Raw genomic sequence first — 922,746 nt, 5'->3', positions numbered from 1 at the left:
ATGGTGTTCGCCTAAGTGGTGTACAGTCTTATGCAAATTCTTACTATTATTTTGATCCAGTAACTTTCAAAAGAGTCGATAACGAAATCCATCAAGATAATGCTGGAAAAAAGTATTATTTCGGTAACGATGGTCGTGTTAAGCAAGGTCAATTTGCAGTCAATGGTGTCGCTTATAACTTTGGTAACGATAAAACCTATTATGAACGAGGCTATGCATCAGGGTACTTACAAGATGTGACGGATAATAATCAATGGTATTGGTTCGAAAATGGTCAAAAGTATACAGGTTTCCGTTACTACATGGGCACATACTACTTCTTTGAAACAGGTACTCGCCAAGAAAGTAAGTGGGAAACAGCCTGGGGTATGAAGTACTATGTTGGTACTGATGGTCGTGCAGTACAAGGCATACAAATCATCGATGGACAAGCCTATGACTTTGGTACGAATGGTACATTTAACTTAAAGGGTACAGCAAGTGGCTACTTGTATTCACCATCATTGTCAACAGCGAACGGTGGTTATAACTGGTTTGAGAATGGTAAGCCATATACAGGTTTCCGTTATTACATGGGTACTTATTACTGGTTTGTAAACGGTGTTCGTCAAAATGCAGGATGGCGCGAAGCATGGGGCATGAAGTATTATACGGATGCTAGTGGTCGTGCATTGCAAGGTATTCAAATCATTGATGGACAAGCCTATGACTTTGGAACAAATGGTACGTATAATTTGAAGAGTGCAGCCAGTGGCTATTTGTATTCACCAAGCTATTCAAAGGCTAATGGTGGTTATAATTGGTTTGAAGATGGCAAGCCATATACAGGTTTCCGTTATTACATGGGTACTTATTATTGGTTTGTGAATGGTGTTCGTCAAAATGCAGGATGGCGCGAAGCATGGGGTAAGAAGTATTATACAGATGCCAATGGCCGAGCATTGCAAGGTATTCAAAAAATAGATGGTCAGCAATATAATTTTGGTAATGATGGCACATATTACTTACGTTAAATTAAGAGGCGAAAGCCTTTTTTATTTTGTTTTGAGGCATGATCATTCTAACTTAGAAAGTACTGTTATCTATAGCTACACTACGAATTTTTACTTAATATATTAGAATCATTTTAGTTATTTATATAGTTCAATAAAACACATAAATTATTCCATGTATTACTATATTTAAAAAATTATATACATTTAAAACAAAAATGTTGATAATAGAACCGATACTAATATTAAAAGCCTTATATTAATACTATTGTTTTAATATTTATTTAATTCATTTTTGTTCAACTATGAACTATGTTATACGTTTAACAACTTACTGTAATAATTTTGAAATGATAAGCGTTTATACTTAACGTAGTTGCACGAGATGCAATAATTCTAAATTGGGAGTTCTTATCGATGAGAAAGAAGTTATACAAGGCGGGGAAGATATGGGTAGCTGGAGCAGCAACAGTAGCAGCTATTTCTATGGGCGTGAGTTCTGTTAGTGCAGACACGGTTGGTAATACTACAACTGACACAGAAACACTGAGCAAAACAACTGATGTGAATACTGACACAACAGCTCCATCAGATGTTAATCAAGAAACAACAGTAAATTCAACGACTCCTGATGCAACTAGAACTGAGGTCAATCAAGAAAAGGCCACAGATAGTACTACTAAGACAGTAGACACTAACAAAGAAACAACTGATGATAAAGGCACGACTTTAGTTGATGATACTAAGAGTAAAACAACTGATGACAAAACGAATGTGGCAGCAACATCAGCAGATGACAGCTCGAAAAAAGTAGCGGACAAGAATGCAACAACTGACGCCACTACTGATGATAAAAAAGCAACCACTTCAGTTGTGACATTAGACGACAGTGTGTCAAAAGATTTAAACTCTAAAACAACACTAGTTACTAAAAATGATGACGGTACCTCAACTACCAACATGACATATGCTAACTTAAAAGATGTTGCGGATAACATTGCTAATTTGAATTCAGATACTTCTGTACCATATTTCAATGCCGATGCAATTAAGAATTTGCCGGCAATGGCAACAGCAGATGCACAAGATGGTGCGGTGCAAGATTTGGATGTATGGGATTCTTGGGCATTACAAGACGCAAAAACTGGTGTCACTGCAAACTATCATGGTTACAACATTGTCTTTGCTTTAGCAGGTTCTCCAAAAGAGGATAACGATCAACATATTTACATGCTTTACACTAAGAATGGTGATACAGCAATCAATAATTGGAAGAATGCTGGACCAGTGTTTGGTTTTAATGCACTGTGGGATAAGCAGCAGTGGTCTGGATCTGCAACGGTCAATGATGACGACAGTATCCAATTATTCTATACAAAAACTGACCAACCACGCACAGTGCAACGTTTGTCGACGGCTAACTTGTCAATGGCATATACGGACACTGAGGTTCGTGTAACAAAAGTTAATAATGATCATGAACTTTTCACAGGGGATGAGGAGCATTATCAAACTTTGCAACAATGGATCGATGCAGGGTACTATGATACGGGTGATAACTTTACCTTACGTGACCCGCACGTGATTGAGGTTAATGGAGAACGTTATCTGGCTTTTGAATCCAACACAGGTACTGAGAATTATCAAAGTGATGATGCTGTCGATAACATGGATTACTATGGTGGAACTGATGAATTCAACCAGACAGCAAGAGAAACAACGTTGGCAAATGCGGCTAAGTTGAAATTATCAAAGAAGGCCAATGGTGCGATTGGACTGGTGAAGCTTACAGGACAGCAAAATAATCCAACTATTGGACAAATTTATTCACCACTTCTAGCAGCTAATGGTATTACTGATGAAATCGAACGGGCTAACATTGTACCATTGAATGGAAAGTATTATCTCTTTACAGATACACGTTTGAGCAAGAGTGTTGTACCAACAGTTGATCCGGACATTAACGTCGGTATGATGGGCTATGTGTCTGATAGTCTGATGGGTCCTTATACACCATTGAATGGTAGTGGCAGTGTGATCACAGGAACACAATTAGCTGAATCTAGAACAGATACTTATTCCTACTATGCAGTTCCTGTTGAAGGACACGATGATTTGTTGTTAATTACATCATACATGAGTAATCGTGCTGAAAAAGCTGGTGTTGGACTTAATTCTACGGTAGCACCATCATTCCTAGTTCAAGTAGGGGCCGATGGTAAAACAACAAAAGTACTAGATACTGTTTTAGCACAAGGAACGTGGACTTATAATGGTAAAGGCAGTGTTGCCGAACTAGTTGGCACAAAAGAGACATCAAACCTAACTGGTAAAAAAATTGGTTGGATTGATAATAAGTTTTATGTCAATGATCAAGTAGCTAATGGTTACCAATATGATTATACGAATGACGCGAATTATTTGTTTAAAGATGGTGTTCGTCAAAGTGGGGTGCAAGCTTATGACAATACTTACTATTACTTTGACCCAGTAACGTACAAGCGAGTAGAAAATGACATTCGCAAGGCGACTTGGGGATTAGAATATTACTTCGGTAACGACGGTCGTATTCAGCAAGGTCAGTTTGCGGTCAATGGTGTTGCTTATGACTTTGGTAATGACAAAACATACGCTAAGCGTGGTTTTGCATCAGGGTACTTACAAGATGTAACGGATAACAATCAGTGGTACTGGTTCGAAAATGGTTCAAAGTATACTGGCTTCCGTTATTATCAAAATACTTATTACTTCTTCGAGTCAGGACAACGTCAAGAAAGTAAGTGGGAAACAGCCTGGGGTATGAAGTACTATGTTGGTACTGATGGTCGTGCAGTACAAGGCATACAAATCATCGATGGACAAGCCTATGACTTTGGTACGAATGGTACATTTAACTTAAAGGGTACAGCAAGTGGCTACTTGTATTCACCATCATTGTCAACAGCGAACGGTGGTTATAACTGGTTTGAGAATGGTAAGCCATATACAGGTTTCCGTTATTACATGGGTACTTATTACTGGTTTGTAAACGGTGTTCGTCAAAATGCAGGATGGCGCGAAGCATGGGGCATGAAGTATTATACGGATGCTAGTGGCCGAGCATTGCAAGGTATTCAAATCATTGATGGACAAGCCTATGACTTTGGAACAAATGGTACGTATAACTTAAAGAGTACAGCAAGTGGCTATTTGTATTCACCAAGCTATTCAAAAGCTAATGGCGGTTATAATTGGTTTGAAGATGGCAAGCCATATACAGGGTTCCGTTATTACATGGGTACTTATTATTGGTTTGTGAATGGTGTTCGTCAAAATGCAGGATGGCGCGAAGCATGGGGTAAGAAGTATTATACAGATGCCAATGGCCGAGCATTGCAAGGTATTCAAAAAATAGATGGTCAGCAATATAATTTTGGTAATGATGGCACATATTATTTACGTTAAGAAATAATAACATCTATAGAAAATAATAAAATAAATAGCAATCCTGATTTTAAAGCAGGATTGCTATTTTTCATAATTTTACTATATTATTAACAGAGAGGAAACATCATGCAACGACATAGAGTGAGAAAATTATTATCAATCATAATGGCGGGAATAGTATTGTTTTCGATTGGTTGGTTAATATGTTTGAAAAACAACAACAGCAAAAATATGACACAACAACAATTACCTCAAAAATGGCATTTAAACGGTCTATCTAAAAATGGATTATCAAATGATACGCAAACTATTTTAAAAAATGGTCAAAAATATGAACTGTTCTATTTGGTTGACACTGGTAAGGGGTTGAAAGCTAATCAACAAAGAACTCGTTGGGCTCGTTCGGTAACTTCGGATTTAACAACATTCAAAGTAGAAGATAACGCCGATATCAAACCACTTTCCCAACAAGAATCGGTTGCCACAGGGTCCATTGTTAAGGACGTAGATAATTTATCTGGACATGGTAAAAATTCATTACTGGCTTATGCGACAAAATACATTAATGGTAATCAATGGACCTATATGTGGTATTTGACTAATCAAGGTGAAAAATGGCATGTTGCTAATAATGGCAAACCAGTAGCAAAACCATATAAAGAAGGAAAGGATTTTCGAGATCCTCATGTGATTTATGATGCTGAAGCAAAGCAGTTTGTTATGACTGTAGCTGAGGCAGATGATAACAATCATATGAAGATTGGATTTTATACTTCTAAAAACGGCACCACCTGGCAATACACAGATAGCTTTTATTCACCACGGGATCTGGGTACTTTAGAAGTTCCTGAAATACATCAAATTTATCAAAAAAGTAATAATCAAAAGCAATGGATTTTGTTTTTTGGTGCTAATGGTTTTGCTGATGATTTTCAAAAAAGTACCGGCTCATACTATGTTGTTGGTCAATTGAAAAACGGTCAGTTTGAAGCTAAAACTGGTCCAGAACGTGTTGATTTTGGTACAGATTATTATGCTGCACACAATTATCAGGAAAATAATGAACAATTACTTGGCTTTGGATGGATGGGTAACTGGGATTATATTAATTATGTTAGTGATGATATAAAGTATAAAGGCAATTATTCGGCTTTTAGAAAAATGTTTTTAAGTTCGGACAATAAACTAAAGACATCAAAAATCATTACCAATGGTCTGTTTAACACAAAGAAGACAACAGTTTTGGTGAAAGCACACAGTAAGAGTCAAGTCAAAACCAGTAAAGCTGCTTATAAAATTAGTACTATAATTAATGGACATCAAGATATAACTATCAAATCAAAGAATGGGGATAGCAACGTTTCCTTTCATTTTAATAATTTTGACAAAAAACTGACGGTACATCGCCAAAGTAATTATGTTACAAATGATTCTTATAACAAGGACTATAACATCAATTTGTGGGGGGATTGGTCAGAAAAGGTTGATTTTTACGTTGATCAATACAGTATTGAGGTGTTCTGGCCAAATACTGGACAAGTAGCAACGTTTGCTAAATACAGTAATGATAGTGGTGATAACATAGTTTTCGATAATTTAGATAATAAAAATTCAAGCCTAATCGTTCAGGAAATGAAGTAAACATAAATCTCATAATTTGATATAATTCTATGAAGGGGCTAATATTAAACTAACCGTTTATTGGTCATATGACTAAATTAAGGACAACTTAACAACATGCAAGTTGCAAAAAACTATTTATACACTGCGGCATATCAGCTGCTTAACATTATTGCACCATTAATAACAATGCCATATTTAGCGCGAGTTCTTGGTCGAAATGGTGTCGGTGTTGCGAGCTGGACTAATTCGTTTGTAACCTACTTCTTATTGATTGCAAGTCTTGGAATTATTACATATGGTAGTCGCGAAATTGCCTATGTAAAAGACAATAAACAAGCGAGACAGCAAAAATTTTGGGAAATCCAAATTATTCATACGATTGCCGGAATTTTTTCCTTAGCGCTATACTTTTTGTTTTTGAAATATGGTGTGCAATTGAATGGTAATATTGAAGATAATCAATTTTATCTAATCCTTCAAACTTGGGTCATTATTTCTGGTATTCTTGACATCTCTTGGTACTTTATGGGCATGGAGGATTTCAAAAAAACTGTCCTACGAAATGCCTTCGTCAAAATTGCAATGACAGTGTTGATATTTGTTTTAGTGAAAACACCAAAAGATATCGGCAATTATATTTTGTTACTCGGACTGTCACAAGTTTTCGGTAACTTGTCAATGTGGTTTTATTTATTTAAAAAAATATCATTACCAAACTGGCAGCAACTTGATTTAAAAGAACACGTGAAACCAATATTTATGATGTTCCTACCAACTATTGCGACTCAAGTCTATTTACAGTTGAATAAAACAATGTTGCCGTTCTTTACTAATTCAACAGATTCGGCTGGATTCTATGATAATGCTGATCGAATTATAAAAGTCTCGCTGGCACTGGTTACATCTGTTGGAACTGTAATGCTGCCGCGGATGTCTGCCCAGTTTGCTAAAGGGCAATTTGACAAAATGAAGCAGAATATTACACAATCAATGGATTTTGTATCTGCATTATCAGTTCCAATGGCTTTTGGAATGGCTGCTATTGCGCCTACAGCCATGATTTGGTTTCTAGGAGAGCAATTTAAAGTAGTTGGTCAAGTTATTGTTCTTTTATCCCCAATCATTATTTTCATTGGCTGGAGTACGGTTATTGGCACGCAGTATTTGGTGCCAACCAAACGTCTGAATGAATTTACGCTATCTGTCACTATTGGTGCGTTAGCCAATGTGTTACTTAACTTCTGGTTAATTTATGTGGCAGGAGTGAATGGCGCTGCGGTGGCTACAACGATATCAGAGTTCTTGGTGATTGGTTATCAGCTATATGTTACGCGCAAAGACATGAATGTCTGGCATCATTTTTCTGAAATGTGGCGTTATATCATTGCAGGATTAGGTATGTATATTTTGGTTACGATGATTAGTCAACATCTAGAAATCAACATCAAAAGTACATCAATAGAACTGGTATTAGGTGTCTTTGTGTATGTACTAATTCTCCTTATTTTACGAGCACCAATTCTTAAAAAAATACCCTTACTAAATAAAATAGCGAAATGACGCTTTTTTTCTGGTATAATGGTAAAGTTATATCATGCACATATGTGCACGAATGAGGTGGAAAATTGAAACGCAAACTAGGTTATTTAACCGCAAAACGGGGTTTAGATATTAGCGTATCTTTGGCGGCGATGTTTCTATTGTCACCAGTGTTTGCTATTATTGCCTTAATTATTATTAAAGATAAGAAAACAAGTAAAGTTATTTATGCACAAGAGCGAGTTGGTCAATATGGAAAACGTTTTAAAATATATAAATTCCAATCCATGGTTGACAACGCTGACAAAATATTAAAACAAGACGCTGATTTATATGCTAAGTTTGTGGCTAGTGGTTATAAGCTACCTACAGCGGAAGATCCTCGAATCACTAAATTTGGTGCATTCTTGCGCAAAACATCTTTAGATGAGTTGCCACAGTTTTGGAATACTTTGAATGGAACGATGAGTATTATAGGACCAAGACCAGTTGTGGAGGATGAGTTAGTCGAATATGGAGATGATATTGATAAGTTTTTATCAGTAAAACCTGGCGTATTTGGCTTGTGGCAGGCCAGTGGTCGCAGTAATATTGAGTATCCAGAACGAGCACAGATGGAATTAGATTATGTTGATCGTGCTAATTTGCGATTTGATTTTTATATTTTGTTTAAAACAGTAATTGCAATATTTAAGCGCGATGGTGCATTTTAATTTTTAGGAGAGAAAAAATGAGTTTTTCGTTAATAGATTTAGTTAAACGACTATTGAAAAATAGTTGGTGGATTCTTATTCTGGGGATTGTTGTAGGAGCATCTCTCTTTACATATGCAAAACATTCCGTACTGACAGCATATACGGCTGAACGATATGTTATTGTTGCAAAAGACAACACTGGAGTTAAGGATCCAAATTCTCGTGTGCAAGCGGATCAAATGTTAATTAACACTTATAAAAAGATTGCTAGTGATTCATCAGTCGTTAATCAAGCTAAAAAACTATCCACAGTGTCTGTTACAAAAAAAGAAATCGTAAGCGCAATTACAGTTTCACAGCCAGATCAAACCCTTATGATGCGCTTTAGTGCTTCTGCCGCAACAGCTAAAAAGTCAGTTGCAATTGCCAATGCGTATGCTAAAGCATTTTCAATCGAAGGAAGCAAGTTATACCCTGACATGGCTAAGCCATTATTGTTATCCTCAGCAAAAAAGGCTGATGTGTTATCCGGAACAGTTTATAGTCCTAAAAAATTGGCCGTATTTGGGTTTGCCTTCGGGATTACATTAGGCGCATTTATCGTATTGCTTACTGGTATTTTTCAAAACTATAAGCGAATGATGACTAAGACAACAAAGTGAGGCACCGCTGTGGCAGCTTTTTTACTACCAATCACATTTTTTCCTAAAACATATTCATATAGTTTTGCTGAAACAACAATGATGATTGCTTTTCCAGTATTTGCACTTCTAATATTGTTGCAGATATATCGCTTTCCATCTCGCATTGCAAAAATTATTCCTAGCGCGCAATCTTTTTTGCTAGCGGGATTTTTTTTGGTTATGCAATTCATCTCAATGTTTTTAAGTTATCAGCGTTCTGGTGATTCGATTCAAACAACTGGCATTATTCGTTCAATGATCTTTTTAGCGGGGTGGATTGTCACTGTTTATATGTCTTGGGCATTAATCGTCCTCACAGTTACTAATCATAAAGAGGAGCGATTATTTATTAAAAGTGGACTGATTAGTTTGCTAATATATATGGTAATCGTTTTGGTACCACAATTGTTGGTGACACTCAACAATTTTTCTATACGGCCGTATGTTAATGCCATTGCACATTTGTTCGAGCGACATTGGATGGGACGCGATTTCTATGCAGCAGGTAGCTACGCAGTTAACAATTATCGATTGAATGGTTTTGAACCTGAAGCTGCTTTTTTAGCTAACCTATTAGGTGTCGTTTATTTACCAATCATTTTAGGTATCGCGATAACAAAACAAAATTTTTGGCATTTTAAAAAACATGTTGCACTAGAAAAATGGTTTAACTGGGCCTTTATTGGCTCAATTTTAATGTTTTTGGTACTTGCTCGAACAACAACAGGATTAATCACATTGGTCGTTGCTGCTGTACTTTGGTTTTTATGGAGTAAACGCGATGATAAAATTATTTTAATTATTTTTGGTATAATTGCTATTGTTGGTATTGTATTGGGATATTTCTTCGTGCAGCCAATACATGATATTTTTTATAATTTCTTATTCAACAAACAAGGGACTTCTAATCGACTAGGTGGCACCATTGCCTTAGTGCTTACATTCCTATCACACCCACTCTTTGGTGTTGGTTATGGTTTCACGGGATATTTCATTATGGATTACGTGCCAAAGTCTACGACATATAATCCAGAGTTTCAGCAGGTGTACAAGCACATCGGTTACCCTGTGCTCAGTGATGGAATTGGTTGGTTTGCGACGTATGGTTTGGTTATCATGATACCAGCATTGTGGATGCTAGCTCGTTTAATTATACGTTCGTTGGTAGTACAACGCGAGCTTAAAATACGTCAACCAGAAAATTGGCAATGGCATTTAGGCACTCAAATTAGCTTTATGATTATGATCATCTTAGTCGCTGTATCGTCGTTGTTTGTTATTCAAATTTTCTTATGGCCATATTTGTTGATGTTTTTCTTTTATCGGCAAATGCTAATTAATCAAGAAAAGGAGTTAGCATTGTGACTTTATACATTGCAACACATAAACCGTATATCATGCCAGAAGATAGCGACTATCAACCAATCTTTGTGGGAGCCGCCCAACATGATAATGTACCAGATGGCTATCAATCTGATGCTGTTGGACAAAATATTTCAACTAAAAATCCTAACTTTAATGAGCTAACTGCAATTTATTGGATTCGGCACAACACAGACACACCAGTCGTGGGGCTACTTCATTATCGCCGTTATTTGGGTAAAAAAAAGGGCCACAATCTATCGGCAATCCTAACTGAATCACAAACTCAGGAACTATTGAAAAAGGCTGATATTATTTTGCCTCAAAAGCGAAATTACTATATTGAAAATCAACGTGATCATTATTTACATGCACACACAGCCGAACCTTATAATATAATGAAGGGAATTATTGCTAACGATTACCCTGAGTATTTACCGGCTTTTGAGAAAATGGAGCAGTCGACATCGGCACATCTTTTTAACATGTTTATCATGCCGCGTAGGTATTTCAATGAGTACGCAGATTTTATTTTTGAAGTGCTTGGTAAAGTGGAAGCAAAGATAGATGTGGACAAGCTCGAGGGTCAAGAAAAACGTGTCTATGGTTTTCTAAGTGAACGATTAATGGATACTTGGGTTAATACGAAAAAGCTCACTGTAGCAGAGTGCCCAGTAATAGAATTAGAGCGCACAAACTGGTTAGATAAAGGGTATAATTTCCTTAAAAGAAAGTTTTTCCCAAACACAAATAAAAAGGTACATTTCTAATGACAAATCAATTTAATACAAAAAACTATGACTATTTAATCGTTGGTGCAGGGCCATTTGGCATGATTTTTGCACACGAGGCTGCTAAACGTGGGAAGCGTTCACTTGTAGTTGAAAAACGTCCCTATATTGGTGGAAATACGCATACGCATACAGAACATGGTATTACTGTTCATGACTTTGGTGCACATATATTCCACACTGATAATAAAGAGGTGTGGGACTATATTCGTAAGTTTGCGGAATTTAATGGTTATCAAAACCAAGTTGTTGCCAACTATAAAGGTACGCTTTACAATTTGCCATTTAATATGAATACTTTCTATCAGATGTGGGGTACAAAAACACCTGATGAAGCACATGCAAAGATTGAAGAACAAAAGCAAATTGCATTAAAAGATCTTGGGGATCGCCAACCACGTAACTTAGAAGAGCAAGCAATCTCATTAATTGGAACAGATATCTATAACAAGCTCATTAAAGGTTATACGGAAAAACAATGGGGCCGGAAGGCTACTGAATTACCAGCCTTTATTATTAAGCGATTACCAGTTCGATTTATTTATGATAACAATTATTTCAATCATCGTTACCAAGGTATTCCTGTAGGCGGTTATACTCAGATTTTTGAAAATATGGTCGCAGAATCCAATGGATTAGTTGATGTTTTGACAGATACAGATTTCTTTGATTACAAGGAAACGTTGCTATCAGAATTCCCACGTGTTTTGTACACGGGCATGATTGATCAATTCTTTGATTATAAGTTTGGTGAATTAGAATACCGTTCACTACGTTTTGAGCATGAGGTTATTGATTCAAACAACTATCAAGGTAATGCCGTGATTAATTACACAGATTCCGAAACACCATACACGCGTGTAATGGAGTGGAAGCATTTGGACGGCCTCGCTGATGAAGGTAAAACAATCATCACAAAGGAATATCCACAGGAATGGGATCGATCAAAAGAAGCCTATTATCCTGTCAATAATGACAAGAACACACAAATATACAAAGCTTATGCCACAGAAGCTCGTAAGAGCCATCCAGAAATTATTTTTGGCGGTCGCTTGGGAAAGTATCGTTACTTTGATATGGACCAGGTCTTCAATGATGCATTCAATACTGTACGTCAAGAATTTGGTATTGATCAAGAATTTAATTTTGCACACGATCAAGTAAAATAATTTAAGCCCATTTGGGGGCGTACATAAAGTATGAGGGGAATCATAATGGAAAGTACAGTCCAACAACGCTTAAAGAAAAATATATTATCACTAGTTGTTCCTGTTCATAATGAAGAGGCAACAATCAATATTTTCTATAATACTATTGAGAAGCTTAAACCTAATTTGACTGCTGATGTTCATTATCATTTTATTGATGATGGCTCGACAGACAGTACACTATCAATCTTGCGAGATTTATCTAAAATTAATGATAATGTTCATTATATTAGTTTTTCTCGTAATTTTGGTAAAGAAGCAGGCCTTTATGCTGGGTTACAGCAAGCCGATGGTGACTATGTAGCTGTTATGGATGTTGATTTGCAAGATCCACCTGAACTTTTGCCAGAAATGCTGAGAGAGGTTCAAGACGGTGAATATGATGCTGTTGGAACCCGTAGAGCCAATCGTAATGGCGAGGCAAAGATTCGGTCATGGTTTTCCGAGCAATTTTATACTTGGATGAACAAGATTAGTCAAACGCACCTTGTTGATGGCGCACGAGATTACCGTGTCATGACTCGGCAGATGGTAGATGCTATTTTGTCACTAAGTGAAAATCAACGCTTTAGTAAGGGTATCTTTACTTGGGTTGGTTTTAACACCAAATACATACCATTTGAAAATCGCGAGCGTGTTGCGGGGAACACGTCATGGTCATTCTGGTCATTAACAAAATATGCTATTGAAGGAGTAGTTTCATTTTCAACGGTACCTTTAACTGTGATAACGGTGCTAGGGCTATTATCCTTCGCTTTGTCACTATTAAGCGCAGCTTTTATAGTTATTAGGGCGCTGGTTAATAATAATAGTGTGGCCGGATGGCCATCAATGGTAACTATTGTATTATTTATTGGCGGTATTCAATTACTCAGTTTGGGTGTCATCGGTCGGTATATGGCCGCTATTTTCTTAGAAACGAAGAAGCGCCCTATTTTTATTAAGAAAGAGGAAAATTAGGACAGAAGTATGGATAAACTTGCTATATTAATACCGGCTTACAACGAAAGCCAAACAATTGTTAAAGTAGTAAATGACGTATTAAAAGTAACGGAGAGCATCCCAGGATCTGTTGTTTACGTTTACGATAATAATTCAAAAGATAATACAGCTGAATTAGCAGCTTCAGCCGGTGCAGTTGTTCGCCATGAATATGCACAAGGTAAAGGAGCTGTCATTAGAAGAATGTTCCGAGAAATTGATGCTGAAGCATATATAATGATTGATGCTGATGATACATATCCTGTACAAGCGATTCCGGACATGTATCGAAAAGTAGTTGATAAGAAAGTTGATATGGTTGTGGGTGATAGACTATCCTCAACGTATTTCGAAGAAAATACACGTCCATTTCATAATATCGGTAACACCTTGGTACGTGGTCTCATAAATACTTTGTTTAAGACAAATATTAAAGATATTCTTACGGGATATCGCGCATTTAGTTATCAATTTGTCAAAACATTCCCAGTATTGTCTAGAGGATTTGAGATTGAAACAGAGATGTCGATTCATGCCACTGAATTTAAGATGTTGGTTGAAAATCAAATTATTGAATATCGAGATCGACCTGAAGGGTCTGAGTCTAAACTTGATACATATGGGGATGGATTACGGGTACTAAAAACTGTCGTCAATTTATATCGTATCTATCATCCTTTTGCGTTTTTCGGTATATCTGCTGGAATTGTGTCACTCATATCACTGCTATTGTTTGCCTTTCGTGTTTTTGTTCCATACTATCACACGGGGAGAGTTGATAATATGCCAACGCTAGTCGTTACGATGATTTTATTCAGTGTAGCTGTCACTGCTTTTTTTGCTGGAGCCATTTTGAATGCTATTCAATCAAGCAACAAGCGAAATTTTGAGTTGAATTTAATAAATGCAAATGAAAAAATTAAAAAGTATTCAAATGAATAAAAAAGTTATAAATTACGCGTTCTGCTTCATCAGTTATTTAGCGTTGGGTATCGCTTATCCTTCAACTAGCTTTGAGACATTATCAAGTCGGATACACGCACGTTTTTCTGTTTCGGCCTATGAAAGCTTACTAGCTATGATAATTATTGTTTTGCTGGTTTTATTTCAGAATAAAATTAAGCTAGACATATTCAAAAAATCCTATTGGCCCTATTGGCTTTTAGGGTCAATCTTATCCATTTTTTATGTGATAACCATGTCAGTGTATCAGGCTCCCTCTGATAACATTACCTATATACCAAGTCTAATGGGCAAAACAAACTTACTCATCACTTTGGTAGCTTTATGTGGTTTCGCCTTTATTTTTACTAATTTTGGTATTTTTTTAGGGCAAGTCATTAGTAAATTAAAAGTATCTCAGTTTTACATAAATTATTGGTATATCGTTATAGGGTTGGGGTTGATTTGGATCATTCAAATTTTTCCTTTATTCCCCGGTATGGTTTCTTGGGACGGTTACCGCCAGTTCCTTGAGTTCTTTCATACACACGTTGCTGAACTGGACTTTACTTATTATCCTACAAATCATCATCCATGGTTCTCAACACTGGTCTTTGGTAGCTTATTTTCAATAGGAAAAAAGATTGCTGGTCCAAACTTTGGACTCTTTTTAATTGTGTTGGTGCAAATAATTGTTTCATCATTAGTGTATGCTAAAGTCGTTCGTTTTATTGGTGAGTACTGGGGAAAGAAAGCCGCCGTGGTTACCTTTATTTTTTACGCCTCGCCATTTGTGGCTTTCTGGCAAGTTACTATAGAGAAGACACCACTTTTCTTGGCATTTACCACAATGTTTGTATTATGCTATGCTAAAATTTTAGTGGCGAATTTAAAAACTGAGTTACCAGTAATTTTATATGTGCAGCTAATTATTTCTGGCATACTAATGTCACTATTTAGAAATGACGGCAGTTATGTTGTCATTTTGTCATTATTTGTGTTGCTTATTGTACAAGTCATTCGAAACAAAAGAATACCTCGTCAGCTCATCATCGGTTTGGCGGTATTTTTGTCAGTATACGTTGGTTGGAACAAAGTTGCCTTACCAGCGATGAATGTTGTTTCAGGATCGACAGCTGAAGTTATTAGTTTACCGATGCGTCAGTTATCAGCAGTAGTTATCAACCATCCGGAATCATTGAGCAAAAAGGACTTAGCCACAATCAATAAAATTACCCCAGTTAAGGAAATTAAAAATCACTTTAATGTTAATAATGCGGATGATTTGAAATCTCTTTACCCAGTTGATTCTTTTTTACGTAGTTCTTACGAAATAAAACAGCTAAAATTAGGTCATCTTAAGAAAGAGGCCACACCTAAAATTAAAAAACAAACTGGGCAATATTTGATGGTTTGGTTTAAGCAACTATTGAAACACCCTAAGACTTACATTGTTACTTTCTTTGCGGCCGACAGTTCGTTCTTAAATCCAGTACTCGATAGTAATCCTGATTCACGAGGAATCATGTATGGTAATGAGTATATGAAATATAATACATTCTTGCAGCCAAGCTGGTATCCAGAGATCCACCATTGGTTCTCTGATGCTACGAGAAAATATATTAAGTGGCCAAACACAGTATTCTCATTACCTATTATCAGAACAATTCTTCAACCGGCATTTGCCTTGTGGGCAGTTCTTTTCAGCTTTGCCTACTGCCTTTATAAAAAAAGCTATTCAGCACTCATCTTTATTCCAATTGGCTTATTGGCAATCGTACCATTATTGTCTCCCGTAAATGGTATGGAACGTTACATGCTCCCAGCTATTTATACATTACCTTTATTATTAGCAGTAATTGTTAATGTGAATAAGGAGAGTAAAAAAAATGAAAAGAGTATATAGAGATTTAGTAGCAGTTGTTGGTATAGCAGTCACGACTGCTATTTTGTTTAACGCGATATTCTTTGTGCCAATTCGTTTACCATGGGATGCTTATTACCATGTATCGCGCATTGAAAACTTGAGACAATCAGGATTGGCGTTCTTGTATCCACAGAATTTTACTACGTTAGGACAGTATGGCTTAGCTACGAATATTTTTTACCCAGCATTAACATTGCAAATTGTTCAAACTATTTTTTTCTTTACGCATTCGGCAATACAAGCATTCAAAATAAGTATGATTTTCACTACTTTTCTGTCAGGATCATCTGCTTATATTATTTTGCGTTATCATGGTAAATTGGGACGCAAAATAGCATTTTTTTGCAGTATTCTATGGTTGAGCACTATTGGTATTACAGCATTAGCACCAGGAAACATAGCGGAATCTACTGCATATATTGGTGTTCCTTGGCTAGCCTATGGCCTTTATGCCTGTTCAAAAGAAACAAAAGAGCAATTAAAGAAAATCATTGCACACATTGCTGTGGGGTTAAGCATTGCCGCTTACTCACATATTATGACCTTTTTTATATTAGCTTTGTTTACTGCGGTTTATTTATGGCAGATTGTAAAATTAAACCGAACACCTTGCATAAAAAAACTGCAGAGACTTTAATGGTAATTGACTAAAATCAACCATAAAGGATCTGCAGCTTATGTCTTCTAGTTTATCAGCTCACGAACGTTCTGTCATTGAAACAATGATCAAACTTAATCATTCAACTCGAGAAATAGCCCGTTTCTTAAAGCGTTCTCCTGCAACTATTACCTACGAGTTAAATCGAATTAAACCATACAATGCACAACAGGCTCATCATTTAGCCCAGTGTAATCGGCACAAACACGGTCGCCATCCGACCCTAACACCTGAAATATCAGCTTTTTTGAACCATCACATTGGTATCTTGAAGTGGTCACCAGAAACGGCTGCTCATGTATTGGGCATTGCTTTCAAGACCATCTACAACTGGATTCATCATGGTTTGCTTAAAATTAAGTTATCAGATTTACCTGATAAAGGTATTCGACGTAAACGTCAATCTGACGGCCGTAGACGTGTTTTTGCTCATGGCCGTTCAATTGAAAAACGACCAAAAGCTGTCCAATTAAGACAAGAATTTGGTCATTTTGAAGTTGATACGATGCAATCTGGTAAAACACGTGGCGATGTTTTAGTGACCATCACAGAACGATTGAGTCGACAACATATCATGAGACATGTCAGTGGGCGCAATAGTCAGGCAGTGACACCAGCTATTATTAGGTTTTTCAAGGGTATAAAAAATGCTAAATCAATTACAGTTGATCACGGTCGAGAGTTTGCAAAATATGATGAAATAGAAGAACAGCTAGGCATACCGATGTATTTTGCACACCCATATTCACCAGAAGAACGTGGTAGTAATGAAGTGCTAAATCGATATGTCCGTCGTTTTATCCCAAAAGAACGCAAAATTGAAACCATCAGTCAGAAAGAATTAGATCAAATTAATCATTGGATTAATGCCAGGCCAATGAAAACGCTCAACTGGCAATCACCACGAAAAGTCTTTCAGAAACATGCGGTGTTCGGATGATTCTTGCAATCTGCCTTATTTATTTTGCTCATTAAAAGCAATAATAAAATAAAAATTGTTTGGGTAATGACTTTAGGCGGCATAGCAACATTACTATCAACAGCTGCTGCTGTAGGGCCTATATTAATTGTCCAACTGCTTAACAATGTTAAAAAGCCTGTAGTCAATACTAGTGTATTTGCAGATAATATAAAGGACCTCAGTCATTTATTTTTAAATCCAAGCGATAGTCCTGACATATGGTTACCGTTGTTTTTCATCATCATTTGTATTATCATTGGATCTCGTAAACCATCATTAGGGGTTATTCTAGGATTAATTGTAATGTTGTTAGGCACCAACTTTACACCGTGGGCGTACTATCTAAGAAATAGTCCAGTAACTTTTATACAGTTCGCTACGAGATTTATTAAACCAGGAATAGCCTTAGCGTTAATGTTTACACTGCTAGATTTGAAAGCTAACCAAAAAATACATGAAATTACTAAAAGGTTCCACAGCGGGTTAGTCACTTATGGATTGCTTTCAGTCATTATCATGGCTGGTGTGATGAAAAATAATTGGTTTCCAAATAGTAACTCACAATTATGGACGGCACAACAATTAAGAGAATATACTACTTTTTATGATGGTACACATGATGGCTATGGGTACTCATCAGATATGACCTTTAGCAATCAAATAAGCAACAACGAGAGATTTTGGTACTTGAAGAACTACACGGACTACATTCCAAAATCTGCTTTGTCAAATCCTAACGATAAAAGTACTTTCATTGGGGCAGATAAATCTGGTATCTTACTGACAAAGCATCAAATTATAGATGGACATGGTCAAACATACAATACAAGTAATTATGAGCCTACTTTAAAATCGATTAATATGAATGTTCAAAAAACGATTCCATCAAATTCAATTATTGAGTTACCTATAGTGTCTTACAAAGGCTTACGTTTAAATACAACTATTGATGGTAAGGAACAAAAGACCTTTATTAAACATGGCAAAATTGCCTTAAAATTACAAAATGTATTAGCTGCTAATTCTAAAATAAAAATCACACAACAGGTACCAAATTGGTTAATTGTGTTAAACTTAGTATCTGCGATAACCTTGGTTACATTACTTAGTTTTCATAAAAGACCCCAAAGAGCAGATCGTTTAACTTAGTATCACAAAATTTGTTTGTTTTACGGTATAATAGAATTTATATTAATTGGGGGAGAGTGCATAGCACTGTTCCTTTTTTAGAATGGAAAATAAAATGAAGATAAAGTATAAAATATTTAAATTTTTACGACTTAATTTTTTGTTCCTGTGGTTATCCATAGTATCACTTTACATTATTCAGATTGGCGTTATGCTGACAGATCCGACCTATGGCACCGGTGATTGGGGACGTAGTGCTTGGACAAATGGCATACAATTTGTCATTAATCAGACGACGTCGGCCGGTATAAATGTCGTGATTCTAATGATATTGATGTGGCTTATTACTCTTATCAGTAACCGAATACCGGTAACAATTATCGTGATGGCTGTCTTAACAGCCATTGTAACGGTTGCTGAATACCAATTGATTAACGTCAGACAAGAAGCGATAACCGAGGCAAGCCTACAAGAAGTGACGGCTCTTGGTAATTTGATAGGGATGTTAGATATCAAATTAGTGATAGCTTTTGTGGTAGTTCTAATTGTTATGGCGGTGTTACTTTTCATTATTTATCGTCGCAGTAAATGGATCGTCTTTAGATCAATTCGCTTGCGTGCAGTATTAATGATTATTTCTATTTTGGCGTTGGTGCCTTTTTTCCAAATAAACTCTGATCAAAACAAAGAAACCTTTATTAAGCTCGGGGATGACCCTAAAGTGTGGGATTCACTTTACGATGCTGTCTCTAATGGCGGGATCATTGCATTGCTAAATTCGCGAACAACAGATGCCATGGTAGAACCGAAGAGTTATAGCCAGGACACAATGAAGAAACTTGTAAAGAAATACCAAGGCGAAGCAAAAAGTATCAATGCAACACGAAAAAATACGAACTTTAAAAACCAAACAGTCATTTATACGCTCAGTGAATCTCTGACAAAACCAAGTTATGTACCGGGATTGACAATTAGTGATAATCCCTTAAAAAAACTCAATAATATTATGAATACTACAAGTTCCGGTCATATGGTTTCCTCAGGTTATGGCGGTGGTACTGCTGGAATTGAATATTCGACCTTGACGGGATTTAATATTACAGCTTATAAGCCAACAATTACGATGCCGTATTCACAATTAACAAGTAGCATTAATGAGAAATCAACGGTCACTGGACAATTTGATAAAAAAATTGTCGTCCATCCATATGTGGGTTCATTTTACAATCGACGTGCTGTGTACAAAAATATGGGTATTAATTACTTCTATACAACTGACAGTGACATACCAGTCAAATATACAGCTTCAGTTGGTGGCGGCAATCATGCTAGCGACACTTCAGCATATAAAAATGTGCTTTCTAAAATTAGTAGTGGTAATGACAGCCAATTCATTCAATTATTAACAATGCAAAATCATACACCTTGGACATTCACCGGACGTGATTACAATGTTATTGAGCCCACTGATTCAAATGCTGATTTGGATACGATAGAATCTTATTTGCAAGGACTTCATTACACGGATAATGCTACACAAGCATTTCTTGATAAATTAAACAAGTTAAAGCGGCCAGTTACACTGGTCTGGTATGGGGATCATTGGCCAGGAATATTTAGCTTCGTGAACACATCTACAGATGCTTTATCGGCGCATTCAACCCCCTATTTTATTTGGCAAAATGATGCAGCCAAGAAAGCCAATGGTACAGTTGATGTTTCAGAAAACTATGCAGACCCATCCGATTTCACTGCAATGGTTCTTAAAATGAACAATATGAAAGTCGATCCGTACTGGGCATTGAAGACCGAATTACTTGAAAAAGTCCCAACAATTAACAACTATAAACGTGATGAGAATGGTAAACTGTCATTTATTGATAAAAACGGAAAAAATATTGATGAAAAATCTTTGACGACAGAACAACAAAAGCTTGTGAAGGATTTTAAACTCGTTCAATATGATATTACGACAGGTAAAAACTATCTACTAAAAACAAAATTTTTCCAGAAGGTGAAATAATATGACAAAAAAATATTTAAACGCCTTCTTAACGGTTATCATTGCTTTAATTGGCGTTGTGTATTTAACAAAAGTTGCAGGTGATTTACATGCTTTTCATGGATTAGGTAAGCTGGTGAGCTACTTTTCTTGGCCTTTACTACTGGTTGGTATTGCGCGTTTGGCATTATTGGAAGATCGTAAGCCAGGTGACATCTTTGATTGTTATTTGCTGGTTTCAACCATATTAGCAGTAATTGGATTTTTTATCACATTACAGGTGATTCCTGTGCACACACCATTTCAATTTGCTATGGGAAACTGGTGGGATGCTATCTCTGCTGGTGCACTTGGTAACGAGGGAAATTTGAATACGCCATTAGGGGAAGTCTGGACGAAATACCCAATCGGTTGGTTTTTAATGATGACACCCATTGCGATGAAATTTGCTCATTATATGCGTCAAAAAATTGCCAATAAACGCTTACTCATCGCTTCTGCAATAGTTTTGATGATTGCGCCTCAATATATAGGTGAAATAATTGATTTACCGTTCAGTTTAAACGCTGCATTACTTGGAACAGGGTTGCTCGTTATTAACGATAGTATTATTGTTAAATCCACTAAAATGCGAGCTATTTGGATTGTGCTAGGGAGCATTGTTACCATAATTGCTGCTAAAATCAGTGGTGTGTACTTTAGTTATGGTCGAGCGGAAAATATATTTGTTTCTGTTTTTGGTTTGATTGCTGCAATAAAACTCATTGAATTCTTATTAGATTTTGTGACGATTCATGTAAAATGGAATATGTCTAAAAAATTTTTTTCTATACGACTGTGGTTTTTTTGTTTATACTAACATTAGTTGTAAATTTAACAATATTTTTGAATTAAGGAAAACAATATGTCTCAGAATGTCAGTGCAGTGATTGTCACATTTAACCGTCTTGCTCTTCTAAAAGAAGTAATTGAAAGTTTGCAGACGCAAGATACCAAACTTTCACACATTATTGTGGTTGATAATAATAGTAAGTCAGATACGCAAGAGTATCTAACGTCACTTGGCAACCAAATTGAATATGTACGTTTGCCAGAAAATATTGGTGGTGCCGGTGGTTTTAATAAAGGTGTACGCTACTTTATGGAGCATACAACCGATGATTTTGTTTGGTTGATGGATGACGATACTGTTGTGCATCCAGATACGTTAACTGAGTTATTGAAGTTTGCTGATAAACAAGATCAATTCGGCTTTTTGTCTAGTGATGTTCGTTGGACTGATGGGCATCGTGCGCTAATGAATCAACCAGCACCAATGAATCGTTTGAAAGTAATTCCAGAAGATCAAGTGGAACCTGTGCAACTACAAAATGCAACGTTCGTTTCATTATTAATGAAACGTGAAGTAGTTAAAAAGATTGGGTTGCCTATCACGGAATTCTTTATTTGGGGCGATGATATTGAATATACTGAACGCGCTGGTCGTGTTGCACCTGGATATTTTGTTCCAAGCGCAAAAGTGACCCACAAGATGGCAGAAAATGTGGGTAGTAGTCTACTTAATGATAATGAAAACCGAACACCACGTTACTTTTATTCTTACCGAAATAAAAGATATTATGCAAAAAAACGTGATTTCTATCGTCGTAATCGTGCATTACTACGTATGTGGGCTGAATATTTCCAGATTAAGTTTTCTAATACAGAACGAAAGCAAGAAAAGCTTGATATCTTTAAAAAGGGATTTGAGGCTGGTAAAACATTCAATCCAATAATTGAATTTGCAGATGATTTAAAGGAAAAATGAAATAGTGCCTAATTGGGGGCTATTTTATTTTTAGGAGAAATTCATGGAAAAAATAAAGTTATTGCTGACTCAGTACCAAGAAGCTATTTTGTATATCGTATTTGGCGGCTTAACAATGTTGGTTAACATCATTGCCTTTTGGTTAGCCTTTCAAGTATGGCATATGAATTCTTCTGTATCTTATCTTTTTGCTTGGTTTTGGTCTATCTTTTTTGCTTATCTTACAAACCGAACTTGGGTGTTTCACTCGACAGCCCACGACTTTAATACGGTAATCAATGAGATATTTCAGTTTTTGGTAGCAAGAATTGCTACTGCCGTAATTGGCTTTGTTATTTTTTATTTTGGAGTTAACTTGTTAAAGCAAGATGCTCAAATCTGGAATGTCATACAAAATATTTTTGTAATCATTTCTAACTTTGCGTTAAGTAAATTAGTTATATTTAAAAAGAAGGCTTAAACGCCTTCTTTTTATTTGCTATTTTTAGCTGTAGCAATTAAATCTTGTGCAAATTTTTGTAGTGTCGGGATATCGTTTGCTTGTGGGTTTAAGTTAATTTTGACACCTGCTGCACCTTTAGTTGCGTTGGTAAGCGAAAATTGTTTTTCGAATTTTGGTACCGCTAAGCAATAATCATCTAAATAGTAGGTATCTCCTGATCCCGCAACACCGTATACAACACCCTCGAGATTTGCATCAGCTAGATCATCATAAAAGTCTAATCCTTCATCTGGTAGTGAGCCCTGATCGTATGTATAGGGAACAACCACGGCAATATCGACATCTTCTAATTCATCAACCTCGGTTTGACTAATTTCAGATTTTTTCACCGTAACATCAGCATTTTCAAGCGCTTCAATAATAATATCTGCTACATCTTCATTGTTTCCAGTAAGTGTTGCATAGACAACTTGTGCTTTCATTTTATAGTCCTCTTTATTTTAATTATCAAAGGTAATTATAGCATTTTATTAAACTATTAAAAGCTACGATTTGACGGAATATCTAGAAATATGACGGTTTGTTGACAAAGTCATAAAAAACCTTTACAGTCTGGTCCTGAAGCCTTAATATAGTTAGGTGACTGTAATTTAAAACTTCACATGAAAATTTTCAACCCCTTAGGAGATTAAAAATGATACATCAATTGTTGGCTGAATTCATGGGCACTGCGCTCATGATTGTTTTCGGAGTTGGCGTTCACGCTGATGAAGTGTTGAATCGTACAAAATACCACGGTTCAGGTCATCTGTTTTCGATTACAACTTGGGGATTTGGAATAGCAATTGTTTTGTTTATCTTTGGGGAAGTTTATATTAATCCTGCGATGGCGATGGCCCAACTTATTTTAGGGAATATCCAGTTTGAGTATTTCTTAATTGTTAGTTTTGTAGAAGTATTGGGCGGTGTTTTCGGCTCAATTATTGTCTACATTATGTATGCTGATCAATTTAAGTTATCTGAAAAAGATATTGATCCAGTAATCGTTCGTAATATCTTTTCAACAGCGCCAGCAATTCGTAACTTACCACGTAATTTTTTTGTTGAAATGTTTGCGACATTCGTATTTTTGACAGGTATATTAGCTATTTCTGCAAAAGCGGGGGATGCTCCTGGTATGGTTCCGCTAGCTGTGGCTTTCTTAGTTTGGGCTGTTGGTATGGGCTTAGGTGGTACCACTGGATTTGCAATGAACCTGGCTCGAGATATGGGGCCACGTATTGCATATACAATTATTCCCTGGAAAAGACGAGCTTCCAGTGATTTTCAATACGGTATTCTTGTGCCTGGCATAGCGCCATTTGTCGGCGCAATTTTCGCTGCCTTATTTTCAAAGTTTTATTTAGGCCTGTGAACGCTTACAATCCAAACGTTCGCTTAAAATTATAAAAAACACTGTTTCGTTCGGATAAACCGAACTTTTTTTATTTTTGTGAGAAAATACTAATTTAATTACGAACGCAACTAGTAAAATAACTGGTAAAATAATTGAGTAGAGAAAATTAAATCAAGTTATTCTGGAGATGAATATGCACACACACGATGAAATGCAAGTATTGCTAGTTGATACTGTCCGACGAAAAGTTGGCTATCCTCTCAGGAAAAAAGTGACGCTTGGGATACTGGGTGGCGTTGCTATTTCTTTGGGATTTTTAGCAGCAATACGTGCTATGGCACCACTAACTGCTCTCCAATCTCCTATTGTCTCTTTGGTCGGTGCGTCCTTATTTCCGGTCGGACTAATTATGATTGTGTTCACTGGACAAGAACTAGCTACTGGAAATATGTTTATTCTTGGTTACGGCGCTTTAAATCATAATTTGGGTTGGTTGCGTTATTTTTTTGAAGTAACACTGATAACTTTGCTCAATGGACTTGGTGCGATTTTATTAGCCTATATTTTTGGACACTATTTAGGGCTGACCAAGGTGGATATTTATGGCAAACAAGTTGCAGCAATGGCAATGGCTAAAGTAACCCCAAGTATGCCGATGATTTTCTTTTCGGCAATCGGTGCGAATTGGTTGGTGGCGATGGGTGTATACTTAGGTATGGTCGCCAAGGATGCTATTGGGAAAATAGTAGGTATGTGGTTTCCAGTCATGATTTTTGTGTTGATTGGATTCAATCATGTAATTGCTAATTTTTTCTTACTGCCAGCTGCTTATTTTAATGGTACGATTACATTGGTACAAATGTTGCATAATCTTGTACCAGCATTTTTAGGTAACACGTTTGGTGGCTTATTACTCGCTGCTTCACTTTATTTCACAAAGGACAAAAATAATGCTTGAACGATATTCACGAGAACAACTCCGCGACATTTGGTCGCTAAAAAATCAATATCAGACATGGCTTGATGTTGAAATTGCTGTTGATGCTGGTTGGGTCGCTGAAGGACACATTCCAACTAAAGATTTAGAGAAGATACGTGCAAACGCTAGATTTGACGTTGATCGTATTGCAGAAATCGAATTATCAACACGACATGATGTGGTTGCATTTACGCGTAATGTTTCTGAGTCACTTGGCGACGAACGTAAGTGGATTCACTATGGTTTAACGTCAACTGATGTGGTTGATACAGCTCAAGCATTACGTCTACGTCAGGCAAATGATATTATCAAACAAGACTTACAAAATTGGCGTGAAGCAATTAAAAAATTGGCTCTGCAATATAAAGATACTGTTATGATGGGACGGACACATGGCGTTCATGCTGAACCAACAACATTTGGTTTGAAAATGGCACGCTTCTATGCTTCTGCAACACGTGCTATTGAACGTTTTGATCGTGTTGCCGCTGAAGTTGAAACAGGTAAGCTCTCAGGAGCAGTCGGAACCTTTGCTAACGTGCCACCGCGTGTTGAAGAAGTTGCTATGAAAGAGCTTGGGCTGACACCGCAGCCAATTGGGTCACAAGTGTTACCTCGTGATTTACATGCTGATTATATCCAGACCATTGCTTTAATAGGTACACAGATGGAGGAACTAGCTACTGAAATCCGATCACTACAACGTTCTGAAATACATGAAGTTGAAGAAGGATTTGCTAAGGGGCAAAAGGGATCTTCTGCAATGCCTCATAAGCGTAATCCTATTGGTGATGAGAACATTACTGGCCTTGCCCGCGTATTACGTGGCTATGCGGTAACAGCTTTGGAGAACGTGACCTTGTGGCATGAACGTGATATTTCACATTCATCAGCAGAACGTATTATATTAGCTGACGCAACTGCTTTGCTTGATTACATGTTGAATCGTCATACGAGTATTCTAAATAATTTGGGTGTTTTCCCAGACACAATGAAAAAGAATATGGATCGTACTTATGGCTTGATTTATTCACAACGCCTATTATTAAGCCTAATCGATGCTGGATTATCACGTGAGCAAGCATATGACACTGTGCAACCACTGACGGCTCGTTCATGGGATGAACAAATGATGTTCCGAGAATTGGTTGATGCAGACCCAACTATTCAATCCAATTTGACCAAAGAACAAATTGACGATGCATTTGATTATCATTATCATCTACGTCATGTTGATGAAATTTTTAAGAGGGTAGGTTTAGCATGAGACCTTTGATTACACATCCTGCTATTAAAGGGGTGTTGGCAACAGAAACAGATATTCAGGCTCAAGTTCAGCGTGTGGCTAATGAATTAACATCAAAATTCGAAAATAATAAAGAACGTCCAATTTTTATTGCTGTACTGAAAGGTGGGGTCATTTTCGCTACTGATTTATTACGTAAGATGCCTTTAGATGTTGATTTTGATTTTGTAGACGTTAAAAGCTATTCAGGCGCAGCATCAACTGGCCAAGTCAAAGTGGTTCATGATGTTAGCATGGATTTAACTAATCGAGATGTTGTTATTGTTGATGAGATTATTGATTCAGGAAGAACAATGCAATGGTTGCACAATTATTTTGAATTAAAGGGCGCCTCAAGTGTCACCACAGTGGCGTTGGCTGATAAGAAAGAGGCTAGAGTAGTTGATTTTGAAGTTGATTATTTTGGTTTAGATGTACCAGACGAATTTTTGGTTGGTTATGGTATGGATTATAATAACTTCTTCAGAAATTTGCCGGTAATTGCTATTGTTGACTTTGACAAAGTTGATTTAATAAAATAATTAAATGAAAAAGCATCTCATTGAGATGCTTTTTGTTGTGCAATAAAGCTTTGTAGGCTAGGGCTGTATATTAATGGTTTATGTTGCAACTCAGCTATATTTTGGGCACCAAGTAAAGTAAAGAGACGTGGTAACGCTACTTGCCATGCATTAATTTCTTCGAGTAATGATTTTTGACCTTTTTCCATTAGGGTTGTGAGCATGAAACCAGCACTAGAAGTTAAAGATGCGCCCAGCATGAGACTAGTTATAACATGATTCACACTTTGAATGCCTCCCGTTGCAATTAGGGGTAAATGGTTGTTAGCCATTTTTGCTTCCAGCAAACTTTCGACGGTTGATAATCCGTAATTATCTAAATCGACAGCTTCAGAAAGTCGATTACGCCTTTGTTCAATAATAGAAAAATTTGTTCCGTTTGCTCCGCCAACGTTGATAGCAGCTGGATTTAAATTAGCAATTTGTTTGAAAGTTGACTGACTCATGCCAAAGCCAACTTCCTTAATTATCACCGGAACAGGTGACTTTGCAATGATTTCAGCAAGATTGTCTAGCCAATAAAATTTGCGATCCCCTTCAGCCATGACAAGTTCTTGGGCAGCATTAACATGAAGTTCAATAGCATTAGCGTCAATCATATCAATGGCAGTACGCACATTTGAAATAGGATGATCGGCGCCTAAATTGGCAAATAGAAAGCCATCGGGATTTTTCTTACGAACAATTGTGAATGATTCACGTGTTTCAGGTTCTTTTAGTGCAATTGATTGTGAGCCAACTGCCATAGCAATATTTGACTCAGCAGCTACCTCAGCAAGTTCCATATTGATGCGACCAGTTAAAGCTGATCCGCCAGTCATGGCTTCAATATAGAATGGCCATTTAAAGTGATGATCAAATAATTTGGTTGAAGCATCAACTTCTGACACACTCATTTCGGGAAAAGTGTTGGGTAACCAACGTACATCATCATAAGTTGCACCAATGACAGGCATTGCATTTTGACGCCAGAGTTTGACACCAAGTGATAGATGTTCATCTTTACGATGAGATTGAGCAGATTCAGTCATTTTAACCTCGATTCTGTGGGGCAATTTGGACGTAATGTGGCTCAATTTCAGCTGCAAGCCACTTTTCTGGTAAATCTGTAGGTCCATTAACAATCGCAAACCCATTATCACCAAATCCAGCACCACTGATTTTTCCTGCGGTATCGCCAAGTGTCTGCAGTAGAATTGCTAGTTTTGGTGTAACGTATTTCTGGGATAATGTGTGCTGTAAGATGGTTTGATTTAATTTTAAACCTTTTGAAAATTGCTTGTAGTCATTTTTAATAATCGATTGAACGACGACATCAGCGATATATTGACTTTCTTTGAAAAAAGAAGTTGGCAATGTTCTTGAGGAGAGTGCCTTACGTGTATCGGCGCTTTCATGTGTGGCACCTAGGAGGATTTGCCAATCCTGCGGCCAACTGAGGGGAACGATGTTTAGTTTTTTCCAAGGGACATCAACAATTTCAGGCTGAAGCCAATTTTTATCTGCTGTTTGATATTGAGATAAATCGGGGCTCTGGTATGAAATAACACCGCCGTATGTTATTGCTGCAACATCACCTAATGAACCATTTTTTTGCACGTGCAAGTGTGCGAGCGCAGCAATTTTAAATTGAGTCAGTAACGTTAGGTTGAATTTGAAATGATTATTAAAAGCCGATACGATGCCTACAACCACGGCCGCAGATGAACCAAGACCAATTTTACCTGTATGATGATTCATATTACTTTTGATATCAATATTTACTTCTTGTAATTTGGGGCTTAATTTTTTCATATGAACATAGTGAGTCATCAGATTCACAGCTGCGCGAACAAAACGCCAGTCATCAGTTTGCTCTGGCGTTTCATGGTTGATATTGAATGTTAGATCATCTGTAATGATATTAGAAGTAGCAGTGGAAACATCCCGTGCTGAAGTAATTTCTATTGTTAATCCTGTAGTAATGGCAACAATTAGTGCGGTATTACCAGGATTAGTAATTGCATATTCACCAGCCAAAAAGAGTTTACCAGGGATTAATATTTTAGTCATAAGAAATTCCAGGCCCGCTTTGAGCAATTTCAAGTTTCAGAGATGGTATGGCATGATTTAGTATGGTCGCAATTTTGGGTGCTTCTTGCGCTGTTGTGATAATTTTAACGTTTGGTCCTGCATCAATTGTTGCATAGGCTAATATACCTTGATGGCGCATATCTTGTATTAAAGATAAAATTAATTGTGTTTTGTCTGTAAAATAAGTGAATGGGCTCTTTGTAGCTGTTAAATTTAAAGCATGCATACCCAAGGCATTATCTTCAGCCAAAGCACCAATTTTGTCAATATCTTGATCTAGTATGGCATGTTGCATATCAATGAATTGATTAGCAGACTTTGATAGCCAGTGATCATAATTTGGTGAGGTAACTGCACGTTTCATCCCCTCAGTTGAAGTTATTTTTTTAGGCGCATCACAAACTTCAGCAACAACCAAAGCAATGGGCAATTCAGGTGCGTTAAGGCTCTCGGCAAAAGAAGATGCGTCGTCAATACCTTTATGCCACATGGCGAAGTTACCAAAAAAAGAGCGACTAGCTGAACCGGAACCACGACGGGCTAAGCGGGATAATTCTTCCTTGGATAGGTCCATTCCTAGCTCGTGTGTAACAGCTCCCGTTAATGCAGCAAAAGCTGAAGCAGAGGAGGCTAATCCAGCACTTGTAGGTACGTGATTTTCAGAAACAACCTGCAACGGTGTAAAGTTGCCCAACTGCTGTCGTAGAATATCCAAAAAGTGATGAACACGGGTAGCGTCCACGACTTGATTATTCAAAATAAAACAATCATGATTGGCAGGTTGCACAGAAGTTGTTGTGTAAAACTTGTCTAGTGTTAATGAAAGTGAGCTAGTTGTCGGTAAGTTCAGTTCCGTATTTCTTTTCCCCCAGTATTTTATGAGGGCGATATTTGTATGGGCAGTAGCTTTCATAAGGGTTGAATCCATGTATTCTGTGCGCCAGCTTTATTGAGAGCATTGGCAATTGCAATTGCGTCATTGTTATTTCTAGCTAAGGCAAACATAGCACCACCAATGCCAGCGCCCGTTAACTTTGCTCCTAGAGCCCCCGCGTGATTCGCAGCATTAACTAACTTGTCAAGCTTGGGATGTGAAATACCCAATGATTGTAATTCGTGGTGGGCTGCTGTAAACATCATACCTAAATGCTCAGGATTATTTTCAGAAATATCAATCCGTATTTTTTCAGCAATTTGTCCGAGATGACTAATTGTTGACCAAGCGCGTTCTTGATCATTAGTCAAAAATTCTTTGACTATGCTGACGGCGTGAACGGTTTGACCGTGGATACCTGTATCGGCTAATACCAACGTACCTGCTAAGTTCATTTCAAATTTTTCCATTGTTTCGTTTTTGATAAACCAAATAGGGTTGCTCGAATTAACGGTGGTGGCATCTAAGCCAGAAGGCGATCCATGGGAGATGACTTCTTCAATATTTGTGAAGTAGTTCAGTTCCGTATTACTTAAAGTTGTCTTAAAGTAATCAAAGAATGCTCTTGTAATCGCAGTTGCTAGAGCAGCTGAAGCACCAAAACCTCGCTCTTGAGGAACATTTGATTCAATAGAAAGAAGGAATGGCACATTAGTCATTTTGAATTTATTGATTAGGCGCAATAATAGTTGTCGGATACCTTCAACGTTTGCACCAAGTTCACTTAAATCGCCATGAAATTCAGCACCATCAATTGTTTGACCACGAAATGCTGGTCTCAATGTAGCAGTGACTGTCATATTTGGTAGGGGAATTGCAATGGCAGGTTCGCCATAAACAACGGCGTGTTCGCCGATTAATATTGCTTTTGCGTGGGATTGACCTACGCCATTCATTTGACTTAACATAAATTTCTCCAGATGTACTTTACTATTGTACCGCACAGTAGTATTTAGTGTAAAATATAAAAGAGAATTGCGTTGTTTAGTGCGCATAATGATTGTGTAGTAAACAGCGCAATTCTCACATAAAAAGTGCTAGCACGCACGTTTAGAAAGGTGCTTTATATGAACGCCAACGATACATTCGTGGTTGTCGATCTTGAGACCACAGGACATAGCGTAAAAAAAGGTGGGCGAATTATTCAAATTGGTATGACATTTATAAAAAAACGTCAAATCGTTGATCATTTTGAATCTTTCGTCAATCCAGGCCAATTAATTGATCGTCAGATTCAACAGCTCACGCATATATCACAAACTGATGTGCAAAACGCACCGTATTTCGAAGAAATTGCACCATTATTGCAAAACTTACTTCAAGATGCAGTGATTATTGCGCACAATGTTAATTTTGATTATCCTTATTTAAATGATGAGTTCGAAAGAACTGGTCTTCCACCCTTAAAATCCGCCGCTATCGACACAGTACAGCTTGCTCAAATATTGTTTCCAACAGCTCCAGGATATCGTTTATTAGATTTAACGACCTACTTAAATATCACGCTCAAAAATGCACATCGTGCCAATGCGGATGCACATGCCACGGCTTTGCTGTTTTTGAAATTTTGGAAAAAGCTTGAAGAATTACCGGATATTACATTAAAACAATTGCAACAAGGTGACTGGCCGTTACTACGTCAAACGCAGCAATTTTTAAAGCTTGTTCATTCAAAAAACAAGCAAAATTTTGGTACTGTTGATCAAGTCGCTTTGTTAACCCCTACAGTAGAACCATCAATTCATACTTCTAATAAATCTGTGCAAGTTGATTATCCAGAAACAAGTGGCGAAAAGACAAAGTTATTTGGGCAGTGGTTAACGACAAATGTTGCACAGAACAGTTTAATGGATCGTGCCAATCAATTCCTAAATAAACGTACCGATGGCTTGCTGACCATTTTAACCGGTCCGAGAGTGGGAAAAACATTGGCCTATTTGGTTCCAGTTATTTTAAATGGAAAAACAGCGGTTTTATTGACTAATGATGAGAGTTTACAAGCTCAGCAAGTAGACATTATTACTAATCTTACAAAACTATTTAGCCGACCAATACAGAGTGCTATTTTGTATGAGCCTTCAGAATATATAGATGTTGAAAAGTTTGCTCAAACTTTAAAAGAAAAAAATACACTGCAAATTCAATTTTTTAAAGCTCGTGTTTTGGTTTGGCTGACGCAAACAAAAACTGGTTTACTTAGAGAAATTTCGGTAGGTGTTCAAAATGATGACTATGTTTCATCAATTCGTGGTGACAGTGGTGCGCAATTTTACGAAAAGGCTTATAAAAGTGCCCATCAAGCTAATATCATTATCATGAACTTCAGCACATATTTTATGCAAAGCCAAAAATTACGTGAAGCGAAAAAGATTGAAAAATGGCCAGTTGTTGTCATGGAAACGCCAACGCAATTTGTGGATGACTTACATGATTATTTTCACGTTTCTTTAAATGTTACGCAGTATCAAAACACCTTAAAAGGCTTGAATCATCAAGAAATAGCTGGTTTGACACATAAACAGCGCTTATTTGTTCGACAGAGTTTAAGTGAAGCATTAAAACTACTAAAACAGATATTGCAATCTGATAATCAACGGGCTAATTTAAAACGCGTGGAACGGTTTTTATTGATAATATTGCATTTAAAAGAACTGTTTGAAATTAGCGAAAATAGTATTCCTCGCGAGTTCCAAGATATTCGAGAGCAATTGTTGAAGATTAGACGTTTACAGTTACAAAATGACATTGTGGTGGCAAATGAATTTTCCGAAGTTAACGGACAAACGCAAACTGAAGTCGTATTCGATATTTTGGAACGTGCGATTTATCAAGCAGAATTTGTTTCCAATGTTCATAAATTATTGATTGTTAGTGAGTTTTTACCAACAGAGGTTACGGAATTCTTACGTGATGTACCGGAGTCCTTTACTGTTGAGCGTGAATTTGTTCATAATGATTTACAACCAATTCGTGTTGTACAATTGCAACGTTCGTCTCCAATAGTTCATTTACAAGCTATTACGCAGCGTAATGTTGGAGAAATACTATTAATTGTCCCCAATGAAGAACGGGTCAATCATTGGTATCAAAAAATAAAATATGCAGTGACAACGAATTATAATATTGTCGCGGAAGGAATTACTGGCTCGTTGGAAAAAATACAACGACAGAGTCAAACCAAACGAAATAATATTATTATTGTTACCCCAAAAATTTTTTCAACTATGTGGCTTAGAGAGCAGGAATTACCTGCAATTGTAATTGTTCCAGAACGAGAAGTGTGGCAACCTGTATCACGTCTAGCTTATGTTTTAACCCAAATGCAACGTCATCAAAATGGTATATTAGTTTCTCAACTAAATGCTATGCAACGCAATCGATTTAAGCAACAAATTGTCGTTGAAAAGATGAACTTGAAAAAAGGTTTAGAACAGCAATATGATCGATTATTGCATGACCTCTAACTCGCAGATCAAAATCACCGTATTTTTTGGTATAATATCATGTGTACGTGCCATCATGGAGGGTTCAAAAAATGATACAATTTAAAGATGATATTCGAATCCGCCAGCGACATCGCCAAGCGCGCATTCATTGGGCGCACTTTTGGTTCATAGTAATCGGTATTCTGATTATCCTAGCAGCCTTTATTTTGGGGTATTTTTACGTTTCATTAGCCCCAATGCGCCAGGCAGAAAATAGAGTTGAAAAATTAGTACGTGAGAAGACAAGCATTGCAACAGTAACACAAGTATCTGTTAACTATCGAAAGACGACCACTTATGCCGTTCTAGGGCAAACAACGACTGGTACTCAAAAAGTTGCAATTGTTCGCAATAATAAAATAAAAACATATAATCGTTCATCGGGGATGACAGATAGTCAGCTCAAAAAACTGATAACTAACAAATACAAGCCGAAAAAGTTATATTCGGCTAATATTAGTGAATACCAAGGGGTATTAGTTTGGGAAATTAGTTATAAAGGGCAGGACAATAAATTGAATTATTTAACATTAGACTTTAAATCAGGAAAGACGTATCGTGCCATTTCAGGTATGTAAGAGGTAACTACAAAGTGAAGACTTTTTCGAATCGTGTGAATGCCATAACTGCTTCTCCAACGTTAGCTATGAACGCCCTTGCTAAACAAATGCAAGCAGAGGGTATCGATGTCATTAATTTAGGTGTAGGTGAACCTGATTTTCAAACACCTAAAAATATTTCTGATGCAGCTATTGAAGCGATTCAAGCACAAAAAACAAGTTTTTATACACCAGCCAGTGGGTTACCTGCATTAAAGCAAGCGATTGTTGAAAATGTTGGTCAGCGATATGAAGCAGGTATTACTACTCAAAATGTTTCCGTAACGACAGGCGCAAAATTATCACTGTATGTATTGATGCAGGTTTTACTGAATCCTGGTGACACAGTTGTTACTGCTGCTCCGGAGTGGGTAAGTTATGTTGAACAAATCAAGCTAGCTGGAGGTGAACTGATAGAAGTTCATCCGGAAAGCTCGTCGATGAAGTTAACCGTTTCAAATTTGGACAAAATTAAAAAAACAGTTAAGTTGGTTATTGTTAATTCTCCTACCAATCCAACTGGGCAAGTCTACAGTAGACAAGAGATTCAAGACATTCTAGATTGGGCAAATACACATGGGGCCTATGTTATTTTAGACGAAATATATGGTCAACTTGTTTATAATGGCGCTGAGTTTACATCTGGGCTACAGTTACAACCTCTTGAAAACAGTGCTATGATTATTGTGGATGGTGTATCTAAGGCGTACTCAATGACAGGATGGCGTATAGGTTGGACTCTAGCAAGTTCAGAAATTATTTCGGCGATGAATAAGTTATTGGGACACATGACTTCCAATCCGACAGTTGCGGCTCAATATGCAGCAATTGAGGCATTGAGTGGGGAGCAAGATACCGTTGAAAAAATGCGCAAAGCCTTTGAACAACGGTTAAATACGACTTTTGACGCAGTAAACAAAATTAATGGTGTACATGTTGATATAAAGCCGCAAGGTGCCTTTTATTTATTTCCACAAGTTGATGAAAAATTAATGAAACTTGTTGGCGTAAGTAATACTGTTGAATTATCAACGAAAATTTTGGAAGAAGCACATGTTGCTTTGCCTGCCGGTGAGGGATTCGGCATGCCAGGATATTTGCGCTTGAGTTATGCTAAAGATCAAGATACCCTTAATGAAGCAGTTTTACGTTTGACGCAATTCTTTAAAAAATATACGAAAGATTAATATAGTGATGACTGAAGAAATACCTAAAATTAAGATTATTGATGCAAAAAACTTTGTTGGAAAGACAGTGACTATTGGAGCTTGGCTCCGTCAAAAGCGTGGTAGTGGCAAAATTGCATTCTTACAATTACGTGATGGCACAGCCTTCTTCCAAGGGGTTGTTGCTAAAGCTGACGTGTCAGAAGAAGTGTTTGAAACTGCTAAAAGTTTGAAGCAGGAAACTAGTATATATGTTACTGGTGAAATTCATGAAGATGCTCGTTCATCTTTCGGTTATGAAATGGCTGTTTCCGATATTAAAGTAATTGGTGAAAGTCATGACTATCCAATTACACCTAAAGAGCATGGGACTGAATTTTTGTTTGACGAACGTCATTTGTACTTACGCCATCTGAAGCCGTTTGCTACTCTAAAAATTCGTAATACACTTGTTGCAGCAACATACGAGTTCTTTAACAAAGAAGGCTTTACGAAATTAGATGCTCCTGTGTTGACTGGATCCGCACCAGAAGGAACGACTGAATTATTTGAAACGGATTATTTTGGCGAACCAGCATTCTTGTCGCAAACTGGTCAATTATATGCTGAAGCTGGCGCAATGGCGTTTGGTAAAGTATTTACATTTGGGCCAACATTTCGTGCAGAAAAGTCTAAGACGAGGCGTCATTTGACTGAGTTTTGGATGATTGAACCTGAAATGGCCTTTATGGATCAAGAGGAAAGCTTGAAACTTCAAGAACGTTATATTGCTTTCTTGATCTCAAGGGTGCTCGAGAATAATGATCAAGAACTTGACATTCTCAAGCGTGACAAGGACCTACTTCGGTCATATACACAGTTACCATATCCACGTGTGAGCTATGATGATGCAGTCAAATTATTACAAGATAATGATTTTGATGTGGAGTGGGGCGTTGATTTTGGTTCACCCGAAGAAACGTTCTTGGCTAATCATTTTGCTAAACCCGTGTTTATTGTTAATTTTCCAAAAGCAATTAAGCCATTCTACATGAAGCGCCATAAAACACGAGACGACATTGTTGTTTCAGCTGATTTATTAGCTCCAGAAGGTTATGGAGAAATTATAGGTGGATCAGAACGTGAGACGGATTATGACTACCTGAAGAATGAAATTGAAAAATTAGGGTTGAACATGGATGAGTATGCTTGGTACCTTGATTTGCGTAAGTACGGTTCAGTGCCGCATTCAGGATTTGGCTTGGGGTTGGAACGTATGGTGACATTTGTAACCGGCGAGGAGCATATTCGTGAAGCTATTCCATTTCCACGAATGACCAACCGATTACGTCCTTAAACATAGTTTTGTAGCATAGTATTCTTATTCGAATGTGATACACTATTTATATAAGAAAAACGTCCAATTTATTTGGACGTTTTTAAAACCGAGGAAATATGACGTTAGAAAAAAGATTACAACAGTATATTCAGGCTGGTAACACTGGCGTAAGTAATGACTTGTTGTTACATTATCAAGATGTTGGTCTAGATAATGATGATTTAGCATTGTATATGCAGGTGGAGCGCATTCAAGGGCGGGGAGATCAAGCTACACCGGCAGCTATTGCCCAAGTAATGCACACGACCGAGAAAATTGTTATTACGCGCTTGCAGAGTTTGATAAGACGAGATTTGATGCAGGTGGTAGGTGGCAGTATTCAGACTGAAACTTATGATTTTACACCATTATACGAAAAGCTATTAGATGGTCAAACCACACAACGGTCGGAAATTGTGTCAGATGGTAAAAGTGCTCGTCGTGAAATTATGCAGACGTTAGAGGCAGAATTTGGGCGTCCATTATCACCAATGGAAATGCAAACTGTTGGGCATTGGTTCGATCAAGATCATTTTGAGCCAGTGATGATGTTATTGGCCATTCAAGAGGCTGTTGCAAATAATGCCCGTAGTTTGCGTTATATTGAAACAATTTTGGCCAATTGGCAACGTGACAACATTACTACACCACAGGCAGCGCAGGTCTCCAAGCAGCGCAGACGTGGTGTAACGTATAACAATATTATTGATTAATTATTTAAAAATAATATTGTATTGATTATCAAGATGAAAACCAAAAATGGGTTGATTATTTTCTGTGAGAAGAATAGTATTAGCCGGTAGTGTACGCAAACGCGCGAATAGTTGTGATAGTGTCATGACATTAGTCTGATCGTTAGTTAGTAATATAATATCCGAATGATTATTTGCATATTTTATCGCTGTCACCTGATTAACAAAGTCCTCAGTTTGCACTAATAGTTTTGTATCAAGTGACATATATTGTGTTAAATCTTCTAAATCAGTTAATCTCATACGCTAATTATAAAGGAAAATCATGGAAAAAACATATCATTTAATGGCGACAGCAGCAGCAGGATTGGAATCTCTTGTTGGTAAAGAACTAGAACGCTTGGGCTATGAGCATCAAGTTGAAAATTATCGAGTACGTTTTGACGGTACACAAAAAGATATATTGAATACTAACGTTTGGCTTCGTACAGCGGATCGAATTAAGATTATTGTGGGTGAATTTGATGCAACGACATTTGATCAACTGTTTGAGGGCGTTAAAGCCTTACCATGGGAAGATTATTTGAACTATGATTCAGAATTTCCCGTTGCTGGACGTTCAAAAAAGTCTGAGTTATTTAGTGTGCCAGATGTGCAAGCCATCACTAAAAAAGCAATCGTTAATAGATTGCAAGAAGCTTATCATATTCGAACACGCTTGCCTGAGAACGGTTATTTTGCACAACTTGAAGTGATGATTGATAAAGATCACGTTATGGTTACTTTGGATACAACAGGGGAGTCCTTATTTAAGCGTGGCTATCGTGTGAATAAGGGTGGTGCACCATTAAAAGAAAACTTTGCGGCGGCATTAGTTTTGCTGACAAATTGGCACCCAGATCGTCCATTTGTTGACCCAACCACTGGGTCCGGAACGATTGCGATTGAGGCAGCATTAATTGGTCGTAATATCGCACCTGGATTAATTCGTGATTTTGATATTGAGAGCATGGACTGGTTTGATAAAAAATTGTCAGACGAAGTGCGTGATGCGGCTGAAGCGCAAGCTGATTATGACCGCACTCTTGATATTGAAGGCTTTGATATTGACGAAAATATGGTTGATATTGCCAGAGAAAACGCAAAACATGCGGGACTTGGTCAGGATATCACTTTCAAACAGTTAGCTGCTAAAGACTGGACAACTGATAAACTTAACGGTGTACTAGTGACTAATCCGCCCTATGGTGAACGTTTAGGTGAACTTGAAGCCGCCCGTGAGTTATACGAGCAAATGGGTACGGTCTATCGTAATCTACCAAGTTGGAGTAAGTATATTTTAACTAGCGACTTGGAATTTGAAAAATCTTACGGTGAAAAATCAACAAAACGACGCAAACTATATAATGGGGCATTGCGTGTCGATTATTTCCAGTATTGGGGTAAGCGTGTTAAATAAAAAACAAGAGATCATTGATCTCTTGTTTTTATTTTCATGGTAACTACTTGTGCGATATGACCAATGATAATTTTTTTCTTTGTACAATATTTTCGTGAAAAAATAATTCATCATTGTTAGAATAAAGCAATAATGAAATGAGGATTCAATATGATTAAGTCAAAGTTAGAACAAGTCGGTATTTTTAATGATAATTTAAATAAAGTAAAGCCTAGCCCAATCCATTCATTCGATGAAAAAGTTAGTGACATTCCTAATATTCTGAAACTAACAATTGGTGAGCCAGATTTTTCAGTTCCTCAGCATATTAAAGACGCTGCCTTAGCTGCAATTAGTGCAGATGATTCACATTATTCAGTTTCAGCAGGAAAGAAAACACTACGTCAAGCAGCTAGTGACTTTTTAAATGATCGGTATGGGCTTGATTATGACCCAGCTGAAGAAATCATTACAACAGTTGGTGCCACAGAAGGTCTTTATACATTATTGGCAGCAATTTTGAATCCAGATGATAAGATTCTAATCCCGACGCCCGCCTATCCAGTGTATGCTGAAATGACACGCATAAATGGTGGTCACCCAGTGTTTATTGACGTCTCGGAAGACAAGTTTGTACTAACGCCAGACCATTTACGTGAAATCATTGCTACCGAAGATCATATCAAAGCAATTATTATCACTAATCCTTCTAATCCAACTGGCGTGACCTACACAGCAGAACAGTTGAAAGATTTAGCAGACGTGGTACGAGAAACAAATATTTTAATCATTTCAGACGAAATCTATTCTGAATTGAGCTATGATGCACCTCACGTTTCAATGGCAAGCATTTTACCTGAACAAACAATTGTTATTAATGGCGTATCAAAGTCCCATGCCATGACAGGATATCGAATCGGTATTTTGGCGGGTCCTGCGGCTTTAATGAAGAAAATTAATATGGTGCACGGTTTTGTCATAATGACACCTTCAAATCCTGCAATGGCAGCGGCTACTGAAGCATTTAAAAGTGCAGAAAGTAAGGACGATACGTTATGGATGAAAGAGCAATATAAAAAACGACGGGACTACCTAGTTGAAAAAATGACAAAACTAGGGTTTGAAATGGCAACACCAAGTGGCGCATTTTATATGTTTGCTAAAATACCTGTAGATTTAAACCAAAATGACGTGGAGTTTGCTTATGACCTGGTTGATAGGCAACAATTGGCAGTCGTTCCTGGATCAGGATTTGGCCCGGGCGGTGCAGGATATGTACGAATTAGTTATGCGGCGTCTTTGGACATGCTAGAAACAGCTATGAATCGTTTGGAAAGTTATTGTGAAGAAAAGAGAACGGTAAAAATTTTATGATTGTCCTATTATAATTTTTATGATAAAATAAATTATTTCTAATTATAAGGACGGGAATATGACATCAGTTTATATGCGACGGGCGCATGAGGAGGATATAAAATCAATTGTATCAATCATTAATAATGCCCGTTATTATCTGAAAGAACAAGGACTTTCACAGTGGCAATCGGGATATCCCAATCAAGATACGATTGAGGAAGATTTAGCATTGCAAAGAGGATTCGTGTTGGTTGTGGATCATCAAGTTGCGGGATATACAGCAATATTAGCAGGTGAAGATCCGATATATACGCTGATAGAGGATGGCAAATGGCTTAATTCTGAAACGGATTACATTGGCATTCATCGCTTTGCTATTCTTGATAAGTATCGAGGGCAAAAATTAGCACAGCGATTCATGACTGCTATTTTGACGTTTTTCTATGAAAACGGTACAAGCGATTTTCGAATTGATACTCATCCAGGTAACTTACCAATGCAAGCTGTCATCACAGGTAATGGATTTGAGAAGCGTGGCATTGTACACATTAATGAGGGAGAAGAAATTAATGGTGTTCGGTGGGCGTACCAACTTGTATTGTAAACGATTAAAAAACGCGAACTTTAATGGTTCGCGTTTTTTAGTGCTTGCAAAGCTAAATTATGAGCTCCGCGATTTTCTTTTTCTGGAACCCAATTGATTAAAACTAGATGGTATGGTGTCAATTGTAGATTGATCTCATCAACAAGACCTTGGTAGTGTTTTGCATAAGATTTATGCAAGGCATCGGTTACGATTTTTGAATCACTATATATTTGTACATTTCCATTGCTAGGTAGCTGTTTTAATGCCCAAAGAACTGCCAAAAATTCAGCCTCATGGTTGTTAACCGTCTTTCTCAAGGCGGTTTTTAGCTGTTTTTGTACTTTATCAATAATTAAAACTGCGCCAGCTGACGAACGACCGGTAGATACATCACGTGCTGCGTCAACATATAGTGTAATCATATAGGGTTCCTTTTAATTGAACGTATACCGAAAGTATAACAAATTTTGTTGAAATATTATATGCTGTCGTCGAATCACAAATTGAGGATAATAATAAGCTATGCTTTGTTAGTAGTAACTTTTTATATTCCTTTAATTGAAATCTGGTAAAATATTAGTTGAATACGTTTACAGAAAAGGGCAACACATGATACCAAGACGCGGTTTTTTTCAACCATTGGATTCAACAGGTAAAATTAGTTGGTTGTGGTGGGGTATATTTTTTATGGGTAGTATTGTCGTTTGGGATGAAATGAGTTTCAAACTTGAAATCCTACCAATTTTGTTTATGATGGTGATGATTTTATTAGGCGTACTATTAGTCGTTCGTCGACGTGTTTACATCGCTGGACCCAATCTTTTCTTGGGTCGGGTGTTATTATCAGAGTATGAAAAAATTTCTTTGAAAGATATTGAACATTGGCAGTTGAATGGTCATATTTTATCATTTGTTCGCGCTGACCGAGAACGGAAATATTATCTTACAAAAAACATTGTGCAACAAATTAAGGATTACATGGATACTGATGGCAAATAAAATATTAATTCATATAACAGATCAAGCTGGGCGTGTTGATGCTGTGTTATCGAAAGAAAATCTGAGTTACTCACGTACTACACTCTCAAATTGGTTAGTGGACGGTACGATTTTAGTTAACAATCATAAAGTAAAACGCTCATATAAAGTTGTCAGTGGAGATACAATATCTATTACACCACCTGATGCTCAAGAAACAACGATTGAAGCTGAAAACATTCCGCTTGATATTGTTTATGAAGACGATGATATTATTGTTGTGAACAAGCCACAAGGAATGGTCGTGCACCCTGCTGCAGGGCATAGTTCTGGTACATTGGTGAACGCATTACTTCATCATTCACCATTGTCAACCATCAATGGTGAATTCCGACCTGGAATAGTACATCGCATTGATCGCGATACTAGCGGTCTACTAATGGTCGCAAAAAACGATAAGGCTCATCGTTCACTATCCGAACAGTTAAAATCTCATAAAAACCAGCGCATATATTACGCGCTAGTCCGTGGTGAATTTACAGAAAATTCAGGAACAATTGAAGCGCCGATTGGACGTCATAAAATTGATCGAAAAAAACAAGCAGTTATTGAAGGCGGCCGTGAGGCTGTCACGCATTTTCATGTCTTAAAACGATACGCTGGTTATACGCTGTTACAAGTGAATTTAGAAACTGGCAGAACGCACCAAATAAGAGTGCATATGAGCTACATTGGTCATCCAGTTGTTGGGGACCCTGTATACGGTACGGCACAGAAGCTAGATGGTATACAGTTGAATGGGCAATTATTGCATGCTAAGACACTGACTTTAGAGCAACCTACAACAGGCAATGAATTATCATTTGACAGTCCATTACCAGATTACTTTGAGTTTGCTTTATCAACATTAACACCGATTAATAGAGAGGAAGATGAATATGCCAAATAAAGAAGTTTTAGATAATGCCTCATTACAGCGCGCGTTAACTCGTATTACATACGAGATAATTGAGCGCAATAAGGGTGGTAAAAATTTGGTTCTGGTGGGAATCAAAACACGTGGCGAGTATCTTGCACGCCGTATCGCAGACCGTTTAGAACAATTAGAAGGTGTTCAAATTCCGGTCATGGCCATTGACATTACTAACTTTCGGGATGATAAACCTGACCAGCATAACGATTTAGGTTTGAACTCAGAAGAGCGATTGAACATTTCCGAACAGAATATTGTTTTAATTGACGATGTATTGTTTACAGGACGAACTATTCGAGCAGCATTGGATGCATTGATTCATATTGGCCGTCCTAAAACGATTTCACTAGCTGTTTTGGTGGATCGCGGACACAGAGAATTGCCTATTCGAGCAGACTTTGTTGGAAAAAACATTCCCACCGCACAGAATGAAAAAATTAAAGTCTTTGTGCAAGAAATTGATGGAAAAGATGCAGTTGAAATTGTTCATTAATAACTTTTTTGGTGTCTAAGGATCAATTGATATTTTTGTGGGGAAGTAAATAACAGATAATCTGTTACTTTAATGGTGTATACAATACTGTCTATTTGTATACAGCAGTTTGGAGAATTATAGCTTATGATTAGACATTTAATCCTAGAAGATGGCACGGTTTTTGAGGGCCTTGGCTTTGGTGCACCTGCCACCACTTTTGGGGAAATCATTTTTCATACGGCCATGACTGGTTATCAAGAAATTATCACAGATCCAATTTACGATGGGCAAATGATTGTCTTTTCGATGCCTGTCATCGGGGCAGCGGGCATTCATGCTGAGGCGTATGAATCGGTTAAACCAATGATAAGAGGAATGATTGTGCATGATTTGGCTGAGGTCTCAGTCAATCGACAACGTCGAATGAATTTGGATCGCTTCCTGAAGCAACACAATATTCCTGGGTTGTATCAAGTTGATACACGAAAATTGATCAGACATCTGCGAGAAACTGGGCCACAAAAAGCCACAATTGTGGACTACGCTGATGATCACGCAGTAGATCAATTAGTAGCGACAGTTTTAACAAACAAACAAGTACAGAATACAGCAACCTCTAAGCCATATGCTAACCCCGGGCGTGGTCGTCACATTGTAGTAATAGATTTCGGTTTAAAACATGGTATTCTTCGCATGTTAGGGGACTACGATGCCAATGTTTCCGTTTTACCATATACAACAAGTGTTGATGAAGTATTAACCTTAGATCCAGATGGCATTATCCTATCTACAGGTCCTGGCGATCCGCGTTCACTGCCAGAAAGTGTTCTTACGTTGATCAGAGTATTACAAACAAAGGCGCCGTTACTGGGCATTGGCTTAGGTCATGAATTATTTGCTTTAGCAAATGATGCGACATTGGTGGCACTTCCATCTGAGCATCACGGCATGAATCATCCTATTCAAGAAATTATTTCTAGGCAAATTTTTTATGCAATGCAGGGACAAGGGTACGCGGTTGATGAAAAATTACTTGATCACAAGAAATTGTTTGTTACCTATCGTGATTTAGTAGATGGTGCTGTACAAGGATTGCGTCACCGTGATTATCCAGCTTTTAGTGTACAGTTTTTCCCAGATGCAGCTCCAGGACCATATGAAGCGACAGCAGTATTTGCAGATTTTTTTGAAACGGTAGAAGATTATGTCGAACATCACAGCTAAAAATATTTTATTCATTGGTGCGGGATCAAATGATTTTGGTCTTGAATCGGAGCATGATGCAGCCATTTATCAGGTCATGCCTGAATTAAAGGGGCATGGTATTAATGTCTTTCTAATCGACGAAAACCCTTACGCATTGTCTCTAGAAAGTTTAGCGGCTGAAACAATTTGGAAGCCTTTGACAGTTGAAAACATTAAACAGGTTATTAAGCATAACCATATTGACACGGTGTTACCACTTTTTGGTGGCGTGCGTGCGGTAAGGCTATGGGCAGATGTTGTGCAATCATGGGAGCATGGTGACGGTTTAGTACCTCAAACGCTTGGCTTGAGCATTGATATGTTACTACGGATTAATAATCTTGCTGATTTTACGAAGTTTATGGCAGAAGCTGGTTTACCAGTTATCACAAGCCATGTTGTCAAAGCGCAAGACGATGCAAACGAATTGTTACGTGAGCTTCAGGTCCCATTAATGATTAGATCTCTGCATCCAAAAAACACTAATACACGTCAGATGGTTGAGCGGTTAGATGAATTTGAAGAAGCAATTGATAATGCCAAAACACAGTCAATGACGCAAGAAATCATTATTTCTAAAGCCATAAATGGGTTGAAAGAAATTGGAATGGAAGTGTTACGAGATTTTCGCGGGAACAAGATGAAAATTGGTGCCAGCGAGGACATGGATCCAATTGGCATTCATACTGCTGATTCGTTAAGTGTGTCACCGACATTAACGATCCAAGACCAAATTTTAGAAAAAATGAGAATGTATGCCTTCCAAGTGGCTGATTTATTAGAATTACAAGGTGTAATGCACGTTCAATTTGCTTTTGACGATACAACTGGTGCTATTTATATTATTAAGGTTTCACCCTATATTGATCAAATGTCCAGTCGTATGGCGCTTGTAACTGGATATCCAGTAATGCTAGTAGCCATTAACTTGGCGATGGGTATTGCGCTGGAAGACATTGTGCTTTCACACGATTTTGGTCAAAAAATGGCTATGATGGAACCGATGATGGATCATATCACGGTAAAGTTGCCAATTTTTCCATTTGGTGAGTTAGAAGAATCCAATGTTTCAGTGAATCGACAGCTCAATAGTATACAAAAGTCTGTCGGTTCGACGATTGGGTTTGGGCGTACATTCATTGAGGCTCTCGAAAAAGCCATTCGATCGGCACATTTTAACAATGCCACATTTTCACCAACAAATATGGCACATGTTAGTGACGATGCATTAATTCAGCAGCTGATTCATCCTGAAGATAATCGTGTGTTGTTACTCATTGAAGCCATAAAACGTGGTTACGAAATTGACGAGTTAGCCGAATTAACCAATATTGACGAATTTTACTTTTATCAATTAAGGCATCTATTGCAATTAGAACTTGAGATTGAAAAAGATGTGGACAGTATTGTGTCATTACGGCGTGGTAAAAGGTATGGCTTATCAGATGGCTTAATCGCTCTTTTTTGGGATACGGACTTTAAAATTATTCGAGCCTTAACAAAGGAACACAACATCGACCCAACTTATAAAGCTTTAGAACCATCGGCCGGTGAGTTTCCAGAGAACGCGCGTCAATATTACTCGACTTACGAAGAAGAAAATGAATCTGAACAAGTAAGTGATAATACTGTTCTGGTCATCGGTAGTGGGGCTTTTAGATTAGGGGATGCTGCATCTGGTGGTTATGCGACAACCGTTGTTTTATCTGAACTGCGACGGCTACAATACCATACTGTGATTATGAATAATAACGCTAGTGATGCAACGCTGATGCAAAATTTGGCTGATAAGCAATATTTAGAGCCATTGGAAATTTCAGACGTCATGAAGGTTGTTGAACTCGAAAATCCGATAGCCATAATTGTTCCAGGGAATCGACGTAAGTTAATTAAGGCCTTACGCGAACTCAATCAGAACGTGTTGATTTTGCCAAAGGAAAAGCATACACCAAGTGGACCGGAAACAACACAAACTGAATTTGCCTTAAACGTATTTTCTGATGGACATCAAATTTATCCAATTAACATCACTCAACACATGGTCGGTGAAATGCGAATTGTGCCACAAATTGTTGATTTGCCAAAAGAGCTAACACAAACACATCTGGAAAATCCGGGCGTGTATCAGGTAATTTGGTGTCAAAATGGTAATAACTGGGTAGACCATGTTGAAGTCTCAAACATCAGTTATGATACATGGTTACGTCCTATGCCATTTGGACAAGTTGCGTTTATAAGTAAAGTAATGCAGGTTCAGTGGCTACGTATGACAGTTCGATCATTGTTAGATCGGATGACGGAGCAAGATAGAAAGTTATTGGATAATGTTAACAAATTGACACTACAAACCGATGTCCGCTTAGTGGCTTCCAATATTGATTATGAACTCCACTTGCAACCTACAGAACCTATTGACGGCACAAGATTTGAATTAGGGGTGGGTATCAAACATTATGAGTAAAGACAAGTATGAAACACATTTGTTTACAGGTATTGTAGTTGAGCAGGATCTGTCTGGAAACTATGTCCCTAAAGATGGGGCGACTTTGCACAGGTGGCGAACTGGAAAACATACAAAGGGAAAGTACAAACATATTGGGCAGGTATTTTTGACAGAAAATAATCAAAGTATTGCTGTGCTATCACAAGAAAGATTATCTTTTAATAAGCGCCATGATTATGTGCCATTACAAAGATGGACCGAAGCAACTGTTGATTTGAGAAAACTTGAAGCATACAAAAAGGATGAATCATAAAGTTCATCCTTTTTGTATGCTTATTTTCTCAAAGATTTGGTGTTAAAGTTAAACAAAATAGCATTTAATACAATTAGCAAAGCACTGAAAATAAAAATACCTCGATAATCAAATACACTGGCTACTAGGGCACCAAACATTGGGCCCATGACACTTCCGATTGATTGAAAACTTTGATTATAGCTGAAGATTCGGCCAGTCATTTCTGAGGGTGAATTTTTAGACAGTAAGGTCTGCACAGCTGGCAACATGGTAGCATCACTAATACCAATAATAAATCGAAATACCATTAACATGAAGACACTTGTTACAAATGCTGTTGGGACTAATGCAGCGATAGCAATACAAAAACCAATTTTTATCATTCTGTGTGTACCCACGCGGTCACCAATTTTTCCAAACTGTGGTGCTGCAAAAACTGTTGCAATACCAGGCATTGCTGCCACGACACCGGCGAGAAAGGTAGTGTTATTACTGTTGTTTGTTAACTCACGGACAAACAGACTGATAATGGGATTGATGGAGGTATTGACGGTTTGTACTAACATTGTAGTAATAAATAGTCCAAAAATTAATTGTTTGTTGGGTAGTGCGTGCCAGAGATCAGCTGTTGACGTTGGACTTGAATCAGCAGGGGCTACGTGAGGTTCTTCTTTAACAAAAAACATGGTCAGTATGAATACCAAAAATAAAATGATACCGGTGATATGAAAAGACATACGATATGAAACGATTGAAGCTAAAGTACCACCAAATAGTGGACCAAGTAAATTACCAGCTGTCATACCAGTTACCAAGATGCCAAGTGCGTGACCGGCGTGTTCTTTCGGGGTTTGTGTGGCAATTAGGGCATTTGAATTGGAAATATAGCCGCCCGTGGCACCTTGAAGGGCACGAAGGATGAATAATTGCCACACATTGGTGACATATCCCATTAAAAATAGGATAATCGCCATGCCAAGTGCAGCACGAAGCATCATTAATTTGCGTCCTTTTCTATCGGCAAGCTTCCCCCATAAAGGGGACACAATCGCCATAACTAAAAATGACACAGAGAAAATTGCCCCAGAATAAAATGTTAGCTGATTTTTACTAAAATGGCCTAAGGTGTCAATGTATAAAGAAAGAAATGGCATGACTTCACTTAGAGCGATTCCTGTCATAAACACACCAAACCAAAGGACCAATACGTTACGTCTCCAAAGAGAATTTTCTTGATTTTTTGACATGACTAGTCACGTTATCTCCCTATTTTTAAAGAATTAAACAAGTAAAGTTTATTATTTAATTTTAGCGCTTATGACCCACTTGTGCACAAATTTAAACGTGGCTTGTGAAAAAATTAAATTTTGCTTATAATGAGAGTACGCATTGTAAAGCGTTAATAAGGTGCAAATCACTTTGATAAGTGATTTTGTACTCTCTGGAATCCATGAAGGGAATTGTGTGCGACATCTTTGAAATCAGTGGATATAGCTTGCTTAAGACAGTAGTGTATCAAACACCGAAACATTGATAAATGGTCACACATTATACGCTAAAATATGGCAAAGACAAAGCATTATACAGGGCCGGAAGTCCTCGATATGGTCGGACAATACATGTCTGAATCAGATACAGAAAATGTTAAAAAGGCCTACGAATGGGCGTCAGAGTTGCACAAGGAGCAGAAGCGTAAGTCTGGGGAACCATATATTATTCATCCAATTCAAGTTGCTGGTATTTTGGCAGAACTGAAGATGGATACGGCAACGGTTATCTCAGGCTATCTTCATGATGTTGTTGAGGATACGACGGCCACGTTACAGGATGTTCGAGATAATTTTGGTGAAACAATTGCCCAAATTATTGATGGTGTAACGAAAATTAGTAAAATTCAATATCAAAGTTCACAAGAACAGCTTGCAGAAAACCATCGCAAGTTGCTTTTAGCTATGTCAAAAGACATACGTGTGATTATTGTTAAGTTAGCCGATCGTTTGCACAATATGCGTACTTTAGGCGCTTTACGTGAAGAAAAACAAAAGCGCATAGCAAAAGAAACATTGGAAATCTATGCGCCACTGGCTGACCGCCTTGGTATTAGTACGATCAAGTGGGAACTTGAAGACTTATCGTTAAGTTATATTGATCCCGAGCAATATTATCATATTGCTTCACTGATGAATATGAAGCGCGAAGAACGAATTAGTTACGTACAGGAAGCAGTAGACCAAATTAATGGTGCGATAAAAGATCTTGAATTAAGTCATGTTGATGTGTATGGTCGTCCAAAGCATATTTATTCAATTTATCGAAAAATGGTGGATAAGCATAAGGCTTTTGAAGAAATTTATGATTTGTTGGCTGTTCGCGTATTAACGAATTCGATTCCGGACACTTATGCTGTATTAGGAGCAATACACTCAAAATGGACACCGATTCCTGGCCGTTTTAAAGATTATATTGCTTTGCCAAAAGCGAACGGATATCAAAGTTTACATACCACAGTTATTGGTCCTGATGGACGTCCATTGGAAGTGCAAATTCGTACGCATCATATGCATGAAGTGGCTGAATATGGAGTGGCTGCACATTGGGCATATAAAAAAAATCGGGGCTCAAATAAAGAGGCAAATGTTGATGATAACAGTCAGCAAGCTTTAAATGTCATCCAAGGCATATTGGAACTGCAAGAAAATGCCAAAAATGCCGAAGACTTTATGGATGGTGTAACGGGTGATTTGTTTTCTGATCGTGTTTATGCGTTTACACCTCGTGGTGATGTGTTCGAACTGGCTAAAGGTGCCGGACCATTGGATATGGCGTTTTCAATCCATACAAATATCGGGATTAAAACAACTGGTGCAAAAATAAATGGTCGAATTGTACCACTGGATTATAAAATAAAAACCGGTGATATTATCGAAATTATCACTTCTGCTAATGCTAAACCAAGCCGTGACTGGTTGGAGATTGTTTCAACACGCCGAGCACGAAACAAAATTAAGCAGTATTTTAAGCAGTTGGATAGGGAAGACAACATCGCCGCAGCGCGTGAATTGTTATCAAAAAATTTGAGAGACAATAATTTCAATCCCTCTGATATTCTGACGACGGAAAATATTCAAGAAACCGCAGATAAGATGCACTATCATACGCCAGATGATATGTTGGCAGCAATAGGCTTTGGCGATATTGCTGTACCTGGTGTGGCTAATAAATTAACCGAAAAAATACGTGAGGCTAATGAAGAAGCTGCTACAGCAGAATTACAGCGTGAAATGCTGGAGGAAGGTCACGAAATTACCCGTGACGAAACAGCTTTTACCAAACGACAAAAATCAACGGCTGATGATATCGTTATTGCAGGAGTGGATAATTTATTAGTACGTTTAGGTCGATGTTGTACGCCAGTTCCAGGAGACGATGTTAAAGGTTATATCACAAAGGGACGTGGTATTTCTGTTCATCGTGTGGGGTGCCCAAATATTCGAGCAGCTCAGCTTCAAGGACAACGTCTTGTGGATGTACAGTGGGAAGATGAAAATGGGTCAAAACCTAATTATGATGCCGATTTGACTGTGCATGGTGAAAATCGTGGCGGATTGCTAAACGATGTACTTCGTAGTGTTAATGGACGAACGCGCTATGTTAATTCTGTTAACGGTCATGTGACAAAAAACGGAATGGCGCAAGTTTCTCTATCAATTGGTGTCAAAAATTCAGAACAGTTGACAGCAATTATGGATTCTCTAAACAACCTACCAGCAGTATACGATGTGGAACGCACATTTCATTAAAATATGTCAAAAGATATTGGTAAGCCTCAATTGAAACAATTTTGAGGCTTTTTATGATAAAAAGTGAAAGACGTTTGGAAACCCTTGATAGGATATCGTTTTTCACGTATGATGTTAGCAAGTAAATGTACTTTTAGAATGGAGATAGTATGAAAGTTGTGTTGCAACGCGTAAGCAAAGCTAGTGTTAAAATTGATGACCAAGTAAAAGGAGCAATTAACAAAGGATATTTATTGTTAGTTGGCGTTGCTGATGGTGACGAGCAAGCAGATATAGATTATTTAGTTCGGAAAATACATAATTTACGAATTTTTGAAGATGAAAGTGGCCGTATGAATCGTAGTATTGAAGACGTTTCGGGTGCTATTTTATCTATCTCACAGTTTACGTTGTTTGCTGATACTAAAAAAGGAAATCGTCCAAGTTTTACCAAAGCAGGGGCACCAGAATTGGCGACTGTTATGTATGACCAATTCAATGCGGCATTAAGGAAAAGTGGATTACAGGTTGAAACTGGAGAGTTTGGAGCGGATATGCAAGTTAGCTTAACAAACGATGGACCGGTGACAATTTTATTCGACACAAAAAGCGCTCAATGAGCGCTTTTCTTGTGGTTATAATACCACCCAAATGGTATAGTACTTTCTGTACCATTTCTGATTCGGGAAATATTTGTACGATGGCGGTAGAAAACAAAAATTGTTAATATGGTAGTAACTATCGTTAGTATCCAATCATGATAGTATAGTGATATTAGGACGGCGCATGAGAAACTAATCATAGAGCTCAGAGATACCATTGAACTAATTGATAATAAAATAACGAAAATACTAATGATAATGATGAAAAATATGGGATTATATGCAAGTAATACACCAGCTGAAGTAGCAACCGCTTTACCACCTTTAAAGCCAATCCAGATGGAGAACGTGTGTCCCAGTATAGCACCAATACCCACTAACATTGGATTAATGCTACTATGGAATAATAAGGGAAGCAAACCTGCTGCCGTACCTTTAAGCATATCAAGTGCTAGCACAGTTATGCCAGCTCGGATACCCAAAACACGGAATGAATTGGTGGTACCAATGTTACCTGATCCCTCATCGCGAATATCTTTATGGTAAAATATTTTACCTACCCAAAATCCTGGCACCAGAGATCCAATCAAGTAAGAGAGTACAAACATTAATATAGTAGTAAACATAAAAAACCCCTTTAATATAAAAGCAAGTACAAGTTTACCATATATTTAAGTAGTATATGGCATAACTTATTGAAAATAAAATATTGACACTTGTCAGAAACAAAGTTTTCATCTATGATAAAATAGATTGACATTAGCGCACGAACACTGGTTCGTGTATCGAAGGATAGATTAATATGCCAGAAAAAAATCATTATGATTCAGATTCAATAAAAATTTTAGAAGGGCTTGAGGCCGTTCGTAAACGCCCAGGAATGTATATCGGTTCAACAGATGGCCGTGGCTTGCACCACTTAGTCTATGAAATCGTTGACAATGCTGTCGATGAAGCGCTTGGTGGCTATGGAAATGAAATTCGCGTTACGATACATGATAATAACGCCATCACCGTACAAGACTTTGGTCGCGGGATGCCAATTGGCATGCATGAGTCTGGTAAACCTACACCAGAAGTTATTTTAACAGTTTTACATGCCGGCGGAAAGTTTGGGCAAGGTGGCTATGCGACTTCAGGTGGGTTACACGGTGTTGGTTCTTCTGTTGTTAATGCATTGTCGGAGAGTTTAACGGTAACCATTGTTCGTGAAGGTCACAAGTGGCAAGAGGAATTCGTGAATGGTGGTAATCCAGTTGGTACTTTACGAGATTTAGGTAAAACTAAGGAACCAACAGGGACAACGGTTACTTTCAAGCCAGATGCGACAATTTTTAGTGCTACAGTGTATAAATTTGATATTTTAGCAGAACGTTTGCGTGAATCGTCATTCTTGATGAGTGGTGTTAAATTTACGCTAACCGACGAAAGAGTTGATCCAATTCGTGTTGAAGAATATCATTATGAAAAAGGTCTTGAAGCGTTTGTTGGTTTTCTGAACGAAGACAAAGAAACTATCGGACCAGTTATGACCTTTGAGGGTGAACAAGAGGGTATTGTTGTTGATGTTGCAGCGCAGTACAATGATGGTTACTCTGAAACACTTCTTTCATTTGTTAACAATGTCCGTACACAGGATGGTGGAACCCACGAAGTTGGTTTTCGAACTGCGTGGACAAAGGCTTTTAATGAATATGCACGAAAAGTTAACTTACTAAAAGATAAAGATAAAAACTTAGAAGGCACGGATGTCCGTGAAGGATTATCAGCTGTTATTTCATTGCGTGTTCCAGAACAGTTTTTGCAGTTTGAGGGACAGACCAAAGATAAACTTGGAACGCCAGAGGCACGTGGTATTGTTGACTCCGTTGTTAATGAAACTCTTGGACGCTTCTTAATGGAAAACGGGGACTTCGGACAAAACTTAATCCGTAAGGCACTTCGCGCGCGCGAAGCTCGAGAAGCCGCTCGTCGCGCCCGTGATGAAAGTCGCACTGGTAAAACTAAGGGTGCGAAAGATCGCCTGCTTTCCGGGAAGTTAGCACCTGCCCAGTCTAAAAATGCTGATAAAAATGAGCTCTTTCTAGTCGAGGGTGATTCAGCTGGGGGCTCTGCAAAGCAAGGACGTGACCGTAAATTCCAAGCCATTTTGCCACTACGTGGAAAAGTGCTAAACACTGAAAAAGCTAAGTTAGTAGATATTTTAAAAAATGAAGAAATATCAACATTAATTTATGCTATTGGTGGCGGTGTTGGAACTGATTTTAAAGTTGAAGATGCTTCATTTAACAAAATTATCATTATGACAGATGCCGATGATGATGGCGCGCACATTCAAACCTTACTACTAACATTCTTTTATAAGTATATGCAGCCATTAATTGAAGCTGGGCGTGTCTACATCGCCTTACCACCATTATACCGCGTCAAGTACTCTTCCAAGAAAATGGAAGACCAATTTGCTTGGACTAATGATGAGTTAGAATCGATTACGAGTCAGAGTGATGCGCGTTATGAATTAACACGTTTCAAGGGACTTGGTGAGATGAATGCACCGTTATTATGGGAAACAACAATGGACCCTGAATCAAGAACACTAATACGTGTTAAAATTGATGACGCTGTTTTAGCTGAAAAACGTGTTACTACGTTGATGGGTGATAAAGTTGATCCGCGACGTGAATGGATTGAAGCCAATGTTCACTTTACATTGGATGAAGCTGGGTCAATTCTAGACACAGTTGATGGAGATGACACCAAGTCTAGTGATGTTTTTGAAAAAGCGCGCAATCATGAAACTGGTACAAAATTTAAAGAGCAAAAAAATGTCCCAGTCATTAAGACTTGGCAGAATGGTGATGATTGATTTCATTCGTTACTAGAGAAGAATAGCTAGCTATTTAAATTATGGTTAGGTTATTACTTAGTATTTTAAATAAAACTTTTTATTACATTTATCTGTAATTAGTAATTTTATAGATGTTTTAATCAAGGAGAACCGCACTTAGATGGCAGATCGTATAACCGAACTCTCACTTGAAGCAGTGATGGGGGAGCGCTTTGGGCGCTATTCAAAATATATAATTCAAGAACGTGCTTTGCCAGACATTCGAGACGGATTGAAGCCAGTGCAACGGCGTATTTTGTTTGCAATGGATCAGGATGGAAACACCTATGATCATCCATATCGTAAATCAGCAAAATCTGTTGGTAACGTAATGGGTAATTTTCATCCACACGGTGATTCATCAATTTATGAAGCCATGGTGCGTTTATCGCAGGATTGGAAAGTTCGTGAGCCGCTGATAGACATGAACGGTAATAATGGTTCAGTGGACAATGATCCGGCTGCAGCAATGCGTTATACTGAAGCGCGGTTGTCTAAAATTGCTGGTGAAATGATGGCTGATTTGGGTCAAGAAACTGTGGATATGGTTTTGAACTTTGATGACACAACTTATGAGCCAACAGTTTTACCTTCCCGTATCCCTAGTCTTTTTATTAACGGCGCAACTGGTATTTCGGCGGGATATGCAACAGAAATTCCGCCCCATAATTTGAAAGAAATCAATGCCGCATTAATCTACTTACTTGATCATCCAGCCGCTACTTTATCGCAATTAATGCGCTATGTAAAAGGCCCTGATTTTCCGACTGGTGGTATTGTTCAGGGACTTGATGGTATAAAAAAAGCGTACAAAACTGGACGTGGTAAAATCGTTGTTCGTGCTAAGACAGAAATATCTGATCTTCGCGCTGGCAAGAAGAAAATTGAAATCACTGAGCTGCCTTATGAGGTTGTTAAGTCAAATTTGGTATCAAAAATTGATGCCATCCGATTAAATAAAGAAGTAACCGGCATTTCAGAAGTCCGCGATGAATCTGATCGCGAGGGAATGTCTATTGTTATTGAATTATCTAAAGAAGCAAATGCCAATGGTATTTTGACTTATTTGTTCAAAAAAACTGATTTGCAGATATCTTATAACTTCAATATGGTTGCTATTCATGATCAGCGACCAGTACACGTTGGCTTGAAGGCTGGTTTAGAAGCTTTCCTTTCGTTCCGAAAAGAGGTTGTATTAAAGCGATCAGCGTATGAATTGGCCAAAGCCCAAGCACGGCAACATATTGTTGAAGGCTTAATCCGTATGCTTTCTATATTGGATGAAGTGGTTGCTACCATTCGAGCGTCTAAGAATCGTAAAGACGCTACACAAAACTTAATTAATCGTTTTGAGTTTACCCAAGCGCAAGCTGAAGCCATTGTCACGTTGCAATTATATCGATTGACTAACACAGATGTGACGCAATTAGAAGAAGAATTTTCCCAATTGAATGATAAAATTAACCGTTTGAACCAAATTATTCACGAAGATTCAGCGTTGAAAGATGTTATTCGCGAAGAAATTAAGGCAATTACTAAGGCTTATTCTTCACCACGTCGCAGTGTCATTGAAGCAGAAGTTGAGAATTTGGTAATTGATACAGCAGTAACGATTGCTGAAGAAGATGTTCAAGTGCTAGTGTCACGTAATGGTTATTATAAGCGTGCATCTCTACGTTCTTTTAAAGCTTCGGATAATGAAAATGGTCTGGCAGAAGATGATTTAGTTGTTTTCCAAGGAACCTTAAATACGACAAATCATTTGTTTATGTTTACCAACAAGGGGAATGTGATTTATCGACCGGTTCATGAATTACCTGACACAAAATGGAAAGATACAGGGGAACATTTTTCACAGCAACTATCGAACTGGGATAAAGACGAAGTTGTGATTAAAGCTATTGCTGTTGATAATCTCGAACAAGGTGGTGCATTTACAATAGTTTCAAATGACGGCTTTATTAAGCAAACTACTTTAGTAGATATAGTTCCCAAAGCTTATAAAAAGAAATCTTCGATGGCTATTAAGCTTAAAAAAGATATGAGCTACGTTGTTAATGTTGCGTATTTCCAAAAAGTTGAGCGCCAAAATGTGCTCTTGTTGTCCCATAACGGTGTTGGTTTACGATACGCGATAAAAGAGGTGCCAGAAATTGGTTCCCGTACTGCCGGAGTCAAGGCAATGGATTTACGCGATGATGATACGATTAAAGCTGCCTTGTTTATTACCGATGATAAACAAAGTGTCGCTATTGTTGCTGAAAATGGCGCATTTAAGTATATGCCAGTATCGTTAATCAACCACTCAAAACGTGCTAATAAAGGTGTTCTCATTTTCACACAAAAGAAAACTGTAGCTTATAAAGTTGCCACAGCGACAATATTTGATAGCAATGTGAAAGCACTTTCTATTTTGACCAAGCGTTATCAAATTCAAGAATTGCAATTAAGTGATTATCATGAGTCACAACGTATTGGCAATGGACAATACGTCGTTGACATCGATAAAAATGGCGAACCGTGGATTATAAAACCGCTAACAATTTCTGAGACAAAATGATTAATTTTTGTTAAAATAAAAATATAAAATGCTAGGAGATAAACTAATGGCTAAGACTTTAGTTTTTGGGCACAAGAACCCAGATACAGATACAATCGCATCAGCAATCGCTGCAAGTTATTTATTGAACCAACAAGGTCAAGATACAGAAGCAGTCGCGCAAGGTGAGCCCAACGCTGAAACGCAATTCGCGTTAGATTATTTTAAAGTTAAGCCGCTTCGTGTAATTTCTGAGGCCGATACGAAAACAGTTGTTTTAGTTGACCATAATGAAGCTGCACAATCAGTTGATAATTTAGCTGACGTTACTGTGGAAAACATTTATGATCATCATAAGTTTGCGTTCACAAATTCTACACCCCTGTATATCACTGCTAAGCCATGGGGCTCTGTAGCAACTATTTTGTACTACGAATTCAAACAAGCAAACATTGTTATTCCTGCAGAAATTGCCGGACTACTAGCTTCAGCAATTATATCTGACACATTATTACTCAAGAGCCCAACGACGACATCATACGACCAACCTGCTTTGGAAGCCTTAGCTAAGATTGCCGGACTTGAAGATTATGCTGCCTATGGTTTGGATTTGTTGAAAGCTGGAACAGATTTGTCATCACGCACTGACAAAGAATTAATTGATGGTGATGCAAAGTCATTTGAAATGGGTGGGCATCAATTCCGGATTGGTCAAGTCAACACTGTTGATATTGATGAAGTATTATCTCGTCAGGCAGGAATTGAAGCAGCAATTGCAGAGGAAGGTTATGAAGACTTTTTGTTTGTGATTACTGATATCTTGAATTCAAACTCTAAGGGCTTGTACATTGGAGATGCTGCTTCATCAATTGAAGCAGCATTTGATCAAAAACTTGACAATAATGTAATCGATCTACCAGGTGTTGTTTCTAGAAAGAAGCAAGTAGTTCCCCCATTAGAAAACCAACTCTAAAAAATTCATGCCAAATTAATTTAATTCGAATTATGGATTTTTGTGGATAAAATGTTGATAAATTTATTCACAGACCTTTACACTGGTAATCGGTTCATGTATAATAGTTATTTGTATTGACAAGCAAATAAAAATTTTAAGAAAAACACTAAGGAGCAAGGATTATGCGTATCCACGTCGTTCTAGGAAATGATGAAACTGGTGAGCGTATCTACTTGACGTCTAAAAATCGTCGTAATACGCCAGACCGCCTTGAGTTAAAGAAGTACTCACCAAAACTTCGCAAAGTAGTAACATTTAAGGAGATTAAGTAATGGCAAAGAAGTCAAAGATTGCTAAGGCACAAAAGCGTGAAGCTTTAGTTGCAAAGTACGCTGACAAGCGTGCAGCATTGAAGGCTGCGGGTGACTATATTGGATTGGCAGCTTTGCCAAAGGATTCATCTCCAGTACGCGTTCATAACCGCGATTGGATCGATGGTCGTCCACACGCTTACATGCGTGAATTTGGAATGTCACGTTTGAACTTCCGTCAATTAGCACACAAGGGTCAAATCCCTGGTGTTCGTAAGGCTTCTTGGTAAAAGAAACCAGTAACTTCTTTCTAATTCCTTCATTCGAAGGGTTAGTATAAAAAAGCCCCAGCTTGCGGGCTTTTTTATATTGTTGACGTATGTGTGCTGTAATTTGCACTATTTTAATAAATAGGGTACAATAAATATAGTTAATTTACATAGCAATTGTAAATGGGCGGGTCACTTGGAAAAGCGGCCGGCTCATTTTTTATGGGATTAGCACGCTTATTGTCAATATAAGATGGTGCTAACGCTATATTAGTAGACGTAATTGACAAAACTATTCATCGAAAGGGGAAAATAAATGGCAAACAAAACCGAACAGACAATTGTTGACTTGATTTCGCCAATCATTGAAGCACATAATGATTTACTGTGGGATTTAACGTTTACCAAAGAAGGTGGACAAAAAGTTTTACGAATTTTGCTGGATAAACCTGATCATCAATTTATTACGATGAATGATTTGACATTATTCACGCAAGAAGTTAATGAATTGTTAGATACCGTGGATCCAGATCCAATACCTGAAGCCTATGTTTTAGATATTTCATCACCAGGCGCTGATCGACCATTAAAGGAATTATGGCATTTTGAGTGGGCTAAAGAGGCCAATGAAAATATTTTAGTATCCTTGTTTGTTGCCAAAGAAGGTCAAAAAAAGTGGCAAGGTAAAATTGCTGATCTAAACAAAGATGGCTTGACGCTGACGACAACTAATGGACGTTTGCCATTAACCTTTGACGAAATAGCTAAAGCAATACTGGATGTCCAGTTTTAAATCGTTAAAAATGGAGAAAATCAAATGAGTAAAGAATTAGTGGAAGCACTTAATGCTCTTGAATCAGAACGAGGAATTGATCGTTTAGTTGTTGTCGAAGCACTTGAAGACGCATTGAAAGCCGCCTACAAGAAGCAATACAATACCGCTGATAATGTCGAAGCAACATTCGACGATAAAAAGGGCAACATTAGTATTAAACAAGTAAAGCATGTTGTTTTAGACGATGATCTTGAAGATGAAGAAACAGAGATTTCTTTATCCGATGCATTGGCAATCAATCGAGCATATGAAGCAGGGGATGAGATTCGCTTTGATGTTACACCAAAAGATTTTGGTCGTATGGCGGCACAAGCTGCAAAGCAAGTGATTGTGCAAAAAATGCGTGAAGCTGGACGACAAGCTATTTATAACAAGTTTTCTGATTACGAAGATGAAATTATAACAGGTGAAGTTGACCGACAAGATGCACGATTCCTATATGTGAACTTGCCTGGCAATCAAGAAGCTGTCATGGCGCCAAATGATCAAATGCCAAACGAGCGGTATCATATGGGAGATCGTATTAAGGTCTTGGTTAACAAAGTTGAAAACAACGCCAAGGGACCACAAGTCTTTGTATCGCGAACAGCAGCTGATTTGGTTAAACGATTGTTTGAACAAGAGGTGCCAGAAGTTTATGATGGTACTGTTGAAATCATGTCTATTGCGCGTGAGGCGGGTGACCGTTCAAAAATTGCCGTTTATACGCATGATTCTGACTTAGATCCAGTTGGGGCCATGGTTGGTCAACGTGGTGCGCGTGTACAAAGCGTTGTTAACGAACTAGCTGGTGAAAATATGGATATCGTGGAGTGGGTTGAAGATGAAGCACAGTATATCGCGAATGCTTTGAACCCTTCAGAAGTAACTGATGTCATTTTTGATCCAGCCAACGACCGTGCGGTAACGGTTATTGTTCCAGATAATCAGTTATCTCTAGCAATCGGGAAAAAGGGTCAAAATGCTCGCTTAGCAGCACGTTTAACTGGATTCAAGATTGACATTAAATCTGAAAGTGAAGCAGCAGCTAGCTTAGACCCAACACCAGCTGCTACAGCTGTTGACAAAAACGAAGAATAATTTGAAAGGAAATATGATCATAAATCAAGTGATTTATAGTCATACTGGTACATATGAAACCTCGTAAAATACCAATGAGAAAAGACATTGTAACGGGTGAAATGTTTCCTAAAAAAGAACTCGTTCGAGTCGTGCGTAGTAAAGAAGGCGATGTGACTTTAGACCCAACAGGAAAAGCCAATGGTCGCGGTGCGTATGTTAGCCTAGATGTAAAAAATGCAGAAATGGCTAAAGAAAAGCGTATCTTTGATAAAGCATTTGGTGTGAAAGTAGCAGATGAATTCTATGATGAACTCATTGCTTACGTTGACCATCAACAAGCACGTCGGGAGTTGTTTGGTGATAAATAAGGATAACCAAATACTGAATTTAGTTGGTTTAGCAATGCGCGCTGGTAAACTAGTACTTGGAACAGAGCCTACGTTATCAGCTATTCGTGGGCAAAAGGTTTTTCTAGTTTTCTTTCCCAGTGATGGTGGTAAAAGCCAAGCAAAAAAATTCGCCGATAAATCAAACTTCTATAATATCAAACTAGTACAAGACTATACTAAAAAGCAATTAACGGATGCTATTGGTGTTAACCGAGGTGTCTTCGCTATTGCTGATCAAGGTTTTAGTCGAAAAATTAAACAATTAATTTCAGAAAAGGAGCGGAACTAAATGACAGAAGAAAAGAAATTCTCAGGTTCAAACCGTCCTGCACGAAAACAGGCAGTCCCAGAACGTAAGGAATTGCCCGCATCACAACGCCGTCATGCGGCAAAGTTAGCAGATGGCACGACGCCAGCCCAAGGAGGCTCACGTCCAAGCCGTCCTGCACGTCCTAACAATAACAATCAATATCGTCCAAATAATGGTGGACAAAGCCAAAATCGCAATAATCAGAATCGCTCGAATACATCTAATAATGGTGGTCAAAACCGTTCAAATAACGGTGGGAACCGCAATAAGCGTCCTGGATCACGCGTTGCACCTGCTGAAGGGCGTCCAATGATTCGAGAGAAGAAAAGTTGGTCAACGAAGCCACGTGAAGGGCAAGTTGATTATTCTGCTAAACCGGATAATAGCTTGAAGCAGTATGTGAATGAAAATGAAAAGAAGCGTCAAGCTTCTGCAGCTGCTAAGCATCCAAAGAAGCCAGCCGCGACAACTAAACCAGCTACAAAGAAAGAAACTAGTGCAGCTAAACCAGCTACTGCATCAACAACCACTGGTGCAGGAAAGTTTGGTGGCGCTCTCGCTTCTGGTAATAATTCTGCGCGCAATAATTCACGTAAGCGTAATACTAATGGTACCGGTCAACAAACACCACGTCGTAATGATCGTCCGCGCGGTTCTAAAAAGTCACGTCGTATTGCTGCTAAACACCAACCATCAACTCCAGCAACAGTACGTAAAGAACAACCATTACCAGCAGTTTTGGAATATCGTGTTGGTATGAACGTACAAGATTTGTCAAAGTTGTTGCATCGTGATACAGCAGAAATTATTAAAAAGTTATTCTTACTGGGCATTGTTACAAATCAAAACCAAAGTTTGGATGAAGATACAATCGAAATTCTGGCGGCTGATTATGGTATCGAAGCACAAGCAAAAGAAGAAGAAGACGTTGCTGATATTGACAGATTCTTTGATGATGAAAATATTGATGAGAGCAAGTTAGTTTCTCGTCCACCAGTTGTGACAATCATGGGACACGTTGATCATGGTAAGACAACATTGTTGGATTATCTACGTAATTCTCATGTTACTGAAGGTGAAGCAGGTGGTATCACACAACATATTGGTGCATACCAGACACGTATTAATGATAAATTAATTACATTTTTGGATACACCAGGGCACGCCGCTTTCACAGAGATGCGTGCGCGTGGTGCTAACGTAACTGATTTGACAATTCTTGTTGTTGCTGCTGATGATGGTGTTATGCCGCAGACAATTGAAGCGATTAATCATGCTAAGGCAGCGGGAACGCCAATTATTGTTGCTGTTAACAAAATTGATAAGCCTGGAGCAAATCCTGACGATGTCATGAATCAGTTAATGGCCTATGACTTAGTTCCTGAAGAGTATGGTGGTGACACAATCTTCGTTAAAATTTCAGCTAAGTTTGGTCAAAATGTTGACGAACTACTTGAAATGATTTTGTTGCAAGCTGAAGTTTTGGAATTGAAAGCAAATCCTGATATGCCAGCGCGTGGTTCAGTAATTGAAGCCCGCTTGGATAAGGGACGTGGACCAGTTTCTACTGTGCTTGTACAACAAGGAACAATGCATGTTGGTGATCCAATTGTTGTTGGTAACACGTATGGCCGTGTACGTACAATGACAAACGAGCGTGGTGTTGAGCTGTCAGAAGCTTTGCCTGCGACACCTATCCAAATTACTGGTTTGAATGGTGTTCCACAAGCTGGTGATCGTTTCATCGTTATGGCTGATGAGAAGACAGCTCGTGCAGCCGGTGAAGAACGTGCAAAGCGAGCACAAGAAGCAGTTCGTAATTCAGGATCAGTTGTAACTTTGGATACATTGTTTAATACAATGGCTGAAAAAGCGATGAAGACGGTGCCGGTTATTGTCAAGGCTGATGTTCAAGGATCAGTCGAAGCACTTTCTGGATCACTGAAGAAGATTGAGGTTGACGGTGTTCGTGTGGATATTATCCATACAGCTGTTGGCGCGATTAACGAATCAGATGTTACTTTGGCTGAAGCATCTGGCGCAATTATCATCGGATTCAACGTTCGCCCTACGCCTTTGGCAAAATCACAATCGGATTCTGAAAAAGTTGATATTCGTTTCTATAATGTCATTTATAATGCGATCGACGATGTTGAAGCAGCTATGAAAGGCCAACTTGAACCTGTATACGAAGAAAAGGTTATTGGAAAAGTCGAAGTTAAAGAATTGTTCAAATTCTCTAAGGTCGGAACTATTGCTGGTGCCATGGTTGAAGAAGGTAAAATTACTAAGGATTCTAAGGTTCGTGTCATTCGTGATAATGTGGTGGTGTTTGACGGTGAAGTTGGCTCATTGCAGCGCGGTAAAGATGCAGTTAACGAAGTGAAGATGGGATTTGAATTCGGATTTACAGTGGCCAAATTTAATGATGTTCACGCTGGGGACGTTGTTGAAGCCTACGTAATGGAAGAAGTTAAACCTAAATAAGAGACCGCTTACGCTGAATACTTTTTGGTAGGTTGTGTCTTTTAATAGAAAGAAAGAGAAGGCAAAATAGTTATGGCAAATCCACAACGTGCAGGTCGTCTCGCTCAAGAAGTACAACGTGATGTTACTGATTTATTACTTAAGCGTATTAATGATCCACGAGTAAAAGAGGTTACAGTAACAAGTGTTGAATTGTCTGGTGACTTGCAGATAGCAACAATTTATTATTCCATTTTATCTGATTTGGCCAGTGATGCTAAGAAAACTCAAGCCGGTTTGGAAGCTGCTAGTGGATTGATTCGTAAAGAATTAGGCTCACGATTGACGGTTTACAAAACGCCAGAATTGAAATTTGTACGTGATACATCTGTTCAATATGGAAATCATATTGAGGACTTGATTCGCAAGCTGCACACTGAAAATTAATAAATTATCAAATATTGGGCGCTCTCCATTAGGATGAGCGCTTTTTGTGTTAAAATAGTTCTATACAATTAATTTTTTAAGAAAATGAGATTTAATATGACTAATCCAACTCAACCTTTCAATTCTATAGTATTGGATATGGCGCCTGACAAACTATTGGATTTTCAATTAAAAGTTCGTGATATTCCAGATATTTTACGACTAACCTTTGGTGAACCTGGTTTTGCTGTTGATGAACGTATTAAGCAAGCGACTATTGATGCAATTACAAACGATCGTTCTCACTACGCTGAAAGTCAAGGTGAAACAGATTTGAGAACAGCTGTTGTTGCGTATTTTAATCGTGAGTATCATTTAAATTATAATGGTCCAGAAAATATTATCATCACACAGGGTGTGAGTGAAGCCATAAATGTTATATTTCAAACCCTCCTGAATGATAATGATGGCTTGTTGGTACCAGAACCAGCCTATGGACCTTATTTTTCTTCTCTTGATCTAGCACATGGTGTGCGTTTGTCCATTGATACAACGACAAACAATTTTAAATTAACACCTGATATGGTCGAAGAAACCATCAAAAATGCGACAGTGCCTGTTAAAGCTATTCTGATGAATTACCCAACTAACCCCACAGGGGTAACATACTCACGTGATGAGATCATTGCATTGGCTGAAACATTTACAAAGCACAACTTATGGGTCATCTCTGACGAAATTTATTCCGTCCTAACATACGATCAAGAACATGTATCTTTTGCTGAGTACATACCTGAACGCACAATTTACATTAATGGTTTATCAAAATCTCATGCCATGACAGGCTATCGTGTAGGATTTATTTTAGGTCAAGCTGAGACAATTGCGCAATTGCAAAAGACACATGGAACGCTGGTTTTTGCTGTACCGACATTTGTTCAAGATGCAGCGTTGGTTGCTTTACGTGATGTAACCGACACACCAATAAAGATGCGTGATATTTATCGTCAACGTCGAGATAAGGTGTTATCACAGTTGCAGGCACTAGGGTTTGATGTGGTTGAGCCAGAAGGGGCATTTTATTTATTTGCTAAATTGCCTGCTGATTTAGGCACCGATGGCGATGCGTTTGCTTTACAGTTAGCAAAAGAAGGTAAAGTGGCGGTTATTCCGGGTTCGGCCTTCAGCGATGCAGCGCAAGCTTATATTCGTATTTCATACGCTGCGTCCGATGAAGACTTGGCTGAAGGAATGAAGCGAATGACAAAATATATTGAAAAGGTACGCGGCTAAAGATGAACTTCTGGAAACGACTTTTTGGTTCAGAAAAAAAATTATCACAATTGAAGAGTACGGGTCAAATCAATGCGACTAGATTAGCGCGTAATAATGATACGCTTGTTTTAGTGGCGCCAGTGACTGGGGATTTACAAAAAATTACCGACAGCCGTGATGAACCCTTTAAAACTAAAAACGGGGTTATGCTAGTGCCGCATGGTGGTAATTTAATGGCACCAGTTTCGGGGATTGTTACTGAGTCCACTAATGATTATTTGACGCTAACAGATATTTCAGAGCAGACTGTGACTGTCACTGTCGTGGGCACATCAAATGTTGTTCGGTTGGCTCAATACGGTGTAGGGCAACAATTACATGCGGGTGATGTTATTGGAACGACGAATCAAAAGGTGCTCTCTGCTGATCATGAAGCACTACGCATTTATGTTGTTTGGGCAAACCAAGCCCTACCAACTATTCGGTACGGTTCTGTTTATGCAGGACAAAACGTTTGGCAAGTAGGGGAATTGCAAAATGACAAAGAATCAGATAGTTGATGGTTTGTTGGTTATCAATAAGCCTCGTGGCATGACATCTTTTGATGTTGTTAGTAGAGTACGCCGTATTATTGGTCAAAAAAAGGTTGGGCATGCTGGAACTTTAGATCCGAATGTTGATGGTGTCCTAGTAGTTGCTTTAGGTAAAGCGACAAAGTTGATTGATGAATTGCAAACACGGCCAAAAAGTTATATTGGAGAAATTACATTAGGGTTTTCAACAGAAACAGAGGACCTTGATGGTGAAATCGTTGATCAGCTGGATATCGTAGCCCCTTTTTCTGACCAGAAAATTGATCAAGCAATACAGCAATTAAATGGTGAAATCACACAAAAGCCACCTATGTACTCTGCTGTAAAAGTGAATGGTAAGCGGCTCTATGAGTATGCTCGAAATGGTGAGACTGTTGAACGTCCAGTTCGTAAAGCGGTAATTCATGACTTTAAACGTACATCCGGTATTAAATTTATAGATGGTAAGCAGGTATTCAAGTTTGAAGCCACAGTTTCCAAGGGCACGTATATTCGTACTTTAGCGGTAGATGCAGGCAAAATAATTGGGACCCCGGCAACAATGACACAATTGACTCGAACGATGGGGAGCGGATTCAAAATTTCTGAAGCACGCGACCTTGATTTTTTGTCCACACTAGCGTATGAAGAAGTATTAAAACAAGTAATACCTATTAGAGAAGTATTGAGGTGGCCAACTAAAACTTTGAGTGAAAATGAATGGTTTGCTGTAAAAAATGGTCAGAAAATTTCTAGTTGGCCTGCAAATGACAGCTATTTACAATTATATTATCAAAACAAACTGAAAGCAGTATATCAATATGACGAGATTGAGCAATTATGGCGTTCTCGTTATGTATTTGATAACCAATGACTATGACAGAATTAATTCGTTTACATTATCCAATATTAGATTTTAAAAAGCCGGTTCAACAGGTCGTTGCAATGGGCTTTTTTGACGGTGTTCATCGCGGGCATCAGGCTGTTTTAGCTCGTGCAAAAGCAGAAGCTGAAAAACAAGGGGTGCCCTTGGCTGTTTTGACCTATGATCCACATCCAATCGTAGCTTTTCAGACGTTGAAACAACCATTGCGTTATTTAACACCGTTAGCCAAAAAGAAGTCCATCATGAGCCAGTTAGGTGTTGATCGAGTTTATGTTATGCAGTTCACTTCTAAACTTGCTAAATTAGGTGGTCAACAGTTTGTCGATGAGGTGGTCATGCAATTAAACCCTGTTACGGTGGTAGCAGGATTCGACCATTTGTATGGTGCAGCGGGAACGGATAGTGATATGCTACATTTAGCAACATATGCGACTAATCTTTTTGACGTTGTGACTGTGTCTGAATTTGATGATTATAATCAGAAAGTTTCTTCTTCAACAATTCGATCTATGTTAGATCAGGGGAACGTAGATGGTGCCACACAGCAGCTTGGTCGTATCCATTCGACATCAGGTATAGTCGTTCATGGCGAAGCTAGAGGCCGCGAATTAGGCTTTCCAACTGCCAATATACAGACGCCTGAAAAGGAATGGTTGCCCGGTATTGGTATCTATGCTGTAAAAATAAAAGTATATGATACTTGGTATCTAGGAATGGCTAGCATCGGACGCAATGTGACATTTGGTGATGCTCGTCCAATCACAGTTGAAATCAATATTTTAGATTATCAAGAAGAAATATATGGTGAATTTGTTCAGATACAATGGTGTCATTATCTGCGTGGTGAAGTGAAATTTGAAAACGTTCAATCATTGATAGATCAACTTAATGAAGATGCAAGGCAAACAAGGCATTATTTTAATACAAAGTTATAAAATGCAATTTGTTGGCACTCTTATAAAAAGAGTGCTAAAACACTTGCATTATTTTTTAAATAGTGTATTATAATAAGTGTTAGCAGTTAGATATAGTGAGTGCTAAAAGGAGTCGATAATATGGCGCTAACAGAACGACAAAAGTTAATCTTAACCGCCATTATTTATGAGTATACACAGCGTGAACATGCGGTTGGTTCAAAAAGTTTACAAGAACATCTAGATATTAAAATTAGCTCTGCTACGATTCGTAATGAAATGGCAGCGCTAGAATCTGATGATCTTATAAAAAAATTGCATACTTCTGCTGGTCGAGTACCATCATATGAAGGGTATCGTTATTATTTAGATCACCTGATGATGACACGCAGAGCGACTGATCGAGATGTACAAGCAGTCATTCAATCATTTCGTGGAAACTTCCATGAAATAGATGATTTACTAGACGAGACAGCTAGGACTTTATCAAATTTAACTGGTTACACTGCGTTGATTTTGAAGCCAAGGCGAATTGATATTAAAGTTTCAGGATTTCGATTAGTTCCATTGGAGGGCCATCAGCTGATTGCAGTATTGGTTACTAATGATGGTAAGGTGACTAGCCAAACGTTTAAATTACCAAATGAAATGGCGATTGAATCATTGGAAAGTATGGTCGCCTACATCAATGATCAGATGGTCGGTCGACCGGTTAATGATGTATTGCGTATGATGCAGTCCGATGAATTGCCCACGCAGATGAGCCGCATGATTAAAACACCAGCTGCTTTTTTGCAACTATTTGGCGACGTGTTGGCACGCTCGAACGGAGATAACGTCCATATTGGCGGCCGATTGAATGTTCTAGACTTTAGTAAAGAAACTGATATCGCTGATGTGAAGCCTCTGTTGGAATTCTTGAACAACGCTGAGGATGTTAGACAAATTGCTTCGCCAACGCGAGATGTTCAAGTTAAAATTGGACGTGAGATTGGGGAGCCACTACTTTCAGAGTTTAGCTTGATTACGCGTGGATTTTTGGTACCAAACCAAGAGAGTGGTATTATTGCTTTACTTGGTCCAATTCCGATGTCATATAGTACCAATACGTTGCTTACAGACGCGTTTGGTGAAGCGTTAAGTCGCAAAATGATTGAATATACATAGCTAGGAGGTCACACCTGTGACAGAAAAAAACGAAGAAGTTGTAGAAGATAAGAACATTTCTGATCAAACTGATGAAAATTTGACCGAAGAAATTGAATCTGAAGCCGATGATTTACAGGTGGAGCCTGATCCACAACAAGTGGAAATTGATAAGCTAACAGAGCAAGTTAACAATCTCGAAGAAAAATTATTACGTGCACAAGCAGAAGTTCAAAATATACAACAGCGTAATGCGCGTGAGCTACAAAATGTACGCAAGTATGACGGACAAAAATTAGCCAGTGCAGTTTTGCCAGCCGTTGACAATTTGGAAAGAGCCCTTCAAGTTGAAGCTAACGATGAAGTGTCAAAGCAAATTAAAACAGGTGTGGAGATGACACTTAAGACGTTAAATCAAGCCTTAACAGACAATGGTATTACGTCAACAGGTGAAATTGGTGAATCTTTCGATCCAACTAAGCACCAAGCAATTCAAAGTGTTGAGTCAGATGAAGTTGAATCTGACCAAATTGCACAAGTTTTGCAAAAGGGTTACATATTACAAGACCGCGTAATTCGACCAGCAATGGTTGCAGTGGCGAAATAAGCACGATTTTGCATGGTGATTCAATCGATGAGATACTACACCTTAAAAAGATGAAAATGATTTTAAAGTAAAGGAAGAAATATTTATGTCAAAAATTATTGGTATTGATTTAGGAACGACAAACTCAGCTGTTGCTGTCCTTGAAGGTGGCGAACCAAAGATTATCACAAATCCAGATGGTGGTCGTACAACACCTTCAGTTGTCTCATTTAAAAATGGCGAAAGTCAAGTGGGTGATGTTGCAAAGCGTCAAGCAATTACAAACCCAGACACGATTATTTCAATCAAGTCTCACATGGGTGAAGCTGGTTATAAAGTTAATGCCAATGGTAAAGACTACACACCACAAGAAATTTCAGCAATGATCTTGCAATATATTAAGGGCTATGCTGAAGATTACTTAGGTGAAAAGGTTGAAAAAGCTGTTATCACAGTTCCTGCCTACTTTAATGATGCACAGCGTCAAGCTACTAAGGATGCCGGTAAGATTGCTGGTCTGGAAGTAGAACGTATTATTAACGAACCAACAGCTGCCGCATTGGCTTATGGTTTGGACAAGTTAGATAAGGATGAAAAAATTCTTGTCTATGACTTAGGTGGTGGAACATTTGATGTGTCAATTCTTGAATTAGGAGATGGCGTGTTTGAAGTTTTGTCAACAAACGGTGATACTCATCTTGGTGGTGATGACTTTGATAACAAAGTTATTGATTATTTGGCAGAACAATTTAAGTCAGAAAATGGTGTAGACTTAAAGGATGATAAATTAGCTTTGCAACGTTTGAAGGATGCCGCAGAATCAGCTAAGAAGACTTTGTCATCTGCAAATGAAGCTCAAATTGATTTGCCATTTATTGCTTCAGGTGATAACGGACCATTGCACTTGCAGACATCATTGACACGTGCAAAGTTTAACGAATTGACAGCTGATTTGGTTAAGAAAGCTGAGCAACCTGTTTTGAACGCTTTGAAGGATGCCGGATTGTCATTCTCTGACATCGACGAGGTTATCTTGAACGGTGGTTCAACTCGTATTCCAGCCGTACAAGAATCTGTTAAGAAGATGACAGGTAAGGAACCTAACCACTCAATTAACCCTGATGAAGCTGTTGCTTTGGGCGCTGCCGTTCAAGGTGGTGTCATTACTGGTGATGTTAAGGATGTTGTTTTGCTTGATGTTACACCATTGTCATTGGGTATTGAGACAATGGGTGGTGTGTTCACTAAGTTGATTGAACGCAACACAACGATTCCAACTTCAAAGTCACAAGTATTCTCAACAGCAGCTGACAATCAGCCAGCTGTTGATATCCATGTTTTGCAAGGTGAACGTTCAATGGCTGCCGATAACAAGACATTGGGTCGTTTCCAATTAGCAGATATTCCGGCCGCACCACGTGGTGTGCCTCAAATTGAAGTGACATTTGACATTGATCGTAACGGTATTGTTAATGTTTCTGCTAAGGACTTAGGAACACAGAAGGAACAAAAGATTACAATCCAAGCTGCTGGTGGTTTGTCAGACGAAGAAATTGAAAAGATGATGAACGACGCCAAGGCAAACGAAGAAGCTGATGCTAAGAAGAAAGAAGCTGTCGATACACGCAATGAAGCTGATCAATTGATTTTCCAAACTGAAAAGACTTTGGAAGAAGTTGGTGACAAGTTGGGTGACGATGAAAAGAAGCCAACACAAGATGCCTTGGAAGCTTTGAAAAAAGCTAAGGAAGATGCCGCAGCTGATGATGCTGATTTGACAGATTTGAAGGCTAAGTCAGAAGAATTAACTAAGGTAGCTGGTGAATTAGCAATGAAGTTGTATCAACAAGCAGCGCCAAAGGACGGAGCTGAAGGAGATGCAAAGTCTGCTGATGACAACACAGTTGATGGTGATTTTGAAGAAGTTGATCCTAAAAAAGACGACAAGAAGTAATGATTAAAACAAACCGCATTCCGTTGAGTGCGGTTTGTGTACATAAATTAGAAGGAGCGGGCGCGTGAATAACACTGAATATTATGACCGTCTCGGCGTTAGCAAAAACGCCAGTCAAGATGAAATTAAAAAGGCTTATCGTAAGCTATCAAAAAAGTACCATCCGGATTTGAATCATGAACCTGGTGCTGAAGAAAAATATAAAGAAGTTCAAGAAGCTTTTGAGACGCTAGGTGATGAACAAAAGCGTGCGCAATATGATCAATTTGGACCTAACGGCGCACAAGGTGGTTTTGGTGGTCAAGGCGGTTTTGGCGGTCAAGGTGGATTTAGTGACTTTTCTGATTTGGGTGATATCTTCAGTCAAATGTTTGGTGGTGGATTTGACCCAAATCGCCCACGTAAAGGACAAGATTTACAGTACCGCATGAACTTGACTTTTGAAGAGGCTGTTTTTGGTAAGGAAACTACGATTAAGTTTAACCGTGGTGATGGTAAGCAACACGAGATTAAGGTCACTGTACCTGCTGGTGTTGAAACTGGGCAACAAATGCGTTTGAGTGGACAAGGTGAAAGTGGTGTTAATGGCGGACCGCAAGGAGACTTGTTCGTTGTCTTCCAAGTATCACCATCAAAAGATGGATTTGAACGTGATGGCGCAGATGTCTACTTAGAACAAAAGATAAGCTTTGTGACAGCTGCGTTGGGTGACGAAATTCAAGTCAAGACGGTTCACGGTGAAGTGAAGTTGAGAATCCCAGCGGGTACTCAAACAGGCAAGCGTTTCCGCTTGAGTGGTAAGGGCGCTCCGCGTTTGCGCGGCAATGGACACGGAGATCAATTTGTTATTGTGACTGTCGAAGTACCGACACGACTTAATAAAGATCAGAAAAAGGCGTTGGAAGCTTTCAAGGAAGCTACCGACGGTACAACTAAGAAAAAGAGTTTCTTCGATAAATTGTAATCAAAAAGCTCCGCAGTGATTATCTGCAGAGCTTTTTAGTTTGACCAAATTAATCAATATATTTTGTATCCTCGTCAACTTCCCAAGGCGATTGCATATTAATGTGATCATAATATAGGTGCCCATGTAAGTGATCAATTTCATGTTGGAAAACAATGGCAGGATAATCGCGCAATTTAATTGTTTGCTTATTACCATTTTCATCTTGGTAGCGCACTGTTATTCGATAAGCGCGAGGTACAAAGCCAGGCACATCCTCATCAACTGATAGACAACCTTCACCAACGTTTAAAGCACCTCGCTTGACGGACTCTGAGATAATTACAGGGTTGAAAATTGTGCCCTTAAAATAAGGTTCGTCAGTTGTGTCTTCTGGGTCAAGTGCAGGTATTAAAATTGATGACATACTCAAAGAGTAGCCTACTTGTGGAGCAGCTAATCCAACACCTGGACGTAGACCATACTTCTCATTTTGTTTCTCATCTTGAGATACAACTAAATATTCCATCATATCTTTAGCAAGTTGTGCGTGTTCTTCATTCAAAGGAAAAGGAACGGACGCAGCTGTTTTACGCAGTACAGGATCTCCGTCCCGTGTAATTTTATCCATAGTAAATCTGATTGTCATTTTTTTTTACCTCATAATCTAGTATATCAAACGTTATAACATGTTAAAATAAAATTATGAATGAAAATTATGTATTACCAATCGATGGTGATTGGACAACCCAAGATATTATTATTGTGACAAATTTTATAAACAGTGTGTTAGGTGTTTATGAAAAAGGATCTTCTCGTGAAGAGGTATTAAAAAATTACGATGCATACAGAAAAATAATGCCTGCCAAAAGCGAGCAGAAAAAATTTGATAGGGATTTTGAACGTCAAACGGGATACAGCATTTATAAAACCATAAAATTTGTCCAAAATTCGACGAAAGACAGAGTACGCTTATGAGCACATTAAGCCCATTTGAAATTCAAGAAATTGACCAAACTGTATTAATGTGGCTTGATGAATTGCAAAAAGCTACAATGGCGGCAATGAATCAGCATTTAGATGTCGCTACGAAACACGATGCACGTGATTTAGTTACAAATGTTGATAAAAGCAATGAGCAAACAATCAACAAGTACATTCGAAAATTTGATCCAGATGCACAAATTGTGAGTGAAGAGGGATTCGGTGATAAACCAATTAGTATGGCTGGGCATGTGTGGTTTGTCGATCCAATTGATGGCACCATGAATTTTTATAAACAGCACGATGACTTTGCTATTATGATAGCGCTTTACATTGATAACCAACCTATTTTGGGATGGATTATGGATGTGGTAAATAATATTGTTTATCATGGTGGCCCTCAAATGGGTGTGTTTGCTAATCAATTACGGTTATATCCGCCAGAAAATGATGCGCTTAATCAAGGAATTGTTTTATTGAGTGGTGCGCGCTTGCTTTATGGAATGTTTGGATATGACGAGATTGCTAAAAGTGCCCTAGGATACCGAGTTATTGGCGCTGCGGGTCCGTCTTTCATTCGTGTCTTACGTGGGCAGGCCGTTGGATATTCTTCAAAAATGATGTCATGGGATTTTGCTGCTGGTCAAGTTTTAGCAAAAACATTAGGATTAATTGTTTCAGATATTGACGGAAAGCAGCTAGATATGTTATCATCTAACATAGTATTAGTTGCTACGAATCGAGCGCATCGCGATATTTTGGCGTTGCATAGAAGCTAGGGAACGAAGTGTCCCTAGCTTTTGTATGTGGCAGCATTTAAATTAAAGGAGTACTAGAAAATTGGCAAATCGCGAAGACATTCGTAACATCGCTATCATTGCCCACGTCGATCACGGGAAGACGACGCTGGTTAACGAACTTTTGAAGCAATCAGACACATTGGATTCACGCAAGGAATTGGGTGATCGTGCAATGGATACCAACGATATTGAAAAAGAACGTGGTATCACTATCTTGTCAAAAAACACAGCCGTTAAGGTTGGAGACAAGCAAATTAACATTTTGGATACACCTGGACACGCGGACTTCGGTGGTGAAGTTGAACGTATCATGGGTATGGTTGATGGTGTTTTGTTGGTCGTTGATGCTTTTGAAGGTACAATGCCACAAACTCGTTTTGTGTTGAAAAAAGCTTTCGAACAACATTTGACACCAATCGTTATCGTTAATAAAGTGGACCGTCCTGGTGCACGTCCTGAAGAAGTTGTTGACGAAGTATTGGATTTGTTTATCGAATTAGGTGCCGATGAAGAAGATTTGGATTTCCCAGTTATCTTTGCTTCAGCGATGAACGGTACATCTTCATTGTCACCAAATGTTGACGATCAAGAACATACAATGAAGCCAATTTTTGATGCTGTCTTTAATACAATTCCTTCACCAGTTGATAACTCAGATGAACCATTACAATTCCAAGTGGCAATGTTGGATTATAATGATTTCGTTGGTCGTATCGGTATCGGCCGTGTTAAGCGCGGAACAATTAAAATTGGTGACAACGTTGAAGTTTTGAAGTTGGATGGTTCAACACAAAGTTTCCGTGTAACTAAGCTTGCTGGTTTCATCGGGTTAGACCAAGTAGATATCCAAGAAGCTAAGGCTGGTGATTTGATTGCTGTTTCTGGTATGGAAGATATCTCTGTTGGTGAAACAGTTGCAGATCCTGCTCATCCGGATGCACTACCAATTTTACGTATCGACGAACCTACTTTGCAAATGACATTCCGTCAAAATGACAGTCCATTTGCTGGTAAGGAAGGTAAGTTTGTTACTGCGCGTCAAATTGAAGACCGTTTGCGTCGTGAATTACACACTGATGTGTCATTACGTGTTGAAGACACAGATCAAGCAGGAGCTTGGTTAGTATCTGGTCGTGGTGAATTGCACTTGTCAATTTTGATCGAAACAATGCGTCGTGAAGGCTTTGAGTTGCAAGCTTCTCGTCCACAGGTTATTTACCGTGAAATTGATGGTGTTCAATCAGAGCCATATGAATCAGTTCAAATCGATACACCTGATGAATATTCATCAACAGTTATTGATTCATTGAACCAACGTAAGGGTGAAATGGTCAACATGGAGTCTGTTGGTAACGGACAAACACGTTTGACTTATATGGCACCTTCACGTGGCTTAATTGGTTACTCAACTGAATTTATGTCAGCTACACGCGGATATGGTATCTTTAATCATACGTATGCTGAATACCGTCCAGTTGTTCGTAACTGGGAACCAGGACGTCGTAATGGAGCTTTGGTTTCTATTAACCAAGGAACAACTTCAAACTATGCAATCATGGGTGTTGAAGATCGTGGACAAATGTTCGTTGGCGCTGGTGTTGAAGTTTATGAAGGAATGATTGTTGGAATGAATGCGCGTGACAATGATATCTCTGTCAACGTTACAAAATTGAAGCCACAATCAAACGTTCGTTCATCAAACAAGGACCAAACTGCTTCAATTAAGACACCACGTATCATGAATTTGGAAGCCTCTTTGGAATTCTTGAATGATGATGAATATGTTGAAGTAACTCCTGAAAACGTACGTATCCGTAAAGCTATCTTGAACACAGCTGAACGTGAGAAGGCAGCAAAGCGTCGTAAGGCATCAACAAACTAACATTCATTTTAAAATGATCAAGAACCTGCTTAGGTTCTTAGTTATGGAGCTATGGCACAATCCGGTACTGCAACGGACTCGAAATCCGTCGAGCCGCATTTCGCGGTGTGCGGGTTCAAATCCCGCTAGCTCCTTTCTTATGCGTTATCTCATGTTCTTATATGTACAAAAACGTTGGTATATCAACGTTTTTTATTTTCGCAACTTAATACAGCGTTAGAAAACAGCACAGTTGGAGCCATTTGTTGTTTTCTTAACCTAAATTGCAAAGATGTTTATGTAGGTTTTCGATTTTAAAATTATTCAATCCGAATAATTTCATCAAAATTTGAAAAAAATACTTGTTTGTGTAAATGATTATGACTCCAATTTTCGAGGACATATCTTTTGTGTTGATAATTTTCAAAAAAATCTGATAACTCAAATTTTTTACTTTTTGATCGTCTTAACATTTCATCCAAAAATGCCCAGTCGGCATTTTGAGTTTGCAAAGAATAATTTTTCCAATCCATGAAATTCTGTCCTTTTTTAAAATCAGTATCATTTTGGCGCTAGTAATTAAAGGATATCATAAATATGGTATATGGGGTATTCTATATAAAAACATAACTAGATTTAAAAAATATTAAATGCTTACCAAGCATTTGATAGAGAGGTGCTATTTCTGAAAATCGAACAGTGATAAGTAGCAAATTACCTCCATTTTTCTAATGTTAGAAAAATTAGGTGCAAATCATGGTAGAAAGTTCATTTCAGAGATTATTATAGAAAATTTTGCTTTAAAAACACTATTACTTCTGTTATGATACATAGGAGCGTGTTTCTTATTTCAGAGATGTTAATGAAGGTTGTTTCGCTCTTTTTGGGGGAAAGTAGAATAGTATGATAAATAAAGTTAAGTATATGATTGGTAAGCACTTAAACATAAGTGTTTGCTTACTTTTTGCGTTATTCAGTTGTTTGATTATTTTACCTTATTTGCATGGGCCAGCCTATATCCATCAAGAGGGATGGGATGGGCGTTTCCATATGGCTCGTGTTGCAGAAAGTTATTTGAATTTAAGTCAAGGCCATTTGGATCAAGCAATTCCCAGTGTAATGACTAAAACTTTTGGATCATTTGGATATCCACAAAATCTTTTTTATCCATTGATAACTATGCTTCCAGAGGTACTATTGCATATAGCTTTTGGTAATGCGTACGGTGGTTATTTGGCATTTATTGCTTTAATCTTCTTTTCAACATTTATGTCAATGTATATTTGTACTTTAAAAATAACAAAAAGTCGAATCATTGCTCTATTAAGTAGTGCGTTATATGGATTTGGTCATTTTACGATTTCTATAACATTGTTTTATCGTAGTTTTGGTGGATCTTTTATTTTTATTTTTATGCCAATTGCTTTTTATGGAATGTATCAGATTGCATTAAAAGATCATAAAAAATGGTGGATAATGTCTTTAGGGGTTGCGGGACTCATTTTATGTGATTTACCTGATGCGGTAGTTGTTGTTTTGATGATGGTCTTTTCATTCGCAATGACATTTACTGTTAAAGAAGCTAAGAATATCAAATTAACGCGTATATTAAAGTTGATTTATGCAGGAATGCTTTCAGCGCTACTTTCAGCGTTTTTCTTAGCACCACTTCTACAAAATTTGTTGTTTGTTAAAAATATTTCTGTCAATAAACTATTGTTGTCAAATACTGTTTTACCTACAACGAGTGTATTTTTGACAGACAAGTTGGCTTCGTACAGCTTAGGTTTATCAGGCCTAATCGTTGTACTCTTTGTTATTAGTGGCTGGAACAAGTTTCATCCTGCACTAAAATACTTATCAGTAGTTTTGTTGATTAATTTAATACTTGTAACTAATATCTTTCCTTGGCCAATTTTTGATAAATATTTAGGATTCATACAATTCGTTGGCAGATTTCTTTATGCTGCAACTTTTATTTTAGCTTTTCTTGGGGCGATTGCCATTGCTAATATCGTTGAAAATAGAAAGAGTCGCTACTTGTTGGTAACGCTATTCTGTTCTATAGGATTGCTCTCAGTAACTAGTCTTAATTTTAGTATTAAGCGAAACCCAAATGGCAATGCTGTTAACATAGTTTCTTGGGATGATTTTCAAAATGCCACACTAAATAATTATGTATATGATTATTTGCCACATAATGCATTCAAAATCAAAGATAAGTTAGAACAACATTCTATTCCGTTGATGAATCCAAAGAAAGAGATACAACAAACACATTGGACAACAGGATACGACAGTATACATTATCGAATTAATTCAGCACAAAAGTATACTGATGTCGTCTTGCCAAATATCTTTTATCCTGGATTTACAGTATACGTGAATGGGGAAAGAATGCCTGCAAAATATAATAAAAACAATGCCATCGTTGTTTCTATAGAAAAAGGTATTAGTAAAATTGATGTGAAATATGTAAAGACGCCGGTTCAAATAATTTCATTTTGGATAAGTGCCCTTGCATTGTTGACTTTAATTGTATTAAAAAATAAAAAATTGACTAAGCTGTTACCATTGTTTAAAAAATATTGAACTAATTAGATTATTAACTACTTTAATTTTGGAGGATAACTATGTCTTGGATCTTTTTGTTGTTTGCGGGTATTTCGGAAATATTATGGTCAACTGCTATGAAGTTAAGTGATGGTTTTTCTAAAGTGGGTTGGGCAACGGTAACAATTTTAGGCTTAATTACAAGTATGCTTTGCCTATTACAAGCTGTGAAGCATCTCTCTTTTAGTCTTGCCTACCCAATATGGACAGGTATTGGGGCTGTGGGGTCAGTTATCGTAGGTGTTGTACTTTTTCACGATAAATTTTCAAATGCTACATGGTTCTTTGTCGTTCTACTAATTATTGCAATTATTGGAATAAAGATGACCGCAGGAGAATAGTATGTGAAGTTGACTGTCACTTGTTATAAGTAAAGCGACATGTAGAAAATAAAAAACATCCAAGCGATATGCTATTGGATGTTTTTTATTATGAAACTGTTTTTTTCAATTTATGATAGCTATTCAAACTACCAATAACAAATACGAGTATGCCAGTCCAAATAAAAGCAAACACAATAACCTTATGCCAGTTAAAGGCTTCATGCAAAACAAAAATGGCCATAAGCAATTGAATAGTTGGATTAAGATATTGAATAAAACTCAACGTGATAAAGTCAGTATTTTTATTGGCAACAGCGAATAAGAGTAAGGGGATAACCGTTAAGATACCACTCATAATCAATAGAATCGTAATTTTAGGCCCATTTTGTATCATCACATGTGGAGATAAGAACAGATAAACTAAAGCAATAGGTGCAACGAAGAGGGTTTCCAGTGTTAATGAAATTGTAGCTGGCAAGGGTACTTGTTTTTTGATCAAGCCATAGAAACAAAATGCAGCCGCCATTAGTAGTGTATTTAAAGGCAGTGATCCAGTTTGAATAGTTAGGATGATAACGCCAATAATGACAAGTATTAGGGCGACGATTTTGGATCTTGATAGTTTTTCATGTAAGAAAATAACTGCGACAACTACATTCATTAGTGGCATTATATAATAAGAAAGGCTTGCCTCAGTGGCTTGCTCATGAGTTACCATATCAATATATAAAAACCAGTTAATTGAGATTAGGAAGGCACTTAATATAATCAAACCCAATTTGTGATTTTGGATTAATTCAATAATGACGTGCCAGACTTCTTTCCAACTTTTTTGAAAGGTTAACACCACACTAATGGTTACAAGCGACCAAACAATCCGATAGGCTAAGGTATCCATTGCTGGGACAACACTTAATAGTTCCCAGAACACACCAAGCATACCCCACAGAAGGTATGCAGAGAAGCCCGAAATAATTCCTAGACGTTTATTTTCCATAGCTATACTCCCGAATTAAATATAACTATTATAATACCACGTGTTGCAAATGATTTATCATGTTTATGTTAAGGATTTGAATTAGTACGGTTAATTATAATGAACTAAAAGGCACAAACTCTTTCGGTTCATCAGCAGGACAGAGTGTTTTTTGCATCCAAAAGTTATCTAGCCATTTTCCAGATTTGAAACCTATTTTTTTAAACAGGCCAACATTTTCATAGCCCATTCGTTCATGGAATTTCTTACTTGTTTCATTTTCTTCAGTAATGCAAGCGATAATATGAACAACATTTTGCTTTTTTAATATATTTTCAATTTCGGAATAGAGTATTTTACCTATTCCGCGACTACGAGCTTCTTGGGAAACATATACGCTAATTTCAACGGTCCATTTGTACGCGCCACGGCTATTAAACTCATGAGCATATGCATAGCCTAAAATCGTGTTATCTTCTTCTATAACGATATAAGGGTATTTCTCAAGCGTATTGGCGATTCGGTCTTCAAAATCTTGAATAGTAGGAACATTATACTCGAAAGTAGAGGTTGTTTTTTCGACATATGGTTTGTAGATATTCAATAATGTTGGTGCGTCTGCTAACTTCACCGTGCGGACATTCATCATATTATTACTCCTAGTTTTGGGATAAAAAATAATAGGTAACCATTTTAACATGAGATAGTAGGATAATAAATAGTTAAATGTGGTCAATTTGTTCAAGGAAATAGGAGTTATTTTGAGACAAGGTTCTTTTATTGTGAAAAGAGCAAAAATAAAAAAGCGATTAGCTAGAGTCGCTTTTTATTCTTCATGCTTGGCGCCAATTTGGTATATGGCTTCTTCAATATTTAAGTCTTTTTTCATCTGAGTAACAATGTTTGCGCGCTGAGCAGAGCTTTTATTGATTGCGTTGACAGACATGGTAATGATTGAATCAAATCCGGTATGGAAGCGCGATGCAACACTAGCGTCAATGTTATATTTACCAGTTTGTGCGGCTTTAACGATTGTGACAATGCCATTTTGCCCATATAAGGCATCACGAAGCGTCTGCGCATCAGAGCTACTTAGATCTTTACTGTTTTCGTTAGCAATAATTTTAGCATCTTTTTCAATTGCCGTCATTGTGCTGCTTTTTTTGTAATTAAATTTACTTAAATCGTCAATCAATTTTTTTATATTGGTACGCGATTCTTGTAAATGAGTATAATCAGCTTTTGGCATAGAAACATCTGCGTACTTTGGCTGTTGGTTAAAAGTTATAAAGGCGATGAGCAGCGCTGCAATCACGACACCCAAGGCAATAAATGCTTTTCTCATGTGGTATTCTCCCAATGTTATCTACTGTTAGTATAAATCAATTTAAGATTAAAAAAAATACTTTCATGAAACGTAATAAAATGTTATTATATTGTAGTACGCGCTGGTAGCTCAGCTGGATAGAGCAGCCGGTTTCTACCCGGCAGGTCGAGGGTTCGAATCCCCCTCAGCGCATTTACACCGTTTTATCACGAATGTTGATAGGACGGTTTTTGTTTGCTTAAGTGTTGCTATGTAGGAATTGACAAGTAATATTGTAATTCTTCTTAAACCTTTATAAATCGTATTTTTAATTTTTGCGCTTTTTTGATTAATGAATCAACACATAGTGGATCTATAATGGCTTTGATGAATTTAAATTCTTTTGATGTGATTACTAGATTCCTAAAAAAATTTTTCCGGTGAAGAGATAATTCTTGTTTGGAAGTATAGATTATGTGCAGCAAAAATTTTTTTATAAAAGTATTCAAGCAATTGAAGAAAAGCTTACAATTTTAAATAAATCTATCATAATATGAGTAGTATTTATTTGACTGCTTTGTCTATCGTACAGAATTTTAAATATGCGAAAATAATTTCTCTTTACACATGAAAATATTATATTATAAAAATGTGCTATAATGACTTATTACCTGAATTAGTGGTGCAAGTCCACGAATTGAAAAAATAGTAAGAAAATATATGTTGGAATTTATATTAGAAATATTGGTTAAAGTGATTTACGAGGTATTGAATATGAAAACAATTATTATTTTATTTTTCTTAATGATTTTTGTTAATTTAATCGGTAAAACACGGGTATTTACATAAACAAATATCATCTAGTTCACGGTACTGCTTTATAGAACTTTATTTTATGTGTACAATGTGGCAATCCTTTTTAAAAATGAAAATAGCTTAGAGTGTTAAAAGGCCTTCGCTAACAAATAAATTTAGAGGAACAGACGTTCACTTTGGTTTAAAAACAAAACTAATTGATTTTGACCGGTTTTACATATGTGAGATAAAATTTTTTATTGGAGAAAATGAGTGAAACAGGTGCATGCATTATAATTTTTTAGTATATAATAATTAAAAAAGGAGAAATAATTATGATCGCATTACATATTTTCTTTGGATTAATGATACTAGTTGGTGTTATTATGACTTCTGTGTCATTTCAAGGTGACACAGACAAGTTGACTAAACTTCAAAAGTTTTCGTTAATTTTCACGACTTCAGCGATTGGGTTGACGGTGGTGGCTGTCACAGCAGTATCTAGTTCAATCTACATTGCGATGGTCATGCTAGTAGCATTAGCTCTTTATGAGTACTTTGCATTTCTGCGTAAAGCTACTCAGAAATAAGTCAAATATTCTAAAGGTTCAACTGTTTAAATAGGTTGGGCTTTTTGTTTGGAGTAAAGATAAAGTTAACGAAATAAACAGAGTTATTGCTCATCTATTAAAAGCACCGTTATACAAGCTTCAGAAAAAGTCACGGCGTATTGTAAAAATACGTTAGGTTGGAATATCTATCTTTTTTTGGGGGATGATATAGTCTTTGATGGGCGTGCGGAGCAAATTTTGTTTTGTGGGGAGCACTGGAATGAAGTCTTGAAAAATTCATGTGAAACCACTGCGATTACTCACAAACAAGGAGAAAGGGCATTTGCCTTTCTTTATCGTATATAGTGGCAATTAACTAATTGTCTACAATATAGTGAACAGTCAACTAATAGTTGATAGTTGCACCCTGATAGGTGTTTTTTGTTTGATAAAATAGAATACTAATCGTTTATCAAAAATGTTATTATTAGTACGATATCTTTTAGTGATTCAACATTCACAGTTTTCCTTCTGGGAGAATGGTAGCATTAGGATATCGCATATAATAGTCATATTATCATGTCATAACATATGCGTGATGATAGAAAATAGGATTTCACCTGCTTAATTTATTTCGAAAAGAGTACATTTATGAAAATTGATATTGTGATTATATCGGTAATAGTGACTGTTTATTTTATAAAAAAGCAGTTCGAATTTGAAAAAATTTCTAAAATAAGATATTTGACGATCCCGCTATTTGCTACGGTTCAATTCATAACAGCAGTTCAGTTAGAAAATGGACAAGATGTACTACTCCTAATTTTTGGAGCTGTTATTAGCTTTTTGATAGGTTGGTATCAAACAACTGATTTTGAAATTAAACAGAAAAATACAATCACCAATTATTATGTTCGAGTGGGTAGTGTGGAGCAATCAGTTTACACAAAAGAACTTTATTCTAAGGGTGGTAAAAGCTACTTGATAGGATGGATCATGATTTTTATTGTACAAGTTTTTTTGTCAGTTATTTATCATGAAATAGAATTAGACGAAATTCAGTCAGAATGGTTAGCTGAAATCGCAAAAGATTTATTTATTTTTTTGAGAGTGAAAGAACATTCATATTGGTGGGTTTGGGAACTTTACTCAGTGTCAAATTTAAGCTATTACTTTATTTTGAGAAAGAAACATAAACAGATGTCTAAGATATGAAATATATTTAGGCTAAACAATAAAAAAACACGGTCCAACCTGTATATCCATTTTGGATTCACAGGTTGGACCTTTTGTTTGTATTTCGTTGTATCAATTATTTAACATAGTCATTGAGGATACACAGGGTTAAAGTTTTGACGACTTTTCTTATAACCGTTTCCTTGGTTAACTATTGCGTTGTTTACAAAAAGAAAAAGGGTACAAATAAAATGACACAAAATCAGGGGAACATTCTAAAAATGTTTCCCTGATTTTAATAAACACAACTTTTAAAAAAGTTTATAAAATCACAATATAGGCTGTCCAGAAGTTAAATGGCAGTCACGAAAGCGATTAGGCCAAATACTATACCTGGAAAATTAGCTAAGGCGACAGGTATATCGCGATGATTCTTTTTTAGTGCGTAGATAACCCACAAGGTACAATTGATAGCCGCCACCAGTGGTTGCAGGGGATTTGCCTTAGAACCAGCTAGATTATCTGCTATTTGAGGGATATACGAAACATACATTAGCACAGCCATGACGGTCGCAATCCAGCTTAGATACTTTATAAAATTTGTTTCTTGCATGATATTCTTCTCCCTTTTTATTGTACGCTTTAATAATACAACGAAGTGAAGAAAATCACAACTTTTACCATATTGGATAAAAATGTTCAAAATAAATCTCACGTTTTTTACCTAAATAATTGTAATTTTAGAATATTTGTCATATTAATTTGTACCTTTTTCAGAAATAGTGCTATTATAAACATACGGTGATCTTTTCTATATTCTATTTTATTTCATAAGATCCTTATTCATTTCATTATTGGGGGATCACCATACATAGGCGGGGATGGGGATAATCATGTCTGTTAAATACAATAGTTTATTATAATAAACTATGTAACGAGTGCCTGGTTAGGGTGCTTTTTTATTGGAAAAGATTAGTGAATTAGTGAATATGCTGTCGTTATCAGTGACATGAAAAGTAATATTTCATTTAATTTCAATATGTTATGATTTATTAAGAGTGAATAAATAGAATATCTGATTGGTTAATAATTACTAACTGAAATTGACGATTGAAAAATATATCAAATAAAGTGGGAATGACCATAATATTTTAGTCAGGAGTAAATTTATGTCAAATAAAACTGATGCACGTGTTGTACGTACTAAACACATTATTCAAACTGAAACAATTTTATTACTATCAACTCAGCCAGATTTTTCTATCACAACCTTATTGGCTCGTGCGAATATCACGCGCGGCACATTCTACAAATATTATCGCAACAAAGAACATCTTATATCTGAGATTAATGATTCTTTGATTAATGACCTACTGGAACATACGCAACAAACTTTTAAGATAACCGACATGATCAATACGGTTAGTAAACAAGCGGCTTTTTATAATGCCGTTTTGAACCATGATATTGACAAGCCATTTAGTGATGCATTATATAGTAGGCTGCGTACCCAAATGGCAACCCGTACCAGTGAGTTAAATGACGAAGAACGACGGGCGCAACAATATCAATGGGAAGTTATCAATGCTGGCTTTTGGGCCATCATGGCTAAGTGGTTAGCGGATAATATGAACATTTCGCAGTCTGACTTGTTTAAAGAATTTACAGAGCTATGGCGAATCAATACCAACACGGTTGCCAGTAACGGATTGAACCTATTCGATTTTAATAATGGTAATGAACTGATTTGATAGTCATCTGAATTCTTCTGAATTGTTTGGAGCTTTTTTGAAAATCATTGACTCGATGATCTATTTTTGTTATAATTAAACGGTTGTTAGCATAGCTACAACCACTCAGAACAGGTCAAAGCATGCTCGGGACAAGGGCCCGACCGCCTGTGATGGTGAGTCTAAGTATAAGGAGAAACCAATAATGGCATACGCAATTATTGTAACTGGCGGCAAACAATACCAAGTCGCTGAAGGCGACACAATCTTCGTCGAAAAGTTAGATGCAGAAGCAGGTGAAAAGGTTACTTTTGACCAAGTTGTATTAACTGATTCAAAGATTGGTACACCTTTTGTTGAAGGTGCAAAGGTCGAAGGGACTGTGGAAAAGCAAGGCAAGCAAAAGAAAGTTATTACTTTCAAGTACCGTGCCAAGAAGCATTCACATACTAAGCAAGGCCACCGCCAACCATATACACGCGTGAAGATTGATTCAATCGCGTAATCATTACTTGTAAAGGAGAATAGACTTATGTTGATGAATCAAGAAAACTTGCAGATGTTCGCGCACCACAAAGGTGGCGGATCTTCAGCCAACGGTCGTGACTCAGCTGGTCGTCGTCTAGGAACTAAGGTTGCTGACGGACAAGACTTAACTGCTGGTTCAATCATTTACCGCCAACGTGGTACGCATATTTATCCAGGCGTAAACGTTAAAAAGGGTGGCGATGACACATTGTTTGCTTTGACAGACGGTGTTGTTAAGTTTGAACGTAAAGGTCGCGAAAAGCGTCAAGTGTCTGTTTACACACGTGAACAATACAATGAAATTGTTGCTGCTGCAAAGTAAGTGATAATTACTGAAAAAGCTAACGTATTATGCAGATAATATGTTAGCTTTTTTTACTTACAAATGATTAACGTTGCAGATGTTATAATTAAATTAGTTATAGGAAAGAGGATTTTTATGTCAAAGTACTATGAGGCGCGTATTGCTAAATTGCAGAAGTTACTGGCCAAGCTTAACTTGGACGGTATGATTGTTTATCAAGGTTTTAATACAAAGTATTTAACCGGATTTGAAGGTGGCACAGGTGATGGTATCGTAGTTATCGGCAAGAAAAATGCTCGTTTAATTACAGATGCTCGTTATGAAGAAGACTACAAAAATAGATTACCTGAGGGTGTTGATTTTAAAATCACACGTGATTATTATGGTGTCGCCGTAGAAACAGCGCAAAAATTTGGTATCAAGAAGTTGGCTTTCGAAGCAAGCTTACCTTATGACATTTATGATTACTTGGATGAATTATTGCCAGCAGATATTGATTTTGATGCATTACCAAAAGCTATTGAAGTGTTACGTGAAGTCAAAGACGCGCAGGAATTAGAAGCCTTACGTAAGGCGGCTAATGCCTCAGTGAAGGCCTTTAAGGACTTGTTACCCTTTATAAAACCAGGTAAGACAGAACGTGAAGTTGCTAATGAATTAGACAGACTACAAAAAAAATATGGTTCGCAAAAGGCATCATTTGATACAATCGTTGCCTCTGGATATCGATCAGCATTACCACACGGTGAAGCAACTGACAAAGTGATTGAAAATGGTGAGTTAGTGACCATCGATTTTGGGTACTATGTTGATGGCTATACTTCGGATGTAACACGAACAGTTGCTGTGGGAAACGTTAGTGATGAGCTGAAGACTATTTATGAAATTGTTAAACAGGCTAATCAAAATGCCATTGATGTTGTTAAACCAGGAATATCGGGTAGCGAAATTGATAAAGTGGCACGTGATTATATTACAGAACATGGCTATGGACAGCAATTTAATCACGGTGGGGGTCATGGCGTTGGTCTGGACATTCATGAAGGCCCAGCAATTAGCCCACGTTCTAGTGATGAAATGCAAGTTGGGCATTTGCTGACAATTGAACCAGGAATTTATCTAGCTAATCAGGGTGGCGTCCGTATTGAGGATGACATTATTGTTACAGCAGATGGTTTTGAAAATTTGACAGTAGCGTTGCCTAAAGATTTAATAGTTATTGAGGAATAGAATGGCACAAGAACGATTAGACTTTTTAGTATTTTATCGAGGTAATTTGGTTACGGGCTTTGATTACATATACGTAAAACGTCAAGAGGGGCACGCTTTCTGGCAGAGTGATCCCAAGGCGCAGGAAGCAAAAGATATCCTAGATAAGGATTTTATGTTTTATAATCCACATTTAAATGACAAAGGGGAGCCTTTTAATTGGCGTTATCGTGAGGATTGGGTTGATATGACCAAAGTTTGGGATCATTTTTCTGAGGAAGCAATGGCCTATATTACGACTTGGATGAGTGAATACCGTGGCCCATCTTATGATGATCCTAGTAAAAATGATGAATGGGGCGTTCGTTTCAAAGTACCAGGGGAAAAAGAGCAACTTATTTGGGGATTGAATGCTTTTCCTGCAAATTTGGACGATTTTAGTCATTTTTTGTATCGTTTTGGACAATAAAAAGACGTCGGTTGACGTCTTTTTACGTAGATAGGTGTAAAATTAAAATATAAATCATTTCGTGATCGGCTAGAGAGGAAACCAATGGGGACAATTCACTTATTACACACAAATGACATTCATTCGCATTTCGAAAATTGGCCGCGCATATCACGCTATCTGTTAGCAGGTCAGGCTATGTATGATGAGAGTTTTACATTTGATATTGGGGATGCAATTGACAGGTTACATCCATTGACCGAAGCAACTCAGGGGTTGAGCAATGTTGCGCTAATGAATGATGTACATTACGATGGTGTGACTATTGGGAACAATGAAGGGCTTGTTTTCTCACATGACACCATGAATCATTTATATGATAATGCTAACTTTGATGTGTTATTGGCTAATTTGAAGGAAATGCCTCATGATACGCAACCTAAATGGGCTAAAAATTACAAAATTTTGACCACTAAGGATGACACGAAAATAGGTGTCATAGGCTTAACAGCACCATACCAACTAACTTATCCGGCACTTGGCTGGGAGCCCATTGCTGTTGATGCGACATTAGACAAGTACTTACCAGTTTTGCGTAATCAAGTAGATATTATTTTGTTACTCTCTCATTTGGGTTTGCCAACAGATGAGCACATTGCTCAGAAATATGACATAGATGTTATTATGGGCGCCCATACGCATCATTTGTTACCGCAAGGAAAAATGGTTAATGGCACTTTGTTAGCAGCAGCAGGGCGTTATGGCGAAAACGTCGGTGATATTACATTAACCATTAAGGACCATCGAATTATTCATAAGTCAGCGATAACAACACCCACTTATGAGTTAGCAGAAAATGATGATGATTATAAAACAATTCGAGGTTGGATTGCTAAGGGACGAGAATTACTCGAACAACAGTACGTGTGCACATTGCCTCGTGAAATAACACCAGATGAACAGGTTTATGATGGCCTACGTGCTTTGAGGCAGTATTATAATGTGCCGGTATCGATGATTTCTACAGGAATGTTTAGTGAAGAATTACCAAAAGGTAAACTAAGTCGCTATGAACTACTAGAAAGTATGCCACATGCAATTAATCCAATGCTAATTAACATATCTGGAGAAAAACTATTCTCCTTATTGCGCAGTATTGACGAACAGATGACCAACCTAGCGCAGTATCCTATGAAAGGTAGTGGGTTTCGAGGTAAAATTTTTGGTTATATGCGTTTTGATGGTATTGATCGACAAAAGAATGGTGAAGTTTTGTATAATGGAGAGGCGATCGATAAAGGTAAATTGTATAAAATAGCGACACTCGATCATTACAAGTGGATTTCTTTTTTCCCAGATGTAGCGCAAGCGCCAGCAAAAATAGAATTAAATCTACTTTTGCGTGAACTTATGGCAAATTATTATGCGAATAAATATAAGGATAACTAATGGATCACGACACACTAAAAGAACGTACACTCAAACAACAAGAGGAACGCAAAGGGACTTATGAAGTTAAAAAGCTGGGTAATGAGGTTGAAATTGACCGTTTGACGCTAGAAATAGTTGAAGACTTTAAAGATGCCTTTGATGAAGATAAACTAGCCATTCGATATACACCACTACTAGCTCAGTATGATTATATTGTAGGGGATATTTCTGCTGAACAATTACGCTTGAAGGGCTTTTATAATAATAGTAGAGCAGTGAATAATCATGATAAAATTCAATCTTTACAGGATTATCTGTATGAATATGTGAATTTTGGCGCACCATACTTTGTTTTAGAAAATATTAATCCCCGTGTCCCTGAAGTAAACGAGCGTTCCAAAAATAAGAATAAAAGTAAGCATCATCGGCCCGTAGCTCATAAAAAAGAATCAAGAGCAAAAGTGGCTGCCGCTAAACAAAAAAATAAGAAACCATTTGTAATTAAGCAAAAATAAGAGCCCATCTTAGGCTCTTATTTTTTGATTTATTGGTATAGAAACAAAAAAAAGCTACAACCAAAGTTGCAACTTAATTAGTAGCTCGTGAGAGAATCGAACTCTCGATTCTGCCGTGAAAGGGCGGCGTCTTAACCACTTGACCAACGAGCCATGATCAATTTGTTATTTGATTGAATCAAACAACTATAATAGAATAACAAGAATCTGCAGCGCTGTCAATACTTTTTAAGTACAAAATAAAAAACGTCGCTAAGACGTTTTTTTAGTATATTAATCAAGTGGTACGTCGACTGCCCAACCTTCGGGACCTTCTTGGTCACCATATTGGATGGCTGTCAAGCGATCGTAAAGCTTTTGTGTCCAAGGACCAACTTCTGTTTCAGAATAGAATACGTGCTTGTTACCGTTATGTGTAATTGAACCTACAGGAGAAATTACAGCGGCAGTTCCCATCGCACCGGCTTCGGCAAATTGGTCAAGATCGTTAATTGAAATAGTAGTTTCTTCGGCTTGCAATCCAAGTTCCTTGGCTACCTCAAGTAATGAATACTTTGTGACAGAAGGCAAGATTGAAGGTGACTTTGGTGTTAAGAAGCGACCATCCTTTGTGATACCGAAGAAATTGGCTGATCCCAACTCTTCAATATTCTCATGCAAACGAGGATCCAAGTAAACAACATCAGAATACCCAGCAGCATGGGCTTCATCACCAGCAAGCATTGAGGCACCATAGTTACCACCGGCCTTGGCTGCACCAGTACCACCATGAGCGGCACGATCATAATGATTAGTAACGTAGGCTGTTGGTGTTAAGCCACCCTTATAGTAAGCACCAACAGGGGTTGCGTATACTTCAAAGACATAGTTATCTGCTGGATGCACGCCGACAACTGGGCCACCACCAAATTCAAAGGGACGTAGATAAAGTGTTGCGCCAGTTCCGTAGGGTGGTATAAAATCTTGGTTTGCCTTCGTAACTTCTTTTAAAGCACGCACAAAAAGTTCTTCAGGGACGGGAGCCATCATCAAACGAGCGGCTGAATTTTGTAGACGTTTTGCATTACGGTCAGGACGGAAAATGTTTGCACCACCATCCTTACGGCGATAAACTTTCAACCCCTCGAAAATTGTTTGTCCATAATGAAGTCCGGTTGCTGCTTCATTGACTGGAATATTTGAATCAGTTTCGAGACCGCCTTCGCTCCACTTACCGTCTTTATAATAGGCACGAAAACGATAAGGAAGGTCATGGTATTCAAATCCCAAGTTGTCCCAATCAAAATCTTCAGCTTTAGCCTTTCGTTGTTCTGACATAATACGTCCTTCTTTCTTAGAAAAATATGATAAAACTACTATAACGCTTAGAAGCGAATAGTGCAATAGCTAACGAGGAATCTTTTTTAATGTTAATTATTTAGAAATCTCGTATAATTAAAGGTAGTGCTGAACCCTATGAATTAGGTCATCGCACAACATCACTAAAATTATTTATCATATCAGTGATAAATCAAGTATTATTGGAGATGAATTAAAATGGCATTATTACTGGCAGTGAAAGCAATAACGCAAGAAAACCGTGAATTTCTTGCACAATATGATATTAGCGTTGTGACACCAGATACGATTACCGATGAGCAATTACCTGAGGTATTGATAAGTTATGCTTGGGATACAGAAATTGGACATAAAATTCTTGCTAACCCAGAATCTAAATTAAAGTGGATTCAGGCGCAATCGGCTGGTGTTGACTACTTACCCTTGAAAACGCTACAGGATCGTCAAATTACTGTGACAAATGCGAGTGGGTTAAAAGCGGTACCTATATCTCAAACTGTTTTAGGCTATATTCTTCACTTTGCTCGTGGCTTAAATGTTTATACTACACGAAAACATTGGGAACCTTTTACAGATCAGTATTTGATGAGCGAATTACCAGTTTTGGTGTTTGGTACTGGTCGAATTGGGCAGCAAATTGCTCATGCTGTAAAATCATTGGGCGGTGTAGTTTTTGGTGTAAATACCACAGGTCGCCCTGTTGAAGGGTTCGATGCAACTTATGCAATTTCTGACTATCAAGAAGCACTAGCTAAATCGCAAGTTGTTGTTGACGGATTACCAGGGACAAAAGAAACTGAAAACTTTTTTGATGAGCATTTTTTCCAACAGTTTAATCAATTGTTTTTGTTTATCAATATTGGGCGTGGCACAACTTTGAATCAGGACGATCTACTTTCAGCAATTGATGATTCTCGTGTCAAATATGCTGCATTAGACGTCACAACACCTGAACCATTACCAATGAATCATCCATTATTTGAGCGACCACAGATTTTGTTGACACAACACACAAGTTGGGGTGAACAAGAAAGTGCTGGTCGTGTAGGTGGACTATTTCGTTTATTTGAAAAAAATGTGCCTTCATTTATGGCTAATGGTACGTTTGTTCAAAATGTCGTTGATCTAGATAAAGGATATTGATACTTGTTTAAAAAAGCAGTAATACGCTAATTTAGCGTATTACTGCTTTTTTGTTTATATTAATCAAAATGCCGCCAGTCTTTATCTAGTATGGCACGTGCCACAAACAATCCGAGTGGTAAGAACATGATAATTAAAGCAGCTTTGGTCATCCATAGCGCGCCAATACCGATTTGATTGTTACCAATATTATATACTGCACGATAGATATACAAACCAGGCACCATAATGACGATGGAAGGAACAGTTAAGGAAATTCTTGGATAACCATTGTAACGATTGACCATCGATGCGATTAATCCAGCAACCAAAGCAGCAACAAATGCCGCCGCTGCGGGAGGAATAGTAGTTAAATCGACCAGTTCTAGTCGCAAAGTGTTGGCAATTGCCCCAATACAACCAGCTACAGCAGCCATTTTTTTCGAGCTGTTAAACATGATTGAGAAACCAAATACACCGCAAAAACTGGCTGGGATACGAAGTAACATCAGTGTGACTGACGATAAGCCAAGTGGCAAAAAGTTTGCTGGTCGAAAATGAACCAGCGAAGCGACTAACCAGCCCACTAATGTGGCAATTAGCGTGATCATTATGGCGTAAGCTAGTCTTTCCAAACCAGAGCGCATGTCTAATTTAGAGATATCTAACATGCTAGTAATAAAAGGAAAACCAGGAATAACGAAGAGCATAGCCCCAATATATCCGGCTTCATGCTGAGCTAAAATATGGAAATAAAATTCGAATATTCTAAATGCAAACATATAGGTGATACATGCTGTGGCAACACTGATAGCGACGCCCACAATAGTAGTTATAGCATGTTTACCTAAAATTGAACGGACATAGTTTCCAATTCCAGCACCAATAAATGAACAGATCATCTCTGGAATACCACCGCCAAGTAAAAAAATGAACGCGCTACATGCTAGAGCAGCAGCGAGGCCTGAGGTGAGCGGCGTATATTGCTTTGGTCTATTCTGAATGTCGTTAATCGTATGATGAATTTGACCAATAGTTAAAGATGAAAAATCATCTTGGATATTGTTAACGAAATGCTCTAAAATATTTAGCTTGTCGGTATTTACACCTGTATTTGGCAAGGATAATACTTGAGTATAACTTTGATTATTGCTAAAACAAGTATATTCCAATGAAATTAATCCAATATCGGCAGAGCATGTAAGATCTAGTTTTCTAGCGACCTTATTCATTGCATCTCGCACACGCCATGCTCCAGTACCGCAAGACAACATGAGAATACCAATTCGACCAACAATTGAGGCGCGTTCCTGGAGGCTAGCATTTTTAGCTGGAATATTTTTGCTTTTAATAAAACTGGCCCAAGGAATCGTCATGTGATGGCGTAAAGACAAAGGTATTTTTTTTAACACGTGTGGATTACTATTCTTGTCCATTATTTCCTCCAATGAATCATTGAAATTAATACAACACTCCTAATTCCTTCATTATAGTTGCAGTTGCTGTCGTATTCAACCTATTCAATAGTGGTAGCTAAAGGGTTAACAAGTTCGTTAAGTCCCAAAAGTAGATGAACTCCGATAAGTAAGCGTTTACATTTTTGAACATCGATGATATGATGTGTGTATAATTTGGCAGAAGAATTCTCGAGGATTAAATATGACAAGTATAAAACAAATATTAGCGCGCCATGATTGGGAAAACCCAGTGGTAACGAATTGGAATCGATTATCACTACATACGAGTATGAGTTACGCTAATGAACGAGACAAACAGGAAATTAAACAACCACGAAAAAGCCTCAATGGTCCTTGGCAGTTTAGTTATTTTGAAAACCTATCAGAAATTGATGAAGAATGGCGAGAAAAAGACTTGCCTACGTCAAAAAATATTCATGTTCCTAGTAATTGGCAGTTACAGGGGGACTATGATGTTCCTGTTTATACAAACGTTACTTATCCATTCCCTGTAAATCCACCGTATGTGCCGAATGAGAATCCAATTGGCGCTTATTCCAAAAAGGTCTTTCTTGATAATAAATGGTTTGCAGAAAACACAGAATCGCATGTTGTCTTTAATGGCGTTGGTTCTGCCTTTTATCTTTGGGTTAATGGAGAGTGGGTCGGCTATTCAGAAGACAGTCGCTTACCAGCAGAATTTGACATCACTGAAGAATTGCGAGCTGGTGAAAATCGTATTGCTGTTTTGGTGTTGAAGTGGAGCAAGGCGAGCTATTTTGAAGATCAAGATATGTGGCGAATGTCAGGAATTTTTCGTGATGTTGATCTTATTCGTGTTCCAAAAACAAGATTTCAGGATTTAGCAATTGAGACAAAACTGGATGAAGATCTTGACGACGCGACCGTTGAGGTTAGGGCACAGTTAGTTGGAAATTCGGCGGATAACTTGAGTGTGACTGCTGAATTATTTTACCATGGTATAAGCTTGTTCAAAGCAACAGAGCAATTTGGTAATCGAATAATCGACGAACGTGGTGCTAATGATAATCAAGTGAGTTTAGAATTACCAGTAAAAAATCCGGCATTATGGTCAGCTGAAGTACCAAATTTATATGATATAAAAGTTTCTTTGCACAATGAGGAAGAAAACTATCAGATTGAAAATAAGAAAGTTGGCATAAGAAAGATTCAGATTAAAGATGGTTTACTGACTTTAAATAATCAACCGTTATTAATTCGTGGTGTCAATAAGCATGAATTTAATTCAAAAACAGGATATTATGTTGATGAAAAAACAATGATTGATGATATTCGGATGATGAAGGAGCACAATTTTAATGCAGTACGGCTTTCTCATTATCCCAACGCTTCACGATGGTACGAGCTGTGTGATCAATATGGATTATATTTAGTAGATGAGGCAAATATCGAGACACATGGTGTCAAGCCAATGAATTATCTTACAAATGATCCTAAATACTTACCACTGATGATGGAACGAGTGACACGAATGGTCCAAAGAGACTATAATCATCCATCAATTATTATTTGGTCTTTGGGGAATGAGTCTGGCTATGGGCATAATCATGATGCAATGTATCAATGGCTTAAAAAGACCGACCCTTCTCGTCCAATTCAGTATGAGGGTGGTGGTGCTGATACACCGGCAACGGACATTATTGCACCGATGTATGCACGTGTTGACCAAGATCAAGTGGAAGAGGTCAACTCAAAATGGGCTATTAAAAAATGGATTGGTTTGCCAAAAGAAAAGCGACCACTGATATTGTGTGAGTATGCGCATAGCATGGGCAATAGTTTAGGTGGATTTAATAAATATTGGGAGGCTTTCGAAAAATATCCAAGACTTCAGGGTGGCTTCATTTGGGATTGGGTAGATCAGGGCCTGCTCACAAAAAATAACGAAGGGCAATCATATTATGCTTATGGTGGCGATTTTGGTGATTATCCTAATGATCGCCAATTTAGCTTGGATGGGTTACTATTTCCTGATCGCACTCCAAAACCAGCTTTGCTGGAAGCAAAATACTGTCAACAATATTTCGCTTTCCAACTGGAAAAAGATCCAACCGGGAAAGTTAACTCTATGATCGTCTCAAGTAAGTATTTATTCAAAACAGTCAATGATGCGACCTTAATTTATCAAATTTTGTCAAATGATCAGGTGATTAAGACTCAAAAAATCAAACTCAATTTAGCACCCCAAACTGAAGAGAGAGTCAGTTTAAATTTCTCCGATAACAATAATGATGATGTCTACATGAACTGTCAGATTGTTCAAGATAGCACTGATGGCCTTATCCGCTCTGGAACATTACTAGCTTACAAGCAATTTATTTTGAGAAATAAACCACTAATGATTAGTGAGGTACCATCATCCTCTGATGATTATGATGATTTCCTTATAAATGACGCGGTAGACTCCTTGTCCATTTCTTTAGATGGTGCTATCTGGCAGTTTAATAAGCGTACAGGTTGGTTATCTAATTGGATAAAGAATGGACAGGAAAAAGTACTGTCCCCATTGAAAGATCAATTTAGTAGAGCGGCTTTAGACAATGATATTGGAGTGAGTGAGGTGACAAATATTGATCCAGATGCTTGGTTTGAAAGATGGCAAGCAACTGGGTTCAATCATTTGAATGAAAGGCTTGTGCAATTCAACTGGACAGCAGTAAAAGATGAAGTACGAATCACGACACAGCATCAATTTTTATCACCGATTGATCAACATATCATGTTTATATCCAGTAAAGAATATCGAATAACTCATATTGGTGATTTAAAAGTGTATGTGGATGTTTGGCGGCAAGTTGCTGATCCACAACCAGCGCGTATTGGATTGAGTGTTCAAATTAACGCAACGACTAACGCAGTGGCGTATAGTGGATTGGGTCCAATGGAAAACTATCCAGATAGGCGTTCATCGGCTATTCGTGGCAAATGGAATGCTTCCTTGAAGGATCTTTATACACCGTATGTTTTTCCTAGTGAAAATGGCTTGCGAACGGAAGTTGCGTACCTTGAATTTGATCATCATGTCATTCGGGCACTTGAACAACGTTTTTCATTTAATTTGAGTCAATTTAGTCAAGCACAATTGTCGGCTGCCACCCACCGACACCTATTAAAACCTGAAGAGGGTGTTTGGTTGAACATCGATGGCTATCATATGGGTGTTGGTGGCGATGATTCTTGGTCTCCAAGCGTGTCGCCTGAGTTTTTATTATCAAACGATCATTATCATTATAGTTTTTTGTGGTCAAATACAGAAGGAGAAGCAAATGTATAGCGCTAATAAAGATCGTTACGAGAAAATGATATATAACAGAGTTGGCAACAGTGGATTACAGATTTCAGCTATTAGTTTGGGGCTTTGGAATAACTTTGGTAGTGTGGATCCCTACGAAAACCAAAAGGAAATTATTCATCAAGCTTTTGATTTGGGTATCACGTATTTTGATTTAGCCAATAATTATGGTCCTATACCAGGAAGCGCTGAAGAAAATTTCGGCAAGATTATGGCTACGGATATGAAACCTTATCGTGATGAGATGGTTATTGCAAGCAAGGCTGGTCACGAAATGTGGCCAGGGCCTTATGGTAATTGGAATTCTCGAAAAAGTATCGTTGCCAGTGCGGATCAAAGCTTAAGACGCACTGGTTTAGACTATTTTGATATTTTTTATAGTCACCGTCCTGATCCGATGACGCCAGTTGCAGAAACCGCACAGGCTTTAGACCAACTGGTTCGTCAAGGAAAGGCGCTTTATATTGGTATTTCTAAATATTCAAGTCAAGAAACACAAGAGATTATCGATATTTTTAAAGAATTAAAGACGCCGTTCATCATTCATCAACCACGTTACAATATGTTTGATCGTAAAGCCGAGCAAGATTTGTTTACAACATTAGGAGAAAACAAAAAAGGTGCGGTTGGATTTAGCTCACTAGCTCAAGGGTTGTTGTCAGATAAATACTTGAAAGGTATTCCAAATAATTCACGTGCAAACAAAGCGACAATTCCTTTTTTGACACCAGAAAAAGTTGAGCCAACGATTAATACGGTGCAAAAGTTGAATCAAATTGCACAAAGGAGAGGTCAAACGCTACCACAAATGGCACTTGCTTGGAATTTACGAATTCCTGAATTGGCTAGTGTTTTGATTGGTGCTAGTAATCCAAAACAGGTTATAGAAAATGTCAAAGCTTTGGACAATTTATCATTTTCACCAGAAGAGTTGCTTGAAATTGATCACGCATTGAGCGAATATGCAGTAAGCTAAATTTCATCAAAAATTATATTTTTTTAAAACATCGCAAGCTTTAAATAGTAATGTGATGTTTTTTTACGTAAAAAATACTTATTGATTACTTTGCGTTTATACAATTTACATTTTTTAGTATTTGCATTTACAAACAGTTGTTATAGTTGAAATGTTAACAAATATGATGGCATCGATGCGAAATGAAAGAGAGCTAATGGTATGTCGATTGAATTGCAACATTTGAAAAAGACGTATGAAAATGGAGAAGAGGTTCTAACAGATATTAATACAACAATTGAAAATGGACAATTCTATATATTAGTTGGTGCATCAGGATCAGGTAAAAGTACTATTTTAAATGCTATTGCAGGATTTATTCCCATAGACGAGGGAGCAATTGTTATTGATGGTAAAGATGTAACGCAATTACCGCCAAAAAACAGAAATTTGTCTATGGTCTTTCAAAATTATGCATTGATGCCTAATTTGACAGTTTCAGAAAATATTGTATTTGGTTTAGCAGCAAGACATACTGCTAAAGATATTCAACAAAAAAAACTACGTGAAGTATTAAATTTAGTTCATTTAGAAGAATATAAAGATAAAAAGCCAGGTAATTTATCTGGTGGTCAGCGACAACGTGTTTCTTTGGCGCGGGCATTAGTATCCGATGCTCAAATTATATTAATGGATGAACCATTATCAAATTTAGATGCTAAACTTCGAGCTGAAATGCGCAAAGAGATACGCTCATTACAACAACAACTTGGTATAACAGTTATCTATGTTACACATGATCAAACAGAAGCAATGACAATGGGCGATCAAGTCATGTTATTGAACGATGGTAAGATAGAGCAAATTGGTTCGCCCTTAGATCTTTATAATGTTCCAGCCAATACATTTGTAGCTGATTTTTTTGGATCCCCAGCGATTAACTTAGTCGATGTCAGTATTAAAAATGATATTTTAGAATTAAATAAGACTTTCAAGATACCGTTTAATTTTGAAAAGGTTCAAGGTAATTTTAAGTTAGGTGTTCGTCCGGAAAATATAGTTATGAATAATACTGGAAAACTAACAGGAAAAGTGACGCATATTGAGCCATTGGGGGATGGTACAAATATAGAAGTTGAGATTGGTTTTGGTAAATCTTTTAGAATTAAAGCTAGTGAACAAATTAATTTAACTTTGGGAGATTCAGTTAACTTCGATATCTTGCTAGATAAGGTATTACTTTTCACAGCAGAAGGTAATTTGATTAAAATTGGTCAATCAGAGTTAGCTGCTATTTAAAAAATACCTGTTAAGAAGTTGGATTAAAATATTATGAAAAAAAATAAAAAGGTACAATCGTCGAGTCAAAATTTATTGGCATGGTCGCTATTGTTACCGTCGTTCATTATTCTAGGAATTTTTGTTTTTTATCCAATGGTAAAAACATTTATTCTCAGCATGCAATTAACTGATTTAATGGGAAATCCAATTAAATTTATTGGGTTTAAAAATTTCTCAAATTTGTTTAGTTCAGATAGTTTTGGTACATCATTTACAGTGACATTGATATTTGTATTTTTCTCAACGATAGCAACGTTAATCATGTCATATCTGATGGCTGTTCTTGCCAGCCAAAAAATGAAAGGAATCGCCATCTTTCGAACAATGTTTTCATCGACGATGGGTGTTTCTGTAACTGTTGCTTCAATTTTATGGCTGTTTATGTTTAATCCACAAATTGGTTTGTTTAGTAAAATACTTACTTTACTGCATTTACCACAAATTAATTTTTTATCTGATCAAACTTGGTCACTGGTAGCAATTATTGGTACGACAGTTTGGATGAATCTTGGGTTTTCATTTTTAATTTTACTAGGCGCCATTCAGGGGATTCCACAAGACCTGTATCAAGTTGCTGATTTAGATGGCGCATCTTGGTGGATGAGGCTTAGAAAAATTACGATTCCAGCAACCAGTGCTACGATATTTTTTGTTACTGTTGTAACGTTGATTAATGCATTTCAAACATTTGGACAAGTTGATATTTTAACCTCCGGTGGTCCGGATTATCATACTAATTTGCTAGTATATGCTATTTATCAAGACGCCTTCGTCAATCATAGTGTTGGTCGAGCAAGTGCACAATCTGTTATTTTGACAATAATTATTATGGTATTCACGATGATTCAATTTTATGTGAAAAATAAGAAAGGGGCTAAAGATGCAAACTAGTAACTTTCAAAAAACCTTTCGCCTAATTTCACTAATTATTTTAACAATACTACTGTTATTACCACTTTTTTTAGGTATTTCGTTGAGTTTGTCTTCAAGTCAATCCATTGCTCAGGGAAATCTCTGGCCCAAACATCTTGAATTTGGAAATTATGTTAAAGTTTTTACTAATACACCGATGACTAAATTTCTATTGCATAGTTTTATTGTTTCGGGACTAGTTATGATTGGACAAGTTATTTTGTCAATTATGGCAGCCTATGCATTTGTTTTTTTGAAGTTTAAATTCAAAAAAGTTACCTTTATATTATTTTTAAGTACGATGATGTTGCCATTTGAAGCACAAATTATTCCTAATTTTGCAACAATGCGTGATTTGAACTTATTGAATACTTACGCAGCAATAGGATTGCCATTTTTGGCGTCGGCTTTCGGCACATTTATGATGAAGACAAGCTTTGAACAAATTCCTACGGCCTTACGACAATTGAGTGACATCGAGGGATTAAATCATTTTCAATTTGCTACAAGAGTTGTGATGCCTTATACCAGAGTTAGTATTATTACGTTTGCGTTGTATAGCTTTTTAACAAATTGGAATATGTATTTGTGGCCACTGATTTCCACAACAAATGATAAGGTTCGAACGGTTCAAATTGGGTTGAGACAATTACGTTCGCAAGATACAGCAAGTAATTGGGGACTGATTATGGCGGCAACAATCGTTTCAGTCATTCCTACCTTGTTGATCATATTCCTAGGTCAGAAATATTTTAAAAAAGGTTTAACAAATGGTGTAATTAAGTAGTTTGTTTATCTTTTTATAGAGAAGAGTCCATTAATTGATATAGTAAATAGGAGAATATAAAATGCTTGAAAATTTTGCAAAGTATACTGCGCTGGCAACTATCGGATTAAGCTCTTTGTTGCCATTAACGCAGGTTCATGCTGCAGAAACCAAACGTCAAAACATTGTGTTTTGGCATTCGATGACGGGACAAAACCAGCAAGCGATTGAACGTATTGTTAATGATTTCAATGCGTCACAGACAAAGTATAAAGTTACACCAGAATTCCAGGGGCAATATGTCGAAGCATTACCAAAGTTTTTGTCTGTTGGTGGCACAAGTAAGGCACCCGACTTATTCCAGTCAAACGAAATTTCGACTAAGCAATTATCTACATCAGGTATGATTGAACCTATGGAAACATTGATTAAAAAGTATAATTATAATACTAAAAATTTGCGAAAAAATATTTTGAATTATTATACTATTGATGGAAAATTGTATTCAATGCCTTTCAACTCAAGTGCACCAGTGCTTTATTATAATAAGGATGCCTTTAAAGATGCAGGTATTGATGATTTACCAACAAATCCAACTTATGAACAGGTCACTGCTGCTGCAAAAAAACTGAAGGAAAAAACTGGTAGTGCAAAGTTATCAATTCTTCCTTACGGATGGACTTTTGAAGAATTGCTTGCTAATCAAAATCAAACGTTAGTCAACAATAGCAATGGTCGTAAAAAGACAGCTACCAAAGCTACCTTTAATAATAAAGCTGGTAAAAACATTCTGAACTGGATCAAAACAAATGCTACAGCTGGTACATTAGTTGACTATGGAACGGGCGCAAATGCAGGAGACAATGAAGTTTCAGCCTTTACCTCTGGTCAAATAGATATGTTTATGAACTCATCAGCTTCATTAGGTAATATCAAGAAAAATGCTAATTTTAATGTTGGCGTAACTTATTTGCCTCATCCAGAAGGTACAAAAGCCAACGGTGTTGTTATTGGTGGTGCTAGTATCTGGCTTTCAAAGGGAAAGTCTACTAAAGTTCAGAAAGGTTCATTTGAATTTTTGAAGTTTGCTACATCGGCTAAGGAACAAGCACAGTGGTCAATTGACACAGGGTACTTTGCTGTTAATACTAAATCATATGATACGAAACTACTAAAAGATGCCTTTAAGGAAACGCCTATTTTAGCAGCACCAGTCAATCAATTGAAAGCCACAAAGATTAATGCAGCTAGTGCAGGCGCATTGATTACAGCAATGTCCAAAGAACGTGTTAATACACAAAATGCCATGGAAAATGTTATTAATGGTAAGGACGTTGATTCGGAGCTTAGCAAGGCAGCAAAGCAAACAACTGCTGATATTAAGGAAGCAAACGAACAAACAGGAGAATAACACATGTCAACAACAATTTTTGGTCATCGTGGTATGCCAGTAAAATTTGTTGAAAATTCTATTTCTGGATTTGAATATTTAGCACAGAATGGTGAAGCTGTTGAGTTTGATGTACATTTAACAAAGGATAATGTTCCTGTTATTATTCATGATGAAAAATTAGATCGAACAACTGATAGTTCTGGCTATATTAAAGATATCAATTTTGCAGATTTACACGCTATTTATCTAGTAAACGATGAAAACAGAAAAAATCAAAATAAAATCCATGATGAACATATCCCAACCTTTGATGATGTGTTAGCGGTTTTTAATCATTCGAATATTCAATTAAATATTGAGTTGAAAACAGATCAATTCGAATATCCAGGTATAGAAGAAATAGTATTAAATACACTCAAAGACTATGATTTTAAACAACCAATAGTATTTTCTTCTTTTAATATTCAAACCTTAAACCGTTTGTATCAAATTGATAACACACTGAACCTAGCATTTTTAAGTCCATTTAAGATATTAGATCCAGAAAAAGTGATATCTGATAATCATCTCCAAGCATTACATTTAAACTATGAGTCTTTATCGGAAACTAATATTGAACAGCGGATTTGGACGGTTAACGATGAAGAACAGATGAAAAAATTATTTTCTCTTCAAATGACTGGTATTTTTACAGATGATTTTGAGATGGCCATGCAACTGCGAGAAAAGTTGGGGAATTGAAATGTTAAAAAAAGTTCAATTATATTTTGTTCGCCACGGCGAAACATACTTTAATACTTGTCAAAAAATACAAGGTTGGTCAGATTCGTTGTTAACTAATGAGGGAGTTAATAATGTTTCTCATGTTGGAAAAACAATCAATCGAGTGCCATTTGCCAAAGTATATTCCAGTGATTTAGGTCGTGCTAAAGCAACTACTGCCATCATATTGTCAGAAAACAAAAATAAACAAACGATTCCATTAGAATATATTCCTAATTTTCGTGAACAATTTTTCGGTTCTTTTGAAGGAGATAAGCTCAATATATTTTCAAAGTTGTTTGATTTGAAAAAGATTAATAAAACTACTGTAGAAAATGATAGTGAATTAGCAAAATATTTTCCTGAAGACGATATTATGGATCAATTTAAGTTAATTGATCCCACGCATGATGCAGAGAATTCGTTAGAATTTTGGAGTCGTATTGAGCAAGGATTACAACATGTCTTTTCTGAGTCACAAGATGGAGACAAGATTTTGGTTGTCACTCATGGAGCCTTGATTCGTAAGTTAGCAACTCGGATCACACATTCCTACCATAACAATCCTGACAATGCTTCAATATCTATTTTTGAAATGAAAGACAATCTTAAAATGACATTACATCAATATAATCAACATAGTCTAGAATAAAGTTTCTTACCGGCCAAAACTATCGTGTAACAGCGATAGTTTTTTATTTCAAATCAAAAAATATCACAAAACAACGAAAAGAGGAAACAAATTGCACTATTATTGTAAACGCTTACATAGTATTGTTGATACATATCCTGAACAGAATAAAATATAAGGAGTCGAAAGATGTCTGATAAAATGAAGCAGCGTTTTTCATACGCATTTGGTGCATTTGGCCATGATGCGTATTACGTAACGTTATCAACATATTTCATGATTTTTGTTACGAGCACACTATTTGCGGGTAGTGATAAGGCGACTGAGTCCAAGTATATTGGTATTGTTACCTCACTGGTCGTCGGTATTCGCTTAGTAGAAATTATTTTTGATCCGATTATTGGTAGTGTTATTGATAATACACGAACCAAATTTGGAAAATTCAAACCTTGGTTAGTGATTGGCGGAGTTATCTCGGGTGTATCCTTACTGGTAATCTTCACAAACTTCTTTGGTTTATCTGTTAGTAACCCGACACTTTACCTCGTACTGTTTACAATTGTTTTTATCATTTTGGATAGTTTCTACTCATTCAAAGATATTGCCTTTTGGTCAATGATTCCGGCGTTATCAACTGATACCGCGGAACGTGGTACTTTAGCAACATTTGCTCGCTTTGGTTCATCACTGGGTGCTAACGGTACAACTGCTTTGGTTGTTCCTATTGTGGCATTCTTCACTGTGCTCACGGGTGGTAGTGGTAAAGAGAGTGCAACGGGTTGGTTTTGGTTTGCATTAATTGTTGGGGTTTTGTCAGCTGGTTCAGCAATAGTAACGGCTAAATTTTCAAAAGAAAATGAAACCGTTTTAAGAACACAAGCCAGCGAAAAGTATAATATTTTGGATGTATTTAAAGCCATTATCAAAAATGACCAGTTACTTTGGTTAGCATTATCTTACATGTTCTATGCTATCGCTAATGTGGCCACGACTGGTGTGTTATTATTTTATTTCAAGTTCGTCATTGGTCAGGTGACAGAGTTTGCAATGGTAGGTGTGATATCTATGATTACGGGTATTATTGCTGTACCTCTGTTTCCGTTTTTAGCCAAACTAATGACACGTCGTTATGTATTTGCTAGTGGTATTGGGCTCATGGTGTTAAGCTATGTCATGTTTACAATTGCTGGTACCAACTTGTGGATTGTTGGTTTGGGATTAATATTCTTTTATTTCCCACAACAACTTATCTTTTTGTCAGTATTAATGACGATTACAGATTCTGTGGAGTATGGGCAATGGAAAAATGGTCAGCGGAATGAGGCTGTAACACTGTCATTGCGCCCTTTATTAGATAAATTAGCTGGCGCATTCTCAAATGCTATTGTTGGGTTTGTCGCAATAGCTGCTGGTATGACTGGTAATGCGACATTTAATGATATGACGGCCAGTGGCATCCATACTTATAAATTATATGCATTTTATATTCCTGCAGCATTGATGATTGTTTCCTTACTTATTTTCATGTTTAAAGTGACACTAACTGAAAAAAAGCACGCTAAGATAGTTGCAGAACTCGAATTACGCTACAGCAAGAAGTAATCAGTATAATTTGAAAGGTTGACTACTCATGAAAAGAATTAAAGCACTAAACACGAAGTTTGCTGAAAAGTTTGGTCCTCACGAAACCCAACAGTATTTTTCGCCAGGGCGGATTAATCTAATTGGTGAGCACACGGACTATAATGGCGGTCACGTTTTTCCCGCTGCAATCACTTATGGGACTTATGGTGTTGCCAGAAAACGAGATGATAATCGTATTTTAGTTTATTCGGTTAATTTTGATGAAAAAGGCGTAGTGCAGTTAGACTATAAGAAACTTGATTTTGATGTAAATGATGGGTGGACCAACTATGTTAAAGGCGTTATCGTCAAATTAATAGAGCAGGGGTATGTACTCGACACAGGGTTTGATCTGTTGGTCGAGGGCAACATTCCCAATGGTGCAGGTCTTTCTTCATCGGCGTCGTTAGAGTTACTAGTAGGTGTTATTTTAAAGGATTTGTTTAAACTGGATGTTTCTAGGTTATCATTAGTTAAAATTGGTCAAAAAGTTGAAAATGAATATTTTGGTCTCAATACTGGCATTATGGATCAGTTTGCAATTGGTTTTGGTCAAGAACAAAAAGCTATCTTGTTAGATACAAATACTTTGACGTATGAGTTAGTTCCTATTGTCCTTGGTGAATATGCGATTGTTATTATGAATACGAATAAACGTCGTGAGTTAGGCGATTCGAAGTACAACGAAAGGCGCGCACAATGTGAAACTGCGTTAAAGTTACTACAAACGGAACTTAATATTAAGTCATTAGGTGAATTGACTGATGAAGAGTTTGATGACAATGTTGCATTGATTCACGATGAAATACTCGTAAAACGAGCGCGTCATGCAGTTTATGAAAATCAGCGCACTTTAAAAGCAAAAAAAGCATTGTCCGACGGTGATTTGCAAACATTTGGACAACTAATGAATGATTCTCATGCCTCTTTAAAAGAAGATTATGAAGTTACTGGACTTGAATTAGATACGCTAGTTCAGTCCGCACAAAAACAGCCAGGCGTTTTAGGAGCACGAATGACAGGTGCTGGATTCGGTGGTTGTGCAATAGCACTTGTTAAAGAAACAGCCATTTCTAATTTTGAAAACAAAGTCTATGATGACTATATGAATGTGGTCGGCTATGCCCCAGAATTTTACGTGGCACATGTCGGTAATGGCACGACTAAGCTTAATGATTAAGTAGATTGCCGCACAGCACTTAATTGTCCTAAAATATCATTGATCTGTTGCCATTCTAATGAGTGTTGTTCTTGGATACTATTGAAACTTCTTCGTTTTCGATATGCACTAGGTGTTTCATGGATGAGCTCTGTAAATGAGTGGCCGAAAACAGAAGGGTTGCTAAAACCAACCTTTTCGGAAATTTGATTAATTGATAACTGAGTTGTTTGAAGTAATTGGCAAGCTTCGTTAATACGAAGTCGTAATAAAAATTTCTTTGGTGAAATACCTACATCTCGTCGAAAGAGTCGTGAAAGGTAAGAACGGTTGATTTTGATAGCATCAGCTATGTCAGTAATAGATGTGTCGTAAGTAAAATTATTATTGATATAGGCCAATGATAATTTAGTGTATTCTGACATGGGGCGTATTGTTGCGTTTTGTTGCTCAACGACGTTCCACGTGTTTTCCTTCATTAGCAACAGGAGTATTTCACTAGCAATTTGATTTAATCGCAATTCGGTTTGTGGCCCATGACTTGTTAACGTTAGTGATTCAACAATTAATTTAAGATAATTTTCAACAGTTGCGCAAGAGAAAGTATCATGGTGATTACGAAAAGGCGAGAAGTTCTCAATTAATTGTGCTGTTTCAGAACCACCAATGGATATCCATGCATAGTGCCACGGATTATTCAAATCGGCTTGATAAAAAATTGTTTCGTCAGGTCGTATAAGGAAAAGGTCACCTGCTTCCAGTGTATATTTACGGTTCATGGTAAAGTAGGTTCCTTGGCCTTCTAAGACAAAGTGAAGCAGATAATGTGAACGTTTTAATGGGCCAGAAGCATGACCAGAGAAAGTTTTACTTACGCCAGAGAAATCAAAGAATATACTTGATTCAAGCGTGTGCTCATTAACGATATTAAATAATGATTTTTCCATAATTTAACGACCTTTTTAAAATAAATGATAGCGCTTCCAACATTAGTATATCATTTTTTAAAAACATTTATTGAATTAAGAGATAATGCTTGTTGTGTGTTATCCAAGTGATTTATGATTAGGTTAGATAAATAGTTTAAACAAATTTTTTAACTAAATGAAAGAGGTATCATATGAAAGTTACAGAAGAAGTGTTTGGTACATTGCCTAATGGCGAAAAGGTAACCGCGTTCACGTTAGAAAACATTAATCATACTCAAGTAACGGTTATATCGTATGGAGCGACATGGCAGTCTTTTTCTATTGAGCGATTAGGAGAGAAAAAAGAATTGCTGGTTCAATTTGATGATTTAGAGCATTACTTAGACAATCCTTTCCATTTTGGAAATACTATTGGACGTGTGGGTGGTCGACTATCTAAAACTTCATACAATTTATCTGGCACGGCATTTACATTAACACCAAATGAAAATGGGCATGTCTTACATTCAAGTGTAAATGGTTTTGATACGATTAACTGGCAAGGAACAGCACGCAACATGGGTACAGCTGCAGAAGTAGTTTTGTCACATACGTTTGACGATGAATTTCCTGGTCAATTACAGATGAATGTGACTTATACACTTTATGACGACGATAAGTTAACGATTAAGTTCAGTGGTGAATCAACAGAACCAACACTGTATAATCCTATGACACATGTTTATTTCAACTTAGCTGGAAAAGATGCCGATATCACAAATCATGAGTTGCGAGTGGCATCTCACAAACATGTTGAAGTAGATGCCGAAACAATTCCTACTGGCCGATTGGTAGAAAATCAGCATTCCAAATTTGACTTCGCACAGCTACGTAAAATAGGGGATGATCAATTTGATGATGCCTGGTTGCTAGATGAGCAGCGTGATGAAGTTGGTGTTATTGTGCGAGAGCCTGTTAGTGGCCGAACACTAACAGTCGATTCAGATCGGAATGGTGTTGTTATTTTTATGACTAATCCAGGAATCAAAGATCACGATGATGATTGGGCAGAAAATGCACCATTCACAGCTCTCGCTGTTGAAATGCAAACATTGCCGGACGCCGTGAATCATGAGGGATTTGGCGACATTGTGCTGCCAGCTAACCAGGTGAAAGAATACACGGTGACTTATAAGATAACAGATTAAATATTTCACTTGACTTTATTCAGCCTTACAGCTATGATTATCTATATTAGAACCGATGAATTGGAAAAATTACCGTCAGGACATGAAGAAATTTTGCGGAAGATGCGAGCAAAACAAAGACGTAATTTTGGACACCTTGGAGGTTGCTATTGATCAAGATAGCTCGTGGTTGCGCGTTAAGCAATTAAAGTAACATGAAAATGTTAAAATCTAAGGTGGTACCGTGCATTTGCGCCCTTAACGAGAAATCGTTGAGGGCGCTTTTTTCGGATTTTAAATAGCAAGATAAAAAGTAATGGAGGAAATACGTTTGCAGTTGTTGATTATTTTTGGATAGCGATGAATATGTTAACTAATAGGTCGTATACTTCAAAATTCTGATAAAAAACACTAAAAACGATAACAACTATGGCAAAACCTATATTTCAACGTCCCAAAGGAACAGCAGATTTACTGCCTCAAAAAACAGTACAGTGGCAACATGTAGAAGCAGTCGCCCGTGTTTTATTTGGTGACTATAACTTCAAAGAAATTCGCACACCGTTATTTGAAAACTTCGAAGTCTTTTCACGATCAGCTGGTGATACATCTGATGTTGTGACAAAAGAAATGTATGATTTTCATGATAAGGGTGACCGTCACATCGCTTTGCGTCCAGAAGGTACCGCAGGTGTCGTTCGAGCATATGTGGAAAATAAATTATATGGACCGGAATTTGACAAACCTTATAAGGCATTTTACATGGGGCCAATGTTCCGCTATGAACGGCCACAGGCTGGTCGTTTCCGTCAATTCCATCAAATAGGTGCAGAGGTATTTGGATCAGACTCGCCCGCATTAGATGCTGAAGTAATTGCGATGGTTATTGACTTTTTTCAAACGCTCGGGTTAAAAAATTTGAAGGTTGCGATTAATACCTTGGGAGATAAAGAGTCCAGGGATGCTTACCGACAAGCATTAATTGATTATCTGAAGCCACATTTTGATGAACTATCTGCAGATTCACAAGCTCGTTTAGAAAAAAATCCATTACGTGTATTGGACTCTAAAGATCCCCGTGATCAGGTCTTTGTTGCAGATGCACCATCAATCCTGGACTTTTTGTCTGAAAAATCGACTAAACACTGGGAAAAGTTGCAAGCTATTTTAACTGCATTGAATTTAGACTTTGACATTGACACAACAATGGTTCGAGGATTGGATTATTATAACGACACAATTTTTGAAATCATGACTACAGATGACAGCCTAAAAGGTGCTGCAACGATTGCTGGTGGCGGTCGTTATTCTGGTCTGGTTGAGGAATTTGGTGGTCCGGAAACACCAGCTGTTGGCTTTGGTATTGGTGTAGAACGATTGCTAGATTTATTGCAAGCGCAAAATGTTGCCCCAACAGAGGAACAGAATTTAGACTTTTATGTAGTTAACATCGGCGACACTACTGATGTTGTTGCAACAAAAATTGTTCAAGCTGTTCGATCATTTGGTTACGTTGCTGAACGTGATTATTTGTCAAAATCAGCGAAAGCACAGTTCAAGGCAGCTGATCGTCATCATGCCAAATATGTCATAACGATTGGCGAGCAGGAACTTGAAGAACAAATTGTTAACATCAAGAATATGACAAATGGCGAACAAAAGTCTGTTCAATTGTCAGAGCTTTATACCAATTTACCACTTATCATGGATGCAGAAGGGGACAAGGAATGAAACGTACTAATTACGCAGGATTAATTGATGAAACTTATTTAGGCCAGACAGTAACATTGACCGGTTGGGTACAAAAACGACGTGATTTTGGAGACTTGATATTCGTTGATTTACGTGATCGAGAAGGTATCGTTCAATTAACTTTTAACGCAACAAATGCTGACGCCCTAGCAGTCGCAGAAAAAGTTCGTAGTGAATATGTTCTAAAGATTACCGGTCATGTGATTGAACGTGCTGAAAATCAAATTAACACAAAAATAAAATCTGGAACAATCGAAGTCGATGTAACAGAGGCGGAAATTTTATCAACGTCAAAAACACCACCATTTTATATTGAAGATGATGTGAATGCCAATGAAGAATTGAAGTTACAGTATCGTTACTTAGATTTGCGCCGCCCTGAGATGCAAAAAAACTTACGCATTCGTTCAAAAATTATGAGTAGCGCCATGCATTTTATGGATACTCATGATTTTATTAACATCGAAACGCCAGTACTAGCAAAATCAACACCAGAAGGTGCTCGTGACTATTTAGTGCCATCTCGTGTTTTCCCAGGATCATTTTATGCCTTGCCACAATCACCACAATTATTTAAACAATTGTTGATGGGTGCAGGGTTCGATCGTTATTTCCAAATTGCCCGCGCCTTCCGTGATGAAGATTTGCGTGGTGACCGTCAACCAGAATTTACACAAATGGACGTAGAAACGTCATTTATGACAGCCGATGAAATCCGTGAATTGGTCAATGCATGGGTTAAGGCGATGATGCATGACGTTGTGGATTTTGATCTTGATACAGCTAAAATTCCAACTTTGACATGGCAAGAGTCTATGGATCGCTTTGGTACTGATAAGCCAGATTTACGTATAGCCTACGAAATCAAGGATTTGTCTGAAACAGTAAAGAATAGTGAATTTGGTGTGTTTGCAAATGCTATTAAAGGCGGCGGTGTTGTTAAAGCGTTGGCTGTTCCTGGTGGAGCTGACCATTATTCACGTAAAGACATTGACAAGCTAACAAAATACATCGAACGTTTCGGCGCAAAAGGTTTAGCTTGGATGAAAGTAGCGCAAGAAGGCCTGACTGGTCCTATTGCTAAATTCTTTGATGACGAAGCACAGGCAGCACTGATTGCTTCGGTAGACGCTCAAGTCGGAGATTTGTTGTTATTTGGTGCCGGACGTGCGGATATTGTTTCAGCGACTCTAGATTATTTGCGTCGTGAAACAGCTCAAGCATTAGATTTGATTGATCAAACTAATCCTTGGGCATTTGCATGGATTGTGGACTGGCCATTGTTTGAATACTCTGAAGACTTTGACCGCTGGATTGCTGCTCATCACCCATTCACGATGCCAAATGAAGAAGACTTACACTACTTGAATGATGGTGAAGATCCTCATAAGGCGCATGCTCAAAGCTACGATTTAGTGCTAAATGGTTACGAACTAGGATCTGGATCAATTCGTATTCATCGTATGGATATTCAAGAAAAAATGCTAAAGGCACTTGGATTTACTCCTGAAAAGGCACATGAAGCCTTTGGATTTTTGCTTGAGGGTATGGAATATGGTTTCCCACCAATGGGTGGTATCGCACTAGGACTGGATCGTTTGGCAATGCTACTAGCTGGCCAAGAAAACATTCGTGAAGTAATTGCTTTCCCGAAGAATTCACGAGCTACTGAACCAATGACTGAGGCACCAACCCGTGTTGAAGGCAAACAACTGAACGAATTAGGGTTGTTTGTTCCAGATGCAGAGTAATTGTTATCATACAAATTCGTGTTATTATTAGCTTAGATAAAACTTGGAGAAAAATGTGTGTTATATATTAGATTTTTTCTCGTATAACATGCATATTGATTATGCAAAAAATTGTTCACAATTTTATGAAAAACCAATACGCAGGTCGTATTGGTGGCGCGGTATTTTATGGTGTAATCGTTGCTTTTGCAATGAATTATTTTTGGCATCCAGGGCATATTTATTCTTCTGGATTCACAGGATTTGCCCAACTTGTTTCAACTTTAACCGGTGATAGAATTCCCGTCGCTTTAGCGCTAGCCTTGGTTAACTTACCAATGTTAGCCATTGCATGGTGGAAGCTGTCGTGGAGATTTGCTATCTTTACGACTTTAGCAGTTTTGCTCAGTTCGGCGTTGATTCCCGTCTTTGATACCACGTGTGTTTTAACAACGGACCCGTTAATAAATGCTATGTTTGGTGGTGCGCTTAATGGTATGGCGGTTGGTACAGCGTTGCGGTATGGCGTCGGAACAGGCGGGTTAGATGTTATCGGTCTCTTAGTTAAGAAGCATTACGGCTTTAAAATGGGACCAATTAATTTATCTTTCAATGCCTTGATTATGGTTGGTGCTGGGCTAACATATGGTTGGAAGTATGCTCTGTACTCAATTGTAGGTGTTATTATTAGTTCACGAATGATAGATGTTTTCTATACACGTCAGCAGCAAATGCAAGTGATGATTATTACTACTAAACCAGATGAAATGGTGGATAGTATTCAAAATAAGCTTCGACGAGGTGTTACCATTATCGACGAGGCGCGTGGTGGTTACACTGGGAGAGAGCGTTCGGTGCTACTAACCGTTATCACGCAGCAAGAACGATTTGAGTTACGAGAAGCGATCAAAGAGGTTGATGAACAAGCTTTCTCTTCCACTTGGAAAATCGAACATACTGTGGGACGTTTCTACGAGCCAGAGTTATAGTTAAAAAAGGAGACAACATGATGTTGTCTCCTTTTTTATTTTATTTTTTACACGGTTACTGCATTTTTAGTAGAAAACTTGCGGTGGGAAAGGTAACCGAATACTATCGTGAACAAAATTGCGCCGATGGCAGCAACACGAGAGTCTGCTTGAAAGAACAAACTGGCGTAAATGCTGACGAAGAATAGCAATGTTAGTGGACTAGTCCACTTGTATCCTGGCATCAAGAAGCCATCTGGCATAAAATTAGTTGATTCGCGGAATTTACGATGGGCATACATTGTCATTGCATAAACAATGATATACATGTTTGATGAGATTGATGTAATTAAACTGAATGCACTGGTAATCTGTGGTATTGAATTAATAACAGGTGATATTAACACTAAGATAGCTGTGAATATGATTGCTTTAGCAGGAACGCCATTTGATGAAATTTCACGAAAATTAATCATAAACTTTGAATCTGATTCTTCAGCTAATTGGTAAAAGTGTCGTCCTGCAGAATAGATGGCTGAGTTTAAGGCTGAAGCAGCGGATGTTAGTACGACAAAGTTAATTATTGTAGCAGCCGCTTTGAATCCAGCCAATTGGAACACCATAACGAAGGGACTTGATTCCGGTGTTTTAGCGATAACATGCCAATTAATGATTGACATAATAATAATCATGGCACCTAAATAGAAAATCAAAATACGGATAATGATTGTGTTAATGGCTTTTGGTAGAACTTCACGTGGGTTCTCCGTTTCAGCTGTTGTGATACCGACGAATTCCATACCTTGGAAGGCGAAAAATACCATTGGAAAGGCAGCGAAGAACATCGAAGCACCATTTGGAAATAGTGAAAAGTTTGAGAATACGTTACTAAATGAAGCGACAGTATGACCACCACTTGCGGGTGCCTTAAATCCTGTAAAGATTAATACTAGACCCGTTACAATCATCGCTACAATAGCAATGATCTTAATCATGGCAAACCAGTATTCTGTTTCACCAAATACTCTGACGGCAATTAGGTTAATCATAGTTAAAACAAACAAAAAGATAATTTGAATTATCCAAGTTTTCCAACTTGGGAACCAAAACTTAACGTAAGTTGATACGGCTGTTAATTCTGCCATAGCTACGAAAAGTAGTCCAATCCAATAGGACCATCCAGCGAAATATCCGGCTCCAGCACCAACATACTTACTAATAAAAGAAACAAATGTATGTTGGGAAGGGTCTGCATAAAGCATTTCACCAATTCCCCGCATCATCATAAAGAAAAATGCACCAAGCACTGCATATACGATCAAAATTGATGGCCCAGTTTTAGCAATAGAGTTTCCAGCTCCCAAGAAAAGTCCTGTACCAATGGTACCACCAATGGCAATCATCTGTACGTGCTTTTTTTTCAAACCACGTATGGTACCATCGGCATTCATCGTTGCTTTTTTTTGTTGACTCATAAATATTATGCCTCCTCGATTGATAACAATTCTAACACATTTATCATTAAACCCTCATTTATTAGTGAACAAAAAACAGGATGATCTATTGTGCATTCTGCCTAATCAAGTAACAAAAAAGCCAATTGAATATCGACCAAAACATCAGGCATATCAAGGTTAACATCTAATAACTCAGATATCTTTTTCAAGCGATAATTAATAGTATTCCGGTGAACAAACATGTCAGAAGCGACGGCTGTTACATTTTGATGTAAGAACATATAGGTTTCTAATGTTTTGAGAAGACTTGGATTGTCTAAAATTGGACCCAGTATTCTTTCCACAAAAGCATTACTTTCTTGCTTAGGTAATAAGTTTAACATTTCTTGTGCACTCTTAGGTCTAAACCGCATAATTGGATGTGCTACTGATGTCAATTGAAGTGCATGGTTAGCTTGCTCATAAAGATCTGCTAATGCACGAATGGGCTCTGCGACTCGAGAAAAGCCAATAGTAAAATCATATTCTAACTTTGATTGTGATGTTAGAAAATCGTATAATTCTTTGAGAAATGCGCGTGTATCAATTTTATTGTCAACTAACAAAATTAGTTGCTGTTTATAGGAAAATAGCAGCACAGACCAGTTTGACTCGTTAACAAACCAGCGTGTCAGTGCTTGTAATATTTCAAATTGATGTGTTTCAATTACTGTTTTTTTCGCTGTAAAATCAATAACCGCTACGCGATAGGGATTCTTAGAATCAATGTTTGCGTTCTTTAGATAATTGTCAATTGCATCATCACTTAGTCCATGTTGCATGATGTTCAAAAAGAAACCAGAACGGTTGCGAAACTCAGTTTCATTTAACAAATCGGTTCTCGAATTTGAAAATCCCAATGCAGTAATTACCTGTTCGCGTTTTAAAAGTTCAAAATCTGATAATGTCTTATTTGGACTCATAATAGCTACAAAGGCTTTATTTTCGTTTAGAGCAGAAAAAATAGGAGAAATCTCAAAAATTGTGTTATTGAAGGTAACGTGAACTTTTTGAGTTAAATTTAAATAATCAATCCCGGATTCTTCTCGTAAAAATTTGGTGAAAAAGTCACGTTGCGGAAGTAAATCAGTACTAGCATATAAGGCACGAAAATGTGAGTCCAATAGGGTTAGTGGTGCTTCTAAAATTTCCGCGCTCAGATTTAGCAGATGTTGATAAGTATTATTAGTTTGCATTGTTGATAGCTGATGGTTAATATTAACGATTTGATGTAATTCGCCCGTATGAGTGTTCAGAATAATATCAGTAATATTTTGAATTGTTTGTGGCATCAATTCATCATCTGGGGTCATGAGAATTGGCACTCGACGTTTGTTGGCTAATATAATAATATCACGAGGCAACTGTGATAAATGCCGATTCGTCTTAATGCCCAAGCCAGCAGCATTATGATGATCAAGCGCGATAATTAAGTCTCGCAGTAATGTCCAATCTTCTTTGAACAAAAAGCCAGTAGTGAGCAGTAATTGACCAGGAGCAATATATTCATCAAAATCTGGTGCATCAATCATACCCACTTGACTGATCTCACGATTGAGCCCTTCGGCGCCTGCTAAAATTGGGTATTCTGCTAATACGGGGTTAGCTAATAATTCTTTAACATTCATAATTGACCTCCAATTGTATTGTTACTATTATGCCATGTTTGCTTATTGTGTACAAATAAAATTAAAAATGTTGTGCAATATGACGATGATTATTTTTTATGCGTTCGTTACAGTAAAGAAAACATTATGAGGTGAGCGTATGCAACGTACAGAAAAGAAAATTGTCAGCAATATTTTAAAGGGATCTTTAGGTAACTTAATTGAGTGGTTCGATTGGTATGTTTATGCCTCGTTCTCTATCTATTTTGCCCCATCATTTTTCCCAAGCCATGACAAAACGGCTGCATTATTAAGTACGGCAGGAGTCTTTGCAATTGGATTTTTGATGAGACCTTTAGGAAGTCTAGTGTTAGGTAAATATGCGGATCAACATGGTCGCCGGGCCGCATTAACCTTATCAGTATTGATTATGGCTGCAGGATCGCTTGTAATTGCGGTAACACCTAGTTACCATGTAATAGGAATTGCTGCACCAATCATCTTGGTGCTGGCAAGGCTGTTCCAAGGGTTATCGTTGGGTGGAGAATATGGTACTTCAGCAACTTACCTTTCTGAAATGGCCAGCCGTGGGCATCGTGGCTTTTATGCCTCATTTCAATATGTGACATTAATCAGTGGACAGCTCATTGCCTTGGGTGTTCAAATTATTTTACAATCAATATTATCAGAAGAGATGTTGACTGACTGGGGTTGGCGTATTCCATTTGTTATTGGTTCTCTAGGAGCTATCGTGGTATTGTTCCTTCGTTTGAGCATGGAAGAATCTGACCAATTTAAGGCACAAAAGAAAAACAATAATGGTAGTCTACGACTCTTGTTAAAGTATCCAAAATCTGTCATGACGGTAGTTGGCTTAACACTTGGTGGAACAATCGCTTTCTACACGTATACAACTTATTTACAAAAGTTTATGATTAATTCTGTTGGGTTACCAACACAAGAAGTCACGCTAATCAACTTTGCAGCATTATTTATTTTTATGATTTTACAACCTATCGCTGGTGCATTATCGGATAAAATCGGTCGTAAACCATTATTGTTTTGGTTTGGTATTATGGGGACAATATTTACAATTCCTATTTTTCTCACTTTGCAACAAGTGAAAACGGGGATGGGGGCTTTCTTGCTCATGCTGGCTGGATTGATTATTGTTACAGGTTATACGTCAATTAATGCAATTGTTAAAGCTGAAATGTTTCCAACTGAAATTCGTGCGTTAGGTGTTGGATTGCCTTATGGCTTGACGGTCGCCATTTTTGGTGGCACGGTGGAATATGTTGCCCTGTACCTGAAAAAAATAAATCATGAAAATTTGTTTTTCGTCTATGTCACTGTGGTTGTGTTCATTAGTTTGCTAGTTTATTGGCGCATGACGGATACAAAGCATACATCTAAGCTTGATCACTAATTATGTTGGAAATTGCTATAAAATGCATGATTACAGAGTTGATAGTATTGACGATTACGCGAAAGTCTGTCATAATAAATAAGTATTTACTGCATGTCGTTTAACGAAATAAAATGCGAGAAAGGAGGGTTATCACATGGCAAAGGTCATCGTACGTAAGAACGAATCTTTGGATGATGCATTGCGTCGCTTCAAGCGTGGTGTTTCAAAAGACGGTACTCTCCAAGAATACCGTAAGCGCGAATACTATGTTAAGCCTTCAGTTGCTCGTAAATTGAAGTCTGAAGCAGCACAAAAGCGTAACAAGAAGAAGGGTCGTTAATTCGATTCTAAAACGTCACTTAGGTGGCGTTTTTCTTTTATGGTAGAATAACAATAGATTGAATTTTGAAAGGTTGATATACATGAGTTTATTAGAAGAGTTAAATAATGATATGAAGCAGGCTATGAAAGACAAAAACAAGGATATTTTGTCAGTGATTCGCATGGTTAAATCAACGGTTATGAACGAGCAGATTAATTTAGGCCATGATTTAACAAAGGAAGAAGAATTAACAGTCCTCTCACGTGAAGTTAAACAGCGCCAAGATTCGTTGACAGAGTTTGAGAAAGGCAATCGAGAAGATTTAGCTGCTGGTATTCGCGCAGAGCTAGCTGTTTTAGCAAAGTATTTGCCAGAACCTTTGAGTGACGAAGGAGTTATTGAATTGGTGAAGGACGCAATCCAAAAGACCGGCGCTACATCTCCAAAAGATATGGGTAAAGTGATGGGTATTGTCACACCTCAAGTCAAAGGAAGGGCTGACGGTAAATTTGTTGCTAATCAAGTGAAAAATCTGTTAAAAGGTTAATCGGCCATTATAGATTATGTAAACCACACATGGTAAACTATAGGTATTATAAAAAGTGCGTGATGTTGCGTACGTTAAGGAAAACGCTATGAATCCAAAAGTTGGAACAATAATTAAAGCAAACGTTACTGATGAAAATGAGAAATATTTCTTTGCACAAGTCGATGGCTTTACATATGAAATTGACAAGACAGAACTTGAGAAGCCACTCAAAATCGGCGGATTTGTGACCGGATTTGCATATGAAAATGAAGGACACAAATTACAAATCACCAAGAAAACACCTACTGTACAGAAATTAGTATACGGTTGGGGAACAGTCGTAGCGAATCGACATGATTTGGGCGTCTTTGTTTCAATCGGTTTGCCGAATAAGGATATCGTTGTTTCTCTTGATGATCTACCAACGATTTCAACACTTTGGCCACAAAAAGGCGATAAGTTGATGATTGCTATTAAAGAAGATCATAAAGGGCGTTTGTGGGGCGAAATAGCACAACAGCATATTATTAATGCTGTATCACGTCGTGCACCGGAAAGTATTAAGTCGACCACAGTTAAGGCTACAGTTTATCGTAACAAAATGGCAGGTACTTTGGTTATTACTGATGAATATTACCTTGGTTTTATTCATCCTTCGCAACGTGACGATGAGCCACGTTTAGGACAAGTTGTTGATGCACGTGTTATTGGCGTCCGTGATGATGGCACATTAAATCTATCACTGAAGCCTTTGGCCTATAAGACAATGGATGAGGATGCACAATTCTTATTGTTGCAATTGCAACGACGGGCAGATCATTTCTTACCATTCAATGATAAAAGTAACCCAGAGGCTATTAAGCGTCAATTTGGATTTAGTAAGAGTCAGTTCAAACGAGCCTTGGGTCATTTATACAAGGATAGACTCATTGAACAAATTGACGATGGCATAAAATTAGTTGAGAAATGATGCAAGAAATTGACAATGCGGTAGTAGACTATCTACACTATATTCGAATTGAACGTGGTTTATCTGAAAACACAATTAAGAGTTACCACCAAGATTTGGTACAATTTGGTGAGTATCTAAATAGTGAAAAACTGGTGCTTGATCAAGTTGATCATATTGTTATCTTGTCATGGTTGAATCAACTCAGAGATCTAGGCAAATCCAATAGCTCAGTGATTAGAATGGTTACAACATTGCGCAACTTTTTTGGCTATTTAGTGCGAGAAAAAGTCGTCGCTCATAATCCAATGAGTGATGTTCGCCCGCCCAAAAAAGCGGAGCACCTACCAGCAGTTTTGAGCATCGAAGAAATTGACCGTTTATTACAAGTACCGATAGAAGATACACCGCTTGGTCTTCGAAATAGAACATTGTTAGAAGTTATGTACGCAACTGGATTGCGTGTCAGTGAATTGGTTAATTTAAAAATGAGTGACCTTCATTTGCAATTAGGACTGATTCAAACGCTTGGAAAAGGTGACAAAGAACGTATTATTCCAATTGGAGAAATTGCGATTGATTGGCTGACTCGATATTTTAATGAAAGCCGTACCGTTTTACTTAAAGACAAAGAATCTCCTTATGTTTTCTTAAACGATCGTGGAAATCAAATTTCACGACAGGGCATATGGAAGATTATAAAAAAGTTAGTAACAACTGCTGGAATAACTAAAGATGTTTCTCCCCATACACTTCGTCATTCTTTTGCTACTCATATTTTAGAAAACGGCGCCGATTTGCGTATAGTTCAAGAATTATTGGGACATGCGGATATTTCGACAACGCAAATTTATACCCATATTTCGAAAAAAAGACTTAGTGAAGTGTATGATGAATACCACCCCAGAGCGTAAAAATTATGTTGACACAATCAAGACAATCAGATGAAAAAACAATTATGGGTATTTTATCGTTGCTGCCAGGCCTACGTGAAATATCTCATTTAAATGCGGAAATAGCATGGTATCATGATAATGAAGCAAGATCTTTATATGTTTGGCAAAAAGAGTCCCAAGGACAAGTACTTGGTGTTCTAGGTGTTGAGATCTACAATAACAATATTGCTATAATTCGTCATGTTGCCTTGACCCCAGAGTCACGCAGTGTCAGAAACTACTTTGACATGATTTCTGATTATCAAGCGCAACATCCTGAAACCTTTTTAATGGGTACCTTGGATAATCAAAAGTTAATTAACAAATGGAGAAAAGCAACATCGCGCAAAACGGTCTAACAATTAAATTAAGTGACTTTGAAGGGCCAATCGATCTGTTATTACACTTAATTAAGAAATCCGAGATGAATATCTTTGATTTACAAATTGCTGACATTACATCTCAGTATTTAGATTTTATTCATGCACAACAGGCTATGCAGCTTGATGTAGCAAGTGAATATTTAGTGATGGCTGCTACTTTAGTTAAGATAAAGTCCGCTGATTTGTTACCAGAAGAAGAGCCAGATGATTATGCCGTAGATGAAGAGTATGCGGATCCACGTGAAGAGTTGATGCTACAATTATTGACCTACAAACAATTTCAAGTGGCAAGCGAATCTTTGCGTGAACGTGAACAATTAAAACAACAATCCTTTCCACGTACTCAAATGAAGGCTCCTGATAATTTGGAACAACCCATAACTTTAGCTCCTGGTTTATCGTTAGGGGATTTACAAACAGCTTTTGCTCAACTATTGCGGCGAAAAAAGCAGGAAAAACCTATCAGAAGGCATGTTACTGCGGAAACATATTCTCTTAAGGAAGCTGTTAATAACATCAATAAACATTTTTTGCAGCATCAAACGGGTGAGATGATTCCATTTGCTTCTTTTTTTGATGATATTTACGAGCGGGAACATTTGGTAGTCACTTTTTTGGCGTTATTAGAAATGGCCAAAGATAAAAGATTAAAATTACACCAAGAACACCAACAACAAGAAATTTATGTAGAAATTGAGGCGTTTGGCGAAGATGAATAATTTAAGTCAAATAGAAGCACTATTGTTCGTATCTGGCGATGAGGGCATTTCCATGAAAAATATGAGCATTATCACTGGATTTGACCGTTCAGCAATACAAGGATTGCTTGAAGAACTTGTGGTAAAGTATGATACTGATTTAAGCAGTGCATTACAAATTCGTGAAAGTGACGATGTGTATCGCCTAGTGACTAAACCGGAACTTGGTGGCACAGTAAAACAGTATTTTGATTCACCCGTAAATGCAACATTATCGCAAGCACAACTCGAAACACTGGTTATTGTCGCTTATAAGCAACCAATTACACGTGTTGAAATTGATACAATTCGTGGTGTGCAATCCTCAGGGACTTTACAGAAGCTAGCATTAAGGCAACTAGTCCACGAAGTTGGCAGAAAAGACGAACCAGGACGTCCCATCATGTTTGGTACTACCGATGAATTTTTGGACTATTTTGGTTTGAAAAGTATTGAAGAACTACCTCCGTTACCTGATTTTAATATGTTAGAGTTAGGTGATGATATTGATGGAGAATTATTTACGAGTGCATTTGATGTACATCAATCAGAAAGTGAAAAAGAAAATGTCTGAAGAAGCACAGCGACTGCAAAAAATTATTGCCCAAGCGGGTCTAGCATCCCGACGGGGCGCCGAAGAATTGATCATCAAAGGACGTGTCCAAGTTAATGGGCAAACTGTTACTGAATTAGGTACAAAAGTTACTGCAAATGATAAAGTACAGGTCGACGGGGCGCCAATTGAAGGGCGTGAGAAGTTAGTTTATTACTTGTTAAATAAGCCTCGTGGGGTTGTGACAACCAATGATGATGAAAAAGGTCGTCGTACGGTGTTGGATATCTTAGAGGATGTGGATCAACGCGTTTATCCAGTTGGCCGTTTAGATTATGATACAACTGGTGTTTTGTTATTAACCAATGATGGTGTAGTTGCCAACCAATTAATGCATCCTAAAACTAAAGTCGATAAGACTTATGTTGCAAAAGTTGAAGGCATTGCAACCGAAGAAAAGTTAGCTCCTTTGAAACGTGGGGTGGTCCTAAAAGGTCGTAAAACTGCTCCAGCTCGCGTTTCCATTGAAAGAATTGAGCCAACAAAGAGAACAAGTATGGTCCGTCTAACTATTCATGAAGGTCGTAATCATCAGGTCAAAAACATGCTCGCGAAGGTTGGCCTACCAGTACAAAAGCTCAAGCGTGAGCAGTATGCCTTTTTTGATGTCACTGGTCTACAGCCGGGCGAGTATCGTAAATTAACAAGCGTAGAGATCAAACGCTTAAAGGCACAAGATTACAAATTGTTGCGTCGTAAGTAACACCGTGATACAATAAAATCAAATTTAATAATAACTTCAGGGTCGGGTGTGATTCCCAACCGGCGGTGAGACATGAATTTTCATGGTAAGCCCGCGACCTGCTTTTGCAGCTGATCTGGTCAAAATCCAGAGCCGACCGTAAAGTCGGGTATAAAGAAGTCTAAAAAAGAAAGTGAAAGCTGCATTTTTTGTTGTACCCTGACAAAATCTGTGGTTTTTTGTTTGCATCTACCGGTGAGGTAAGCAAACAAGAGGAAAGAAATATGTCAATTGTTCCTGTAACGCGAGTGCAACGTACTACATTAATTGCAATACTAAGCGCTGTTTCATTTGGTTTGATGCTGTTTCCCCAAGTGCCAATCATTCCTAGTGCCGATTTTTTAAAACTAGATTTTTCAATCGTACCAGTTGTCATTGGCTTATATTGGTTAAATTATTCTGCTTCGCTATGGATTATTTTAATCCGTACCTTGCTAAAGTTAATTTTGGCAAATGAGGGGGTCAACACTTATTTAGGATTACCGGTTAATTTATTGGTTGTGTTAGCTTTTGTCACAGTTTTAAAAATTACAATGTCTAATCTGGAGCAGTATAGTAGTTGGCAAAAAAAAATCATACCGTTAACGAGCAGCACGTTTGTCATGACAATTGTTGCGATTGTCATCAATTGGTTTGTAGCTATACCCTTGTATGCGAGATTTGCTAATTTCGATATTGCTAAATTCATTGGTTTAAAAAACTATTTTATCGGAATGGTATTACCGTTTAATCTTATTGAGGGTATTATATGGTTTGTCGTGAGTATGATCATATTAAGGGCAATACAGCCATTACAGAGAAGGTTTCATTCTTAACAAAACATTATGAGCAAAGTCGGTGTTGGTGTGGTAAAATTTTATGTGAACCAATAAAATGGAGGTCGTTTCTATGAACGATTTTGACCCAAACAACATGAGCCGATCAAAGCGGCCCAAAAAAGATAAACTCGAACCAAAATTTTCTCGAAAGTCAGATTCAAAATCCCCGAATAAAGGGTTTCGTGTTCTGCTTGTTGTATTAGCGCTTGCAATTATATCTTTTGTGCCTGTGTATGGCATGATTACTAACCAAAAATCATCCAAGCCACAAACGGCTGTTTCATCAAGTACAAAGCGTTCATCAACTACTAAATCTACATCATCTGAGTCTTCTGAATCATCATCATCCGAGTCAAGTGTATCAAGTTCTTCTGAAGAAGAATCAGTAAGTAGCAGTGAAGCCGCTTCAAGTGAGGAAGCTGCTAGTTCATCTTCTACTGAGACGGCTGAATCCAGTTCAGCATCAAGTAGTTCCACAACCACCACTGCAGTTTTGGGTACTAGTCAAACATTGTATAATTTTGCAGTTACACACGGGATGACAACTAGCCAAGTTATTGCATTAAATCCAGGGTTAACAGTTGACAATTACACACAGTATGCTGGTACTGCACTAAACATTCAGTAAGAGGACTTTTTTATTATTATGACGAATTTTCAAGTTGCCATTGATGGCCCAGCTTCTGCCGGTAAGTCTACTATTGCCAAAATTTTAGCAACAAAGCTAAATTTTGTGTATGTTGACACAGGTGCAATGTACAGAACAATAACTTTAGCTGCAAAAAAGAACGGCATTGCTTATAATGATGAAGAAAAAATAAAAAAATTATTGTCGCAAACGAAAATACGCTTTGAACCTGGTACACCAGTTCAACGTGTATTTTTGAATGATACCGATGTCACGGACGAAATTCGTTCCGCTGAAGTGACAAACAATGTATCTGTAGTGGCTTCCTTTGCGGATGTACGTTCTAACTTAGTCAATCGTCAACGCGAAATAGCTAATAGTAACAGTGTGATTATGGACGGCCGTGATATTGGCACAACTGTGTTACCAGAAGCAGATATCAAAATTTTTCTTGTAGCAAGTGTTGATGAACGTGCCCAACGACGTTATAAAGAAAATGTTGCTAAAGGAATAACTACTGATCTCGAAACATTGAAGCACGAAATTGAAGCACGAGATTACAAAGATTCTCATCGTCAAATTAGTCCACTGATACAAGCGAAGGACGCTATTTTAGTGGATACAACAGGAAAAAGTATTGACGAAGTTGTGTCTAAAATAGCCAATATTATTGAAAATAAAATTAGTTTTTAATTTACACGGTTAAACCGTGTTTTTTACTATACAAGAACTAAAATATTTGGTACACTATATTCATAGTGTAAATTGTAGGAGGACGTTTGACGTCATGAGTGAAACAAACAACGAGCTTTTAGCAGCTCTCGAGAGTGCAGATCAAATTAAGGTAGGAGATGTCGTTACAGGCGAAGTGCTAGCCGTTGATAACGATAACCAAGCAGTTATTGGTTTGCATACCGGTGAAGAAGGAGTTGTGCCAGCGCGTGAGTACTCAGACGATCGTAACATTAATCTGGCAGACGAATTGAAGGTTGGTGACAGTGTTGAAGCTGTTGTCATCTCTAATGTAACAAGCGACAAGGAAGGCGTATCTTACTTGTTGTCAAAGAAGCGTTTAGAAGCACGTAAGGCATGGGAAAACTTGTCATTTGGTGAAGGTGACACAGTTGATGCTAAGGTTATCAATGCCGTACGTGGTGGTTTAGTTGTCGATGTTAATGGTGTTCGTGGCTTTGTACCTGCATCAATGGTCGCTGATCGTTTCGTGTCAGATTTGAACCAGTTTAAGAATAAAGACATTAAAGCACAAGTTATTGAAATTGATGCTGCCAAGGCACGCTTAATCTTGTCACGTAAGGCAGTTGCAGCACAAGAACGTGCAGCACAATTAGCAGAAGCATTTGAAAAGCTATCAGTTGGTGAAGTTGTTGAAGGTAAAGTTGCTCGCTTGACTGACTTCGGAGCATTCGTTGACTTGGGTGGCGTTGATGGCTTAGTACACGTTTCAGAAATTTCTCATGATCGTGTTAAGAATCCTGCTGATGTTTTGACAAAGGGTGAAACAGTTAACGTTAAAATTTTAGCCTTGGATGCTGAAAAGGGACGTATTTCATTGTCAATCAAGGCTACACAACCTGGACCTTGGGATAAGGTTGCTGAAGAAGCTCCTGCCGGAACAGTTCTTGAAGGAACTGTTAAGCGTGTAAAAGACTTCGGAGCATTCGTTGAAATCTTCCCTGGTATCGAAGGATTAGTTCACGTGTCACAAATTTCACACAAGCGTATCGAAAACCCTTCAGAAGTTTTGAAGTCAGGCGACAAAGTTCAAGTTCAAGTTTTGGACGTTAAGCCTGCCGAAGAACGCATTTCATTGTCAATGAAGGCACTGGAAGAAAAGCCAGAACGTGAAGATCGTGGAAATTCAAAGGATAGCTCAGCATCACGTGCAGATATTGCTGCTTATAAGCAACAAGATGATTCAGCTGCAACATTGGGCGACCTCTTTGATGGTAAGTTCTAAGAATTCTATTGAAAAGAACTGGTTCGCCAGTTCTTTTTTTATGATAAATTTATTTATACAAAGGAGGTGCCAAAATGTCAGCACCAATAGTAGCAATTGTCGGTCGACCAAACGTTGGTAAATCAACTATTTTCAACCGTATGGCGGGAGAAAGAATTGCGATCGTTGAAGACATGCCCGGTGTCACGCGAGATCGCTTGTATGCACCAGCTGAATGGTTAAATTATGAATTTCGAATGATTGATACCGGTGGTATTGAAATCGGCGATGCACCGTTTTTAGCGGAAATACGTGGACAGGTAGAATTAGCAATTAATGAAGCTGATGTTATTGTGATGGTTGTTTCCGGCCGAGAAGGATTAACTGAGGCTGATGAAGTAGTTGCACGTATGCTATACAAATCTGATAAGCCTGTTGTTCTGGCTGTCAACAAAGTAGATAATCCTGAAATGCGCCATGATATCTATGATTTTTATGCACTAGGTCTGGGGGATCCATTCCCAGTATCTGGATCACACGGTTTGGGCTTAGGTGATTTACTTGATGAAATCGTAAAGCATTTTCCTGATGAAGCTGCCGAACAAGAAGACGAAGCGATTCGTTTTAGTATAATTGGCCGTCCAAATGTTGGTAAATCATCAATTGTCAACGCTATGCTTGGTGAAAAACGTGTGATCGTTTCTGATATTGAAGGGACCACGCGTGACGCTATTGATACACGATTTGTGACTGAAGAGGGTGACGAATTTGTGATGGTTGATACAGCCGGTATGCGTAAGCGCGGGAAAATCTATGAGAATACTGAAAAGTATTCCGTGATGCGTGCTATGAAAGCGATTGACGATAGCAACGTTATTCTGATGGTTATTGATGCGGAAGCAGGAATTAGAGAACAAGATAAACACGTGGCTGGATTTGCTCATGAAGCTGGGCGAGCAATGATTATTGTTGTCAATAAATGGGATGCGATTGAAAAGAATGATCGAACAATGTCTGATTTTGAGAATCTAATTCGTGAAGAATTTAAATTCTTAGATTATGCACCAATTGTGTTTGTTTCTGCCAAGACAGGGCAACGTTTAGATAGATTACCACAAATGGTTAAAGATGTTGATGATAATCATCGTAAGCGTATAACATCTTCAACATTAAATGATGTCATTATGGATGCTATTGCAATAAATCCAACACCTTCGGATAATGGTCGTCGTTTACGTGTATATTATGCGACACAAGTCGCAACGCAACCACCAACATTTGTCATATTTGTTAATGATGTCGAACTCATGCATTTTTCATACGAACGATTCTTAGAAAATAAAATTCGAGAATCATTTGACTTTACTGGTACGCCAATCAAACTCATTGTTCGTGCACGAAAGTAAACGTTGCAAAAAGATGTTTTTAATGTAACACAAATGTTACGAAATCCCGAAAACCCTTGATAACACTACACATTTGGCGATTCTTATGTTATTCTAGTTACATGAAATAATGTTTCGACAGATTTCACGGAGCGCATCATGCGTTAAAAAAACTCTTATTAGGAGACAAGAAAATGGCTAACAAGCAAGAATTAGTAGATTCAGTTGCTAAGGCAACAGGTTTGACAAAGAAGGATGCTACTGCATCAGTTGACGCAGTTTTTGCATCAATCGAAGAAGCATTGAAGAACGGTGAAAAGGTTCAATTGATCGGCTTTGGTAACTTTGAAGTTCGTGATCGTGCTGCTCGTAAGGGCCGTAACCCACAAACTGGTGAAGAAATTCAAATTGCTGCCTCAAAGGTACCTGCATTTAAGCCAGGTAAAGCTTTGAAGGATGCCGTTAAGTAATTAGTAGCCATTTATACCGCTGTTTTACAGCGTTTCTGGGGAAGATTTGGGAAAGCAACTTATTGATTCCTAATATTATCCAGTATATTAAGAGCAAGCTCAACATGGGCTTGCTCTTTTTCTTTTTAGTATGGTGTTTTAAATAATCATTAAGGTAAGTGGCTAGATACAATCTAAAATTATGACTAGACTAAATCAAAATATTGAGAAGACGTATGAAAAAGGTCGGCAAAGCGGTCAGTCAATTTAAAAATGAATTCCATGTCATTATGGAATTCATTAGATTGAGTATGAGTATTACTAGTGTGGTATTTAAAGAGATTTATGCGAACGAACACTGACAACAGCGTTTACCTCAGGATAAATATCCGTGTGAACGAGGTTTAATTCTTCTGCGAGTGCATTCGCAGTATTAGCAACATCAATTTGATTGAATTGCGATAAACAGAATCCTGTTTCGCCCTTTTCAACTTTTTCCTTTATCATATCGGCAACTTGTTTATTAAAAGCCATATGAACCCCCTTATAAATTTTACTTAACTCTAAATGAGCTAGTAACTTAAGAATACCACTTTACAAACGCTTAAACAAAAATATACGGCTTAATTCTCAAAATTATAAAAGTAATCATAAAAAAATGACGCATTGGTACCGCATTAATTGATCTCGATAAAAAGCGACTAGACTAGGCGTGCAGGATTACCCACAGCAGTAGAATAGGCGGGGACATCGTTTAAAACAACTGCATTAGCACCCACTTTACTATTTGCACCGATAGTAATATTGCCCAATAGTTGCGCATGAGCACCAATGAAGCTGTAGCTCTCGATATGAGGGTGTCTACGTTCTGTCACCGTATGACGAGCACCCAGAGTGACGCCATGTAATATGGTTACACCATCGTCAATAATTGCAGTTTCACCAATAACAACACCTACGCCGTGATCAATAAACACGCCACGCCCAATTTGTGCACCGGGTGCAATAAATATATCAGTTCGTTTGGCTGACCAACGAGCAACGATAGCGGCAAGCAAATAACGGTGATGAATATGAAGCCAATGAGCAATGCGGTGAAACCACAGTGCATGTAAACCAGGGTAAGTTAAAATCACCATCACAAGGCTTTTTGCGGCCGGATCGCGCTTTAGAATTGATTTAGCAGTAAAAAACATTTTTTCTCCACTATTATTTCAATTGATTAAAACTTTGTTCTAGATCTTCAATTAAATCTGCAATATCTTCAACACCCACAGAGAGACGGATTAGTTCGTCTTGAATACCATGAGAAATTCGGATATTACGAGGAATGGCGCCGTGAGTCATTTTAGCTGGAATTTCAATTAGGCTTTCAAGTGCACCTAAACTCTCTGCTAAGGTAATGATTTTTAAGTTACTAATGAATTGTTCTGGATCTAGCCCAACCTTTAGCTCAAATGAAATCATGGCACCAAAACCATTCATCTGTTGTTTGGCTAAAGCGTGGTCAGGATTATCAGGATCACCAGGGAAATATATCTTAGCAACTTTATCTTGTGTTTTAAGGTAGTCAAATATTGTTTGAGCATTTGACTGGTGAGCACGCATTCTTAAACCGAGCGTTTTCATACCTCGTTGTAGGAGCCAACTTTCCTGAGGGGCCAGGATTGCACCAATCGCATTTTGTAAGAACTTAATTTTCTCACTAAGTTCCTCGCCTTTGGTAACAACTAAGCCAGCAATAAGGTCGCTATGACCACCTAAATACTTTGAAGCACTGTGAACAACAATATCCACACCTAAATCAATTGGTTTTTGTACATAGGGAGAAGCAAATGTGTTGTCAACAATACTTAATAAATTATGACGATGAGCAAGTTCAGAAATTGCCTTGATATCACTAATGCGTAATAGAGGATTAGTTGGTGTTTCAAGGTAAATGGCGACAGTATTATCTTGAATAGCTTCCTGAATAGCAGATAAATCACGGGTATCGACAATTGTAAATGTCTGACCTGTTCTTTTTAGAACATTGTCAATTAGCCTAAATGTACCACCATAAACATCGTTTCCAACAATAATGTGATCCCCAGATGAAAAAAGTGAAAAAATAGTACTTATCGCCGCAGATCCTGATGCAAAAGCAAAGCCAGCAGTACCATTTTCTAAGTCTGCAATTAAGCTTTCTACGGCTTCACGAGTTGGGTTACCAGATCTTGAATATTCATATTTTGCCTCGCCAATTTTAGTTTGCTTAAAGGTTGAAGCCATATGAATTGGGACAGATACGGCGCCAGTTGATTGGTCAAGACTAATGCCACCATGAATAAGTTGTGTATCAAATTTCATTTTTCTTTCCTCAGTTTCCATAAATATTTGTGCTCATGTATCGTTCGCTGCTGTCTGGGAATATCGTGACAATATTACTTTGTGGCGGTAATGTTTCTGCCATTTGTAAACTAGCAGCTAAGGCTGCGCCACTTGAACTACCGATAAAAAGTCCTAGGTTCTCGGCAACATATCGAACTTGCTGAAAGGCACTGTCATCGCTAATAGTTAATGTTTTGTCAATGTGAATTGATTCGAAGAATGGTGGCACAAATTCAACACCAATACCTTCTGTGCGGTGAGCATGCGCTGGGCCACCATTTAAAATAGATCCTTCGGGTTCTACAACAATATTTTTTATAGTTGCATCATATTCACTAAGGTATTTGGCAATTCCAGCAAAAGTTCCACCACTACCAGCACCAGCAACAAAAGCATCAATCTTTTCGTTTTTCAAGTCTTTAACGATTTCTGGTGCTAGCGTTTGGTAATATGTTTCAGGATTAGCAGGATTAGCAAATTGCATTGGTAAGTAGCTGTTTTCAATTTCGGCTGCTAACGCTTTTGCTTTGGAAATGGCACCTTTAATGCCTTCGCTAGAAGGTGTGTTGATGATTGTTGCGCCTAATGCTTTCATGAGTTGCTGTTTTTCAGCGCTGAATTTCTCAGGTACAACAAGAATAGTGGGTAATTTATATTGTTGCGCTGCTAATGCCAAGCCAATACCAGTATTTCCGGCAGTCGGTTCAATAATCGTTGAATTTTGATTAATTAGATTTCGCTGCCAAGCATCTGATATTAAGAATTGTCCTAAACGGTCTTTAATGCTACCACCAGGATTGAACATCTCCAGTTTTGCAAAAATGCGACTTTGGTTTGGGACAGGTATTTGCAGTTCAATTATCGGTGTTTGGCCAACTAATTGATGTATGTTTTTGATTAGCATAATGTATCCTTGTATATTTTCTTAGTAAAAAACAAACAAAAAACGCGAAAATTCAATTGAATTCCCGCGTTTTGATAGTTTAACTGTGTAAGTAGAAAATTTTAAGTTATGATATACCCAAAAAATTCATGCTCAATAAACAGTACAACATCGAAAACGCGTTGTACTGCAGCATGTTGAATTAAATGTAGCAAAAGGTAACACCATAATGAACTCCTAGTTATGAATTGAGTTAAATATACTATAGATAAAATATTTTGTCAAACAATGTTGGAAGTGATTTTAATATTGATAGAATTTTAAATTAATCCTCTTTTAATTTCCAGTCTATATGATAAACGTATGCCAATTAAGGGTTGTCACAATGATGTGACTTTCAATGAGTAATTTGATCTCTGCTGGTAAAACACTACTGAATAAGTGAGGAAAAAAATGAATAAAAAGTCTCAGGTTGCACATGCTGTTATTTCAAAACGCTATAAAATGTATAAGGCTGGTAAGGTTTGGCTATTTGCTGGTTTATCTGCCTTAGTTATTGGTGGTCTTGGTCAAATCACTGCTAGTGCGGATACCACATCGACAGACTCTATCTATACGACGGACACAGCATCAACAACAGATAGTGCAAGCGACACAACAAGCAGTACGACGGATGCATCATCAACAACAGAGAGCACAAGCGAGACAACAAGCGGTGCGACGGAAGCATCAACGACGGCTGATAGCACAAGCGAGACAACAAGCGGTGCGACGGAAGCATCAACGACGGCTGATAGTACAAGTGATACAACAAGCAGTACGACGGATGCATCATCAACATCAACAGCAGATAGCACAAGCGAGACAACAAGCGGTGCGACGGAAACATCAACGACGGCTGATAGTACAAGTGACACAACAAGCAGTACGACGGATACATCATCAACAGCAGATAGCACAAGTGATACAACAAGCAGTGCGACAGAGGAGTCAACAACGGCTGATAGTACAGGCGAGACAACAAGCAGTGCGGCAGCTACATCAACAGCAGCTGATAGCACAAGCGAGACAACGAGCAGTACGACAGATACATCAAAATCAGATTCTGATAGTACAGGCGAGACAACAAGTAGCGTGACTGACATAACAAGTAATACGTTAAATGCATCTACGGGAAACACGAGTAATATAACATTCAATTCATCTTCAGCAACAATTACAGGAGATGGTGCAACTAGTGATGGAAACACAGTTACAATTAACGAAGCTGGGACTTACAATATTGAGGGTACAGCGACTGATGCACAAATAATTGTTAACGCACCAATAACTGCGGCAGTAAAGTTAGTATTTAACAATGTTGATTTAGCCAACCAAATTGGTGCTGTGCTTAATGGTAAGCAATTTGGTAGTTTGTCGATTGAAGTAGTGGGTACAAATAATATCACAACTTCTGTAGTCGTTGAAGATGAAGAGTCATTAGATACAACAAATCCGAATGGCGCCATATATGCTAATGGCGACTTAACAATTGATGGTGATGGTACCTTAAATATTAGTTCAACTATGAATGGTATATCCTCTGATGGTACCTTAACTATTAATTCTGGTACGTTAAATATTACTAAGTCGTATGAAGCTTTGGAAGGGGAAATCGTAACAATTAACGGTGGAACGATTAACCTGAATTCAAGTGACGATATTATCAATGCTCAGTTAGATCAAACTAAATACGATGCAGGATCTACTGACACACAAGCAATTAATATTAATGGTGGCATCTTAACCATCCGAGGAAATGGTGATGGGTTAGATTCCAACGGTGACATCAATATTAGTGGCGGTACAATCATAGATTTAATTAATTCAACGCCTGATAATGGTGCGATTGATGCAGATGGGACAATTACATTTACAGGTGGAACAATTATTTGGGGCGGAACCGGAACTGAAGGGACGCCAGATACGGAATCAACTCAAAGCTATGTAGCTATTGGATCCGTAACAGCTGGGGCAACAATTGTTATTTCAAAAGATGGGCAGGAAATTTTCTCCACAACTATTCCTGACGCGACAACGTATCTAAATATCTCAACGGAGGGCATTGTATCTGGTGAAACGTATCAAGTAAGCGTTAACGGTACCTCAAAGGATATCATTGCTGGTCAAGGTGGTGGCTCAGGTATGACCGCTGTAGATGGTATGGATAACATGGGGACACCACCAGATGGCCAATTTGGTCAAGGAACTTTTCCAGGTAATGGTAGTTTTCCTAGTGGAGAAGCACCTGCAAATAAGCCGGATAGTGCACCGTCAGCACCATCAGGAGAGAGTATCCCAAGTACTTCTGAAAACAATGCCCAAGAATCAACTAATAACAGTGCGTCAGCAGATAATGATTCGGCCACATCGTCAGCGCCCAAAACAGAAGATGCTTCAACAGTAGTTGCAGAAGACTCTATTGGCGAAACGGACACAAACTCATCCAATACGGTTGAGTCACTTGACAGCACTGTAACAGTTACGGCTGACTCAGAAAGCAACGATGCTGAACAAACGCTTCAAACAAGTAATGATCCCGCAGACAATGTTTTATCAGTGACGACTGCCACTAATAAAACATCAATAACAAGCGAAAATGATGACAAAGCCGAGAGTACAAAAGTCGCTACTTCATCATCCTCATCCTTACCAAAAACAGGGACTAGTAACGCTAGTGTGCTGTCTAGTTTAATTGCAATATTGGTACAGGTTGGTTTGTTAGCTGGATTAAGAGCTAAGTATAGAACATCAAAAGGGACTAAATAATAATTATTTTCATGAATCGCTAGAAAACCGTTTATTATAAACGGTTTTTTGATTAGAATGGTTAGTTGAAAAATTTAGTGCAACATGGAATAATAAACAGGTAATTATTAAACATTATTTTGTCATTATACTAATGGCAGACTAAAAGGATGAAAATATGCAAAAAATAAAACTACCAATAACCGATAATATTGCTACCGAACAGGTTAATGAATTTAGAAAGTTTATAACTTCTCCAGCCATTATTCAGTTATCTATTGGTGTCATCGTCGGTGGCAGTTTGACTGATTTAATCAAGAGTGTGATTAGTTTTGCTTCTAATTTGTTTTATTATTTGTCTTTACTGCTATTTTCAAAAAACCACTCGGCCAAAAGTAACTTAGTTTTGGACCCATTGCGCACTGTTTTTGAAAACTTTCTAACGTTATGTACTATTGCTGCATGTGTCTTTTTCTTTGTTAAATTGGTCAATAAATTTTTAATCAAAGAGGCCTCAGAGACTTTGGGTTATAACGCACAACTTGAAGAAACGAAAAAGTTGATTAAGATACAGCATGAAACCAATGAGCTACTCAAGAAATCAGTTAATCTGCAAGAAAAATTATTGAATCAAACCGAAGAGAAAAGGGATTGATTCATATCAAGCAGAGACTTTTTGGCCAACCTGTAAGCGTTTGCAAAAGAAATCAATAAGGGTTATACTGAAGTTATAGGTTAGATGAGTTTCTAGAGACGGTTAGCTGACCCCAAAACAACTTGTGCGTAGTTTATGCTATCAGTTTACAAGTATTGCCACGTGCATGATGTTAAATGACTAGTTTAAGCAAGATGATGATTATGTTCCCCAAAGTAAGAACCTTGGGCAGTTTTCGTCAAGGAGCAAGTTGTTTTTTGTTACTCAAAACGATGGTATGCTAACAGATAATTTATTTAAGTAGCGTAGCATGCATGATTATATCAGAGAGGAAGCACTTATGATTAGTAGAATTGTTGTTGCGATAGACGGTAGCGAAGCCGCTCAAAGAGCTGTCGATTTTAGCGTCGAATTGGCAAAGAAATTTGATGCTAAAATAGATATTGTTAATGTAATTCAGTATCCAACCATCACTTATTACGACTCTGACCAATCTTTTTATGATTCTTTGGTTCAGAGAATGACTAATACAGCATCAGCAAAACTTGATGAGGCAGCGGCTGTTGTCAAAGATGCTGAAATTGCAGTTGATACACATGTCTTACAGGGTGATGCTCGTTTTGTTTTGGCAGATCAGGTCCCTGAACAACTCAGTCCTGATTTAATCGTAATGGGAAAAACCGGTACTAATATTGTTATGCGTGTGTTCATGGGTTCAACGGCTCGATATGTTTCAGAGCATGCTGAAACCAGTGTACTGTTAGTGCAATAAATTTGATAAAGATGACTACGCTACTTTTTAGTAGTGTTTTTTTTGTGTAGTCGTGCTTATTATTCTAAATATATTCCATCAATAATCTAGTATAATGGTTTTTGTGGAGGAAACACACTAAACATGACAGAATTAATACAACATGAGTCAACGCAAGACGTTATTGCGCAAAGTGTTGCGGCTAAAGTAACGAATATAACTAAAAAGCAAATTAATGCTACACTAACCTTGCTTAACGAAGGATCAACTGTCCCTTTCATCGCCAGATATCGAAAAGAAATGACGGGTGAACTGGATGAAGTACAGATTCGTGATATCCAATCTATTGCAAAAAGGTCAAAAGAGTTAGTAGAACGAAAAAATACAGTTTTAAAAGCCATTTTTGAACAACGTAAATTAACTGATGCTTTGCAAAAGAGTATTCAAAACGCTCAGACGCTTCAGGAACTGGAAGATATATATTTACCATATAAACAAAAACGGCGGACCAAGGCGATGGTTGCACGGGAAAATGGTCTGCAACCACTTGCCGACTGGTTAATGACGCATATTAATAATAATATTGATGAGGTTCTTCCAAATTACGTTAATGAAGATTTACCAACGATGGTTGATGTGCGTGCAGGAGTGCATGAAATTTTGGCTGAACAAATCGGCGAAAAGGCTAATTATCGTCAGTGGCTACGCTTGAGAATGGCTGTAGATGGGATGTTGGTTTCTAGTTTAAAGCGTGGTATGGCTGACAAAGATGAGCAAAAAGTTTACGAGCAATATTACGATTTCACTGAAACAATTAAATCACTTCTTAACAATAAGTTTCGTATTTTAGCGGTAAATAGAGGTGAAAAGGAGGGCATATTATCTGTAAAAATTGATTTTTCTGAGGCACGTATGATGCACTTTATTCAAACGAAAGAGTTGAATGGACAAAATCCAACAGGCCAGGGATATGAGATATTGCACCATGCCATTGAAGATGCTTATAAACGTTTTATTCGTCCAGCAGTCGAAAGAGAAATTAGACAAGAATTGACAATCCAAGCACAAGAACAAGCCATTAAGGTATTTGGCGACAATCTTTATCATCTTTTGATGCAAGCTCCTCTGAAGAATAAAATTGTGATGGGGTTTGATCCAGGATTTCGTACAGGATCAAAATTAGCAATTATTGATAGCAATGGCAAATTTTTAGCTAAGCAGGTTATCTATCCGCATAAACCAGCTAATGTGCAGAAACGAGCCGAAGCAATTAGCATTTTCAAACAGTTGGTATCAGACTACAAGGTAGAGCTGGTAGCAATTGGGAATGGCACAGCGTCTCGTGAATCTGAAGAGTTTGTTGCGGAAAATCTACCGACTGGTGTAAAGTATACTATTGTCAACGAAGCGGGCGCCTCCGTATATTCTGCTTCCGAACAGGCGCGGGAAGAATTTCCCGATTTGCACGTGGAAGAGCGTAGTGCGATTTCTATTGGGCGCCGGATTCAGGATCCGTTAGCTGAGTTAATCAAAATTGATCCAAAGTCCGTTGGTGTTGGCCAATATCAGCATGATTTGAATGCAAAAACACTAGATGAACAAGTAGACAACGTTGTCGAAACAGCAGTTAACCAAGTTGGAGTTAATTTAAATACAGCTTCACCAGCGTTATTAGCTCACATTGCAGGTCTAAATAAAAATTTGGCTCAAAATATCGTTAATTATCGAAACGATTTTGGTGAATTTACGTCGCGTACACAAATCAAGAAAGTACCACGTTTAGGACCTAAAGCGTATGAACAGGCTGCTGGATTTTTACGTATTGTGGATGGTAAGAATATATTAGATAACACGGATATTCATCCAGAAAGTTATGCCGCTGCTAAAAAGTTATTGTCATTAGCAAACATAAGCCCAGTAAACCTAGCGACAGATGAAGCTAATGCGGTATTGAACCGATTAGATAATGAGCACACAGCGGAGCAATTAGATGTTGGTATACAAACGTTGCATGATATGGTAATGAGCTTACAAAAACCGGGACGAGATGGTCGTTCAGAAATGGTAGGGGCATTGCTAAAATCTGATGTTATGCACATTGAAGATTTGAAAGCAGGTATGAAACTACAAGGTACCGTTCGCAATGTTGTGGATTTTGGTGCATTTGTGGATCTGGGTGTCAAACACGATGGACTTGTGCATATTTCTAGAATGAGTACACGTCGTATTAAACATCCATCTGAAATTGTATCCGTTGGTGATATTGTTGAGGTCTGGATTGTTGATGTTGATGAAAAAAGAAATCGCATTGGATTAACCATGTTGACGCCGCAATAACAGACGTTGCTTATAATAAAAAAACCTTACCGCTTAGCAGGTAAGGTTTTTAATTTTCATTAATCAACTAGAGGTAAGATATTAACAATGGCGATACGATCACTTTCATCGTTTTTCAAGCGAGTAATAATTTCGTTATAACGATCTTCGGACAATGGTTCCTTGCGATCAAATGATAATATTTTGTTTTCAATGTGATTACTAGTACTAGGATATTGTTCGATACGGTAGATAATAAGTAATTTTTTATAAGCAAACGGTTGGACAATCATACCATCTAAACGATTTTCAACTGTTTCTGTGGCTTGATTGGCTGCATGTTCTTCAATTTGTGATTTTGCTTTTTTAAATAGTGACATTATTTCATCTCCGTGTTTTGTTTAAAGTAAGTCGTTAGGGCCGTAGTTAAGTTTTTGGCAATTTTCTTTTGATAACTGCTTTTACGAATATATTTCAAGTCAGCATTGTTATTGATGAAGCCATTCTCAAGTAAAATTGCAGGTTGACTAGTATTTTTTATTGCTATATAAGCAGCTGTATCAACACCACGGTTATTCAACGGCATATTATTTAATGAGGAGCTAACTACTTCTGCTAGCGTTTTAGAATTTTTGTGATAATAATATTGTGAAATACCGGTTGCTTTGGTACCTTCTGCTGAAGAATCAAAGTGAAAGGATATCTGTGCATCGGCTTTATTCTTTTCGCCAGGAATGGGTATTTCCAAAAGTGGCACAATTTTATCACTGTCTCTTGTCATGATGACACGAGCACCAGTCGATTTTAAGGCCGCCCTAACATGCCTTGCAGTGCGCAAAGTGTATGTTTTTTCTTTGTACTTGCCGTTTGATGATAGGGCACCGGTATCGGAACCGCCGTGACCAGGGTCTAAAACAATAGTGGCTTCACTAATCGGTTTTGCTGTTTTTAAGATGGTTGAATTTGCCACCCAACTGGCCACCCAGCCGACTTTTTCATTGTCAGAACGGCGAACTTGCCACCAGCCATGTTTCTTGTCTATTACAATTAATCGTGTACCACTTTTTAGTGAAGCTAATGATTTGTATTGTCGCCCAGGGCCATTTCGAAACTGAACATTGTTGGGATGGGTAATAATCTCTTCTTTTGAAACGAGTGAAATAATTAATCCTACCACTGTAATTAATATACTGACAGTAATGATAATGCCAATCAAATTACTTAAAAGCCATTTTTTAACCATAATATCCTTGCGCACATTTTCTATTTATATATAGTAGTTTACCATATTTTTATTTTTGAAAACGCTTACTTAATTTTGAATATATTATCGTTATTATCTTAAATTTACTGTATAATATAGTTTTAGAAAAGAAAAGGATTAAAAGAGTAGACGCAGATGTCAAAAATAATGGCAGTAAACGCCGGAAGTTCTTCACTTAAGTTTCAATTGTTAGAAATGCCCGAGGAAATAGTTATTACACAAGGGGTAATCGAACGAATTGGTATGGACGATGCAATCATTACAATTAAGTATGGTGCAGATGTTGAACCTGTTCGTTTGGTTGGTACTGAAGATGGTACAATTTCATTAACTAAAAGTGGTGATCAGAAATATGAAGCTGAATTACCAATTAAAAATCATCATGAAGCGATTGATTTGATGTTAAAAAAGTTATCAGATTTAGGAATTATTAAAGATTTTCAAGAAATAACAGGTGTCGGCCATCGCGTTGTTGCTGGTGGTGAATGGTTCAATCATTCAGTTATTGTTGATGATGAGGTGTTATCCAAGATAGATCGCTTAGCTGATTACGCACCATTGCACAACCCAGCTAATGCAATGGGAATTCGGGCATTCCAAAAATTGTTGCCACATGCAACTTCTGTTGCAGTGTTTGATACATCATTTCATCAAACAATGCCTGAAAAAAATTATCTATATAGCTTGCCATATGAATATTACGCACGCTACGGTGCTCGTAAATATGGTGCGCATGGAACTTCACACCGTTATGTAACTGAACGAGCGGCAGACAAATTAGGAATACCATTAGATGAATTCAATGCGATTTCATTTCATTTGGGTGCTGGAGCGTCAGTAACGGCAATTAAAAATGGTAAGTCATACGATACGTCAATGGGATTCACACCGCTTGCTGGCTTGACAATGGCGACTCGTTCTGGAGATGTGGATCCATCATTAATTTATTATATTCAAGAACGTGAAGGCCTTTCAAATGAAGAAATGCTTAATGTCTTAAATAAAAAGTCTGGTCTATTAGGTATCTCAACTATTTCAAGTGACATGCGTGATTTGGAAAATGTTCAGGAAACCAATACTCATGCGCAATTGGCATTGGACATGTTCTACGATCGTGTGATTCGTTATGCAGGGCAGTATTTTGCTGAACTAGGTCGTGTGGATGCTATTATTTTCACAGCAGGTATCGGTGAAAACGATGCAGTAACACGCGCTAAAGTATTGAAATCATTGGCATTTGCAGGCGTTGATCTAGATGAAGAAGCAAACAATGTTCGTGGTAAAGAAACAATTATTACATCGTCCAGTTCTAAAGTAACTGGGTTATTGATTCCGACAAATGAGGAATTAATGATTGCACGTGATGTGGTAACATTACAAAACACAAAATAAAAAAGTTGGCGTAAGCCAACTTTTTTTATTTACTCAATTATTTTCAACTGCCCACGAACTTCATCAAGAGAATTATAGCCTTTTTCTGTTAAAATAGCTGTTAACTCTTTTTCCAAACGTTCAAAAACAGATATTCCTTCGATTGCTAATTGTGAACCAACTTCAACTAAGTCAGCGCCACACAAAACGTGTTCATAAACATCACGTCCAGAAGTAACCCCACCAGTACCAATCATTTTAATAGTTGGGCTTAACCGCTGACGTAGTGCTCTAACATTGGCTAGCGCTGTTGCTTTGACAATGGGACCACCGACACCACCAAAACCACCTTTTGGTTTAATCACAACTGTGTCAGTTTCTTCATCAATCACTAGGCCATTACCAATTGAGTTGATGGCATTGACAAAGGCTAATGGAAATTTATTTAAAATATTTGCAATATTGTCAAAATGCACAATATCAAAGTAGGGTGGCAACTTAACGCCAAGAGGCTTGGTGAAAAATGAAAATACTTCAGTTAAAATTTCTTCAGTTGTTTCAAAATCATAAGCTGTTTGAGGCTTGCCGGGCACATTAGGACAAGATAGATTTAGTTCAACAAGGCCATTGAATTTTGATTCTTCTATCTTGTGCAACATATCTAAGTTCTCTTGCTTGGATAAACCAGCAACTGAGAAGAAGATTGGCTTGTCTGTTTGTTTTTGGGTAACATAATCCATGTAATATGCAAAGCCCTCATTTGGTAAGCCCATTGAATTAATCGTGCCTAAGCCATTGGTCAATTCATGATATCGAGGCGAGACGTTCCCTGGGCGAAGGCTTGGAGTTGCTGATTTCGTCACAACAGCGCCCGTGTAGTCAGATGCTAGAACACTATCTAATTCGTCGCTAGTCTGGCACACAACACCTGCAGCGTTGAGTAAAATGTGGTCGAAGTTGAAACCAGCGATGTTAGCAGTTAAATTCATGAAAATAATCCTTTCTGTTACCTTAAAATGGTTATCTTATTATATCTAAAACTTATTGAGATATAAACCCCCAATAATGGTTATAATAGTATTATGAAACAATTTAGAGTAGACAATTTAAAAAGTACATATGGCGAAAAGGTTCTTTTCAATGATATTTCATTTTTGATTACGGAAGGTGATCGAATTGGTTTAATTGGTGTAAACGGCAGTGGAAAAACTTCTCTTCTGAATGCCATTTCTGGCAAAAAGCCAGCTGATGCTGGAACAATCACGAAGCAAAATGACTATACAATCGGATATCTGGCGCAAGAGCCGTATTTGGATGACCATTCCTTATTGATGGATGCAATCTTGTCTGGTGATCAACCAGTATTCCAGACGATACGACAGTATGAATATGCGTTGCGGAAATTCGGAGAGCAGCCCACAGATGAAAAAGTTGCCCAAAATTTTGAAAAAGCACAAGATGCCATGGACCGAGATGATGCCTGGACAACGGAATCTCAGGTAAAAACAATTCTAACACAGCTACATATGCCAGAGTTGCATAAAAAAGTGAGCGAACTTTCAGGGGGACAACGGAAAAGAGTTGGATTAGCCCAAGTCTTGATTCAAGAGCCAGACTTATTGATATTGGATGAACCTACTAACCATTTAGATTTTGATTCTATTTCTTGGTTAGAAAAGTATTTAGCTACCTATAAGGGGGCAGTTTTAGTTGTTACTCATGATCGTTATTTTTTGGATGCTGTCACAACAAGAATATTCGAATTATCATTTGGCGATTTGTATGAATATCAAGGTAACTACCAAGATTATATGAGTGGAAAGTCTCAGCGTATTGAGCAGGGCAAGGTCGCTGAACACAAGCAACAGCAACTATACAAACAAGAGCTAGCATGGATGCGTAAATCTGCTCGTGCCCGAACAACCAAACAAAAAGGGCGAGAGAATGCTTTTGCTGAGCTAGAAGCTAACATGGGTACACTACAGCTCGATGAAGATGTTGCTGTTAATCTTGGACAGCAACGTTTAGGAAAAAAAGTAATTGTTATTGAAGATGCGACTATTCAATTTGACAATAAAAAAATATTTGAAAATTTCAATTTACGAGTTTCCTCAGGTGATCGTATAGGTATTACAGGTGCCAATGGCGCGGGAAAATCTACTTTTTTGAATGCAATAGCTGGGAGAGTGCCATTAACTAGCGGAATCATTGAATTAGGTGAAACTGTAAAGATGGCTTATTATACACAGGTTACTGAAGAGATTCCAGATGATAAGCGTGTGATTGCTTATTTGTCAGACGTTGCAACTACTGTAAAGGACAAAGACGGGAATCAAATTAGTGTCTCGGACTTATTAGAGCAATTTCTATTTCCACCATTTATGCATGGGACATTAATTCGGCAGTTGTCTGGTGGTGAAAAAAGGCGACTGTACTTATTGAAACTGCTACTACAACAACCTAATGTGCTTTTGCTTGATGAGCCGACGAATGATCTTGATATTGGAACATTAACTGTTCTAGAAGATTTCCTGTCTGGTTTTGCTGGGGCCGTAATTACTGTTTCCCATGATCGTTATTTTTTGGATAAAGTTGCTAATCAACTATATATGTTTGAAGGGAATGGTGTTGTCAAACGCTTTGATGGCCTGTTCAGTGACTATCTGGCGATGGACTTAGCGAAATCAGCACCAGCACAAAAAGAAGAAAAAGTAGTTACTGATAAGAAGCCGCAAAAAAAGAAGTTAACATACAATGAAAAAAAAGAGTGGCAAACAATTGAAGATGATATAGCTTCAATTGAACAAAGAATCTCTGAAATTCCTGAAGAGATGGCTCAAAATGGTACAAATTATGTCTTGTTAGGCGATTTACAAAAAGAGTTAGATTCGCTAAATGAGGCCCTGGAAGAAAAAATGAATCGCTGGGAATATTTGAGTGAAATTGTGGAAGGCTTGTGATAAATCATAAGCTTTTTATTTTTGGGTTTCGTATTATTTCAAGAGGAAAATAATATGATTTTAAAACAGTTTTTATTAGGTTTACATTTAACTTCAGGCATTGGTCATGCTGGAGAAAAGCGAGTGATTGAAGTAATTGATAAACATTTGATATCGGAGAATTATCCTTGGAATATTGAAACTTTACTAGCAGTAGTCAAACCATTACCGCAACATATTGCTAAAATAAAAGCTACATATGCAGTAGCTTGTCAGAAGGCAGCAACAAGTCAGGAAAATTATTTTACTTATTTTGATGACTGTTATCCGATACAACTAAAAGAAATATTTGACCCGCCATTAATTCTTTTTTATGAAGGTAATTTAAACGCACTGAAATTACCTAATTTAGCAGTAGTGGGCACAAGAACTGCAACGCCCTATGGACTAGAGTGTTTACGATCACTATTGCCAAACGTAATAAATAGAGGGACAGCCATTGTTTCGGGACTAGCTAACGGTATCGATGTAATGGCGCACCAAGTTACATTTGCCAATCAGGGTGTGCCTATAGCAGTTATAGGGACTGGCTTGAACATTGCTTATCCTGCAAAGAATAGAGTATTACAACAACAAGTTGCACAACATGGCATTGTCTTAAGTGAATATGCACATGATGTTGGGCCACATAAGTCTCATTTTCCAGCAAGAAACCGTATCATTGCGGGTCTATCATCGGCTACATTGGTTATTGAAGCTAAAATAAAGTCTGGAAGTTTAATAACTGCCAACTATGCGCTGCAAAATAACAGAGAAGTGTTGTCTGTACCAGGGCCTATTTTCTCTGAAAATTCTCAGGGAACTAATGAGTTATTACAATTAGGTGCAAAATTAATTAGTCGATCAGAAGAAGTCGTTGAAAGTGTGCGAACCTTTAGCTGATTAATTTAGTTTTTTTCGAACAAACAAAAAACAAGATAATTACTTATCTTGTTTTTTTGCTTGTGAAAGTAAGGCTGACTTGATAGCAGCGACTTTTTCGGCTTTAGTAGCTTGCGTTTGTTGACTAGACTTGTACTTAGCATTAGCCTGTTTCTGTTTAAAGTCAATTTGATATCGTCCCATGTTTTTAAACTCCTTTTGAAGTTCCCATTATACCATAGGTTCAGATTTCAAAAAAATGAATCGGATAAAATAACCAAAAGTATTGATTAAACCAGCGTATTTTAACCCTCACTGTGTACGGCTAAAAATTTTTGAATGGCAACTAAAGCTAAATCATACCTTCCAGCTTGACAATGCTGTTCACCACCAGTTTCTTTAGTGAAAATTTTAGTTTCAAGTGATTTTGCGTTTGTTAATTCTTGTTGTTCTAGTACCAAGTCATTAAAAGGGACGTATTGATCATCCTTTCCGGCGAGTAATAATACATTTTGATTCACTAAATGTCCAATTCCTTTCACTGTATGCTTTTCAATTTCTTTTAGTAGTGAGTAAGGGGTGTTAGTACCAGTATTTTCATAACCTTTTGTAAAGAGAAAGGTTAAGTTGGCATCAGAATTAATCAAAGGAGGGACTAATTGATTTGTTTTTTCAACATCGTTATTTTGTAGTAATTGACGAATATGATTTCGTGTGTCTTTTGAAAAATCTTTTAAAAAAGTATTTAATCCGTCATAAAAGAAATCATAACAAACAACGTTCTTGATTCGCTTTTCGTAGGCAGCAGCACGAATAACGAAATAACCGCCCCATGAAACACCCATCGCATCAACTTCGTCTAAATTAAAATAATCAATGATTGCACTGACAGGATTTTCAAAATATGGTGTGAACTTGATGTTATTATCAATTAAGGCTCGTCCTTGACCGGGGCCGTCAAATAAAATCACATTATAATCGGTTCCTTTAAAAAAATTGACCGCAATTAATATTTCTTCCATAAAACTATCAAAACCGTTGATGATAATCAAAGTTTTAGTGGCTGTGGGATTTATATTGACCTTTATGGCAGGCAAAAATGTTTTTTGATAGGGCACTTGATAACTATTATAATCAATTTCAGTATGTGCACGGTAAAAATTATTTAAGTATCGATGAACAACCGTTTGCTTATTTTCGTCACCTTGGTTTAAGTAAAACTGAGCAAGGCCAAAATAAGCGCAAGCGAGAGCATGATCTTCTTCTTTTTCTCTTAATTCACCGAATGAGAACCAAGTTTCGTACCAAGAAGCATCATTTGTTAGTTTAGGTATGATTATTTTTAAATCATCTTTCACTTTTGAACTTTCTTTGATTCCTTCAAGTTGACGATTTATTTGCAAATTCCATTGTGGGTTATTTTCGATATATTCATAAAACATATTAGTGCCTCTTTCTTTATTTGTTGAACTCATTATAATTAATAAAATAAGGTCAAACAATTATCAGTTGATGTTAATAATGTCCATAAATGGACGATATGATTTGACCTGTCTAGTTATGGACAGAAAAGGATTATTTGTATGGCGGATATTAGAAAAATAAAGACGAAAAAAAACATTGAGATGGCCTTTGTTACCTTACTGAATGAACGAAATTTTAAATCAATAACTGTGGACGAAATTTGTAAGCAAGCTATGACAAGCCGATCAACATTTTATCTGCACTATTTAGATAAATATGACCTTTTAAATCAGCTTGTTGAAAGACAGTTTTCAGTTTTTGAAAAAATTGTGGATAAAAGGGTTGAGGGGTTGATTTCTGGGCAATTTGAAGAAACGATTACACATTTCTACAATGAATTAGTCAACAACAAACAGACTATTCAAGCTTTATTTACAATCAACGAACCGGAATTTAATTTAAAACAAAAATTTGAGGATACATTATATCAGCATTGGCTGAAGTATCTCGGTGAAAAAACATCTTTGAAGTATAACGAATTGATTGCAAAATTTGGCGCTAGTATTGTCTTTGACACGCTTAACTGGACTTTTGAAAATGGCATTGATGATGAAACGTTGTTATTTGTGGAAAACATCAGAAAGAAAATACTTGAGATGTTTACATCTTTAAAGGAAGTACATGATGAACCATAGCAAAGAGCTATGGTTTTTTAGTTATGAGAGACTTCATATAATATTGTTATTTATTATTGTATTTTATCGATAGTAAGAGTAGAATAAGATTTAGGTTATGCAAGCGCTTACATAATACCTGACAAAGGGTTTCATAGTAACAATGAAACAACATTCCGTTTATGAAAGATAGGAGAAAAGAATGAACTATCTTATTTTGGTTAGCCATGGCCAGTTCTCGGTGGGGCTCAAGGACGCTCTGGAAATGTTTGTTGGTGATGGTATTAAAACTGTGAAAGCAATAGGACTCCAATCAGGTGAAGATACTGACCATTTTGAAAATCGTTTCAGATCTTTACTATCGACACTTGAACAAAATTCAGAATTGCTTATTCTTGGGGACATCATCGGTGGTAGTCCACTGACTACCGTTGTAAACGTGTTGAATCAAGAAAATAGATTAGAAAGTACAATTGTTCTTGGTGGGATGAATTTTCCAATGGCACTCAATGCTACTATCTTGAAAGACAGTGCCAGTAAAGACGACCTAATTAGCAGTGTATTGCGTGAAGGCGCCTCTGCGTTGAAACAATTTGAGATTAATGATGATCCAGAGGACGATGATGAGATTTGAAAGGACGAAGTAATTATGAGTATTTCATTTGTACGTATTGATGATAGAATTATTCACGGACAGACCGTGACCCGCTGGGCTAAAGAATATCCTTGTGATGGCCTGATAGCAGTTAATGATGCAGCAGCCACAAATCCTATTCTAAAGGATGCATTCAAAAGTGCCTCAGAAAAGAAAACATTTGTTTGGACACTGGATCATTTTCAAGAAAAAGCACAACAAGTTTTGGATTCCAATCGACAATATTTTCTAATTACGAAAACACCACAAGATATGAAAAAAATTTTGGTTGATTTTGGGTTCAAGCCTGATGATGTAAAAACAGTGATTGTTGGTCCAGCCAACGATCGGCCCGATGCAGTGAAATTAGGAAATAATCAGTCCATTACATCTGAGGAAGCTAGAGCATTTGATGATATTCAAGCGAAAGGGTACCAAGTTAAGTTTCAATTGTTGCCTGATGTATCAATTGGTTATTGGGATGCCTTTAGAGGAAAATTTAATCTGTAGTCTAACATAAAAAGAGGTTAGAAATATGACAATTAGTTGGATGCAAGCAAGTATTTTAGGTATTTTTGCAAGTTTGTCTTCCATGCCAGGCATGGCAGGATCCACAATTGGAAATTACACACTGGGGCGTCCGTTAGTGGGTGGCTTAGTCTGTGGATTGGTTTTGGGAGATCTTAAAACAGGCATTGCTGCTGGTGTCGCGATGCAGTTAGTCTATATCGCACTGGTTACTCCTGGAGGAACTGTTTCGGCGGATCTTCGAGCGGTCTCTTACATCGGTATACCATTAGCAATGGTTGCTATTCATGCTCAAGGATTAGTAGCAACATCAGGAAATGCTGCTGATTTAGCTAAATCAATGGGTACGTTAGTCGGAACTGTTGGAACGGTGTTGTTCTACGGAACAGCAACTATGAACTTGGTTTGGCAACACATTGGATGGCGAGCAGTTGAAAAAGGGCAATTTAAGAAATTGTATGTTGTGGATTGGGGACTCCCATGGATCTCACACTTTTTCTTCTCATTTATTCCAACACTATTCATGACACATTTTGGGTCTAGTGCTGTTACTGCATTGAAGACAGCATTACCAATGGATGGTATTCCAATGAAAACCTTGTTCACAGTTGGTGCCTTACTTCCCTGTGTAGGTATTGCAATTTTGTTGAAGCAAATAGTAGATAGCCCACTTGATTTCATTCCGTTTTTCGTAGGCTTTACATTTGCTGCTTCTCTAGGTTTGAACTTAGTCTCAGTGACAGTTGTTTCATTAATTTTTGCTATGATCTCATACAAGTTAGACATGGCAATCAGCACCAATCGACAAGTTGCATCTCCGGGAGCAAATACTGATGTGACCGTTGATGATGAGGAAGACGAGGATATTTAAGATGGATAACTTAGAAAAAAAGAAAATTTCTCGTAAGACTTTAAACAAGTCGTTTCATTACTGGTTTTATGGTCATCTTACAGCGTTCTCTCAAGAACATATGCAGACATTTGGTTATTTGACTTCAATGTTACCTATTGTGGAAGAATTGTACGACAATAAGGAAGATCAAGAAAAGGCAATGAAAACCTACACGGCTTTTTTCAATACAGAGCCACAGTTAGGGACTGTTATAGTCGGTGTTACGGCTAGTTTGGAAGAGGCAAGAGCCAATCATGGCAATGTTGATGATACAACAATCAATGGTCTACGAGCCGGTCTAATGGGCCCAATTGCAGGAATTGGTGACTCACTAGTTGTCGGTACATTGATCCCAGTTATTCTTGGAATTGCTTTGGGGATGTCCGACGGTGGATCACCGCTTGGTGCAATATTCTATATTATTGTCTGGAATTTGCTTGGATACTTTGGTATGCGTTTTGCTTACTTTAAAGGTTATGAATTAGGAGACAAGGCGGTAGGAATTTTAGTCGGCGCTCAAGGAAAAGCAATTCGTAAAGCGATTGCAACTGTTGGCGGTATGGTTGTCGGTGGCGTCGCTGCCACTTGGGTGACCGTAAAAACGTCCTTTAAATTAACTAACTCATCTGGAAAAGCCTACTTAGTTTTGCAAGACAAATTGGACTCGGTTTATCCAGGATTATTGACTGCTTTGTTTATTGTATTTTGTTGGTGGTTAATGGCTAAGAAAAACATTTCACCTATTCGGGTTATGCTCATTTTGGTGGTTGTTGCCCTGATTGGCGTGTTAGTCGGATTCTTCAATCCTGGATTGAGTTATTAAGGAATAGAGAAGGTGTTTATTATGGCAAAGAGCATACAAAATTTGGACAAGGGATATCAAAATGAAATTTCTTATCAGCAGAAAATGATTAAAAATCTTCAACATTGGCAATCCTTTTTCTCAATGATTGTTGGTCTAAGCATTCTTCTTACTTATTTCTTTGTCCATCAAAATATTTGGTTATTTGGTGCAGGTTTGGTTTTAGGCACAATCAATATTTTAATTGTTTTCATCATTGGTTATGCAATTTATAGAGGGCAACAAAATGTTAGTGTGATTGTCGAACGATATGATGAACTAATCAAAGCTAAATAAATATTAGAGGTTTCTCTGTCTAAACAGAGAAACCTTTTTAGTTAACATAATACCTATACCTCTTAAAATAAAAATAGCTTTAAACACTGGTATAGAAGTGTTTTTACCTCGAAACCAGGGGTTGACAAGATTCGTTTAAACTATTATAATTAAAACAGTTAAATGATTTCAGTCGCAAACCAAATAGTTTGCGACTTTTATTGTTTGAAAGGTGGTTCCATTGGCAAGTCGTATTCCGCAAGCTTTTATTGATAATGTGCGATCAAAAGTAAATATTGTTGATGTTATCGGCCAGTATACACAATTGGTAAAAAAAGGCCGACAATGGACGGGCTCATGCCCTTTTCATGATGACAGGCATCCTTCCTTATTTGTTGAAGAAAACAAGCAAGTCTTTAATTGTTTTTCATGTGGTCGCTCTGGTTCTGTTTTCTCTTTTATTATGGAAAAGGAAGGATACAGCTATCCTGAGGCAATCTTATCATTAGCGGAAAGTGTTGATATTCCAATTGACTCAAGTATTTCTGCGAATAATGGTAATCAAATTGATGGCACAACACAAGCAATCTATCAGCTACACACTGATGCGCAACGATTGTATCAGCATACATTGCTTAACACCACTTCTGGTGAACAGGCACTGGCCTATCTACATGATAAAAGGCAGTTAAGTGATGACATTATTAAGGAATTTGGGATTGGTTTTGTTCCGGACGATAACCTTCTATTGAGTTATGCGAAGGAGAAAAATTTATCTCATGAAGTATTAATGGCTTCCGAGCTATTTATCACGAATAGTGTGAGTGGTGACATGCGTGATCGTTTTTCAGGGCGTATCGTTTGGCCAATTAAAACTGAACGAGGTCAAGTTGTTGGCTTTTCTGGCCGAGCACTAGACGCTGAAAATTCAATCAAATATATGAATAGTCCAGAAAGCCCATTTTTTACTAAAGGACGTGTTTTATATAATTTAAATCGGGCCAAAAATGTCATTAAACAAACGGGTACGGCGATGATTTTTGAAGGCTTTATGGATGTTATTTCAGCACATATGGCCGATGAAAAAGTTGGCGTTGCAACCATGGGAACCGCGCTAACACCTGATCATATCCGACAGCTTTCACGCATTGCGAAAAGAGTGCTTCTTATTTATGATAGTGATGAAGCGGGGCAAAATGCTGCAAGACGTTCAATTGAGCTCTTTAAAAATAATGCTAAAGATATAGAGGTCGGTGTTGTCCATCTGCCTGACTTGCTTGATCCGGATGAAGTTCGAGTACAGCGCGGATTACCAGTTTTAAAAAAGGCACTTAATCAAAGCATTTTAACACCAATTGAGTTCTTGGTTAATGCAGCCAGAAATGGTAAGAATCTAAGTAATCAAGCGCAGTATCTAACGTTCTTGCATGAAGTCATGCAGATCTTATATACAGCTACACCAGTTGAACAAGATATTCAGCTGACTCGGATTGCAAATGAGTTTGGTACATCAAAGCAAGCACTACAAGCACAGCTACAACAAACTAAGCAGTCAGTAAAAGGGCAAAATAGTCATCAATCAGTCTCGCAATCATCTCATGTTGCTAGTGACTTTAGCCCAAAGGCCCCTGAATATGAATTTGGTTTTCCAGTTGAGCCTAATCGATATCAAAAAATTTCAAAGGTAGAATTGGCAGAACGTGCCTTAATCATGGCAATGATTAAAGATCCGTATACACTGGAACGTGTTAAATCGACGGCGGGATTTGCTTTTGTTCATCCTGAGTATCAATTGCTAATGATGCTGACTGAAATTTATCAACGAGATCACTTGGGGACATTTGATATTGCTCAATTTATGGATTTTATACAAAAACCAAATTTGAATCAAAAAATTATGGCCATTGATCACAGTTTTGGTGATATAAAGGTCGAAAATGATGCGGTTCAAGATTATTTGCGTATAATTATGGAAGAAGCACCCGTTTCAAATCGTGTTCAGGAATTAAAACAACTAATTGAAATTGCTAAGCAACAGCATGATGATGCCAAATTAGTTCAACTTTCAACTGAATTAATTAACATAAAAAAACGACAACATTAATCGATTCGATGTTAATTAAATAGCCTCATTGTAAAATATAGGAGTAAAAATGACAATTATTTCAAGTTCAAGTAAAATTTCAGATATTAAAGATTATCTTGATGAGCAAAAAATCGCTTATAATAGTCGCGCAAAGAAGGCTGAATTATTGGCTTTGGCTCAAGGAAAGACTCCTGAACAAGCGGCAGCAGCTGGAAAAGCTTCAAAGCCAAAATCAGCCAAAAAGTCTGGTCCACTAAAAAATCCTGAGTACGATAAGGCAACTAAAGCGCTAATTGCTGAGTATAAAGCAGCAAAACAAATAACATATGCAGCGCTATCAAAGCGTTTAGCTGAACCTTTTAATTTAGATGAAGAAAACATCGAACGTCTGATGGAAAAAGTTGAAGATGCCGGTATAGCAATTGTTGATGACAATGGTGATCCAGCGCCAGAAGTGTTAAAGGCCAAGCAAAACAAACCCACTGATCAAGAGTTAGCAGAAGCTGAGGAAACCCCAGCTGGTATTAAAATTAATGATCCAGTGCGTATGTACCTCAAAGAAATTGGCCGTGTCAATTTGTTGAAGGGAAATGAAGAGATTGATATCGCTAAACGTATTGAGAATGGGGACGTCGAAGCCAAGCAAGAGTTAGCAGAAGCCAACTTACGGTTGGTTGTCTCGATTGCCAAGCGTTACGTTGGTCGTGGCATGCAATTCTTGGATTTAATCCAAGAAGGAAATATGGGCTTAATGAAAGCCGTAGATAAGTTCGATTATACTAAAGGATTTAAGTTCTCGACGTATGCAACATGGTGGATTCGTCAGGCCATTACACGCGCTATCGCCGATCAAGCACGGACGATTCGTATTCCAGTCCACATGGTTGAAACGATTAATAAGCTGATTCGTATACAGCGTCAATTGTTACAAGATTTGGGACGTGAACCTCTTCCAGAAGAAATCGGTGCTGAAATGGATTTGACGGCCGACAAAGTACGTGAAATCTTAAAAATTGCTCAAGAACCAGTATCACTTGAAACACCTATTGGTGAAGAAGATGATTCTCATTTGGGTGATTTCATCGAAGATAATGAGGCAGTTTCTCCAGCTGACTCTGCGGCATATGAAATGCTCAGGGAACAATTGGAATCTGTTTTGGATACATTGACTGATCGAGAAGAAAATGTCTTGCGTTTGCGCTTCGGATTAGAAGACGGGCGTACACGTACATTGGAAGAAGTTGGCCGCGTATTTGGTGTAACACGTGAACGTATTCGTCAAATTGAAGCGAAAGCGTTACGAAAGTTGCGTCATCCAAGTCGTTCAAAACAATTGAAGGATTTCATGGATGAGAGTACGAATTAATTGATTATGTTCTGAGACTTAATAATAGCGGTTCATCAACCATCCCGCTTAAAAAAACTAGGAGATACTATTTATGCAAAAAACAGTAAGTGTGCGACAAAGCAATCGCACAAGAAATATCACATTAACAGCGATTGTTGCTGCGTTGTATGCAGCAATCACGTTAGTTATAGCGCCAATCGGATTTGGACCAGTTCAGTTACGTTTATCTGAGGGCTTAAATCACTTATCCGCGTGGAATAAACGATATATTTTGGCTTTGGGGCTCGGCGTTTTTATTGCCAATCTCATGTCGCCATTAGGTTGGGTTGATTGGATATTTGGTACAGCAGGTACCTTGATTATGACAACCGTAACTTATCTTTTGACTCGGAAAGTAACAAACACGCTGTTAAAAATTTTAATTAGCTCTTTTGTAGTTTCTACATTGGGAATGGGCATTTTAGCAGCAGAGTTTAAATTTGCCTTTAATATTGGTGCCAGTGGTTCGTTTCCTTCAGGCGCATCAGGCGGTCTTTTTTCACAATGGTTGGCGTACTATATTAGTGTTTTGCCAGGAGAAATTGTGTCATTGATTGTTGGTGGTATTTTGATTTTTGCACTTAGTAAGATTATTAAATTAGACAAATGATTGAACAAAATTATACAAATAAAAATGTTTTATTAACCGGTGCTGCTTCAGGCATCGGTTTTTCGCAATTGAAAACTTATTTGTCTCAAGGCGCAACAGTGTATGCTTTAGACAAAGAAAAAATTACGTATACGCACGAACATTTGCATACGTATCAAATTGACATTAGACAACACAAAAAACTAGAAATGTTGGTGGAGCACATAACCAGTGATGTTTCAATTGACATTCTATTGAATACAGCAGGAATCTTAGATGATTACCAACCATCTTTAACCATTGACTTAGATACTTGGCAACAGGTGATGGATACAAACTTAACACCGATGTTTATTTTATCGAATGCTGTATTACCCAAGATGATTGTCGCTGGATATGGACATATTATTAACATGGCATCCATAGCTGGCTTTACTGCTGGTGGGGGCGGGGCGGCATATACAACTAGTAAGCATGCAATTATTGGATATACCAAGCAGTTGGCTTTTGATTACGCTTCAAAGGGATTACATATTAATGCTATCGCGCCGGGAGCAATTAAAACACCAATGAATGCCAAAGATTTTGCTGGCGATGCTAGTATGGCCCAACAAGTTGCCGATCAAACCCCCGCAAAACGCTGGGCTGCACCACAGGAAGTCGCAGATTTAACAATGTTTTTGACAAGTCCTCAAGCTGATTATATTAATGGTACAGTGGTACCAATTGACGGTGGTTGGACATTAGGACATTGAACAAATTATCGCTAATTTGAAGTTTTAAAGTATAATGATGGTTTCATTCAAAAGTGGCCTTTTTCGAATGATTAATATACAATCACTATGCCCGATATAATTATTTAGAACAATTACCAGCTTATAGGTAAAAAGCCATAACATTTTGTTATGGCTTTAGAAATTTTTCGAGACTTTTTAGTAGTTCTTGCGCATTATGACTGAAGTTGTGATCCTGCTGGATCACATAACCAAATGTTAAGTAGGCATCTTCTCCTTCAATTTTTAAATTTTTGATATCATATTGTTTATTGTCAGGAGAAACCATGTTAATATCTAGCTCAACGACATCTGTTTCTAAAATGATATTTTTTAACTGATGCTTGTTATTGGTGTAAACAGTTGGTTGTAGCGTATCTGTAGCGAAGCCACCTCCATTAACTTGTTCCATAGAGAAAAAGTCATTTAATCCGTGGACAAATTTTAATTTTAGTAGTTCTTCAAAAGAGATTGAGGTTTTATTGTAAAGCGGGTTGTTATGTCCGACATAAATACACGCCTCTCTTTTTTTCAATCTCAATAAATTTTAGTTCCTTGTGAGAAATAATATGGCGAAAAGCCTTTAACTGGTTTTGAGAAACGTATAGAATGCCTAGCTCAGAGAATCATTGTGAAACTCGAGTCGTTATTTATTCAACGGTACCTTGTTGGTGAGAAAGCATCATACCTAGGTGTTTCTGGTATAGTTCAACTAACAGCCATGACATGATACTACTGGGATATGTTGCTACGGAAAAATTACTATTACTTGATATAGAGTTTGTATCAGTAATCAAATTCACGTTTTTTAAAATATTTTCAGCATAACTATAAATTGATTTGCCATACGCTGTTAGTTTCAATCCTTTACTAGTTCGTTCAAACAGAGGAGAGCCTAACTCTTTTTCAAAAAGTTTGATGACCCTGCTGACATTTGGCTGGGGTGTAAACAGTTTAGCGGCGGCTTTGCTCAATCTACCTCAGTTATGGGCAGTAACAAGATATTCTAGTTGTTTAATTTCCATACTAACCAAACTTTCAAAAAAAGTTGTTAATCGATTATAGCATTTATTCAGTGGAACCAAGATAAGATTCTTTAAATATTGCGAGTAAATGATTTTTTAAAAATAAGTATACCTACTTGGGTATACTTTTTTTGTTACTGAAAAAAAGATGTTATTTGTGTAATTTATACAAATTATATTTTTAAAAAGGCAATTTAACTAATGAAATAAAATTGATAAGTATGTAGAGTAGACTGCAATACCAAATAGCGGATCCGTAAATACGAACTTTGATACAAATTAGTACATTTTTATTTTAAGAGAGGTATTTTCGTAATGACATACAGAAATGAACAAAATACGAACATATTGTACAAAGGGATTAAAATTGACACCAATCATGTAAGTGAAGCTGTTATATTTGTCAACAGCTCATAATGTGGCCGACTTAGATGATCTACAAAATACTTATGATCGAAAAGGTTATGCGTATACGAGGTTCCATAATGTGAATCATGATGGAATTGTAGAACTTATGACATACTTGGAGCAGTCAGAAAAAAGTGTCATCACGAACACGGGTATGTCTGCAATACCGTCAACACTCTTAGCACTTTTGACATCAGGTGATTACGTTGTGGCTGATAAAACGCTATATGGTGAATCAATTGATTTTCTTAAGACATTAAGTAAATTCGGAATTTTAGTGGACTTTGTTGACATTACAAACCTTGATGAGGTTGTTTCGGTTATAAATGAAAGCACTCAAATTATTTATACAGAAACAGTTAGCAATCCCATTTTGCAAATGGCCATGGCGATGTAATACTAGGATCAATTAGCGCTATGGCTGAGATAATAGAAAAAATTTATAGTCTTCAGGTGCTACTAGGTACGACAGGAGATCCTTTTGATTCATCATGGTTAGCAACATTTTGGAAAGTCATCAGCTGATTAGTAAGGCTTATTACGCTGGTTTAAAGATCCATCTACAACATGACTTAGATGTTGCAACAAGCGGGTATATCCATGTTGATGGTGAAGATATAACAGATGAAAATAACGATATTTATAGTATTCAAGCCGAGATGGAATGGTTTTTCAACATTTTAATTTGTTCCCAAATTCAACCGTGTTAGAAAATCTAACATTAGCACCTAAACGCGTGAAGCGTTTGAGTGTTGATGAGGCAAGTGAAGAGGCAAAACAACTATTGGCATTAGTCGGCTTATCTGACAAAGTTAATGCTTATCCTAAATCCTTGTCTGGTGGGCAGCAGCAACGTGTAGGAATAGCGAGATTGCTTGGCTTGCGATGCATCCTAACTACTTATTGTTTGACGAGCCAACTTCGACCTTAGATCCAGAAATGGTTGATGATGTTCTTGAAGTAATGAAGGATTTAGCTAAGCAGGGCATGACCATGATTGTAGCGACTCATGAAATGGGTTTTGTCAGAGAAATAGCTAATAAGGTTATTTTTATGGCCGATGGTGTGGTCTTTGAAGAAGGATCTCCAAATGCGATATTTGGGAATCCCCAGAATGTCAGAACAAAAGAATTTTTAGGAAAAGTATTATGAAAAATTGAGGAACCATATATGTCAAAAAAACGCATACACATTGTAGGTGATTTACACGAAGTTGCCATTCAAAAATTTACCAGTGCAGGATATGATGTATCGCATAGCCCAAATTATGATGAAAAAAAATTATTGTCCTTAGCTTACGAGGCAGCGGTCATTGTTATGACTGATATGGTATTCGACGAGAATTGGTTTGATGCCTTGCCAAATCTAAAACTAATCGCACGTCGTCGTGTAGGATATGATAATATTCCGGTGGAATCAGCTACTCAACACGGTGTGTGGGTGACAAATACACCCGGTGCAAATGCTATTGCTGTTGCGGAATTAGCTGTTACTTTGATATTAACAGTTTTGCGTAAGGTCAACCAAGCAGCCAATAGCGTGCAAAAAGGTGAGGTATTAACATATCCAGCAAGTTTAATGGGTCATAATTTATCTGGGAAAATAATAGGGCTCATCGGGTATGGTCAAATTGCGCAAAATGTAGAAAAAATATTGCATGGTTTTGGTGCGCATGTATTGGTTTATAGTCGAACAAAGCGAGACACGCTTTATGGCCAATTTGTATCGTATGACACACTACTAGCACAATCAGATATCATATCGTTACATATTCCTGCTACACCAGAAACAAGTGGTATTTTAAATCATGAAGCGTTTTCAAAGATGAAAACGAATGCTATTCTAATTAATACAGCACGAGCTGCTTTAGTGGATGAAGAAGCGTTGGTTGAGGCAATAAATACTGGAAAAATAGCAGGTGCAGGTTTAGACACAACAAGTTATGAGACCATAAAAACAGCTAGTCCTTTATTGAATCATGATCAAATTGTGATTACACCACATATTGGTGCCAATACAGTAGAGTCCGAATACTTGACTGCTGAAAAAGTAGTGGCAAGCGTTCTTGATTTTTTTGACAATCAAAAGCCGATATATAGATTAAACTAGCATAATTAGGTGATGAAAGGTACGCCATTAATGACAAAAAATATTAATAAAAATGTTCATAATACGGGACTGTCAGGTATCCGTTTGGTTTCTAATTTTATAAAAAAGCCGGCAAACGAAGTCATTCAACTGACAGTTGGTGAAATTGATTTACCAACACCATTTGCTACCAAGCAAGCCGGCATTAAAGCAATTGAACAAAATCACACAAAATATACTGATAATATGGGCATATTAGCACTTAGAAGAATCATCACTGAGTACGCGCAAGAATTTTACAGTGAAACTTATAATCCTGTCACAGAGGTACTAGTGACAGTTGGTGCAAGTGAAGGCATTGACTTAGCAATCAGAGCACTAGTTAATCCTGGTGATGAAGTCATCCTTATTTCACCAGGTTATACTGCTTATACGCAAGCCGTTACTTTAGCAGGGGGTGTTCCAGTAGTTGTTGATACACGATCGAGTAATTTTAGGCTATTACCAAATCAATTAGAGGAGGTCATTAGTGAGAAAAGTAAATTAGTTATACTCAATTATCCGAATAATCCGAGTGGCGTTGTTTTATCTTCTCAAGAGTTAGCAGAATTAGCTAATGTTATCAAGAAGCATGATTTATATGTGTTGACAGATGATGTGTATAATCGTTTAGTTTACGATAAAGATTTCGCACCATCTATTGCAAGTGTGCCCGATATGAAGGGAAGAACCTTAGTATTAAACGGTTTATCTAAATCGCACAGTATGACGGGTTGGCGCATTGGTTATTTATTAGGGCCAGAGTCTTTAATTCACGAATTATATAAAATCCATCAAACAGATGTTGGCTGTGCCTCAAGTATCTCTCAAGAAGCTGCAATGACAGCTTTAACAGTGGACCGCGATAACCCGTCTGAAATCGTGCCCATATTTAGAGAAAGGCGAGACTATGTTCTGAAACGATTAGATCAAATTGGTGTTGGCTATATTAAACCAGAGGGAACATTTTATGTCTTTGTAAATATTGAAAAGTTTGGCATAAATTCATTGGACTTCGTGAAGTTTCTAATAGAGGCAGCGGATTTGGCTGTTGTTCATGGCTCCGCTTTTACTGAATTTGGTGAAGGGTTTATTCGAATTTCCTATGCAATGGATTTATCAATTCTAAAAGAAGCTTTGGACAGGTTTCAAGCTGCTGTGGCTAAATTAAACAATCAAAAAAGCCTCAGCTAAGAGGTGGAAGTGTGGGGCAAATCAAAAGAGAACAAAGAGTTAGAAATTTCAAAATAGCATGGATAGGAACATTTATGGCGGGCATGGCATTTAGTGAATCCATGCCTTTTTGCAGGATTAAGGTTTTTAATTGGGATCGCTAACGCTGGTATGACGCCAATGATACAAGTATTATTATCAAAAGCTAGTAATCGATTGAGTACGGTTTTTAGCATGACTTTATCGGCACAATCACTTGGTAGTTTAGCTGGATCTATTCTTGGTGCATACCTGAGTCGATTTATGCCGTTGAATAATCTATTTTACATTGCTGCTAGTGGTGCCTTAATGATCAGTTACGTATTATTTCAAAAAAGAAGGATTGGGTAATTTAACGGCCACTACATAAAAAATTAGTATAAAAAAACGATCTAAGAAATTAGATCGTTTTTTTTTTTGCACAATCATTGACAATAAATGATTCAGCAGTTATTTTGATGAAGAACTTGAAGAACTTGAAGAACTTGAAGAACTTGAAGAACTTGAAGAACTTGAAGAAGAAATACCAGCCGTTAGATAGGCATTCAAAGCAGTTTTCAAATCGCTGTCTTTAACACTAACATTGTTTTTGCGCAAAATCTTTCCGACAATGGCTTGTATTTTGCTGGTGTTGCTTGAATCATTGATAAAGTCAGTTACTATCTGAGTTGATAAGGTACTACGCAAACTGCTCATTGAAGGCTTTGTTGTTTTCTTATTCAATTTAATGACATAGTAACTGCCGCTTGTACCAGTTACAGGTTCCGTTGAATAGTCACCAACTTTGTCAAGCTTGAACGCTGCAGTTTGCACGGCTGAATCGATACTTGTGTTTGTTGAGTTAAACGCTGGCATTTTACCATTTGATGATTTATAAGTACTATCTGTAGAATACTTTTTGTAAACTGTATTCCAGTTATCACCATTCTTCAATGCGGCAATTGCTTCTTTAGCCTTCGCTTCATTCTTAGCTGTAATCATTGAAATCGTCGTGTCTGAGTGGTAATTCTTATAAGCAGTTTTTAGTTGCTTATCAGTTACCTTATAGTTAGCCTTGATGGCAGCATTGATAATCAGATTATTTTTGATATTCTTTTTAAACTGGGCATCAGTTGTATTGTTAGATGCCAAAACAGACTTAAATGATGAACCATACTGCGCTTTTTGTGCGTCGTAGGCGTTTTGTACATCTGTGTCAGAAACTTGATCACCATATTCGGCTGACAGAACTTTATTAATAACCATATTAGCAAATTCTTGCTGACCAGCTGACGATGTTTTGATATCTTCGTAAAATTGCTTTTCAGTAATTTTACCAACTTTTGAAGTCATTAATGTTTTTGACGAGTTAAAACCAAGAAAGACCAGTCCGCCAACAAAAACAACGACGAGAAGCCCCCAAATAAATTTTCGCATGTGATAATACTTTCCTTTTCTAGATACAATACTAAGTATTTTACCATAAATGAATTTAATGCGCTTTAAACTTAGATAATTCAGTATTTAAATGCTCAGTAGCTTCATTAATACGTGAAATATGTGGTTGATTTTTGAAATTCATTTTTTGGATGTCTGACTGAATATCCTCAGAAACACTCTGTATCTCTTTTAATTGTTCTGTTAATTTATGCTGTTGTAACTGGAGTTGTTTAAGCAAAGCTGTTATTTCTTTTATATCCGTGATGAGATTTTTGAATTGATCAAATAATTTCATATTATTTCTCCCAAACATCGTTACGTCGGATGTTTTAAAATTGCGAAGCAATACTATCAGCAATGGCTTGGTATTGTTCCGATGAAAAATGAGCGCTGTTATCAATAGTTGGTGCTAACACGCTATTTAGATTATCATCATCGTAACGAGGGATTAGGTGCCAGTGAGAATGGATAACAGTTTGACCAGCAGAAGGTCCATTGTTTGATTGGATATTGAGACCTGTAATCTTGTCATCACTGGCCTTTATAGCGCGTGCAATGACAGGCAATTTCAACAAAACTTTTTTGGCAGTATCTTCATCATAGTCAAAAATGTTATCAACGTTTTTCTTTGGTACAACTAGTGTATGCCCAGGGGTTACTTGTGAGATATCCAAAAAGGCGAGAACGTCTTCATCTTCATAAACTTTATAACTTGGTATTTCACCTGCAATAATTTTGTCAAAAATATCCAATGTAATAATCTCCGTTTCTATTTGTTATCTTTCATTATAACAAATAAGGTTATATAACAAAAATGAAGTGTTATTTTTAGTAAACAAATTGAAAAGAAACGGTCATTATCTATATTTATAGATTTCATACAAATATCATGTAATGCTTGCTATAATGAATGTATGGGATTAAAAATTAACAATATATCTGGCGGGTACGCGGGTAATAATATATTGAAAAACATTTCTTTTGATGTTCCTAATGGCGAGATCGTTGCCCTAATTGGTCTAAATGGTGCTGGGAAATCAACGACAGTTAATCACATTATCGGAGAGCTACAGCCTCAGATGGGATCAATAGTTCTTAATGATACTAATATAGTATCAGAGCCGACAGCCTTTAAATCACAACTTGCATATATTCCTGAACAACCAATATTGTATGATGAATTGACGTTAGGTGAACATTTACATTTGATGCTAGCGGCGCATGAAAAAGACGATGAGAATACTTGGGAACGTGTTGTGTCATTATTAACCATGTTTAGATTAGAAGATAAGCTAAACTGGTTACCAATTCACTTTTCTAAGGGGATGCGACAAAAAGTAATGCTTGTGTCTGCATTTATGTTAAATGCTCCATTGCTAATTGTTGATGAGCCTTTTTTGGGATTAGATACATTAGCGCAAAGGGATGTTGTATCTTTGATGAAAGAACAAGCAAAACTTGGAAATAGTATTTTGATGACAACTCATTTATTATCTTCGGCGGCATCATTTGTGGACAGGTTTGTTGTTCTACATGACGGTAAAGTACGTTTCGTGGGCACACCTTCCGCTTTAGCAGAAGAAAATCAGTTAACAGTGGATCATCTTGATGATTTGTTTGATTTAATGCAAAAGGAGTTAGCTAATGAAGGCTAGCGATTTATTTTGGCGGCGTTTTCGAGACGAACAGCGGACAAGCGCTAAATATCTGCGATTATTATTTAATGATCATTTTGTGATTTTTTTGATTATTGCTTTGGGTGGTATTGTACTTGCTTACCGCGAACTGCTCAGTACGCCGCAATCGATGATGTTTTGGCGCTCTAATTGGTGGCAAGTAATCATCATTACGTGGTTACTGATAGGATTACAGATAGGTGATTTAATTACGTACTTCCAGCCAGCGGATAGGCTTTACTTACTGGGAAACGACTCGGAAATTATCAAAAAATATTTGACGCGTTCTGTAAATTTGAGTATTTTATATGCCAGCGTATGGCAAGCTGTTTTTGTTGGTTCTATCATACCAATTCTATTGCGAATTTATGTCAACGGTTTATTACGAATTAGTTCCTTGCTGATTTTTGCAATTAGTTATAAGTTGCTTCTATTGTTATTTGAACGAGATAAACTATTCTTGAAGCAACGTGTGCAAACGATTACGATATTTGAAGCAAATTCAACAGCTGAGGGGCTTCTCTTCCGTGTTTTATTGCCTAGCATTTTCTTAGAATTTATCCTTATATTGACCCAAATGCAAGTATATATTTTGATGAGTGCTTGGTTGGTGTTGATGGTGGTAACGGCTTGCTATTTTCGTATCAGTAGTCATAAGGCAAACTCATTCGCAATTAACTGGGCTATCGCAACACAACAAGCACAACAACAAAAGCAAAGAGTGTTGCACTTTTTTGCACTTTTTGCTGAAATCCCCAATCAGCCTAAATCAATTAAAAGACGTCGTTACCTAGACTTTTTTCTGCAACGTTTGATAAAGAACAAACCAGCAATGTTGCGATTATATTGGATACGTTTAGCGCGAGACACGGAAATACTGCCTTTGGTTCTTAGATTAATAATTGTTGGCATGATTATCGTAGGTGTGTTGCAGACTGCACCCGATTGGCTAGTTGCTGTAGTTGGTTCATTGACGGTATATCTTGTTAATTTTCAGTTATTGCCACTATTTTCAGATACGCAAAAGAAAATTTGGTCGCGTTTGATGCCAATTACCAATTCTCAGAAACAGAGCGCATTTATTCAGGTACATAGATTGGTGAACTACATTGTTTGCACATTGTTGATTGTTACTGTAGCCGTGACGAGTGAATCGTTACAACGGATATTGTTATTATTTGTATTGTTGATTGTAGTTACTATTGGGCTACAAAAAAGTTATATTCCATACATGATTAAAAAAATGAAAAAGTAACGGAGAAATTTTATGCATTTACGCTCAAAACCTTGGGCTAGCGATTGGCTGGCTGAGCATTCAGATATAGTGATTGATCAAGATCGTGCAACAGCACAAATTGGACAGTGGCAATCATTATTTGACCAAGAACAACCAATACATTTGGAGATTGGTTCTGGTAAGGGGCAGTTTATTCTTGGCATGGCCTTGGCACATCCGGAAATTAATTATATTGGCATGGAAATTCAAGAGACGGCGATTGCCATCGCAGCACGTAAGAGCTTTGACCAGGTTGGCACATTACCAAATTTACGTTATATTTATGGTAACGGTAATGGGGTTGAGACTTATTTTGAAAAAGGCGAAGTTAGCAAAGTTTACTTAAACTTTTCTGACCCTTGGCCAAAAAAGCGTCATGAATCCCGTCGATTAACGTATAAGTCATTCTTGAAATCTTATGAAGCAGTTTTGCCAGAACATGGCGAAGTTGAATTCAAAACAGATAATCGTCATTTATTTGAGTATTCGATGGTTAGCTTTATGGACTATGGCATGCGATGGACTCCAGAAGACTACACGCTGGACTTGCATGCTGACGAAGATAAGGTACAGGGGAACATTGAGACCGAGTATGAACAAAAGTTTATGGCTAAAGGTCAACCAATTTATAAGATTAAGGCTCACTTTTAGAGCGACAAGGGTTACAGAGTATTACATAAACAAAAAACAACGTCTAATTTAGGCGTTGTTTTTGCTGTCTGGGGACATTTGGAGACTTGAAGATAAAAAGGTCAATGCTATTTGGTCTTGTTCTTGTTCCTTTTCTTTCAACATGTGAGCATAAACATCTAAGGTGATGCGAGTATTTTTATGGCCAAGCCTTTTTGAAACGTAATCGATTGGATACGTCATTGTATAGTAAAAAGCTGGCATGTGAATGGCGTAAATTGGGAAACCTTATTCTCGGTATATCAAGCTTTTCTAAAATGTAATTTAGTCTTCTGGAAAACTGTCTATTGTAATAATGATTATAAAGCGGGAAAAGGTCACTATGTTCTTGTAAAACTTTTTTTAAATCCTTAGTGATTGATATTGTATGGTGGAACTGTTCATTTTTGGTTTCGGTTACTTTTTGGAATGCGACCGAATAGGACTTCGATATAGATATTGTACTATTTTTAAAATTTATATCATTGATAGTTATAGCGGCTATTTCTCCGATCCTGGCACCAGTTTCTAGAGCAATCAAAATACCGTGGTCGGAGTCGTTTACAATATGGTGATATAGATAGGATTGTAATTTGACAAAGTCTTGTGCGGATAAAACGCCCTTGTGTGCTCCACGTTTAATTGATCTAACCTTGAGACACGAGACCATATATCTTTCTTTATCAGGCCGTCAATATGAGCGTCTCTTAGCGATGATTTTACAACGTCCCAGAATTTAGCAACAGTGGTGTAAGCGACTGTTTTACCATATTCGTCCAGTTTATCTTGAATAAGAGGAGTGGTTAACTGATAGAGCTTTATACTATCAAATAAATTTATAACACGATGAAACTCACTTATGTATCTGGATTGAGTTGATTCTCTATGTCTGGTTTGCGATATCGTTCGTACCATTCTAAAAAGTATTCGGGTAAGGTTAGTTTAGAACGTGAAATGTCATATCCGTCTATTTTTGAACTTTCTACTTTAACACCCCAGGCTGATGCCTCTCGCTTTGTAGGAAATGTTTTTGTTCTCTTTACCGATTAACACCTTCAACGGCTGAAACAACACGTCCCGTGCGTTTACTTATGTTATTAGCACACCTTGTCCGGTCAAAGATTAGGGTGTGCTTTTTATTCGGTTAACATTTTTGTAATTTAACGATTAAGTGAGATATAATGGTTTTGATTACATTATGAGGGAGAACTTTATGTCTGAAGAATTTTTTACAAAAGTACGGAGAACTATAGGTTTTGATGGGTTGATATCTACTATTATCGGTGCACTTATAGTATTTCTACCAAATCGAAGTGCTAGAGCTGCTGCCGGCATGATTGGTGCTGCTTTAATTGCGGTTGGTCTTTTTAAGTTAATTTTTGTGTTTAGAAGAGATGCCGAAAATGGCATGGCCAGATTAGGTAACCTAATCGTTTCAGTAATTTATCTGGTAGCTGGAATCTTTATTTTTGTGGATATGCAATCAGCAGCGATATCGCTTATTTTGGTCGTTGGTATATTAACTGGTATAACTTGGTTGATTGAAGGATTTGTTCAGCTGGCTATTTTAAATAAACTGGCTACAAATAAAACTTGGTCTACAATATCAGCCATCATTAGTATACTAGGTGGTGCAAGTATTCTGTTTAGTCCGATGTGGGGTGGTTTGGTTGTATGGACATTCTTTGGGATCACATTACTGATCATTGGTATTTTCAAGTTAATCCAGTATTTTACATTAAAAAATTAGTCTAAACAAAAACCGCTAGTTAGTTAAATCTAACGGCGTTTTTTAGTACATAAAAATTCACGGTCCAATTTGTGAATCTAAGAAAGATACGTAGGTAGGACCTTTTGTTTGGAAACGAAAGGAACCTTGCGTATCAACGATGGTAACTGTTGGTAGGTTTTGTTAGCAAAGAAACATGAAGTGGTTGACGGAGTGACAAGATGAAAAATATTGCTAAGGCACTCGGGTACGTTTTTATTACAGATTTTGTGTTTATGATATTGATGTTGTTTATTAATATAAGCTGGATAAATACATGTCTTACTATTTTGATGTGTGGAGCAACCGGATTTTGGTTTGATTATTATAGGCAGGATTAATTCCTAATTCGACCTTTGACTATGTATCAACAGCATTTATGTTTTGTTTACTTTTTTCATGAGTAGATGAGCCAATCTCTATAGTATAATAACTGCTATTGGAGGAGAAATTATGTTTTTGACTATAGTAGATTGGCTGAACAATCATCAGGGTGTTGCAGACTGGGTAGTATAGGAGCCATTGGCGAAGTATGGTGACAATCAAAAAAGTAGAGAGATAATATAATTGAACAAATTCGTCATGATGAAAAAGTGAATAGCAAACGATTAAAAGAGGAAAATAAAAACAATCTAATTCAAAACTAGAGAATATACCAAGGACATCTTCAGAATACTTGTACTGTATTGTTGACTTTTAATACGGTAATCATATCGGCTTATAAAGATTTTCGAGATAAGGACATTTTTTCCTTGAGTGAAAGCGTTCAAACTTTGTTAAAATCATTAGAACGTAGTATGCAAGAAGAAAGATTGGATTAAGTCATTGACTGATGGGATAATAGGCGGATTATTGGGCGGTACGTTATGTTTAATTATTCTAGCCATTGCGTACAATAGTTCAGATGTTTTCGGAAATGTCGCTGACTGGGTAAGTGGAATAGGTTAATTTATTGCCATAATATTTGTTTATATCCAGACTAGGCAGAGTGATAAACATCAGCAAGAAAATTTTTATTATAATTTTCAAGTTGCGCTTGGCGCAAGAAGAATAATCGAAATTGATGGTAAAAGTGGTTATGAATTATCATCAAAAGAGGAGCTAGTATTCTGGGGAACAAACGATGGTCACGTTGCAGGTTCCTTTAATAATAATAAGTTTAAAGAAAATGAGACAGTGTGTGTTGTTTATATGGACCTTATGTGAATTTTATATAAAAATGACTTTATTGACAGAAGTTGAGTCAACTGTTCAATAAACATATATAAAAGAGGTGACACAATGACATGAAGAAATACAAAGAAGCCGAGCAAGATTATTTGTCTGATTTAAAGTATAAAGATATTACTGATAAGTATGGCGTGTCAATAAGTACGGATAAGTCTTGAAAGTCTCGATATTGGAAATCTGATGATATTGCAACCAAAGACAAAAAGGTTGCTTATATTCATTCTATCCTGTACGATAATCAGGTAATTAAATTGGAAAAATAATTACACAACCTAGTAGGATTCCGAGAAATGATGTTACACCTAATAGGCTGTTTATTTACAAAAAGCGGAGGACTAGTAATGAGCAACAATAAAAAATTAGCCGAAACAAAACAAACGGTAAAGAAGGTAGCAAAAGCTACTAAAGATAACACTAAAAAGGTTGTTAAAAACTCTGTCCATGATTTGAAACACGGTGCCCCTGGTATCGGGCCTAAAAAATAACACAAAGCAGATATTTTTGTCTGCTTTTTAATTTGCAGTTACTGGTATTTGTATAGTAAACTGTAATCAATCCTAATAGGTTCATTTTTAATAGTCCCCCAATAATGCTAAAATTTCTTGTTAGGACTTTTTATTTGAAAAAATAATTAATGGCATTAATAATTTAAATTATTTTCCATATTAGGTTATTCTAAAATGATACTCATGGGGAAACTTGAATTTTAAGGAATGAAAAACGTTATGCAACAGAATAAAATACTGAGCTACTTTTATTAAAATGATGTTTGTTCAAAAGATTGATAGTTAATCAAATAACTACCTATAAAAACTAAGCAAATTAATTATTGCCAATCATATTAGAATTGTATATAATCATTAGGTAAGCGTTTTCAAAAAATGTTTACAAGAATGGTATTCATTCATAAATGTATATCAATAAGCTTGGTAAGCCGAGAATTACTGAGTTTGCAAGGCTTTTTCTTGAGTGAGGATTAAGTCTTGTTTTTTGTTACCAAGAGCCTGCAACCAGAAAAGTTACCTCAGGATTCTTAATAACCAAGACGTTTTTATCAAGACTATTATATTTCCAATTGTTTGTATCGTACAAATATATTAGTGACAAGATACGATTAGTATGCTAATATTTAGCTCGTGGTGGTCCAAACGCACTATGTAATTTCCTGAAACTTGATTAATATACAAAATCATAACACCGTTGTTTGGATCACTTAAAAGTATCTTCGGATGCTTTTTTTGCTATGTATTGGGAGAACTATATACTATGATGATTTTAACGACAATTGAAATGGGACCACTTGCTGATTGGGTGGGTGGTTTAGGATCGATAATTGCTATTTTTGTGGGTTTCTTTTACCGTTCACATGATAAAAAGATTCAGATTGAGATAAAAGGATATTTGTATCATTTCAAAAAAGATATTAAACGTCCTGTTTCACAAAACAAAGATCATCTATCCACGGAAAATTATGAAAATACATATTTTAAAATCAATGTTAAAAATGTTGGTGATATAGATATGAAAATAGTTGAAGCTGGTATTACTGATAAAGAGTTTACTTATGCTGATATTTGGCAAGATGTGCGAGAAAAGAACTATGCAAAATATACTTTTGAGGTCAACAAAAAAATCGTAGGGAAAACAGCTTTGCCTCTTAATATGCCTTGGGTTGATGAGGAGTTAGGAGGAATTATCACAGCTCAAGATGCGAAAAAACTTAAGGTCTATGCAATAGACGCGTTAGATAATATTTACTACGGTAAGTTAAAGTTTGTTAATGACATTGATGAAAAAATTAAATCCTAGCCATTTAAATATGGCAGATTGCAAGAATCATCCGAACACCGCATGTTTCTGAAAGACTTTTCGTGGTGATTGCCAGTTGAGCGTTTTCATTGGCCTGGCATTAATCCAATGATTAATTTGATCTAATTCTTTCTGACTGATGGTTTCAATTTTGCGTTCTTTTGGGATAAAACGACGGACATATCGATTTAGCACTTCATTACTACCACGTTCTTCTGGTGAATATGGGTGTGCAAAATACATCGGTATGCCTAGCTGTTCTTCTATTTCATCATATTTTGCAAACTCTCGACCGTGATCAACTGTAATTGATTTAGCATTTTTTATACCCTTGAAAAACCTAATAATAGCTGGTGTCACTGCCTGACTATTGCGCCCACTGACATGTCTCATGATATGTTGTCGACTCAATCGTTCTGTGATGGTCACTAAAACATCGCCACGTGTTTTACCAGATTGCATCGTATCAACTTCAAAATGACCAAATTCTTGTCTTAATTGGACAGCTTTTGGTCGTTTTTCAATTGAACGGCCATGAGCAAAAACACGTCTACGGCCGTCAGATTGACGTTTACGTCGAATACCTTTATCAGGTAAATCTGATAACTTAATTTTAAGCAAACCATGATGAATCCAGTTGTAGATGGTCTTGAAAGCAATACCCAATACATGAGCAGCCGTTTCTGGTGACCACTTCAAGATACCAATGTGATGGTTCAAAAAAGCTGATATTTCAGGTGTTAGGGTCGGATGGCGACCGTGTTTGTGCCGATTACACTGGGCTAAATGATGAGCCTGTTGTGCATTGTATGGTTTAATTCGATTTAACTCGTAGGTAATAGTTGCAGGAGAACGCTTTAAGAAACGGGCTATTTCTCGAGTTGAATGATTAAGTTTGATCATTGTTTCAATGACAGAACGTTCGTGAGCTGATAAACTAGAAGACATAAGCTGCAGATCCTTTATGGTTGATTTTAGTCAATTACCATTAAAGTCTCTGCAGTTTTTTTATGCAAGGTGTTCGGTTTAATTTTACAATCTGCCATATTTAAAATAACAATTAAATTTGAATTAAATAAGTTAATTTCAATAATAAACAATTGAATTTTCTATCGATGTTTCATGATATGCTTTACACATGGGGAAGAATTTATTTTGAGCGAACGTCTCAAATAGGACGAGTGAAACTCATTCCAAAGAATACCGGCTAGAAGACATTCTGGTCGGTATTTATTTTGTTAATAAAGTTAACATATTTCATGTTTTTAAAATATTGATCCATTATACTGAATTTTGTAATGTTATTTAGACATTATCAAATGCCCAACCATCTGTATGTTTTATCCCGAAACTCAGGTTGGGCATTTTATTGTGTATGGCATTCTAATTGATATGGTTTTGCTATTGTCGAACGGTTAACTTGTTTGTTATAAGTGTTATTGCTAGAGAAAATGTAATTAGCGTGCTAACATTTAGATAAGATGTCCCTAGAAATTATTAAATACACTCCCAAAATGTATTGCTTCTTCCCTTCGGGGGCATCGTACATATGTGGTGACGACGAACTATTTCTCGTTATCATTACTATTCAAACAAATAATAAAATGGACAGTATATAACATCGAGAAAGCCAAGAATTAAAATAAAATTATTTTTGAACAAACTAAATGAAATTGCTCAGCAATTGTTATTGTATTGTGCCCTAAATAAAACTAAAATGTGTGTATGGTTTTCGATTTGTTATTTGCCACGGAAACCAGAACTCTAATCTTTAAACCACGTGTCCGCTCATGCCACGTGGTTTTTTTGAACATAAAGCAGTTAATTGACTAGGGAAAAATGTTGTTTTAGTTTTTATATAAGCATAGAATAAATCTGTGGTTTTCAATTATCCCGAAAATCACAACTCCCAATGTGAAGAACCACGTCTAACTTCTCTAGTGGTTCTTTTTCACTGTCATTTTTTATTAGAAATGTTACAATGAACTTGTAACATCAAATAAATTTCAAGGAGAACGTATTATATGTCAGTTGAAGAAAAGTTTGATAATGCTAAGGACAAGGTTGCTGGTAAAGCAAAAGAAGTTGAAGGCAAGGTTACCGGTGATAAGCAGCGTGAAGCAGAAGGTAAGGCACAAGGCTTGTTTGGAAAAGCTAAGGATGCCGTAACGGAAGCTAAAGATGCTGTCAAAGATAGTATTGACAATTTAAAGAATGATAAAAAATAATTATCAAATAAAAAGCACCTAGCTCCTAGTAGTTAGGCGCTTTTTATTATGTAAAAACAATTTAATAATTGCAAAATGATTTAATTGTGATATCATAAAGATATGGTTAAAGAAAAAAACATGAAGTCAGGCAACATACCATTAAGAATTGATCCAAAACTGCACGAGTTTTTGGCGGAACAGGCCAGCAAGGAGGGGAGGTCATTAAATAATTACATCACCCAATTATTGATGGCTAACTACCATCCAAGCAACTTTGAAGACCGTCAATTTGTGGGCCAGGTCATTCCAGGTAAAGATATTGACGTTAAGAGCGGTTTGGTCAACGTTTCTGGTATCTATTATCGATATTTGATTGATAATAGTGCTGTTGCTAAAAGTGATGAAGATTACGTGATTCTCGAGGCAAACGGGAATATATTGACATTACGACAAATCATGAAAGATTAGAGGGAGAAGTTATGCTTTTTTTTAAGATTGTTCCGCAGAACAATGCGGGGCTTGTAGAGACATTGGGAAAATATCGTGCCCGAAGAGAGGCCGGATTACATTTTTATGTACCGTTCTTTCAAACAATTCGTAAGGTGAGTTTGGCTATGCGCCCACTGCGTTTGCCTGATTACTCGGTGATTACTGCCGATAACGCTGATATTAAGGCAAGTGTTACTTTAAATTATCATGTAACTAACGCAGTTAAATATATGTACGAAAATACGGATTCAGTGGAATCTATGGCACAACTTGTGCGTGGACACTTACGTGATATTATTGGTCGCATGGAGTTAAACGAAGCGCTTGGTTCTACAACCAAAATTAACGTCCAATTAGCAGATGCCATTGGTGATTTAACGAATACATACGGTATCAATGTTGATCGTATTAATATTGATGAATTACGTCCTTCCGCTTCAATTCAAGAAGCAATGGATAAGCAATTAACGGCAGACCGTGAGCGAGTCGCTACAATTGCTAAGGCTGAAGGTGAAGCACGTTCAATTGAATTGACAACAAAAGCTAAAAACGATGCATTGATGGCTACTGCCAAGGCTGAAGCTGATGCCACGAAAACTCGTGCTGAAGCTGAAAAATATCGTATTGACACTGTTCAGGCTGGTTTAGCTGGTGCTGATGATAAGTACTTCCAAAATCAGTCAATCAATGCTTTCTCAACGTTGGCTGAATCATCTAGCAATTTGGTAGTTGTGAATGGTCAGGAATTAGATCAATTGGGTCAAATACCAGTTGCTGGGAAATTACTAGAAAAAGGACTTAAATGAAACATTTACTGATGAGACAACACTTGTTTTCGTTGGGCGGAAAGTTTGATATAACTGACGACAGCGAGAACATGCTCTACACGGTTTCCGGCAGTACATTTAGTATTCCAAAGTATTTTGATATTCTAGATTCAAACAGTATACCTATTGCGCGTTTAACCCACCAAGTGTTTACTTTTTTACCAAAGTTTAAGTTAATTATTAATGAATTTCCAGAAGAAGTTGCAATCATTAAACGTTTTTCATTTTTAAAACCAAGATACGAAATTGAAGGGCTTGGTCTAAGTGTAGAAGGTAATATCTGGGACATGAATTTTGCCCTCCTGCAAAATGGACATGAAATTGGCTCTGTTGATCAGCGCTGGTTAGCAATGACAAGTACCTATGACATTAAAATTCAGGACGAGTCCTTGGAATCTGTTGTTGTGGCGGTAGTGGTAGCAATTGATTATGTTAAAGCTCAATCTCATCATTCTAGTTCTGCAAGTTCGTAGAAGAAAGCGATATTCTTAGAATATCGCTTTTTGAATCGTGTTTAAAACATTCCATGATATAATGAATGGCATGAATGATTTCTATAGAAATAAGAATATATTAGTGATTGTGACAGGTAGCATTTCGGCCTACAAGTCAGCAACATTAGTACGCGAATTCATTAAGAGCGGCGCTCATGTTCGTGTAGGAATGACGGCTGCGGCCCAAGAATTTATTACTGTACAAACATTAGCCGTTTTGTCTAAACATGATGTGTTAACCGATCTTTTTCGTGATGAGAAGGCTGCTGTTACTCATATTGAATGGGCTAAGTGGGCAGACTTGATATTTGTTGTGCCAGCTACTGCTAACATTATTGGAAAAATAGCAAATGGTATCGCAGATGATGCTGTGACTGCGACGGTAATGGCATCATCTGCGGCTAAAGTTATCGCCCCAGCGATGAACGATATTATGCTTAATAATGACGCGGTTGTACGTAATTTGAATTTATTAAAAAGTGATGGTTGGTTTATTATTGACCCAGAGATTGGTTTCTTAGCAGAAGGTTACGAGTCGCAAGGTCGCTTACCGGAGCCTGTGGCAATTATAAATCAGGCAGCTATTCGTATACAGGCGCGCGGTGGTGAGTTAAAAGGAAAAAAAATTGTTATTACAGCCGGCGGGACACGTGAAGCGCTTGATCCAGTGCGGTATTTAACAAATCGTTCTTCAGGGAAAATGGGCTATGCTTTGGCACAGGCAGCTGCAGAGTTAGGTGCAATGGTGGTACTTATAACCACAACAAAACGAGAAGAACTGTACGGCGTCCGAGAAATAGTTGTTACTTCCACACGTGACATGCATGCAACAGTTGTGCAAGAATTTTCTGACGCGGATATTTTCATTAGTTCGGCAGCTGTATCTGATTATCGGCCTGCTTCACAAGCTGAAAACAAAATAAAAAAAGTAGGGCACGAGAATTTAACGATTGAATTAATTCAAAATCCTGATATATTATCAGATATTGGTCATATAAAGAAAGCTGGGCAAATTGTTGTGGGATTTGCTGCTGAAACGCAAAACGTTCTTGCGTCTGCACAAAAAAAGTTATCAAAGAAAAATGCAGATTTCTTAATTGCTAATGATGTTAGTGATGTGGATGGTGGTTTTGACTCTGATAATAATAAAGTAACGATTTTATCTCGCGATAAAGACCCAGAAAAAATTGAATTGTTACCAAAAATTGATATTGCGCGGACTATATTAGATAGAGTAGTTAAAACACTCGCATAAACATCTGTTTTATGCTAGAATAAACTGTTAAATAACGTTAAAATGGAGGCAAACATGGCAGAAGAAGTAGAAGAAAATACCTCTGGATTTAACCTTGGAGATGTTTTATTAGCACCAGCTTATGGCAATTTAGAAAAACCTTTTACAGGTCAAGTTGAAAAAATTTATGAAAACTCATTGTTGGTTGAGATTACGGAGAATGCTCCAGCTGATCAACCAGCGGTTAACGAAATGAACCATCGTGCGGTTGTTCGCATGGATGAGGTTGAAGTGATTAAACACGGCCCTGCGCCTGAAAAATCTGTAAAAGACGAAGATAAGTAAAGATGTTTTGTAGCTATGATTAAGCGAGCTTGAGTTGATGGAAGTCAGGCCATAGTAAAAACGGCGCGTACTAAGAGTCCAAAGTTAATAAATTTGAGTGGCGAAAGCTATTAGAGTGGTACCGCGGGCTAGGCTCGTCTCTTTGTTGATGAAAACAAGAGGCGAGCTTATTTATTTTTAGATGAATAATGCCTAAAATACGGTATAATAAGAATATCGAATTTTTGATTATAATGTATTTTTATTAAAAATCATAATTAAAAACCAAAAGGAAAAAAAATGGTAGATAATATACAAATTGTTGAGGCACTTAACGCAGTGCTAACCGACCTTACTTTACAAGAAATTTCTGAAAAACTAGAAGCACCAAAATCATCTGATCTTGGAGATGTTGCTTTTCCAACATTTACATTAGCCAAGGCATTACATAAAGCACCGCAATTAATTGCAGCAGACATCGTTGATGCAATTGATCAAGAAGGATTTGAAAAAGTTGTTGCTACTGGGCCTTATGTTAACTTTTTCTTGGACAAAGTAGCTACGTCTAATCGAGTATTAAAGACAGTATTTGACTTGGAAGGTGCCTACGGTGACAATGTGGATGGACAGGGTGCCAAAGTCACGATTGACATGTCCAGCCCAAACATCGCCAAGCCAATGTCAATGGGACACTTACGTTCGACTGTTATCGGTAATGCACTAGCAAACATCACAGCGAAAAATGGTTATGCGCCTGTTAAAATAAATCATTTAGGTGACTGGGGCACGCAATTTGGTAAACTAATATATGCCTACAAAGCTTGGGGTTCTGAAGAAGAAGTCAAATCAGACCCAATTGCTACTTTGTTAAAATACTACGTTGAGTTTCACGAAAAAGCTAAGGAAAATGATTCATTGAATGATGAAGGTCGTGCTTGGTTTAAGAAACTTGAAGATGGTGATGAAGAGGCACATCGTTTGTGGCAATGGTTCCGTGCTGAATCGTTGAAAGAGTTTTCTGAAATATACGATCGCTTGGACATAACATTTGATTCATTCAACGGCGAAGCATTTTATAATGATAAAATGGACAAGGTAGTTGACATTTTAGAAGAAAAAAATCTTCTTGTTGAATCACAGGGGGCACAGATTGTTGATTTGAGTCATATCAATCCAAATCTAACACCGGCCATGATTAAGCGTTCAGATGGTGCGACTTTGTATATGACTCGCGACTTAGCAGCGGCACTTTACAGAAAAGAAACATACGATTTTGCGAAATCGTTGTATGTTGTTGGTGGTGAACAACGAGAACATTTTGTGCAGATGAAGGCTGTCTTATCACTGATGGGTTTTGAATGGGCTGATGACATTGAGCACATTGCCTTTGGCCTAATTACGTTTAATGGCAAAAAAATGTCCACACGTAAGGGGGATGTTGTTTTGCTAAAGGATGTATTAGATGATGCTCATGAATTGGCTTTGAAGCAAATTCAAGAGAAAAATCCTGCTTTGGGTGATAAAGATACAGTGGCAGAAGAAGTGGGTGCCGGTGCTGTTGTGTTTCATGACTTAATGAATGATCGTACCAACAACTTTGACTTCAATTTAGAAGAAGTTGTCCGTTTTGAAGGAGATACTGGACCATACGTACAGTATACGAATGCCCGAGCAAAATCAATTTTACGCAAGACGTCGGTTCAATTGTCGAGTGATGATTTGAATTTGAGTGATCCAGCAACATGGGATATTATTACGACACTAAACAATTTTCCCAAGACAGTGCAACGGGCTTGGCAACAACGTGAGGCCAGCATTATTGCTAAATATGCGTTGAATTTGTCAAGAGCATTTAACAAGTACTACGCTAACTCAAAAATATTAACAGAAGACGCTCAACTAAATGCTCGCTTGGTGTTGGTTAAATCAGTGTCTATTGTTTTGACAGAAAGTTTGAGATTATTAGGTGTCAAGGCACCTGAAGAGATGTAACTGATTTGGAAAGATCAAGTGCTATTTAAGCCAACTGTTAAAGTGATGCACAAAACGGTAGTAAATGATATATTTTTAGATAACCGTGCATCATGATACAAAGGAGAAATCAATGATTTCAAAACAAGAACGGCAAAAGCTTATTTTGGATATTATCCAGGATAATATCATTGCCAGCCAAGAAGAATTACTTGCTCAACTTATCAAGCACGGTGTTGAAACAACACAAACAACCGTATCACGTGATATTCGAGCAATGAATATTATTCGCCAAAAGAGCGACACTGGACAGTTACGTTACCAGCAACTCAATGATACAACGAAAAATGTTCAAAATCTGGTAACGACTAATGCTGTTGATGAAGCAATCAAAGAATATGCTTCATTCGTGACTCACGTTGAGTTCTTAACAATTATAAAAACAACTGATGGTAGTGGTAATTCAGTTGCAGGCATTATTGATGACGCGAATCTACCTGAAGTTATTACGACACTAGCGGGATTTAACACAATTTACGTTACAAGTAAAAATGAAACAGATGCCGCAAAGCTAGCTGATCATTGGGCGGAATTGATAGGTTGATGAATGAAGTGGTTGAAAGCAATAAGTCAAAAAGTGTGGGCTAAATTAGGACCAATTTGGCATCGTTGGCAATTTGGGCGCCTGCTGATTATTTTATTTTTAACAATATTTTTGGTCACAAGTGCCTACTTAGCAATTTTAGCTAAAACTGCACACGTTAAAAATTTAGAAGCAACGCTCTCTCAAACGGCAACAGTTTACGATGACCAAGGTGAAAAAGCAGGTGAATTATATTCACAAAAAGGCACCTATGTTTCGTATAATAAGATTTCACAGAACATGCGAGATGCAGTTTTATCAATCGAAGACCGTAATTTTTATCATGAGTATGGTTTCTCGGTAAAAGGGATTGCACGTGCAGCTGTTTTGTTAGTTAAAAACAAAATAACCGGATCTAGTACTATTTCTGGCGGCGGTTCCACGTTGACACAGCAATTGGTTAAAAATGCTTATTTATCGCAAGAACAGACATTTACCAGAAAAGCCAAAGAAATCTTTTTGTCCATGCAGGTTGAACAAGATTACACTAAAAATGAAATTTTTACGATGTACCTTAATAATGCTTGGTTTGGTCATGGTGTTTGGGGTGTAGAAGATGCATCACAGAAATATTTTGGTGTTCATGCCAGTGAATTAACGACAACGCAAGCGGCTACACTAGCGGGTATGTTAACTAGTCCCGCTAAATTTAATCCTATCGATCATCCGGAAGCTTCCAAGGCTCGACGTAATTTAGTTTTGACAACCATGGTTGAGAATAAAAAGATAACTTCAGCGCAGGCTAGTACAGCCAAATCAACAACGGATACGCTAAATGATACTTATGATGATTCTGGTAATTATAATTATCCTTGGTATTTCGACTCAGTGATTAATGAAGCCATTAATACCTACGGTTTAACAGAAAACGATGTTATGAATCGTGGGTATAAAATATATACAACGTTAAACCAAAAGGATCAAACGAATTTACAAAATGATTTCGATAATTCAGCATTATTTAACTATGTTGATGACGCACAAGCAGCATCGATTGTTTTGAATGCTAAAACTGGTGGGGTATTGGCTGTAGTCGGTGGTCGTGAGACCTCCCATACTTTCCGTGGCTTTAACCGTGCTAATCAATCACAATTACAACCTGGTTCAGCAATCAAACCAATGGTCGTTTATGCACCAGCTCTACAACGAGGTTATAGTATTAGTACAAAATTGCCTAACCAATCGATGAGTTTCGGGACGAACAATTATACTCCAAACAATGCTATGAACGTTGAAACGGCTGATGTTCCGATGTATTCAGCTTTGGAACATTCGTATAACATTCCAGCAGTTTATTTACTTAATAAAATGGGTGTAGAGGTTGGATATAAGAGTGGTATTAAGTTTGGCTTACCATTAAGCAAAAAGGATAAGAACCTATCACTAGCACTAGGCGGATTGACCAAGGGTGTATCCCCACAACAAATGGCGCAAGCATACACGGCTTTTGCCAATGGTGGTGTGATGAGTCAGGCACATTATATTACTAAAATAGTTGATGCAAGTGGCAAAGTAATTGTTAGCTCACCAAAAGCAAAACAAACACAGGTCATCAGTAGTAAAGTTGCAAATAATATGACACGTATGATGCTTGGTACTTATACGGATGGTACAGGGGTTGGATCTGCACCATCGGGTTATACTATTGCTGGTAAAACTGGTACTACTGAAAATCCTAATAGTACCAATAATGCCAGTTCATCAAAGGATTCATGGGCAATGGCATATACGAAGGACATTGTTCAAGCAACTTGGATGGGACTGGAAGGAAACAATACTGGTTCTTTGCCGCTAGGATTGACGTCTACAATGGGACCACTGGTTAAAACGTCTTTGGAACAAATTTTGCCAAATACGAAGCAAACCGCCTTTACGGTAACAAATCCTAATACGACATCAAGTAGTACAAGTCAGAGCAGTGACTTATGGGGAACAATTCAAGATGATTTCAATAGTGGCGTTGACAAAGCTGTTGAAGGAGCTGGTCAATTGTGGAATAGTGTCAAAGGATTATTTGGCAATTGAACGTTTAGATTGATTAGTGTTTCACATTAGTTATTGGTTGTGATATGATTTTAGTGATATAGAATAACGTAAAAAAGGAAAACAACATGACAGTAAATATTTACGATAATGCCAATGAAATGGCAAATATTTTGACAGAAACACAACAATATATTGCATGGCAAAATGCATTTAACGCAATACAAAATGACACTGATTCTAAAGCGTTGTTTGGTGAATTCCAAGAAATTCAAATGGCAGTACAACAAATGATGCAAAGCCAGCAACAACCAAAACCTGAACAAGAAAAGGAATGGGATGCAGTTGCTGCAAAAGTACAAAAAGACGAAAAAATTAATGCTCTGATGGAAGCAGAACAGGCTTTGAACACTTTGCTAACGGAATTAAATGACATTGTTACAAAACCCGTTGCCGAAGCCTATTCTAAGTTGCAGAAGTAAATTAAGTTCATTATCACCGACAGTTATTCTGTTGGTGATTTTATGTAAAGGAAGTTATTTATGTTTATGAAATTTTTGAAGGAGTGGGTTTTCCCAATTGCCATTGCAATTCTTATTGTTGTGCTTATTCGCTCATTTTTATTCACACGCGTAAAAGTTAGCGGACCATCAATGGAACCGAATTTGCAAGATAAAGAGAATGTGTTTCTAAACAAAGTGGCAAGTTATAAGCGTGGAGATGTTATTGTATTCAACGCTAAAGATGAAGATCCCAGGTACCAGTCTGGGGATGATAAGTACGTGAAGCGTATTATTGCGATTCCAGGTGATACAGTTGAATACAAAGCGTCTAATTTGTATGTCAATGGCAAGAAAGTTAATCAAAGCTTCATCAGTTTGAGTGAACGTACAGAGGGAACGGAAATGTCTTTTGGCAGCACATGGTCTCTTAAGACGCTTTCCTCTGGTACGTTATGGCAGAAAAAGGATCGCAATAATTCTACAGTTCCAAAAGGCAAGTATTTTGTCATGGGAGATCATCGGTCAGTTTCAAATGATGGTCGGTATTTTGGATTTGTAGATAAAAAGCACATTGTTGGTAAAGTCATTGTTCCATTTTGGAATAGTAACAAAACAGCTAAAGCAAATGTCAATCAAGGGAATAAAAATTTCTTTAGTAAGTAAGTTGCATTAACTTTTAAAAAATGCTATGATTACTATCAATAAAATAAAACCTTTAATCAGGTCCAGAGAGACCTGCAAGGCTTTAGATACTTTTGGTGAAGTGTACACTTTTACCCTCATTTTCTAGAACCAAGCGGTCGCTCAGACCGCTTGGTTTTTTGTATAAAGAAGGGTAATATGCGAAATTATTTGAATATAAATGCAATTAATAAAAATGACGTGCTACACTTAATACAACGTGCGTTGGCGTTAAAATCAGGTGAGCAACCTAAAACAAAATCGATAACGGCTGTAAATTTATTTTTTGAAAATTCAACGAGAACGCATAGCAGTTTCCAAATGGCAGAGAATCAACTTAATTGGAAACAAATACAAATCAACCCTCAAACTAGTTCGATGACAAAAGGAGAGAGTCTGGTTGATACCTTAAAAACCCTTAAAGCAATTGGAGTGGATGTTGCAGTAATCCGTCACTCTCAAAATTCATGGTATGAAAATGTCTTGCGAAGTGAAGGGAATGCGATCCCACAACTTGTAAATGCGGGGGACGGCAGCGGCCAACACCCGTCACAAAGTTTGTTAGATTTAGTGACAATCTATCAAGAATTTGGGCATTTTGAAGGTTTGAAGATTCGAATTATTGGAGATCTAGCACATTCACGAGTAGCGCGTTCAAATGCAGAGATACTCAACAATCTTGGCGCAACAGTGACATTCAGTGGACCAAAAGATTGGCAACCAGTTGATTTTGATTCATTTGGCGAACATGTGGATCTTGATGTTGATTGGTCGGAACAAGATGTTGTGATGTTTCTTAGAGTACAGCATGAACGAATTACACATACTGAAAATCAAAATTTTTCGGCAAAAAAGTATCATGAGATGTATGGTTTGACTGAATCGCGTTATGCAAATTTGAAAGAAAATAGTATTATTATGCATCCGGCCCCAGTTAATCGAGACGTTGAAATTGCCGATGATTTAGTTGAAGCACCAAAATCACGCATATTTGACCAGATGACCAATGGCGTTTATGCACGAATGGCCATTTTAGAATACGTTACGGAGTAAGTAAATGCAACTAATAAAAAATGCTAAAATTTTATGGAACAATCAACTCGTTCTTCGAGATATTTTAATTGACCAAGGAATCATTCAAAAGATTAGTGATCATCTTGAAAGTAATGCAGCCACTACTTTTGATGCCAAAGGAGCCTTTCTTTCAACGGGATTAGTAGATGTGCACGTACATTTTCGTGAGCCTGGTTTTGAGTATAAGGAGACGATTAATAGCGGATCTAAGGCGGCTGCACGCGGTGGGTTTACGACTGTGATTGCTATGCCTAACTTAAATCCAGTTCCTGACAATGAAGAAAAGATAACGAATCAAATTGCACGAAATAAACAAAATGGTGTGATTCATATTGAACAGTACGGGGCCATCTCAAATAACTTGACGTCAACTCAAGTAACCAATATTAAAGGGATGTCAGCAGCTGGGGCCAAAGCATTCACAAATGATGGTAAAGGGGTACAGACAGCAAATACTATGCTCCAAGCAATGGTCGCCGCTGCATCGGTCAACAAACCTTTAGCCGCGCATTTGGAAGACGACACGCTGGTTCATGATGGTGTTATGAATGAGGGGGAAGCATCAATAAAGTTAGCATTACCGGGAATTACGGGATTGGCAGAGAGTTCACAACTTGCTCGAGATTTGGTACTAGCTAAAGCTACTGGTGTTCATTATCATGTCGCGCATATTTCAACTAAGGAATCGGTTGAATTGGTGCGAATTGCTAAACATGAAGGTGTTCATGTTACTGCAGAGGTTTCTCCGCATCACTTATTGTTGTCAGAAGAAGATATCAATTCTGATAATGCAATGTTCAAAATGAATCCACCACTACGAACTCAGAGAGATCGTGAAGCAGTTATCGCTGGATTGTTGGATGGAACCATCGACATGGTTGCTACCGATCATGCGCCACATGGAAAAGAAGAGAAACAGAAGTCTTTCCGAGATGCACCATTTGGCATTACCGGAATCGAAACGAGTTTCCAACTGCTTTATACTTATTTGGTCAAAAATGGTGTGATGACTCTAGAAACTTTGCTTGAGCGAATGGTCACTGCTCCAGTCAGTGCATTCCAATTGCAGGCGCCCACTAGTGTCGAAGAAGGTGCGCGAGCAGACCTTGCTCTGTTTGATCTAGAGAATAACTATGAAATAGATACTGAGAGCTTTGAATCGATGGGAAAAAACTCACCATTTATTGGATGGGAAGTGTATGGAAAAACACTGGCCACGTGGGTTGACGGTGAAATTGTATATAAGGATAACGTAAAATGAAAAAACGCTACTTATTATTAGAAAATGGATCAGTATATGAAGGGGAAGCTTTTGGTGCTGATGTTGATATCATGGCCGAGTTAGTTTTTAATACTGGTATGTCTGGCTATCAAGAATCGATTACAGATTTATCATACCGAGGTGAAATTATTGTATTTACTTACCCACTAATCGGTAATTACGGGGTTAATCGTGATGACTTTGAAAGTTTGCGACCCGCTGCATCTGCGATCGTAGTGCACGAAATCGCTCGACGACCAAGTAATTGGCGCAAAATGATGAGTTTGCCAGAATGGGCAGAAAAAACTGGGATGCCTGGCATAACAGGCATTGATACGCGTGCTTTAACAAAAGAGTTACGTAATCAGGGTTCCATGAAAGCAGCGCTTGTTGATGAAATAACGGATGAAGTCATCGCGAGACTAAAAGCGTTTGAAACATCGAAAACAATGGTTGCAGATGCAACAACAAAAACACAGTATCAAAACCCAACTGATGGTGTATCAATCGCGCTCATTGATTTTGGACTGAAAAATTCAATTCTTCGCTCGCTTGCCAAGCGCGGTGTTAACGTGATGGTATTTCCTGCTAATGTGGACGCAGAAACAATTTTGGCAGCGAACCCTGACGGAATCTTACTGTCAAATGGACCTGGTGATCCCAAAGATGTAGACTATGCCATTCCAACAATTCAGAAGCTACAAAAGCATTTGCCGCTAATGGGCATTTGCTTGGGACATCAGCTGTTCGCAATCGCCAATGGCGCAGAAACGTACAAGATGAAATTTGGTCATCGTGGTTTTAATCATGCCGTGCGCACAGTTTCTAAAGCGAGATTAGACTTTACGTCACAAAATCACGGCTATGCAGTTGAACGAGCCAGCTTAGAGAAAACAGATCTAGTTGTGACACACGAAGAAATTAATGATCAGACTGTTGAAGGCGTTCGCCTAAAAGGCTACAATGCTTTCTCTGTTCAATTCCACCCAGATGCAGCACCTGGTCCACACGATGCTGAATATTTATTTGATGAATTTTTGAATATGATAGCTGATTCAAAGAAGGAGACTACAAATGCCTAAACGTCAAGACATTAGTAAAATATTAGTGATTGGTTCTGGACCAATTGTTATTGGTCAAGCAGCCGAATTTGATTATTCTGGCACACAAGCTGCGCTCTCTTTAAAAGAAGAAGGGTATCATGTTATTTTAGTAAATTCTAATCCGGCAACGATTATGACCGACGCTGAAATTGCTGACAAGGTATACATTGAGCCTTTGTCAATTGATTTTATTGAACGTATCTTACGTAAAGAGCGTCCAGATGCTATTTTGCCAACGCTAGGTGGTCAAACTGGATTAAATATGGCTAAAAACCTTTCCGAAGCGGGAATTTTGGATGAACTCAATATCGAGTTACTTGGAACTAAGCTATCAGCAATCGAAGAGGCCGAAGATCGTGAAGAATTTAAAGCCTTGATGGAACGTTTGAATGAGCCCATTCCAGAGTCCATCATTGCAACTACTTTAGAAGAATCACTTAATTTTGCTGACACACATGGTTATCCAGTAATTGTTCGTCCAGCCTACACGTTAGGTGGTACCGGCGGAGGTATCGCTCAAACCCATGAAGAACTTTCGGAGATTACGGCTAATGGATTAGAACTTTCCCCGGTAACACAAGTGTTGATTGAACGTTCGATTGCGGGTTACAAAGAGATTGAATTTGAAGTAATGCGTGACGCTAATGATAACGCATTGGTTGTTGCTTCAATGGAAAACTTTGATCCAGTTGGTATTCATACTGGAGATTCGATTGTGACTGCACCAGTTCAAACATTATCTGATCGCGAAGTTCAAATGATGCGTGATGCAGCATTAAAAATTATTCGTGCATTAAAAATCGAGGGTGGTGTCAATATTCAAATGGCACTTGATCCTGATTCATACAAATATTATATTATTGAAGTCAATCCACGTGTCAGTCGTTCTTCTGCGTTAGCTTCAAAAGCGACTGGATATCCGATTGCCAAAATGGCTGCAAAAATTGCCGTTGGCTTAACACTCGATGAGATTATCAATCCCGTAACTGGCACGACAAAGGCAGAGTTTGAACCAGCATTAGATTATGTTGTGTTTAAAATTCCACGCTGGCCATTTGACAAATTTTCAACAGCAGATCGTCGCCTAGGCACACAAATGAAGGCAACTGGTGAAGTGATGGCTATCGGTCGCAATATGGAAGAAGCCATGTTAAAGGCTGTTCGCTCACTAGAGATTGGGGCTATTGGTCTAGATGATATAACCTATAAGGATCTTTCAGATGATGAACTGTTAGCAGCATTAATGCCCGCTCGAGATGATCGTTTGTTTATGATTGCTGATTTATTGCGCCGAGGCGTTTCGATTGAAACTATTCATGATAAAACACTAATCGATGAATTTTTCTTGGATAAAGTATTGCATGTTATCGAAATTGAGCAAGACCTTGCCAATCATGTTGGAGATATTGATCAGTTGCAATATGCTAAAAAGAATGGCTTTGCTGACGAAACAATTGCTAAAATCTGGAGCAAGACAGCTGCTGATATTAGAACACTACGCAAAGATAAAAAAATTAAACCAGTTTACAAAATGGTTGATACTGTTGCAGCAGAATTTGAATCGGCAACGCCGTATTATTATGCAACTTATGAACAGGAAAATGAATCGATTGTTAGTACAAAAAAATCGGTACTTGTACTAGGATCTGGACCGATTCGCATCGGGCAAGGTGTTGAATTTGATTATGCAACTGTTCATGCTGTTAAGGCTATTCAACGGGCTGGATATGAAGCGATTATTATGAATTCTAATCCAGAAACCGTTTCAACGGATTTCTCCATCTCAGATAAATTGTATTTTGAACCACTTACCTTGGAAGATGTTCTCAATGTGATTGAGCTAGAGAATCCAGTCGGTGTAGTTGTTCAGTTTGGCGGACAAACTGCAATTAATTTAGCTCAACCTTTGTTAGATAATGGTGTAAATATTTTGGGAACCTCTGTAGAGGATCTAAATCGTGCCGAAGATCGTGAAGCATTTGATCAGGTCATAAAAGAACTTGCTTTACCACAACCTATTGGTAAAACAGCAACCACAGTTGACGGTGCATTAGCAGCTGCACAATCCATTGGATATCCCGTATTGATTCGTCCTTCATATGTTTTGGGTGGTCGAGCAATGGAAATTGTTTCTTCTGACGATGAACTCCAGGACTACATGCAGCGTGCGGTCAAGGTTTCAAATGATCATCCGGTATTGATTGATTCGTACCTAGTGGGGCAAGAAGCAGAAGTAGATGTCTTGTCAGATGGTGAGACAGCTGTAATCCCAGGTATTATGGAACATATCGAACGGGCGGGGGTCCACTCAGGGGATTCTATGTCGGTTTACCCACCACAGTACTTGTCACAAAAAGTTCAAGATGAAATGGTGCAGGCCTCTATTAATTTGGCTAAATCTATGAATACAATAGGGTTGATGAACGTGCAGTTTGTTATCCATGAAAATACGGCATATGTTATCGAAGTAAATCCACGTGCATCACGTACAGTACCGTTCATATCCAAAGTTACGCATCTTCCTCTCGCTCAATTAGCAACAAGAGTTATGTTAGGTGAAAAATTATCGGAAATGGGATTTGAGACGGGACTTGTTCCTAATGATGATATGGTGCATGTTAAAGCACCGATATTTTCGTTCACAAAGTTGCCCGATGTTGATTCTTTGCTCGGCCCAGAAATGAAGTCTACTGGTGAAGTCATGGGGTCAGATATTAACCTATCCAAGGCGTTGTATAAGGCCTTTATTGCTTCTAACATCAAAGTACCACGTTATGGCAATGTTTTGTTCACAGTTGCTGATGATGACAAAGAAGAGGCGCTTGAATTAGCAAAGAGATTCAATGATTTGGGATTTGCTTTGTTTGCAACTGTCGGTACGGGTGCTTACTTGTCAGACAATGACTTGCCTGTGGAAGTACTCGATAAAATTTCGGAATCAGATAATAATGCGGTTGCAGCACTGCGTCAACAAAAAGTACAGGTGGTTATTAACACAACTCAAGCAGATGACCGTGCTGAAAGCGATGGCCGCTTGATTAGAAATGCTGCCATTGAAAATGCCGTGCCTTTGTTTACTGCTTTAGATACAGTTAGTGCCTTCTTAGAAGTATTAGAGTCGCGCAGTTTTACCGTGAAAGAAATGCACTAAACTTTTTCAAATAAGCTTCGGCTTATGTACATAGGAGGATCATAATGATAGAACAGCCAGTCTTTATTGCTTTGGACTTTCCCGATGCAACCACTACTTGCAAATTTTTGGATCCTTTTTCAGATCTAGTGGAAAAGCCAGCATTGAAAATCGGTATGGAGCTTTTTTATCGTACGGGACCAGAGTTCATCACAGAACTACGTGCATTGGGCTATACGATTTTCTTAGATTTAAAACTTTACGATATTCCAAATACTGTTGGTCGTGCAGTCGCTAATATATCAAAACTAGATGTACAATATTTAACTTTGCATGCAGCTGGAGGGAAAAGAATGTTAGAAGCAGCTGTTGCCAATAAGAGTGACGCGTTAAAGTTACTTGCAGTGACACAGCTAACTTCTTTTTCGGAGGCTGAGATACAAGAGATACAACTAACCACAGCAACTATTGAAGAAAGTGTTGCACATTTGGCTGAGCTCGCATACTCGGCGGGCATAGACGGGACAATTAGTTCACCTTTGGAGGCTAGTTTAATTAAGTCACACACGAATGACCGATTTTTACGTATCACACCCGGTATTCGTTTAGCTGGTGACGCAGCTGGAGATCAAGTGCGTGTGACTACGCCAGCGGAAGCCAAGAAGTTGAATTCAACTGGATTAGTTGTTGGTCGATCAATTACAAAATCGACCAACCCGGTGGCTGCATATCAACGTGTTGTCAATGAATGGAGAAAATAAATGACAAACTATAAACAACAAGTAGCTAATGATTTACTTGAAATTGGCGCCGTAAAATTTTCACCAGAAGAACCTTTCACGTGGGCCTCGGGTATAAAGAGTCCAATATATACAGATAATCGGATGACCATTGGTTTCCCTTTGGTACGTCAAAATATTTATAAGGGGTTATCTGAATTAATAAAAAAAGAGTATGGTGACGTTGAGATTATTGGTGGAGTGGCTACTGCAGGTATTCCTCATTCGGCTTGGGTAGCTGAAGAATTAAATAAGCCAATGATCTATGTACGTTCAAAACCTAAAGATCACGGGGCAGGTCGTCAAACAGAAGGCGCCTTGGTAAAAGATCGCAAAGTCGTTCTGATTGATGATTTGATATCAACAGGGGGTTCTGTGTTGGCTGCAGTAAATGCGGTACGTAATGAGGGAGCAAGTGTACTTGGCGTTGTTTCCATATTCTCTTATGAATTGCCAGCTGGTAAAAAAAATTTTGACGAAGCAGGACTAACATTTAACTCGCTAACAACATATTCACAACTCATTGAAACAGCGGTAAAGCGTGGGGATCTCGATAAATCACAAGTTGAAACCTTACAAAATTGGAAGAAAAATCCAAATGCTTGGCAAGCATAATAAAAAGGCTCATCCCTGATGAGCCTTTTTACTTGATTTTTAATAAATAGCGTCGCGATATAGTCCGATGACTTTTCCTAAAATAGAGACTTTTTGCAAAATAATTGGCGCCATGCTGTTATTTTCTGGTTGTAAGCGATAATGATCGGCTTCACGGAAAAAACGCTTGACTGTCGCTTCATTGCTATCATTCATTGCGACAACGACATCACCATTATCAGCATTCTCTTGCTTACGTACGATAACTTTGTCTCCATCTAGGATGCCAATGTTAACCATTGAATCACCATGAACATTAAGCATGAACAGGTCACCATCAAATTGCATTAAATTATCTGGAATAGGGAAAAATTCGGTTGCTTCTTCTTCCACTGCCAAAATTGGTGTACCCGCTGTAACCATTCCAAGTACCGGAATTTTTCCGGGTGTTGTTGAAATGCCAAGCATCTCTAAACCAATATCGGTTACTTCGATCGCACGAGCTCTTGGTTTAGAAGCATCTTTTAAAAGATAACCTTTTTTGACTAGTCGTTCGATGTGACCGTGAATAGTTGAAGAAGATGATAATCCAACAGCTTCACCAATTTCTCGGACGGTTGGTGGGTAACCATTTTCTGATTGTGCTTCATGAATAAATCGAAGCACTTGAATTTGTTTGCTTTCTTGTGTAATTGCCATGATGGGTTTCCTACTTGTTAAATTTACTATCATCAGTATAACGGAAAAACACGAACAAATCAAACGTTTGTTCGTTATTTTTGTAAAAATTCAACCTAATATTAAATAAATGATAAAAACTTGTGTTGTTTATTTTTGTAACGAACAAAATGGTTCATATTGAAAACGTTAACTCTGCAAGTAATTATAGCACGCCTTTGCTGGCTGTGCTATAATAACTATCAGACATTTTAGTAAGGAGAATATGCATGATTAGCACATGGCTAGCAATTTTAATTGCAGTGTTAACTTTAGTTATTGGTTTGGTCGGTGGCTTTTTCTTGGCACGTAATTCAATGAAGAGTTATCTTGCAAAAAACCCACCTATTTCAGAAGAAATGATGAAATCAATGATGATGTCAATGGGACAAAAACCATCTCAAAAGAAATTGAACCAAATGATGGCTCAGATGAAGCAACAAAGTGCCAATTCGCAAAAAAAATAAGCCAATCGGCTTATTTTTTTTCTAAACGTTTTGGATCTACATATTTCCAAGTTGGGTCAATCTCAGCATCTAATTCTTGGAATGCTTTTTGCATTTGCTCAGTATATTTAGCAATATTTTCTTTGTTCAATCGGTCTTTACGATCAATAATAATTGGCTTACCAAAATTAACTGTGGTATTATTACGTTTGAAAAGTTGACTGAACTTAACAGGACCTTGATAGACAGCTGGTACGATTGCCTTTCCAGCCATTCGTGCAATTAAAATGGAACCTGATTTTAAATCGTCACTGTGTCTAGAACCGGAAGGAAACATTATCAAAGAGCGATTGCCATCTTTTAATTCACGTACGGGAATTTTGATGACGCTTGGGCCAACATTTTCACGATCAACTGGGAAAGCGCCGGCTGATTTGATTAACCAGGCAAGTGGCTTGAATTTAAATAATTCAATTTTTGCCATGAAAATAAAGTGTTTTGGGTAGGCCGCCATGGCATACCATACTGGGTCCCACCAAGTACGATGTGGGCCAACTAGCACATAGTTATCGTTTTGGGGTATTCTGTCGCGATTCATGTATTTAATGCGACCAGTAACTGCCCATATTAAAGCAACAGCAATGCCACGTAAAAAATCATAGAATTTCATATTTATTTACCTCATAAATTAAATCATTTCAATTTTACAGATAAACAGAGAGAAACGCAAATGACACAACCATTTCTTAAAGCAAATGAACGTATCGATGGACTTCCATCACAAAATATTAATATTATCCAGAATCCAGACATGTTTTCATATTCCTTAGATGCAATTTTATTAGCACATTTTGCTGATGTAAAGGGGAAAGGTAAAGGGTTATCTGTAGATTTGGGATCAGGTACTGGCGCAGTTGGCCTTTTTTACGCCCCGAAAGTGACTGGAAAAATAAAGTTAGTCGAGATACAACCAGAATTAGCTGAAATGGCACAACGCAGCATTGAACTGAACAATTTGCATGAACGTGTTTCGGTCCTTCAAGCTGACATGAAAGATATATTTAATGAAATTCAACCTGGTTCGGTTGAAACTGTTCTGACAAATCCACCTTATTTTCCCTTAACTGAGACTACCAAGACTAATATAGATAAACATTATGAAATTGCGCGCCACGAGTTGATGATTAACCTGCCTGAATTGGCCCAAATTACCAACAAACTCCTGAAAAATAATGGCAAGGTCTATATGGTACACCGGCCGGAAAGACTAGCAGATATATTTGCAGCGTTTGCTGCACGAAAGCTCATGATTAAAAGAGTTCAATTTGTTTATGGAAAGGCGAACCGTGAAGCCAATATGGTTTTAATAGAAGCCATTAAATCTGGCCGACCAGGTGGTGTGCGCATTATGCCGCCCCTTATCGCCTATACTGATGACAATGACTATACATCAGAAGTTCATGACATCCTCTATGGTAAAGCGTGGCATGAATGAAATATTATTATTTTTATGTGTTGTATACAGCGGATGGTTATTTTTATGGTGGATTCACGGATAACGTACAACGTCGTTTAGCGACGCATGAGTCTGGCAAAGGAGCAAAGTTTACTCGGGTAAAGGCGCGACATCCATTAAAATTGATTCACTATGAAGAATTCCAGACAAAGAGCGAAGCATTAAAAGCAGAGGCGAATTTTAAGAAATTAACACGAATTAACAAGGAACAGTACTTATTAGCACACCACGTGGTCAGAATTTGGTAATATGCTTGTCAAGGAACCAAAAATAATGTAAAATGAAATATGTTGTGAAAAGCAACAAATACACACGATAAATGAGAACACGTAGGTGCAGAAATGTCAGCGTGAACAACGAATTTGTCGGCGGAAAAACCTAGGAGGCCATAACATGGCAGTTATTTCAATGAAAGAACTCCTCGAAGCAGGAGTACACTTCGGTCACCAAACACGTCGTTGGGACCCAAAGATGGACGAATATATCTTTACAGAACGTAATGGTATTCACATCATCGATTTACAAAAGACAGTTAAGTTAGTTGATGAAGCTTATAACTTTATTCGTAACGCTTCTACTGATGGCGCTAACGTATTATTCGTTGGTACTAAGAAGCAAGCTTCTGATGCGATTGCTGAAGAAGCAACACGTGCTGGTCAATACTACATCAACCATCGTTGGTTGGGTGGTACATTGACAAACTGGAACACTATTAAGACACGTATCCAACGTTTGAAGGATTTGCAAACAATGGCCGAAGACGGCACATTTGAGCAATTGCCTAAAAAAGAAGTTGTTCTGTTGAACAAGCAACGTGAAAAGTTGGAAAAGTTCTTAGGTGGTATTCAAGATATGCCTGGCTTGCCAGATGTATTGTTTGTTGTTGATCCAAAGAAGGAAGAAATTGCCGTCAAGGAAGCAAACATGCTGAACATCCCAGTTGTAGCTATGATCGATACAAATGCTAACCCAGATGTAGTCGATGTTAAGATTCCTGCTAACGATGATGCTATTCGTGCCGTACGTTTGATCACATCAAAGATTGCCGATGCTGTTATTGAAGGTCGTCAAGGCCAAGATTCAGCACCTGAAGATGCATTCGTTGAAGGTGATGAAAACACAGAATCAATCGAAGAAATTGCTAACATCGTTGAAGAAGGCAATAACTAATTAATTTTATTCTATAAATACCGTTCCTAGCGGACCTGTTCGGGACGCGGAATGGTATTTTAATATGTTATAATAAAAATACATTAAACTATTTTAGAGGAGCACTATAATGGCAATTACTGCTGCACAAGTAAAGGAATTACGTGATAAGACATCTGTTGGAATGATGGATGCTAAAAAAGCATTGGTTGAAGCTGATGGCGACCTAGACAAGGCAATTGATTTATTGCGTGAAAAGGGTATGGCAAAAGCTGCTAAAAAAGGTGATCGTGTCGCTGCCGAAGGAATGACAGCCGTTGCCGTTAAGGGTAACCGCGCTGCGATTATTGAATTAAACTCAGAAACTGACTTCGTGGCTGGTAATGCTGAATTTAACGAATTGCTTAACGCAGTTGCCAACACAATCGTTGAATTTGCACCTGCTGACGTTGAAGCTGCTTTGGCACTTGAAGTTCAAGAAGGTCAAACTTTGAACGACAAGATTATCGGAACAACTCAAATTACTGGTGAAAAGATTACTTTGCGTCGTTTTTCAGTAGTAGAAAAGTCAGATTCAGAAAACTTTGGTTCATATTCTCACTTGGCAGGCTCAATTTCAGCTTTGGTTGTTGTTGATGGTGCTTCAGAAGAAGCTGCCAAAGATATCGCAATGCATGTTGCTGCCATTGCACCACAATTTGTATCTGATGATCAAGTGCCTGCTGATGTTGTTGCTAAGGAAAAGGAAGTGCAGTTAGCTTCTGAAGATTTGAATGGTAAGCCTGATAACATTAAGGAACGCATGGTCGAAGGACGTATCAAAAAGTTCTTGGCTGAAATTTCTTTGTTGGATCAACCATTTGTTAAAAACGGCGACCAAACAGTTGCACAATTCATTGCTTCACAAAATGGATCAGTTAAGTCATTTGTTCGTTACCAAGTTGGTGATGGCATTGAAAAGCAAGTCACTGATTTGGCTGAAGAAGTTGCTAAGCAACTTGGTTAATATTTAGAAATTACTAATTGCCATTGATTGTTTTATCTATGAAGCTAATTAGTTAAAAAGTGTACTATATATAAATAGCGCACTTTTTTTTCGGAAATTTTTCTAAATTTTTGATATACTTGTATAAGCAAATAAAAGAGGTTAAACATGACTGATATTAAGTACAAACGCGTTTTGATGAAGCTCTCTGGCGAAGCGTTAGCAGGAGACAAAGGCCAAGGAATTGATCTTGAAACTGTTTCTTCTATTGCCGAAGAGCTAAAGGATGTCCACGATTTGGGTACGCAAATTGCGATCGTTGTTGGTGGTGGGAATTTGTGGCGAGGCGAACCAGCATCAAAAATCGGTATGGAACGTTCCCGTGCTGACTACACTGGCATGCTTGGTACAACGATGAATGCTCTTGTTTTGCAAGATGCATTGGAACGTGCTGGTGTGCAAACGCGTGTACAAACAGCCATTACAATGCAACAAATCGCTGAGCCCTACATACGTGGACGTGCTATTAGGCATTTAGAAAAAGGGCGCATTGTTATTTTCGCTGCAGGAACTGGGTCTCCTTATTTTTCAACAGATACAACTGCGGCTTTGCGTGCCAATGAAATTAATGCTGATGCAATTTTAATGGGTAAAAATGGTGTAGATGGCATTTATGACTCAGATCCAAATAAAAATGCTAATGCAGTTAAGTTTACCGAATTAACTCATCTTGATATCTTGAAAAAAGGTTTGAAAGTAATGGATTCCACAGCTAGTTCGCTTTCTATGGATAACAATATGCCTTTGGTGGTGTTTAATCTTAATACACCTGGTAATTTAAAGCGAGTTGTACTTGGTGAAGAAATTGGAACAACAGTAACGGGAGAAAAATAATGACTTTTGATTTAACCAATGCAAAGGAACGTATGAAGGGTGCACAAGATGCACTCCAACGTGAATTAGCTAATATCCGAACAGGACGTGCAAATCCTAATATTTTGAATCGTGTAGAAGTTGAATATTACGGTGCAATGACACCACTTAATCAGGTTGCTTCTATTTCTGTACCAGAGGCGCGTATTTTGTTAATTACGCCTTTTGATAAGAGTGCATTAGAAGCTATTGTACATGCAATTAATGTTTCAGATCTTGGTTTGAATCCTGCTTCTGATGGGAATATTGTACGTCTGGCTATTCCACAAATGACAGAAGAACGTCGTAAAGAACTTGCTAAAGAAGTGAAGGCTGAAGCTGAAAAAGCTAAAGTTTCAGTTCGTAATGTTCGTCGTGATATTATGGATGATATTAAAAAAGACAAAGAAATGCCTGAAGATGATGCCCGTAAGGCCGAAGATCAGACACAAAAGTTGACTGATGAAAACATCAAAGCAATTGATGGCATAGCGGCTGAAAAAGAAAAAGAATTGTTAACAATTTGATTTTCGTAAGATATTGCGATTATGCTTGACTTGGATAAATCCAAGTCTTTTTATTTAGGAGAGGGATGTGCTGAGGAGATATTTGAGATATTGGCGGGAAGCTTTTGATTTTCATAGTGGTGCGTATCGATTGGATTTCTGGTGGGTTCAAATCGTGAATACATTTATTTTTGCATCTATTTTATTTGTATCAATTAACTTTTTTAATTCATGGCCGTTAGCGACCAAGTTATCGGGGACATTCAGTATCTTAATAACTATTCCAAACTTATCCTTATTTATTAGACGATTACGAGATACGGGATTTCCAGTGCAGACAATTATGTTTGTACTGATGAGCCCGTCCCTTTTAGGAGTGAGTTTCGGCATTTTAGTCAGTATTCGTTTAGTTATTTTGGCACCAATTGCATTTTTAATATATTTCGGTTGGATTATTTACTTGGTTTCAAGGCGTTCTGCCTATTGGACGCCAACTTTAAGTAAAAAGCAAAAATCATTTTACGCAGCTGTAATTAGCGTTGTAATGATTTTAACGGTTTGTTTCCAGGTTACCGCTTTAAAGCATGTTACACATGAATTTAGAGCTGCTGCGCAAAGATATATTCAAGAACAGCATCAGGTTAATGAAAATCGAGGTACATCCGTATCTTCAAGTTATTCTGTTAAAAATGGTTCTATGAGCTCGTCAGCCCAAGAGACAGATGATAACCTATCAGACGCTAGCTCAGGATCTTCGATACCTGAAAAAGAAGTCACTGAACTTCCAGACGATTTTGAGACGACGGCATACAAAGGATTAACAGAAGATACAATAGGAGATGCAGAGTTTGGTTTCTTTAAGGTCCATGGGATTTGGGAACAAGATGCAGCTTCTTTGCAGTGGTTGCAGTCACAACAAAACATAATGATTTTAACCAGCACTCAAGGTCAGGGATTTGGTGTTGATGTTGCTAGTTTTAGTTTTAAAAAAATTACGGGACAAAGTTATCTTTCATTAGATCATGTCGATAATGTACAAGTCTCTCGAATTGACGGTACTTACCAAGATACTACCTCTGACAGTATTAAAGCAATGACTTATTTAGAGTGGCATATGCCAGATGGTCACATTCGAGTTGTGTACTTAATTGCGCCATCAAGAGCATTGCTTAATTTGATTGTTAAAACATTGTCAGAAAGTTTTCGAGTAGGTTAATGTAGAAATTTTACTTGACGATTTGTCGTAGAGGGTGCATAATATCATTATTGAGTTTTGTACGTGATGAAGCCAAGTGGCGTTGGTGGAATGGACAAACAATCGAGTGTCGGGTTTTATAGCTCGGAAGTCAGGTGGAACCGCGCGTAAGCGTCCTGATGTCAATTATTTTGGCATTGGATGAGCTTACACGCGGTTTTTTGATGCTGGTAAATATAACAAAATATCGACATCATCTGTGCTGAATTGTCGATAAATTTTTAAGGAAGAACGATTATGACAAACGAAAAACTATCATTGCAAGATATCATTTTGACTCTACAACAATACTGGGCTAAACAAGGTGCAAACTTAATGCAAGCATATGACAATGAAGTTGGCGCTGGAACACAGTCGCCATATACATTTTTACGTGCTAATGGTCCTGAGCCTTGGAACGCCGCTTACGTTCAACCTTCTCGTCGCCCAGCTGATGGCCGCTATGGCGATAATCCAAACCGTTTATTTCAACATCATCAGTTTCAAGTAGTGATGAAGCCTTCCCCTGAAAACATTCAAGAGCTTTACCTGGGATCTTTAGAAGCTTTGGGTATTAAAGCATTAGAACATGATATACGTTTCGTTGAAGATAACTGGGAAAATCCCTCCATGGGTGCTGCAGGAATTGGTTGGGAAGTTTGGCTAGATGGTATGGAAGTGACACAGTTTACTTATTTCCAGCAAGTTGGTGGAATTGAAGTAGATTCTGTGACGGCAGAAGTGACTTATGGTCTAGAACGATTAGCATCATACATTCAAGATGTACCAACGGTTTACGATCTTGAATGGGGTAATGGTGTGTTGTACGGTGATATTTTCAAAGAACCAGAATACGAACATTCAAAATACGCTTTTGAAGAATCTAACCAAGATATGTTGTTGCGCCACTTTGAAGAATTTGAAGCAGAAGCAACTCGTTTGTTGGATTTGGGCTTGGTACATCCGGCTTATGACTATATTTTGAAATCATCACATACATTTAATCTGTTAGATGCACGTGGTACAGTTTCGGTCACGGAACGTGCTGGTTACTTACATCGTATTCGTACAATGGCTCGCAAAGTATCAAAAGTATTTATTGAAGAACGTGCTAAGCTTGGTTTTCCTTTGCTAAAAGATCAGACATTACGTGATAAGTATCTTGGTAAAAACGGTAAGTACACCAAAGAAAATGCCTGATAGTAACAGAGATAAAATCAATATTGGAGAATAACTCATGTCAACATTTTTATTAGAAATTGGTCTTGAAGAAGTGCCAGCACATTTGGTCACAAGTTCAGAAAATCAATTAATTGAAAGAACAAAAAACTTTTTAGCTGAGCATCGATTGCCTGTTGGTGCCATCAAGCCTTATTCAACCCCACGTCGGTTGGCTGTTGAATTAACCGATGTAGCGGAAAAATCAGAAAGTTTGAGTGAAGAAAAGCGTGGTCCGTCAATTGAAAGAGCAAAAGATGCCAATGGTGAGTGGACTAAGGCAGCAATGGGATTTGCACGTGGTCAAGTCGCAACACCAGATGACTTTGAAACAAGAGATGGCTATGTGTGGTTAACAAAGCATACTGAAGGCGTTCCTGCCAAGGATATCTTGGTCAAGATTGGTGACGAGGTGGTTTCAGAGATGAAGTTCTCAACGTACATGAAGTGGGCAAATAATGCTTTCTTGTACGTACGACCAATTCGCTGGCTTGTCGCCTTGTTTGGTAAGAAAGTAGTTGATTTTCATGTATTAGATGTTCAGACTAGTCGTGTTACAAGAGGACACCGCTTTTTGTCAAATGAACATGTTGAAATTCCTTCTGCTGACGATTATGTAAGTACACTCGAATCAGCAAGTGTTATAGTTGACGCTGAGGCACGAAAAAATGCAATCCGTTCTCAACTGACGGCAATTGCTAAACAAAACAATTGGTCATTAGAATTAGACACTAGTGCAGCACAGGACTTGCTGGAAGAAGTTAATAATATTGTCGAATGGCCAACGGCATTTGCTGGTACTTTTGATAAAAAATATTTGGAAATTCCTGATGAAGTATTAATCACATCAATGCGCGAACATCAACGTTTCTTCTTTGTTACTAATCATGACGGGGAATTATTGCCACATTTCTTATCAGTACGTAATGGGAACCAAGAGCATTTGGATAATGTTATTGCTGGTAATGAAAAAGTTCTGGTTGCTCGTCTTGAAGATGCAGAATTCTTTTACAAAGAAGACCAAACTAAAACAATCGCTGACTACATGGAAAAGGTCAAAAAACTGGTTTTCCACGAAAAAATTGGTACTGTTTATGAACATATGCAGCGAACTGGCGTTTTGGCACATACATTAGCGCAATCACTGAATTTTGATGAACAACAATTGTCTAACGTGGGCCGTGCAGCAGAAATCTATAAATTCGACTTAATGACCGGTATGGTTGGTGAGTTTGATGAATTGCAAGGTATTATGGGTGAACACTATGCTAAATTATTTGGTGAGAATCCCGCTGTGGCTGCAGCAATTAAAGAGCACTATATGCCGACTTCAGCAACAGGAAAAATTGCTGAGTCAGATATTGGTGCTGTACTAGCAGTTGCCGATAAACTAGATGCTATTGTAACTTTCTTTGCAGCTGACTTAACACCAAGCGGTTCAAATGATCCTTATGGACTACGTCGCGCAGCAACAGGTATTGTAAGAACATTACAGGGGAAAAATTGGCATGTTGCTTTGAAACCGATATTAACTCAGTTTGCCCAATCACAAGGAGAAGTTGCTGCGGCTGATATCACAGCTGTACTGGAATTTATCTTAGATCGCGTGCGTAAGTTAACATTGGATGATGGTATTCGCCAAGATTTGGTATCTGCAGGCGTTAGTCGTTCAGGAAATACTGACGTTGTTTACCTCATGGATCGTATTAATGTACTTTCTGCTCACAGTAAAGATGATAATTTCCGTGATGTGATTGAAGCATTGACACGTGTCGATCGCTTGGCAGTTAAGCAGCTAACTAATGACAACGTGGATCCATCTTTATTTGAAAATGATGCTGAAAAAGAATTGTACCAGGCAACGTATGCACTGAACTTGAGCCACTTAGTAAAAGAAGGTGCTGACGAGGTTTATTCAGCATTAGCTGGATTGCAATCTCCTATTTCAACTTATTTTGAAGCTACAATGGTTAACGCCGAGAATGTAGCTGTTAAAAACAATCGCTATGCACAACTGAATGTAATTCATCGCTTAATTAGTGAATTGGGTGATTTAGAACAAATTGTTATTAAGTAAAATGATTAAATAATAGGTCGTCACTAGAAAGTAGGAGGTCATTATGTTGAATATTGCTTATGTTGGTTTTGGAAAAAGCACAAATCGTTATCATTTACCTTATTTAAAGTTACGGCAAGATAAGTTTCACGTGAGCCGTGTAGTAACACCTACACTTGGGAAAAGACCAGCAGAGCAATCTGAGTTAGAAGCTACTGGTACTGTATTTTCAACAGATATTGATGACATTATTGAAGATGAAACCATCGATCTAGTGGTTGTTGTAACGCCTTCAGCTAGTCATTATCAGGTGACAAAACGACTACTACTGGCTGGAAAAAATGTTATGGTTGACAAGCCAATGGCTGCTAGTGATATTGAGGCTCGTGATCTGGTCAATATTGCTTATGATAAAAAGTTATTTTTGATGCCATTTCAAAGTAGGCGATTTGATAGTGACTTTTTGACAGTTCAACGGGTTATTCAAAATGGGTACCTCGGTCGTTTAGTTGATCTTGAGGTTCATATGGACCATTATCGACCTAATGACGGACAATTGAATGGTAATGAAATCGACGGATCGCTGTTCGGTCATGGGGTTCACTTGGTAGATCAAATTGTGAGTCTCTTTGGTGCACCGAATTCAGCAACCTACGACATACGTTCTACTCGATTACTGAACAGTCCTGTAGACGACCAAATTGAGGTTAACCTTTTTTATCCACAAGCTTTTAAAGCAACAATTCAAACCACAGAATTAGCAACAATCCAATATCCAAAATGGCAGTTGCGTGGAACACAAGGCACATTTATTAAGTATGAGGTTGATGAGCAGGAAAATGACCTTAAAACTGGTATTATGCCTGGAGACGCACGTTTTGGCGTTGACACGCCACAAAACTATGGGCACTTGGTATACTACAATCAGAGTGGTGATCGCATTGATAAATACATACCTAGTATTCAGGGTGATTATGGCAGAGTTTATGATTCTGTTTATAACACATTGGTCAAAGGTATGCCAAAACTTGTTTCCGATGAAAACATGATTACCGTGATGAAGATACTGTCTGCAGGGTTGAAAGAAAAAGGACCACACGTCGTTAAATTTTCATGAAAGTTAAAAGCTTGGCAATAGCCTAGCTTTTTTATTTTGCTAAAATAGCGGTATCATTTTCGAAAAGTAACGTGAGGCTTTATGGTAAAATTAAATAGATAGAAAACTGAAAGAAAAAAATGCCAATTATGACAGAATTAAATTTGAATGAACTTAAAGAACGACAAAAGCACATACGTAATTTTTCAATTGTTGCACACATTGACCATGGAAAATCAACCATCGCTGATCGTATCCTGGAACAGACACATACTGTCGCTGAACGTGACATGCAGAATCAGTTACTGGATACGATGGATTTAGAACGTGAACGTGGAATTACGATTAAACTAAATGCGGTCGAAGTTCATTACGATGCTAAAGATGGAGAGACCTACATTTTTCATTTGATTGACACACCAGGGCACGTTGATTTCTCTTATGAGGTGTCACGGGCATTGGCAGCTGCTGAAGGGGCTATACTTGTTGTTGATGCTTCTCAAGGCGTTGAAGCACAAACGTTAGCTAACGTTTATTTGGCCCTAGATAATGACTTGGAAATTCTACCTGTAATTAACAAAATTGATTTACCGGCGGCAGATGCCGAAAAGGTTCGTACGGAAATTGAGGATGTTATTGGCATTGATGCTTCAGAGGCAGTGTTAGCGTCAGCTAAACAAGGTATTGGTATTCCAGAACTGCTGGAAAAAATTGTTACCGATTTACCTGCACCACAAGGAGATATCGATGCACCACTACGTGCTTTGATTTTTGATTCAGCCTACGATGCTTATCGTGGTGTGGTTGTTAACATGCGTGTACGAGAAGGCATTGTAAAGCCTGGTGATAAGGTTCGTATGATGAACACTGGTGCGGAATATGAGGTCACGGAAGTTGGTGTGATGTCTCCAAATGCTCAGAAGCGTGATTACTTGATGGCGGGGGATGTTGGTTACTTAACAGCAGCTATTAAGGACATTCATACGACACATTCTGGTGATACAATTACCCTAGTAAATAATCCAGCCAGTGAACCATTATCCGGATATCAACCGATGACACCTATGGTTTATTCTGGTCTATATCCTTCAGACAACGCTAAGTACACGGATTTACGGGAAGCTTTGGAAAAACTACAGCTCAATGACGCTGCGCTAACGTTTGAACCAGAAACTTCACAAGCACTAGGCTTTGGGTATCGAGTTGGCTTTTTGGGTTTGCTCCACATGGATGTCATTCAGGAGCGGCTGGAGCGCGAGTTTGATTTGGACTTGGTGACAACTGCTCCGTCTGTTACTTATCGAGTGGTAACTAATGATGAGGAAACGATTGAGATTGAAAACCCATCAGAAATGCCAGACACATCCAAAGTGAAATACATTGAGGAGCCTTATGTGCATGCCCAAATTATGGTGCCTAATGATTACGTTGGTGCTGTTATGGAACTTGCGCAACGCAAACGTGGCGAATTTGACACAATGGAATATTTGGATAACACGCGTGTCAATGTCAAGTATTACATGCCTTTGTCCGAAATTATTTTCAATTTCTTTGATAAACTAAAATCTAGCACGCGTGGTTACGCTTCACTTGACTATGAGTTATCATCCTACAGACAATCCGACTTGGTCAAAATAGATATTCTTTTAAATAGTGAGAAGGTCGATGCCCTGAGTTTCATTGTTCATCGTGACTTTGCTGTAGAACGAGGACGGATTATTACTTCTAAACTAAAAGAGATCATTCCACGTCAAAACTTTGAAATTCCAGTGCAAGCAGCTATTGGCGCTAAAATATTAGCTCGTACAAACATTAAAGCTTATCGTAAGGATGTTACGGCTAAAATTCATACAGGTGATCCTGATCGTCGTGCAAAGTTGCTCGACAAGCAGAAAAGGGGTAAGGCACGTATGAAATCTGTTGGTTCAGTCGAGGTACCGCAAGAAGCTTTCATGGCTGTGCTTAAAACGGAGGACGATGCCCAATATGCCCGAGGAAACTAACACAAAGCGTTCTAGATTAGCACGCAATTTATCCGAACAGTCAAAACCAACAAATCGTAAGGTTAAGATTTTAACAGTTTGTTCAGTAGTAGTTATGTTGTTAGTGGTTATTCTGACAGTTGCCAGAGTTGTTTTTAATTTTGATGGTATCTCGCAAGAGACCCGTGTGAAAACTCTTCAAAAAGATGCAGCGATTGCGTTACAATTTGGCTTGACAGGCCATTCTGATGACAAACGCACCGAACAGGTTGTGCATTTAACAAATACAGCGTGGCAAACAGAAATTGCTACTAGCGTTGGCAAAGCGTGGAAGAGCAGCGCCAAAGTGGCAAATTCGGTTACTTTTGATGGTCATAAGTATCAAAAGAAACCAGTCATAAGTGATTTATCGCAACGATATGTAACGACCTTACAACGCGATCGTAACTATAAAATCACAAGAATAAGGTATGATCGATACCATAACGCAAAGGTTCAATATCAAGTAACACCTATTGATTTGCCTGCCGGCCAGAAAAAAGTTCAAAGTTATGTTGAAAAACAATTACAAAAAAAATCTAATGAGGCAAGCAAATTATCTGCTGAACAGTTGCGCTTAGTTGAGTATGCTATGATCGCTGAAAACTGGCAAAGTGTTTTGAATGATGACATGCCAACCTCAGCGACGAGAAATATGACAATAACAATGTTGTATACTCATGAAAACTTTAAACCAGTTTATCAAGTATCAAAACAAACGCTGAATAATATTTTAAATAGTGGGTTATCAGAATGAATTTATTAGATAAAATAAAAAATATTTGGCCATTTGGTCAAAGTCATAAAATGCGTGCCATTGGATTTGAACGGCCTCTATCAATTGATCAACCGGATGCTTTTGTGGAAAAAGTTATTCCCCGACCACAACCGGATAAAGATGAATTACTAGTTAAAGTTTTGGCCAGTTCTGTCAATCCGGTGGATACAAAAATGAGAGCCAATTATGCTCATAGTGGTGTTTTTCGTATTTTGGGTTTTGATGCAGTCGGTGTGGTTGTAGAAGTTGGTCAAAATGTTCAACATTTCAGTGTTGGTGATAAAGTTTACTACGCTGGAGCACAATTGAAACCCGGTTCTAACGCTGAGCTTCAAGTTGTTCATGAAGCGTTGGTCGGCCATGCCCCCACCTCATTAAGTGATGAAGAAATTGCGGCTATGCCGTTAACATCAATTACAGCTTACGAAATCTTACATGAAGCATTGTGTTATGATCTTGAGGAAAACAGTGCCTTGGGGCACACAATTTTAATTGTGAATGGTGCTGGTGGTGTTGGATCCGTATTAATTCAATTAGCAAAGTATATCGGGATGACAGTTATCACTACAGCATCTCGCGCCGAGTCTGTTACTTGGGTTAAGTCACTTGGGGCTGATTATATCTTAGACTACCATCAAGATTTGAACGAGCAGATGAGAAAGATTCAGCACGATAAAGTTGACAATATTGCGATTTTACAAAATACGGATTATTATTGGCCACTTGCAACAGCCGTTATTAAGCCATTTGGACGAATTGCATCAATTGTTGAAACGACAAAGCCAATTGATATGGGACCTTTGAAGAACATTGGCGCACAGTTTAGCTGGGTGTTCATGTTTGCTAAGGGAAACTATGGTGTTAATATGCAGTCTCAAGGGAATGCACTTAATCAGGTAGCACGTTTACTTGATGAGAATAAAATCAAGACGACACTGTCAAAGACTTATCACGGGCTATCTGTAGAAAATATTCGTGCTGCTACTAAAGAAGTTGAAGCGGGTCGCATGATGGGAAAAGTAGTGGTGAAGTATGACGAACAATAAATGGCAAGCACTCAACGTTGCGACGAACAATGATGGCATTGAACCAATTGCTGATATATTAATGTCAACCGGTGCTGAGGGTGTGCAGATTGTCGATGATATCTCACCAGTAACAGTGACAGCTTATTTTGAAGACGATGCATCTTTACCTAACACTGTTAGTCGGATAAAAGAACAGTTGGATAATTTAGTGACGCTTGGGGTTGATGCATCACCTGCAACTATTACATTAAATGGCATTGCACAATCAGATTGGGAAAACAACTGGAAGCAATATTATCATGCCACCCGCATAACAAGACACATTACTGTCGTACCTTCATGGGAAAAATTTGTAGCAGCTCAAGAAGATGAATATCCCATTATTATGGATCCTAAGTTAGCTTTTGGAACAGGAGTTCATGAAACAACACGGTTAATGATCCAAGCGCTAGAAACTGTCGTTCGTGGTGGAGAAAGCATGATAGACGTCGGTACGGGTTCAGGAGTACTATCCGTAGCTGCAAAACAACTAGGTGTAGCAGACATTTTAGCAACAGACATTGACGAGATGGCAGTGAATGTTGCTAAAGAAAATTTAGCGTTAAACCCAGTGGCCAATGATGTTACAGTGGTAACTAGTGACTTACTGGAGTCAATTGCTATTGATAAATCTGTAGACTTGATCGTTGCTAATATTCTAGCTGACGTTATTGAACGTCTTATTCCACAGACGTGGTCACGTCTGAAGCCAGGTGGCTATTTCTTGGTTTCTGGAATCTATGACGCCATTTCAGTGTCGATTGAACAACAACTACAACAAGCAGGATATAAAATTTTTCAACATACAACAATGGGTGACTGGCATGCATTCATTGCAAAAAAGGATTCTAAATAATGCAACGCTATTTTCTAAACGAACCAATTAATGATACGATTCGCTTAACAGCTAAAAATGACATTTTTAAGCACTTTGGCAAAGTTTTGAGAGCTCGAGTGGGGTCAAAAGCTGAATTTGTTAGTAATAATTTGGAAATTTGTCTTGGAGAAGTTACTTTAATTGATTCCGAGGTTATTAATATCAAAGTGGTTGATCGATATTATTCAAATGTTGAGTTACCAATAGATGTAACGCTCGTCGTGTCTCCCCTCAAGAATGATCGTTCTGACTGGTTTATCCAAAAAGCAACAGAACTTGGTGTCAAAACAATCGTTTTCACCTCAATGAAACGAACAGTTGCTGATTGGCGGAAGCAACAAGAAAAGAAAATTAAAAGATTTAATAAAATCGCGCAAGCTGCAGCAGAGCAAGCACATCGGTTGGTTGTTCCAGAAATTATTTTTTCCATGTGGCAAGATACTATCAAAATGCCTAAAAATACTGGACTTGTTGCTTGGGAAGAATCAGCTCGTGATGGCGAAAGTGCGGCACTGATAGCTGCTGTTTCTGCTGTTCCATCTGGAAAAAAACTAGTCTGTGTATTTGGTCCTGAAGGTGGTCTAACAGAAAATGAGATTGAGGAATTACGATTGCAGAATTTTGAATTAGCTGGATTGGGTCCTCGAATATTGAGAGCTGAAACAGCGCCACTCTATGCAATGTCAGCGATTAGCGTGTTGCGTGAACTAAATTAATTCGTTATAATATAATAAATAAATGAGATAACTATAGGTGGTGAGATAATGCTGAAGATATTCAAAAAATACTACGGGTATCAGTGGCTTGCAGCGGTTATGCTTGGTTTGGTACTACCAGTTATTGGTAAGTTACTCAGTGTGAGTGGTTTACATAAGGTTATCTGGTTTTATCTAATCATTAATGGTCTTTATACTTTATATCTTGGGTATAGTGTGCGCAAGCGTGGACTATCACCTCTCATTTTACTTGCCTTGCCTGCAGTATTCTCTGGAATTTCAACATTATTGCTTCATTTGATATCTCATCAGTATGGATTTTATTTTGGACTAATGTACATTGTATTAAGTTTATTTACCTTTTTCGGGGATACACGTGATGATCCGGATGAAAATCAAATTCCAGTTGAAAACGGATTCCGTGATTTAAAAAGTGAGACAAAGAGTGATGGACAAGTTTCTGTTGATGGAAACTTGAAAGTATAATTAGTATTATGAATAACTAGAAAAAGTGCGATATTTCGCACTTTTTCTGTTACACTGGTATAGGATATTTTACATTTGTGTTTAATAGTTATTGCTTAAAGCATACAGATAACGATGAACTCTGGGATACTATTTAACATAACTTAATTGGAGGATTTTACATTGATTACAGTTTCAGATATGAGTTTTAGTTTTTCAGGGCCTAAAATTTATCAAGATGTTAACTTGAAATTAACACCCGGTAATACTTATGGCATTATTGGCGCTAATGGTGCCGGTAAGTCTACCTTTTTGAAGTTATTGCAAGGAGAACTACAACCAACTGAAGGAACCATTTCAATCGGTGATAGTGAGAGAATGTCATCATTGCAGCAGGATCACTTTGCATTTGATAAATTTACGGTTTTAGATACAGTGATCCAAGGTCATAAGCGACTGTACGAAGTTAAAACTGAGATGGACGCTATCTATGCTAAGCCGGATTTTAACGATGAAGATGGCGTGCGTGTTGCTGATTTGGGTGCGGAATTTGAAGAGCTAGATGGTTGGAATGCTGAAGTTGAAGCTGGTCAATTATTGAGCAAGCTGGGTATTAGCGATAGTGTTTACGATACCTTGATGGGTGAGCTAACTGAAAATGATAAAGTGAAAGTTCTGCTTGCGCAAGCTTTGTTTGGTAATCCAGATATTTTGATTTTGGACGAGCCAACCAACGGATTGGATGTACAGACGATTAATTGGCTAGAAGACTTTCTTGCTGATTTTCCAAACTTAGTGATTGTTGTTTCCCACGATCGTCATTTTTTGAACGCTGTTTCAACCAATATTTTGGATGTTGATTTTGGAAAAATTACACCCTTTGTTGGAAACTATGATTTTTGGCGAGAATCGTCTGAATTGGCCCAACGCTTAGCTTCTCAACAAAATGCTAAGAAGGAAGAACAAATTAAGCAGTTGCAAGATTTCGTAGCTCGGTTTTCAGCTAATGCTTCAAAATCAAAGCAGGCTACAGCTCGAAAAAAGCAATTAGATAAGATTACTTTAGATGATATTAAACCTTCATCAAGAAAATACCCATTCATCAATTTTCCCATTAATCGTGAGCTCGGGAATGATATGGTTCGCGTTGAAAACGTTTCAAAAACAATTGACGGCGAAAAAGTATTAGATAATATTTCTTTTATTGGTCGACCAAACGATAAAATCGCTATTTTATCACGTTCCGATTTAGCAACAACTACATTGATGCAAATTATAGCAGGTACGATGGCACCAGATGAGGGCACGGTGTCTTGGGGTGTTACAACGTCACAATCATATATTGCTAAAGATTTAAATGATAACTTCGATAATCAAGATGTAACTATTTTGGATTGGTTACGTGATTTTGCGGAAGAAGAGCAAAAAGATAATACGAGTTTACGTGGTATGCTCGGGCAAATGCTATTTCGTGGTGATGATTCCTTGAAACAAATTAATGTGTTATCTGGTGGCGAAAAAGTCCGCATTGTTTTGGCGAAGATGATGTTGCTCAAGGCTAATGTGTTATTGATGGACGACCCAACAAATCATTTGGATTTGGAGTCAATTCAGTCCCTTAACGATGCGGTAATCGCATTCAAGGGTTCAATTATTATGACCTCGCATGACCATGAGTTCTTAGCAACTACAGCAAATCATATTGTTGAAGTGTCACCGAAAGGCGTTGTTGATCGCGTTGATACGACGTATGATGAATTCATTAATAATGATAGTATTCAGAATAAAGTAAATGAACTTTACTAAGTAGATAAGTAATATAATAAATTGAATTAATGAGCTGGCACAAAAACCATAATCTGTAACATATTGTGAATTGTGAGCGTCAACTTATTAATTCTTTTTTGCTATTTAACCACAATAAAACAGGAGGTCAGAGAATGGCAATTGGAATTGATAAATTATCATTTTACACATCTGAATATGTATTAGATTTGGTAGAATTAGCTCAGCGACGTGGGGTAGATCCGAATAAATATACTATTGGTATTGGCCAAGATAAACAATCTGTGATACCGAATTATGAAGATGTCGTAACAATGGGTGCTAACGCGGCTGCAAAAATTATTGACAATGATGATCGTCAGCAGATTGATTTGATTATTTTTGCTACTGAATCTGGTATCGATAATTCAAAATCAAGCGCATTATATGTTCAAAAATTGCTTAATTTGTCTGAATTTTCGCGAACAATTGAAATTAAACAAGCTTGCTATGCGGGAACATTCGGATTAATGCAGGCTCGAGATTACGTTGCAAACCATTCTGGTAAAAGGGTTTTAGTTATCGCATCGGATATTGCAAGATACGGATTAAATACACCGGGTGAAGTGACCCAAGGTGGTGGGGCTGTTGCCATGATTGTTTCAGAAAGCCCACGCATTGCAACAATTAATTCTGATTCAGTTTATATGAGCCGAGATGTCGCAGATTTTTGGCGTCCTATCGATAGAACAGAAGCCATAGTAGATGGCCATTTATCAACAGACATTTATAAAGAAATGTTTTTGACACTATGGCAACGATATAAGGAGCAATCCGGTCGGACAATCGCTGATTTTGCAGGTTTTTCTTTTCATCTACCATATACCAAAATGGGTAAAAAAGCTTTTGATCAAATTATAGATGAAGCTGATGAGATACCGCAAGGACGTTTATTAAAAAATCTAAAGGCAAGTCAAAAGTTTAGTCGACAGGTAGGAAATTTGTACACTGGCTCTGTGTATTTAAGCTTGTTGTCATTATTGAGTTACGCACAAGATTTAGTTGCAGGAGAGCAGTTGGCCATATTTAGCTATGGTTCAGGGGCTGAAGCCGAGTTGTATTCTATAACGTTACAAGAAAACTTCTTTAAGTATGTACCAGCAAATGAAACAAAAAAAGAGTTAGCTGATCGGAAAAAAGTATCTGTAGATCAATATGAACAAATATTTAATTCACAGCTTCTTGATTCACATGAGAACGTTTCATCTGATCATCCTGATGCAGATCATTTTCAGTTTTTAGGTTGGCAGAATGGTGAAAGACGATATAAATAAAAAATGAAGAGATGCGTATGCATCTCTTCATTTTGTGATAGAGCTGATTTCAGTACCATCTTTTGCCGCAAACAACACTTTGTTACTATCATTGATGCCCATTAGTTCAAAAGTGTATCCAGCTTTAAAAGATTTTTTGATATTCTTCGAGGTTTCTAAAAGTGAATCAGTGAAATTCGACCAATGCGCTTCTTCTGCTAAACTGGGATTGGTCTCTATTTGAGCAACCGACTTTGATAAATCTGAATCAGTGTATAGTTTGAGCTGGAAAGTCTTGGCATCGGTATCAAAAGTGACGTCCCCAATTTTGCTATATGCTGTGTCTAGTTTCTGAGTAAGCTCTTGTTCTTTTAATTTGAGTTGTTCTTGCTGTTGTTTCGTTGTAGTATCGGATATTACAGTTGTACTGCCATTTTCCAGATTTGATTGTGAATTAGTTTGTTGTGACTTGATTAGTTTGTTTGAATTTGCCTGCGCGTCGTTATTTTGTTGTATCTTTTGTATTGCTGACGGCAATTGAAAACCAGAAAAGATTGTACCACCAATACACAATATGGAGAATATAAGTGGTACTAGAAACGTCCCATATCTCTGCTTATTTTGTATCGTAAAACTTACAAGCAATATACTTAATAAAAATAAAATGATAAACAAGAATATCATTTTCTTAGCCCCCTTATTTTGAAAAAGAAAAAGCGCTTAACCGATGAAGCGTGTCCCGGCACGGCATCACCATTATAGTTAAGTGCTTGCAACATTATTATATCTAAAATTATTGTCTGTTTCAAGTATAAAAGAACTACTAAGAAGTCATTTGTATAGTTGTTTTGCGAAACGGCATTCCTTTAGAAGTCTTTATGTCTTTAGGTCGATTAATCTCACCAGAAGGTGTGTTATACTAATAGCATTAAATAATATTGGAGTTAAAAATGTCAAAAAAAGTTTACCTTGCGAGTCCATTCTTCGATAAAGAGCAAATTGAGCGTGTTGAACGTGTTGAAAAAGCTTTAGCGGCTAATAAAACATTAAGTTCTGTTTTTTCACCACGCGAACACCAACACGAAGAATTTGAAATGTTTGGTCCGGAGTGGCGTGTTGCAACCTACAACGGTGATATTGAGGCAATTAACCAAGCTGACGTTATGGTAGCCGTTATTGATTATGTAGGGCAAGAAGTAGATCCTGGAACTGCTTGGGAGTTTGGCTACGCAGTAGCGAAAAACATTCCGGTTATTGTTGTTAAAGAAAAAGCTGGTGCGGTAAATCTAATGATGGGAATGCCGTTAACGGCTTATATCACTGATATCTCAGATTTGGAGACTTACGACTTTGATGCTACGCCAAAGATTGAATTTAGTGGTGAAATATTTTAATTTTTAAGCGTGGACTTGATATGTGTCTGCCGAACAAAATAAAAACGGGTAATCACTTGAACTGATATTTTTTGTTAATCGTTTTAACTGGTGATTTAACAGTATAATAATCAGATGATAAAACGAATAAAAAATGGTTTGTACTATTAATTATTCGTTTTTGCGAGATAGTTTGCTGTATAATCTGGTATAATATTGTAAGTAAATTTTAATGGAGAATTTGTATGACTATGAGTAAAGCAGTTGTAACAGTTGTTGGTAAAGATAAACCAGGAATTATTGCTGGGGTGGCTAACACGTTAGCGGATCACAACATCAACATTTTAGATGTTTCTCAAACGATTATGAGTGATATTTTCACGATGAGTATGTTAATTAATTTAGAAGAATTAGAAGGGCAATTCAACGTGTTGCAAGATGATTTGAATAAGTTAGGGACTGATTTAGGCGTTACCATTCATACGCAACGTGAAGAAATATTTGATGCGATGAGTAGAGTTTAATATTTGTAGCTAACATAATAAAGAACTTACGAATTGAATCATCTGGAGAAGTCATGGAAACAAAGCAAATACAAGAAACAATCAACATGGTCGAGGAAGAACATCTTGATATCCGCACAGTTACAATGGGTATTTCGTTGCTCGACACAGTCGCAGGTGATCCACAACAAACTGCAAAAAACATATATAAGAAAGTTACAACATATGCAAAGGACTTAATAAAAGTTGCTGAGCAAATTGAACGTGAATACGGTATTCCAATTACAAACAAACGTATCAGTGTAACGCCAATTGCGTTGATTGCAGGTCATGCAACACCCGATGATATGCTTTATTACGCACATGCCTTGGATGATGCGGCTAAAGCGGTGGGTGTTGATTTCATTGGTGGTTATTCAGCATTGGTCCAAAAAGGTTTTGCCAATGGAGATTTGGCATTAATTAAATCGCTACCTCGTGCGCTTACAGAAACCGATTTAGTGATGTCGAGTGTTAATATTGGTTCAACTAAAGCAGGTATAAACCTTGATGCAATTAAATTGATGGGCGAAACTGTTAAAGGTATTTCTGAAAAATCTGACACAGCTAATGCTAAGCTAGTTATTTTTGCAAATGCTGTCGAAGATAATCCTTTCATGGCTGGTGCTTTTCATGGTGTTAGTGAAGCCGATGTTGTGATTAATGTTGGTGTTTCTGGACCTGGTGTTGTAAAACGTGCACTGGAAAAGGTAAAAGGCGAATCTATTCAAGTAGTTGCCGAAACTGTCAAAAAGACAGCTTTCAAAATTACACGTGTTGGACAGATGGTTGGTGCATTAGCTGCTGAACGACTTGGAGTTGAATTTGGAATTGTCGATTTGAGTTTGGCGCCTACACCTGCGCGAGGTGATTCTGTAGCTGAAGTGCTTGAAGAAATTGGTCTTGAACAAGTGGGTACTCACGGAACTACAGCTGCACTAATGCTACTGAATGACGCTGTTAAAAAAGGTGGTGTTATGGCTTCGCAACGTGTTGGCGGCCTATCTGGTGCGTTTATTCCAGTTTCAGAGGATGCTGGTATGATTGATGCAGCAAAAGAAGGTACATTGACGTTATCAAAGCTTGAAGCAATGACTGCTGTGTGTTCGGTTGGATTGGATATGATTGCCATTCCAGGGGATACTAGTGCAACGACAATTAGTGCAATGATCGCTGACGAAGCCGCTATTGGTGTACAAAATAATAAAACGACGGCTGTCCGTATTTTACCAACTTTGGGTACAAAGGTTGGTGATATGGTTGATTATGGAGGGCTGTTAGGTACTGCTCCAGTTATGCCGGTTGTAGAAAAGTCAAGTGCAGACTTTATCAATCGTGGCGGACACATTCCAGCACCGATTCATTCATTTAAAAACTAATAAAAAAGTTGCGATAAAAAACATCGCAACTTTTTTATTTTGTATTTTTTGATTGTTGTGTTCGTGTTTCGGTAATTGGATTTTGATTTGTGGAAACTGCTTTAGAAAACATAATCGCAATATAAACTAGTAGAATCAGGATAATGACAGTAGATAAAACACGAAGTGGGTGATAGAAAAAGTTTTTAATATAATTTGAAATGCTAAAATGTTTTTTTTGCGGTGCAGCGCTTTCCGTAATTGAGGCTTCCAAGGCATAGGCAAAACTATTAGTATCAACAGCTCTGGCTGTTGATTCATAAGGAACAATAGAAACTTCACGTGTTTTTGATAACTTAGTTATTCGTTTACGTCGGTCATCTCGATTTTTTAAGACATTTTTTCGGAAATTAGCAATATTAACCAATGCCTTGTTTTGTAACTTCATTACGCGCTCACGTAATTGCTCTATGGGGCTATATACTGGTACTTTCATATTTAATCTCCATATCTTCAACGTTAATTGTTAAAACCTAACTTTACTATACGACATCTTAAGGTAAATTTGGGTGAGTTTATATGATCGCAAACAAATTTAATTGTTCTTAATCTTTTCAATAGATAGTATAATGAAAATATGACAACACGTGAAGAACAACTTTATCATGATTATTTAGAATCAGAACGCCAGTATTCACCGCAAACCTTAAAGGCTTATTTAACGGATATTGCTGAATTCGAGAATTATTTGCATGAAAATGGCGGATTTACAAAATTTGGAGAAGTTCAAACTTTAGATGTACGTGTCTATTTGAATGATCTATATGAAAAAAAGTTGGCTCGTACAACTATTTCTAGAAAGATTAGCAGTTTGCGAATGTTTTATCAATTTTTAATTACTAATCAGTTTGCCATTGATAATCCATTTGATAGCATTTCATTAAAAAAACATCAGAATCAGTTACCAGATTTTTTTTACGAAGATGAACTGCATGAACTTTTTGATGTGGCCTACAATCATGAAGATCATTTGTGGGAACGTAATGCAGCATTACTTGAATTTTTATATGCTACTGGAATAAGAGTAGCTGAAATTGCTGGATTGACGTTATCTCAGTTGGATTTTTCACAGCGCCTAGTGCTTATTCATGGTAAGGGGAATAAAGATCGTTATGTTCCTTTTGGGCATTTTGCAGAAAATATTATGAAAGAATATATTACAGATTTGCGAGCTTCGTTAACAGTAAATCAAGAACATGAATATGTATTTGTAAATCATCGTGGTGAACCAATTACACCAGCTGGTATTACCTACATTCTAAACCAGTTAATGCAACGTTCTGCATTGACTGGTAAAATTCATCCACATATGTTGCGTCATACTTTTGCGACTCATTTGATCAATCGAGGTGCAGATATGAGAACGGTTCAGGAATTGTTGGGTCATGTTAATTTGTCAACGACACAAATGTATACTCATGTGACCAGAGAAAGTTTACAAAAAAACTATCAAAATTTCTTTCCACGAGCCAATAAGTAACCGGTTACAAAAATAGTTTATCAAGCGCTTCACAAATCTAAGAAAAGATAGTAAAATAAAAGTTATGATAACGCTAGAAAATGAACACCTCATTGTGAAAATTAATCCAGAAGGCGCTGAATTAACAAGTGTCTGGCATAAAAATGCTGAATTAGAATATATATGGACAGCAGACCCCAAATATTGGGGACGACATGCTTCAAATTTGTTCCCAATTGTGGGCCGATTGCGTGGCGATCAATTTAGAATTGCGGGTGAAACGTATTACATGAACCAACATGGTTTTGCGCGTAATATGTTATTTGATGTCGTTGAACAAAGTGAAAATAAGGCTGTTTTTCGTATTGTTGACTCCGAGTCAACGCATAGAGTATATCCTTTTAAGTTTCAATTAGATATCAGTTATGAATTAACAGAGGATGACACACTACATATTGCTTATATCGTGCATAATCCCGATAAAGAAGAAACCCTATTCTTTAGTGTGGGTGGACATCCAGCCTTTAATTTGCCACTTGATGGAGGAAAGTTTTCGGACTACTATCTGTCAATTGAACCTGAAAAAATATATGATCGTGTGCGTCTAGTTGGACCATATTCTAATCCAAACCATCCTACGCCATTTAATGCTAGTATTCCGCTACGTCTGCGTCAGGAAGATTACCATGATGATGCTATTATTCTGAAACTTAATCGACAAAAGACGTCGTTTTTGTTGGCTCGTTTGGCTAATCAACACGGATTGCGTATGACGTTAGACAATGCACAATTTATCGGTGTTTGGACGCCTGCTGGTAAGCAGGCACCATTTATTGCGCTTGAACCATGGTGGGGTCTGGCTGACACGGTAGATGCAACAGGTAACTTTAAAGAGAAATTTGGTTCGAATGTTTTAGCTGCCGGTGACACCTTTAACGGCACTTATAGCCTACAGTTCTTCTAATAAAAAAGACGTTGATATATTAGTATCGATGTCTTTTTTTATTAGGATTTAGACTAAAAGGTTGCATTGTTTATCATAATGTTTTAAACTAATGGTAATTTAAAAACGTCATAAACTGATGAGACGGAGATCAAACCATGTGTGCACGTACAGGGAGCCCTTGTTACTGGAAGTAGGGCCGAACGCAGCATGGCAAATGGACCGTTGAGGGTTGGTTGAACGAGAGCAATCTCAAGTACTGCCAAACGTAAGATCCACGTAAGTGATCAGGTTATTGTTAGATAACTGTTGAGACGCGTTTTAACTCGAGTGGGATTTTTTGGGTACCATTTGATTTGAACGAAATCAGGTGGCACCGCGGGAAAACCGTCCTGAAATTTTTGCAAAAGCAAATTTTTCAGGACGGTTTTTGTTTGCTTAAGGAAAGAGGAATAAGATGACAAAAAAAGGTTACTACGGAGAATATGGGGGACAATTTGTTCCAGAATTGCTAATGCCAGCAATTAATGAGGTTACAGATGCATTTAATAAATACAAAGAGGATCCAGCCTTTAAAAGTGAATTGAAAGATTTATTCGACAATTATGCGAACCGACCATCTATGTTGTATTATGCAAAAAATATGTCTGAAGACTTAGGTGGTGCACAAATTTACCTAAAAAGAGAAGATTTAAATCACACAGGAGCTCATAAAATTAACAATGTTTTAGGGCAAGCATTAATTGCCAAAAAAATGGGTAAAACACGTTTAATTGCTGAAACAGGTGCTGGTCAACATGGTGTGGCAACAGCTACGGCAGCAGCGTTGTTTGGTATGGAAGCAGAAATTTTTATGGGCAAGGAGGATACAGAGCGACAAGCGTTGAATGTTTATCGTATGGAGCTACTAGGGGCTAAAGTTCATGCGGTGACAACAGGAACGCAAGTCTTAAAAGATGCAGTGAACGCAACATTTCAAGATTGGACAAAAAGAATTGACGATACTTTCTATGTACTTGGTTCAGCGGTTGGCCCATATCCTTTCCCAGAAATGGTTAAATATTTCCAATCAGTTATAAGTGAGGAAGCCAGAAGGCAATTCTTAGAAATGACGGGAAAACTGCCAGATGCTGTAATTGCTGCCGTTGGTGGTGGATCGAATGCAATTGGTGCTTTTGCTAAGTTCATTGATGACGCGGAAGTGGAATTGATTGGTGTTGAGGCTGCTGGAAAAGGTGTGAAAACTGATCAAACAGCTGCAACCATGGCACTAGGTTCAACAGGTGTTTTTCATGGTATGAAATCCCAATTTTTACAATCAGCCGATGGGCAAATTGATCCTGTTTACAGTATTTCTGCAGGATTGGACTATCCTGGCATCGGACCGGAGCATGTTTATCTAAAGGATATTCACCGAGCAACTTATGTACCGATTACAGATGATGAAGCAGTTGATGCATTTGAATACATTGCAAAAACTGAGGGTGTAATAGCTGCAATTGAAAGCGCACACGCAGTTGCCTATGCAATGAAATTAGCACCAAAAATGAGAAAGGATCAGCAAATAATGGTTAATCTGAGTGGCCGAGGTGACAAAGACGTTGCTGCGATAGCTCGTTATAAAGGAGTTGATATTCATGAGTAATATTCAAGAAGCACTCAAAATTTTGCTCGTGCAAAAAAGTTTGACAGATGATATGGCTCAGAAAGTAATGAACGATATCATGGACGGCAAAGTGTCTGACCCTGAAATTGCAGCTTATTTAATGGGATTGGCTGCAAAAAAAGAAACCGTTTCGGAAATAGTTGGCTCGGCACGGGCCATGATTGATCATGCAAAAACAATTCCATCAGAATTTGAGGCAATAGATATTGTCGGAACTGGTGGTGATTTGTCCGGTACATTCAATATTTCGACAACAGCTAGTTTCATTGTTGCTGGAGCAGGAGTGCCTGTTGTCAAGCATGGGAATCGTGCTGCTAGTTCTAAATCAGGTACGGCAGATGCATTGGAAGCACTGGGGGTTACCATTGATTTAACACCAGAACAAGCGACTGATGTTTTAACAAATACTGGGCAAACATTTTTATTTGCACGTTCGTTCCATCCGGCAATGAAGTATGTTGGATCAATTCGTAAAAACTTGGGATTTCGTACTATTTTTAATATCCTTGGGCCATTAACGAATCCAACAAGGCCACGTACAATGTTGGTGGGGGTTTACACAAAAGAGTTGCTAGTACCACTAGCAAATGTACTGTCTGAGTTAGGTGTTCAAGAAGCTATATTGGTCCATGGACAAGATGGTTTAGATGAGGTGACATTAACAACTAAAACTGATTTGGCTATATTATCGGATGGTCATATTAGAGAGGTCACTTTCGACCCACAAGATTATGGATTTGAATATGTTTCTATTGAATCCTTACAAGGGGGTACACCAATTGAAAATGCTAAAATAACAGAGCATATTTTGGCAGGGAAAATCACTGGTCCTATGGCAGATACTGCAATTTTAAATGCTGCGCTAGCATTGTTCATTGCAAAAAAAGCGCAATCCATTGATGCTGCTATTCAGCTAGCTAGAGAAACCTTAATTAATGGAACTGCCTTAGGGCAACTGGAGTCGTTGCGAGCATCTTCTAGGGCGGTAACGGCATGATATTAGATAATTTAGTAGCAGCAACACGTCAAAATATGTTGGCGCGTCAAGCTCAAAAATCGCTGCACGACTTACAAAAAGAAGCAGCATACATCACAGTTTCAAGAGAATTTCCTTTCGAAAAGAGTCTAGCTCAACAGAAAATATCAGTTATTGCCGAAATTAAACAAGCATCCCCATCGAAAGGACAAATTGTACCTCCATCAGAGTTTGATTATCAACAAATCGCGAAAGACTATGAGGTGGCAGGTGTCGATGCGATAAGCGTTTTGACAGAAGAACGTTATTTCAAGGGATCTCTTGATATTTTAAAAACAGTTGCAGCAGATTCTGCTACTCCTGTATTACGCAAAGATTTTACAATTGATCCATACATGATTTACGAAGCTAAAGTAGCTGGCGCACAAATCATTTTATTAATTGTTGCTATTTTAACAGACGAACAATTAAAAGAGTACCTATCTTTAGCGAACGAATTAGGATTGTCAGCAATTGTGGAAGCGCACAATGAAGAAGAGGTTCTCCGAGCAGTGAAGGTAAATGCACGAATTATTGGTGTGAACAATCGCAATTTAAAGGACTTCACGGTCGATTTTGATAACACCAAACGTTTACGACAATTAGTTCCACCAGAAATTTTATTTATTTCAGAATCTGGTATAAAAGATCGTTCAGATGTTGTTATTCTTGAACAGATTGGCGTGGACGGTATTTTAGTTGGTGAGACGTTTATGAAGGCTGCAGATAAATTAGCGATCATACAAGAGTTAAGGGGTAAAAAATGACGCTAATTAAGTTATGTGGAAATTTTCGTTTACAAGATGTAGATTACTTGAATGATGTTCGACCTGATTTAGCTGGTATTATTTTGGTTCCTAATAAACGACGCTCGGTGTCTCTTGCCCTTGCTCAAAAAATGCGTTCGCAATTGGATGAAAAGATTCCATTAGTTGGTGTTTTCTTAAATCAAGATGCAAATGAAATTTTGACGTATAGAAAGATTGTTCAAATGGTTCAATTACATGGTAATGAGACTGAACAGGAAATTAGGAAAATACAAAAAGCAGGATTACCAGTTATTAAGGTGATGAAGCCTGACCATCAGTATAAAACACAAGCTACGCGCCGAATGATTGACGCAGGAGCAGGATCTGGCAAAACATTTGATTGGAAAAAGTTCCAGCCACTAGAGTCATTGGATTTCTTGGCAGGAGGGCTAACCCCCGATAATTTACAACAGGCAATCTCTTTATTGAAACCAAAGGTTGTTGATATTAGTTCAGGAACAGAATGTAACGGTATAAAAAACTTAGAAAAGATGCGCGAAGTGGTTCGCATAGCAAGGAGTAATAAATGACTAGAATTTCACAGGCATTAGAAAATAAAAATGCTTTTATTGGTTTCGCGGTAGCTGGATATCCGGATTTTGAAAAGAGTACAAAATATATTGTTGATATGGCTGAGGCTGGTGCGGATCTTATTGAGATTGGCATTGCTTTTAGTGATCCAAGTGCTGACGGTCCCACTATCATGGGTGCTGATCAACAGGTTCTCGAAAACGGTTCAACAACAGACGATGTGTTTGATTTAGTTGCTGAAGTTCGCAAACACACGGATGTGCCTTTGGTTTTTCTAACATATACAAATCCAGTATTTAAATATGGATACGAAAAGTTTCTTAGTAAAATGCAGTCGTTGGACATTCAGGGTGTTATTATGCCCGACATGCCGATAGAAGAACAAGATGAATTTTTGGAACTTGTCCATCAGTATGATCGCGATTTTATTCAACTTGTAACATTACAATCAGGAAATCGTTTGCCGAAAATTGTTGAACGTGCTTCCGGATTTATATATGTAGTAAGTTCCTTAGGGATAACAGGATCTAGAAGTGAATTGTCAAACGAAGCTGATGAAATTGTTACTAAGATTAAGCGGCTAACAGATTTGCCAGTTGCGGTTGGTTTTGGCATCACGACATATGATCAAGCAAAACAATTTGAATCGGCTGATGCGATTATTGTTGGTTCAGCACTTGTCAAAATTATTGAAGATCACCCAGAGGATGCTACATCTTATTTGACAGATTTCATTAAAAACATGAAAGGAGCGCGTCATGCGACAAATTAAAACAATTGACGCGGATACCTTAACAGTAATCAGTGCTTATTTTCGGTTACGCGGAGAACACAGCTTTTTATTAGAATCAGTACCTACAGATAGTGAAAAGTCACGGTATTCAATTATCGCACTTGATCCTGTCCATGAGTTTAAGACCAACGGTATGTTGGTGACTGTTGATGGTCAGACTAGTAAAACTAATGACCCCCTGCTGGCATTGCAAAATTTAGTAGTTGTGCAAGAACAGCCCGTGGAGGAGTTGCCTTTTCAAGGAGGTGCCATTGGATATGTAGGGTTTGATACGGTTGCTTGCTACGAAAAACTAGAGAACCAACTTAAAGATGAATTAGATATGCCTGACAGCCACTTGTTTTTGTATGAAACTTTTGTTATTTTCGACCATCGTCAAGAAAAAATAAAAATTGTCGTGGATAATGTTTATTCGGGACGTCAGAACTTAGAACACGTCGTTATTGCAATCGAAAATAAGTTGAAATTACCCGTGGCTGATGAACTCGTTCCGGTAAAACTACATGAATTAAATCCAAAATCAAATGTGACGCCCGAGCAGTTTAAAAAAATTGTTAATCATACGAAGGAATTAATTCAAGAAGGCGATATGTTTCAAATGGTTCCCTCGCAACGTTTTAGTTTTGATTTTGAAGATAAGTCGTTTGATTTTTATCGACAACTTCGTCGGACAAATCCTTCGCCATATATGTACTATATGGATTACGGCGATTATCAAATTATTGGTTCATCCCCAGAAAGCCTGGTGACGGTAAGAGGAGAGACAGTAACTACTAATCCAATTGCGGGAACGCGTAAACGGGGGCAAACATTAACAGAAGACGTTGCCATTGCTAAAGAATTGAAAACAAATGAAAAAGAACTAGCAGAACACCGTATGTTAGTCGATCTTGGACGGAATGATCTTGGTAAAGTTTCTGAATATGGCAGTGTCAAGGTAACAACTTTGCTTGAAGTTCAAAAATACCGTTATATTATGCATTTGGTTTCTGAAGTTAGTGGAAAGTTAAGGGCAAACACACCTGCTATTGAAGCCTTGAAAGCTACATTACCAGCTGGAACTGTTTCTGGGGCGCCCAAGGTCCGTGCTCTGCAACGTATTTACGAAATGGAACCAGTTAAAAGAGGTGTTTATGCTGGTGCAATTGGTTATCTATCTCGCGATAATCAGATGGATTTTGCCATTGCAATTCGAACGATGGTTGTTAAAAGTAATAAAGGATATGTACAAGCGGGTGCTGGTATTGTCTATGATTCTATTGCAGAAAATGAATACCAAGAAACGCTTAACAAGGCTAAAGCTTTGTTGCGAGTTGGAGGGGATGTATGATTTTAATTGTGGATAATTATGATTCTTTTACTTATAATCTAGCACAAATTGTAGGAACAAAGACTGATTTAGTGGTTTTAAGAAACGATGATCAGAAACTCTATGAGACTGCTGATAAAGCTGACGGGATTATTTTTTCGCCTGGTCCAGGAAAACCTGAGCAAGCAGGAGAAATGGAAAACATGATTCGGCATTATGCCAACAGCAAGCCAATGTTGGGCATCTGTTTAGGGCACCAAGCCATTGGTGAAGTTTTTGGTGGAAGTGTGAAACGGGCAGCTGTTATTCGTCATGGTAAGGTGTCTGATATGTTGGCAGCAGACACATCGACGTTACTGAGCACAGGATTAGTCAAGATTATGCGCTATCATTCCCTCATTCTTGATAAAGAAAATTTTCCAAAAGATTTCAAAATAGTCGGTATTGCACAAGATGATGATGAGATAATGGCTATGCAACATAAAAGTTTACCACTGTTTGGCTTTCAATTTCATCCTGAATCTATTGGAACACCGACAGGATCAAAAATGATTGAAAAATTTATAACTTTAACTGCAAAAGTAAAATAAACACTATAATCATTAAATTTAAATACAAGAGTAAAATTTTTTTCATGAGGAATTAATGATGTAATGAAGTTTATTTTAATAAACTGTTGACATTTATAATAAATGGATGTATAGTTAATTACATCAAATAAGAATGAGAAAAATTATGAACAACAAAGTCTTGAAAAATAATAGTTATTACTACTTCTGGTTTATGTAGAGCCGTCGCATTATAAGTGCGTCGGTTACGACGCACTTAGCGACCAGAAGTTTTTCAAGGTTGAGTCACTAAGTGTTGATATTAAACACCTAGTGGCTTTTATTTTTTCAGGAGTGTAATTTTCTGTTAAATCGTACTAGGTGTTTACTCACTTAGTACGATTTTTATTTAAGGAGAATCTCATGAAAACATCATCATTATCAACAGAAACAATTCAGTCGTTGAGGTTGCTGTCTAACCAAATGATTAGCAAAGCTGGTTCTGGGCACCCTGGCATTGCCTTGGGTGCTGCACCAATTTTGTATGAGTTGTACGCAAATCAACTTAATGTTGATCCCGAAAATCCTAATATGATTAATCGTGATCGTTTTGTTTTGTCTGCGGGTCACGGTGCCGCATTACTGTATGCAACTTTACATGCGGCTGGCTTTGACCTGTCAGCCCAAGATTTATCAGAATTTCGACAACCACACTCAAAAATGCCTGGACATCCAGAAGTTGGTGTGACACCTGGTGTTGAAGCAACAACTGGACCACTTGGTCAAGGATTAGGTATGGCTGTTGGTATGGCAATGGCTGAAGCAAAGCTCAATAACCAATTTCCCTCAGTGATTGACCATTTTACATTTGCGCTAGTTGGTGATGGAGATTTAATGGAGGGGGTGAGCCATGAAGTAGCGTCACTCGCCGGTCAACAAAAACTCGGTAAGTTGGTGGTTCTTTATGATGATAATGATGTCAGTCTTGATGGTTTAAAGCAAAGGTCAGATATATCAAATAATCTGGCACGCTTTGCCAGTTATGGTTGGGATATACGTGAGGTGGCAGATGGTAATGATTTAGCAGCAATTCACGATGCAATTGAAAATGCCAAGTTATCTCCCGAGCCCACGTTGATTGCTGTGAAAACAATTATTGGTGATTTTGGACCATTCGCTGGCACTAACAAGGCCCACGGCACACCACTAGATAGTCAACAACTGCAAGATCTTTCATCAGCGCTTGATGTTGACATACAAAATTTTGAATTACCAAATAACTTGCTTGAAGACATGCGTGCTAAAATTTCGAATAGACTTTTGCATCAAAAACAACCTTTGAATGACGAATTAACCGAGTATCTGCAATTCTCAACCAAAAACACGGTGACCATCCCCGAGTTGCCGACTGACTTGAAAGTGCAAGCAGGACGAAAAATATCTAAATATGTGTTGCAAGACTTTGCAACACAATTACCACAATTATGGGGTGGATCAGCTGATTTGGTAGCATCTACTAATGCTGAAGTGGTAGCTTCACCATTGTTCAATGCCGATGATCGATCAGGTAGAAATATTGCGTTTGGTGTGCGTGAGTTTGGCATGGGAGCGGTAATGAATGGTATAGCTTTACATGGTGGTACAAAAGTATTTGGCGCGACATTCTTAGCTTTTTCGGATTATATGAAGGCAGCTATTCGTTTGAGTGCCTTGCAGCATGTGCCGAGTATTTATGTTTTTACTCATGACAGTATTACGGTTGGCGAAGATGGACCAACACATCAACCGATTGAACAACTGATGGGGCTCCGCCTGATTCCGGGTGTTGATGTATTGCGTCCCGGGACAGCCGACGAGATAGCCAGCGCTTGGCAGCAGGCGTTGACGTCAACTGATCGACCAACAATCTTAATTTTAAGTCGTGGTGAAATTGGTGTTCAAGGAAACACAGACCAAGCAAAACAATCACTTGAAAATGGCGCGGCACAAATAAGACATCATGATGAGGCTAAAATTAACTTGATTGCTACTGGATCCGAAGTCCAAATAGCACAGAAGGTGAGTGAATTACTCTCACTACCTTCAAACGTCATTTCCATGCCAAATCTATCTCGGTTTTTAGCATTAGATGATGATAAAAAGCAACAAATTATTCCCGAAACGGGAACGAAAAATGTGATAATAGAGGCAGGAACAACATTGGGTTGGCAAGGAATTGCTGGCAATGATGGCGTAATATTCGGTATTAATGAATTTGGTATGAGTGCGGCAGCACAAATAGCTCTTGACGAATTTGGATTTAATGCTGAAGATATCGTCGATAAAATCACACAGGAGTTACAATGACTTTATATGGATTAATCGCGCATCCGGCCGGGCATTCACGTTCGCCGCAAATGCAAAACAAGATGATAGCTGAATATGGTATTGATGCACACTATCATGCTTTCGACATTTTACCAGAAAAACTTGAAGAGGCCATCGTTGGATTAAAAGCTCTACACGTAGGTGGATTTAATGTTTCAACACCGTTTAAAAATGAAATCATTCAATATTTGGATGAGTTATCGCCAATATCTCAGCGGCTTTATGCAGTGAATACGGTCAAAAGTGTTAAAGGGCGTCTGATTGGCACTAATACAGATGGAGATGGGTTCTGGCAAAGTATCAATTCTCGCCAACCCAAAGAAACAGTTATTGTTCTGGGTACTGGCGGGGCAGCTAGGTCAGTGATTGCCACTGCAAAACTGTATGGCGTGAGAGAATTAATTGTTTTTAATAGAGTTCATGAAGATTGGCATGAACGAAAAGCAGAGATTAGTTATCTTAGTGAGGGGATTGGGTATCTAGAGGATTTAGCAGATAATCAGATGCTCACCAAAGCATTAAAGCGTGCTGATATGCTTATCAATGCCACTACCGTTGGGATGAATGATTTGCGGACGCTTTTAACGGATTTACAAATAGCATTACTACCACAGCACGCCTTGGTGGTAGACATGATTTATCGTAATCAACAAACTACATTATTGAAATCTGCTAACCAACGTGGATTAGTAACATTAAATGGTTTGCCGATGTTAGTCAATCAAGGAGCATTAAGCTTCGAATATTGGTTCGACAAGCCGGCCGACAGAAATCTTATGAAGAAAGCAATTGAGGAATAAAACAATGATTATTATCGCAAAAACAAGTCAAGATGCAGAAAAAATTGCGGCGCAATTAGATACTAAAAATCCTATTAAACCAGTGTTTGTTCACAATAATAGGGTTGCGTTAGCTGGTGTAAAGAAGTTACCCGAAGATGCATTGAAAAGTATTTCACAATACATTGTTGAGACAATCACAAATCATCATTCAGCCATCAAGTCATCACGTGACTTTCATCCAGAGAATACAATTATTACAACTAAATATAGTGTCATTGGTGGGGCCAACTTTGTTTTCATGGCCGGCCCTGATTCAATCGAATCTCCAGAACATGTCAAAGAAATGGGTGAAGATGTTAAGCAGGCGGGCGCAACTATCTTGCGCGGTGGGGCTTTCAAACCACGTACATCACCATATTCATTTCAAGGTAACGGCGAAGAAGGTTTAAAAGCCCATCGTGCAGCAGCAGATGCGTTGAAAATGGACATGGTAACCGAAATATTGGATACACGAGATGTTGATTTGGTTGATTCTTACACAGATATTTTCCAAGTTGGTACGCGTAATATGCAAAACTTCGCTTTGCTTAAGGCTCTGGGGAAGAAGAACAAACCAGTGGTTTTGAAACGTGGGATGTCAGCAACCATTGATGATTTGCTTAATGCTGCTGAATACATTGCTGCTGGTGGCAATGATCAGATTATTTTGATGGAACGCGGTATTCGTACTTATGATAATAAGTACACGCGTAATACGCTTGATGTATCGGCCATTCCTGTTTTACAATCATTGACACACTATCCTGTTGTCGCAGATGCTTCGCATGCTGCCGGTGTTTCAAAGTTTGTTGAGCCGCTTGCTTTGGCTGCAATTGCTGCTGGTGCACAAGGTTTGATGACCGAAATACATGATGATCCATCACATGCCTTTGTTGATGGGGCACAAGCATTGACACCAGCACAATTCAAACAATTGACAGAGAAAGCAAACAAGGTGCGCGAGGCGATAAAATGAGCACAATTACAGTTGATTTAGCGACAAAAAAGTATGATGTGAAAATTGACAACACTCTACATACGCGTCTGGGTCAAGAAATTTCGACTGTGTGGTCTGCACGAAAGATTGCACTATTAACAGATAGCAACGTTGGGCCATTGTATTTAAAGGACACAGCAAAGCAATTACGTGAAGCAGGATTTGATATACTCGAGCTAGAAGTTCCAGCCGGAGAGTCATCAAAATCTTTGTCAGTGGCTGGTGAATTGATTGCTAAAATGGCAACTGCTGGATTTACGCGTGGCGATGGTGTTATTGCATTAGGCGGTGGCGTTATTGGTGATTTAGGTGGAGTAGTCGCCTCTTTATACATGCGTGGAATTGCTTTTATTCAAATTGCGACGTCATTAACAGCTCAAGTTGATTCGTCAGTTGGTGGTAAAACGGCTGTGAATCTTGGTAATACAAAAAATATTGCTGGTTCTTTTTATCAGCCGGATTTAGATTTAGTGGATGTTACTTATTTGAATACACTGACGGACCGTGATTTAGTGGAAGGATATGCGGAAGTTGTTAAAACATCAGCATTGGCTAATCAAGACTTTTTTGATTTTACTGGTCAAATCAAATCGGTAGCGGATATACGGCATCATGCGCAAGAATTGTCAAAACGTGCGATTGCTTATAAGGCTAGTGTAGTGATGGCTGATGAAAAGGAATCTGGAGCACGCCAGTTTCTGAATTTTGGGCATACTTTTGGTCACGCGATTGAACTATTAGCTCATGGTGAACTACGTCATGGGGAGGCTGTGGCGATTGGTATGATTGCTATTAGCAGTCGATTTGAACAACATGGTATAATGCCTAGAGGGCTAACTACTGAATTATTAAGTCGATTGGAAGCTGTTGGTTTACCAACACAATCGCATTTTATCGGGACAACTGACTTTTTTAACCACTTGATCAATGATAAAAAAAATCATGATGGTGTTTTGAATTTAGTAGCTCTTGGAAAAGTAGGTCAGCCAATTATTGTAAAGAAAAAGATTGCCGACATGCCGGCATTTGTGGAGAATTAATATGAGATATGTTACTGCTGGTGAAAGCCATGGCCCTGAAGAAATTGCTGTTATTGAAGGTATCCCTGCCGGATTACACATCAGTCAAGAAGATGTGAATGAGCAATTAGCTCGACGTCAGCGTGGTTATGGTCGTGGAGATCGTCAAAAGATCGAAACTGATACAGTTACTTTTTTGACAGGTGTTCGCCACCAAACAACACTTGGATCACCAATTACATTGAATGTTCACAACGATGATCATAATAATTGGTCAAAAATTATGGCCCCTAATGAACCAGCCAATTCCGAGAATACACTTCGTAAGGTATTGCGTCCGCGTCCAGGACATGCTGATTTGGTTGGTGGGATGAAGTATCGTCACCGTGAAGATTTACGCAATGTTTTGGAAAGATCTTCGGCTCGTGAAACGACAATGCGTGTTGCAGTTGGTGCTGTTGCCAAAAAATTACTGGCCGAAATAGGTGTTGATGTTCATGGCTTTGTTGTGAATGTTGGACCTGCTAAATCCGACCTAAATGAGTTAACTAAGTATAAGAATCTGCAAGAGTTGCGGGTTGTGACAGAAGGTTTCGACACACGTGCTCTAAATGCTGAAGCTGATGAAGCTATTAAAGAAGTAATTGATAAAACAAAGCGTGATGCAAATACTGTGGGAGGCCAAGTTCAAGTTATTGCGACAGGTATGCCTGTTGGATTGGGTTCATATGTATCTGCCGATACAAAGTTAGATGCTAAAATTGCCAATGCTATTGTTGGTATCAATGCCTTCAAAGGTGTTCAATTTGGTGGCGGTTTTGATAACGCAGAAAAGTATGGCGATCAGGTCATGGATGAAATCTTTTGGAACGAAGAACGCGGCTTTTATCGCGGTTCTGATAATCTCGGTGGTTTTGAAGGCGGTATGACAACAGGAGAAGCAATTGTGGTTCGTGGTGTTGTTAAGCCTATTCCCACTTTGTATCGTCCTATGCAGTCAGTTGATATCGATACACACGAAGACCACCGTGCATCCATAGAACGTTCAGACACAACTGCGGTTACTGCAGCTGCTGTGATTGCGGAGGCAATGGTCGCTATCGAATTGGCCAAAGCTGTTTTGGATAAATTTGATGCAGATAACATTGAACGTATGAAAGAGCAAGTGGCAGTATATCGTGAAGAAATAAGAAAGTTTTAATATAGCTTCGGCTATAGTACATAATACAAAAGGATAGAAATATGATTAAACTCACAAAAGCATCTAAAACAGGACTTCACGGCGAAATAACTGTTCCAGGAGATAAGTCTATATCACACCGTGCATTGATGTTTGGAGCAATTGCTGATGGAAAAACAGTTATCGATAATTTTTTGATGTCAGATGATGTGATGCATACCATGGGCGTTTTTCGTGCGCTTGGTGTGGAAATTAACCACACCGAATCACAAGCTACAGTTATTGGTAAAGGCCTTACAAATTTTAAGGCACCATCTGCTGGATTAGATATGGGCAATTCAGGAACTTCAACTCGACTTTTGATGGGTTTGCTAAGTAAACAGCCTTTTGATCTAAAAATTTTTGGAGACTCATCCTTAAGTAAACGGCCACTGCGTCGTGTTGCTGATCCATTATCTTTGATGCATGCACAATTTGAATTGACGAATGAAGAATTTTTACCTGCTGTAATCAAAGCGAATAATGAATTAACTGGAATTATTTATCATATGCCAGTGGCTTCAGCACAAGTTAAAAGTGCTATATTATTAGCTGGAATGCAGGCTGATGGTGAAACGACAGTTATTGAAAAGTTACCATCACGTGATCATACGGAACGTATGTTGCGTCAATTTGGTGGAGAAATAAAAACAGAAGGTGGCGTAATAACTGTCAAAAAACAACCACAATTAAATGGCCAACATGTTCTTGTGCCTTCAGATATTTCTAGTGCTGCCTTTTTTATGGTGGCTGGGTTAATTACACCAAATTCTGATATTACAATTAAAAAGGTCGGTGTCAATCCAACCCGTGATGGTGTGATTAAATTGCTTGAGCGGATGGGTGCCAAAATCTTGCAAAATGCCATCCCTTCTGATGGGGAACCTCTGGCTGATATTAAAATTAAGGCGCAAACTTTAAAGGGTATTGAAATTACTGCGGCTGATATTCCTAGTGCTGTAGATGAGCTTCCAATTTTAGCATTAGCAGCTACGCAAGCAGTCGGGGACACTATAATTAGTGGAGCGGAAGAATTACGTGTTAAGGAAACGGATAGAATTGCAACTGTTATCAGTGAATTAACAAAATTAGGTGCTAATATTGAAGAAAAGCCAGACGGTATGGTTATTCATGGTGGTACATCGTTACATGCTGAAAATGGTTCAGCCTTACTTGATTCACATGGTGATCACCGTATTGGCATGATGAATGTGGTCGCTTCTTTGATTACCGAAGGGGACGTGGTATTGACTGGTGAAGAGGCGATGAGTGTTTCTTATCCTGGATTCATGGAAGACATTTCTTCAATAATTGAAAGAGATTCGTTATGAGAAATATAGTAATTGTTGGTCTTGGAGAAATGGGTGCCTCTTTGGCCAAAATTTTGAATGAGCAACCTGAAAATGAAGTAATTGGCGTTGATGTTAATGATGATTCATTGTCTTACGCCAAAAATAACAATATTGTTTCTAGTGTGGCATCTGATTTAGATATGGTTGCACCACAGGCTGATTTTATTATTTTAGCGACACCAGTTACTTATATCGAAGACAATATTCGTAAACTGGCGTCTCTGCCATTAAAACAGGAAGTGATTATCACTGATACAGGTTCAACCAAACGAGATATTATGGCAGTGGCCGAAGAAGTATTAACGCCAAAAGAAATTCACTTTATTGGTGGGCATGCCATGGCGGGAACACATCAAAGTGGTGTTATGTGGGCAAATGAATCTCTGTACAAAGATGCTTCATATTTTCTTATCCCAAGTTCTATTAGCCAAACGATTGATATCCAGAATATTTTGGAACCGATTAGTGCGAACTTTATGTCTATATCGATTGAGAAGCATGATGAGTTAATGGCAATCATTAGTGATGTTCCTCATATCTTGTCTTTTTCGTTAATGAACACTGCCACAAATCAATTGGGAGATTCAGCAACATTTGGTCAATATGTTGCTGGTGGCTTTAAGGACATGACACGTATTGCAGAAAGTGATCCGAAACTATGGACAGATGTGTTGCTAAGTAATAAAGAAGCAATTTTGTCTAGCCAAGCGTTGGTCATTAAGCAATTACAATTGTTTTCTCAGGCAATTGAAAATAATGATTCGGCTACCTTGATGACTTTAATTGCATCCGCGCAACATTCAAGAAAAAATTTATTGTTAAAGTGAGAAAACTATGATTAAAGAACCAGATACATTGATGCTCATTGGATTCATGGGTGCTGGGAAAACAACTGTCGGTAAAGAGATAGCTCGACAACATCACTCAAAATTTATAGATATTGATTCTGAAATTGAACGTGTCGCTGGAAAGAAGATTTCAGAGATATTTGAAGAACGCGGTGAAAAAGGATTTCGTGAATTAGAAACCAAGGTTTTGAATGATGTGCAAACTTTTGATGGTGTTGTTGCTACAGGAGGCGGCGTAGTCGAGCGACCGGACAATTTAGAAATTTTGCGTAATTCTCCGGCTACAATTATTTATCTTCATGGAAATTTGGAAAGTACGATTGGCCGGTTGATTATTGAAGGGCAACGACCATTATTACAAGAAAAATCTGCTGCAGATTTTTTTGCATTATGGCAAGAGCGTGATCCTAAGTATGAAGAGGTTGCTAACTTTACAGTTGAAACTGTGGGTAAAACACCGGCACGAATTGCTGCTGAAATTATTGCTTTATTTAGTGCGAATGAAGACGAGTTAGCATTGCTCCAGTTACGTTCTCAAATAGATGCCTTTGACCGTCAGATCTTCCAAATTATTTCAGAACGCTTTCAGGTTGTGGAAGCGGTTGCCAGATACAAAGAAAAATTTGGTATGCCAACCATACAACATGATCGTATGTTGAAATTACGTTCAGAATTGAAATCTGATTTTAGCACATCGAGTGACATTACAGATGATATGATTGATGGCATCATGACCATTCTGATGCAAGCAGCGATAGATAAAGAGAATAAGCAGTTAAATAGGTGATTTATGAAATTACATACGTTAGGCCCTAAGGGTACGGATTCTGAGCGTGCTGCACAACATTATTTGACAGATGAAACGCTTGTTTTACATAGTAGTTTTGAGGAAATCCTGTTGAATCTGGAAATATACAAAGGTGATAAAATTATATTACCAGTTGCTTTTAAATCAAATCAGGAACCTAATTTGAACTGGTCAGATTTTAATTATCTGAATTGGGAAAACCTGGATATTGAGGCAACTTTCTCGATGCCATTGATGACAATGAGTGTGATTGAGAATATAGATTTTAAGCGTAATGTAGCGTTAGTGCACGCGGCCACAGAAGGCTTAATGAAAAGATATTTAACCTCTGTGAATTTAGATAATGCGTGGGGACCATCAATTATGTTTGCCCCAAGTAAAATTGTTGCATTACAGAGCTTTATAAAAGAACAAAATCGGTTTACAATTGTTTCTGAAGAGCAATTCAAAAAATTACCTGAAAGTAGTGACGAAAAATACCAAATTAGGCAGCAGTTGAAGCCACAGATGGTTTGGATCGTCTATAGAGTCCTATGACATTAAGAGAACTATTAAACATACCAAGCAGTACGAATAAACCGATTATAGCAGTCCCCCTAACTTTGGGGCCTACAGACAAATTTAGTCCTTTTGCGCAAAAACTACAGCAACAAAACCCGGATATCGTTGAATGGCGAGCGGATTATATTGCTGATGATTTTAGTCAAGCAGTTATGTGGCAGCAAGTTAAGACCGGCGCGCAAAATGAGTTGGCACAGAAAGAAGTGTCGGCAATGACTGAAGCAAAAATGCTATCAGAAATTGACAACGCAAAACAAGAATTTATGGCTAATTGGCCACAGATGAATGCACAAATTATTAAAGAACTGACGGGAACAGTATTTAATAGTATTGGTGGATTCCCCGTAATTTTAACATATCGTACAGTAGAACAAGGTGGAAAAGGCGAAATGAGTGCGGTTGAGTACGCAACCTTTGTTATATCAGCATTACATTCAGGTTATCCTTTTGCTGCTGTTGACGTTGAGTATACCTTAGATGAACCGTTAAGAAAGAGTATTATGGAGGCTGCCCACCAGGTTAACGTGCCGGTGATACTATCTTATCATGATTTTAATAGCACACCAAAAATTTTGAACAAGATGATTATAGATATGTCTGAAACTGCAGCAGACATCATAAAGTTAGCTGTTATGCCCAAAGATGAGGCAGATGTTCAGTATTTGTTGGATGTAACTCATGATTCTGAAGTACCACAACCATTAATAACCATGAGTATGGGAGAACTAGGTAAACGTACTCGAGTTGAAGGTTACCAATATGGCTCAGAACTAACTTTTGCTACGCTCAATGACAGTAGCAAAAGTGCCCCGGGGCAGTTAACCATTAATGAATTATTGCAAGCCTGGCAATAATATGGTATATTAGTTAAGACCAACTGGGTAGTATCTATCTACCTACCCGCTATCTCTTCTGAGATAGCGTTTTTTATTTAAATCAAAAGCGAGGCCTATCACAGGTCTCGCTTTTTTGTTGCAGTTAAATATACATAAACATTTTTGTATTTGGTGATATTTATATCAAAACTTGACAAAACCTTGACGATTGATTGGTATATTTATTGCATAGACAATAATTGTCCTTTTCAACAGTTGAATTGGAGAAATTTTGTCTTATTTTATGCTAATGATGACAATAAGAAGAGGATAACGAAGTGGAAGTTAAATTTAATCACGTGACCTTGACATATGATAATGGCGTTGAGGTCCTACATGACATGGATTTTGATATTGCTGATGGCCAATTAGTGGCTCTTCTTGGGCCATCTGGTGGTGGTAAATCAACGACTTTGAATTTGATTTCAGGTTTATTATCAGCCACAACAGGTGAAATATATTTTGGACAACAAAATGTGACCAAACAAGATGCTTTAGAGCGTGGTGTTGGTATGGTTTTTCAAAATTATGCTTTATATCCCCATATGACAGTATTGGACAATATAATTTTTCCAATGAAAATGGCTAAAATTGATAAAGTAGCACGAAAGAAACGCGCCTTGGAACTGGCAAAGTTAGTTCGTGTTGATGATCAAATTAATAAGAAACCCAGTGATTTATCTGGCGGACAGCAACAAAGAGTCGCTATTGCTCGCGCCTTGGCAAAATCTCCAAATATTTTATTATTAGATGAGCCATTATCTAATTTAGACGCACGTTTACGCGTTGAGATGAGAGAAGAAATTCGTCGTATTCAAAAAGAAACTGGTGTTACTACTGTTTTCGTTACTCATGATCAAAGTGAAGCCATGCATGTGGCAGATAAAATAATGTTGTTAAATGATGGTCGAATTCAACAATACGATGATTCACAGTCACTGTATGAAAACCCTGCCAATCAGTTTGTGGCTAACTTTATTGGTGAACCGGCTTTGAATGTGGTTGAAGCTAAATATTTTGGAGATGGGGTGAAGCAATTATTTAATGGCGAAGTTGCAACAATTGGAATTCGTGCTGAGGCATTGACTAATGAAACAAATGATCCTGCGATTCAAATGCAAGCAAACGTACGAGAAGTTCTCTCGTTTGGTCATGAGCATCAAGCAACAATAATATTTAAAGAACAACATATGATTGCAACGGGTATTAGTACTAATGTGATAGTCAACAAAGTCATAACAATATTTGCAAAATTAGGCGGTGTATATGCATTTGATAATGAGGGACACCGTTTATCACTAAGAGGTGAGCAACTATGATGACAAACCAGAAGCCAACATGGAAACAAAACTTAAAGGGTTGGTTATATGTCTTACCAATGCTAACCATTGTAGCAGTATTCAGTTTGTATCCAATCATTTCAAGTTTGGCAATGAGCTTCTATACCGAATATAATTTTTTTACAAATCAAATTTTAGCGATTGGTTTTGATAACTTTAAATATTTATGGGATGACGCGCTTTTTCACTCAGCAGTGGCGAATACGTTGATTTTTGTCGTTGGTGTTGTGCCACTTGAGGTTATTATTTCATTGACGATTGCGGTGCTGTTGAATCAAATCAAAGTTTTAGCTGGCTTTTTTCGCACAGTATACTTTCTACCATTTGTGACAAGCATTGTAGCTATATCGATGGTATGGAAATGGTTATACAATAAAGATTCTGGTTTAATAAATTATTTTTTGAGTTTTATTGGTATTCAATCAATTGACTGGTTAAATGATCCTAAATGGGCTTTACCAGCGCTTATTATTTTAGCAATTTGGAAGAGCCTCGGATTTAATATTATGCTGTTTTTAGTGGCATTGAATAACGTCGATAAGCGTTTATATAGTGCAGCACGGCTAGATGGTGCTAATGCATGGAAACGATTTTGTCACGTAACAGTTCCTATGATTAGTCCAATGACATTTCTAATTGGTGTCAATGCTGTAATCGGATCATTTAAAGTATTTGATGAAATATTTTCACTATTTGGTGGACAAGCTGGACCTGGTAACTCCGCAATGACAGTTGTATTTTATCTTTATCGTATGTTTTATGAACAAAATAAATATGGTATTGCAGCTGCTGCAGGAGTTGTACTATTCTTTATGATTTTGTTTGTAACATTGATCCAAATGTGGGTCAGCAAAAAACATGTACATTATTAAAGGGAGATAATAATGAAAAAGAAACTATCAAAAATAATGGTTTATTCATTATTAGTAATTGGTGCGCTGACAATGTTATTACCATTCTTTTGGATGATTTCAACATCATTTAAAACTGGCTTTGAAGCGTTACAAACACCACCGACCTGGTTACCGAAAAAACTTCAGCTAACCAATTGGATTGCTGCATGGCACGCGGCACCGTTTGCATCTTATTTGATCAATTCGGTTGTAGTGGCATTGATAACAACAGTTGGTCAAATAATTACTGCGATTATGGCAGCATTTGCTTTTGCAAAGATGAATTTTCGTGGTAAAAATTTTCTTTTTACTATATTGTTGGCAACGATGATGGTACCAGGGGAAATGCTTATTATTCCAAACTTTGTGACATTGTCGCAATTACACTTGGTAAATACCTATGGTGCCTTGATTATTCCTTGGTTGGCTAGTTTTTTTGCAGTCTTTACATTACGTCAATCATTTGCCAGTGTTCCTGATCAATTATATTATGCGGCTAAACTTGATGGTGCCTCAGACTGGAAGTTCTTGTGGCAGATTTTGGTACCTAATTCAAAGTCGTCTATCACTGCTATTGGATTACTGCAAGTGATCGGTTCTTGGAACTCGTTTATGTGGCCACTTATTGTTACTAATACGGATAAGATGCGAACATTACCGGTTGGGTTACAAGCCTTTAGTTCTGATTCTGGTGTTAATTATCCAGAGTTAATGGCAGCATCAACTTTTGTTATATTACCAATGGTTATTTTGTATTTGTTTTTGAATAAGTATGTTGTTGCTGGCATTTCAGGTGGTGGCATTAAAGGATAGTACATGACTCAATTTTTATGGGCAGTAAAGAGATTTTATCTGATGATGAAATCTGTTTGCTGCTTATAAAATAGGGCAGTTAATTTTTTCGGGAAGACGAAAGGAAATGTGTACACATGAGTACAGGGAAAAAAGTTGCAGCATGGTCTGCTATTACAATTTTGGCAAGCTCGTTATTTGCTGGTTTGTCAACTGTAGATACGTCGACAGTAAGCGCGGCCACGACTAAACCAGTCAAAATCACTTTTTGGCATGCAATGGCTGGACCATACAAGGAAGCTTTGCAAAAACGTATTGATGCTTTTAATAAATCGCAAAAGCAGTATAAGGTTGTGGCGACAGCGCAGGGGGATTATACAACTTTGAATCAAAAAATCATGGCTGGTGCTAAATCAAAAACTTTGCCAGTTATGGCCCAAGCAACATACACACAAATTCCAGATTATGCGAAAGATGGTATCGTAACATCTATTCAGTCACAAGTGACTGGTAAAAATGGTTTGTCGAAGAAACAATTAAATAATATTTATTCTGGATTCCTACAACAATCAAAATATAAGGGCGAGTATTATTCAACACCTTTTTCTGCATCTGTACGTGAAATGTTTTATAACAAAACCTTACTGAAGAAGTACAATCTATCAGTTCCAAAAACTTGGGATGATATTGCTAACATGTCAGAGGTATTAAAAAAAGACGGTATTGCCACTGTAGGATTTGATAAATCATTTGATATGGAATGGGACTCCATGGTTCGTTCTGCTGGTGAATCGCTGGTTACTAGTGGTGGAAAAGTTAATGTAAATTCAAAAAAAGCTGTTGCAGCAGCTAAGTTAATTACAAACATGGTCAGTGATGGGACAGCTAAGACAGCTGGATCAGATATTTATGGCACGACAAACTTTGTTAACGGTAAGACGGCTCTCACATTTTCATCATCAGCAGGTATTACAGCCACACAAGCTGCGGCTGCAAAAGACTTTGATTGGGGAACAGCTCCACTGCCATCATATCAGGGTAAATCAGCGACTGTATTGGCAGGAAATAGTTTAGTTGTCACAGCAACAGCCTCTGAAAAGCAGCAGTCTGGTGCATGGGCATTTATGAAGTTTCTAATGTCTGATAAGCAAACGGAGAAGTGGGCGGAAGCTACTGGGTATTTACCAATTACTAAGACTGCTACAAAATCGGCAGCTTATAAAGCTTACTTGGATAAAAATCCATTAGCTAAAGCAGCATCGGAATCATTGCCTGGCGCATTTTCTGATACAGCATTCTTAGGTTACCAAGATTATCGTACTAATTTAGCTACTGCTGTTGATGCGATGCTAACAAAAAACACATCAGCATCTGATGCTTTGAATACGTTAGCTGATCAAACTAAAAAAACTTTGCAAGAGAATAAATAGATGAGTACACAAGTAAAATTTTTAAATGGATTAAATACAATTGGTGGTAACGTCGTAACTTTTACTAATCAGCAAACACGATTAATAATGGATTTTGGCGTTAATTTTGCGCCAACAACAACACCGGCAACTGACTTACTAAATGATGGCACATTACCTAATCTACCTAGTTTATTTCAGAATATGCAAAGTGATTTAAAAAGTACAATTTTCGTTTCACACTTACATTTAGACCATATGGGTGCGCTTAGATACTTAACAAGTCCCACAGATGTTTATATGAGTCAAAATTCGGCTGATTTGTATCAAGTATTAATTAATTTAGGTGTTGAGCATGCGCCATATGCAAAAGTTAAGGTAATTGATTATGAAAAACCAATTAATTTTGGACCGTTTGAAGTAACTTTTTTTGAAACGGATCATGATATACGTGGTGCTTCAGTCATTCGTGTTAGTGATGGGAAACACATTTTTGTTCATAGTGGGGATGTCCGTTTAGATGGTTCACACCCAGAAAGAGTTGAACACTGGGCAGATGTCCTCCACGATAATAAAATTGATTTGTTTTTGTTGGAAGGAACAGAATTTAGTTTTGAGAATCAAAACGATGAATTTGTTCGTCAAACTGAACAATCTTTGCAAATTGATTTTGCTAACATAATAAAAGAAACTGAAAAATTAGTTGTTGTTAATCCATATGAAAGAAATATTGATCGATTGTTGGCATTACAAAATACTGCGCATGAGAATGGCCGAAAATTTTTGTGGGATCATCGGTTCACAGTTATTTTGAGAAGCATGGGCATTAAGAACGTTCAAGAAATTGATTGGTTAAAGGTTATGTCAGAACCAAGCCATTATGTCGTTCAAAACCGATTTGATCAATTGCATGATTTAGATCAATTTGATAAACAATTCGTCTACTTGCACATGAATGGTGAACCATTAGGTGAATATGATCCTCGTTTTTCCGAACTATCAACTTATTTAGAGACGAGAAACGTAGCTTTACAGTTAATGGGTGCCAGTGGTCATGCCAAACCAGATGATTTAGTGGCCCTAGCTCAACATGTGAATGCCAAGCAAACAGTTCCTTGGCATTCATTCAAACCAGAAAAAGAAGCATCAGAATTAGTAAGTGCAGGACTCAATGTTTATTTACCAACAAAAGGTGAGATTCTAAACTATAATTGACTTTTCCGAATTATAAAGACTTCTTCTTAGAACAAGAGACAAACCCAACAGTGTTTGTCTTTTTTATTTTCAAATGTTATATGACCAGCGTTTATCAATTCCAAAGCATTTTTATTAAATAAATTAAATATAAATTTAACATGTTTTTTTGTTTTCAATTAATCTACACAAGATAAGATAAGCTTACAAAAAGTAACGAGCTATTTTAGAATAGAACGTAAAAATCTTTTGTCATAAAAAAGTTAGGAGAACATGTATGTCAAGTGTCAGGGACAAAAGTAATATTGGGTTTCAGGTAATGATTCCATTTATATTACCTGTTTTGATTTTAGTTACGTGGCAAGTAACGACTAGCATTAATTTAATTGATGATTCGTTATTGCCAACACCAGTGGCGGTTATTAATAAATGTATCGAACTCATCCAAAGTGGGGAACTACAGAGAAATATGAGTATTTCATTGTACAGAGCTACTTCTGGATTATTAATCGGTGGAACCTTAGGATTAGTATTTGGTGGTATTAATGGTATATCGTTACTTGCTCAAAGGTTTTTCAATAGTTCAATCCAAATGATTCGTAACATTCCTCACTTGGCATTAATTCCTTTAGTTATTATTTGGCTCGGTATTGGCGAAAATGCCAAAATTTCATTAGTTGCTGTTGGTGTTTTTTTCCCAATTTATATCAATACTTTTCATGGTATACGGTCTATTGACAAGAGCCTGATTGAAATGGGTTCTTCATATGGATTGAGTAGAAAAAAGATGTTATCAAAAATTATCATTCCAGGAGCATTGCCCTCGATTCTGATGGGCTTTCGTTATGCTTTAGGCGTCATGTGGACAACATTAATTGTGTCTGAAACGATTTCGTCAAGTTCGGGTATTGGTTATATGGAAACCAATGCACAGCAATTTTTAGATATGCCAACAATATTTTTGAGTATTCTTATCTATGCTTTTTTAGGTAAGGTATCTGATTGGATTGCATTGAGTTTTGAAAGTATTTTACTAAATTGGCAAAAAGGATAGATATATGAATTCAGTAATATCTTTAGATAAAATCAATAAAACATATGAAAACAAGCAAGTTTTAAAAAATATTAATTTTGATATTCAGGAGGGGGAGTTTATATCTTTCGTCGGAGAAAGTGGTGGTGGTAAAACAACTTTATTGAGATTAGTTGCTGGTCTTGAATCACCCACTTCTGGGTCAATTAATATTAACGGCAAACCACTGGCTGGTAAAAATACCATTGCCCGTGTGATGTTTCAGGATGCTCGATTACTACCATGGATGACAGTAATCGACAATGTTACTTTTGGCAGTAAAAATAAGAAGATGAAAGATTTTGCATTCAAATTACTTGAGAGAGTTGAGCTTGGCGACAAAAGTACATCTTTTCCACAGCAGTTATCTGGTGGTCAGAAGCAACGTGTGGCCCTCGCTCGTGCATTAATGTCACGTCCAAAAATATTACTTTTAGATGAGCCGTTGGGCGCCTTAGATGCATTAACACGTTTAAAGATGCAGCGCTTAATTGCTAAAATTGTTGAAGAATCAAACTTAACAACTATTTTAATCACTCATGATGTTCAAGAAGCTGTTCTGTTAGGAGATCGCGTAGTAGCTGTTAAAGATGGTCACTTGGGTTTAATTATAGATGGCATACGAAAAGATGATACAAGAGAAAATTTCACAGAAGTAATTGAGACGGTTCAGGACTTCATATTGGCCACTAGTGAGGAAGTGAAATGACGCAATTAATTAGAAAAATAATGTTAGTTATTTTTTTGTTGCTGTGGATAGTCTGTGCAATATATGGATATACACAAACGATTGAAAAAAAATCAACACTACAGACTATCACAATAGGGTATCAAAAAGGAGATCCTATTGATATTGCCAAGCAACATGGGGAACTTATAAAAAATATGGAGGATCAGGGCTATAAAATTGTATACCGTGAATTTGCTGATGGTGCGGCTGAAATGCAAGCCTTGGCAAGCGGTAGCATAGATTATGCTCGAACCGGAGATACACCGCCAGTATCTGCCCAAGCTTCTAAAACAGATATTGCATATATTGCTGTCGGTGCAAGTAAATCAAGTGGTTCTGCAATTTTGCTACCAAAAAGTTCTACTGTATCTAAACTTTCAGATTTAAAGGGCAAGCGAATTGCCTATACGCAAGGCACTAGCTCACAATATCTGTTGCTGAGTGCATTAAAAAAAGCTGGATTGAGCTCAAGTGATGTCACATTAGTAAATATGAAACAAACAGATGCAAGTATAGCCTTTGGACAAGGAAAAATAGATGCTTGGGTAACCTGGGATCCCTATACGGCACAAGCACAAGTAACACAAGGTGCTAAAGTCTTGACAACGGGTAAAGGATTAAGCAAAAATCGTGATTTCATCTTATCTACACAATCATATGCTAAGAAAAATAAAAAAGCCTCAGCTTATTTAGTAAAATATCTTGCTGAAGATATGAAGTGGGCTAATAATAACAAATCGGCAGTTTCCAAATTGTTGGTTAAATCATTGAGTATGAAACAGTCCGTGATTAAAAAAATGGTGAATCGCAAAGACTTTACAATTACAAGTATTAGTTCATCTGTTGTAAAAGAACAGCAAGATATTGCAGATTTGTTTTACGATCAGGGTCTAATAACTAAAAAAATAAAAATTAGTGATGCAATTGTAGATATTACAAAGTAGAAAAGGCGGAAAAATTACATGTCAATATTGCTTGATAAGTTAAATAAGCAACTTGCACTCCATGAAAATGAAATTCAATTAATAGATGCTGAAAGTAAAGTCAAATTAACAGGAAATGAGGTTCGAGGAGCGATTAGTTTATTCAGACAGCAGTTTATTAATCACAAAATCACTCAAGGGGATGTTGTATTAATTGCTCTTGGGAATACAATTTGGATGACAATTATCGAACAAGCATTATGGGAGATTGGAGCAATTGCGCACCCAATTGCTGAAACGACAGGCGTTAAGGAAATACTAGGAGAATTTAATGATTATCGATATTCAGGTGCTATCATTAGTGAACGACTTTCCAGGGAGTTAGGGGATCAAGGTATCCTTTTGGAAGAATCATTTGAGATTGCAAATGACTTGGTAAATTTCTTTTCGTATACTGGGAAGCCACTAAAACATGTTGCAACTGATGCTGAGAAGCAACTGGCCCTGATCTTGAATACATCAGGTACAACCGGGAAGCCAAAAAGAGTTGGCATTACTCATGAGAAAATTTTGTTAGCCACAAACGCTGTAACAAAAAGTCAAAATATTCAAGTGACTGATCATGCCTTGATCGTTATGCCAATGTTTCATATTAATGCTCAAATTGTTTCTACAGTGACATCTCGTATCAATGGGTGTCAGGTAATTGTGGCACCTAAATTTTCAGCAAGTAAGTTTTGGTCTATTGTTTCTGAATACCAGGTTACTTGGTTGTCAGTCGTTCCAACTATTATTAATATTTTATTGAAAAATGAAAAAAGTAAGGATCAGTATAAAAAACTGAAAGAATCGGTACGATTAAAGTATGTCCGTTCAGCATCTTTTTCACTTCCCAAGCAATTACTAACAGATTTTGAACAGCGTTTTAATGTCAGAGTTCAAGAAGGCTATGGTATGACAGAGTCAACTACAGTTGTTTCAATTAACCCATTGGACAAGCCAAAAATTGGATCTGTCGGTCCGGTGGTAGATACGGATATAGCTATTTATTCTGACACTTATGGTGTTACTTATAAGGCTAATCATCATGGTGAAATTATATTGCGAGGACCGAGAGTTCTGCAACAGTATCTTGATCCCAAAGAAAACATTTTGATTGATGGATACTTCCGTACGGGGGACATTGGATATTTTGATGAAGAAGGATATTTATACGTTATCGGCAGAATCAAGGAAATTATTAATCATGGTGGTGAAAAAGTTGCCCCAGCCAAAGTAGAAAGTCTTATTTCTCAATTTCAATTTGTAACAGAAGTTGCGGTAATAGGATTGCCGGATGAGTTATACGGTGAGCGTGTGGTGGCAGCGCTTCATTTAGACAGTTCAATTAATTATGATTATAAAATCGAGGAAATTAAGAACAAATTATCTCGGGAATTAGCAAAATATGAGCAACCTTCGGAATATCTAATAACAGGTTCTTTCCCTCGTAATCAAACAGGTAAGGTTCTGCGACCACAACTAATTGAACGTTTGAAAGGTGAAAAGCAACATGCAACAATCAAATAAGCGGGTCTATCTATTTGAAGTAGATTTTTTCCGTATTGTTTTTATTTTGGGCGTTCTTGCCAATCACACAACAACATTAATTACACATAAGATGGCTAGTAATTCAATACCCTATGAAATTTTGATGGCAACACATATTTCACTACATTTCACTAGAATGGGTTTTATGTTTGTTACTGGACTAGTTTTATTTATGAATAATTACTTTAAGCCGATTAGTGTTTTTAAGTTTTGGAAAAAAAGATATTTAGGTGTTTTAGTACCATATCTAAGTTGGACAGCTATTTTAACGGCCACAGAAGGACATTTATCATTAAGTGAATTTTTGTCTCAATGGATTCACTTATCAGTTTATGCTGATGATTACTATATGTACTATATATTAGTAACAATGCAACTTTACCTTATTTTTCCATTAATTGTTTGGATGTTTAAACGGTTCGACAGCTATCATAATATAATAATTTTAATTTCAGCAATTATTCAACTGTTTATGCTTTTTTTCATTAAATACCAATTACCAAATATTGATACAAATGGATGGCCATATTTATTAAAAAATTATGGATTCAACGTGTTTGTTTATCAATTCTACTTTATTATGGGTGGGTATGCGGCGATACATTATCAAGAATTTGTTGCTTTTATACGAAAATGGCATGCTTGGTTAGGAAGGGCTTCGTTAATATGCGCTTGTGGTACAGTGTTGTTGTATTTCTATAATGTTAATATACTACATTTGACTCTAAACAAGGCTGAGGAAGTGCATCAACCATTCATATTTATTTACGACATAGTAATTATTGGTTACATTATTTGGCTTGGCTTGCGATATGCTGACTTACGAAAGGATCGTTTACCAAAGTTTGCAACTACGTTTGTGGGTATTGGTGCCAAGATTTCATTTGGTATATATTTATCGCAGACTTTACCACTAGCTTTGATGTTTGTACTACTATCCATGTTACCATTTGATAATAATTGGTTCTTGTTAATTATCTTACCATTTGTATACGTTCTAACCGCTCTTATGGGTTACACGTTATCATATTTTTTTTACAAGGTTCCGCCATTTGGATTTTTAATTGGACGACCTCAAACATTAAGAAAACTAGCAAAGTAACTAATGGTTTGTTTAAAAAATAAATTTGAAAGAAGATTTATTTTTTTTGAAAGTTGAATGTAAAGGCTTACAAGACTATAATGTAGTTGTAATTAAAAAAGGAGGAATTTCACATGGTTAAAGTTGCAGTTGTTACTGGTGGTGGTCAAGGTATTGGAGAAGGTATTGTGAAGCAACTTGCTTCAGATGGTTTCACGGTTGCCGTTGCCGATTTGAATAAAGACAATGCTACAAAAGTCGCTGAAGAAGTGGGCAATGAGTCGAAAGGCTATTATGTCGACATTTCAAATCACGATGATATGTTCAAGTTGGTTGATGACGTCGTTAGGGACTTTGGTCAGCTAGATGTTTTTGTTAATAATGCTGGTATTGCACAGATTGCAGCTATTGTAGATGCAAAACCTGAAGAAATTACCAAGATTTTTAATATTAATGTTAACGGAACTATTTACGGCATTCAAGCTGCAGCAAAGCAGTTTAAGAAACAAGGCAAGGGCGGTAAAATTATTAATGCTTGTTCTATTGCTGGACACCAGGCAGTTGAATTATTGGGTATTTATTCAGCTACCAAGTTTGCCGTACGCGGTATTACACAGGCTGCTGCTAAAGAATTAGCAAAAGACAAGATTACCGTTAATGCTTATTGCCCAGGTATCGTGTTGACACCAATGTGGGATCAGATTGATGCTGCAATGGCTAAGATTTATGATCGACCACTAGGAGAAACAAAACAAGAATACATTGACGGTATTGCATTAGGACGTGGTGAAGAGCCAGCTGATGTTGCTAACTTAGTTTCATTCTTAGCAGATGAAAAGTCAAACTATATTACTGGACAATCAATTTTAGTTGATGGTGGGATAAATTATGTATAATATTCTTTAATGATGAGTACAAAATTTGAAACCAAAAACATACGACATGCAACAACAAAATTGTTTACTGATTCAGGCAATATTCAGCCGGTAGCTATTAAGCTAACGCAGGGATTAGATCTGATTTTTCATGATTATAATTTCGATAATTATCGCAGTGCAATTTCTTTTTCAGATAAAGTTATCCGTTTAGATTTTGCTTACAGCGGATCGGTTAATCTTATTAAAAATAACCATGAAACGATATTCTTAGAACCAGGGTTTTTAAAATTATCTCAAAGTTCTGATGATCGAAATAATTATTCTACAGTTGGCGGGCATTATAGAGGAGTGACGATACTTCTTGATCGTCAAAAAATCAGCTCAGAATTTTTGTCTCTATTAGAGAACAAATTGCTATTAGATGACATCGTTACTGATTATTTGCAGAATGATGATTATATACTTGTTAAAACAGAATTTATTGAACGCTTTTTTCAAGATGTAGAAAAAGTTAAATTAAGAAATCGAGTACAGTTTTTACTCTTAAGAGTTGCTGAGTTATTGCTTTATCTGGATTCTGAGGAGGCCCATGAATCCGTACTTCCTAAAATGTATTTTACAGTACAAGAAATTAAAAAAATTTATGCAATTCGTACCTATCTTCTTGAAAATATGAGTGAGCGAGCAACCTTAAAGCAGTTGGCTAATAAGTATGATATTGGGCTTACTACAATGCAGAAGCTCTTTAAAGCAACATATTATCAATCAATCCATAGTTTTGTGTTGTCTGCCCGATTAGAGAAAGCATGCTATCTTTTAAAGGATAGTGAAAAAAGCATTACTTTTATTGCCAATGAGGTAGGGTATATCAACGCAAGTAAGTTTTCCGCTTTCTTTAAAGATGAAAAAGGCCTGACACCTAAGATGTATCGTAAACTTTATAAAAACTAGATTCTGCAATTTGCTGGTTAAATGGGCTGAAATTGTTTAAAAAGAGCAGTAATATGATGGAAATTCCTTTACATTAATCACTAGAGTATTTGATTAAGGAAAGGAATTTTTATTTTATGAAAAAGAAACTCTTTATTGCGACACTGGTGTCGTATTTGGGAATTTACATTACCATGCCAGTCTTGTCAGCAATTTCAACTAAAGCACACATGATACCAAGTCAAATTGGTATTATGATTTCTCTTGGTGCTGCGGCAATGTTATTGTTTGCACCAATCTGGGGAAAAATGAGTGATGTATTTGGTCGTAGAATCGTTATGATTATTGGATTATTAGGAATGGGGATATTCTTCATTCTTTATGTGATTTTGTTTCATATGTCAATTGCGTCATCAAAGGCAGTACCACTATTCTTTTATGGATTGATGGGCACTAGATTCTTACTAGGCATATTCATGACAACGACACCAACAGCAGCAAATGCTTATATGGCAGATATTTCAACGACCAAAGATCGTGCAAAAGACATGTCATCCCTTGGTTTTGCAACAGGGTTAGCTATGGTTTTGGGACCAATTATTGGCGGATTAATCTCAACATCTGGTAATCTATATTTACCTTTTTATACAACCATTGTTCTCTTGTTGTTGTTTACTGTTATTATGACGGTTATTTTGCCCAAAAGGCAGGCATCAATTAATGAAACACACGTTTCTGATAAAAAAGAAACTGGGTCAAAAAAGTTTTTCTCGGTTAAATTGTTGAGTTGGTTGTTAGTTGGATGTTCTGTGATGTTCGTTGTGGTTGGGTTACAGTTGTTAACATCACTATATTTACACGACAATATTGGTCAGACGGTTGTTCAAAGTGCGAAGACCTCGTCTCTGCTGTTTGTTATATTGGGTGTAACATTAATGTTGACACAAATTTTGCAGATTAAAGTACTGAATTTTTCTGCTCGTAAGATGATGCTTGTCGGAATTCCATTACTTGTGCTTGGCTTATTAGTTATCACTGTCGCTAGTGCCTTTTGGATGTTGGTAGTCAGTTACATTTTGATTGGTGCAGGAGCTGCGTTTGGCATGAGTTCACTCTCTGCCGGTGCATCGCTTGTTGTCTCACAGGATCAACAAGGAGCAGTTGCAGGTACTGTTGCTATGACCCAAGCAATAGCTGGAATTGTGTCACCATTGTTTGGTTCATTTATTTATCAGATCAACATAAAGTTACCATTTTTATTTTTTGCTGCGTTTGCGGTTTTGACTTATTTATTTTTTCTTGCTAATAATTCAAAACGTGCAAACACATTGAGCTAGTTCATAGTAAAGGAGAAATCAGTCTAATGACAGACGGTGATAATCAACAGAAATGGCCAGCGTTACCCGCCGCATTACGTAATATAGTAGTTACAAGAAATAGCAGTAAGTACGAGTCGGTAAGTTCTAATTATTTTAAGGAAGGGCATCCTAGATTGGTATTCATGGCTGAAAATGATGAACACGTTTCGCTCGTGGTAGAGTACGCTGAAAATGTGCAGCGTTTTGTTGGACATCAAATTCCTTTTTCTGTTCGTAGTGGTGGGCACGGTATAACTAACTATTCAGTTAATGATGATGGTATCATTATTGATCTATCACAGATGAGCCAAGTGAACATACTTGATGAGGCTAAAGGTCTTATTGAAGTCCAATCCGGTGCAGTTTGGGGTGATGTGGCTGATAAAATTAGTAAGGCCGATTTAGTTTTGTCTAGTGGTGACTTTGGCGATACAGGTGTTGGTGGTTTAGCAACTTCCGGTGGGTTAGGTTTACTCGTGCGGAAACAAGGATTGACCACTGACCGAATACTAGGTGCAACTGTCATTACCGCTGATGGAATGAAGCGTAATGTTAATAAAGAAGAAAATAGCGACCTATTTTGGGCGATCCGTGGCGGAAGTTCACAAGTCGGTATCGTTACTGAGTTTATTTTTCAAGCCGACCAAGTCAAACCGGCAAAAACAGGACAAAAAGTACCAATTGGCTTGCAAAAGTTGTCATATAAGGTGTCTGACTTATCGAATTTTTTGTTTGCATGGCATTCTTGGATAATATCTGCGACTGAAAACATGAGTAGTTTATTAATGCTAACCAAAAGTGACAGTACTTCAAATATTATTTCGGTGCAGGCAACAAACATCTGGTGCGGTGAAAAAACAAATTTGTGCGAAAAATATTTTACTGACGCGCTAAACATCGCCAAAGTGGAAAAGCAAGATGAGAGCAATTTGAGTTATCATACATTAGTTCAGGCACCGCATTTACCACACAAAGGGGCGAATAACGTCTATGTCAAAAATGTACTGCTAACTAAAATTGATGATTATTTACTTAATGCATTGCATACCATGTTAAAATCTAGTGCAGTCATGGGCATTGAAGTGCGTGCTATTGATGGTCCTATAAATCAGTTGCCGCCTGATTTTGATGCTTGGTCATTTCGTGAAGCAACGTTGTTTGTTGCTGTGTGGGGTGATGCCACACAATCAAGTTTATTGAATCAATTGTTCAAACCGATACAAGATCACGGATGTGGTGTGTATGGTGCTTATTCCAGTGATACCAGTGAGTTAGAGACAGCAAAATCATGGTCACGTGATACGCGTGAACGATTGCAACAAGTTGTTAAAAAATATGATCCAAAACACATTATAAATCAGTCTAGATATGCATAAAAAGAGCAGAGATATAGTCAAATATATCTCTGCTCTTTTTTATAGTTTTTTCTGCATCTTTATATCAGTTATTTCAAAGCCAGCTTTTTCGTAAACGTGTATAGCGCGAGAATTAGTACCAAAAACGTGTAAGCCAACTGAGGTGAACCCCAGTGCTTTTGCTTTTGTGGAGGCTAGTGAAATGGCTTGAGAACCAAACCCATTATTTTGATAGGCATCATAAATTTCAAAGTCGAAAATAAAAGCGATGTTCTTGTTTTCACTGTCTGGCCCAAGCCAAATATAGCCAATAACGTTGTCACCATTGATAATGGAGAAGAAAAAATTATTTGGAGTGTTTAATCCATCTGGCAATAATCGATCATATGTTAGTCTTGCATTATCCAGCGAATCTTCCTGTGTCCAACTACCGGCTTGCACTTTTTCCAAAGCGTATTCTTTGATTGAGCTACTCATATAGTCATCAAAATGTGCTGCTGTCATATTTTCCAATCTTAACATGGTTATCTCCTCGTATTTGACTACTTAGTATATCACATCGATCACAATTGCCCTAAAGGGCAGAAAGTGTGCCCTTTTGTACGATGTGTAAGCTCTTTTTTGTTGATATAGTCAATATATTAACTTAGAAGGAGAAATATATTAATGGGGCAATTACTTAGTAAATTAGGACGGTGGATATATCGGCATGCTAAGCTGACAATTGTTACGTTTTTCATAACAATTGCTGTATCGGTTTGTGCGGCCCTTAGTTTTGGCATTCATTTTGATAGTGCGGGGATGTCTATTCAGGGTTCACAGTCTGAAAGAGCTAATAAACTAATGGAAAAGGAGTTTCCAAGTACTAGGCAAAGTGGTGGTCAGGTACAAATCGTACTACACTCGAATAATGGTAAAGCATTAACTACTGATAAAAATCAGCAAGTCATGGCAGAACTATTTCAAGATGTACAAAAAAATAGTCGTGTCAAAATGGTGATTTTGCCAGCTATGTTAAATAGTTACAGTAAAGATGGCATGACTGCTACAGCTAGGGTGATATATAAGCAAAAAGGCGAAAATGTTTCAGAAAAGACAGTTGACGCATTAGAAAAATCAATAAAGATTACACGACACAAAAGTATTCAAACGGAATTAACTTCAAATGATGTTACGATTTCAGGTATGGATAATGGTGAGCAGGCTGAAGTGGTTGGCTTGGCTATTGCATTTGTGATTTTAGCAATTACTTTTGCTTCACTATTGGTCGCTGGAATTCCTATTTTATCAGCTCTATTGGGTCTGGTGACTGGTATGATGTTGGTTTTGATTTCCACGAACTTCTTATCAGTAGCAACTTTCTCAATGTCGTTAGTTGGAATGATGGGATTGGCAGTGGGTATTGATTATGCTTTATTTATCATTTCGCGTTACAGACAAGAATTACAGCAAAATAAATCAAAAAAAGATGCCCTATCGTCAGCAATGTCTACTGCAGGTACGTCGGTAATATTTGCTGGGGCAACAGTAATTGTTGCTTTGTTAGGTATGACAGTTCTTGGCATTGACATGCTCTCAGTGATGGGTATTACTGCTTCTTTTGCCATTCTTACTGCAATTTTAACTTCTTTGACTTTTGTACCAGCGATGTTGGTCGTATTAGGTGATCGAGTTACCGGCAAAAAGCCGAATCGATTGTTACAATTTGCAAGTAAAATACGCATTAAAGGTGGTTGGGGTAAGTTAGTAACCAAATATAAGTTACTACTAACAATGTTGGTGGTCGTGGTACTTGGTGTCATTGCAACACCATTCGCACATATTAACCTTGGACTGCCTAACGATTCAGTTAAGTCAGAAAAACTAACTGAACTACGCGCATATGATTTGATGACAGAAGCCTATGGTGAGGGGAGTCAAGCAACATTGGTCGTGTTACTAAAAACAGATGACATGATAAAGGTGACCGATAGTATTAATGAGATTAAAGAGTTAGGAAATGTAGCCACTGTTTCACAAGCTATGCCAAGTAAAGACAACGATTATCAGATGATCACGGTCATTCCCAAAACGGATGCTAACGCTGTTAAAACTAAGAAGCTCGTTCACAAGATACGTGACTTGAATCAAAACAAGGGTTTGCCAAAGTTATATGTTACAGGATCTACTGCCATCAACATCGATATGTCTGATGCATTAATGAAGGCTTTGCCAAAGTTCGCAATTATTATCGTACTATTCGCATTCATTTTGTTGACAGTCGTATTTAGATCCTTGCTGATTCCACTAGTTGCGGTACTTGGATTTGTGTTATCATTAGGGGCCACATTGGGTGCCATTGTGTTTATAGTACAAGATGGTCACTTCATTAACCTGTTTGGTATTCCAGCCAAGGGTGCAATACTTAATTTCTTACCAGTTCTTGTCATTGGTATTATGTTTGGACTAGCTATGGATTATGAAGTCTTTTTGGTCAGTCGAATTCGCGAACACTATCTAAAAACAGAGAACACTAGGCAGGCAGTAATTTTAGGCATGCGAGATAGTGGACCAGCTGTCGTGGCGGCGGCACTTATTATGATGGCGGTTTTCTCTGGATTTATTTTCGCTAGTGATGCCATTGTAAAGTCGATGGGCTTAGTATTAGCATCTGGAATCTTGTTTGATGCGATATTGGTAAGATTAATTCTTGTACCAGCTACAATTGATCTGTTTGGAAAAGCGAGTTGGTATCTACCAAAATGGTTGGATAAAATATTGCCTAACGTAAAAATTGATTAATCACTAATATCAGTTCTATAAGTTTGGTACTATGATAAAATAATTGAGTATGAACGTTTGTGGAAGGAAATCTACGTATGAAAAAAAATCTAGATGTTGAAATGAATAAGCATATCATGATGATATACCGTTGGCCGATGATTTTTTGGAGTATGATGATTTACTTCTTAGCATCCTATTTTAAAACCGAATATGGTGCTGTCCAATCAATAAACTCTGCATTGTTTTTCAATGTGGTGTTTTTGCATTTGTGTTTAAACTTTTTTAGTAGGACGGTCATCAATTTTAGTAAAAAATTCTTTATTGCTGCGCAATTTATTTTGATTGTTCTGGCAGGTATTTTGATTATTCCTTCTGAAGTTGTTTTATATATGGGTATGTTGCCAATAATCAGTTTACAATTACTGACGTTGTTTAATATCGAGTTCAAAAAATTGGCCTTATTATTAGTGCCACTTCAGGTTGTGTTTATTATAATAGAGTGGGTCAATTTAGGCCCCTTAATGGCGTTTATTGTACTGGAGGCTTCTACTTTTCTCAACGGAATTATTTTCTTGGCATGGCGATTCTATCAAAGGCAAGTTAGTCAGTTAGTTAAAACTCAGCATTTACTTGATGAGTTACAATTGACCTATACAGAAGTCAAAGAAATTTCGCAGCAAAATGAACGAAATCGTATTGGACGAGATCTTCATGATACACTTATGCAAGGATTAGCCGGCGTGACAATGCAATTAGAAGGAATTAAGTCCTTGATGGCATCTGATAAAAATGAACGGGCTAGTGAAGAAATAGAAAAAACGATTTCGTTGTCACGAACAACGCTAAAGGAAGCACGTGAAATTGTCTTTGATATGCGAAAAGACAACAGCAAAAACATCAATTTATATGATCGACTTGAGTTATTATCAAAAGTGTTTTATGAAAATTATGGTCTAAGTGTGCGCATAAAAAGCACTTCAGATATGCGTGTTTCTGAAGATGTGTACGAGGAAGTATCTAGAATTATTTCTGAATCGTTGACAAATGTGTTTAGGCATTCCAAAACAGATGTCGCAATTGTTAAAATTGACATGGATGACCAATTACGGATTAGCATTATTGATTATGGCGTTGGCTTTAATGTGGAGAATGGTAAAAGAAAACACAAGCATTTTGGACTTAAATCTATCCAAGAGCGTGTGGAACAACTGGAAGGTAAGTTGTTAGTCAAAAGCCATATAGGTGAAGGGACGGAAATTCAAATTCAAATTCCAACTAAATTGAGGTGGCAAAATGACCAGTAAGATAATGATTGTTGATAATCATTTTATTATTCGTGAAGGAATTAAATTAATTTTTGAAAGTCATTCAGATTACGATGTTGCTTATGAAGCAGCTGATGGGGATGAGGCTATTGATATTATCAAGCAATCTCAAGTCGACTTAGTTCTACTAGACATTAAAATGCCTAAAAAGGATGGCTTTGAGGTGATGTCTTTCATTCATGATCATTTTCCAGATCTTCCTGTCGTGGTACTGTCAACATTTGATAATGTTGTGAATATACAGCGGATGTTGAAGTTAGGAGCGAAGGGGTATTTATTAAAAGATGCTAGTACCGAAACAATTTTCACAACAGTTGATAGTGCAATAACTGGAAACATGGTATTACAAAACCAGATTTCAGACATTCTATTCTCTCAGAATCATGCAGAAAAAAGGCCAGAAGAAAAGCAAGACTACAATCTATCAGAAAAAGAACTTAAAATATTATCTCGTGTTGCTCGAGGAGTTAAAATTAAGCTCATTGCCCTAGAGATGCATCTTTCAGAACGGACTATAAAGTCTAATTTAACTGACATTTACATCAAAATGAACGTATCAACGGGAGTTCAAGCCGTGGCTTTAGCTGTTAAAAATAATCTGATTGATATTGATTAACATACTTTTCGTAGCTAAAAAAGCAGACTTGTCATCTGCTTTTTTAAATTACTAGAAGTTAGGATATAATATATCGTATGACAATTAATTACAGTAGAAGCCTTGTAAATCAGAGCCTAATTATAAAAAGATGCGCACACGAAATTCAAACTGCAAGATATCAATATCATGATTTTTTATCGATTGGTATTGTTGAAGGTGGCAGTTGTATTGCAAATGTTGATAAAGTGAGACACATTAAGAAGAATACTTTGGTCATTATTCCTAGCCAGTTAGTCCATTGGTGTCAGCCAATGGACATAGTGAACTGGCGTTACACGATGCTATATATAGAATCGAATGCACTTGAATATCAGTTTAATCAACCGATGACAATTAAATTAACTAGCAGACAAATGCAGCAGGTTAAAATGATTGTGGATTCTGCTATATATGAACCGTCTCCTACGGATATATTGACGAAAATTATTAATGTACTCGATAATGAAAAAATATCATCTTTTCGGACCGCGAATTCAGCAGAAAATATGGAGACTAGACGATTCGAAAGTGTTCAACATTACATTTCTAATAATTTTCATAGTGAATGTAATGTTGAGACACTAGCTAACATATCAGGATTGAGTAAGTATTACTTTACCCGTTTGTTCAAAGAAGCTTTTCATATCTCACCAGCAAAATATTTGATGAATTATCGTATGAATAGAGCTGTGAAGGACTTGTTAGATAATACAAATTTGTCGATGTCGGAAATTGCTCATCAAAATGGTTTTTTTGATGAAAGTCATTTTGACAAACTTTTCAAGCAGTATCACGGTGTTTCACCAAAAAAATATCAATTACAATTATCTTAACATTGGTAAGCTGCCGCTAAAATGATTGACTTTCTTTTCACTGCCATATAAACAAATTCCCAAAAAGTTAAGATCCGCATCTGTACTCTGCTTGAGCTTTGCTTTATATTCTTCATAATTATTGACTCGTTGTGCTACGTCCACAAACGAAATAACCTCAATTCCTTCATACTGGTTTGCTTGACGGTGAATTTCGTTAATTTTATTTGAATCAGCTTTTAAAATAGGAATCGGGATATTAACAATACCAGGGTAAAATTGATCATTTTTATCAAAAGTATCTTCTCCGTTGATTTCAGGATGCGCTTTCCCTAATGAACAACCTAATATGCTTGCTGTATTGGCAACAAGACCAATTGGCAGTTCAGGATCGACTATTACAACACACTTCATTTTCATTTTTAATTTTTCCTTCTTTGCAAAATTTTCCATGTGTATTATTAAAACATGTTCTAAAAAGAAGGTATTGTATAAACTTGCTATTTAAGCAAAGTCGAAATTTTTTTATATCATTTTACGAAGAACTAATTTTTTGTAATTTTTTTAATTCCCTAGATAGCTTGTTTCTTAGTTGCGTAAGTTTTTCTTGTGTTGGGCAGTTGTTTTCGTTGAACATGATTTTCCTGTTTAACCACCAAACTGGCCCAGGTGTTGGCGTATCATTTTTGTGTCTAGGGAATAAGTGCCAATGGACGTGTGCGTCGCCGTTACCAAGTAGTTCACAATTCATTTTTTCAGCGTCAAAAGCTAACGCAACGGCTTCGTTAACGAGACACATTTCTTCCAAAAATTTGTGCTTGAAATCTGTTTGTAAATGATGTAGCTCGGTTACGTGTTTTTTAGACAAAAACAAAGTATATCCTTCAAAATATTGATGATCACCAATAACAATATACCCTGTTTCTAGTTCAGCAACAAAGTAGGGATTAGTGCCTTCTTCAATCATTTTTATTCTTCGGCATATTTCACAGTTATTTATTTTATGACCTGAATTTCGTTATTTATTTAGACCATTATATCATTACTCAAACGAGTGAATTACTAAAACAAAAGATTTTGCGAATTTGAAGGCAGCACATATTTATCATATGAGTATATGTGTGACTTTAATTCAATTCTTTGGCATGTGTTATAATATCCTCAGTAATGTTAAGTGGTATGATAAAATGGACATTTGGCAAAAGCTATATGAAGCTGCTAAAAAACAGTATCGTCCGACAGAAGTGAATGAATTTATTTATGCGCATCATGTTGTTAGTGCCTTGGAGGCAGAAAATGGCGATATATATACTGGATTTTGTATTGAAGGCTTATGGAACGATGAACCTTTGTGCCGAGAGAACAGCTGCGTTGAATATGTATTTAAATAGCGATCAAACTAAAATAAAGAGACTAATTGCTTTTAGAGATGAGGCTCCAGTCGGTATTACGGGTATGCCATGTGGCGTTTGCCGTGAATTTTTAATGCAACTTTCTTCAGAAAACGCAAATACTGAAATTATGGTAGATTATGACAATAGAGAGTCTGTGACCTTGAAAGAATTACTGCCCAAGTGGTGGGGACATATGCGTGAATGATGCTATCAAAAAAAGAAACCAAATTTTATGGTTTCTTTTTTTGATAGCATAATAAAAATTTGTAAAATCCAGTAAGTATGTTACTATCTATACATGAAAATAAATTCATGTATTAATTAGGAGACTCTTATGTTGAAAGATGTATTGACCGCAATTTTTTCTTATATAGGGACAACTACGGATTATTTTGTTGTTCTACTCTTGCTCTTTGGAAAATATAGTACAAAACAAGATACGAAATTAGTTGTTTTAGGCGCGTACTTAGGAAATGGATTACTGGTACTTACTTCAATTATTATTGCGCTTGTATTCCAGCAAGTTCCGGAAGAATAGCTTCTTGGATTGTTGGGTATTATTCCGATCATAATCGGAGTAAAGGGGTATTTTAGTAAGGAAGACGAAGTGGAAGAGATAGAAGAAAAATTAAAGATAATTAAACCAGACGCTATTCTTTGGAACGTGTTGGTAATCACTTTTTCTGCTTGTGGCGCCGATAACATGGCACTATATATACCATATTTCACGATGCTAAATTTTCAAGTCTTACCGATCATTTTAGTCCTGTTTATTATTATCTTGACGGCTGTGATTGTGGCAGCATATAAGTTGGTAAACGTACCAATCGTAAAGGCATTTTTTGATAAACAAGGCGATTTAGTTCAGTTAATCGTGTATGCTTCATTAGGGTTATATGTTTTAGTAGAGGCTGGAACTCTTCAGCACCTATTACTGTTAATCTATTGAAAACTTTTCATTAGTATATAAGGCAGATTGTAAAATTAAACCGAACACCTTGCATAAAAAAACTGCAGAGACTTTAATGGTAATTGACTAAAATCAACCATAAAGGATCTGCAGCTTATGTCTTCTAGTTTATCAGCTCACGAACGTTCTGTCATTGAAACAATGATCAAACTTAATCATTCAACTCGAGAAATAGCCCGTTTCTTAAAGCGTTCTCCTGCAACTATTACCTACGAGTTAAATCGAATTAAACCATACAATGCACAACAGGCTCATCATTTAGCCCAGTGTAATCGGCACAAACACGGTCGCCATCCGACCCTAACACCTGAAATATCAGCTTTTTTGAACCATCACATTGGTATCTTGAAGTGGTCACCAGAAACGGCTGCTCATGTATTGGGCATTGCTTTCAAGACCATCTACAACTGGATTCATCATGGTTTGCTTAAAATTAAGTTATCAGATTTACCTGATAAAGGTATTCGACGTAAACGTCAATCTGACGGCCGTAGACGTGTTTTTGCTCATGGCCGTTCAATTGAAAAACGACCAAAAGCTGTCCAATTAAGACAAGAATTTGGTCATTTTGAAGTTGATACGATGCAATCTGGTAAAACACGTGGCGATGTTTTAGTGACCATCACAGAACGATTGAGTCGACAACATATCATGAGACATGTCAGTGGGCGCAATAGTCAGGCAGTGACACCAGCTATTATTAGGTTTTTCAAGGGTATAAAAAATGCTAAATCAATTACAGTTGATCACGGTCGAGAGTTTGCAAAATATGATGAAATAGAAGAACAGCTAGGCATACCGATGTATTTTGCACACCCATATTCACCAGAAGAACGTGGTAGTAATGAAGTGCTAAATCGATATGTCCGTCGTTTTATCCCAAAAGAACGCAAAATTGAAACCATCAGTCAGAAAGAATTAGATCAAATTAATCATTGGATTAATGCCAGGCCAATGAAAACGCTCAACTGGCAATCACCACGAAAAGTCTTTCAGAAACATGCGGTGTTCGGATGATTCTTGCAATCTGCCATTTAGATTCCTTTTATTGATTACTCATATTGGTATATTTCTTAAAGCGAGCGTTGTATGAACAACTGATAGTGTAGTGATAGGAATTTTATTTTGAAATTGTTTACTTTTGATAATATATATTATGTTAACTAAAATAGAATAGGCGGATGTCAACCCAAACAACACATGTTTAATGTTCTGGTAATCTACTAGTAACTTCTGTGTAAAATAAGCGATGATTATTTTTTAAGTAAGGCACAACTTCATCAAGAATAACATGATTGTGTTTAAAAGTAAACGGACCGTCCACGATTTTGGAATGTCTATACAAAGGCTTTTAGCAATCTAATTACTCACTATTATATCAAATGTTTCGACCAATAAAACCGTTTTCAAATCATTTTATTTTAAGCACAATAAAAAAAAGACACATCTAGTGTCTAAAGTTTATTATCTTTATTATCAATTTTAATGCCTTATTTTTCATGATTTTGGCGTTCTTCAAGCATTCGTTGTTTACGTTTTTCATAAGCTCTACGGTAACGTTGCATGGCTTTATATTCTTGTGCAAAGACTACCATCGGTCGTTTTCCATTCAGAGCTTGTCTAAGTGGCATGGCATTCATTTTTGAAGCCACTTCATCTAATTGCCGTTGCTTCACGTCTTTTAATGACGTGCCTTTAGGATACCAATCACGTAACTTACGATTTCGATTTTCATTGGATCCACGTTGCTGTGGTGATGACGGTGTCGCATAATATAACTTGATTTTTAGTTGTTTCTGGACGTACTCTAAAAAGTCCCATGAAATAAATTCAGAACCATTATCGGCTGTGATAGTCCGTATGGCTTTGCCATATCGTTCATAAAACAACTTAAAGGCATCTATCATATCACTAGACTTCTTACTGCGGACTAATATTAAGGCAGTGAAACGAGTTTTGCGTTCTGTAAGTGTCATAATAGCTGTGGTATCTTGATAACGCTGATTATTCATTTTAGCTGGCAACACTAAATCAATTTCCCAATGACCAAACTGTTTACGACTTTCCACAACTTGTGAACGATCAAATATCGAATGGCGGACTAATTCTCCGTCATTTTTTAATTGTTCACGTAGTCGTGCAATTTCACGTTCTTTATCACGTTTAGTTTGTGCCACAGCTCGTTCTTTGGGTGTACCATTTTGACGATGATATTTCTGTTTACGAATATTGATAAGTCCCTGCCGAGACCATAACCTGATAACAGATGCCGACACATCAACATCTTGCACATTACCAGCAATTTGCTCTGGCGTCCAATGTTCAACATTAACCCAAGTTTCAATGATTTCTTTTAATTCTGGTGTCAGTTTGAGACCAGTACCCATTTTACTGCGCTTTTTCAAAGCAATATATTGTCCTCGTTGTGCCGAATACTTGATACGTGCGTGTATGTCCATATTCAACAGTGTTCGTCTATCTAAATGTGAGAAATCAAGTGTATTGCCACGGTGTAATTCACGTAGTATTGATGAAGGTGTATAGCCTAAACGTCTTGCGATATCTGCTTGTGTCATTTTCTCAATATTCCACAAATATTCTATCATGTGACGTTGGTTCTCATTCAGCCGTGGCTGTCGTTTGCGTCTTTGTGTTGTTTCATCACTCATAAAACATTTTTGCTCCTTAATTATGATTATTTTCAGTTTAGGTATTCACCCTTTATAACAAGTTTACCATTTCACAATGTTGCTTATTATTTTATTTTTTATCCCAACTTAAAATAAATTAATAAGCATAGACAGTATTAATAGTAGTTTAAAATTTATTTAACATTGATATTAATAAGAGTACAATTAGAGAATAATAATCAATATTATATTCATAAGCAAGGAATTTCAAATCATAATGACAAAGCTATCTTTCAGAACTGTATCTCAAAATTTCATCACCCCCGGATTGATATTTTTATCCTTTGTTTGGTTAATACCGCTACTTACTAATTTTGCTGTTTCATTTTTTAATTTTTCTTTTTACGCAGGCTATCAAAGTTGGTTGCTTTCAGATATCATGCTGTACCCTCTTCCCATTATGATTTTAGCGATCTATCTCAGAAATAAAAATAGAACCTCGGTTGTATGGGAAGCACCAAGGTTGTTTAAAATTCTACTTAGCTTGCTTGTTGTGGTATTGTATTTCTTATTTACAATAATTAGCCATAATTTTTTTCCTGTTTCTGTAGCAACTAACCAAACCGAGCTGTTAAACACGTTAAACAATTCTTCTATACTAGGAATACAATTAGAGTTGTTAGCTATCACACTGTTGGGACCAATTTTTGAAGAATTGATGTGTAGAGGTTTATTGATGAACTTCTATTTCAAAAATTCTAAATTCGGATTTGATGTTATCCTAAGCGCAATTGTTTTTTCTTTACTTCATCAACATCAGAATTTATCAGTATTATTACCTTATTTTATTTTTGGCTTATTGTTGGGACTATTATATCGTTTCACTGGAAAACTGCAGTACACTATGTTGGCACACATTCTTATTAATACCATAATTGCATGGCCATATATTCAAGATAATATCATCATCTTTTTATAGATTTCTTTCTCTTATTTGCCGTTTAGCTTGATACAACTGTTCTTCAATCTTATTTAAGCCACTCTCAGTATTGCGATCAGTTCCCTTAATCAACAAGTCTAAATCACGATACGCAAAGGTTAAATCAATTGATTTTGAAACCAAATCTTGTACCTTAGATGCTAATTCTTTGTTAAAAAAAAGCACATCTCCGTAAGTTTGAGATTGTGCTTGTCTAATTTTAGCTTGGAGTTGCATTGATACGCTTAAAGTTGTTTGAAAGTTAGGCGCACCTGCCTTGAATTGAAAGCCTTGTCTATCGCTTTCTAACGTTTGGTCTAATTGACTGTATAAGTCTCTAAATCGTTCTAACTGTTTAATATACAGCTCTAATTGTTCTGGTTTTAACCATATTTTTGTTGGCATCTTATTTATTCCTTTCATTTTTGAATGCAAAAAAAGAGCTAGTAACTGTTAAGCACTAACTCATTTTGTGACTAGTCATATATATTTGTACGAACCGTCAAACCTGTTTCTTTACGAATTTTTTTGATGATTTCTGGTATTCTTTCTGTGTAGGTACTATCAAATTGCGCTATTTGTTGCGACCGTGTAGCCTTGCCAATCTTATACCATTCAAAAAATATATTGACCTTTTTTGAGTAGATTTGGTCTACAACTCGCACTTCATATATTGTGTTGGGTTGCTTAGCAAACATTTCTTTAATATCCCCAATGACAGCATCAATTTGGTTCATAGCTCACAGCTCCAGTCGGTTTTTATTTACTATAACCATTATACGAACACTTGTTCCCTTAGTCAATAGTTAAACACTCTATATTTTTTAGGGTAAATACTGTTTATCTTTGCCAGTTTCATCAATAATTCGTAATGGCTCACTATAAATTTGTTGGGTACTCAAACCCCTAGAAGTTCGTCTAGGTGCTGGGTACTCTTTTTGTAACTTGCGCATCACATCAGCAAGACTATTGCCAGCCATATACTCATTTTGTGAATGCCAACCAACTGCTTTATACATTGTCATGCCCCCTTTCCTTGTTCGTTATCTTCGTTATATTTTTTTGTTGGTTTTTCAAAGTTGATATTTAAATGCTTACTTGCCTGTGTTATCGCATTCTTAGTAGTTGCCATAACTAGTTTTTCATGTTCGGCAGAAAGCTCAACAGTATTGATTGCTTCAATAATGTCATGCCAATGTCCTGTTTTCTTTAGTACTGCTAGACTAGGCACAACCGACTGTAAGACCCATTTTTCAATACGTTCTACACTTTGCTTTTTTGGTTCTCTAACAAATTTCATTTTCTTACCCAAAGCAGTTAATAACGACCAAGCAGGCATCGGCTCAATCGTTGCTTCAATCTCATCACGTACCTTATCTGCTTTCAATTGTTGGGCTTCAATTTTGCCATTAGTAAACCACAAATAGGTATATAGAATATCAAAAGTTATATCAACTAATTTTTCATCATTGTTAAGCCATTCATCAAGGACATATTCTGCTTTATCTTGATGTAATTCCAATTCCACACGAGTTTTTACATCAGTATCATAGCCCTTATTTGCTTGTTCTTTGTGTTTGTCATAGGCACGGATAACAAAGGGCGACTTACCAAAATCGACCGTCCAGCCGTCATCGACGTTGCCATGCACCGCATAAGACTTTGATTTGCTCCAAAAACGTTTTTCTTGTACGGCTTTAACAAGGTCATTCATGCTCAATAAGCCCCATTTATCATTGATTGCAATATCTAAACGTGTTAGATGCCCCCGATATAACCTTGCCTTTTCAAAAAAATCACGCCAATTCATATTTTGCTCTAACAAAGCCTTTTCAAACAACCGTGTGCCTTTACCAGTTAAATAAAGTGTTGTCCCAAATTTTTGATCCACAGCTTGTGTTTCTAGGTTTTTCACTGGGGCAAAGTCTTGTATATAAATGTTCTTTTCGCCAGCAAATGACATTTCACGAGTATAAAAGTTTTGAGAGGTAGGACGTTCCAAAAACAGATTTTCTTGTAGCCTTAACACATCAGCGATAACTTGCTTTGAAGTTAAATCTGGGAATGTCAATGAAACCCAATCAAATTGTACTTCGATGCTTTCAGCAAATTCTGGATATGCCACCAGCAACTTATCGACAAACTTATCCGATATTTTTTGACTACCATTTTCTATACCCCAAACAGTTCTTTCACTAACACCAATCTTTTTTGCTAATTCTGGTTGTGTTACCCCAAGCAATTGGCGTATCAATATCAAATTATCATTTGTTAATTTTGGTGCGTTCAAATTTGGTGTCATAATCTTTTTCCTTTTCAGTAGTTGGTATTGACCAACATTTTTTAAATCAACTAATTTTTTCAAATCAGTTGAAACCGTGTTTTGTATTTTTGCATCAGGCGCAGTTAGTTTTGCTTTAAAGCCCGATAACTCACTACCAGTAATTTCATCAATCGCAATCTCACTACCGATGTTAGGCAAATAACCTAACTCAATAGCTGATACGGTCACGTTATAAGTCTCAATAATTTCATCATTCAATTTCATACCAACCATGATAAGTATTTCCAACGATAACCGTAAGCTATGTTGTGTTGTTCCTAGAAATATAGTTGTATAAGCTGTTGGCTCATTGTTAATCGTTATCATGTCGGCTTTCCTTTCTCAAAATTGCGGTTTTGGTGGTTTCAACCCGCAATTTTTGTTTTTTATTCTAAATGGCTTCATACCGGCGTTTGTTCCCCATATTGGGTTGACGCTTTCAGCGTTTTTACCGGTTTAACCCCCCTGTTAGTAACTGGGGGTTAAAGCCTTTTTGGTGACTTTATTTTTGGCGCATGTGCCAGTCGCTGACACACACTGGTCGTGTGTGCTTAACCGCGACCACGCACCTTGCCCCCTTAACGCTTCGCGTTGGGGCAAGGCGTGGCACTGTCTCTCCGCTGGTCGCTACGAGCCACGCCAAAACTAAAGTCACTATGTACATAAAGCCCCGGTCTCTTACAGGACATTTGCCATAAAAGTCTAGAGCTTTAACAATAGGTTCTTACTTGATATGTGACAATTGATCCAAAAGACCCTCAATGTCCTTTGTACGATTGACACCGTGTGTCTGCAAGGACTTAGCCGTACCAAGCAAGAAACCTAAGTTCTTGCGTAGTTCAGCAAAGTAAGGCGGCAGCATTGGACTAACAGCACGTAGCTGTTCTTCATCTGCCACTGCCTTTTTAAGTTCATCACTTAGTTGAGCAAGGTGTTCAAGTCCACCTATCTTTTCAATTGCCTTCAAATCTTCAATTGATTGAGCGGACAAAGATTGAATTTTTTTAACTTCTAAAACCATAATTTTTACCTACTTTTTCTTTTTAAACTACAAATATTTAATTAACAACAAAGCCAAACACAGATGCTAAGTGTTGGACTTCTTGCGTGATATTCCATACATTTTTCTCCTTAAACCATTCTATTAACACCAAAGTTACTCTGAATGGTAAACTATAAATTAAAAACACTTAATAAAAGGAACAGTGATGACTCAAACAATTACAAAACTATCCCAAGAAAATGCACTTAAAATAGCAAATGAATGGCACTATGATGCGCCATACGATTTTTACGATATGCAAAATGATATCGAAGACTATGAAGAATTAATCGACCCCACACTTAGACAAAATAATTACTATCAAATAACTAACAACAATGATCTAATTGGTTTTTTTGTTATTGAACCTGAAGACGAAAATAAAGGAAAATATGAAATAGGTTTGGGTATGAACCCCGCAAGCACAGGGAAAGGTAAAGGTATTGATTTTTTGAATTTAATAATCAATTTTTCAACATCTAAGTTTTATGTAACAGAGATTATCCTAGACGTTGCACAATTTAATGTTCGAGCGCAAAAAGTGTATCAAAAAGCTGGATTTAAAATATCAAGACACTACGAACAAAAAACAAACGGTTCAACATACAATTTCGTTGAAATGACTAAAACCTACTAAAAATAGCTATACCAATCAAGGTTTACATAAGCTACGCTATACAAAGTAACGGTATATCAACGTTTCTAAGCACTAAAAAATAGGTCATTTTCAAAACCTTTCACAAAGTCCTTAAAACGCCTATTTCATCACATCAGTTTTTAAATTTCACAAGTCGATTAAATTTAGACCAATTATTTACTAACGCAATAATCAAAACAATCTATAATATAATTTTTAAAAATTATTGCCTGAACAAAAATTACAAAGTGATACAATTAATTAGGTATTAAGATAATTTCTAAAAAATGAGGAATAAAAAATGACACCAAATGAACTTTTTAAGAAAGCACAAGAATCTAATAGTGTACCCCACGACGCAAAAATGCAATCAGCTTTTCAATTTGGTGTCTTCGCCGATGAACTGGCAGATTTGGTCATAAATGGTCAAAAAACAGCGACCACAAGTTCACTAGACTTATACGAAAAAGATGAACCTCTACCGCAACTAGGTGCCTATGATGTGGTGTTAGACAGTGAAAATCAAGCAATTTGTGTCATACAAAATGATAATGTTGAGATTAAAAACTACCTAGACGTAAGCGAAAAACATGCCTATCTTGAAGGCGAAGGAGACCGAAGCCTAGAATACTGGCGTCATGTTCATAATGAATTTTTTGTCAACGAATACCAATTAGAAGGGCTTGTGTTCAAAGAGCAAGATGCTAAAATGGTTCTTGAAAATTTTCACGTTGTGTACCCTGTACAATGATGATTATTATTTAATTAAATAGACTAATGGTAGATTGCAAGAATTAACCGAACACTGCAAACTGCTGAAAAACCTTTCGTGGTGATTGCCAGTTGAGTGTTTTCATTGGTCTCGCATTGATCCAATGATTAATTTGATCTAATTCTTTGGCGCTAACTGTTTCAATTTTGCGTTCTTTCGGTATAAAACGACGAACGTATCGATTTAATATCTCATTACTCCCACGTTCTTCTGGTGAATATGGGTGCGCAAAATAGACTGGAATGCCTAGTTTTTGCTCGATTTCGTTATATTTTGCAAATTCTCGCCCACGATCCACAGTGATTGACTTGGCATTTTTGATCCCTTGAAAAAAACGAATTAAGACTGGTGTCACTGCCTGACTATTTCGCCCAGTGACCTGTCTCACGATATGTTGCCGGCTTAGTCTTTCAGTAATTGTCACCAGCACATCGCCACGTCTTTTACCCGATTGCATGGTGTCAACTTCAAAATGTCCAAAGGTTTGTCGTGCTTTCACACTTTCAGGTCTCGTTTCAATCGAACGACCATGCACAAATACTTGTCGTCTACCATCAGATTGACGCTTTTGACGGATACCTTTGTCAGGTAAATCAGCCAATGATAGTTTGAGTCGACCAGCATTGAGCCAATTATAAATCGTTTTGAAAGGTAACCCTAAAACATGCGCAGCGGTTTCTGGTGACCACTTCAATATACCAATGTGGTGATTCAAAAAGACAGCGATAGCTGGTGTTAGCGTGTCATGACGACCACGTAGATGACGTTTTTTCAATGCCAACGCATGAGCAATCTCAGCTTTATAGGGTGTAACTTGATGAATTTCAATCGAAACGGTTGAAGGAGAGCGTTTAATAAAGCGCGCAATGGCACGAACAGAATAATTCAATTCGAGTAAAGTTTGAATGACAGTGCGTTCTTGAGATGATAAACTAGTCATGAGTCGCAGTTCCTTTATGGTTGTTTTAGGCAATTACCATTAAAGGCGCTGCGGCTTTTTTATTCAAGTGTTCGGTTTAATTTTACAATCTACCTAATATATACAAATTGATCAGCATGAAGCAGTTTACTATAAACTGCTTTTTTTGATAGTCATTTATTTTTTATTTCGCTTTACTTGGTATTTTGCAATATTTTCACGCATGTACTCATGTAAATTAAAATCTTTTGGTACTTCTGGTGCAAAGAATGACCTAACTTGACTATCCCCAATCTTAATAAAGCCCCACCCTTTCAAATGTGATGACAAAGGACGTAATTGTTTTTCATTATCAGGGAATACCATTTTTTCAATTTCTGGTGTTGGTACACCCATGTTAATACGCATATTCAATTGGTTACGTACTGCCATTGGCAAAGAACCAGCATCGGGTCTCTGCATACCAATCAAAATATAAAAACCAAGTTCACGTCCTAACATCGCTATCTCATTCAAATTAGACATTGCTGTGTCATAGCTTGCTTTGATTGGATCATCATAAGCTAACCTATCATTCATTTCAACAAACGCCCCAAACTCATCAAAAATTAAAAAGCAAGGCTCAAAACCGAAGTCTTTATAAGTACCAATCTGACCTGATTCCTTTAATTCTTCCATACGCTCTGCACGCTTCATCATCAACTGATAATACTTAATCACGGCATTGTTAATTTCAGATGCCGTACTGTGAACACGTCCCTTTAATTCATCCACATACTTCAAACTAGCCAAGTCAGACCGTTTTGGGTCGATAATATCAACATACTTAGTAACCTGTAACAACTGTCCAATAATCGCAAACATGGTATACGATTTACCAGTACCAACGTTACCTGATATTAAAGCATTGTAGAAAGTATCATATTTCCAATCAATACCTTTTGAAATCTGCAATAACCCTTTTTTAGGCTTCAATTCTTTTAACTGTCGTCTAAATTTAATTGGGTCAAAAGCAAAGGTACTAACCATTTTATTCTTACTAAATTCAGTTGTCTGTCTATCAGCAAGTAACGCTGTTTCAACCACATTATCAAACTCATTTTTAGAAAAACTTTCCATGTATTTCTGACCGTCTACTGGCTCTTGTAAAATCAGTTCACCTGTTTTGTGTAATACCTTTAATTTCAATTTTGGAAAATAAGCTATGAATGTCCCATTGTCATCACTAGCAGTATCAAAAAAACCTTTAGAGACAATCAACAAGCTTATCATCTGGCGCAATTCAACTGTTTTCAGGTACTTTGAAATAAAGTCAGAATGTTCTGGCGCATAGTTCTTGTAAAACCAAAACACGCCCCAGCCAACCAAACTAGTCAACAAAATACTTAACACAATAGGTAACAGATACCACCAACTATATTGTCCTTGCATCAATCGTTGGAAAATAGACAAATACCAAAAACCAAAACAAACTGTGACTCGAAACCAAATAAAAAGTAAGGTCCTTTTAAATAAAGTCTTTGCTAAATATTGATCACTATATTTAATTGTTTTAAACATCACACCACCTTATCAATTCCCCGATAGAAAGTTACGACACGTTAAACAAGCACCAACCATTAAACTAAACTCAACTTCAATGTTTGAAAAATGTGTCTTACCTGACTTCAAACATCTTTCAGCCTGCTTATAAAAACCAAACAAAACATTATCATAAACTCTAAAACAGGACACACTCGAAAAAAAACGATTATTAACTAGATAATCATGAAAGGTATCAGAACAATGTTTTGCGTTCTTAACCACATCATCTGTAATCACACCATTCTCTAAATTTTTTGGAAAGTACAGAATCTTAAAATCATCAACTGTTAAACCAAACATTACCTTTCACTCTCCAATCTTTGCATCTCATCATTGATAACATTACTATACATTTGATGCGTAAACTCATTTCTAAATCGTTCAAATTTTTCAGGACTGCCCTTAATTTCATTCAAAGTAAGACTGTGCTGGTCGGGATAAGGGCTATCACTAGCGTAATCTTGCCAAGTAATTTTCCCATGAACATTGATAAGTGCTTGCGCCAATAACAACACATTTTTTCGGGTCATGCGATATTTTTTAAAAGGACTAGACATATATTTACCCCCGACTATTCAAATAATCTCTTAATTCAGCATAGGTATCGTTATATTCTAAATAAACACCAAACACACCCATACTGTCATAATAATAACCTGACTTGACAACCTGTCTCACTCTGCCAACAAAGTCTTCCAATGAAGCATCATGACCAATCAACAGGTCTCGCAATTCTGGCTCAACCCCTGATGCCACCAATGCCAAATACTTATTATGAAAATACTGATAAGCTTTTTCTGCTCTGTGTAGAACTTCTCTGGTTACATCTTGTCCTTCTTCATAACCCAAAGACATTGGCTGTAAATCTGCCATTTTAACATTAACTTTAGTCATCAACCTTACCCCTATTCTTAACATCAAAGCGCACCACATCTCGCTTTTTATCCAAAATAACTATGATTGTATAATCGCTAGCTTCAATCTTTAGAGTAAGTTGCTTTTTATCAAAAGATGTCACTGTGTTACCAGTAATCACACCAGTTTTGTCTTGAATATCTTTTGACAAATCACTAGCTTGTGGCATCGTAAACCCTAAGTCTTTGGTCTTATAAATCGCCTTACCCAAATCATCTAACGCTTCAAAATCTCGATTGTGGCGTACATACAAAAAGGTAATACCAAAACCAAAGATCAAAAACAAAATAAATTTTCCCATACTGTCCTACTTTCTAAGCATACTTTTCTTCTAACTTGGCACTCTCATTTGAGTTAACTGTCTTTAACGCAGCCGTCCATTCATCAAAGAGTGAGTGAATAACCACTTTACCAACTCGACCATAAATATCCCGAAACAAACATTGCCCCTTTTTAAGGTTAGCTAGCATTTCAATATTTGATTTTGTCACTGGCAGATTGAATTGTTTCAAAATATTTTCACGGTCATCAGAACTATCAAAGGCAAACAATTGACCATATTGTCCGATACTTTCTTCATCATCACTATCTTTGACACGTTGTGTGGCGTAAAAAACAGCATTGTTTTCAGAACGTCCTAATCGCTTGATGCTATCAAACACATTTTTACCTGCCTGTGAAGTCGTAAATATCCATGCTTCATCAATCATTTCCAAACTAAACTCATCTGGGTTGGCTCGACCAAACTTTTCCAAATACTTACCTAATGCCAACATCAAAGCCATTGAATACTTTTGTGTTTCAGTATAAGTACGGCTATCTTGTTTAGCAGTAGGTAATTGCAAACCAGTAACTTCTAAGATTGTACGTTGGCCATTGAACTGCAAACTATCTGTTGAACCGTCACTAAAAGCTAGGCGCAACATCGTCTTTGGGACAATACTTTGGTAGAAATCAGATAAATCTTTTTCTGCCTGCGAACCTTTAGCTAACTCATCAAAGACTGTTGAAGTGCCAACCTTTTCGCCTTGAATACGCATCGCACAAACTTTACTAATCGAACGATTAAGCGCTGTCTCTAATTGAATATCTTGTGAAATTGGTCTGATTTGAACCAACATCTCTTTAACCAATGTCAACACATCAGGTATATCATCTTCGGTACTCTGCTCATTCAAAGTTAAAATTGGGTCAAGCACCCCTAAATTATTTCTATCATTGGCATTTAAAGTGACAAAATGAAACGAGCTAATCAACTTACGAAAGTAAGGGTTTTTCTCGGTTTCCAATGCTCGCATAAACCAACGGTGTATTTCTTGCTTGGGATCAATATATAAAATCTTGACATTAAACATTGCCATGTGAAGCAACAATAATTTAAACAAAAATGACTTCCCTTGTCCGGTATCGCCCGATAATGCAAGGTGGGGACTATCTGTTTTAGCCCCTTTGATGCCTTTGTTGGTAATCACTAAATTAAGTAGTAATAATAGTCTGGAAGATGCCACCGCTTGTTGGATAGTCTCAAACTTATCTAAGCTCAAAACACGTCCCACATAGAAACCTGTGTGTGACCCTAAAGCTTGACTAGTGCCAAACATCAACTCCGCTAGTGCTGGTACAGTCGTGTATTGTCGCCATTGTTTGAATACCCCCAAATTAACCGCTGGCAATGTTTGATACAATAATTGTTCTTGATTGAAACTTGGTTGATACAACTCAATATCCCGCTCAAAAGTCTTTAAACGTGTTTTGAGTTTATTGACTTTCTTTTTTAACTCTTTCACATTTTCATCTCGAACCACAAGAATAACTGACCACTGGAGAAACCCATTTTTATCATCAAGAACATTAACCAAATTCTTCGCCAATTTATAATTCAATTCACTACGTTTTGAACTGTCTTCATCAGTATTAAAGGCATCACGCAATTCATCACGATACTTCCCTTTTGATGATTTGGTTTGTTGTTTTAAACCACGCCAACCGTCTCTTTGTGGAAAATTGATTTTAATATGCACTTCGACTGGAAATTTATATGATTGTATCTCTGGTAACACAGATAAAAATTGCATCTTGTCTGGCATATTCATAACCAAATGAGTAAAATAATCTTCTTTGTCATCAGTGATACGCTTAATCACACCTGTATGTGATAAATCAGAGACCGTATCACGCATTGCCATAAGTGATTTTTCCTTTTCGTGATGATAAGGCAAGCCAAGCATGGCGACTAATCTATCTTCGTCCATTTTCTCGGCATCAATTGATTTCAAAATGCTTAATACATCTTCATTCATGGTATTAAAACGTTCAAAGAAACTATCATCAAATTTGACCTGATACCTAAATGTTTCTGCAATACGCTTCATGACTAAATCAGTCACAAAACTAACCTTGTCTTTCAAGTCATCGCCAACGTTGATATTTTTTAGCTTGACACCGATATAAAATTCATCAATGATTGCTGGGTTGAACTCACTCTCCAACAAATTGACTTCTTCTTGACCGATATAATACTCGGCAACTTCTCGCAAGTCATCAGCCCAATCATCGCTCGTACCTTGAATACGACCAGCTAAGTCCATATCTTTTGGAATCAACTTTAAATCAACATCATCATATTTTTGTAAACGCTCAAACACATCAATAAAACTATTTTTGTATTTGCGTTTATCTTCAACATTGGCGACATTGATTTGGAAAGGTTTAATCTTGTAATAAGCCCACACATCGCCAATCGTTGTGAGTAGTAAATTATCTCGATACTGCACAACAGGGTTTTCATATTTGACCGTTGCTTTTTTTGCCATAATTGCCTATCCTACCTTTCTGAAAAATCGTTAATCACTTGTACATCAGTTGAGACCACCCGAATATCTGGGTTATTTGGTTTCATAAACGTTGGTGTTTCTTGCACAGCAAACTCACTAATGTAATGCTTGTTATTTGGGTTTTGTACATTGATTGTTTGAATTTGCTTGCCAGCGTTTTTAAAATTCAAAACATTGTGCCAAAAGATTTTAGGATAGACCTTTTGGCAATGTGAACACGATGAACTGTAAAACATCACGGATCCATTGTCCTTATTGATATGATCCACAGCATTATTTTGAAAATTCATTGATACGTAAGGAATAAAGAAAAAACCAGCCACTAGTAACAAAATGACCGGTAATACTTTATTGACAATAATTAAAATTGGTTTGGGTAACTGTTTTTTATTCCCTTTCTTAGTCTCATTACCCCCTTTAATATAATGCTTCATCATTCATACTCCTTACTGTATTTGATTGATTTTAATTGATGTTAGTTTTTGACTTTTTATATCAAACCAGCCATGTAATAGTACGGTTTGATTGACTGCCTTTTGCGCTGTACCACTTGTTTTGACAACGACAGTCGCTAAACTTTCGATTGTTTGGTTATCCAAATCACTGGTGTACCCTGTGGCTGTCTGGTATTGACTAGTTAAACCTAAATTATCAATACGTGACCCACCTGTGGCATCTAGTCCGCTATCAAATAATTGATTTTTTTGGTCATTAGATAAACTTAAAATAGCTGATACTTGACTAAATCGCTTATCATAATCTGATTGACTACTAAAAGTATAATAGGCTTTTGCAAATTCAAGTAACCTGCTCTTAGCTTTGGCATCATTGGCATTGTACGTGGTTTGTAAGTTATCAATTTGAGTGGTCACATGTTTTTGAGTTTTAGTCACTTGCGACACTTCCTTTCTAACTTGTTCAATTTGTACTCTTTTACCATTAGTAATTGACATCATGATGCCAAGACCAACCAAAAGCAAACCCATAATGCTAAGTAAGATTTTATTTTTCATTATCGAATGCTCCTTTCAAGGTTAGTCGTGACATATCTGTGACTTGTTTTTCATCAGTATCATAAGTGATTGTATAAGCCACACTTTGTGCATCACTCTTAGCAATAACCAAATATTCTAAATCAGACCCCCAAGCATTTTTGACCCCTATAAGTGGTACATCATAGTGTGCTTTATCACTAAACGTGACACTAGGCGCAAAAGTTTGGGTTAGTTCGTTAATCACTTTTTGAGTTGCCAACCCTTTCAAACTATCAGGATAAGTTGAAGTCGGTTGATTACTAAATGTTTTGACAAAAGTAGTCACTTGATTAGTGCTATCAGTAACCGTTGCTTGTTGTGATTTTGGACTTGATACAATCGTTTGTGATTTAACCTGATTAGCTTTTGCCTGTTTTAAATCTGTCCTAGCCTGTCCTAATTGTTTATCCAAGTTAGGTATTTGATTAAACTGAACTAACAAAATACCAGCCAACACTAAACTAGCAAAGATAATTAAACGGCTATTTTTCATACTTTCTCCTTTCGATTATTTACCTTGAATAAAAGTAACACCTTGACCAGCCGTTAACTCACGGAAACTGACTGTACCAGTACCAGATGCCACAACATTACATTCACTAACTAAGAAATGTTTACCGTCATCACTGATCGCTTCAACTACGGCAACGTGTCCGTAGGTCGGGTCGGCACCATCTGCACCTTGTGAGAAACTAACTGCCCAACCAACATGTGGCTGACTATCAGTTTTATATCCTTTGGCTTTGGCGTTCTTGCCCCAATCAGCCCCATTACCTAAACCATTTTCTACTTGTGTGCCTAATTCTTGCATACGATTATAGGTGTACCAAGTACATTGTCCGAATGGGTAAGTGTTTGATGATGAAGTGGCTGTGAAATTGGTATCTTTGATTTTACTTTTATAAGCACTAGGAATTTCTTTAACTGGCGCACCACTCGTTCCCATACCTTGCGCAACATTAGTGGCACAACCATTTGAATTGTTGGTTGTGTTATCAGTATTTTGCGTTGTTTCTGTACCATTAGTTGCCGTATCAACGGCTGTATCTGATGACCCATTGGAAAACTTAGCATACCAAGAACGAGCATAGCTTTGTCTTGTAGCTGTTGTCCCAGCACCACCGCGTTCCCAACTAGCTCTTAAAAATTCTGTGGCATCATCAATGTTAGTCATTCTCAGACCTTGCTTTAATAAGTCGGAATTTGTACCGTCATGATTAAGCGCAAAATCATACTGCACACTTGCATCAGTCCACAGCTTATTTTTGGACTTAGCATAATTGATTAACTCAACACGCCGTGAATTGTCCCATTGATTAAGCCCAAAAGCGTAACCACTTACTTTAGGGTTCATGGCTTGACTTTCACTGTAAGGCGCATTTGATTGTATCACGCTAGAATTAAAGCCACTTTCATGCTGTGTATTGCCTAAATATCCAGCAATACCAGCTTCAGTCACACCTGATATTTTTTTAAGATTGTCATGCAAAGACTTAGCAACCGCTTCTTTATCGGCATTGATTGTAACAGTTACTGTGGTATCTGTACTTTGACAGTCATTGTTATTATCCTGATAAAAAAGTGCCATTACAATAAGTAACAGCACTAAGAAGCAAGCTAAATAAGGCGCTAAGAAAAGCAAAATTTTACGTTTGAAATGAGACACTAATTGTTTTTGCATCACAACTCCTTATCTAACTCTTTTTCTTCATCTTTCGTTATTTCTTCTTGATGATGAACTGCTTCATCAAAATTGCGTTGTTGCAATTTATCATCATCTACTATCATTGATTTTGGTGTAACTGATTTAGCACTAGGCTTCAAAACTTGTGAACGTGCTTCACGTCTCTTCTCAGCTAGTTTTTCACTACTTTCGTCATCTAATACTCGACCACGATTAAACGCCTTGTCAGGCTCATTAGAAACGTTTCCGTAGCTTTCGGTATTGTCATGATTTTGAATAAGATAAGGTGTACGTGTATAGGTTGGCAATTCATCATCTTCGCCATGACCACGCCTATCAATGTAATCTTCATCAGAGTTATCAGGATCAATATTTTCTTCATCATCATCTCTTTGACGTTGACGTTCTGCTTCATCAGCCAAACGTTCTGCACGTTCTTGTCTGCGCTGTTCTTCTAATTCACGCATTTCTTGCTCATCAGGTGCATTGCCACGTCTATCACGGTTTTCATCATAATCTTCATCATCTTTACCTTTTGACTTGTCTTCTGATTTGTCTATAACATGACGACCACTAAAACCTTTGACATTTTCTAAGCCATGTTTAGTTGAGTTGACCATTTCACTACCAGCTAACATTGCACGTTGTCCTGCTTGTGTCAGTTGAATTTTATTCAAAGCCTGATTTGCCATTGATGAACCAGTTACCGTTTGGACCAGGAATGATTTATTTTTCCAAAGCAAAACCATTAGAACAATATAGACAATTGAATTGAGTAGCGCACTAGCACTATTTGTGACTGGTACAATCGTATCTGTGACTGTACCGACCCATGAAACAAACATGATGCCAAATAATAACCCAATTTTTGCGAATAATAAGCCTAACGCACTCAAACCAGTTTTTAAAGCACTGTTTGAAAAGCGTGGCAACAATGATAACAAAACTGTGAAAGGCGACAGATAATAAAGTAGAATAGCCCCTAACTGGAGTATCAAATTAAATACCCCAATCATCAACAATGGTATACCATAAGCTAGTGACATAAGTGGCGCCATAAGACCGACAGATGCTTGATACCATTCTTCGCCACCGTCCTTAGAAAGATAATCATTTGATTTGGCTAAGGCATCAATCACATCACTATCAGCTTTACCACCAATTAAACGATAAGAGCCGTCTTTTTCGCTCGCATCTAAATTGGTTGTTCCAAAGTTCGCTAATGTATAAGGACGTATAACTGCCTTTTCAAAATAAGCTCTTCTGATTGCACTCTCAAATTTATCGCCACTGTCAGTAAATTGTCCGTTAATATTGGAAGTTTCAGTAAACATAGCCGTTTGAGCGGTTGACGTAAATTCATTAACTTTCGTCAATACTGTACCACCAGCGCTTATCCAAGCACTACCAATAATCGCTACTAACAAAACCGATAAAATGGCTTTCAAACCAGCACCACTTTTGACACTTTGAATAAAGACCCAAACAAGCCCTAAACCAAAAGCAGTATACAATAATTGTTTAAAAACTGCCCCAGCCCATGTTTGTTTGGTGAATTGTTGCACATTTGAGAAAATATTATTGATCCCTTGCGTGATATTAGTTAAATCAAACATCTTTGATAAAGCTGTATCAAACAATGGATAGATGATATAGAGATTTAATGACATAAACAAGCTCGCTACAAGATGCGCTGAACTTAAACCTAAATCTGTCCACGAGCCTGATTGATAGTAAGCCGTGAAATTTTTTGAAATATTCTTATTTATCCAATCAATATCGTTATATTTTAGTTTGTCTTTAATCGTTTTCTCGGTGTGAGTAGGTTGTGTTGTCCCCTCATAGACTGCCTTGCCGTCTGCCTTATCTTTTGCCAAGGCTTCTTTATCCGACTCACGTTTTGCTTTTCTTAAAGCTGGTGTATCAACGGTTAAGGCATAAACAGGTTGTGGCGCAATCACAAAGCTACTGACAAACAGTGAACTAAGCATTGAACCAATCACAAGTAATAATATAATTGACTTTTTCATCATTTCCCTTTCTTAGTGCATTAAAAAAACACTTACAATTTTTGTAAATGTTTCTTGTATAGCTTATTTAGTTAAATTTTCCCATGTATAAACCAGCCATGACGACTGGTAATTTGTGTCGTAATTTACGCCACTATTGACAATTTGATTGTTTTTTAAATTATATACAACAGCAGTTGTGGCTTCATTACTCGAATGTCCGTTTTTGAACAAATTTTCAACTAACAAATTTTTATCTTTGTTGTAGTAGACTTCAACCTTTGCCATGTCGCCACCGTCTTCGGACGTATCCATCATATAAGATATATCCGCACCAGTACTATCTTTTAAAGCCTTATCTAAAGTAGCCTTGTCAATTAAATTGGTATTACTATAAGTGATCTTGTAATCTTTACCAGCAACATATTTTTTGGTACTCGATGATGCTTTTTCTGAACTACTTGATGTTTTCACAGTCGCTGTTGTTGTCTGATTACTTGAATTAGCTTTGAATTGCACGGCTAAAATAACGGCACTCAACACAACTAATACAGCAATAACCCAATATGGAACTGTTTTTTTATTAAAATACTTTGACATTGCAATTTCTCTCACATCTCGTTTTGTTAAGTCCATTTTAATACACCACCTTTCTCATTGTCTTTTTTAATTTCTTACGCATCTGCTGGTACTGCCCCAACTTGCCCTATCGTTTGATTGACGATGCCTTAATAAAAGCATGTTTGACCATGCTCTTTAAAATTTTTTACTTACAGTATCATGTACTGCTTTGAATTACTATTAACACGCTTTCCCTGATACAATTGATTTTTCCGAAACCAAAACTGCCAAACGTAAGTGACTAAATATCTGATCGTTGTTTCAAATGGTAGATTATCTCTTTTAAGTTGACGGTCTAAATAGTAAACGGCTACTTCACTGACTATGATTAACCCAAACCCTAAACTAAGATACTGCATGTGAAACCAACCTAAGACATAACTAATGAATGCTGTGATGATTAACGTGATTGAAAACAAGTATAGAAACCTTGTGTCAACCATAATCGGTAAACGCATACCTTTACCAATCTTACTAAACTTCGCTGAATTGATATAAACTCGTCGATAATTAAACATCTTAACCACCAATACCCTTAACCCAATTTAGCAAAGCATTCAAAATACCACTAAACGCCTGTAAACTATTTTGCGGTCCATTGACGAAGAAATACACTAATGCACCAATAAAAATTGACATCCACATATCTTTAGATTCATTTTTTCCATAATGCATCAACGCACGTCCACCAGCAATAACAACCGTACCAACTAACAATAAAGGTTTAATTGAATTATAAAAGTCCAATCTGATACCCCCTTTCTAAGCTTGTAAAAACTTCGTGACAAAATAAGTAGAATTTTGCTTTTTAAGTTCTAAGTAAATTGTCTGCACTTGCGTAATATCTGAACCATGTACTTTAACTTTGATTTTAGTAGTGACAATTGGTTTATCTGCTGAACCAGTGACCTTAATATCACTCTCATCAAGGTTAACCAAATCTACCGCATTATCTAAGCCCACAGGGTTATTCATGAACAATGACATATCTTTAGTTGAACTAGAAACATATTTTTGCACGAATTGTTTGGTAAATTTTTGAACTTTTGCCGTGACCGCTTCATCATTGATTGTTTTACCAGTCTTATCAAATCTAGCTTTACCCACTTGACCAACACTATCAATCTCATTAGCCACATAAGGTAAACCAATCACAGTCAATTTATCATTATCTTGTGTATAAGGCACATTAACGGTCATAGCGTTCTGCTTACCGTCATTATCAATTGTGAGATTATATTGTGCCGTTTTGATACTATCCACCGTAAAAATACCGTTCAATTTAGCTTGTAACAGCTTCATATCTTCGGTATTGGTCGATGATGATAAAGTGACATTCTTAGCAAAATAAGGCGTAACCTTATCTAACCAAGCATCAGACTTACTTTTATCAAATGTATAGTAAGCCGTCACAAAATTTGCCAAGTATTGCCCCACAATTGGGTTATAACTGGTTGTCCCAGCACTGGCTTTATCCAGTCTAGTTGTAAGATTGGTAATGTTATGCCTTAATTCACGGTTTTTAATCGCAACACTATTGGCTAAGACTAAAACATAGGCAAAATAAAGCACTAGGATAATCAACAAACCAACAACAATTTTACGTACTTTGCTCAAGTTATAAACATGTGCTTTTGGAATTTTTACCGCTTTATCTTTTTGTTTCTTTTCATACTCAAAATTCACTTTGAGTTTTGGGAGACCACGCATTTCACACCCCCTTTCGCTATTTTTACATCACATTATTAAATTTGCTTACGCTTGTAAATCAAACCACCCAAAGCAACTAAACCAGACATTGCCAATGCTAAGATGCCATTACCAGCCATAAATGACTTTTCTGTGGCATGTGTTAATGGCAATGCCTTAGCTACGGCGTCATCAAGTTTTTGCTTGGCTTCAACAACTGGTGCCTTTGTCGCATCTTTGTCATTAGCCGTTAGTGCTTGATTATAAGCTTCAACTGCACGAGCAACGCTAGGTACACTAGCAACTTGTGTTGGCACATCAACAACGTTTCCTGAATTATCAGGTGTTACTTCAACTGGCTTAACATGGTTGACTTCGCCTTGATTGTTTGTGTCAGGCGTTGTTGGTGTAAGTGGAACAGTGTTATTATCGCTTGATGACCCATTGCCACCTGTCGTTGAACTATCCGTACCGCCACCATTTGATGATGAACCATTGTTATCACTTGATGAGCTTGAACCACCATTATCAGATGAAGAACTGCCACCGTTATCGCTTGATGAACTTGAACCGCCATTATCAGATGATGAAGAACTACCACCATTATCAACGGTTGTCCCGTCATCATTTGATGAAGAACCGCTACCGTTGTTGTCACTTGATGAACCAGAACCGCCATTGTCAGACGAAGAACCGCCACCGTTGTTGTCGCTTGATGAACCGGAACCGCCATTATCAGATGATGAAGAACTGCCACCATTATCTACTGTGGTACCGTCATTGTTTGATGTGCCACCATTGTCAACGGTCGTACCGTCATCTACGGTTGAACTGGCATCACTCACAACATCAGTTGATGCACTTAGTACAACTGCCTTAACTTGTGGCAACGCCTTAGTTGTTGCTTGTACTGATTGTGCTGTACTAGCATCAGTTGTGGTTGGTACAGTATCAGCACTAACTTGTGTAGTGTTAGCACTCACAGCAACACCAGCTACTGCAACCGCCCCAACAACCCAGAGCTTACCAGATTTGTATAATTTATACGTTTTTGAATTTTGCATAATTTTTAAATAAAAAAGGCTACTAATTTAGTAACCTACCCTTTCTCTCAAATATTCTTTTGTAATTGATTGATTAAATGTAAACCTCTAAAGGTTCTTTGAACGATAATAAATAAAAAGGTCAAAACACTGGCAACTATCATAGCGACATGTAGTGATTGACCCAAACTCATAAAGAGTAAAAATATAGGGAACGTCAACCCAACATAGACGAGCCAAACCCCAAACATAAAGCTAAAATAAATCATTTTTTGTGTCATTGTAACAACTAAAAAAGACTGATTATTTAATCAGCCTTTTAACCTTTCTATTAAATTTACTGAACAGCAATCCTGTCAGCCCAGCCACTAACTCAAATTAATAAAATTTGATTTTAATTTTATTCAGGTTTGATGACATTTTTAACCTCGTTTTGAATAAGTTTAATTTTACTTTTGTTTGAATCTTTAATAAATAATGGCACTGTTTCCTCCAGTACATCACTCACTTCTAGCCCATAAAAACTACTTGGTTTAACAGTATGTGATTGCAGCCATAATCTACCAGATATAATAAAGCGATCCCAAGTATGAATGTCTGGTAGATTAAGTAAATCTTCATAATTTTGGTTCGCCATAATATACTTAAATTCTCCAACAGTTCCTCGCTTATTAAGCGTATATTTAGGAAACTGTGGTTTTATAATATTTTGTTTAACAAGATTATTGGCAATTTGCTTCATGTACATGTTAACTTGTGGTTCAACTTTAAATCCAATGTTTAACGTAACATGTACGATATTGTTAGTACCCAACATATCGACTGAATAGCTTTTTTCATACGGATCGTTTGATGAACGTATAGTAACAAACCAGTATGTTTCAGCTCTTTTAGGTTTTGAGCCTAGAATAGAGTATATGATGTTTCTTTTTAGCATGTAGTTTTGATGAATATTTACAATATAAACTAAATTCGAAGCAAAGATTGGCTCTTCATTATCTTTCGACAAATTAATAAGTTGTTTTCTGTAATCTTTTAAAGAAAGATAATCATTTTGTTGAGATATGGCCTCACGACGTTTATTACCATAGAACCAAATCATCATAACGCTTAAAATAGCAACCATTATAATCAATGTTACATAACCACCATGTAAAAATTTACCAAGACTTGCTATCAAAAATACGGTTTCAATCATTCCAAAGATGACCACAAAAAAGAAAGCCAAAATTTTATTTTTCATTTCTTGCTTAATAAATTGATACAGTAACAACGTTGTCATCAGCATTGTTATTGTAATTGAAAGTCCATAAGCAGCTTCCATGTTATGAGAAGTTTGGAATGCCCATACAATAATCAAACCTATAATGCATAGTAGCCAGTTCACAGTACCAATGTACATTTGCCCTCTTGCTTCACTAGGGTAAAAAGTACGCAAACGAGGAATGACCTTTAAATTCATGGCTTCACTGACTAAAGTGTATGCCCCAGAAATGAGAGCTTGAGAAGCAATGATTGCTGCTAAAGCGGCCATTACCACTCCAAAAATCCGCCACCCACTGGGTAAAATCTCGAAAAATGGATTAGACGATTGCATCAACAGATTTTCTTGATTAGCATGAGACATAATCCAGGCACCCTGTCCCATATAATTCAGGATTAGCATGGTGTAGACAAAAATCCAACTAACATAAATGTTATGCTTACCAACATGACCCATGTCAGAATATAGCGCTTCAGCACCAGTGGTAGCTAAAAAAACGCTTCCTAAAATAAAAATTCCAGTCTTGTTCTCAGGACTAAATAGAACAGCAATGGCATATGTTGGTGACAGAGCTTTAAGGATTGATAGATCACTAAAGATGTTAACTAGACCAAAAAAACCAATAAACAAGAACCAAGTAAGCATGACGGGTCCAAAAATTTTTCCGATTTTTTTTGTACCAGCTTTTTGGAATGTGAAAACAATTAATAAAATCACAGTCACTACAAACAAAACTATGGTTTGATTATTTGGAAAAATAAATTCGCCTATCCCTTGCCCCTTCAAGCCCTCTATAGCTGTAGTAACTGTAACTGCTGGAGTCAATGTTCCGTCGGCTAATAAAGCTGCCCCACCAATTAAAGCTGGTAATAATAGCCATTTTTTATTAGGTTTTTTAACTCTGCTGTATAGAGCAAAGATACCACCCTCACCATGGTTGTCAGCTTGCAAAGCTATGATAACGTACTTAATAGTAGTAATTAACATTAAAGTCCAAAATACTAATGAAACAGAACCAATAACAAAAGTGTCAAGATTATGGGCGCTTTTTGCACTATTCAAGATAGAATTCATTGTATATAGTGGCGAGGTTCCAATATCACCGAATACTATGCCTATTGCAATTAGCGCACCAGCCGAAGACCACTTTGACTGATTTTCTTTTAACATTTTATAACTTCCAATACTATTTATTTTTAACTCAACCAGTATTATTGCACAATACAAAAAATATTGCATCATTTTTCTATTATTAATTTATTTAATGTAAATTAACTTGTTACCAAAACAATTTCGCATTGTTTTTAGAGGTGCAGCACTTATAAATCACACCCGATTAAAAACCTTTCTGACAATGAAAGTGAGGATAAAATAATTCGCTCATACCCATCCATTTCTACGAAGTTAAATATATAATTCCTATATATATATCCTATTAACTTTTTACTTTGTCGGCTTGGTTAGTAGCTGTCTTACTTTGATTTGATGCTGGCTTTTCGGTTGCCTTCTCATCAAGTGAAACTAACGTGTCAGCATACACCGTCCAATCAGTGGCATCATTACCAGCAAATGCAAACTTCAAACCTTGTGGTACTAACTTGTCCCCCGGCTTCAAACCAGCTTGCAAGCGTTCACTTTCTGCTGGGTCAACCAAAATACGGACAATGTTATCATCATTGCCAACATCGCCTGATTTGCTTTGTTGAATAAAGTTAAACTGATAATTTGAAATAATTGGTTCATCGTAATCATCACGAGCAACTTCGCCACGATTGTCAGTTTTATAGTTAGGTGTAACCCTAAACAAAACTAAATCATGACTATCAAACGCATCAGCACTACGCACACGTCCATGTGGTGTCTTGTCTTTACCTGACACGAATACAGCATCATATTCTTCTTCTGGCAGAGTGTCTGTTTTAGCATCAGACATAGGTAACAAAGTACCAGTCTTAGTGGCAACTCGAGCTCCATTTCTTTGGTTACTGCGAGCAGTACCAGCAATAATTTTTGCATCGATCAATTTTAGCGGTGTACCAAAAGCTATACTAAAATCAAAGCCAGCCTGTGGTGTGACGTTTTCAGTATTCAATGTGTTATTCACATTCAACATTGCCACTGCCACATCAGCATTCGAACCAACTAAATTACGCCCAGCAAATGTGAGCTTTCCGATACTTTTTCCTTGTAGTGATAAACTACCAAACTTATTAACCATAATATAAATTCTCTCTTTCTTAATTTAAAATTAAAAGGAGCAAAAACAGTTAATCTGATTTTGCTCCTTTTGTGGAATTGTTTATTTTTATTCATAATTCACTGTTGTAGTGAAGGAAATTTTCTTTCAATAGTGTTTTTTTGATTTTCTACATTATCATAAAATTCCTTCAACGCTTTATTTATTTGCACTACAATTTCCCTGAGAACAGTGTTTTTTAAAATAGAAAAGTCTTCATCATTAGCCAGTTGGAATGTTTCTTCATCTTCACTGAACATTAGATTCATCAATTGAAACAAGTGGTCTTTTGTAATCAAACTTGCATCTACATACTTATCTTTACTTACACGCATTTTTACCTCTGTAGGTTCAATTTCCCAAACTATCATAAACTTCTCCTTTTTCGTGATAAGTGGCTAAGCCGGCTTCCATAGCATCAATAAAATCTTCATTGTACAAAAAAGACTGCTGTGTTGAAATATTCATTATTTTTTTATCGTCAAATTTACCAGAAAGTATGTCGAACCCATTATTTTTATTAAGCTTTGCGACAACTAAATAATTAGGTCTTAACAAAGTACCTAGCGTTGAGTTATGAGTTATAACAAAAGTTGTAGTATACTTTGATAATTCTCGTAATTTAGGAACTAGTTGAGTTTTTATAAAATAATTGTCTAGTGAGCCCTCGGGTTCATCAATTAGGGCAATATCATACCTTTTGGCATTTTCTAATCCTAGCATTAAAGCAAATGCAACTTCTTGTCCTCCGGATGCTACAATACCTTCTTGTGTTTCTAGTCGCACCTCTAATTGTAAAATTAATCTAGACAGTATCTCATCTTTATATTCTTTTTTATATTCTGGAGCATTTCCAAGTGTCTTTAGAAAAGTTACAAAGTGACCATTTTTGTAATCATCAAAAAGTCGTTCTTTGACGGCTGATGGCGTACCAATTTTCTCTTTGAGTTCTTTTGCATTACGAAATGGTCTTTTTTTGACCACAATATTGTATGTTGATACTTTTTTTGTATCAAGTATGTCCTCTTTCAAAATCGATTCCATGAAAATATCGGTTTTTTCAAACAACAACTTTTGGTCATAAACGCTAGTTAAATTGATAGTTGGTAATTTTGGAGAGCCAGTATATTGTGAAATCATACTTTGAACATCCGAAACTAAATCATTAACATATTGTTTAACAATCATTTCTTGCTGCTTCATACTCAAGTGACTGCGTAACGTATTGTATGCTTTTTCAAAAGTCATTTTGGTATCGCTGTCTAGGACTTTCCATAACTCCTCCGTCTGAATCATTGTTCGTAACTGATTTAATTGTCTTTGCAATATTTCATTATCAGTAACGTGAAATGGTTGATCTGACAGCAATAATATTTTTGAAGCAGCGCTTTTATTATTTTTTTTGGAAGCGTAATCTTTAAGTTTACTTAACCACTCGTCAACTTTTTCAACTTCATTACCATGGATAACTTCTGAAACAATTACTTCCCATTCGGTAGTATATTTGTTAGACCATTCCTGAAAAACCTTTTCTGATTGTTGATTTTGCTGACTTTCTAAATAACTTTTTCGATTTTCCTGTACATTGAACTGTTCTTGATAAAAAATATCGCTTTCATCATTAACTAATTCATTGTTGCCCAATTCATTTTTTATTTGCTTGATAAAGTGCGTCTTACCTGAACCTCTGCGACCGACAATTAAATTTAACCCTGTAGATACTCTGACTGGCTTACCATTATTACCCAACTCAATAACACTATTTAATAAGTCCGGATTTGAACTAATTTTGTCACGATTTTTGAAAGCCCTTATTATTTTTGACCACTCAGCACTCTCTTCGTCTAAGAAAGTGCCTTTCGTCATTAAAAAGTCGATGTTGTTTCTTCTGTCATCTGGCTCGTCTTCAGATACATGAGCATCGCTAAACAAGGCGGGCAGTAGGTCATCTTTATTCAACTGTACTTGAAACTGTTGCTGATTTGAAACTCCAGCCAAATTCAATCCAAAAGTTAATTCTTCTGGAATAGGCATTCTTTTACTTTTATTTAAATCAAAAACTAAAATAGCTTTCTGCCACGATGGAAAAATATTTATAAAATCGTTAACAGAAATTCCTTGACTTTCTCCAAGATTTTGCTGAGAAATGTTTTCTGAAGCTGCAGTAAGCTCTCTAATGTATTTTTCTTGGTTATCGTATACTACCAGGACGTGCCCTGTGAGCAGACTTAACTCCATTCCTGGATAAATTTCTAAATTTTCAGGTAAATTGCCAGTAGAGGTTATACTTTCAAATTGATCCTTATCAAAAAGATTATGGTTTGTAATTGCAATTGCATCCATATCACACTTTTGAATATATTCTCTTAACCAAGATTCTGAATAAGTGAATTCGGTATCTTTGTGCTTATCTGCTATCGTGTGCAAATGAAAATCAATTCTAACAACCATACTAACCTCTTCATTAAAATAATTACATGTGAGGTTAATTATATCACTTTTTAAAAGGTTACTTCGCTGTATATTAAATCAAGATCATTAATTAAATATTTATTTACACTCATTAATGATAAACATAATGTAATGATTTTCTATTAGTTTCGAGACAATTTGATTGATTGCAATATGAAACCATTAAATAGTATTATGAAAAAAATAATATTATAGTACTTGAATTTTGACTAATTAATTATCAATATTTCAAAATCAACGCAACAATAGTAATGAAATTGAATGTGAAATACTATGCTCATAAGTCAATAATTCGGAATATTTTTTATCTAGGGCTGAACTGATTAGGCAACTTTTATTTTTTGATTGGCAAGACTGATTCTTTCGTTGTTGAACCAATGAATATACTTGGACACATCTAAAATTAGATGTGCAATCGATGGAAACCGGAATTGATAAATCATTTCACGCTTTAATAGGGAGTGAAAACTTTCAATTTTGGCATTATCATATGGATGTCCTAGTTTTGAATACGAATGATCAATTTTATGTCGCTTTAACAAATTTTCAAAGCCAAAACTAGTGAACTGACTGCCCATATCAGTGTGTAAATAATTTGGTTTTTTATCAGTTGACAGCGATCTTTGTAGTGTTGTAACTACCAATTTGGTATCCATCGTGGCACTGATTTGATGGGCTAATATCTTACGCGTTTGTAAATCTAAAACTGACGCTAAATAGACCCACTGACCATTACTCAACTTTAAATAAGTGATGTCCATGCGCCAAGCGTTGGCTTCGGGTAAATGCCTGATTAAGTTGGGACGTTGACGATAATCAACAGTTGTCGTTGGTTTGTTAAATCGACGACTCATGACAGAGTATATGCCAGCTTCTCGCATTAAACGACGAACTCGGTTGGTTCCATGATGCAAATTCAGATCAGCTAATGCTAATCGCAGACGTGGCGCGCCATAAGCTTTATAGTTATTTTGCCAAATTTCACGCAACAAAGCTTTTAAGATCGTGTCTTCTCGTTGTCGTTGGCTCTCAGTATAGTGAACCCAATCAAAGTAGGTGCTTTTGGGTATTTTGAGTAGGCGAAGCACCATCATGAGTTTAAAATGCTGTTTTAGCAATGATTGAACAATAGGAAAATGGGTCTTACGTGTTACTTGCGATGTTCGCCCAGCAAAACGGCCGCAATTTTTAAAATTTCGTTTTCTTCTTTGAGTCTTGCGACTTCTTTCTGCATTGCATTAAATTGGGCGCGAGTCACTGGCTTACCGGTAACGTCCGTCCCAATGATTTGGGCTTTCTTCACCCAACCCGTGACGGTTTGTACAGCCAAATGGTATTCATTGGCTAGAGAATTAGCAGAACGTCCCTCATTATACAAGGTGACAATTGATGACTTAAATTCTGTTGAGTATCGCTTAGCTTTCATAATATAAAAAAACTCCTATACTTGATTATCTCGGATTATGCCCTAGAAATAAAGCGGTCCGGATTTTCAGTATACGAGCACTAATATTCTTATATAAAACAAATGTTGACTGTGATAATTTTTAAAGAGATAATATTCATAAAAGCATTGGAGTATTATATGCGGTCAACAAAGTATAAAACAAAAGAATCTGTACACAATAGAGCTGTAGAGGCTACAAATATACCTTTTAATAAACTGCCTATAGAAGATATGACTACAGCGCTTCAAACCCTGAATAGCCGTTCTAATAAAGGTGGTGTTGGAAATTTTATAGAACAACATTGGTTTGACTTGAAAGCGAATTCATCTCAACTTCCAGACTTTGAAGAAGCCCATGTCGAACTCAAAGTAACACCAGTTAAAAAATCTCGAAAAACTCTGGTCGCCAAAGAACGCCTAATTTTAGGTATTATAAATTATTGTAATGATTTTAATTTGCCATTCGAACAAAGCCATTTCTGGAATAAAATCCGACGTATGGAGCTAATGTTTTATGAACATAATACAGATGTTCCCAAAGAACAATGGAAAATTATAAAGTCTATTTTATATACTTTTCCCAAAGCAGAACGGAAGTTGATAGAGGATGATTGGAATACAATAAATAAATTTGTACATGAAGGTCGTGCACATCAAATTAGCGGTAGCTCTACTAACGTTCTTGAAGCAGCCCGTAAAGGTGCTGGTGGTGATAAGGATTGGCGTCAACAACTTGTTGGTGATGAAAAGGCATTACAACGTGCCTTTGCCCTCAAAAACAAGTTTATGACGAAAATCATACAAGATTTCGTTTTAAATGATTCACGTCATGAAAAAACTGTATTTACAAAGAAATTTGAAGATTCCAATCTTACTTCTTTTTCAGACTTTCTCAACAGTCTGGTTCATCCGTATATTGGTAAATCTGTTAAAGAAATAGCTCAATTAGTCAATCTTCAAAATTATAATCCATCTTCAGAATCTGCGCGAACAATTCTCATCCGAGCCATGTTAGGTATAACCTTGGATACTAAAGAAAATCAGAAAGAATTTGAGGAGACTAACACAAAAGTCCGTTCACTAACTTTTTATGATGATGGATCGCTGTGGGAATCATTCCCACTACCTACATTTCGCTTCGAATCCCTCGTTAAAACTCCTTTCGAAGAATCCACTTTATATCAACAATTAGTTGAACAACGATATGCCTTCTTTGTTTTTCAAAATACAACTGAAACACCAAAGGTTACTAAAAGTAGTCAGCGTAAATTGTATCGTTCAGATTTAATTTTTAAGGGCTTCACTTTGTGGAATTTTCCAATGGAATTCGTAGAAACAACAGTAAAAAGTGCATATAAATCGGTGCAAACTGTCTTACAGGAAGGCGTAAAGCTTGAGCCAATGTTAAACAAAGATGGTTCTCCAAAAATGCAAAAGGGAACCCATAAAATATCTAACAATTTATTAAAAGAGTCGGATAACTTATATATCCATGTACGTCCTCATTCAAAAAAAGCGGCATACAATTACGGCAATCCAAATGGAAATAAATTACCAGCAGCAGCTGTATGGACCAATAAACATTTACTTAGTAACTCACAAGCATTTAGCGATGAATGGATGACCACACAATCCTTTTGGGTTAATAAATCATTACTTGAATCCGAAGTAAAAAAAGCTAATATTCTCAATAATTGAGTAATTAGCTTTTTTATTATTCACGATACTACTACCATGACGATATTCATTTAATTTATTCAGTAAATTCTAAATTTAATAACAAGTCAACGTGATTGACTTCTGGAATAGATTTCGCCGGTATGAACTCATCGAGTTTTGACTCATTTTCCTCCAACATAATATCATCAATGCCTTTACCAATAGCACTAATGACACCGACAACTAAAGCGTTGCCCATTGTGAAATAACGCATGTTGTTAGGCATTCCGGTATTAGTCCAGTTATCAGGAAACATATTAAGACGTTCTGCTTCTATTGGGTGGATAAATCGCAAGCGACCTGTCTTTTTGTCTTCTACAACATGAGTTGAGCGATTAACACTTTTCTCAGAAGTCAGCATTGTTCTTCCTGGTTTATTACCTGCATCAGGAAATGCCATGCCACCTTCAGAATAGACCCATTCATGTCCGTCAGCTGAAACACGTGGTATTCTTTTTGGCCCTTTTAAGTATTCAAACTTTTCAAGTCTACCCTCTTTAGCATCTATAAACAGGTTTTCATCATCTACTTCTGGGAGTAAAATGTCATCTAATGTTTGGTAAGGACCTTGATAACTACTCTCATACTTTGCAGTGAAAATTTTATTTTCATGCATCGTACCTGTATTTTCAAACTTAAAAGTGAAATTGTCAGAAAAGTCTAAGATATTTTTATAACTGGCCATGTCAATTTCTTTTTCCAAAGTTAATTTTGGATTAATTGGCAAGCTTTTGTTATAAGGCGCATCTCTTACAACAACTTCATTTTGTGGCTCTTGACTTACTTTGGCATAATATTTCGTATCATTCCGATAAGCGAAAATAAATACACGACGACGACGTTGTGGAAATCCGTATTCAGCAGCATTAATCATTCGCCACTGAACACCATATCCAAGTTGATTTAAAGTGTATAAAATCATCCCAAAATCACGTCCCCGTTGCTTCGCCCCTGGAGAGCTTAACAAACGATCAACGTTTTCTAGGAAAACAAATGGTGGGAATTTAGCGCTAATCATGTCACGGATGTCCCACCACAGAACTCCTTTTTTACCTGCTATGCCTTTGGCTTTTGTACTAGCAACTGAATAGTCCTGACATGGAAAACCGCCAACTAGTAAATCAAAGTCCGGAACGGCACTTTTATCAACTTTACTGATATCTTCGTTCGAGTAATTTTCACTACTTCCAAAATGAGCGACATACGCGTCATAAGCATACTGAGCTTTCTTCCCTGGTTCCCATTGATTTGCCCAGACAGTGTCCCAACCTGTATTAAGGTTTTCGAGACCCACTCTGAATCCACCAACGCCAGCAAACATTTCAGCTACTCGTTTTTGCATAATTAATCTGCTTTCTTTTTGGTTTTATTTAATTACAAGGTCTAAGTATACACTATAATTTCGAAATGATCAAGTATGTGAATTATGTCCTAAATTGCCATTAAAAAACACAAAAATAGATTAATCAAAATAGCTGAAACAATCAAAATTTTGGCACGCTATTCAACAAAATTAACTAACCATATCTCTGTGCATGTATAGTCTCTCACACTTTTGTAGTTTTCACGACTTCAGAACCTTTGGTATAACATACATGCCACAGTATGCACACATCGCATCGGTACTGAGATTTTTTCTAACGGAGTAACAAATTACGTTGATTATCGTAACTGTCCTAGACTGTTCTCTCTTCACTCTTTTAGAGGCTCCGAGCTAGCTAATATAAAGCCAACCATGATTGCTATAATTCACAAAATACTTTACAATTGTCTTATTGAAGATTAGTTAAGTAAATTTGATTTTTTAATAAGGTTGTCCAGACATTATTTTATAACAATCAATTTTTGTATCTAGTTTTCAAAGTACATAATCGACTAGCCACTGGCTGGTCTTTTTTTGTGCTTATTTGCATTTTTAGGTTTTCTTAATAAAATAAGCCTTTTTGACAAAAATATAAGCACAAGGTATGTTACAGAAGTATTTCAACTCCTATATCAAACCTTATGCTTATTATTCTACAGACTCCGGTCAACCCCTAAAGTAACAAATAATCTAAAAAAATTGATTTTATTTTCGCTAATCCGTTGTCGCTGTTGTGATAGCGGATTTGTTTACAATATGATTACAAAGAGTGTTTTTGTGCTATTTGCGGTTTTGCGTTTCTAAATTTCAGCTACCATAATTTATTTTTGATGTTTGATGTTGGTCGCATATTTAGTTTTGGCATTGTCATTTTGACTTTTTTAAGCCAATCAAACCCTAAATGCGTGTTTTTCTGGCTTCTATTATACGCAAAAATGCAGCCCAAAGCTATTGACTTTGAATTGTCTTAACAATTAGCGATTTTTAGCATCTATTGATGATTAAGCTGACATGATTCGCTTAGTAAAGACTTTTTCAGGTGTTTTGAACCTGAGCACATTTCTTGGACGCTCATTGATTTCCTGAATGGCGTTTTGAAGCTTACGTTGGGTAATCTTAGTAAAGTCATAACCAGCAGGAAATACACGCCTTAATTCACGATTCATGCGTTCGTTTGTACCACGTTGTCCTGGTGATTGTGGATCAGCGTAATATAACTTCTTGCCGTAAGTATCTTCAATGCTGTAAATAAATAAACTACTCGTAAATTCTGTACCGCGGTCACATGTGATAGTGTCACAAACATTCTCAAACCTTGACATAAAGGTATCAATGGCTGTTTTGACATCATCTGAACTCTTACTTTTAGCTTTGACACCAACCATAAAACGTGTTTTTCGTTCCACAAATGTGATCACGAAAGATTGGGAATCTTGAGGACTCATCACCCCATCAATTTCCCAATGACCAAATGTTGAACGATTATTGATGACTTCTGGACGGTTGTGAATTGAACGCGTTTCAATCATCATCCGTTTATGTTCTGGATTAACTGGTTTGGCTCTTAGATGCCTGCGTCTTTTGCCTTTAAGCGGTAAATCATTTAATGTTGCACTCAGGCTGCGATTAAGAATCCAGTTATAGATTGTTCGTGTGCATACACCAATTCGTGGCACACCATGTGCAATTTGTTCTGGCGACCAATGTTTCTTTTTGAGATAGTAATCAATCTTTTCGCGTTTTTTAGGTGTGATTTTAGGCTGTGAACGATGCGACTTTGATTGGTAATACTCAGCACGTCTTGTCGCTTGCACAGGTTCGTAGGTATGGCGCAATACTTTCTTTTTGCCATGCCAAGTCATGACACGGGCATTACGCTGCAATTCGTGTGTAATGGTAGCTCGAGGGCGGTTTAGCTTTCGAGCAATTTCTGCATTGGTCTTACCCGCGTCAATCATATTTTTGATGGTAACGCGCTCTGTAAAATTAAGGCGACCATATTTGGAATTTGGGTTTTTCTTAGTCATGTGGTAATTATTCCTTCTCTCAATAACACTATAAAATTGACATTCGGTCAATAGTTAAAATGTTAAGAAAAACAAAAGTGAACAACTGCGCAAACGGTGTTATAACAAGGTTTTTAAATGTATGTGATGTATTTATGTTAGTGTATATAACATCATTATATAGGCTAACATATACACGCTTATATACACATCTATATTTACGTATATAGTGACTAACATACACCTGAATATGTTTGTAATATACTGACGTGTATGTTAGCCGTTAAACTGTTATTGACATTGATATTAGACTGGATTTTAACTAAAACGATTGGTAAGATCTTCTCATAATATTGTGCTAATCAATTTAATTAATAGTCGTCAAGTAACTATGTCTGTCTCAATTGACAAGTGCGCTTGTTTATAATCGAACACAAAAAAGCCATCAATGGACGGCTTTATTTGCGCAGTAAATCAGGTTTGATTGACACACTGTTTAACTTTAGAAAAATGTTTTGAAAAGCCATGCAACAACAGTAAATATATGAAGTGAGATATGATAATTTCTTGCAATTTAATTGTAATTTTTGGTGAAAGCCGACTACTGAAATCGAATGTCAAGAGCTCTTCTAATCCTCTTAAATATACCACTTTGTGAATAACAAAACAAGGCATATTGTTCATTTTGTTATCGATTGATAATGACAAAACAAAAAAACAATGCCCTGAGGCACTGTCAAATATTGTTATTTGTGGAACCATTTCTTGATTGGCTTGCGAAATCCAAAGGCTGCGCCTGCTAGTGCAATCGTCGCAATCGCCCCATATAACCAACCCTTTGGCGCTTCAACATAGCTCGTATTTGGCGTGGGTGTTGGTGTAACACCTGGCGTTTTGTTCTCTACAGTATTTGATTCCGTCTTTGAACCGTTTTCCCAGATGTCATACGTATTCTTAATCGTGGCATTATCTTTGTTAGCTGTTACATAAACATCAACCACTGGTAAGGCAAAGGCTTTTGTTTTATCGGCATTCGCTAACTTCAAAAAGTCTGCGTTAGCCTCAGCTGTCAAGACTCGAGTCTCTTCATCATAACTAATCTTGAAATACTTAGTTAGATCATTCTTACCGTCTTTTGAATAGACCTTTGCTGACTTATAATCCACTTCCTTTGGCAATGTATCAACGTATTTAAATGTCTTTAAATCGCTGGCACGGTTGGCTGGTAAGTCGTTAACTGTTAGCGCATAAGTAATTTCTTGCCCCTTCTTGATTTCATTACCATCAATTGACTTGTCAGAGTCACCTTTTGCCTCGCCTGATTCAACATCTTTTTTAGGCTTAATTTCAGGTGTGGTATTCTCAACGGTATTTGATCCCGTCTTTGAATCGTTTTCCCAAATATCGTATGTGTTGTCGAACTTAGCATTTGAAGTATTGGCAATCGCATAGACATCTACAATTGGTAATTCGAAAGCTTTTGTCTTATCTGCGTTAATCAGTTTCAAATAATCTGCATTCGCTTCCGCTGTAAACATGCGTGTCTTTTTATCATAACTAAGTTCGAAATACTTGGTTAAATCAGTCTTGCCATCTTTGGAATAGACTTTCGTTGACTTGTAGTCCACTTCTTTTGGCAATGTGTCAACGTAGTTGATAGTCTTCATATCGTCAGTGCGATCAGCTGGCAAATCTGTTGTCTTCAATGAATAAGTTAACTCATCACCCTTAATCACAGACTTCCCGTTATCAGAACCATCCTTATCCCCAGCATTTTGACCTGCATCAACATCTTTTTTAGGTTCTGGGGTCACAATAAATTGAGTCAAGCCATAGGTTCCCTTGAGTGGTGTTGGCTTAGCAGGTTCAGTTGGAGCTTTGGGTGGTGTTGGTGCGGTTGGTTGCTTATTTGTATTGGTAAATTTCGTATAGATTTGACCATGCGTATTATAAACCCAGTTATCATCAACCTTCAAAATTTGTTGCTTATCGGTTGATTCGTTGGGTTTCAAAGTAAAGCTCGTACCCAGTGATACCGTTTTATTGATTTCTTTGGTAAAGGTGCTCTCGCCATCATGATTGACAACAAATAATTCCTTGCCAGAATTATCATAGACGTGGAAATTGATATTTTTATTAGCAGCTGTGTTAGGATGTTCATTTGTATACGGCAGATTGCAAGAATCATCCGAACACCGCATGTTTCTGAAAGACTTTTCGTGGTGATTGCCAGTTGAGCGTTTTCATTGGCCTGGCATTAATCCAATGATTAATTTGATCTAATTCTTTCTGACTGATGGTTTCAATTTTGCGTTCTTTTGGGATAAAACGACGGACATATCGATTTAGCACTTCATTACTACCACGTTCTTCTGGTGAATATGGGTGTGCAAAATACATCGGTATGCCTAGCTGTTCTTCTATTTCATCATATTTTGCAAACTCTCGACCGTGATCAACTGTAATTGATTTAGCATTTTTTATACCCTTGAAAAACCTAATAATAGCTGGTGTCACTGCCTGACTATTGCGCCCACTGACATGTCTCATGATATGTTGTCGACTCAATCGTTCTGTGATGGTCACTAAAACATCGCCACGTGTTTTACCAGATTGCATCGTATCAACTTCAAAATGACCAAATTCTTGTCTTAATTGGACAGCTTTTGGTCGTTTTTCAATTGAACGGCCATGAGCAAAAACACGTCTACGGCCGTCAGATTGACGTTTACGTCGAATACCTTTATCAGGTAAATCTGATAACTTAATTTTAAGCAAACCATGATGAATCCAGTTGTAGATGGTCTTGAAAGCAATACCCAATACATGAGCAGCCGTTTCTGGTGACCACTTCAAGATACCAATGTGATGGTTCAAAAAAGCTGATATTTCAGGTGTTAGGGTCGGATGGCGACCGTGTTTGTGCCGATTACACTGGGCTAAATGATGAGCCTGTTGTGCATTGTATGGTTTAATTCGATTTAACTCGTAGGTAATAGTTGCAGGAGAACGCTTTAAGAAACGGGCTATTTCTCGAGTTGAATGATTAAGTTTGATCATTGTTTCAATGACAGAACGTTCGTGAGCTGATAAACTAGAAGACATAAGCTGCAGATCCTTTATGGTTGATTTTAGTCAATTACCATTAAAGTCTCTGCAGTTTTTTTATGCAAGGTGTTCGGTTTAATTTTACAATCTGCCATACTTGTATGACGTTAAAGTAATAGAGTCTGCAATGATGACTTCAGATCCATCGCCCTTTGAAGTGACTTTCCAATTAAATTTACCTTTCAAAACACCATGACCAATGATTGATACGCCATCATTCATGTCATGAGTCAGTGTGAACTCAACAGTTTTTTGGTTAACGTCTGCTGTCATAAAAGTATCATATTGATCATGATTAACATGATTTTGAGTCAGCGCTTGCATTTCAGTATTGACATCAGTCCCGTTTTCAAAGGCAGCCTCATCCTTATCATACTGGGCCTTGTCTTTGTCATATTGGGCTTTGTCTTTATCGTACTTGGCTTTGTCCACCTTGTATTGGGCCTCTTCCTTATCGTAAGCATCATTAGCAGCTTGTTGCTTCTTCAATGCCGCATCAATAGCTGACTTTTGTGAAGCGTAAAGTGCCTTTATTTTAGTTGCTTCTGCCGCGTATTGACTGGCTGTAATGACTTTAGTCACAGTAGCATTTTGTGTGATTGTCATGCCTGCTTTTTTAGCAGCAGCCACGGACTTATCCAACGCACTATGATCGACATCGACCGATGTTCCCTTTGCGTCAGAATTTTTTGAGTCGTCCGCGAAGATGTTATGGTTATCAAATGGATGGACTAAGCCAATAATTGCAGACGTCGCCACCATTGCCGATACTGCGATTACTTTTGTTTTGCGTTTAATGTTATGTGACATAATAAATATTCTCTCTTCCGACTTTTGAAGGGGTCGTAAATTTCGACCCCCTTTATAGGTTTTATTGCAGTTGTTGCTTTAAATTGCTGTCGAGGGAATTAATTGATTGTTCACCAACTAATTCACCCGTTAGCACGATTCGCTTTTTAGCGGTGAAATTTTTGTAGTGACTCGCTTTAACCTGCTGCCAAAATTCTTGATCTTCCAAACAAGCAATCAATTTAACCTTTGGTTTGCCTGTGTTCTCAACAGCTAATTCTTGATTCATCACCCCCACAGCGATACCATAATCCAATTTGGTCGCTTTATAACGGTAAACTGTATGACCATCAGAGAGATAAATATCTTTCCCTAAAATGGTTTTCTCAGTCATGTTTTGTAAGGCACTAAACTTGGTAGGATGGTATGGCCACACGGCGTTATAATCACCCATATTGTGAGCAAATATTGGCACTAATCCAGTGCCAAACTTTAGGTTGGGTGCATTCATGCCCGCACCAATGGCTAAGACGTGGTTACTAGTGCCTTCATAGATTGGCTCACTAATGCTAAAACTAGGCACAGCCACATGTCCACGTAGGATTTCAGCTTGATTACTTTGGGCTAGTTTCAACATATCTTCTTTGCTAGATAAGCCGCCGGGCCCTGAGTAGTCAGGTTTGACACTTTTCTGTGCCGCCACTTGTTTGACTTGACTTGCTTTGACAACAGGTTGTTTTTTTGCTTTAGCAACAGCCTTATGACTGGCTTTTTTCACACTTTGAGCTGTTTGCCACTGCGTATGGTTACCGTAAATCACAGCGCCAGTGACAATTAAGATGCCAATCATGGCAAATAACAGTGTTTTTAGAATTGGATGGTGCCTTTTCAAACGATGGAAATTTGGACGTCTAGGTTGCGCTGTCGTTTGACGGCGCTTGACTTGTTCAATGTTGATTGCCATAGTTCACCGCCTAATTGTCAAACGGGACAACATAATCGTAGCCATCATGATGCACTGTAATGGTTTTGTCTTGTACCGAAACGACTTTAGCGGTGACTGTTTGACCATTGATTGTGGCATCAACGTCTTCACCGACATGGTAACGGTCAGCTAACGTAGAGGAACTGTTAGCTTGTGAGCTAGATGAGCTTGATTGACTACTTGAAGCACTAACCTTTGAGGAAGAACCAACATCAGATGAGTCAGGTGCTAAGGTGACGGTTGCGTTGCCTTCGTTGTGACTACTCGTAGAGACTGCTTTTGATGATTGTGTGGCGCTGTCTGTTTTGTGTTGGGCCATTGCATAACCACCAAAGCCCGCACTACCAATAGCCAGAACGGCCAAGACACCAATCGCCGCTGATTGCCAAGCACTTGTTTTCTTTTGTTCAACTTGAGGCTGCTTTATTTGCGCTGCTAACAAAGTCATCAATTGCTGGTTAGTTTCATCATGTGATGTTGTCTTGGGGGCATTTTGAAGCATTTGTAACTGTTGACGAAGTTGGGAAACCTCATCACTATTGACAGTATCTTTACCTTTTAATTGTTGCTCGAGGTTTAAATTAGTTTGCTTCAAAATTTGGACTTGTTGCTCAAGTTCACTGAGGTTACCAGCATGCGTTTTAGCACTTTCTAACTCAGTGGCACTGATCATTGCTTTTTCATGCTCTGATTGATATTGTGCCCGCTTGTTACTGATGTCTTCTTCCAGCTTTTGATGCATGTCTAGCAAGGATTGTGTGTTCTGAGCTAATAAGTCATCACGCAAAGCTTTAAGACTGGTTAGCGTCTCTGTTTGCGCTTGTGACGTCACTTCTGAGACCTGGTCGTCTACTGTGGCTTGAAGATTACTTTGCAAGTCTTTAGAACGTTCTATAAACCAGTTATCCAGCTCTTGGTTAACAGATACTTTCAAAGCCTCTAAGTCGCTTACAAAGTCACTCTTGAGCGTTTTGAGTGTATTATCATGACGCGCATTCTCATCTTCCACAGCAGTGCGATAACCTGCTTCACGAGCTTGATGTGCTTGCGCATAACGGGTTTCAAACTCAGTTGCCCGTTCTTCTTTCATTTGTGCATCAACCGTCTCAGAAACATTAGTATCACGTAACTGTTCAACTGCTGCCTTCGTCTTTGCTTGTTGTTGCTTCAACAAGTCGGACATCGCTTTGCGTATCTTTTGCGTGTAAATGTTGCTGGTATAATTCAGAAAGTCATTTACTTTGGCTTTGTCTGCGTTCAAACGACTAACCACGTAATCGGGGTGTTCCGCAGGTAAATCAGCTTTGACATCACTCATTTCAAACGCATTTGGTGACAGGTTGACACGATCAATTAACTTCTGTGTGGGATCACTTTCGGTCATGATACCCTCTGCGTTGTCTTGAGTCGGAACAACAGCTTGAACAGTTGGCTTCACTGTTTCGTCACGCGAAGGCTGCTTTGGCTGGTCAACTATCTTAGGAATATCAGGTACAGTCTTTACGACCTTTTCCTGTGATCGGTCACTAGTTTCATTGTCAACAGCTTGAACTACTGGTGGCTTGACTTCAATCGTTGTGCGTTGGAACTTATTAGGCTCAACTGTTAGGACTTCACCAGTTTCGCGCGCTTGTCTAAACTGTTCCTCAGAAGGTAACGCTGGCAAATCATCTGATGATAGACTACCATCAGCAAGCACGGCATCCATCAGCTGTTGTAAGGCTTCAACAATAATGTCATAAGTCATATCTTCATCTTGACGAATTTCTGTGTCATTAAAAATATGATCAGCGGTACTAACAACAATGTTTTCAAACCCTGCTGTTAATGTCGCTCTTTCCCAACTTAATCCGGTTGGCTCAGCACGACCTTTTTCGTTAGTGATAAAGTAGACGACATTGCCTAAACGAACATCATGATCACCTGCGCGAACCACATCATTGACCAAACCAGCAGCGAATTGTTGTAGCCCTGACAGTGATACATTCGGCCAGCTTTCACTTACCCCACTTTTTTCTGCCAGGTCTTGAATCACCTCATCATTGAGATCAATTTCAGTTTGTTCAACGCGGGCAAAAAATGGATCACCAATACTAGTTTGTTTTTTCTTCCCAAACATATCTTATTCCCCCGTTCAGAATGGCCAGTTGATGACGTTTCCGCCACCAGCGGTTGTAGCTGTTTGCCAAATCCATGTCAGCAATAGGCCAGTTAAGGCGCCACCACCAATACCGAACATGGCGTGCATTAGCTTGCTGTTACTCTTTTGCGCCATCTGTTCATTACCAGTAGCACGCATGATGAAACCAATCAATAAGCAAATAGCGCCCACAACGATCAACACAATATAAAGAATTGTGATGACCTTTGAACCACTCGTTTTGGCAGCATCACCAATGTCCGCTGAGGCAACAGTCGGTAGCCACATTGGTAATGAAGCAACCAATCCCGCTAATGTTTGTTGTAAGCGTGAAATCGGGTGACGCTCCCATAGAAACTTGTTATGTGCATTTGACTTTTTCATTCAAAAAGTCCTCCTTTTTCTTTGTTGTGTTATCAACACACGCACAGAATAACAAGAATCAAAAAATTGTCATAAAGGTAAATGGTTTTTCCTGAGGCAAACAAAAAAGCCCATCCAACGGGATGAGCTTTAGTTAATTTACAAAAAATAATTCAACGACACTCAATCCAAAAAAATTTGAGTGTCGTTATTAACAGCTAAGGCTTGGTCGTTATTAAGTCTTGTAATGTTAATTCCGGTTTCATTTTCATATTTATTAATTTTATCTTTTATTGTAGGATCGCGGGTTAGCATTTCTTTAAAGTGTGGATACACATGAATATCTGTTAAATTAAGGCCATCTAAATTCGAGTCATTAAACTGATTATCTTCTGGATAAAGGTACTGCATCAGAGCTATGGAAGGGCCTAAAATAATTGAACCAGCACTTAAACCGAATATAAGTTCTCCATTTTGGTTTATTCTCTTCAAAATCTGATCAGCACCACTTTTTTTAATGTAGTGCAAAAGGTAAAATGGATAGCCCCCATTCAGAAAAATTAGGTCGTAATCAAAGAGTTTGTTAGCATCTTCAAATTCCACATCTAAGAAATCTACTTGCTGTATATTCATGCTGAGGAGATCTCTTTTTATTTGTTGCATCTGAGGGTGCTTTTCTTTTTCTTTTGGCCAAGATGTGGAAATAATACAAGCCTTTGTTATTTTATTCTCTTGAATCATTTTTTGAGCAACATTTATAATTTTTGGTGTTGAAAATCCAAAAGCAGTAAGTAACAATTTATTCATTGTTAATAAAATCCTTTTTCTTTAAAATGTTAATTTATATAAGATATATTAGAATATTATTATATCACAAATTAAAATTTATAATTTATCAAACATTTGTGAATAAGAATTTTGAAAATGAGCTTTATAATCTAATCAAAAAATGTTGATTTTTTATTTTATGCTACAACACACTGCTGTCACTATGTAATTGATAAGTTCCGATGCGGTCTAGTTGTGTCACAAGATTTGTTTTAGGATTGTAGCTGACATTATAGACAAAACGTGTGGTGGCATCTGCCGAGTCCTTGAGGTGGCTTTTAACAAAGACAATCACCTTCCCCTTCACTGCTTTGGCACTTGCTGAGGTGGGTAAGAAGTCCATGTGACCATAGGTCATCACCACACCGGTCTGTGTAATCATTTTATCAGGATCAGCCTTGAAGTCTAAACTATTTTTGACGACATCCTGAGTCACATAAGGTGTCATCTGTTTGGCTTTGGCATCAAATTCCTTTTGAGAGACAATTGTCCAATCGAGAGTAAATAGTTTATCTAGCAAGGCAGAGGCTGCCGACACATTAGGTTGCTTTGAATCCAGTACCGTGCCGACCTTTGATTTCTTGTTGATGAGTTTGCTTTGTTGCACGGCCAGTTCATTTGAGGCACTTTGATGCGTTTTAACAGCGGCTTGAGTAGCTAACCAAAGGCCCAGTCCAGCAGCCACCATCAACACTGGAATAGCCCACAATAAGGCTATTTTTTTATTTATTTTTGTCATGGTTATTTCCCTCCTGAGGTATCTTTTACAGCACCCGTTTGGAGTTCTGTAATTTTGCCATTCTCAATGTGCATCAATAGTGTTGTGCTGGTTTCCTCTTTGCCTAAATTGTATTTAACCGTCCCAAATCCTAGACCTGAGCCATCGGCTGCATTGGAATAGACAATATCATTGCTTTCTAAATGAAAAGTTGGCACACCTTCATCCACATCACCACCAAACGTTGCCCCTAGAAAAGCTGACACAACGTCATCGGTTGCTACACTGCTTTTAGCATCTGACTTATTTAACTTTGGTAAGATGGCAAACATTTCATTGAGAAAAGTATTGCCAATTTTTTGAATGTTTTGCGTATCTCGAATATCAGCGGTTTTAACCTTATCAAGTTGTTTAGCTTGAACACTATACTGACTTGACTTAGCTTTTGTTGCCTCGATTTCTTGATGCACGATAGTCACACTCTTGACCGTGCGTTGATAGCTAAGTCCTTGTTGGACTAAAAACAGGCAAGCAAGCGTTAACACAAACGCGTAGACCCATTTTAAATTGAATTTTGTCATGGTTAATCTCCCGCGACCACTTTGGCAATTGTTTCGTTGTTGTTTGAACCGGTACTGTCAATCACTTGATTACCTTTTAAAGCAATAACTGTGGGTACTTGTGTCACGCCGTACTTAGCAAGATATGCTTGTGCATCAGACTTCTTGACGTTGATGACAACATAATCAATTGTCTTTTGATGTGTCTTGATCGTCTTTTTAATCGTGCTACGCGCTTTCTTACAGTCAGGGCAACCAGGCTTATGGAAGATTAAGACTGTTCTTTGCTTGCTACTGGCATCTAACTGGTCAATCTTGTCAGCGAAGTTCTTGGTATCTGGATAACCATTCACTTCCGTGTTGTAATAATAAGTCCCACCAATTGCAGTCAATATCGCAATGACGGCTAAAGAGAACACTGCAATCTTCCATTTCTTTAATTTATTCATATTTGAATACTCCTATTTATCTGTTTTGTCTGTACTAGAATCAAATGGCCCACTAGGAATAACAACGTTAGTGCCTGCCTTTGCAGGTAGCTTGAGATAAAGCCCAGGTGATTTGAGTCCTTTACTTTGAGGCGCCCAATTATATTGATCTTTTGTTTGTACGGCGAAGTGAACGTGAATACCTGTTGCTTCACCAGTTTGTCCTTCATGACTAATGTGTTGACCAGCAGAAACCTTATCACCTGTATTGACAACAATGGCTGACTGAGTTGGTGCGTGACCATAATAGGTAAACACCCCGTCAGTGCCTTTAATCACTAGCCAATTACCCCCAACTGAATCAAAACTTTTGGCTACCACCGTGCCATCATGAACAGCGTACACATTACTTTCACCACCAGTCATAGTGTGGTTGACGGTTTGAAAATCGACACCATAATGTTCTGCGCCTGTTAGGCCTGCATAGTTTGGATAGCCACCTGTTATGTTGTATTTTCCTTTAACTGGTAAGCCATCTGTGTTGGTATCCAACCCTGTGTCACATGAGGCATCAGACATAGCACTTGAATTGGCATCGCTTGAGGTATCACTAGAACCCGAGTCGTTGTTGCCGCCATCAAAGACATCAATATCACCTGCATAATCTAGTTTGAAAACCTTTTTGACTTCTTCGGCAGTTTTTGCGGTATCGGCGACTTTTCGTTGTGGATCATTTTCTCCGACCCCTTCAAACTTTGTATCCCAAGCCACCATTGAACTGTTAATGTTGTTAGCGGCCGCTAAGCCAATTAGAGTTGCTTTATGACTACTATGCAATTCATTGATTGCCAGTTGAACTTGTGCTTGCACTGTATCAGCTGTGTCACCATAGCGATTTCCGTTAATACCTCCAGCACCCCACTGCCAAATGCCTTTTACCGAGCCAGCCGGATTGACGGCTTTCGAATTAAAGCCACTTTCTCTAAGACCAATCGCAATTGCAGCAGCGATATTGTCGCCCGACATTTTAATTTCTTTATGAAAACGGTCAATTGCATGTTGTATGGCTTTGTGCGTTGCTGAGTTGGGATCTTTCCAATCGCCACCGATTGAAGTGCCACCATCATCAATGGTTGTATCATCATTCCAACAAATGGCATTCTGTGTTGAAAAGACCATGACACACATTAAGGCAATAACTGATATTGACAGAATTGCTGTGGTAATGATGCCGATGATGACATACAAACGGCGCTTCTTATCTTGCATCCAACGTTCTAACATGGTCTAACCTCCGATTAAAAGGCTGAGGCCTTTGAGAATAAAAACAAAAACAAAACCACCAATGACATACCAAATAATTTTGTTATCCACTGGTTGAGGCTTTTGACCTTTGTCATAGTTTTCAACGATTTGTTGCGCCTCTTGCTTCATTTTTTCACGGTTATCACGCGCCTTCTTTAATGGATGTGGCAATTTCATCTTACAGTCCTCCACCAAACAAATTAATTTCTGAGTCATTAAGATCAACGTGCATAAACGTAGATTGCTTACCCACCAAGTTCATTAAGAAATCACCTTGATCTAATCCTTGTAGCGCTTGTAGTTGACCATCAGTGATATTAGTTTCACTCACCACACTACGTAAACGGGTTGTATCCGTTTTTGATAGACGTCCAATCGTTTGCTTTGGGAATCGGCCGAAGAAGGAAGATGCGGCACGACTAGCCTCAGTGTCTGATGCATTACCTGTTGGCACAACATTTTTGAGTCCTGGGAAGATAGCAAACATCCCGAAGAAATCTTTACCGTGTTGCGCCATCATGTTGTCACCGAAGGTAATGCCTAATGAATGTTTAGCATTGAAAATATCATCCGCTTCATCCTGTATCCACCAGAAATATTTTGGTGGATTACCATTGTTGTTGGCCTGAGTTGAGACTTCACCACGTTTAATGCGCTCACGTTGCTTAGTTCCATTAATCGTGATGTAGCTTTCCATCAAAGACAAAATGGTAAAGTATTGGGCGTTGTAGAGATCATCTTCTAATCTTGAAAGACCACTCGTATCAAAACGAATCAAACGCTCACCAGACAGATCAGGCATGGTCGTTACACCATTCACCATGTCGCCATGGTTTTGTATTAAGCTGCTAATTGTCGATAAGATGTTATCCAAACGTTCTACGGCAGGCTGTGTCATGTTGCGCGTCAGCATGCTATGGGTTTCTAGGAAGGTTTGAAAATCTTCGAGAATTGGATAGTCTTCATTTCGTAGCCCAATCACGCGTAGATCTTGTGGGTTATCTTTTGGTGATAATGACCACATACGACGTTCAACGTAGAAATCAGTGATCAGGTTACCCAACATTTCTAATTCTTTTTTATTTGCTTGCGGGTTAAGCGTAGCGTAATAAGTAATCACCTTTGTGCGGTGTTGGTTGAAGCTAGCAATGACATCAACATTACCATTGGCATCTAAGACTGTCCCAAACACTTGCATCAAATTGATAATGTTTTGACTGCCATCAAGTGTCAAAGTGACACCATAATAATAATTGACGAGATCACGCCATTCATTAGACTTATCAAATACCCAAACTGTATCACCACGAGAAACTAATGGACCCAAGTTCTTTTTGGCAAACGAGCTTTTACCTGAGCGCTCACCACCCACAACTAGGTTATAAGCGGTTAACTGCGTACGGTGGTCGTTGTAGCTGGGATCATACATAACCTCACCACGTTGCATCGTCAAACCCATGTATGAACCACGAGGATGTGCGATAAAGGTCTGGTTGAAAGCATAAGAACCAGCTAACGCATAGGCTTTCATTGGAAATCCTTTGTCCTTAATCGTTTGATTTTCAATAGACATGGCGGGCATAAAAAACTGTTGGAAGTGTGTCAATTGCTCAGAAGGATAGACTTTCATGCGGTAGTTAGAAAGCTGTTGTTGAATTTCTTTAACACGATGACGTAATTCTTCTGGAGAAACATCTGATACCAATAACCTAACGTAGACACGTTTGTAAATTTCACGACCATTGCGGGCTTCATTCAAATCTTGTAGCGTAATGTCAGCATCTTGTTCGGCTTCCAGCGCATCACCTTGTGAGGTCACCTCACTGCGGGCCTTACTACGCAACGTGTTAGTAGCTGTTTCAAGTGCTTTTTGCACTTCAAACTTGTTTTCAGTCCCAATCTTAATGTCTACAATGGTGTTCTTGTGATTAATGAGTTCCTTAAACCAGCCTTGTAATTGTTCATTTTTGGGATAGTCGTAGACGTTAATAATGGCACTACTTGCCATACCATCATCAAAGTAGGTGGTGTGAAATTCAATGCCACTAGGGTTTTGAACTTCTTCAATAAGTTCTAAATTATAGCCGCGTGCTTTTAGAGCGGAACGTTTTGCTGTATTTAAACTTGTGCGCATGCTTATTTTTCCTCCAGTTCTAAGGTTTCCCCAGGATTGTTAATTTGGTACATGACCATCTTTTTACGATTAATTGAGACTGGCTCAGGTGTAAATGCCATACCTGCGTGTGCCATAAAGTCACGGCGGTTTTTATCTAAGGCAGCTAAGGTCTTACCATAGAGCACAGCGGTATATTCTTGGTGCTTAATGTCACCGACCACATTTTTTTCAATATTAATTTCTTGCAAAATAGTTTGACGCATCACTAACAATTGTTGGTAGTGACGATCATCTAGGTCACCACTATTTAATTGACTCTCCACTCTCACTAACTCTTGTCCCCATGAAGCTTGCTGGATACGCGTGTCAGCAGGTAGTTGACTAACAAAAATATCAAAGTCTTCAACATAAACTGATAACAATTGATGAAAATCAGCGATAATGGCGTTAGAACTCTTATCACCTTCTGCATTCAGGAAATCCAAATCTTTTCCAGGAAGGTTCAGCATGTCAGCGTACGTGTCATCGGCCAATAAAATTGGATGCCCCTTTTTATTCAAAATATCTTTATAAGGTAAAGCAAAGTAGATTGGAATTGGTTTGCGGTTGTCTAATGCTTGTTTGACAACGGTTAAACCCCGTCCCTTTTGAGTTTGTTTAGCTTTTATTCCCATTAGTTTTCCTCTCGTTTCTTGTTTTCAGTAATCGCAGTTAGATTACCTGTGGCGTGCTTGCTGGACTTTAAGATGCCACGTAGGATTTCTTGATACATGAGACCCATTGGGTTACTTGGACTAGGTAAAATCAAATAGCCAGCTAGTAACGCATTACTCATAATTAGAATCAGACCATACTTGCCAATATTGTAGGGATAGAATGATTTAATCATCAGGTAAGTAATCCCAAAAACAATGACTAGGACAAAGATTCGTTCCATCGTGAAGAACATCCACCGAGACACTTTCTTCCAAATATTGCGGCCTGGGGTAAAGTGTTCATACATATAATTTCTCCTTTAACAAGTTATTTTTGCCTGGATTGAAGTTCAATCTGTGGTCAGTGTACAAGGTATTCAAAAAATGTCATAAAGGTAAATGGTTTTTCCTAAGGCAAAGAAAAAGCCCCCTGCACGAACAGGAGACAATGATTTGTTTGTTATATTTTTGTGTATCCAATCTATATACGATATTGATATATGTGCATATATTCATCTTATAACACAAACATACCTTTACTTATAATTAAAGTATAGTATATTGATATACATGTTATACGTATGATATAATATATATATGTAAACATGTTTCACATGCCTGGATTGGTGGTTTCATCGTTATTTCGTTTTGACAGATAAAATAACTAAGGAGCTTCATCATGAGTAAAACAATTACATTTTCAGCATCAAAAGGTGGCGTTGGTAAAACAACGATGACATTCAACTTCGCAAGTTTTCTGATTCGACAAGGCTACAAAGTCTTGTTAATTGATTCAGACTATCAAGGTAACTTGTCCTCTACCTATGAAAGCTATACCAATAAAAATACGCTATATGACGTCTTTACAGGCGGTTTAGCTCAAATTAGACAAATTACCCCACAATTAGGTTTGTTACCTGCTAGCCCTCATTTAGACGAATTAGAAGGTACATTACAATCAAAGAATAATAAAAACTTTCTGATGATGATGTGGCTTCAAGACCACCTTGAGGAAATCAAAGATTATGACTATATTCTAATTGACACCCATCCAGAGTTTGGGACGTTAACGAAGAATATGATTGCCGTTTCTGATTATGTTGTGGTGCCACTAGAGCCCTCAGAGTATGGTTTTATTCAATCAAAACAACAATTTGATTTAAGGATGAAAGAGTTCCGTGATGATGCCGTTGATATTCGTACACGAGAGCCCCTAATTGAAGCAAAGGTTTTGTATCTTGCCAATCGTGTGAAGCACAATACACGGTCAAGTCATGAGTTTGGCCAGATTATTGATCAAATTGAGAACCTTGTCGCCGTCTTAAATGAGCGTGAAGTCTTTAATAGTTCAACCATGCTTAAAACCCCAGTGTTTGATTTAGAACAAGCCAAGCGCAACCATAAAACCTTGCAGCAAATTAATGATGCTTATCAAAAGCTATTAGAAAGTGTGAAATAATGGATTACGATAAAAAAGACCCTCGTATGTTTGATGAAGCCAGCGCTCAAAAACAAATGGCAGATGCCTTTAGTCGAGACGAACCACAATCAGAGGTATCGTTAGGTGACGGGTTTAAGTTACCTTCTTCAAATCATAGTAGTCGTAAAATACAAACGACTTACACCATTCGCCCTGAGATAAAACAAGGCATTGAGAAATTAGCAACCAAACAAGGATTTCGCTCATCAAGCGCCTTTGTGGATTTAGTGCTTGAGCAAGTTTTAAATCAATCAAAATAATTTAGGACAAAACAAAAGGCAGTGATTCTTAAGTAATCACTGCCTTTTTGCTATTTCTTTATATCATCAGGATTGAATCCAGGGTTGGCCTTGTTAAATTCTTTAACTGTGTCGTAGTAATTCGTTGCTACCCCGTCAGTTTGAATTTGATTTGCAATTTTATCTAGTGGGTATGTCATATTAGTATCGCTGTTTTCCCAACTAGTTGAAGTTCCAAAACTCTCCTTCACGCCGTCTTGGTGTCTTTCAGATTCTGGTTTTGCTAGATATTCATTGGCCCAATTTTTAAAGTCTTGTTTAGACCAAGATGTAAAATAGTCAGAATAAACATGGCCTTTCATTTTAGCAGCTTTTTTAGCATAAGCTTTTTCATTGTTCTTGTCCTGAATTGAGGTTGAGGCGGATGAAGCCTTAGCACTTGACACGTAACTTGATGATTGTGCCTCAGGACTGTTTTGTTTTTGTTGGTTCAACATGGCTAACAAAATTCCGATAACGATAATTCCAATCACCACAATTGTAATCCAAATTTTATTTAGCTTAATTTTCTCCATCAGTATACTCCCTAAAATCAACTACTGTTAATGTTACCGTATCAGCCTACAAATTAAAAGTTTCACTTGTCCTCTTTACTTGATACGCTTTGTTGATTCTGCATTTTCGCTTTTTGTTTTGCAATAACACTCTCAGCCCAGGCGCGATCCTTTTCTTTTTGTTGCGCTGCTGTCAACGGTTGATTCACCGACTTTTTGCCAGGCAATGTACCGCTCAAACGTGGGGTGTTTGGACGTGACATGGTTGCTGGCGTTGCACCAACTCCCTTAGGTTGAACAACTGTTCCACCACTCACAATTGGCTTAGTTGAATTACCAGCGCTAGACTTGGGTGAATTAGTTCTAGTAGATAAACCACGATGTGCATCAGACATTGCGTGGCTCATGTTAGATTGAGACTTATTAGCTGTATCCTTTGGATGAGAATTAGGTGAATCTGTGACAGCCTTTGAAAGTGCTTCATGCACATTGCGTGGTTGAGAAGAAGATGGTGTATCACCGCTGTTTGATTTTGGTGTTATAGGTGAATGACGTTTGTTAAAGGCTTCAACGGTTTGTTGTCCACCTGCGAAGTTGTCGGCAACACCACCAGCATAATCTTTGACATTGCCAACGGCTTTATTCACGCCATCTTTAACTTTATCACCAGCCGCACGACCAGTGTTTTTCAATAAACTACCTGGATGTTTCATTGCTCCGACTGTACGTCCTGCTACCTCAGCCGCCTTTGCCGCCTTACCTGTGGCTTGTGCGGATGTATCGACACCAGTATCATTTAAGCTATGATCAGCCAGTGCTTTACTATTATCTAAGCCTTGATTGCCACCCGAGTTGGCAATCTTCTTACCTAGTTCACGATTCTTCTTTTTCTGTTCTGGTGAAATTGCGTTGAGACCCTTGCCAATATTTTTCTTGGCAACCCTTGTGGCGCCACCTACCATGTGAGCAGCTTGATTGGCTAACATCATCGAAGCAACAGGATTATGACCTGAGCGAACACCAGTCCATTGTTCAATCATTTCAAAGCCACCTGCGAGCCCTTTACCACCAGCTAACAGAGCGGCAATTGACAGGATGGTAAATGGCCACATATCTAGACCTAAACCATTAATGGTATTAAAGGCAAATTCTACCCAGGCAAAGAAGAAAATTAATGAAATTGGCATCATGACAATACCTGTTATTTGTCCCTCAATCATTCCCAGAACTTGTTGGACACGTTTGCCTTGTGTGCCATCTCTTAGGCCAAAGTACACAATTGAACCTGCCATAAAAGCCATTTTATAGACTGAGGACAGCAAACGCACAATCGCACCGGCTACGACGATAATAAAGACTATTTCACCACCAATAATGCCTAACCAATTAGTTTTCATAACTGGATAATCATCCGCAAATGTCTTACCCAGAACAAGTGAGTCACCGGTAATATCAACCATGGTGCCGTTGCCACCAATTTTCTTGGTGAATACTGATTTTTGAGCGTCGCTTAAACCGTCTGTATATCCAGCATCACTCATGACTGAATGGTAGTCAGAACCTTGAATTTTTGTTTTTGCATCCTTGAATACACGGTCGTCATCTTTATATTTGCTCAAGTCAAAATTATCTCTTGCTAAATAGTGTAAGTCTGTGGAATTTCCTTGCCATAATTGTGTGACAATGTTTTTTTCTTTAGTACCTGACGTATCATTGACTGTGGCTGTACCAATTCCGCTCATTAAACCGAGTATTAATGGTAAAGGCAGATTGTAAAATTAAACCGAACACCTTGCATAAAAAAACTGCAGAGACTTTAATGGTAATTGACTAAAATCAACCATAAAGGATCTGCAGCTTATGTCTTCTAGTTTATCAGCTCACGAACGTTCTGTCATTGAAACAATGATCAAACTTAATCATTCAACTCGAGAAATAGCCCGTTTCTTAAAGCGTTCTCCTGCAACTATTACCTACGAGTTAAATCGAATTAAACCATACAATGCACAACAGGCTCATCATTTAGCCCAGTGTAATCGGCACAAACACGGTCGCCATCCGACCCTAACACCTGAAATATCAGCTTTTTTGAACCATCACATTGGTATCTTGAAGTGGTCACCAGAAACGGCTGCTCATGTATTGGGTATTGCTTTCAAGACCATCTACAACTGGATTCATCATGGTTTGCTTAAAATTAAGTTATCAGATTTACCTGATAAAGGTATTCGACGTAAACGTCAATCTGACGGCCGTAGACGTGTTTTTGCTCATGGCCGTTCAATTGAAAAACGACCAAAAGCTGTCCAATTAAGACAAGAATTTGGTCATTTTGAAGTTGATACGATGCAATCTGGTAAAACACGTGGCGATGTTTTAGTGACCATCACAGAACGATTGAGTCGACAACATATCATGAGACATGTCAGTGGGCGCAATAGTCAGGCAGTGACACCAGCTATTATTAGGTTTTTCAAGGGTATAAAAAATGCTAAATCAATTACAGTTGATCACGGTCGAGAGTTTGCAAAATATGATGAAATAGAAGAACAGCTAGGCATACCGATGTATTTTGCACACCCATATTCACCAGAAGAACGTGGTAGTAATGAAGTGCTAAATCGATATGTCCGTCGTTTTATCCCAAAAGAACGCAAAATTGAAACCATCAGTCAGAAAGAATTAGATCAAATTAATCATTGGATTAATGCCAGGCCAATGAAAACGCTCAACTGGCAATCACCACGAAAAGTCTTTCAGAAACATGCGGTGTTCGGATGATTCTTGCAATCTGCCTAAAGCAGAAATGACACCAACAGTAATGGTGATTCCCTTAGGCCATTCCCTGCCCTTGCGACCAGAAGTTGCGGTATATTGTATCCACTGCACCATCATCATGATGCCAAATATGACAAAACCCAGGTACAAGAAGTCTTTGAGAATATTACCTAAATTCCAATTTTGATAAACATCGCTATTTGGCTCAAAGAAGATATTCATAAAGTCTAACAGCTTGAAAGATGACTGATAAGCCGTAAAGACTGCATTCGCAATGTAATAGAAAATTAACGCAATGCTGTGCATGAATAACATGATCAGCGTTAAGAAAATATGTGGCAATGGTGATAGGTATTGCGACCATTGATTGTAAAAATCGGCTGTTGGGCCATTATTAGGTAACGTTGGTAAACTACCCGCTAATGTATTGAGGCCCGAGACTAGATTTGTCATTCGACTTCTCCTTGAGTTGTTGTAGCGTTAAGCTGCTTATATATTTCCCACATGTAGGCGGGTTCGTTGTTTAGTAATCTTAGAACTTTACCGTTATTGTTGTTGCCAGAAAGTGTCAGATATTTGCCACGATTTAAGTAAGCAACGGCGCTGTTTTGTTCTTCTGTTTTATTTGAGCGCGGTATCCTCATTTTGATGGATTTCTCTACGATTTGACGTAGCTCAACATTATCTAATTGTTCTTCGGTCATAAATGGCTCATCAGGGTTAAAGTCATGTTTCCACTGCAAGTAACGTTTCTCATCAGAGAGTTCTTGTTGTGTTTGCACTTCATCTGTTTCGATACCTTGATGCGCTTTGGCCAAAATGTTGTTGATTTCATCATTTGCTAACGTATTGAATTGACGATGATCAATTTGATTGCCACCTGCGCCTTCTTCTTCAATTTCTAGTTGAACTTGTTGATCTAGCTCATCAAAGTAAGGCACAAAGTCATGATAGAGGTCATCATATTTCAAATCGTTATGCTGCGCTTTGATGTTCAAGTCTGCCGTATAGTAATCAAGTGAATACTGCTTGCCCAATAATTCATAGGCAAACGGCATTCTATAAGCACCCGTAGAGAAAATTGGCAAAGGTCTAACTGATCTTCCCTTCTTATCCGCACGTTTAATCGTACGGATGGTAATCATCTCACGCGGACTCAATTCACTAATTTCTTTGGCATCTAACAGCCGAACCTTGCTAACTTGTGCATGACGGTTACCACGATCTTGACGATCTAAGCCAATCTGTGAATTGACTGATTCGGTTTGGACTTCAACCTCACCTAATTGCTTGGATAAGGCTTCATTTGTTTGCTCATCATTAGTTAAAATGTTGAACCAGTTACCCGTGTTACCATTGATGTCATTGGTTTCCATTTCAGAATAATGCAATCGTGGTTGTGTTAAGGTTTGAATATACAAATCCACCAAATGCCCGTAGGTTAAACCATGCGTTAGAATGTTCGTGAAGCCCGGGATACGTGGGAACATAGAAAACTCATTGAGCTTATAAAGTATCCAACTGTCCATTTTCCTGCGGGTAATCGTTGATGCAATGTCCGTATTGACTGAGAAAACTTGTGAGATAAACAAGCTGGACAAAGCGGAGAAATCATCGTTAGATTGTGGCGTGATGATGAAGACTGCCATTGGATTTTCTGAGTAACGCAAGGTGACACCTGGTGTCTCAGTAGTACCTTGTGGTTTAATCTGATCGACCAGGCATTGGATGACAGGCTGCTTAGAAAACAAGTCACGCTTAATCTTGCCATTGAGTAATTTTCGTTGTACAATCTTACCAGTCAACGTAAACCTTTGTTTACGCATCGCAATTGAATTGCCGTCATTATCGAGTGACAACTCAATTTGCCATGAGACGGGTAAATGGTTATGAATCGGATAAGTTAGCGTGCCTGATTGGGACACGGTTAGCTTGTCCTTTTCTATTGCATGCTTTTTACCTGATTCATAAACATGAATGCTAACATGAACCCCTTTATAGCGGTCAGAGAACTTAATCTTTAGCATTCTTGGAAACCCTAAATCGGTCAAATTGATAGTGTTGAAGGTTGTCAAACGTGTGATTGACTCTGAGGCAAACAAATTCAAACGATTCATAACTGAGAAAGAAATTGATGATTTTGTATCCCCTGTGGCAGATAGGTACTCAGCGGCGTTTAGAATAATCATATTTCGCGCTGGTGTTCGCGGTAGTTTACCAATATTAGTAATGTACTTAGTTAAGCCATCACCTTCCTTATCCGTGAACTTATTCATATCATTGATGAATTGCAAGACGTTTGAGATGGTTACCATTGATTTGTCCTGGTGACGTACAGCAATATCGAGCACCGTGAGCATGACTGCTTGAATGGTACTTTCAGCGGCACTATCCCAAATATCCTTGTGGCTACTTTCTTCACCACTGGAACCACCAATGACTTGTACAACCTTACGTAGTTCCGTATTGGCACTGTCCCAATCACCATCAAAGGCATAATCAATCGCTATTTCAAGTGGATTCCAGGACTCAGACTCACTTGGCTCCATGATATTGAGTAATTTCACGTCATAACCTGCTGTGCGTAAGGACTTGTAGCTCATTTTGGCATCTTCGTTTTTGGCATCAGTATCAATAATGTTCCATTTGATTTCGGCACGACGAATGATGTCAATTAGGGTATACCCACGCATTTGGTCTTTTGAGGAACGCGTCATCCCAGTTGTCTTGGAATGGGTGTTACTGGTGTCTACCCAGTAAAAGCCATCAAAACCGCCTTGAACATTCAGTTGCTTTTCAAATAGCTTTGGCAAACGTTCCAGTAAAACGGGACGTATTTTTTTGTACACCCCGCTAAATTCTAGTGAATTCATACCTAGTGGCCGCTTAACCCATTGCCACGCCCACAGGAACGGATGAATCATAAAGAATTCGAGGGTGTATCCTTGTGTGTGCAGCACTGGTTGGCCTGGGCGACCCTTAAAATTCTTATTGCGATCAGGAATCAATTTATAAACTTTATCCACCTCACGGACTTCCGCAAAACGGTTAGTATTACGCGTTTGGTCTCTAAACAATTGATACCAGTCATAAATACGTTGGAAGACATATTTTTTGATTAGTAGTAACAGGCACAGAATCAACACAATACCTGTCACTAAAGTGAGCCTAAAGAGAATGGTGAAAATATTGAGTGGATTGAGCACCGTGGCGGTCATGTTCATGACATCGTTGAATTCTGGCCATTGAGCGACACCACTTTGCATATAGAACTTGAAGGCTTGAATATATGGGCCAACAACTCTAACCAACAAGTCAACCATAATAGTGACGTAAAGCGATATGAATATCACTCCAATAGTTGCTATAATGCCATACAGCCATAAGAACCAGGGACGACCACGCCAACGAATGTAACTCTCGCGCATAAATTGTCTTTCGGCACGATAATCTTTTTTAAATAGCTTCATTGTCTGCTGCCTCCTTAGCTGTGGAAACCACAACTTGCCATTCACCATAAGGACTTGTCAAAGATGGTGGATTACCAATGGCTCTAAAGATGAAAGTATCAAAGTCCTGTCCTAGTCCTTGTCGCTTTTGGATAATTGCGGCAGACACTGGATCACTCACATACGTAGCAATCGTGTCATCAATTGGTCTGACACCTCGCGATGGTTTATAACCAACGTCTGCGATGTAGTTGGCAATTGGTGAGCTGACTTCCTGTGTACCATTTAGATACTCAAAGCCCAGGTCAAAAGATGGAATATAACGCGCTACTTCTTGTGTGTCAAAAACAATATTGAAGCCGCTCTCTTGTGCTTGTTGATTGAGTCGTGACAATTTTAGTTCAACAATTCGCACCATATCCGCCATCTTTAAGACATCAAAGACAATAATGGCACCAATTCTAGCGATAAACTCAGGACGGTAACCATCACTTTGCAAGGCAATTTCGAGTTGTTCTTCAAAGTTTGCTTGACGCTTTTTGTCTTCTTTAACAGCATCTGATTTAGCATCACGATTCATCACTGCTGTGGCCCCTGAGTTAGTTGTCATTACAATGACTAAGTCTTTAAAGTTAATGACCCGCCCATATTCATCACTCAAACGACCATCATCTAAGACCTGCAAAAGCAAATCCATGACTTCTGGATCTGCCTTTTCAATTTCATCCAACAATAATACGGCATAAGGCGTGTGCCTGACTCTAGTCGTGAGTTGATCTTTAAATCTTTCTAGGCTAGTCCCTGCAAACTTAAACTCTGACATATCAAAGCGAATAAAGTTTGGAGCGTTGCCAAATAGATTTAGCGCTAGTTGCTTGGCTGTCTCAGTCTTACCAACACCTGTTGGCCCCATAAAGAGAAATGACTCAGGCTTTGAGGTGTCAGCTAGTCCTGCCTCACGATTAGTCAGTTTCATCGCAACTTTTTCTAAGGCTGTGTCTTGACCAATCACCTGGCTTTTTAGTCTTGGTAACAAGTTCAATAATCGTTCATCAATCGTCTGATTAATGACATATTCAGGCACATGATAGTCATCATGGATAATCGTAGCTACGTCTTGATTTGACAGCGTTCGATGATTATCCAGTCGTGCGACACTTAACGCGCCATCTAGCAACATAATTGCCTTTTCAGGAAAGTAACGGTCAGTGATATAGCGTTGTGATAGTGCCATAATTCTGTCTTGTACTATTTCTGGCACTTCAATGCCGTTATTTAGTTGTAGGGCGACTTTAGCTAAAACACGTTTCGTTTGTTCAAAGCTCAGTTCTGGCACTTCAATCAAATCAAATCGCCGCATCAGTGCGCCATCACGCGCCACATATTCGTGAAATTCTTTCGTAGTCGTTGCTCCAATAATTTGGAGGTCATCACGACTCAGAGCTGGTTTGATAATATTACCCGCATCCAATGAACTGCCTGATGTTTCAGCACCAGTACCAACAATTTGATGAATTTCATCAATAAAAGCAATTACAGTGTCTTTATTGACAATTAATTCATCAATGATGGCTTGGAATTTATGCGCAAATGACTCACCATCACTGCTTTTCATCAAGTTGGCCAAACTAATTTGAACTAAGTGTTTGCCTTTGAGGGAAGAAACTGAGGTGCTTAACAATTGGCGTGCCAAATCCTCTACAATGGCTGTTTTACCAACGCCAGGTAGCCCAACTAATAAAGGCGCATTTTGAATCTGTTTCATCAAGGAGACCATGATACGACGCGTAATACTTTCACGTTCGTAGGCATGATATTTTTCTGGATCAGACATCACTTTGACACTAATGTCTGTTGTATAGCGATCAAGGTATGGTGTGGAATTGTTGTGTTTTAATTCAATCATTCATTTCCTCCCTGGTCGGTGACGGGATCACCATAATTCGTCTTGCTTTCAGGGACTTGAATTGCAGCATCATGCTCTCTGGCTAATTCTTCTAATTCGCTTGTACTCGCATCAATGTGATCGACTGCTTTTTGTCGGTCAGCGATTAAACTTGTGTAGACATCAGTGCTTTTGACATCATCTAATTGATGATTCAATTGGCCAAGTTCTGGCACCTCATCAGCGGCAATAAAACCACCTTCGGGATCATAAATTGAGACCACTTGTAATTTCTTGCCAACTTGTTGTAATACGGCCACCATTTCAATACCTAAAATTGGATCGCCTGCTGGAAATAATTCGTGGTAGCGCCTGGTTTCAATTGTCAAAGCAATGGCACCTGGTTGACCCTTTTCTTGGAAGGATAAAATATTAACTTCAGCAGACTTTGTAATGCCTGTGATAAAACCTGTAACTTCTTGAATGTTTTCTTGTGACATGTGTTTGCTCCTTTTATATGTGTCGTGTACTTGTTTGATTAATGGCCTGATAGTTTTGTTCGACAACCGCTAACTTATCAGGCTTAAGCAATTTTGTTGTTTTTGGCTGACGAACTTCACCGTTGCTCAAGTTATCCGATAGATACTGAGTAACATCGGTACTAGCTTTGAGTGCCTGACTAATGATCTTGCCAGTGTTTTGACCCTCTAGCGCCTTTAAATTCTTTGACCAACCCGCAATATAATCAACGCTTTTCTCACCAGGCTCAATGCCTAAGTTTTTAGTAATCACATAGCTGGATAACTCTGCCTGCGTTTCTTTAATGGCTGTGGGCCAATTATTTTGACTTTGCAAGGAATGAAGCTGCGCGTGCGCTATTTCATGCGCTAAGGTGTGAATTTTATCGGTTGGGGTAAGATCACTGCGCAACAGAATATATTTTTCATCCTTATTAGTTTTTGATTGGACAAAAGCACCTTTTGCTTGCCCTTGCCAGGTCATTGGCCGCTTGGCAATTTGTTCGTCCACACCTTGGTCAATGACGGGCACTTTAAGCTTGTCGGCGAACGTCAACAACGTTTTATAGGCCGCATCCAAATGTTTTGGACTTTTATCAGTGGCTAAGTCAATTGGACGATTCGGTAACATACTTGGCAATTGCTCAGCTGTGGCATTCGTTTGGCGAACATCAAACACGGTTTCGACTGGATAATGTTTAACACTGCGGACTTCCAATTGCTTGTTATTGGCTAATTGCTTTTGTTCAGGTGTCGCATCAGACCAGCGTATTTTTTCGCCATTGGCAGCAATGATTGTTTTTAAGTTGGTTGGGGCGCCAAATATTTTGATGCCCTTTTCACCCTTATTAACTTGGATGCCATCAGCAGACCATTGTTTGTAGCCTTTCAACAAGGTGGCTTTTGGATTTTGTAGTTGAATCAACATTGAATTACGAGCCGAATAATTTAAGCCAGTCGCGGTAAAGTCAAGGAGCTTTTTAAGTTCAGCGGGATCTTGTTGGTACTTGGCCACCTTTCCCATTGCCTCTTGAATTATCTGCTTATTCTTCAAAGCATTTTCCTTACGACGATCAGCTTTGGAACGACGTTCTTTACTCTTTTTCGGTGTTTTTTCGTCAACTGCTGGCTTAACAGGTTGAATGGTACTCATTTTGACATCCACATAATCTGGTTTACCGGTTTGTGTCTCTTGCACTGCAAGTTTTTCTAAGGCATCTAAGCGATTAGCATTATCCGTCATACTCATAACGCGCCGCCCTGTAACTCCTGCTTTCAATTGTTCGTTCCAATCTTTGCCTTGTAAGGGAATATGACGCTCTGCTTCAATCGCTTCACCAGTAATTGGATTTTTAAAACTAAATCGATCAAAGTAATCTGCGGCTTTAAATCCTGCGACATCATTATCAAAAGCCACAATGATCTTATTAAATTTGGCTTGCTTAGCCGCAACCGCATCATTCAAATATTGCAAGCCACGTTTCGCATCAGTTCCAGACACAGACAACAGCGTGGCGTTAATTTTCACCATGTCTTGATGGTTTTGTTGGGCATAACTCAATAAGTCAATTGGGCTTTCAAATAAAATCAATGTTTTGTTACCTGAACCAAATGAGAGGTTATAACCCGTTGAGGTATCACTGCCAGCAAAGATTTTTTTGGATGTGCCACGCTTTTTGTAATGTTCAAAGTCTTGTTCAGTCCCTTGACGATCAGCGCCCACAATTTTGCCATTCACATCCTTCCAGGGAAAGATGACGGGGTTTTGATGCAACTTATCACCTTCACGGTAACGGCTACCTTGTACCACTGCGCCACTTTTCAATAAATTGTCAACGAACTGTGGATTGAGCTTGCGTTGATTAACTAAATAATCTTTGGATACGTTTGTTTCTTGAGTTTTGAAGACCTTGTCATAATCAAACTTGTAACGCGGTGTGTTGTCTTCGTACAGTTTAGAGACATCAATATTTTCACCTTTGACAAAGCGCGCGTAGGCCAGTTGATTTTTAATAGCGGCACCTTTACTGTCACCATCTGATTTGCCTAATTCGTAGTAGTGAATGAAATCAACTAAATCCCCTTTAACACCAGTCGAGTTCCAGACAAAACGGTTTAATTTTGTTCTAACCACCAAACTATCGTGATCAACCATGCGTAACTCAGTGGGAGTCTCCGTTGTGTAAGGAATACCTTTCCAATCGCAATAGCCACGAATTGGTAATAATTTAAGTTGCGCACGTTCTTCCTTACTGATCGCCATGAGCTTGTCCTCCAACTTGTTTGTCAATTGGTAAGTGATTCAATTCAGCAAATGCCTGGTCAATATCATCTGTTTCCAAGTTCATTTTGGCTAACAGTGACCGTCCCAATTCAGCCACAAGGGCATCATTAAGTTGTTTGATGTCTTTTTTGATCGCGCGTTTTTCGTCTTGAATTGCTTTTGCCTGTAAATCTAGTTCATCCAAACGTGTTTGCTTTTCTTTAATTTGTTGGTCAATCGTTTTTTTAGCCATTTTGTAGCTCCCTTTTTGTTTAATATAGGGCCAATATATCAACCTTTTAAATAACTTCATAAAAGTAAATGGTTTTTCCTGAGACAACACAAATCTCCCAGTCCCCCTAATCATGAACTTGACAGGCGTGGTTGAGACCACACCAGTAAAGTTAATTGGGGGTTCAAAAAAAGCCATCACATTCAAACGATTTTCAAACCGTTTAAATGTGATGGCTTTCCTTCCTGCTGACTGTTATGCACCATCTATTCTTGCTTTTGTGACTACCAAAACTCTAACAAGCCAAGCAAATCTAAGGACTAAAGTCCAAAGATTTGGGCTAAATTTGCAAGGCCAAGCACTACGTGTCGCTACGCGAGCTTTGCAAACCCGCCCTGGCTTGTTTTAGTTTGTCCGTTCACAACGCAATAAGAATAAATTGGTCACAAAACAGGCCAACAGGAGGACAAGTTTATGTCTAATATCACAGTCACAAATTCAGGTTTTCAACTGAGAGATGTCAGTGTAGACTTTACTGCTAAATCAGCGGTTGAAGTCGGTAATTACCTCAAACATCAAATTGGGCGTCAATTGCAAGAACGGTTGATTGTCATGAGCTTGAATTCTCAATTAGACGTTATCGCCTCAGACACGATTGCCATAGGACAAATTTCCAGTATTGTTGTATCCCCTAGGGAAGTGTTTCAAATAGCGCTCTTAAATAACGCCAGTAGTATCATTCTTGCGCATAATCACCCCAGTGGTCATTTACTTCCCTCACAAGAAGATATTGCCTTAACACAAAAGCTAAGCGAGATTGGTCAGCTATTACAAGTACCAGTTAATGACCATTTTATTGTTACAACTGATGATTATTACTCATTTGCAGAAAATCAGTTTAAATAATCAGGAGAAATATAAAAATGAATATCAAAATTATTAGAATGGAAACCTACTTACAAAATCCAGCAATGGCACTCATTCCTAGCTGTGCTATTCAAGCCGTAGAACTTGTTTATGAAGCTAAAAGCTATGATGAAGACGATTTGACGGCTAATGTTTGGTCGGGGCTGGAAGATGAGCTATCCGAGCTAGGACTTTACTACCCCGTCAACAACAATTGGGTACACCATCAACATCTAAATGAGAAATTTGATAGATTAACAATTGGCTACGTCGCAGACAACAACATCACGGTCACAAACGAAATTCTAGTAAATCATATTCACGGCAGTATTGATGGTGATGAAAGACCCGATTGGATGTAAAGGAGACACTATGGCATGGTATGAACCTCATCAAGGATTGATAACTGACTATATGATGATTGAACAAAATATTTCAATAACTGCAGAATTACTGAGCTGGCGGGATTGCGACAAACAATTCAAACCAATTCGCTTGCAGGCGTATCGTAATGACTACAATGACAGTGATCATGACTATTTCTTCTCATTGCGGTTTGCAGAATATCCATTGTCAAATCCTGTTTTTGATAAAGATGTGACGGCACTAGTATGTGGCAACCCAAAAGCCAGTGCAGCAACCATTCGTAAAAAGTTGTTTAAAATCATGAATGACTGGTGGCTACACAATCCAGACTATCACTCACCAAAATCAGAAAAGGAGCAACAAAATGACAGAAACTAACCCATTTGAAATTGTAAATAAGCTAATCACTACCAATGGTGTGATGATTGCAACTCTCAAAAATGGTGATGAAATAACCGTGGCTAGTAATGGTCTAGCGAGACATAACGGGACTTACTTCAAAGATTATGGCGACATTCTAGCGAGTGTTTCAATTGATACAATTCTTGACGCTATTGTTCAGTCAATATCTCAATAAAAAAAGCCATGACTATTTTTTAGTCATAGCCCTTCCCCAGTCCCCCTGATCATTAACTTGACAGGCGTGGTTGATACCACACCAGTAAAGTTAATTGGGGGTTCAAAAGGCTCACTTCCGTTCGCATCGCACCAAATTGTTCTGTTTGCTCTGTGCCGTTTTCACAATCGCATGATAAAGAGTCTGTAAGGCGCAAGCGCCAAACAGTCTCTACAAAGAAACACAAGGACGTGGCAAGTTGCTGCGCAATCCTTGTGTTTCTTTGGTCATCATGCCAATTGTTACCCGTCACGACGCAACCAGCTCAATTGGAGCGATTGCCAACAGGAAAAAGTTTTGGAAAGGTTTATTTCTGATGGAAGTTTATTATCAACTCATTCGCAACAGCGGTCATACCGTGCGTTATGCCTCAACTGATAAGCAAGTTGTTCTCACGCATGGCTACCCAATTTATTTACAAATCTATGGCGCTAATCGTTCTACAGATTATATTTTGAAAGACACGTTTGCCTTTTTAACCACCAAATACGGCAACAATATTAAATTAGTCAATGTTGATGAACTGGAGAAAAAATAATGACAAAGCAATTCTATGATGATTTTAGTAAATTACCAATTGCCAAAATGGCACAAGAAATAACAAACATGACTTATTTGTTTAATGAGACCAAAGTGCCAACTAGTCACTATAAAGCGCAATTAAGTAAAGGCTTTGAAGAAATGGTTGAAGCTAGCGTTAGTGTTTCATTAGTTAACACCATTTTCAACACCTTGCAAGCTTTGCAAAAAGAAAGCCCAAAGTTGTTTTATCAAGCTATGCTCTGCCTTGATACCAAAGTAAAGCCTAGCAGTATTACTCCCAGTCAATATCAAGCAATGGAATTTACTTGGTCACAATTTGAATTGAACAAAAAGAAAAATATCCTTGATAAGGACTTTGTCCAAATCTTCAATCAAGTTGAAGAAAACGGACTCACCTATTACACGCAAAACCAACAGGAGACTAATGACAATGAATGATGAAGTGATTGAAAATATAGCCATACGTTACTTTTCATGGTCTGATGAATTCCCTATGGGCGGGAGTGAAATTCACATCAGTGAGTCCACAAGCAATGACTCGGGTGAAATAGATTTATCAGATGATGAAGCACTGCGATTAAGCGCATTTATCATGGAAGAATTGGCTGAGGGTAAACACGTTACCCTAAGAACCACAATTTAAGGAGAATAATATGGCAATCGTCAACGTTAAATATATGAAAACATTGGTTAAAACAGTGGCAGTTAATGTCCCTGATACACTCACAGATGAACAGAAACTGACACAAGCTGTTGAAATTGGTAAATGTCACTATTTTGACGAAAAAGTGATTTTAGGAGCAGATGATTTAGATTTACGTGAAATCAGTGCGGAGTACAAACAAGAGACCACGGACTACGAGGAATTTTAATCACAGATAGGAGTGTGTGCTTATGGGTGTATTCGTTTTTAAACTTCTCATGCTAATTGCCATGCTGGTCTATATTTTATATTACCTAGTCGGTGTGATTATGATTGCGCGTGAAGATGATGAGCGGTAAAAATTTTTTGCCGTGTTCCCCAGACCCGCAAGCGGGATCAAACACGCTACGCTTATCCTGCCAAGCTCTTGGGTGCCACTTCGCTTTAAGTCAAACATTGTGCCACAACCAGTGACTTGTAAGCTGTGGTGATGATACCACAGCAACAAGCACTAGCACAGAATACAAGGGCTTCGTAAATTCGCTACGCTCACCCTTGTATTCTGTGCTGCTTGTGTCCCCATGTTCTTCGTCAAAACGAAATAACACACCAATCACAGGCAGGGCCGACAGGAAAAAGTTTCTGCCTGGTGCGTACATAATCAAGGAGAACTACTATGAATCGAATTACCAAGGTTATCACTACTATTGCCGCAACAATTATCAGTTGGGATATTTTATTAATGGTCCTCAATGGCACGATGCTGTATGTCTTGCTCACCCTGGCTGGCTTTTATGTCTTAGCTTGCTCGGCTTTCAAGCAGTCCGCTTATAAAGCGACGCGTAGCTGGATTGATACCGGTCACCTGTCCCATAAGGAGAAAACTCATGTCAAAACTCACAACTAAATCATTGTCTACCACTACTGATGTTAAAGGATCAGTCATTTTAGAAAGCAATGGCCAATATATCTACCCAGGTTTAGCACAAGCAATCTTTGACGATGCTATTTTTGGTCCGCGTATTTTAAAGCGTCTGCAACGTCTTTTTGTTGACCACCCAGAAGGTCTGAGTGAATCAGGTCATGATTGGTATTTTGGTTATTTGGTCTGCGCTTATACGCAAACGCATTTTGGTATTAAGAATCTATTGAACTATCCTTCAGTGACAAAGGAGCTTTTTTCTCTCTGTCTGACAAAACTATCTGAATAGGAGCATAAAATCATGTTATTTTTTTGTTTATGTTTATTAGCAATGTTTCTATTTTGGCTGTTCGGCCACATCATTGGCACCATCCTGTATTTGAGCATCCTATTTGTTGGTCATTTGATTTCGTATTGGTACTTTTATTTACCACTTATTATTTTGATAAGTCTAGCTATTGCTTTTGGCATCAAAAGTGTCTTAGCGATGCTGGTGCTAATTATTCTCATTCTTTCACTTGTATTAGCACTAATGATATACTGGACGCGTCATCACAATTCATAACAAAATAAAAAGCCCTGAATAATCAGAGCTTTTACCGAACTATAACATTTGGTACCCAATGGTTAAGCGCGTTGTAAATGCCACTGGTATCATTTACGCCTATCATTATAGCATGAATTCTTAGTCTTCATGAAAGCGCTTTTTTAATTTGGTTTCACCTTGAACAATTAGTTCGTCGACATCTAAATGATATTTATCACTCAAAATCAAAACCTGGTCTAAAACATCGGCTAATTCTTCTTTGAGATGCTCATTAAGCTCCGTAGGTGTTTGTGATGTTTCACCGGGATGATCACGCCCCAGTTCAATGGCTCGCACTGTTTGTGCCAGCTCACCAACTTCTTCCATCAAAAAATTGAGTCGGATAAAGGGTGAATACTGATACCATTCACGTTGTTTATAAAAATTTATTAGCCATTGTCTATGTTCATCAATTATCATTTGTAACCCCCTTTGTTTAAATATTAGTGTTAACTGTTAAGCCCGTTTCTTTGCGTATTTTAGCAATGATTTCAGGTATCTGTTCTCTGTACTCACTGTCTAAGCGAGCAATTTGTTGTGAGTGTGTTGCTTTGCCAATTTTATAGTATTCAAAGAAAATATTGACCTTCTTTGAGTATATCTGATCGACCACCCTTACTTCATAGATTGTGTTAGGTTGCTTAGCAAACATTTTTTTAATATCAACAATGATAGCATCAATTTGATTCATTCTTCTTTCACCACCGCTCTAATATTTTCAAAGGCAATATAGGTCTCTTGCACATATACACCCAAGTCAGAAAAACCATCGACCAAACCTGTTAGGTTAGGTACTAAGTGACCGTCCGTGTCCTCAATATTTTGTTGTACAGTCACAAATTCATAATTCGCTGCGGCATGACGCAAGATATTTTGACAAGCCGTTAAGGACATCATTGGTAATTTAACAGGTACGGCATTTTTGGTCTGTGCTTCACGTTTTAAAGCTGAGGTATGGTCTGACAGAAAATAGCCATTCCACTTCACCTTACCACGCTCGCGATAGTCGTTTTGAAAGTAATTGTTAATCATCTTACTAAATTCTGCATCACTCATAGCTGTTACCTCCGTTATGACCACCAACAAGGCTGGCACGGTTAATCGCCGTACCGCCTTTTTCTTTGGACATTGCCCGCATCAGGGCTGTGGTGCCAAACCGTTTTCGAATTTCATCAACAACTTGATCAATCTTGTTGGATTTAATTGATTTTTCTGGTTGTTCAAAGAGGTCAAGCTGTACGCCAGTGTCCTCAATTAACCCGCCATAATCAATCCCAATATTGCGAATCACTTCACCATGCCAATGCTTTTCAAACAAAGCCACCATAATTGCCATTAGTTTGTGGGTATCATTAGTGGGATCAATTCTTTGTTGTTTTCTAAAACCATGACTTCCCTGGCGTTCACTTTCGGAAAAAGAATACCCGATGAACAAGCTAACCAAACAAGTTTGTTTCTTATGTGCTCTGATCCTGGTAGCCACTTGATCAGCCATTTCACGAACAACAATCTCAATCTCTTCTTTTCGTTTATAATCACGCGGTAATACCTGAGAATTACTGTATGATTTGCTTTTAGGCACGACCACCTCAGTCATATCAGTACGATCAATGCCCCAAGATAAGGCAAACAATTGCTCACCCACTAACCCCATCTTTGCTCTAAATAGATAAGGATCCTGATGCGCTAAGTCGTACATTGAATGGATACCCATCACTTCAAGTTTGTGTGCCGTACGGGAGCCAATACTCCAGACATCATCAAGTTTCGTAATGGGCCATAATTTTGTCGGCACATCCTCATAGTGCCAAACACCCGTCAGGTTTCTAGTGTGCTTTGCTTCAATGTCTAAGGCTATTTTAGCGAGCACAGGCGTGTCACCAATACCGACCGTTAAATAGACACCTGTTTCTGCTCTAACTTGCTTTTGAATTTTAAAAGCTACTTCCTCAGGAGTTTTACCAAACAACCGCCAAGAGTGGGTTACGTCTAAAATAGACTCATCAATCGAGTACGGCAGCAAATTAATATCATCGGTATATTGACGATAAATATTATTGATTTTTAGGTTTTCAGCAATATAATTATTCATCCTAGGGTGTGCGATAAACAAGCCATGCACATCAGGTAAATCACGCTGGCGCATCACATTACTAATTCCTAAGTCCTTCTTAGCTGTTGGTGAGGCCGCTAGAACTAAACCACCATTAGTGTTTGCTTGTTCAGACATCACGACTAAATCACTTTTTAATGGATTAAAGCCTCGCTCAACATTTTCAATACTGGCGTAGAAACTTTTTGAATCAATTAGGAAGAACACGCCACGGTTTTCTTTGCTATAATCATATTCAGTTGTGATTGCGTTTTCCATCAGCAACCTCCAAAAACAATTGTGTATAATTCATTATACGAACAAGCGTTCGTTTAAGCAAGCGAACAAAACATTAAATTTGTGACAAAAGAAAAAGCTATGCTATAATAAAGACATAGAAAAGAGCCGTAGCGCTAACTACGACTCCTAGCAAACCCGTTTCGACGGTGGCTAAGCTTTAAGTTAAACTAATAACCATTCGCTCATCCAAAGCTAAGAATGGTTATTTTTTTGCGCTGTTTTTGATCAACACAACAACTAAAGTAATTAACGATAGAATAAACATTCCAAAGCTAATCATTAGCTGTAATGCATCCGATACGGACACTAGGCATCTCCTTTCCTAGAATCTGGGCTTCTAGCTGTTACACCATAAGCACCACCTCCATTCGGGATAGCCACCATCTTAACTTGTTTGCTGTAACTAGTATAGCATACTCCAAAATACCAATTGGTCTAAAACTCGAACGCTTGTGAAATTTTGAAAAATGAGTATTAAAATAAGGCTTCCAAAGACTTTGTGAAAGTTTTTTTGGAAGCTGCTTATAAGTCAATAATTAAAGGGTTAGATCCGTTTCATTACTTAATGACATAAGTAATGAGATAAAAAGATGAAATATGGCTATGCGCGGGTCAGTACCACTGATGAAAAATTAGCAAATCAAATTGAGTTACTAAAATTTGCAGGAGCAGAAAAAATCTTTCAAGAAAAGTTTACCGGCACAACTACTGAACGACCGGAGTTTCAAAAACTGTTGCGCGTTCTAAAAACAGGCGATACTTTGATTGTCACTAAGTTGGATCGGTTTGCGCGGAACACGCGCGAGGCGTTAGCCATTATCCAAGAGTTGTTTAAAGAAAATGTCAAAGTTAATATTTTGAATATGGATTTAACCGATCAGCCACTTGGGTATTGGACAGACCTAGCTCACAAAAAGTTTCGATTTTAATTCATTCTGAATAGGTTATACTAGACAAAAGATCAGCTCCTAAAAATGGGTTGTGGTAAACACCATTTTAAAGGAAGCTGGTCTTTTTCGTCCGAACAGCGTTCGGATTAATTTTACAATAATCTACCAAAGCATATCTAAAATTCAGCTGTTCTGCAAAAACACTAAACAGGCTTTTAGTGATCCTTGCCTTCAATCGTTTCGATATCGCCTTTGCCGTCACGGGACACGATGGCCTTGATAGCGGCAGTGATGCCTAAAACATCATCGTCCAATGACAACGCTGGTGTTTCCGGACGAGTGACAACCTGTTCCGGCAAAAATGGAATATGCATGAAGCCGGCCTTAATATCGGGAAACATCTTATCCAGCATATACTGTACCTGATAAAAAATGTGGTTGCAGACGTAAGTGCCTGCTGTGTTGGAGACTGCTGACGGAACACCAGCTTCCCGAATGGCTTTGGCCATGGCCTTAATTGGTAACTGGGTAAAGTAGGCATTCTCGCCATCGCCATGAATCGTGTGATTAAGTGGCTGATACCCGGCATTATCTTGAATCCGACCGTCATCCAAGTTAATCGCAACTCGCTCCGGCGTGAGTTCAAACCGGCCACCAGCCTGACCAATGCTCAACACATAGTCAGGCTTTTCTTTGGCAATAGCATCTTTAACGACATCGGCTGAAACATTAAACTTTGTCGGAATTTCCAATTTAACGATTTGTGCCCCAGCAATTTCATCCGGCAAACGTTTCACGGCTTCAATCGCAGGATTAATTTTATCGTCGCCAAAGGGATCAAATCCGGTAACAAGAATTTTCATGAGAAGATTTCCTTTCTAAAATGCCAAGAAGTACAGAAACTATCGAGAAGTGTATCTTGTACCATCTTTAAGACGTTGGAGTCTTTGATGGGTAGGACAATTTGTTGCGCCATGATTTATATATACCTTTCTGAAATTAAATAATTAATTAAATAATTAATTAAATAAATTGTTTATTTATTGATGACCAGGACCGTATTTCTAAACTTCTTTTATGGTTTATTATATCACTTAACAACAAAACAGCCCCCATTATCTAACCGGTAGATAATGGGGGCTGTTTTAATTGTCTTTTTGAGGGGTCATTACTAATTATAGACCCTATAGGTCAGCGTGATATAAATTATAATTGATTTTCATCTGTAACGACACGGTACTCAACATCAACACCGTCACGCCTCAAAGCTTTGAAATGTTTACGACCATATTGAATGCGTACACGCTCAGGTCGTGCTAGTTCTGATTCAATTGTTCCCTTGGTTTCAGCGACAAAATGCATCACCTTATCGCCATTAATTTCCCTGAGAACTGCCCAGTCGGGATTGTAGTTTCGTGTTGGTGTTGAAATATTAAACCAAGACGGTAACTTAATGAAGTACTTGACGTTATTGTCCAGGTTAGCCGATTCGGCGAACTTCTTTTCAATCTTAGAGTCGTAACGTACATATGCGTATGGCGTCTTATCATCACTAACCGAAACCATGTTTGGCGTGTCACCTTCAACAACACCGCGCAAAGGCTCAGACTTGAATAACTCAGCATCCCATTCTTCATCGGTCATCTTGTAAACGATGTTTTCAGCGATGTGATTCTCTTTTAGTTCATTCAACAAGTCGCCAACGTACTCTTCGTACGCAACTGGGTTCATCTTGAAATCAGCAGTAACTCGATCAGCAGCACCATTCAAAATGCGTGCAATAATCCGACGAGTGAGGCCAGTTTCATTTTGAAGATAAGTCAAAATATCGAACTTACTCAAGTCGTATTCTGCCTTCGCAACCGTTTCACGAGTACCATCACCTTGTTCGGCATCGTAAACAATTCCACCATCGGTCTGCTTAATTGATGCCATACGCGTTGTATATTGCACCCGACTAATTGGTGAACCATGCTTAAGTCGAGCTACAGCTAAATTGACAAATTGGTCTTCATCAAAGTGGATTTCGTAAGTTGTCTTCTTGTTAATATGATTCCAAAGCTCCAAGAAGTTGGGATCTTTAATCAAATCCAACTTTGCAGGGACATCCTTAATCGGCATATCTCGCTTAACCGGTACACGTCCCATATTATGCTCCGCAATTCGAAGAACTTCAGCCTTAACGTCACCAAACTCATCACTAAGTTCAATTGTTTGACGTTGAACGGCTTCTTGCAACTTTGAAGTTGCCTTTCTATTTGATGACAAGTAACCGGCATCAACAAGTTCGGTAACCAGTTGTGTTGACTCATCAACCGTCAAGTGGCGTGTAGATTCAGTACCATCTTCAGCCACCACTGTACGTTCGATTTTGGTAAAGATGATGTCTTCGAACTTACCAAATTCAACACCGTCGTCTTCATATTCTTTTTGAAGATCGGTAGCAAACTTCTCATAAGACTCATTGGCCATCACCGTCAACGTGTTCACATCAAAACCAGGAACACGTTGTCCATCTTGGTTAACCGCGATACGCAATCCACGACCAATCTTTTGACGCTTCGTAATTGTATCTTTCGTTTCCACCAGAGTTGCAATTTGGAACACATTGGGATTATCCCAACCTTCCTTCAACGCTGAGTGCGACCAGATGAATCGCAGCTTATTGGCGTTTGAAGTATTACCCTTTTCTTCATCGTAAAAGGTAAGCAACCCTTCCTTATTCTTCATTATGGTCTCATATGCAGATTCATCGTCCTTAGTTGCCTTATTATTCCCCTTAGTGTCTACTCGAGAATTCTTGAAAGCTCCCGTTTTTCCATCAACTGAGAAATAACCATTGTGAACTTCGCGCACTTGCACATCTCGATCACGCAAATTTTTATACGTATCTTCAGCAATAAGTCGCTCATATTCTTCCTCAAACCACCGACCATACTCACCAAGTTCCGCATCTTCATCTTGTGACGCACGGTACTTCGCAACCTCATCAATAAAGAACAAACTCAATACTTTAATCCCCCTAGGATTCAAGTACAATTCCTTATTCAAGTGATTCCGGATTGTATTTCGAATTTGCAAACGCTTAGCATTCTCATCCTGAATATTTTGAGATGCCATAGTCAGCGACTCGTGAGTTGTAAAGTGTACAGCCTGTGTGTTTGGATCATCATCACGTGTAAAGTCGATATCCTGAACGTCGCCATAGTCATCATAGACACTAAGCTTCGTCTTTAGAGCGATATTATCACCCTTCTTCACTGTGATTTCAGCCTGCTCACCTGCAGCACCCTTCTTAAACTTGTAGACACCCAGTTTAGCAGTTTGCTTCTTAGCGTCCGTACTAATCAGGCGCATGTATGCTTCATTTCCATCCGCATCAGCTTCAATAGAAGAAACCACAATTTGCTTAACCAATTCTTGATCATATGCTTCAACCGGCCCCAAACGATAAATCAATGGGTATGACTTATCACGGTGAGTTGCTGAGTACCTAAACGCAACGGATGGATGCAAGTCTCGAATTGCGGCCTTTGCATTTTCAGTGTTATCTGTTGACTGTGGTTCATCAATTATAAGAATCGGATTAGTTTTTTGCACTACATCAATGGGTGCAACACCTTCCAATTTCTCCATCGGCTGTTTGAACTTAGTATCATCACGATTAAATTTTTGAATATTAATTATCATAATATTAATCGTTGCTGATGTAGCATAATTTCTAACCTCAGTAGGTTTATCCGGATTATATACAAACGTGTTAAACACTTCACCATCATACTGAGACTTAAAATATTCTTTCGTTATTTCGTAAGTTTTGCGCACACCTTCAAGGATTGCAACCGATGGCACTAGGATGACAAACTTCGTAAATCCATATACCTTGTGTAACTCCAAGATGGTTTTGAAATACACAAAAGTTTTACCTGTACCAGTTTCCATTTCCACATTAAATTGTGGAAATCCGACGGGCATAGCCTCAATTGGTGAAATTCCATTAGTAATTTGTATCTCTCTAACGTTTTCTAGCAACACCTTACGAGATACTCCTAAAGAATTTCCAACACCAACATCATTTTGCTGCTGTCCCAACATTTCAGGGCCCACAACAGTGAAGTTGTTTTGCCGTATCTCTTGTCCCCTAAAGATATTAACAGCGGAATTAACCGCATCATCCTGATACGCAAGCTGATCAAACCTTATTTTCACTTACTTGCTCCTCACTAAATTGACTTAATTTCAGACATATCGTATCCCGCATTTTTTAAGATTTCTAACGAGTTCAACTTTTCCTCAGTGTTGACAAAGGCATTGTCGGACAAAATCACATTTGACACAATTAAGTCTTCTTGTTTCTCCGCATATTCCCTCAAACGTGAAATGACGTTTGCGACTTCTCTTGTCAACATTTCACCAACAACCACAAAAAGAGAACCATATTCAACATTGTAGACGGAACCCGTACCAACTGATATTTCATCAATGTTCGCAGAAAGATCTAGGCCTTCTTTAATCAGAACTTCATAGACTAAGTCTAAATTAGAACGGCTGTCTTTTAAATTTTTTGCATTAAAATCCAACAAATCAGTTTGCCGATTAACGTTCCACTTTTTAATATTTGAAGAAGCTAACTCAAACACTTTGAACCCAGTATCAATAATCACATTCTCTGTGTTCTCTTGCACCACCCGCCCCGCTCTCTTTAGTCTCTCCTCCGCTAATTCAGTCAGAGCATGCGGCTTCCCAAGTTTTTCCAAGACCTGAATAGTTTGTTCAATCGCCGTTTTGGCATCACCAGTAGCGTTTAAAACTGATTCATCTAAATTCTCCGGCAACTGAACCATGATAAACCGATTAGCAGTTCCTTCACTGGCCATTTTAAACGCGGCATGGCCTAATGTTCCCGAACCAGAAAAGAAATCCGCTACAATATCCCCATCTTCAATGACAAGTGACATCATCCATTTAATTAAATCAGACGGTTTTGGGAACGAAAAAGCATCTTCACCAAATAAAGAAATAATTTCATCCTTCGCTGCCTGATTATCTGGCAACCCATCCGTCACGGTTTTAATAACCTGAGTTGACTTCAGTTTCTTAGAATACAACTTCCCATTAGTTTTAAAGAAAAACTCTTCAATTTTTTGACCTTTAGAATCGAAGACCTGTTCGCCCCGGAGGAATGACTTAATCATATTTTTGTTGGTCCACCCAGCTTCCAAATCAACATCATTAGCTAACATTCCATCTTTAAACTTCAAGACTCCATGAATCTTAATTAACTCATTTCCAGGTATTTCATCCTTAAATTCTGCGGAATCCCCGTCAAAACGCACACTTCCGGCAGGAAAATGAATAATACTTGCTGGGTGACGTCCATCAACCCTTTTATTTGTTCGATCTATAATGTATGCTTCGTCTCCTGAGGATTTAAAATGACTGATTTTAGTATAATCTTTCGCCACTACAAGAACATACTCATGAGCTTTCGAAATAATTCCAGCATTAATGCCTCGTGGCAAACGCCAAATTAAAGTACTCAAGATATCATCTTCTGAGAATCCGGAAATTAGTAATAACTTTTTCAAATTAGCGAATTCATGATCGTCAATGGAGATAAACATAACCCCATCGTCCGTCAATAAGTTTCTAGCAAGAATTAACCTTGGCAGCATCATTGACAACCAATTTGAATGATATTTACCATTAGTTTCAGAATTAGTAGATGTTTTGTTCCCCTCAGAATCACGTTGACCCGTTACTTGAAGATATGCTTTTAGAGGCGTTGTGTAATTATCCTTGTACACGAAATCACGTCCCGTGTTGTACGGAGGATCAAGATATATCATCTTAATAGCTCCTTGATAACTCTTCTGTAACAACTTTAGACTTTCAAGATTGTCACCCTCAATATAGATATTGTCAGTTTCATCCCAATTTTTAGACTTATCTACTCTAGGTAACAATGTAGAATCAGTAGCACTAAATGCGGAACGAATTGCCTCAGCCTTACCAGGCCAATTAAATTCATATTTCACATTATCGTTATTTTCACCATCTAATAGCGCTAGAAGAACATCCCTGTTAACATCACCGTTTTCATCAAACAATGTAGGCATGTCACTCTTTAAAATTTCCATAATCTGCATTCGATAGTCTTCAGTTAAACCTGTTATTTTTTGAATTTGAGATTCCATGTTTTTATCCGATCATCCTGTCTACTTATGGGGGTCTATAATACCCTTAAGCTGCAACTTTAACTTACGAATTTCAGCTGTCAACTTCATTCGTTTATTTAACTGTTTTTCTTTTTGAGCAGCAGTTGTCAATCGCCGTATTTTCAGCTCCAATTCCAGTATCTCTTTGTTCTTTTGTTCAAAATCGGTATCATTATCAATCAATCCTGAAACTCGTTTGGAAAAATTGTACTTTTCAATTTTGGAAATCCAATTCTTGTACAGTGCCTTTAGATTTGATATCACGACATTATCAAACCTTAATATCTCCATAAACTCATTGATATCATCCACAAGCACTTCAGCAGAATGATGGAATTTTTGAGCCGAGACTAAATTCTCAGTTCTCTTTTTGGACCCGTAATCTGCAAGTATCCATTGATGATACTCAGCACCGTCGGTGTCATTCCGAACTAATTCAACAATTGATACTTTCGGAATAGATTTGAGGATAATTGCAGCAATTTTCTCTCTATACTCAGCCTCTTTTAATTCAACATGAATATAATCCAATTCCCGGACAGAAAAATCTTCAGTCCCTATATATTCTGGAATATTACTATTGCTTGTTTTAATTACAAACAACCAGTTGATTTGCTTGACGTTATTTGTAATTAATTTCTGGTCAGGTATGCCAATATGTCCAGCTTTATAAATCGCCTCTTTTGCAATTACCCGATTATATAATGCAGCTTTCGGAAAATATGCCTTATTAATCAATAACTCTATTGTTTGATTATCCACAGCCATGTTTAGTTACCTCTAATTATCAAAAAGGAAATTAATTCAACGTCATCCAGTTCGTCGAACAAATCCGGTTGAACCGTGCTAATTTCATCCAAAAACAGAGAGGCAATTCCAACTTCCTCTTTTCGGCCCTTAATTTGCTCAATTGCACGGTTTAACAAATTTGTGTAGAACGACATATCAATTCCTTCATTCGTCTCCTCATTAAACGATGACAACAACTCATTAAACACTTCATTTTGACCACTCGCCAATCGCTTATAGACATCCAAAATCTGCTTAGATTGCGTGTACTGGTACTTAGCTGTTCCGTCATTGCAAATATAAATCAGGATATATGACAAAATACTGTTCTCTCGTCCGATGCCATCAATAGTTTGACGCAATGCAAAAACAACACCAGGTTCCGCGTCATCCAGCAAAGAACTCTTAGTTAACGCATACATACCCTTTGGGGCATCGGACAACTTGTCTCCATACGTTTCCAGTGCTGCCTTTAAGTCACTTTTAAAATCATTGTACGTCAAATCGGTAATAGAAATTGCACCATTCACATCTTCCATATCCAAGACTTCGTTTTGTAGTGACTCCAATTGTGCCTGACGGTACTTCAAGTCATTCATCTTGTCACCACTGTCATTCAAAACATCTTCCTCACCAGTGGCAGAAGCGTTCAATAAAACCATCTTGTTACGAACACGACTCTCGAGATTAATGTAATCATCAAGCTCAACATTAGGCCAGAAATTAACTAATTGAATTTGCTTATTGGTGGATCCAATACGGTCAATTCGTCCGAATCGTTGAATGACTCGAACCGGATTCCAGTGAATATCATAATTGACAAGATAATCCGCGTCTTGTAGGTTTTGTCCTTCAGAAATGGTATCTGTCGCAAACAGAATATCAATATCGTCACCACCAGTGACTCGACCCTTTGACTTTGGAGAGAAGTTCAACAAAATGCTGGTCATATCTTTTTTGCTAATGTTTGCGTTCGATTGATTATCTTGCCCCGTAATAAGCGCCGATTTAACCCCATATCGTTCAAGCAATCCTTCATTCAAATTGTCGTATAAATAACGCGCCGTATCAGCAAAGGCCGTGAACACGATAACTTTTTTGTTATCACCATTTAACGGATGCTGAATTTTTGTTGAAATCAACTCTTTCAGCTCATCCAACTTATTGTCCCGTTCAACGGTAACTTGAGATGCTGAATCCAAGATACGTGTAACAACAGCCACATCAGCTTCAATGGCCTGTTTAAAGGCGATTAGATCAATATCACCCAAAAAGAACTTACGAGTTTTATTACCTATGACCAAATCATCAATCTCTTCATCATCAAACAAATTCTCTGATTGATCAAAATCAGAAATACTATGTTGACTGCCGGGATTCTTTTCTGCGTCAACAATACGTTCTAACATTGCGTACATATTTGCACGAGTACGCTCAAGTGTTAACCTAAACGCAAATACCGATGATTCCAAACGCTTTAGGTAATTCACTCGAATCAAATTTGCAATTGCACCTTCGCGAGCTTCTTGTGACAATCCAGCGCCAAATTCAGAACTTGCTCCAGTTGAAGAATACAGCTTCTCATACTCTCGCTTTTTGTTAGGCAGAATATAACTCAAAGGACGATACGTTGCAAACATCATGCCATTGATCAAATCCGCGACATCCTCAATTGGCATAAACCTGTTAAGTTTGTCCAATTGTGATTTCATATTAATTGGCTTTAGTCGATGTGGGAACTCCCCTATGTCCTTTGTTGAATAGTACTTTTCAATGTGCTTACGTGAACGTGCAATCGTTAGCAAATCCAACAATTTGAAATAGTCAGGGTTCACCAAGTCTTGGAATGTTTGCGTATTACGCTGCTCATCCGGCAACTTATCCCACTCATTGAAACTTTGTTGCGCCAAACGAAGTGTGTTATTAATGCTATCAATTCCCCACTGACTCAAGTGGTCATCACGACCTTCAGTAATGAATGCAATTTGGTTCTTGATGTCGGTTAGGCGATTGTTTACCGGCGTTGCAGACAGTAGTAACACCTTAGTTCGAACGCCACTCTTAATGATTTTATTCATCAAACGTCCGTAGCGACTCATGCCTTCATCATTAGCATTTCGGAAGTTGTGCGACTCATCAATCACCACAAGGTCATAATTACCCCAGTTGACGTGTTCAAGATCAACGTCGCCCGACATACCTGATGTACGACTCAAATCAGTATGATTTAAGACCATGTAATTAAATCGATCATCTACCAAAGGGTTACGGTCATCGTTTTGTGTGTAGAGCGTCCAGTTCTCGCGCAAACGCTTGGGCGCCAATACAAGAACTCGGTCATTACGCATTTCATAATACTTAATCACAGCAAGAGCAGAGAAAGTCTTACCAAGACCCACAGAGTCCGCTAAAATAGCCCCATTGTACTTTTCAAGCTTCTCAATAAGCCCTGAAGCCCCATCCTTTTGGAATTGATACAAGAGACTCCAAATCTTTGTCTCCTTGAAATCAACACCTTCACGAATAACACTTTTACCCGTGATTTCATCGATTTGATCATGAAAGATGTTATAAATTGTGACAAAATACAGCCATTCTGGTGTGTTCTCGTCGTACAACCGCTCCAACCGATCTAGCAATATCTGCGTTATCTCATGAGAGTTGTTATCCCAGAGTTGTTGAAAATTATCAATCCATGGCGTGATTTCATCAACTGTCATTCCCATAGCACTAACTGGCCACGTCATGTTTGACTTAACCATACCCAGCTTGTCGGCGTGCAAGTCAAAATTCTGAATAAACAGACCATCGTCTGCATTCTTAATGAGCGCGAGGTTCTGCATACTTCCTTGCGGCACTTCACGAATCACCAGCTTCTCTTTTATTACACGTGTCAAATCACGTGCAATAGAAGTCGTTGTCATTTTATTTTTTAACGAAATTTCAAATTCATTTCCATTGATATCATAATCTGGATTGAACACATATTGTCGCGTCTTTTCTGACGATTCAGGCGCTTTCAAAGGCTGAGTTAACATCAAGTTAACTTTTTTAGCTTGCTTCAGTTCACTTTTTAACGCGTCCAAGGCGTAAATAGACATCCCAGCTGTAGCAATATCAACCACACTAGTTTTATCAATAATGTCTTTCATAGCATTTAGAACAGTATTACTACCTGTGTTAGATATCATTATAGGAATTGCCATCATAACTCTCCATTTCAAAAGTGAATATCCAATAAATAGACTTTAATGTACATTGGTATAATGTAAAAAAACTTAATCTTTGAAGCAATTCAGTTTTCTAGCTTCAGTCTTTGGCTTGTCAATAGCTGCTTGTTCAAATTTATCTTCCGCCATTAAACTATTCTTCTTTTCTTTTTTTGTTGTTACTATTTTCAAAAAAACGCCACCACTTTTTAGGTTTAGTTTGCACGTCCGATGTGCTAACTTCTGGTTCATGGCGTGTGCGACTACCTCTTGTTTACTATCCTCATGAGGTGGCGTTAATGCTTTTAAATTATTGATTTCTGCCTCATATTAATTAAAAATTTTCCCTGGAATGCTGATCGTTGTTGCTGCTCTAATTTTGTTTGTGATTCTTTATTTTGAAATTAATTACGTTTAAAAGCTAATTGTTATTCTAAAGGATGCTGATGTTTAGTCCCAACAATTAAGGTGTTATTGGGTGTTGTCTCCCGTTGCCAATCCAGATTTCGATACACGAAAAAATTTTTTTATTATTTTCTTGCTTCTGAGAATTCAAATCTATTCGAGCAACTACCCTGATTGTACAATCAACGCCGATTACATTCTGTGCTAAAAATTTTGCTGACACAAAGCTTGTAATGGTGTTTCCAGAATCAGTTTTCTATAACTATAGCTACCTCCTTACAGTTCTGTTTGTTTTCCAATATACGTGATTAGACAAATTTAGGATAGTGTGCCTACTTGAATAAATCAACTAGGCGTAACTATCATATACCCTCACCTTTAACCATTGAGGATTAGCATACTGCTTTAATTGTGTTACTGGCACCGTGTTTGTAAAGAGGCGTAGGCCCTCAGATGAAAAATTTAAAGTTTAGGTTAAAATGTTCAACCCATACATTGAACTACCAATCACTTCGCTGTTAATTAAAATTTCCTGAAAACCATCAGACTTCAAATTATTAGGGGCCGTCCGAATGAGACTTAGTTCGTCACCTATTGTATTTTGTAGAACAATCTCGTTAGCAGTACTAATGACACTTTTCTCTTCCATATTCTCAATTTTCTCCAAAGTTAAGTTAATTATATTATGCCACTAATCAACGCAAGTTGACCATACTAATTGAACAAGATTGCGTTCTATCAAATCAATAATCTAATTTAGCTTTTAAACAGCACTTGATATCACGACAGACACAAAAAATCCTGGTCTGAGTGTTCCATCACATTAATTAGCATTATATAAAATATCCAGAATTTTAACTTTTTCATCAGGATTAGCTTTCTTATATCTGTTTTTCAGTTCGATAACACTTTGTGTTCTCGCCCTGTAAGCTGCCATACCTTTCAAATCATAGAATTTGTGATACAAATTCAAATTATTTTGGATGGCCTGACTATTAAGATGTTGCAGCTGCTCAGTTGCTAATTGTTCAATAGTTTCATTTTCTGTATTTTTCAGTATTAATGTTAAATCTGCTTCAGAAATGCCGGGTGTTTTAATTGATTCAATTAACCCGTATTGCTTTAAAGCCATTAATCGTAGTTGATCATCTAGTATACTTGACATCTATTTCTCCTGTTTAACGTCACTGGGACTTTGCCACAAAAAAACCGCGCTCGATATACGAACACGGTTAAGTGACGTATATCCGTTTACAGTGGAGCACCTTACCAATTGGCAGGTTGCTGCTAGGTCAAAGTGTGTAACCACTCACTAGCTCTTGATATAACACGTGATTTAATTGTTGGTTTAACTTTATAATATTTCTTTGCTAATGTCAAGGCATTTCTGCTCGTATACTGAAAATCCGGACCGCTTTATTTCTAGGGCATAATCCGAGATAATCAAGTATAGGAGTTTTTTTATATTATGAAAGCTAAGCGATACTCAACAGAATTTAAGTCATCAATTGTCACCTTGTATAATGAGGGACGTTCTGCTAATTCTCTAGCCAATGAATACCATTTGGCTGTACAAACCGTCACGGGTTGGGTGAAGAAAGCCCAAATCATTGGGACGGACGTTACCGGTAAGCCAGTGACTCGCGCCCAATTTAATGCAATGCAGAAAGAAGTCGCAAGACTCAAAGAAGAAAACGAAATTTTAAAAATTGCGGCCGTTTTGCTGGGCGAACATCGCAAGTAACACGTAAGACCCATTTTCCTATTGTTCAATCATTGCTAAAACAGCATTTTAAACTCATGATGGTGCTTCGCCTACTCAAAATACCCAAAAGCACCTACTTTGATTGGGTTCACTATACTGAGAGCCAACGACAACGAGAAGACACGATCTTAAAAGCTTTGTTGCGTGAAATTTGGCAAAATAACTATAAAGCTTATGGCGCGCCACGTCTGCGATTAGCATTAGCTGATCTGAATTTGCATCATGGAACCAACCGAGTTCGTCGTTTAATGCGAGAAGCTGGCATATACTCTGTCATGAGTCGTCGATTTAACAAACCAACGACAACTGTTGATTATCGTCAACGTCCCAACTTAATCAGGCATTTACCCGAAGTCAACGCTTGGAGCATGGACATCACTTATTTAAAGTTGAGTAATGGTCAGTGGGTCTATTTAGCGTCAGTTTTAGATTTACAAACGCGTAAGATATTAGCCCATCAAATCAGTGCCACGATGGATACCAAATTGGTAGTTACAACACTACAAAGATCGCTGTCAACTGATAAAAAACCAAATTATTTACACACTGATATGGGCAGTCAGTTCACTAGTTTTGGCTTTGAAAATTTGTTAAAGCGACATAAAATTGATCATTCGTATTCAAAACTAGGACATCCATATGATAATGCCAAAATTGAAAGTTTTCACTCCCTATTAAAGCGTGAAATGATTTATCAATTCCGGTTTCCATCGATTGCACATCTAATTTTAGATGTGTCCAAGTATATTCATTGGTTCAACAACGAAAGAATCAGTCTTGCCAATCAAAAAATAAAAGTTGCCTAATCAGTTCAGCCGTAGATAAAAAATATTCCGAATTATTGACTTATGAGCACACCACCTCCATTAGGGATAGCCACCATCTTAACTTGTTTGCTGTAATTAGTATAACATAGGTCAAAACTACAATTGGTCTAAAAAAAACTGCTTATGAAGTAAGACTATTAGGGCTCAGATTGGTTTGTTCATTTTGAAATTTGAATGGCAGATTGCAAGAATCATCCGAACACCGCATGTTTCTGAAAGACTTTTCGTGGTGATTGCCAGTTGAGCGTTTTCATTGGCCTGGCATTAATCCAATGATTAATTTGATCTAATTCTTTCTGACTGATGGTTTCAATTTTGCGTTCTTTTGGGATAAAACGACGGACATATCGATTTAGCACTTCATTACTACCACGTTCTTCTGGTGAATATGGGTGTGCAAAATACATCGGTATGCCTAGCTGTTCTTCTATTTCATCATATTTTGCAAACTCTCGACCGTGATCAACTGTAATTGATTTAGCATTTTTTATACCCTTGAAAAACCTAATAATAGCTGGTGTCACTGCCTGACTATTGCGCCCACTGACATGTCTCATGATATGTTGTCGACTCAATCGTTCTGTGATGGTCACTAAAACATCGCCACGTGTTTTACCAGATTGCATCGTATCAACTTCAAAATGACCAAATTCTTGTCTTAATTGGACAGCTTTTGGTCGTTTTTCAATTGAACGGCCATGAGCAAAAACACGTCTACGGCCGTCAGATTGACGTTTACGTCGAATACCTTTATCAGGTAAATCTGATAACTTAATTTTAAGCAAACCATGATGAATCCAGTTGTAGATGGTCTTGAAAGCAATACCCAATACATGAGCAGCCGTTTCTGGTGACCACTTCAAGATACCAATGTGATGGTTCAAAAAAGCTGATATTTCAGGTGTTAGGGTCGGATGGCGACCGTGTTTGTGCCGATTACACTGGGCTAAATGATGAGCCTGTTGTGCATTGTATGGTTTAATTCGATTTAACTCGTAGGTAATAGTTGCAGGAGAACGCTTTAAGAAACGGGCTATTTCTCGAGTTGAATGATTAAGTTTGATCATTGTTTCAATGACAGAACGTTCGTGAGCTGATAAACTAGAAGACATAAGCTGCAGATCCTTTATGGTTGATTTTAGTCAATTACCATTAAAGTCTCTGCAGTTTTTTTATGCAAGGTGTTCGGTTTAATTTTACAATCTGCCGAATAAAACTTACTAACATTAAAGGTGAAGATTAATCTCGACGGAGATAGTCTTCACCTATTTTTGATTTATTCTAAAATAGGTTGTGAAGCATAGGTCGCGGATTTTTTTGGCACTGGATGTCGTGAATAAAAGTGGCCGTTTCACTGGCGTTACCACACAATTTGTTCTTAGTAAGTTAGACGCTAGACGTCGAGTATAGAAAATTAGATGGTGATGGCTACCAGTGACTGTTTCAATCAATTATTCTTTGGAGGTGCACTCATGCACGCTGTTATTGGTATTGATGTTTCGAAGGCAACCAGTCAAGTTGCCGTCGCTGTTGATGGTAAGGTTGTACAGAATTTTAAGATCACCCATGATGTCTTTGGGTTCAATCAGTTAAATACGGTCATTATGCAGTTTAATACGTTCCCAGATATCGTGTTTGAGGCGACAGGCGTTTATTCGAGACGTTTAAAAACTTTCTTAGAGGCCCACAATTATCCTTATACTTGCCTGAATCCTTTGACCGCTAAAAAGCAATTGGATCAATTACGTCCTAACAAAAATGATCTTAACGATGCCAAGCATTTGGCGGAAACGCAATTCATTTTAAAGCGTGCTAAAAGTTACGTCCAGAATCCGATTTATATTGAACTACAAGATATGAGTCGTTTTTACCAACAGTTAAACCACGATATTGTGTCCGCTAAAAATCGGCTACATCGTTTGCTTCAATTGACTTTCCCAGAAATTGAAACTTTGTTTTCAACTACCGATAGCCAACAATATTGGGAGATTGTGTCGTTAATCCCTCATGCCACAATGGCTAAGCATTCACGACAAACGTTATCCGATACGATTCAAAGCAGCGTCAGTCGTCAAATCGGTGTTGCGCGTTTAACACGACTCGTTGATAAACTAGTGGCGCTTGGCAGCCTATCAGCACCTGCTGTTGCCGTTGCTTCGTATAATGTCACCGAGGTGCGTTATTATGCGCAGCGCTTAATTGCGTTATCTCAAAGCAAGGCCAATGTCTTAGCGACTATGGTTGATCAGGCCAAAGATTTACCTGAATATGACATTTATCAGAGTATACCAGGATTTTCGGACAAAACAGTGGTTTCTCTAATCGCTGAATTAGGTGATTTGCATCGTTTTGCGACTAGTAACAAATTGAATGCCTTTGTCGGGATTGACTTACGATTTAATGATTCAGGTGATTATAAAAGTTCTGGGTTCATCACAAAGCGAGGTAATACAATCGCCAGAAAAGTGCTATTCAAAGCCATTAGTAACATTGCTAGTACGGCAACTTATGGTCATCAAAATCATATCAATGATTGGTATCAAAAGAAAAAGCAATCTTCAATGTCAAAGGGAACAAAGAAAATTGCTATTGGTGCGATGTCACGTCTCTTACGAACCATGCACTATCTGGTTTTGAATAACCAATTGTACGATTACGATACAGCGTCAAAGCGCTAGAATTGTACATTTATAAGCCTAACATTTTGCAAAACCAATGTGAAGACATCGGTTTATTTTAGTAGTGCTTGATGACCAATTGCAGCATCATAAAAAGAAGCTAAATGCATTGAAACACTTGACTTCTGGTAGAAAAAAAAACAGACCCTAGAAAGGCTTTTTTAGTGTTGTTGTACGTAGGCACTACTTTGGTTAAATACAATTAATCTGGTTTTCTTTTAATCATTCGATGCCGTTATTTAACTTGTTGTAAATGACCATCGACAAGCTCATAGATATGATCAGCAAATTTTTTTAAACGAATATCATGAGTAACTGTCACAATAGCCTTATTGTAATTATGCGCAATATCTTGGAAAAGTTGTCCGACAACTTCGACTCTGGAACTATCAAGGGCTGCAGTGGGTTCATCTGCAAGAACAATGCTTGGATCACCATACAAAGCTCGAGCAATGGCGACTCGCTGCGATTGTCCTCCAGACAATTCACCTGGATATTGTGCTAACAATTTTTGTATTCCCAACTCATCCAACAGATTTTCAAATACCTCTGGACTCAGATTGTGACCTTTCACTTTGTCTACTAACTCAAATTGTTGTTTCACTGTTAAGAAAGGGACCAAACTATAACGCTGTAAAATAAACCCAATCTTATCTAGCCTATTCTTTTCTTGTGCTGTTTTACTCAAATCATTAAGAGAGTGTTCATCTAATAGGACTTGACCACTAGATGCAGTTTGAATACCACCCAAAATAGTCAGCAAAGTGCTTTTCCCCGAACCAGATGGGCCTAAGATTAGTGTTAGTTCTCCAGATACAGATTTGAAATTAATATCATCGAGTGCCACGACTTGGTTCGCACCGGATCCAAACACTTTATTTACATTTTTTAATTCTAGAGTTGCCATGTTTATCCTCCTATTGCTGAAACTGGATCAATTTTTGCTATAATTTTCATTGGAATTAGAGAACCGATAAGCCCGGTTATGACTATGCCAATGCCCACCCCTGCAATAAGTGGTATGTTAAAATACATCGGAACGCCTGCTGGAATCAGTATTCCAGAGATTGTAGTAAGTATCAAGCCAAGTACCACGGAAGTAATCATAATCAACAAAGTCTCTCCAAATGTATTCCTCAATAAATATTTGCTAGGTATTCCCTGTGCTCTTAAGACAGCTAAGTTAGGTAATTTCTGAATTGTTAAAATATACAAAAAGATTGTTACAACTACTAATGAAATAATGATTAGAAAAACTATCATAAAAGCAAAAGTTGTGTTTTGTGCAGCATAACCAGGTAACTTGCTGAGAAAAGTGCTTTTATCATAGATGACAAGATCCGAACTTAAATTCTTTGTAGGTAGCTTCTCCTTTGATATTAGCCCACTTCCATAAAATTGATTTCCGACACCTTTGATGACTGCCCAATTATTAATTGAACCGTATATGACCGGCGCCATATTATATTGTGCATCACTAACCTTGCCTACAATTTTAAAAGAATTATTGTCTAATCCAATATATACTCTATCTCCAATTTTTAAATCGTTTAGCTTATCAGAAATGACAATCTCAGACTTATTCTTTGGTAAGTGTCCCATCGTAACGGTTAAATCTTTGAAAATATATTCGTTAAAATTAACACCGATGAATTGAACAGATTGACTTGTACTTGAATTTGTTCTTTTAACATTTGTGGGGCTAATACCAACTCGTGCCGTATCGTCAGATTTTGATGTGGAATCTAACTGATTTTTTGTCATCAGGGATTGGCCCATATTACCATTTGCATTTTTTGTCATTAACGCACTGGTTGTTTTCCAAGAATCAATGGCTGCTGTATTTTGATTAGCAAGTCCAAGTGATAACGCACTAAGAATAAAAATCAGAAAACTGACTAAACTTATCACTGACACAATCAGACCATACCTCATTTTTTCGTGTCGAATTTCATTCAACGCTAAGAACATATTTATACCTCTTTCTCTCCAATTAACTTTTCAGCGGCTTTTAAATGTAAAACAATATTTTCTCTTTCTTCAGGGTGCAGAAAGGACTGTCTAATGGCCTCGTGAGTTATCAAATCTTTAACCCACTTTCTAGTTTCGTCTTCATTTAACACATGTTCAACAAAGTTGTAATCAGGACTCTTGTGATTCTTACTATTCCAAACCCTCAATAGCGATTCATTTATTTCAAAATATTTTCTTAAAAAGTTAAAATATTCATCATCCTCAGCAGACAAAATAAGAAGTTCAGCAGAATTAAGAGACCCTTCTGCTTTTCTTTGATGCACTTCGGTTAACACCTGAGACAAAATCCAGTTATAGGCATCAAATAAATCACTGAAATAAGTATAAAACGAACCACGAGAGATGTTTGCTTCCTTCACAATTCTTGCAACTTGAGCCTCCGAAATATTATATTCCGAAAATTCTTTTAATAAAGATGACCTTATTTTTTTGATTTTTTCCTGTGATAATCTTGAAAGTATTTCTTTTGCCATAAAATTTCCTTTCTGTAAATGACACCGTGTCATTTCTATATTTTTATTATATGACTTAATTGACACGGTGTCAATTTTAAAACAAAATTTTGTTTTTTATGGAATAAACAAACTAGATTGCGATTGGTCTAAAACACAGTTGCTTGTGAAATGGACTAAAAATATGTGCTTGTGAGATGGCAGATTGCAAGAATCATCCGAACACCGCATGTTTCTGAAAGACTTTTCGTGGTGATTGCCAGTTGAGCGTTTTCATTGGCCTGGCATTAATCCAATGATTAATTTGATCTAATTCTTTCTGACTGATGGTTTCAATTTTGCGTTCTTTTGGGATAAAACGACGGACATATCGATTTAGCACTTCATTACTACCACGTTCTTCTGGTGAATATGGGTGTGCAAAATACATCGGTATGCCTAGCTGTTCTTCTATTTCATCATATTTTGCAAACTCTCGACCGTGATCAACTGTAATTGATTTAGCATTTTTTATACCCTTGAAAAACCTAATAATAGCTGGTGTCACTGCCTGACTATTGCGCCCACTGACATGTCTCATGATATGTTGTCGACTCAATCGTTCTGTGATGGTCACTAAAACATCGCCACGTGTTTTACCAGATTGCATCGTATCAACTTCAAAATGACCAAATTCTTGTCTTAATTGGACAGCTTTTGGTCGTTTTTCAATTGAACGGCCATGAGCAAAAACACGTCTACGGCCGTCAGATTGACGTTTACGTCGAATACCTTTATCAGGTAAATCTGATAACTTAATTTTAAGCAAACCATGATGAATCCAGTTGTAGATGGTCTTGAAAGCAATGCCCAATACATGAGCAGCCGTTTCTGGTGACCACTTCAAGATACCAATGTGATGGTTCAAAAAAGCTGATATTTCAGGTGTTAGGGTCGGATGGCGACCGTGTTTGTGCCGATTACACTGGGCTAAATGATGAGCCTGTTGTGCATTGTATGGTTTAATTCGATTTAACTCGTAGGTAATAGTTGCAGGAGAACGCTTTAAGAAACGGGCTATTTCTCGAGTTGAATGATTAAGTTTGATCATTGTTTCAATGACAGAACGTTCGTGAGCTGATAAACTAGAAGACATAAGCTGCAGATCCTTTATGGTTGATTTTAGTCAATTACCATTAAAGTCTCTGCAGTTTTTTTATGCAAGGTGTTCGGTTTAATTTTACAATCTGCCAGATGTAAAAATGCGCCATTAAATTAGCTTGTGAATTTTGCAATTTTACAAACAAAAAACAGGCCTTAAAAAGCCTGTTGTAGCGTTACTTTTGATAGTCACAATTATGTCAACTTTGATTGGTATAGGTGGATTACTATAGAAACATTTTTTGCAAGAAACCTTTTTTCTGTTCCTTGAGCAAATCTAACTTATGTTGATGAAGAGCGATACTGGCATCTAACTGTTTGAAGAATGAACCGATCTTTTGTTGTTCTTCCTGACTAGGTCTATAGATTTCAAATGATGAAAATTTAGAAATCCAATGACGTTCATGACTTTGAGGTACATATTTTATATTCTTCAATGTATTAAACATAAAATAGGAATTGTCAGAATTATCATTCAAACTAAGTAATTTCATTGCGGAGCTCTTAATCTTAAAAGGGAAATCTACATAATGAGATCCAGTTGTACAATCATCAAATTGCTCCTATGCTATTAGTTTACAGGGCAGAGGAAAATCTGTCCGTAAATCTAGCATAAGAGCAGTATGTAGTAGAGTATCTGAATTTTACTGTTTCTAGTTTCAAATAAGGTAGATTGCAAGAATTAACCGAACACTGCAAACTGCTGAAAAACCTTTCGTGGTGATTGCCAGTTGAGTGTTTTCATTGGTCTCGCATTGATCCAATGATTAATTTGATCTAATTCTTTGGCGCTAACTGTTTCAATTTTGCGTTCTTTCGGTATAAAACGACGGACGTATCGATTTAATATCTCATTACTCCCACGTTCTTCTGGTGAATATGGGTGCGCAAAATAGACTGGAATGCCTAGTTTTTGCTCGATTTCGTTATATTTTGCAAATTCTCGCCCACGATCAACAGTGATTGACTTGGCATTTTTGATCCCTTGAAAAAAATGAATTAAGACTGGTGTCACTGCCTGACTATTGCGCCCAGTGACCTGTCTCACGATATGTTGCCGGCTTAGTCTTTCAGTAATTGTCACCAGCACATCACCACGTCTTTTACCCGATTGCATGGTGTCAACTTCAAAATGTCCAAAGGTTTGTCGTGCTTTCACACTTTCAGGTCTCGTTTCAATCGAACGACCATGCACAAATACTTGTCGTCTACCATCAGATTGACGCTTTTGACGGATACCTTTGTCAGGTAAATCAGCCAATGATAGTTTGAGTCGACCAGCATTGAGCCAATTATAAATCGTTTTGAAAGGTAACCCTAAAACATGCGCAGCGGTTTCTGGTGACCACTTCAATATACCAATGTGGTGATTCAACAAGACAGCGATAGCTGGTGTTAGCGTGTCATGACGACCACGTAGATGACGTTTTTTCAATGCCAACGCATGAGCAATCTCAGCTTTATAGGGTGTAACTTGATGAATTTCAATCGAAACGGTTGAAGGAGAGCGTTTAATAAAGCGCGCAATGGCACGAACAGAATAATTCAATTCGAGTAAAGTTTGAATGACAGTGCGTTCTTGAGATGATAAACTAGTCATGAGTCGCAGTTCCTTTATGGTTGTTTTAGACAATTACCATTAAAGGCGCTGCGGCTTTTTTATTCAAGTGTTCGGTTTAATTTTACAATCTACCATAAAAATAAATAATCAGGATTTTAATCATGAATTGTTGAGTTGATAATTTGAGTTTCATTCGACTTCAATGTTCTTGAAAATTATACAAAAAGTTGAATCCTTACTTTTCACTCTTGAACTAAAAACATGAACGATTCTTTTTCACAGGTACTGCAGATTTTTTAATTAAGTATTTCGTTTTAATTTTAAAATATGTTTTTTGCATCTAAACTAGGACTAATTATTTACTTGATGTTTTGGTTGACTTCCATTTAATACTCGTGTAATTTCTTTAGCTGCTTCGAGGGCAACGTTTTCTTTTGCTTCTCGCGATTGTCCTGCAACATGTGGGGTAAGAAATACATTAGGCAGACTATACAATGGATTTTGTGCACTCACAGGCTCATTTTCAGTAACGTCCAAGCCTGCTCCAAAAATTTGATTATTTATTAACGCACTATATAATGCATCTTCATCAATAAGCTGACCACGTCCGACATTGATCAAGACGGCATTTTTTTTCATTAGTTTTAGAGTAGCAGAGTTAATCATGTGTGTTGTTTCATGTGTTGCAGGTAATGCTAAAACAATATAATCTGCCTTTTCGTATATTTCAACTAATGAAGCCATTTCACCATTGTCTATCACGTATTTATGTCTCGCATTTACGAGAATTTTTACATTGAAACCGCTTAAAAGACGAGCAATTTTCCGCCCAATGTTCCCATACCCAATAATGCCGACAATTTTGTGAGATAGTTCGTATCCAAAACTATTACCTGTTGAAAGAGCTAAACTTTTGGTATTAGAATTGATTAGTTTTGAGGCAAATTGACGTCCGGACATCAATAAAAACATCAAAGCAGTCTCGGCCACTGAGCTAGCATTTGCACCAGGTGTGTTTGTGACAACGATTCCACGCTGAGTTGCAGCACTAAGACTGACATTATCATAACCAACTCCATGCCTCGCTATAATTTTCAAATTTGGCATTTTATTCATTGTATTATCATCAAATTTAATTGGCATTAATAATCCTGCTTCAACCTCAGGATTCTCATCAAAACAATTATCAGTTTCTTGATTATTTTCAAGCACTTGAAATCCTTGTTGTATTAAAAAGGTTTTGGCTATTTCATCTACTTGTGAAGCCACTAAAACTTTTTTCATTTTTTCTTCCACTCAATTTATAAACCTTGATGGTTTTAATAATTTATCTTTAGCTAAAAAAGTGTTTTAATCGTTTAACCGCTTCAATTAATTCGGCTTCTGATTTGGCATAGCTTAATCGAAGGTAACCGGGCATTCCAAATCCCTCACCCGAAGGAATAGCTAGTTTTTCCTCAGATAGCAGTGCCATTGAGATTTCGTTGGTATTTTTAAAATTATTTTTTTTCATAAATTTACTATCAATTTTAAAAAAAATATAAAATGATCCAGATGGTTTAAAAGGTATGCTGATATTATCAATTTCGGACAAATCCCGATACAAAAAATTTAGTCTACTTTCAAACGATTTTCTCATTGTTTCGACACTTTTTTGTTGCCCGTTCAATGCTTCAATTGCTGCATACTGTGCTACTACAGTTGGATTTGAGGTCAAGTGTCCTAATATTTTAGTCATTACATGCGTTATAGAAACATCAGCAATTGCCCAACCAATACGCCATCCAGTCATCGCATATGCTTTAGAAACGCCATTAATAATAATCATTTTACTGTTTACAAGAGATTCTAGTGACAATCCAGAATGAAATACTGTGTCGCCATAAACTAATTTGCCATAAATTTCATCTAGAATTAGATATACGTCATTAGTCTTTGTCCACGAAATAATTGATTCTAATTCATTCTTTGAGTAAACAGCGCCACTTGGGTTGTTAGGTGTATTTAGTATAACTACTTTAGGCTTTTCTTCTAATTTGCTAAGATCATCTATTGTTAACTTGAATTGTGGATCAGAAGAAACAATAGCTTTAAAAGATCCCCCGGCTAATTTGACCTGCTCTGAATAGCTAACCCAAAAAGGGGCAGAAGTTATAACTAGGTCTCCGGGATCAACTAATATTTGCATCAATGCATACAGGGCAAGTTTTGCGCCAGTCGTAATCACAACTTGATCGGTTAATAAAGAAACATTGTAATCTCTTTTTGCTGCAGCGACCACAGCATTTTTGAGTTCAACTAATCCATTTGTAGCTGTATAGGAATCAGTCAGGTGATCTTTGATAGCAATCCGTGCCGCTCTGCCAATATTGTCAGGTGTATTAAAATCTGGCTCACCTTGACTTAAATTAACGACATCAATGCCATCAGCAATCATGTCCTTAGCTTTTTTTCCCATTGCCAACGTTGGAGACGCTTCTAAACTGTCGACTCGTTTTGCTAACATTCTTTCGTGTCCTTTCTAAAACAAACGTTTGATTTTATTTGCCATGGTTCGAGAGTGTAATAAAATTTCCCATGGCTTCGATTTATAGATACCTTGTACTACCTCAGCTCTGTCCGCTGAAGCCAACCAAGCATCATTTAATGACACCTTTTCAAAATGTATTGGTTTATGTTGTGGCCATTGCGCAAGTATACCTAAATCACTAATGATAACCTTAGCAATGACAGGATATCCTCCATGAGTAGCGCGATCCGCTAATAAAACAATTGGTTGCCCGTCGCGAGATATTTGAATTGCGCCATTCATATTGGCTTCTGACAACAAATTTTCTGGTTTAAAAATAATCATTGGCCCTTCTATGCGGTATCCCATACGGTCAATATACTTGCCTAAGTAAAATGGTTTATTTAATAGTTTTTGCCATTCATCCTCCGAAAACCAGTCATATTCAGGACCGGGCACAATTCGAATTTTCTTTGTCTTAATTAAACTAATTAGGTTTAATGGCATTTTTGGTAATAGCTTTACAGTATTGTAATCAAAAGCCTGAGACGCGTCTAAAATATTCAATACATCACCACTTTCTAATCTTTTTCCATTAAAACCACCCAAATTAACGGCCAAAGTAGTCGCATGCGATCCCATAACTTTTGGCACCTGAATTCCACCAGCAACACTCAAATATACAAATCGTCCTTCTATAATTTGCGTAAAGTCCAATACGTCATTTTCATTGACTAAAATTGGAATATCCTGACTCACCGTAGCATCATTTAGCTTTGCATTTACACGTGCACCAGTTATAGCTACAATAGTGCTACTCGAAAATTTTACCTTACCCCCAGTTACGCCAAACTCAATACTAGCAGGTTTATCTGTCGATTTATTACCCACAAGTGCGTTACCAATCTGATAGGAAAAAATGTCCATAACGCCAGAATTCAAAAACCCTTCACCCTGGTGACCTATTCTACCATCATCTTGAACCGTCGCTAGCATTCCAGGTGTTATGATTTTTATAGTATTCATAGCGTTTTCTCCTTAGAAACAAAATCATCAAAATGTGTACCTTTCAATTTTTGGAATTCAAGCTTATCTATTGCATAAAACTTCATCCTGTCTCCAGCATGAAGTTTTATTTCAGGTCGATTCGAATCAAACATAACTAATGGCGTTTGACCAATAATCTGCCAACCGCCCGGAGAGTCAACAGGATAATATCCTGTTTGTTCCCCACCAATAGCAATAGATCCAGCCGGAATTCTTAGTCTTGGTGTTTTTTTACGAGGTGTATGAAGCTTTACATCTAAGCCACCAAGATATGCGAAACCGGGTAAAAATCCCAACATATAAATTCTATATGCTTGTGCCGTATGCAGATGGATTACTTCTTCTATAGATAACCCATGATATTTAGCAACCTCTAGCAAATCTAATCCCACTTCATCATTATAAAGTACAGGTATATCATAGTGTCTTCCGTTTTTATCAACTATTTCACCATCCATTTTGTTTAATTGCTTTTCTAAGAATTGCTTAAATGATGCAATATCTATAACAAGTGGATCAAAAACAAATGTAACTTCTCGATAAGCGGGTATGATATCCACCAACCCATTTATATGTTGCCTCTCTACTAATTTAGCTATCGATAGTACTTGATTGCTAATTTTTTCTGAAACAACATTTTCAAATACAACGTTAATACTTGTGTCACCAGAAAAAATAACTTTTGAATTCATTTAGACCCCTTTTATAATGTATTAATGAGCGTTTCGATGCCAGCAAATGCCATGAATAGGACCACAATCCAGCCCAAAATGCTCAGTAGTATGGGATGCTTATAATCAGTACCCATAATTTTGTTTTTATATGCCCCAATCAATAAAATGGCCAAAGCAATAGGTAAAATTAACCCATTAATCGCACCAACTACAACTAAAATTTGAGCGGGCTTACCTATAATGTAAAATACTAAGGTTGAAACAGCAATGAAACCAATGACAAGGTATGGACGGTACTTTTGAAATTTTACGGCACCCTCAGGAGAGTGTGAATAATTCATAAATGACACTGATGTGAATGTCGATCCGAGAATGGAAGTCATGCCAGCAGCGAACAACAGTAAACCAAAGAACTTATAACCAAAGTTTCCAGCTGCAATTTTAAAAATATCAGCTGCTGGATTCAAGGGATCTAACTTATGACCAGCCATTACGACTGCCAGCCCGGCTAAAAATAACATGACACGAATTACTGATGCAATTCCAATTCCTGAAAGCGCGCCCTCATTGACGTATTTCAATCCTTTTTGTCCATGCACTCCACCCTCTAACAAACGGTGACCACCTGCGAAAGAAATGTAGCCCCCTACCGTACCACCAACAATAGTTACTATCGAATAAAAATCTATATTACTTGGTAAAAAGGTATGTTTGATTGCTGAACTAACGGGGACAGTAGTAACAGACAAAATATAAATTAAAACCGCAATTTTTACGACAGCTAGCACTTGTACTGTGCGATCCATAACTAGCAATGCATTTCTGACAACAAATACAATTATTGCCAAAACAGCAGCAATGACAGCTCCGTTTTCGGCTGATATACCAAACAAAACATTTAAACCAAGTCCTGCTCCAGCAACATTTCCAATATTAAAAAAGAAACCACCGACCACAATTAAAAAAGTTAAAAAGTAGCCTAATCCAGGGAAAATATCATTAGCAATTTGTTGCGCATGCTTTCCAGATACAGTAATAATTCTCCAAATATTCATTTGCACAACGATGTCAATCAAAATTGTTGTTAGAATTGCGAACCCAAAGCTTGGTCCTAATTGACTTGTAAAGGTCGCTGTTTGTGTTAAAAATCCTGGGCCAACAGCAGCCATTGCCATGACAAATGCTGCTCCCATCGCAACAGAACGCGCGCTTCTTTTATTAATTGACAACTCTGCGTTGCTTTTTATTTTGTTTTGATCCATATTTTTATCCTCTTAACAGATTTTATTGGTCACTGTAACTTGATTATCAAGAAGCAGTTTTTTAATCTCTATGGCCAAGTCCACAGCAGAGTGGTTGTCACCATGAACACAAATAGAATCCACTGCTAGAGGCACAACCTCCCCGGTAACAGACACGACGGATTTGTTTTCCACCATTTCAAGGGCTCGCTGAGCAGCTTCCGCTGGATTTGAAATAATGGCGTTTGGCTGTGACCGTGGCACAAGAGACCCATCAGATTGGTAATTTCTATCAGCAAATACTTCTTGAGCGAACTTCATATTGGCATCTTGTGCTGCTTTAATTAATTCACTGTTGGCCAATCCATATACAATTGTTTGCGGATCAACTAACTTAATTCCAGTTATTACAGCATCAGCTATTAGTCGATCTTTCGCTGCCATATTGTATAAAGCGCCATGAGCTTTAACGTGATGCAATTTGTGATCAGGGGTGAAGGCAGACAGAGCGCCAACTTGGTAAGCCACTATATCTGTGATGTCTGATGTATTCATCTCAATTTTACGTCGACCAAAACCCTGTAAATCTGGAAAGCCTGGATGAGCTCCAATTGCAACACCTTTGTCAAGTGCTAGTTGAACAGTCTGAGCCATAATTGACGCATCACCAGCGTGAAATCCACAAGCAACATTTGCAGAAGTAACTTGATGTAAAATTTCACTGTCTAGGCCAATTTTATAATTTCCAAAACTTTCTCCTAAATCTGAGTTAAAATCCACTTTTATCATTTTATTCACACGCTAAGGTCCTTATTTGATATATTAGTAATCAACATGTGTCCTGGTGAATGTGTAATGGCAAATTTTGGTTTCGAAGCCATTACTGCTGCTTGTGGCGTTACACCACATGCCCAAAACACAGGTATTTCATTTTCATTAATGGTAACCGCGTCACCATAATCTGGATCGGCAAGATCATATATACCAATTTCTGCTGGATTTCCAATCTGAATTGGAGCACCATGAACGCCTGGCAACCGATTCGTTACATTAACCGCTGTAGCTATTTGACTACTTTTTATAGGCCTCATGCTTACAACCATATTCCCCGAAAATTTACCCGCTTGCTTTAAGGGAATATTTGTATTGAACATTGGCACATTTGCTTTTTCAGTAATGTGACGAATTTCGATGCCCGCATCGACTAGTAAATCCTCAAAGGAAAAACTACATCCTATCAAAAAACTAACCAAATCTTCACGCCAAAAGTCTACAACGGACAAATATTCGTCAACCATTTTGCCATTTCGATAAATACGATATTTTGGAAAATCTGTAGCAACATCAATGTCATTCCCTAATGTTTGCAACTCTCTGCTTCCTACTTCTGTGACTTCCAGGATGGGAATAGGTTTAGGATTACGCTGAGCAAATAATAGAAAGTCGTATGCATCTTCCCAAGGAAGAACAATTAAATTTGTTTGAGCATATCCTGGGCACATCCCAGCAGTTGGCTTTTGATATTCGTTATCTCTCACTTTTTTTCTAAATTCTGTTGGTGTCATTTTAAAAATTCCCTATTCTTTCATTTGAAAATCCAACCAGTCAATGTCTGTTTTATTCTTATCTGACATGTAGTCGGGGTGAATAATAATTCTCATCAACAAATCTAAATTTGTGTCCACACCTAATATAACTGTCTCTTCTATCGCTATCTGCAATCTCTTTAATGTCTCATGCCGAGTCATGCCAGTTGCAATAATTTTTACAATCATCGCGTCATAATATGGAGGTACTTTATATCCTTGATACACAGCCGTTTCAATTCTAATTCCTAATCCGGTGGGCAAATGTAATCCAGTAATTGTGCCTGCGGATAGAGCGGACACGCGTGCCTCAATAGCAAAATTGTTTTTTGAGCCAATTGAAATGTCATTTATAGTTCGACCACTTGCTAATTGAATTTGAGCTGATACAATATCGATTCCTGAAACTTCTTCAGAAATAGCATGCTCAACTTGAATTCTTGTATTCATTTCCATGAAATAAAATTTGCCAGGACCCTGATACAAAAATTCAAAAGTGCCTGCACTTCGATAAGCCATTTTTTTTACAGCATTTAGAGAAACTGCTAACATTTTTTTTCGTGTCGTTTCATCTAGTAAATGACTAGGAGCTTCTTCGATTACTTTTTGATGGTGACTTTGAATCGTACAGTCTCGTTCCCCTAAAACTATGGCATTACCTAAACCGTCACCTAGGATTTGTACTTCAATATGCCGCGGTTTAAAAACAAATTTTTCAAGATACATCCGTGGATCACCAACTGACGCCATGATTTCACTCTGGGCTACTTCAAAAAGCGATTTAAAACTGTCTTGATTTGACACTAGACGCATACCTTTTCCGCCACCACCAGCTACTGACTTTAGCATAACTGGATATCCAATTTTTTTGGCCTGTTTAAAACCAATATCAACATCTTCAAAAAAACTATCACTACCTGAAACAATAGGAACTCCAGCCTCTGACATAAATTGCCTGGCTTTTTCTTTATCACCCATTTGTGCGATAACTTCACTAGTTGGACCAATAAAGACGATTCCCATTTCTTCAACCTGCTTGGCAAAATTAGGATTTTCTGACAAAAAACCATATCCTGGATGAATCGCATCTGCATGTGTAATCTCAGCCGCTGCTAAAATTGCTTTTTGATTCAAATAACTATCAGAAACATTAGATGGACCGATTTGTACTGATTCATCCGCCATTGCTACATGTAATGAGTCTTTGTCTGCTGACGAATATACCGCAACGGTTTGAAATCCTAACATTTTGACAGCACGAATTATTCTAACAGCTATTTCTCCTCGATTTGCAATTAAAACTTTGAAATTGTCTACAAATTTTTCACCCATTACGATAACCTAAACAACTTTTGACCGTATTCAATTGATTCACCGTCTGAAACTAAAATTTCAGCTATTAAACCATCCTTATTTGCTAAAACATCAGTCATCATTTTCATAGCTTCAACAATACCTACAACTGTTGACTTTGTTACTTTTTGTCCAACAGAAATAAACGGTGTTGACTCTGGATCAGATGAAACATAAAAAGTTCCGACCGTAGGCGATGTAATATACTCACTAGTAGGTACTTGTTTTTCTGTCTCTGACTCAGCATTCACACCGCTTTGAAAATTACTAAGATTATTTTTTGAAATACTAATTTTAGAATCACCATTCCTAAAAGAAATATGGGTCAAGTTATTTTCATTTAAAATTTTCACAATGTCATTAATATCTTCTAGTTTCATCGAATACAACCTTCCTTATGATATGATTAGAATTTATCACACATTATTATATTATTCACATTTAATGTTAGATAATCTAACATAGATTGACATTTTTTATATTTTTTTGAAATACGAAATTGTACTCAAATAATCGCTACGGACTTTTAAAGTCCTATAAAAAAGCTAAATAAGATATGGAATAAATAAATTATTTATTTTAATTTTGTTATTAATTAGTCTAAAATGAAAAATTTTTAAAAGGGTGCGAGATATTGTCATTACATTATTTATCGAGGGTAAACTATTATAATGCTTTTATCTGTAATTGTCACAGATGCTAAAAAACCATTTGACAAGAAAATTTTTCTCCTTACAATCTTCTGGATATTTCTGACTCGTATTCTTCGTTAGCCTTTTCTTGTTCAACTTTCTTTTGATTTCTTAAGAATTGACGTTCTGCGTTTGTCTCAGCACGGACGTCCTGCCGCCACAAACGACTAATTTTATTAAACGAACCACCCCGCACTCGCATCTGATCGCCTATGCGCTTTGAATTTTGTTTTACATTGTTGGCCGGTGATTTTGGGGCCAAATTCTTTTCCTGAGGGCTAGATACTATTTTTGTTTTATCTGCGTTACTGCCTTTGTCGCGATGTTCAACATGGTTTAGTAGTTCCGACATTTGTTGGTCAATATCATTTATTGAGGTGTCTTCAATTTGTGCTAAATGTTTGTAGATTTGATTCGCTAAGCGTTTCCTTAATTCCTCTTCCTTATTCTCAGACCATTTGCGTTGTCCCTTATGCATCATGCCCTGGTCTTCAATATTAATGGCGTCGTATTCTTGTGCCAGCGACCTGAAGCCCTCATATTCTTGTTTGAGTTCCTTTTCAAACAAATCGTCTAAGAGTTGATTTGTTAATTGATTTGCTTTTGCCATTTTGCCTTTTCCAGCGGTTAAATGAGCATTACCAACCTGCCACCGACCTTTCATGTCTTGAGGTAAAGCATCATAAATTTTCTTGATGGCTTTGGCGTGTCGGTCATTTAAAAGGTTCTCTGGCGCTGTCTCAACAATTTCTTTTTTAAAGCCACCAACACCTTTTAATATTTCCTGATGCCGTCTTAGTTCCTGTGACGACATTAATTGTTTTCTAAACTGTCGCTTGGCTTGTTCAATCACTTCCAGAGGTATAACGCCGATTGGCTGCCCTTTGTACTTACCTTCTTGCTTGACCATCTCAGACCGCGTTTCTTGGCTTTTTTTAGCAAACCACAGATGCATGTTTAGGTGGTCAGTATCCTGATGAATCACACCAAACCAAACAACGTCATTTTCATCTTCTCCCAAAGGTAAATTAAATCCTTTGTTAATTAGCGTCTTAGCAACCTCTTGTTCTGCATGCTTCAACTTATTTTGGTCTATCATACGGGTCTCGGGATCATAGAGATTGTTTTTAACTAACCAATCACCTCTGATTGAGAAAGCGAGTTCATGGATGTTATTGCCATTTTTTTGAGCCTCATCCAAGTCTTTTCTCAATACAGAAATATCGTGATTATCATAATTTAGTTTATCGCTACCAAATATTGGATGCGTTTCTGTTACCGCAGAATTGCGGTTAGCATAGCCAGGCTTACTAAATTGTTCCTTTAAGTCAATTAAATCGGTCATGGACTCATTATTAAGATCGTTTGTCTTTTCCGAATTATTAGCATAGTCAACTAAATCTGAGTATTTTTGTCCCTTCATATCTGCTGTACTAGACGTGACAAACTGCGCTGGTAAATTGACCATTGCCGTCTTTTTTTCACCCAGGGCAAATGCAGCAATTTCACCAGTCTTCGCCATTTTGCAATTCCTCCATAATCTCTTCTAAACTATCAAAATCTTGTTCATAATCAATTGTCAAACGGCGGGCTGTTCTGGAAGACATGTTCAGCATTTGAGCAATTTGCATGTAGGACTGTTGATAGTTATTAAACAGAATTAAACTTATCTGAGCCAAATAGTACGTACGATTATCGCGTTCATGTTGACTGTCAGCCATCTCACTAACTTGAGTAGGATGGTGCCAATTGAATTCATCAAGTTGTTCTAAATACTTTGTCAGTTGTGCTTTTCTTTTATTATGCTTTTTAATCGTCATCGAGTTGTCCTCCTGTTTGGTGATATTTTTTGATCAGCTGCTTATCGCGACTCCGAATTTTTTTATATTCTTCATAAGATTGTGCCAATTCATTGTTTGGATTGAGTTCTGTGGGTGTACCAAATTGTTGGAACTCTGTGGGATTAATTGGGTTAATGGCGTATTTAACAAAACCATTTTCTAAATTAATGCCTTCTGGAATGTATTCAAGTTGACGTTGCTGCATGGTTAAAAGAAAACCTAGTAAATTCTCTACATTTGCCAATTGCGCAGTCAATTTTGAATCACTTTTTGTGGAGTTGGCATCATTTACTTTCTGGGCTAGTTCTGAATAATTAAGACGTGCATTGTTGGTATTTAGGGCAATATTTTCTACGAAGAAGTGCAAAGCAAACTTATAGACACTACTTCGACTAAACTTCGCATTAAGAGCATTTGGGTGTCTTTCTACCCAATATTTCATTTGTTGAAAATACCATTCTTCATCTCGTGAATTTTTAATTCCAATCATTGTTGGTCTTTCATCAAAAATTAATTGATTGATGTCAAATTCATTTAACAAATTTACAATAAGCTCTAGTTCTGATTTAACCTCTAAAGGAATATCTTCGGGTAGCGTTGTATCATATTTTTTATTCAAAACATTTCTTCTTTTGATGAGTGCCTTCATTTGACTTGTTTTGAATTCTATTGCATCTTTCACTTATTCACTCCTTTCAGCCTTACCGTTTAAGTAGTTAATTGTCCAACCATCTTGAACGTTAAAAACATAGACATTAAATTTCAAAGTATTGTCATTTGACTGTGCCATCATGTGAACACCACGGGGTACTAACCCAACATTTTTGTAAATTGGTTTGACTTGATAACGCACATAATTATTTTTTGATTGATGCAAGTAATCAGCAATTTCAGTTTCATAAGTCACCATACTTTTTGCATTGACACGACTGTCTGCGTTCAACTGTCGTGTCCCCGTGATCAAATTTTTGGCTTCATTGTTTAGACCAGTAAATTGATACCCAATCAGATGGCTACGGTTGTATAACCAGTCTGTATTATTCGTTCCCGTTTTGATGGCATGGTAACCTGGCGTTTTAATAGTTAATCGTTCACGCGCTTTATACTTTTGAGAAGGCGGCATCAATTTTTTGTTAAGCAACGCATTAGCAGCTTGTGGTCTGCCTAACCAATCTAATGAAGATAGCTTTTGCCAGCCACCCTGTTTAATTTGTAAGTCTTCTTGACTAAATGTTGGTTGATTATGATTGATTTCAACAACTGTTTGACCAGTATATTTTAATTTGGCTAGCTCATCATTTTGTGTCGGTGAATTACTTTGTTTATCAATATTAATCAGTTGTGATTGCGAACCTAGTGCAACAATTTTTTGCAAAATCGACACACGGTTTAAATAGACAATACCTATCAATATGACAATACCTAATAGGATTCTTCTCGCAAACCGACCGCGTTTATAATTTTTCATTTGAACCTCTTCTGCTTATTCAAACTCATCAAAGTCAATCGACTTTGGAAAATTTTTTTCCTGAGGGCGAGCGTTTTTTTGAATTCGTTCTACCTCATCATTTAAGCCTGGAAAATACATTTCAAGTCGCGCTAGAATTGTTTTAAACATTTCACCTATCGCAATTGTATTGTCATTTAATCCGTGCACAACGTTATTGTTAGCCATGATTAAATCGTCGAGATAAGTATGCAATGTTTTTGCTGCGCTATCTTCTTCAAGTCGCTTAGCATAGTCTTCAATTTGTTCTCGAATTAATTGACTTGACGAGACATTTTCTTTTGATGCTTGTGCTTCAATGATTTTCAAAGCATGTTCATCAATGTTTTTAATTGTTTTTGTTATACCTTTCATACAACCTCCGTAAAATATTTAATAAGCTGGGAACAGGTTAAGGGGAAAGGAAAACCTTGTGGTTTTAATCCCGCCGTGCGGGCCTTTCAAGGGATTACCTCAATGAATTACAGTTAAACCATTTTTTAACCTACGTTTAACCCTTTTTAAACCTTTATTTGATTGAAAAAAATAGCCCAATAGGCAATTTATTTAACGATGTGGTATTACAAACCTGTTGGTTTTGGCAACAATGATTTGCCTTCCTGAACCTGCTTTCTAGTCTTTTGATATTGACTAATATTTGTCCTAGCACGTTGAATATTTTTTTGTGCATCACTGATTTGTGTTCGTATTTGTGTAATGGCATCACGCGCATTATCAATGCTAGTTTGTGTATCTGAGCCATCAAACTGAGCGAGTATTTTCTGGTACTTTTTGATGGAAGATTGCTGTTGATCAATTGCTTTTTGATATTCAACAATCGCGTTTGTATTCTTGGAAATCAATTTTTGTTGTGCCGCTATTTTAGCTTCACTTTCGCTAACTTCAAGTTCTTCTTGGCTGGCAAATGTTAGCGTATTTGATTTAGATACTTTGTCACGATTGATAATGAATTTGCCACTTGCGGTATTACTGTTTGCGTTAGTTTTCTTTGCACTTGAACTATCAGCAACTACGCTACTTGGCGCTTCAACTGTCGCCGTGTTGATGCTTTTATCATGAGCTGTTAGTGTTACAGCATTGAAGTTATGACTCAAGTTTTTAAATTGGACCACGAGTGTATTATTTGAAGTTGGCACGACACGCCCAGTAACTTGATTGCCACCATGATCGGTCATAGCAGTGAATTTAATTTTGCTAATATCAACCAAATCTTGGTCAGAAACAGCTCCGTCAGAGATTGTATAATGCAGTTCCAAAACACCATTATTTTTATTAAAAACACTTTTTGTTAGACTAGCGGTTTTGTTCAAAGTGCCAAATGACACTGGCATATTTAACTCCGTACTAGGCAAATTTGAAGGTCGAGGTGTAATGTTAACCATCACGGTTGTACTAAAAGCTATCAGAATAAATAGGCTAAATATGGCAATTAAATTGCGCCGTTGATGTTCCAAAAACCAAGTTCCAAAGCGACTAAATCTTTGAAAAATATTTCTAAATTTATCAGCTATTGTGATTATTGCAGTCATTGTTCTACCCCTCTACATACTCAAATGCATTGCTGTTAAAGTCAGGATATGGTGGCAAATCATTATCTGTCACTTCACTATTTTTACTGTCAGCAATCTGTGTTTGAACAGCAGAACTTTTCGATGACTGATTAGATTTATAGATGCGGAATTGTGTCACTTGATTTTGCATAGCATAAATCTTTTGACCTGTATTTTTATCGTTATAGTTGTGATTGCGCATCACAAATTCAACCTCAACCACTTGCCCAACATCAGTCACATAATCACGAATCAATTCTGCTGTTTTGTTAAAAGCAACATAATTAATGTAAGTTGCTTTGCCATCTTTTAAATCATTAATGGCTAATTTGAAGTAGGCAATCTTGGTTTTATTTTCACCTCTTACAGTGAAGTTAACATCACGAACTAAACGTCCTACGTGGTGATTAATTTGCATAATAATTTCTCCTTTTTTGATCCAGTAAACTAACAATCGGTGTCAGTTGTTTGGCTAAATAGTCTTGGATATTATTTGGTAGTTTAAACACGGGGATTTGGTTACCAGCTTCAGAATAATGAATGCCCTTTAGGACTGTACAACCGACATAATGATTCCCTAAGCAATCGTCAAACAACTCTCCTTTGACTTTCATTTCATTTGGTTTTAAGCAGACAAAGGCTTGTTTTTTGGTTGGTTGAACGAGATTATGTTTTAATTCTTTAACGAGAATGACGACATATTTAGTTTGGTGAAGTTCTTGTAAACTTTGCTCATCCAACAGCGTTAGTTGTCTGACTTTCATAATCTCTCCCTTTTGGTCTTGCAGCTTCATGAAATGGTAAATGGTAGCGTACCATCAAATTTTCGATAGCCTTAAATGATTGATAAGAGGAACGGTATAACCTCACTGCACCATCGCTTTCTAATTTATGATTTTCAATTGCTTTAATCACTTTTCGGCTAAGTTCACCTGATGAGTTAGCCACAAAAAGTATGTCTGCGTTAAAAAAGTCTACTGCAATAAATACGTTGTATTGGTTTGCCATTATATCTCTCCTCTCTCCAATTTAAAGTTAAAAGCCTGAGACCGATTGACTTGTTGCAATTGCAATCTTCAAACGACTCTTAAAGCCACTAGCAAAATATTTACCATATTGGCTGATATCAATCAGGTGGTCGCGCATGTAATCTACTTGTTTGATGCCAGTGTTCAAAAGTAACTGTTTGATAGCAACTTCACCTTGTAATTGCTTTTGCAAAGTCAAAACAGAATTACCTTTCTCAAGTTCGGCCGTCAAAAAATAATAGCCACGATCAAGAGCATCGACGACAATTTCTGCTTGTTGGGGTTCATTCAAAAGTAAATCAGGAATCAAACCTTGGACTACACTTCTTAATTCAAGATTGTTTTGAATTATTTTGCCGATTGCGATAAATGATTGCTGAGTTTTTTTTGAATTGTTATTGCTACTTACTTCATCCTCATCAAAAGAATTGGTCTCAGTTTCACTCAAATAAGTCTCACTACTCTCAGTCTCACTTGACTGTCGTTTTGACAGTTCTTGAGCTGTCGTTTTGGAAGTTCTTGACCTGTCATTTTGACAGTTCCGGACCTGTCGTTTTGACAGTTCCCTGTCCCCCAAGGGATTGACCCTGTGGATAACTTCAAAATCAGCATTTATGTTGCCAACGTAAAGTCTGTTTGGTTTATTTAGCCCTTGTCGTTCTTCTTCAAGTAACCCAAAATTTGCTAGTTCTTTTTTCAAACTAATGACTTTTTTCTCGCCAACACTCAGGATTGTTTGCAGATCAATGTTTTTGTAAATCAGGTAAACATCACCATTTTTATCAATCCAATTATTCTTAATTGACAACAAGAAACGATCACGCAGAATTGCATAAGCCACTTTCGTTTCAAGTTTCATGTCGGCATAGAATTCATTTTCAAACAATGCTTTTGGAATTTTATAGAATCGTTCATTAGTTTCGACTTGATCTCTACTAACACGTTCCATTTTCCTGGGTGTATCTTGATCATTTATCATCAGCAGTCCCCTCTAATGTTGCAACAATTTCTTCAAATGGCACATCCATAATTTTGTAAAATTTGATGAACGTTGTCAGTTTCGGATTATAACTTGGATCGGTTTCAGCTTTTGAAATCGTTGCCGTTGATAGTTCCCCTTTTGATTTCACAGCTAATTCCAATTGTGTTAGTCTTTTTCTTTCCCGATAGGCTTTTACAATTGACCCAAAAGAATGTCTCATTTTGTTTCTTTCTCCCTTGTTTTAGTTGTCAATTTTCATTGATTTTATTACCAATAATTAACCGTCATGAAGACGGTTTCTTAACAACTTCTTAATATCTAGGCTGTTTTTAAGCAAAAAAAATAAGCCCACACAGGACTTATGAGCTTTTAAAATAACGAATGTTACAAATACGTTACTTCATTTCAAATTATTGACTTTGGAATTTTAGTAAACTGTGTAATCCCTTGTGCGCCAACGTATCAACAAGCCTCTGTTACGCTAGATTATGCACGGTACACTAAAATAGAATAGGCGGATTGCAAGTCGTTTACCAGATGTTTAATCAATTGGTAAAATTACGGAAATATTTTTGTAATTTCACTAGTTGTTTTTTTTATTTGTAAGACACTTCTTATTCTATTATACCAATGTCATACATCAATGTTAAATCACTGTCCACGGTTTCTTATCCTTATTTTAAGGCTGTTTAACATCTTGATTCCTCAACTAAGTTGCTAAAAAAATACAGATACTCAATATGCAATTTGTTTTGCTGAGTATCTGTATTTTTTTAATTGATTATTAATTGTCGCTGCTATGATTATATTGCTTTATCTGGACATTTTTTAACGCTAGACGTATTGACCCAATGGTTGCTGCGTTCGGATTTGTTTTTAACTTTTCATATTCATTTTTATCAAAATATGGATATGTTAAATCAAATCCTCTAAATCCATGACCTGTGGATAAAATGTAGGTTGAGTCTGTACCTAAACTAGACAGATACTCATCTTGATAGTTATAACTATAACTGCCTAATAGTGCTACTGCATCACGTATAGTTTGATTTGGTTGACTTAACTTTTCAACTTGTACTTGTTGCTGTTTCGTTAAAGCTTCAGCATTTATGCTTGTTGGATTTAATCCTGTAAACATTAATGATGCACTAAATAACGCGGTTGTTGAAACAATCGTGAAAACTTTCTTCTTCATATTATTATACCCTCTTCTTTGTTCTCCCGTAGAATTTTTTACTTTTCAAGTCTAACATAAGATGATTAAAATTCAAACGTATCTTTATAATTTTAGAAAATGTTTTTTTGGCTAAATTAAAAGTATGCTAGTGTACATATTTTTAAGAGTTGAACCTGATTTAAAAACATGTACGCTTCAAAATATTATTTATTTTGAAGTTTTCTTTTCTCATACGCACGACGATATCTCTGCATCGTTTTATATTCCTTATCAAATAATTCAATGGGACTCTTACCTTGTAAGGCTATGCGCATTGGCATCGCATTCATCTTATCTGCGACTTCATCTAACTGTTTTTGCCTTACGGGTTTAAAACTAGTGCCTTTGGGGAACCAATCACGTAATTTACCGTTGCGGTTTTCGTTAGAACCTCGTTGATGTGGTGACGATGGCGTGCAGTAGTAGAGTTTTATTTTAAGTTCTTTTTGAACAAATTCTAAGAAATCCCAAGAGATAAATTCAGAGCCGTTATCAGCGGTAATCGTTCTTACTGCTTTTCCATAACGTTCATAAAACAGTTTAAACGCTTCAATCATGTCTTTCGATTGTTTACTTTTAACTTTAATCAAGGCGTAGAATCTGGTTTTCCGTTCAACGATCGTCATAATTGCAGAATGATCTTGGTATTGCCCATTGTTTTGTTTCATTGGTAACACTAAATCAATTTCCCAATGACCAAATTGTTTACGCTTGGCCACGACTGGCGAACGATCATAGATGGAATGACGGACTAACTCACCACTCTTTTGTAAGTTTTCTCGTAATCTTGCAATCTCTCGTTGTCGTGCGCGTTGATTTTTAGCTAATTCTCGTTGTTTTGGGGAACCATCTTGGCGATGATATTTGTGGGTACGAATATTAATCAAACCTCTTTTTGACCAGTCTCTAATGGTTGAGGACGATACTTCTACATCTTGAACATTTCCAGCAATCTGTTCTGGTGTCCAATGTTCGACATTAATCCAATGCTCAATCAGTTCCTTTAATTCTGGTGTGAGCAATAGTCCTTGTCCCATACGAAAGCGTTTCTTAGTCGCGATATATTGACCACGTTGCGCCGAATATTTAATCCGTGCATGAATGTCCATTCTCAATAAGGTGCGACGGTCTAAATTTGAGAAATCTAGCACATTGCCACGGTCTAATTCACGACTAATCACTGATGGATCATATCCCAATTGACGCCCAATATCAGTTTGTGAGAGTTGTTCATTGTTCCACAAATGTTCGATTAAGTAGCGTTGGTTTTCGTTTAATCGTGGTTGCCTTTTCCTTTTCTTTGGTTGTTCTGCTGTCATTTATTTTTTTATTCTCCTTTGCTCAATAATATACAATTTCAGACTAACAAACATATATAACATCAAGATGATAAACGTTTTAAAAATTTACAGCCTAATATTACTTATCGTGAGGTTTCATAAAGTTGTTTTTTCGCTTGTTTTAATTTGGCTTCAATCAGATTTATACCATTTTCAATTAACTTTCCAAATAAAGTCCACGATAATGTTCCTAATGATCCCATTATGACCATAACTAATAAGCGATAAGGCATAATCCCAAACTTTCCAGTTAAACTGTAAGCTGATAAGCCAGTTATAAAATACAAATAAACTTTGACATTAGATAATTGAACAAGTAACCCATTTTTGAATCCCAAAATAATCATTTTATTTTTCGCTGGTTTGCTATAGTAAACATGATAAGTTAAATAGCTCAAATATAAACTACCCAGTATTTTCATTAGGAACAAAATTTTCATATTGTCTCCAAATTGTTCAGCAAACAGCATTATTATAATTCCAATGATTGAAAAGCCAACTGCCATTCCTAAATTTAATGGTAAACTTTTTTTAAATCCCCTATTTTGACCCGATAGCATAGCCATAATAGTATTCGGGCCAGGTGTAAATGACATAATAATTAGAAACAAAATAAATGAATTCATAAATTGTCCTCTCTTTTATAATTGCAAATGCAATGAATTAAAATGATTATATCAGTATATAATTGCATTTGCAATTAAAATTAGGAATATATGTTATACTAAGTTCAATTACATAGCTAAAAATTCATATAAAGGAGATACAAATGTTTGAAATCATAAGAAATATCGGGTCAATTACTCGAAAATTGCAAATTCAAAGTAATAAAAAGTTTAATTCACTCAACCTGGGCAATAATCGATTCATTTATATTATTCGTATTTGTGAAAAACCAGGAATGTTTCTGGGAGAAATTGCTGATCAACTCAGTATCGACAGAACGACTGCTTTTAGAACAATTAAAAATTTAGAGAAACTGGGTTACATAATTACAGTTGAAGATACTAAAGATAAAAGGTTAAGAAGACTCTACCCTACAAAAAGTGCCTCCGAAATTTATCCAAAACTAAATGCTTTTGAACAAACAAGTTCAGACACATTATTAAAAAAACTAGATAGTCATGAACGGGAACAATTGTTACTGCTACTAAACAAAATAATGTAAGTTAGTAGACGATTTAATGTATTTGGAATAAATTAATCATTTTTTATTCCATTATTTTGGCCACATTTGAGATACGGCTGGTATTATAAAAGTTAATATATCAGCCATTAGATGCTTGTGCTTCGGATAAAATTTGGTGTCCCTTCAAATAAACAGTTTAAGTCTTAAAGATTGAATAAAACGTTTTCGTATGATTATTGTTATCGAGAGGCTCTTTGAGTGATTAAATCACCACGATATCAGCTATTGGTTTAAAACATACCTGCTTGTGAAATATAAAAACGCGCATCTAAGTCAGCTTGTGAATTTTGCGATTTTATAAACAAAAGACAGGCTTTTAAAAGCCTGTCACAGCGTTACTTTGTATAGCAGCGATTATGTAAATTTGAATTATTGTAGTTTTATTAATAATTTAGCTCCGAGGAAATACATTGCAATATTTGCACATTATTAATTATCGAGATAATGTAACGCTAGCGCTATCAAGACAACGATTGAATAAGTAATCGTAATGCTGCTCATCTGATATTTCAACTTGGTTGTATAGTTGTAGCCTATAACCTTCTAACTAAGCAATGGAGCTATCAGCTCATATAATTTTCTGCTACTTTCTACTGCTGTCACTGCTAAAAGTACTTTAATAAGTCTTGGATTGTATTAATAGCTGTCTTTAAAATTTTTTTTGGCTTTTCATCATCTGTCTCATCTGCAATAAACTGAGCTTGAGATAATAAAATATTTTTTATACTCTGATTATTTTTCAACTCATTTTCAATATTATCTTTCAACTCAGTAATTAAACTTGCAATCTCTGATGGGTTTACCTGAATATTTTGTGTTGCATTTAAGGTACTGTTGTCATTTGAGATGTTTACCTGTGCTTGACCTCCACTTACATTTATCATAAATCTACTCTACTTATCATATCCCATATCTGTTGCAATATCAGATAAATAAATATTAATTCCATCTACAAAAGGCATTACAACTCAATTTCCAAATTCTTTTACCATATCTTGATACTTTTTGGAGGACGTATAACCGATTCAGCCTTGGACAAAAAATAGTCCGAACTATTAACTTACGAACAGTAGTGAATCACTATTTTATACGCTATACTTACACTAGTAAATATAAATATTCGAGGTGAATGTAATGTCATTTTTTATCGTTATTATACTTTTAATAATAGCCTTTTATTGGTTTTCTCACTTAAAAAAACACTCTACCCCTAAACACTTACAAAATAATAATGATTTCACGTCTAGTGATAATAATAGCAAACTACAAGATATTACCACCTCAGCATCTGTTCCAGACGAGAAATCAAACTTAAATGAAAAAGAAATAACCAAAAAATCTGAGCACTCTGCACCAGTAAATGTACCGATTATCCAAAATAAAGAAAAAACATCCGATGAACAAAAATTATTGGATGAATCTGAAAACATCACTACTGTACAAGTAACATCTAAAATAAAATTGAGAGATGATTGGAAACCTCTCATTAGAGCAGAAACGTTTGAAAGTAAAAAAAGTGATAAGTTCATTGAGTTAGTTGAAACTCTCAACAATGAATATCAACAACATGGTTTTAATTACTATATTCATCCTGACGTAGAGGATGTTATAAGGAAAATTCAAACAATTTTAAGTATGCCTTACCGCATGATTTCATTTGATACATCAATTAATCAAAATAGCTTGATAGTTAATATTGATTGGCAAGAATTCACAGAAGAACCAATAAGATTTTATTTCCCAAATGATTATTTTGTTGTGGACATAGAAACCACAGGACTAGATTATGAAACAGATGAGATTGTTGAAATAGCAGCAATGAAAGTAGTTAATAATCACATAGAGTCGATGGAAAATTGGTATAATAAGGATGCTGTAATTAGTGATTACCTGAAAACAAATACTACTCTAACACAAGAGTTCATCACTGCTAATGGAATTGATATAGATACAGCAGTTCAAAAATTCAGAGATTATGTTGGTTATAATTCAATTTTGGTCGGTCATAATATAGGATTTGACATTTCTTTTTTAAGACAAAGTATGCGACTTAGAAGTATTAAGCAAAAAACTTTGTATTCAAATTTTAGCAATTACTTTATTGACACAATGCTTATAGCAAAGTACTTTAGTCACTCGACATTAAAAAAGCATAGTGTTGATTTCATGGTAGCTAACGACCCCACTCTTAATCCAAAAAAATTGGAGCAGCATTTTGCCATTTCAGATATACAAATAGAAAAAAACATATTTGATCAAGAAAAAGACATTCTTGGGAAAGATTTTATCGGTGAGTTCGATGCAGATTTAATGGGATGGGCTCTACCAAAGTATAATTTAAACGAAGTACACGATGAAATTAACACGATTTCTTATACTATGCTTAGATAACTAATCAAGTCCAGTTCCCTATAAACCTTTTGTGATTGTTTACAAACAACAAATCATTCAAAAACATGCAAATCTATATCGTAAATTTTCACCCAAAAAAGTTTAATTTTAATCTTAAATAAATCGATATCAATGTCAAAACATTTTTGAATTAATAATCATTCCTTTGTAATTCTTCAAAATTTTAGAATTTCTAAAGAAAATTATGTTAAATTTACTCATTTAATTATCAAAAAAGTAAATAGAGACAAAATTACTCAAGATGGTCGCTTAAGAATTAACTGTCTAAGTATATACGAAGAGTTAGGTCTAGAATTCCAAACAACTAAAGGATATATACCTAGGAACTGATATTGTGACCGCCTACCCATAAAGAAATAGAAGAACCATTGTGTAGTAGTACTGAAAATTGTTTATGGAATGGTATTCTAAAAAAAACGATATGTCAGATTTTGATCAGATTATTGTTTTTAAATAATTCTAGTTAAATTACTATGTGTGATTATAATTTTTATAAGCACATGCATGCATTTTGATTGATGGCTGATAATCATATAAAATTTGGTTATTGAAAATAACTTTAAATTTTGATTCTCATTAATAACGTTGTCGAAGGCATTACTTTATTAATCAAGAATATATTTAGTTTTCAATGTACTGAAACACAGTTAGTAAATCTAGTTGTGTTTTTTTGTGCTGATTTTTAATGTTAATACTTTCTTAAAAAATATCCGTATTTGACAAAAAAATAAGCACAAGGAATGTTACAGAAACTTTTCAATCTCTGTTTCATACCTTATGCTTATAAGTTTATACTTTAAGTTCTATATAAATATTTCTTGCATGAAACCTTTTTTGTTCTTAGATATCTATATGCTTTTTAATTATCGCATTTCAGTGCAAAAAATGAATTAACACTCCTCCCAAGATTAGAACGATTGCGCCCCCCATTCGATTTCCCATTTGAGCGAAAGCAATCATATCCATTCGATTTGAAGCGGATAGTACCGCCACATTACCTGTGCCGCCCATACTATTGTCCGCCATTCCTGCAGAAATCGCAGACTCAACAGGATAAAGCCCAAATAGCTTTCCAATCATGGCACTCGCAACACCCATTACAACGACACTCGTAAGCGTGAGAAGAACAAATTTCCAAGTCAATGATTGTTCCAATACATTCAAGTCAATTAGTGCCAAACCTATCCCAGCTAATACTGCGTGTGTCAAGTTACCCATTATAATTTTGTTAAACATGACTACTGATTCTTCAAGTTGCTCCGGAATCAAATTAAATGCCTTAGCGATAATAACTAAGATAATAATAAAAGCATAGGCGTGAATTTTTGGAACAAAACTATTTAAAATTGTGCCAACCAAGAAGAACGAAAATGCTAGCATCATGCCAACTCCGATACGAGTAACGTCTAGATTCTTTATTGGTTTACTTTTCTCATTCTCATTGATTGGTAATAAAACACCATGGCCATCGTATTTTGTATTTGCTCCAACTTTTGCAATTAATGCTGCACCAATAACGGCAAGAACATTCCCCAAGGTAACGGCAGGTATTAGTTGAGAAAACATTGAGGCGGAACTGAAACCTAAACCTTGAGCATAAATGTGCGAAAGTGGCACCGCTCCAGCACCTATACCACCTGCCATCATTGGCATAGAAACAAACATCACGGAATGCCCGAAGCCAAGTCCCAGTAACATACCAACCAGACCAACAGCAAAGAATCCTATAACCATGGCTGCTAAAGATACTGGGATAAATCTGACAGCCGCTTTAAGCAATAAGTTCCGATTCATTCCTAGAATTGCACCAACGATTAGGGCGGCGATATAAAAGTCTAGTAATCCTTGGTCATTTAGAAATGTCTTAGTAGCGTTTACAACGTTTGAAGGTATGATGCCACTTGTTGCTAGAGCAGCCGAAGCGAAAATGGTGAAAACAGATCCACCACCAAGATACGATTTAAAAATCGGTAAAATGTTGCCAATGTAGTAAAATAGATGCCCGAGTAGAACCAATAGCAAGGTCAAACCAAGCATATTAAGTGGTAACTTGTTAAGTGAAATTGTGATGCCAAGTATGACCAGCATCAAAATATACAACGGTAAGCTGACACCACTGATTTTTATTTTTGTCATGTTATTTATGTCCTAATTAGTACTCCGCAGCCCATTTAGCATCTTGTACGGCTTGCTTTGGATCATCAATCTTTTCACGATTAAGTCCCTGCTTTACTACACTTTGAGCTGTAATTTCAGCAATCTTTTGTGAGAACTCAGTAAGATTCGAAACTGGTGGCAATACAGCTGCTCCTGGTTCATCAGCATCCACTAGACCACCCAGTGCATGAATAGCAGATGATATTGTTTCTTGTGTTAACAACTTAGCCGTTGAGGCAACGAGACCAAAGCCTAACCCAGGATAAATCAACGCGTTATTGCCCTGTCCGATTTTATATGTCACTCCCTTGTAGGTAACATTATCTGCGGGAATACCAGTTGCTATCAAAGCTTTCCCATCAGTCCATTTAATTAAGTTTTCTGCAGTTGCTTCAGCTAGTTTTGTTGGATTTGACAAAGGAAAAATAATTGGTCGTTCTGTGCTTTGTGCCATCGATTTTACAATTGCTTCCGTAAATGTGCCTGGCTGTGTTGAAGTGCCAATTAAAACTGTTGGATGTATCTCATTGACCACTGCTTCCAAATTGTCTAATTGTTCAGAGTTAACAAATTCTTTTCGTGAACGGGTGAACGGCTTTTGCGCTTCAGTTAAATCTTCAGTGTCATCAAATAACAAGCCTTGCTTATCAACAAGATAGAAATGATTACGAGCCTCGGCATCGGATAGCCCGGCTTGTTTTAATTCTGAAAAAATCTGATTAACAATTCCCATGCCAGCCGTTCCAGCACCGAAGGTTAGGAATCTTTGATCAACTAGTTTTTCTTTCGATATGTGTAGAGCACCGAATATTCCTGCCAAAACAATCATTCCGGTTCCTTGAATATCATCGTTAAATGTGGCAATGCTGTCTTTATATTTATCCAAAATTACTTGTGCATTTGAACGTCCAAAATCTTCCCAATGCAATAATGATTCTGGGAATAATTTTTGTTCAGCAGTCACAAATTTATCTATGAATTCAAGATACTTTTCACCAGCAATACGCTCATGTTTGTTTCCTAAATACAAAGGATTTTCCAATAATTTTTTGTTATTCGTACCTGCATCAATGCTTACTGGTAGTACTGTTGCCGGGTCTATTCCAGCTGCTGCTGTGTAAACCATCAATTTACCAACGGCTATATCAACACCATTGACACCCCAATCTCCCATGCCTAATATACCTTCAGCGTCAGTCACAACAACTAGCTTTATATCCCTACCATCAGCGACATTTTTCAATGTGCTCTCAATATTTTCTGGATGATCGATTGACAAAAATGCCGCATTTTGAGGATTAGTGTAAATTTCATTATATTGTTCAATAGACTCTGCGACAATAGGATCATAAACAATTGGCATGAATTCTGAAACATGCTGATCCATCAAGTGATAGAACAATGTAACATTTTCATTAAATAAATTCATAAGAAATATTCTTTTTTCAAGTAAAGGACTTTTCGCCTGAAATTGTTTGTAAGCTTGTTCTGCTTGTTCTTCAATCGTTTGCACTTGACTTGGTAATGTACCAGTTAAGCCCAATTGCTCACGCTCAGCTACAGAAAATGCCGTTCCCTTATTTAAAAATGGATTACGCAAAATGCTATACCCTGTTGTAGTCATGTTATCTCCTCCAAAAATTTTGTATTTTAATTAACAACATATTTGACTATACATGGTCATTTGTTTTATAGTCAAACTAGCTATTTACTATAAATTTATTTTATATACACCATGATTGTCATTGATATAAAGGGGTTTCTAATGAAAACAGAAGATTTCAAATACTTTAATGAGTTATATACAAAAAAAAGTTTTACCAAAGTCGCCCAAACATTTAATGTTAGCCAGCCATCTATTAGCACTGCTTTAAAGCGCTTAGAATCTCACTTCCAAAGTAAGTTAGTTATAAGAGGAAACTCACAAACTGAACTAAAATTTACCCCAGCAGGTGAACAACTATACAAACACACCCATTCGATTACGACGGAAATAGAAACGGCCTTGCATGAACTGAATCACTTAAAATCACATAGTACAACAATCGGTTTGCCACCCATGTTAAAGAGTGCCTATTTTGCTAAGATTGCAGTAGCTAGTAAAGAATTTGATAAGCAATTTAATATCCAAAATATGCACATTTTTGAAGCTGGATCTAATGTATTAAAAAGATCACTAATAGATGGCGATGTTGACATTGCATTATTAGGCTCATTGGATAGTGACGTTACTAACGAGTTATTGCAGGAACCTTTCGTTCAAGCCGATTTTAAAATATACGTCTCTAGTAAAAACCCACTTTCTCAAAAGGAAAGTTTATCTTTTTCCGATTTAAAATCCGAACACTTTGTTGGTCTCGATTCTAATTTTATTCATAATCGAGCCATGGCATACTTTGCTAGTACAGGTAATATCAGGCCAAAATTTTTTATGAAAACGTCCGATATTAATTTTTTAATGAATATGATTTCGGAAAATCTTGGTATTGCTTTGTTAGCTGATATCGTTAAGCCAACAACGCCAGACATAATTACATTATCAATAAAGGATGAACATCAACCTAAATTTGTTGGTAGCATAGCGTTTAGAAAAAATCATCTACTGACCTCAGAAGAAAGGATGTTACTTACTATTCTTTCCAAATATTCACGTAATTAATTTTGACACGGTAGCGAACGGCGTTAACCAGAACAGAACCAAGTAAGCGTACTTAAAATACAGATAAATGTGGGTTCACAATACGCGAGTACAGAATTTAATAGGAAACGTCAAAATGATGATTTTACACGCTAAAAGGAACAAAGCAATACATATTGTTGCTATTATCAATCGAACTGCTCTTGATTAACAAGTATGAAAGTTGTACGATAATCCGAACTGTTGAAATTCATAATATAAACCAAGTTAATGCCGTCCGGATTCAATCCATGTGTGGATTCATCTAGAATGAGAAAATTAGGACGCATTAAAATTGCCACACCAATCCCTAATTTCTGTTTCATACCAATATAAAATTTTACTGCCCTTGTTACTTACCAAGTCACTGGAAGAAACAGTGGCTTGTTAATTTTTTATTCTGCTATACATTTTATTTATAAATCAAATCGCGCCTTCATTTAATATAAATCTGTATAATATTTTTTATGAGACACTTTAAAAGAAAAAACAGCAATTTAACAAAACTAATTGTGTTTATTTTAATTTTCACACTTGTTATAAGTGCTTTTTTGTTTTATAAAAAATCTATCAAAGAAAACTTAAATTCATCAACTTCCGCAGTAGTATCTCTTTCTCAAAAAATAACCCATCAACCTGATTCTGCGCTCAAAAAACAATGGAAAACAACATTAGCAAAACAAAATGCTAACGTTAATATTGCCGTTTATAACCACAAAACTAAACAAACAACCATCTATAATAGTGATACCGGTGCTACCTATCAAACAGCAAGTATTGTTAAAGTTAGCGTTTTGACGAATCTTTTGCAACAACATGAAGAAAATAATACAGCATTGTCTACGACAGAAGAAACGTTGGCCCAAGAAATGATTGAACAATCTGATAACAATGCGACGACAACTTTATTAAGTACCTATGAAGGCAGTTATAGTGCCCCAGATGCGTTATTTAACGATTTAGATATGTCTCAAAGCAAAATGAATGCTAATGCCTGGGGTTTATCTACAACAACTGCTCATGACCAAGTTAAACTTTTGAATGCCCTAGCGTATGGCAAAAATTCAACAATTGACCGTACTGACCGAGATTATGTGTTGAATTTGATGGCAAATATTGATTCTGATCAAGACTGGGGTGTAAGTACTGGTGTTGATTCAAATGCTACAGTTGAGTTAAAGAATGGTTGGTTAGAGTATGGCAGTGGCTGGATTGTCAATTCAATTGGTCATGTGAAAACCAGCGACAATAACTATACGATTGCTGTGTTAACTAATGGTAACTCGACCGAACAAGATGGTATCGATTTAATCGAAAAATTGGCAACTCTAACAGCACAGCACCTTGACTCAGATTGAATTCCTAACTAAATATATACGATTGACGGGCGTTTTCATATGACATTAGCTATTGTTATTTGTTTCATACGACTATATGCATTCATTTCAACATCTTCACTTCATATGGGTAGTACATGACCCCGTTTTTAAAAGTTTATTATTCACCATCAAGCGCTGATTTTGATACCCGAACAAAAGAGCCTACTCAATATTTGGTCAGTGATTTAACTTTACTGAGTACCAATAAAAATACTGTTTTAAAGCTGGTTTCATCAACATTGCATAGAGAGGAGGACCAATGGATACTTATAATGCTTTAAAACCTGTGTTACTAGGACTAGTCGTTATCATAGCAGGTGGTTGAGCTATTCAACACTATGGTAAAAATGAAAAAAAGACATGTGGGTCACCATTTTAATTGGCAGCTTAATTTATTTTTTCGTTAATGGGCCAGCCAACACTTTGGCGCAATTGAAAATACAAACGGTACAACTTATTCAAGCAATGAGAGATTTTAACTTTGTTTTTTTTATTTTACAAACAAATTTTATTATTTTATAATAAATAAATTAATTATTTCAAATATTTTTTTAATTTAAGGAGATTCATTTGTGTTTAGTTTTAGATATGACGACGACGTTAGTATAGCATTACCTTTGCCAGATAAAGATTCAGCAGCACTATATGCACTTGTCGAAGACAGCCGTACTACACTTGCTCAATGGCTACCGTGGGCTAATCAACTTCATTCTGTTGACGATGAAAAGAAATTTTTGCAAACAACGCTCACTCACTTCGGTGCAGGTGATTCTTTAAATTGTGTCATTCGTTATCGTAATCAGCCAGTTGGTATGATAAGTTTTAACCAGATTAATAAAGAACACCAACATGCCGAAATTGGCTACTGGCTTGGTAATCAATGGCATCACAAGAACATTATGCACCGTGCCGTAAGAGCGTTAATGACTATTGGATTCACGGAATATAATCTACGTAAAATCATTATTAATGTCGACATTAATAATGACTCAAGTAATCATGTCGCACAAAAATTGAATTGTCATTTAGATGGAACTAAACGCGAGGATATTTTATACAGTAATGGCGAATTTGCTGATATGAATGAATGGACGCTATTAAGGTCGGAATGGGAAAAGCTCAGATAAAAAAGCAAAGGATACTTTTATTCTTTGCTTTTTTAGTAGTATTTAAACAATATAATGTGTATCAAAATTCACTATCATAATTATGATCTTAATTTCGATCAAGATTTTGTAGAACTTTGATGTACAAACATTCAGAAATTCCAATCTAAACGAGAAAATTAGATCAGTAGGTTTAGAACAATCGTAAAGATAAATTACCCGATGAATCATCAAAGTAGACAATAAGCTTGATATAACAGCTAATCTAAAAAAACTTACAAACGTTAAAGTTGGGAACATTTTTTATATTGGACAATTGATGTATGTCAATGTTCTGAAAACGACTAGAAAACCAGTACACCAGCCTAAACAACCAAATGACCTACCTTTAATCCATTTGTTGAGAATTAGCTCGTCTTCTATGTTCAACTTTCTAAATGGCATGTTTGTCTTCCAAAATACATATAATTACTAATCATCATATCACTTAATTTTGTATTTATGGTATGTTGACACAATCTATACATTATCTATCAAAATATTTGATACCCTTATTAGTGAGGTGACGTATGGTAAAATCAGTTTCTAAGTTCACTCCAGCAGAACGAAGTTGGATGATATATGATTGGGCAAATTCGAGTTTTAGTTTGATTGTTGTTACTGCAGTTTTACCACTGTGGTTGGAAACAGTTGGTCAAAATATTAGTATATCGACTGCTCAAACTACTTCTTGGTGGTCTTATGCAAATTCTTTTTCGACGCTAATTGTAGCTGTATGTGCACCAATATTAGGTTCATTAGCAGATTTTCGTGGCTGGAAGAAACCGGCTTGGCTAGTATCTACTTTACTAGGATTTGTTACAACACTTCTACTAGCAGCAGTCCCAGCTGATGGATTTTGGATGTTATTATTTTTGTTTGTATTAGCTAATATTGGTTTTAGTATTGCTAATATTTATTATGATTCGTTTATAACAGATGTCACAACATCAGAGCGCATGCCCAAAGTCTCTAGTTGGGGATTTGCCCTTGGTTATGTAGGTGGCGTTGTACCATTTGTTATTTTTTATGCATTACGAGGTTTTATGTCTAGTCAGCAAGGAGTCATGTTTGCTTTTATTCTTGCTGGTTTGTGGTGGGGTGTTTTTTCTTTACCAATGTTATTTAAAGTTCGTCAAAAACATTTTTTACCGGTACCACAACATCCAATCAAACAATCTTTCAAACGATTAGTAAGTACGTTAAAACATTTATCTCAATATCCAAAAATTGTTGGATTTTTGATAGCATACTTTTTTTACATCGATGGTGTCAATACAATTATTACTGAAGCTTCTTTATTTGCAACTTCTATAGGTATTGATATGACACAATTACTTACAATTTTATTGTTCGTTCAATTAGTAGCTTTTCCAGCTTCTATTATTTTTGGACAGTTATCCAAAATTTTTGGAACTCGTCAAATGATATTAACTGGAATTTTTATTTATTCAATTATTTCCACCATGTCAATTTTTATTACACAAGCATGGGGATTTTGGTTAATGGCTTTTTTGATTGGCAGTGCGCAAGGAGGAATTCAAGCTTTGAGTAGATCATATTTTGGTCAAATTATTCCCAAAGAATATTCCGGCGAATTTTTTGGATTTTACAATATCTTTGGAAAATTTTCAGCAGTTTTAGGTCCATTAGTTTTTGGTAGTGTTGCTGCTGCCACTGGACAAGTTCAGTTAGGTGCAGCTTCATTGTTGTTTTTCTTTGTTCTGGGTGGTTGGATTTTTGTAAAATATGCGTAATTTGATTTTTAATGCTAATCAATTCTTTAAGAAGACATCGTTTTGATTGTTCGAAACGAAAATAAGGCGAAAAACTACTTCTCAATATCGAAGTTTGGAAGGCATCGTGATGATGTCAATAAACTAACGACTGCTTTACGAAACGATGATCGTTTGTTATTTATTTCTTCTCAGCCTGGTGGTGAAATTGAAAGACTTGAACAACATCGTAATGTTGTTCAAGCGATGATGAATAATAATGTAATTTTTGTTGTTTATACAAGTTTTCCAAAAGCCAATAAATGATGGTTCTTTGGAAAGTGCAAGAAACGATTTAGTAGGAGTATTGGGACATCCATTGGAAAGTTTACCAAATGCTATCAAAGAAGTTGTTACATTATAATTATCTTGAATTATTGTCTATCAATTTTAAAAGCACAGTTTTAAACTGTGCTTTTTTTGTACATACGTAATGTGCTATATTCGCTTGTACTAATATAACTGACAACCAACGGAACAGGAATAAACATGAAATTTTCTTATAAATTAAGTGATGCTATACATAATATTAACTTTTTTGAGTATTTATAAAAATGATAATCTTTCTAGTAAAAAAATTGCTGATAGCATTGTATCGAATGCTAGCGTGGTGCATGGTCTGATGGTTGACTTAAGGAAAGCAGGTTTAATTCAAAGTTCGGCAACATCACTGCTATCAAAATACTGATCTACTAGTGGATTGTAGCTGGTTACCCCAGTATTTTCTTGGCTAATGCGTTGATTTAAAGATGCGACTGTTTGTTGTAAGGTTTTATTCTTATGCGCTTTAAGAATTTTGATAGGTTTTTCTGTTTTCTGTTTTTCGTACTCAAAGTGGATTTTGAGTTTTGGAAAACCACGCATTTGACACCTCCTTTCGCTATTTTAAACAAAAAAGCATGTTGCCACGCTTCAAAAGATTATAATGCTATCAAATTAAGGTTAAATTGCTTTAACTGTTCAGAATGATGAGACGTCATAATGACAATCTTATGATCATTAACTACGAGATCATTAATCATACTCAAAACGAGAGGAGCATTTGTTTCATCTACCCCGCTTGTCGGTTCATCAAAAATATAAACTTCTTTATCCAATAAACACTGCCCATACGTCAAAACAATTTGTCGCTCACCACCGGACAATTGCCCCATTTTAGTGTGCCAAATTGGACTCAATAAACTATTTCGCACAGATTTTTCATTTTCGTATGATTTTGAGTCAGATCTATTGCTTAACTTGCTATAAAAATCAATGGTTTGTGCAACCGTCAAAGTAGGGAAAAAATGTACTTGTTGCAGCTGGTAAGCTATTTTTTGATAAGGAGGAATTCCTACCTTTTCTCCCACTGCTCCTTTGGGGCCTACTCCAGCGATAAAATCTAGTAATGTACTTTTACCAGCACCATTAGCACCCATAATAATGTTCATTTTATGAGTCGAAAATGACACGTTTAAATTTTTTGAAAGCTGACGATTATCAAATGTCACAGAATAATTTTTAATTTCCATTGTTTCTCCCTTTATACCCTATCTGCAATCGCATTTACAGAGAACTTGGAAAATGAATAATATCCAATTATTGCATAACATAAACTGACAATAACCATCTGAAGCCAAATTCCAGCATTCACTAGCCCCGTATTAAATACAGTATTTTGTACTTGTAACGACATTTCAGTTACAAAACTCAAAGGATTTAAAAGAATTACCAGACCAGTGAATGAATAAGATGTTGGCACCGACATGATAAAAAGTAATCCAAACAATATGATTCCAAGCAGTATGTTGATTGATTCAATTTTTATTTTGAATATCAATAAAACACTACCTATTAATGTAACTGGCAGAGCAGATAAGAGTGCAACAGCCACTCCAGCAAAAAGTAATTTAAAACTTAGTTGATGAGCTACTATCATCACCAAAATATTGAATATACTTAGTTCAATACAAATGATTGCTAGCTGAACTAGAAATATTGCGGTGATAACTTTTAATTTGGAGCCAACCACAAACAACATTTGCTTGTAAAAGCCTTGTTCCCGTTGAACAATTAATGACACAATAACATTGTTAAGTATTGTAGCAAATATAATATAAGCCCAAAAATTTCCAATTGTTTCCATTGCAGGAGCAGTAAAGTGACTTGTTGAAGAAGTAAGCGTCACATTCTTATAAATAAAATAGATAATTGGTAATAATAAGTTGTACACAAAAGCAAACTTATTACTCAATATATTAATCATATAGACTTTACATAAAGCCACAATATCTCTCATCATATTCTCCTCAATATATAATCACAATAAATTTTATTATATACTAACGAGAAGTTTTTAGGTAGTCCATACAAGAGTTGAGCGTGACTACATTTCATTAAAAACGTGATGTAGATTAATAAGTCATCAATTGTTTATTTTTCAGATAATCATTTAACGATACCGGCCAAAGTATTCTAACGCCTTATTCCCCCTTATCTTTTACTTTCTTTTTGAGTGTTGTTACTTGAGTTATCAGCTTGCGTTGATTTGGCTGATACTTTTTCTTGCCGAAGGAGGAGTGTATTAGCATACACTGCCCAATCAGTCGCATTATTTCCAACAAAGGCAAAATTTGGTAGTAGTTTTGCTCCAGTCTCCAAATCAACTTGTAAACTTTCACTTTGGGGTTGGATCAATTAAGATACGGCAGATTGTAAAATTAAACCGAACACCTTGCATAAAAAAACTGCAGAGACTTTAATGGTAATTGACTAAAATCAACCATAAAGGATCTGCAGCTTATGTCTTCTAGTTTATCAGCTCACGAACGTTCTGTCATTGAAACAATGATCAAACTTAATCATTCAACTCGAGAAATAGCCCGTTTCTTAAAGCGTTCTCCTGCAACTATTACCTACGAGTTAAATCGAATTAAACCATACAATGCACAACAGGCTCATCATTTAGCCCAGTGTAATCGGCACAAACACGGTCGCCATCCGACCCTAACACCTGAAATATCAGCTTTTTTGAACCATCACATTGGTATCTTGAAGTGGTCACCAGAAACGGCTGCTCATGTATTGGGCATTGCTTTCAAGACCATCTACAACTGGATTCATCATGGTTTGCTTAAAATTAAGTTATCAGATTTACCTGATAAAGGTATTCGACGTAAACGTCAATCTGACGGCCGTAGACGTGTTTTTGCTCATGGCCGTTCAATTGAAAAACGACCAAAAGCTGTCCAATTAAGACAAGAATTTGGTCATTTTGAAGTTGATACGATGCAATCTGGTAAAACACGTGGCGATGTTTTAGTGACCATCACAGAACGATTGAGTCGACAACATATCATGAGACATGTCAGTGGGCGCAATAGTCAGGCAGTGACACCAGCTATTATTAGGTTTTTCAAGGGTATAAAAAATGCTAAATCAATTACAGTTGATCACGGTCGAGAGTTTGCAAAATATGATGAAATAGAAGAACAGCTAGGCATACCGATGTATTTTGCACACCCATATTCACCAGAAGAACGTGGTAGTAATGAAGTGCTAAATCGATATGTCCGTCGTTTTATCCCAAAAGAACGCAAAATTGAAACCATCAGTCAGAAAGAATTAGATCAAATTAATCATTGGATTAATGCCAGGCCAATGAAAACGCTCAACTGGCAATCACCACGAAAAGTCTTTCAGAAACATGCGGTGTTCGGATGATTCTTGCAATCTGCCATACGAATGAAAGTATCCTCATCGTTACCCCCTCCTGACTTGCTTTGTTGCATGAAATTAAATTGGTAATTTTAAATGATTGGTTCCCCATTATCATCACGAACCGGATTGTTTTGATTATCAGTTTGATATTTCGGTGACACATCATGACTGTCAAAAGCATCAACAGAACGAACTCGTCCGATTAAAAAACACTTAACCGTATCGACTAAAGTCGTGCAATTAAGTGTTTATGACGTGATTTGAGTTTTTCGATACTTATTATTAATTTAATTGTTTCAATAATAGAGTATCAAATTAAGATGTTACTGTTTGAATAAATCTTAAATTCTTAGTCGTCTAAATTTTGATTCAGTGCGTCTATAAATTTCTCAATCGCTAGTAACTCACTAGTATCGAAATTATCTAAAATATTTAGATATTTTTTAACAGCTTCAGTGTGTAAGCGATCATGTTGTTCAGCTAATAATTTCCCTTGAGGAGTTAGCTGAACTATTTTTTGCCTTTTGTCTTGACCAAAAGTTATAGTAATTAATTGGTTATTTTCGAGTTTGTTGACGAGCCGTGAAACAGCTGGTTTACTAATAGACAACATACTTGATAGCTGGGTAATACCACACTGAGTATTTGCATTGATTAAGGACAGAGCCTCTAGTTGTCTTAATGAAGGCAGCTCATTAAGATTTTGAAAGTCATTTGACTGACTGAGATGGTCTTTTTTATTTCGAACTTGTGCTTGAGCACTATACAATCTGATCAATTTTTTAATTATACTATTCTGTATATCTTGTGTCATTTTTTGCTACCTAAGTCATTTAAAGTTTTATCATCTAATGCCCGTGTGAGTTCCTCGCATCTGACAATTTTATTTTCACTTACTGTAAATACTGCAAACACTTCAACATGGCCTATTTTTCCGTCAATTTTAGTAACGTTAACTACATAGTGAAGAAATATTTTTTGATTTTCTACATCAAACATTTCTTCTTGGAAATTGGTTACTTGTATTTTTTGTGTTACTTTTTGTAAAGCCACAATATGCTGTTTGAATTGATTGAAAGTTGAATTCACGCCATCTGTTGTCTGAAGATATTGCGTCCCAAAATATTTTTCTATTTTTTCTACCTTAAGGTTATTTAATACTTCTGCATAAGCATCTTCTATTAATGTTTTCATTTCTTTCTGTTCCATAAGTTCCTCCAAATATGTAACATGTTAACTTATAATAGTTAACATGTTACATATTAGTCTAAAAATATTTAATTGTCAACCATCAATAGACAAAATTGAAATAATAATGATTTTCCCCTAGTCCCCCTGATCATTAACTTGACCGACGTGGTTAATACCACACCAGTAAAGTCAATTGGGGGGTTCAAAAGAAATGCGGTAGATTCATAAATTTTTTTAATAACGCCAACGCTGGCTGGTATTTACAATCGATATTCATCAATTTTATTTAAAGCGTAAAAGAATTATTATATTTTAAATTTAATTCGATTCATTTCTCATTATATAACGATAAGTTCCGAAACCGCACACAAGTGCAACGATTGGCCCCATAATTAATATAACCCATAACGCGGTAGATTTGGAAATCGGTTGGGTTAGTAATTCAGCAAGGCCCGGAATTCGACTACCAATTCCAAGCAGCGTATCAAGTACAATCAAAACATAAATAGTAATTAGAAAAGGCATTCGTTTACGCTCAACTATGAAGATTGTTGTTGTGATAAAAAATAAAATTAGGATAGTACCAATACCCCACCAACCCGGTAAACTAAAAGAAAGTCGAGTTTTCAGAAAAACACTACCTATAATCAGGCTTACGAAAATCACAGCGCCAACAACATAGCTAGTATATTTTTTGAATTTATTCGTTTGATATGTTTCTTGGCTGACTTAACAGATTCAACACCGTAAAAACTAGGTTCAACCAATAAAACTCTGTTCATCTTATATTCCTCTCTTTTTGCCACTAGTAGATACTTTAAGACCTGTTGCACTCCATATCATTCCGAAAAACATAATGAAAAACATGATTAGGAAGCCTAAACTTGCACCGAATCGATCATTTAGCATACCAATTAAGATTGCAGCAAAAACTTCCATAAACTGCGCAATTCCGTTCCATAATGCCGTAGCTCTACCCATAAATGCGGGTTCTATTTTTGCCATTAGAATTGTATTGATAATGACACGAAGTGCAGAATTTGATAATCCTAGAATAAAGGTACAAATATACATCAAAGTAACGTAATGCTTGAGGTAAAGTAAGAAAAGTGCTAAGCCTGCTAAAAAGAAAAATAAAATAATTAGTTTTTTACTTTGAAATTGATTTAGAAGCAAGCCAACCATAATACCAGCTGCTAATCCTCCAATACCATAAAACATATCCGCCATACCATAGACAATGCTAGTGGCATGAAGTGTTGAAGCAACATAATCTGGTGATGATACATTAAACAATTGAGTAATTATTAGTGGTAATATTGAGAGTAGTCCTGCATTCATGATTGTTTTTTTATTTAAAATATATTTTATTCCTAAAACAAAATTACCCTTTGCCCCACTTGGATTCATTTGAGATATCCTATCATTTTCGATAGTTAAAATTAATACACTAGCGAAGAAAAACAAACAAATATTGATTATTAATATAATTAAAAACCCAGTATAGTTTAAAAGAAATCCCGAAATGGCACCTGCAGAAAACATCCCGACCTGTAAAGAAACTTCAATAAAAGAATTAGCACTGCCAAACTGTTCTTCGGGTAAAATATCTTGGACATAACTTCTGGATGCGGCCATATATGTAATCCACCCAGCTCCAGTGAGAATAGATAAAAAATACATCATCAAAATACTAAATCCTGAAAAATAAAAGTAAACTGCTACAATACTAATCAGAAAAGCTCTAGTAATAAAGGTCCATAAAATAACTTTTTTTCTAGAATATTTATCAGTAATAGCACCAGCTAAAGGCGATACCAAAAATCCTGATAAAACATTAATAGTTAAATATATACCAACTAACTGATTAGAATGCGTCTGTAAAAGCAAATACCAATTGGCGCCGACCGTCGTCATACCCACACCAAAACCTGAGATAACATCGGCTAGTAAAAAGTTACAGAATGATTTTTTGTTTAGTAGTAACGCCTTTTTATTCATCGCTGCCACCTAACAGTAATTCTTGATTAAGCTGCAAAAGTTTTGTCATAGCCATTCGATCATCTTTCACTTCTTGCGGTTTGTTACCTGATCCGATAACATAATCGACAAGATTCCAATTAAGAAAGTCACAAATATATTGAAATTGGTGTATGATTGGCATTCCCTTTATTGTTGGTTTATCATCCCCAACTAAGAGTAAATATATTCTTTTCCTTTTGAGATCTTGCTTAAATTTTTTATTAGTTGCCAAACTTTGCGACCAACGATCAATAAAATTTTTTAATAAACCAGAAATACCGTACCAATAAATTGGTGTCGCAAAGATAACGATGTCTGCATTAACCATTTTCTGTATTAATGCACTGTAATCATCTTCTGCTATTTCCCAATTTTTTCTGGTATGCCTTTGATCATGGATTGGCAAAACTTTGTACTCTCTTAACGCTATGTTGCAATACGACAAATTCTTGAGCAATACCGCTAGCATACTATCTGTATTACTATTCTCTCTAGAGCTACCATTAATGACTAAAATATTCATGAGTTGATCACCTGAATCCTTTACATATAAAGTATCTTTAGATTATCACCAGTATTATAATATACTTAAAAAGTTGCATATAGTTCACAGGAGACCTCATGAATACTTATGGAGACACATTTAAATATTTGCGAGAGGCTAAAGGAATCAGTTTAACTGAGGCATCAAAAAATATTGTTTCAAAATCTTTCTTGTCACGTTTCGAACGTGGACAAAGTAACATTGTTTTTGATAAACTTTACTCCTTGTTATTAAACATCAATGTATCCGTAGAAGAATTTGTCTATCTTGACAATCAGATGAATCAAAGATATCAACCATTTCATTATGATGATACAAAAGACTACGTTGATGAGGAATCTATAGCATCTTCTATGAAGCTTCGTGATTATTATTATCAACAATGGCAAACTAATCACGAACAATATTATTACGTCAACTTTTTGAAAGAAAAAGCTACACTAGAAAAACATCAATTATCAGAGTTGACTTTAGTTGAAAAAAATTTTTTATATGACTATTTGTTCACCAAAGAAACTTGGACTCACTATGAGATTAGACTATATATGAGCATTATTAGCTTATTTGAACCACTTCAATCCTATTATCTTACAGAACAAATGATCAAGAAAGGTTCTGACACGGTAGATGTGAACTGGAATCATCAAGCCGACTTGCTATACGTCATATTAACAACTGCTTTGACAATGGCAAATACCAATCACGTGATAGAGTTATCAAAGATGATTACCGAAGCACATACTTTAATTCATAATGAGCAATATCTTTATGAAAAAACAGAGCTTCATTTTATTGAAGGTTTATTGCTATATCTTCAAAAGAATTACGAGTCAGCACAAAAAAAAATACAAGAATCACTTTATATTTTTGAGATTCTAAACTCAAAACATTTAGCAAAGCTTTATCAAAAACGTTGGCAACACTTTCTTGATAATTACAATCATTTTTGAAAAAATAAAAAGCAACACATAATATGTATTGCTTTTTAGTGTGAATTAAGTTATCTTTCTCGAAACTTGTTGATAATATGTCTTTGATGTTTTCAAATAAATCAAATAGTATATAAAAGTAATTGCTATAGAAAAAAATTATTAAACTTATTTTCAATAAAAAAAGCTATAGTACTTTGACTATAACTTTATATTGTCGAACTTGGCGATCCTTCAATTAACTCTGTTAGTGTATGTCCTAATTTATCTGGTACTTCGATGTTAGCCCATGGACGATCAGAGCTCAAATCGCCATCGCTATTCTTATAACCATCTGCTTCCATTAAACGCAATGTTTCTTGTAAATTTTTTACTTTAAATTTAACATGGTGTAACCCTTCTCCATGCGTTTTAAGGTGCTCTCCAAAAGGATCGGTTTCACCATTTTTATTGACAGGTTCAATAATTTCAATTTCAAGTGATTCATTTTTCCAAAATGCCATTTTCAATGCAATTGAAGTCTCCTCATCACGATAAACAACTGGTATATTAGGAAGTAATACAGATTTAAATGAACCAAATAAGGGCGTGTAAGTCGGCAAAGCAATATCCAAATTATTAACCACGAAAGCAATTTGGTCTATCTCTCCAAGGTGATATGTTTCTGATAATTGAATTGTTGTGTCATAAAATTATACTCCTATACAATCAATTTTCTATCTGCGCCGTTGTTGCCTTTTTTATCCAACTAGGATGATTTGTTGGTAGTGTTATTTTAAATTCCGATCCTTTATTTTCTTGAGAAGTCACTTCTATTTGCCCACCAACTAAATAAATTATTCGACGTACTAAAGCCAATCCTAGGCCATTCCCTTGAACTGAGCGTGCAGTATCTGCTTGATAAAATTTATCAAAAATATGCTCTCTGACCTCTTCTGTCATACCTATACCATTATCACGTATTCGAACAATAATTTCTTTTTCAGAAGATTGAGTTAAACTAACGGTAACTTTACCATTTGTTCGACTAAACTTTATTGTATTGCTAACCAAATTATTCCAAGCAAGTTCCAATAAAGCACTATCACTAGTAATATATGCATCTGGCATATCTACTTCAAGTTCAATGTTCTTTTCTTCCCATAAAGCCTCATGGTTGACCAATACCTCGGCTAATTGTTCATTCAACAAATAGGTGTCGTTCTTTGGCGTTATTTCCTGATTATCTATTTTGTTTAACTTTAAAATATTTGTAATTAAGGTACTCAATCGTTGGGTTGCATCTGTAATTCTAGCTGCATACTCAGCTCTTTCTTCTACAGATAAATCCTCATCTTGAAGTATAGAAGCATAATTTTGAATCACAGCTAAAGGTGTCTTAAGTTCATGAGAAACACTGGCGATAAAGTCTGTTTGCAAGGCTTCAACACTTCCAAGTGCTTTTGTCATAATGTTGAAATTTGTAATGATAACATCTAACTCTGTGATTGTGTCAAATCCATGTGAAGGTTCAATGCGCACATCATATTGCCCCTCTGTGACTTTTTGTGTTGCCTCAAGAATTTTTTTAACAGGTCGTCCAATGGTATACCGCCGCCATAATCCATTAACAACTGTCAAAAACAAAGCTAAAGCAATTATAATAACTAAACCAAGAATTGCTCTGGGTCTGATAGAATTAACTGTTTCTTCGCCCGTAGGTACATAGATAATTAAAATAGTTAAGGTAACAACTAAGGAACTAGATAAGAAATAAACTAGATAGTTACCAATTCCAAAAATACTGTTTTTAACTGTTTTTAAATCATCATTCATTCGGAACCGCCTTATAACCGAGACCTCTTACAGTAACAATACTAAAATCATCAACGTCAATTAATTTTTCACGAATTTTTGTCATATAAACATCAACTGTACGCGTACTTGTACTTGTGCCGACACCCCAAAAGTCGTTCATCAATTGACCTCTTGTAAATGTTTTTTTAGGGAAAGATAATAATTTGAACACTAATTCAAATTCTCGTAGTGTGAATTCAATCACTTGACCCCGATTATAAACAACATGTTCATCTGCATCCATGATAAATGAGCCAATCGTCAATCTTTTGTTGGAAGCAATTTTCGCACGACGCAATAATGCACCAATTCGTAATAACATCTCATCAAAATTAATAGGTTTGACCATATAGTCATCAACACCTATGCGAAAACCAATCTGTTTTGATTCAAAATCATCACGTGCCGTCATGAACATAATCGGAATATTATTATCAAGTTGCCGAATTGTTTCGGCAAGCTCATAACCGTCAACTTCCGGCATCATAATATCTGATATGACCAAATCAAATTTATCAGTATACATTAAATCAAATGCATCATTAGCATTTAGCGCACCCTTAACACTATAGTCGTATCTTTTTAATACTGAACATACAGTTTGATTCAAGTCTTTATCATCTTCTACTACTAAAATTGAAATCATAGTTAACTTGTCGCTTTCTTTATTTTATAGATAGTATACCAGTGATAGCTACTACAATGATATTTTCTGAATTAAATAGAATGTTTCATAGGAAAAAAGGAGACCACCAACCACTATTGATAATATATGACAGCCGAACAATTCTGGTCCATTCAGCAAAAAATGATTAACAATAATGGCACCTATGATTCCTGAGCCCACCCCTATTGTATAATCAATTGCAAAATGTAATTTAGTTTTGTTTAAACTACTAGACCACCTTTTAATGCCAGTAATCAAACCACCTGACATCATACCAATTAATATTGATAGAAAAAGTACCATCGTTTTTATTAATCTCGATAATCAACGTAAGCTTTGATTGGCAACACGATAGCCGCAATCACTACGCCACCAATAGCTAAACCAAGTAAAGTCTTAACTGTGCGATGTTCTGCCTTTTGATTTTCCATAATATTTCCTCCTGAAATTCTAAGCTAAATAGTATTTAAATTATTCACTCTTCAAATCCTTTAATCATTGGAAATAATGTAACTAACATAACAATACCAACAAAACCAATGATAATACCGAAAATTATCATATTCCATACCATTGACATAACCATTCCGATACCAAAAATTGTAGCACCCAACAAACCAAACAAACTAATTAATACAATTCGCGTATTCCATGTCCACAATGGTTTGCCTTCCATTTTACGTCTGATGAGGAAAGCAACTAAAGAACCAACCATCCCCATGACACCGAATACAATTCCCGGTGTTCTTGCATGCCACTCTGGCAACAATGCCATACACATACCAATTGCAAAAAAGAAACCACTAATGGTGCCAATTAACATTGATACAAAATCTTTTTTCTTCATACGTGTTCACTTACTTTCTTCTATGCAATTCCTAAATGCAACCACTTTTTCCCTGCATAGACACCGACAAATGCTAATACGACGCCCCCAACAATTGCTGGAACAAAATTGCTATCTAAGAATGTGGGTCCATAGTTTATTAATTGATCACCTGCAACTGATCCTAGACCACCCAGTATTATACCAACTGCTAAAGTCAACATTTTTTTTAGTTCTGTCCCTGGTGTTTTAATCATATTCCCCAAGAAGGCGACTCCTGCACCAGCAATCACACCAAGAATTATATTTAATACCACTGCCATTTATTTTCTCCTTTGGCTTGTTTTGTTAAATTCATTATCTTATTGTTTTGTTTATGAATTGCTAAACTTTTGTTGCTGTTTTGTTAATTTTAGAATTTTTGTATTCAATTTCATCATTTGGTGTCTCAAATACAATACCTTCTCGTCTGGTAAATTGAATATTGTTTTCTGTTAATATGTCGGCTAACGTTTTAACATATACATCGCTTTCAAAGCTTTGCATAATATCTACAAATATTTTGTCATTAGCTGCTAACATCTCAATTGATAGTCCTTTTGTTCCACTCATATATGTGTGCATTTCTTCAATATGTGACTCAAATACACCTAATTGTGCTTGACCAGAGTAACTTAAAATAAAAGTATTTAATAGCATATCATCGAACATTGACATCATTCTTTGTTTATCAGCAAATGTTGGCTGGGCATCTAACTTTGTATATAAGGCCATCATTTGATTTAATAACTGGTTTAGGTTTTCTTGCTTTTTATGTTCTTTTATCTCTTGTCTGAACGTATTGGCCAACTCTGCAAATAAAGTATTATTATCAATATTTTTCTCTATGGGTAACGTAACACTTCCCACGCAATTACGAGCTGTTGACTGGTGCGCACTACCCATTCTCAAGTCACTTGCCATGTTGATAACAATAGGTTGGTCAAATTCAGGATATACTCTTTGAATTGCTTGACTCATCATGATTGATATCGCTATTGCTGGTGTAGCACTATGATTTCGAGCAAACACCATAAAACTTTTTTGATCAATGTTTAATTCATAACGATAACTGTGTTTACTGTAATCATTTGTGACTTCCGGTAATTGAAAACCTTTACGATTAATCGGATGGCTTTGTTGTATCTTATCTGATTTTTGTTCAAATGGCTCTGCCATTTCTTCTAATTGCATGCTTTCATTGCTCTGATGAATATTTGTCAACTGTGGTACAGAACTGTCCGTTATACTAAAATAATAATATAATAAAGCATTAACAAATGGCGTTATACCACGTCCATCAGTTAACGCGTGATGATAAGAGACCAGAATTTTGTCATTCCAGAAAGTTACATCAACTAGATGATAATTTGTTTCAGCACTTCCTAACGCTCGTAACGTATTACTTTCAGTAACAATCATCGGAAGTTCATTATGAGTTAAGAAATAATTATTCTCTTTTCTCTGCAACTGACCAGTAAAGTATGGGAAACGTTCTAAAGAAGCATATAGTGCATTTTGCAATGCCTCTTGATTTACCTGCTCATCTAACTTGATATCCATTACCATACTAGGTGTACCTTTTTCACGATACAAAAATGATTGACCAGATATAATTTTTTGCAAGTGTGGTAGTGCTTCAAGATATCTTTTTCCATTAGCCGTTAACCAGATATTTTGATATTTTTCCTCAACAGTTGTTTTTATCATTTTTTCGACTCCTTTTTTGCAAACATTCATTTCTAAGTTGCTTATGTTTTCAATATTAGTTAACAATTATTGGGATTTTATTTACGTTTTGTTTGTGTTTTGTTAATCTTATCGTGTGTACGTTCTCTACATCAAAATTTTGGTACAATTAAGAATGAAATTTATGCTGGATTATCACACATTTTTATCTCTATAGCCCGTCAGCATACTTACAATTCCCACACGAAAGACTGTCTTCATGAAAATTATTGACAAAGTTACAAATAAAACCAATGAACTGATTGACAAACATAACTTAAGACGACACATCACAGAAAAGGCTGATCGTGTTGTACTTTATAATGCAGCAAGCACAGTATCAAATTCTTTATTTGCCTTAATAAAATTGGCTGTTGGCTTAGTTTTTTGGTCTCTCTGGTTTCTAATTTTTGGTGGTTACTATATTATTCTGCTAGCCATACGGTCATATTTTTTATGGCGATATCAACAAATTAGAATTTCTGCTATTAGCCTCGCTGACCGAGAAAAAATTGAAATGAAGTACTTGCGTGAAGGTGGCATTTTATATGCACTCTTGGGCGCTGCTTTAGTAGGATTATCAGCATATATGTACTTTAAAGGTCAACCTCAACATTACAATCAGAGTATTGTTTTATTAATTGCACTGATTGGTTTTACAAAAATTGTGACCTCCATTGTTGGTTGGGTTAAATCACGGCGTTTTAGAAGTCCAATTATTACCTACTTAAAATCACTGAATTTTGCGGATGGTCTAGTTGCTATTGTCATGACACAATATTCTTTACTAGCTTATGAACATTCAGCTGATGCGTCGTCATCAACTGGATTATTCGGTGCAGCTATTGGAATTGTTTTAGTTATTGTCGGACTAATCATAGCTTTGCGTGCCCATATAAAATCAATTCATTCTAAATGATTTTACTTAATATAATGACGAAAAAAGACTTATCTGTAAAATAAGATAGGTCTTTTTATAATCATTAAAGTATTTTTATGAAATTTTATTTTGCTCAATTATTTATTGAGCTAAAAACCAGTAGTCACGGTAAGTTCCAGTTACCTTAGTGTATGCAATTCCTTCTTACCTTCTCTAAAAAGTACCCGACTTAAATAATTTTTGAGAATCCGTGCATCTTCTAACATAACATGGTTTAATTTTAAAATATCTTGAACCCGAGATGGCTCTGTATGTAAATCTTGCGCAATTTTTGTTCTTGTGCTGTTGTTCCATCAGATTTCTGAACGTTTCATGTAACTGTAAGTGTAACGATTTTACCTCCACAAAAAAGCACCTTTGCCAGTGGACAAAAGTGCTCAAAAACTGCTTTAGATATGTGTTGCTAACAAGTTACTCTTGCATTACACGATTCACTTTCCTTCGCTGGCATTACCCATCTTAGGTTCAAAGGGTTCTTCTCAGTCAATTGGGCCCCTAGTTATTTACTAGTTATTTACTACTCAATTATTAACTGAGTATATTTATTTTGCAATTTCTGTCAAAAGACACACGAAAACACTTATATGAGCCTTTGTTTATTTTTTATGACTACGATAATGTAGTTGAACCTAATCTTGGGAATTTGAATGGCTCCTTCCACTATGACTTCAAAAACTCTTTCTTTGCCGTAAGCGTTTTATAAATGCCGCCAAAGAATAATCCAACTGTGAACCCAGAAACAATACCATAAAAAATATTGAAATTCATCTGAGTGTAAAGTACTGGATGGATAGCAAGAATAACGTTTAGAATATACTTTACTAGAAAATTGGTTAGCATGATAACTAAAGGTAAGGCGCTACCCTCTTGAATTAATTGACCATCTTCAACATAAAAAGATCGTCGCATATAAAGTAAGTAACTGAACAAAAATCCTAGAATCAATGCCGCCAGGTAAAAACTCAGCAATGTATTTGGAGAAGCAAATTTGTTTACTACTGTATTTAGACCCCAAATAACGAAAATAAAAGGCATTATGAGTGATCTTCCAATAGAAGCAGGACTGTCATTTATTAATGACATACCTCGCTTAATCAGTATAACTAGAACAACCCATACCCAGAAAGGTGTGTTGTTAATGATTTCGAAAATAGATCTTAGTATATCAGCCATGATGATACTTCCCTTCTTTACATAAATTTTAGTTAGTATGAAATAACAATTCACACAGCAAACAAATCGAATCAACAAAATTTCTACATTAGAAATATCTTTCAACACTCAATATCATACTGAAAAATATAACTGTTGAGATAAGAATTACGACAAGAGGTAAAAACACTTGACGACAGGTTGATGCGTAAATGTAAGTGGTAACTATCTATATGTAAGGGAAAAACCATCATCTATTTTGGGGGCATAGTATTATAAAATTGTTTCGTCCTCAAAGCCATTCACAAAATCTTTTTATCGCTCTTTCCAAAATGAACACCGTATTTAATCCTTAGGCCAGTTATTCATTTTCTAAATGAAAGTGCTTAGCAACACAAAAAAATAAATTATGTTACACTCACATATAGTAAGTTATGTTCAAAGACGCAATTTATTTGTAGCCGGATCGCGCAATAAAGACTTGTTACAAACAGATGCTTTTGGTGCAGTCAAATCGATGAAAATAGCTGAATCGAATGGCATTTCTAGATATATCATGCTGAGCTCGGCATATTCGCTTGAACCTAATAAATGGCATAGTCCAGCCATGGCTGATTTGATGAATTATAATATCGCTAAATTTTTTGCGGACAATTATCTTGTGAAACAAACGAAACTTAATTATACGATTTTACAAGCAACTGAACTCGTAAACATACCGGGGGCCAATAAAATTAGCTTAAATGATAAGGCGCGAACGAAGAATTCAATTCAAAATGTTGGCGCAACATTAGCGGATATTTTGAATCACAATTCAACAATAAATCAAGTTATAAAAATGAGTGATGGTGATACACCTATATTTGGAACTTTAGAAGGCATCCAATAAGTCATAAAAGTTGATGCCCAATATAAAAATATAATAACCCAATACAAAAAGCTCACCCATCAGGATGAGCTTTTTGTACTTGTATCAATTAATGCACAAATGGCTAATACAAAGGACGAATTAATCAATTTGCAGCCAGAAACACCGAGCTATAGATTAGTCAATCTTAATATTAGTACTTGATTGTTCAGTTGCTTGCTTAGGCAATTCAACACGCAATTCACCATCTGCGAATTTTGCTGTAATTTTGCTCGAGTCCACCCCTGGTAAGTAGTAAGCACGGGAAACAGATCCGTAGGTCCGTTCACTCTGCAAAATATTACCGTCATGATCAGTGTGATCCTTGAATTCATCACGTTTAGCACTAATCAAAAGTTGGTCATTCTTGTAATCAATGTTGATGTCGTCTTTGTTTACCCCAGCTAATTCTGCGATAACTGTGAAACGATCATCTTTCTCAATCACATCAGTCTTGATCGACTTTGGTAATAAACGTTGATCGGCCCAAGGATGCATAGCCTGATTCATAAAATCAAAAATATCATCAGAACTAAAACGTTGCATTAAATTGTTTGACATATTTACACCTCCATCAAATTCTTTATGTCTACAACTATGTTATAGTATCATCTATAAATTTTGTCAAATGATACATACTAGTTAGAATTATAGATTGGATTGGTGATTGCAAAGTATAAACAAAATGCATTTATACATCAAAAAGTATCTTACTAGAAACTGTACTTATTGTCATTATTGTCTTTAATATACTTTGAAGTTAGTCCCTCTGCTTCCAAATATTCACGAAATGGGACGAGCTCTTGCGCTTCGTATTTTTCTTTATAAGCATTAACAGTTTCTGCACTGTACAAACTTTTATCTAACTTCAATGTTTCAACAGGAATGGGACGATCCTTAGTGATTTTTGCATCAATCACCACGACACGTCCTTTATCATAATAGCTCAGCGCTTCCTGAACAACATGATCAATATCTTCAATGCGACTTACTGTCAATCCAATCGCCCCTTGGGCTTCGGCTATTTTGGCATAATCAACATCTGTAAAGTCAACGCCGAAGTTGTAGGTGTTAGTATCTTCGTACTTATTTTTGATGAAGCCATATTCCGTATTGGTAAATACAACATTGATAACTGGTAAATTATAACGAACATTTGTCACAACATCTGGATAAGTCATCGAAAAGGCACCATCACCTATCAAATTCCAAACTTGACGATCTGGATAAGTGTTTTTTGCACCAATACCTCCCGGTAGACCAATACCCATTGACGCAAACAATGGTGACGTGCGCCACATATTTTTAGGTGTCATGTGCAAATGACGAACTGATAGCTGTGTTACGTTACCAACATCAATTGAGAAAATGGCGTTTTCCGCTGCATGCTCATTAATTGCGTTATAAACTTGGTAAGCTTGTAGGTCTCCCTCGGTCTTTTTTTCAAGTTTGGTCATATAATCGCGCCAGTTCTGTATATTTTTAATGTTAGCCTGCCACCAAGGTGATTCTGAAACCGAGGAAACCTTGGCAAGTATTTCATCAATTGCTTCACCAGCATCACCGAGAATGGCCACATCATTTTGGTGGCGTTTACCTAGCATTGCAGGATTGTTATCTATTTGGATAAACTTGTCAACGTTACGGAATGACCCTTCAACTTCTGAAAATGGAAAGTTTGTTCCAACAAATAGTACAGTATCTGCTTCGAGAACGGCTTCGTTGGCTGGCTTCCACCCTACTCGGAAATTTGAACCTGCAAAGGCCTCAAAGTCCCAATCAAAAGTTTCAAAGTTTTTACCAGTCGTGATAATGGGCGCCTTTATTTTGCGAGATAACGCTTGTACGGCTGAGCCATGACCCATGGTACCCACACCAGCATAAATAACTGGTTGTTTTGCTTGGTTTAATAGTTCAACAGCAGCATCAATATCAGCCTTATCGACAGGTGCTGATTTGTATTCTTTATACTTTGGGCCTGATGAATACAGTGGTGTTGAATAAATTGAATTAGCATCAATTTGTGAAAATCCAAAATCTGCAGGTACTTCAAGAACAGCCACACCACGCTTGGCAATCGCCGTACGGATTGCATCATCAACCAAATGAGGCAATTGTTCGGCAGTAGCTACGCGACGATTGTAAACAGCGATACTTTCATACATTGGATTTTGATTTAATTCTTGGAATGAATCCATATTTAATTCACGAACTGGCTTTGACCCTAAAATTGCTAATACGGGCGTATTATCCATAGCTGCATCATACAAGCCATTAATCAAGTGAGTAGCCCCCGGGCCGCCTGATCCGACAGCGACGCCTAATTTTCCACCGAATTTCCATTGCATCACGGCAGCCATTGCGGCAACTTCTTCATGTTTAACTTGCAAAAACTTAATATTATTTTCAGGATGTCCCATGGCATCCATCAATCCGCTTAATGTTCCGGAAGGAATACCATATACAGTATGAACACCCCATCCTTCCATGACCTTCAAAGCTGCTAATCCAGCTGATATTTTTTTATCTGACATTCTAACCTTGGCCTCCTAAAAATGAAAACGTTGTAAGCGCTTTTATCATGATAACTAAATTGTATATCAACTAGGATAGAATATCAAATTAGTGAAGTAACTAACAGTAATACTCAGATTTGAAGGAGCAAACATTATTCAATTAATTATTGCAATCACCCTATCTACCAAGGCTGAAGTGTTTATAAGACGAATAGTATAACGCATACTGAATCTAAAAACAACTTTAGATGATAATTAATTCACGAATAAATTAGAATAAATTAGTTGGTGTTAACCGTCAGGCCAGTAGCCTGATGAATCATTGTCGCTAACTCTGGTATTTGAGATCGGTACTCATCATTTAAACGAGCAATCTGCTGTGAATGAGTCGCATGTCCAATCCGATAATATTCAAAGAACACATTAACTTTTTTAGCATATCGTTGATTAACCAATCGTACTTCATAAATAGTATTAGGTTGTTTAGTGAATAAAGAATTAATCTCTGCGATAATATTTTCAATTGGATTCATTTTTTTCTTACCACTGTTCTAATATCTTCAAAGGCTATGAATTGGTGGTCCACATAGACACCTAATTCGGAAAAACCATTTATTAAACCAGTCACATTAGGAATCAGATTTCCTTCGTTATCTTTAATATTTTGTTGAACGGTTACGGCATGATAATTAGCAGAAGCGTGTCGTAAAATATCTTGCGCATCATTTAGTGATATTGCGGGTAATTTCTTAGTTATTGCACTTCGTTGAATGCCCTCTTTGGTTAAAGAAGAAGTGTGGTCAGACAGAAAGTAGCCGTTCCATTTAATTTTCCCTCGTTCTCGGTAATCGTTTTGGAAATAGCGATTGATTATCGTAGTGAAATCATCATTGTCAGTCATAACTGTTGCCTCCGTTGTGTCCGCCAACCAAACTAGCTCGGTTAATGGCTGTTCCACCGACTTCTTTAGACATAGCTCGCATCAAAGCTGTAGTACCAAAACGTTGACGAATTTCGTCGACAACTTGATCAATTTTGTTTGTTTTAAGGATGTGTTCAGGCTGTTCAAAAAGATTAAGCTGTACTCCAGTATCATCAACTAGGCCACCGTAATCAATCCCGATGTGTCTAATAATCTCGCCTCGCCAGTACTTTCTGAAGAGGTTGATCATAACAGTCATTAATGTATTGGTATCGTTGGTAGGACTAATACGACATTGTTTTCTAAAGCCATGTGATTCTCGTTTCTCACTTTCAGAAAAGGAATAACCAATAAACAAGCTTACTAAGCAAGCTTGCTTTTGATGGGCACGGATTCTTGTGGCAACTTGATCCGCCATTTCTCGAATCACGATTTCAATCTCTGCTCGTTGGCTGTAATCACGTGGTAAAACTTGAGAATTACTATATGATTTATTTTTGGGCCTGATTGTTTCAGTCAGATCAGATCGGTCAATACCCCAAGACAAAGCTAACAATTGCTCACCCATTAATCCCAGTTTCGAACGAAATAGATATGGATCTTGATGAGATAAGTCATACATTGAGTGAATACCCATCAAATTTAGCTTACGGGCAGTTCGTGCGCCAATACTCCAAACATCAGTTAGTTTAGTAATCGGCCATAGCTTCCGTGACACATCTTCATAATGCCAGATTCCTGTCAGATTCTTAGCATGTTTGGCTTCAATATCAAGCGCTAATTTAGCTAAAACCGGTGAATCACCAATGCCAACAGTTAAGTAGATGCCTGTTTCTGCCCGTACTTGCTTTTGTATCTTAAAAGCAACTTCCTCCGGTGTTTTTCCAAAAAGACGCCAAGAATGCGTCATATCAAGGATAGATTCATCAACGGAATATGGTAATAAGTGCGCATCATCAGTATATTGCCGATAGATGTTGTTAATTCGTAAGTTTTCTTGAATATAAAGATTCATTCTTGGGATAGCAATGACTAATTCATTACATACAGGAATATCTCGTTGACGCGTAACATTACTAATACCTAATTTTTTCTTGGCCATTGGTGAAGATGCCAAGACTAAACCGCCGTTGGTATTTTCTTGTTCTGACATCACAACAAGTAATGCTTTTAATGGATTGTAGTTACGTTCCACACACTCAACACTGGCATAAAAGCTTTTAGAATCAATCATAAATATCACACGTCGTTCCTCTTGCGTGTAGTTGTATTCAATTTTCTGCTTGTTTACCATATGCTGTCTCCAAAACAAAAGCTGTATAATTCATTATACGAACAAACGTTCTGTTTGGCAAGAGGATAAATTGTATTTAATTTTTGAATGACGAAACGCACAACTAAAAGCTGTGCGTTTTTTGTATGTGGCGTTTTATTTTTTTAAATAGCTGACGCCAGTATTGTACAATATAGCCAGTTAACGTGGCAATCAACAAAGTTCCAATACCCAGTGGCCCACCAAATATAATGGCAACTACAAAAAAGAATAAATCTTGAACAGACCTTGTCAGACGATAACTAGCCCATTTCTTTTTGTTAAACAATGGTGCAACAGCATCGTACGGGGAAACACCAAGATTTACACTTGTATATATGCCAATTCCCAATGAAAATAAAAACATACCAATAGCAAATAAAAATATGTTTTCAAGATAAAAAAAGCTTCCAAACCAACGCCCAACTATAGGTTCAAACTTCGGTGTAAAATAAGCAATAATGTATCCTGGTAACGACATATTGATTAATGTTCCGATGCCAAACTGTGTTTGATCGAAAAACAAAACGCCAAAGAACAATAGTGCATTAAATGCAAGCTGGTAGTTTCCTAAATTCCAATGGAAGGTATCTGAGATACCAACATCTGCTGCTGTCGCTGGATCAATGCCTATGTTCGCCAAACGGAATAAAACAATCCCAAAGGCAATGATAACAGTGCCAACAATAGACAGACAAAGACGAAAAGAATACGATCTTAGTTTTCTACTGAACAAATTCTTTCCCTCAACTTATTATTTATAAGTAAAGTTTAAATGGATGATAGTGAATTGTCAATTAATGATTTAAGTTCTGTATTGATCGTATCCGCATTTTTTCAGCACAACCCTTATTCCGCTATTCCTTAGAAAAGTTAGGATTTTGAGATTAAATCATTATTTAATGTATAAAGTTTCCGATTTGATATTCAACTAATCAGGACTTTATTTTTGCAATGACACGATAAAGCTTGATCATTATTAAGCCTCGTAATTTTGATTCCAGTTGTATTTTCATACGAAGTTAATTTTTTGTCAATATCAGCATCACGCGTTAACATTTCTTTGAAATGCGGGAAAATTGTAGTACTTGTTAAGTTCAAACCTGTTAAATCTGTATCATTAAATTGGTTTTCCTCTGGATAAAGATATTGCAAATATTCGATGGAAGGCCCCATTACAATCGATCCAGCACTTAGCCCAAAAACTGGAACACCAGTCCTACTAATGTCTTTTAAAATATAATCAGCACCACTTTTTTTCAAGAAATGTAATAGATAAAATGGATAACCTCCATTCAAAAATATCAAGTCATAGTCATATAGTTTATTGGCATTTTCAAACTCCACATCAAGAAAATCAACCTGATCTAGTCTAAATTCTAATAAGTCATTTCTGATTTGTTGCATTTGTGGATGTTTCTCTTTTTCTTTTGGCCTAGAAGTAGATATAATACATGCTTTACTAGAATGTTCTATATTAAGCAATCCTAGTGCAGCACGTTTGATTTTATCTGTTGAGAACCCGTAAGCAGTCAGTAATAGTTTTTTCATTACGGTTTTACGCTTTCTAACCCATGATTATGTCATAAAAATAATATTAAGTGTAATTATAGCACCATTTCAGACGCTAAGAGGCCATCGCATGGAAGAAAGTATTCATTGTAACAACAAAAATGTAATTGTTCGTAAAATAAAAAAATCCTGATAATCAGGATAGGCCATTTAAGTAACTCTTATGATTTTGAATCTAAACAGTTGTTATAAATTATTTTCATGTAAGTTATAGCGATAAACTTCTTTGTTTATCCATTTATCGGATTCAAACGTAAAATTTTTTCGATCAACTTCAAAATAATCCCCAACTTCTTCAAAAATAACGGTCTGTTAACACTCTTCCCACCTATTGCCAATAGGTCTCGTCACCATAGTCCAGATGGGTTGAATCCTCTTGCCATTTTTGCATATCATGTTGAATATTAGAAATTTCTTCTTGTTCGCGTTTAAAAGCATTTTGACCCGCAATAAAATGCAAAGGTGGATTGTCGGATGCAGCGATTTTAATAAATGCCTTTGCAGCTAGTTCAGGAGAGCCAGTTTGCTCGCCTGATCTGGCATGTGAAGTTTTCTCGGATATTCTTGCTGGCGTATTTTCATAATCGTTAATTGAATGTTTTGCAGAAAATTGTGATCTGCCTGCCCAATCAGTTCTAAAGGGACCAGGCTCGACATTTGTTACCTTAATACCAAAAGGTTCAACTTCTAATGATAGCGCCTTACCCAATCCTTCTAAGGCATGCTTGGTTGCATTGTAATATCCATAGGTGGGTAACGCTAGTAAACCACCTATTGATGTGACATTGATAATTAATCCTGATCTGTTTTTTCTCATAGCTGGTAACACTGCACGAATCATCGCACTAGCACCCCAAAAATTTGCTTCAAACATTTTGCGGACTGCAGTTTCATCTGATTCTTCAATCGAACCAGAGTATCCGTAGCCAGCGTTATTAACCAGAACATCAATTTTTCCAAACTTATTGAGCGTTGACTGGACAGCATTGTTGACTTGTTCTTGGTTTGTGACATCCAGTTGTACTTTAAGTAGTAAATCATCCGCATTCGTTTCTAAATCATCAAATGCTGATAAATTTCTTGCGGTAGCTACGACTGGAATCTTTTTTGCAATTAATTCTTCAATTAATTTACGTCCAAATCCAGTTGATCCACCCGTTACAAGCCAAACTTTTTCTTCATTCCTTGACATTTAGTTTCCTCCTATATGATAATACCCGCGCCGGAACTTCATCTAAAATCAGATGATAACAAACAATTAGCGCTCATTTGTTTCATTTTACCACTTTATTTTAATTGAGCACGGTTAAGGACTCAAAACCCCGCGGTGTTGATATTCACGAAATAATTCTTACGGCAATCCCCTGTTCTTAGTCTTCAAGTTTAAAAATCATAGTTAATAGGTCATAAGTGATAAAATATGGCTAAATCACTTTTCAGATCCATGTAGGAAAAGATCTATTCAAATGGCTTAAAGAATCGGAGATATAAGTTATGAAAATTGTACTTTTAGATGGTTATGATCTCAATCAAGATTTAAATTGGGAAACATTAAAAAGTTTGGGCGACTTTGAGGTTTATAGCCGTACGTCGGTAGATAATGACACTGAAATTCTGCAGAGAATCGATGATGCGGAAGTTGTGATAACACATAAGACCCCACTAGATGAAAGTGTAATCAGTCGTGCTTCACAGTTAAAATATATTGGCATTATGGGAACAGGTTATGACGTTGTCGATATTGATAGTGCAAACAACCACAACATTATTGTAACCAATGTGCCTACTTATGCTACGGATGCTGTCGCGCAATTTACCTTTTCATTATTACTAGAAATAACCGGTCAAGTTGGATTACATAACCAATTGGTCCATGATGGGAAATGGTCTAGTGTCGATGATTTTACATTTTGGGATAAACCGCTATTTGAATTGAAAAGTAAAACATTAGGACTCATTGGTTATGGTCGAATTGCTCAAAAAGTGGCAGAATTAGCCAATGCTTTTTCAATGAAAGTTATTTTTTATAATCATCGACCTAGTGTTGCACCCCAAAAATGGGTAAACCAAGTTTCTTTAGATGAGCTTTTCCAAAAGGCGGATATTATTAGTCTTCATGTTGTTCAAACGCCAGAAACGATTAATTTAATTAATAAGACTACTATCTCAAAAATGAAAGATGGTGTGATTTTAATCAATACAGCCCGTGGAAAACTTATTAGTGAAAATGACATTGCCGAGGCACTAAATAATGAAAAAGTTTATGCCTTGGCTACAGATGTTGTCCAAAAAGAGCCAATTGAAAAAGATAATCCCTTATTAAAAGCTAAGAATTGCTTTATTACGCCTCACATCGCTTGGGCACCATTAGAGACTCGTGAAAGATTATTACGCATAACCGTAGATAATTTAAATGCATATTTATCAGGAGAAGCCCAAAATGTTATTAGTTAAATGTGCTAAAAAAAGCAGTTGGGACTAATTTCTGGTATTCATAGCCAAATCTTTAAAGTAGTAAGCCATAGCAATAATGCTCCGGATCGATTAATCCACATTAAAGAGTTCATGCTAATTCCTCTGCTAACAAAATGAGAAATTAACATATTTGAAAAATCTACTATAAAACTTAATATGCCATAACATACTGCTAGATATACCATATCAACTTGAGTATGACCAAATTGCGGAAAAAAGGTTGTATAAAATAATAGTGCCTTAGGATTACTGATAGCAATGAGCACACCTCGTAAGAATGTTGGTTTTCTGCTATCTTGATTAATATGCTTACGAGTCCACATTTGGATGGCTAAGTACGTTAAATAACCAGAACCAATTATTTTTAGCACGACCAATGAGTAGGATGAAATTTTGAGTAAGCTACTTATAAATATTAAAGAGATGCCCATACCACAAAAATATCCTGCAGTGAGTCCTACAACCAATGGCATCATCGTTTTAATTTCATTGGTCATACTGTTTGTCGTTACATATATTACAGAAGGACCTGGGGAAATTATAATAACGATACTAGCTAATATAAAGGTTATCCAATCATTTACTGTCATTCGTATTGATTGCCTCCGGTTCGCACCTGCTAAACAATTTGTTTAACAAGTGAGTTTAATAGTCTTTTCCAACATCTACCCAGTCTAGGGGATGAGCATAGTTTTCAAGCTCATCTATTGATAATTCGATTGTACTATTTTTGCTGCCACCCGCAGCAAAAACAGTTTCAAATCTCTTTAGAGATACGTCTAAGTATACTTTTACGTCTGATTTGATTGCAAATGATGTTACCGCACCAGGAATGTGTCCAATTCAGTCCGCAACCAAATAATATTTTTCGAGAAATTAACGAACGTTTTCAACAGATATTTTTTGTACTCCTTGAATAATTGATATCTCTAATATATACTGCATGGTCGGTATGAAATCCTTTTATCTCGTATCCTGGCTAGTGTATACAATAAGTGCAACCCTTGGTGTGGACCTCAATACAATGGGTGTTTCGAATAGAAATTGAAATAGCTGATAAATAAAAAACAACTATACAGTTGATAGTTGTTTTTTATTTAAATCTAGTATTTCCGAGCAGATAATTACTTAAAATTCAAACGGTTGCGGATGTTTCCGTTGAATTATACGAGTTGTTAGCCTCATCCCAAGTATTAAATAAAGTGTCATTGTCTTTTCCTATTATATGTGGGTATTGCATCGCTAAATAATCTTTTCGCCTACCTACTTCAAAATATTTTATCGCATTTGGATTTATTTCACCACTACTCATTTTAACGATTACCAACTCGACATCGGCATTGGGGTTCGGCAAACCAGTATTCATAGCTATAAAAGAAATTTTTTCTAAATTATCTTGAAATGATTGCCATAGCTCTTTGCTGTCTGGGTTGGTTAAATAATCAGGAAGCCACAAAACATCATAGTATGTCAGTTCCTCATTGTATTTATTACTAACAATATTATGAATAACCAGATCAATTTGTGCTTTTATAAAAGTATACTCAGTAGTTGAATTTTTAACCATAGCTTGACCCTACCTTTTATAGTTTAGTTACTAGCTTGATTATATCGATATCAGGTTAAATTAAATTAAAAAGTTTTTTTTCAAAAAGAGCAATCCCTTCAATGGGGTTTTTTAATAATAGCTTTATTTACATACTATCGTTTTACAATCATACGACGATACTTATCTAATTCTGTTACGATTAGAACAATCAATCCTGTTAAGATGATGAAAGACCAATCAGAAAGTGATAACGCAGCTGTAGAGAATACACCTTGCATAAATGGTACATACGTAAATAGTAACTGTAAAATAATCATAGTACCGATAGCCACGAATGCCATTGGGTTTGTCCAGAATGTCTTACTTAGCGCTGGTGCTGCTGTTCTGATATTAAACATATAGAAAATTTTACCAAAAATAAGTATGTTAACAGCCATTGTACTGGCTACCGCAAAACCTGTGATATCATCTAAATGTTCAAAAACAACAAGAGCCACTGCTGCAATAATGACACTGACATAAACCATTTGGAAAACATCGTATCGCCTCATCAATTTGGCCGTTGTTTTACGCGGTGGGCGTTTCATCAATCCTGGTTCAGCTGGCTCAAATATAAACGCTAATTGCAACGTCAAAGCAGAAACCAAGTTAATCCATAATAATTGAGTTGCAGTTAAAGGCATTGGCTGGCGCAATAATATACTAAAGACAACAATCAACCCCTCAGCAAAACTAGTAGGTAACAAATATAAGATTGTTTTTCTAATATTATCGTATAAACGTCGGCCTTGCTCGATAGCCACTTTAATTGTTGAAAAATCATCGTTAGCTAATACCATATCCGCCGAATCTTTCGCAACATCAGTACCTTTAATCCCCATTGCTACACCAATATCAGCTTTTTTTAATGCTGGTGCATCATTCACACCATCACCAGTCATGGCAGTTACTAATCCATTTGCTTGATAGGCAGATATAATACGTAACTTATCTTGTGGTGTAGTTCGTGCGAAGACATCATAATTTGTAACAACCTTAGCCAACTGATCATCCGTCATTGCTTCAACTTCTGATCCAGTAACAGCTTCAATTTGGTCGGCCAAACCAAGTTGTTGAGCGATTGCTTTGGCCGTATCTGGACTATCTCCGGTAATCATTTTGACGCGAATACCAGCCTCGCGCATGTCGCTAATAGCATCAACAACCTCAGGCCGTGGCGGATCAATAATAGCGGCTAATCCTAAGAATGTCACGCCTTCAGCTGCAAGTGTTTCGTGAAGGACTTCTGATGTATCTGAATCCACATCAACATATCCAACAGCAATTACACGTTTTCCAGATTTGGCAAACTTTGCTGACACCTTTGTCCAATACTCGTAGTCAAAATTTAAATCTTTCCGGGCTAGTGTGAATAATCTGTCTGGCGCACCCTTAATGGCAACAAAACGCTGTTGATGCTTATTTTCAACTAAACGTGCCATGTATCGATAGTCAGAATCGAACGGAATACGATCCAACTCTTTTAATTTAGGTACTTTTTGCCCAAAGGCCTTGTAGTAGGCCGACAGAAAGGCAGCATCAGTCGGTTCGCCGTTGATGGTCCAGATACCTGCTTCTTCGGTCAAAAAAGTATCATTTGCTTGATGTCCCATTGTTAAAAACATTTCAAGGTTTTTGTCTTGTGTTGCATCGACAAGCTTATTCCCTAGAAAAATATCACCATCAGGTTCATATCCAGTCCCAGTGACTGTATAATGATTGTCGCCAACGACTATATCTTGAATGGTCATTTCATTTTTTGTTAATGTCCCTGTTTTGTCAGACGCAATAATGTCTATTGCACCTAGGGTTTCAGCAGCAGGTAATGTTTTCACAATTGCGTTCTTTTTGGTTAATTTTTGAACACCGGTTGCTAATATAATTGACGTAGCTGCTGGTAATCCTTCCGGCATTGCACCGACAATCATTGCAATAATAGCCATAATCAGGGTGGATATGTCATATATTTTGAAAAACCAACCTAAGGCAAACATGACTATAGCCACAACAATAATTAACCAAGAAATACCATGGCCTAAACTATCTAATTCTCGTGTTAGTGGTGATTTTTTATCTGAAACATCAGCAACACTTTGAGAAATTTGGCCAATCTGTGAATGAACACCAGTGTTTACCACGATTCCTGTGGCACTACCATTAGTCACAGCTGTTGATGCATAAGCCATGTTACTACGCTCGGCTAGTGGCACATGCTCCGATAAAATGGATTCGTTTTTGAGGACGGAATCAGCTTCTCCTGTTAGAGACGATTCTTGAATGCGTAAGTTATCAGCATCTATAATTCGCAAATCAGCAGGGACATTATCCCCAGCCTCTAGGTAGACTAAATCGCCAGGTACTAATTCTCGAGCTGGAACATCAAATCGTTCTCCATCTCGAATAACAGTGGCTTCCACAGACAGCATAGTTTTTATTTTATCTAGTGCATTACTGGCATTCACTTCTTGTAAATAACCAATTAACGCATTAATTAATACAACTAATGCAATAACAACTGAATCTGTATAATGTTGCATAAAAAGCGTTAACAGCGCAGCTACCACTAAAATGTAGACAATAACATTATGAAACTGCCGCAAAAAAATTAACCACTTCGGAATAACTTTTGGATTGACCTCATTATATCCATTTTTTTGTAAGCGATTATTTACTTGTTTGTCTGATAGTCCGCTAGGATAATTTGCATTTAAATCATTGACTATCTTAGACCACTCTTGATGGTGAAACTTTGCTGAGGACAATAACGGAACGTCGTCATCTACCTCTTTCGACTTTATGCTCATATTTTGGTACACTCCTTTAAGAGAAAATATTCTTTGCGTCTTGCTGTTTAAGGTTGGCCGCTAGACTGTAAATAATCTAGTAAGTCAGTTTCCCACGCACATGCGCCGCTACTCCCGCAAGGATGTTAAATATGAAAACACATTAATTTGTAATACAATTGTATCATGCTATTTTTTTACTGTCTAATATAGAGATTTCATTTGTTCCCTGTTTTTTGTCGAGCAAAAAACATAACGAAAATAATAAGTGAAATAAAGAAAAGCAACCATAGAAAATGTTGGAACCCGACTGCTAGGCCTGATTTTTGTGCGCCATATAAAGCTGCAACAGTAGTACCTAATGCACCCATAAACATTTGCGATGATTGTAAAATAGCAGTGGCATCCGTTTTTTTATCTCTACTCAACTCATCAATAGATGCTGTCATCCCAATGCTGAAAGCCATATTACGCCCAAATGTGAAAATCATATACATGAATATAAACGATATGATTCCAAGATTTTTAGTGAAGTAGGCCATGACCAATAGACTAATCCCAAAGATCGTATTCCCTACCAAAAGTGGTGTTCTATCTCCGTGCTTATCATATAAATGGCCAAAATAAGGATTTAAAATCCCACCTAGTAACGTTCCAGGCAATAAAGAAAATCCTGCCCAAAAGCTTGACGTATTTAAGATTTTTTGTGAATAATTTGGCAGTAGAAGGTTAATACCCAAATTTGCAAACATATATAAAACAACGGGAAGTAACAGAAATAGAAATTTACTGTTACTGAGTAATCTGATATTCAAGAAAGTTTGTTTTGAAGTTAGTGATCTAATTACAAAGCCTGCTAAACTAACAATGGTGAGGACTAGAAGTAAGATATTGACAGTCCCACTTTCTAATTGGTTAATTAATATCAAAGCCGTAATTAATGACACTGATAATAAGCCGAAAGCAAGGACGTCAAAAGAAACGTTGGCTTGTGTTTCTTTACTGTTATCGACAGTTTTCCATCCTAATAACAACGACATAATCGGCACAATTAAAAGAATAAAAAATATTGATCGCCAACCAAGAGTATCGATCAAAGCGCCACCGTATGTGGGACCAAATGAAGGGGCTAAACTGACAACCATAGAACCAATACCCATCCATAAGCCAATCTTTGATCTTGGTACTAGTTGAACGATCAAGTTAAACATGAGAGGCATTGATATACCTGCTGCTATACCCTCTAACACACGGCCAATTAACAATACCGGTAAATTACTAGCCAACCCGCCCACTAAAGTTCCTGTAGCAAACGAAATAAGGCTGGCTAACCATAAATAACGGGTATTATATCTTTTATTCAGATAGGCACTTGTTGTGATCATAATTGTTACAGAGAGTAGGTACGCAGTCGTTACCCACTGTATAGAATTGAGCGATGTGCTAAAGTACCTTGTTAAAACAGGAAATGTAACGTTCATAGCCGTTTCTGCCATAATACCGGAAAAAGAAACCAACGCTACCGCTATAATAGCCATTGCATTTTTAGTTGAAACTTTATTTTCTTCCATTTTTTTCTCCTTCTAGTGAGGGATTGCTGTTATCTTCTGCAACATATTTTAAAAATTTAATTATAGTTTTTCGTTCATCTTCTGAAAAAGGCCGTAAAATATCGTCATCATGGGAGCTAATAATTTGTTTAGCGATTTTATTAATTTTTGCTCCGGACGCCGTAAGATGTATTTCATTAACTCTTTTATCTTTTTCATTTGGTACTCTTGTAACCATTTTTTTCTCTACCATTCGGTCTATCATGGTTGCTACAGATGAAGCTTTTATATGAAATTCTTGTTCAATATCTTTTTGCGTGACGTACTTATTGTCGGCGATAAAGTCAATTGCCGATAATTGCGTACCAGTCACCCCGTGAGTTACGGCCAATTTATCAAGATCTTTTACAAGATTACGTTGCCCAATTTTGAATAATTTACCTATGGATGTCATTATAAATTTTCCTTCTTTATCATTAAACGTTAGTTAGCTAACTAATATTATAACAATGATATTACCACTTATAATCAACATAAATCAATACCTTTCTTTAATTTATTTCGTGACTTAATGGAAAATAATTACTCCGTGGTTTTTATATTCATTTAACATTTCAGCGGTATTATAAATTCATACCTTAACAGAGGTATACTCCACTATTTATATAAGAATATATTTTCTTTCTCCCTATAAGATAATATTCTCTTCTCTCCCAGAAAAGCAGTCTCTCCCAAGACTGCTTTTTTATTGTATTTAAAAAAGAAAAAGACATGTTACCTGACATGCCTTTTTCTAATTCTATATTTACTCTTCACGCAACTGCATATTTTCGTCAGTATTATTTTCTGGATACAATTGATCTGCGGTACCTACTTGAGCTAAATTGTTTTCTGTAATATTACTGCCAAATTCATTTCCAGTTGTAGCTGCTTCTAAATTCAAACTGCTTCTAACTTTATTTGTTATTGCTTGTCGCTGAGCGGTAGTAACTCGTTGATATGAGATTCCTTCATATGTTTCACCTTCTCCTTGAACAGTATACGAAACAATATGCTTTGAGGCACTGATGTAGTTAGTACCTAATTTCAACATATCTTCCGATTTTAGATTAGAAGCAATATTTTTAGTCGTCGAATTGATGAACTTCAAATTAACTACCTGAGCTGGATTTTTCTTAACTTTACTAATAATTTGTTGCAATAATAAACGTTGTCGTTCAGTTCGACCATAATCTCCTTTTGGATCTTGATACCGCATTCGAGAAAACGCTAAGGCTGCTTGTCCATTCATTTTGCTATAGGTTTTAAAGTTTTCACCATCAGAAGCATATTTAAATGTGCTAGAACCCTCAGTAAATTGGTATAGATCTTTACCACTTTCATGCGCAGTTTCTTGGCTAAACGCGAACGTTAAAGGTGACTTGACTTTTACGCCACCAAGTTGTTCGACAACATCACCAAGTCCACTCATGTTGACCATGGCAAAATAGTTGATTGGGAAGTTAAACATCTTTTGTATGGTATCTATTGTTGTGCTTACACCATCCCCCAACGAAGCATTATTATCAGAAGCTGCCTTAAACGCATAGGCAGCATTTAATTTCTGAGGGAAACTGCTTTCAAACCCAGAAATGGAAGTCATGATATCTCGTGGAATAGAAATTAAAGTCGTTGTTTCATTTTTAGGATTAACAGTTACAACCATCATAGAATCAGTTAATCCTACGCGACTACGATTCGTGCCAAACCCACCGTCTGTACCAATATCTGTTCCTAAAACTAAGAAAGATACTGGCTTTTTATCCTGAATTAATTGTGTAGCCTTTTTTTCAGAATCGAGACCAGTTGATGAAAATGATTTATTAATTGTGTTGTTCAAACTATAAAAATAGTATGCTGCATAACCAGAAGCAGATAGTAAAGCAATGACAACTGCTAAAATGATATACAATTTAAATGAACTATGTTTTTTACTATGAAATAACGCCATACGGCTTTTCATAGCTGATGGCGTATTTGTATCCCCGTTTTTCTTCATTATTCCCCATTACCCCTAAATTTTGACAAATGTCTATTGGTCGCTTTCCATTATAACATAAGGATTTTTGAGAATTAGTTAAGAATCCTGATTATGTTGCGTTCTTTTTTCAAGCTGAGCCTTGTAAATAAAATAAGGCAAAATCCATCCTATGAATCCGACTAGACCAAATAAGAGTGACAAATAAAGACCACTAACATTGTGTATAAAGAACACACCCACTCCACTATAAGTGTTGTCCCCCAAAAACCAACAAGACAAGCTTGAATCGTTGATATTAATTGGTTGCGTTTGTTGACTTTAATAATCTTATTCATAGTAACTTGAAACTTATTTTCTAATCGTTTAATTTCAATACGATTCACAAGATCACGATTGCATTCCATATGTAACATGACATTATTGAGATCTTGAGCACTTTTATGATGTTGATTGATCACCCAGCTAAAACAAGTTCACAGACATCTTAGCTGCTAATAATATCGATTTTAAAATCAAGGACACCGTGTTATTCGAAGTACCTAATGATAAACTCCCTCGATAAACATGACTAACTAAATGTTTCATAGTTTTACCGTTAACTAAAGTCACAGCACTTAGTAGGCTTTAATCTTGAGTAAATATTAAAATGGTTTACTTTTAGTAAGTAAAACTAAAACATTTAAATTAAAAAAGAGGTCATTATGTCTACAATTTATCAACATGGAACATTAGAATTAATTATGTCAGGATTATATGACGGTACGGCACCTTTGTCGGCAATATTGAATCATGGTTCGAGTGGCATTGGAACAATGGATAAACTTGATGGTGAAGTTACAATCATAGAAAATAGCGTATATCAAACGAAAGCGAGTGGTGTAACTAAAAAAATCACAGATTTATCGTTGAAAACACCCTTTGCTTCTATCCACCCTCAATCAGAGTTACACTACTTGCTCCAAGAAAAATTTTTAACTTTTGATAGTTTAAACAATATATCCAAACAACATCAGAGCTGGGTTAATTTACCAGCTAGTATTCAAATAAATGCTAGTTTTTCGAAGCTGAAGGTTCGTGTTGCTCCTAAGCAGATGAAGCCCTATCCGCCCTTCGTTGCTGTAACATTGAAACAACCAGTGTTTAACTATGAAAATGTTTCTGGTACTTTAATTGGTGATTTTGGTCCCGACCTGTATTCAGGTATTATGGCGAGTGGATGGCATCTTCATTTTTTGAGCGATGACCGTACGATTGGTGGCCATGTTCTTGACTTCAATGCAAGTGATGTATTCGGTAGAATTGATTTATTCAATGAACTCAACATCGCTTTGCCTACTCATAATTCTGATTTTAATAATCATGAAGCCGACATATTGAATATTCGAGAGGCCATCGATGCAGCAGAAAGATAAACAACTAAAACTTAATAACAATAAAAACACCGTAACTATTTGAATAGTTGCGGCGTTTTTATGAATAAGGTTTAAACTATTTATATTTTACTTTGACAGACCTTCTGAAATTTTATCTAGGTTCCATTTCATCATACCGTAATAGGTATCTGCTGCATGTCCTTTTTTAGCCAAAGAATCAGTATAAATTTTTGAATAAATAGGTAGGCCAGTTTCTTTAGCAACTTTTTCCATTGTCTTTGGAGACACTGAGCTTTCCACGAATAATGAAGGTACGTTAGTAGATCTAATTTTCTCCAGTACTTGTTTCATCTGCTCAGGTGTACCTTGAGACTCTGTATTGATTTCCCAAATAAATGCTGGTTTGATACCGTAAGCTGCTGAGAAGTATTTGAATGCGCCTTCAGAAGTAACTAATAATTTCTTATGCTCAGGAATATTATTGAACTTAGTTTTGGCATTTTTATCTAATGCAGATAATTTTTTAACGTATGCTGCTGTTCGCTTCTTATATATGCTAGCATTGTCTGGATCTTTAGCAATTAATACTTTTTCAATGTTTTTAACATATTTAATACCGTTTTGCATATCTAACCAAGCATGAGGATCTAATTCATTTTCTTTCCCCTTGTCAGTTAGATGCTTAGCTACTACCCCTTTTGAGGCAGCGAACACTTGCTTATTCGTTTTCTTTCCTGCATTTTGATACATTTTTTTGAACCAACCAGACCCACCAGTTTCAAGATTCAATCCATTGTGAAAGAGTACGTCTGCTTCTTGTGCTACTGAAACATCTTGTGGTCGTGGTTCATATTCGTGCGGATCAGTACCACGAGGGACAAGTGTGTGCAGATTTACTTTGTTCCCAGCAACTTCCTCAATCATGTTGCCAATAATAGAGTTAGTTGCAACCAACTGCAACTTATCATGCTGACTTGTTTTACCGCCCTGACTACTATTAACAAACCACAGAACCCCTCCCATAATGATAATAATTGTCACGGTAATAAAACTTAAGCGCTTAATCATATTTAATTTCTCCACTATATTCTGCGTAATTTACGCTGGCTTTGATAATTTTGTCTGTAAAAATTAGATTATTTTGGGTTTAAGACTTTCTTTTAAAAATAATACCTTGCTTTGGTGAAAAAATAAAAACGAATGAAAAGAAAATTGCTGCTGTAAGAACAATTGCAGGGCCTGAGGCCCAGTTAAATGTGAAACTTAGATACAAACCTACAATTGATGAGATTACAGAAAAGATAGCAGCAACAATCATCATATGAGACATACGATTTGTTAACAAGTAAGCTGTAGCTGCTGGTGTAATTAACATAGCGACAATTAAGATAATTCCGACTGTTTGCAAAGCTGTCACCGTTACTAAAGTCAAAACAAGCATTAAAGCGTAATGCATAATTTGAGTTTTAAGACCATAGGCTTTAGCAAAAGTATTGTCAAATGATGTGACAAGTAATTCTTTGTAGAAGGTAACAACGAACAACAACACTATAGAAAGGACAATTGCAGTAGTAATTAAATCGCTGTCAGAAACAGCTAAGACGTTTCCAAATAGAATGTGATGCAAATTGTTAGCAGACTCTGCCAATGAAATAAGAATAAATCCCAATGCGAAGAAAGCTGAAAATACAATTCCTATGGCTGTGTCATTTTTCAACTTTGACTTCATCGTGACCACACCGATTAGTAATGCTGCCAAAATACCAAAGGCAGAAGCACCGAGTAACAAATTAATCCCGAGCATATATGCAACCGCAACACCAGGTAATACGGCGTGCGAAATTGCATCACCCATTAAAGACATGCCTCGTAATATGATGAAGGACCCGATAATTCCCGACATAATACCAACTAATATCGAGGTAATTAAGGCTGTTTGCAAGAAATTATATTTTGTTAATCCGTCAATGAATAATTCAATACTATGCATGTTGATCCTCCTCTTCTTCAAACAAGATCGATGATAGATCACCACTAAATGCAGAGGCAATATTTTCTTTTGTGAAAACATCGGATGTAGCCCCACATGCAGTAATACCGTGGTTGATAATCACCAGATTATCAAAATAAGTTGTTACTTTATTCAAATCGTGATGTACAACAATAATTGTTTTTCCTGCAGTGCGCCATTGTTTTAAGATAGCCATAATATCGGCTTCAGACTTCATATCTATACCGACGAAGGGTTCATCTAAAATAATGACATCAGCGTTTTGAACAATTGCACGCGCAACGAACACACGTTGCAATTGTCCACCAGAAAGTTCGCCAATTTGTCGTTGGCTAAAGGTAGATAATTTAACATCTTCCAATGCTTCCTTTGTGGCGTTTTTCTCTTTTGTACCAGGAACATTAAATAATCCCAAGTTAGGGTATGTGCCTGTTAAAACGGTATCAAAAACATTGATTGGAAAAGTTAAATCTAAAGCAGCGCGTTGCTCCACATAAGCTATTTTCTTTAACTGCTTTGCGATTGGCTCATCGTGTAACGTAACTTTACCATTTTGCTGATTTATCAATCCTAAAATGCCTTTAATCATTGTTGATTTTCCTGCACCGTTAGGCCCGATAATACCGGTAATTTTACCAGGCTCAAATTGAATTGATAGGTTCGTGAAAACCGGTGTGCCATCATAGGCTACCGTCAAATCGCGGACTTTAATCATAGTTTTCTTACTCTCCTAATGTTTTTCGCATTAATTCGAGTGTGAGTTTTTAAATTTAGAGTGTTCTCAGCCAAAACTTTCGTGCACGCAAAAAAGGCGCGTTTAAAATCTACAGTTGAAATAAGTGCGTCGTAACATTGTTTATTTTCGAATTGATAAACTATCAACTAGCTGCTTCTTGGCTGACACAGCTAGTTGATAGTTTCCAATTACGCATTAAGTGTATCATGGTCCCTTAAAAATGGCTACCAATTAGTTTTGATGTTGATCAACGGCTTCTGTCAGCATATGTTAATTGATGCAACTGTTGTACTTTTTTTCTCTATATTTCTAATAAAGTATGGATACTGTATAATTTATGTTGCAAAGTACTTTATTAATAGGCTGCCTACTTGATACATAAAAAGGATCTCATAAATAATGGAAAAAATAAACATTTTAGTCACTTTAGACAAATCCTACATAAAACCTTTAAAAGTCATGCTTCTATCACTGAAAGAAACGAATGTTGATTATAGATTTTCTATTTGGCTGCTACACGATTCGATACCAGAAACGGAGATCAATCATTTTAGGGGCTTTACAGACAAATTGGATTATGATTTTCATCCATTAAAAATTGACGCAACTTATTGGCAAACTGCCCCTACGCTTAAACAATATCCGACGGAAATGTATTACCGATTGCTTTGCGCTGAATATCTGCCAGCAGATTTAGAACGCATAATTTACTTAGATCCTGATACGTTGATATTGAACCCAATTGAAGCACTATGGTCGATAGACTTAAAGGGTAATATGATAGCGGCAGCAAGTCATTTAGGACTAACGGGAATCAATCAAACGATTAATAACGTTAGATTGCGAACTAAAAGTGAATACTTTAATTCTGGCGTGATGCTGTTAGATTTAAGCAAAATGCGTGTAAAAGTTAATAAAAGCGATATTTTAGACCTAATTAGAAATCATGCCAATGAACTCTTATTACCTGATCAAGATATTTTGAATTACTTATATGGCAATCAGATTTTGAGTATACCCGAAGAAATTTGGAATTTTGATACGCGAGATAACATCGTTCACTTTGCTAAGAGCCGAGGTCAGGTCGATACAAACTGGGTGATAGCCAACACGTCTATTTTACATTTTTGTGGTCGTCCAAAACCGTGGGATAAACACAGCATTAATCGATTCACTATTCTTTACCAACATTATCAGCGCATGTTAGAACTAAACTATAAATGAGATTTTTATGCAAAAAAAAGAACGCAGCAATTGCTGCGTTTTTTAATTTTGTAATATTAGCTGGTTAAAGATTACTTCAAAAAGAGAATGATTATTGCAATAAATGCTGGCAATCCCTGAACTAGGATAATCTTTTTTGTGGCTGTTAAAGCACCATAAACTGCAGCCAGGAAAATAAATAACATTTCCATCTGTAACATCAAAACCTGTTGAGGGCCTGATAGAAACAACATAGTACCAATAATAAGCGCACCGAACAATCCATTATAGATTCCTTGATTTGCTAACAACGTTTTAACCTCTGGTATCTGAACGAAAGATTCTTTAAGATCAAATGCCTTTGCCTGCTGTGAAGTTGTGCCAAACATTTCTACAAACATAATACCAATAGCCTCTAGACTAACTAATGTAACCATAATATAAGCCAGCATTTATTTCTCCTCTGTATTTACTCTTTAATTTGAACTACTACTTTCCCACGGGCATGGTGTGTTTCACTTCGCTCGTGGGCTGATTGAATACCTTCTGTGGTTAATGGATAAAGAGAATCCACAACAATTTGAAGCTCACCCTTGGCGATGTAGGATGCTAAAATTGCTAAATCTTGACCATTCGGGTCTAACCATCCTTCTGTCACGGTCTTGTCTGAGGTCTTTTTCTGTTGATCAGTTAACGTGTTGGAAATGGTAACGAGGCGTCCACCGGATTTAAGGATGGCAATCCCATTATCAACATCGTCAACTGTGTCCAGCACAGCATCGAAATCAGATAACACATCTTGAATATTGTCTTTGTGATAATCAATTACAGAATCCGCTCCTAAAGATTTCACAAATTTATGGTTATTTTGACTAGCAGTTGTTACTACATATGCACCAAGCATTTTAGCCAGCTGAATTGCATAAATACCTACCCCGCCAGCACCAGCTTGAATTAGTATTTTCTGATTAGATGATAACTGGATTTTTCTCAGCATTTGCAAGGCAGTTAGCCCAGCCAAAGGAACGGCAGCCGCCTCAACAAAGCTAATGTTATTTGGTTTTATTGCCAATTTATCCTCTTTAACAGCTGTATATTCTGCATACGAGCCATTCACTCCTTTTGAGTCAATATCCGGCCGAGCAAACACTGGGTCTCCAACTTTAAAACTTGTTACGTCATCCCCAATAGAAGCAACTATTCCAGCAATGTCCCAACCTAAAATGACTGGAAATTGCCATTGAAACATCCTTTTTAATAATCCCTCTCGCGCTTTGTAGTCAATTGGATTAATACTCGTGGCCATGTTTTCTACTAAAACCTCGTCCGATTCTATTTTAGGAATAGGCATGTCGATAACCTCTAGCTGTTCTCTACCACCATAATGATTGATCACTGCTGCTTTCATAATAGGTCTCCTTACTTAGGCTAAATAATTTGCAATCATTGGCAATATAATACCTGAGGCAGTTGGAAACGCATAAATTTGTGAGGTAATGTCCGAACTTGTGTACTGCTGATTAATCACAGGAACAAGTGCATTGACAACCTCTGGGGCAAAATCACCAATTAAAGCTGCACCAACCAACTGTTGGTTTTTATTCACTACGATTTTAATTGCTGCGTGAACATCGTTTAGTGTCTGAAATCGCATAACTCTCCCATAAGGAATTTCATGCACTTGTAAGTTATCATCCTTAGCCGCTTCATCAATGGTTACCCCTATTTGTGCTACACGAGGCAATGTAAAGGCGACTGTTGGCACTACAGGATAATTTATGGGCTCCTGATTACCTAATAATACACTGGCAATATAATTCGATTCAAAAGTAGCGGTTGGTGTTAATCTTGGTATTGTTTTAGAGATCACATCGCCACTGGCATAAATATTGTCAACAGAAGTTTGTAAATGATCATTAACTAAAATACCTTGCTTATCATACAAAACATTAATGTCGTCTAAGGCTAATTCCTCAATATTGGGCACACGACCTGTTGTATCCATAACGTAATCAACATGGTAGGTTTCTCCCTGCGCTGTATTAACTTGATACTGCCCATTTTCAAGTAATGATACACTTGAAACAGCTTGTTTAAACGTAAAATGGATGCCCCTTTCTGTCATATCATCTACGACTTTTTGAGAATAGATTTCATCAAATCCACTTAAAGCATGGTCCCCGTATTCAATTAAAGTGACATCACTCCCGGCGGCATATGCAATTGAAGCAAATTCCATCGCAATATAACCCGCGCCAACGAATAGAATTGACTTCGGCATATCAGGTAAGTCTAGAAAGTCCGTGCTGTCCTTCATAAACTCTGAACCTGAAATCGGTAGTTTTGCAGGTCGCTGGCCAGTAGCAATCACAAATTTTTCAGCTTGGTAAACTTGATCAGCAACAATAATTTTTTCGTTATTTAAAAATTTGGCGTGTCCATTGATAATATCAATTCCATCAACAGAAAGCTTGTGTGCTAAAACTCCTGATAAAGGATCAATCACTTGATGCTTATAAGCCATCAATTCTGGCCAAATGATGTTAGGCGTGTCATTAATTCCGATACCGTGGTAATGATGCAAATGATGTATCATTTCAGCGGGACCATCTAACAATATCTTGGCGTTACAACCAAAATTTGTGCATGTACCAGCAACCTTATTTTCTTCCACTAAGGCTACTTTTTTTCCTGAGCGAGCTAACGTTTGTGCCCCGTGCCATGCAGCATGATCGCTACCAATAAAAATAACATCATAATCCATTTTCATACCTCTTTTTCTTGTATCATCTTTTTTAAGACCTGATTAAGTGCCTGATTTTCTCGCAATACTTCTTCAATTGGACGTCCAACTTGATGTATTAGGTTGTCACGCATAATTCTGATTTCAGACAAAATACGTTCAAAAGTAGTTGCTTTCTGATCAGACATTTTTAAGACCTTGACGCGTCTATCCTGTGAACTTTGCACCTTAACAATCCAAGACTTATTGACAAGTTTCTCAATTACAGGTGTCAATGTATTACTTGACAACTCAAGTTCGGCACCGATATCCATTAGCTTCACCGAATTCTGTTTATAAATAATCAGTAAACTCATATATTGCAAATATGATAAATCATATTTTTCTAGTACATAACCGTACAGATGATGAAAATAACGATTTGTATTGTATATTGACAAGCACAATTCGTCGTAAAGATGTTCATCTTTATTCATATCATAACCTCCTGGGAAATATTATATCGCATACGATATATATTGCAAATAATACATTCCAACTTAAAAAAATGATTGATTATATGTTGTAGTTATTTGCCTTATCATCAAAGAAAGCCTATAATAATTAAAACGTACTAAAAGTAACCTACACACTTTAAGTATCTTTCAAACTAAAAAGGATAATCATTATGTCTAGAAAATTATTGGAACAAAATGGCATCTGCCCTGTAGCAACGACTATTGATCTACTCAGCAGCAAATGGAAGGTATTAATTATTCGTGATCTTTTACCTGGAACAAAACGCTTTTCAGAATTAAAAATTAGTGTAGCCGGTATTAGTCAAAAAATGTTAACGCAAAGTTTGAGAGAGATGGAAGAAGACGGCCTCGTTGTTCGTCAGGTCTTTGCTGTAGTACCTCTTAGAGTAGAGTATAGTTTATCAACCTTAGGACAAAGTATGCGTCCAGTTATTGATTCGATGGCTGACTGGGGCAGTTTCTATCTTGACAAAAATCCAGACAAAAGAAAAGCTTTGCTGGAACAATAAAATTAAAGCATATACATTTTTCGGATGAATATACTGTGCAAAATAAAAAGCAACTATCTTTGAAATAGTTGCTTTTTATTTTGGAATTTACTTAGTAACTGAAAAGCCACCTGTCCAGCCAATTTGTTCACTAGCTGCCAAGGTCATCTGTAGAAAGCCAGTTGCTTCTAATTCGCGAGCTCGATTAAGTTGACCCGCATCAAGAACATTTAAATCGCTATCATTCAAAGCCTCGATAAATAGCTCCTTCCCTTCATCATTTCCTGCTACCAAAACGGTTGTTGTATTTTCACCAATCGTTCCACTTTGTAGCGTAGCAGCAAAATTTGTATTAAATGCCTTAAGTACTATGCTATCTGGCAACTTATTTTGTAGTTCTTCTGCTGCTGAACTATCAGCGGGAACAACTAATTCATTCCATGTCTCAAAGTTCAAGGGATTTGTTATATCAACAACAACTTTTCCTTTTAATTCTTGTTTGTATTGTTGAGCGATTGTGTCTAAAGCAGGATAAGGCACAGCCAAAATAACTAATTCACTAAGGCTCGTAGCTGTACCCTCTGAAGTTAAATAGTTGACATCATTGCCAGCTTTTTCAAAATTAGCTCCGATTGCCTGTCCCATATTGCCTTTACCAAAAATTGTTACTTTCATGATAGAACCTCATTTCCATAATTATTTGTTTTGTTCACTATAATAACTATAATACGTTTGCAAACTAATTGATAGTAGGCAGTTTATAGTTAGTAGATATATATTAGTAACCTATTGGTATATTAATACTTTATATCAATAACATGCTTTTATGCTTAACATTTCATTGACTTAATTGCTATTTTTTTAATCATGAATATTTAATGTTAAACACCCATTGCGGATCATTGCACAACAAATCAATTTGGTTAAGAACTTCTCGTCTAAAGTTTTCCATTCCTCCGTTTGTTAGTAACAGTGCTTTTTCAGCTGCTATATTGAGGTAGCTAATTGCAAATTGACTGGCAACCCATGGATCTTTACCGACCCCGAGAAGTGTAGTTATCATTGCGCCAACCATGTCTCCTGTCCCAACAAACTTATTCAATTCATCGACGCCATTGTTTAAAATAAGGTGTTTATCATTTTGAACAATGACATCCTTTTTTCCTGTTGCCAGAAACACAGTATCGGCATAATCCGTTGTTATTTGTTTCAAAGAAAAAATGAGATCTTTTAACGCTTGATCATGCTGATCAGAGCTAGTACCATCAATACCTTTTGCTAACGATGGTAGGCCGACAAATCTTCTAATTTCTGAAGTATTTCCTTTGATAACCGTTGGATGATTATGTGCCATAGCAATTCCTAACTTTGTTCGTTCATTAGTAATACCATAGCCTACTAGATCCACAACAGTCGGTTTTTTAGTCATATCTGTTAAAGAGCTAGCTTGACGGAGACTTTGTTCGTGTGACTCATTAAGTCGGCCCATATTTAGTAGTAATGCATCTGTTGACTCAAATAATGACGAAAACTCACGGGTATCACTACTCATAATAGGTTTACCACCAAGATACAATATAGTATTAGCCACCGTTTCTAACGTAATATCATTGATTATGCAATGTACTAACGGCGGCTTTTGCAAAGGTAAAATTGATTTAATTTTTATTAATTCATTTTTCATAGCTACGCTACCCAACAAACATTCCTTGAATTTCTTTAAAGGAATTGATTTTTAGCAAATTTCCTAAAACAAAATAAGTGATTACTGATCCAATTATAGTTGCACCCACAAAACGAGGTGTATACACAAACCAGTACAAGTTTTGTTGTTGTCCAGTAAACCAGACCATCACCGGAACTGAAATTAACGATCCTATAATTCCAGTCCCAAGAAATTCTCCAAACATTGACCAATACATATTTCGGCCATACTTATACAAGATACCTGCACCGAAGGCGCCAAAGATTGAACCAGTCAAAGCCAATGGGGGTATACCTAACATTAGCATTCTTATTATTCCAGTGACTACTGCCATAACAACTGCATATACTGGTCCTAGAATTACACCAGCAATAATATTCATGACACTGGACATTGGTGCCATTCCTTCAATTCTAAAAATTGGAGATAACACGATATCTAGCGCTATCATAATTGTAACGACCATTATTTTTGTTAACTTAACATTTTTATTCATTATGATTTCCTTTTTAATATTCCATTGTATTTTTATATTTTAATGATTGTGTTAATTTCGATTAGAGCATAGTTAAACCACCATCTATGAATAGACATTGGCGGTCATATTATTTGCAAGCTCTCAGGCCAGAAATACAGCTGAACCTGCCACATCATAATCAAATTCCTTTCCCAATAAAAAAAGTGCCCTTAAATACATAAAAAAGGACACTTTTGACAACAGTACATGTCGTTATCAAATATTGGTCACTTTCCTACGCTAGTATTAACTAGATCAGGTTCAAAGGGACCGATATACATCATCTCAGTCTTTGCGACGCCCCTAGTGATTATTATTCATTTTTCAAAAAAATCCTTTCAACAAGTCATTTTATGCAATAAAAAAACATTTTCCTCACCTAGAGAAAAATGCTACGTTAAAAAATGTAGCACTTTCCTACGCTGATGTTAATCAGTTCAGGTTCGAAGGGTTCTTCTCAGCCATTTTGGCGCCCCTAGCACAAGCATTATTGTATCATAAATTTTCTATTAAATGTAAGTAATTCATTCTATTTTTCACATAAGTTTATCATTAAGTGATATTCTTACTGATGAAATTTACCTTTCACAAATCAGCCAGTCGAGAATATAAAAAATACCAGTCTGTTACTAAACACAGACCAGTATTTTGATGCCTCGTCATTAAGGCTGTACTTGCGTTTTCCCCTGCTCATCATTGTACAACTTAGTATCATATATTTTGATAAATGGTAAGTAAATAATGAAAGCTATTACAACACAGATTATTGCTAAGACTGCTGCTTTCCAATCAACGGTACTAATAAATGCACCGATTCCGGCTGGGGATGGCCATGGTGCTTGAATAACAATTGGTCGAATGATATGGAAGTTAATGGCTGCATAAGCAACGGAAGCTGTTGCCATTGGTGCCAAGAAAAATGGAATAGCTAGATAAGGATTATAAACAATTGGTAGTCCAAATATTAACGGCTCGTTAATATTGAAAAATGATGGTACGATTGAAGCTCGACCCAAAACTTTGAGCTGTTCGGAACGTGCTAGTAAAGTAATAAATATGCATAATCCAAGTGTCGCACCAGAACCACCTAAGATAGCAAAGGCATTATTAAATTCTCCAGCAAACGGTATGTTAGCCCCATTTGAATTTGCTACCATATTTGCTAAGAAGATAGGCGTAATGAATGCGGAAATAATGTTAGCGCCATGAATACCAACAATCCACAAGGCATGAATCAAGAACTCAATCACCATAATTCCTAGCCAGGTGCTAGTCATGCTTGTGACGAAGCTAAATGGTATTGCAATCATTTTGAAAATGTCAGTACCGAGTAACACTAAGGAACCATTAATACCCAGTACAACAAAAGCAATAACGAAAGTTGGAATTAATGCCGTAAATGATCTTGATACACCTTCCGGTACAGCATCCGGCATTTTAATCGTCCAGTTATGTTTCACACAGAATGAATACAACCAGACTGCTAAAATAGCCATAATAATCGCTGTGAAAATACCACTTGTTCCAACACGGTCGATTGTGCTGGTCATTCTAAATCCGTTGATAACTGTTTCGTCCTTGGATATGGTATTTAGCAGAACAATTTTTCCACCTTTTAAAACCAATTCTGGCAAGCACATAAAGAATGCAAATAGCGATAAGAAGGCACCATTTAATGGCGCTACTTTTAGTTTATCTTCTGTTTGAATAATACGAGTTAATTGAAAACCAATTGCTAAACTAAAATACATGGCTAAGATACCCATGGTTGCTGTGTTGGCAATCATGTACAAATCGCTAAACTTAAAGAATGTTGCATCGAAAAAATCATTTAAAAACGGAAATACTGTCGGTAATATATTCAAAACTAATATCATAGATCCCACAATTGTAAAAGGAATTGAAGCCATACCAGCAGCCATGATAGCCCTCACAATTCTATATTGTGAAACTTTGGTCATTGGTTTCAAAAGCACTTTTTGTAGGAAATTAAACATAGGTCCATTTTCCATAACTATTTCATCTCCTTATTATTTTTAAGAACGGACTGATAGGCTGTCAAACGTGCGTAGTATTTATCGTGATTTGTTGCAATCAAGCCTAACCTTTTGTTAACTATGAGAAGTATGCTACTACTGAGTAGTAACAGGATTAATACCACTAAGCGGTTACTACCAGTATTTTGTATAAATTGGTAAAAAAATGTAAATAACGATGTTGGGATGCTCACCATTAAAATGATATTCACGATAAGCTGTGATCTGAAAAACACTTTTGAATAAGTCAGTTGGTTCGTATGATGTCCAAACAACTTAATTTGTTCAATAATTGCTAGCGAAGCGATAAGCATTAAAGAAATAGGTATTAGTGCCACTGGGGTCTGCCACATAATTATGGCCCAATACAAGTTTACGAACAGAAAGAACGCCGTGGCATAACGAATTAACATGAATCGATTAAACTGCATGCTTTTGAGGCTCATTTCCGTACGATTTTTTTCGATTGCGACCTCTAAACCATACTGCTTATCCTGTGGCCTTTTTGGCCCTTGTTTGATTCCTTTTTTCAATGTCTTGTACCTCCTCATAAAGAGTCTGCATTTCAATAGCCATCTCACGTAAAGTCATCGTTGTCATTAAGTGGTCTTGTGCATGGACTAATATAATTTCCATATCAATATGACTACCCTCAGCGTATTCTTGTAATAAGTTTGTTTGCGATTTATGAGCTAATAGTAATTCGTCATTTGATAATTTTAGATTTTCGTTAGATAACTTAAAGTTTTTTTCTCTCATAGCTTCAAAAGCCTTATGAACCATTGTGCGCGCATTTCCACTGTGTAAAATAATTTCAAAAGCGACAACTTGAATGTCTTCTGATTTCATATATACTTACCTCCTTTCATCATTAACAGAAAATTATGCCGAAATTCTGAAAAATTTTTTGAGGCAACTAATCGACGCTGTTCTTCAGTATTTTCTGTGAATTTTACTATTGCCTGCGTTGTTTCTGTTAGACCCTTATTGCTCCGATAAGATGGTGATAGCAGGAAAACTAACCGAATGCTTGGATACTCATCAGACCACCTGACACCGTTTGGTATAATCCCAATAGCAATTTTAGGTACTCGACTCATCGGCATAGCAGGATGTGGAACGGCAATAGTATCACTAAAAACGATTGAGCTCAGCTGTTCACGTTGATCAATTTGTTCCAAAAATTCATGTTTTAATTCGGTAGGTTCATTGAACATCAGCATATTAGTTAACTCTTGTAGTAATTCCTTTCGATGAGGCGATACCTGCCATATTTTAAAACTTGACTGATCAATAAATTGATCAAAATGATTTAAAACGCTATTATTTGGCTGCTTTTTCTCTACAGCAATATATTTATTTCGAATTTGTTCATTATCTAAAAATTCATTTATTTTTTGAACATCTGCTTCGGTTAAAAAAATACTTACCTGTATGACGGGGACCTTGAAAACACGTGTTGACAGATCAATAGCACTGATAATAAGATTAACATTACTTAAAGCAGTGTCATCAACTTCATAATATCCTTTAATATCAACAATGTTTAAATACATACCAAATTCTTTTTCGACACGATTGTTGAGTAACTGTGCCGATCCATACCCTGTTGCGCAGATAATTAAGGCTCTTGGTTTATTTAAATTTTTATATTTTTCTGCTGCTGCCATCAAATGAAGTGCTAGATAAGCGACTTCATCGTCATTAATGTCAAACTGAGATAGATATGGTGACCATTTTATATAGCGCTTGGTATCCATGAACTCACTTAAATAATTCGTTTTTATTTCCTGTAACAAAGGATTTTTCAATTGAATACCTTGCTCAAGGCGAACTACCATCGGTTTTAGGTGTTCAATGATATTTTTCTTGAGAGCATAATCCTTAGTAACTGGGTAGTCGGTTTCTAATTCAATTCGTCGTAAGATCATATCTAAATCCCGTTGTAACGGACCATCATTTTGTATATTAATATTTTTCCCTTGTGCCATTAATTGAATGGTTAAATAATCTACTTCACTTTTCGGAAATTTTAATGATAGGCCACTTTCAATACGAGAAAAAATTTTTCTAGCAACATCACGAACATTTCTGATTTCAGGATTAATGTCAACTTGGACCGCCTGTAATTCAAAGCCACATTTCAATCGTTGAACGCTTAGTGCAATGTATAAAACAATATTTTGTATGGTAAAGTCTGTTAAATGAATACCAGCTTCTCGACATTCATCAAGAACAATAATCGTAATTTGATCAAAACTAATTGCCTTAAAGAAAGATTTGTTTTTCATATAATGTTGAATAGAATTTTCACTATGACTGAAAAAGTAATCTAGAATAAAGTGACGTTTATCGCGCTCTAATCCCGTAATGAAGACACCAATATTGGCTTTGCTTTCGACACTAATTTGATATGGCATTAACACTTTGCGAATAATCGATAAATCTTTTGAAAGTGTGGTTCTTGTAACAAATAGTTTTTCAGCTAAGTCCTCAATTAGAAATTTTTGATTTTCAATAACAAGTTTGTTCAAAATATACTTTTGACGATCCGAAATATTATTGCTGTCCTCATTAATTAACCACTGGGATAATTCATAGTTTTTATTTAAAAATAAGTCAAATGTAACGGGATGAGATATGTGCAAACGATAACCTAAACTGGGTTTCGCATCAAGTTGGGCACCTTGTGAGACTAAGGTTTCTTTCAAAATTTTGATATAATTACGAATTGTTCTAGGTGTCAGTGACAAAAGAGTAGATAATTCCTCACTGGTTACGAAACGATCTGAATTATCTACTAAATAGATTAGTAAATCACGCTCTTTTTTCCTCATCATCACACGACCTTTATCATACATATCGCTAATTAATATGCTCTTGTACTAAGTTCGCCATGCCTTCAATACCTGTCGGTATGGGTATATAGGCTTTAAAGGGAATAGAAACAACAGGTTTACCAACTTCATCTCCAATCTTTTCAAAACCTTCAAGGTACATTGTTGTCTGTGGGCTGACCAGAAATAGATCGAAATCACTATTACGAATAGCATCTTCTCCTTCTGTAGCAGTAATCGCATCTACTTCAATATCTATATTTTTATTTTTGAAATAGTCAGTTGTTTTTTTTGCCATCATGGATGATGACATACCAGCTGCACAAATAATTAACGCTTTTTTCATCGTGTTTCTCCTTTTTAATTAATATTTTCAGCGTTCGTTGCGATAACGTCTTTAAACCAATAAAAGGAATCCTTTTTGCTACGTTTCAATGAGCCCTCATTTTGGTTGTTTTTGTCTACATAGATAAATCCGTATCGTTTATCCATTTCTCCAGTCCCGGCTGAAACCAAGTCAATGCATCCCCAAGGTGTATATCCAATCAAGTCAACGCCATCTTCAACTACCGCCAACTTCATTTCCCGAATGTGTTCTTGTAAATATGCAATACGATAAGAATCATGTATTGTACCATCTTCTTCAACTTTATCGTATGCGCCGAACCCATTCTCAACAATAAATAATGGTAAATGATATTTATCTGTAAACCAATTCAGGGCGTAACGCAACCCCTTAGGATCAATTTGCCATCCCCAATCACTTGCTGCTAAATAGGTATTACGTACTTGGCTATTTTCTGGTGTCATGTCATCAAAGTTTAACCCTTCTGGCTTTTTAACTGCATGTGACATGTAGTAACTAAAACCAATATAGTCAACAGTACCAGCTTGTAAATCTGCCAGGTCTTCTTGGGTAACATCAATGTTAAATCCCTTCCGAGTCCAATATTTTGTTAAAAATGCTGGATATTGACCATTGACATGCACGTCTGCAAAGAAATAATTTTTTTCCATGCTTTTTTGAGCTGCAAGAACATCATCTGGATTCATAGATGCTGGATAAATAGGTCCCATCGCGATCATACAGCCAATTTGAAAATTGGGATTGATGTCATGACCAATTTTAACAACTCGTGCACTAGCTACTAATTCATTATGAGCAGCTTGGTACATACCCTCCTCACGATTTTCACCAGGGTTAAAGTGCAGCCCAGAATTTGTAAAAACCAGAAAATCATTGTCATAGTTAGCCTGATTGTTAATCTCGTTAAACGTCATCCAGTATTTAACCTTGTCTTTGTATCGCTTTAGACAAGTCGTTGCAAACTTAACGAATAAATCGATTACTTTTCGATTACGGAAACCACCATATCTTGTAACCAAGTGGTACGGTAATTCGAAATGAGATAACGTGATGACCGGTTCAATATTATTTTTGATAAGTTCATCAAATAAGTCATCATAAAATTTTAAACCTGCCTCATTTGGCTCGCTTTCCTCACCAGTAGGGTAAATTCTTGTCCATGCAATTGAAGTTCGAAAACATTTAAATCCCATTTCTTTAAATAAGGCAATGTCTGCTCTGTAACGATGATAAAAATCAATCGCTTCATGATTAGGATAATATTCTCCTGGAACAACTCCTTTCGTAATGTTTCGCTCCTTGTCTGGGCCACCAACCGTCATAACATCAGCGACGCTAACTCCTTTACCTCCTTCTTGCCACGCACCTTCTAATTGGTGAGCTGCAACAGCACCACCCCAAAGAAAATCTTCAGATAAACGTTTAGACATATTTAGTCCTCCTTTAACTACTCACATTTTATCAAGTAAGCGCTTACATATCCATTGAATTGTTTTCCTTATACTTGCGGAAATTACCTTACAAGAGTAGTTTTTATGATGATTATTAAGAATATATAAAACTACATAAATTGTATGATAAAATCATTAGTAAATATATTCAATGATTACGATCACATGAAGGGGGAAACAAATGACTTTTAGAGAATTAAAACAATCCGATGAAAACATTTTTAACGACTGGATTAAAAGTTGGACGACTGAATCGACAATTGTTTCTGTAGCCAAACCTATTACTGGTAGCTTCGCTGAATATTTAGCTAATCTAGAGCAGATGAAAAATAATAGTATTAATAATTTTGTTCCCGCCAACAACTATTTTTTTATTGAGGATGGTTTGATAAAAGGCGGCGTATCAGCTCGCTGGCAGTTAAATGACCACTTGCTTAATTTTGGAGGACATATAGGATACGGCGTTGCCCCTGCCTGGCGTCAACAGGGAATAGCTAAGAAAATGTTAGAATTAACACTGAACATTTATCAGCAACGTAAAATTTCACCTGTCTTGGTTACCGCTGAAGAATGGAATATCGCTAGCCGTAAGACAATCGAATCCAATGGTGGCGTCCTTGAAAACATCATCAAAGAACCTAGTACAGGAAAATTATTTTGTCGATACTGGATTGATTTGAATAGTTAGTAATAAATATCATCATCCAGGAAGTTGTTTTATTTCTTAAAAAAACACAACAAAAAAGCTACCTTAACAAGGCAGCTTTTTAAATTTAATCATCTTCGTTATTAATTGAATTCAAATGCTTAAATGAAGTCTGTATTATGACAAACAATAATGTTAGGATGCTAGATATTATCAGAGCAGGAAAGATTGCTCGACTAAAGTTGCAGAACAAAACTAATATAGCAACCGTAAATATAAAATAAATAAGCCAAACACAAATAATGAAAGCTAAATAAATAAATGCGTTAGAGACTTTTTGATTATTCCCGCTCAATAATCAATACCCCCTGAATTAAGAATAAAATAATATATTTTTTCAGCTTAACTGTCATTAATCAATATAGTCAAACTCCCCAATAAAATATATTATTTCTATAATTATACCATGTTTACATCGTCATTATTTTTGTTTCACCGTCCTTTGTAATTTTTTAGGACAAAATGCCTCTATTATTTCACCCCACAAATCATATTTGTAGAGAATTGTAGCATATTTGCAATAAGAAAGTACATTCAAATAAAAAACCGTCCAAGACGGTCTTTTTTCATGCTTCATCATACCAAGGATAATGGTACATTTCTCCAGCAGGCTTATCCGTTCTTTCATAGGTATGAGCACCAAAATAATCACGTTGTGCTTGTGTGAGATTAGCAGGTAGAACAGCTGAACGATATGAATCGTAGTAAGCCACAGCGGCAGACAATGAAGGCGTTGGCACACCCGCGGTAACAGCTAGTGCTACTACACGACGAGCAGCATTTTGGTATTCTTCAGCAATATGTTGGAAGTAAGGATCTAAGAGCAAATTATGCAAATCTGCTTGCGTTGTAAAAGCATCCGTAATGCGTTGTAAGAATTGGGCACGGATAATCGCCCCTGCACGCCATAATTGTGCTAGTTCTCCAAATGGTAAATGCCAATCATAGTGCTCTGATGCCATACGAAGTTGATCAAATCCTTGTGCATACGACATGATCTTTCCAAAGTATAAAGCTTTTCGAATGTCCTCTACCGTACTTTGCTCATCACCAGTAAACGAATAGTCTGGTCCTTGCAATGTTTTTGAAGCCGCAACACGATCATCTTTCATTGCTGATATATAACGCGCGTAAACTGATTCAGTTATTAATGATTGTGGCGCTCCAACTTCAAGCGCTGATTGAGAAGACCACTTACCTGTGCCCTTGTTTCCGGCCCGGTCTAAGATTACATCAACAATTGGCTTGTCAGTACCTAAATCATCCTTTCGAGTCAAAATATCAGCAGTTATTTCAACCAAATAAGAGTTCAGTTCTCCTTCATTCCAACCAGAAAAAGTTTGTGATAATTGCTCTTGATTGAGATGTAAGACACGCTTCAAAATATCATAGGACTCTGCAATCAATTGCATATCACCATATTCGATGCCATTATGCACCATCTTTACATAATGTCCTGCACCATTAGGGCCAATATACGTAACGGTTGGCTTACCATCTTCTGGGGCTTTTGCTGCAATTTGCGTCAAAATAGGGGCTACCAAATCATATGCTTCGCGTTGACCACCTGGCATTAATGATGGTCCCTGCAATGCACCCAATTCACCACCTGATACACCCATACCAATAAAGTTAATACCTTCTTGAGCTAGTTTATCTGAGCGGCGAATTGTATCTTCGAAGTAAGTATTACCACCATCAATCAGCATGTCACCCTTTTCTAGATGTGGTAATAATTCATCAATAACAGCATCCGTACCCTTTCCAGCTTTTACCATCAGCAAAATTCGGCGAGGCTTTTTGATAGCCCCCGCAAATTCCTCTGTAGTATAGCTTGGGATAAATGCCTTATCTTCGTGCTTTTGAACTAAATCATCAGTTCGTTCGCGAGAACGATTATAAACAGCAACTCGATAACCACGAGACTCAATATTGAGTGCTAAATTACGTCCCATTACGGCTAATCCAACAACACCAAAATCTGCTTGTTCCATTTTATTACCCACTTTCCTTAATTTAAACTTATTTCATACATAAATAATTTGCTCCATTACATAAAGCATGACACGAGTAGAATCGATAACAAGCCCGAAACGGAGATAACACTGGTTAATGTCGTCCAAGATAAGAACGTTTCTTTCAATGTTAAGCCAAAATATTCTTTTATCATCCAAAATCCAGCATCATTAACATGATCAGCAAATATACTTCCAGCACCAATTGCCAAAACTACTAATACAGGACTCACACTTGAGTTGGACACAACTGAAGTAACTAAACTAGCTGCTGTTATCGAAGCAACAGTAGATGATCCTAGGCTGACGCGAAGTAAAGCAGCAATTAACCAAGCAACAAGAATTGGGGACAAATTAGTTTGTCCAAATAAATCACCAATATACTTAGAAACGCCACCATCAACCAATACTTGTTTGAAGGCACCACCACCACCAATGATTAACAACATCATAGCAATTTGTTTGACCGATTCAGACATTGCGTCACCAATTTCTTTGATATTCAATCCACGGAAAATACCCATGGTGAAAATCGCAACAATTAATGATATAAGCATAGCCACATCAGGTGCACCGATAAATGTGACGATTTGATAAATGACTGATTTAGCTGGCAAAACAAATGATAAGATGGTCGCAATACTGATCAATATTACTGGTAATAATGCTGTCAAAACACTAATACCAAACTTTGGTGTATCTTTCAACTCAAACTCTTTGTACTCACCTAAAACAGAAATATTAATATTTTTTTTATAAACTTGCGGATATACTCGATGCAAAAAGTAATTGAACACCGGACCAGAAATAATGATTGTGGGAATTGACACTAAAATACCAATAAGTAAAACGTGACCCAAAGGCGCATTCAACACCTGTGATACCGCAGTCGGTGCAGGATGTGGTGGTAAGAAACCGTGTGCAACATTTAATGTCGCAGCCATTGGGATACCAAGGTACAAAAGAGGCATATTTACTTCACGTGCAATGACGAAGATAATTGGCAATAATACGACCAATCCAACTTCAAAAAACAAAGCCAAACCAATAATAAACGATGTAATAATAACAGCAATTTGAATGCGTTTTTTTCCAAAAGTCGCAATGAGCTGGTGCGCAATTCGAAAGCCACCACCTGCGTCGGAAATTAGCTTTCCAAGCATCGATCCAAACCCAAATATAATTGCTAAGTGACCTAACTGACCACCTATTCCTGTCTCAATGCTTGTTGAAATATCAGAAACCGGAATACCTAAAATTAAGCCGACAACAAACGCTGTAATGACCAACGATAAAAAAGTGTTCAACTTGAATTTAGTAATCAAAAATACGAGTAAAATAACACCAATCAAAACTGTTAACAATGGCATAATTAATTCTCCTTTTAAATACGAACCTTACCTTAGTAAATAGCCACCATCAACAGGAATTGTTGCGCCATTCACATAATTTGATGCATCACTTGCTAAATAAATAACCGTACCCATTAATTCCGATGGCTTTGCCCAATGTCCTGCCGGAATGTGGTTTAGAATTTCAGTATTTCTTTCTGGATCATTTTGAAGAGCCTTTGTCATTTCGGTATCAATATATCCGGGAGCTAGCGCATTGACTTGAACCCCATAGGGAGCTAAAGCATCTGCATAAGCCTTTGTTAGCCCGACTACTGCATGCTTACTTGCAGCGTAAGGAAAAATAAATTTTCCAGCTCGAAATGATTGCATCGATCCAATATTAATTATTTTCCCAGATTTCTGTTTTGTCATGATTTTTGCTGCTTCATGTGACAAAAAGTATAATGCGTTTAGGTTGATATCAATGACTTTACGCCAATCCTCATCCTTATAATCCAGCACGTTATTTCTAATCTGGATGCCAGCGTTGTTAACTAAAATATCTAATTGACCAAAAGTTGTAACACAGTTTTTAACAATTTTTTCTGCGGCGCCACTTTCAGTTATATCGATGCTCATAAATTTTACTTTTCGATTTCGATTTTCAGCAAATTCCGTTAACTCTGGCCAGCCTCTTTCACTTCTGCTAACTACAAAAACATCAGCTCCTGCATCTAATAGCGCTTGAGAATAATAGTTTCCCAAACCTGAAGCACCACCCGTCACTATTGCAACTTGACCTGTAAGATCAAATAAATTAGATAGACTCTCCATCACTTTCTTCCTTTCTTAGTGTACCGATAAACCACCATGTGTAACCGCTTACAATGATAGTCTTTTGTATTTATTTTGTCAAATTAAATGAGCGGATTTTTTTGCCGTTAAAACATCTACTGTTTTCTCTAAACGATTCATCGCTTCAACGAGTACTTTCATTTCATTTGCAAAAGATAGTCGCACGTATCCTTCACCAGCCTCCGTAAAAGCAGAACCGTGTACTAAAACAAGATCAGATTCGTTGATAGTGAATGCAACAAAATCCCAAGACGACATGCCAAATAGTTTTACATCGATAAACACATAAAAAGCACCGTCAGGTTTAGTATATGGCAGATTGCAAGAATCATCCGAACACCGCATGTTTCTGAAAGACTTTTCGTGGTGATTGCCAGTTGAGCGTTTTCATTGGCCTGGCATTAATCCAATGATTAATTTGATCTAATTCTTTCTGACTGATGGTTTCAATTTTGCGTTCTTTTGGGATAAAACGACGGACATATCGATTTAGCACTTCATTACTACCACGTTCTTCTGGTGAATATGGGTGTGCAAAATACATCGGTATGCCTAGCTGTTCTTCTATTTCATCATATTTTGCAAACTCTCGACCGTGATCAACTGTAATTGATTTAGCATTTTTTATACCCTTGAAAAACCTAATAATAGCTGGTGTCACTGCCTGACTATTGCGCCCACTGACATGTCTCATGATATGTTGTCGACTCAATCGTTCTGTGATGGTCACTAAAACATCGCCACGTGTTTTACCAGATTGCATCGTATCAACTTCAAAATGACCAAATTCTTGTCTTAATTGGACAGCTTTTGGTCGTTTTTCAATTGAACGGCCATGAGCAAAAACACGTCTACGGCCGTCAGATTGACGTTTACGTCGAATACCTTTATCAGGTAAATCTGATAACTTAATTTTAAGCAAACCATGATGAATCCAGTTGTAGATGGTCTTGAAAGCAATGCCCAATACATGAGCAGCCGTTTCTGGTGACCACTTCAAGATACCAATGTGATGGTTCAAAAAAGCTGATATTTCAGGTGTTAGGGTCGGATGGCGACCGTGTTTGTGCCGATTACACTGGGCTAAATGATGAGCCTGTTGTGCATTGTATGGTTTAATTCGATTTAACTCGTAGGTAATAGTTGCAGGAGAACGCTTTAAGAAACGGGCTATTTCTCGAGTTGAATGATTAAGTTTGATCATTGTTTCAATGACAGAACGTTCGTGAGCTGATAAACTAGAAGACATAAGCTGCAGATCCTTTATGGTTGATTTTAGTCAATTACCATTAAAGTCTCTGCAGTTTTTTTATGCAAGGTGTTCGGTTTAATTTTACAATCTGCCATATTTTAAAGACATTTCATCTAAGCGTTGCAGAACATAGTCTCTGCGCTTTCTAAACACCGTAATATATGTTTTTGGTGCTTCAATATCGGTGGTTAAAGCCGTTAAAGCAGCCATTTGTGAGATGCTTGATGCACAACCAACATTAGCTTGCTGTATTTTATAGATTTCTTGAATCAGTACTTTAGGGCCAGCCAAATAGCCGATACGCCAGCCTGTCATGCTGTGCGATTTCGATAAACCGTTGACTATGATCGTTCTCTCTTTCATCAATGGCGCGCTAGCAATTGATGGTGCACAATCTTGATTATATGTTAGTCTTTGGTAAACATCATCTGTCAGTACATATAAATCGTATTTTTGGATAACTGATGCTAGTGAACTCAATTCTTCTTTTGACAACACAATACCTGTTGGATTGTTTGGGTAGTTTAAAATGACTAATTTTGTTTTGCTTGAAATTGCTGACTCAAGTTGCTCTGGAGATAATCTAAAATGAGTAGAACGAGTATCAACAACGATAGGAATTGCCCCAGCCAGAACTACTGCTTGTATATAAGCTGGGTAAGCTGGCCCAATTAAAATAACTTCGTCACCGGCGTTAATGAGCGTACGAACCGTGAGGTCAATACCTTGACTGGCACCAACGGTCACAAGTATCTCGTTTTCTGGGGAATAACTTACCTCATAAAATCTTTTAATGTAATCAGATATTACTCTTCTAAGCGACAAGAAACCCATATTTTCGGTATATTTTGTCACGTTATTACTAATTGCTTGTTTACCTGCTTCTTTAGTTGCCGCGGGCGTAGGTAAATCGATTTCGCCGACCGTTAATTCAATCATTTGGTCAGCAGGCTTCTTTACTAAGTCCAAGACAAGGCGAATTCCTGAGGCTTCTGTTTTGATTACTTGATGGTTAATAGGCTTTGTCATGACATTTTCCTTTTCCATATTCTCTTGACTATTAGGCAATGCGATCTCCAGCTTCCAAAGTATTATCCAATTTATAGATGCGATCAATACTTATCAAGACGACTGCCGCTCTTGGAAAGCGATCAAATATGCTTGTTTTGTCTAAAATGTCAGTAGCAAAGTCATCATCTTCATGAATAACGGCCGTTCCTTCAAAGCGGAACCCCTTCTCTACATTAGAATCCACGACCGCAATTGCCGCATAACCATTTTGTTGTAAATTGGCATAGGCTTGTTTGAATGTATGCTCATAATAAATCAAATGTTCATCATCGTACACACGAGTTGATCCTTTAGGCCCGACTTGTGGCGACCCATCTCCTCCAGTAGTCGCTAAAAATGGTAGCTGTTGGTCAATCATTTTTTTCATTTCTTCAGATAATAATGCCATTGTTCCATCTCCTTTTGAGTGCGTGCAGAATGCTCACTACTACATCTTTAAAATTTAATTTTTTTAAATTAAAAAGCACAACACGCAATTGTTGTGCTAGCAGTCGATTTGAATATTCTATATTAAAAAAAGAAATTTTTCTCAACAAAGTGACACATTCAATTTGTTGGTGCTAATATACCATTAACAGAAAACGTTTACAAAGATAATGACTTATTCTTTGTTTACAAGACGTATCGTTTTCATTCTATATTAATTGTCGTTACAATTAAGTTAATTATAGAAGGAGGAATTATTCATGAGTAAAAAAGTTGCTGTTCTCGTAACTGATTTAGTCGAAGATATTGAATTCACCGACCCCGTCAAAGCACTAAAAGAAAGTGGTGCTTCAGTGACAACAATCAGTTTTAGTACTGAAGCTGTTACAGGAAAACATGGCACCAAAATTGACATTGATAAATCAATCAGCGATGTAGCGCCATCTGACTTTGACGCATTGTTCATTCCCGGGGGCTTTTCTCCAGATCAGTTGCGAGCCGATGAACGCTTTGTTAATTTTACAAAACATTTCTTGGCAACCAATAAGTCACTATTTAGTATTTGCCACGGTCCACAATTGATGATCCCTACTGGCTTAGTATTGGGTCGAACCATGACAGCATATCGAACAGTACAACCAGATCTTTATTATGCCGGTGCTCGCATAGAGAATAAGCCAGTGGTTATTGATGGTAATCTCATCACTAGCCGGGAACCAAAAGACATCCCATCGTTTAATGAAGCTATAGTTGCTGCTCTAAATTAAAAACCTAATAAAACATCAATAAAAGTCATCTTACATTAATCATCAATTTCTAAAGAAAGATGGTTTTTTTGATTTTCTTCAATAAACTAGTAAGATCATATTAACTTAATATGTTTTAAGCCTTCTAACACGCCATTATCTTTTTTTGCAATATAACTTATTGAATTCCGCTATAGACTAAACCGTTCTGATTAAAAAAACTGTACAAATATTATGCTTATTGGTTATTGCTAATGTATGCTGGATTTCAGCTAGCAACATGGTCGTATTTTCTTGCATTTTTCAGTATAGAAAAAATATTGTGTTTTGAATTTTATGTTAGTTTTCAACCATTACTCTACCGAAATCAAAAACAACAAAAAAAGGAAAGAACCAGCGTACATCAAAGATGCTGAACCTTTCCCCTCGGCTTTTTTATATCAATAGGTGGGTGCTTTTTGAATATTTCAAACGATGAAGCCCTCGGTCGCTGACTATATTGCGTAACCATGGCTTCATTTTTCCAATTCGTTCGTAATTGTATCACATAAATATAACTTTTGTTGTTCTTCCTATACAAGGTTTTCAATCAAACAGAAAAATCAATAACTAACTAAAAAAATTAAATTTTCAAATCAACCTGCGGTAGCTTTTTAAATACTGGAACAAGAACCAATGCAACGATTAGTCCCATCACTGCTTGTGCGATATTCCCGATAATCGACGCCAGCCCCGCCGTCCAATTATACAACATAGCCCCAGCTAACATGTACCCAACCACCATAATAAATGATCCAATAATTAAGCCAATGACTTGGCTGGTAATGTGTTTTTTATAGCCAAAATAGCCAACAATTAATCCTTCTATCCCATGAATAATTAAAGAAAAAATCATCCACTGTGGATACCCAGCAAGCAAATCTAACAGCAGACCGCTTAAACCACCGACAATCAATCCACTACGTGCACCACCAAGCAGAGCAGCTAAAAATATTCCTGCTTCAACCAAGTTAACAAATCCATTTGTCGCTGGGACAGGTATCTTAACAATGTAAGATAATGCGATATTGAAAGCAATGATTGTCGCTAACATAGTGATCTGCTTTGTATGGTTTTTTTGTTCTATCATATCGTTTATTTCCTTTTACTTTAGATAAATAACTTTTTTATACTACAGTCAGATAATTACACAATTTCACTTTTCTTTAATTATGTTACTAACTTTGGCTTGCAAGCGAGGTACTACTTCTTTTCCAAACCAAGGATTACGGTTAAGCCAAATATTATTCCTTGGTGATGGGTGAACAATAGGAAAATATTTCGGCAAATAAGATTTATAATTTTTAACAACATCAGTTATTTTCTCTGTGCGAGCCAAGTGTAGATAATATTTTTGAGCATATGACCCGATTAAAACAATTAACTGCAGATTAGGCATTGCAGCAATAAGTTTTGGATGCCACCTATCTGCTACACCACCACGCGGTGGCTTATCACCTGATTTTGCTTTTCCTGGGTAATAAAAGTCCATCGAAATAAAACCAAAATTACCAGAATCGTAAAATTGTTTTCTATCAACACCCAACCACTCGCGTAATCTATCTCCGGAAGCATCATTCCACATGATTTCTGTTTCTTGCACTTTTTTACCGGGAGCCTGACCAATAATCAGAATTTTTGCGCTCTGAGGAGTGTAAAATACAGGATTTATACCTTTTTGTGTGTAAGTTAAATTATCCCTATCTGCTTTAATGTCCTCAAAGATAGTCATGTATTTCTCCCATTTATCTCACGAATTACATAATTTAACTTTATATTACCATATTAATAACATTTAACTGTATTAGAAATCTACTTTAGAAAATAGAGGGCCGTCTAATTGCTCCAAATTATGCGACGTCGTGACCACTATTATCTGTCCTTGGTACGACACTAACAAGGAAAGACCACACATGTTTTAAAAGTTAAGTTGAAATATTTTTATTATATATTAATTAGCTAAATGTGTAAATCATAATAAAAAGCTACCGCTATTCTAAACAAAAGTAAGAATAGTAGCAACTTGTATACTTAGATATTTTAAATTAGTTAATTTTTATTCAAATCAATCAAAATCTTAGCCTGCGATTTATCGCTTGTTAATGACTCAAAACCGTCAGAAACAACATTGTCTAATGAAATTGTATCTGTAATAACTGGTTCAACATTAATTTGTCCACTGCTAACAAGAGCAACGGTTTGTTGGAAAGTTTCTTTTGAATAAGCAATTGTTGTGGTCAGTTTAACACCTGCATTCATCAATTGCATTGGGTTAAAGCTGATTGGCTTTGCAAAAATTGAAACAATAACGACACTTCCGCGCGGACGTGTTGCATCTATTGCTTGTTCAAAGGTTGGTTGTACCCCAGCAACTTCAAATGATGCATCCGCTCCACCAGGAATTATGTTTTTAATAGCTGCAATAGTGTCTGGCACTTGACTTGGATTAATCACGTCTGTTGCGCCCATTTCAAGCGCTTTTCTCAAGCGAACTTCTGACAAATCTACAGCCACGATTTTAGTAGCTCCCGCTGCCTTCGCAGCAGCAGCAACTAATACACCTATTGGACCAGCACCAAAAATCACAACTTTTTCGCCAAATCGAAGGTCTGCCTCTTTGATAGCTTGGACCGCAACTGCCGTTGGCTCAATAGTAGCTGCTAATTTCAGTGAAAATTCTTCAGGTAAATGATATAAGTTATCTTCTGGTACATTCACGTATGATGTAAAGCCACCATCCGTGCTTAAACCAATAAAGCTATAGCCATCGTAAACATCCAAATCATCAGAAGAAATTCCCTTTGTGACAGTTGGATTAATTGAAACGTGATCCCCAACTTTAAAATTAGCCACATCAGGGCCTACTTTTTCGATAACGCCAGAAAACTCATGTCCCATCGTTAATGGTGCTTGACCGCCAGTCAATTCATCTGGTTGATCAACGGGAATAAATACAGGACCCTCAAGGTACTCGTGTAAGTCGCTGCCACAAATTCCAGCATAAGCAACACGCACTACCACCTCATTAGATTTTGTTGGTTTGAGCTCAACATCCTCCACACGAACATCTTTAACGCCATGCCATACAGCTGCTTTCATTGTTTCTCCTTCTGACTATCAGTTTAAATTTTGAAAGACATAAATTATCTTTATTATATTATATGTCAACGCTTACAACTTGTGTATATAAATTTGGTTGTTTTTTTGTATAAAACATATAAATTTATATACATAACCAAGCAATACTATGGTATACATCAATACTCATCCTCTAGATTGTCTTTTACACCTATCAATAACACCACTATCGCAATAATCAGCAATACTGCAAAGACACTAAATATGACACTAATGCCTAATTTAAAATCAAATAACCAACCGACAAGGAATGGTCCAACCGTGGCACCAACACGCCCAACTGCTTGTGCGGTACCCATGGCTGTACCCCGTATTTTCTCAGGAAATTGTGCGGGAGTCAAGGAGATTAATGTTCCCCATGCACCTAAGTCAAAGAAAGACATAAAGGCACCAGCCACTAGTATTAACGCTACATTAGTACCAAAGCCAAAAACGAAACTCGAAATCAGCGTGCCCAACAGATAAATTGCCAAAATCTTTTTCCGACTCATCTTATTCATTAAGTAGGCAGCTAAATAATACCCAGGCAACTGAGCTATACTCATGATAAGCGTGTATCCTAATGAATTAACGATTGAAAAACCACGCATGGTTAGGACAGTAGGCAGCCACAAAAAGATTCCATAATAGGTCAACATCACAATAAACCACATTATACTTAAAACAATTAACCGTGATCGATGTTTGCTGGAAAGAAGCTCTTTAAAAGTGCCTTCGTGACTTTTCTTATTGCCCGGTTCATTTGGTAAGTGCTTACGCAATGCTAGGGCATAAAAAGCAAACAAAGCCGCAAGGGCAACGGCAGCGCGCCAGCCAAAACGAGGAATGATTAGAAAAGAAATCAAAGATGCTAAAATCCAACCATAAGCCCAAAAACTATCAGCTAATAATAACATTTGTGACCGCTTTGTACCAGTATAGTTGTCAGCAATAATCGTTGCTGCTACTGGCAACTCCCCACCTAGTCCAATGCCTGTTATAAAACGAATGACCATAAACCACAAGATGTTTGGCGCAAATATTAACGCCAAATTACCTAATGAAAAAACGAGTAGCGTTCCGATGATAATATTTTTACGACCATATTTATCAGCTAATTTACCGCAAACAATTGACCCAATAATCATGCCAATCGATGTGACAGCGGCGGCCAATCCTAATTCTGTACTACCAATGGCCCACTCATTTTTAATCAATGGCATGATAAACGACAGCAAAGCAACATCCAATGCGTCAATCATCCATGCCGTGCCAATGATGAACAATAAGTGTCTCTTCTTATCCATAAAAAGAACCTCTTCCTTATAAAAGTATTTTTTACTTTTATTATTTATAAAGAGATTCTACATCTTTAAAATGAAATTATCAAGCGAAACTTTTTGGCAGGCCTACCCGGACCTTTTTTATCAACTTCTCCAACTAATTCAAATATTTTTTTGTTGTTTTGTAAAAAATTAGAATTATCAGGCTCATCTTGACCAAAAATACCATAGACATGCCGAGCTGCTTTCAATGTAAAGGAAGATCCTAATGTTAATAAAATAGTCGGCTGGTAGTTCAGTTTGTTGACTATCCGGTGGCAGGCCACAGTTAAAATCCAATTATGATCAAAGGCCAATCGCTTTTGAGAATCTAGTTCAGTTAAGTACTCATTTTCAGCTAGCGTTTTAAAAAACAAATCACCCTTTTTTATGCCAAAATAATTGTTTTTAATCTTTTCTAACGTAAACCATTCTGCCTCAATCGCACCAGATCCAGGAACGAGATTGACGTATTTTGGCAAAAATATCATGTAACTTAGCGAGAGCGCCCGAAAATCAGGATTTCTATCTGGTGCTGTAAACGTTGCTAATTGCTCTGCATGAACATCCGAAAGCGATAACCCTATTTTTTCTTTTATTAACCTTAAGGATGCTTCATGTGCACTTTCGTCTTCCCGCAACAATATTTCTGGTAGCGCCCAAAAATTTTTAAATGGCTCATCTGCACGCTTGATTAATAATACTTTGACTTGTTGCGTATCATAATCAAAGCTCCAGATGACATTAGTAATAGTGATGTAAGGTCTTTCCAAAGGAAATGAATCCATAACTGCCTCCTTGTAGTTGACTTGAATTTAAACAACCTTTTGAATTAATTTATCAAATATCCGTGTAGGTAAAATGGCATGCAAACTAACCAATATCTTTGCGCCATAACCCACTAAGTATCTAGGCTTTGGTCGTTTAGTAGTCACTGACTTTACTATAGTTGAAGCAACTACATCTGGATCTGTTAGTCTGCTAGATGTATAAAGTTGATGCATTCTTTTGGATGCTGCTAAAGCATGTTCAGCATAAGGTGTATCAACCGAAGTTTTTCGAAGATTCTCCGCAGCAATAGTACCCCAGTCAGTTTTAATTCCACCTGGTTCAATAAGAATAACATCAATGCCAAATGGTTTGACTTCCATGCGTAGCGCATCGCTAAATCCTTCAAGAGCGTACTTAGTAGCATGATACCAAGCGCCCATGTATGTTGTCATACGTCCTGCCATGGATGAAATGTTAACAATACGACCATATTTTTGATGACGCATATGTGGTAAAACCAATTGAACAAGCGTGGCAAGGCCAAACAAATTAGTTCCAAATTGTTTTTTAGCCTCTTCTATGGGGACATTTTCAATGGCACCGTATGAACCATATCCAGCATTATTAATTAGAATATCAATTTGACCCTCTTGGTCAATAATGTATGCTACGGCAGATTTAATTGAATGTTCATCAGTTAAGTCCATCCTAAGAGGAATAATTCCTAAAGAAGACAGTGGACTCATTTTTTCAGTTCGGCGTGCTGCACCATAAACTTTGAAGCCATGCGTACTTAGTTTTTCCGCTGCTTGATACCCAATACCACTACTAGCACCAGTTATTAATACTATCTTTTGTTTGGTCATACGTTTATGTTCTCCATTTTTCGTTCGATAACTCATATATTGACGTAAAGTTTCAAAATATGATTTGACAATTAATAAACTTATTAATCTGTTAACTTTACTGCGTACTGTGTTTTCCAACAAAATAATTATAACCTTAATTTTCACGCTTTCATAATTAAAAAGCCACTGTTACCAGTGACGTCATACTCTCAAAATTGTAATTATTTTGACTCGTAGTTTGTTCGTTTTAATAACGTGGCATCAGTAATTTCTTTAATAATTTGCTTCGAATCATTAATCAAGAGACTGGATCCCAATAAAAATAGTGGTAAAAATTGGATAATATACCTACTTCTACCCCCTTCAAACAAAAGAAGAAACAAAAAGGCTCCCGTGATACCTAATCTAATTGTTTGTGTTGTCTGTGATTTATTATGCCAACCAAAAAATATACAGCTCAAGATAATCAACCAAATGAATTGGGCAATAAACCGAAAATTGGCCACGTTTTTCCCATATATATACAGATAATTTTCCAGCACCCCTTTTAATCCGTGGGAATTTGGAATTTGGTCACCCTGAATAAAATGCCCCTCCTTTCCCCATGCAAACGAGCCATCGGCCGTATTGTTTATTTGCTTTAGAATTATAAAATGAAAGTAGCCAACGACACCTAACTTTTTTAATCGTTTAACATACATTTGTTTCGAGTACTCAATTTTTTCGGACTTAGTTGCTAACTCACCCATTTTTAAAGTATCCTGCGCATTATATCCACCATCACCAGAAATACCCATGTTCATAAAGTGCACCGCTGGGATAGCCCGCTCTCGATTGACGTGAATTAATGTTTGATGCTCAATTTTATTTTGAGTTATCGTGTATAAACAAATAAAAGAAAACATAACTATCAAAACTGTACTGGTTTTTTTGAGAACTTCGGGTAATAACACACGTTTTTCTTTAAACAAGCTAAGTGCCTCAATTAAACCGATTGCGATAGCGGGAATAATTGCGGATGGTTTAATGAAATACGTTCCACACACAAGTAAAGCAAAGAGTGTCATTAATATATTTTTTTGCCATAGTTTAGATACTTTCTTTGCGCTGAAATAGAAAAACAAAAATGCTGATACAAATGGTAGGACCCATGTATCGGTATAAGGTATAACTATCCAAGGAAAGACACCAAATACTAATATATGAATATATAAAGAAACTGCAAAGTAACGTCTGTCGATCATATAAGAGGTGGCAACCGAAAAAATAATTGATAGATCAACCATGACTATGGTCAGATAATCAAAAAACAACCATGTTTTCAACTGAAAAACATTTGAAAGAAACGACATAAACAACAGAATGGGCAAGTTATTTGAATTCAAACTAAAATATGCTCGATTATTTACATCATCATCTACATGATCTAGTGTATTAATTAATGCCGAAGGATCCCAGCCAATTTTAGGATGAAATACTGTTACAAACAAAAATTGTAATAAAACTAACAATGCAAATAACGCAATTGATGTAATATTTTTATGTTGTTTAAAAACAAATACAACAGCCTTTTTGACTTTAGGTAAAAAATAAACTAGGCTTATGAACAATAGTATTATGCTAAGAAAGACGAGCAATCCCAACGTAGTTGTTGTGCCTCTTTTTAAGTTGTCGCCAATAGTAAAATTATCTGATAGAATCGCTGAAATATAGGTAACACCAAAAAGTAAATAAAATAAAATCAGAATAGTAGCATTTCCCAAAGAAAATATCTTTTCTTTCATATCCTATTCACCACTCATGTCATCTCGGGTCACATAATAAAATCTCATTGGTGATTCACCGAGCTCAATTTTATTTAATTGTGCGTGCATAGGTAAAATTTGCTTCTCAACTAACGTAAAAAAGAACTTTGTTATATTTTCTAAAGTAGGATCTATTGTGGTAAAAGGTTCAACCGTGTTCAAAAATTTTCCAGAATATGCTTTAAAAAGATCATCTAGAGAGCTCTCAATTTTATCAAATACAATCATGTTTTCGTTGGTTGAACGGAACTCTACCGCTATTTCCCAAGAGTGTGCATGTTCTTCACCTTCGCCGTTTTCCCATCTAATTGCATGACTAGCATGGATATAATATTTCAAATGATAGGTACCTACTAAACTCACTTTTTTCTACCTCCTTTAATTTTAATAAAGTCCTGCTTAACAATTGTTCCGACTGTTTTGAACTCTTCATGATAATTTTTCGTAGCCCACTTAGCAGAAAGATATTCTGTATTAATTACGCCAATTAAACGTATCCAAGATAAAATAAAATTATATATGGGCATCCAAAAGACACAATCGAATAGCGAAAAATAAAATGTTCGCTCATCACTAAATTTTTTTAGCATCATGTTTACATTAACAAAAACCATTGTACTCATAAAAACATATAGAAGATAAATGGCAACATATGATAGTAGTAGCAATAACGGTGAATAGTTTAAAAACAATAGCGCAATACTTGCGAAAAGCCATATTGTTTTTAGAAACATAAATGTGTGATCAATGATTAGTCTTCTCACCAAAAAATTTGAGAAAAATGATTTTAATCCCAAACGATTTCCAGAATACTTTTGCGATACTTCAATTTGGCCACGCTGCCAACGTTGTCGTTGCGTATATAATTTATTCCAACTTTCAATTGGATCAACGAAAAAGAAAGCATCTGCACAAAGAATAACCTTTCCTTTCGCTTTGTCTCTAACCTGAAAGGTAATATCAATGTCTTCGCCGACGGTTGATACATCATACATAAAGGTTTTCATTAATGCATCTTTTCGGAATCCTGAAAATGCACCCGACATTGTATATAAGTGATTATTTTGTGATTCAATACTCCTGCCCGACATAAAAGCTTGCGCGTACTCGAAATACTCTAAGCGCTGCAACCACTTCAATCCAACATTTTTAGTACTTTTAATCAAAGATTTTTGTGTCAGTATACTACCTGTCATAGCAGATATTGTTGTATCACTCTCAAACTTTTTGATTAAATTTTTTAAAGCATTGCGCTCTAAAATTCCGTCGCTGTCAATGTTAATAATATACGCACCAGAACTACTATAAATTGCAGAGTTTAGCGCACGAGCTTTTCCTTGCTCTGTTTTCATCCACTGCATATTTAATTTTGGAAAACTGTTTTGTGCAGATTGAAAAGCTTTAAAACTTTTGTCTTGACTTTTATTATCAACCACTATCACTTGAATTTTATCTATAGGATAGGTCGATTGGTAAACTGATTGAATGCATTCATACAGTGTATCTTCAGAGTTATATACTGGAATAATAATTGAAATAAATGGCCAGAAACTTAGACTCTTTTCAGATTTTGGTTTACTAATCGTATAAAAAAATATTTTAACAAAAGATGAAATTGCAGGAACTGTTTCTACTAAAATAGGTATCAGTAGCCAAGTTATCCAGAATCCCATTTGACTTAACGTTAAAAAAAATAGGTAATTCATTTACACCTTCTTTTTATTTTTTTCTAAATAACCGTATGTAAATACTTTGTAGTAAAAGAACACGGCAAAAATATAAAATACAATTCGACCGATAATTGAGTGAGCTAAAAAGAAATAATTCACACCAAAAGTATGAACAATTAGTACAATCAAAATCAATCTAATAACATTTGCAACGTACATCCACAAAAGGCCCAGTAAGGCTAGCACAACTTTTTCTTTAGCTTGATACATAGGATAAAATGCTAATAAAGCCCAAAATGCTGCTGTTTCTATGACTCCTGAACACTCATAATCAATTGACATTGTAATGGCGTTAAACCCTTTATTAATAGCAATTAAACCGTAATCCGAATATACAGTGGCTAAATTTAAGGGATGCGCGACTAAAGAAACACCAAAGGTAACCGCTCGCGCCATTATCCAAATAAAATAAGGTTTACTAAAGAAAAATAAAATAAAAAATAGCCCCACACTACCCACAATAAAATAAAAAGCTGGGAGCTTGGCTCTTTTAAAAACAGATAAAGCATATAGCCAAATAACACCACTAATTAATAAAAAGATACTCAAGAAAATTAGCCTCTCTTTCCTTTCTATTTTTTAAAAACTTGCCAAATAAAACTAACAGAATCGCCATAATAAAACCGCTTAAAACGATCAGATTTCCGCCCGTACTAGCACCAGTTACCGTTACTTTTTGTTGTCCCATGTTATCGGTATCATAGATTATGAGGCTTTGCACCATATCTGGATTTTTTAAAAAGCCACTTAATGGGATCTTAATCTCTGCACGATCGCGATATGCCCATCCATTACTCGATTTTTCAGTGGTAACATAACCAGTCACACCTGGAATTTGTTGGTTGATAAATAATTTATCAGGATCATTATTGCTCCAAGACCAAACAGAAGAGATAGCAGCTTTGGAACCAGGTTGAAGAGACCATATTCCACCATCAACTGAAAAGGTTAAACTAGTAATATTGTTACCAACTTGGACATTCCAACCACTTCCTTGAAATCTATAATTGTGTCCTTTGTTATAAGGATCCATATCAATATAAATATATAAGTACTTATCGTCAGATAAAAAAGAACCCTGTTTGGTAACATTGCCATTGTTATAGTCAAAGAAGATATCTGTCTTAGGTTTGTCTGCCCAATCCTCAAAGTTACCATCAATTGTAATATTGTAATTATTCGCTGTGTCTGCTTTAGCTGGGATCGGATACAGTGAGGTGACTGTAAACAGACTTATTGCCAAAACAAACAATGTTAGTATCTTTTTGAAACGCAATCAACGATACCTCCCTTCAACTTATAACCATTGGTTTTCATAGACTTAAAAAATTATATGTAGTTATGCTTTATTTCAGTTCATATATACATCAATCAATTGTTTTGTATCCTTAACTCGTTTAATCCACTAAACACAGTAACTGTCAAGAAAACAGCCGAACGCACGCTTTCTGAATTGTACATTATTATCCCTAATTTTTCAATTAAATTTTGCTATTTTCATCACTATAATATGAAAAAGTCTTCTCGAAATGTAAGCGCTTGCATTTATATTCTATTCAGTTTATACTATGTGTTAAATAAATGGAACGTTCCATTTATGAAGAAGGAGATCTTATGAATAAAAAAATGTGGTGGCAAAATGCTGTTGTATACCAAGTTTATCCAAAAAGTTTTCAAGATAGTAATGACGATGGTATAGGTGATTTGAGAGGCATAATAAATCGTCTTGACTATATCGAAAAACTGGGCGTTGACGTTATATGGTTGAATCCCGTCTATAAAACCTCCAATATTGATGGTGGTTACGATATTTCGGATTATAAAAGCATCAACCCTACTTTCGGCGACATGCATGATTTTGAAGAACTACTAGGCAAAGCCCACGAACGTGGATTAAAAATAATGATGGATCTTGTGGTTAACCATAGTTCTTTTGAACATGAGTGGTTCCAAAAGAGCATCAGCAGCAAAAGTACGGATAATAAGTATCGAGATTATTATATTTGGCGTGACCCAGTTAATGATCATGAACCAAATAACTGGGGCTCCTTCTTTTCTGGCCCTGCATGGACACTTGACAAGAGTTCTGGACAGTACTATCTGCATTTATTTGCCAAAGAACAGCCCGATTTGAATTGGGATAATCCAGAACTCAGGCATTCAATATTCGACATGATGAATTGGTGGGCTACAAAAGGAATTGATGGTTTTCGTATGGACGTCATTTCCCTTATTTCAAAACCAATAGGATTACCTGATGGTCGAATACACGGTTCAGAATTATATGGTGATGCTGCTGAAATTGTCGCCAATGGGCCACATATTCATGACTATCTAACTGAAATGAACAAACATGTCTTGAAAAAGCATGACTGGATTACAGTTGGTGAAACTATCGGAGTTGATACAAAAGAAGCGGAGAAATATGCCAATTTAGATGGAACAGAACTAAACATGGTTTTTCAGTTTGAACATGTTAGCCTTGATGGAAACGACAACCCAGCACTCGGAAAATGGTCCGATAACCACGTGTCATTGAAAAAATTACGTGATAATTTGACCAAGTGGCAGAAGTCACTGTATGGTAAGGCATGGAACAGTTTGTATTGGAATAACCATGATCAACCCCGGGCTATATCACGATTTGGCAACGACTCAGAAGAATATCGAGAAGTTTCTGGAAAAATGTTGGCTGCCCTTTTACATTTCATGCAAGGTACACCTTATATATATCAAGGTGAGGAACTAGGGATGACAAATGCTGGTTTTCAGGAATTGTCACAATATAAAGATTTGGAATCCATCAATGCCTATGAAGAGCTAGTTGAAAAGGAAAAATTAATTACATCTCAGGATATGATGACATATCTTCGGGCACGGTCACGTGATAACTCAAGAACTCCGATGCAATGGAATAGAGATATTTACGCAGGCTTTAGTCATGTCAAACCATGGCTATCTGTGAACCCCAATTATCAAGCAATTAACGCAGAGGATGAATTATCAGATCCAAATTCACTGTTTTATTTTTATCAAAAATTGATTAAACTACGCCATACTTTACCAGTGATTACCGATGGTGATTTCAATTTATTCAAAGAAAATGAGGAAGATAAGGAAGTTTTCGCCTATACACGAAAAAACAAAAACGAAACCTTGTTCGTCATTGCGAACTTCACCTCTCATTCGGTCACACGCCAATACGATGTACCCTCTGAAAGCAAGTTAATTATTCAAAATTATCCAACAAATGACAATCAAGTATTAAAACCATATGAGGTCAAAGTGTACCTGTATACTTCTCCCTCAACCACACTGCATCTATAAAAAGGAAGGTGTATGACATGTCTAGTAATGGAACAGTTACGGTAGAAAAAAGCAATGGAAAGTTGCCTTGGAATGAACGCTTAAGTTATGGGGCTAGTGATTTTGCTTGTAGTTTTACATTTAGCTTGATCGGCACATATTTAATGTATTTCTATACTGACGTCTTTGGTATCACAGCCGGTGCCGTCGGCACATTGATGTTAGTTGCACGTGTAATTGATGCACTTGATGGACCTTTTTGGGGTATTATGATCGACCATACGCACACAAAATGGGGCCGCAGCCGCCCCTACTTTCTTTGGTTTAATGCCCCATTTACGATCTTCACTATTTTATGTTTTACAACACCAGACTTACCAATGAATTTGAAAATTGTCTGGGCCTATGTCACCTATATTGGTATTGACGTTTTATATTCAGCTGTCAATATTCCACTAACTTCAATTTTGCCAAGTATGACAACAGATCCAAATGAACGCGTTCTACTCTCCACAATTAGGTCGCTATTTTCAAACTTTGGTGGAACACTCATTTCAGTTATTGCTTTACCACTTGTCACCTTATTCGGAGGAACTGATAACCCACGCAGAGGCTTCTTCTGGGTTGCTGTCATGGCAGCGGCCGTCTTCTTCATCATTTACCTGGTTGTGTTTGCAAACCTACGTGAACATGTACAAACCCGCCAATCACAACAAGCACTTCCAATTAGAACATCTTTAAAAGCACTTAGAAATAATTGGCCATGGGTTATTGTTGTTGGCTTAAACTTTATTTATTGGCTGGGTATGCAGACAAAAGGACAAGTAACCATCTACTTCTTTAAATACAATTTAGATAAACCTGAGCTCGCTTCCCTGGCGCTGTTTTTCAATGCTGTTGGGTTGATTTCTGTATTCTTAACACCTAAAATTGTCATGAAAATAGGAAAAAAGAAGACAATACTATCAGGACTAGCACTGAGTATATTGGGTCAATTAGTCCTTGGCCTTGGTGCACAATTACTGAATGTTCCACTAGTAATTATTGGTACGATTATTGGAAACTTTGGAAATGGTTTCGTTGGAGCCTTAATTGCCGTCTTGTTAGCAGACTCAGTTGATTATGGGGAGTGGAAAAACGGCGTTCGTGCTGAAGGAATTGTAACCTCTGCCTCAAGTTTTACCGCCAAGTTTGGCATGGGTATTGGTGGCGCAATTACGGGTATGCTTTTATCACTTGGTCACTATGCGCCAAATAAATCTCAGTCTGCATCAGCACTATTTAGTATCGAAGCAAATTATGTTTGGGTGCCTTTAGTTGCTTTAGTCATTTCATTCATACTAATACTCTTCTATCGTTTGACTCCCGAAAAAGAATTAGAAATGACACGTTATATTGATGCCAAACATGCCAGAGAAAATTTGGAAGATAGCATTGAATAATCAGAAAGGATAACGATCATGGAGAAAAACTTTACTATTGATCCACACGAATTTGCGATGTCTCTGATAAACAACATAAATCGTCCCGAAAAGATAACAAACCAACGATTTATTAAAAATCAATTGACACTTTATTTAGAAGCCTACTTCATGATAGAAGACTTCAATCATTTAGAAGTGAAGCAAATAGAAAACATGAAACAACAACAAATGTCAGAATTATTTGATAAAATGTTATCAGGAAGGTTTACACCATAATAATTGTAAAAGTGCCAGTTAGGCACTTTTTTATTACATAATATATTGAAGAAGGTATTTGCAATTGGTTAATATGAACGATGTAGCTAGCTTAGCTGGTGTTTCTAGAGGTTCTGTGTCTAATTACATTAATGGGAAAAAAACCAAGCCGAATACACAGAAAAAAATAGCACAAGCCATAGCGGAGCTGAACTATGTGCCAAATGCTATGGCTCGTTCTTTAAAAACTAGTCAATCAAATTTCGTTGTTTTTATTATTCCGACAGTCAACTCACCGTTCTTTTCGGAATTGAGCTACTACATGCAACAAGAGTTGCAAAAAAATGGCTATAAAATGATATTATGCAACTCGAATAACCGCTCAGAAGATGAAATCGAATACATACAGATGGCTAATACACAAAAAGTTGCAGGACTAATTACGATGTCCTATGCTGATGCAGCTAATTTAATTGCAACAGATATACCGCTCGTTTCCATTGAGAAAAAAGTTTCCGATCAAGTCCCATTGGTGGTTTCAGATAACTATTCTGGCGGACAGCTAGCGGGCAAAACTCTAGTTAATTCTGGTGCTAAACGACTTTTATTTATTTCAAAGGCACCTGTGAGAAATATATCAGCTATTCGTGAAGAAGGATTTTTTGACTACTGTCGTGAACACAATATTACTGTAGACAGATTTGTAACTCGTGACATTGCCAATTTTGTGGACGACTTTGCTACGTTCATTAATGAAAATACTATAAATACAACATTTAACTACGACGGTATTTTTTCTGATTCTGACGAATTCGCGAGTGATTTTTACTTTTTGCTTACCCAAAAGGGAATTAATGTACCCAAAGATGTACAAATAATAGGATTTGATGGTGCTCGTATTTATTCACGACAACAAATTTTTTTATCTTCAATTAAACAGCCTACTGCCGAAATCGCCAAATCATCTGTAGAAAAATTATTATCACAAATGAATCAAAAAAATACTACAGCATCCCACAATCACGTCACCTTACCAGTTCATTTTGTCAAAGGAATGACTACTTTGTAACTATATTTATGAAATCCTTTTTCAAAATTAGATACACTAATATATTGAAATAATTATCAGTGTTACAATAATAAGATGAGACTAAAAAAATTATCCCAAAACCAACTCACCAACGGTACCGCATGGCTCGCTTTTGGCAATATTACTTCGCGAGTCTTAGGCGCATTGTATGTCATTCCTTGGACGATTATGTTAGGTGCACTATCACTACAGGCTAACACCTTGATGGGTAAAGGCTATAATTTATATCAATTTTTCTTAATGTTATCGACTGCTGGATTACCTTCGGCTGTTGCTAAATTTACGGCACGACTTGAAGGTAATAGTAAGCATCAATTCTTGAAAAACGCGACGCGATTAAGTTGGGTCGCGGGATTTATTTGTTGCGTTGCACTATGGTCTTTAGCCCCTATCCTTTCTGCCAGTGACGTAAAACTGATTCCTGTACTACGATCCCTTTCTTTGGCTGTATTAGTTTTTCCATTTTTATCTGTTTTAAGAGGTCGACTGCAAGGTGAGCTGAGAATGGCGGCAATTGCCAAGTCTGACGTGATTGAGCAAGTCGTCCGTGTGGCCTATATGTTAGGATCTGCATATGTCATTTTACATATACAGCATGGCAGTTGGGTAACTGTGGTTGTACATTCAACATTTGCAGCATCAATTGGTGCTTGGACTGCAACACTTTACTTACTCTTCTGTACCAACTCGCTTTCAAAAAAACAGCCGTTAAATGCTGATTCCTTTAAAGAAAATTCTGAACCAGAAATCATCAATTTTAAGCATATTATCGTTCAGTCATTGCCTTTCGTCATCATTGGCGGCTTCTTAGTTGCCTATCAGTGGATAGATCAATTCAGCTTTCACGTACTGATGTCAAAGTTCAATCCTATGCTATCCAGTAACAAAATTGAAACAATTTTTGGCTTGTTCAATTTTAATAGCAATAAGCTGATTATGATTGTGGTTTCATTGTCTGTTTCAATTGCATCGACTATTTTGCCTCTCATTTCAAAAAACAGGTACAATCATGAAATACTAAGAAAATATATTAGTCAAGCTTACGTATTGTTTTGTGCCATTACTTTACCTGCTTGTACAGCACTCTACTCGTTAAGTAAACCGGTCTACATTTTATTTTATGGAAATTATGCTGCGGAAAGCTTATATATACCAATGGTACAAATTTCAGCGGTTATTGCGCTATTCATGGGATTAACATCTGTCCTAGCCATGATTTTACAAGGACTCAGTAAAACTGGCATAGCACTTAGGGCAATTGGCTGGGGCATGGCTATTAAAATCCTATGCCAGCCTATTATGATCTATTTAACAAGCTCTCTGGGCGCTTTATTATCAACGTTGATTTCCCTGGTTATTGTCACAATTATTATGGGCAGTTATATTAATCATCGATTTGAACTTCTTGACTTGTTAAATAAGAAAATATTAAATGCCATCTACGTTAGCTCATTTATGTTATTAATACTGTTTACCGGATTGAGCCTATTATCAAATCATTTTGTTCCGGATACTAGAGTTAGCTCAGGTCTTTTCCTGGCATTAGTTGGGTCGCTAGGTGGTCTACTATTATTGTTTATTTACCAAAAATGCCACGTACTAAATGTTCTCAAAAATAGGTAGATACTGATACGGATTTCTATCAAAATAAAAAGGCAACTGTTCAACTCAGTTGCTTTTAATTTATAGTATGGGCATTAAATATGATTTGCTAAGATTTCAGCAAGCTCTTCTACTTCATTTTTTTCGTTCTCACCAAATCGGTTCAGTATTGGTGAATCAATGTCAATTATTCCATAAATTTGTCCATTTTTAAATATTGGTACAACTAATTCTGAATTACTATCAGCATCACAAGCAATGTGGCCAGCAAACTCATGTACGTTCGGTACAACAATACTTTCTTTGTTAGCAAAAGCTGTTCCTACTACGCCTGATCCAGGCTTGATATGCATACATGCCACTTTACCCTGAAATGGTCCTAAATCCAACTCTTTAGCATCATCGTTGTAGATATAAAAACCTGCCCAATTTAGATTCTCATAGTTCTGAAACAATAAGGCGGCAGTATTTGCTAGGTTGGAAACAATATTAGTCTCATTTTCTAGTAGCGCATCTAACTGTTGCCCAACCAAACTTATAACTTTACTCATGAATACACCTCTTTTTATTAAAGTAATATACTTATTAATTATAAGTATATTAACATAAAACAAGTTCCGAGTAAATTATTAAACATTTGTTACTTATCTGCTATCCTTATACTACTAATGTAAAAAAACGACTACTATTTCTACATCAATTAAAAAAGCGATACTGTTTATCAGTGTGTCGCTTTTTTGCTATTATTCTAATATTTTACCGTTACTTTCAATAACTTTTTGATACCAGAAGAACGAATCCTTTTTATAACGCTTTAATGTGCCATTCCCTGCGTCATCTTGATCTACGTAAATTAAACCATAACGCTTACTCATCTCAGAAGTGCTAAAACTAATAATATCTAGTGGTGCCCACATTGTGTAACCCATTAAGTCAACACCATCAATCACAGCCTCTTTCATTTGTTCAATATGTAAACGAAGATAGTCAATACGATAATCATCGTGTACTTTGTAATCTGCTGTTAATTCGTCCACTGCCCCTAAGCCATTTTCAACAATAAATAATGGTTTACGGTAACGATCCCACAGGACATTCAGAGAAACTCGCAAGCCGATCGGGTCGATTTGCCATCCCCATTCTGATTCCTTCAAATAGGGATTACGACCACCCAAACTCATATTACCAATCCCATCTTCAACGCCATCTACCCCTGTCACGTTGGTCATATAATAACTGAAACTAATAAAATCAACCGGATACTGTTTCAAAAGCTTTTCATCATCAGTAGACATATTAATAACGATGCCATTTTCATTGAAATATCGATTCATGTACTCTGGATATTCGCCACGTGCTTGGACATCCGTATAAAACAAATTTTTCTGATCTTCAACTTGTGCTGCTTGCACATCAACCGGGTTTGCTGTTGCTGGATACGTTTGCATGCGAGCCAACATTGAACCAATTTTGGCGTTGGGCGCAATTTCCTTCAATTGCTTTGTCGCAATAGCGCTAGCTACAAATTGGTGATGAACTGCCTGATAGCGCACTTGCAACTGTTCTTGCGTACTTAAATCACCATCCATAGCGCCAGTTTCATGAAATCCCCAAGCACTAGTATTAATTTCATTGAATGTCAACCAGTACTTAACTCGGTCCTTGTATCTTTTAAAAACAGTTTCTGTATAGTGATTGAATGCCTTGATGACCTCACGATCCAACCAACCGTTGTAGCGCTTCGTTAGTTCAATTGGCATCTCATAATGTGAAAGAGTCACGAGTGGTTCAATATGGTATTTATCTAGTTCATCAAATACTCGGTCATAAAAAGCTAACCCAGCTTCATTTGGATTTTCTTCTAAACCAGTTGGAAAAATACGTGACCAAGCGATTGAAAGTCGAAATACTTTAAAACCCATCTCTGCAAATAGTGCAATATCTTCTTTGTAGTGATGATAAAAATCTACTCCACGACGTTTTGGATAATGTACATCCGAATGATCGGCGATAGCTTCTTGTAAGGTATCTGCGTTAACATCTCCCATTGAACCGTGACGTCGGTCTTCAGCTTTACGTACGACTTCAGCTGTTGTTAAACCTTTCCCATCAACTTGCCATGCCCCTTCAATTTGATTAGCAGCAGTTGCGCCACCCCATAAAAAGTCCTTTGGAAAGCCTGTGATTGATTCTTTACTGTACATTTTATTCTCCTTTTTATAATGCTTTCAGTTGTAGTAACCAATTTTGGTTAGCTACCGTATCTTGTGTCTCAGTGATTTCGTAATCTGCTGTATTTGTGATAATAACCATCACCGTTGGATCATATCCAGCTGCCTGAATAGCCTGCCGATCAAAGGTTATTAATGGCGTACCAACTGAGACCTTTTGTCCTTGTTCGACTAATTGATTGAAATGCTTTCCATTCAATTGTACAGTGTCAATTCCTACATGAATTAGTACTTCTACGCCACCATTGGAGATTAAACCAATTGCATGTTTACTTGGATAAACGGCAGCTACTGTACCTACTATTGGTGAAACAATTTGATCATCATCAGGTACGATAGCAATACCTTTACCCATTGCGCCACTGGCAAAAACTTCGTCCTTTACTGATTCTAGTGGGATAATGGTGCCAGACACAGGTGCAATGACTAGGTCATCTTGAATTTCTTCGGTTTTTTTAGCGTCTGCTTTACTGTCTTTTGGTTGGCTAGGTACACCGAATAGATAAGTAGTAACTGCTGACAAAATGAAGGCGACAACCAAACCAATAATCACACTGGTAAATCCCTTACCCAAATACGTGGGTAAGGCTAATAAACTAGGTAAGGTAAAAGCATTCGCATGTGCACCACCCCCACCAGCAATGGCACCGCCGATACCACCGGCAATCGTTGCAAAGATAAATGGTCGCTTTAATTTAAGTGTAACACCATAAATGGCTGGTTCAGTAATGCCTAGTACACCTGTGAGCACTGATGATCCTGCTAAAGATTTCATCTTAGCATCTTTTGTTTTGAGGAACACACCAAGTGCAGCACCCGACTGTGATAAAACAGCAACACTTAACATTGGTAGCAAGTAGTCATACCCTAACTGACTGATATTATTTGTCATAACTGGCACGAAAGTCCAATGGACGCCGAAGATAACAAACACTTGCCACAAAGCACCCATCACAGCACCAGCAGCATAAGGTGCCACGCGGTAAACACTCTCGACTGAAGACGATAGAACCGTTCCAACACTAGTACCTAATGGACCAACAACCAATAATGTGACTGGTACCATAATAATCAGACTGACCATTGGTGTAAAGATATTACGAACAGAATCATGGAAAAACTTATCCAAAATTGGTTGTAAATAAGATAACATCCAAACTGCTAACAAGATTGGTATAACACTCGAACTGTAAGTTGTTCCGACAACGGTCAAGCCGAAGAATGTTATAGGCTTACTCCCTGCTAATAATGTAATCAAATTTGGATAAAGTAACGCACCAGCCAAAGCTGCTGCAACATATTGATTCACTTTCAGATGCGCTGCAGCTGTGAAGGCCAGCCAGACTGGTAAGAAGTAGAAGAATGCATCACCAGCGGCATACCAAATTTGATAAGTTCCACTGGACTCTTGCAACCATCCGAGTGTCACAAAAAGTGCCAATAAGCCTTTCAAAACACCGGTCCCGGCCATTGCCCCTAGGAAAGGCGTGAAAACACTTGAAATAAAACCAATGAAGCGATTAACAATATTCTCTTTCTTTTTTTCTTCTTGATTATCGCTCTGAGCTTCATCTCTTGCTAACCCAATTGCATCGGCCAATGGTTCAAAAACCCGTGCAACGTTGTTTCCAATAACTACCTGGTATTGACCCGCTGATTTAACAACGGTAATCACACCATCCATATTTTCTATTTTTTCAGTGTCTGCCTTGCTTTCATCTTTTAACTTAAACCGTAAACGCGTAGCGCAATGCCAAGCGGATCCGATATTATCTTTGCCACCGACACCAGCCAATATATTATTAGCCAAAACTCCATAATCCATTTTTTCTACCTCGTTATGTTGTAAAATAAAAACCCAAAAAACATCACATAAATGATATCTTTTGGGTTTTGCCTAATTAAATAGTTACAATCCCTATTTTAAATTGAAGAATCCACAATTCTTTGCAGATGCATAGTCAAGTAAACTTGTTCATTGACTCCTGTTTGTTGTTTCGTTTGTTGTTCAAAATAGTTAATTACACGTTGTGCACATTGATATGAGCCTGTGTAACGCTCCCGCAAATTTTCTGATAAATGCTGCGACATTACGTTGTCAAAACTATTTTCACCTTTTTGAACATGATTTTCATCTAATAATCGATCTACGAAGAAACGCAAATGAACAATTAATCTCTGATAATTGAGATTAGAAGAATCAATATCAGGTAATAAATCATGACGAATCAATGTTAATGCACTCTCAATGAGTTGCGTCATATTGGTTGCTTTCTCATTGAAATTTGGGCCAGCCCGCTTTTCAACAAATTTCAAAGCAATAAAACCAACCTCATCTTCAGGTAATTGCACACTCATTTGTTCATTAATAAAAGCTACAGCGAGTGCACCAATACGATATTCATCAGGGTAAAAGTGTTTTGTTTCCCATAATAGCTCATTTTTAATGGGCAGATTTTTTTGTAAGCGTTCTACCGCAAACTGTATGTGATCTGCTAGTCCAATTAACAAGTATCCGTCAAATGACAGGCCTAAACTTTTCTCCGCAGTTGAAATAATATGTGAGGCGATTTCAACATAATCCGACGAAATTGTATCGACCATTTCGTTAAACATTCTCGTCCAATTTTCATCCTGCGGATAATAAGCTTTTTCAATTTTACTCGAATCAACTGTATTACCTATTTTTTGCTTGAAACCAACACCGCGCCCAACGATTACTAATTCCTGTTCGCTATTCTCGGCTAGTAGAACATTATTATTAAAAATTCTTTTTACCAGCATGGCTCACTCCTATATTTTGAAAATAAAAAACCAAATAATAGTTCCCCATCACCATCGCTTATCGAAAGGTGTATAGTTTCCCTATCATTTGGTTTTGCCCACCGCAACTTATTCAGTGGTTACAATCCAACTTTATACTGTTATTATATATCAAAATGAAAGCGTTTACAACAGTTTAACTAAATTAGTTTACAATAAAAATGTAATGTCATTCATCAAGCAAGATACTATTTTTCAAACTGATAAACTTTAGACTCGTACGGACGAAGTGTTTCCGCTTTGTCATCAGCATAATTGCTAATCAAAATTTTTGCATTTGTGGGTACACTATAATCCCGTGTAACGATGTTGTCAGTGAAGTTATTGATAACAAGCAGTTGTTCGTTGTTTCCCACACGTCGATACGCATAGACTTGCTCGTCTTTTGGATCCAACAACTGATACTTGCCAGTAGTGATAATTGGCAAATCATGACGCAGTTGAATTAGTTTTTGATAATAGTAAAATATAGAACTCTTGTCAGCTAGTGCTTGTTCAACGTTTATTGCGTCATAATTATCGTTTAATTTGAGCCATGGCGTGCCTGTTGTAAATCCTGCATTCGCTGTACTGTCCCATTGCATCGGCGTACGTGCATTGTCGCGTCCTTTCGCATGTACGTACTTCAACATTGTGTCTTCGTCAATCAAATGATCCTTGTCAATTAAATACTTGAAAGCATTTTTGATTTCAACATCATCGAAATCTTCACGTTTCAAATTATAGGCATTGGTCATTCCAATTTCTTCACCCTGATAGACATATGGTGTCCCTTGCATAAAGTGTAATAAGGTTGCAACCATTTTTGCTGAAACCACACGATATGCTGCTCGGTCGTCCCATAGCGGCTTACTGCTCGTGGTTGATCATGGTTATCCCAATAAAGCGAATTCCAAGCTTTACCGGCTAAATCATTTTGCCACTTGGATAAGTTTTCCTTCAGGTCAACTAGAGAAACTTTTTGATCATACCATTTTCCCAAAGCTGGATTTGGATTATTATCAAGTCCCATATGTTCAAATTGGAAAACCATATTTAATTCTGATTCATCTGTGTTTGCATACTTAATAGCGTTATTAATATCAACACCAGATGCTTCACCAACAGTCATCATGTCAGCCCTCTTTAGAACTTTTTCACGCATTTCTTGCAGATATTCGTGAACATGTGGCCCATTAGCTACTGCCTTATCGGAATTACCATATTCCCCACCTTCAGGTACCTCACCGTCTGGTAGACCATCTGGTTTTGATATCAAAGAAATAACATCCATTCGGAAGCCATCAATTCCCTTATCAACCCAAAAGTTCATCATGTCAAATACTGCTTGGCGTACTTCTGGATTTACCCAATTCAAATCGGGCTGTCCTTCAACAAACAAATGTAAATAATACTGCCCAGTTTCTTCATCAAATTTCCAGGCCGGCCCAGAAAAGAATGAGCCCCAATTATTTGGCTCATGTCCATCAACTGGATCACGCCAAATATAAAAGTCACGCTTATCATTATCTTTTGAGGAACGGCTTTCAATGAACCATTGATGCTGGTCTGATGTATGATTAACGACTAAGTCCATCAAAATTTTAATCCCTTTATCATGAGCCTTCTGAAGTAATCGATCGAAGTCCTGCATTGTGCCAAATTTTGCATTAATATCTTCATAATCAGAAATATCATAGCCATTGTCTTTGTCAGGTGAAGCATATATTGGATTTAACCAAATAACATCGGCACCCAACTTTTTAATATAATCTAACCTTTGTTCTATGCCTTGAAGATCACCAATACCATCTCCATTTGCATCTTGAAACGATCGTGGGTAAACCTGATAAACAACTGCTTTCTGCCACCACTTAATATCTTCTGTCATTTTTCATTCTCCTTTTTGTGTCATATCTACTTGTATTTTTTCTTCTTTAACAATCCAAATTAAACAACCACCAATCATCAGAGAGACACCTGCAATTGCTAACATGTGGGCCATTGATTTTCCGACGGCTGGAAAAATAGCGAAACTTGCTACCGAAGCAACAATTTGAGGGATACAGATAAAGCAATTAAACAGACCTAGATAAACGCCATCATGTTTACCATCCAATGCGTTCGTCAGAATAGTAAATGGAATCGAAATCAATGCAATCCAACCAATACCGATTAATACAAAGCCAATTAACGACGACACATGAGTATGCCCATAAGCTACGATAATAAATCCTAAACCACCAGCTATCAAACTTAAGAAATACGTCATTTTTCTTGTCTTATCGTTTAATCTTTGAAATAAAATACCCACTACTATTGCAACAACCGAATACACTGCCTGCAGAATACCAAACCAGTTACCTGCTGCTTGGTAGCCCGCAGATGCAGGATCTGAAACGCGCCAGATGTTTTCTGACAGAGCACCAGTTGAATAAGTCCACATGTATGGAATACCAAACCAGACAAAGAATTCAACAATGCCTAAAGTCCAAAAAACCTTGGGCGCGTGTTTCAAAATATCAATAAACGACTCGTGTGTCTTATCATCAGATTTAAATCCGTGGTAATATGCCAAGGTTTCCGGATCATACTCTTTTACGTTCATAATGGTAAAAATTGTTGACAATAATAATATTGCAGCTGCAACATAAAATGAAATCTTAACTGAATCAGGCACAACCCCACGTGCCGCAGTGTTAGCAACACCAAACGAAGTTAAGATAAATGGGAAAACAAAGGCAATCACGCCACCCAAACTTCCCCATATATTTTGTAAGCTCCATGCTTTGTCAGTTTGCTTTTCATTGACCATATCAGGAATAATCATCTTAAAAGGCTGCATTGAAACGTTTGCGGACAAGTCCATGAACAATACTGTTACTGCACCAAACCACAAGGCTGTCATTGATCCATAACCAAAACCAAATGAACCTGTGTTGGGCAATAATAGTAAAACAATCAATGATACTAAGCACCCACCAATGAGGTAAGGCATTCGCCGACCAAATTTAGGCAACCATGTTTTGTCAGAAAATAGACCAATTAAGGGTTGAGTGATCATACCTGCCAAAGGGGGCAAGATGAAGAAAAATCCTAATTTAGTTGGGTCGGAACCTAAGGTCTGGAATATTCTTCCCATATTGCCAGTTTGAACCGAAAAGGCAACCTGGACGCCTGCATAGCCAAAAGTCATTAGAAATAGCTGCATGCTAGTCAGCATCGGAAGCTGACCTTTTTTGTGCTCGTTACTACTCATCATATTCACTCTCCTTAATTAAGTGATTCTATAAAAATTTAAAATAATAGGATTCAAGTAACCGCTTACATTTTATTGAATTAAAACATATATACTTTTGATTCATAAGGTCTGAGTACGTCCCCTTGATCATCTGAATAATTACTTATAACTAATTGTGCAGATTGGGTTCGATCGTAATGACGTGTTTGCTTTTGATCAGTAAAGTTACTAATAACCAGTAATTGCGTGTTTTTGTCAATACGCTTGTAAGCATAAACAGATGCGTCTTCTAGATCCAACACTTCATACTTTCCAGTCGTGATAATAGGTAGCTCTTGCCTTAAGGCGATGAGCTTTTGGTAAAAATGAAAAATTGACTGTTGATCAGTTAATGCATCTGCCACATTGATGGTCTGGTAATTAGGATTAACACTTAACCATGGGTGACTATCAGTGAATCCGGCATTTTTAATGTTATCCCATTGCATTGGTGTTCGTGCATTGTCTCTTGAAGAATGATGAACATAAGACATCATTTTATCAGCAGTAACTCGTTTTTGTTGAACAACTAAATCATTATATGCATTCAAGGTATCAATATCTTGGTAGTCTTTAATAGATGGTAGGTCAATATTGGTCATACCAATTTCTTCACCTTGGTAAATATAAGGTGTTCCCTGCATAAAATGTAAAGTTGCAGCTAACATTTTAGCAGATAATATACGATATTCGTCTGAATCATTCCCAAATCGTGAGACTACTCTTGGTCGATCATGATTGTTCCAATACAGACTGTTCCAAGCCTTACCATACAAATCATTTTGCCATTTGGATAAAATACGTTTTAAATCAACCAACTTGAAACGTTCATCACTCCACTTACCTAGTCCCTCGGGACTATTATCGATTTCTGTATGTTCAAACTGGAAAATCATCTGCAACTCATGCGAATCAAATCCGGCATATTTCATTGCATCACTTGTTGATACACCTGGCGTTTCACCAACAGTAATGATGTCATGTTTTGACAATACCTCTTGATTCATCTCTTGTAAATACTCATGAATATTTGGTCCATTAGCGACAAAATCCATTGATGAGCCATGATTTTCTAAAGTGACATTTGGATCATTTGGTAAATCTGATGGTTTTGAAATTAGGTTAATAACATCCATGCGGAAACCATCAACACCTTGATCTAACCACCATTTCATCGTATCGTAAATATTTTTTCGTAAATCAGGGTTATCCCAATTAAGATCTGGTTGTTTCTTTGAGAATAGGTGCAAATAATATTGTTGTGTATTATTGTCAAATTCCCATGCTGATCCACCAAAGTCTGATAACCAGTTATTAGGTTCGTGTCCATCCACAGGATCTCGCCAAATATAATAATTGCGATAAGGATTATCCTTATTTTTACGACTCTCTTGAAACCATTGATGTTCATCAGAAGTATGGTTGACGACCAAATCCATCATAATTTTTAGCCCTAAATGATGTGCTACCTCAAGCATTTTTTGAACATCTGCCATTGTTCCAAACTCTGGTAAGACTTCACGATAATCACTAATGTCATAGCCATTATCATCATTTGGCGACTGATAAATTGGACTTAGCCAAATCACTTGGACACCAAGATCTTTCAAATAGGGTAATCGTTCAATAATGCCAGGTATATCCCCCACACCATCTCCGTTACTATCTTGAAAGCTTCTGGGATAAATTTGGTAGACAACAGCTTTCTGCCACCACTGTATTTTTTCCATAAGTACCATCCTAATATTTTCTGGGTAAACGTTTACGCAATAACATTGTAAACGCTTCCATATTGAAAGTCAACCTTTTTAGGTTATAATAATTGATATGGCTATCACTATTAAAGACATTGCAGATAAAGCTGGTCTTTCACCGGCATCCGTATCTCGAATTTTAACTAATCGAGGTCGTTTTAATGCGGATACAGCAAAAAGAGTTCGTGAACTTGCAGAATCAATGGGTTATCTTAAGAATCAATCAGCAGCCGATTTATCACAAAAACAAAGTCGCGTTATTGGCGTGTTAGTACCAAGCGAGCATACTAATTTTGCTGATGAAATTATTAAGGGCATGCGATCTAAAGCGTATGAACTCAACTATGAATTACTTATTGCTTTTGTCGATGTAAACAAAGAACAACAGCTGCAAACCGTTCATTCTTTGCTATCTCGAAAAGTGCTAGCAATTGTCATGTTGGCAGTGGATATTGAAATCGCTGACCCAGTTTTTAACTTGCTGACCAGTACTGGTGTCCAACTTCTTAGCGTTTCAAACCAATTAAACAATGAAATCCCTTCAATTTCCTCTGATAATTATGTTATGATGCACCAAATTGTTGATTATCTTTACGAACATGGCCACGAAAAGATTGCGCTCATTGGTGCTTCAAATCCAAATTCAATTGTTGCTAAGTTACGAAGACAAGGATTTATTGACGCACTTTCAAAACATGGAATTGAACATCACCCCGACTTCATATGGGGAACAGAGAATGCTTACCAAACCAGAATGGATGCTATCAAACATTTTGGTATCCCGTTACCTTTTACAGCAGCAATTGGTTCGGCTGATATTATCAGTGTTGGCATCCTCAATGGTGCTAAAGATGCTCAAATTGATGTTCCAAAAGACTTATCTATCATAACAATTGACGGTACTGAAATAGCACAAATAACCCGCCCCATTCTCAGTGCTGCCAAACAGGATTTCCAATTGATGGGACAGTTAGCTATTTCGGCACTAGATGAACAGGAATTAGCGCCACATGCTGTTTTCTTTACAGAGACTAAAATCGTCCCGTCAGGCACAGTGACAACACTTGACAAAAATAATTAGCACAATAAAAAATCATTAAAGCTTATTTCTAGTAGCTTTAATGATTTTCTTTTAGTTGGACTTGATTTTGTCCATTTTAGATTGAATACTTTGCAGAGTAACATCGGCAGTCGAACTGAAAATCAAATCAGCAGCCGATAAAACAACTGCATCACCAATTGCCAACGATATTTGACCAGCACTATTAATTGACTCGATACCGGCTGCTGAGTCTTCTAATCCAATGACTTGATTAGGTGACAATTCTAGCACTTCTGCAGCCCTAACAAAAATTTCAGGATCTGGTTTTCCCTTTGTCAGTGTTGCTGGATCCACTATTCCAACAAAATCATTTGCTAATCCCAAATGATCAAGAATCATAGGAGCGTTTTTTGAGGCTGAGGCAATAGACATTTTGTACCCTGCCACTTTAGCCGAATGAATAAAACTTTTCATCCCCGGCAATATGTCTTCCTCCGTTAATGTTGCAATCAATCGTTGATAAAAATGATTTTTCTTTTCAGCAAGTGCTTCTTTATCAACTTGTGAAAAATCATCCGTATGATTACCCGCGTCTAAAATCATTTGCAATGATTCCATGCGACTAATACCTTTGAGTGATTCAGCCAATTGTGGTGTCCAAGTTGTGCCGACTTCATCAGCAGTCTGATGCCAAGCTTGTCCATGAAATCGAGCTGTATCTGCAATGACCCCATCTAAATCAAAAGCAAATCCCTTAATATCTTTAAATTTTTGCATTGATTTGTCCTCCTCTTTGTTATCTCGTTAACGTGACTTGTTCACCCAATAAATTAATCGTAAGTGGGTCACCAGAAATCAGTTGGACATCTGTACCTTCTTTGTCAACCGTCACTTCCAAAACATGGCCACGAAAAACCAAACGGAATGCGTATTTTGTCCAATTTTTAGGCAAAAATGGCTTTAAGTGTATTTCGTCATTTCGTACTCGCATCCCGGCAAATCCCTGCACGATTGCCAACCATGAACCGGTCATCGCAGTAATATGCAACCCATCATCAGTATCATTATTGTAATTATCCAAATCCAATCGTGCAGCGCGTTCATACATTTCAACAGCTTTGTCAACCATTTGCAAATCAGCAGCCAATATCGCATGAACTGACGGTGATAATGATGATTCGTGCACAGTCAGTGGCTCATAAAAGTTAAAATTGTTACGTTTCTCTTCTTCAGTAAAGGCATCAGGAAAATAGAACATTGCGTGCAAAGTGTCAGATTGCTTAATATATGGCGACCGCAGTATTCGATCCCAAGACCAGTTCTGGTTGATTGGACGAATATTTTGTGGCATATCAGCAATTGGGGTTAAATCTTTATCCAAAAATGTATCATGTTGTACAAAAATATGTTTTTTGCCATTTTTTGTATCAACATCAGCTTCTGGTAAATACATTTTAGTAACAATATCTTGCCATTGAACCAACTCTTCATCGGTAATAGCTAGCTTTGTCTTTTGCTTATCATTAATTTCGTCATAGTGATCAAGCGAATACTGTAAGACCCATTTAGCCATCCAATTAGTGTAGTAATTATTATTAACATTATTTTCATATTCATTGGGTCCAGTGACACCGTGAATCATATACTGATCATTGCGTTTTGAATAGTGAACACGGTCAGCCCAGAAACGCGCGATGCTGTAAAGTACTTGCGCCCCATCCCCATCTAACCAAGAATGATCTCCGGTAATATTTGTATAATTATAAATCGCATAAGCAATAGTTGAATTACGGTGAATTTCTTCAAATGTTATTTCCCACTCATTATGAGATTCAATACCATCAAAAGTCACCATAGGATAAAGCGCCCCTTTTAGACCTTGTTGTTTAGCATTATGAAAGGCACCATCAAGTTGATCAAAACGATATTGCAACAGTGATCTTGTAACTGATGGATCAGCAACACCTAGATAGACCGGAATGGCAAAAGCTTCTGTGTCCCAGTACGTTGCACCACCATATTTTTCACCGGTGAATCCTTTTGGTCCAATATTTAGCCGTGGATCATTACCATAATAAGTTGAGAAGAGGTGGAACAAATTGAACCGAATACCTTGTTGCGCAGCATCATCACCTTCAATTTGAACGTCAGCCTTCTCCCACCGTTTCAACCATTCTTGCGCATGGTCTTCATATAATTCTTGATAAGATTTTTCTAAAACTTCGTCCGTCAACGCTGTCCCAGCATCTATAGTTTCTTTTAAACTATCGTAATCTCGAGAAGTGGTTACGATGACACGCTTTTCAAAATTTACTGTGCCGCTAGTTGGTACCTCAATATCAAAGTCATCAGTAACTTCTTTTGTTCCACGATTAGTGCCGTGCTTTTCGCCACCAATGAAGCTTTGACGAGCAACCACTGTGAATTGTGGCACACCAAATGGATTTTCAATGGTTTGTGTGGCAATAAATGACGATGAGACACCATTACCGGCATCTAAGACTTGCCAAAATTTTTCGTCATAATTAGCATCTTCATTGACTACATCAGCATCAATGCTAGCATCAAAACGTATGTTGTGCTTATATCCATCAACAGATGTAAAAGTATAATGAATATCCGCTAGCTCTTTAAACGCAGCTGAAACGAAACGCGATACCTGAACTTCAACGCCAAAGACTGTAAACCGACGATTCAAAACGCCATGTTTCATGTCTAAGGATACTTCAAAATCCTGAAACTCATTCTTGGCTAAATCAATTTGATGCCCATCAATATAAATGTCTGCTTTCACAAAATTCAAAGCATTGATAGCTTTTCCAAAGTATAGTGGATACCCGTTTTTCCACCAGCCAACTCTTGTTTTATCTGGAAACCACACACCTCCAATATAGATACCTTGGTGTGTATCGCCTGAATAAACTTCTTCAAACATACCACGCATACCCATATATTCGTTCCCCAAACTAGTCATAGATTCCTGTAGGCGTTTGTCTTCAGGATCTAAATTATGCGTTGCAACTGTCCAAGGGTTAATTTCAAAGATTCTTTTCATTATTTTTATGCCTCGTTCTTCTTTACGGTAACGTTATTTCATTAACTATATTAATCTGCATTCACTGGATTACTATGAATTTCTTTAATAAAACCAACACTAACTGCACCCAATAGCATCAAAACACCTGAAACTAAGATCATTGATGGAAAATGTGATCCTAATGCTGGAAATACAACAAAACTTGCGACTGACGCCACAATTTGTGGTAAGCATATAGAACCGTTGAATAGCCCAAGATAAGTGCCCATGTGATCGCCGTTCAATGCGTTAGTAACCATGATAAATGGATAAGCCATCATCCCTGCCCATGAAATACCAATCAAAATGAAAGATGCAATTAAAAGATATTGTGAGTGGATAAAGAAAACTGAAATGAATCCTGATGCCCCTAATAGCAGCGACAAAGCATACCCAAATTTATTTTTCTCAGCCGGAATTTTAGACAATACTAACGACCAAAGTACGGCAGCGATCGCATAAACCGCAGACAAAATGCCGAACCAGTTTCCACCATTTTGATAACCTGCTGTTGTTGGGTCGGTTGCATGAAAGACATTATCTGCAACTGCACCCGTTCCGTACGTCCACAAATATTGGAAAGCCATCCAGCAGAAGAATTGTGTCACAGTAACCATCCAAAATGTTTTTGGTGCACGCTTCAATAAAGTTAGAAACCCACCATCATTATCATTTGGCGTGTTTAATGCGTAACCATGATAAAGCTCGTAAGTTGCGTCATCATATTCTTTCACGTTGAATACTGCAACTAGTGAGAAGACAACTAATACAATTGCACCAACGTAAAAAGAAATAATAACCGAAGCTGGTACCTGTCCTTTATCAGCAGTATTAGCAACCCCAATTGCTGTTAACAAGAACGGAAAAATTGTGGCTAGTACAGAACCTGTATTTGATAAGAAACTTTGAATAGAATAGGCGTATGATTTCTGATCTTCATTAACCATATCACCAACAACCATTTTAAAAGGTTGCATAGCCACATTTGAACTAAGATCCATAAACAAAATCGTTATTGCGCCGAACCATAGTGCTGCAGTTGTAGAAAATCCAAAGCTACCAGAATTTGGCAACAGGAACATTACTATAACCGAGACCAATGCACCAACTAACAAATATGGCATGCGTCGTCCAAAACGCTTGGTCCATGTTCGATCTGAAAAGTAACCAACCAAGGGTTGAACAAATAGTCCAGCCAAAGGTGGCAATATGAAGAAAAAACCAAGTTTTGTTGGGTCAGCACCCAATGTTTGGAAAATTCTTCCCATTTGTGAACTTTGCAAGGAAAAAGCCATTTGCACACCTAAGAACCCAAAACTTAACATCCAAATTGTGCTAAGTGGCAAATTAGGCAATCCCTGCCCTTTATGCTTATCATCCATTATTTCTGCCTCCAAAATATTAATTTTGTAACCGTTTACATTGAACAGTATAAAGCAGTTAATAAATTTTTGGAAGCGTTTGCCCGATGTTAACGGTAACATCATTTCATTGCGTTGAATCACGAATAATTAGTTCAGGCGTAATATTAACTTCAATCCTGGTATTTTCTTTATTTGATTCAACTCGGTTCACTATCTCCTTGACCAAATTTTTTGCAATTAATGCAATCGGTTGCCTAATTGTCGTTAATTGTGGTGAGGAAATTTGATCAATAAATACACCATCAAAGCCAATTACCCCAAAGTCAGTTGGCACTTCATAAATACGTGTCAAGGATCTGACAACGCCCAAAGCAATACGATCTGTCGCGCAGACGAAACCGGTATTTGGTTGAATACTTGTCACCATATTCGTCATTAATATATCTGCCGAGTGGGCATGATTTTCTGTCGCAAAAACTTTTTGACTCATACCATATTTATTCATGACCGAACGATAACCTAATGCCCGCTGCTTAGCAAATGGTAAGTCAATTGCAATTCCAATGTACCAAATATCCTGATAACCCCTGTTTATCATATATTGCGTTGCCATCTCAATTCCTTGTTTATTATGAACGTCAACATAAGAAAAATGTGAATTTTCTGGCGCCACACCATACAAAATAATCGGCACAGTCACTAATGATAAACCCTCTAAGTCGGTTTGACGCCAACCACTAACAATCATCCGTCAATATTGTTTGTATTGGCAGCTAAATCAGTACTTATTTCGAGCGTGTAGCCACTCTCTTGGAGATAATTAGCAATATGAATCAATAGCTTGGCATAATTTGGTTCAACTGTTGTGACATCCTCCAAGAGTAAAAATCTAATCACATAATGGCGCTTGTTCACGAGCGCTTTTGCCATGCGATTTGGTTCATACCCAACGTCCTGAATTGCTTTCTCTACAAGGTCTTTCAGTTCTTCTGAAACTTGTTCAGGGTGGTTGATTACACGACTAACCGTCATTTTAGATACATGAGCATTCCGTGCAACATCATTTAAGTTCGCCATTACTATTCACCTACTTTTGGTATACGATATGGAACAATAAAACTGGTAGCTTCAGTTCTCTCAAGTGGCGGTTGCTGATCATTAAATAATAATCTGACTGCTTCACTTCCGAGAGCTCTTGGTAAGACGTCAACAGAATAAAAGTTTTTTCCTCCCAAGCGGGCGTATTCAGAACAGTTAAATGCAATTGTCGGCAATTTAGGATGACTAGGCAGATGAGCTTGTGCTTGATTACGCGTCAAATAACCAAGTTTATCATCACTAGCAACTATTCCGTCAACCGTTTGATGTTGCTCAAAATATTTCTGTAAAACCTGTTTTTGTTGCGTGAATTCCAAGGGTAAAGATAAAACATCACCTTCTTCTTGTGCTTCGCGAAAGCCCAATTCTCGATTTTCTTCAAAACGCCAATCGGCCATTGTTCTAACAAATAGTGGTGATTTTAATCGAAAGTAGTTAACTAAAGCCTTGGTAGCTTCAGCGCTTGCTTTGCGATTATCGTTATCTACATACAAAATATTTGTGTCGCTTTCCGGCTCACCTGTAACCACAACACGCGCATGATTTTCATTCAGCAGCTCTGTGATTGGATCATTTTCAACTGTATATAATAAAATAAAACGTCTAACTTGTCCGGCCTCAACCATCATTTTCACCGAATTAAACACTTCTGACCAATTACTGCCTGTGGCTGTGGTTAATAAGTAGCGTCGTGCAATTAACTGAGAATTAATTCCAAATAAAATTTGCATGGCAAAATCATTATCTGTATTGCCTTCTGATTGAGGTTGAAATACAACACCAACTGTATTACTCTCAGTTTGTGTTAAGTTTCGCGCAGCAAAATTAGGTATATACCCCATATCTTGTGCCACTTTCTTAATACGCTCTTTAGTTTTTAAACTGATTTTAGGTGAATCACCCAAAGCACGTGATACTGTTGAAATCGCCACACCAGTTCTATTTGCGATATCTTGTATTGTTACCATACACGACCTCCTATTCACGTTATTTTAACATGAAAAAGATTGAGACACCTGTCTCAATCTTTTTTGAAAGACACTAACTACCTTAAATTTTTTACTTAATCTACGACTAATTCAATTCAAATTTAAAGACAGAAACTGACATTGGTTTTATGCCAATATTTGACAGCTCTTTCGAAGAAACATTATCGTGCTGTTCCACAATCGCTGCACGCAAATGATTGGGATCCTCAAACGTATTCGTCTCATGCATGTCATTGGCTACTAATTCTTCCCTTTGATAACGACTTACCTGACTAGGTAAATCAATATTGATATTAATGGTTTCGGTCAGGTCAAAATTAATCACATTTAAATAAATTATTTTATCTTTTATTGAGGCAAAGAACTTAATGTGATTATTATTCTGATCTGTTACATTAATATCTAAGACATCATTATCTCTATGCACTTTGTACATTTTGAAAATATCATATACTGGTGTTAGTACAAATTCTTTACCATCAGTTAATATCAATGCATTCAACACATTAATTGTTTGTGCCATACTGGCCATTTTAACTTTGTCAGCATTAGAATGAAGAATATCTAAAATGATTGCCGTCGTTATCGCATCACGCATTGTATTTTGCTGATACAATGCTTTCTCCTCGAAAAAGGCTTTCCCGTACCAATTACCCCATTCACCTAAAATCAGATCAATCTTTTCTAGTTTTTGATCAAACTCTCCTTCAGGCTCTGGCATTTGTTCTAAACCATCTTGAATCAAATCATATTGTTCTTTAAGTATGTCTTCTAATTCCATTGCACCGCTAATTACTTGGTACCAGTCATCGGCATTAAAATCTGTTGCCGATGCCGAAAAGTCTTTTCCTAAGTACCAGTTATACCAATGCAAATCATATCCATCAACTTTTGGTGGACGAGCCTTTGCTAATTCTTTCATCACACTGCTAGTCCAATAACGACGTTCTTTTGGCTTATTAGCATCCGCGCCACTTAAAATGAAGTATCTCGAATCTTCTGAAAACTGATTCAATGCAAACGTTGGCGCAGCAGTTGCAAATTTTCGGTAATCAGCAACATATTGCTCAGGGGTCATCATGCCGCCACCACCCCAAACTTCATTGCCAATTCCCCAAAGATTCACATTATAAGGTGCTTCATGACCGGAGTTTTTTCTTTTTTGCGATAAATAACTTGCTTGCTTGCGATTAATATATTCCATCCACTCAGACATTTCCCGAGCAGATCCGGTCAGCAAATTAATATTAATCCATGGCTCAGAGTGAATCAGTGATGCAAATTCTAAGAACTCATCTGTTCCAAATTCATTTGTTTCAACACTGTAGGTTCCAAACCCTTCATTAAATACCTTTTTCCTTTTTTTACCTACACCGTCTTTCCAATTGTAATGATCTGCAAACACACCACCCGGCCATCTTATGATTGGTGGTTCAATTTCTTTTAATGCATTAATGACATCTAATCGCATACCATTAACGTTTGGAATCTTGCTTTCTTTTCCAACCCAAATACCATCATTTATAGCATTACCGAGGAATTCAATAAACTGACCATGTAAACGTGGATTAATTTTTATCTCATTTTGACGTTTTTCTATTTTAACTTTCATTTTTCCTCCAGAAGTATTCGCTTTATCATTATTTTGTTGATTTAATCATCTGAATAAATATGCATGCAATTAATGCAAAGACAATAGCGGTTGGGAACACATAACCATAACCACCCATCACAACTAGCGCACTAGTTACAATTGGTCCGACTGTTTGACCAAGCGTTGTCGCAATGTTCAAAATTCCTAAATCCTTACCCGCTGTTTCTTTAGAAGGTAAGACATCAATATTCAATGCTTGATCTACAGCGCCATATACCGCGTAGCCCAATCCAGCAAAACCAGCAAATAACATCATTGAGAATGTAGATTGAAGTATCCATGGAAGCAAGAAACCAATGACCATCAAAATAGAGGCTATGATAACCGGTAGCTTTCGGCGACCAATCTTATCAGAAATGATTCCCGAAACAAATGAACCAACCAATGCTACAATCAAAGTAATTACTGACATCACTGAAATTGTTGCAGCAGCCGATGTAGTACTTAATCCAATATAGCTCTGTAAAATATATAGTTGATAGTTGTATATCATGTAGTAACTAAAAATCAGTAAACTACGTCCAATAAAAGCTAGCCAAAAATCTCGCGCCCCTTTGATAGGTGGTCGAAATGATTCTAATATATCTTTAAAACTGTTGTTAACCGGAGCCATGTTTTTTGACGATTCTTCGCGTGGCCAAACAATAACTGTTAGAATTCCAGAAACTGCCATTAAAATACCTGCTAAAGCAAATCCCGGTAATTGCCTGGTGATAAACAATGCACCAATAAGCACACCTACGGAGCTACCAACAGTAGTACCCGCTGACATTGAAGCTGACATCGTACCACGTAAACTTTCTGGTACGCGGTCAGACAATGTTGATATCGCCGGCGCAATCATCATATTTAGACCAAACATGGCTAAACAGTAGAAAAAGCCAATAAGCCAAATGCTATTCAGGACACCCATTAAGAATAAAGAGGCTCCGCCAATAATACCTCCTGCAAAAATCCAAGGCGTCCTACGGCCAAACGTTGATCGCGTACGATCTGAAAAATTACCAAATATTAGATTAGAAACTAAAGATGATATAGCTGTTACAGCATTCAAAACACCGAAAATAGCCACCGAGCTAGTCGCTCCAACTAAATTTTTCAAATGTTGTGGTAAAAGAACTGATGCAATGATTGCTAATGACCCCATCCATAAGAATGAGAAGAGGAAAAAACTTACAACGAAACGCATTCTGTATAATTTGCTTATGCCACTATACACAATATCGTTTTTTTTACTCACGTGATTATCCATCATGATACCTTCCTTTAAAAAGTAGATGAGTACTTTGGGTTGCTTTTTTTGTAAGCGCTTACTATAATGTAATAATAAGTCTTAAGCTAAAAAAAAATTGTGTTTTCCAACTTTTTTTTGTGAAAAACGGGGTTAATTATGTTAGCAGACACTTTAAAAGCCATTCAACAATTAATCACTGACAAAATATTTATGCAAGACACGCACAATAATGTGATATTTGGTGACGAAAACCTTTTCAATCAATTTAACAATCAACTAAATTTCCACAATGCTCTTTTGGAAAATCCCTCTTCAATACTATTTTATCCAATTGTGCATTCTGATTCTGTTCACTACGATGGGATTTTCGCTATATTCTCAATAAAAACATATCACTTGTTTTTATATGGTAAACCTACCCAATCAGAAAGCAACTCTTCAACATATCTTTTGTTGAATCTTTATCAAAAATACCGTGCAATATTGGCAATAATATATAATGAAATTCCCGAGAGTAATGGAACAATCAACATTAAATCCCCAGATGATAGTGTCAGTTTGTTAGAGTATTCATCTCGTTTACAAACGCATCACAGTTACTTAGATGAACAAGCATTACTAAGCACTATCAAAACTGGTGATAAACAAATTGTCATCAATGCTTATAAACAATTTCAGGTTAAAAATGAGCACGAATCATTTTTAGCAATGAAGAATAATCGATTACGTCATGAAAAAAATATGCTTATTATTGTAGCAACCTTAGCCACACGTGAAGCAATTCAAGCTGGTGTGAATGAAAAAAAAGCTTATTTATTGTCTGATCAATGGATAAATACAATTGAAAAACATACTACTGTCGAAGACATCATTAACCAAAACGTTCGGTTAAATATTCTCCTCAATTTTGCTAGTTTGGTCAAAAGCTTGAAGTATAGCAAATTAAGTCACTTAATATTTGAAATACAAACCTATATTCAAATCCATATCTATGAGAATTTATCTATTATAGATATTGCAAAACAATTCAAATATAGTCAAAACTACCTATCCGCTCGATTCAAAAAAGAAACAAATCAAACACTCAAACAATATATTATTGGAGCAAAAATAGAAGAAGCAAAACGTTTATTACTTTCAACACAACTATCCTTAATCGATATTTCAACGTTACTTAATTTTAAAGACTACACACATTTTTCCCACACCTTCAAGCGTTTAACTGGCACATCCCCAAAACAATTTATATCGACAAAAAAGTACTGATAGATATGAACTTTACACATCGATCAATACTTTTTTATATACATCCTTATTTATAAATATGGTTTTGTAATTGCATCATTTGATTTTTTTAAATCATCGATTGTACCGGAGAAAACAACTTTACCACCCATCTTTCCGCCTTCGGGGCCCATCTCAATCAACCAATCAGCCTGTCGAATGACTTTCAAACTGTGTTCAATAATGACAATCGTATTTCCTCTAGCAACAAGCTTATCAAAAAGATCGAGCAAATGGTCAATATCTCTTAGATGTAATCCATTCGTTGGTTCATCAATAATATAAACACTACTCTTCTTTTGTAAGTAGCTCGATAACTTGATCCGTTGCAACTCTCCGCCTGACAATGTACTCAAAGATTGGTTTAATTTTAAATAACCAAGACCCACATCACAGATTGCTTGCAAACCAGTAGCTATTCGTGTAATACCATTAAAAAAGGCAACGGCTTGACTCACTGTCATAGACAATATGTCAACAATAGTCTTACCCTTATAGCCATATTGCAAAGCTTCCTGATTGTAGCGTTGTCCATGACACAATTCACACTCAGAAACGACATCATCCATAAAGTACATATCATTAACGATAACGCCTTTTCCCTTGCAGCGCGGACAAGCGCCCTTTGAATTGTAACTAAATAACGATGGACTAACTGAGTTTGCACTTGCAAATAGTTTCCTAATATCATCAAAAATATCTAAGTAAGTCAGTGGTGTTGATCTAAGACTAATACCAATGTTCTTTTGCGAAATATTGATAACATCGATTCCTTTTTGAATCAATTCTGATACTAAAATTTGTGCTAGAGACGATTTCCCAGATCCTGCTACACCACATAAAACAGTTAAAGCATTAAGTGGCATTTTTAAAGAAACGTTTTGTACTGTGTTTAAATTTTTATCACTAACAGAAAGCCATTTTTTGAAGTTTTTGATAGTATGATTATCCAATTTATCATTTTCACGCATAGCAATACTGGTAACCGTATCGCTTTTTAAAAACTCATTGTATGTTCCCGAAAATTGAATACTACCACCATTAACTCCCGGGCCCGGTCCAACATCAATGATATAGTCAGCTCGCTGAATTAGCAGCGGATTATGTTCCACTAAAATAATCGTATTCCCTTGATTCTTTAAGACGTTCAAACATTTATGGAGACGTTCAATATCTTTTGGATGTAGGCCTGAGCTAGGTTCGTCTAGGACATACATCACATCATTTAACGAGCTTGTGATATGCTTAGCAATTCTGATTCTTTGCGCTTCGCCACCCGATAGCGTATCTGTACTTCTTGCTAAATTAAGGTAGCTTAAACCAATCGTAATCAGAGCATCTAGTCGTTTATTAATTTGTGTTTTGACATCCTGAACCAGTGGATTTTTTATTTTTTGAATAAATAATTGTAATTCATCCAATGACATTGAAACTAAGTCACGAATATTATGCCCATCAATTTTACAACTAAGCGCCTTCCCATTCAATCTGGAACCTTGACAAGTTGGACAAATATCAGTGGAGACAAACCTTTCAAGTTGTTTTCTATGTCTTTTCCCTTCATCAGTATTAATAATACTTCGCTTAATTCTCGGTAACAACCCCTCATATAAAGCAGTTTTGGGCCATTTTTCAGGAGGAGAAACTAACTTTTGCTGCGGTGCATATAATAATAAATCAAGTTCTTCTTTAGAATAATCTTTTATTTTTTTATTCAAATCAAATAAACCGCTATAAGCATAACGTTTCCAACGCCAAGCACCATTTCCAAAAGTTGGAAAATCAATTGGATCTTCATTAAGTGATTGATTAAAATCAACAAGATATGTTAAATTAATTTTTTTAGTAAAACCTAAGCCATCACAAACTTCACATTTGCCTTGGGGGTGATTGAAAGAAAAGGCATCTGAATAACCAACAAAGGGTTGGCCTATTCGAGAAAATAGCAAACGTAAGAATGTATATATTTCAGTATACGTTCCTACTGTTGATCTGACGTTGCCCGACATTTTTCGTTGCTCAATTGGTATTGCTATTGGTAAATTAGTAATGTTATCTACAGCTGGTCTACCATATTTTGGTAAAATGTGTTGCACATAACTCGAGAACGTATCATTTAATTCACGTCTTGACTGCGCAACCAAAGTGTCAAAAACTAAGGTTGACTTCCCTGAACCAGATACACCTGTAAAAACTGTTAACTGATGTTTTGGAATACTGACTGAAATATTCTTTAAATTATTTTGATATGCATTTTCAATGCCAATCCATTCATTGTTACTCACGCTATCCCCCTTTATCGATTATCTTTAATGTACAATTCACTGCAATGTTATCATTTTTTTATATGATAATCAAAGTCACATTATGTTCTAGATAAAATAAAAAAATACAAGCAATAACTTGTATTTTTATTCATGATTTCAATTAGTGGTCAACTGTTCAATAAATTTTTTCAAACCAGCTTGGCCTGCTTCGGAGTTTTTGAAAACGCCAGCGTCTTCAAGGACTCTTTTAAAAATTTGACCAACACTTTGCTCCACCACTTCCGCTACATTATCAGCATTAAAAGTTTCTTCATGTTTTAGTGTATCAGCCCATATTTTGTGTTTTGGGTCCACAGAGTCCGTATTTCCCAGGAGATATGCTTCGACTTCTGCAAGTTCTTTTTTTAACCGCGGTGGTAAAATAGCCAAACCCATCACCTCTATTAGTCCAATGTTTTCTTTTTTTATATGTTGTACATCTGGGTGAGGATGAAAAATACCATCTGGAAACTCAGACGACGTATTATTGTCTCGTAACACAAGGTCTACTTCATATTTGTGGTTGCGGAATCGGACGATTGGTGTAACCGTATGATGTCTTTCACCTGTTTGACTATGAGATTGAATAAGCAAATTTGGATCGTCATAATTTTCCCAGGTTCTCATTACTTTACCAGCCACCACGAGTAACTTATCACTGTCTGAGTCAATTAAACGGATTGCGGTCATTGGCCAGTTTAATACCCCCGCCTCCGACAGGTTCACATCTGAAATCTGAAAACTTTCCTTCAATGTTGCTTTTGCCATTGGTAAGTCATAGCGTCCTGCTTGAAAGTGATCGTGGGATAATATTGATCCACCTACAATTGGCAAATCTGCATTTGATCCAATAAAGTAATCCGGGAATTTAGTAACAAATTCTAACAGTCTGGCTAAGTTTTCCTGATCAACGTGCATTGGACGAATATTTTCTGATAACACAATTGCATGTTCATTAAAATAAGCATAAGGCGAATATTGAAAATACCAAGTTTCATTACCTAAAGTTATTGGAATGACACGATGATTCGACCGAGCAGCATAATCCAAACGACCCCAGTAGCCTTCATTCTCCTTTGCTAACTGAGAGGCAGGATATTGTTCCTGTTGTTGTGTTTGATTTTTCAGTGCTGCTGCAATTGCCTTCGGATCTTTTTCAGGCTTTGAGAGATTGATTGTAATTTGTAATTGACCATACTCGGTGTCCACTGGGTAGGATAAATTTTGGCTAATTTCCCGCGTCTTGATATAGTTACTTCTTTTCGATAAATCAAAGAAATAGTCAGTAGCCTCGCGTGGGGCATGCTCGTAATGTTGCCAAAAAATTTGTCGAACTTGTGAAGGACGAGGCACAAAATAATCCATTAGTTGTGCCCCTAGTATATCAGCATTTATTTTTCTATTTTGTAATGTACCATTATTTTCAGCAACTGCGACTAACTGATCCAATAGTGTTAACGTAGATAATCTCGAAACATCTTGATTATTTGCTACATGCTCATAGTCTGGTTCGCCAACCATGCCTAATATTTGGTTCCCCAAGTAGATCGCATCTTCATTTGTATAATCCGATTGTTCGATAACACGCTGAGTAAATTCCGTAATTAAATTATTTTCTGACATTATTATTCACCTACTTTACCAACCCAGTGTGCCCCATCACCAACATTTGCTACATAAAATGAAGGATTGTAGCCAACAATAGATTCATATTTAGCCCCAACAACGGCTTCCAAATCATCAACATTGTCTTGATGTACTAGTGCGATTGCACAACCACCAAATCCTGCACCGGTCATTCTTGCACCAAGCACACCATCAATGGTTTGCGCTGTTTCAACAAGCGTATCAAGCTCTATTCCAGTTACCGCATAGTCATCTTTTAAAGACTGATGCGATTCGTTCATTAGCTTACCAAAGCTAGCCAAATCGTTTGATTTTAATGCCTCTACAGCAATTTTAGTTCGTTCGTTTTCATAAACAGCATGGCGGGCACGTTTGACAAGTATGTTGCTTTCTAATTTATCAGCATATTTATTAAAGGTTTTAGCGTCTAATTCACCCAGATATTGGATAGATGTATATTTTTGCAGTTGATAGACTGCTTCTTGGGTTTCACGAACACGCTCATTGTATTTTGAGTCAGCTAACTCTCTTCGTTTATTCGTATTCATAATGACAACAACAAAATCACTTAAATAAATTGGTACCATTTCGTAAATCATCGTATTCGTGTCTAAATAGATAGCTTGGTCTGCTTCACCAAATCCAATAGCAAATTGATCCATTATTCCCGTATTAACACCAACAAAATCGTTTTCGGCACGTTGTCCACTGGCCACCAATTGTAATCTCGGAATTTTTAGATTATATAGTTTTTGCGCCACTACGCCAATTAAGAGTTCCAAAGACGATGAGGATGACAAACCTGAGCCGTTCGGTATGTTACCATTGATAACTAATTCAAATCCATGCTCAAAGCGATTACCATATCCTCTTAAAGCTTGCAATACACCCTTAACAAAATTTCCCCAAGATGCTCTGGGTAACTTTTCTTCGTCATTAACGTCAAAACTAATCATCCCCTCATCCGGGAAATTAGTCGAATAGAGTTTTACCAAACTATCCGCTCTTTGAGATGCCACGCCATATGTTCCTAGTGTAATTGAGGCTGGAAACACGTGACCACCATTATAATCAGTATGCTCACCAATTAAGTTAATTCGACCTGGTGAGAAAAACTTGTCAGTGGGTTCATGGTGAAATTGATTCTTAAAAACATGAATTAATTCTTCATACGTTTCAGTCATTTTCATTTTTCCTTTCACAATGACTTTCACTTACTCAGCTTGCCATTTGAAATAACGCACCGCAGAGGTAAAATCAGCTTGCTTAATTGGCGTATTATATAGACCAATTGACATGAGTTCATCTCCAGAATAACGTTCATTTGTTCTTTGATCAACATAGATTCCATCAGATTTCAGGTGACTCATTTTAGTTACACTGAACACTGGCTGCGCAGTTGACAAAACACGGTAATTAAACAACAATGCTTCTGTCTTATCTTCACTGACAAATTCCCAAGCTGTTTCATTATTTTTAAAAGGATTTTTAATACGATAGAAATTACCATATTGGATTAACGAGCGATGCTGTTTATAAAATGTCACTTGGTCTCTGATTTCTGATTTTTCTTCTAATGACAATTTAGCTAGGTTTAATTCATATCCAAAGACTCCTGCAGTAGCAACATCTCCACGCATAGCTAGACTCGTTTGACGCCCAGTTTGATGATTAGGTGATGCTGAAACGTGAGCAGTCATACTGGAAACTGGGTAGCTTAATGTTGTCCCATATTGAATTTTCAAGCGCTCAACAGGGTCCGTATTGTCTGATGTCCACGATTGTGGAAAGAAATATAACATGCCAGCATCAAATCGTCCGCCACCACCAGAACATCCTTCAAATAAAATATCTGGATAACGTTTGGTCAAACGATCCGCCAAATCATACACACCTAACATATAACGATGTCCCACTTCTCCTTGACGTTCTGGTGACAACGCTGCAGAATATACTTCTGTTAAATGACGGTTCATGTCCCACTTAATGTAATCAATCTTAACATTATCCAAGATATTTACTACTTGTTGGAAAATATTATCTACTACCTCAGGTCTTGAAAAATCAAGCACATATTGATCACGACTAGGAGTCAAATCACGGTTAGGCATACCGAGAATATAATCAGGATGTTGTCGATAGAGATCAGAATTTTTGGAAATCATTTCCGGTTCAAACCACAATCCAAATTTCATGCCTTTTTCGTGGACTTTATCTGACAAGCCAATTAAACCACCGCCACTCTGCAATTTAGCAGTGTATTCAAACCAGTCACCCAAAGAACTATCATCATCATCACGTTTTCCAAACCAACCATCATCTAAGACAAACATTTCAATGCCTAATGGGGATGCTTCATCTAATATCTCTTGAATTTTTTCTGAATTAAAATCAAAATAAGTTGCTTCCCAATTATTAATAACAATCGGTCTCTCTGCATATTGATACTTTCCACGAGCTACACGTTCTCGTAGCAAGTGATGATAAGCTTGTGACATACCATTTAAGCCTTCATCAGAATAAACCAACAACGCTTCTGGAGTCTGAAAATCATCAGCAGCATTTAACTGCCAATCAAATCCATCTTCGTTAATGCCAGATAAAACACGTGTCTGTTCCACATAGTCTCTTTCGACAGTGAATTGATGATTTCCCGAATAAACCAATTGGATGCCAACAACTTCGCCCTCATTTTCGGTTGTGTTCGGTGTTACTAATGCTACAAAAGGATTCATATGGTGCGAGCTCGTTCCTCGATGGCTAGAAAATTCAGCCACTCCTTGGCGCACAGTTTGTCGCTCCATTTGACGTTCACGCACATGGGCGCCGGGTAACGAGATGATTTCTAGATCACTTGCTGGTAAATCTAATTGCAGTGAGGCAATTTTCTCAATGTTAATACTTTGTTGAGAGAGATTCGTTATTTTAGTCGATCTTGCAACTACTGGCCGGTCATTATAAATTGTGTAATAAAGCGATACTTGGACATTTAGCGCACTATCCACAAGATAAATTATTAATGTTTTAGCTTCATCTTCTGATAACACGTAGGCCTGAGGCAGATGAGCTATATGTGGCTTGCCATTTACAATTTCGAATGATTGAAAACGAAAATCAGATGCTTGTGCACCATTGGCTCCTTGAATTTTAATCGCGGCTTGACGAAAATCTCCCGTATTATAACCCCCGTACTCTTGTAATAATGTGTCCTTCGAATAACTACGATCTGTTTGATGTGGTTCTCCAGCTAAGTTTGGTGAGAAACCTCTATCTAGACGTGGATAATGTCGTGAACCATGATATTTTGTAATTTTTTTACCAAAATAGAGATGGCTTAGCAGTCCGCCCTCTTCAATTTGTATCAGGTAAGATATTTGTCGATTTGAAAGATGAAAAACATTTTGCTTGTCATCAAAAGAAATGTTTGCATTAGCCATGATCTTCCTCCGTGAAGCCTTTTACTAAATTACAAACACAGTTTACCACTCGTTTACTAAAATGTAAACGGTTACTTTTTATTTTTAAAAGTATCTCGATATTTCAAATTTCCCGGTATTGTAGCCCAAACTGTCCAATCACGTGCATCATTTGCTAATTCGTATGCTTGTTCTAAAGCCGTCTTCCCTAGTGCCGCAGGATTTAAATCTACCGTCGTTAGTGCCGGAACCAAGTAAGAGGATAACTCAACATTATCAAAGCTCACCACATCTATATCAATTCCTGGCTCTAGCCTCTCGGATTTCAATGCATTAATGGCACCAATTGCAAGCGGATCTGAAGCAACTAAAAGTGCGTCTATATTGTGTTCTTTTCTTAATAAAGATATAGCCCCTTGCATGCCCGTTTCGGCATGCCATGGTCCGGTGTAAAAATGGGGGATCATTTGATGCTCTTCAGCCCAATTACGATAGATTTCACTACGCACATCTTCAACAGCAAGTGTTGAGGAGCCATCTAATTCCAGCAGATCGTTGTCACCACCAATAAATCCAATATGCCGCCGCCCAGTTTGATAAAGCTCATTCAATATCCGGGTTGTCATCATTCGCAACTCGGGGTTGACAGAGTCAATGTTTTCATAGCGCGTTTTAGCATCAACCAACACAATTCGCTCATTAATTTTCTGCAATTGCTTCACCGCTTTTGGAGTCATATCACCCAAAATAATAATGGCATCGTAAATTGCAAAATCCGCGATATTAATACCTTGATTAATTCGAATAACTTCATCAACAATAATATTTTGATCTTGCGCATTTTGCTCAATACTCAAGTATATTTGTCGCCAATAAGCATCGCTAGCTTCTCGGATTTCAGAAAAAACTGTCAATACCGCAATATGGACCAATTTTTTGAAGTTATTTTTTTTATGTTTTTTTGTGTAATTCAACTTTTGCGCGGTATCAATAATCCTTTTACGAGTTTCATAAGAAACTGACAAAGTCAGATCATTATTCAAAACTCGAGAAACCGTACTTGATGACACATCCGTTTCCAACGCGATCTGCTTAATTGTTACCATATTCTCTTCCTCAATTTATGCAAGTTCGTTTGTTTCCTTTATACTCCTTATCATTTTACATCAAAATATAAAAAATAACTATTTACTAAATATTTACTAAATAGTATAGGTTTTTAAAAGAAGGCAATTACTATTGAGGCGTTAAAATCTACAAAAAAAATTATGATTATGGAAATCTGCCAACAATTAATCAATAAATCAGTACGTTTTAACATACAGAAACAAAAAGTTATCAATATATAATATATTGATAACTTTTTGTTTCTTATGAAGGCCATGTACATTAAATTTTTGATATACTACAAACACAAGTTAAATTTATTTAAGGAGGACAGGCTTATGTTACGTTCTATTTTAATGTTTCCTAAACTTTCAGAAGTAACAACAATTCAAAATATCAGGTGCGAACTTGATCCCTTATATCCACATATTCGCCCACACATCACTCTTGTGTTCCCATTTGAAAGCGAGGCTCCAGACGAAGTCATTATCCAAAATATTCAAACGATTTTAAAACCATTCTCGGCTTTCAACGTGACTTTTGAAAATTTTTCGTCTGATGAAAAAAGTTATCTTTGGCTACCTGTTAACGAGGGGTGTTCGGTCATTAAAAAGATGCATGATGCTTTATATCAGTCCCCTTTGTTCTCACCCTTTCTACGCCCTGAGTTTCCATATACGCCCCATATCACAGTGGGACAGATACATAACCAGCAAGCAATATTATCAACCTTAAAAGTGCTCAACTCAAAACAACTGCAACTCCATGCTGAAATCGACACCGTTTCAATCGAACATATCCTAGATAATGACGATTCAGACGAATTTTTCCAAACTACCCTATCTAGAGCAAAATAAAAAATTATTTAATAGATTCGCAAATGATTTTTGAGTTATTCTTGTTTAATTTAATCCAAACTGCGGTTATAACAAATAACGCAACATGTAACGTTAGGCTCATTGCACTGCCTTCAATGCCGAAATGCCCACCATTTACCCATTCATAAGCTTGTGTTGGAATTGATTTGAACATTAACGCACCACCGTTGGTACCAGAAACTGCAACACCAAGAATCGGTCCTTGAAAAAAGTTCCACGCACCATGAAAGGCGCCCACCGCCCACAAATCGTCGGTTTCAATTCGAATCATAGCCATGATAACACCAAACAAAAATAGCTCTAAGAAAGCTACTTTAGTTATTCCTGGGTTTGCCAAATGTAGCGCAGCGAAAAAAAGCGAGCTAATGATTATAGCTGAAACATAGCTTAAATGTTGACGCAATTTACCTAATAAATAGCCTCTAACTAATATTTCTTCACCCATCCCTTGAATACAAAAACCTAAAAGAAAGAGAACAAGCCACAGTACATTGCGTATATGCCAAACGTTAATGACTTGAAATCCCCCAAAGGCAACTGCTATTACCCAAGTTAGTACAAAGAATACTGCCCCAGCAGCGTACCCTATCAAATATCTGTATGCCTTTTTATCTTTAGCAAAGGGCATTACAATTCTAAGATCGTTTTTTCGACTTTTATACTGGAACATCAAAAAGATTGGTAAAGTGATTTGACAAATCAACATGAACACTATAGCTACCTGACTATTTTCAATCCACTCATCAGATAAACCACTACTCTCAGCATATATTCCGCTAAATAATCCGCCGATATCCAATACAAAACTGAGTAAAAATGCATATACCAAATACTTTAAAACTATTTTTAATTTTTCCATGTTCAATGCTTCCCCCTAGCAATTAATACATAACCAAAATAGTTTATAATGTTTCTTAATTAATGTCAAATAATGTTAAAAAAGCATATCCACATGAGATATGCTTTTTAACATTATTTTTTCGCTTTTCTAAGTGCTTTAAATAGGATTTCAAACTGCCCTCGAAATGACATGGCTTGTTCAAATATGTCCTCACCATCATTTAACATTTTCACTGTTACCCAGCCTAATGCTTCAGTTATTGAAACAGCAACCGAAGCATTGATTACAGCACCGGATACAGTTCCCACAGCTGGTATAAATTTAATAATATTCCCCACTGCGCTACGACCAAGACCTACGACTACCAGTTCCTTAGATAAACTTTTGCCTAAACCTTCTGACCACGATTGCCCAAACAATTTATGCAATCGTGACATCATAGTTAATTGAATTGGTACTAGTAAAAACGCATCTGAGAACGGAATTGGCGAACATCCTACAATTGCAGCACTTAAGGAAGCTGCGTGAATGATTCGATGACATTTTTCCGCTTTTTCACGATCAACTCCAGCCAAAAAATTATCAAATACTTGATCAAAACTTGTTCTACTTTTAAGTAAAACGTTATCTGCCTTGATTCTAGACTTTTCATATGTGTTTTGAATAATCTTGGCTGGTCTGCGAGGAAGTCTCTGCAAAAATTCAGCAAAGAATGAATTAAATTCTTTCTCGTTCGATGTCATATCTTTATCTTTAAACTTATGATTGTTAACATTCATTTCACTTGTATCCCCTTTATTCTAATTATACCTGTTCTTTAGGGAAGAATAAAAAACTGACCTTAATTGTCAAAAGTCAGTTTTTTATATCAAACATTAAATTTTTTTGCGAATGTAACAAATTGCTTTGCAGCGCTAGCAAGAAATTCTTGTGTATCTGTGTTAATAATGTGACCTTCTTCATCAGATAGATTTTGAACATTACCGATGTAAAGTTCAGGCTGCTGCATCGTAGGCATGTCCAAGAATACCAATGACTGGCGTAATACATGGTGTGCTAATACTCCGGAAATCCCAGAAATAGATTGAGAAGCGACCAGAGCTGGTTTCCCTGCCCAAACATTTTCTCCCCATGGTCTTGAAGCAACATCTAAAGCATTTTTTAGGGCTGCAGAAATACTTCGATTATGCTCTGGTGTCACAAAAATGAATGCGTCTTGTGCCGCAACTTCTGCACGAAATTTTGTATATTCCGCGGGAGAATCAGCGTCATAGTCTTGACTATAGAGAGGTAAATCGCTAATACTTAAGTAAGACACCTCAGCGTCCTCAGGCAGACCAGCAACAAGTGCATCTGCTACACCTTTTGAAAATGAATGTTCACGAATTGAACCAACAACAACACCATATTTTGTCATTTATTTAAGCCTCTTTTCAATTACTAAAAGTAAGTATAAAACAAAATCAATTAACTTGCAACTATTTTGTTTTAATCGTTTGATTCGTTTGCTAAATTGATGAAATGGTTCACCTGATTTACATTCGCACCAATCATGATAATAGCTCTTAATGGCATATTTTCCATTAATTCTCGATTGCTATCCATAGCAGTAATACTGTCAATTGAAGATTTTAGCCCCGAATCAATTAACGGTTTCTGCAAATCTTTTCTGTTAATTATTTCACTAATATAGGTTTCGCCACTAACAGGCTTGATATTGTCTATCCCCATTTCAAGGAAAATTGATTTTTCTAATCGAATATCTCGTGAGGAGCTACCCACTTTAATAATATATTCTCCTTTATCAACACGCCATATATTATTTTGTACATCGTACCAAGCAAAGCTTCTCCGGTCCAATACTACTTCGACAACTTTACTTTCACCCGGATTCAATTCAATCTTTTTAAAAGACTTTAATTCTTTGGAAGGTAACTCAACACTACTTACTAAGTTTTGAACATAAAACTGTACAACTTCTTTTCCAGGTACTTGTCCAACATTAGTAATGTTCACTTTGACTGATACATGTTCCTCCGTATTATCAATTTCCAAATTTTCATATTTGAAGCTTGTATAGCTCAACCCATGCCCAAATGGATAGGCCACTTGCTGATGTTTCAAATCATAGTATCGATAGCCGACAAAAATACCTTCATGGTAATTTTCTTCTTCAGTACTTGCATTAAAAGTGCCGTATGTCGGTGTGTCTTCTATCCTTTCTGGGAAAGTTTCAGCTAATTTACCGGACGGATTGGTTTCACCTGTTAGTATACGCCATGTTGCTTCACCAACAGCTTCACCAGCCAAATAAGTTTCGACAACTGCTTGGACATTATTTCTCCAAGGCATTGAAATTGCCGATCCGTTTTGCAATACAATAATTACATTAGGATTATGCGCAACCAATTTTTGGATGAGTTCGAGCTGATTTTTTGGTAAGTCAATGGTCCCTTTATCGAAACCTTCTGACTCATTTTTTTCCGGTACACCGGCAAAAATAATTACTTTGTCACTCACTTCGGCCACAGATAGTGCTTGATTTTCTAATTCTATATTACTTTCTTCATCAGCTAGCTGATAACCATCTGCATACATAATGTCATAGTTACTATTTTCAGCAGCCTCCAAAGGCGTGATTATTTTATAAGCGTTCACATGAGAACTACCACCACCTTGGTATCTTGGCTTCTTAGCTAGTTCACCAATCACAGCAATCTTTTCTGTTTGATGAATCGGTAGGACAGATGACTCATTCTTTAAAAGAACGATACTGTCTTCAGCAGCTTTTTTGGCAAAATTATGTTGTGCCTCCTTATCATAGTCAATATGATTGTCTTCATTGATTTGAAATTTTTCAACTAATGCTAACACACGCAGCACTGCTGTATCGAGTTTTGATTCTTCTAATTGCCCACTTTTAACGGCAGCCACAATTTTGCTAATTGAATATTCTTCATTTCCAGGCATTTCTAAATCCAAACCCGCCTTCAATGAAGCAATATTATCTGCAACCGCACCCCAATCTGACATAACAAGACCTGTATAGCCCCATTCATTGCGTAATATTTCTGTTAATAAACGATAGTTTTGTGAGTTTAGCACGCCATTAATTGCATTGTAGGAACACATGATTGTTGCTGGGTGCGCTTCTTTAACAATTTTTTCAAATGCGAATAAATAAATCTCACGCAATGTCCTTTCATCAACATTTGAAGAAGAAGTAAACCGTTGGTTTTCTCGATTATTCGCTGCAAAATGTTTTAAGCTAACACCGATACCCTGGTCTTGTACTCCCTTTACATAAGAAGAACCTAACTCTCCGGTCAAATATGGGTCTTCAGAAAAATATTCAAAATTTCGTCCCGCAAGTGGCGAACGCTTAATATTAATTCCTGGTCCCAATAATACAGACACATTCTCGGATTTAGCAGCAACTCCAAGACTCTTTCCTAGATCGTACAACATATCCACATTAAAAGAACTGGCCATTAAAGCAGAACTCGGAAACGATATTGCCTCTACGCTTTGGTTAAGCCCCAATGCGTCAGCACTACTAGCTTGTTTACGCAATCCAGATGGGCCATCGGTTACCATGATTTTTGGAATACTATGTTTCTTATTTTCTGCAGTAAACCAAAAGTTTTTCCCTGTTACTAGTTCCGCCTTCTCACGGGTGGTTAATCCTTGCACGAAGGATAAAGTAAATTTTGTACTCATTTATAACTCCTTATAAAATATAATACCGCCAATTTCAGTGTTCCTAAGTCTAGGATACACCTTTAGAAAATTAATACCGAAAATGTGCATTGTCGATTAACAATTACATTTCACCTAGCTTCTAGCATGTTTGTTTAAGATTTCAAACTTCAATTTTGACTTCACTTGTCTGTTTAAATATATTTCGAATCAAGAAATAAAATACAGCTAATGCCAACATTAACACTCCCGAAATTAAAATTGAAAACTTGGAAGAATTATTCCCAAATAAATTACCCAGTGCTGCTAACAAATAGGGAGATAAATAGGTACCAAGGTTTGTTCCTACCATAGCTATTGAAATTGCCAAATTACCCGATTGTGAAGGGGCTTTTTCCAAAATGGTTCCAAATGCAATTGGTAGGAAAACCGATCCACCAATTCCACCAAATGCCATGCCAAATGTAATCACAGTCATATTAGGAGCCAATGCAATAATTAAGAATGATGCACCTATAATCGCATAGCTAAGCGCAAAAGTATATTGCTTTGTCACTTTGACAATATAACCGTACAGCAAACTTCCTAAAAACCCAACCAAAGTGTATATAGAAAGGGCCGTTCCAATAAACGAAGCATTTTCAAATTTTTCTTCAACAACAAATCCTGCTGATTTTAAGAATAAGGCCATTAATAACGCAAAAGAAATTAGTAAACCAAAGGAAGACAATATTACATAACTATTTATACTTTGTTTGGGCTTATTTAATTGTTCTGTCGAAACAGAATCATTTTTATCAGTATCACTAGTAGTGTTCGGTACATAAATTAAAAACAAAATAAACGAAGCTAAAGCCAAAAAATAAATACTATATGAAGTATGCCAATTATAATTGACCAAAATTCCAGCAATAAATGTTGTGACTGTCTGTCCAATGCTCTGCACAGCACTTTGAAATCCTAACATTTTATTTCGTGTGTCACCACTCCAAAAATCGTTAATCAAACTAACGGCCAATGAGTTGAACATCCCCAAACCCGCCCCCAAGATAAGGCGGGAAATATAAACAAGTCCATAATTATCAGAAAACATAGGCACTACACCTGAAACTCCAGCGAGTAATAGGCCAATTAGAACGGTTTTTCTTGTACCAAAAACCTTTACAATAAAAGGACTAAGTAAAACGAAAATCATTACCGTAATATTGGAAGCTGTTACTAAGGCCTCTACTGCAGTGGCGCTTTGGTTAACGAAAGTTTCCTGCATTTTAGGAATTGTAATCGAAATAGATGCAGTTGATGTTAATAATAAAGAAATTGATAAAAATGCTAGTTTAAACATGCTGGATGAATATCTATTTTTAGTCATCTTAGTCTCCTTTTGCTGTCAAAATGATTCGTCGGTAAGTTTTAAGTGGATTGTCACCGTCATTCTTCACTTCTAAAATCACATGAATAGTTTGACCAGCGGAAATATCATTTGGAATATTGATACTGACAGTTGGTTGATCTTCACCTTCTATACGAACTTTATCGTAATTTTCCGAATTTGCTTCTGCACTATATCCAATTAAAAATCCATCAATATCTTCTTGTTTTGGATTCAAGTAGTTACTTTCATTATAGGTTGAAGCCTCATCATAGACCCACCATTTATAATATAGATTTCGACCATTTGGATCTTTAGCATGAGCTGTATACTTAACTTGTTCGCCAGCACTTACCTCGAGATTTAAACTTGAATCTAATTCAATAATTGGATAATGAGCTACTTTGTCAAAATTATCTGTAGCACTCCATGCAGCACGAGCTATAAAATCATCTTGAATATCATCAAACCATCTAGTTAAGGTATATGTCGCCTCATAACGTTTTGTGTAAGGGTTCAAATCCATTGCCTCATTGGTATATAAAATTGGTGATTTTTCAACAAATCGGCCACCCCAACCACCAAATGTAGGATCGCTGTCATTACGTAACCCATTGTTCAGCAAGTAAAAGAACGAAGGCGAATCACCTTCTGAAATAAAATCAAAACGTTGATATTCAGGATTGTTTTCTAAATATAAATCAATGCCACGCTGTTCATTCTCATCTTCACCCTCAATTACCCGTCCATCACCTATCAGAGCATAGTTTTTTAAAAATGACCCATAATTGTGAACTAGTTTTTTTTGCCAAGTATTCCTGAGGCGTTGAGTCAAATGTTGATCTGAAAGTTTCCATAGATACGCAAAATACCAGAAATTGAATTTATCATTAATTACTTTAATTCGCCAATTTTTGGCTATATATTCATTATAAGTATCATCTTGGTCTAAAATAATATAAATTATCACCTTTTCTTCAATTCGTTTTTTTATTGACAACCATTCTGGATTGTGACTATATTTTTCTTCGATTGACTTCAATGCACGCGCTGTGGTATTTGTTCCTCCCCATGTCTGGATATATAATGGACGATCGTCTTTATCTTTTATCAGATAATTCTCCAAAAATTGAGAACCATCTGTTTCTTGTTCATATTCACCTTTAAATCCTATGTTACCAATATGATAAATACTACGTAAATATTCAGGAGTTGGATATCCGTCAGCATGTACTTTCAAATTGCTATAGACTTTTTCATATTCCGATATTAAGTGTGGAATCCATTTTTCACCCGTCCAACGCTCTGGGGCTATACCTTTTTCAGCATCACCTGCGTAATGATAGACAGAACTTGTTAGTATAATACCTTCTGTGTCAAGCTCATTACTATATAGCAGGTATCTTAAAAAAGAATTCATGTCATCTACTTCACCATCAGTAGTAATTATTGTTCGTGCTTTTTTGTTAAGTTGTTTATCCATTATGTAACCCTTCCTATTTTTACTTGAAAGCGCTTTCTATATTGTTATACTAACACTAAAAGTTTTTCTAAAAAAGCTAAACAACTTAACAAATGAAACTTATACAACTAAACATATCTTAACAAGTGTATGATAGTCGTAGAGGAAATATTATGAATATGGAAAAAATCGCAAAGGCTGCAGGCGTTTCTAAGGCAGCAGTATCCTTTGCTTTAAATGATAAGCCAGGCATTAGTCAAACCACTCGCAATCATATCTTGAAAATTGCTGAGGAGCTAAATTATGTACCTAGAAAAAAAATAAAGAAAGACACCATTGTTTTTTTTCTAATTACAAATAATCACGCTCAATCTCTGGATTATTATCAACGTCTTCCTTTTTTTCAATCTATTATTGATGCTTTTAAAACTAAATCTTATTTAAAAGGATATAATCTTTCAATACAGACCATTTCTCAGCTAGATCAAGAGACTCTATCCAACTGGCGTCAAGACAATGTGTATGGTGTTGTCGTACTTGGAACCTTTTTAACGTCAGAGGATGTAGCCTTACTTAATACTATTAATGCGAATCTGATAATTTTAGATAATCCATCAATTGAAAATAGTCACAGTTCTGTGACTATCAACAATGCTCAAGGAATGATAAGTGTTGTTCATCACCTTTCTTCTCAAGACAGCATTATTTATGTTCATGGTCTACCTGCTATTCCCAATTTCAATGAACGTTATGCCGCTTTCAAAACTGCAGCAAAAATGAAGAAGCTAAAAGTAACGGAAATTAAAATGGATAGTTTTACTTTTTCAGAAACTACCGCTGCTGAACAATCCGTTATTATTGATGCCTTACAAGACTCGACAACAATCGTGGCTGAAAATGATTATTTGGCTTTAAAAATTGCCGAAATTATCACGAAAAAAAAATTAAGTCACAAAGTAAATAAAATATTTGGTTTTGATAATATCAAAACACTATCACAGTCAGCCATTCCAATTAAGACTGTTGCTGTAAATGTTGCCGTCATGGTGGATATTGCTATTGATTTAATTTTGAAAGAACATAAAGTTCCTGTTCACGTTGCTGTTGACACTGATTTTATTGAGGGTATTAAAAAATGAAAAAAAGATTTACTCTACTATTCTTTTCTCTTCTACTAAATGCCTTGGGCAATGCTATGGCTGTTAGTACGAATCTGGGAGCTAATCCTTGGACAGCTGCTGGACAAGGATTAGCAGCGATTTTCAATATTTCACTAGGTTTTGCTCTACTTTGCTTTGGTATTTTTGTACTAATGATAAATTCTCTTTTAGCACGTGAGATTAATGTTCAGCGTATTATAGGAAATTTTTTATTCATGTTTCCGTTTAGTTATTTAGTTGATTGGATTGTGACGTATTTAAATGGATCTTTTTTGGTAACTAGTGGTTTATTCGTTCGAATAGTATCAAACCTCTTAGGGATTACAATAGTTGCTATAGCAGTTGCCATGTATCAACAAGCTAATTTAATTTTGCATCCAAATGATGAATTAATGTTTACACTAAGATTTAAATACACACAAGGTAATGCTACAAAAGCTCAACTGATTGCATACCTACTGCCTTTATCAATATTGTCCCTGGCCTTTTATATTAACCATCAATGGTTTGGCGTTGGTGTTGGATTACTAGCTTCCTTATTTTTACAAGGCCCAATTATTGACTTAACACACAGGATATTCTTTTTAAAATCATCAAAAAACAAAAAGGCATAACAACTTTCATGCCTTTTTGTTTTTTGATGATTTTATATTTTCTTTTATGACATCACTCAACTGTTGAAAATCTTTCTTTACATCATAGTCATGCCGCTTTTGCGCCATTAAATCTTTTAAAGTGTTTTCAATTCGATCAATGTCAGTTTCATCGGTGTAATCAATCCAATTTACCTGTTCCAACCAATCAAAGTACGCATGTTTCCCCTTTCCATAGCTGTTGCCAAAAAGTAAACAAGGAGTACCAGTTAAAACAGAAAAAACCATTGCATGCCATCGATCAGTAATAATGATTTCCTGATGTGAAAATAACTCAAGTTGTTGTTCAAATAATGTATCACGAGTTAGTGGTGTAATTTTTTTTGGCTCGTCTAACACCGTGTCAACACGATTTACAGGTCGTTGGTTGCCCATTATTCTTTTTATGCTATCAATAGTTGTCTGTTTAACCACTTTCTCTGAGTCATGTCGTAATACAAACAATGCCCCATTTCGTTCAAATTTCCAGTCTACTGAATTCATGTATAATACCATGTCTGGCGTGAAAATAACTTTATTGTCAAAAGTCGTAAGCATACGATGAAAGCTTTGTGCATCACGAGCTATAAGAACAAGATTTGAATTCTTGCTATAGGCTTCCTGGCTTTTTTTCTTTTCAATTTCACCGTCCTCATTATCTTCAAAATGAATTGATTGCGGAAATGAGATTGTAAGATTGTCAACAAATGTAGCAAAGACTTTCCGTCTAGCTTCTTCATGATTATGATACAAATTGCCCATATTGCCACCGCCAGTAAAGGCGATAATATCATCAGAACGGAGATGTTCCTGTACTACTGGAATAGCTTCATCATCATCTTCTTCAATAATTTCGATATATTGATAGGTAGGAAACTCATTTTCAATATATTTTCTTTCAGCTAATGATACTGCCTGATCGCCCATATTTGTATAACTCGGTACACCAAACATATAAAATTTTGGGCGATCATTTTGTGGAATTTCATGAACGACTTCTGTCGTATCAATGTAAAAATTAGCCATTAACTACACTCCTTTTTGAAGGCTATGATAGACTAGCTGTATCATAAGCCTTTGCCATTTTTTTACTATTAACAAACAGACTTGCTAACACAATACTTAATCCATTTGACATAGCAAAAACGAAAAATACCAATGCTGTTCCAAGAATAGCAACTAACTGCGGATAGATTAAACTAATGACAAAGTTGGTTATCCAAGTTGTTGCTGTGGCTACGGACATAAATTGCGCCTTAACCTTTCCAGGAAACATTTCGGCTAACAAAAGCCATGTAACAGGACTTACAATACCTTGATGATTAGCCAAAAACAACGTTAAACTGATAAGCACCAAAGCATTAGTTACTCCTTGAGAAAAAACATTAGATTTCATAATAGTTCCAAGTAGCGCCATAAAAACAACGTTACCAATCAAACCAATAATCAACATACGATGATGATTAGCATGTTCTATCATTCGAGTACCAAATATACTAGCAATAACGGAAACGACACCAATTAACACATTGGCATACAAGGAACCACTCTCACCCATACCAACTTTTTCAAGTAAAATCGTACCGTAATACATCACGGTGTTTACACCTGAGATTTGCTGGATTAAAGCAATCACAATTCCTGTCACTAACAAATAAAGCAACTTTTTGTTTTTTAATGCTGTTGACCAAATAAATTCATCGTCGTTTTGCTCACTAGATTGCTCACTTTGAGATTTGATAAACTGGTTAGTATTTTCAAATCCTAATCGACGAAATATCTTTCGAGCTCGGTTAAAACGATGCTTTAAGAGTAACCATTGCGGACTACCGCTAATACGAAACGAGTTTACCCACAAAATAATTGATGGAACAGCACCAGAAATCACCATAACACGCCAAATTGGATCCCAATGACCCCAGATGTTGCCTAATATTGCATTTACAATGAAAGCACATAACTGACCAAGTACAATAAAAATAGCATTTTTATTGACATTGGCGCTTCTTAAATTTTCCGGTGAAATTTCTGCTAAATACATTGGTGACAAACTTGATGCAGCACCAACTGCTAAACCTAATATAAATCGAAAAATTGACATAAGCCAAAAGTTCATGGCAACAGCGCAAAACACCGTAGCTATTGTAAATACGATTGCAATGATTCGTAGCGTCTTACGGCGGCCAATTTTATCAGCAACTCGGCCACACCCCAGTGCCCCAAAACAAGCACCAATAACCAATGAACTGGACACAATGCCTTGTAAGGTTGGTGTCAAATTCAGTTGACCCGGACGGCTCATAAATGCCAGTGCGCCGTTAATCACACCAGTATCATAGCCAAATAGAAATCCGCCTAATGATATAACGTACACACAGTAATGCAGAAAATTCAGCTTAACTTTTTTTGATTTAGTTTTCATACTTTTCAATATTCCTTTGTAAAACTTTTAAAAGTGAGAAAACAATAAATCACTTAAACAAATTCTTCGTATTCTTTTGGATCTTGGTCATCCACACGCCCATCTTTACGTTCCAAATCAGATATTTGGCTAACCTCAGTCTCTGTCAGCGTGAAATCAAAGATATCTAAGTTACGTCGCTGATGTTGAGGAGTGGTAGCTTTAGCAACTGGTAAAATACCACGTTGTATATGCCATCTCAAAATAATTTGACCCGCATTTTTATCATATTTTTCGGCTAGTTTTACAATTAACGGTTCTGTTAATTCGCTACTGCCTCGACCTAATGGGCTCCAAGCCTCAGTGACGATACCATACTCTTGATTAGTAGCCACCAATGATTCCTGCGGCCAATATGGATGAATTTCATTTTGGTTAACAGCCGGTGTGATCCCCGTTGCTGAAATAATTTTATCTAGATGTTCCTTTTCAAAGTTGGACACACCAATCGAACGAACTAGTCCACGCCTTTGTGCCTCAATTAAAGCTTGCCAAGCCTCCACATAATTGTCTCGTTTAGGAAGTGGCCAATGAATCAAATAAAGATCCAAATAGTCTAAGCCTAAACGAAGCAATGATTCTTCAATAATTTTCAAAGCATCGTCGAAATGATGATATTTACCAGGAAGTTTTGTCGTTACATAAAATTGGGAGCGTGGAATACCTGAACGACGAATAGCTTCTCCAACCGCACCTTCACTATCATAATTTGTAGACGTATCAAGCAATCGGTAACCGTTCTGTATAGCAGTTAAAATTTGGTCAACGCCTTGATAACCTCGAATCTGAAAGGTTCCCAAGCCAATTTTTGGTAACTGATGCCCATCATTTAGTTCATATAACTCATTCAAACTCATTAAAAGTATCTCCTATTCTACTGCAAAAGGGTTTATAAAAAAGCCTAACTTGTTAACTAACAAATTTAAGCTTTAGTAGCAATACTGATACAGTCCTTAATCAGCTTTTTTATAATCAGCGTTTTTTGGATCATGTTCATAAAGATTGGTATTTTCGGCAGTTGACTTAGGATCAATCTTTTCCTTTTGATCCTTAACCTGCTCTTCTTTATTTTGGTCTTTATTTTTGTTTTCTGTCATGATAAGTTTCTCCTATACCTACTTTCTGTGTGAAACAGTTAATTACAGTTTTACGCATTGAGTTTTTATAAATTACTTATTTGTGCGACTAGTAATCCAAGATACAATTAAGACTAATACAACTGCACCAATAATTGAAGGAATAAGTGCCATTCCTGCTAAGCTTGGTCCCCATGATCCTAGAAGACTTTCCCCTAACCAAGAACCAATTAAACCAGCGACGATGTTGCTAATCCATCCCATAGCTGCACCACGGCTTGTAATTGCACCTGCAATAGCACCGATAATTGCACCTACGATAAGCGTCCAAATTAATCCCATAATGATTTCTCTCCTTCCGGCTCTCTATCAGAACCTAAGTACAGACTACCACTGTCAAATTTTTTCCGCAAATATTTAGCTTGCACTTTCATCACGTTTGATTCTAAAAAAGGGCTAGATTTCTGTGCCCAGTATCCTAAAAAAGGGCTTAGCGACCACTAATCAAACTGGCTATAAAATTAATCATAGTGGCAATGAGCAGTGTACTAAAGGCAAAAGAAATGAGTGAGTGCCCTAAAGCAACTTTTCGAAAACGGGTTGTAGAAAAATTTGTATCAGAAACTTGGTAAGTCATACCAATGGTATAAGCTAAATACAAAAAATCCCAAAAATTCGGAAGATCCTTTGCATTAAATGATACCCCACCATTATTTTGGTAATAAATTTCCGTGTAGTGAATAGCGTACAATAATTGAATTAAATTCCAAGAAGAAAAAACACTAAAAATACAAAATACAATTTCCATGCGACTGCCTTTGCTGACAGTTAATAGCAAAATCACAATAAACACACTCACTGCACTTGAAAAGACAACAAACGCATCAATCAGTGGATATCGAATGCCTTCTTTGAGAATTACTTTCTTCGTGTGCCGGCCTTGATCCATCGGATAAAAAGAGTAAATTACTAAACAAAAAAGTACGACTATAGCGCAATCCCATCCTGTTAGAAGAATGTATTCCCAAGAAGCAGTCAAGGAAGTTAGCAAAGCTACTAAGGTACCGCTAGTTAAGGCAAGCAAGAAAACATTTCCATGTTTATGCAAAAATTTTTGAATTTTTATTCGCTTCATATCTTACATCACCCTAGCTCTAATATAAAAAGCACAACGTTTTGGCCGTTGTGCTGAAACTTACTACCGCAATTTCAAAACGCTTGTGCGTTTACTTGACACGATTGTCGTCATCGTTCACTGCTTGAGAAGTTGACTTTTTCACGGCATCAACGCCATCTGAAGTTTTTTCTTTGATGGTGCTACCAGCGTCTGTTACGCGATCCTGTAAGCTTGTTTGTGATGCGTCAAATTCTTTTTGTGTTTGAATATCAACTACTTCAACATTCAACTCAACTAGTGTCAAACTTGTTGTGTCTCGCACCTGTTTTGTGATTACCTCTGTTAGTTGCTTGTAAATATCATGTGCGTTGTGGCCGTATTCCATGATAATATCTAAATCTACCGCAACTTGTTCTTTTCCGACCTCAACACCAATGCCGTCAGTGGGATTATCCGTATTAACAATTTTATTTTTAATATTTGCGACAAAACCACCGTCAACACCTAATAATCCTGTCACGTTTTCAATTGCATAGCCCACTACCTTTTGAATCACTTTGTCATCAAATGTTAATTCACCTTTAGGTTGATGATTCTCTGTTGCTGTATTTTGTGTAGTTGTTTTCTCTGTAGTCATAATTAAGTCCTTTCTATATCTAAATAATTAATTTTTACGTGTAAATATTTTAGAGACAATTGATAAATCGACATTGTATGCGTCGAGCAGGTAGCCAATCCAACCTGCTAGTAAGGTGACAACTATAATCAAAATCGTCTTCCAAAATCCTACAGTTACTAATAGAGTTGACAGAATGAAACCCGCAAGACCACCAACCCAAATATTAATTGATTTTTTGTCTTTCATTATATCCGCACTCCTTTTTAAATCACACGTGTGACTTTACGCTTTGAGTTTGATTTCTGATTTACTTTAATATCAACTTTAATGGGAATTCGATTTATGCCAGCGAGTAAATCATTCAGGCTTTTCGTTAAATCGTATGAAATACGAGGTAATTCTTCGACTGTCGCCTGTTTATAAACTGAATCAGCAACAATATAAAATTTTCGTTGACGACGCGTATTTTTCAATCTCACTTTAATATTTGATAAATCTTCACCTGAGAGCTTTGTCTGAATAAACTGGTTGATCCCATGATTACTCAACGCAAGCCGTCCTTCTTTGGTTTGCTTCAAAGGAATATCTGGTAATTCTACCGGCCATATCAATATGAGTAAAAACACAAGCACGGTCAGTGACAGCAGTACAAGACCATAGTAATAAATGAAAAGATCGCTCTTAAAGTCTAAATGTATATTAAACTCTGCTAAAAATTTGAACATTTCATCAATTATTTGCGGCCATATTAACAAACAAAGCCCAACCAAATATCCGAGGCTGAAAATACTCAGAACAATTTTTTGACTTTTCTTCATATCATACCTCTCTATTATCTTATGCTACTGTTTTGCTCTCATCCCAAGCACCATTGACACGACTAGTACAAGGATCACAGCACCGATTATCGAAGGAATGATTGCCATTCCCGCCAAACTGGGTCCCCATTGTCCCAACAAAGCCTGGCCAATAGCCGATCCGATTAAACCAGCAATAATATTGCTAATCCACCCCATTGACTCACCACGATTTGTGATAGCACCTGCAATGGCACCAATAATGGCACCTACAATTAATGACCAAATCATAATCTTTCCTCCATTCTCTTCTCTATGAATTATGATATCCAATTCATTAGCCTAAATATAGCACTAACGGAAAGCGTTTACAAAAATAACGCTTTACCCCTTTACAAAACAATAACATTATGAGTTATTTTTTAAAGATTAAAAAAAACAATAGCCCCTTATCAATAAGTTGCTATCGTTATTATCTGTTCTATAGTTTAATTATGGATTTCCTCTTCCAAACGGTCCCCAGCTTTATCAATGCCTTTAGCTGCAAATATAGTTCCTCCAACTGCTATACCGCCTAGAATTAATGTAGATGCCAACAATACCTTAAGTACAGTTTTTAACATAGTTTTCCTCCTTTATGCCTAATAATGAAAATTTGTTAATTTTCGTTTGTTTTTTTCCAATTTCTGACAAAATAATAGAAACTGAACAATAATTGAGACAACGCCAAAAGCATTGACAGCTTATCCCAAAACCCGAATTTTTTATTCTTTTTATCCATCTTTTCTCCACTTTCTTCGTTGATCAAACTAAATTTCTAATTAATATCAACGAAATTTAAAGGAGCTCATGATTTACTTTAAGCCGCCAGTAACATTGATTGACTCACCTGTTACATAGCTAGATTCATTTGAAGCTAGGAAAACATAAGCCCCTGCTAATTCTGCCGGTTGACCAGCCCTACCGATGGGTGTCGATTGACCAAACGTTGGAATGTTCTCCGGCAACTGTCCACCAACAACTTGCAAAGGTGTCCAAATGGGACCAGGTGCCACACTATTCACGCGAATACCTCGATTAGCCAATTGCTTGGCTAAACTCATCGTCATATTTTTAATAGCAGCTTTTGTACCTGCATAATCCACGAGAAATGACGATGGTTGCTCTGCCTGAATAGAATTCGTTGTTATGATACTGCTACCAGGTTGCATATGTGGCAAAGCCGCTTTGACAAGCCAAATGAGGCTAAAAACATTTGTTGCATAAGTATCGGTTATTTGTTGTGTCGACAAATTAGCAATATCAACTTCTGCTTGTTGTTTGCCAGCTACCAACGTCAAAATACTTAAATCACCAAAAAAAGAAACTGCTTCGTCAATCAATTTTTGGCTGAATGCTTCATTCTTTAAATCACCTGGAACTAGCTTGATTTTACGACCTAATGATTCAATAATGCCCTTAACTTCTTGTGCATCTGATTCTTCTTCAGGAAGATAATTTAACACAATATCAGCACCTTCGTGTGCATACGCTATCGCCACAGATCTGCCGATTCCTGAGTCACCACCGGTTATTAGTGCTTTCTTATGCTTCAGGCGGTCATGCCCAACATAACTTGCTGCACCATCATCTGGCGTTGGCGACATCTTGCTTTGTAATCCTGGTTCAGGTTGACTCTGTTTTGGAAAATTCTGCTTTGCATATTCTCCACTTGTGTTTGTCATATAATTCCTCCCTTTTTCATACAATACTCAGCACAATCTTGACATACACTAATGGCGTGTATATGGTTTAACAAACACTTTGTTTGTTATGCCTACTATATCATTATAAGAGAGCGGTTACAAAAATTTTGCCTAGATACTTGCCAATGTAATTTGTTAATATCAGATGAAAACAAATCAAAAAAAAGGAAGCGTGATGATTTAAAAATCACACTTCCTTTCTCAACAATATAAGAAAACCTTGTTGATTAATTTGTTATAAAATCAGCATTCTTTTCTCCAATTTTGAAGTATTGACCTGTATTCCAATCTTTCAACACATATCCCATACCGTTTCCTAATACATTAGTACCATTCATATATTTAGCTGACCATTGTTTAATAGTCTCATCACTCGGCATATCTTTTCGTGTGTTTTGTGATAGTGTGTAGTACGGATTTGATCCGTCATTAGAATAATTTTTAACCCAGTAGTCATACGTCTTAGCTTCAAATAAATCTGGGTATTGTTGCTTCAATTCATTCAAATATTCACCACCATATTGGGCTTGATATTTACCTCCACCAACACTATTAACCGCATAAAGTTGTGTCCCAAATCCAGTTGACACATCATTGCCATAAACACCGGCACGTGAAGCTGATACGACCTCTTGGCCAGATAAATTATAAACTTGGTTATCAACTACATCAGCCATAACCTGCATGTTTGATTGGTGTAATGCTTTAATTGCAGTACGCAAATCCTTATCAGTACCGTACTTAGTTGGTGTTTCAAATCCCAAATCGTATCGATCAGTAAATGCATAACCATTATCAATCGTTGAATCTAAGAACGTGTGGTCCCCACTTGAACGATATTGTGGTGCCATTTCAAAACTTGTGATCCCCCACTTTTCAAATAAATTAGCATTTTTAGCAATTACTACGTTAGTCAGTTCATCATTGGTAGTTGCTTTAGGTTGAAAGTTAGAAAAGCCTTCGTAAATCAAGTTCGAATCTAATGCAGCATTAGAATGCAGTACTTTGTCATCAGTGTTTGCATCTGTTGATGCTGCTGTTCGGGCATCTTGATCGTCACTAGCACCTACTGGTACCCAAACTGCTAAGTAACCTGATACTTGTGGATTAGCAAATCCTTGCACACTAGTATAATCTTGACCAGCAATTTCCTTATTTGAGAACGTCAGTGTACCACGGTCATCTGTCCAAATTGTTGGTGCATCATTATCAGCATCATACGTAACAATACCATCACTAGTTGTCAACAATGCAGCTCGGTACTTTTGGTTTTTATGAGCAGCCCCCATCTCTAAGGTAACTGTATCTGAATCATTTAGTTTCAGTGAAGAATCATTACCGACCAGTATACCAACACCTTCAGTGCGTGTTTCATTCGTACCAAGGTCACTAGCTGTCATGGCGTCTTTACCAAAACGAACACTCTTTAGCAATCCATGTTCATCTACATTCATGGTTTGGCCACCACTCACATAACTCTTTCTGGTATTCATCAAGGAAACAATGGCATCATAATAAATACTTTGCTTTTCCATATATTGCCCATCGTCTTGATACATATCGCCGTAATAAACGCGTGGAACTGTATCCTTATTAGTAAGCATCAAAGCATAGATACTAGGTAAGTTATAGATGTTATACTTTTTATTCGTTGAACGTTGATCTTGATAATAAGCTGCTAATCCTTCTTTTAATTGGTCATCGGTGAAATTCGTCCAGTCTGCACCAGTAACGTCGGTAATTGCGGCACCAACCTTTTCTTGAATTCCCTTATCATGAGCATGAATAATTGAATAATTTGGCGTTGCTTCATTTTCTGTTGCATTGTTGGCGTGATCAGCTATGATCTGTCCACCATCAATGTCTTGCAACATATTAGTCAAGGAACTATTTTCCCCTGGTTGATTTGCTAGCGATAGTGTAGCTGCCTCTCTAAAGTTTGATTCAACTAAAGCATCACTCTTAATTGTAGAGGTGCCAGCATCTAATCCAGCTTCAACTAGTGAAATATGCTTATTAGCATTGTCTTCACTTGCATCAACTTTATAAGCATCACGCAAGTAATCATAGGTTCTTTGAATGGCATCATTATTAATAAAGTCAACGGCATCAATACGAATACTGTCAAAATTGGCATCATCATCATTAGCTGTAATTGTGCCAAAGTTCATTAAATAATGTAACCAATTCAAATTTTCAGCTTGAACTGCTGGGTTAGAATTGTCGACATCATTAGCAAGTAAGAAATCAAAAGCATTTCCAGATTCACGATAATCTGAATTGGTTGTTGGTGTTAAGTCACTATTACCATACTTAAGATAGCCACCTTCGAACCAAGCATCCCCTTGACCTTGATATTCAGAATCTTTATTCCAAATAAATTGTTGTTTCACAAACGAAGGCGTATCTTGATGAGCTTCAAACAAAAGATCTTTCAGCCAATCTGTACTCTTTTCTTTCGAAATACGCTGTTCAATAGCCATTTGGACTTTTTGCGCGGCGACATTCAAGTCATATTGATCAGATTGTAAATTGAATTGACTAGTTGTATCTAGCAAACCATTTTGCTTCATAAAATTCAAATAATTAACTTGGACATCTTTATTTGGCCACCAAACTGTGATCAGTGGACGTACGTCATTTGTTGAAGAAGCAACCCATGTCTGTCCGTTTTCCAAGATATCTTTGGGGCGATACCAGGTATCGGCCGTCAAGAAACCATCTATCGTATTCGTGAAGCTAGAACTATCATTGCTATAAGCAGCACTATGTTTGGCAAATTCATTAGTTGACATCGTTGCTGTATTTGTAAACAAATATTGTCCATTACCATTATTGTCAAAGTAGTATGTTACGCCATCAATGATAACCTGCTCATTCTTGACTTGACTACCATCAATTGGATTAAAGTATTGTAATTGATCATCAATCAGCACTAAGCCCGTGACTTGGTTATTTTGCTCATCAACATATGTTACTTTATCGTCATTGGTCACATACTTCCCAGTTGAGTAGGATTGCTGAATTTTACTGACTAGGTTACCCTCTGATGATTCAAAATAATAAAGGTTGCCATCATAGTTTGCAGCACCGCCTTTTAATTGCGCACCGGTGTTTAAATCAAAATATTGCAGACGACCGTTTATATTCTGTAGGCCCTTCAAAATTTGATCATTTGCATCGCGATAAACCCATGCAGACGAATTGTCACTTAACTGGATAGTACTATAGTGTCCTGAAACAACCTCAGAAACTATTTGTCCATCCCCTTGTTCCTTAGTGAAATAGTAGGTATCATTGCCAATTGTCACAAAGTTACCTTTAGTCTGCACGCCAGTTGTCAAATCGAAGTAACGTAATTGACCATCATTATTTGTATATAGGCCTTTTACATTTTCACCATCGACTTGATAATACCAATTCTGAGCCTTATCGGTTATGTATTGCCCGTTTGCAGGTAATACTGATATAGAATTTAGACTCTGTCTCTCTCCACTGTCTTTATCAAAGGTATAGAGAACGCCGTCAATTGTTCGTTTGTCGCCTTTAACTTGATAACCAGTTGGATCAAAAAACAAATTTTGCTTACCAATACGTTGCTCACCTGTTACAGCAACACCATTGGCATCAAAGTATGCCCATACACCACTAGCAACTTGTTCAAATCTATTTGTAATTAACTCACCGGAATCAGGATCATAAAAGTGCATTTCACCTGATGAATCAACATTAGCTTCACCCTTAACTTGTTGTCCGTCTGTCTTGAAGTAAAGATTTTGGCCATTAATTTTTTGAGCGCCTATTACAGCATTACCTTGATTATCCAAGTACATCCATGAACCGTCTGGTAATTCACCAAAATCATTTTTTAGTTTTTCACCGCTCATACCTGTGTAATAGTTTATTGTTCCATCATCATTAATTACTTTGTCGTTCTTAACTTGTCTACCATTATTGTCGAAATATAATTCCTGACCATTAATTTTTTGAGCGCCCGTAGCAGCAACACCATCATCATCTAGATACATCCATGAACCGTCTGGTAATTCTTCAAAACGACATACTACTTGTTTACCATCAGGATCAAAATAATAGATCTTATCATCAATCTTTTGAATACCAGTTGATGAAACACCTTTATCATCGAGGTAAATTGTTGATCCATCATCTAGTTTAACCAATGCGTTTTTGATTTGCTTACCATCATCACTAAAGTAAAGTGACTGGCCATCAATATTTTGCTGTCCTGTTAAAGGATTGCCATCATTGTCTAGATACATCCACGAACTGTCCGATAATTCTGCCCATGAATTAGTAACCATATTTCCTGTGTTGCTTTCATAATAATGAGTGTTACCTTGTCCATCTGTAGCAACGTCACCTTTGACTTGCTTTCCATCTTGGCCGAAATACAAGTTTTGTCCACCAATGACCTGTGACCCAGTCACTGGAAGACCTTTATCGTCCAAATATAGCCATGAACCATCGGATAACTTCTTGAATGTATTTTTAAGCTGGATTCCATTACTACTGAAATATAGTTTTTGACCGTCAATAACTTGTTCTCCTGTAACGGCATCACCCTTGTCGTTCAAGTATAGCCATGAACCATTATTCGTTTCACCCCATGAGCTCACTACCATATTTCCTGTGCTGCGATCATAATAATGTATTTTTCCACTATTATCAGTAATGGCTTCACCCTTTACTTGAATACCGTCTTCGTTGAAGTAAAGATTTTGACCGTTAATATTTTGCGGTCCTGTAACCGCTACACCGCTATCATTCAAGTATAACCATGAACCATCGCTTATTTTACCCCAGGAATTTATAACCATGTTTCCTGTCTTACCATCAAAATAGTGCACATTGCCATCAGCACTCTTTATAGCTGCGCCCTTAATTTGCACACCATTTGCATCAAAATATTGTTGATTTGTTGTACCATCTTCTGCAGTAATTGTTGTTAACCCTATAGCCATATGACCATCTGCAAAGAAATAACGCCAGTTGTTGTCTGATCCTTGGTAATATTGATTAGAAATTTGACGACCATCACTACTGTAGTAATACTCATTAGTCCCGTCAGACAAATAAGCATCTTGTAACTCTACACCATTTGGTAAGAAATAATACTTTTTACCATTAATTTCTTGAGCACCAACAACCATATAACCGTCATTATCAAAATAATACCAATTGTCATTATCTTGAATAAATGTATTCTTTGCTTGGTAGCCACTCGTAGAATAAAACTCAGTCTTACCATTGTCACCGGTGGTAAATCCTGTACTTGTTTTTTCACCTAACAGTTGCTTAGGTAAAAATTCACTACCACTTGAAACATTAAAGTATTGATTGGTTGACCAATCCTTGAGAACATACCACGCACCGCGTCCTTGAATGTTTGAGCCATTAAAATACTTAGCTGACCATTCTGTGATTTTGACATCAGGGTTCATTGCTTCACCTGTTGAAATTTGTTTTGTTTCAAATAACTCAGGATAATCTTGTTTTAATTTATCTAAGAAAGCACCTCCATATATAGCTTGATACTCTCCGCCACCAACAGTACGAGAATCATAAAGTGTATTGTTAATAACTGAGTTTTCATCCAACTTTCCTGAACCATTTGTTCGACTGGCTGTCACAATTTCTTCACCAGGCAAATTATAAATTTGGTCTGGGACCCAATCATTGATAGCCTGAATGCCTTGAGCATGTAAGGCTCTTAAAGCATCTAATAGTTGATCAACTGTACCGTATTTGGTAGGCGTGTTATAACCAATATCGTAGCGATCCGTGAAGGCATAGCCATTTTGAATAACTGAATCTAAGAAACTATTATCCGTACTTGAACGATATTGAGGCGCCAATTCAAAGCTTGTTATGCCAAGACTCTTGAACAATTGCGCGTTTTCGGCAATCTTGATATTGGTATACTCATCGGCCTGTGTTGGCATGGCTTGGAAGTTTGAAAAGCCTTCATATATAACTTGAGAATCCAAGGCACTATTTGAATGATAGGTATTCCCATCTGTTGATGCTGCTGTACTACTTTCTGTTCTAGCATCTTGGTTATCGCTTGCACCGACTGGCACCCAAGCTGCTAAATAACCAGAAACCTGGGCATCACTCACACCATAAACCATATCAGATTTGAAAATCAAACGGCCTTGGTCATCTGTATACGCCACCGGTGCCTCGTCATCACTATTATAAATTTTCAATCCATCTTTAGTACTTAACATTAATGCGCGGTAAGCTTGATTTTTGTGTGCGGCGCCCATGTTAAGAACAATTTGCTCATCATTATTCAGGTTTAAATCAGTTTTGTTGCCGACAATTAACCCAATACCTTGTGTGCGCGTTTCACTTGTACCAGTATCGGTAGCTGTCATGGCGTCTTTTCCATAGCGGACTGACGTCAAAAGGCCTTGATTATTATGAAGGTAAGTCATATTCATAGATTGACCACCTGAAACATATTTTACTCGCGATTGAAGTAATGAAGTAAGTGCATCATAATATGGTGATTTTGCAGACATATATTGTCCATCATCCGTGAACAAATCACCATAATACACACGAGGAATTGTATCTTTGTTAGTTAGCATCAATGCATATGATGAGGGTATATTATATGCAGTATACTCTTTATCAGCCTTTAATTCGTCAGCATTATATATTTCGAATGCTTTGGCAATTTCGTCTGTTGAGACGGTTAATCCATCGGAATTAGGATTAATTTTATCTTTAATAATTTGAGCAATAACTGTTTGTACTTCACTATCATGTGCACGAATAAATGAATAGTTCGGTTGGGCTTCATTTTCTGTGGCATCTGTTGCACGATTTACTAGACTCGTTGAAATTGCTGGTTCCAAACCGCTACGAGCACTACTTGGCATATTCAATGAATACTTCAATGCCAAATGCATTGGGAAATCCATAGTTAATTGGTTATTTCCCTGTGCTTTTACATACGCTGGATCATTATTATCCCAGTCTTCTAAGATGGAAATGTGATTGTTTGCATTAGCGTCACTTTGATTGGTTCCATACGCGGCTTTAAAGTAATCTCCAGCAATTTGCAATAAGTCAGCATTCACGTTATCAACAGCATCAACTCTGTAACCGTCAAAATTTGCTGTTGGATCATTTTGCGCGATGCTACCGATATTCATCATGTAGTATAACCAATTCAATTGTTCAGCTTGAACAATTGGGTTAGAATTATCAACGTCGTTGGCCAACAACATCTCATAACCACCTTGATCACCATTTGTTGCAATTTGACCTTTTTGGTTAGTTGGCGTTCGATTTAATAAACGATAATCAGAATTGGCATTTGGTGTCAAATCACTATTAACGTATAAGAGCGCACCACCTTGCAAATGATCTGTTCCTTTAGACTCACTACTAATGTTCCAATTCGATTGTGAGTCAACCATTTGGTTCATATCGGCCTTAAGCCAGTCAGTACTACCCAATAGACCAATTTTTTCTTCAATATTTTTTTGAACAGTCATAGCCGTATCCGTCAAACTATTCATACTATCATTGTTTGATAATACCACGTCATCTGATAATAATCCCGCAGATTGCATATATTTTAAGTATGAAACTTGGGTATCTTTATCCGGCCACCAAGACATTAACAATGGTCGAAAATCGTTTGCTGTTGAAGCTGTCCAAGTTGTACCATTTTTTAATATATCTTTAGGTCGGTACCAACTGTTAGCCGTTAGATAGCCATCAACTTGTGTAAAACTATCCGAAGACAATGAATAAGCCGCATTATGCTCATTTCCTATATTGACCAAACCATCGGTATATTGACTACTATTTGATGTCAAAGCACCATTATCTTTGTCGAAATATAATACTTGACCGTCAACAATGGCTGTAAAATTTTTCTTAGGCTGACCATCATCACCAATGAAATAAGTTTTACCATCGATTTGTTTAATGCTTTTTGATTTTTCTGATATTGTGGCTGCTACTTTATCTGTTGCAGTTGTTGTGGACGCTACTTTGTCCGTTGATGTTGTCGCATCGGCTGCTTTATCTGTTGCAGCTGCTGTGGACGCTACTTTGTCCGTTGATGTTGTCGCATCAGCTGTTTTATCTGTTGCAGCCGTTGTGCCCGCTACTTTGTCCGTTGATGTTGTCGCATCAGCTGTTTTATCTGTTGCAGCCGTTGTGCCCGCTACTTTGTCCGTTGATGTTGCCGCATCAGCTGTTTTATCTGTTGCAGCTACTGTGGACGCTACTTTGTCCGTTGATGTTGTCGCATCAGCTGTTTTATCTGTTGCAGTTGTTGTGGACGCTACTTTATCCGTTGATGTTGTCGTATCAGCTGTTTTATCTGTTGTAGCCGTTGTGCCCGCTACTTTGTCCGTTGATGTTGTCGCATCAGCCGTTTTATCTGTTGCAGCTGCTATGGACGCTACTTTGTCCGTTGATGTTGTCGCATCAGCTGTTTTATCTGTTGCAGCTGCTGTGGACGCTACTTTGTCCGTTGATGTTGTCGCATCAGCTGTTTTATCTGTTGCAGCTGCTGTGGACGCTACTTTGTCCGTTGATGTTGTCGCATCAGCTGTTTTATCTGTTGCAGCCGTTGTGCCCGCTACTTTATCTGTTGTCGCCACTGTGGTATCTACCACTTTGTCTGTTGCTTGCGACACCGTAACATCAGTGTTATTAGTGCTATCAGCGCTTACGTTAGTTGCGGAAACGCCAAATATCACAGCAGAAAAAATACCAGCTGTCACTAACATTTTCCCAGATTTATACAATTTTTTACGATCGCATATTATTCTTTTGTCTCTCATGAAATTTTCCCTCACTTCATATTCTTACCGTAAAGTACTCATAAAGATGTCAAACCTTTACCATTTCATTCTATAAGCCTTATGCTTCCCTTTTGTATTTTATGCATAATAGCATATTCAATATTGAATAAAGCAAAAAAACTAGTACATACCGTGCTAGTTTTTAGTTACTAAATTTTATATAGCAATAGGATGGGGGATTCGTAATTATGAAAGAATTTAAGAGCAACATTATCAAAGAAAAGAGAAAATTGAGAAATATGTCTCAAGCGCAACTGGGCGATATCATTGGCTCCCAGGCGATGGTTTCCAGAATAGAAAATGGGCAAATCTTGCCAAATGCTCAAACCATATTTATTCTTTGTAACAAACTTGAGATTACCGTTGAGGAATATTTCTATAGTGTATTTGGTCCGGATCAAAATACGACAATTTTTAAAAATAATCTAGATAAACTATACGTGCAGGGAAACATTGATGAATTACGTAAAATCTTTTCACGCTATAAACATCATAAATCATTAGATATAGAAACAAAGCATCGCATGCTAATAGTAAAATCAACTATTTACCATCTTTTCTTTCAATCAGCAGATGAAATTGATCAAAAAATACTTTTTTCATATTTTGATCAAATTATTAATTGGCGGCTCTACGATATCTATTTATTTGAATCCACTATTAATATGCTTCCTGTTAAAAAAACGAAATCGTATTTCTTAGACATTCTGTCACAATACAACAGTGAATCTAATGTTATGTGCTACCCTGATATAATTACTAGTACGATAATTAAATATTTGGAAACTAGTATCATGCAGAAGGAAAATAATGTTACTACTTTTTTACTTAATAAATTAGAAATGGAAAAAATATCACTCAACACCAATCAAAAATTATGGAAATTATTTCTAACCGGAATTTATTATAATAATGAAAAGAAAATAAAAGAAGCCTACAACATTACGGAATATCTAAACGATGTTAACACCACTCATTTATTTGATCGAATGCTGTCCTACTACACTAAAAAATAACACGATTAACATGTAAAAAGAGCTCCTGAAAAATCAAGGACTCTTTTTTATTGACTTTCGCTATCTTAATAAATCATATTTCAATGAGTATTTTGTCCATAATATGCGTTTTCACCATGTTTTCTATAGTAATGACGATCTAACAAATATTGCGGTACGTGAATATCTTGAGAAGGATTAAGGTTCATAGTATGATAATCAATTTCAGCTACAACATCCAAAACTATAGCATTATGAACCGCATCCATAGCATCCTTCCCCCATGTAAATGGTCCATGATCATTTGTCAAAACACCTGGAACTGCCTTAGGATCAATATCTTCACTTTCAAACGCGCGTACGATTGATTTCCCAGTATTTAGTTCGTACTCACTATCTACCTCATTTTTAGTCAAACGCCGAGCAACTGGAACATCCCCATAAAATGTGTCCGCATGGGTTGTTCCAGCAGCAGGAACTGGTATTCCTGCTTGAGCAAAGGCAACAGCCCATTTTGAATGGGTGTGAACAATTCCACCCAAATCAGTCCAATGTCGGTACAAAAATGCATGGGTTGGTGTATCTGTGGAAGGATTCAAATCTCCTTCCACAACATGCCCATCTAGACTAACAACCACCATGTCTTCAGGCTTAAGGTCATTATAATCAACACCACTAGGCTTAATTACAAAGACCCCTTTCTCGCGATCAACTTGGGAAACGTTTCCCCAAGTTAAGGTCACTAAATTATTAGCTGGCAAAGCCATGTTAGCTTCGTAAACTTCTTTTTTCAAATCTTCTAACATAACGTTTACTCCTTCTCTTTTTTTGATGGCAATGTTTTAATCGCTGTCAATTCAATATCTAGCCCTGCGACATATCGCTCCATAAACTGTTCAAAGCCTTGAACATCTTCAGGTTCAGGAGATAAAGTTTCGTATTTCTCATTGATAAACACATCATTATCCAAAAAACTATCTAAAGTTTGATCCGATTTTCTATTTACCGTGTACAAAGACAACACAGCCATTCCCCATGGGCCACCTTCACCTGCTGTTTTCATTACGGTAATATCGGTATTTAGTGCTGCGGCTAATAGTTTTTGGGCAACAACGGGTGTTTTGAAGACACCTCCTTGCGCCACGATATTGTCTGTCAAAACTTTCTCGTCAGACAGAATGCGCATACCAATTTTAATAGCACCAAACGCCGTGAAAAAATGAAATCTCATCAAATTACCAATAGTGAATTCAGAATCTGGTTGTCGCACTAACAATGGCCGCCCTTCTGGAACAGCGGTAATATTCTCACCAGAATAATAGCCATAACCAGACAGACCACCAGCATCTGGTTCTGCTTCCGTCAATGCGGTATTAAAAAGTACTTGATATAATTCACTGGTAGAAATATTACTGCCAATCATCTTAGCAAATTGTGAAAATAGTTTGACCCACGCACTCAAATCAGACGCTGAATTATTAGCATGAACCATTGCTACTGGCAAACCAGTAGGCGTTGTCACTATATCAATATTTGTATAAACGTGCTGTAGACTTTTTTCTAGTACAATCATAGAAAAAATTGATGTACCTACTGAAATATTTCCAGAACGTTTTTTAACACTGTTAGTTGACACCATACCCGTCCCTGCATCTCCTTCCGGAGGTGCAATAGTCGATCCTGCTGATAAATTGCCACTAGGGTCAAGTAACCTAGCCCCTTTCTCTGTTAAGTACCCACCAACCTCACCAGCTGTTAATGGCTTTGGTAGTAAGTCTTGAATGTGCCAATTATATTGTTGGACAGACTTCAAAGAATCAAACTGGCTCAACATGTGCTGATTGTAGCTCCCAGTTTTCTCGTCAATTGGGAACATTCCAGAAGCATCCCCGATACCTATAACTTTTTGATCAGTTAATTGCCAATGAACGTAGCCTGCCAAGGTTGTTAAAAATTCAATGTTTTTGACATGGGTCTCTTGGTTCAAAATAGCTTGATAAAGATGAGCAACACTCCAACGTTGTGGAATATTAAATTCAAATAATTTTGTCAATTCTAGCGATGCCTCTTCAGTGATTGCATTACGCCATGTACGAAAAGGAACCAATAATTCATTGTTTTTATCAAATGCTAGATAACCATGCATCATCGCTGAAAATCCCATGGCTTTAATTTGTTTTATCTCAACATTGTAATCGACAGATATTTTCTTTCTAAGATTGCTATAGGCTTTTTGCAATCCCAGCCAAATATCATTTATCGCATATGTCCACAGCCCATCTTGCAAACTGTTATCCCATTCATAGCTACCTGAAGCAATTGTTTTGAAATCTTCAGTTGTTAAGATTGCCTTTACCGTCGTCGAACCAAATTCAACACCAAGTGCAACTTCACCATTTTTAATTGCTTGTTTTATTTTTTCATCTGCCATAAATATGCTCTCCTTTATGGAAAAACGCCAACCAGTACAAGATGCCCGCTCTGCGATTTTCCTATTTCAACTGAACCAGTTAATCTATCGAATAACCTTTATTGGTTTGTTCCTTGCGCTTCTATTTCTTCAAGCGTTCTGCCATGAGTTTCGGGTACGGCAAACTTAATAAATAAGACGGCGATGATTGAAATTACACCAAAGATAGCAAATACCGTTGCTTGCGGCATGGCAGCCGTCATGATAGGAAATAATAATCCTACAGCGAAGGAACCAAGCCAATTAAATGACGATGCCAAGCCACTTGCACGTCCACGAATAGCCAGAGGGAATACCTCACCTACTAATACCCAGGTCAAAGGCGCCCAAGTAAATGAATAGAAGGCTACAAATATGGATAGAAAAACAACAATCAACATTGGTGGGAATTTATCAGCCCCAACTAATGCATTGAGCGCTGAAGGCATTAAGAATGATAAAGCCATTACTGTTCCGCCGACCATTAACAATGTGCGACGTTTAAATTTATCTGCAATTACCATGTACAATAATGCGCCAAGTACAAGTATCACACCTTGTACGATAGGCCATAACAATGCACTTGAAGCAGCTTGGCCGCTTGCCTTTTCAACAATTAGCGGAATATAGTAAAATATTGCGTTTGCGCCCATAAACTGTTGAAAAGCTGCAACACCGATACCTGCAGTCACTAAATACCTGTACTTGTTAGAAAACAATGTACCTAGAGTGACATTCTTCTGTGCTCCTGACTCAACTGCTACAGTGTTTTGTATGTCTTCTAATTCTGAGTCCACCTCATTGGCAGTACGAATATAAGTTAGCACTTGTCTTGCTTCGGCTAATTTATGCGTTTTCACTAAAAATCGTGGTGACTCAGGCAAACGAAGAACACCAAAGAAAAGTATGATTGCTGGTACGGCAGCTAAACCAAGCATTAATCGCCAAGCAAGTGTATGAGGTAACCCTTGCAGCAAATAATCAACAATATATGATAAAAGCATTCCAGAAACAATCATCAATTGATTCAATCCAGATAAACGACCTCTCGTTTTGGCTGGCGCCATTTCAGACATGTATGAAGGAACTAATGCCGAAGCTGCCCCAACAGCTAAGCCCAAAAGGAAACGAGCAAAGAGCAACCAGGCTACACCGTTATTCGGGGAGATTCCTGCCATCAGCGCACCTACTGCAAAGATAAACGATGAAGCTAATATCATCCGACGCCGACCTAATTTATCTGACAATTGACCAGCTAATGCACCACCGAGAATTGCTCCTAACATCAAAGTTGAAGTAATCCATCCGATTGTTCCAGCATCTGTTAAATGCCAGTCTTTTTGTAAAAATGGTAAGGCACCAGTCATAACACCGATATCGTAGCCAAATAAAATTCCACCAAATGCACCAAAGAAATATATAAATGAACTGGTGATTTTTTTCGTAGATCCATTTTCCATGATTATGCCTTTACTTAATATCTACATACGTGACACCGAATAAGTTGGCTAAATCTGTCAGCTGTTCAGAATCAACAGAGAAACTCAATGTTGTGTGATGTCCACCACCTACTGTTAACCAACCTTCTGCGCCCGCTTTCAAGCCAGCCTTTGGTGTCCATAATTGCTTAGCAACTGGTAGATATGGTGTTTCAGCTTCTGGTTTATTTCCTGTGACATCATAGCTAATTAACTTAAATTCATCACCAAAATCAGATATTGTCACATCAACAGCATCACCAGTACGTCCACTAAAGACCAAACGAGCGGGATCTTCTTTACCACCAATTCCAAGAGGATGCACCTCAACACGTGGTTTATCTGATGCTATCGTTGGATCCACTTCGAGCATATGTGATCCGAGAATTGCTTCGTGACCTTGTCTCAAATCCAAAGTGTAATCTTCCATAAATGCTGTCGCTTGATTGTGTGACACAATTTTTAACAAACGTGTTAGGGCTGCCGTCTTCCAGTCACCTTCTCCGGCAAATCCAAATCCATCTGCCATCAAAAGTTGTGCTGCCAAACCAGGTAATTGTTCAAGGCCAACCAAGTCTTCAAAATTAGTGGTGAAAGCCGAATAACCTTTATCAGTCAAAAATGCCTTGATACCTAGATATTCGCGTAATTGATATTTCACGTTGTGTTCATATTTTTCGGGATCATTTTGACCAGCAACAAATTCGTATTGATCTTGAAGCTTGACGTAAAGATCATCAATTTCGGTACCATCAACTGCATTGACATATTCCACTAAGTCACCAACGCCCCAATAGTCTACTGTCCAACCGAACTTAATTTGTGCTTCAATTTTGTCGCCATCTGTAACTGCTACATTACGCATCTTATCAGCAAAAGTGACTACTTTAATCTTGAAACTTTCTTCATAAGCGACAGCAACATCCATCCATTTTCCAATTTGCACTTGAACGGCTTCATCAGACCAGTGACCAAAAATGATTTTATTGTTTACCCGAAGCCGAGCATTAATGAACGCATACTCACGATCACCATGCGCCGACTGATTTAAATTCATGTAATCGAAATCAATTGTGTCGTACGGAATATCATTCAACATTTGGGTCGCTAAATGAAGCAGTGGTTTGTTAAGTAATTGTGTCCCGCGAATCCAGTTTTTAGCTGGTGAAAAAGTATGTGCCCATGTGATGACACCAGCAACAGAGTCATCATAGTTTGCTTCTTTCATCGTTTCAGTAATATTTTCAGCTGTCACACCAACAGTTTTAAATTCAATTGGATAAGGTAAATTACCTGATTCATTTAACTTTTCAATAATTTTTTTTGAATCTTCTTCAACTTGTTTCAATACTTCAGGACCATATAGAAATTGAGATCCTGTCACAAACCAAAACTTGTAATCTTGTATATCAGTCATTTTTCATCCTCTGTATTTGTACTTGTAGCGACATTTGTTATGTTGAAGCGGCTCGGAATCAAACGATACTATCTAGAATAATCATTTTTTGGAAACGCTTACAAACAAACTATAAAACATTTGTCCGTATAAGTCAAATAAATATATTTTTATATGATAAATTATTTTTAAAAACACAAAAAAAACTAACTAGAAGATATATTCTAGTTAGTTTTGTTTTGGCTGTTTAATTTAACTAATATCACTCACTGATTCTCTTTCAATCAATTGAGAATGATAGACAATCGACTCAACCTTGTGATGTTTGATTTTCTGTAATAATAACCTCGCCGCATCTTGCCCCATTTTCTCTTTAGCATGTGACACTGTTGTCAGCCTAGGAGACAAATATTGTGATAGTTGAAAATCATCAAAACCAATCACAGAGATATCTTGTGGTACTTTAAGCCCCACCTCATGAATTAAATCTACAATGCGTATTGCTAGCTGATCATTATACGCAATAATGGCTGTGGGCCTCTGATCTGGATTTTTCACCAACAACTCACGCATATTTTGAAGTGCTTCATTCACTTCATCAGATTTATACATGATTGAGGAACTCTCTGGTAAGATATTCGGATGGTTCTGATACGACTGAAGAAATCCATTCAAACGATGAATACCTTGAACATCAGAAACTTGAAATACACCTGTGATTCTTTTATGTCCCCGTTTAATCAAATATTCCGTTACCTGATAGATTGCATTTTTATCATCACTGACCAACGTGGTACCTTCAAAATTATTGTATGATGCATTAATGAAAACCATCGGAATATTTAGTTGCGCAATTTGTTGATACAAATCAATATTAGGTGTATCGATGGCGCTTTGAGTTGGTTCAATAATTAATCCGCCCAAATTTTGGCTCATCAAATTTGTTAATGCCGTGCGTTCACGTTTTGGATCGTTATGAGTATTAGCCAAAATAAGTGAAAATCCATTTTCAGATAGCACTTGATCAGCACCATCAATAATTGCTGGGAAAATATAAGATGCCACATGAGTAGATAAGATACCAATTACTTTGGGGATTTCCTCATTTTTTTTTGCAGCCGACCAATCGGCCACAAACGAGCCGCCACCTTGCACACGATAAACATACTTTTCATTTTCTAAATCAGAAATAGCACGTCGTACAGTATAACGGCTGACAGAAAATGCTGTCATCATTTCGCTCTCTGTTGGCAGCTGTTGATTTTTATCGTATTCTCCACTCAATATTTTTTCTAAAATGTCTTTTTTAACAATTTCATATTTATTTGCCATATTTAATAAAAATGCGCCGAAATATTTCTGGCACTGCTAGTCCTTTTACATGATCGTTTTAATCTTATTCTTTGCAATGTAGCAATTGTATAAAATTAATCATACATTGAGTTTATCATACTGTTGTCATGCGTAGCCTATTTTTTCAAATTTGTGTATTGTTTATTGAAAATCACTTCAGGGTATTTATCAGATTTCTTAGTCAAGAGCTTTTCTTTATCGCCTTTCAAATAGTGGTCAAAGAAATCACTAACATACGTTCTTGTAATATCAACAGTATGATATGGTGTCAGCCCTCTTGCAAAAAGGAGCGGTGAAATGTAAGAAATTTCCGTAAAACTTTGGTGGTAAAATTTATCTACCGTCAAAAAATAAGTATCATTAGTACTCTTCTTCATGACAGAATTCAAATCTGGTTTGAATTCTTTATACGTCACTTGCTCTTTAACAGAAGAATGAGGCTTTAAGCTTTTGGCCGTATTACCTGACATAATATACATAAATGGTTGTAAAACACCTTTAGTTGCTACCGTACCCCAGAATCCCCCTTCTAGACTCACACCAGCTTTAATACGGTTATCTTGTGCTAACGCTTCAGCTGTCGTTGCACCACCGAAGGAATGACCAAACATACCAATTTTATTCATATTTAACTTTCCAGTAAATCCAGAATTCGACTGATTCCATGCGGACAGTTTGTCAATTACAAAAGTAACATCTTTAGCTCGAACCGCCACACTTTTGACATTATAGTTATAGAGTCCTTTAGATGTGTTGTATTTTGGATCTGCTTGATAATAAGCGGATTTACCATTTGATAATTTTACTTTAGCCGATGTATACGGATGATCCATACCAACAACGATGTATCCGCGACTGACAAGCTCTTCAACCGTTGACATGCTTTGATATCGAGTTGAACGTATTCCCGGTGAAAACAAAACAACTGGATAATTTTTTTTATCATTAGAAATACTAGCATTCTTTACAACGTGCGTTTTAACTAATGATAAGTGACTAAATAATTGTTTCGGTAAATTAAATACCAAGCTCATTGCTTCACCTAAACTACTTGGATAGGACTCTTTTTGTTTTGATGTCATTGCTTTTTTATTTGTCGGATACCAAACACTGACAGCCACATTTCGCTTATCAGAGCTAGTTTTTGTGAATGTTTCCGATCGACTTGAATCAACCAAGATTCGAGACTGTTCACCTATACCATATTTACCGGTGGGTTGTGGCATGGTGAAAACAGGTAAAATGATGCTCATGAATGTTGATATAGCAATTACCAAGATACTTATAAATGTAAATAATCCCTTCAAAACAGCGTGTTGCCGGTGATTATTTTGATGTTTTAGGCGATATAAAATGTATCCCATAGATAAAAATGCTATTAAATAGGTGCCTAACATTTGAATACGTACTTTATCAATAAATACATGCAGTCCGCCTATAACTAGCACGGTTGATAATAACCAGTAGTATGTGGTTTTTTTCCAGTGCCCCCATACTGAAAATATGAGGCTTAACAAAGTTATTATTGTTAACAATATTTCTAGAATTCGCATATTTTTCTCCCTTTTACTTTCTCGTCATGTCAACTAACAATGTTATTATAAACTGTGAAGTAAACTTCAATGTCAAGTTCAAAATAATCTCCCTATTCGTTGAAGCCACAAATATATAACATCATTGTGCTTGTCAGACATTCATATGAGAAATAAATACGTTTAAGTATCCCCCTCACAAAGGCATAAAACGCTGCTACAAAAGATTGCAGTCTAGAAAATCAATCAAAAAAAAAACCAGCTAATGGCTAGTTTTTTGTAAAAATGCTACGAAACAAATACCATTTTGCATGTCATGGACTGAAAGAACACTGATATGGGCGCAGCTTTATGAAAATATTTACTGCAATTAGACTTCCATTAGTAAATTTTGATTAGCATTCACCGTTGCTTCTAATGATTTAATCAAAATAATACTGATAACAGCCAAAGGAAGAAACAATAATACGACTACTGACCAACTCATATGTGTTGAAGTATTTTCGTATATGCCAAATTGCAAATCAAACAAAAAGTGTAAGATGGCACCAATGTGAATACTGTTTGAAATGATTTTTACCAAAGAAAAAAATAAACCCATACAAAAAGCATAAAAAACTTGTTGCGCAACACCCTCAACGGTACCTGATCTTAAATTAAATAGATGCAACAAACCGAATATGATACTAGTAACTATTGATGTGATGAGCAATTTGCTATTGTATTTTTTTAAAAATCGCTGAATTAAATTGAATAAATATCCTCTTACAAGATATTCTTCGAAAAATCCGGCGCCCAAAGCTATAGCTGTACAAGTGACAATAACTTCAGGTGAACTCTGAAACAAAAGTAGCATACTTTGGATATTTTCATTAATAATATATAGCAAAATAAAATAACCAAAAGCAAGTAGTGATGAATACTTTTGAAACGTAGACAGTTCAATACGGTGTATGAATAATCGACCATGGTTTGAAATCGAATTGACGAGCCATGAAAATATGTAGATGCACACGATTAAAAGAAAAGTTATTATGATTAAATTTTTTAATGGGGCTTGATCTGGAGAATACGGTTCAATCAAGATACCAATAAAAAACGTTATGATAATTGCAATATTCTTTATGAGAAACATTATCGGCTTATATTTTTTTTGTACCATATTTAAAACATCCTTTAATTTTTTATTATCGTTGCAAACACGGTGCAATAACGTTATTATAAACGATGAAGTTAACTTCAATGTCAAGCTAAACTTGCTATTTTGTCATTGAAATAAAGTGGCACCAATTATTTTAGAGGAAAATGATATGAAACAACTAACTCGTGGTAAACTAGCAAAAATGACAGGTCTTAGTGCGGCAACAATTCGCTATTATGAACAATGCGGACTACTACCAAAACCAAAGCGTTTAGCAAATGGTTATCGCGTATATGATGAAACTTATTTACCAAAAATTAAGTTTATTCAAGATGCCAAATCACTAGGTTACACTTTAAAAGAGATTCAAGAAAGCCTGAATATGCTTAACAAACAAATGTCCCCAGACGATTTAAAAAAGCTTGTTGCAGATAAAATTACTCAAATCGAATCCAGAATTGACAATCTAATAACCATGAGAAAATTATTGATGTCTTTGTTAGAATTTTCAGATTCCGACATTTACAACTATTTGAGCACTTTTTAAGCAAAAAAGATAACCATCGTATATGGCTATCTTTTTTTTAAAAATTAAAGTATCTCATCAAAGCCATTACTAGCACACTCACTAAAACTACAGCCATCAAAGAACGCCTAAAATAGCCGATAATTAAACCGGGTAACAATGCCACTAAAACAGTAAAGTTCACAGTCGCCAGCTGCCCGTGCCCATGAACAACAAATATATTTTGAAACATAAGTGTTGTCATCATTGCTAACGGCAAATACCTTAAGAATGTCGTCATCCAATCTGGAAAGTTAATATACTTAGCCATAAAAAAGGTATCACTCTAGGAATAAGTGTCACAATAATACAGCCTAGAAGGACGATATAAAATTTAGTATCACTCATATTACTCACTCTCACTTCTATTTACCAAAACAGCGTAAAAACTCCCCAAAACAGATGCTAACAATACAGACACAACTGCACTAAAGAAATACATAAGTAGGTACAACAAAGCCGTAGAAACGATTATAATTGACAGCACCTTAAACTTATTTTCCTTAGGATTTTGGAACATTGAGATGCTTGTCAGCAACCAAAGTCCGGCAAACATTCCCGTTAAAGCAAAATCCAAGCCGAATGCTGCAGGATCAGTAATGTTTTTGCCAATTACTGCAAAAATAACACAAGCTAGCCACCATGTTGCCCATGAAGCAATATTCAAACCATGCATCCACATCACTGATCTTTTCTTGCCAGCCGCAATATTCACAGATAGTATGCCAAATGACTCATCAGTTACTAAACTACCCATAAGCAAACTAGATGTAATAGATTGCCGTGGAAAAACTTGTGTAACCGTTAATGACTGTAAAAACATGCGAAAGTTAACCAAAAAAACCATCATGACAATGCTGCTTATGGACGCATTGGCAGCCAACATACTAATAACAATAAACTGTCCAGAACCAGCATAAAAAATCGCTGATAGCAAGAAGACTTGCCAAAGAGTAAAGTTTTCTGAGCCAGCAATTGTTCCAAATGCTGCGCCAATACTAATATACCCCAGCATAGTTGGCAAGGAAGCCTTTACGCCACTCCAAAAAGCATTCAATTGTTCTTTTGATATCGACATAGATTATTCTCATTCATAACATTTTAGTTGATTTAAGCAATATAAATATCCTATCATAACTGTTTTATAATGTTAATAGTTTTATTAGCAAATAATTAGACAATTTTATTTTAAGTGATAATTTTTACACCAAAAACCCCAACGAACATCTCACGTTGGGGTTTCTTCTTAATTAAAATAAACAATGCATCAAAGATTCGTTACCTTATAGAACGAAAAGTCGCCGTAACCATCATGCTGATGTGCATCAGTGACCGCTATGAAGTTGAAGAGCCCTGTGAAACCTCCAATTTCACCTTTTTCACCATTAACCCCTTCATCGGATAAATAATTAACATCAATATTTTCTAGTAATATCAACCATTCACCGTCAGCAGACATTCTATAAAACACTGTCGCTTCACCAAAATTATAGACAAATTTTATTTGAACGTGCCCAATTGCAATAGGCACCTTAACATACTGATAAATTTTTTTCTCACCCAACTTTGCTTGTGTTAAACCTAATGTTATCGCGTTTAATGATTCTGACCAGTATAAGTTTGCATACAGCCAATTATTAGCGTCATAATATAGCCCTGCTCCAGCTGATTCAGAATAATGATTTGGATGAATTTCCACTTCAGTTTCTAGAGAATAAGTGAACGATGTAGCTCGTGTAGCTAAAATACTTGGATTCATTTGTGAGAAAAGTGACTCGCCACCATAAATTCTTAAGTAATCTGTATTTTCCGAATGATTGACCCATGTTTTATTCTGAAAACGATACGGAGATAAAAATCGCTTGTCATAATGAGGCTCATTAAAGTCCTCCGTAATATCTTCAGAATATTTTATTGTTGCTTCTTTTTGTTGTGGGCCATCGATATTTTCCTTAGCAAAATTTGTGCCGTCAGCCATTTGTAACCAGTCGTCAGCCGTCCAATTTACTTTCTGGATACCAGTTTCTCGTCCTAATGGATTTAATGTCGTACCAGGCAAGGGCCGTGACATCAAATGTGCAACGTACCACTCACCGTTGGGTGTCTCTACCAAAGAACCGTGGCCCGACTTTTGTATATTAGAATTTGGATTATACATCTCAAATTGCCCTGCATCAGGATCTCCTAGGGAAAAAAGGTGTTCTGGTGAGGAAGTAATAATTGGTTCGCCACTTGGATGTGATTCATAAGGTCCAAATATGTCTTTTGATCGGCCAATTTCGACACCATGTGCATAACCAGTACCCCCAGCTGCAATCATAAGATAATAGTAACCGTTTCTTTTGTAAATTATTGGTGCTTCAGCAGCACCCCTCGAAGTAAATCCGGTAGTCACTCGATGCCACGAACCAACAATTTTCTGCTTTTCAAAGTTGAATTCAGCTATGACAATATGTCCTGGTGCTTGATAATTTGGTCTTGACTCCCATTCTAAGATAGCAATATACTTCTTGCCATCATCGTCATGAAAAATAGATGGATCAAAGCCAACTGATGTGAGGTAGATTGGCTCTGACCAAGGACCATGAATACTTTCCGACCAAAGCGCATACGAATCAGCATTAAATTCTCGACCTGCCATGTTTAACATGTGCGAATAAGCAATCCAATAACGTTTTTTGTGTGCATCATAGGATAGATGTGGCGCCCAAATTCCTGCTGGCGTGTTTGTTCCTTTCAAAGAAATTTCTTCTTTTTTCAAAACATGATCAATTAATTGCCAATTTTTTAAATCAGTTGATTCAAATATCTGAATTGCAGGTGTCCAATGAAAGGTTGAAGTAGCAATATAATATTTATTTTCTACCCTGATGATGGATGGATCAGGTGCCATTCCAGAAATAATCGGGTTTTTTATTTTTAACATATAATCACTCTCTTTCAATTAATCGCCTCAGTTTATTTAAATTTTGGCCCATTTTTTATTAACAGACCTTTCGAGTGACCAAGAATCCCAGCCGAACCATTCCTTATCATTAATTGTGTCAATATTAATTTTGTAACTCCAGAAAAAATAACCATCAACACGTTGCCACTGCTCAATTTGTAAGTTCCAAAGATCTTGATAAATACTTAGCGCATTGTTTTGATCAATCTCTACTTCCTGATCAAATACCTGTTGGACAGGACTAACACCACCTTTGGTATCTGAACCTGTAGCCAAAGAATTGAACAAAGTCCATTCACCCACTACTACTGGAACAAATTCTTTGACTTTAGCAATCGCATCCCCAACTTCATTCATGTATTGATGATACGAATCAAGTGTTAACTCACCTGTCTTCATTTCAGCAATCATTAGATATTGGTGGGTATCTAAAACAACATTCTCAAATTCATTTTGCTTAAAAAAGTCCATCCATTTTGAAATATCAAATCCATCATGAAACATAACCACCTTGTCTACCGGTAGTACTTCTCGTAATTTGGTGTATGCTTGCTTATAAAATTCGTATAGAAACTTAAAGGTAATTGGTGCGTTTTCCAATGCCATTTCTGGATCACGAGGTTTATACCGATTAAGCATTGTTTGAAACATTTCGGCTGTTGCAGGTTCATTTAATACTTCAATACCATATAACCCAGCTCTTTGCCCATAACGTTCGGCCAAACGACGCAAAACTGAAATAGCAAAATCTACTTGGTCTGAATGTTGTGCCCAGTTCTGAACACCAGATATACCACCATTGTCAAAACCATTTTGACTCCCAGGAACTGTATGCAAATCAATTAGAATTTTGAGGTTATATGCTTCAGCCCAACTAAAGGCTTTATCAAGATAATCGATGGCACCAATAAATGGTGGCACATCACCAAAGATAAAATAAGGAACTGGAATACGTATCGTGTCTAGTCCTAAACTTGCGATATTTAAGAAATCAGCCTCCGTAATAAAATTAGCCCGGTGCATATTTATGCGTGTTTTGTAGTCTGTCTCACTTAAATCACGTGGCAAGTAATACTCATCTTCTGCTTCTACACCATCAAACAATTGTGGTGACATCCATTTTTCCAAAACGAGCCATCCACCTAAATTAACACCTTTAATCATTGTCTAAATTCTCCTTTACTTTGTCGACTTAATCATTTGGATAAATATCATAGCTAGTGCAGAAAATACAACAGCTGTTGGAAATACCAAATTATATCCGCCGAATCCAACTAAAATACTTGTAACAATTGGACCAACTGTCTGGCCTAATGTGGTTGCCATGTTCAAAATCCCTAAATCCTTACCCGATTCAGTCTTGTTAGGCAAAACGTCTATATTCAATGCCTGATCAACCGCACCATACACCGCATAACCTAATCCTGAGAATCCTGCAAATAGAATCATTGAGAATGGCGACTTCATAATCCATGGTAACAAAAACCCAATTGACATGAGCAAGGTTGCAATATTTACTGGCAGCTTTCGACGACCAAATTTATCTGACAAACTGCCTGAAACTAATGAACCAACTAGTCCGACAACCATTGTCACGATTGACATAACCGAAATAGTTGCAGCGGCAGCTGTTTCACTTTGACCAATATAACTTAATAAAATATATAATTGATAATTCAAAATCATGTAGTATGAAAAAATTAATAATGACCTGCCGGTAAAGGCTAACCAAAAATCACGGGCGCCTTTAAGTGGTGGACGGAATGAAGCTAATAATTCCTTAATGCCACCTGTAACTGATGGTAATGACTTTGCAGAACGCTCATGTGGCCAAACGATAACTGTCGCGATGCCTGCAATACCCATTAGGATACCGGCCGTAATAAATCCTGGAGTCTGCAACGTAATAAAGCGGGCACCAATCAAGGTTCCAAGCGACGTTCCAACGGTAGTACCAGCTGAATAAAATGCTGATGTTGTTGCACGCAAGTTTTCAGGAACTCGATCTGATAGAGTCGCCATAGCTGGCGCAATCATCATATTTAAACCAACCATACTGATACAGTAACTAACACCGATCAACCAAACATTTTGAAACAGACCGATAGCAAACAAGGATACACCACCGATAACACCACCTGCAATAATCCATGGTGTACGTTGACCAAAGCGAGAACGTGTGCGATCTGATAAATTACCAACGATTAAGTTTGATAATAATGAGGTTATTGCGGTTGCAGCATTTAAAACACCAAACACGGCTGTGGATCCTTCGGCTCCAACCACATTTCGCAAATGTTGTGGCAAAAGAACAGCAGCTATAATTGCCAACCCAGCCATCCACAACAATGAGAACAAGAAATAGGATATCGTGAATCGAAATCCATCTTTTTTACCCAATTTAATTTGAGCATCTACTGCCTTATCCATTATTAGTTACTTCTTTCTATAATTTTTACATCCCAAGGTTGCAATGTCACTTGACTACCCTGAGTCGTGTATTCTTGTTTGATTAGCTCCATACCTGAGAAAGGCGTATCAAGGCTTGTACTAGTATCCGAAAAATTGAACAGAAAATCGATGTTTGCACCGTACTCATTTTGTGCTGATTTAACAATCACTGGGAAGGTTGCATCATAACCAGATTGGAGAATTCCCGATTGTTTGATAACATGTTTTACTAGAGCATTCGTAACAGATTGGCTTGGCCAAGCACCTAAATACCATGCCGTACCATTACCATATTTGTTTTCTGTAATAGCACCAAATTTTTTCCAATGATTATTATAAGAGGCTAAAATTGTTGCTCCATCACTTTCGAGCAATTCAGCCCATTCACTGATTTGCAAATCAGTATCTTCAAATATCCCAGTCTGATCCTCTAATGACTCACCGTTGGGGTCGACAAACATGTGATAATGCGCACCAATTGCTTCTCGAATAATTGCTGGTTGTATATCAGTCCGTACCTTGACATGTTCATCAGTCACACCGTCTTTAAACGTGAACAATACATTGCCACCGTCATGAATGTAGTGATTTAATGCTTTCAAAAAGGTTTCGTCACTGACATATAACATTGGTACGACAACTAACGCGTAATCGCTCAAATTAATCGTTTTTGGATTCAAAATATCGGTTCGGACATTTAATTTGTAAAATATATCGTACAATCTTCGAAATACATCATTGTAGTTTACGTCCTTTCCAATCGCAAACTCTATCCAGTCACTAGATGTTGCTGTGAGACTTTCGTTATCTACCACAAACGCTACGTCTGCTGAATGATTTAAGTTGACTAACTTATCAGACAAACGTTCAAAATCATGTCCCACTTTTTGAGCCTCTTCATAAACCGGATTTGGTTCAAAATCATGACTCAATAACCCTTTCCAATATGTCTCGAAAGAATTATGGATAGAATGCCAGTGCCAATATTCAATCATGTTCGCGCCATTGGCGATATGGTTAAAAGCAAGTTGATAAAGTTGCCCTGGAAATGGTGTCCAGCTTTTAAATGCTTGTGCCTGCGTTTCTAGCACCAAATAATTTTGATGCTTAATTGAACGCGCAACATCGCCAGCAAAAGAATTTTCCGTCCCTGTAAGTTGACTTTGTGAAGGATGATAGACGTCAATTCCAACAAAGTCTAACGGTTCAGCTGCCTCAAAATGATTGACATCTGGTTGAATGCCATATGAATAATCACGCCATTCAAAATCAAAATTATGTGTCACAAATTGAGAATCTTTTTTATATTCATTGACCAAACTAACTTGCCAACTTAAGTATTCCTGAACCAATGAACGTTGATATTTTGCAAACTCACCTGCTAAACTGCCGTTAATTGTACCGTTTACATTCGGAAAATCCTCCCACGTGTTAATACGGTTCGACCAATAGTCAAGACCAAACTCTTTATTGAATGTATCAAGATCACCAGAAAATTTTTCTTTAATTTCTTCAACAAAGCCGGCTTGGACGTGGCTTGCAGATGTACCATAGTGCTTGGTTTCATTATCAACTTGATAACCAATGATGTTCTCGTAATCAACCGTTTTCTGCAACATTTGACGAATAATCCGCTCAGAATAATATCGATAAATTGGACTGGTAATATCCATTATCTGCCTGGCACCATAAGGTAAACGGTTTCCGTTATTTTCAACAAGCACCTCAGGAAACTTTCTAGCCAGCCAAGTAGGAAATGCATACGTCGGTGTGCCCACAATAACCGAAATCTTTGCATCCCTCATTTTATTTAGCGTATAAATTAGTTTGCTAAAATCGAATACCCCATCCTGTGGTTCGTAGGTACTCCAAGTACTTTCTCCAATTCTGACGACATTAATTTTAGCTTCTTGCATCATTTTGATATCTTGATCAATACGATCATAGGGCAAATACTCAAAATAATAAGCAACCCCAAACAATAATTCCTTATTTTTGTTCATACTATTCCTTCCTTTGTGTTAGAATAAAATCACAGCTCTTGATAACGCTTTCATTATGGCGCATAATTATCTTAAATGTAAGCGCTTTATTTATTATAAAAAAGCCCTTTTTGAGGTTATAAAATGAAATCATTCGAAAAAAAAGAGCTCCAAGGCTCTATACGATTACCCGCATTAGATTGGAACATCTCTTTCTTTGGCGGCCATCAACAAGATATCAAACCTGGCTGGCACTACCCTTCTGAACGTCATCTAGCTTTTGAAGTATTTTACGTTGTCGAAGGTGCTATCAATGTAACGGCTTTTGATAATACAATTCGCCTAGAATCCGGGGATATTATGGTTTTATATCCCAATGTATGGCACGAAACAACTAGTCTAACAAATACAACCTACTTTAATTTTCATTTCAATTTAGATGATGAACGATTCGTCACAAATTTAATAAATCAGGGTATCCTTAATTTTCCTAACGGATCACTAAAAAATATCCCTCTTATCAAAAGTTTGGACAAATTACGGGACGTATTAAACAAAAACATGGCGTACAATTTTAAGGATGAGTTGAAGCTTCATGTGTTACTGTCCGATTTTATTTTCCAATTATTTTCTAGTGAAGTATTAGAACACACATCCCTTAACTCCTCACAGCTGAAAATAGCCAGTTCAATTGCTTATGGTATAAGAACTACTTTGCAAAAAAATATCCACAGCTACTTTAACGAAGATTTCATTGTTAGCGATCATTCATCCCGTTTAAGTATTGACAAAATTTACAGTGATCTAAAAATTAGTCCAAGTTATGGTGGAGAGGTATTTAGAAAAATTTACGGATACGCACCGCGACAATATTTAACAAAATTAAAAATTGCACAAGCCAAGCGGTTACTGCAAATGCCTGATTTAAGTGTGATTAACATTAGTGAAGCGCTAGGTTACCAGGATCCTGCTCATTTTTCACGACAATTTAAAAAATGGACCGAAAATACCCCCTATCAATATCGTAAAAATCATCAATAAAAAAGGTACTGATTGTTAACAATCAGTACCTTTTTAAAACACAGCATTCTCCAACACAGTCCACTCATCAAATATCGTATCTTCATCTTCAAAACGACGATTATTCAATAAGTATTCTTTGGCTTTTAAAACCAATGGTGAAGCATTACGAATACTAATCTTTTCCAATGGTATAAAAACAGCGCCTAATGAATCTTGCCCATCAAACTGTGGTGCAATTTCTTCAACTTTGCCAGACAACTCTTCAACATCATAAAATACAGCGATATGTTGATTATAGTGGTAATTTAAATAATCCCAAGGATATTTAAAACTAGTAATTCCCAACTGACTATATTTCTGAACCGTCAAACCTGTTTCTTCTGTTATTTCACGTTTAATAGCAAGCGATAATTCTTCACCATCTTCTAAGCTGCCACCTGGCAAATCAAAACGATTAATGTAAGGCCCACCATTCTTTTTTATGACAACAAGTCCTTTGCTGCTTGAATAAATAATGCCATAAACGCCAAATGCACGATGATATTTTTCCATATTCCATTCCTTCTTTCTAAAGTGTGAATAGCGTAAAAAAGCAAGTCATATTACTGACTTGCTTTTTTATATAGACTTATAGTACAACACTACCTAAAAATTTTCAAAGGCCGTGTCAATTTGCTGATATTCGGTTTCAGTTAAGTCAATGTTTAATGTAGTAACGTTATTGGTCACTTGGCTTGCATTACGTGCCCCAGGAATAACCGCACTGATGCTAGGATTGGCAATATACCAAGCCAGAATAGTTTGCGAGATTGAAGCATTATGATTTTCCGCTATTTTCTCAACAAGTTTCAGGGCAGAGACAATCGTTTCAAATTGCTCTTTTGTAAACTGATCAAATTTGTCAGCATCCGCCAAGCTGTACTTTCCTGTTAACAATCCAGAAGCCAATGGAAAATATGGCACGAAACCAATATGGTTTTCTTGCAAGTATGGCCATAACTTATTTTCCGCTTCGCGGTGCACTAAACTATATGCATCTTCGACATAGTCTACTTGCCCATTTTTATTAGCTTCTTTAATTTGCTCCAAACTGAAGTTTGACACACCGACTGCACGAATTTTTCCAGATTTCTTCAAATCATTTAAAGCAGCAACTGCTTCATCTTTGGGCGTGTTTTCATCAGGAAAATGAATATAGAAAATATCAATGTAGTCCGTTTGAAGTCTTGCCAAGGCATCATCAACTGCTTTTTTAAGAAAAGTTGGTGTATTATTTATTTTTAAATCATTATCTGGATCTTGTGCCGCTTTAGTAGCAATTTTAAAGCTTGAACGGGAATAGTTTTTAATAACTTCACCAATGATTTCTTCTGAACGACCAAGACCATACATATAGGCTGTATCAATCATTTGAACCTGCGAATCCAATGCTTCACGAACTATATCAAAGCCATCTTCATCTTTTAGGCCCTCAAATAGATTATGACCGCCTACTTTATTGGTGCCAATGCCCAACTTCACAGCCTTACTACTTTCTTTTTGATTATGTGACATGATTCTCCTTTCTGCATTCAACTAACTATTAATTAGCTTAATTATATAGCAGATTAATCAATAATACTGTTTTCATGCTTAATTATTACGTTTAAAAATCTCGTTTGAGCAGGTAATACTCATTCATATCGCAAGATTGGGTAATGATTTTGATGCTCAAAATAACAGACAAATATATCTATTAAAACGTGAAATACCTAAAAGTATTCCTATAATAAAGATTGTGTCAGAAATGACTACTAAAAAGCACCCCTTTGTGTTAAAAAAACGATTCCATTTAGCGGACTCGTTTTTTAATAAATACTTTGCATCAATGATTTTTTCTTGAAACTTGCTGATAATATGTTTTCGACGTTTTCAAATAGATTAAGTAATAAATTATAATCATTGAAATAATCGTGATGATAGTTGTTATATAAACTACTGGACCAATCAAGATTCCAAATAGTTGTAAAATCTTATGAATCATTGGCATCGCAAAACATAAATGTATAATTGCGACGGTTATTGGAAGACCAAATATCCAAATGATTTGCGACTGAACTGTTCGTTTAACTTCTTCATGTGACATACCAATTTTTTGTAATATATCAAATTGGTTTTGATCAGAACGGCCTTCTGATATTTGCTTATAATAAATAATCAATCCAGTTGCCATAATAAAACTGACAGAAAATACTAGGCCAATAAAGAAAAATCCACCATAAAATTCTTTAAGGACTGACATTGTTGAATACCTGTCTTCACTTGTAATATTTTTTACTCGAGATATACTTTTTAAAAAATTTTTCTTTTGTTGTGCTGTTCCGGTTATATCAAACAATAATTGATTTTTATAGGTAATTATCTGTTTTTTATCCCCTAAATCGTTAAAACTATTTCCTAATAAATTCGTAATGTCTTTAGAAGGAACAACAATTATCATAGAGTGCGTCATATTAGGCTGCGCACTTGGTACTCCCTTGATTTTTTTCAATATTTTTTTAACATGGTAAGTTTTATTCAAAAAAGTTATATTATTTTTATCGAATGTTTCTTGACGATCATGTACATATATTTCGTTAGATTTTAACTTTTTTATATTTTCATTATTCAGGTATTGATACTGCTTCTCCGTCATAAATTGCAACTCCGATAAATTATCAGCACTTGTAGCAGAGTTACCAGTTAACGGTTGAAGCTTATTTTGATTGATTAAATTTCCAGCTATTGCGTTACTAATTTCTAATCTATAAGAGTTTGTTATTTCCACACCATTATCACCAGCGATTTTTTTTACTGATTTAATTGATATATTTCGATCGGATGAACTTGTCAAAATAACAGCGCGCGGAAATTGTTGATTAATATAGTCCTCTTGTCCAACAAACATTGAAATCGTTGTCACAATCACTACTAGTGCCATAGTTGTTAGCAACGCAATACTAGCTAATCCTGTGGCATTTTGCTTCATTCTAAATAACATATTAGATACGGTTATAAAATGATTGGCTTGGTAATAGTATCGCTTGTTCTGCTTCATTAATTTCAAAACAATTGTTGAAGCCACTATAAATAATATATATGTTGCAGAAACAACTAGTAGAACAGCAATGAAAAATTGCATCATTGCTTTTAGCGGCGATTTAACAGTAAGTGAGATATAATAGCCACAAGCTAATAACCCTATGCCAGTAATCAGTAATACCCAGTGATTTTTAGGTTCAGCTTCTCCTTTTTGAGTTGCATGTAAAAGTGAAATGATTTTGAGTTTTAAGATTGTGAATACATCTGTCAAAAATAAAAATAAAAAACAAATTGAAAAATAAACTAGAATAAATATTATCGATGCTTTTGTTATATTTAATTCAAAATTGTTTCCACCAACCAATTTTATAAACAATAAAATTAGTACTTTACTAAACACAAATCCGCTAAATATCCCTAAAATTGTAACAGTAATAAAAGAGATAAGTTGTTGTCGCCAACTAATCTTAATGAGATCACTTTTTTGCATTCCCAAAATACTAAACAGCCCAAATTCAGCTTGCTTCCTTTTATTCAAAAAACTATACGTATACAATAAAAATATAATAGAGAGAATACTAATAACAGCTTGTCCAAAAGATAGCATTTCAATGACAGAAACACTTGCAGTTAAGCTCTGAACGCCCTTTGAATAAATAAGTAATTGAATGACCAGATTTAAAGCAACAGCAACACTTCCTGCTAGGATAAACGGCCAATATTCTAACTTGTTTTTAATAATCGACTGCCAAGCTAATTTCCAATGTAACATTTTAGACTATCCCCCCTAATATGTTAGTCATAGCATCATTAATGGTCAATAACATTTCTTGTTCCGTCCTGTTTCCTCGATATATTTGATGAAACACTTTTCCATCTTTTATAAAAAGAACACGTCTGGCATGACTAGCAGCTAAAGCTGAATGCGTCACCATTAATATTGTTTGCTGTTGTTGATTATACTTTTCAAAGAGTGACAAAATTTCTGCCGAATTTTTAGAATCTAAAGCACCCGTTGGCTCATCCCCTAATAAGATATCTGGATTAGTTACCAATGCTCTACCAATAGCAACACGTTGTTTTTGACCGCCAGACAATTCATATGGATATTTATTAAGCAAATCTTGGATACCTAACTGTGTAGCGAGACTATTAAGTTTTTGTTCTTTTCCTTTTGTATTTTTAGCTAACACTAGTGGCAAATAAATATTATCAGCTACGCTCATGGTGTCTAACAAATTAAAATCTTGAAAAACAAATCCCAAATGATCTCTACGAAATGCAGCTAATTTCTTTTCAGATAATTGGGTTAAATTTTGATTATTTAATGCAATATTACCAGATGTTGGTTTATCAAGCGTCGCTATACAATTAAGCAGTGTTGATTTTCCAGATCCTGATTCACCCATTATTGCGATAAATTCACCTTTTTCAACGTCAAAACTAACATCTGCCAATGCAACAACGGTGTTATTTTTGATTTTACTTCGATACTCTTTTTTTAAATGTCCAACACTAAGTAATGTCATGAAATATTTTCTCCTACAATGTTTGATATAGGTTTATTGTAAATTAAAAAAGAGATGACAAAGCTTACACATCATCTCTATACCTTACAAAATTGTAAGATTATTTAATTTCAACCTGTTGCAAATTAATAATAACAGTTGTTCCAACACCCACTTTGGAAGTAATAACGACATCATGACCTAAGTTATTCAGAATTTTTTTTACCATGTATAGACCTAACCCACTAGCATTACTATTTAGACGCCCATTGAATCCTGTATATCCCTTATTGAAAATCATTGGTAAATCACTTTGTGCAATACCTATTCCGCTATCTGTAATAATAACTTGATTATCATTTTTGCAAACGATATTTATTTTACCTTGGGGTGTGTATTTTATAGCATTGAAAACCACTTGTTCGAAAACAAATTGAAGCCATTTAGGGTCACTCAAAATCGTAAAACTCACATCATTTATACTTATGGACACATTTTTATGAATAAACAAAAACTTATAACCATTAATAACGGACTTTAATAATTTTTGTACATTTATTTTTTGATATGCCAAATCCTGGTTAAAGTTTTTTAAACGAATAAAATGTAACATCATGTCTAAATACTGGTTAATTACAATCAACTGACTACTCGTCTCATATTTATCAACCGTATTTGTTTGGTTCATTAAATCTAAAACTGATATTGGCACTTTAATTTGATGTGCCCACATCGCGTAATAATCTTGCATGTCTTGCATATTTTCATTAAGTTGTGCTTGAAGCTGCTCGCGGTCATATTGTTGTTTTTGAATGAACAATTGATACATTCGTTCATTACTTGTCAACGAAAGAATATTTGGTACTTGATGAATTTCATCTTCAGAAAGTAATTTTTTTAAAATAGAGTTGGCTCGTCTCCACTTCCAAAATAAAAAACCAGATACGATAACAAGAATATAACAACCGCCCCAGAGCGCATCAATTGCTACATTTAAATTTAAGGAGCGCATAATAACACTCCAAAAAATAAAAAAATAAATAGACACAAAGGTAAAGTATAAGTACCAAAAATCATATAAAAAACGAATTAAAAGACCAAATAGCTTTCTAATCATCGAGCATCATACCTTTTCCTTTGACAGTTTTCAAATATTTAGAGAATTTAATATCAGTTACTTTTTGACGTAATCGAGTTACTGTAACTGATAGTGTATTTCGATCAATAAACATTTCATTATCCCAAAGGCTTGCCATGATATCCTCTTTCATAACAAGTTCCTTTGGATGATTAAACAACAAATGCAGTAATTTTGTCTCGTTTTTCGAGAGATTTACCTCTTGGTTCCCATGTGTTAGCTGGCTATCAATAATATTAAGCGTGTATCCCTGAAAAGATGACGTATTTTTCTCTACACCAAAACTGTATTCACGACGTAACAATGCATTTATTTTAACAATTAATAAATCAATATTAAATGGCTTTGTGATGTAGTCATCCGCTCCAAAGTTCATTGCCATAATCATATCGCTGTCTTCATCACGACTTGATAAAAAAATAATTGGTATCATACTATTTTGGCGTATTTTTTGAGTCCAAAAAAAGCCATTATAATACGGTAAGTTGATATCCATTAATACTAAATGTGGCGAATATGCTTCAATTTCTGCTTCAACACTATTAAAATTTTTGCAACTGTCTGAATTCAACCCCCAACCTGCTAGTGCTTTACTTAGAAGTTCGACAATTTCTTGGTTATCTTCGACTATAAAAACTTTATACTTCATAACTTGTGTCCTTTATTTACTGATTTGAACTTAAACTAAATTATGAATAATTGCAAATCTCCTCTAATCAAGCATATGGATTTCCAAATTTTTCACAGTATGTATAAAATCCTAACTGATGGAGCGCTATAGTTTGGTCCACTTGATCATCTGGCATGGCATTCACTAACTTCAGAACTTCATTTGTAAATGATAAAGTAGCCGTTCCATTAGCTGTTACCAATAAACTATCTACTACGACTTGTTGCTCCACAAAGCCTTTAGTATTTGTATACTGTTCATATTCTTGCCACAAGTATACTGCATTACCAGTATGTTTCCTGTCATTTAGTAAGCCATTTCTAGCCAAAAAGTCCACTGCCCCACATATTGCTGCTACCTTCTTGCCAGTGACTAAGCGATTTGCAACAAGATTAGTTAATTCTTGACTTTCAAGATACCAAGAATTGCCACCTATCAAAACTAGTAATTCAACGTCCGCTGGTATATCGCTAATAAAATAGTCTACGCTTGTTTTAAAGCCACCCATTGAAGAAACTTCTTGCTGCACAGAAGCTGTTTTTACTGTCCAATTCGGCAATTGATTGAATTGACTTGAAAGGTATGCTCCTTCCCAATCGGCATATTCGTCAAGCAAAACAAACACCACTGTTTTCATTTATTCATCCTCTTTTCATCATGTTTGTAAATGATACCATGGACTAAACGGGAACACAAGTTCGCACTGATTTTAATAAATATTCAGTCAATTCCAAAATGAATAAAATATAACTAGAAAATGTAAAGTCACTTATCATTTCATTAGGTACTCTCACGCTCGTCTATTTGAAATGGTACATACATGTGATGAGGACCAGTAGTTGTGTCGTTAAATAACATTTTCAAAGCTGTTGCGCCCATTGTCGAAAAAGCTTGTGTAATACTAGTTAGACGTGGACTAACAATATCAACTAAATAAGTGCCATCAATACTTACCACCGCAAGATCATCTGGGACACTAATATGAAGCTGTTTTGCTGTGTTTAAAATTCCTATTGCTACTAAATCACTTGCGCCAATAATAGCAGTTACGTCTGTTTGTGATACATAATGGTTTAAAGCTTCAACACCACTGTCATACGAATAATCCCCCTCAAAAATAAAATTCTTATTTTCCGTAAGGTGGTTATCCTTCAAGGCGGCAAGATATCCAAGAACTCTTCGATGTCCAATAAAACTATTGATTTCCAAACTGGCTAATCCTATTTCTTTATGACCTTTATTAATCAAAAATTGAGTAGCTTCGTATCCAATTTTAAAATCATCCGATGAGACGAATTGTGACTCTTTATCTACTGCTGTCGAAACAAACAAATGTGGAATATTCGTATTTTTGAGCAACTCAATAGCCTCGCCATATAATTCCACTGAAATTAATAGTATGCCATTTACTGGTCTTTCTATGACTGTATTAAGTGCTTTAACTTGCATCTCTTCGTCATTATCACCAACAAATAAAATAATCACACTCAGGTCTCTCTTAAAAGCTTCCGTTTGAATGCTTTCAATAATTTTCATAGCAAAATTTGTTTTAGGGGTCGGTACCAAAATAGCAACAACATTACTATGCATTGTCACCAATTCAACTGCTGCTATATTCTTTTTATAGCCTAACTCTTGAATGGCTTTTTTGACTCGTTTTTCAGTCGAATCTGAGTATGCTTCCTTTTTACCTGCTAACACCCTAGAAACAGTTGCAATTGAAACATTTGCACTTCTAGCAACATCTTTAATTGTCACTGACATAATTAACCCCGTTTTCGCATTTAATAACTCATTTTATTATAGCCTAACGTTTTTCAATCACAAAAATTAAATAAATTCTTATATTTTCTTTGTAATTACTGGTACTTTAGTTTTTCATTTGAGTAAACGTTTACTTAGCTTATAAGACGGCATTGTAAACGTTTACGCATAGTGATATCCTATATTCATAAACATTTAAAGGAGAACTTACTAATGACAAAAGAATGGTTCAAAGACTCTGTAGTTTATCAAGTATATCCGATGAGTTTTCAGGATAGTAATAATGATGGCATCGGTGATTTGGCAGGTATTAAACAGCGCTTACAATACATTCATAACCTTGGCGCAGATGTAATTTGGCTTAATCCAATTTATACTTCTCCTAACAAAGATAACGGTTACGATATAGCTGATTACAAAAACATTAATTCCAATTATGGAACAATGCAAGATTTCGATGAGTTATTGCAACAAGCTCACCAACTTGATCTTAAAATCATGATGGATTTGGTTGTCAATCACACTTCAGACCAGCATGCTTGGTTTAAGGAAAGCCGTAAAAGTCAAGATAATCTCTACTCTGATTACTATATCTGGCGCGATCCGGTTGATGGTCATGAACCAAATAATTGGTTAGCGGCCTTTGGTGGATCAGCTTGGACTTATGTACCGGAACGGAAGCAATACTATCTACATATGTTCGCTGCAGCACAGCCCGATCTCAATTGGGAAAATCCTGAAGTTCGTGAAGCTGTCTTTGATGTTGAACGTTTCTGGTTAGATAAGGGCGTAGATGGTTTCCGAATGGACGTTATTAATTTAATTTCCAAGCCTGCAGGTCTTCCTAATATACCTGAACCTGTAACATCAGGTACTACAATGGACTTCGTTGCTGATGGGCATCGCTTAAATGAGTTTTTACGTCAGATGAATGAAGAAGTTTTGTCGAAATACGACACAATCACAGTTGGTGAAATGCCTGGAGCAACCCCTACCGATGCGATTAAATATACTGGCTTAGATAGTCATGAGCTGAATATGGTATTTCAATTTGAACATGTCGTGCTAAGCTCTAACCCAGATGTACGAATGGGAAAATGGAATGATGAACCTGTCAAATTAATTGAGCTGAAAAAATCATTAAATCGTTGGCAAACAGGGCTTGATGGTAAGGGTTGGAACAGCCTATATTGGAACAACCATGACCAACCACGGGCAGTGTCTCGTTTTGGAAATGACTCCCCTGAATTTAGAGAACTATCAGCGAAAATGTTGGCAACAACCTTACATATGATGCAAGGTACACCATATATTTATGAAGGTGAAGAAATTGGTATGACCAATGGACACTTTACTGAACTAAATCAGTATGAAGATATTGAATCGATTAATTTCTATGATGAATTAGTTAACCAAAAGCATATTCTAAATCAAGAAACAATGCTAAGATACTTGGCTAATATGTCACGTGACAATGCTAGAACACCAATGCAATGGAATAGTAGTGAAAATGCTGGATTCTCGAAAGCAACTCCTTGGTATGGACTAAACAGTAACTACAATGAAATTAATGTGGAGAATAGTTTATCTGACAAAAACTCTGTTTTCTATCACTATCAAAAGTTAATTCAACTTCGCCATGATTCAGAACTTATAAGGTACGGAACATTTGAACCTATTGATTCAGAAGACACTCAAGTTTACGCTTACCGCCGTCATTATGAAGGAAAGACACTACTTGTTTTGAGTAATTTCACCGACGCAACCGTTGAACGTAACTATCAACAGTCCGAAGCAACTAAACTGTTAATTAATAATTACGCGGATGATTTGGACACAAAATTACGACCATATGAAAGTAAAGCTTATCTTTTCGAGAAGTAATCAAAACGTACTAAACTTCCAATAATTTTGACAAAAAGAAGGTGTTGTAGTTGAGTCAGAAGAACCCTCACTCAAAAATTTTTATCCTAGCTATCTTATCAGTCTCTATCATGATCACAACAGGTACAGCCATTTCATCTGCTTTACCTGAAATGGCAAAAAGTTTTCCAAATATTTCTGTTGCAAAAATTGATATGATTGCAACCATACAACAGTTTTCAGTCATGGTGACTCTACTATTGTCTGGTATTATATCTAAAAAAATTGGTATCAAAAAGACCATTTCAATTGGTTTAATTTTAACAGGAGTAGCCGGTGTTTTTCCTCTTTTTTCTCACAATTTTTCATTAATACTGATTTCTAGATTAATTGTAGGCTGTGGCATTGGTTTATTCAATTCATTGGCTATCACAATTATAGATTTGTTTTACGAAGATCCAACTCGATCAGAAATGTTAGGTTTTCGTTCTGCTACAGAACAAATTGGTGTGTCAATTCTTAACATAATAGTTGGTATGCTAGTCCTTATTAATTGGCACGCATCCTTTCTAATCTACCTTCTGGCTTTTCCATTGTTAGCTTTCTTCTTAAAAGTTGTACCTGAACCGCCCATCCCAGAAACTAACAGTGATAAAAAACAGCGAATTAATGTTTCAGTTATTATCATGACTTTATTACTTGCCTTAATGGTTGCATGTTCTACTTCTGTTGTTATTCAAATCCCAAACATTGTTGTGACGGATCTCTCGAAAACCGGAGCCGTTTCCAGTTTAATTATTTCAGTCAACACCCTCATGGGCATGATTACTGGTATATTTTTTGGGCGCGTTTATGGCTTTGTCAAGAAATTTGTTTTACCTATAGGCATTATATTTATGGCCATTGGTTCTCTTGTCATTGTTTCTTATCACAGTGTTTTGGGCGCAACTATTGGCGCAATTATTTGTGGTATATCTTACCCTCTCGTTGGATCTTATATCTTCTCATTGGTTAATGTTATCGCACCAGAAGGTTCCGAGACATTAGCCAACTCAACGCTTTTGATTGGTGCCAATTTGGGATCATTCTCAACTCCATTTTTTCTAAGTGAATTAGGTAAACTTAATTCTTTAACAACTCAAGCAGGACCTTTCTTAACAATATTTTGGTTGTTAATTATTCTTACAGTGATTATTTTGATTTATCAGCTATTTTTTCAGAAGAAAACAAACAATCAACTGTAAGCTCATCAAATGATGTAAGGAGAAACAATTTAAATGCTCAAAAATTTCACATGGGTCAATGAACCTAAAAAGTTTACAATCTCATCAAATAATCAACTTGAACTGATTACAGAAAATGGCACAGATTTATGGCAAAGAACTCACTACGGGTTTAGTGTGACAAATGCACCGATGTTCATGGAATCAGTAACATCTAAAAATTTTACATTTTCAGTTAAAACAGCCTTCCAAAGTAATTTTTTATACGATCAATGTGGTATTATCGTCTATATTGATAATGATAATTGGGCAAAGTTTTCTAGTGAATTTGAAAACACATCTTTCCAACGATTAGGTGGCGTTGTAACTAAGTCAGGCTATTCTGATTGGGCAACAACTGATATTTCTTCAAAAATAAACGAAATTTATTATAGAATTAATCGTCAAGAAAATGATTTTATTGTTGAAGCCTCATATGATGGAGAAAACTATTTTCAGCTTCGAATTTTTAACCTCAATTATGATGAACCTATCACAAAAATCAGCATAGGTGTCTATGGATGCAGTCCCCAAGGAGATGGATTTAAATCTACATTTACTAATTTTGTTTTATCTGAAAATAATAACTAAATTTATTATATAAAGCATTAAAAAAACCTTGCCAACAAAATGACAAGGTTTTTTATGCTTTATACTTTAAACAATGTTGGGCGTACATACTTTAACAACTCAATAACGATTGTAGGTGCTAAAGAAAGAACTATAATCACAATCCAGTGTCCTAATGAAAGCGCGGTTAAACCAAATAACGTCTGTGTAAATGGCATTAACGTGATCACTAAGGTAATTACGGTCGCTAAAATTGCCATGTTAACTAAAGAAGGATTAGCACGATAACTAATAGCAAAAAGCGTCTTTTCTGAACGAATATTGAACACGTGGAATATAGAAGTCAATGACAGAATGGTGAAAGCCATTGTTTGACCAATTTGCTCGTTAGCTTGCAAACCACCAAAGACAACATTTTGTCCAACCCAGATGGCTACCAAGGTAACAATCGCAAACAAAGCAGCATTTAAGCCAATTTGACGACCTAGCCCTTGTGCGAATAACTTTGTGTTTTTAGGCATCGGCGGTTCGTTCATGACGTTGGTTAACATTGGCTCACGACTAAGAGCAAATCCTGGCAAACCATCTGATACCAAGTTAATGAACAACAGGTGTACGGGCAACAGTGGTGAACCCCATCCTAGCAACATGGCTATCAAGATCACTAACAGCTCTGATATATTGGCACTTAATAAGAAATTAATTGTCTTTCGAACTTTAACATAAACACCACGTCCTTCAGAAATAGCATTAATAATCGTCGCAAAATTATCGTCTGTCAAAATGATGTCCGAAGCTTCACGGGCAACATCTGTCCCTGTCTCACCCATCGAAATACCGACATCCGCTGCTTTTAATGCGGGAGCATCGTTGACACCATCTCCAGTCATCGCAATGGTTGCATCTTGACGTTGCCATGATTTAATAATTCTAATTTTATCCGTTGGTGTCACACGGGCATACACGCTATACTGCTGAACATTATCATCGAGCTCTTTGTCTGATAATTTAGCTAATTCTGAACCTGTAATTGTTTGATCTCCAGTACGTAAAATGCCAATTTCACGCGCAATTGCACTAGCTGTTTCAACGTGATCTCCGGTGATCATAATTGTTCTAACACCTGCAAGACGAGCCTTTTCAACCGCTGGTGCCGATTCTGGTCGTGGCGGATCAATAATACCAACTAGCCCAACCAATGTCAAATCTTGTTCATAAAATTCTTGTGTTGGCACTTCCGGCATAACATCAAATGTTCTTTTAGCGATCGTCAAAACGCGTAATGCCTGTCCACCAAAAGTTTTGTTAACACTTTCAGCTTTATCACGATTCCCATGCTTAATCATTGGAAGCAAAACATCAAATGCGCCTTTGGTAATCGCAATGTAGCCACCTTCTGGTTGCTTATGAACGGTAGTCATTCTTTTTTTCGTCGAATTAAACGGTATTTGTTCTACTAGCGGATACTTTTCTAACAACTCTTCCCGTGTCGCTTCTTCATTAATAGCCCTTACTAACGCTACTTCTGTCGGTAGACCATCATAAACAGTCTGTCCCTCAACAGTTTTAACAGAAACATTGGTTGATATGGCTGCCAAAAATAACACTTCCTTAGTAGCATCGTCCAAGCCATCTGAAATATCGGTCAAATGATCCTGTTCCTCTTGCCACACCTTTCGAACAGTCATCTTGTTTTGTGTTAATGTCCCCGTTTTATCGGAAGCAATGACGTTCGTTGTGCCCAAGGTTTCTACTGCTGGCAGCCGTCGAATAATCGCATGCTTTTGTGCGATTCGTTGGACGCCAAGCGCCAATGTCATTGTAACAATTACTGCTAATGTTTCTGGAACAACCGCAACGGCCAGCGAAATTGCTGTCAAAAAGATGTGCTTCAAATCCATACCCTGATAAATACCTAGCCCAAGCACAACCACTGCGGCACCTATAGCTACCCAAGAAATGTTTTTTCCTAATTGAACTAAACGTCTTTGCAATGGTGTTAGTGGAATTTTTGACTCATTACTAAGTAGACTGGCAATTTTACCCATTTCAGTCTGCATACCAACGGCTGTAACAATTGCTCGTCCATGCCCGTTAACAATCGTCGTCCCACGATATACCATCGTAATTCGTTCTCCAAGGCCAACTTCATCGTCCGGTTTAAACGTAGCATCTGCATTCTTTTCAACCGGCAAACTTTCACCTGTTAAAGCAGACTCTTCAGCTTGAAGCTCAATAGCCTCAATTAAACGGGCATCAGCGGCGATTGCGCTACCATTTTCGACAACCAATACATCCCCAAGAACAACATCATCCGCGTCAATTTGGTCTATCTGTCCATCACGTAAAACTTTAACTTGCGTTCGATTGAGGTTTTGCAAGGCTTCTAATGAATCCTCAGCTTTTCCTTCCTGAACAATTGATAAGACCGAATTAATAACGACAATACCAATAATTAAGAGACTTTCAAAATAGTTCCCCGTATTTTCTAAGTACGTAGCAACAAACGAAATAACCGCCGCAATTAGCAAAATGATTGTAGCAACATCATTTAGGCTGATTAAGATTTTTTTCAACAATGAAACTTTTTTTTCAGCTACAAAAACGTTGGCACCGTATTTTTCACGATTTTTAGAAACTTGCTCAGCATCTAAGCCTTTCCCCATATCAACGTGGTGCGCTGTGATTGTTTCCTTAACACCTCTTCGGAATGCTTCCATTTAGTGTCCTCCTTTTTGTTTACTGCTTATGGAAAGATTATAAAACCACATGATGAAATGTGGCCACGACACGTTTTTCCCAGCGTGTTCATGTTGGCAGTTGCATACTATTCAAGAACAAGCGCAACAATAATGATCAATTCAAACGGAGTCCCTAACACTCACTTGATTGATCACTGCGCTTTATAGATAAAAATGAATCATTTCCATCTTAAATTAGTCATTGTATGTCTCCACGTAACTAAGTTACGCTCTTCGCTGTCAAAATTTATTCTCTCATAATATATGAGATTATGATAAAAGAAGAATAAAAATGATTATTCTTATCTAATTAGTATGATACTTCCATTGTAACATAACTAAACAAACGCTGTATTATAGGCAAACAAAAAAGAATAGAAAATGAAAACAATATCAGCAATATGAGAAACGCTTATCAAATGGATTTTATTTGATCAAAGATATTAATAAGCTCCAACAAGCTGAGTGCAACTTCGGCCCCTTTGTTTCCTGATTTCGCCCCTGACCGTTGCTGTGCTTGCTCTAACGTATCCGTAGTCAACACACCAAAAACAATTGGCACATCGGTACTTAAACTTATTTGAGAAACACCGTTAGCAACACCATTAATGACAAGGTCATAATGAGCTGTATCTCCTTTTATTACAGCACCAAGTGTTACAATACCATCATATTTTTGATCCTGTGCTATTTTTTTGGCAACCATTGGAATTTCCAAAGCTCCTGGCACCCAAATAATATCAATATTACCCGTATCAATACCATGCATTTCTAGAGATTCTTGCGCGCCAGCAAGGAGTTGCTTAACAATTAAATCATTAAACTTACTGACAACAATTGCAATTTTTTTACTTTTTAGATCAATTAATTTAGCTTTATAAATCAATTTTATTTACCTGCTTAATGTCAATCACAGCTTGTGATTGAATTTTTTCTTTTTGGTTTGCATGTATTGTTTATTCGTGTCATTAATGCCTGTAATTAAGGGTACCTGTTCAGTAACCTCAATACCTTCCTCAATTAACGACTGCACTTTATCCGGATTATTTGTTAATAAGCGAATTTTCGTTAATCCTGATATTTTCAGAATTTCGGCAGCCTTTTTATAGTCCCGTTCATCCGGTAGATGCCCTAAGTGAACATTCGCATCATACGTATCAAACTTATTTTCTTGCAACACATAACTTTTTAGTTTTTCATGGAGTCCAATACCACGACCTTCTTGACGAAGATAAACAAGAGCTCCACCCTGCTTATTTATTATTTTGAGCGTTTCTCTCAATTGAGGACCGCATTCGCAACGTTTTGAACTAAATATTTCGCCGGTTAAGCACTCGGAGTGTAAGCGAACTAAGGGAATTTGATCAAAACTACGACTGCTTTGAATGAGCAAGTCCGATTTTTCTTCATCATTCACGCTGAACTCCGTCAAATGAAAATCACCATATTGAGTTGGTAAATATACCGTTGCCCCCTCATCAATGCCTGCTAGTTTTTGATTCTCTCGATAATTAATTAGATCCTGCATTGATAATTGAAATATATCGTGTTTTTGCGCTAATTCTTTAAGTTCTTTTTCTCGGGCCATTGTTCCGTCTTGTGCCAAAACTTCTATTATATACGCCACGGGTGGCACACCAGCTATTTTAGCTAACTCAACAGCTCCCTCAGTATGTCCCTGTCGTGTCAGTACGCCACCATCTTCAGCGACTAATGGAAAAATATGACCTGGCGTCTCAAAGTCAGCGGATGTTGTACTTAAATTAGCCAAATTTTTGATTGTGGCAGCACGTTCATACGCAGAAACACCCGTCGTGCTGTCAATATGATCAACACTCACAGTGAACTTTGTTCCAAATTTTTCAGAATTATGCGTCGTCATTTGATCTAACCCGAGTTCATCAGCACGAGATTTAGTCATTGGCACAGCTAGAACGCCCCTTGCAATTGAAAGGGCTTCATTGACTGTAGCTGCCGTCGCAAATGATGCTAAACCGACCAAGTCTCCTTCATGTTCTCTATTTTTGTCATCGCTCAAAATAATCAGCTTACCTTTTTTCAGCTCTTTAACTGCTGTTTTAATTTTTTCTGTACTACTTGTCATTATTATTTTCCTTTCATTAAATATTTCGCCAAAATATCGGTTTCAACATTGACCAAATCATGTTCACATAATAATCCCAAAGTTGTTTTGGTTAATGTGAGTGGTATTAGACCGACTTGAAATACATCGTCTTTTGTTTGAACAATAGTCAGGCTCACACCTGATATAGTAACTGAACCTTTATTGACAATCTGATTTATTAGCTGATAGTCTGCTAATTTAAAAGTTAACAATGTGGTTTCTTCACTGTACTCTTTCTTGACTACTTCAGCCGTCTGATCTACATGACCCAAAACAAAATGACCATCAAATCGGTTGGAAACTAAAAGTGCTTTCTCCAAGTTTACTTTTTGCCCAACATGATAAAATTTAACAATGGTCGTTTCAAAAGTCGGTACCATAATGTCGAATTCAGCAAAATTTGATTCTAGCCGATTAATTGTTAAACAAATACCATCAACCATAATGCTATCGCCTACTCTGCTATCAGAAAAATAGTCTTCGGATGCAGCAATTTTTAAGCGCATTTCTTTATCATTACGATGATGGAGGCTTATCAAATGGCCAACTTCTTGTGTAATGCCTGTAAACATATTTACACTCTCCCTTGATTGTTTACATATATTTTTTTGACAGCATTACCAACATACAGCTGCTTTTGTGGTTTTTGATTGAAAGATATTCCTTTTAGTCCGCCCTCAGGTAATATTTTATTTGTGGTATAAATCAACATTTCTTGCCATAAATTTTGTTTCAAAAATGAATAAATCAAGCTTGGCCCGCCTTCAACCATCACAGATTGAATATGCTGTTTAGCTAAATCTATTAATACGCCTTTTAGCCCGTCAGATACTAATTTGGCATAGGCGCATTGGTTTGCAAAATTTATATTTTCGGTATATATTAACCAATTATCCGAGAAATTAAAATCTGTATCTCTTAAACGTCCACGTCGATCAATCACTATTTTCATTGGTTGTCTGTGATTAATGTCAATATATCTAACTGTTAATTTAGGGTGATCGATCAGCATTGTTTCGCTGCCTATCATAATTGCACTCTTAGATGCACGTTCTTTATGAACATCAACATCTGCTAAATAATCTGTTAGTTTCGTCTGTTCTCCAACTATTTTAGTAACAAGTCCATTTTGAGACGTTACTAATTTTAACTGAACATAGGGTAATTGCTTGTTGAAAAAAAAATCGAAAGCCGGATTAATAAGTTGATATTCTGTCGTATTTAAAACATCTACAATGAGCCCAGCTGCTTTTAAAATTTTAATACCTTTACTATTATTTGTAGGATTAGGATCCTTTTTACCAATCACAACACGATGCAATCCCCATCCTTTAATCGTTTCTGCACAAGACCCAACCTTCCCACGCGAAGCACAAGGTTCTAATGTAACATAAAGTGTTGCTCCTAAAACCTGGTTCTTATCTTTTACGTGGTTAAAGGCATTGATTTCCGCATGCTCTTTTCCAAATTCTGCGTGATATCCAGTGGCAATAATCTTATTCTTTTTGACAAGAACCGCACCGACTCTAGGGTTTTCAAAAGTTTTGTAGGGTAATCCCCTGGCTGCTTCATGCGCAGCCAAATTCATCCATGTTAAATCATTCATAGCTTACCTCCTGAATTTTTCAGGACAAAAAAACCGATGCGTTAAAAATACACATCGGGTTTATAGTAGTTTAGATTAATTCAAAAAAACCTAGACACAGCCAAAGCGGCTTTGCCTAAACTATTTTAAATCTTCTCCCATCCAGACTCTAACTGTCGGTCACAGAATTTCACTGTGTCAACCACGAAAATATCGTAGGTCACGGACTAAGGCCATAAGCCATCACCGTCGGTCGGGAATTACACCCTGCCCCGAAGATTAAATTATTTAACACTGTTAATTTATCATTAGAATTCTACAATGTCAATCAAAAAATAATTCCTAGATGCTTGAATCCATAAAAATTATAAACAAAAAAGACCGCCTAAAGCAGTCTTTTTTGTTTATAATTTTTCTCTGACTAATGGACAAGAAGCGCATCTCAAGGCACCATCTAGTAGTGAATGCCAAGTAAATACAATAGGAATAACGGTATAACCTTCTCGTTTCAAAGCTTCTTGCAAAGCTGTATGTCTCTTTTGTACAATAACTTTTTTAGGCCCAATCACCAAGACGTTGCCACCCATTTCTTTTCGAGTTTTGGCGTCTATATCAATAAACTTATAATCTTTAAGTTCGTTTGGTAAATCCTTTAATACAGGCTTGTGAATTATTGCTGTTTTGGGACCAATAATCGTCATACAACAATCTAAGTGTAGAATGGCATCATCATTTAAATACACAGGAATAACTTTCCATGGTTGATCAACAATATTATTTTCAAAATCCTTGTCTAAAATACTTTGTAACCATTTCACACCAGCCATATTACTTGCATACTTACCAATACCAACAAATACATTTGGATAATTGACGATTACATCGCCACCCTCAAGATATATTTTGTCTTTCTGATTTAACGTGTGAACTTGATTGTTCTTTTTAATAGCTTCAACAATTCTTTGATAGCCACGGCGTTCAATTTTTCGCATCTCAATTTGAACATTACCCTCAATTAAATGTTCACCAACACTCATTGTACTATCTCGGGCATACATTTGTCCCATACCATAAGGATCCTGTTTCGTCGGCGTTACTGCATCAACAGTATGTACTTTAACACCATTTGATTCTAGAATTTTTTTAAATTCCGCTAATTCATTTTGAAATTTTTTAGCAATAAAATTTGGTACTTTTTTGCCACGCAAAACTGTATAAATATGCTTTGTAACAAATTGCTTCCATTTTGCTGTATGCTCTTCTTGTTCAATTTCATGCGTGTCTGGAAAAAACAACTTTGTTGCATCCCCAATAATGACTTCTTTTAATGGACCGTATTCGTTATAAACATTTATTTTCATTTTTTCTTCCCCGTTTCATTAAACATAAACAAATTCTAAATGTACAAATTCATAATATGTTTGGAGTTCTTCTAAAATCCGACTTTTTTTATCTCGCAATAGTGCTGCATTTATTTTTTCACTTGTATCATCAATCATTACTTTTATGGAAAAATACATCCCTGTTTTGTAAATATGGCATTCATTCATTTTAATGTCACGTCCTAAATGCTTTGCTAGACAAACTTCAAATTCATTTTGAATCTTTTCATCAATCAAGCGTCCCCCGCAAATTTCAATAAATGCATTTTTCAATACTTTAACTGGTGTTGTAATTGAAAATAGAACAAGTAACACTGTTACAAAAAAATCACCAGTATATAATAAAAATCCCAAGCTAGAATTTTTTGGAATTAATAACACCAAGAACGCTGCTAATCCTATGCCCCCACACATGATTGAATCTATGCGCGTACTTTTTGACTCCGCGGATAACATCGTGCTTGCGCCTCCTATTTTACGGTTTTGACGACTGTAAAATAGAGAAATTGTTAAGCATAATATAACCATGACAATTTCATACGGAATGATTGGTGTTAAATCTAAGAGTTCTCCTTTATGGTAAACAAAGTACTGATATGCCTTCTGACTAACTTGTATAGTAGAAGTAGTCAATAGAATCAGTGTCATCGATGATTTAAAAGCCGCATACATTGGCTCAAACATAAAATGTCCCTGTGGAAAACGTTTACTTGTTTTAACACTGAACCTTGAAATCATAATTGCTGCTATTCCTGAAATCAAAGTCATGATTGTGAAATATGTGTCTACAAACAACGCTTGAATTTGAGTCAAGTAATAGACGAAAAGCCCTAAACTTCCCATAAGTAAGTTCATCGCCAAGCCAACCATGAATGCGCGTTGCTCAACTTTTTTTTGAGTCATAAAATTTTATCCATATCAGTTAGTTTATTTGCCAGCTTTATGAGTGAGCTAAACATGTCTATTTTGTTAGCCATTTTTGCTAATTATATGTGTACTTCATTTGACATTCAGTACCTCCTTTTTTCTTTTTAATTAACTAAAGTAATTACCTTAGTTAATTACTTTACAGCAATTTACCTGACCTGTCAATACATTTTATTCACTTAAAATAATTAAATTAGTATAAAAATGCCAACAAAAAAGCACTGTTTTTTATACAAACAATGCTTAAACATGAAAGTTATTTTTTCCACTTTACTAATTTACTTCAAACGAAAAACTATCTGCGAAACTCTGGAGCTTCGAGTCAATCATTTCGGCCACCAAACGAGCATCATGAATGGCTGTAATAACTAAATTAGCACCAGTATTTGCATCTCCTGCCACCATATAGTTTTCTTGATTTGTCATCCCCATCACATTCAGTTGAGTAATACCAAGGTTCTTTAATATTTTAGTATTGAGCCCAATAAATCCCACTGCAATCAGTATCAAATCAGCTTCATATTCTTTTTCAGAATTTGGTATCAATTTTTTATTGCTATCAATTAAAACAGTACGAACACCAATTGCTTCTCCAAATTCATTGCCCAAAAACTCTACTGTCTGAGTTTGATATGGTATTAGTTCAGGGTTGACTGTTTCTATAGCCTCTGCCTGTCCATAAGTAATTTGTTTTTGCCAGGGATATTCTGGCCATGGCGTCGTGCGATCTGTTGGCTTTTGAGCATGATAATCAAATTGTGTCACATGTTCGGCACCTAATCGAACAGCTGTTGCGATACAGTCTGTTGCTGTATCTCCAGATCCAATCACAATCACTTTCTTATTAGATAGGGACCTTTCAAATTTCGTTGTTCCATTTTTTAATACATTTTCAGTTGCCGCATTTAAAAAAGGTAAGGCAAAATCAATTCCTTGTAAATTACGGCCAGGCACATTTATATCTCGTGCAATTGATGCGCCAGTAGCGATAATTACTTTATCAAAATCTGAATCTAATTGCTCCTTAGTAATATCTTTTCCAACCGTGGTATTAGCTTTAAGTTTTATACCCACTTCTGACATGACTTTAAAGCGACGATCAACAACCCACTTTTCTAATTTCATATTTGGAATACCATACATTAGAAGGCCACCGAAGCGTTCATCTTTTTCAAAAATAGTAACCTCATGACCCAATTGATTCAATCGCCAAGCTGCTGTAATCCCAGCAGGCCCAGACCCGATTACTGCAATTTTTTTACCAGTTCGCTGTGCTGGTAATCCTTCTGAAACTACCCAGCCATGCGCAAAAGCATATTCAACAATAAAATCTTCATTGTCCTTGATTGTCACGCCTTCACCATTCAAAAACTCATTACACGACACTTCGCATGGCGCAGGACAAACTTTTCCAGTAAATTCAGGAATTGGATTTGTTTTTGCTAATCTTAACCAAGCTTGATGTAGCTCTTTTCGATACAAAAGGTCATTCCATTCCGGAATTAGATTGTCATTTGGACAACCACTAATTTGTTTACTTTTATCGCCGTACAACGCACCAATATGACAATAAGGAACACCACAGTTCATACATCGAGCAGCTTGTTCGGCCCGTTTATCAAATTTCAGCGGTTCTTCTAAGTAATTGAAATCCTTAATACGTTCATTAATTTCACGATAAGGATTATCAACACGTTCATATTTGAGAAAGCCAAACGGATCAGCCATTGTTAATTACCTCATTTCGATAATAATGTTTCTAGTTCTTCTTCAGTTTCTGGTACTCGTTCATATTCTGGCATCAATTCGTTAAAGGCTTTGAGTTCTTTTGTTAAGCCACTAAATCCTTCGGTTTCATATTTATTCATAATATTTAGAACCTCATGATATTCGGTTGGATATACTTTAATAAAATTAGCCTTTTCATCTTCAAAATGATCTAAGATATCTTTAGCTTTTTGAGAACCAGTATACACTGCGTGTGACTGAAGCAAACTATACAATATGTCGTCTCCATGTGTTTGATCTATCCCAAAAAGATCAACCATTTCCAGATTAATATTAGCAGCTGCTTCATGATTTGGATCATAAATATAAGCAATACCACCCGACATACCAGCAGCAAAATTACGACCAATTGTACCCAAAATGACAGCTACGCCCCCCGTCATGTACTCACAACCATGATCCCCAACGCCTTCAACAACACCACAAACGCCTGAGTTGCGAACAAAGAATCGTTCACCCGCGCGTCCATGAAAATATGCTTCTCCAGCAAATCCACCAAAACAAGCAACATTACCGATAATTGGTGAATTATTCGTATCATATCCTGCATCTTTTGGTGGCGTTACAATTAAACGCGCACCAGATAGTGACTTACCAACATAATCATTTGCCTCTCCAATAATCTTAAGTTCCATACCTTGTGTTGTAAAGGCTGCAAACGACTGTCCTGCGGATCCAGTATACGTATATCTAAGAAGCCCTGGTGATAATTTGGTATTTCCATAACGTTCTGCTATCCAACCACCCATCCTAGCACCAACAGCTCGTGATACATTATCAATTGGCGCAGACATCGTTAATGTTTGTTTGTTATCAATAGCTGCTTTGGCAGCCATATCTAATTCTGGCCATTGTCGTTTAGCAATGAATGGATCTTTTGTTTTTCGTGTTATTGGAATCACTTGACCAATCATGTTCGAAAAATCAAGTGATTTATACTTTTTGTTCGTTGTAAAGCGAATTTTCAATAGTTCTGTATGTCCGACCATTTCTTCCAAGGTACGGAACCCTAATTTAGCCATTAACTCGCGTAAATCTTGTGCCAAAAAAGTCATCATATTTATGATATCTTCCGGTTTCCCCTGAAAACGTGAACGCAATAATGGATTTTGAGAAGTAATTCCCACTGGGCAAGTATTTAAATGGCAAACACGCATCATAATACAACCTATTGCCACCATTGATAAGGTTGCAAATGAAAACTCTTCTGCACCAAGCATAGCGGCAATGGCTATATCTCTACCAGTCAACAGTTTGCCATCAGTTTCTAAAGTCATCCGCTGACGTAATTTATTGGCGGATAGAATTTGATGTGCTTCAGCTAACCCTAATTCCCATGGTAATCCAGCATCACGAATCGAATTTCGTGGTGCCGCTCCTGTGCCACCATCATACCCAGAAACAGTCACTGTATCAGCACCTGCTTTCACAGCACCAGTTGCAATCGTACCAACGCCTGTTGAGGAAACTAATTTGACATTAATTTTGGCATACGGGTTAACCGCTTTCAAGTCAAATATTAACTGCTTTAAATCTTCAATTGAATAGATATCATGATGTGGTGGCGGAGAAATTAAGCGTACCCCTGGTGTTGAACCACGTGTTTCGGCAATCCAAGGAAACACTTTATTCCCAGCTAATTGTCCACCTTCGCCTGGCTTGGCACCTTGTGCCATTTTGATTTGAATTTCTTCGGCTGACATCAAGTATTCTGCGTTAACACCAAAACGTGATGAGGCAACTTGCTTAATCTTAGAATTTTTATTTGTGTGAAAACGTTTTCTGTTTTCGCCTCCTTCACCAGAATTTGATTTAGCACCTAATCTGTTCATTGCCACAGCCATAGTCTCATGAGCTTCTTGGGATAATGCACCAAATGACATCGCGCCAACCTTAAAGCGCTTCACTATATTTTCAACACGCTCTACTTCATGAATGTCAATGGGTTGACGATTAGACACAATTTCCCACATCGACCGAATAGTACCAGGATGTTTATGCTCCGCTTCATGAATGTCAGCCACATACTCCTTGAAAAGTTCTTCATTTCCAGTCCGGACCGCCGTTTGAAATTTATACATCATCATTTGATTATATAGATGGTATTCACCATCTTCTCGTAATGAATAAGCACCACCTGAAGGAATTGGGTCGTCTTGAGATTCGTCATACGCTGCTGTATAACGTTTTAAGTATTCTTCCTCAATTTGATTTAAGTCTAAACCACCAATTCGTGAATGTGTACCGGTAAAGTAGGTATCAACTACATTTTTTGATAAACCAATCGCTTCGAATAATTGCGCTCCATAATAGCCTTGAATCGTCGAAATACCCATTTTGGCCATAATCTTAACGATACCTTTTTCAGCAGCTACACGATAGTTTTCTTGATGTGCTGCATCATTTATATCGTATGCTTCTAAAATTCTGTAGGCACCACGCGGATATATCGCGGCTGCGCCGTATCCAACCAACGTTGCAAAATGATGAGTTTCAATGGCTTCCGCTGTGTTTAATACAATTGAAGCATTTGTGGCGTTTCCGTTGGCTGCCAAATAATTTTTTAGTGAAGACACAGCCAGAAGAGCCGGCACTGTCAGCTGGTTTTTGGTTACCTCACGATCAGATAGAATCAGAATTGTTGCACCAGACGCAATTGCTGCATCGGCTTGTTGATTAATACCAATTAGAGCACGTTCCAATCGCCCATTTGCTAATCCGGTTAAGTTATAAGCTAGCTTGATAAGCGCAATTTTTTGTTTAGAATTGGAGATATGTGCGATTTTAGCAAAATCAGCTGGTGAAAGAATTGGTGAGTCAATTCTTAACTTGCTAGCATTTTCTGGTAAATCCTGTTGAAAATCAACCTCCCTGCCTAAATACATTTGTGTTGCAATGACTAGATGCTCACGAAGTGCATCAATTGGTGGGTTGGTGACTTGTGCAAATTGTTGTTTGAAAAATGTGAACAATCCTTGTGGTTTGTCCGACAAAATTGCTAATGGAGAATCATATCCCATAGCAACAGTTGGTTCTTGTCCAGTATTAGCCATTTTTAAAACTGCACCATCAATAACTTCTTGCGTATAACCGAAACGTTTGAAAAGAGTCAATCTTTCTTTATTATTTAAACGTTTTTCTAATAAATTTTGATTTGGTAGTTCTTGTAATGTTTCTTGATGATCATTGAGCCATTGCCGATAAGGATGTTGTGTAGCAAAATGATGTTTCACTTCTTCATTTCTAGTGAAAATTCCGGTTTTTGTATCTACAAGAATCATATTAGCCGGTCCAAGTACACCTTTTTCGATAATTGAACTAGCAGGTACATCAACGACTCCAGATTCAGAGGATAAAATGATATACCCATCATCAGTAATCAAATAACGCGATGGACGTAACCCATTACGATCTAATCTTGCACCAACAATATCTCCATCAGTAAAGACAACAGCAGCCGGACCATCCCAAGGTGCCATAAATGATTCATTATATTCTGTAAAGGCAGCCAACCCATCTGATACATTCGCTTCTTTTGAATGTGCTTCTGGCACCATCATTAATAGGGCTTGCGGTATTGAGCGACCATGTCGATACAAGTGTTCCATTGTATTTTCCATCATGGCAGAGTCGGAATTCTCTTCATTATAAATCGCAACCCCATGCGTTTTCATCCAATTAACATCACCTTGCAGAGTATTAATTTCACCATTATGTGCCAAAAAACGAAATGGCTGTGCACGGTCCCAAGACGGAAAAGTATTAGTAGAAAAACGTGAATGCGTTAGCGCTATTTTGGCTTCCACATCTTTATCATGTAAATCCAAAAAGAATTGTCCAACTTGATAGGCATGAAGCATACCTTTATATGTAATTGTCTTAGCTGACAACGATGCAATATACATATCTTCGTCTGAAATCATATCTTCTAAATGACGACGTAAAGTGAATAGTGCATCATCAAAAGCTCTACCTGAGGCAACATGCTGCGGTTTTTTAATAAATACCTGTCGAAATCCTGGCATAGCCTTTTGCGCAGTAGGACCACAAGCATCAAAATCAAATGGTACATCTCTATCAAAAATGTACTCAAATCCACCCGCAATAATCTCAACAATGATTTTATCTAAGACTTTCTTTTTAGCCACAGCATCAAAGGGTAAGAATAGCATGGCCACGGCATATTCGCCTGCCCGTGGTAGAGAGACACCTTCTTTTTTGGCCATTTTTTTGAAAAATTTGTCAGGGATTGTCATTAGCAACCCAGCCCCATCACCTGTATCTGGTTCTGATCCTGTTCCTCCTCGATGATTCATTCTAGTTAATAATGTAATAGCTCGTTCAACAAGTTCATGAGATGCTAGACCATACCGTTGCGCAATAAATCCCATACCACATGCATCGTGTTCGAGAGATTCATCCCAGAGTGGCGCATTAACTGTCATTTGCTCACGAAGTTTTGATTGCTTCATTCTTTTTCCCCGCACTTCTTCTTAATTTAGGCTCAACGTATATTGAACACAAAACGAAAAAATTAAAACTTTTTATAATTATACTCTTATTTTTTTAATATTTTGATATAATTTTGGAATAAAATACTCATAAAGCTTGATATGATTAACCAAATTTTTAATATGTTATGCAGTTCTTTTGCTTTTTATTTTTCTATTGATAGAATGAAGGTAATGGATAAATATTCAAATTAGTATAAATGAAAGGAATGAGTATGGGTTTATTAAATGGATTAATTGGTAATGCTTCAAGCGTTCCTGTAGCAAGTGTCCAAAAAGAGATTGAGCCTCTTTTAATTGAATCAGAAATAGTCGAAAACGCATTCCGCCTTGTACGTGACTTGGTTATTTTTACAAACAAGAGGCTTATTTTAAGTGATATTCAAGGATTTACAGGAAAAAAAGTTGAGTATAAATCTATCGCCTACCATTCTATTACAAGGTTTTCTACCGAAACTAGTGGTCACTTTGATCTTGATGGAGAAGTAAAAATCTGGATATCTGGGCAAACAGAGCCATCAGAAAAAATACAGTTTAAAAAGGGGCAAACATTAACAGAAGTACAGAAATTATTAGCTCAAAAAGTTTTATAATAAACAACCATTCAACTGTGTTGAAAACCATTTAGTTATATGTGCTGAAGTATAATTAAATGCCCTTATTGGGCGTACATATCAATCATATAAACTTATAATAAAAATTCTAATAAGCGAGAGAAAACATGGCCCATTTTTTAAATTACATTGTGGCACACATCAGATATGTTTACATCCTTATTTATACACTACTTACAGCAATACTAGTTATTATGGGTGGCTATTTGTTCTGGATGCATCATCATAAATAGTTAATTTATGCAAACTTAAACAGCAAAAAAACACCTAATTTGCATAATTAGATGTTTTTTATGAACTACAATTATTTTACAAGCAAGACATTTGTATCCGCACGTTCAGATACATAACGTGCAGTAGAACCAATAAACATTCGCGTCAAGACCGTTGTGCCTGTTTTTCCCATCACAATCAAGTCTGGATTATAATTTTCTATCACTTCGTTAACCAAAACGAAGCGAGCATCCCCTTTAAAGATATGTGTGTCAAATGGTACACCAGTTGGCTCAACAACAGATGCTGCTTTGGAAAGATTATCTGATGCTAACTTTGTCAAGCTATCTGTCATCGAGGCATAGAAAATCTGGCTGCCATCATGATAGGCAACAGTAGAATACTGAATGACACTAATAATTTCTATCTTTGCATTAAACTTCTTAGCTAACTGGCTGCTGTATTCCACAGCCCTCATAGCTGCCTCACTGCCATCAGTCGCAACAACAATTGTATTAATCATGAGCATTTCCTTTCCAGTAAACATAAGGTAGCCAATCTTAACACCACCTTAAGCGTAAGAATACTTTAAACAATAAAAAAACAACTCACCCCTTAACAACATCCCCCAAGGCTTTCACTTGGCCAAATATTATTATTCTGCTTAAACTAATCAATTAACATCATGCACGTAGCATTCACTTAACTTCATAATATAAACAACGAGCAAGTTGTCTCTTGGATTAGTAGAAATCCATTTATACCACTTACGTGAAATAAGTCTAGCAACTGCGTTGCTACAGAACTTCTTCTAATCTATGCCTAAAGTATACAACACCTTCCACCAAATTGCAAGCGCTTACAATTGTTTTTAACAAAAAAGCCGTGCCTTTTGCACAACTTTTATTCTATTATCAATAACAAACCTATCAGTGACGCTTCATACTTTTAATAGGATATGTCAAAGAAATCATACTTGGTATCACAATTGGTAATACAATGATTAATATTATTAAGCCAAATATTACCGTGATTGCTACCTGAATTAACGTTAGCACGCCAGAAGGTATTAGCGCTGCAAAGGTTCCGCCTAAAATAAGTGCTGCAGACAACACTACAACGCCAATTATACCCGTAGCCCTAAGAATTCTATCTCTAGCTGAAGGAATTTCTTTTTGTAGATCACGATACTTCATCATTAAGAAAATACTATAATCAACACCCAAAGCTAATAACATAATAAATGCGAAAAATGGGGTTGTCCAAGAAAGCATATCTTGCTTCAGGAAAATATGGCTGATAATCTGAGTAAGACTTAACGCCATAATATAAGATACTAGCAAAGTCCCCATGATATATAGTGGTTGCAATAATGATTTGGTGATAAAAATCAAAGCGATTAATATACCAACAACCATAATAATACCAGTTCTAATGAAATCCGCTGAGGCAATTGTTCTAGTATCATTCGTTCTCGAAGTTTGCCCTCCAATTGCGGCAACTGCGCTGGCGAGTCCTGTTCCTTTCAAGGCACCCTCAACTTGACTTTGTAGCTGAGAAACTTTTTTCATTGCCTTTTCGGAATTAGGATTACTATCTAGAATAATGTTCAAGCTAGTTGCTTTCTTATTCTCTGACATATATGCATCTAGCGCAGATTTATATTCTTTCCCATTGAGTACATTCTTTGGCACGTAGTAAGTATTAGCAGCTGAAGATCCCTTCAAGCCGATTAAATAATCATTAGCTGATTCTAAACCACTGCTGATTTGCACTGTGCCTTGGCTTGCTTCACTCAATCCTTCTTGAAGAGATTGCACTTGTCCACCTGTAGCTTTCAATGAATTATACATCGTTTGTTGACCACTATTGAGTGTATCAATACCGGAGGTTAATTGACTCTGATTATCAGCTAAGCTCTGACTGCCTGACTTAATCTCTGTAATCCCATTATTAAGAGCCGTTGCACCTGAAGATGCACTAGAAACACCGTTCGTGTACTGCTGCATTTGACTTTGCATATCTGATACACCGCTATTTAGCTGTGATAACCCTTCAGTTAGTTGCTGTGAACCGCTAACTAGTCCAGATTGATCTTTCGTCCCCCGTAATGCCGTCAATATTTGTTGTGTGCCAGAAATAGCTTCACTAAGTTTATCTAGTGCTGCAATTGAGGCTGTGTTAGCTTTAATTGAGCTTGCCGACAATGTGCCTATGCTAGACATTTGTTCGGCAAATGTCCTCAGATTGCTCAACTCTTCAGTAAGTTCATTACCAGTTTGTTGGAAAGCAGACATGTCATTTTCCAGCTTTTGTGCAGCCGTGCTTGCTGCAGTAATATTATTTTTGTTAGCACTTTGTGCTGCACTGATTTGCGTATTGATGGACTTTGATTGTGCTTGTAGTGCTGACCTTAATGCAGCTTGCTGCTCATTACTTAGTGCTGACTTACTATTAATACTACTAATAACATTATTAATATCATTGTCAGAAAGTACATTAAGTGAACTATTGTTATTCAATGCTGCATTTAATGAATTTTTTAAATCACTGGCATCTGTCTGTACATTAGCACTAGCCGTTGTTAAAAGACTAGAAGTATTGTTGAGCTTAGACAGACTGTCATTATTATCTGAACCCTTAGATAATGACGCCATGGCTCCGTTCAAACTTTGTAAGCTTTCTTTCAATTCGTTAATTTGACTCTGCTGTCCCGCTACATCATTACCAGATTGTGCGCTGAGTTCTGACTCTAATTGCTTTAGACCACTTGTAATTTGTGCAGAACCGGTACTCAAACTGTTTACACCAGTATTTAATGTGCCTACTCCTGACTGAATGGCCGCCTTATTGCTATCCAAAGTTGCTAACCCCTCAGCTAACCCGGATGTGCCAGAAGATAGTGTCCCTATACCGTTGTTTAACTCATTTGCACCAGAACTCAGTTGCGCACTACCGTTCTTTAATTCTGCAGAACCATCAGCTAACTGTTTGGCACCGGCAATGCCCTCATTTATGCTACCAGCTGATAATTGACCACTTGCCTCATTCAAACCATTGCCAATAGATTTTGTACCAGAAATTGCACTTTTCAAACCGTCCGTAACAGTTCCTAATTGATTACGAACATATAGTTCCTTTATCTTGGAACCGCCAGGACGTGTCGCCGACGTAACCGTCTTAACGCCTTTGGTTTTTTTCAATTTTTCCGCCAAACTATCAATGGTTTGAAGACTATCGTCATTATCCAATCGATTTTTTGATTTTATGTATAATGTTGATGGCTCCGCTGTTCCTTCTGAGAAATGCTTCTGAACAACTTTAAAACCTTTTTTGGCCGGAATGTCGTCCCCAAGTTCTGTCAAGGTATCATAATTTAATTGACTGTTGTAACTCGCAAATAATGGAATAGCCATTATCACAACTGTGAATAATGCTATCAATGGATATTTGATAGACTTCTTAGCGATACCATGCCACAATTTGCTTTGTGATGTTTCAGCAAATTTTTTACTTGGCCAAAACAAGTATTTACCAAAGATGACCATGAAGAATGGATTGAGTGTCAATAGCACAAGAAGCAAAACTGCGACAGCAATTGATACACCTACTGCTGACTTATAAATTGAAAACTTCGCTAACTCTAATGTAGCAAAACCGATAAGTACAGATATTCCACTATACAATATTGTTCGTCCTGCAGTTTTCAGTGCTCGTTTCGTCGCTTCTAGCTTTTCATAACCTGCATTCAGTTCTTCCTTAAACTGGTCAAACAAAAGTATGTTATAGTCGGTTCCTATTCCAAATAACACAACCACCATAAATACCTGCGTGAAATTGGAAAGTGGGAAATTAAACTTATCGACTAAGTTCATGACTACACTTAGCGATGTAATAAACGATACGCCCACTGAAAATAGTGATACAATCGGCGTAATTACTGATCTAAAGACGACCATTAACACTAAGAAAATAAATACAACAGTTATCCATTCTGTCTTATGCAATCCTTTTTCGATTTCTTCAGAAAAGTCATCTTCGAGAATATCGCTACCTGTAATATAGGTTTTAACACCATCAGTTTTAGCCTGCTTGGTTAAAGTCTCTGTCATTTGACTGACAGACTGTTTTTTATCCACTGTTAGCTGAACTAATTCTGTTGTCTTATCTTTAGAAAGCAATTGTTCCTTAGCTTCAGCACCATCTTCTGGAGCTAAAATTGACTTGATGTGATAAGTGGATTTATTTTTCTTAAAGTGATCGACTGTTTTCGCAATGTTTTTTTCCTGACTAGCAGTTATTTTTTCATTACCATTGTTGAAAACAACGATTACTTGCCGCGTATTATCTTGACCCTTGCCCCAATTGTCTTGAATTTTTTGCGCTACCTCGCTTTTAACAGCGCTTGGTAAACTTGTATCACCTTTTTCTTTAATAAGCTGACTTGTATTTGGCAAATATATGATTGCCGAAATCATAATAATTAGCCAAATAACAGCTTGTACGAGAAAAGTTCTTTTGCTACCCTTCACTCTAGTGTCCTCCAGTAATTTTTCGTACACTATGTTATTAAAGCGACATAGTGTACGAAAAATATTATATCATATCTTAATTTCATATCAAATGGTTAATATTTATTGCTATAATATATTGATAGTATTTCTTACTAATGAATCGGAGAAATAAAATGGTTGGTACCAAAAATAATAGACGTGCACAGTTAACTAGAAAAAATATACAAGACGCGTTAATCTATCTGATGCGCGATAAGAATATCAATAGTATATCAGTGACTGATATTTGTAAAACTGCAGACATTAATCGAGGGACATTTTATGCTCACTTTGTTGATGTTGCTGATTGCATGAATCATATGGAAAAAGAAACTGCCAATGAACTTTTTTCTATACTCGAAAATGATAAGCAAACTGATTCTGTGGAAGTTTTATTACAAGCTATATTTGAACTAGTTGAAAAAAACAACAAAGTTTTCAATTTTATTTTGACTGAAGATCAAGACTTTTTAGCAAATATTTTATCTACCACAAAACAGAAGTTTTTTAACCAGCTTGTTCCAGACGATGACACACTATCAATGAGTGAAAAACAATTTCTATACGAGTATACATTGAACGGAGTAGTTGGCATGATCAGACATTGGATAAAAAATGATATGAAAGAGTCGCCTAAGACACTCACATCTTATTTCAACAAATGGTGTTATCAATCTTAATTTTTCCTTCTCTAATAAAAAACCTACGTGAACCACGTAGGTTTTTACTATATCTTACTGAATTTACCATCATCAATTTTGGACATTTTGCCATCAATAATTTGATAAACTTTATCCACCTCTTCCTTCAAGCGTAAATCATGGGTCACCACAATAATGGTTTTATCATTCTTATGGGCTAATTCACGTAATAGCGACATAACTTCTTTGGACCGGGCTGTATCCAATGAAGCAGTTGGTTCATCGGCTAAAATATATTCCGGATCAGCATACAGGGCCCGCGCAATAGCAACACGTTGTCTTTGACCACCAGAAAGTTCGTTAGGGTACTTTGCTCCCAAGTCCTCGATAGCCAATGTTTTTAAAACAGTGCGAAACTCTTCATGAGATAAATGTTGTTTTTTCACTCTATCTACTAGTTCAAATTGCTCATTAACCGTTAAGTAAGGCACTAGGTTATAAGATTGCAAAATAAACCCTACCGTATTTAATCGGAGATCAGACTGCTCTTTTTTCGATAACTCGCCTATTATTTCATCGTTAATTTTCACCGTACCGGCTGTGGGAGATTGTAATCCACCAGCAATTGTTAAAAAGGTTGTTTTCCCAGAACCTGAAGGACCAACCACTAATATTAATTGCCGGGAGTCAGCACTGAAATTAACATTATCTAACGCCAAAAATTCACTTGTTCCGGTGCCATATTTTTTACTAACATTTTCAAACTCTAAACGCGCCATAGTATTAACCTCCAATCATTTCAAATGGATCTACTTTAATGATTTGCCTGATTGGTAATAAGGACCCAAGTAACGACATAATCAAAATACCAAAACTTGTGGCAATCACTTGCGTGGTTGAAATGGCTATTGGTACCTCGCTAGGGAGAACATACGAAGTTATAATCGTAAAAATAATTGCCAATCCGATACCCACCACCGCCATCAAAAATGTTTGTGTGAGCGTGTTTAATACCAGATATTTAGTAGAAATACCTTGTGCTTTCATAACACCAAAATTAGGTAATTTTTGAATTGTTAAAATATACAAAAATATTGAAATAACAATCAAAACAATCACAAAGAGAAAGCCAATCATAAATTTAAAGGTTAATTGTTGTGCTTGATACCCTGGCAATTTTTCAATAAAACTCTTTATTGTGTATAACTTGCTGTTCTTAAAATGAGTGTCGCCTGTGATTTTTTTGTTAAAAACTAACGCGTTGACGGGTGCCTGGTTAATTTTCTTTAAAGTTTGGAAAGACGTATAAATAACCGGAGCCACGTTCAATGATGCATTCGAAGTAAAGCCAACAATCTTCAACTTCTCGTCACTGTTAGCTACAGTAATCTCATCCCCAATTTTAAATCCTGATTTGTTTAATTCATCAGAAACGGTTGCCGTATTATCTCCAGTAAAACGATGCCCAGATGTGATTTTTATGTTTTTATAGATAAAACCATCGCTTTTGATTGCCAAAATTTGTGCATTAGTTTTATCAGCATGGCTGTTCTTAACTAGTGTGCTATACTGGCTAATTGCAGTTCCTTGCCCACTAACCTTCTTTTGATCATCACTATCCAAAAATGACTGCGTCAACCGTCCTTCAGCATCTTTATCTAATAGTATCTTTGATGCCTGCCATTGCGTAATTGCCGACTTGTTTAAATCAGACAAGCCCGTAGCAAGACCATTTAGAATAAAAACTAAATAGCTAATAAAAAGTATTAGCGTAACAATTAAACTGTAACGTAATTTCTCATGTCTGATTTCTCTTAATGCCAAAAACATGATGTGCCTCCTACCTCTCTAACTGTTTAATTAACATCTTTACTGCTCTCATAAATGCTAATTGCGCGTTTTCTTGCGTAAGAATGATCCACAATCGGAGAAGGATAGTTCTGCCCTATTCGAACATTAAATCGTGTCTGTTCCGAGTCCGAGAGTTTTCCTGGTTCATGGATCATTTTGTTGTCCACATTCTTTAGTTCTGGCACATATTTTTTAATGAATAATCCATTTGGATCAAATTTTTTTGATTGTAAAGTAGGATTAAATATTCGAAAATAAGGAACACTATCTGTTCCCGTAGAAGCAGCCCACTGCCAACCGCCAATATTGCTTGCCGCATCATAATCTAGCAATTTATGATGAAAGTATGCCTCTCCCCACCGCCAATCAATGAGTAAATCTTTAGTCAAAAATGAAGCGACAATCATCCTTAAACGATTATGCATCCATCCAGTCTCATTTAATTGCCGCATAGCAGCATCTACAATTGGAAAACCAGTTTGGCCTGTTCGCCATGCTTCAAATTGCTGTTCATTATTTATCCAATCAACATGTCGAAAATCCTTATTAATTGATTCAACGTTTTGATTCGGGTACATCACATAAATCATGTTGTAGAAGTCACGCCAACAAAGCTCTTTCATAAACGTGATTTTGCCATTACTATCAGGAGACTGATTGATTGCTCGCCAAACTGTTCGAATTGATATTTCTCCAGTCCGCAAATATCGCGACAAATGGCTTGTGCTGTCGTTTGCCGGAAAGTCTCTTTCCTCATCATACTGGTCTAAGCCTTCGTTGATGAATCGATTGAGCACCTTTTTGGCCGCCTCACTACCTAAATCTTTTTTTATAAAAGAAAAACGATCGTCAATAAATGTTTCTAGCAGCTGTTCATTTTCTGGAAAAAGTAGTCGGGCGCTTTTGATTCGTTTATCAATCACATAGCTTACAGGTGCCGGCTTTTCGTGGCGTATCCACCTTTTAAAGTAGGGGGTAAATACTTTGTAGCCTTCCCCTGAATCCTTTTTTACTTCGGTGGCACCGTGTAGATTATAATCAATATAAGGGTGTGCTTTAACTTTTAACTTATCCTCAAAAAAGGCTACACTTTTTTGATCCCTATTTCTCCCAAAACCTCTTTCATCAAAATTAAAAAAGATGTCATGCCAATCTGGCAACTTCTGTTTTAAAGAAGTAAAACAGTCATTAATATCACCATACATTATGTTTAAAATAATGCCTTGTTTTTTGAGTTTGTTTTTAAAATACAAGACACTCGCAAAAAAAGCACTCTGATTGACAGTACTCTTTTCTGTCACTTGCTCCGGATTGATATGAAACACACAAAAAATTTCATTACTATGGCGCAATGCATTAAATAATGCAATATTATCTTCTAATCTAAGATCTCTGCGAAACCACATAACAGATACCATTGTATTCCCCCTGCTTCTTTCTTTATTACCACAAATAATTGTGGCAAAATACCATAAAGGTTGCCTATAGTGCATTGTATCAAATTAGTAAATAATAAACTATTAAAGCGTTTATCGCTAATAAACGAACAATAATAAATTAAACAGTTAATGATTTTTATCACCATTTTCAATCAGCATATTAAAATAAAACATATCAATAACTTACGAACAATACAGCAAATGAAGTACAACACAATGACAACTATGATATTAATCAGAAGGGTTCCATCGACCATATCCCCCAAGCACTTGAAATCATGGCAATCAATCGAGTCGGCTAAGGTACCAACCTCGTCGAAGACCTAAACTTAGTTATTAAAAAAGGAATCGTTTTGACATCTTGCCCCCTCTTTAATTCTTTTGCTTGGATTAGTACCGAACAGAAAGAATTATATTTAAACGAATTAGACCAATACGCTACTACAAATTAAGAAAAGCCTATTCCTTTAATGGGAACAGACTTTTCTTAGTTAATCATCACTTGTTCAAAAATTTGAACTTGTAATTCATATAAAATACAATTAACCAACTTATAAAATTAAATATGAGTATCGTATCTAACAGACGATCACTACGATAAGAAACAACTAATTCATTATGACCCTTTCTTTGTTTGATGATTGGCGTTCCTATTCGACTGAGTTTGATATTTGTGTGCAGTATTTTTTGATTCAATCGCAAGATAGTATCTGTATACTTTATAATCGGAACCTGAATATTCTTAACGCTTCTGCCTTCCCATGTGACTACCAACTTATTGCCTTTGACAGACTTATGGAAGTATTTTTGTTTGTTAATAACTTGATGATGATAAAGCGAGTATTTATCTTTGCACTTAACTGTTTTCACCGGCAAGTAATCAGGTGTGGACTTTACCACATATTGTAAGGCTTGTGCTTTGTCTTTTATGAAAAAGGATTTCTTGATTTCACTGGTATTTTCAGACGTAAAATACGTATGAACAGAAGAGTTTAAAAAGGATTCAGTTTGGTGCCACACATTCAAGGCATTGTTAGTTGAAATGCCTGTTTGAAACAACGACAATAGCAATAATCCATAGCTGATGAGCCCAAAAACAACTGATCTAGTATGCCACTTTTCCAAAAGCAAACCAACTGCTAGGAGTAGCAAAACTGTGAAAGGTACAAAAAAACGAAACGGAAATTGAATTGTCTCAATTAATTGATTATGGGCATTATTCAATAATTTCCACGGAAATAAATTTGTACATAAAATAAACAAAAATCCGCTGGTAACCGCTGTTACTTTCAATAATTGCGACTCTTTTTTCCAATGCTTACAAATTGTCCATAGAGCAAAAAGCACAATAATCATTAAAATGGGCGGATAAAATAGCCAATAACTACTACCTTTAAAAATAGTTGTTTCTGCCATCCATTTATTAACAAATGGTTGAGCAATATTATTTTCACTGTAAATTGCAATAAAACTATAGAGTACATTTAATACTAGAAAACCGAAGATAACAATGGCTAATCCTAGCTGTTTAAACAGCTTAATTTTAGTGTGCTTGCTATTAGTAAAAAAAGCTGTTAAGAAAAAGCAAGCATACACAAACACAAGCAAAAAAGCTGACAACATATGAATTTGACACATGACGCCGATACTTATAGCCGTTTGGATTGGATGAAGCGTCTTTTTTTCAATTAGGTCGATTAGCGGTATAAGGCAGAGTGGAAATAATGCTGCTCCCCAACTCGAAAATCCTTGTCGTAATGTCCAATACTGAACCGAGTATGTGGTCATATACAAAATACTCAAGGGTATTCTATATACAAGCTGTACACCAGCTTTTTTTAAAAGAAGATACAAGGACAAGCCAGACAAAAAATACAAAATGCCATTTGAAATCACCTGATAACCAAACCAGGAGGGACTAATTAATACAATCAGCCCTTGAATGTAGGCCATAAATGGTCCATACAAGGCATTGACAATTCGACCAGAAGATTGAAATCCATACATGGAAATAAAATATTGAAAGTTCCCATGCTTTATCTGCATAGCCGTATCATACAAACGATTAAAATGAAAAATAGCATCTGATCCAATAATCATTGCATGGTTTAAGAAGAATGGTATTAAAAGCAGTATTGACGACAGTAGTAGAATGGCGATTGGCCATAGTTTTTTAACCTGTTGTAAAATTGTTGACATAACTTCCCCTATTTATGTATTACTTGGCTAAGATTAGACGCCAGAAAAATACTATCGTTTTAACATAAAATGAACATTAATTTTAAACATATTTATATATAATGACATTTTATTCTTTTTATAGTTGCTATTTAACCTTGTTTTTATTATGGTAGGTATAAATCAGTTTAAAACGAACTAAAAAAGGATTTATCATGTTAAGACGTCATTCCCCAGTATGGTTGCATCACTTCATTATTTTTGTCATTATCTTTTTCTCATCGCTCTTATCGACGTTACCCGCTTTTACCAACAACACATTTAAATTGAGCTACGATGGTAATATTCACTTGGCACGCTACGACGCTATAACACAAGCACTTAGCCATGGTTCTTTACCTCCCCTTGTAAATTTTATTGGACTTCACCATACTGGGCTTGCCATGAACGGTATGTATCCTTGGATAACCAGCACTATTTTTATCATCCCCAAATTATTGTTCAGTAATCCGATAGTTGCGTTAATGGTCGGATTTATCGTTTTAAACTTTTTAACAATTTTTAACGTTTTCCTACTAGCTAAGTTTATAACACATAAAAGATGGATTCAAATACTTGGCATAGCAATATACCAATTTAGTTCTTATCACATGGCTGTCCTTTATTCTCGTAATGCACTTGGAGAAGCACTGGCTTATGCTTTTTTACCCCTAGTTCTGCTGGGGTGTCTCAAAATATGGCATAACTTAACAAATGGTTGGCTATACTTAGGATTCGGTATGGGCGCCATCGCCAACAGTCACATTCTTTCTTTAATTATTGTAACAATCATGATTGCCATTTTCTGTTTTATCAGAATTGTACGTCATCAATTAACACGAAAAGAAGTCATTAATTATATCAAAGCCGCTGTTCTAGCGATTTTATCGGCTTTTTATACGCTTACTAACATCGGGTCACTGCTATCCTCCAATTTATTAATGAGCCCAACACCAAAATTAGTACCGTTAAATGCAACAAAATACTGGCAAGCTCTCCTTGATAATAGTATCATTGAACGTTCCGCTAGCTTTAACATAGGACCAATCAACACCTTCTTATTGTTTTTCCTAATGATTATGTTGTTTACAAATAAATCTGGCTTATGGCGCCATTGGACACTTGCAACAATTATTGTATTTTTTAGCACTTTTGACTGGTTACCTTGGCAAAACCTTGTCGGCACACCTATCAATATGATTCAATTTTTGGGGCGGCTATTGTTCATTTCTTCCCTATTGCTAGCCGTCAGTGTTATGTATTATTTTGACCAGTATCCTTTAAAGTACACAGACATTAATTTTGTGATTACTTTAGCTTTGGTTGCAGTCAGTTTAAATGCAGTTCACACTTATCACAACAAAACCACGAAAGATGGTTACCGGTTTTGGCTAACTAGAGACAACTATGACCAAACCATTAAAAATAGCGCAATAGGCATTGATTATTTACCCGCAAACAATAAGCATCAATTGCAATCTAGGATAACTGCTTTACAAAATGCAAGTGTTTCTTCCCTGAAAATAAAATCGCAAACATATAATAGTGCTGAGTACATGATCACTACGGCAAAGGAAGGATACTATTCTCTACCGATTGCTGTATACTCAGGCATTCATTACAATGTTACTTTAAATCACAAAAAAGTAAAGCTTGCAAACGGCCACGCTCTTAAATTAAAAATCCCTAAGGGTCTGAACCGTTTAAAAATCACGGTTACAGTAAATATCAGTAATTATTTCACGATGCTGATCAGTCTATTGACGATAGTATACAGTATCGGGAAACTAACATTTGCAAACTCAAACAGTTTTGCAAGAAAAAATAAAAAGCGCCAAAACGATAAATAATATCTTTTTGGCGTTTTTTATTATACTTTTTTATTTTATGGTCGCAACACCATAAAAGGCTTAAGCTGCTACTATCTTATAACAAATCCCAGGTAGAGGCGCTGATTGAAGGGAACAAGTGAATTAGTCGAGCAATTTCTGCTTTGTTAAACTTAAATTCAACAACTGGCAGCAATGTGTTGATAACATTTTCTGCTTGCTCACTGACTTCTGTTGCACCAAGCAATCGATGTTCATCATCAAAAATTAAGGTGTTCTCACTAATTGTTTCCTTGTTCACTTTACGATACCAATCACCAACCAAATTATTCTCTTCAATTTGATAATTGTTCTCTTTTGCCTCTTCAACAGTTACTCCAACTTTAGCAATTCTAGGAGATGTAAATACAACTGATGGAATCACAGGATATGTGATAGGTTCTCTGCTTTGCCCAGAAAAACGCTTAAACAAATAAGTTGATTCAAATATTGCTGTTGGCGTCAATTTAGGTTGTGTTTTATCAATAACATCACCTGATGCGTATATGTTATCAATATTAGTTTGCAAATACTCATTAACAACCACACCTTTTTCATTATAGTTCACGCCGATCTTTGCTAACCCTAGGTTGTCGGTATTGGGGATGCGACCAGTCGCATCTAACACCCATCCAACTGATAATGATTGATCGTCACCATAATTCACAATAACTTGATCACCCGATTTTTCAAAACTTGAAACCTTAGCATTTTTAACAAACTTTACGCCACGTTCCTTAAGGTCATCAATTACTTTGTTGACATATGGCTGATAAAATTCTTTAAGCGCTTTGTCCCCGTGCATCAGCACCGTGACGTCAGAACCAGCAGCATTGGCAATTGTTACAAACTCCATGCTAATGTAGCCAGATCCTATAATAGCAATCTTGTCGGGTAATTCAGTTAAATCCATAAACTCACGGCTATCATGGGCCAACTCACTACCAGGAATGTCAAGCCTATGTGGACGCAAGCCAGTTGAAATGACAATTTTGTCAGCTGTTTTTGGCTGACCATCTACTAGAATAGTGTGATTATCTTGAAAAACACCTGATCCTTGAATAATATCAATCCCTGAACTCTTAATAAGTCCACCAATCATCCCTGGCAACTCATCAATTACTTCTTGCTTGTGCGCAACACTTTCTTTCCAATTGATTTTCAAGTTACCCGCAACGACGCCCGAGAAACGCTCTGATTCACGAAGTAAAGTAACTGGAGCATCGAGTGTAATTTTAGCGTTACAACCATAGTTTGGACATGTACCACCAATCAAATCTTTTTCGATAATACCGACCTTGACCCCTGATTGAGCAAGTGGAACTGCCCCATCAAACGTACCATGCCCACTTCCCAAATATAAAACATCATAATCGTATTGCTGTGTCATAAAATTTCCTCCAATTTTAGGGCTCTTCCTATATCAGTTATGGCAATTATAGTTCAGGCAAATATTTATGGCAAACAATATACTCGCTCAATGATTAACGATGTAACGTATTTATTTTATAATATAACAAGGATAGACAATAAATAGCACCTTCAATAATGGTGATAAAGAAACTCACAGGCCAATTACTAATATAGCTCAAGTACAATCCCATCCAGGTGCCAAACAATGCAAACACAAACGAAAGCAATATCATATGATGGACAGACCTAACAATGTACTTGGCAGATGATGCAGGAACCGTTAACAAAGAAAATATCAATAATGATCCAACAATTTGCGCGGTCACACTGACAGTACATGCCACTAATATTAAGAATAGTAAAGAAATCCAGACGGTACCTTTAGCATTCAAATCAGAACCGATTGTATCAAAAGATATATACTTGAGTTTTCGATACATTAATAGCGTGATTAATAAAATAACGATAATTAAAACTAATAGCTCGTATAGATTTTCTTGGCTAATACCAACAATACTACCAAATAAAATGTTAGTGGCATAACTAGACTGCTTATTGGACAGAGACAAAAATAAAACACCCAATCCAATGAATATAGCTGAAAAAACACTAATAGAAGATTCCCGTTGGCTCAACCGGTTACCTGCGAGAGAAACAAATATTGAACTTAGTATCGTAAATAATAGCATGCCCCCAATGGGTGATATCCCAGCAAAAATAGCAAAACTTGCACCTGAAAAACTAATTTCAGATAAAGTATGTACATAAAAGGATGTTTTGCGTGCCACAACGAAAACACCAACAACTGCACAAATAATTGATATAAAAAAACTTGCTATGAACGCATACTGCATAAACGGATAATTAAACATGCGTACCCCCTTCTGAGGAAGAGCGCAATTCGTTCATTTCACCGTGGTGATTACTAATGTGCAGTTCATAATCACCAAACAAACTAACCAACTCCGGATCATGTGTAATGAAAATAACAGCTAACTGTTCTTGTGCAATAACTTTTTTAACTAGTTTCAAAAGATCAATCCGCGATTCATAATCCAAATTAGAGGTGCTTTCATCTAAAATTAACATCTTCGGATTGGCCATTAATGCTTGTGCCAAATAGGCACGCTGCTTTTCGCCACCTGAAACACGACCTAAAGCACGATTCTTAATCTCGTTTAAATTAGTTACAGATATAATTTTTTCTAAGTGTTTCTTTTCTGAGGGAGTTAGCCAAGGCGTCAGAGGATGAGTCAAATTCAACACTATAAAATCCTTTACGCTTAGCGGATACTCCGCATCAATATCTCTAAATTGTGGTACTAATTGAATGTCATCAAATTTAATGTGCAAATGAATTTCTGATTGATAACTATTTTTGTCTCTTGCTGCCTTTAGTAAATAATTAATTAGAGTTGTCTTGCCAACCCCGTTATCGCCGGTGATGCATAATAATGCCCCTGAGTAGGTTGAAAAAGAAAGTTGCCGAATTAATAGACTTCCTGGCACTTCAACATCCAACTGTTTAACTTCTAAAATTTTCTCAATCATATGATAACTACTGTTCTGATTTTTGGATTTTTTCTAACTGCTTATACTGACTCAACATCCATTGTTTGTAGTTTTTACCCTTAGGCATTGTTTCAGTAACATTTAATACCGGTACATTATGTTTCTTTGCTAACTTTACTAACTGCCCAACTGTTTTGTCAGTTGCTTGCGTGTTTTGAACAAAGAAGCTGATTTTTTTATTTTTAATATCATCTTGCATTGCCTTGATATCTTTGGGTGATGGGTCTGTACCATCTTCAACAGACTTAGAAAAGTGTGTATTGTTTTCAGAATACCCTAGCTCTTCCAAAGCGTAATCAAAAACCGGTTCACTTACATCAACTAACTTATTATCTGAATTCTTTTTTAATTCTTTTATTTTTGTTTGAATAGGCTCCAAGCTCGCAATATATTTTTTAGCATTTGCTTTAAAAGCAGCCTTATGTTTAGGATCTATTTTTGAAAACTTGTCAGCCAAGTAGTTTGCGAGTTTAGGCATGGTTTGGCTTTGATACCATAGGTGAGGATTATCACCATTTTTCTTACCTAAAATATCTTCACCAACTCGAACAGATTTAACATTTGCATTTTTTGCTAGCTTAGTCATCCAAGAGTCATAACCAATGCCATTGTATACAACTAAATCAGCCTTGGAAACTTCTGTAGCAACTTTGGCGCTTGGTTCATAGTCATGTGGATCAACATTAGGGTTCGTAATGACCGATTTAACTGTACCATACTGACCCAATACTTTTTCAGCTGCTTCACCATAGAAATCAACTGAGGAAACTACTTGGATATTTTTTGTATCAGCTCTCACTGTGCCGTTAGCAACAACAAATACGAAAAGCGCTAAAACAACGCCAATCACACTACCAAAAAAATACTTTTGTTTCATAATTCTATTTCCTACTTTCTCATCTATTCTAAAATTTATGTTGAGATAAACGTTTTGTTTAAGTTTGAAACATAAGAACTGCCTTCTCTCTATTAATGTTAAAAATATTTCTTTCTTATTATAGTAATCATTACTATTAAAGTCAACAAAAAGTAATGATTACTTTAAAAGAAAAAAAGCAACTATATTGTAAAAATATAGTTGCTTTTTTATAAATAAGGTAACTTAATGTCATGCTGTTTTGCTATTTTGCTGACACCGGTCACACAAACCAAACAATTCCAATTTTATGTTTAATACCAAAAATTCTTTCAATGATTCTTTTAATGCAGGAGACAAACTTGAATCTATTTTTATCACCCGGTGACAATTTTGACAAAAAAAGTGGCCATGTTGTGGCGAAACAAAGTCACATTGGAACTTGACATTCAGCTGACCATTTTCAGAACGTTGTTCAACGATGCCCAGCTCAGAGAATTCTTTGATGTTACGATAAGTTGTTGTATGGCTAACATTAGGATACAGTTGTTGCATAAAGTTATCGACATCAGTCACTGAGACGTATTGTGATTCAAATTTTGATAAGTATTTGAGGAGATCTTTGCGTTGTTTCGTTACACGAAATTCGCTATTTTGTAAGATATTCAACCCTTTTTTGTATTGTGTCTCTTCGTCTGTCATAGTATTACACTTTCATTATTCATCAAATTTACTTAACAATTATTATCTCTCATAATTATTATTTAGTCCACTGCTTTGTTCCAAAGCGGCAGTCGTTCTCGTTTGTTTCCTTAAAACTTGAAAAGTCTTTTTTTACTACTTCTAAATTCAAAAATGCTACAATAAGTTTACCAAGGCATCTTCACTCAATACTTGGGCTCGTGGCACATACAGCAAAGATATGTGCATCGTTTGTATCTATGATAAGGAGATATATTATGACAAAAATTAGTGAAGTTTTCCAAGAGTACAATTTTTCGGATGATAAGCTAACGCTGTTAGCTGGTCCATGCGCAATTGAATCATATGAAACATGTGCTGAGGTTGCCGAAAAATTAAAAGAAATTACTGACGAATTGGGTATCAACTTTGTTTTCAAATCATCATTCGATAAGGCCAATCGTAGTTCACTTGAATCTGATCGTGGTGCAGGAATGGCTCATGGCCTTGAAATTCTGAAAAAAATAAAAGAGACTTACAATGTCCCTATCGTTACTGATGTTCACGAATCTTACCAATGCGAACCAGTCGCAAAGGTCGCTGATGTATTACAGATTCCTGCCTATTTAAGCCGACAAACTGACCTCTTAATTGCCGCTGCCAAAACTGGTCGTGTTGTTAATATTAAAAAAGCTCAATTCATGGCACCAGAAGATATTCAAAGTGCTGTGCATAAGGTTGAAGAAACCAACAAACATATTTTAGTTACTGAGCGTGGTAGTATGTTTGGTTATCATCAGCTCGTAGTTGATATGACCAGTCTGATTCAAATGCGCGAGACCAATTTTCCTATCATCTACGATGCTACTCACTCTATCCAAATACCTAGTGGTTATGGTAACCATTCGGGTGGTAATAGAGATTATGCATTCCCATTGATGCGCGCAGCCTTAACGATTGGTGTCGCTGGCATCTTTGCAGAAGTACATCCCACCCCCCCAAAGGCTATTTCTGATCAGGATAGTCAATTGTATCTTTCCAAAATACGTCCAATCTTAGAGGTAGCTAACGACCTCTTCCATCAAAATCTCAAGATGAAGGCGGTTTATGATCATGAAGGTTTATTATGAAGACGCAAAGAAAACATTTGATGCTGAGATAGAAGCACTGAATCGCGTCAAAAGTTCACTGGGTAAATCATTTGATGAAGCAGTAGATAAAATTTTATCTACCAAGGGTCGCGTTATATTTATCGGCATTGGAAAATCTGGTATCATCGCTGATAAAATTGCTGCTTCATTTTCTTCAGTAGGCTTGGCAAGTTTCTATATTGATGCAGGAACAGCTTATCATGGTGATTTGGGACGTGTATCATCTGATGACGTTGTTATATTCATATCCAACAGTGGTGAAACACAAGAAGTACTCCAAGCCCTGTCAGCGCTACAAAATATCCATAACAACGAATTAGCAACTATTGCCTTGACAGGTTCTGAAGATTCGACTCTCGCAAAAAATACAGATATTGTGCTCTCAATTGATGTTGCTGAAGAAGCCGATATCACAAAGTTAGCTCCAACTAGTTCAACCACAGCCACACTTGTCATGGGAGATGCTTTGCTAGTTGCCATCGAAACTGCCAAAGAGTTTGATCGCGAAAGCTTCGCAATGTACCATCCTGGCGGCTCCATTGGAAAAATTTTGCTTCAAAACGTTAAAAACTCAATGCACACTAAGATTCCTTATGTTCATGTCGACACTTCAATCAATGAGGTAATCTACCGTATCAGTGACTACGGGATTGGTATTACCTTAGTCAAAGATGAACAAGAAAATGTGATTGGTATTATTACTGATGGCGATATTCGAAAAAAATTCCTCAATATCAGTAAAGTCAAAGGATCAACAGCAAAAGATTACATGACACAAGGTTTCATTAGCATTAGTGAAAACAAAAGAAATCGTGAAGCCTGGAGAAAAATGGCCAACTATAATATTTCCAACTTGGTTGTTTTGGATAAGGATAAAAAAGTTGTCGGTGTGGTCACCATTCATGATGTACTGGAATGATATTTGCTTTGTACCAAAAAAGACTGGAAAAACCTCCAGTCTTTTTTGATATAAACATATATAAAATCAGTTGAACTAACTCAATACTTTTCGCGAGACAACAATTGATATTAAAACGCCCAGACCGAGTGGTAATAACATTGCATAATTCAAATGACAAATTTCAAATATCATAAATAAGGCCATTAACGGTGCTTGTTGTGAGGCGGCAAGTAACGTGGCAGCACCTAGTATAGCTACTTCCCACATTGGAATACCTGGAACCAAATAAAATAAAAGACTACCAATAAATGCTCCTAGGACTGACCCGATGGCAATTGCGGGGGTCAAAGTCCCTCCAGCAGCACCAAATCGAATAGTCAATACGGTAACCACCATTTTTGTTAAAGCACCCAATAGCAATAAACTGACAGAAAGAAATCCTGCGCTGTTGATAGCCACTTGTGCTAATGACCGACCATTTCCCATCACTTCTGGAAATATTATGGAAATCAGTCCCGTGGTCAATCCCATCGCAGGCAATTGCCACAGAATGTTATTCTTGCGTGTTTGATTTTTTTCTGCCCATTGGCATAACTTTCGAAATAATGCCCCAGCAATACCACATAATGGTGCAATCACTAACACCACCAGCAAAGTGGCTACTGACAATTTTGCGTCCCCAACTAAGTAATATGGCTTAAATCCTTTGGCAATTGACCCAATAAGCATTGCAATCGTTGACATACTTAAGCTGACAGCAACTGTACGTACCGTCATTTTTTTTAATAAAATTTCAGTACAAAAAAACATTCCAGTTATTGGCGCAATGTATATTCCTGCAAAACCAGCGCCTGCGGCTGATGCAATTAGTAATTTACGATCATCACTAGATAACTGAGGCAGGTTCAATTTTTCAAACGCAGATGCTACTTTTTGGGCAAGCATAGCGCCGGCTTCTCGTGGAGCGAGCTCACGTCCCACTGAACCACCAGTACCTACATAAAATATTTGTGTCATGACATGAAGGATAGTTTGCCAAAAAGGCATCTTCTCGCCCGACAATGCTTTAGTAATGCCCACCGTTGGTTTTGTCTTTGTTCTTAAAAACCACCAAATAACAGCAGCAATCACACTACCGATAAACACTGAAAATAATCGGCGGACAGGTACTGTTCCGGTAGGAGCTGGTTGCCGAACAGTTTCTTCATAGCCCAAAAATAATTGTTCAACATACTCTAATAAAAGCCCTAAAAAAAGAGAACTGAGGCCAACGACAATGCCAATCAGAACTGTTTCACCAATTAAAATCATTAACTGATGTTTACTCTGATCAGATTTAACGTTGTTTTTCTGCAATGTGTTTTTCATAACAAGCACTCACCCTATCTCTCTGATAAATATTGAATTACCTCACTATTATATAATAACTAAACAAAAAAAGATGGCCCCTACAACAAATTACTTATCGTAATGGCCATCTTTCTACTTTATTAATTTTTTAAAACTGCAATCATAAAATCCATGAAGTCATGTACGAAGCGCTCAGACTTTACACCAACAGCCACTTTTGTTGTTGTCGGCTCAAGTAACCGCTCCCGATCGCCAATCGTTCGGCCATAATCTTTCGTTTTTTGATCGTAAGTCACGCGCATATTTAATGAAACTGTCATAACATAACTTGGATCTATCGCTACTGCAACGGCTAAAGGATCATGTAAGGCCGCTCCCCTATGGTCAATACCTAAATTATCATAAGCGTCAATATAATAGTCCATCAAATCAGCATAGGTTTGACCGGCTTTAGTTCCTAAATCACGCCACTTTTTTGTGTGTTCCTTTGTCAGTAGCGTACGGAGAGTCACATCTAAGCCTACCATTGTCAAGTGTTCTTGAGCAGTAAATACTTGATCTGCGGCCTGCGGGTCCTGATTAATATTTGCCTCTGTAAATGGTGTAACATTGCCAGGAACCGTTAAAGCACCACCCATTAATGTAGTGTTCCCAATCAACTTTGCAATCTTTGGATCAATTTGTAATGCTTTGGCTAAATTCGTCAATGGCCCAGTGGGTACATATACTAATTCATCTTGGTATTGATGAGCCATATTTATTAAGAACTGAATGCCACTTTCTTTTTCAATTGATCGTGGCGATTTTTCTAATAGGATATTCCCTACGCCATTGTCACCATGAATAGCTTTCGATATAGGCATTACCTCAAAATCATTAACTGTAGAAGCATGTGATTCACCTAAGTATACCGGTACTTCGTCAGCATGTAGCAAATGTAATAAATCTAATGTATTTTGTGCTGCAGTTTTCATTAGTGTATTGCCATAAGAAGCGATCACACCAATTAAATCCACTCGCGGATCACACACAGCTAAAGCCAAAGCTAGTGCATCATCAACACCAGTATCCAAGTCCAAAATCATTTTTGTTGATGCCATTTTAATTTCCCTCTTTGCGATATTGATTCATTTTCGGTACTTGTTCAACAAACCACTTTTCAAACGCTGTTGTGTCAATATCAACTGCCACCTGTGCATTCAATCGTCCTTCTGACCATCGATTTTGCGTGTCGGCAATCGTGGCGCCCGCAGCCGGTCCAGAAACAATAATATCAATCCAGTAATCTTTTACTGTATAAAATTCAGGATTTAATAGATAACAAATTGTATTGACATCATGCATAGGCTTACCACCTTCTGCAGTATCACCATAAGCTGTCATAACTTTCTGTAACATTTCACCTGCTTCCCCTTGACTGCCAATGGCATCTATTGTTTCAAAAGGTAATAGCGCCTTGAGCGTTACATCAAGACCAATCATAACAATTGGCACACCACTTTTGAAAACAATATCGGCTGCATCTGGATCAGTAAACACGTTAAATTCTGCAACTGAAGACACATTCCCGCCTGACAAAGAGCCGCCCATCAAAACAAATTTTTCAATCTTGTGAAGTAAACTTGGATATTTTTGGATTAACATTGCAATATTCGTATACGACCCAGTAGCAACAATAGTCATTGGCACGATTGCTGCTTCCAGTTCTTCGGCCATTGCAGTAACTGCATCTAATTTAATTGCTTCTTTTGTCACTTGAGGAAAATCATATCCAGGCATACCCGATTCGCCATGAATATAAGCAGCATCAGAGAAATCTTTTTTCAATGGTGCTGAGGCACCTTTTGCAACTGGAATTTGCGTTTGATGAAAAAATGTTGTCAACTTTAATAAATTATTGGTTGTTTTATCAACACTAACATTTCCAGCAACACTTGTTAACAGTTTGATATCAATGCTAGGATTGCTGAGGGCAATCGATAAAGCAACTGCATCGTCAATCCCTGGATCCATGTCTAAAATTATAGGTATCATCATTTCTCCTTTTAAGAATTTCTCTTTTGATTACCAGACGAACATTCCTGCTGTTGCAGCTGACAGTAATGAAACTAATATCCCTGACAACAACATGTACGGCACTCGTGCACTAATATAATCATTTTTTTCTTTGCTGACAAGTCCTTTGAAACAACCAATAATCATGCCTAGGGTTCCAAAGTTAGCAAAACTAGTAAGGAACACCGTCAAAACAATACGTGCATGTTCATTTGCAAAGAGTCCCTTACCGGCCATAATTGACTTTGAAACTTCACCCATGACAACAAACTCATTAGTTACCAATTTTGTACCCATGTATTGCGCAATTTGGAAAGCCTCGTGAACATTAAATCCCAGTAACCATGCAAATGGAAACATGATTACGCCAAAGATATTTTCTAATGTTAGCCAATGTAGCCCAGTTAAACTGAACAACTGATTGATTAATGCAGCCAAAGAAACAAACGCAATAACAGTAGCCGTAATAATTAAAATCAACTTTCCAGCGCCAAGAATTGAATCGCCTAAGAATGAAAAGAAAGGCTCCTTTTTACCGTTATCTGATGCAACACTGACGATAACATCTTCTTCAGGCGTCACTTTAGTGGGATTTAAAATCGTAGCAATGATAATAGCACCTAATATATTAAGTGGGATGGCGGTTAAAACGTATTTACCAGGAACCATTTGAGTATAAGAACCAATAATGGCCGAGGTGACACAGCTCATCGACATCATAGCGAGCGTAAAGTTTCTCCGCGCAGACATCATATCTAGTTGTGTTTTTGAAACAGCCAAGACTTCCGTATTTCCTAAAAACATCATTTCAATCGAAAAGAATGCTTCAAATTTTGGTTGCCCAGTTATAAAAGCGAGCCCCTTACCAATCCACTTAATCAGCCATGGTAGTAAACCAATATAGGTTAAGATATCAAACAAGGGCACAACCAATAAAATTGGCAACAAAGCAGAAGTAACAAAGTTAGGGCCCCCATTATTGGAAGTCAACCATTCAGGCAACGCAAATGCAATTCCTTGTGTTGCCACAGAAACAAGCCAATTGAAGCCATCAGCTGCAGCTTGTACAGCAATTTGTCCGGCTTTGAATTGAGTAAAAAACCAGGCTAGCAAAATCTCTAATGCCAGCACAATGCCGACTGATTTCCACTGAATATTTTTTCGATCCCTTGAAAACAGAGCTGCAATGGCAATAAAAACAAAAATACCAAGAATATTAGCAAATAAAAACATGAGTTATTCCTCTCTTGAACAAAATGCAAGTCAGTAAAACGTTTAACCAAAAACATTATAACACCAACTTTTTGAAAATGGAAGCGTTTTCAATTATTTTTTACTGGTACAATAGTTTAAGAACAATGTTTTTAAACTAAGGAGTAAAATGTGATGCGCAAAATCTCAATAAAAGATGTTGCCAAAAAAGCGGGCGTTTCCATTGCTGCTGTATCTCAAATTTTAAATAACAAAGGCCAACGATTTTCTGAGGCAACGACTGAAAAAGTACTTCAAGCACGAGATGAGCTAGGCTACGTTCCTAACAGCGCTGCAAGAAATCTTAAAGGCAGGCACAAACGCTTGATTGGTATCATAGTCCCTTCTTTCCGCATGCCTTTTTTTGCCGACATTATTCAAAGCATGCAAGCTAGTGCGCCATCCGATGTTAATTTAGTATTTCTAGGGTCAACCGATGAAAGTTTACAAGATGCAATTTTTTCCTTGGTTGAGCGTGGCGTAGAAGCATTAGTCTTTGGCCGTCACATTCCTAATCGGGCAGAGGTTAATACATTTTTAAAAAAACGTAATATACCGTATCTTGTGCTTGATCAAAACGCCGATATAAATGCACATGACATGGTTCAAACAAATGAATTTACAGGCGGAAGTATGGCAGCCAGTCATTTAATGTCTCTTGGTCATCGAGATATCGCTTTAATTTTACCAAATAATTTGACCGATAACATGCGGCAACGTCGAGCTGGTTTCTTAGACACGTTATCTACAGCAAATTTAACGCCAAAAACAATCATTACTACTACTTTGTCAAAACATGGCGGTTTGGCAGCTGTTCATCAACTTATTCAAAGTAAATCTACAGCAGCATTCATTTTAAATGATGAAATGGCTATCGGCGTTTTGCGTGGGTTGGCCTATCAAGACATTAAAGTACCTGATGATATTTCCATCATTGGTTATGATGATACAGACTATGCAGAATTTATGATTCCCACATTAACTACCATAGCACAACCTGTTTGGGAAATTGGTGAAACAGCTTTAAAAATGATTATCCGACGTCTCGATCACCCTAACCTCCCCCTGCAAACCGAATTTTTCGATGTTAAATTAGTTATTCGTGAATCGACCGGGCCAGTTAAAAATACAAAAGGCAACCACTAAGAAATTATGGTTGTTTTTTCTTGACATTATTTCTAAAATAACGTACACTGTGGTCAACCCTTAATTTAGTAAAACGTTTAACCAACTTTGACATTTTAAGGAGTAATCGTTATGAAAAATAAGGTTGTTGTTATCGGTAGTCTCAATATTGATACTATTCAAATGATTGATAGATTACCTAACCAAGGAGAAACCATCACTGTTAACAATCAAGCAAGTACATTTGGTGGTAAAGGTGCCAATCAGGCAGTTGCAGCTGCTCGTCAAGGAGCTGATGTAACAATGATTGGTGCTGTAGGTGATGATGACCGTGGACATGCCTTCAAACAATTATTAAGTGATGAAGGGATTTCAACGGATTACATTTTTACAAAGAGCCAGTTTACTGGTTCCGCCACTATAATGTTGGAGCCAGATGGACATAACACGATTATGGTATATGGTGGCGCGAATATGAATTTAACCAGCGCCGATGTGGAAAAAGCGCGCAATATAATTGCTAATGCTGATGTAATCGTAGCACAGCTTGAAGTCCCTACTGAAGCCATTGTTGCTGGATTTAATATCGCTAAGGAAAATGGCGTACTAACTATATTAAATCCTGCACCTATTACTTCAAATCTTGATTCAAATATTATTTCGTCTACTGATTTAATCATACCAAACGAAACTGAAGCTGCTGCCCTAGCTCACACTGAGCCAACCACAAAACAATCATCGTTAGCATCACTTACTTCCAAATTAAATAAAGTAGGTTTTTCCAACGTAGTGGTTACACTTGGCAGTGATGGTGTTTACTATCATGTCAATGAATCGGCCGATATTTTACCTATTTTCAAGGTAAATGCCGTTGATACTACTGCTGCTGGTGACACATTCATTGGTACTTTTTCAGCTAATATTGACGAAAACTTGTCAAATCTACCAAGTGTCATTCGACGTAGTTGCCTTGCTAGTTCAATAGCTGTCAGCCGATCTGGTGCAATAGCCTCGATTCCAAATAAAAAAGACGTTGACGCTGGTTTGCTCGCTAATGCGGCTATGACGGAATGAGGCTTATCATGAATGAAAAAGATTTCCAAAAAAAGCAAGCGGCCCTCGCCGCTTTAAATTATATTCAGACCGATATGATTGTCGGACTAGGAACTGGTTCAACTGTTTCTTATTTTCTAGATGCTTTAGCTGCTTCTCAATATAACATCATCGGTGTGACCACTTCAACAATTACTAGTCAGCGATGCGCAGAATTAAATATTCCAATTGTCGACATTGATGCCATTGACCATATTGACATTACAGTTGATGGTGCAGACGAAGTCGACTCCTACCTTAACGGTATAAAAGGTGGCGGGGCTGCCCTGCTGATGGAGAAAATAGTGGCTAAAAACTCAAAGGAAAATATCTGGATTGTTGATCGCAGTAAGGTGCACAACACACTAGGTGCGTTCCCATTGCCCGTAGAGGTTATTCCCTACGGTAGCGGTCAGTTGTTACGACAATTTGCCAATAAAGGTTTATTTCCCAAGCTACGTCGTCATCCGGGCAATAACCAACCCATTATCACTGATGCTGGTCACTACATTATTGATTGCCATATGACCACAATCAGCAATCCATATGCTCTCGCCGAATATCTTGAAAGCCAAGTTGGCGTTGTCGAGCACGGTTTGTTTTTAAATGTTTGTGATCGAATAATTATTGGCGATAACACGGTAGAAATTAAAGAACGACAGCAAGCTCATATGGAGATAAACTGATGTACATGATATATATTGCACTTGCCATTGGAGCTGGTTTAATTTTGGCCGCTCAAAATGCCGTTAATGCGCAGTTAAGTTTTTTGCTCAAATCTCCCCTCGTTGCTTGTTTTATGGCCTATATTGTTGGTTCATTTTTATTGCTCATTCTGACTATTACTCTGGGTGACTTTTCAAAGATAGCGCTTATCTTCTCAGCACCAATATGGATGACAACAGGTGGTCTTTTCGGGTTGGTATTCATTACAAGTTGTATTATTCTTTTCCCAAAAATTGGGTCTGTGGAAACAGTCATGTTTCCAACATTAGGGCAAATTCTATCCGGTATGTTTTTTGAAACCTTTGGATGGTTTAATACAACAGTTGTTATGATTTCTGTGACTCGCATCATTGGTATCATCATTCTTTTAGCTGGCACTTATATTGCTGTGGTATTATCGGCTCGACACTCAGCTATAGAATTGGCACGTAGTGAACACTCAAAATCACAAATGCTAAATCGTCTCTGGGCTTTTGGAGCTGGTATTTTGTGCACTGTGCAGTCTACCTTTAATGGTCAGCTAGGTCATTACATCAAAAGCCCAATTGTTAGCGCATTATGGGCCTTCATAATCGGATTGGTTGTGCTTGCTTTTTTGAAAAATAACAATTGGCGTCATTTGCGCATTGGTATCCGTCTGTCACAAACTTGGTTTGCTGGTTTGGCTGGTGCTGCTTTTGTAACCCTTATGTCGCTTCTCATCCTACCGTTAGGTCCAGGTCTTACGGTTAGTATTTCAACACTAGGTGTTATGATTGGCGCCATGCTTATTCAACAATTTGGTTTATTTCAGTCAAAACAGCAATCAATTTCTATCTATCAAATAATTGGTGTTATTGGTATGTTGATTGGCATTTTAATTATTAAAATATACTAATACTTAAAAACATTACTTGGATAATGTTTTTTTGTTTGCTAGTGAACAAACCATTCTCTTGCAACTCCTAAATTCTTGACCTACTATAAGATTATAGTACGAAGAAAGTAGGTCTATATTTATGACATTTCATGAACTAAGCGACGGTCAACACTTACCAGAAATTGGTTTCGGCACATATAAATTAAATGGCTTTGCAGGAACACAATCAATTTTATCCGCAATTGATGCTGGTTATCGTCTATTTGACACAGCCTTTAATTACCAGAACGAAGGTACTGTTGGACAAGCTATACAACAATCGCATGTCAATCGAGATGAATTAATCATCACCTCAAAGCTTCCAGGGAAGTATTACAGTAGTTATCAAGACTCAATTGATCTAATTCAAGAATCCTTGTATCGAAGTAAGTTAGATTACTTTGACTTGTACCTATTACATTGGCCCAACCCAATTGATGATCATTATCTAGAAGCTTGGCACACACTCATTCAGGCGCAAAAGTTTGGTCTTGTTAAATCAATCGGTGTTTGCAATTTTCTACCTGAACATATTGAACGTTTAAAAAAAGAAACAGACATATTACCAGTTGTTAACCAAGTTGAGTTGCATCCTTATTTCAATCAGCAGGAATTGCGTGAATACAATAACACTCAAAATATTTTAACACAGGCTTGGAGCCCATTAGGGCGTGCAAGTGCCCTTTTGAAAGACCCTGTTTTAGTTGAATTAGCTAAAAAATACCACAAAAATATTGGTCAGCTCGTGTTGAAATGGGAAATATCTCTTGGTGTATTGCCTATTCCTAAAGCAAGCAGTTACGCAAGACAAAAAGGTAATCTAGATCTTTTTGATTTTGAAATTAGTTCATCTGATATGCAACGTATCAACGATCTAACAAAACCAGATGGCAGAATAAATAATCAAGATCCTGCAGTTTATCAAGAATTTTAATCAATAAAAAAGCAGTCAACTCCTAATCATAGTTGGCTGCTTTTTACTAATTTAACGAGATTACACGCTATTTCACACCGCTAGCAACATCAGCATGATAAATATACGAGCGTGTCATTGGTAGATTTGTACCAGAAGGCCCCTTGGTAAGCAAATATTGAACAACGTCAATGTTTCCTGATTCGAAGGAAGCCGCACAAGCTTGTAAATATAAATCCCACATTCTGTAAAAACGTTCGCCGTATTTTGAAATAACTTCCTCTTCAACTTTGTGGAAATTAGCCGTCCAAATTTCCAATGTTTTCTGATAATGACGACGTAATGGCTCAATATCATCAACCTGCAAAGAAGCATCAATAATGTGTCCCACGTTTTCCGCTATATTTGGAATATAACCACCTGGGAAAATGTATTTATTGATCCAAGCATCAACACCTGCACCCTTATGCTGTCCAGTGATACCATGAATTAATGCTGTGCCGTTTTCTGTCAAAAGATGATCTACTTGTTTAAAGTATTCACCTAAATTCTCTTTCCCAACATGTTCAAACATACCAACAGAAGTTACATGGTCATAAGTATCTTTAAGTTCTCGATAATCTTCTAGATAAACATGAACGCGACCTTCTAGGCCCTCTTCTTTTATTTTATTAGAAACAAAATCATATTGTTGTTGACTAAGCGTTACACCAGTGGCTTCCAAGTTGTATTCTTTAGCTGCAGTGAACAGTAATGTCCCCCAGCCACATCCGATGTCTAATAAAGTTTCACCTGATTGTGCATGAAGTTTATTTAAAATATGGCGTACTTTGTTCCATTGTGCATCTTCAAGCGTGTCTTTTTCGCTAACGAAGTAAGCACAAGAATAAGTCATTGTGGAATCCAACCACATTTTATAAAAATCATTACCGATATCATAATGACTCTGTACATCCGCCTTACTCTTGTTCTCCGAATGTGAGTGTTTAGGAATAAGCTTAGAAAACTTCGATCCATTCAAAAAGCTTTCTTTGGAATCATACGCAACCTTAACCAATTGTTGTAGATTACCTTTAATTTCAATTTTCCCATCCATGTATGCTTCACCAAAAGTGAGCGAAGCATGAGCCATAATGTCTTTGATCGGTATGACTTCATGAAGGATGATTGTGGCAATTGGGTCACCTTGACCGTAACTTACCTTTTCCCCATCCCAAAATTCAACGTCGATTGGGGCGTCGAAACTAGCTTTAAAAATCTGTTTATAAATCGTCTTGTCAAGCATAATTTCCCCTTTACCTACTATATTGGTATTGTAAGAAAACATCTAAAAAAAGTCAACTATCGCAAGTATTTCTCAACATTCTTAACAAAAGTGATAATTTAATCAGATAAATTTCACTGCCAATATTTGTTTCCAATTAAGACACTCATACCCATTCCACCCGCCACACACAACGTAACAAGCCCCAAAGCAGGACGTTCAATTTGGTTTAAACTATTCAATAACCTTGACACCAATATGGCACCAGTCGCACCATACGGATGTCCATAGGCCAATGCTCCGCCTAATGGATTAAGCTGTTTCTCTGATATACCAAGCTGTTCACAACATAAAATTCCTTGTACTGCAAATGCCTCGTTAAGCTCAACGACATCAATATCGGAAATGGTTAAGTGATGCCTATTTAATAACTTTTTAGTAGCATATACTGGACCCAATATAAATTCTTCAGGTAAAACCCCCACTGTAGCTTGATCTAGATAGTATCCTTGGGCGACATCAACTTTATTATATTTCTTTAAAATAACCGTGGCTGCACCATCATTTATTGGACAACTATTTCCTGCTGTCACTGTTCCGTTTTGTCGAAAAGCAGCTTTAAGTTCAGCCAGCTGATCGATAGAAGTATTAAAACGAGGACATTGATCTTTAGTGATTAACTTTTTACCAAAACCAAACGGTACAATTTCTTGATTTATTGTTTCTTGTTCATCAGCTTTTTTAGCCTTAAGTTGACTTTTGAAGGCATATTCATCTTGCTTAACTCTTGAAACATGATATTTTTCACTCATGTTTTCTGCAATGATACCCATATCTAAATCCATTTGACCTTGTGGTACCATTGGAAATCTTTTAATTATTTTATTTGTTTGACGATCTAATACAATGTTAGCCCTGGAAGTGCTTTCAACGCCACCAGCTAAAACAATTTGCGCATCACCACTCAAAATACTTTGAACACCTGAAATAACAGCCATCAGTCCAGAAGCACACTGGCAATCAATTGTGTAGGCTGGTTTTGAGAGTGGAATTTCCGAAGCAATAGCACATCTTCTAGCTAAATTACCACCTAAATTAGTGACATTGCCTACTAGAATTTGATCAATACTTTTTATTGAAAATCCTGGTATTAACTTCACTTGCTTTTGAAACAACTGTGAAAAAAGCTCTTCCGGTGTTTTATTTGCATAGATGCCGTTCACTTTTCCAATTGGTAACCTTTTAGCGCTGACAATCGTTGCTTTAGGAAGTATTTTTTTCATTGATATGTACCCTTTTCATATAAAGACACTAGCTCTTTTCTAGAAATTTTATGACTAGCTGTTTCGGGAATTTGCTCAACACTAATATATTCTGATGGTATTTTATATTTTGGAAGAAAGTTAGCTAAATTTTTATTTAATTTTTCTATATTTATTAAATTTGTTGTTGTCATCACTATAATGTTTTCACCATAAGAAGGATTGGGAACACCGAAGACAACAACATCACTCAAATATTTTCGCAAAATTACTTCAATTTCACTTGGGTAAACTTTATTACCACCGTGATTAATGACATCGCTTTCTCGAGCATAAATAAACAGTTGATTGTTTTTTATAGTGCCAACATCATCCATCAAGACTGGTGCTTGAAAAGCATCCCCAATATATCCACTAAATAAATAGGGACTCTTCACCATTAAAGTTTTCTCTTTTGTAAAATTGACACTAACATTAGGAAATAACTGACCAACACAAGACTCCTTTTTACCACCATCAACTCGCTGCCAAGCAACTAAGCTAGTTTCTGAAGAACCATAAAGTTCATATAATTTCACTTCACCAAGATTTTCTTTCCATTTTAATATAATCTGATTAGTCAATTCACCGCCACATGACACAATTCCATTAATATTTTGAAAAGTATGTTTAAATTGTGGCACATGCGATAAATATGTTGGCACAGTGAAAAGCATTGTTTTCATTTTATTTTTAATAATGTCTGCTTTATCAAAAGTATAGAACGTTTTTCCAAAATATAAACTAAGAAGTAATGTATGCATGCCTAGCGATGTTGTCAATGGGCTGGTAGTCGTTATACCTTGATATTCTTCTAGCTCATATATTTTATTACAAATTTCAAAGCCTATTCGCCAAGATTGCCAATTTCTCTGATACATTTTGGGAAGTCCTGTTGTTCCGGAAGTAGCACCACAAAACAATAAACCTTCCTCAAAATGCTCTAAAGAGTCATCAGTAGGCACAACATCTGTTATGAATTGCCATTGATTCGCAACATTAATGAGTATTTTGTCTAGTTTATCTGTGTCATGTTGACTAATCACTATTGGAGTACGTTTGGCATAATGAACAGCAAGAAATTGACAAATAAATAATACACTTGAATTTCCGACTAATACAATGTATTTCTTTTTTAAAGAATATTGTTTTACCAACTCTTGAGCATATTTTGATAAGTCATTATAGCTATAATTTTGATTAGCCGAAACAACTGCTGTTTTTGTGCCAAATTTGGATACTATTTCGTCAAAATTAAAAATCTCCATTTTTTGTCAACCTCTTTTTATAAAAGGTTAACAAAAAGTAGAGATCAACGCAACTATACTAAATGAATAAAAAACTATCATTCCGACAAACTGATCACCATTTGAACTACTTGATCATGTACTTCTATTGGCAAATCATCAACGAGCTGAGTAGTCAACGCTAAGCTTACGGTTTTTCCTGAGTACTGCTGCAAAAATTTGTCATAATAGCCTGCTCCAAATCCTAGTCGTTGCCCCTTTTTTGTAAAAGCTAATCCAGGAACGATAACTAAGTCGATATCTTGAATGGGATGAGAACTATTATTTATTGGTTCTTTGATATTTAACTTTCCAACTTGATAACGTGTTTTCGAATCAATTTCCACAAATATCATTTGATGATTAATAATTTTTGGTACTACAACTCGTTTCTTTTCCTCCCAAGCCTCAGCAATAATAGGCATCGTATTTAACTCAAAATCTGTACTCAGTGTAGTTGCTATTGTTTGAGCTGTCTGCCACTCTGTTTTTTTAAAAAGTAATTCATAGAGCTTTTTCTCTTCAAATTCACGTTTTGAAGCAGGTTCAGTCATTAATGCCACTTTTTGTTGCTGTCTTAGTTCTTTTTTTGTATACATTTTTTTACCAAAAAAGCCGGCATAGCCAGCTTTTAAATCAATCAAACAAATGAATCATCGCTAATGCTTCAGCATCGCGTTTCACTTGCTTAAGTACTTTTTCGTCATCATAGTTGTGAATTGCTGTGACAATTAATTCAGCCACTCGACTTGCATCAACTTCATCAAAACCACGAGTTGTTATGGCTGCAGTTCCAATACGAATGCCTGAAGTTACAAATGGACTCAATTGTTCATTAGGTAAAGCTTCTTTGTTTGTGGTAATCGAAACTGTATCCAGTAATTCTTGTGTTTGTTTACCATTTAAGGCAGTTTTAGTTAAATCCAAATTAAACAGATGATTATCTGTTCCACCAGCTACAACACGAATGTCATCAGTATTGTTGAAAACTTTTGCCATTGCTTGTGCATTTTTAATAACTTGTTTTGCGTAATCCTTGAATTCCGGTTGCAAGGCCTCACCAAAAGCAATTGCTTTACCTGCGATAACGTGTTCTAATGGACCACCCTGCGAACCTGGGAAAATGGCTGAATTAAGTTGTTTAGCGTATTTTTCTTGTGACAAAATAACCCCACCACGTGGTCCACGCAACGTTTTATGAGTTGTTGATGTCACAACATCTGCAATTCCTACTGGATTAGGATGTAATCCAGCAGCCACCAGGCCAGCAATGTGTGCCATATCAACCATTAAGTAGGCACCCACTTCGTCAGCAATCTCACGGAACTTATCAAAATCAATAATTCGTGAATATGCAGAGGCACCGGCCACAATCATTTGTGGCTTTACTTCACGAGCTTGTTCGGCAATTGCTTCATAATCTAATGTTTCTGTTTCAGAATCTAATCCATAAGTATGTGATTCATAAACCTTACCAGAAAAACTCACTTTAGCTCCATGTGTCAAATGTCCACCGGCGTCAAGGCTCATACCTAATATTTTATCACCTGGCTTCAAAAAGGCCATATAGGCAGCAGCATTTGCTTGAGATCCAGAATGTGGTTGAACGTTAGCATATTCTGCACCAAAAAGTGCCTTCAAACGATCGATTGCTACTTGTTCAATAACATCAACATATTCAGTTCCACCATAATAACGTTTATATGGATAGCCTTCTGCATATTTATTGGTTAAAACCGAACCTTGTGCAGCGCGTACAGCTCTTGATGTAAAGTTTTCAGAGGCAATCAGCTCGATTGTGCGGTTTTGGCGTGCACCTTCCTGTTGAATAGCACTCCAGACAATAGGATCTAATTCTTTATATGACATTTGATTCTCCTTGGTTGATATAGCCTAATTATACATTAAAAAAGGCACTATTTGAATCAAAAAAAACATAATGTGCTAAACAATAACCACAAACTCACAATGAAAGTTCGTCTTTAAGAGACTGCAGAATTGTTGTAGGATCAATAATTTTAGTATGCAAAATATCTTTATCAAATAATGTTGCAACTTGTTTTGGAACACTTGTATTTGTTTGCTCAGCCAATTTTTCTAAGTCTTTTGCACCGCCAACTGTTATTTCATTCAAGGCTGACAAAACAGTTTGAGGGAACTTGTATGGACTAGCAGTAGCTGCAAGTAACGTTTGCAAATTATCAGACTCGTAAACAAACCTAGCAACTGCAGTATGTGGATCGATTAAATAACCTGTTTCCTGATATACATTCTTTATTGTTTCTACAACTTGAGTTTGTGTTGCAAATTTAGCTGTGAATTTCTGGAGATTTTTCCGCGTTGATTCTGTTAATGTATACTTGCCATTTTTAGATAACGAAGTCATATATTGACTGACCTCTTCTGAATTACGATCACTAGCAAAATATAACAAACGTTCCAAGTTGCTAGATACCAAAATATCCATAGCTGGTGAATTAGTTACTTTAAAGTCGCGGTGACGATTATATTCACCAGTATTAAAGAAATCTGTTAACACATTGTTTTCATCTGATGCAACGACAAATTGATGCACTGGCAAACCAAGTTGGCTAGCATAATAAGAAGCCAATACATTCCCAAAATTACCAGTTGGAACAACAATATCAATTTCTTCACCTGATTTTACTTGACCATTCTTCACCAACTGGGCGTAGGAATAGATGTAATAGACAATTTGCGGTACCAAGCGACCAATATTAATTGAATTAGCCGATGAAAAGCGCATGCCTTTTTCTGCGAGCTCTTTAATTAAAGATTCGTCACTCAGAATAGACTTTACAGCTTTTTGCGCATCATCAAAATTACCAGTAATTGATGTAACATGCGCATTACGTCCTTCTTCCGTTTGCATTTGTTGACGCTGAATATCGCTGACTCCTACTTCTGGATAGAAGACAACAATTTCAGTGTTTTCGACATTTGCAAACCCACTCATTGCTGCAGTTCCCGTATCGCCTGATGTTGCTGTTAAAATAACAATTTTATCTTGTAAAGATTGTTTTTTAGCAGCTGTTGTGAGTAAATGTGGTAAGGCTTGCAAAGCGACATCTTTAAATGCCAGTGTTGGTCCGTGAAAGAGCTCAATATAATGAAGACTGCCTTCATCGTGTAGCATTACAATATTTTTGGAATCCCATTGATTACCATATGACTTTGAAATGACATAGTCAATTTCCTCCACAGTAAAATCATCAAAAAAAGCGTCAAAGACTTGTGTGGCGATTTCTTGATAACTTTGTTGGCTTAGATTTTTCCAATCTAATTTTAATTTAGGCCACGTTTCTGGAACATAGAGCCCACCATCTGGTGCAATGCCGTTTATAATTGCTTGACTGGAAGTAACCGCAGGTGCTTGTCCACGTGTTGATACATAATTCATGATGAATATATTCCTTTTTTTATAATTTATCCAATTATAACAAATTTGTTTATTTTTAGATATTATAATGATAAAATCATAAGAAGAAGATATATAAAATACTCAAAATAAAAGGGAATATCACATGGAAATAGGCATCGGACTTTTTGGTCTCGGCACAGTTGGTAGTGGTGTCGTAAAAATATTACAACAAAACGCTAATCAAATTACCCAACGCACGGGATCTCATTTGGTCGTACGTCATGCTGTCGTACATAATCTTAATAAACCGCGCACAGGCTTCACACAAGATTTTCCAATTACTGATAATCCTGAGGATATTTTAAGTAACGATGACATACAAATTGTAGTAGAAGTCATGGGTGGAGTTGATTATGCATACGATATTATCAAACGCGCACTTATGGCAAAAAAACATGTTGTCACGGCAAACAAAGATTTAATCGCAAGTCGTGGACAAGAGCTAGCTGAATTAGCCAACCAGAATGGTGTTGATTTATATTATGAAGCTGCCGTTGCCGGTGGAGTGCCTATTTTGCGCACGCTTTCAAGCAGTTTTACAGCAGATGAGATTTCACGTGTCGCCGGCATCATTAACGGCACAAGTAATTTTATTCTAACGCAAATGGCTGCCAATGGTTTAACCTACGCAGAAGCACTTAAATTAGCTCAAGACAAAGGTTTTGCTGAATCCGACCCCACAAATGACGTGGAAGGTTTCGACGCAGCATATAAGTTAATTATTTTATCTAACTTTTCATTTGGTGTGCAACCTGTTATGGATGACGTAACTGTTACTGGCATTGCCAACCTAACAGATTCGGATATCAATGATGCACATGGTTTTGGCTACGCAATCAAATTGCTTGGTGTTGCCCAAAGAGTTGGCGATGCACTCAGTATTGAAGTTGCCCCTCACCTTGTTTCATTCAATCATCCCTTAGCGACCGTTAACAATGAAAACAATGCCGTTTTAGTTAATGGTGAGTCTGTTGGTGAAGTGATGTTATATGGTCCGGGCGCTGGTGAAATGCCTACTGCTAATTCGGTATTAAGTGATTTAACAAATGTCGCTACCAATTTAGCGCTGAATACTCCAGGAAGACCATTTAATACTTTTAATCAAGACCTAGATTTAGCTAAACCTTCACAGCGCGTGGCAAGACGTTTTATTGTTGTAGAAGTAGCTGACACGCCAGGAGCAATGTATTCCGTAACCGGTATGTTTGCTTCCGCAAAAATAAGTTTTACTGATTTAAAGCAAACCCCCGCAAAAAATGGATTTGCTCGATTAGTTGCTCTAACACACGCTGCTTCTGATGCGCAGCTCAATGTTATTCGTACAACAATCCGAAATGCTGATGGCATTAATTTAGCAGCGGAGTATAAAATTTTCTCATGATTAAAATAACTGTTCCAGCTACTAGCGCCAATATTGGACCTGGCTTTGATTCTCTTGGCGTGGCCTTAAAACTATATTTAACCTTAGAAGTGTATGAAGAAACATCCGAATGGCAAGTGATTCATGATTACGGTGCAAATATGCCCAGCGATGTTAACAACTTCATCGTCAAAACAGCACTGTTATTAGACCCAAACTTGACCCCTCATCGTATCGTTGTGAAATCTGATATCCCACTTGCACGCGGACTGGGTTCATCATCGTCTGCGCTGTTGGCTGGTCTAGCAATGGCCAACGTTCTGGCCGATCTGCGATTGAGTAATGACGCTTTATTGAAGCAAGCAACGGCTTTAGAAGGTCATCCAGATAATGTTGCTCCTGCGTTACTTGGAGGTAGTGTAGCAGCCTTTTACGATGGCAATCAAGTCTATCATGCACCGTTGAGTTTACCAAAAGACATTAATTTCATAACCTTCATTCCGAATTATGAACTGCTCACAACTGAAGCACGTAATGCATTGCCTGCTAAGATGACATTTAAAGATAGTGTTGCTGCCAGTGCAATCAGTAATACCTTAACCGCAGCATTGAACGCTGGTGATTTCAATACAGCTCGTGTCTTAATTGAAAAGGACCAGTTTCATGAACAGGCTCGTGCTCATTTAGCACCACACCTAAAAATTATTCGTGATACAGCCCATCAACTAGAAATCGTCGGCACCTATCTTTCTGGTGCGGGTCCGACTGTTATCACCCTCGTATCAAAAGATAATGCAACTAAGTTATTAAAAGCATTGACAAACATGGCTTTACCAGGGAAACTATTATTACTAGAACCAGATTATACTGGTTTACAAATTACAAAAAACAATTAGGAGAATATGTGCTTCCTAGCACTTACATATTATGAAAGTTACAAAATTTGGTGGTTCTTCACTAGCTAACGGTCAACAATTGCAACGCGTCTACGATATCATTCGTGCTGATGATGATCGAAAAGTTGTTGTTGTTTCAGCACCCGGTAAACGATTCAAAGATGATCGGAAAGTGACCGATTTATTGTTATCATACGCGCAAGCTACGCTTGCAGACGAAGATACCACTGAAATTATTGAAACGATTAAACATCGCTATCACTCTATTGGTGAATTCTTTGAGTTACCAGATTATGAACTAGCTGACCTAGACGAACAAATTGAACATCTAGCAAGAAAACATTATCGATCATTTGATTATTTATATGCAGCATTCGCTGCTCACGGCGAATATTTAAATGCGCAATTGATCGCTAAAATCTTTAACCACTTAGGTATGCCAGCTCGTTTTGTGGATCCTAAAGAAATTGGTTTGCTCGTAAATGATAATGCGCGATCAGCAACATTTGATACCGCTTCTTATACCACAATCGGCGAGTTAGATCTGTCAACTTCTGAACGACTCATTGTCCCTGGCTTCTTTGGCTATACCAGAAGTGGCGATATGGCTACATTTTCACGTGGTGGTTCAGACATAACTGGTGCCATTATGGCGCGCGGACTACGAGCTGATTTATATGAAAACTTTACCGATGTCAGCGCCATCTACGCTGTTAATCCTTCGATTGTCGAACATCCAGCAGCGATCCAACAAATGACATATGATGAAATGCGCGAGTTGTCTTATGCTGGTTTTGCTGTATTCCATGATGAAGCCATTATTCCAGCCATTCAAGGTGGTATTCGAATAAACATCAAAAATACCAACGATCCCGATGCCCCTGGAACATTTATTGTTCCACCTACGGAAGTTCAGCAAACACGTCCTGTAACTGGTATTGCTAACTCCAACCGTTTTGCTGCCTTATACTTACATCGGTACTTATTGAATAAGCAAGTTGGTTTTACTCTTCGTATTCTTGAAATTTTGAAGCGTCACAATATTTCTTACGAACATATGCCTTCTGGTATTGATGATTTGACAATTATTTTTGATAAAACAATGTTAACGCAAGAGCAAGTTGATAACATGTTAAGCGATATTGCTGCTGAAATTAAACCTGATACATTAAAGTGGATTCCAAGCTACGGTATTATTATGGTTGTTGGTGAAGGAATGCGTAATCGTGTCGGCGCCTTGACAGAGATTGTTGCGCCCCTTAAGGAGCGTAATATCAGTTTACAAATGGTTAACCAAGGAGCCAGCGAAATTTCGATTATGTTAGGAATTCAGCCTGACTTATCTGATAGTGCTGTAGAAGCAATCTATACAAATATTTTTAAATGACATTAAAAAGAAGCGTATTAACTATTAAGTTAATACGCTTCTTTTGTTAAACTGATGCATTGATTATTTTGATCAAATAAGCCAATATATACATCCGGCATTTTCATTTTTTGCCAGTCCATAAAATTGAAATGACCATTTGTTAAGTAGTGGAACAATAAACTTAATGCCGTCCCGTGACTTGTAATAATTATTTCACCAGAAGATTCATCAATAATATGATAAAAAGCTGTTTTCATTCTTTGTTGCACAGTTGATAAAGATTCTTCTCCATCTGTTTTAAAATCAAAATTTTGCCACAGCTTTTCTAAATGATTTTGCCAATCTATTTGGTCATTAGTTTGCCGTTCGCGCAATGCGGCATTCAAATTAATTTCTATACCCAGTGTGTTTGCTGTTGGTTCAATAGTCTGCAACGCACGCTGATAAGGTGATGAATAGATAGCCTTAATATTTTTGTCTACAAAATAACCCACCAAATCATCGGCCAATTGCTTCCCTTCTGCCGTTAATGGTGCCGAATAATCATCTTTAATTTTAGCATCACGGATGCTATGACGCACGAAATAGATTTTTTTCATAGTGTGTTAAATACCATGTAAATACGTTTCCAGATGTTCTTTACTTAAATTGTTTGATAGTCCGATTAACAGCTTTAATCGCGCTTTAGGTCCATTAATACTGGACGCAAATATTGCGCCAGATTTCTCTAATTGAACGCCACCACCTAAATAATCGTATACTGGTGCGGCAACACCATTGAAGCTTCTTGAAACAATGACCACTGGCGTATTTTTTGCTAATAAATATTCTACTCCGCGAGCTGCTTCACGAGATAAATTACCAGCGCCAAGTGCTTCAATAATGATGCCGTCAATATTAGCATCAGCCAAAAGTTTCAATAATTGGCCATCCATGCCAGCATACGCCTTTAAAACAGGGATATTTTTGTTAATATCCACATCTGATAATACTTCTCGTTGTGGCAGATCATAAAAATAAATAATTTGTCGTTTCGTTAGTAGCCCCATCGTGCCACTAAGTGGTGACGCAAACGTTGCCACATTAGTAGTGTGTGTTTTAGTTACAAATCGAGCGGCATGTATTTCATCATTCATCACAACTATCACACCACGGTTTTTGGATGTATCATCTGCCGCAACACGTAGCGCGGATTGATAATTGTACAAACCATCTGAACCAAGTTCATTGGATGAACGCATTGCTCCCGTTATAACAATAGGAAACGAAACTTTTAATGTGCTGTCCAGAAAGAATGCTGTTTCTTCCAAGGTATCAGTACCATGAGTAATGACAACACCATCAAAATCATTTTTGGCTTCAGAGATACGTTTTTGTAACTGTAGCATGTGAGACGGACCAATATGCTCGCTTGGTAAATTAAAAATGTTTTCAACTTCTAGTTCGATATTTGGAAAGGTAACCTTCGCTTGAACTAAAGGATTTTCAGCTCCTGTTTCTACATCGCCATCAGCATCTTCATGCATAGAAATTGTACCACCGGTATGCAAAACTAAAATTTTTTTCATGATTACTTATTCCTTCTAAAATTAACTAACGTATTTTGCCACGAATGCATTTGCTCAATAAATGATTTTGCACGTGGCTTCAAACCAACTTGTTTTTCATAAATATAATCAATTACACGTTGCAAACCACGTTTGGTAATTGCTGACATTTTGATGTCATGTACTTGGCGCATATCAATGACGCTAAATTGACGTAAATAAAACACAGTTTTTTGATCAAGCATTAATCGCTGATCATCCAGATTAAAATGCTGTTCTGAAATAATGCCATTATACTTTTCAGAATAATCAAATTTTCCATCTACTTGACCTGTAATCGGATCAGCTCTTAAGTTTGGAGCTACCCCTAGAGGAACAAGTAATTGAATTTCAAAAATATTAGCAATAATTTGAGGATCAAGTCCCTCATCTAGTTTCTGTAACGCAACATACAGTTGATTATACCAACGTGTTATCTTTTCTCCTTCTTCAAAGGAGGCATCGATTAAACTAGCAATCAGCGCAGCATAGGCATTTACTTCGATATCTTCGATAAGCCGTGAATATGCTTTTATATCTTGAACTTCATTCATGTAACCTAGTCCGGTTTCTCGTTTCGGTAGAGCGCCATCAAAAGTTATAATTGTGTAAGGTTGTGTACCAGCTGAGAGTTTAGAAGTAGCTTTCTTTGCACCTCGCGCCAAAAAAGTTCGCATGCCGTACGTTTCCGTTAGTATGCGAACTAATAAATCATTATCTTTATATTGTCGTGTATATAATACAATGCCACGAATAATTGCCATAATGACTCCACTAAATCAATCGCCAAAAGTTTTTTTATGACAACACAGCATCATTTTAGTAATCTTCTTGACGGTATCCTAATGTTTGCAAAGCTTGTGGTCGGTCACGCCAGCGAGGCTCAACCTTAACCCAAGTTTCAAGGAAAACTTTGTCACCGAGTAGACGTTCAATGTCCTTACGCGCCCTCGTACCAATATCTTTGATCATCGCACCTTGTTTACCAATGATGATATTCTTCTGTGTTGGTCGTTCAACAATAATCGATGCCTGAATATGAATTTTTTCTTCATTTTCACGAGCAATTTTGTCGATAACGACAGCAACTGAATGTGGTACCTCTTGACGTGTTAACTGCAATACCTTTTCGCGAATTAATTCTCCAATAACAAAACGTTCAGGGTGATCCGTTAATTGGTCTGCGTCGAAATATTGAGGCCCTTCATCCAGGTGAGACACAATATTGTCCAACAACTCTGGAACATTATCACCTTCTGTGGCAGAAATGGGAAATACTTCAGCCCACTCAGGTGCATCATTCTGATAGCTAGCAATAACATCAAGCAAATCATTTGGCGCTAATAAATCAACTTTGTTAATTAGTAAATAAATTGGCGTATTTTTAACTTCTTGTAACCGATCAATAATGAAATCGTCACCACGACCACGTGCCATTGAAGCATCTACCACAAACCAGATTGCATCTGCCTCATGAAGCGCAGAAAATGCAGACTTCACCATAAAATCACCGAGGGAATTTTGTGGCTTATGTACACCAGGGGTATCAATGAACACAACCTGTGCATCATCCGTTGTATAAATGCCTTGTATTTTATTACGGGTAGTTTGCGCTTTATCTGACATAATGGCAATTTTTTCGCCAACAATGCGGTTCAAAAGCGTTGATTTACCAACATTTGGACGACCAATAATCGCCACAAATCCTGATTTAAAAGTAGATTCTGTCATAATATATATACGGCCTTTGACCGCATTCTCCTGTATATGTTTTATTTACTAAAGTCATGAATAAATTGTGAAAAATTAGTAACAATACCAAAATGCCGCCAAACATAAGGTTGAAATACAATCAATAAAATAATAATTTCAAAACCCACGGCAACTAAAACGCCTCCAGCAGCGACATCTTTTGCCAATCCGGCAAGCGGATGGTATCTTTTTTCAACAACCAAATCGACCACGGCTTCAATAATCGTGTTCAAAAACTCACTCGATATTACTGTAAATACTGCGACTGCAACCCACAACCAATCTGCACGGTTTAAGCCAAGATGTAAGCCCACAAGCAATATGAGAAATCCTAGCAAGATATGTATTCGCATATTGCGTTCTCTGACTAGTATCAGCCAAATACCGTGCAAAGAGTTTCTCATGGCTCGAAAAAATGTACTGTTTCGTTGTACTTTTTTGTTGTAGTCTTTAGGCGCACCCTCTAGCTTTTTATCTTTTGAGGCCATAATTATCTAAAATCTCTCGTTGTAAATCAAACATTTCTTTTTCTTCTGCGTCGCCCAACATATGATCATATCCATTCAAATGTAAGAAACCGTGCACCACTAAGAAACCTAACTCACGTTCATAGCTATGTCCCAAGTACTCTGCTTGAGAATTAATAATATCCACAGAAACCAAGATATCACCAATATTTTTAGCTAACTCAGCATCCATCAATTCGTCTGGTAAAACTGGAAAATCATCACCGTCTTCTTCAATTGCAAAACTAATCACGTCAGTAGGTTTGTCTATACCACGATATTTTTTATTATATTGATGAATTTCTTCATTGTTCATAAATGTCACAGACATTTCTGTATTATCGGGTAATTTCAAATATTTACCAGCATAGTCTAGTACACAGCGAACCAGATCCTGATGATATTGATTAACACCAGCTTTTGTTTGGTCAATAATAGCCAAATCCATTAGTTAATTTGCTCCTTTTTTAATTCGGCTAATTTTTTTTCAGCTGCTTCATAGGCACCCACTATTAGACCGACAACTGGATGACGAACAACATCGGCACTACCGAAATGAATAAATGACACATGATTTACGTCTTTCAAAATACGTTGGACTGAAATAAGCCCGGATTTTGCACCGTATGGTAAATCGATTTGGGAGATATCCCCATTAATAATCATTTTTGAGCCAAATCCAAAACGTGTTAGGAACATTTTCATTTGCTGATTCGTTGTATTTTGCGCTTCATCTAAAATGATAAATGCCTCGTCCAATGTTCGACCACGCATATAGGCTAGCGGTGCAATTTCAATCACACCACGCTCCATTAATCGCTGGGTCTGTTCCGCGCCAATTAGTGCATTCATAGCATCGTAAATGGGACGCATATATGGATCTACTTTTTCCTTCAAATCACCTGGGAGAAATCCTAGTGACTCACCTGCTTCAACAGCAGGACGTGTGATAATAATCCTTTCAACGTCACCGCGCTTCAAAGCTGCTATTGCCATAACGACTGCTAAAAAGGTTTTCCCTGTTCCAGCTGGCCCAATGCCAAACGTGACATCATTTTTACGGATTGATTGCACGTACTGACGTTGGCCAAAATTTTTAACGTGAACGGAACGCCCTTTATTGTCACGAATTAGTACTTCAGAATATAAGTCACCAAAATATTCCAATGTCCCACGCTGTGCCATTGTTATTGCACTCACAACGTCAGTATCAGATATATTAATTTGATGCTTAATTAATGTAGTTAACTCGCGTAGTACAGCTTTAGCTAATGGCACTTTATCCTCATCACCTGAGATGGTCATCTGGTCACCACGAGCATGAAGTTGTACAGTTAATCCTTCTTCAATTAACTGTAAAAAATTATCATTAACGCCAAGCAACTTAGTCTGTTGCTCCACATTTTCAAATGTAAAAATTTGCTGAATTTGTGCTGTCAAAAAGCAAATCCCCTTTATATGTTTCCTTTATTCTACCATATTGCCGTGATTGATGGTAGTTTATGCACTAAATATCAGGCAAAATAAAAAGGACTATTGTCCTTTATTCCACAGTCAAATCATGCATAATTGCGTCATAACCTTCAGCTTCTTCGTCAGCGGTCAAACGTAATGGCGCAGCAATAAATTCTGTTATTTTAGCTAAAACATATGTGCCAATCGCCGCAAATACGATAGTAAATAAAATTGCGACTAACTGTTTGCCAACCAATGATACATCACCGTTGATTAAACCAGCAACACCGCCAACACTTTTATCAGCAAATACACCTGTCAAGATCGCGCCCACAGCGCCACCAATACCATGAATACCAAAAGCATCTAGTGTATCGTCATATCCAAAACTATTTTTAACAAATGTGATACCAGCAAAGCCTATAAACCCAGCTAAGAGTCCCATCACTACAGCTGCCCATGGTGCCACAAATCCTGCAGCAGGCGTAATAGCAACTAATCCAGCAACACCGCCACTAGTAATACCAGATAATGTAGCTCGTCCATGATACTTATATTCAACGAGACCCCAAGTTAATACAGCGGCAGCTGATGCTAGCCATGTGTTAACTAACGCTAGAACTGCTGTGCCATTTGCTGCGAGAGCTGATCCGGAGTTGAACCCAAACCATCCAACCCATAACAACGCACCACCAATCAAAACATAAGAGGGCCGTACAGGTATGTGCTTGTCAATATGACGATGTCCAATCATCAAAGCCAATACCAATCCAGTCACACCACTAGAAATATGAACAACAGTTCCACCAGCAAAATCAATCGCGCCTAACTGAGCCAAGAATCCACCGCCCCAAACCATGTGCGCTAACGGTGAGTAGATAAAAATCAACCAAAGTGCAATGAATACAAGCAAAGCTTTAATTCTAACTCGACCAATTACGGATCCAGTAATAATTGCTGCAGTTATTATCGGAAACATACCTTGAAACAAGGCAAATGCGCCATCAGGAATTGTTAAACCTTTAGTAGAATGCGTGAATGAAACATTCGTTAAGAACAAATGTTTAAAATTACCAATCACATTCCCACTACCACCAAATGATAACGTATATCCAACAACAAACCACACTAACGAAGCAATTCCAATAATCATAACTGGAATAAACATCGTGTGCAGCAAGTTTCTACGCTCACCTAAGCCACCGTAGAACAAGGCTAATCCAGGTGTCATTACCCAGACTAATGCAGCTGAAACTAAAACCCATGCTAAATCACCACTGTTCATTAAATCACTCCTACTTGTTTTTCTTTATTAATTTAATATTAGCAGTTCTCTAAATTTTAGTATTAAACTGTGGTAGCTTTTCTTACATTAAATTAAAAAAGACTATAGTGATTTGAATAATCAAATCATTATAGTCTTTTTTTGCAAGTATAAACTAAAATTATTATACTGTTTGCACAGTCAACATGTTTGTTGTACCTGATTGTGACATTGGTACACCTGCTGCAATAACAATAGTATCACCTGAATTAGCCAATCCTTGGTCTTTAACGGCCTTCTTAGCTAAGTCAACCATTTCGTCAATAGTCTTTGGTGCATCATAAACCACTGGAACAACACCATAGTTCAATGTCAAACCACGTTGCACGCGTTCTGAATAAGTAACGGCCAAAATGTTAACATCAGGGCGGTGCTTTGAAACCATACGTGCAGTGTAACCAGAGTTGGTTGATACAACAACAGCCTTAGCATTCACATTGCGTGCGATACGAGCAACAGATGCTGCAACAGCTTCTGTTGAATCAGTTTCATCAAAGAAAATATCCTCATGACGACCGTTTTCGCGCAATGAAGTTTCGGCCTTCTCATCGATTGCAGCCATTGTTGCAACAGCTTCAACAGGATAGTCACCGTTAGCTGATTCACCTGACAACATTGTTGCATCAGTACCATCGAACACAGCATTGGCCACATCGGAAGCTTCGGCACGTGTAGGACGTGGGTTTTCTTCCATTGAATCAAGCATTTGTGTAGCAGTAATAACAGGTAATCCGGCTTTGTTCATCTTACGAATCATGTCTTTTTGAACCAAAGGCACATTTTCAGCAGGAATTTCAACACCCATGTCACCACGTGGTACCATCAAAGCATCTGAAACTTCCAAGATTGCATCAAGATTATCGATACCTTCTTGTGATTCAATCTTAGGAATGATTTGCACGTGTTCCATGTTCTTTTCCTTCAGCAATGCACGGATTTCGAGCACATCTTCAGGCTTACGAACGAATGAAGCAGCGATATAGTTGATTTCATGATCCAAACCAAAACGGATGTCATCAGCATCTTTTTCAGTAATACCTGGCAAGTTAATTGAAACACCAGGTGCATTAACACCCTTACGTGATCCCAAAATACCGTCATTATCAACGCGAACAACTAATTCGCGAGCGGCTGAATCTTTTTCGATAACAGTTGTACCAAGCAACCCATCATCAAACAAGACTTGTCCACCTTCTTTAACATCATCGAACAAACCAGCGTATGTAACGGCGATTTTTTCTTTCGTTCCTTCAAGGTTTTCATCCATTGCAATACGCAATGTGTCACCTGTATGAAATTCGATCTTGCCGTCAGCTTGCTTTGTTGTACGGATTTCAGCACCCTTAGTGTCCAACAAGATACCAACTGTCTTTCCAGTAATCTTTTCGGCTTCGTGAACAGCATTCATACGACCCAAATGTTCTTCGTGATCACCGTGTGAAAAGTTAAAACGGAATACGTTGGCGCCCGCTTGGATTAACTTTACGATTGTTTCGACATCAGATGATGACGGACCAAGTGTTGAGACGATTTTCGTCTTTTTCATGGTTAAATAGCTCCTTAGTTATCTTGGTTGTTGCTTGTGCAACTCTACCCAATCTCTATTTTATACATTATGACCCATTTGTACAAGTCATATTATTAGTAAGTTTGTTTAAAAATAATATTTTCACTACCTAGTAAAGCTGCTAATTCGCGCATGATAACGGTTTCACTACTCATCCAAAATTCTTGATCAAGTTTTTGATTTTTACCATCTTTTTGCCAGTGAATCACCACTGGATTATGACCATGATGTTTTTTCATAATTTGGCTAATTTCCTCACGCCTTTCCGGTGTATCATTCTTTTCGTCAAGTTGAAGAAACCAGGTCCCTTGAGCGGGTTTGACATGCTGCGGTTCTGGCGCTAAATTAATGTGATTAGCCACAATAGCGATTTCATTCCGCATATCACGCTCTGATTTACCAGCAATGCTCAATATTGTTCCAGGCTGCAGAAAATTGCTAATTTTTTTAAATAGTTGTGGAAATATGGTTACACTAATTTCTCCAGTGGTATCAGAGACCTTCACGAAAGCCATGTCATCCCCCTTTTTAGTGCGGATCTGACGAATACTGTCGATAATTGCGATTATTTTCTCAACCTGGCCAGGCTGTACGACATTTCCTATCTGACTAAAACCATTTTCCAAAATGAAATCAACATATGCATCTAAAGGATGACCTGATAAATTCACGCCAATAACTTCTTTTTCTTTTTTCAGACGATCAGGCAAAGCAAAATTATCATACTTCTTAATTTTCGTTTCTTCCAAAATTAAGTTACCAAAGCTTGCACCTTCAATCAAGCTCGCTAGATTTTCGATTAGTTCGCGTCGATTATAGCCAAACGAATCAAGTGCACCAGCATATACTAACTGCTCTAACACTTCTCGTTTACGCATTTTATCTGGCAAACGTCTGACAAAGGACTGGATTGTTTGAAATGAACCATTATTTTGTCGCTCTTCTAACACACCTGTCACAAAATCCGTACGAACACCACGGATGTTGTTCAAGCCCATTTGTAATTGGTTTTCGATAGATGTCCAAAGTTTATATGACTTGTTGATATCTGGTGCTAATACTACAATTCCGCGCATTTTAGCTTCAGATACATATTGCTGCACTTTTTTTTGTTCACCCAGATTTGCATTTAGTAAAGCTGTAAAAAAAGCAACCGGATAATGTGCCTTTAAATAGGCTAACTCAAAAGCCAGTTTACTATAAGCAACTGCATGAGAACGATTGAAACCATAATTAGCGAATTCATCAATATAAGAAAAAATAAGTTCTGCTTGCTCTTGATCATGCCCATTTTTTAAAGCACCTTTAATAAATTGCTCATGCAATTTTTGCATTTTGTCAACTTTTTTCTTCGACATGGCACTTCGTAAAACATCCGCCTCACCTAGCGTGAATCCAGCATATGACTCCGCAACCAGCATAACCTGCTCTTGGTATACAATAATACCAAAAGTTGGCGCCAAAATTGATTTCAAACTAGGGTCTGGGATCGTCACTGGTTCTTTACCATGGCGTCGAGCAATAAACTTATCAATATTTTGTGCAGGACCAGGACGATAAAGCGCGTTAACAGCCACAATATGTTCAAAGGTGACTGGTTTCAGCTTTCGCAATACATTTTTAATGCCGGCAGATTCAAATTGGAAAACCCCATTTGTGTCTCCTTTAGCAAATAATGCTAAGGTTTTGGCGTCATCTAAAGCAACTTTGGTAATATCAAACCCTTCTGGTAGCTCTTTTTGAGCATAATAGAGTGCTTGGCTTAAAATTGCCAAATTTTGTAATCCTAGAATATCGATTTTAAGTAACCCTAATTGTTCAACTGGATCTTTTTCAAATTGTGTTAATAAACGTCCCTCCGTACCAGATTGCACAGGCAATGTTTGTACCAAAGGATTCGCACTAAGCACAATTCCTGCCGCATGTGTAGAGTAATTTTTTGGTAACCCTTCAATTTTCAACGCCGTTTGTAATAATAATCTACCATTATCAATATCACGAAGGGCATTCTGTAATTGTGGCGCTTTAAGCGCATCCTCAATGGACACTTTACGTCCATTTTTTCCTTCAGGTATACTAGCACTCAACTTACTCAATGTCGGGGTTGGTAACCCAAAAACCCTACCAACATCACGTAGGGCTTGCTTAGAAGCTAAAGTACCAAATGTAATAATTTGACCAAAATTTCTTTTCCCGTACTTTTGATGAAGGTAGGCGAATAGTTCTTCACGTTTGCTTGGTGGCCAATCAATATCAATATCAGGCATTTGCACGCGCTCGTCATTTAGAAAGCGTTCAAATAGCAAGTTAAATTGCAAGGGATCTACATCGGTAATTTGTAAACTGTACGCAACCAAAGATCCAGCGACAGAACCACGACCTGGTCCAGTTTGAATGTGGTTTTTATGCGCAAAGTTAACAATGTCCCAAACAATCAGGAAGTAATCGCTAAATCCTAACACTTCAATGGTTTTTAATTCGTGCTGCAATCTTTCTTCGTACAAGTTCAAGCTCACATTATGTCCTTGTAATCGTTTTTTTAATCCACTGACAGCAATTGTTTCTAAAAACTGTGCGTTGGTCACGCCAGATGGTGTTTCAAAAGGTGGTAAAGCCGTATCTTTAAATTCAATGCTGACATTGCTTTTTGAAACCAATAGTTCGTTATTAATATAGGCTGTCTTTAGTATTTCTGTGCCTTGGTATTCTTGCTGAACGACAGTTAAATCTCTTAAAATATGTGAGCCTTGTTGTTGAGCCAAAATTTTAATATCGTCCAATTTAACATTTGCATCAATTGCTTTTAAGACTTGAGTAGTGAACGCATCGTCTGAGTTCAGATAATCAATGTCATCTAAAGCAATCATACGGCCACCGGTTTGTTCGCTAAATTGCGCTAATCTCTCTTGTATCTGCGGTGCCATTTGTGAATTAATACCAATAAAAGAATGGTGAGCGTCAACAAGGGTGATAAGTTGTTGCCAATAGTCATTAACTTTCTCATACCCCGAAGAGATGAGCTGAACAAGCTCACTGTCAGTTGGAAAAACAATGTTTATACCAGATAAGTGTTTGACCATTGTTTCCCACTGAAAATCTCCTTGACTAGTCATCTTGGCTGATGATAGCCACATTAGATTTTGGTAGCCTACTTGATTCTCAGCTAATAGTACGACTGGAAATAGCGTAGCAGTATTCACAAGTCCATTGACCATTAATGTCAAGCCAAATAAAGGCTTAATCCCATGCTTTTTTGTTTGTCGAAACCAGTCTATCGCCCCGTACATTACATTAACATCAGCCAGTGCAATGGCTTCATAACCACGAGTCTTTGCCGTTTGGACAATTTGTTCAATTGTATTTGGATTTTTTAATAAGCTATAACTGCTTAAAATTTGAAGCGGTGCGTACATTTCAACTCCTTATACGAACATCCGTTTTCTTTAATTATACAGAAAAATCACAGAAAAGTCGTTAATTTTAACAAATATTAGGGTCCCACAAAACCACAGATAAGACATTTTCTATTTTCTTGTTTAAATTCCCTTAAAAACTTGCCATTTGTGAAAAAAGGTGTATTATAATGACAGTAAAGAGGTAAAAAATCATGAAATACATTATGGTAGCAATTTGGTCGGCAATATTTGGTGAAATTTTGGGTTATATTGTATCCCAATTGAATTCTGGCACTTATGATTTTGTTACTGTTGCTGTCATTGCTGTCATTGTTGGTGAAATTGCGCTAGTTGCAATTCCAGCAATTTCAGGATCAGCTGCACCAAAAGAAGTTGCGTCTGAAGAATAAATCACAAGATTTAAAAAGAGCTCATTTGAGCTCTTTTTGTTTATCCAAAAGTTATTTTTCTTGTGCAAGTTTTACAATTTCTAAAATAACGTCTGTTGCCTGTTCCATGACTGTTGTAGAAATATATTCAAAACGGCCATGCATATTTTCGCCACCAGCAAAAATATTTGGTGTTGGCAGCCCTAGGAAAGTTATTTTTGAACCATCGGTACCACCACGGACAGGTTCAATAATTGGTTTAATCGCTAAGTTATTCATCGCTTTTTCAGCCAAATTAACTGAACACATGTCATCTTTCAAGATTTCACCCATATTATAGTATTGATCTTTCAATACAACTTTAATACGCTTTTCCCTTAATTTCTGATTAAAGGCATCGGCAATATCTAATAATCTTTGCTTACGTTCTTCAAATATATTTCGGTCATGATCACGAACAATATAACGCAGAGTTGCTTCTTCAGGATTACCGTCAACTGCTAGAAGATGCCAAAATCCTTCTGTTCCTTCAGTGTTTTCTGGGCGATCATGGACAGGAAGTTGTTCATGGAAATCAAATGCTAGCTGAATAGCATTAACCATTGTATCTTTTGCAGTTCCTGGATGAACATTTCGCCCCTGAATTGTGATAACGGCGCTCGCAGCATTAAATGTCTCCCACTCAAGCTCTCCTAACGGTCCGCCATCCATTGTATAAGCGAAGTCAGCACCAAATGCTTCAACATCAAAATGGTCGGCACCAATACCAATCTCTTCATCTGGTCCAAAAGCAAATCGCAAATCACCATGCTTAACCTCTGGATGTGCAATCAAATACTGAGCTGCCGTAATGATTTCAGCATCTCCAGCTTTATCATCAGCACCTAATAGTGTTGTACCATCGGTTGTTATTAGCGTATGTCCCGCATATTTTTTTAAGCTAGGAAATTCCTTAGTTGTCAATTCATAACCACTATTTCCTAACTTAATTGACGATTGGCCGTCGTAATTCTCAATAATTTGTGGGTTAATGTTCGCTCCATTAAAATCTGCAGTATCAACGTGTGCAATAAATCCAATTGTGGGCACAGCACTATCATCAATATTGCTTGATAATTCCGCAAACACATAACCGTCTTTCATTGTGCGTACATTTTCAAGACCAATAGCTTTCAACTCCTCAGCTAAATCTGCCAAAAAGGCGACCTCTTTAGGTGACGACGGCACTGTTTCTGAATTCTCATCAGACTGCGTATCTACTTTTATATACTTCAAAAAACGTTCTGTTAATTCAGGATACTTTGTCATATATTACTCCTTTTGAGCATTTGCTCACTGTTTTAACCGGTAACTAAATATATTTGTATGGATCTGTATTGATTTTTGTAGCAACTACATCAACAGTGTCGCCAAACCATTCTTTGACCTTAGCAACCATTTTTTTGTTAGCAATGGCTTCCATGTGATGATCAGGATCAATCACAATAAAATTTGAAGCCAAGATGTCGTGCCCAACGTGATAGTAGACATCGGCTGTGACGTAGGCATCAGCTCCTGCTTGTTGCGCAACCCGCCACCAACGGCCTCCATCTCCACCTAGCACAGCGATCTTTTGAATTGGCTTTGTCACATCGTTAGCGATAACGCGCACTGCTTGAACTTGAAACAAATCACGAATTTTCACAGCGTATTCTTGTACAGAAATTGGTTGCACTAATTGTCCAATCCTGCCAAGACCCGTTCTCTTATCTACATTTGGTACCAGAGGCACTGCATTTTGAATACCAAGTGCTTCAGCCAACCAATCATTCATGCCACCTTGTGCGCTGTCCATATTAGTATGTGAAGCATAAACAACAATATGGTGTTGAATCAAATCTGCATACATTCGATTTTGAGGCTGTGATAGGTCTAGATTTTTTGCCGGAAAGAACATGACCTCATGGTGTGCCCATATAAAATCGACCTGATTGTCAATTGCCTCTTGAACCACTTCTGGGCGAACGTCAAGGGCTGTCATTACTCGATGCACAGGCTGTTTAGGATCACCAATTTGCAGTCCTGTAGGGTCACCCTCCTCAGCTAATTGTTTAGGTGCAAAAAGCTCAATCTTGTTAATTAACTCTTGTGCAATCACTTGATAACCTCCTGAATTTGCTGATATTTGTTTTTCCACTCTTGATAAATAGGTGAATCCGCTTTCCCAGCAAATTCAAGATTTTCAAAAATTGTGTCGATGCGATCCAATTCTTTCTGCCATTTAGCAACAAAAACTGATGTTTTTTGCTTTCGCAAGACCGGACCAAATTTTTTATCAAGGCTTGATAAACTTTGAGTGCCCTCTGTTGCAACCATAATTTCGTAAAAATGGTTATCCTCTTGTTCAATAACCTCATCGTTAATTTTATACTGATGGTTGTTTAGCCATGTTCGCACAATGTGCTCATCGGTATTAGGTTGTAGTATAAGCGTTTCAAATCGTTTGGCTTTTGAAAATCCCGCTTCTAATATGTCTGTAATTAAGACACCGCCCATACCAGCGATTGTGACCGTATCAATATGATCCTCATCTTTAATTGCCGCTAATCCATTCGCCAATCTCGCCTCAAGTTGCGTGGTTAACGATCTTCGAACAATTTCGTGCTGCGCATTTTCGTAAGGCCCTTTAGCAACCTCACCAGCAATTGCAAACGAAATTTTGTTATTGATTAATAGATTAGCAGGTAAATAGGCGTGATCAGAGCCAATATCGGCTAACCTTGCGCCTTTGGGTACAAATGAAGCCACAGCTGCAAGCCGTGGTGAAAGATGAATACTGTCCATTTTCTATCCTTAGAGTTGTTTTTTTACTCATTTTAGTATAACAAATAAGTCAATATCTCGCTGATATCATGTACTTTTAATTAATAAGGGCCACAAGTTACATCATACTCACATTTCTTAATTAAAAGCATTAGAATGTTAGAAAATATAACATTATTTAGTAATTAAATTCTACAGCATACGAATAGTTTGCACGATAATTTGTCCTGTGTTACACTCTATGCGTGAGCTTTTCACAAATAACTGAAAACACCAAAATCTGGGGTGCCGCCGCGCTGAGATAAAACCCATTATACCTGATCTAGATAATACTAGCGTAGGGAGATTTACTTGAAAATGTATTAATGAAATGACATATTTTGACAGTACTATGTTTTGTGACGTCATCACTATAATATGTGATGATGAAATAATACAAGTTTGTTAAGTATCGTTTCTTCATTGAGATTATGACCACAATTTTTCAAGCCAGTCTTCCTTGTGAAGCCTGGCTTTTTCTAATTACACCCGATTTTGCGGTGATTTCGGTTACATCAATTATTAACCAATAAGTCATGAAAACAGTTGTATATCTCATACTCTTATTGGTTAATATCGGAAATTTTAGGAGGTTTTGCAAATGTCTGCAAACAAATGGTCACTTCGCGATGTTATCTTCATCGCACTAATCGGTGTGTTTTTTGGATTTATATTTTGGGCTTGGGCATTTGGCTATAATGTCATCGCTGCCTTTTTAACACCATTCGGATTAAGCGCATATGCTAATGATGCAACATTGGGTCCTTGGCTAATGGCTGGTCCTATGGCTGGGTTCATTTTACGTCGTCCCGGTGCATCTATTGTGGGTGAAACACTTGCCGGCACAATTGAAATGGTCTTTGGTTCTCAATGGGGTGTCATGAATGTTGTCGCTGCATTAATCCAAGGTTTTGGTACCGAACTTGGATTTGCTGTATTTGGCTACCGTCGTTGGGACAAAACGAGTTTGTCAATGTCTGTCATCACAGTTACTGTTGTGACATTTATTTGGGACCTGTTCCGTAATGGTTATGCCGATTACTCATTTGGTTTGTTGATTGGATTATTCATTACTCGCCTCATTTCAGCAGCTATTTTTGCAGGAGTTATCGTTTACTTCACACAAAAATTGGTTGCTAAATCAGGTATTCTAGAAGTTAATAAAAACGAGGTGGTCTCATGATATCAAGCATTGCAGTCCAAGTATTACCAATGACAGCTGACACAGAAGAAGTCATTCGCATAGTTGATCATGTGATTGCTTATATCAACAAGAGTGGTGTCAACTATCAGGTAGGTGCTTTTGAATCAACTCTTGAAGGTGATTACGATCAACTAATGGATATTTTAAAAAATCTGCCCAAGGTTGCAGCACAAATTAGTGACATTCCCGTCATGGTATACAGCAAAATAAACATGGCTACAGATTCTGATGTTTTAACCATTGCAAAGAAAACAGATAAATATAAATAAGCGGAGTTTCCGCGTACATAGGAAATTATTATGGTTACTCATTTAAAACATGTCAGTTTGTCATATGGCAATACAAAAATACTTGATGACACCACCATGTCAATATCTCACAATAGTTTTAACCTACTAATCGGTCCATCTGGTTCTGGAAAATCAACCCTTCTCCGAATATTTGCAGGATTATATCCCCAACTAAAAGGTGAAGTACTTGTGAATGATCAATCAGTTACCACATTACCAGCTAACGAGAAAGCTAAAGTCGTCGGCTTTTTATTTCAAGATCCAGACACCCAATTTGTTATGAAAACACCACTGGATGAATTGATTTTCACTTTAGAAAACTTGCAAGTTCATCCTTCTGATATCAAGCAACGTGCAACGCACGCTCTAGAATTTGTTGGTATCTCAGACTTAACCCATCAAGACATTAACACCTTATCAGGTGGTGAGAAGCAAAAAGTTGCATTAGCTATCATTGTTGCAATGCAAAGTGATTTCTTATTATTGGACGAACCGTTTGCAAATGTGGATAGCCAATCTCGCCAGGATCTATTAGCTAAATTAAAAGATTTACAAAAACAGGGACAAACCACTATATTAATCACTGATCACGATTTACACGGGTACGAACCACTTGTTGATCATGTGTGGGAAATACACCACAAAAAAGTAGCAACTGTTAGTAACTTTCAAAATCGTATCTTACCGGAACAAAATGTTCACCTGCAATTACCTAAAGAAGGTGTTTTGCAATTAAAAAATTTTGAACTTTTAGTGGGGCAACGTCAATTAATTAGTATTTCCGATTTACCTTTGGCCCCCAGTGGAATTACACTCTTCACCGGAGCAAATGGCACAGGAAAGTCATCCCTTTTCAATGCTCTCACTCGTCTAAAATCCTACCAAGGTGACATTTTGTTTATGGACCAAAATATCAAAAAATTTAATGCTGCCAAATATGCAAAACAAGTAGCATTGATATTTCAAAATGCAGAACGGCAATTTTTACGAATGACGATTCGTGAGGAAATCGCGTTGAGCATGCAACATGCACAACAACCAGAAAAATGGTCCGAAAAAGTCATTACTCGTTACTTAGAGCGCTTAAACTTGGATGGGCTACAGGATCATGTCGTTTACCAGCTCTCTGGCGGGCAAAAGAAAAAAGTTCAACTCTTGGTGATGTTAATTGTTGGCACACCAATATTATTGTTAGACGAACCTATTGCTGGTCTGGACACAGATTCTGTTCGTGTTGTAGGCGAAATTTTACGAGAAATCGCAGACATTGGACGACAACGTTTTATTATTATTAGTCATCAACTAGATCAGCTACGCCCAATCATTGATTATCATTTGCATCTATCTAATCAAACTTTACAATATATGGAGCATTTTTTATGAATCCAAGTGTTAAATTTCTACTTATACTTATCGTTAGCATCGAACTAACTTTTATCCTAAATTATCAAATCAATGTTGTTGTAACGATTGTTGCTGGTATTTATCTTGTTCTTTCAAAACTGTCTTGGAAACGTTATTTGCTATTAATTGTCATGCCTATATTACCTGTCTTAGGTGCATGGACATCATTTACAACTTTTGGTTCCCATGACATGGCAATTATCATGATGACTCGAATTGTTGCCTACATATTCCTAGGAGCGGCTTTTTCGTTTACAACGGATATGACCCTGCTTCTAGACACACTCGAACAAAAATTTCGTGTGCCAACCACTTTTGTCTACGGTCTACGCGGTGCATTATCTTTTGTGCCACGTGTTAAACAAGAAATTCAAACTATTCGAACGGCAGCCTTAATGCGTGGTGAATCTTTAACATTTTACTCACCACAATTATTTTTCAAAGCTATTTTGGTCTCACTCCGATGGTCAACTCGTTTAGCAGAAGCTATGGCCTCACATGGATTTACCGAAAATGCTGAGCGGACACACTTTAAAACAATTGTAATCAAAAAAAGAGACTGGACGATGGCAATCAGTCTCTTAGTCATATTACAGTGCATCATAATATATCTTTAATAGGTGCAAATGTTTTACGATGAATCGGTGTAATGCCGATTTTTTTTATACCCTCAAGATGTTCTTTTGTACCGTATCCAGCGTTTTTTTCGAAACCATAACCATGATATTTTAAACCATAAGAAGCCATTAGGCGATCACGTGTGACCTTTGCAATAATACTAGCTGCACCTATAGAATTACTTCGTGCATCTCCTTTAATTAAAAATTCTTGCGGCAAATCTAAATCTAGCCGCATAGCATCTATTAATAAAGCTTCAGGTACGGGAGCCAACTGGTTGACTGCCTCTGTCATCGCAACACGTGCTGCTTCATAAATATTAATTTCATCAATAATTGAGGCTTCTACGCTACCAACACCTATAGAAATTGCTTTTTCTATAATTTTGTCGTACAATTCGTCTCTTTTTTTTGCAGATAACTGCTTAGAATCTATGACATCTAAAACATCAAAATCATGCGGTAAAATAACAGCTGCTGCAACAACTGGACCAGCTAAAGGCCCACGACCAACTTCATCCACGCCAGCAACTAAATCGTATCCTTGCATCCAGTACTGACGCTCAATATCAAAACGCGACAAAAAATGCTCACGTTTTTCCTGAACCATCACTTGTTTTTTTTGCCAAGCCCTCAGAGCATTTTGTACGCCAACACGTTTATCTTGTTGCCAAATCAGCAACTGCCCATCGTTAGGCGACATATTTTTCAATTGTAATTTAATATTTGCAATTGTGTCAGTCATTTTTCATCTCAATTAAATCAAGTGTAAACGCCCCTAATTTATTTTTTCTAAGATCATTTAGTATTCGTTCACTGGCCTTGTCATAATCGTCTTTGAATCCTAATTTGCTTGTGATGGATAATAAAACATCTACATTTTCTTGATCAAAAATATTGTCGTTCAAATAATATCGCTCAATAATGGCCTCTGGTCGATACTCTCGAAAAAAGTTAATCAAAAATAGTGCAGCATCATCTTTGGCAAAGATTGTATCTTTCACCGCTCCTGTTAATGCTAGTTTCATGCCGATGTTCTGATCTTCAAACTTTGGCCAGAGCACTCCTGGGGAATCGAGTAATTCTAATTTTGTTGGCGTTTTTAGCCAAGCAACTTTCTTCGTTACACCTGGTCGATCCGCCGTTGGCGCAACATTTTTCATTACCAAGTGATTCAATAATGTTGACTTACCGACATTTGGCACCCCAGAAATCATGGCGCGAATAGGCTGATCTTGAATACCTTTTGCTAGTTGTGCTGCTTTTTTTGCTTCGACTGCTCGTCGAGCTGCTTTAGTCACTAATTGCGGAGTCCTTGGGTCACGCGTATCGAGAACAAGTACTGTGTATCCTTGTGCTTCAAAATGTTTTTTCCATGCCCGTGTTTGATCAGGATCTGCTAAATCAGCTTTAGTCATAATTAACAAACGGGGCTTATTGCCGATTAACTTATCCACTTCAGGATTACGAGAACTTTCGGGAATACGGGAATCAACTAGCTCAAAAACAACGTCGACTAATTTTAAATTTTCCCGCATCAAACGGAAAGCTTTGGCCATATGGCCAGGGAACCATTGAATTATTTGTGCCATTAAACATATGTCCTTTCTAACATTAACGCTCAGCGTTGTATAGTGACCACGCTTCATCAAATGTTGTCATACTCATTAAATAGGTTGTATTCTCTTCTAAGTACTTTGACAATTCATCAAAATCGCTACTTTGTTTTGGAAATGACGAATCTAAAAAGGCGTTGTTTGCAAATTGTTGCACTTCATTGGCTGCCATAGAATTACGATTCGTCATTAACCAATTGTAAAATGAACGATCACTTTTTCTCATTAGCAAGACCTCCTTGGAAAACAAACTGATCTGCTTTTATATTAATGACCTTTGCTTTAAATTTAATGCCTTGCGTTGTGGGTAACTTACTCATATCAATGAATATTTGTTTCTTCTTCGGTACGATTGTGACGTATTCAGGCGCATCATAACTTGATCTGACGTAACTCATCACAGTTTTAATCGGCAACGATAGGTTACCAATTGCTAAAGATTTCGCCTGCATAACAATGTTCCCATTAGGCGTTAATTTAGCATCAAGAGCCATACCAAAATTAAATTTTTGACCCAAAAGTTTGGCGCTACCATACATCATCACGTCATCCCCAATTTTAAAAGTATATCCACTATTATCTGTATCATTAAGATAGTGAGCAACTAAGGCATTGATTTGTTTTTTGTTTAAGGACACATCAAACGTAGCGTCTGATTTACTGATCTTGGATACATTGTCTTTTATTTTTACTGGCCCAGTAGCATCGTTGAAAAGCCAAATTCCACCTACCAATAATATAGATATTAAACCCCAAAAAAGCCAAAACCAAATTGGCTTCTTTTTTTTGACTATTTTTTTCGATCTAGCTATTATTTGATCAGCCATTGCTTTGCTTCCTTTTTCATTTTGTTAAATAACTGTGTTGTCATGTAATTATAGCCCTTATTATTAGGATGATAATTATCTTCCGTACTAATCCATGCGTTGTTAACACCTTTTTGACCCGTCAATACAGCTGTCATAGCAGCATTCGAATTTGAACTACTATTTGAGCTAGCTGCCTCTTTGACTAGTTTTTTACGTTGTGCTACTGTTTTAAATTGACCGTAGGTCAAATCAAAAATATTTACAAAGTATGCATTACCATCTTTTTTTGCGGCATTGGCATTGATTGCATTAAATAACTTAACGTCGGCATTAAAGTCTGAACGGTCAGCAAAATGGACATATAACGGATTGTAATTTCCAAATATGAATATTGGTGCATCAGAGTTATAAGAACGAATATCTTTAATTAAAGAAGATAGTTTTTGTTGATAAGATTTTTGACCCGCTGCAACAGCAGCCGACAAAGTTTTTTGTGAGGTTGCCAAAACGTTCTTCAAAAGTAATTGTTGTAAATCATTCCCACCAGAAGTCATTACAATTACATTAGCTTTTTTAAGATGAGTTTGAAATTTTTGTTGGGTGTCCAATCTCTTTTGAATCTGATCGGAGCGGTCCCCTGCTTTACCAAAATTACTAACCGTTACACTAACATCGTAATTTGAACGAATTTCCTTGGCAATACGCCCGGAGTACCCCTTCATTTTTTTTTCGTCACCAACACCCTCAGTTAGAGAATCCCCTAACGCAACTAAGTTAATATGTGATACTTTCTGCACCGATTTTTGAGAATTATTTAAATTATTTTTTTGATTCTCCCAAGTTTTGATACCATAGAACGCACCAATGCCAATCAGTAAGATAGCTATGAAACTAATGGCAAATTTTCGCATGCGCAATTCTCCTGAAACTTTACTGGTAACCATTATAGCGTAAATGGGCACTATGTACAAAGAACGAATTTTACTTCGTTCCTTATTTTTTCTATAATTTATTATTTTGACGCTTTGCACGCCACACTGGATATGCAACACTACTATTAGCAATATAATATAAATATTTACCAACATTAGCAAAGTTTCCTTGCGTCAAGGCTTTAGCTAATTGGACAACATTGTAGACTATCCAGAACAACCATTGATCTTCAATTTTAAAAATATTCATAACATTGGGAATTAAAGATAAAGCAAAAACTGTACTTGATAGCCAAAACAGTGGGCTTGTGCTTTGAAATGCTAAATAATTCAGTCCAAAACTCAAAGCTATTACACCAAGGACCATAACAAAAAATAACTTTTTGAAATCGATCACGCGATTAACCCGCTTATCACCATAATGCATCCAGCCACCAACAGAAGCCGCGTTGATAAGAAACGAAAGCGGATAAGTTAAAATTGCTCCACTGTTCCCTAACATAAAATCAATTGTTCCGGAAATCAATGTATTGATTGTACCAACAACATTACCAAATTTATTCAGACGAGATGTTAAACGAGTTGATATTATTGATAAACTTGATGATACAACAGAAATAATACCAAAAGGAACATACTTCGCCCAATTATCATGTGCAAACATCTCTATGTTAGTCAAATTATTAAACAAATACCCCGAACTATAAGCCATAAAAATAACTATCAAAATTCCAACGATGTCAACAATCCTTGATCGGTTAAGTTTTTGCATTAAAGTCAGCATAATAAAATGCCCTCCGTTTGTTTTTCGAACACCGAAACGGCAACGTGCTCATCAGTTTGTTGTTATCGGGCCGATCTGCCGTGAACGCTCGGAATAGTTTTAGACGGCATATTCAGGCCAATATATCGAAAAGTATATGAACTATTTTATATTAATACGATTAACAATAATACTATACACTGCCGCCACCACATACACACCAATTATACGGTCAAGATAGTCAGTACCAACCTGTACTAAGAAGACAGAAAGGGTTTGATTCAAACCCAATCCATGAAGTACTTGAACGATTGTACTTGATCCAGAAGAAGTAATGCCATGAAACAAAATAACCGTGATAATTGAGCTCACAATAGTAGCTGGGACAGATATAATAGCTGCTGACCACCAAATATTCTTCACATCAGTAGCACTTATTTTTCTGTATACGAAACCAGCCATCAGCGCAGTCACGATTTGACTAGGCATAAAATAAATTGAAAAAAGATCCCCTGTAACCCCATTGACTAATGCGGTGAAAACGCCCACTATTAGGCCGCCAATTGGTCCAAAAAATGCCGCACCTAATAATGTACCGATTGTATCTAAATAAACTGGTAATTTTGCTAACAAAGCAACGTGCCCGCCAATAATGTTGATAACAATAAATAGCGCAATAAGTGTTATTCGTTGAGTGGAAATTTTTCTCATGATAACACCTCAAGGTCTGTGGCAATAGTAGTTAATTCTGTTAATACATTTGATGAGGATAAATTCAATAAGCGAGCTATTATTTCTGCCATGACATGCAACGAATCAACTTCCGTTAGAATAACTGCGTTAGCCTCTTTTTTCCAAAAATTAGCTATATCCACAATGCTTTGTCCCAATGCTTTACCTTCTGTGACTACTGTGACATATTTACTTATGCCACTGGTGTATTCAGGGTAAAGTGCATGGATTATGACCAGCGGATCATTGATGACTGCACCCAGAACGTGTTCCTGTGACCAGTGAAAATCAAAATAAAATTGAATTATTTTGTTAATAAACATTGTTTTGTCAGGATTTAAACGTTGCATTAACGATAAAATATTTGGTGTTAACAATATTTTTCTCGTTACATCAAGCGGTACAATTTCAGCTACAACAGGGCTGTTTTGCAAAACATATTCTGCTGCATCTGGATCAACCCAGAAATTATATTCGGCCACTGGGGATGTATTACCATTGGATTGATAAGCACCGCCCATGATAATTAGGCGAGACATGTTTCCCCATACTTTAGGTGTTCTTTCCATTGCCAAAGCAATATTAGTCAACGGCCCGAGCGCCAAGACCCAAACATCCTCATTATCTGAAAGCAACTTTTCATAGGCTGATGAAGCCTTAAGGTCACTCACAGAAATTTTAGGCGAAGAGATGTTGCTTTCGCCAAGTCCATCTAAGCCGTGCGTATCCTGAGCACTAATATATTCATGTTTCAATGGCAAGGAAGCACCTTCAAAAACAGGAATATCAGGTTTCCCAGCCTCTTCAAGAACTTTAAGGGCATTCTGCACACCTATTTCAGTAGGCACATTTCCTTCTACGATAGTGATTCCAATAACATCTAATTCTGGAGAATTTAGCGCAACAAGAAGTGCTAAACTATCATCTATTCCAGGATCTGTGTCGATAATAACTTTTTGCATTTCATCTTTCCTTTCGTTCACATGCGAATCATATTATCAAAATACTCATCACATTTGGTTTTTTATTCTGGGATTTTCCGAACCAGTCCGGCACAATTGCCGATTTTGATAAATGCTTTTTAAGTGTACCAATTTTATGTTAACGCGCTCGGTACAAAATTGCTAATGCGCCTACGCCTGTGTGAGTAGAAATAATTGGTGTTGTATTTAAAACTGGAATTTCAATATCAGGCCAAATTGCTTTTAAGCGTGCTGCAATTTGAGCTGCTTCCTCTGGAATTCCTGCGTGAGAAATACCAATCGACAATACTTCCTTATACTCTTGCATCTTAGCAATAACATTATTGTTAAATTTAGCAATAGTCTTCATACCTCTACCTTTGAGAAGCACTTCAACGGTACCATCATTTTTTGTTACGCCAGCACCTACTTTTATATTAAGTAAATTACCGATAATTCCTTGTGTTTTACTCAAGCGACCACCGGCAACCATATTTGTCAAAGAAGTAAAGCTCAAAAAGATATGCGATTCATCCCGAGCTTTCTCAACCGCTGGTAAAATTTCAGCCATCGTAGCCCCTTGGGAGGCCATTTTCGCCGCTTGTAAGACAACAAATGCTTGCGCACGGTCAGCTGCTAATGTGTCAAATGTTGTAATCTTAGCACTTGTCAATGCAGCTGCTTGTTCAGCAGCGCGAACAGTTCCCGACAGCCCTGATGATAAATGAAGACTTAAAATTTCGGAATCTGGAAATTTCTGATGAATATCATCATAAACAGCTTGAAAGGTGCCGATTGATGGCTGCGATGTTTGAGGAAGACTCTTACTTTCAATCATCTTTTCAAGAAATTCATCGCGCTGAATAGTGACACCATCTTCATAGACTGTACCATCGATTTGTACTGATAGTGGCACAATTTTGATATCATATTTGGTAATTTCTTCTGGAGTTAATGCTACAGCTGAATCTGTAACGATTTTAATATTTGACATATTCTTTCCTTATATGCGTTCGTAGCGTTCGATAACGAATGCGTAATCGTGATCATCATCTTTCGCATGTGGTTCACTGGACTTTAGTTGAAATTTTGTTAAATCCACCTCATCAACAAAAGTATCACCATCAATCACACCGTCAACTCGCGTTATAATTAAATCTGTTGCATAAGGCATAAACTCACGGTAAACCGCTGCACCACCAGCAATCGTAATATCTCGCTGTTCCTTAGCCATCAAATGCTTGGCTTCTTCAATGGAATGAATAACTTTTACTTCTGGATAACTCGATGTCCAGTCCTCTTGCCTAGTCATAACTACAGTTGTTCGTTTAGGCAATGGCCGCCCAATACTAAGCCACGTTGGACGCCCCATAATCATTAAGGTATTCACCGTTTCATCTCTAAATAGCTTAAGGTCATCAGGCATATGCCAAGGTATACCACCATCTTTTCCAATTGCATGTTGACGATCTTCAGCCCATACCATTTTAATTTTGGTCATTTACGTACTCCTTTGCAAACTTTTCAAGTGCGTCGTGATCATTTAAAACATCACCAACAACGACAGCATACTCAATTTCTTTAAGCACACGCCCCAATAAAGGCCCAGGTGCTAAAATACCAGAACGGATCAATTCACCACCACTAATCTTAATATCGGCGGCTTTTGTAATCGGTAACATCTCTATTATATGACTTATTCTTTCAATTGTCTCGGGCTGACTATCGGTTAGCGCCAAAACTTCAAGCAATTCTTTCTGATAAGCTAAAACTTGATATATATCAAATACAGTTGACTTCTCTGGATTTTGTACAATAGGAACAATTGCGCTGACCGTTTTCATTACGTTACGACTCATTTTCCAATCGTACATAAATTGACGACGTTTCGTGTCATCAAATTGCGCTCTTGACAATACATGTGTCCAAGCCACGGCGTAATTTGTAGCCTGGCCTTTATTTAAATCAACTATAATGTTTGACCAATCTTCAATGTGCGGACCTGGTAAATAATTCATGACATGATCGCGTAGAGCCATTTCTAAACTTTGCGATGCTTGACTACCTAACAATAGTTTTTCAAATTCAACTCGAATTCGTTCGACAGCGATTTTAGCCAAGTTCGGTGCCAAATCTACCAATGCTTTTTGGGTGTCAGCTTCAATATTAAAACCAAGTTGGGCGCTAAATCTCAGGGCCCGCATCATTCTCAGGGCATCTTCTGTGAAACGTTTTTCAGCATCCCCAACGGCTCGAATAACGCCTTTTTTCATGTCCTCTAGGCCATTAAAGAGATCCAATATCTCACCGTCGTGCCGCATTGCCAAAGCATTAATTGTGAAATCACGCCTTTTAAGATCCTCTTCGAGGCTACGTACAAAAGTGACACGATCAGGTCGCCTAAAATCCGTGTAAGTTGACTCGACACGAAAAGTCGTAATTTCATATCCTGTTCCATGGTCCAAAACCATCACTGTCCCGTGTTGAATGCCTGTATCCACAGTATTATGAAACAATGATTTAACTTCTTCTGGAAAAGCGCTACTTGCGATATCAACATCATGAATCGTTTTTCCAAGCAAAGTATCACGTACCGAACCACCAACAAAATAAGCTTCAAATCCAGCATCTTCTAACTTTGTTAATATTGGTTGCGCTTCTATAAATTCTTGAGGTAATTGTGTAATTTTCATATGAGTCTATTTTACCAAAATAGCGGCAATTGCGTATCTTTAATATTTTGCATTTTCTAATCGCATTTGCATATCAGCATCATCTGGTTCGATGTTTAAATATCTGACCATCATGTCAATCTCACCTTCACGTTCACCTTCTTCATGATACCAATCAATAATATCACGCAAAAATGAAGCATTTTCTTGGAAAAACGGTAAAGCCATTTCCCAATATTTAGTAGCTTGGTCTTCCTTGCTTTCCTGATAATAGGCGCGCGCCAAATGCCAATAAAATTCAGGATCAATAACATCTTCTTGAATATGTTTCTCTAACAACTGAATGTCTGCTTCAAATTCTCGTTGCTTTAATAGCAAAGCAGACAAAACAATTATTGACGGTATATCTGTATCATCTAAAGCTAAAGCATTTTGATAATATGCTTTAGCTTTAGCATTATCTCCAAGTTTTTCTGCCGCCAGCCCAGCTAAACGGTATAATACTGTGTTGGTCTCATCTTGAGCTAACCCTTCTTGATAAACTCGGTAAGCATCCTCAAGTTGTTGTTCTTGCTCGTACGCTTGTCCCAATATCGGATAAATAGACGTATATTTTGGGTCCACTTCCAATACACCATTAAACAAATCAATCGCTTCTTGGATTCGTTTGTTTTCTTGATACAAAACTGCTAGTTGGAATCGTGTATCTAATGTCATCTGTTCTGGTTTAATTTGTTCTAAATAACCAACTGCATGCTCATAATTGCCTACTTGAGCGTACGCCATACCAATCCGCGCTACAATATCAACTCGACTAATTTCTCGTTTGCCTTTTTTCAGCAACGCACGATAGCGTGGAATCGCCTTGGGGTAACTTTGATTAGCGTAATAAAATTCAGCTAAGGCAAATTGAATCACGTCTTCATCTGGGGATATTTTTTCTGCCTGCAATAGACTGTGTTCTGCGGATTCTGTTAATCCCTCAGACTGATAGACGTCTGCCTTAACGAGTAAAGCCTGTAAGTATGAAGGCGAATCAGGCTTAATTTGCGCTAAATAGTCTTGTGCTTCATCAATCTCACCGTCTTCAATCGCAATATCAGCTAATGCCGTACGAAGTTCATCCTCATCGGGGTATTTTTCTAATAATTTTTTATAGGCACGACGTGACTGATTCAAAAACCCAAGAGCATATAGCTCCTCTGCTAAACTATAAATTAAATCATCACTATCTTTTCGTAATGATTGTGCAAAAAACTTTTTTGCATCATCTAGTTGCCCACTTGAAAGAGCATCAAGCATTTGTTGCGCATAGTTTGTTTCCATAATAACCTCGTTTTTAATCAGTAATTGTAAACATTTGTTCCGTTTGTAGATCTGAAATCGCATTTAAATCTACTGTCACGCCAATGCCGTACTTCCTTGGCACTGACATAATCCCATTATTCACAAGCAAACGTTCCTCAATAATATCACGTTCAAAATAACGCCTGCTATCCGAAATATCTCCTGGGAAAGCAATTTCAGGTAAACTACTCATTGCTATATCGACGCTTCTACCTAAACCACTAGTTAGCATGCCACCAATCCATGGCTTATCAACAAGTTGGATGGCCGTCAAAGCGTTGGAAATACCACCAATTTTGCCCTGCTTAACTGTCAAAGCTTTCGCCGAACGACATTTCAACATCGTAGCAACATCGCTAAGATTATTAATTGATTCGTCTAAACTAATGATTTTATTTGTATGGGCTTGGAGTACCGCATGCTGTACAAAATCATTTTCCCCAAGTGGTTGTTCAATGAAACCAACATTTTCAGGTAACCTGTTAATTTGTGCCATATTTTCATCTGTAAAGCTACTGTTTGCATCAATTGAAAATTGTTGTTCAGGATATTTGTTTAGTAGTCGGTTCAAATTTTCAAAGTCAACTAAATGAGCATCAATTTTAAGCTTAATTCTCTGATATCCTTGCGTTAATGCTTCATCAATACTATCTGCCATACCGACAGCGATTCCGACTGGAACTGTTGTCCCTTGGCCATGAATCATTTGTTGTAGAGATTGATGCGTTAATTTACCAATCGCGTCCCAAACAGCCATTTCTAAACCTGCCTTAGCAAATGAAGCAAATGGCATCAGTTGATTCAAACGCTTCGAAAATGATTGTGGATTACTAAAAGAAAATCTTCGAATCTGTGGTAGCAATACTGTTTTTAAAATTTCTCGACTGACATATTGATTTTCAGGTGCATACGAGAAGTCTGCAAACGACTGTACTTCACCATGACCTACAGCTATTTCACCACTATCTTCGTTCAATAGTTCGATGGTGACAATAGTTAATGGCCGTTCACTAATGGTGTGATGCGCCGTTTTAAAGGCTTGCAACATAGTCAGTGCAATAGGTATTAAAGTTATCTTTTTAATTCGATACATCAAGTACCTCAATAAATGCTGCTGGTTGCTCAAAATGCGTATTATGTCCAGCATTGGGTACAATACTTATTTTGGCATTTGGCAGTAAGTTTGTCATTTCTTCGGCAATAAGGTTAAATTTAATATCTCGTTCACCTACAATAACTTGTGTGGGTGTATGTAATGATTTCAAACAAGGCCAATAGTTTGGTTGCACACCACTGCCCATATAACGGAGTGAGTTCGCAACGTTGATTGGATTCTGATTCATCCGTTGTTGATGCATAAACTTTTTTTGCTCTGGACTAACATGTTGTTGTGTAGCAAATAGTGGCATCTGCTCCCAGTCCGTAACAAATTTTTCAAAGTGTTGCTGGATTTTTTCAGCCTTTTCGTAATCAGAAACACACCGTTCATGACGTTCTTGAGCAGTTTTCAATCCAGCAGTTGTGCTCTCTAAGTATAATCGCTGAACCAACTCACTGTGCACCGTGGTAAAGCCTAAAGCTAATCGACCGCCCATCGAGTAGCCCAGTAGGTTAATATTTTTCCAGTGCAACTGATTCAATATAGTCGCTAAATCTTGTATTTGATGAGCCATTTCAAATCTGGTAACTTCAACCGACGTTGTATGACCACCAAACCCCAGTAAGTCCAAAGTCAATACTTGCCCTGGTAAATGATCAATAATATGATTAAAATCACAATGAGACCCCATAAAGCCATGCAATAATAGCCACTTTTGATTTTCATCATTATTTTTCGTCAGGTAGGCCTGATAAGGATAATTGTTGACGTTAATAATCATTTGAGCATCTCCAATACGTCACGATGGTCATCTCTATTCCGCTGGCGATCACTTTTATATTCAATCAGTCTCGTCTTTTTTGAAGGAGTCTGTAAAATTTGGCTTAATGCTTCTGGAACACTCAATTGATGATAGTCTATATCATATAAATCAGCAATCTTTTTCATGTCAATATTTAATGGGGTGCCAAATAATTGTTCAAAATACTTTGGTGCGCCGGCCTGCGGTAGAAATGAGAAAATGCCCCCACCGTTGTTATTAATTACGATAATATCTAACGGTAACTGATAGTTTTTAGCCATCATTAAACCATTCATATCATGAAATAACGTCAAATCACCTGTCAACAAAATACTCCGCTGCTTAACCACTGCGCTCATGCCCAATGCACTCGATATCACGCCATCAATACCATTAGCTCCACGGTTTGCATAAATACGCTGCGTATGGTTGCCAGTAAAAAAATTATCCATGTCACGTATTGGCATGCTGTTAGCTACAAAAATATGCGTATCATCTGGAACAGCATCGTCCAAAGCGGTTATAATATTCATTTCGTTACGGGTTTTTGTTACTTTAGGCAAAGACAGCCACTTTTGATTAAAATCAATCTGATTTTTAAACAGCGTCAAATGCATGTTTTCCAGGAAATCATTTGGCGACATCTTAATTGCTCGTGCAATATGCCTTGTATGATCTACACCAGCATCTTCATCAACATGCCAAGTTAAAATTTTTTCCTCTTTTAGCCACTGTAATACACGTGCAGACACTGGCGTCTTACCAAATCGAACAACTAAATCAGGCTTTAGATCAGCATTAATCTTGTGTGCCTGAAGTAAAACATCTATGCCATGAATTGTATATGTGTGTCTACTTTGACTCAGCACATCGGCAATGACAGGTACATTATTTTTAATAGCAAAATTTTTCAAACTATCATCATAACTATCCAAAACATTTGGACCAGCCAATATTAATAATCTTTTTGCCGTTATTGGTGGTAAATGATATTGCACGGTTTGCTGCTCAAAAACTACTCGTTGAACATGCACCTCATCTTGGCGAGCTAATCCAGGCATTAACGGCTTACGAAGTGGCAAATTAATTTGAATAGGGCCACGTGGTGCAGTAATAGATAAGTTAACCACCTTTTGTACCATGAAATCAATATACTCTGTCACATCGCTGTGCATATCTTGCAAACGTATTAAAACTGCCTGTTTTGTTAATTGACCAAACAAGTTACTTTGCGGTATGGTCTGTGGCGCTCCATTGAACTGCAATTCTTGGGGTCGATCAGTTGATAGTACGACTAATGGTATGTTTGCAGCATACGCCTCAGCCACTGCTGGCATATACTCTGCAATTGCAGTGCCAGATGTTCCTAGCAGGGCAACAGGTTCCAAAAGTGTTTTGGCGATTCCAAGAGCAAAAAATCCAGCTGAGCGTTCATCAACGTCAACAAATAATTTAATTTCATTATTCTGTTCTGCATATTCTGCTAAAAGTAAGGCTATCGGTGTACTTCTGGATCCAGGAGACACAATAAAATGTCGAATGCCACTTTCAAATAGTGCCTGAAGTAAGTGCTTTGTATTAAAAGTTAGTGTATCCGTCATTTGATAGTTCCTCCAGTAACTCAAGCATTGGTTGAAACTTTAAAGTTGTTTCGTGATATTCTTGTTGGCTATCTGAATCAGCGACAATACCTGCGCCTGCAAACAGACGAGCATTTTGGCTGTTAACATACATTGATCTAATACCAACAACAAATTCTCCGAAATTATTTTTTGTAAAATATCCTATTGGGGATGCGAATAAGCCTCGGGGATGCAATTCATAATTACGAATATATGCCAAAGCTTCTTTTCTTGGTAAACCGCCCAGAGCCGGGGTTGGATGCAATTTTTGGACAACATTTTTAATAGAAATGTTGTCAGCTAATGTGCCTTGGATTGGCGTATAAAGATGTTGCACCTGCTTATTTTTCAACAAGAAAGGCTTACTTGGCACATGCAGTTGCTTAGTTAAACTATCCAATTGCTGAACAATATTATCCACAACATAACGATGCTCTTGATTGTTTTTTTCGCTATTCAATAGCTCTTTACCCAGTTTAACATCTTCTAGGCCAATCTGTCCGCGACGAATTGTACCGGCCACAGCTGCTGTTTCTACTTGATTATCATTTATTTTAACTAGTCGCTCTGGTGTGGCAGTTATAAATAATTCAGTATCCCTTTTGAGGGCCACATGATAAACATTTTGCTGTTTTTGCAGTGCTGGTATGACTTCAGAAAGAACCAATTTTGATGATAATGTTACTTGCTGTTGCCGACTAAAAACCACCTTTTTTAAACTTCGATTAACGCTCAACTCATTAATTAAATTCTCCACCCTTATTTGCCAATCAGCCTCAGCACTTTCATCGATAATTTTCGGTGCTTGTGGTTCTTTTAATTGACTAAGCTGCATTAAATAATTGTCAATAGCTGTAGTACTAGATAGTAATTGATTATTTTGCAATAAAACTAAAAATTCAGGCTCAAACCAAAAACCCTTCATAATTCCTGCTTCTGATTGATCATCAAAAGAGCTGGCACCAAAAACAATCGAATCTGTTTTATCTGGCATTTTTGACCATATTTTTTTTTGTCCAAATGCGTACATTGTGCTTTTTTTATCACTAGTTTCAAAGAATGCAGCAACTTGAACATTATCTAACATTTGATTTAATAAACTGCGATCTATCGACCTTAGCGTGCGTCGATATCGTATCAATTCGTCTATGATTACCATTTCACATGTGCCTTTAACATATAAAAAGCAACAGATGTTGATCTGTCGCTTTTACTTTAGTTGTTGCGCAGGCGCCTAGCGGCCTGCCAGACATTGCCTACTTCAAAATTTTTATTTAATATCACACCATTTTCAATACCCGCAAGTACAAATGCTTTTGCATCCGCTACAGCATCCGTAACACTGGACGTTACGATGTTGGCCGCAATGCTGGATGAAAAAGTACAGCCTGCCCCGTTGTTCATGGGTATATTTGACATCACTTTTTCCTGTTCAAATATCGTGTAGTGGTTATTGTGAAACAGAAGATCAAATGTTTGATTACCAGCGAGTCGCGCGCCACTTTTAACTACAACACTCTTGACTCCAAAACTACCAATAACTTTTGCCGCAGCTTTCATGTCGTCTAGACTTTTAATCGTTAAGCCAGATAATAATTGTGCCTCATCAAGATTTGGAGTTACGACCGTGGCTAATGGTAATAACTGATTTTTTATTGCTTGTACCAAAAAATAAGTATTTGTACTATCCGTTTCTTTGAACACCATCACGGGATCAACAATAACAGGTACTTCGACATTTTTTAAATACTCAACAACTAAGTCAATAATATCAACTGTGGGTAATAGGCCAACTTTAATCGCAGCAATATCATCTAATGCTAACGTTGAATCAAGTTGTGCTTGAATAATTTTTAAATCAGTTGGATAAATTTTAAAATTGTCGTTTGTTACGGTCACAATACCTGTGATCACACTTAACCCAAAGTATCCAAATTCATTAAATGTAGCTAAATCAGCTTGAATCCCACCACCTGAAAGTGAATCAGATCCAGCAATTGTTAGTAACTTCTTAACCATTATTGATCAGCCGATGCCGTAAAACTAATATTCTGTCCATCGTCTGTAATTTGCGTCACAACGGCATCATTCCCACCTGATGTAATGTTCCATGAATAAGTACGTCTGTTTTCTTTAGCCCATGCAATAGCTTCACTAATCTTTTTGCCCTTCAATTGTGCTGAATCAGCGACACTACTTGAACTACTTGAAGATGATGAACTTGAGCTACTTGAAGATGACGACGAACTTGATTCACTTGACGATGACTCAGAATCACTTGATTCACTTTCATCCGAAGAACTGCTATCTTCAGAAGTTGAATCAGAATTTTCTTCGATTGTACTGTTTGTACTGGTTTTCTGTTCAATTGGTGTGGTTGTTTTTTGTGCTGTTGAATAATTCATGTAGATGAAAATACTCAACGCTACAACAATTAAAATTACAAGCACGATAAAAAAATTACGTACTGGATGTCTTTTTTTATAAAATTGTGGTCGTTTATAATTATTATAATCTGCCATATTAACCTCTAATCACTAACTATTATACCAAATAAAGTGATAAATTTCCCACCATATATATGGTATGATTAATTTTACGAGATATTGCGAGGTTTTGACGATGGAAACAACTAATCTAGAACGTATTTCTATTAAAGACTTAATTATGATTGCAATTGGTACGGGAATGTATGGTTGGGGGTTGATTAATGTTAACATTCCTAATGACCTAGCCGAAGGTGGCATTTCCGGTATCACACTAATTTTGCGTGCACTTTTTAAGTGGAATCCTGCTTATACTAACTTACTACTTAATGTCCCTTTACTTTTTATTGGCTATCGTATTTTAGGGCGTCGTGCACTGATTTACACTATTTGGGGCATTGCATCTCTATCATTTTGGCTTTGGTTGTGGCAAGTTGTTCCTACTCCTCCTGCACTTCATCATGATATGCTGATTGCTGGAATAATTGCCGGGATAGTTGCCGGATTTGGTTTAGGTATTGTATTCCGCTTTGGTGGCACATCAGGTGGCAGTGACGTTGTCGCTCGTATTGTAGAGCAAAAATTCAGCATTCCTATTGGACGGACAATGTTTATCCTAGATGCCTGTGTTTTACTGTTATCACTTGTTTATATTGATATTGTTCACATGATGTACACACTGATTGCTTCATTTGTATTTTCGCAGGTTGTTAACATGACGCAACGAGGTGCTTATGATGCAAGGTCTTTTATGATCTTTACACAATACCCAGAAGAAATGTCACATGCGATTATGGATGAACTTGATCGTGGTACTAGTTTGCTTAAAGCCGAAGGAGGCTACTCTCATCGAGATCAACGTGTTGTTTATGCTGTGGTTGACCCTTCAGAAGTCAGCACAGTCCGACGCATTGTTGATCAGGTTGATCCCAAAGCTTTTGTTTCCATATTTACAACGCAAGAACAGCTTGGCGAAGGCTTTTCTTATCTTCGTCCCAAAAAATCAATATTCAAATTAAAATAAAAGCCACAATATAAAATTGTGGCTTTTATTTTTTGACTGTTTCTTTCTTCTCATCATCTTTTGGTGTTGTACCATCAGCTAATGTCTTTTCAGTGGGTTTATCCCAAGTTACAAAGTCGCAATCGGGATATCTTTGGCAACCATAAAACGTTCGTCCACGTTTAGTTTTCCGCTGAACAATTTGTCCTTTATGGCACTTTGGACATAACAAACCTATTTCCTGAACAATTGCTTTTGTATTACGACAATCGGGAAAACGTGCACAGGCATAAAACTTGCCATAACGCCCCATTTTAACTAGCATGGGCGCACCACAGACCTCGCAATCGATCCCTGCCAATTCATCATGCATAATAATTTTTTCAAGAGATGTCTCGGCTTTCTCGACTTCCTTTTGAAAGGGTTTAAAGAATGAATCAATGACTGGTACCCAGTGTTTATTACCGGTTTCAACCTCATCTAGCTCATGTTCAACCGCAGCCGTGAACTTCATGTTTGTCACATCAGGAAAACTTTCTTCGACAATCGTTTGAACAATTTCTCCCAGTTCAGTGGGCACAAACTTACGCGCATCAACACGAACATAGTTCCGCCGTTGGATCGTATCTAAAGTTGGGGCGTAAGTTGATGGACGCCCTACGCCATTTTCCTCTAAGGCTTTAATTAGCGTTGCTTCAGAATAGCGTGCTGGTGGCAAAGTAAAGTGTTGTTCAGGATCTGTATTCGCCAAACTCACCTTGTCTCCTTCGCTCAACGAAGGCAGAACATTATCTTTCTTTTTTGCTGTTGGATACGCCTTTGTAAATCCTTCAAAATTGGTTTTAGAACCATTAGCTCTGAAGATAACACCGTTTTGTTCAATTGTCACAGCCATTGTATCTAAAATTTCTGGTGTCATTTGGCTAGCAACAAATCGGGACCAAATCAAAGAATATAGCTTAAATTGATCAGGAGTTAGTTTATCTTTGATAGAATCTGGCGTCCGATTGACATCAGAAGGTCGTATGGCCTCATGGGCATCCTGAGCTCCCTCCTGTAGCTTTCCTTGCACTGGCTTATGTTGTGAGTATTCTTCACCCCATGTATCGTGAATGAATTGTGCCGCAGCATTTTTTGCAACAGATGAAATACGCGTCGAATCTGTACGCATATAAGTAATTAATCCGACTTGGCCTAATCCTTTGCCCAGATTAATACCTTCATATAGCTGTTGTGCAGCCATCATTGTTTTACGCGTTCTAAATTTTAACTGCGTATTGGCTGTTTGCTGCATTGTTGACGTTGTAAACGGTGGTTGAGGCTGACGCTTGCGTTGCTTTGTATCTACCTTAACAATGTCAAAATCGCCGTCTTTGTTAATCCGTTTCAACACATCTTGCACACTGTCATTATCTGGCAATGGCTGCTTTTTTCCATCAAATCCGTAGAATACTGATTTGAATTTGGTGCGATTCTTTTTAAACATAGAATCCAGCGTCCAATATTCTTCTGGTTGAAAAGCCTGTATCTCACGTTCACGCGCAATGATCAAACCTAAGGCCACAGACTGCACGCGGCCAGCCGACAACCCACGCTTCACGGTTTTCCAAAGAATAGGTGATATTGAATAACCTACTAATCGATCAAGAATGCGACGTGCTTGCTGTGCATCAACAAGATCTTGATTAATAATACGCGGTGTTTTAAAGGAATTTTTAATCGTATCCTTTGTGATTTCATTGAAAACAACTCGATTAGGTTGTTCAGGATTCAAATCCAAAATATGCTGCAAATGCCAAGCTATTGCTTCTCCTTCACGATCCGGATCGGAAGCCAGATAAACGGCTTTTGCAGCTTTTGCTTCCTTGCGTAATCCCTTAATAACATCGCCTTTTCCGCGAATATTAATATACTTGGGATCATAATCATTTTCGACATCAACACCTAGTGTGGATTTAGGCAGATCCCGTATATGGCCAAGGCTAGCAACTACTTTATAGTTGCGACCTAAATACTTTTCAATTGTTTTTGCTTTCGATGGGCTTTCAACAATAACTAAATTTTTTTTGATTTTAGATTTCTTTCGTGGTGCTGCTTTTTTCTTTTTTGTTGCTGTTTTGGTTTCTGCCAAAGTAAATTTCCTCGCGATCTTTTATATTTAAATATAGTATTTTCTGTTACATCAGTCACTAATCAAATTGTTTAAGACTTTATAATTTAAAATTGATTTGATTATAACACAAAACCGTCTGTCCAGAATTAATCTAAGCAGACGGCGTTGTAATTGGGAAATAAGTTTTACCTTTTCCAAGCAAAGAAATGTAACAGTTTAATAATACCTAGTACCAGTAAAGAGGCCCCAAGTAATTGCCAAAGGAAGATTGCACTAAGCAAGGGCGCAAACAGTAACGCGATTCCACCAATAATACTGATGAAAGCTGAAAACATCGCCCACCCTTTTTGTGTGTAATACTTCAATGATCCAAATTCAATAATTCCTTCGAGTATCCATGTCATACCAACAAGCAAGCCAACAATTATAAACAAATAGGTAGTTGCTGCATACAAGTTTATAAAGGTGAATACACCAGCGATAAAGTAGACTGCCCCAATAACCAAATTACCCACACGAGCCCAACCGTCCTCATTTTTTCTATCGAATACGGATGCTATGTGCGATATACCTATTGCAATAAAAGCTAACCCAATTAAAGCGGCTACTACTGAAGCACTATGCGTTGGCCAGAAAAGTATCAGAGCACCAAAAATAATTGACACAATAGCATCAAATCTAATAATATTGCGTAGTTTCTTTAAAAATATGTCTGACATTATCAATCCTCCTTCTCACTCGCTTCATATTATACGCTTTTAGTGGCTAATTCTCATTTTTGGATTACTCTCGGTGTTTAAGATGCTTTAGAATTAATTCAGCACCTACTTTTTGTGAAAATAAAAATCAACCAGAAACTAACCTGGCTGACTTTTTCATTTCCTATTATTAATGCTTATCTGAATAAAAACCACTCTCGGTCGTATAACCTGTAATTGCCACCCCCATAGTTACCATAGGCGCAGTCCCAAATAATCGCATGCCTTTATTCAAATAAGCATTGGTATAGTTCTCTTGCTGATTTTTTCGCAATGTATCGTAAATAATATCTCGACTCATTAACATATCCTCCTTTCACTTAAAATAGTAGCAAATAAAAACAACCAAAATACTCTGTTTGGTTGTTCTTAGCCTATTTCGTTTTTATTGATTGGTATCTATAAAAAAGCCATATCAGAAAGGCAATTTGAAGACAAGCTCCTACTAAATTGAAATAAATAGATGGACCATGTTGGACTCGAACCAACGACCGAACGGTTATGAGCCGTTTGCTCTAACCAACTGAGCTAATGGTCCAGACAGTAATGCCCCACAATAGTACTTTGAAATAAAATTGGTAATTTTACATCATTATATTTTCGAAACTATCGTAGGTCACAACCAGTTTAAATTATATCATCAAAACATAATAAATTAAACTTGAAAAACATAAATATTGAAAAATAAGATATGGTTTTCCGTGACCACATCTTATTTTTTGTACACATTTCAGCATACATATTTAAGGAGCATCTGAACCATTGTCAGAAAATTATTGTTGTGTAAACGAATTCTCAATATAAGAAAACGCTTACAAATTTATTATATCAGCATTTTAAGTTCCGTCAATACCTTGTATGATATATAAATTTTTTTAAATTTATATATCATACAACTAGTCTGTACAAGTATATTTGCATGTCGTACTTTAGAAGTATTATAATTAAGAAAGTATGGTAGCTTACGCTTAAAAATAAAAAAATAATTGTTCAATACGTGCCAAATATCCACGTTAAACTGTTCGGGAGAGAATTTATTATGTTAAAGTTACTAAAAAAAGTAACTATCAGTGCAGTGTTAGTGGTTACCACTAGTACGATATACCCTGCTTTAGGTGTTGCTGCTGATAGTTATCGGAATGACAAACTAAGTGGTGCTGAGCAGCATCCTCTTAATTTCAAAAACGAAAAACAACTTGTTCTAGCTGATCAAGATAGTCAAAAGCGTGCGGTTGATGCTCATATTCAGCTCAATTATGCTGAAGAACCGACCGCAAAACAAGCGACAAAACTAAACTACAATCCTGTTGGTTGGCACAACTATAAGTTCAAATATAAAAAAGCCAATGCGTCTATTGGTAAGTCATGGCTATTCAATCGCGGACACCTGATTGGCTACCAATTCAGCGGTTTAAATGATGAAGCAAAAAACTTAGTCCCAGAGACAGCTTACCTAAATACTGGTGCGCTTAAAAAATCAAATGCTAGTAATAAAAAAGCTATGCTTTATTATGAAAGAGGTCTCACAAAATGGCTTAAGCAACACAAATCAAGTCGTTTAGATTATCAAGTTACGCCAATGTATAGTGGCAACGAACTCCTGCCACGACAGATTCGCCTATCTTACGTAGGCTATTCTAGCTCTGGAGAGAAAGTTAAGATTAGTCTTAAATCATACCGTGAAGAAGATGGTAATGACAGTGCAACAGTAGTTTACCTAAATAATGACAGTTCAAACGCAATTATTAATTATGCTGATGGAACGGCCAAAAATACATTACACAAAAAGGCTGACTTAGCCGCTCAAAATGAAGCTGCAGAAGAAGCTAGCTCTGCGGCAGCCTCTTCATCTGCCAGAGCCAGTTCTGAAGCGGCGTCATCTGCCCAAGCTAGTTCCGAAGCAGAACAATCTTCAATAGCTGCTGCACAAAAAGCTGCAAGTGAAGCTAGTGCATCACAGGCAGCCGCCGAGTCATCTCAAGCAGCCGCTAATTCTGCAGCAGCGTCATCTGCCCAAGCACAAGCAGCACAGAATCAATCTGCAGCAACACAAACATACACTGGTGAAAGTCAACAAATTATCGGAAACTCAAAATCACATATTTATCATGTCCCTGGTCAAGCTGGCTACTATATGAACAGTAGCAACGCTGTTTATTTTAATAGTGAAGCAGAAGCCCAAGCGGCAGGATATCGTAAATCATTGCGTTAACAAAAAAGCCCTCACGGGCGTACATAGTTATTTTTCACGAACTCAAAAAAATTGAATTAAATATCACTTTGCTGATTCAAAATCATAGAAATAAATGCTCTACGATAAGTCAACCTTTCACTAATGTTTTTTAGAATCGTCCGTGTCTCTCGTGGCTTATCTGTAATCACGCCATTGACACCTATCATATAGGCCGTTTCAACATCAAGCTTGTCATTAACTGTCCAACTATACAAATCTTTGTTATGGTGTCTAATTTGGTTGGATAAATGTGCATCAACCTTTGAATATTCTATAGCATAGAACTTACTAATTTTATTTCCATCAACCGTATTTTTAACGGGTGATAATAATCCCGTAGTTAAACTAGTGTATTGATATATTCGTTTAATAACGTTTTGGTTCATTGATTGAATTTCACTTTTATTTTCCTTCATTTGCTTGCCATATTTGGCTACAAATTGTTTTAATTGTTCATCAGTTACAGTTTGATTCAATTTCAATTCTACTAATAATTTTTGTTTTTTGTTATTAGCCAAATCAATATATTTCGAAAAGCTAGTTAAATAGAATTGATGCCCATCTTCTGCAACTTTTTTGGTTTTCAAAGTCGACCAATTTGTTTTTGATATGTCAAGCGTGTCCCCCGAGACTGTTTTTATTTTAGTATTGTGTGTCAAAACATATACGCCATCTTTGGTGGGTTGAATGTCAATTTCAATGTAATCCGGATGAGTAGCAATAGTTTTTTTCAAAGCAATTAACGAGTTTGGGACGGCATTCGGATATGAAACGCCTTTATGTGCAATCACTAAATATTTTTCTCTTGGCGATATAAAATAATTACCGGAAAGCAAAGTACTGCCTGCCCCAATGGCTATGAGCATGAGTCCTTGCAAAAATATCGAAGAACCTCTTAATTTTGTTTCAGAATCTTTTTTGTGGTCGGTTGTCAAAAGAGCGACATACAGGTTTAAGATATATGCAGTAATAACGTACATTAACGCACTTGTAATGGCAAGTAAGACATTAGCAATGAGGCGTCTATTATTCACGTCAAAAAAAGTATCAGCAAATAACTGCACAAAATATAATAGCGCAAAACAAATGCCACTAGCTACCACCAAACGAATTATTGATTTTAAGAATAACAGTATTGCTGAGGTCATGCCCTCTCTTGCAGATGTCCTGATAGCGTCCAATAAGGAATAATCTTGATAAATCGCAAAATAACTAATGTGTCTGAATTTAATTAACAACAAGATCAGTACAAGATAGCACACTGTGAAAGTCGTATTTGCCCAAAATCCACTCACCGTATCAACAAAAGTTTTGGGTAGTGCAAGATATTGAGCAAATGGCACTTTTAACCCAAATTCAACTAAAGGGATCATCAAAATAATAAATGCCGCTATTGAAATATGTAATTTGTAAGACAATAACTGCCTGATAAAATGCTTCTCGCTTTCCTCTCCCCACGAACGCCGAAGAAAGTGTAATACAATACCTGCAAACATAAACCAAAGAACAATATAAACCGCAATTATTCCTAATAAAGATCCTAAGTATTTCGAAGCTGAATCAGTCAGTGAAGTTAGACTACTCGTATCAACTCGATAAAAGTCTGGTAACGTTTTTTGAGCAAAATAAATGATTATTTTAGCAACGAGGTTGTAAATAAACAAGGCGACTACCCATTTAAAAAGTGTATTTAATTTTATTCTCTTCATAAATATTCTCTCACGAATTTCAGCGATATTATAAATTTTATTTTAAACATAAAAAAGAAAGCGCAAGCCAGTACTATTCATAGTACGTAACCTGAACAATCTCATGTTACCATTAAAACAAATTAATGTCATACTCTGCTATTATCAGTCCACTAATCATCGATACGTTTTAAAAAGTTGATGGTTACTTGATTGAATTTTTCTGGTTCTTCAATATGTGGAATATGTCCCGATTCTTCAAATATGTGTTCTTCACCGAATGTAGACATACCCTTCAAATCATAAACGTGGTTAGCTGGCCATAAAGGAGAATGCTTACCCGCCAAGAATAAATGTGGTACACGTTCACGTTTAACAATGTCACGCCAATCTTCGATAAAACTATTTACTAATAACGGTTCATTATATTTAAAGTTAAAGGGATGATAAGCCGCTGCAAGCTCACGTTTGATGTCACTTGAAATTTTAGCATGCGTTAATTTAGTATGTGGCAACTTTTCTGCTGCCGTCCATATCATTGTTATATCTGCATTAAAAATCCCCAAAGGCCAAGTATCATCCCTTAAAATCTTCGGAATTTGATCTTCCGTAATAATGGCTTTGACATCTGCTTCGCCATACAGTGACAAATAGGACCAAATTGTACTTGCACCCATTGAATGTCCCACAAGAATTACTTGACTGAGATGAAGCGCTGCGATCAACTCGGCTAAATCTTGCCCATGTCTTGACATACGCATGCCATAATCAACCGTCTGACTTTCACCATGATTGCGACGATCATAAGTAATCACCTGAAACCCAGCTAGTTTAAGCGGTTCTATTTGTGCCACCCACGTAGCTTGATTGCCCGAATAACCTGCAACTAAAATAATTGGTTGCCCATCGCCGTATATATTATAATTCAGTTTTACGTCATCATTTGTTATAAATGTTGGCATTGTTTACCCCCAACATCTTCTGTTCTTAAACTCATCATACACTTTGTACTTAAATATGGATTGGTAGCCCATCGGCTAACTCAGCTGCATCCATAATTGCTTCGCCGAGTGTTGGATGTGGATGTATTGTCAATGAAATATCCTTCGTTGTCAAACCATTTTCAACCGCTAAGGACAACTCGGAAATCAAGTCCGATGCAGAGGGACCAACAACCTGTGCACCAATTAACGCATTACTGCTTTTATCACTAATCAGCCGCACAAAACCAACAGCTTGATCCATAGAAATAGCACGACCATTACCGGCAAACGGGAACTTTGAAATTTTTGCATCCAAATGATTTATTTTAACTGACTCAGGCGTTTCACCAGTTGTTGCTAATTCATACTGCGTATAGGCTACAGAAGGTAGTGAATAATGTAAATCACGCGCCTGCGCATCTTCTGCGATGGCTGCAGCAGCTATTTTTCCTTCAAAACTAGCTTTATGAGCCAACTGCGGACCTGCGACAACGTCTCCAATGGCATATATATGCGGAACGGTCGTTTTCATTGTATCGCTTGTTGTAATCAAGCCTTTGCTGTCTACTTTGATATCGGTATTGTTCAATCCCAAACCGTCTGTATTGGCGCGACGTCCCACAGCTACTAAGAGATAATCGCCCGTAATACTTTGCTCCTTACCGTCTGCCTCGTAGGTCAACGTCACTTCCTTAGCAGTCTGTGTTACTTCCTTAGCCATTGCAGACGTCACAACCGTGCCACCATGAGCTTTAAAATCATCTAATACTGGTTTCGTCATTTCCGCATCAAAGCCGTTCAGTGTGTGGTCCAAACCCTCAATAATGGTTACTTGCGCTCCCAAATTAGCATAGGCACCGCCAATCTCAGATCCAATAACGCCACCACCTACAATAATTAATCTCTTTGGTATTTCAGTAAAAGCTAAAGCACCAGTAGAATCAACGATGCGTCCACCAAACGGAATAGTTGGAATTTCAATTGGCTTCGAACCTGTAGCAATTATTGCATTGTTAAACTGCAATAGTTCATGACCATCCTCTTGTAAAACATTCAAGGTCTCGTTGTCATTGAACACTGCCTCTCCTTTAACAATTTCAACATGATGCTTTTTTAATAGCATCTCTACACCAGAAGTTAGCGTGTGTACTACCTTATTTTGTTTCCAATCCTGTGTCTGTTGCCAATCTAGTGTGACACCAGAAGTGGTTAATCCAAACGGAGTCTCCTCGGTTGCTTCACGGTACCTATGACCTACATTAATTAATGCCTTTGATGGAATACAACCAATATTTAAACAAACACCACCAATATTATCACGCTCGATAATAACAACCTTTTGTCCAAGTTCAGCAGCTCGAATAGCAGCAACATAGCCACCAGGACCAGATCCAATGACTACTGTATCAATTTCACGTGCTTGTGCACCAACAACCATAATTACACCTCCATCAACATATAGGCTGGATCAGATAATAACTGCTTCAAATAATTAAGAGCCGATTGTCCTAACATGCCATCAATCAAACGATGATCATAGGTCAATGATAATTTCATATTTTGACCCACGGCTAGCTCTCCATCGTCATTGACAATAGGTTCCTTTAAGATTGAGCCTAATCCTAATATTGCTACTTCTTTACCGTTAATAATTGGTGTAAACCAAGTACCTCGGGCTGAACCAAGGTTAGAAATTGTGATTGTTCCGCCCTGCATTTGGGCAGGTGTAATTGATCCATCACGGACTGCTTCAGCAAGATCAGTTATTTCTTGCGCAATTGTGAAAATAGACTTTCGATCTGCGTTCTTAATGACTGGCACAAACAACCCAGTAGGCGCATCCACAGCGATGCCCATGTTAACATCATCGTGGTAAACAATTTCTTGTGCTTTCATGTCAACACTAGCATTTAATTCTGGGAATTTCTTAGCTACAGCTGCCAACGCTTTAACAGCATAGGCTAGGTATGTTAAATGTATGCCTTTGTCATCACGAGCCATTTCCTTAAACGCCTTGCGGTGGGCAACCAATTTTCTAACATCAACAGAATCAAAATTCGTCACTGTTGGAATAGATGCTTGCATATCCATCGCTCTGGCTATCGCCTTACGTACTGGTGCCATTGGTTGACGCCCTTCACGTAATGGTGATGCTGGTGCTGGATCATTTTCCTCATGAACAGCTGCAGACGCCTCTGTTTGGGATGTGGTTGATGTTTGCGTTTGAGTAGATACTGAACTTTCTGATCCTTGGAAGTTTTCAACGTCTGCTAGAGTAACATGGCCATGGCGACCAGTAGCTGGTACTTGTGTTAAATCTATATTTTTCTCATAAGCCAAGTGACGTACTGATGGCATTGCTAGCACATGACCGTTTGCTACTTGAACAGTGCTAGTTTCCTTAGGAGCTGTGTTTTTTGGGGTGCTTTCCGCTGTCTCCACTGCGTTCGAAGAAGTACTTGATTGCGCTACGTGACCGTTATCAGAGTCATTTTCACTGCTGCCGTCTCCATCAAACTCAATTAATGGATCGCCAACCTCAACTGTTGTTCCAGCGTCAACAAAAAGTTTTGTAACTTTACCACCGTAAGGAGACAAAATTTCTTGCATCAATTTGTCATTTTGTACTTCTGCGACTGGGTCATCCACCGCTATCGTATCACCAACTTTAACCAGCCAAGAAGTAATATCTCCCTCCGCCATACCTTCGCCAATATCTGGCATCTTAAAAATCTCAGTCATAATTTACAACCTCCACTACTTTGGCCACAACATCGTCAGACTTAATCATCCAATCATTTTCTGCTTGTCCAAATGGATAAACAGAGTCTGGTGCAGCTACTCGACCGATAGGTGCTTTTAAACTCAAAATAAATCGTTCAGAAATTTCACCCATAATAGCAGCGCCAATACCTGCCATTCGTTGTGCTTCTTGCACAACAACCACACGACCTGTCTTAGCAACGGTTTCTCCGATTGATTGAATATCTAATGGCGAAACTGTACGAAGATCTAGCACCTCAGCTGAAATACCTTTCTTAGATAATTCCTCAGCGGCTTTCAAGGCAACAGGGACGCCACCGCCGTAAGAAATGATTGAGATATCATCTCCTTCTCGTGCAATCGCAGCTTTGTCTAATGGCGTTGTGTAATATCCTTCCGGCACTTCACCCTTCAATGATCTATACAAATGTAAATTTTCTAGGAATACAACTGGATCATTGGACGCAATAGAACTTAGTAGTAGCCCCTTTGCGTCAGCAGGATTTGCCGGCATCACCACTCGGATACCAGGAATTTGTGCTACCATGCCCTCTAAATTATCAGCATGCATTTCTGGTGTTTTAGTTCCGCCACCATAAGGCGAACGTACAACAATTGGCATGTTACGCGTACCATTAAACCGGAAACGATTTCGTGCCATTTGGCCTGCTATCGAATCCATTACTTCAAATACAAAGCCAAAAAATTGAATTTCCATAATTGGTCGATAATCTTGAGTAGTCAAACCAATTGCCATGCCACCTATACCTGATTCTGCTAAAGGCGTATTAAACACACGATCTTCGCCGTATTTAGCTTGAAGACCATCAGTGGCACGGAAAACACCACCATTTTTTCCAACGTCTTCACCAAAGATAATCACATCACCATCTTTTTCCAATGCCAAGTCCATCGCTTCACGGATGGCATCGATATAACTTTTCACAGCCATGTTACTTTCCCTCGCTTTCAAACTTAGCTATTTGCTCTTTCATTGCTTGACTTGGGACTTCGAGTGTATTTTTAATAAAGTTAGAAATTTTTTGTTTCTCAACACTATCTGCAATCTTAATTTGGTCATCGATCAGTTGATTGACTTCTTTTACATAATCGTCTTCTTGTTCTTCGTTCCAAATACCCTGATCTTGCAATAACTTGCGCATTCGAATAAGTGGTTCTTTTTTCCACCATTCTCCAATATCATCTTTCGTTCGGTAACGTAGCGGATCATCTCCAGCTGTCGAATGAGCCTCCAAACGATTAGTAATCGTTTCAATCAGCACAGGGCCATTGCCGTTTGCCGCCCATGCACGAGCTTCTTTAGAAGCCAAATAAACAGCGATCGGATCGTTCCCGTCCACTACCAGGCTTGGTAATCCAGCCGCCCAACCTTTTGCAGCTAAATGCGGTGCTGCTGTTTGCAATACGCGTGGTGTAGAAATAGCGTAACCATTGTTCTGAACGAAGAACACTGCATTAGCGTTATACGCCCCGGCGAAATTTATGCCCTCATAAAAATCGCCTTGTGATGTACCACCATCACCTGTATAAGCATACACGACCGCGTTTTTTCCACGTTTCTTCAACCCTAACGCAATGCCGGCCGCCTCCACATACTGAGCACCAATGATAATTTGTGGCATCCACGAATTTACTGGTTTGTCGTCTTCAGTAGTATATACATTACCTAAAACATGCCCACGTGACCACAAAATCGCTTTCCAAATTGGCCATCCCTTCACAACAATTTGGGGGATGTCTCGATAACCCGGCATTAGCCAGTCATCATCATTAAAAGCATAAGAGGAGGCCATCTGTGAGGCTTCTTGACCAGCTGTTGGTGCAAAAAATCCAAACCGCCCCTGCTTAGCTAGTTTTGTTGAACGAATATCTAACTGCCGACTTAAAATCATGCGTTTTATAATATTGATTAAGTCTTCATTAGATAACTCTGCACGCTCAAAAGCTTCATCATCAACAATTTTTCCAGTATTGTCTAATACACTTAATGTTGGAAAACTATCTGCTTGTGTAGTAAGCTGATGATTAAAGTCAAGTACTTGCTTATTTGTTGCTGTTATGTCAGCCATTTATTTTTACCTCATCTTTCTGAAAGAATGTTTCTAAAAGCTCATCATTTGTGATGCTGCCAAAATATTGACCGTCTTTATTTCTATCAAGTACTTCGGCAATTGTATCGCGAGTAAATGGTATACCAATTAATTCTGATTTCATTTCACGCCAATCTCTAACCCCCAAAAAGTCTCCTGTAAAGTTTACATCTGTAATATCACCATTTTTTACATCAATTTGTACATCGATTGCACCACCATCATATTTAGCATGATTGTTATACATAAACTGTGGGCTTTTTCCGTAATTCCATGCCCACTGTGAAAATTTTTCATCGCGCAGTTTTTTGATAGAGGCCTTTTGTTCTTCACTCAACACATATTCAGTATCTTTGCCCTCGTCTGCTAAATAATATTTCAACTGATCAATAAATGTACTAATTGTTAACCCCTCGGGTGCATAGTCTTTAATATTGCCAACACGAGCACGAACTGATTTAGCCGCCTTAGATATAAACTTTTCATCAGCTACATTAAGAGAACGTATCATAGCATCCACATCAGTGTCCCAGAGCAGTGTGCCATGATGCATTAGATAGCCACCAGCATATCTCTGGGCATTCCCAGAAACCTTTTTCCCCGCAATCTCTAAATCATTTCGTCCAGAAATATCAACATGTATACCAAGTGACTCCAAAGCATCCGCCATTGGTTTAACAAACTGATGAAAATCAACACTAGCACTAGTAGCAACTGGAACAAAAAATGTAAAACAAATGTTTCCTAAATCATGATAAACTGCGCCTCCTCCTGAAACACGTCGAACAACTTGAACATTCTGTGAATCTATATACGCCTGATTTACCTCCGAAAAGGTGTTTTGATTTTCACCAATAATCACTGCTTTTTTGTTCTGCCATAATGCAAAAACCGGCTTTTTTGGTTTTAAATTTTTCAATAACCAAGCATCCATGGCGATGTTGGTATAGGCATCTTGATTAAAGTAATTAATAAATTGCATATTATCAGCTCCTTAATGTAACCGCTTACACTTTACAACTTCATTGTACCACTAGTTTCCAAAAAAAAATGATTAATTTTAAAGTTTACAGCACAAAAAAGAACCCTTATGGGTTCTTTATCTGATCTCTAAATTGTTTTACAACGGCGTAATCACCAATGTAAGGCACATCAACACCATCTATTTTTTGGTAGGGATCTTCACCCTTACCAGCAACAATAACAATATCATTTTCTTTTGCAGCAGAAATCGCTTCATGGATGGCTGCAATACGGTTCATTTCATAATGCACCTCTAATTTATCATTATTGATATGCGCAGCAATCTCATGTGCAATATCCAAAGGATTTTCAAATTGTGGATCATCAGCGGTTAAATAAACTACATCAGCCAAATCACTCACTACGTGACCAAAATCAGCACGTCTCGAAACACCTTTATTACCTGGAGAACCAACTACAACAAGCACTCTACCATTTGGGTATTGGGCCTGTGCAAAGCTAAGTAAAGCTTGCATGGAGACAAAATTATGAGCATAATCAACAAAAGCCACTCCATGTCCATTAATTGGTAAACTAAGCATCCGGCCGGGAATAAACACTTCATCTAACCCTTTTACCATTGCTTGATGTTTAACACCAGCAAAAGAAACCAACATCATTGCTGCCATTGCGTTTGACTCATTGAAGTCTCCTGGAACATTTAAACGATACGAACCAAGCATTTCGTTGAATTCACTCTTAACAACCGTGAACCTACTTTCATGAATGGCACTTTCTTCAGAAGTAAACATTTGACGGCTGTATGTGTAGACCTTATGATGTGTTTTTTTAGCATAGGTGTAAATGGTATCAAAATGATCTGTTTCAGCGTTGACAATCACCTCATCTGAGTGATCTAGTAACATCAATTTGTGTGCCAAATAATCTTCAAATGTTGGGTGCTCATTAGGACCAATATGATCTGGGGATATATTCAAGAAGGCGCCCACATCATAGCGTAGTCCATAAACACGATTTTTAAGATAGGCTTGTGAACTCACCTCCATCACAAGGTGAGTCATACCATTATCAACAACTTGACGCATATCTTTAAACAATTCATATGACTCAGGTGTTGTCAAATCAGACTTTTTCTTATCTGATACTTGCGGGCCAGTAATGCGATCAACTGTAGAAAATAAGGCCGTATGATTATTAGTTGCCTCTTTCAGCATTGTGTAGGCAAAATAAGCAGCAGTCGTTTTACCTTTGGTACCTGTAAAAGCACCAATCCATAACTGCTCTTGCGGATAGTCAAAAAAAGCCATTGATAAGAGGGACAAAGCCTTTTGAACATTCGATACTTGCCACTGCGGTAAATCAACATCAATTTTTGTTTCTGTAATTAATCCTGTAATACCATGTACATCATCCAAGTAATCTCTTTTAAAGGCGCCCTTAATAACAAATAACGTATTTTTTTGTACTTCTCGGGTATCATAGTGTAAGAAATCAAACGTCATATCAACGTCTGGTGCATCTAATAATAGATCATGGTCCACTAATAAATTTTGAATTGTTTCAGTTGTTAATCTCATAATTTCATTATACTAAAAAAGCTGTGCAATAGTCGCACAAACTTTCAAATACTTTCTTATTTTTGCTTATTCACTGACAAGGCCATATCAGCACTGGCAGCAGCATTGTCACGGTAGATATGCTTATCGTCAGCCACCGCAGCATAAACCTTGGCTAATTCCCGGGTTAAAATTTCTCGAACCTCGGTCGTTGTATGTGTATCCATCAACATTTGACGTAATGCTGAAGCATGGGCGAATCCACGCAAATAAATTTTAAAGTATCTTTTCAAAGCCTCAAAATGTTTCGTAGTTACCGTTTCACTAACTTCATCAAATAAGTCTAATTGTAGATTTAACAACGCAATTGATTCTTCTAGTGTATGTTGGCGTGGTTGCTTTTCAAAAGCATACGGATTTTCAAAAATTCCTCGACCAATCATAATCCCATCAATACCCGGGTGCTCTTGGACTAGTGCTATTCCCTGTGCTCTAGTTTTAATATCACCATTAATTTGAATCAATGTGTTAGGTGCTATTTCATCACGCATTGCCAGTATTTCATCAATATGTTCATAATGAGCTGGTGCTTTAGACATCTCTTTACGGGAGCGTAGATGGACAGTCAAAACTGCTACCTGATGCCGCAAAATAATTGGTAACCACTCTCTAAATTCTTCTGGTTTATAAAACCCAAGCCGTGTTTTTACTGAAACCGGCAAACTACCGCTTTGAGCAGCAACAATAATTTTTTCAGCTAAATCAGGATGCCTGATCAAATCAGATCCAGAACTATTTTTAATCACTGTGCCATCTGGGCAACCCATATTAATATCAACAGCCTGATAACCCATGTCGGCTAAAATTTCTATTGACCCAGCTATTTCTTTTGGTCTTGATCCCCATATCTGTGCCACAGGCTGTTGTTCGTCTTCAGCGACTGCCAAGCGACCCTGAACAGAAAACTTAGCTTTAGGATGAACCATTGAACTGGCATTGGTGAACTCAGTGTAATAAACATCTGGGGCTGCTGCTTTGGCAACAACACGTCTAAAAACAGTATCAGTTACGGCCTCCATAGGTGCCATACTAAAAAAAGGTTGTTTACTCTTGTGATTGTTTTGTACTTTTTCAACGACTTCGTCCCAGAAAAAATTTTGTTTTAATTCTGACATTATTTTGCCTCATAAAGTTTCATACTCATAAAAATATCTCTCCCATTTTAACATGAGAGAGACATTTTCACAAAAGATTGACAACCTAGAAAAAGTGAATAAATGATCAATGGCTACTAAGCAACATCATTTTGAACTGGCTCTAAATACGACCTTCCCTATGAATTGCACTTAAAGTATAGAATGATCCAGTAACGACAATCAATGCCTGAGAAGACTCACGAACACGCATTGCAAGTGAGATGGCTGCCGAAGCATCATTAGCAATCTCAACCTCAATACTTGGATAGTTCGATAAAATATCAGTTGCCAATTCGTCTGCAGATAACGCTCGTGTTTTGTTATTCGGTGTGACGGTAATGACACGCTGAACAAATGGTATAATTTCATCCAACATCTCATGATAATCTTTGTCCTTGAGAACGCCTAGAATCAAAGTCGGCTTAATTTTTAAGTGCCAAGAATTCAATGCAGAGACTAATCCCTGAATGCCATCAACATTATGAGCAGCATCAAACAAAATGTTTTTATCAGCATGATAATTCATCCGCCCCAACATTTTTACATTGGCAATACCATTACGAGTCTTTTCGGCATCAAATTGATATCCCTTTTCGATTAATGCCGCTTTCGTTTTCAATACGATACTGAAATTGTGAACCTGAAAAGCACCAGCCATACTTAAGAAATAACCGCTCTTGCCATTAATAATCAAATCAAGACCAGATGGTGATGTATTGGCTATAATGATTTCATCTCGCTTATGTTCAAACCAACGTGCGCCAACCTTTTCTGTTCGCGCTTTTAATACCTTTTTGGCCTCAATATCTTGTCCCGGGTAATCGATTACCCATATACCCGGTTTGATAATAGCAGCCTTGTTCTCGGCAATTTCAGCGATATTATGTCCCAACAAATTTTGATGGTCGATGCTAATTTTAGTAAAAACAGTTAACATTGGTGGCTCAATTGCATTAGTAGCATCCCAGAGTCCACCTAATCCAGATTCGAAAATAACTAAATCAACTTTTTTATCAACAAATGCCAGCAATGAAATAATCGTAAAATACTCAAAATAAGATAAATAATAAAGGGGCACATCGTGTTGTTTAAAAAGAGCGACTATCTGATCATAATATTTTAAAAAATCACTTTTGGATATCATTTCCCCATTAATACGAATTTGTTCACGATCATCCATGATATAAGGACTTGAAAAATGACCATAGGTGTATCCATTGGCCTTTAAAATTGATCCCAACATTGTGCCTGTTGACCCTTTTCCATTAGTCCCAGCAATATGAATTATTTTTAATGATTTGTCAGGATGCCCTAACCACATCAAAACTTCTTTTAGTACAGCTACCCTACCTTCATCAAGAATACGCCATGTATTATCCAGACTTTTTAACACTGTCTTGTAGCGTGTTGCAACCTTCAACTCGCTTTTATCCATTTTTTTATCCACAATCAATCTCCAAAAAAGATATTTTCATTTAAACGCTTTGGTGAGCGGTATACCGTCTAAGACGTTTTCAAACTCCACATCAAGTAATTGTGCCATGGTGGGTGCTTCATCCACCAAGCTCGCTTCTTCAATTGTGCCATGCGCAACATCTGGTCCGGCCATCACAAGGGTAGTCTGATAGCCTACTTTATCCGGCCTAAATCCATGCACTGCTTTATAGCGGTCGCTTTGACCTAATTCCTTCTCATCTGTCGGTTCCACAACTACGGGTCGGTCAACTTCATCTGTAAAGAAAAAACCGTTTTGTGCTTCAACAATAAAAGTGGCTTCTGGATCAATGTGCCACTTAATAATATCTGCAGAGGTATATATCATTTCAATACCTGGTACTTGCTGTACAACATCACGTACCTCATCTACTAATGAAAGATCTTTTATATAAATATACGTAGACCCATCAGTTGTTTTGGCTAATACTCGCCAATCATTTGCAATCAGCCCTTTGTCAGTCACAGTAAGCCAATTATTAATGGCAAACAACTTGTTCAAATGTATCATATTTTCAACGTCAATTTGAAAATGATCACCTAAAACAACGAAATTGGTTTGGTCAAAAGTACCTGCATCTTTCGTCGCTTGAATAATATCACCAAGGTTACTATCTAATCTTTTTAAAGCCTCATAAGCTTCTTTAGAACGCACCCCATATCTGTGCCGATGCGAATCCATATCAACTAAATGAATAGCTGTCATATCTGGCTTTTTGTGTTTAATTGTATCTGCTGCGGCTTTTGTAATAAATTGGTCTAACTGTGGTTGTGCAATTCCTTTTCGAAATTTACCAAATTTTCTATTCATGTCAAACAAAAAATAAGGTGAACTAGCATGAAACGACACAAAATATTGGTTGGTCCAAATTCGGTTAGGAAAAATTTCAGCAATATTCCATGTAATTGGCGCTTTGGCTGAAACCGGCCATAAAAAGGCTGCTGTTTTCAATCCCTTGTTGTGTGCCAAATCAAATAAAGTTGGCGTCTTGATGTCTCGCGCATACCAAAACCAGTCTGGTGAATCCCCTAACTCCGGCTGGATTTTTGTATTGTTTACAATGCCATGTTTGGCGGGATAAACACCAGTCATAATAGTTGTATGTGAAGGATAAGTTAGTGTTGGGTAAATACCTTCAACTTTTTTTACATGGGTTCCCCGAGCGATTAAAGCAGCAACATTAGGCATCAAATTAATGTGCTCTGCAATATCTTCAGCACCCATAGCATCAAAAGATACAATTACTAACGGGTTTTTAATAGTCATGAATTTCTTCCTTCTCGTCAAATTACAAATATTTATATTTCATTTATTGTAGCACTGATATGATAGACGTTCAAAAATATAATATTAGTATTTGAGTACTAAACTTTAACTTAAATTCAGCACTAAATAGACCAATCCATAAATGGTGGGCATCTTATGATCATTTAAAATCCATATAACTATTGCAACTTATAATAATCTAAAATAAGGTCACAATAAATAAGGAGAAGTTTATGCCAGGTTTTTTTATCATCATTTTTTCAGTATTATTGTTACTAATTTATATATCATTCCGTCTGAATGATATTCACTTACTTGTATTTGTCAGCACTGTTTTGATTATCCAAATTGGATTTTGTGCCTTTGCGTTTTTCTTATTCAAACGTATATGATAGGTTACACTACTGATTTTTCAGTTAATCGTCCTCTTCTGTTTTGTAAAACTTCCGATTATCTAAGCCAAATACTTTATCGGAAAATGATCCTGAATTTGTTTTTTCTAAAGCCCCCGTCATCATTTGAATCCCTGCATCCAGCTCATCCAGTTGATGAAGAACTTCTGCTTCCATTAATGCCGGACGAACAGGCGATCCAAACTCTAGTAAACCATGATGTGCTAGAACCACATGACGCAAAATAATCATTTCCTCACTCTGCAAATCAAAATGTAACTCGTTTGCTGCTAAAACAATTTGCTCATCAATTAACGTAATATGACCAATTAAGTTTCCGGCCAATGTATATTGTGTAGCGATTGGTCCAGAAAGTTCGATCACTTTCCCCAAGTCATGTAGCAAGGCACCAGAAATCAGCAAATCCTGATTAAGTTGCGGATATTGTAAAACAAGATTCTTTGCTAGTTTAGCAATCGACAAAGAGTGAAATGCCAGTCCGCCTCCAAATGCGTGATGATTCATCTTTGCGGCAGGATATTTTAAAAACAAATCATTATATTGCGTAAATAATTTTCTAACTAATCGATTCCAGGTAGGATTAGCAATTGACAAGATAAAATCACTAAGTTCTTCGCTCATTTCGGCTTCTTTAATTGGCGCATGAGTCATAAAATCTGAAGGACTATCAGGTTCCCCAGCTTCAGTTAGTCTGACGTGAGTAATTTGTATCTGAGGCTGATCACGATATGATCCCCTAACGCCTTGTAAACTAACGACTTTCCCAGGAATCAAAGTTTTAATTTGTTCATCAGTAGCATCCCAAAGATTACCAGGTAAATCTCCTGAACGATCCGAAAACAGTATACTGATATAAGTTTTCCCTGTTTTCGTTAAACGTACTTCTGCAGCTTTGATTAGTGCAAAATTATCAATGTGCTCTGTATCTTGATACTCTGCTAATAATTTTTTCATCTCACGGCCCCTTACCAGCTTAATTAGTTATAATTCTATCACTTTGTCGAAGTGTTCGTTATGAATAGCAGCTGTCCAATAGATAACTTGCTGATTGCGACCAATATCAGTTAATAATGCTATAACATTTTGTTTACGACTTAAATCAAAATTAACAAATCCATCATCTACTAGAATAGGCATATTAATAATATCCCGAATAACTTGGCTTAACGCTAAACGAAAGGCCACATAAAGTTGTTCTTGTGTCCCGGTAGATAATTCTACTACACTAAACTTTTGTCGATCATTTCTCACGACCTGCAACGTATTTTTATCGAATTGAATGTTTACATATCGACCATCTGTAAGTTTTTGAAAATAGTCCGTTGCTAGCTGCTGCATCTTTGGAAAGCGATTTTGAGATGCATCTTGCAGGGCTTGATTTATCCATTTTACGCTCATTTTTTTTGCTAAATATTCGCCAAATTGTTGTGTGAGCTCTGTTTTTTGGTTAGCAAGATCTTGTTGTAGCATCATGAACTGATCGTTACTAGTCCGTTGCTCCTGCTGCGCTTTGTAATGTGCAATATCGCTCTGCAATTCAAAGGCCTGCCTTTGGAGTATCGTTAAATAATTTTGCTGTTTTTCCTTCTGCTCAAGCAGTTGTGCTTCGTTATCATAATTTAACAATTCTTGGCGCGTACTTTCGTCAATTTGGTTCATGATATCTTGATAGCGCTGCTTTAATTGTTCATTTTTATTATATCGATTTAATGTGTTTTGCAGTTCGTGCAAATCTGTGACATGATATTCTTTAAAAATTGTTTTCTGTTCGTTCAACTTCTCAGACAACTTTTCCTGTTGTTGTTGTATCTCAGTGACAATTTGATTTTGCTGTTGCACATACATGCTTCGTTTACTTTGCTCTGAAAGGCTTTCTTGTTGTTGAACACTTATTAATTGCGCAATGGTTAATTCTAATGAATCCGAAAGAATTTGAATATCAAGCTTCAGTGCAATTGGCTGTAACATTTGAATAAGATCATCATATTGACCTTCAATTTGTTCATCTAAGCTTTGAATATCAATTTTTTGTTGTTCATATTGATCTATCTCAGCCTGTATCTTCTTAATGCTTTGTATATTAAGCGGGCTATAAGCCTTTTGAATCATTTGCCGTATTTGATTTTGCTTCTGTTGCTTATAGAACAGACCTGCGGCTACAATTAGTGACAAAATAACCATCCACAGGGCAGGCCAGTGCATTATAAAAATACTAACAAATAAGATTAAAATTAACGCACCAGTCGACAACAAATACACATTTGAAGAGGATAAATTTTGCAACTCACTGTCTGTTAATCTTTTTGGCACATCCCTCTCAAACTGAGCTTCAATTTGTTCCTTTTGTTTTAGCAAATTCGCACGTTTTTCAGTATTCACTGCCAAATTCCGTTGCGCTACTTGTGCTTTTGTTAAAACCATTTGGTCGGTATTATCGTCACTCACTTCGTGAGGCACTTCAATAGTTTTTAACGTTTCATTATGCCGCGAAATACTGTCATTCAAAGAATCAATTTCGATTTGCAATCGTCGTGCTTGCACGACCTGTTTTTCATCAACAGATGGTACATTTTCGATTTCTATTTTTTTAGCTGATTCAAACAATTGGTATTGTTGTACTAACTGTTGTATTTCTTGTAGTTGCTGACTAACAGTAAGAATTTTTTCTTCTTGCTCATGTTGCTTGCTTTCTAAATCAGTTAGTATTTGTTCTGTCGACATGAAATCATCTAATTCAGCACTTTTTTGATGTAATTCTTCCGTTGCATTTTCATATTCTTTAATGGCAATATTTAAAGGTCTTTTATTTGCCCGCGGAGCAAATAGTTTATCAGCAGACTTATCAAATTCATCCATGACATCTAACCAACCTGTGCTTCCTACAGCACCAATATTTAATAGCAACCTTTGAAAATCCACTGATTTGATTTGAGAAATTCGGGTTAGGTCTTCTTGGTTAAAATTAAAAATATCGTCAAAAGCTTCTCTTGTGAGTGGCGATAATTTTTGTTTCAGCCACTTTTCTGGATCAATAATTTCCGTTTGATTAATTAAGCGTGTAATTGTCAAAGTTGTTTTGGTACGATTCAAACGCGTTATTTTGACATCACCCTCTTCTGTTTCTAAAATTAGGCTACCACCGTATTGGCTTCCGTCCTTTGGATCGTAAACGTTATGGCCATTTTTTTTCGTTTGAAAACCAAACAGGACACCTACAATAAATGCTCTTAGGGTTGTTTTTCCCGACTCATTTTGTCCGAAAATAACCTGTAAACCATCCGATAAATCAAAAGCTTCTTGCGACCAACGGCCAAATCCGCTAATTTCTAAGCGTTTAATCTTCATTGTTTTGTCGCCTTTCTGCGATTAATTGCTCCATAGCATTTTGAAGTTCTTCCTGACCATCATCACTCATGAAATGCTCACGAATAAACACAGGAACTTGACTCGGCAAGTAATTAGTTATGTTAGACTCTTCAAACACCTTCTCAAGAGCGCCCGTCCAGTATTGTTGATCAATATTGTCAGAAACTAATGATGATTGTCCAGAATTAGCAACACTTAAACGAACTACCCACATGTTAGTTGGTAATTGATCACGAATTTTGTCTAATGTCACACCGCCATTAATTCGTTCAATAATGGTTGCATCAATCTGAGCAGTTATAGTGATTGACCAAAAAGTTATTTTTTCATTTTTGAGACTGATAATTTGATCAATTAGGTCAGCCTCATCTATCATTGACGAAATCGTCATACTATTCCAATTAATTGATGCAATATTTTTAAATTCTGGAATCAAACGTTGGTTCTCAGAGTGAACCAAGTAATAGCCTTTGTCCCCGGTTTCTTTACGATTTAAGCCCTGTAAAACGCCAGAATAACCAATAAACGGCTGTTCATTTAGCGTTTGACGTATATGAATGTGCCCCAAAGCCCAGTAATCATAGTTCTTTTGCAACATATCACTCAAGGAAAAAGGAGCATAAGGCTCACCAGCAACACCAAGTGCACCATGATACAAGCCTATTTGATAGTCAGCATCCCCCTTGCTGGGAAAATCATCAATGATTTTTTCAGTTTGGCGTTGAGTTTGGTAACTAAATCCCGTCAGCGCAACTTTTTCTCCTGAATGAAGTATTTTAATTTTTGTTTCTACTTCTTGAGGAAAAACGTGGATATTGTTTGGCCAAGGCAGATGATTTCTTGTATCTGCCTCAAAGTCATGATTCCCAAAACTTAAAAAAACATCAATGTTCACATCTGAAAGTCGTTGGAATTGTTTGCTCACTACTTCTTGAATAAATGGACTATTCTCCGCTGAATTATATAAATCTCCTGGGAATAAGACAAAATCAACCTCAGTAGAAATAGCATCATCAATTAATTGCTCAAATGCCTTAATTGTCGCTGTTTGAACTGTTTTTTTTAGGGCAAATGGCAACTGCTTATCCAGACCAGAAAAAGGATTTCCCAAATGTACATCACCCGCATGAATAAATTTCATATAATCTCCTAAGCGAATATTTGTTCGTATAAATAAGTATACCTAAAAAAATACCGCGATTCAACTAAAAAAACGCTCTTTAAAGCGCTTTTGGGCTATTATTTTAATGCTTAAAATGTCTTGTGCCACTAAATATTAGAACAACTCCTAATTCATCAGCTTTGGCAATTGAATCTTTGTCCTTTATGGATCCGCCAGGCTCAACAATCGCTTTGATACCATGTTCTGCTGCATACTGAACAGAATCATCCATTGGGAAAAATGCATCTGAAGCTAATACTGCTTCATCAAACCCTGGCTTTTTTTCTGCTTTTTGGATTGAGTAAACAACTGAATCAATACGATTAGGCTGTCCCGCACCAATACCCAATGTTTGTCCATTACGAGCGACAACAATTGCATTTGACTTCACATGTTTCACTACTTTTTGAGCAAAAATCATTGCTTGTAACTGTTCTTTGGTAGGCTGTGCTTTTGAAACCACAGTAAAGTTATCTTCAGATTCGCCAACCAAGTCACGCTCTTGTACTACTACACCACCTAATACAGAAGTAACTTCTAGTTTCTGTGGAATGTTCGTTGTAAATGGCAACGTCAGTAAACGAAGATTTTTCTTAGTTGCTAAGATTTCATATGCTTCCGGTGTAAAGCTTGGCGCAATAATAATCTCAAGGAAGATAGCATGCATCTTTTCTGCAGTCGCCACGTCAACTTCACGATTAAGCGCTACGATACCACCAAAAATTGAAATATCGTCAGCAGCAAAGGCTTGATCCCAAGCAGCTTCCAAAGTTTCTCCCTGCCCTATTCCAGCTGGGTTCATATGCTTAACTGTAACAACTGTCGTTTCTTCATACTCAGCAATTATTCTAAGTGCTGCATCAGCGTCACGAATATTGTTATATGACAATTGTTTACCATGTAAAATATCAGCATTCAGAACCGAATAAGCTTCAGGTAAGGCTGTCTTATAGGCAGCAGCTGGTTGATGTGGATTTTCCCCGTAACGCATATCATCAAATTTTTCGTAAGGTAATGTTAGATTTTCAGGAAATGCTGTTTCCGTCAAATAATTGGCAATCAAAGCATCATAGCTAGCGGTATGTTGGAATACTTTTGCGGCCAACGACTTACGATATTCACGATCAACTTCGCCAGCTTTCAACTTATTGACAACAACGTCATAGTCTTTTGGATCAACAATTGGCAAAACTGACGCAAAATTTTTGGCAGCAGAACGTAACATTGAAGGACCACCAATATCAATGTTTTCAATTGCTTCCGCCTCAGTAACACCTTCTTTTTGGATGGTTGATTTGAAGGGATATAAATTAACAACTACCATATCAATCGGTGTGATATCAAATTCTGCTAATTTTGCCATGTGCTCTGGTAAATCACGACGAGCAAGCAAACCTGCATGGACACGGGGATGCAAAGTTTTTACACGCCCATCCAGCATTTCTGGAAAATCAGTTACCTCATCAATTGAGATAACAGCTAAACCAGCATCTGCCAATACCTTATGAGTACCGCCAGTAGATACCAATTCATAACCTAATTCAACTAAATTTTTGGCAAAAGGGATTAAACCACTCTTATCAGAAACGCTAAGTAATGCTCGTGTCATTTTAAAAATACTCCTTCATCTATTAACTTTGCAAGTGTGTTAGGATACAACACATGTTCAACATTATGAATGCGTGTCTCAAGTATATCAATTGTGTCATTAATCAGGATTGGCACAGCTTCTTGAGCAATTATCTCGCCAGTATCAATGCCATTATCCACAAAATGAACAGTTACCCCAGTCTCTGAAACGCCGGCTTCAAAGGCATCTAAAATACTGTGCCTTCCTGGAAAATTAGGTAACATGGCCGGGTGGAGGTTGATAATCTTCCCCGAATAGGCATCGATTAACTTTGGCGTCAAAATACGCATATAACCAGCCAATAAAATACCGTCAACTTGATCTGTTTTAAGTTGATTAATAATGACCTGTTCCGCTTCCGTCTTCGTTTCATAATTCGAATATTTAATTGCTGTAGCAGGAATACCAAATAATTTTGCTAAATTCAGGGCACCAGCAGTTGATTTATCAACAATCAAACGCACGATTTCAGCATTAAGCCCTCTTTGTAAAATCGCATCATTTAATGCTTGGAAGTTGGTACCCGTCCCAGATGCAAAAACTGCTAACCTTACTTTTCTCACCATGGTTCATTACCTGTAAAGACAACTCGTTCCTTCTGAGCAGGCGTTATTTTACCGACTACATAAGCTGTCTGACCTTGTTCTGTTAGTAATGTCATCGCATCAGCTAACTGTTGTGGCTTTACAATCAAAATCATTCCGAGTCCGTTATTAAAGGTTAATAACATGTCTTTTACCGACAGTGTCCCCTTGGCTTGTATTTCAGAAAAAATTGGTAAAATAGGCCATGAACCCCAGTTTATTTCTGCAGAAACATTTTCCGGCAATGCTCTTGGTAAGTTTTCAATGATTCCTCCACCGGTAATATGCGCCATTGCCTGTATTAATTTTGCTTCCACAAGTGGCCAAACAGTCTTAGCATATAAGGCGGTTGGCGTCAGTAGTGTTTCTTTTGTTTCAGACGATAATTTATTGAAGTCCTTATCAGAATGAATATCAAAAACCTGACGTACTAATGAATAGCCATTAGAGTGAATTCCAGAAGACGGCAAACCAATCAAAACATCTCCTTCAGAGACATTTTTTGCCGACAATAATTGTTGTCGCTCTGCAATACCAACAGCAAAAGCAGCTAAGTCATAATGCTTTTCCGCATATAATCCCGGTAATTCAGCGCTTTCACCGCCAATCAAAGCCATATTTGATTCTTTAGCAGCTTTGGCAATGCCTGTGACAATTTCAGCAACCACTTCTGGTCTCATTTTATCCACAGCTAGATAATCTAATATAAAAGCAGGTTTTGCTCCTTGAGCTAAAATATCATTGGCCACCATCGCTACTAAATCCTGGCCAATTGTATCATGTTTATCCGCAGCAATAGCTAGCAATAGCTTTGTCCCTACACCATCAGCGCCTGAAACTAAAACTGGATCCGTGTAGTCTTTTCCTAAAGCAAACGCTGCCCCAAAGCCACCAATACCATCCAAAACTTGGTCATTATACGTAGCCGCCACTGCATCTTTCATTAGGTCAACGGCACGTTCTCCAGCTTTAATATCAACACCAGCCCTTTGATAGGCGTTTTGCTCACTCATATTTCTACCCCCTGAATTGTTTGTGAATCTAAGTGAATAGTGCCATCTGATAAAAGCTCTTGATGTCGTAGTGATGCCACTTGACGGGGATGATAAGTAGTAGTTGGCTCTGGAACAAAATCAACTTCTCCAGCATGCACAAATTTATCTAGACTGGCTTTATAATCATAAATGGGGCTTGGATAATGCCCATCAAAGTAAGCGGTCGTTAGCCCAGTTCCTTCTCCATCATATGGTAAGTCAATTGCCTTAACCAGCGCATCAACTGACAAAAATCCAAGTGAATCAGCTTCAATCATTTTTGTCATTTCATGCAATGAATGATTTGCGCCCATCAGTTCTTCTGTTGTTTGCATATCAATACCATAAAATGACGGAAATTTAAATATAGGGCTCGCAATTCTTACATGAACTGATTTAGCACCAGCCTCTTTTAGCATACGTACAATAAACATTGACGTCGTACCACGAACAATTGAATCATCAATCAAGACAACATTTTTTCCAACAACAACATCACGAACAGCGCTTAACTTCATGCGAACAGCACGCTCTCTTTTATCCTGTGTTGGCTCTATAAATGTTCGCGCAATATATTGATTCTTAACCAGCCCCATTTCATTTGGTAAACCACTGGCTTCAGCAAATCCAGCCGCTGCACTCAAACTAGAGTTTGGGATGCCGACAACAATATCTGCTTCTGGAACGGGTTGTTCCGCTGCTAAGGCTGAGCCCATTCGCTTACGTGCTTTATGCACATTCACACCATAAATCATTGAATCAGGGCGAGCAAAATAGATATATTCCATCGAGTCAATATTTAAGGTGGTTTTATCGGTATATGTATCGATTGTTAAACCATTGTCGTCGATCGCGATTAGTTCACCAGGTTGTACATCGCGCACGAACTTGGCACCAACAACTTCAATAGCAGCTGTTTCAGATGTAACAATGTAGTGACCATCCGGCATTTGACCAATGACAAAAGGTCGAAACGCGTGTGGGTCCAACGCAGCAAACATCCCATGTGGTGTCAATAGCAAGAACGCAAATCCACCGTGTACAATGTTTAAAGCTTCTTTTAGTTTATCAATAAATTTGTCTGCTTTAGACCGGCGAATTAAATGCAATAAAATTTCAGAATCAGAAGATGATTGAAAAATGGCTCCTTCTTCTTCCAAATTTTCACGTAATGTGAGTGCATTTGTCAAATTACCATTGTGCGCTAACGAGATTTGCATGTCATGAAAATTCACCATCAAAGGTTGGATGTTTTCTAACCCATTAGATCCGGCTGTGGCATAACGCACGTGACCAATAGCACTTTTCCCAGCTAATGCTTCAATGCGAGATGTGTCTCGAAAAACATCACTCAGTAGACCTAAACCACGTTCCTGCCACAAATGACCATTATTGTTAGCAACAATACCAGCGCCCTCTTGACCACGATGTTGTAATGCATGCAACCCATAGTATGTTAATTGCGCCGCATCGGAGCGACCCCAGACGCCAAAAATGCCACATTCTTCATTCAAACTACGCACATTAAGACGTGATGTTTCATTTTTTTGTTCGTTCATCATCGTTACTCCGCGTTTAGTTTCCATGCGATGCTCTCCTGATAGATTTTCTTCGTTTCGCTGAATGACAATTGAATATCGCTTGTTGTCGTTGTAATATTAATCGTATCATCTGCTGTAACCACACCTAATTTTGTTACTCGGTCACCGGCTAGTGATTCAAATGTTGTTCTATTTTCAGGTGACACACTGACTACAAAACGACTGGGTGTTTCTGAAAATAAATACTTATCGGCTAAGTCTACCGAGATATCAAAACTGAGATTTCCAGCAAAGGCGCTCTCAAGAAGACCAACGACTAATCCACCTTCAGATAAATCATGCGCACTATTAAGGAGACGTTGATCAGTGACATCTAGAATGAACTGTTGCGCTGCTAACTCGTCCTCATCATTAAAATCAAATAATTGACCGGCAATGTGTCCCGTTTGCATCTTTTGAATTTCTGAACCGTTAAAGCTATCTTTCGTTCGTCCTACAAGATAAATACTATCACCTGCTGATTGAAATGCGATTCGTGTTGCTTTTGTGATATCTTCAAGCAAACCAACCATGCCAATCATTGGTGTTGGGTAAATTGCTTGCCCATCTGTTTCATTGTAAAGAGACACGTTTCCAGAAATGATTGGTGTGTCAAGCTGTTTAGCCACGTCATTAATCCCAGCAACAGCTTGATCCAACTCATAATAAACTTCTGGATTATCCGGTGAACCAAAGTTCAAGCCATCCGTAATGCCAATTGGCTTTGATCCAGTAGATACAATATTTCTGGCCGCTTCAGCAACTGCCATTTTGGCACCCACACGCGGGTTGAGATATAAATAACGAGCATTAACATCTGTTGTCATCGCTAATGCCTTTTGCGTATCACGGATACGGATTAGTGCTGCATCCCCGCCGGGCTTAATGGCGGTATCGGCACGCACCTGTGAATCAAAGTGACGGAACAACGATGCTTTGGAAGCTATTGTTGGCTGCGCGAGTAATGTTAATATCGTTTCTTTGACATTACCCATGTCTGGCTCAAATTGATCATTCGAAAGATTTGCCAATCTTGCTGGTTCGGCCATTGGTAAGTCTTGTTTTGGTGCATGTGTCAAAAAGTCAACAGGTACATCTGCAACAACTTCATTTTTAAAGTTTAATCGATAACGACCATCATCGGTAACTTGACCAATGATTACAGCATCTAAATCAGCTGATTGGAACAAGTCAATAATAGCTTGTTCTTCACCCTTTTTAACAACAAGCACCATGCGTTCTTGTGACTCTGACAACATTAGTTCATATGGCGTCATTCCTGTTTCACGTTGAGGGACCATATCCAAGTTCAGATTAATGCCCATACCTGCTTTAGCAGCCATTTCAGAACTTGATGATAGGAGCCCAGCTGCACCCATATCTTGAATACCAACAATAATATCGGAGTGCTCACGTACTGCCTGCAGTGTCGCATCCATTACTAGCTTTTCTAAAAATGGATCACCAACTTGAACAGCCGAACGATCAGACTTTTCTTCACTTGAGAACTCAGCAGAAGCAAATGAGGCGCCATTAATACCATCACGACCAGTTTTAGCACCAACATAGATAATTGAATTTCCTATGCCTTTAGCTTGTCCAACCTGCATAGCATTTTGGTCCATCAAGCCAACAGCCATAACATTTACCAACGGATTGCCAGCGTAAACGCCATCAAAACCAATTTCGCCTCCTACTGTGGGAATACCAATCGCATTGCCGTATCCCGCAATTCCTGCTATGACACCGTCAACAATATGTTTTGTATGCGCATTGTCTAATTCACCAAAGCGTAGTGAATCCAGTACAGCAATAGGTTGGGCACCCATTGAAAAAATATCACGTAAGATACCACCAACTCCGGTTGCTGCCCCCTCGTACGGTTCAACAAATGAAGGATGATTATGACTTTCAGCCTTAAAAACAACTGCTTGATTGTCGCCAATGTCTAAAATCCCAGCACCTTCACCTGGTCCCTGTAAAACGCGTTCGTTGGTTGACCAGAATTTGCGCAAAATTGGCTTTGATTTCTTATAAGAAACGTGTTCCGACCACATTCCTGAAAAAATGCCTGTTTCAGTAAAATTAGGTAGACGCTTTAACTCCTTAACAATCAAATCGTATTCTTGTTCTGTGAGACCCCACTCTATATAAATTTTACTGTCACGTACTTCTTCGGGTGATAATTCATTTGTTGTCATTATATTAGGCTCCTGCTAGAATGCCGCTCAAAATACTTTTGAAAAAGTTCTTACCATCTTCGTTACCAGTCACTGCATCAACTGCGCGCTCTGGGTGTGGCATCATACCAAAGACGTTACCATTTTCATTCATAATTCCTGCTATATCATGTGCTGACCCATTGGGATTATCCACATATCGGAAAACAATCAGATTGTCCTCTTCAAGTTTCGTCAATGTTTCTGCATCGGCATAATAATTTCCTTCTGCATGCGCCACAGGAATATTAATTATTTCTTCAGAATCATAAGCATTTGTATAAGCAGTATTTGGATTCGCAATTGAAAGTGCTATCTCATCGCAAATAAATCCTGGTTTTTTATTTGTTAATAGTTGTCCAGGTAATAAACCAGCTTCTGTCAAAATTTGAAATCCATTACAAATGCCAACAATAAGCTTGCCATCATTAGCCGCCTGTGTCACAGCACTCATGATTGGTGAAAAACGGGCAATTGCTCCTGTACGCAAATAATCTCCGTATGAGAAACCACCTGGTAAAAAGATTGCATCATATTCTTTTAAATTATTATGTTTTGCAGAAACAATTTCTGCTTCAACACCAAATTCTTGCAATGCATGTAACATGTCAAAATCGCAATTTGATCCTGGAAAACTAATAACCGCAGCTTTCATGATAATACCTCGTCCTCATCTACCAAAGATAAATCAAAGCGGTAGGTTTCGGTATTTTGATTGATTAATAGGGCATCAGTGAAACTTTCAACTTCTGAAGTGGCAGCATCAACATCGGTTGCTTTCAGCTTAATTTCAAAATATTTTCCTTGTGATACTTGCTCGATTCCGCTATAATCCATACGATTTAACGCAGCTTTAATCACTTCTCCTTGTGGATCAAGGATTGATGGCTTGTATGTGACATATATTTTTGCTAAGTACATATTATTTCTCCAAATTTTCTAAGCGTGATAAAACATCACGATAACCAACAGTAACATCACCAGCATGTTTTCGAAATACATCTTTATCAAGTGACTGACCTGTTTTTTGGTCGACCAAACGCATATTATCTGGTGACAATTCATCAGCCAAGATTAACTTCCCCTCGCTATCACGACCATATTCTAATTTAAAGTCGACTAAGTTAATATTAATTTGATCAAATATTTCTTTGAGCGCTTGATTAACTTCTTGGGCATAAGCTCGTAATTTTGTGAGTTCAGATAATGTGGCCAAACCAAGAGCTAAAATTTGAGAATCATTCATAAAGGGATCATCTAGCTTATCTGATTTATAGTAAAATTCCTGAACAATAGGTGATAACTTTTGCATAGGTTTTGCATCGAACTTACTAACAAAATGCCCGGATGCATAATTTCTGGTAACTACTTCAATCGGCAAGATATCAAGAGCAGTGTCAAGTTCATCTGTTTCTGAAATTGAAGAGAGAAAATGATTATCAATACCCTGACGAGTTAAATAATTGAACAATATATGTGAAATAGCACTGTTCAGTCTTCCCTTTTCAGGAATATCCTCATGTACTTTACCATTCAGGGCTGTTGCTTGATCCATATAATGAACCCACAAAATTGTAGGATTATCTGTGAAATAAACTTGTTTTGCCTTACCTTGATATTTCAGTTCCCCGCGAGTCACTGTTTTGTCTTCGTATTCAGTTGCGCTGCTCATGCAAGTCACCCCATTCTTTTAATTTTCGACCATTTTCTGTTCCTAGTACCGTAATATGACCCATTTTACGATTAGGTTTAACAGCCAATTTACCATAATCGTGAAAATGCCATTCAGGATGATGAATTAAATCTTCTCTAGCTTGGGTTAGCTCATCGCCCAACAAATTCAGCATTGTAGCCGGGCTTTGCAACTCAATTTTTGGTATAGGTAAACCGACAATACTTCTAATATGTCCTTCAAACTGTGATACATTTGTCGCTTCAATACTATAATGTCCAGAATTATGTGGTCGCGGTGCTAATTCGTTAACCCACACTTCCTCGTCAGCGACAAATAACTCAATACCAAGTACGCCACGCAATTCAAGTGACTCAGCGATATTCTCAGCAATTGCTTCAATTTTATTCTTGAGTGCCAATGAAATGTTAGCAGGTGCTGTTGTCGTTTTTAAAATGTGATTTTCATGAATATTTTCGACAATCGGCCAGGTCACAATTTGCCCATCTTGGGAACGTGAAACCATAATACTTAGCTCTTGCTTAAAATCCACAACTTGTTCTAAAATTAATTGCGTATCTGGAAAATCTTTTTCAAGATTAACAATATCTTGCACTGTATTGATTGACCACTGACCATGTCCATCATATCCGCCACTCACTGTTTTTAAGATAGCTGGTAAAGCTACCTTTCGTAAATCTTCGGGTGAATTTACTTCAATAAAATTTGTGACTGGTACTTTAGCATCATCTCGAATAAACTTTTTTTCAGTAATGCGATTGCTTGTAATTCTTAATAGTTCAGTACCTTGCGGCAATTCTGCATCGCTTTGCTCATTTAATGTATCTCGATCAACATTTTCAAATTCATATGTTAACACTTCACTTCGCCGTGATAATTCATTTAATGCTTCGACATCATCATAATCAGCAACTATCTGAAAATCCGATACTTGTCCAGCTGGAGAGTCTTTCGTCGGATCCAAAATTCCGACACGATACCCCATTTCCTTTGCGGAAAGAGCCATCATTTGACCAAGTTGGCCACCGCCAATAATACCAATCGTTGCCGGTGGTAAAATTGCTCCTGTCATATCAATTCTGCCTCGCTTTCAATAGAAGTCTTTGTTTGGCGTTCTCGATATTCATTCAAGGCCTGCAATATGTCATCATCATTTAAAGCAATAATTTGCGCAGCTAGAATTGCCGCATTTTTTGCACCTGCATCGCCTATCGCAACCGTAGCAACGGGGACCCCCGCTGGCATTTGAACAATAGAGAGTAAAGAATCCAGTCCATTTAGTGCCCGTGATTGCATCGGCACGCCGATAACTGGTAGCGTCGTATTAGCTGCCAGCATACCAGGCAAATGAGCTGCACCGCCGGCACCAGCAATAATTATTTGAAGCTTATTGTCTCTTGCTTGTGCGCCAAACGCTTGTAATTCTTGAGGCATGCGGTGTGCTGAAATGACATGTTTTTCGTAAGTAACACCTAATATATCCAAAATTTCTGTCGTTTTTTTCATGCTGGACCAATCACTAGTTGATCCCATAACAACTGCAACTTGAGGCATATTCTTCTCCAATGTGTACATTCTTTGTAATTTGCAAGGTTATCGTTCGTTTACAATTACAATTTAACAGATTTTTATACATTTGTGTTCGTTTTAAAATAAGAAAATTCACAATAATCAAAAAAGAGTTCGTATATAACGAACATTTTTGACTTTTATTTATTTTTATCCGAACGTTAGCAATGTATGCGTTTACAAAAACATCAAAACTGAACGTTCGTCTAAAATTTTGAGCAATAAAAAAAAGCATTTCTGCTTCTACGAAATTAATACTTTTCTAAATATGAATCTGTTTCCCATTGAGAAACATACTGACGATATGATGTATATTCAATCTTCTTTGCTTCAATAAATTTGTCAGCAATATGTTCACCGATTGCTGCACGAACAACCTCATCAGCTGCAAGTTCACGAACTGCCGCCAACAATGTATCTGGCAAATCTGTGATACCGGCACGCTCACGTTCAATTTCATCCATCAAGTAAATGTTCTTATCAACTGAAGCCAGTGGTTCCAACTCACGCTTAATACCATCTAATCCTGAAGCAAGAATTGCTGCAAGGGATGTATAAGGGTTGGCGGTTGGATCAACTGAACGTAGTTCCAAACGTGTTGATTGCCCGCGTGACGCTGGAACACGTACCATTGGTGAACGGTTTGAAGCTGACCAAGCAACATAAACTGGTGCTTCAAAGCCAGGCGTCAAACGCTTATATGAATTAACAGTTGGGTTTGCCAAAGCTGTAAAGGCTGTAGCGTGTTCCAAAACACCACCCAAGAAGTTATAAGCTGCTTTTGAAAGTCCCATTTCATCAGAAACATCTTCAAAGGCATTACCTTCTTTAGTGAACAAAGACATGTTTGTGTGCATACCTGAACCATTAATACCAGCAACTGGTTTTGGCATGAATGTTGCAAAGTAACCATTCTTACGTGCAATTGTTTTAACAACGAGCTTGAATGTCTGAATGTTATCTGCCGCTTCCAATGCCGATGCATACTTGAAATCAACTTCGTGTTGACCTTCAGCAACTTCGTGGTGAGCTGCTTCGATTTCAAAGCCCATCTTTTCCAATGTCAAGACGATTTCACGACGAACATTTTCACCCATATCCAAAGGTGCCAAATCAAAGTAGCCGCCCTTATCATTCAATTCTGTGGTTGGGTTCCCTTTTTCATCAAGCTTGAACAAAAAGAATTCAGGCTCAGTACCAACATTAAATGAAGTAAATCCAGCTTCACGTGCTTCTGTCAACACAGTACGTAGTGCGTGACGAGGGTCACCAGCAAACGGTTCACGATCCGCTGTATAAATATCAGCAATTAATCGTGCTACCTTACCGCCGTGTCCGTCAGTCGCCCATGGGAAAATCATGAATGTTGACAAATCAGGATATAGATACATATCTGATTCATTAATACGTACAAATCCTTCGATAGATGAACCGTCAAACATTAGATTATTGTCTAACACCTTATCTAACTGTGATGTGGGCACTTCAACATTTTTAATAGCGCCCAAGACGTCTGTAAAGGTTACGCGAATAAACTCCACGTTTTCGTCTGCCACGATTTGCTTAATTTCTTCTTTGGTAAAAGTTTTGCGAGCCATGATTGTCCTTTCTTAATGAGCCCCGAATCGTCCCAGTTGGGCGAATTCTTTTTGTAGTGAACGGCGTAGTGCTGCTTCTGAATCTTGTTTTTCTTGTGCTTTACGGCGTTGCTTGGCGAAAATTTCTTGAATATCTTTGATAGAGTCTCCAGCATCCAAAAAATCACGAATCTCGAGCAAACGATCAACATCATTTAATGAAAAACGTCTCTGGCCACCTTTGCCGCGACCCGGCGCAATTAATTTCTGTTGTTCATAGTATCTAATCTGACGATCAGTCAATAACGTGAGCTCGCGTACAGTACCAATTGGTAAAATTGATAAATTACGTCTCAATTCGCGTTCGCTCATCACAATACCTCCGCTTAAGATACTTTTATTCTAAACGAAGTTAATGGCCTTTGCAAATTATGTGTCAGGTTTCCTAACATTGAATTTAGTTATAAACCAAATTGAATATTTTCGGTTTGGTGACTAATTGTACTCAGTTCAACTTTGACCTTTTTCAACTCCTGGCGACCAATTGTTTTTAAAAACGCCTCCCCAGTTGCAAGATTTGCTACTTGGTCAATTAGGTCCTCTTTGATGATTAATAAACTTTTCATTTCATTTCGTGTGTTTAGTCGCTGCACGATAAAGCTTCCAAATTGTCCGAGCAACTCGACAGGAACATCCAACGGGCTTTGTGTACTCATCATCAAATCCAACCCTAGTTTCCGTCCCTCACGTATTAACGAAAAGATGCCGTGATTGCCATGCCCATTATTTGACAAGTATCGATGTGCTTCATCAATAAAGATTGTTACGGGAAAGCTTGGTCCAGTAAGTTTTGCTATGCTCATCATCTGCATAGTCAGAATCTCAACAAGTACTTGATTTAATTTTTGTTCGTGACTAAACAAAGATAAATCAATAATCAAACTCTGTTTGGTCGCCTGACGTGTTATAAATAGTCGCAGTAAATAATCGACATCATAGTGCACATTTCCTTGTTTCATTGATCTTGACAATAAAGTACGAATTTGTTTATTTTTTAAGGTTTGCTTTAATTGGGCAAGGCTTGACCATGCTTTGGCAATAGCTTCCTTATCATAAATTTGGCCTAATAATGAAAAATCAGCACACTCATCAACATACGGCGTAATAAACTCTTCTTGCAATTGATTAGCCAGCAAACTTAAATCAAAGTATTTATCCTTGATTTTAAGTTGTTCCACTAGGTTATCATGTTCAATTTGGCTTCTATTGATTTTTTTATAGATTCCTGGTTTAACTACAACATTGTTTTGTATTTGCAAACTTTCAATTGCAGCGGGTAATTTGCCCAGCAACGATTCATCTGTAATATTTAATAGATGAGCAATTTGATCACTCGTTAAGTGAGTAACATCAAAAAAGCCATCATTCCCCAACACGATACGCTGTACATTTGGTATTGTACGAAATTCACCTGTTGGATCTAATACAATAACATTCTGCTGGTTCTTTTTAAGTTCTTCTATAATGGTTAGCGCAGTCGAAGACTTTCCGCTACCGGTAACACCAGTAATCAGTAAGTGCTGAGATAATAATTCATCAGCAGAGATGGGCAAATATTCTTGTGCTTTCACATCGAAAAATTGTCGCTTAAATATTAGTGAGGTATCCTTACGTTTTTGTTTATCCATCATTTTTATTCCTATATAAAGAAAAATTTTGACACTATTTTTATGCTTTCGCTTATTATAGCGCTGTTCACAGTATAAATAAATGGTAATAAATTTTATTTATCAAAAAATGGTTTCATTATCTGAAACCATTTTTATTCAGTCAATTCATTTTTTTGTTCCACCAGCATCACCATTTGCGCCTTCTTCTATTCCTGGATTCCACCAACTCACACGGGCATTAGTATTGCGTACTTTCAAATTAAATTCACTAACCAATTTTTCGGGTGCATTACGCCACGTATACGTTTTTTTCAATTCAGCATGAGTGATAATTCGATACGTCGTTGAAGGAAAAAGACAACTAATAATTGTTAACTGTGCTTTCTTAGTTGGGTTTAACACTGACACCTCTGTTGATGAAACTGTATTTTGGCTAGTAATTTCGTACCGATAAATCCCCTTGCTATTAGCCAACAAAATACTTTTCCCGTTTAACCATGATGACCCCTTCAACTTGCCATCCTGTAAATACGGTGAATCATTATTGGTTGTCTGTTGCAACGCGCTAAATCCAGTCTGACCATCATTAAAATTGTGGGCTGCTAATCCATAGTTCCCTTGCCCCATAACTGGCTTTTGTTTCCCCTCTGGGTCTTTTTCGGATTTATTCGCGTAATTTGCACCAAGGTTCAGTCCTTCATCACTATAGGCATCATTATAAATTGGTAATAAAATATTTCTACTTGGAATTGCTACAAATCCTTGTTTTTCAAAATTTTTTGTTGCATTTCGCATAACCATTTTTCGAATAAGGGCGCGCGAAGTTGTATCCTCTGCTGCTTTTTTATTAGCCGTTTTGCGTTCTTGTTCATGAATTGGTTCTAAGATGGCTGTTTTGATGCCAAACACATTTTTTTGGTATAAGTAAGAGCCCCCAAGGACAAGCAACGAGATAAAACTTGTGGCAAACAGTGCATCATAAAACAAATGATGATGACTAAACTTCTTATGACGTAGTCTAGAAATTACGAGTTGACCAGCAGCAACTAACAAAAAGATCATCACGAAAACCGCAACATATATCCCTATTTTTTGCATGATCTGCCATACTGTCATGTCGCCACTAGACGTCACCGCTAATACTGAAGGCAATTTTATCATCATAATAATCCGTCCTCACCTGAATTCTTGTGATCCCTACTTTGCATCGTACCAAGTGTCACCATGATGTGCATCAACTTTCAATGGTACATCTAATGCAACGGCTGAATCCATAACATTCGTGACAACTTCGGTTAATTCATCAATTTCGTCTACGGGGGTTTCAAAAATCAATTCATCGTGTACTTGAAGCAACATTCTCGCCTGTAAATTATTCTCTCGTAAAGCTTCGTTAACCTTTATCATCGCAATTTTGATAATATCTGCCGCTGAACCCTGTATGGGCGAATTCATCGCAGTTCGTTCTGCGAATGACCTTAAATTAAAGTTCTTTGCTTGAATATCCGGCAAATAACGTCGCCTATGGGCAATTGTTTCTACATAACCGTGTTCATGTGCAAAAGTCTTAATTGTGTTCATCCATTCATGAATTTGAGGGAACTCTTGGAAATAAGTATCAATAAAACGTTTCGCCTCGGCGCGTGGAATCCCTAAATTATTAGCCAAGCCATAATCCGAAATACCATACACAATACCAAAATTCACAGCTTTAGCCGTACGACGCTTAAGTGGATCAACTACTGCATCATCGGCTAAGCCAAAGACAGCACGAGCTGTTTCGGCATGTATGTCCTCGCCGTTTAGAAAGGCTTTTTGCATGTTTTTATCACCTGTAACATGGGCCAAAACACGTAATTCAATTTGAGAATAATCGGCACCAAATATTTGCCAGTCCGGATGACTAGGAATAAATGCTGTTCGGATTAAGCGCCCTTCTTCTGAACGCATTGGAATATTCTGCAAATTAGGATCAACTGATGACAATCGACCAGTTTGTGTCAAAGTCTGCAAAAATCGTGTGTGAATTTTGCTGTCCTTAGGATATATAACTGAAAGCAGTCCGTCAATGTAAGTTGATTTCAGTTTTGCTAGTTGACGATACTGCAAAATATGGTCCACTATAGGCGCTTGCGGTGCTAGTTTTTCTAAAACATCCACAGCCGTTGAGTAGCCTGTCTTTGTCTTTTTAATCACTGGCAAACCCATTTTTTCAAACAACAATACCCCTAATTGTTTTGGCGAGTTCAGATTAAACTCTTCACCAGCTTCAATATAGATGGCAGATTGAATATCAGCTATTCGCTCGGATAAATCCTTGCCTTTATTTCGTAAGTATTCCGGATTGACCTTAATGCCTTGATATTCCATATCAGCTAAAACAAACGCTAATGGTAGCTCAATGTCCGTATATAGATGGGTCTGTTCGTGTTGCTTTAATTCTGTGAACGCTGGTTTTTCTAATTTGAAAAGTCCATCCGCTTTATGAGCAATGTGCGACAATAAGAGATTGGTATCGGTTGGCACCGTGAATTTGGCGCCTTTACCATAAATATCTTCATCAGGTGCCAAGTAAACATCAAAACGCTGTGCTAAAGTTGACAAAACATTATCATTAGCTACCGTATCAAGCAAATAAGCAACCAGCATAAAATCAAAACTCACGCCCTTAAGTGCCAAACCAAGTCGCTTAAATAATACAAGCTGTGCTTTAACATTGAAAACATTTTTTAAAATCTGGTCATTCTCAATCACTGACTTCAACTCTTCGGTCTGTAATAAAGAGATGTCACGACTAGCATAGTAGCCAACTTCTGGATTACCAATGGCGAAACCAATCATTTCACCCTCGTGATAATTATCACCCACAAATTCAATATGAACTGATATCTTATCACCTAGCATCGCAATTGCTCTTAAATTATTTTCTTTTAATTCGACAAAATTTACACCATTGTCAAATTCTTTTGTATTCTCAAGTTGTCCAGATTTACGTAATGCTTTTATTTTAGCTAAATGTTGTTTGAAATCCAAATTTTCATAAAATGGAATAATCTTCTCAAAATCGACACCTCTATATTCCATTTCTTCAAGCGGTAAAGGTAGTTTGGCATCAGTTAAAATTGTAGCTAATTCACGTGCTTGGAAGGCTAATTCACGATCATTGATCAAATTGTCCTTCATTTTTGACTGCTTCATTTTATCAATATTATCATACAAATTGTCAATGTTATTATATTCGGCAAGTATTTTTAATGCTGTTTTTTCGCCCACTTTTGTAACACCGGGATAATTATCAGATGTATCACCTGTCAACGCCTTCTTATCAATAATTTGGTCCGGTGTAAGCCCAAATTTTTCTTTTATATAAGCTGGTGTATAACTTTCAATATCTGTTACACCTTTTTTGGTCACGTTTACAGTAATGTTTTCCGTGGCTAACTGTGTCAAGTCCTGGTCGCCAGTTACAATAATGACAGAATATCCTGCTGCTTCACCCATACGTGAATAAGTTCCAATGATATCATCAGCTTCTAAACCGGCCTGTTCATAATTCCGCAAGCCATGCAACATAACCATTTCACGTAAATATGGAAACTGTTCTTTAAATTCCTCTGGTACTTTAGAACGGCCGTCCTTATATTCAGGAAATAACTTCCCACGATGTGTTTCTTTCCCAGAACCAGCATCCCAAGCCACTAATGCTAAATCTGGAGCCATTGGATCTACAATTTTATCTAAAAAGTTATTAAAAGCAACTAATGCATTTGTATGCAACCCTTCATGCGAGATCATACGATCTAACTGATTGTACATCGCATAAAAAGCCCTAAAAGCCAGCGAATTGCCATCAATAAGTAATAGTTTTTTATTGGTCATCTTAATGTCCCATCTTATATTTATCTATATTAAGTGTAACACACGTTGATATGTCACTTAAGTATAGTAATTTCTTATAAACCAGTTTTTGCACGCATTTTATGTTATTACTAGTCAAAAAGATAAAAAACTTTTAGCTAAATTCACCAGCTAAAAGTTCTACATACTTTATATTTAGTTAAAAATGCTGCTTATTAGCAAAGATTATTTATTATCAACATTGCTCATCGAATAAAACAAGTCGTTCTCACTGTCAGTTTCAATATTAAATAATAAATCATCTTCTGTCGAATACTTTAACAATGAATAAGTGCGTCCACTATTTTCAAATTCAAACTCAACACTTGTTTTATCCGTGTATACATGAAGCTTGAAGACATTTGGATTAACGACACCGCTTTGTTCAACAAATGTTTTATTATATTCAGTATTTGCATCACTATCAGCAATATTTTTTGTTTGTCGTGTTACCGTGTAATATCCGGTATCCGCATTATAATTTAGCTCAACGTTTGAATCTTTTTGCTTGAATGATAAATGAACATTTCCACAGACAGTCCCCTTCTTTTTATTTGTCATTTGTAAATAGAAGTTTTGACTTGTCCAGCGTTGAGCATTCAATAGTTGATAATAGCCATCGTTATCCTTAGATAACTGACTCGTATTAATCGTGTCTTTAACTGTTTGTGTTAAACTACCGTAGGGTTTAACCAGTGAAGATATCATTGTGTACTCACCGTTGACTTTGGTTAGATTCAATTGGTGCGCTAAAGATAATGAGCCCAACTTATATGATTGTTCATTATTCGCATCAACTATTTTTTTGCATGAATACCCCCAATTACCTAGCCAACCAATCGACAATATATTCGTATTATCCGCTGTTTGAAAATAGTTACTAGCATAATAATCTGAACCATCATCAACACGTTTTGGTTGCTGTTCAGCGACAAATACACCATTATTGTCAAGGTGCCCAACCATATAATAAGAACCACTTGTCTGTCCGTAATTGTAGCCATTAGCACCGAAAAACATCACAGTTTTAGTTATCCCCGTAGTTGTATCACTCATTGTTTTTAGGTTTGGACATTCAATCAATCCCAAATCTTTGCCATTTAAGGCACCGCTGTTCAATACTGTAGCACCTACATAGTTGAAGTTTTTACCATCATCGCTAGTGTAAACGCCAATTTTATCATCTTCAGCAAGATACATCGTTATTTTTTTAGTTTCTTTATTGAAAAAAACGTATGGATCTCTAAAGTGAGCTTTTGCGGATGACGCAGACATAATGGCTCCATCGGAGTAAGGTTGATAGGTCACACCATTGTCAATAGAATAAGCCACATATTGTTTTTGTCCAGTTGGTGTATAACTAGTGAAGTAAGCAATTATTGCTTTTTTTGGCAAATCAGAAAAAATTTTGTTCGTGTTTTTAATTACTGATCCAGTAGCAACTGCTTCCCATTTATTCTGAAACTTAGGGATAGCTACTCCTAGTTTTTCGTAATGTACAAAGTCTTTTGTCTTAACATGATACCATTCCGTGCCGTCGTCATCATGCTTATAATTCAAATCAGCTAAATAGTAAATATGGTAGTATCCCGATGAGTCCTGCCAAATACTCTGTACGTCATTCATAAGTCCTTGCTCAATATTATGATGATAATATTGTTGATACTCATTTGATGTCAAAGTCCCTGCCTGAACAGTTGAAGTGCTGATGAAAAATAGTGAAAATATTGCTCCGGCTACCCTTAGTAGTCTAGTAAATGTCATAAAAATACTCTCTCCCTTAAATTTGCGCATAAGATTTATTTTACCTGAAACATTTTATTTGTCAAACGTTAGTCATTTTAGCTAAATAAAAAGAGCCACACAATAGGTAAGCATGTGGTCCCACATTCAAGAGTGTGCATTTTTCGGTAGAGTTGAAAGCACATAAAATATTTTAAAACGATCACATTTTGAAAGCAACGGACTATACTAGGCAGTATTTATGAAAGTGTTCAAAAATATTATTTCAGCATATGAATAATATTATCTGGAATTGTTGACTTACTAATGATATATGGACCTCTTACTACCCGTTTATCACTAATATCGGCTTTAACAAAACTATTCTCTTTCAATGGCCTCACATTTTCACCACTTAATTCATAATTGAGTGTCTTTCTTTCACCTTTTTTGGTAACAAAGTAAAATTTGTATATATAGCTATGTGAATGAGCAATAATTTTCCCGTTATCATCTGTAGTTTTTTCTTTTTTAGGAACATGTGCAGATGTTTTGGCATAGCCGACTTCTGTTACATATGTATCATGATAATAACGTGCCACTTGCACACAAATAATAGCTAGTAATACCAAGATAATTGATACCAAAATAATGCTTTTTCTCCGATTCAAATTCATAATATTCCTCAACAGTAACCTTCATATTTCCACAACTATTTCATTATACGTGATTATATGATTAAAATTAAAACTTTTGTTTCTAGTTTATAGCTAAATTTTTTTCACAAAAAAAAAGACCCCTATGGGTCTTTTTCATTAATCACGTGAGCCACTAACAACACCGAAGATGCGTAACAGCGCGAAGAAAATATTGACAAAGTCTAAGTATAATCTCAAGGCGCCATTTACTGCAAGTCCTGTTGTATCTGCTTGACCAGCAAATTGTGAGTACATTACCCTCAAATTCTGATTATCATATGCTGTGAATAAGGAGAAGACAACGACATTAGCCCATGAAAGCAGTAGCGAAACGATTCCACTGTAGAAAAACATATTAGCAATTGATGCTATCAGCAAACCGATTAACAGACCAAACAAAATCGAACCTAGTCCCGTCAAATCACGTTTTGTGAGGACACCATAAGCCGCCATTCCACCGAAAACCGCGGATGCAGAAACGAAAGCCATCATCACAGAAGCTCCTGTATAAACAGCTAACAAGACACCAAGCGTTAAGCCTTCAACCACTGCAAAAGCCATCAACAAACCAAAAGCACGAGCAGGATTTTTAAAAGTTGCACGACCAATCATCGTTATAATCAACATCTGAATACCCAACAGCGCCAAAAGACCAATAACATTACCTACAAGCAACTTAGCAACTTGTTCCAAAAAAAAGTTTTGTACTATAAAGCCTGTCACTGCGGTAAGTAAAACTGCTATACCCATAAAGCTATATGTTTGTTTAAAGAATGCGCGCATTCCCTCATCTACACCCGTCACATCACGACGGGCGTGCATATTAAAATTATCCATTACTATTTACCTCCAGTATTCTAAACAATTCTGGTTATATCAATTATAACAGAAATCACATTAAATAGATATTAAGTCAAGTCCGTTCTCAATTGGCCAAGTAGCTTTTCATAAGCAAATTCATATTTTTCAATGTCACCAGCGCCCATAAAGACCATTACAGCATTTTCATATGGCATCAACAAACTCATGTCATTTTCTTCAATGATGCCACCAAACTTACTAATTTCAGATCCTAAGTCCTTGGAAGTAATCGTTCCGGCTTGTTCTCGTGCAGATCCAAAAATATTGGCTAGATAAACTTGATCTGCCGCTTCTAAACTACTAGCAAATTCGTCTTTATACGCAATTACGCGTGAAAAAGTATGTGGTTGGAAAATGGCAATAATTTTTTTGTTGGGATACTTTTGGCGTGCCGCATCTAATGTCGCCGTAATTTCTGTTGGATGATGAGCATAATCATCAATCACTGTAATATCAGCAATTTGCTTTTCACTAAAACGACGTTTAACACCCTGATAGGTCAGCAAATATTGACGAATTAAATCAAGGTCAACCTCTTCCATATAAGATACAGCAATCACTGCTAACGCATTTAAAATACCATGTTGCCCGAATAAAGGAACAGCAAATTCGCCTAAGTCTTTACCACGAAAAACAACGTTAAAATGCGATCCCTGAGTTGATTTGTGAATATTAGTCGCCACAAAATCATCTCTATCTGGATTGACACCATAGTAGTAAACATCCGCTGAAGGTTTCAAAGAACGTAAGTGCTCATCATCACCCCAAGCAAAAATAGCCTTTTTAACATTATTAGCAAAATCAGCAAACGCAGACGTTACATCTTCAATGCCAGTATAATAATCAGGATGATCAAAATCAATATTTGTTAAAATCGCATAATCTGGGGCATAATCTTTAAAATGACGACGATATTCATCTGCCTCGACAACAAAAAATTGTGAATTAGGCACTCCTCGTCCTGTACCATCCCCGATAAGATATGAGGTAGGGGCAATATTTTTTAACACGTGAGCCAATAATCCGGTTGTTGACGTTTTGCCGTGGGCTCCTGCAATTGCTATGGATGTGGTTTGTGATATTTGTTCTTGAACAGCTTCTGGATAAGAAATCATGGTTACACCAATTTCTAATGCACGAGCCACTTCAATTTGATCATTATTAAAAGCGTTTCCCTTCACAAAAATAGCATCTTGATTGGCATCTACATTTCTTGCATCAAATGGTAATATTTTAATACCTGCAGCCTCTAATGGAGCTTGCGTATATGTATACGTATCAATGTCTGAACCAAGTACCTCGTTCCCTTGATCATGCAAAATTTGTGCTAAAGGTCCCATTCCTGTCCCTTTAATGCCAATAAAATAATATTTTTTACTCATTTTTTTACGATCTCCATCACAAATGTGAAATACTGTAACTCACCTTTTCGTAACTCAAACACCAATTTCCGATACTTTGTACTTTCATCATTGAATATTCGATAAACACGTGGTGCGTTTCTAATTTTATCTACCATCTTATCAACACTTTCAGCTGCATTAATCAATTGATCAACACTAGCTGTACTTCCCCTGTCTTAATAATTTGTATCAACTAATCCATTTGTATAGAGCGTTGCACCCTTTTTGAAGTCAAACACATCGCCAATTTCACCAAAATCATTTGGTAAAACCAAAGCACCTGGCTTTTCTGGAGCACCCGGTAAATGTAACTCTCGCCCAGAAACAATCATCCCTGAAGATGGCACGCCACGTAATGCACCATCCCATATTAAGGCGCCTGAAGGCATCATAGTTCCAGGCTGAGCTACCACTACTTTAATCCCTGTTTTCATATTTGGCGATCCAGAAACAATCTGCAAACTTTTTTGATCACTAACTTTTGTTTGCGTGATATGTAAATGATCTGAATCTGGATGATTCGAAAGGCTTTCAACAAAACCAATAACAAGCTTTGAAGGTGAAACCTTCATAATTTCATCAAATCCAGCTGATTTGATATTGGCATTAAGAATATTTATTTGCTCTTCGTTTAAGAATATTTGACCATTTTCTCCAATAATCCCTAATTCGGCACCTACATTAGCAATGTTAAATCCAGTTGCCTGACCTGTTTCAGCATTACTTATTCGTGTCACGTTTCCACTAGTAGTCACAATCTGTTTTTCCGCGTTAGGAGTAAGTGTAACGACAAGTATGTCCCCACAAGATTTTTGGTTATATGAAGTAATCATTTTATTATATTCCTTAAATTTAATATATTTTCTATTTTACATTATTCTTCACTAGCTTGCACACTAACCTCTATACGAGCTACCATAGAAATCAGCTATATCTCGCACTGCACTAACTTCACAGTACAAAAAAAAGCCTGTCGGCTTAGTTTTTTTGATTCATATAGTTGATTAATAACTGGGCTGACGCCTTACCAGCTTCAACTACGTAATCATCAAAGACAATATTAGATTCTCCGTTAGCTAAATCGGAAACACCACGTAATACAATAAATGGGGTTCCAAACTGTGTCGCAACTTGAGCTACTGCTGCTGCTTCCATCTCAGCAACTAATGCCTCTGGAAAATAGGACAAGATTTTCTTTTTACCGTCGTCTTGAACAAATTGATCACCAGAAACAATTAAGCCTTTTTTGCCCGCAGTCAAATTCATAAAATCAGCAACCACTGCTGGATCAGCTTCGTAATATAAGGGCTTATTTGGTAATTGACCATAAGCATAGCCAAATGCTGTCACATCAACATCAGAATACGCAATACGTGTGCCAATAACTTCATCCCCTATTTTCAAATCGGGGTCTAATGCACCAGCAGAACCAGTGTTAACAATCAAATCAGGATTAAAATTATCAATCATCACTGTAGCGGCAGAACCTGCAGCCACCTTACCAATGCCAGACTCAGTGAGCATTACTTCATGATTTTTATAATTTCCTGAAGTAATCGTTGTGCTACCGTGCTGTCTTGTTTCTGTGTTTTCAAGAATTGCAGACAATGCAATCTTTTCCTCCGCCATTGGCGTGATAATTCCTATTTTCATTTTTTTCTCCAAATTTACTAGTTAATTAAAAAAAAGGCAGCGTACGTTGCAATAATTAATAGAATCAAAACAATAATAATTACATTGTAACGATGCGTTAAGCGTTTTGATTTACCTTTCGCTGTTAACTTACCATCTGACCCTAATTCATAACGTCCTTTACGTGTTAACCGCATCTCTTCTCGAGTTTCTGGTTGGACAATTTCAATTTGCGTCGGATGTTTTCTAGCGTATTCTTTTTCAACTTTGATACGTTCTTTTTCACGTACCTTTTGCTCTTTTTTGGCTGCTTTACGTGACATTTTATCCATAAATTAACCCCGCAAGTAATTCCAATACAAAAAGGCTGTGACAGTTTTTTGATCAATCAATTTTCCTGAGTCAAACAACGATTTTACCTCACTAAAAGACATGGTTACTAAATCCATTGTCTCCCCTAAATCGCGTGGTAATTGTTGATTTTGTTCAATGGGTGTCAAATTTCTTGCAACATATAAATGCATATAAGCATCAGAAAAACCAACTGTTTCAACAAAACCCAACGCTTTTTCAATAGAACCCGCTGCCATGCGTAATTCTTCATTTAGTTCACGCTCAACTGCATGATGAGGTTCGTCAAAATCACGTTGATCTAATTTTCCAGCGGGAATTTCCAAAATAAAATCGCCAATTGTGGCACGCCATTGTTTCTCTAAAATAATATGTTCATCATCAACAAAAGCTAAAACGCCAATTGCAGGCACGTGCCGAACAATATCTCTTTTAGCTTTTTTTCCATTATAGAGATCAACATCTTGCGTTTCAACGCTAAAGATTGGTCCCTCATAAATTATCTTAGACGATGTTACTGTCTCACGATATGCCACCATTAAATGTCTGCTGCCTCAACCGAAAGCGGACGAACCTGGGCTGCTTGATAAGACTTATACCCTTGTACCAGTACGTATGCTACTTTTTCGCCTTGAATCAATGACTTAAAGCCATCCATATCAATACCATTAAAATGAACAAAGACATCATCTCCACCTTCATCAGGTGTAATGTATCCATATCCACGTTCTTTTTGCCAAATTTTTACTGTTCCTGTTTTCATAAATATAGTATAACACACCTTTATATTGTTGGTTTAAAACGGTTCAAGCACGACGTTAAAAGGAACTTATTCTCCACCAATAATAAAGTCAAATTTGGTGGAACAACTGTATTCCATTGTATAATAAAAGTGAACTCTTGCACATGTATTTATCATTGATATGCAGGTACCAAAATGCTCAATAAACGCTATGAACAACTTAAAGCCGCTGAAGGTGGTGCTATTATCAGCCTTACTGCCTACAGCCTAATCACTGTTATGAAATTGCTAGTTGGAAAAATTGGCCATTCGGAAGCTTTAATCGCTGATGGCTTTAATAATTTAACTGACATTTTAGTGTCACTAACTGTACTGATTGGGCTTCATTTTTCGCGCCGACCACCGGATAAAAACCATCAATATGGCCACTGGAAATCAGAAAACATCGCCAGTATGATTACTTCAATAATGATGCTAATCGTTGCGTTACAAGTTCTACTTAGCGCTTTTAAAAATATCCTGAGCAATCAGATAGCCACTCCGAGTCCTCTCAGCGCAATTGTTGGCATCGTTTCAGCCATTCTACTTAGCTTTTTGTACTTTCACAACAAAAAGTTGTCCAAACGCGTACATAGCACAGCTTTGCTTGCTGCTGCAAAGGACAATCTCAGTGATATTTTTACTAGTATGGCTACCACGTTGGCCATCCTCGCATCATCACTTCATTTTTCATGGCTTGATGCCACTGTAGCAATCATTATTTCTCTATTAATTCTTAACATGGCAATTGATATTTTTAAAAATAGTGTGTTTATGCTCTCAGACGGTTTTGATCAGCATACGCTGGATCAATATCGTTTGGCAGTTAACAGAATTCCTGGTGTCATCACTGTAAAAGAGATAAGAGGTCGATCCTATAGTGAAAACATTGCCTTGGATATTGTCGTAACAATGAACCCACAACTGACTGTGGCAGAAAGTCATGCCATCACAAAACTTATTGAAAAAAAATTATTGGAAGAGTACCAAATTTTTGACGTTGAAATCCATGTCGAACCGGCAAATATGTAATAAAAAAATGGCCAAAAAGCCATTTTTTAGTTTAAAATAAACCAGTAATTGTACCATTTTCATCAACATCAATATCCAAAGCCGCTGGATGTTTTGGTAATCCAGGCATTGTCATGATGTTTCCCGTTAATGCGACTAAAAATCCAGCCCCAAGTTTCGGTACGAATTCACGGATATGAATTTTGAAATCTTTAGGTGCCCCAAGTTTTTTAGCGTCATCTGTAAATGAGTACTGCGTTTTTGCCATAATAATTGGTAACTTGTCCCAACCATATTTTTCAAAATCTTGTAATTGCTTTTGCGCCTTAGTTGATAATTCAACACCATCTCCACCGTATATTGTTTGCACGATAGTATTTAGTTTATCAATAGCTGAATCGTCAGCTTGATATAGTGGTGTAAAATCTGTTTCTTGAGCTGATTTTTTAATGACAGCCGTAGCCAGCTCTTGTGCCCCTGCACCGCCTTTTGCCCAAACTTCTGTTGTATAAGCTGTAGCGCCAAATTGTTGGACATAATCTTTAATGACCTGTAACTCTGCTTCCGTATCCGAAGTGAAGCGATTAATGGCTACTAACACTGGTACGCCATAACGATTCATCGCTGTCAGGTGTTGACCCAAATTCTCTAAGCCGTTCTTGAGCGCCATGACATCTTCATTATTCAAATTTGCTAATGCAACGCCACCATGATGTTTCAAAGCACGTACAGTAGCTACAATAACAATTGTATCTGGCGTTTTACCCAGCAACGGTACTTTAATATCTAGGAACTTCTCGCCACCCAAGTCGGCACCAAATCCCGCCTCCGTGACAACATAATCTGCTAATTTCAGAGCTGTTTTGGTTGCCAAAATAGAGTTAGTCCCTTGAGCGATGTTAGCGAATGGACCACCGTGAATAATTGCCGGTGTGTGCACCAACGTTTGGACAAGATTAGGTTTGATAGCGTCCTTTAACAAAACAGTTAGGGCTCCTGCAACACCTAAATCAGCAACAGTTACTGGTTCTTTGCTGTAGGTATAACCAACAACAATACGCTTGATACGCTCTTTCATATCCATTAAATCAGTTGAGAGTGTTAGAATAGCCATCAATTCAGAAGCTACAGTAATGTCAAAACCATCTTCACGCGGAACGCCTGAAGTTGGTCCACCTAAGCCGACGGTAACATGACGCAATTCACGATCATTAATATCTACTACGCGTTTCCACAAAATACGACGTGGATCAATATTTAGTGGATTTCCTTGGTGAATACTATTATCTAGTAATGCAGCTAGTGTATCATGAGCTGATGTTAATGCATGGAAGTCTCCAGTAAAATGTAAATTAATATCAGCCATTGGAACAACTTGCGCAAAGCCACCACCAGTTGCGCCACCTTTAAGTCCCATCACAGGTCCCAAGGAAGGTTCACGTAGCGCAATCATCGTCTTTTTATCGGCCAAACTTAGCGCATCAGCCAAACCAACCGTTACTGTTGATTTTCCTTCACCGGCGGGAGTTGGATTAATTGACGTAACCAAGATCAGTTTACCCAATTCTTGCTTACGCACGATAGATGGATCCAATTTAATTTTTGCTTTGTCGTATCCATAGGGCTCAATTTCATTGGCCTGCAGCCCTGCAGCAGTTGCAATTTCGGTAATGGGTTTTATTTCAACGGATTGGGCAATTTCAATATCTGTTTGCATGTTTGTTTCCCTTTATAATTTTTGAACAGCTTGATAAGCAATATCGTGACGATATTGTAAATCCATCGGTGTCTTATCTAATACATTATAAACTTTTTCTTGTGCCAATTTCACATTTTTGTCATGGGCAATAACAGTGGCTACACGCCCACCATTTGCACGCAACACCGTGTTCGCCAATTTGACGCCAGCATAATTAGTCACTAATGGAATTTGAGGAACGATTGCTCCTTTCTGAGGACGTTCAGGATAACCCTTAGCTGCTAGAACAACCCCAACATACACTTCTTCATCTTGCCAATGTGACGTTGGTTTTTCACCTGACAATAGTTGCAAAATTAATTGATAAAAATCACCCTCAAATTGAGGTAATACTACTTGCGCCTCAGGGTCACCAAATCGAACATTAAATTCAATGACTTTAGGTCCTTCTTCAGTTAACATGACGCCTGTATATAAGACACCAGTAAATGGCGCATGCTCTTCAACCATTGCTTTCACTGTTGGGTTAACTAAAGTTTCAATAGTTTCCTGACGAATTTGATCTGAAATCCATTTCACTGGGCTATAAGCCCCCATTCCACCAGTATTAGGTCCTTCATCACCATCAAAACGACGTTTATGGTCTTGTGCTAAAGGCGCATTAGTCATCACACCGTTTGGACCTACTAATGTGAATACAGAAAACTCAACTCCTTTCAGATATTCCTCAATAACCAATTTGGCATCAGCATTTTGCGTGTATAACTTTTCCAAATATTCTTGAGCATCAGCGGCATTTTCAATAATAGTTACCCCCTTGCCCAAAGCCAAGCCATCGAGCTTAAAAACAATTGGAAAACCAAATTTTGCAATAGCTTGATTAGCTTCATTCAAAGAAGTTACGGTCAGTGATTGTGCAGTTGGAATATTATACTTTTGAAGAATGTTCTTCGTAAATGATTTAGAACCTTCAAGTTGGGCTGCCTTTTTTGTTGGACCAAATATTTTTAAGGAGGCTTCTGTAAATACGTCAACGATACCTAGTGTCAACGGCTCTTCATTGCCAACAAACGTTAGATCAACGTGTTCTTGGTTTGCGAAATCCCTTAGTTCAATTAAATTAGTCACTGGAATTTCAACTCGTCGTAAATGGTCATCTGACATCCCATCATTCCCGGGTGCAACAATGACTTCATCTACTTGTGGACTTTTTAAAAATGTTTGTGCTAGCGCATGCTCACGTGCACCAGAACCGATAATCAAAACTTTTGTCATGACTGGCCTCTTTGTTTGTTAATAACTATAGTTTAACAATTATGTTGGCCATTTTGTATGTTTTTAAATTATATTTTTATAATAAACGAAGATATAGTTCGCTTTTTGATGGACATTTTCACAATCTGACAAAATTTGTCGAACGTTTGGATTGTAAACGGTTTCTTTTTTTGACAACAAAAAAGAACCAGTTCAAAACTGATTCCTGATATATCCAGTATTATTTGTCTAAAATAGCTTGAATCTCTTTAAGTTCAGCCGCAGAGAAATCTAAATTGTCGGAAAACTTTAAGTTGTCAACTAAATGTTCAACCTTACTTGCACCAATGACGACTGTTGCAACGCGTTCATCCTTTAATAACCAAGCTAGCGCCATTTGTGACAATTTTTGTCCACGGCCTTGCGCAATTGCATTTAAAGCATTTAGCTTAGCAATTAGAGCATCCTTACCGTTCTTAAATAAGAATTGATTTGTTGGATGGATTGGATAATCAGCAGGAATTTCTTTCAGATAACGATCAGTCAATAAACCTTCCGCAAGCGGTCCGTAGGCTACAAGACCTGCGTGATTTTGATCCAAGACATCTAGAAGACCATCTTTTTCAGCTGTGCGGTTCAACATGTTATAAGATACTTGGTTACCAATAAATGGTGTGCCAAGTTCATCGAATATTTTAGTAATTGCTTTCGTTTGTTCAGCTGTGTAGTTTGAAACACCAACATAAAGCGCCTTACCCTGTTTTACAATCAAGTCTAATGCACGAGCTGTTTCCTCTAAACGTGTGTTTGGATCCCAACGATGTGCATAAAAGATATCAACATAATCTAGTCCCATACGTTGTAAACTCAAATCCAGCGCAGCAACTAATGTTTTCTTACCAGAAAATTCGCCTAAAGGTCCAGGCCACATATGATAACCGGCTTTCGTCGTAATCACCAATTCATCACGATAAGGCTTTAAATCATTACGATAAACATTTCCAAATGTCACTTCGGCTGTGCCGTTACTTGGCCCATAATTTGATGCGTTATCAAAACTAAAAATACCGCTGTCAAACGCTTTTAAAATCACATTTCTGGAATTTTCAAGTGGCATTTGATCACCTAAATTACGCCACAATCCAAACGAAACTGCAGGTAGAATAAGACCAGAGTCACTAACTCGGCGATAAGGTAACTTTTCGTAACGTTGTTCATCTGCTGCATATACCATTTTAAATCAATCCTCCTAAAAGTAGTTTTGCCGCGCGCTCGTGCTCCAAAATATTCGGATGCACTTGTTGTGGCGAAATTTTCCACGGCGTAGTATCCAATAAAACAAAACAATCGAAGCGTTTTATCTCTTGCTCAAAAACTTCTTTAAACGCACCATTAAAAGGCACTAGTAGCACTATCTTAGCATCATGGAAACGTTTAATTAGTTCGAGCAAGTACACCCGTAACCCAAAACAAAAATCTTGCACCGTTGCACCATAATTATAATCGTTTGTGCCATAATTAACAATTACTAAATCAGAAGTCACCCTAGGACGCTCAACATTCGGAGCAACATGCCACAATGCCTCAACAGCCGTTGGTTCCTGAAAAGGAGCACTCGGCGTTAAACCTGAACCACCATAGCCAATCCGAGCTAGTGGCTTATGGACCATTTCAGCAATCAATTCAGGATAGCTAAGCTCTGGATGCGGCTCATGCTCAATCATTTCCTCACCAGCAGTAATTGAATCACCAATAAATGTAATGTAATTTACATTGGTTGCAATTGGGGCTAACTCTCCAGCGTCAATTTGACACGAAACTAATGTGATTGGATTAGTCCATAGTGTCATTTGATTACCAGCAATGGACCGTACCAATAAAATATAGCGGCCGTCAGTTACTGATAAATTGATCACATCGTTTTCAACGTTAATTTCATGCCAATTTTCTCCGTTAAGAGACATTACCAGCGAGAGACCCTCGTATTTTTTTGCAAACTTTAAAGTAACTTCTCGCGCACCTTGAACTATAAATTCCAACGCTGCGCCAAATTGAGTTGTAACAAATCCATTACTTGTTTTTCCCCATTCAGGAGATAAAAAAGATTCTAGATCCACTATTTTCATAACATTACGTCCAAATTATCTGGGCTTTTCAGCACATCCTCAATACTTTCAAACACATTGATGCGTCTGATCGCTTCAGCAAATGATTCGGCCACGGACAATACTTTCAGTTTGCTCATTTTTTTATGTTCGGCTATTTCAACAGTATTTGTTACAACAACATGATCAATTGGTGCTTTTTCAAGATGATCGACCGCGTTATCTGACAACACAGCATGCGTAGCGACAGCATAAATTTCAATCGCACCAGCATTTGTAGCCGCTTCGCTGGCAAGGACCATGCTTGTCCCTGTATCAATGATATCATCGATTAAAATAGCACGTTTACCAGACACATTACCGGTAATTTGATAAGGTGTATTCGGGCGAACACTATCGACACGTCGGTCAACTAGTGCCCAATCTGCATGTAAAAGTTTGGCAAACTTGCGTGCACGAGCCACACTAGAATGATCCGGCGCAACAACAACTAAATCATCCCCTAACAAATCATTAGCATAAAAGTAATGCCCCAATGCCGGCATGGCTAGCAAATGATCTACTGGAATGTCAAAGAATCCTTGAACCTGATCCGCATGTAAATCCATCGTCATGACTCTCTTCACACCCTGAGACTCCAACATGTTAGCAATCATACGTGCTGAAATAGGTTCGCGAGAACGGGCTTTTCGGTCTGAACGTGCATAACCGAAATAGGGAATAATAACGTTGATTGAATTAGCAGAAGCACGACGCGCTGCATCAATAAAAATCATCAACTTCATAAAATTATCATTTACTGGTGCCGTAATTCCTTGGATGACATACACATTCCGACCACGAACAGTATTTTCAATTCGCTCATATATTTCATTATCAGCAAATGTTTTGATATCAATTGGGGCTAATGGTACACCTAAAATTGTTGATATTTCACCTGCCAGTTCATCATTACTGCCAAGGTTAAATAACTCATATGCTGGTGTCATAAAGTTCTCCATTCATTATTATATTATACATTATACTATATGAAAACGATTACATGAAATCATATGGGGTAATATTTTCCATTCCAATCATCGGATTAACCGCATTACTAATAATCATTGTTGTTGTCAAATGAGGTTCTTTTTCACGGATAGTTTCCGGTTCGTTTGTACTATCATGCTCATTCACTTCAGTTTTGCTGTGGCCCAACCTTTGTTGCAGAAATGTGAATCTCTTCGGCACCAAGGTGCGTGAAGCACGTTCAAATGCGGTGTATTCTCCCACAAGAATCAAAGCCTCTTTAGCTCTGGTAATTCCTGTATACAATAAATTTCGATTAAGCATTAAACCAAAATGATTTGTCAAAACCATGATAACCAATTGAAACTCGTTACCTTGTGCTTTATGGACGGTCGTAGCGTACGCTAATGATAGTTGATTCAAATTTTTTTTTGGATAAGCCAATTCTTTACCATCAAAATCAATGATGAGGCGATCTTCATTATCATCATTGCCAATGTCAGACTTGTACTGGACAGCAATTATTTTGCCCATATCTCCGTTATAAACATCTCGCTCGCTGTCATTTTCTAACTGTAAGACCTTATCACCTTTTCGGAAAATCGTCATGCCAAACTGCAAACTTTTTTGATTTGATTTAAGCGGGTTAAACAATTTTTGAGCCATTTGATTTAAAGCAATTACACCGGCAGATGTTTTGTACATTGGGGTTAATATTTGTAAATCATCTTGCGTGTAACCTTTTTTTATCGCCAATGCAACCACTTGTTCAATCGCTTGCGAAGCTTGCTCTGAATTCACCATAAAACTCGAACGATCTGGTTGATTCTCTAAGAAATCTGTTGGTAACTCACCGTTTTTAATATGCGTTGCAAGTTCAGTAATACTGCTACCACGGCCTTGTCGATAAATAACTTCTAATTCAATATGAGTGATATCTCCGCTACTAACTAAATCCTCTAATACATTGCCAGGCCCAACCGACGGTAGTTGATCGCTATCTCCGACGATAATTACCTTCATCCCATTTGGAACCGCTGCTAGTAATTTTGACGTTAACTCAATATCCAGCATCGAGGCTTCATCTATTACAAGCAAACCGCCTGCGATAGGATTGTCCGCATTAAACTCTGGCTCATCTAAATCAGCAATCCCCAGCAACCGATGGATTGTCGAAGCATCATAACCTGTTACTTCAGTCATACGCTTTGCTGCACGTCCTGTTGGTGAAGCCATTCTGACCTGATAATTTTTGAGGAAATCTTTAGTATTATCTGCAAACTTTGCACGATTTTGAATCATTTTCTTCCAAGTGGCGACCATTGTGCGAATAATTGTTGTTTTTCCAGTGCCGGGTCCACCTGTTAACAAGAAAATTTGTGATTTTAAACCGGCTTTAACCGCCTCAACTTGTGTCTGATCAAGCGTCATTTGTCCAGGCGTCACAAATGATTCATCAATATCGTTTGCCGTTATATTCAATGGAGAGCTTGTATTTAATAATCGCTTTAAATTACTGGCCGTTTCTTTTTCAGCGATATATAACCTTTGGGCATAATAACGGCCATCATCGTTAACCAAAATATTGCTATCAATTAAGCTCTGAATAGCCTTTTGAATTTGCTTCGACATTTCGGTGTTGTTTTGATGCAACATTTGCTCGACTGACAATAATAGTTGATCGTGTGATAAAAACATATGACCATATTGAAACGTTACATTCATAATTGTTGCGTAAACAGCGGCTTGCATACGCCGTTCATCGAATTTATCTACACCAACCTTACGACCAATATCATCGGCTTTTTTAAAACTAATGCCATCAAATTCAAATACTAAACGGTAAGGGTCTTGTGTTAAAATGTCTTGTGCCTCGTTACCGTATTGATCATATAAACGTCCGGCAATGTCCGCGCCGATACCAAATTGATTGCCGATTTGGAACAAGCGTTCTAGGCCTAAGTTAAGTTGCAATGTTCGAGCCAATTTTCGAGCTGTTTCTGGTTTTACAATACCGTCAAGAATTTTTACGTCATCTAGAATTAGATTAACCGCATTTAATCCCAAATGGTTAACAATTTTTTCAGCCGTTTTTTTACCAATTCCAGTAAATTGACCACTAGCAAAATACTTAATCAATCCATTTTCATCAGGAGGCAGTTCATTTTCGTAATGGTCGACTTTAAATTGCTGTCCGTATTTTGGATGTCGAACCAAATGGCCATAAAATCCGTATACACTTCCTTCTTGGACGTCAGCAAATGTTCCAGTGGCAATCATTTCTGGCTCTTGCCAATCTTCTAAAGTTGATTCTTCAATATGTACCGACAAAATTTTAAAATAAGATTCTGTCGATGAAAAAATAACGTTTTGTAACGTGCCAGTTATTTTATCTAATTGTTTTTCCGGATATGCCATCAAATTGTTGTCGAATCATCCTGTTTTTTATTCAGATAACTGGTATTATTCCAGTCTTCTATCACAAAATTTTCACCATCAGTAGTTGATAAAATAGTCGTTGATGTATTAGTCAAGCCACCTCGCTCACGAATGCTCATACGGGGTTGCTTTAGTAAGCCATTTAATCCAAAAGACAGCTCCATACCATGAGAAACAATTAAAATATTGCTTTCTGGGAAATTATTGGCGGTTGCTTTGATAAAACGAACAAACCGGGCTTCAGCTTTTGTATATCCCTCGCCCCCAAATTCTTTTCCTTCAAACTTATCTAAATCATTGCGGTAATTGTCATAGCTTGATGCATACTGTTCTTTTACATTAGCAACTAGTTCCCCTTCCCATGCGCCCAAACCAACTTCAGCTAGATTTGACCGTAAAGATAAAGCAGGCTTATATTTTAGTTGTTTAGCGATATTAATCGCAGTAATACGTGCCCTACGTATTGGCGAAGCATAAATGTGGTCGAACTTGATTTCACTCAAGAACTTGCCCACTTTTTTCATATCATTGTAACTCGAAGGTAACAATTCAGAATCACCATGCCCACCTTGAAAACGGCGCTCAAGATTCCATTCAGTTTGTCCATGTCGTACAAAATAAAATTTTGTCATAATTAATTACTTAGGCCTCCTGCATTAACCACTTCAAAAGAAGTTTATTCATTTATTTCTTCCAGAACGCCTCGTTCAATTAATTCATTCACGAAAAAATAATAAAGTTTCACCAACTCAGCAGCATTATTGTTTTTAAAAATATCAACTCGCACAACATCTCCAGCAGAAACTGTACTCATTTTAAATCCAGTCAGTTCTTGATTGATTGAGACTTTCAATTGAATAGCATTATCGAGCGCCTTTTCTGGTTCTAAAGCACGGTGTAATATATGTACACCAGCTTTATTTGTAATAAATCCAAGATCTCCAAGTGTATATTTTTTAACATTATTACTGAGCTTATATGTCTTATCGCCAGGTATCGTTACAGTTTTGTCAAAAGCCATGTCTGATTTTCTCCCTGATTTGTCTAATTAATATTATAACAAGTATTTCAGTCAAATGCTTTGCTACCAATAAACTTCTTAAACGAAGGTAGTACTAAAAAGTATTAACTAAGTACAAAAAAAGCCATTCAAACGAATAGCTTTTAGTATTTAAAAGTTTTGATTAAATTGTGAACCCTTAGGATGGTTTGGTACTGTAATTTTACCATTAATAATTGACTTTGCTGCCTTTTTAACTGCGGCCTTTTGAGACTTAGTCAATTCAGACTTTGTTAAATAAACACCATGATCTTCCAAGCCATAAGCGATTGTTTTACCACCAGGGAACTTCTTGTCTTTATTATATTTATCAGCAATGTTTTTCACACCATCGCCAACTGAAGTAATTGAAGAGGCCATCGTCGATGTGACCTTTTTCCCATCTTTTGATGTATATGATCCGTCAGATTTTTGATCACGGTCAACACCAATAATGTACAAACGATCTTTTGAGTCTGCATCTAACTTTGTATTTTCAGCCTTAGCTTCAGCAAATGCGCCATTACCGACAAATCCTGCGGCAGCAAAAATTGTGCGAATACCAGAAGCATACATAGCAGCCGCAATCGTCTTCCCCTTGGCGGAATCAGAGAAAGAATCTGCATATTGTTTTTGAACTGTCAATGATGAATCCGTTGCTTTCACGCCCGCTTCAAATCCCGCATCGAAAGCGTCGATGATGTTTCCATGGATACCACCAATAAATCCTACTGTTTTTTCACCATTTTCTTTTGCTTTCGTTGCTGCAGCTACACCAGCTAAGTAAGAAGATTGCTCCGAACGGAACATCACACTTGCTACATTCTTACGGTTTTTGACAATATCATCAACTAGCACAAATTTCTGTTTTGGATTAAGTTTTGCTGATTTGCTAATTGATTGGTTTAATGAGTAACCAATACCGTAAACAATATCATATTTTTTACTTTTTGTAGCCAAATTAAAATTCTGATTTAAGTCTGACTGACTTTTTGTATTAAAATATGTAACTGCTGCATTTTGTCCAGCTTTTAAATTGTTTTCCTTGGCATAAGATTTTGCACCCTCCCATGCTGATTGGTTAAAAGAATGATCATCAACACCACCAACATCTAAGACCAATCCTAAAGTAGCGCTTTTATTTGTATTTTTTGAGCTAGATGAGTTGTGACTGGTAGCTGCGTAAATGCCACCTGCAATCACAGCAACAGCTGCCAAACCAGTAAAAATTTTTGTTGACCTATTCATGATAATTTCTCCCGTTTCACCTTGTTTTCAATAAAATAATCTTGATTAGTGTAGCACTTTCTCGAATACTAACATTAATACATTTTACGTGACCGCGAAGAAAAAACAAGGCCATTTTCAGTCCTTGTTTTTTAAAGAAAAGCTGTCCAAAAAAATTTATTTTTTAACAACAAACCGCAATCCTTTTGGAAAAAAGTTCTTAATTTGTCCGTTAACGTAGCGTCCCCATCCAGCACCGTTACCTTTAGCAGTCATTAATACCCAACCTTTGTCTAGGTCCTGCCTTGTCTGAATGACATCACCATGAACAAATTGTGCCCACTCCTCATGGTTCATTTCATACGACTGATTAACTTCATCAGGGTTCAAGGCCAGAGCTAACGCATGTGCTGGCTCGAATCTTTTTTTCTTAAATAAACCTAATTCAAGGCCAAGACGTAATATCTTCATACTTGAAATATCTGGTGTGCCAAATGGTGCCATATACAAATGATCTCCAAACAAAACATATTCATTTGCTTTTTGATCAAATGTAACCAATGTTTCCTCAAAAAAACTAAATAAGAGTTCACGTTGTTGTTTATCTAAAGGTTTGTTTTTAAGCGGTTTGACAACAGATACATCATCGTAATCGTCATTAGCCTTAACAAGCTTCGCCACAAAATGTCCTTCCCCTTCAAGCTTATGTGGCCACAATCTTGCAGCTTTTTTCATCTCATCTTTGGTTGTCGTTGCACTGTGCTCATTTGTTCCATTTACAAAAAGTTCGTCTATCCATTCAGGACGTGCATCACTGATATTAGCGCTGTTTGGTTTTTCAATCGAAACCAAACTAAATTCAGGATACTCCGCCATGAGCCAATTGATTATTTGTTCGTCCTCTTCTGGAGCAAATGTACAAGTTGAGTAAACTATCTGCCCACCCGGACGAAGCATTTTAACAGCTTCTCCGAGAATTTCACGCTGCCTCGTGGCATTCTCTGCTGGATAATGTTCGTGCCAATAGTCTGTCGCACTGGGATCTTTACGAAACATTCCCTCACCAGAACAAGGGGCGTCTAATAAGATTTTATCGAAAAAAAGAGGTAATCTTGAACTCAGTTCAGCTGGTGTATGTGAACTAACAATTGCATTTTTAATGCCCATACGCTCGATATTTTCACTCAAAATTTTTGCACGATTTAAGAATATTTCGTTAGACCATAATAGTCCTTCTTGCCCCATGAATGCTGCAAGATGAGTTGATTTCCCACCCGGTGCAGCGGCTAAATCTAAAACGCGTTCGCCTGGATTTGGCCTAACAACCTCACCCACAAATTGCGCTGACGGCTCTTGGGAGTAGACCACACCAGTAACGTGGTCTACTGAATGTCCGTTAACAGCTCCAAAATGTCCCCATTTACCATAGGGAAGATTACCATGATCTTCTGTATCATTGACGACAGGATGCGGTTTTAATGGATTCACACGATACGCTTTTTGAGCCGGTGCGTCAAAACTCAATAAAAAATCTTCATACTCATCGCCGAGGAGCCGATTGTATTTATTTTTAAAGTCTTCAGGCAACATCAATAGTTATCAACCTCTTTGTCTGTTGGAATTGAAGGAATAGCACCTGGACGTGTTACAGCGATTGCACTAGCAATGTTAGCTCGCTGCACAGCATCATCTAAATTACTAAAATCAGGTGCTATGACGCTGGCTAATGTACCAATAAAAGTGTCACCTGCCGCAGTAGTATCTTGTGCATCTACCTTTTCGGGTTGTACCCACCATCTTTTTTGACCATCGGCGATAAATGATCCCGCTTCTCCTAATGTGATAATACTCCGTTGGACTCCCTTCGCTTGTAGGGCATCGCTAACTCGATTTAAAACACCCTCGTCATTGATAACACTGATGCCCGTTAGTAATTGCGCTTCTGTTTCATTTGGCAGCACAATATCAGTAACAGCCATTAGTTCTGGGGTAAGTTCGTACACAGCCGGAGCTGGATTTAGGATTGTTTGCACATTATTTTGTTTAGCAATTTTAAATGCCGCCAAAATAACTTCGAACGGCACTTCAAATTGTGCGATTAGTACATCAGCTTGCGCAATTAACGCTGTATTTATGTCCTCAATTGTTAAGGCTTGGTTTGCCCCACCATGAATCAATATTGTATTTGCACCACTATCTTGCAACATAATGTATGCTGACCCAGTTGGCACATCACTATTTGTTGACACTGCGTCCACATTAACACCATTAGTGAGTAATGTTGCTCTCATAAACTGTCCATTCGCATCGTTGCCAACAGCACCAATAAATGAAACATTTGCTCCTTGCCGTGATGCGGCAACTGCCTGATTAGCCCCTTTACCACCTGGTGCTGTTGTTACATCAGTAAGCGCCATTGTTTCGCCAACAAGTGGCATCCGTGGCATTTTCATAATATTATCGACATTCAAGCTGCCGAGTACAACAATGTTTTTAGTCATGTTTCCGTCCATTTTAATAAAATTTCTTTTATTATCATACCATGAAATAGATAACGAAAAGCATAGATTACTAAACATTCTTTTTTAAATATTAGTTATTCAATATTTTTGCTTTGGTCTAAAGTAACGATAAATTGCCTGAGCTGAAATAAGTAAGAATATCGAAGCAGCTAGCATTAATGTTTTATAAGTTTCATCGTGATATACAAGCATTGCTCGTACAATAGCTGTAACACCAATATACAAGAAATTATCAGTGGAAATATGCGCATCCTTAACAAAGTATTCTCTCCCTAATCCCAAAAATTCAAAAAATAGAAAGACAATCAATATTTGCTCAGCTAATTCCGTAAAATGCCCTGAAATATCCTTAATTGACAACATTTGTGCCAAATTCCAAATTTCACGAATCAAAAAACCAAATATAACGATACCAATTAAAATCATCATAATATTTAAAACGTATTCAAAATATCCAGCTACCTTTTGATGCCATTCATGTTTCATAAATTTCTCCCTCTAATGTAGACAGATTTAGAATGTTTTATATCCGTATCAAAAGTTTAACATAATTACTAAAAATCAAACAAACTTAACTGATTTTCATCCGGCAATCCATCTAAAACCGAGTGCAATGTCATAAACTCAATAATTGTTTGTGAGACTTTTCCACGCTTCTTTAAATCTTCTTTACTGATGAATGGTTTTTCTGTTCTAGCAGCAACGATTTGCTTTGCCACATTATCTCCCAATCCAGGTAAAGAAACGAATGGCGGAATCAATGTATCCCCATCGATGACCCACTCCAGTGCTTCAGACTTATTTAAATCAACCATAGCAAAAGTGATATTACGTTCCAATGCTTCATTAGCCATCTCTAAAACAGTTAACAAATTTTTGTCTCCAACAGTGGCATCATTTCCTAGCGACTTGAGCTTCTGTATTGCTGCTTTAGTTGCATCCTTACCGCGACTCATAGCAACGATATCAAACGCATCAGCCCTTACAGAAAAATAAGTGGCATAGTATATCGTTGGAAAGTATACCTTAAAGTAAGCAATTCTTAGCGCCATAAGAACGTACGCCGCAGCATGAGCACGTGGGAACATATACTTAATCTTCAGCATTGATTGAATATACCATTCAGGAATTTTTGCTTCACGCAACTGTTTTTGGTATTCGTCTGTTATTCCTTTTCCTTTACGTACTTTTTCCATAATATTGAAGGCATCAGCAGCAGGAAATCCCCAGTTAATTAAATCGGTCATAATTTTATCACGCGTTCCAATTACTGTACCGATTGTTGCTGTACCATTCTCAATTAATTCATTGGCATTACCTAACCAAACATCAGTACCATGAGATAAACCAGAAATTTGTAATAATTCCGAGTAAGTATGTGGCTGCGTTTCTGTTAACATACCTCGCACAAAATTTGTACCAAATTCAGGTAAGCCAAGTGTTCCTGTGTTAGAAAAAATTTGCTCAGGTGTAACGCCTAATGCTTCAGTTGATGTAAACAAGCTCAACACACCAGGATCATTGGCAGGAATTGACTGCGGGTCAATTCCCGACATATCCTTTAAAGTACGTACCATTGTTGGATCATCATGACCCAGTATATCCATTTTAAGTAAATTATCATGTATTGAATGATAATCCATGTGTGTAGTTTGCCAGAGAGATTTTTGGTCATCAGCTGGATATTGTATTGGTGTAAAGTCATATACCTCATATTCACGCGGTACAATCAAAATACCACCCGGATGTTGACCAGTAGTACGTTTAACCCCTGTCATTCCCTGTGCAAGTCGTTCAATTTCGGCACCACGGTAATGTTTTTCATGTTCACGTTCATAAGCTTTAACATAACCAAAAGCTGTTTTTTCAGCGACTGTCGCAATTGTCCCAGCACGATAAACATTATGTTCACCAAACAATACTTTCATGTAGTTATGTGCAATTGGTTGGTAATCACCAGAAAAATTCAAATCAATATCAGGCACTTTGTTACCAGTAAATCCCATGAAAGTTTCAAACGGTATATTTTGTCCATCACCGATCAATAATTCACCGGGATGATTTGGATCTTCTTTTTCAGGCAAATCATAACCGGACTCATACTGCTTAGGATCTACCAATTCAAAATAATCTCCATGGGAAGAACGGTAATGAGGTGGCAAGGGATTAACCTCTGTAATTCCAGACATTGTAGCGACAAATGAGGATCCTACAGACCCACGAGAACCAACCAAATAACCATCTTTAATTGATTTCGCAACCAGCCTTTGTGCAATAATGTAGTGTGGCGCAAACCCATTACCGATAATGGCTTTTAATTCTTGATCGATGCGAGCCTGTATTTCTTCTGGAATAGGATCACCGTACCATTCCTTAGCTGTGCGATAAGTTTTTTCAGTTAACTCATCGCCAGCCTCAGGAATATTTGGTGGATACGAACCACTTTTTAGTGGTTCAACATTCTCTAACATATCAGCAATTAAATGTGTATTATCGATAACCAACTTTTTTGCTAATGCTTCACCCATAAAAGCATAATCATCAAGTAATTCTTGTGTTGTTTTAAAATATAGGTCCGGCAATTCGGTTCTATTTTGTGGGTTTCCAGGTTGTGTGGCAATTAAGATATTTCGATAAATCTTGTCTTCAGGATTTGTGTACTTTACATCCTCGGTAACTACAACAGGTTTCTTAAGTTTATCACCTATTGACACCATATCTTTCAAAATATCTTGCAATTTTTCTTCATCTGCAATCAATCCTGATTCAATCATTGGTTGATAATTGGCTGTTGGCTGTATTTCAATAAAATCGTAATATGCTGCCTTTTTCTTTGCTTCTTGATATCCTTTTTCAATCAAGGTAATGATAACATCACCACCCGTATCTCCTGTACCGATAAGTAACCCTTCCCGATACTGTTCTAGAATTGATCTTGGAATACGCGGTACCCGGGCAAAAAACTCAATGTTAGATCGAGACACTAATTTATATAAATTTTTCAAACCTATTGCATTTTGAACTAACAAGGTGGTATGCACGGGGCGCCCGTGCTTCCAAGCGTCTCCTTCAGTCATGTGATCATTCAACTCATTATGGCGGTTTAAATTATAACGTTCGTGTGCTTCTTTAATTAATCGCCAAGCGATATGTCCAGTGGTTTCTGCATCAAAAATGGCGCGATGCGCTTGTTCCAAATTAATATTGAAACGCTTGGCAATTGTGCCTAATCTATAAGACTTATAATCAGGGTATAACCAGCGTGTAAATGGTAACGTATCAATAATAGCATTCATAATAATGGGTTGATTATAGCGCGTATAGGCAGCATTCATAAAACCGACATCAAATGTGACATTATGCCCAACCAAGACGGCATTCCCAGACCATTCACGAAAACGTTTAATAATATTTTCTTCTGTATCTGAATTAGCAACCATAGCATCAGTAATGGAAGTTAACTTGGTGGTGAACTCAGAAAGTGGGAAGCCAGGATTAATGTACTCTGAGAACTTCTCAATAACGTTACCCAACTGCATTTTAACCGCGGATAACTCAATAATACGATCTGTCACTGCCGATAAACCAGTTGTTTCCAAATCAAAAGCTACAAAAATAGTGTCTTTATTCAATAATTCGGTTTGATTTAAATTAAAGCCAATGGGCTCACCATCCTCAACCAAGTTAGCTTCCATGCCATAAATCATTTTCAAACCATTTTTTGCACCAGCAGCTGATGCCTCAGGGAATCCCTGAACATTACCCGTATCAGTAACAGCCAAAGCAGTTTGTCCCCAACTTTTTGCTAATTTCGCGACGCCTGAAAAATCAGTAACTGCATCCATCGCTGACATATTAGTATGTGCATGTAATTCAATATGTTTTTTTTCAGCTTGATAAGCTTCTTGTCGATTCGCATGATCTACAACCTGCAAATCATATATGTTCATCACCAATTCGCGTGCATATTGATCTTCTTGAATGTTTCCACTTAATCGCACCCACAAACCAGACTTTAAACCGTCAAAAACAGCTTCATCATTTTCGTTATTTGAAAATTTCTTAGCAGAAATAGAGCTTGAATAATCTGTCAATTTGAGTGTTAGTAGTTTCCGTCCAGAACGTAGCTCTCTTATTTCTTCCGCAAAAATATATCCCTCTATAACAACACGATTTTCTTCACCATCTATACTATCTAAACGTGTAATTTCAGCATCAGCAGGTATCTTACGCCCTAAAGCTAATGCAACACCTTCACTAGAAACTTTAGGCTTTGATTGTTCATTAGCAACAATTGCTCTCTGCAAATCTTCACGCGCTTTAGCATGATGTTGTGCCACATTTTCTTGAATTTCTTGCTCAAGTTGTTCATCCAACTTTGGAGTCAACTTAATTTTTGGTAAACCAAAAGAATGATAAACTGTCGTAATTGAATCGATAACCTCAACAGTCAGTGCGCGATACAAAATTGATGCGCCGACTGCAACACCAAAGTGGTTCGTTTCAATTGTCTTTAGTATCGTGTTGCTTGCAAGTTGCTGCGTTGTAGCATGGTTAAGACTTGATTCTTGTAGCGCTAGATGCCAATAAGAATTGACAACTTCTTCGTTAACTTGCTGCACTGGCGTGGTGATCTCAAGTTGAACCACTGCTATATTAGTGAACGCAGTTCGTAAATACTGCTGAAATTGCATGTATACATTTACCGGTAGTATCTGTTCAATTTCGACATGAAAAAGCCACATTTTTTGACTAACTGAAACATCAACTTGAGACAAACAACCGTTATCAAAATAATGATGAATTTCTTCTGGTAGTTGAATATGCGTAAGTAAGTGTTGTAATTGTTCTTGTTGCGTTAACTTCATTTTATCCTCTACTTGAGTAAAAAAGCCGATAAAATATCGGCAATTTTAAATATACTTATTTTTCTGACGCATTTAGCAATACTGAGACAGAATCTACGACTTCGCTTACTCGCATCTCAATGTTTGTATTGCTTGCTCGAACTTTGACTTCTACAACATCTTCGTCAGCCTTTTTACCGACTGTAATACGGATTGGTAGGCCAATCAAGTCCGCATCAGCAAACTTAACTCCAGCTCGTTCTTTACGATCGTCAACTAGTACTTCCATGCCTTGCGCTACCAACAATGTCTCTAACTGTTCAGCCACACGAGCTTGGTCTTCATCTTTCATGTTAATTGGAACAATATGAATGTCAAATGGTGCTACGCTAGCAGGCCAAACTAAACCATCTTCATCAGCCTTTTGTTCGGCAATAGCACTCAATAAACGTGACACACCAATACCATATGATCCCATGATGACATCAGTTTGTCGTCCATTATTATCCAGAACTTGTGCGCCTAAGGCTTTCGAGTAGCGTGTACCAAGTTTAAAAATATGACCAATTTCAATACCTGAAGTAAACTGTAATTTACCCTTACCATCTATGGATAAATCACCCTCACGTGCTGTACGGAAATCACTAACATTTTCCGCGAGTAAGTCAACATCACGATTCCAGTTAATATTGACATAATGCATCCCGTCTTCATTAGCACCAGCTGCAAAATTAGCTAGATCAGCCGCTCTCTCATCAACTAGAAGTTTAACTTCTTCTGGTAATCCAATTGGTCCCAATGAACCAAATCCGGCACCAACCGCTTTACGAACATCCGCTTCTTCAGCCATAACCAACGAATCAGCATGTAAATAATTCTGAACCTTAACTTCATTGACTTCAAAATCGCCAGTTGTCACAACAGCAACCAATTCGTCATCTGCAACGAACATAATCGTCTTCACCAATTCATTCTTTGGCTTATCCAAAAATGTGGCAACATCATCAATTGTTTTTTCGTCAGGGGTTGAAATCTTTTCAAGCGCCAACTGTTCACCTGTTGCAGATTGACGTTCGTAGAAGTCTTTAGCCATTTCAAGATTAGCCGCATAATCTGTTGCATCAGAATATGCAATCGTATCTTCACCAGCTGCAGCAGGTGCCGAAAATTCTTTAGAGTCTGATCCACCCATAGCACCAGCATCGCCAACTATTGCACGATACTCGAGCCCCAGTCGATCAAAGATATTGGTGTAGGCTTCTTCCATATTATGAAATGCCTCATCCAACCCCTCTTGATCAGCACTAAATGAGTAAGCGTCTTTCATAATAAATTCACGAGTGCGTAATAGGCCGAAACGTGGTCGGTTTTCATCACGGAACTTTGCCTGAATTTGATAAACAGTTAACGGTAATTTCTTGTATGACTTAATTTCATCAGCAATTAATTGCGTAAAAGTTTCTTCGTGCGTGGGGCCCAAAATAAAATCGCGATCTTGACGATTTTTAAACTTATATAAAGCTGGTCCGTATGTTTCATAACGACCAGAACGTTGCCATAGCTCGGCTGGTAAGACTTCAGGTACCAACATTTCGTTGGCCTCAATCTTATCCATCTCTTCACGAATAATTGTTTCAATTTTATTTAAAACTCGTTTTGCTAGTGGTAAATATGAAAACATTCCCGCTGCAATTGGGCGAATATACCCTGCTTTTAGCAAGAGTTGATGGCTTTTTACTTCAGCCTCTGCTGGAATGTCCCGCAATGTTGGCATTAATAATTTCGACTGTTTCATGAATTCCCCTTATGTTTTGTTGTTATGTACGGTGCCATTAGCACCAGTTTTTATCTTAAAATATCGTTTATAGTGACGGCGATCATTAAAATAATCATAAATACAGCGCCAACGATAGTTACAGCGTTTTCAAATGATTGTGGCAAAGGTCGACGCAATATGCCCTCCAATAAATTTAAAATGAGTTTACCGCCATCCAATGCTGGAATTGGAATTAGATTCATAATACCCAAATTAAGTGATAGCATAGCCATAAATATTAATATGTTTAAGAATCCTGTTTTTGCTACAGATGAAGTTGTTTTAGCAATAGATACAGGGCCACCAAGCTTATCTAAGCTAAAGCCACCAGTAAATAGATGGCTTAAAGCATGCCATATTTGGCCAATTGTCGCACCAGTATTTATTAAACCATATTTTAGACGTGAAATGGTATCAGTATGTTTTTTTTCGATGATACCAATTTGTTTAGTCTGCACACCATTTATTTTAACAGTTTTTGGTCTCACTTCAACCTGCTTTTTGTGACCATTGCGTGACACTGTGATATTCAGCTGATTTTTCTTAGAATTACCAATAGCATTGGCAATTTGATCCCAAGTAGTCGTTTTGACCGTATCAATTTGTGTGATTTTATCGCCAGATTTTAGGCCAGCTTGATAAGCCGGCATATTTTTTTGAACGGTGCCAATAATAGGTTCATTCAAACCCACACTAGCGATGGCAAACCCTACTCCTGAAAAAATAACTAGGGCTAATATAAAGTTCATAACTGGACCAGCAATATTAATTAACGCACGTTTCCATACTTTGGCGCTTTGTAGCCACACATCTCGTGGTGCAACCTGAACCTCAACACCATTTTCCTCAATAATCGTTGCATCATGATCGACATGTACAGTCGTCATTTCTGTGGCATTGTCTGAATATCCCGTCAGGGTTAAAGCATCACTTAAATCGAATGAATCAACTTGGAAAGGCACACCAATCCCAGCCTCATCTATTTGTGTATCTATTTTTGTGACTTTTCCTTGTTCATTAAAAGTCAAACGTAGTCGTTGACCTGCATCCAGATCGGGTTCTTCATCCATCCCAGCCATGCGAACATATCCACCTACAGGTAGTATGCGAATAGTATAGGCTGTATGATTTCGATTCCAACTGAGCAGTTTTGGTCCCATTCCGATTGCAAATTCACGAACTAATACACCAGATTTTTTCGCGACAAAAAAATGTCCAAATTCATGCACTGTAACGAGCACGCCAAACACAAATATAAAAGCAATAATTGATGTAACATTCATAAATTTAGCACCTACTTGATTTGAAGAAATCTAACATTCTTGCAAAATCATTTTTAATTGAGTATACCCAATACGGCCATCATAGGCATAACGATTAACATTGAATCAAAACGGTCTAATATGCCACCATGTCCAGGCAAAATATTACCCGAATCTTTCACACCATAATGACGTTTGAAACCGGATTCAATTAAGTCACCTAACTGACCAGCAATTGACAAAATAGCCGTAAATGCCAGCAACTCGATAAAATTATAATCTGGCAACCAATGGAAAATGGTAAACAATGCCGGAATAACAATAATAGCTACCATGCTACCACCAATAGAACCTTCCCAAGTTTTATTGGGGCTGATTTTAGGAGCCAACTTATTTTTCCCAATGGCACGACCAACCATATACGCACCTGAATCAGTGATCCATACAATCAGCATACCGAACATGACCGTAGCAATTCCTTTACTATCTGCTTGAAAAAAGTAATGAAATCCTGTACCAACATATACAATCGTCAGCGCCAGTGTTCCTGCATCATCAAAATTAAAATGATTACGACTCAAAACAGTATGCAACAAAAGTAAGAAGACAATAATATAAAAAATGACGCTTCCATTAAGATTAAAGGGCATATTCTGCCAAGTCGCTTTCGGTAGTGCAATTACAATAACACCAACAAAGCTCAGCAATGCTTCCGCAGATACGAAAAAACGATGTTTCATACGTAGTATCTCGCCCATAGCAACAACAGCCATGGCTAACGTCAAAATTAAAAGAGGCGTACCACCAATTACTAACAATGGCACAAAGATAATTAAAGCAACGATTGCTGTAATAACACGTGTTTTCATTAAGCTTGTTTCTCACTTTCATCATTGAGACCGCCAAATCGTCGATCTCGTTTTGTATAAGATTGTATGGCTGCCATGAGATCATCCGAAGAATAGTCAGGCCATAGAACATCAGTAAAATATAGTTCTGCGTAAGCGGCTTGATATGGCAAAAAATTACTCAAGCGCAATTCACCAGAGGTTCTAATCATCAAGTCTGGTGTAGCCAAGTCTCCCAAGTGTGCTGTCTGTAAGGCAGCAGAGAAAACTTCCGAATTAATATCATCCGGTGACAAATGACCCTTGGCCACTTCTTCGGCTATTTTTTTTGTGGCACCAACGATTTCAACTTGTCCGCCATAATTCATTGCAAAGTTTAAAACCATGCCGGTACCGCTGGCAGTTTCTTCAATTGCTCTGTTAACGGCATCTTGAGTAGCTACTGGTAACGCATCAACATTTCCAGTAACAGAAACTCGAATGTTATTTTTAATCAAATCAGGTACGAAATCATTAAAAAAAGCGATCGGCAGCTGCATTAGAAAGTTGACCTCATCATTAGGGCGTGACCAATTTTCCGTAGAAAATACGTATAGTGTCAAGACTTTAACGCCCATATCACTTGCTGCAGACGCAATGCGCTTTACTGTATTCATGCCAGCTTTATGTCCCGCAGCTCTTGGCATCAAGCGCTTCTTTGCCCATCGACCATTACCATCCATAATAATTGCAATATGCTCTGGAATTTTAAGTTGCGTAGTATCGTAAACGGTGTTCTCTTTTGTTTTAAAAAGCGCCAAAACGCTCCTCCTTCGTATGCAATATTTTTTTGCATAATGGTATCTAGTACATTTTACCAGAATGAAACGCTGCGTACAAAAAAATCGATAAGAATATTTCTATCGATTTTTATATTTTATTGAACTGTTACACTCTTTGCCAAATTTCGAGGTCGATCAACATCCAATCCTCTATCTAGAGTTGCATAATAGGCTATTAATTGAGCTGGAATCACTTCCAATAATGGCATCAGTAACTCATTAACTTCCGGCAAAATATAGGCGTCGCCTGCTTTAGCCAGTTCTTTGGTTGCTATAACAATTGTATTAGCACCACGTGCGGCAACTTGTGCAATCTCACCTCGAACTAATCCAGCTGTCTTCGCTTGTGTAAGGAGTGCAAAAACTGGTGTACCTTCTTCAATAAGTGAGATCGTACCATGCTTTAGTTCTCCAGCTGCAAACCCTTCCGTTTGGATGTAAGAAATTTCTTTTAATTTGAGCGCCGCCTCAACAGCTACGGCAGCATCTAGGCCACGTCCGATATAAAATGCTGAGCGCTGTCCAGATAATGCGCTTTCTGCTATTGCTTTAAAATCTTCTTTTTGATCAATGATCACTTGCATTTCAACAGCTACTTTCGCCAATTCAAGCTTCAAATCCAATTCTGAATGACCAATAGCGTGAGCTAAAATAGCTTCAACACTTATTTGAGCCGTGTATGCTTTGGTAGAAGCAACCGCTATTTCCGGTCCGGCGAGTAGAGGTAATGCGAAGTCAGCTTCTCGTGTTAATGTTGAATTCATAACATTAGCAATAGTCAAGGTTGGATAGCCTTGTTTCGTAATGTTATCCAAAACTTCACGAGAGTCAGCCGTCTCACCTGATTGGCTTAAGAAAATAAAAAATGGTTTTTGGCTGAGCATTGGTTGATCATAAGCAAATTCTGAAGAAATATGAACTTCAGTCGGAATCTTAGCCCATTGTTCAAAATACCGTTTGCCAACTAATCCGGCATGATAAGATGTTCCCGCAGCAACAATATATAAGCGATCAGCCGCCTTCATTGCATCAATAATTTTGGTATCGATATTTTGAATATTATTCTCATCATCAAAATAATATTGAGAAAGTGTGCGAGTAACAATTGCTTGCTCATCCACTTCTTTAAGCATGTAGTATGGATAAACACCTTTATCTGTTTCTGCAGCATCAATATCGAGATGGAATGGTAACCGTGTAATTGGTTCTCCTTGCGCATTGAATAAGGTCACTTTATCTTTCTCAACAATCGCAACTTCATCATCCATCAATTCGATAAAGTCATGGGTTACATCTAACATAGCAGCAGCGTCGGATGTCACCACATTTCCTTGATCTGAAACACCAATCAGTAAAGGACTTTTCTTTTTAGCAGTATACATAACACCAGGTTCTTGGCGATCCATCAACAAGAACGCGTATGCTGAATTGCCGTCTAGTAAAGCAATCATTTTCTTAAAAGCGTCAACTGCTGACAAATTCTCTTCTTTTGCAAACTTATCTATCAATTGGACAGCAACTTCAGTATCTGTCTGAGAATGTAGTTTTACACCTTGCAAATATGTATCGCGTAATTCGTCGTAATTTTCAATTACACCGTTGTGTGCTAAATAGAAACGTCCATCTTCTGAAGCATGGGGATGCGCATTTTCAACAGATACGCCACCGTGAGTTGCCCAACGCGTGTGAGCAATACCCGAAGTACCCCTGATATTCTTGTCTTCCGTAGCACGTTCTAAATCAGCTACACGGCCTGTTTCCTTGACCAAATAGTCTCCTTGGTCACCATCATTTACATACACGCCAGCGGAATCATAACCACGATACTCTAGCTTTTCTAGACCTTTTAACAAAGTTGGTAACACTTGATTAAAACTAGTAAATCCAACAATTCCACACATTTATATAGTCCTACTTTCAAAAATGGTTTTATTTTTTATTTTGTTCACAAGTGTTATTTTACACAGCTTAAAAGCCATTGTCAAACAACTCTTAATTTATTGGTATACCTTATAAAAAGTGATTGGTACAATATTATTATTTAGAATATTTCTTCTATAAAATATGAGTTTATGGTATCATATAAAAAAATTGAAGGTGAGACATATTGTGACAAAACTCGTTACATGGCACATCAAAAATGCCAAAATTCTAGATGTATTTAATTTAAAATTTGACGATACAGAATTATGGATTAACGATAATCAAATTTTATACCGCGGAAAACGAAGTGACTTGACAGCTAAAAATACCTTTGATGCTGGTGACGGATATATTGTTCCTGGGTTGATAGATTCCCATTTGCATATTGAAAGTTCATTACTCACGCCCAGTGAATTCGGAAAACTGGTTATTCCACATGGCATTACACGAATATTTGCAGATCCCCACGAAATTGCCAGTGTAGCTGGTGTGTCTGGCATCCAATATATGTTGGAAGATGCTAAACAAACACCGCTAAATATTCATTACATGTTACCCTCTTCAGTACCCGCTACACCTTTTGAACATGCTGGAGCCACGCTTCACGCTGATGCTTTAAAGCCATTCTATAGCGTACCGGAAGTCAACGGATTAGCAGAAGTTATGGATTTTCCTGCTGTAGCAAATCTTGATCCCGATATGTTACAAAAAATTAGAGATGCTGAAGATGCTGGTCGACATGTTGACGGGCATGCTGCCGGTTTAACTCCGGAGCAACTTGCAGTTTATCGAAAAGTTGGCATTGACACCGATCACGAAAGTGAGAATGCTAAAGAAGCATTAGAGCGTTTAAATGCTGGTTTCTCCATATTTGTTCGCGAAGGAACGGTTGAGCGTGATGAAAAAGCAATACTACCGGCAATTACGATTGCCAATCAATCACACTTTTCTTTTGCCACAGATGACAAAACAGCTAACGACATCCAAAGCGAAGGTTCCATTGATTATAGCGTGAAACTTGCTATTGAAAATGGTATGGACCCAGCAATTGCCTTTACGATAGCAACATATAATGCCGCTCAAGCGCATAAGTTACAAAACACCGGCGCATTAACAAATGGATTTGTGGCTGATCTAGCAGTATTCGATGATCTAGCACATTTGAAGACACCAAAGGTCATGATTGGTGGTCATTGGTATAAAGACAATCAATCAACTGTCACACCGTTAGCTAACCAATCATTAAACTTCTCATTAACTAAATCCGATATCGCCTTACCTCTCCAATCTGATAAACCAGCGCATATTATCAATATCACACCTCACCACATCACCACCGAGCACACTGTGGAAGAAGTCCCCGTTGAACAAGGACAGTTCGTTGCAAACGAAACTTTCGCTAAAATTGTAGTTGCAGAACGTTATCACAATCTCGGCCATGGTGTCGGTATCATCAAAGGATTTAACATGCGCGACGGTGCGATTGCTTCAACTATTGCTCATGATTCCCATAACGTGATTGTAGCAGGCGTAAACGATGACGACATGATTTTAGCGGCAGATACGCTGCATGAAATTGGCGGTGGCCAAGTCGTCGTTAACCATGGTAAAATCACGACCCTACCACTACCAATTGGCGGTTTAATGTCAGACCAACCATTTGAAAATGTCATCAAAACTAATCAGCAATTATTACAAGCTTTCTCAGAAATCAGCGACGTGCCATTTGATCCATTTTTAACTTTGTCATTCATGGCATTACCGGTCATTCCAAGTTTGAAGATTACCGATCAAGGCCTATTCGATTTCGAAAAATTTGATTTCATCACAGTACAGGATTAAAAAAATGAGAGCATTAAGTATTCCCCCAGAAAAATTATTAACAATGATCATTGGGCAACCCATAACTTTAGATATTTCGTATGCAGGCCAACTACTTCTAGCATCAACAGCGCATCAACAACCAAACCTGCCGTCTGAAATGGCAGGCGCATTAGCCGAAGTCAGTGACACTGGTCAAGTTAAATTTATTACTTTGGTTCATCCATTTACAGTGATTAATCGTGATGAATTATTTGATATTAATGAAAGTAATATCCATCGAGAGCCATATAATTGGTTTGGTCCACAAGCACTTGTAATTGAGAAAAAAATGCAAGACTTCATCAACAGTTATGATGGCCCCGTTACAGAGGATGGTGCGATTCCTCGCCAATACATCCCCGACAATATTGCTGAACCAATTATTTTATCAGACAAATATTGGCAAGACTACGCTTCATTTGTCAATGACCCTGATGGTAGCTTCGCGAAGCAAATCAAACCAATATTTAAAATCATATAAACAAAAAAGCAATAGCGATGAGAACCGCTATTGCTTTTTTCGCGTGTTTTAGTTTTACGCGCCGGTAAAATGTGAAATAAATAATTGTGCAATATTAAAATAAATTAGAACTGAAGTTAAATCTGATAAAGTTGTAATAAATGGGCCACTTGCTACCGCCGGATCCATGCCTAATTTATCAATAAGTACGGGAATCAAGTACCCCGCTAGGTTGGCTACCATAATGGCAATTGCCATCGCGATACCCACTGCAAGACCCAGTTGATAATTATGCTTCCAAAAAGTAACAATTAGAAAAACTGAGAAACCCGTTGCTGTCCCTACTAAAAACCCCGCAAGAATTTCACTCAAGAAATTTTTGACAGCACTATTATTACTTCCTACAGCTAAGCGCCGGACAGCCAACGCTAATGCTTGCGTCCCAGCATTACCAGCTGTACCAGTAATCAGAGAAATAAACACAGCCAATATTGACGCTTTTCGTACCAGACCATCAAATGAACTAATCAGTGTAGCCGTTGACATTCCTAATAAAAGAAGTGCAATCAACCAAGGAATACGTTTAATCGCTGAATGCCATGCTGTATCATCTGTTTGACTAACGTTGACGGCGGCCAATCCGGAATAATCTTCAACAGCCTCTTCATCAATAACATCCACGATATCATCAACTGTAATGACACCTAATAATCGGTCATTATCATCTGTAACTGGAATGGATATGAAGTTATAGTCAGCCACAATTTGTGCAACGTCTTGCTGATCATCACCAGCTTTAACACTGATAATTCTGTCTTTCGTAATTTCCGAAACTAACATGTCATCAGGATGTGTTAACAAATCACGAAGAGAAATAACACCAACTAGCCGTTCTTGTTTATCTAATACATAAACGTAGTTGATCGCCTCAGCTTCAAGTGCTTGTTGCTTAACTAAACGCATCACTTCATCAACACGCAAATCTGCCTCAACTGCCAAGTACTCAATTGACATTAATGAACCAGCAGTTTGCTCCTCGTAATTGATCAGCTTGCGAATATCTTCAGCCTCATCTTTTGGCATCAAGCTTAAATAGGTTGCAACTAATCGTGTTGGCATTTCCTGGAGAAGATCGACCTCGTTATCGGCATACATATTGCGCAAAATTTGAACAGCTTTTTGAGGGGGCATTTCTTGCAATAAGTCATCAATATCTTCATCATCAACATCTATATTATCAAAAACAGTCGCTAATGTTTCATTGTCAAGCAATCGCCATGCTACTGCACGTAATTGTTCCGGTAATCCACTATACACTTGTCCCATTTCAAAGTCGTGTAGCGCGTTGAATGACGTCACAAAGGCCTCATCTTGTCCTGAATGCAATAAATCGGAAAGATGAGCGATATTTTGATGTAATTGTTCTGATTTTTCTTCCACTGTTTACTCTATATCTCTCAAAGTTTTTAAATCATCTGGTAAAGGCGTATTAAATTCTCGGTATTCCTCAATGAAGGGATCATAGAATTTCATGTGATAAGCATGCAATGCTTGTCTTTGTAATCCATGCCATGCTGGTCCACCATACAAAGTATCCCCTACCAAAGGATGCCCTATATTGGCAAAATGAACACGGATTTGGTGTGTTCGTCCTGTATGCAATTGTACTTTCACACGAGTCATATTTTGTTCATCATCTTCATAACGACGTTCGACCCAATATTCTGTGCGAGATGGTTTGCCATCATCACGGACTTCTCTTTTGATAAAATCCCCATCCATGCGACCAATCGGTGCATTAATATCGCCATGGTCATCCGGTAAAATACCTGACGGATAAGCTAAATAAAATTTTTCAACCGTATGGTTTTGTAATTGTTGATCCAAAACTGCATGGGCAAATCTATGCTTGGCTAATAAGACAATTCCTGATGTGTCACGATCAAGGCGAGTAACAACATGAGGAACTAAATCATCAGCCTTAATTGTTTCAAGGTGTCCTTTAACTTGATTGACCAAAGTATGCAAACGATCAGCATGTCCTGGAACCGTTGTTATACCGTATGGTTTATCAACAACTAGCCAATGTTCATTTTCAAATATAATGTCTAATGGTTTATAATCTGGTACAACCAAGTCATTACTTTTTTCTGTAGGCATAACAATCGTAACGATGTCACCATTCGTCAAATAATCGGATGTATAAACTGGTTTTTCATTTACCAAGATTGCGCCGCCATTATGCTTCATTTGGCTAAACATTCTATGCGAAACGCCATGATTTTGCAAAAAAGTGCGCACTTTACGCTGTTCATCACCACTATATTTCCAAGTAAATTTCATGTTTAATCTTATTCAATAACTTAAATTATATACTACAATATTCGCATTATATAATATTTAGCTTGCACCGCCCTGGAACAAACTATTACTAAATTTCCTCTCAAATTTATGTATAAAAAATCCTGTCCCTCGAGACAGTAATTAGCTTTTTAATTTATTCAATTTCACTGATAAAGGCATTCTGTACACGTCGCCAAAAATCCACATGCCGATATTGAGCAAAATGGACGCTTTTTTCGGAGACCTTAAAGCGTAGTTCAGTAATATTGTGCCCCTTAATTTCTTCTTGGTCATACATGACCAAAAAATGATCGCTTTTTGGCTTCATAACAATTTCTTGATCTTGTGGCACAATTAGCGGTGAACCCAATGTTCGAAATACTCGGTTATTAATTGAGGCTATTTCAGACATTTGAATTGCTGTCAAGCTCGGATGCAGTACTGCACCACCATTAGCCTTATTATAAGCTGTTGATCCAGTTGGCGTTGCAACAGCAATACCATCTCCACGAAAACGCTCAAAAGCGTGGCCACCTAAATATATATCGGCAACTAAAGTGCCAATAGGTTGCTTTATAACCGCTTCATTAAGCGCTAAAAACTTGTAAGATTCACCACTAGTTCTCACAACAGTCAGTTCGAGTAGTGGGTAACTAACTTTTTGTCCGTTATCATGGATTAAACTATCAACAAACTGGTCAAGCTCTGTGCTTAACCAATCCGTATAAAAACCCAAATGGCCTGTATGAAGGCCAACAAAACGTACGCTTTCTGTTTGATCAACATACTTTTGAAAAGCGCCCAAAAGCGTGCCATCCCCACCAACGGAAACGACAATATCCGGATTTCTATCATCAATATCGACATTGTTTTTTTTCATTGCCAGTATTAATTTTTTGGCAATAATCACGCTATGTTCAGCATGATTATTGAAAATTGCGATTTTCATTCTATTGCTCTTATCTCACTAAGTTCTTGATCTAAAGCAAAAGTTGATTCAGATAGCTTAGTCAGTCGATTTGCTAAATCTTCGTTCAACTCCCCATGCTTATAACGTAAATCGTGTTCCACAGTAGCCCAAAAATTCATCGCCATTGTCCGCACTTGAATCTCAGCCAATACCTTTAGTTCTCCAGTATACATCTGGACAGGATATTCAATCACAATATGATACGAACGATAACCCGAAGGTTTAGCATTACTGACATAATCACGTTCTTCTAAAATTTGAAAATCCGTCCTTTGACGCAACAAATCGACCACAGTATAAATGTCTTCAACATACTTAGTCATAATACGAACCCCAGCAATATCTTGTAAATCAAGAGCCAACCGATTTTCATCTAAATGTCGACGAACTATCTTTTCTTCAATTGAGGCTTGAGACTTTACACGACCAGTTACAAATTCAATTGGTGAATCTTCACCAGACTTTTCGTATTGCTGACGCAAACCACGTAATTTTACTTTAAGCTCTGAGACGGTTTGAATATATGGTATAAAAAAATGATCCCAATTCATACTGTCATCCTTTATTATATTTTTTTAATTACTACTATTCTATTTTAACATATTTATGAGCGTATCATTTGTCAAGTACACCCTTGACGACTATACTAATATTTTGTATATTGAATAAGTTAATAACTCAGGAGAACAATCATGCTATCTATATATCATTTCGATACGCCACTGTCCGATAATTGCTTAATTACAGAGCAATATCTACAAAAAATTAGTCAACAAATTCATCGTTCACATCATCTGTTTTTTGTGCCTTTAATCAATGAACCAATTTTGCAAATGATTAAAGATGATAATTCAACATGTGCTGATGAACCAACAGACAAAGCCAGCTTAGTCTATCGACTCACTCTCGACTTCAAAGCTGCTCAAATTGAAGGTAATAAAAAAGCGCGGGCTTTACTTATTAATCTACAAGAAGCGCTAACGATTGGTCATCAAAAATACTCACGTAACTTAGTAATCAATATTGCTAAAAAAGTGGGTATCAACATTACCGACTTTCTGTATAATCGTAATTCAAAAGAAACAATACAGGCCATACTAGAAGATCAACAACTAGCTCACGGTATGATGCCAAAGATTCAGGCTACGGTAGCAATTGATGATGCAGTCGATTTAAAAACGCAAATTTTGACTGATTTCTCTGTTAATGATTTGCTACCAGCATTTTTACCCCACATATCAGATGATGATGCATCAGAAAAAAGTGCAGAAGCATCAGTTAATTTAGCATGAATAATTACAAATAAAAAACTGCTACGAGATAGCAGTTTTTTATTTGTAATTATATTAAGCAGTTATTCGAGCTAGACTCGCCGCGCCAATCACACCAGCATCGTTACCCAACTCTGCTAACTTGACACGTGTAGAGTGACGGACTGTTGGAAAAGCAAACTTAGTCCAATGTTCTTCAACACGTGCACGCAAGAACTCGCCAGCAGCAGCAACACCACCACCGATAACAACAGCTGATGGATTCAAGATATTAGACATAATAGCTGTGGCATAACCCAAATAGTAAGCCACTTTGTCAACAACTTTATTTGCCAAAAAGTCGCCCTGTTTTGCTAAATCAAAGACAATTTTTGATGTGACTTCTTCACCATTGTCGATCATCTTCTTTAATTTTGAACTACCTACATATTCTTCAGCAATATTTTGTGCCAAATGAACAACACCGGTAGCTGAAGCATATTGTTCTAAGCAGCCACGATTACCACATGTGCACAAGTATCCATCAGGTTCAACAATCATGTGGCCGACTTCTCCGCCTGCCCCAACTGTACCGTGGATTAGCTTACCATTGGCTAACAATCCACCACCGACACCAGTTCCTAAGGTAATGAATGAAACATCATCATCATTATTACCAGCGCCCTTCCATGCTTCGCCAAGAGCAGCAGCGTTAGCATCGTTATCAATTGTCAGAGTAAATCCAGTTCCTGACTCAATATCTGCCTTGACAGGTTGCTCTGTTTTCCAATTTAAGTTAAAAGCACCTGTGACTGTACCCATTTCACGGTTAACAGTTCCTGGTGTTCCCATACCAATACCAATAATACGTTCTTTATCCAATTGGTATAAGTCTAAATGATGATTAATGGATTCAACAATATCTGGAACAATGTGTGCACCATCATCCAAAATGTTTGTTTTAATTGACCACTTTTGTTGAATTTCACCTTGATCAGTCAAAATTGCAAACTTGATAGTTGTACCACCAAGATCAACGCCAATAAGTTTATCTTTTGCCATGATTATTAAAGTGCAAAGCGTATTTCTAAAGACAAATCAACTGCCTTATATGATGATTAATCAGCGCAATGCATGTTTCCTCCATAAAATTTATTACTTACATATTTTAACAGAAAGTGCTTACATAGTGCAAGCGTTTTCATCATTTTCATTAAATGTTTTCAATCACTTGGATTTTCGACTTCCATTGTGTGTTCATGTGATAAAATTAACTTAATTGTTGCGTAATCTTTTGCATTTAGAATGTCAGTTTTGTAGAGATTATCTACTTCTAGTGCTGCTAATTCAATATCCCACAGACGCTTACCAACGTGAATATACACACCGAATTCCTTTAAATACTGTAATACATCATAAAATGTTTTCATATCCTTAAACCTGCCCAAAAAGTTAAAATAATCAGCAATATTGTTATAGCCACCATGATTAAGCGCGCTTGAATAGCGTATTTTCCACTGCGCCCATAGAAACCAAACATTACCGCAAACATCATTCCTCCGATTAAGCCGCCGATGTGCCCCCATATATCAATATCCGTTGATGAAAATCCTGTGACTAAATTCAAAATGACAAAGAGCCCCAGCAGTGTTCCCATCGACTTAACTTGCGGATCTTCTTTAAAACGAATGGCATATAAAATCAGTCCACCAAACATGGCAAAAAGTGCTGTAGATGCACCTACAGAAACACTCGATGGCGCGAATAAATATGAAAAAATATTACCAATAATGCCACCAAAAAAATATAGTCCAAAAAATTTTGCACTGCCAAATGCTCGTTCAACGAGTGGTCCAATAAACCATAAAGTGATCATATTAGTGACAATGTGTAAAAAACCAGCATGGAGAAAAACCGGTGCTAACAATCGCCAGTATTCATGTTTTAACTGGATATATGGTCCCCATTTGGCACCCATATTAATTAAAAATTCACTATTTTCCGTCGTTCCGCGGCTTAACACAAGCTCAATTAGGAATACAAAAGTAGTTACTAAAAATATAATTGTCGTTATCGGTGCTGTTTGATATTGTTCTTTTAATGCCTTCATAACCTTTATTTTAACAGATTATGTTTTTTTATGTTTTGTTGTGTGATAAATCCATTAACTTCTTCGCATGCATCAGAAAAAGCATTCGACAAATCGAATGCTTTTTCTCAACGACGATCTTTTAACCGCTGTTGCATCAAATATTGATATCGTGTATACCAAACGTCAACATATCCTTGTGAGAATGGTCCAGAACCTTCGTTTATCCAATCAACCAAAATTTTGACATGAGCTTTCAAAATTTTATCGATTTCTGGTGGGTAGTGCCACTTTTTACTGTGAGCCGCATATTCATCTGCATCCAGTAAATGCTTGACACCATCAGGAAAAACTTTAATATCTAAATCGTAGTCAATATATTTTAGCGCCTCTTTGTCGAGTACATAGGGAGAAGCTAAATTACAATAATACGACACACCATTATCGCGAATCATCGCAATAATGTTAAACCAATATTTCTTATGGAAATAAACAATAGCAGGTTCTCTGGTAACCCATCGTCTACCATCATCTTCCGTTACCAAAGTGTGATCGTTTAGGCCAATGATAGAATTTTCACTGGTCTTTAGTACCATGGTATCGCGCCAAGTTCGATGCAACGAGCCATCATGCTTATAGCTTTTGATCGTGATGAAGTCACCTTCTCGTGGTCCACGACTGGGTCTATCAACGTTCATAACGCTACCTACTCTTCTAACACCGAATTCCTATTTAATTGTACCACATTTCAATCATCTGCAGATACTTCTAACTCACGAATTACCACATTAATTAATTCGGCATTATAACCTTTCGCATACAAACTATTTTTAGTTTTATATATCCTTTGACTTGGTAGTTCGTTACGGTAGCGTTGCCAGCTTTTCTCCGCTTGACGCTTGATATTTTCTAACTCAATGTCATCGTCATTTTCTGTAATCACCCTATCAACAACAGTCTCTGCAATATCAAAAGAGAACCCTTTTGTGGCTAAAGCTTGTACAATTTTTTGTTTCTTAGCACGAGTTGATTCTCTTTTGTATGTATTAGCAGATTTTAAAGCAAGTTTCTCTGCAATTTCAATTTGCTCCTCGTGAGCATAATCAGATAAAGCTGTTTCGATATCATCATCACTAACACCTGCCTGCTTCAAATCCATCTTGATCACATTGGGTCCCTTAGGACTAATAATTTTTTTTGTTGAAACATAGTGTTGCGCATAATTTAAATCATCGATATATTTTTGTTCATATAATTGTGCAACAACTTCATCCTGAATACTTTCAGATACCTCTTTTTCACTCATTTTCTGTTTCACTTGTTTGACTGTGTGCAATGAGTGGCTAAGGAAGTTAAGAGCAATGCTTAACGCCTTGGCAATTGAATCATTATGCTTAATTTCTGCAATTAGTTCTTCATCTAATTCCCGCCCTTTCGCCAAACCAAATTTAATGAGAACACTTTCTGCCACACCAAAAGCGAATTGATTATCTAGATCAATATTATAGCGACCCGCTTTTTTTTGAATTGAAATTTTAGTTATCTTTTTCATAACTCTATTGTACGATAAATATTGCTATTCACATGTATTTTAAAATAAAAAATGATGCTAATACTAACATTAACATCACAATTTTTAAATTAAATAATTTGATCTAGCCCGATGACCACACCGTCTATATTTTTCACAGCTTCTATAGCGCGAATTACACCTGGTACGAAGGCTGATCGACTTGTTGTACTTTGGGTCAGCGTTAATTGCTCATCCACACCACCAAAATAAACACTTTGCTGTGCGATATAGCCAGGCAACCGTACAGCATGGACTGGCACACGATCAATTTGTTCACCGCGAGCTGGCGCTAATTTTGTTGATGTAGGTTCCTCAATACGAGCTTTTGCAATCAATTTTGCTGTTTGCTTAGCCGTTCCAGATGGTGCATCTATCTTTTTAGGATTGTGCGCTTCAATAATTTCTGCATCAGGAAAATATTTGGCCGCTAACTGTGAAAATTGCATTAACAAAACAGCTGATAAACTAAAGTTTGGTACAATTAAAACGCCTTTTGATGACTGTTCACGCAGTGTTGCTACTTGTTCATCAGACAGACCAGTCGCACCAATCACTAGTGGCATGTTATGCTCGATTGCGTACATTGCATTGTCAAATACAGTTGCTGGGGTACTGACATCCAGCCAAATATCTGCTGTCACATTAATATCTGATAAGGAGGTCCACACAGGTACCTTACTCTCATGTTGATGACCACTCACAATACCAACAATTTCATATTCTTCACTCAAGTTATCTTGAATAGCTTGGCCTAATTTACCAAAACCACCAGCTAAAATTATTTTTGTCATTATTTCTCCAATAATTCATTCAAATGTAATTTTTCTGCATCACTTAAAGGAATAAGGGGCAGACGTACAGCTTCACGTACGAATCCTTTTTCAGCCAATTTTGTTTTAACTGGAGTTGGGGAAGGATAGGCAAATAGAGCATTCATTCGTGGCGTTAGGTAACGTTGCAAGCGCGCAGCTTCACGCCAGTTATCTGCATTCATAGCAGTAAACAATTCAGACATTTCGTCACCATAAAGATGTGAAGCTACCGAAATTGTTCCAGCACCGCCGACAGTGTAGGCCGAAAGAGTCATTGCATCTTCACCAGTATAGACTGCAAATCCAGTGGTCCCTTCTACCTCTGCTTCAACAAATTCAGTTGATGTTGTTTCCTTAATTGCATTAATATTAGGATGTTGAGCTAATTCAATCACACTATCAACCGTCAGACCAACCACCGTACGTCCAGGAATATTATATAACATAACAGGCTTTTCGGAAGCATCAGCAATAGCTTTGAAATGCGCAATCATACCAGCTTGACTTGGCTTATTATAATACGGTGTTACCGCTAAGATGCCGTTAATATGCTCGATTTTACTTAAAGCTTTGGCTGCTTCTACGGATTCCTTTGTATTATTGGAACCTGCATTAGCAATTAAAAGTGCACGGTTACCAACCTGTTTTGCGATAAACTTCGTCAACTCAACTTTTTCTTCAAAAGACAACGTTGGAGATTCACCCGTTGTTCCTGCAATCACAAATCCTTGCGAACCATGATTTAACAGGTGTTCAATTAATTTCTCTAATGACTCATAATCAATCTCATCGTTTACTGTAAATGGCGTAATAATCGCCGTAATTAAATTAATTCCTTCGTACATGATTATTCTCCTTGTGACATTCGCCACTCAATAAAATCTTTCAAAGCATTAAATCCTGGCAACAAAGCTGCTTCATCGATGTTTAACTTGGCACTGTGCAGTGAATGATTGTCATTAACACCCAGCCAAAGCATGACACCAGGAATATGTTGCAATATGTAACCAAAATCCTCACCTGTCATCGCAGGTTTTGCTTCTTCAAAAGCAATGTCTTGACGCTGTTCCATGAAACTCAGTAAATTGTTAGCTAATTTGGGATTGTTTTCAACAGGCAAATAACTTCCTGTTTCAAGGCGAACATTAATCTTGACATCATTTGCCAACGCCACACCTTCAACTATTTGTCGAATTCGTGTTGTCATTTTATCCAATCCATCTTTAGTCATGCTACGAACTGTTCCGGCAAGATGTACCGTGTCTGGAATAACATTATTTGTAAAGCCGCCGCTAATCATTCCAAGACTCACTACACCACCTTCTATTGGATCAACGTCACGCGATACAACAGTTTGTAACAACATAATTAATTCAGCCGAAATGACAATTGGATCCTTACCTAAGTGGGGATAAGCCGCATGACCACCTTGCCCATAGATGTCAATTTCGAGCTCGGCTGTTCCGGCAAATAAGGTGCCCGCTAATGTACTCAATGTTCCAGCAGGTAAATTAGGCTGATCATGAATACCGTAAAATTCATCAGGATGCCAGTCACCTTCAAAGATTCCCAAATCAACAGCTAATTTGCCACCACTTTTTGACTCTTCAGCTGGTTGGAAAAAGATAATTAAATTGTCTTTAGGTTGATGCTCGCTAAAATACTGAACCAATCCCAAAGCTAAGGACATGTGAACATCATGACCACATGCATGCATAACACCTTTATGTGTTGATTCAAATGGCAAGCCAGTATCTTCTGTCACTGGCAGCGCATCAATATCAGCACGATATCCTATCGTCCGAATTGGGTCAGTCCCAGAAAATTTCACGAGCAATGCAGTAGGTAATTTTTCTACTTGACGTATTGTCATAAAATTAGTTTGCCAAGATTGAATTTTTTCTAGCAAATAACGATGAGTTTTAAATTCCGCTAAAGCAAGTTCTGGAATTTTATGTAAATCACGCCGATAGGTTTTTAAATCTTCTTCACTAACTGGCATCATAAGCCTCTCAATGCGTCAATTAACGCAGTCTTTTGTTGCGTCTTCGAATCAATCTCCTTAATGACTTTTGCAGGAACACCCGCAACTACTGTATTCGCTGGTACATCCTTTGTGACGATTGCTCCAGCCGCAACTACTGCGCCATCACCGACCTGTACGCCTTCAATAACAACGGCATTGGCGCCAACTAGAACGTTATTACCAATGCGAACAGGTTGAGCAGATGCTGGCTCAATCACACCAGCTAATACCGCGCCAGCACCAATATGAGAATTTTCACCAACGATGGCACGACCACCAAGTACGGCACCCATATCAATCATTGTGTTAGCACCAATCTCTGCACCGATATTAATCACTGCGCCCAACATAATCACAGCATTGTCACCAATTTCAACTTGATCGCGAATAATGGCGCCTGGTTCAATTCGAGCATTAACTTCTTTTTTATCAAGTAAAGGAACGGCTGAATTACGTGAATCATTTTCAATAAACACATCCTCTGATGGTAGGTTCTTAATTAACGATTCAATTTCAGACCAGTCGCCAATTAATTGTCCAAATGACTCATTTCCAAATTGTTGCACAGTATCTGGAACGTTAGTTGCCAATGTACCTTTATATGTAACCTTTACTGGGGTAATTTTTTTTGCATTTGCAATGAAGTTAATTAATTTTTGTGCTTCGTTTTCAGCCATGTTATTTATCTCCTAGAGTATAATCCTGATCTAAACTGATCATATGTTCAAAAGTTTCACGTTCAACAACGACTTGATGTTGACCATTTTCCACGAAGACAACGGCCGGTCGTGGATTTCGGTTATAATTTGAAGCCATTGCGTAACCGTACGCGCCTGTTGCAAGTACAGATAAAATATCACCCGGCTTTGTCGCCGGCAATTCTTCCTGCCAAACCAATACATCACCAGACTCACAATATTTACCAGCAATTCGCACAATCTCTTCACTTTTAGCATTTGGTTGATTGGCTAAAACCGCTTCGTAATTTGCCTGATAAAGTGCTGGACGAATGTTATCTCCCATACCACCATCTACAGCCAAGTAATTTCTAATCCCTGGAATATCCTTACGCGATCCAACTGTATATAGGGTTTGTCCGGCTGGCCCGACAATCGAACGACCAGGTTCAATCCATATTTCTGGCATTGCCCAATTGTACTGTGTAGCCTTTTCTTTCAAAACACGGATAATAGCATCAGCAAAATCGCTTTCTGGCAAAGGTTGATCCTCATCGGTATAACGAATACCAAATCCACCGCCAGTATTAATGACTTCTGGTTGCCATCCCCATGAGTAAGCAGTGTCTGCTAATAGTGCTGCATTTTTCTCAAATCCAGTCACATCAAATATTTGAGATCCAATATGCGCATGTAAGCCACGCAAATGAAGATGGTTATCTTTTATTGCAATATCATAGGCCTGTTTCGCTTGGCCCGTTTGTAAATCAAAGCCGAATTTACTATCTTGTTGACCAGTACTAATAAATTCATGAGTATGAGCTGAAATTCCTGGTGAAATACGTAGTAAAATATCTTGAATAACATTTTTTTCCGCCGTAATTTCTGACAGTAGTTGTAACTCAAGAAAATTATCAACAATAATTGTTCCCACACCATTTTCAACGGCCATCACGAGTTCATCATAACTCTTATTATTACCATTAAAACTAAGATGCTGAGTTGGAAAATCAGCTTTAATTGCTGTGTATAATTCCCCACCAGACACGACATCAGCGTGAATATTTTCTTGAGCTGCCACTTGATATATTGCTTTAGTAGCAAAAGCTTTGCCAGCATAACTTACTACATATGGGACGTTTTCTTGTTCAAAGATGCGCTTGAACGCCCTCATTGTCTTACGAATAAGTGTTACATCATAAACTGCTAACGGCGTGCCATATGTCTTTGCCAGTTCGATTGTATCAACACCATCAACCGTCAGATGTTGCTTTTCATTTGTTGGATACGTCATCATTTCCCCTTAAATTACACAAAAAAACCCTTTGATAGGTTCGCAAAACGGACTTATCAAAGGGCATTGTTAGCATTTTTGACAGTTTCCATAGCTCACCGCATCTCTGCGACAGTCTAATAGCTCTTAACTATTAGCCCAATCAAGGTTATTTGTAGACAACCTTGATTTCGGCGATATCCCCTAAGCTTACCATCAATTGCTACAGCAACTCCGGTAAGTGTATTGTCAATCGCGACCTCTATGTGAAATAATTTTTATTCTGTCACTATTATGACTGAATCACTAATGAATGTCAAGGTGTTTCCGTCTAATTCTTTGCTAGCAATCATGTGTTTTTAAAAAGACGTTAATAATTTGTTCATTCGCGGTGCATAAATATCGCCAAAGCGTGTAAAGTGCATCAGTATGTAATAGAACTCATACCATCTTTCACGTTTTTGCCAGCCAACGTCCAATGGCCATTCTTGCATATATTGATCATAAAATGACGGGCTAAAGCCGGCAAACACTCTTGAAATCGCCAAATCATATTCTCGATCACCATAGAACACGTTAGGATCAATAAATACAGGTTTACCTTGATCGTTAAACATAAAGTTTCCTGCCCAAAAATCACCATGCAATAATGATGGTTGAACTGTTTGCGCGTGATTATCATTTAATATCGTTTCTCGTAAATTATTATAGTGATCACCACGTTGGGTCAGCCAAAAATTATTTTTTTTCGCTTGTGCCATTAGCGGATCCAAGCGTTGTTTCACAAAAAATTCAGCCCAAGAAGATTGCCAAGTATTATTTTTAGGCACAAAATCTACTAAATTATCACTATCAAATCCAAACTTTGGTGCTGTAACTTGGTGAATTTTAACCAGAGACTTTGCTAATTCTTGTTGTGACCCATTTCCTTGATTAATCCACGACAATATTAAGTAGGCGTGTCCTTGTAACTGTCCCTGTGCTAAAATGGCAGGCACCGTCACCACCTCCCCCAAAGCCTTTAAACCAGCAACCTCATGATCAAAGAAACTTGCTTGAGCATTTTGTTGAATCTTTAAAAAATAGCGCTGTTTGTTCGAATAGATTGAAAACGCCTCGTTAATGTCGCCACCACGTACCTTTTCTAAGTCGTGTGGTTTTTCAAGTCCCAAACGAGTAACAAAATCGTTACCTAAGTCCATATTAGCCTCCAAAATTTATTATCGGAACAAAAAAACACAATTTTCATTACGAAAACTGTGTTTTTGACAAAATAATACCCTTATTATCGACAAATTTATTCAATTGTCTCGCAAGTATTACCATTTAATTGTAGTGTATCATAATATTATACAAACGTCACTACTTTGTGTACTTCTCTATCATTAGCTGATGACCGGCAAATCGGACGCAATTAAATCGTTAGTTACATCCACAAATTTTTCATCGCTCAAACGTAATAACCGCCAATCGTATTCCTTATCATTATCAAATTCATCAATATATGGTTCAAACTCACCTTCAGTTTGTAAAATAAGATAGCCTGCAAAAGCATCCGAAAATTCGTTTTCACTTTTAACAACACGCACCAATTGATTATTAGAAAAAAATCCGACGGCTAACTGATCATTGTTCCACTGCCCTTCAAAGGCCCACTTTAAAGTAATCCAATCTGAAAGTGTTATTCCTAGATTCAATAGATAATCCACAGATAAACGAATGTGGATTGGATGCTTACTGGATTGAGAGTCGATTCCTTGAGCATCCAATTGAGAAGAGAAGATACCACTTAATGCCTCAAAATCACTCACACTAGGTACTTTTTCTTCGTTTTGCCATGCTTCAACAGTTTCAACTTCAACATCTAGTGCTTCAGCAATCTCTAATGTTGAAATTTTAGTTAATTCTTGTAGTTTTTTTAAGTTATTCATAGTTATAATTATACAGAAAAACCGCCATGAATGGCGGTTATTTCGACATCATTTTTTTCTGTTTTTTTGCAATCATCGCTGAACGAACGACACCAATGATCGTTGGCATTAATGTTACCAACGCAATACCCAAAATAATTACAGAAAAATGTGCTTTAACAAATGGAATATTTCCGAACATATAACCAGCACCGGTTGCAATTAAGCTCCAAGAGAACGCAGCAATCAAACTATTACGTAAGAAATGCTTGTATGAAAATTGGCTGATGCCAGCCACAAACGGTACAAATGTGCGGACAATTGGCATATATCGCCCAATGATTATTGCCGCAGCACCACGCTTTTCAAAGAAAGCCTCAGCTTCTTTGATATGTTGTTCTTTAATGAAACGGCCAAAGAAACGGTGATGCAAAATTTTATAACCACCTGTACGACCAATCCAAAAATTGACTGAGTCACCAATAACAGCTGCTAAGAAGAATACAATCATAAATACCCAATGATTAAGTCCGGCATTTAGCCCAGCAGGCGTAGCAGCAACAGCTCCTGCAGCAAACAACAGTGAATCTCCAGGTAGAAACGGCATAATCACACTACCGGTTTCAATGAAAATTACCGCAAATAAAATCAAATACGTCCATAAACCGAACGCCTGCACAAGATTACCAATATGGACATCAATGTGCAAAATAAAATCAATTAGAAATGACATAAAATTCCCCTAAAGTACGAATAGTAATATTTTACCACACATGTAAGCCTGTCATATTAAAATATAACTTTTCATATCTATTGCGATTCTAACTGCCTTCTAACCAGAAAAATTACAGTAACTTACTTATTTAACGCCTGTTTTGGTTGTCTCATTGAAATATAGCCAAACACGACCATCCAAATAGTAGCACCAATTGCTGGTAGACGAGATTCTGGATTAAAGAAGAGCGTAACAAATACAAAACTGAAAAACAGAATTGCCAATGGCACTAATGTTTTAGGAGCTATGACAAGAAACCCATCAGGCATGTAACTATCTGATTTACGATATTTCATATATGCCATCAAAATCAACACATAAATCATTAAAAATAAATCAGTTGAAGCACTTGTTACAAAACTGAATGCGTTTGTAATTGAAGGTATAACTGAAATCAATGCAGAGAAAGCAACCATCACTGATGTTAACAATACAGCATTGATTGGTAATTGAGTTTTAGATATTTTTCTAAATGGTTGTAAAAATTTAGCCTTTGACTGAAATGATAGTGCGTAAAAATTACGACTTGCACTAAACAAAACTGAATTCAAGGCTGATGCAGCACTCGTCAATACAACAAAATTAATTAATGCAGCGGCCCACTTAACACCTGCTAGTTCAAATACCATAACAAATGGGCTTTGATTTGCAGGGATTTTTTGCCATGGATAAATTGTCATAATAATAAACAATGCACCAAGATAAAAGAATAAAATTCGCCAAGGTATTTGATTAATTGCTTTAGGCAATACTGAACGTGGATTTTCTGTTTCTGCTGTTGTCATTCCGATAAATTCCATACCGACAAAGGCAAACATAACCATTTGAAAGGCATTAATAAAATTACCAACACCATTAGGGAAAAATTCAAAATGATTCCAAACATTACTAAATGCAACTGTTCCTACCGGTGTTTTAAATCCTGTTACAGCCATAATAATTCCGGTAACAATCAAAGCTAAAATTGCAACGATTTTAATCATAGCAAACCAAAACTCAGTTTCACCATAAAGAGCTACGGCAATCAGATTTACGCATGTCAATAAAATTAACATCACTATCTGGATTAACCAACTTGGGAGGCTTGGCAGCCAAAATTGGATATACTTTGCGACAGCGGTTAGTTCAGCCATTCCCATAAATACGACTGTTAACCAGTACGACCATCGGGCAAAGAACCCTGCACGATTGCCCAGAAACTTAGTAATGAATGTGATAAATGTATGTTGACTCGGATCAGCATAAAGTAGTTCACCTATAGCACGCATTACAACAAACATAAACATTCCAATAACTAAATAAACCAATAGAATGGATGGTCCGGCATAATGGATTGAGTTACCAGCTCCCATAAATAGACCAGTACCAATCGTACCCCCAATGGCTATTAACTGAACGTGTCGATTTTGTAAACCTCGTTTTGGGAGATTACTGTCGCCTTTTGAATCGGACATAATATTAAAAATTTTCCTTTCCTACTGCAAAGCACCCTTCGATAGTCTCCGGGTGCTTTGCTTTGTACAAATATACCTACAAATGGTATAGTATGATTTCTTTTAACAAGCTATTTTTATTTTGCTGGTTCGGATTCACGTGAATAATTGGCAACATCAGACAAAATCAAGTTTTGGAACTCATTAAATGACATTGTAACTGTTTTTGCTTCACCATATTTACGAACTGTAACTGTATCAGTATCCACTTCTGAATCACCAAGAACCAAAGTATATGGTATCTTATTCGTCTGCGCTTCACGTATGAGATATCCCATTTTAGCATCTTTAGTTTCAACATTAGCACGCAAACCAGCATCCTGCAATTTTTGTTGGACAGTCTTTGCATAATCTCCGTGAGCACCCAAATTAACAGGAATAATCTGGACTTGTAAAGGAGACAACCATGTTGGGAATGCACCCTTGTACATCTCAATTAAGTAGGCTGTGAAACGTTCCATCGTACCAACAATACCACGATGCAACATCACTGGACGATGATTATCCAGACCATCACGACCAATATATTTCAAGTCAAATCGTTCTGGCAACAAAAAGTCTAATTGAATCGTAGATAATGTTTCTTCATTACCTAAGGCTGTCTTTGTTTGAACGTCTAACTTTGGACCATAAAAGGCAGCTTCACCTTCAGCCTCGAAATAATCAAGACCAAGATCATCCATTGCTGTTTTCAATTGCTTTTGTGACTTTTCCCACATTTCATCATCATCAAAATACTTTTCTGTATTTTTGGGATCACGATAAGACAAACGGAAACGATAATCCTTAATGTTGAAGTCACGATAAACGCCCATCATCATTGTCAAGATAGACTTAAACTCTTCTTCTAACTTTTCTGGTTCAACGAACGTATGACCATCATTCAACGTCATCTCACGAACACGTGATAACCCTGTCAAAGCACCAGACTTTTCATAACGATGCATCATTCCCAATTCAGCAATACGCATTGGTAATTCACGGTATGAACGTGGCTTATGATTAAATACCATGATATGTGATGGACAATTCATTGGACGCAATTCCAAGAATTCGCCATCTCCCATATCCATTGGTGGGAACATATCTTCACGATAATGATCCCAGTGACCAGATGTCTTATATAAGTTCAAATTAGACAATACTGGTGTATAAACGTGCTGGTAGCCATTTGACAGCTCTTTATCTGTAATATATCTTTCAACTTGGCGACGAATTGTTGCACCATTTGGCAACCAAACTGGTAATCCTGAACCAACCTCCTGGCTAGTAAAGAATAAATCAAGATCACGTCCAATGACACGATGATCACGTTCCTTAGCTTCTTCACGACGAGCAATTTCTGCTTCAACGTCAGCTGCTTTCCAAAAGGCTGTTCCATATACTCGTTGCATCATTGGGTTGCTTGAATTTCCGCGCCAGTAAGCGCCAGCCACTGAAGTAAGCTTAAAATGCTTAATCCAACCCGTTGATGGTACCAGACCACCCTTATCAAGCTCAATATGATCTCCTTGAACAGCAATTGTGATCTTTTCATCGGCTGGCAAATCGTTGACTAACTCAACTTTATATGGATCATCAGCAAACATTTCTAACGCTTCATCACGTGTGATTTCACGAGAAAGAATAGGTAGATCTTCCTTCACGATCTTGTGCATCATCGCCTCGATTTCAGGGAAATCTTCGATTGACACTTGATTACCAGCCCCATTATCTGTGTCATAATAGAAACCATTTTCAATAAAAGGACCAACTCCAAAATGAATGTTAGCAAATTTTGGAATTCTCTTTAACGCTTGTGCTAATAAATGAGATGCTGAGTGACGAAGTAGATCTAATGCTTCGCTATCTGATGTAGTGATTAGTTGAAAATCACCACTTTCAGTAATAACATCGTTCATGCCAATATATGAACCATTTATTTTTCCTGACACTGACTTCTTTGCCAATGACTTTGAAATACTTTCGGCAACCCCAATTGGCTTAATTCCTTCATCAAAGTTTTTAATAGCGCCATCTGGGAATGTAAGACTGATTTCTGCCATGCTATTTTCCTTTCAAATTCCATTCTAGTCTTTTACATTAATAAAACAAAAACGTCCCTTTAGATCCTTATTAGATCTAAAGGGACGTTTTACCGCGGTACCACCCAAGTTTAAAACAGGAAAAATTCCTATTTCTCTCAAATGATATATAACGGTATCACCCGGGCAACTTTTCATTTAAAACTACTAAATCACCACTCAAAGGTAGTCTCTTATGGATGCACTGCTCATTTTCACCAAACATGAGCTCTCTTTAAGTGCATGACATTCGAGTTGTCCTTATCAATGTTTCTGAGAAACATCATAACATTTTTTTTGCTGCGTTGCAATTATTTTTTTAAATCTGCTAATACAATCTTTAGCGCTTCTAATGCCTCGGCATCATGATCTAAAATACCATTATCAAAAACATTTTGTAGTGCAGCAATTTGATTTTTTGTAAGTGCCATTTTTATTATTCTCCTATTTGCTTAATCATTTAATTATACTCAAAAAATATAATCATACTACTTAGTTTGAAACTAATGCTAACTTTCTATTCCAGAACTACCATCTGAAATATTGACGTGTCTTGGCCGTGATCCGTCTGCTGGACCAATGTAACCGCCCGCTTCCAAATCATCAATTAATCGAGCGGCTCTATTATAACCAATCCTGAAGCGACGTTGTAACAGTGATGTTGAGGCTTTTTGTTGTTCAATAACAAATTGCAAAGCTTCTTGGAATAACTCATCATCACTATTTCCATCAGCATTTTCCGAGTTATCTTGAGCAATTTCTTCATCTGTAACAGTCATTGCATCGGAATACTGAACCTCTTGTTGCGATTTAACAAATTCAACAATATTAGTCACATCAGTATTACTAATAAATGCACCTTGAACACGTTGTGTCGGCTTACCGGGCGGTGCAAAAATCATATCCCCTTTTCCGAGTAGCTTCTCAGCACCATTACTGTCTAGGATAGTACGTGAATCAATTCCAGAGGCTGTTCTAAAAGCAATTCTACCAGGAATATTACTTTTTATGGTACCGTTAATCACTTTAACGTCAGGTCGCTGTGTGGCCAAAATCATGTGAATCCCGGCTGCACGAGCTTTAGCACCAAGGCGCGCGATAGAAACTTCAATTTCATTACCCACCGTACTCATTAAGTCAGCAAATTCATCTACAATAGCGACAATATATGGCATTGGTTGCATAATTGGTTGATCTGTTTCCTTGGCTTCAGCGTTCTGCTTTTCAACCGCCGCATTGTATTCACCAATATTACGTTTTCCAAATTGAGCTAAAAGCTTGTAACGATTTTCCATCTCGTCAACAACTTTTTGCAAAGACTTCGCTGCTTTGCGGGGCTCCGAAACAACTGGTGTCAGCAAGTGTGGGATCCCATTATAAATAGATAACTCAACAACTTTTGGATCAACCATCATTAATTTAACTTCATTAGGTTTTGCACGCAAAAGGATAGATACAATAATACCGTTAAGCCCTACTGATTTTCCAGATCCAGTAGATCCAGCAATAAGCAAATGAGGCATAGCCGATAAGTCTGCCATGATAATATTTCCTGTTACATCTCGGCCGAGTGGCACATTAAGCGGATTATCATCAAATGGCGCATTCTCAATCATGTCCCGGAATCCAACAGTTGCCTGTGTGTCATTAGGAACCTCTATACCAACATAGGGTTTACCGGGGATTGGTGCCTCAATTCGTATTGATTTTGCAGCTAGTGCCAATGCTAAATCATCCGATAAATTAGCAATTCGATTCACTTTAACACCTTGCCCTGGTTTCAACTCATATTGAGTTACCGTAGGGCCTAAAGAAACACTGGTCACTTCCGCCTCAACACCAAAGCTTTGCAGCGTATCATGAACAAGACGTGATTTGTCGGTTAAACTCTTAAACTCTTTTGTTTGGTCTGTAGGCGCTAATTGTGTCAATAGGTCAGCAGTTGGTAACTGGTAATCCGGATTTTCTTTTTCCAACATATTTGTAGAAACTTCGCTATCACTAACAGAAGTCTTTTCGGCCTGTTCTTTGGGTAACTTTTTTGTTGGTTGGGGTGCTATAGGACCATTCCATTTAATTTCAGGCTCATTGAAATTTTCTTGAACACTAGGTGTATTGACGTCTTTTTCTATTTTAGCAGAAGCATCCGTCGACATGCTATCATCTCGGCCCACACCTAATGGATCATCTCCATAATCAGTAATGTCTTTCTTGTGCCGATCACGTTTGAAAAACGATTGTCGGTTTGGCTTTTCGCTAGCTCGTTTTTCCTGAATATGGGTAACCCCTTCATGAGCCTTTTCAACGCCTTGCTGAACAATGTCACGAGCCGGAATACGGAAAAAGATTGCAATACCACTGAATAATAAGATTATTGTTACAATCCACGTGCCAATGCTAGACATTAACATAAACAGTAAATGATACAATGCCGCGCCGATTATACCACCGCCAACTGGTGTGTTTGCTGATTGATTGATAAAATCTTGACCAATTAACCGCACCACTTCGCCAACGTATCCATCTGCATTTTTTAGTGTGTATTCAAAAAATAACAATGATGAAATTGTCTCAATAGCAATAAACATCATAAAGGCGCCAACCCAAAAATGAGTTGCTATTTTGGGTGTTTTTCGAGTAATAAAATAGTACCCCAAAAATAATGTCATAGGTATTAAAATCACAAGATACATGTTTCCAAAGAAAAAACGGAAAATGTCAGCAATAAATACCCCTAATATGCCAAGCTTAAATATACCTAGTATACCTAAGACAATACCACCCAAAAAGCATAGGTTTTGAACTAATGGGTTCTTTTTTTTACTGTTTTTACCACGTGTTGTACGCCGTCTTTGTGTAGTCTTTCTTGTCGCCAAAGTTCCACCTCTTAGTCAGTTCATTCTAACACTTTATTTTATCATTTTTAAAACTCGAACAAATGTTCACGTCAAATTCTTAAGCTTTGCTTAACTCTATTTCAAAAATTTAATTTTTAAACACAAAAAAGCGCAACCAGAGTTGCGCTTTTTAGTAGCTCGTGAGAGAATCGAACTCTCGATTCCGCCGTGAAAGGGCAGCGTCTTAGCCACTTGACCAACGAGCCATGGTCAATAGTTGTTCGTTGTTACGAAACAACTATATTAGTTTATCAGGGAAATTTATATCTGTCAACTGTTTATTTCAGTTTGTCTTGCTCGTATGTGTGAGTTGTTTCTAAATTTGAAAAAGATTGCTGACGCAATGCTTCATAAAGTACAATTGCGACAGTATTCGATAAATTCAACGAACGAACATGTGAATCATCTTGTGGGATGCGAATAGCCTTCTCCGGATTTTGACGCATAAATACTTCTGGTAGCCCCGTGGTTTCTTTCCCAAACAAGAAGTAGTTATCAGTATCATTTTGTGCATAATTAGGCTGTGTGTAGTCTTGATTAGCAAATTTAGAAACCAAGTATAAGTTGTCTTTTTCTGTTAAAGTGTCTAGAAAATCAGGTAAGCTTGGGTGTTTCACCAACTTTACATGATCCCAATAATCTAATCCAGCACGTTTAACGTGTTTGTCATCAAGTTCAAACCCCAACGGTTCTATTAAATGTAAAACTGCATCTGTCCCAGCAGTCGTACGAGCAATATTTCCCGTATTAGCAGGCATTAAAGGTTCAAATAAAACAATGTGATTCGTCATTTTTCAGCTACTTCCTCTACTTCAAATAAATCTGAGTTTGCACGCCACCAATCATAGATGTGCGTAACAAATACTTTAGCTACAGCATATGATGGCACCGCCAATACAACACCTAATACGCCAAAAATATGTCCGCTGCTCAATAGCACAACGATAACAGTAACAGGGTGAATTGATAACGCTTCCCCGAGAATTTTTGGTGAAATAACGTGTGCTTCAATTGGTTGTTCAAAAGCTAGCACGATAATAGCTAATATTAGCATTTTTGGACCACCAGCAATTAACGCAACTGTGAAAACTGGTACTTGTGCAATAATTGATCCAACATACGGGATTAAGTTAAAGAAACCTGCCATCAGCGCTAATAATATGCCGTACGGTAAACCAATAATGGTATACCCTATGGAAAACATAATCATTACAGCAAGTGCAACACCAAGTTGTCCACGAATATATTGAGCGATTTGCTTACTAATTTCTGTTAATAAATAACGTACTGATAGTTGTGAGTTATTTGGAAACTTACTAGAAACAAATGACGAAAATTTGTGTCCATCTAACAGCATATAATAAAGAATAAACGGCGTTGAAACAATTGTCACACCGATGGATGTAAGGATTGATGCAAACGAACTAATACCTGCAACCCCGCTCGTCAAATACTTTTTGCTCCAATCTAATACATTTTGATTAAGATCAGAATTAGTATGATTCAAATAATCTCTGATAAATTTAAATTGTTCACTGGCAAAAGTCTCATTAATAAAAGCTTCGCTGGTTTTCCAGTAATCTGGCCAGTTATCGATAAATTGAATGACTTGATTACGCAATACCATGACAATAGTAGCAACGGCTACTCCAATGATAGCTAATAAGACAATCAAGACCACACCAATCGATAAGTTTCTTGGTAAATGCACGTATTTTTCCAGAAGACCGACAATCGGACTTAGCAAATAATACAGCACACCGCTTATCATTATAGGTGCACCGACGGCTGTAAATAATGCACGAATTGGTTCAAACAAAAAACGTACTTGCCAAGCCAAAAAAATGATTAGCAAAACTAATAAAATTACAATCAGACCATTTAACAAGTCATTGCCAGAAAACCAACGACTATACCATGACTGTTGCTCTGGTTTTTTCATAAAAAATCCCCTTCTCATGCTATACAATTGTAATTATTTTACCATAGAATTGTGAATGGCTGTTACTTTGCAATATTTTTACGATGATGTGATAATTGACTAAGGCTAAAAATTATATTTGTGTAAATGCTTACATACAAGTATAATTAAAACAGACATTCAAAGGAGCTACTATATAATGGCAGTCTATAAAATTCTATTTGGTACGTATACAAAGCGCGTTTCAAAAGGTATATATGAAGCTGAGCTTGATACAGAGAAAAAATTATTACAAAACTCCACATTCGTTGGTGGTTTGACAAATCCAACTTATTTGGCAATATCAAAAGCCAACAAAGTCTATGCGGTTGAGAACCGTGATGGTCAAGGTGGTGTTGTTACATTTGATAATTCCGTTCGCCCCCTCGCTGAGATTGATGCACAATTAAGTGAAGGGTCAGCACCGGCATATATTGGTGTTGATGAAGATCGTCAATTTGTTTATGCAGGTTATTATCACCGTGGAACTGTTGAAGTTTACCGAATTAACGATGATGGTAATTTGACATTAACCGATACTTGGCAAAATGAAGGATCAGGTCCGCGTCCTGAACAAGGATCTTCACATATTCACTTTAGCAATTTAACGCCTGACAACCGTTTAGTTGCAGTTGATTTAGGTACAGATGAAGTTATTACTTTTGACGTATCAGAAAATGGCAAGTTAGCGGAAGCTGCTCGTTTCAAAGCAGAAGATGGCTTTGGACCTCGTCACATTCGGTTCTCGCCAGATGGTCAATATGCTTACCTCCTCGGTGAATTATCAAGTTTACTCAGTGTTTTGAAGTACAACAGTGAAGATGGTTCTTTTGAACACGTACAGACAGCACCAACTATACCATCAGATTGGACAGCACATAACGGAGCTGCTGCAATCCGCATCAGTAAAGACGGTCGCTTCATATATGTTTCAAATCGTGGTAATAACTCAGTCGCGGTCTTCAAAACAACTAACCTTGGATCTGAAATTGAACGTATTCAATTAATCAGTACTGAAGGAGAGTTCCCAAGAGACATGAATTGGGACGAATCTGAACAATTCTTAGTAGTTGCTAATCAAGATACCGACAACGTGTCATTGTATGCTCGTGATGACGAGTCCGGTGAATTATCACTTCTCCAAAAAGACTTCACGGTTCCAGAAGGTGTTCGCGTATTATTTGAATAACAAAAAAGGATGCATCATTGACAGATGCGTCCTTTTTTATTTGCATTAAAATAAATTATCGTGAACTACGATTCATACGTTTTTCAGCGTAACCCAATGAGCGACTAATTCCGAACGTCAAAACGAAGTAAATCAATGATGCAATAACTAATGGGAAGAATGGTTTGAAACTAGCCCCTTGAACGACACCAGTTTGGAACATCAATTCACCAACACCAATAACAGAAACAACTGAACCTTCTTTGATAATTGTTACAAATTCATTACCCAGAGCAGGTAAAATGTTTTTCACCGCTTGTGGTAATATGACATATCGCATTGTCTTGCCTTTTGACAAGCCAAGTGAGCGCGAAGCCTCCGTTTGTCCAAAATCAACAGAATTGATTCCTGAACGAATGATTTCAGCAACATAAGCGGCTGAATTAAGTCCCATTGCAAGAGCGCCGGCAGCAAAAGCTGATAAGTTCAAACCAATTACTTGCGTACCGAAAAATACCATAAATGCTTGTACTAGCAGCGGTGTGCCACGAACATACTCGACATAGATATTACCAATAATTCTCAAAATGGCATTAGGAGACAACTTGAATAAGGCAAAGACTGTTCCAAGCACGATACCCAAAACTACCGCCACTGCAGCTAAGGCAAGCGTCAACAATGTCCCCTTGACAAACAGATTACCATATTTAGCCCAGAAGCTTTGATCGGCAAACATTAGCTTATTAGCTCTTTTTTGATAAGCTTCTAATTCGCCTGACTTAATGATGTTACCAAGTGACTTGTTAATTTTGGCTTTCAGTACTGGAGAGTTTTTAGGCATCGCGATTGAAACTGCCCCTTCTCCAGAAGAAGGCTTTGGATAAATAATTTTAAAGGCTTTATTTTGTTGTGTATAGGCCTTAGATATTGGTTCATTAAGCACAATTCCAGCAATTTTACCAGTGGATAATTGTGCAACCAAATCAGGAACTTTTTGAAGACTGACTATTGTTGATCCACTCATACTTTCTTGAGCATAAGTTTCTTGGGTAGTTTGTTTTTGTACACCAATTTTCTTACCAGAAAAAGAGTTTAGGTTGCCGCTATATTTAGAGGCATCTTTTTTCAAAACCATCACAGTCTGTAAAGGCTTCATATATGAGTTTGAAAAATCAACTACTTTTTCTCGTTCTGGCGTGGCATTGATACCCGAAATAATGACATCAATTTTACCGGTTTGCAAGGCGCCGATTAAACCATCAAATCCCATTTCCTTAATGACAGGCTTAACACCAAGATCCTTAGCAATTTTTTTAGCCATCTCAACATCAAAACCTACAATTTGGTCACGTCCGTTGACCGTAGCATGGAACTCAAATGGTGCATAATCTGCTGACAGACCAATTACTAACGTACCCTTTTTCTTGATTTTAGTTAGGGTCGGATCCGTAGTCGCAGCATCGGCATGAGTTGGCAAAACTGCTAACAATGGCAGTAACATTATAATCGTCATTATCACGATTGATATTTTTTTTAATATACTATTCATTTAATTTCTCCTCATGTGAAACAACATTACTAATTTTACCTTGATTTGAATTTTTATACAATAAAAAAACGTAGATATACAAAATCTATTGAATAACTAAATTTTTTATACAAAAAAACTCGCCGAAGCGAGTCTACCTGTTACAAGTATCTATAGGCCATGTTTTGTTCCAGTGTAATGCAGGTAACATTACACCTTCGGTAATCATCTATCTAAGTTCGTTCAAACGAACCATACCGACCATCGCTTCATTTCACTAGGCCAGCCGCCCCTACCAAAAGTTTGGGTTGCCCGTTTGTGGGGTTTACCTCGTCTCAAATACTAGCTTTCACTAGCATATACGTTTCTATGGCACCTTCGAGCCTATTCAGACATAGCCTAAGCCTTAGCCCTTTCGACTGCCGTAACATCACTGTTCCTGGGTTTATTTTTTATCCCAGCACAAACACTACACCCATCTCAGAGTGTACGAGCATGGACCTTCCTCACGTTAGAAATATAACGCGCAATTACCCGATACTTGCAAAAATTATTATCTTTTTATTTATTCAGCACTATTATGATCGCGTCCAAACACCACACGCTCCAAATTAGCAACACGCTTAATCAAATCTAAGTTAGTTACTGCCGCTTGCTGTGCGACTGCTGCTTGCCTTTGATCCTCAACTGGTTGAGGTTGAGAAGCAGTTTGGACTGGTTGTTGCGGTGCAACACTTTGTTGCTGTTTAACGGCAACTAGTTGATCTTGTGCATCTTTCAAAGCGACTTGTAAACGAGCCACTTCACTTTTTAGTTGTTCAACTCGGCTACCAAATGCACCATAATCTTTAATAATATCATCTAGAAAGCTGTCAACATCAGCAGGATCATATCCGACCCCCATACGTTTTTGCTTAAAGACGCGTTCCAAAATGTCTTTTTGCGTGTATTTTACTTGTTCCACAAGCTATACCTCGATTATTTTTTTACTTATCCTATGTTACCAATAATTCTAATGAATTACAAGGGATTTTTAATACTAATAATCATAACGATTTTCATTCATTTTTTCTTCAAGTTCCGATGCATACTCTTGTAACTGATACATATCCACTTGGACAAGAGGATACGGCGTTTCCGTTTGATACTTTGTCACAACTTGAAAATCAAATAATGTCTTTCCTTCAAATTCCGTATCATAAAAGAACAATGCACCATCTGTGTGCGTTAACATGAATTTCTGGTAATTTTTTAGTTGAATAGGCGATTGAAAAGGTTTAGTCGATACGCTCTCAGAAAAATCACTCTGTGCAATCAACCTCTGCAATTTCGCTTGATTATCTTCACTCCATTGACTGCCAAATTGTTTAAAGGGCAACATTACAGCCAATTTAAGTTGCGGAAATTCTTTCTTCATCTCATCAACAACTTCGATTGTCCATTGCTCAATGCCTAGCTGAGCACCTGTGATTACCCATTCCAATCCATTATCAACTTGTTCTTTTAGTGTTTGGTGTAATGCATACTTGATAACTTTAATTTTAGGATCTTTGTCGCCGAATGTTCCTAGTTCATAACTACGGTAACCCGTTACCCAAAGCCTCATAATATTCTCCTCTATAAGAAAAGGTCTTGCTGTGAAAGCAAGACCGAGACATTCTAAATTAATTGTTGCCAGTTGTGGATCCTGTTGAAGCTGAGTTGGCACTAATTCCTGCTTCAGAGGGCGTTTCACCAGATTGAGTAATAGAAGTCACACTCGGTAATCCACCATTACTCCAGGAGGCATCTTTTACCTCGTATTCAACAATGTTACCTTTAACCTTTGCAGTCACTGTATCCGGTGCGGTCCAATCAGTATTCGACTTATTTTGCATTGCATAGGCCATTACTTTTGCATAATACTGCGCTGGCAAGTCCTGTTCTGTCCAAGGAATATAATTTTCTCCAGGAACATCGAAGCCAGTCCATACGGAAAGTGTGTAAGACTTTGTAAATCCTGTAAACCATGCATCAGATATAGCCTTATCAGGCATTCCAGAGTCCTCAGAATAAGCAACAAGCCCTGATTTACCAGCTTGGTGTAATCCAGAAATTTCGGCATCCGCAGCCGTTGCATTAGGCTTGATAACCCCCTTCATCATATCCGTCAACATGAATGCGGTACTTGTCTTCATTGCACGCGTACCAGTGGAGTTATAATTATGGGTCGTTCCATCTGCCGTCACAACTTTTGAAATGTAGGTTGGCTTATAATACACGCCGCCATTGGCCACAGCGCCATAAGCAGCAGCTTCTTGTTCTGTTGAAACATCAATACCTATAGCCATTGAGCCGCCAGGGGTTGAACTTGTAGTAATTCCTAAGCCATTAACAAATTTCTCTGCGTTTGAACCACCAACTTCTTCTAAAGTTCTTACCGCCGGAATATTTCGAGATTGTGTCAGGGCAGTACGCATTGTTATGTTGCCCATATATTTTTTATCCCAATCGTACACACTGGTATTTGTCCCAAGATATTTGTATTTCTTATCCTCAACAGTTCGATAAGTTGGCCAATTTAAATACTCAATTGCTGGGCCGTAGTCTAACAATGGTTTGATTGATGAGCCAGACGAACGAGTAGTATTAGTAGCTCGATTAAGGGCTTGTAAAGTTGTAACATTACGTCCACCAATCTGAGCAACAACATGTCCATTATTTGGATCAGTCATTGTTGCACCAATTTGCAAATCGCTACTTGAGAAAGAAACAGAACCATCATTTGCATTATCATAGAGTGATTGTTGCAAATTAGAATCCATGTTAGTATAAATCTTCAATCCAGCTTTTGTCGTATCGTAACCTAGCTTTTTTGCTTCTGCAATTGTTGATGTAGCATAAGCATCAACAACTTTACGAGTACTATTAGCCGCCTCAGTCTTAGCATCTAAGTCTTGTAATCCGTCACTAACAGGCACTTTCATGGCCGCTGATGCTTGCTTTGAAGTAATCGCGCCATACGTCACCATAGCTTTCAGAACCGTATCCCGACGTTCTTTAGCAGCCGTGGTATCTTTCAAGTAGGGATCATAGTACGTAGGTGACTGTGGCATTCCTGCAAGCAAGGCCAATTGTGGTAGTGAAAGGTCTGTTAGTGCTTTGCCATAAAAATATTCTGAAGCGGTCTTCATGCCGTAAACGCCATGACCCATGTAGACTTTGTTCATATAAAACGTTAAGATTTGATCTTTTGTAAAGTTCTTTTCAACTCGTAATGCTAACCAAGCCTCTTGAGCTTTACGTTTAAACGTTTGATCAGCTGTCGATGTACTAAATACAGAAAGCTTAACTAGTTGTTGCGTTAAGGTAGACCCACCCTGCATCCCCAAAGAAGAGCCTTTAATGTTAGATACTGCTGCCCCGGCGATACGAATCGGATCAACTCCGTGGTGTTTATAAAAGCGCCTATCCTCAATTGACACAACCGCTTGTTTCAATTGCTTTGGTATCTCATTAGAGTTGGCATAATCTCTATCCTGAGTAGCCATACTCCAAATAACATTTCCTTTGGAATCTAGAATTTGTGTAGAGTTCTCTGAAGCCAAATCTGATTCTGTGATATTAGGCGCATCGTTTGCATAAGTGAAGAAAAGTGCTGTTCCAGCTAGGCCAGCGATAACACCAAGTGTCAATAACCACAAAAAAATTGCCAGAATCCAATGATGTTTCTTTTTAGTTTTTCGTGGCTTCCGCGGTCCTCCACCCTTAGGTCCGTTTGTTTTAGGCGGTCGGGGTGGTTCTTGTGCAGGATACTCGTCATACATGTTATGATTACGATTCACTCGTGACCACTGATTTGCTTTGTCATTTGCCATATTGTTGAAAACTCCTAAAATTTAATGTAATGCGTCAAGCATTTTATCCACAGCCGTGAGATAATCCAAACTCGGATTTAAACTTTCAGGCACAACAAAACTCTTATCAACTATCTCTTGATAAGAAATCGACTGTTTGCCATTCAAATGTTGCCACTGTTGTATTAATTCGCTAGCAGGATAGACATAACTCTCATTTAAACTTGTAAATTTAATGATAACAAATCCAATGCCACCTTGAGATAAAATACTCGCTAAATGAGAAATTTGGTGCTCATGAAAATTTTTTAAAGGAAAGGATGTTTTGTTTTTTGTTTCCTTTGCATCAAAGTCAATGTACTTTCCTTGATAAACACCATTGTAATCTGTAGTTGAAGCTTGCTTAAAGTATGCTTCTGTAATTTTTGCAGCAGAGCGAACAGGATAGTCAACTTTTACTATGGTTATCGGTGTAGGTTTTTTATGAACTACTGCCAAACGATTAGCAAGATAATAGTCATTTGCAAGATTAATTTCATCTTCCAGACCCATACCTCGCTTACCAAATAATACTTTTTTAGTTGTTTTACCGGTACGCAATGTGTTATTTTTTAACATCTTACCATGATGAGTACCGACTGGATAATTAATTGTCATCGCAACTCTCAATATTTTCTGTAAAATATATATTTTTTATTTTACCATAAAAAAGAACTTAACCCTAATTAGGTTAAGCAATGTCGATGTTTGTGTGCATGTTATTCAAAAACCGTCCAACTGAAGATTTAGTTGGACGGTTTTACTTATTATTTTTTCAATTTTTCAACACCATCTTTGACGGCATCAACTGCGTCTTCAGCAGAATCCTTGACAGCTTCGGCAGCATCAGATAACTTATCTTTCGCCTTACCAAAAAGTCCTTGTGCTTTACCTTGTGCTTCGCGACTCTTGTCACCGGTAACTTTGCCTTCAACTTCTTTTGCTTTACCAGCAACCTTGTCCTGAGCATTATCAAACTTATCTTCAACTGACATATAATGTCCTCCTTGAACTTTATTTGATGTTACACATATAGTATAACTTAAATGTAAGCGCTTGTAAACAACTCACAGTAAAGTTGCATTGTATAAGATGCTCTTCCATCATGGAGAAAACAACTAGTCATTTAATTTATAGTTAATCCTCGTTAAATATTCGAATTACATAATAATGTCACATGCCATCCACTCGTTTCTGTGGGTGGTTTGTCTATGTCAACATTTATTCTCAAAATCGACTGTGTACGCCTTTTCTAGAATTTGATATAATTTTTACTAAGCTCATTAAGGAGTCACCATGACAATTATTTTTCTTTACACTTTTATTTTATTCGTAACACTCTGTTTAATTACTTTTTTATTCGTCGGAATTATAATTCGCAGCCGCGGAACAATCATTATCACCTCTTTTGGTATTGTGATTCAAACAATACTGTTTTGCTTTTTTCGTTTCTTTATGTTCATATGAATTATCTATAATCTATTTATTTGACCAATATTCTTATTGTATGTTTTTTTGTTATTTCAGACTCAATAATTGTATAAAAGCTCATATTCCGTTTGTTTTTTTTCAGGTTATCTGTGATAAAATGGCAGTATCAAAAAACACCGGAGAATGTAATAGTGCCCTTTTCATTGTTATTTGTTCTGACTCTTCTATTAACTGCACTGTTAATCGCTGGGCTAATCCTTCATAACCGTTATATGACCATCACAGCTGTTGTAGGGATTGTAGCGCAAATTATCGTGCTCATCTATTTGTGTTTCATATTTATTCCATCACTATAAAAAATTAGTCGCATTGAGCCAAACATTACGATTTGTTTGATAAGCGGCCCATTTGAATAAAGATAATGGCTATGCTAACATGAACGGTAGTAGTTGTGCCTTATGTTTTACATTTAATTTCAAGCAATCACGATCAAAATTAGGGAGAATGTTTTATGAAAAAAGCGTCAGTTTTTGTTTTAATGATTTCACTCATACTTATGTTTGCTTCTTTGATTAGTTGGATTATGAGCCAACCAACTTTTGCTATTATTGCCTCTAACTTAGGTTTGCTTATTTTAGCGATTTCATATCTCTGGGAAAACCGCAATAATTTCTTAAAATAAAAAGTCCTTCTGGACGTACATATTAATTGAATAAAGACAGATAATTTATCGAAAAAAATAAACCTCAAATGAGGTTTATTTTTTTCGAGATTATTCCCACTCAACTGTTGCAGGTGGCTTAGCCGTAATATCATACACTACGCGGTTAATATGACCAACTTCATTGACAATACGAGCTGATATTTTTTGCAATAATTCCCATGGCATACGTGCAAAATCGGCTGTCATACCATCGACAGAAGTAATGGCACGGATTGCAATTGTGTAATCGTAAGTACGGTAATCACCCATGACACCAACTGAACGGACGCCAGTCAATACTGTAAAGTATTGCCATATGTCTCCTTCTAGACCAGCTTTAGCGATTTCATCACGCAAAATCCAATCAGAGTCACGTACAATTTCTAACTTGTCTTCGGTGATGTCTCCTAGAATACGAATCCCTAATCCAGGACCAGGGAATGGTTGACGCCAAACCATTTCGTGTGGCATATTCAACTTTTCGCCTAATTCACGAACCTCATCCTTAAATAATGTGTTAAGAGGCTCAATTAGCTGGAATTGCATATCCTCTGGTAAGCCACCAACGTTATGATGTGACTTGATTGTTTGCGCCGTATCGGTACCAGATTCAATCACATCAGTATATAGCGTACCCTGTGCTAAGAATTCAATACCATCTAACTTTTTAGCCTCATCATTGAAAACTTGGATAAACTCATTTCCAATAATCTTTCGCTTTTGTTCAGGATCTGAAACACCGGCCAATTTATCCAAAAAACGTTTTTGGGCATCAACTTTAATGATGTTTAATCCAAACTTGCCACCTAACATTGTCATCACCTGATCTGCTTCGTGTTTACGGAGCAAGCCATGATCCACAAATATAGATGTCAATTGGTCACCAATCGCGCGGTGCAACAAAACACCAACAACGGATGAATCAACACCACCTGATAGTCCAAGCAATACCTTTTTATCGCCTACAATTTCACGAATTTTTTGAATTTGTTCATCAATAAATCCACTCATGTCCCAGTTAGATTCTGCTTCAGCAATATTTTTAACAAAATTCGTTAAAATTTGCTTACCATTTTCTGACAAGGTCGTTTCTGCGTGGAACTGAACCCCATATAAGCGACGCTCTTCGTTAGCAATAGCAGCAATTGGTGTTTTATCTGAGCCACCAATCACTTTAAATCCTTCAGGTAATTCAATGACATTATCTGAATGGCTCATCAAAACAGTTTGTGATACTGGTGTATCAGCTAATAATCGCCCAGCAGATTCTGTTTGTTGTAAGACAGTTTGTCCAAATTCGCCATTACCTGGATTAGCTTCAACTTTACCACCTAATTCTTGTGCCATTAGTTGCATGCCATAGCATACACCTAAAACCGGAATATCTAAATTAAATATTTCGCTATCAATGGTAAACGCATTTTCCTCATAAACCGACTTAGGGCCGCCAGACAAGATGATGGCCTTGGGATTATAGGACTTGATTTCTTCGGCAGTCATATTACGTGACTTAAGTTCTGAAAACACACCCATTTCACGTATACGTCGTGTGATTAATTGATTATATTGGCTTCCATAGTCTAAAACTAAGACTTTATCAAGTTTGTCAACCATTGCTTATCCTTTCGCGTAGTTAGGCGCTTGTTTTGTAATTTCAACATCGTGTGGATGTGATTCACGCAAACCGTTATCTGTTATTTGAACAATCTTAGCATTCAATTTTAAGCTTTCAATTGTTTGTGACCCCGTGTACCCCATTCCGGCACGTAATCCACCGTCAGTTTGGAAGATTGCATCATCAATTGACATATCTCCTTCTTTAAACGAACCGTCAGATTCCAGTACTGATCCTTTTAACAGATCTGATACCATTGTCGCATCTGCCCCTGCTGCAATCGCTTTAACAATGTCACCCGAATAATGAATGCCACCAACAGCAATGACTGATTTGTTGTCATATGCAGCTGCCACATCTGCGATATTCATTGTGACTGTTAAGAATGGGTATGTAATGTCGTTTGGTAGTGATGATTCAACGGAACGTCCTGCAAGTATTGTATCTGCTCCTGCTTCATATAAAGCAGCAGCAATGCTTTGATCTTCAACGACACCAACAGCAATGAACAAATCTGGATATGCTTGTCGTATTTGCTTAATAAGATCACGCGTATTCTTAGCTAGCGCTTCATGCAAATAAAAGAATATAGCATCCGCTCCTGCATTAACCAATGCAGCAACACGAGTTTCTGCACCGTCCACTAACCATACTTCAGCTGCAACACGTAAACGATTCTGTGAATCAACTAAAGCATTAGGATATTTGTCAGTATCAACAACTGTTTCCTTAACTTGTTGCAAGCTAGTTACTTGTTTTGACAAATCTTCTTGCTCAGCAACAACACCTAACCCACCATTCAAAGCGGTTGGCGCAACACGTGTATCTGTTTCCGGACCAAAAGCCTCTGAAACGAGCGGAATATTTAATTCAAAATTTTCTGACAATTGTGTACGCAAGGTAACACTATATGGTAAAACATTTGAGGCTCCTGGTACTAACAAAACTTGATCGTAGCCAAGACCTATGAACTCTGTATTTTCAGGCATGATTTTCTCCAAAGATGATTGAACTATTATTTGCAATGATAATTAGAATTGGGCAGCAACAACAGGCTTTTTCTTATCTCTTGCTGCTTCGAAATCAAATACTTCGCTATCACGTGCGATATGCTCATGATTAACTAAGTCATCAATCGTCGTTTCTCCTAATTGTGCCATTTTTTTATGAATATCTACTAATATAGCATTTAAAATGGTTGTCAAATCGCCTTTATATGTAACACGAGCTTCAATACCTTCTGGTACCATCTTTTTAGCTTCGTTCACTTCACCTTGGAAGTAACGATCCTTTGATCCATTTTCCATCGCAGCGATTGAACCCATACCTCGATATGTTTTGTACTTTTGACCATTGTCCTCAAACACTTCGCCGGGTGTTTCTTCCGTCCCAGAAAACATTGATCCAAGCATAACCGCATTTCCACCAGCTGATATTGCTTTAACAATATCTAATGACGTTTTAACACCGCCATCAGCAATAATCTTCTTGCCACGTGCAGCCGCTTCAAGGGCGGCATCACGAATAGCAGAAACTTGTGGTACACCAATACCAGCAACCACACGTGTGGTGCAAATTGATCCAGGACCAATTCCAATTTTAACAACATCAGCACCCGCATCGTATAATGCAGCTGCACCCTCTCGAGTTGCAATATTACCAGCAATAATATTTAAATTAGGAAAAGTCGACCTCACCTCAGATACCTTGCGGAGGACACCCTCAGAATGTCCATGTGCGGAATCCAACACAATTGCATCAACTCCTGCTTCAACCATAGCCTGCACACGATCTACAGTGTCATTCGTTACACCAACGGCACCAGCGACAAGCAGATGTCCTTCAGCATCAACAGCCGCATTAGGAAAGTCTGCTGAGTCAAACGTTGCCGTTTTAACCTTGCGAACTTCATCAGCCTGTGCACTAATTGTCATATTTTTATGGATGACACCAAGGCCACCTAACTTAGCTAAAGCTGTAGCAAAGCGTGCTTCTGTCACTGTATCCATTGCAGCTGAGAGTAATGGAATATTAAGCTTCAAAGTAGGTGTTAAGGTTGTGGTCACCGAAACAGATTCAGGTGTCACAGTTGACTGTAAGTCGTCAACTAACTTGACGTCTTCAAATGTTAATCCCATTGGGACAAATTTGTTTTTTGAACTAAACTTCTGCATAAGATCCTCCAAAATAAACATGCATTCTACCTTTGTCGTATAAACAAATAAACAGTTGCACCCATCCCCAATAGGTATTGCAATTTGTTTTTAACACGAACTTCACCGGTAGTTTATATAATTTAATAAGGCCTTTTTGTTAACACAATTGTTAACGGATCCGCCATCATCTTTAAACACAAAAAAAGCATCTGGGACACAGAGATCCACAAATGCTTTTGAGTCGTCAAAAGCATTTGCGGATAGTCACGACTTTTGGGGCGTGGTAGAAACTGTTGGCCGTTTTCCAACGATATATCTGCAAATAACTTCTTTAGTTGTTGTTATCATATTACCCGCTTTTATGAGAAAAAGCAACCATTAGTTAGCCAGGAAAAAACCATCTGACTTGACTTAAAATTTCCCTAGAAATATGTAATTTCCAACTAATTAAACACTCAATAATTTATAAAAAAAACACCTGATTTTTTTCATTTGCAATCAGATGCTCTTTTCTTCATATGGTTATTTATCAATATTTTTTTTGCTATCTTGCTTGTAGTCATTAATAGTATCTTTAACGGCTTCCTCTGCCGCATCCTTGATATCAGTTACAGCATCTTTTGCCTTACCAAAAATATTTTGGGTTTTGCCTTGTAATTCACGTTGTTTGTCACCAGTAACTTTCCCCTCAACTTCCTTTGCTTTTCCAGCAATTTTGTCCTTGGCATTATCAAATTTTTCTTCAACTGTCATCGTACATATTCTCCTTGAGGTTTATTCAATGTTACAAATCAATCATAACGTAGTACATAATGTTTGTAAATTATTTTGATTCTAATAATAGAACCATTTACCTCAAAAAGTGCAAAATAAAAAGCCACACGGGGGTGAGTGGCTTTCGCAAAAGTTCAAGTTTTCTCATTGAAGATCAACCAAACTACATTATTAATTATAGGTTTTCTATTAGTTGGTTACAAGCCAAAACGGTAGTCAATAAAACAGGGATTGTTCAAAAGAAAAAGCACCTACTATGGCGCTTAAATAATGCAATGCTGACAAACAGATAAATGAAGTTGTAAGTTACAATTATCTAATCATGGAAGAAATGTGTAGTAACTGTCAGTAATTACAATAATAAAATGAGCTTACTTTAAGTAACTCATGAGTTAATTATAGCACATAAATGTAATGATTACTATTTATTCAAAAAATAAAATAAAAAGCACATAACCCCCTTGATGAATTAGTGCTCGTACTACAACTAGTCTCTTGGTTTGATACATCAAATCACTTAATTGAACCGGCGAAAGATGGCAAAAAGTTCGGTGAAATCGTTTCAACGCGTACATTCAATCCAGGCTTTGGTGCGGCAATATACTGATTATTACCAATATAAATAGCCACATGGTATGAAGCGCCTGGTGTACCCCAAAATAGTAAGTCCCCTGGCTGAGCTTGAGAAACCGATTTCTTTTGAGTGTACATTTCTTGTTCAACGGACGAGTGTGGTAGTGAAATGCCGGCAGCATTTTTGAAAACATAACTTACTAATCCAGAGCAATCAAACCCAGTTGAAGGTGATCCTCCACCCCAAACATAAGGAATATTTTGTGCTACCAATTGTTGCGCTAGCGCAATAATCGCGGCAGAATTTCCAGACGTAGATTGTGTTGTATTAGAACTTACTATTTGACTGACAGACCCAGTAGAAAGATTGACTAAATTACTATTGCTCGTCGTAGCTGAAGATAGCTGATTATACTGTTGTCCCGCACTCGACTCGGAACTTGAAACAGCAGCTGCACCATAAGAACTATTGATGTTGACTGAAGCATCTGTTGAAGTTGAATCTGCAGAACTCGTATAAGCTGTAACGTCACTCGCAGCACTTGACGCTGTTGGCTCACTACTTTGCAAACTAGTATTGACTGATGTGTTTTGCGTTTCTGATGCTACATCTGCCGTGCTAGACGTTGTTGAAGAGGCACCCTCCGTTGCTGAACTTATTTCTTCATCTGATTCGCTCGAAACTGCAGAACTCCCTGTCACTGAACTCTCTGAACTTGATGGCGCTGATTCTCCACTTGACGATGTCGAAGGTACTGAGCTTTCAGCTGCTGAACTTGAGGCCAACGAATCTTGACTGAAAGTACTAGAAGTGACTGAAGATTCAGTTGATTCTACGTTACCAGTTGCTGACACCTCTGAAACAGGTGCGTTAGCGGCAGTTTGCAACGAGTCAGCGTACGAATCAGTACTTTTATTAATATCTGTTGGTGATTGATCAGCCACTGTTGTTTGTGTATCAGCACCAACGTTAGTTGGCAAGTTTAGGGTTTGCCCTACTGATATCAAATCAGAATTATTATTCTCACTCACAAGATCATCTACATTCAAATTATGATTATGAGCAATTGACCAAAGAGAATCTCCAGCCTTTACTTTATATGATGTTAATTTAGTGGTGGCTTTTTGGGTAATTTTTTTCTCAGCTGGTGTCTCAATATGAGCTACTTTATCTTTTGGTATTGTTAAACTCTTTGGAGTGAGATTAACCGTTTTGTTATCAATTAGTCCAGCAGCTTCGGCAACAGAATTAACAGCCTTGTTGACAGCGCTTTTAACATCATCAGCATGGGCGATACCCGAGCCAACGCCTACTAAACCTAATAAACTCAGTCCTGAAGCTACTACTTTTTTATCCAGTCGTTCCATATTTCCCTACCTTTCCACTCTAAACACCACAATCAGTGTTATTTTTACTCTCAATGTTTAAATTTTTCTTAACATTTTAATTCTATCATGAAATTGTTAAAAAAACATAAGGAATGCACTATTGTTACTAACTTGAAATTTTATTTCTACAAAAAAACAGGGTGAATAAAATTCCCTGTTTTTAATCGTTTGTAATAAAATTATTGGTCACTTTTCAAGACACCACCAACCGCATAATGGTCTTTTGGCATTTCGCGTAAAATAACGTGAACAGCTTCTCGTGATGCACCTGCATCTTCAACAATTACATTGGTAATGTCTTTCACCATTTTGGCAAGTTGTTCGTGAGTACGACCTTCAAGCAATTCGACTTGTACTATTGGCATAAATATTCTCCTTCTATTTCCTATATTTTACTTTTTATCATCTAAATTTTCAAGTTGCTCTTCTAGCCGCTGTTCAGCTTCAATCTGCGCCTCGACGGTTTCAACTTTTGGAACAGCAACCGCGCGCTTCATCTGCAGTTGACGGTCAGCATCAAGAAACTCCCCTGAAACACTAACTGTATTCATTAAATTAATAAACGCTTTTGGATCAGCCCGATGGACGACCTCTTGCATTTCAAATAACTCGTAACGAGAAAGAACCATCATTAATGTTGTCGAATCACGTTTTGTATAGGCGCCTTTCGATGGCAAAATGGTAATTCCTCGGATTAGGTCTTTGTGCAACTCTGCAACGACTTCATCCCCTTTGGAGGTCACAATCATTGCCGTCAACTTCTGATAACCAGTATACAGCGTGTCAACAACACGACCGGTTGCATAAATACCAATGATTGTGAATAAGGCATTTTGCCAGCCTATAAATGAACCAGCAATAACAACAACGCCGAAATTAATCACGTTCATCAACGCACCAATCGATTTTCCGGTTCGCTTTTGAACGACCATCGCGACAATATCCATGCCACCTGTTGAAAATCCATACCTCATGGCTAAACCAATCGAAGCACCAATTAATAAACCTCCAAATAAGGCTGCTAACAGCGGATTTGTGGTTAAAGCTTGCGTCGGCGCAATAATTTGGACAGCAGATACGAATAGTGAATTAGCAAAGCTCAATATTGTAAATTTGCCACCAATCATTTTCCAACCAACAATTCCAACTGGGATGTTGAATATCATAATAAATGTTCCAGTAGGCATGCTAACGTGGAAAAAGTTTTGGGAGAACAAAGATAATAGCTGCGCAATACCGTTAAATCCACCCGAGAAAACATTATTAGGAATTAAAAAAGCGTTTAATCCAACTACTTGTACAGCTGAACTAGCAAAAAAGATGAGTACCGTAAGCAGTACTTTTCGCCAGTTAATTTTAATATTTTTCATCGCCCAACACTCCACAAAATTCAAATTACATCATCCTTTATCATAACAAAAAAAGTCACGAATATGTTCGTGACTTTTTTGTTTTGCTCAATTATATTCACCTTTACGTGTTTTACATTTTTTCTAAACGATCAATACGTTCTTCAATTGGTGGATGCGTGTCAAACAAACGCTCCTTGTTCTTCAAAGGATTACTAATATACAATGCAGCTGATGAAGAATCCACATCCTTCATCGGCTGTGCGTTACCTAATTTTCGTAATGCTGAAATTAATCCTTGTGGATTTCTCGTTAACTCCGCACTACCAGCATCAGCAAGATATTCACGGTTACGTGAAATCGCCATTTGAATTGCTGCTGCAGCTAACGGTGCTAAAACCATCATTAAAATCGAAAATACTAACAACAGTATTTGTAAACCACCACCGCCATTACGATCATCATTCCGTCGCCTGTCGCCACTGCCCCAAAGCCACCAATTACCACCAATATTAGTTAATAATGTGATAGCAGCGGCTAAGGCTAAAGCAATAGTTGAAATTCGAATATCATAGTTACGCACATGACTCATTTCGTGAGCGATAACACCCTCTAACTCGCTTCGGTTCATAATCCTCAGTAGCCCAGTAGTGGCAGCAACTGCCGAATGCTCAGGATTATTTCCGGTAGCAAAAGCATTAGGACTATCATCATCAATAATAAATACCCGTGGCATTGGTACTTGAGCAACCATCGCCATGTCCTCAACTGTGTGCCACAGTTCTGGATATTGGTCAGCATTTTTGATTTCATGGCCATGGTTCATCGCCATGACTACATTAGTTGAATTACTAACCATAATAATCGTGTAAATAGCACCAATAACTATGGCCGCAACTACGCCAGCTTCTAAGGAATTAAGCAATAGGAAACCCACTGCAGCTCCAACTAAGGCTACCAAAATAAAAAATACAAATAATAATACAATGGTGCGCCGTTTATTTGATTGTATTTGTTGATACAACATTAGAACTTAACCGTAGGGACTTCTTTCTCAGCTTCTGGTACTTGCAAAAATTCACTAGGTTCAAAGTGATGAATTCCCGCAACAATATTACTTGGAAATTGTTGTAACTTCGTATTGTAAAGTGCTGTTGTTGAATTAAACAACTGACGTGAGTAGGCAATTTTGTTTTCAGTGTTTGTTAGTTCTTCTTGCAACTTTGTAAAGTTTGTATTAGCTTTTAAATCAGGATAAGCTTCAGCACGGGCAAAAAATCCAGATAGAACGCCAGTCAATTGGTTTGAGGCAACCATTTTATCGGCCGGCGTTGCGGCACGTTCCACCTCTTGACGGAGCTTTGTTACTTCTTCTAACGTACCGCTTTCATGCTTAGCGTACCCCTTAACAGTTTCCACTAAATTTGGAATCAAATCATTACGACGCTTTAATTGAACGTCAATCTGGCTCCAAGATTCTTTTGTTTGCATGCGTGTTTTTACAAGCGAATTGTAAATGCTAACCCAAGCAACAGCGATAATTACAACGATTGCAATTATAATCAGTATTGTCATAATGTTTCCTCTTTCTAATCGATGCCAGTTTTGGCTTTAATCCACAAAAACTGCACGTTTATCCTTCAAACCAACTTCATTAAACCATTTTTCATACCATTTGGCAAAAAAAGGTAATTGTTGAAACAGTGTATAAATAGTAACACGTTTATTATTATCAATGATATCATATTGCCAGACCGCGTGCTCTTGTTGGTCACGGTGCTGAATAATCTCTAATGATACAGAGCCTATTTTTAATACCGCTCCGTCCTTATTATTTTGTAATAACGTTAAGACAAAGTTTTGCTTTGCCGCCTCAACAAACAAGCTATCAAGTATTTCAGCTGACAAGTCCTTTTGCTGCATCATCAAATTTTGATTATCGGTCATATCAAGTCCGATAATGTCAATATCATATTCGTTATCTTTCAGAAGATAGCTAATTGCTGTTAAGCGCTTTTGAAAAATAGTTAATGCCTCAACACCAGCGATTTGAATGGCTTCTGTTTGCACTAACTTCATGAAATGCACAGTGTCTAAGTAAAAACGTTTATTGACGATATCCCAGTATACAACGCGTAAATTTTGAGATATTTCTTCTAAATAATAACCTCCTGCAGCTAAAGGTGCCTTGGTAAATTGGAAAGCCGCGTTTGGAAATTCTTCAAAATGGAGTTCAGCCACTTTTTGCATCTTTGGTAAAATGACTTGCGTATGTGATAGCGAGGTCATTTTAGCTAAATTTGAGAAAGCCACAGCAATCCAATGTGTATTGGGGTACCAATGTTCACTCGCTACACGCATAATTTCTGATTTATGCACGTCAAAAGCCAATATTTTTTTTGTAATATCTAGTATTTCAGCAGTCTGATTGGCTTCAGAAAGTGCTTCAATTAACACCTGCCACCTTTGAAACACTTCTAAGTCTTTTTTCAATTGTTGTGAATAGCTATAAGTATCAAAATTCATGTTATTTCTTCTGCAATAGTGTTTTCAAGTAGTCTACATAAAGGTGATCTACTTTTTGAATGAAAGCGTCAATGTCATCAAAATGTGACAATATTTCTTCGATTTCTAAGTGACGTAAAGCGTCATCTTTTTCCAATTGAAGCATTTCGGATTCGTGTTCAGCCAACTTAGCTTTTACTTCAGGAACTCTTTGCTGCGAAGCCAACAACAAATCACGTTTATTTTCTAATTCTTCCCGGGCCTTTTTATCAGTACGCCCTAACAGTCCAGATTTATTTTCTTTTAGTTGAGCTAACTGATCATTTAAAACTTGCACTTCTAAATTCCGTTTAGTTTCATCGTCCAAAAAAGTTTGTAAGCCATTCGTAATTTGTTTTATTTCACGAATCTGAATATCATTGATGTTTGACCCAGTTGGCAATTTAATTGTTTCTTGCCATTCGCCGACTATTTTTTTATTAATTGTTAACGTGAGCGACAACACATCTAATATTGCAAATTGGCGGTGATCCCACCAAGTACCAATATACACTTTATAAATTGATGGTTCATCGCTAGTTGCCACAAAATCAAAAAAATTAAACTGTTGTTTTAAATATTTCAATAATTCAGGTGCTAAGAAAATTGCCAGATTATCATGAATGTCAGTAACCATTTGGGCGAGTAAAGCATTAGAATCTGCATGAGGACGTTGGCGAATTTGCTCGTTAAATTTTTTGGAGTCGAGTAATTCATATACTTGGGGCACCTGTTGGTTCATTACAGCAGACTGTAATTGTCCGAGGTACATAATTTTACTATCGAGCCGATTGATTAATTCTGGCTGCAACACAGTTTGAGAATCTGTCATTGTTTTGCCTCCGCTAAAAGCTTAATTTAAAACTTAATTTTAGCATACCCTATATAATCCTTAAAAAGTACTATCTTAAGAATTTTTTATTGTCTTTAAAGGTCTTATTTATCATTAAAAAAAAGCGATGAACAATCATCGCTTTGGTTGCAATATTTTAGGAATATAACGCATTCTTCGGCCTAATAACTCATCTCCCAAGCCCATTCGCAAATACATTATGATTAACAAAGCGCCACCAATCAAGACCGCACTAAATGTTGTCACAGTAACCGAGAACTTTGTATCCATTGGGAAAATAAAGTTACCCATAGCAAAGACGATAATATAGGCAACAATAGCCATTAGGGCTGAAGCCATAAACATCTGCCATATTTCTTTACCAATCATACTAAATGAAACACCATAAACCTTTTGCAAAAAGTCCAACATATAGAGAATTGAAATGAACATGCCAATCACGCTCGTCATCAAAGCGCCCATACCTTCAAAATAGCGTATCAATGGAATCTGCAAAACAATTTTAATGATAATGCCAACAAAGAATGCTTTCATAACAATTTTAACTTCTGAAAGAGCTTGTAATACAAACGCAAGCAACATGAACAAACTAAATACCAATGCCAGGATTGTTGAGTATTGAAGCATGTAAATACCTTCTTGGTTTGAGGCCTCGATTGGATAGAACATTTTATACAAAGGCTCTGCAATTGCATACATTCCCAAAGCACTAGGCAACATAATCAAAGAGAACAACTTCAACACTTGCTTTAATTGATCTTGAATCGTTTCATAAGTTAATGCAGCTTTACTACCGGACAACATTGGTAACGCCGTCGCCGCTATACTAGTTGAAAATGGCACAATAATCATTATGAGCTTATTGGGATTTGCACTAAAGAGTGAAAATTTTTCCAACAAATCCGATTTAGAAATGGAAAAAAAGTGATCCATTATGCTAAAAAATGAATACTGATCAACAGCTTGAAATAGTGTTATAGCAGAGCCAATGATGATGAATGGCCATGATTCTTTCAAAATATTTAGTACCAAACTGAGTGTTCTAGCTTTTTCGTGTTTTACAGAGTGAAGCACTGGTCGAGACAATATATGACGATACTTCACCCATCCCCACATTAATACTAACATACTAAAAATTGCACCAATAAATGCTGCAAAAGTTGATTGCACAACTACACCAGTCCAATTATCCGGGTCAGCTTTTAACACAATAATTGCCATTACTAGCATGTAAGCAACCCGAGCAATTTGCTCTATAACCTGTGACATGGCTGATATACTCATTAACTGATGCCCTTGAAATAAACCACGGATCATTGACATTAAAGGAAAAATAGCTACCGCTGGTGCCAAGGAATGAAGTACTGGAATAACATCAGTATTATTATTGGATAAGGCGGGAGCAGCAAAGTACAAAATCAAACCAAACACTATTCCTAATGCAATACCCAAAGCCATAGATTGTCTTGTTAACTGCCTTGATCGGTAGACATCGTTTTTAGCTGCCAATTCCGCAACAACTTTTGAAATAGCTGCAGGAATACCAAATGTAGCTATCGCTAAAAAGATTGCATAGATAGTATATCCTTGGTTAAATAAACCGTTTGCTCTTGTACCGTAGCTACCAAGCATGGCCATCCACGGAATTAAGTATACAACGCCTAATACACGCGAAACCATGTTTCCAACGGACAACCACGCTGAACCTTTAATTAATGTTGCTTGATTGCTTTCTTGTGACGTTGGTTGTTTCTCGAGAGAGCTATCCGCAGTAGATAGTTGTTCTGGAACCTGCAAATTAGGTTTCTTTTTTATAATTTTTTGCCGTGCACGAATATTTTTTTCTTTAATGGCCAAAATTTCTTGTTCTGTTGGCTGAGGCACATTAGCATAGCTACGTGACTTTCGTGTCGCTTTTGGTCCCAGATTACGCTTTTCTTGTAAGTGCCGTCCTGCCAATGCTAGAATTTCATCAGCCGTTAACGTTTTACCGTCAACATCTGTTTTATCAACGCGACTATTACCGTTGAATTTTTCTGGACGTTGATCATTCGTCATGTTTGAGACCTCATTTTTAATTATGTACCCCGCTATAAAGCGGGATTATTGCTTTTATTCAACTAGCAATAAAGTATAAATTTGTTAACTCGATATCTTAACCTACCACAATATTAACAAACTTACCAGGAATAGCAATTATTTTGCGAATTTCCTTACCAGAAATAAAGTTCTGGACATTTTCATCAGCCTTAGCATAGTCGAGCATAGCATCTTTATCAATGTTACGAGCAACAGTGGCTTTACCACGTACTTTACCATTCACTTGGAAAATAATTTCCACACTATCTTCAACAAGCTGACTTTCGTCATAAGTTGGCCATGAAACGTAACTAATGTCCTCTTCATGTCCAAGTTTTGACCATAGTTCTTCAGCTAAGTGTGGCGCAATTGGCGCCAACATTTGAACAAAACCATCCATATACTTGACTGGTAAAGCTTCTGATTTATATGCTTCATTAACAAAAACCATTAATTGAGAAATAGCTGTGTTAAATCGCATATTCTCCAAATCTTCCGAAACCTTTTTAACAGTTTGATGATAGATTTTATCCAAATCACCATTGTTCACGGTTGTCACATGATCACGAAGTTTGTTATCATCATCAATCAGTAAACGCCATACGCGATCTAACCAACGACGTGAGCCGGCAACCCCATCTTCAGACCATGGCTTACTTTGTGTTAACGGTCCCATAAACATTTCGTATACACGTAATGTATCTGCACCATAATTGTTAACAATTTCATCAGGATTAACAACATTTCCCTTTGACTTAGACATTTTTTCGTGGTTTTCACCTAAAATCATACCTTGGTTAACTAACTTATGGAATGGCTCTTTAGTTGGTACAACGCCTAAGTCATACAAGAACTTGTGCCAGAAACGGGCATACAATAGGTGTAGCACAGCGTGCTCTGCACCACCTACGTACAAATCAACATTCATCCAGTACTTTAACTTTTCAGGATCAGCTAATGCCTCTGAATTGTGTGGGTCAACATAACGTAGGAAATACCATGATGAGCCTGCCCACTGTGGCATTGTATTAGTCTCACGACGCCCCTTAACACCATCTTCACGAGTAACATTTAACCAATCAGTAGCATTAGCTAATGGTGACTCTCCCGTTCCAGAAGGTTTTAATTGTTCTTGTGTCATTTCTGGTAGACGCAATGGCAATTCTGATTCAGGAACAAGAGTTTGTGTACCATCCTCCCAATGAATAACTGGAATGGGTTCACCCCAATAACGTTGACGTGAGAAGATCCAATCACGCAAGCGATAGTTAATTTGTTGATGACCAGCATTATGTTCTTCCAACCAGCTAATAGCTTTGTCAATGGCTTCTTGCTTATTTAAGCCATCTAAGAAACCAGAATTAATATGCGTGCCATCATCAGTGTAAGCAGCTTCTTCAACATCGCCACCTTCAATAACAGCTTTAATTGGCAAATTGAACTTTTTAGCAAATTCCCAATCACGATCATCATGTGCCGGAACAGCCATAATAGCACCAGTACCGTAAGAAGACAAAACATAGTCTGCAATCCAAATTGGTAACTTTTCACCGTTAATTGGATTAGTAGCATAAGCACCTGTGAAGGCTCCCGTCTTGTCTTTGTTCAAATCTGTTCGTTCCAAATCAGATTTGGTTTCTACCTCTTTTTTATAGTTAGTAATGGCTTCTTTTTGCTCTGGCGTAGTGATTTCATCAACCAGTTCATGTTCTGGTGATAGAACCATATATTGGGCACCAAACAACGTATCTGGTCGTGTAGTATAAACTTCAATTTGTTTGTCTGAATCTGCAATATTGAAGAATACAGAAGCACCAATTGACTTTCCAATCCAGTGACGTTGTTGTTCCTTAATAGCCTCTGGCCAATCTAAATCTTCCAAGTCTTCAAGCAAACGATCGGCATAAGCTGTAATGCGCAAAACCCATTGTTTCATTGGCTTGCGATAAACTGGATAACCACCACGTTCTGTCTTACCATCGATGACTTCTTCGTTAGCAACAACAATACCACCACCTGGAAAATCTGGAGCCCAGTTAACCATGATTTCATCTTCATAAGCTAAGCCTTTTTCGTATAGCTTTTCAAAAATCCATTGTGACCACTTATAATATTCAGGATCTGTTGTATTGATTTCACGCGACCAATCAATTGAAAAACCAAGCGACTTAATCTGATTTTTAAATACTTGAACATTCTTATTAGTAAACCCGGCTGGATTATTGCCTGTTTTAATCGCATATTGTTCCGCAGGCAATCCAAATGCGTCCCATCCCATTGGATGTAAAACATTAAATCCTTTCGCACGCTTATAACGACTCATAATATCAGTCGCCGTATAACCTTCGGGATGGCCCACATGCAAACCTTGTCCTGATGGGTATGGGAACATGTCCATAACGTAGTATTTTTCTTTTTCTGATTTATCCGGAGCCTTAAACGTTTCGTGTTCGTCCCAATATTTTTGCCACTTGGCTTCAATAGATTTGTGATCGTATGCCATATTTTTTCCCTTTTATATTTTATTTATTCTCTTTATTCAGAGTGGATGTTACATTCGAAATAAAAACCCCATGTCACACCAAAAAGGCATGACATGGGGCGAATCATAAATTTCGCGGTACCACCCATGTTCACGTATTGCTACGTCTCATTATATCTTAACGCGACAAAACGTTGCGAACTACTTAATTTCACCCGCAATTTAATCAACTGAGTTCCGAATTTTGTTTGGTAAGTTTCCAGCGCCACTTACTCTCTGATACCCCGCCATACGTAATAGTGTTGAACAATAATGGTATTATTATAACACAAATTGTCATAATCAGGTATAATTGAATGCATGACTATTCAACAAAAGAAACAAAGATTAAGTACGCTATTGGCGACTATACTCTTTGGTATAATGACGTTTGGCATTCTGATGAGTCCCAACTGGCTTCGCCAATTTGATATATTTTTCCAACAGTTAATCCAACATCGTGGTACCTTTACTACTTTATTTTTTACTCATATTACACAGGCTGGCAATATAACTGCAATTATTGTAATATCAGTAATTGTTAGTATTTTTCTGATCTATAAACATTATTATCGCGAACTTTTATTTTTGTCCGTTAATATCGTGTTATCTGCTGGAATCATTACACAATTGCTCAAACACGCGATTACTCGCGTCAGACCACAACCACAACTTATTCAAGAAAGTGGCTACAGCTTTCCTTCTGGCCATTCTATGGCCGCAATTTTATTATATGGTTCATTAATTATTTTGATCAATTATCACCTAAAACAAGGTTTATTCAAAACCGCCAGTGTAATTATTCTAACTAGTTTAATTATCATTATTCCAATCAGCAGAGTGTATGTTAATGTGCATTATCCAAGTGATGTTCTTGCTGGTTTATCACTTGGCTACGTGTTACTTTTTATTTCGAAGTATTTTATTTTTGATCTTAAATCAGCTACAGGAGTTCTTCATGATTCTCACAAGTAATACTTTCACACATCAATTAATCGAACAGACAGTCAGAATCAACGATATAGTTCTTGATGGCACAACGGCAAATGGTATCAATACCAGATTTTTAGCTACAAGAGTTGGAAATGCTGGAAAAGTGCTTAGCTATGCGACGACCAAGGACAATGCTAATGCTGCCGCTGCTTCACTTTTCCTGAGTGGTTTGTCAGATCGTGTAACCTTACTGGGAAAAACATTGGATAACCAATTCATCAATGAACTTGGTTCACAAAACCAAATTAGTTTCGCCATTTTCGATTATTCTGATGATGCTAAAAATGTTAACGATCGACCAACTGATTACCTACAACAAATTTCATACGTCTTACCACGGCTAACCCATGGGGGGTTACTCATTGTTAAATTTGAGCAAGTACCTGAAGCATGGCTTGAATATAAAAACAATCTACTTGAGGCCGACTACTCACAAGCCAGTTACATTACAAGGTTCGTCCAAACGGATGTTATTGAAAGGATTTAATGATGAAAAAATTTTTACCGCATATTGTTATGGGAATCATATTAATCATTAGCATTGTTGGCATTTTACTAATGACACAGCAAAAAACAGCCAGTACTAAAAAAGATCCTAAACTAGATAAAGTTGCCCTCCCTCAACTAACAACTAAAATTGCTAAAAACGAGAGTAAGCTCATTATGAAGACAACTTATGGGGACATCACTATAAAACTCTTCAATAAATACACACCACTAGCTGTTGAAAATTTCATTACTCACGCCAAAGATGGTTACTATAGCAACACATCATTTCATCGTGTCATTAATAATTTTATGATTCAAGGTGGCGATCCAACAGGTACAGGTAGTGGTGGACAATCAATTTGGAAAGGTAAAGACAAGAGCATCGATAGTGGTAACGGATTTAAAAATGAAATTAGTACCTCACTGTACAATATTCGTGGTGCTGTTTCAATGGCGAATGCAGGTACAGACACTAATGCCAGTCAGTTCTTCATTGTCCAAAACCCAGAAGATGTTTCAAGTGGCGTCAACCCCAATATTTATCCAACCAAAATTGTCAATGCTTATAAAAAAGGCGGATATCCTAGTTTGGATGGTAATTACACTGTATTTGGCCAAGTCATTGACGGCATGGCGGTAGTAGATAAAATAGCCAGTGCTAAAGTTAGCGCCACTTCAAGTGGTGAAAAATCAAAGCCCGCTAATCCAGTAAAGATTATAAGTATTGAAATTATAAAAGAAGCACAATAAAAAAGGTAGCTTACGCTACCTTTTTTTGTGCTTCATTTTTCAAACGTCCGCATAATCAAAACATCTACTTTGGAAACCTGTGTTACGAATGATGGTACCGTACCTGCCATCGCTCTTTGTAAACGACTCAGTCCGGTTTCACCAATCACAATTAAATCATTATGGTGGTCCTTCGGGAAATCCCGCGCAATAACACGCTTTGGTGAACCAAAACGTACATGAATATCGACATCATTGTGTCCCAATGACTTAGCGTAATCAAAAGATTCGTTAACAGCCTTTTCTGCAGTCTGTTCCATTTGATAAACCACGTCTTCATTCATTGCGATTGAACCAAAATAACCACCACCTGTGGTGTCCACTACTGTCAAAATATCAATGTGTGAATCAGGAGCAAATTCAACAACTTTTTTTATCAATGTGTTTGAAACTTCTGAACCATCAATTGCAACCAAAATGTTTTTATATGCCATGCGCCTATCCCTCTTATTTCTTAATAACTACATTATAACGCTATTAAAAAAATAATGTAAGCGCTTTTAATAAATTACATTTCTTTCTGTAAGTTATTCATGACCCGATAGCCTTCGTCCTGTCCAATAATAACTTGATTCGCAACATTTAGAAACAACCCATGCTCAACGATACCAATCTGTCCATCTAAATAATGCCCTAGTTCAAACGGTTGATCAATTTGTTCTAAATCTAGATCAACAATATAGTGTCCCAAGTCGGTAACTAGCGGTTGCTGATGATTGTCTAGACGTAATTTGGGGTGTAAATGGCGCTCTTTCAATTCAGCTATTAGTTTACCGCTGCCAAATGCTACTACTTCTACTGGCAAAGGAAACTGTCCCAGTTTACTATGCAGCTTCTGTTCGTCAATAATCCAAATCACACGTCTAGAATATCTCGCCACAATTTTTTCCATTAAGAAAGCTGCTCCACCACCTTTGATGCCATTTAAATGCTTATCCACTTCATCCGCACCATCAATTGTTAAATCTATCATTGGCACTGAGTCAATATCACGAATCGGAATACCAAGTTCTTCCGCACGTCTGGCAGTCTTTGTTGAGGTGGTCACACCAATAATAGTCATTTTTTCATCTTGAATACGTTTAGCTAATGCATCTAAAAAGTATGCTATCGTAGATCCTGTTCCAAGACCAACAATCATTCCATCTTCTATTAATCCAGCAGCAAACTCACCGGCATGTTTCTTTTGCTTGTTCATCTTTTCGTTTTATAACACTTTTTCTAAGAATTCTTGTGCCCGCTTTGTCTTTGGCTTATCAAAGAATGATTGTGGTGTAGCAATCTCTTGTATGCCACCGTCAGCCATAAACCATACAGTATCCGCTACTTCACGTGCAAACCCCATCTCATGCGTTACAACAATCATAGTCATTCCATCTTCTGCCAGCTGCTTCATCACGCCTAATACCTCACCTACCATTTCTGGATCTAAGGCACTTGTCGGCTCATCAAAGAGCAACACATCAGGAGACATTGCCAAAGCACGTGCAATCGCTACACGTTGTTTCTGTCCTCCTGAGAGACTGTCCGGATAAACATCTCCTTTATCGGCTAGGCCAACTTGAGCAAGTAGCTTTTCAGCAGTTTCTGTTGCTTCCTTATCGCTAATATTTTTAACTTTTACCGGAGCTAATTTAATGTTCTCAATCACAGACAAATTTGGAAACAAATTAAAGCTTTGAAACACCATACCCATTTTTTCACGTAACTGATCCAACTCTTTTTCAGACAGATTTGTTAAATCCTGGTCCTCAAAATTCACCTTACCACTAGTTGGTGCATCTAACATATTAATAGCGCGCAAAAAAGTGGATTTACCTGCGCCAGAAGGACCAATAACGGAAATAACCTCTCCTTTTTGCACAGCGACATTTACATTATCAAAAATTGTTTTTTCACCAAATTGTTTTTTCAAATTTTTTATATTCAATAACTCAGTCATTATTAATCTCCATTTCTAATGTTAATTACTATTATACAGTGTTATAATTTATATGCATCTGTTATTCGTATTAAACTGAATACATTGTATAATATTGCATAAAACTAACTTTGATAAACTATATATGGAGACTGCTAATGGCTAAAATTGTAAATCGTGAAGAAAAAGTATCAAATTCATTCGAAGATCTCATTTCATTACCAACTAGTGAAAGTAATGACGAAACTCGGAAAGCAGCACTAGGTCATGATAAAGACGAAAAGAAGAAATAAAAAAAACACGCTTACGCGTGTTTTTTTGAATACTAATAAAATTATTAGTCTTCGATATCAGTAACTGTTCCGGCACCAACAGTGTGGCCACCTTCACGAACAGTAAACTTCAAACCTTGTTCGATGGCAACTGGTGAGATCAATTCGATTTCGAATGTCACTTGGTCACCAGGCATAACCATTTCAACACCGGCTGGCAATTCAACAACACCTGTAACGTCAGTTGTGTGGAAGTAGAATTGTGGACGGTAGTTAGTGAAGAATGGTGTATGACGACCACCTTCTTCCTTAGTCAAGACATAAACTTCAGCCTTAAACTTCTTGTGTGTCTTAATTGAACCTGGCTTTGCCAAAACTTGACCACGTTCAATGTTGCTACGATCAACACCACGCAACAATGCACCGATGTTATCACCCGCTTGAGCTTCTTCCAAAGTCTTACGGAACATTTCGATACCTGTAACAGTAGTCTTTTGAACTTCGTCCTTCAAACCAACGATTTCAACTTCAGTTCCTGTAGTCAATACACCACGGTCAACACGACCAGAAGCAACTGTACCACGACCAGTGATTGTGAAGACATCTTCGACAGGCATCAAGAATGGCTTGTCTGTTTCACGTGCTGGTTCTGGAATGTATGCATCAACAGTATCCATCAATTCTTCGATAACCTTAACTTGTTCAGGATCACCTTCCAAAGCCTTCAAAGCTGAACCCTTAAGTACAGGAATATCGTCACCTGGGAAGTCATATTCTGACAACAATTCACGAACTTCCATTTCAACCAATTCAACTAATTCTTCATCATCAACCAAATCAGTCTTGTTCAAGAAGACAACCAAGTAGTCAACACCAACTTGACGTGCCAACAAGATGTGTTCACGTGTTTGTGGCATAGGACCATCAGTTGCAGCAACAACCAAGATAGCACCATCCATTTGGGCAGCACCAGTGATCATGTTTTTAACGTAATCCGCGTGACCTGGGGCATCGATGTGGGCATAGTGACGCTTCTCTGTTTCATATTCGATGTGAGAAGTGTTAATAGTGATACCACGTTCTTTTTCTTCAGGCGCGTTATCGATTTCAGCAAAATCAGTAGCATCAACACCTTGCTTTTCAGCCAATACCTTTGAGATAGCGGCAGTCAAAGTCGTCTTTCCGTGATCGACGTGTCCAATAGTACCAATGTTAACGTGGGGCTTAGTGCGAACGTAAGTTTCCTTAGCCAATGTAGTTTCCTCCAAAATTCATTTTTCAATATTATGAAAAATGTTTATAAATATATTTTACAACGCAAGCCGTCAAAAGACAACAAATAACTTGCATTTTTCCGGCTTTTGAAGCCAGAAATTATTATACCGACTTATTAAGAAAATGTAAACCGTTTTGAACTTAATTTTCAAAAAAGCTTTCAGTCAACGCATTTATTTTTTCATGCCATTGTCGTTGATTTTCTGGCTCATCTGGTTTAGATCGACCATAATAATGTGCGATACTGCTATCAACCCATTCTTCAATATCAGTTATTGCAATATCAACTCGTGGGTATAGTAATGTTAGCTCAATACGCATTTGATGAGCTAACATTTCTAAGGCAATGGGGTCTTCTTGTCCTAATCTGCTTTCAAGTGTTGCTGCTGCAGCTTCAAAAACTGCTGAACTAGTTAACGGCATTACATCGCTAAGCTGTATCTCATAAATTTCATCATCCAGCCAACGGTACTTAACTATCCCATCAATCTGCAGTTTTTGCAAATCTTCTAATAAGGTTGCGCGAATAATCGGTAACGCGTACGGATCCACAAGAAGAAATTTAGCACCAACAACAAACTGCGCCACTGGTAAATGTCGCGCAGATTCGTAGCGATCACGCTGCGCTAGCAAATCATAATCACTCATATGATAAAACTGACGCGCAATGGTATCGAGTGTTGCTTTCATATTCTCTTGTGCCCGTTCTTCAGCTTGTCTAATTTCCTTTAGAACTTCATCAACGACATCTAAATCATCCCAAAGCACAGCCAATTGTTGCGCATAAACAAAATTTTGGTTTTGAACTGCAAGCGCTACAATCATTCGAAAATTAGATTCATCATCTAAATATTCTAGTAGAAAGTCATCCGCATAAGATGATGCAAGTTGATATTGTTCATCCATAAATAACGCCGTTACTAGACGGTAATTGACTTTGAATGTTTGCATCTTCTCATAGAGCGTAGCTAACGTTTCAGCATCATCATGCCAATTTTTTTGTTTTGTCTCAATATTGGCTCGATCAATTAATTCTTGATTTTCTGGTGTTATATTTTCATCCATAATTTATTGTGTTCAAACAATACCCAAATCATGCAGTATATCATTAAAACACATACCCTCCTTTCAAATATTCAAAAGCCCAACTCAATTGAGTTGGGACTTTTATTATTCAGTAGTTTTACTTTGTACGTTCTTTTTTGCTGGACGGCGAACCTTTTTTTTATTGCTATTAGGTGTTGCCAGTTTCTTTTGTGCTGGGCGTTTGTTTGCCTGAGCACCAGATTGTGTTGCCGTTGTCTTATGGTTATTTGGTCTGCGATTTTGGTTGACCTCCATAACTACAGGCATAACCATGGGTCGACGTCTCGTTTGCTCAAATAAGAAACGTGACAATACATCGCGAACACCGGCTTTTAGCTCATTCCAATCAAAGTTTTTATTGTTAGTCAAATAATCTTCAATTTGTTTAACAGTTAAATCAGAAGCTTCTTTCATTAAATCACGATTTGCTTTAACATAAACAAATCCACGTGATGTTAACTTTGGTTTTGATACAACCTGACGTTTCTTACGATCAATTGTCACAACAGAAACAAAAACACCATCTTCAGACAAGATACGACGATCACGCAAGACCACGTTACCAATATCGCCAATACCAGAGCCATCAATCAACGTTTCACCAATAGTAAATGAATCTTTTAACTCAAATTGGCCGTCAATTAACTTAAATTGATCACCCTTCATTGCCATCAGAATATGATCTTCAGGTAAATTGACCTCTTCAGCCGCATCTTTGGCTGCTGACATCACACGATACTCTCCTTGAATAGGCATAAAGTACACTGGTTGCATGATGTTAAGCATCATTTGTAAGTCATTTCGTGATGCATGACCACTAGAACGCATATCAGTACTAATCTGCTTCACATCAGCGCCTTGCTTGAAAATCATATCACGTGTTTTTGCTACAACACTTTCCATGGCTGTAGAAGGTGTTGTGGTAATAAACACAAGATCATCTGAGCCAATCTTAATGTGCGCGTCTTCACCATTTGCCATGCGGTTCAAATGCTTAATTGGTTCCCCCATGCGGCCTGTTTCTAAAATAACCGTTTCATGGGCAACTAAACTCTTCATATTTTTTAAACTGACAAATAGTTGCCTTTCTGGCAAAGGTAACTGCAACTTTTTTAATTTGATGGCTGTTCTTACAACATTTTCGATATCATTCCCGGATAAAATAAGCTTACGTTTTGTCGCAGCAGTGGCATCAATAATTTGCTGAATTCTTTGAATATTCGAAGCAACGGCTGCTACAATAATACGCTTTTTTTTATTATCACGGAACGTTTCTAATATATAATCGCCAATCTTTGATTCATTAACTGAATCAGCTCCACCCTCTGTACCAGCAGCATCAGCCAACAAAGCCAATACTTTTCCCTGACCAACTTCTACTAAACGAGGAATATCGGTACGATAGTAACTTTCTGCCGTTTGATCAAACTTAAAATCGCCAGTATACACAACTTGGCCATATTCCGTACCAATTACAATCCCTAATGATTCTGGAATTGAGTGTGTGGTATTAAAGAAGGATACTTTAACATTACCAAAGTCAATCTCACTTTTTTCATTAATAATGTGGTAATCATTATAATCTTTTAGTGCCGGCTGTTCTTTTATCGCTAGCTTAGCTAATTCAATTGTTAGCTCGGATCCAAAAATCGGTACATTGACTTGCTGCAAAAAATACGGCAAAGCACCAATTGCATCCGCGTGTCCATGTGACAAGAAAACGCCAGCAATTTTTTCAGTATTTTTAATCAAATATTCAAAATCCGGCACAACTACATCTACACCAAGCTGGTCTGTTTCTGGATACTTTAATCCTGCATCCAATATAAAAATTTCGTCATTAACTGTAACGGCATACATGTTTTTCCCATTTTCGCGGACTCCGCCAAAGGGAATAATACTTAAATCTGTCATTAATCTTTCCTTTATAAACATGTGATCAACTAGATGTTTTAGGTATCACCATAGTCTACACATTCTTTTTTTATTCGTATATTTATGAATAACAGGAGCCTGCTGGTCTAAAACACTGAGGTCTTCCTTGTTGCTTGTCTCGATACGTAATGTTTCTATTTTAGCATACTTTTCAACTCTTTTCTGGTATTATTGAAACAGCGTGTTAATAATAGAAGAATAGTATCTGTTAAGATGACAGATAAAAATTAATAAAAAGCATGTCTATAGATGAAAGGAACAAGATACCTCATGCAACGTCATCCATTCAAACCATCACACAAAGTTCGCAATGCCATTATAATAATTATTATTTTTATTGCAGTAGTCGTGATAGGATTTGTAATTGTTGGTCACCAATCTGACAACAAAAAAGCAACTTCTTCAAGCAAAGTTTCCCATAGCTCATCAACTTCTTCAAGCAAAAAGAAGACAAAAAAAGCAAGTACCTCTTCAGATACATCAAACAGTACTTCAGCAGAAGAATCCACTTCAATTATAAGTTCTTCCACAAGCGTGGCTGCAGCTCCATCTGTTGCTAGTAGCGAAGTTTCCCAAGTCTTAAGCAGTGCTACCCAAGATGCAACGCAGACACCAGTACAAGATAACAGCAATACATCTAGTGTTAGCGGTAGTTCTTCCTCATCAAGTGCCGCTTCATCAAGTACAACTACATTTGGAAACTGGTCTTTGGCAACTTATAATGAAGTTGCCCTTGGTTCAGCCACTTATGACCAAATTCGTGCTACTTACGGTAACCCTACTTACTTAACTGCAGATCAAAAATATGCTTATGCTACTTGGCAAAGCCAAAGTGGTGCAAAAGTCTCTATCGTCTTTACACCTAGCGGTGAAAGCAATAACGTCCAACTCATTGCAAGTAACAAAACACAATCAGGTTTACAATAAAAAAAGACACCTTAACTGATGTCTTTTTTTATTATGCTGCTACCCTTTTATCCCAGCTCTTTCAGCAATGGGGACCAAAGCATTCCCAATGGCAGCTACCAAAATGATTCCAGTAATAATTTCAAAAATGCTGTTAAACGACACGATGCCTAATAGCCAGCCTAATAAATTGTGATTGGGTATGCCGGTGAAATTCGTGCGCATCACCGTAAAACCGATGACAGTAAGTAGCACCACTCCAACTGTATTAATCAAAGCGGCTAGTCCACCCAAGAATCCTAATCCAAGCGTACGAACACCTAAATTTTTGTTGCGTAACCACTTATTAAACGCCATACCAATTACCAGCCCTACCAAAATACGAGGTATAAACGCCGTAAAAGGATTTTGAAACATTAATGAACCAATAGAACCCGGTGTCGACCAAGCTTGCCAAAAAGTTAATAACCCCCAGAAGCCACCAATAAAGGCACCCCAACGTGCTCCTAAAAGAATTGCAGCGATAGCTACGGTGAACTGTATGATTGTTGGTTGTGCACCTACAATAACAGCACCGAGCGGTATATACCCAAGCCAAGGAATCAGTACTTGTAATAAGATAATTGCCATAAAGAAAGTTGTAACTACCAAATATTTTGTCTTATTGTTGGTCATAATATTTGCTCCTATGTATATTCCACGCTTTATATCATATCATAGAGCAACATTATTCATTTAACATTTGTTTTTGTCGCCAAATATCGGTATAATTTATGAGTACTGCGTCTATAGTTCAACAGGATAGAACAAGAACCTCCTAAGTTTTAGCTCCCAGTTCGAGTCTGGGTAGACGCATAAGAAAAGGGTGCCGATTGGCACCCTTTTTCTATCCTATTATATTCGCTCTTTCCGCTATTGGTAACAATACACTACCGATTACACTAACTAAAATAAAACCTACAATCATTTCAAACAAGGCATTAAATGAGACAATGCTGATCAGCCAAGCTAAGATGTTATGCGTTGGTACACCCGTGAAATTAGTGTGCATAACAGTAAAACCTAATGTGGTTAGCAAAACAACTCCTGCTGTGTTGATTAAAGCTGCTGTTGTACCTAATACCCCTAACCCAACTGTCCGAATCGCTGTAGACTGGTTTCGTAATAGCTTATTAAAGAGATAGCCAACAATCAAACCAATTAAAACACGTGGGATAATGGCAGTCAAGGGATTCTGAAACATTAAAGAACCTATCGTTCCTGGGTGGGTTATGGCATTTGCAAATGATAATAAACCCCACCAGCAGCCAACAATTGCGCCATATTTTGGACCCAAAATAATGCTAGAAATGGCAACGGTAAATTGAATAATCGTCACTGAAGCGCCAACCACAAATGCACCAAGGGGCAATAATCCAAGCCAAGGAACAAAAATTTGTAAAAATACAATTGCGATAAAAAGTGTCGTTATTACGAAATAACGTGTTTTTTGATTAATCATTATAGACTCCCCAATAATTGCATATGCCCTAAACTATATAGATACATCATTAATTTGTCAACAAAAAAAGCACTAACTTTTGATGATAGCGCTCTTTGTTGAATGTTATTCTACAATTGTGAACTGACGATTTTTCAAACTAATTTGCACATCGGCTGCTTGAGCCACATTGGGTTCGTGTGTAACTAAAATAACTGTTTTACCAACTTCATGTGCCAGTTCTTGGAAAATTTTGATGACTTCTTGTGTATTTTCCTCATCCAGATTACCTGTTGGCTCATCAGCAATAACTATTTTAGCATCCACAGCCAAAGCTCGAGCAATGGCCACTCGTTGTTGCTGCCCACCTGACAACTGCTGAACATTTTTATCTGCCAGCGTGCGGTTAATACCAAGTTTCTCCAAGGTTGCATAAATATAATCCTTGTCGCCTGTATGCTTTGATTTGGTCATCGATAACGCTGATGATACATTTTGTGCGGCTGTCATATAATTTAAGAGATTATATGATTGGAAAATGATCGCAACCTTTTGATTCCGGTATTTGGTTAATCCATACTTACTAATATCCTCACCATCTAGCGTAATCGTCCCCTCGGATGGTGTGTCTAAACCTGCTAAAAAACTAAGTAATGTTGTTTTACCAGAACCAGATTGTCCGACGATACTGTACAATGTTTTCGGTTCAAATGACATATTGATATGTTCATATAGTGGCTTTTCTTGTGCATTATATTGATGTGTTAAATCTTTTATTGCCAATGTCATAAATAATTCTCCTTTTGATTAGCCATTAAGGCGCATGAATAATTTTGTAATAGTTTTACTTTATTCATTTGACAAAATCTTTTTTGGCTTTAAGCGGAAAATTGGTGTTGATCCAGCGACGACAGCAATCGCTATGATTCCCAAACCTAGGCCACCAAGTTCAGCCATTGACTTTGCGCTAATCTTTGTTTTTAGGGTGCTTACTTGACTGCCACTAGCTGTCATACTAGTTTGACCACTTCTACCAGCGCCAGAAGGTGCTGTTCCACCGCCACCCCCTGGTTGTTGTCCACCACCACCAAACCCAGCGCCAGTGCTAGTTGATTGCGTAGCAGTAGTTTGTTGTGAAACAAGTTGCTTCCCTACCGCATTTCCTACAAAGTTTCCAGCAACTCCTGCAATCACTAGAGACAATACTAATACCGCAAATAATTCTGAGAAAAGTTGAAGCACAATTTTAAACTTACTTTCCCCTAATGCCATCAAGACACCAATCTCATGACGACGTTCTCGAATCATCAAAACGGTAATTAATGCCAAAATAATCGTACCAGCAATACCAACAATCCAAACAATCTTATTGGCAAAACTTTGAACATTCTTCATAGGCTTCATCAACAAAGCATAAGTTTCAGAACTAGATGTCAAACTGAAACTGCTTGAAATTAGCTTCTTAGCTTGCTTTGTAAATGCCTTTTCTTTAGATGAATCTGTTAATGTGTAAACAACGCTGGTTACAGATGTTGTGTCACCATTAACTGTTCCTGCAAATGTATAACTTGAATAAATTGTATTTGATGGATCACTCATATTTGGTCCACCTTGACTTGATGTTGATGTTTTTGCTTTGTAAATACCCACAACATTTAACGTATACGTTTTTGAATCATCATCTGTCGTTTTAACCTTAATAGTGCTGCCAACTTTTAAGCTGTTGCTTGTTGCCAATTCACTTTCAATCACAACATTATTAGTATTTTTATCAGCGGCGGTAATACCGCGACCTGATGTGATTTTATAACTTTTTGATTTGAAATTCGTTTCGGCAGCTGTTGTTGACACACCGCTAATTGTTATATCACCGCTGTTTGATGAACCACTGAATCCACCTTGACCACCGCCACTTGACGAAGATGTTGTAACCGCCGAAAAGCCACTAGCGTTTACTGAAGCACTATTACTATATTGATAACCTGCCACATTACTCAAAGCAGCAATTTTTTCAGCCGTTTTAATTTTTACACTTGGCATTGTAATGGCAGCCGGTGCTGCATTCGACGATGAGCTACTTGATGAAGACGAGCTGCTTTGACTTTTGCGCATTGAGGCAAAAGCTTTTTCACGGTCTGCACTTAAAGTAACCGTCGTACCTGCCGAATTTTTAGCACTATTCGTTGCTTGAATAGCAGCACTTTGAATGATGATACCTGCCAATACAAATATCATAATGGCACTCATCACCAGTGTGATCAACGCTGTACGCCCTATTTTTTGCCGTAAATAGAGCCCAGCACGTTTGATAAAATCCATAATAATGCTCCTTAACATTTCTTAATATTGGTAATTTAGCACCTCTAAATTAAATTCAAATCAATTAAACGAAAATTAAAATATCATATTATTCGTTTTTTTGGCAAAAATCTGCATTTATTGTATAATTTAATCAAGAATAATTTTAAAGAGAATAGAGGAAAAAACTTAATGTTATCGGAATTCAAAGCTTTTATTATGCGAGGAAATGTACTTGACTTGGCAGTTGGTGTCATTATTGGTGGTGCCTTTACTGGGTTGGTTAAGTCATTAACAACTAACTTAATCAGTCCAATCATTGCATTTGCAACTGGCGGAACAACAGACTTAGACCAATTGCAACTTGTCATTACAAAGACGTTAACATTTAAATATGGTGCTTTCTTAAATGACGTAATTAATTTTTTGATTACTGCTTTCGTTGTATTTCTGATTGTTAAGTTTATTAACCGCTTGTTTAAAGCTAACAAACAAGAAGAAGCAAAAGCTAACCCTGAATTAGAGATTTTGACAGAAATCCGTGATTTGTTAGATGCTGAGAAAAAAGCTTAAAAAAAAGAAGTTCAAATTTGAACTTCTTTTTTATTTATCGAATGGCTTTTAGTGCATCATCAATTTGTTCCAAAATAATCTTTTGGTTATCTGCTTGCTCAAGATCATAAGTCTGCAAATCGATTTTAATCTTTGGAGATGCATCATAAGCATCGAACCAATCACGATAAGCTGACCACATTTTGTAATAATAGGATCTTAAACCTTCGTTATTATCAAATTGTTCATAATCACGACCACGCTTTTTAATACGGTATAAAATGGTTTCAAAATCAGTTTCAGCATATACCATCAAATCAGGAGCTTTTTTAGGCATTTTTTGTAGTTCAGCCATCATATTATCTAATAGGCTGGTATAAACGTCCATCTCAGAGTCAGAGATATTACCATCTTTGTGGTTTTCTTCTGTGAACAAGGCATCTTCATAAATTGAACGATCAAGCACATTATTATCGTCCGCCAATGCTTGCTTAATCATGTCAAAACGACGATTTAAAAAGTATATTTGCAACAAGAAACCATATTGCTTTGGATCGGAGTAATAAAGCGGTAAAACGGGATTATCGCCTACCGGTTCATAAAATGCTTTCGTGTTCATATGCTCTGCAATCAAACTTGTGAGTGTTGTTTTACCAACACCGATCATACCCGCAGTAATAATCACCATGACAACCTTCTTCCTGATGTTTTCATTATTTTGACTTGAAAATTAGTTTAAATCAGCCATTTTCAAGTAATCGCTGGTGAGCGACTTTTGTCATATCCGATGAATCCTCGCAAAATATTCCGAGGTGTTTTCAGTATTAAAGACAATATTTATTATATCAAATACATCCTTCAAAATGCAGACTACTTTAAATGCCTACCAATTTATTCTAAAAAAACATCCTCACGGACGTTTTTATTTAACCAACAGCTTTAAAGCTGAGCGAATATATCCATCTGTAGTATCGCTATTGCGACCAATAATCTGGGCAACTGCTTTCACATCTTTAGCTGTGTAGCCAAGTGCTAATAGTGCTTCAAGTGCATCATCTAAAGCTTGAGATTGTTCTGGATTACTTGAAGCATTAATCATACCTGTTTTAGATGCTAACTCATCCAACTTACCTTTCAAATCCAAAACAATTTGCTGAGCCGTTTTCTTTCCGACACCAGGGAATTGTGTCAAATAAGCCACATTATCATTTTCAACTGCACTAATAAGGCCCTCGGCATCCCCATTTGCCAAAATAGCTAAGGCACTTTTAGGTCCAATCCCTGAAACATTTAATAGCTTATTAAATAAGGCTTTCTCATCAGCGTCAATGAATCCATATAAACTGATGTCATTTTCACGAACAATTTGCTGCACATAGACATGTGATTCCACATTCTCCTCAAAACGGTAAGGATTAGCACTGTACAGACGATATCCCACGCCACTTCGGGATGCAATCACAATATACGATGGTGTGATATTTGTAATTAGCCCATTAATATACTCATACATTTACGCAATAACTCTCTTTCAAATAGTTTCTTTTAGTTTAGCATAAAACGCACATAGCACTCACCCTAAAATAAATCAGTTTAAACTAAAACTATTAGCATCCGTCGTAATTTCATCAACACCTAGTCCAATATAATAAGGGAAGTCTGACGGCGATATTGTCCAAACATTTAGTCGTCGTCCTTGCTGTCTGAGCGCTTGAATTGTTTGGCTCGTTAATTTTTTTCCATTAATATCTAGCCCCGCTTTGGGTCCTAATTCGTTTAATTTTTCAGACAACTGCACTGGATCACTAGCCGAATCCCATAAAAGTTCCAGCGAAATCTTTTTGTCTAGCGCATATACATGTTTTAAGGCTTCACACTGCAGGCTAATTATCGTACTGTTATTATACAATCCTGCATTCTTGACTGCAGCAATTAAATTTTGAACATCACTATCGCTCATTTGACTAGCAGGCTGTTTGATTTCAATAATTGGCCGTAAATTATTATTAGACATCTCAGTTAAATACTCTTTTAAAGTTGGCAAAGTTAGTGATTGATATTTTCCAACATTAACACCAGAGTCAATGTGATATTGTTTAATCTGAGCTAATGTTAAATCTTTAATGGCGCCATGACCATTAGTCATACGATCAATAGTGCCATCATGGCTGACAATCCACTGCTTGTCTTTTGTGAGCCAAATATCTGTTTCAGCACCATAACTACCCTTAGCTAATTGAAAAGCTGGTATTGAATTCTCAGGGGCTAAATTTGAAGCACCACGATGAGCAATTAACTTTGTTTGAAAATTACCATTAACACGGTATTGAACACTACCATCCGAAGCAAAGTAATACGTGTGCTTATCAACTGACTTCAATTGATTTTTAACAGCAAGATTTGTTACTGAATCAAAATAATAAGTTTTTGAATCAACTGTTTGTAAACCACTTTGACGTTTGCCATCTTTAAAAAAATACTTTCCAGTTCCATCATCTAAATAACCGTTAGCCGGTTCAGCTGCCTTATAATAACTGCCGTTCACATAACCAGAGTGTGGCGTTTGGCCTACCGAGCCATTCTCAATTTGTGTTAGCACTACTTTTTCTAGCATTGAAGGTGGCTCCACTGAGCCCGCTTCCGAATTCACAATTTTGGTAAAAAGCATGCCCGATATTAATGCACACAAACCTAAAATAAATCTCATGTTTCCCCCGTTGTTACTCTGTATAGCATTCTACTTTGATAAACAGATACACAAATAAAAAATACGTCTGAGAGTCAGATGTATTTTTTTTTCGTTTTGTTCGTCTTTATTATTTATGAATAAACATCGCGTCTCCAAAACTGAAGAAACGATACCGATCATCAACTGCATGTTTATATGCATTCAAAATATTATCACGCCCAGTGAAAGCAGCCACTAACATGACCAATGTTGATTTAGGCAAATGGAAGTTAGTTATAAAGGCATCTACAACTGTCCAGTTGTATCCTGGTTTAATAAAAATATCCGTCCAACCTGAGTCAGCGGTCAGGTCACCATTAAACTTAGTACCAATAGTTTCAAGTGTACGTATTGACGTCGTTCCAGTAGCAATGATACGCCCGCCGTGTTTTCTAACCGAATTCAACTCATCAGCAGCTTCTTGGCTGAGTTGGTAAAATTCCGAATGCATTTTATGATCTTCAATATTTTCTTCATCGACAGGTCGGAACGTTCCAAGACCTACATGAAGCGTTAATTCAATCGTTTTAACACCTTTGGCACGGACCTTATCTAACAACTCAGGTGTCCAATGTAACCCCGCTGTTGGTGCCGCTGCTGAACCATCAACCTTTGAATAGACCGTTTGATAACGTTCTTGATCATCCAGCTTTTCTTTGATGTATGGTGGTAATGGCATTTCACCTAATTGATCGAGTAATTCCATAAAAATGCCATCATAATGAAATTCAATATATCGACCACCATGTTCTAATTCCCCAACAACTGTTGCGGTCATAATCGGATTTTCAATGTCATCACCAAAAACAATAGTTGACCCAACGGGTGATTTTTTAGCTGGTTTAACTAACGTTTCCCATACATCGCCATGATCTTGACGAAGTAGTAGGACTTCAGCATGTCCACCAGTTTCCGGACGTGCACCGTGTAAACGTGCTGGTAGAACACGTGAATTATTCATGACAATAGCATCCCCAGGATTCAAGTAATCTAATATGTCATAGAAATGTTTATCCTCATAAACACCAGTTTTAGCGTTCAATGCTAATAATCTCGAAGCATCACGTTGCTTCAACGGTGTTTGTGCAATCAACGCCTCTGGTAAATCATAATCAAAATCTGATAATGTATATTTTTTTTCTTCTGCCATAATGATATCGGATCCCTTTAAAAATAATCTAATTTCCATTGTAACATACTTGTTTGCAAAGAAAAAAGCCACTGCACTGGCTTAGCAAATGAAAAAATTAGAAAACACTTTATAAACTGCCGGTGTTACCACTGAGGCCTGTTTTCTTTTCGAACTCAAATCCGGTTTGCGCTACTTTGTCAAGTTCAGCGGCAGTCAACACTTTATTTACATTTGGAATTTCAAGTCGCTCCAAAACATCAGCATATGTCAAATCATGTTGATTCAAATGATCAACTAATAAAGCTAATTCATGGCGCTGTGTAGCGGTCGGTTTATTAATTGTTATCGTTTCATCAAAGGCTCGCTCAACAGATCGATCATAGCGCTTGTTATCGGACTCAATTGCATATTCATTTTGAATTTTTTCCAATCTGTCCGTCAGTTCTTCGGTTAGTTCATCAAAAGTAATCGGTTGGCCAAAACGTCTTTTTTGCATAAATGAGGAGTCAAGCGATAAATTCACCATACCAGCTTGTTTGTACTCTGCTTCATGAATATGTCCGTGAACAGATAAAATGGGGTATGGTAAATCAATTGCATAATGGCTCATCCATACATTAATACCATTGATTTTTATAGCTTTAGCAGTTTCAATATATTCAATAATGTTTGTTTCGGGTGTCTTTATTGCTGCTTTAATTTGATCTGAATGATCGTGATTCCCTTTAAAGAACACTTTTTTACCTTTTAAACGACTAAGTTGTGCTACAAAATCCTGTTTCTTGCGAAACATACCCAAATCACCAAGAAAATAAACTGTGTCCTCGTCCGTTACAGTCTCATTCCAAGTATCCTCAAGATATCGATCCATATTTTCAATCGTTGGCTCAATATTTAATGCTTGCAGTGATACTGCCCGTGATTTATCAAAATATAGAATTTTTTCATGATTGAAATGTGTGTCTGAAATAATAAAATTTGTCATAATTTCCTTTGGTAGGCGTGTCCTAAATGAGTGTACCCAGCTTCAGTGACAACACGTCCACGCGGTGTGCGCTGTAAAAAACCAATCTGCAATAAATATGGTTCAACCATTGCCTCTAATGTTTCTGACTCTTCACCAATATTAGCAGCTATTGTATTTAAACCAACCGGTCCACCTTTATAATATTCGATCATTGTTTCTAAAAGCTTATGATCGGTTTCGTCAAGACCTCTATTGTCAACGCGCAATTTATCCAAACCAATAGTCACAATATTCTTGTCAATTGCATCTTTTCCCTCGACCTGAGCAAAATCACGGACGCGCTTCAACAGACGATTGGCGATACGAGGTGTGCCACGAGAGCGCAGCGATATTTCATACGCTCCTTCCGATTTGATTGGTGCATTAAAGATGTCTGCTGTACGAACAACTATTTGCTGTAATTCTTCTGGAGTATAATATTGTAACGAGTTAATAATGCCAAATCGATCACGAAGTGGCTTGGATAACATACCAGGACGCGTGGTTGCCCCAATTAAAGTAAATGGTGGCAGCGGAAAATGAACTGGACGCGCTGTTGGCCCCTGACCAACCATAATATCAACAAAATAATCTTCCATTGCTGAATACATTATTTCCTCAATATTAGTAGGAATTCGATGTATTTCATCAATAAACAGGATATCCCCCGGCTCCAATTCATTCAGTAATGCTACCAAATCACCTGGCTTTTCAATAGCAGGACCCGATGTTGTTTTAATATTAACATTCATCTCATTAGCAATAATCATCGCTAGCGTTGTTTTGCCTAATCCTGGCGGTCCAAAAAGCAACACATGATCCAATGCTTCTTCACGTTGCTTCGCTGCCGAAATATAGACACTCAACTCTTCTTTTAACGCCTCTTGCCCAATGTACTCACGCAAAAATTGCGGACGTAATGATAATTCACTACGTTGTTCTTCATCATTGGCAGCTGCGTCACGTAATAACTGATCTACTTCGGTGTCTTGTTCATACCATTGATTAAATTGCGGGTTATCTTCTGTCATAGCTAGTCCTATATTATACACGTGCGATGATGTGGTTATGTCTTTGAACATCATACTTTTTAATATGACGTAATAAAAACTCCTTAAGCTTATAAATAAATTATAACAAAAGGAGTTTTTATGTTTTAAAAAATTTTATCGATTTACTGTCACGGTTAAATCAGGAACGGCCTGATGCTGACGTGTGTAAAACGTTACGATATACTTATCACCTGTTACTTCTAGAACCGCATAGGTTCCACCAAGGTCCGCATGTGGCCCCTTTGGCAGGGTTGTTGAACCTGGATTGATAAATAACTTATGATCGTATAAAACAGCCCCTTCTTTATGTGTATGACCAAACAAAACAACTTGTGCATGGGCATCATTTGCTGCTTCGTTCATCAAATTCAAATTAGCCCATTTTAATATTGCCGTCGCATTGTAAAGGTGACCGTGGGTTTGAAAAAAAGTTATACCATCAATAACCGTTGAACGTGCTTCAGCAAAATCAGGATCATCATCCATGTTACCGATTACCGTAGAAACACCCTCAAAAATGTCATCATCAGCGTTCAATTCAGAATCACCATTGTAAAAAATACCAGCGACCTTATCTCGCCACTGAGCCAAAATATCTACTAAAATTTTTCGATCACTGTGTATATCTGAAACAATCAAAAATTTAACCATTATTCTCCTTTCAACCAAACTGGTAATTTTTTACCGAGTTCTTGCAGTGCTAAACCACGATGACTAATTGTATTTTTCTCACTTGCAGACATTTCTGCAAAGGTTTTGTTCATGCTGGGTACAAAAAATATTGGATCATATCCAAAGCCATCTTGTCCGCGTTCACTTTCCGTTATATAGCCATCTACCTGTCCGTTAACTATTAGGTTTGATCCTTTAGGACTATGTAAAGCGATAACGCTATTGAAGTGTGCTGTTCGTTGCTCATTAGGGACCTTAGCTAATTTCCGCAAAACTTTATCAATATTTGCTTGATCATCGTGATCGCCAGCATAACGTGCTGAATAAACGCCTGGTTCACCATTTAAAGCATCCACTGACATACCAGAGTCATCAGCCAAAATGTAATCATTAGGAGCAACTTTAGCAATCGTTTCAACTTTCTTCACAGCATTTTCTTCAAATGTTATCCCATCTTCAACAATCTCGGGAACATCCCCTATTTCTTGAAGTGAAACGACAGGTAAATCAATACTTATTGATGCCAGTAAGGTTTCAATTTCAGTTATCTTATGAGCATTATTGCTCGCTATAATTAGCTTCACTTTTCTTCCTCCAAATGGTCACCAACAATATTGAGGTGGCGCACATCTAACTCATGGTTGCGTGCTAACCAACTACTAGCAATTGTTTTGAATTTCAGTTTATCACCTGTCGTGTTATAAATATCATCGCTATGATTGTGTTTCACTTCTGAACGAATGTCAAGTTCATCCAAATATTGTTTCATTACCGCAACCGTCTTGGCGCCAGAATCAACTAGTGTAACATCAGGTCCGACTGCCGCTTGAATAAAAGGCGTCAGTAATGGAAAATGAGTACACCCCAAAATTAGCGTATCAATATTTGCCTCTTTGAAGGCACTCAAATGATGTGCAATTAGCTCACGGGCTTCATCACTCTGATAGAGATTATTTTCCACTAAAGTAACAAATTCGGGCTCAGCTTGCGAAGTAATCTGAACATTATTGTCAATTGCTAACATTTTTTCATTGTAGACTTGCGATTCGACAGTGCCTTGTGTTGCAATCAATCCAATTTTTTTATTTTGACTAATTGAGACAGCTGCTTCTGCACCTGGTTGAATGACGCCAATGACCGGAATAGGCAATTGATCTCGTAATTGTGATAAAGCTCTAGCAGTGGCAGTATTACAAGCAATGACCAACATTTTAATATTTTGCTCATTCACTAGATAATGAGCCATTTGAAAAGTATAGTCAATAACTTCTTTTTCGGATCGCGGTCCATATGGCATGCGTGCCGTATCACCAATATAAATTAATTGTTCGTTCGGTAATTGCTTCTGGGATTCTTTGACAACAGTTAGACCACCAATACCAGAGTCAACTAACCCAATAGGATTATTTTTTATCATATAATTAATTATGACGAGGATAATAAAAAATGCAAGCATTTGAGCACTAATTTTGTGTATAATGAAATGAAAGGATTTTCGTCAACCATGGATATCAACGATTACGATAAAATTTTACAAACAAACTTTCAAGTAAACAGTTTCGCGCTCAGTTTGCTGCGTGATGGTCTCTTAAAGAATTTGCTTCAAGAAGACTATCCGCATATTTTATACTGGGCCGGTAAAGAAATTGCACGTCAGTTTCCAACTGACACACTGTCAACAGTAAAAGAGTTTTTTGCCAACGCTGCTTTTGGTGATTTAGAAATTAAATCACAAAATAGTAAGAACCAACGTTGGGAATTAACTGGCGATTTGGTACGGCAACGCCTTGCGTTAAATAAAAATGCAGATTTTAGTTTAGAGGCGGGCTTTTTAGCACAACAACTTGAAGTACAAACTGGTGCCATTGCAGAAGCCAATTTCAAGTATTTGAAGAAAAACGAAGGTGTTTCTTTTGAAGTAATCACCGACCTATCAGAAACAGTTAATGTTGATGATCTTAGGAAACGTGCAGCTGCACGAGATTCTTTCTTAGATCGAACACATGCTACAACAGAAAAAGCTACCGTTGTGGAAGTACGCGATAACGACGATATTTCACGTGAACAGTCTATCACAGACTCCTTGTTAGCTTTTAAGTTTGATGAAACCGTCATGCCTACAGAAGAAAGTTCTGGGTTAAGTGCTTTATCTGGTGAAGAGATTGATCCATTTAATGTGCCAACATCTACAGAAAACTCACAGTCCCCTTTTAAGTAATAAAAAACCGTTAACGACAGCGTTAGCGGTTTTTTATTACGTTTCAATACTTTTTTGCAAACAAAAAACCCCTGACCGAAGAGGGGGGTTGGTCAGGGGGTTGATAACATAAGTTATCGGTGTATCAATCAACAATTGGGGGAGCTGATTGATGCATTACTGGGGGAAGTAATGAAACTCAAATGTTATTTGAGTATATATCTATTATAGACTAATTTATTCGTAATAATGTGTCTGGATTTTGACAAAAATATTACGTGACAATGACATAATATTTAGTGAAGTAAATAGCTTTTTTAAAGAATAATTAACAAAAAAGGTATTCCCGAAGAAATACCTTTTACATAACTTAAACGTCGCGACGACGTTCTTTAATACGAGCTGCCTTACCTTGCAAAGCACGCAAGTAGTACAACTTTGCACGGCGTACTTGACCAAAGCGAGTAACTTCAATCTTTTCAACACGTGGTGAGTGTAATGGGAATGTACGTTCCACACCAACACCTGAAGAAATCTTACGAACTGTATAAGTTGCTTGGATACCAGCGCCCTTGCGCTTAATAACAACACCTTCAAACAACTGAACACGTTCACGTGAACCTTCAACGATCTTGGCATACACTTTAACAGTGTCTCCTGCACGGAAAGCAGGAATGTCAGTACGTAATTGTGCTGATGTAACGTTTTCTAAAATAGTATTTTGACGCATTGGTCATTCTCCTGATCGACAATCATACACTTGCCCTTAGGCTTAAACGCACAGCGGATTATCGTTAATATGGGCTTTGATAGCCAACAGTAATTATAGCAAATTATAATTTTTATGTCTAGTATTACTTTGCGCGCTTCATTAAATCGGCGGAAATAATATCAATTTTAGCTTGTGATTCTTGCTGTGACTCAGATTCAACCCCAATGTAGAACTTTAGCTTGGGTTCTGTGCCTGATGGTCTTAAGGCCACCCAAGAACCATCATTCAACCAGTACTTTAACACATTTGCTTTTGGTTGAGGTAACTTAGCTGTTGATCCATCTTTGTTTGTTTCAACAGAGGTTGAAAAGTCTTGCACGCGTGCAACTTCTATTCCGCCAATTTCAGCGGGTTGATTATCACGAAAGCCAGCTATAATGGCCGCCATTTCATCATTGCCATGAATTCCTGGGAAATCTAAGCTAATTGTTTTTTCTTCAAAGTATCCAAATTTCTCAAATAATTCATACAATCCATCCGCAAAAGTCTTTCCTTGTGACTTGTAGTATGCAGCTACTTCTGCAAATAATACCAATGCTTGAATGGCATCTTTATCATGAGAAAATGGCTTGACCAAGTAACCAAAACTTTCTTCAAATCCAAACAAAAATGTATTGGATTTTGTTTCCTCAAATTTATCAATTGTAGCTGCAATATATTTAAATCCAGTCAACACATCAGCTGTTTCAACACCAAAGCTTTCAGCAACCTTTGACGCAAAGCGTGACGATACAATTGATGTCACAATCGACCCATTAGTTGGCAAACTGTTCGTGTCTTTTTTAGCTGTTAATAAGTAATTAACCAAAACAGCGGCAATTTGATTACCTGTCAAAATTTGGAATGTGCCATCAGCTAGTTTAACAGCAGCGCCCATGCGATCAGCATCAGGATCTGTTGCTACAACAGCATCTGCCCCATCACGCTTAGCATATTCAATAGCTAATGATAACGCGGCGGCATCTTCCGGATTGGGTTTTTTAACTGTTGGAAAATCACCGTCAATAACAGCTTGTTCTTTTACAATCGTGTAATTTGTGAAACCAGCCTGCTGTAATGCTTTTTCGCCAATGTATTGGCCTGTTCCATGTAGCGGTGAATAAACAAACTTTAGCGAAGCACCTTCTTTAGCAACAAGGTCAGCGTTCACTGTCACTGTTTCCATCTTCTTCAAATATTTATTATCAATTTCATCATCAATAATTTGCACATTTTTGTTGTCTTCATCTAATGCGATATTAAAAATATCAGTAATGTTCGCCAGTTCGTTAACCACAGCATCAACTGCTTCTGGAACCATTTGACCGCCATCTTCTCCATAAACCTTGTAACCGTTATATTCTTTAGGATTATGTGATGCAGTGATCATAATACCGGCGAAAGCGTGTAATTCACGTACAGTAAATGACAATTCTGGTGTTGGACGCAACGAACTAAAAAGGAAACTCTTAATTCCATGTGCCGACAATACTTGTGCCGCATTTGAAGCGAATTCAGGCGAAAAATGACGCGAATCAAAACTGATTGCTACGCCACGCTTTTTTGCATCTGATCCTTGCTCATCAATGTAACGTGCCAAGGCTTCAGTTACTTGACGAACTGTGAAAACATTCATGCGGTTTGTCCCTGCACCCAATACACCGCGCATTCCAGCTGTACCAAAACTTAGATTTTGATAAAAAGCGTCTTCCTGCTGTTCTGGTGTGTATTTTTCTAAATCAGCAGCCAAATAATCTGGTAAAGTCGCTTCTTGCCATTTTGTAAGTGCTTCTTTATAACTCATGATTTACCTTCTTTTTTCGTAATTTCTTAAATTATAACAAATTTATTTTCGAATAAACAATTGAATAATGCGTTGTCGACATTTAGGACTGCGTAAAATTACTATAAATATTACAGCCATTATAATGATTAGGGAAATTGAAATTTGTCTTGGAATTTCAAGATGCCCAATAAAATAACCTATTGAAACCATGACTAGTGACCACAGAAAACTAGCAAAGGCCGACATCCGTAAGTAATTTAAAAATGCTAAACCTAAACGGTGAGCTAATAGTGGCACCGCGACACGAATAAAAGGTAAAAAACGTCCCAAGACAATAAATAGCAACCAGCGTTTTGGATGAAAATTGCCTGCGATTTGTTCAACTAACTCACCATGTACATGTTTTTTAATAATTGGAATTTTACCAAATTGCTTTGTGATATAGGCGCCAAACCAGTAATTAACACCATCCCCCAAAAAGGATGCAAAGGCGAAAACTAAAATAACTAGTCCTAATTCAAAAATATTGTGATGTGTCCCTGCCAAGCCACCGACCGTAATCAAAATAGCATCTCCGGGAATAAATCCTGTCAGAATACCAGCCGTCTCAACAAAAATTAGTAAAAACATCACAATGAAAGTTGATATAGAAAATTCAGTGTCGCTACCAATTAGATGAGTAATCCACCCCGGTATCGTTGCTAATGTATTTATAAACATTTCCCCTCCAAAATGTCATATTCTTTTGAAAAAAGTGTAACAAAATCACTTATTGCTCGGGTTGAAATAACTCAACGCCTAGTAATTCGTTATTTTGTGGTTTTTCTCCAGGGTTTTCTATTACCGCAAATAATACGTCAATCAACACGTTTGCCGCCTGCTTCACTGGTTGTACGACCGTTGGCAAATCAGGATGTAGCTGACGAACAATTGGCGTACCATCGTAACCTATAATTTTTACATCTTCTGGAACACGTTTGCCGATTTTTCTAAGTGCGTTTTGTAATTGAATTGCGCCAACATCATTGTAAGCAAAAACACCATCAATATCGTCTTTTATAACGTAGTTAATCATTTTGTCGAGATCTTCTTTGGAAGCAAACCCTTCCAAGTTAAAGTTTTCTTGGAACACCTTTGCTGAAGAGCCTTTTGTCGCTCTCAAAAAACCATCGTAGCGGATATGTGTAGGTGATTTCGAGCCATCGTCGTCACTCAGTATTAATAGGCGTCGAGCTCCTGTTGAAAGCAAGTACTTACCAGCAAGATAGCCCCCTTCCTCATTGTCTTCAGAAACGATAGGGATATCATCTGATAGATATCGATCATAAGAGACAATCGGTAAATAAGTATTCTGATATTCTTCGATATCTAGATTGTGTGAAGAAGTTATTATCCCTTCAACTTGATTAGCAGCGAGCATTTGCAAATATTGCTGCTCTTTTTCAACATTATTTGCTGATGCTGCAATAATAACTTTATAACCCTTTAAGAACAATAACTGTTCGATTTCATTGGCTAGTGCAGTAAAAAATGGGTTTTCCATATTAGGTAGAATCAAACCTATAAATTGTGATGATTTACCTTGTAATGAACGTGCCATTGCATTTGGTTGATAATGTAGTTCACGCATTGCAGCATGGACCTTATCAATTGTTTTTTGGCTCAAAGAACCATAGCTGTTAATAACACGTGATACTGTTGTCACAGAAACACCAGCTAGCGCTGCGACATCACTTAATTTTGCAACCATTACATACCTCCATAGTCTTATATTATTTTATCACACCAACAGCCTTATAATCGAAAATTAATTTGGCCTGAGACTTGACTTTACAATGCCAAAGGTTTAGTATAGTCACCGTAAGTTACTTTTGTCACAAAAAAGGAGAATTAATCATGGAAGCACTTGTTCTAACCGGAACTAAGAAATTAGAAGTAAAGGACATTGATCGTCCCAAGGTTTTGCCTAACGAAGTTTTGATTCATACAGCATTCGCTGGAATCTGTGGAACTGATCACGCACTATACGCTGGTTTGCCAGGTTCAGCTGATGCTGTTCCTCCAATCGTTCTTGGCCATGAGAACTCAGGTGTTGTTGCAGAAATCGGTTCTGCTGTTACTAACGTTAAAGTTGGTGACCGCGTGACTGTTGACCCTAACATCTATTGTGGACAATGCAAGTACTGCCGTACTGCACGCCCTGAATTATGCGAAAACTTGTCAGCCGTTGGCGTAACACGTGATGGTGGCTTTGAAGAATTTTTCACTGCACCTGCATCTGTTGTTTATCCAATTCCTGATAACGTCTCATTAAAGTCAGCTGCTGTTGTTGAACCAATTTCATGTGCCGTTCACGGTATCCAATTGTTGAAGGTTACTCCTTACCAAAAGGCTTTGGTAATTGGTGATGGATTCATGGGTGAATTGTTTGTTCAAATCTTGCAAGCATATGGTATTCACCAAGTTGACTTGGCTGGTATTGTTGACGAAAAGTTGGCAATGAACAAAGAAAAGTTTGGCGTAAAAAACACATACAACACAATGAAGGGTGACAAAATCCCTGAAGGTGAATATGATGTCATTATTGAAGCCGTTGGTCTACCACAAACACAAGAAGCTGCTATTGAAGCATCAGCTCGTGGCGCTCAAGTATTGATGTTTGGTGTTGGTGGTCCTGACGCTAAGTTCCAAATGAACACTTATGAAGTATTCCAAAAGCAGTTAACTATTCAAGGTTCATTTATCAACCCTAACGCATTTGAAGATTCATTGGCTTTGCTATCATCTGGTAAGTTGAATGTTGAAGCATTGATGTCACACGAATTAGACTATAAGACTGTTGACGACTTTGTTAACGGTAAGTTAGGTGTCGTATCTAAAGCTGTTGTGAAGGTTGGCGGCGAAGAGGCATAATTATGACTCAAAACGAGACAAAGACGAAAAGCTCTAGAACTATTTCAATGAGTTTGTCGATTACCTACTTTGCTATTTCGCTAGTTATCAATGCCATGGGTAATGTCTTAACATTAGTTACTTCTGATCATATTCACCCTGCCTTTCTTGGATCTGCTTACTGGACAGCAGCAGAAGCCAACTTAGGTCACGCGATTCTAGGAAATAATTCTCTAGCATTATTCTGGGCCTTTCTAGTTCTTGGTATGTTAATCTCCTTCCTAAATGCATTTTTGATGAAGAAGCTTGATTGGAAAAGAATTTTAGGTAACTTTATATTCATGCTACCCTTTTCAATTTTCATTCAATGGTTTTCAAACATTTTCAATCAAATTATGCCTGATGCAAAGTCATTACCAATGGTCATTTTATACATTGTGATTAACTTCGTAGGAGTTGCCCTTATTGGTACTGCTATTTCAATATATCAACGTGTAAATTTAGTTTTGCATCCAGCAGATGATTTAATGCAAATTTTGCGTTTTAAGTATTTTAAGGGTTCTGCTTTCAAAGCAATGTGGGCCTCATACATTCCACCAACAATTTTTGCCATTATTGCGTTTATTATTACTTTCCCAAATCTGTATAATTTTGGCTTAGGAACGCTTTTCGCCTTTCTTTTCCAAGGCGGAATAACTGGAATTGCTGACAAACTAGTATTTCGTAATTTAGATCACCAAGCTGTTGATGTTGGTGAATAAGATAAACTCATTGTTTGGTATGAAAAATATTAATTTTGGAGGAAACAATTATGGCTTTTGCTGATTATTACTCAGGTTTACAACACGTTGGTATTCCATCATCTTCACTAGAACAATCTGAAGCATTTTGGACCAAATTAGGTTTTAAAAAGACTGGTGATTTTCCTGCCGGAAATGTCATCTTTATGCAACGTGAAAATCTAGTGATTGAAACATGGAGTGGTGACAAAGTTGCTGGTAAGCCAGGAGCTATTAACCATATTTCAATGGACACTACTGATGCAGATGCTGCTTTTGATGCCGCTAAGGCTGAAGGCTTCACTCTGATTGATTCAGAAGTGCAACATTTACCATTTTGGGATAAAGGAATCAAGTTCTTTAATCTTCAAGGACCCGATGGCGTTATCGTAGAATTCTGTGAAATCGTTAAATAATTAAAATAGAAAACCGATGACTAAGAGTCATCGGTTTTTTTACTTATTCTGCAATTTTTTCAGTGGCAGGTAAACTACTTATATAATCGTATACACCCTGACCAGCCAAGCTACCATCGCCGACAGCAGTAGTTATTTGTCTCAAATCTTTTACACGAACATCGCCGACAGCAAAAACACCGGGAATACTAGTTTGCATCTTATCGTCTGTTACAATCCAACCTTCTGGATCAGTAATATTGAGATTTTCAAAGCCTTGAGTGTTTGCCTTTAATCCTACGTAAATGAACACACCTGAAGCATCAATATGACGCTTTTCATTTGTCTGGTTATTGATAACATCGACGCCTGTAACTTTGTCATCGTCACCAGTAATCGACACCACTTCAGTATGCCATTCAAACTTCATTTTAGTGTTATCAAATGCACGATTTTGGATAATTTGTTGCGCGCGTAATTTGTCACGACGATGAAGTACTGTCACTGATTTTGCTAAATTAGTTAGGTATAAACCTTCTTCAATCGCCGAATCACCACCGCCAATAACCAAAACATCCTCGTCTCGGAAAAATGCACCATCACACACTGCACAATAACTTACGCCACGACCCTGATACTTATCTTCACCCGTCACATCTAAGTGGATATGCTCCGACCCAGTTGCAATGATTATTGCTTTAGAAGCATAATTCCCCATATCAGTGTGAATTATTTTTCTATAATCTTCAACTTCAATACTCTCCACTGATCCAAAACCATACTCAGCACCAAATTGTGTTGACGAAGAATACATCTTTTCAGCTAAATCTGGCCCCAAAATCGAATCAAATCCAGGATAATTTTCCACCTCAGCTGTATTATTCATTTGACCGCCATAAATACCACGATCCAACATTAATACTGATAAATTAGCTCTTGAAGCATATGTGGCTGCAGTCATTCCTGCTGGTCCAGCCCCAATAACGACCACATCATATTCTTTGAGTTCTTCTGACATACTTTACCCCTTTACTTACTTTTTGTTAACACTAATTGTACTCGATTATGTACCCCTTGTCGAGCATAATCATCTTATTTAAAAAAACAGGAAGCATTTTTCCTGTTTTTAAATTACAACTTTGATGCCAATTCTTTAATATAAGCACGTAATGCATCCTTTGTTTGCGGATGCTTTAAACCAAATTCAATGTTTGTTTCCAAGAAACCAATTTTTGAACCAATATCATAACGGCTCCCCTTAAATTCATGAGCATATACGTGTTGCCGGTTATTCAATGAATCAATAGCGTCAGTCAATTGAATTTCATTTCCTTTACCAGGTTTTGTATTTTCTAGTTCTTCGAAAATTTCAGGTGTCAAAAGGTAACGTCCAATAATTGCTAGGTCTGAAGGTGCATCCTCAGGCTTTGGCTTTTCAACGAAACTCTTTACACGATATAGTCCACCTTTATCAACTTGCGCGGCTGGATCTATTACACCATACTCTGATACTTGATCGTGAGGTACTTTCATAACAGCTAACGTTGATTCGCCGGTTTCCTCATAACGTTGGATTAATTGTTTTGTCAACGGTACTTCATCTTGCATCAAGTCATCGCCCAGCAAAACCACAAATGGTTCGTCACCAATAAACGCTTTTGCAGTCAAGACAGCATCACCGAGACCCTTGGGATGTGATTGACGGATGAAATACATATTAATATCTGTTGTTTCCTCAACAAGCTTTAGTAGTTCATCCTTTCCTTTTTCACGTAAATTATTCTCTAATTCTGGGTTAGAATCAAAATGATCCTCAATAGAACGCTTTGATTTGCCATCAACAATAACGATGTCTTCAATGCCAGATTCAATCGCTTCACGTACGATGTATTCAATCGTTGGTGTATCGACAATTGGCAACATTTCTTTAGCTAATGCCTTAGTTGCTGGCAAAAAACGTGTACCCAATCCTGCTGCTGGAATAATAGCTTTACGTACTGGTTTCATGATTTTTTCCTCTTTACTTTTTCTAATCTTCACTACGCAACGGACGACTCATTAGGTCGTTAACTACATCACGCAATGGTTCATTTTCATATAATATACGATAAATACCGGCTGTTATAGGCATTTCCACACGATGCTGTTGCGAAAATTCATATACTGCTTTCGTAGTGCTAACACCCTCAATAACCATGCCCATGTCATCTTGAATCTCTTGCAAACTCTTCCCTTCACCTAACTGTTTCCCAGCACGGTAATTTCTGGAGTTTGGTGACATGCCAGTAACAATCAAATCACCAATGCCTGCAAGTCCTAAAAACGTTTCTGGTTGGGCTCCCATTGCTTGACCTAGGGCGCGCATTTCCGATAAGCCACGTGTCAGCAAAGCAGCCTGTGCATTAGCACCATAACCCAATCCTATTAATGCACCAGATCCGATGGCGATAATGTTTTTTAAAGCTGCCGCCAGTTCTGATCCCAACAAATCATGATTCGTATAAGGTCTAAATGAACTATTGGCAAATATCTGCTGTAGTAATTTGGCAGCCTCTTCATTTTCAGAAGCAATTGATACAGATGTCAAGTCATGCTTGATAACATCTTCTGCATGCGATGGGCCAGAAATCATTGCCAACGTTGAACGATACTTTGTAGGCACTTCTTCGGCAAGCATTTCCGACACACGCTTATAGGTTACTTGCTCCAGTCCTTTAGTGGCATGCGCCAAAATCACCTGATGATCTTGCTTATTTAACACGTCAGCTAGCTGACGTGCAACTTCTCGTACGACTTTAGTAGGAACAACTGTCAAAACAATTTCGGTATCCATCACCGCCAAGGCCATGTTACTGGTTGCCATTAACTTAGATGATAACTTTGCATCTGGCAAATACTTTTTGTTAGTATGTTGACTGTTTATTTCATCCGCTTGCGTCACAGTACGCGTCCACAGACGCACATCGTTATCATTTTCCGCAGCAACATTTGCCAACGCAGTGCCCCAAGAGCCACCGCCCAGTACGGCTATTTTAGTCATTTTTTTCGTCCCCTGCATCGATTTTTTCATTCTTTTCCATTTCAGCAGTCATACGCTCTTCTAATGTCTTAAGCGCATCAATGCCCATATTCGCTGTACGGAACTTAACCGAGGCTGCATCAATCACACTTGCAGTATTTCTACCAGGCGTCACCGGCACAACCATTCGCTTAATCTTAACACCTAAAATTTCTAAGGAATCATTATCGTCACCTAAACGGTCAAAATTGGCTTCACCTATTTTACCATTAGATAAATGAATATTTAACGCAATGGTTGCATGTGATCGAACAGATACAGCACCATAAACTTGCTGCACATCAATTATTCCGACACCACGCACTTCCATCATGTTACGTAATACACCGTTCGGTTCTCCAATAAGTCTCTCTTCATCTTCTTGATAAATATCGACACGATCATCGGCAACCAAACGTGCTTTCCCTTGTTGAATTAATTCCAAAGCTGATTCTGTCTTACCAATTCCCGCGTCTCCAGTAATTAAAACGCCTAATCCGTGGACATCAATCAAAACACCGTGAACGTTTTTACGTGGTGCTAGTTCGCCACCTAAATAATATGTCATATTGGATAAAATTCGTGAAGAAGTTAAAGTTGAAGACAGAATAGGTATGTGTGCCTCATCAGCTGCCTGACTTAATTCATCACTTATCGGTAAGCCAGTTGAAATAACAAAAGCTGGCGTTTTTTCATCTGCCATACGGCGAAACACTAGCAATAATTCGTCATGACTCATACGCTCAGAAAATGATGTTTCAGTAATACCAAGTAACTGAATTCTTTCTGGAGCATAATAATTAAAATATCCTGTCATTTCCAATCCAGGACGAGAAATATCTGAAGTCGTGATTTCTCGATCTAGATATTGTTCACCGGCAACAATTTTTAATCTGGTATTTTCTACTAATTGTTTCACTGTTACTGAATTTTGTGCCATTTTAATGTCTTCCTACTTGCACATGCAAATCATTTGTCAAAAACGTATTAAGAATAGAGATAATAAATGCAATAATCATTGCCCAGCCAAAACTTGAAAACTCAAATCCTCCCACAATATCAGCAGTAAATTCTAATAATAAGGCATTGACAACAATAGCAAAAAATCCAAAAGTCAAAATTGTTAATGGCAACGTCAAAATTGTTAAAATAGGTTTAATAACAGCATTTAAAATTGATAATACAAATGCTGCTAGCAAAGCCGCAATCCAGTTGTCTACTCGAAAACCTGATGGAAAGATCATTGATAAAATCAAAAAAGTCAGCATATTTGTTGCCAAACGAACAATAAATCGCATTAAATTCTCCATTACATATTTTTTTGAAAACGTTTACCATATTGATATAGTAAGCTTTCAATAATTCCATTATAACAAATATTGTAGATAGTTTGTCAAATGTCTTCAAAAGTATCGGTTCAAAATAGTATTAATTTTCATCGTTAACTAATCAAACATTTACATCGAATTTTTTAGTGTTTACTTATAATTACTCTGACTAATAATTTGCTATTAAATAAATTCATCACTCATACTTCTTTATAAACTTAAAGAGCGAAACGTAGTATTTTTCTACGTTTCGCTCTTTAATATATTACAAGTCTATATTATATAAAGAAATTATACCCAGGATTTAATTCAATAATTTTTCCTGTTCTTTTATATACAATCCACTCGGCAATATCTGTCGTATAATCACCAATACGCTTCAAGTATCCAGCAATTACAAGATAATCAGCAGCCGAATCAACTAATTCAGCATCTTCTTTCATGCCATTGACAGAATCTGTTCGAACTTTCGCAGCACTTTGAGTGAGTATACTGTTTTTATCAGCAATAGCCTCGGCGCCAAGAGCATCATTTTTTACGTAATAATCCATGACCTCTGACACCATACCAGCAACCATTTCACCCATTTCACCTAATTCTTGTTCGACATTGGCAATATGTTTTGTGCCTTTAACACGTATTGTCGAGTTTGCAATGTTACGAGCTTGATCACCCATACGTTCGAGTACGGATACTGCCTTTAAAATAGTAACAATCTCACGCAAATCAGTTGTCACTGGTTGATACAAGGCAATCATTTCGAATGTCTTTTTTTCAATTGCTGCCTCACGTTCATTAATTTGGTGGTCATTTTCTAAAATTTTACGAGCACCCTCACGATCATGATCCACAAACGATTGCACAGCTTTTTGAATAGTTTGCGAAACCAGCATGCCCATTTCTGTGAATGAACTATCTAAATCTGCTAATTCTTCATCAAATAATCGACGCATAGTGAAACCTCCTTAATTTTATTATATTATAACTGTTCTATATCAAAATTGTGTAAATTAGCCAAAACGACCAGAAACATAATCTTGTGTCTCTTGCTTTTCTGGATTCAAGAAAATATGTTTTGTATCATCCACTTCAACCAAATCACCACTCAAGAAAAATGCTGTTCGATCAGAAATTCGTGAAGCTTGCGACATTGAGTGTGTCACAATAATCATTGCATAGTCATCACGAAGATTTAACAAAGTTTCTTCAATATTATGACTAGAAACTGGATCAAGCGCTGAAGTCGGTTCATCCAACAATAGCAATTCTGGAGATGTAGCTAAGACACGTGCAACGGAAACTCGCTGTTGTTGACCCCCAGATAATCCAAGTGCCGATTTGTGTAAATTATCTTTCACTTCATCCCAAACAGAGGCTTGTTTTAAGGCCTTCTCCACTGCTTCATCCAACACTGCCTTATCTTTTACACCAGCAAGGCGCAATCCAAAAGCAACGTTTTCATATGTTGAAAATGGAAACGGGTTAGGCTGTTGGAAAACCATTCCTATGCGCTTGCGCAAATCAACTGTATCAGTTGTTGGTGCGTAAATATCTGTTCCCTTAAAGTTAAATGAACCAGTGACGGTTACATTATCTTCTAAATCGTGCATACGATTAATAGCACGTAAGTATGTTGACTTTCCTGATCCAGAAGGACCAATCAAGGCAGTAATCCCCTTCTCTGGAAAGTCTAAATCTATACCATGAAGCGCCTCTTTTTTGCCATACCAAAGGTGCACGTCACGGGTTGATAAAATTGTCTTTTGTTTGTTATCTGTCATCCGAAATTACCTGATATATAATCATTTGTGAGCGCCACTTTTGGTCGTGTAAATATCTTTCGTGTTAAATCATATTCTATAATCTTCCCCATATGGAAGAACGCTGTATAATCACTAATTCGAGCAGCTTGCTGCATATTATGTGTCACAATAATAATTGTGTACTTGTCTTTTAACTTAAGTAATGTATCTTCAACCTGTGCAGATGATATAGGATCCAACGCACTTGAAGGCTCATCGAGCAATAAGATATCTGGTTTAAGCGCCAGTGCACGTGCAATAACAAGACGTTGTGCTTGTCCACCAGATAATGCAAGTGCCGACTTATCCAGTTCATCTTTCACTTGATCCCATAAGGCAGCTTGTTTGAGGCTTGTTTCTACAACTTCATCTAACTGCGCCTTAGTGTAATTTCCACGACTAGTTAAAGCAAAAGTAATATTATCATAAATTGATTTTGCAAAAGGATTGGGTCGCTGAAATACCATGCCAATATGTCGGCGCATTTCATAAACATCAATTTTTTTGGTATTAATATCCACTCCACGATACATAATGTTTCCATTAACAGTAGCAACGCCATCGTTCATGCGGTTTAATGAACGTAAAAATGTTGATTTCCCGGATCCTGAAGCGCCAACTAAGCTCGTAATTTTATAACGCTCAAACTGCAGGTCGCCTTCGCTCAAGGCAAGGTTATCACCATAAAACACTTGCAAATCTTTTGTTGACAGAGCAATTTCATGTTTTTCGGTATCCATTTTATAAATAAACCGTTCAGGTGCATTTTCTCTAATGAACTCACTAGCTGGTTTAAGATCTGTATTTGAATTTATCATAATGGCCTCACGCACTCGTTAACTTCTTATAAAGCTTCATACCTAATTTTCGTGCGCTAAAGTTGAATAGCAACACAACAATAATCAAAACAGCTGAAGCCCCTGCCGACACGGCACTAACATCAGGCATGATGCCTTCAGAATTAATTTTCCAAATATGTACAGCTAGTGTTTCGGCTGGACGCATTGGGTTCAATGGGCTTGAAATATTAAAAGGATTCCAATCCGAAAAATTCAAGGCTGGAGCCGATTGACCGGCAGTATAAATTAAAGCTGCGGCTTCACCAAATACTCGACCAGCGGATAGTACAACACCAGTTACTATTGAAGGTACTGCTGCTGGTAAAATAACATGTAATACTGTCTCCCACCGTGATAGGCCAAGTGCTGCTCCGGCTTCACGTTGCAAATCAGGAATTTGCGCCAAACTTGTCTCAATTGAGCGTGTTAACAAAGGTAAATTAAACAATGTCAGTGCAATAGCACCAGACAAAATAGAAAATCCTAATTTGAACTGAACAACAAAGAGCAAGAAACCAAACAGACCAACAACAACAGATGGTAATGAACTCAATATCTCAATTGCCGTACGTACAATAGCTGTAAAATGGTTTTTTTGAGCATATTCGTTAAGGTAAATTGCAGCACCTAAAGCTATTGGAAAACTAATGACCATTGCAAGTATTAATAAATAAAATGAGTTAAATAGTTGTATACCAATACCTCCACCTGCTTCAAAAGCCCGTGCTGGTGAAGTCAAGAAATGCCAAGACAAATGTGGCACACCACGTACTAGAATAAAACTCAGCATCGCAAACAAGATTAAAGCGACGATGCCTGAAATAGCGTAAATAACGCCAGTAGCTATTTTATCAGCAGTTTTTGCATTCATTATTTCATCGCTCCTCTACGTCCAATTGCACGAACAATCAAATTAAACACTAATGACATAAGCAATAGAATCATTGCTAGGGTCCACAACACATCATTTTGCAGTGAACCCATAACTGTATTTCCAATGCCCATTGTCAATACAGATGTCAAGGTAGATGCTGGTGTTGTTAAGCCTGTTGGCATCAAAGCAGCATTACCGATAACCATTTGAACAGCCAATGCTTCACCAAACGCACGCGCCATTCCAAACACAATTGCTGTCATAATTCCAGGTGTTGCTGCTCTTAAAACAACTTTATAAATCATCTGCCAACGCGTTGCACCAATTGCCAAAGCAGATTCACGATAGTAACGAGGAACTGACTTTAGAGTATCAACAGTCATTGATGTGATAGTAGGTAAAATCATAACGAACAGAACAATTGTTCCAGAAAGAATTCCAAACCCTGAACCACCTGTTACCGTTCGAATAAATGGAACGACTACAGTTAAACCAATAAAGCCATATACAACCGATGGAATTCCAACTAGTAATTCAATAATTGGTTGCATAATTTTTGCACCACGTTTTTGAGCGATTTCTGTCATAAACAAGGCTGTTCCAATAGCAAACGGTGTCGCAACTATTGCGGACAAGAATGTTACCAAAAATGATCCAATAATCATTGGTAATGCACCAACGTATGGCATTTTTGTTGCTGGATTAGTTACTGAAGGATTCCATGTTGTTCCAAGTAAGAAGTCCTTAACACTCACACCATCTTTAAAGAAGGTCGATAGCCCTCGACTTAAAACAAAGGCAAAGATCGCAACAACCACAATCCCAATCAGAGTTAATGCTGTCAAACTAACAGCACGACCAAACGTATCCTTACGAGTTGATTCGGATCGTTGCATAAGTTTTTTTGTAATGTTATCCATTTTTTCTCCAAGGTGAGTGCCGAAATATATTGATTTCGAACAAGAAATATGTTTATTTTTTAGTCAAATGCCCATTCACATCACGACTAATTTTCATGTCATGTATTGATATGTACCCTAACTTTGGTACAAGAGTCGATTGAATTTTTTTAGAAGTTAAATACTTTAAAAATTTAGCTACTGGCTTTGTTGGCTTGCCTTTAGTATACACGTGCTCATACGACCAAATGGCATATTTTCCAGAAACAACATTTTGCTTTGTTGGCTTAACACCATCAACACTAGCAGCTACCACTGTATCGTCAACATATCCAAAAGCTGCATAGGATATAGCACCTGGCGTAGTTGCAACAATTGAACGAACCATTCCTGAGGAATCCTGTTCTTGTGCTTCAATACTTTGAGCACCTTTCAGTCCCCATTTTTCAAAAGTTGCTCGTGTTCCAGAACCGGCCGCACGATTAATGATTACAATTTTTTGATTGTTACCACCAACTTCTTTCCAGTTTGTTACTTTACCAGTGAAAACGGCTGTTAATTGTTTTGTTGTCAAATTTTTTACACCATTATTTTTGTTTAATAGTGGCGCAATACCAACAACGGCAACTTGATGATCCGTTAATTTCTTAGCATCGATGCCTTCTTTTTCTTCAGCAAATACATCAGAATTACCTATATCAACAGCCCCCTGTGATACTTGACTTAATCCGGTACCTGTTCCACCACCTTGAACGTTGATGAAAGTTCCGAGATTGTCTTTAGCATATTCCTCACCAGCAGCTTCAACTAAAGGTTGTAAAGCTGTTGAACCAACTGCAGTGATTGACGTATTTGACGCGCTTTTATCACGCATTGCATACGCTGTTCCAAGCGCTGCAGCAACTGCCACGGCTACAATCGTCAATACGATTGGACCGCGATATGATTTCGACATGTTAATGCCTCCCAAGATTTACTACTACATACTTATTATCTTAAACTTATGTAAATGTCAAAACGCTTTTATGTAAAGATTGTGTAAAGAGAATAAGTTTAAAAATACAAAAAAGCAAAGTAAAATTTTACTTTGCTTTTCGCTGTAACATGCATCGAATGATTTATAAAGGTAATACAACACTAATAGTTGTCCCAACACCTACCTGTGATTTAACTTTAATTTCACCGTTATGTCTATTTACAATTTCGTTCACAATAGCTAATCCCAAGCCAGTGCCACTAGCTATTTTTCGCTGTCGAGACTCATCACCTCTATAAAAGCGTTCAAAAATACGTGATTGTTGATTGAATGGTATACCGATACCAGTATCTTTAAAATCTATTTGCCATTGCTGCTGGTTTTTATGCACTGTTACCCAAATATCGCCATTCATTACATTATATTTCACTGAGTTTGTTAGCAAATTTTGGACGATTGTACTAATATCATTCGCGACGCCTGATACACTAAAGTCGGAAGCAATTTCATTATGAACCGTCACAGTTTTTGTATCAATTTTTTTCAACTGTTGATCAACAATTTTCGCAACCTCAACATCTGTTACTTTTTCGTCTATTTTATGTTGCAGACGAGATAATGATAATATATCATTGACCAATGCTGATAAACGTTTAGCTTCATTTGCTACAATTTGTAAAAATTGTTGCCGTGTATCGTTATCTGAGCCGGCCTCACCTTGCAATGTTTCAACGAATCCCGTTATTGCCGTTAAAGGTGTTTTAAATTCATGTGATGCGTTTGCTAGAAAATCAGCCTGCATACGTTCAATTTTAAGTACTTCAGTTAAATCATACAACATGACCATAACTTCTGAATTGGATCCAGATTGATGATATAGTGTACTCACATCATATTGCCGCGCTTCACCATTAACCATCAAGTTCAAAATAGATTGTTGTCTCTTTTTAGTATTAAAAGTGTGATTAATTATTTCAGACAAGGTAAATTGACGAATAACCAAACTATCTAAAATTGGTATTTCAGGCATTTCTACACCAAGAAAATCGGCAGCGGTTTGATTAAAAACATCTACCATATGATTCCGATTAACATTAATAACACCAACTGGTAAGCTTGTTAAAAGAGTTTGATAGTTGTTAATTTCGCGATTAGCATCATATTGCATATGACGTACATAAGTCTGTAATTCATTGAACTTTTCCAATAAGTCATAGTAAGGTGATGTTGGTTCAGCTAGTACACCTCTTGGTGTTTCACCTGTAGTCGTTGCCAACATTCGCTGTTTCATAATAGTTAACTCGGACGTTTCTTTACTTTTCCAAAAGTTTAAGGACCAAATTTCAAGATTAGCTACTACAAAAAAAATTACTAAGAGCATGTACAGTTGTTTTGGAGTGACATGAATTACATGTGTTACTGCAAATAATAGTAAGATATTTAAACTATATATGCTAATCAATTTTCCAATTTTTTTCTTCATAAGTTTATTCTAACATGGTTTTAACAATGTATTAAATTAGAAGGCAATAAAAAAACAAGCAGTATGCTTGTTTTTATCTATTTACTTGTCACTAACTTTACCACTTGAATCACGTGTAACTTTCATATCTGTCAAGCCAATATATCCCAGCTTAGGAACGATTGTTTTTTGAACTTCCTTAGTTGTGAAATATTTCAAGAATGCTTTAGTTGCACCTGTGGGTGTACCCTTAGTATACATGTGTTCATAAGCCCAAATTGGCCATGAGTTATCTTCTACGTTTGCCTTATTAGGATGAACACCACTTAAATTCAAAGCCTTAATACCATCTGAATCAAGATAAGCAAATGCTAGGTAAGAAATAGCCCCTGGTGTTGTCTTAACGATTTTTTGAACAGTTCCATTAGAATCTTGTTCTGTTGCTTGAACAGCATTCTGACCATCTAAAATATTTTTTTCAAAAACAGCTCTTGTTCCTGAACCAGTTGCACGGTTGATAACAACAATCTTTTCATCTTTTCCGCCTACATCTTTCCAGTTTGTTATTTTACCAGTGAAAATATCTCGCAACTGTGTTTTAGTTAAGCTACTGATTTGAACATCACTATTAACAACTGGTGCAATACCAACAACAGCAACTTTATGATCTACTAATTTACTAGCATCTACACCTTCTTTTTCTTCGGCAAAGACATCAGAATTACCAATTTGTGCCGAGCCGTCAGATACTTGACTTAATCCGGCACCTGATCCACCACCTTGCACCGTCACAGTTACACCAGGATTTTTATCTTGGAATGAACTGGCAACTTGCTCTGCTAGAGGTTGTAGAGCTGTCGAACCTAACGATAAGACTTTACCAGTAACCTTAGAAGATGAAGAAGAGCTTGTATTTGTATTACTATCACTTGACTTGTTGTTAGCGGAAGTATACAAAGCAATTCCGGCCGCAATGACCACTATACCACCAATAATTCCTACAATCTTTTTGTTCATGAAGATTTCTCCCTTAGAAATATGTAACGAAACAAGGGTGTAGTAGAGGCTCTTGGGCGCCGCTCCTTGTTTACAACTTATATATTACGAGAACTATGTTATGAAACGTCGCACAATTCAGTCGCATTCTTGTAAATGATTGTAAAGAATAATTTACAAAACAAAAATGGCTCACTTTCGACGCAATGTCTACAGTTTGCCATTCACCATAATAATGCCACATAACATGACTATATATATTATAAATACACTAATTCGTCATAGTATACCCAAATCCGCGAACCGTTTTCAATATTTTAGGTGTCTTTGGGTTTGACTCAATCTTATCACGTAAGTTGCTGATATGCATATCTACCATACGGCTTTCGCCAGTATATTCATATCCCCACACAGCTGTCAAAATTGTTTCACGATCAATTACACGCCCCAAACGCTGTGCAAAATATAATAACAAATCATATTCTCGTGGCGTTAAGGATAAAACACTATTTTCTTTCATCACTGTTTTTTTACTATCATTGATGAGCAAATCTTGTATAGAAATAACCATTTCATCCGTTTTGTTGGCATCTGTACTAACTTGTGAACGACGTAATACTGCTTTTAGTCTTGCTACAACTTCTCGGGGACTGAAAGGTTTAGTGATATAGTCATCCGCACCTAATTCTAAGCCAAGCACACGGTCAAACTCATCCCCTTTTGCGGTCACCAAAATTATTGGCGTGCTAACTTTATCTTGACGTAACTGTTTTAAAACAGTCATGCCATCCATTTCTGGTAACATTAAATCCAACAATATTGCATTGAATTGTTGCTCTTTTGCCTTTTGGTAAGCGGATAAACCATCCAATGCAACCGTTACTTCGTAACCATTTTGTTGCAAATTATATTGCAGCAGCGTTGCAATTGCCGTTTCATCATCAACAACAAGTATCTTAGTCATGTCTATCTCCATGCGTTTCTATACTTGCATTGTAACAAAAAAAAGAAAAACGACCTAACGTTTTTCTCAATATTTACATAATTTATACAATTGGTTCATCTGTTAAAGAATCATCTGCTGATGTATCCAAATCTGGCAAATTAATTTGTTCATCAGATTTTTCCGCCTGAGCTTCCGTATTTGAAACGGCAGTACCATTCGCATTAGAATCAATACCATACGCTTGACGCACCTTGACATATAGTTCTTGTCGCAATGCAGTATGCTCAGGATCATCTAAATAGTCTTTGGCTTTCTCACGCCCTTGACCAATTCGCTCACCTTCGTAGGCGTACCATGCACCTGCTTTATCGATAATATCTTGATCAACAGCAAGATCGAGAATTTCACCTGTTTGTGAAATCCCATGCCCATACATAATATCGACTTCAGCAACTTTGAATGGTGGAGCCACCTTGTTTTTAACAATTTTAACTTTTGTCAAATTACCGGTGACATCAGTACCGTCTTTAATTTGCGTTGAACGTCTAACTTCTAAACGTACTGTCGAATAGAACTTTAGTGCACGACCACCGGGTGTAGTTTCTGGGTTTCCAAACATTACGCCGACTTTTTCACGAATTTGATTGATGAAAATAGCAATTGTTCCCGTTCGGTTTAAAGTTCCCGCTAACTTACGTAGTGCTTGACTCATCAAACGAGCTTGCAATCCAACGTGCGCATCACCCATTTCACCTTCGATTTCTGCACGAGGTACTAATGCAGCAACTGAGTCAACAACAATCATGTCTACAGCACCTGATTGTACCAAAGCATCAGCAATTTCTAATCCCTGTTCGCCTGTATCCGGTTGTGACAAGAGTAATTCGTCTTTTTTAACGCCAAGGGCTTCAGCGTATTTAACATCCAAAGCATTTTCAGCATCAATATAGGCAGCCGTTCCACCTTGCTTTTGCACTTCAGCAACTGCATGAAGTGCGATGGTTGTTTTACCGGATGATTCTGGACCGTATACTTCAATAATACGTCCCTTGGGATAGCCACCCACACCCAAAGCAACATCAATTTTAACAGAACCAGAAGGGATCGTTTCGATCTGCGTTAGCGCGTTATCTCCTAACGTCATCACTGAACCTTTTCCAAAGTTCTTTTCAATTTTCTTTAGCGCTTCATCTAGCGCGGCTCGACGACCATCTTTCTTTGCTTGATCGTCTTTTTTAGTCGTTTTCTTTGCTACCATTGCGGCTAACTCCTTTTATCTTACTTGATTAGTGTACCTTTTTCGCGAGTCAAAAGCAAGTATTTTTCGAACATTTGTTCGTTTTCGTTTGCTTTCTTCTTGATTATACGAAAAAAGCGCTAAAAGCGCTTTTAGTTCCTTACATCCCATCAGAAAAGACATTTCTATTTTGCCAAAAATAATCGATACCGGAATAAATTGTAAAGATAACTGCAACCCACAATAAGACATTCCCAATAGGAAAATTAATAATGGAAAATGGCGCGTTGCGAATATACAAGAAGAAAATAGCAAACATTTGTGAAAATGTTTTTATCTTTCCTGGCATCTGTGCTGCCAAAACCTTGCCATTGTTTTCAACAATTAGCGTACGTAAACCTGTAACAGCCAACTCTCGAATAACAATAACCGCAGTCATCCAAGCTGGAACAACATTGAAGCTCGTTAAGAAAATCAACGCTGTCATAACCAAAAGTTTATCAGCCAAAGGATCCGCAAACTTTCCAAAATTGGTAACTAAATGCTGACTACGAGCTATTTGACCGTCCAAGAAATCAGTTGCAGAAGCTATTGCAAAGACAACAGCGGCAATCAACCAATTAACAGGCATGTTTACTCCTAAAAAGCTGATATTAGACCAAGCATATGGTACTGTCAGCAATAAAATAAATACAGGAATTAAAATAATTCTGAAAACAGTTAGTTTATTAGGTAAATTCATGATACATCCTTTATTTATTGAGATTAAAAAGCACATTCCAAAATGATGTTGTTGCACCACTTATTTCGACATCTTGTCCATCAACTGTAACTGAAGCATTATTAACATTAGAAAATTGTAGATTAAATGCCGTTGTTCCCGCTGGAATTTCTACTGTTTTACTGCCACTAGCCAATGTTTCATTTAGCAAAATGTTACTACTAGCATCATTGACCTTAACTGAAGTACCTGTGTTTTTCGCTGTTATAACAACTGTATGTTTTTTAGTATTTTCATTAGACAAATTATAGATTGTCGTCTGCAAACTTGTATCTGTTTCTGGTGTACCTAAATCAAGTTTCGAAGATTCCTCACTTGAACTAGAAGCAGATGACTTCGATGCTGATGATTTACTAGAAGATTTGGAAACCTCAGAAGTAGAAACAGAGATATTACCGCCGTTAGATGTCTGTTGAGAATTGGTCCCTATATGTGTCAATACAAACCAAATAACTATTAAAGCCACAAGAATCAATAGCCCCAAACCAATTGTTGGGATAGAATTTGCCAACCGTGATCTTGCTGTTGGGGTGTTGTCTATCCCAGCACGAACAATACCATCATTATCCCTGTGTGCCCGGCTCAGATCGCTAGTTCGAGACATAGAAATTGGTTTTGTTTCTCCTAATAACTCATCAGGATGTAACCCAACAGCTAATGCATATTGCCGAATAAAAGCACGGACGTAAAAATCACCAGGTAACACGCTAAGATTGTTTTCCTCAATAGCTAATAAATACCGGCGTTGAATTTTTGTAATTTCTTGGATATCATCCAATGATAATTGTTTTTCTAAGCGAGCAGCCTTCAGTTGTTCACCTATTTGATTTGTTAAAGTTTCATTCATAATAGCCCACAAGACTACTTATGCAACACAAATCGTTGCAACGTAGCATTTCGATATATTTTATCCGCTGTTACAAGAATGTCATCAAATGTTAAATCTTGTAACAACTCTATCTTATCAAAAAGATTAGTTCCAAACAAGACATCATCACCTTGCAAAGCCATATTTTCTAAGGAATTCAATTTCTGAATTCCCTCACCAACTGTAGCTCTTCGTAGTGACTCAAACGCATTTTGTTGATTTTCTAAAACATTTTGATAATTATTAATTTGATTTTGAATTTCTTGTGTCAGAACGTCATAATCGTCCGTTTCCGCAAAAAAGCTCACATACTGATAATGTTTTATAATATCAAACGATGTGTCAAATTCTGTATCAATAATACCATGACTATATAAATTCTGATACCAATCCGTTTGTTCGCCAAACAATAGATCATCCAAAATATCAGCGATTAAAATACGTTTGGTTGCCTCTGTACCAACGACTTGGTTCTGATCAAGCCGGATACCAAATGCAACTTTAGGGCGTGAAACATTAAAGTAGCGTTCCGACTGCCGTTCTTTTGCTGGTAAAACTTTTTCTGGGAAACGGGTTAACTTCTTAGAACGTAAATCTTTTTTGAATTGATTCTCTTTAACAACTGCTAATATTTCTTCAGGATTAAAATGCCCCACAATGTGTAGTGTCAGCTGTGTAGGTTGATAAAATGCAGAATGAATAGCATACAGTAGTTCAGGTGTGATGGTTGCAATCGTTTCACGTGTCCCAGCGATATCTTTAGCAATTGACGAGTCTGGATATAATGTGTTCAATAATCCCATATAGAGTGCCCAATTAGGGTCATCATCATACATTTGTATTTCTTGCCCAATAATTCCCTGTTCTTTTTCTACTGTTTGCTTTGAAAAATAAGGCGTTTGAACAAAGTCTAGTAAATGCGTTAAGGCAGGTATTAAGTTTTGAGTAGTTGAAAACAGATAACTTGTTTGATAAGCATTGGTAAATGCATTAGCATCAGCCCCCAATTCGCCAAATCTTGCGAATGCATCTTCATTTTCTTTTTCAAATAGCTTGTGTTCCAGAAAATGTGCTGTTCCAGCGGGAATTTGAATTGGTTGTTCATCATCGATAACAAATTTTTGCTCTAACGCACCATAAGCCGTTGTTAACACAGCAAAAGTTTTATGGTAATTAAACTTCGGAACCATCACTATTGATAGACCATTATCTAACGTTTCTGTAATCACATCTTCTTTTAACTTTAGATAATGTTTTGTTTTCATATTAGACCTCAGGCAATAATATATAACGACTTTGAAGTGAAATCTTCTGAGCAGCATTTTGAATGTCGTCAGCAGTCACAGACTGAATTCGATTAATCCATTCCTGTTCACTCGTTTCTCTTCTTGTGAGTAATCGAGAAAAAGCAACTTCCATTTGACTTGCAGGTGAGTCACGTTGACTTAAGTAATCACTAATTAAGCTCATCTTAATCGCATCAACTGTCTGATTATCAAAGTCGCCCTCTTGAATGGCTTTAATTTGTTCTTGTATCATCGTGTCCGTCTGATGCACTTTTGTAGTATCCAAGCCAGCCGCAATAGTTAAAAATCCAGTATCGTGTTGCCAGCGAGAATAAATGCTATATGCTAGTGACTCCTTCTCGCGCACATTCATAAATAATTTTGATAGTGGCGTACCACCCAACAACGAGTTCATGACCATAACAGCAAAACGCTGATCATCGAATGGCTTAATATTTAATTGATAAGCCATGGTAAGCATAGCCTGATTAAGCGAAGTTTTATGCTCAACTAATTCACTAAGATGTAATCGAGAGGCTTGCCTATAAAATGGCTCTCTTTCTTCCTTAGCTTGATGAGGTACAATCGGCCACTTTTCTATTAATGAAATAATTTGCTGTTGATTAATATCACCAAGCACAACGATATTCATAGCATCGTCGTTAAGCATGTTCTGATAAGCTTGATAGACACCAGATGGATTTAAATGAGCAACAGTTTCTTCATTACCACTAGCGGATACACGCATGCCAGATTTATCATAAGTTATTTCACGAAGTTTAGCCACCGCGTAACGACTTTTGTCATCTTTAACGCTGGCAAGTTCATTTATTAGGCTTTGCTGCTCATTGGCAAATACTTGTTCATCGAATGCATGATTCTCCGCCAAAGGATTAAATATCATCTCGCTTAAAAAATCAAAAGCTTCGGTCAGGAGCTGTTTTCCCCCCACTATGTAGGTAGGTGCCGGTATTTGCAAAGTAAAGCGTACATGATGCGTTTGGCCAATGCGAAAAACATCAGTTTGATATTGGGCACCATACAAATCAATTGTTTTTTGCGCCACTTGTTGTTGCGTTTTATAACGCGCCGAGCTAACAGCAGTCAAATAAGACACTAATGCACGTGCACTAATATTCTCAGGCTCAACTGCCGTTGAAAAATCAACGGCGATGTGCAATGTTTTAAATTGTGTAGTTGGCAGAATCACAAGATTCGCGCCATGATTAATAATTGTTTTTTTCATAGTATTGGTGAGAAAAGTCTACTAAACTTTTGCTTAAATTTCATCCAAGCAGACTGTTTCTCAAAATATTCCATTGTTAATTTTGTGGACTTTAATACGTCTTGCTCAAATAAATCTTCTAAATCAGCTGCAAAGTCCGGATCATATATAAATGCGTTGCCTTCAAAATTAAGAGAAAATGAACGGATATCCATATTAGCTGACCCGACAGTTGCTACCTCATTATCAATAATCACAACCTTGCTATGTAAAAAGCCACCATCATAGCGATAAACTGTCGCGCCGAGATCAATTAATTCTTGAGCATAATATTCTGTTGCCCGATAAACTAAAGGATGGTCGGGTTGATTAGGTATCATTAATCTCACCTTAACCCCGGATAAAATAGCAACTTCAAGTGTTTCTAACACAGGACCATCCGGAATGAAATAAGGGGTTTGAATACTTATGCTCTCACGGGCAGAAGAAAACATTCTCATGTAACCTTGTTTGATCTGCTTCATATCGTCATCAGGACCACTGGAAACAATTTGAACCATAGACTTCCCTGGTAACGAGAAGTTTTCAGGAAAGTACTTTGTCGTCTGGGTCAATAACTCTCTACCTTCAGCGGTAGCATTCCAATCCATTAAAAATCGACTTTGCAATGATAATACTGCATCCCCAATAATTCGGGTATGCGTATCACGCCAATAACCAAATTTTTTAGATTCACCAATATATTGATCCCCTACATTAAATCCACCAATGTATCCAATTTTACCATCAATAATAGCAATTTTACGGTGATTTCTAAAATTAAAACGCAAAGTTAGTAGCTGAAAGCGTCGCATTAAGAACGGTACAGCAACACCTCCAGCTGCACGTAATTGTCTATACATTTTAGGATGTTGTCCATGAGAACCAAACTGATCGTAAATAACGCGAACCTCAACACCTTCACTAGCTTTTTCAGTTAATAGATCAACGAGTTGATGTCCTATTTTATCATCAAAAATAGAAAAATATTCTAAATGTATATGTTCCTTTGCAGCTTTAATATCTGAGAATAATTTATCAAATTTCTTTTGACCATCACTAAAAATTGTAATTTTATTACCACGTGTCAAAACTGCACGATCAGATGATAAAAATAATTTCAACAATTCTGTTGCACTGTAAGGAATAGGAAGTAAGTTCTCAATATCTTGTAACTGCTTTTTTTGATTTAAAGCAATCTGATCTAAACCACGTTGTTCTTGCGTTCGCAAACGGAATATTTTTTTACTAGAAATTCGGCTCCCCGCCAAAAAGAAGATGGCAAATCCTACAACAGGTAACAGCAAAAGGACAAGCATCCAAGCCCAAATTGTGGCAATTTCACGTTTCTGTCGAAAAACAGCAATAAAAGAAATAATGGTATTGATGACCAAAGCTATTAATATAACAATCCAAAAAGATGTTCTCAGCATATTGCCCTCCCCAGCGCAACAAAAAACTATTAATACCATTCTAACATAAAAGCAGCACCATTACGGTGCTGCCAAATTATGTGTTAATTACCAAACCATTTCGTACTATATTTTTGTAAACGACCATCTTTTTTATAAGTTGCTAATTCTTTATTTACTGCTTGTCGTAATTTTTTATCTGCTTTGCGGAAGCCAACTGCATTATCATTTACTGGGAAACCACCTGTTGTGATTGTGTAATCATCTGGGTTAGACTGATGCGCAACATAATAACGTGCATAGTCTTCATCAATCAATAAACCATCGATGCGACTCGCATTCAAATCATTGAAGGCCTTATCAAATGTATCATAGCCAATAACCTTCTGGTCTTTAACATATTGTTTCAAAACTTTAGGATACTGCGCAAAAGTTTGATCGCCACTTGAAGCCGTTTGATCTCCTAATACTTTATCTTGCATATCAGAAAACTTGTTAATGTTACTTTTCTTTAAAGTAACAAGCACTTGCGTTGCCTTGTGGTAAGGTGTTGAAAAAGCAACCTTCTTTTTCCGGTCATCTGTAATTGTATAACCATTCCAGATAGCATCAATGTTTCCGGTATTTAATTCTGTTTCTTTCATTGACCAATCAATGGGTTGCCATTTGACCTTGATTCCCAAACTCTTGAACACAGCAGTCGCCAAATCAACATCAAATCCTACTAATTTACCCGATTTATCGCGAAATCCCATTGGTACAAATGTATCATCTAGACCAATTGTAATTTGCTTTTCCCTCTTGATTCGTGACCATTGATCTGTTTTCACTACTGTCTGTTCTGTACTTTTGCTTTTTTGGGAATTATTAGATAAAGAGAGAGCTGCCATAATGACCAGTGCGATAAATAAAGTACCAACAATACTATTAACAACAATCTTCTTTTTCATGCTTGGCATTAGCGTTTTACCTCCGTTGCAAAATCAAACACGCGATCAGAAACCATTTCAGCAAATGGCTGATCGTGCGTAATAATAACTTGTGTTACACCACGCTTCTTAAGCGTTTTAACAACATCAGCGACTTGGTGTGTCGATGCTTCATCCAATCCACTTGTAGGTTCATCATATGCCAAAATTTTCGGGTCCATGGCTAGTGCACGTGCAATTGCTGCACGCTGCTTCTGACCACCTGATAATTGATAGGGAAACAAATTAGCTTTATCTAACATGCCTAAGGATTCCAAAAGCTCCTGCCCTTTTTCAACGGCCTTTGATGAAGACTGTTTATTAACATTAATAGGTGCTAACGTGATATTGTCAATGACTGTGTAGTTTGGGAATAGATTAAAGTCTTGAAAAATCATGCCAATATTCGTATCGGAGCTTTCACCTTTAATATCGATGTTTTCACCATTTAAAATAATTTCGCCATCATCTGCAGTTTCTAATCCCGCCATAATTTTAATTAAGGTTGTTTTACCAATACCAGATGGGCCGACAATGCTTAATACTTCACCATCATGTACTGTTAAATTCAGGGATTTGAAGATCACGTTTTGATCATATTTTTTAGTTAAGTTTTTGATTTCTAACATTAAATTACCTCCATTTATTCAAAACTGTTTCACTACGGCGCAATAATAATGTGACAACCGCCGTCATAATTAAATATATCAATCCAACTAATAGGTATGGCATCAAAGTGACGTCACGACTAGCCGCAATATTTCCTGCTCGCAAAATGTCTCCTAGGCCAATAACATAAACTAAAGAAGTGTCTTTGACCAAGTTAATCACTTCATTACCAAATGAAGGAACAACAATCTTGATTACTTGTGGCAAAATTATTTTGAAAAATGTTTGAATTTTACTAAAGCCAAGTACTTTAGCAGCATCATATTGCCCTCTTGGGACTGATTGTAGTCCACCACGGAAAATTTCAGCAAGATAGGCTGCATAATTAATAATAAACGCTATGATAGCAGCTTCAAATCGTGGAAATGCTATACCCATCATTCCAAGACCGTAGTAGATAAAAATCAATTGTAAAAGTAGCGGCGTACCACGCATAATCCAGATATAACCGTTAATCAACCAACGTATTGTAAAGTAAGGTGATTTCATCCCTAAGGACACTAAAATTCCCAATGGTACAGATCCAATGATTGTTAGGAAAAACACCCCTAGCGTCGTTTTTAGTCCAGCCAATAAACTGGGAAGAATTGTAGTTAGATAACTCATAATTGAAACTCCTTTGTTGAATTGCGCTTATAACTCATATATTTTAACGAGAAAGAACAATCACATTTATAATGTATTTATAAAACGAAAAAATCCTCTTACAGTATTTCTACTGCAAGAGGACGCAAAAGCGTGGTTCCACCTCGAATTCAACTTTTGCTCACACAAAAGTTCTCCACCAGTCTTCTAACCAATTAAAAACGCCCCCAAATACAAGAAATGTATTTAGAGGGCGTTTCATCGCGGTTCCACCTCTTTGTTATGCTACTATCACTAGTAGCATCTCAATAAGTCAAAGACTGTTATGTGATAACGGACACTTCCGATAAAGCTTACTTTGTTCAGCTTTATACTCATAGATGTGTTTCGTACAATTTAACTATTTGCTCACAGCGACCGCAAATTCTCTTCTAAATTAAAATGAACTACTCTTCTATTCAACGTTTTACTATATGGTCATAATTATACTATAAAAAGATAACTTGTCAACGTAGAAACTGAAATAAAGACCATACTGGATAATATGATACAGTCGCAAAAAATAGATTTAATATTGCTGTTGGCAATACCTCGTACAATAAAAACGATGATACGCTAACATTAGCAATTCCAGTAACAAATCCACTGACATAAGAAATTAGTAGGTAAATAAGCAAGCCAGCTAAATATAAAAGCAAGCCACTTACTAGACGTTCATCTAGCACTTTATGCAATTGCTTCATCACAGCTACCGCAGCAATAAATGCAAAGGTATATGTACCAAAAATGCCAGTATAGTACATATCAAACAATATACCAATGACTACAACATAAAACCATAAAGGTAGCTCGTTTTCAACATCAAATTGGACACCCAAAAAGAGCCAACCAAGTGTCAAAGTGGGTAAAATGTGCCAAGGAAATTGTGTAAATAGCCCCCCCATACTAGACATGAATGTTCCATCAACAAACAATATCAAAAATAATAACACAGGATAAATCACACGCATTCTCGTCAATTGCCAAAATGCCATTAATTTGCTCCTATCTGTGAAATTGCAACCATAACTGTAGTGATATTACCTAGATCAGCCGCAGGTTCAATGTATATTTTCTTGGATAAACCATAATCATCCGTCGTAACACTAGCAACCTTACCAACATACAGTCCGGCTGGAATAACACCACCGAGGCCAGAAGTTTCAACTAAATCACCTTTACTGATTTTATTATTTGATGTGACTTGCCCCATAATTAATTGATTTTTCTCACGGTTAAAACTTGTTACAATGCCATTAACATCACCATCATCACCCTTAATTTTAATCGCAAATCTATTAGCGTCGGAACTAGTATCAGAAATCAAAGCCACTTTTGAATTAGTTGTGTTTACTTCACTGATACGGCCAATAATTCCGGCACCTGCAAGCACTGGCATTCCTTTTTTCAAGCCCGAATTGGATCCTTCATCAATAACTAATTGTGACTGCCATGTTGTCGGTGAACGACTAATGGTCACAGCCGAAACTGTTTTATAATCTGTCAATGTAGCTTTTAGTTTTAATTGTTGCTTCAGAGATTTGTTCTCTTCTTCAACTGTTTGTAAGTGAACCTTGTCTTGAGCAAATTCATCAATTTTAGATTTCAACCTTTTATTTTCTTCAAATGTATCTAACAGGTTACTAATACTATTTGCTGTACGCCCAACTGCAGTCGTTGGGACAGCAATAATACGACTAACACCACCAGCTAAATCATTCCCGAAACGCTGTAAAAAAGGTGGCGTATTCGTTCTTTTAGCCCACCAATTTGATCCGGCAATTAAACTTACAATTATTATAAACGCAACAATTATTGATACCAACGTGCGTGACGAAAATATTTTTTTCATGTATTTCCCCAAAAAGTCAGTTACCACTTCTAAAAACAGTTGAGCGTTTCATCTATTTTCAATGGTATGCTACCTTGTTTTACTTAGAAACTTTTATTTGACATTAATTCTTGAAAATAAATAATAGCGTAGCGCAAGCGCCACGCTATTTTAAACTACCATTACTTTTGTCGCATGACATCAATAGATTTCAACGCTTCTCCAGTACCAATAGCAACTGCATCTAATGGCTCGTTAGCTATTAAGACTGGTACCTTGGTTGCATTTTGAATAATTTTTTCAATGTCGCGTAATAATGCCCCACCACCGGTCAAAATCATACCGTGATCAATAACATCTGCAGCTAATTCAGGTTGAGTCGATTCTAACGTCTCACGAATAGCCGCCACGATTTCTTGCACTGGTTCTTGAATTGATGTGGCTACATCTTCAGCGGTAACATCAATTGTCTTAGGCAAACCAGTCAACAAGTCGCGACCTCTGACCGTAGCATTTGGCAAGGTACGTGCTAAAGCAAGTGATGCAGCACCAATTTCAATTTTGAGTCTTTCAGCTGTCGGCTCACCAATGGTAACGTTATATTTGTTGCGAACAAAATTAGCAATTGCTTCGTCCAGCTTGTCTCCGGCTATACGGATTGAACGGCTTGAAACAATTCCACCTAATGAAATTGTCGCGACATCAGTCGTTCCGCCGCCCATGTCAACAACCATTGATCCAGTAGGATCCATAACTGGTAGCCCGGCACCAACCGCTGCGGCAAAGGGCTCCTCTATGACATAAGCGTCACGCGCGCCAGCAACACGAGCAGCATCAATAACAGCACGTCTTTCGACAGCTGTTACACCCGAAGGAACGCCAATTGTTACATAAGGTTTGCCAATACGACCGCCAAGTGCTTTTTGCAAATAGTAGCGAATCATCGCAACAGTTGTATCGTAATCGGCAATAACACCATCACGCATCGGACGGATAGCAGCGATACTTGCAGGCGTTCGGCCTAACATGTCTTTAGCTTCAGAACCTACAGCAACGACTTCATTGGTTTGTGTATTGCGTGCCACTACTGATGGTTCACGCAATATGATGCCACGACCTTCGATATATACATATGTGTTAGCGGTACCCAAATCGATACCAACATTTTTTTGTCCAAATGAAAATGCCACTGTACTGCCCCTTATCGTGTTACGACTGCTATTGCAACACATTTAAATTTTACTTAACTTATAATATTGTAGCATAAAAATGGTTTAATTCGCACATCAATTTGAGCGAACATAAGTAACTTTACCGTGAGGGTGAGCAATACCACGAATAGTATTCTGATATGCGAAATTTGCCCATGCCTTTTGAAATTCCGGAAACACTGCTGGTGTTACTTCAATTTCGTCTATTTTTCCATCACGCAAATCATTTAGTGCTTGTGTATAATTCATAATTCACCTCATAGACAGTATAACATTTTTAAAATTAGCACTCTACTTTAAAGAGTGCTAATTTTAATTGCATTTTTCTTAAATCGTGCTATAATTAAAGCATAACCTACAGAAAGGAATCGTGTGCAATACTGTGGTGAAATGCAATAACTGTATTCCATGGTGCTTCACACTAAGTAAAAGATATGGCACAACAAGATTCGTTTGGTTTTGGTAATTTAGATGAAATGTTTCGCGCAATGAACGAACAAATGGCGCAAGCACAAGGACAACAAAATACACAAGCACAAAAAAATAATAATGGTAATAAAAAAAGACGCTTGCTTGATGAATTTGGTATTAATTTAACTAAGCAAGCTCGCGATGGAAAGCTCGACCCTGTTATCGGCCGAGATGATGAAGTTGCTCGCACAATTGAAATTTTAAATCGTCGTACAAAGAATAATCCAGTACTAATTGGTGAACCTGGTGTTGGTAAAACAGCTATTGTTGAAGGCCTTGCACAAGCTATTGTGGCTGGAAAGGTACCTGAAAAATTACAGCATAAAGAAGTTATTCGTTTGGAAATGTCGGCTTTGGTTCAAGGTACGAGCATGCGTGGTCAATTCGAAGCACGGATGCGTGAATTAATGAAAGAAGTTACGAACAGCGATGATGTCATCTTGTTCATTGATGAAATTCATGAAATTATGGGTGCCGGAAATGCTGAGGGTGGTATGGATGCAGGTAATATTTTGAAGCCTGCCCTAGCTCGTGGTGAGTTCCAATTAATCGGTGCAACAACTTTAAACGAGTATCGAAAGATTGAAAAAGATGGTGCTATTGCCCGTCGTTTCCAACCAGTGCAAGTTGAAGAACCTTCTAAAGAAGAAACTATCACGATTTTGGAAGGAATTAGTGAACGATATGAAAAGTATCACTATGTTACATTCAGTGATTCTGCGCTCCAAGCAGCTGTTGAACTATCTGATCGTTATATTCCAGAAAGATTCCTACCGGATAAAGCAATTGATTTACTTGATGAAGCTGGCTCACGTAAAAATTTGACAATGAAAGTTGCAGATCCCAAAACTATTCAAGTGAACATCGAAGCGGCTGATAAATTAAAGCAAGAAGCGATTGATAAAGAAGATTTTGAAAAGGCTAGTTATTGGCGTGATCAGGTAAACCAACTTGAGTCGCAAAAGGCACAAGTCGAGGCTCACCCCGAGATGTCAAAGCCACAAACAGTAACAGAGCAAGACATCTTAAAAATTGTTGAAGATAAAACCGATATTCCTGTCGGAGCTTTAAAAGAAAACGAGGCTAATCAACTAAAAGATTTGGATAAAAACTTATCGAAACATGTTATTGGTCAAGATGAGGCAGTAGAAAAAGTAGTCAAGGCGATTCGCCGTAATCGTATTGGTCTAACAAAATCTGGTCGTCCAATTGGATCATTCCTATTTGTCGGGCCGACCGGTGTTGGTAAAACTGAAACTGCCAAGCAATTAGCTAAGGAAATGTTTGGTAGCAAAGATGCAATGATTCGTTTCGACATGTCAGAGTACATGGAAAAACATACCGTTTCTAAAATGATTGGTGCTCCTGCCGGTTATGTCGGTTACGAAGAGGCTGGTCAATTAACAGAACAAGTTCGCCGTCGCCCATACTCATTGGTACTCTTTGATGAAGTAGAAAAAGCACATCCGGATGTAATGAATATGTTCTTGCAGATTCTTGATGATGGCCGTCTAACTGATGCACAAGGTCACATAGTGAGTTTCAAAGATACTGTCATTATTATGACTTCTAACGCTGGTTCAACAGATACAGGAAATACGCCTGTGGGATTCGCCCAAGTTGATCAACAAAATCGTTTGATGCAACGTTTGGAAAATTATTTCCGTCCAGAATTCTTGAACCGTTTAGACGATATCATTGATTTCCAACCTTTGTCACAAGATCATTTACTAAAGATTGTCGACTTACTATTGACTGATATGAATGATAACTTGTCTGACAACGATTTGCACATTGATTTAAGCACTGCTGCTAAGAAGAAATTAGTGGAGCTCGGTTATGACCCTGCAATGGGTGCTCGACCTCTCCGTCGTGTCATGCAAGACAAAATTGCCGATGGTATCGCTGATTTCTACTTAGAACACCCAAATGTTCATCATTTGCAAGCTGACATTGTTAATAACGAATTTGTTATTAGTGAAGTTAAGCCCGAACCAGTTACTGTAAATAAAATTTAACTTGCGTGTGATATGAAACGACTTTCGGGTCGTTTTTTGTTTGTGATATAATGTGTAGGTATATTCAAAGGGGAAATTATGGCAAATACATCGCCCGTATGGGTTTATTACAAAAATATAGCAACTGGTGATGAGTTACACGAACCAACAAGACTAGATGGCGAGGCAGGCGCACCCTACGAAATCGCCATTTTAGATATCGACAATTATCAGTATATAGATAATTCAGGATCTTTGGCGGGATTGTTTGGTAGCCTACCTCAGTCATTAGAGCTTTATTATCGGCCACAAGTATGGCAAGCTGTACACCGTATTAACATGTTCATCGAAACGGTAACCAGTGTACAGGTTTTTCTAGAGCCAGATAATTTATCAAACGTTACGACAAACTTAAACCCAAATACTTTTTGGGCAACTCAATTACGCGCTATTTCTGGTAATGGTCAATTTTGGTATCAAATTGGTGACTATCATTGGATTCGTTATGATGCTACCCAAATGAAACTGTCAGACACAGCTCCGGAAGTTGAAAATATTAACTATTTTAATGATGCAGAAAAAAGTAAAAGCAATCAGCCTAACGCGGTTGTTAATTTCCTTCCTGATAGATCTATAGAAGTCTATGCTGAACCTTATGGGCTGCCAATCGGTAGTGTTTCCGATAGTGATTTTGTGGCAATAACGGAAGAAGTTCATGATGATAATAACATTGTTTGGTATAAAATAGCTACTAAAGGATGGATTAACAGTATTTATATTAATAAGCTATAAAAAAATCGACCAAGTTGGTCGATTTTTTTAATCTAATATTGTTGTCGTAAATGTTTTGTCACCTGAATTACGAATTAGAATTGCTTGCATTTCATTGGCTGCTTTAATAATTATTCGAATCGGAACATTTGTTGGTAAGTACTTTAAAGCCGATTGAGATACATATGTCGCAAAACTTTCAATCTCAGTTTGACTGTAGAACTGTGTTGTCACTGTAACTTTCATACTAGAAAGCGTACCTGATTTAAAATTAGCAACTGCCGTAGCACCAGCTATGTTAGGAAAGAAATTCGAAACATCATTTTTAAAGTTAGCAAAAGATGTGTTAGCCTCTGAACCCAAGCTCGATGTATCAGTTGACTCCTTAGGCAAAACAATAGACTTTTGATTGATGCTAGTCCATTCTTTCAATTTAGTTCCGCTACTACTTGTAGACTCTGCATAGAAGTTCCCTGGCGCTAATGAATCTGTTTTTGAATTGGCATACATGGCAATCACAATAGGCGTATCTGAATCAACCCCTTTTTGTTCTCGCACTTTTTTGATAATTTCTGGTGCAATTTTTTTACCATAGGCTATGCGATCAGCATCTGAAATATTTTGTGTATATGTAGCACCATATTGTTCTTTTTGGTATTCATCCTGTGTGTTCATCGCCACGCCAATGACCATGCCAGCTAACTTAAGGTCGTCACCATCTTTGGTCATGAAGTCCTGTTCGGTTAGTGTTTGAACATAAATCGGATTACGTGAACTATCTGTCTTGCCATTATCTTCAGGATTTAATCCATCACTATTACTGCTACTTTTACGTTCAAGTAATGAAGTAACAGTAGATGAACTCAAATATTGTCCCTCTTGAAAAATATAACTGCTCGTCTTAAAATGTGTTTTAGCCAAATCAAGCAATGATGATTCAAAGTTTTTCACATCAAGACTATTCGTCTCAGAAGTTGACGTAATACCACGAGCTGCACTCACCAAATAACGACCATTTTTGATCACTGTTTGGTACTGACCTGGTGTGCTTTGAGTCAACTGTACACCACTTGTTTTTTTACTTGTTGTTAGTGTGACACGATTCACATTGAAAAAATATAAAATGCCAACGGCGATAATCAAAATACCAACGACAATCGCTATATAACCACGAAAACCAATCCGCTTCATTATTTTCCGTCCTCTTTTACTTGTTCATCAACAAACTGTTGTTCTGTCCAAACTGTAACACCTAATTGATTAGCTTTATCAAGTTTGCTACCTGCAGCTTCTCCTGCAATAACTAAGTCTGTTTTCACTGACACTGATCCGGCGACATTAGCACCATGATCTTGCAACCATTTTGTTGCAGCAGGTCGACTACTCTGTTCTAGTTTACCAGTTAAGACTACCTTTTTGCCATAGAAAAATGAATTTTCGTCAATCACTGTATCAGATAAATATGATTGGTTAACACCAGAAGAAGCTAGTTCGACAAGTAATTGCTTAGATTCTGGCGTACTAAAGTATTGCACAATTGACTGGGCAATCGTGTGACCAATACCATTAATATTTGCAATTTCTTCAACAGAAGCTTCTGAAACAGCTGATAAGGTTCTGAACTTTTCTGCTATCAAACGAGCCGCTTTTGCACCAACCATGCGAACCCCTAAACCAAATAATAAGCGTTCAAGAGAATTTTTCTTTGAACTATTAATCGCATCAATTAATTTCACAGCTGATTTTTCTTGAAACTTGTCTAAAGTTAGTAATTGTTCAACCGTTATGCGGTAAATTGAAGCCACATCTTTAATATAGCCTGCCTTTAATAATTGACCGACAACCCTTGGTCCCATACCATCAATATTCATTGCATTCCTTGACGCAAAATGTGTTAGTCCTTCCTGAATTTGAGCTGAACAGAATGGATTAATACAGCGGAGTGCTACTTCACCTTCAATGTGAACTAAATTCGATTCACAGGCAGGACATATTGTTGGAATCTGATAAGTTTCACTATCTGTCGGACGTTTTTCTAAAATGACTTGCCCGATTTCTGGAATGATATCACCCGCTTTGTGTAGCGTAACCGTATCACCAATTTGAATATCCTTTTCCCTTAAATAATCAGGATTATGCAAACTAGCACGTTGCACAGTTGTACCCGCTAGCAAAACGGAGTCCATAACTGCAGTAGGTGTTACCGCTCCAGTTCGTCCAACAGTCCATTCAATGTCACGAACGACTGTCAAAGCTTCTTCCGGAGGAAATTTATAAGCGATAGCCCAACGTGGAATTTTAACTGTATTCCCTAAATCAAACTGTAAGTCTAGTTGATTCACTTTAACGACAACACCATCGATACCATAAGACAAGTTTTCGCGCTCCGAAGTATACTCATCAATATAGTCAGCAATATCTGCCATTTTATTGATGACACGATTGTGTGCGTCTGTTGGCAGGCCTAATTCTGCAAATCGTTCTAACGCACCACTTTGAGTTGTCACTCCTAGAATATCAGGTTCAGCCGTATAGTATACAAAAGCCGCTAAATTTCGTGACTTAGTAATTTTAACGTTCAATTGACGTAAGGAACCTGCTGCAGCATTACGAGGATTAGCAAAAGGTTCTAACCCATCAGCCTCTCGCTGCTTATTTAAAGCAGCAAAACTAGCTTTTGGCATATAAATTTCGCCACGTACCTCGATGGTTAAGGGTTCAGTCAATTTTTTTGGTATTGCTTTAATTGTTTTCACATTCGCTGTAACATCTTCACCAACGATACCATTCCCACGCGTAGAAGCTTGTACTAGTTGACCGTCAACGTAGGTCAATGCAACTGCTAAGCCATCAATTTTCAACTCTAAATTATAAGGTGCTTGATTTCCCAACGACTTGGTTGTTCTTGCATCCCAATCGTTAAGTTCGTCTAAGCTAAACACATCACCTAACGACAGCATAGGTGCAGGATGTACCACTTTTTGTAATTCAGATTTTGTATCTGCGCTACCGACATTCTGTGTTGGTGAATCTGGGGTCACATATTGTGGAAATTTTTCTTCTAATGCAATTAACCGGGCATATAATGCATCGTAAATGTAGTCCTCAACTAGTGGCGCGTCTTCTTCATAATAAGCCGTGCCATATTGTACAAGCTGCTTTTGTAATCGCGCGGTTTCTTGTTGCGCGTCTTGTGTTGTTAATTTTTCAATTGGCGTAAAATCTGGTAACATTCTCGACCTCAATATTTATTTATTTTAGTAAGTATTTGTTTTTCCGCCATCATCAAACTCACAGACTCATCAAAAATAATTTCACTTTCTATGCGAAGTGAGTCATCCTTTTGATACCAACGAGTTAAATCATTAGGAGTAAAGCCAGCAACTTGCTTAGTGCAATGACGCCGAACTGTCTCGTTCAAGGATAATTGGTAATAAACAGTAATTACTTGACTAAAATATTGGATTTGTTTACGTATCATTGGACCATAAACACTATTTTTTAAAATGCCCTCTAGTATCACAAACTGTTCTTGTTGATTACCAAACTCAAGTAATTGTTCGATTAGCGGTATCGATAAGTTACCTACCCGATCCTTAACATTGAGCATTTCCCGACGAACAATATCTTGGGATATGAGTAGGCTATCCGGTAAAATACGATGTAATTGATGGGCTAATGTTGTTTTCCCGCTACCAGAATTGCCACGTATAATAATTAGCGTGGTCATTCTGCTCGTTTAATTGGTGCAAAAGCGGCTAATAACTGTTTTACTCCTTCTGATGGGAAAGCAACTTTTAATTCTTGATCTTGTGCAGACCCCGACACAGAAACAATCGTACCAATTCCCCATTTTTTATGAGACACCTTATCACCAGGCTGCCAAACCATACTATCAGCACCAGTTGTGCCTGCAGTTATTTTGGTTACTGGGCTAGCCGCCTTATAGGTTGTGGCTGTTGCTCGCTGCATCTTCTTATCAAATGGAAAAGCTCGATCATTTGATGAAGAAGAGATACCACCATATTGTGTATCCAATAACTCGCTTGAAATTTCATCAATAAACCTCGAAGGTTCATTTGCTTGCGTGCGACCATACAATAAGCGTGAAAAAGTATTAGTTAGATATAGTTTTTTCATCGCTCGTGTAATACCAACATAGGCCAAACGACGTTCTTCTTCCAGTTGGTCATCATCCATCATAGCCCGTGACAAAGGAAATATACCTTCCTCCATACCAACTAAAAAGACGACGGGAAACTCCAATCCTTTAGCTGCGTGTAATGTCATTAAGGTAACTGCCCCGTCACCTTCTTCAAAATCATCCAAATCACTCATTAGCGCAGTTGAACTCAAAAAATCAGTCATCGGATCAACAGATTCAGGATCGTCTGGATTGTATTTCGAATCGAATTCCTTTGTAACTGACAAAAATTCTTCCAAGTTTTCTAGACGACCTTGGCTTTCAGGATCATTTTTCTCGGCTAGCTTTTGACGATAGCCAGATTTTGTCATCGCTAATTCAGCAAGTTCTGTCACAGTTAAAAACTCAGTTTGTTGACGCAAATTGTGCATCATTTCAGCAAACTGAATTAATTTTGAAGCTGCCTTAGCTGTAATTTCTGGTGCTAATTCAATATTTTCAATTGCCCCCATATAAGACAAATTCATTCGATTGGCAAAATCCCGTAACCGATTAATCGATGTTGCACCAATACCACGCTTAGGTTCATTAACTACTCTTTCAAACGCCGCATTATCAGCCGGATTTGTCATCAGATTCATGTATGACATGATATCAAGAATCTCTTTACGCTCATAGAACTTATGTCCACCAACCATAGTGTATGGCATATTAGCTTTCACAAGTGCTTCTTCAATACCTCGTGACTGCGCGTTCGTACGATATAATACTGCAAAATCACTGTATGCCGCATTCTTCTCTTGGCGTGATTTTTGAATGTTGGCCAAGACAAAGTTAGCTTCGTCACGTTCTGTTTGCGCGCGATAGTAAGTAATCTTATCGCCTTTGCCATTTTCAGTCCAAAGGCTTTTGTCGATGCGCTCATTATTATTATTGATAACTGCATTCGCTGCATCTAAAATATTTTGAGTTGAACGATAGTTTTGTTCAAGCAAAACTGTGTGAGCGTCTGGATAGTCTTTTTCGAAGTTTAAAATATTATTCATGTTGGCACCACGCCAACCATAAATAGACTGATCTGCATCACCTACAACAGCCAAATTACGTGAACGTTTCGCCAATAAGTTAACAATCGTATATTGCGCATCATTGGTATCTTGATATTCGTCAACATGCAAGTATTCAAACTGATTTTGATACCGTTCCAGAACATCTGGCGCCTGTTTGAATAAATCAATCGTCGACATAATCAGGTCATCAAAATCAACGCTCTGAGCGCGACGTAGCTCCGCTTGATATGCGGCATACACTTCAGCGACCGTTTCCTCATATACATTGCCAGCCTGCTTAGCATAAGCCTTAGCTGTCAACATATCATTCTTAGCATTGGAAACTGTGCCTAAAATTGTGCGTGGGTCATATTGATTAGTATCTAAGTTCAGATCGTTAATAACCCGCTTCATTAACGTGCGTTGGGCACTTGTATCGATAATTGTAAAATTGCGTGCTAGGCCAATTCTCTCGCCATCTCGACGTAAAATTCGCACGGCCATAGCGTGAAATGTTGAGACCCAAATTTCTCTTGCAATTTCCGGATCAACCAGTTGCGCAATACGTTCACGCATTTCACGGGCTGCCTTGTTAGTAAATGTAATTGCCAAAATACGCCATGGGTATACATTTTTATCTTGCACCAAATGGGCGATACGATGTGTCAAAACACGAGTCTTACCAGAACCAGCGCCAGCCATAATTAATAATGGCCCTTCAGTGGTTTGAACAGCCTCTGACTGTTTATCATTCATTCCTTGAATTAGGGTTTCAATTGGCATTTTTATGTCCTTACTTGTAAAAATAACTTCCTTTATTTTACCATTTTTCATGTAATAACTCTAATGGCTCTTCCAAACATATTTCCATTGTTATTCCAACATTTTTACGCGCACGCCCCATATCAATGATAAAATGATAATCGTAATTACTAGTAAAAACATATTGAAGGAAAGAAGCATTTTATGAAATTAAGACCACTTGAAAAAAGAGATCTCCCTTATATTTACGAACAAGAAAATTCACGTAAAGTGATGGCATTATGGTTTGAAGAACCCTATACATCTTTTGATGAATTACAAATTCTTTACGATCGTCATATTTTAGATCAAACTGAACGCCGTTTTGTTGTGGAAGAGAACGATCGTTTTATCGGTGTCGTTGAATTAATGGATATCGATACGCTACACAGACACACAGAAATTCAAATCATTATCCATTCTGAGTTCCAAGGTCATGGTTATGCACAAGCTGCTATGAGAGCAGGAATAGAATATGCTTTCACTGTACTGAATATGCATAAAGTTTACTTGTATGTTGATGTGAATAATTCGGCAGCTATCCACATTTATAAAAAAATTGGTTTCATTCCTGAAGGTACTCTCCGTCAACATTTTTTTGCTGAAGGAGAATACCATGACAGTTTAATGATGGGTATTTTCCCGCACGAATTTACATTTTAAAAACACAAAAAAGTAGACGTCAGTCTACTTTTTTGTTGCATCAAATCTTTCCAAATGCCAAGTTTGAATAATTGTAATTAACTTTTTAGCGTAATTAGGATCTGTCGCATAACCATCCTGCGTTAAGGCTTTGGCAGCCGAAGCATAATCATCTGCGTCCAAAACATGTTGATATTGTTTTGCATTCCAACTCGTACCACCATGAAGTAGTTTTGCATGTGCCTTCATGCTTTCTTGCCAACTATCATAAGCCGCAAAACGTCCTTGAATGGTGATCCACTCACCATTAACATACTCTTGCGTTGGTAATACCGCACTTTTTTGTCCTGCATCCGCTTTAATGCCATATAGATTATTATACTTTGTTGACAAGGTACTTGTATGCCAGTCAGACTCTAAGATAGCTTGCGCAATGCTAATTGATGCAAGGACCCCATATTTTTCTTGCAATTCACGAGCATATGGCGCTAATTCATTAATCCAAGCAACCTTCTTTGCTTCCGCACTGTTTGTACTGATTTGATTGTTTTGAGGCCTTTCATAAATCGCAGTGTTGGATGTGATGGCAGCCAAAATAACCAATGCAACTAGCAAACCACACAACACACGTAATCGCTGTTTTTGTAATCCTTTTTTTGATCTTCTTCGCTTTTTTTTCGCCATTAATATTGATCCATGAGTAATAATTGTTTAAATCTTGCTGAAGTTTGATGCAATTCAGCTGGTGAACCGCTCAACGTGAATTTTCCATTCTCTAAAAAGTAAACTTTATCAACATTTTCGATTCCTGTCAAATGATGTGTGACCCAAATAATTGTTCGATCTTTGAGAACTGAAAATATTTGGGATAAAACCTCGTACTCTGTTTTGGGATCTAGTGATACTGTTGGTTCATCTAGCACCACAATTGGCGCATCTTGCAGCATGATTCGTGCTAAGGCAAATCTTTGCCGTTCTCCACCAGAAAAGCGTGTTCCTGCTTCCTGCATTTGTGTATGGTATCCATTGGGTAATGAATTGATTAGTGGCTGTAGCCCAGCTTGCTCAATTGATTTTTGAACTTGCTCATCAGTGGCATGAATGTTTCCCATACGCACGTTGTTCATAATCGTTGTATCAAATAAATACGCCTGTTGATCCAACACAGCCACCAAACTAGACATATTCCCTTGTAAGTTCTGGACTGGCGTTTCATCGATTGTTACTTCACCCAAAGATGATTGGATATCACCTGCCAAAAGCTTTAGTAAAGTTGTTTTCCCTGCACCTGAACGACCAAGTAACGCAATTTTTTGTTTGGGCTGAACTTCAAATGACAAATTATCAACAATTGTTTTGTCCCCATACTTAAATGTGACTTGATTAAAATTAATTACTGCTGAGTTAGTTGTGTGTCTAGTCTCCTGTAACAAGGTTGGTTCTGGTAAATCATTTAACCGCACAATGCTATCTTCGTAGAATGAGGACTCACTTACACCTTGATTCACAGCAATAAAGCTATCAATCAGAGGAAATATTGCAAGTGTGAAAGCCGCAATGTAATTAACTGTACTTGCACTACCAGAAAACTGATTGGTTGCCCACATTAAGGTTGTTATAGTCAGTGCCAATACTAAAACTTGAATAACAAAATCTCGCCACCAGCCAAATTTCATACTTTGGTTCTTAACATGAGCCAATTTTGACATTGTTTCGCCTTGATTTTGTACCAAATCCTCTTGTCGCCCTGATAGCACCCAATCTTGCAAACCTAAAATAGCATCTGTTGCATCTGTATAAAGGCTTTGCTGTAATTTTTTTTGTTGTTGCACACCTTTATAGTTCATTGTCAAACTCAACAACGGCACAACAACCAAGATAACAGCCAACATAACAAACCACCACAACATGAATAACCAATTAATTGAGCCAATTGCTATTGTGAGAAAAAGGTACAATACCATACCTGAACCCAATGGAAAAATCGTTCTAAGATATAGATTTTGTAAGTGCTCTAAATCGTCAGCAAGTAAACTAAGCACTTCACCTGTTTGCAGTTGTCCTCGAATACTGCTAGCCGTGCTGGCCGCACTTTCGTATAAACGCTTGCGTGTTTTCGAAACGACACGTAATACCCAATTGTGCGACACCAAACGCTGTGCATAACGAAAAACTGGACGCGCAATTCCAAATGCACGTGTCAGCACGATTGGAACGTAAATAATGAGAATATTAGAAGGATGCTGTGCAGAACGAGAAATTAGAAATCCGGATACAAACATTAATGCACCAGCGGCAAAAGTAATCATAAAATTCAAAAATATCGACCAAAAAAGGCCAGATTTTTGTTGACGAAAGGACGGAAGAATCCATCTGTCGTGTGACAATAATTTTTTCAATCGCTTCATTTCAGACCACCTTTATGCAATTCATGACGCAGCGCATTCAAAGCACTGTTGGTATCAGCTAGCAAGACACTAGGCACACCAGTTTCCACAATACGCCCTTCACGTATCACAATAACTAAATCCATTTGATCTAACCAGTGTAACCGATGTGTTGCGAAAAAAACTAAATGCTTGTCCAAGATAGTTGACATAGTTCTCTTTAAATCAATTTCAGTTTCAATATCTAAATGAGCCGTTGGTTCATCAAAAAGGAGCACCTTACGGGATGAATCTAGCAACATTCTTGCTAAGGCTACACGCTGCGCCTGCCCGCCAGATAGTTGACGCCCACTTTCACCAATTACTGTATTCAACCCTGCTGGCAATTCATCAATCAAACTGGATAAACCTGCTTTTTCAACAGCTTCACTGATTGCTTTGTCACTAGCGCTTGGTGCATAAAACCTAATATTATCACGTAACGATTCATGAAAAATATAAGGCGTTTGTGGCATATAAAAAAACTGTTTTTGCCACTGCTGTTGTGTTAAATGTTTGATTTCCTGTCCATTGATATTTATCGTTCCTTGATCAGGCTGTAGAAAGCCTCCCAAAATACTTAGTAGTGTAGATTTACCAGAGCCACTTTCACCAACCAAAGCAATTTTTTGATAACCTTTAGCGTGCAACGAAATATTTTTCAGGGTAACTTTTGAGTCGTAAGAAAACTGCACAGCATTCAATGACAATTCACTCTCTGCTTGCCATTTATTTAATTGAAGTTCATCTTGTGGCCCGACAATTTTGGTATCAATAACTTCCAAAACATCAGTTAGTGAATTTTTACCATTCAAAGTTGCGTGATAATCATCAGCAAAATTACGCAAAGGAAGAAAATATTCTGGTGCTAAAATCAAAATTGTCAATGCTGGGAAGAGTGCCATTCTGGCGTTCATTAAATCCATTCCCAAAAACACAGCAACAATTGCAACTGATAAAGTAGTAAAAAAATCAAGCGCAAACGTTGATGTAATCGCAATTCTCAACGTTCGCATGGTTGTTTTTCGATAATCTTCTGAAATATTATAAATTTCGTCACCATATGATTGCGACAAACCTAGTTGCTTCAAGGTTGGCAGGCCTCGCAAAGCATCTACAAAACGATTATTTAAGTTCTTAAAATTAGCAAACTCTGCATCAGCTTTACTTTGTGCTGCTAAGCCCAAAATGATGAAAAACAAAATAACCACTGGAAATACTAGCAATAAAAATAGTCCTTGTTCCCACTTAAGATAGGCAATATATAGCAGAATTAACCAAGGAATAATACTCAAATCAAAAACTTTAATCAGTAGTAGTTGAAAATAGTTTTTAATATTATCCAGTCCCGCACCTAGTATTGTAACTGCATTTCCTGTTCCTGATTGTTTAATAATACTAGGGCCAATTTCGGCATACTTAGCCAACAATTGAATACGATAATTTTCCACTGTATGATCAGCAAATTTCGACATATAGTTATTTTTTAACACAATCAATAACTGTCTCATCACAAAAGAAAACGCAAAAAACAATACATTAATGAGTGTTTGGTCAATGCTTTTACCTTGCCATAAATCAGTAATTGCTCGAGCCAAGAAAACCCCTTGGAATATAATCGAAAATGCTTGAATTCCTGTCAAAATAACCAAGATTACTAAAGAACTAATAATACCTGGTAACGCAAAAAGTCTTTTATCTATCATATTTTTATATGTGTTAAACAACAGTTTGCTATCTCCATAACAATACCCTGCAAAACACTCTCCTTAAATAAAAAAACGCCTACAATCAATTGTAAACGTTTTTAGAATTATTATTCAACTACCTTATCAGCTACAATACGCTTACGGAAAACCCAGAAACTCCATATTTGATATCCTAATGTCAATGGTAAAGCTGTTAATACAACAAATGACATCACTTTTAATGTATATGGCGATGACGATGCATTAATAATTTTTAAACTGTGTAGCGGATTGCTAGCTACCATTAAACGTGGAAATAGGCCAACAAATATTAAGACAACTACCTCAACCAAAGTCAAACCAGATAAAATAAATGGGAAAACTTCTTTTTTCTTGTTAACCGTTAAATACCAACCAATAACTGTGGATAAGACAATTGCCGCTAGTATAATTAATGTCCATAACAATTTAGTTTGGAAAAAATCCGTGTAGAAGAACAGCAAAATTGCAAATAGTGCTTCTCCAGCCAACAAAATTGGATATAGAAGTTTCAATTGTGCCATTGCTCTTGTGCGAATATCACCGATAATACGCAGTCGTGTATAATTCAAGCCATGCACATAACTCATCAAGGTTACAGCAATACCACCAACAAGTGTAAACGGTGTCACATAGTCAAAAAATCCAGCCGATAGGTTTCCCTTAGCATCCATTGGCATACCAGATACCATTGCTGTAAAAATCATTCCTAGGAAAAATGGCGCAATAAACGAAGAAATGGCTATCAAGCGCTCCCAAATTTGTGATCCTTGTATTGTTGGCATATGTTCACGAAACTCGAATGAAACACCACGATAAATCAAAGCCATCAATACGATAAACAATAACAAATAAAATCCTGAGAATAATGATGCATACCAGTATGGAAAAGCCGCAAACATGGCCCCTCCAGCTGTAATTAACCAAACCTCGTTAGCATCCCAATGAGGACCAATAGCTTCATAAAGTGCTTGTCGATCTTTTTGATTACGGGAATTGAAAACGAATTGCATGCCTATACCAAAATCATAACCTTCTAAGAAAAAAAATCCTGACCATAATATTGCAATCAAAACAAACCAAGTAATTTGTAAGAAACTCATTATGCTTTCTCCTCACTTCCTGCTAAATCCTCGTATGGATCTCGTGGTGATAATTCTGCTTCTTTTTCAGCATCAGGACCAGCATGTAATGCACGACGGGACAACCAAATCATCACACCGCCAAGTGCAGCAAACGTCAAGAAATAAATAATGTTTGAAATAAGCAACGAAGCGGTCGAAACATTGGGTGATACAGCGTCAGCAATAGTCATCAGTCCGTAGACAACCCAAGGATAACGCCCTAATTCTGTTACGAGCCATCCGGCTGTGTTCACAACAAATGGGAAGAAAGTCATAATTCCTAGCACCCATAAAAACCAACGTTGCGTTAGAATTAAATCGGTTTTTTTACGATTGAACCATAGGGCTACAACAGCAACAAGGCCAAGTAATCCAGCCCCCATTGCCATCACACGAAAGGCATAAAACAGTGTATTTTCTGGCACATAATAATCCTTGATTCCATCGTGTGTCTTACCATATTTCTTTTCAAATTCTTTGTTTAACTCTGTTGTTCCTACAGTTTTACCACCTGTCAAGGAATGATTTCCCAAAATGGACAAGGCATATGGCACTTCGACCCTTGCAATTACTTTATGTGTTTTAGGATTTGTAACAGAAATTAATGACCATGGTTGTGCCTTATCAGCACGCTTTGAAGAATCGATTGTTTCATCAACGCCTTCCATGGCTGCATATTTCATTGGTTGCATAGATTGTAATTCGAAGGCATGCTGATCACCTGTATACAAAGCGCCACCAACACCTATTAGGCCGACAAATAGAGCAATGTTAATTGATTTGCGGAAAAAATCGATTTGAGGATCATTCTTTTTAAGTTTTAGTAATTTGAAAGCCGACATACCAGCAACGATAAAGCCACCTGTAACTAACGTACCAACAATAACGTGAGGAAATTCAATCCACAGTTGTTTGTTGGTTAACAATGCACCTATGCTGGTTAGCTCAGCGCGCCCCATGTTATTATCAATTGCATAACCGACAGGATTTTGCATGAATGAATTGGCAGCCAATATCCATAAGGCCGACAAACTTGATGCAAAAGCAACAATCCATATAAATATCACGTGAATTGCTGGTTTAAAGCGATCCCATGTAAATGACCATAATCCAATGAACGATGATTCAGCAAAAAATGCAACTAAAGCCTCAATCGCTAATGGGGCGCCAAAAATATCACCAACATAACGAGAGTATTCAGACCAGTTCATTCCAAACTGAAATTCTTGAATAATACCGGTTACAACACCAACAGCAAAGCTTAACAAGAAAATTTTGCTCCAAAATTGTGCCATTTTCTTGTAAACTTCGTCTTTTTTGATAACATACATTGTTTCCATTAAAGCGACAACTACTCCAAGACCAATTGACATCGGTACAAAGAAAAAATGAAAAATCGTTGTCATTGCAAATTGAAAACGGGCCAAATCAAGAATGCCCACTAACGTAACCATAACTATTCCTCCACTGACATGACTGAACGTTCGACATGCCTAACTCAAATATTTAAACCAATCTAAATTAGATAGTTTCTATCTTATATAGTTTATCACTTGATAAGCTATGAAGAAAGTAATTTGAATATTTTTAACTAAAATAAAAAATACCCATAACTTTTCATCATGAATATTTTTAATAACTTATAAAATTCAACTAAAATTAGAATCATCTTCAAGGAATGTGTTCAAGACTTCTTCAACCATATCCCATTCTTTATCATCTTCAATTTGAACTAACTCTTCTTCTGTTGCATCGCCATTTTCATCGGGATTAAAAATGTAAGCTTGAATGTCAACTTCTTCATCATCTTCAATACCTTCGGGTACTAACAAAATGTAATCTTTATTGTACTCATCTGAATGGAATGTGAATAGCACTTCATATAGTGCTTCATCGCCACTTTCATCAATTAACGTAATTTTTTGTGTTTCTGCGTTATTTTCGCTCATCTTTTTTTCCTTATTAAATGTCATAAGTTCATTATACAATAAAAGCCTTGTTCCGTATAGGGACAAGGCTTTTATCCTACTTGGTTAACTTACCTTTCGAATCTAAATAATTTTGTAAAATAAATTCAGCCGCTATTTTATCAATAACTTTTTTTCGCTTTTTGCGTGACACATTAGCTTCTTCAATGAGCATACGCTCAGCTTCCACCGTAGTTAACCGTTCATCCTGAAAGTCAGTCGGCAAGCCGAAGTTTTCCTCAACCAACTTGGCATAGTTTCGAGCTGCTTCTGCACGTGGTCCCTCACTATTATTCATATTTTTTGGCAAACCGAGAACAATACCTGTCGCGTTTTTCTCTTTGATAATTTCTCCCAAACGATCAATGCCAAACTCTTTATCGTCCTCATTGATGCGGATGATTTCAACACCTTGTGCTGTCCACCCCATCGGATCACTAACCGATACACCAACTGTTCGACTACCAACATCTAACCCTAATATGCGCATTATTTTTTCAAATAGGCGTGTACAAGTTCTTCAATAATTTCATCACGCTCATGACGTTTAATCAGATTACGTGCGTCATTTAAACGTGGGATATAGGCAGGATCGCCAGACATCAAGTAACCAACTATTTGGTTAATTGGATTATAGCCCTTTTCTTCCAGTGAACTATATACAATCTCAAGTGTTTCATGGATATCTTTTGGCATTTGATTACCAAAATCAAATATTGCTGTTTCATCTCCTACTGTCATAGTACACGCTCCTTTCTTTAGAAATCATCTCCATACTGCCTTGTTTATTCACTCATTATACTACGCTATAATCACATCAATCAAGTTACAAACAAGTTACTTATTTGCTAAGAATGCCGAAACTTCGGTAAATGCACCCTGAATTCCAGCAGCATTTTTACCACCAGCTTGAGCCATATCAGGACGGCCACCACCGCCACCGCCAATGCTTGGTGCGATTGTCTTAATTAATTCGCCAGCCTTAATGCCTGCCTTATTAGCATCTGGTGAAGCAGCAACAATCAAACTTACTTTTTCATCAGCAACGGTTGCTAGCACCAAAACATCTGATGGATAATTCTCTTTCCAATTATCCGCAACTTGTCGCAAGCCATCCATGCCAGAAACCTGTAACTGGGCAGTAATATAAGTATGTCCATTGACAGTTTTCACATCATTAAAAATCTCACCCGCTGTGACATTAGCTAATTTAGCTTCTAATGATTCAGCATGACGTTGCGCCGTACGTAAATCAGCTTGCAAATCATATACTTTCTCCGGAGCATCGGTCAGTTTTTGTGCCTTCAAAGTAGCAGCTATTTCTTTCAAAGCTTTTTCCTGAGCCTTATATTGTGCTAGTGCTTGTAGACCAGTTACCGCTTCAATACGGCGTACCCCGGCACCAATTCCTGATTCACTGACTATTTTAAACAGACCCAACTCTGCGGTGGAATTAGCATGAGTACCACCATCAAACTCTTTGTTGAAGTCACCAATTGATACAACACGGACCTGATCGCCATATTTCTCACCAAATACGGCAACTGCGCCTAATTTTTTTGCGGACTCAATGTCAGTTTCTAACCAAGTAACTGGTAAGTTTTTAGCAATTTCTTGATTCATCATCGATTCTATTTTATCAAGATCTTCACTTGAAACGGGTCCATCATTATTGAAATCAAACCTTAAATATTCTGGTTCTACTAATGAACCCGCCTGATGAACATCACCACCAAGTATGTTACGTAATGATTGGTCTAACATGTGCGTTGCTGTATGGTTTTTGGATACAGCAATATGACGCGCCATATCAACCTTCAAATCTACTTTATCACCAAGAGTAAAGCTTGAAATGACATCAACCGTGTGAATATGTTGTCCGTTTGGAGCTGTTTGAACATCTGTAACACGAGCAATCACATCTCCATTAGTGTTCAAAACAACACCAAAGTCAGGCACTTGTCCACCCATTTCGGCATAAAAAGGCGTTACATCAAAGGCTAATTGTACGGTAGCATCAACATCGGCATTATCCAATAACGCATCAACACCTTGTTCATCTTCGCCAATAATAGCAACGATTTCCGCATGATTAACTTCAGTTTGGGACCAACCAACATACTTTGAGTCGACACGCAAATCAGTTAATACGGCATTTTGAACGCCCATTGACTTAGTATTAGCGCGTGCAGCACGAGCTCGAACGCGTTGCGCTTGCAACTCATCATTGTATCCATCCACATCCACTGTCAATCCAGCATCTTCAGCTTGCTCTTGCGTCAACTCAAGTGGGAACCCATAAGTATCAGATAATTTGAAGGCATCAGCACCACTAATTTGTGTCTGACCCGTCTTTTTAGCTTCTTTAATCACATCATTCAACAAAGAGAGCCCGCCTGTTAATGTTGCATTAAAGCGTTTTTCTTCAGCAGCAACAGTCTTTTGAATCTTGGCAGTGTTAGCTTTAACTTCTGGATAGTAACTTTCCATGATATCCCCAACAATTGGTACCAGGTTAGTTAAAAACTGTCCTTTAATGCCTAATTTTTGTCCATGCAAAACTGCGCGGCGCAACAAGCGACGAATAACATATCCACGTCCCTCATTTGAAGGCAAAGCACCATCCCCAATTGCAAACGTTATTGCACGAATATGGTCGGCAATTACTTTAAAACTCGTATTGACCTCCGAATCTTGGCTATCATCATAGGTAAATTGATTTGATAATTTCTCTGTGGCCCGGATAATAGGTAAAAACAAGTCTGTATCAAAGTTAGTTCGACCATTTTGGAAAACAGATACGACACGTTCAAGTCCCATACCGGTATCAATATTTTTATGAGGTAACTCTGGATATTGTGAATTATCCGTTAATCCTGGCAGATGATTAAATTGAGAGAAAACAAGATTCCAGATTTCTAGATAACGTTCATTTTCACCACCCGGATACATTTCTGGATCATCATCAGGTAAATCTTGGAAGGCCACACCACGATCAAAGAATATTTCAGAATCAGGGCCTGAAGGTCCCTCACCTATATCCCAGAAATTATCTTCAACTTCATAAATGTGACCGTCAGGCAAGCTAGTTTTCTCTTCCCAAATTTTTCTAGCTTCCTGATCTTTAGGATACACAGTTACATACAATTTTTCAGCATCCAAGCCGTACCACTCAGGACTGGTCAATAATTCCCAAGCCCAAGGTATTGCTTGTTCTTTAAAATAATCTCCAATCGAAAAGTTACCCATCATTTCAAAAAGTGTATGATGTCGAGCTGTTTTTCCAACGTTTTCAATATCATTGGTACGGATTGCCTTTTGAGAATTAGTGATACGTGGATTATTTGGGACCACTGTACCATCAAAATATTTTTTTAAAGTCGCAACACCGGAATTAATCCATAACAATGTTGGATCATCTTGCGGAATTAGATTTTTTGAAGGTACAACTTCGTGACCCTTCGAAGCAAAAAAATCTAAAAACATTTGGCGAATTTCTGCTGAACTCAAGTCTTTCATAAAAAATTTTCTCCTTAAATAATATAAAAAGACCAAAACAAAGTGCGGACGCTCTACCGTGGTACCACCGCAATTTGTAATGATCTTGAATAAAATCTTTACCTTTATGTCTCATAACGCTGAGCAGCGGTGATTTTTCAATCACAATTAAGTCTGGTAGCGCAAAAGAGCCAACGTGTGCTTTTCATCATCCAACACATTTCTAACTGACGGACGGCTAATTTGTATGTCCAGAATTCTTAATCATTATATCATATTACCAACCAATGTGATTATCAGTTTTTGGTAAGGCAATTTTACCCGATGCTAAATCAGAAAATGCTTTTTCTAATATTTCAAAGGCGCGCTGTAATTCCTCTTCTTGAATAACTAGTGGAGGTTGAAAACGCAAGGTATTTCCTCTTAGGCTAATCATAATCGCCCCTAACTCAAAAATGCGATAAATTAACTTATTAGTTGCCTCATTATCAGGTTCACCATGATCATTAATAATATCAATACCACCATTCAAACCATATAAACGAACGTCTCCAATAAAAGCATAACGTTTAGCAGCAGACTCAAAGAATGCTTTAGCCAACTCACCTAGTTGTCGAGAACGTGCAACTAAGTTCTCCTCTTCAATGACATCTAGCGTTGCCAGCGCTGCCGCTGCTGTTACTGGATTACCAGCGGTCGTATAAACATTAGCTGGTGCTTGCAGGCTGTCCATAATTTCTTTGCGCCCAATAACTGCACTTAAAGGCAATCCACTGGCAATAGACTTACCGACACTCATTAAGTCTGGGACAATCCCAAAATGATCAATTGACCACATTTTACCAGTTCGTCCAAGGCCTTGATTAACCTCATCGACAGCAAAAACAATGCCATGTTCACGTGTAAACTCATAAACCAATTCAACATAACGTTGTGGCGCTTTGATAATTCCACCATCACCTTGAATAGGTTCAATAATAACTAACGCCACTTCATCTGCTGGTAAATAAGTCTCAAATGGTAATTTAAACTGTTTAAATAAACGTTCAGAAAAATCATCATCGCTTTCTCCAGCTATTCGTTGCGTCTGATCAGGAAAAGGTACTTTCACCGTATTGGGCAATAGTGGTCCAATTTTTCGAGTCATATTCAAGCTGACTCCTGAGATAGAAAGCGAACCATATGTGGAACCATGATAAGCGCCCGTGAAGCTGACAACATATTGTCGCCCAGTGTAACCACGAGCAAACTTGATAATCGCATCATTTGCATCCGATCCCGAATTACCAAAAGCAACTTGTTTTTGGAAGTTCCCTGGTGCTATATCCACTAAGCGATCAGCTAATTTTGCAGTTACTGTGTTAGCAAAATATGCAGGTGTATACTGAATTAATTTTTGAGCTTGGCTAGTAATTGCGTCCACAACCTTTGGATGTGAATGACCTGTATTAGTAGCACTAGCGCTAGCCAACAAGTCAATATACTCACGCCCATCAGCATCCGTAATGATGGCCCCTTTCCCGTGATCAATGACAATATCAAAATATTTAACCCGCGTTGCATTTGCCAAGTGATTTTTTTCTTCTTCTAAAATTTCTTTGTTTTTTGACATATTTAACAGCTTTCACACTTATTTTAAAGATTTATATACAAGAAAAGCCCTGTAAATTCAGGACTTTTTGTTAGATTATTTTTGAGATAACTTACTATGCTTAGAACCGTAAACAGCGTAAATGATTATACCGAGCACGAACCAACCAAAAGCGTAAATCTTTGCTTGATTATCCAACTCATAGAAAATAAATCCAGATCCCAATGCAGCCAATGCTGGCATCACTGGGTAAAATGGCATTTTGAAGCCAGGCTCTTGTATATCTTTACCTTCACGAGGGCGTAATGCATAAATACCAAGAGAAACAATGATAAAGGCAATCAGTGTACCGGCAGAAATCAAACCAGCTAATTCAGTAAAGCTAAATACTGATCCAATCAAGATAGCAATAACTGACAATACTAACAAAGCATTGTTAGGTAATCCTTTATCATTAACTTTTCCTAAGAAACTTGGTAACAAACCATCACGACCGAAGGCGTAAAGCAATCGTGAACCGGCCAACATCATACCAATAATTGCTGTAAACATACCGATTAAAGCAACCACTGATAACAAATTAGATGTAAATTCATGACCTGAGTGCAATAATGCCCAGGCAGCAGGCGCGGCATTGTCTTTATACTCTGTATAGTGGAACATACCGACTAATACAAGCGCTACTGTCACGAAAAGAATTGTCGCTACAATTAATGAACCGATAATACCTCGAGGCATAGTCTTCTTGGGATCTTTTGCTTCAGCTGAACTAGCAGCAATTGAATCAAATCCAATGTAAGCTAAGAAAATTTGTGAAGCACCGGCAAATATACCGGGCCAACCACCAAAATCAGTTCCTGCCTTATGAGCAGGGATAAATGGTACGTAATTACCAGGGTGAATAGCTGTTAAACCAACACCAATAAAAATCAAAATAACTAACACTTTACCAACAACCAATACGTTTTCAACGCGAGCTGTTGTGTTCGTACCGCGCCATAGCAATACTGCGACAATCAAAACCGCGAATAGTGAAGCTATGTCGATGACACCACCATTTCCTGCAGCAAATGAACCAGCCAAAGCCTTTGGCAATACTAAGTTATGTGACCCAAGGAATAATTTGAAGTTTGCTGACCAACCTGAAGCCACGAAAGCAACAGCGATGAAATATTCCGCCAAAAGTGCCCAACCGGCAATCCAGCCAAATACTTCACCAAAGACAACGTTTGCCCAAGAATAAGCAGATCCGGCAAATGGTAATGCCGAAGCAAACTCTGCATAAGCAAACGCAGCGAGCCCTGAAACAATTGCCGCAATTACGAACGAAATTGCAACCGCTGGTCCAGCATGGTTAGCTGCAACAATACCTGGTAAGGTAAAGATAGCTGTAGATACGATAGTCCCAATACCTAGAGCTAACATTTCTTTAACACCTAACGTCTTGCGTAGGTGTCGATCACTAGTGGTAAAACTAGCAGGAGTCGCTTTATGTAGCCACCCTGTTCTTATTTTTGATTCTGACATATGTTTATCCCTTCAACTCTATAAAAGTTACTTTAATATATTAACATTTTCTAATTTTATTGTCAACGTTTCCCATATAAATAATGATTATGCCAATCAAATTATTATTTTCGTTGGATTTTAATAATAAAATAGCGCTTCGATAAAGTTCAATCGAATAAAGCTGTTCCTCACCACCTTTCCAAATTAAAAATGCTATTCCAATCGGAATAGCATTTTTAATTTAAGCAAATACTGACGTTAAAATTAAAATAATAATCAAACCAGTCACGGAAATAATTGTTTCCAAAACAGTCCAAATTTGGAATGTTTGCTTAACTGATAAGTCGAAAAATTCTTTAAAAATCCAAAATCCTGCATCGTTCACGTGTGAAGCTATTAATGACCCAGCACCAATAGCTAACGCCACGAATACTGGCAATAATGTGTTACCAGGGTTGGCGGCTAAAATACCCGTAACAATCCCTGCCGCAGTCATACCAGCTACTGTAGCTGAGCCAACAGAAACTCGTAAGACTGCCGCAACAGCCCAAGCAAACAATACAATAGCAATCGGACTCATGGCACCACCGGCTTGGAAAATTGTCGCAATTTTGTCAGACAACCCCGATGTAACCAAGACACCACGCAGGGCGCCACCACCACCAACAATTAACAAAATTCCAGCAACGGCTGACATTCCTTCGTTTAATGATTTTCCTACTTCAACCATGGTTTTCTTTTGCCAAATACCCATTGTAAAAATAGCAAAAACTAGTGCGATTGTCATAGCTACTGCAGGATTAGCCACAAACTCAACAATTTGATCAATTGTATTGGGGTTCTTTGGCGTTACACCACCTGTATAAATCAGTTTATAAATCGTAGCAATAATCATGAACACCAGTGGGAAAACAGAAGTTAGTACGGACAACCCGAACTTAGGTGTTGCATTTAAATCGTACTTTTTAGCTGGACCAACTGCCTCAATTTCTGTTTTAAACTGAAAAGCATCAGGTGCGTATTTTTGTGCCAATTTAGTAAATGCCGGACCAGCCACAACTGCGGTAATTACCGATACAATCAAACCAAAAATCAACATCATTCCAATGTTGGCCCCTAAAGCTGAAGCAACAGCTGTTGGCGCTGGCTGTGGTGGCAAAAATCCTTGTGCCGAACTTAAGGCAGCTGTCATTGAAATACCTAAGTAAAGCAATGGTACGCCAGCTTCAATAGCTACAGCAAATACGATCGGAATTAACAGCACCATACCAACACCAAAAATCATGGAGATACCAATAATAAATGATGCAATTAATACTGCCCATTGAAGTCGCTTAACACCAAACCAATCAATCAATGTTTTGGCAATACGGTATGAGCCACCTGCATCAGCGACTAAGCGACCAATCATACCACCAAAAATAAAGATTACCGAGTTTGGACCAAGAATATTTCCAACTCCTTCACTACCAAGAACAGCATCGGGTATTTCCATTGGCTTCATACCTAGTAGCAAAGCCAAAATAAAAGCGGTAATAATAAGTGAAACAAATGTGTTTAATTTTAATTTAGCGATTAAAACCAGCAAAATTAGAATCGACACAACCAACATAACAAAATCCATCTACTTGTGTTAACGGTCTTTGACCGTTATCTCCTTTTCATCACAACTACATTCTTCCCCGCTAGTATTAAATTATTTTGAGTGCTTTCTTTGATAATTAGCAATGTTTTGATACTCTGTCTGTAATTGACGAGATAGGCGAATAAATATTGGTGCAAGTTCTCTATAAGCCTCAAAGTTTTTTGGATCCGGCATATAGGTGTTAGATGCGCCTACATACTTTTCAATTTCATATAAACTATCAATTTTCCCCAAAGCTTTTTGTGCCACAATAACCGCCGCCAATGCGCCAGATTCAAATGCCTCTGGTACAGTCACTGGTTGTTCAAAAATATCAGCAAACATTTGACGCCATAATGGTGAACGGGCAAAGCCACCAGTTGCTTGAATTGATTTCAACCCACCAACAACTTCTTCAAGTGCCAAGCTCACCATAAACACATTAAATGTTATTCCTTCTAGCACGGCGCGCAACATATGCGCACGAGTGTGACCATGATTAAGACCAAAGAAAGAACCGCGAGCATTAGCATCCCAAATTGGCGCACGTTCACCGCCAAGATAAGGGTGGAAAATTAAACCTTCTGAACCAGCAGGAATGCGCTCAGCAATTTCTGTCAATAAATCATAAGAATCTTTTCCAAGCAAGGCCGCTGTGGATTTTTCAGCATCAAACATATTATCACGTGCCCAGCGGAATACATCACCACCATTATTAACTGGGCCGCCTACAACCCAGTTGTCTTTATCCAAAGCATAAGTAAAAGTTCGACCTTTAGGGTCAATAACAGGCTGATCCGACACCACTCGAATAGCACCAGAAGTACCGATTGTAATGGCTGCTACACCAGGTTTAACCGCGTTTACACCCAAATTTGAAAGTGGACCATCACCGGCACCATAAACAAAAGGTGTAGTAGCCGGAATACCAATAAGTGCGGCATACTTTTCAAGCATGTTGTCTTCATATTCATAAGGTTCTACAGGTAAAGGTAATTGTTCTTTTTTGACACCTGTAACTTCAAGCGCTTGCTCATCCCAATCCAAATTAAAGATATTAAATAGCCCAGTACCTGAAGCAATAGAAATATCCATCTTATTTGAACCAAAAAGTCGATGGAACAAGTACTCCTTAATTCCCAAGTAATGAGCGGCTTTATGATAAATGTCAGCGTGTTCCGACTTAAGCCATAATAGCTTCGATAAAGGCGCCATCGGATGAATAGGTGTGCCAGTATTTTTGTAAATTTGCTCACCTAACCCATTTGCCTTTAATTCTTCGGTGTATTCTACTGCACGTGTGTCGGCCCAAGTAATCGCACGTGTTAATGGCTTCCATTCTTCATCAAATGCAATTAACGAATGCATTGCCGAACTGAATGATACAGCTGCAATTTTGTTCCCCTTACTCAAATCCGCATCACGTACAACCTCTGCCAAAGCTGAAATCAATGCCTCAAAAAGCTCATTTAAGTCTTCTTCAGCCATATCTGGCAAATCACGATATAAAGCGTAGCTCTTGTTTGCACTTGCGACCACTACATTTTTATCATCAAACAGAACAGCCTTTGTTGAGGTTGTGCCGATGTCGACTCCTACCATATATTCCATTTGTCTACCTCTAATCGATGTTAAGCGTTTAATATTTTCTATTTAAAACAGAAAAAGCTCCCTTAAGCGGGAGCTTTGTTCATAAAATTGAACAAGTGTTTTTAATTACTTTGCTGCGTCCATTGCGTGACCACCGAAGCCGTTACGCAAAGCTGAAACAACCTTACCAGTAAATGTGTCATCTTGCAATGAACGGTAACGCATTGCTAATGATAAGTAGATAACTGGTGCAGGTACGTCCAAGTCCAATGATTCTTGAACTGTCCACTTACCTTCACCTGAAGAATGCATACGACCAGCGATAGCATCCAAATGTGGATCCTTGGCGAATTGTTCTTCAGCCAATTCCATCAACCATGAACGGATTACTGATCCGTGGTTCCACAACTTTGAAACAGCTTCATAGTCGTAGTCAAATTGTGAGGCTTCCAATACTTCGAATCCTTCAGCAATTGCTTGCATCATACCGTATTCGATACCATTGTGAACCATCTTCAAATAGTGACCTGAGCCCAAACGACCTGTATACAAGTAACCATCTTCTTCAGAAATTGACTTAAACAAAGGTTCGATAACCTTCCAAGCTTCGGCATCATCGCCACCAATCATGAAGTTACCACCATTACGGGCACCGTTCATTCCACCAGAAGTTCCGGCATCAAAGAACTTAATACCAGCAGCAGAAGTGCGCTTGTTTTGTTCCAAGTTGTCCTTATAGTTAGAGTTACCACCATCAATAATGATGTCGCCCTTGTCCATCTTTTCAATCAATGTATCGATTGTTGAGTTAGTTGGTACACCCGCTGGTACCATAACCCAAACCGCCTTTGGAGATGGCAACTTTGACAACATGTCATCAATGTCAGAAGCAGCTTCAACTGATGCTGAATAGTCAGCTGCTTCTTTAACAAAGTCAGCGTTCAAATCAAACGCAACAACTTCGTGACCGTTATCAACGGCGTTCTTTACCAAGTTCAAGCCCATCTTACCAAGGCCGATCATCGCAAACTTCATGTCTACTTACCTCTTTGTGTTTTTTGAGTTTTTAATACACTATTATTATATGAAAATAATTTACACAATGCAACCATATTATTGAAAATTGTTTTCTAATCTTGTATTATTAATTTATTGGAGCATTAAAAATGGCAAATAACATCATAGCCCAATTACGGGCACAACGTAAACAATACAATACAACTGAACAAAAATTAATTGATTTCATTGTTAATCATGTTAGTGAAGCCCGAGAAGCCAATATTCAGGAAATGTCTGAATTATCAGGTGTCTCTACCGCAACCATTTCACGTTTTGTCAAAAAAATCGGCTTAGAATCATTTCGTGAATTTTCTGTTTCATTAGCAAGCGCTGCCACGCAAATGGCAACATCTGTCGATTTATTTGGGGAAATAGCTGATACTGATGATACCATTGCGGTTGCTCAAAAAGTTTTTGGTGGAGCAGAGAACGCTTTAGCAGCGACTGTCAGTAATTTAACAGCAACTCAACTAGAGGAGGCTACTCTGGCCTTAATATCTGCTCGACGCGTTGGTTTTTTTGGTATTGGTGGATCTTCTATTGTTGCTTTTAATGCCTACCACAAATTTTTGCGCACACCAATTGACGTTATCGCCCATCCAGATTATGATGTTCAATTAATGCAAGCAGTTAAGCTCAATTCAAATGATACAGCAGTGGTTATTTCACATTCCGGTAGAAATAAGGATACGTTACTTATCGCAAAAAAGTTGCATGAACAACATGTTAAAATCATCGCCGTAACATCATTCAAAGATTCACCTTTAGCCAAATTGGCAAATATGGTTTTATTATCATTGGCTGAAGAAGTTAATTTTCGTAGTGAATCAATGAGCTCGTTAATCGCACAACTTACAATTATTGATACTTTATTTACTTTAGTTGGTTCACATTTATCGCAAGATACTCAGAGTGTTGTTGATACTATGCGCGATGTTATTGAAGAAACAAGATCACATTAAAAAGGAGCTCAATGAGCTCCTTTTTTGATATTATTACTTTTCACATAGCATTCGCCATAGGAATACTACTAGTCTTTTCCGCCTTCACTGGCCTCAATGGCTTTATCCAAACCAACTATATCCTGATTCATGCTTCTAAAGTCAGCATTATTAATAGGCAGATGTTGCAAAAAGTTATCAAAAATTTCTAAAGTACCATCCACATCTGTTGCTTCAAAATCCAAAACGTGCCCAGCAAAGGTTAAATCATCTGACAAAAAGTGTAAATGCCACCCTGCTGCGGTTGGACCGCCAAAAACTTTCGGTGCATAATATCCAACTAATGTCCCAGTTATGTTGTCTGCTTTGAATTCAGGCTGCTGTTCAGCTACTTGTAACAAACTTGGATATGGTTTTTCCTGTTTTGTTACAATACGAACGTGAACGTGGGCAAACTCACCATGCATTTTTAAGGCAGAGAAAACGTTAAATAACTGCTCATCTTTCAAGTTCTGAGTCAAATTACTATATTTTATTTTTTTAAAAGGTAATTTTTGACTTGCCTCTGGTTGATCAAAATGTATTGATGCAAAAGGTAGTGTAGTTTGTTTATCAGTTATGTGGTGGACTTTTCCTGTACTATCTGCTTGATAGGCTTCCCCATTTAGAAAAATAGCTTCGCCGTTAAGACCCTCAAAAGTACCAATACCAGTGTCCCCATGTTCCAACATTTCAGCGACTGTTATTGTCCCTGACATTTGGCGCGCTACTAATTGTGCTAATGTACCATGTTGATATATTGTTGTCATGTTTTGCCTCACTTCTTACCTATTATTTTAAGTTTATCAGTATAATAATGCAAATAAACCAGAGAAATTGAGCAAATATTTAATTTGTTTCAGGATCACTAATCCTTTTTTTAAAGATACGTTCTAGTGGTAAACTGATTAAAAATATTGTTGAAATAATAAACACGATTCCTACGACTTGAAACACCTTTAAGTGAACGTGTAAAAGTGTAATCGACAAAAGGGTCGCCACCATCGGCTCAATGGTAGATAATAAACTTGCTGTAGTAGATTTTAATTGGCTGAGGCTCATAACATATAAAGCATACGGTAGTAATGTGCCGGCTATAATAATAAACACCACAATAATCCAGCTTTTAGTGCTCACCTGAGACGGTATATACCAAATAGGATGGAAAAAGTTTTCAGCTGTTCCACCAACCAATAATCCCCAGCCAACTACAACCAAGGGTGACTGTTTTTCAAGCAAAGGTTTTGGAATAAGTGTATACGCAGCTAAACCAAATGCAGACAGTATACCCCAAAATAAAGCTGTAGAGTTTACTACTAACTGATTGATGTTGCCATTAGTGATTAACAAAAATACACCAGTTAGGGCAATCAGAATTGACCAAACATCTAAGCGAGAAGGTAGCGTCCTCGTCGCTAAACTCAATAAAATAACAATGATAGTTGGACCAAGTGATTGCAGAATGGTCGCTGTTGCTGCGTCACCAAAGTATACAGATAAAAAGAAACTAGATTGTGCTAACAAAACACCAACGATGCCGTATAAAATAATTAGAACAACATCTTTTTTCTTAAACCATATCTCAAAAACCCGACGTCCTGAAAAACAAAATAATACAATTAACAAAATTATTCCTGACCAGGTCATTCTGACACCAACTAACCACTCCGGATTAATATTTTGATTACGAAATAAAATACTTGCCAATATGCCACTAATTCCAAATAAAGTCGCACTTAAAACCCCACAAATTATGCCCTGCTTTTTCATCCCAATTGATCCCTTTCGAATACTAGTTATAATTTAGAATAACCTAATCGATAAGATTCGTACACCTATTTTGTCATTATATTCTTTTTTTAACATAAAATAAGCTTTTTATATGTTAGCAAATAATGGTTTCATTAAAATTGGCGCAATGAGCGTAGAAAAAATGATCACCAAGATAAGCTCCCCTGAAACTGCAGCGCTAATTACTTGGGATGATAAACCTATCTGTGTAATGACTAACGCCATTTCCCCTCTCGATACCATACCCGCGCCAATAGCTTTTGAAGCTGTATTGTTCAAGCCAGACATTTTAGCTCCAATCCATGAACCACCAAATTTTGTGATAATCGCTAGCAAAATAAATAAAACAATGGCTAAAATTTTATTGTTCAATTGTCCTATCGAAACATTCAAGCCTATTGATCCAAAGAAAATAGGATAAAAAATCCACTGTCCAACCCAATTTGTATTTTCGAATATTTGATCCGCAATCGCTGTTTTCCTAAGAAAAATGCCGATAACAAAAGCAATTAATGGCAACAGACTACTTATATTGAAACCACCATTACCAATAAATACGGAAAATAAAGTAACGGCTAGCAATGAAATGACATCGTCAATTATGGCAGCTGACAATATTATTGCGCCAACTACTGATGTTAATTTTTTTTGCTCAGCTAAAACAGCTAATGTAATTGATATTGATGTGGCAGAAAAAACGATACCCGAAAACAAAGAAACTGATACACTATATCCCATTAAAATAAACGCGGCTGGAAATGCAATCACCGGAATAGCAACACCCATGATTGCTATCAATGATGATGCTTTGATATATTTTTTCATTGTTTTCATATCTGATGCTAATCCAGAGCTTAGCATCAATATAAAAATACCAATTTCAGACAGCACATGAACTAAGTTTGTGCTATGAACGATGTTTAAAAAGCTCATGCCCACGACAATGCCAGCAAGTAACTGACCTATGACCTCTGAAAGACCCAATTTCACAGCCACTTTCCCGAAAAATAGAGTTACTGTGATTAATAATAAAACATTCATCATATCGTTTATTTCTCCTAAACAAAAAAAGCTTCAAAAAATTAACTAGCTCCCCGACTAGTTAACTTCTTGAAGCTTTCGCCCAACCGTTAATAATTATTATATCCAATACTAACATGCTTTACCGTGGAACGCAATCAAGTCGACACCACACTTTCTCAACCGAATGGTCAATTTGACTTGATTCTGATTGTCAATAGTAATCCAATGAGTGGCACAAAGATAAACCAGCGACTTGTCATTAACAACGCATGTACAAATGATGAATTGACATTAATTGCGGTGATTAGAATAGAAGCAACAACAACACTACCTGCTCCAATGACTTGACGCATCGTAGTAATAATCGCAGTACCATGACTAACTAAATTTTTGGGTAGTGCGTTATTTGCTGCAGTAATTGCGGGCATCATAATGAAAGCATTGCCACCTTCAAGTAACATAGCTGCTATCAAACACGCTATCCATGAAGCTGACCCTAAAGTACCCAAAATTGCATACCCTACAAGCATCATTGACATACCAATATAAACTAATTTTTTTAACCCAATTCTGTTGAGCATCGCCCCTGATCTTGGATTCAATTGACTTAGAAAGATTGCCGCCGGTACCATAAATAGTCCTGACCACAATGGGCTAAAATGAAAAACTTTTTGATAAAACAACGGCATCAGAACCGTTGCAATAATTAGTCCTGAATACGATAATCCCGTTAAAAGCATAGCTGGAACATAGCCTCTATACTTGAGCACCGCTAAATCTAAAAACGGTTGAGGTAACTTTACTTGACGAACAATAAATATGACTAATAAACTAACACTAATTATTAAAATGAGCCACCACAAGAAGTTAATTTCGGATGTTGGAATGATTGAAATGTCATACAAAATACCGCCAAATCCAAGCAAGGTTATAGCCGAAAACCAATCGAATTCAGATGGTTTCATAGTGTGCGTGTTTTCTATTTTATTTTGCAAAACAATAATCAAAATTAGCAATATGACAAAAAACAACATAAATAAAGCACGCCAAGAGATCCATTGCAGGACCAAGCCGGAAATAATTGGACCAACAGCTAATGCTGAACCCATAACTAAACCAACTACGCCCATAGCTACACCTCGTTGATTTTTATCAGTATTTTCCATGATTACACTTTGAAATGTCGGAAATAAAGCACCCACTGCTAAACCTTCTAGCAACCGACCAATAATAATACCGGTAAAATTAGATGTAACCATAGCCAAAAAAGTTCCTAATAAAAAGAGGGCTACAATACCATTGAGCAATTTACGTAAGGACACATTATCCAAAAGCCAAGGACTTAGCGGCATGACTAATGTCATTGCAACCATAAAACCTGTTGTTAACCACTGAACCGTGCTTGCATTAACATTAAAACTTTTCATCAAAATCGGATAAGCCGTTGTCATAGTAGATTGACTAATCGACATGATAAATGCAATCGATAATAACGCAAGTGAAAATGGTGTTAGTTTTCTGATATTTTTAAACATAATCCCCCTCAAACACTTATTTATATTCATTCTAATATAAATAAGCATAAAATTCAACTTTTGACGAATAATTTATCATGATATTATGTTAAAACGTTGCATGCGTTAATTCTTACTTGATTTTGTTCACATCACCTGTTTTTTCAACAATCAACCTGACATAATTTCGTGCGCCAAGAGGCCCTTGGTGGACACCATCATCAGCGAACCAATCCGAATGTTTTTTTGCCAAACCATACCAGTCAATGATATGTAAATTTTTATAATCGTTATTAGCTTCCGCCAACATGTCATTGTTATCTTTCTGCCAAGGTTTGCTCTGTACTAAATTATTAATCCAATAAACCTGCCGCTTTGTACCAAAGGTTTTCATCATGCGATCCAAATCTTGTCTTCTAATCTCACCATTTGTTCCTAAACCTACCAAGATGTTCGGTGCCAATTCATCGTTGCGAGCCATTTTTTTCACTAAATCCGGCGCTTCGTAGGCTTGGCGCCCCACCTTTGCATCGACCACTATCTTGGGATTAACTTCTTGGAGATATGGTGCCGAATCTAACATAACCGAATCACCAATAGCTGTAAATGACATATTCTTGAAGCTCATGTACTGTGCCGCATTTAAATCATATGTTGTAATTACTTTTTTATCAGCTTCCGACATGTTTTTACTGCTTGATTGCTTAGAGGAGTGTTTAGCCGATTTTTTAGCGATTTGATTACTCTTCTCCACTGCCAATTTATTTTTGGACAATTCCTTTTGTAATTCAGTCTGTGGTTGCGGATGCCCAGCATCTTGATTTGCTAATCCATGACCGATGAAAAGCAAAAAAATCAGTGCAGGCGTTAAAATTAAGAAAAATCGATTACGTGACTGCACCAACCAATGACCAAATTGGCGTAGTTTTGCTCCATGACGGAACAAATTTTCAACATAACGGTAGCTCAATTCACTTAGCAGCAAAACAAGCGCAATTTCAATCAATATGTTCAAAACATTTGGTTGATAATGCGGGACAAATTTTTCATAAAACACAAAAACTGGTAATTGATATAAGTAGATACTATAGGAGCGTTCCCCTAAATAGTTTAAAAGTTTGTTGTCTAATATTTTAGCATGCCAGGAAGCCGGATGAGCTGTTACAGCAACCAAAACAGTACTTGCTATAGTTAACAAATACATTAATCCATAATAAGTTGCAGGATGTTGTCCATTCAACCATAATGTTCCCAATCCCCAAAGTAAAAAGGAACAGAGCCCCGCAATATTAAGATAGTGTTGCAAATTACTACTAACATGATTAGAAAGCTTAATCGAGGGCCAAACAAATGCTAGGGCTGTGCCCAATAGAATAGCAAATAGTCGCGTATCCGTTCCATAATACACTCGATTAATCGCAGCAGGATCATACAAAACAGCCATTAATATCGCGCTAATTAATGAAAGCAGAATTAGTACTCTAGCAATATTTACTCGCTTCAAACCCAATCGTAAAACAGCCCAAACAACTAAGGGCCAAATAAAATAAAATTGTCCCTCTATCGAAAGTGACCATAAATGTGTGAAAGGCGAAGCACCACCAAATTGTTGAAAATAGGACGGTCCATGGCCAATTGCCCAAAAGTTAAAGACATACAATAAATTAGTTTCAACAGTAGGACGTAAATTGTAGATTAACTGACGATCAAAAAGCAAAATCACCGCAGTCACTATCAACAACATGGCTACTAAAGCCGGATACAAACGCTTTAATCTACGTTTATAAAACTTAAAAATTGCAATCTTGTAATTACGATCAAACTCTTGTATCAATTGATCAGTAATTAAATATCCTGAAATCACAAAAAAAAGCGGCACACCAAACCAGCCACCGACAAATTTTGTGGGCATTAAGTGAAATAAAATAACACCAATGACAGCTAAAGCACGTAAGCCATCAAATCCCTTGATATAACGTCTTTTTGGACTTTCCATAATTTTGACCGCTATGTTCCCTCAATAATCTCAAATACACGAAATCTACATCATTTCTCTAATTTTACTTTTATTAACGTAGCATGTCAAATGTTTCAATATTATGTCTTAGTTAATTGTTGTTCTTCGTTTTTCAAATGTATGTGGTAACGTAACTTGCATGTTATCAACCACTTCATTATTCATCAATTTAGTTAACATACGCATTGCGACTGCACCAATATCGTACTTAGGCTGACCGATTGACGTTAGCGCTGGGCGTGTCACAATTGCAAATTTTGTATCATTTGATGTGATGATTTCAAAGTCTTCAGGAACTGACTTCCCTTGATCGCGCATAAAATTCATGATTCCTAATGCAACTTCATCATCATGAACAATAGCTGCTGTTGCATTAGTGGCAAAAATTTTATCAGCAATTTGATAGCCAGCAGAATAGTCCTGATGAGAAGCAAATAACAAATCCTCGTCAAACTCTTGTCCGGCAGCTTCCAGACCTGCTTGGTAGCCAACTAAGCGATGTTGCTTGTTAATTGCATATTCCATTGGTCCGGTAACTAACGCCACACGTTCATGTCCATTTTTGACTACCATTTCGACCGCTTCTTTAGTAGCTGCAATATAGTCAATATTAACACTTGGCAAAACCTTTTCAGCATCAATAGAACCAGCTAAAACAACTGGTGCATCAACAGAGGAGATTGTCTTTAAAACTTCACGATCCAATTCATTACCCATAAAAATAATGCCATCAACTTGCTTGCTAGCAAGGTTATTAATGGCCATTGTTTCACGTACAGGATCTTCATCTGTATTTGTTAGCAAAACATCATAATGATACATATTAGCAACATCATCAATGCCTCGTGCCAGCTCTGAATAGTACATGTCTGTTACGTCTGGCATCACCACACCAATGGTAGTCGTCTTTTTTGAAGCCAGCCCACGTGCTACAGCATTTGGATGGTAACCTAATTCTTCAATCGCATCCAATACCTTACGTTTCGTAGATTCACGAACATTACTGTTGCCATTTACAACTCGCGATACTGTTGCTAGTGATACACCAACTCGACTAGCAACATCATAAATTGTAGCCGTTTGCTTTTTTTGCATAATTTATTCCTCTTTAATACATTTATTATTATTTTTTTTAGAAGTTATCTACACTATTATATCAAATCAGAATAAAATTGCAAACGCTTACAACATTAATTATAAGTGTTTTCACCATTGTTTCACTTTGTTACAAGAAAAGATTCATCATGATGAAAGTGATACAATGTGTTTATATAAAATTTCACAGGAGTTAGTGTCATGAATGCAGAAAAAATCAGCGCATTAACTAGCTGGCTGACCAAACAAGAGTTGTCAGGCGCTATCATTACAAATTTCCACAGTGTTGCCTATTTAAGTGGTTTTGAATCTGATCCAATAGAACGTGTTTTAGCGCTCGTTCTACTGGAAAATAGTGAACCTTTTTTGTTTGGACCAGCACTGGAAGTAAACAGTATGAAAGAAAGTGGCTGGCGCTATGCTGCTTTTGGCTACGAAGACCATGAAAATCCTTGGTTAAAATTGGCTGACCATATTAGAACATTAACCAACGGTAAAAAATTTGCCATTGAGGCCGATGATCTAACAGTTGCACGTCTTAACTTACTGCAAACTGCCTTTCCTGATGGACAGTTTTCAATTGACATTACAGATCAAATTAATCAACTTCGCCTAATCAAAACACCAGACGAAATAGCACATATGAAGGCCGCTGGTCGTGATGCTGATCACGCCTTTGAAATTGGCTTTAACGCACTAAAGAGTGGTATATCAGAGTTAGCTGTTGCCGCTGAATTAGAATATGAACTTAAAAAAGCAGGCGTATCTAGTATGAGTTTTGAAACGCTAGTTCAATTCGGGGCCCACGCCGCTGATCCACATGGTTCAACATCAACAAATACACTCAATACTGGTGAAATGGCGTTGTTTGATTTAGGGACGATGACTGAAGGATATGCTTCAGATGCCACAAGGACAGTAGCTTTTGGAAACGTGAGCGACGAAGCCAAGAAGATACATGCTATTACACTCGAAGCACAACTCACGGCCCAATCGCAAGCTAAAATTGGTATGACAGCCAGCGAACTGGATGCCATCGCACGAAATATCATTACAAAAGCTGGCTATGGTCAATATTTTAATCATCGACTCGGACATGGCTTAGGCTCATCAGTACATGAGTTTCCTTCAATCATGGCGGGAAATGACTTGATTCTTAAAGAAGGCATGGTATTTTCTATTGAACCTGGTATCTACGTTCCCGGTGTTGCCGGTGTCCGTATTGAAGATAGTGGTTATATGAGTAAAGAAGGTTTCATTCCTTATACTCACACATCCAAAGCACTACTACAATTCTGAAATAAATAAAAGACCAATGACTCAAGTCATTGGTCTTTTATTGTATAGCATTCATAATCGCTACAACTAGCAATGGTATCATTGTTATACCATTATTCAACATATGAACGGCAATACTATTTTTCAGATCACCAGTTTTCTTGTAAATATAGGCGAGCACCATCCCCATGCTAGCGTATATCACATAACTTAAGGTATCGGCGAGATTCGTGGGAATCGTATCCATGTGTGGCAACGCAAAAACTACCCCAGACAAAATAATATTTGCCCACCACCAACTTTTGCGGAAAAAATAATTTAAAATAAGCCCACGAAAAACTAATTCTTCAACTACAGGTGCCAAAAATGTACCATAGATTACCATGGCAACCATTGTCACATTGAGATTTGAAGTTAGCTCATTAATAGCCTCTTGATTTTCGGTTGTGGTAACCCCTGTTAGTTGAAGCCGTAATTGAGCTAGTATCATCTCGATGGCTATCATAACAAACCACATACCTACTAGCCACCAGAGACCTCGCCAGTTTCGAATATTTGGTTTGGTAAAAACTGGACCTGATACATTTTTTCTTAGTAATCTATAGGCATAGAATCCGATGCCTATATAAAAAAGGAACATTGTTGCGGCACATAATATTTGTAAAAATATACTATCTGTTTTTGTAGCAAAAAGTAATGGTACCGGCGCAACCACTACTAAAACTAGAACAAAAGCAACATTAATTATTCTAAGTATTAGAGATTTCGGTCTCACTTCATTTGTTGTTTCAAGCATCATCATCCTCATCATCTAATGTTACTTTTTTCTTCTGCCAATATAACCAAACAAAGCTCATATTAAAAGCAATGAATAAGAAAACAACGAGTACTATCGTTATCCATAAAGGCCAATGCTGATGATTACTTAACATAAATATCCAGAAAAAAAGTACGAAACTGATTATTGATATTACTACTCTTGCAATTAAGTTACCCAATTTATTTTCCTATATGTTCATTAATGAATTCCGCAACAGCACCTTCATTATTTGTTTTTGACAATACCAAGTCAGCCATCTCTTTGATTTCTGGTTTAGCATTTGCCACGGCAACACCTACGCCTGCCGCTTTGATTTGAGCTGCATCATTCAAATTATCACCCAACGCAGCAACCTCGTTTCGTGGTATTCCCAGCATGTCAGCTAATTCTAATCCGGCCGAACCTTTGTCACTCCCCTTAGGATTGAACTCAACATAGCGATTGGAGCTGAATGTTGTCAATACCTTATCAGAAAGTTGAGCATTAACTGTGTCAGAAATTTTTTGCAATACATTTGGATCACGATGTTCAAAAATAACTTTCATTATCGTTTTTTCATTCGAAAGAAAATCTAAATTATCGTCGGCCATTTCTTGATATGGCACACTACGTTCTTTCATGTATTGTTCATCATTTTCCGAAATATTATAAATGAATAGTGTATCTATCGTGTAGATGTGTGTATCAATGTCCGCTTGAATCTGGCCAAGAGAGAAAATTTTCTTAGCTAATTCTAAATCCATGCCGTGTTGGACAATAATTTTTTCGCCACCATCTTCATGGATTTCCACAATTGCACCACCGTTGTATGAAACCACGTACTGTTTGCTTTGCTTGTTTAAGCCTAGATCCTTTAATGTACCAAAAACAGACTTATAAGAACGCCCAGTATTAGGAACAAAATAACCGCCATTTTTCACAAATTTTTGAACAGCAGTGATGTTTTGAGAATTAATCGTACCGTCATCATCGAGTAATGTTTCATCTAAATCTGAAAGAATCAATTTTATCATTATAATCTCCAATTATGTTTGTACATTCATTATAACAAAGCAGTTTATTTATTAGATAACTTACCAATAAATTTTATCCGTGCTTGACATCGACCACATCGATAGCGTTCAGTTTGAAATCGGCGTTTCCGAATAATATTATGCCCATTTTCACAACGATATAACCACTGATAATTAGATGACTGTCTGCCACCAATATCAGGTGCATATCGCATGCCGCCCACACGTACTAATAATTGTTTGAAATCGCTATCCTTATGTTGATACCCTTGATGACTTAAATGTAGATGATAGTGTACCAATTCATGCTTGATAATTTTGTTAAAGTCTTCTAATGTAGCCATTTTAGGATTGAATTCTAAATCATGTGTTTTCAAAAGATAGCGGCCACCTGTTGTTCGTAGATGATAATTGAATGTTGCATGGTGTTGAAATGGTCGATCAAAATTATCAAGTGATATTTTCTCAACAAGATTTTGTAATTCGTTATCTGTCATTTTAACACATCGTTTCAATTAATATTTTGGCCAATCATACAAAAAGTCCCCAAACAAATAACAATTTGTGAGGACTTCTTTAACAAAAATATATAAATGATTCAGAACAATGTCCGTAATCATTAAAGCGTATCTATATTGTAAATGTTTGTCAGTCCAATGAATGATACAAAGTATTTAAACATTTAATTTTGGTGTTCAACAATGTAGTCGACTGTCTGTTGCAACGTAACCAAGTTTTCAGCATCATCATCAGAAATTTCAACATTAAACATATCTTCTACTTCTAATACTAGCTCAACAAAGTCGATAGAATCCGCATCGATATCTGTCAAAAAATTCAAATCCGGCGTAATGGTGTCTCTTTTCACATTAAATCGTTCTGCAATTTCATCCGCCATCATATTATAAATTGCTTCTTTTTCCATTGCCATCAGTAATTACTCCCAGAATCTTTAATCTAAAAAACTATTATACCATAACTTATTCACTAATTTGTGATTGCAATTCATTCTTAGCAGCTTGCAACTCATCCTTATGGTCCGCAATGTATGTTCGAATATCTGGCACTAGATTTTTTTCAATCATTTTTTTAATCTGTCCCATTGTATTAGCAACTGCATTAGCTTTGGCAGAACCATGCGTTTTAACGACAGGCGCATTAACACCTAAGATTACTGCACCACCAGCTTCATTATAGTCCAACTTCTTTTGAATATCTTTGAAAGCTGGCTTTAACAAGAGACCTCCCATCTTACCACGAAGCCCTGTTTGCATAATAGCCTGCTTAATTTGCTTCAACATCATCAATGCAGTGCCTTCCGTTGCTTTCAATGCTGCATTACCCGAAAAGCCATCAGCTACCACTACGTCTGCAGTCCCTTCTAATAATTCACGTGCTTCAACATTACCCAAAAAATTAAAAGATTGTGAGTTTTTCATCAGCTGATGCGCTATTTTATGAACCTCATCCCCTTTATCCTCTTCTGCGCCATTGTTCAATAAACGCACTCGTGCATCATTAATTCCTAAAACATGAGAAGCATAAAAGCTTCCTAATATTCCGTATTGATATAAATGTGAGGCTTTGCTTTCAGCATTTGCACCTAAGTCCATAAATACAAATTGATCATTTTCACCAGCAAAGCTTGGTAAAGCGGTGGCCAAAGCTGGACGGTCTACGCCTTTGATACGACCAATTAAGAAAATAGCACTTGATAATAGGGCCCCTGTATTTCCAGCACTAAATAAAGCATCAGCTTCGCCAGCTTTAACAGCATTTGCGGCACGAACCATTGATGAGTCTTTTTTACGTCGCATTGCTTTAACCGGCTCATCGCCCATCTCAATAACTTCAGTTGTGGGAATTAGGGTAATATGTGACCAATCCTTTACCAATGGTTTAACCTGTTCACTTGTTCCAAAAAGTAAAAATTCAATATCTTGATAACGATCACGAGCGATTTCTACGCCCTTGACTATTTCCATCGGTGCGTAATCGCCACCCATTGCATCTATTGCGATTTTCATGTTTTTTAAATGTGTTCAACTTAATATTAACTGAACACGTTCCTTTCCATTTTTATCTCTATTCTTGCGCCAAAACTGCTTAATCTAATCTAAATGCCGATAATGCGCCATTGTTCTTGATAAGTAATCCACCAGTACCTGATTCTCAGAGGATTTATCCCAACCATCAGTACTAACCAGACTAATTGCTTCTTGCTGAGCAACTTCCATCATTTTCAAGTCTTTAATCGGATCCCCAACTGCAAATTCTGGTACACCAGACTGTTTGGTTCCTAATATATCGCCAGAACCGCGTAGTTCCAAGTCTTTTTGGGCTAGAATGAAACCATCTGTTGTTTCGACCATTGCATCAAGCCTAGCACGACCATAATCGGTCTTTGGATCTGCGACTAAAATCGTGTACGATTGTCTCGTACCACGACCAACTCGACCACGCAATTGGTGTAATTGTGCCAATCCAAATCGATCTGCATCCATAATTAACATGATACTAGCATTGGGTACATCAACACCCACTTCAATGACTGTAGTAGCAACTAAAACCTGGATTTTGTTTCTTTTAAAGTCAGCCATCAAAGCTTTTTTTTCGTCGTTCGAGAGCCGACCATGAAGTAAACCAATTGTGTCATTTGGCAGTTCAAGTTGTAATGCTTCATACATTGCTTGCGCATTCTGCGCATCTAATGCTTCTGACTCTTCAATCAAAGGCGTCACAACATATGCTTGCGCGCCCTCTGAAAGTTGCTGTTTAAGAAAATTAATTGCCGAGTCAATTTGATTATGACTAATCTTTCGTGTCTGAATTTGTTTACGGCCATTAGGTAGTTGATCAATTATTGATACATCCATTTCTCCATAAGCAGTTATGGATAAGGTACGAGGAATCGGCGTGGCCGTCATTGCTAGTATATCAGGATTCACACCATTTTCACGTAATTTTGCACGTTGATTGACACCAAATCGATGTTGCTCGTCAATTACTGCTAAACCTAGATGATGAAACATTACATCTGGTTGTAACAACGCATGTGTACCAATCAAGATATCTATTGTTCCGTCAGCTAAATCTTCTAATAGTTGACGGCGAGCTGCAGTTTTCATGCCACTGGTCAGTAATTCAATACGAATGTCAACGCCTGCTTTTTCAAACATCGAAGCTAAATTAATGGCATGTTGCTGTGCCAAAATTTCAGTCGGAGCCATCAATGCAGCTTGCATTCCTGCTGTGACGGCAGCATATAATGCAATTGCTGCAACAACTGTTTTACCAGAACCTACATCACCTTGTAGTAAGCGATTCATGTGAACTGGACGTTTTTGATCTTGCAAAATTTCAGAGACAACTTTTTGTTGTGCTTCCGTCAATGTGAAAGGTAAACCAGCTTCAAATTTGTTTAATGCTTTACTATCATAATTAATACCTTCACCGGAAAAGTTCTTATCAGCTAATTTGAGCAACTGCAATCTCATTTGAAATATAAAAAATTCTTCAAAAGCTATACTTCGGCGTGCTAATTTGGCGTGCTCCATGTCAGCTGGAAAATGCATATCTTCAATTTGCGTATTCCTGTCCAGTAAACGGTATTTTTGCCGAATTTTTTCTGGAACTAACGAACCAACTGTACCACGTACATCAGCCCAGGCAATTTCTATCAAATGACGTATTGTTTTAGCGCTTATTTGTTTTGACGAAGGATAAATTGGATCTAGTTCATTGGAAACCTTGTAAATCACTTTCATTCCTGTCAAAGACGCTTTAGCAGCATCATAGGTACCATAAACAGCAACCTCTTGACCGACCTCGACATTTTGAGCAATCCATGGCTGATTAAAGAATGATACACGTACATTTTCATGCTCTATCATTAGTCCAAAACGTGTTTGAGATCGTTTGCCAAAACGAGTCACAACAGCCGGTGTACTCACAATTCCCTTAAAAGTAGCCTTTTCGCCATCCATTGTTTCAGAGGGTAGCCGTTCTCCTAAGTCTTCATAACGAAATGGAAAATAATTAATTAAATCCTCAATGGTAAAAATACCAATTTCATGTAACGCATCTAGGCGCTTAGGACCTACACCTGGCAAAATATTCACATTGTCATTTAGGGTTATCATCTTGAATATTATAACATATAAAAAAGTACCGATAACGTTGCAACATCAACAGAAGAGCAAGGTCATCTACATCATTTTCCGACGCCATTAAAAAAAAATAGTTAGCAGTGTCTGCCAGTCTTTGCTTGTCAAACGCTAACATCAATTCAATTGTTGAAAGACATCAGCAAAAGTTTTCATGCTATCTATTTTTTCAACAAATAGCCTTTTATTCGCTTGCAAGCGAATTCTTAAATCATAAATATTTTATATAAAAAACACTGCTAAATTTATATTGTCAGCTTGTTCAATTAAACCAGCATCCATAAAATTTTACAGCGTTTATCATATTTAGAAGGTAGTAACCGGAGTCGAACCGGCGATCACGGTTTTGCAGACCGTTGCCTTACCACTTGGCTACACTACCAAACTTATTTGCGTTGTCACATCAAATAGCAACGCTTTTAATTATATATAAAATTGATCAAAATTACAACATTTTGGTTACTTTTCATGTACATTGTCACTAATCAATCTTTAAACACATTTTTTAATTAGCCCAAACGATTATCCAAAAGTATTCTTTGTAACTCCTCTTCAATTTCAGGTGTCTTAACCCATTCTTCCCAACCATCATATTCTAAAGGAAGTAGTTTATAGTGTGAATTAATATACTCTTCCACTTTTTCTACGTGAGTTGAGCGTGGTATGTTCACTTTCAAAATCTGAACACTTTGAATAAACCCGTGTTCAGCAGCATATTCAGCACGACCATTATGAGGGATGTTCCCTAGTTCAAAATAAGAACTACCGTCATTACGTGTGATTCGTTCAATTAAATCAAAAGTTTCTTTCATAGTGAATTAATTTTTAATAATGAAGTCTTAGAAGTAGGCTTCATGCTCCTTTTCTCGTATTTTTGCTTTGTGTTTTTTTATATTCATATACCACTAATCGACTAGCTACCCAGATACTCATCAAAATTCCTAGCATGCCTAGCAACATTGTAACAACTTCCATCATTAATAACTTTGCATTAAAAAACATCGCGATTGAATACCGTAAGCGAATGAACCAGATTAAAAGCGGTAGATTGGCACCTAAAACCCCAAAGAAAAGTGTATTAATAGCTGTACCTAGTATTTGCCCACCAATAATATGTGCATGCGCATATAGACTTTTTTTGCTCAAATTTGGTGTACGCTCTATGACCTCATTCAAATCAGCTACAATAGCCATTGCAGCTTCAGCAACAGCCCCTAAAATGGATATAACCATTACAATTACAGCGATTTTTGCAAAAGGCAGACCTACATTCAACGATAAGCCTTCCAGTTCTTCTGAATTTTCGGTTGCAAATCCTTGAAATTGACCTAAATACTGAACCAAAATCGCAACTACCATCAAAATTGACACAACTATCAAGCTTGTCTTAAAAGCTGTGTTAGTCACAAATTGATTTTCTGCACCTAAATAAATTGCAAGAGCCAGAATAATGACACTCATTAAAGCCGTAACAATGTATGCATTAAATTGCCAATTAACTAAAATCATCAAAATGAAAATAACGATAAAGTTCAACACCAAGCCTACAAACGCTTTTAATCCTTGGACACCGCCAACAAACACCATTAAAATAAATAAAATGATTATTAATAATCCAATCGCATTCATTAGTCCACCACCTTGTATCGTTCAGCAATCCACCCAACCAAAGCACTAGTGACAGGCACAGCCAATACAATGCCGATTCCAGAAATAACTGTCCGTAAAATACCCAGGTTCATAATTTGGTCAAGTATATAGGGCCAATTATTGCCATTTCGTAGCATCAAAAAAACCATCGGCATTGTTTCCGCAATGAAAATCATGAATAGTACATTAATTAGTGTGCCCATAATATCGCGCCCAACATTCATTCCCGCGTGCCAATAGTCCTTGAAGTGACGATCAATTTTTTCACGACGCAGACCAAATAACGCAGCAACAATATCTGCAGCTTCATCCATAACCGCTCCTAGAACACCAATAATTGTTTGGGCGATAAACAAAGTCACTGGCACTTGCGTTACGTACGACATCGTTTCGAAATGAACACCTTCATTACCAGTAACTTTAAGAGCAACAAACATAATGAACATTGTAAGGACCGTTGATAAAAGAGTTGCCAAAAGTGTAACCACCATTTGGAGGGTTCTGCCCAATACCAGTACCAAACTCATTGCGGCTACAACAATAGCTAAAATGCTAAATATCAAAATGACATTCGGATTTTTAAGATGAACATTTATATATAATGCAATCGCAAAAAGGATCACATTGGCGACAAGACTGAGGGTTAGCCATGACGTCGCACGCCATTTCCCATAAATCAATAACAGCCCTAATAGTAAAACAACTAAAGATCCGATGACTGCATCACGTTTAAGAGATATAATGCGAAAATATCCCGTATGCCCTGTTAATAATAGTTGGTCTCCAACTTTGTACTTATGTGTCACAGTTTGTGAATCGGTGTATTGATTGGTCAACTTAATGATTTTGTTTCTGTTTAACAGTTTAACCGTTAATTGTTGATGATAAATATTATCTGTATTATTATGCTCATCTGTCGTCTTTTGTTTGGACTGAATTTTAACATGTGTAACCTGTCCTACTGGTTCTTGATACAAAAATGAATCAGATCTCAATAGAAACCAAGTAGCAACTACGGCAATGGCCACAAACCAATAATTTTTTGTCTTTTTTAGGAATATCAATTTTCTAACCGTTTATTTTTTCCTGTCATTTGGACCGGCTTAGCTAAGAACTTCACTCTTTGCATGAGTCTAGCAGCTTTAATAGGTTCATTACCTTCCCTAGTTTGCGACAGATATTGTTCAAACCCATTCGCATCAAAATTAGAGGTAAAAAATGTTGTTAACTCATTTTGCATACGGTATTCCAAAATGATACCAAGAATCGAATCTCGGCTCCACGCTGTCAACGTATCTGCGCCAACATCGTCAAGAATTAACACAGAAACGCTTTTTGCCTTACTTAATAATTCATCCAAAGATTCATTTTTATGATCAAATGTTGCTTTCAAATCACTAATAAATGAAGGAAAATGTAACAACATAACACCTATATTATTAGCGGCCAATGCGTTAGCAAGGGCCCCCATCATATATGTTTTACCTACGCCGAAATCACCGTATAAATAAATACCTTGAATAAAGTTGTTTTGGACCGTACTAGTTAAGCTTTTTAGAATTTTATTAAGCGAAACAAATGCTTCCGTTTTACCCTGCTCCTCTTGAGCATGATCAACGATCTCCTCGCCGATAGTACTCCAATCTGCTGAACGAACAGATTTTGGCATCTTGTACAAAGTCAGCTTTTCGCGTTGCATTAATTGTTTGCGTGTCTTCTCATCAGCAACATAATGAACTAATGGATAACCTTTTTCAATCGTTAACTGTGGATAATATCCTGGATAGAGCACTTTTTCCCCAGTTTCAATTTTTCTCTTTTGTTGAATGTACTCATACAGATCACCCATTTTAAGTTGAAAAGCATCTGAGTTTAATTCATCTTGATGCTCATTCCAAAAAGTACGTATATCTTGATCCTTTCCAATGGATTCAATAATATCCGATAAATTAGCTTTATTAGCATATTGTTGCTGAAATTGCTTGAGTACTTCAGATAAATTCTGCATATTAATCTCAATTCTTAGTCTTAATATTCAACTTTTTAAGTTCAGCTAAGGCTTCCGCTACTTCATCCACAGAAGTTGCTGGCTTACTTTTGGGAGTATCAGAAGGCATTTGGGGTTCAACACGCGTCACTTTTTTGGTATAGTTTCGCTTTGTAGGACGACTAGGCTGATATTTTTCAATTGCATCTAGTGCTGCTTCAGCCGAATTCACATGCATTTTTAACCATGAATTAGCAATTGTTTCCGCTGTATCAACATTGACGGTATCACGATTTCGTTTACCCAACTCGTACCAAACCAACATATTGACAACCTCTGCTTTGAGGCGCACATCTTTGATCATTTTACTGATGAAATAATATTCATTTCGTGTCACAAATCCGCCACCTTTTTTAAACTTAACATCTTCAATAAAGGCATTAGGTGCTAATGTTTTTGCATCTTGAACTAATTGTAACATTTCTCTGGAGCGGTTTTGTTGTACTGGCTGTGAGACCTCCGGCTCTGCAACGACAGTTGTACGATTCTGACGCATAACTTGCTGCAAAATCTTTTCGTCAACATCATGAGTATCTAATGAGATTGCCTGGGAGGTATAACCAGCCAGCGTCACCTCATCAACACCGTAAATCACGTGCATCGATACTAAGAAATCACGATGTTGCGCCAACTTTTCTATTGTTGTGCCTCTCACTAAGCCGGAAAAGTTTTCAAAATTAAAGTTATCTTCTATTTCAATTTTGCCATGACTTGCTTTTGCTTCAAATGTTGGTAATGAGGTACCTGTATCGTGCTTGAAAACCTGTAAAAACTTTGCAGATATATTATCACCCTTTACATTTGGTTGACCTTGTGTAGCATATCGTTTCTGGAGTGTTAAATAACGCTCCTCCCCAACATATTTAAACAATAATCCGGCCAATAATTTTTCTTTGAAAAAACTGTCAACGTCAAGCGGAGCAAATAATTGATATGTATAAATTTCTCCCAAAGCATCTTCCGTATAGAGTGTCGTCAATAGACCAACTGCTTCTAAACGGCGACGAACCTTAACAAAATCGGGTAAACTGACATTCAGACTATCTAAAATAAAATTATGGTCTTCACGTGCATCTAGTCGTGTATTGTAGGGTAATTCCCTCACCAACATATGGTACAATGCATATCCCGTTGCACCGATAAACGGCGTGTATAAATCAAAGGCACGATCTAAATCAGTCAATGTGATTGGTGTATTTGATTGCACAAAAACACCAGCCTTAGCGTGAAACTCAATTGTGCCATCATTTTGCATCATGCGTTGACGCGATCTCCTTTATTTTTTTGATTAAAACCGCAACTTGCTCCTGCAGCTCTTCAATACGACCATTATTGTCTATAACGTAATCAGCTCTCGCAATCTTTTGCGACATTGGTAGCTGTGCCTTTACACGATTACGTGCCTCCATATTACTGAGTTGATCACGATTTTCCAAACGAGACAATTGCATTTCTTCACTAGCAGCAACAACAATTATTTTATCTACTGACTTATTTTTATCATAATCTCGTTCAAATAACAATGGCACATCCAGGACTAATATTGGCACATTTTGTAAACGCCAAAAATTAATTTTATCTGCCATAGCACTGCTAATGGCTGGTTGCATAATATCATTTAATTTTTTTAATTGGGCACCATCTTCAAAGACAATTTGACCAAGCTTACGCCGATTCAATACACCATTGTCAATTATCCCCGGACCAAACGCTAATTTAATTTTTTCAAGCGTTGGTGTTCCTGGCTCAACAACTTCACGAGCCACTATATCTGCATCAACAATTGGAAAACCTGCTTGACGCAACAAAGCGCTAACTGTTGATTTTCCTGTAGCAATTCCACCTGTTAAACCAATTGTCAACATTTACTGTTCCTCGTTTGCTTCATTATTTAGCTTAAATAAACGACGTGAATAAGCGACCTTAGTGGCATTCAGATAAGGAATAACATAAATGTAAGCCAAACCAGCTGTCAATATTCCTAATAAATGCCAACCAATAAAACTCAAGTCTAATAAAAATAATTCCCACTTACGACCATTCATTATTTTTCGACTACGTGTAATATAATCTGTCAATGCATTGGCTTGTTTTCCAGCATCCAAATCTAGTTTATAACTAAAATACGTTTGAGCATAGGAATAATGCTTAATCAATCCAGGAATTGTAAACAGCATCGTCCAAAGGAAAGTCAGCATGGACTGCACGACGGCTAATAACAAACTTTGCGGAAATTTACCATTATTAAATATTTGAAAAGTCTGAATGAATCTTGGATTCTTTTCAGGCTTATTAAACCAATCAATAATTGTCCAAGAAACAGACCACATAAATGTTAGCCCAGCCGCATCTTGCAATACTGAAACAATCACTTCGCTTGGATTCAGATCCAGAGATGTTGTTGTTGAAGAAACATCAGTGTTAGACATTAGACTAGTGTCTTTGATCATCGCATACACTGTGAAAGTCATCATTGATAAGGTCACCACTGTCACAATAATCGCGATAATATTAATTTTGATAGCTGTTCCTAGTCGGCCCTTTATCAATTTTTTGGCATCACGTTTGACGTCAATAATACTTATTGGTTCCTGATTCATATTAATTCTTCTCCACTTGACAAAATGGGCAAAAAGTCGTGCCACGTTGACCAACTTTTATTTTAACCATTGGTGTATTACAACGTAAACATGGTTCGCCAGCATGCCCATAAGCCTGTAATTCATTTTGAAACTTGCCCACCTCACCAAAAACATTACTAAAACTATGTACTGTTGTACCGTGATGCTTAATTGCTCGTTTAATTTCTGAAATGATGTTTGCTCTAAGAACACCCAGTTGAACTTCATCTAGTGCATTGGCCGGCGTTTTGGGATGAATTTTGCTTTGCCACAGAACCTCATCAGCATAAATATTGCCAATACCAGCTATTTGTGTTTGATCCAATAAAAATGTTTTAACAGGTCTCCTAGACTTTGAAAAAATGACCTTCATATATGATAAAGTCAGCTGCTCCTCTGTAGGTTCTGGTCCTAATTTGGATAACGAAGGTACTTCTGTGTTTTCAAAACCAGTTGTGGTCAACGCCATGCGCCCAAAACGTCTCGTGTCATTGTAAAACAAAGCTCGCTTATCAGATAATTCAAAGACAATATCTGTGTGTTTATAAGGGACTGTCTCGAGAGACTCAACTGAATATTGCCCTTCCATTCGTAGGTGCGATACAATCGTATGATTATTCGCTAAACGTAGTAATAAATACTTGCCACGACGATCAATCTGTTTGAATTCTGTATTCATGACACCAGTGATGAACTGCTGCCCATCACCAGTAATAACTTTTGGATAAGGTAACTGTACATCAATAATTTTGCTGCCAATAATCAGTTTTTCAAGCCCACGTCTGACCGTTTCAACTTCTGGTAGTTCTGGCATCTTCCCTCCTGCTGTCTTGTAAAACAAGACTAATTGTTTTATAACTTAATTTTATAAATTTGCATTACACTATTTCTATATTACATCATTTTAACACACAAGCACTAAAGCGCACCCAACCAAATATTGTGTGCGCTTTTAACTTTATATCATATTGTCACGTGAATAACCAAGTATCAAGCTAGCTCAATCACTTCGTTTTACCGTTCTTGGCCCACTTTGGTTTTCCCTTATCTTTGGAACTTTTTGCACGTTTCTTCTTTTTAACTTTTGTAGTAGGCTCAACTATAACTTCTTTTTTTGTTATCAAAGGAGCGGCACTTGAAAACTTTTTGGCTTTAGAGGCAGATGAAACATTATCTGTATTTGTATCTTTTGTGACAGCCTTTTCTTGGAATTTTATACTTTTTTCAAACAAGTTTTCTGCTTTGTCTAGATTAAAGCTATCTCCTAATTCTCTTTTCAGGTCACGAATGTCATGATCGTTACCAAGATTCAATACACGACCTGTTTTTCCCATGCGTCCTGTTCGCCCTGTCCTGTGGACGTAGGTTTTCTTACGTTGTGGCAACTGTGCGTTCACTACCAATGGCAGATCTTCAATATCTAATCCTCGCGCCGCAACATCAGTTACTAACAATAAAGTTACTTCACCTTTTTTGAATAAACGCAAAGCGTCTGCACGTTGCACTTGGCGCTTGTCATTACTACCGATACTCATAACACTCACATGAGCGTGTCGCAAGGTAGCCTGCATATTCACTAAAGCACTGATTGTATTAAAGAATACCAGAGCCTGTTGATTATTTCGAGCTAATTGTATTAAGACTTTTTCTTTTGCACGTTGATCCACATACTGGAATTCATGCTTAATAGATATCGGCGCATCTGTTCCTACAGAAATCGGATGCACTTTTTGTTCAAACGTGTCGCTGACATAGTTTAAATCCACACCAGAAGTAGCTGAAAACAACCCTAATTGAATATGTGAAGGTAACTTATCTGCTAGCTCCTGTAAACTGTCATGACGTTCCTCAGTTAACATTGCATCAGCCTCATCAAAAATAACGGTCGCAATATGATCTAATTTTAGTACGCCACCCTCTACCATCGTCAGCACACGGCCCAAAGTGCCAACAATAATGTGCGGCTTGTCTTTCTTAATTTTATCAGCTTGTCGACGGCCATTTGCACCACCAATTAAACTAGCTACACTTGCACCAACAACATTTCCCCATTCTCGAGCGACCTGTGTTGTTTGCATGGCCAATTCTTGACTGGGCGCTAGAATCAATACTTGTGTACGTTTCAAGTTCGTGTCAATACGAGATAAAACTGGTAATACAAAAGCTAATGTCTTACCAGTTCCAGTTGGTGCTAAACCAAATATTGAATCGCCATCCGTCAAACGTTGCCAAACAGCACTTTGTATAGGCGTTGGTGTATCAAAGGAGGCGTTAAATTTTTCTAAAAGTTCAGGTTTCATTTTATTCCTTTATATCTGCAGGAAACTCAATGCCTGCAGACTGACGCAAGTCAAACAATGTCTGGTTCACTTGCTTCGCCAACTGAAACCACTGACTATATTCAGCGTGATTTGTAGTTGGGTCGTTAATAATATTTGCAAAATCCTGACTCTCTCGAATCATAGGATTTTCTTCGGGTACATCTCCTAAATGATTACTATTTCCTTCACCATCATAATAAGTAACCTTTTCAAGTTCTGCAATGTTGCTGACACTAATTGTATCCTTTAATCCATAAAACTCGCTTGGTAAATAGGAATTTGAAGTTTTACCGAAGATAACAGTTACATTAAAATTGTCGTAAAATAGGTTGGCTACACCACTACCATCAGCCCCGTTGCGTAATAGTCTAGGTAAATACTGTACGGCATTAGGTGTGCCATAAACAGCCAAGGCTGCGTAAATTGGATAGACGCCCAAATCATATAACGCACCAGCACTGAACTCTCTTGTCAAAACATTTGGTTCCTGACCAGCTAAGTAAGCATCGTAACGGGATGAGTACTTTTGGTAAACTAGCGTTGCCCCTTGTAACTGAGCCATCTTTGCGACTGTTTCCTGAATGGCCTTGAAATTTGGTTGATGAACATGGCGAGCAGCCTCAAATAAACGCACATCTGGATGTTTTGCTAATAGAGATTCTATTTTTTCAAACTCTGTTGGGTTACTAAACGAAGGTTTTTCAACAATCACGTGAACGCCGGATTGAATGGCTACCTTAGCCTGTTCAAAATGCAAAGCGTTCGGTGATGCTATATAAACCACATCGATACTTTGATATAAATCACTTAAAGTAGTAACTACATCAACATTATCTGTATCAATGTCTAATGATGCTAAAAATTTTTCACCACTAGCTTGTGAACGTGAATAAACTGTTGTTAAATCATACGCGTTTGTTTTCATTGCTGCATCAATGAACATTGCCGTGATCCAGCTTGTACCAATAATACCCAATCTAATCATTTGTACACCTCAAATTGTTTTTGCGTGCCATTAAACACTGTCGTTGGCATTTTAATTGCCTTCAACCCTGATCCAATTGTTTGATCTTCATCATATTGAATAAATAAGTTTTTGCTGTCAGTATTTTTTGTATTGTCTTCAATCAACCAATATTTTGTTTTGGAAATTGTGGACGACAACATCTTTTGAACATTTGGTGTTGTATAAATAATCATGTCATGATTATAGTGTGAAGCTAGTATTTGGACTAGCGATGCTAAACGTTGCTTGGATGTTGCCGTACTAATCTGATCAGCGGTCACTGAAATTGCAATTGGCAGCTCACCAATATTGTTTCCCACATTGTCGATATAGTATTGTGCTTGTGTCGCTGCTGTGACACTCGCATCATACACATGAATGGTCCCAACTTTTAAATGGGCTGATTTAGCGCGGGAAAAGCTCGATTTATACCCACTATCCATGACCGAACTACCAGATGTCGTGCGCATATAAACAAAGCTTACACCATTACTTACTAGATTATTGAAATCAACATAGTTAGATGTTTGGTTAATTGACACACCCTGCACTGAAAACCCGCTAGGAATTGTATTTGTTTGTGTCACCACTGGTTTCGCAAAAACCCAGACAGTAAATGAACAAACAATACCAGACAGAATCAATAGCCAAGAAGTAAATGTTAGTAATTTTTTAGTTTTATATTGTGAGGCACTTGCAAATACATTTTCCATACTATTATTATACAAGAAAATAGATACTTACGCCTATTAACATGCCTTACGAAAATGATAAATTAATAACAAAAAACTTGCCAACATGGTGCATTAATGGGAAAATTGACAGACAAACTAAATTTACTCACACGGAGAGAAAACATGTCTTTAGAAACAAAACTCAACAAGTACGCTGAACTCATCGTAAAAAAAGGGGTTAACGTCCAACTAGGACAAACAATAATCCTTTACGCGGCAGTAGACGAAGCTTATTTTGCTCGTAAAATTGTTGCCGAAGCTTATAAAGCAGGTGCTCACGAGGTAGTTATGGAATGGTCAGATCAAACGATCGCCAAAGCATTTCTAAATCATACGTCGCTAGACCGTTTGAAGGAAGTACCAAATTATCAGGTAACTAAAGCAAATGAATTAATGGACAAATACGCCTCCCGCATTTCATTAATTTCGCAGGATCCTGATGGTTTGGCTGACGTTGATGCAGAAAGATTAGCTACATTGACAAAAGCCAATCAAAAAGCGTTATTCCGTGTTCGTGAAGCAACAATGAAAGATGATATCTCATGGCTTGTTGTGGCAGCAGCTGGTCAAGAATGGGCAGAAAAAGTATTCCCAGATTTAAAAGGACAAGATGCAGTTAACCGCTTGTGGGAAGAAATTCTCAAAGATGTGCGTATTGATGATGATAGTGATGCAGTTGACAACTGGGATTCACACATCAACAAACTCAAAAGCAAAGCAGATTGGTTGAACAAACAAAATTTCAAAGAACTACATTACAAAAATGAAAAGTCGGCTTTCACAATTGGATTAGCTGAAGGACATGTCTGGGAGGCTGCTTACTCGCAAGATAAAGCCGGCAACATCTTCATTCCAAACATGCCGACTGAGGAAGTCTTTACAGCACCAGATAACCGTAATATCCATGGTCATGTGGCCGCAACGCTTCCACTGTCTTATCAAGGTAATGTCATTGAAAATATTGAACTAGATTTTGAAGATGGTCGCATCGTCAAAGCACAAGCTACTTCCGGATTAGATGTATTAGAAAAAATCATCAATACTGACGAAGGATCTAAATCACTAGGTGAAGTTTCCCTAGTACCTGACCCATCACCAATTGCGCAAAGTGGTATTTTATTCTACAATACCCTCTTTGATGAAAATGCTTCCGATCATTTGGCCATAGGTGCTGCTTATGCTTCTAATATTTCAGGTGGAAAAACAGAAAAACCGGAGAATTTAGCGAAGCGCGGATGGAATATTTCAGATGAACATGTTGACTTTATGATTGGGTCAAATGACATGGACATTGATGGTGTCACTCAAGATGGTGAAGTTGTACCAGTATTCCGTTCAGGTGATTGGGCATAAATTTCTGCATACTACCTAAACTTTGAATAAGTGATACACTAGGCTAGAGGTTTACGTATGTTTAATAATCTATTAGATAATTGGGATGGTGGCCGACCAAGGTCCAAAAGACTCTATGATCTATTTTTCATTATTTTTATCGCAATTATAGGTCATATTGATTTTTGGTATTTTCATCCTCAAAGTAGTATAAGATTCCGCTTTATAATAATCATTACAACCCTAATTGCATTAATTTACTTACTTCAGTTGCCTCGTTTAACAAATAATTCTAGCGTCCCCTATAAATTATTGTCACTTTACTACTTTGGTTATATCGTCTGTACTTTCATGCTCACTACTACTCTTACAAGTAACATTTTAGGCCTTACCTTTTGGCCTCAGTTAATTGTATTTGTGGTCTTTGAAAGCATCCTATTAACACGAACTATAGAAAAACCAGTTTAACATATAGAAAAGGAACAGGCTAATGTTACGCCTGTTCCTTTTTAATTATAAAACTTAGTAATAATATTATCCTTCAGAACCAATCAATTGTGAACCAAGCTCATAGTTATGTGAATAATCTACCGGAATATCTACAACAACAGGTCCTTGTGTTGCAAATGCCTCGTCTAACACAGTATCAAGCTCATCTGGTGTTTCAACACGTAAGCCTTTGGCCCCAAAGCTTTCAGCGTACTTAACCAAATCAATATTACCAAACTTAACTCCTGCTGACTGGCCGTTGTACTTCATTTCTTCTTGGAACTTAACCATGTCGTAATATGCATTATCATTCCAAACGATATGAACTGTATTTAATCCTAAACGTACTGCCGTTTCCAATTCCATCGCCGAGAAAAAGAAACCCCCGTCACCAGATACTGATACCGATTTGGCATTAGGACGAACCATTGCCGCCGCTAAAGCCCAAGGTAACCCTACCCCAAGCGTTTGCATGCCATTAGAGATAAGGTAATGACGCGCAACATAAGACTTGAAGTGACGTGCCATCCAAATATAGTGTGAACCGATGTCTGTTGATACTGTCATATCATCTGTCACATGGGCTTGGATCGACTTAATAATATCCAACGGATGATTCAAATTCCCTTGTGCTGGTGTATAAGAAGGTTCGTCAGATGCTCGTAGATCTTCTTTCAATTTTTTTAATACTTCTTTGCTAGTGGTTGGCAATTCATATCCGTTAAGACGTTCCATCAACAAACGCAGGCTCTGTGCTAAATCCCCGACCAACTGCCGTTGCGGTACAAAATTATTATCAATTTGAACTGGCGTTGTATCCAAAGCGACAATGTTCAGATTGTTTTCTTTGTTCCAGTTACGTGGCTCATATTCAATCGCGTCATAACCCAATGTAACCACTAAATCTGATTGCTTTAGCAGTTTGTCACCAGTTTGATTACGGAATAAGCCAATACGACCGAAAAATGTTTCCGGTTCTAATTCACGTGAAATGACACCAGCGCCTTGGAAAGTTTCAACGACTGGCAAAGTCGTTTGTTTCAGCAATTGATGTAGCGCAGTAACGGTAGCATCATCAGATCCACGTGATCCCACAAGCAACACCGGTAATTTTGAAGCCTTAATTTGTTCAGCTAGCCAATCAATATCCTTAATAGCGGCCGCGCCTTGCTGTGCAGGTGTAGTTTCAGGAAGTGCGTCAATAGTTACTTGTGCATCGTCTACATCTTGTGGCAATGAAACAAAAGTCGCACCTTTTTTGGCACCATTAGCGGCTGCAAAAGCGTTAGCAATAATTTCTGAAATATTATTTGGATCTTGAATTTCTGAAGCGAGGTTTGTAATCGGACTAAACAATGCCACTGAATTTGTTGATTGATGAGTCAAACGATATAAATCATTTCTCGGTACTTGACCACCAATGGCTACAATAGGATCGCTTTCAGCAGTTGCTGTCATTAATCCAGTAGCTAAGTTGCCGACGCCTGGGCCAGAGGTGGCAATCACAACACCTGTTTTCCCTGTTATACGAGCAAATGCCTGTGCCATAAAAGCTGCGTTTTGTTCGTGACGTGCAACAACTAATTTAGGTACTCTTTGACCTTCGGCTGGATGTTCTAATGTTTCAAATAAGCGATCAATTTTGGCACCTGGAATTCCAAAAACCAAATCAACACCATGATTGACTAAACTCTCAGTAACAATATCTGCACCATACTTTTTATTTACCATGATTCATTTGCCTCACCTTATCTTAATATTTTCATCATAGCACTCTTGATTAAATTTGAGTAGTCTTAAAATTGTGAAGATCGCTCATACAACAAGGTACTATTTTCACAAGAATAGATATAGATCTTTTAAAATTGTAAAAAAAAAGGGCTGTCTTATTGACAAACCCTTTTTGAGAATATTTTATTCACTAAATTCAAATACAAAGTCAGAATTATTGATGCGAACATCATCACCATCTTTAGCTCCAGCTTCACGAAGTTTATCATCAACGCCCATATGACGTAGTTGACGAGCAAATCGCATAATTGTTGCATCACGCTGAATATTAGTCATTAAGAATAACTTCTCGATTTCAGTACCACTAAGCAACCAACGCTCTTCATCCTCAATCCACTCGACTGTGAAATCATGAGTTTCCGGTTTGAACGTGTAGCTCTTTTCAGATGCATCTTTTTTGGTCTCTGGTCGATAACTTTCAGGCGCAGGTGCTGTGGCTAGCATATCTGCTGTTAAACGCATTAAGTCCTTGACGCCATCGCGTGTAATTGATGATATCGGTACAATTTCTGGTTGAATGGGTAACCCAGAATCGGTAGCAATTTCTTTCCTAAACTTGGCAAGATTTTCTTCAGAGTCAGGCATGTCCATCTTAGTTGGTACAACAATTTGTGGTCGGTTTAAAATTGTTTCATCATATTGTTGTAGCTCATCTAGTATTTTACGATATTGTGTGTAGGGATCTGTTCCCTCAATACCTGACATGTCAACTAGATGCAGAATAACTTTTGTTCGTTCCACATGACGTAAGAATTGGAAGCCCAGCCCGATACCTTGAGAAGCACCTTCAATCAATCCTGGCAAGTCAGCCATGACAAAATCACGATCGTCATCTAGACGAACCATACCAATGTTTGGTGATAATGTTGTAAAATGATAAGCCGCTACTTTTGGTTTAGCATTTGAAACAACTGACAGGAGCGTTGATTTACCGGCAGAAGGAAATCCAACTAAACCAACATCGGCCAGTACCTTAAGCTCTAGCTTTAGATTCCTAATTTGGCCAGGTTCACCGTTTTCTGACAATTCTGGCGCTGGATTTGCTGGCGTAGCAAAATGAATATTTCCACGTCCGCCACGCCCGCCTTTAGCGACCACAAGTTCTTGGCCGTTTTCGAGCATGTCAGCCAATACTTCACCGGTATCAGCGTCGCTAACGGTGGTACCTTGTGGTACCTTAACTACACGGTTATCAGCTGAAGCACCGGTCATCCCTTTTGTGCCACCATTACCACCTGGTTGCGCTTTAAAATGCCGATTATAACGAAAATCCATCAATGTGCGCAGACCTTCATCTACTTTAAAAATGATTGAGCCACCATGACCACCATCACCACCAAAGGGTCCACCCATTGCTACGAATTTTTCATGACGGAATGAAACAATACCATCACCGCCTTTTCCGGCCTTTACTTCTATTTGTGCTTGATCTACGAATGCCATATCTATTAGAGCGCGAGCAGATATATCCTTTACTTGTAAACTCAAAAATTAAAAAATTAACATTTAACTTAATCGTTTAGCTGGCTATCCTGCAGCGCCTTTTCTCCTTTACTGCTCTACAACGAAGAGCTTGCGAATAATTAACACTCTAGTTTAACATATATAAGCCATCTTAGCTATTATCACCTGCCGAGAGCGACAAATGAATCACACGTGCTAATTTTTCATTAATACCAATGTCAACTAAGTCGCTAACACTTGCTGCGGTAATTTTGGGTAACGACCCAAACTCTCGCAAAAGCTTTTGTCTTGTTTTAGGACCAACACCTTGTATCGTGTCTAAACGCGAAGCAAGTGAGTTTTTTGAACGTAGCTGACGATGAAAACTAATAGCAAATCGGTGTACCTCTTCTTGTACTCGTTGTATTAAAAAGAAACCCTCTGATTGTTTATCAAGAGTAACTATCTGATTAGTCACACCATCGATTAGATCGGCCGTCTTATGCTTATCATTTTTAACCATCGCGGCAATTGGTATATTTGTTAACCCAAGCTCATCCTCTAACACTTCTTGCGCCGCATGCAATTGAATTTCACCGCCATCCATTAAAATTAAATCAGGAAAGTCGCCACCTTCCTTTAATAGACGAGAATATCGGCGACGAATAACCTCTTGCGTTTCTGCCCATTCATTTGCATGATCTGTCGATTTAATTTTATATTTACGGTACTCTGTTTTATTAGGGACCCCATCGTCAAAAACAACCATGGCACTGACAATCTCAACTCCCTGTGTATGAGAGTGATCGAATGCTTCAATTCGATGACCCATAGGTATTTGAAGTGCATCAGTAATTTCCTTCATTGCCCCAGTCGTTTTTCGCTCATTCAATTGCATTAGTCGGAATTTTTCCTCTAACACAATACGAGCATTTTTAGCAGCTAAATCAAGTAACTCTCGTTTTTCGCCACGCACAGGAATTCTAACTGGGACCTCTAGAACAGCAGAAAGTGCTTTTGTATCAATACCTTTTGGTACCAGAACTTCGCGTGGTTTTTGAATATTTTTTTGCGAATAAAATTGCTGAATAAAACTGGAAACTTCTTCATCAGCATCACCGACAATGGAAAATGTCCGCTTAAATTGACGAATCAAACGGGCTTGCCGTAGAAAGAATACCTCAACAGTCATCCAGCCCTTATCCATATAATAATTGAATAGATCTCTTGGTGTGGTGTCTTTTGATAGCACACGTTGGCTCTCAACAGTTTCGTCGATATACTTTAACTGATCACGCAAATCCGCTGCCCGTTCGAATTCCAATGACGATGCTGCAACTTGCATTTTTTCAGCTATTTGTTTCTTGACAATCTTTGTATCACCATCAAGAAACTTTTTGATTCGGCTGATCTGATCATTATATTCTTGGACAGGAACATCACGGAAACAAGCGCCCAGACATTGACCCATATTATAGTACAAGCACGGTCTACCCTGTGGCCCGTTACAGCGTCGCAATGGATAGTTCTTCTCTAGAAACCTTAGCGTTTCTTGGGCAGCATAGACGTTTGGGTAAGGTCCAAAATAAAAACCACCATCTTTTTTTACCTCATTAACCAAAGCCATTTTTGGATTACGTTCTTTTGTAATCTTGATATAGGGATAGCCTGTACCATACTTCAAACGAATATTGTAGTATGGTTTATACTTCTTGATCAATTCATTTTCTAACAAAAAAGCTTCTTTATCAGAATTGGTCACGATGAAATCAAAATCAACTATTTTGGATACTAATTCAGCTGTCTTTCCGTCATGATCTTGCTTAAAGTATGATCGAACACGATTTTTTAGGTTTTTGGCCTTACCAACATAAATAATTTTGCCATTCTGGTCTTTCATCTGATATGAACCAGGTTCACTGGGTAATAAAATTAATTTTTGTTCGATATGTTGTGTTGTATTTGCTAACATGTTTTTATTATACCTTGTCTGTCAAGTTTGTCAGCTCCCAAAATCTTAATTAAAAAAATATCCCATTACACGAAAAGTGTTAAAGGGATATTTTATCTAACTAAAAAATGCTATGAATTAATTATTTTTAATTGCGGCAGCCACGAAGTCATGATACAAGCCTTCGGGGCGATCTGGCCTTGACAAAAATTCTGGATGATATTGTGCTGCAATAAAGAAATCATTCTTAGGATACTCAATAACTTCCATCAAACGGTTATCAGGGGATGTTGCTGAGAATAACATACCCGCCTTCTCAAATTCTTCACGATATTGTGTATTGAATTCATAACGATGACGATGACGTTGTTCGATTTCCGGTTGATCCCCATAAGCCTTGGCTGTCAATGTGCCAGGTAACAGCATTGCTGGATATAACCCCAGACGTAGCGTACCACCTAGGTTTTCGACATTGGCTTGATCTTTCATCAAATCAATAATTGGCGCTGAAGTATTAGGATTTAATTCTGTTGAATTCGCATCCTTATAACCTAAAACATGACGAGCAAATTCAATTGAAGCAAGTTGCATACCTAAGCAAATACCTAAGAAAGGAATATTGTTTTCACGCGCATAACGAATGGCTTGAATCTTACCTTCAGTACCGCGTTCACCAAATCCACCAGGTACAATCACACCATCAGCACCTGCTAATAATTCAGCAACGTTTTCTGGTGTAACATTTTCTGATTTAACATGATTAATGTTTACATCGGCATCTTGCGAATAACCAGCATGCTTTAATGCCTCATTTACGGAAATATAAGCATCAGGCAAATCAGTATACTTACCAACCAAGGTTACATTGACCGACTTCTTAGGATGCTTAATTGATTCAACCATCTTTGACCAATCAGACATGTCTGCTTTCGGTGCATCAAGCTTTAGTTTTTCTAATACAACATCATCCATACCCTGTGCTTGCAAGTTCAACGGAATTTCATAAAGTGTTTCTACGTCACGAGATTCAATAACTGCATTTTCGTTCACATCGGTAAATGTTGATATTTTTTGCTTCAAACTCTCTTCTAGAGGACGTTGTGTACGCAAGACAATCATGTCAGGTTGAATACCTAACGAACGTAATTGTGCTACAGAATGTTGCGTTGGCTTTGTTTTTGCTTCACCAGCAGCAGCTAAGTAAATAATCAAACTAGTATGAATATAGAAAACATTCTCGCTACCTAGATCTGACTTCATTTGGCGCAGTGCTTCCACAAATGGCAAACTTTCAATATCACCAACTGTTCCACCAACTTCAACAATTACGACATCAGCATCTGTTGATTCAGCGGCTTTTTGCATTTTTTCTTTAATGGCATTTGTGATATGAGGAATCACTTGCACAGTACCACCGTTATAATCACCACGACGTTCCTTTGCCAAAACTTCAGAATAAATACGCCCTGTTGTCACGTTAGAATACATGTTTGTATTAATGTCCATGAAACGCTCATAGTGTCCCATATCCAAATCAGTTTCTAAACCATCACCAGTAACAAATGTTTCACCATGTTGATATGGTGACATTGTACCAGGATCAATATTAATGTATGGATCTAATTTTTGAATAGCTAATTTCAATCCACGGTTTTTGAGCAATCGACCTAATGATGCTGCAACTATTCCTTTACCAAGAGATGAAACAACACCACCGGTAACAAAAATATACTTCACTTGTTTATCTGCCATAATGCCTCCTCATAATTCAAACGCGCATTGGCTTAACACGTTTTATTGCGACAACTGGGGGGTTAAATAAAATAGAAAAGCCCCCAAGATCAACTTGGGAGCTTTTAACGTCTGTCCCTTTAATTGGGAGCCCTAATATATACTACAGAGTTAGGGGGGATTTGTCAAATGAATGTTGTATTTATTTTTAACTTTAATCTTATATCAATAAGCTTGCCCACAAATATTCAGTTTAATTATTTCACCTGAAGAAATTGTAACTGTTTTACCATCTGAGGTTTCAAGAATTAATGCACCTTTGTCGCCAATTGCAATAGCTTTCCCGTTCATTTGCTGTGTACCAAATTGAACGGTTACTTCATGCCCTAAAACAATATTGTGCGCTCTATATTCAGACAAATAGATACCCGTATGGTACTTTTCTATCATCGCAGAAAAAGAATCAATTAGCTTTGCAATAATAATATTTCTTGAAAAGAATAGGTCTGGCACCATACCACCCACTTTTTCCTGTAATTCATTAGAGAGATGAGTTGGTTGTATTATATTCAACCCAATGCCAACCACTAACGACGACAAACTTTGTGATTCAATGTCAAGTACGCCTTCAGTTAAAATACCGCCAACTTTTTTATTATTAAAAATCAAGTCGTTAACCCATTTAAATGATAATTGGCAACCTAATGTCTCTTTTATTACATTTCTCACCACAACAGCCGTTGCCGTCGTTAGTAAGCCAGGATCTAATCTTGTATTATCCTTCACTGGTAAAGCAAAAGATAAATAGATACCTGTTTGACTCTGAGCTACAAAAGAGCGTCTAAAACGTCCGTAAGCCGCTTTTTGATGATCAGCAATAATAACTGTAGGCTTGGTAATTTCTCCAGCTGCCAATGCCGTTTTAGCGTATGAATTCGAAGAATTCAACTGTTCAAATACTTTTACATCCCAGTCAGAGAAAGCTAATGTTTTAATAACCGGAACACTTAACACACCTGTTTCTTTATATAAATACCCTTTTCGATGTTGACTTTCTATTTGATGTCCATTTTCATTTAGTTTTTGAACAGCTTTCCAAATAGCCGCTCGACTTACTCCTAGATGATTAGCCAGTGTTTCTCCACTCAAATATTCACTTTCATGTTTAACAAAGTATCCTAAAAGTCGTTCAGCTGTATTCATAATTTCAGTTTAACAGAAATACGTATTTTTATGCAATGCACAGCCAGGATTAAATAAATGCTGGCAATTTGGACGTTTGTAGGCTGAATTCAAATACACAGAAGCGGTCATTTTATACTCACACACGCCACAAATAACGGCTATTTCTTCGCTGTCTATTAGCATTGGCATAAATTCATGAGTAGTCAATTCATCATGACAAAGATAGCATGAATAAAAATCTCGGCATTTAGCGCAACGATTTGCCACAATGTCAACTTCACTGTGCCAATGTTTACAGCGGCCTTGTGGATCAATATTTATTCCTTTAATCACAGTAAAAGCTTTCTTTTGTTCAATACAACAGCAATTGCCACTGCAAAAATAGACTTGATAATATCTCCTGGTAAAAAGGCTATTTGATAAATTAATGCCTTATCCAATGGCATCTGCGCGGCAATATTGAGTCCCACAGCACCCAACGTATCAATAAGTAATACACCTAATACCAGTAATGCAATCCATAAAGTTACAAAATTAAACTTTTTATTTTTACGCAACCATTCTGTTGCCCAACCAATTAAGAATGCTGCTACTGGATATGCATACAAATATCCAGCAGTTGGACCGATGAAAACAACAAAACCGCCATGTCCACCACTTAGGATTGGTAATCCTAATGCAGCTAAACATAAAAAACCAACTACGGTAATGAATCCATATTTTTTACCAAGAATCACACCGGCTAACATAATACCCATATTTTGCAAAACAATTGGAACGGGAATAAATCCTAACGGAATGCTAGGAATAGCACCCATAACAATAATCACAGCTAACATAATAGCTGATGTTGCCAAAGCTCGTGTTTTCATAACGCTCTCCTTTTAGTAAACCATAGTATAAATTTTAGTTTACTAAAATATCAATGTCAAGCGTGAAAAAAAAACGCCTTAGGCGTTTTTGATTAATTTGTTTTATCTAACGAATGATGATGTTTTCTCGTTGCAAAAAAAACAATTGTCATAATAATTAAAAATCCGAGTCCTATGAAAAGTGGCACACGAGTATCTGGATTGAATACCATAAATACAAGTGTCACAAGCAACATCAGAATTGCAAAGTAATTTGTATAAGGTGCAAATGGCATTTTAAAAGGATGGTTAACCATCTGACTAGCATTTTCTTTTCGGAATTTTATTTGACTCCACAAAATAACAAACCAAGGCACCATTCCAGGTAATGTACTGGCAGAATAAACTAACACAAAAATACTTGAACTTCCATTCCAAAACAAAGGCAGTACAGCGTTTAAAATAATGCCTAAAAGAATTCCGCCTGAAATAGCTAACACCGGTAATGTAGGCACACGATGCTTAGATAGCTTTAAGAATCTTGGTGATAATTCTTTGCCAAGCGCTAAAGTGTATAACATGCGACTAGAAGAAAAAATTCCAGAGTTCAAAGCTGACATTGCTGCTGTCATCATCACAAAATTAATAATCCCAGCAGCTGCTGTAATACCAACACGTGAGAAAGTCTCAACGAATGGAGAACCAACTTGATCTAATTTGTCCCAGGGATAAATTGTGATAATAACAAAAATTGCCCCAATATAGAATATTAGTATACGAGCTACAATTGACTTAATTGATTTCACGATAGCAACTTGAGGATTATCAGCTTCACCAGCAGTAATACCGATTATTTCAATCGCTTGGTACGATGTAATTACAATAGATAGGGCGAAGAAGAACCCTTTCACACCACCTGCAAAAAAAGGTCCATGTGTCCACAAGTTTGAAAAACCAATTGGATGCCAATGATTCCCAAATCCTAATACAATGACTAGCAATCCTAAGATAATCATAAACACAATTGTAATCACTTTAATTAGTGAGAACCATGTTTCCATTTCACCATAAGCTTTAACCGTCACCAAATTTGCGGCAGTTAACATCGCCAATACGACTACTCCAGTGACCCAACTGGGTATATTTGGAAACCAGTAATCTAGATATATTCCTACAGCAATGGTTTCACTAACACCAACTGTTAACCACTGAAAAACATTTGCCCAAACGGTTAAATATCCAGCGACCGGATGAATATACTTGGTTGCATAGTTCGCAAATGATCCCACAGAGGGATCAACATAAAGCATTTCTCCCAAAGCACGCATTACTAGGTACAAGACCAACCCAGCTATTGCATAAGCCAAAAGGACTGATACTCCTGTCCACTTGATTGTAGATGCTGATCCCATAAACAAGCCAACACCAATTGTGCCGCCAAGCGCAATCATTTGCATTTGTCGAGACGATAAGTCTCTGTTTAGTTCTCTATTCTGTTTCTCTGCCATGACAGTTTCCTTTTCTTTAAAACGAATAAAAAAGCGCCCTTAGAATCTTAAATCTAAGGGCGCTTTTTGCACGGTACCACCTCATGAATAGTTCAAAATAAAGCCAAGTAAAAATAATTACTTCCTTATTAGCTGTGCTTCATCTCAACTCTTTCATCAGGTTAACGACCAATGACTCCGGTCATACTTTCACTCGTGCTACTCGTATGTCACTTCCAAGGTAGTTTTCCAAACAGCATTGCGTCATTTTCACCAGCCATGACATCTCTCAAACAACAACTATTAGTACTCTTCCTCTTCAACGTTTTCATCTATAATACACTATATTTACTTATTTTGCAAAGTCAGTTTTAACCAGTATTTAAAACACAACTTTCCCCTGTATATCTTAATTGATATACAAAAAAAGAATTGTTCTGAACGAACAATTCTTTTTAATGGATTATCCCAAAGGTCGCCAACTTTACGTCAGTGCTCCCGCTCGGATTCGAACCGAGGACCTTGGGATTAAAAATCCCCTACTCTAACCAACTGAGTTACAGGAGCATTTCTTATGCCTTAGCACATTTATATATAATACAGACTTTCCAAACAAAAAGCAACCCTTTTTTTAAAATTAAATTACTTTTTTTGATCGACGTTTATCATTTAACCGAAAAAGCATTCACATAGCCGTTTTTACTTACAAAAATTAAAATTTTTTTGTGAATTGTTATAGAAAAAAACTACCTATCAGGTAGTTTTCATTCTAGATTATTTTTCTTGGTCGCCGTCACTCAGATCATCAAGATCATCGCCACCAGATAACTCTGTCATATTGGCATCGATTGATTCATCATCTGATAAATCAATTTCATTACTATCAGCATCATCGCTTTCAACTTCAGTTTCTTCGTCGTCAGTCTCTATATCATCATCAGTAACCGCACCAAAGTCTTCGTCTTCAGGATCATCGTCATTATAATCGATAACATCGTCATCTGAAGCATTATCAGCAAATACGTTAACTTTCTTTTTAGCTGACTTTTTACGCTTAGGAGCATCTTCTTCATCATCGAGCTCATGGATAGATTCGTCGATTGCATCAACTGGATACCACGCACGCAAAGCCCATTCATTATTTCCAAGTGAAATGAATGAACCGTCAGTGTTCAAATCTGTATAAAATTGTGAAAGACGTGGTTTAAACGTCTCTGCATCAATTTCCAAAAATTCCTGGATTTCTTGAACTAATGAACTAAAAGGCATCGCTTCTTTATGTTCTGTCAAAATGGCTGTTGCAATTTCAACCAATGCAAATTCTTCTTTAGGGTGATTGCCTAATGTTGTAAGTGACATGTTCTACGTCCTTTCGGGGGTTTCTAACTAATCTAGCATACTAGATTTGGGCATAAATTGCAACCGAATTTCATATTGTCCAACAATTTGTTGCATAGCATAAAGAACATAGTCAATCGCAACTTCACCACGCGTTTCTTCATGATCTATGTTTAGCGCCATTAATGTAGTTAGTGTTTCCAACTGCATCTGCCCAGTTGGTGTTTGATACAAAGCAGGGATACGCTGTGATTTAACAAAGGAGAACTTTGTTAAAATGTCACCTGATCGATTCATACGTACACGGTTCTCTTCAAACTTAAACATAATTTGTGTTTTTTGATTCTCAATTACTTCTGTATATCGTAAATAAAGTGCATTGTTTTTCAAAAAAAGTTGTCCATTTGTATGAAATTCAAACTCTTCAAGATCATTTTCTTGACGAATTTTCGTTTTTAGATGAATTTCAACGTCTGTTTGGTCTTTAATTGCCATAATTTACCCCTATTTTAATCTAAAATCTATTATAATATAAGAAACAGCAAAAGGGCTTACTATGTTAAAAGAAAAATTACCTAAAGAAAAAGTACTACGCGATCCAATCCATAACTTCATACATATTGAAGATCCTATTATTTTAGATCTCATCAATACCCCTGAATTTCAAAGGTTGCGTCGTGTAAAACAATTAGGTATAACAAGTTCTGTTTTTCATGGAGCAGAACATTCTCGCTTTGGCCATTCAGTCGGTGTCTATGAACTTGCTCGCCGTATCACGGAGCGCTTTGAACAATACTACAGTGATATTTGGAATCCGAAAGAACGACTACTAACACTAGTTGCCGCACTGCTTCATGACATAGGTCACGGTGCCTTCTCACATACCTTTGAACATTTATTTCATACAGATCATGAGGCAATGACTCGTGAGATTATTACTGGTGATACAGAAATCCACCGTGTCTTGGCGCAAGTTTCAACTGACTTTCCAAACAAAGTTGCCAGTGTTATCGCGAAAACTTATGAAAACCCACAAGTCGTTCAACTAATTTCTAGTCAAATTGATGTTGACCGAATGGATTATTTGCTGCGTGATGCCTATTTTACTGGTACAAAATATGGTGAATTCGATATTGATCGAATATTACGCACTATGCAACCAACCCCTGATGGCATCGCCTTTGATATTGCAGGTATGCATGCCGTTGAGGATTATATTGTTTCACGTTATCAAATGTATTTACAAGTTTACTTCCACCCAGTATCTCGTGGCATGGAAGTTTTGCTAGAACATTTACTACAACGCGCACAAGAACTGTATCGCTCTAATACAACTAGCGAGTTTGCGGAAAATGATTTTGTTGGTCCACTACTAGCGCCTTTATTTAGCGACAAAAAACTAACCTTATCTGAATATTTAAAGCTCGATGACAATGTTTTTATGACATATATTAATATTTGGCAATCACATTCTGATCCTATTTTGTCTGATTTATCACAACGTTTCATGGGACGCCGCCCGCTAAAATCAATGGAAATCACCGATGAAACAGCTCCACTACTTGAAGAACTCGAGCAGCTTGTGGATAATGCTGGATTTAATCCTAGATTTTACACGGCACGCAATAATGCTTATGATCTGCCTTATGATGATTACAAACCAAATGTCGCCAAGCCAAGGACACAAATTGACTTTTTGTTAGCCGATGGTTCACATCGTGAATTATCAGATATGTCCACATTAGTTGCTGCTATTAAAGGTAAAGCCTCAATAGATCAGCGATTCTTTTTTCCAAAGGAAATGCTCAATATTGAACCAGACGAATTGTTCGCTGATACGTTCAAAAAATTCCGCAGTTTTATTCGTAACAATGCATTAACTACACCAAATCCAGAATCCTAAAGGTTCAACATGATCCCATTATATTTTAAAATATATCAGCAGATTAAAGATGACATTCGTGACCATACTTACCCCGCTGGTTCTTTTCTACCTAGCGAAAATGAGTTGGTCACTCAATTTCAAACATCTCGCGATACAATCCGTAAAGCGCTCGCAAAACTAGACGAAGAAGGGCTTATTCAAAAACAGCGTGGTAAAGGTTCACAAGTCATTTCTCATCAGTTACGCCACTTTCCAATAAGTGGGCTCACCAGTTTTCATGAATTGGAAGAGCTGCAACACTTCCATGTTGTTACTGAGGTTCCTGTATTCGAATATCTTACCGTCACAAAAAAGACTCAGAAAACAACTTTATTTCCTGTTGGCACGCCTTTATATCATATTATTCGTGTTCGAATTATCGACGGTATTTATAGTGTCATTGACGAAGATTATATCCGTGCAGACATTGTTCCCGGTCTCACTAAAGACATAGCTAAGCATTCTATTTATGCTTATATTGAGAATATCCTACACTTGTCGGTTGCCTATGCTGAAAAAACAATTACTGCTGAACTAGTCACAGCAATGGATCGCAAATTATTAGTCGGCTTGCCTGAGGACGAAAATCGATTAATCCAAGTTGAAAGCCAAGGTCACCTAACTGACACAACCTATTTTCAACGCACTATTGCAAGACATAGACCTGATCAATTTCAGTTTGATGAATTTGCACGGCGACAAACAACTTAAAACAACTGCTCAAATACTAAGTACTTGAGCAGTTGTTTTTTATTTAGTACGCAATTGCAAAACTTTCATAGGGTTTCAAAAGCATTTTCCCCGAAACAGGTTGCGCTGGATAGTTAGTAACCAACACTTGACCATTTTTAACAATTTCATCAGAAATAGATATTGACACAGGCGTTTCACCAAAGTGTGTGACAACCAAAATATGTTTCCCCGCTAATTGTCGTTCAAAGGCAATGATTTCTTCAGATTTTGCATACTTTGGTGTATAGTCACCATCAGCAATTACTTCATTTTCTTGACGTAAACGAATCAAATCTTGGTAAAATACATACAAACTGTCAGCTGATTTTTCATCCTGAGCAACATTAATTTGTTCGTAATTCGCATTTTGAAGCCATGGCTCATGGGTTGAAAATCCAGCATAAGCCTCATTACACCATTGCATTGGCACACGTGAGTTATCGCGTGACTTTGTTTGAACAATTTCAAAAGCTTGTTGTTTCGTCAACCCCTGTTCCAATAGCATGTGATAAGCATTTTTACTTTCAACATCAACATACGTTTCAATTTTATGATATGTTGGATCAATCATGCCAATTTCTTCACCCATATACACATATGGTGTGCCTCGGTTTAAATGGACAAGCATAGCCAACATTTTGGCACCGACACGATAATATTTTGGTGTTTTAATAAAACGGTTTATCGCCCGTGGTTGATCGTGATTATTCCAGAACCAAGCTGGCCAACCGTGATTCTCCATTAATCCTTGACTCCACTCATGCCAGATATGACGCAATGATTCAAAATCATAAGGCACTTTTGTCCACTTGTTACCATGATCATAATCAACTTTTAGATGATGGAAGTTGAACCCCATGCTTAACGCCTTGTTATCAGGATTCGTATATGCAGCTGTATTTTGCACAGTAGTTGAACTTAACTCACCTACAGTAATGACATCAGGATATTTCCCAAAAGTGGCTGCGTTCATCTCCTGTATATAGTCTTGGACGATTGGTGTGTCAGTATATAAAAACTTTCCGCCATTGTCAGTTTCATCGTCAACTAGCACTTCAGATTTACCGATTACATTAATCACATCAAATCGGAAACCACGGACCCCCTTTGCTAACCAAAAATTTAAAACATCATAGAGCTCTTGACGAACTGCCGGATTATGCCAATTTAAGTCAGCTTGTGTTGGATCATATAAGTGCAGGTAGGCTAAATTAGTATCACCAAATTTAGCCCATGCCGAACCACCAAACTTCGATACCCAGTTAGTTGGCTCATGTCCATCATCACGGTAAGGTCGCAAGTAATAATAATCTTGATACTTTTGATCACCTGCAAGCGCTTTTTGGAACCAAGTATGATCAGTTGAGGTGTGATTGAATACCATATCCAACATAATACCCATATGGTATGTTTTAGCTTCTTTGACCAGGTTCTCAAAATCAGTCATGGTACCAAATAATGGATCAATCGCCGTATAATCACTTATATCATAGCCATTATCATTTTGCGGGGATGGAAACACTGGGTTCAGCCATATCATGGTAACCCCCAGCTTTGCCAAGTATGGCAGCCTTTGAATGATACCAGGTAAATCACCTATACCATCCCCATTACTATCTTGAAACGATTTGGGATAAACCTGATAAACAACATGTTTTCCTAATTCACTCATAATCTTCTATCCCTCACTTTGAAATGGCATCTTTGAAGACGTTCTTCTTTTCAACTTGTGCGGCTGCTTGTTCCGTGTCGCTGTCTTTAAATCCCCATAGATAAACTGCTACAAACGACACGGCAATTGTTGCTGCTGAGGCAATAAGGAAAATCAATAAGTTATTGGGATTATCCTTTGGAGAAGCAAATGATGGGAACCCAATTAGTGAGCCGGTGAAACCATACATATGAAGATTGAATAGTCCCGCAATCAAACCACCTGTGGCACCACCTAAGTTAGCCATCCAGAACACTCGACCATATTTCAAATTAATACCATACATGGCAGGCTCAGTAATTCCAGCAAAGGCTGATAACGCACCAGCACCGGCTAGACCTTTCAAGTTAGCAATCTTAGTTTTTGCAAAGACCGCTAATGCACCAGCACCTTGCGCAATCATTGTGAAGTTAACCAGCGCATTCAATTGTGACTGACCTGTCTGTGCAATTTCATTGGCGATAAGAGGCACAACCATCCAATGCAATCCGAAAATAACCAATACTTGATACAAACCTCCGATAACCAAACCAGATAATGCGTAGTTAAAGTTAAGCAACGCATTAATAGCAACAGATATACCGGATGAAATCATTGTAATTGCGGGTCCCATGATTACTAATACAACAGAACCAACAATAAAGATAGTGATTAAAGGTTGGAAGATTGATCGAATCGAAACTGGTAAATGATCTTTTAGCCAATTGCCAATAGGACGTGCCAACCATGCTGCAAAAATAATTGGGAAAATTGAATAAGCATAGTTAGGAATTGTAATTGGTAAACCAAAGAAATGTGCATTGATTGGCATACCTAACAACACACCCGAAGCCTTTGCTGCTGATAACCCAATCATTTCTGGTTTAACTAGCAACGCACCAATCGCCGCCACAACCAAAGGATCTGATTTTAACTGCTGTGCTGCTGTAAATCCGACTAATACTGGTAAGAAGTAAAATGGTGCCATCGCCATCGACTGAATAATCGTAAACGTATCTGACTTGGTACTAATTAAACCAAGCAAATTTGGATCTGACAATAAAGTCAGAAATCCATTTAACATACCACCTGCTGCTAACAATCCAATCACTGGAATCATTGATCCAGTGATTGTACCAATTAGCGTTTGGAAAGCGCCTTTAAACCAGTCAAGTACATTTTTGGGCTTTTGCTCTTTGGCTTTTGTTGCTTCTACTGCTGCATTCGTTGCCTCGTTGTCCACTACACTTGACCCTAGATGCTCGACAACCTTATCGTAGACGTCAGCAACTGCTGGTCCGATAACTACTTGATACTGTCCCAACGCACTGTTATAGACGGCACCAGCTATTCCTGGTACTTTTGACATTTCTTCTGTATTGGCCTTAGTTTCATCATTTAAGTAGAAACGCAAGCGTGTAATACAATGTATCACTTTGTCAACATTGTCCTTACCGCCCACATTTTTGATGATGTCTTGAGCCATACCTTCATAATCTTCCTTAGCCATAATTAGTCTCTCCTTGCCTTAGCATTGCCCAACTGTTGTCCTGCAACTGCTGGTCCATAATGAACTGTAATTGATTCTAATTTATCTGCTGTATTTGTAATCAACACCAGCGTTGTTTTTGGAAGACCAGCTTCTTCCACTTGATCCCAGTTGACTGTTACCAGGTCATCCCCTGCATCAACAATATCGCCTTCTTTCACTGCCGTTGTAAATGGTTTGCCATTTAAAGAAACAGTATCGATACCTATATGCACTAACAGCTCTAGGTCATCAAAGCGTTTCAAACCTACAGCATGGCCTTGAACCATCGTCACCTTCCCAGAAACTGGGGAAACAATTTTTGAAGCATTAGGCTCGACTGCATATCCATCACCCATCATTTTCTGTGCAAAAACAGGGTCCGAAACCTTGTCTAAAGGAATTACTTCACCAGTTACTGGTGCGTAAACGTTCTCATCTTCGCTTATTTTTTTCCCAAATCCAAACATAGCATTCTCCTTTAATCAAACAACTTGTACGTACTAGTTACTACACTAAGGATAACACAATCCGACAATTATGTAAACGGTTACAATTAAAAACATGGAGCCTTATCTTAGTTACAAGATAAAACTTCATGTTTTATAGTTATTTATTACAAGTGAATGGTATATCTAGTGAACTTTTAGATAAATCTATAGTGTACGCGATGGATTGATTCCCCCGAATTGTCATTTCAAAATCTGTCGCATATACAATTAATCCTAATTGATGTCCTGCTCTCATTTTGTAGTAAGTTGGTTGTAACTCAAAATGTAAATCGACATATTGATTAGGCAGTAAGTCATCATTTTGACGAGAACTTGTCCGGTTCTGTAAATTAATATGGCCAATAGTGATCATCTTGTAAGCAGACTTTTTGGATTCAAATGACATCAAATCTGTCGGGCTAAAATTCACACCACGGTCAATCACCACTCCTTGGTTAGTAGGTGTTTCTTTCAGATATGTGTCATCCCCATAGTCGACAACCATTGCGCTGATCAATCCTATATTATGTGATGATTTTACTCGCAGGTTTAATAAGATTTCCCCATCTAATGTTCGTTCGCTCATATAAATTTCGCTCTTAAATATCTGATTTGTTGGCAATTTCCCAGTAATCGTGTCGTCACGCCATTTATCAAAATGCTCGCAGTAATAAGTGAACTGATTTTCAGGTAACCAATCCTTAAAATTAAGTTCACCGCTATTTTGATAGGTGGTAAGCACATTACGACCAATATAGTACTTACTTTTTTTGCTTGCTCCCCACTCATCTAGGACATGCCAGGCATCTTCTGTAGTATTGTCTTGCCATGTAACGGTAGGTAATACTTCGTTAGCTTTGACATCTTTATCCAATAATTTCTCAGTCAGCCAAAGATTCATCTGATCTGAGAAATCTAAAGAGCGATTGTTGTTGATATAGATATGTTGGCCTTGGTGTAAATATATTTTCTTAACGTTTGGTAAATCGCGGAGTGCTGACCATAATTTATAAACTTGCCGTGGTTTAACATTCCAATCGTTTAGACCATGAACCATTACCATATCTACTTTAATATTCTTGACTTGATTTAAATAATTGCGTGTATCCCAGTAGTAGTCATAATTGCCATTTACACGGTCAGTGAGTTTTTCAGTATTCGCTTGAAAGTCCTCCCACTGCTTCTTAGTTTTTAACCAGTCAGCTGGATCTTTTATCCGTGAATATACTAATTCGGCTAATACATCCATATCTTCACCTGGAAAGCCGCCGGGTGCGACAACCAGACCATTGTCTCTATAATATTGATACCAATTAGAGATAGCAGCTTCAGAAATAACCGTTTTTAAACCAGAAACTCCTGTGGTGGCAACTGCCGTAGCCAAAGTTCCCAAATAAGAGCGTCCCGTCATTGCAATATTGTGATTTGACCAATTAGCTACAATAGCAATATTACTTGTGCGATCAGTAAAGGCCACTCTATTGCCAGCTAACCATTCAACAACATTTTTCATTGATTCAACTTGCTCTGGAGATCCAGTATCCTGCATGCCATCAGAATGACGTGTGCCAATACCTGCAGCGTAAACAACTGCATAGCCACGGGACAAAAAATACTGATTCAAATCAACAGGTTTCCCTGCTTCTTGAGTAAAAATGACAGAAGCTTCTTCAGCATAACCATTAATTTGACGCGCAAGCGGTTTTTCCACAGTCTCTTCCATCTGGTTCAAATTGCTCGGGGCTGGTTGATGCGTATCCTTTCTTGTTAACGGTACGTTAACATCATGAACCTTTGCATCATTTTCTTTTTCGTTTAAACCTTGATAATAAGGTGATGCTGTAAATAGAACCGGTAATTTTTCATTTGTGTTTGGTCTTATAATATCTACTTGGACTAAATCAAATCGCCCGTCATTATCAGTATCAACAGAGGTTTCCACCCAAACCGACTCACGAATTAAATCGTTTGTATTATAGGTTGGCAAAGACTTACCATTAAAGAGTAAGCGATGATTATTAGATTCAAAGTATCCTTGACTTGCCAGCTCATCAATAAATAACAAACCATTATTTGTGTGACTATTTAGCAACTCATACCATGCGTGACGTAAATTATTTACCGACACTATTGGTAAACCTAGTTGCCGAAATGTAGCCACCCCATTATATCCATTAGCCGACAAAACCTCCGTAAATCCTAACAGTTGGGCAGCAACACAATAAAAGACGGCTTGTGTGAGTGGTTGGTTTGTTTCTAAGAAAAGAAAAATATTTTGCTCATCGGTGGCGAGATGTTCCCGCAACCAGTCATTTTGAGCTTCATAAGTTTTATAATTTGTTAAAGCACGTCGCAATAACGTTTCAAAGTCTTCACTATTAAAACCAACAGCTCTTAGCTCTTGTAATTCGGTTGCTGCATCAACAGCAATTCGACCATATTGATTAATCATAATATACCTTTTATTGTTTTTATCTCATTATACGACAAAAGCACTCATCTACAGACGAGCGCCTGACAAAATTTATAATAAATGTGCTTCTGCCAATAATTCTTCTAGCCAAGTACCTTTAATTTTTTTAAGCCCAATTTTTTGTATTAGCTTAGGAATTGGCAAATCCATTTCGCTCAGTGGCTTTTTATCATTCATATAGTACATAGCTCGCAATAATTCTCTAATATCGTAGATTGAATTAAAGACTTCTGGTACACCACGCTCAACATCTAGCAAGCTATATACAGCCTCCATAGCAGTACGTACTGAATATTCCGTAGTAAAGACTGTATCTCGCGAAGGCGACTCAGCAAAGTTTCCAATAAATGCCAAATTGACAGAGCCATCCGGAATTACTTTTGGACGATCACCCATGACACGTGGCATAAAATAACTTGTAATAAACGGCATGTACACTGGAACAGTGTTAATTGATTCTTGCTGTGCTAGTTGATTAATTTTACTTTTAGGGACACCTAGGTGGTACAAAAATTCTTGTGTAATTTCTTGACCAGAAGACTCTACGATAGTCTTCTTAACATAGTTGCCAGGAACATCAGAATATAGTCCGTAGATCCAAACTGTTGTTTCATTTGGCTTTTGTTGCTTAAAATGTGGTTGACGATGGACAGCAAAACTCATCAACCAATTTGAATCGGTAATGGTTACAATGCCACCTGTATTAATTTTACCGTCATGTATGTCCCTCTTGGTAAGTCGTTCAATATAGGGATCAATTTCAGTATTTTTAATTGTTGCTGTTGCTGAAACAAACCAACTTTTTGCTGGTAAGTTTTGGTAAAACACACCTGGATGACCAAATTCGTCTGATTGTTCAGCTAATTTTTCCCATAAACGCCACGATCCGCCGGGTTCGTTTGTAACTGGCGCTGGTTCAAAATGGCTCCCATAGGTCGTACTTTCAGTAATGGAACCGTTCGTTATGAAAACTAAATCATTTGCTGTAAGTTGTTTAGTTTCTGGCTTTCCTGCAACAGTGAGCTGTAATTCTTTAACAACTTTATTGCCATGATCGAAATTCACAATGACATTATCAACTGTAGAATCAAACTGTACGTCAACACCATGATCTTCGAGATACTTGATCAAAGGCAAGACCATCGAATCATATTGATTGTATTTATTGAACTTCAATGCTGAAAAATCCGGTAGCCCATCAATATGGTGAATAAAGCGCATTGCGTAACGCCTCATCTCGATTGCTGAATGCCACTTTTCAAAAGCAAACATTGTTGCCCAATATATCCAAAAATTGCTTTTGAAAAAGTCTTCTGAAAAATAATCTTCAATCGTCGTTGTGCCTAACTTTGCTTCAGGCGTCATAATCAATTTAATAATTTCTTCAGATGATTTACCTAACGTATAATCACCGTCGTTTGGCACACGATTTCCTCGATCATAGATCAACCGACAATTTGATGAGTTAGGATCATCCTTATCTAGCCAATAATACTCATCGAGGTAAGAAGCTCCGGGGATTTCCAATGATGGCACTGAGCGATATAGATCCCATAAACACTCAAAATGATTTTCCATTTCACGGCCGCCACGTGTGACAAAACCAACATTTGGTCGTTGAATACCATCCAATGAACCACCAGCCAATGGGAGTTCTTCAAATATATGAATTGACTCTCCTTTCATATGACCGTCACGAATAAGAAATACTGCAGCAGCCAATCCTGCTAGCCCCGAACCGACAATATATGCTGATTTCTGATCTACATTCTTCGGCTTGCGTGGTGTTGCAAATGCTTCATAATTACCATTACTATAATACATCGTGATCCCCTTTCAAATAGAAAACGCATTCAATACAACCTCATTCTACTCTAAGTCGGTATTAATTAGCAATTCAAACGGATTGCCACAAAATTACTTATATCAAAAAAGCAAACATATAATCGTTTGCTTTTTAACTAGTTTATTTTATAGCCTCAGAAATGGCCATATTCACATCATCCTTCTCAGCTGCGATTAAATCAACACGACTTGAGATCACTTTAATATCCATAGTAATTTCCCGTGTTAATCCAGGCGTATTCAACTTAGGTTCAAAGAACGACTTAAATTCAGCTAGTCGCTCCGGTGTATGGAACACGGCGGCAATAACCGTAATATACATTGTAAATTCCATGTCACCACCGATCGTGTCTTCTAGCCACTGCCACTGCTCACGAACCCAATTCCAAGCTAACTGCTGACTTTTATCATTAACTAGCAAGCCATAGACCCAACCACGGAGGTCTTGTGGTTTAATCGTGTCAGCGTCCTTTAGCTGATCAATCAATTTCACAATTAAATCTGGGTTTGGGGTACTAGTCAAGGCCGAGCATAAGTCAGCTTTGTAATTAGCATCAGAAGATTTTCGATAAGTGGTTAACAGTTGTTCAAACAATGACGTGCTTCCAAAGTGCTTCAATTCATTGGCGAGTACAAAGTGACGAATATCAGCAGGTAGATTTTGTAAATTATCACTGTTTTTCTCAAATAATTCATGAGCTGTTGTAATTGTATCAGGATTTTCTGCATACAAAGAAGCATTCAAAACATAAGGGCGAGTAAGCTGATCGTCGTATGATTCACTGCTTTGGCCGGCCCAGCCCAAACGTTTTACTTGTTTTCGACTTAGTACATCATTGAATTCTTTCAAAGCTTTTTCTTCAGCTGAATTTGGTGTAACAAATTTCTTCAAGTCTGAAAGAATACCATATAGTACTGCATTAACCAACATGGCATCTTTGTGAGCAAAATTAACCAGTAGTGGCACGATATCAGCATAGGTAATTTGCCTGCCATCGGCTAACAAATGTAAATCCTGAAGAATTTGCCTTTGCGAAATGTTATCCAATTCATCAAGATGTTCTAAAATATCTGTTAGTAATTGGGCATCATATTTAACAATAAAATGCGAATCATTACCGTCATTCAGTCTAAAAGGTGCGCCAACTGATTCACGTAATTGGGCATAATCACCAATCACTACACGCTCACTGGCTAGTAGTTGGGGTGCCGCATCATAGTTGCTGTTTAAGGGAATTTGCCACTGACGAGCACTCTCTTCGTAGTCACCAATGAAAAACTGTTCTTGAGATAGAGTTAATTGGCCATCAATAACTTTTGCTGAAACTACTGGATATCCTGGTTGTTCCAACCAAGAATCCATGACTGCTTTAATATTTTGACCTGAAGCTTCACCCAAGGCCTCCCACAAATCAGCTCCTGCTGCGTTTGCATAGCGATGACGAGCAAAGTATCTTTTTAGTCCTTCACGTAGGGCCTTATCCCCAATCAAAGAACGAACCATTACCAGTAGTCTTGCTCCCTTAGCATAAACAATTGCTGGATCAAACAAAGCATCAATATCGGCTGGGTGTTGTACCTGAGTGTGGACTGGTTGGACGCCATCTGTACTATCTCGCTTCAATGCTGAAACGACATCGCTTGTTTGAAAGCTTTCCCAAATATGCCAATCAGGCTCAATGGCATCAATTGCCACATACTCCATCATATTAGCAAAGCTTTCATTGAGCCACAAATCATCCCACCATTTCATCGTGACTAAGTCGCCAAACCATTGATGCGCTAATTCGTGAGCAATAACTGTGGCAACAACTTGTTTGGTATTCAACGCTGAATTTTCAGGATCAAGCAAGACATAAGCTTCACGGTAAGTTACTAATCCCCAGTTTTCCATTGCTCCTGCAGAGAAATCCGGCAAGGCTAGTTGCCAAGAATGTGGTAATGGGTACGGTGTCTGATAAAAATCTTCGAAAAACTCAATCGATCGTTTAGCAATGTCTAGTGCAAAATCCAATTCTTTGGGGGCATGTGCCTTAGTAGAAAATACACCAACTTTTACACCTGTGTTAGTAACCGTTTGCTTACTTTGTAATTCACCAAAGGCAAAGGCCACTAAATAAGTTGACATCCGCACGGTTGTATCAAAATAATGTACGCCATTTTCTGTGCGTATCTCCGGCATATTGGCTAAAATTGTTTCATTTGGTTGTTCATCAAACTTGATTGATAAATCAAATGTTGCCTTAGCTTCCGGTTCGTCAACACTTGGAAAAGCTTGACGAGCAAAACTTGTTTCAAATTGTGTACCGATAATTTGTTTTTTAACACCATCTAGCTCGTAATACGAAGGATAAATACCCATCATTGTGTCGGTTAATCTTGCCTTATAAATCACAGTGATATCTATTTGACCAATAGTTTCTGTCGAAATCTTAATCAAATCAGCACTATCATCAATAACAAAAGGAATCTCTTTTTCATTAATGTGAACAGACTGAATTTGCAAGTTTTTTTGATGTAAGGCAATATCTTTGACCAACGCATTACCACTAATTTTTGTTTTACCATTAAACTGTTTCGTCTCACGATTAATATCTAAATAGATATCATAGTGTTCAGGTTGAAAATTATTATAAATCCGTGTGAATTGAGTCATGTTTTCTCCTGTAATCCATTAGAATAGCTACATTATACACCTTGAAATTAAAAAACGACTTTTAATCAGTCGTTTTTCTAGTTATTTATTAATTTTATTCACAGCTGATTCTGGGCTCTTACCAGACAATACACGAACAATATCATTGGTTGCATCAACTGCCATACGCGCCTTAGTTTCAACAGTATTAGAGGCAATATGTGGTGTGAGCAAAACGTTTTCCAATGCAACTAATGGGTTCGTAACAGGCAACGGCTCTTCTTCAAAGACATCTAAAGCCGCACCAGCTATCTCACCCGATTTCAGAGCGGATACCAAGTCAGATTCAACCAGAATAGAACCACGAGCCATATTTATTAAAAATGCGTCATTTTTCATTAACTTAAACTCATCTGCACCAATTGAATGTTGAGTCTCAGGCAATGCAGGCAAATGAACCATCACATAGTCGGCAGTTTTAAAAATCGTTTCACGATCAACCAATTCAACATTAGGCACATCCTTGGCAAAAGGATCAAAGGCTATGACCTTAACATCAAAGCCACTTAATTTTTTAGCAACTTGCTGACCAATACGACCAAATCCAAGGATACCAACAGTTTTCCCTTCAATATCACGGCCTGGATGTGCCTTTCGATAATTCCAATTATCATCATGAATTGCTTTTGAATCTTGATATAAGTTCTTGCTAATAGCTAATAACTCAGAGACAGCCGTTTCAGCAACTGATCCTGATAAAGCTTTAGGTGTATTCACAACATAGATACCGCGCTGGGTTGCAGCATCCACGTCAACAGCATCATAACCTACGCCATTACGTGCAATAACCTTTAAATTCGGCATAGCGTCCATTATATCTGCATCAAACTTTTGTGTACCAATCAATACAGCACTTGCCTCTGCTCCTTCAGCCTTCATCTTTTCATGATCACGACCAGAACCAACAACTACTTCTAATCCTGCTTCTTCAAGAATCTTTTTCCCAACTGCTGGAATATCATCTGGTAAGAATACTTGTTTTGTCATATTACGCCTCTTTCTTATTATCTGCCAAAAATGCTTCTAGTTCTTCCTGTGTTGGGTAGCCATCATTGTCACCCGGTGTTTGAACTTGTAGAGCACCCACAGCGTTCCCCCGTCGCACAGCATCAGCCATGGTCAATCCTTCAATCAAACCTGTAATCAAGCCGAGCGCAAATCCATCCCCCGCACCAACAGTATCAACAACCTTTTCAACTTTAAATCCATTAACAATGTAACTCTCACCGCTCTTGTTTTTGACGTAGGCTCCATCAGAACCAATTTTGACAACAACAGTTTGTGTGCGGTCACTGTTATTCAGATAAAAATCAGCGATGGTCTCTGGATCTCTTGATCCGATTAGAATTTCACCTTCATCAATACCAGGTAAAACAATTTCACCATATTTTGCTAAATCATTGATCGTTTCAATCATCACTTCTCTAGACTCCCATAAAGCAGGGCGTAAGTTTGGATCAAATGTTGTTCTAATACCATGATCAATTAATTGTTCAGCAAAATAACGGAATGCTTCACGTGCTTGAAGCGAAATTGCTGGGAAAATCCCTGATAAATGGGCTATCTTTACATCGGAAAAATCAACTTGATCAATTAATGATTTATCAAAGTGTGCCGCAGCCGAATTTCTACGAAAATTAAAAGTTGATGGATCACCTTGATCAACTAATTCTTTTAACTGAAAAGCCGTCCAATTATTTTCATCTGTAGCAATATAATGGTTACCAACATTATAACGAGCTATTTCCTTAATGGTAAATTGACCCAATGGATCTGCACCAACCTGAGAAATATATTCCGTGTTATGACCTAATCGAGTAGCACCAATCATAACATTTAGTTCAGCACCACCCAAAAATTTATAGTAATTAATACTATCAACTAAACCCTTATTTAAGTCGGTGGAAGCAAATGTCACTACCGGTTCACCTAATGTTAAAATTTCACTCATCTTGTTTCTCCTAACTCCTTTTTAATGCCCGAAAAAGCCATAAACTAATAGTTCGTTCACAAACGACACTGCCCACATCACTGGAATGCCCATTTTTAAGTATTCCTTTGTTTCCAACTTTGAGTAAGTTAGCGCCCATGTATTCCATGACTGTGTTAGATCAATAGAAACTGCCATAATACTTGCCGTGTAAAGAAGTGGCAGCAAAAATATTGGTTGGAAAGTACCTGTAGCAGCTAACACTGCCGCCGTAGCAGCTCCAGCACCCCAAACATGCAAAGGCCCGCGGAACAAAGCCAATGGTGCTAATATACCAATGGCAATTGCCAAAACCAATGGACTACTTGGTAAAATAACTTCAATCATGCTTTTAAAATGGGGCACGTTCATAGTAGCTGCTCCGGCAAACATAACCAATGCCATCAAGAATATAATCAACCCAGAAATATCATTGATTGCTTGTGAAACTGTTTTGTTAATAAAAGCAACTAATCCTTTATAAGATTTCATTTGTCCTGTTAATAACAACGCAATAATAGTTGCTAATAGCAGAGCAGGAATAGCATCCCAATGAAAGAACATATTCAAGGCCACTGGTAAAACGGGGATGATAAATGTAATTGGATGCGTTTTCTGGAAGGCTGCTTGCTTACTGTCGTCAATTGTTTCAATTTCACCATTTTTGATGCTTTTACTATTAAACAATATAAAGATAATAACGCCTAATAATTGAACCCCCATGGCTGCTAATCCAAAAATCAAGTATTTCCCCGAAAAACTAACTGACGGGAAGAAGGCTTTTATTTGGTTAAATAAGACTACGTTAATGTACATTGGCGCACCAATAGCCATTGTGAATGCTGGAATAGCTACCTTTTTAGGGACACCAATCGACAACAAGATTGGAATCAATATAACACCAATGGCGATAACCGAACCAACGCCGTACGCCGAAGAGAAAATCAATGCTGTAACGAGCACAACTAATATTGTTGCGAAAATAGGCGCTTTTCGTCCAACCCTTTCAGTCTGAGCCGAAATGGATCCAGCTATACCAGAATCAACTAGTACACGACCAAACCAAGAACCAAAAACAATATAAATAATTGTTGGTCCATAATTCAATGCTGGCTCTGCAATAACCTTTTGAACAACTTGGTCGAAAGGTACCAGCCCAATAACAGACCAGAGAAGCGCCATTACAAAGAAACCAATAACTAAATTGCCACCTTTAACAATGTAATAGATAAAACCCACGAATGTTAGTAGGAGCAAAATACTAATAATTATATTAGTCATAAGTCTTGCACCCCTTTAATTAAACATGGCGAGTGCCTGAACGCCATCTTGGATAACTTTGTCATTAACTGTTGGATATTCAACCGCTACGGGAACGTTGCTTGGCAAGATGTTCAAAATTGATTGCCATGCAATATCTCCTTCATTAAGCGGTACGGTTACCAAATTATCACCGTGTCCTTGATCATCTTTAACATGAATATAGCGTACGTACTGTGCTAGTTTTTCAGCTGCCAAAACTTCATCTTCACCAACATAACGCCAATTACCCATATCATAAACATAGCGAATATCTAAATTATTTTCAGTAACAGCAGACATAAACTTTTCAATGGCATTTATTTTTCCCGAAACTTGAGTTTGATCATTTTCAATATTTGTTTGAATACCACGCGTTAATAATTGGCTTAACTCAGAAACATCTTCCGAAGATAACGTTTCGAAATCTCCGATATTAAATTTAATCGCATAAATGCCAAGCGCCAGTGCTTCATCATAGTATTGTGACAATTTTGGATTAAGACGATGATCCACAAATACTTCATCTGGTACGGAATAGAATAGCCGCACCTTGTTATCAGCTGCATACTGTGCAATAGCTGGAGTTTCTTTAATAATGTCATCAAAATACTCCCGTCGTAATTCAACCGATGAGACACCGAATGATACAGCTTTTTTTAACATTTCAAGTTGTTGCATTCCCTTCTCATGATCATTCATGAATACTAAATTATTTAAAACAATTTGTTCTTTTCTCATTATCCGTTCCTCAATACTTGTTTAGTTCTGTTACATGTTTCAATAACTCGTCAAATCCTAAATCTGATAGATTAGGTTGTGATCGATCAAAGTTTTCGCCTTCAATTTTATTAAATTTTTCAACTAGAAAGTAAGCAGATAGATAGGCCGCAAGTTGTTGTTTAGCCATCCCCTCAAGATTTTTAGCATCAAAATTTAGTTTAAAAGATTCAAGAAATTGTAACGCAAACTTTTCTGGATCAATATGTAACTGCTCTTTTCCCATTTTTCCATCCTTTATTTTTATTAAGTGTATCGTTTTCGGAAACCGGTTTACATGATATATTGTAAACGCTTCCAAATATTTGTCAACCCCTTTTTTTAATTTGTCGTATAATGTTCTCATGAGTAAAAAAGTGACCATCAACGTTATAGCTGAAATGGCAAGGGTTTCAAAGACAACTGTTTCCCGTTTTTTAAACGGGAAATTTGATAATATGTCAGAAGCAACAAAAGAACGTATTGCTGAAACAATTGCCGAATTAGATTATCATCCTAGTCGCCAGGCACAAGCCTTAAAGGCCAAAAACTCTCTGTTAATCGGTATCTCTGTAGCAGATATTTCTAATATGTACACCTCGCGTCTTTTAAAAGGCATTAGTGATTATTTTCAAAATACAATCTACCAAGTTTTGATTATGGACGGCGACAATTCAATTGAACGTGAATATAGTAATTTGGAAAAAATGGTCACCGAAAGGATCGACGGTATTATCTTACAACCACTGGTTCACCAACCTGATCACTACCAACTATTAATTGATGAAAATATCCCCGTTGTTCAAGTTGATCGTTATACTGAACCGTTTACTTGGCCAGCAGTAGTATCGGATAATTTTCAAAAATCACTAGAAGTGGCAGATCTAATGAAATCAAAGAATTACGAAGAAATTATTGTTTTATCCAATCATATCAACGGTGTGTCTAGCCGTATGAATCGTTACAATGGACTAAAAACTGGTATTGAAAACACAAATATTACGATTAAGCTAATCGAAATTGATGACAATAAGGACTGGCAAAACACACTACAATCCATGCTTGAATTACCCACAAAAAAAGCGCTGTATGCGCTTAATGGACAAGTCTTGTGGGAAATTGTTCGATTTTTAAAGGAACATCATATCGCTATTCCTGATGATGTTGGTGTAATTGGTTATGATGATGACATGTTTGCTGACATGATTTCACCCGAAATTACTTCTGTATCACAAAACCCCCAAGAAATAGGTCGAACGGCTGCAGCCAACTTAATGCAGATTATGAATGATGAAACCACTTTGTCCAAAACCATTCGAATCCCATCAACAATCCAAATGAGAGAATCTCTTTGACTAAGAACTATTGTAATCACTAAAACTTTATTCTTAAGGAGGATATATGACAGCACTATATACCTTAGCTTTATTGTTAATCGGTGTGATTGGTACTAACCTAATTAAACAATTCTTCCCTAAAATTCCGGAACCATTCATCCTAATCATTGTTGGTATCTGCCTGTCATTTACACCGATATTTCAAAATTTTGAACTTGAACCTGAGTTTTTTATGCTAATGATTATTGCACCATTAATGTTTCTAGATGGACAAAAACAATCATTTTCTAAAATAAAAAAACGTTTTTCAATTATCTTTCTCCTGTCAGTAGTACTAGCTGTGGCCACCGCAATCGTTGTTGGCTTAATAGCTAATCGCGTGGAAGTACAGTGGACATTGCCATTAGCAATTGCTCTAGCTGCAATTGTTGTGCCTACCGATGCTGTTGCCGTCAAATCAATGACCTCGTCAGTTGATATGCCCAATGGTGTGGGCGAGGCTCTTGAACTGGAATCACTATTCAACGATGCAACTGGACTAGTTTTATTAGACTTAGCCCTATCCGTGCTTGAACAAGGGAAATTTTCTCTCATCGCAGGAATTGGTCACTTCTTGTTTGTTGCAGTTGGTGGTGCGCTAATTGGAGTGATTGCTGGTTTTCTGCTCGTCACTGTCCGAACCAATATTACTTTCAGAACCGTTAGCCCAGAAACAACGATCATCCCGATTAGTCTCTTAACTCCGTTTATTGTTTACTTTTTAGCAGAATCATTTGGCACTTCCGGTATTTTAGCCGTGGTTGCTACCGGTATTGTGCACAATTGGGAATCCAATAAGCTTCGCTTAACATCGACACGAGTACAACTGACTTCCAACACTATTTGGGAATCAATATCGAATGTCTTAAATAGTATTGTTTTCATTATTTTAGGTATTTCTTTACCGATTGTTTGGCAAGAAATTATTCATATGGGCTTAGTTGGAATCATGCAACTATTAGGTTTAAGCATCTTAATTTATATTGCTATGTACGCTGTGCGATATATTTGGGCCTTTCGCGAAGACAACCAATCGGCTAACACCTTCTTTGACAACCACAGCAACCCCAAACAACATCGTTTTTTGTCCCATATATTCGCCATCAGTGGCGTCCACGGAACTATGACGCTGGCCATGGCATTTTCTTTACCGTTAACTATTGCCAATCATGCTTTCCCTTATCGTGCTGAACTTATTGTAGTGGCTACTTTGATTATCTTAATTAGTATGTTAATGAGTGCAATTATTTTACCTATCGCTCTACCAAAGAAAGCGGTCACCTATACCAAAGCTGACCTCGAAAACACCCGTAACAAAATGGTTGACTATGCATCATTAAAGATTTCAGAGACTATTGCAGACCCAGCAGTTCGAGAGGCAATTATGATACAATTGCAGTCGCAAAAAGGCTGGTTAAAAGACAACCATTCCACAAAAAATCATAATTCTCAAAAATATAATAGTTTGCTAAACAACACGAAAGATTTTATTATTCATTATCTCCATAGTGACAGTGTTGAACAAAAATACAGTGCTGAAGTAATTGACACATATGAAAAAATTCTTAATCGTCTCAAAATCAGTACTTTTTTCCAACACAGCCCCCTACAAAGAGTTTTTCACTATGTAAAGGCAAGATATCGTCATATAAAGTGGCACATCCAAAATGGCCAAGTTACAAAAAAGCAACGGTTAAAAGGTCGTAAAAAATGGGCCCAAGAGCATCAAGATAGCGTACAACAATGGCAAAATATTCACGAAGGATTGCTGCTATTAAATAACGACGTCATTGATGAAGTTAATCAGTACTTGGATAATCTCTTACGTAATAGTTTAGAAAATGACACTGATGACCACCAATACATTAGTTATGTTCGTCAAAGATTTGATCGTTATTTTAATTTAATAAAACGTGAATATAATAAGGAGACACCAACTATCAGTAGTGATTTATATATTCAAGCCTTTCAATTTGAATATAATTATATTCAACAAGCCAGCTCGACAGGCATTATTCCCAATACACTGGCAGCTGTACTATACAATGAAATAAATGAAGCCCAAACGTTAGAATTACAACAAATTAACCAGATAGAAGCAATGAACTCTTAAAAAAATAATGGCTAGACTTAGTATTCAAGTCTAGCCATTATTTTTATTTAATCTTTTCGTAGATGGGTAACAAATTTTTCAGTGCTAGAACCAAGGCAGTTTCAATGCCATCGCTATCCAAAAGTTGATCGCCACGTTTTATTTCTACTCCAATCAATACCTCACTATGCTTAACCGATCTATAACGTTCTACTGAATCGTCGTATTGTAATAGTGAGTATGTTTTGTTTACCATGTGATCTTGACTTAATCGGTATGAATCTGGCAATTCGCTCACTAGTGGGCTCACCTCACGTAATTTTTGAGTGATTACGTCGGTTTGAGCAGGTTTCATATTTTCTTCAACAGCAAGATAAAAATAAACATTATCTTCCCAAATACCTAATTCAAAATGTGGTAACATTTTATAACCGCGCTTATTTGGCGCAAATGCTACCCACGTATTATCCGGCGCATAAGTTGTTCTACGTAAATGCTTAGCTACGTGTGCATACCATTTTTGCCCATCTGTATTCAATATAGGCAACGCAATCGACGCAAACTCTTCAAACTTTGGATCAATAATCGTTTTTATTTTCTCCATTCGACCATTTAACGTTTTATCTTCAAAAATATCAAAATCACTGTTTCGAAACATCTTCTTTCCTCCAATTAATGACTGACAACCATTTAATGATTACATAACCTAATACCAAAATTGTAGCAATTAAGTTTAACCAAATCAGCATTGCAATCATGGAACTTACGGATTGATAAAAATCATATTTCCCCAAAGCAAATTGAGCATAAAACGTGAATCCTCTATTCAGGAGATTCAACATCACTAATTCAAGAAAGCTGCCAACTAAAACAAAACGAAATGGTGCTCGGGCGTCTTTTGCCGGCAGAAAAAAATTCATCATGACCAAAGCTAGCCAAATACCCAACCATATAAACCAGCGCGTTTGATGTTGTAAAAAGTTAGTCCATTCTGAATACGGCAAGTGCTGAATGACGATAGTCAAAACATTGCTACCAACCATTAACAAAGCAAATAATGTCAAGATAAACAACAACCATATAAATGAAAAAGCTCGTGTGAACAAACTATTAATGTGTTCTTTAACGTCTGCAATGGCATTAAATGACTGACGAAAGACCGCAATCACACGTGAAATCGACCAAATCGTAAACAGGACGGAAAAAGAAAGTAGCGAAGTACTTCTTGACGATAAAACGGATTCCATAATTGGAATCACAATATTCTCAATATTTTTCGGTAACACGTTGCGCATCATTGCTAGTAAATCAGCAGTACTGATACTCGTGAAAGAGACAATTAAAGCTGCTCCCATCAATATAGGAAATACTGTTAAAAGTGCATAATAAGCAAATGTCGGTCCAACATAGCCAATTTGTGAACGTGTAAAAAAAATACTTAAAGTGGATATTTTTAATCGTGCATCTAAAACACGCCATTTGTGCATAATTTTCTTATTCATAATACTATTATCTCAAACATAGCCCGTATTCAGCAACATTAATTAAAAATATAATAGATATTGTTAACTTATACTAGTTAGAATATTTTCCCTATGCCAAAATGGATTGCAATCGTAATAAGACCAATAATAATATTACGAATAACTGCACGCTTAACTAAGCCATTAGAAATTTTCGCACTAAGGAATCCAGTAAGTGCAACTGCTACTACAGTTGCTGCAATTGTAGCAATGAATTGATACTTCCCTGACACAATTAACAACGTCAACAATGGGAAGGCACCACCTAAAGCTGCAGAAAACAATGATGACCAAGCAGCTGACCATGGACTCATATAGTGTCCCAGTGTGATATCATACTTAACACTCAATACTGTTTCTAAAGGCTTTTTCTGCAATAGTTCATCAGCTATCACACTGGCTGTTTTTTCAGACACACCACGTTCCACGTAAAAGTCTCGTACACAACGGTGTTGCCCTCGCATATCAGTCTTTAACAATTCTTTTTCGGTTTCAACGGCCACCTTTTCACTATCTGACTGTGAACTGACAGAGGCGTATTCTCCAGAAGCCATTGATAAAGCACATGCCACTAAGTCCGCTAGCCCAGCAATAAAAATTGCAAATTGATTTGTCGTTGCTGCTGCCACTGAAAACAAAACCCCAACAACAGTTAATATACCATCATTAGACCCGAGAACCCCCGCTCGAATAGCATTTAATCGTTCATCCATGGTTTCGTGTTTTTTTACTTTTTCCATTTCAGTCCCCTTTTTTATCTAAACAAACTACCGATTAGGAACGTCACAATCATTGTAAAGATACCGGCAATGACATTACGAATTACGGAATGTTTTTTATTGGCACCATTTACTCGAGCTGCTGCATATCCTGTAATGGCTAATGCCACAACAACAGCAATAAATGTGGCGATTTCTCGCGTTCCCTGAGGTGCTATAGAAATAGCAACCATTGGTAATATTGATCCTATGGGGAAACTAACTAATGACGCCAAAGCAGCGTGGCCAGCACTTAATTCTTGGTTTAAAGAAAATCCATAGCGTTCGCGGACAGATGTGACCAAGGGATCTTTTGACATCATCTCCTGCGTAGCTTGTTGAGCTAACGTTGATGATATACCTGTTTCTTCATATTTTTTTTGTACAAATTCAAATTCGCCATCGTAATCATTTGCAACAGCCCGAGTCTGAATTTGACGCACTTTTTCTTGTGCATCATGTTGAGAATTGACCGAAACATATTCCCCCATTGCCATCGACACAGTTCCAGCTAACATACCAGCAAACCCCGCTAGTAAAATCGTACTTATGTGACTTGTGGCACCCGCAACACCTAACACGATACCAGATACTGATAAAATACCATCATTGGCACCCATAACTGCCGCACGAATAATATTATTTCGTTGCATAAAACTTGTTTTTTCAGACATAACTCCCCCTGCTTATTAGAACTATTCTAATAAACATTTTAACTCATCTAGTTTCATAAATCAAGTTATTTGGAACAATTCTACATATCATGATATAATAATAATAAATATGGAGGATTCTTATGACTGATCAAAAATTGCGTACAATATTGCAAGAACACGGTTTAAAAGCTACGTATCAACGAATGGCTGTTTTAGAATATCTCGCTACAAATAAAACCCACCCCACAGCAGAAATGATTCACGGAGATCTAAATAATATTAGTTTGGCAACAGTTTATAACACACTTGATAAATTAATTGAAACTGGATTAATCATTGCTATAGACATTCATGATGATGGAAAACGTCACTTTGATTATTATGGTGAGCCACATTATCACATCATCAATCAGCAAACTAGTGAGATCATTGATGCAGATAATTTCGATATGGCTCCTTTGTTTGACGCAGCACGTAAAGCTAGCGGTTTAAATATTACAGGATATCATATTGAGGTCTTTGGGGTTAATCCAGAAGATTCGTAGTGTTTCTGATATTAACTTTGTTCCAAAAAAGGATTAACTCATTAATGAGTTAATCCTTTTATTTATCATATTTTTCCAAAAATGCCTTTATTTTACTTCTATAAGCGGCTGGATAGTCATGAAAACTTTGAACATGTTTTGAGCCCTTGGTAATCCATAACTGCTTTGGTCCTTTAGACGCATTGTACAGCGGGTAAACCATTTTGGTTGGAACAAAAGTGTCGGCCCCACCTTGAATGAAAAAAGTCGGGCGCGTGTTTTTGGCTACTTGTTTCAAAGGACTAGCTTCTTCATATGAGTATCCGGCCCGAACCTTCGAAATACCCGAGACCACATTAACAAGTGGAAACCATGGTAAGCCATACATATCTCCTGCTTCATGCTTAATTTCTTCTAAAACACTTGTGTAGGACGAATCAGCAATAATTGCTTTCACCTGATTCGGTAAATCACTTTCACCAGAAGTTGATAACACAGTAGCAGCACCCATACTCATACCATACATGACAATATCTGATTTTTGACCATTCTTTTTTAAAATTTGATTCAACCAACCAATATAATCTCGCCGATCTAGCCAACCGTAACCAATCATTTCGCCCTGTGAATCACCGTGTGCACGATTATCTGGAATTAGTACGTTGTAGCCCAGCTCATGGAATAGCTCACCATATATGGCCATCGTTGTTTTATTGTTGTGCCAGCCGTGAGCCAGAATAGCTGTTTTACTTGTTTTTTTCTCAGCAGGTACGTACCAAGCAATTAGTTTCAAATTATCAGAGGTTCTTTGTGTCCATGTTTGCTTTTCACGAGACAAAAAATCATGTTCGTAGTGATAAAGTGAATTTGTTTTAGCGCGTAACTTGTCAGGCTTATCTGCTGCTACATCACGGACCTCAGCAACATGAAAAAAATACATACCTGCTGATAACAATAAAATAGCAATAAAAACTAAACAACCAATTAACCACTTATACTTTCTTTTCATAAATCACTTTCCCTTATAATCAATCCATAAAATTGTACGCTAATTTTGGTCATGGAGCAAACAAATTATGATTAAAATTGAAGTTTAATAAATTATTATCCCTAGAATTTCATTAAGAATGGTATCATAAATTATAAAGAAAGCGAGGTATATTAACGTGACCTACTCACAAAAATGGAATTTAGAAAGTATCTTCCCAGGTGGTATAACTTCACCACAACTCACTCAAAAGTATGATCTTATCGCAAAGCAAATCAATGATTTTACTGATATGATAGCCGATTACAGCCTCGCACAAGACAAGAATTTCACGGTATTGGCTGACTTAGCTGATTTAGCACAAAATATTGGTGCTGGAATAGGTACTGCCAATATTTTCGTTAATGGTTGGTCGTCTGTAGATTATGGTAACAGTGTTTATGCACCTCATTTTAATAAATTAGGAAACTTATGGGTATCTTTCTCATCTCCTTTAAATGCTTTTCAAAAACTACTTTCAAAATTAGATGATGAAACATTTGAAAAAGCTATCACTACTAGTCGTCTCGCACCAATTGCTTTTTACTTAACAGAATTGCGTACTGATGCTAAGCGCTTGTTGGACGATAAAACGGAAACGTTAATCAACAAATTTGACCTTGATGGACAGCAAGCTTGGTCCCAACATTATGACACAATATCTGCTTCATTATCGATGAGCTATACCGATGAAAACAATAAAACTCGTCAAATTTCCGCTGGACAAGCCTTGAACATGTTAGATGGTGAACCCGATAACGAGGTGCGAGCTAACCTCATGACAAACTATGAAAAAATGTGGGCAGAAGCTGAAAATTTAACGAGTGATACATTAAATCATTTGGCTGGATTTCGTCTAACCAATCAAGAAGCTCATGGTCGTCAATCACACTTAGAACAACCACTGGAGCTCAACCGTATGTCTCGCGAGACTTTGGATGCTATGTGGCAAGTTGTAGATGCTAACAAGGGTATGTTTAAACCATATTTTGAACGTAAAAAGCAATTACTCGGTTTGAAATCCATCGGTTGGCAAGATCAAGTCGCGCCACTAACCAACATCGGTGACTATAAACCATCAGATGTTTCTTATGATGATGCTGCTAAATTTATTATCGAGCAATTTGGTAAATTTTCACCTAAGATGGCGTCGTTTGCTCAAATGGCTTTTGAGAATAATTGGATTGAATCAGAGAACCGTCCAGGTAAACAGCCAGGTGGTTATATGGAATCTGTGCCAGACTTACACGAATCTCGAATATTTCTAACCTATACAGGTTCAGTAAATGATGCTGCGACAATTGCGCATGAACTGGGTCATGCATTCCACTCTGCGCAGCTAACTGATTTACCATTTTGGCGTGATGCATATGCTATGAACGTTGCCGAAACAGCCTCAACTTTTGCCGAATTGATTGTTAATGATGCTAACGTAAAAGAAGCAAAAACAGATGCCGAGAAAATTGTTTTGTTAGATGCAAAAATGACGAATCCTATTGCTATGTTTCTAAACATACATGCTCGCTTCCTATTTGAAGATTCGTTTTATACAGAACGTAAGCATGGCCTAGTGACACCACAGCGTCTCAATCAACTAATGGATAATGCGCAAAAAGAAGCTTTTGATGGTATTTTAGATGTCCGTCATCCCCACTTCTGGTCATCGAAATTGCACTTTTTCATTGATTCTGTACCATTTTATAATTTTCCTTATACATTTGGTTATTTATTCTCATCAAGCATTTACGCGCAAGCACAAAAAGATGGTGACAATTTTGAAGAAAAATATATTGCCTTGCTACGTGACACTGCTAATATGACTTCAGAAGAATTAGCAAAAAAACATCTTGGTGTTGATTTAACGAAACCAGAATTTTGGCAGACTGGTGCCGATTTGGTTAAAAAAGATATTAACGAATTCTTGTCACTTTCTGAACAATTTGTACAATAAAAAATAGACGGAACAAAAGGCCTAAAGTGTGTCACACCTAGGCCTTTTTATTAGTCGCTATTTTTGATTTTTTGGTGATTATATAACTCATTGACTTGTTTTTGTAATTCTCCAAGCATTTTTGTCTGCATTTTTTGAATTTCAAATAAATCGGGGTTGTCTTTTTGAATAATACGGTCAATTTTAGCATGCAGTACTCTCATCTCTTCCTCGGTCTTTAAATTCACATGGTAATCATTATCCGCATGCAATCTGTCATAATCAGATGATCGATTCTGACTCATTAATATTAACGGCGCTTGTAATGCAGCCACCATACTCAAAAATAGGTTTAATAAGATAAAGGGATAGGGATCGAAATGCATGTTGAATAATTGAAAAATATTTGTGATAATCCACATAATCATTGCACAAATGGACACGATAATAAATCCCCAACTACCACCAAAATGTGCGACAGTATCTGCTATTTTTTGGCCAAATGTATAGGATTCTCTTTGATGCTTATTCACATTAACAACTTTAAAACTTTTATCCGTCAATATGTGCGTTAGTTTGTTATTAATATGTTTGTTTGTTCTATGCTTCTCCAATATCATTTTATCAATTTTTTCTAAACGATATTGAAGCAAATGATCAAAGCAAATAAAATCTGCCAACATGCTGTCAGGAAAATCATGCTTTATCTTTTGTTGTAGTTCCATATCTAGTTCTGCCAGTAAGACACCATCGACAACATTCTTTTCTTCACCATCCACAATACAGGTAAAACTTCTATGCATACTGGTCATTATTTATCCTTTCCAACCAACTTCTCAATTTAAAGTAACGAAAAACGATTAAATCTCAGCATTATTCGAGATCTAATCGTTTAACCAGGGATAACCGGTAATTAGTAATTTTTAAACAAATCCACCAAAAGCATTATCTAAATCAATTGGTTCCTTTTTAGTAACAATAAGTTCCTTGTTCACAAAGGTTTCAATACCAAAGCGTCCTAGCTCACGTCCATAGCCAGAATTTTTAACACCACCAAATGGTAGCTCAGGCAACGTACCACCAAAACTATTCACATAAACTGCTCCCGTCTCAATACGAGAAGCAACTTCCGTCGCATGCTCAGGTGAACCACCAAAGACCACACCCGATAAGCCATAATTAGAATCATTAGCTAGTGTAATTGCCTCTTCTTCATCTTTCACTTTGTAGACTTGTCCAACTGGACCAAAGAACTCTTGATAATAAGCTGGGTTGTCTTTTGTAATACCAGTTAAAATAACGGGATCAAATAGTGCAGCTGGTTTATCTTGAACAACACTACCATATTCAAGAGTAGCACCAGCATCAACCGCCGCTTTCACTTGTTTGGTCAAGTTCTTCTTAGCCTTACTGGTACTTAATGGTGCTAATGTCGTATCTTCCAACAATGGGTCCCCTAGCTTTGCTTCAGCAAAAGCATCTTTTAACATTGTAAGTACTGCATCATAATTTTTTTCGGTTACAATAAACCGTTTAGACGAAGTACATACCTGCCCTGCATTGTATAGACGAGCACCTCCGATAATCTTTTTAATCTCAGATAAATCGGCATCATCCAGAACAATGAATGGATCACTTCCACCAAGTTCAAGCGAACTTTGTTTCATATTTTTACCAGCTTCGGCAGCAATTAATTGTCCGGCACGTTCTGAACCAGTTAACGCCACTCCCTGTACACGATCATCAGCAATAATTTTATTCACTTGATCATAATCAATGAATAAATTAGCAAAAGCACCAGTTGGTGCACCAGCCCGTTCAACAACTTTTTCAAATTCGGATGCAGCCATTGGCGTATTACTTGCGTGCTTCAAAAGCATTGGGTTTCCAGCTATATAATTGGGTGCAAATACACGAATAATTTGATAGTAAGGGAAATTCCATGGTTCAACCATCATCAATACACCAGTGGGGCGCGAAATTACTTGCGCATCCCCCATCGAGGATTTAATTGGTTCTGGCTTAAGAAAATCTGCACCATTTTTGGCGTAGTAACGAGCAATTGAAACACTTAACGCTACTTCACCTTGAGCCTCGATAAATCGCTTACCCATTTCAATAGTAAGTACCTTAGCTAAATGATCAGCATCTTCTTCCATCAAGTCAGCAATTTTGTTTAATATCTCTGCACGGCTACTAGCCGGGTCATTGCGCCACTTCTTATACAGTGCATGACCTTCGGCAATGGCTTTCTCAACATAAGCATCATCATGATTGTCAAATGTTTGAATAACTTCGTCGTTAAAGGGATTAATTGTTTGATAGCTCATTTTATTCGACCTTTCTTCAATTAACAAATTACATTTCTGTTCTAAACACCCTTACTATAACACCATCATTCATTCGAAAAGTATATTTTGTTTGTGATATTTTCATCAAAGCACATTATTTATAAAAGTAAAGAACGCCAATATTTTAAGGTAGCGCTTATATTTGCACTTTGACTAATCATACTGATTACAGCAGCACCGTTGACACCCGTAGATAAAACAGATGGTAAATTTATTTCCGATATTCCACCGATTGCCACACTTGGCCATTTACTTTTACTTGTCAAATATTGTAACCCTTCAAGCCCAATCTCTGGATTTGCATCAGATTTGCTTACCGTCGGAAAAACAGGACCAATTCCGATATAATCAATCCCTTCAATATTCTCTATTCTTTTATACTGGCTGTCGTTAGACACCGATACCCCAACAGCTAGACTCCCAGCTAATTGAATATTATTGATGATATCGCCGTCTTTTTGCCCAAAATGAACGCCCTCTGCACCAATTTCATGTGCTAGTTGAATATCATCATCAATAATCAATGGTACATGGTAGTCAGCTGTTAGCTGCCGGACTTTTTTGGCTACTCGTAATTTCTCTGATCCACTTAAAGCTAGTTGACCTTTTTCTCGATATTGAAACACGCTGATTTTCGATTGCAGAGCTTCCTCTAAGACTTCAAAAAAATGTCTCTCTCCGTTAGTGTCCTGAGTTCCTAATACAAAATAATTTACTAATATGCTCGAATCAAACATTTTCTAGCACCTCTGGAAAATGCCTGTCAGCCACTCTTGCCTGGTGATTAAGTGGTCCATGCCCATGCCCAACATCAATACCCTCACGAATGGTAGCATCAACATAAGCTTTTGCATAAATAATAGCCTTTTTCATATCATCTCCCAAAGCTAAACGTGCTGTAATTGCCGCAGAAATTGTATCCCCTGTACCGTGCGTTCTAATTGTATCTACCCGTGAACTTTTAAGCCAAAAATGACTACCATCAGCCAATAGAATATAGTCATAAACATCTTTTCCAGAGGCATGCCCACCTTTTAATAGTACGTTTTCAACTCCTAATTGTTGTATCTTTGAAGCTGATTGCATCACATCTTCATGGTTAGTAATGTTTGACCCACTTAAGACTTCAGCTTCTGGCATATTAGGCGTAATGAGCGTTGCCAACGGTATCAAACTAGACTTAATAGCAACTATAGCCTCGTCACTCAATAAGTGAGCGCCTCCCTTAGCAACCATTACAGGATCTAATATATAGTCGCCAAAATCTGCTTGTTGTAAAAATTCAGCAACTGCTTCTACTGTGGGCACATCACCAAGCATGCCACTTTTTACAGCACTTATTTTTAAGTCATCAACCACTGATTTTAATTGGGCATGGATCATAGATGGGGAGGTCATCGAAACCTGCTGTACCCCCATTGTGTTTTGTGCTGTTAGAGCAACAATCACATTAGCGCCATAAACACCTTGGGCGGCAAACGTCTTTAAATCAGCGCTAACTCCAGCGCCACCACTACTATCCATACCAGCAATTGTTAAAACTTGGGGTGTTTTATTAACCATGATTGAGCACACTTTTCTCCATAAAATTTTGAACATCGATATTATCAATAACAAATAGTTCATCTAATAACTGATTTGTAAAAGAACCTGGTCGATTCGTTTTTGTAGCGGCTTTTTGTCCAGCAAGTTTGAATGTAGCCATTGCATTCATCACATTAGGAACCTTTAGCCCATCAGCAATAAACGCGCCAATTAATGATGATAAGGCATCTCCTGTCCCTACAATAGAAGATAATTGTTCCACATTTATATCAAGTGTTTGTGTGTATTGACCATCACTGACAACGTCACAAGCCCCGCTTAGCGCAATCACTGCACCTGTTTTGTGGGCGGCACGCTGTGCAATTTCAATTACGTCACCTTTTCCAGTAGCATCAATACCCTGACTGGCAAAATCAATATCGGCAAACCAAGCAATTTCGGCTGCATTGCCACGAATAACATCAACATGACCAGATGATAAAAATTGTGTAATGGCTTGAGACCTAAATGGAACTGATACAGCAACCGGATCTAATATGACTGGTTTGCCTAATTGGTATGCTTCCTGAGAAAGTTTAATAATATCGTTAATTTCTACTTTTTGAAGCGTACCCGTGTTAATAATCACCGCATTGGCAATTCCGGCTAATTCCTTAAATTCTGCTAGCTCGCGACTCATTAACGGTGAGGCACCAACAACATTAACTACATTAGCTACAAATTGTGGTGTAACAAAATTTGCATAAGTAAGGACAAGAGGTGATTTCGTTCTAACATCTGTAATATTCATGATCAAATTCCTTTTTTTCTTGTTTGGCTGCGTGTTTTTAAACAAATATCTTCGTCAATTTTAAAGTTAACATTAATGAATAAAAAAACCGCTAACTATCAGAAAAGATTAGTTAACGGCTAAATAGGCATATTTATACACTAGAATAGTTCATTATTATAATCTTCCTTCGCACGAATTACCGTAATCAGGTTCAATGGGTATCTCTCAGCCAGCTTGGGCACCCCAGATATTTATTTAATTCTACTTCAGTGTACCTGAATCCATACGAATAATCAACCGCCTAAGTATGCTTTGCGCACGTCATCTGATGCAAGTAAATCTGCTCCCGTACCTGTCATCGTAATTTTTCCACTTTCCAAAACATAGCCGCGATCCGCAATTTTTAGCGCTTGATTCGCATTTTGTTCGATTACTAATACTGTCATTCCTTGTGCATTAACATTTTTAATAATATCAAAAATTTTCTCAATAAATAGCGGTGCCAAGCCCATGGAAGGTTCATCCAACAATAATAATTTTGGTTGTGCCATTAATGCGCGTCCCATGGCTAGCATTTGTTGCTCGCCACCAGATAAAGTCGCCGCATCTTGATTACGTCTTTCCTTTAAAATTGGAAACTGATCGTAAATAAGTGCATATTCATCTTTCAAGTTAATGCCCTTGCTTCGAGTAAAAGCACCTAACTGTAGGTTTTCTTGAACAGTCATGCCAGAAAACACGCGCCGTCCTTCTGGCACTTGAGCAACTCCACTTGAGACAATTCGCTCTGAATTCATAGTTAATAGGTTTTGATTTTCAAATAAAATACGTCCTTTAGTGGGGTTTTCTAAGCCTGAAATCGTACGTAAAATTGTAGTTTTCCCAGCGCCATTAGCACCAATTAGTGATACGATTTCGTTATTGTTCACCACAAAGTTAACGTCTTGTACCGCTTTAATAGCACCATAACTTACGTTTAAATTTTCAACTGTCAGTAATACACTCATTCGTTATTTTCTCCCAAATATGCACGGATTACATCGGCATTCTGCTGTATTTCTAATGGTGTGCCACTGGCTAATAACTTACCGTACTCTAATACATATAATCGCTCACTGACATCCATAACAAGATTCATATCGTGTTCAATTAAAATAATGGTCATCTTAAACTCTTGTTGAACTTGTTTAATTAGACGTGTTAAGTCAGCCGTTTCTTGTGGATTCATACCTGCTGCTGGCTCATCTAAAAATAAGATTTTAGGTTTTGTGGCCAATGCCCGAACAATTTCTAAACGTCGTTGTTGCCCATATGGTAAGTTTGTTGCCAACGTATCCTGTACTTCAAGCATATCAAAAATACTTAACAGCTTACGAGCCTCGTTTTTTAGTTGCTCTTCATTTTTATAAAATGAAGGTAAACGAAACAATGAACTGAATACATGTGCCTGAGTACTAGAATTCATAGCAATCATAACATTCTCTAATACTGTTCGACTTCCAAACAAGCGAATATTTTGAAAAGTGCGCGCAACACCTAATCGAGCACGCTTTGCGGGAGATTGACGATTGACATTAGCTAACTGCTGCCCATCAAACAGGAGTACTTCTCCCTCACTAGGTGAATATACACCCGTCAGCAAATTAAATAATGTGGTTTTGCCCGCACCATTTGGCCCAATTAAACCAATTAACTCATTTTCGGCAGCTTCAATATTAACACAATCAACAGCAGTTACACCTCCAAAACGGATACTTAAATCACGCGTTTTCAGTATTGTCTGAACCATGTCCGTCTCCTTCATCAAATAACCATTTCTTTAATGATAGTTCTCGACTACCAAAAATACCTTGAGGTCTAACCAGCATCACAGCAATTAAAATAACAGCGTAGATGACCATACGCAAGGAACCAAAATTTTGTAACATTGTGTCTAACACACCTAACGCAATTGCTGTCACAACTGTTCCACTCATTGAACCAATCCCACCGATTACAATAATGATTAAAATCATAATACTTTGCATAAAAGCATAGTCTTTAGGCGCAATAGATTGAATGAAACTTGCACGCAAGCTACCAGCCATAGCAGCAAATAATGCACCAGTCACAAAAGCAATTACCTTATACTTAGTTGTATTAATTCCTAAGGATTCGGCAGCAATTTCATTATCACGAACGGCAATAATAGCTCGCCCAGGCATACTACGAACAAAGTTGACCACAATAATCAATGTTATAACTGCTAATATATAAACTAATTGCCAACTCACAAAAGGTTCGATGCCAAAAATACCAGCTGGTCCGTTAGTTATTTTCAAGTTCATAATGACAATTCGAATAATTTCAGCAAATCCTAATGTCGCAATAGCCAAATAATCGCCACGTAAACGCAATGTTGGAATACCAACAATTAGAGCAATTACGCCACTGACTACGATACCTGCAGCCATTCCCAAAATAAAGCCAATGATACCAGGAACAACTTCCATAACTAATGCTGTCGCGTAAGCACCGATAGCCATAAATCCAGCGTGTCCTAACGAAAACTGCCCCGAAATACCAACTACTAGATTAAGGCCTAGTGCAGCAATGATATTAATGCCAATCAGTACAATCGTTGTGATGCCATAATGACCAATAAGGCCAACCATTTGAGCTACAAATATCAAAATGAACCCCATTGCAGCCAAAGATGCCCATGATAACGTGTATTTAATATGCGCTTGATCCATCAAACTTTCTCCCGCTTGTTTTTCCCTAAAATACCAGTTGGTTTAATAAGCAATATGACAATCAACATTGCATACACGATCGCATCTTTGTAATCTGAAAAAGCTGTCGCTTGAACCATTGTTTCCAATACACCGATTAGCCAACCACCTACTGCTGCCCCTGGAATAATGCCTATACCGCCCAAAACCGCAGCAACAAACGCTTTCAACCCAGGTGTCATCCCCATCAATGGGTCGATACTGTTATAATATAATCCAATCAAAACGCCACCAGCCGCCGCCAATGCTGACCCAATTGCAAATGTAAATGAAATTGTGTGATTAATGTTGATACCCATTAATGAAGCTGCATCTGGATCTGCAGATACTGCCCGCATCGCACGACCCATTTTTGTATTTTTAACAATGTAAGTCAATAACAGCATCAAAACTATTGAAGTTACAGCAATAATCAACTGAATATTTGAAACTTGTATACCATAAAAATGGTATTGTACTGTCTTAATCGCCTGTGGAAATGAACGTTGATCTGACCCATATAAATAAGTCATGCCATTTTCTAACAAAAAAGAGATGCCTAAAGCGGAGATAAGAACTGCAATTCTTGGAGAATGACGCAATGGTCGATAGGCAATATACTCAATGACCACACCAATAATGGCGCTTACTGCCATTGCGAGAATTAATGCTATAAAGAAATTTAAATGTAAAACCTTAATGAAAAAATAGCCAAAATACGCACCGAGCATGTATACATCACCATGTGCAAAATTGATTAATTTAATAATACCGTAGACCATTGTATAGCCTAAAGCTAGTAGCGCATAGACACTGCCTAGCATAAGACCATTGATTAATTGTTGAATGAAAGTAGTCATTTTAACCTCAAAATATTATAAAACGCATTGGTTTCATACGTTTCCTAGAAAATGTGTTCACTTAACAACTACGGCAGATGACTCTTTACCATCAGTCATGCCGACCATAACCATTGATTTGACAGGATTGTGGTCTTTGTCAATTGACATCTTACCAGTTACACCATCAAAATTTTTCAAGTTAGCCAATCCCTTAGTAATTGCCGATTTGCTGGTTGAATTTTCATTTTCAATAGCTGCTTTTATCATGCGAACTGAATCATAAGCTAAAGCTGTAAATTGTGATGGATACTTGCCATAAGCCTTTTTATAAGCTTTGGCGAATGGTGCTGAAACCTTAGTAGCTGGTGCATCAACTGAGAAATGTGCCGCGTAATAAACATTACTTGTATTTTTGTTTCCCGCAATTTCAGCCGTTTTAGGATCACCAATGCCATCTGGTCCAATAACCGGCACATCAATTCCCATATCACGCATTTGCTTCAAAATTGCACCACCCTCAGTGTAGTAGCCGTTGATTGCAATTGCGTCAAACTTTTTATCCTTAATTTTTGTCAAAACTGCTTGAAAATCTTTCGTGCCTTCTTGATAAGATTCAACATCTACGACGTTACCCTTAAAGGCTTTTTTAAATGCAGATGTGATACCAGTACCATAATCGGAAGAATTGTCCTGGAAAATCACAATATTTTTAGCTTTTAAAGTCTCTGTGGCAAATTGTGCCATCTTTGTACCCATAAAAGAATTTTTGTATTGTGCGCGGAATACGTAAGGTTGAACATTCCCATTCTTTTGCAAAGTAATGTTGTCTGCACCAGCAGTTGGTGAAATCATCGGCGTCTTACCTTGAGTTGCCACTGGCACTGCTGCTTGAACACCAGAGGTAATCACGGGACCAACGATAGCACTGACTTTTTCTTTGTTAATCAAACTACTTGTTACCGAAGCGGTTTCAGTATTGTCCGTCTTAGCATCTTTGTTAATGATTTTAAACTTATAGCTTTTTCCGTTAACTTTAACACCACCATTAGCATTAATTTGCTTTATAGCAAAGTTAGCACCATCTTGCTCAGCCTTTCCATATGAGGAAGCGTCACCGGATGTATCAAAGACACCCCCGATTTTGATTACATTTGATGTTGATGCTTTGCTAGACTTATTGACTATCCCAAATGCAACGATAGCAACAATAGCAACAATAAACGCAGCGCCGACAATTACAATTTTTTTCATTCTTTCTTCTCCAATTTATTCTCTCAATTCCTTCTTTTCGCAAACAAAAAACCCATGAATACCAAAATTCATGGGTTACTAATCGTTAATAATGACAGCATTTATACTCATCATTTCAACACCCATGAACACTGATTCCAGTTAGTCATGAGTGCGAAAAACCTCATCATGACTACAGCATGAGGAGGAGAAGGAGGGCTTGAGATGAGTTTTGTTTTTGATTCATGTTTTGCATGATGTGTTGCCTCCTGATTTCTTAATATCTAATATCATACAGGCCAGTAAAAACATTGTCAAGAAGATATCGGGCTTTACACGATAAAAATGTGAAAATTAGCCTTTGTAATTACTTATCCCCACCACTCCTTGTCAAAGTCACGCATTTTGGTCGTCAAGGATAACTGCGATGCATCAGTCACGTGCTGATAAGTTGTAGTATACGGATTTTTCATCAAATCGTGCATTTGTTGATAGATTTCACTAGCTAGAAAACGTGCTAATTCATCGTGAGTTGGCCAGAATGACCAAATCATATACTCTGACTTACCATTATCATTTTGAGCCATAATGGCATTTCCAGTTAATAACTTTGCAATCAACTCATCATTGTTATCCTTAGCCTGAAATGCAATTTGATGAACAACGTTCCCTTTAAATTGTCCGATAACTGCTCGACTCTCAAATCCAATAGGACGGGCAAATTTTGCAACGACATTCTGTGCATCAATGATGAGTAAATTTGTCCCTGCCAGTTGAGAAATTTTTCCTAAATAAAATACATTTTGCGGTTGAGCGCTTTGTAATGTTAACAGTTCCGAAACGGGTTGCTCTGGTGCTAATACTAAGTTTATTTTCATAAAAATGGCTCCTTTAATAGTTTAATAACGTCTGGTGTTAGCCGACTGCTGTTGTGGCTTATAAATGCCTGTACACCCTTAAACGTCGACAAATCAACATCTGTTTTAACAACATTTGCTTCGCTTAATGTTTTGGCAAAAGAAACATCGGCTCGTGTAATCATCGGCATGTCCCACGGCTCACTTAATAGCAATGATTCCCACTGCCCAATCAGTAATGCTTCTGCCCGCTTGTAGCGCCTGTCTTTATCAATAAAACTCTTAAGATCTTGAGGTTTTAATTTCATAGCGTAATAACCTTTCCAAATGGTGATGGTAGGCTTAATGTTTGCCCCTCTGGTAGTAACCAATACACATGTTTAAATTTGGTTTGAATCAACTCTTTTTCACCATCACCATCCGTAAAAATAACTACCAGTGTTTGCAGGGGAAAAAATTTTAAAGCAATTAATGCATCGAATATGCTTTGAAAAGTTGTTCCACCACCGGCGTGGCGTTCCCACGTTTTTATATTTTTAATTTGATGCACTTTCGTGTCAAACGAAAAGAAATGCACGTTAATATCAAATTGTTTTGTTATCTGCATGGCATTGGCTAAAAACTCACTTGCCTGTTGATTAGATATTGATGCAGAATTATCAATGAAAACAGCAATTTCCGTATCATAACGACTAATTTCTCCTGGTAGATCAAGTCGATATGCCTGTCGGCGATTAAACCTAGCTCGTGAATCTTTCTTTTTATTTGGTGCTTGACTGATACCAGTTCGCAAAATGCTTTTCCAGTTGCGCTTCGGTACGACAACCTCACTAATTTGTTGCAAAACAGCACCCGATACATTACCACGTCCAGCGTATCTCGTATCGTCGTTGGCTTTTTTTATCACGTTCTTCAATGCAGACTCAGCTTCTTCTATTGCATTACTTGCGCTTTTCCATTCCGTATGTTTTGGCAAAGTCTTCTTTTTCGCCTGTGAATTTTTTTGATCAACTTCTGACAATAAAGAAATATAGGTCGATGAATCCTGATTGTGTGGTAATTTAATGTGATAGAGTTCATTGATAGTTTGAAACGATATTGCACCAGGTAATTCACCCAAATCACTTGGTAAGTATTGGTTGACCGCTAAGTCAGTACCTATATCAACCATTTGATTATGTTTTCGTTCTTGCGCATAACGAGTCGGATGCTGCCAAATAACATGCAAAGCCTCATGAGCTAATGCAGCAGCAACCTGGTTGTGTGATGTAAAACGAGCCGTTAATAAATTAGGGTTAACCACCAAGTACCAGTGGTGTCCTTGCCATTTTAACGCTAATGGATTAGCAGCCTGTGGATTCACCTCTCGGACTAAGTTCATCACAATATTACCGTAGAGGGGTGATACATCGAGCAATGTTTTAATACCATCAATAATTAGCTTGTCATTCTCTGATTTCATCGTGTAGCAATATCCATAATCTGTTGATATAACACGTTGGCGTAATGATTATCAGAAGCATATAAATCATCCAAAATTGGCGCGCTCGTCATTTGTTTTACCAGTGCATACTGTCCATCGGGAGCAATCAAATTGAGTAACTCACTGAAACGACCAGCATTATTATCTAGTCTCATATCTGCCGTTAATAATAAAGTTTTCATCACGTTCAGCTTTTGAATTTCTGAAAAACTCTGGAATTTTTCACGTATTATCTGTGGTAATTTTGGACCACTTGGTGTTGAATTAAAGACGTCCTCAGCTGTTAGACTAGTTATTTTTTCTTGGACAAAAGTCACAAATTGTGTGGCACAATTGTCTCCAAGATCTCCCGCTACGATATCAAATAACAATTCATCTTGCTGCTCTTTGGCTAGTTTTTGCAACTGGAATAAATTATCAGATACGCGCTGCCACGCACGCGGGGTAGGATTCAAGTCAATATCTCGATTTTTTGGGTACAATAATTGGGCATTTTCGGCAATAAATTGGCGGACCAAGCCGTGTATGTGCGGTCGCTTTTTTCCTGATGCGGCCCACTGCAACCAATCACGAACTGAAACGGTCATGACCAGTCGAGTGGTTCGATCTTTAATCGCCGCATCAGATGTTTGAACCG

General features: G+C 37.3%; 868 protein-coding genes, 8 tRNA genes, 1 other RNA gene, 12 pseudogenes, 9 riboswitches and 4 other annotated features (2 of these 902 running past the window's edge). Of the genes and pseudogenes, 317 read left to right on the top strand and 572 right to left on the bottom strand.

What is annotated here, in order from left to right:
• The 19 genes from A6B45_RS06775 to A6B45_RS06685 all read left to right on the top strand — a co-directional run.
• Nucleotides 1-1,013: the 3' end of a glycoside hydrolase family 68 protein gene (locus tag A6B45_RS06775; protein WP_072613900.1), read on the top strand. 2,005 nt of this gene lie to the left of the window's left edge; the window shows 1,013 of its 3,018 coding nt (coding positions 2,006-3,018); its start codon lies beyond the left edge, outside the window; the stop codon is at nt 1,011-1,013.
• A gap of 396 nt (nt 1,014-1,409) precedes the next feature.
• Entirely contained in the window at nt 1,410-4,436 is a 3,027-nt protein-coding gene (locus A6B45_RS06770) for a glycoside hydrolase family 68 protein (RefSeq protein WP_072613899.1), read from the top strand.
• Between the two features lie 108 nt (nt 4,437-4,544).
• Nucleotides 4,545-6,059 (top strand): glycoside hydrolase family protein, encoded by a 1,515-nt coding sequence (locus tag A6B45_RS06765; protein WP_072613898.1) that lies wholly within the window; start codon nt 4,545-4,547, stop codon nt 6,057-6,059.
• Between the two features lie 96 nt (nt 6,060-6,155).
• On the top strand, nt 6,156-7,601 hold the full coding sequence (locus tag A6B45_RS06760) for a flippase (protein ID WP_072613897.1): 1,446 nt from the start codon (nt 6,156-6,158) through the stop codon (nt 7,599-7,601).
• 65 nt (nt 7,602-7,666) lie between these two features.
• Entirely contained in the window at nt 7,667-8,293 is a 627-nt protein-coding gene (locus A6B45_RS06755) for a sugar transferase (RefSeq protein ID WP_025268253.1), read from the top strand.
• Between the two features lie 17 nt (nt 8,294-8,310).
• The gene (locus A6B45_RS06750) at nt 8,311-8,937 is read left to right on the top strand and encodes a Wzz/FepE/Etk N-terminal domain-containing protein (RefSeq protein ID WP_072613896.1); all 627 of its coding nucleotides are present in this window, start codon (nt 8,311-8,313) and stop codon (nt 8,935-8,937) included.
• Nucleotides 8,938-8,946: 9 nt separating this feature from the next.
• The gene (locus A6B45_RS06745; RefSeq protein ID WP_072613895.1) at nt 8,947-10,323 is read left to right on the top strand and encodes an O-antigen ligase family protein; all 1,377 of its coding nucleotides are present in this window, start codon (nt 8,947-8,949) and stop codon (nt 10,321-10,323) included.
• Entirely contained in the window at nt 10,320-11,090 is a 771-nt protein-coding gene (locus tag A6B45_RS06740) for a DUF4422 domain-containing protein (RefSeq protein ID WP_025268250.1), read from the top strand. The genes A6B45_RS06745 and A6B45_RS06740 overlap by 4 nt, the downstream gene beginning before the upstream one ends.
• Nucleotides 11,090-12,280, top strand: a complete 1,191-nt coding sequence (glf, locus tag A6B45_RS06735) for a UDP-galactopyranose mutase (protein ID WP_072613894.1) — start codon at nt 11,090-11,092, stop codon at nt 12,278-12,280. The genes A6B45_RS06740 and glf overlap by 1 nt, the downstream gene beginning before the upstream one ends.
• 45 nt (nt 12,281-12,325) lie before the next feature.
• Nucleotides 12,326-13,279, top strand: coding sequence for a glycosyltransferase family 2 protein (locus tag A6B45_RS06730; protein WP_072613893.1), 954 nt, complete (start codon nt 12,326-12,328; stop codon nt 13,277-13,279).
• Between the two features lie 9 nt (nt 13,280-13,288).
• Nucleotides 13,289-14,242 carry a glycosyltransferase family 2 protein gene (locus A6B45_RS06725; protein WP_072613892.1) on the top strand — a complete coding sequence of 318 codons (954 nt, stop codon included), beginning with the start codon at nt 13,289-13,291 and terminating at the stop codon, nt 14,240-14,242.
• On the top strand, nt 14,235-16,148 hold the full coding sequence (locus A6B45_RS06720; protein ID WP_227005799.1) for a DUF6020 family protein: 1,914 nt from the start codon (nt 14,235-14,237) through the stop codon (nt 16,146-16,148). The genes A6B45_RS06725 and A6B45_RS06720 overlap by 8 nt, the downstream gene beginning before the upstream one ends.
• On the top strand, nt 16,132-16,806 hold the full coding sequence (locus A6B45_RS06715) for a 6-pyruvoyl-tetrahydropterin synthase-related protein (RefSeq protein ID WP_072613890.1): 675 nt from the start codon (nt 16,132-16,134) through the stop codon (nt 16,804-16,806). The genes A6B45_RS06720 and A6B45_RS06715 overlap by 17 nt, the downstream gene beginning before the upstream one ends.
• 40 nt (nt 16,807-16,846) lie before the next feature.
• Nucleotides 16,847-17,767: an IS30 family transposase gene (locus A6B45_RS06710; RefSeq protein ID WP_012268558.1), complete on the top strand. Its 921-nt coding sequence runs from the start codon at nt 16,847-16,849 to the stop codon at nt 17,765-17,767.
• A 3-nt stretch (nt 17,768-17,770) separates the two neighbouring features.
• On the top strand, nt 17,771-18,937 hold the full coding sequence (locus A6B45_RS06705) for a hypothetical protein (protein WP_072613889.1): 1,167 nt from the start codon (nt 17,771-17,773) through the stop codon (nt 18,935-18,937).
• A 94-nt stretch (nt 18,938-19,031) separates the two neighbouring features.
• Nucleotides 19,032-20,939 (top strand): LTA synthase family protein, encoded by a 1,908-nt coding sequence (locus tag A6B45_RS06700; RefSeq protein ID WP_072614497.1) that lies wholly within the window; start codon nt 19,032-19,034, stop codon nt 20,937-20,939.
• A gap of 1 nt (nt 20,940) precedes the next feature.
• The gene (locus A6B45_RS06695) at nt 20,941-21,777 is read left to right on the top strand and encodes a fucose 4-O-acetylase (protein ID WP_237048945.1); all 837 of its coding nucleotides are present in this window, start codon (nt 20,941-20,943) and stop codon (nt 21,775-21,777) included.
• A 45-nt stretch (nt 21,778-21,822) separates the two neighbouring features.
• Entirely contained in the window at nt 21,823-22,725 is a 903-nt protein-coding gene (locus A6B45_RS06690) for a glycosyltransferase family 2 protein (RefSeq protein ID WP_025268244.1), read from the top strand.
• Nucleotides 22,726-22,768: 43 nt separating this feature from the next.
• Nucleotides 22,769-23,185 carry a GtrA family protein gene (locus A6B45_RS06685; RefSeq protein WP_072613888.1) on the top strand — a complete coding sequence of 139 codons (417 nt, stop codon included), beginning with the start codon at nt 22,769-22,771 and terminating at the stop codon, nt 23,183-23,185.
• Nucleotides 23,186-23,196: 11 nt separating this feature from the next.
• Here the strand turns inward: A6B45_RS06685 and A6B45_RS06680 are convergent, their stop codons facing one another.
• The gene (locus A6B45_RS06680) at nt 23,197-23,649 is read right to left on the bottom strand and encodes a flavodoxin (RefSeq protein ID WP_025268242.1); all 453 of its coding nucleotides are present in this window, start codon (nt 23,647-23,649) and stop codon (nt 23,197-23,199) included.
• A 212-nt stretch (nt 23,650-23,861) separates the two neighbouring features.
• Between A6B45_RS06680 and larD the strand changes: the two genes are divergently transcribed.
• The 4 genes from larD (at nt 23,862) to hpt (ending at nt 27,369) form a co-directional block, all read left to right on the top strand.
• Complete coding sequence (larD, locus tag A6B45_RS06675; protein ID WP_072613887.1) at nt 23,862-24,581, top strand: D/L-lactic acid transporter LarD; 720 nt, start codon at nt 23,862-23,864, stop codon at nt 24,579-24,581.
• Nucleotides 24,582-24,756: 175 nt separating this feature from the next.
• On the top strand, nt 24,757-25,521 hold the full coding sequence (locus tag A6B45_RS06670; RefSeq protein WP_081371178.1) for a formate/nitrite transporter family protein: 765 nt from the start codon (nt 24,757-24,759) through the stop codon (nt 25,519-25,521).
• On the top strand, nt 25,514-26,809 hold the full coding sequence (purB, locus tag A6B45_RS06665) for an adenylosuccinate lyase (protein ID WP_025268239.1): 1,296 nt from the start codon (nt 25,514-25,516) through the stop codon (nt 26,807-26,809). Before A6B45_RS06670 ends, purB begins: the two co-directional genes overlap by 8 nt.
• Complete coding sequence (gene hpt, locus A6B45_RS06660) at nt 26,806-27,369, top strand: hypoxanthine phosphoribosyltransferase (RefSeq protein WP_072613885.1); 564 nt, start codon at nt 26,806-26,808, stop codon at nt 27,367-27,369. Before purB ends, hpt begins: the two co-directional genes overlap by 4 nt.
• A 17-nt stretch (nt 27,370-27,386) precedes the next feature.
• On the opposite strand, the gene fni is transcribed toward hpt, so the two are convergent.
• From fni to mvk, 4 genes are read right to left on the bottom strand one after another with little or no spacing between them, the layout of a single operon-like run.
• On the bottom strand, nt 27,387-28,439 hold the full coding sequence (fni, locus tag A6B45_RS06655) for a type 2 isopentenyl-diphosphate Delta-isomerase (protein WP_025268237.1): 1,053 nt from the start codon (nt 28,437-28,439) through the stop codon (nt 27,387-27,389).
• A gap of 1 nt (nt 28,440) precedes the next feature.
• Entirely contained in the window at nt 28,441-29,460 is a 1,020-nt protein-coding gene (locus A6B45_RS06650) for a mevalonate kinase family protein (RefSeq protein ID WP_072613884.1), read from the bottom strand.
• Entirely contained in the window at nt 29,453-30,409 is a 957-nt protein-coding gene (gene mvaD / locus A6B45_RS06645) for a diphosphomevalonate decarboxylase (RefSeq protein ID WP_072613883.1), read from the bottom strand. The genes A6B45_RS06650 and mvaD overlap by 8 nt, the downstream gene beginning before the upstream one ends.
• Nucleotides 30,391-31,323: a mevalonate kinase gene (mvk, locus tag A6B45_RS06640; protein WP_025268234.1), complete on the bottom strand. Its 933-nt coding sequence runs from the start codon at nt 31,321-31,323 to the stop codon at nt 30,391-30,393. The genes mvaD and mvk overlap by 19 nt, the downstream gene beginning before the upstream one ends.
• Before the next feature lie 159 nt (nt 31,324-31,482).
• Between mvk and A6B45_RS06635 the strand changes: the two genes are divergently transcribed.
• The 5 genes from A6B45_RS06635 to A6B45_RS06615 all read left to right on the top strand — a co-directional run bounded on the left by A6B45_RS06635 (nt 31,483) and on the right by A6B45_RS06615 (nt 37,735).
• Complete coding sequence (locus A6B45_RS06635) at nt 31,483-33,879, top strand: exonuclease domain-containing protein (RefSeq protein WP_072613882.1); 2,397 nt, start codon at nt 31,483-31,485, stop codon at nt 33,877-33,879.
• A gap of 71 nt (nt 33,880-33,950) precedes the next feature.
• Entirely contained in the window at nt 33,951-34,478 is a 528-nt protein-coding gene (locus tag A6B45_RS06630; RefSeq protein WP_036091481.1) for a hypothetical protein, read from the top strand.
• A 14-nt stretch (nt 34,479-34,492) separates the two neighbouring features.
• Nucleotides 34,493-35,686, top strand: coding sequence for a pyridoxal phosphate-dependent aminotransferase (locus A6B45_RS06625; RefSeq protein WP_081371176.1), 1,194 nt, complete (start codon nt 34,493-34,495; stop codon nt 35,684-35,686).
• Between the two features lie 7 nt (nt 35,687-35,693).
• Nucleotides 35,694-37,001, top strand: a complete 1,308-nt coding sequence (gene asnS / locus A6B45_RS06620) for an asparagine--tRNA ligase (RefSeq protein WP_072613881.1) — start codon at nt 35,694-35,696, stop codon at nt 36,999-37,001.
• Nucleotides 37,002-37,099: 98 nt separating this feature from the next.
• The gene (locus A6B45_RS06615; RefSeq protein WP_002815059.1) at nt 37,100-37,735 is read left to right on the top strand and encodes a DnaD domain-containing protein; all 636 of its coding nucleotides are present in this window, start codon (nt 37,100-37,102) and stop codon (nt 37,733-37,735) included.
• Here A6B45_RS06615 and A6B45_RS06610 read toward each other — a convergent pair whose 3' ends face one another.
• Complete coding sequence (locus A6B45_RS06610) at nt 37,736-38,017, bottom strand: hypothetical protein (protein ID WP_072613880.1); 282 nt, start codon at nt 38,015-38,017, stop codon at nt 37,736-37,738. It abuts the gene before it with no gap.
• 22 nt (nt 38,018-38,039) lie between these two features.
• On the opposite strand from A6B45_RS06610, the gene A6B45_RS06605 reads away from it, so the two are divergent.
• The 3 genes from A6B45_RS06605 (at nt 38,040) to A6B45_RS06595 (ending at nt 41,112) form a co-directional block, all read left to right on the top strand.
• Nucleotides 38,040-39,173: a THUMP domain-containing class I SAM-dependent RNA methyltransferase gene (locus A6B45_RS06605; protein WP_072613879.1), complete on the top strand. Its 1,134-nt coding sequence runs from the start codon at nt 38,040-38,042 to the stop codon at nt 39,171-39,173.
• Nucleotides 39,174-39,323: 150 nt separating this feature from the next.
• Nucleotides 39,324-40,526 (top strand): aminotransferase class I/II-fold pyridoxal phosphate-dependent enzyme, encoded by a 1,203-nt coding sequence (locus A6B45_RS06600; RefSeq protein ID WP_072613878.1) that lies wholly within the window; start codon nt 39,324-39,326, stop codon nt 40,524-40,526.
• A 58-nt stretch (nt 40,527-40,584) separates the two neighbouring features.
• Nucleotides 40,585-41,112, top strand: coding sequence for a GNAT family N-acetyltransferase (locus A6B45_RS06595; RefSeq protein ID WP_081371175.1), 528 nt, complete (start codon nt 40,585-40,587; stop codon nt 41,110-41,112).
• A 20-nt stretch (nt 41,113-41,132) separates the two neighbouring features.
• On the opposite strand, the gene A6B45_RS06590 is transcribed toward A6B45_RS06595, so the two are convergent.
• Nucleotides 41,133-41,516: a ribonuclease HI family protein gene (locus A6B45_RS06590; RefSeq protein WP_072613877.1), complete on the bottom strand. Its 384-nt coding sequence runs from the start codon at nt 41,514-41,516 to the stop codon at nt 41,133-41,135.
• A gap of 187 nt (nt 41,517-41,703) precedes the next feature.
• On the opposite strand from A6B45_RS06590, the gene A6B45_RS06585 reads away from it, so the two are divergent.
• The 6 genes from A6B45_RS06585 (at nt 41,704) to A6B45_RS06560 (ending at nt 47,521) form a co-directional block, all read left to right on the top strand.
• The gene (locus tag A6B45_RS06585) at nt 41,704-42,093 is read left to right on the top strand and encodes an EbsA family protein (RefSeq protein WP_072613876.1); all 390 of its coding nucleotides are present in this window, start codon (nt 41,704-41,706) and stop codon (nt 42,091-42,093) included.
• Nucleotides 42,083-43,021, top strand: a complete 939-nt coding sequence (locus A6B45_RS06580; protein WP_072613875.1) for an RluA family pseudouridine synthase — start codon at nt 42,083-42,085, stop codon at nt 43,019-43,021. Before A6B45_RS06585 ends, A6B45_RS06580 begins: the two co-directional genes overlap by 11 nt.
• Complete coding sequence (gene pyrR / locus A6B45_RS06575) at nt 43,011-43,538, top strand: bifunctional pyr operon transcriptional regulator/uracil phosphoribosyltransferase PyrR (RefSeq protein WP_011680067.1); 528 nt, start codon at nt 43,011-43,013, stop codon at nt 43,536-43,538. The genes A6B45_RS06580 and pyrR overlap by 11 nt, the downstream gene beginning before the upstream one ends.
• A gap of 126 nt (nt 43,539-43,664) precedes the next feature.
• Nucleotides 43,665-44,744, top strand: coding sequence for a carbamoyl phosphate synthase small subunit (locus tag A6B45_RS06570; RefSeq protein WP_072613874.1), 1,080 nt, complete (start codon nt 43,665-43,667; stop codon nt 44,742-44,744).
• The gene (locus A6B45_RS06565; RefSeq protein WP_072613873.1) at nt 44,725-47,226 is read left to right on the top strand and encodes a carbamoyl phosphate synthase preATP-grasp domain-containing protein; all 2,502 of its coding nucleotides are present in this window, start codon (nt 44,725-44,727) and stop codon (nt 47,224-47,226) included. The genes A6B45_RS06570 and A6B45_RS06565 overlap by 20 nt, the downstream gene beginning before the upstream one ends.
• Nucleotides 47,219-47,521: a DUF7671 family protein gene (locus A6B45_RS06560; protein ID WP_072613872.1), complete on the top strand. Its 303-nt coding sequence runs from the start codon at nt 47,219-47,221 to the stop codon at nt 47,519-47,521. The genes A6B45_RS06565 and A6B45_RS06560 overlap by 8 nt, the downstream gene beginning before the upstream one ends.
• A gap of 20 nt (nt 47,522-47,541) precedes the next feature.
• On the opposite strand, the gene A6B45_RS06555 is transcribed toward A6B45_RS06560, so the two are convergent.
• On the bottom strand, nt 47,542-48,750 hold the full coding sequence (locus A6B45_RS06555) for a multidrug efflux MFS transporter (protein ID WP_072613871.1): 1,209 nt from the start codon (nt 48,748-48,750) through the stop codon (nt 47,542-47,544).
• A 315-nt stretch (nt 48,751-49,065) separates the two neighbouring features.
• Between A6B45_RS06555 and A6B45_RS06550 the strand changes: the two genes are divergently transcribed.
• Nucleotides 49,066-51,303 carry a RelA/SpoT family protein gene (locus tag A6B45_RS06550; protein WP_072613870.1) on the top strand — a complete coding sequence of 746 codons (2,238 nt, stop codon included), beginning with the start codon at nt 49,066-49,068 and terminating at the stop codon, nt 51,301-51,303.
• A 149-nt stretch (nt 51,304-51,452) separates the two neighbouring features.
• Nucleotides 51,453-51,902 carry a D-aminoacyl-tRNA deacylase gene (gene dtd / locus A6B45_RS06545; RefSeq protein ID WP_072613869.1) on the top strand — a complete coding sequence of 150 codons (450 nt, stop codon included), beginning with the start codon at nt 51,453-51,455 and terminating at the stop codon, nt 51,900-51,902.
• Here the strand turns inward: dtd and plsY are convergent.
• The gene (plsY, locus tag A6B45_RS06540; RefSeq protein WP_072613868.1) at nt 51,896-52,510 is read right to left on the bottom strand and encodes a glycerol-3-phosphate 1-O-acyltransferase PlsY; all 615 of its coding nucleotides are present in this window, start codon (nt 52,508-52,510) and stop codon (nt 51,896-51,898) included. The two genes, dtd and plsY, sit on opposite strands and share 7 nt — an antisense overlap.
• A gap of 176 nt (nt 52,511-52,686) precedes the next feature.
• Here plsY and parE point away from each other — a divergent pair, with 176 nt between their 5' ends.
• The 19 genes from parE to A6B45_RS06445 all read left to right on the top strand — a co-directional run bounded on the left by parE (nt 52,687) and on the right by A6B45_RS06445 (nt 72,630).
• Nucleotides 52,687-54,750 carry a DNA topoisomerase IV subunit B gene (gene parE, locus A6B45_RS06535; protein ID WP_072613867.1) on the top strand — a complete coding sequence of 688 codons (2,064 nt, stop codon included), beginning with the start codon at nt 52,687-52,689 and terminating at the stop codon, nt 54,748-54,750.
• A gap of 142 nt (nt 54,751-54,892) precedes the next feature.
• Nucleotides 54,893-57,331, top strand: a complete 2,439-nt coding sequence (gene parC / locus A6B45_RS06530; RefSeq protein ID WP_072613866.1) for a DNA topoisomerase IV subunit A — start codon at nt 54,893-54,895, stop codon at nt 57,329-57,331.
• Nucleotides 57,332-57,377: 46 nt separating this feature from the next.
• A complete protein-coding gene (locus tag A6B45_RS06525) occupies nt 57,378-58,283 on the top strand; it encodes a manganese-dependent inorganic pyrophosphatase (RefSeq protein ID WP_072613865.1) in 906 nt (301 codons plus the stop codon).
• Between the two features lie 164 nt (nt 58,284-58,447).
• The gene (rpmG, locus tag A6B45_RS06520) at nt 58,448-58,597 is read left to right on the top strand and encodes a 50S ribosomal protein L33 (RefSeq protein ID WP_002815032.1); all 150 of its coding nucleotides are present in this window, start codon (nt 58,448-58,450) and stop codon (nt 58,595-58,597) included.
• Complete coding sequence (gene rpsN / locus A6B45_RS06515; RefSeq protein WP_002815025.1) at nt 58,597-58,866, top strand: 30S ribosomal protein S14; 270 nt, start codon at nt 58,597-58,599, stop codon at nt 58,864-58,866. The genes rpmG and rpsN overlap by 1 nt, the downstream gene beginning before the upstream one ends.
• A 295-nt stretch (nt 58,867-59,161) precedes the next feature.
• Nucleotides 59,162-59,638 (top strand): ribosome maturation factor RimP, encoded by a 477-nt coding sequence (gene rimP / locus A6B45_RS06510; RefSeq protein ID WP_072613864.1) that lies wholly within the window; start codon nt 59,162-59,164, stop codon nt 59,636-59,638.
• A gap of 24 nt (nt 59,639-59,662) precedes the next feature.
• Nucleotides 59,663-60,760: a transcription termination factor NusA gene (gene nusA, locus A6B45_RS06505; protein WP_072613863.1), complete on the top strand. Its 1,098-nt coding sequence runs from the start codon at nt 59,663-59,665 to the stop codon at nt 60,758-60,760.
• A gap of 53 nt (nt 60,761-60,813) precedes the next feature.
• Nucleotides 60,814-61,110, top strand: a complete 297-nt coding sequence (gene rnpM, locus A6B45_RS06500; RefSeq protein ID WP_014324890.1) for an RNase P modulator RnpM — start codon at nt 60,814-60,816, stop codon at nt 61,108-61,110.
• Complete coding sequence (locus A6B45_RS06495) at nt 61,100-61,420, top strand: L7Ae/L30e/S12e/Gadd45 family ribosomal protein (protein ID WP_072613862.1); 321 nt, start codon at nt 61,100-61,102, stop codon at nt 61,418-61,420. Before rnpM ends, A6B45_RS06495 begins: the two co-directional genes overlap by 11 nt.
• Nucleotides 61,421-63,928 (top strand): translation initiation factor IF-2, encoded by a 2,508-nt coding sequence (gene infB, locus A6B45_RS06490; protein WP_072613861.1) that lies wholly within the window; start codon nt 61,421-61,423, stop codon nt 63,926-63,928.
• 72 nt (nt 63,929-64,000) lie between these two features.
• Complete coding sequence (rbfA, locus tag A6B45_RS06485) at nt 64,001-64,354, top strand: 30S ribosome-binding factor RbfA (protein ID WP_002815019.1); 354 nt, start codon at nt 64,001-64,003, stop codon at nt 64,352-64,354.
• Between the two features lie 96 nt (nt 64,355-64,450).
• On the top strand, nt 64,451-65,626 hold the full coding sequence (locus A6B45_RS06480) for an aminotransferase class I/II-fold pyridoxal phosphate-dependent enzyme (RefSeq protein ID WP_072613860.1): 1,176 nt from the start codon (nt 64,451-64,453) through the stop codon (nt 65,624-65,626).
• A gap of 2 nt (nt 65,627-65,628) precedes the next feature.
• Nucleotides 65,629-66,168, top strand: coding sequence for a PTS glucose transporter subunit IIA (locus A6B45_RS06475; RefSeq protein WP_072613859.1), 540 nt, complete (start codon nt 65,629-65,631; stop codon nt 66,166-66,168).
• Nucleotides 66,146-67,054, top strand: a complete 909-nt coding sequence (truB, locus tag A6B45_RS06470) for a tRNA pseudouridine(55) synthase TruB (protein WP_072613858.1) — start codon at nt 66,146-66,148, stop codon at nt 67,052-67,054. The genes A6B45_RS06475 and truB overlap by 23 nt, the downstream gene beginning before the upstream one ends.
• 2 nt (nt 67,055-67,056) lie before the next feature.
• Entirely contained in the window at nt 67,057-68,001 is a 945-nt protein-coding gene (ribF, locus tag A6B45_RS06465) for a riboflavin biosynthesis protein RibF (RefSeq protein WP_322788017.1), read from the top strand.
• A gap of 120 nt (nt 68,002-68,121) precedes the next feature.
• On the top strand, nt 68,122-69,147 hold the full coding sequence (hrcA, locus tag A6B45_RS06460) for a heat-inducible transcriptional repressor HrcA (RefSeq protein WP_072613856.1): 1,026 nt from the start codon (nt 68,122-68,124) through the stop codon (nt 69,145-69,147).
• A gap of 16 nt (nt 69,148-69,163) precedes the next feature.
• Entirely contained in the window at nt 69,164-69,733 is a 570-nt protein-coding gene (grpE, locus tag A6B45_RS06455) for a nucleotide exchange factor GrpE (RefSeq protein ID WP_072613855.1), read from the top strand.
• Between the two features lie 85 nt (nt 69,734-69,818).
• Nucleotides 69,819-71,666: a molecular chaperone DnaK gene (gene dnaK, locus A6B45_RS06450; protein WP_072613854.1), complete on the top strand. Its 1,848-nt coding sequence runs from the start codon at nt 69,819-69,821 to the stop codon at nt 71,664-71,666.
• Between the two features lie 64 nt (nt 71,667-71,730).
• A complete protein-coding gene (locus A6B45_RS06445; RefSeq protein ID WP_072613853.1) occupies nt 71,731-72,630 on the top strand; it encodes a DnaJ C-terminal domain-containing protein in 900 nt (299 codons plus the stop codon).
• A 49-nt stretch (nt 72,631-72,679) separates the two neighbouring features.
• On the opposite strand, the gene def is transcribed toward A6B45_RS06445, so the two are convergent.
• Nucleotides 72,680-73,258 (bottom strand): peptide deformylase, encoded by a 579-nt coding sequence (gene def, locus A6B45_RS06440; protein ID WP_072613852.1) that lies wholly within the window; start codon nt 73,256-73,258, stop codon nt 72,680-72,682.
• A gap of 56 nt (nt 73,259-73,314) precedes the next feature.
• Here def and A6B45_RS06435 point away from each other — a divergent pair, with 56 nt between their 5' ends.
• The 4 genes from A6B45_RS06435 (at nt 73,315) to A6B45_RS06420 (ending at nt 76,409) form a co-directional block, all read left to right on the top strand.
• Nucleotides 73,315-73,587, top strand: coding sequence for a UPF0223 family protein (locus A6B45_RS06435; protein WP_072613851.1), 273 nt, complete (start codon nt 73,315-73,317; stop codon nt 73,585-73,587).
• A complete protein-coding gene (locus tag A6B45_RS06430) occupies nt 73,584-74,372 on the top strand; it encodes an inositol monophosphatase family protein (RefSeq protein ID WP_072613850.1) in 789 nt (262 codons plus the stop codon). Before A6B45_RS06435 ends, A6B45_RS06430 begins: the two co-directional genes overlap by 4 nt.
• Before the next feature lie 61 nt (nt 74,373-74,433).
• Nucleotides 74,434-76,275 (top strand): translational GTPase TypA, encoded by a 1,842-nt coding sequence (typA, locus tag A6B45_RS06425; protein WP_072613849.1) that lies wholly within the window; start codon nt 74,434-74,436, stop codon nt 76,273-76,275.
• 45 nt (nt 76,276-76,320) lie between these two features.
• A tRNA-Ser gene (locus A6B45_RS06420) sits at nt 76,321-76,409 on the top strand.
• Nucleotides 76,410-76,574: 165 nt separating this feature from the next.
• Here the strand turns inward: A6B45_RS06420 and A6B45_RS06415 are convergent.
• On the bottom strand, nt 76,575-76,787 hold the full coding sequence (locus A6B45_RS06415) for a hypothetical protein (RefSeq protein WP_072613848.1): 213 nt from the start codon (nt 76,785-76,787) through the stop codon (nt 76,575-76,577).
• A 370-nt stretch (nt 76,788-77,157) separates the two neighbouring features.
• Between A6B45_RS06415 and A6B45_RS06410 the strand changes: the two genes are divergently transcribed.
• On the top strand, nt 77,158-78,846 hold the full coding sequence (locus tag A6B45_RS06410; RefSeq protein ID WP_072613847.1) for a glycosyltransferase family protein: 1,689 nt from the start codon (nt 77,158-77,160) through the stop codon (nt 78,844-78,846).
• 41 nt (nt 78,847-78,887) lie between these two features.
• Nucleotides 78,888-79,208, top strand: coding sequence for a DMT family transporter (locus tag A6B45_RS06405; protein ID WP_072613846.1), 321 nt, complete (start codon nt 78,888-78,890; stop codon nt 79,206-79,208).
• An 88-nt stretch (nt 79,209-79,296) separates the two neighbouring features.
• Here A6B45_RS06405 and rarD read toward each other — a convergent pair whose 3' ends face one another.
• The 3 genes from rarD to A6B45_RS06390 form a co-directional block, all read right to left on the bottom strand.
• Nucleotides 79,297-80,187 carry an EamA family transporter RarD gene (rarD, locus tag A6B45_RS06400; protein WP_072613845.1) on the bottom strand — a complete coding sequence of 297 codons (891 nt, stop codon included), beginning with the start codon at nt 80,185-80,187 and terminating at the stop codon, nt 79,297-79,299.
• Between the two features lie 94 nt (nt 80,188-80,281).
• Nucleotides 80,282-80,815 (bottom strand): GNAT family N-acetyltransferase, encoded by a 534-nt coding sequence (locus tag A6B45_RS06395; protein ID WP_081371174.1) that lies wholly within the window; start codon nt 80,813-80,815, stop codon nt 80,282-80,284.
• A gap of 177 nt (nt 80,816-80,992) precedes the next feature.
• Nucleotides 80,993-81,511 (bottom strand): molecular chaperone, encoded by a 519-nt coding sequence (locus A6B45_RS06390; RefSeq protein WP_072613844.1) that lies wholly within the window; start codon nt 81,509-81,511, stop codon nt 80,993-80,995.
• Nucleotides 81,512-81,611: 100 nt separating this feature from the next.
• Here A6B45_RS06390 and A6B45_RS06385 point away from each other — a divergent pair.
• From A6B45_RS06385 to A6B45_RS06375, 3 genes are all read left to right on the top strand, one after another.
• A tRNA-Arg gene (locus A6B45_RS06385) sits at nt 81,612-81,685 on the top strand.
• Between the two features lie 917 nt (nt 81,686-82,602).
• Complete coding sequence (locus A6B45_RS06380; protein WP_072613843.1) at nt 82,603-82,857, top strand: hypothetical protein; 255 nt, start codon at nt 82,603-82,605, stop codon at nt 82,855-82,857.
• A 612-nt stretch (nt 82,858-83,469) separates the two neighbouring features.
• Complete coding sequence (locus tag A6B45_RS06375; RefSeq protein WP_072613842.1) at nt 83,470-84,033, top strand: hypothetical protein; 564 nt, start codon at nt 83,470-83,472, stop codon at nt 84,031-84,033.
• Between the two features lie 313 nt (nt 84,034-84,346).
• On the opposite strand, the gene A6B45_RS06370 is transcribed toward A6B45_RS06375, so the two are convergent.
• Complete coding sequence (locus A6B45_RS06370) at nt 84,347-84,607, bottom strand: SemiSWEET family transporter (protein WP_072613841.1); 261 nt, start codon at nt 84,605-84,607, stop codon at nt 84,347-84,349.
• Between the two features lie 556 nt (nt 84,608-85,163).
• On the opposite strand from A6B45_RS06370, the gene A6B45_RS06365 reads away from it, so the two are divergent.
• From A6B45_RS06365 to A6B45_RS06335, 7 genes are all read left to right on the top strand, one after another.
• The gene (locus A6B45_RS06365; protein WP_072613840.1) at nt 85,164-85,745 is read left to right on the top strand and encodes a TetR/AcrR family transcriptional regulator; all 582 of its coding nucleotides are present in this window, start codon (nt 85,164-85,166) and stop codon (nt 85,743-85,745) included.
• Between the two features lie 89 nt (nt 85,746-85,834).
• Nucleotides 85,835-85,918: a sequence feature (ribosomal protein L21 leader region), on the top strand.
• A gap of 11 nt (nt 85,919-85,929) precedes the next feature.
• Complete coding sequence (gene rplU / locus A6B45_RS06360; protein WP_072613839.1) at nt 85,930-86,229, top strand: 50S ribosomal protein L21; 300 nt, start codon at nt 85,930-85,932, stop codon at nt 86,227-86,229.
• 27 nt (nt 86,230-86,256) lie between these two features.
• Nucleotides 86,257-86,574, top strand: coding sequence for a 50S ribosomal protein L27 (gene rpmA, locus A6B45_RS06355; protein WP_002814840.1), 318 nt, complete (start codon nt 86,257-86,259; stop codon nt 86,572-86,574).
• A gap of 117 nt (nt 86,575-86,691) precedes the next feature.
• A complete protein-coding gene (locus A6B45_RS06350; protein WP_072613838.1) occupies nt 86,692-87,786 on the top strand; it encodes a M24 family metallopeptidase in 1,095 nt (364 codons plus the stop codon).
• Between the two features lies 1 nt (nt 87,787).
• Nucleotides 87,788-88,234 (top strand): hypothetical protein, encoded by a 447-nt coding sequence (locus A6B45_RS06345; protein WP_072613837.1) that lies wholly within the window; start codon nt 87,788-87,790, stop codon nt 88,232-88,234.
• 84 nt (nt 88,235-88,318) lie between these two features.
• Nucleotides 88,319-89,662, top strand: a complete 1,344-nt coding sequence (locus A6B45_RS06340; protein WP_072613836.1) for a bifunctional metallophosphatase/5'-nucleotidase — start codon at nt 88,319-88,321, stop codon at nt 89,660-89,662.
• Complete coding sequence (locus A6B45_RS06335; protein WP_072613835.1) at nt 89,662-90,159, top strand: YutD family protein; 498 nt, start codon at nt 89,662-89,664, stop codon at nt 90,157-90,159. The genes A6B45_RS06340 and A6B45_RS06335 overlap by 1 nt, the downstream gene beginning before the upstream one ends.
• An 81-nt stretch (nt 90,160-90,240) precedes the next feature.
• Here the strand turns inward: A6B45_RS06335 and A6B45_RS06330 are convergent.
• Together A6B45_RS06330 and A6B45_RS06325 are read right to left on the bottom strand one after the other, a co-directional pair.
• A tRNA-Glu gene (locus A6B45_RS06330) sits at nt 90,241-90,312 on the bottom strand.
• Between the two features lie 120 nt (nt 90,313-90,432).
• The gene (locus A6B45_RS06325; RefSeq protein ID WP_072613834.1) at nt 90,433-91,476 is read right to left on the bottom strand and encodes a branched-chain amino acid aminotransferase; all 1,044 of its coding nucleotides are present in this window, start codon (nt 91,474-91,476) and stop codon (nt 90,433-90,435) included.
• 219 nt (nt 91,477-91,695) lie between these two features.
• On the opposite strand from A6B45_RS06325, the gene A6B45_RS06320 reads away from it, so the two are divergent.
• On the top strand, nt 91,696-92,640 hold the full coding sequence (locus tag A6B45_RS06320) for an NAD(P)-dependent oxidoreductase (protein ID WP_072613833.1): 945 nt from the start codon (nt 91,696-91,698) through the stop codon (nt 92,638-92,640).
• A 59-nt stretch (nt 92,641-92,699) separates the two neighbouring features.
• Here A6B45_RS06320 and A6B45_RS06315 read toward each other — a convergent pair whose 3' ends face one another.
• Nucleotides 92,700-94,055, bottom strand: coding sequence for a threonine/serine exporter family protein (locus A6B45_RS06315; protein WP_072613832.1), 1,356 nt, complete (start codon nt 94,053-94,055; stop codon nt 92,700-92,702).
• A gap of 223 nt (nt 94,056-94,278) precedes the next feature.
• Here A6B45_RS06315 and A6B45_RS06310 point away from each other — a divergent pair, with 223 nt between their 5' ends.
• The 10 genes from A6B45_RS06310 to A6B45_RS06265 all read left to right on the top strand — a co-directional run bounded on the left by A6B45_RS06310 (nt 94,279) and on the right by A6B45_RS06265 (nt 106,973).
• Nucleotides 94,279-97,392: a beta-galactosidase gene (locus A6B45_RS06310; protein ID WP_072613831.1), complete on the top strand. Its 3,114-nt coding sequence runs from the start codon at nt 94,279-94,281 to the stop codon at nt 97,390-97,392.
• Nucleotides 97,385-98,386, top strand: coding sequence for an aldo/keto reductase (locus A6B45_RS06305; protein WP_072613830.1), 1,002 nt, complete (start codon nt 97,385-97,387; stop codon nt 98,384-98,386). Before A6B45_RS06310 ends, A6B45_RS06305 begins: the two co-directional genes overlap by 8 nt.
• 201 nt (nt 98,387-98,587) lie before the next feature.
• Nucleotides 98,588-99,664 carry an ABC transporter ATP-binding protein gene (locus A6B45_RS06300; protein WP_072613829.1) on the top strand — a complete coding sequence of 359 codons (1,077 nt, stop codon included), beginning with the start codon at nt 98,588-98,590 and terminating at the stop codon, nt 99,662-99,664.
• A gap of 33 nt (nt 99,665-99,697) precedes the next feature.
• On the top strand, nt 99,698-100,597 hold the full coding sequence (locus A6B45_RS06295; protein WP_072613828.1) for a carbohydrate ABC transporter permease: 900 nt from the start codon (nt 99,698-99,700) through the stop codon (nt 100,595-100,597).
• Complete coding sequence (locus tag A6B45_RS06290; RefSeq protein WP_072613827.1) at nt 100,587-101,405, top strand: carbohydrate ABC transporter permease; 819 nt, start codon at nt 100,587-100,589, stop codon at nt 101,403-101,405. The genes A6B45_RS06295 and A6B45_RS06290 overlap by 11 nt, the downstream gene beginning before the upstream one ends.
• Nucleotides 101,406-101,466: 61 nt before the next feature.
• Nucleotides 101,467-102,795, top strand: coding sequence for an ABC transporter substrate-binding protein (locus A6B45_RS06285; protein WP_072613826.1), 1,329 nt, complete (start codon nt 101,467-101,469; stop codon nt 102,793-102,795).
• Nucleotides 102,796-102,798: 3 nt separating this feature from the next.
• Entirely contained in the window at nt 102,799-103,518 is a 720-nt protein-coding gene (locus A6B45_RS06280; RefSeq protein WP_072613825.1) for a glycerophosphodiester phosphodiesterase family protein, read from the top strand.
• Nucleotide 103,519: 1 nt separating this feature from the next.
• Nucleotides 103,520-104,191 carry a histidine phosphatase family protein gene (locus A6B45_RS06275; RefSeq protein WP_072613824.1) on the top strand — a complete coding sequence of 224 codons (672 nt, stop codon included), beginning with the start codon at nt 103,520-103,522 and terminating at the stop codon, nt 104,189-104,191.
• Nucleotides 104,192-104,359: 168 nt separating this feature from the next.
• Nucleotides 104,360-105,772 (top strand): glycoside-pentoside-hexuronide (GPH):cation symporter, encoded by a 1,413-nt coding sequence (locus A6B45_RS06270; protein WP_072613823.1) that lies wholly within the window; start codon nt 104,360-104,362, stop codon nt 105,770-105,772.
• A 28-nt stretch (nt 105,773-105,800) separates the two neighbouring features.
• Nucleotides 105,801-106,973, top strand: a complete 1,173-nt coding sequence (locus tag A6B45_RS06265) for a galactokinase (protein WP_072613822.1) — start codon at nt 105,801-105,803, stop codon at nt 106,971-106,973.
• Here the strand turns inward: A6B45_RS06265 and A6B45_RS06260 are convergent.
• Nucleotides 106,970-107,899: an AraC family transcriptional regulator gene (locus tag A6B45_RS06260; protein WP_072613821.1), complete on the bottom strand. Its 930-nt coding sequence runs from the start codon at nt 107,897-107,899 to the stop codon at nt 106,970-106,972. The two genes, A6B45_RS06265 and A6B45_RS06260, sit on opposite strands and share 4 nt — an antisense overlap.
• A 173-nt stretch (nt 107,900-108,072) precedes the next feature.
• Between A6B45_RS06260 and A6B45_RS06255 the strand changes: the two genes are divergently transcribed.
• The 4 genes from A6B45_RS06255 (at nt 108,073) to A6B45_RS06240 (ending at nt 113,518) form a co-directional block, all read left to right on the top strand.
• Nucleotides 108,073-109,068, top strand: coding sequence for an aldose epimerase family protein (locus tag A6B45_RS06255; protein WP_072613820.1), 996 nt, complete (start codon nt 108,073-108,075; stop codon nt 109,066-109,068).
• A 408-nt stretch (nt 109,069-109,476) separates the two neighbouring features.
• Nucleotides 109,477-110,778, top strand: coding sequence for a histidine--tRNA ligase (hisS, locus tag A6B45_RS06250; RefSeq protein ID WP_072613819.1), 1,302 nt, complete (start codon nt 109,477-109,479; stop codon nt 110,776-110,778).
• On the top strand, nt 110,775-112,550 hold the full coding sequence (aspS, locus tag A6B45_RS06245) for an aspartate--tRNA ligase (protein ID WP_072613818.1): 1,776 nt from the start codon (nt 110,775-110,777) through the stop codon (nt 112,548-112,550). Before hisS ends, aspS begins: the two co-directional genes overlap by 4 nt.
• A gap of 101 nt (nt 112,551-112,651) precedes the next feature.
• On the top strand, nt 112,652-113,518 hold the full coding sequence (locus A6B45_RS06240; RefSeq protein WP_072613817.1) for a YitT family protein: 867 nt from the start codon (nt 112,652-112,654) through the stop codon (nt 113,516-113,518).
• A 47-nt stretch (nt 113,519-113,565) separates the two neighbouring features.
• Here A6B45_RS06240 and A6B45_RS06235 read toward each other — a convergent pair whose 3' ends face one another.
• Complete coding sequence (locus A6B45_RS06235; RefSeq protein WP_072613816.1) at nt 113,566-114,972, bottom strand: amino acid permease; 1,407 nt, start codon at nt 114,970-114,972, stop codon at nt 113,566-113,568.
• 101 nt (nt 114,973-115,073) lie between these two features.
• Nucleotides 115,074-116,621, bottom strand: coding sequence for a PucR family transcriptional regulator (locus A6B45_RS06230; protein WP_072613815.1), 1,548 nt, complete (start codon nt 116,619-116,621; stop codon nt 115,074-115,076).
• Nucleotides 116,622-116,760: 139 nt separating this feature from the next.
• Between A6B45_RS06230 and A6B45_RS06225 the strand changes: the two genes are divergently transcribed.
• The 15 genes from A6B45_RS06225 (at nt 116,761) to A6B45_RS06155 (ending at nt 128,479) form a co-directional block, all read left to right on the top strand.
• Nucleotides 116,761-118,029, top strand: a complete 1,269-nt coding sequence (locus tag A6B45_RS06225) for an MFS transporter (RefSeq protein ID WP_072613814.1) — start codon at nt 116,761-116,763, stop codon at nt 118,027-118,029.
• Between the two features lie 136 nt (nt 118,030-118,165).
• Complete coding sequence (gene rpsU / locus A6B45_RS06220; RefSeq protein ID WP_011680015.1) at nt 118,166-118,351, top strand: 30S ribosomal protein S21; 186 nt, start codon at nt 118,166-118,168, stop codon at nt 118,349-118,351.
• An 82-nt stretch (nt 118,352-118,433) separates the two neighbouring features.
• Nucleotides 118,434-118,880, top strand: a complete 447-nt coding sequence (locus tag A6B45_RS06215) for a GatB/YqeY domain-containing protein (protein WP_072613813.1) — start codon at nt 118,434-118,436, stop codon at nt 118,878-118,880.
• Between the two features lie 88 nt (nt 118,881-118,968).
• Nucleotides 118,969-119,832, top strand: a complete 864-nt coding sequence (locus A6B45_RS06210) for a CvfB family protein (RefSeq protein WP_072613812.1) — start codon at nt 118,969-118,971, stop codon at nt 119,830-119,832.
• On the top strand, nt 119,829-120,725 hold the full coding sequence (xerD, locus tag A6B45_RS06205; protein ID WP_072613811.1) for a site-specific tyrosine recombinase XerD: 897 nt from the start codon (nt 119,829-119,831) through the stop codon (nt 120,723-120,725). The genes A6B45_RS06210 and xerD overlap by 4 nt, the downstream gene beginning before the upstream one ends.
• 5 nt (nt 120,726-120,730) lie before the next feature.
• The gene (locus tag A6B45_RS06200; RefSeq protein WP_072613810.1) at nt 120,731-121,105 is read left to right on the top strand and encodes a riboflavin biosynthesis protein RibT; all 375 of its coding nucleotides are present in this window, start codon (nt 120,731-120,733) and stop codon (nt 121,103-121,105) included.
• Nucleotides 121,072-121,848, top strand: a complete 777-nt coding sequence (locus A6B45_RS06195) for a segregation and condensation protein A (protein ID WP_072613809.1) — start codon at nt 121,072-121,074, stop codon at nt 121,846-121,848. The genes A6B45_RS06200 and A6B45_RS06195 overlap by 34 nt, the downstream gene beginning before the upstream one ends.
• Entirely contained in the window at nt 121,841-122,440 is a 600-nt protein-coding gene (gene scpB, locus A6B45_RS06190) for an SMC-Scp complex subunit ScpB (RefSeq protein ID WP_072613808.1), read from the top strand. The genes A6B45_RS06195 and scpB overlap by 8 nt, the downstream gene beginning before the upstream one ends.
• Nucleotides 122,433-123,182 carry a pseudouridine synthase gene (locus tag A6B45_RS06185; protein ID WP_072614493.1) on the top strand — a complete coding sequence of 250 codons (750 nt, stop codon included), beginning with the start codon at nt 122,433-122,435 and terminating at the stop codon, nt 123,180-123,182. Before scpB ends, A6B45_RS06185 begins: the two co-directional genes overlap by 8 nt.
• Before the next feature lie 28 nt (nt 123,183-123,210).
• Nucleotides 123,211-123,347: riboswitch (FMN riboswitch) on the top strand.
• A 98-nt stretch (nt 123,348-123,445) separates the two neighbouring features.
• Complete coding sequence (locus tag A6B45_RS06180; RefSeq protein WP_072613807.1) at nt 123,446-124,036, top strand: ECF transporter S component; 591 nt, start codon at nt 123,446-123,448, stop codon at nt 124,034-124,036.
• A 73-nt stretch (nt 124,037-124,109) separates the two neighbouring features.
• Nucleotides 124,110-124,667: a peptidoglycan-binding protein LysM gene (locus tag A6B45_RS06175; protein WP_072613806.1), complete on the top strand. Its 558-nt coding sequence runs from the start codon at nt 124,110-124,112 to the stop codon at nt 124,665-124,667.
• A gap of 15 nt (nt 124,668-124,682) precedes the next feature.
• Nucleotides 124,683-125,360: a (d)CMP kinase gene (gene cmk, locus A6B45_RS06170; protein WP_167361465.1), complete on the top strand. Its 678-nt coding sequence runs from the start codon at nt 124,683-124,685 to the stop codon at nt 125,358-125,360.
• A gap of 94 nt (nt 125,361-125,454) precedes the next feature.
• The gene (rpsA, locus tag A6B45_RS06165) at nt 125,455-126,645 is read left to right on the top strand and encodes a 30S ribosomal protein S1 (protein WP_011680008.1); all 1,191 of its coding nucleotides are present in this window, start codon (nt 125,455-125,457) and stop codon (nt 126,643-126,645) included.
• Between the two features lie 74 nt (nt 126,646-126,719).
• On the top strand, nt 126,720-128,030 hold the full coding sequence (der, locus tag A6B45_RS06160; protein WP_072613804.1) for a ribosome biogenesis GTPase Der: 1,311 nt from the start codon (nt 126,720-126,722) through the stop codon (nt 128,028-128,030).
• Nucleotides 128,031-128,203: 173 nt separating this feature from the next.
• Complete coding sequence (locus tag A6B45_RS06155; protein ID WP_002814789.1) at nt 128,204-128,479, top strand: HU family DNA-binding protein; 276 nt, start codon at nt 128,204-128,206, stop codon at nt 128,477-128,479.
• A 312-nt stretch (nt 128,480-128,791) separates the two neighbouring features.
• On the opposite strand, the gene A6B45_RS06150 is transcribed toward A6B45_RS06155, so the two are convergent.
• From A6B45_RS06150 to A6B45_RS06135, 4 genes are all read right to left on the bottom strand, one after another.
• Nucleotides 128,792-128,992: a hypothetical protein gene (locus tag A6B45_RS06150; RefSeq protein WP_025268192.1), complete on the bottom strand. Its 201-nt coding sequence runs from the start codon at nt 128,990-128,992 to the stop codon at nt 128,792-128,794.
• 167 nt (nt 128,993-129,159) lie between these two features.
• Entirely contained in the window at nt 129,160-129,654 is a 495-nt protein-coding gene (gene epsC / locus A6B45_RS06145) for a serine O-acetyltransferase EpsC (RefSeq protein ID WP_072613803.1), read from the bottom strand.
• Nucleotides 129,655-129,667: 13 nt separating this feature from the next.
• A complete protein-coding gene (locus A6B45_RS06140) occupies nt 129,668-130,807 on the bottom strand; it encodes a trans-sulfuration enzyme family protein (protein ID WP_072613802.1) in 1,140 nt (379 codons plus the stop codon).
• A 10-nt stretch (nt 130,808-130,817) separates the two neighbouring features.
• The gene (locus A6B45_RS06135) at nt 130,818-131,732 is read right to left on the bottom strand and encodes a PLP-dependent cysteine synthase family protein (protein WP_072613801.1); all 915 of its coding nucleotides are present in this window, start codon (nt 131,730-131,732) and stop codon (nt 130,818-130,820) included.
• Between the two features lie 432 nt (nt 131,733-132,164).
• Here A6B45_RS06135 and A6B45_RS06130 point away from each other — a divergent pair, with 432 nt between their 5' ends.
• The 4 genes from A6B45_RS06130 to A6B45_RS06115 all read left to right on the top strand — a co-directional run bounded on the left by A6B45_RS06130 (nt 132,165) and on the right by A6B45_RS06115 (nt 138,241).
• Nucleotides 132,165-134,519, top strand: a complete 2,355-nt coding sequence (locus A6B45_RS06130; protein WP_072613800.1) for a carbohydrate-binding domain-containing protein — start codon at nt 132,165-132,167, stop codon at nt 134,517-134,519.
• 157 nt (nt 134,520-134,676) lie between these two features.
• The gene (locus tag A6B45_RS06125; RefSeq protein WP_072613799.1) at nt 134,677-135,153 is read left to right on the top strand and encodes an MscL family protein; all 477 of its coding nucleotides are present in this window, start codon (nt 134,677-134,679) and stop codon (nt 135,151-135,153) included.
• Between the two features lie 340 nt (nt 135,154-135,493).
• Entirely contained in the window at nt 135,494-135,925 is a 432-nt protein-coding gene (locus A6B45_RS06120; RefSeq protein ID WP_010290893.1) for a universal stress protein, read from the top strand.
• 123 nt (nt 135,926-136,048) lie between these two features.
• Nucleotides 136,049-138,241 carry a Tex family protein gene (locus tag A6B45_RS06115; protein ID WP_072613798.1) on the top strand — a complete coding sequence of 731 codons (2,193 nt, stop codon included), beginning with the start codon at nt 136,049-136,051 and terminating at the stop codon, nt 138,239-138,241.
• Nucleotides 138,242-138,300: 59 nt separating this feature from the next.
• Here A6B45_RS06115 and A6B45_RS06110 read toward each other — a convergent pair whose 3' ends face one another.
• Together A6B45_RS06110 and A6B45_RS06105 are read right to left on the bottom strand one after the other, a co-directional pair.
• Complete coding sequence (locus A6B45_RS06110) at nt 138,301-138,600, bottom strand: hypothetical protein (protein ID WP_042251521.1); 300 nt, start codon at nt 138,598-138,600, stop codon at nt 138,301-138,303.
• Nucleotides 138,600-139,463: an N-acetylmuramoyl-L-alanine amidase gene (locus A6B45_RS06105; RefSeq protein WP_072613797.1), complete on the bottom strand. Its 864-nt coding sequence runs from the start codon at nt 139,461-139,463 to the stop codon at nt 138,600-138,602. Before A6B45_RS06105 ends, A6B45_RS06110 begins: the two co-directional genes overlap by 1 nt.
• Before the next feature lie 156 nt (nt 139,464-139,619).
• On the opposite strand from A6B45_RS06105, the gene A6B45_RS06100 reads away from it, so the two are divergent.
• On the top strand, nt 139,620-140,876 hold the full coding sequence (locus tag A6B45_RS06100; protein WP_072613796.1) for an acetate/propionate family kinase: 1,257 nt from the start codon (nt 139,620-139,622) through the stop codon (nt 140,874-140,876).
• Nucleotides 140,877-140,905: 29 nt separating this feature from the next.
• Here the strand turns inward: A6B45_RS06100 and A6B45_RS06095 are convergent, their stop codons facing one another.
• Nucleotides 140,906-141,844: a dihydroorotate oxidase gene (locus A6B45_RS06095; RefSeq protein WP_072613795.1), complete on the bottom strand. Its 939-nt coding sequence runs from the start codon at nt 141,842-141,844 to the stop codon at nt 140,906-140,908.
• 93 nt (nt 141,845-141,937) lie between these two features.
• On the opposite strand from A6B45_RS06095, the gene A6B45_RS06090 reads away from it, so the two are divergent.
• Nucleotides 141,938-143,815: an ABC-F family ATP-binding cassette domain-containing protein gene (locus A6B45_RS06090; protein ID WP_072613794.1), complete on the top strand. Its 1,878-nt coding sequence runs from the start codon at nt 141,938-141,940 to the stop codon at nt 143,813-143,815.
• A gap of 54 nt (nt 143,816-143,869) precedes the next feature.
• On the top strand, nt 143,870-144,736 hold the full coding sequence (gene dprA / locus A6B45_RS06085) for a DNA-processing protein DprA (RefSeq protein ID WP_072613793.1): 867 nt from the start codon (nt 143,870-143,872) through the stop codon (nt 144,734-144,736).
• 39 nt (nt 144,737-144,775) lie between these two features.
• On the opposite strand, the gene A6B45_RS10475 is transcribed toward dprA, so the two are convergent.
• Both A6B45_RS10475 and A6B45_RS06080 read right to left on the bottom strand, forming a co-directional pair.
• Entirely contained in the window at nt 144,776-144,919 is a 144-nt protein-coding gene (locus A6B45_RS10475; RefSeq protein WP_011679995.1) for a hypothetical protein, read from the bottom strand.
• Nucleotides 144,920-145,020: 101 nt separating this feature from the next.
• Entirely contained in the window at nt 145,021-146,157 is a 1,137-nt protein-coding gene (locus tag A6B45_RS06080) for an alpha/beta fold hydrolase (protein ID WP_072613792.1), read from the bottom strand.
• 141 nt (nt 146,158-146,298) lie between these two features.
• Between A6B45_RS06080 and A6B45_RS06075 the strand changes: the two genes are divergently transcribed.
• The 10 genes from A6B45_RS06075 to A6B45_RS06030 all read left to right on the top strand — a co-directional run bounded on the left by A6B45_RS06075 (nt 146,299) and on the right by A6B45_RS06030 (nt 154,841).
• Nucleotides 146,299-146,874 (top strand): TetR/AcrR family transcriptional regulator, encoded by a 576-nt coding sequence (locus A6B45_RS06075; RefSeq protein ID WP_072613791.1) that lies wholly within the window; start codon nt 146,299-146,301, stop codon nt 146,872-146,874.
• A gap of 181 nt (nt 146,875-147,055) precedes the next feature.
• Nucleotides 147,056-147,487 carry a PTS sugar transporter subunit IIA gene (locus tag A6B45_RS06070; protein ID WP_072613790.1) on the top strand — a complete coding sequence of 144 codons (432 nt, stop codon included), beginning with the start codon at nt 147,056-147,058 and terminating at the stop codon, nt 147,485-147,487.
• A gap of 15 nt (nt 147,488-147,502) precedes the next feature.
• Nucleotides 147,503-147,997: a PTS system mannose/fructose/N-acetylgalactosamine-transporter subunit IIB gene (locus A6B45_RS06065; protein WP_072613789.1), complete on the top strand. Its 495-nt coding sequence runs from the start codon at nt 147,503-147,505 to the stop codon at nt 147,995-147,997.
• A gap of 25 nt (nt 147,998-148,022) precedes the next feature.
• A complete protein-coding gene (locus tag A6B45_RS06060; RefSeq protein WP_072613788.1) occupies nt 148,023-148,886 on the top strand; it encodes a PTS mannose/fructose/sorbose/N-acetylgalactosamine transporter subunit IIC in 864 nt (287 codons plus the stop codon).
• A gap of 1 nt (nt 148,887) precedes the next feature.
• Nucleotides 148,888-149,730, top strand: a complete 843-nt coding sequence (locus A6B45_RS06055) for a PTS system mannose/fructose/sorbose family transporter subunit IID (RefSeq protein WP_011679989.1) — start codon at nt 148,888-148,890, stop codon at nt 149,728-149,730.
• A 21-nt stretch (nt 149,731-149,751) separates the two neighbouring features.
• Nucleotides 149,752-150,045 carry a PTS sugar transporter gene (locus A6B45_RS06050; RefSeq protein WP_072613787.1) on the top strand — a complete coding sequence of 98 codons (294 nt, stop codon included), beginning with the start codon at nt 149,752-149,754 and terminating at the stop codon, nt 150,043-150,045.
• A gap of 220 nt (nt 150,046-150,265) precedes the next feature.
• Complete coding sequence (gene dnaG, locus A6B45_RS06045; protein WP_072613786.1) at nt 150,266-152,128, top strand: DNA primase; 1,863 nt, start codon at nt 150,266-150,268, stop codon at nt 152,126-152,128.
• A gap of 49 nt (nt 152,129-152,177) precedes the next feature.
• Nucleotides 152,178-153,476, top strand: a complete 1,299-nt coding sequence (gene rpoD, locus A6B45_RS06040; RefSeq protein ID WP_011679963.1) for an RNA polymerase sigma factor RpoD — start codon at nt 152,178-152,180, stop codon at nt 153,474-153,476.
• Between the two features lie 21 nt (nt 153,477-153,497).
• A riboswitch (PreQ1 riboswitch) is annotated at nt 153,498-153,543 on the top strand.
• Nucleotides 153,544-153,549: 6 nt separating this feature from the next.
• Nucleotides 153,550-154,107 (top strand): QueT transporter family protein, encoded by a 558-nt coding sequence (locus A6B45_RS06035; RefSeq protein ID WP_072613785.1) that lies wholly within the window; start codon nt 153,550-153,552, stop codon nt 154,105-154,107.
• Nucleotides 154,104-154,841, top strand: a complete 738-nt coding sequence (locus A6B45_RS06030; protein WP_072613784.1) for a 3-oxoacyl-ACP reductase — start codon at nt 154,104-154,106, stop codon at nt 154,839-154,841. The genes A6B45_RS06035 and A6B45_RS06030 overlap by 4 nt, the downstream gene beginning before the upstream one ends.
• Nucleotides 154,842-154,989: 148 nt before the next feature.
• On the opposite strand, the gene A6B45_RS10580 is transcribed toward A6B45_RS06030, so the two are convergent.
• Complete coding sequence (locus A6B45_RS10580) at nt 154,990-155,271, bottom strand: hypothetical protein (protein ID WP_227005805.1); 282 nt, start codon at nt 155,269-155,271, stop codon at nt 154,990-154,992.
• A gap of 238 nt (nt 155,272-155,509) precedes the next feature.
• On the bottom strand, nt 155,510-155,833 hold the full coding sequence (locus A6B45_RS10575) for a LysR family transcriptional regulator (protein ID WP_227005806.1): 324 nt from the start codon (nt 155,831-155,833) through the stop codon (nt 155,510-155,512).
• Between the two features lie 451 nt (nt 155,834-156,284).
• Between A6B45_RS10575 and A6B45_RS10515 the strand changes: the two genes are divergently transcribed.
• The 5 genes and pseudogenes from A6B45_RS10515 (at nt 156,285) to A6B45_RS05995 (ending at nt 159,982) form a co-directional block, all read left to right on the top strand.
• The gene (locus tag A6B45_RS10515) at nt 156,285-156,689 is read left to right on the top strand and encodes an aminotransferase class I/II-fold pyridoxal phosphate-dependent enzyme (protein WP_173674455.1); all 405 of its coding nucleotides are present in this window, start codon (nt 156,285-156,287) and stop codon (nt 156,687-156,689) included.
• Between the two features lie 175 nt (nt 156,690-156,864).
• Nucleotides 156,865-157,444 (top strand): annotated as a pseudogene (locus tag A6B45_RS10510) (amino acid ABC transporter ATP-binding protein); the annotation flags it as partial.
• Nucleotides 157,445-157,462: 18 nt separating this feature from the next.
• Nucleotides 157,463-158,401 (top strand): D-isomer specific 2-hydroxyacid dehydrogenase family protein, encoded by a 939-nt coding sequence (locus A6B45_RS06010; RefSeq protein ID WP_072613782.1) that lies wholly within the window; start codon nt 157,463-157,465, stop codon nt 158,399-158,401.
• 30 nt (nt 158,402-158,431) lie between these two features.
• The gene (locus A6B45_RS06005) at nt 158,432-159,613 is read left to right on the top strand and encodes a pyridoxal phosphate-dependent aminotransferase (RefSeq protein ID WP_072614492.1); all 1,182 of its coding nucleotides are present in this window, start codon (nt 158,432-158,434) and stop codon (nt 159,611-159,613) included.
• Nucleotides 159,614-159,772: 159 nt separating this feature from the next.
• Nucleotides 159,773-159,982, top strand: a complete 210-nt coding sequence (locus A6B45_RS05995) for a hypothetical protein (RefSeq protein ID WP_207645894.1) — start codon at nt 159,773-159,775, stop codon at nt 159,980-159,982.
• A gap of 99 nt (nt 159,983-160,081) precedes the next feature.
• Here A6B45_RS05995 and A6B45_RS05990 read toward each other — a convergent pair whose 3' ends face one another.
• The 3 genes from A6B45_RS05990 to A6B45_RS05980 are packed head-to-tail and all read right to left on the bottom strand — an operon-like array spanning nt 160,082 to nt 161,802.
• Complete coding sequence (locus A6B45_RS05990) at nt 160,082-161,047, bottom strand: peptidyl-prolyl cis-trans isomerase (RefSeq protein WP_072613781.1); 966 nt, start codon at nt 161,045-161,047, stop codon at nt 160,082-160,084.
• A gap of 55 nt (nt 161,048-161,102) precedes the next feature.
• A complete protein-coding gene (locus A6B45_RS05985) occupies nt 161,103-161,345 on the bottom strand; it encodes a hypothetical protein (protein ID WP_072613780.1) in 243 nt (80 codons plus the stop codon).
• Nucleotides 161,346-161,379: 34 nt separating this feature from the next.
• Nucleotides 161,380-161,802 carry an HIT family protein gene (locus tag A6B45_RS05980; protein ID WP_072613779.1) on the bottom strand — a complete coding sequence of 141 codons (423 nt, stop codon included), beginning with the start codon at nt 161,800-161,802 and terminating at the stop codon, nt 161,380-161,382.
• Between the two features lie 162 nt (nt 161,803-161,964).
• Between A6B45_RS05980 and A6B45_RS05975 the strand changes: the two genes are divergently transcribed.
• From A6B45_RS05975 to trmB, 3 genes are read left to right on the top strand one after another with little or no spacing between them, the layout of a single operon-like run.
• Nucleotides 161,965-162,705, top strand: coding sequence for an ABC transporter ATP-binding protein (locus A6B45_RS05975; RefSeq protein WP_072613778.1), 741 nt, complete (start codon nt 161,965-161,967; stop codon nt 162,703-162,705).
• Nucleotides 162,695-163,981 carry an ABC transporter permease gene (locus A6B45_RS05970; protein ID WP_072613777.1) on the top strand — a complete coding sequence of 429 codons (1,287 nt, stop codon included), beginning with the start codon at nt 162,695-162,697 and terminating at the stop codon, nt 163,979-163,981. The genes A6B45_RS05975 and A6B45_RS05970 overlap by 11 nt, the downstream gene beginning before the upstream one ends.
• A gap of 12 nt (nt 163,982-163,993) precedes the next feature.
• Nucleotides 163,994-164,653 carry a tRNA (guanosine(46)-N7)-methyltransferase TrmB gene (trmB, locus tag A6B45_RS05965; RefSeq protein ID WP_072613776.1) on the top strand — a complete coding sequence of 220 codons (660 nt, stop codon included), beginning with the start codon at nt 163,994-163,996 and terminating at the stop codon, nt 164,651-164,653.
• Between the two features lie 178 nt (nt 164,654-164,831).
• Here trmB and A6B45_RS05960 read toward each other — a convergent pair whose 3' ends face one another.
• Nucleotides 164,832-165,341: a site-specific integrase gene (locus A6B45_RS05960; RefSeq protein ID WP_227005808.1), complete on the bottom strand. Its 510-nt coding sequence runs from the start codon at nt 165,339-165,341 to the stop codon at nt 164,832-164,834.
• A gap of 543 nt (nt 165,342-165,884) precedes the next feature.
• Between A6B45_RS05960 and A6B45_RS05955 the strand changes: the two genes are divergently transcribed.
• The 3 genes from A6B45_RS05955 (at nt 165,885) to A6B45_RS05940 (ending at nt 169,478) form a co-directional block, all read left to right on the top strand.
• A complete protein-coding gene (locus tag A6B45_RS05955) occupies nt 165,885-166,421 on the top strand; it encodes an HdeD family acid-resistance protein (RefSeq protein WP_072613775.1) in 537 nt (178 codons plus the stop codon).
• A gap of 1,589 nt (nt 166,422-168,010) precedes the next feature.
• Nucleotides 168,011-168,154, top strand: a complete 144-nt coding sequence (locus A6B45_RS10470) for a hypothetical protein (RefSeq protein WP_165784750.1) — start codon at nt 168,011-168,013, stop codon at nt 168,152-168,154.
• Between the two features lie 781 nt (nt 168,155-168,935).
• The gene (locus A6B45_RS05940) at nt 168,936-169,478 is read left to right on the top strand and encodes a hypothetical protein (RefSeq protein ID WP_227005809.1); all 543 of its coding nucleotides are present in this window, start codon (nt 168,936-168,938) and stop codon (nt 169,476-169,478) included.
• Nucleotides 169,479-169,505: 27 nt separating this feature from the next.
• Here A6B45_RS05940 and A6B45_RS05935 read toward each other — a convergent pair whose 3' ends face one another.
• The gene (locus tag A6B45_RS05935; RefSeq protein WP_012268558.1) at nt 169,506-170,426 is read right to left on the bottom strand and encodes an IS30 family transposase; all 921 of its coding nucleotides are present in this window, start codon (nt 170,424-170,426) and stop codon (nt 169,506-169,508) included.
• A 1,076-nt stretch (nt 170,427-171,502) separates the two neighbouring features.
• Here A6B45_RS05935 and A6B45_RS05930 point away from each other — a divergent pair.
• The 17 genes from A6B45_RS05930 (at nt 171,503) to pyrE (ending at nt 188,799) form a co-directional block, all read left to right on the top strand.
• A complete protein-coding gene (locus A6B45_RS05930) occupies nt 171,503-171,706 on the top strand; it encodes a CsbD family protein (protein ID WP_011679945.1) in 204 nt (67 codons plus the stop codon).
• 102 nt (nt 171,707-171,808) lie between these two features.
• Nucleotides 171,809-172,156, top strand: a complete 348-nt coding sequence (locus tag A6B45_RS05925) for a toxin-antitoxin system HicB family antitoxin (RefSeq protein ID WP_036091216.1) — start codon at nt 171,809-171,811, stop codon at nt 172,154-172,156.
• 11 nt (nt 172,157-172,167) lie between these two features.
• Nucleotides 172,168-172,983 (top strand): SPFH domain-containing protein, encoded by an 816-nt coding sequence (locus A6B45_RS05920; RefSeq protein WP_011679943.1) that lies wholly within the window; start codon nt 172,168-172,170, stop codon nt 172,981-172,983.
• Complete coding sequence (locus tag A6B45_RS05915; RefSeq protein ID WP_072613774.1) at nt 172,980-173,477, top strand: LURP-one-related/scramblase family protein; 498 nt, start codon at nt 172,980-172,982, stop codon at nt 173,475-173,477. Before A6B45_RS05920 ends, A6B45_RS05915 begins: the two co-directional genes overlap by 4 nt.
• A 70-nt stretch (nt 173,478-173,547) precedes the next feature.
• The gene (gene coaBC, locus A6B45_RS05910; protein ID WP_072614489.1) at nt 173,548-174,753 is read left to right on the top strand and encodes a bifunctional phosphopantothenoylcysteine decarboxylase/phosphopantothenate--cysteine ligase CoaBC; all 1,206 of its coding nucleotides are present in this window, start codon (nt 173,548-173,550) and stop codon (nt 174,751-174,753) included.
• 54 nt (nt 174,754-174,807) lie between these two features.
• The gene (locus tag A6B45_RS05905; protein WP_010292892.1) at nt 174,808-175,077 is read left to right on the top strand and encodes a hypothetical protein; all 270 of its coding nucleotides are present in this window, start codon (nt 174,808-174,810) and stop codon (nt 175,075-175,077) included.
• 279 nt (nt 175,078-175,356) lie between these two features.
• The gene (gene argS, locus A6B45_RS05900; protein ID WP_072613773.1) at nt 175,357-177,048 is read left to right on the top strand and encodes an arginine--tRNA ligase; all 1,692 of its coding nucleotides are present in this window, start codon (nt 175,357-175,359) and stop codon (nt 177,046-177,048) included.
• Between the two features lie 112 nt (nt 177,049-177,160).
• A complete protein-coding gene (locus A6B45_RS05895; protein ID WP_072613772.1) occupies nt 177,161-177,631 on the top strand; it encodes an arginine repressor in 471 nt (156 codons plus the stop codon).
• Nucleotides 177,632-177,634: 3 nt separating this feature from the next.
• On the top strand, nt 177,635-179,695 hold the full coding sequence (locus tag A6B45_RS05890) for a PBP1A family penicillin-binding protein (RefSeq protein WP_072613771.1): 2,061 nt from the start codon (nt 177,635-177,637) through the stop codon (nt 179,693-179,695).
• A gap of 86 nt (nt 179,696-179,781) precedes the next feature.
• Nucleotides 179,782-180,135 carry a YlbF family regulator gene (locus A6B45_RS05885; protein ID WP_010290990.1) on the top strand — a complete coding sequence of 118 codons (354 nt, stop codon included), beginning with the start codon at nt 179,782-179,784 and terminating at the stop codon, nt 180,133-180,135.
• Nucleotides 180,136-180,195: 60 nt separating this feature from the next.
• Nucleotides 180,196-180,819, top strand: a complete 624-nt coding sequence (gene lepB, locus A6B45_RS05880) for a signal peptidase I (protein ID WP_072613770.1) — start codon at nt 180,196-180,198, stop codon at nt 180,817-180,819.
• Between the two features lie 177 nt (nt 180,820-180,996).
• Nucleotides 180,997-181,890 (top strand): aspartate carbamoyltransferase catalytic subunit, encoded by an 894-nt coding sequence (locus A6B45_RS05875; RefSeq protein ID WP_072613769.1) that lies wholly within the window; start codon nt 180,997-180,999, stop codon nt 181,888-181,890.
• Between the two features lie 4 nt (nt 181,891-181,894).
• Nucleotides 181,895-183,172 (top strand): dihydroorotase, encoded by a 1,278-nt coding sequence (locus A6B45_RS05870; RefSeq protein ID WP_072613768.1) that lies wholly within the window; start codon nt 181,895-181,897, stop codon nt 183,170-183,172.
• Nucleotides 183,169-184,254 (top strand): carbamoyl phosphate synthase small subunit, encoded by a 1,086-nt coding sequence (locus A6B45_RS05865; protein WP_072613767.1) that lies wholly within the window; start codon nt 183,169-183,171, stop codon nt 184,252-184,254. Before A6B45_RS05870 ends, A6B45_RS05865 begins: the two co-directional genes overlap by 4 nt.
• A complete protein-coding gene (gene carB / locus A6B45_RS05860) occupies nt 184,247-187,426 on the top strand; it encodes a carbamoyl-phosphate synthase large subunit (protein ID WP_072613766.1) in 3,180 nt (1,059 codons plus the stop codon). The genes A6B45_RS05865 and carB overlap by 8 nt, the downstream gene beginning before the upstream one ends.
• Before the next feature lie 44 nt (nt 187,427-187,470).
• Entirely contained in the window at nt 187,471-188,166 is a 696-nt protein-coding gene (gene pyrF / locus A6B45_RS05855; RefSeq protein ID WP_072613765.1) for an orotidine-5'-phosphate decarboxylase, read from the top strand.
• The gene (gene pyrE / locus A6B45_RS05850) at nt 188,167-188,799 is read left to right on the top strand and encodes an orotate phosphoribosyltransferase (protein WP_072613764.1); all 633 of its coding nucleotides are present in this window, start codon (nt 188,167-188,169) and stop codon (nt 188,797-188,799) included. It begins immediately after the preceding gene.
• A 39-nt stretch (nt 188,800-188,838) separates the two neighbouring features.
• Here pyrE and lexA read toward each other — a convergent pair whose 3' ends face one another.
• Nucleotides 188,839-189,477 (bottom strand): transcriptional repressor LexA, encoded by a 639-nt coding sequence (lexA, locus tag A6B45_RS05845; protein WP_072613763.1) that lies wholly within the window; start codon nt 189,475-189,477, stop codon nt 188,839-188,841.
• A 248-nt stretch (nt 189,478-189,725) separates the two neighbouring features.
• Between lexA and A6B45_RS05840 the strand changes: the two genes are divergently transcribed.
• Complete coding sequence (locus A6B45_RS05840; protein ID WP_072613762.1) at nt 189,726-189,962, top strand: YneF family protein; 237 nt, start codon at nt 189,726-189,728, stop codon at nt 189,960-189,962.
• A gap of 10 nt (nt 189,963-189,972) precedes the next feature.
• On the opposite strand, the gene A6B45_RS05835 is transcribed toward A6B45_RS05840, so the two are convergent.
• Nucleotides 189,973-190,611: a lysophospholipid acyltransferase family protein gene (locus A6B45_RS05835; protein ID WP_072613761.1), complete on the bottom strand. Its 639-nt coding sequence runs from the start codon at nt 190,609-190,611 to the stop codon at nt 189,973-189,975.
• 60 nt (nt 190,612-190,671) lie between these two features.
• Here A6B45_RS05835 and A6B45_RS05830 point away from each other — a divergent pair, with 60 nt between their 5' ends.
• The 18 genes from A6B45_RS05830 to A6B45_RS05745 all read left to right on the top strand — a co-directional run bounded on the left by A6B45_RS05830 (nt 190,672) and on the right by A6B45_RS05745 (nt 209,635).
• Complete coding sequence (locus tag A6B45_RS05830; RefSeq protein WP_072613760.1) at nt 190,672-191,436, top strand: tRNA1(Val) (adenine(37)-N6)-methyltransferase; 765 nt, start codon at nt 190,672-190,674, stop codon at nt 191,434-191,436.
• A complete protein-coding gene (locus tag A6B45_RS05825) occupies nt 191,433-191,705 on the top strand; it encodes a GIY-YIG nuclease family protein (RefSeq protein ID WP_072613759.1) in 273 nt (90 codons plus the stop codon). The genes A6B45_RS05830 and A6B45_RS05825 overlap by 4 nt, the downstream gene beginning before the upstream one ends.
• A 145-nt stretch (nt 191,706-191,850) precedes the next feature.
• Nucleotides 191,851-192,627, top strand: a complete 777-nt coding sequence (gene rpsB, locus A6B45_RS05820; RefSeq protein WP_002814693.1) for a 30S ribosomal protein S2 — start codon at nt 191,851-191,853, stop codon at nt 192,625-192,627.
• Between the two features lie 109 nt (nt 192,628-192,736).
• The gene (tsf, locus tag A6B45_RS05815; RefSeq protein ID WP_072613758.1) at nt 192,737-193,612 is read left to right on the top strand and encodes a translation elongation factor Ts; all 876 of its coding nucleotides are present in this window, start codon (nt 192,737-192,739) and stop codon (nt 193,610-193,612) included.
• Nucleotides 193,613-193,759: 147 nt separating this feature from the next.
• Entirely contained in the window at nt 193,760-194,485 is a 726-nt protein-coding gene (gene pyrH, locus A6B45_RS05810; RefSeq protein ID WP_072613757.1) for a UMP kinase, read from the top strand.
• Nucleotides 194,485-195,030 carry a ribosome recycling factor gene (gene frr / locus A6B45_RS05805; RefSeq protein WP_072613756.1) on the top strand — a complete coding sequence of 182 codons (546 nt, stop codon included), beginning with the start codon at nt 194,485-194,487 and terminating at the stop codon, nt 195,028-195,030. Before pyrH ends, frr begins: the two co-directional genes overlap by 1 nt.
• A gap of 82 nt (nt 195,031-195,112) precedes the next feature.
• Nucleotides 195,113-196,225, top strand: a complete 1,113-nt coding sequence (locus A6B45_RS05800; protein ID WP_081371172.1) for a DUF805 domain-containing protein — start codon at nt 195,113-195,115, stop codon at nt 196,223-196,225.
• Nucleotides 196,226-196,501: 276 nt separating this feature from the next.
• Nucleotides 196,502-197,443 carry a glycine--tRNA ligase subunit alpha gene (gene glyQ / locus A6B45_RS05795; RefSeq protein ID WP_072613755.1) on the top strand — a complete coding sequence of 314 codons (942 nt, stop codon included), beginning with the start codon at nt 196,502-196,504 and terminating at the stop codon, nt 197,441-197,443.
• Between the two features lie 37 nt (nt 197,444-197,480).
• Complete coding sequence (gene glyS / locus A6B45_RS05790) at nt 197,481-199,538, top strand: glycine--tRNA ligase subunit beta (RefSeq protein ID WP_072613754.1); 2,058 nt, start codon at nt 197,481-197,483, stop codon at nt 199,536-199,538.
• Between the two features lie 43 nt (nt 199,539-199,581).
• Entirely contained in the window at nt 199,582-200,634 is a 1,053-nt protein-coding gene (locus tag A6B45_RS05785; RefSeq protein ID WP_072613753.1) for a Gfo/Idh/MocA family oxidoreductase, read from the top strand.
• 128 nt (nt 200,635-200,762) lie between these two features.
• Nucleotides 200,763-202,616, top strand: coding sequence for a translation elongation factor 4 (gene lepA / locus A6B45_RS05780; protein WP_072614487.1), 1,854 nt, complete (start codon nt 200,763-200,765; stop codon nt 202,614-202,616).
• Nucleotides 202,600-203,391 (top strand): GTP-binding protein, encoded by a 792-nt coding sequence (locus A6B45_RS05775; protein WP_072613752.1) that lies wholly within the window; start codon nt 202,600-202,602, stop codon nt 203,389-203,391. Before lepA ends, A6B45_RS05775 begins: the two co-directional genes overlap by 17 nt.
• Nucleotides 203,388-204,458, top strand: coding sequence for a zinc-binding alcohol dehydrogenase family protein (locus A6B45_RS05770; RefSeq protein WP_072613751.1), 1,071 nt, complete (start codon nt 203,388-203,390; stop codon nt 204,456-204,458). The genes A6B45_RS05775 and A6B45_RS05770 overlap by 4 nt, the downstream gene beginning before the upstream one ends.
• Nucleotides 204,445-205,335 (top strand): 50S ribosomal protein L11 methyltransferase, encoded by an 891-nt coding sequence (gene prmA / locus A6B45_RS05765; RefSeq protein WP_072613750.1) that lies wholly within the window; start codon nt 204,445-204,447, stop codon nt 205,333-205,335. The genes A6B45_RS05770 and prmA overlap by 14 nt, the downstream gene beginning before the upstream one ends.
• Nucleotides 205,335-206,072 carry an RsmE family RNA methyltransferase gene (locus A6B45_RS05760; RefSeq protein WP_072613749.1) on the top strand — a complete coding sequence of 246 codons (738 nt, stop codon included), beginning with the start codon at nt 205,335-205,337 and terminating at the stop codon, nt 206,070-206,072. Before prmA ends, A6B45_RS05760 begins: the two co-directional genes overlap by 1 nt.
• A gap of 48 nt (nt 206,073-206,120) precedes the next feature.
• Entirely contained in the window at nt 206,121-206,558 is a 438-nt protein-coding gene (locus A6B45_RS05755) for a hypothetical protein (protein ID WP_072613748.1), read from the top strand.
• 162 nt (nt 206,559-206,720) lie between these two features.
• Entirely contained in the window at nt 206,721-208,343 is a 1,623-nt protein-coding gene (locus A6B45_RS05750; RefSeq protein ID WP_072613747.1) for an ABC-F family ATP-binding cassette domain-containing protein, read from the top strand.
• A 134-nt stretch (nt 208,344-208,477) separates the two neighbouring features.
• Nucleotides 208,478-209,635 carry a hydroxymethylglutaryl-CoA synthase gene (locus tag A6B45_RS05745; protein WP_072613746.1) on the top strand — a complete coding sequence of 386 codons (1,158 nt, stop codon included), beginning with the start codon at nt 208,478-208,480 and terminating at the stop codon, nt 209,633-209,635.
• A 27-nt stretch (nt 209,636-209,662) separates the two neighbouring features.
• Here A6B45_RS05745 and A6B45_RS05740 read toward each other — a convergent pair whose 3' ends face one another.
• Nucleotides 209,663-210,298, bottom strand: coding sequence for a hypothetical protein (locus A6B45_RS05740; RefSeq protein WP_072613745.1), 636 nt, complete (start codon nt 210,296-210,298; stop codon nt 209,663-209,665).
• A gap of 266 nt (nt 210,299-210,564) precedes the next feature.
• Between A6B45_RS05740 and A6B45_RS05735 the strand changes: the two genes are divergently transcribed.
• The 3 genes from A6B45_RS05735 (at nt 210,565) to A6B45_RS05725 (ending at nt 212,908) form a co-directional block, all read left to right on the top strand.
• On the top strand, nt 210,565-211,008 hold the full coding sequence (locus tag A6B45_RS05735) for a nucleoside 2-deoxyribosyltransferase (RefSeq protein ID WP_072613744.1): 444 nt from the start codon (nt 210,565-210,567) through the stop codon (nt 211,006-211,008).
• A gap of 230 nt (nt 211,009-211,238) precedes the next feature.
• The gene (locus tag A6B45_RS05730; protein ID WP_014324802.1) at nt 211,239-211,511 is read left to right on the top strand and encodes an ACT domain-containing protein; all 273 of its coding nucleotides are present in this window, start codon (nt 211,239-211,241) and stop codon (nt 211,509-211,511) included.
• Nucleotides 211,512-211,564: 53 nt separating this feature from the next.
• On the top strand, nt 211,565-212,908 hold the full coding sequence (locus A6B45_RS05725) for a PFL family protein (protein WP_072613743.1): 1,344 nt from the start codon (nt 211,565-211,567) through the stop codon (nt 212,906-212,908).
• 34 nt (nt 212,909-212,942) lie between these two features.
• Here A6B45_RS05725 and A6B45_RS05720 read toward each other — a convergent pair whose 3' ends face one another.
• Nucleotides 212,943-213,383, bottom strand: a complete 441-nt coding sequence (locus A6B45_RS05720) for a hypothetical protein (protein WP_072613742.1) — start codon at nt 213,381-213,383, stop codon at nt 212,943-212,945.
• A gap of 141 nt (nt 213,384-213,524) precedes the next feature.
• On the opposite strand from A6B45_RS05720, the gene xerC reads away from it, so the two are divergent.
• From xerC to A6B45_RS05555, 33 genes are all read left to right on the top strand, one after another.
• On the top strand, nt 213,525-214,427 hold the full coding sequence (gene xerC / locus A6B45_RS05715) for a tyrosine recombinase XerC (protein ID WP_072613741.1): 903 nt from the start codon (nt 213,525-213,527) through the stop codon (nt 214,425-214,427).
• A 64-nt stretch (nt 214,428-214,491) separates the two neighbouring features.
• Nucleotides 214,492-215,370, top strand: coding sequence for an aldose 1-epimerase family protein (locus A6B45_RS05710; RefSeq protein ID WP_072613740.1), 879 nt, complete (start codon nt 214,492-214,494; stop codon nt 215,368-215,370).
• A 436-nt stretch (nt 215,371-215,806) separates the two neighbouring features.
• Nucleotides 215,807-216,994: a tryptophan synthase subunit beta gene (gene trpB / locus A6B45_RS05705; RefSeq protein WP_072613739.1), complete on the top strand. Its 1,188-nt coding sequence runs from the start codon at nt 215,807-215,809 to the stop codon at nt 216,992-216,994.
• Nucleotides 216,987-218,012 carry an anthranilate phosphoribosyltransferase gene (gene trpD, locus A6B45_RS05700; protein WP_072613738.1) on the top strand — a complete coding sequence of 342 codons (1,026 nt, stop codon included), beginning with the start codon at nt 216,987-216,989 and terminating at the stop codon, nt 218,010-218,012. The genes trpB and trpD overlap by 8 nt, the downstream gene beginning before the upstream one ends.
• On the top strand, nt 218,009-218,797 hold the full coding sequence (gene trpC / locus A6B45_RS05695) for an indole-3-glycerol phosphate synthase TrpC (protein ID WP_072613737.1): 789 nt from the start codon (nt 218,009-218,011) through the stop codon (nt 218,795-218,797). Before trpD ends, trpC begins: the two co-directional genes overlap by 4 nt.
• The gene (locus A6B45_RS05690; RefSeq protein ID WP_072613736.1) at nt 218,794-219,369 is read left to right on the top strand and encodes a phosphoribosylanthranilate isomerase; all 576 of its coding nucleotides are present in this window, start codon (nt 218,794-218,796) and stop codon (nt 219,367-219,369) included. The genes trpC and A6B45_RS05690 overlap by 4 nt, the downstream gene beginning before the upstream one ends.
• Nucleotides 219,366-220,142, top strand: a complete 777-nt coding sequence (gene trpA / locus A6B45_RS05685) for a tryptophan synthase subunit alpha (RefSeq protein ID WP_072613735.1) — start codon at nt 219,366-219,368, stop codon at nt 220,140-220,142. Before A6B45_RS05690 ends, trpA begins: the two co-directional genes overlap by 4 nt.
• Entirely contained in the window at nt 220,129-221,493 is a 1,365-nt protein-coding gene (gene trpE, locus A6B45_RS05680; protein WP_072613734.1) for an anthranilate synthase component I, read from the top strand. Before trpA ends, trpE begins: the two co-directional genes overlap by 14 nt.
• Nucleotides 221,490-222,062 (top strand): anthranilate synthase component II, encoded by a 573-nt coding sequence (locus A6B45_RS05675; RefSeq protein WP_072613733.1) that lies wholly within the window; start codon nt 221,490-221,492, stop codon nt 222,060-222,062. Before trpE ends, A6B45_RS05675 begins: the two co-directional genes overlap by 4 nt.
• Before the next feature lie 381 nt (nt 222,063-222,443).
• Nucleotides 222,444-224,366 carry a transketolase family protein gene (locus tag A6B45_RS05670; RefSeq protein ID WP_072613732.1) on the top strand — a complete coding sequence of 641 codons (1,923 nt, stop codon included), beginning with the start codon at nt 222,444-222,446 and terminating at the stop codon, nt 224,364-224,366.
• On the top strand, nt 224,363-225,187 hold the full coding sequence (gene aroE / locus A6B45_RS05665; RefSeq protein WP_072613731.1) for a shikimate dehydrogenase: 825 nt from the start codon (nt 224,363-224,365) through the stop codon (nt 225,185-225,187). The genes A6B45_RS05670 and aroE overlap by 4 nt, the downstream gene beginning before the upstream one ends.
• Before the next feature lie 4 nt (nt 225,188-225,191).
• Nucleotides 225,192-226,184, top strand: coding sequence for a 3-deoxy-7-phosphoheptulonate synthase (gene aroF / locus A6B45_RS05660; RefSeq protein ID WP_072613730.1), 993 nt, complete (start codon nt 225,192-225,194; stop codon nt 226,182-226,184).
• Entirely contained in the window at nt 226,181-227,245 is a 1,065-nt protein-coding gene (gene aroB, locus A6B45_RS05655) for a 3-dehydroquinate synthase (protein ID WP_072613729.1), read from the top strand. The genes aroF and aroB overlap by 4 nt, the downstream gene beginning before the upstream one ends.
• Nucleotide 227,246: 1 nt before the next feature.
• Nucleotides 227,247-228,425 (top strand): chorismate synthase, encoded by a 1,179-nt coding sequence (gene aroC / locus A6B45_RS05650; protein WP_072613728.1) that lies wholly within the window; start codon nt 227,247-227,249, stop codon nt 228,423-228,425.
• 41 nt (nt 228,426-228,466) lie between these two features.
• Nucleotides 228,467-229,774 (top strand): 3-phosphoshikimate 1-carboxyvinyltransferase, encoded by a 1,308-nt coding sequence (gene aroA / locus A6B45_RS05645; protein ID WP_072613727.1) that lies wholly within the window; start codon nt 228,467-228,469, stop codon nt 229,772-229,774.
• Nucleotides 229,771-230,622 (top strand): prephenate dehydrogenase, encoded by an 852-nt coding sequence (locus A6B45_RS05640; protein ID WP_072613726.1) that lies wholly within the window; start codon nt 229,771-229,773, stop codon nt 230,620-230,622. The genes aroA and A6B45_RS05640 overlap by 4 nt, the downstream gene beginning before the upstream one ends.
• Nucleotides 230,623-230,629: 7 nt before the next feature.
• Nucleotides 230,630-231,430, top strand: coding sequence for a shikimate kinase (locus A6B45_RS05635; RefSeq protein ID WP_072613725.1), 801 nt, complete (start codon nt 230,630-230,632; stop codon nt 231,428-231,430).
• Between the two features lie 3 nt (nt 231,431-231,433).
• Nucleotides 231,434-231,988, top strand: coding sequence for a type 2 periplasmic-binding domain-containing protein (locus tag A6B45_RS05630; protein ID WP_072613724.1), 555 nt, complete (start codon nt 231,434-231,436; stop codon nt 231,986-231,988).
• Nucleotides 231,985-232,866, top strand: a complete 882-nt coding sequence (locus A6B45_RS05625; protein ID WP_072613723.1) for a type I 3-dehydroquinate dehydratase — start codon at nt 231,985-231,987, stop codon at nt 232,864-232,866. Before A6B45_RS05630 ends, A6B45_RS05625 begins: the two co-directional genes overlap by 4 nt.
• A gap of 299 nt (nt 232,867-233,165) precedes the next feature.
• The gene (locus tag A6B45_RS05620) at nt 233,166-234,206 is read left to right on the top strand and encodes an ABC transporter ATP-binding protein (protein ID WP_072613722.1); all 1,041 of its coding nucleotides are present in this window, start codon (nt 233,166-233,168) and stop codon (nt 234,204-234,206) included.
• The gene (locus A6B45_RS05615) at nt 234,206-235,099 is read left to right on the top strand and encodes a carbohydrate ABC transporter permease (protein ID WP_072614486.1); all 894 of its coding nucleotides are present in this window, start codon (nt 234,206-234,208) and stop codon (nt 235,097-235,099) included. The genes A6B45_RS05620 and A6B45_RS05615 overlap by 1 nt, the downstream gene beginning before the upstream one ends.
• 12 nt (nt 235,100-235,111) lie before the next feature.
• A complete protein-coding gene (locus tag A6B45_RS05610; protein WP_072613721.1) occupies nt 235,112-235,933 on the top strand; it encodes a carbohydrate ABC transporter permease in 822 nt (273 codons plus the stop codon).
• Nucleotides 235,934-236,049: 116 nt separating this feature from the next.
• Entirely contained in the window at nt 236,050-237,342 is a 1,293-nt protein-coding gene (locus A6B45_RS05605; protein ID WP_072613720.1) for an ABC transporter substrate-binding protein, read from the top strand.
• Nucleotides 237,343-238,536, top strand: a complete 1,194-nt coding sequence (locus tag A6B45_RS05600; protein WP_072613719.1) for an MBL fold metallo-hydrolase — start codon at nt 237,343-237,345, stop codon at nt 238,534-238,536. It begins immediately after the preceding gene.
• Between the two features lie 256 nt (nt 238,537-238,792).
• Nucleotides 238,793-239,569, top strand: a complete 777-nt coding sequence (locus tag A6B45_RS05595) for an ABC transporter permease subunit (RefSeq protein ID WP_072613718.1) — start codon at nt 238,793-238,795, stop codon at nt 239,567-239,569.
• 4 nt (nt 239,570-239,573) lie between these two features.
• Complete coding sequence (locus A6B45_RS05590; protein ID WP_072613717.1) at nt 239,574-240,296, top strand: ABC transporter ATP-binding protein; 723 nt, start codon at nt 239,574-239,576, stop codon at nt 240,294-240,296.
• Nucleotides 240,293-241,261 (top strand): aliphatic sulfonate ABC transporter substrate-binding protein, encoded by a 969-nt coding sequence (locus A6B45_RS05585; protein ID WP_072613716.1) that lies wholly within the window; start codon nt 240,293-240,295, stop codon nt 241,259-241,261. Before A6B45_RS05590 ends, A6B45_RS05585 begins: the two co-directional genes overlap by 4 nt.
• An 18-nt stretch (nt 241,262-241,279) precedes the next feature.
• A complete protein-coding gene (locus A6B45_RS05580; protein ID WP_072613715.1) occupies nt 241,280-242,809 on the top strand; it encodes an AMP-binding protein in 1,530 nt (509 codons plus the stop codon).
• Nucleotides 242,793-243,932: an acyltransferase family protein gene (locus A6B45_RS05575; RefSeq protein ID WP_072613714.1), complete on the top strand. Its 1,140-nt coding sequence runs from the start codon at nt 242,793-242,795 to the stop codon at nt 243,930-243,932. The genes A6B45_RS05580 and A6B45_RS05575 overlap by 17 nt, the downstream gene beginning before the upstream one ends.
• A gap of 113 nt (nt 243,933-244,045) precedes the next feature.
• Nucleotides 244,046-244,807: an acetoin reductase gene (locus tag A6B45_RS05570; protein ID WP_072613713.1), complete on the top strand. Its 762-nt coding sequence runs from the start codon at nt 244,046-244,048 to the stop codon at nt 244,805-244,807.
• Between the two features lie 9 nt (nt 244,808-244,816).
• Nucleotides 244,817-245,740, top strand: a complete 924-nt coding sequence (locus tag A6B45_RS05565) for a helix-turn-helix domain-containing protein (RefSeq protein ID WP_105299548.1) — start codon at nt 244,817-244,819, stop codon at nt 245,738-245,740.
• Nucleotides 245,741-245,856: 116 nt separating this feature from the next.
• A complete protein-coding gene (locus tag A6B45_RS05560; RefSeq protein WP_072613712.1) occupies nt 245,857-247,056 on the top strand; it encodes an MFS transporter in 1,200 nt (399 codons plus the stop codon).
• A gap of 26 nt (nt 247,057-247,082) precedes the next feature.
• Nucleotides 247,083-248,453 (top strand): FAD-binding oxidoreductase, encoded by a 1,371-nt coding sequence (locus A6B45_RS05555; RefSeq protein ID WP_072613711.1) that lies wholly within the window; start codon nt 247,083-247,085, stop codon nt 248,451-248,453.
• A 39-nt stretch (nt 248,454-248,492) separates the two neighbouring features.
• Here A6B45_RS05555 and A6B45_RS05550 read toward each other — a convergent pair whose 3' ends face one another.
• Nucleotides 248,493-248,954, bottom strand: coding sequence for a GNAT family N-acetyltransferase (locus tag A6B45_RS05550; RefSeq protein WP_072613710.1), 462 nt, complete (start codon nt 248,952-248,954; stop codon nt 248,493-248,495).
• A 144-nt stretch (nt 248,955-249,098) separates the two neighbouring features.
• Between A6B45_RS05550 and A6B45_RS05545 the strand changes: the two genes are divergently transcribed.
• The 4 genes from A6B45_RS05545 (at nt 249,099) to A6B45_RS05530 (ending at nt 253,990) form a co-directional block, all read left to right on the top strand.
• Complete coding sequence (locus tag A6B45_RS05545; RefSeq protein ID WP_072613709.1) at nt 249,099-251,213, top strand: MMPL family transporter; 2,115 nt, start codon at nt 249,099-249,101, stop codon at nt 251,211-251,213.
• A 77-nt stretch (nt 251,214-251,290) separates the two neighbouring features.
• A complete protein-coding gene (locus A6B45_RS05540; RefSeq protein WP_072613708.1) occupies nt 251,291-252,499 on the top strand; it encodes a sensor histidine kinase in 1,209 nt (402 codons plus the stop codon).
• Complete coding sequence (locus A6B45_RS05535; RefSeq protein ID WP_072613707.1) at nt 252,489-253,136, top strand: response regulator; 648 nt, start codon at nt 252,489-252,491, stop codon at nt 253,134-253,136. Before A6B45_RS05540 ends, A6B45_RS05535 begins: the two co-directional genes overlap by 11 nt.
• A gap of 77 nt (nt 253,137-253,213) precedes the next feature.
• Complete coding sequence (locus A6B45_RS05530; RefSeq protein WP_072613706.1) at nt 253,214-253,990, top strand: AraC family transcriptional regulator; 777 nt, start codon at nt 253,214-253,216, stop codon at nt 253,988-253,990.
• Here A6B45_RS05530 and A6B45_RS05525 read toward each other — a convergent pair.
• Nucleotides 253,982-254,422, bottom strand: coding sequence for a DUF2000 domain-containing protein (locus A6B45_RS05525; protein ID WP_227005842.1), 441 nt, complete (start codon nt 254,420-254,422; stop codon nt 253,982-253,984). The genes A6B45_RS05530 and A6B45_RS05525 overlap by 9 nt on opposite strands.
• Nucleotides 254,423-254,504: 82 nt before the next feature.
• Nucleotides 254,505-254,936, bottom strand: coding sequence for an HIT family protein (locus tag A6B45_RS05520; RefSeq protein ID WP_072613704.1), 432 nt, complete (start codon nt 254,934-254,936; stop codon nt 254,505-254,507).
• Between the two features lie 220 nt (nt 254,937-255,156).
• Between A6B45_RS05520 and A6B45_RS05515 the strand changes: the two are divergent.
• The 3 genes and pseudogenes from A6B45_RS05515 (at nt 255,157) to A6B45_RS05505 (ending at nt 257,350) form a co-directional block, all read left to right on the top strand.
• Nucleotides 255,157-255,568 (top strand): annotated as a pseudogene (locus A6B45_RS05515) (cytidine deaminase family protein).
• 129 nt (nt 255,569-255,697) lie between these two features.
• A pseudogene (locus A6B45_RS05510) lies at nt 255,698-256,312 on the top strand (cadmium resistance transporter).
• Between the two features lie 117 nt (nt 256,313-256,429).
• Nucleotides 256,430-257,350 (top strand): IS30 family transposase, encoded by a 921-nt coding sequence (locus A6B45_RS05505; protein ID WP_012268558.1) that lies wholly within the window; start codon nt 256,430-256,432, stop codon nt 257,348-257,350.
• A 473-nt stretch (nt 257,351-257,823) separates the two neighbouring features.
• Here the strand turns inward: A6B45_RS05505 and A6B45_RS05500 are convergent, their stop codons facing one another.
• Nucleotides 257,824-259,002 (bottom strand): IS30 family transposase, encoded by a 1,179-nt coding sequence (locus A6B45_RS05500; protein WP_072613703.1) that lies wholly within the window; start codon nt 259,000-259,002, stop codon nt 257,824-257,826.
• A gap of 238 nt (nt 259,003-259,240) precedes the next feature.
• On the opposite strand from A6B45_RS05500, the gene A6B45_RS05495 reads away from it, so the two are divergent.
• Nucleotides 259,241-259,942: a CPBP family intramembrane glutamic endopeptidase gene (locus A6B45_RS05495; protein ID WP_072613702.1), complete on the top strand. Its 702-nt coding sequence runs from the start codon at nt 259,241-259,243 to the stop codon at nt 259,940-259,942.
• Here A6B45_RS05495 and A6B45_RS05490 read toward each other — a convergent pair.
• From A6B45_RS05490 to A6B45_RS05470, 5 genes are all read right to left on the bottom strand, one after another.
• Nucleotides 259,937-260,347, bottom strand: coding sequence for a hypothetical protein (locus A6B45_RS05490; protein ID WP_072613701.1), 411 nt, complete (start codon nt 260,345-260,347; stop codon nt 259,937-259,939). The genes A6B45_RS05495 and A6B45_RS05490 overlap by 6 nt on opposite strands.
• 71 nt (nt 260,348-260,418) lie before the next feature.
• Entirely contained in the window at nt 260,419-260,679 is a 261-nt protein-coding gene (locus A6B45_RS05485) for a hypothetical protein (protein ID WP_072613700.1), read from the bottom strand.
• A gap of 87 nt (nt 260,680-260,766) precedes the next feature.
• Nucleotides 260,767-260,961: a hypothetical protein gene (locus A6B45_RS05480; RefSeq protein ID WP_072614484.1), complete on the bottom strand. Its 195-nt coding sequence runs from the start codon at nt 260,959-260,961 to the stop codon at nt 260,767-260,769.
• A 2-nt stretch (nt 260,962-260,963) separates the two neighbouring features.
• The gene (locus tag A6B45_RS05475) at nt 260,964-262,592 is read right to left on the bottom strand and encodes a replication initiation factor domain-containing protein (protein ID WP_072613699.1); all 1,629 of its coding nucleotides are present in this window, start codon (nt 262,590-262,592) and stop codon (nt 260,964-260,966) included.
• Between the two features lie 397 nt (nt 262,593-262,989).
• Nucleotides 262,990-263,286: a hypothetical protein gene (locus A6B45_RS05470; protein ID WP_072613698.1), complete on the bottom strand. Its 297-nt coding sequence runs from the start codon at nt 263,284-263,286 to the stop codon at nt 262,990-262,992.
• Between the two features lie 187 nt (nt 263,287-263,473).
• Between A6B45_RS05470 and A6B45_RS05465 the strand changes: the two genes are divergently transcribed.
• A complete protein-coding gene (locus A6B45_RS05465; RefSeq protein ID WP_072613697.1) occupies nt 263,474-263,944 on the top strand; it encodes a GNAT family N-acetyltransferase in 471 nt (156 codons plus the stop codon).
• A 301-nt stretch (nt 263,945-264,245) separates the two neighbouring features.
• Nucleotides 264,246-264,695, top strand: coding sequence for an ASCH domain-containing protein (locus A6B45_RS05460; protein ID WP_072613696.1), 450 nt, complete (start codon nt 264,246-264,248; stop codon nt 264,693-264,695).
• 43 nt (nt 264,696-264,738) lie between these two features.
• Here A6B45_RS05460 and A6B45_RS05455 read toward each other — a convergent pair whose 3' ends face one another.
• The 24 genes and pseudogenes from A6B45_RS05455 to A6B45_RS05340 all read right to left on the bottom strand — a co-directional run bounded on the left by A6B45_RS05455 (nt 264,739) and on the right by A6B45_RS05340 (nt 286,446).
• The gene (locus tag A6B45_RS05455; protein ID WP_010000411.1) at nt 264,739-265,656 is read right to left on the bottom strand and encodes an IS30-like element IS1070 family transposase; all 918 of its coding nucleotides are present in this window, start codon (nt 265,654-265,656) and stop codon (nt 264,739-264,741) included.
• Nucleotides 265,657-265,812: 156 nt separating this feature from the next.
• The gene (locus tag A6B45_RS05450) at nt 265,813-267,195 is read right to left on the bottom strand and encodes a cell division protein FtsK (RefSeq protein ID WP_072613695.1); all 1,383 of its coding nucleotides are present in this window, start codon (nt 267,193-267,195) and stop codon (nt 265,813-265,815) included.
• A gap of 12 nt (nt 267,196-267,207) precedes the next feature.
• Nucleotides 267,208-267,519 (bottom strand): hypothetical protein, encoded by a 312-nt coding sequence (locus A6B45_RS05445; RefSeq protein ID WP_072613694.1) that lies wholly within the window; start codon nt 267,517-267,519, stop codon nt 267,208-267,210.
• Nucleotides 267,519-267,776, bottom strand: a complete 258-nt coding sequence (locus A6B45_RS05440; protein WP_072613693.1) for a hypothetical protein — start codon at nt 267,774-267,776, stop codon at nt 267,519-267,521. The genes A6B45_RS05445 and A6B45_RS05440 overlap by 1 nt, the downstream gene beginning before the upstream one ends.
• Before the next feature lie 4 nt (nt 267,777-267,780).
• Nucleotides 267,781-268,113, bottom strand: coding sequence for a hypothetical protein (locus A6B45_RS05435; RefSeq protein ID WP_072613692.1), 333 nt, complete (start codon nt 268,111-268,113; stop codon nt 267,781-267,783).
• Nucleotides 268,106-268,435 carry a hypothetical protein gene (locus tag A6B45_RS05430; protein WP_072613691.1) on the bottom strand — a complete coding sequence of 110 codons (330 nt, stop codon included), beginning with the start codon at nt 268,433-268,435 and terminating at the stop codon, nt 268,106-268,108. The genes A6B45_RS05435 and A6B45_RS05430 overlap by 8 nt, the downstream gene beginning before the upstream one ends.
• 13 nt (nt 268,436-268,448) lie before the next feature.
• Nucleotides 268,449-270,947: an ATP-binding protein gene (locus A6B45_RS05425; RefSeq protein WP_072613690.1), complete on the bottom strand. Its 2,499-nt coding sequence runs from the start codon at nt 270,945-270,947 to the stop codon at nt 268,449-268,451.
• An 11-nt stretch (nt 270,948-270,958) separates the two neighbouring features.
• Nucleotides 270,959-271,402 (bottom strand): thioredoxin domain-containing protein, encoded by a 444-nt coding sequence (locus A6B45_RS05420; protein WP_072613689.1) that lies wholly within the window; start codon nt 271,400-271,402, stop codon nt 270,959-270,961.
• A gap of 12 nt (nt 271,403-271,414) precedes the next feature.
• Nucleotides 271,415-271,981 (bottom strand): hypothetical protein, encoded by a 567-nt coding sequence (locus tag A6B45_RS05415; RefSeq protein ID WP_072613688.1) that lies wholly within the window; start codon nt 271,979-271,981, stop codon nt 271,415-271,417.
• Nucleotides 271,971-272,495, bottom strand: a complete 525-nt coding sequence (locus A6B45_RS05410; protein WP_072613687.1) for a hypothetical protein — start codon at nt 272,493-272,495, stop codon at nt 271,971-271,973. Before A6B45_RS05410 ends, A6B45_RS05415 begins: the two co-directional genes overlap by 11 nt.
• 15 nt (nt 272,496-272,510) lie before the next feature.
• A complete protein-coding gene (locus A6B45_RS05405; RefSeq protein WP_072613686.1) occupies nt 272,511-273,683 on the bottom strand; it encodes a phage tail tip lysozyme in 1,173 nt (390 codons plus the stop codon).
• A complete protein-coding gene (locus A6B45_RS05400; RefSeq protein WP_072613685.1) occupies nt 273,683-275,716 on the bottom strand; it encodes a CD3337/EF1877 family mobilome membrane protein in 2,034 nt (677 codons plus the stop codon). The genes A6B45_RS05405 and A6B45_RS05400 overlap by 1 nt, the downstream gene beginning before the upstream one ends.
• 63 nt (nt 275,717-275,779) lie before the next feature.
• Nucleotides 275,780-276,331: an alanyl-tRNA synthetase gene (locus tag A6B45_RS05395; RefSeq protein WP_072613684.1), complete on the bottom strand. Its 552-nt coding sequence runs from the start codon at nt 276,329-276,331 to the stop codon at nt 275,780-275,782.
• 134 nt (nt 276,332-276,465) lie between these two features.
• The gene (locus tag A6B45_RS05390) at nt 276,466-276,834 is read right to left on the bottom strand and encodes a hypothetical protein (RefSeq protein WP_004902669.1); all 369 of its coding nucleotides are present in this window, start codon (nt 276,832-276,834) and stop codon (nt 276,466-276,468) included.
• Between the two features lies 1 nt (nt 276,835).
• Nucleotides 276,836-277,063 carry a TcpD family membrane protein gene (locus A6B45_RS05385; protein ID WP_010385861.1) on the bottom strand — a complete coding sequence of 76 codons (228 nt, stop codon included), beginning with the start codon at nt 277,061-277,063 and terminating at the stop codon, nt 276,836-276,838.
• A 15-nt stretch (nt 277,064-277,078) separates the two neighbouring features.
• On the bottom strand, nt 277,079-278,026 hold the full coding sequence (locus A6B45_RS05380; RefSeq protein ID WP_072613683.1) for a conjugal transfer protein: 948 nt from the start codon (nt 278,024-278,026) through the stop codon (nt 277,079-277,081).
• Between the two features lie 35 nt (nt 278,027-278,061).
• The gene (uasX, locus tag A6B45_RS05375; RefSeq protein ID WP_072613682.1) at nt 278,062-279,069 is read right to left on the bottom strand and encodes a serine-rich aggregation substance UasX; all 1,008 of its coding nucleotides are present in this window, start codon (nt 279,067-279,069) and stop codon (nt 278,062-278,064) included.
• 47 nt (nt 279,070-279,116) lie between these two features.
• Complete coding sequence (locus A6B45_RS10670) at nt 279,117-279,329, bottom strand: hypothetical protein (RefSeq protein WP_072613681.1); 213 nt, start codon at nt 279,327-279,329, stop codon at nt 279,117-279,119.
• 119 nt (nt 279,330-279,448) lie between these two features.
• A complete protein-coding gene (locus A6B45_RS05365; RefSeq protein WP_072613680.1) occupies nt 279,449-281,482 on the bottom strand; it encodes a KUP/HAK/KT family potassium transporter in 2,034 nt (677 codons plus the stop codon).
• 265 nt (nt 281,483-281,747) lie between these two features.
• A complete protein-coding gene (locus A6B45_RS05360) occupies nt 281,748-282,530 on the bottom strand; it encodes a hypothetical protein (protein WP_072613679.1) in 783 nt (260 codons plus the stop codon).
• A 98-nt stretch (nt 282,531-282,628) separates the two neighbouring features.
• Nucleotides 282,629-282,919, bottom strand: coding sequence for a hypothetical protein (locus A6B45_RS05355; protein ID WP_072613678.1), 291 nt, complete (start codon nt 282,917-282,919; stop codon nt 282,629-282,631).
• Nucleotides 282,900-284,999, bottom strand: coding sequence for a PHP domain-containing protein (locus tag A6B45_RS05350; RefSeq protein WP_072613677.1), 2,100 nt, complete (start codon nt 284,997-284,999; stop codon nt 282,900-282,902). The genes A6B45_RS05355 and A6B45_RS05350 overlap by 20 nt, the downstream gene beginning before the upstream one ends.
• 344 nt (nt 285,000-285,343) lie before the next feature.
• A pseudogene (locus A6B45_RS05345) lies at nt 285,344-286,171 on the bottom strand (IS3 family transposase); the annotation flags it as partial.
• Nucleotides 286,171-286,446 carry a transposase gene (locus A6B45_RS05340; protein ID WP_004906421.1) on the bottom strand — a complete coding sequence of 92 codons (276 nt, stop codon included), beginning with the start codon at nt 286,444-286,446 and terminating at the stop codon, nt 286,171-286,173. The pseudogene A6B45_RS05345 and the gene A6B45_RS05340, both read right to left, overlap by 1 nt.
• Nucleotides 286,447-286,605: 159 nt before the next feature.
• On the opposite strand from A6B45_RS05340, the gene A6B45_RS05335 reads away from it, so the two are divergent.
• On the top strand, nt 286,606-288,165 hold the full coding sequence (locus A6B45_RS05335) for a Sau3AI family type II restriction endonuclease (protein ID WP_072613675.1): 1,560 nt from the start codon (nt 286,606-286,608) through the stop codon (nt 288,163-288,165).
• 55 nt (nt 288,166-288,220) lie between these two features.
• On the opposite strand, the gene dcm is transcribed toward A6B45_RS05335, so the two are convergent.
• The 17 genes from dcm to A6B45_RS05250 all read right to left on the bottom strand — a co-directional run bounded on the left by dcm (nt 288,221) and on the right by A6B45_RS05250 (nt 305,832).
• Entirely contained in the window at nt 288,221-289,528 is a 1,308-nt protein-coding gene (dcm, locus tag A6B45_RS05330; protein ID WP_072613674.1) for a DNA (cytosine-5-)-methyltransferase, read from the bottom strand.
• A 1,022-nt stretch (nt 289,529-290,550) separates the two neighbouring features.
• Entirely contained in the window at nt 290,551-291,576 is a 1,026-nt protein-coding gene (locus A6B45_RS05325) for an IS30 family transposase (RefSeq protein ID WP_072613673.1), read from the bottom strand.
• A gap of 725 nt (nt 291,577-292,301) precedes the next feature.
• The gene (locus tag A6B45_RS05320) at nt 292,302-293,756 is read right to left on the bottom strand and encodes an LPXTG cell wall anchor domain-containing protein (RefSeq protein ID WP_237048944.1); all 1,455 of its coding nucleotides are present in this window, start codon (nt 293,754-293,756) and stop codon (nt 292,302-292,304) included.
• Nucleotides 293,740-294,660, bottom strand: coding sequence for an IS30 family transposase (locus A6B45_RS05315; protein ID WP_012268558.1), 921 nt, complete (start codon nt 294,658-294,660; stop codon nt 293,740-293,742). Before A6B45_RS05315 ends, A6B45_RS05320 begins: the two co-directional genes overlap by 17 nt.
• A gap of 84 nt (nt 294,661-294,744) precedes the next feature.
• The gene (locus A6B45_RS05310; protein WP_072613672.1) at nt 294,745-295,473 is read right to left on the bottom strand and encodes a hypothetical protein; all 729 of its coding nucleotides are present in this window, start codon (nt 295,471-295,473) and stop codon (nt 294,745-294,747) included.
• A 61-nt stretch (nt 295,474-295,534) separates the two neighbouring features.
• A complete protein-coding gene (locus tag A6B45_RS05305; protein ID WP_072613671.1) occupies nt 295,535-296,416 on the bottom strand; it encodes a sortase family protein in 882 nt (293 codons plus the stop codon).
• A gap of 10 nt (nt 296,417-296,426) precedes the next feature.
• Nucleotides 296,427-298,556, bottom strand: a complete 2,130-nt coding sequence (locus tag A6B45_RS05300) for an AAA family ATPase (protein ID WP_072613670.1) — start codon at nt 298,554-298,556, stop codon at nt 296,427-296,429.
• 15 nt (nt 298,557-298,571) lie between these two features.
• The gene (locus tag A6B45_RS05295) at nt 298,572-298,961 is read right to left on the bottom strand and encodes a hypothetical protein (RefSeq protein ID WP_004901735.1); all 390 of its coding nucleotides are present in this window, start codon (nt 298,959-298,961) and stop codon (nt 298,572-298,574) included.
• A gap of 162 nt (nt 298,962-299,123) precedes the next feature.
• Nucleotides 299,124-299,747, bottom strand: coding sequence for a Type 1 glutamine amidotransferase-like domain-containing protein (locus A6B45_RS05290; protein ID WP_072613669.1), 624 nt, complete (start codon nt 299,745-299,747; stop codon nt 299,124-299,126).
• A 163-nt stretch (nt 299,748-299,910) separates the two neighbouring features.
• Nucleotides 299,911-300,507: a hypothetical protein gene (locus A6B45_RS05285; RefSeq protein WP_004901739.1), complete on the bottom strand. Its 597-nt coding sequence runs from the start codon at nt 300,505-300,507 to the stop codon at nt 299,911-299,913.
• 2 nt (nt 300,508-300,509) lie between these two features.
• Complete coding sequence (locus A6B45_RS05280; protein ID WP_072613668.1) at nt 300,510-301,067, bottom strand: hypothetical protein; 558 nt, start codon at nt 301,065-301,067, stop codon at nt 300,510-300,512.
• Between the two features lie 2 nt (nt 301,068-301,069).
• Nucleotides 301,070-301,495, bottom strand: a complete 426-nt coding sequence (locus A6B45_RS05275) for a thioredoxin family protein (RefSeq protein ID WP_072613667.1) — start codon at nt 301,493-301,495, stop codon at nt 301,070-301,072.
• 12 nt (nt 301,496-301,507) lie between these two features.
• Nucleotides 301,508-302,758, bottom strand: coding sequence for a phage tail tip lysozyme (locus tag A6B45_RS05270; protein WP_072613666.1), 1,251 nt, complete (start codon nt 302,756-302,758; stop codon nt 301,508-301,510).
• A 3-nt stretch (nt 302,759-302,761) separates the two neighbouring features.
• Nucleotides 302,762-302,956, bottom strand: a complete 195-nt coding sequence (locus tag A6B45_RS05265; RefSeq protein WP_004901748.1) for a hypothetical protein — start codon at nt 302,954-302,956, stop codon at nt 302,762-302,764.
• Nucleotide 302,957: 1 nt separating this feature from the next.
• Nucleotides 302,958-304,913 carry a type IV secretion system protein VirB4 gene (locus A6B45_RS05260; RefSeq protein ID WP_072613665.1) on the bottom strand — a complete coding sequence of 652 codons (1,956 nt, stop codon included), beginning with the start codon at nt 304,911-304,913 and terminating at the stop codon, nt 302,958-302,960.
• 2 nt (nt 304,914-304,915) lie between these two features.
• Nucleotides 304,916-305,569 (bottom strand): hypothetical protein, encoded by a 654-nt coding sequence (locus tag A6B45_RS05255; protein ID WP_072613664.1) that lies wholly within the window; start codon nt 305,567-305,569, stop codon nt 304,916-304,918.
• A complete protein-coding gene (locus tag A6B45_RS05250; RefSeq protein WP_237048943.1) occupies nt 305,569-305,832 on the bottom strand; it encodes a hypothetical protein in 264 nt (87 codons plus the stop codon). Before A6B45_RS05250 ends, A6B45_RS05255 begins: the two co-directional genes overlap by 1 nt.
• Before the next feature lie 437 nt (nt 305,833-306,269).
• On the opposite strand from A6B45_RS05250, the gene A6B45_RS05245 reads away from it, so the two are divergent.
• Nucleotides 306,270-307,049 (top strand): ParA family protein, encoded by a 780-nt coding sequence (locus A6B45_RS05245; RefSeq protein WP_072613662.1) that lies wholly within the window; start codon nt 306,270-306,272, stop codon nt 307,047-307,049.
• Entirely contained in the window at nt 307,049-307,330 is a 282-nt protein-coding gene (locus A6B45_RS05240) for a hypothetical protein (protein WP_004915935.1), read from the top strand. Before A6B45_RS05245 ends, A6B45_RS05240 begins: the two co-directional genes overlap by 1 nt.
• A 50-nt stretch (nt 307,331-307,380) precedes the next feature.
• Here A6B45_RS05240 and A6B45_RS05235 read toward each other — a convergent pair whose 3' ends face one another.
• Together A6B45_RS05235 and A6B45_RS05230 are read right to left on the bottom strand one after the other, a co-directional pair.
• Nucleotides 307,381-307,884: a hypothetical protein gene (locus tag A6B45_RS05235; RefSeq protein ID WP_072613661.1), complete on the bottom strand. Its 504-nt coding sequence runs from the start codon at nt 307,882-307,884 to the stop codon at nt 307,381-307,383.
• Nucleotides 307,885-307,946: 62 nt separating this feature from the next.
• Nucleotides 307,947-309,617 carry a pLS20_p028 family conjugation system transmembrane protein gene (locus tag A6B45_RS05230; protein ID WP_409359793.1) on the bottom strand — a complete coding sequence of 557 codons (1,671 nt, stop codon included), beginning with the start codon at nt 309,615-309,617 and terminating at the stop codon, nt 307,947-307,949.
• Between the two features lie 106 nt (nt 309,618-309,723).
• Between A6B45_RS05230 and A6B45_RS05225 the strand changes: the two genes are divergently transcribed.
• Nucleotides 309,724-310,644, top strand: coding sequence for an IS30 family transposase (locus A6B45_RS05225; protein ID WP_012268558.1), 921 nt, complete (start codon nt 309,724-309,726; stop codon nt 310,642-310,644).
• Here the strand turns inward: A6B45_RS05225 and A6B45_RS05220 are convergent.
• From A6B45_RS05220 to A6B45_RS05195, 6 genes are read right to left on the bottom strand one after another with little or no spacing between them, the layout of a single operon-like run.
• Nucleotides 310,603-311,094: a hypothetical protein gene (locus A6B45_RS05220; protein ID WP_072613660.1), complete on the bottom strand. Its 492-nt coding sequence runs from the start codon at nt 311,092-311,094 to the stop codon at nt 310,603-310,605. The two genes, A6B45_RS05225 and A6B45_RS05220, sit on opposite strands and share 42 nt — an antisense overlap.
• Nucleotides 311,091-314,111 (bottom strand): type IV secretory system conjugative DNA transfer family protein, encoded by a 3,021-nt coding sequence (locus A6B45_RS05215; protein ID WP_072613659.1) that lies wholly within the window; start codon nt 314,109-314,111, stop codon nt 311,091-311,093. The genes A6B45_RS05220 and A6B45_RS05215 overlap by 4 nt, the downstream gene beginning before the upstream one ends.
• The gene (locus A6B45_RS05210) at nt 314,098-315,996 is read right to left on the bottom strand and encodes an AAA family ATPase (RefSeq protein WP_072613658.1); all 1,899 of its coding nucleotides are present in this window, start codon (nt 315,994-315,996) and stop codon (nt 314,098-314,100) included. The genes A6B45_RS05215 and A6B45_RS05210 overlap by 14 nt, the downstream gene beginning before the upstream one ends.
• Nucleotides 315,993-316,475, bottom strand: coding sequence for a hypothetical protein (locus tag A6B45_RS05205; protein ID WP_072613657.1), 483 nt, complete (start codon nt 316,473-316,475; stop codon nt 315,993-315,995). The genes A6B45_RS05210 and A6B45_RS05205 overlap by 4 nt, the downstream gene beginning before the upstream one ends.
• 13 nt (nt 316,476-316,488) lie before the next feature.
• A complete protein-coding gene (locus A6B45_RS05200; RefSeq protein ID WP_072613656.1) occupies nt 316,489-318,756 on the bottom strand; it encodes an ArdC-like ssDNA-binding domain-containing protein in 2,268 nt (755 codons plus the stop codon).
• The gene (locus A6B45_RS05195; RefSeq protein ID WP_002814593.1) at nt 318,743-319,009 is read right to left on the bottom strand and encodes a hypothetical protein; all 267 of its coding nucleotides are present in this window, start codon (nt 319,007-319,009) and stop codon (nt 318,743-318,745) included. Before A6B45_RS05195 ends, A6B45_RS05200 begins: the two co-directional genes overlap by 14 nt.
• Before the next feature lie 112 nt (nt 319,010-319,121).
• Here A6B45_RS05195 and A6B45_RS05190 point away from each other — a divergent pair, with 112 nt between their 5' ends.
• The 9 genes from A6B45_RS05190 (at nt 319,122) to A6B45_RS05150 (ending at nt 322,291) form a co-directional block, all read left to right on the top strand.
• Nucleotides 319,122-319,397, top strand: a complete 276-nt coding sequence (locus tag A6B45_RS05190; protein ID WP_072613655.1) for a hypothetical protein — start codon at nt 319,122-319,124, stop codon at nt 319,395-319,397.
• A gap of 65 nt (nt 319,398-319,462) precedes the next feature.
• Nucleotides 319,463-319,894, top strand: a complete 432-nt coding sequence (locus A6B45_RS05185) for a JAB domain-containing protein (RefSeq protein ID WP_072613654.1) — start codon at nt 319,463-319,465, stop codon at nt 319,892-319,894.
• Nucleotides 319,895-319,911: 17 nt separating this feature from the next.
• A complete protein-coding gene (locus A6B45_RS05180; RefSeq protein ID WP_072613653.1) occupies nt 319,912-320,256 on the top strand; it encodes a hypothetical protein in 345 nt (114 codons plus the stop codon).
• A gap of 10 nt (nt 320,257-320,266) precedes the next feature.
• On the top strand, nt 320,267-320,638 hold the full coding sequence (locus A6B45_RS05175; RefSeq protein WP_072613652.1) for a hypothetical protein: 372 nt from the start codon (nt 320,267-320,269) through the stop codon (nt 320,636-320,638).
• Nucleotides 320,625-320,837, top strand: coding sequence for a hypothetical protein (locus tag A6B45_RS05170; protein ID WP_072613651.1), 213 nt, complete (start codon nt 320,625-320,627; stop codon nt 320,835-320,837). The genes A6B45_RS05175 and A6B45_RS05170 overlap by 14 nt, the downstream gene beginning before the upstream one ends.
• A gap of 238 nt (nt 320,838-321,075) precedes the next feature.
• Nucleotides 321,076-321,414 carry a hypothetical protein gene (locus A6B45_RS05165; RefSeq protein WP_237048941.1) on the top strand — a complete coding sequence of 113 codons (339 nt, stop codon included), beginning with the start codon at nt 321,076-321,078 and terminating at the stop codon, nt 321,412-321,414.
• Nucleotides 321,414-321,857, top strand: coding sequence for a hypothetical protein (locus tag A6B45_RS05160; RefSeq protein WP_072613649.1), 444 nt, complete (start codon nt 321,414-321,416; stop codon nt 321,855-321,857). The genes A6B45_RS05165 and A6B45_RS05160 overlap by 1 nt, the downstream gene beginning before the upstream one ends.
• Nucleotides 321,850-322,062, top strand: coding sequence for a hypothetical protein (locus A6B45_RS05155; RefSeq protein ID WP_072613648.1), 213 nt, complete (start codon nt 321,850-321,852; stop codon nt 322,060-322,062). The genes A6B45_RS05160 and A6B45_RS05155 overlap by 8 nt, the downstream gene beginning before the upstream one ends.
• A gap of 10 nt (nt 322,063-322,072) precedes the next feature.
• Nucleotides 322,073-322,291: a hypothetical protein gene (locus tag A6B45_RS05150; protein ID WP_072613647.1), complete on the top strand. Its 219-nt coding sequence runs from the start codon at nt 322,073-322,075 to the stop codon at nt 322,289-322,291.
• A gap of 220 nt (nt 322,292-322,511) precedes the next feature.
• Here A6B45_RS05150 and A6B45_RS05145 read toward each other — a convergent pair whose 3' ends face one another.
• Nucleotides 322,512-322,721 carry a hypothetical protein gene (locus A6B45_RS05145; protein WP_072613646.1) on the bottom strand — a complete coding sequence of 70 codons (210 nt, stop codon included), beginning with the start codon at nt 322,719-322,721 and terminating at the stop codon, nt 322,512-322,514.
• A 17-nt stretch (nt 322,722-322,738) separates the two neighbouring features.
• On the opposite strand from A6B45_RS05145, the gene A6B45_RS05140 reads away from it, so the two are divergent.
• Both A6B45_RS05140 and A6B45_RS05135 read left to right on the top strand, forming a co-directional pair.
• Complete coding sequence (locus A6B45_RS05140; protein ID WP_072613645.1) at nt 322,739-322,969, top strand: hypothetical protein; 231 nt, start codon at nt 322,739-322,741, stop codon at nt 322,967-322,969.
• Complete coding sequence (locus tag A6B45_RS05135) at nt 322,950-323,273, top strand: hypothetical protein (RefSeq protein WP_072613644.1); 324 nt, start codon at nt 322,950-322,952, stop codon at nt 323,271-323,273. Before A6B45_RS05140 ends, A6B45_RS05135 begins: the two co-directional genes overlap by 20 nt.
• A gap of 396 nt (nt 323,274-323,669) precedes the next feature.
• Here A6B45_RS05135 and A6B45_RS05125 read toward each other — a convergent pair whose 3' ends face one another.
• From A6B45_RS05125 to A6B45_RS10570, 5 genes are all read right to left on the bottom strand, one after another.
• A complete protein-coding gene (locus A6B45_RS05125; RefSeq protein WP_004915900.1) occupies nt 323,670-323,990 on the bottom strand; it encodes a MazG nucleotide pyrophosphohydrolase domain-containing protein in 321 nt (106 codons plus the stop codon).
• Between the two features lie 16 nt (nt 323,991-324,006).
• Nucleotides 324,007-324,261 carry a hypothetical protein gene (locus tag A6B45_RS05120; protein ID WP_011679840.1) on the bottom strand — a complete coding sequence of 85 codons (255 nt, stop codon included), beginning with the start codon at nt 324,259-324,261 and terminating at the stop codon, nt 324,007-324,009.
• Nucleotides 324,258-324,626, bottom strand: a complete 369-nt coding sequence (locus tag A6B45_RS05115; protein WP_072613642.1) for a hypothetical protein — start codon at nt 324,624-324,626, stop codon at nt 324,258-324,260. Before A6B45_RS05115 ends, A6B45_RS05120 begins: the two co-directional genes overlap by 4 nt.
• The gene (locus tag A6B45_RS05110; RefSeq protein WP_072613641.1) at nt 324,619-325,941 is read right to left on the bottom strand and encodes a Y-family DNA polymerase; all 1,323 of its coding nucleotides are present in this window, start codon (nt 325,939-325,941) and stop codon (nt 324,619-324,621) included. The genes A6B45_RS05115 and A6B45_RS05110 overlap by 8 nt, the downstream gene beginning before the upstream one ends.
• A gap of 223 nt (nt 325,942-326,164) precedes the next feature.
• Nucleotides 326,165-326,227, bottom strand: coding sequence for a hypothetical protein (locus tag A6B45_RS10570; protein ID WP_223317226.1), 63 nt, complete (start codon nt 326,225-326,227; stop codon nt 326,165-326,167).
• A gap of 325 nt (nt 326,228-326,552) precedes the next feature.
• Between A6B45_RS10570 and A6B45_RS05100 the strand changes: the two are divergent.
• Nucleotides 326,553-326,840: pseudogene (locus A6B45_RS05100) on the top strand (recombinase family protein); the annotation flags it as partial.
• 227 nt (nt 326,841-327,067) lie between these two features.
• Here A6B45_RS05100 and pcp read toward each other — a convergent pair.
• The 9 genes and pseudogenes from pcp to A6B45_RS05060 form a co-directional block, all read right to left on the bottom strand.
• Nucleotides 327,068-327,715 carry a pyroglutamyl-peptidase I gene (gene pcp / locus A6B45_RS05095; RefSeq protein WP_072613639.1) on the bottom strand — a complete coding sequence of 216 codons (648 nt, stop codon included), beginning with the start codon at nt 327,713-327,715 and terminating at the stop codon, nt 327,068-327,070.
• Between the two features lie 35 nt (nt 327,716-327,750).
• Nucleotides 327,751-327,828: pseudogene (locus A6B45_RS10565) on the bottom strand (site-specific integrase); the annotation flags it as partial.
• A 230-nt stretch (nt 327,829-328,058) separates the two neighbouring features.
• Nucleotides 328,059-331,061 carry a restriction endonuclease gene (locus A6B45_RS05090; protein ID WP_072613638.1) on the bottom strand — a complete coding sequence of 1,001 codons (3,003 nt, stop codon included), beginning with the start codon at nt 331,059-331,061 and terminating at the stop codon, nt 328,059-328,061.
• Between the two features lie 14 nt (nt 331,062-331,075).
• On the bottom strand, nt 331,076-333,049 hold the full coding sequence (locus A6B45_RS05085) for a site-specific DNA-methyltransferase (protein ID WP_072613637.1): 1,974 nt from the start codon (nt 333,047-333,049) through the stop codon (nt 331,076-331,078).
• A 21-nt stretch (nt 333,050-333,070) separates the two neighbouring features.
• On the bottom strand, nt 333,071-333,838 hold the full coding sequence (locus A6B45_RS05080; protein WP_072613636.1) for a DUF4391 domain-containing protein: 768 nt from the start codon (nt 333,836-333,838) through the stop codon (nt 333,071-333,073).
• A gap of 2 nt (nt 333,839-333,840) precedes the next feature.
• The gene (locus tag A6B45_RS05075; protein ID WP_237048940.1) at nt 333,841-337,068 is read right to left on the bottom strand and encodes a helicase-related protein; all 3,228 of its coding nucleotides are present in this window, start codon (nt 337,066-337,068) and stop codon (nt 333,841-333,843) included.
• A gap of 69 nt (nt 337,069-337,137) precedes the next feature.
• The gene (locus A6B45_RS05070) at nt 337,138-337,320 is read right to left on the bottom strand and encodes a hypothetical protein (RefSeq protein WP_072613634.1); all 183 of its coding nucleotides are present in this window, start codon (nt 337,318-337,320) and stop codon (nt 337,138-337,140) included.
• A 622-nt stretch (nt 337,321-337,942) separates the two neighbouring features.
• Entirely contained in the window at nt 337,943-338,122 is a 180-nt protein-coding gene (locus tag A6B45_RS05065) for a hypothetical protein (protein ID WP_072613633.1), read from the bottom strand.
• A 174-nt stretch (nt 338,123-338,296) separates the two neighbouring features.
• Nucleotides 338,297-338,638: a hypothetical protein gene (locus A6B45_RS05060; RefSeq protein WP_072613632.1), complete on the bottom strand. Its 342-nt coding sequence runs from the start codon at nt 338,636-338,638 to the stop codon at nt 338,297-338,299.
• A gap of 303 nt (nt 338,639-338,941) precedes the next feature.
• Between A6B45_RS05060 and A6B45_RS05055 the strand changes: the two genes are divergently transcribed.
• Both A6B45_RS05055 and A6B45_RS05050 read left to right on the top strand, forming a co-directional pair.
• Entirely contained in the window at nt 338,942-339,217 is a 276-nt protein-coding gene (locus tag A6B45_RS05055) for a transposase (protein WP_004906421.1), read from the top strand.
• A pseudogene (locus A6B45_RS05050) lies at nt 339,217-340,044 on the top strand (IS3 family transposase); the annotation flags it as partial. The gene A6B45_RS05055 and the pseudogene A6B45_RS05050, both read left to right, overlap by 1 nt.
• Nucleotides 340,045-340,256: 212 nt before the next feature.
• Here A6B45_RS05050 and A6B45_RS05045 read toward each other — a convergent pair.
• The gene (locus A6B45_RS05045) at nt 340,257-341,177 is read right to left on the bottom strand and encodes an IS30 family transposase (protein ID WP_012268558.1); all 921 of its coding nucleotides are present in this window, start codon (nt 341,175-341,177) and stop codon (nt 340,257-340,259) included.
• 360 nt (nt 341,178-341,537) lie between these two features.
• On the opposite strand from A6B45_RS05045, the gene A6B45_RS05040 reads away from it, so the two are divergent.
• Entirely contained in the window at nt 341,538-342,743 is a 1,206-nt protein-coding gene (locus A6B45_RS05040; RefSeq protein WP_072613630.1) for an IS110 family RNA-guided transposase, read from the top strand.
• A gap of 235 nt (nt 342,744-342,978) precedes the next feature.
• Here A6B45_RS05040 and A6B45_RS05035 read toward each other — a convergent pair whose 3' ends face one another.
• From A6B45_RS05035 to A6B45_RS04895, 29 genes and pseudogenes are all read right to left on the bottom strand, one after another.
• Nucleotides 342,979-343,650 carry an ABC transporter ATP-binding protein gene (locus A6B45_RS05035; protein ID WP_072613629.1) on the bottom strand — a complete coding sequence of 224 codons (672 nt, stop codon included), beginning with the start codon at nt 343,648-343,650 and terminating at the stop codon, nt 342,979-342,981.
• Between the two features lie 2 nt (nt 343,651-343,652).
• Nucleotides 343,653-344,714: an ABC transporter permease gene (locus tag A6B45_RS05030; RefSeq protein WP_072613628.1), complete on the bottom strand. Its 1,062-nt coding sequence runs from the start codon at nt 344,712-344,714 to the stop codon at nt 343,653-343,655.
• Between the two features lie 2 nt (nt 344,715-344,716).
• Nucleotides 344,717-345,250, bottom strand: a complete 534-nt coding sequence (locus tag A6B45_RS05025; protein WP_072613627.1) for a TetR/AcrR family transcriptional regulator — start codon at nt 345,248-345,250, stop codon at nt 344,717-344,719.
• Between the two features lie 193 nt (nt 345,251-345,443).
• A complete protein-coding gene (locus A6B45_RS05020) occupies nt 345,444-346,364 on the bottom strand; it encodes an IS30 family transposase (RefSeq protein WP_012268558.1) in 921 nt (306 codons plus the stop codon).
• 232 nt (nt 346,365-346,596) lie between these two features.
• A pseudogene (locus A6B45_RS05015) lies at nt 346,597-346,926 on the bottom strand (restriction endonuclease subunit S); the annotation flags it as partial.
• Nucleotides 346,927-347,051: 125 nt separating this feature from the next.
• Complete coding sequence (locus A6B45_RS05010) at nt 347,052-347,969, bottom strand: IS30 family transposase (RefSeq protein ID WP_072613626.1); 918 nt, start codon at nt 347,967-347,969, stop codon at nt 347,052-347,054.
• Nucleotides 347,970-348,281: 312 nt separating this feature from the next.
• Complete coding sequence (locus A6B45_RS05005) at nt 348,282-349,214, bottom strand: phosphoglycerate dehydrogenase (protein WP_072613625.1); 933 nt, start codon at nt 349,212-349,214, stop codon at nt 348,282-348,284.
• A gap of 49 nt (nt 349,215-349,263) precedes the next feature.
• On the bottom strand, nt 349,264-350,436 hold the full coding sequence (locus A6B45_RS05000; protein WP_072613624.1) for a pyridoxal phosphate-dependent aminotransferase: 1,173 nt from the start codon (nt 350,434-350,436) through the stop codon (nt 349,264-349,266).
• A 15-nt stretch (nt 350,437-350,451) separates the two neighbouring features.
• The gene (locus A6B45_RS04995) at nt 350,452-351,465 is read right to left on the bottom strand and encodes a 5-oxoprolinase subunit C family protein (RefSeq protein WP_072613623.1); all 1,014 of its coding nucleotides are present in this window, start codon (nt 351,463-351,465) and stop codon (nt 350,452-350,454) included.
• The gene (gene pxpB / locus A6B45_RS04990) at nt 351,462-352,178 is read right to left on the bottom strand and encodes a 5-oxoprolinase subunit PxpB (RefSeq protein WP_072613622.1); all 717 of its coding nucleotides are present in this window, start codon (nt 352,176-352,178) and stop codon (nt 351,462-351,464) included. The genes A6B45_RS04995 and pxpB overlap by 4 nt, the downstream gene beginning before the upstream one ends.
• A gap of 11 nt (nt 352,179-352,189) precedes the next feature.
• Nucleotides 352,190-353,422 carry an NRAMP family divalent metal transporter gene (locus A6B45_RS04985; RefSeq protein WP_072613621.1) on the bottom strand — a complete coding sequence of 411 codons (1,233 nt, stop codon included), beginning with the start codon at nt 353,420-353,422 and terminating at the stop codon, nt 352,190-352,192.
• Nucleotides 353,423-353,434: 12 nt separating this feature from the next.
• Nucleotides 353,435-354,190: a LamB/YcsF family protein gene (locus tag A6B45_RS04980; RefSeq protein ID WP_173674454.1), complete on the bottom strand. Its 756-nt coding sequence runs from the start codon at nt 354,188-354,190 to the stop codon at nt 353,435-353,437.
• Nucleotides 354,191-354,195: 5 nt separating this feature from the next.
• Nucleotides 354,196-354,966, bottom strand: coding sequence for a putative hydro-lyase (locus A6B45_RS04975; RefSeq protein ID WP_072613619.1), 771 nt, complete (start codon nt 354,964-354,966; stop codon nt 354,196-354,198).
• 12 nt (nt 354,967-354,978) lie between these two features.
• The gene (locus A6B45_RS04970) at nt 354,979-356,319 is read right to left on the bottom strand and encodes an acetyl-CoA carboxylase biotin carboxylase subunit (RefSeq protein ID WP_072613618.1); all 1,341 of its coding nucleotides are present in this window, start codon (nt 356,317-356,319) and stop codon (nt 354,979-354,981) included.
• Nucleotides 356,319-356,720 (bottom strand): acetyl-CoA carboxylase biotin carboxyl carrier protein, encoded by a 402-nt coding sequence (locus tag A6B45_RS04965; RefSeq protein ID WP_072613617.1) that lies wholly within the window; start codon nt 356,718-356,720, stop codon nt 356,319-356,321. Before A6B45_RS04965 ends, A6B45_RS04970 begins: the two co-directional genes overlap by 1 nt.
• Nucleotides 356,721-357,072: 352 nt before the next feature.
• Nucleotides 357,073-358,554 (bottom strand): MobP2 family relaxase, encoded by a 1,482-nt coding sequence (gene mobP2, locus A6B45_RS04960; RefSeq protein WP_072613616.1) that lies wholly within the window; start codon nt 358,552-358,554, stop codon nt 357,073-357,075.
• Nucleotides 358,538-358,852, bottom strand: a complete 315-nt coding sequence (locus A6B45_RS04955; protein WP_004915877.1) for a hypothetical protein — start codon at nt 358,850-358,852, stop codon at nt 358,538-358,540. Before A6B45_RS04955 ends, mobP2 begins: the two co-directional genes overlap by 17 nt.
• Nucleotides 358,842-359,555 (bottom strand): hypothetical protein, encoded by a 714-nt coding sequence (locus A6B45_RS04950; RefSeq protein ID WP_072613615.1) that lies wholly within the window; start codon nt 359,553-359,555, stop codon nt 358,842-358,844. The genes A6B45_RS04955 and A6B45_RS04950 overlap by 11 nt, the downstream gene beginning before the upstream one ends.
• A complete protein-coding gene (locus A6B45_RS04945; protein ID WP_072613614.1) occupies nt 359,556-360,341 on the bottom strand; it encodes a DNA/RNA non-specific endonuclease in 786 nt (261 codons plus the stop codon).
• A gap of 15 nt (nt 360,342-360,356) precedes the next feature.
• Nucleotides 360,357-360,734, bottom strand: a complete 378-nt coding sequence (locus tag A6B45_RS04940; protein WP_072613613.1) for a ribbon-helix-helix domain-containing protein — start codon at nt 360,732-360,734, stop codon at nt 360,357-360,359.
• 206 nt (nt 360,735-360,940) lie between these two features.
• Nucleotides 360,941-361,909, bottom strand: a complete 969-nt coding sequence (locus A6B45_RS04935) for a hypothetical protein (protein WP_072613612.1) — start codon at nt 361,907-361,909, stop codon at nt 360,941-360,943.
• A gap of 4 nt (nt 361,910-361,913) precedes the next feature.
• Nucleotides 361,914-362,348, bottom strand: a complete 435-nt coding sequence (locus A6B45_RS04930) for a single-stranded DNA-binding protein (RefSeq protein ID WP_072613611.1) — start codon at nt 362,346-362,348, stop codon at nt 361,914-361,916.
• Nucleotides 362,338-362,694, bottom strand: coding sequence for a hypothetical protein (locus A6B45_RS04925; protein WP_072613610.1), 357 nt, complete (start codon nt 362,692-362,694; stop codon nt 362,338-362,340). Before A6B45_RS04925 ends, A6B45_RS04930 begins: the two co-directional genes overlap by 11 nt.
• Entirely contained in the window at nt 362,663-362,938 is a 276-nt protein-coding gene (locus A6B45_RS04920; RefSeq protein WP_072613609.1) for a hypothetical protein, read from the bottom strand. The genes A6B45_RS04925 and A6B45_RS04920 overlap by 32 nt, the downstream gene beginning before the upstream one ends.
• A gap of 27 nt (nt 362,939-362,965) precedes the next feature.
• A complete protein-coding gene (locus A6B45_RS04915; protein ID WP_081371169.1) occupies nt 362,966-363,937 on the bottom strand; it encodes a replication initiator protein A in 972 nt (323 codons plus the stop codon).
• Complete coding sequence (locus tag A6B45_RS04910) at nt 363,927-364,160, bottom strand: helix-turn-helix transcriptional regulator (protein ID WP_072613608.1); 234 nt, start codon at nt 364,158-364,160, stop codon at nt 363,927-363,929. Before A6B45_RS04910 ends, A6B45_RS04915 begins: the two co-directional genes overlap by 11 nt.
• A gap of 564 nt (nt 364,161-364,724) precedes the next feature.
• A complete protein-coding gene (locus A6B45_RS04905; RefSeq protein ID WP_072613607.1) occupies nt 364,725-365,135 on the bottom strand; it encodes a hypothetical protein in 411 nt (136 codons plus the stop codon).
• A gap of 185 nt (nt 365,136-365,320) precedes the next feature.
• The gene (locus A6B45_RS04900) at nt 365,321-366,475 is read right to left on the bottom strand and encodes an IS30 family transposase (RefSeq protein WP_072613606.1); all 1,155 of its coding nucleotides are present in this window, start codon (nt 366,473-366,475) and stop codon (nt 365,321-365,323) included.
• A gap of 104 nt (nt 366,476-366,579) precedes the next feature.
• On the bottom strand, nt 366,580-367,122 hold the full coding sequence (locus A6B45_RS04895) for a LysE family translocator (RefSeq protein ID WP_072613605.1): 543 nt from the start codon (nt 367,120-367,122) through the stop codon (nt 366,580-366,582).
• Between the two features lie 143 nt (nt 367,123-367,265).
• On the opposite strand from A6B45_RS04895, the gene A6B45_RS04890 reads away from it, so the two are divergent.
• A complete protein-coding gene (locus A6B45_RS04890; RefSeq protein WP_072613604.1) occupies nt 367,266-367,664 on the top strand; it encodes a MarR family winged helix-turn-helix transcriptional regulator in 399 nt (132 codons plus the stop codon).
• A gap of 626 nt (nt 367,665-368,290) precedes the next feature.
• Here A6B45_RS04890 and A6B45_RS10560 read toward each other — a convergent pair.
• On the bottom strand, nt 368,291-368,569 hold the full coding sequence (locus A6B45_RS10560) for a hypothetical protein (protein WP_237048965.1): 279 nt from the start codon (nt 368,567-368,569) through the stop codon (nt 368,291-368,293).
• A 250-nt stretch (nt 368,570-368,819) separates the two neighbouring features.
• On the opposite strand from A6B45_RS10560, the gene A6B45_RS04880 reads away from it, so the two are divergent.
• Complete coding sequence (locus tag A6B45_RS04880; protein ID WP_072613603.1) at nt 368,820-370,076, top strand: 3'-5' exonuclease; 1,257 nt, start codon at nt 368,820-368,822, stop codon at nt 370,074-370,076.
• An 894-nt stretch (nt 370,077-370,970) separates the two neighbouring features.
• Here A6B45_RS04880 and A6B45_RS04875 read toward each other — a convergent pair.
• A complete protein-coding gene (locus A6B45_RS04875; protein WP_072613602.1) occupies nt 370,971-372,233 on the bottom strand; it encodes a 2-hydroxycarboxylate transporter family protein in 1,263 nt (420 codons plus the stop codon).
• Between the two features lie 16 nt (nt 372,234-372,249).
• Nucleotides 372,250-373,878 carry a malolactic enzyme gene (locus A6B45_RS04870; protein WP_072613601.1) on the bottom strand — a complete coding sequence of 543 codons (1,629 nt, stop codon included), beginning with the start codon at nt 373,876-373,878 and terminating at the stop codon, nt 372,250-372,252.
• Nucleotides 373,879-374,019: 141 nt separating this feature from the next.
• Here A6B45_RS04870 and A6B45_RS04865 point away from each other — a divergent pair, with 141 nt between their 5' ends.
• A complete protein-coding gene (locus tag A6B45_RS04865; protein WP_072613600.1) occupies nt 374,020-374,913 on the top strand; it encodes a LysR family transcriptional regulator in 894 nt (297 codons plus the stop codon).
• Between the two features lie 248 nt (nt 374,914-375,161).
• Here A6B45_RS04865 and A6B45_RS04860 read toward each other — a convergent pair.
• Nucleotides 375,162-375,281 (bottom strand): annotated as a pseudogene (locus A6B45_RS04860) (lantibiotic ABC transporter ATP-binding protein); the annotation flags it as partial.
• A 201-nt stretch (nt 375,282-375,482) separates the two neighbouring features.
• On the opposite strand from A6B45_RS04860, the gene A6B45_RS04855 reads away from it, so the two are divergent.
• The 6 genes and pseudogenes from A6B45_RS04855 to A6B45_RS04835 form a co-directional block, all read left to right on the top strand.
• Nucleotides 375,483-376,289: a serine hydrolase gene (locus A6B45_RS04855; protein ID WP_157884976.1), complete on the top strand. Its 807-nt coding sequence runs from the start codon at nt 375,483-375,485 to the stop codon at nt 376,287-376,289.
• 280 nt (nt 376,290-376,569) lie between these two features.
• Nucleotides 376,570-376,736: pseudogene (locus A6B45_RS10665) on the top strand (TcpD family membrane protein); the annotation flags it as partial.
• 146 nt (nt 376,737-376,882) lie between these two features.
• Nucleotides 376,883-377,437: a GNAT family N-acetyltransferase gene (locus tag A6B45_RS04850; protein WP_072613598.1), complete on the top strand. Its 555-nt coding sequence runs from the start codon at nt 376,883-376,885 to the stop codon at nt 377,435-377,437.
• Between the two features lie 548 nt (nt 377,438-377,985).
• On the top strand, nt 377,986-379,212 hold the full coding sequence (locus tag A6B45_RS04845) for an MFS transporter (RefSeq protein WP_072613597.1): 1,227 nt from the start codon (nt 377,986-377,988) through the stop codon (nt 379,210-379,212).
• Nucleotides 379,213-379,254: 42 nt separating this feature from the next.
• Nucleotides 379,255-379,497 (top strand): Rossmann-fold NAD(P)-binding domain-containing protein, encoded by a 243-nt coding sequence (locus tag A6B45_RS04840; protein WP_072613596.1) that lies wholly within the window; start codon nt 379,255-379,257, stop codon nt 379,495-379,497.
• 222 nt (nt 379,498-379,719) lie between these two features.
• Nucleotides 379,720-379,888, top strand: a pseudogene (locus A6B45_RS04835) (Rrf2 family transcriptional regulator); the annotation flags it as partial.
• Here A6B45_RS04835 and A6B45_RS04830 read toward each other — a convergent pair.
• The 4 genes from A6B45_RS04830 to A6B45_RS10425 all read right to left on the bottom strand — a co-directional run bounded on the left by A6B45_RS04830 (nt 379,882) and on the right by A6B45_RS10425 (nt 381,906).
• Nucleotides 379,882-380,094, bottom strand: coding sequence for a hypothetical protein (locus A6B45_RS04830; RefSeq protein WP_072613595.1), 213 nt, complete (start codon nt 380,092-380,094; stop codon nt 379,882-379,884). The pseudogene A6B45_RS04835 and the gene A6B45_RS04830 overlap by 7 nt on opposite strands.
• Nucleotides 380,095-380,150: 56 nt before the next feature.
• Nucleotides 380,151-380,741 (bottom strand): ATP-binding cassette domain-containing protein, encoded by a 591-nt coding sequence (locus tag A6B45_RS04825; RefSeq protein ID WP_072613594.1) that lies wholly within the window; start codon nt 380,739-380,741, stop codon nt 380,151-380,153.
• Between the two features lie 11 nt (nt 380,742-380,752).
• Nucleotides 380,753-381,511 carry a hypothetical protein gene (locus A6B45_RS04820; RefSeq protein WP_227005824.1) on the bottom strand — a complete coding sequence of 253 codons (759 nt, stop codon included), beginning with the start codon at nt 381,509-381,511 and terminating at the stop codon, nt 380,753-380,755.
• 191 nt (nt 381,512-381,702) lie between these two features.
• Complete coding sequence (locus tag A6B45_RS10425; RefSeq protein ID WP_072613592.1) at nt 381,703-381,906, bottom strand: hypothetical protein; 204 nt, start codon at nt 381,904-381,906, stop codon at nt 381,703-381,705.
• 105 nt (nt 381,907-382,011) lie between these two features.
• Here A6B45_RS10425 and A6B45_RS04810 point away from each other — a divergent pair, with 105 nt between their 5' ends.
• On the top strand, nt 382,012-382,932 hold the full coding sequence (locus A6B45_RS04810) for an IS30 family transposase (RefSeq protein ID WP_012268558.1): 921 nt from the start codon (nt 382,012-382,014) through the stop codon (nt 382,930-382,932).
• A 346-nt stretch (nt 382,933-383,278) separates the two neighbouring features.
• On the opposite strand, the gene A6B45_RS04805 is transcribed toward A6B45_RS04810, so the two are convergent.
• The 4 genes from A6B45_RS04805 to A6B45_RS04785 all read right to left on the bottom strand — a co-directional run bounded on the left by A6B45_RS04805 (nt 383,279) and on the right by A6B45_RS04785 (nt 386,665).
• Nucleotides 383,279-383,743 (bottom strand): MarR family winged helix-turn-helix transcriptional regulator, encoded by a 465-nt coding sequence (locus A6B45_RS04805; protein WP_072613591.1) that lies wholly within the window; start codon nt 383,741-383,743, stop codon nt 383,279-383,281.
• Nucleotides 383,740-384,138, bottom strand: coding sequence for a hypothetical protein (locus A6B45_RS04800; protein WP_072613590.1), 399 nt, complete (start codon nt 384,136-384,138; stop codon nt 383,740-383,742). The genes A6B45_RS04805 and A6B45_RS04800 overlap by 4 nt, the downstream gene beginning before the upstream one ends.
• Nucleotides 384,139-384,903: 765 nt before the next feature.
• Nucleotides 384,904-386,121: an MFS transporter gene (locus A6B45_RS04790; protein ID WP_072613588.1), complete on the bottom strand. Its 1,218-nt coding sequence runs from the start codon at nt 386,119-386,121 to the stop codon at nt 384,904-384,906.
• The gene (locus A6B45_RS04785) at nt 386,114-386,665 is read right to left on the bottom strand and encodes a flavodoxin family protein (protein WP_081371168.1); all 552 of its coding nucleotides are present in this window, start codon (nt 386,663-386,665) and stop codon (nt 386,114-386,116) included. The genes A6B45_RS04790 and A6B45_RS04785 overlap by 8 nt, the downstream gene beginning before the upstream one ends.
• 98 nt (nt 386,666-386,763) lie before the next feature.
• Between A6B45_RS04785 and A6B45_RS04775 the strand changes: the two genes are divergently transcribed.
• Nucleotides 386,764-387,636 (top strand): Rgg/GadR/MutR family transcriptional regulator, encoded by an 873-nt coding sequence (locus A6B45_RS04775; protein ID WP_081371167.1) that lies wholly within the window; start codon nt 386,764-386,766, stop codon nt 387,634-387,636.
• Nucleotides 387,637-387,824: 188 nt separating this feature from the next.
• On the opposite strand, the gene A6B45_RS04770 is transcribed toward A6B45_RS04775, so the two are convergent.
• The 7 genes from A6B45_RS04770 to A6B45_RS04740 form a co-directional block, all read right to left on the bottom strand.
• Entirely contained in the window at nt 387,825-388,250 is a 426-nt protein-coding gene (locus tag A6B45_RS04770) for a VOC family protein (protein ID WP_257786600.1), read from the bottom strand.
• Between the two features lie 73 nt (nt 388,251-388,323).
• Nucleotides 388,324-389,430: a HAMP domain-containing sensor histidine kinase gene (locus tag A6B45_RS04765; protein ID WP_072613586.1), complete on the bottom strand. Its 1,107-nt coding sequence runs from the start codon at nt 389,428-389,430 to the stop codon at nt 388,324-388,326.
• Nucleotides 389,423-390,097, bottom strand: a complete 675-nt coding sequence (locus tag A6B45_RS04760) for a response regulator transcription factor (protein WP_072613585.1) — start codon at nt 390,095-390,097, stop codon at nt 389,423-389,425. Before A6B45_RS04760 ends, A6B45_RS04765 begins: the two co-directional genes overlap by 8 nt.
• Nucleotides 390,098-390,148: 51 nt before the next feature.
• Nucleotides 390,149-390,421, bottom strand: a complete 273-nt coding sequence (locus A6B45_RS04755) for a hypothetical protein (protein ID WP_072613584.1) — start codon at nt 390,419-390,421, stop codon at nt 390,149-390,151.
• Nucleotides 390,422-390,593: 172 nt separating this feature from the next.
• Nucleotides 390,594-390,965 carry a hypothetical protein gene (locus A6B45_RS04750; protein WP_072613583.1) on the bottom strand — a complete coding sequence of 124 codons (372 nt, stop codon included), beginning with the start codon at nt 390,963-390,965 and terminating at the stop codon, nt 390,594-390,596.
• Nucleotides 390,966-390,985: 20 nt separating this feature from the next.
• A complete protein-coding gene (locus A6B45_RS04745) occupies nt 390,986-391,267 on the bottom strand; it encodes a hypothetical protein (protein WP_072613582.1) in 282 nt (93 codons plus the stop codon).
• Between the two features lie 61 nt (nt 391,268-391,328).
• The gene (locus A6B45_RS04740; RefSeq protein ID WP_072613581.1) at nt 391,329-392,693 is read right to left on the bottom strand and encodes a hypothetical protein; all 1,365 of its coding nucleotides are present in this window, start codon (nt 392,691-392,693) and stop codon (nt 391,329-391,331) included.
• Nucleotides 392,694-392,931: 238 nt separating this feature from the next.
• Between A6B45_RS04740 and A6B45_RS04735 the strand changes: the two genes are divergently transcribed.
• Nucleotides 392,932-393,630 (top strand): hypothetical protein, encoded by a 699-nt coding sequence (locus tag A6B45_RS04735; protein WP_072613580.1) that lies wholly within the window; start codon nt 392,932-392,934, stop codon nt 393,628-393,630.
• Between the two features lie 140 nt (nt 393,631-393,770).
• Here the strand turns inward: A6B45_RS04735 and A6B45_RS10685 are convergent, their stop codons facing one another.
• Entirely contained in the window at nt 393,771-393,920 is a 150-nt protein-coding gene (locus tag A6B45_RS10685) for a DUF2316 family protein (RefSeq protein ID WP_106790633.1), read from the bottom strand.
• Nucleotides 393,921-394,311: 391 nt separating this feature from the next.
• Nucleotides 394,312-394,824 carry a DUF6622 family protein gene (locus tag A6B45_RS04725; protein ID WP_072613579.1) on the bottom strand — a complete coding sequence of 171 codons (513 nt, stop codon included), beginning with the start codon at nt 394,822-394,824 and terminating at the stop codon, nt 394,312-394,314.
• Between the two features lie 388 nt (nt 394,825-395,212).
• Here A6B45_RS04725 and A6B45_RS04720 point away from each other — a divergent pair, with 388 nt between their 5' ends.
• Nucleotides 395,213-395,692 (top strand): NAD(P)H-binding protein, encoded by a 480-nt coding sequence (locus A6B45_RS04720; RefSeq protein ID WP_371923058.1) that lies wholly within the window; start codon nt 395,213-395,215, stop codon nt 395,690-395,692.
• Nucleotides 395,693-395,848: 156 nt separating this feature from the next.
• Here A6B45_RS04720 and A6B45_RS04715 read toward each other — a convergent pair whose 3' ends face one another.
• From A6B45_RS04715 to A6B45_RS04680, 8 genes are all read right to left on the bottom strand, one after another.
• Nucleotides 395,849-396,271 carry an Hsp20/alpha crystallin family protein gene (locus A6B45_RS04715; protein ID WP_072613578.1) on the bottom strand — a complete coding sequence of 141 codons (423 nt, stop codon included), beginning with the start codon at nt 396,269-396,271 and terminating at the stop codon, nt 395,849-395,851.
• A 152-nt stretch (nt 396,272-396,423) separates the two neighbouring features.
• A complete protein-coding gene (spxB, locus tag A6B45_RS04710) occupies nt 396,424-398,244 on the bottom strand; it encodes a pyruvate oxidase (RefSeq protein WP_072613577.1) in 1,821 nt (606 codons plus the stop codon).
• 263 nt (nt 398,245-398,507) lie between these two features.
• Nucleotides 398,508-398,759, bottom strand: a complete 252-nt coding sequence (locus A6B45_RS04705; RefSeq protein WP_014324711.1) for a hypothetical protein — start codon at nt 398,757-398,759, stop codon at nt 398,508-398,510.
• On the bottom strand, nt 398,756-399,127 hold the full coding sequence (locus tag A6B45_RS04700; protein WP_072613576.1) for a hypothetical protein: 372 nt from the start codon (nt 399,125-399,127) through the stop codon (nt 398,756-398,758). Before A6B45_RS04700 ends, A6B45_RS04705 begins: the two co-directional genes overlap by 4 nt.
• Nucleotides 399,120-400,442 carry a Y-family DNA polymerase gene (locus A6B45_RS04695; protein ID WP_072613575.1) on the bottom strand — a complete coding sequence of 441 codons (1,323 nt, stop codon included), beginning with the start codon at nt 400,440-400,442 and terminating at the stop codon, nt 399,120-399,122. Before A6B45_RS04695 ends, A6B45_RS04700 begins: the two co-directional genes overlap by 8 nt.
• A 103-nt stretch (nt 400,443-400,545) precedes the next feature.
• The gene (locus tag A6B45_RS04690) at nt 400,546-401,103 is read right to left on the bottom strand and encodes a YczE/YyaS/YitT family protein (RefSeq protein ID WP_237048964.1); all 558 of its coding nucleotides are present in this window, start codon (nt 401,101-401,103) and stop codon (nt 400,546-400,548) included.
• Between the two features lie 284 nt (nt 401,104-401,387).
• On the bottom strand, nt 401,388-402,011 hold the full coding sequence (locus A6B45_RS04685; protein WP_072613573.1) for a Type 1 glutamine amidotransferase-like domain-containing protein: 624 nt from the start codon (nt 402,009-402,011) through the stop codon (nt 401,388-401,390).
• Nucleotides 402,012-402,360: 349 nt separating this feature from the next.
• Nucleotides 402,361-403,224 carry an oxidoreductase gene (locus A6B45_RS04680; RefSeq protein ID WP_072613572.1) on the bottom strand — a complete coding sequence of 288 codons (864 nt, stop codon included), beginning with the start codon at nt 403,222-403,224 and terminating at the stop codon, nt 402,361-402,363.
• Nucleotides 403,225-403,526: 302 nt separating this feature from the next.
• Between A6B45_RS04680 and A6B45_RS04675 the strand changes: the two genes are divergently transcribed.
• Complete coding sequence (locus A6B45_RS04675; protein WP_072613571.1) at nt 403,527-404,486, top strand: D-2-hydroxyacid dehydrogenase; 960 nt, start codon at nt 403,527-403,529, stop codon at nt 404,484-404,486.
• Between the two features lie 38 nt (nt 404,487-404,524).
• On the opposite strand, the gene A6B45_RS04670 is transcribed toward A6B45_RS04675, so the two are convergent.
• The 7 genes from A6B45_RS04670 to A6B45_RS04640 form a co-directional block, all read right to left on the bottom strand.
• Complete coding sequence (locus A6B45_RS04670; protein WP_072613570.1) at nt 404,525-405,097, bottom strand: LysE family translocator; 573 nt, start codon at nt 405,095-405,097, stop codon at nt 404,525-404,527.
• Nucleotides 405,098-405,152: 55 nt separating this feature from the next.
• Nucleotides 405,153-405,341, bottom strand: coding sequence for a YbaK/EbsC family protein (locus A6B45_RS10320; protein ID WP_256465885.1), 189 nt, complete (start codon nt 405,339-405,341; stop codon nt 405,153-405,155).
• A gap of 301 nt (nt 405,342-405,642) precedes the next feature.
• Complete coding sequence (locus A6B45_RS04660; RefSeq protein ID WP_072613569.1) at nt 405,643-406,074, bottom strand: hypothetical protein; 432 nt, start codon at nt 406,072-406,074, stop codon at nt 405,643-405,645.
• Between the two features lie 134 nt (nt 406,075-406,208).
• A complete protein-coding gene (locus A6B45_RS04655; RefSeq protein WP_072613568.1) occupies nt 406,209-408,899 on the bottom strand; it encodes an HAD-IC family P-type ATPase in 2,691 nt (896 codons plus the stop codon).
• A 197-nt stretch (nt 408,900-409,096) separates the two neighbouring features.
• Nucleotides 409,097-410,449: an MFS transporter gene (locus tag A6B45_RS04650; protein ID WP_072613567.1), complete on the bottom strand. Its 1,353-nt coding sequence runs from the start codon at nt 410,447-410,449 to the stop codon at nt 409,097-409,099.
• Nucleotides 410,436-410,882 carry a MarR family winged helix-turn-helix transcriptional regulator gene (locus tag A6B45_RS04645; protein WP_072613566.1) on the bottom strand — a complete coding sequence of 149 codons (447 nt, stop codon included), beginning with the start codon at nt 410,880-410,882 and terminating at the stop codon, nt 410,436-410,438. Before A6B45_RS04645 ends, A6B45_RS04650 begins: the two co-directional genes overlap by 14 nt.
• 351 nt (nt 410,883-411,233) lie before the next feature.
• Nucleotides 411,234-412,466, bottom strand: a complete 1,233-nt coding sequence (locus A6B45_RS04640) for an LCP family protein (protein ID WP_072613565.1) — start codon at nt 412,464-412,466, stop codon at nt 411,234-411,236.
• A gap of 683 nt (nt 412,467-413,149) precedes the next feature.
• Between A6B45_RS04640 and budA (A6B45_RS04630) the strand changes: the two genes are divergently transcribed.
• On the top strand, nt 413,150-413,860 hold the full coding sequence (budA, locus tag A6B45_RS04630) for an acetolactate decarboxylase (protein ID WP_072613564.1): 711 nt from the start codon (nt 413,150-413,152) through the stop codon (nt 413,858-413,860).
• Between the two features lie 87 nt (nt 413,861-413,947).
• On the opposite strand, the gene A6B45_RS04625 is transcribed toward budA (A6B45_RS04630), so the two are convergent.
• From A6B45_RS04625 to A6B45_RS04615, 3 genes are all read right to left on the bottom strand, one after another.
• A complete protein-coding gene (locus tag A6B45_RS04625) occupies nt 413,948-414,886 on the bottom strand; it encodes a metal ABC transporter substrate-binding protein (protein ID WP_371923061.1) in 939 nt (312 codons plus the stop codon).
• Nucleotides 414,887-414,968: 82 nt separating this feature from the next.
• Nucleotides 414,969-415,811 carry a metal ABC transporter permease gene (locus A6B45_RS04620; RefSeq protein ID WP_072613562.1) on the bottom strand — a complete coding sequence of 281 codons (843 nt, stop codon included), beginning with the start codon at nt 415,809-415,811 and terminating at the stop codon, nt 414,969-414,971.
• Nucleotides 415,804-416,547 carry a metal ABC transporter ATP-binding protein gene (locus A6B45_RS04615; protein ID WP_072613561.1) on the bottom strand — a complete coding sequence of 248 codons (744 nt, stop codon included), beginning with the start codon at nt 416,545-416,547 and terminating at the stop codon, nt 415,804-415,806. Before A6B45_RS04615 ends, A6B45_RS04620 begins: the two co-directional genes overlap by 8 nt.
• Nucleotides 416,548-416,967: 420 nt before the next feature.
• Between A6B45_RS04615 and A6B45_RS04610 the strand changes: the two genes are divergently transcribed.
• Nucleotides 416,968-417,792 carry a glycosyltransferase family 8 protein gene (locus tag A6B45_RS04610; RefSeq protein WP_072613560.1) on the top strand — a complete coding sequence of 275 codons (825 nt, stop codon included), beginning with the start codon at nt 416,968-416,970 and terminating at the stop codon, nt 417,790-417,792.
• A gap of 71 nt (nt 417,793-417,863) precedes the next feature.
• Here A6B45_RS04610 and A6B45_RS04605 read toward each other — a convergent pair whose 3' ends face one another.
• The 4 genes from A6B45_RS04605 to A6B45_RS04590 are packed head-to-tail and all read right to left on the bottom strand — an operon-like array spanning nt 417,864 to nt 420,990.
• Nucleotides 417,864-418,223, bottom strand: a complete 360-nt coding sequence (locus A6B45_RS04605; RefSeq protein WP_072613559.1) for a DUF1304 domain-containing protein — start codon at nt 418,221-418,223, stop codon at nt 417,864-417,866.
• Nucleotides 418,224-418,240: 17 nt separating this feature from the next.
• Nucleotides 418,241-419,179 (bottom strand): NADP-dependent oxidoreductase, encoded by a 939-nt coding sequence (locus A6B45_RS04600; protein ID WP_072613558.1) that lies wholly within the window; start codon nt 419,177-419,179, stop codon nt 418,241-418,243.
• Nucleotides 419,180-419,194: 15 nt separating this feature from the next.
• Complete coding sequence (locus A6B45_RS04595; RefSeq protein WP_072613557.1) at nt 419,195-420,535, bottom strand: dihydrolipoyl dehydrogenase family protein; 1,341 nt, start codon at nt 420,533-420,535, stop codon at nt 419,195-419,197.
• 2 nt (nt 420,536-420,537) lie between these two features.
• The gene (locus A6B45_RS04590) at nt 420,538-420,990 is read right to left on the bottom strand and encodes a MarR family winged helix-turn-helix transcriptional regulator (RefSeq protein ID WP_072613556.1); all 453 of its coding nucleotides are present in this window, start codon (nt 420,988-420,990) and stop codon (nt 420,538-420,540) included.
• Between the two features lie 191 nt (nt 420,991-421,181).
• On the opposite strand from A6B45_RS04590, the gene A6B45_RS04585 reads away from it, so the two are divergent.
• Complete coding sequence (locus tag A6B45_RS04585) at nt 421,182-421,541, top strand: winged helix-turn-helix transcriptional regulator (RefSeq protein WP_072613555.1); 360 nt, start codon at nt 421,182-421,184, stop codon at nt 421,539-421,541.
• A gap of 87 nt (nt 421,542-421,628) precedes the next feature.
• Here A6B45_RS04585 and A6B45_RS04580 read toward each other — a convergent pair whose 3' ends face one another.
• The 9 genes from A6B45_RS04580 to A6B45_RS04540 all read right to left on the bottom strand — a co-directional run bounded on the left by A6B45_RS04580 (nt 421,629) and on the right by A6B45_RS04540 (nt 430,412).
• Nucleotides 421,629-422,195: an NADPH-dependent F420 reductase gene (locus tag A6B45_RS04580; protein ID WP_072613554.1), complete on the bottom strand. Its 567-nt coding sequence runs from the start codon at nt 422,193-422,195 to the stop codon at nt 421,629-421,631.
• 190 nt (nt 422,196-422,385) lie between these two features.
• The gene (locus A6B45_RS04575; RefSeq protein WP_072614480.1) at nt 422,386-423,204 is read right to left on the bottom strand and encodes a hydroxyethylthiazole kinase; all 819 of its coding nucleotides are present in this window, start codon (nt 423,202-423,204) and stop codon (nt 422,386-422,388) included.
• Nucleotides 423,205-423,211: 7 nt separating this feature from the next.
• Nucleotides 423,212-423,721, bottom strand: coding sequence for an energy coupling factor transporter S component ThiW (gene thiW, locus A6B45_RS04570; protein ID WP_072613553.1), 510 nt, complete (start codon nt 423,719-423,721; stop codon nt 423,212-423,214).
• A gap of 236 nt (nt 423,722-423,957) precedes the next feature.
• Nucleotides 423,958-424,057, bottom strand: a riboswitch (TPP riboswitch).
• An 82-nt stretch (nt 424,058-424,139) separates the two neighbouring features.
• Nucleotides 424,140-424,229, bottom strand: a riboswitch (TPP riboswitch).
• A gap of 175 nt (nt 424,230-424,404) precedes the next feature.
• Entirely contained in the window at nt 424,405-425,739 is a 1,335-nt protein-coding gene (gene celB / locus A6B45_RS04565) for a PTS cellobiose transporter subunit IIC (RefSeq protein ID WP_173674461.1), read from the bottom strand.
• 17 nt (nt 425,740-425,756) lie between these two features.
• Nucleotides 425,757-426,311: a sugar transporter gene (locus A6B45_RS04560; RefSeq protein ID WP_081371165.1), complete on the bottom strand. Its 555-nt coding sequence runs from the start codon at nt 426,309-426,311 to the stop codon at nt 425,757-425,759.
• A complete protein-coding gene (locus A6B45_RS04555) occupies nt 426,268-426,627 on the bottom strand; it encodes a PTS cellobiose transporter subunit IIA (protein WP_010284241.1) in 360 nt (119 codons plus the stop codon). The genes A6B45_RS04560 and A6B45_RS04555 overlap by 44 nt, the downstream gene beginning before the upstream one ends.
• Nucleotides 426,624-428,615 (bottom strand): BglG family transcription antiterminator, encoded by a 1,992-nt coding sequence (locus A6B45_RS04550; RefSeq protein ID WP_072614479.1) that lies wholly within the window; start codon nt 428,613-428,615, stop codon nt 426,624-426,626. Before A6B45_RS04550 ends, A6B45_RS04555 begins: the two co-directional genes overlap by 4 nt.
• A gap of 28 nt (nt 428,616-428,643) precedes the next feature.
• Complete coding sequence (locus A6B45_RS04545) at nt 428,644-428,961, bottom strand: PTS cellobiose transporter subunit IIB (protein WP_072613550.1); 318 nt, start codon at nt 428,959-428,961, stop codon at nt 428,644-428,646.
• Nucleotides 428,962-428,975: 14 nt separating this feature from the next.
• The gene (locus A6B45_RS04540; protein ID WP_072613549.1) at nt 428,976-430,412 is read right to left on the bottom strand and encodes a 6-phospho-beta-glucosidase; all 1,437 of its coding nucleotides are present in this window, start codon (nt 430,410-430,412) and stop codon (nt 428,976-428,978) included.
• Between the two features lie 202 nt (nt 430,413-430,614).
• Here A6B45_RS04540 and A6B45_RS04535 point away from each other — a divergent pair, with 202 nt between their 5' ends.
• Nucleotides 430,615-431,121 carry a GNAT family N-acetyltransferase gene (locus A6B45_RS04535; RefSeq protein ID WP_072613548.1) on the top strand — a complete coding sequence of 169 codons (507 nt, stop codon included), beginning with the start codon at nt 430,615-430,617 and terminating at the stop codon, nt 431,119-431,121.
• 584 nt (nt 431,122-431,705) lie between these two features.
• On the opposite strand, the gene gndA is transcribed toward A6B45_RS04535, so the two are convergent.
• The 7 genes from gndA to A6B45_RS04495 form a co-directional block, all read right to left on the bottom strand.
• Nucleotides 431,706-433,133: an NADP-dependent phosphogluconate dehydrogenase gene (gene gndA / locus A6B45_RS04525; protein ID WP_072613546.1), complete on the bottom strand. Its 1,428-nt coding sequence runs from the start codon at nt 433,131-433,133 to the stop codon at nt 431,706-431,708.
• Nucleotides 433,134-433,189: 56 nt separating this feature from the next.
• On the bottom strand, nt 433,190-434,524 hold the full coding sequence (locus A6B45_RS04520; RefSeq protein WP_072613545.1) for a gluconate:H+ symporter: 1,335 nt from the start codon (nt 434,522-434,524) through the stop codon (nt 433,190-433,192).
• A 27-nt stretch (nt 434,525-434,551) separates the two neighbouring features.
• Nucleotides 434,552-435,322 (bottom strand): glucose 1-dehydrogenase, encoded by a 771-nt coding sequence (locus tag A6B45_RS04515; RefSeq protein WP_072613544.1) that lies wholly within the window; start codon nt 435,320-435,322, stop codon nt 434,552-434,554.
• A gap of 78 nt (nt 435,323-435,400) precedes the next feature.
• A complete protein-coding gene (locus tag A6B45_RS04510; protein ID WP_237048963.1) occupies nt 435,401-435,688 on the bottom strand; it encodes a hypothetical protein in 288 nt (95 codons plus the stop codon).
• Nucleotides 435,672-436,592 (bottom strand): IS30 family transposase, encoded by a 921-nt coding sequence (locus A6B45_RS04505; protein WP_012268558.1) that lies wholly within the window; start codon nt 436,590-436,592, stop codon nt 435,672-435,674. Before A6B45_RS04505 ends, A6B45_RS04510 begins: the two co-directional genes overlap by 17 nt.
• A gap of 84 nt (nt 436,593-436,676) precedes the next feature.
• Complete coding sequence (locus A6B45_RS04500; RefSeq protein ID WP_237048962.1) at nt 436,677-437,624, bottom strand: pyridoxal phosphate-dependent aminotransferase; 948 nt, start codon at nt 437,622-437,624, stop codon at nt 436,677-436,679.
• A 31-nt stretch (nt 437,625-437,655) separates the two neighbouring features.
• Nucleotides 437,656-438,054 (bottom strand): pyridoxamine 5'-phosphate oxidase family protein, encoded by a 399-nt coding sequence (locus A6B45_RS04495; RefSeq protein WP_072613542.1) that lies wholly within the window; start codon nt 438,052-438,054, stop codon nt 437,656-437,658.
• Nucleotides 438,055-438,352: 298 nt separating this feature from the next.
• Here A6B45_RS04495 and A6B45_RS04490 point away from each other — a divergent pair, with 298 nt between their 5' ends.
• The gene (locus tag A6B45_RS04490) at nt 438,353-438,859 is read left to right on the top strand and encodes a type 1 glutamine amidotransferase domain-containing protein (protein WP_072613541.1); all 507 of its coding nucleotides are present in this window, start codon (nt 438,353-438,355) and stop codon (nt 438,857-438,859) included.
• Nucleotides 438,860-439,460: 601 nt separating this feature from the next.
• On the opposite strand, the gene A6B45_RS04485 is transcribed toward A6B45_RS04490, so the two are convergent.
• The 11 genes from A6B45_RS04485 to A6B45_RS04435 form a co-directional block, all read right to left on the bottom strand.
• Nucleotides 439,461-439,967 (bottom strand): ECF transporter S component, encoded by a 507-nt coding sequence (locus tag A6B45_RS04485; protein ID WP_081371164.1) that lies wholly within the window; start codon nt 439,965-439,967, stop codon nt 439,461-439,463.
• A gap of 66 nt (nt 439,968-440,033) precedes the next feature.
• Complete coding sequence (locus A6B45_RS04480; protein WP_072613540.1) at nt 440,034-440,609, bottom strand: uracil-DNA glycosylase family protein; 576 nt, start codon at nt 440,607-440,609, stop codon at nt 440,034-440,036.
• A 317-nt stretch (nt 440,610-440,926) separates the two neighbouring features.
• A complete protein-coding gene (locus A6B45_RS04475; protein WP_072613539.1) occupies nt 440,927-441,976 on the bottom strand; it encodes a 2,3-butanediol dehydrogenase in 1,050 nt (349 codons plus the stop codon).
• A 158-nt stretch (nt 441,977-442,134) separates the two neighbouring features.
• Nucleotides 442,135-443,301, bottom strand: coding sequence for an MFS transporter (locus A6B45_RS04470; protein WP_072613538.1), 1,167 nt, complete (start codon nt 443,299-443,301; stop codon nt 442,135-442,137).
• Nucleotides 443,302-443,366: 65 nt separating this feature from the next.
• Complete coding sequence (locus A6B45_RS04465; protein ID WP_072613537.1) at nt 443,367-444,104, bottom strand: NUDIX domain-containing protein; 738 nt, start codon at nt 444,102-444,104, stop codon at nt 443,367-443,369.
• Nucleotides 444,105-444,131: 27 nt separating this feature from the next.
• Nucleotides 444,132-444,953, bottom strand: a complete 822-nt coding sequence (locus A6B45_RS04460) for an oxidoreductase (protein WP_072614477.1) — start codon at nt 444,951-444,953, stop codon at nt 444,132-444,134.
• A 203-nt stretch (nt 444,954-445,156) separates the two neighbouring features.
• Entirely contained in the window at nt 445,157-446,719 is a 1,563-nt protein-coding gene (locus A6B45_RS04455) for a TIGR03766 family XrtG-associated glycosyltransferase (protein ID WP_072613536.1), read from the bottom strand.
• 3 nt (nt 446,720-446,722) lie between these two features.
• Nucleotides 446,723-447,103 (bottom strand): 6-carboxytetrahydropterin synthase, encoded by a 381-nt coding sequence (locus A6B45_RS04450; protein ID WP_072613535.1) that lies wholly within the window; start codon nt 447,101-447,103, stop codon nt 446,723-446,725.
• Complete coding sequence (locus A6B45_RS04445; protein WP_072613534.1) at nt 447,100-448,446, bottom strand: TIGR03111 family XrtG-associated glycosyltransferase; 1,347 nt, start codon at nt 448,444-448,446, stop codon at nt 447,100-447,102. The genes A6B45_RS04450 and A6B45_RS04445 overlap by 4 nt, the downstream gene beginning before the upstream one ends.
• A complete protein-coding gene (gene xrtG, locus A6B45_RS04440) occupies nt 448,447-449,019 on the bottom strand; it encodes an exosortase family protein XrtG (protein ID WP_081371163.1) in 573 nt (190 codons plus the stop codon).
• Nucleotides 448,997-449,746, bottom strand: a complete 750-nt coding sequence (locus tag A6B45_RS04435) for a Firmicu-CTERM sorting domain-containing protein (RefSeq protein ID WP_072613532.1) — start codon at nt 449,744-449,746, stop codon at nt 448,997-448,999. The genes xrtG and A6B45_RS04435 overlap by 23 nt, the downstream gene beginning before the upstream one ends.
• A gap of 338 nt (nt 449,747-450,084) precedes the next feature.
• Between A6B45_RS04435 and A6B45_RS04430 the strand changes: the two genes are divergently transcribed.
• The 5 genes from A6B45_RS04430 to A6B45_RS04410 all read left to right on the top strand — a co-directional run bounded on the left by A6B45_RS04430 (nt 450,085) and on the right by A6B45_RS04410 (nt 456,168).
• Nucleotides 450,085-451,797, top strand: a complete 1,713-nt coding sequence (locus A6B45_RS04430) for a glycoside hydrolase family 13 protein (protein WP_072613531.1) — start codon at nt 450,085-450,087, stop codon at nt 451,795-451,797.
• 17 nt (nt 451,798-451,814) lie between these two features.
• A complete protein-coding gene (locus A6B45_RS04425; RefSeq protein WP_072613530.1) occupies nt 451,815-453,218 on the top strand; it encodes a glycoside-pentoside-hexuronide (GPH):cation symporter in 1,404 nt (467 codons plus the stop codon).
• 18 nt (nt 453,219-453,236) lie between these two features.
• Nucleotides 453,237-453,476 (top strand): hypothetical protein, encoded by a 240-nt coding sequence (locus A6B45_RS04420; protein ID WP_072613529.1) that lies wholly within the window; start codon nt 453,237-453,239, stop codon nt 453,474-453,476.
• Between the two features lie 73 nt (nt 453,477-453,549).
• Nucleotides 453,550-454,524, top strand: coding sequence for a LacI family DNA-binding transcriptional regulator (locus A6B45_RS04415; protein ID WP_072614476.1), 975 nt, complete (start codon nt 453,550-453,552; stop codon nt 454,522-454,524).
• A gap of 75 nt (nt 454,525-454,599) precedes the next feature.
• The gene (locus tag A6B45_RS04410; protein WP_072613528.1) at nt 454,600-456,168 is read left to right on the top strand and encodes a polysaccharide biosynthesis protein; all 1,569 of its coding nucleotides are present in this window, start codon (nt 454,600-454,602) and stop codon (nt 456,166-456,168) included.
• A gap of 74 nt (nt 456,169-456,242) precedes the next feature.
• Here the strand turns inward: A6B45_RS04410 and A6B45_RS04405 are convergent, their stop codons facing one another.
• The 7 genes and pseudogenes from A6B45_RS04405 to A6B45_RS04375 form a co-directional block, all read right to left on the bottom strand.
• Complete coding sequence (locus tag A6B45_RS04405; protein ID WP_072613527.1) at nt 456,243-456,698, bottom strand: GAF domain-containing protein; 456 nt, start codon at nt 456,696-456,698, stop codon at nt 456,243-456,245.
• A gap of 192 nt (nt 456,699-456,890) precedes the next feature.
• Nucleotides 456,891-458,351 carry a glycoside hydrolase family 1 protein gene (locus tag A6B45_RS04400; protein ID WP_072613526.1) on the bottom strand — a complete coding sequence of 487 codons (1,461 nt, stop codon included), beginning with the start codon at nt 458,349-458,351 and terminating at the stop codon, nt 456,891-456,893.
• A gap of 13 nt (nt 458,352-458,364) precedes the next feature.
• Complete coding sequence (locus A6B45_RS04395) at nt 458,365-460,203, bottom strand: beta-glucoside-specific PTS transporter subunit IIABC (protein ID WP_072613525.1); 1,839 nt, start codon at nt 460,201-460,203, stop codon at nt 458,365-458,367.
• Nucleotides 460,204-460,301: 98 nt separating this feature from the next.
• Nucleotides 460,302-461,162 (bottom strand): PRD domain-containing protein, encoded by an 861-nt coding sequence (locus tag A6B45_RS04390; protein ID WP_072613524.1) that lies wholly within the window; start codon nt 461,160-461,162, stop codon nt 460,302-460,304.
• Between the two features lie 227 nt (nt 461,163-461,389).
• A pseudogene (locus A6B45_RS04385) lies at nt 461,390-463,071 on the bottom strand (glycoside hydrolase family 13 protein).
• A 3-nt stretch (nt 463,072-463,074) separates the two neighbouring features.
• The gene (locus A6B45_RS04380; RefSeq protein WP_173674460.1) at nt 463,075-464,439 is read right to left on the bottom strand and encodes an SLC45 family MFS transporter; all 1,365 of its coding nucleotides are present in this window, start codon (nt 464,437-464,439) and stop codon (nt 463,075-463,077) included.
• Between the two features lie 80 nt (nt 464,440-464,519).
• Complete coding sequence (locus A6B45_RS04375) at nt 464,520-466,190, bottom strand: glycoside hydrolase family 13 protein (protein ID WP_072613522.1); 1,671 nt, start codon at nt 466,188-466,190, stop codon at nt 464,520-464,522.
• Between the two features lie 97 nt (nt 466,191-466,287).
• On the opposite strand from A6B45_RS04375, the gene A6B45_RS04370 reads away from it, so the two are divergent.
• Nucleotides 466,288-467,295, top strand: a complete 1,008-nt coding sequence (locus tag A6B45_RS04370) for a LacI family DNA-binding transcriptional regulator (protein ID WP_072613521.1) — start codon at nt 466,288-466,290, stop codon at nt 467,293-467,295.
• 51 nt (nt 467,296-467,346) lie between these two features.
• Here A6B45_RS04370 and pgmB read toward each other — a convergent pair whose 3' ends face one another.
• The 8 genes from pgmB to A6B45_RS04335 all read right to left on the bottom strand — a co-directional run bounded on the left by pgmB (nt 467,347) and on the right by A6B45_RS04335 (nt 476,626).
• On the bottom strand, nt 467,347-468,033 hold the full coding sequence (gene pgmB / locus A6B45_RS04365) for a beta-phosphoglucomutase (RefSeq protein WP_072613520.1): 687 nt from the start codon (nt 468,031-468,033) through the stop codon (nt 467,347-467,349).
• Between the two features lie 19 nt (nt 468,034-468,052).
• Complete coding sequence (locus tag A6B45_RS04360; RefSeq protein WP_072613519.1) at nt 468,053-470,311, bottom strand: glycoside hydrolase family 65 protein; 2,259 nt, start codon at nt 470,309-470,311, stop codon at nt 468,053-468,055.
• Nucleotides 470,312-470,361: 50 nt separating this feature from the next.
• Nucleotides 470,362-471,714, bottom strand: coding sequence for an SLC45 family MFS transporter (locus tag A6B45_RS04355; RefSeq protein ID WP_072613518.1), 1,353 nt, complete (start codon nt 471,712-471,714; stop codon nt 470,362-470,364).
• A 106-nt stretch (nt 471,715-471,820) separates the two neighbouring features.
• A complete protein-coding gene (locus A6B45_RS04350) occupies nt 471,821-472,444 on the bottom strand; it encodes a LacI family DNA-binding transcriptional regulator (RefSeq protein ID WP_237048961.1) in 624 nt (207 codons plus the stop codon).
• Nucleotides 472,441-472,773: a LacI family DNA-binding transcriptional regulator gene (locus A6B45_RS10555; protein WP_237048960.1), complete on the bottom strand. Its 333-nt coding sequence runs from the start codon at nt 472,771-472,773 to the stop codon at nt 472,441-472,443. Before A6B45_RS10555 ends, A6B45_RS04350 begins: the two co-directional genes overlap by 4 nt.
• Before the next feature lie 2 nt (nt 472,774-472,775).
• The gene (locus tag A6B45_RS04345; RefSeq protein WP_072613517.1) at nt 472,776-473,762 is read right to left on the bottom strand and encodes a LacI family DNA-binding transcriptional regulator; all 987 of its coding nucleotides are present in this window, start codon (nt 473,760-473,762) and stop codon (nt 472,776-472,778) included.
• A 106-nt stretch (nt 473,763-473,868) separates the two neighbouring features.
• Nucleotides 473,869-475,395 carry an alpha-L-arabinofuranosidase C-terminal domain-containing protein gene (locus tag A6B45_RS04340; protein ID WP_072613516.1) on the bottom strand — a complete coding sequence of 509 codons (1,527 nt, stop codon included), beginning with the start codon at nt 475,393-475,395 and terminating at the stop codon, nt 473,869-473,871.
• 28 nt (nt 475,396-475,423) lie between these two features.
• Nucleotides 475,424-476,626, bottom strand: coding sequence for an MFS transporter (locus A6B45_RS04335; protein WP_282834763.1), 1,203 nt, complete (start codon nt 476,624-476,626; stop codon nt 475,424-475,426).
• A 201-nt stretch (nt 476,627-476,827) separates the two neighbouring features.
• Here A6B45_RS04335 and A6B45_RS04330 point away from each other — a divergent pair, with 201 nt between their 5' ends.
• Nucleotides 476,828-477,937, top strand: a complete 1,110-nt coding sequence (locus tag A6B45_RS04330; protein ID WP_072613514.1) for a helix-turn-helix domain-containing protein — start codon at nt 476,828-476,830, stop codon at nt 477,935-477,937.
• 50 nt (nt 477,938-477,987) lie between these two features.
• On the opposite strand, the gene A6B45_RS04325 is transcribed toward A6B45_RS04330, so the two are convergent.
• The 5 genes from A6B45_RS04325 to A6B45_RS04305 form a co-directional block, all read right to left on the bottom strand.
• The gene (locus A6B45_RS04325; RefSeq protein WP_072613513.1) at nt 477,988-480,240 is read right to left on the bottom strand and encodes an ATP-binding cassette domain-containing protein; all 2,253 of its coding nucleotides are present in this window, start codon (nt 480,238-480,240) and stop codon (nt 477,988-477,990) included.
• 138 nt (nt 480,241-480,378) lie between these two features.
• Nucleotides 480,379-481,884: a UDP-glucose--hexose-1-phosphate uridylyltransferase gene (galT, locus tag A6B45_RS04320; RefSeq protein ID WP_072613512.1), complete on the bottom strand. Its 1,506-nt coding sequence runs from the start codon at nt 481,882-481,884 to the stop codon at nt 480,379-480,381.
• A gap of 2 nt (nt 481,885-481,886) precedes the next feature.
• Nucleotides 481,887-483,071, bottom strand: a complete 1,185-nt coding sequence (locus A6B45_RS04315; protein ID WP_072613511.1) for a galactokinase — start codon at nt 483,069-483,071, stop codon at nt 481,887-481,889.
• A 30-nt stretch (nt 483,072-483,101) separates the two neighbouring features.
• Nucleotides 483,102-485,324 carry an alpha-galactosidase gene (locus tag A6B45_RS04310; RefSeq protein ID WP_072613510.1) on the bottom strand — a complete coding sequence of 741 codons (2,223 nt, stop codon included), beginning with the start codon at nt 485,322-485,324 and terminating at the stop codon, nt 483,102-483,104.
• A 71-nt stretch (nt 485,325-485,395) separates the two neighbouring features.
• A complete protein-coding gene (locus A6B45_RS04305) occupies nt 485,396-486,409 on the bottom strand; it encodes a LacI family DNA-binding transcriptional regulator (protein WP_072613509.1) in 1,014 nt (337 codons plus the stop codon).
• Between the two features lie 339 nt (nt 486,410-486,748).
• Between A6B45_RS04305 and A6B45_RS04300 the strand changes: the two genes are divergently transcribed.
• Nucleotides 486,749-487,267 (top strand): 2'-5' RNA ligase family protein, encoded by a 519-nt coding sequence (locus A6B45_RS04300; RefSeq protein WP_072613508.1) that lies wholly within the window; start codon nt 486,749-486,751, stop codon nt 487,265-487,267.
• Between the two features lie 4 nt (nt 487,268-487,271).
• On the opposite strand, the gene A6B45_RS04295 is transcribed toward A6B45_RS04300, so the two are convergent.
• From A6B45_RS04295 to A6B45_RS04270, 6 genes are all read right to left on the bottom strand, one after another.
• On the bottom strand, nt 487,272-488,147 hold the full coding sequence (locus tag A6B45_RS04295) for a CPBP family intramembrane glutamic endopeptidase (RefSeq protein WP_072613507.1): 876 nt from the start codon (nt 488,145-488,147) through the stop codon (nt 487,272-487,274).
• Nucleotides 488,148-488,260: 113 nt separating this feature from the next.
• On the bottom strand, nt 488,261-488,908 hold the full coding sequence (locus tag A6B45_RS04290; protein WP_072613506.1) for a YcjF family protein: 648 nt from the start codon (nt 488,906-488,908) through the stop codon (nt 488,261-488,263).
• Nucleotides 488,909-488,997: 89 nt separating this feature from the next.
• Nucleotides 488,998-489,546, bottom strand: a complete 549-nt coding sequence (locus A6B45_RS04285; RefSeq protein ID WP_072613505.1) for an NADPH-dependent FMN reductase — start codon at nt 489,544-489,546, stop codon at nt 488,998-489,000.
• Between the two features lie 71 nt (nt 489,547-489,617).
• Nucleotides 489,618-491,849, bottom strand: coding sequence for a beta-glucosidase (locus A6B45_RS04280; RefSeq protein ID WP_072613504.1), 2,232 nt, complete (start codon nt 491,847-491,849; stop codon nt 489,618-489,620).
• 142 nt (nt 491,850-491,991) lie between these two features.
• A complete protein-coding gene (locus tag A6B45_RS04275) occupies nt 491,992-493,197 on the bottom strand; it encodes an MFS transporter (protein ID WP_072613503.1) in 1,206 nt (401 codons plus the stop codon).
• Nucleotide 493,198: 1 nt separating this feature from the next.
• Nucleotides 493,199-494,680 carry a DUF1593 domain-containing protein gene (locus tag A6B45_RS04270; protein WP_072613502.1) on the bottom strand — a complete coding sequence of 494 codons (1,482 nt, stop codon included), beginning with the start codon at nt 494,678-494,680 and terminating at the stop codon, nt 493,199-493,201.
• 158 nt (nt 494,681-494,838) lie between these two features.
• Here A6B45_RS04270 and A6B45_RS04265 point away from each other — a divergent pair, with 158 nt between their 5' ends.
• Together A6B45_RS04265 and A6B45_RS04260 are read left to right on the top strand one after the other, a co-directional pair.
• Nucleotides 494,839-495,798 (top strand): LacI family DNA-binding transcriptional regulator, encoded by a 960-nt coding sequence (locus tag A6B45_RS04265; RefSeq protein WP_162272373.1) that lies wholly within the window; start codon nt 494,839-494,841, stop codon nt 495,796-495,798.
• The gene (locus tag A6B45_RS04260; RefSeq protein ID WP_072613500.1) at nt 495,795-496,433 is read left to right on the top strand and encodes a YczE/YyaS/YitT family protein; all 639 of its coding nucleotides are present in this window, start codon (nt 495,795-495,797) and stop codon (nt 496,431-496,433) included. Before A6B45_RS04265 ends, A6B45_RS04260 begins: the two co-directional genes overlap by 4 nt.
• 6 nt (nt 496,434-496,439) lie before the next feature.
• Here the strand turns inward: A6B45_RS04260 and A6B45_RS04255 are convergent, their stop codons facing one another.
• The 13 genes from A6B45_RS04255 to A6B45_RS04205 all read right to left on the bottom strand — a co-directional run bounded on the left by A6B45_RS04255 (nt 496,440) and on the right by A6B45_RS04205 (nt 513,103).
• On the bottom strand, nt 496,440-497,477 hold the full coding sequence (locus A6B45_RS04255) for a polysaccharide pyruvyl transferase family protein (RefSeq protein WP_072613499.1): 1,038 nt from the start codon (nt 497,475-497,477) through the stop codon (nt 496,440-496,442).
• A 22-nt stretch (nt 497,478-497,499) separates the two neighbouring features.
• Entirely contained in the window at nt 497,500-498,873 is a 1,374-nt protein-coding gene (locus A6B45_RS04250) for a sugar porter family MFS transporter (protein ID WP_072613498.1), read from the bottom strand.
• Nucleotides 498,874-498,926: 53 nt separating this feature from the next.
• Nucleotides 498,927-499,769, bottom strand: a complete 843-nt coding sequence (locus tag A6B45_RS04245; RefSeq protein ID WP_072613497.1) for an aldo/keto reductase — start codon at nt 499,767-499,769, stop codon at nt 498,927-498,929.
• Between the two features lie 96 nt (nt 499,770-499,865).
• Nucleotides 499,866-500,009 (bottom strand): hypothetical protein, encoded by a 144-nt coding sequence (locus A6B45_RS10460; RefSeq protein ID WP_165784754.1) that lies wholly within the window; start codon nt 500,007-500,009, stop codon nt 499,866-499,868.
• A gap of 72 nt (nt 500,010-500,081) precedes the next feature.
• Complete coding sequence (locus A6B45_RS04240) at nt 500,082-500,330, bottom strand: GlsB/YeaQ/YmgE family stress response membrane protein (RefSeq protein WP_072613496.1); 249 nt, start codon at nt 500,328-500,330, stop codon at nt 500,082-500,084.
• Nucleotides 500,331-500,478: 148 nt separating this feature from the next.
• Nucleotides 500,479-501,123, bottom strand: coding sequence for a DUF1345 domain-containing protein (locus A6B45_RS04235; protein ID WP_072613495.1), 645 nt, complete (start codon nt 501,121-501,123; stop codon nt 500,479-500,481).
• A 91-nt stretch (nt 501,124-501,214) separates the two neighbouring features.
• Nucleotides 501,215-501,742 carry an Asp23/Gls24 family envelope stress response protein gene (locus tag A6B45_RS04230; RefSeq protein ID WP_072613494.1) on the bottom strand — a complete coding sequence of 176 codons (528 nt, stop codon included), beginning with the start codon at nt 501,740-501,742 and terminating at the stop codon, nt 501,215-501,217.
• A gap of 27 nt (nt 501,743-501,769) precedes the next feature.
• A complete protein-coding gene (locus A6B45_RS04225) occupies nt 501,770-501,970 on the bottom strand; it encodes a DUF2273 domain-containing protein (RefSeq protein WP_072613493.1) in 201 nt (66 codons plus the stop codon).
• A 17-nt stretch (nt 501,971-501,987) separates the two neighbouring features.
• Nucleotides 501,988-502,542 carry an alkaline shock response membrane anchor protein AmaP gene (gene amaP / locus A6B45_RS04220; protein WP_072613492.1) on the bottom strand — a complete coding sequence of 185 codons (555 nt, stop codon included), beginning with the start codon at nt 502,540-502,542 and terminating at the stop codon, nt 501,988-501,990.
• Nucleotides 502,543-502,566: 24 nt separating this feature from the next.
• The gene (locus tag A6B45_RS04215) at nt 502,567-502,812 is read right to left on the bottom strand and encodes a GlsB/YeaQ/YmgE family stress response membrane protein (protein WP_011679630.1); all 246 of its coding nucleotides are present in this window, start codon (nt 502,810-502,812) and stop codon (nt 502,567-502,569) included.
• 197 nt (nt 502,813-503,009) lie between these two features.
• Nucleotides 503,010-503,144, bottom strand: coding sequence for a hypothetical protein (locus tag A6B45_RS10630; protein ID WP_002827664.1), 135 nt, complete (start codon nt 503,142-503,144; stop codon nt 503,010-503,012).
• A gap of 231 nt (nt 503,145-503,375) precedes the next feature.
• On the bottom strand, nt 503,376-504,245 hold the full coding sequence (locus A6B45_RS04210) for an SDR family oxidoreductase (protein WP_072613491.1): 870 nt from the start codon (nt 504,243-504,245) through the stop codon (nt 503,376-503,378).
• A 248-nt stretch (nt 504,246-504,493) separates the two neighbouring features.
• Nucleotides 504,494-513,103, bottom strand: coding sequence for a glycoside hydrolase family 70 protein (locus A6B45_RS04205; protein WP_072613490.1), 8,610 nt, complete (start codon nt 513,101-513,103; stop codon nt 504,494-504,496).
• 209 nt (nt 513,104-513,312) lie between these two features.
• Between A6B45_RS04205 and A6B45_RS04200 the strand changes: the two genes are divergently transcribed.
• Nucleotides 513,313-514,140 (top strand): helix-turn-helix domain-containing protein, encoded by an 828-nt coding sequence (locus A6B45_RS04200; RefSeq protein WP_072613489.1) that lies wholly within the window; start codon nt 513,313-513,315, stop codon nt 514,138-514,140.
• A gap of 80 nt (nt 514,141-514,220) precedes the next feature.
• Here the strand turns inward: A6B45_RS04200 and A6B45_RS04195 are convergent, their stop codons facing one another.
• From A6B45_RS04195 to A6B45_RS04165, 7 genes are all read right to left on the bottom strand, one after another.
• Nucleotides 514,221-514,925, bottom strand: coding sequence for an L-ribulose-5-phosphate 4-epimerase (locus tag A6B45_RS04195; RefSeq protein ID WP_072613488.1), 705 nt, complete (start codon nt 514,923-514,925; stop codon nt 514,221-514,223).
• Nucleotides 514,926-514,930: 5 nt separating this feature from the next.
• Complete coding sequence (locus tag A6B45_RS04190) at nt 514,931-516,550, bottom strand: xylulokinase (RefSeq protein ID WP_072613487.1); 1,620 nt, start codon at nt 516,548-516,550, stop codon at nt 514,931-514,933.
• Nucleotides 516,551-516,648: 98 nt separating this feature from the next.
• Nucleotides 516,649-518,028, bottom strand: a complete 1,380-nt coding sequence (locus A6B45_RS04185) for a sugar porter family MFS transporter (protein ID WP_072613486.1) — start codon at nt 518,026-518,028, stop codon at nt 516,649-516,651.
• 10 nt (nt 518,029-518,038) lie between these two features.
• Nucleotides 518,039-519,463 carry an L-arabinose isomerase gene (araA, locus tag A6B45_RS04180; RefSeq protein WP_072613485.1) on the bottom strand — a complete coding sequence of 475 codons (1,425 nt, stop codon included), beginning with the start codon at nt 519,461-519,463 and terminating at the stop codon, nt 518,039-518,041.
• A 231-nt stretch (nt 519,464-519,694) separates the two neighbouring features.
• Nucleotides 519,695-520,774, bottom strand: coding sequence for a GntR family transcriptional regulator (locus A6B45_RS04175; protein ID WP_072613484.1), 1,080 nt, complete (start codon nt 520,772-520,774; stop codon nt 519,695-519,697).
• Nucleotides 520,775-520,911: 137 nt separating this feature from the next.
• Complete coding sequence (locus A6B45_RS04170) at nt 520,912-522,348, bottom strand: alpha/beta hydrolase family protein (RefSeq protein WP_072613483.1); 1,437 nt, start codon at nt 522,346-522,348, stop codon at nt 520,912-520,914.
• A gap of 349 nt (nt 522,349-522,697) precedes the next feature.
• Entirely contained in the window at nt 522,698-523,489 is a 792-nt protein-coding gene (locus tag A6B45_RS04165) for a CPBP family intramembrane glutamic endopeptidase (protein WP_081371162.1), read from the bottom strand.
• Between the two features lie 148 nt (nt 523,490-523,637).
• Here A6B45_RS04165 and A6B45_RS04160 point away from each other — a divergent pair, with 148 nt between their 5' ends.
• Complete coding sequence (locus A6B45_RS04160) at nt 523,638-524,015, top strand: MerR family transcriptional regulator (RefSeq protein WP_072613482.1); 378 nt, start codon at nt 523,638-523,640, stop codon at nt 524,013-524,015.
• A 37-nt stretch (nt 524,016-524,052) separates the two neighbouring features.
• Here A6B45_RS04160 and A6B45_RS04155 read toward each other — a convergent pair whose 3' ends face one another.
• The 6 genes from A6B45_RS04155 to A6B45_RS04130 form a co-directional block, all read right to left on the bottom strand.
• Nucleotides 524,053-524,304 (bottom strand): AzlD domain-containing protein, encoded by a 252-nt coding sequence (locus A6B45_RS04155; RefSeq protein WP_081371161.1) that lies wholly within the window; start codon nt 524,302-524,304, stop codon nt 524,053-524,055.
• A gap of 78 nt (nt 524,305-524,382) precedes the next feature.
• Entirely contained in the window at nt 524,383-525,111 is a 729-nt protein-coding gene (locus tag A6B45_RS04150; RefSeq protein WP_072613481.1) for an AzlC family ABC transporter permease, read from the bottom strand.
• Nucleotides 525,112-525,300: 189 nt separating this feature from the next.
• Entirely contained in the window at nt 525,301-526,959 is a 1,659-nt protein-coding gene (locus A6B45_RS04145; protein WP_072613480.1) for a glycoside hydrolase family 43 protein, read from the bottom strand.
• 36 nt (nt 526,960-526,995) lie between these two features.
• Entirely contained in the window at nt 526,996-528,144 is a 1,149-nt protein-coding gene (locus A6B45_RS04140) for a glycoside hydrolase family 5 protein (RefSeq protein ID WP_072613479.1), read from the bottom strand.
• Nucleotides 528,145-528,159: 15 nt separating this feature from the next.
• The gene (locus tag A6B45_RS04135) at nt 528,160-529,410 is read right to left on the bottom strand and encodes an MFS transporter (RefSeq protein WP_072613478.1); all 1,251 of its coding nucleotides are present in this window, start codon (nt 529,408-529,410) and stop codon (nt 528,160-528,162) included.
• Between the two features lie 2 nt (nt 529,411-529,412).
• Nucleotides 529,413-531,434, bottom strand: coding sequence for a beta-galactosidase (locus A6B45_RS04130; protein WP_072613477.1), 2,022 nt, complete (start codon nt 531,432-531,434; stop codon nt 529,413-529,415).
• 123 nt (nt 531,435-531,557) lie between these two features.
• Between A6B45_RS04130 and A6B45_RS04125 the strand changes: the two genes are divergently transcribed.
• Complete coding sequence (locus A6B45_RS04125) at nt 531,558-532,454, top strand: AraC family transcriptional regulator (protein ID WP_072613476.1); 897 nt, start codon at nt 531,558-531,560, stop codon at nt 532,452-532,454.
• A gap of 33 nt (nt 532,455-532,487) precedes the next feature.
• Here A6B45_RS04125 and A6B45_RS04120 read toward each other — a convergent pair whose 3' ends face one another.
• From A6B45_RS04120 to A6B45_RS04085, 8 genes are all read right to left on the bottom strand, one after another.
• A complete protein-coding gene (locus A6B45_RS04120; protein ID WP_072613475.1) occupies nt 532,488-532,988 on the bottom strand; it encodes an NUDIX hydrolase in 501 nt (166 codons plus the stop codon).
• A gap of 93 nt (nt 532,989-533,081) precedes the next feature.
• Nucleotides 533,082-533,990, bottom strand: coding sequence for an aldo/keto reductase (locus A6B45_RS04115; protein WP_072613474.1), 909 nt, complete (start codon nt 533,988-533,990; stop codon nt 533,082-533,084).
• A gap of 310 nt (nt 533,991-534,300) precedes the next feature.
• A complete protein-coding gene (locus tag A6B45_RS04110; RefSeq protein WP_072613473.1) occupies nt 534,301-536,268 on the bottom strand; it encodes an ABC transporter permease in 1,968 nt (655 codons plus the stop codon).
• 1 nt (nt 536,269) lies between these two features.
• Nucleotides 536,270-537,025 carry an ABC transporter ATP-binding protein gene (locus A6B45_RS04105; RefSeq protein WP_072613472.1) on the bottom strand — a complete coding sequence of 252 codons (756 nt, stop codon included), beginning with the start codon at nt 537,023-537,025 and terminating at the stop codon, nt 536,270-536,272.
• Between the two features lie 100 nt (nt 537,026-537,125).
• Nucleotides 537,126-538,016: a sensor histidine kinase gene (locus A6B45_RS04100; RefSeq protein WP_237048959.1), complete on the bottom strand. Its 891-nt coding sequence runs from the start codon at nt 538,014-538,016 to the stop codon at nt 537,126-537,128.
• A gap of 97 nt (nt 538,017-538,113) precedes the next feature.
• Nucleotides 538,114-538,791 (bottom strand): response regulator transcription factor, encoded by a 678-nt coding sequence (locus tag A6B45_RS04095; RefSeq protein ID WP_072613470.1) that lies wholly within the window; start codon nt 538,789-538,791, stop codon nt 538,114-538,116.
• A gap of 67 nt (nt 538,792-538,858) precedes the next feature.
• A complete protein-coding gene (locus tag A6B45_RS04090) occupies nt 538,859-539,449 on the bottom strand; it encodes a DJ-1/PfpI family protein (protein ID WP_072613469.1) in 591 nt (196 codons plus the stop codon).
• 143 nt (nt 539,450-539,592) lie between these two features.
• Nucleotides 539,593-540,576 carry a LacI family DNA-binding transcriptional regulator gene (locus A6B45_RS04085; protein WP_072613468.1) on the bottom strand — a complete coding sequence of 328 codons (984 nt, stop codon included), beginning with the start codon at nt 540,574-540,576 and terminating at the stop codon, nt 539,593-539,595.
• A gap of 213 nt (nt 540,577-540,789) precedes the next feature.
• On the opposite strand from A6B45_RS04085, the gene A6B45_RS04080 reads away from it, so the two are divergent.
• From A6B45_RS04080 to A6B45_RS04070, 3 genes are read left to right on the top strand one after another with little or no spacing between them, the layout of a single operon-like run.
• Complete coding sequence (locus A6B45_RS04080; RefSeq protein WP_072613467.1) at nt 540,790-542,460, top strand: glycoside hydrolase family 13 protein; 1,671 nt, start codon at nt 540,790-540,792, stop codon at nt 542,458-542,460.
• Between the two features lie 50 nt (nt 542,461-542,510).
• Nucleotides 542,511-543,683: an MFS transporter gene (locus A6B45_RS04075; RefSeq protein ID WP_072613466.1), complete on the top strand. Its 1,173-nt coding sequence runs from the start codon at nt 542,511-542,513 to the stop codon at nt 543,681-543,683.
• A gap of 33 nt (nt 543,684-543,716) precedes the next feature.
• A complete protein-coding gene (locus A6B45_RS04070; protein ID WP_072613465.1) occupies nt 543,717-544,292 on the top strand; it encodes a DUF1349 domain-containing protein in 576 nt (191 codons plus the stop codon).
• A gap of 59 nt (nt 544,293-544,351) precedes the next feature.
• Here the strand turns inward: A6B45_RS04070 and A6B45_RS04065 are convergent, their stop codons facing one another.
• The 9 genes from A6B45_RS04065 to gltB form a co-directional block, all read right to left on the bottom strand.
• Nucleotides 544,352-546,991 carry a cation-translocating P-type ATPase gene (locus tag A6B45_RS04065; RefSeq protein ID WP_072613464.1) on the bottom strand — a complete coding sequence of 880 codons (2,640 nt, stop codon included), beginning with the start codon at nt 546,989-546,991 and terminating at the stop codon, nt 544,352-544,354.
• Nucleotides 546,992-547,427: 436 nt separating this feature from the next.
• Entirely contained in the window at nt 547,428-547,898 is a 471-nt protein-coding gene (gene ribH / locus A6B45_RS04060; protein ID WP_072613463.1) for a 6,7-dimethyl-8-ribityllumazine synthase, read from the bottom strand.
• A gap of 24 nt (nt 547,899-547,922) precedes the next feature.
• Nucleotides 547,923-549,116 (bottom strand): 3,4-dihydroxy-2-butanone-4-phosphate synthase, encoded by a 1,194-nt coding sequence (gene ribB / locus A6B45_RS04055; protein WP_072613462.1) that lies wholly within the window; start codon nt 549,114-549,116, stop codon nt 547,923-547,925.
• Between the two features lie 2 nt (nt 549,117-549,118).
• The gene (locus A6B45_RS04050) at nt 549,119-549,709 is read right to left on the bottom strand and encodes a riboflavin synthase (protein WP_072613461.1); all 591 of its coding nucleotides are present in this window, start codon (nt 549,707-549,709) and stop codon (nt 549,119-549,121) included.
• A 2-nt stretch (nt 549,710-549,711) separates the two neighbouring features.
• Nucleotides 549,712-550,743: a bifunctional diaminohydroxyphosphoribosylaminopyrimidine deaminase/5-amino-6-(5-phosphoribosylamino)uracil reductase RibD gene (ribD, locus tag A6B45_RS04045; protein WP_072613460.1), complete on the bottom strand. Its 1,032-nt coding sequence runs from the start codon at nt 550,741-550,743 to the stop codon at nt 549,712-549,714.
• Between the two features lie 125 nt (nt 550,744-550,868).
• Nucleotides 550,869-551,006, bottom strand: a riboswitch (FMN riboswitch).
• Nucleotides 551,007-551,126: 120 nt separating this feature from the next.
• Nucleotides 551,127-552,083 carry a dimethylarginine dimethylaminohydrolase family protein gene (locus tag A6B45_RS04040; protein ID WP_072613459.1) on the bottom strand — a complete coding sequence of 319 codons (957 nt, stop codon included), beginning with the start codon at nt 552,081-552,083 and terminating at the stop codon, nt 551,127-551,129.
• An 18-nt stretch (nt 552,084-552,101) separates the two neighbouring features.
• Nucleotides 552,102-553,007: a cation transporter gene (locus A6B45_RS04035; protein WP_072613458.1), complete on the bottom strand. Its 906-nt coding sequence runs from the start codon at nt 553,005-553,007 to the stop codon at nt 552,102-552,104.
• 297 nt (nt 553,008-553,304) lie between these two features.
• Complete coding sequence (locus A6B45_RS04030; RefSeq protein WP_072613457.1) at nt 553,305-554,759, bottom strand: glutamate synthase subunit beta; 1,455 nt, start codon at nt 554,757-554,759, stop codon at nt 553,305-553,307.
• Nucleotides 554,760-554,770: 11 nt separating this feature from the next.
• Entirely contained in the window at nt 554,771-559,291 is a 4,521-nt protein-coding gene (gene gltB, locus A6B45_RS04025; protein WP_072613456.1) for a glutamate synthase large subunit, read from the bottom strand.
• Between the two features lie 254 nt (nt 559,292-559,545).
• Here gltB and A6B45_RS04020 point away from each other — a divergent pair, with 254 nt between their 5' ends.
• Entirely contained in the window at nt 559,546-559,923 is a 378-nt protein-coding gene (locus A6B45_RS04020) for a PH domain-containing protein (RefSeq protein WP_072613455.1), read from the top strand.
• A 325-nt stretch (nt 559,924-560,248) separates the two neighbouring features.
• Here A6B45_RS04020 and A6B45_RS04015 read toward each other — a convergent pair whose 3' ends face one another.
• On the bottom strand, nt 560,249-560,680 hold the full coding sequence (locus A6B45_RS04015) for a universal stress protein (protein WP_072613454.1): 432 nt from the start codon (nt 560,678-560,680) through the stop codon (nt 560,249-560,251).
• 406 nt (nt 560,681-561,086) lie between these two features.
• Nucleotides 561,087-564,689 carry an MMPL family transporter gene (locus A6B45_RS04010; RefSeq protein ID WP_072613453.1) on the bottom strand — a complete coding sequence of 1,201 codons (3,603 nt, stop codon included), beginning with the start codon at nt 564,687-564,689 and terminating at the stop codon, nt 561,087-561,089.
• A 155-nt stretch (nt 564,690-564,844) separates the two neighbouring features.
• On the opposite strand from A6B45_RS04010, the gene A6B45_RS04005 reads away from it, so the two are divergent.
• On the top strand, nt 564,845-565,390 hold the full coding sequence (locus A6B45_RS04005) for a TetR/AcrR family transcriptional regulator (protein ID WP_072613452.1): 546 nt from the start codon (nt 564,845-564,847) through the stop codon (nt 565,388-565,390).
• Between the two features lie 47 nt (nt 565,391-565,437).
• On the opposite strand, the gene A6B45_RS04000 is transcribed toward A6B45_RS04005, so the two are convergent.
• The 4 genes from A6B45_RS04000 to A6B45_RS03985 form a co-directional block, all read right to left on the bottom strand.
• Nucleotides 565,438-566,130 (bottom strand): ABC transporter ATP-binding protein, encoded by a 693-nt coding sequence (locus A6B45_RS04000; protein WP_072613451.1) that lies wholly within the window; start codon nt 566,128-566,130, stop codon nt 565,438-565,440.
• A gap of 4 nt (nt 566,131-566,134) precedes the next feature.
• The gene (locus tag A6B45_RS03995; protein WP_072613450.1) at nt 566,135-567,181 is read right to left on the bottom strand and encodes an ABC transporter permease; all 1,047 of its coding nucleotides are present in this window, start codon (nt 567,179-567,181) and stop codon (nt 566,135-566,137) included.
• A gap of 26 nt (nt 567,182-567,207) precedes the next feature.
• Nucleotides 567,208-568,620 (bottom strand): cryptochrome/photolyase family protein, encoded by a 1,413-nt coding sequence (locus A6B45_RS03990; RefSeq protein ID WP_072613449.1) that lies wholly within the window; start codon nt 568,618-568,620, stop codon nt 567,208-567,210.
• Nucleotides 568,621-569,139: 519 nt separating this feature from the next.
• A complete protein-coding gene (locus A6B45_RS03985) occupies nt 569,140-570,840 on the bottom strand; it encodes a hypothetical protein (protein WP_072613448.1) in 1,701 nt (566 codons plus the stop codon).
• A 194-nt stretch (nt 570,841-571,034) separates the two neighbouring features.
• Here A6B45_RS03985 and A6B45_RS03980 point away from each other — a divergent pair, with 194 nt between their 5' ends.
• The gene (locus A6B45_RS03980) at nt 571,035-572,708 is read left to right on the top strand and encodes a hypothetical protein (protein ID WP_227005784.1); all 1,674 of its coding nucleotides are present in this window, start codon (nt 571,035-571,037) and stop codon (nt 572,706-572,708) included.
• Between the two features lie 76 nt (nt 572,709-572,784).
• On the opposite strand, the gene A6B45_RS03975 is transcribed toward A6B45_RS03980, so the two are convergent.
• The 5 genes from A6B45_RS03975 to A6B45_RS03955 form a co-directional block, all read right to left on the bottom strand.
• Nucleotides 572,785-574,116: a dihydrolipoyl dehydrogenase family protein gene (locus A6B45_RS03975; protein WP_072613447.1), complete on the bottom strand. Its 1,332-nt coding sequence runs from the start codon at nt 574,114-574,116 to the stop codon at nt 572,785-572,787.
• Between the two features lie 94 nt (nt 574,117-574,210).
• Complete coding sequence (locus tag A6B45_RS03970; protein ID WP_072613446.1) at nt 574,211-575,011, bottom strand: metal ABC transporter permease; 801 nt, start codon at nt 575,009-575,011, stop codon at nt 574,211-574,213.
• A complete protein-coding gene (locus tag A6B45_RS03965; RefSeq protein ID WP_072613445.1) occupies nt 575,004-575,690 on the bottom strand; it encodes an ATP-binding cassette domain-containing protein in 687 nt (228 codons plus the stop codon). The genes A6B45_RS03970 and A6B45_RS03965 overlap by 8 nt, the downstream gene beginning before the upstream one ends.
• 7 nt (nt 575,691-575,697) lie before the next feature.
• Nucleotides 575,698-576,588 (bottom strand): metal ABC transporter solute-binding protein, encoded by an 891-nt coding sequence (locus tag A6B45_RS03960; RefSeq protein ID WP_072613444.1) that lies wholly within the window; start codon nt 576,586-576,588, stop codon nt 575,698-575,700.
• 231 nt (nt 576,589-576,819) lie between these two features.
• Nucleotides 576,820-577,269 (bottom strand): Fur family transcriptional regulator, encoded by a 450-nt coding sequence (locus A6B45_RS03955; RefSeq protein ID WP_072613443.1) that lies wholly within the window; start codon nt 577,267-577,269, stop codon nt 576,820-576,822.
• Nucleotides 577,270-577,526: 257 nt separating this feature from the next.
• Between A6B45_RS03955 and kdsA the strand changes: the two genes are divergently transcribed.
• Nucleotides 577,527-578,378, top strand: a complete 852-nt coding sequence (kdsA, locus tag A6B45_RS03950) for a 3-deoxy-8-phosphooctulonate synthase (protein ID WP_072613442.1) — start codon at nt 577,527-577,529, stop codon at nt 578,376-578,378.
• On the top strand, nt 578,362-579,318 hold the full coding sequence (locus A6B45_RS03945) for a KpsF/GutQ family sugar-phosphate isomerase (RefSeq protein WP_072613441.1): 957 nt from the start codon (nt 578,362-578,364) through the stop codon (nt 579,316-579,318). Before kdsA ends, A6B45_RS03945 begins: the two co-directional genes overlap by 17 nt.
• Before the next feature lie 75 nt (nt 579,319-579,393).
• Here A6B45_RS03945 and A6B45_RS03940 read toward each other — a convergent pair whose 3' ends face one another.
• The 4 genes from A6B45_RS03940 to A6B45_RS03925 form a co-directional block, all read right to left on the bottom strand.
• Nucleotides 579,394-580,668, bottom strand: a complete 1,275-nt coding sequence (locus A6B45_RS03940) for a chloride channel protein (protein WP_072613440.1) — start codon at nt 580,666-580,668, stop codon at nt 579,394-579,396.
• A 122-nt stretch (nt 580,669-580,790) separates the two neighbouring features.
• A complete protein-coding gene (locus tag A6B45_RS03935; protein WP_072613439.1) occupies nt 580,791-581,750 on the bottom strand; it encodes a nucleoside hydrolase in 960 nt (319 codons plus the stop codon).
• Nucleotide 581,751: 1 nt separating this feature from the next.
• Nucleotides 581,752-582,684, bottom strand: coding sequence for a ribonucleoside hydrolase RihC (rihC, locus tag A6B45_RS03930; protein ID WP_072613438.1), 933 nt, complete (start codon nt 582,682-582,684; stop codon nt 581,752-581,754).
• 30 nt (nt 582,685-582,714) lie between these two features.
• Nucleotides 582,715-583,938 (bottom strand): NupC/NupG family nucleoside CNT transporter, encoded by a 1,224-nt coding sequence (locus A6B45_RS03925; RefSeq protein ID WP_072613437.1) that lies wholly within the window; start codon nt 583,936-583,938, stop codon nt 582,715-582,717.
• A gap of 153 nt (nt 583,939-584,091) precedes the next feature.
• Between A6B45_RS03925 and rbsR the strand changes: the two genes are divergently transcribed.
• The 5 genes from rbsR to A6B45_RS03900 all read left to right on the top strand — a co-directional run bounded on the left by rbsR (nt 584,092) and on the right by A6B45_RS03900 (nt 588,731).
• Nucleotides 584,092-585,102, top strand: coding sequence for a ribose utilization transcriptional repressor RbsR (rbsR, locus tag A6B45_RS03920; protein WP_072613436.1), 1,011 nt, complete (start codon nt 584,092-584,094; stop codon nt 585,100-585,102).
• Between the two features lie 111 nt (nt 585,103-585,213).
• Complete coding sequence (gene rbsK / locus A6B45_RS03915) at nt 585,214-586,155, top strand: ribokinase (protein ID WP_072613435.1); 942 nt, start codon at nt 585,214-585,216, stop codon at nt 586,153-586,155.
• An 8-nt stretch (nt 586,156-586,163) separates the two neighbouring features.
• Complete coding sequence (rpiA, locus tag A6B45_RS03910; RefSeq protein ID WP_072613434.1) at nt 586,164-586,859, top strand: ribose-5-phosphate isomerase RpiA; 696 nt, start codon at nt 586,164-586,166, stop codon at nt 586,857-586,859.
• Nucleotides 586,859-587,776 carry a DMT family transporter gene (locus A6B45_RS03905; RefSeq protein WP_072613433.1) on the top strand — a complete coding sequence of 306 codons (918 nt, stop codon included), beginning with the start codon at nt 586,859-586,861 and terminating at the stop codon, nt 587,774-587,776. Before rpiA (A6B45_RS03910) ends, A6B45_RS03905 begins: the two co-directional genes overlap by 1 nt.
• A gap of 121 nt (nt 587,777-587,897) precedes the next feature.
• Nucleotides 587,898-588,731 carry an aldo/keto reductase gene (locus A6B45_RS03900; protein WP_072613432.1) on the top strand — a complete coding sequence of 278 codons (834 nt, stop codon included), beginning with the start codon at nt 587,898-587,900 and terminating at the stop codon, nt 588,729-588,731.
• A 67-nt stretch (nt 588,732-588,798) separates the two neighbouring features.
• Here A6B45_RS03900 and A6B45_RS03895 read toward each other — a convergent pair whose 3' ends face one another.
• The 6 genes from A6B45_RS03895 to thrC form a co-directional block, all read right to left on the bottom strand.
• A complete protein-coding gene (locus A6B45_RS03895) occupies nt 588,799-589,995 on the bottom strand; it encodes an SAM-dependent methyltransferase (protein ID WP_072613431.1) in 1,197 nt (398 codons plus the stop codon).
• 113 nt (nt 589,996-590,108) lie between these two features.
• Entirely contained in the window at nt 590,109-591,257 is a 1,149-nt protein-coding gene (locus A6B45_RS03890) for a thiolase family protein (protein ID WP_072613430.1), read from the bottom strand.
• Nucleotides 591,254-592,543: an AMP-binding protein gene (locus tag A6B45_RS03885; protein WP_072613429.1), complete on the bottom strand. Its 1,290-nt coding sequence runs from the start codon at nt 592,541-592,543 to the stop codon at nt 591,254-591,256. Before A6B45_RS03885 ends, A6B45_RS03890 begins: the two co-directional genes overlap by 4 nt.
• Nucleotides 592,544-592,620: 77 nt before the next feature.
• Nucleotides 592,621-593,160, bottom strand: coding sequence for a 5-formyltetrahydrofolate cyclo-ligase (locus A6B45_RS03880; protein WP_072614473.1), 540 nt, complete (start codon nt 593,158-593,160; stop codon nt 592,621-592,623).
• A 37-nt stretch (nt 593,161-593,197) separates the two neighbouring features.
• On the bottom strand, nt 593,198-594,430 hold the full coding sequence (gene glyA / locus A6B45_RS03875) for a serine hydroxymethyltransferase (RefSeq protein ID WP_072613428.1): 1,233 nt from the start codon (nt 594,428-594,430) through the stop codon (nt 593,198-593,200).
• Between the two features lie 94 nt (nt 594,431-594,524).
• Nucleotides 594,525-595,982 (bottom strand): threonine synthase, encoded by a 1,458-nt coding sequence (thrC, locus tag A6B45_RS03870; RefSeq protein WP_072613427.1) that lies wholly within the window; start codon nt 595,980-595,982, stop codon nt 594,525-594,527.
• Between the two features lie 124 nt (nt 595,983-596,106).
• Between thrC and A6B45_RS03865 the strand changes: the two genes are divergently transcribed.
• Genes A6B45_RS03865 through A6B45_RS03855 form a run of 3 tightly spaced genes read left to right on the top strand, consistent with a single transcriptional unit; the run spans nt 596,107 to nt 599,646 of the window.
• Nucleotides 596,107-597,384, top strand: coding sequence for a homoserine dehydrogenase (locus A6B45_RS03865; RefSeq protein WP_072613426.1), 1,278 nt, complete (start codon nt 596,107-596,109; stop codon nt 597,382-597,384).
• A complete protein-coding gene (gene thrB / locus A6B45_RS03860; protein WP_072613425.1) occupies nt 597,381-598,259 on the top strand; it encodes a homoserine kinase in 879 nt (292 codons plus the stop codon). Before A6B45_RS03865 ends, thrB begins: the two co-directional genes overlap by 4 nt.
• A 31-nt stretch (nt 598,260-598,290) precedes the next feature.
• Nucleotides 598,291-599,646 (top strand): aspartate kinase, encoded by a 1,356-nt coding sequence (locus A6B45_RS03855; protein WP_072613424.1) that lies wholly within the window; start codon nt 598,291-598,293, stop codon nt 599,644-599,646.
• Between the two features lie 29 nt (nt 599,647-599,675).
• Here the strand turns inward: A6B45_RS03855 and A6B45_RS03850 are convergent, their stop codons facing one another.
• From A6B45_RS03850 to A6B45_RS03805, 10 genes are all read right to left on the bottom strand, one after another.
• Nucleotides 599,676-600,227, bottom strand: coding sequence for a histidine phosphatase family protein (locus A6B45_RS03850; RefSeq protein ID WP_227005785.1), 552 nt, complete (start codon nt 600,225-600,227; stop codon nt 599,676-599,678).
• Between the two features lie 6 nt (nt 600,228-600,233).
• Complete coding sequence (locus A6B45_RS03845; RefSeq protein ID WP_072613423.1) at nt 600,234-601,196, bottom strand: asparaginase; 963 nt, start codon at nt 601,194-601,196, stop codon at nt 600,234-600,236.
• A 2-nt stretch (nt 601,197-601,198) separates the two neighbouring features.
• Nucleotides 601,199-601,978, bottom strand: a complete 780-nt coding sequence (recO, locus tag A6B45_RS03840; protein WP_072613422.1) for a DNA repair protein RecO — start codon at nt 601,976-601,978, stop codon at nt 601,199-601,201.
• A 55-nt stretch (nt 601,979-602,033) separates the two neighbouring features.
• Entirely contained in the window at nt 602,034-602,945 is a 912-nt protein-coding gene (gene era, locus A6B45_RS03835; protein ID WP_011679560.1) for a GTPase Era, read from the bottom strand.
• A 41-nt stretch (nt 602,946-602,986) separates the two neighbouring features.
• Nucleotides 602,987-603,454, bottom strand: coding sequence for a diacylglycerol kinase family protein (locus A6B45_RS03830; protein ID WP_010284749.1), 468 nt, complete (start codon nt 603,452-603,454; stop codon nt 602,987-602,989).
• Nucleotides 603,438-603,920 (bottom strand): rRNA maturation RNase YbeY, encoded by a 483-nt coding sequence (gene ybeY, locus A6B45_RS03825; RefSeq protein ID WP_072613421.1) that lies wholly within the window; start codon nt 603,918-603,920, stop codon nt 603,438-603,440. Before ybeY ends, A6B45_RS03830 begins: the two co-directional genes overlap by 17 nt.
• Complete coding sequence (locus A6B45_RS03820) at nt 603,920-604,912, bottom strand: PhoH family protein (RefSeq protein WP_072613420.1); 993 nt, start codon at nt 604,910-604,912, stop codon at nt 603,920-603,922. Before A6B45_RS03820 ends, ybeY begins: the two co-directional genes overlap by 1 nt.
• Before the next feature lie 103 nt (nt 604,913-605,015).
• Nucleotides 605,016-606,212 carry an ammonium transporter gene (locus tag A6B45_RS03815; RefSeq protein ID WP_072613419.1) on the bottom strand — a complete coding sequence of 399 codons (1,197 nt, stop codon included), beginning with the start codon at nt 606,210-606,212 and terminating at the stop codon, nt 605,016-605,018.
• A gap of 163 nt (nt 606,213-606,375) precedes the next feature.
• Nucleotides 606,376-607,797, bottom strand: coding sequence for a pyruvate kinase (gene pyk, locus A6B45_RS03810; protein WP_072613418.1), 1,422 nt, complete (start codon nt 607,795-607,797; stop codon nt 606,376-606,378).
• Nucleotides 607,798-607,892: 95 nt separating this feature from the next.
• Nucleotides 607,893-611,231: a DNA polymerase III subunit alpha gene (locus A6B45_RS03805; RefSeq protein ID WP_072613417.1), complete on the bottom strand. Its 3,339-nt coding sequence runs from the start codon at nt 611,229-611,231 to the stop codon at nt 607,893-607,895.
• A gap of 194 nt (nt 611,232-611,425) precedes the next feature.
• Between A6B45_RS03805 and A6B45_RS03800 the strand changes: the two genes are divergently transcribed.
• On the top strand, nt 611,426-611,623 hold the full coding sequence (locus A6B45_RS03800) for a YjzD family protein (RefSeq protein ID WP_072613416.1): 198 nt from the start codon (nt 611,426-611,428) through the stop codon (nt 611,621-611,623).
• A 51-nt stretch (nt 611,624-611,674) separates the two neighbouring features.
• Here A6B45_RS03800 and pepT read toward each other — a convergent pair whose 3' ends face one another.
• From pepT to A6B45_RS03785, 3 genes are read right to left on the bottom strand one after another with little or no spacing between them, the layout of a single operon-like run.
• Nucleotides 611,675-612,910, bottom strand: a complete 1,236-nt coding sequence (gene pepT / locus A6B45_RS03795) for a peptidase T (RefSeq protein WP_072613415.1) — start codon at nt 612,908-612,910, stop codon at nt 611,675-611,677.
• Nucleotides 612,911-612,953: 43 nt separating this feature from the next.
• Complete coding sequence (locus A6B45_RS03790; protein WP_072613414.1) at nt 612,954-613,739, bottom strand: Nif3-like dinuclear metal center hexameric protein; 786 nt, start codon at nt 613,737-613,739, stop codon at nt 612,954-612,956.
• Complete coding sequence (locus tag A6B45_RS03785; RefSeq protein ID WP_072613413.1) at nt 613,736-614,425, bottom strand: tRNA (adenine(22)-N(1))-methyltransferase; 690 nt, start codon at nt 614,423-614,425, stop codon at nt 613,736-613,738. The genes A6B45_RS03790 and A6B45_RS03785 overlap by 4 nt, the downstream gene beginning before the upstream one ends.
• Before the next feature lie 250 nt (nt 614,426-614,675).
• Nucleotides 614,676-614,765: riboswitch (TPP riboswitch) on the top strand.
• A 279-nt stretch (nt 614,766-615,044) separates the two neighbouring features.
• Here A6B45_RS03785 and A6B45_RS03780 point away from each other — a divergent pair.
• Genes A6B45_RS03780 through A6B45_RS03765 form a run of 4 tightly spaced genes read left to right on the top strand, consistent with a single transcriptional unit; the run spans nt 615,045 to nt 617,958 of the window.
• Complete coding sequence (locus A6B45_RS03780; RefSeq protein ID WP_072613412.1) at nt 615,045-615,626, top strand: ECF transporter S component; 582 nt, start codon at nt 615,045-615,047, stop codon at nt 615,624-615,626.
• Entirely contained in the window at nt 615,623-615,916 is a 294-nt protein-coding gene (locus A6B45_RS03775; protein WP_072613411.1) for a thiamine-binding protein, read from the top strand. The genes A6B45_RS03780 and A6B45_RS03775 overlap by 4 nt, the downstream gene beginning before the upstream one ends.
• Nucleotides 615,917-615,946: 30 nt before the next feature.
• Nucleotides 615,947-617,320 carry an energy-coupling factor ABC transporter ATP-binding protein gene (locus A6B45_RS03770; RefSeq protein ID WP_072613410.1) on the top strand — a complete coding sequence of 458 codons (1,374 nt, stop codon included), beginning with the start codon at nt 615,947-615,949 and terminating at the stop codon, nt 617,318-617,320.
• On the top strand, nt 617,317-617,958 hold the full coding sequence (locus A6B45_RS03765) for an energy-coupling factor transporter transmembrane component T family protein (protein WP_072613409.1): 642 nt from the start codon (nt 617,317-617,319) through the stop codon (nt 617,956-617,958). Before A6B45_RS03770 ends, A6B45_RS03765 begins: the two co-directional genes overlap by 4 nt.
• Here the strand turns inward: A6B45_RS03765 and A6B45_RS03760 are convergent.
• From A6B45_RS03760 to A6B45_RS03675, 18 genes are all read right to left on the bottom strand, one after another.
• Nucleotides 617,942-618,703 carry a ribonuclease HII gene (locus tag A6B45_RS03760; RefSeq protein ID WP_072613408.1) on the bottom strand — a complete coding sequence of 254 codons (762 nt, stop codon included), beginning with the start codon at nt 618,701-618,703 and terminating at the stop codon, nt 617,942-617,944. The two genes, A6B45_RS03765 and A6B45_RS03760, sit on opposite strands and share 17 nt — an antisense overlap.
• Complete coding sequence (ylqF, locus tag A6B45_RS03755) at nt 618,696-619,550, bottom strand: ribosome biogenesis GTPase YlqF (RefSeq protein WP_072613407.1); 855 nt, start codon at nt 619,548-619,550, stop codon at nt 618,696-618,698. The genes A6B45_RS03760 and ylqF overlap by 8 nt, the downstream gene beginning before the upstream one ends.
• Nucleotides 619,551-619,572: 22 nt before the next feature.
• Entirely contained in the window at nt 619,573-619,800 is a 228-nt protein-coding gene (locus A6B45_RS03750; RefSeq protein ID WP_004164222.1) for a YozE family protein, read from the bottom strand.
• Nucleotides 619,787-620,401, bottom strand: a complete 615-nt coding sequence (locus A6B45_RS03745) for a YpmS family protein (protein WP_036090520.1) — start codon at nt 620,399-620,401, stop codon at nt 619,787-619,789. The genes A6B45_RS03750 and A6B45_RS03745 overlap by 14 nt, the downstream gene beginning before the upstream one ends.
• Nucleotides 620,386-621,294 (bottom strand): SGNH/GDSL hydrolase family protein, encoded by a 909-nt coding sequence (locus A6B45_RS03740; RefSeq protein ID WP_072613406.1) that lies wholly within the window; start codon nt 621,292-621,294, stop codon nt 620,386-620,388. Before A6B45_RS03740 ends, A6B45_RS03745 begins: the two co-directional genes overlap by 16 nt.
• A gap of 91 nt (nt 621,295-621,385) precedes the next feature.
• Nucleotides 621,386-622,099 carry a nicotinamide mononucleotide transporter family protein gene (locus A6B45_RS03735; RefSeq protein ID WP_072613405.1) on the bottom strand — a complete coding sequence of 238 codons (714 nt, stop codon included), beginning with the start codon at nt 622,097-622,099 and terminating at the stop codon, nt 621,386-621,388.
• 141 nt (nt 622,100-622,240) lie between these two features.
• Nucleotides 622,241-622,789: an ECF transporter S component gene (locus A6B45_RS03730; RefSeq protein ID WP_072613404.1), complete on the bottom strand. Its 549-nt coding sequence runs from the start codon at nt 622,787-622,789 to the stop codon at nt 622,241-622,243.
• Nucleotides 622,786-623,772, bottom strand: a complete 987-nt coding sequence (locus A6B45_RS03725; protein WP_072613403.1) for a nucleoside hydrolase — start codon at nt 623,770-623,772, stop codon at nt 622,786-622,788. The genes A6B45_RS03730 and A6B45_RS03725 overlap by 4 nt, the downstream gene beginning before the upstream one ends.
• A 139-nt stretch (nt 623,773-623,911) precedes the next feature.
• Nucleotides 623,912-624,766: a DegV family protein gene (locus A6B45_RS03720; protein ID WP_004164228.1), complete on the bottom strand. Its 855-nt coding sequence runs from the start codon at nt 624,764-624,766 to the stop codon at nt 623,912-623,914.
• 9 nt (nt 624,767-624,775) lie between these two features.
• Complete coding sequence (locus tag A6B45_RS03715; protein WP_072613402.1) at nt 624,776-625,273, bottom strand: dihydrofolate reductase; 498 nt, start codon at nt 625,271-625,273, stop codon at nt 624,776-624,778.
• On the bottom strand, nt 625,260-626,465 hold the full coding sequence (locus A6B45_RS03710; RefSeq protein WP_072613401.1) for a CCA tRNA nucleotidyltransferase: 1,206 nt from the start codon (nt 626,463-626,465) through the stop codon (nt 625,260-625,262). Before A6B45_RS03710 ends, A6B45_RS03715 begins: the two co-directional genes overlap by 14 nt.
• A gap of 39 nt (nt 626,466-626,504) precedes the next feature.
• A complete protein-coding gene (locus A6B45_RS03705) occupies nt 626,505-627,770 on the bottom strand; it encodes a tetratricopeptide repeat protein (protein WP_072613400.1) in 1,266 nt (421 codons plus the stop codon).
• A gap of 13 nt (nt 627,771-627,783) precedes the next feature.
• Complete coding sequence (gene menC, locus A6B45_RS03700; RefSeq protein WP_072613399.1) at nt 627,784-628,884, bottom strand: o-succinylbenzoate synthase; 1,101 nt, start codon at nt 628,882-628,884, stop codon at nt 627,784-627,786.
• Nucleotides 628,871-629,671 carry a 2-succinyl-6-hydroxy-2,4-cyclohexadiene-1-carboxylate synthase gene (menH, locus tag A6B45_RS03695; protein ID WP_072613398.1) on the bottom strand — a complete coding sequence of 267 codons (801 nt, stop codon included), beginning with the start codon at nt 629,669-629,671 and terminating at the stop codon, nt 628,871-628,873. Before menH ends, menC begins: the two co-directional genes overlap by 14 nt.
• The gene (gene menD / locus A6B45_RS03690) at nt 629,668-631,293 is read right to left on the bottom strand and encodes a 2-succinyl-5-enolpyruvyl-6-hydroxy-3-cyclohexene-1-carboxylic-acid synthase (protein WP_072613397.1); all 1,626 of its coding nucleotides are present in this window, start codon (nt 631,291-631,293) and stop codon (nt 629,668-629,670) included. The genes menH and menD overlap by 4 nt, the downstream gene beginning before the upstream one ends.
• Nucleotides 631,271-632,473 (bottom strand): isochorismate synthase, encoded by a 1,203-nt coding sequence (locus A6B45_RS03685; protein WP_227005786.1) that lies wholly within the window; start codon nt 632,471-632,473, stop codon nt 631,271-631,273. Before A6B45_RS03685 ends, menD begins: the two co-directional genes overlap by 23 nt.
• A gap of 56 nt (nt 632,474-632,529) precedes the next feature.
• Nucleotides 632,530-633,333 (bottom strand): bifunctional hydroxymethylpyrimidine kinase/phosphomethylpyrimidine kinase, encoded by an 804-nt coding sequence (locus A6B45_RS03680; RefSeq protein ID WP_072613396.1) that lies wholly within the window; start codon nt 633,331-633,333, stop codon nt 632,530-632,532.
• Nucleotides 633,333-633,836, bottom strand: coding sequence for a hypothetical protein (locus A6B45_RS03675; protein ID WP_072613395.1), 504 nt, complete (start codon nt 633,834-633,836; stop codon nt 633,333-633,335). Before A6B45_RS03675 ends, A6B45_RS03680 begins: the two co-directional genes overlap by 1 nt.
• A gap of 100 nt (nt 633,837-633,936) precedes the next feature.
• Here A6B45_RS03675 and A6B45_RS03670 point away from each other — a divergent pair, with 100 nt between their 5' ends.
• Nucleotides 633,937-634,824, top strand: coding sequence for a YitT family protein (locus A6B45_RS03670; protein WP_072613394.1), 888 nt, complete (start codon nt 633,937-633,939; stop codon nt 634,822-634,824).
• A 25-nt stretch (nt 634,825-634,849) separates the two neighbouring features.
• Here the strand turns inward: A6B45_RS03670 and topA are convergent, their stop codons facing one another.
• The 4 genes from topA to A6B45_RS03655 form a co-directional block, all read right to left on the bottom strand.
• Entirely contained in the window at nt 634,850-636,934 is a 2,085-nt protein-coding gene (gene topA, locus A6B45_RS03665; RefSeq protein ID WP_072613393.1) for a type I DNA topoisomerase, read from the bottom strand.
• 167 nt (nt 636,935-637,101) lie between these two features.
• Nucleotides 637,102-637,635: an HdeD family acid-resistance protein gene (locus A6B45_RS03660; RefSeq protein WP_072613392.1), complete on the bottom strand. Its 534-nt coding sequence runs from the start codon at nt 637,633-637,635 to the stop codon at nt 637,102-637,104.
• 169 nt (nt 637,636-637,804) lie between these two features.
• A complete protein-coding gene (locus A6B45_RS10455) occupies nt 637,805-637,975 on the bottom strand; it encodes a hypothetical protein (RefSeq protein WP_165784756.1) in 171 nt (56 codons plus the stop codon).
• A gap of 163 nt (nt 637,976-638,138) precedes the next feature.
• A tRNA-Ile gene (locus A6B45_RS03655) sits at nt 638,139-638,212 on the bottom strand.
• Between the two features lie 501 nt (nt 638,213-638,713).
• Between A6B45_RS03655 and A6B45_RS03650 the strand changes: the two genes are divergently transcribed.
• Nucleotides 638,714-639,886, top strand: a complete 1,173-nt coding sequence (locus A6B45_RS03650; protein ID WP_072613391.1) for a DNA/RNA non-specific endonuclease — start codon at nt 638,714-638,716, stop codon at nt 639,884-639,886.
• Between the two features lie 56 nt (nt 639,887-639,942).
• Here A6B45_RS03650 and A6B45_RS03645 read toward each other — a convergent pair whose 3' ends face one another.
• The 38 genes from A6B45_RS03645 to A6B45_RS03460 form a co-directional block, all read right to left on the bottom strand.
• Complete coding sequence (locus A6B45_RS03645; RefSeq protein WP_072613390.1) at nt 639,943-641,616, bottom strand: glycerophosphodiester phosphodiesterase family protein; 1,674 nt, start codon at nt 641,614-641,616, stop codon at nt 639,943-639,945.
• A 152-nt stretch (nt 641,617-641,768) separates the two neighbouring features.
• Entirely contained in the window at nt 641,769-642,557 is a 789-nt protein-coding gene (locus A6B45_RS03640; RefSeq protein ID WP_072613389.1) for an alpha/beta fold hydrolase, read from the bottom strand.
• A 49-nt stretch (nt 642,558-642,606) separates the two neighbouring features.
• On the bottom strand, nt 642,607-644,016 hold the full coding sequence (lpdA, locus tag A6B45_RS03635; RefSeq protein WP_072613388.1) for a dihydrolipoyl dehydrogenase: 1,410 nt from the start codon (nt 644,014-644,016) through the stop codon (nt 642,607-642,609).
• Between the two features lie 2 nt (nt 644,017-644,018).
• A complete protein-coding gene (locus A6B45_RS03630) occupies nt 644,019-645,320 on the bottom strand; it encodes a dihydrolipoamide acetyltransferase family protein (protein ID WP_072613387.1) in 1,302 nt (433 codons plus the stop codon).
• Nucleotides 645,313-646,293: an alpha-ketoacid dehydrogenase subunit beta gene (locus A6B45_RS03625; protein WP_072613386.1), complete on the bottom strand. Its 981-nt coding sequence runs from the start codon at nt 646,291-646,293 to the stop codon at nt 645,313-645,315. The genes A6B45_RS03630 and A6B45_RS03625 overlap by 8 nt, the downstream gene beginning before the upstream one ends.
• A 1-nt stretch (nt 646,294) precedes the next feature.
• Entirely contained in the window at nt 646,295-647,431 is a 1,137-nt protein-coding gene (locus tag A6B45_RS03620) for a thiamine pyrophosphate-dependent dehydrogenase E1 component subunit alpha (protein WP_072613385.1), read from the bottom strand.
• Nucleotides 647,424-648,434: a lipoate--protein ligase gene (locus A6B45_RS03615; protein WP_072613384.1), complete on the bottom strand. Its 1,011-nt coding sequence runs from the start codon at nt 648,432-648,434 to the stop codon at nt 647,424-647,426. The genes A6B45_RS03620 and A6B45_RS03615 overlap by 8 nt, the downstream gene beginning before the upstream one ends.
• Nucleotides 648,435-648,540: 106 nt before the next feature.
• Entirely contained in the window at nt 648,541-650,013 is a 1,473-nt protein-coding gene (murE, locus tag A6B45_RS03610) for a UDP-N-acetylmuramyl-tripeptide synthetase (protein WP_072613383.1), read from the bottom strand.
• 56 nt (nt 650,014-650,069) lie between these two features.
• Entirely contained in the window at nt 650,070-651,167 is a 1,098-nt protein-coding gene (locus A6B45_RS03605) for a tRNA dihydrouridine synthase (RefSeq protein WP_072613382.1), read from the bottom strand.
• A 142-nt stretch (nt 651,168-651,309) separates the two neighbouring features.
• Nucleotides 651,310-652,623 (bottom strand): bifunctional folylpolyglutamate synthase/dihydrofolate synthase, encoded by a 1,314-nt coding sequence (locus A6B45_RS03600; protein ID WP_409359792.1) that lies wholly within the window; start codon nt 652,621-652,623, stop codon nt 651,310-651,312.
• Nucleotides 652,624-652,659: 36 nt separating this feature from the next.
• Nucleotides 652,660-653,949 carry an alkaline phosphatase family protein gene (locus A6B45_RS03595; protein ID WP_072613380.1) on the bottom strand — a complete coding sequence of 430 codons (1,290 nt, stop codon included), beginning with the start codon at nt 653,947-653,949 and terminating at the stop codon, nt 652,660-652,662.
• Between the two features lie 416 nt (nt 653,950-654,365).
• Entirely contained in the window at nt 654,366-655,316 is a 951-nt protein-coding gene (locus A6B45_RS03590) for a 3'-5' exoribonuclease YhaM family protein (protein WP_072613379.1), read from the bottom strand.
• A gap of 27 nt (nt 655,317-655,343) precedes the next feature.
• Nucleotides 655,344-657,707: an ATP-binding protein gene (locus A6B45_RS03585; RefSeq protein WP_072613378.1), complete on the bottom strand. Its 2,364-nt coding sequence runs from the start codon at nt 657,705-657,707 to the stop codon at nt 655,344-655,346.
• Complete coding sequence (locus A6B45_RS03580; protein WP_072613377.1) at nt 657,697-658,869, bottom strand: metallophosphoesterase family protein; 1,173 nt, start codon at nt 658,867-658,869, stop codon at nt 657,697-657,699. The genes A6B45_RS03585 and A6B45_RS03580 overlap by 11 nt, the downstream gene beginning before the upstream one ends.
• Before the next feature lie 103 nt (nt 658,870-658,972).
• Nucleotides 658,973-660,499 carry a bifunctional phosphoribosylaminoimidazolecarboxamide formyltransferase/IMP cyclohydrolase gene (gene purH, locus A6B45_RS03575; protein WP_072613376.1) on the bottom strand — a complete coding sequence of 509 codons (1,527 nt, stop codon included), beginning with the start codon at nt 660,497-660,499 and terminating at the stop codon, nt 658,973-658,975.
• Entirely contained in the window at nt 660,496-661,086 is a 591-nt protein-coding gene (gene purN / locus A6B45_RS03570; RefSeq protein ID WP_072613375.1) for a phosphoribosylglycinamide formyltransferase, read from the bottom strand. The genes purH and purN overlap by 4 nt, the downstream gene beginning before the upstream one ends.
• Nucleotides 661,080-662,117, bottom strand: coding sequence for a phosphoribosylformylglycinamidine cyclo-ligase (purM, locus tag A6B45_RS03565; RefSeq protein WP_072613374.1), 1,038 nt, complete (start codon nt 662,115-662,117; stop codon nt 661,080-661,082). Before purM ends, purN begins: the two co-directional genes overlap by 7 nt.
• Nucleotides 662,114-663,724: an amidophosphoribosyltransferase gene (gene purF, locus A6B45_RS03560; RefSeq protein WP_072614470.1), complete on the bottom strand. Its 1,611-nt coding sequence runs from the start codon at nt 663,722-663,724 to the stop codon at nt 662,114-662,116. Before purF ends, purM begins: the two co-directional genes overlap by 4 nt.
• Nucleotides 663,703-665,919 carry a phosphoribosylformylglycinamidine synthase subunit PurL gene (gene purL / locus A6B45_RS03555; RefSeq protein WP_072613373.1) on the bottom strand — a complete coding sequence of 739 codons (2,217 nt, stop codon included), beginning with the start codon at nt 665,917-665,919 and terminating at the stop codon, nt 663,703-663,705. Before purL ends, purF begins: the two co-directional genes overlap by 22 nt.
• A 4-nt stretch (nt 665,920-665,923) precedes the next feature.
• Nucleotides 665,924-666,592, bottom strand: a complete 669-nt coding sequence (gene purQ / locus A6B45_RS03550) for a phosphoribosylformylglycinamidine synthase subunit PurQ (RefSeq protein WP_072613372.1) — start codon at nt 666,590-666,592, stop codon at nt 665,924-665,926.
• Nucleotides 666,589-666,858, bottom strand: a complete 270-nt coding sequence (gene purS, locus A6B45_RS03545; RefSeq protein WP_004164272.1) for a phosphoribosylformylglycinamidine synthase subunit PurS — start codon at nt 666,856-666,858, stop codon at nt 666,589-666,591. Before purS ends, purQ begins: the two co-directional genes overlap by 4 nt.
• 1 nt (nt 666,859) lies before the next feature.
• Nucleotides 666,860-667,609 (bottom strand): phosphoribosylaminoimidazolesuccinocarboxamide synthase, encoded by a 750-nt coding sequence (locus A6B45_RS03540; protein ID WP_072613371.1) that lies wholly within the window; start codon nt 667,607-667,609, stop codon nt 666,860-666,862.
• Entirely contained in the window at nt 667,593-668,702 is a 1,110-nt protein-coding gene (gene purK / locus A6B45_RS03535; RefSeq protein ID WP_072613370.1) for a 5-(carboxyamino)imidazole ribonucleotide synthase, read from the bottom strand. Before purK ends, A6B45_RS03540 begins: the two co-directional genes overlap by 17 nt.
• Nucleotides 668,699-669,184, bottom strand: coding sequence for a 5-(carboxyamino)imidazole ribonucleotide mutase (gene purE, locus A6B45_RS03530; RefSeq protein ID WP_072613369.1), 486 nt, complete (start codon nt 669,182-669,184; stop codon nt 668,699-668,701). The genes purK and purE overlap by 4 nt, the downstream gene beginning before the upstream one ends.
• Nucleotides 669,185-669,450: 266 nt before the next feature.
• On the bottom strand, nt 669,451-670,797 hold the full coding sequence (gene glnA, locus A6B45_RS03525; RefSeq protein ID WP_072613368.1) for a type I glutamate--ammonia ligase: 1,347 nt from the start codon (nt 670,795-670,797) through the stop codon (nt 669,451-669,453).
• 12 nt (nt 670,798-670,809) lie between these two features.
• Nucleotides 670,810-671,148, bottom strand: coding sequence for a MerR family transcriptional regulator (locus A6B45_RS03520; RefSeq protein ID WP_010289022.1), 339 nt, complete (start codon nt 671,146-671,148; stop codon nt 670,810-670,812).
• 89 nt (nt 671,149-671,237) lie between these two features.
• Nucleotides 671,238-672,467, bottom strand: coding sequence for an ATP-binding protein (locus A6B45_RS03515; RefSeq protein WP_072613367.1), 1,230 nt, complete (start codon nt 672,465-672,467; stop codon nt 671,238-671,240).
• A gap of 144 nt (nt 672,468-672,611) precedes the next feature.
• Nucleotides 672,612-673,610: a class A sortase gene (locus A6B45_RS03510; protein ID WP_081371159.1), complete on the bottom strand. Its 999-nt coding sequence runs from the start codon at nt 673,608-673,610 to the stop codon at nt 672,612-672,614.
• A 33-nt stretch (nt 673,611-673,643) separates the two neighbouring features.
• A complete protein-coding gene (gene polA, locus A6B45_RS03505) occupies nt 673,644-676,325 on the bottom strand; it encodes a DNA polymerase I (RefSeq protein WP_072613366.1) in 2,682 nt (893 codons plus the stop codon).
• A 204-nt stretch (nt 676,326-676,529) separates the two neighbouring features.
• Entirely contained in the window at nt 676,530-678,107 is a 1,578-nt protein-coding gene (locus A6B45_RS03500) for a glycoside hydrolase family 32 protein (RefSeq protein WP_072613365.1), read from the bottom strand.
• Nucleotides 678,108-678,346: 239 nt separating this feature from the next.
• Nucleotides 678,347-678,742 (bottom strand): DUF1093 domain-containing protein, encoded by a 396-nt coding sequence (locus tag A6B45_RS03495; protein WP_072613364.1) that lies wholly within the window; start codon nt 678,740-678,742, stop codon nt 678,347-678,349.
• Between the two features lie 138 nt (nt 678,743-678,880).
• Nucleotides 678,881-679,600 carry a Bax inhibitor-1/YccA family protein gene (locus A6B45_RS03490; RefSeq protein WP_072613363.1) on the bottom strand — a complete coding sequence of 240 codons (720 nt, stop codon included), beginning with the start codon at nt 679,598-679,600 and terminating at the stop codon, nt 678,881-678,883.
• Between the two features lie 71 nt (nt 679,601-679,671).
• On the bottom strand, nt 679,672-681,006 hold the full coding sequence (gene murC, locus A6B45_RS03485) for a UDP-N-acetylmuramate--L-alanine ligase (protein WP_072613362.1): 1,335 nt from the start codon (nt 681,004-681,006) through the stop codon (nt 679,672-679,674).
• Between the two features lie 197 nt (nt 681,007-681,203).
• Nucleotides 681,204-681,860 (bottom strand): YtpR family tRNA-binding protein, encoded by a 657-nt coding sequence (ytpR, locus tag A6B45_RS03480; RefSeq protein WP_072613361.1) that lies wholly within the window; start codon nt 681,858-681,860, stop codon nt 681,204-681,206.
• A gap of 145 nt (nt 681,861-682,005) precedes the next feature.
• Nucleotides 682,006-682,680, bottom strand: a complete 675-nt coding sequence (locus A6B45_RS03475; RefSeq protein ID WP_072613360.1) for a 5'-methylthioadenosine/adenosylhomocysteine nucleosidase — start codon at nt 682,678-682,680, stop codon at nt 682,006-682,008.
• A 17-nt stretch (nt 682,681-682,697) separates the two neighbouring features.
• Nucleotides 682,698-682,991, bottom strand: a complete 294-nt coding sequence (locus tag A6B45_RS03470; RefSeq protein WP_072613359.1) for a hypothetical protein — start codon at nt 682,989-682,991, stop codon at nt 682,698-682,700.
• Between the two features lie 3 nt (nt 682,992-682,994).
• Nucleotides 682,995-683,549, bottom strand: coding sequence for an NUDIX hydrolase (locus tag A6B45_RS03465; protein WP_081371158.1), 555 nt, complete (start codon nt 683,547-683,549; stop codon nt 682,995-682,997).
• Nucleotides 683,549-683,773, bottom strand: a complete 225-nt coding sequence (locus A6B45_RS03460) for a cold-shock protein (RefSeq protein ID WP_072613358.1) — start codon at nt 683,771-683,773, stop codon at nt 683,549-683,551. The genes A6B45_RS03465 and A6B45_RS03460 overlap by 1 nt, the downstream gene beginning before the upstream one ends.
• Nucleotides 683,774-683,947: 174 nt before the next feature.
• Here A6B45_RS03460 and A6B45_RS03455 point away from each other — a divergent pair, with 174 nt between their 5' ends.
• On the top strand, nt 683,948-684,823 hold the full coding sequence (locus A6B45_RS03455) for a cation diffusion facilitator family transporter (protein ID WP_072613357.1): 876 nt from the start codon (nt 683,948-683,950) through the stop codon (nt 684,821-684,823).
• Nucleotides 684,824-684,854: 31 nt separating this feature from the next.
• Here the strand turns inward: A6B45_RS03455 and A6B45_RS03450 are convergent, their stop codons facing one another.
• The 18 genes from A6B45_RS03450 to glmS form a co-directional block, all read right to left on the bottom strand.
• Nucleotides 684,855-686,519, bottom strand: coding sequence for a formate--tetrahydrofolate ligase (locus tag A6B45_RS03450; RefSeq protein WP_072613356.1), 1,665 nt, complete (start codon nt 686,517-686,519; stop codon nt 684,855-684,857).
• A 12-nt stretch (nt 686,520-686,531) separates the two neighbouring features.
• Complete coding sequence (gene purD / locus A6B45_RS03445) at nt 686,532-687,776, bottom strand: phosphoribosylamine--glycine ligase (protein ID WP_072613355.1); 1,245 nt, start codon at nt 687,774-687,776, stop codon at nt 686,532-686,534.
• Nucleotides 687,777-687,996: 220 nt separating this feature from the next.
• Entirely contained in the window at nt 687,997-688,989 is a 993-nt protein-coding gene (locus A6B45_RS03440; protein ID WP_011679495.1) for an aldo/keto reductase, read from the bottom strand.
• 1 nt (nt 688,990) lies between these two features.
• Entirely contained in the window at nt 688,991-689,881 is an 891-nt protein-coding gene (locus A6B45_RS03435; RefSeq protein ID WP_072613354.1) for an SGNH/GDSL hydrolase family protein, read from the bottom strand.
• Entirely contained in the window at nt 689,878-690,849 is a 972-nt protein-coding gene (locus A6B45_RS03430) for a ribose-phosphate diphosphokinase (RefSeq protein WP_072613353.1), read from the bottom strand. Before A6B45_RS03430 ends, A6B45_RS03435 begins: the two co-directional genes overlap by 4 nt.
• A gap of 49 nt (nt 690,850-690,898) precedes the next feature.
• Nucleotides 690,899-693,286: an SF1B family DNA helicase RecD2 gene (recD2, locus tag A6B45_RS03425; RefSeq protein WP_072613352.1), complete on the bottom strand. Its 2,388-nt coding sequence runs from the start codon at nt 693,284-693,286 to the stop codon at nt 690,899-690,901.
• Entirely contained in the window at nt 693,286-693,939 is a 654-nt protein-coding gene (locus A6B45_RS03420) for a histidine phosphatase family protein (RefSeq protein WP_072613351.1), read from the bottom strand. Before A6B45_RS03420 ends, recD2 begins: the two co-directional genes overlap by 1 nt.
• A 44-nt stretch (nt 693,940-693,983) precedes the next feature.
• Nucleotides 693,984-694,328, bottom strand: a complete 345-nt coding sequence (locus A6B45_RS03415; protein WP_072613350.1) for a DUF1831 domain-containing protein — start codon at nt 694,326-694,328, stop codon at nt 693,984-693,986.
• Nucleotides 694,329-694,478: 150 nt separating this feature from the next.
• Nucleotides 694,479-695,594 (bottom strand): BMP family lipoprotein, encoded by a 1,116-nt coding sequence (locus tag A6B45_RS03410; protein ID WP_072613349.1) that lies wholly within the window; start codon nt 695,592-695,594, stop codon nt 694,479-694,481.
• 156 nt (nt 695,595-695,750) lie between these two features.
• Nucleotides 695,751-697,163 (bottom strand): RsmF rRNA methyltransferase first C-terminal domain-containing protein, encoded by a 1,413-nt coding sequence (locus A6B45_RS03405; protein ID WP_072613348.1) that lies wholly within the window; start codon nt 697,161-697,163, stop codon nt 695,751-695,753.
• Entirely contained in the window at nt 697,163-698,074 is a 912-nt protein-coding gene (gene rbsK, locus A6B45_RS03400; RefSeq protein WP_072614467.1) for a ribokinase, read from the bottom strand. The genes A6B45_RS03405 and rbsK (A6B45_RS03400) overlap by 1 nt, the downstream gene beginning before the upstream one ends.
• Before the next feature lie 99 nt (nt 698,075-698,173).
• Nucleotides 698,174-698,581 carry a phosphate-starvation-inducible protein PsiE gene (locus A6B45_RS03395; RefSeq protein WP_072613347.1) on the bottom strand — a complete coding sequence of 136 codons (408 nt, stop codon included), beginning with the start codon at nt 698,579-698,581 and terminating at the stop codon, nt 698,174-698,176.
• 68 nt (nt 698,582-698,649) lie between these two features.
• Nucleotides 698,650-702,963 carry a PolC-type DNA polymerase III gene (locus A6B45_RS03390; RefSeq protein ID WP_072613346.1) on the bottom strand — a complete coding sequence of 1,438 codons (4,314 nt, stop codon included), beginning with the start codon at nt 702,961-702,963 and terminating at the stop codon, nt 698,650-698,652.
• 55 nt (nt 702,964-703,018) lie between these two features.
• Nucleotides 703,019-704,737, bottom strand: a complete 1,719-nt coding sequence (locus A6B45_RS03385; protein ID WP_072613345.1) for a proline--tRNA ligase — start codon at nt 704,735-704,737, stop codon at nt 703,019-703,021.
• Between the two features lie 50 nt (nt 704,738-704,787).
• Entirely contained in the window at nt 704,788-706,041 is a 1,254-nt protein-coding gene (gene rseP / locus A6B45_RS03380; RefSeq protein ID WP_072613344.1) for an RIP metalloprotease RseP, read from the bottom strand.
• Between the two features lie 53 nt (nt 706,042-706,094).
• Nucleotides 706,095-706,889, bottom strand: coding sequence for a phosphatidate cytidylyltransferase (locus A6B45_RS03375; protein WP_072613343.1), 795 nt, complete (start codon nt 706,887-706,889; stop codon nt 706,095-706,097).
• Nucleotides 706,889-707,668, bottom strand: a complete 780-nt coding sequence (locus tag A6B45_RS03370) for an isoprenyl transferase (protein ID WP_072613342.1) — start codon at nt 707,666-707,668, stop codon at nt 706,889-706,891. Before A6B45_RS03370 ends, A6B45_RS03375 begins: the two co-directional genes overlap by 1 nt.
• 116 nt (nt 707,669-707,784) lie before the next feature.
• Nucleotides 707,785-709,590, bottom strand: coding sequence for a glutamine--fructose-6-phosphate transaminase (isomerizing) (gene glmS, locus A6B45_RS03365; protein ID WP_072613341.1), 1,806 nt, complete (start codon nt 709,588-709,590; stop codon nt 707,785-707,787).
• 208 nt (nt 709,591-709,798) lie between these two features.
• Between glmS and ade the strand changes: the two genes are divergently transcribed.
• Together ade and A6B45_RS03355 are read left to right on the top strand one after the other, a co-directional pair.
• A complete protein-coding gene (gene ade / locus A6B45_RS03360) occupies nt 709,799-711,454 on the top strand; it encodes an adenine deaminase (RefSeq protein WP_072613340.1) in 1,656 nt (551 codons plus the stop codon).
• A 4-nt stretch (nt 711,455-711,458) separates the two neighbouring features.
• Nucleotides 711,459-711,956 carry a hypothetical protein gene (locus A6B45_RS03355; protein ID WP_072613339.1) on the top strand — a complete coding sequence of 166 codons (498 nt, stop codon included), beginning with the start codon at nt 711,459-711,461 and terminating at the stop codon, nt 711,954-711,956.
• Between the two features lie 54 nt (nt 711,957-712,010).
• Here the strand turns inward: A6B45_RS03355 and mgtE are convergent, their stop codons facing one another.
• The 4 genes from mgtE to A6B45_RS03335 form a co-directional block, all read right to left on the bottom strand.
• A complete protein-coding gene (gene mgtE, locus A6B45_RS03350) occupies nt 712,011-713,375 on the bottom strand; it encodes a magnesium transporter (RefSeq protein ID WP_014324474.1) in 1,365 nt (454 codons plus the stop codon).
• 3 nt (nt 713,376-713,378) lie between these two features.
• A complete protein-coding gene (locus tag A6B45_RS03345; protein ID WP_072613338.1) occupies nt 713,379-714,278 on the bottom strand; it encodes an RluA family pseudouridine synthase in 900 nt (299 codons plus the stop codon).
• A gap of 154 nt (nt 714,279-714,432) precedes the next feature.
• Entirely contained in the window at nt 714,433-715,227 is a 795-nt protein-coding gene (locus tag A6B45_RS03340; protein ID WP_072613337.1) for an NAD kinase, read from the bottom strand.
• Nucleotides 715,224-715,799, bottom strand: a complete 576-nt coding sequence (locus A6B45_RS03335; protein WP_072613336.1) for a GTP pyrophosphokinase — start codon at nt 715,797-715,799, stop codon at nt 715,224-715,226. The genes A6B45_RS03340 and A6B45_RS03335 overlap by 4 nt, the downstream gene beginning before the upstream one ends.
• A gap of 141 nt (nt 715,800-715,940) precedes the next feature.
• Here A6B45_RS03335 and A6B45_RS03330 point away from each other — a divergent pair, with 141 nt between their 5' ends.
• Entirely contained in the window at nt 715,941-716,540 is a 600-nt protein-coding gene (locus tag A6B45_RS03330) for a DsbA family protein (RefSeq protein WP_072613335.1), read from the top strand.
• A gap of 54 nt (nt 716,541-716,594) precedes the next feature.
• Here the strand turns inward: A6B45_RS03330 and A6B45_RS03325 are convergent, their stop codons facing one another.
• From A6B45_RS03325 to A6B45_RS03235, 19 genes are all read right to left on the bottom strand, one after another.
• Nucleotides 716,595-717,560 carry an ROK family glucokinase gene (locus A6B45_RS03325; protein WP_072613334.1) on the bottom strand — a complete coding sequence of 322 codons (966 nt, stop codon included), beginning with the start codon at nt 717,558-717,560 and terminating at the stop codon, nt 716,595-716,597.
• 161 nt (nt 717,561-717,721) lie between these two features.
• Nucleotides 717,722-717,928 (bottom strand): YqgQ family protein, encoded by a 207-nt coding sequence (locus A6B45_RS03320; protein WP_011679476.1) that lies wholly within the window; start codon nt 717,926-717,928, stop codon nt 717,722-717,724.
• A complete protein-coding gene (locus A6B45_RS03315) occupies nt 717,925-718,608 on the bottom strand; it encodes a rhomboid family intramembrane serine protease (RefSeq protein ID WP_072613333.1) in 684 nt (227 codons plus the stop codon). The genes A6B45_RS03320 and A6B45_RS03315 overlap by 4 nt, the downstream gene beginning before the upstream one ends.
• Before the next feature lie 107 nt (nt 718,609-718,715).
• Complete coding sequence (gene ntdP, locus A6B45_RS03310) at nt 718,716-719,285, bottom strand: nucleoside tri-diphosphate phosphatase (RefSeq protein WP_004164346.1); 570 nt, start codon at nt 719,283-719,285, stop codon at nt 718,716-718,718.
• Between the two features lie 50 nt (nt 719,286-719,335).
• Nucleotides 719,336-720,139 (bottom strand): recombination regulator RecX, encoded by an 804-nt coding sequence (gene recX, locus A6B45_RS03305; RefSeq protein ID WP_072613332.1) that lies wholly within the window; start codon nt 720,137-720,139, stop codon nt 719,336-719,338.
• An 89-nt stretch (nt 720,140-720,228) separates the two neighbouring features.
• A complete protein-coding gene (dapB, locus tag A6B45_RS03300) occupies nt 720,229-720,951 on the bottom strand; it encodes a 4-hydroxy-tetrahydrodipicolinate reductase (protein WP_072613331.1) in 723 nt (240 codons plus the stop codon).
• Nucleotides 720,951-721,817, bottom strand: a complete 867-nt coding sequence (dapA, locus tag A6B45_RS03295; protein ID WP_072613330.1) for a 4-hydroxy-tetrahydrodipicolinate synthase — start codon at nt 721,815-721,817, stop codon at nt 720,951-720,953. The genes dapB and dapA overlap by 1 nt, the downstream gene beginning before the upstream one ends.
• 2 nt (nt 721,818-721,819) lie before the next feature.
• On the bottom strand, nt 721,820-722,974 hold the full coding sequence (locus tag A6B45_RS03290; protein WP_173674459.1) for an N-acetyldiaminopimelate deacetylase: 1,155 nt from the start codon (nt 722,972-722,974) through the stop codon (nt 721,820-721,822).
• Complete coding sequence (dapD, locus tag A6B45_RS03285) at nt 722,974-723,675, bottom strand: 2,3,4,5-tetrahydropyridine-2,6-dicarboxylate N-acetyltransferase (RefSeq protein WP_072613328.1); 702 nt, start codon at nt 723,673-723,675, stop codon at nt 722,974-722,976. Before dapD ends, A6B45_RS03290 begins: the two co-directional genes overlap by 1 nt.
• 1 nt (nt 723,676) lies before the next feature.
• Nucleotides 723,677-724,969 carry a diaminopimelate decarboxylase gene (lysA, locus tag A6B45_RS03280; protein WP_072613327.1) on the bottom strand — a complete coding sequence of 431 codons (1,293 nt, stop codon included), beginning with the start codon at nt 724,967-724,969 and terminating at the stop codon, nt 723,677-723,679.
• Between the two features lie 83 nt (nt 724,970-725,052).
• Nucleotides 725,053-725,221: riboswitch (Lysine riboswitch) on the bottom strand.
• 86 nt (nt 725,222-725,307) lie between these two features.
• The gene (locus A6B45_RS03275; RefSeq protein ID WP_072613326.1) at nt 725,308-726,150 is read right to left on the bottom strand and encodes a fructosamine kinase family protein; all 843 of its coding nucleotides are present in this window, start codon (nt 726,148-726,150) and stop codon (nt 725,308-725,310) included.
• A 183-nt stretch (nt 726,151-726,333) separates the two neighbouring features.
• A complete protein-coding gene (locus tag A6B45_RS03270) occupies nt 726,334-726,879 on the bottom strand; it encodes a transcriptional regulator (RefSeq protein WP_072613325.1) in 546 nt (181 codons plus the stop codon).
• A gap of 37 nt (nt 726,880-726,916) precedes the next feature.
• Complete coding sequence (locus tag A6B45_RS03265; protein WP_072613324.1) at nt 726,917-727,591, bottom strand: VTT domain-containing protein; 675 nt, start codon at nt 727,589-727,591, stop codon at nt 726,917-726,919.
• Nucleotides 727,592-727,713: 122 nt separating this feature from the next.
• On the bottom strand, nt 727,714-729,087 hold the full coding sequence (locus A6B45_RS03260; protein ID WP_072613323.1) for an amino acid permease: 1,374 nt from the start codon (nt 729,085-729,087) through the stop codon (nt 727,714-727,716).
• Between the two features lie 116 nt (nt 729,088-729,203).
• Entirely contained in the window at nt 729,204-731,171 is a 1,968-nt protein-coding gene (thrS, locus tag A6B45_RS03255) for a threonine--tRNA ligase (RefSeq protein ID WP_072613322.1), read from the bottom strand.
• A gap of 77 nt (nt 731,172-731,248) precedes the next feature.
• Nucleotides 731,249-731,466, bottom strand: a binding site (T-box leader).
• A gap of 232 nt (nt 731,467-731,698) precedes the next feature.
• Entirely contained in the window at nt 731,699-734,065 is a 2,367-nt protein-coding gene (locus A6B45_RS03250) for an FtsK/SpoIIIE family DNA translocase (RefSeq protein WP_072613321.1), read from the bottom strand.
• 155 nt (nt 734,066-734,220) lie between these two features.
• Nucleotides 734,221-734,292, bottom strand: a tRNA-Glu gene (locus A6B45_RS03245).
• A 72-nt stretch (nt 734,293-734,364) separates the two neighbouring features.
• Nucleotides 734,365-734,877, bottom strand: a complete 513-nt coding sequence (locus A6B45_RS03240; RefSeq protein WP_072613320.1) for a tRNA (cytidine(34)-2'-O)-methyltransferase — start codon at nt 734,875-734,877, stop codon at nt 734,365-734,367.
• Nucleotides 734,874-736,028, bottom strand: coding sequence for an AI-2E family transporter (locus A6B45_RS03235; protein WP_072613319.1), 1,155 nt, complete (start codon nt 736,026-736,028; stop codon nt 734,874-734,876). Before A6B45_RS03235 ends, A6B45_RS03240 begins: the two co-directional genes overlap by 4 nt.
• Before the next feature lie 178 nt (nt 736,029-736,206).
• On the opposite strand from A6B45_RS03235, the gene A6B45_RS03230 reads away from it, so the two are divergent.
• Nucleotides 736,207-737,235 carry a lactonase family protein gene (locus A6B45_RS03230; RefSeq protein ID WP_072613318.1) on the top strand — a complete coding sequence of 343 codons (1,029 nt, stop codon included), beginning with the start codon at nt 736,207-736,209 and terminating at the stop codon, nt 737,233-737,235.
• Between the two features lie 55 nt (nt 737,236-737,290).
• Here the strand turns inward: A6B45_RS03230 and A6B45_RS03225 are convergent, their stop codons facing one another.
• From A6B45_RS03225 to A6B45_RS03195, 7 genes are all read right to left on the bottom strand, one after another.
• Nucleotides 737,291-738,763: an ABC transporter substrate-binding protein/permease gene (locus A6B45_RS03225; RefSeq protein WP_072613317.1), complete on the bottom strand. Its 1,473-nt coding sequence runs from the start codon at nt 738,761-738,763 to the stop codon at nt 737,291-737,293.
• Between the two features lie 148 nt (nt 738,764-738,911).
• An RNA gene (gene rnpB / locus A6B45_RS03220) (RNase P RNA component class B) lies at nt 738,912-739,284 on the bottom strand.
• Between the two features lie 23 nt (nt 739,285-739,307).
• Nucleotides 739,308-739,706, bottom strand: a complete 399-nt coding sequence (locus A6B45_RS03215; RefSeq protein WP_004164370.1) for a DivIVA domain-containing protein — start codon at nt 739,704-739,706, stop codon at nt 739,308-739,310.
• Between the two features lie 75 nt (nt 739,707-739,781).
• Entirely contained in the window at nt 739,782-740,348 is a 567-nt protein-coding gene (locus A6B45_RS03210; RefSeq protein WP_072613316.1) for a DUF1273 domain-containing protein, read from the bottom strand.
• 58 nt (nt 740,349-740,406) lie between these two features.
• On the bottom strand, nt 740,407-742,599 hold the full coding sequence (locus tag A6B45_RS03205) for a transglycosylase domain-containing protein (RefSeq protein ID WP_072613315.1): 2,193 nt from the start codon (nt 742,597-742,599) through the stop codon (nt 740,407-740,409).
• A gap of 21 nt (nt 742,600-742,620) precedes the next feature.
• Entirely contained in the window at nt 742,621-743,235 is a 615-nt protein-coding gene (recU, locus tag A6B45_RS03200; RefSeq protein WP_072613314.1) for a Holliday junction resolvase RecU, read from the bottom strand.
• 149 nt (nt 743,236-743,384) lie between these two features.
• Entirely contained in the window at nt 743,385-743,612 is a 228-nt protein-coding gene (locus tag A6B45_RS03195; RefSeq protein ID WP_004164379.1) for a CsbD family protein, read from the bottom strand.
• Nucleotides 743,613-744,559: 947 nt separating this feature from the next.
• Between A6B45_RS03195 and A6B45_RS10450 the strand changes: the two genes are divergently transcribed.
• Nucleotides 744,560-744,730: a hypothetical protein gene (locus A6B45_RS10450; protein ID WP_165784757.1), complete on the top strand. Its 171-nt coding sequence runs from the start codon at nt 744,560-744,562 to the stop codon at nt 744,728-744,730.
• A gap of 90 nt (nt 744,731-744,820) precedes the next feature.
• Here the strand turns inward: A6B45_RS10450 and guaA are convergent, their stop codons facing one another.
• From guaA to leuS, 13 genes are all read right to left on the bottom strand, one after another.
• The gene (gene guaA, locus A6B45_RS03190; protein ID WP_072613313.1) at nt 744,821-746,365 is read right to left on the bottom strand and encodes a glutamine-hydrolyzing GMP synthase; all 1,545 of its coding nucleotides are present in this window, start codon (nt 746,363-746,365) and stop codon (nt 744,821-744,823) included.
• A 3-nt stretch (nt 746,366-746,368) separates the two neighbouring features.
• Nucleotides 746,369-747,355, bottom strand: a complete 987-nt coding sequence (locus tag A6B45_RS03185) for an IMP dehydrogenase (protein ID WP_072613312.1) — start codon at nt 747,353-747,355, stop codon at nt 746,369-746,371.
• 42 nt (nt 747,356-747,397) lie between these two features.
• On the bottom strand, nt 747,398-748,540 hold the full coding sequence (gene guaB / locus A6B45_RS03180; RefSeq protein WP_072613311.1) for an IMP dehydrogenase: 1,143 nt from the start codon (nt 748,538-748,540) through the stop codon (nt 747,398-747,400).
• 223 nt (nt 748,541-748,763) lie between these two features.
• A riboswitch (purine riboswitch) is annotated at nt 748,764-748,860 on the bottom strand.
• A 184-nt stretch (nt 748,861-749,044) separates the two neighbouring features.
• A complete protein-coding gene (locus A6B45_RS03175; RefSeq protein ID WP_072613310.1) occupies nt 749,045-749,275 on the bottom strand; it encodes a CsbD family protein in 231 nt (76 codons plus the stop codon).
• A 534-nt stretch (nt 749,276-749,809) separates the two neighbouring features.
• Complete coding sequence (locus tag A6B45_RS03170) at nt 749,810-751,237, bottom strand: peptidoglycan endopeptidase (protein WP_072613309.1); 1,428 nt, start codon at nt 751,235-751,237, stop codon at nt 749,810-749,812.
• Nucleotides 751,238-751,437: 200 nt separating this feature from the next.
• On the bottom strand, nt 751,438-751,623 hold the full coding sequence (locus A6B45_RS03165) for a 2-hydroxymuconate tautomerase (protein ID WP_004164395.1): 186 nt from the start codon (nt 751,621-751,623) through the stop codon (nt 751,438-751,440).
• A gap of 27 nt (nt 751,624-751,650) precedes the next feature.
• Nucleotides 751,651-752,628: a YitT family protein gene (locus A6B45_RS03160; protein ID WP_072613308.1), complete on the bottom strand. Its 978-nt coding sequence runs from the start codon at nt 752,626-752,628 to the stop codon at nt 751,651-751,653.
• Nucleotides 752,629-752,740: 112 nt separating this feature from the next.
• On the bottom strand, nt 752,741-753,634 hold the full coding sequence (gene htpX / locus A6B45_RS03155) for a zinc metalloprotease HtpX (RefSeq protein WP_072613307.1): 894 nt from the start codon (nt 753,632-753,634) through the stop codon (nt 752,741-752,743).
• The gene (locus A6B45_RS03150) at nt 753,634-754,182 is read right to left on the bottom strand and encodes a LemA family protein (RefSeq protein WP_011679449.1); all 549 of its coding nucleotides are present in this window, start codon (nt 754,180-754,182) and stop codon (nt 753,634-753,636) included. The genes htpX and A6B45_RS03150 overlap by 1 nt, the downstream gene beginning before the upstream one ends.
• A 36-nt stretch (nt 754,183-754,218) precedes the next feature.
• Complete coding sequence (locus A6B45_RS03145) at nt 754,219-755,133, bottom strand: hypothetical protein (RefSeq protein ID WP_072613306.1); 915 nt, start codon at nt 755,131-755,133, stop codon at nt 754,219-754,221.
• A gap of 1 nt (nt 755,134) precedes the next feature.
• Nucleotides 755,135-755,983 (bottom strand): hydrolase, encoded by an 849-nt coding sequence (locus tag A6B45_RS03140; protein WP_072613305.1) that lies wholly within the window; start codon nt 755,981-755,983, stop codon nt 755,135-755,137.
• A gap of 135 nt (nt 755,984-756,118) precedes the next feature.
• Nucleotides 756,119-758,062, bottom strand: a complete 1,944-nt coding sequence (locus A6B45_RS03135; protein ID WP_072613304.1) for a putative polysaccharide biosynthesis protein — start codon at nt 758,060-758,062, stop codon at nt 756,119-756,121.
• A 97-nt stretch (nt 758,063-758,159) separates the two neighbouring features.
• Nucleotides 758,160-760,586 (bottom strand): leucine--tRNA ligase, encoded by a 2,427-nt coding sequence (gene leuS, locus A6B45_RS03130; protein ID WP_072613303.1) that lies wholly within the window; start codon nt 760,584-760,586, stop codon nt 758,160-758,162.
• A gap of 91 nt (nt 760,587-760,677) precedes the next feature.
• Nucleotides 760,678-760,884 (bottom strand) — a binding site (T-box leader).
• 41 nt (nt 760,885-760,925) lie between these two features.
• On the opposite strand from leuS, the gene A6B45_RS03125 reads away from it, so the two are divergent.
• Genes A6B45_RS03125 through A6B45_RS03115 form a run of 3 tightly spaced genes read left to right on the top strand, consistent with a single transcriptional unit; the run spans nt 760,926 to nt 762,836 of the window.
• Nucleotides 760,926-761,579 carry a phosphatase PAP2 family protein gene (locus tag A6B45_RS03125; protein ID WP_072613302.1) on the top strand — a complete coding sequence of 218 codons (654 nt, stop codon included), beginning with the start codon at nt 760,926-760,928 and terminating at the stop codon, nt 761,577-761,579.
• Nucleotides 761,563-762,084 (top strand): SAM-dependent methyltransferase, encoded by a 522-nt coding sequence (locus tag A6B45_RS03120; protein WP_072613301.1) that lies wholly within the window; start codon nt 761,563-761,565, stop codon nt 762,082-762,084. The genes A6B45_RS03125 and A6B45_RS03120 overlap by 17 nt, the downstream gene beginning before the upstream one ends.
• Before the next feature lie 2 nt (nt 762,085-762,086).
• Entirely contained in the window at nt 762,087-762,836 is a 750-nt protein-coding gene (locus A6B45_RS03115) for a peptidylprolyl isomerase (RefSeq protein WP_072613300.1), read from the top strand.
• Between the two features lie 32 nt (nt 762,837-762,868).
• Here A6B45_RS03115 and A6B45_RS03110 read toward each other — a convergent pair whose 3' ends face one another.
• The 3 genes from A6B45_RS03110 to A6B45_RS03100 form a co-directional block, all read right to left on the bottom strand.
• Complete coding sequence (locus A6B45_RS03110; RefSeq protein ID WP_072613299.1) at nt 762,869-763,309, bottom strand: universal stress protein; 441 nt, start codon at nt 763,307-763,309, stop codon at nt 762,869-762,871.
• 74 nt (nt 763,310-763,383) lie between these two features.
• Nucleotides 763,384-764,073, bottom strand: coding sequence for a ribose-5-phosphate isomerase RpiA (gene rpiA, locus A6B45_RS03105; RefSeq protein ID WP_072613298.1), 690 nt, complete (start codon nt 764,071-764,073; stop codon nt 763,384-763,386).
• 9 nt (nt 764,074-764,082) lie between these two features.
• Nucleotides 764,083-764,817, bottom strand: a complete 735-nt coding sequence (locus A6B45_RS03100) for an amino acid ABC transporter ATP-binding protein (RefSeq protein WP_072613297.1) — start codon at nt 764,815-764,817, stop codon at nt 764,083-764,085.
• 137 nt (nt 764,818-764,954) lie between these two features.
• Here A6B45_RS03100 and A6B45_RS10625 point away from each other — a divergent pair, with 137 nt between their 5' ends.
• Nucleotides 764,955-765,089 carry a hypothetical protein gene (locus tag A6B45_RS10625; protein WP_010692185.1) on the top strand — a complete coding sequence of 45 codons (135 nt, stop codon included), beginning with the start codon at nt 764,955-764,957 and terminating at the stop codon, nt 765,087-765,089.
• Nucleotides 765,090-765,133: 44 nt separating this feature from the next.
• Here the strand turns inward: A6B45_RS10625 and tuf are convergent, their stop codons facing one another.
• From tuf to A6B45_RS03085, 3 genes are all read right to left on the bottom strand, one after another.
• On the bottom strand, nt 765,134-766,321 hold the full coding sequence (gene tuf, locus A6B45_RS03095) for an elongation factor Tu (protein WP_072613296.1): 1,188 nt from the start codon (nt 766,319-766,321) through the stop codon (nt 765,134-765,136).
• Nucleotides 766,322-766,484: 163 nt separating this feature from the next.
• Complete coding sequence (locus A6B45_RS03090) at nt 766,485-767,408, bottom strand: type I restriction endonuclease subunit R (protein ID WP_072613295.1); 924 nt, start codon at nt 767,406-767,408, stop codon at nt 766,485-766,487.
• A gap of 105 nt (nt 767,409-767,513) precedes the next feature.
• Complete coding sequence (locus A6B45_RS03085; RefSeq protein ID WP_072613294.1) at nt 767,514-769,343, bottom strand: ribonuclease J; 1,830 nt, start codon at nt 769,341-769,343, stop codon at nt 767,514-767,516.
• 291 nt (nt 769,344-769,634) lie between these two features.
• Here A6B45_RS03085 and A6B45_RS03080 point away from each other — a divergent pair, with 291 nt between their 5' ends.
• On the top strand, nt 769,635-770,291 hold the full coding sequence (locus tag A6B45_RS03080) for a cell wall anchor protein (RefSeq protein WP_072613293.1): 657 nt from the start codon (nt 769,635-769,637) through the stop codon (nt 770,289-770,291).
• A 39-nt stretch (nt 770,292-770,330) separates the two neighbouring features.
• On the opposite strand, the gene A6B45_RS03075 is transcribed toward A6B45_RS03080, so the two are convergent.
• The gene (locus A6B45_RS03075) at nt 770,331-770,945 is read right to left on the bottom strand and encodes an ECF transporter S component (RefSeq protein ID WP_072613292.1); all 615 of its coding nucleotides are present in this window, start codon (nt 770,943-770,945) and stop codon (nt 770,331-770,333) included.
• 107 nt (nt 770,946-771,052) lie between these two features.
• Between A6B45_RS03075 and A6B45_RS03070 the strand changes: the two genes are divergently transcribed.
• Nucleotides 771,053-771,125 (top strand) — tRNA-Arg (locus A6B45_RS03070).
• A gap of 31 nt (nt 771,126-771,156) precedes the next feature.
• Here the strand turns inward: A6B45_RS03070 and A6B45_RS03065 are convergent.
• The 3 genes from A6B45_RS03065 to A6B45_RS03055 all read right to left on the bottom strand — a co-directional run bounded on the left by A6B45_RS03065 (nt 771,157) and on the right by A6B45_RS03055 (nt 774,069).
• Nucleotides 771,157-771,771: an ECF transporter S component gene (locus tag A6B45_RS03065; protein ID WP_072613291.1), complete on the bottom strand. Its 615-nt coding sequence runs from the start codon at nt 771,769-771,771 to the stop codon at nt 771,157-771,159.
• A gap of 105 nt (nt 771,772-771,876) precedes the next feature.
• Complete coding sequence (locus tag A6B45_RS03060; RefSeq protein ID WP_072613290.1) at nt 771,877-772,539, bottom strand: ABC transporter ATP-binding protein; 663 nt, start codon at nt 772,537-772,539, stop codon at nt 771,877-771,879.
• A gap of 60 nt (nt 772,540-772,599) precedes the next feature.
• The gene (locus A6B45_RS03055) at nt 772,600-774,069 is read right to left on the bottom strand and encodes an ABC transporter permease (protein WP_072613289.1); all 1,470 of its coding nucleotides are present in this window, start codon (nt 774,067-774,069) and stop codon (nt 772,600-772,602) included.
• A gap of 171 nt (nt 774,070-774,240) precedes the next feature.
• On the opposite strand from A6B45_RS03055, the gene mscL reads away from it, so the two are divergent.
• Nucleotides 774,241-774,621 (top strand): large-conductance mechanosensitive channel protein MscL, encoded by a 381-nt coding sequence (mscL, locus tag A6B45_RS03050; protein WP_072613288.1) that lies wholly within the window; start codon nt 774,241-774,243, stop codon nt 774,619-774,621.
• 34 nt (nt 774,622-774,655) lie between these two features.
• On the opposite strand, the gene A6B45_RS03045 is transcribed toward mscL, so the two are convergent.
• The 9 genes from A6B45_RS03045 to racE all read right to left on the bottom strand — a co-directional run bounded on the left by A6B45_RS03045 (nt 774,656) and on the right by racE (nt 782,646).
• The gene (locus A6B45_RS03045; protein WP_072613287.1) at nt 774,656-775,288 is read right to left on the bottom strand and encodes a deoxynucleoside kinase; all 633 of its coding nucleotides are present in this window, start codon (nt 775,286-775,288) and stop codon (nt 774,656-774,658) included.
• Nucleotides 775,289-775,522: 234 nt separating this feature from the next.
• The gene (gene ruvA, locus A6B45_RS03040; protein WP_072613286.1) at nt 775,523-776,113 is read right to left on the bottom strand and encodes a Holliday junction branch migration protein RuvA; all 591 of its coding nucleotides are present in this window, start codon (nt 776,111-776,113) and stop codon (nt 775,523-775,525) included.
• Nucleotides 776,114-776,188: 75 nt separating this feature from the next.
• Nucleotides 776,189-777,307, bottom strand: a complete 1,119-nt coding sequence (locus A6B45_RS03035) for a glycerophosphodiester phosphodiesterase (protein ID WP_227005788.1) — start codon at nt 777,305-777,307, stop codon at nt 776,189-776,191.
• Between the two features lie 109 nt (nt 777,308-777,416).
• Complete coding sequence (gene queA / locus A6B45_RS03030; protein WP_072613285.1) at nt 777,417-778,478, bottom strand: tRNA preQ1(34) S-adenosylmethionine ribosyltransferase-isomerase QueA; 1,062 nt, start codon at nt 778,476-778,478, stop codon at nt 777,417-777,419.
• 109 nt (nt 778,479-778,587) lie between these two features.
• Nucleotides 778,588-779,445: a metallophosphoesterase family protein gene (locus tag A6B45_RS03025; RefSeq protein WP_072613284.1), complete on the bottom strand. Its 858-nt coding sequence runs from the start codon at nt 779,443-779,445 to the stop codon at nt 778,588-778,590.
• The gene (gene ruvB / locus A6B45_RS03020) at nt 779,442-780,497 is read right to left on the bottom strand and encodes a Holliday junction branch migration DNA helicase RuvB (protein WP_072614465.1); all 1,056 of its coding nucleotides are present in this window, start codon (nt 780,495-780,497) and stop codon (nt 779,442-779,444) included. The genes A6B45_RS03025 and ruvB overlap by 4 nt, the downstream gene beginning before the upstream one ends.
• Before the next feature lie 135 nt (nt 780,498-780,632).
• Nucleotides 780,633-781,169, bottom strand: coding sequence for a YfcE family phosphodiesterase (locus A6B45_RS03015; protein WP_072613283.1), 537 nt, complete (start codon nt 781,167-781,169; stop codon nt 780,633-780,635).
• Entirely contained in the window at nt 781,169-781,774 is a 606-nt protein-coding gene (locus tag A6B45_RS03010; RefSeq protein WP_072613282.1) for an XTP/dITP diphosphatase, read from the bottom strand. The genes A6B45_RS03015 and A6B45_RS03010 overlap by 1 nt, the downstream gene beginning before the upstream one ends.
• A complete protein-coding gene (gene racE, locus A6B45_RS03005; RefSeq protein WP_072613281.1) occupies nt 781,771-782,646 on the bottom strand; it encodes a glutamate racemase in 876 nt (291 codons plus the stop codon). Before racE ends, A6B45_RS03010 begins: the two co-directional genes overlap by 4 nt.
• Before the next feature lie 48 nt (nt 782,647-782,694).
• Between racE and A6B45_RS03000 the strand changes: the two genes are divergently transcribed.
• Nucleotides 782,695-783,408 carry a YslB family protein gene (locus A6B45_RS03000; RefSeq protein WP_072613280.1) on the top strand — a complete coding sequence of 238 codons (714 nt, stop codon included), beginning with the start codon at nt 782,695-782,697 and terminating at the stop codon, nt 783,406-783,408.
• 349 nt (nt 783,409-783,757) lie between these two features.
• Here A6B45_RS03000 and rplS read toward each other — a convergent pair whose 3' ends face one another.
• The 4 genes from rplS to A6B45_RS02980 all read right to left on the bottom strand — a co-directional run bounded on the left by rplS (nt 783,758) and on the right by A6B45_RS02980 (nt 787,674).
• Nucleotides 783,758-784,117 (bottom strand): 50S ribosomal protein L19, encoded by a 360-nt coding sequence (rplS, locus tag A6B45_RS02995; protein WP_004164446.1) that lies wholly within the window; start codon nt 784,115-784,117, stop codon nt 783,758-783,760.
• A gap of 124 nt (nt 784,118-784,241) precedes the next feature.
• Entirely contained in the window at nt 784,242-785,942 is a 1,701-nt protein-coding gene (locus tag A6B45_RS02990) for a phospho-sugar mutase (RefSeq protein ID WP_072613279.1), read from the bottom strand.
• Nucleotides 785,943-785,984: 42 nt separating this feature from the next.
• Nucleotides 785,985-786,644: a DedA family protein gene (locus tag A6B45_RS02985; RefSeq protein WP_072613278.1), complete on the bottom strand. Its 660-nt coding sequence runs from the start codon at nt 786,642-786,644 to the stop codon at nt 785,985-785,987.
• Between the two features lie 49 nt (nt 786,645-786,693).
• Nucleotides 786,694-787,674 (bottom strand): LacI family DNA-binding transcriptional regulator, encoded by a 981-nt coding sequence (locus tag A6B45_RS02980; protein WP_072613277.1) that lies wholly within the window; start codon nt 787,672-787,674, stop codon nt 786,694-786,696.
• A gap of 146 nt (nt 787,675-787,820) precedes the next feature.
• On the opposite strand from A6B45_RS02980, the gene A6B45_RS02975 reads away from it, so the two are divergent.
• Genes A6B45_RS02975 through A6B45_RS02965 form a run of 3 tightly spaced genes read left to right on the top strand, consistent with a single transcriptional unit; the run spans nt 787,821 to nt 790,011 of the window.
• A complete protein-coding gene (locus tag A6B45_RS02975; RefSeq protein WP_011679419.1) occupies nt 787,821-788,837 on the top strand; it encodes a zinc-dependent alcohol dehydrogenase family protein in 1,017 nt (338 codons plus the stop codon).
• Nucleotides 788,838-788,839: 2 nt separating this feature from the next.
• A complete protein-coding gene (locus A6B45_RS02970) occupies nt 788,840-789,577 on the top strand; it encodes a fructose permease (protein ID WP_072613276.1) in 738 nt (245 codons plus the stop codon).
• A gap of 50 nt (nt 789,578-789,627) precedes the next feature.
• The gene (locus A6B45_RS02965) at nt 789,628-790,011 is read left to right on the top strand and encodes a VOC family protein (RefSeq protein ID WP_072613275.1); all 384 of its coding nucleotides are present in this window, start codon (nt 789,628-789,630) and stop codon (nt 790,009-790,011) included.
• 43 nt (nt 790,012-790,054) lie between these two features.
• Here A6B45_RS02965 and trxB read toward each other — a convergent pair whose 3' ends face one another.
• From trxB to A6B45_RS10445, 27 genes are all read right to left on the bottom strand, one after another.
• Entirely contained in the window at nt 790,055-791,008 is a 954-nt protein-coding gene (gene trxB, locus A6B45_RS02960; protein WP_072613274.1) for a thioredoxin-disulfide reductase, read from the bottom strand.
• Between the two features lie 113 nt (nt 791,009-791,121).
• Nucleotides 791,122-791,997: a UTP--glucose-1-phosphate uridylyltransferase GalU gene (galU, locus tag A6B45_RS02955; protein ID WP_010285820.1), complete on the bottom strand. Its 876-nt coding sequence runs from the start codon at nt 791,995-791,997 to the stop codon at nt 791,122-791,124.
• A gap of 22 nt (nt 791,998-792,019) precedes the next feature.
• Complete coding sequence (locus tag A6B45_RS02950) at nt 792,020-793,030, bottom strand: NAD(P)H-dependent glycerol-3-phosphate dehydrogenase (protein ID WP_072613273.1); 1,011 nt, start codon at nt 793,028-793,030, stop codon at nt 792,020-792,022.
• Complete coding sequence (gene hprK, locus A6B45_RS02945; RefSeq protein WP_072613272.1) at nt 793,023-793,988, bottom strand: HPr(Ser) kinase/phosphatase; 966 nt, start codon at nt 793,986-793,988, stop codon at nt 793,023-793,025. The genes A6B45_RS02950 and hprK overlap by 8 nt, the downstream gene beginning before the upstream one ends.
• A 1-nt stretch (nt 793,989) precedes the next feature.
• The gene (locus tag A6B45_RS02940; RefSeq protein WP_072613271.1) at nt 793,990-794,346 is read right to left on the bottom strand and encodes a phage holin family protein; all 357 of its coding nucleotides are present in this window, start codon (nt 794,344-794,346) and stop codon (nt 793,990-793,992) included.
• A 308-nt stretch (nt 794,347-794,654) separates the two neighbouring features.
• Nucleotides 794,655-795,329 (bottom strand): phosphate signaling complex protein PhoU, encoded by a 675-nt coding sequence (gene phoU, locus A6B45_RS02935; RefSeq protein ID WP_072613270.1) that lies wholly within the window; start codon nt 795,327-795,329, stop codon nt 794,655-794,657.
• Between the two features lie 57 nt (nt 795,330-795,386).
• Nucleotides 795,387-796,157 carry a phosphate ABC transporter ATP-binding protein PstB gene (gene pstB, locus A6B45_RS02930; protein ID WP_072613269.1) on the bottom strand — a complete coding sequence of 257 codons (771 nt, stop codon included), beginning with the start codon at nt 796,155-796,157 and terminating at the stop codon, nt 795,387-795,389.
• Entirely contained in the window at nt 796,154-796,996 is an 843-nt protein-coding gene (gene pstB / locus A6B45_RS02925) for a phosphate ABC transporter ATP-binding protein PstB (protein WP_072614464.1), read from the bottom strand. The genes pstB (A6B45_RS02930) and pstB (A6B45_RS02925) overlap by 4 nt, the downstream gene beginning before the upstream one ends.
• Before the next feature lie 7 nt (nt 796,997-797,003).
• Complete coding sequence (pstA, locus tag A6B45_RS02920) at nt 797,004-797,888, bottom strand: phosphate ABC transporter permease PstA (RefSeq protein ID WP_072613268.1); 885 nt, start codon at nt 797,886-797,888, stop codon at nt 797,004-797,006.
• Nucleotides 797,888-798,811, bottom strand: coding sequence for a phosphate ABC transporter permease subunit PstC (gene pstC, locus A6B45_RS02915; RefSeq protein ID WP_072613267.1), 924 nt, complete (start codon nt 798,809-798,811; stop codon nt 797,888-797,890). Before pstC ends, pstA begins: the two co-directional genes overlap by 1 nt.
• A gap of 52 nt (nt 798,812-798,863) precedes the next feature.
• Nucleotides 798,864-799,745, bottom strand: a complete 882-nt coding sequence (locus tag A6B45_RS02910) for a phosphate ABC transporter substrate-binding protein PstS family protein (RefSeq protein ID WP_072613266.1) — start codon at nt 799,743-799,745, stop codon at nt 798,864-798,866.
• Nucleotides 799,746-799,908: 163 nt separating this feature from the next.
• Complete coding sequence (locus tag A6B45_RS02905) at nt 799,909-801,249, bottom strand: sensor histidine kinase (RefSeq protein WP_072613265.1); 1,341 nt, start codon at nt 801,247-801,249, stop codon at nt 799,909-799,911.
• A gap of 81 nt (nt 801,250-801,330) precedes the next feature.
• Entirely contained in the window at nt 801,331-802,245 is a 915-nt protein-coding gene (locus tag A6B45_RS02900; protein ID WP_072613264.1) for a phosphate ABC transporter substrate-binding protein, read from the bottom strand.
• 250 nt (nt 802,246-802,495) lie between these two features.
• Nucleotides 802,496-803,188: a response regulator transcription factor gene (locus tag A6B45_RS02895; RefSeq protein ID WP_072613263.1), complete on the bottom strand. Its 693-nt coding sequence runs from the start codon at nt 803,186-803,188 to the stop codon at nt 802,496-802,498.
• A gap of 82 nt (nt 803,189-803,270) precedes the next feature.
• Nucleotides 803,271-804,428 carry a recombinase RecA gene (recA, locus tag A6B45_RS02890; RefSeq protein WP_072613262.1) on the bottom strand — a complete coding sequence of 386 codons (1,158 nt, stop codon included), beginning with the start codon at nt 804,426-804,428 and terminating at the stop codon, nt 803,271-803,273.
• Nucleotides 804,429-804,567: 139 nt separating this feature from the next.
• Nucleotides 804,568-805,149 (bottom strand): CDP-diacylglycerol--glycerol-3-phosphate 3-phosphatidyltransferase, encoded by a 582-nt coding sequence (gene pgsA / locus A6B45_RS02885; protein WP_072613261.1) that lies wholly within the window; start codon nt 805,147-805,149, stop codon nt 804,568-804,570.
• A gap of 10 nt (nt 805,150-805,159) precedes the next feature.
• Entirely contained in the window at nt 805,160-806,035 is an 876-nt protein-coding gene (locus tag A6B45_RS02880) for a helix-turn-helix domain-containing protein (protein WP_072613260.1), read from the bottom strand.
• A gap of 14 nt (nt 806,036-806,049) precedes the next feature.
• Nucleotides 806,050-807,321, bottom strand: a complete 1,272-nt coding sequence (gene yfmH, locus A6B45_RS02875; protein WP_072613259.1) for an EF-P 5-aminopentanol modification-associated protein YfmH — start codon at nt 807,319-807,321, stop codon at nt 806,050-806,052.
• Between the two features lies 1 nt (nt 807,322).
• A complete protein-coding gene (yfmF, locus tag A6B45_RS02870) occupies nt 807,323-808,588 on the bottom strand; it encodes an EF-P 5-aminopentanol modification-associated protein YfmF (RefSeq protein ID WP_072613258.1) in 1,266 nt (421 codons plus the stop codon).
• Complete coding sequence (cls, locus tag A6B45_RS02865) at nt 808,585-810,039, bottom strand: cardiolipin synthase (protein ID WP_072613257.1); 1,455 nt, start codon at nt 810,037-810,039, stop codon at nt 808,585-808,587. Before cls ends, yfmF begins: the two co-directional genes overlap by 4 nt.
• An 83-nt stretch (nt 810,040-810,122) precedes the next feature.
• On the bottom strand, nt 810,123-810,977 hold the full coding sequence (locus A6B45_RS02860; protein ID WP_072613256.1) for an amino acid ABC transporter substrate-binding protein: 855 nt from the start codon (nt 810,975-810,977) through the stop codon (nt 810,123-810,125).
• A complete protein-coding gene (locus tag A6B45_RS02855) occupies nt 810,977-811,615 on the bottom strand; it encodes an amino acid ABC transporter ATP-binding protein (RefSeq protein WP_072613255.1) in 639 nt (212 codons plus the stop codon). The genes A6B45_RS02860 and A6B45_RS02855 overlap by 1 nt, the downstream gene beginning before the upstream one ends.
• A 4-nt stretch (nt 811,616-811,619) precedes the next feature.
• A complete protein-coding gene (locus tag A6B45_RS02850) occupies nt 811,620-812,261 on the bottom strand; it encodes an amino acid ABC transporter permease (protein WP_072613254.1) in 642 nt (213 codons plus the stop codon).
• A 225-nt stretch (nt 812,262-812,486) separates the two neighbouring features.
• Nucleotides 812,487-812,711: a binding site (T-box leader), on the bottom strand.
• Between the two features lie 35 nt (nt 812,712-812,746).
• Complete coding sequence (gene mreD / locus A6B45_RS02845; protein ID WP_072613253.1) at nt 812,747-813,274, bottom strand: rod shape-determining protein MreD; 528 nt, start codon at nt 813,272-813,274, stop codon at nt 812,747-812,749.
• Entirely contained in the window at nt 813,274-814,131 is an 858-nt protein-coding gene (gene mreC, locus A6B45_RS02840) for a rod shape-determining protein MreC (protein ID WP_072613252.1), read from the bottom strand. The genes mreD and mreC overlap by 1 nt, the downstream gene beginning before the upstream one ends.
• A 161-nt stretch (nt 814,132-814,292) precedes the next feature.
• Complete coding sequence (locus A6B45_RS02835) at nt 814,293-815,300, bottom strand: rod shape-determining protein (protein WP_072613251.1); 1,008 nt, start codon at nt 815,298-815,300, stop codon at nt 814,293-814,295.
• A 96-nt stretch (nt 815,301-815,396) separates the two neighbouring features.
• Complete coding sequence (locus A6B45_RS10445; RefSeq protein ID WP_165784758.1) at nt 815,397-815,570, bottom strand: hypothetical protein; 174 nt, start codon at nt 815,568-815,570, stop codon at nt 815,397-815,399.
• Between the two features lie 185 nt (nt 815,571-815,755).
• Between A6B45_RS10445 and A6B45_RS02830 the strand changes: the two genes are divergently transcribed.
• Together A6B45_RS02830 and A6B45_RS02825 are read left to right on the top strand one after the other, a co-directional pair.
• Entirely contained in the window at nt 815,756-817,810 is a 2,055-nt protein-coding gene (locus A6B45_RS02830; RefSeq protein ID WP_072613250.1) for an ATP-dependent Clp protease ATP-binding subunit, read from the top strand.
• A gap of 78 nt (nt 817,811-817,888) precedes the next feature.
• Nucleotides 817,889-818,581 carry a MucBP domain-containing protein gene (locus A6B45_RS02825; protein WP_072613249.1) on the top strand — a complete coding sequence of 231 codons (693 nt, stop codon included), beginning with the start codon at nt 817,889-817,891 and terminating at the stop codon, nt 818,579-818,581.
• 27 nt (nt 818,582-818,608) lie between these two features.
• Here A6B45_RS02825 and A6B45_RS02820 read toward each other — a convergent pair whose 3' ends face one another.
• The 4 genes from A6B45_RS02820 to pcrA are packed head-to-tail and all read right to left on the bottom strand — an operon-like array spanning nt 818,609 to nt 824,536.
• On the bottom strand, nt 818,609-819,751 hold the full coding sequence (locus tag A6B45_RS02820; protein WP_072613248.1) for a CamS family sex pheromone protein: 1,143 nt from the start codon (nt 819,749-819,751) through the stop codon (nt 818,609-818,611).
• Nucleotides 819,751-821,793, bottom strand: a complete 2,043-nt coding sequence (gene ligA / locus A6B45_RS02815; RefSeq protein ID WP_072613247.1) for an NAD-dependent DNA ligase LigA — start codon at nt 821,791-821,793, stop codon at nt 819,751-819,753. Before ligA ends, A6B45_RS02820 begins: the two co-directional genes overlap by 1 nt.
• Before the next feature lie 8 nt (nt 821,794-821,801).
• Nucleotides 821,802-822,290 carry a kinase gene (locus A6B45_RS02810; RefSeq protein ID WP_072613246.1) on the bottom strand — a complete coding sequence of 163 codons (489 nt, stop codon included), beginning with the start codon at nt 822,288-822,290 and terminating at the stop codon, nt 821,802-821,804.
• On the bottom strand, nt 822,287-824,536 hold the full coding sequence (gene pcrA / locus A6B45_RS02805) for a DNA helicase PcrA (RefSeq protein ID WP_072614463.1): 2,250 nt from the start codon (nt 824,534-824,536) through the stop codon (nt 822,287-822,289). The genes A6B45_RS02810 and pcrA overlap by 4 nt, the downstream gene beginning before the upstream one ends.
• A gap of 183 nt (nt 824,537-824,719) precedes the next feature.
• Between pcrA and A6B45_RS02800 the strand changes: the two genes are divergently transcribed.
• Nucleotides 824,720-825,217 (top strand): GNAT family N-acetyltransferase, encoded by a 498-nt coding sequence (locus A6B45_RS02800; RefSeq protein ID WP_011679390.1) that lies wholly within the window; start codon nt 824,720-824,722, stop codon nt 825,215-825,217.
• 24 nt (nt 825,218-825,241) lie between these two features.
• Here the strand turns inward: A6B45_RS02800 and A6B45_RS02795 are convergent, their stop codons facing one another.
• From A6B45_RS02795 to gnd, 14 genes are all read right to left on the bottom strand, one after another.
• Nucleotides 825,242-825,880, bottom strand: coding sequence for a glycoside hydrolase family 73 protein (locus A6B45_RS02795; protein WP_072613245.1), 639 nt, complete (start codon nt 825,878-825,880; stop codon nt 825,242-825,244).
• Nucleotides 825,880-827,604, bottom strand: a complete 1,725-nt coding sequence (gene cydC / locus A6B45_RS02790; RefSeq protein ID WP_072613244.1) for a thiol reductant ABC exporter subunit CydC — start codon at nt 827,602-827,604, stop codon at nt 825,880-825,882. The genes A6B45_RS02795 and cydC overlap by 1 nt, the downstream gene beginning before the upstream one ends.
• Entirely contained in the window at nt 827,601-829,328 is a 1,728-nt protein-coding gene (gene cydD / locus A6B45_RS02785) for a thiol reductant ABC exporter subunit CydD (RefSeq protein WP_072613243.1), read from the bottom strand. The genes cydC and cydD overlap by 4 nt, the downstream gene beginning before the upstream one ends.
• 110 nt (nt 829,329-829,438) lie before the next feature.
• The gene (gene cydB, locus A6B45_RS02780; RefSeq protein ID WP_072613242.1) at nt 829,439-830,452 is read right to left on the bottom strand and encodes a cytochrome d ubiquinol oxidase subunit II; all 1,014 of its coding nucleotides are present in this window, start codon (nt 830,450-830,452) and stop codon (nt 829,439-829,441) included.
• The gene (locus A6B45_RS02775; RefSeq protein ID WP_072613241.1) at nt 830,452-831,927 is read right to left on the bottom strand and encodes a cytochrome ubiquinol oxidase subunit I; all 1,476 of its coding nucleotides are present in this window, start codon (nt 831,925-831,927) and stop codon (nt 830,452-830,454) included. Before A6B45_RS02775 ends, cydB begins: the two co-directional genes overlap by 1 nt.
• Nucleotides 831,928-832,122: 195 nt before the next feature.
• On the bottom strand, nt 832,123-832,422 hold the full coding sequence (locus tag A6B45_RS02770; RefSeq protein WP_072613240.1) for a DUF1292 domain-containing protein: 300 nt from the start codon (nt 832,420-832,422) through the stop codon (nt 832,123-832,125).
• A gap of 76 nt (nt 832,423-832,498) precedes the next feature.
• Nucleotides 832,499-832,930 (bottom strand): Holliday junction resolvase RuvX, encoded by a 432-nt coding sequence (ruvX, locus tag A6B45_RS02765; protein WP_072613239.1) that lies wholly within the window; start codon nt 832,928-832,930, stop codon nt 832,499-832,501.
• Nucleotides 832,930-833,181, bottom strand: a complete 252-nt coding sequence (locus tag A6B45_RS02760; RefSeq protein ID WP_004164519.1) for an IreB family regulatory phosphoprotein — start codon at nt 833,179-833,181, stop codon at nt 832,930-832,932. Before A6B45_RS02760 ends, ruvX begins: the two co-directional genes overlap by 1 nt.
• A 96-nt stretch (nt 833,182-833,277) precedes the next feature.
• Entirely contained in the window at nt 833,278-835,959 is a 2,682-nt protein-coding gene (gene alaS / locus A6B45_RS02755) for an alanine--tRNA ligase (RefSeq protein WP_072613238.1), read from the bottom strand.
• 256 nt (nt 835,960-836,215) lie between these two features.
• On the bottom strand, nt 836,216-837,550 hold the full coding sequence (locus tag A6B45_RS02750) for an aspartate aminotransferase family protein (RefSeq protein WP_072613237.1): 1,335 nt from the start codon (nt 837,548-837,550) through the stop codon (nt 836,216-836,218).
• Nucleotides 837,551-837,625: 75 nt separating this feature from the next.
• Nucleotides 837,626-839,056 (bottom strand): APC family permease, encoded by a 1,431-nt coding sequence (locus A6B45_RS02745; RefSeq protein WP_072613236.1) that lies wholly within the window; start codon nt 839,054-839,056, stop codon nt 837,626-837,628.
• Between the two features lie 223 nt (nt 839,057-839,279).
• Nucleotides 839,280-840,662: a gluconate:H+ symporter gene (locus A6B45_RS02740; RefSeq protein ID WP_072613235.1), complete on the bottom strand. Its 1,383-nt coding sequence runs from the start codon at nt 840,660-840,662 to the stop codon at nt 839,280-839,282.
• Between the two features lie 72 nt (nt 840,663-840,734).
• Complete coding sequence (gene gntK / locus A6B45_RS02735; protein WP_072613234.1) at nt 840,735-842,273, bottom strand: gluconokinase; 1,539 nt, start codon at nt 842,271-842,273, stop codon at nt 840,735-840,737.
• Between the two features lie 105 nt (nt 842,274-842,378).
• Nucleotides 842,379-843,287 carry a phosphogluconate dehydrogenase (NAD(+)-dependent, decarboxylating) gene (gene gnd / locus A6B45_RS02730; protein WP_072613233.1) on the bottom strand — a complete coding sequence of 303 codons (909 nt, stop codon included), beginning with the start codon at nt 843,285-843,287 and terminating at the stop codon, nt 842,379-842,381.
• Nucleotides 843,288-843,418: 131 nt separating this feature from the next.
• Between gnd and A6B45_RS02725 the strand changes: the two genes are divergently transcribed.
• On the top strand, nt 843,419-844,273 hold the full coding sequence (locus tag A6B45_RS02725; RefSeq protein WP_072613232.1) for a MurR/RpiR family transcriptional regulator: 855 nt from the start codon (nt 843,419-843,421) through the stop codon (nt 844,271-844,273).
• Nucleotides 844,274-844,341: 68 nt separating this feature from the next.
• Here A6B45_RS02725 and budA (A6B45_RS02720) read toward each other — a convergent pair whose 3' ends face one another.
• The 6 genes from budA (A6B45_RS02720) to ccpA all read right to left on the bottom strand — a co-directional run bounded on the left by budA (A6B45_RS02720) (nt 844,342) and on the right by ccpA (nt 851,731).
• Nucleotides 844,342-845,061, bottom strand: coding sequence for an acetolactate decarboxylase (gene budA / locus A6B45_RS02720; RefSeq protein WP_072613231.1), 720 nt, complete (start codon nt 845,059-845,061; stop codon nt 844,342-844,344).
• Nucleotides 845,062-845,140: 79 nt separating this feature from the next.
• Nucleotides 845,141-846,061, bottom strand: a complete 921-nt coding sequence (locus A6B45_RS02715; protein ID WP_072613230.1) for an EamA family transporter — start codon at nt 846,059-846,061, stop codon at nt 845,141-845,143.
• Between the two features lie 108 nt (nt 846,062-846,169).
• On the bottom strand, nt 846,170-847,126 hold the full coding sequence (locus A6B45_RS02710) for a cation:proton antiporter (RefSeq protein ID WP_072613229.1): 957 nt from the start codon (nt 847,124-847,126) through the stop codon (nt 846,170-846,172).
• A gap of 167 nt (nt 847,127-847,293) precedes the next feature.
• The gene (locus tag A6B45_RS02705) at nt 847,294-848,640 is read right to left on the bottom strand and encodes an MFS transporter (protein ID WP_072613228.1); all 1,347 of its coding nucleotides are present in this window, start codon (nt 848,638-848,640) and stop codon (nt 847,294-847,296) included.
• Between the two features lie 112 nt (nt 848,641-848,752).
• On the bottom strand, nt 848,753-850,615 hold the full coding sequence (locus A6B45_RS02700; protein ID WP_072613227.1) for an acyltransferase family protein: 1,863 nt from the start codon (nt 850,613-850,615) through the stop codon (nt 848,753-848,755).
• A 108-nt stretch (nt 850,616-850,723) separates the two neighbouring features.
• On the bottom strand, nt 850,724-851,731 hold the full coding sequence (ccpA, locus tag A6B45_RS02695) for a catabolite control protein A (protein ID WP_072613226.1): 1,008 nt from the start codon (nt 851,729-851,731) through the stop codon (nt 850,724-850,726).
• 201 nt (nt 851,732-851,932) lie between these two features.
• Between ccpA and A6B45_RS02690 the strand changes: the two genes are divergently transcribed.
• The gene (locus A6B45_RS02690; RefSeq protein WP_072613225.1) at nt 851,933-853,030 is read left to right on the top strand and encodes an aminopeptidase P family protein; all 1,098 of its coding nucleotides are present in this window, start codon (nt 851,933-851,935) and stop codon (nt 853,028-853,030) included.
• 37 nt (nt 853,031-853,067) lie between these two features.
• On the opposite strand, the gene A6B45_RS02685 is transcribed toward A6B45_RS02690, so the two are convergent.
• From A6B45_RS02685 to A6B45_RS02595, 19 genes are all read right to left on the bottom strand, one after another.
• Nucleotides 853,068-853,805: a CPBP family intramembrane glutamic endopeptidase gene (locus tag A6B45_RS02685; protein WP_072613224.1), complete on the bottom strand. Its 738-nt coding sequence runs from the start codon at nt 853,803-853,805 to the stop codon at nt 853,068-853,070.
• Nucleotides 853,798-853,941, bottom strand: coding sequence for a hypothetical protein (locus A6B45_RS02680; RefSeq protein ID WP_237048957.1), 144 nt, complete (start codon nt 853,939-853,941; stop codon nt 853,798-853,800). The genes A6B45_RS02685 and A6B45_RS02680 overlap by 8 nt, the downstream gene beginning before the upstream one ends.
• A gap of 67 nt (nt 853,942-854,008) precedes the next feature.
• Complete coding sequence (locus A6B45_RS02675) at nt 854,009-854,842, bottom strand: Cof-type HAD-IIB family hydrolase (RefSeq protein WP_072613222.1); 834 nt, start codon at nt 854,840-854,842, stop codon at nt 854,009-854,011.
• A gap of 44 nt (nt 854,843-854,886) precedes the next feature.
• On the bottom strand, nt 854,887-855,339 hold the full coding sequence (locus A6B45_RS02670; RefSeq protein ID WP_072613221.1) for a SprT family protein: 453 nt from the start codon (nt 855,337-855,339) through the stop codon (nt 854,887-854,889).
• A 185-nt stretch (nt 855,340-855,524) separates the two neighbouring features.
• The gene (acpP, locus tag A6B45_RS02665) at nt 855,525-855,773 is read right to left on the bottom strand and encodes an acyl carrier protein (RefSeq protein WP_010284595.1); all 249 of its coding nucleotides are present in this window, start codon (nt 855,771-855,773) and stop codon (nt 855,525-855,527) included.
• 49 nt (nt 855,774-855,822) lie between these two features.
• Nucleotides 855,823-856,869, bottom strand: coding sequence for a phosphate acyltransferase PlsX (gene plsX, locus A6B45_RS02660; protein WP_014324395.1), 1,047 nt, complete (start codon nt 856,867-856,869; stop codon nt 855,823-855,825).
• Between the two features lie 84 nt (nt 856,870-856,953).
• Nucleotides 856,954-858,984, bottom strand: a complete 2,031-nt coding sequence (gene recG / locus A6B45_RS02655) for an ATP-dependent DNA helicase RecG (protein WP_072613220.1) — start codon at nt 858,982-858,984, stop codon at nt 856,954-856,956.
• A 335-nt stretch (nt 858,985-859,319) separates the two neighbouring features.
• Nucleotides 859,320-859,390 (bottom strand) — tRNA-Cys (locus A6B45_RS02650).
• 127 nt (nt 859,391-859,517) lie between these two features.
• Nucleotides 859,518-859,820, bottom strand: a complete 303-nt coding sequence (locus tag A6B45_RS02645) for a hypothetical protein (protein WP_010289461.1) — start codon at nt 859,818-859,820, stop codon at nt 859,518-859,520.
• 40 nt (nt 859,821-859,860) lie between these two features.
• Nucleotides 859,861-860,637 (bottom strand): YibE/F family protein, encoded by a 777-nt coding sequence (locus tag A6B45_RS02640; RefSeq protein ID WP_072613219.1) that lies wholly within the window; start codon nt 860,635-860,637, stop codon nt 859,861-859,863.
• Nucleotides 860,637-861,722 carry a YibE/F family protein gene (locus A6B45_RS02635; RefSeq protein WP_072613218.1) on the bottom strand — a complete coding sequence of 362 codons (1,086 nt, stop codon included), beginning with the start codon at nt 861,720-861,722 and terminating at the stop codon, nt 860,637-860,639. The genes A6B45_RS02640 and A6B45_RS02635 overlap by 1 nt, the downstream gene beginning before the upstream one ends.
• The gene (dnaI, locus tag A6B45_RS02630; RefSeq protein ID WP_072613217.1) at nt 861,719-862,666 is read right to left on the bottom strand and encodes a primosomal protein DnaI; all 948 of its coding nucleotides are present in this window, start codon (nt 862,664-862,666) and stop codon (nt 861,719-861,721) included. The genes A6B45_RS02635 and dnaI overlap by 4 nt, the downstream gene beginning before the upstream one ends.
• Nucleotides 862,667-862,673: 7 nt before the next feature.
• Nucleotides 862,674-863,963: a DnaD domain protein gene (locus A6B45_RS02625; RefSeq protein WP_072613216.1), complete on the bottom strand. Its 1,290-nt coding sequence runs from the start codon at nt 863,961-863,963 to the stop codon at nt 862,674-862,676.
• Nucleotides 863,950-864,570 carry a dephospho-CoA kinase gene (gene coaE / locus A6B45_RS02620; protein WP_072613215.1) on the bottom strand — a complete coding sequence of 207 codons (621 nt, stop codon included), beginning with the start codon at nt 864,568-864,570 and terminating at the stop codon, nt 863,950-863,952. Before coaE ends, A6B45_RS02625 begins: the two co-directional genes overlap by 14 nt.
• Nucleotides 864,571-865,305, bottom strand: a complete 735-nt coding sequence (locus A6B45_RS02615; protein WP_072613214.1) for a DUF975 family protein — start codon at nt 865,303-865,305, stop codon at nt 864,571-864,573.
• Nucleotide 865,306: 1 nt separating this feature from the next.
• Nucleotides 865,307-866,140, bottom strand: a complete 834-nt coding sequence (mutM, locus tag A6B45_RS02610) for a bifunctional DNA-formamidopyrimidine glycosylase/DNA-(apurinic or apyrimidinic site) lyase (protein WP_072613213.1) — start codon at nt 866,138-866,140, stop codon at nt 865,307-865,309.
• 190 nt (nt 866,141-866,330) lie between these two features.
• A complete protein-coding gene (locus tag A6B45_RS02605) occupies nt 866,331-867,626 on the bottom strand; it encodes a DEAD/DEAH box helicase (protein ID WP_072613212.1) in 1,296 nt (431 codons plus the stop codon).
• Between the two features lies 1 nt (nt 867,627).
• A complete protein-coding gene (locus A6B45_RS02600; protein ID WP_072613211.1) occupies nt 867,628-868,632 on the bottom strand; it encodes a Gfo/Idh/MocA family protein in 1,005 nt (334 codons plus the stop codon).
• A complete protein-coding gene (locus A6B45_RS02595) occupies nt 868,629-869,366 on the bottom strand; it encodes a GH25 family lysozyme (protein ID WP_072613210.1) in 738 nt (245 codons plus the stop codon). Before A6B45_RS02595 ends, A6B45_RS02600 begins: the two co-directional genes overlap by 4 nt.
• 144 nt (nt 869,367-869,510) lie before the next feature.
• On the opposite strand from A6B45_RS02595, the gene A6B45_RS02590 reads away from it, so the two are divergent.
• The gene (locus A6B45_RS02590) at nt 869,511-870,740 is read left to right on the top strand and encodes an aminopeptidase (protein WP_072613209.1); all 1,230 of its coding nucleotides are present in this window, start codon (nt 869,511-869,513) and stop codon (nt 870,738-870,740) included.
• Nucleotides 870,741-871,253: 513 nt separating this feature from the next.
• Here A6B45_RS02590 and alsS read toward each other — a convergent pair.
• The 11 genes from alsS to A6B45_RS02530 form a co-directional block, all read right to left on the bottom strand.
• The gene (alsS, locus tag A6B45_RS02580) at nt 871,254-872,939 is read right to left on the bottom strand and encodes an acetolactate synthase AlsS (RefSeq protein ID WP_072613207.1); all 1,686 of its coding nucleotides are present in this window, start codon (nt 872,937-872,939) and stop codon (nt 871,254-871,256) included.
• 183 nt (nt 872,940-873,122) lie between these two features.
• Entirely contained in the window at nt 873,123-874,442 is a 1,320-nt protein-coding gene (obgE, locus tag A6B45_RS02575; RefSeq protein ID WP_072613206.1) for a GTPase ObgE, read from the bottom strand.
• Between the two features lie 172 nt (nt 874,443-874,614).
• Complete coding sequence (gene uvrC, locus A6B45_RS02570; protein WP_072613205.1) at nt 874,615-876,414, bottom strand: excinuclease ABC subunit UvrC; 1,800 nt, start codon at nt 876,412-876,414, stop codon at nt 874,615-874,617.
• Nucleotides 876,415-876,531: 117 nt separating this feature from the next.
• Nucleotides 876,532-878,145 carry a CTP synthase gene (locus A6B45_RS02565; protein ID WP_072613204.1) on the bottom strand — a complete coding sequence of 538 codons (1,614 nt, stop codon included), beginning with the start codon at nt 878,143-878,145 and terminating at the stop codon, nt 876,532-876,534.
• 204 nt (nt 878,146-878,349) lie between these two features.
• A complete protein-coding gene (locus A6B45_RS02560) occupies nt 878,350-879,327 on the bottom strand; it encodes a biotin--[acetyl-CoA-carboxylase] ligase (protein ID WP_072613203.1) in 978 nt (325 codons plus the stop codon).
• Between the two features lie 9 nt (nt 879,328-879,336).
• Nucleotides 879,337-879,642, bottom strand: coding sequence for a CHY zinc finger protein (locus A6B45_RS02555; protein WP_072613202.1), 306 nt, complete (start codon nt 879,640-879,642; stop codon nt 879,337-879,339).
• On the bottom strand, nt 879,639-880,181 hold the full coding sequence (locus A6B45_RS02550; protein ID WP_072613201.1) for a biotin transporter BioY: 543 nt from the start codon (nt 880,179-880,181) through the stop codon (nt 879,639-879,641). Before A6B45_RS02550 ends, A6B45_RS02555 begins: the two co-directional genes overlap by 4 nt.
• Before the next feature lie 92 nt (nt 880,182-880,273).
• Nucleotides 880,274-881,668, bottom strand: a complete 1,395-nt coding sequence (locus A6B45_RS02545; RefSeq protein ID WP_072613200.1) for an amino acid permease — start codon at nt 881,666-881,668, stop codon at nt 880,274-880,276.
• A gap of 472 nt (nt 881,669-882,140) precedes the next feature.
• A tRNA-Lys gene (locus A6B45_RS02540) sits at nt 882,141-882,214 on the bottom strand.
• 207 nt (nt 882,215-882,421) lie between these two features.
• Nucleotides 882,422-883,006, bottom strand: coding sequence for a DNA-directed RNA polymerase subunit delta (gene rpoE, locus A6B45_RS02535; protein WP_072613199.1), 585 nt, complete (start codon nt 883,004-883,006; stop codon nt 882,422-882,424).
• Nucleotides 883,007-883,033: 27 nt separating this feature from the next.
• The gene (locus A6B45_RS02530; protein WP_072613198.1) at nt 883,034-883,480 is read right to left on the bottom strand and encodes a YwiB family protein; all 447 of its coding nucleotides are present in this window, start codon (nt 883,478-883,480) and stop codon (nt 883,034-883,036) included.
• 61 nt (nt 883,481-883,541) lie between these two features.
• Here A6B45_RS02530 and A6B45_RS02525 point away from each other — a divergent pair, with 61 nt between their 5' ends.
• Nucleotides 883,542-884,888 (top strand): HD domain-containing protein, encoded by a 1,347-nt coding sequence (locus A6B45_RS02525; protein ID WP_072613197.1) that lies wholly within the window; start codon nt 883,542-883,544, stop codon nt 884,886-884,888.
• Nucleotides 884,889-884,897: 9 nt separating this feature from the next.
• The gene (treR, locus tag A6B45_RS02520) at nt 884,898-885,620 is read left to right on the top strand and encodes a trehalose operon repressor (protein ID WP_072613196.1); all 723 of its coding nucleotides are present in this window, start codon (nt 884,898-884,900) and stop codon (nt 885,618-885,620) included.
• A 43-nt stretch (nt 885,621-885,663) separates the two neighbouring features.
• Here treR and A6B45_RS02515 read toward each other — a convergent pair whose 3' ends face one another.
• The 11 genes from A6B45_RS02515 to A6B45_RS02465 form a co-directional block, all read right to left on the bottom strand.
• Nucleotides 885,664-887,313 (bottom strand): alpha,alpha-phosphotrehalase, encoded by a 1,650-nt coding sequence (locus A6B45_RS02515; RefSeq protein WP_072613195.1) that lies wholly within the window; start codon nt 887,311-887,313, stop codon nt 885,664-885,666.
• A 13-nt stretch (nt 887,314-887,326) separates the two neighbouring features.
• Nucleotides 887,327-888,841 (bottom strand): PTS transporter subunit EIIC, encoded by a 1,515-nt coding sequence (locus tag A6B45_RS02510; protein WP_042250766.1) that lies wholly within the window; start codon nt 888,839-888,841, stop codon nt 887,327-887,329.
• A gap of 2 nt (nt 888,842-888,843) precedes the next feature.
• Nucleotides 888,844-889,329 (bottom strand): PTS sugar transporter subunit IIA, encoded by a 486-nt coding sequence (locus tag A6B45_RS02505; protein WP_072613194.1) that lies wholly within the window; start codon nt 889,327-889,329, stop codon nt 888,844-888,846.
• 139 nt (nt 889,330-889,468) lie between these two features.
• A complete protein-coding gene (locus tag A6B45_RS02500; protein ID WP_072613193.1) occupies nt 889,469-891,802 on the bottom strand; it encodes a Xaa-Pro dipeptidyl-peptidase in 2,334 nt (777 codons plus the stop codon).
• A 72-nt stretch (nt 891,803-891,874) separates the two neighbouring features.
• Nucleotides 891,875-893,647, bottom strand: coding sequence for an oleate hydratase (locus A6B45_RS02495; protein WP_072613192.1), 1,773 nt, complete (start codon nt 893,645-893,647; stop codon nt 891,875-891,877).
• Between the two features lie 142 nt (nt 893,648-893,789).
• On the bottom strand, nt 893,790-896,324 hold the full coding sequence (locus tag A6B45_RS02490) for a M1 family metallopeptidase (protein WP_072613191.1): 2,535 nt from the start codon (nt 896,322-896,324) through the stop codon (nt 893,790-893,792).
• Nucleotides 896,325-896,405: 81 nt separating this feature from the next.
• A complete protein-coding gene (locus A6B45_RS02485; protein ID WP_072613190.1) occupies nt 896,406-897,350 on the bottom strand; it encodes a phosphoglycerate dehydrogenase in 945 nt (314 codons plus the stop codon).
• Between the two features lies 1 nt (nt 897,351).
• Nucleotides 897,352-898,314: a sugar kinase gene (locus tag A6B45_RS02480; protein WP_072613189.1), complete on the bottom strand. Its 963-nt coding sequence runs from the start codon at nt 898,312-898,314 to the stop codon at nt 897,352-897,354.
• 21 nt (nt 898,315-898,335) lie between these two features.
• On the bottom strand, nt 898,336-899,613 hold the full coding sequence (locus tag A6B45_RS02475; protein ID WP_072613188.1) for a gluconate:proton symporter: 1,278 nt from the start codon (nt 899,611-899,613) through the stop codon (nt 898,336-898,338).
• 15 nt (nt 899,614-899,628) lie between these two features.
• Nucleotides 899,629-900,372, bottom strand: a complete 744-nt coding sequence (locus A6B45_RS02470; protein WP_072613187.1) for a sugar phosphate isomerase/epimerase family protein — start codon at nt 900,370-900,372, stop codon at nt 899,629-899,631.
• Nucleotides 900,373-900,382: 10 nt separating this feature from the next.
• Nucleotides 900,383-900,637 (bottom strand): hypothetical protein, encoded by a 255-nt coding sequence (locus A6B45_RS02465; protein WP_072613186.1) that lies wholly within the window; start codon nt 900,635-900,637, stop codon nt 900,383-900,385.
• Between the two features lie 118 nt (nt 900,638-900,755).
• Between A6B45_RS02465 and A6B45_RS02460 the strand changes: the two genes are divergently transcribed.
• Both A6B45_RS02460 and A6B45_RS02455 read left to right on the top strand, forming a co-directional pair.
• A complete protein-coding gene (locus tag A6B45_RS02460) occupies nt 900,756-901,745 on the top strand; it encodes a LacI family DNA-binding transcriptional regulator (protein WP_072613185.1) in 990 nt (329 codons plus the stop codon).
• Nucleotides 901,746-901,791: 46 nt separating this feature from the next.
• Nucleotides 901,792-903,879, top strand: coding sequence for a cation:proton antiporter (locus A6B45_RS02455; RefSeq protein ID WP_072613184.1), 2,088 nt, complete (start codon nt 901,792-901,794; stop codon nt 903,877-903,879).
• A gap of 43 nt (nt 903,880-903,922) precedes the next feature.
• On the opposite strand, the gene A6B45_RS02450 is transcribed toward A6B45_RS02455, so the two are convergent.
• From A6B45_RS02450 to A6B45_RS02435, 4 genes are all read right to left on the bottom strand, one after another.
• Complete coding sequence (locus A6B45_RS02450) at nt 903,923-904,516, bottom strand: DUF1054 family protein (RefSeq protein ID WP_072613183.1); 594 nt, start codon at nt 904,514-904,516, stop codon at nt 903,923-903,925.
• A complete protein-coding gene (locus A6B45_RS02445) occupies nt 904,500-905,360 on the bottom strand; it encodes a YihY/virulence factor BrkB family protein (RefSeq protein WP_072613182.1) in 861 nt (286 codons plus the stop codon). Before A6B45_RS02445 ends, A6B45_RS02450 begins: the two co-directional genes overlap by 17 nt.
• A gap of 77 nt (nt 905,361-905,437) precedes the next feature.
• Nucleotides 905,438-906,121 carry a VIT1/CCC1 transporter family protein gene (locus tag A6B45_RS02440; RefSeq protein WP_025267823.1) on the bottom strand — a complete coding sequence of 228 codons (684 nt, stop codon included), beginning with the start codon at nt 906,119-906,121 and terminating at the stop codon, nt 905,438-905,440.
• A gap of 14 nt (nt 906,122-906,135) precedes the next feature.
• Nucleotides 906,136-906,813 (bottom strand): VIT1/CCC1 transporter family protein, encoded by a 678-nt coding sequence (locus A6B45_RS02435; protein ID WP_025267822.1) that lies wholly within the window; start codon nt 906,811-906,813, stop codon nt 906,136-906,138.
• Between the two features lie 122 nt (nt 906,814-906,935).
• Here A6B45_RS02435 and A6B45_RS02430 point away from each other — a divergent pair, with 122 nt between their 5' ends.
• Complete coding sequence (locus A6B45_RS02430) at nt 906,936-907,340, top strand: Fur family transcriptional regulator (protein WP_025267821.1); 405 nt, start codon at nt 906,936-906,938, stop codon at nt 907,338-907,340.
• Nucleotides 907,341-907,398: 58 nt separating this feature from the next.
• On the opposite strand, the gene A6B45_RS02425 is transcribed toward A6B45_RS02430, so the two are convergent.
• Nucleotides 907,399-908,328: an alpha/beta hydrolase gene (locus tag A6B45_RS02425; protein ID WP_025267820.1), complete on the bottom strand. Its 930-nt coding sequence runs from the start codon at nt 908,326-908,328 to the stop codon at nt 907,399-907,401.
• A gap of 157 nt (nt 908,329-908,485) precedes the next feature.
• Here A6B45_RS02425 and A6B45_RS02420 point away from each other — a divergent pair, with 157 nt between their 5' ends.
• Nucleotides 908,486-910,297 carry a M3 family oligoendopeptidase gene (locus A6B45_RS02420; RefSeq protein WP_072613181.1) on the top strand — a complete coding sequence of 604 codons (1,812 nt, stop codon included), beginning with the start codon at nt 908,486-908,488 and terminating at the stop codon, nt 910,295-910,297.
• A 50-nt stretch (nt 910,298-910,347) separates the two neighbouring features.
• Here A6B45_RS02420 and A6B45_RS02415 read toward each other — a convergent pair whose 3' ends face one another.
• The 14 genes from A6B45_RS02415 to A6B45_RS02350 all read right to left on the bottom strand — a co-directional run.
• Nucleotides 910,348-911,088, bottom strand: coding sequence for a DUF1003 domain-containing protein (locus tag A6B45_RS02415; protein ID WP_072613180.1), 741 nt, complete (start codon nt 911,086-911,088; stop codon nt 910,348-910,350).
• 111 nt (nt 911,089-911,199) lie between these two features.
• Nucleotides 911,200-912,606 (bottom strand): NAD-dependent succinate-semialdehyde dehydrogenase, encoded by a 1,407-nt coding sequence (locus A6B45_RS02410; RefSeq protein WP_072613179.1) that lies wholly within the window; start codon nt 912,604-912,606, stop codon nt 911,200-911,202.
• 119 nt (nt 912,607-912,725) lie between these two features.
• The gene (gene thiE / locus A6B45_RS02405; RefSeq protein ID WP_072613178.1) at nt 912,726-913,364 is read right to left on the bottom strand and encodes a thiamine phosphate synthase; all 639 of its coding nucleotides are present in this window, start codon (nt 913,362-913,364) and stop codon (nt 912,726-912,728) included.
• A complete protein-coding gene (gene thiD / locus A6B45_RS02400) occupies nt 913,357-914,190 on the bottom strand; it encodes a bifunctional hydroxymethylpyrimidine kinase/phosphomethylpyrimidine kinase (RefSeq protein ID WP_072613177.1) in 834 nt (277 codons plus the stop codon). Before thiD ends, thiE begins: the two co-directional genes overlap by 8 nt.
• Complete coding sequence (gene thiM, locus A6B45_RS02395) at nt 914,183-914,962, bottom strand: hydroxyethylthiazole kinase (RefSeq protein WP_072613176.1); 780 nt, start codon at nt 914,960-914,962, stop codon at nt 914,183-914,185. Before thiM ends, thiD begins: the two co-directional genes overlap by 8 nt.
• Nucleotides 914,963-915,109: 147 nt before the next feature.
• Nucleotides 915,110-915,200, bottom strand: a riboswitch (TPP riboswitch).
• Between the two features lie 37 nt (nt 915,201-915,237).
• The gene (locus tag A6B45_RS02390; RefSeq protein ID WP_072613175.1) at nt 915,238-915,951 is read right to left on the bottom strand and encodes an ABC transporter ATP-binding protein; all 714 of its coding nucleotides are present in this window, start codon (nt 915,949-915,951) and stop codon (nt 915,238-915,240) included.
• Nucleotides 915,948-916,733, bottom strand: a complete 786-nt coding sequence (locus A6B45_RS02385; RefSeq protein ID WP_072613174.1) for an ABC transporter ATP-binding protein — start codon at nt 916,731-916,733, stop codon at nt 915,948-915,950. The genes A6B45_RS02390 and A6B45_RS02385 overlap by 4 nt, the downstream gene beginning before the upstream one ends.
• A complete protein-coding gene (locus tag A6B45_RS02380) occupies nt 916,705-917,679 on the bottom strand; it encodes a branched-chain amino acid ABC transporter permease (RefSeq protein WP_025267811.1) in 975 nt (324 codons plus the stop codon). Before A6B45_RS02380 ends, A6B45_RS02385 begins: the two co-directional genes overlap by 29 nt.
• Nucleotides 917,679-918,557: a branched-chain amino acid ABC transporter permease gene (locus tag A6B45_RS02375; RefSeq protein WP_072613173.1), complete on the bottom strand. Its 879-nt coding sequence runs from the start codon at nt 918,555-918,557 to the stop codon at nt 917,679-917,681. The genes A6B45_RS02380 and A6B45_RS02375 overlap by 1 nt, the downstream gene beginning before the upstream one ends.
• A 57-nt stretch (nt 918,558-918,614) precedes the next feature.
• The gene (locus A6B45_RS02370) at nt 918,615-919,790 is read right to left on the bottom strand and encodes an ABC transporter substrate-binding protein (protein ID WP_072613172.1); all 1,176 of its coding nucleotides are present in this window, start codon (nt 919,788-919,790) and stop codon (nt 918,615-918,617) included.
• Between the two features lie 350 nt (nt 919,791-920,140).
• Entirely contained in the window at nt 920,141-920,647 is a 507-nt protein-coding gene (locus A6B45_RS02365; protein ID WP_072613171.1) for a hypothetical protein, read from the bottom strand.
• Nucleotides 920,644-920,934, bottom strand: coding sequence for a hypothetical protein (locus A6B45_RS02360; protein ID WP_072613170.1), 291 nt, complete (start codon nt 920,932-920,934; stop codon nt 920,644-920,646). Before A6B45_RS02360 ends, A6B45_RS02365 begins: the two co-directional genes overlap by 4 nt.
• Nucleotides 920,931-922,088, bottom strand: a complete 1,158-nt coding sequence (locus A6B45_RS02355; protein ID WP_072613169.1) for a vWA domain-containing protein — start codon at nt 922,086-922,088, stop codon at nt 920,931-920,933. Before A6B45_RS02355 ends, A6B45_RS02360 begins: the two co-directional genes overlap by 4 nt.
• Nucleotides 922,085-922,746, bottom strand: partial view of an AAA family ATPase gene (locus tag A6B45_RS02350; RefSeq protein ID WP_072613168.1) — the 3' portion only. It continues 490 nt past the right edge of the window; the window shows 662 of its 1,152 coding nt (coding positions 491-1,152); its start codon lies beyond the right edge, outside the window — the gene reads right to left on this strand; it ends in the stop codon at nt 922,085-922,087. The genes A6B45_RS02355 and A6B45_RS02350 overlap by 4 nt, the downstream gene beginning before the upstream one ends.

The sequence above is a fragment of the Leuconostoc suionicum genome, from assembly GCF_001891125.1.
GTDB classification, from domain to species: domain Bacteria; phylum Bacillota; class Bacilli; order Lactobacillales; family Lactobacillaceae; genus Leuconostoc; species Leuconostoc suionicum.
The sequence above is the reverse complement of the archived record's forward strand: the minus strand, read 5'-3'. Positions and strand labels throughout refer to the sequence as shown.

Excerpts from the sequence above, each read along its gene's own strand:
- A6B45_RS06770 (WP_072613899.1), top strand. The coding sequence starts at position 1,410 with ATGAGAAAGAAGTTATACAAGGCGGGGAAGATATGGGTAGCTGGAGCA.
- A6B45_RS06765 (WP_072613898.1), top strand. The coding sequence starts at position 4,545 with ATGCAACGACATAGAGTGAGAAAATTATTATCAATCATAATGGCGGGA.
- A6B45_RS06760 (WP_072613897.1), top strand. The coding sequence starts at position 6,156 with ATGCAAGTTGCAAAAAACTATTTATACACTGCGGCATATCAGCTGCTT.
- A6B45_RS06750 (WP_072613896.1), top strand. The coding sequence starts at position 8,311 with ATGAGTTTTTCGTTAATAGATTTAGTTAAACGACTATTGAAAAATAGT.
- glf (WP_072613894.1), top strand. The coding sequence starts at position 11,090 with ATGACAAATCAATTTAATACAAAAAACTATGACTATTTAATCGTTGGT.
- A6B45_RS06730 (WP_072613893.1), top strand. The coding sequence starts at position 12,326 with ATGGAAAGTACAGTCCAACAACGCTTAAAGAAAAATATATTATCACTA.
- A6B45_RS06725 (WP_072613892.1), top strand. The coding sequence starts at position 13,289 with ATGGATAAACTTGCTATATTAATACCGGCTTACAACGAAAGCCAAACA.
- A6B45_RS06720 (WP_227005799.1), top strand. The coding sequence starts at position 14,235 with ATGAATAAAAAAGTTATAAATTACGCGTTCTGCTTCATCAGTTATTTA.
- A6B45_RS06715 (WP_072613890.1), top strand. The coding sequence starts at position 16,132 with ATGAAAAGAGTATATAGAGATTTAGTAGCAGTTGTTGGTATAGCAGTC.
- A6B45_RS06710 (WP_012268558.1), top strand. The coding sequence starts at position 16,847 with ATGTCTTCTAGTTTATCAGCTCACGAACGTTCTGTCATTGAAACAATG.
- A6B45_RS06700 (WP_072614497.1), top strand. The coding sequence starts at position 19,032 with ATGAAGATAAAGTATAAAATATTTAAATTTTTACGACTTAATTTTTTG.
- A6B45_RS06695 (WP_237048945.1), top strand. The coding sequence starts at position 20,941 with ATGACAAAAAAATATTTAAACGCCTTCTTAACGGTTATCATTGCTTTA.
- A6B45_RS06690 (WP_025268244.1), top strand. The coding sequence starts at position 21,823 with ATGTCTCAGAATGTCAGTGCAGTGATTGTCACATTTAACCGTCTTGCT.
- A6B45_RS06685 (WP_072613888.1), top strand. The coding sequence starts at position 22,769 with ATGGAAAAAATAAAGTTATTGCTGACTCAGTACCAAGAAGCTATTTTG.
- A6B45_RS06680 (WP_025268242.1), bottom strand. The coding sequence starts at position 23,649 with ATGAAAGCACAAGTTGTCTATGCAACACTTACTGGAAACAATGAAGAT.
- larD (WP_072613887.1), top strand. The coding sequence starts at position 23,862 with ATGATACATCAATTGTTGGCTGAATTCATGGGCACTGCGCTCATGATT.
- A6B45_RS06670 (WP_081371178.1), top strand. The coding sequence starts at position 24,757 with ATGCACACACACGATGAAATGCAAGTATTGCTAGTTGATACTGTCCGA.
- purB (WP_025268239.1), top strand. The coding sequence starts at position 25,514 with ATGCTTGAACGATATTCACGAGAACAACTCCGCGACATTTGGTCGCTA.
- hpt (WP_072613885.1), top strand. The coding sequence starts at position 26,806 with ATGAGACCTTTGATTACACATCCTGCTATTAAAGGGGTGTTGGCAACA.
- fni (WP_025268237.1), bottom strand. The coding sequence starts at position 28,439 with ATGACTGAATCTGCTCAATCTCATCGTAAAGATGAACATCTATCACTT.
- A6B45_RS06650 (WP_072613884.1), bottom strand. The coding sequence starts at position 29,460 with ATGACTAAAATATTAATCCCTGGTAAACTCTTTTTGGCTGGTGAATAT.
- mvaD (WP_072613883.1), bottom strand. The coding sequence starts at position 30,409 with ATGGATTCAACCCTTATGAAAGCTACTGCCCATACAAATATCGCCCTC.
- mvk (WP_025268234.1), bottom strand. The coding sequence starts at position 31,323 with ATGTTAAGTCAAATGAATGGCGTAGGTCAATCCCACGCAAAAGCAATA.
- A6B45_RS06635 (WP_072613882.1), top strand. The coding sequence starts at position 31,483 with ATGAACGCCAACGATACATTCGTGGTTGTCGATCTTGAGACCACAGGA.
- A6B45_RS06630 (WP_036091481.1), top strand. The coding sequence starts at position 33,951 with ATGATACAATTTAAAGATGATATTCGAATCCGCCAGCGACATCGCCAA.
- asnS (WP_072613881.1), top strand. The coding sequence starts at position 35,694 with ATGACTGAAGAAATACCTAAAATTAAGATTATTGATGCAAAAAACTTT.
- A6B45_RS06615 (WP_002815059.1), top strand. The coding sequence starts at position 37,100 with ATGACGTTAGAAAAAAGATTACAACAGTATATTCAGGCTGGTAACACT.
- A6B45_RS06610 (WP_072613880.1), bottom strand. The coding sequence starts at position 38,017 with ATGAGATTAACTGATTTAGAAGATTTAACACAATATATGTCACTTGAT.
- A6B45_RS06605 (WP_072613879.1), top strand. The coding sequence starts at position 38,040 with ATGGAAAAAACATATCATTTAATGGCGACAGCAGCAGCAGGATTGGAA.
- A6B45_RS06600 (WP_072613878.1), top strand. The coding sequence starts at position 39,324 with ATGATTAAGTCAAAGTTAGAACAAGTCGGTATTTTTAATGATAATTTA.
- A6B45_RS06595 (WP_081371175.1), top strand. The coding sequence starts at position 40,585 with ATGACATCAGTTTATATGCGACGGGCGCATGAGGAGGATATAAAATCA.
- A6B45_RS06590 (WP_072613877.1), bottom strand. The coding sequence starts at position 41,516 with ATGATTACACTATATGTTGACGCAGCACGTGATGTATCTACCGGTCGT.
- A6B45_RS06585 (WP_072613876.1), top strand. The coding sequence starts at position 41,704 with ATGATACCAAGACGCGGTTTTTTTCAACCATTGGATTCAACAGGTAAA.
- A6B45_RS06580 (WP_072613875.1), top strand. The coding sequence starts at position 42,083 with ATGGCAAATAAAATATTAATTCATATAACAGATCAAGCTGGGCGTGTT.
- pyrR (WP_011680067.1), top strand. The coding sequence starts at position 43,011 with ATGCCAAATAAAGAAGTTTTAGATAATGCCTCATTACAGCGCGCGTTA.
- A6B45_RS06570 (WP_072613874.1), top strand. The coding sequence starts at position 43,665 with ATGATTAGACATTTAATCCTAGAAGATGGCACGGTTTTTGAGGGCCTT.
- A6B45_RS06565 (WP_072613873.1), top strand. The coding sequence starts at position 44,725 with ATGTCGAACATCACAGCTAAAAATATTTTATTCATTGGTGCGGGATCA.
- A6B45_RS06560 (WP_072613872.1), top strand. The coding sequence starts at position 47,219 with ATGAGTAAAGACAAGTATGAAACACATTTGTTTACAGGTATTGTAGTT.
- A6B45_RS06555 (WP_072613871.1), bottom strand. The coding sequence starts at position 48,750 with ATGTCAAAAAATCAAGAAAATTCTCTTTGGAGACGTAACGTATTGGTC.
- A6B45_RS06550 (WP_072613870.1), top strand. The coding sequence starts at position 49,066 with ATGGCAAAGACAAAGCATTATACAGGGCCGGAAGTCCTCGATATGGTC.
- dtd (WP_072613869.1), top strand. The coding sequence starts at position 51,453 with ATGAAAGTTGTGTTGCAACGCGTAAGCAAAGCTAGTGTTAAAATTGAT.
- plsY (WP_072613868.1), bottom strand. The coding sequence starts at position 52,510 with ATGTTTACTACTATATTAATGTTTGTACTCTCTTACTTGATTGGATCT.
- parE (WP_072613867.1), top strand. The coding sequence starts at position 52,687 with ATGCCAGAAAAAAATCATTATGATTCAGATTCAATAAAAATTTTAGAA.
- parC (WP_072613866.1), top strand. The coding sequence starts at position 54,893 with ATGGCAGATCGTATAACCGAACTCTCACTTGAAGCAGTGATGGGGGAG.
- A6B45_RS06525 (WP_072613865.1), top strand. The coding sequence starts at position 57,378 with ATGGCTAAGACTTTAGTTTTTGGGCACAAGAACCCAGATACAGATACA.
- rpmG (WP_002815032.1), top strand. The coding sequence starts at position 58,448 with ATGCGTATCCACGTCGTTCTAGGAAATGATGAAACTGGTGAGCGTATC.
- rpsN (WP_002815025.1), top strand. The coding sequence starts at position 58,597 with ATGGCAAAGAAGTCAAAGATTGCTAAGGCACAAAAGCGTGAAGCTTTA.
- rimP (WP_072613864.1), top strand. The coding sequence starts at position 59,162 with ATGGCAAACAAAACCGAACAGACAATTGTTGACTTGATTTCGCCAATC.
- nusA (WP_072613863.1), top strand. The coding sequence starts at position 59,663 with ATGAGTAAAGAATTAGTGGAAGCACTTAATGCTCTTGAATCAGAACGA.
- rnpM (WP_014324890.1), top strand. The coding sequence starts at position 60,814 with ATGAAACCTCGTAAAATACCAATGAGAAAAGACATTGTAACGGGTGAA.
- infB (WP_072613861.1), top strand. The coding sequence starts at position 61,421 with ATGACAGAAGAAAAGAAATTCTCAGGTTCAAACCGTCCTGCACGAAAA.
- rbfA (WP_002815019.1), top strand. The coding sequence starts at position 64,001 with ATGGCAAATCCACAACGTGCAGGTCGTCTCGCTCAAGAAGTACAACGT.
- A6B45_RS06480 (WP_072613860.1), top strand. The coding sequence starts at position 64,451 with ATGACTAATCCAACTCAACCTTTCAATTCTATAGTATTGGATATGGCG.
- A6B45_RS06475 (WP_072613859.1), top strand. The coding sequence starts at position 65,629 with ATGAACTTCTGGAAACGACTTTTTGGTTCAGAAAAAAAATTATCACAA.
- truB (WP_072613858.1), top strand. The coding sequence starts at position 66,146 with ATGACAAAGAATCAGATAGTTGATGGTTTGTTGGTTATCAATAAGCCT.
- ribF (WP_322788017.1), top strand. The coding sequence starts at position 67,057 with ATGACAGAATTAATTCGTTTACATTATCCAATATTAGATTTTAAAAAG.
- hrcA (WP_072613856.1), top strand. The coding sequence starts at position 68,122 with ATGGCGCTAACAGAACGACAAAAGTTAATCTTAACCGCCATTATTTAT.
- dnaK (WP_072613854.1), top strand. The coding sequence starts at position 69,819 with ATGTCAAAAATTATTGGTATTGATTTAGGAACGACAAACTCAGCTGTT.
- def (WP_072613852.1), bottom strand. The coding sequence starts at position 73,258 with ATGACAATCAGATTTACTATGGATAAAATTACACGGGACGGAGATCCT.
- A6B45_RS06435 (WP_072613851.1), top strand. The coding sequence starts at position 73,315 with ATGAATGAAAATTATGTATTACCAATCGATGGTGATTGGACAACCCAA.
- A6B45_RS06430 (WP_072613850.1), top strand. The coding sequence starts at position 73,584 with ATGAGCACATTAAGCCCATTTGAAATTCAAGAAATTGACCAAACTGTA.
- A6B45_RS06415 (WP_072613848.1), bottom strand. The coding sequence starts at position 76,787 with ATGGATTGGAAAAATTATTCTTTGCAAACTCAAAATGCCGACTGGGCA.
- A6B45_RS06410 (WP_072613847.1), top strand. The coding sequence starts at position 77,158 with ATGATAAATAAAGTTAAGTATATGATTGGTAAGCACTTAAACATAAGT.
- A6B45_RS06405 (WP_072613846.1), top strand. The coding sequence starts at position 78,888 with ATGTCTTGGATCTTTTTGTTGTTTGCGGGTATTTCGGAAATATTATGG.
- rarD (WP_072613845.1), bottom strand. The coding sequence starts at position 80,187 with ATGGAAAATAAACGTCTAGGAATTATTTCGGGCTTCTCTGCATACCTT.
- A6B45_RS06395 (WP_081371174.1), bottom strand. The coding sequence starts at position 80,815 with ATGATGAATGTCCGCACGGTGAAGTTAGCAGACGCACCAACATTATTG.
- A6B45_RS06390 (WP_072613844.1), bottom strand. The coding sequence starts at position 81,511 with ATGAGAAAAGCATTTATTGCCTTGGGTGTCGTGATTGCAGCGCTGCTC.
- A6B45_RS06380 (WP_072613843.1), top strand. The coding sequence starts at position 82,603 with ATGATCGCATTACATATTTTCTTTGGATTAATGATACTAGTTGGTGTT.
- A6B45_RS06375 (WP_072613842.1), top strand. The coding sequence starts at position 83,470 with ATGAAAATTGATATTGTGATTATATCGGTAATAGTGACTGTTTATTTT.
- A6B45_RS06370 (WP_072613841.1), bottom strand. The coding sequence starts at position 84,607 with ATGCAAGAAACAAATTTTATAAAGTATCTAAGCTGGATTGCGACCGTC.
- A6B45_RS06365 (WP_072613840.1), top strand. The coding sequence starts at position 85,164 with ATGTCAAATAAAACTGATGCACGTGTTGTACGTACTAAACACATTATT.
- rplU (WP_072613839.1), top strand. The coding sequence starts at position 85,930 with ATGGCATACGCAATTATTGTAACTGGCGGCAAACAATACCAAGTCGCT.
- rpmA (WP_002814840.1), top strand. The coding sequence starts at position 86,257 with ATGTTGATGAATCAAGAAAACTTGCAGATGTTCGCGCACCACAAAGGT.
- A6B45_RS06350 (WP_072613838.1), top strand. The coding sequence starts at position 86,692 with ATGTCAAAGTACTATGAGGCGCGTATTGCTAAATTGCAGAAGTTACTG.
- A6B45_RS06345 (WP_072613837.1), top strand. The coding sequence starts at position 87,788 with ATGGCACAAGAACGATTAGACTTTTTAGTATTTTATCGAGGTAATTTG.
- A6B45_RS06340 (WP_072613836.1), top strand. The coding sequence starts at position 88,319 with ATGGGGACAATTCACTTATTACACACAAATGACATTCATTCGCATTTC.
- A6B45_RS06335 (WP_072613835.1), top strand. The coding sequence starts at position 89,662 with ATGGATCACGACACACTAAAAGAACGTACACTCAAACAACAAGAGGAA.
- A6B45_RS06325 (WP_072613834.1), bottom strand. The coding sequence starts at position 91,476 with ATGTCAGAACAACGAAAGGCTAAAGCTGAAGATTTTGATTGGGACAAC.
- A6B45_RS06320 (WP_072613833.1), top strand. The coding sequence starts at position 91,696 with ATGGCATTATTACTGGCAGTGAAAGCAATAACGCAAGAAAACCGTGAA.
- A6B45_RS06315 (WP_072613832.1), bottom strand. The coding sequence starts at position 94,055 with ATGGACAAGAATAGTAATCCACACGTGTTAAAAAAAATACCTTTGTCT.
- A6B45_RS06310 (WP_072613831.1), top strand. The coding sequence starts at position 94,279 with ATGACAAGTATAAAACAAATATTAGCGCGCCATGATTGGGAAAACCCA.
- A6B45_RS06305 (WP_072613830.1), top strand. The coding sequence starts at position 97,385 with ATGTATAGCGCTAATAAAGATCGTTACGAGAAAATGATATATAACAGA.
- A6B45_RS06300 (WP_072613829.1), top strand. The coding sequence starts at position 98,588 with ATGTCGATTGAATTGCAACATTTGAAAAAGACGTATGAAAATGGAGAA.
- A6B45_RS06295 (WP_072613828.1), top strand. The coding sequence starts at position 99,698 with ATGAAAAAAAATAAAAAGGTACAATCGTCGAGTCAAAATTTATTGGCA.
- A6B45_RS06290 (WP_072613827.1), top strand. The coding sequence starts at position 100,587 with ATGCAAACTAGTAACTTTCAAAAAACCTTTCGCCTAATTTCACTAATT.
- A6B45_RS06285 (WP_072613826.1), top strand. The coding sequence starts at position 101,467 with ATGCTTGAAAATTTTGCAAAGTATACTGCGCTGGCAACTATCGGATTA.
- A6B45_RS06280 (WP_072613825.1), top strand. The coding sequence starts at position 102,799 with ATGTCAACAACAATTTTTGGTCATCGTGGTATGCCAGTAAAATTTGTT.
- A6B45_RS06275 (WP_072613824.1), top strand. The coding sequence starts at position 103,520 with ATGTTAAAAAAAGTTCAATTATATTTTGTTCGCCACGGCGAAACATAC.
- A6B45_RS06270 (WP_072613823.1), top strand. The coding sequence starts at position 104,360 with ATGTCTGATAAAATGAAGCAGCGTTTTTCATACGCATTTGGTGCATTT.
- A6B45_RS06265 (WP_072613822.1), top strand. The coding sequence starts at position 105,801 with ATGAAAAGAATTAAAGCACTAAACACGAAGTTTGCTGAAAAGTTTGGT.
- A6B45_RS06260 (WP_072613821.1), bottom strand. The coding sequence starts at position 107,899 with ATGGAAAAATCATTATTTAATATCGTTAATGAGCACACGCTTGAATCA.
- A6B45_RS06255 (WP_072613820.1), top strand. The coding sequence starts at position 108,073 with ATGAAAGTTACAGAAGAAGTGTTTGGTACATTGCCTAATGGCGAAAAG.
- hisS (WP_072613819.1), top strand. The coding sequence starts at position 109,477 with ATGGCAAAACCTATATTTCAACGTCCCAAAGGAACAGCAGATTTACTG.
- aspS (WP_072613818.1), top strand. The coding sequence starts at position 110,775 with ATGAAACGTACTAATTACGCAGGATTAATTGATGAAACTTATTTAGGC.
- A6B45_RS06240 (WP_072613817.1), top strand. The coding sequence starts at position 112,652 with ATGCAAAAAATTGTTCACAATTTTATGAAAAACCAATACGCAGGTCGT.
- A6B45_RS06235 (WP_072613816.1), bottom strand. The coding sequence starts at position 114,972 with ATGAGTCAACAAAAAAAAGCAACGATGAATGCCGATGGTACCATACGT.
- A6B45_RS06230 (WP_072613815.1), bottom strand. The coding sequence starts at position 116,621 with ATGAATGTTAAAGAATTATTAGCTAACCCCGTATTAGCAGAATACCCA.
- A6B45_RS06225 (WP_072613814.1), top strand. The coding sequence starts at position 116,761 with ATGCAACGTACAGAAAAGAAAATTGTCAGCAATATTTTAAAGGGATCT.
- rpsU (WP_011680015.1), top strand. The coding sequence starts at position 118,166 with ATGGCAAAGGTCATCGTACGTAAGAACGAATCTTTGGATGATGCATTG.
- A6B45_RS06215 (WP_072613813.1), top strand. The coding sequence starts at position 118,434 with ATGAGTTTATTAGAAGAGTTAAATAATGATATGAAGCAGGCTATGAAA.
- A6B45_RS06210 (WP_072613812.1), top strand. The coding sequence starts at position 118,969 with ATGAATCCAAAAGTTGGAACAATAATTAAAGCAAACGTTACTGATGAA.
- xerD (WP_072613811.1), top strand. The coding sequence starts at position 119,829 with ATGATGCAAGAAATTGACAATGCGGTAGTAGACTATCTACACTATATT.
- A6B45_RS06200 (WP_072613810.1), top strand. The coding sequence starts at position 120,731 with ATGTTGACACAATCAAGACAATCAGATGAAAAAACAATTATGGGTATT.
- A6B45_RS06195 (WP_072613809.1), top strand. The coding sequence starts at position 121,072 with ATGGAGAAAAGCAACATCGCGCAAAACGGTCTAACAATTAAATTAAGT.
- scpB (WP_072613808.1), top strand. The coding sequence starts at position 121,841 with ATGAATAATTTAAGTCAAATAGAAGCACTATTGTTCGTATCTGGCGAT.
- A6B45_RS06185 (WP_072614493.1), top strand. The coding sequence starts at position 122,433 with ATGTCTGAAGAAGCACAGCGACTGCAAAAAATTATTGCCCAAGCGGGT.
- A6B45_RS06180 (WP_072613807.1), top strand. The coding sequence starts at position 123,446 with ATGTCAATTGTTCCTGTAACGCGAGTGCAACGTACTACATTAATTGCA.
- A6B45_RS06175 (WP_072613806.1), top strand. The coding sequence starts at position 124,110 with ATGAACGATTTTGACCCAAACAACATGAGCCGATCAAAGCGGCCCAAA.
- rpsA (WP_011680008.1), top strand. The coding sequence starts at position 125,455 with ATGAGTGAAACAAACAACGAGCTTTTAGCAGCTCTCGAGAGTGCAGAT.
- der (WP_072613804.1), top strand. The coding sequence starts at position 126,720 with ATGTCAGCACCAATAGTAGCAATTGTCGGTCGACCAAACGTTGGTAAA.
- A6B45_RS06155 (WP_002814789.1), top strand. The coding sequence starts at position 128,204 with ATGGCTAACAAGCAAGAATTAGTAGATTCAGTTGCTAAGGCAACAGGT.
- A6B45_RS06150 (WP_025268192.1), bottom strand. The coding sequence starts at position 128,992 with ATGGCTTTTAATAAACAAGTTGCCGATATGATAAAGGAAAAAGTTGAA.
- epsC (WP_072613803.1), bottom strand. The coding sequence starts at position 129,654 with ATGTTTTTTACTGCTAAATCAATTCTAAAGCGCGATCCGGCCGCAAAA.
- A6B45_RS06140 (WP_072613802.1), bottom strand. The coding sequence starts at position 130,807 with ATGAAATTTGATACACAACTTATTCATGGTGGCATTAGTCTTGACCAA.
- A6B45_RS06135 (WP_072613801.1), bottom strand. The coding sequence starts at position 131,732 with ATGCTAATCAAAAACATACATCAATTAGTTGGCCAAACACCGATAATT.
- A6B45_RS06130 (WP_072613800.1), top strand. The coding sequence starts at position 132,165 with ATGAATAAAAAGTCTCAGGTTGCACATGCTGTTATTTCAAAACGCTAT.
- A6B45_RS06125 (WP_072613799.1), top strand. The coding sequence starts at position 134,677 with ATGCAAAAAATAAAACTACCAATAACCGATAATATTGCTACCGAACAG.
- A6B45_RS06120 (WP_010290893.1), top strand. The coding sequence starts at position 135,494 with ATGATTAGTAGAATTGTTGTTGCGATAGACGGTAGCGAAGCCGCTCAA.
- A6B45_RS06115 (WP_072613798.1), top strand. The coding sequence starts at position 136,049 with ATGACAGAATTAATACAACATGAGTCAACGCAAGACGTTATTGCGCAA.
- A6B45_RS06110 (WP_042251521.1), bottom strand. The coding sequence starts at position 138,600 with ATGTCACTATTTAAAAAAGCAAAATCACAAATTGAAGAACATGCAGCC.
- A6B45_RS06105 (WP_072613797.1), bottom strand. The coding sequence starts at position 139,463 with ATGGTTAAAAAATGGCTTTTAAGTAATTTGATTGGCATTATCATTACT.
- A6B45_RS06100 (WP_072613796.1), top strand. The coding sequence starts at position 139,620 with ATGTCAAAAATAATGGCAGTAAACGCCGGAAGTTCTTCACTTAAGTTT.
- A6B45_RS06095 (WP_072613795.1), bottom strand. The coding sequence starts at position 141,844 with ATGAATTTAACTGCTAACATCGCTGGTTTCAACTTCGACCACATTTTA.
- A6B45_RS06090 (WP_072613794.1), top strand. The coding sequence starts at position 141,938 with ATGAAACAATTTAGAGTAGACAATTTAAAAAGTACATATGGCGAAAAG.
- dprA (WP_072613793.1), top strand. The coding sequence starts at position 143,870 with ATGATTTTAAAACAGTTTTTATTAGGTTTACATTTAACTTCAGGCATT.
- A6B45_RS10475 (WP_011679995.1), bottom strand. The coding sequence starts at position 144,919 with ATGGGACGATATCAAATTGACTTTAAACAGAAACAGGCTAATGCTAAG.
- A6B45_RS06080 (WP_072613792.1), bottom strand. The coding sequence starts at position 146,157 with ATGTTTTATGAATATATCGAAAATAACCCACAATGGAATTTGCAAATA.
- A6B45_RS06075 (WP_072613791.1), top strand. The coding sequence starts at position 146,299 with ATGGCGGATATTAGAAAAATAAAGACGAAAAAAAACATTGAGATGGCC.
- A6B45_RS06070 (WP_072613790.1), top strand. The coding sequence starts at position 147,056 with ATGAACTATCTTATTTTGGTTAGCCATGGCCAGTTCTCGGTGGGGCTC.
- A6B45_RS06065 (WP_072613789.1), top strand. The coding sequence starts at position 147,503 with ATGAGTATTTCATTTGTACGTATTGATGATAGAATTATTCACGGACAG.
- A6B45_RS06060 (WP_072613788.1), top strand. The coding sequence starts at position 148,023 with ATGACAATTAGTTGGATGCAAGCAAGTATTTTAGGTATTTTTGCAAGT.
- A6B45_RS06055 (WP_011679989.1), top strand. The coding sequence starts at position 148,888 with ATGGATAACTTAGAAAAAAAGAAAATTTCTCGTAAGACTTTAAACAAG.
- A6B45_RS06050 (WP_072613787.1), top strand. The coding sequence starts at position 149,752 with ATGGCAAAGAGCATACAAAATTTGGACAAGGGATATCAAAATGAAATT.
- rpoD (WP_011679963.1), top strand. The coding sequence starts at position 152,178 with ATGACAATTATTTCAAGTTCAAGTAAAATTTCAGATATTAAAGATTAT.
- A6B45_RS06035 (WP_072613785.1), top strand. The coding sequence starts at position 153,550 with ATGCAAAAAACAGTAAGTGTGCGACAAAGCAATCGCACAAGAAATATC.
- A6B45_RS06030 (WP_072613784.1), top strand. The coding sequence starts at position 154,104 with ATGATTGAACAAAATTATACAAATAAAAATGTTTTATTAACCGGTGCT.
- A6B45_RS10580 (WP_227005805.1), bottom strand. The coding sequence starts at position 155,271 with ATGGAACAAGTTAATGGAGGTGGCTTCGCTACAGATACGCTACAACCA.
- A6B45_RS06010 (WP_072613782.1), top strand. The coding sequence starts at position 157,463 with ATGTCAAAAAAACGCATACACATTGTAGGTGATTTACACGAAGTTGCC.
- A6B45_RS06005 (WP_072614492.1), top strand. The coding sequence starts at position 158,432 with ATGACAAAAAATATTAATAAAAATGTTCATAATACGGGACTGTCAGGT.
- A6B45_RS05995 (WP_207645894.1), top strand. The coding sequence starts at position 159,773 with ATGATACAAGTATTATTATCAAAAGCTAGTAATCGATTGAGTACGGTT.
- A6B45_RS05990 (WP_072613781.1), bottom strand. The coding sequence starts at position 161,047 with ATGCGAAAATTTATTTGGGGGCTTCTCGTCGTTGTTTTTGTTGGCGGA.
- A6B45_RS05985 (WP_072613780.1), bottom strand. The coding sequence starts at position 161,345 with ATGAAATTATTTGATCAATTCAAAAATCTCATCACGGATATAAAAGAA.
- A6B45_RS05975 (WP_072613778.1), top strand. The coding sequence starts at position 161,965 with ATGGGATTAAAAATTAACAATATATCTGGCGGGTACGCGGGTAATAAT.
- A6B45_RS05970 (WP_072613777.1), top strand. The coding sequence starts at position 162,695 with ATGAAGGCTAGCGATTTATTTTGGCGGCGTTTTCGAGACGAACAGCGG.
- trmB (WP_072613776.1), top strand. The coding sequence starts at position 163,994 with ATGCATTTACGCTCAAAACCTTGGGCTAGCGATTGGCTGGCTGAGCAT.
- A6B45_RS05960 (WP_227005808.1), bottom strand. The coding sequence starts at position 165,341 with ATGGTCTCGTGTCTCAAGGTTAGATCAATTAAACGTGGAGCACACAAG.
- A6B45_RS05955 (WP_072613775.1), top strand. The coding sequence starts at position 165,885 with ATGTCTGAAGAATTTTTTACAAAAGTACGGAGAACTATAGGTTTTGAT.
- A6B45_RS10470 (WP_165784750.1), top strand. The coding sequence starts at position 168,011 with ATGAGCAACAATAAAAAATTAGCCGAAACAAAACAAACGGTAAAGAAG.
- A6B45_RS05940 (WP_227005809.1), top strand. The coding sequence starts at position 168,936 with ATGATGATTTTAACGACAATTGAAATGGGACCACTTGCTGATTGGGTG.
- A6B45_RS05935 (WP_012268558.1), bottom strand. The coding sequence starts at position 170,426 with ATGTCTTCTAGTTTATCAGCTCACGAACGTTCTGTCATTGAAACAATG.
- A6B45_RS05930 (WP_011679945.1), top strand. The coding sequence starts at position 171,503 with ATGTCAGTTGAAGAAAAGTTTGATAATGCTAAGGACAAGGTTGCTGGT.
- A6B45_RS05925 (WP_036091216.1), top strand. The coding sequence starts at position 171,809 with ATGGTTAAAGAAAAAAACATGAAGTCAGGCAACATACCATTAAGAATT.
- A6B45_RS05920 (WP_011679943.1), top strand. The coding sequence starts at position 172,168 with ATGCTTTTTTTTAAGATTGTTCCGCAGAACAATGCGGGGCTTGTAGAG.
- A6B45_RS05915 (WP_072613774.1), top strand. The coding sequence starts at position 172,980 with ATGAAACATTTACTGATGAGACAACACTTGTTTTCGTTGGGCGGAAAG.
- coaBC (WP_072614489.1), top strand. The coding sequence starts at position 173,548 with ATGAATGATTTCTATAGAAATAAGAATATATTAGTGATTGTGACAGGT.
- A6B45_RS05905 (WP_010292892.1), top strand. The coding sequence starts at position 174,808 with ATGGCAGAAGAAGTAGAAGAAAATACCTCTGGATTTAACCTTGGAGAT.
- argS (WP_072613773.1), top strand. The coding sequence starts at position 175,357 with ATGGTAGATAATATACAAATTGTTGAGGCACTTAACGCAGTGCTAACC.
- A6B45_RS05895 (WP_072613772.1), top strand. The coding sequence starts at position 177,161 with ATGATTTCAAAACAAGAACGGCAAAAGCTTATTTTGGATATTATCCAG.
- A6B45_RS05890 (WP_072613771.1), top strand. The coding sequence starts at position 177,635 with ATGAAGTGGTTGAAAGCAATAAGTCAAAAAGTGTGGGCTAAATTAGGA.
- A6B45_RS05885 (WP_010290990.1), top strand. The coding sequence starts at position 179,782 with ATGACAGTAAATATTTACGATAATGCCAATGAAATGGCAAATATTTTG.
- lepB (WP_072613770.1), top strand. The coding sequence starts at position 180,196 with ATGTTTATGAAATTTTTGAAGGAGTGGGTTTTCCCAATTGCCATTGCA.
- A6B45_RS05875 (WP_072613769.1), top strand. The coding sequence starts at position 180,997 with ATGCGAAATTATTTGAATATAAATGCAATTAATAAAAATGACGTGCTA.
- A6B45_RS05870 (WP_072613768.1), top strand. The coding sequence starts at position 181,895 with ATGCAACTAATAAAAAATGCTAAAATTTTATGGAACAATCAACTCGTT.
- A6B45_RS05865 (WP_072613767.1), top strand. The coding sequence starts at position 183,169 with ATGAAAAAACGCTACTTATTATTAGAAAATGGATCAGTATATGAAGGG.
- carB (WP_072613766.1), top strand. The coding sequence starts at position 184,247 with ATGCCTAAACGTCAAGACATTAGTAAAATATTAGTGATTGGTTCTGGA.
- pyrF (WP_072613765.1), top strand. The coding sequence starts at position 187,471 with ATGATAGAACAGCCAGTCTTTATTGCTTTGGACTTTCCCGATGCAACC.
- pyrE (WP_072613764.1), top strand. The coding sequence starts at position 188,167 with ATGACAAACTATAAACAACAAGTAGCTAATGATTTACTTGAAATTGGC.
- lexA (WP_072613763.1), bottom strand. The coding sequence starts at position 189,477 with ATGGCAATTACACAAGAAAGCAAACAAATTCAAGTGCTTCGATTTATT.
- A6B45_RS05840 (WP_072613762.1), top strand. The coding sequence starts at position 189,726 with ATGATTAGCACATGGCTAGCAATTTTAATTGCAGTGTTAACTTTAGTT.
- A6B45_RS05835 (WP_072613761.1), bottom strand. The coding sequence starts at position 190,611 with ATGAAATTCTATGATTTTTTACGTGGCATTGCTGTTGCTTTAATATGG.
- A6B45_RS05830 (WP_072613760.1), top strand. The coding sequence starts at position 190,672 with ATGACACAACCATTTCTTAAAGCAAATGAACGTATCGATGGACTTCCA.
- A6B45_RS05825 (WP_072613759.1), top strand. The coding sequence starts at position 191,433 with ATGAAATATTATTATTTTTATGTGTTGTATACAGCGGATGGTTATTTT.
- rpsB (WP_002814693.1), top strand. The coding sequence starts at position 191,851 with ATGGCAGTTATTTCAATGAAAGAACTCCTCGAAGCAGGAGTACACTTC.
- tsf (WP_072613758.1), top strand. The coding sequence starts at position 192,737 with ATGGCAATTACTGCTGCACAAGTAAAGGAATTACGTGATAAGACATCT.
- pyrH (WP_072613757.1), top strand. The coding sequence starts at position 193,760 with ATGACTGATATTAAGTACAAACGCGTTTTGATGAAGCTCTCTGGCGAA.
- frr (WP_072613756.1), top strand. The coding sequence starts at position 194,485 with ATGACTTTTGATTTAACCAATGCAAAGGAACGTATGAAGGGTGCACAA.
- glyQ (WP_072613755.1), top strand. The coding sequence starts at position 196,502 with ATGACAAACGAAAAACTATCATTGCAAGATATCATTTTGACTCTACAA.
- glyS (WP_072613754.1), top strand. The coding sequence starts at position 197,481 with ATGTCAACATTTTTATTAGAAATTGGTCTTGAAGAAGTGCCAGCACAT.
- A6B45_RS05785 (WP_072613753.1), top strand. The coding sequence starts at position 199,582 with ATGTTGAATATTGCTTATGTTGGTTTTGGAAAAAGCACAAATCGTTAT.
- lepA (WP_072614487.1), top strand. The coding sequence starts at position 200,763 with ATGACAGAATTAAATTTGAATGAACTTAAAGAACGACAAAAGCACATA.
- A6B45_RS05775 (WP_072613752.1), top strand. The coding sequence starts at position 202,600 with ATGCCCGAGGAAACTAACACAAAGCGTTCTAGATTAGCACGCAATTTA.
- A6B45_RS05770 (WP_072613751.1), top strand. The coding sequence starts at position 203,388 with ATGAATTTATTAGATAAAATAAAAAATATTTGGCCATTTGGTCAAAGT.
- prmA (WP_072613750.1), top strand. The coding sequence starts at position 204,445 with ATGACGAACAATAAATGGCAAGCACTCAACGTTGCGACGAACAATGAT.
- A6B45_RS05760 (WP_072613749.1), top strand. The coding sequence starts at position 205,335 with ATGCAACGCTATTTTCTAAACGAACCAATTAATGATACGATTCGCTTA.
- A6B45_RS05755 (WP_072613748.1), top strand. The coding sequence starts at position 206,121 with ATGCTGAAGATATTCAAAAAATACTACGGGTATCAGTGGCTTGCAGCG.
- A6B45_RS05745 (WP_072613746.1), top strand. The coding sequence starts at position 208,478 with ATGGCAATTGGAATTGATAAATTATCATTTTACACATCTGAATATGTA.
- A6B45_RS05740 (WP_072613745.1), bottom strand. The coding sequence starts at position 210,298 with ATGATATTCTTGTTTATCATTTTATTTTTATTAAGTATATTGCTTGTA.
- A6B45_RS05735 (WP_072613744.1), top strand. The coding sequence starts at position 210,565 with ATGTCAAAAAAAGTTTACCTTGCGAGTCCATTCTTCGATAAAGAGCAA.
- A6B45_RS05730 (WP_014324802.1), top strand. The coding sequence starts at position 211,239 with ATGAGTAAAGCAGTTGTAACAGTTGTTGGTAAAGATAAACCAGGAATT.
- A6B45_RS05725 (WP_072613743.1), top strand. The coding sequence starts at position 211,565 with ATGGAAACAAAGCAAATACAAGAAACAATCAACATGGTCGAGGAAGAA.
- A6B45_RS05720 (WP_072613742.1), bottom strand. The coding sequence starts at position 213,383 with ATGAAAGTACCAGTATATAGCCCCATAGAGCAATTACGTGAGCGCGTA.
- xerC (WP_072613741.1), top strand. The coding sequence starts at position 213,525 with ATGACAACACGTGAAGAACAACTTTATCATGATTATTTAGAATCAGAA.
- A6B45_RS05710 (WP_072613740.1), top strand. The coding sequence starts at position 214,492 with ATGATAACGCTAGAAAATGAACACCTCATTGTGAAAATTAATCCAGAA.
- trpB (WP_072613739.1), top strand. The coding sequence starts at position 215,807 with ATGACAAAAAAAGGTTACTACGGAGAATATGGGGGACAATTTGTTCCA.
- trpD (WP_072613738.1), top strand. The coding sequence starts at position 216,987 with ATGAGTAATATTCAAGAAGCACTCAAAATTTTGCTCGTGCAAAAAAGT.
- trpC (WP_072613737.1), top strand. The coding sequence starts at position 218,009 with ATGATATTAGATAATTTAGTAGCAGCAACACGTCAAAATATGTTGGCG.
- A6B45_RS05690 (WP_072613736.1), top strand. The coding sequence starts at position 218,794 with ATGACGCTAATTAAGTTATGTGGAAATTTTCGTTTACAAGATGTAGAT.
- trpA (WP_072613735.1), top strand. The coding sequence starts at position 219,366 with ATGACTAGAATTTCACAGGCATTAGAAAATAAAAATGCTTTTATTGGT.
- trpE (WP_072613734.1), top strand. The coding sequence starts at position 220,129 with ATGCGACAAATTAAAACAATTGACGCGGATACCTTAACAGTAATCAGT.
- A6B45_RS05675 (WP_072613733.1), top strand. The coding sequence starts at position 221,490 with ATGATTTTAATTGTGGATAATTATGATTCTTTTACTTATAATCTAGCA.
- A6B45_RS05670 (WP_072613732.1), top strand. The coding sequence starts at position 222,444 with ATGAAAACATCATCATTATCAACAGAAACAATTCAGTCGTTGAGGTTG.
- aroE (WP_072613731.1), top strand. The coding sequence starts at position 224,363 with ATGACTTTATATGGATTAATCGCGCATCCGGCCGGGCATTCACGTTCG.
- aroF (WP_072613730.1), top strand. The coding sequence starts at position 225,192 with ATGATTATTATCGCAAAAACAAGTCAAGATGCAGAAAAAATTGCGGCG.
- aroB (WP_072613729.1), top strand. The coding sequence starts at position 226,181 with ATGAGCACAATTACAGTTGATTTAGCGACAAAAAAGTATGATGTGAAA.
- aroC (WP_072613728.1), top strand. The coding sequence starts at position 227,247 with ATGAGATATGTTACTGCTGGTGAAAGCCATGGCCCTGAAGAAATTGCT.
- aroA (WP_072613727.1), top strand. The coding sequence starts at position 228,467 with ATGATTAAACTCACAAAAGCATCTAAAACAGGACTTCACGGCGAAATA.
- A6B45_RS05640 (WP_072613726.1), top strand. The coding sequence starts at position 229,771 with ATGAGAAATATAGTAATTGTTGGTCTTGGAGAAATGGGTGCCTCTTTG.
- A6B45_RS05635 (WP_072613725.1), top strand. The coding sequence starts at position 230,630 with ATGATTAAAGAACCAGATACATTGATGCTCATTGGATTCATGGGTGCT.
- A6B45_RS05630 (WP_072613724.1), top strand. The coding sequence starts at position 231,434 with ATGAAATTACATACGTTAGGCCCTAAGGGTACGGATTCTGAGCGTGCT.
- A6B45_RS05625 (WP_072613723.1), top strand. The coding sequence starts at position 231,985 with ATGACATTAAGAGAACTATTAAACATACCAAGCAGTACGAATAAACCG.
- A6B45_RS05615 (WP_072614486.1), top strand. The coding sequence starts at position 234,206 with ATGACAAACCAGAAGCCAACATGGAAACAAAACTTAAAGGGTTGGTTA.
- A6B45_RS05610 (WP_072613721.1), top strand. The coding sequence starts at position 235,112 with ATGAAAAAGAAACTATCAAAAATAATGGTTTATTCATTATTAGTAATT.
- A6B45_RS05605 (WP_072613720.1), top strand. The coding sequence starts at position 236,050 with ATGAGTACAGGGAAAAAAGTTGCAGCATGGTCTGCTATTACAATTTTG.
- A6B45_RS05600 (WP_072613719.1), top strand. The coding sequence starts at position 237,343 with ATGAGTACACAAGTAAAATTTTTAAATGGATTAAATACAATTGGTGGT.
- A6B45_RS05595 (WP_072613718.1), top strand. The coding sequence starts at position 238,793 with ATGTCAAGTGTCAGGGACAAAAGTAATATTGGGTTTCAGGTAATGATT.
- A6B45_RS05590 (WP_072613717.1), top strand. The coding sequence starts at position 239,574 with ATGAATTCAGTAATATCTTTAGATAAAATCAATAAAACATATGAAAAC.
- A6B45_RS05585 (WP_072613716.1), top strand. The coding sequence starts at position 240,293 with ATGACGCAATTAATTAGAAAAATAATGTTAGTTATTTTTTTGTTGCTG.
- A6B45_RS05580 (WP_072613715.1), top strand. The coding sequence starts at position 241,280 with ATGTCAATATTGCTTGATAAGTTAAATAAGCAACTTGCACTCCATGAA.
- A6B45_RS05575 (WP_072613714.1), top strand. The coding sequence starts at position 242,793 with ATGCAACAATCAAATAAGCGGGTCTATCTATTTGAAGTAGATTTTTTC.
- A6B45_RS05570 (WP_072613713.1), top strand. The coding sequence starts at position 244,046 with ATGGTTAAAGTTGCAGTTGTTACTGGTGGTGGTCAAGGTATTGGAGAA.
- A6B45_RS05565 (WP_105299548.1), top strand. The coding sequence starts at position 244,817 with ATGATGAGTACAAAATTTGAAACCAAAAACATACGACATGCAACAACA.
- A6B45_RS05560 (WP_072613712.1), top strand. The coding sequence starts at position 245,857 with ATGAAAAAGAAACTCTTTATTGCGACACTGGTGTCGTATTTGGGAATT.
- A6B45_RS05555 (WP_072613711.1), top strand. The coding sequence starts at position 247,083 with ATGACAGACGGTGATAATCAACAGAAATGGCCAGCGTTACCCGCCGCA.
- A6B45_RS05550 (WP_072613710.1), bottom strand. The coding sequence starts at position 248,954 with ATGTTAAGATTGGAAAATATGACAGCAGCACATTTTGATGACTATATG.
- A6B45_RS05545 (WP_072613709.1), top strand. The coding sequence starts at position 249,099 with ATGGGGCAATTACTTAGTAAATTAGGACGGTGGATATATCGGCATGCT.
- A6B45_RS05540 (WP_072613708.1), top strand. The coding sequence starts at position 251,291 with ATGAAAAAAAATCTAGATGTTGAAATGAATAAGCATATCATGATGATA.
- A6B45_RS05535 (WP_072613707.1), top strand. The coding sequence starts at position 252,489 with ATGACCAGTAAGATAATGATTGTTGATAATCATTTTATTATTCGTGAA.
- A6B45_RS05530 (WP_072613706.1), top strand. The coding sequence starts at position 253,214 with ATGACAATTAATTACAGTAGAAGCCTTGTAAATCAGAGCCTAATTATA.
- A6B45_RS05525 (WP_227005842.1), bottom strand. The coding sequence starts at position 254,422 with ATGGAAAATTTTGCAAAGAAGGAAAAATTAAAAATGAAAATGAAGTGT.
- A6B45_RS05520 (WP_072613704.1), bottom strand. The coding sequence starts at position 254,936 with ATGATTGAAGAAGGCACTAATCCCTACTTTGTTGCTGAACTAGAAACA.
- A6B45_RS05505 (WP_012268558.1), top strand. The coding sequence starts at position 256,430 with ATGTCTTCTAGTTTATCAGCTCACGAACGTTCTGTCATTGAAACAATG.
- A6B45_RS05500 (WP_072613703.1), bottom strand. The coding sequence starts at position 259,002 with ATGAGTGATGAAACAACACAAAGACGCAAACGACAGCCACGGCTGAAT.
- A6B45_RS05495 (WP_072613702.1), top strand. The coding sequence starts at position 259,241 with ATGACAAAGCTATCTTTCAGAACTGTATCTCAAAATTTCATCACCCCC.
- A6B45_RS05490 (WP_072613701.1), bottom strand. The coding sequence starts at position 260,347 with ATGCCAACAAAAATATGGTTAAAACCAGAACAATTAGAGCTGTATATT.
- A6B45_RS05485 (WP_072613700.1), bottom strand. The coding sequence starts at position 260,679 with ATGAACCAAATTGATGCTGTCATTGGGGATATTAAAGAAATGTTTGCT.
- A6B45_RS05480 (WP_072614484.1), bottom strand. The coding sequence starts at position 260,961 with ATGTATAAAGCAGTTGGTTGGCATTCACAAAATGAGTATATGGCTGGC.
- A6B45_RS05475 (WP_072613699.1), bottom strand. The coding sequence starts at position 262,592 with ATGATAACGATTAACAATGAGCCAACAGCTTATACAACTATATTTCTA.
- A6B45_RS05470 (WP_072613698.1), bottom strand. The coding sequence starts at position 263,286 with ATGGTTTTAGAAGTTAAAAAAATTCAATCTTTGTCCGCTCAATCAATT.
- A6B45_RS05465 (WP_072613697.1), top strand. The coding sequence starts at position 263,474 with ATGACTCAAACAATTACAAAACTATCCCAAGAAAATGCACTTAAAATA.
- A6B45_RS05460 (WP_072613696.1), top strand. The coding sequence starts at position 264,246 with ATGACACCAAATGAACTTTTTAAGAAAGCACAAGAATCTAATAGTGTA.
- A6B45_RS05455 (WP_010000411.1), bottom strand. The coding sequence starts at position 265,656 with ATGACTAGTTTATCATCTCAAGAACGCACTGTCATTCAAACTTTACTC.
- A6B45_RS05450 (WP_072613695.1), bottom strand. The coding sequence starts at position 267,195 with ATGTTTAAAACAATTAAATATAGTGATCAATATTTAGCAAAGACTTTA.
- A6B45_RS05445 (WP_072613694.1), bottom strand. The coding sequence starts at position 267,519 with ATGTTTGGTTTAACAGTTGATGATTTTAAGATTCTGTACTTTCCAAAA.
- A6B45_RS05440 (WP_072613693.1), bottom strand. The coding sequence starts at position 267,776 with ATGTCTAGTCCTTTTAAAAAATATCGCATGACCCGAAAAAATGTGTTG.
- A6B45_RS05435 (WP_072613692.1), bottom strand. The coding sequence starts at position 268,113 with ATGACTAAAGTTAATGTTAAAATGGCAGATTTACAGCCAATGTCTTTG.
- A6B45_RS05430 (WP_072613691.1), bottom strand. The coding sequence starts at position 268,435 with ATGGGAAAATTTATTTTGTTTTTGATCTTTGGTTTTGGTATTACCTTT.
- A6B45_RS05425 (WP_072613690.1), bottom strand. The coding sequence starts at position 270,947 with ATGGCAAAAAAAGCAACGGTCAAATATGAAAACCCTGTTGTGCAGTAT.
- A6B45_RS05420 (WP_072613689.1), bottom strand. The coding sequence starts at position 271,402 with ATGAAGCATTATATTAAAGGGGGTAATGAGACTAAGAAAGGGAATAAA.
- A6B45_RS05415 (WP_072613688.1), bottom strand. The coding sequence starts at position 271,981 with ATGAAAAATAAAATCTTACTTAGCATTATGGGTTTGCTTTTGGTTGGT.
- A6B45_RS05410 (WP_072613687.1), bottom strand. The coding sequence starts at position 272,495 with ATGAAAAATAGCCGTTTAATTATCTTTGCTAGTTTAGTGTTGGCTGGT.
- A6B45_RS05405 (WP_072613686.1), bottom strand. The coding sequence starts at position 273,683 with ATGCAAAAACAATTAGTGTCTCATTTCAAACGTAAAATTTTGCTTTTC.
- A6B45_RS05400 (WP_072613685.1), bottom strand. The coding sequence starts at position 275,716 with ATGAAAAAGTCAATTATATTATTACTTGTGATTGGTTCAATGCTTAGT.
- A6B45_RS05395 (WP_072613684.1), bottom strand. The coding sequence starts at position 276,331 with ATGGACTTAACAAAACGAGATGTGAGAGAAATTGCAATGTCAAAGTAT.
- A6B45_RS05390 (WP_004902669.1), bottom strand. The coding sequence starts at position 276,834 with ATGTTTAATTATCGACGAGTTTATATCAATTCAGCGAAGTTTAGTAAG.
- A6B45_RS05380 (WP_072613683.1), bottom strand. The coding sequence starts at position 278,026 with ATGCGTGGTCTCCCAAAACTCAAAGTGAATTTTGAGTATGAAAAGAAA.
- uasX (WP_072613682.1), bottom strand. The coding sequence starts at position 279,069 with ATGCAAAATTCAAAAACGTATAAATTATACAAATCTGGTAAGCTCTGG.
- A6B45_RS10670 (WP_072613681.1), bottom strand. The coding sequence starts at position 279,329 with ATGACACAAAAAATGATTTATTTTAGCTTTATGTTTGGGGTTTGGCTC.
- A6B45_RS05365 (WP_072613680.1), bottom strand. The coding sequence starts at position 281,482 with ATGTTAAAAGAAAATCAGTCAAAGTGGTCTTCGGCTGGTGCGCTAATT.
- A6B45_RS05360 (WP_072613679.1), bottom strand. The coding sequence starts at position 282,530 with ATGGTTAATAAGTTTGGTAGTTTATCACTACAAGGAAAAAGTATCGGA.
- A6B45_RS05355 (WP_072613678.1), bottom strand. The coding sequence starts at position 282,919 with ATGATAGTTTGGGAAATTGAACCTACAGAGGTAAAAATGCGTGTAAGT.
- A6B45_RS05350 (WP_072613677.1), bottom strand. The coding sequence starts at position 284,999 with ATGGTTGTTAGAATTGATTTTCATTTGCACACGATAGCAGATAAGCAC.
- A6B45_RS05340 (WP_004906421.1), bottom strand. The coding sequence starts at position 286,446 with ATGAAAGCTAAGCGATACTCAACAGAATTTAAGTCATCAATTGTCACC.
- A6B45_RS05335 (WP_072613675.1), top strand. The coding sequence starts at position 286,606 with ATGCGGTCAACAAAGTATAAAACAAAAGAATCTGTACACAATAGAGCT.
- dcm (WP_072613674.1), bottom strand. The coding sequence starts at position 289,528 with ATGCAAAAACGAGTAGCTGAAATGTTTGCTGGCGTTGGTGGATTCAGA.
- A6B45_RS05325 (WP_072613673.1), bottom strand. The coding sequence starts at position 291,576 with ATGACTAAGAAAAACCCAAATTCCAAATATGGTCGCCTTAATTTTACA.
- A6B45_RS05320 (WP_237048944.1), bottom strand. The coding sequence starts at position 293,756 with ATGCGGTGTTCGGATGATTCTTGCAATCTGCCGTATACAAATGAACAT.
- A6B45_RS05315 (WP_012268558.1), bottom strand. The coding sequence starts at position 294,660 with ATGTCTTCTAGTTTATCAGCTCACGAACGTTCTGTCATTGAAACAATG.
- A6B45_RS05310 (WP_072613672.1), bottom strand. The coding sequence starts at position 295,473 with ATGTCACATAACATTAAACGCAAAACAAAAGTAATCGCAGTATCGGCA.
- A6B45_RS05305 (WP_072613671.1), bottom strand. The coding sequence starts at position 296,416 with ATGGCAATCAACATTGAACAAGTCAAGCGCCGTCAAACGACAGCGCAA.
- A6B45_RS05300 (WP_072613670.1), bottom strand. The coding sequence starts at position 298,556 with ATGTTTGGGAAGAAAAAACAAACTAGTATTGGTGATCCATTTTTTGCC.
- A6B45_RS05295 (WP_004901735.1), bottom strand. The coding sequence starts at position 298,961 with ATGAAAAAGTCAAATGCACATAACAAGTTTCTATGGGAGCGTCACCCG.
- A6B45_RS05290 (WP_072613669.1), bottom strand. The coding sequence starts at position 299,747 with ATGAATAAATTGTTACTTACTGCTTTTGGATTTTCAACACCAAAAATT.
- A6B45_RS05285 (WP_004901739.1), bottom strand. The coding sequence starts at position 300,507 with ATGACAAAAATAAATAAAAAAATAGCCTTATTGTGGGCTATTCCAGTG.
- A6B45_RS05280 (WP_072613668.1), bottom strand. The coding sequence starts at position 301,067 with ATGACAAAATTCAATTTAAAATGGGTCTACGCGTTTGTGTTAACGCTT.
- A6B45_RS05275 (WP_072613667.1), bottom strand. The coding sequence starts at position 301,495 with ATGAATAAATTAAAGAAATGGAAGATTGCAGTGTTCTCTTTAGCCGTC.
- A6B45_RS05270 (WP_072613666.1), bottom strand. The coding sequence starts at position 302,758 with ATGTTAGAACGTTGGATGCAAGATAAGAAGCGCCGTTTGTATGTCATC.
- A6B45_RS05265 (WP_004901748.1), bottom strand. The coding sequence starts at position 302,956 with ATGAAATTGCCACATCCATTAAAGAAGGCGCGTGATAACCGTGAAAAA.
- A6B45_RS05260 (WP_072613665.1), bottom strand. The coding sequence starts at position 304,913 with ATGCGCACAAGTTTAAATACAGCAAAACGTTCCGCTCTAAAAGCACGC.
- A6B45_RS05255 (WP_072613664.1), bottom strand. The coding sequence starts at position 305,569 with ATGGGAATAAAAGCTAAACAAACTCAAAAGGGACGGGGTTTAACCGTT.
- A6B45_RS05250 (WP_237048943.1), bottom strand. The coding sequence starts at position 305,832 with ATGGAACGAATCTTTGTCCTAGTCATTGTTTTTGGGATTACTTACCTG.
- A6B45_RS05245 (WP_072613662.1), top strand. The coding sequence starts at position 306,270 with ATGAGTAAAACAATTACATTTTCAGCATCAAAAGGTGGCGTTGGTAAA.
- A6B45_RS05240 (WP_004915935.1), top strand. The coding sequence starts at position 307,049 with ATGGATTACGATAAAAAAGACCCTCGTATGTTTGATGAAGCCAGCGCT.
- A6B45_RS05235 (WP_072613661.1), bottom strand. The coding sequence starts at position 307,884 with ATGGAGAAAATTAAGCTAAATAAAATTTGGATTACAATTGTGGTGATT.
- A6B45_RS05225 (WP_012268558.1), top strand. The coding sequence starts at position 309,724 with ATGTCTTCTAGTTTATCAGCTCACGAACGTTCTGTCATTGAAACAATG.
- A6B45_RS05220 (WP_072613660.1), bottom strand. The coding sequence starts at position 311,094 with ATGACAAATCTAGTCTCGGGCCTCAATACATTAGCGGGTAGTTTACCA.
- A6B45_RS05215 (WP_072613659.1), bottom strand. The coding sequence starts at position 314,111 with ATGAAGCTATTTAAAAAAGATTATCGTGCCGAAAGACAATTTATGCGC.
- A6B45_RS05210 (WP_072613658.1), bottom strand. The coding sequence starts at position 315,996 with ATGATTGAATTAAAACACAACAATTCCACACCATACCTTGATCGCTAT.
- A6B45_RS05205 (WP_072613657.1), bottom strand. The coding sequence starts at position 316,475 with ATGTCACAAGAAAACATTCAAGAAGTTACAGGTTTTATCACAGGCATT.
- A6B45_RS05200 (WP_072613656.1), bottom strand. The coding sequence starts at position 318,756 with ATGGCGATCAGTAAGGAAGAACGTGCGCAACTTAAATTATTACCAATT.
- A6B45_RS05195 (WP_002814593.1), bottom strand. The coding sequence starts at position 319,009 with ATGGCTAAAAAAACGATTGACCAACAAATTAAAGAAAAGCAAACACGT.
- A6B45_RS05190 (WP_072613655.1), top strand. The coding sequence starts at position 319,122 with ATGAACTTGACAGGCGTGGTTGAGACCACACCAGTAAAGTTAATTGGG.
- A6B45_RS05185 (WP_072613654.1), top strand. The coding sequence starts at position 319,463 with ATGTCTAATATCACAGTCACAAATTCAGGTTTTCAACTGAGAGATGTC.
- A6B45_RS05180 (WP_072613653.1), top strand. The coding sequence starts at position 319,912 with ATGAATATCAAAATTATTAGAATGGAAACCTACTTACAAAATCCAGCA.
- A6B45_RS05175 (WP_072613652.1), top strand. The coding sequence starts at position 320,267 with ATGGCATGGTATGAACCTCATCAAGGATTGATAACTGACTATATGATG.
- A6B45_RS05170 (WP_072613651.1), top strand. The coding sequence starts at position 320,625 with ATGACAGAAACTAACCCATTTGAAATTGTAAATAAGCTAATCACTACC.
- A6B45_RS05160 (WP_072613649.1), top strand. The coding sequence starts at position 321,414 with ATGACAAAGCAATTCTATGATGATTTTAGTAAATTACCAATTGCCAAA.
- A6B45_RS05155 (WP_072613648.1), top strand. The coding sequence starts at position 321,850 with ATGAATGATGAAGTGATTGAAAATATAGCCATACGTTACTTTTCATGG.
- A6B45_RS05150 (WP_072613647.1), top strand. The coding sequence starts at position 322,073 with ATGGCAATCGTCAACGTTAAATATATGAAAACATTGGTTAAAACAGTG.
- A6B45_RS05145 (WP_072613646.1), bottom strand. The coding sequence starts at position 322,721 with ATGTACGCACCAGGCAGAAACTTTTTCCTGTCGGCCCTGCCTGTGATT.
- A6B45_RS05140 (WP_072613645.1), top strand. The coding sequence starts at position 322,739 with ATGAATCGAATTACCAAGGTTATCACTACTATTGCCGCAACAATTATC.
- A6B45_RS05135 (WP_072613644.1), top strand. The coding sequence starts at position 322,950 with ATGTCAAAACTCACAACTAAATCATTGTCTACCACTACTGATGTTAAA.
- A6B45_RS05125 (WP_004915900.1), bottom strand. The coding sequence starts at position 323,990 with ATGATAATTGATGAACATAGACAATGGCTAATAAATTTTTATAAACAA.
- A6B45_RS05120 (WP_011679840.1), bottom strand. The coding sequence starts at position 324,261 with ATGAATCAAATTGATGCTATCATTGTTGATATTAAAAAAATGTTTGCT.
- A6B45_RS05115 (WP_072613642.1), bottom strand. The coding sequence starts at position 324,626 with ATGAGTGATGCAGAATTTAGTAAGATGATTAACAATTACTTTCAAAAC.
- A6B45_RS05110 (WP_072613641.1), bottom strand. The coding sequence starts at position 325,941 with ATGGAAAACGCAATCACAACTGAATATGATTATAGCAAAGAAAACCGT.
- pcp (WP_072613639.1), bottom strand. The coding sequence starts at position 327,715 with ATGAAAATTCTTGTTACCGGATTTGATCCCTTTGGCGACGATAAAATT.
- A6B45_RS05085 (WP_072613637.1), bottom strand. The coding sequence starts at position 333,049 with ATGGAATCTCAAATTCAAAAAATAACAGGTTTAACTGAAGACTATCGA.
- A6B45_RS05080 (WP_072613636.1), bottom strand. The coding sequence starts at position 333,838 with ATGGCTGTGGATAATCAAACAATAGAGTTATTGATTAATAAGGCATAT.
- A6B45_RS05075 (WP_237048940.1), bottom strand. The coding sequence starts at position 337,068 with ATGATGGCAATTCCTATAATGATATCTAACACAGGTAGTAATACTGTT.
- A6B45_RS05070 (WP_072613634.1), bottom strand. The coding sequence starts at position 337,320 with ATGAACCAGAAGTTAGCACATCGGACGTGCAAACTAAACCTAAAAAGT.
- A6B45_RS05065 (WP_072613633.1), bottom strand. The coding sequence starts at position 338,122 with ATGGAAGAGAAAAGTGTCATTAGTACTGCTAACGAGATTGTTCTACAA.
- A6B45_RS05060 (WP_072613632.1), bottom strand. The coding sequence starts at position 338,638 with ATGTCAAGTATACTAGATGATCAACTACGATTAATGGCTTTAAAGCAA.
- A6B45_RS05055 (WP_004906421.1), top strand. The coding sequence starts at position 338,942 with ATGAAAGCTAAGCGATACTCAACAGAATTTAAGTCATCAATTGTCACC.
- A6B45_RS05045 (WP_012268558.1), bottom strand. The coding sequence starts at position 341,177 with ATGTCTTCTAGTTTATCAGCTCACGAACGTTCTGTCATTGAAACAATG.
- A6B45_RS05040 (WP_072613630.1), top strand. The coding sequence starts at position 341,538 with ATGCACGCTGTTATTGGTATTGATGTTTCGAAGGCAACCAGTCAAGTT.
- A6B45_RS05035 (WP_072613629.1), bottom strand. The coding sequence starts at position 343,650 with ATGGCAACTCTAGAATTAAAAAATGTAAATAAAGTGTTTGGATCCGGT.
- A6B45_RS05030 (WP_072613628.1), bottom strand. The coding sequence starts at position 344,714 with ATGTTCTTAGCGTTGAATGAAATTCGACACGAAAAAATGAGGTATGGT.
- A6B45_RS05025 (WP_072613627.1), bottom strand. The coding sequence starts at position 345,250 with ATGGCAAAAGAAATACTTTCAAGATTATCACAGGAAAAAATCAAAAAA.
- A6B45_RS05020 (WP_012268558.1), bottom strand. The coding sequence starts at position 346,364 with ATGTCTTCTAGTTTATCAGCTCACGAACGTTCTGTCATTGAAACAATG.
- A6B45_RS05010 (WP_072613626.1), bottom strand. The coding sequence starts at position 347,969 with ATGACTAGTTTATCATCTCAAGAACGCACTGTCATTCAAACTTTACTC.
- A6B45_RS05005 (WP_072613625.1), bottom strand. The coding sequence starts at position 349,214 with ATGAAAAAAGTTTTAGTGGCTTCACAAGTAGATGAAATAGCCAAAACC.
- A6B45_RS05000 (WP_072613624.1), bottom strand. The coding sequence starts at position 350,436 with ATGTTAGCAAAACGAGTCGACAGTTTAGAAGCGTCTCCAACGTTGGCA.
- A6B45_RS04995 (WP_072613623.1), bottom strand. The coding sequence starts at position 351,465 with ATGAATACTATAAAAATCATAACACCTGGAATGCTAGCGACGGTTCAA.
- pxpB (WP_072613622.1), bottom strand. The coding sequence starts at position 352,178 with ATGAATTCAAAAGTTATTTTTTCTGGTGACACAAGTATTAACGTTGTA.
- A6B45_RS04985 (WP_072613621.1), bottom strand. The coding sequence starts at position 353,422 with ATGGATCAAAACAAAATAAAAAGCAACGCAGAGTTGTCAATTAATAAA.
- A6B45_RS04980 (WP_173674454.1), bottom strand. The coding sequence starts at position 354,190 with ATGATAAAAGTGGATTTTAACTCAGATTTAGGAGAAAGTTTTGGAAAT.
- A6B45_RS04975 (WP_072613619.1), bottom strand. The coding sequence starts at position 354,966 with ATGACACCAACAGAATTTAGAAAAAAAGTGAGAGATAACGAATATCAA.
- A6B45_RS04970 (WP_072613618.1), bottom strand. The coding sequence starts at position 356,319 with ATGGGTGAAAAATTTGTAGACAATTTCAAAGTTTTAATTGCAAATCGA.
- A6B45_RS04965 (WP_072613617.1), bottom strand. The coding sequence starts at position 356,720 with ATGAAACTAGAAGATATTAATGACATTGTGAAAATTTTAAATGAAAAT.
- mobP2 (WP_072613616.1), bottom strand. The coding sequence starts at position 358,554 with ATGGCGAAGACTGGTGAAATTGCTGCATTTGCCCTGGGTGAAAAAAAG.
- A6B45_RS04955 (WP_004915877.1), bottom strand. The coding sequence starts at position 358,852 with ATGACGATTAAAAAGCATAATAAAAGAAAAGCACAACTGACAAAGTAT.
- A6B45_RS04945 (WP_072613614.1), bottom strand. The coding sequence starts at position 360,341 with ATGAAAAATTATAAACGCGGTCGGTTTGCGAGAAGAATCCTATTAGGT.
- A6B45_RS04940 (WP_072613613.1), bottom strand. The coding sequence starts at position 360,734 with ATGAAAGGTATAACAAAAACAATTAAAAACATTGATGAACATGCTTTG.
- A6B45_RS04935 (WP_072613612.1), bottom strand. The coding sequence starts at position 361,909 with ATGACTGCAATAATCACAATAGCTGATAAATTTAGAAATATTTTTCAA.
- A6B45_RS04930 (WP_072613611.1), bottom strand. The coding sequence starts at position 362,348 with ATGCAAATTAATCACCACGTAGGACGTTTAGTTCGTGATGTTAACTTC.
- A6B45_RS04925 (WP_072613610.1), bottom strand. The coding sequence starts at position 362,694 with ATGAAAGTCAGACAACTAACGCTGTTGGATGAGCAAAGTTTACAAGAA.
- A6B45_RS04920 (WP_072613609.1), bottom strand. The coding sequence starts at position 362,938 with ATGGCAAACCAATACAACGTATTTATTGCAGTAGACTTTTTTAACGCA.
- A6B45_RS04915 (WP_081371169.1), bottom strand. The coding sequence starts at position 363,937 with ATGATAAATGATCAAGATACACCCAGGAAAATGGAACGTGTTAGTAGA.
- A6B45_RS04910 (WP_072613608.1), bottom strand. The coding sequence starts at position 364,160 with ATGAGACATTCTTTTGGGTCAATTGTAAAAGCCTATCGGGAAAGAAAA.
- A6B45_RS04905 (WP_072613607.1), bottom strand. The coding sequence starts at position 365,135 with ATGAAGAAGAAAGTTTTCACGATTGTTTCAACAACCGCGTTATTTAGT.
- A6B45_RS04900 (WP_072613606.1), bottom strand. The coding sequence starts at position 366,475 with ATGACAGCAGAACAACCAAAGAAAAGGAAAAGGCAACCACGATTAAAC.
- A6B45_RS04895 (WP_072613605.1), bottom strand. The coding sequence starts at position 367,122 with ATGAATTCATTTATTTTGTTTCTAATTATTATGTCATTTACACCTGGC.
- A6B45_RS04890 (WP_072613604.1), top strand. The coding sequence starts at position 367,266 with ATGTTTGAAATCATAAGAAATATCGGGTCAATTACTCGAAAATTGCAA.
- A6B45_RS10560 (WP_237048965.1), bottom strand. The coding sequence starts at position 368,569 with ATGATAAATGTAAGTGGAGGTCAAGCACAGGTAAACATCTCAAATGAC.
- A6B45_RS04880 (WP_072613603.1), top strand. The coding sequence starts at position 368,820 with ATGTCATTTTTTATCGTTATTATACTTTTAATAATAGCCTTTTATTGG.
- A6B45_RS04875 (WP_072613602.1), bottom strand. The coding sequence starts at position 372,233 with ATGACAAAAATAAAAATCAGTGGTGTCAGCTTACCGTTGTATATTTTG.
- A6B45_RS04870 (WP_072613601.1), bottom strand. The coding sequence starts at position 373,878 with ATGACTACAACAGGGTATAGCATTTTGCGTAATCCATTTTTAAATAAG.
- A6B45_RS04865 (WP_072613600.1), top strand. The coding sequence starts at position 374,020 with ATGAAAACAGAAGATTTCAAATACTTTAATGAGTTATATACAAAAAAA.
- A6B45_RS04845 (WP_072613597.1), top strand. The coding sequence starts at position 377,986 with ATGGTAAAATCAGTTTCTAAGTTCACTCCAGCAGAACGAAGTTGGATG.
- A6B45_RS04830 (WP_072613595.1), bottom strand. The coding sequence starts at position 380,094 with ATGCGTGGTTTTCCAAAACTCAAAATCCACTTTGAGTACGAAAAACAG.
- A6B45_RS04825 (WP_072613594.1), bottom strand. The coding sequence starts at position 380,741 with ATGGAAATTAAAAATTATTCTGTGACATTTGATAATCGTCAGCTTTCA.
- A6B45_RS04820 (WP_227005824.1), bottom strand. The coding sequence starts at position 381,511 with ATGATGAGAGATATTGTGGCTTTATGTAAAGTCTATATGATTAATATA.
- A6B45_RS04810 (WP_012268558.1), top strand. The coding sequence starts at position 382,012 with ATGTCTTCTAGTTTATCAGCTCACGAACGTTCTGTCATTGAAACAATG.
- A6B45_RS04805 (WP_072613591.1), bottom strand. The coding sequence starts at position 383,743 with ATGACACAAGATATACAGAATAGTATAATTAAAAAATTGATCAGATTG.
- A6B45_RS04800 (WP_072613590.1), bottom strand. The coding sequence starts at position 384,138 with ATGGAACAGAAAGAAATGAAAACATTAATAGAAGATGCTTATGCAGAA.
- A6B45_RS04790 (WP_072613588.1), bottom strand. The coding sequence starts at position 386,121 with ATGAATAAAAAGGCGTTACTACTAAACAAAAAATCATTCTGTAACTTT.
- A6B45_RS04785 (WP_081371168.1), bottom strand. The coding sequence starts at position 386,665 with ATGAATATTTTAGTCATTAATGGTAGCTCTAGAGAGAATAGTAATACA.
- A6B45_RS04775 (WP_081371167.1), top strand. The coding sequence starts at position 386,764 with ATGAATACTTATGGAGACACATTTAAATATTTGCGAGAGGCTAAAGGA.
- A6B45_RS04765 (WP_072613586.1), bottom strand. The coding sequence starts at position 389,430 with ATGAATGATGATTTAAAAACAGTTAAAAACAGTATTTTTGGAATTGGT.
- A6B45_RS04760 (WP_072613585.1), bottom strand. The coding sequence starts at position 390,097 with ATGATTTCAATTTTAGTAGTAGAAGATGATAAAGACTTGAATCAAACT.
- A6B45_RS04755 (WP_072613584.1), bottom strand. The coding sequence starts at position 390,421 with ATGGTACTTTTTCTATCAATATTAATTGGTATGATGTCAGGTGGTTTG.
- A6B45_RS04750 (WP_072613583.1), bottom strand. The coding sequence starts at position 390,965 with ATGAAGAAAAAAGATTTTGTATCAATGTTAATTGGCACCATTAGTGGT.
- A6B45_RS04745 (WP_072613582.1), bottom strand. The coding sequence starts at position 391,267 with ATGGCAGTGGTATTAAATATAATTCTTGGTGTGATTGCTGGTGCAGGA.
- A6B45_RS04740 (WP_072613581.1), bottom strand. The coding sequence starts at position 392,693 with ATGATAAAAACAACTGTTGAGGAAAAATATCAAAATATCTGGTTAACG.
- A6B45_RS04735 (WP_072613580.1), top strand. The coding sequence starts at position 392,932 with ATGAAAATTATTGACAAAGTTACAAATAAAACCAATGAACTGATTGAC.
- A6B45_RS04725 (WP_072613579.1), bottom strand. The coding sequence starts at position 394,824 with ATGGCTGATATACTAAGATCTATTTTCGAAATCATTAACAACACACCT.
- A6B45_RS04720 (WP_371923058.1), top strand. The coding sequence starts at position 395,213 with ATGTTACACTCACATATAGTAAGTTATGTTCAAAGACGCAATTTATTT.
- A6B45_RS04715 (WP_072613578.1), bottom strand. The coding sequence starts at position 396,271 with ATGTCAAACAATTTAATGCAACGTTTTAGTTCTGATGATATTTTTGAT.
- spxB (WP_072613577.1), bottom strand. The coding sequence starts at position 398,244 with ATGTCAGATAAAAAAATATCAGCTGGATTAGCAGCTTTGAAGGTCATG.
- A6B45_RS04705 (WP_014324711.1), bottom strand. The coding sequence starts at position 398,759 with ATGAATCCAATTGAAAATATTATCGCAGAGATTAATTCTTTATTCACT.
- A6B45_RS04700 (WP_072613576.1), bottom strand. The coding sequence starts at position 399,127 with ATGACTGACAATGATGATTTCACTACGATAATCAATCGCTATTTCCAA.
- A6B45_RS04695 (WP_072613575.1), bottom strand. The coding sequence starts at position 400,442 with ATGGTAAACAAGCAGAAAATTGAATACAACTACACGCAAGAGGAACGA.
- A6B45_RS04685 (WP_072613573.1), bottom strand. The coding sequence starts at position 402,011 with ATGAAAAAACTATTACTGACTGCTTACGGGTTCTCAACAGATAAAATC.
- A6B45_RS04680 (WP_072613572.1), bottom strand. The coding sequence starts at position 403,224 with ATGTCAAGGAATGAAGAAAAAGTTTGGCTTGTAACGGGTGGATCAACT.
- A6B45_RS04675 (WP_072613571.1), top strand. The coding sequence starts at position 403,527 with ATGAAAATTGTACTTTTAGATGGTTATGATCTCAATCAAGATTTAAAT.
- A6B45_RS04670 (WP_072613570.1), bottom strand. The coding sequence starts at position 405,097 with ATGACAGTAAATGATTGGATAACCTTTATATTAGCTAGTATCGTTATT.
- A6B45_RS04660 (WP_072613569.1), bottom strand. The coding sequence starts at position 406,074 with ATGGTTAAAAATTCAACTACTGAGTATACTTTTATAAAAGCACAAATT.
- A6B45_RS04655 (WP_072613568.1), bottom strand. The coding sequence starts at position 408,899 with ATGAGCATAAAGTCGAAAGAGGTAGATGACGACGTTCCGTTATTGTCC.
- A6B45_RS04650 (WP_072613567.1), bottom strand. The coding sequence starts at position 410,449 with ATGGAAGAAAATAAAGTTTCAACTAAAAATGCAATGGCTATTATAGCG.
- A6B45_RS04645 (WP_072613566.1), bottom strand. The coding sequence starts at position 410,882 with ATGACATCCATAGGTAAATTATTCAAAATTGGGCAACGTAATCTTGTA.
- A6B45_RS04640 (WP_072613565.1), bottom strand. The coding sequence starts at position 412,466 with ATGAAGAAAAACGGGGATACAAATACGCCATCAGCTATGAAAAGCCGT.
- budA (WP_072613564.1), top strand. The coding sequence starts at position 413,150 with ATGTCTACAATTTATCAACATGGAACATTAGAATTAATTATGTCAGGA.
- A6B45_RS04620 (WP_072613562.1), bottom strand. The coding sequence starts at position 415,811 with ATGCATAGTATTGAATTATTCATTGACGGATTAACAAAATATAATTTC.
- A6B45_RS04615 (WP_072613561.1), bottom strand. The coding sequence starts at position 416,547 with ATGATTAAAGTCCGCGATTTGACGGTAGCCTATGATGGCACACCGGTT.
- A6B45_RS04610 (WP_072613560.1), top strand. The coding sequence starts at position 416,968 with ATGGAAAAAATAAACATTTTAGTCACTTTAGACAAATCCTACATAAAA.
- A6B45_RS04605 (WP_072613559.1), bottom strand. The coding sequence starts at position 418,223 with ATGCTGGCTTATATTATGGTTACATTAGTTAGTCTAGAGGCTATTGGT.
- A6B45_RS04600 (WP_072613558.1), bottom strand. The coding sequence starts at position 419,179 with ATGAAAGCAGCAGTGATCAATCATTATGGTGGTAGAGAACAGCTAGAG.
- A6B45_RS04595 (WP_072613557.1), bottom strand. The coding sequence starts at position 420,535 with ATGGATTATGATGTTATTTTTATTGGTAGCGATCATGCTGCATGGCAC.
- A6B45_RS04590 (WP_072613556.1), bottom strand. The coding sequence starts at position 420,990 with ATGAATAAAGATGAACATCTTTACGACGAATTGTGCTTGTCAATATAC.
- A6B45_RS04585 (WP_072613555.1), top strand. The coding sequence starts at position 421,182 with ATGTCTAGAAAATTATTGGAACAAAATGGCATCTGCCCTGTAGCAACG.
- A6B45_RS04580 (WP_072613554.1), bottom strand. The coding sequence starts at position 422,195 with ATGAAAGTAACAATTTTTGGTAAAGGCAATATGGGACAGGCAATCGGA.
- A6B45_RS04575 (WP_072614480.1), bottom strand. The coding sequence starts at position 423,204 with ATGAAAAATGAATTAATAAAAATTAAATCAATTTTACCTTTGCAAAAG.
- thiW (WP_072613553.1), bottom strand. The coding sequence starts at position 423,721 with ATGAATAAAAATGTTAAGTTAACAAAAATAATGGTCGTTACAATTATG.
- celB (WP_173674461.1), bottom strand. The coding sequence starts at position 425,739 with ATGTTTAATTTCCTACAAAAAGTGCTTTTGAAACCAATGACCAAAGTT.
- A6B45_RS04555 (WP_010284241.1), bottom strand. The coding sequence starts at position 426,627 with ATGAAATCAGAAGACATTCAAGTTGTCGCTTTTGAAATTATTTTACAC.
- A6B45_RS04550 (WP_072614479.1), bottom strand. The coding sequence starts at position 428,615 with ATGAGGAAAAAAGAGCGTGATTTACTAATCTATTTAGTAGATAATTCA.
- A6B45_RS04545 (WP_072613550.1), bottom strand. The coding sequence starts at position 428,961 with ATGAAAAAAGCGTTAATTATTTGTGCAGCTGGTATGTCATCATCCATG.
- A6B45_RS04540 (WP_072613549.1), bottom strand. The coding sequence starts at position 430,412 with ATGTCTAAACGTTTATCTGAAGATTTTCTTTGGGGTGGTGCTGTTGCA.
- A6B45_RS04535 (WP_072613548.1), top strand. The coding sequence starts at position 430,615 with ATGACTTTTAGAGAATTAAAACAATCCGATGAAAACATTTTTAACGAC.
- gndA (WP_072613546.1), bottom strand. The coding sequence starts at position 433,133 with ATGGAACAAGCAGATTTTGGTGTTGTTGGATTAGCCGTAATGGGACGT.
- A6B45_RS04520 (WP_072613545.1), bottom strand. The coding sequence starts at position 434,524 with ATGCCATTGTTAACAGTTTTGATTGGTGTTATTTTACTCGTATTTTTG.
- A6B45_RS04515 (WP_072613544.1), bottom strand. The coding sequence starts at position 435,322 with ATGGAGAGTCTATCTAATTTATTTGATCTTACAGGTCAAGTTGCAATA.
- A6B45_RS04510 (WP_237048963.1), bottom strand. The coding sequence starts at position 435,688 with ATGCGGTGTTCGGATGATTCTTGCAATCTGCCATATACTAAACCTGAC.
- A6B45_RS04505 (WP_012268558.1), bottom strand. The coding sequence starts at position 436,592 with ATGTCTTCTAGTTTATCAGCTCACGAACGTTCTGTCATTGAAACAATG.
- A6B45_RS04500 (WP_237048962.1), bottom strand. The coding sequence starts at position 437,624 with ATGACAAAGCCTATTAACCATCAAGTAATCAAAACAGAAGCCTCAGGA.
- A6B45_RS04495 (WP_072613542.1), bottom strand. The coding sequence starts at position 438,054 with ATGGCATTATTATCTGAAGAAATGAAAAAAATGATTGACCAACAGCTA.
- A6B45_RS04490 (WP_072613541.1), top strand. The coding sequence starts at position 438,353 with ATGAGTAAAAAAGTTGCTGTTCTCGTAACTGATTTAGTCGAAGATATT.
- A6B45_RS04485 (WP_081371164.1), bottom strand. The coding sequence starts at position 439,967 with ATGATAGAACAAAAAAACCATACAAAGCAGATCACTATGTTAGCGACA.
- A6B45_RS04480 (WP_072613540.1), bottom strand. The coding sequence starts at position 440,609 with ATGACTATCTTTGAGGACATTAAAGCAGATAGGGATAATTTAACTTAC.
- A6B45_RS04475 (WP_072613539.1), bottom strand. The coding sequence starts at position 441,976 with ATGAAAGCAGCTGTATGGCATGGCGTTAAAGATGTTCGTGTGGAGGAT.
- A6B45_RS04470 (WP_072613538.1), bottom strand. The coding sequence starts at position 443,301 with ATGGATAAGAAGAGACACTTATTGTTCATCATTGGCACGGCATGGATG.
- A6B45_RS04465 (WP_072613537.1), bottom strand. The coding sequence starts at position 444,104 with ATGGATTCATTTCCTTTGGAAAGACCTTACATCACTATTACTAATGTC.
- A6B45_RS04460 (WP_072614477.1), bottom strand. The coding sequence starts at position 444,953 with ATGACCAAACAAAAGATAGTATTAATAACTGGTGCTAGTAGTGGTATT.
- A6B45_RS04455 (WP_072613536.1), bottom strand. The coding sequence starts at position 446,719 with ATGAAAGAAAAGATATTTTCTTTGGGAAATGCTACTATTCTGATTTTA.
- A6B45_RS04445 (WP_072613534.1), bottom strand. The coding sequence starts at position 448,446 with ATGAATTACCTATTTTTTTTAACGTTAAGTCAAATGGGATTCTGGATA.
- A6B45_RS04430 (WP_072613531.1), top strand. The coding sequence starts at position 450,085 with ATGAATAAAAAAATGTGGTGGCAAAATGCTGTTGTATACCAAGTTTAT.
- A6B45_RS04425 (WP_072613530.1), top strand. The coding sequence starts at position 451,815 with ATGTCTAGTAATGGAACAGTTACGGTAGAAAAAAGCAATGGAAAGTTG.
- A6B45_RS04420 (WP_072613529.1), top strand. The coding sequence starts at position 453,237 with ATGGAGAAAAACTTTACTATTGATCCACACGAATTTGCGATGTCTCTG.
- A6B45_RS04415 (WP_072614476.1), top strand. The coding sequence starts at position 453,550 with ATGAACGATGTAGCTAGCTTAGCTGGTGTTTCTAGAGGTTCTGTGTCT.
- A6B45_RS04410 (WP_072613528.1), top strand. The coding sequence starts at position 454,600 with ATGAGACTAAAAAAATTATCCCAAAACCAACTCACCAACGGTACCGCA.
- A6B45_RS04405 (WP_072613527.1), bottom strand. The coding sequence starts at position 456,698 with ATGAGTAAAGTTATAAGTTTGGTTGGGCAACAGTTAGATGCGCTACTA.
- A6B45_RS04400 (WP_072613526.1), bottom strand. The coding sequence starts at position 458,351 with ATGTACAGTAAAGAATCAATCACAGGCTTTCCAAAGGACTTTTTATGG.
- A6B45_RS04395 (WP_072613525.1), bottom strand. The coding sequence starts at position 460,203 with ATGGATTATGGAGTTTTGGCTAATAATATATTGGCTGGTGTCGGTGGC.
- A6B45_RS04390 (WP_072613524.1), bottom strand. The coding sequence starts at position 461,162 with ATGCTGGTAAAAAGAATTTTTAATAATAATGTTCTACTAGCCGAGAAT.
- A6B45_RS04380 (WP_173674460.1), bottom strand. The coding sequence starts at position 464,439 with ATGAGTAGTAACGAGCACAAAAAAGGTCAGCTTCCGATGCTGACTAGC.
- A6B45_RS04375 (WP_072613522.1), bottom strand. The coding sequence starts at position 466,190 with ATGGAAAAAATACAGTGGTGGCAGAAAGCTGTTGTCTACCAAATTTAT.
- A6B45_RS04370 (WP_072613521.1), top strand. The coding sequence starts at position 466,288 with ATGGCTATCACTATTAAAGACATTGCAGATAAAGCTGGTCTTTCACCG.
- pgmB (WP_072613520.1), bottom strand. The coding sequence starts at position 468,033 with ATGCAAAAATTTAAAGATATTAAGGGATTTGCTTTTGATTTAGATGGG.
- A6B45_RS04360 (WP_072613519.1), bottom strand. The coding sequence starts at position 470,311 with ATGAAAAGAATCTTTGAAATTAACCCTTGGACAGTTGCAACGCATAAT.
- A6B45_RS04355 (WP_072613518.1), bottom strand. The coding sequence starts at position 471,714 with ATGGATGATAAGCATAAAGGGCAGGGATTGCCTAATTTGCCACTTAGC.
- A6B45_RS04350 (WP_237048961.1), bottom strand. The coding sequence starts at position 472,444 with ATGATTGTTAGTGGTTGGCGTCAAACCGACTTAGAGGGTTTATCATTA.
- A6B45_RS10555 (WP_237048960.1), bottom strand. The coding sequence starts at position 472,773 with ATGGCGAACTTAAATGATGTTGCACGGAATGCTCATGTATCTAAAATG.
- A6B45_RS04345 (WP_072613517.1), bottom strand. The coding sequence starts at position 473,762 with ATGGTAACAATACAAGATATCGCAAATAGAACTGGTGTGGCGATTTCA.
- A6B45_RS04340 (WP_072613516.1), bottom strand. The coding sequence starts at position 475,395 with ATGAAAGTTAAAATAGAAAAACGTCAAAATGAGATAAAAATTAATCCA.
- A6B45_RS04335 (WP_282834763.1), bottom strand. The coding sequence starts at position 476,626 with ATGCGTTTCGTTGTAAGTTTTTTCCTCTTCTCATTCTTATGGATGGGG.
- A6B45_RS04330 (WP_072613514.1), top strand. The coding sequence starts at position 476,828 with ATGTTAGCAGACACTTTAAAAGCCATTCAACAATTAATCACTGACAAA.
- galT (WP_072613512.1), bottom strand. The coding sequence starts at position 481,884 with ATGTCAGAAAATAATTTAATTACGGAATTTACTCAGCGTGTTATCGAA.
- A6B45_RS04315 (WP_072613511.1), bottom strand. The coding sequence starts at position 483,071 with ATGACTGAAACGTATGAAGAATTAATTCATGTTTTTAAGAATCAATTT.
- A6B45_RS04310 (WP_072613510.1), bottom strand. The coding sequence starts at position 485,324 with ATGGCTAATGCAAACATTTCTTTTGATGACAAGCAAAATGTTTTTCAT.
- A6B45_RS04305 (WP_072613509.1), bottom strand. The coding sequence starts at position 486,409 with ATGGTAACAATTAAGCAGATCGCGTTGGAAACGGATGTGTCATCAAGT.
- A6B45_RS04300 (WP_072613508.1), top strand. The coding sequence starts at position 486,749 with ATGTTACGTTCTATTTTAATGTTTCCTAAACTTTCAGAAGTAACAACA.
- A6B45_RS04295 (WP_072613507.1), bottom strand. The coding sequence starts at position 488,147 with ATGGAAAAATTAAAAATAGTTTTAAAGTATTTGGTATATGCATTTTTA.
- A6B45_RS04290 (WP_072613506.1), bottom strand. The coding sequence starts at position 488,908 with ATGAATGTTAACAATCATAAGTTTAAAGATAAAGATATGACATCGAAC.
- A6B45_RS04285 (WP_072613505.1), bottom strand. The coding sequence starts at position 489,546 with ATGACAAAATATGGTGTTGTTGTTGGTTCAATTCGTGAACATTCATTT.
- A6B45_RS04280 (WP_072613504.1), bottom strand. The coding sequence starts at position 491,849 with ATGAGTACAAAATTTACTTTATCCTTCGTGCAAGGATTAACCACCCGT.
- A6B45_RS04275 (WP_072613503.1), bottom strand. The coding sequence starts at position 493,197 with ATGACTAAAAATAGATATTCATCCAGCATGTTTAAACTAGCATTTTTA.
- A6B45_RS04270 (WP_072613502.1), bottom strand. The coding sequence starts at position 494,680 with ATGGATAAACAACTTAACAAAAAAGCACGAACAATAATTACTACTGAT.
- A6B45_RS04265 (WP_162272373.1), top strand. The coding sequence starts at position 494,839 with ATGGAAAAAATCGCAAAGGCTGCAGGCGTTTCTAAGGCAGCAGTATCC.
- A6B45_RS04260 (WP_072613500.1), top strand. The coding sequence starts at position 495,795 with ATGAAAAAAAGATTTACTCTACTATTCTTTTCTCTTCTACTAAATGCC.
- A6B45_RS04255 (WP_072613499.1), bottom strand. The coding sequence starts at position 497,477 with ATGGCTAATTTTTACATTGATACGACAGAAGTCGTTCATGAAATTCCA.
- A6B45_RS04250 (WP_072613498.1), bottom strand. The coding sequence starts at position 498,873 with ATGAAAACTAAATCAAAAAAAGTTAAGCTGAATTTTCTGCATTACTGT.
- A6B45_RS04245 (WP_072613497.1), bottom strand. The coding sequence starts at position 499,769 with ATGAGTTTGAATGAGTTATATGAACTAAATGATGGGCATCAGTTACCA.
- A6B45_RS10460 (WP_165784754.1), bottom strand. The coding sequence starts at position 500,009 with ATGACAGAAAACAAAAATAAAGACCAAAATAAAGAAGAGCAGGTTAAG.
- A6B45_RS04240 (WP_072613496.1), bottom strand. The coding sequence starts at position 500,330 with ATGGGATTAATTTGGACGCTTATCGTAGGTGCAATTATCGGTGCTATT.
- A6B45_RS04235 (WP_072613495.1), bottom strand. The coding sequence starts at position 501,123 with ATGAAGCGAATAAAAATTCAAAAATTTTTGCATAAACATGGAAATGTT.
- A6B45_RS04230 (WP_072613494.1), bottom strand. The coding sequence starts at position 501,742 with ATGACTACAGAGAAAACAACTACACAAAATACAGCAACAGAGAATCAT.
- A6B45_RS04225 (WP_072613493.1), bottom strand. The coding sequence starts at position 501,970 with ATGAAAGACAAAAAATCAATTAATATTTGGGTTGGTGGTCTTGCGGGT.
- amaP (WP_072613492.1), bottom strand. The coding sequence starts at position 502,542 with ATGAAGAAAAGTCAAAAAATTGTTCTGAGTATTTTCAGCCTCGGATAT.
- A6B45_RS04215 (WP_011679630.1), bottom strand. The coding sequence starts at position 502,812 with ATGATTTGGTCATTAATTGTAGGTGCCATTATTGGTGCCATTGCAGGT.
- A6B45_RS10630 (WP_002827664.1), bottom strand. The coding sequence starts at position 503,144 with ATGTTAAAAACTGTACTTAAGGTATTGTTGGCATCTACATTAATTCTA.
- A6B45_RS04210 (WP_072613491.1), bottom strand. The coding sequence starts at position 504,245 with ATGACAAACACAAGTGGAGAATATGCAAAGCAGAATTTTCCAAAACAG.
- A6B45_RS04205 (WP_072613490.1), bottom strand. The coding sequence starts at position 513,103 with ATGAGAGACAAAAGAATAATATGCGATCGTAAAAAATTGTATAAATCT.
- A6B45_RS04200 (WP_072613489.1), top strand. The coding sequence starts at position 513,313 with ATGAAAGAATTTAAGAGCAACATTATCAAAGAAAAGAGAAAATTGAGA.
- A6B45_RS04195 (WP_072613488.1), bottom strand. The coding sequence starts at position 514,925 with ATGTTAGAAGATTTGAAAAAAGAAGTTTACGAAGCTAACATGGCTTTG.
- A6B45_RS04190 (WP_072613487.1), bottom strand. The coding sequence starts at position 516,550 with ATGGCAGATGAAAAAATAAAACAAGCAATTAAAAATGGTGAAGTTGCA.
- A6B45_RS04185 (WP_072613486.1), bottom strand. The coding sequence starts at position 518,028 with ATGGAAAATGGATCTACGAAAAAAATCACCAGTTCATTTATATATTTC.
- araA (WP_072613485.1), bottom strand. The coding sequence starts at position 519,463 with ATGACTGATATACAAGATTACAAGTTTTGGTTTGTGACAGGATCTCAA.
- A6B45_RS04175 (WP_072613484.1), bottom strand. The coding sequence starts at position 520,774 with ATGGCAAATAAATATGAAATTGTTAAAAAAGACATTTTAGAAAAAATA.
- A6B45_RS04170 (WP_072613483.1), bottom strand. The coding sequence starts at position 522,348 with ATGCGAATTCTAGAAATATTGTTAACAATAATAACTTTGTTAAGCCTC.
- A6B45_RS04165 (WP_081371162.1), bottom strand. The coding sequence starts at position 523,489 with ATGGTACAAAAAAAATATAAGCCGATAATGTTTCTCATAAAGAATATT.
- A6B45_RS04160 (WP_072613482.1), top strand. The coding sequence starts at position 523,638 with ATGAAACAACTAACTCGTGGTAAACTAGCAAAAATGACAGGTCTTAGT.
- A6B45_RS04155 (WP_081371161.1), bottom strand. The coding sequence starts at position 524,304 with ATGGCTAAGTATATTAACTTTCCAGATTGGATGACGACATTCTTAAGG.
- A6B45_RS04150 (WP_072613481.1), bottom strand. The coding sequence starts at position 525,111 with ATGTCGATATCAAAAGAACAATTGAATGCTTTTTGGAGTGGCGTAAAG.
- A6B45_RS04145 (WP_072613480.1), bottom strand. The coding sequence starts at position 526,959 with ATGTTAAAAATAAAAAACCCGATTATTTCTGGAATGGCACCTGATCCA.
- A6B45_RS04140 (WP_072613479.1), bottom strand. The coding sequence starts at position 528,144 with ATGATTAAAGGTGTTAATTTAGGTGGATGGCTCGTTTTGGAAAAATGG.
- A6B45_RS04135 (WP_072613478.1), bottom strand. The coding sequence starts at position 529,410 with ATGGATAAGGCAGTAGATGCTCAAATTAAATTGGGTAAAAAAGATGGA.
- A6B45_RS04130 (WP_072613477.1), bottom strand. The coding sequence starts at position 531,434 with ATGAACAAAAATAAGGAATTATTGTTTGGGGTTGCTTATTATTTTGAG.
- A6B45_RS04125 (WP_072613476.1), top strand. The coding sequence starts at position 531,558 with ATGAAATCATTCGAAAAAAAAGAGCTCCAAGGCTCTATACGATTACCC.
- A6B45_RS04120 (WP_072613475.1), bottom strand. The coding sequence starts at position 532,988 with ATGGAAAAATATCATCGTGCATTTGGCGTTTATGGCATTATTTATTCA.
- A6B45_RS04115 (WP_072613474.1), bottom strand. The coding sequence starts at position 533,990 with ATGTCACATAATCAAAAAGAAAGTAGTAAGGCTGTGAAGTTGGGCATT.
- A6B45_RS04110 (WP_072613473.1), bottom strand. The coding sequence starts at position 536,268 with ATGTTACATTGGAAATTAGCTTGGCAGTCGATTATTAAAAACAAGTTA.
- A6B45_RS04105 (WP_072613472.1), bottom strand. The coding sequence starts at position 537,025 with ATGACATTACTTAGTGTTGGACATTTAAAAAAAGAGTATCGAAGTAAA.
- A6B45_RS04100 (WP_237048959.1), bottom strand. The coding sequence starts at position 538,016 with ATGCGCTCCTTAAATTTAAATGTAGCAATTGATGCGCTCTGGGGCGGT.
- A6B45_RS04095 (WP_072613470.1), bottom strand. The coding sequence starts at position 538,791 with ATGAAGTATAAAGTTTTTATAGTCGAAGATAACCAAGAAATTGTCGAA.
- A6B45_RS04090 (WP_072613469.1), bottom strand. The coding sequence starts at position 539,449 with ATGAAAACAGTGGTGTTTGTTTTGCTTGACGAATATGCCGATTGGGAA.
- A6B45_RS04085 (WP_072613468.1), bottom strand. The coding sequence starts at position 540,576 with ATGTCAGTGACAATTAAAGATGTTGCTAGAAGTGCAAATGTTTCAATT.
- A6B45_RS04080 (WP_072613467.1), top strand. The coding sequence starts at position 540,790 with ATGACAAAAGAATGGTTCAAAGACTCTGTAGTTTATCAAGTATATCCG.
- A6B45_RS04070 (WP_072613465.1), top strand. The coding sequence starts at position 543,717 with ATGCTCAAAAATTTCACATGGGTCAATGAACCTAAAAAGTTTACAATC.
- A6B45_RS04065 (WP_072613464.1), bottom strand. The coding sequence starts at position 546,991 with ATGGAAGCATTCCGAAGAGGTGTTAAGGAAACAATCACAGCGCACCAC.
- ribB (WP_072613462.1), bottom strand. The coding sequence starts at position 549,116 with ATGACAAGTAGTACAGAAAAAATTAAAACAGCAGTTAAAGAGCTGAAA.
- A6B45_RS04050 (WP_072613461.1), bottom strand. The coding sequence starts at position 549,709 with ATGTTTACAGGCATTACACAAGAAGTTGGCCATTTGATAAGCCTCCAT.
- ribD (WP_072613460.1), bottom strand. The coding sequence starts at position 550,743 with ATGAATGATTTAACATGGATGAATTTGGCTGCGCATGAAGCAGCCAGG.
- A6B45_RS04040 (WP_072613459.1), bottom strand. The coding sequence starts at position 552,083 with ATGAAAATAAATGTTTATAACGAATACGGTCCATTAAAAGAAGTCATT.
- A6B45_RS04035 (WP_072613458.1), bottom strand. The coding sequence starts at position 553,007 with ATGACTCAAAAAAAAGTTGAGCAACGCGCATTCATGGTTGGCTTGGCG.
- A6B45_RS04030 (WP_072613457.1), bottom strand. The coding sequence starts at position 554,759 with ATGGCTGATCCGTTTGGCTTTCTCAAATATGAACGTGTTGATAATCCT.
- gltB (WP_072613456.1), bottom strand. The coding sequence starts at position 559,291 with ATGAAGCAATCAAAACTTCGTGAGCAAATGACAGTTAATGCGCCACTC.
- A6B45_RS04020 (WP_072613455.1), top strand. The coding sequence starts at position 559,546 with ATGGGTTTATTAAATGGATTAATTGGTAATGCTTCAAGCGTTCCTGTA.
- A6B45_RS04015 (WP_072613454.1), bottom strand. The coding sequence starts at position 560,680 with ATGATTAATACAATTGTTGTTGCGACTGATGGCAGTGAGGCAGCTATG.
- A6B45_RS04005 (WP_072613452.1), top strand. The coding sequence starts at position 564,845 with ATGGTTGGTACCAAAAATAATAGACGTGCACAGTTAACTAGAAAAAAT.
- A6B45_RS04000 (WP_072613451.1), bottom strand. The coding sequence starts at position 566,130 with ATGGCGCGTTTAGAGTTTGAAAATGTTAGTAAAAAATATGGCACCGGA.
- A6B45_RS03995 (WP_072613450.1), bottom strand. The coding sequence starts at position 567,181 with ATGTTTTTGGCATTAAGAGAAATCAGACATGAGAAATTACGTTACAGT.
- A6B45_RS03990 (WP_072613449.1), bottom strand. The coding sequence starts at position 568,620 with ATGGTATCTGTTATGTGGTTTCGCAGAGATCTTAGATTAGAAGATAAT.
- A6B45_RS03985 (WP_072613448.1), bottom strand. The coding sequence starts at position 570,840 with ATGTCAACAATTTTACAACAGGTTAAAAAACTATGGCCAATCGCCATT.
- A6B45_RS03980 (WP_227005784.1), top strand. The coding sequence starts at position 571,035 with ATGTTAAGACGTCATTCCCCAGTATGGTTGCATCACTTCATTATTTTT.
- A6B45_RS03975 (WP_072613447.1), bottom strand. The coding sequence starts at position 574,116 with ATGACACAGCAATACGATTATGATGTTTTATATTTGGGAAGTGGGCAT.
- A6B45_RS03970 (WP_072613446.1), bottom strand. The coding sequence starts at position 575,011 with ATGTTTAATTATCCGTTTATGCAGTATGCGTTCATAGCAAGTTTTTTT.
- A6B45_RS03965 (WP_072613445.1), bottom strand. The coding sequence starts at position 575,690 with ATGATTGAGAAAATTTTAGAAGTTAAACAGTTGGATGTTGAAGTGCCA.
- A6B45_RS03960 (WP_072613444.1), bottom strand. The coding sequence starts at position 576,588 with ATGAAACAAAAGTATTTTTTTGGTAGTGTGATTGGCGTTGTTTTAGCG.
- A6B45_RS03955 (WP_072613443.1), bottom strand. The coding sequence starts at position 577,269 with ATGACAGACGAAGAGACACAATACAAAAAAGGGTTGAATATCTTACAA.
- kdsA (WP_072613442.1), top strand. The coding sequence starts at position 577,527 with ATGACAAAAATTAGTGAAGTTTTCCAAGAGTACAATTTTTCGGATGAT.
- A6B45_RS03945 (WP_072613441.1), top strand. The coding sequence starts at position 578,362 with ATGAAGGTTTATTATGAAGACGCAAAGAAAACATTTGATGCTGAGATA.
- A6B45_RS03940 (WP_072613440.1), bottom strand. The coding sequence starts at position 580,668 with ATGAAAAACACATTGCAGAAAAACAACGTTAAATCTGATCAGAGTAAA.
- A6B45_RS03935 (WP_072613439.1), bottom strand. The coding sequence starts at position 581,750 with ATGGCATCAACAAAAATGATTTTGGACTTGGATACTGGTGTTGATGAT.
- rihC (WP_072613438.1), bottom strand. The coding sequence starts at position 582,684 with ATGATACCTATAATTTTAGACATGGATCCAGGGATTGACGATGCAGTT.
- A6B45_RS03925 (WP_072613437.1), bottom strand. The coding sequence starts at position 583,938 with ATGTTTTTATTTGCTAATATTCTTGGTATTTTTGTTTTTATTGCCATT.
- rbsR (WP_072613436.1), top strand. The coding sequence starts at position 584,092 with ATGCGCAAAATCTCAATAAAAGATGTTGCCAAAAAAGCGGGCGTTTCC.
- rbsK (WP_072613435.1), top strand. The coding sequence starts at position 585,214 with ATGAAAAATAAGGTTGTTGTTATCGGTAGTCTCAATATTGATACTATT.
- rpiA (WP_072613434.1), top strand. The coding sequence starts at position 586,164 with ATGAATGAAAAAGATTTCCAAAAAAAGCAAGCGGCCCTCGCCGCTTTA.
- A6B45_RS03905 (WP_072613433.1), top strand. The coding sequence starts at position 586,859 with ATGTACATGATATATATTGCACTTGCCATTGGAGCTGGTTTAATTTTG.
- A6B45_RS03900 (WP_072613432.1), top strand. The coding sequence starts at position 587,898 with ATGACATTTCATGAACTAAGCGACGGTCAACACTTACCAGAAATTGGT.
- A6B45_RS03895 (WP_072613431.1), bottom strand. The coding sequence starts at position 589,995 with ATGCTTGACAAGACGATTTATAAACAGATTTTTAAAGCTAGTTTCGAC.
- A6B45_RS03890 (WP_072613430.1), bottom strand. The coding sequence starts at position 591,257 with ATGAAAAAAATACTTCCTAAAGCAACGATTGTCAGCGCTAAAAGGTTA.
- A6B45_RS03885 (WP_072613429.1), bottom strand. The coding sequence starts at position 592,543 with ATGGAGATTTTTAATTTTGACGAAATAGTATCCAAATTTGGCACAAAA.
- A6B45_RS03880 (WP_072614473.1), bottom strand. The coding sequence starts at position 593,160 with ATGTATACAAAAAAAGAACTAAGACAGCAACAAAAAGTGGCATTAATG.
- glyA (WP_072613428.1), bottom strand. The coding sequence starts at position 594,430 with ATGTCATATAAAGAATTAGATCCTATTGTCTGGAGTGCTATTCAACAG.
- thrC (WP_072613427.1), bottom strand. The coding sequence starts at position 595,982 with ATGAATTATGTATCAACACGTGGACAAGCACCTGCGGTTACTTCCAGT.
- A6B45_RS03865 (WP_072613426.1), top strand. The coding sequence starts at position 596,107 with ATGGAAATAGGCATCGGACTTTTTGGTCTCGGCACAGTTGGTAGTGGT.
- thrB (WP_072613425.1), top strand. The coding sequence starts at position 597,381 with ATGATTAAAATAACTGTTCCAGCTACTAGCGCCAATATTGGACCTGGC.
- A6B45_RS03855 (WP_072613424.1), top strand. The coding sequence starts at position 598,291 with ATGAAAGTTACAAAATTTGGTGGTTCTTCACTAGCTAACGGTCAACAA.
- A6B45_RS03850 (WP_227005785.1), bottom strand. The coding sequence starts at position 600,227 with ATGAAAAAAATCTATTTCGTGCGTCATAGCATCCGTGATGCTAAAATT.
- A6B45_RS03845 (WP_072613423.1), bottom strand. The coding sequence starts at position 601,196 with ATGAAAAAAATTTTAGTTTTGCATACCGGTGGTACAATTTCTATGCAT.
- recO (WP_072613422.1), bottom strand. The coding sequence starts at position 601,978 with ATGGCAATTATTCGTGGCATTGTATTATATACACGACAATATAAAGAT.
- era (WP_011679560.1), bottom strand. The coding sequence starts at position 602,945 with ATGACAGAATCTACTTTTAAATCAGGATTTGTGGCGATTATTGGTCGT.
- A6B45_RS03830 (WP_010284749.1), bottom strand. The coding sequence starts at position 603,454 with ATGGCCTCAAAAGATAAAAAGCTAGAGGGTGCGCCTAAAGACTACAAC.
- ybeY (WP_072613421.1), bottom strand. The coding sequence starts at position 603,920 with ATGGATTTGGCTATTATTGACCAAACAAAAGCTGGTGTTAATCAATAT.
- A6B45_RS03815 (WP_072613419.1), bottom strand. The coding sequence starts at position 606,212 with ATGAACAGTGGTGATTTAGCATGGGTTTTAGTTTCAGCTGCATTAGTC.
- pyk (WP_072613418.1), bottom strand. The coding sequence starts at position 607,797 with ATGAAAAAGACGAAAATCGTCTCAACACTTGGTCCGTCATCATCTGAT.
- A6B45_RS03805 (WP_072613417.1), bottom strand. The coding sequence starts at position 611,231 with ATGTACGCACCGCTTCAAATTTTAAGCAGTTATAGCTTATTAAAAAAT.
- A6B45_RS03800 (WP_072613416.1), top strand. The coding sequence starts at position 611,426 with ATGAAATACATTATGGTAGCAATTTGGTCGGCAATATTTGGTGAAATT.
- pepT (WP_072613415.1), bottom strand. The coding sequence starts at position 612,910 with ATGACAAAGTATCCTGAATTAACAGAACGTTTTTTGAAGTATATAAAA.
- A6B45_RS03785 (WP_072613413.1), bottom strand. The coding sequence starts at position 614,425 with ATGGACAGTATTCATCTTTCACCACGGCTTGCAGCTGTGGCTTCATTT.
- A6B45_RS03780 (WP_072613412.1), top strand. The coding sequence starts at position 615,045 with ATGTCTGCAAACAAATGGTCACTTCGCGATGTTATCTTCATCGCACTA.
- A6B45_RS03775 (WP_072613411.1), top strand. The coding sequence starts at position 615,623 with ATGATATCAAGCATTGCAGTCCAAGTATTACCAATGACAGCTGACACA.
- A6B45_RS03770 (WP_072613410.1), top strand. The coding sequence starts at position 615,947 with ATGGTTACTCATTTAAAACATGTCAGTTTGTCATATGGCAATACAAAA.
- A6B45_RS03765 (WP_072613409.1), top strand. The coding sequence starts at position 617,317 with ATGAATCCAAGTGTTAAATTTCTACTTATACTTATCGTTAGCATCGAA.
- A6B45_RS03760 (WP_072613408.1), bottom strand. The coding sequence starts at position 618,703 with ATGACTGACACAATTGCAAATATTAAATTACAATTGAAAAATATGTCG.
- ylqF (WP_072613407.1), bottom strand. The coding sequence starts at position 619,550 with ATGGCACAAATAATTCAATGGTTCCCTGGCCATATGGCCAAAGCTTTC.
- A6B45_RS03750 (WP_004164222.1), bottom strand. The coding sequence starts at position 619,800 with ATGAGAAAAAGTGATCGTTCATTTTACAATTGGTTAATGACGAATCGT.
- A6B45_RS03745 (WP_036090520.1), bottom strand. The coding sequence starts at position 620,401 with ATGGCTGATCAAATAATAGCTAGATCGAAAAAAATAGTCAAAAAAAAG.
- A6B45_RS03740 (WP_072613406.1), bottom strand. The coding sequence starts at position 621,294 with ATGCGAAAATTTGCCATTAGTTTCATAGCTATCTTACTGATTGGCATT.
- A6B45_RS03735 (WP_072613405.1), bottom strand. The coding sequence starts at position 622,099 with ATGCTGACTTTAATGCAAAAACTTAACCGATCAAGGATTGTTGACATC.
- A6B45_RS03730 (WP_072613404.1), bottom strand. The coding sequence starts at position 622,789 with ATGAGAAAAATTTCCACTCAACGAATAACACTTATTGCGCTATTTATT.
- A6B45_RS03725 (WP_072613403.1), bottom strand. The coding sequence starts at position 623,772 with ATGCAAAAAGTTATTATCGACACAGATCCTGGAATAGATGATAGTTTA.
- A6B45_RS03720 (WP_004164228.1), bottom strand. The coding sequence starts at position 624,766 with ATGTCAAATATTAAAATCGTTACAGATTCAGCTGTAGCATTAACTCCA.
- A6B45_RS03715 (WP_072613402.1), bottom strand. The coding sequence starts at position 625,273 with ATGACCAAAATTAAAATGGTATGGGCTGAAGATCGTCAACATGCAATT.
- A6B45_RS03710 (WP_072613401.1), bottom strand. The coding sequence starts at position 626,465 with ATGAAAATTACACAATTACCTCAAGAATTTATAGAAGCGCAACCAATA.
- A6B45_RS03705 (WP_072613400.1), bottom strand. The coding sequence starts at position 627,770 with ATGGAAACAAACTATGCGCAACAAATGCTTGATGCTCTTTCAAGTGGG.
- menC (WP_072613399.1), bottom strand. The coding sequence starts at position 628,884 with ATGTATCGAATTAAAAAGATAACTTTAATACCTATTGCACTGACTATG.
- menH (WP_072613398.1), bottom strand. The coding sequence starts at position 629,671 with ATGATTATTAACGTCAACAATTATCCTTATCAGGCCTACCTGACGAAA.
- menD (WP_072613397.1), bottom strand. The coding sequence starts at position 631,293 with ATGACGGATACACTAACTTTTAATACAAAGCACTTACTTCAGGCACTA.
- A6B45_RS03685 (WP_227005786.1), bottom strand. The coding sequence starts at position 632,473 with ATGGTAATCATAGACGAATTGATACGATATCGACGCACGCTAAGGTCG.
- A6B45_RS03680 (WP_072613396.1), bottom strand. The coding sequence starts at position 633,333 with ATGGTTAAGAAGTTACTAACAATTGCTGGATCTGATTCACTTTCAGGT.
- A6B45_RS03675 (WP_072613395.1), bottom strand. The coding sequence starts at position 633,836 with ATGGCAGATTATAATAATTATAAACGACCACAATTTTATAAAAAAAGA.
- A6B45_RS03670 (WP_072613394.1), top strand. The coding sequence starts at position 633,937 with ATGGAAACAACTAATCTAGAACGTATTTCTATTAAAGACTTAATTATG.
- A6B45_RS03660 (WP_072613392.1), bottom strand. The coding sequence starts at position 637,635 with ATGTCAGACATATTTTTAAAGAAACTACGCAATATTATTAGATTTGAT.
- A6B45_RS10455 (WP_165784756.1), bottom strand. The coding sequence starts at position 637,975 with ATGAGTCGAGATATTATTTACGATACATTGCGAAAAAATCAGCAAGAG.
- A6B45_RS03650 (WP_072613391.1), top strand. The coding sequence starts at position 638,714 with ATGTTAAAGTTACTAAAAAAAGTAACTATCAGTGCAGTGTTAGTGGTT.
- A6B45_RS03645 (WP_072613390.1), bottom strand. The coding sequence starts at position 641,616 with ATGAAGAGAATAAAATTAAATACACTTTTTAAATGGGTAGTCGCCTTG.
- A6B45_RS03640 (WP_072613389.1), bottom strand. The coding sequence starts at position 642,557 with ATGCCAACATTTATAACAAATGATGACGTAAAACTGAATTATAATATA.
- lpdA (WP_072613388.1), bottom strand. The coding sequence starts at position 644,016 with ATGGTTGTTGGTGCACAAGCACGTGAAATTGATACAGTAGTCATTGGA.
- A6B45_RS03630 (WP_072613387.1), bottom strand. The coding sequence starts at position 645,320 with ATGACTGAGATTTTTAAGATGCCAGATATTGGCGAAGGTATGGCGGAG.
- A6B45_RS03625 (WP_072613386.1), bottom strand. The coding sequence starts at position 646,293 with ATGGCTGTGAAAAGTTATATCGATGCCATCCGTGAAGCGATGGACTTG.
- A6B45_RS03620 (WP_072613385.1), bottom strand. The coding sequence starts at position 647,431 with ATGGCTGACATAACAGCAACAAATAAGCAAGTACTTGACTTTAATCAT.
- A6B45_RS03615 (WP_072613384.1), bottom strand. The coding sequence starts at position 648,434 with ATGCAATTTATTAATTACTTTAATCAAGATGCCTATACCAACATCGCC.
- murE (WP_072613383.1), bottom strand. The coding sequence starts at position 650,013 with ATGAGATTAACAACTGAAACAATTCAAAATTTATTAGTGGACCATGAT.
- A6B45_RS03605 (WP_072613382.1), bottom strand. The coding sequence starts at position 651,167 with ATGTCAGAATTAAAACAAAATTTTTTCTGGGACGAAGTCGTTGAAAAA.
- A6B45_RS03600 (WP_409359792.1), bottom strand. The coding sequence starts at position 652,623 with ATGGATAAAAGCGAGTTGAAGGTTGCAACACGCTACAAGACAGTGTTA.
- A6B45_RS03595 (WP_072613380.1), bottom strand. The coding sequence starts at position 653,949 with ATGACTATTAAAAACCCGTTAGTAATTGTATCTTTTGATGCTATGGGT.
- A6B45_RS03590 (WP_072613379.1), bottom strand. The coding sequence starts at position 655,316 with ATGAAAAAATTATTAGCAGAGTATCAAGATACAGAGCACATTGATAAT.
- A6B45_RS03585 (WP_072613378.1), bottom strand. The coding sequence starts at position 657,707 with ATGAAGATTAAACGCTTAGAAATTAGCGGATTTGGCCGTTGGTCGCAA.
- A6B45_RS03580 (WP_072613377.1), bottom strand. The coding sequence starts at position 658,869 with ATGAAATTTATTCATGCGGGTGATGTACATTTGGGAAATCCTTTTTCT.
- purH (WP_072613376.1), bottom strand. The coding sequence starts at position 660,499 with ATGACACGAGCATTACTTAGCGTTTCTGATAAGAGTGGTTTAATCCCT.
- purN (WP_072613375.1), bottom strand. The coding sequence starts at position 661,086 with ATGGTGAGAAAAGTAAGGTTAGCAGTTTTTGCATCTGGGACGGGTACC.
- purM (WP_072613374.1), bottom strand. The coding sequence starts at position 662,117 with ATGAGTGAGCAAAACGCCTATCAAAGGGCTGGTGTTGATATTAAAGCT.
- purF (WP_072614470.1), bottom strand. The coding sequence starts at position 663,724 with ATGGAAACTAAACGCGGAGTAACGATGATGAACGAACAAAAAAATGAA.
- purL (WP_072613373.1), bottom strand. The coding sequence starts at position 665,919 with ATGACAACAAATGAATTATCACCCGAAGAAGTACGTGACAGTAAAATT.
- purQ (WP_072613372.1), bottom strand. The coding sequence starts at position 666,592 with ATGAAAGCTGCGGTTATTAGTTTTCCAGGATCAAATTGCGATTTTGAC.
- purS (WP_004164272.1), bottom strand. The coding sequence starts at position 666,858 with ATGTACTTAGCAAAAATATATGTCACATACAAGCCATCAATCCTTGAT.
- A6B45_RS03540 (WP_072613371.1), bottom strand. The coding sequence starts at position 667,609 with ATGAGCAGCGCAACTGAATACGAAGACAAAACAGTGACTCGCGGGGAA.
- purK (WP_072613370.1), bottom strand. The coding sequence starts at position 668,702 with ATGACAGGAGCAATTTTACCACCGGCAACGATTGGTATTATTGGCGGT.
- purE (WP_072613369.1), bottom strand. The coding sequence starts at position 669,184 with ATGCCTCAAGTTGCAGTTGTTATGGGATCAACTAGTGATTGGTCCAGC.
- glnA (WP_072613368.1), bottom strand. The coding sequence starts at position 670,797 with ATGGCTCGCAAAACTTTTACCAAAGAAGAAATTAAGCAAATCGTGGCA.
- A6B45_RS03520 (WP_010289022.1), bottom strand. The coding sequence starts at position 671,148 with ATGAGCGAACGCGAATTGAGACGTAATTTATCAATTTTACCAATTGGT.
- A6B45_RS03515 (WP_072613367.1), bottom strand. The coding sequence starts at position 672,467 with ATGATGGATAAACAAAAACGTAAGGATACCTCACTAATATTTAAGCGA.
- A6B45_RS03510 (WP_081371159.1), bottom strand. The coding sequence starts at position 673,610 with ATGATGATAAAATTGCCTTCAGTATTAGCGGTGACGTCTAGTGGCGAC.
- polA (WP_072613366.1), bottom strand. The coding sequence starts at position 676,325 with ATGACCAATAAAAAACTATTACTTATTGATGGCAATTCGCTGGCTTTT.
- A6B45_RS03500 (WP_072613365.1), bottom strand. The coding sequence starts at position 678,107 with ATGACATTTACTAGACTACTAAGGGTAGCCGGAGCAATATTTTCACTA.
- A6B45_RS03495 (WP_072613364.1), bottom strand. The coding sequence starts at position 678,742 with ATGAATTTGAATCGGAGAAAAAGCATTATTTTGGTATCAATTATCTTG.
- A6B45_RS03490 (WP_072613363.1), bottom strand. The coding sequence starts at position 679,600 with ATGGATAATTTTAATATGCACGCCCGTCGTGATGTGACGGGTGTAGAT.
- murC (WP_072613362.1), bottom strand. The coding sequence starts at position 681,006 with ATGAGTAAAAAATATTATTTTATTGGCATTAAAGGGACAGGAATGGGA.
- ytpR (WP_072613361.1), bottom strand. The coding sequence starts at position 681,860 with ATGATTACTTCATATAACCAAAAATCTTGTGGGGACATACTTGTCGTT.
- A6B45_RS03475 (WP_072613360.1), bottom strand. The coding sequence starts at position 682,680 with ATGAAAATAGGAATTATCACGCCAATGGCGGAGGAAAAGATTGCATTG.
- A6B45_RS03470 (WP_072613359.1), bottom strand. The coding sequence starts at position 682,991 with ATGGATAAAATGTCACGTAAAGCAGCCAAAAAAGAGCAAAAGGTACGT.
- A6B45_RS03465 (WP_081371158.1), bottom strand. The coding sequence starts at position 683,549 with ATGGTGGCATATCGTGAGACAGTAACATCGTCTAAGATAATTTATGAG.
- A6B45_RS03460 (WP_072613358.1), bottom strand. The coding sequence starts at position 683,773 with ATGAAAACAGGAACAGTAAAAATTTGGCAAAAAGAACGTGGATATGGA.
- A6B45_RS03455 (WP_072613357.1), top strand. The coding sequence starts at position 683,948 with ATGCTCAATAAACGCTATGAACAACTTAAAGCCGCTGAAGGTGGTGCT.
- A6B45_RS03450 (WP_072613356.1), bottom strand. The coding sequence starts at position 686,519 with ATGCAAACAGATATTGAAATTGCCCAATCCGTTGAAATAAAACCCATT.
- purD (WP_072613355.1), bottom strand. The coding sequence starts at position 687,776 with ATGACAAAAGTTTTGATTATCGGTTCTGGTGCACGTGAGCATGCGCTA.
- A6B45_RS03440 (WP_011679495.1), bottom strand. The coding sequence starts at position 688,989 with ATGGTATATGCAGCAGATGAACAACGTTACGAAAAGTTACCTTATCGC.
- A6B45_RS03435 (WP_072613354.1), bottom strand. The coding sequence starts at position 689,881 with ATGAAAATAGTGGATCTAGAATCTTTTTTATCTCCTGAATGGGGAAAA.
- A6B45_RS03430 (WP_072613353.1), bottom strand. The coding sequence starts at position 690,849 with ATGACACCAGCATATGAGTTATTTAACCTTGGCAGTAATGATGAACTG.
- recD2 (WP_072613352.1), bottom strand. The coding sequence starts at position 693,286 with ATGGCATATCCGGAAAAACAATTAGATAAAATAACTGGCACGTTACAA.
- A6B45_RS03420 (WP_072613351.1), bottom strand. The coding sequence starts at position 693,939 with ATGACAAAATTTTATTTTGTACGACATGGACAAACTGAATGGAATCTT.
- A6B45_RS03415 (WP_072613350.1), bottom strand. The coding sequence starts at position 694,328 with ATGGCTTTTGACAAAACTGTAACGATACCTGGCGATAAGACATATAAG.
- A6B45_RS03410 (WP_072613349.1), bottom strand. The coding sequence starts at position 695,594 with ATGAATAGGTCAACAAAAATTTTTACTGGTTTGGCAGCTGTTGCTGTG.
- A6B45_RS03405 (WP_072613348.1), bottom strand. The coding sequence starts at position 697,163 with ATGTTGCCTGAAGACTTTAAAAATAAATACAATCGGCTCCTCGGCGAT.
- rbsK (WP_072614467.1), bottom strand. The coding sequence starts at position 698,074 with ATGACTAAAAACATTGTTGTACTCGGCAGCTTGAATGTCGATAATATT.
- A6B45_RS03395 (WP_072613347.1), bottom strand. The coding sequence starts at position 698,581 with ATGAAACATGAATGGCATCAAAAGGTAGCTGGATATTTTGAATACGTT.
- A6B45_RS03390 (WP_072613346.1), bottom strand. The coding sequence starts at position 702,963 with ATGAAGTTAACGCAACAAGAACAATTACAACACTTACTTACGCATATT.
- A6B45_RS03385 (WP_072613345.1), bottom strand. The coding sequence starts at position 704,737 with ATGAAACAGTCGAAATTATTAATGCCAACATTGCGGGACATTCCAGCA.
- rseP (WP_072613344.1), bottom strand. The coding sequence starts at position 706,041 with ATGAATGTTACATCAATTATTGCTTTTATATTTGTGTTTGGCGTGCTC.
- A6B45_RS03375 (WP_072613343.1), bottom strand. The coding sequence starts at position 706,889 with ATGAAAACACGTGTTATTACAGCAATCGTTGCTTTAATTATCTTTGTG.
- glmS (WP_072613341.1), bottom strand. The coding sequence starts at position 709,590 with ATGTGTGGAATTGTTGGATTTACTAGTTTTAATCAAGTGTTACCAACT.
- A6B45_RS03355 (WP_072613339.1), top strand. The coding sequence starts at position 711,459 with ATGAGAGCATTAAGTATTCCCCCAGAAAAATTATTAACAATGATCATT.
- A6B45_RS03345 (WP_072613338.1), bottom strand. The coding sequence starts at position 714,278 with ATGAAATTTACTTGGAAATATAGTGGTGATGAACAGCGTAAAGTGCGC.
- A6B45_RS03340 (WP_072613337.1), bottom strand. The coding sequence starts at position 715,227 with ATGAAAATCGCAATTTTCAATAATCATGCTGAACATAGCGTGATTATT.
- A6B45_RS03335 (WP_072613336.1), bottom strand. The coding sequence starts at position 715,799 with ATGAATTGGGATCATTTTTTTATACCATATATTCAAACCGTCTCAGAG.
- A6B45_RS03330 (WP_072613335.1), top strand. The coding sequence starts at position 715,941 with ATGCTATCTATATATCATTTCGATACGCCACTGTCCGATAATTGCTTA.
- A6B45_RS03325 (WP_072613334.1), bottom strand. The coding sequence starts at position 717,560 with ATGGCAAAAGATAAACTTATTGGCGTTGATCTTGGTGGTACAACTATC.
- A6B45_RS03320 (WP_011679476.1), bottom strand. The coding sequence starts at position 717,928 with ATGAAAACATTTTATGATGTATTACAGTATTTAAAGGAATTCGGTGTG.
- A6B45_RS03315 (WP_072613333.1), bottom strand. The coding sequence starts at position 718,608 with ATGAAGGCATTAAAAGAACAATATCAAACAGCACCGATAACGACAATT.
- ntdP (WP_004164346.1), bottom strand. The coding sequence starts at position 719,285 with ATGAACGTTGATAGACCCAGTCGTGGACCACGAGAAGGTGACTTCATC.
- recX (WP_072613332.1), bottom strand. The coding sequence starts at position 720,139 with ATGAAAAAGATAACTAAAATTTCAATTCAAAAAAAAGCGGGTCGCTAT.
- dapB (WP_072613331.1), bottom strand. The coding sequence starts at position 720,951 with ATGACAAAAATAATTTTAGCTGGTGGTTTTGGTAAATTAGGCCAAGCT.
- dapA (WP_072613330.1), bottom strand. The coding sequence starts at position 721,817 with ATGTACGAAGGAATTAATTTAATTACGGCGATTATTACGCCATTTACA.
- A6B45_RS03290 (WP_173674459.1), bottom strand. The coding sequence starts at position 722,974 with ATGCCAGTTAGTGAAGAAGATTTAAAAACCTATCGGCGTGATTTACAT.
- dapD (WP_072613328.1), bottom strand. The coding sequence starts at position 723,675 with ATGGCTGAAAACGAAGCACAAAAATTAATTAACTTCATTGCAAATGCA.
- lysA (WP_072613327.1), bottom strand. The coding sequence starts at position 724,969 with ATGACGTATCCAACAAATGAAAAGCAACATCTGACGGTTGATGGTGTT.
- A6B45_RS03275 (WP_072613326.1), bottom strand. The coding sequence starts at position 726,150 with ATGGACTTAGGTAACGATTTTGTTACTCGTTTGGGACTTGAAAAACCA.
- A6B45_RS03270 (WP_072613325.1), bottom strand. The coding sequence starts at position 726,879 with ATGAATAACTTAAAAAAACTACAAGAATTAACTAAAATTTCAACATTA.
- A6B45_RS03265 (WP_072613324.1), bottom strand. The coding sequence starts at position 727,591 with ATGTCATTTCTAATTGATTTTATTTTGCACATTGATGTCCATATTGGT.
- A6B45_RS03260 (WP_072613323.1), bottom strand. The coding sequence starts at position 729,087 with ATGTCCGATTCAAAAGGCGACAGTAATCTCCCAAAACGAGGTTTACAA.
- thrS (WP_072613322.1), bottom strand. The coding sequence starts at position 731,171 with ATGGCAGAAATCAGTCTTACATTCCCAGATGGCGCTATTAAAAACTTT.
- A6B45_RS03240 (WP_072613320.1), bottom strand. The coding sequence starts at position 734,877 with ATGACGAATCACATTGTTTTATTTGAACCTTTAATGCCTGCTAATACG.
- A6B45_RS03235 (WP_072613319.1), bottom strand. The coding sequence starts at position 736,028 with ATGAAAAAACCAGAGCAACAGTCATGGTATAGTCGTTGGTTTTCTGGC.
- A6B45_RS03230 (WP_072613318.1), top strand. The coding sequence starts at position 736,207 with ATGGCAGTCTATAAAATTCTATTTGGTACGTATACAAAGCGCGTTTCA.
- A6B45_RS03225 (WP_072613317.1), bottom strand. The coding sequence starts at position 738,763 with ATGAATAGTATATTAAAAAAAATATCAATCGTGATAATGACGATTATA.
- A6B45_RS03210 (WP_072613316.1), bottom strand. The coding sequence starts at position 740,348 with ATGAGGCTTTGGGTAACGGGTTACCGTAGTTATGAACTAGGAACATTC.
- A6B45_RS03205 (WP_072613315.1), bottom strand. The coding sequence starts at position 742,599 with ATGGCAAATGACAAAGCAAATCAGTGGTCACGAGTGAATCGTAATCAT.
- recU (WP_072613314.1), bottom strand. The coding sequence starts at position 743,235 with ATGACAATTAATTATCCAGTCGGTACTCATCATGGTAAGATGTTAAAA.
- A6B45_RS03195 (WP_004164379.1), bottom strand. The coding sequence starts at position 743,612 with ATGTCAGTTGAAGATAAGTTTGATAATGCTCAGGACAAGGTTGCTGGT.
- A6B45_RS10450 (WP_165784757.1), top strand. The coding sequence starts at position 744,560 with ATGAAAAAAGCGTCAGTTTTTGTTTTAATGATTTCACTCATACTTATG.
- guaA (WP_072613313.1), bottom strand. The coding sequence starts at position 746,365 with ATGGTTGACAAACTTGATAAAGTCTTAGTTTTAGACTATGGAAGCCAA.
- A6B45_RS03185 (WP_072613312.1), bottom strand. The coding sequence starts at position 747,355 with ATGCCTGAAAATACAGAGTTCATAGGTCTTGGCTACGATCAAGTTTTG.
- guaB (WP_072613311.1), bottom strand. The coding sequence starts at position 748,540 with ATGCAGAAGTTTAGTTCAAAAAACAAATTTGTCCCAATGGGATTAACA.
- A6B45_RS03175 (WP_072613310.1), bottom strand. The coding sequence starts at position 749,275 with ATGACAGTTGAAGAAAAATTTGATAATGCCAAGGACAAAATTGCTGGA.
- A6B45_RS03170 (WP_072613309.1), bottom strand. The coding sequence starts at position 751,237 with ATGGAACGACTGGATAAAAAAGTAGTAGCTTCAGGACTGAGTTTATTA.
- A6B45_RS03165 (WP_004164395.1), bottom strand. The coding sequence starts at position 751,623 with ATGCCAATAGTACAAGTCGAATTGCTTGAAGGTCGTACTCACGAACAA.
- A6B45_RS03160 (WP_072613308.1), bottom strand. The coding sequence starts at position 752,628 with ATGAAAAATATTAAAATTAACTGGCGAAAAGTACTGCTTACGGTACTC.
- htpX (WP_072613307.1), bottom strand. The coding sequence starts at position 753,634 with ATGTTGTATCAACAAATACAATCAAATAAACGGCGCACCATTGTATTA.
- A6B45_RS03150 (WP_011679449.1), bottom strand. The coding sequence starts at position 754,182 with ATGACAATACTGATTATAATTGCAATCGTTGTAATTATCGCTGTTGCT.
- A6B45_RS03145 (WP_072613306.1), bottom strand. The coding sequence starts at position 755,133 with ATGAATTTTGATACTTATAGCTATTCACAACAATTGAAAAAAGACTTA.
- A6B45_RS03140 (WP_072613305.1), bottom strand. The coding sequence starts at position 755,983 with ATGACAGATTCTCAAACTGTGTTGCAGCCAGAATTAATCAATCGGCTC.
- A6B45_RS03135 (WP_072613304.1), bottom strand. The coding sequence starts at position 758,062 with ATGACGAATGATCAACGTCCAGAAAAATTCAACGGTAATAGTCGCGTT.
- leuS (WP_072613303.1), bottom strand. The coding sequence starts at position 760,586 with ATGGCATACGATCACAAATCTATTGAAGCCAAGTGGCAAAAATATTGG.
- A6B45_RS03125 (WP_072613302.1), top strand. The coding sequence starts at position 760,926 with ATGACTATTCAACAAAAGAAACAAAGATTAAGTACGCTATTGGCGACT.
- A6B45_RS03120 (WP_072613301.1), top strand. The coding sequence starts at position 761,563 with ATGATTCTCACAAGTAATACTTTCACACATCAATTAATCGAACAGACA.
- A6B45_RS03115 (WP_072613300.1), top strand. The coding sequence starts at position 762,087 with ATGAAAAAATTTTTACCGCATATTGTTATGGGAATCATATTAATCATT.
- A6B45_RS03110 (WP_072613299.1), bottom strand. The coding sequence starts at position 763,309 with ATGGCATATAAAAACATTTTGGTTGCAATTGATGGTTCAGAAGTTTCA.
- rpiA (WP_072613298.1), bottom strand. The coding sequence starts at position 764,073 with ATGAACAAGCAAAAGAAACATGCCGGTGAGTTTGCTGCTGGATTAATA.
- A6B45_RS03100 (WP_072613297.1), bottom strand. The coding sequence starts at position 764,817 with ATGACTGAGTTATTGAATATAAAAAATTTGAAAAAACAATTTGGTGAA.
- A6B45_RS10625 (WP_010692185.1), top strand. The coding sequence starts at position 764,955 with ATGGCTAAAATTGTAAATCGTGAAGAAAAAGTATCAAATTCATTCGAA.
- A6B45_RS03090 (WP_072613295.1), bottom strand. The coding sequence starts at position 767,408 with ATGGATGAAAATATAACACCAGAAAATCAAGAATTAATTGATCGAGCC.
- A6B45_RS03085 (WP_072613294.1), bottom strand. The coding sequence starts at position 769,343 with ATGACAGATTTAAGTATTATTCCCTTTGGCGGAGTCCGCGAAAATGGG.
- A6B45_RS03080 (WP_072613293.1), top strand. The coding sequence starts at position 769,635 with ATGCAACGTCATCCATTCAAACCATCACACAAAGTTCGCAATGCCATT.
- A6B45_RS03075 (WP_072613292.1), bottom strand. The coding sequence starts at position 770,945 with ATGACCAACAATAAGACAAAATATTTGGTAGTTACAACTTTCTTTATG.
- A6B45_RS03065 (WP_072613291.1), bottom strand. The coding sequence starts at position 771,771 with ATGATTAATCAAAAAACACGTTATTTCGTAATAACGACACTTTTTATC.
- A6B45_RS03060 (WP_072613290.1), bottom strand. The coding sequence starts at position 772,539 with ATGACATTGGCAATAAAAGATTTAACACATCAATATAATGCACAAGAA.
- A6B45_RS03055 (WP_072613289.1), bottom strand. The coding sequence starts at position 774,069 with ATGGATTTTATCAAACGTGCTGGGCTCTATTTACGGCAAAAAATAGGG.
- mscL (WP_072613288.1), top strand. The coding sequence starts at position 774,241 with ATGTTATCGGAATTCAAAGCTTTTATTATGCGAGGAAATGTACTTGAC.
- A6B45_RS03045 (WP_072613287.1), bottom strand. The coding sequence starts at position 775,288 with ATGGTGATTATTACTGCGGGTATGATCGGTGTTGGTAAAACAACACTC.
- ruvA (WP_072613286.1), bottom strand. The coding sequence starts at position 776,113 with ATGTATGAGTATATTAATGGGCTAATTACAAATATCACACCATCGTAT.
- A6B45_RS03035 (WP_227005788.1), bottom strand. The coding sequence starts at position 777,307 with ATGAGATTTATTTTAGGTTTGTGTGCATTAATATCGGGCATGCTTTTT.
- queA (WP_072613285.1), bottom strand. The coding sequence starts at position 778,478 with ATGGCAGAAGAAAAAAAATATACATTATCAGATTTTGATTATGATTTA.
- A6B45_RS03025 (WP_072613284.1), bottom strand. The coding sequence starts at position 779,445 with ATGACAAATTTTATTATTTCAGACACACATTTCAATCATGAAAAAATT.
- ruvB (WP_072614465.1), bottom strand. The coding sequence starts at position 780,497 with ATGACAGAAGATAACCCGCAATTTAATCAATGGTATGAACAAGACACC.
- A6B45_RS03015 (WP_072613283.1), bottom strand. The coding sequence starts at position 781,169 with ATGGTTAAATTTTTGATTGTTTCAGATATACACAGTGATCGAAAAATT.
- racE (WP_072613281.1), bottom strand. The coding sequence starts at position 782,646 with ATGCTTGCATTTTTTATTATCCTCGTCATAATTAATTATATGATAAAA.
- A6B45_RS03000 (WP_072613280.1), top strand. The coding sequence starts at position 782,695 with ATGGATATCAACGATTACGATAAAATTTTACAAACAAACTTTCAAGTA.
- rplS (WP_004164446.1), bottom strand. The coding sequence starts at position 784,117 with ATGCGTCAAAATACTATTTTAGAAAACGTTACATCAGCACAATTACGT.
- A6B45_RS02990 (WP_072613279.1), bottom strand. The coding sequence starts at position 785,942 with ATGAGTTATAAAGAAGCACTTACAAAATGGCAAGAAGCGACTTTACCA.
- A6B45_RS02985 (WP_072613278.1), bottom strand. The coding sequence starts at position 786,644 with ATGTTTATAAATACATTAGCAACGATACCGGGGTGGATTACTCATCTA.
- A6B45_RS02980 (WP_072613277.1), bottom strand. The coding sequence starts at position 787,674 with ATGGTTGCAAAATTAAGTGATGTCGCAGCGCTAGCTGGTGTTTCTGTG.
- A6B45_RS02975 (WP_011679419.1), top strand. The coding sequence starts at position 787,821 with ATGGAAGCACTTGTTCTAACCGGAACTAAGAAATTAGAAGTAAAGGAC.
- A6B45_RS02970 (WP_072613276.1), top strand. The coding sequence starts at position 788,840 with ATGACTCAAAACGAGACAAAGACGAAAAGCTCTAGAACTATTTCAATG.
- A6B45_RS02965 (WP_072613275.1), top strand. The coding sequence starts at position 789,628 with ATGGCTTTTGCTGATTATTACTCAGGTTTACAACACGTTGGTATTCCA.
- trxB (WP_072613274.1), bottom strand. The coding sequence starts at position 791,008 with ATGTCAGAAGAACTCAAAGAATATGATGTGGTCGTTATTGGGGCTGGA.
- galU (WP_010285820.1), bottom strand. The coding sequence starts at position 791,997 with ATGAAACCAGTACGTAAAGCTATTATTCCAGCAGCAGGATTGGGTACA.
- A6B45_RS02950 (WP_072613273.1), bottom strand. The coding sequence starts at position 793,030 with ATGACTAAAATAGCCGTACTGGGCGGTGGCTCTTGGGGCACTGCGTTG.
- hprK (WP_072613272.1), bottom strand. The coding sequence starts at position 793,988 with ATGGCACAAAATTCAGTAACAGTGAAACAATTAGTAGAAAATACCAGA.
- A6B45_RS02940 (WP_072613271.1), bottom strand. The coding sequence starts at position 794,346 with ATGCGATTTATTGTTCGTTTGGCAACAAATATGCTGACTTTTTTGATT.
- phoU (WP_072613270.1), bottom strand. The coding sequence starts at position 795,329 with ATGCGTCGATTATTTGATGAAGAATTAGCAGATTTAGATAGTTCATTC.
- pstB (WP_072613269.1), bottom strand. The coding sequence starts at position 796,157 with ATGACAGATAACAAACAAAAGACAATTTTATCAACCCGTGACGTGCAC.
- pstB (WP_072614464.1), bottom strand. The coding sequence starts at position 796,996 with ATGATAAATTCAAATACAGATCTTAAACCAGCTAGTGAGTTCATTAGA.
- pstA (WP_072613268.1), bottom strand. The coding sequence starts at position 797,888 with ATGAATGCAAAAACTGCTGATAAAATAGCTACTGGCGTTATTTACGCT.
- pstC (WP_072613267.1), bottom strand. The coding sequence starts at position 798,811 with ATGGATAACATTACAAAAAAACTTATGCAACGATCCGAATCAACTCGT.
- A6B45_RS02910 (WP_072613266.1), bottom strand. The coding sequence starts at position 799,745 with ATGTCGAAATCATATCGCGGTCCAATCGTATTGACGATTGTAGCCGTG.
- A6B45_RS02905 (WP_072613265.1), bottom strand. The coding sequence starts at position 801,249 with ATGAAGAAAAAAATTGGAAAATTGATTAGCATATATAGTTTAAATATC.
- A6B45_RS02900 (WP_072613264.1), bottom strand. The coding sequence starts at position 802,245 with ATGAACAAAAAGATTGTAGGAATTATTGGTGGTATAGTGGTCATTGCG.
- A6B45_RS02895 (WP_072613263.1), bottom strand. The coding sequence starts at position 803,188 with ATGACTAAGATACTTGTTGTTGATGATGAAACGGCAATTGCAACGCTG.
- recA (WP_072613262.1), bottom strand. The coding sequence starts at position 804,428 with ATGGTAGCAAAGAAAACGACTAAAAAAGACGATCAAGCAAAGAAAGAT.
- pgsA (WP_072613261.1), bottom strand. The coding sequence starts at position 805,149 with ATGAATTTACCTAATAAACTAACTGTTTTCAGAATTATTTTAATTCCT.
- A6B45_RS02880 (WP_072613260.1), bottom strand. The coding sequence starts at position 806,035 with ATGAATGAAACTTTAACAAATCAAATAGGTGAACAACTGAAGGCTGCT.
- yfmH (WP_072613259.1), bottom strand. The coding sequence starts at position 807,321 with ATGAAAACAAAACATTATCTAAAGTTAAAAGAAGATGTGATTACAGAA.
- yfmF (WP_072613258.1), bottom strand. The coding sequence starts at position 808,588 with ATGAAAAAAACAATTATTAATCATGGCGCGAATCTTGTGATTCTGCCA.
- cls (WP_072613257.1), bottom strand. The coding sequence starts at position 810,039 with ATGCTGAGAACATCTTTTTGGATTGTTATATTAATAGCTTTGGTCATC.
- A6B45_RS02860 (WP_072613256.1), bottom strand. The coding sequence starts at position 810,977 with ATGCCAAGCATGAAAAAGAAGATTGTTGTTAATAGTATTGTTGGTACT.
- A6B45_RS02855 (WP_072613255.1), bottom strand. The coding sequence starts at position 811,615 with ATGTTAGAAATCAAAAACTTAACTAAAAAATATGATCAAAACGTGATC.
- A6B45_RS02850 (WP_072613254.1), bottom strand. The coding sequence starts at position 812,261 with ATGAGTTATCTAACTACAATTCTTCCCAGTTTATTGGCTGGACTAAAA.
- mreD (WP_072613253.1), bottom strand. The coding sequence starts at position 813,274 with ATGGCATTTTGGCAATTGACGAGAATGCGTGTGATTTATCCTGTGTTA.
- mreC (WP_072613252.1), bottom strand. The coding sequence starts at position 814,131 with ATGAAAAAAATATTTTCGTCACGCACGTTGGTATCAATAATTGTTGCG.
- A6B45_RS10445 (WP_165784758.1), bottom strand. The coding sequence starts at position 815,570 with ATGAATTATACACAAGCACTAAATGATTTGCGTGATGGAAAAATAGAC.
- A6B45_RS02830 (WP_072613250.1), top strand. The coding sequence starts at position 815,756 with ATGGCACAACAAGATTCGTTTGGTTTTGGTAATTTAGATGAAATGTTT.
- A6B45_RS02825 (WP_072613249.1), top strand. The coding sequence starts at position 817,889 with ATGGCAAATACATCGCCCGTATGGGTTTATTACAAAAATATAGCAACT.
- A6B45_RS02820 (WP_072613248.1), bottom strand. The coding sequence starts at position 819,751 with ATGAAGCGGATTGGTTTTCGTGGTTATATAGCGATTGTCGTTGGTATT.
- ligA (WP_072613247.1), bottom strand. The coding sequence starts at position 821,793 with ATGTTACCAGATTTTACGCCAATTGAAAAATTAACAACACAAGACGCG.
- A6B45_RS02810 (WP_072613246.1), bottom strand. The coding sequence starts at position 822,290 with ATGACCACGCTAATTATTATACGTGGCAATTCTGGTAGCGGGAAAACA.
- pcrA (WP_072614463.1), bottom strand. The coding sequence starts at position 824,536 with ATGCCAATTGAAACCCTAATTCAAGGAATGAATGATAAACAGTCAGAG.
- A6B45_RS02800 (WP_011679390.1), top strand. The coding sequence starts at position 824,720 with ATGAAATTAAGACCACTTGAAAAAAGAGATCTCCCTTATATTTACGAA.
- A6B45_RS02795 (WP_072613245.1), bottom strand. The coding sequence starts at position 825,880 with ATGGCGAAAAAAAAGCGAAGAAGATCAAAAAAAGGATTACAAAAACAG.
- cydC (WP_072613244.1), bottom strand. The coding sequence starts at position 827,604 with ATGAAGCGATTGAAAAAATTATTGTCACACGACAGATGGATTCTTCCG.
- cydD (WP_072613243.1), bottom strand. The coding sequence starts at position 829,328 with ATGATAGATAAAAGACTTTTTGCGTTACCAGGTATTATTAGTTCTTTA.
- cydB (WP_072613242.1), bottom strand. The coding sequence starts at position 830,452 with ATGAGTTTCTTACAAATTACTTGGTTTGTTTTGATTGCAATATTATGG.
- A6B45_RS02775 (WP_072613241.1), bottom strand. The coding sequence starts at position 831,927 with ATGGTTACGTTAGTGGGCATTCTTGATTTGGCCCGTTTTCAATTTGCA.
- A6B45_RS02770 (WP_072613240.1), bottom strand. The coding sequence starts at position 832,422 with ATGAGCGAAAATAACGCAGAAACACAAAAAATTACGTTAATTGATGAA.
- ruvX (WP_072613239.1), bottom strand. The coding sequence starts at position 832,930 with ATGCGCATATTAGGGTTAGATGTTGGTAGTCGAACAGTTGGTGTATCG.
- A6B45_RS02760 (WP_004164519.1), bottom strand. The coding sequence starts at position 833,181 with ATGACAGTAGGAGATGAAACAGCAATATTTGATTTTGGTAATCAAATG.
- alaS (WP_072613238.1), bottom strand. The coding sequence starts at position 835,959 with ATGAAAGACTTGAGTTCAGCAGAAATTCGCCAAATGTTTTTAGATTTT.
- A6B45_RS02750 (WP_072613237.1), bottom strand. The coding sequence starts at position 837,550 with ATGTCAAAAAACAAAGAAATTTTAGAAGAAGAAAAAAATCACTTGGCA.
- A6B45_RS02745 (WP_072613236.1), bottom strand. The coding sequence starts at position 839,056 with ATGTCAGAATCAAAAATAAGAACAGGGTGGCTACATAAAGCGACTCCT.
- A6B45_RS02740 (WP_072613235.1), bottom strand. The coding sequence starts at position 840,662 with ATGGATTTTGTTATGTTGGTTGTGTCGATTCTAATTTTGCTGGTTTTA.
- gntK (WP_072613234.1), bottom strand. The coding sequence starts at position 842,273 with ATGGAATATATGGTAGGAGTCGACATCGGCACAACCTCAACAAAGGCT.
- gnd (WP_072613233.1), bottom strand. The coding sequence starts at position 843,287 with ATGAAGTTTGCGATGATCGGCCTTGGTAAGATGGGCTTGAACTTGGTA.
- A6B45_RS02725 (WP_072613232.1), top strand. The coding sequence starts at position 843,419 with ATGGCAAATAACATCATAGCCCAATTACGGGCACAACGTAAACAATAC.
- budA (WP_072613231.1), bottom strand. The coding sequence starts at position 845,061 with ATGACAACAATATATCAACATGGTACATTAGCACAATTAGTAGCGCGC.
- A6B45_RS02715 (WP_072613230.1), bottom strand. The coding sequence starts at position 846,061 with ATGAAAAAGCAGGGCATAATTTGTGGGGTTTTAAGTGCGACTTTATTT.
- A6B45_RS02710 (WP_072613229.1), bottom strand. The coding sequence starts at position 847,126 with ATGATGAATGTTTTATTATTAATCACAGTAACTCTATTTTTCGGGAAA.
- A6B45_RS02705 (WP_072613228.1), bottom strand. The coding sequence starts at position 848,640 with ATGTTTAAAAATATCAGAAAACTAACACCATTTTCACTTGCGTTATTA.
- A6B45_RS02700 (WP_072613227.1), bottom strand. The coding sequence starts at position 850,615 with ATGGAAAGTCCAAAAAGACGTTATATCAAGGGATTTGATGGCTTACGT.
- ccpA (WP_072613226.1), bottom strand. The coding sequence starts at position 851,731 with ATGCAAAAAAAGCAAACGGCTACAATTTATGATGTTGCTAGTCGAGTT.
- A6B45_RS02690 (WP_072613225.1), top strand. The coding sequence starts at position 851,933 with ATGAATGCAGAAAAAATCAGCGCATTAACTAGCTGGCTGACCAAACAA.
- A6B45_RS02685 (WP_072613224.1), bottom strand. The coding sequence starts at position 853,805 with ATGCTTGAAACAACAAATGAAGTGAGACCGAAATCTCTAATACTTAGA.
- A6B45_RS02680 (WP_237048957.1), bottom strand. The coding sequence starts at position 853,941 with ATGTTAAGTAATCATCAGCATTGGCCTTTATGGATAACGATAGTACTC.
- A6B45_RS02675 (WP_072613222.1), bottom strand. The coding sequence starts at position 854,842 with ATGATAAAATTGATTCTTTCAGATTTAGATGAAACATTACTCGATGAT.
- A6B45_RS02670 (WP_072613221.1), bottom strand. The coding sequence starts at position 855,339 with ATGACAGATAACGAATTACAAAATCTTGTTGAGAAAATATCACTTGAT.
- acpP (WP_010284595.1), bottom strand. The coding sequence starts at position 855,773 with ATGGCAATGGAAAAAGAAGCAATTTATAATATGATGGCGGATGAAATT.
- plsX (WP_014324395.1), bottom strand. The coding sequence starts at position 856,869 with ATGAAAATCGCAATAGATGCAATGGGTGGCGATTACGCACCGATGGAA.
- recG (WP_072613220.1), bottom strand. The coding sequence starts at position 858,984 with ATGATAACCCTAAATGACAATGTGAATATTTTGCCAGGTGTAGGTCCT.
- A6B45_RS02645 (WP_010289461.1), bottom strand. The coding sequence starts at position 859,820 with ATGAAAGAAACTTTTGATTTAATTGAACGAATCACACGTAATGACGGT.
- A6B45_RS02640 (WP_072613219.1), bottom strand. The coding sequence starts at position 860,637 with ATGAATGCGATTGGATTATTAATAATCATTTTATTTATTTTAATGGTG.
- dnaI (WP_072613217.1), bottom strand. The coding sequence starts at position 862,666 with ATGCAGAATTTATCTGAAGTACTCAAGCAATTTCAGCAACAATATGCT.
- A6B45_RS02625 (WP_072613216.1), bottom strand. The coding sequence starts at position 863,963 with ATGATGCAAAATGATGGCACAATTGAGTTTCACGCTAAGGCTGGTGTT.
- coaE (WP_072613215.1), bottom strand. The coding sequence starts at position 864,570 with ATGTTGACAATTGGTTTAACAGGTGGAATTGCTACAGGAAAATCAACA.
- A6B45_RS02615 (WP_072613214.1), bottom strand. The coding sequence starts at position 865,305 with ATGAATCAGGAACCAATAAGTATTATTGACGTCAAACGTGATGCCAAA.
- mutM (WP_072613213.1), bottom strand. The coding sequence starts at position 866,140 with ATGCCAGAACTACCAGAAGTTGAAACGGTCAGACGTGGGCTTGAAAAA.
- A6B45_RS02605 (WP_072613212.1), bottom strand. The coding sequence starts at position 867,626 with ATGAAACCTGAACTTTTAGAAAAATTTAACGCCTCCTTTGATACACCA.
- A6B45_RS02600 (WP_072613211.1), bottom strand. The coding sequence starts at position 868,632 with ATGATTAGATTGGGTATTATTGGTACAAGCTGGATCACGGCAATGTTC.
- A6B45_RS02595 (WP_072613210.1), bottom strand. The coding sequence starts at position 869,366 with ATGGAAAATGTATTTGCAAGTGCCTCACAATATAAAACTAAAAAATTA.
- A6B45_RS02590 (WP_072613209.1), top strand. The coding sequence starts at position 869,511 with ATGTCTTTAGAAACAAAACTCAACAAGTACGCTGAACTCATCGTAAAA.
- alsS (WP_072613207.1), bottom strand. The coding sequence starts at position 872,939 with ATGGTAAATAAAAAGTATGGTGCAGATATTGTTACTGAGAGTTTAGTC.
- obgE (WP_072613206.1), bottom strand. The coding sequence starts at position 874,442 with ATGGCATTCGTAGATCAAGCACAAATAGAAGTAAAGGCCGGAAAAGGC.
- uvrC (WP_072613205.1), bottom strand. The coding sequence starts at position 876,414 with ATGTTAGCAAATACAACACAACATATCGAACAAAAATTAATTTTATTA.
- A6B45_RS02565 (WP_072613204.1), bottom strand. The coding sequence starts at position 878,145 with ATGGCAGATAAACAAGTGAAGTATATTTTTGTTACCGGTGGTGTTGTT.
- A6B45_RS02560 (WP_072613203.1), bottom strand. The coding sequence starts at position 879,327 with ATGAATACAGCTGAACGACTTTTAGGATACTTTGTTAAACATGAAAGT.
- A6B45_RS02550 (WP_072613201.1), bottom strand. The coding sequence starts at position 880,181 with ATGAAAACACGAGCTTTGGCAACATCAGCTATTATGTTAGCTGTGATT.
- A6B45_RS02545 (WP_072613200.1), bottom strand. The coding sequence starts at position 881,668 with ATGGCAGAGAAACAGAATAGAGAACTAAACAGAGACTTATCGTCTCGA.
- rpoE (WP_072613199.1), bottom strand. The coding sequence starts at position 883,006 with ATGTCACTTACAACATTAGGCAATCACCCTAAAGAAGAATTTGCATTG.
- A6B45_RS02530 (WP_072613198.1), bottom strand. The coding sequence starts at position 883,480 with ATGGCAATTAAAGACCAAACAGACGTTGAAATTCATCTAAAAACGAAA.
- A6B45_RS02525 (WP_072613197.1), top strand. The coding sequence starts at position 883,542 with ATGTTAAAAGAAAAATTACCTAAAGAAAAAGTACTACGCGATCCAATC.
- treR (WP_072613196.1), top strand. The coding sequence starts at position 884,898 with ATGATCCCATTATATTTTAAAATATATCAGCAGATTAAAGATGACATT.
- A6B45_RS02515 (WP_072613195.1), bottom strand. The coding sequence starts at position 887,313 with ATGAGTGAATTAGGAAAACATGTTGTTTATCAGGTTTATCCCAAATCG.
- A6B45_RS02510 (WP_042250766.1), bottom strand. The coding sequence starts at position 888,841 with ATGGCTAAGGAAGATTATGAAGGTATGGCTCAAGACATCATCAAAAAT.
- A6B45_RS02505 (WP_072613194.1), bottom strand. The coding sequence starts at position 889,329 with ATGTTTGGATTTGGGAAAAAAATAAGCGAAGATGAGAACGTTTACGCA.
- A6B45_RS02500 (WP_072613193.1), bottom strand. The coding sequence starts at position 891,802 with ATGATTAATCAATATGGTCGAATTGCTGTTGATGCAGCAACCGAATTA.
- A6B45_RS02495 (WP_072613192.1), bottom strand. The coding sequence starts at position 893,647 with ATGTATTATAGTAATGGTAATTATGAAGCATTTGCAACACCACGCAAG.
- A6B45_RS02490 (WP_072613191.1), bottom strand. The coding sequence starts at position 896,324 with ATGACTCAATTCACACGGATTTATAATAATTTTCAACCTGAACACTAT.
- A6B45_RS02485 (WP_072613190.1), bottom strand. The coding sequence starts at position 897,350 with ATGACAAAACAAGTATTCTTACCAGATGATATTCCAGCAGTTGGGAAA.
- A6B45_RS02480 (WP_072613189.1), bottom strand. The coding sequence starts at position 898,314 with ATGAGTGAAATTTTAACATTAGGTGAACCGGTAGTGACATTTGCTTCC.
- A6B45_RS02475 (WP_072613188.1), bottom strand. The coding sequence starts at position 899,613 with ATGACTAATATAATTATTAGTATTTTGCTCCTACTAACATTCGTGGGT.
- A6B45_RS02470 (WP_072613187.1), bottom strand. The coding sequence starts at position 900,372 with ATGAGAAAAGAACAAATTGTTTTAAATAATTTAGTATTCATGAATGAT.
- A6B45_RS02465 (WP_072613186.1), bottom strand. The coding sequence starts at position 900,637 with ATGGGAAAAGAGCAGTTACATATTGATCCAGAAAAGTTTGCGTTACAA.
- A6B45_RS02460 (WP_072613185.1), top strand. The coding sequence starts at position 900,756 with ATGAGTAAAAAAGTGACCATCAACGTTATAGCTGAAATGGCAAGGGTT.
- A6B45_RS02455 (WP_072613184.1), top strand. The coding sequence starts at position 901,792 with ATGACAGCACTATATACCTTAGCTTTATTGTTAATCGGTGTGATTGGT.
- A6B45_RS02450 (WP_072613183.1), bottom strand. The coding sequence starts at position 904,516 with ATGTTTCGAAACAGTGATTTTGATATTTTTGAAGATAAAACGTTAAAT.
- A6B45_RS02445 (WP_072613182.1), bottom strand. The coding sequence starts at position 905,360 with ATGAATAAGAAAATTATGCACAAATGGCGTGTTTTAGATGCACGATTA.
- A6B45_RS02440 (WP_025267823.1), bottom strand. The coding sequence starts at position 906,121 with ATGGAAAAAGTAAAAAAACACGAAACCATGGATGAACGATTAAATGCT.
- A6B45_RS02435 (WP_025267822.1), bottom strand. The coding sequence starts at position 906,813 with ATGTCTGAAAAAACAAGTTTTATGCAACGAAATAATATTATTCGTGCG.
- A6B45_RS02430 (WP_025267821.1), top strand. The coding sequence starts at position 906,936 with ATGACTGATCAAAAATTGCGTACAATATTGCAAGAACACGGTTTAAAA.
- A6B45_RS02425 (WP_025267820.1), bottom strand. The coding sequence starts at position 908,328 with ATGAAAAGAAAGTATAAGTGGTTAATTGGTTGTTTAGTTTTTATTGCT.
- A6B45_RS02415 (WP_072613180.1), bottom strand. The coding sequence starts at position 911,088 with ATGACCAGTATGCATAGAAGTTTTACCTGTATTGTGGATGGTGAAGAA.
- A6B45_RS02410 (WP_072613179.1), bottom strand. The coding sequence starts at position 912,606 with ATGAGCTATCAAACAATTAATCCCTTTAACGACGAAGTTATTCAAACA.
- thiE (WP_072613178.1), bottom strand. The coding sequence starts at position 913,364 with ATGTTTGATTCGAGCATATTAGTAAATTATTTTGTATTAGGAACTCAG.
- thiD (WP_072613177.1), bottom strand. The coding sequence starts at position 914,190 with ATGGTTAATAAAACACCCCAAGTTTTAACAATTGCTGGTATGGATAGT.
- thiM (WP_072613176.1), bottom strand. The coding sequence starts at position 914,962 with ATGAATATTACAGATGTTAGAACGAAATCACCTCTTGTCCTTACTTAT.
- A6B45_RS02390 (WP_072613175.1), bottom strand. The coding sequence starts at position 915,951 with ATGAGTGTATTACTGACAGTTGAAAATTTAAACGTAAGTTATGGTGCT.
- A6B45_RS02385 (WP_072613174.1), bottom strand. The coding sequence starts at position 916,733 with ATGGTTCAGACAATACTGAAAACGCGTGATTTAAGTATCCGTTTTGGA.
- A6B45_RS02380 (WP_025267811.1), bottom strand. The coding sequence starts at position 917,679 with ATGGATCAAGCGCATATTAAATACACGTTATCATGGGCATCTTTGGCT.
- A6B45_RS02375 (WP_072613173.1), bottom strand. The coding sequence starts at position 918,557 with ATGACTACTTTCATTCAACAATTAATCAATGGTCTTATGCTAGGCAGT.
- A6B45_RS02370 (WP_072613172.1), bottom strand. The coding sequence starts at position 919,790 with ATGAAAAAAATTGTAATTGTCGGCGCTGCGTTTATTGTTGCTATTGTT.
- A6B45_RS02365 (WP_072613171.1), bottom strand. The coding sequence starts at position 920,647 with ATGAAAATAAACTTAGTATTAGCACCAGAGCAACCCGTTTCGGAACTG.
- A6B45_RS02360 (WP_072613170.1), bottom strand. The coding sequence starts at position 920,934 with ATGAAATTAAAACCTCAAGATCTTAAGAGTTTTATTGATAAAGACAGG.
- A6B45_RS02355 (WP_072613169.1), bottom strand. The coding sequence starts at position 922,088 with ATGAAATCAGAGAATGACAAGCTAATTATTGATGGTATTAAAACATTG.